The sequence below is a fragment of the Streptomyces rectiverticillatus genome (genome assembly GCF_013394065.1).
Taxonomy (GTDB): Bacteria; Actinomycetota; Actinomycetes; order Streptomycetales; family Streptomycetaceae; genus Streptomyces; species Streptomyces rectiverticillatus.
In genome coordinates this window covers 862,874-1,767,500 of sequence record NZ_CP040752.1, presented here as the reverse complement: position 1 = coordinate 1,767,500, position 904,627 = coordinate 862,874, and the positions used below count along the sequence as shown (strand labels likewise).

Below are 904,627 nucleotides of genomic sequence, written 5' to 3'. Positions count from 1 at the left end.
GAGAGCGCGGCAGTGAGACTGTGGGGGATAAGCTCCATGGTCGAGAGGGAAACAGCCCAGAGCATCGACTAAGGCCCCTAAGCGTACGCTAAGTGGGAAAGGATGTGGAGTCGCAGAGACAACCAGGAGGTTGGCTTAGAAGCAGCCACCCTTGAAAGAGTGCGTAATAGCTCACTGGTCAAGTGATTCCGCGCCGACAATGTAGCGGGGCTCAAGCGTACCGCCGAAGTCGTGTCATTCCAGCATGAGGGCTAACGCCCGCTGGGATGGGTAGGGGAGCGTCGTGTGCCGGGTGAAGCAGCCGCGGAAGCGAGTTGTGGACGGTTCACGAGTGAGAATGCAGGCATGAGTAGCGATACACACGTGGGAAACGTGTGCGCCGATTGACTAAGGGTTCCTGGGTCAAGCTGATCTGCCCAGGGTAAGTCGGGACCTAAGGCGAGGCCGACAGGCGTAGTCGATGGACAACCGGTTGATATTCCGGTACCCGCTTTGAAACGCCCAATATCGAATCCATTAATGCTAAGGCCGTGAAGCCGCCCTGGATCCTTCGGGTGAAGGGGAGTGGTGGAGCCGCTGACCCAAGGTGGTAGTAGGTAAGCGATGGGGTGACGCAGGAAGGTAGTCCAGCCCGGGCGGTGGTTGTCCCGGGGTAAGGGTGTAGGCCGTGTGGTAGGCAAATCCGTCACACGTTAAGGCTGAGACCTGATGCCGAGCCGATTGTGGTGAAGTGGATGATCCTATGCTGTCGAGAAAAGCCTCTAGCGAGTTTCATGGCGGCCCGTACCCTAAACCGACTCAGGTGGTCAGGTAGAGAATACCGAGGCGTTCGGGTGAACTATGGTTAAGGAACTCGGCAAAATGCCCCCGTAACTTCGGGAGAAGGGGGGCCATTTCCGGTGATGGAATTTACTTCCTGAGCTGGGGGTGGCCGCAGAGACCAGCGAGAAGCGACTGTTTACTAAAAACACAGGTCCGTGCGAAGCCGTAAGGCGATGTATACGGACTGACGCCTGCCCGGTGCTGGAACGTTAAGGGGACCGGTTAGCTCCATTTCGGTGGGGCGAAGCTGAGAACTTAAGCGCCAGTAAACGGCGGTGGTAACTATAACCATCCTAAGGTAGCGAAATTCCTTGTCGGGTAAGTTCCGACCTGCACGAATGGCGTAACGACTTCTCGACTGTCTCAACCATAGGCCCGGTGAAATTGCACTACGAGTAAAGATGCTCGTTTCGCGCAGCAGGACGGAAAGACCCCGGGACCTTTACTATAGCTTGATATTGGTGTTCGGTTCGGCTTGTGTAGGATAGGTGGGAGACTGTGAAGCCGTGGCGCCAGCCATGGTGGAGTCGTCGTTGAAATACCACTCTGGTCGTGCTGGATGTCTAACCTCGGTCCGTGATCCGGATCAGGGACAGTGTCTGGTGGGTAGTTTAACTGGGGCGGTTGCCTCCTAAAGAGTAACGGAGGCGCCCAAAGGTTCCCTCAGCCTGGTTGGCAATCAGGTGTTGAGTGTAAGTGCACAAGGGAGCTTGACTGTGAGACCGACGGGTCGAGCAGGGACGAAAGTCGGGACTAGTGATCCGGCGGTGGCTTGTGGAAGCGCCGTCGCTCAACGGATAAAAGGTACCCCGGGGATAACAGGCTGATCTTCCCCAAGAGTCCATATCGACGGGATGGTTTGGCACCTCGATGTCGGCTCGTCGCATCCTGGGGCTGGAGTCGGTCCCAAGGGTTGGGCTGTTCGCCCATTAAAGCGGTACGCGAGCTGGGTTTAGAACGTCGTGAGACAGTTCGGTCCCTATCCGCTGCGCGCGTAGGAGTCTTGAGAAGGGCTGTCCCTAGTACGAGAGGACCGGGACGGACGAACCTCTGGTGTGCCAGTTGTCCTGCCAAGGGCATGGCTGGTTGGCTACGTTCGGGAGGGATAACCGCTGAAAGCATCTAAGCGGGAAGCCTGCTTCGAGATGAGGACTCCCACCCACTTGATGGGGTAAGGCTCCCAGTAGACGACTGGGTTGATAGGCCAGGTGTGGAAGACCGGTAACGGTTGGAGCTGACTGGTACTAATAGGCCGAGGGCTTGTCCTCAGTTGCTCGCGTCCACTGTGTTAGTTCTGAAGCAACGAACAGTTGCTGGTTTGAGCAGAACCACTTAATTGAAAAGTGTGCTTGTTCGCTCGAAACCGATAGGGTTTCGGTGGTCATAGCGTTAGGGAAACGCCCGGTTACATTTCGAACCCGGAAGCTAAGCCTTTCAGCGCCGATGGTACTGCATGGGGGACCGTGTGGGAGAGTAGGACGCCGCCGAACAATATTTCAAGGACCCTTGGTCCCAGCGTTCACGCTGGGACCAAGGGTCCTTTTTTGTATTTCTGCCGAAGCGCGCCGGTCGTCCGGTTGCGCGAGAATGACTGCGGTACCCGAAGACAGGAGTCACGTCGATGCCCACCAACTACCCCGACGATCGTTCGGGTGGCGACCGCGGCGGTTTCCGCCGCGACGACCGACCGGCGTACCGGCGTGACGACCGCGGCGACGACCGGCGTGGCGGCCCCCGCCGCGACGACCGTGGCGGACGTCCGGCCGGCGGTGGCTTCGGCCGCCGCGACGACCGTCCCTCTCCCCGTCGTGACGACGACCGCGGTGGTTTCCGCGGCGGCCGCGACGACCGTCGTGACGACCGCGGCCCGCGCCGTGACGACGACCGTGGCGGGCGCCCGGCCGGCGGTGGCTTCGGCCGCCGCGACGACCGTCCGTCCTTCCGTCGCGATGACCGTCGTGACGACCGTGGCCCCCGTCGCGATGACGACCGCGGTGGTTTCCGCGGCGGCCGCGACGAGCGCCGTGACGACCGCCCCGCCTTCCGCCGCGACGACCGCGCCCCGCGTCGTGACGACGAGCGTGGCGGCTTCCGTCGCGACGACCGCCCGTCCGACCGCGGCCCCCGCCGCGACGACCGCGGTGGCTACGACCGTCCCCGCGGCGGTTTCCGTGGCGGCCGCGACGACCGTCCGTCCTTCCCGCGCGACGACCGTGCGCCGCGTCGTGACGACGAGCGTGGCGGCTTCCGTCGTGACGACCGCCCGTCCTTCCGTCGCGATGACGACCGCGGCCCCCGCCGCGATGACCGTCGTGACGACCGCGGTCCGCGTCGTGACGACGAGCGTGGTGGCTTCCGTCGCGATGACCGTCCGTCCTTCCGTCGCGATGAGCGCCGTGACGACCGTGGCCCCCGTCGCGATGACGACCGCGGTGGTTTCCGTGGCGGCCGTGACGAGCGCCGTGACGACCGCCCCGCCTTCCGTCGTGATGAGCGTCGCGATGACCGCGGCCCCCGCCGTGATGACGACCGCGGTGGCTTCCGTCGCGATGACCGTCGTGACGACCGCGGCCCGCGCCGTGACGAGCGTCCCTCCTTCCGTCGTGACGACGACCGTGGTCCCCGTCGTGATGACGACCGCGGTGGTTTCCGCCGTGACGACCGTCGCGATGACCGTGGCCCGCGTCGCGATGACGACCGCGGTGGTTTCCGTGGCGGCCGTGACGACCGCCGTGACGACCGCGGCCCGCGCCGCTCGTTCCGTGACGACCGGCAGGGTGGCGGCGGCTACCGCGGTGGCCGGGACGACCGTTCCGGTGGTTACCGCGGCGGCCGTGACGAGCGCGACCGGGACCGTGGCGACCGCGAGCCGGTGAAGCGCCTGCCGATCCCCGACGACGTCACCGGTGACGAGATCGACGCGGACGTGCGGCAGGAGCTCATGAGCCTGCCGAAGGGCCTCGCCGAGGAGGTCGCCCGGAACCTCGTCATGGTCGCCAACCTGCTGGATGAGGACCCGGAGCAGGCCTACGCCTACTCGCGGATCGCGCTGCGTCTCGCCTCGCGCGTCGCCGCGGTGCGCGAGGCCGCCGGCTTCGCCTCGTACACGACGGCCAAGTACTCCGAGGCGCTCGCCGAGTTCCGCGCCGCCCGCCGGATGACCGGCTCCGTCGAGCTGTGGCCCGTGATGGCCGACTGCGAGCGCGGCATGGGCCGTCCCGAGCGCGCGCTGGCCATGGCCGGCGAGCCCGAGGTCAACAAGCTCGACAAGGCCGGCCAGGTCGAGATGCGCCTGGTCGCCGCCGGTGCTCGCAAGGACATGGGCCAGGCCGAGGCCGCCGTCGTGACGCTGCAGAGCCCGGAGCTCGCCTCCAGCTCGGTCCAGCCGTGGACCGCGCGCCTGCGGTACGCGTACGCCGACGCGCTGCTGGAGGTCGGCCGCGAGAGCGAGGCCCGCGAGTGGTTCGCCAAGGCCCTCGAAGCGGACCAGGGCGGCCAGACGGACGCCTCCGACCGTCTCGCCGAGCTCGACGGTGTCGAGTTCACGGACGCGCTGGCGGAGTCCGAGGACGAGGTCGCCTCCGGCGAGGAGTCCGGCGAGGAGTCCGGCGCCTCCGTGGCGTCCGAGGCGGCCGAGACGTCCGCCGAGCAGCCTGTCGAGGCCGAGAAGCCCGCCCAGGCCGAGGAGTCCGCTGACGCCGACAAGGCCGGCGACGACAACCGCTGACCTGACCCGTAGGCAGTGACCAGGCAGTGACGAAGAGGCCTGCACCCCCGATCCCGGGGTGCAGGCCTCTTCGTCCGGTCGGGGTCGTTCAGTTCAGGGCCAGGCTCCGCAGCACCAGGCCCGTCGCCGGCTTGGGGCCGAACGACGTGGACTTGCGGGGCATCGTCACGCCCTGTTCCGCCAGCTCCCGGACGACGTCCTCCTGGACCGGGTGCATCAGCACCGCCGTGCCGCCGTGCCGCTCGGCCTGCTTGACGGCCGCGGCCGTCTCGTGGATGTAGCTGATGTTCTCGGGGTTGTCCGGCACCTGCCAGATGTGTTCCAGCAGCACCGAGTGCAGGACCGTCGCGTCCAGCGTGCGCCAGGCCTCGGGGCGGTCGGTGGGGACCACGCGGGCCAGCAGGTCCGGGTCCGGGCGGTCGAGGAGGTGGAAGCGCCCGTCGCCCGCCAGGACGAAGGCGTTGCCCGCTTTTCCGGACGCACCGGATGTTTCGGACGCCTCGGTCAGTGCGTCGAGCGCCTCCGGCAGCGGACCGTCGATCGTGCGCACCCGGAAGGAGCCCTCGAGGGCTGCCAGCGCCTGGGCCACCGGAAGCCGGTGCAGCAGGCGGTGGATGGCCCGTACGCGCAGCGGGTAGCGGGCGGTGTCGACGAGGAGGACGAGGCCGAAGTCCCAGGGGCCGGGGGCCGGCTGCTCGGCGCGCAGGCGCAGGTAGGTGGCCCAGCGGTGGTGGCCGTCGGCGATGAGCGCGTGCTGCTGGGAGAGGTCCTTGCCGATCGCTTCGAGGTCGTGCGGGTCGGTGATGGACCACAGGCGGTGGGCGTAGCCGTCCTCGGTGGTCGTGGACAGCAGCGGTTCGGTGCCGGTGACGCGGTCGATGACGGCCGCGGCGCCGGTCGTGCTGCCGTTGCCGCGGTAGGAGAAGAGAAGAGGCTCGAGGTTGGCGCCCGTGCCGCGCATGAGGGCCGCGCGGTCCTCGATGATGTGCGGCATGACGTCCTCGTGCGGGAGGACGACGCCCTCTTCGCGGGGGCTGAGGCGCAGGGCACCGATGAGGCCGCGCTGCAGTATGCCGCCGCCGCGCTGCTCGTAGACGTAGAGGGCGGGCTCGGGGTCGGCGGCGAGGACGTGCTCCTCCTGCCAGCGGCGGAGGGTGTCCGCGGCCAGCCGGTGCCGGTCCGCGGCGCTCGCCGCCTGGGGGAGGATCAGCCTGACGATGTTGTGCGGATCGGCGGTCTCCAGGTGACGCAACCCGTCGGGCCGTACGACGACGTCGTACGGTGGCGAAGTGACGGCGGCGAGGCTGCCGACCCGCTCCGGGACATAACGCAGCCCACGGAAGGGGGCGAGCTGGAGACCTTGCCCTGCTTTCCCTGCTCGGCCTGGAGTGCTCATTGGGAAATGTTATGTCTCACGGCCCTGTGAGCAATGATCGTGGAAGAGACGTACAGCACAAGGAGCGAGTACAGAATGAATCAGACCGCCCGTACGCGGCCCGACGGCAGTGAGCGTGCCCTCAGCGAGGCCTACGACACGGCGCTGCTCGACCTCGACGGCGTGGTGTACGCGGGCGGGGAGGCCATCGCGTACGCCGTCGAGTCGCTCGGGGCGGCCCGCGAGGGCGGGATGCACCTCGCCTACGTGACGAACAACGCCGCGCGGACGCCGGAGACGGTCGCCGGGCACCTGACCCGGCTGGGCGTGCCCGCCGAGGCGTCCGACGTGATCACCTCCGCCCAGGCCGTGGCGCGGCTGATCTCCGAGCAGCTGCCCGCCGCATCCCGGGTGCTGGTGATCGGCGCCGAGGGGCTGCGGGTCGCCCTGCGGGAGCGCGGGCTGGTTCCGGTGGAGTCGGCCGACGACGACCCGGCGGCCGTCGTCCAGGGCTACGGCGGGCCGGACATGCCGTGGTCGCGGCTGATGGAGGCGTCGTACGCGGTGGCACGGGGCCTGCCGTGGTTCGCCTCCAACACGGACCTGACGATTCCGAGCGGGCGCGGCATCGCGCCCGGCAACGGTGCGGCCGTGGAGGTCGTACGGATAGCCACGGGCGCGACGCCGCAGGTGGCCGGCAAGCCGTTGCCGCCGATGCACCGCGAGACGGTGCTGCGGACCGGCGCGGAGCGGCCGCTGGTGGTCGGCGACCGGCTCGACACGGACATCGAGGGCGCGCACGTGGGCGGGGTGGACTCGCTGCTGGTGCTGACCGGCGTGACGACGGCCGCGCAGCTGGTCGCGGCGCGGCCGGAGCACCGGCCTACGTATGTGGCCGAGGATCTGCGGGGGTTGCTGGTTCCTCAGCCGGAGGTTGTGCCGGTTGAGGGCGGGTTCCGGTGCGGGGGGTGGACGGCGTCCGTCGGCGGTGATGCGCTCGTCCTCGAAGGCGACGGGGATGCGATGGACGGGCTGCGGGCGCTGTGTGCGGTGGCGTGGACCGCTGCGGGGGACAGGGCGTGCGAGCTCGACTCCGCCAAGGTGGTGGCCCGGTTGGGGCTGTGACGTGGCTGGGGCGGGCCGGGGGCTTTCTCCCCTCACCCTCCCCCAGAGGGGGCACCCCCACTTCCCGTAACCGGGGCTGCGCCCCGGCCCCCCGTCCGCGCTGCGCGCGTCGTCCTCAAACGCCGGACGGGCTGAGTGGGTGTCAGCTCAGCTCCGCCAGCAGGTCCTCCTCCGTCGCCCCCCGTCGCCAGTAGCCCGTGAACGTCACTGCGCGGCGGTCGATGCCGCGGTCGTTGACCAGGTGGCGGCGGAGGCCGCGGACCGTGCCGGATTCGCCGGCGAGCCATGCGTAGGGCGTGCCCTCGGGCAGGTCGGCTGCGCGGACGGCGCTCAGGACGGGCTCCGCCTCGCCCCGTACCAGCCAGGTGATCTCCGCGGCGGCGTCGGTGGGCAGGTCCTGGACGTCCTCGGGGTGGGGGACCTCTATCCAGATCTTGGCCGGGGTGCCCTCCGGCAGCCAGGCGAGGATGCCGGCGACGGCGGGCAGTGCCGTCTCATCGGCGGTGATCAGGACCCAGTCGGTGCCGGCGGGCGGCTGGAAGTCGACGCCGCCGTTGTCCTCGACGACGGGGGCGAGGACGGTGACGCGGTCGCCGGGGCGTGCGGCCTGGGCCCAGTTCGTGGCCGGGCCGCCGTGTCCGTTCGCATCGCCGTGCACGGCGAAGTCGACGTCCATCTCGTCCGGCCCCTGCCGCAGGTCCCGCACGGTGTAGGTGCGCATGAAGGCCCGTACGGCCGGGTCCTGGGCGCGCCATTCGGTGAACCAGGTCTCGTCGAGGTTCGCGGGCAGGACCGGGCGGTCCTGGCCGGCCTGCGGCAGGAACAGCTTGAAGCGCTGGTCGCGGCCGCCGGTGACGATGTCGCGGAGCTCCTCGCCGCCGAAGGTGACCCGCATCATGGCGGGGCTGATCCGCTCGGTGCGGAGCACCTCCAGGTCGAAGAAGCGGTACGGGAGGGTGGTGCCGGCCATGGGGGTGTTTCCCTTTCGCTCGGTTGCGCCTGTCAGGCGACTCGGTTGGGCCTGTCAGGCGGTCAGGCAGGCGGTCAGGCGACCTTCTTGGCCTTCTGAACGGCCTCGGCGAGGGCCTCGACGAGCGGTGCACACCCGGCGTGCGAGTAGCGCGGCTCGCTGAGCCAGGGGCTGATCTGGCCGGCCTTGACGGCGGGCAGCTCGGCCCAGGTGGGCTTGGCGGCGAGGTCCTTGGGCTGGAGGGCTGCGGTGCGGTTGTCGAGGAGGATCAGGTCGGCGGGGTACTTGCCGGCGTTCTCCCAGCTGAGGCTCTCGAAGAAGCCGCCGGTGACCTTGTCGGGGACGACGAGGTCGACGCCGAGGGACTTGAAGTAGGCGAGGTCGGCGTAGACGCCGGGGTCGGAGACGTAGAGCAGGTCGGCGGATCCGGAGGCGGCGAGGACCTTGAGGCCCTTGTTGTCCCGGGCGGCCTTGCGGAGGGTCTCGGAGGCCTTCTCGAAGCGGTCCTTGGCGTCGGTGACCTTCTTCGCCCGGAGGTCGGCGCCGAGGGAACCGGCGAGTTCGGCGTAGCGTCCGATGACCTGGGTCAGGGAGACCTTGGTGACGTTGATGCCGATGCTGGGGGCGAAGCCGAGGATCTTCTTCTTGCTCTCCTCCGGGACGTACCACAGCTCGGTGCCCTGGATCATGTTGGTGACGAGGAGTTCGGGGGAGAGGGCCGCGTACTTCTCGACGCTGAACTCGCCCCAGGCGTTGCCGAGGACGGTCAGCTTGTCGACGTCGAGGTCGCCGGCCTGGGGGTCGGGCTTGCCGCCCTTGAGGACGGTCGGGCCGAAGACGGCGGTGCATTCGACGCCGAAGTCGTGGAGGGCCGCGGCGGTACCGGTGAAGGCGACGACCTTCTTCGGGGTGCGGGAGGCCTTCGCGGTCTCGCCGCGGTCGTCCTTGAAACTCCACGGGCCGGAAGCGGAATCTGAGTCCCCGTCCGAGGAGCCCTTCGAGCCGCCGCCCCCGCAGGCCGTCAGGAGGGCACCTGCGCCGAGGGCGCCGCCCGCGGCCAGCAGGCCGCGGCGGGACATGAAGGAGCTGGTGGAGATGCGGGGGGTACTCATGGTGGTGCGCTTCTCTCAAGAATGAGGCAAGAACGGGGGGAGTTAAGGGTAGGCTAACCTAAGGGTCGTGTTGGTTGACAGTCCCCCCGAGCCCCCGGCGGACACCGGTCCGCTGCCGCCGCAGATACCCCCGGCAAGCCGTAAGCGGAATGCCGCGCGGGCGACCGGGCTGCTCGCGGCGACCGGTCTGCTGCTGCTCGTCGCCGTCGCGAGCATCGCCGTCGGCGCCAAGCCGCTGCCGCTGGACCAGGTCTGGCACGGGCTGTTCGACGACGCGCACGGCGAGGCCGGCGTCATCGTGCGCGAGGTCCGCCTGCCCCGTACGCTGCTCGGCCTGCTCGCCGGCGCCGCCCTCGGGCTCGCCGGTGCCGTGATGCAGGCCCTCACCCGCAACCCGCTCGCCGAGCCCGGGATCCTGGGCGTCAACGCGGGCGCCGCGGCGGCCGTCGTATCCGCCATCACCTTCCTCGGCGTCAGCTCGCCCGGCGGCTACATATGGTTCGCCCTCGCCGGTGCGGCCGTCGTCTCCGTCGTGGTCCACGTGCTCGGCGGCAGCCGGGGCGCCACGCCCGTACGGCTCGCCCTGGCCGGCACCGCCGCGACGTACGCGCTCTACGGCTACGTCAACTCCGTCCAGCTGATGGACTCCGCCGCGCTCGACCGGATGCGCTTTTGGACCGTCGGCTCCCTCGCCTCCGCCGACGCGGACGTCATCCGGCAGGTCCTGCCCTTCATCGCGACCGGCACGCTGCTCGCCCTCGCCCTCGCCCGGCCCCTGAACGCCATGGCGCTCGGCGACGACAGCGCCCGCGCGCTCGGCACCCGGCCCGCCCGCACCCGCGTCCTCGCGATGGCCGCCGTCACCCTGCTGTGCGGCGCCGCGACCGCCGCCTGCGGGCCCATCGTCTTCATCGGCCTGATCGTCCCGCACCTCGTGCGCGCCCTCACCGGCCCCGACCAGCGCTGGATCCTGCCGTACGCCGCCGTCCTGTCGCCCGTGCTGCTGCTCGGCGCGGACATCATCGGGCGGGTCGTCGCCCGGCCCGGAGAGCTCCAGGCCGGCATCGTCACCGCCGTCGTCGGCGGGCCCGTCTTCATCCACCTCGTACGGCGCCGGAGGGTGGCCCAGCAGTGAGTGCGCCCGCACGAACGACACGAACGACACGAACGATGCGCGCGGCGCGGACCATCCGTACCGGCGGCGGGCTCTCCCTGCGCGTGGACGCCCGCGCCGGCCTCGTCGTCCTGCTGCTCCTGGCCCTCGCGGCGGCCGCCTCCGTGGCCCTCATCGCCACCGGCGACTTCCCCATGTCGCCCGCCGACGTCCTGCGGACGCTCGCCGGCGGCGGCACCCCCGCACAGGACATCGTCGTCCACGACCTGCGCCTGCCCCGCGTCCTGGTGGGCCTGCTCGCGGGCGCCGCCCTCGGACTGGCAGGCGCGGTCTTCCAGTCCGTCTCCCGCAACCCGCTGGGCAGCCCGGACGTGATCGGCTTCGGCCAGGGCTCCGCGGCCGGTGCGCTCGTCGTCATCGTCCTCTTCCACGGCGACCCCTTCGCCGTGGCCGCCGGTGCCGTCGCCGGCGGCATCGCCACCGGGCTCGCGGTCTACCTGCTGGCCTGGAAGAAGGGCATCAACGGCTACCGCCTCGTGCTCGTCGGCATCGGCGCCGCCGCCGTCCTCACCGGCCTGCGCGACTACCTGATGACCAAGGCGGACCTCGTCGACGCCACCCGCTCCATGATCTGGATGGTCGGCTCGCTCAACGGCCGCGACTGGGCACAGGTGTGGCCCCTGCTGTGCGCGGTCGCCGTGCTCCTGCCCCTCGTCCTCGGACACGGGCGCGCCCTGCGCATGCTGGAGATGGGCGACGACGCCGCCCACGCCCTCGGGGTGCGCGCAGAGCGCACCCGGCTCGTGGTGATGGCCTGCGCCGTGCTGCTCACCGCCGCCGCCACGGCCGCCGCCGGGCCCGTCGGATTCGTGGCCCTCGCCGCGCCGCAGCTCGCGCGCCGGCTGACCCGCGCCCCCGGCCCCGGCCTCCTCGCCGCCACGGTCATGGGCGCCACCCTGCTCGTCGGCGCCGACTGGGCCTCGCAGCGGCTCTTCGGCGCCGACAAGCTGCCCGTCGGCGCGCTGACCGGAATGCTCGGCGGCTGCTATCTGCTGTGGCTGCTGTTCACGGAGCGCAAGGCGGGCCGGGTGTGAGCAGCACATCCCGTACGACCCTCAGCACGACGGAGACGACCCCTCACCAAGGAGACAGCACCATGAGCCGACTGACGGCCGAATCCGTCACGCTCGCCTACGACCAGCGGGTCATCGCCCAGAAGCTCTCGGTCGCCATCCCCGACCGGTCGTTCACCGTCATCGTCGGCCCCAACGCCTGCGGCAAGTCGACCCTGCTGCGCGCCCTGGCCCGGATGCTCAAGCCCGCCGCCGGATCCGTCCTGCTGGACGGCGCCGCCATCGGCTCCTACCCGGCCAAGCAGGTCGCCCGCACGCTCGGGCTGCTCCCGCAGTCCTCCATCGCGCCCGACGGCATCACCGTCGGCGACCTCGTCGCCCGCGGCCGCTACCCCCACCAGGGCCTGCTGCGCCAGTGGTCGCGCGAGGACGAGCGGATCGTCACCGAGTCCATGGCCGCCACCGGCGTCGACGCCCTCGCCGAGCGGCACGTCGACGAGCTCTCCGGCGGCCAGCGCCAGCGGGTCTGGATCGCCATGGCCCTCGCCCAGCAGACCCCGCTGCTCCTGCTGGACGAGCCCACCACGTACCTGGACATCCAGCACCAGATCGAGGTGCTCGACCTGTGCGCCCAGCTCCACGAGGAGCAGGGCCGCACGCTCGTCGCCGTCCTCCACGACCTCAACCACGCCGCGCGCTACGCCACCCACCTGATCGCCATGCGCGACGGCAGCGTCGTCGCCGAGGGCGCGCCGGGGGACATCGTCACCGCCGAGCTCGTGGAGCAGGTGTTCGGGCTGCGCTGCCAGGTCATCGACGACCCGGAGACGGGGACGCCGCTGGTGGTGCCGGCCGCACGCCGCTCCAAGGCGGCCGCCGCGCTGCAGAAGTGACCGGGCCGCGGCAGTGGCGGCAGCTACGGCTGCAGCTACAGAAGTGACCGCAGCCGCAGGACGTCGCGCAGGCTCGCCTGGACCCTGACCCGGCCGGCGGCCCACGCCTTCGCGAAGTTCAGCCGGCCGTCCACCAGGGCCACCAGGTCGTCGCCCGACATCGTCAGCGCGATCTCGGACCGCCGCTCGGGCGTGCCCGGCTGCGTCTCCACGTCCTGGATGTGGCCGCCCACGAGGTGGCCGGTGAAGGTCACGTCGAGATCGGTGATGTGGCAGCTGAGCGAGCGGTCGGGCGCGGCCGCGTCGCGGAGGTCACCCTTCGCCCCCGCGAGGTTCTCCGCCAGTCTGTCGAGTGCGGTGCGGCACTCCCCGGTCGTCGCCATCACCAGGGACGGTACCGCAGCAGGCCGCGTACGCCGCAGAGGCGCCGTTCCGGGGTAGCGTCGGAGCCATGAGCGATGCGATGACTCCTGCGGACGGGGAGACTCCCGGGGACCCGGAGACGGCGGGGGCCTGCGGGGCGGGCGAGCCCGGCCCGCTGCCGCTCGGCGTCGTGCGCACCCCGACCGGCGACCCCGCCGTCGACGCGCAGCTCGGCCGGCTGGCGGACGCCGACCACCTCGCCGCGAGCGGCCACCTCGAGGTGTACGAGGATGTACACCGGGGCCTGCGGGAGGCGCTGAGCGCGCTCGACCGGAGCCCCGGCCCGTCCGGGGCACCCGCGGCCCCGGGCGCCCCCGCTTCGTACGACACCAGGAGCTGAACCACCCGTGGCAGTGACCCGCCCGCGACGCAGCCGACTCGACGCCGAGCTCGTGCGCCGTAAACTCGCCCGCTCCCGCGAGCACGCGAGCCAGCTCATCGCGGCGGGCCGGGTGACCGTCGGCGGCGCCGTCGCGACCAAGGCGGCGACCCAGGTCGAGATCAGCGCCGCGGTCGTCGTCACCCAGGACGAGAACGACCCCGACTACGTCTCGCGCGGCGGCCACAAGCTCGCCGGCGCCCTCGCCGCCTTCGTCCCGCGCGGGCTGAAGGTCGAGGGCCGCCGCGCCCTCGACGCCGGGGCGTCCACCGGCGGCTTCACCGACGTCCTGCTGCGCGCCGGTGCCGCGCACGTCGTCGCCGTCGACGTCGGCTACGGGCAGCTCGCCTGGTCGCTGCAGAGCGATGAGCGGGTCACCGTGAAGGACCGCACGAACGTCCGCGAGCTGACGCCGGAGCAGATCGACGACATCCCCGTCGACCTCGTCGTCGGCGACCTGTCGTTCATCCCGCTCGGGCTCGTCCTGCCCGCGCTGGTGCGCTGCGCCGCGCCCGACGCCGACCTGGTGCTCATGGTCAAGCCGCAGTTCGAGGTCGGCAAGGAGCGGCTCGGCAGCGGCGGGGTCGTGCGCAGCACCCAGCTGCGGGCCGAGGCGGTGCGCACGGTCGCGGCCCGCGCCGCCGAGCTGGGGCTCGGGGTGCTCGGCGTGACCGCGAGCCCGCTGCCGGGGCCCTCGGGCAACGTCGAGTACTTTCTGTGGCTGCGCGCCGGAGCGCCCGAACTGGACCCGGCGGACGTTGACCGTGCAGTGGCGGAGGGGCCGCGTTGACGACTTCAGAAGCAGCAACAGAGGCAGCAGCACAGGCAGCAGCACAGGCAGCGACGGCGACACAGGGGGGCTGCGGGGCGGACGGAGACAGACGCACCGTCTTCCTGCTCGCGCACACGGGCCGCCCGGCGGCCATCCGCAGTGCCGAACTCGTCGTCCAGGGGCTGCTGCGCTGCGGCATCGGCGTGCGGGTCCTCGCCGAGGAGGCGGCCGACCTGCCGCTGCCGTCCGCGGTCGAGCTGGTCGAGGCGGGCCCCGAGTGCTCGGACGTCCTGGAGGGCTGCGAGCTCCTCGTCGTCCTCGGCGGCGACGGCACGCTGCTGCGCGGCGCGGAGTTCGCGCGGCGCTCCGGGGTGCCGATGCTGGGCGTGAACCTCGGCCGGGTCGGCTTCCTCGCCGAGGCCGAGCGGGACGACCTCGACAAGGTCGTGGACCGGGTGGTGACGCGGGAGTACGAGGTCGAGGAGCGGATGACGCTCGACGTCCTCGTGCGCACCGACGGGCACGTGGTGCACACCGACTGGGCGCTGAACGAGGCGTCCGTGGAGAAGGCCGCGCGCGAGCGGCTGCTGGAGGTCGTCACGGAGGTCGACGGGCGCCCGGTGTCGCGCTTCGGCGGCGACGGCGTCGTGTGCGCGACGCCCACCGGGTCGACGGCCTACGCGTTCTCGGCGGGCGGCCCCGTGGTGTGGCCGGAGGTGGAGGCGCTGCTGATGGTGCCGATCAGCGCCCACGCGCTGTTCGCCAAGCCGCTGGTCACCGCCCCGGACTCGGTCCTCGCGGTGGAGGTCCAGCCGCAGACCCCGAACGGGGTCCTGTGGTGCGACGGCCGGCGGACGGTGGAGCTGCCCGCGGGAGCGCGGGTGGAGGTGCGGCGGGGGGCGGTGCCGGTGCGCCTGGCGCGGCTGCATCACGCGTCCTTCACGGACCGCCTGGTGGCGAAGTTCGCCCTGCCGGTGGCGGGGTGGCGCGGGGCGCCGCACTGAGCCGGCCCCGGCGGGCCGGTCGTACGGCGGCGCTCCGCCGTACGACCGGCTCCCGCCGGGCGGGTCTCAGCGGCCTGCCCGGGCCACGAACCTCCGTGCCTCGGCGAGGGCCGAGTCGCGGTGGGTGCGGAACTCCTCCTCAGTGAAGACGGGCGTGGCGACATCCGGGGAAATGCCGGTGATGTCGTAGGTCGTCCGGTGATCCTGTGCGCTCAGGAACTCCTCGTTCGGCAGGATGAACCGCCAGCCGTTGGGCAGCCGCCGCTCGAGGGTGTCGGAGAAGGACCCCTGGGTGTTCTCGCCGATCCGCTCCGTGGGCCGGGCGCGGCCCATGAGGGCCTGCGTGAGGGTCTCGCCCGCGCTGATGGTGAGCCGGCCCGTGAGCACGGCCACGGGGCCGGTGTAGACGGGCCCGCGGTGCGGGGTGACGGTGACGGGCTGCTCGGGCGTGAACTTGCGCGGGTCGCGCGGATCGTTGCGGGCGTGCTTGAGGTACGCGAGGTAGGGGCGGTCCGTCAGCCGCTCCGCCACGCGCAGGGCGAGCCGGTCGGAGCCGCCGCCGTTGAACCGCAGGTCGAGCACCAGGCCGCGCAGGGCGCCCGGGCCGCGGGTGCGGCCGGCCGTGAAGATCTCGTCGAGGGCGCGGTCGATGACCGCGCTGTCCTCGGCGTAGCCGCCGTCCTCGGTGTAGCCCTGGAATCCGGTGATGCGCAGGTAGCCCGTGCGGCCGGGCAGTTCGGCGTACGAGATGCGGCCGTCGCCCCACGTGCGCCACCGGGCCTCGGGCACGCCCACGCTCTCCTTGACGGCCTTGTCGATCCGGAGCATGCCGTCCCGGCCGGGGATCGTGGTGTCCTCGCGGTGGCCGCCGAAGCGCCCCTCCGCCTTCCCGGGGTCGGCGACGATGCCCGTGTGGCCGTCGTGCAGCGGCTCGATCATGCCCTTCAGGACCTCGAAGAGGGCCGTGTCGTCCGCCGCGGCGGCGGCGCGCGGGCGGAACTTCTCGCGGACCTCATTCCAATTGATCCCCTTCTGGGCGAAGAAGGGATAGTTCTCGGCGTAGGTCTGCCAGAAGACGTCGAAGACACGGAGATTGTCCGTCTTTGCGGGAGCGTCCTCCCGGCACTCGGCCGGCAGGGCGGGCAGGCGGCGCAGCGTACGGTGCCCGACGTTGTCGCCGAAGGACAGGACCGCGCGGTCGCGGCCCTGCGCCGTCACCGTGATCGGCGCGTCCTTGTCCTGCTGGAAGGTGCCCGGGGCGGTCGTGCGGGTGGCGTCGCGGAAGCCCGGCAGGCAGCTGACGGCAGTGGTGTCGTACGTCCGCAGCCTGCGGCCCCCGTCCTCGATGGAGACGACCGTGCCGTAGCCGTCCATGCGCCACGCCCCGTCCAAGGGGGCCCGGGCGGGCGCGGCGAGCGCGCTGCCGGTGGAGGCTGCGGTGGTCAGGACGACGGCGGAGGCCAGGAACAGGGCGGCCGTGCGGGAACGTGCGGTCATGGCCCGATCGTGCCCGGAACCGGGCCGGAGCGGCCATGGAGCGATCACCCGGAACGGTGGTGGGGATTTCCCCAGGGGCGTCGGTGGGGGTGGCCGTCGCGAGGGGCCCCCGGAACCTCGTATGGTCGTATCCGTGTTGGAGGAGATGCGGATCCGGTCCTTGGGCGTCATTGATGACGCGGTCGTCGAGCTGTCACCCGGTTTCACCGCGGTGACCGGCGAGACCGGCGCGGGCAAGACCATGGTCGTCACGAGCCTCGGTCTGCTGCTCGGCGGGCGCGCCGACCCCGCCCTGGTGCGCATGGGGGCCCGGTCCGCGGTCGTCGAAGGGCGGCTCGCCGTCGGCCCCGGCTCGCCCGTGGCCCTGCGGGCGGAGGAGGCGGGCGCCGAGCTGGAGGACGGCACCCTGCTCATCAGCCGCACCCTCTCCGCCGAGGGACGCTCCCGGGCGCACCTGGGCGGGCGCAGCGTGCCCGTCGGGCTCCTCGGCGAGCTCGCGGACGACCTCGTGGCCGTCCACGGGCAGACCGACCAGCAAGGGCTGCTGCGGCCCGCCCGGCAGCGCCAGGCCCTCGACCGCTACGCGGGCGACGCGGTGGCCGCGCCGCTCGCCAAGTACGCCGACGCCTTCCGGCGGCTGCGCGCCGTCGCCGCCGAGCTCACCGAGCTGACGACGCGGGCCCGCGAGCGCGCCCAGGAGGCCGACCTCCTGCGGTTCGGGCTGGACGAGGTCGCCGCCGTCGAACCGCTGCCGGGGGAGGACGCCGAGCTCGCCGCCGAAGCCGAGCGGCTCGGGCACGCCGAGGCCCTCGCCTCCGCCGCCACCGCCGCGCATGCCGCGCTCGCCGGGAATCCCGAGGACCCCGAGGGCATCGACGCCGCCACGCTCGTCGCCGGCGCGCACCGGGCCGTGGAGGCCGTACGGTCGCACGACCCCGCCCTCGCCGCCCTCGCCGACCGCATCGGCGAGATCGGCATCCTGGTGTCCGACGTGGCCGGGGAACTGGCCGGGTACGCCTCCGACCTGGACGCCGACCCGCGGCGGCTGGCCGCCGTCGAGGAGCGGCGCGCCGCCCTCACCCAGCTGACGCGCAAGTACGGCCAGGACATCGCCGAAGTCCTCGCCTGGGCCGAGCGCGGCGCGGAACGGCTCGGCGAGCTCGACGGCGACGACGAGCGCATCGAAGAACTCGCCGCCGAACGGGACGCGCTGCGCGCGGAGCTGGGCGGGCTCGCCCAGGCGCTCAGCGACGCCCGCGCGGAGGCCGCGCAGCGCTTCGCCGACGCGGTCACCGCCGAACTCGCGGAGCTGGCCATGCCGCACGCCCGCGTCAGCTTCTCGATCCGCCGGACCGAGGTCGCCGAGGCGGAGGCGGAGAGCGGCATCGAGGTCGGCGGCCGCGTCGTCGCCTACGGCCCGCACGGCGCCGACGAGGTCGAACTGCTCCTCGCGCCCCACCCCGGCGCGCTGCCCCGGCCCATCGCCAAGGGCGCGTCCGGCGGTGAGCTCTCGCGCGTCATGCTCGCCGTGGAGGTCGTCTTCGCGGGCTCCGCCCCCGTGCCCACGTACCTCTTCGACGAGGTCGACGCGGGCGTCGGCGGCAAAGCGGCCGTCGAAGTGGGCCGCCGCCTCGCGCGCCTCGCGCGGACGGCGCAGGTCGTGGTGGTCACCCACCTCCCGCAGGTGGCGGCCTTCGCCGACCGGCACCTGGTGGTGGAGAAGACCCACGAGGGGTCGGTGACGCGCAGCGGCGTCCGGGCGATGGAGGGCGAGGCCCGCATCCGCGAACTCTCCCGCATGCTGGCGGGCCAGGAGGACTCGGAACTGGCCCGTGCCCACGCGGAAGAACTCCTCGCAGCAGCGCGCGGCGCCTCCGGCGGGGGCGCGTGACGCTGTGCGGTTCGCCGGGTCGGCCGCCTGACTGTTCGGGGCGAGCCGGGCCCGGCACCGCCGGGCAGCCTGGCTGTGGCTGATCGCCGTCGCGGCGGGAAGTGAATGGCGGGGCCGGTTCTTCACCGACGGGGCGCCGGGCACTTGTTTCCGCCGCCGTGGTGAGCAACCCTCACTGTGTGGTCCGGCGGTGCCGAGCCGGGTCGGCCTGACACCCGTCGGCGCCGCCGTGGGCGGCGGCTCGTAGGGTCGGGGCATGATCGAGTTTGGGAAGGCGGCGCTCTGCGGGGCGGCCGTGGCTCGGGGGGTTTACGAGGGGGCGCGGCGGCGCCGGGGGCCGGGAGCCGCGCGCTGGCGGCGGAGCAACCACGCCGGCCGTACGGTCGACCTGTACGCCGGCCCCGCCGCGGCCGCCGGCACCGCGCTCGCCCTGGCCTGCACGCCCGCTCTGCCGCCGAAGGCGCGGGCGGCCGGAGCGCTGGCCGTGCTTGCGGCCGGGGCCTGCGGGGCCTACGACGACTTCGCGGGTGCCGGGGATCCCCGGCGGGGATTCCGCGCGCACCTGGGCGCGCTGCGGCGGGGCGAGGTGACCAGCGGGGCCGTGAAGCTCTTCGGGGTCGGGGCGGCGGCCGTCGTGGCGGGCGCGGCCGTCAAGGAGCGGCCGTTCGACAAGGCGCTCGCCGCAGTGGTGATCGCCGGCTCCGCACACCTCGTCAACCTGCTGGACGTACGGCCGGGCAGGGCCGCCGGCGCCGTGCTGGCCCTCTCCGCGCCCGGCCTCGCCCGCCGCGGTGCCGCGGCCGTCGCGGCCGCTCCGATGGGCGCGGCGGCCGCGCTGATCGCGGACGATCTCGCCGAGCGGACCATGCTCGGCGACACCGGCGCCCACGCGCTCGGGGCGGGTCTGGGGCTCGCCGTCGTGGCCGGCAACGGCCGTGCCGGACTTGTCCTGCATGCTGCCGCGCTGGTGGCCACGGCCCTGGCGATGGACGCGAGAAATCACCTATGTGAGTGAATCCGCGGATGTGCGGGCGAGGTAGGGCGCTCAACCCGCGAGACGGTGGTCCCGTGATGTCGGCGGACGCTGGCATCCTGGGCGGCAGCACTGCGCCGTACGCCTCTCCGACGCCGACGCCGAATCAGGAGTTCTCCCCGCGTGAGCAGTACACCCGCGCCCCACGGGCGGCCGCCCCTGCACGCGGTGCAAGTGCTGGGCAGCGGGGGAGCCGGCAGCGGCGCGCACGTGCGCTCCCTGGCGGCCGGGCTGGTGGCCCGCGGGCTGCAGGTGACGGTCTGTGCGCCGCAGCAGACGGGCGAGGGGTACGGGTTCACGTCCGCGGGTGCGGCCTTCGCCCCGCTGTGGGCCCGGCCGGACGCCCTGGCGGTGGCCGGTATCCGCGCGGCCAGCGCCGGCGCCGACGTGGTCCACGCGCACGGCCTGCGCTCCGCGGTCCTCGCCGCCCTGGCGCTGCGCGGCCGCACCACCCCCCTCGTGGTCACCTGGCACACCACGTGCCACGCGGAGGGCGCCCGCGGCCGGTTCCTGCGGCTGATGGAGCGGCGCGCGGCCCGCGCCGCGGCCGTCGTCCTCGGGGTGACCTCCGAGCTGGTCGACCGGGCCCGGCTGCGCGGCGCGCGCGACGCCCGCCTGGCCCCGGTGGCCGTCCCCGCCCCGCGCCAGGCGCCGGACGACGACGAGCCGCGCGACAAGACCCGTGCCGAACTGGGCGCGGTGGCCCGCCCGTTGCTGGTCACCGTCGGCCGTCTGGAGCCCGGCCGGGGCCACGGCGTCCTGCTGGACGCGGCCCGCGTCTGGCGCGAGCTGGAGCCCGAGCCGCTGCTGATCGTGGCGGGGGAGGGCCCCGAGCGGCCGCTGCTGCAGCGCCGCATCGAGGAGGAGAACCTTCCGGTCCGCCTGGTGGGCCGCCGCGACGACGTCCCCGAGCTGCTCGCCACGGCCGACGTCGCGATCCTGCCCAGCCGCTGGGAGGCCCGCTCCCTGCTCGCCCAGGAGGCGCTGCACGCGGGTGTCCCCCTGGTGGCCACGGCCGTCGGCGGCGTCCCCGACCTCGTGGGCGATGCGGCCGAGCTCGTCCCCTACGGCGACTCCGCCGCCCTCGCCGGGGCGGTGGCCCGCCTGCTGGCCGATCCGGCCCGCCGCGCCGAGCTGACCGCGGCCGGCCGCGCCCAGGCGGCCACCTGGCCCACCGAGGACGACACGGTCGCCCACGTCCTCAGCGTCTACGACGAGCTGGCCGCAGGCGGATAGCCCGCCCCGGCCTCGCACAGGCGGAACGTTTCAGGCGCCATGGCTCGGGCGTACCGCCTCAGGCGGCCGGGCCCCAGTGCGCCGGCCGGCTCAGCGCCTCCGGCAGCTTCGTGCTCGCATCGCCCCGCGCCGCGTTGAGCTGCGCCTGGGTGAGGAAGACGCTCCCGGTCAGGTCGGCGCCGGTCAGGTCGGCGTCGCGCAGGTCGGCCCCGAGGAGGTCGGCGGTGCGCAGGTCCGCGCCGCCGAGGTCCGCGGCGATCAGGTACGCACCGCGCAGATTGGCGCCGCGCAGGTCGGCGCCGCGCAGGCGGGCCCCCATCAGGTCGGCCCCGCGCCGGTTCTTCTTCTTGCCGGGGACCTGCGCCCGAACGAGCTCGCTGGCGCGCTGCAGCAGCTCGCCGACCTCCATCCGGCGCGCCGCCACGTCCACCTCCAGGATCGCCTCGGGGCTCTCGTGGGTCAGGCGCTCGACGGCGTCGTGCACGCGCCGGACCTCGGCGTGCAGCCGCCGGGCCGCGGGCAGGGTCAGGGCCTCGGCCAGGTACCAGAGCAGCTCGTGCAGCTGCCGCATGACCGGGTAGACGGCGAACATCTGCCGGGCGGTCCCGGGGTCCTGACGCCAGTCCCGGCCGCCGAAGGTGACCTGGGAGACCTTCTGCCCCGCACCCTGGCAGTCGTAGACGGTGCAGCCGGAGAAGCCCTTCTGCCGCAGCCGGGTGTGGATGCCGCAGCGGAAGTCCTGCTGGATGTTGCCGCACGGCTTGCCGGCGTCCTTGGTCACGGCGAAGTCCGCCGAGGCGACGAACGGCAGCGCGACGCAGCACAGCGCGAAGCAGCTGCCGCAGTCCGCCCGCAGGTCCTCGCGGTCCGCCGCGGCGACGCCGACTGCCGCATTCTTCTTCATTCCGGTCACCGTTCGAGTAGAGCCCGGTACATCTGCGCAGGTCAAATCCATTCCGTATGACGCCGCGCCCGCAGCGCGAGGCTCAGCGACAGCACCGTCTCCGGGTCCTCCAGGTCCGCGCCCAGGAGCCGGCCGATCCGCGCCAGCCGGTCGTAGAGCGTCTGGCGGTTGAGGTGCAGCTCGCGCGCGGTCTCCGCCTTGCGGCCCGCGTGGGCGAGGTACGCGGCCAGGGTGGGCAGCAGCGCCGGCCGGGAGGCGGCGTCGTGCGCGATCAGCGGGCCGAGCACCCGGTCGACGAACGCCGCCAGATCGCCCTGGGAGCGCAGCCGCCACAGCAGGACGTCGACGTCGAGCCGGCGCACGTCGTGCCAGGGCCGGTCCGGCAGCCCCTGGGCCGCCGTCGCCGCCTCCGCCGCGTGCCGCAGGCCCGCCCCGGCCGTCTCCCACGTCGCCGGGGCCCCGGCCACCACCACGGGCGCCGGGAAACCGGCCCGCTCCGCGCCCGCCCGCAGCGCCGCGGCCACCCGCCCCGCCACCGCCGTCCGCTCCGCCGCATCGCGCAGGCCCACCAGCAGCGGCACCCGCCCCTCCGGCATCCGGACACCCAGCAGCACCGGTACACCCACCCCGGCCAGCTCCTCCTGCACCGCGCAGGCCAGTGCGGCCCGGCCGTCCGCCGGCGCCAGATCGGTGGCCGGGCGCATCACGAGCGGCAGCAGCGGGCCCGGCCCCGGCCTGAAGCCCAGCACCCGGGCCTGCGCGGGCGCGTCGGCCGCGGACACCCGCTCCTCGGCGAGGTCGGAGAGGAAGTCGCCGCGCCCGCGCGCGGCCAGCTCCTCCTCCTGGCGGGCCTGCAGCAGGACGACCGCGAGCAGCCCGGCCGTACGGTCCGCGGCGATCCGGTGCACGGGCGCCAGCGGGGCGTCCACCGGCAGGACGGTCAGCCGGGCCCGTACCGCGCCCGGCCCGGGACCGGTCCCGGGAATGTCGGTGACGACCGCCCCGGCCATCCCCGCCGACCGCAGCCCCTCCCACACCTGCAGCGGATCCGACCCGCCGGACGCACCCTCCGGCCCCGCCGCGTACAGCAGCCGGCCGTCCGGCGTCCCCAGGAACACGGGGTTGCCCGCGAAGCCCGCGAACAGCCGCAGCACCTCCGGCACCCCGCCGCCGCCCAGCAGCACCTCCGTGCACCGCCGGTGCACCTCCTCGGCGCGCCGCAACAGCGCGTAGTGCTCGTTGACGAGCTCGGTGTGGATCTCCTCCGTCACCGCGACGAACGGCACCTCCCGGTGCAGCTGCACCAGCGGCAGCCCGCACGAGCGCGCCGTGTCCACCACCGCGGCCGGCAGCGTCGTGAAGCGCGCGCCCAGCTCGACCACCAGCGCCGCGATGTCCCGCTCCGCCAGCCCGCGCACGAAGGCGCGCTGCTCGGCGGGGCGGCTGCCCAGCCCCAGGCCGGTGGTCAGCAGCAGCTCGCCGCCCTTGAGCAGCGCGGCGATGTTCGGGGCCTCGCCCGCGTGCACCCAGCGGACCGGCCGGTCGAGCCGGTCGCCCGCCGCGAGCACCTCGGGGAGTCCTTTGCGCAGGGCGGGCAGCGCGAGGGCTCGCGCCACGGTGATGGTGCCCTGCGGGGCGTGCGGTTCCATGGGCGGAACGTAGCGGCCGTCCGGCCCGGTTGTCAGATGCGGCCCTTGCCGTGGGTCCGGCACCGCCGGTCAGGTCGTTGGGATTGCTCGCCGTTGCGGCGGGAGATTTGTGCCCGGCCGTGCCCGGCCGGGCACGCCCAGGCGGGCCCGTGGCAGCCTTGCGAGAGGACGGCGGTCGCACGGCGGACGCCGTATGCACCGCCCCGCGCCGCACCTACGCTGTCCCGCATGACCGCCGTGCCCGAAAGCCCCGAGTCCGCCCCCTCCGGCTTATCCACGGAACCGGGCCGGGAGGCCGCCCCGCCCGACCGCGCCGCCGTCCAGCGCCGTACGGTCAACGTCCTCATGGCCGCCCAGATCTTCATCGGGGTCGGCATGGGGGCCGTGATCTCGTCCGGGAGCCTGCTCGTCGAGCGGCTCACCGGGTCCCAGGCCGCCGCCGGCTTCGCCACCACCCTGGTCACCCTCGGCGCCGCGGCGCTGTCCGTCCCCCTGGCGGCGCTCTCCCGGTCCCGCGGCCGCCGCGCCGGGCTCGGCACCGGTGCCCTGATCGCCGCCGCGGGGTCGCTGGTCGTCCTGGTGGCCGCCCCGCTCGGCTGGGTGCCGCTCGCGTTCCTGGGCCTCCTCCTCGTCGGCGCCGGGACGGCGGCCAACCTCCAGTCCCGGTTCGCGGCGACCGACCTCGCGGAGGCCGGCGGGCGGGCCCGCGCCCTCTCCCTGGTCGTCTGGTCGGTGACGGTCGGCGCCGTCCTCGGCCCCAACCTGACCGGCCCGGGTGCCGCCCTCGCCCGCGCTCCGGGGCTGCCCGAGGAGGCGGGCGCCTTCGTCTTCTCCTGCGTGGCCTACCTCCTCGGCTGGGCCCTCATCCACACCCGGCTGCGCCCCGACCCGATGCTGCTCGCCGCCCGCCTGAACCCGGGCGGAACGACCGAGCGAGGCGCCCGCTTCCTTACCCGAATGAGCGGCGCCCTGCGGCATGTGGCCGCATCACCCTCGGCGCTGACCGGGCTGATCGCCCTGGTCCTGGGCCATGCCGTGATGGTGTCGGTGATGACGATGACGCCGGTGCACCTCGCTCACCACGGGGCATCACTGAGCGTCGTCGGCTTCACCATAAGCCTGCACATCGCAGGCATGTACGCGTTCTCGCCTCTGGTAGGCCGGGCGGCGGATCGGTTCGGCAGGGTACCGGTAATCCTGGCCGGGCAGGTGGTCTACGTGGCCGCGACGCTCCTCGCGGGCACGGCCGGGGACCGGCGGTGGGCCGTCACGGCCGGGCTGTTCCTGCTGGGCGTCGGGTGGTCGTGCGCGACGGTCGCGGCGTCCACGCTGCTGAGCGAATCGGTGGACGCCGGGCACCGCGCCGAGGTGCAGGGTGCTTCCGACATGCTGATGGGGCTCGTGGGGGCGGCGGGAGGAGCGCTCTCCGGGGCGTTCGTCGCCGTGAGCGGCTACGGCGGACTGAACGCCGCCGCGGCCGTCCTGGTCCTCCCGGTCAGTGGCTGCGCCCTGTACTTCGGCTTGCGGAAGCGCTGACCACTGCGGTCGGCCCGGCGCCGGGCGCAGGGCCCGGCTTTGTGCCCGCCGCAGCGGCGATCAGCCACTGCGGCGGAGACCGGCGGTGCCGGACCGCCTGTGCGAGGGGCGAACCTCGAAAGGCCGCCCCTAACCCCCGAACGCGCTCGACTAACCCCCGAACGCGCTCGACGCCGTCAGGCGCAGCGCCGTGTCGATCAGCGGCACGTGGCTGAACGCCTGCGGGAAGTTCCCCACCTGGCGCTGCAGCCGCGGGTCCCACTCCTCCGCCAGCAGGCCCAGGTCGTTGCGGAGCCCCAGCAGCTTTTCGAACAGCTGCCGCGCCTCGTCGACCCGGCCGATCATGGCCAGGTCGTCCGCGAGCCAGAAGGAGCAGGCGAGGAAGGCGCCCTCGTCGCCCTCCAGGCCGTCCACCCCGGCCTCCTCGCCCGCGGTGGGGTAGCGCAGCACGAAGCCGTCCGGCGTCGACAGCTCGCGCTGGATCGCCTCGATCGTGCCGATCACGCGCTTGTCGTCGGGCGGCAGGAAGCCCATCTGCGGGATCAGCAGCAGCGAGGCGTCCAGCTCCTTCGACCCGTAGGACTGGGTGAAGGTGTTGCGCTCCTTGTCGTACCCCTTCTCGCACACGTCCCGGTGGATGTCGTCGCGCAGCTCGCGCCACCGCTCCAGGGGCCCGTCCACGTCCCCGGACTCGATGAGCTTGATGGTGCGGTCGACGGCCACCCAGGCCATCACCTTGGAGTGCACGAAGTGGCGGCGCGGGCCGCGCACCTCCCAGATGCCCTCGTCCGGCTCGTTCCAGTGGTCCTCGAGGTAGCTGATCAGGCGCAGCTGCAGCAGCGAGGCGTAGTCGTTGCGGGCGAGGCCCGTCATGTGGGCCAGGTGGAGGGCCTCGGTGACCTCGCCGTAGACGTCCAGCTGGAGCTGGTCGGCCGCGCCGTTGCCGACCCGGACCGGCGTGGAGTTCTCGTAGCCGGGCAGCCAGGGCAGCTCGGCCTCGCCCAGCTCGCGCTCGCCGGCGATGCCGTACATGATCTGCAGGTTCTCCGGGTCGCCCGCGACCGCGCGCAGCAGCCACTCGCGCCAGGCGCGGGCCTCCTCGCGGTAGCCGGTGCGCAGCAGGGAGGAGAGGGTGATCGCCGCGTCGCGCAGCCAGGTGTAGCGGTAGTCCCAGTTGCGGACGCCGCCGATCTCCTCCGGCAGGGAGGTGGTGGGCGCGGCCACGATCCCGCCGGTCGGCGCGTAGGTGAGGGCTTTCAGCGTGATCAGCGAGCGGACCACGGCGTCCCGGTAGGGCCCGTGGTACGTGCAGTGCTCGACCCACTCGCGCCAGAACTCCTCCGTGGCCTCCAGCGAGCCCTCCGGGTCGGGCAGGGCGGGCGGCTCGCCGTGCGAGGGCTGCCAGCTGATGGTGAAGGCGATGCGCTCACCGGGGGAGACGGTGAAGTCCGCGTACGTGGTGAGGTCCTTGCCGAAGGTGTCGGCGGTGGTGTCGAGCCACACCGAGTCGGGCCCGGCGACGGCCACCGTGCGGTCGCCGACCTTGTGCACCCAGGGCACGACCCGGCCGTAGGAGAAGCGCATGCGCAGCGCGGAGCGCATCGGCACCCGCCCGCTGACGCCCTCCACGATCCGGATCAGCTGGGGCGCGCCGTCGCGCGGCGGCATGAAGTCGATGACGCGGACCGTGCCGCGCGGGGTGTCCCACTCGGATTCGAGCACGAGGGAGTCCCCCCGGTACCGGCGGCGGTCCGCGGGCGGCGGTGCCGCGCCCGAGGGGTGCGCGGGGCCGACCCGCCAGAAGCCGTGTTCCTCCGTGCCGAGCAGACCGGCGAACGCGGCATGGGAATCGAATCGGGGCAGGCACAGCCAGTCGGCCGTACCGTCCCGGCAGACAAGGGCGGCGGTCTGCATATCGCCGATGAGTGCGTAATCCTCGATACGCCCGGCCACGTCATCTCCAGTCGAACGGCGCCACATGACCCCGGCAGGGGTCCCTCTTGCGGTCAAGCGATCTTTAGACGAGCTCTGTTCCGGAATGGTGCGTCTCCCTTGGGAGCACCTCCAGCGGTAGCTGTGGGGAGGTGGCTGGGGGAGGGCGGGATGATGCCGTGCCGGCCGGCTCGCTGCATGTGTCCGAGCAGGATACGACGCCGAGTTGGTGCGACGCGCGACGGTTGGAGGACGAATCTGAGCCGAATGGGTGGCCTGTGACAGGGCCGCCACGCAGGGCCACGCCGGGCGCCCGGACGCGTCGGCGGGCGCGGCCGGGCCGGGGCGCTGATACCCTGGTACCCCGTGGACCGGTGGGCGCAAGACCCCCCAACCGCAGCGACGGCACCCCCGAAAACTCCGGGTGAGTGCCGGTACGCACCCTCCACTCGCGACCACGGGAGCCCCCCTTTGGCCATTGCCGCTAAGCCCACGACGACCAAGCACCTCTTCGTCACGGGGGGTGTCGCCTCCTCGCTCGGCAAGGGACTGACGGCCTCCAGCCTGGGCGCGCTGCTCAAGGCCCGGGGACTGCGGGTCACGATGCAGAAGCTCGACCCCTACCTCAACGTAGACCCGGGCACGATGAACCCCTTCCAGCACGGTGAGGTGTTTGTCACCAACGACGGCGCCGAGACCGACCTGGACATCGGTCACTACGAGCGCTTCCTGGACGTCGACCTCGACGGCAGCGCGAACGTCACCACCGGCCAGGTGTACTCCTCGGTGATCGCCAAGGAGCGGCGCGGCGAGTACCTGGGCGACACCGTGCAGGTCATCCCGCACATCACCAACGAGATCAAGCACCGCATCCGCCGGATGGCGACCGACGACGTCGATGTCGTGATCACCGAGGTCGGCGGCACGGTGGGCGACATCGAGTCGCTGCCGTTCCTGGAGACGGTCCGTCAGGTCCGCCACGAGGTCGGCCGGGACAACGTCTTCGTCGTCCACATCTCGCTCCTGCCCTACATCGGCCCCTCGGGCGAGCTGAAGACCAAGCCCACCCAGCACTCGGTGGCCGCCCTGCGCAACATCGGCATCCAGCCCGACGCGATCGTGCTGCGCGCCGACCGTGAGGTGCCCACCGCCATCAAGCGCAAGATCTCGCTGATGTGCGACGTCGACGAGGCCGCCGTGGTCGCCGCCATCGACGCCCCGTCGATCTACGACATCCCCAAGGTCCTGCACACCGAGGGCCTGGACGCCTATGTGGTGCGCAAGCTGGACCTGCCCTTCCGCGACGTGAACTGGACCCAGTGGGAGGACCTGCTGGACCGCGTCCACAACCCCTCCCACGAGGTGACGGTCGCGCTGGTCGGCAAGTACATCGACCTGCCCGACGCCTACCTGTCGGTGACCGAGGCCATCCGCGCGGGCGGCTTCGCCAACCGTGCCAAGGTCAAGGTCAAGTGGGTCGCCTCCGACGACTGCAAGACCCCGGCCGGCGCCGCCGCCCAGCTCGGTGACGTCGACGCCATCTGCGTCCCCGGCGGCTTCGGCGACCGCGGCGTGAACGGCAAGGTCGGCGCGATCACCTACGCCCGCGAGAACAAGGTGCCGCTGCTGGGCCTGTGCCTGGGTCTGCAGTGCGTGGTCATCGAGGCCGCCCGCAACCTGGCCGGCATCGAGGGCGCGAACTCCACCGAGTTCGACCCGGCCACCGCCAACCCGGTCATCTCCACGATGGCCGAGCAGCTGGACATCGTCGCCGGCGAGGGCGACATGGGCGGAACGATGCGCCTGGGCATGTACCCGGCCAAGCTCGCCGAGGGCTCCATCGTCCGCGAGGTCTACGACGACCAGCCCTACGTCGAGGAGCGCCACCGCCACCGCTACGAGGTGAACAACTCCTACCGCGCCGAGCTGGAGAAGGCCGGCCTGCTCTTCTCGGGCACCTCCCCGGACAACAAGCTGGTGGAGTACGTGGAGTACCCCCGCGAGGTCCACCCCTACCTCGTGGCCACCCAGGCCCACCCGGAGCTGCGCTCCCGCCCGACCCGCCCGCACCCGCTCTTCGCGGGCCTGGTGAAGGCGGCCGTCGAGCGTCAGCAGGGCTGACCTATACGGTTGACCGGGGTGAAGGTTTCCGCACGGAGGCCCTCACCCCGGTTTCCGTATTTCTGGAGGACGTACATGGGTATCAAGGACACCGCCGCCGAGTGGCCGGTCACCGCCACGCAGACCCCGTTCACCGGCAACAAGACCAGCGTCCGCACGGACGCGGTGGAGATGCCCGACGGAACCGTCGTCACGCGCGACTACCAGGTGCACCCGGGCTCCGTCGCCGTCCTCGCCCTGGACGAGGAGGGCCGCGTGCTGGTCCTCAACCAGTACCGCCACCCCATCCGGCAGAAGCTGTGGGAGATCCCCGCGGGCCTGCTCGACGTGCCCGGCGAGAACCCGCTGCACGCCGCCCAGCGCGAGCTGTACGAGGAGGCCCACGTCAAGGCCGAGGACTGGCGGGTGCTGACCGACGTCTACACCACCCCCGGCGGCTGCGACGAGGCCGTGCGGATCTTCCTGGCCCGCGAGATCTCCGACGTCGAGGGCGAGCGCTTCGAGGTCGAGCACGAGGAGCTCGACATGGAGCTGGCCCGGGTGCCGCTCCAGGAGCTGGTGCGCGGCGTCCTCGCGGGCGAGCTGCACAACAACTGCCTGGTCGTCGGCGTCCTCTCGCTCTCCGCGGCGCTGGCGGGCGACGGCGTGGACGCGCTTCGCCCGGCGGATGCGGAGTGGCCGGCCCGGCCTTTCGAGGCGTAGCCCCTCGCCGGAGAGGGGGCGCGGCCGGTGGGACCTTCGGCCGGCGGCGCGCCCCGGTCGTCCGACCATAAGGAGAACCGAATAGGTGATCTTCTGCAGCGGCGGCCGGGACTCACCGGGTCGTGCCGGGCCGTGAACTAGGCTCGTCGCGTGCTCGACCGCGGCCGCGGCGGGCTCGTGCGTGGCAGGTGGACGGGAGTGTGCCCCGTGGCGGAGCGGGCGGTGGAGACCGGCGGCGGGATGGCGGCGGTGCCGCCGGGGCGGCGGCTGTCCGTCCCGGCGGCGAGCGCCCCGGCCCGCGCGGCGGCCTTCGCGCTGCCCGGGTTCGTCGGGCGCCGCCGGGAGCTGGAGGAGCTGCGCGCCGACATCGTGCGCGCGGGCCTGGACACCCTCGCCGGCCGCAAGAGCGGGCGCGGCCGGGTCCTGCTCATCGCCGGACGGCCCGGCTCCGGCCGTACGGCCCTGGCCGAGGAGCTCGCCGTACAGCTCGCGGGCCGCTATCCCGACGGCGTGCTGCGCGCCCGGCTCACCGAGACCGACGGCTCGCCCGTCCCCACCGAGCGGACCGCCCGCGCGCTGCTCGCCGCGCTCGGCGAGCCCGTCCCCCCGGGGGCGGAGGAGGACGAGCTGACGGAGGCGGTGCGCGCCGCCCTCCGCGGCCGCCGGGCGCTGCTGGTGCTCGACGACGCCGCGGGCGCCGAGCAGGTGGACCCGCTGCTGCCGGACAAGTCCGAGTGCCTGGTGGTGGCCGTCTCGCGGGGCCCGCTGACCGGCGTGCCCGACGTACGGCCCTGCACCCTGGGCGGCCTCGACACCGCTTCGGCCGTCGACCTCCTGGAGCGCTTCGCGGGCCCCACACGCATCACGTGCGACCCGGCCGCCGCGCAGGCGGTGGTGGAGGAGTGCGGCGGGCAGCCCGCGGCGCTCGTCCTGGTGGGCGGCTGGCTCGCGGCCCTGTCCAAGCTGTCCGTGGTCGACGCGGTCACCCGGCTGCGGGAGCTGCCGGCCGGCGACGGCCTCGACGTCGCGGGCCGTTCGCTGTCCCGGGCCCTCCGGCTCGCCCACGAGGCGCTGCCCGCCCCCTCAGCCCGCATCCTGCGGCTGCTGGCGCTGGCCCCGGCCGGCGCCGTCGACGCCCACACCGCCTCCGCGCTGGCCGGCTGCTCGGTGGCCGCCGCGCAGAGCGCCCTGGAGGACTTCGAAGCCCGCGGCCTGCTGCGGGCCGAGCCCTCCACCGGCTCGCTGCCTGCGCAGTACCGGGTGCCGGGCTGCCTCACGACGCTGCTCCGGGAGCTGCTGGCGGCCCAGGAGCGCCCGGCCGAGATCGAGCTGGCCCGGGCGCGGATGCTGGAGCGCACGGTCCGCCAGCTGCACTCGTGCCGGGCCGCCACCCGCACCGACGACCCGCTGACCCGCAAGCGGCTGGCGGAGCTGCCCAGACCCCTGAGATTCGCCTCGCCGCAGACCGCCGCCGAGTGGCTGCGCTGCCGGCTGCCCGCGCTGCTGGCGGCCGCCCGGCTGGCCGTGCAGGACGGGCGGCTCGACACCCTCGCCCGGCGGCTGGTGTCCGCGCTGACCCGGGCCCTGACGGCCCATTTCGGCGCCGAGGAGGCGGGCCCGGAGCTCTACGGCCTCCACCAGCTCGTCCTGGACGTGGCGCAGCGCTGCGAGATGCCGCTGGAGAAGGCGGCGGCCCTGCTGAACCTGGGCGACCTGGACGCCCGGGCCGGCCGGGTCCCCGCCGCCCTGGGCCGCTACCGGGAGGCGCTGGACGCGGCGCGCCACGCGGGCGACCCGTACGCGATCAGCCGCTCCCTGGAGTCCATCGCCGCCTCCTATCACGAGCTGGGGGACTGGCAGCGGGCCGTCGACTGGTACGGGCGGGCGCTGGAGCTGCGCCTGACGCGGGGTGAACTCACCGACGAGGCCCGTTTGTACGGGCGGCTGGGCGCCGTGCGCGCCTACGCCGGGCAGTGGAACGAGGCGCTGCGCGACTGGCGGGCGGCGGCGGCCGCGTGCCGCCGGCTGCGGGACCTGCCGGGGCACGCCCGGGCCCTCACCGAGATCGCCCGGGTGCAGGAGTACGCGGGCCGCCCGCAGGAGGCGCTGCGGACCTGCCGGGAGGCCGTGGAGTGCGCGCGGCAGGCGGGCGACGACCGGCTGCGGGCCGCGGTGCTGCTGCGGCTCGCGGACATGCTGGAGCGGCTCGGGGACCCCGGCGCCGCAGGTGAGCACCGTGCTGCGGCGGGAGAGCTGCTGGTGGCCGGGCCCGACGAGCCCCCCGTCGGGGCGGGTGGCGCCATAGCTTCCGTGCCCCCGCCCGCCGAGGCTGAGGGTTACCTACGAAACCAGTAGTGGTCTTCAAAAAAATTGGCTCTTTGCAAGGCTAGACAGCGCAGGATCCTTCATTAGACTGGTTGGGCCGCGGTCGCCGCGGTCTGCTCTGGTATGCCCCCGCATTTCCGGATTAGCCTGTAATTCTCTGATTCAAGGACCGTGATCGACGTGAAGGTCGGCATCCCCCGCGAGGTCAAGAACAACGAGTTCCGCGTGGCCATCACGCCCGCCGGCGTGCATGAGCTCGTGCGCAACGGCCACCAGGTCTTCGTCGAGAAGAACGCCGGTGTGGGCTCCTCCATCACCGACGCCGAGTACGTCGCGGCCGGCGCCGCGATCCTGGACACCGCCGACGAGGTCTGGTCCACCGCCGACCTGCTGCTGAAGGTCAAGGAGCCGATCGCGGAGGAGTACCACCGCCTCCGCAAGGGTCAGACCCTCTTCACCTACCTGCACCTCGCCGCCTCCCGCGAGTGCACCGACGCCCTGCTGCAGTCCGGCACCACGGCGATCGCGTACGAGACGGTCGAGCTCGCCAACCGCGCGCTGCCGCTGCTCGCCCCGATGTCCGAGGTCGCGGGCCGGCTGGCCCCGCAGGTCGGCGCCTACCACCTGATGCGCTCGGCGGGCGGCCGCGGCGTCCTGCCGGGCGGCGTCCCGGGCACGGCGGCCGGCAAGGCCGTCGTCATCGGCGGCGGTGTCTCCGGCTGGAACGCCGCGCAGATCGCCGTCGGCATGGGCTTCCACGTGACCCTGCTCGACCGTGACATCAACAAGCTCCGCGAGGCCGACAAGGTCTTCGGCACCAAGGTGCAGACGATCGTCTCCAACGCCTACGAGCTGGAGAAGGCCGTCGTCGAGGCCGACCTCGTCATCGGTGCCGTCCTCATCCCGGGTGCCAAGGCCCCGAAGCTGGTCACCAACGAGCTCGTCGCCAAGATGAAGCCCGGAAGTGTACTTGTCGACATTGCGATCGACCAGGGCGGCTGCTTCGAGGACTCGCGTCCGACCACCCACGCCGAGCCGACCTTCGAGGTCCACAACTCGGTCTTCTACTGCGTCGCCAACATGCCGGGTGCGGTGCCGAACACCTCCACCTACGCGCTGACCAACGCCACGCTGCCCTACATCGTGGAGCTGGCCAACCGCGGCTGGCAGGAGGCGCTGAGCCGGGACGCCGCGCTCGCCAAGGGCCTCAACACCCACGAGGGACAGGTCGTTTACGGCCCCGTCGCCGAGGCGCACGGCCTGCCGTTCGTCGAACTGAGCACCCTGCTCGGCTGAGTCGTCAACACGACACGCCAAGAGCGCACCCCCGGCCGGGCCTTGTTCAGCAAGGTCCGGCCGGGGCCGTTTCCACCCGGTTTGCGAGCGGTTTCCACGCCTGGTCACCCACCCGCGAAACTTCCGGGTTGTGGGCCGCAAACCCTTGACAGAAGCCTGTTCGATTGCCGACACATCGTGCCGTCTCCGGCGGATTGTGTTGCTGCGAACCGCCGACACGCCATAGAGTCGCCAACCGTCGGCATGGTGCAACGCTGACCTATCTAGATGTTTCCTGGTCACCAAGGAGGTAGGACGACTTGTGAATGAGTCGACATTTGCTCCCGGGGGTGGTCACCCAGGAATGTCTGCGCAGGGCCAGAGTCCCACGGGGCTCGAAGCTGTCGGCTCCGTCGCTGTCCACACCTTCGCGGCACACCAGAGCATCCAGAGCACACCGACAGCCCACCAGAGCATGGACGGCCATCACGTGAACGCCATGGCCGGCGACCGGGGCGGGGTCGATCCCGCGCGGCTCGCCGACTACGAGGACGTGCCCGACGGGCACTTCTACGACCCTGACGCGGAGTACGAGCCCGACCCCGAGTACGCGGCCACCCTCGCGCCCGACGCTGCCCGGCAGCGCCGCGAGCGCATCGGCCCCACCGGGCGTCCCCTGCCGTACTTCCCCATCCCCGGACCGCTGACCGACCACGGCCCCGCGAAGATCATCGCGATGTGCAACCAGAAGGGCGGGGTCGGCAAGACCACCTCGACCATCAACCTGGGTGCCGCCCTGGCCGAGTACGGACGCCGGGTGCTGCTCGTCGACTTCGACCCGCAGGGCGCGCTCTCCGTCGGCCTCGGCGTCAACCCGATGGAGCTTGACCTGACGGTCTACAACCTCCTCATGGAGCGGGGCATGTCGGCCGACGAGGTCCTCCTCAAGACGGCCGTGCCCAACATGGACCTGCTGCCCAGCAATATCGATTTGTCTGCCGCCGAGGTCCAGCTCGTCAGCGAGGTGGCCCGCGAGTCGACGCTGCAGCGCGCGCTCAAGCCGCTGCTCGCCGACTACGACTACATCGTCATCGACTGCCAGCCCTCGCTCGGCCTGCTCACCGTCAACGCCCTGACGGCCGCTCACAAGGTGATCGTGCCGCTGGAGTGCGAGTTCTTCGCGCTGCGCGGTGTGGCGCTACTCACCGAGACGATCGAGAAGGTCCAGGAGCGGCTCAACCCCGAGCTGGAGCTCGACGGCATCCTCGCCACCATGTACGACTCGCGGACGGTGCACAGCCGCGAGGTCCTCGCGCGCGTGGTCGAGGCCTTCGACGATCACGTCTACCACACCGTCATCGGCCGTACGGTCCGCTTCCCCGAGACCACGGTCGCGGGCGAGCCGATCACCACGTACGCGTCCAACTCCGTGGGTGCCGCCGCCTACCGCCAGCTCGCCAGGGAGGTGCTCGCCCGGTGTCACGCCGAGTGAGTCTGCCCGGCGCCGACGAACTGTTCCGTACCACCGGGGGGTCGGGGCTGCAGTCCTCCTCTCCCCGCCGGCAGGCGAACGGCGAGGGCGCCCCGCGGGTGCCCGGCCCGGCCGGTGACTCCGAGACCACGTCCGAAGGCGGCGCCGCCGGCGCGGGCGGCGAGCCCGGCGGCCGCGGTGCCGCCGCGGCCGACCGGGACAGCGCCCCCGAGCGCCGCCCCGCGTCCGCCCAGGAGCGCCCCGCGGGCCCCGTCCGGGCCGCGGGCCAGGGCGAGGCCGCCGCGCCCGCCCAGGGCCGCCGCAGGGGGCGCGGGGCGGGCCGCCGGCCCAGCGGCCGGGAGCGCCACGACGAGAAGATCACGGTCTACGTCTCCGCCGAGGAGCTCATGGACCTCGAACACGCGCGCTTGGTGCTGCGCGGTGAGCACGGGCTCGCGGTCGACCGCGGCAGGATCGTCCGGGAGGCCGTCGCGGTCGTCCTCGCCGACCTGGAGTCGCGGGGCGACGCGAGCATCCTCGTACGGCGCCTGCGCGGCCGCTGAGCGGTTCCGCTGCGCTAGCCTCGCTAGCCCCTGCCGTGACCGCGCCCTCGCGCGCCGCCCTACGGCCCGTTCCGCCCCCACCCTGGATCCCAGATGCCCGCAGCCGCCTCCTCTCCGGCCCGCCGTCCCCTCGGCCGTGGCCCGGCCGGAGCCACGGCCGCGGAGCCGGTGCCCGGGCCCGGTGCCGTCGCGTCGGAGGCCCCCACCGGAGGCGACTCGCGGTTCACCGTCCGGCTCGACAACTTCGAAGGGCCCTTCGACCTCCTGCTGCAGCTGATCGCCAAGCACAAGCTGGACGTCACCGAGGTCGCCCTCCACAAGGTCACCGACGAGTTCATGGCGCACATCCGCGCCATGGGCCCCGGCTTCGACCTGGACCAGACCACCGAGTTCCTCGTCGTCGCCGCGACCCTGCTCGACCTCAAGGCCGCCCGCCTGCTGCCTGCCGCCGACGTGGAGGACGAGGCCGACCTCGCCCTCCTGGAGGCGCGCGACCTGCTGTTCGCCCGCCTCCTGCAGTACCGGGCGTACAAGCGGGTCGCGGAGATCTTCAGCAGCCGGCTGGACGAGGAGGCGCGGCGCTTCCCCCGTACGGTCGGCCTGGAGCAGCACCATGCGGAGCTGCTGCCCGAGGTCGTCCTCGGCATCGGGCCCGAGCGCCTGGCCGAGCTGGCCGTCAAGGCCATGCGGCCCAGGCCGGCGCCGCAGGTGTACGTCGACCACATCCACGCGCCGCTGGTCAGCGTCCGCGAGCAGGCCGAGGTCGTCGTGGCCCGGCTGCGGCGGGCGGGCCGGGTCAGCTTCGGGGAGCTGGCCGGCGACGCCCCCGACACCCTCACCGTCGTCGCCCGCTTCCTGGCGCTGCTGGAGCTCTACCGCGAGCGCGTGGTCGCCCTGGACCAGGACGAGGCCCTCGGCGAGCTGGCGGTGCGCTGGACGGGCGAGGAGGGGGCGGAACCACTGGTGACGGACGAGTTCGACCGGGAGCCGGAGACCGAGCCGCAGGAGAGTGCACAGTGAGCGCAGAGACGTACGAGGGCGTAGAAGCCCCCGCAGGGGCCGGTGCCTCCGGTGTCTCCGGGCTAGGCCTCAAGCCCGCCCTGGAGGCCGTCCTCATGGTCGTTGACGAGCCCGCCACCGAAGAACACCTGGCCAAGGTCCTGGAGCGGCCCCGCCGCGAGATCGCCGCGGCCCTCGGCGAGCTGGCCGGGGAGTACGACGCCCAGGGACGCGGTTTCGAGCTGCGGCAGGTCGCCGGGGGCTGGCGCTTCTTCACCCGGCCGGCCTACGCGGACGCCGTCGAGGCGTTCGTCCTGGACGGACAGCAGGCACGTCTCACGCAGGCCGCCCTGGAGACCCTCGCCGTCGTCGCGTACCGTCAGCCGGTCAGCCGGTCGAAGGTCTCGGCGGTGCGCGGCGTGAACTGCGACGGGGTCATGCGCACCCTCCTCCAGAGAGGTCTGGTGGAGGAGGCGGGGACGGAACCCGAAACAGGTGCGATCCTGTACAGGACGACGAACTACTTTCTGGAGCGCATGGGCCTGCGCGGCCTGGACGAGCTCCCGGAGCTCGCGCCCTTCCTCCCCGAGGCGGAGGCGATCGAGGGCGACACTCAAGAAGGTGTGCCGTCGTTCGATCCGGACGCACCGGACACCGAAGCGGACGACAAGACGGAACTTTGATGCGAAGCAGCGGCAGGAACAGCGGAAGCGGCAACCGGGACGACCGGGGCGGTCGAGGACGTCCGGCGTCCGGGGGCGGGCGCGCGGGCGGCGGCCGTTCCGGCGGCGGTCGTGCGGGTGGCAGCCGGTCGGGCGGCCGGCCCGAGGGCGGCCGTTCGGGGGCTCCGCGCGACGACAGGCAGCAGGAGCGCCCGCGCCGGCCGCGCCCGGAGGAGCGCCGCTACGACGTCGGCCCCGACGCCGAGCGCACGCGCGGCGGCGCCACCAGCGGCCGCACCACCGGCCCCACCAGCGGCCGGGGCGACTCGGCCCGCGGCGGTGCCAAGGGCGGCCCCCGGCGCAGCAGCGCGGCCGGCGGCCGCAGCGGTGCGCCCGGCCGCGGGCAGCGGTCCGTGCCGGCCCGTCCGCGCGAGCTCGACGCCAAGATCGAGGAGCGCAACCGGGAGCGGCACAACAAGCCGCAGATCAAGCTGCCCAAGACCTTCGGCGAGCAGGAGGGCGAGCGCCTGCAGAAGGTGCTGGCCCGGGCCGGCATGGGCTCCCGCCGCGCCTGCGAGGAGCTGATCGAGCAGGCCCGCGTCGAGGTCAACGGGCAGATCGTCACCGAGCAGGGCCTGCGGGTCGACCCGGAGAAGGACGAGATCAAGGTCGACGGCCTGACCGTCGCCACCCAGTCCTACCTGTTCTTCGCGCTCAACAAGCCGGCCGGCGTCGTCTCCACCATGGAGGACCCCGACGGCCGCCAGTGCCTCGGCGACTACGTCACCAACCGCGAGACCCGGCTCTTCCACGTCGGCCGGCTCGACACGGAGACCGAGGGCATCATCCTGCTCACCAACCACGGCGAGCTGGCCCACCGTCTGACGCACCCGCGCTACGGCGTGCAGAAGACGTACCTCGCCGCCATCACCGGGCCGCTGCCGCGCGACATCGGCAAGCAGCTCAAGAACGGCATCGAGCTGGAGGACGGCTACGCCCGCGCGGACAACTTCCGCGTCATCCAGCAGACCGGCAAGAACTACCTGGTCGAGGTCACCCTCCACGAGGGCCGCAAGCACATCGTGCGCCGCATGCTCGCCGAGGCGGGCTTCCCCGTCGAGAAGCTGGTGCGCACCTCGTTCGGCCCGATCGCCCTGGGCGACCAGAAGTCCGGCTGGCTCCGCCGCCTGACGAACACCGAGGTCGGCATGCTGATGCGCGAGGTCGAGCTCTAGACGGACCGGGGGCACGGGCCCGCAGGGCTCGCCCCGGCCCCGGCACCGCCGGATGCCGCCGCGTCGGCTGATCGCCGCTGCGGCGGTGTGCGGGGTGGTGGCGGGCACCCGCACACGGGGTCGAACGGGCTCACTTGTCCCGCTGGTGCGCCGAAGCGCGGCGTACGCGTATCAGGAAGTCTTCGACGCGTGCGTGGTCCGGCTCCTCGGGGAGGGGGCTCGTGCGGGACGCCTCCTCGGCCTCCTCGGTCAGGCGGTTCAGCCAGGCCTCCGCCTCGGGCCAGGGCACCTCGCCCCGCCGCACGGCCAGCAGCGGTTCGCGCATGGCGCCGACGTCGAGCACGAGCGACCCCGTGCGCAGCAGGTCGCGGCCGGACATCAGCAGCCGCAGCGCGTGCATGACGGGCTTCCAGCGCCGCGGCGTGCCGTGCGCCCGCACGTCCGCCGCGAACTTCTTGCGCTGGTCCACCGCGTAGCCCGCGTACGTCTTGTGGACCCTCCGGGAGAGGAACGCCTCCCGCAGGGCCAGCAGCTCGCGCCCCGTGCCGTCGACCTGCTCGACGAGCGGGGAGTGCAGGCACTCCAGGATGTTCGGATTCCCCCGCAGCGCCAGCTCGCAGAAGCGCTCCAGCTCCCAGGAGAACTGCTCCTCGGCCGGTCCTTCCACGTGCGGCGGCGGCTTCTCGAAGCCCCAGAACAGGGGCGTCGGCGCCACGTACACGCCGCGCCGGTCCGTATCGCTCGCCTCCGTGGCCAGCCCGAAGGCGCGCGAGCCCATCACGCACGCGTAGACGGTGTGCTCGGTGACCAGCGCGACCGGGGTGACCGGGGGAACGGGCGTCACGACCACACCGCCAGCCCCGTCGCGTGGCCCTCCTCGTCGCGCTGGATCTCCATCATCCCCTCCACGGCGTCCCGGTTGATCCGCCCGAAGACGTGCGGGAACTGCGTGCCCGGGTCCACGCCGGGCGGCGGGGCCGGGTCGGCGGCCTCCCAGCGGACCAGGACGTCCAGCTTGTGCTCGTCGATCAGGAGGACCATCAGCGGGCCGGGCACGTTCCTGTAGAAGGCCGTGGCCACGGCGAGCGTCGTCTCCTCGTCGGGGGAGCAGTGGACGAAGCCGTCCTCGGAGAGGGATGCGGGGGAGTACGGGCGGTCGGGCACGGCCAGCCAGTCGTCCAGGGGCACCACGTGGTAGATCATGTGCACGGTTGTACCGGACGCGGGCCCGGCAGTCCCGCAGGGCGCCCGCCCCGGGCCCCGCAGGGCCGCCCGCCCCGCACGGCCGGCGGAGCGGCTGGATAGGCTGGCCGGGCCCGCTCTCCGTCACGCTCCACGCACCTCGCAAGGACTCTCAGTGAGAACCGCCCTCGTCATCGGCACCGGACTGATCGGCACCTCCGCCGCGCTCGCCCTCGCGGGCCGCGGGGTCCACGTCCACCTCAGGGACCACGACCCGGACGCGGCGCGGACGGCGGCCGCCCGCGGGGCCGGTACCGACCAGGCGCCCGAGGGCCCGGTCGACCTGGTGATCGTCGCGGTGCCGCCGGCGCACGTCGCGGCCACGCTCGCCGGGGCGATCCGGGACGGCCTCGGCCGCGGCTACGTCGACGTCGCGAGCGTCAAGGGCGGCCCCCGGCGCGAGCTGGAGGCCCTCGGCGCCGACCTCTCCGGCTACCTCGGCACGCACCCGATGGCCGGCCGCGAGCGCTCCGGCCCCATGGCCGCCACCGCCGACCTCTTCGAGGGCCGCCCCTGGGTGCTCACGCCCACCCGCGACACCGACACCGAGGTCCTCAACCTCGCCCTCGAGGTCGTCGCCCTGTGCCGCGCGGTCCCCGTCGTCATGGACGCCGACGAGCACGACCGGGCCGTCGCCCTCGTCTCGCACACCCCGCACCTGCTCTCCAGCATGGTCGCCGCCCGCCTGGAGGAGGCGGACGAGACGGCCGTGCGCCTGTGCGGCCAGGGCATCCGCGACGTGACCCGGATCGCCGCCTCCGACCCCCGGCTGTGGGTCGAGATCCTCTCCGCCAACCCCGGCCCCGTCGCCGACATCCTCGCGGCCGTCGCCTGCGACCTCGACGAGACGGTACGGGCCCTGCGCGCCCTGGAGGCCGCGGACGACGGCAAGCGCGACGAGGGCGCCGCCGGCCTCGAGGACGTGCTGCGGCGCGGCAACGCGGGCCGCAGCCGGGTCCCGGGCAAGCACGGGGCGGCTCCCGCCGCGTACGAGACCGTCTCCGTCCTCATCGGCGACCAGCCGGGCGAGCTCGCCCGGATCTTCGCCGACGCGGGCCGGGCCGGCGTGAACATCGAGGACGTCCGCATCGAGCACGCGACGGGCCAGCAGGCGGGCCTGATCCAGCTCATGGTCGAGCCGGGCGCGGTGGCGTCCTTGAGCGCCGCGCTCCGCGATCAGGGCTGGTCGCTGCGGCAGTAGCCCGCCCGCAGCCCGTCCGCGGTTTTCACCGCCGCAGTGGCGGGTCATGAGGACGTACGATTTCGGCGGTGCCGGACCTTCTGCCGGCCGGGCACCGCCCAGCGCGGACGCCTGGGCCCGTACCCAACCGGATCCGCGCGCCCGCAGCGCGGATCCGTCCGGCACGGGCCGCCTCCGCGAGCCAGTAACCTTGTCGCAGGCTGATAAAAGCCGCCCGTACTCCCACCCCGTGCACAAGGAAGGTGTCTGACACCGTGGAAACCGCCGCCCGGACCGCTCCGGCAGCAGTCATCGTCGGCATCGACGGCCCCTCCGGCACGGGCAAGTCCAGCACGTCCAAGGCCGTCGCGGCCAAGCTCGGCCTGCGCTACCTGGACACCGGCGCGCAGTACCGCGCGATCACCTGGTGGATGCTGAGCAACGGCATCGACGTGAACGACGCCGCGGCCGTCGCCGACGCCGCGGGCAAGCCCGAGATCGTCTCGGGCACCGACCCGTCCGCGCCGACCATCACGGTCGACGGCGCCGACGCCGCGGGCCCCATCCGCACCCAGGAGGTCACCTCCGCGGTCAGCGCCGTGAGCGCCGTCCCGGAGGTGCGCACGCGCCTGACCGAGCTGCAGCGGTCCGTCGCCGCCGAGGCGCCGGCCGGCATCGTCGTCGAGGGCCGTGACATCGGCACCACCGTGCTGCCCGACGCCGACCTCAAGATCTTCCTGACGGCGTCCGCCGAGGCGCGGGCCGCCCGCCGCAGCGGCGAGCTGAAGGGCAAGGAGGCCCGCGACCTGGCCGCCACCCAGGCCGCCCTCGCCAAGCGGGACGCCGCCGACTCCGGCCGGAAGACCTCGCCGCTGGCCAAGGCCGACGACGCGGTGGAGGTGGACACGACGGAGCTGACCCTGGAGCAGGTCATCGAGTGCGTGGTGACCCTCATCGAGGAGCGGCGGGCGGCGTGACCGCGTCCCCCGGGGGTGCCGCCGTCGGCCGGCGGATCGGCATAGGCCTGATGTACGGGCTGTGGAAGCCGCGTGTGCTGGGCGCCTGGCGGGTGCCCGCCGCGGGGCCGGTCATCCTCGCGGTGAACCACTCCCACAACCTCGACGGCCCGATGCTGATGGGCACCGCGCCCCGGCCGGTGCACTTCCTGATCAAGAAGGAGGCGTTCGTCGGCCCCCTCGGCCCGTTCCTGGAAGGGATCGGCCAGCTGAAGGTGGACCGGACGAGCGCCGACCGCGCCGCGATCACGGAGGCGCTCGGCGTCCTGGAGGGCGGCGGGGTCCTGGGGATCTTCCCCGAGGGCACGCGGGGCGAGGGCGACTTCGCCTCGCTGCGCGCCGGCCTCGCCTACTTCGCGGTGCGCTCGGGGGCGCCGATCGTGCCGGTGGCGGTGCTCGGCAGCGCGGAGCGCAAGGGCCGCGTCGTGCGCGGCCTGCCGCCGCTGCGCAGCCGGGTCGACGTCGTCTTCGGCGACGCCTTCGAGGCCGGTGACGGCAGCGGCCGGCGCACGCGCAAGGCGCTGGACGAGGCGACCGTGCGCATCCAGGAGCGGCTGAGCGCGCACCTGGCGGACGCCAAGCGGCTGACCGGCCGCTGAACGAGACTTAGTAGCGGGCCCGCGGGTCCGCCGACCATACGAACGAGGAACGGACTTCATGAACGACCAGATCCACGGCGACGAGCACGGTGAGCTTGGCGACGCCGAGTACGCGGAGTTCATGGAGCTCGCGGCGCAGGAGGGCTTCGAGGCCGAGGAGATCGAGGGCGCCCTCGGCGAGGCCGGCCACGGCCCGCTGCCGGTGCTCGCCGTCGTCGGCCGCCCCAACGTCGGCAAGTCGACGCTCGTGAACCGCATCATCGGCCGCCGCGAGGCCGTCGTCGAGGACCGCCCGGGCGTCACCCGCGACCGCGTCACCTACGAGGCCGAGTGGGCCGGCCGCCGCTTCAAGGTCGTCGACACCGGCGGCTGGGAGCAGGACGTCCTCGGCATCGACGCATCCGTCGCCGCGCAGGCCGAGTACGCGATCGAGGCCGCCGACGCGGTCGTCTTCGTCGTGGACGCCACGGTCGGCGCCACCGACACCGACGAGGCCGTCGTCAAGCTGCTGCGCCGGGCCGGCAAGCCCGTCGTGCTGTGCGCCAACAAGGTCGACGGCCCCTCCGCCGAGGCCGACGCCGCCATGCTGTGGTCGCTGGGCCTCGGCGAGCCGATGCCGGTCTCCGCGCTGCACGGCCGCGGCACCGGCGACATGCTGGACGAGGTCCTCAAGGCCCTGCCCGAGGCCCCGGCCCAGCGCTTCGGCACCGCCGTCGGCGGCCCGCGCCGCATCGCCCTGATCGGCCGCCCGAACGTCGGCAAGTCCTCGCTGCTCAACAAGGTGGCCGGCGAGGAGCGCGTCGTCGTCAACGAGCTGGCCGGCACCACCCGCGACCCGGTCGACGAGCTGATCGAGCTCGGCGGCGTGACCTGGAAGTTCGTGGACACCGCGGGCATCCGCAAGCGCGTCCACCTCCAGGAGGGCGCGGACTACTACGCCTCCCTGCGCACCGCCGCCGCGGTCGAGAAGGCCGAGGTCGCGGTCATCCTGATCGACGCGAGCGAGACCATCTCCGTCCAGGACCAGCGCATCGTCACCATGGCCGTCGAGGCCGGCCGCGCGATCGTCATCGCGTACAACAAGTGGGACACCCTCGACGAGGAGCGCCGCTACTACCTCGAGCGCGAGATCGAGACCGAGTTCCAGCAGATCGCGTGGGCGCCGCGGGTCAATGTCTCGGCGGAGACCGGTCGGCACATGGAGAAGCTCGTCCCGGCGATCGAGACGGCCCTCGCGGGCTGGGAGACGCGCGTGCCGACCGGGCGGCTGAACGCCTTCCTCGGTGAGCTCGTCGCGGCCCACCCGCACCCGATCCGCGGCGGCAAGCAGCCCCGCATCCTCTTCGGCACCCAGGCGGGCACCAAGCCCCCGCGGTTCGTGCTCTTCGCCTCCGGCTTCATCGAGGCGGGCTACCGGCGCTTCGTCGAGCGCCGCCTCCGCGAGGAATTCGGCTTCGACGGCACCCCGATCCACATCTCCGTGCGAGTGCGCGAGAAGCGCGGGCGCAAGAAGTAGGCGCAACGAGCAAGAGTCTGTGGGGGCCCGCAGGCCCCCACAGACTCTGATCGCTAATAGCCGCGCATGCGGCCGTCACGCGGAGCGGGCGGCAGCGCGGCGGGCACGTGCCCGCCGCGCTGCCGCCCGTAATGCGTGTCCCAGGCGGTGTTGTAGCCCGAGTGGACGTGGTAGCCCAGCTGGCCGGCGTAGCCCTGCTGCCCGCCGTACTGCCCGTAGCCGAGCTGCGGACCGAAGCCCACGAACCTCAGCTCCTCCTCGCCCGAGCGGTCGAAGGGGAGCGCCCGGAAGGAGCGCCGGTACTCGGAGTAGAGCGCATCGTAGATCGGGGTGACCGAGACGGGATGGCTCTGCGGGGTGGCTTCGCGGGATGGGCGCATGCCGGGGATGTGGTTCGGGTACGGAATCCGCGGGGCAGGCTCGTATGAGTGCACATACGAGCCAACGAGTCCGTGGCCCGGGGGATGCGGGCCCGGCCGGTAATGGGCCGCCGGAGCGTAGCGGACGGGGTGCACGGCGCCCGTCACGTACCCGCGAGGGGCATGGTCGCGGCGACGAGCCGTCCGGCCGCCGCCGCCCGGTCCAGCGCCTCGCGCAGCAGGTCCTCGCGCGGCTGCGAGCCGATCGTGCCGACCGGCGCGGCGAAGACCAGCACCCGCTTGGTCTTGTTCACGGCCGACCGCCACTCGGGCGCCACCTGCATCGCCTGGTGCGCCTGCCACCACGCACTGGGCTGGGCGCCCGCGACGCCGGGCATCAGGATCGCGTGCAGCTGGCCCATGGCCACCAGCACCGACCAGCCCGGCGTGGACGGCGGCACCTGCTCGACGGTGGCGACGGGGGCGAAGCCCTGCTCGATCAGGAGCGGCAGGAAGACGTCGACCGGGCCGTTCGTGCCCGGGCGGGCGATCGGCCCGAGCGGCTCCACGACGAGGGCCGGGTGCAGGTCGCCGCCGATGAGCACCAGGCCGCTGGTCACGCCCAGCTCGGCCTGCACGGGGCCGTCGGGCGTGGCGGTGAGCGTCGGCATGGTGGCGGGTGCCGGCAGCTGGGGGGCGCCCGCGTGGTCGCCCTCGCCCTGGATGGAGCGCACGGCGCCCTGGAGCTGTTCCTCGGAGACCGTGACGACCTGGGAGGGGATGCAGGCGGCGTGGGCGAAGGCGAGCACGGCCGTCTCATCGCCGACGAAGAGCACGGTGCTGGTGCGCTCGCGGTCGGTGTTGCCGGGGGTGCGGCAGGAGGTGCAGTCGTAGCTGCCCGGGGCGCTGTCACCGCCCAGCAGTCGTTCGGCCTCTTCGTCGCCGATCTCGGCGCGGACGTCGTCACTGACGTCGAGCATGCGCGGCACGGGTGGCTCCTAGATATCGGTGCGTATCACACGGGGGTTCCCGGTTCGTAAGAGCACAACGGGCGATCCGTGGCAGGGGTCACGCGTAACGAGTTGGTGATCAGGACCAACCTCACGCGCCCCACCACGGTCTAATCTCTGGGTAGGCGGGCTGGATGGAATGTCCGCGGCAAACGGCTGGGGACGAATGCACATCTCATTCCTGATTCACAACGCGTACGGCATCGGCGGGACGATCCGGACCACGTTCAACCTCGCGAGCACCCTCGCCGAGCAGCACGACGTGGAGGTCGTCTCGGTCTTCCGGCACCGGGAGGAGCCGGTGTTCGCACCGGGCGGCAAGGTGCGCCTGCGCCACCTGGTCGACCTGCGCAAGGGCACCCCGGGCTACGAGGGGGACGACCCCGAGTACGAGCGCCCTGCAGCCTTCTTCCCCGCCGCCGAGGGCCGTTACAAGCAGTACAGCGCCCTGACCGACCGGCGGATCGCGGAGCACCTGCGCACCCTGGACTGCGACGTGGTCGTCGGCACCCGCCCCGGCCTGAACGTGCACATCGCCCAGCAGGCCCGCCGCGGCCCGGTCCGGGTCGGCCAGGAGCACCTGACGCTGAGCACCCACTCCCAGCCGCTCAAGCTGACGCTGCGCACGCACTACCCGCGGCTGGACGCCGTCACCACCGTCACCGAGGCCGACGCCGCGACCTACCGCAAGCTGATGCGGCTGCCCGGAGTGCGGGTGGAGGCCGTGCCGAACAGCATCCCCGCCCCGGCCGTGGCTCCCGCCGACGGCAGCGGCAAGTGGGTGGTCGCCGCCGGCCGGCTCGCCCCCGCCAAGCGCTACGACGTGCTGATCCGGGCCTTCGAGAAGGTCGTGGCCGAGCGGCCCGACTGGAAGCTGCGGATCTACGGCGCCGGTGCCGAGCGCGCCAAGCTGCGCGCCCTCATCGACAAGCGCGGCCTGTACAACCACATCTACCTCATGGGTCCCGCCAACCCGCTGGACCCCGAGTGGGTCAAGGGCTCCATCGGCGCCGTCACCTCCAGCCTGGAGTCCTTCGGCATGACCATCGTCGAGGCGATGCGCTGCGGCCTGCCGGTGGTCTCCACCGACTGTCCGCACGGCCCCGGCGAGATCATCGCCGACGGCGTCGACGGCCTGCTCGTGCCGGTCGGCAAGGCCGACAAGATCGCCGCCGGCCTGCTGAAGCTGATCAACGACGACGAGCTGCGGCAGCGGATGGGCCGGGCGGCGCTCGAGAGCTCCGCCCGGTTCGACCCGGCGCAGGTCGCCGGGCGCTACGAGCAGCTCTTCGGCGACCTGGCCGCCCGCGGCTCCCTGCGCGGCTCGCTGCACCGCACCCGCGGCGCCCTGCTCAGCAACGCGTTCAAGACCTCGGACGCGAGCCGCTCCGCCCTGCGCCGGGTGCGTGCCGCATGACCCCCGAGACCGGTAAACCCTCCGTGCCCGCGAACGCCGCCGGATCCGGCGGCTCCACCACCCCCGAGGAGAGCACCATCGTGTCTGCCCCGGCCCCGCCGCGCGCCGACTGCATCGCGGACTCCGCGGGCGGGCTCACCTTCGACCTCGACGCCCCCGGCCCCGGACTCGACCTCAGCGAACCGGACCACTGGACCGCCGCGCTGGTCCTGCGCCGCCGCGGCAGCGACGACGAGGCCGAGGAGATCCGCCTGCCGCTCGCGCCCGACGGCGAGGGGCGGCTGCGCGCCGTGCTGCCCAGCACGGTCGCGCTCCCCGAAGGCCGCTGGGACGTCTACGTCGCCTTCGCCGACGCCGAGCCCCGCCGCCTGGTGCCCGGTCCGGCCGACCTCAGATCGCTGGTCGACCGCAGACCCGGGCCGAGCACCTCGCCGCTGTCGGTCCGCATCCCGTACGCGACCAAGCACGGCAACCTCTCCCTGCGCAGCTGGCTGCGCGGCCCGCACGCCGAGGCGGGCGACCTGCACCCGGATGCCTCCGGCCTGACCGCCCACGGCCGCATCCACCGCGTCGCGGACCCGGCCGCCTGGCTCACGGGGGCCGTCGTGGAGGCCCGCTGCCGCCGCGCGCCCGACCTCGTCGTCACCGCCCCGGTCACCCGGGAGAAGCCGGCCGACGACGCCCCCGCCGAGGAGGCCGACGGCCAGGACTTCTCCTTCACCCTGGAGTACGCCCGGCTCGCCGAGGAGTGGCACGGCGGCCTGGACGTCTGGGACCTGTGGCTGCGCCCGGCCGACGGCTCGGAGCCCGCGCGCATCGCCCGCCTCCTCGACGACGTCGTGGACAAGCAGCAGATCTTCACCTACCCCGTGCTGCCGGTCGACGCCGCGTACGCGCCCGCGCAGGCCGGCCCGTACTACACCGCCGACAACGACCTGGCGGTCAGGATCGAGGAGCGCCCGCCCGTCGCGGGCTGACCTCCCGGGCCGCCGGGCCGCCGGACTGGCGGACGTTCCGCGCGGACCGCATCACCCCCACGCCCCCGCACGGGCCGCGCTGCGTCCCCCTTGGCCGGCCGCGGGGACGCTTCGAGGTGCAGGAGCCGCCCGGGCTCGTCGACCGGATACGCGAGGTCAGGGACCGGCTGTCCCGGGCGCTTGCGCAGTCTGCGGAGCGGTGACCTTGGCGATCTCCGGGTGGTGCAGGTCGAAGGCGGGCGACTCGGAGCGGATCCGGGGCAGGGCCGTGAAGTTGTGCCGGGGCGGCGGGCAGCTCGTGGCCCACTCCAGGGAGCGGCCGAACCCCCAGGGGTCGTCGACCCCGACGGGCTTCCCGTACTTGGCGGTCTTCCAGATGTTGTAGAAGAACGGCAGGTTGGACAGGCCGAGCAGGAACGCGCCGATGGTCGACACCGTGTTGAGGGCCGTGAAGCCGTCGGCCGCGAGGTAGTCGGAGTAGCGGCGGGGCATGCCCTGGGCGCCCAGCCAGTGCTGGACGAGGAAGGTGAGGTGGAAGCCGGAGAACAGGGTCCAGAAATGGACCTTCGCCAGCCGCTCCTCCAGCATCTTGCCCGTGAGCTTGGGCCACCAGAAGTAGAAGCCCGCGAACGTCGCGAACACCACCGTCCCGAAGACCACGTAGTGGAAGTGGGCGACGACGAAGTAGGTGTCCGTGACGTGGAAGTCCAGCGGCGGCGACGCGAGGATCACCCCGGTGAGCCCGCCGAAGAGGAAGCTCACCAGGAAGCCCACCGCCCACAGCATCGGCGCCTCGAACGACAGCGACCCGTGCAGCATCGTGCCGATCCAGTTGAAGAACTTCACCCCCGTGGGCACCGCGATCAGGAACGACATGAAGGCGAAGAAGGGCAGCAGCACCGCCCCCGTGGCGAACATGTGGTGCGCCCAGACCACCAGCGACAGGGCCGTGATCGCCATGGTGGCGCCGACGAGGGTCAGGTAGCCGAAGACCGGCTTCCGGGAGAACACCGGGATGATCTCGGTGATGATGCCGAAGAACGGCAGCGCGATGATGTAGACCTCGGGGTGGCCGAAGAACCAGAACAGGTGCTGCCACAGCAGCGCCCCGCCCCACTCGGCGGAGAAGACCATCGACCCGAACCGCCGGTCCGCCTCCAGGCAGAGCAGCGCCGCCGCCAGCACGGGGAAGGCCAGGAGGATCAGGATCGAGGTGAAGAGCACGTTCCAGGTGAAGACGGGCATCCGGAACATCGTCATCCCGGGCGCGCGCATCCCGATGATGGTGGTCAGGAAGTTCACCGCGCCGAGGATCGTGCCGAAGCCGGAGAGCGCCAGGCCCATGATCCACATGTCGGTGCCGATGCCGGGGGAGCGGACCATGCTGCTCAGCGGGGCGTAGCCGGTCCAGCCGAAGGTGGCGCCGCCCTGCGGCATCAGCAGGCTGGAGACGACGATCAGGCCGCCGAAGAGATACAGCCAGTACGCGAACATGTTGAGCCGGGGGAAGGCCACGTCCGGGGCGCCGATCTGCAGCGGCATGATCGCGTTGGCGAAGCCCGCGAAGGCGGGGGTCGCGAAGAGCAGCAGCATGATCGTGCCGTGTGCCGTGAAGGCCTCGTTGAACGACTCGTTGGTCATCAGCTGCAGGCCGGGGCGGGCCAGCTCGGCCCGCATCAGCATCGCCAGCAGGCCGCCCGCCAGGAAGAAGGCGAACGAGGTGATCAGATAGAGGTGGCCGATCGTCTTGTGGTCGGTCGTCGTGAGCCAGTCGATCACGAGCCGGCCCGGTCGGCGCTCCCGCACCGGCCCGGTGGTCGCCTGCGCGGTGTCCGTCCCCATCTGCGCTCCCTCGATGTCACTTTCGACGGGCTTTCGGGCTCACGCCATGATGCTCGCCCCGGGGGCCGTCGCGCGAGGGTGCCTCCTGGGGTTCGGGGGGCGGGCGCGGCCGGTCCGGTGAATCGGAATTCCTTATTCCAGATGTTTCCGGACCGCGCTATTCCAGTGACCGTGAACACGGATCCGCGATATCCCGTGCGCCCGTTGTGCGGTCATTTCCGGTTCGCCTCCGGGTGATTTCTGCGGACCTTCCGAAAAGGCGCCGCGTATTTCCCGCCGAGGATTGGTGAAGACGTCCGCGCGATCCCGTAATCCCCGTAGGGGTGAAGTGTTCCGCGGTAAACCACAACGGGTTCTCTGTGACAGAAGCGTGACCGCCGGAGGACGGCGGCGGCACGGCCTCGTGCCCCGGCCACCCCGGACTCCGCTTTCGTACGGCGACCGGGCGGCCTACGGTGACGGGCATGGCACCTCTACCGAACCTTCCCGCCGACCCCGACGACGACCCCGCCGCCTACGTCGGCCTCGCGACGGCCGCCGCTGCCGAGCGGGCCCGCGCCCGCGGCTGGGCCACCGTGCGGGCCCTCGCGCCCGGCACGCTCGTCACCATGGAGTACCAGGCGGGCCGGCTGAACTTCGAGGCCGAGGACGGCATCGTCAAGCGCTGCTGGAAGGGCTGACGACCCCGCGTATGACGACGGCGGCCCCGGCGCGCATACGACGACGACGGCGGCCCCGGAACCTCTCCGAAGAGCTGGTTCCGGGGCCGCCGTCGTACGTGGGGAAGCGGGCCGTCAGCCGCCGACCGTCCGGCCGCGGCCCGCGGCCGGGCCCAGCGGGCTGGTGCGCGGCGCCCGGTCGGGGTTCGGCGGGCGGCGGCTGCCGGTCGGCGTGACCGGTGTCCGCTCGGAGCGGGACGTGTGCGGTCTCGCCGGCAGATGGGGGCGCCCCTCGGGGCTCCGCACGCTCGCGGACCGGCTCCCGACGCCCACCGGCTCGCGGGCCGGCTGCTGGTCGTCGGCGGGGGAGCGCGGGGCGGCCACGGCCACCGGGGCGACCGGGGCGGGCACGAGCGCACCGCGCTCGCGCACCCGGCGCCACAGGGTCAGCAGCCACGCCTCGGCGTGGGCCATCGGCGCCTCGAACCACGGCAGGGCGAGCAGCACCAGCAGCCCGGCCGTCCAGCCGAGGGTCACATCGCTCATCCAGTGCGTACCGAGGTAGACCGTGGTCATGCCGACGCCCAGTGCGAGGAGCGCGGCGATCACCGAGGCCACCCGGCGGGTGCGCGGAGTGGTGGCCAGATAGGCCAGGACGCCCCAGGTCACCACGGCGTTGGCGGTGTGCCCGGAGGGGAATATGTCGCCGCCCGCGAACATCTCGTTCGAGCCGATCGAGGTGGCGTAGTGCGGACCGAGCCGGCCCATGCCGATCTTCGCCGCGCCCACGGTGGCGTTGAGCAGCAGCAGTGACGTGCCGAGGACCAGCAGCGGCCGCAGCGTCCCCAGCTTGTAGGTGCGCCAGCCCAGCCAGGCCGCGACCGCGACGGCGGTCGGGCCGCGCTGGCCCAGGACCACGAAGTAGTCGAGGAAGGTGTGGATCTCCGGCCACTGCTTGTACGGCCGGAAGAGCATGACCTGCCAGTCGAACCGCACCGGCCAGGACGTGGTGAGCACGCCGACCACGATCGCCAGGTAGACCACGGAGGTCGCCACGAAGATCCCGAGGCGGGTCCGGGTCATCCGCGGCCGCACGGGCTCGGTCGGGCGCTCCTCCACTTGGACGAGCTCGTCGTTGGTACGCACTCAATCGACGTTACATTGAGTGACAGGAAGCTTCGGCCGATCGGGCCTGTTTGTGATGACGATGTGATGTGGAATGCGTCTCAACCATGACGTGCGCCACATTGGATTCCTCGGGGCAACTCTCGTCCGGGAAATTCCCGGGCCGCCCCGGCCGGTGGTCCGGGCTCTTTTTCCTCGCATTGCGGCCCGTTGTTTATCGGGGATTGGCCGGGCCGTTCCACTACGTTTTCCGGTGGCTCCGGGAGGGAGCCGGGCGGCCGCCCCGGAAAACGATCACGGGGGGCCGGAGCCGTGCAGCCAGAACGCCCCGTAGACCGCGGACACCAGCACCACCACGCCCACCGTCGCCACCGCCCGTACCGTCCGTGTCCGCGCGAGGGCCACCGCGAGCGGCAGCAGCAGCGGGAAGGCCGGCATCATCAGGCGCGGCTTCGAGCCGAAGTACCCCTTCGCCGTCAGCGCCAGCAGCAGCACCGCGCCCGCGTAGCCCAGCAGCGGCAGCGGCTGGCGCCTGCGCACGCACACCGCGTACAGCCACAGCACCAGGCCCACGCCCACCAGCAGGCCGAGCCCCGCGGCGAACGCGGAGCCGAAAAGCCGCTCGGCGATGAACGAACCGAAGGCCAGCCCGCCGTCGAAGCCGTTGCCCCAGCCGCCCTGCACGTCCAGATAGCCCGTGAAACTGCCGGTCCGCACGCCGACCCAGGCGAAGTACGCGAGCCAGCCCAGCGGCGCGAGCACCGCGCCCAGCAGCATCCGGGGCAGCTCACGCCGCTCCCGCAGCTCGGGCCGCTCCCGCGGGCCCTGCCGTTCCCCGCGCCGCAGCGCGACCAGCACCCCGAGCCACACGGCCAGGACGACGGCCGCCCCCACCGGGCGCGTCAGCCCGGCCAGCGCCGCGAAGGAGCCCGCCCACACCCAGCGCCGGGTGAGCACCGCGTACAGGCTCCACGCCGCCAGCGCCGTGAACAGCGACTCCGAGTAGGCCATCGACTGCACGATGCCGACCGGCAGCGCCGCCCACAGCGCCACGAGCACAACCCCCGCCCGCCGGCCGTACAGCCGCTCCCCGATCAGGAAGACGGCCCACGCCGCGAGCAGCGAGGACAGCGCGCTGACCACCAGGCCCGCATCCGCGGCCGACAGCGGGAAGACCGCCGACAGGCCCCGCTCCAGCCAGGGCAGCAGCGGGAAGAACGCCAGGTCCGAGTGGACCTTCCCACCCGGCAGGTGAAGGGTGTAGCCGTAGCCCTCCTCGGCGATGCGGGAGTACCAGAGGGAGTCCCAGCGCGCCGAGAGCAGCTGGTGCGGGCTCTTGCCCGCGAAGTGTCCCCACACCGCGAGCACCGCGATCCCCAGTGCCCGCACCGCCGCGTAGACCAGCAGGGCGGGCAGTGCACGGCGCAGCGCGCCACGCACCCGGCGGGCGGCGGGGCGCCGGTCCGCCCCGGCGCCCGTACCGGCGGGAGAAAAAAGATCAGTCACCGATCAATTGTCCAGCATGCGCGGAGCGCCTCCACGATCGGCCCGGACGGTGACGGAGCACACGGATCCGTGCCCGGGACTCGCGTACTCTGTCGACTCACTCGCCCACGACGATTCCCCCGGCCACCCCCCGGGCGGTAACCCCGGCCCACGTCCCCAGGGCCGGCGGGCGGACGGCGAGCGCACGACACGGAGGTGTGAATGTCCGGGACGACCACGGCCGGCCCGCCGCGGGCCGACGGCGTCCCCAGGCAGCGGTACCGGCGCGGACAGCGGCAGCGGCCGCCGTACGGCCCGGCCACCGGAGCCGGGGCGAACCGCTGGACCGTCCTCGTCGTCCTGTGCGTCAGCCTGCTCCTCGTCGCCGTCGACGCGACCGTCCTGCACGTCGCCGTGCCGGCCGTCACCGAGGACCTGCGGCCCGGAGCGATCCAGCTGCTGTGGATCGTCGACGTCTACCCACTGGTCTGCGCCTCGCTGCTCATCCTTTTCGGCACCCTCGGCGACCGCGTCGGCCGCCGCCGGGTGCTGCTGCTGGGCTACGGGCTCTTCGGCGCGGCCTCCGCGCTCGCGGCGTTCGCCCCGACCCCCGAGGTGCTCGTCGGGGCCCGCGCGCTGCTCGGCGCCGGCGGCGCGATGATCATGCCGGCGACGCTGTCGATCCTCCGCCAGGTCTTCCCCGACCGGCGCGAGCGGGCCCTCGCCGTCGGCGTGTGGAGCGCGGTCGCCGCCGTGGGCGCCGCGGTCGGGCCGCTGCTCGGCGGCTTCCTCCTCGAACACTTCTGGTGGGGATCGGTCTTCCTCATCAACATCCCGCTGATGGCCGCCGCGCTCCCGGTCGGGCGCTGGCTGCTGCCCGAGTCGACCGGGCCCCGCGACGGGCCCTGGGACGTGACCGGCGCGCTCATGGCCGCGTTCGGGCTGTTCGGGCTCGTCCTCGGTGTGAAGCGGGCCGGAGCCGGCGATGCGCTGAGCCTCGGCACGATCGTGCCGGGAGCCGTCGGCGCGGCCCTGCTGATCCTCTTCGTCCGTCGGCAGCGCAGGCGCACCCACCCGCTCGTCGACCTGCGGATGTTCGCCCGGCCCGCCTTCGGCACCTCCGTCGGGTGCATCGTGCTGGCCATGCTCGCGCTCGTCGGGCTGGAGCTCATAGCCGCCCAGTACCTGCAGCTCGTCCTCGGGCTCACCCCGCTGGAGACCGGCCTGCGGCTGCTGCCGCTCACGCTCGCGGCGATGGCCGCCGGGCTCGTCGGCTCCCGGCTGCTGCAGCGGCTCGGCCCGCGCACGATGGTCGCCCTCGGCTTCGTCCTGACCGCCGCCGCCGTCGCCTCGCTGACCGCGATGGGGCTGCATGACCGCCCCGGCGTCCTCGTGGCCTGCTTCGTCCTGCTCGGCTTCGGCCTCGAGACCACGCTCTTCGGCGCGTACGAGTCGATGCTCAGCGAGGCGCCCGCCGAGTCCGCGGGCGGCGCCGCGGCGATCGGCGAGACCTCGTACCAGCTCGGCGCCGGCATCGGCATCGCCCTGCTGGGCAGCGTCATGAACGCCGCGTACGCGCCCGGCGTCGGCTCCGTGCCCGGCGTGCCCAGCGCGGCGGGCGCCTCCGCGAGCCACTCCCTCGGCGAGGCGTACGACGTCGCCTCCCGGCTGGGGGGACCCGCCGGGGAGGCGCTGCGGGTCGCGGCGCGGGACGCCTTCGTCCACGGGCTGCACGTGACGCTGGCGCTGAGCGCGGCGTTGCTGCTGGCGGGGGCGGTCGCCGCGCTGCGGTTGCCGCGGGCGATGGACTGCGGGGCGGTGACGCCTCCGGCGCCGGCTCCGGCCCCGGCCGAGGAGAGCCCGGCACCGCCGGTCACGTAGCGATCGGCTGCGCGCCGTCGCGGCGGAGGGAGAGGTGCCCCGGTCCCGCCCCTTCCCGAAACCCCTGCGGGGGGCCGGGGGCTTGCCCCCGGGAAACGGTGAAAGGGCGGGACCGGGGCCCTTCCTCCGCCGCAACGGCGAGCAACCGCTGCGACATTGTCCGGCGGTGCCGAACCGGCGCCCGGATCCTCTGGACTCGGCCGGTTACCCGGCCGTAGCGTGCTGGCGAAGCGAAAGCGATCACACATTCGCCCGCACCCCGCCGGAGGCAGCCGTGTTCGACCCGCATGATCCCCTCGGCATCGACGAGCTCCTCACCGACGAGGACCGCGCCGTCCGGGACACCGTCAGGCAATGGGCCGCCGACCGCGTCCTGCCGCACATCGCCCAGTGGTACGAGGCCGGTGAACTCCCCGGCGTCCGGGAGCTCGCCCGCGAACTCGGCGCGCTCGGCGCGCTCGGCATGCAGCTCAGCGGCTACGGCTGCGCGGGCGCGAGCGCCGTCCAGTACGGCCTGGCCTGCCTGGAACTGGAGGCCGCCGACTCCGGCATCCGCTCCCTGGTCTCCGTCCAGGGCTCCCTCGCGATGTACGCGATCCACCGCTTCGGCTCCGAGGAGCAGAAGCAGCAGTGGCTCCCGGCGATGGCCGCGGGGGAGACCATCGGCTGCTTCGGCCTGACGGAGCCCGACCACGGCTCGGACCCGGCCGGCATGCGCACCCACGCCAAGCGCGACGGCGGCGACTGGGTGCTGACGGGCCGCAAGATGTGGATCACCAACGGCTCGGTCGCCGGGGTCGCCGTGGTCTGGGCCCGGACCGACGACGGCATCAGGGGCTTCGTCGTGCCCACCGACAGCCCCGGCCTGTCCGCGCCGGAGATCCGGCACAAGTGGTCGCTGCGCGCCTCCGTCACCAGCGAGCTGGTCCTCGACGAGGTGCGGCTGCCCGCGGACGCGGTGCTGCCGGAGGTCACCGGGCTGCGCGGCCCGCTCAGCTGCCTGAGCCACGCGCGGTACGGCATCGTCTGGGGCTCGATGGGCGCAGCGCGTACGAGCTTCGAGACCGCGCTCGACTACGCGCGCACGCGCGAACAGTTCGGCAAGCCCATCGGCGGCTTCCAGCTCACCCAGGCCAAGCTCGCCGACATGGCGGTGGAGCTGCACAAGGGGATCCTGCTGGCGCACCACCTCGGGCGGCGGATGGACGCGGGGAGCCTGCGGCCGGAACAGGTGAGCTTCGGCAAGCTCAACAACGTGCGGGAGGCGATCGAGATCTGCCGGACGGCGCGGACGATCCTCGGTGCGAACGGGATCTCCCTGGAGTACCCGGTGATGCGGCACGCCACGAACCTGGAGTCCGTGCTGACGTACGAGGGAACGGTGGAGATGCACCAGCTGGTGCTGGGCAAGGCGCTCACCGGTCTCGATGCGTTCCGGTAAGCCCTCGCCCCTCGGCGGCTTCGCCGCGGAACTCAGCTCTGGTTGAAGAAGCCGCCGTTCGCCCGTCCCCTCGGCTCCCCGCTGACCACCATGTAGTCGGCGGGGGTCAGCAGGAACACGCGGTTGGCCACGCGCTCGATGGAGCCGCGCAGCCCGAACGTCAGCCCGGCGGCGAAGTCCACGACGCGCTTGGCGTCGTTGGGCTCCATGCCGGTGAGGTTGACGATCACCGGGACGCCGTCGCGGAAGAGCTCGCCGATGCCCCGGGCGTCGCGGAAGCCGTCCGGGGTGACGGTGGCGATGCGCGTGCCCTGTTCCTGCGCGGCCTCGTCCGCCACCCGCACCTTGGGGTTGGTGACCCAGGCGTCACCGGGCTCGGGTCCCTCGGCGTACTCGTCGTCGTAGTAGCGCTCGTCATCGCTGTCGTCGACGAGGCCGAGCCAGGCACTCGCCTTGCGCACCGATCCCATGGACGCCTCCTCTCACACGCGGTGTGTTCCGTCCGCTTCTCTATCGTCGTCCATGATGCGGATGGTGTGCCAAGTGGATAGCCGCCGGACGAGCATTTCGTGACGCATCTGGTGCAAACCGGTTGGCGGTGCGTCAGAAACCCCGCAGGCCCCTTCTTACGCCCTGGACCTGGGCATATGCGGCTACGGCGGGCGATCGGGGGGCGCGGGGCGGGCCCCGGTCGGGTCGGGTGGTCAGGTGATTAGGATGCCCGGGTCCATTCACACCACACACGGGGGCTGGGTTTTGTTCGGGATCATAAGGCCATGTCGGCACCGGCTGTCAGAGGCCATGCGCACGGAATGGATGGCGCATCTGTGCGGACTGTGCCTCGCGCTGCGCGGCGACCACGGACAGTTCGCGCGCGCGGCCACCAACTACGACGGTCTGGTCATCTCGGTCCTGGTGGAAGCCCAGTCGCCGGCGGACGAGGGCGCCAACTCCTGGCGCCGCACGGCCGGACCGTGCCCGCTGCGCGGCATGCGCGCCGCTTCCGTGGCCAAGGGTGAGGGGGCGCGTCTCGCCGCCTCGGTCTCGCTGGTGCTGGCGTCGGCGAAGATGCGCGACCATGTCGCCGACGGCGACGGCGTGTTGGCGCGCCGCCCGATCGCCGCGGCGGCGCGCCGCGTGGCCGCGAAGTGGGACCGGGCCGGTGCCCGTACGGGAGCGGACCTCGGTTTCGACACCGCCGTCCTGGTCGACGCGGTCGAACGGCAGGCCGGCATCGAGGCGCTGGCCGGTGCGGGGACGTCGCTGCTGACGGTGACGGAGCCCACCGAGACGGCCACCGCCGCGGCCTTCGGCTACACCGCCGTGCTCGCCGGACGGCCGGGCAACAAGGAGCCCCTGGAGGAGGCGGGCAGGCTCTTCGGGCGGCTCGCGCACCTGCTGGACGCCGTGGAGGACATGGCGGAGGACGCGGAGACCGGGGCGTGGAACCCCGTCGCCGCGACCGGCACCGACCTCGCCGAGGTGCGCAGGCTGTGCGACGACGCCGTGCACGGTGTCCGTCTGGCGCTGCGCGAGGTCGACTTCGCGAGCAGGAGCCAGAGCCGGCTCGCGCACGTCCTGCTCGCGCACGAGCTGGAGCGCGCCGTCGACCGGGCGTTCGGTACGGCGGGCTGCGGGCACGCCGGGCACGCCGGACCGGCGGGGCACGCCGGGCCCGCCGCTCTCCAGGACGGCGCGCCGCAGGGCGCGTTCGGGCCGCCCCCGGTCATGCCGCCGGGGCAGATGCCGCCGGGGCAGCTGCCGCCCGGCGCGCCGCCCGAGCCGCCGCGGCGGGGGAGGCGGCGCGGGCTGATAGCCGGCTGTGCGGTGTGGGCCACGCTTTTCTGCACGTGTCAGGTCTGCTGCCGGGACCCGTACTTCGATCCGTGGGACGGTCAGCAGCGTGAGGGCTGGTGCCACAAGTGCGACTGCAGCGACTGTGATTGCAGCGGCTGCGGCGATTGCTGCAACTGCTGTGACTGCTGCGGTGACTGCGACTGCGGTTGTGACTGCGGCTGTTGAGAACGAGGGCGAGCCTTGTGGTCGAGCGCGATGCGAGGGGAGGGTGCGGCGCAACGCCGCGGATGTGAAGGCGTGAGGGCGTAGAGGTGTGAGGGTGTACAGGTGTGAGGGCGTGAAGGCGTGAGGGCTCCGCGGGAAGCGCGGTCAGCCCGGGCAGGAACCCGGAAGAGGTGCACGGAAGCCGGGACACGACGCGGACCACACCCGACCGAAGTCGATGTGATCCCGGGTGACCAGTCGTTGCCCTGGGTGCATGGGCCAAGTGGAACAGCCTTCCGTTTCCGCGTCAACTGTGCTGAGACGGCCTGCCCGCAGTGTGGACAGGAGTGCGGACGGGCTTGACAGTTGGCCAGTGCACGCGAATAGCCTCGGAGTTCGGCCGTGCTGAGGGGCGCGGCCGGATGCGCACGACGCATCCGATGTGAAGGCACGTCCCGTGTCCGATCCCGTATCCACGGAGCCTTCCCATGCCCTCCCTCGTCGCTGTCCCTGCCGCCCCTGCCGGACATGGGAGGGGACGGGCACCTCCCCCGCCGCGACGGCGAGCGACCACCCCACCGAGCCCTCGGCCCCACCGTGGCCCCGCACCCCCAGGGAAGCCCATGTCCGCACCCATCCGGCCCCTGCACCTGGCCGTGAGCATCGACCGCCCCGGCGTCCGGGACGCCGAGCCCTACGTCCGCGCGGCCCGCCTCGCCGAGCGCGGCAGGCTGGACTTCGTCACCCTCGGCGACACGCTCGGCCCGCCCCGGCGCGGCGAGAGCCGCCTCGACGCCCTCGCCGTCCTCGCCCGCGTCGCGCCCGCCACCGAGCGCATCGGCCTGGTGCCCACCGTCACCACCACCCACACCGACCCGTTCCACGTCTCCGACGCCGTCTCCACCCTCGACTGGGTCAGCGGCGGCCGCGCCGGCTGGACCGTGGAGGTCTCCGGCACCGAAGCCGCGGCGCGCCACTTCGGCCGCCGTGCCGCGGCCCCCGCCGACGAGCTGTGGCACGAGGCCGGGGCCGTCGCCGACGTCGCCGCCCGGCTCTGGGACAGCGCGGAGGACGACGCCGGGATCCGTGACGCGGCCACCGGCCTCTCCGTCCGCGGGCCCTCCATCGTGCCCCGGCCCCCGCAGGGGCGGCCGGTGATAGCCGTCGACGCCACCCGCCTGCTGCCGCGCGCGGCGGCCGCCCGCCACGCCGACGTCGCCTACGTCCGCACCGGGCCCGCGCCCACTCCCGGCGCGGTCCGCGCCGCCCGCGACGACCTGCACGCCCGGCTGCGCTCCCTCGGCCGCGACCCCGGCCGGATCGTCGTCCTCGCCTCCCTGCCCGTCGCGCTGTACGCGGCCGCCGACGCCGTCGCCCTCGCCGGCCTGGCCGGCTCCTGGTGGGCCGACGGCGTGGTCGACGGCTTCCACTTCCGGCCCGAGGACCCCGACCGGGACCTCGCCCTGCTGGTCGACGGGACCGTGCCCGTACTCCAGCACCGCGGCCTGCTGCGCTCCTTCTATCCCGGCGGCACGCTCCGCGAGCACCTGTGCCTGCCGCGCCCCGCCAACCGCTACGCCACCGCGAGGAGGCCCGCATGACCGCCCCCGGGGCACGCCGCCGCAAGCAGATGCACCTGGCCGCCCACTTCCCCGGCGTCAACAGCACGACCGTGTGTGCCGGCCCGCGGTCCGGCAGCCGGATCGACTTCTCGTCCTTCCGGCACCTCGCCGCCACCGCCGAACGCGGCCTCTTCGACTTCTTCCTCCTCGCCGAGGGCCTGCGGCCGGGGCCGCCCGAGCACAAGGGCCGGATCCACGACCCGGACGTCGTCGGCCGGCCCGAGCCGGTCACCGTGCTCAGCGCCCTGGCCGCCGTCACCGACCGGATCGGCCTGGCGGCCACCGCCGACACCACGTTCAACGAGCCCTACGAACTCGCCCGGCGCCTCGCCTCCCTGGACCACCTCAGCGGCGGGCGCGCCGCCTGGAACGTCGTCACCTCCCCCGTCACCTCCTCCAACACGATCACCGGCGAGGACTTCCGCCGAACAGGGGGGACCCCCATCACCCGCGCCGCCGAGTTCGTCGCCACCGCGCGCGAGCTGTGGGACTCGTGGACGCCCGGGGGCGTGCCGCGCCCCTTCGCCCACCACGGGCGGCACTTCTCCGTCTCCGGCACCTTCGACGTGGCCCGCAGCCCGCAGGGCCACCCGGTCGTCATCCAGGCTGGGGACTCCGGCGAGGACCGGGAGTTCGCGGCCTCCGCCGCCGACGTCGTTTGCGCCCGCTGGGGGACCGGGAGCCGTCACCCGGGACAGCACGGCACCGGGCACGGGACGCCGGAGGCCGGCCGGGCCTTCTACGCCGACGTCAAACGGCGGCTCCCCGCGTACGGGAGGCGGACCGCCGACCTCAAGATCATGCCCCGGGTGACGTTCGCCCTCGGGGACACCGACGCCGAGGCCCGGGAGAAGGCCGCCGAGATCCGCAGGCAGCAGGTCTCCCCGCAGACCGCGCTGCTCGCCCTGGAGCAGGTGTGGGGCCGGGACCTGTCCGGCTACGACCCCGACGGGCCGCTGCCCGACGTCGACCCGGACCCGGACCCGGACCCGCACCCGGAGCCGGGCGGCGAGGTGGCCCGGGGGCGGACGCGGACAGCCGACCGGTTCGCCGTCGCCGCCCGGTGGCGCGCCGTCTCCGAGGACAAGGGGCTGTCCATCCGGCAGACCGTGATCGAGACGACCGCCCGGCAGTCCTTCATCGGCACCCCCGCCTCGGTGGCCGCGCAACTGGACGAAGCCGTCACCGCCGGGGCCGCCGACGGCTTCGTCCTCGTTCCCCACCTCACCCCCGGAGGGCTCGACGAATTCGTCGACCGCGTGGTGCCCCTGCTGCAGGAGCGTGGCGCGTTCCGTACGGAGTACACGGGCGCGACGCTCCGCGAACACCTCGGGCTGCCGCTGCCCGTATGGAAAGGTGGACCGTCATGAGCACGGACACGGGCAACGACGCACGGCAGCAGTGGAAGACGTGGCACGAGGAGCGTACGGAGACGGTCTGCGCACCGTACGGGCCGCTCGCGCTCACGGGGACCTACTGGCTCGCCGACGCCGCCGAGGGGCGATTTCCCGCCATCCCGGGGCACTGGACCGAGGACGGCGACGCCGTCCTGCTGACCGCCACGGCCGCCGACGGGCTCACCGCGGACGGGCGGCCGCTGAGCGGTGAGGTCCGGCTCGGCCCGGACAAGGGCCCGGCCGCGACGGCCCGCGTCGACTACGGCGGACGCAAGCTCGTGGTGCTGCGCCGGGAGGGGCTGTGGGCGGTGCGCGTCTTCGACCCCGGCTCGGCCGGGCGGCGGGCGTTCACCGCGATCGACGTCTTCGAGTACGACGAGGACTGGGTGCTGCCGGGGGTCTTCCGCCCGTACGACGGCAGCCGCAGGGTGCGGGTGGAGAACGCGGACGGGCGGGAGCGGGGACTCGGCCTGGACGGCGAACTGTCCTTCACCGCCGCCGGTTCCGCATTCGCGCTGCAGGTCGCCGTCGAGGTGGACGGCACGCTGTGGGCGGTGTTCGCCGACGGTACGAGCGGGGACAGCAGCTACCGCTTCCGGTTCCTGCGGACGCCCGCGCCCGGCGTCGACGGGCGGGTGACGGTCGACTTCAACCACGCCCTCCTGCCGCCCTGTGCCTTCGCCGACCACTTCATCTGCCCGTTCCCGCCGCCGGGGAACACGTTGCCGATCGCGGTTCCGGCGGGGGAGCGCCGCGTGCTGGTGGGCTAGCGCGACACCGCCGGATCCGGGTGCGCGCCGTCCGAAAGATGCTCTTGCGGGGGTCGGCGCGTGGCCCGAATACTCCCGAACAGCGCTTGTCAGGGGCACGACGAAAGTGGAATCCCGCGTGCCCGTTCTGGCTGCGCCTCACCGACCCCACTCGGGAGGAAGAACGTGAGGATCAAGCGCACCACCCCCCGCCACGCGACACTCACCGCGACACGCACTGCGACACGCGTCGCCCTCGCCTCCGCCCTCGCCGCCGCGGCCGCCCTCGTCGGCACCACCGCCCACGCCGAGAGCAACGGCGCATCGGCCCCCGTCAGACACTCCGCCGCCCAGCTGTCCGCCGCGAGCACCGCCGTGCAGGCCGCGGACGTCGCCGGCACCGCCTGGGCCGTCGACCAGGAATCCGGCACGCTCGTCGTCACCGCCGACTCGACCGTCTCCGCCGCCGCCATCGCCAAGATCAAACAGAAGGCCGGCGCCGCGGTGGAGGCCATACGCATCGAGCGCACCCCCGGCACCCTCCGCCCCTTCCTCGCCGGCGGCGACGCGATCTACGCCCCGAGCTGGCGCTGCTCGCTCGGGTTCAACGTACGCAAGGGCAACACCGCCTACTTCCTCACCGCAGGCCACTGCACCGAGGGCAAGCCGCCCTACTACAGCAACTCCGGGCACACCACGAGCATCGGCCCCACCACGGGCACCAGCTTCCCCGGCAACGACTACGGCATCGTGCAGTACACCAACGGCTCCCTCCCGCACCCCAGCGAGGTCAACCTCTACAACGGCCGCACCCAGCGGATCACCGCCGCCGGCAACGCGACCGTCGGCCAGTCCGTGCAGCGCAGCGGCTCCACCACCGGCCTGCACGGCGGCAAGGTCACCGGCCTCAACGCCACCGTCAACTACGGCAACGGTCAGGTCGTCCGCGGCCTCATCAAGACGAACGTCTGCGCCGAGCCCGGCGACAGCGGCGGCGCCCTCTTCGCCGGCTCCACCGCCCTCGGCCTCACCTCCGGAGGCAGCGGCAACTGCAGCTCCGGCGGGACGACCTACTTCCAGCCCGTCGGCCCGGCGCTCAGGGCGTACGGGGTGACGATCGGCTGAGGGCCTCTGAGGCAGTCTGAGGCCCTCAGGGGGCCTCGCCCTCCGGGTCCCGCACGCCCTGGTTTCGCGTTCCGCAGCACAAGAGCCCCCGGCCCGCACCTCGGCCGGGGGCTCGACCCTGTGCCCGATACGGGCATACCGTGGACATAACACCTGAGATGTACGGCAGGGGGCCTGCCATGGTCGAGGAACTGGTGGTGGCAGCCGTGACCGCGGCGTCCGCCGGGGCGGTGTACGTCGCGTCGGCGGCCCGCGTGGTCAAGCAGTACGAGCGCGGCGTGGTGCTGCGGCTCGGGCGGCTCCTGCCCGAGATCCGTCCCCCGGGGTTCACCCTGATCGTCCCCGGCATCGACCGGCTGCGGAAAGTGAACATGCAGATCGTCACGATGCCCGTGCCCGCTCAGGAGGGCATCACCCGCGACAACGTCACCGTCCGCGTGGACGCCGTCGTCTACTTCAAGGTCGTGGACCCGGCCGAGGCGGTCATCGCCGTGGAGGACTACCGCTTCGCGGTGTCCCAGATGTCTCAGACGTCACTGCGCTCGATCATCGGCAAGAGCGACCTCGACGACCTCCTCTCCAACCGGGAGAAGCTCAACCAGGGCCTGGAGCTCATGCTCGACAGCCCCGCCATCGGGTGGGGCGTGCAGATCGACCGCGTCGAGATCAAGGACGTCTCGCTGCCGGAGACGATGAAGCGGTCCATGTCCCGGCAGGCGGAGGCGGAGCGCGAGCGGCGGGCCCGGGTGATCAATGCGGACGCGGAGCTGCTGGCGTCGAAGAAGCTCGCCGAGGCGGCGGCCACGATGGCCGACCAGCCGTCGGCGCTGCAGCTGCGGCTGCTGCAGACGGTGGTGGCGGTGGCGGCGGAGAAGAACTCCACGCTGGTCCTGCCGTTCCCGGTGGAACTCCTCCGCTTCCTGGAGCGTTCGGCCCAGCAGGGCCTCGTGCCCCCGGACACGCCCCGCGCGGCGAAGCCGCCGCCGCCCGACCCGGCCGTAGAGCCCCCGCAGCCCCCGGAGGAACTGCCCCCGGGCACCCCGAAGCCTTGACGGCTTGCAGCAACCCGAGGACTGGACCTTCCTGCGTCCGGCAGCCATGGCGACCATCCGGCACCGCCGGGTCACGCCGTGGGGCGTCTCGCCGTTGCGGCGGGGGGTACGGGCCTTGGCAGGTGCCCGGCAGCGCTGATTCCGAGGCTCCGGCCCTTGTGTCCGCCGCGGCGGTGATCACGGCGCAGCCCGGCGGCGTCGGCCGTACGGCACCGCCGGGCTGCTCCGTTCGGCGTCCCGCCGTGGCGGCGGAGCGAAGGGTCCCGCGCGCCTTGGATCCGGGGGCGCTCGGGCCCTCCCGGTATCTGCTGCCGCAGCCTTTGTGTCCGCCGCGGCTGTCCGGCGGTGCCGGTCGGCTCGGTGCCGCCGGAATGGCTCGTGGGGCGTCTCGCCGTTGCGGCGGGGGTAGGGCCTGGCCTGGCGGCGCTTTGGATTGAGGGCGCGTCGGTGCGGGCTTCTTTCGGAGTGGAGCTGGAGGGCTCGGGCTCTTTTTCCGCCGCGGCGGTGATCAGCCTCGACGGTGCGGCCCGGCGGTGCCGTACGGCGTCCCGCCGTGGCGCCTGCACCCGCGGGTCCTCCCGGTGTCCGCTGCCGGAATGGCTCGTGGGGGGTCTCGCCGTTGCGGCGGGGATGCAGGCGCCGTTGCCGTCTGTGATTTGGGGGCCACGGGTTCTGGGGGCGCCGTCTTCGTGGGTCGCCCGGACGGCCTAGTCCGGTGGTGCCGGTGGCGTCCGGGGCCACCCCGGTGGGCTAAGGCGGCGGCGCCGGATTTTCGCGGGCGCCGCCGGGCAACTCCCCGCACTCCCGCGCGCATCCCGTGCCGGGGCGCGTAAAGCGACACGCGCGCAGGAGCAGTCCGCCTTGTGCGCGCCCTCCCCGGTTCCGGGATACTCGATTGGTCGACTTGGCATGGACGCGCCCTCTGTAAAGCCGGAGGCGACCCATGTCGTACCCCCTCCGGGCCCGCGGTGATCCCGTGGCGGTGCCCAACCCCCCACTGGAGGTGCCGAGTTGAAGCGTAGATGGATCTCCGTGCGCGCGGCCCTGGCAGCCGCAGCCACGGCCGCCCTCGCGGCCGTGACCCTCAGTCCGCAGCAGGCCGGTGCCTCGCCCGCCCCGGCCTCCGCGCTCACCGCCTCCGACGCCGCGGCCGTCGCCCGGGCCCTCCCGGCCGGAACGGAGGACGCCATCGCGGGTTCGTACTACGACTCCACACTCGGCAGGCTCGTCGTCAACATCACCGACGGAAAGGTCGCCGACCTGGTCCGTACGGCGGGCGGGCAGCCCCGCGCCGTCCGCAACTCCCGGGCCGAGCTCGACTCCGCGAAGGCCGCGCTGGACGCGGGCGAGGCGATCCCCGGCACCACCTGGGGGACGGACCCGACCCTCAACCGGGTCGTCGTGACCGCCGACCCCACGGTCACGGGCGCGAAGCTGGCGCAGCTCAAGAAGTCGGTCGGGTCCCTCGGGGACGCCGTGCTGGTGAAGAGGACGTCCGCGAAGCTCACCCGGTACATCGCGGGCGGCGATGCGATCTTCGGCTCCACCCACCGCTGCTCCCTGGGCTTCAACGTCAAGCGGGCCGGCAGGCCGGACGGCTTCGTCACGGCCGGGCACTGCGGCAAGGCGGAGGCCGCCTGGCGCGCCACCAACGGCGGCCCGCAGATCGCGACGACCGAGAACGCGGTCTTCCCCGTCCACGACTACGCCCTCGCGGTGTACCCCGCCACCGGCGCCGTCGAGCACCCGAGCGCCGTGAACCTCTACGACGGTACGTCGCAGACCGTCACCGCCGCCCGTGACGCGGTCGTCAACGAGACGGTCCGGCGCAGCGGGTCCACCACCGGGGTGAAGAGCGGCACCGTCAGGCGCACCGGCGTGACCGTCAACTACCCGGAGGGCCAGGTCACCGGCCTGACCGAGACCACCGCCTGCGCCGAGTCCGGCGACAGCGGCGGCTCCTACTTCTCCGGCAGCGACGCCCTGGGGATCCTCTCCGGCGGCAGCGGCGACTGCACGAGGGGCGGGATGTCGTACTTCCAGCCCCTGCCACCGGTCCTCGCGGCGTACAACGCGACCCTCGGCGGCTCCTGAAACGGCTCCTGAAACGGCTCCTGAAAGGGCTCCTGAAACGGCTCCCGAACGGCTGCGCACGGCTGCGGAAGGACGACGGAGGACGGCCCCCGGACACACCTCCACGGTGTCCGGGGGCCGCCTCGCGTTCAGCTGTTCTGCGGGGGGTTTCAGAACTCGAAGAGCGTGCCCTTACCCGCCTTCGCCTCGCACGGGTTCGCGAAGGTGCGCTCGAAGCGGACCCGCTGGCCCTCCCACACGCCGTCGGCGGTGACGACGCTGGGGTTCCACTCCCTGGTGCAGGCCGTACCGGACTTGATGGTGGTGGCCTTCTCGAAGTCACCGCCGGCCGCGCGCAGTGCTGCGCACGCGCCCTTCGCGTCCGGGTGCGAGCCGGTCGCCTTGGGGAAGCAGGTCAGCGTCACCGCACGGTCGACCGAGGCCTCGGTGGAGTTCGCACCGTGACCGACGGTCAGGACCAGGGCGGAGGAGGCGTACAGACTCTGCGTCTGTGCTGCCGGGACAGGTGCGGGTGCGGCGCTCGCGGTCGTCGTTCCGGCGGCCAGGAGGCCGCCGCCCAGTGCGAGCGCGGCGCCCATCGCGATGCCCCCAGTGATGTACCGCATTCCGAACACTCCCTTGCTCGTGGCTGCAGATAACGGACGGGAGTCTTGCCCAAGTTGAGCATGAACGCACATTGGTCGAACACTTTCAGTCGCTGGTTGAAAACCCTCAGTAGTGGCCGGAACTCGTGTGAGGCACGTCTCGTACGAGACGCGGGGGAGGTGGTCCGGCTTTCACGCATGCCCGATTAGGGGCAATTGCGGGGATTTAATGTTACGGGGACATTGACCAGCGAAGATTCCTTGTAATCCTTGATGAATTATCAAAATTGCCTTCAAAAAGATGGTTTGCCGTCACCTGATTCATTGGATCTAATGATCCGCAACCCGGGGCGGGAGACCCTCGCACACCGGCCGAAAAGAGGCCCGCCGTGTGACCAACCGGCGGCCGGAGCGATACAGGAGCGCGGCAGCAAATGGCCGAAGTGCACTCAGGAGGACCCCTCGAAGCGCCCTCCCGCGGGCCCCTCGCCACCGCCTGCCGCGCCTTCCGGCGCGACCGCACGGGCATGGCCGCCCTCGCCGTCGTGCTGTTCTGCGCCGTGCTCGCGGCGGCCGCGCCCCTGGTCACGGCCCTGTACGGGAAGAACCCCACCGAGCACTACGGCCGGCACGGCACCGGGCTGCTCAGCGCCGAGGGCCTGCCGGTCCTGCCCAACGGCGGCATCTCCGCCGACCACTGGTTCGGCATCGAACCCGGCCTCGGCCGCGACGTGCTCGCCCAGCTGCTGTACGGCATGCGCACCTCGCTGCTGGTCGCCTTCGCCTCCGTCGCCGTGATCGCCGTGACGGGCGTCGTCCTCGGGGTGACCGTCGGCTATCTCAGCGGTCTCGCCGACCGGGTCTTCACTTTCGTATGCAATGTGCTGCTCGGTTTTCCGACACTTCTGCTCCTCCTCGCACTGAGCCCGGTCATCCGGACCCGCTTCGTCGGCCCCGGTGAGAACGAGCCCGCCTGGATGCAGTTCACCTCCCTCATCCTGGTCTTCTCGGCCTTTGGCTGGGTGCCGCTCGCGATGGTCCTGCGCACTTCCGTACGGGCCCTGCGCGAGCGGGAGTTCGTCGAGGCGGCGCGGGCTGTCGGGGCGAGCCGCCGGCACATCGTGCTGCGCGAGCTGCTGCCCAACGTCTGGGCGCCCGTGCTCGTGCACGTCACGCTCGCCGTCCCCGGCATCGTCACCGCCGAGGCCGCGCTGTCCTTCCTCGGCGTCGGCATCGACGAGCCGGTGCCCGACTGGGGCCGCATGATCTCCCGCGGCTCCGAGGTCTTCTACGACGACCCGACGTACATGGTCTTTCCGGGTGTGGCGATCCTCGTCTTCGTCCTCGCCTTCAATCTGCTCGGCGACGCGGTTCGGGATGCGCTCGATCCGCGTACGGCGGGTTAGCGCGTCAGCGCGTGTTGAGTTTCGACTGCGGGCCCGTTTTGGCTGGTCGCGCCCACGCGGCGGAGCCGCAGATTGACACCGCCCCGCGCCCCTAACGGGGCGCACTGCATCCCTTTCCCTTCTTCAACCCGGAGTTCACCCATGCCTCGCATCAGCCCGCGTACCGCAGCCGTTCCGGCCCTCGCCACTGCCGTCGCCCTGCTGATGTGCTCCTGCTCGGCCGGCGCGGGCGAGGGCGCGGAAGGGGCGAAGGACGGCGGCGCCACGGCCGCCAAGAGCGGGCAGCGGCTGACTGCCACGCTCGGCACCGCCGAGGACAGCCGGGGCCCGGCCCCCGCCGTCGAGGGCGCCCGGACCGGCGGCACCATCCGCATCGCCAACGCCGACGACTACGGCCACCTCGACCCGCAGAAGATCTACGCGGGCGAGTCGTACAGCACGTCCCTGCTGTGGGGGCGGCAGCTGACGCAGTATCAGGTGGTGGACGGCAAGCCGAAGCTCGTCGGCGACCTCGCCACCGACGCCGGGCAGTCCTCCGACGGCGGCCGCACCTGGACGTACAAGCTCAAGGACGGCATCGCCTGGGAGGACGGCGAGCCCATCACCTCCGAGCACGTGAAGTACGGCATCGAGCGCACCTTCGCCCCCGGCTTCGAACTCGGCCCCACCTACTGGCCCGAGTGGCTCACCGGCTCCGAGGACCGCACCGCCGCCGTCGAGAAGTACGCGGGCCCCGAGCACGGCGACCTCGACGCCATCGAGACGCCCGACGCCAAGACGATCGTCTTCCACTTCCCGCAGCCGCAGTCCGACGTGCCCTACATGGCGGCCCAGTCCTCCTCGTCCCCCGTCCGCAAGGACAAGGACACCGGCACCGGCTACGACACCCGGCCCTTCGCCACCGGCCCCTACCGGATCGCCGGGCACAAGCAGAACCAGAGCCTGACCCTGGAGCGCAACCCGCACTGGAAGCCGGAGACCGACCCCATCCGCCACCAGTACGCCGACCGCTTCGAGTTCACCTTCGGCAAGAAGATCCTCAACACCGCGCAGGAGGTCCTCAACGGGCGCGGCAGCGGACCCGACACCCTCTCCACCAAGAGCGAGGTGCCGCCGGAGCTCTACGCCGAGGCCCGGCGCGACGCGAAGAAGAAGGACCTCCTCGTCGCCGGCAGCCGGGGCGCCTACACCAGCGACCTCTACATCAAGAACAGCCGCGTCACCGACCCCGAGGTCCGCAAGGCCATCCACTACCTCTTCCCGCGCGAACAGGCCCGCCAGGTCCTCGGCGGCCCCCGCCTCGGCGACTTCGCCACCACGCTCTCCTCGCCCGCCGTCGTCGGCTGGAAGAAGTACGACCTCTACCCCGTCGCGCCCGCCGGCGACACCGAGAAGGCCAAGGAACACCTGGCCAGGGCGAAGACCAAGGTCGACACGCTCACCTACGCGTACGAGAGCGACGCCCCCGAGAAGGACAGGCTCGCCCAGGTCCTCGTCGAGGCCTTCGCCGAGGCGGGCATCAAGCTCGTCACCAAGCCGCTGGAGAAGGCCGCCTTCACCAACGAGGTCTTCCGCGGACCGGCCCCCTACGACCTGTGGCTGTCCACCAACTCCGTCGACTGGCCCACCCCGTCCACGCTGCTGCCCGACGGCTACCACAGCAAGCTCGACGCCCTCGCCAACTCCATCCGCTACAGCAACCCCGAGGTCGACAAGGAGCTGGAGCGCATCTCGACCATCGGTGATGCGCAGCAGAAGGCCGACGCCCTCATCGCCCTCGAACAGACCGTGATGAAGGACGTCCCGGTCGTGCCGTTCCTCTACACCGGCGTCACCCAGTTCCGCGGGAAGAACGTCGGCGGCGCCGCCATCCACCCGATCTACGGCTCCATCGCGGCGGCGGACCTGTACCTGAAGAAGTCCTGACCCCGGAAGCCACGACAGGAAACCACGACCGAAAGCCCTGACCCCGACATGACCGGCTACCTCCTGCGCCGGGCCCTCCAGGCCGCGGCGGTGCTCCTCGCGATCACCGCCGCCGCCTTCGGGCTCTTCTACGCCGCCCCCTCCGACCCCGCGCTCATCGCCTGCGGCCCCAAGTGCGACACCGCACAGGTCGAGGCCGTCCGCCACAGCATGGGCCTGGACCAGCCCCTGGCCACCCAGTACCTCGACTACCTGCGCGGCCTCGTCGCCGGCCGCACCATCAGCGACGTCGACGGCAGCGCCATCGACTGCGCCGCGCCCTGCCTCGGCTACTCCTACACCCTCCACCAGCCGGTCCTCGACGCCATCGGCGACCGCTTCCCCGTGACGCTGTCGCTCGCGGGCGGCGCGCTCGTGGTGATCGTCGTCCTCGGCATCGGCGCCGGCTTCACCGCCGCGCTGCGCCGGGGCACCGCCACCGACCGGCTGCTGTCCGGCTTCACCCTGGTCGGGGCGAGCGTGCAGATCTACTTCCTCGGCTACGCCCTGCAGTACCTGCTGGTCTACTCGACCGATCTGATGCCGCTGCCCGGCTACGTCCCCCTCGCCGAGGGACCGGGCGCGTGGGCCGCCGGGCTGCTCCTGCCCTGGCTCGTCCTCGGCTTCGTCAACGCCGCCGTCTTCGCCCGCCTCGCGCGCTCCCAGACGCTCGAGACGATGCACGAGGGGTACGTGCGGACGGCCCGCGGCAAGGGGCTCACCGCGCTGCGGGCGCACGGGAAGTACACGGCGCGCGGCGCCGCCGGGCCCCTCGTCCAGCTGCTCGGGCTGGAGGCCGGGGCGCTCTTCGGCGGCGCGTTCATCACCGAGACCGTCTTCGGGCTCGGAGGCGTCGGCAAGCTCGCCGTCGACTCCGTCGTCCAGAACGACCTGCCCACGGTTGTCGGCACGGTGCTGCTCGCCGCCTTCTTCGTCGTGGTGTTCGTGGCCCTCGCCGACCTGGTGGTGGCCCGGCTCGACCCGAGGGTGAGGCTCACATGACCCCGGCCCTGTCCGTACGCGACCTGACGGTCTCCTTCAAGGGGCGCGGCGGTACGTGGATCACGGCCGTCGACGGCCTCTCCTTCGACCTGGAACGCGGTGAAGTCCTGGGGCTGGTGGGGGAGTCCGGCTCGGGCAAGTCCACGGTGGGGCTCGCGGCGATGGGGCTGCACGACCCGGCCCGTACGCGGGTGAGCGGCAGCGTGCTGGTCGGCGGCACGGAGGTCGCCGGCGCGCCCGAGTCCGCGGTGCGTGCGCTGCGCGGCGCGCGGATCGCCATGGTCTTCCAGGACGCGCTCGCCGCGCTCTCGCCCTTCCACACGGTCGGCGCGCAACTGGCGGAGGCGTACCGTGTGCACGCCCCGGCGGGCGCCGGGCGGCGCGCCGACGCGAAGGAGAAGGCCCTCGCGGTGCTGGAGCGCGTCGGCATCCCGGCCGCCCGCGCCCGCGACTACCCGCACCGGTTCTCGGGCGGCATGCGGCAGCGCGTGATGATCGCCATGGCGCTGATCAACAGCCCCGACGTGCTCGTCGCCGACGAGCCCACGACGGCGCTGGACGCGCGCGTCCAGCGGCAGGTCCTCGGCCTCCTGGCGGAACTGCAGGAGGAGAGCGGCACGGCGGTGCTGCTCATCACCCACGACGTGGGGGTGGTGGCGCAGACGTGCGACCGCATGCTCGTGATGCGGGGCGGGAGGGGCCTGGAGGAGGGCCCCACCCGCACACTCTTGAACGACGCGGCACACCCGTACACAAGAGCACTGATCGGCGCGGCCCCGACGCTGAACACGGTGCCGGGGACACGCTTGCCGACGGTCGACGACCCTGCTCCGGCCGCCGGCGGGAAGGAAGTGTCCGCCGCCGCGGCGGGCCGTCTGGTGGCGGAGTCCGGCGGTGCCGGGCAGACGCCGGCCGGGGGCGGCCGGGTGGCGCTGCGGGGGGTGAGCGCCGTGGCGGCGGAAGGAGTTGCGGCCGCCGGCGCCGGGCGAGAGCTGTCCGCCGCGACGGCGGGTCGTACCGAGGCGGAGTCCGGCGGTGCCGGGCAGAGGGTGGCTGGGCACCGCCGGGCAGCGGTGCGGGGGCTGAGCGCCGTTGCGGCGGAGGGAACTGCGCGTGCCGGTGCCGGGAAGGGGGTGTCCGCCGGGGCGGAGGGAGCTGCGTGTGCCGGTGCCGGGAAGGAAGTGTCCGCCGCGACGGTGGGTCGTCCGGCGGTGGAGTCCGGCGGTGCCGGGCAGAGGGTGGCTGGGCATCGCCGGGCAGCGGTGCGGGGGCTGAGCGCCGTTGCGGCGGAGGGAACTGCGCCTGCCGGTGCCGGGCCGGGAGCTGCCTGGCCGCTGGCCGAAGTCGTCGACCTCCGCGTGGAGTTCGGCGGGAGGCGGCGGCTGTGGGGCGGGCGCGGCGCCGTCCAGGCGGTGCGCGGCGTGAGTCTGCGCATCGGCGCAGGCGAGACGCTGGGCCTCGTGGGCGAGTCCGGGTCCGGGAAGTCGACCACGGCGAGGGTCCTCGCGGGGCTGCAGCGCCCCACGTCGGGGGCCGTGCGGTTCGACGGCCGGGACATCTCCCGCGCCGCGGCCGGCACCCGCCTGCGCCGCGAGCTCAGCCGCGACGTACAGCTGGTCTTCCAGGACCCGTACGCGTCGCTCAACCCGCGCCGTACCGTCGAGGAGATCGTCACCACTCCGCTGCGGGTGCACACCGCCCTGGGCAGGGAGGAGCGCCGCGCCCGGGCCGTGGAGCTGCTGGAGCAGGTGGGTCTGCAGGCCGCCCACCTCGGCCGCTACCCGCACGAGTTCTCCGGCGGCCAGCGCCAGCGCATCGGCATCGCCCGCGCCCTGGCCCTCCGCCCCCGCCTGGTCATCGCGGACGAGCCGGTGTCGGCGCTGGACGTCTCCGTGCAGGCGCAGGTGCTCAACCTCCTCATGGACCTCCGTGACGAGCTGGGCCTGTCCCTGCTGTTCGTCTCGCACGACCTCGCCGTCGTCCGGCACTTCTGCGACCGGGTGGCGGTGATGCGGGCCGGGGCCGTGGTGGAGAGCGGGCCGCGGGACGAGGTGTTCGGCGATCCGAAGGCCCCCTACACGCGCGAGCTACTCGCGGCCACGATGTAGGGCGGTGCCCGCGCCGCCGCTCGTGGAGGGGACGGGCGGCGGCGCGGGACGCCGTGGGCGCAGCAGGTCGACGGGGACGCCGGTGACGTCCTCGGCGAGGAGGAGCGGCCGGTGCCCGCCGGGTTCGGGGGCGTCGGCCCCGGCCGGGCCGCCGCGCAGGGCCCATGCCAGCAGGCCGTCCGCCCAGAGCGTGAGGGCGTGGGCGTAGGCGGACACCGCCGAGAGCGCGGCCGGAGGGAACCCGGCCCGTGCCGCCTCGGCCGCGAAGCCGTGGAGCGCATCCCGAAGCGCTTCCCGGAGCGCATTCCGGAACTCCTCCGCTTCCGGCTCCGTACCGTCGCGCGAGAGCACGGACGTGGCGGCACCGGACACGGACCGGAACGACGCCAGCTCGCGTGCGGAAGGCGGGAGTTCGCACCCGCAGACGTACTCGACGAGGTCGAGGGCGGACCCCGCGGCGAGGCCGTCCCACGGCCGCCGGTCGGCGAGTTCGCGGAAGCGGGCGGCGAAGCGCTCGCGCCATGCCGGCGACATCGCCGGGGCTGTCATCCGCCACACGTCGGCGAGGGCTCTCTGCAGCGCCGTCCGGGCCGGCGGGGTGGGCCCGCCGTCCGTGGGCAGGAAGTCGGGCAGCGTACCGAACCCGAACGCGTACTCCTCCCCGCGAGGATGGCGGCACCGGTCGTCCAGGGCGTGGAACCAGACGATCCAGGCCGCCGTCCGCTGCAGCCGCGGGCACGTGGCCTGCGGAGCCACCCGCGCCGCGAGGTCGACGCAGCGCGCCCGGCGGAAGCGCCGCTGGGCGGAGAAGGACTGGATGAGCCCGGTGCGCCGCACCCACCGGTCGGTGAACGCGGCGGCTTCGTCGATGTGCGGGCTGACCCGCTCGGGTCCGGGTTCGGGCTCGGGGAGATCGGTGACCGGCGGCCGGTAACTGGGCACGAGGGACACGACGTTCCTCAAGGACGAGGGATGGGAAGTCACAGCGTCCACCCCGGCACCGCACCGGATCCATGGCCCGGCCCCGGTTCGCCAGCGGCTCATCAGTGCGCGGCCGGGCGCGCGGGGAATCGTGCGCGCCGGGCGGCGACCGACGGGGAGGACGGGGTCAGGCGGCTTCGGCGCGCTCGCGGCCGGTTTCCCTCCCGGTGCCGTCCAGCTCCCATCCGAGGAAGGAGTAGACCACGATCAGGACGCCCCCGCAGAAGATCGCCCAGTCGGCGAGGTTCATCACGCTGAAACCGCGGACGGAGATGAAGTCGACGACCGCGCCCTCGAAGCCGCCGGGGGAGCGGAAGAGACGGTCCGTCAGATTGCCGAGCGCACCGCCCAGCAGCAGCCCCAGCGCGATGGCCCAGGGGGCGCTGTAGAGCTTGCGCGACAGGCGGACGATCACCACGGCGACGGTCGTGGCGACGAGCGTGAGCACGATGGTCATCGCCGAGGCGATGCCGAACGCCCCACCGGGGTTGCGCATCACCTGCAGCTCCAGCCAGCTGCCGATCAGCCCGACGGGGTTCCCGTTCTCCAGCCAGGCGACCACGGCCAGCTTGCTGCCCAGGTCGAGCGCGTAGGCGACACCCGTCACCGCGAGGAGCAGGGGTATCCGCCGGCGGGCCGTGACGCCCTCTCCCCGGCCTTCACTGGGCACGCCCGCGGCCCCACCCGGATCCGTCAAGTTCACTCACCTCGAAGCAGTCTGTGTCGTCCGGTCGTATCCCGGCTCACCGTTGCGAACCGAACCCGCGTACGGGATCGATGTCGCCCACAGCCTACGGACCGCTCCGAGTCCACCCGAGCGCAGGAGGGCGCCGGGCGGGGCCCTGCTAGCCCAGCAACCCCGTCAGCCCGCCCGCCCGGGCCAGCCGCTCCAGCTCGTCCAGGGCCGCACGTGCCCGGCCCGCCGCTGCCGGGTCGTGCCGCTCCAGGCCGCTCTCCTCGAACTCGTCCTCGTCCAGGCGGAGCACCGTGGTGCCGTCCGCCGAGACCCACAGGTCGAGGTCCAGGTCGGTGGAGACGACGCCGTCCCCGGTGATCTGCGCGGGGCGGGTGATGTCGCAGTACCAGCCCTTCAGGGTGCCGTCGGCGGTGCGGACCTCCTTGACGGCGTACCAGCGGTCGCGCCAGTAGTGCTCGGTGAAGACGTCGCCGCGTTCGAAGCGGACGAAGCCGAAGTCCCGGTCCGAGGGGGCCGCCCACGGCGCGCGCACGACGGCGTGCGTGCCGTCGTCGCGCACGACGACCGCGGGGTAACCGATGCCGGACCGGGACTCCTTGACCAGGGTGACCGTCACGTCACTGCCGGCCGTCAGGGTGGTGAGGTGCGGGGGGTGCAGGGGACTCTCGGTGCTCATGGGGGTGAGACTCCCCCACGGCGGAGGCGTGGGGCCAGTGGTTTTAGCCGAGGACCGAGGCGCAGGTGGTCGGGGTGGCGTTGGCCGGGTCCAGGGCGTTGGCGACCTCGTGCGCGACGATGCGGTCGACGGTGCCGATCGCGATGTGCTCGGAGAGGTCCACGGAGCAGAGGTCCTGGAGCAGGATGTTGCGTACGCCGGGGCCGGACAGGTAGCCCGAGGTGTACGGCGTGACGACCTCGTCGTACTTGGTCGCGATGACCGTGTAGCGGACGCCCGGCACGGTGTCGGGCACGGAGTTCATGCGCTTGAGGTAGTCGGAGCCGATCGCCTGGTCGGTGAGACCGGGCGTCAGACCGCCGAGCGCCTCACGGGCCCCGGGTATCTTGTCCATCAGGGTGACCAGGCCGGACAGCGTCGTGCCGTGGTTGTTGGGGGCTATGCCGGTGAGGGAGTTCACCTTGTCCTTGCCGCCCAGGAAGTTGAGGTAGTAGCGCGGCATCGCGCCGCCCTGCGAGTGGCCGACGATGTCCACCTTGTCCGCACCGGTGGCGGCGCGGACCTTGTCGACGTACGCGGAGAGCTCCTCGGCCGACTTCGCGATCGGGCCGAGACCGTAGAAGACCGGCACGCCGGGCAGCTTGCCGTAGTCGAGGGAGAAGACGCAGTACCCGCGGTTCTTGAGGTAGGGCGCGAGGACGAGCCAGTTGTCCCAGGAGTTGCCGAGGGTGCCGTGCGCGAGGACGACGGGGCGCGGGTGGGCGGCCGACGGCTTGCAGGAGTAGTCGTTCCAGCCGCTGCTGACGGTCTTGCCGGAGGCGGCGGCAGCGGCGGGGCGGGCGTCGTGTGACGGTGCGGCCGCGGCCTCGGGGGCGGTGAGGGCGGCGGCCGAGAGGGTGAGAGCCAGGGCGGGGAGCAGGGTGCGCAGGGGTCTCCAGGGCAGCTTCATATGAACACCTCGCTGGTGGGGGATGGACCCGGCGGTGGGCACACGGGTGACCAGGAACAGGAGTTGGACTGAAAGGCCGTTAACTTACCTGCGGGTAAGAATGCGTGGATGCTCCTTGATCGGTCAAGGAATCCGACACATGTTTTTCATACATGGGACGCCGGTTCGTAACACGGGATCCGTATCGCCTTCCCTGCTCAGGCCACGTCCCGCCGGTTCCCCCGCACCGCCGCCGGCCCCACCGCCGCCGCCGGCCCCACCGCGGCCGGCCCGAAGCGGGCCCGCGCCCGGTCGACGGCCGCCTCGATCCGGCGCGCCTTCTCGTCGGCGGGGTCGAACGACAGCTGGTGCGCGGCCGATCCGGCCTCGCCGAGGCCCTCCGCGCGCAGCGCCACGCTGCGGACCCGGGCGCGCTGCAGCCCGAGCGCGTCGTGCAGGGCATACGCGGCCGAGGTCAGCGCGGGGGTGTGCGCGGTCGGCTCGGTGAAGGTCCGGGAGCGGGTGGTCGTCGAACCGTCCGCGTAGCGCACGGTGAGGGTCAGCCCCCGGGCGACCCGGCCGCTCTCCCGCAGCCGGCCGCCCAGCCCGTCGGCGAGCGCCAGCAGCGCGCGGCGGCGCCGGTCCGCGTCCAGCTCGTCCCGGCCGAAGCGGTGCTCCGCAGCCATCGAGCGGGCCCGCGCCCCCGGGGTGACGGGGGTCGGGTCGATGCCGCGCGCCTGCTCGTGCAGCCGCCGCCCGGCCGCGGGCCCCAGGATCCGCTGCAGCGCGGGCAGCGGCGCGGCGGCGATCCGGCCGACGCTGTCGAGCCCGTACGAGCACAGGGTGCGGGCGGTGGCCGGGCCCACGCCGTACAGAGCGGCGGCCGGTTTGCGCGCGAGGAACGCGGTCACGGCGGCCGGGTCCCCGGGCAGCGTGCGCACCGCGCCGGGCGGCCCGTCCTGCGCGGCCATCCGGGCCAGCATCGGATTGCCCGCGATGCCGACCGTGCAGTCGGCCCCGTACCGCGCGAGGGCACGTACCCGTACGAGCGCGGCGAGACCGGCGGGACCGTGCCCGAAGTACCGCGTGGCGCCGCGCACTTCCATCAGCGCCGCGTCCGGCGGCAGCGCCTGGACGACGGGCGTCACCTCGGTGAGCAGCGCGAGGAGGCCGTCGTAGGTCTCCTCGCCGAGGGGCGCGCCCGGTGCACCCGCCTCGGCGTGGAAGTGGACGTAGAGCACGGTGGGCGGACCGGCCGGGGCGCCCGGGGCGGGCGGCGGGTCCGGTACGGCGGCGAGCCGCGCGCGGGCACTCATCCCGCGCTCCCCGGGCTCGCGTGCCACAGCTTGCGGCCCGTGGCCGCGCCCTCGCCCGCGGGCCGGAGGTCCGCCCACGGGTGCATGGCGTAGCCGGTGGACAGGCGGATGCGCCGCCCGGACGCCGCCGCGGCGGCCGGGGCCGGGGCCGTGCCCTCGGCGAGGACCTCGGCCACCGCCTCCAGCCCGCCCTCCGCACGGAGCCTCGTCAGCTGTGCGAGGTCCCACGCCGCCGCGCCCACCACGCTCAGGCTGCGCGGCCCGCGGCGCTGGACGACGCCGCGGACGAGCAGCAGCCAGGAGTGGAAGAGGGTGTGCGCGCAGGCGGGGTGGCTGTCGTCGAAGAAGGCGCAGTCGACCAGGCCCGTACCGTCGTCGAGGGTGGTGAAGATGACGCGGCGGCCGGAGCGGACCGGCGGCGTCTGGGTGGCGGCCTTGGCGCCCGCGACCAGGACGGTCTCGCCGTGCCGGACGTCGCGCAGCCGCCGGGCGGGCATCGCCCCCAGCTCGTCGAGGAACTTCCGGTGATCGGCCATCAGGTGGCGCGAGGCGTCCATGCCGAGCACGCTCAGCTCGGCGTCCAGGCGCTCGGCCGCGTCGAGGTCGGGCAGGCCGATGGGCTCGGCCAGGACGCCGTCGATCAGCGTGGGCTGGGCGGCGTCGCCGCGGTGCCGTCCCCGCGTCCCGTGGTGCAGTTCGGCGATGTGCAGCAGCAGGTCGCGGCGGTTGGTGCCGAAGGCGTCCAGCGCGCCGACCCGGGCGAGGCGTTCGGCGACGGGCCGGCCGGGGCGGGCGCGGTGCCACAGGTCGGGGAGGGAGGTGTACGGGCGGCCGGCCGTGATGCGTCCGGTTTCGGCCCGGGTGATGCCCTGCACTTCGGAGAGGGCCAGGCGGAGGCCCCACACGGCAGTGCCGGGCCCCTTCCCGTCGGACACCGGTTTTTCATCGGACACCAGTTCGATCGAATAGGCCGCCCCCGACCGGTTCACGTCCAGCGGCAGGATCGGCACGCCGCGCCGCCGCGCGTCCGCGAGCAGCAGCCGTTTGGGGTACATCCCCGGGTCGTGGGTGAGCAGCCCGGCGTAGAAGGCGGCCGGGTGATGGGCCTTCAGCCACGCCGACTGGTAGGTCGGCACGGCGAACGCGACGGCGTGCGCCTTGCAGAAGCCGTAGCTGCCGAACGCCTCCACGATCTCCCAGGTACGGCGCACGGCGTCGGGCCGGTGGCCGAGTTTCGCCGCCTCCTCCGCGAACCAGACGCGCACCCGGCCCACCAGCTGCGGATCGGACAGCGCGCGGCGCGTCTCGTCCGCGAGGTGCCGGTCGCAACCGGTCATGACGTGCAGGATCTCGATGATCTGCTCGTGGAAGACGACCACGCCGTAGGTCTCGCGCAGCGCGTCCTCCAGCGCCGGGTCCGGGTAGCGCACGGGCGCGCGGCCGTGCCGGGCCGCGACGAAGGGCCGCACCATGTCGGCCGCGACCGGGCCCGGCCGGAAGAGGGAGATGTCGACCACGAGGTCGTGGAAGGTGGACGGCTGGAGCCGGCCGACGAGGTCGCGCTGGCCCGGCGACTCGATCTGGAAGCAGCCGAGCGTCTCGGTGGACCGGATCAGCTCGTACGTGCGGCGGTCGCCCGGCGGCACCTGCGCGGGGTCGTCGAGATCGATGCGGCGCCCGGTGGCCCGTGCGATCTCGGCCACCGCGTGCGCCATCGCGGACTGCATCCGCACGCCCAGCACGTCGAGTTTGAGCAGCCCGAGATCCTCCACGTCGTCCTTGTCGAACTGCGCCATGGGGAAGCCCTCGCCGCTGGTCGGCACGACGGGCGTACGGGCGCGCAGGGTCGCGTCCGACAGCAGCACTCCGCACGGATGCATGGCGACGCCGCGCGGCAGCCCGTCCAGCGCCTCGACCAGCTCCCACAGCCGGCCGTGGTCCTCCGCGGCCACCCCGCGCAGCTCGGGCAGCTCGGCCAGAGCCGCGCGGGCGTCGCGGGCGCGGATGTGCGGGAACGCCTTGGCGAGCCGGTCCACCTCGGCCGGGTCCTTGCCGAGGGCCGTGCCGACGTCCCGGATCGCGTGCCGGACGCGGTAGGTCTCGGGCATGGCGACGGCCGCGACCCGGTCCGCGCCGAAGCGGTCGAAGATCGCGCGGTAGACGTCCAGGCGGCGCGCGGACTCCACGTCGATGTCGATGTCGGGCAGCGCCGTGCGGCGCAGGGACAGGAAGCGCTCCATCAGCAGGCCGTGCTCGACGGGGTCGGCGTGCGCGATGCCGAGCAGGTGGTTGATCAGGGAGCCCGCGCCGGAGCCGCGCGCGGCGACCCGGATGCCCAGGGCCCGGGTGTCGTCCACGACCCGGGCGACGGTGAGGAAGTACGAGGCGAAGCCGAGCCGGGCGACGACGTCCAGCTCCGCCTCCAGCCGGTCCCGGTAGCGCCGCTCGCGGTCGTACCCGCGCAGCACCATGCCCGCCGTGCAGCGGGAGCGCAGCACGCGGTCGGCGGTGCGGCCCCCGGCGCCGACCAGGTGCGCCTCGGGGAAGTGGACCCGGCCGAGGCCCAGGTCGTCCTCGGGGTCGACCAGGCACGCGGCGGCGGTCTCTTCCGTGGTGGCCAGCAGCCGGCGGGCCGCGTCCCGGCGGAGCCCGGCGGCCTCGGCGATCCGCTCGGCAAGGGCGGCCATGTCGCCGGGCCCCTTGAGCCAGCGCTCACCGCTGTCGAGCGACTCCGGCCTGCGGGGGTCGATCGGCACCAGCCGGCGGGCCGCGTCCAGGACGTCGGCGACGGGGCCCTGCCCGGGGTCGGCGTAGCGGACGGCGTTGCTGAGGACGGCGGGGACGCCCTGCTCCGCGGCGAAGCCGACGGTACGGGCGGCCAGCCGCAGGGAGCCCGGGCCGGTGCCGGTGCGGCCGTGGCACACGGCCTCCAGCCGCAGGGCGTCACCGAACATTTCCCGCCAGGGCGCGAGCAGCCGGGCGGCCCGGTCGGGGCGGCCCGCGGCGAGCGCGCGGCCGGGCTCGGAGTCAGGGCCCAGGAGGACGTACAGAGGGGTGCGGATGCCGGGGGCGGCGGCCGCGAGGTCCGCACGGGTCAGCTCGGGGCGGGGGGAGGCTGCGTGCGCGTGGGTGGTGTCCGCATGGGCCGCGGAGACCAGCCCGCACAGGGCGGCCCAGCCGTGCGCGCCGTCCCGGGCGAGGAAGACCGCGCGGGGCGCGGACTCGTCGACGAAGGCGCCGCCGCGCACGGGGGTGCGGAGACGGTGTGCGGATGGTGCGGACGACTGCGGCGGCTCGTCCCGTACGGCCAGGTTCACGCCGAACACCGGGCGTACCCCGGCCTCGGCGCTCGCCTTGGCGAACCTGACCGCTCCGGCGAGGGTGTCGCGGTCGGTGAGGGCGACGGCGTCCATGCCGCGCTCGGCGGCGCGCTCGGCCAGCTGCTCGGGGTGCGTGGCGCCGTACCGCATCGAGAAGCCGGATGCGGTGTGCAGGTGCGTGAACGTATTGAGCCCGGTCATCGCACCTCCTGCCGTTCCTGTCACCCCCTGGCCGAAAACCGCCCTCTCTATCCACCATAAACCACACTCTCGAACATTCGTACGAACGCGTGTGCGAGGAGGGGTGCGGCGGAGAGGCTTCGATCACCCGGACAGCCCGCACCGCCTGCGGCGGCCCGCCGCACCCCGCAGGCTCGGGGCATGCCCTCATTCGCCCAGGAACTGCGCAGCGCGGTGACCGGCCGGGCCGCGGTCCTGGTGATCGGCGCCCTGGTGCTCCAGCTCGCCTTCATCGCCTCCTACGTCGGCGCCTTCCACAGCCCACGGCCGAAAGAGGTCGCCCTGGGCCTCGTCGCCCCTCGGCCGATCGGCGGGCAGCTGGAGGAACGGCTCGACAGACTGCCCGGGAGGCCCCTGGACGTGCACACGGTGGACGGCGGCGAGGCGGCGGCCGTCGCGAAGATCCGCGAGCGCGACCTCGACGCCGCGCTCGTCGTCGACCCGCGCGGCACCACCGACACGCTCCTCGTCGCCGGCGGCGCGGGCGCCTCCCTCGCCCAGGCCACCGAGGCGGTGCTCACCCGCGCCGAGGCGGTGGAGGGCCGCAAGGTACGGGTCGAGGACGTCGCGCCCGCCGCGGCCGGCGACGCCCGCGGCCTGACCGCGTTCTACCTGGTGGTGGGCTGGTGCGTGGGCGGTTACCTGTGCGCCGCGATCCTCGCCATCAGCGCGGGCGCCCGGCCCGCCAACCCGCACCGGGCCGTCATCCGGCTCGGCGCCCTCGCCCTCTACGCGGCGGCCGCCGGCCTGCTCGGGACCGTCATCGCGGGCCCGGTCCTCGACGCGCTGCCCGGCAGCGTCCTCGGACTGTGGGGCCTGGGGACGCTGGTGGTCTTCGCCGTCGGAGCGACGACGCTCGCCCTCCAGGGCCTCGCGGGGATCGTCGGCATCGGCCTGGCCATCGCGATCGTGGTGGTACTGGGCAACCCGAGCGCCGGCGGCGCCTACCCGTACCCCCTGCTCCCCCCGTTCTGGAACGCCATCGGCCCGGCCCTCCCCCCGGGCGCCGGCACCTGGTCCGCCCGCTCGATCGCCTACTTCCGCGGCAACGGCCTGACGGGCCCGCTGCTCGTCCTGTCGGCGTGGGCGGCGGCGGGCACGGCGGTGACGATGGTGTGCGCGGGGGCGCGGGGGCGGGGGCTGGAGCGGGAGCCGGAGGACGCGGCGGGCTGAGGGGAATCCATGCGAGCACGTGACTGGCGGGCTCACCCTCTTGATCAGGGGTGCCCCCCTCCGTAGCTTGCTGCCAACGGCGAGGGAGGGGAGGGAGGGGGGCACATGAAGCTGACTAAGGTCGCGGGTGAAGACCCGGACTGCGACTCCGGCGACTGCGCCGACGTCTTCACCATGGACCAGCCCGGCAAGATCGTTGTACAGGGATACCTGACAGACCACCCGGCCCCTGCGGGTGAGGCGATCGTGATGATCCCCGAACGTGTGCTGAGGGATCGTGCGATCCCGGAGCAGCCGTGCCCGGCGGGCGGATAGCCGCCGTTGACCGATAGGGGGCCGGGGCGGGGGCCGGGGCTGGGGGCACGGGGGTCGGGGGTTGAGTTCCGTGGGTCGGGTGCGGGTTAGAGCAGGCTGGCAGCGGGGGGAGGGGTGGGGGGCTCGGGTTCGGTTGGTTGGCTGTGCGGCCGGTGGGGTGTTGGCCGCCGTACTCCTGCCGTCACGGATGCAGGCGCGTAAGGAGACCTTGCGCATAGGCCTTGGCTGAGGGGGAGCGGGCTGCTGCCGCGATGTGGCTGGGTCCGGTGGGGGCGCTTCGCTCAGCTTGCGTACGTGGTGGTTGCTCGTCCGGCTGCGGGTTGGTGGGGGTGGCGGCTGTTTGTGGACGGATATCCACCGGCCCGGCCTGGAGCAGCGGGTGGATAAGTGGCCTGGGATGGCGGCTGGCTGCCTCAGTGGTCCCGGCAGGGACCTGCTGTCTCAGGAGTGTTCACGCAGGGGCGGTTGGTCCGCTGCTGCGGCGGATAAGTGGCCCGGGGTGGCGGCTGAGTGCCTCAGCTGTCCCGGCAGGCCGCCTCTTTCACAAGTACCCCCACTCAGGGGTCAGCCGCCCGCTCGGCCACGATGGTGGCGAGCTGAGCGAAGCGCCCACGACGGCAGGAACCACATCGCGGCAGCTGCCAGCTCCCCCTCAGCCACGGCCGGAGGGACCGGTCTCCTTACGCGCGTGCATCCGTGACGGCGCGAGTACGGCGGCCCACTCCCCACCGGCCGCACAGTTCGCCCACCGAACCCCCGCCCCTCCCCCTGCTGCCAGCCTGTTCTGACCTACGCCACCGCGAGAAGGAAGTTTGGCCACCGGCGGTCAGTACTCAGCGCGGCAGGTCTGCCCCCTTCACGTGGCACACGAAAACGGCCCACGCTCCGGTCGGGAAGGCCAGAGTGGGGCCGTGGGGGTTCTTGCTGTCGCGGACGGGCACTATGCCGGTGAGGCCCTCTGCGGTTTCGAGGCAGTCCGTCTGGTGACCGCTGTAGCTGCTCTTGTGCCACGTCAGGTCGTCTCGGCTCGTTTCTTGACGGCTGGTCTGCCTCATTGGAGATCCTTTACTGCACAGGAGATGAGGTTGCGCGACTGCGCCTCGTCGAGCGCGTTCTTGCTGAGGTTGGCGAACATCTGGTTGTAGGTCGCGAGATCGGACCGGCGTTCCAGCTGAATGCTACTGACTTGCGACTCGGTGTACACCACGTCGAGATCGCTGCGGATGGGGAACTCGAGAATCACGAACGACCCGAGCATGCCGACGTGCCCGCCCGCCGAGAAGGGCAGTACCCGCAGGACGACGTTCGGTTCCTCGGATGCCTCCAGCAGGTGGTGGAGCTGCTTGGTCATGACCCGGGCTCCTCCGGTCGTCCGCCGCAAGGCGGCCTCGTCCACGACAGCCCGCAGGGTGAGCGGAGAGGCCCGCCGGAGGGTGGCTCCTTGCCGGGCGAGCCGGACGCTCACGAGGGCGTCGACGGCGTCCGGCTTGGTTTCCGGTGCGAGTGCATTGATGACGGCGCGGGTGTAGTCCGGTGTCTGGAGCAGTCCGGGGATCAGCGTCGTCTCGAAGGTCCGCTTGGTGGAGGCCTCCGTCTCCAGTGCGATGTACGACGCGTACCGCTGGGTGATCACGTCCGAGTAGGGCGTCCACCACATGCGGGCCTTGTTCTCTCTCGCCAGGTCGACGAGGCCGCCCCGTACCTCGGGATCGGTCACTCCGTAGAGGTCCAGCAAAGACTCCAGCTCGTGGACGCGCACTCCGGAGCGGCCGTTCTCGATGCGACTCACCTTGGTCTGGTGCCAGCCGAGACGTCGGGCCATCTCGTCGGCTGTGTTCCCTGACTCTTCGCGGAGTGCGCGGAGTTCCACGCCGAGCATGCGGCGCCGAATGGTGGGAATCGCAGGCATGTTCCACTCTCCGGGAGTGCGGCAGGGTCACGGTGGAGCACAGTGTCCCGCACGAAAAGCGCCTCCATGGCCGTGAGTTCACCCGTGCGTATGCACTTTGAGTAGGTGGATTGCGACTGCGCTGAGTGGTGGGCATGCTGCGATGACGTAGAGAACCCCGGCGACCGCTGCAACGGTCCCGGGGCGTGGTCAACGCTGTAGAGGAGCGTCAACGTGCGCCATTTTATCGCCCGCTGCATGGGACGGCTCCGGACTTCCGCGTCCGGTGCCCGTAAGGAAGCCGTCGGCGCTCCCGATGCGTCCCCTGTCGCGCCACCCCGGGCCGCACCGGTCCCGGCGGCCGCCCCGCCGCCGTCCTCGTCCCCGTCCTGCGGCGTTTACGTCTGGGCGACTGCCCACGGCATCAACCTCAGTCACCGAGGCCCGCTGGCCGCATGCACCTGTGGGGATTCGCCTCGCCAGGCCCCGCCACCTATCGGTTCCTTCGTCATGGACCTCCGTACGGACCGGCTCGCCCAGGTCATGGGGCACGAAGGCCCCCGCCTGCAGCTCCGGCCGCCCGCCGGTGGGCGGGAGTGGGAGGCGGAACCGGGCGCGGTCCGGCTCGCCACGGATGTGGAGCTGCTCATCGCCAAGGTGCGGCAGGCCAACTCGGCGAGTCGCTGGGGGAAGTGAGCGGTGGTGGTGGCCCCGCTCGTGAGCGGGGCCACCGCTGTTTATGCTCGGCTGCGTCCTCGTCCCGTGAACGTCGTGAACCCCCACGACAGCATCGCCAGTACCACCGGTATCACCAGCAGCACTCCTGAGAAGACCAGTACTCCCGCCGTGAGGACGGAGCTGGCGATCGCCGCGTACCACAGCCACGTCCGGCGGGGGAGGAGGGCCAGGGCCGAGAGGAGGCCGGCCAGGGTGACCGAGGCCAGGCAGGTGGATGTCGCGCGCATCAGGCCGTCCAGGTCCGTCGTGCCCAGGGAGGCGACCACGCCGACCCCCGTGCAGGCGACCGCCAGCGCGGCCAGGCTGCGCCGTGGCACCTCGCCCGTGCCGCCGCCGCGGGCCAGCCACCGCGGGGCGGCGCCGTCGCGGGCGAGGGCCGCGCCCAGCCGGGAGGCGCCCGCGAGGTAGGTGTTGACCGCGCCGAAGGTCAGGAACAGGGCCGCCACCGCGGCGATCGGCCGGGCTGCCGTGCCCGCACTCTGCGCGAGCAGGTCGGTCAGCGGAGTGTCCGTGCCGGCGGCGGCCGGGCCGAGGGCGCCGATCGTCGTCACGGCCAGGCCGAGATAGAGGATCGAGACGGCCGCCAGGGTGTACACCGTCACCCTCGGCAGGTCGCGGGCCGGATTCGCGAATTCGCCCGACAAGTGGCTGGCCGCCTCCCAGCCCGCGAAGGCGAAGAACAGCACGCCCGCCGCCGAGCCCACCGAGCCCCAGCCGTGCGGCATGAACGGGGTGAAGTGCGCGGACGTCATGTGCGGCGCCGCCGCGACCGCCGCGCCCAGCAGCACCGCCGCCAGCAGGGCGACGAGCAGCAGCTGCACCCGCCCCGACAGGTGCAGGCCCAAGCAGTTGGCCGCGAACGACGCCGCGATGACCACCGCTCCGATCGCCGTGGCCGCGGCGGATCCCCAGCCCAGCGCCCCTGCCACGTACTGACCGCCGATGAGGGCCGCCGCCACGACGCCGATCGGCACGGCCCCGTAGAACCACCAGCCGACCGCCGCCGCGGCGCGCGGTCCGGCCGCCCGGTGGACGAAGGTCGCCACGCCGCCGCCGTCCGGGAACCGGGCGCCCAGCGCGGCGAACGAGAGCGCCACCGGCACGCTCGTCACGAGCAGGACCAGCCAGGCCAGGATCGACGCCGGGCCGGCCGCGTCGGCGGCCAGGGCGGGCAGGGCCAGGACGCCGGGGCCGAGGACGGCGCCGGCACACAGCGCCGTGCCGCTGCCGATGCCCAGCCGCCGAACGGACGGCCGGGCAGGAGCGGGGGTTTGGGTGGTTCGTACGGTCACGAGGGCTGAAGTTAGCTGCACCAGTGGCAGGAGAGGGGACTTGCCGAACGAAATTCGGCGCGTGCGGCATCATGTGCCCTTATGGACGACATAGATTCGGCGATCGTCAGGGAACTGCAGCGCGATGCACGGCAGACCAACCGCGATCTCGCCCGCACTCTCGGCATCGCCCCCTCCACCTGCCTGGAGCGGGTGCGGGCGCTGTGTCAGCGCGGGGTGATCACCGGGTACCGCGCGACGGTCGACCTGCGGGCGCTGGGGCGGCCGGTGCAGGCGCTGCTCTCGGTGCGGATCCGGCCGATGAGCCGGGAGGTCATCGAGGGCTTCAAGGCGTACCTCATCGGGCTGCCCGAGGTGCTCAACGTGTACGTGGTCGCGGGCGGCGACGACTTCCTCGTCCACGTCGCCGTGCCCGAGGTCGACGACCTGCACAGTCTCCTCATGGACCGCTTCTCCGGGCGCCGCGAGGTCGTGGACTTCCGCAGCTCCGTGATCTACCAGCACGTGACCAAGGACGTGGTGGGGCCGCTCGTGGCAGGGTGACGGCATGGACGCAAGCAGCCCTACGGACCCGGGCAGGACCCGTACCCCTGCCCTCGACCTCGTCCGCACGGTGGTGGACCCCGGCAGCTGGAGCTGCTGGGACGAGCCCGTCGGCGTCACGACGGACGACCCCGCCTACCGCGCCGACCTCCTCGCCGCCCGCGAACGCACCGGCCTCGACGAGTCGGTCGTCACCGGCGAGGGGCGGGTCGGCGGCCGCCGAGTGGCCGTCGTGGCCTGCGAGTTCCGGTTTCTGGCCGGGTCGATCGGCGTCGCGGCGGGGGAGCGGCTGGTGCGTGCGGTGGAGCGGGCCACGGCCGAGCGGCTGCCGCTGCTCGCGGCGCCCGCGTCGGGCGGCACCCGGATGCAGGAGGGCACGGTGGCCTTCCTGCAGATGGTCAAGGTCGCCGCCGCCATCACCGACCACAAGGCGGCGGGCCTGCCCTACCTCGTCCACCTCCGGCACCCCACGACGGGCGGCGTCCTCGCCTCGTGGGGCTCGCTCGGCCACCTCACCTCCGCCGAGCCGGGCGCCCTCATCGGCTTCCTGGGCCCGCGCGTCCACGAGGCCCTGTACGGCGAGGAGTTCCCGCCGGGGGTCCAGCTCGCGGAGAACCTGCTGGCCCACGGCCTGGTGGACGCGGTCCTGACCGCCGAGCAACTGCCGGGGATCGTCGGCCGGGCGCTGGCGGTGCTCTGCGACGACGACCGATCCGACGGCCGATCCGACGGCCGGTCCGACGGCCGATCCGGTGTGCGTTCCGGGGAGTTTCCCATGGCGGTCACGCCCATCGCCGTCCCCTCCGCCGCCGAATCGATTCGTCGCTCCCGCGACCCCCAACGGCCCGGCGTGCGCGAGCTGCTGGACGCCGCGGCCACCGACGTCACCCTCCTCAGCGGTACGGGCGCGGGGGAGCGCGACCCGGGGCTGCTCCTCGCGCTCGCCCGCGTCGGCGGCACGCCCTGCGTGGTGCTCGGCCACGACCGCGGCAGCCGTCACGACGGTGGCAGCGCTACGGGCGCCCCCGGCGTGCCCGGCACCCCCGGCGTGCCCGGCGTGCCCGCCGCCGGGCAGGCGCTCGGCCCGGCCGGTCTGCGTGCGGCCCGGCGTGGGATGCGGATCGCCGCCGAGCTGGGCCTGCCGTTGCTCACCGTGGTCGACACGGCGGGCGCGGCGCTGTCGCGGGAGGCCGAAGAGGGCGGCCTGGCCGGGGAGATCGCCCGCTGCCTGGCCGATCTGGTGACCCTGCCGGCGCCGACGCTGTGCCTGCTGCTGGGGCAGGGCGCGGGCGGCGCCGCGCTCGCGCTGCTCCCCGCGGACCGGGTCGTCGCGGCCCGGCACGCGTGGCTGTCTCCGCTGCCGCCGGAGGGCGCCTCGGCGATCCTGTACCGCACGACGGACCGCGCCGACGAGGTGGCCGCCCGGCAAGGCGTGCGCTCAGCGGACCTCCTGGCGCACGGCATCGTGGACCTCGTCGTCGAGGAGCCGGACGCCGGTGCGGTGTCCCCGGGGTCCGCAGCGTCCGCAGCGGCGTCGGCGACCGACGATTTTCTGCCGCGCCTCGGAGCCCTTCTCGGGGCCGAAATGACCGCGCTCGGCGCGCGCGAGCAGGGCGAACGGCTGGCCGCCAGGCGGGCGCGCTACCGACGGATCGGGCTGGGAAGCTGAGGCTCCGCCGGCACCAAGCTGGGCATTGAGGAAATAGCTGGTGTGCGAACCATCAAAAATTGACAAGGCAAGCCTTACCTAACCTAGGGTCTCCTCCGTGAACGAGACCGCTCCAGAAGCCGTCGCGCCCGCCGTCGGGCATGCGGCTCTGATTCGCCGGGCCGCCCTGCTCCTTGCAGGCGTGGCCGCGCTCGCCGTGTGCGCGGCGCTCAGCCTCGCGGCAGGCTCGCGCCCGGTGCCCCTGGCCACCGTGTGGCACGCGCTGGCCGGGGACGACGCCGGACGCGACGGCCTGGTCGTCACCGGGCTGCGCGTCCCGCGGACCGTGATCGGCCTCGTCGTCGGCGCGGCGCTCGGTGTCGCGGGAGCCGTCGCCCAGGGCGTCACCCGCAACCCCCTGGCCTCGCCCACCACCCTCGGCATCAACGCCGGGGCGAGCTTCGCGGTCGTCACCGCCATCTACGCACTGGGCCTCACCCGCCCCGTGGAGTACCTGTGGTTCGCCTTCGGGGGCGCCGCGCTCGCCACCGTCGCCGTGCTGGCGCTCGCCCGCCACGCCGGCGAACTCGACCCCGTACGGCTCGCGCTGGGCGGGACCGTGCTGGCCGCCGTCCTCAGCGCTTGGACCTCCGCGGTCATGCTGGCGAGCCATCGCACGCTGGACGAGGCCCGCTTCTGGCTGGCCGGTTCGCTCGCCGGGCGGCAGACCGACATCCTGCTGCCCGTCCTCGCGCCCCTGCTCGCCGGCCTCGTGCTGGCCCTCGCCATCACGCCGGCGCTCAACGCCCTCGCCCTCGGCGACGAGACCGCGCAGGCGCTCGGCGTGCCGGTCGCCAGGGTCCGCGCCGCCGGCGGGCTGGCCGTGGTGCTGCTCGCCGCGTCGTCCGTCGCCGTCGCGGGCCCGCTGTCCTTCGTGGCGCTCGCCGCCCCGCACCTCGTCCGCAAGCTCCTCGGCGCGGACCACCGCTGGCTCGTCCCGGGCTGCCTCGTCGCCGGTCCGCTGCTGCTCCTCGGCTCCGACATCGCCGGACGGGTCGTCCTGGCCCCCACGGAGCTCGAGGTCGGCATCGTCACGGCCTTCCTCGGCGCCCCGATGCTGGCCCTCCTCGCACGGAAGGCGACCCGATGAGCGACCCGATGAGTGATCTGACGGGCGGCCTGACGGGCGGCCTGACCGGCGAGCGGATGCAGGGCGCGTACGACACCCGGCCGCGGCCGGAAGCGCGCCGGGGCCCGGACCCCGCGCCCGCCCGGGCGCTCCTCCCGCACCGCCCCGGCGCGAGCGGATCCGCCCTCGCCCGGCAGCGGCGCCGCATCGCTCTCCTCTCCGCAGCGGCCGTCCTCCTCCTCACCGTCCTCCTCGCCCTGGGCCTCAGCGCGGGCGAAGTCCGCGTGCCGCCGCTGGACGCGCTGCAAGCCCTGGTCGGCCTGGGCGACAGCGCCGACGTGATGCTCGTTCAGGACCTGCGCGCCCCCCGCGCCGTCGCCGCGATCGTGGCCGGTGCCGGGCTCGCCGTCGCCGGGACGCTGATGCAGCGCGTGCTGCGCAACCCGCTCGCCTCCCCGGACGTGATCGGCGTGACCGGCGGCGCCTCCCTCGGTGCCGTCGCCGTCCTGGCCACCGGTGCTCCGGCCGTCCTCACCCCGGCCGGAGCGCTCGGCGGCGGCATGCTGGCGGCCTTGCTGCTCGCCGTGCTCTCCTGGCGCGGCGGCGTCACCATCACCCGCATCGTGCTCGTCGGCCTCGCCGTGCAGCAGGGCCTCGCCGCCGTCGTGAACCTCTTCATCGTCCGGTTCCCCGCCGAACTGGCCACGGAGGCGCTGCAGTGGACCACCGGCTCGGTCTACGGCCGCACCTGGACCGAGACGGGCACCGGCGGTGCGCTCGTCCTGTCCGGCGTCGTGCTCGCGCTCGCCGGCCACCGCAGGCTCGCCGTCCTCGACCTCGGCGACGACTCCGCCGGCGGGCTCGGGATCGCCCCGAACGCGGCCCGCCTCCAGCTCCTCCTGCTCGCCGTCCTCCTGGCGTCCGTCGCCGCCGCCCTCACCGGGCCCGTCGGCTTCGTCGCCCTGGCCGTGCCGCACATCGTGCGGTTCCTGGCCGGACCCCCGACGGCCGGCTCGCTCGTCCTCACCGCGCTCGGCGGCGCCGTCCTGCTGCTCGCCTCCGACCTCGCCGTCCTGCATCTGCTGCCCGTCCACGGCCTGCCCGTCGGGGTCGTCACCGCCACGCTCGGGGCCCCCTGGCTGCTCGTGCTGATGCTGCGCCAACTCAAGCCCACCACTGGGAGCACCACCCGATGAGCGACGACCGCCCGACCACACCCGCCCCCACGGCTGCGCCTCGGCCCGCGGCCACGCCCGCCCCCGCCGACGGTCCCGCGGCCGCCCACGGCTCCGCGACCGCCGAGGGTTCCGCGGTCGCCCGGGGCACCGCGACGGCTCACGGCCGACTGCCTGCCCACGGCCCGGCGCCCGCCGACGGCTCCGTGCCCGCCCGCGGCTCGGCAACCCCCAGCGGTTCGGCAACCCCCGGCGGCCCGGTATCCCCCCGCAGCCCGGTGCCCGCCCGCGGCCCCGTGACCGACGGAGATCCGGCGTCGGCCCGCGCCTCCGTGGTCGCCGGGGACCCGGCGGCCGCCCCGACCCCCTCCCGCGGCTCCGCCGCCCCCGCCGCCCCCCACCACCTCGCCGCCCACGGTCTGAGTCTCGGCTACGCAGGCCGCACCGTCGTCGACGGCGTCGATCTCGCCGTTCCCGGCGGTGCCGTCACCGCCGTCGTCGGTCCCAACGCCTGCGGGAAGTCCACCCTCCTGCGCGGACTCGCCCGCCTGCTGGCCCCCACAGCCGGCACCGTCACCCTCGACGGCGCCGATATCCACCGCATGCCCGCCCGCGCCCTCGCCCGCCGCCTCGGCCTGCTGCCGCAGCAGGCCGTGGCTCCCGAAGGCGTCACCGTCGAAGGGCTCGTACGCCTCGGCCGCTACCCGCACCAGCGCATGCTCACCCCCTGGTCCAAGGCCGACCAGGCCGCCGTCGAAGAGGCCCTCGCCCGCACCGGCACCGACGCCCTGCGCGACCGCCCGGTCGACCAGCTCTCCGGCGGCCAGCGCCAGCGCGCCTGGATCGCCCTGGCCCTCGCCCAGGACACGCCCCTGCTGCTCCTCGACGAGCCCACCACCTTTCTCGACCTGCGCCACCAGCTCGACGTGCTCGACCTGGTCGAGGAGCTCAACACCGAGGCCGGCCGCACCGTCGTGATGGTCCTGCACGACCTCGGCCAGGCGGCGCGGTACGCAGACCACCTCGTGGTCATGTGCGACGGCAGACCGGCCGCCGCCGGCCCGCCGGCCGACGTCCTCACCGCCGAACTCGTCGAGGAGGTCTTCCAGGTGGAGTGCCGGGTCGTCCCCGACCCGGAGACCGGCACGCCCCTGGTCGTCCCCCGGTCCCGCTCCGGAAGGCGGCGCGCCCCCGGCCCGCCCGCCGCCTGAGGCGCACCCCCCCCCGCAGAACCCCACCCCCCAGCCCCACCCCCCACACCCGTCCCTCCCCTACCGCTCAGACTGGAGTCCGCCGTGACCACCCACCTCAGACCATCCCTCCACCGGCTGCGCAGAGTGCTCGCCACGCTCCTCGCCGTGACCATCGGTACGGCCGCCCTCGCCGCGTGCGGCGGCGACGAGAAGGCCAAGGACGGGGACAAGGCCGCAGGCGACACCGCCTTCCCGCGCTCGGTCACCCACGCCATGGGCACCACCGAGATCAAGCAGAAGCCGAAGCGCGTCGTCGTCCTCGACACCGGCGAACTCGACGACGTCACCATGCTCGGCATCGAGCCCGTCGGCGCGGTCTCCCCCCACATGAAGACCGAGGGCGGCTTCCCGAAGTACCTGTCGGCGAAGACGAAGAACACCAAGGACGTCGGCCCGATGGCCGAGCCGAACATCGAGCGGATCATCTCCCTCAAGCCCGACCTGATCCTGTCCTCCAAGGTCCGCCACGCCAAGGTCTACGACCGTCTCAAGGGCATCGCCCCGACCGTCTTCACCGAGACCACCGGCGCGCCCTGGAAGGAGAACCTCAAGGTCCACGCCAAGGCCCTCGGCCTGGAGAAGGAGGCGGAGACGGCCCTGAGCGCGTACGAGAAGCGCGCCAAGGCCCTCGGCGAGGAGATCAAGAAGAAGAACAACGGCACGATGCCCACCGCATCCGTCGTCCGCTTCGTCGCCGGCCCCACGCGCCTCTACCAGAAGGCATCCTTCAGCGGCATCGTCCTCTCCGACATCGGCCTGCGCCGCCCCGCCTCGCAGGACGTCAACGCCCCGATGACGGAGGTCTCGCCGGAGCAGATCGACAAGGCCGACGCCGACCTCGTCTTCGTCACCGTCGCCGACGACCCCGAGAAGACGCAGCAGAGCGCCGTCCAGGACAACCCGCTGTGGAAGGGCCTCGGCGCCGTCAAGAACGACAAGGTCGTCCAGGTCCCGGACGAGACGTGGATGTCCGGCATCGGCATCCAGGCCGCCAACCACGTCGTGGACGACATCGCCAAGGCCGCCGGCGTCGACGCACCCAAGTAACCGGTCCCAAGTAACCGGTCCTAAGCAGCCGGCCCCAAGTAGCCGGTTCACGGAGCCGGTTCACCCCGGCCCCGGCCCCCGCCCCGGCCCGTAGCACCCCGTTCCCCGGGCCCTCCGCCGGGCCGTCACCCCCCTCCTCGACGGCCCGGCGGAGTCCCCCCACCCAACCCCCCACGCATCCCCCGCATCACCGCCCCCCGCAGCCCGTCGAAAGGCGCTCCTGTGCGGCTCCACCTCCTCGCCCTGAACCCGACCGACTCCGTCACCCTCGGCTTCCTGCCCGCGGCCGCCCGCCTCGGACTCGAGGTCACCCTCCTCACCGACCAGCCCGCCGCCCACCGCCGCGCGTACGAACAGAGCGTCGCCGACGGCGGCAAACTGCCCGAACTCTCCGTCCTCGGCTGCGACGTCACCGACTTCCGCGAGGTCGTCGCCCGGATCTCCGCGCTCGGCCGGGCGGCCCGCCCCGACGCCGTCTTCACCAACAGCGACCACCTCCAGCCCCAGGCCGCCCTGGCCGCCGCCTACTTCGGCCTGCCCGGCAAGGACTGGCGCTCCGCCCTCGACGCCAAGAACAAGGCCCAGCTGCGCCGCCGCCTCGCCGAGGCCGGCGCCGACACCGTCCGCTCCGCCGAACTCGCCCGCGGCGAGGAGCCGGAGAGCCTGCCCGGCCGGCTCGCGGACCTGGGCCTGCCCTTCCCCTGCGTCGTCAAGCCGCGCGAGGGCGTGGCCAGCGAGGACGTCGTGCTCGCCGAGGACGCGGCCTCCCTCGTCCGCCACTGCCACGACATCCGCACCCGCAGGCCCGGCGCCCCGCTCCTCGTGGAGGAGTACCTGGACGGCGAGCTGCGCACGCTGGAGACGCTCGGCGACGGCAGCACCCTGCACGCCCTCGCCTCCTTCCGCACCCGCCTGTCCCCGCTGCCGCACTTCATCGAGGAGCGCCTCGACCTGCTGCCCGCACCGCCGCAGCCGCACACGGAACAGGTGCTCGCCCAGCTGCGCGCCCTCGGCGTCGGCTTCGGCGCCTGCCACACCGAGTACGTGGTCCAGGGCTCCCGCGCCCGCATCATCGAGGTCAACTACCGCGCCATCGGCGACCAGTGCGACATCGCCCTCGCCGACGTCCTCGGCCTCCCCCTCTTCGAGCACATCCTGCGCACCCACCTGGGCGAGCCGCTGCCCGCGGACCTCCGCGCGCGACCTGACGGGCGGCTGCGCATGGAGTATGTCTGCGCGGACCGCGGGGGTACGCTCGAAAAGGCCCCCCCGGCGAGCGACACCGAGCGCGACGGCGTACGGCTGGTCTACCGGCCGCTGCGCGCAACCGGTGAGGCACACCCGCTCTATCGCACCAACCGCGACTACCTCGGCGTCATCAGGGCGACCGGCACCGACCAGGGCCGGATCGACCGGGAAGTCGACGCATTCCTGGCCGCACAGCGCTGGGAGATCATGTCATGAGCCTGACCAGCACGGACGTGGTGGAGGACGACCTCCTGCGGCGCGTCCTCAGCACCCTGCTCCGCGAGGACGCCTACGGGCTGCGCCGCCACGCCCTCACCGAGCACCGCCCCGACGGCGACTGGCTCCACCTGCGCACCGCGGACGGGACCGTCCTGCTGCCCGTCGGCCCCGACGGCTTCCAGTGCGAGGTGCAGGCGCGCGAACCGCTCGTCGAGACGGACGACGGCGTCCTCACCGGGCTGCGCCCCGTCCTCACCCGGCTGCGCTCCGCGGTGCCCCCCGAGGACCGGGCCGGTTACGACGCCTTCCTCGCCGAGTGCGCGGAGGCGCTGGCCGCCGCCCGCCTGCACGACCGCGTCCGCGACGGCGTCACCGCGCACCTGGCGCAGACGTACGGGCAACGCACCGACGGCTGGACGGGCCCGGTGGGCTCCCTCGCCTACGACACTCTCGCCGCCTACCGGGACCACCCCGTCTACCCCACCGGCCGCTCCCGCGCCGGTCTCAGCGAAGACGAACTACGCGCGTACGCACCCGAGTTCCACCCCTCCTTCGCCCTGCGCTGGCTCGCCCTCCCGAACGGCGCCGTGCGCGGCGACCGGTCCGGCCTGCCCTCCTGGTGGCCCACCCCCGCCGGGCTCGGCCTGAGCGGGCTGGACGCCACCCACGTCGCCCTGCCCGTCCATCCGCTCACCGCGGCCGGCCCCCTCGACGCGGCCCTGCGCGAGGCCGGGCTGGGCGGATCCGCCCGCTTCGCCGAGAAGCCCTGGCTGGAGGTGCTGCCCACCCTCTCCACCCGTACCGTCGCCGTCGCCGACGACCCCGCCGTCCACCTCAAACTGCCCCTCGCCACCGCCACCCTGGGCCTGCGCAACCGGCGCACCATCAAGCCCGGCACCCTCGTCGACGGCGAGACCGGCCAGCGCCTCCTCGAAGAGGTCATGGCCCACGAGCCGCGCTTCGCCGGGCGGATCCTCCTCGCCGACGAGCGCACCCACCTGCAGTCCGACCACGAACTCCTCGCCGTCCTCGCCCGCCGCCACCCCGCCGGCCTGCAGGACGCCCACGTCCTCCCCGTCGCCGCGCTGCTCGCCCGCACCCCCGGCGGCTCCCTCGTCGCCGACGAACTCGCCGACCGCTACTACGACGGCTCCCTCACCGCCCTCCTCGACGCCTACCTCACGCTCCTCCTGGACTGGCACACCACCCTCTTCTCGTACGGCATAGCCCTCGAATCCCACCAGCAGAACACCTCTCTTGTCCTGGACGCCCCCGGCGGCCGGACCCGGATGCGGCTGCTGCTGAAGGACAACGACGGGCCGCGCGTGCACGGCGTGCGCCTGGCCGCCCGGCTCGGCGGGGAGGTCGCCGACCTGCTGGGCTTCGACGACCGGCGCATCCTCGTGGCCGGCGACGGGCCCGTGGCCGACGTGTTCGCCACCATCACCGTCCACCTCTGCTCCGCCGCCCCCCTCTTCGAGCTCGCCCGGCTCGGCCGCACCCCCCTCGGCGAGCTCCTCGCCCGCCTGCGCGACCGGCTCGCCGAGGCCGTCGAACGCACCGCCCGCACCGCACCCGGCGCCGCCGCCGTGCTGCGCGCCCGCGTCCTCGACGCCGACCGGCTGCCGGTCAAGGCCATGGTCACCGCCGGCACCCTGCTCACCAAGGAGCGCTCGGGCGCGTCCGACATCAACAAGCACTACGTCCAAGGGCCCAACTACCTGCGGGACGCCGGAAGATGACGGCCGTACTCCACGCCGGCCGCACCCGCGAGGAACGGCCCGTGCTGCGCACCCGCCAGGTCCACGCCGTCGCCGCCTGCTACTTCGTCGCGTCGTTCGCGGCCCTCGGCCTGCCCCCCTACCTCACCGAGATCCTGCCCTCCCTCGGCGACCACGGAGCCCGGTGGGCCGGGCTGCTCTACATCGTCCCCACCGTCTTCGGCGCCCTCGGCGCCCCCCTGTGGGGCCGGCTCGCCGACCGCTACGGCCGCAAGCGCCTCCTGCTGCGCGCCCAGCTCGGCCTCGCCCTGTCCTTCCTGCTGGCCGGCCTGGCCGACAGCCTGCCCGCCTTCGCCGCCGCCCTCGTCCTCCAAGGCATCCTCGGCGGCACCTTCGCCGCCTCCAACGGCTACCTCGCCGCCTCCCTCGACGGCCGGCGGCTCTCGTGGGCGCTCACCCTGATGCAGGGCAGCGCCCGGCTCGCGCTCGTCGCCGCGCCCGTCGTCGTCGGCGGCCTCACGCCCTGGCTCTCCCCGCACCGCCAGTACGCGCTCCTCGCCGTGCTGCCGCTGGCCGCCGCCCTGATGCTGGCCGCGCTCCCCGAACCACCGCGCACCGAACCGTCCGCACCCGCCGCCCCGGAGGCGGAGAGCCCGCCGCCGGGGCCGCTGCGCACCCTCTACGCCCTCGAATTCGCCTTCGTCCTCGCCACCGTCATCTCCTACCCCTACCTCATCACCCTGGTCGGCGAGCGGCTGCCGGGCCTCGGCCCCTCCGCGAGCGGCGCGCTCTTCGCCCTCCCGCACGCCTGCTACCTGCTGCTGGCCAAGCCCGTCCACACCGCCGTCGCCCACCGCCCGCACCTCGGCGCCGTCACCGGCTTCGCCTGCGTGGCCGTCGCCCTCGCCGGGCACTGGGGAGCGAACACCGTCACCTCCTTCGTGGCGCTGCGGCTGCTCCTGGGCGCCGGCATGACGCTGGGCCTGGTCAGCCTGTCCGCACTCGCCGCCGAGGCGAGCCGCGGCCGCGGGCCCGGCCGCCTCTTCGGCTCGCTGGAGTTCATATCCAAGGCCGGCGCCGTCGTCGCCGGAGCGGCAGCCGCCGCCTCCACCGGCCTCTGGGGCCCGGCCGCACCCGCCGTCGCAGGATCCGCCGTCGCCGCCCTGACGGCCGTCATCAGCACCCCCACCCTCCTCCGCACCCGCTGGAGCCGCTGAATGTCCTCCGCACCCGCCGCCGCCCTCCCCGGCGTGGCCACCGCCGACCACGTGGTCGCCCACACCCTGCTCAACTGCCTGCTCCGCGAGGTCTCCGGGCCCGAGCACCAGACCGCAGTCACCGACGGCCACCTGCTGCTGCGCCTGCCCCGCTGCGGCGTCCTGCTCCGCGTGGGGCTGCGGCGCGCCTCCCTGATCGGCGCGCACCGCTTCACCGGCCCCGTCCGGACCCAGTGCGAGGGCACCTGGACCGAGCTGACGTGGCAGGAGCTCGCCGAGCACATCCACCGCGAGCTGGAGCTGCGCACCGGCGTCCGCAACGAGGAGTTCCTCGGCCAGGTGGCCGCCAGCCACGCCGGCGTCACCGCGGCCCTCGCCGCCCCGCGCGGAGCGGCCGGCCCCGACGCGTACATGGACTCCGAGCAGTCCCTCCTGTTCGGTCACCGCTTCCACCCCACCCCCAAGGCCCGCACCGGCGCCCCCGAGGACTGGGGCCGCTACGCCCCCGAGGCCCGCGCCCGCTTCCCCCTGCACCACCTGGCCGTGCGGCGCGAGCACGTACGCCAGGAGGCCGCGGCCGACGGAGCCCTCGCCGCTCTCGACCGGCAGCGGCCCGTCCCCGACGGCTACCGGCTGCTGCCCGCCCACCCCTGGCAGTACGCGATGCTGCGCGAGCACCCCGTGCTGCGCGCCGCCGTCGCCCGCGGCGACGTCCTCGACCTGGGCCCCGGCGGCGAGCCCTTCGAGCCGACCGCATCCGTGCGGACGCTCTACGACGGCCGGGACTTCCTCAAGTTCAGCCTCAACATCCGCATCACCAACTGCCTGCGCAAGAACGCCGAGTACGAGCTGACCGGCGCCGTCGCCCTCACCCGCCTGCTGGAGCCCGTCGCCGCCGACCTCGCGGCCCGCTTCCCGGGCGCCGGGCTGCTGCGCGAACCCGCCTACCGCACCCTCGACCTCGGCAGCCGCGAACTCGCCGAGGGCTTCGGCGTCATCGTCCGCGAAGGGCTCGGCGCCCGCCTCGCCCCCGGCGTCACCGGGCTGCTGGCCGCCGCCGTCGCCGACGAGTACCCCACCGGCGGCGCCCACCTCGGCGGACTGCTGCGCGGCGGCGGCCCCGCGGAGGCCCTCGCCTGGTGGAAGGCCTACCTCGCGCTGCTCGTCCCGCCCGTGCTCGCGGCCTACTTCGACCACGGCGTCGTCCTCGAACCCCACCTGCAGAACGTCGTCCTCGGCGTCGGCGCCGACGGCATGCCCCGGCAGGTCCTCTTCCGCGACCTGGAGGGCACCAAGCTGCTCCCCGGCCACCACGCCGCGGCCCTCGCGGCGCTCCCCGCGGACGTGGCCCGGCCCCTCACGTACGACCGCGAACGCGGCTGGGACCGCGTCGTGTACTGCCTGGTCGTCAACCACATCGCCGAGATGCTCGCCGCCCTCGCCGACCGCCACCCCCGCCTCGAACCCGAGCTGTGGACCGCCGTCCGCCGCATCCTCGCCGACCGCGCCGCCGCCCACGGCAACCCCCCGCTGCTGCGCGCCCTCGTCGCCGGGGTGCCGCTGCCCGCCAAGGCCAACCTGCTCACCCGCTGGGGGCGCAAGGCCGACCGGGACGCCGGCTACGTGCGCATCTCCTCGCCCCTGGTGCCGGACCTGCTGTCCGCGCTCACCACGGCCGCCCGCACCGAGACCACCTGGAGCGCCGCACAGTGATCCTTCCCCGTGTCGCTCAGCACGCCGCCGAACTGCCCGGCGAGGAACTGCCCGCCTACGTCTACGACCTGGCGGCGCTGGCCGGGCACGCCGCCGAAGTGCGCGCGGCCCTGCCGCCGGAGACCGAGCTGTACTACGCGGCCAAGGCCAACCCCGCCCCCGAGCTCCTGCAGGCCCTCGCCCCGCACGTCAGCGGCTTCGAGGTCGCCTCCGGCGGCGAACTGGCCCACGTCCGCAAGGCCGTCCCCGGCCTGCCGCTCGCCTTCGGCGGCCCCGGCAAGACCGAGCCCGAACTGCGGCTCGCCCTCGGCCTGGGGACCGAGCGCATCCACGTGGAGAGCGAGAGCGAACTGCGGCTGCTCGCCGCCCTGGCCGCCGGCCTGCCCGGCGAGGCGCCGGTGGACATCCTGCTGCGCGTCAACCTCCCCGTGAGCGAGGGCGACGGCGAGAGCCGCGGCGGGCACGGCGAGCTGGCCGGCGCGGCCCTGGCCATGGGCGGCCGGCCCAGCCCCTTCGGCCTCGACCCGCGCCGCGCCGAGGCGTGCCTGCCCCTGCTCCGCGGCACCCGGCTGCGGCTGCGCGGCATCCACGCCCACCTGGCCAGCGGGCTCCCCGCGCCCGCCCTGCTCGCCGTCGCCGCCCGCGTCACGGCCTGGGCGCGCGAGCTGGACACCCGGCACGGCCTCGGGCTGGACGAGGTGAACGTGGGCGGCGGCATGGCCGTCGACTACACCCGCCCGCACAGCCGCTTCGACTGGGCCGCCTACGGCGCGGGCCTCGCCGGCCTCGCCGCCGCGCACCCCGGCTACACCCTGCGCATCGAGCCCGGCCGCGCGCTGACCGCCCACTGCGGCTGGTACGTCACCGAGGTCCTCGACGTCCGGCACAGCCACGGCGAGGCGTTCGCGGTCGTACGCGGCGGCACCCACCACATGCGCACCCCCGCCGCCAAGGGGCACGACCACCCCTTCACGGTGCTGTCCGTCGACACCTGGGAGCGCCCCTGGCCCCGCCCGGCCGCCCTGGACGAACCGGTCACCCTCAGCGGGCAGTTGTGCACCCCGAAGGACGTCCTCGCGCGGGCGGTCCCGGTCGCCGAGCTGCGGGCGGGGGACCGGATCGCGTTCGCGATGGCGGGCGCGTACGCCTGGAACATCTCGCACCACGAGTTCCTGATGCACCCGGCGCCCGCGTTCCGCTTCCTGTCCTGAACGCGTTCCCGGGTGCGGGAGTTGGCCGGTTCCCACTGGTTTCCCGGCGTTTTACTCCTACATGGATGGTGAATGCATCTATATGGGCGTACCGTGATCCCCGCGGTCCCCGCCGCCCCCGAGGCGGGGCCCGCACCCCACGGGGGAGCAGCCGTACCCGGGCACCCGGGCGGCCTACCGAAAGGGGAGAACGCAACGATGTGCGGGATCACCGGATGGATCTCCTACGACCAGGACCTCACGACGGCGGGCGGCACGCTCGAAGCGATGACGCACACCATGGCCTGCCGCGGCCCCGACGCCGGCGGCACCTGGTTCGACACCCACGCCGCCCTCGGCCACCGCCGCCTCGCCGTCATCGACATCGAGGGCGGCACCCAGCCCATGCGCGTCGAACGCGACGGCCGCACCCTGCTCGTCACCACCTACAGCGGCGAGGTCTACAACTACCGGGAGCTGCGGGCCGAGCTGGAGGGCCGCGGGCACGCCTTCCGCACCAGCAGCGACACCGAGGTCGTCCTGCACGCCTACCTCGAGTGGGGCGAGGACTTCACCGAACGTCTCAACGGCATGTACGCCTTCGCCCTGTGGGACCCGCGCACCGAGGAACTCCTCCTCGTCCGCGACCGCATGGGCATCAAGCCGCTGTACTACCACCCCACGCCCGACGGCGTCCTCTTCGGCTCCGAGCCCAAGGCCATCCTCGCCCACCCCGCCGTACGCCCCGCCGTCGACGCCGAAGGCCTCGCCGAGCTCATCGCCTTCACCAAGACCCCCGGCCACGCCGCCTACAAAGGCATGTACGAGCTGCCCCCCGGCCACACCGCCCGCATCCGCCGCGGCGGCCTGACCCTGCGCCGCTACTGGGCCCTGGAGGCCCGCGAGCACACCGACGACCTCAAGACCACCGTCCGTCACGTGCGCGACCTGCTCGACGACATCGTCGGCCGCCAGCTCATCGCCGACGTCCCCCTGTGCACCCTGCTCTCCGGCGGTCTCGACTCCTCCGCCATCACCGCCCTTGCCGCCAAGGGCCTCGCCGACGCCGGAGCCGGCCCCGTCCGCTCCTTCTCGGTCGATTTCACCGGCCACACCGAGAACTTCCGGCCGGACCCCCTGCGGCCCACCCCGGACGGCCCCTACGCCCACGCCCTCGCCGCGCACGTCGCCTCCCACCACTCCGACATCGTCCTCGACACCGCCGACCTGATGGCCAAGGCCAACCGCGACGCCGTCCTCGCCGCCCGCGACATGCCCATCAGCGGCTTCGGCGACGGTGACGTCTCCCTCTACCTGCTCTTCAAGGCCATCCGCGAACAGTCCACCGTCGCCCTGTCCGGCGAGTCCGCCGACGAGGTCTTCGGCGGCTACCGCTGGTTCCACGACCCCGGCCACGTGCACGCCGGCACCTTCCCCTGGGTCGCCGCCGGAGCCGCCGACCGCTTCGCCGGCGAGCACAGCGGAGGCCGCTCCGCCCTCCTCGACCGCGGCCTGCTCGCCAAGCTCGACCTCGCGGGCTACGAGGACACCCGCTACCGCGAAGCCCTCGCCGAAGTGCCCCGCCTGCCCGGCGAGAGCGGCCTGGAACGGCGCATGCGCGAGATCAGCTACCTGCACCTGACCCGCTTCGTCCAGCTCCTCCTCGACCGCAAGGACCGCGCCAGCATGGCCGTCGGCCTGGAGGTCCGCGTCCCCTTCTGCGACCACCGCCTCGTCGAGTACGTCTTCAACACCCCCTGGGCCATGAAGACCTTCGACGGCCGCGAGAAGTCCCTGCTGCGCGCCGCCACCCGCGACCTCCTGCCGGACGTCGTCGCCGACCGCGTCAAGAGCCCCTACCCCAGCATCCAGGACCCCCGCTACGCCGCCGCCCTGCGCGCCGAGCTCTCCCGGGTCCTCGCCGACAAGGACGCGCCCGTACGGCCCCTGCTCGACACCGCCGCCGTCGCCGACTCCCTCGCCGACGACGCCGGCGAGTCCTTCCGCTCCGCCACCGAACTCGTCCTCAACCTGGACACCTGGCTGCGCATGCACGACACCGCGCTGGAGCTGTAGAAGCGGTAGAGTCCGGGCGTGGCCCTGAAGATCACCGTCGACCCGGACGCGGCCGAGCCGCCCTACGAGCAGATCCGCGCCCGGATCGCCGAACGCGCCCGCTCCGGCGAACTCCCCGTCGGCTACAAGCTCCCGACGGTGCGCGGCCTCGCCGGGGAACTGGGCCTCGCCGTGAACACCGTCGCCAAGGCCTACCGCGCGCTGGAGGCCGACGGGGTCATCGAGACGCGGGGGCGCAACGGCACGTTCGTCGCCGCGCCCGGCGATGCGGCGGCCCGTGAGGCGGCGGCGGCCGCCGCCGCCTTCGCCCAGCGGGCGCACCGCCTGGGCCTGGACCGCGAGGCCGCCCGCGCGGCGGCGGAGGACGCCCTGCGGGCCGTGTACGAATAGTCGGGGTCCGGGGCGGAGCCCCGGGATCAGAGGTACAGCCCCGCATCCGCCCCGTCATGCTGCGGCGGCACCGACGCAGGCCCGCTGCCGCGCCGCAAGGCGAAGAGCTCCGCGAGCGTCGCCCCCTCGCGGCCCACTCCCTGGTCCGTGCCCAGCCAGCCCACGGCCTCCGCGCGGGTGAGCGGGCCCACCTCGATGCGGGCCAGGCAGCGGCCCGGCCGCACCACGGCGGGGTGCAGCCGCTCCAGGTCCTCGTTGGTGGTGACGCCGACGAGGACGTTGCGGCCCTGCCCGAGCAGCCCGTCCGTGAGGTTCAGCAGCCGCGACAGGGCCTGGCCCGCCGTGTGCTTGGCCTCGCCGCGGATCAGCTCGTCGCAGTCCTCCAGGAGCAGCAGCCGCCAGCGGCCCTTGGAGCCGCCGTCGTCCTCGCCGATGGCGATGTCCATCAGATAGCCGACGTCGTTGAACAGCCGTTCGGGGTCCAGCACGCAGTCCACCTGGCACCAGTCCCGCCAGGACCGCGCGAGCGTGCGCAGGGCGGAGGTCTTCCCGGTGCCGGGCGGGCCGTGGAGGAGGAGCAGCCGCCCCGCGATGTCATCCGGGGTGATCTTCATCAGCCGGTCCATGGCGTCCGCGACGCGCGCGGTGTAGTTGGGCCGGACCTCCTCCCACGTGCCCGCGGAGATCTGGCGGGTCGTCCGGTGCGGGCCGCGCCGCGGCGAGACGTACCAGAAGCCCATGGTCACGTGTTCGGGCTGCGGCTCGGGCTCGTCCTCCGCGCCCTCCACGGCCTGGCCGAGCACCTTCTTGGCCAGTTCGTCGCTGGTGGCCGTGACGGAGACGTCCGCGCCCCGGTTCCAGCGGGAGATCAGCAGTGTCCAGCCGTCGCCCTCGGCCAGGGTCGCGCTGCGGTCGTCGTCGCGGGCGGAGCGCACCACCTGGGCCGCGGGCGGCAGGAGCGTGGCCCCGGACTTCACGCGGTCCACGGAGCGGCTGTGCGCGTACGGCTGCTCGCCGGTGGCGAACCGGCCCAGGAAGAGGGCGTCGATGACATCGGACGGCGAGTCGCTGTCGTCCACGTTGAGGCGGATGGGCAGCGATTTCTCGGTCGGAATGAAGTCCGGGTCGGTGGGCAGGGCCTGCCTCCTGGCGCTGGGTCGGCGGTCGGCACACATGCCGCCCATGATCCGGCACGGGGAGTCCTTGCGCACCCGGGTTTTCCCCTGATTCACGACCGGATCCGCGATACCCGTCCACGTTCCCCCGGAAGGCGCCGCACATCGTTTCGGCCGCGGATACGCTTGCCCGTGATGGGACGACGTGGTGTGAGTCGGACGTTTTGGCGGGCCGGGCGGTGGCGGTTCGCCGTGCTGCTCGCGGCCGGTGCGGTCGCGCTGGCCCTGCTGCTCGTTCTCTGGGCGACCGGCCGGCAGACGGGAGGGGACGGTTCGGACGGCACGAACGGGGACAGAGCGGCGCTCGAGCTCGGCTGGGGCTTCACCCATACCCAGTACAGCGCCGACCGCGGTGACGACGCCGCCCGGCGGACCACGGCCGGGCTGCTCGCCGGCTCCCGCATGCCGCAGAACCAGCACATCATGGGCTGGGGGGTCGACAACCCCGAGCCCAAGCCCGGCACGTACAACTTCGGCGATCTCGACCGCCGCGTCGCCTACATGCGCAAGACCGGCACGCCCCCCGTGCTCACCCTGTGCTGTGCGCCCGACTGGATGAAGGGCGGCGGGCAGCGCACCGACTGGTCGCTGAAGTCCCTGGAGAAGGCGCCCGATCGCGCCCACTACAAGGACTTCGCCAAGCTGGCCGGCGTCATCGCCAAGCGCTATCCGGACGTTCGTCATTTCATCGTCTGGAACGAGTTCAAGGGCTTCTACGACGAGGGCCGCAACCGCTGGAACTACGAGGGCTACACCGAGCTGTACAACCTGGTCTACGCGGAGCTGAAGAAGCAGAACAGGGCCAACCTCGTCGGCGGCCCGTACATCAGCATGGACAGCAATCCGCCGGGCTCCTCCTCCAACGCCTCCTCCCTGCGCGGGCCCTGGGGCTCGGTCGACCAGCGGGCCGTCGACGCCCTCAAGTACTGGAACGCCCACAAGAAGGGCGCCGACTTCCTCGTCGTCGACGGCGCCAGCTACACCCGCGAGGACAGCGAGCTCTTCCCCGACGAGTTCGCCGCGACCCGCAAGTTCGCCGACGTGACCAGGTGGCTGCGCAAGACCGTCGACCTGCCGGTGTGGTGGTCCGAGTGGTACGTGGAGCCCGCCGACGCCAACGACGACCGCAAGTCCTGGACCGAGGCGCACCGCACCGCCGTCCACGCCACCGCCATGATCCACTTCGCCGGGGCGGGCACCTCCGCGGCCTTCTACTGGAACCCGGAGAAGACGGGCGATGACTGCCCCGGCTGCCTGTGGCGCAGCACCGAACTGAAGGGCGGCGGGGGCGGGCTGCCCATGCTGGACCTGCTGTCCCGTTTCGGGAAGGCCTTCCCGCCCGGTGCGGACCTGCGCACCCCGGAGATCACGGGGAACAACCGTGACGCCGTGACCGCCCTCGCCTCGGGCAGCACCGTCCTCGTCGTCAACATGCAGGACCGCCGGCTGACCGTCGAGGTCGACGGCGACAGCCTGGACCTGGCGCCCAACGAGATCCGCTGGACCGGCTGACCCGGCGGCCGCCTTCCCCCCCCGGCCGCAGCCGCATCCGGCTACGGCATCCGCTTCCCGGCGTCCGGGTTCACGACATCGTCGCGAAGCGGTGCACCAGCGAGGCCAGCAGGACCAGCAGCAGCGGCAGCGCGAACCAGTACGACGCCTGCAGCCGGCGCAGCTGACGCACCCCCGGCCGGGCCACGACCCGCAGCACCTCCCGCGCCGTCAGCAGCACCAGCAGCGCCACCGCCGCCAGACCGCCGACCACCGACACCGGCGTCCACGTCACCCGGGGGCCCGCCGGGCCCGGCCGGGGCTGCGGGGCCTCACCGGCCGGCTTGTCCTTCAGCTCGTACAGCACCGCATCGTCGTTGACGAGCACGCGGCGCAGCTCCGGCCGGCCGTCGAGCGTGAACCGCATCCGGGCGTCCCAGTCCGCCGCATAGCCTGCGTCGAGTTCGAGATAGACCGACTGGCCGCGGTTGACCATCAGATACGCCCGGGGGCCCGCCTTGCGGAGCGCGGTGACCAGATCGTCCACGCGGGCCGGATCACGAGGGGCGAGCGTCGCGTCGTAGTGCACCCGCTCCATGTCCCGGGCGCCCCACGGCATGGCGGGGGTGACGTTCTTCGAGGGGTCGCTGCTCATCCACAGCAGCCGTACGGTCGGCTCGTCGTGCGCGTACACGAAGTCCATCGCGGCGACCTCGCCGGGCCGCACCCGCTCGAAGGGCTCGTTGCCCCAGCGGGCCACCAGGAAGCCGAAGATCAGGACCAGGCCCGCCAGCAGTGCGGCCACCGGCGCGAGGACCGGCCGGCCGGGCCGCTCCGCGGCGTGCGGGAACAGCGCGAGCGCCGCCAGGACGCACGCGCCCGGCAGGGCGAAGAGGAAGACCCGCAGGGCCACCTCGCCGCCGTAGGACTGCATGCCGAAGGCCAGGAAGGGCACCCCGCTCAGCACCAGCAGCGCCACGTCGCCGATCCCCGCCCGGCGGCGGCGCCACCAGCCGATCGCCGCGAAGGACAGCATCCCGCCGGCGAGCACCACCCGGGCGTAGAGCACCAGCTTGTGGACGGGGCTGCCGCCCTCGATCCGGCCCGAGACCGACGAGGAGACATTGCCGCCCAGGGAGCCCAGACCGCCGAACAGCTCGTCGAAATGGCCCGACCAGTAGGGCTCCGCCAGGAAGCCCACCCACACGATCAGCATCACCCCGCACAGCAGCGGCAGCCCGCGCAGCGTGGAGCGGCGGGTGACCACCAGGGCGGTCAGCACCCCCAGCATCACGAACGGCGTCAGCTGGTGGCTGGCCACCGACGCAGCGAACAGGGCGATGACCACGGCCAGCAGCGCGCCCTGCGCCCTGCGCCCGGCCGGCTGCGGCTCCGTCTCGCCCGGGAGCAGCGTGCCGCGCAGCTGCCGGGGCCAGCGGAACCACACCAGCAGCACCGCGGCGAACAGCAGGTAGAAGAAGTAGTTGAGCGCCTGGGGCGAGAAGTAGTCCTGCCCCACCCAGCCGCACAGCACGAACAGCCAGGCCGCCGTCCACTTCGCCCGCCACCCCGCGCGCACGGCCCGCAGCAGCAGCGCGAGCGGTGCCAGGCACAGCAGCTGGATCGCCGTCGGCCACCAGCGCAGCATCTCGGTGAGGTCGCTCACGCCGGCCGTCTTCGCGGCGAACGCCATCAGGGCGAAGAAGCCCGGCCAGCTCCAGCGGGCGTCCAGGTCCGGCGCCGCCACGCCCGTGCGGTCGATGAAGTCCAGGAAGCCCAGGTGCTGCCAGGCCGTCGCGAAGCGCGGCTGATCCTCCAGCACCGCCGGCAGGGCGTGCAGGGAGATCACCGTCAGCAGCAGCACGGCCGTGAGCAGCCGGCGCCGCTGCCCGTCCAGCCGCAGCGCGGCCACGAAGGAGACGACCAGTAGCCCCGCCCCCGCCAGCGTCGCCACGGGCAGCACGGAGACCAGGCCGAGCCCGCCCATGCGGTCCAGGGCCGCCTCGCCGACGCCCACCAGCGGCAGCCAGTACAGCGCGAGGGCGCTCGCGAGCAGCAGCCAGACCATCGCCTCGGGGCCGCTCCACCACGGCGCCGGGCCCGGGGGAGCGGAGGCCTTCTCCTGCGCGGCCTTCTCCTGCGCGACCTTTTCCTGTGCCGCCTTCTCCCGCGCGGGCGCCGCGACGGGCTGCTCGGAGGCCGCCGCCTGGGACGCGGCCGGGGAGACGGAATGGGACACGACGACTGCCTCCGGGGTGTGCCGGAGATCAGGGCGCCTCTCCAAGTGGTCGAAGTCCAGCCGCACGCCCAGCGGCATCGTGTCGGCGTCGAGCGCGGCGCGCAGCGCCCAGCGGGTGCCGTAGGCGCCGCTGTCTCTCTCCCCGGGCTCCTGCTCGCCCTCACCCCCTAAGCCACGGGTGATGCCCTGCCGAGTCCCGCGCCGGAGCCCGCGGGGCTCGGTGCGCGGGGCGTCGCGCCGGTCGCCGCGGGCCGCCAGGTCGGCCAGATCGCCGTCCGGGGCCACGTCGGCGGCGTAGGCCGAGGGCTCCGGCCGGGCGCCGCGCAGTATCCGGCGGAGCTTGACCGCCGAGATGGAGACGATGACGGCCAGGCTGCAGATCTCGGCCACCCCCGCACCTGTGAGCCCCATGCGCGGCAGGAGCACCAGCGTCAGCCCGAGCACCAGCACGCACAGCAGCCCCTGGAGATAGGCCAGTCCGGCCGTCCGGCTCTGCGCCCGCAGCACCGCGAAGTAGACCTCCATGACCACGCGCAGCGCCGCGCCCACCGCGAACCAGCGCAGCAGCGGAGTGGCCGCCTGGGCGTAGCCGGGTCCGAAGACGCGCAGGATGTACGGCGCGAGGAGGAACAGCAGCAGACAGACCGGCACCATGATCGTGGCCATCCGGCGCAGCGCCGCCCGGCAGTTCTCCGCCAGCCGCGCCGGGTCGTGCGAGCCCTCCACCGTCAGCGACGCGCCCATGTTGATGGCGAGCAGGTTGACCGTGCCGCCGATGGTGGTGGTGATGTAGAAGTACGCGTTGTCCTCGGAGCTGACCTGGGAGGCGATGATCACCGGTACCAGGTAGACCACGGCCAGGGAGAACAGCGACCCCGTGTAGTCCCCGGCGAGGAAGCGGCCCATCTCCCGGTACGAGGCGGGACGCGCGATCGCTTCGGTGGCGGTCACGTGCCGGGGCACCAGACGGCGGAAGACCAGCCAGCCCAGCGGCAGCACCGACACGGCGATCGAGACCACCCACGAGACGAAGACGCCGGAGGTGGGCAGCGTCGCCGCCAGCGCCACCAGCAGGGCGAGCTTCACGGCCGAGAAGACCGTGTTGCCCACGGGCACCCACAGGGCCCGGCGCAGGCCGGTCAGCACTCCGTCCTGCAGGGTGAGCACCGACCAGGCGATGACGGCGGCGACGAAGCCCAGGCCGTTGAGCGAGCCGTTCAGGAAGCGGTACGAGGGCCCCCACGAGCCCAGGGTGAGCAGGAAGACGCACGCCGCGGACGCGACGAGCAGCGAGCTGCCCGCGTACGTCCGGAAGACGAGCTTGCCCGTCGTCCGCCCGGCGACCGGGATGAACCGCGCCAGCCCCCCGGTCAGGGTCACCGCGGTGAGCCCCGCCAGGAGCTTCATCGCGGCGATGGCCGCCGAGCCCTGGCCGACCGCCTCCTCCGTGTAGTACCGGGCGGCGATCAGCCAGTACCCGAGCCCGAGGACGGCGCTGATGCCCGTGTTGAGCATCAGCGCGAAGGCGTTGCGGAACAGCGGGCTGCCGCCGCCCCGCCCCGGCAGCCGCAGCCTGCGGCCGGCCGGCCCCTCCGTCTCCCGCTCCTCGGTTCGGGTGGACGTGTCAGACACGGGTTTCTGTTGCCTTCCTGACGACCTGACGGGTTCTGCGGTAGAGGGCGTAGCCCTTGGTGAGAGTCCGGTCCCGGGCGAAGATCCGCCCCACGCCCCGGCCCTCCACGAGCCGCTCGAACTCGGCGATACCCGTCGAGCGCCGCACCGTCACCCGCTCCAGGGCGTAGGGCCCCTGGGGACGGGTGGCCAGGCCGTTGCCCACCGCCAGGGAGATGCCGAAGCCCGCCGCCCGCACGATGCGGCGGACCCTGCGGCTGGAATACCCGTAGGGGTAGGCGAAGGAGACCGGTGCGCGCCCCAGCTCCGTGGCCAGCACCTCGCGGCACTTCAGCACTTCGAACCACAACTGGTCGTCCGGGAGCTGGTCCAGCTCGGGGTGGGTGTGGCTGTGCCCGCCGATCTCCATCCCCGAGGCCGCCAGCTCCTTGACCTGGCCCCAGCTCAGCATCAGATCGAGCGCGCCACCGGTGTCGTGCGGGCCGCGGAGCCAGCCGGTGGAGGCGAACAGCGTGGAGCGGAAGCGGTGCTCCGCCAGCGCGGGCAGGGCGTGCCGGTGCACGCCCTCGTAGCCGTCGTCGAACGTGATCAGCACCGGTTTCCGGGGCAGCCCGGAGCCGGAGCGCCACGCCGTGGCCAGCTCCTCCGCCGTCAGCGGGTGGAACCCGCGGTCGGCCAGGAGCCGCATCTGCCGCGCGAACGCGTGCGGCGAGACCGACAGGCCGTAGGTGGCGCGCGCCGGAGCGTGCGCCACCGCGTGATACATCAGTATCGGGACCCGCGACGCGCTCATGATCCGGCCTCCTCTGCCGGAGGTCTCGGCCCGGTCGGCTCCTGCGTCGCCGCCACCGCGTACCGGCTGCCGCTGCGGCGTGCCCGGAGGGTGCCCATCGCATAGCCCCCGGCCGCGGCCGTCACCCCGGCCAGGATCGCCCCGGCCCGCCCCGCCCCGCCGGGCCTGCCCAGCAGGGCGTCGCGCACCCCCCGGGCGATCCCGGCGGGCAGCACCCGCGTGGTGTACCGGCGCTCCGAGGCCAGGCCGGCCTGCGCCCCCACGCTCCGTGCCACCAGGGCCTTGGACAGGCCCTCGGCGTACGAGCGGGTCCACAGGTAGCGGAAGCGCTCGCGGGCCGCGGGCACGCGGTGGTGGATGACCGACCGGTCGTCGATCAGCAGCACGGCCTCGGGCATGGCCCGGGTCAGCCGGATGCACAGCTCCGTCTCCTCGCAGCCCAGCGGCAGCCGGTCGCCGTCGCGGCCGATGCCGCAGGCGAACCCGCCGGCCAGCTCGAAGGCCGACCGGCGGAAGGAGGCGTTGCCCCCGAGGACGTTGCGGACCGGCACCCTGCCGGGCGGCAGCCCCCGGTACGTACAGCCGACGGCCCAGTCGAACTCCTCGGGGAACCAGGCGGGCCGCCGACGGGACTCCCACACCGGCTGGGTGCGGCCGCCCACGGCCATCACCCGGGGGTCGGCATAGCCCTCCGCGAAGTGCCGCAGCCAGTCCCGCTCGGCGACGGCGTCGTCGTCGAGGAAGGCGATGACCTCGCCGGACGAGGCCTCGATGCCGGTGTTGCGGCCCGCGGACAGGCCGCGGGGGCCCGCGTTGGCGAGCACCCGCACCCCGTCCCCGGCACCGCCGCCGTCCCCGAAGTGCTCGGCGAGCCGCCGCAGCAGGGCCGGATTGTGGTCCACGACCACCAGGGTCTCCAGCGCGGGCCGGGACTGCTCGCGGACCGAGGCCACCGCGGCGACGATGTCGTCCCAGCGGTCCTCGGTGTACACGCAGACGACCACGGAGACCGAGGGCCCCGTGGCCGTGCCGGCGCCGTCCGCCGTGCCGGCCGGGGAAGTAGTGATCGTCAAGACACTTCCCCACGGTTGGCCGCGGGCGCGATGGCGAGCCGCTGAGGGGGGCGCCGCCGGGTGCCGCGCTCCTGCAGGATCACTTTCAGGACCCGCAGCCCGTCGCGCACGGCCCGCAGGTTGCTGGTGCCGTGGATGCGGACGAACTCGTGGCTGGGAATCTCCTGGACGCGCAGGCCCGCCTTGACGACTCTGATGTTCATCAGGGTCTCGACCTCGAAGCCGGCGCAGTCGAGGGCGATCTCGTCCAGGCAGTGCCTCCAGAAGGCGTTGTAGCCGTAGCACAGGTCGGTGTAGCGGGCGCCGAACTTGTGGTTGACGATCGAGCAGAGCACGCGGTTGCCGAGCTTGCGGATGGGCGTCATGTCGTCCGTGCCGCCGCCGTTGGCGAAGCGCGAGCCCTTGGCGAAGTCCGCACCGCCGACGAGCGCGGATACATAGCTGACGATCTCGTTGCCGTCGGCGGAGCCGTCCGCGTCGACCATCACGATGATCTCGCCCGTGCAGGCGGCGAAGCCGGTGATGAGTGCGTCGCCCTTGCCCTTGCCGAGCTGCCGGACCACCTTCACGTCCGGCCACAGCTGCCGTGCGACCTCGATGGTGCCGTCGGTGGAGTTGCCGTCGACGAGGACCACCTCGTGGACCCACTCCGGCAGCGTCTTGAAGACGTACGGGAGGTTCTCCGCCTCGTTCATGGCGGGGATGACGACGCTCACGGGTGGAGCTATCGCGAGATGCGACGTCACCGGGCGGTAATGGGCGGCGACCAGGGCCTCCTGATCGGCCGCCGGGCGCAGAAAAGAACTCATGACTCGGATGTCCCTCTCGTCCGGTGGACCGCCCGCCCCGAGCGGTCCGGTGGCGTATCCGGTTCGAAAAGGGGGTACTCACCCCGCCCTGACGGCGCTCATCGCCGCATGGGCCGGGTGAGCTGGCAACGGTTGCTCGCCGCGCGGTCAACGCGACACGGCGACTCTGATCAGCCGGACGCGGCACCCCCCACCGCGCCCCGCCCCGGGCACCATCGCGACGCTTGCCCTCCCCTTGAGCCGCTTTGCATGATGGGCCGATGCGGGTGGATGTACGACGGTATTGATGGTTGAGACTGTATGGCAAGAGCTGGTGCGGTGACTCCTCCTTTGGGTGTTTTTTGCGCCCAAGTCATGCATCGTGTTGACGCTTTGCGCCGCTGACGGCGCGCGCGGGACGCAATGCGCCCTCACTCACCCTGACGCAGCCTGCCCACGCGTTTGAGTAACCGGTCGGCGGGCTCGAAGAGCTCGGGCCGGGACACCACGGTGTTGCGCAGGGCCCGCACCGGCGCACGCCGGGCCCGGTGCCCCAGCGCCACCGGATGGCGTCGCATCACCCATCCCTCCCACACGCTGAGTTCACGCGTCTTCAGCGAATTCTTGTAGGTCTTCTCACCCCGCCCGAGATCGAGATAGCCCATCCCCGCGGCGGCCGCCCCTTCCGCCATGTGCAGGTGCAGCAGCAGGCCCGGCGAGAACTTCGCGAACGCCGGGTCGTACGAGGGGAACCAGCAGCAGAGGACCTGCCGCGAACGCAGCCCGAAGTGCGCCGCGACCGGCCGGTCCCCGGCGTACAGCACCGACAGCAGCCCTGCGAAGGACTCCGTCCTGGTGTGGAAGAGCTGCTCGACCAGGCGCACTATCCAGGGGCGCGCGAACCGGTCGCTGCGCCCTGTTCTTCGGTACTGCGCGGACTTCCAGGCGATCAGGGTCCGCAGCATCTGCGGGTCGCGCTCGTCGTGCACGTACCGCACTTCGCCGATGTCCCGGGCGAGCCGGCGCTCCTTGGCGAAGGTGGCGCGGAGGAACTTCGGCGACCGCTTGCGCAGGACCGCCAGATAGGACTCGAACCCCTGCTCCACATCCATCACGGGCGAGCGGAACGCCCCGGAGGCGCTCAACTCGAACGGCTTCTGCCCCTCCACCAGGTGGTCGAACTCCCACACCGAGAGCCCGCAGGCGTGCAGCAGCTCACGGGCGTCCCACTGGAAGCCGGTCCGGTGGACGAGCCCCTGGGCGTCCGAGAGCCCGAGCCCGATCGCGCGGCCCACTCCGAGGGGGGTGCGCTGGTACGGGAAGAAGCCCACGGGCTCGCCGTCCTCGCGCACCACCGCGATCCGCGCCCCGGTCCGGCACCGGCCGATGGCGAGGGCGAACTCGGGTGCGAGGAAAGGATTCGCAAGCTGCGGCGAGCCGTCCTCGACCGCCGCCGCCTGCAGGGCAGACCAGGCCGCCCGGTCGGCCGCGGTGAGGTCACCGGGCCGGTACACGCTGATGTCCACCTCAGGAAGCCCGACTTTTCGCCGTACGGCACCGGTGGTGCCGCACGTGTGCCAGCAGGAACAGGAGAAGGCTGACGGCCGCGACCGCGGCGACGCCACCCCGCACCGTCCAGGTGTGGAGCGCGAGCATGGCCTGGGCGACCAGCACGTCGACGGCGACGGCTCCGCCGGCCGCCACCACGGAGCGGCTCAGCGGATCGAGGCCGCGCAGCGCCGCCCCCACGGCGCAGGCCGGCGCGACGAGCAGGAAGAAGAGCGTGAACGGCGCACGCAGGGGTGAGCCGATGTCCGCGAGCGCCAGCACGGCGCCGACGCCCGCGATCGCCGTGGCGGCCCCGGCCGCCACGGGCAGGGAATCCCCGGCCGACGCGCGTGAGCCGCCCGGCCGGTCGGGTGCGGCCGGCGGTGCGGACCGGTCGGTGGCCGAGGCCGGATCGGACGGGCCGGAAGGTCCGGGTGGGCCGGACGGGACTGAAGAGCCGGGTGAGCCGGACGAGCCGGTGAGACCGGTGGGATCTGTGAAGCTCTGCATTGGCGACTTTGCCCCCCGAAGCGCCGGATGCCGAGGCTTCAATGTCGCGCAATCGGCGGAGCGACGTCAAGATGTGAAGGCCGTGCAAACGGGCTCCGGTTACCCGATCGGCACGGAACCGGAGTCTTTCGGTCAGGTGAATACTGCACGAATATGTCGGGCCGTCAAAATGTCCCCCGGTGTCGGTGGTTGAGCGTTCATTGGCTCACATTTTTGACATGGACACTTCCGGTAGCCACGGGCTGCTGCTACCACGGGTACGGCAGAAACCCTGGTAAAGGAGGTTCCATGAAGCTGTCCCGCCTCGCGGGTTCCCTCTCCGCGATCACCCTCGCCGCCGCCCTGGCCCTCACCGGTGCCGGCTCCGCCCAGGCTTCGACGAAGCCCGCAACTCCCGCCTATGTGGCGCTCGGTGACTCCTATTCGTCCGGTCTCGGAGCCGGGAGCTACTACACGAACAGCGGGGACTGCAAGCGCAGCTCCAAGTCGTACCCTGCGCTCTGGGCCGCCGCGCACGCCCCCGCGAGCTTCGCCTTCGCCGCCTGCGCGGGGGCCCGAACGGGTGATGTTCTCGGCAAGCAGCTCGGCCCGCTGAACAGCTCGACCGGGCTCGTCTCGCTCAGCATCGGCGGCAACGACGCCGGCTTCAGCGACACCATGGTCACGTGCGTGCTGAACTCCGACAGTGCCTGCATCAATCGAATCAATGAAGCCAGAACATTTGTCCAGAACACCCTTCCCGGTGAACTCGACAAGGTCTATACCGCCATCAAGGGAAGAGCGCCTTCCGCTCATGTCGTCGTCCTCGGATATCCACGCTTCTACAAACTCGGCGCGAGTTGCACCGGGCTCAGCGAGACCAAGAGGAAGGCCATCAACGCGGCCGCCGATCTGCTCAACTCCGTCATCGCCAAGCGGGTCGCCGACCACGGCTTCACCTACGGCGACGCCGCGGCCGCCTTCGCCGGCCACGAGCTGTGCTCCGGCAGCCCCTGGCTCAACAGCGTGACCCTGCCCGTCGAGAGCTCCTACCACCCGACCGCGGCCGGTCAGTCCGGCGGCTACCTGCCGGTCTTCTCCAGGGCCGCCTGACCGCTCCTCAGTACCCGTAACCCGGGTCCGTCGACGCGGAGTGCGGCGGGCCCGGCGACCGGGACGGGCGGGACGGGCCCGCCGACGACGGCCGGTCCGACGGGCGGCCGGACGGCGGCTCCTGGCAGGTGACGGTGAACGGTACGCGATTGGAGGTGATCTTCTGCGGGCTCCTGACCTCGACTGCGAGCCAGTCCCTGCCCGTGCCGTGCTCGGTCTCGACGTACGTCAGGCCGAGGCTCCTGCCCGCCGTGATGTCGGAGGTCCGCCAGGGGTCGACCTGACCGCTGCCCGTGACCACGCGGTAGGAGAGCCGGGCGGGGGTGCGGTCGACGGTGAAGGTCACCCGGAACGAGGGGCCCGCGCTCTTCGGCGGACAGGGGCCGGTGTAGGAGTCGCGCACCGCCTCGACGGAGACCCGCAGGCCGTACGAGGAGCCGCCGCCGTCCGCGGTCTTCCCGGAGCCGTCCCCCGACGCCGACCGCGACCCCGCGTTGTTGTCCGGCGCGGTGGAGCCCGCGCTGCCGGCGGCGGAGCCGCCCTCGTCGCCCTCGCCCCTGCTGAAGGCCCAGGCCAGTCCGCCCACCAGCAGGGCGAGCACGACGGCGGCCACCGCGAACACCAGACCCGGGCGGCGTCGCCGGTCGTCACCGGTGGTGCTCAGGCCGCCCGGGGGTTCCGCGGGCCCGTAGGACCCGTCGCCGGCCGGCGGGCCGAAGCCGCCGCCGGCGCCGCGCTCCCCGGAGAACGCCGGTGGGCCGGCGGGTGCCTCGCGCCGCGGGTGCGCCGGAACCGTCGGGGCCTCGGAGGTGGGCGGTGCGCCCGGGGTGGAGAGGGTGCCGCCCTGCGCCACCACCCGCAGCATCCCCTCCGCCTCCTCGGCGCCGAGCCGCAGGGCGGGATCCTTGCGCAGCAGCCCTTCCAGGACGGGTGCGAGCGCCCCTGCCCGCACGGGCGCCGGGAGCTGCTGGTCCACCACGGCCCGCATGGTGGAGAGCGGGGTGTCCTGACGGAAGGGGGAGACGCCCTCCACCGCCGCGTACAGCGTCACTCCGAGGGACCAGAGGTCCGACCCCGGCCCCGGCGGATGCCCCAGCGCCCGCTCGGGGGCCAGGAACTCGGGCGAGCCCACCAGCTCCCCGGTCCGCGTCAGCGCCGAGCTCCCCTCGACCGTCGCGATACCGAAGTCGGTGAGCACGACACGCCCGTCGTTGGCGAGAATGACGTTGCCCGGTTTTACGTCCCGGTGCAGCACGCCCGCCGCGTGCGCCCCCCGGAGCGCGGAGAGCACACCGGCGCCGATGTGCGCCGCGCGCGCCGGGGCCAGAGGGCCCTCGCCCTCCAGGACGTCGGCCAGGGACAGGCCGCGCACCAGCTCCATCACGATCCAGGGCCGCCCGTCCTCGGTGGCCACGTCGAAGACGGTGACGACATGGGGGTGCGAGATGCGCGCCGCGGCCCTGGCCTCGCGCTCCAGGCGCACGTACAGCTGCCGTATCTCGTGCTCGAGCAGGCCCGACGGCGCCCGGACCTCCTTGACGGCCACCTCGCGGTCGAGCACTTCGTCCCGCGCGCGCCACACCACGCCCATACCGCCCTGGCCCAACCGCTCCAGCAGCCGGTAGCGGCCCGCCACCACCCGGTCCGGCGGCACCGCTGCGCCCTCCGGACCGCCCCCGAACGTCCCGCTCATCGACGGGCCCCCTCCACCAAGAGAGCGATTCGGGGTGAATCTACCGCAACGGAGCGTGATTGCCCCCTCTTCTGCATATCCTTGTCCCGCTAACTCGCCCACAGTGACGGCAGGTTCACGCCAGCCCTGTCAACGCCCTTGACGGAGTGGTGAATCCGCCCCGCCGATGCGCGGGTGACGGAATGGGGCGGTAGGGTTACCCTGCCTGAGCCGGGTGCCTCGTTCGGGTGGGGAGTCTCAATGGATCAGATAGCAATGCGCGGCAGGCCACGAGTGCCTGCCATCAGCTGCAACAGCGGTGCGTCAAGCGCGCGCCTCGACCGCCATCTCGCGGTGCTGGGCGGGCCTGCCGTGCCCCAGCGCGAAGTCGAGGGGGCGACCCTGCTGATGCGCGAGCTGACCACGCGTGATCACGCGCGCACCAAGCAGAGCCGGACCGCGAAGGTCTCCCTCTTGGCGCCGCTGAGACGCCTGCGTCGCTCCCTGTTCGGCAACCACGACTGAGCCCCGCCCCGAGCGCAGCGCCCCGCAGCCGTTCCGTCATCGACCAGCCGTTCCGTCATCGACAGCGACACCGGTGCGACGCCGTCGGCCCTCCACCCTCTCCCCAGGGCGCGGCCGTACGGCGCCGTGGCATGTCCGGGCCCCTCTGCGGCCGTGCCGCGATCAGGCTGAGTCCCGTGCGTACCGCCGTACCGTGAGCGGCACGAACACCGCGAGCAGCAGCACCGCCCAGCCGGTCGCCGCCAGGACGGGGTGCGCGACCGGCCAGGACGCGTCCGCCGCGGTACTGCCGTTGCCGAAGAGCTCCCGGCAGGCGGTGGTGAGCGCGCTGATCGGGTTCCACTCGGCCACGGTGCGCAGCCAGCCCGGCATGCCCTCGGTCGGCACGTAGGCGTTCGACAGCAGAGGCAGCATGAAGGTCGCGCCGGCCAGCTGGCCCGCGGTCTCCTCGCTCCCGAGCACCATCCCCAGGTAGTGGCCCACCCAGGCCGTGACCAGCCGGAAGAGCAGCAGCAGCGCGAAGGCGCCGGCGGCGCCGGCCGCACCGCCCTCGATCCGCCAGCCGACGGCTAGCCCGCACAGCACCAGCGGCACCATCCCGATCGCCGCGAGCGTCACGTCCGCCGCCGTCTGCCCGGCCGGAAGGGCGAACCGGCTCATGGGCAGGGTGCGGAAGCGGTCCATCACCCCGCGCTGGGAATCCTGCGCGGACGCCAGCATGGATGTCATCACTCCGTTGACGGCCGTCACCGCGAACAACCCCGGTACGAGGTACGCCCGGTAGTTCGCGCCCCCTTCCAGCGCCACTGCGCTGCCGAAGACGTAACCGAAGAACAGCAGCATCGTCACGGGCATGGTGAGGGTGATGACGAGCAGCCCGGGCACGCGTCGCATGCGCCGGAGGTGGCGGCCGAGCACGGCCCGGGTGTCGGACAGCGCGAGGGAGCTCATGCGGCGGCCTCCCCGGCTCCGGCACCGGCCTCGGCTCCGGCCTCAGCTCCGGCCTCGTCCCCGGTGCGGTCGCCCGCGCCGGAGGTCAGGTGCAGGAAGACCTCGTCCAGCGTGGGCTGCCGCAGGCCGGCGTCGGCGAGGGGGACGCCCGCCGCGTCGAGTTCGCGCACGAGGTGAGGGAGCGTCAGGTCAGGGTCGGTGGTGACCGCTGCGGCCGCGCGCCTCCCGGTGTCGAGGACCGGCCGCCCGCCGGTGAGCCGGGCCAGGACGGCCGCCGCGCCCGCGAGTGCCTCCTCCTGCGTGACGACCACCTCGGCGCGGGCGCCGAGCCGGGCCTTGAGCTGTGCGGGGGTGCCCCGTACGGCGGCTCGCCCGTGGTCGATCAGTACGACGTCGTCGGCCAACTGGTCGGCCTCCTCCAGGTATTGCGTGGTGAGCAGCACGGTGGTGCCGTGCTGCGTCAGTTCGCGGACGGCGTTCCAGATCGTGCTGCGGCTGGCCGGGTCGAGGCCGGTCGTCGGCTCGTCGAGGAAGAGCACGCGTGGTTTGGTCAGCACGCTCGCGGCGAGGTCGAGCCGGCGGCGCATGCCGCCCGAGTAGGTGCGGGCCGGGCGGTCGGCGGCGTCCCCGAGGCCGAAGTGCTCCAGCAGGACGTCGGCGCGGGCGTGCGCGGTCGCGCGGCCCAGCCGGTGCAGCCGGCCGAACAGCCGCAGGTTCTCGCGGCCCGTCAGATCGGCGTCCACGGAGGTCGCCTGGCCGGTCACCCCGATGGCACGGCGTACGTCCCGGGGCGCGCGCACCACGTCGTGCCCGGCGATCCGTGCGGTGCCCGCGTCGGGGCCGATGAGCGTGGTCAGGAGGCGGACCGCGGTGGTCTTGCCCGCGCCGTTGCGCCCCAGCAGGGCGCAGACGCTTCCTTCGGGCACGGCCAGGTCGAGCCCGCGCAGCGCGTGGACGGCCCCGAACCGCTTCTCCAGGCCCTCACTAAGTACAGCGTACGTAGTCATGGCGCGACCCTACCCCACTACGTACGTCGTACGTAACTAGGATGGTGGGCGAGGTGATGTGATCCATGGCAGCCAGCGGCCGCACGGCCAACCCCGAGATCATCTGGGCGCGCCCCGAACGCGCGGCCCGCGGCCCGCGCCCCGCGCACACCCGCGCCGAGATCGCGGCCGCGGCCGTGCGCGTCGCGGACGCGGAGGGGCCCGAGGGCGTCTCGATGCGCCGCGTGGCCGCCGAGACCGGCTGCGGCACGATGTCGCTCTACAACTACGTCCCGCGCAAGGAGGACCTGTACGAGCTGATGGTCGACGCCGTCAGCGCCGAGTACGACCTCTCCGCGCCGCCCTCGGGCGACTGGCGCGCCGACACCCTCGCCCTCGCGGGGCAGACGCGCGCCCTGATGCACCGCCACCCCTGGCTGCCGCGGCTGATGTCGCCCGCCCACGGCTTCAGCCCGAACGCCCTGCGGTACCTGGAGTACTTCCTGTGGGTGCTGGAGCCCCTCGACGCCGAGGGAAGCACCAAGATGGAGCTCATCTCGATGGTCAACGGGGTCGTCTCCGCCTACGTGGTCAACGAGCTCTCCGAGGCCGAGCGGGCCCGCACCTCGCCCTTCCCGCCCGGTCAGGAGCACGCCGCGCGCATGGCCCACCTGGCGCGCGAGCTCTCCGGCGGCGCCTACCCGCGCCTGGCCGGCGTCCTCGGCACGGGCTTCGCCGCCGTGGACCTCGACGCCCAGTTCGAGCGCGCCCTCGGGCGGCTGCTCGACGGCTTCGCCCCGGGGCGCGCCGGCCGGCGTCAGTCGGTGTCCGCCTCCAGCGTGACGCTGAAGGAGAACCGGTCGCCCCGGTAGCGGATCCGGGCCACGTCCACCGCCCGGCCCGAGGCGTCGTACGTCACGCCCGTGTAGTGCAGGATCGGGCTCAGCAGTGGCACCTCCAGCAGCCGTGCCGTCTCCGGGTCGGCCAGGCGGGCCTCGACCGTGTCGGTGATCCGGCTGATCCGCACGCCCACCGCGTCCCGCAGCACCTTCGTCATCGGCCAGCGCGCCAGGTCCGCCAGGTCGATGCGCTCGGCGAGCTCGGGGCGGACGAGGTTCTCCGCCCAGTTCGTCGGCTCGCCCGACTCCCCGTCGCAGCGCAGCCGGCGGAAGACCACCGCCTCCTCCAGGCCGGGGAAGTACTCGCCCAGCTCCGCCGGGACCGCCGCCCGCCCGTGGCCCAGCACGGTGGTCCGCTCGCCGGACTGCTGCGCCACGATCGCGTCCACCGAGCCCAGCAGCCGCACGGGGGAGACCCGCCGGGCGCTCGGCTCGATGAAGGTGCCGCGCCGCCGGTGCCTGCTGATCAGGCCCTCCGCCTCCAGCTCCTTCAGCGCCTGCCGCATGGTCAGCACGCTCACGCCGTAGTGCTCGGCGAGGGCGTCCTCGGTGGGCAGGCGCAGCGGGTCGCTCGGGCAGCGCCCGAGTATCGAGGCGCGCAGCGACTGCGACACCTGGTACCACAGCGGCAGCTTGCGGTTGAGCGCGAGGGAGTCGGGGGCGAAGGTGGTCACGGACACTCCGGCTCGTACGGCGTCACGGGCGGGGCTGGCGGAAATGACGCTCCAGACCCTGCCACACGTCGTCGTAGCGTGTCTGGAGATGGCCGGCGGTACGGGCCTGCTCCGTCGCGGTCACGGGCCAGCGCGTCTCGAACATGAAGGCCAGGCCGTCGTCCACCTTCTGCGGCTTCAGCTCGGCCGTGCTCGCCTTGTCGAAGGTGTCCCGGTCCGGGCCGTGCGCCGACATCATGTTGTGCAGCGAGCCGCCGCCCGGGACGAAGCCGCCCTTCCCGGCGGCCTTCGCGTCGTAGGCGCCCTCGATGAGGCCCATGTACTCGCTCATCACGTTCCGGTGGAAGTACGGCGGCCGGAAGGTGTCCTCGCCCACCAGCCAGCGCGGCGCGAAGACGACGAAGTCGACGCCCGCCAGGCCCGGGGTGTCCGACGGGGAGGTGAGCACCGTGAAGATCGACGGGTCCGGGTGGTCGTAGCTGATCGAGCCGAGGACGTTGAAGCGGCGCAGGTCGTAGACGTACGGGACGAGGTTGCCGTGCCAGGCGACCACGTCCAGCGGCGAGTGGTCGTACGTCGCCGTCCAGAGGTTGCCGCAGAACTTGTTGACGACCTCGACGGGGCCCGCGTCATCGGAGTCTTCGTACGCGGCGACCGGGGCGAGGAAGTCGCGGGCGTTCGCCAGCCCGTTCGCACCGATCGGCCCCAGGTCGGGGAGGACGAAGGGCTGCCCGTAGTTCTCGCAGACGTAGCCGCGAGCGCCGGCGTCCAGCAGCTCCACCCGGAAGCGCACCCCGCGCGGGATCAGGGCCACGTGCCCGGGCTCGGCGCGCAGCAGCCCGAACTCCGTGCGCAGCAGCAGCCCGCCGCGCTCGGGCACGATGAGCAGCTCGCCGTCGGAGTCGCTGAACACCCGGTCCGTCATCGAGGCGTTCGCGGCGTAGAGGTGGACGGCCATGCCGGCGCGCTGGGTGACGTCGCCGTTGCCGCCCAGGGTCCACAGGCCGGCCAGGAAGTCGGTGCCCTCGGCCGGCTCGGGCAGCGGGTCCCAGCGCAGCCGGTTGGGGTCGGGCACGGCGTCGGCGAACGGCGCGCTCGCCAGGTGCCCGTTGCCGGTGCGGGTGAAGGGCGGGTGCGCGGCGGAGGGCCGGATGCGGTAGAGCCACGACCGGCGGTTGCTGTGCCGCGGCTCGGTGAAGGCCGTGCCGCTCAGCTGCTCCGCGTACAGCCCGAGCGGGGCCCGCTGCGGGGAGTTGCGCCCTTCGGGCAGCGCCCCCGGGACGGCCTCGCTGCTGTGCTCGTTGCCGAAACCGGCCGAGTAGGCGAGCCCCTCGGCGGCCTTCCGCGCCTGCTCGTTGCCCGTACCGCTCATCGCGTGCTCCCAGCGCCGATGGATTCCTATGGGAGACCGTAGGATTACCGGCGGGGCGCGTCAATGGATCAGCCCGGGAAACGGGCGCCGAACGGGCGCCCTACTTCTTCGCGTACCCCACCATGCGCAGCGCCAGGTCCGCGTACAGCTCGCCCACCTCGTCCGGCGTGCGCTTGCCCTCGGCGTTGAACCACCTGGCGACGTCGATGCACAGCGACAGCACCGCCAGCGTCGTCCCCGGCACGTCCGGGGTGCCGAAGTCGCCCGAGGCCACCCCGTCCTCGACGATGGTGCGCACCGCGGCGTCGGAGTCCCGGCGCAGGGAGACGATCTCGGCGTAGTGCTCTTCGCTCAGCGCCCCCAGCTCGTACTGCACGACCCGGGCGGTGGTGTGGTGCTCGGCGTGCCAGCGGACGAAGCACCGCACGGCCTCGGAGAGGCGGTCGGCGGGGCTGCCGGCCGAGTCCCGCGCCCGGCGCAGGATGCCGAGGGCGAGCCGGTGGCCGACGCTGCTGATGCGGTAGAGCAGCTCTTCCTTCGTCTTGTAGTGGATGTAGAGCGCCGCGGGGCTCATGCCGGCGCGGCCGGCGATGTCGCGGGTGGTCGTGGCGTGGTAGCCGCGCTCGGCGAAGGCCTCGACGGCGGCGATCACCAGCCGCCGCGCGGCATCGGGCGTGACATCGGCCCACTGCCCGCTCTGCTGCCCCTCCGCACCCATCGCAACGCCCCGCTCTCCCGGCCCGCCCCGGGCCCTGCGCCCGCGGAACGAACACCATACCCCGAGGTGAGCAAGCGCTTAGGGAGGTGTGGAGCGGTCCCGGCCGCTAGGGCCGCAGCGCCCGCATCAGCAGGTCCGCCAGGTGGCCGGCGACCTGGGCGGCGCTCAGCCGGCCCTCCGGGTGGTACCAGGCGCCCAGGTGGTGGACGGAGCCGAAGTGGTAGTCCACGACCAGGTCAGCGGGGGTGGCCGAGGTGAAGACCCCGGAGCGCTGGCCCTCCTCGACCAGGGCCCGGAACCGCTCGTGGTAGCGGCGCCGCTCCGCCCGCACCTGCGCGAGCTTCTCGGGGCCCAGGTGGTGCATGGACCGGAAGAAGATCTTCGTGTCGTCGAGGTTCTCGATGGTGGTGACCACCACGTCGGCGGCCGCCTCCCGCAGCCGCTTCTCCACGGGCGCGTCCGAGCGGGCGAAGCAGTCCAGCCGCTCCTGCTGCAGGCGCAGCACCCGCGCGTACACCTCGTGCAGCAGGTCGTCCTTCGAGCCGAAGTAGTGGTAGAGAGCGCCCTTGGTGACGCCCGCGGCCTCCACGATCTCCTGGACGGAGGTGCGGTCGTAGCCCTGGCCGGCGAAGAGCCGGGTGGCGGCCGCGAGCAGCCGCTGCGGCACGGAGCACTCGCCCTCCGCCGCCGTACTCACAGGTCCTCTACTCACAGATCCTCTTCGAGCTTGCGCTGGAGGTGGTTCATGCCGCGCAGCCAGCGGTCGGGGTCGGTGGCGCGGGCCGCGTAGTAGTCGGCTACCTCCGGGTGCGGCAGGATCAGGAAGCGGCCCGCGGCCATCCCCTCGAAGAGCGCGTCGGCGACCTGCGCGGGCTCGATCGCCGTGGGCACGAGCACCAGGTCACCGGCCGGGCCGGTACCGCGCAGCATGTCCGTCCGCACGCCCTGCGGGCAGATGGCGTGCACGTCGATGCCGCAGTGGCGGTAGGTGAGGGAGAGCCATTCGGCGAAGGCGAGGGCGGCGTGCTTGGAGACGCTGTACGGGGCCGAGCCGAGCATCGTGAGCAGCCCGGCCGCGGAGACCGTGGCCACGAACCGGCCGCTGCCGCGGTCGAGCCACTCGGGCAGCAGCTTGCGCGCCGCCCGCACGTGGGCCATGACGTTGACGTCCCAGGCGGTCTCCCAGAGGTCCTCCTCGGCCTCGGGACCGCCCGCGGGGGCCACGCCCGCGTTGGCGCAGTAGACGTCGACGCGACCGCCGAGCGCCTCGCGGGCCGCCTGCACGACGTCGGAGGCGTCGCCCGGGACGGCCGTGGCGCCGATCTCCGCCGCGACCGCCTCCGCCTTGGCGGCGTCGAGGTCGTTGACCGCCACCCGCGCGCCCTCGGCCGCGAACCGGCGGGCGAGCGCGGCGCCGATGCCGCCCCCCGCTCCCGTGACGACGACTCCCGCGTCCCGCACGATGCCCACGCTCGGTCTCCCTCGGCTCGGCTGCTCGGCGCAGACTAACCAGTCGGTATGTGGCGGGGGAAGAGGCCGGAACGCGCCCGGAGGCAGGCCCTCCGGCTGCGTCCTCCCGGGGGACGACCCCCGTGCCCCCGGCCTGAACTGCAGCGCGGCCCGGCCCGGCGAGGCGGTTCCGCCGGAGTCACGCCGTACTGTCCGTGCCCATGCGGCACTCTTCCGGGGGACGCCCCCCGCACACCCGCCATGTGACGCGGCGCCAGGTGCTGGGCGGGGCGGCCGCGGGCGCACTCGGCGGCCCGGCCGCCGCACCGGCGCAGGCCGCGGCCGGCCCGCGCGTGCGCACCGGCGCAGGCCGGCTGGCGGAGAGCGGCTACGCCCTGCTCGCCGGGGCCCGCACCGGGATCGTCACCAACCCCACCGGCGTCACCGCCGACGTCCGCCACGTCGTGGACGTCATGCACGCGGACCGGCGGGTGGACCTCCGCGCGGTGTTCGGCCCCGAGCACGGCTTCCGCGGCACGGCGCAGGCCGGCGGCTCGGAGACCACGGGCACCGACCCGGCGACCGGCCTGCCGGTGCACGACGTCTACGGCCTGCGCGGCCGGGAGCTCGCGGCGCTGTTCGGCCGCACCGGCGTGGACACGGTCGTCTTCGACGTCCAGGACGTGGGCGCACGCTTCTACACGTACGTCTGGACGCTCTACGAGTCCCTGATCGCCGCGGCGCTCGCGGGCCTGCGCATCATCGTCCTGGACCGGCCCAACCCCGTGACGGGCCGCGGCGCGTACGGCCCGGTCCTGGAGCGCTCCCTGGCGTCGGGCGTGGGACGTGAACCGCTCGCCCAGGCCCACGGCATGACCGTGGCCGAGCTCGCCCTGCTGTTCAACGCGGACGCCGTGCCGCGGGCCGCCGGGCGCGCCGCGCGGCTGGAGACCGTGCCGATGAGCGGCTGGCGGCGCACGCACTTCTTCGGCGACACCGGGCTGCCGTGGGTCCCGCCGAGCCCCAACGTGCCCACGCCCGGCACCGCCCTCGCCTACGCGGGCACCTGCCTGCTGGAGGGCACCACCCTCTCCGAGGGGCGCGGCACGACCCGCCCGTTCGAGCTCGTCGGCGCCGAGGGCATCGACCACCGCTGGGCCGCGGCCCTGAACGCGCTGGACCTGCCGGGCGTGCTCTTCCGGGAGGCCTACGCGGTACCCGTGTTCTCCAAGTTCCAGGGCCGCACCATCGGCGGGGTGCAGCTGCACGTGCACGACCGGTGGGCGTACGACCCGGTGCGCACCGGTGTCGCCCTGCTGGTGACCGCCCGGCGCGTGTGGCCGGGCTTCGCCTGGCGCCCGGACCTGTGGATCGACCGGCTCGCGGGGACGGCGGCGGTGCGCACGATGACCGACGCGGGGGCCTCGGTGGACGACATCGTGGAGGCGTGGCAGCCCGGCCTGGAGGCATTCCGCGCGACGCGCGAGGAACACCTCCTGTACGACTGAGCCGCCGCGTGCGGGCCCGGGGCGCACGGGGCCGGGACACGGAAGCGTGAACGGCGTGACGGGCGTCTGGACAGGCCCCCTTGACGGCGGGACGATGCGCCCGCACAGGACCGCTCAAGGGGGAATGCCATGTCCGGCATGAGTGTGGATCCTTACTGGGAGCTCACGTTCGACGCCGACGGGGACGTCGACGCGGGCGAGCACGACGCCCTGATACGCGGAGTCGCCGAGGCCGGCCTGACCGACCTGGTGGTCTTCGCGCACGGCTGGAACAACGACAGGCCGATGGCCACGCGCTTCTACTCCCGCTTCTTCGAACCCTTCCCGGGCCTGCTCGCCGGCGCGCCCGGCGTCCGCGTCGGCTACGCCGGCGTGATCTGGCCGTCCATGCGCTTCCCGGGGGAGGCCATCCCCGACTTCCCGTCAGCGGCGGCGGCCCGCAGCCCTGACGACGTGCCCGCCCCGCCCGTACTCGACGACGCCACCCGCGAGGCGCTGGTCAGGACCCTGCCGTGCGATCCGGCCGCGGTGGACCGGCTCGCGGAGCTGGCGGCCGAGCAGTCCGACGACCCCGCACGCCTGGAGGAGTTCGTCTCCCTCGTGCGCGGCCTCGCCCCCGCCCCGCCGCAAGGAGCGGCGGCGGCCACGGGGGAGCCGGGAGAGCCGGAGGACGGGGACGCCGAGCCCTACCTGCTCACCGGTGACACCCAGGAGGTGTGCGAGGCGTTCGCCTCCGCGCTGGGGCACCTGGGCGCCCTGCCGCCCGCCTTCCTCGGCGGCGGCCTGAAGCGGCTGTGGGGCGGCGCCCTCGAAGTGCTGCGGCAGATGTCGTACTACACGATGAAGAAGCGCGCGGGCACGGTCGGCGAGAAGGGCCTCGGGCCCGCGCTCGCCCGGCTGGCCGCCTCCGCCCCCGCCCTGCGCGTCCACCTGGCGGGGCACAGCTTCGGCGCGCGCCTGGTGTCGTTCGCGCTGCGCGGACTGCCCGACGACGGCAGCTGCCTGGCCGGCGTGACCCTGCTCCAGGGGGCCTTCTCCCACTACGCCTTCTCCTCGCGCCTGCCGTTCGACACCGGCAACGGCGGGGCGCTCGACGGGCTGTACCGGCGGGTCCGCGGCCCGCTGGTCGCCTGCCACTCGCGCCACGACTCGGCCCTGGGCGTCCTCTACCCGCTCGCGTCCCGCGTCTCCCGCCAGGACGACAGCGTGCTCGGGTCCGACGACAGCCGGTGGGGCGCGGTCGGCCACGACGGCATCCAGGCCGTCGACCCCTGCGCGCGGCTCGGCCTGGACGAGGCACTGCGCGGCGGGCTGCCTGCGGGGGGCTGTGTGAGCGTGGACGCGTCCTCCGTCGTCGCGCGCGGCGGCCCCCCGTCGGGCGCGCACAGCGACATCTGCCACGAGGAGCTGGCCCGCGTCATCCTGCTGGCGGGCCGGCTCCTGTCCCCGTGAACGATGCCCCGCGTCCGTGAACGACGTTCCCCATCCGTGAACGAAAGGTGAGCGGAGAGTGAGGATCCGCCACCTTCGCGCGTTTCCACATCCCCGCGCGACTTCGGGGTAGCAGAGCGGAGTCGGCCGTGCACCGCGGCCGATGGATCCGAATGGCGATGAGTTACGTCCCTTCCATGTCGATCCGAGTCCGCGCTGTCGGAGGTGGGATGCAGTGGCAGGTTTCAGAGCACTCGCACGAGAGGTGCGCAATCCACGGAACACCATCGCCTTGCGGCGGACCTCCCTGCGCAAGTGCCTTGAGCGCTTCGCCCCGTACGGTCACCGGGCGACCTGGCACCACCTGTGCGACCTCGCCGGTATCGATCCCGCCGACCGGGCCCCCGACCCGGCCCGGCTGGTCGTGGCGCTGACGGAGCTGGAGGAGGCCCGCGCGGTCTGGCTCGCCTACGAGGCGGGGTTCGCCGACCGCCGCAAGCGCGAGAAGCACGACGGCATCCGGCAGCCCGCCGGCGTCGACGCCTGGCACCGCCACACCTGGGGCGGCTGCGACATCGTGCCCTGCGTCAGCCCCACCGCCTACCCGGCCGCGCGCCTGTCCGACGTGCTGCGCCGGGTGATCGCCGCGATGGAGGCCGAGCCCGGGGACGCCTGCCCGGTCTGCTCGCAGGACCGCCTCGAATGGCGTCCCGACCTGGACCGCTGCCCCGCGCAGGGCCCCGTCTGCGCGGACTGCGGCATCGTGGTGCCGGCACCCGTCCTCACCGCGGGGGCGCTGGCCGCGGCGCGCCGCCGGCTGCTGGAGGACCGGTACGCGGCGGTATGAGGCGGGCGCCCGGGAAGCAGGACGGAAGCAGGCCAGAAGCAGGCCAGAAGCAGGACGGAAACAGGACGGAAGCAGGTCTGCACGAGCGGACGGCGAAACCGCAGGGACAGCCGAGGAGGCCGGGAACAGGGTGTCCGCCGTCGGCCGGTGGTGCGAGGATGCAGCGAGGATGCAGCACAGGGCTCACCGGTTCGAGGAGAAGGCGGACGGCATGGCGCAGTTGCACGATCTGACCGCGTTGGAGCAGGGGGAGGCGGTGCGGACGGGGCGCGTGTCGCCCGTCGAGCTGACCGAGCACTACCTGGAGCGCATCGGCCGGCTCGACGCCACCGTCGGGGCCTTCATCACCGTCACCCCCGATGTCGCGCGCAAGCAAGCGGCCGACGCCGAGAGCACGGCCTCGGCCGCCCGGCGCGAAGGCCGCGCGCTGCCGCCGCTGCACGGTGTGCCCGTGCCGGTCAAGGACCTCAGCCAGGTCGCCGGGGTGCGCTGGACGATGGGTTCGGCGGCGCTGGCCGGGCACGTCGCGACCGTGGACGACCACGTGGTGACCAAGCTGCGGGATGCGGGAACGATCCTGCTGGGCAAGACCAACACCCCCGAGTTCGGCCTGCCGGCCCACACCGAGAACGCCGTGGCGCCGCCCGCCCGCAGCCCGTGGGACCTTGCCCGGTCGGCAGGCGGGTCGAGCGGCGGGGCGGCGGCCGCGGTCGCCGCGGGACTCGCGCCCCTGGCGCACGCGAGCGACGGGGGCGGCTCGATCCGCGTCCCGGCGTCCGTATGCGGTCTGTTCGGCATCAAACCCAGTCGCGGGCGGGTGAGTTCCGGACCGGCCCTGTACGACGTGACGGGCCTGGTCACCTCCGGGCCCCTGGCCCGTACGGTCGCGGACGCGGCCGCGCTCCTCGACGTGCTCGCGGGGCCGATGCCCGGCGACCCCTACGCCGCACCCGCGCTCCCGCCCGGCGAGACCTTCACCGGCCACGCCCGGCGCGCCCCGGGGCGGCTGCGCATCGCCCATATAACCGAGGCGCCGGTCCCGGGTGTCGAGCTGCACCCTGAGTGCCTGCGGGCCACGGAGGAGACGGCGGGACTGCTGCGGGAACTGGGCCACGAGGTGGAGGAGCTGACGCTCCCGGCCGACGAGGCCCTCGGCCGCGCCTTCATCGCCGTGTGGGAGGTGCTGTCGACGCTCGCGCCCGTACCCCCGGGCGGGGCGGAGCACTTGCTGCCCCTCACCCGGCACCTGCGCGAGCGCGGCGCCCGCGTCACCGGGACGGAGTTCGCCGCCGCCCTGTACCGGCTGCAGGGGGTCGGCCGGCTCGTCGCCGACGCCCTCCAGGCGCCCGGCACGGGCTACGACGTGCTCCTGTCGCCCACCCTCGCCCAGCTCCCGATGCCCGTGGGCGCCCTGCGCAACGACGACGACCCGGCCGGGGAGTTCGCAGCCGTCGCCGGCTACAGCCCCTTCACCCCGCTGTACAACGCGACCGGGCAGCCCGCCGTGAGCGTGCCGCTGCACTGGACGCCCGAGGGCCTGCCCGTCGGGGTCATGCTCGGCGGCCGCTACGGCGACGAGGCCACGCTCATCTCGCTCTCCGCGCAGCTGGAGGAGGCCCGCCCGTGGGCCGGGCGGCGGCCCGCCGTGTGGTGACGCAGAGCGGGGCGGGGCGTGCCCGCCGGCGCGGACTCAGTGTTCGACCAGCAGGCGGGAGCCCGCGCCCCGCAGGCCGTTGAGGTCGTCCGGGTTGGACAGCGCGCAGTTCTCCAGCGACAGGCAGCCGCAGCCGATGCAGTCGTCCAAGTGGTCGCGCAGCCTGGCCAGCTGCGTGATGCGCTGCTCCAGCTCGCCGCGCCAGGTCTCGGACAGCCGTGCCCAGTCCTCCCGGTTCGGGGTGCGCTCGTCGGGCAGTTCGGAGAGCGCCTCCCGGATCGTGGCGAGCGGGATGCCGACGCGTTGCGCGGCCCGGATGAAGGCGACGCGGCGCAGGGCGTCACGGTCGTAGCGGCGCTGGTTGCCGGACGTGCGGCGGCTGCTGATCAGGCCCTTGGTCTCGTAGAAGTGCAGGGCGGAGACCGCCGCGCCGCTGCGCGCGGACAGCTGACCGACGGTGAGTTCCTGGACCTTGTTCGAAATCTGCGGCACAGCTCAGACCTTACGTGACGGGCGGCCCCCGGCATTGAGACGACGGCCACACCTGCGGCCACCGCGCCCCCTGGTACGTCTCGCGTCCCCGGCGTTAGCTTGGGACCACCAGCTGCGGGGGACGTGGGCTGTGGGGACCTTGATTCCGCTTCCGCGAGGAGACGACCAGTGAACGCGCACGACGGCATGTACATCGACGGAAGCTGGCGGCCCGCCGCGGGGAGCGGCACGATCGAGGTCGTGAACCCGGCCGACGAGCAGGTCATCGCCACCGTCCCGGCCGGAGACGCCGAGGACGTCGACGCGGCCGTCCGCGCGGCCCGCGCGGCGCTGCCCGGCTGGGCGGCCACCCCGCCCGCGCGCCGCGGCGAGTACCTGGCCGCCCTGCGCGACGCCCTCGCCGCCCGCCAGGAGGAGATCGCCGCCACCGTCACGGCCGAGCTCGGTGCGCCCACGGGCTTCGCCACGCGGGTCCACACCGGGCTGCCGATCGCCGTCGCCGGCTCCTACGCCGAGCTGGCCGCGAGTCACCCCTTCGAGGAGCGGATCGGCACCTCGACGGTGCTGCACGAGCCGGTGGGCGTCGTCGGCGCCATCACGCCCTGGAACTACCCCCTCCACCAGGTCGTGGCCAAGGTCGCCCCGGCGCTGGCCGCGGGCTGCACCGTCGTCCTCAAGCCCGCCGAGGACACCCCGCTGACCGCCCGGCTCTTCGCCGAGTGCGTCCATGCGGCCGGGATCCCCGCGGGCGTCTTCAACCTCGTCACCGGGCTCGGCCCGGTCGCCGGCCAGGCGCTCGCCGAGCACCCCGGCGTCGACCTCGTCTCCTTCACCGGTTCGACGGCCGTGGGCAAGCAGATCGGTGCGATCGCCGGTGCGGCCGTCAAGCGCGTGGCCCTCGAACTGGGCGGCAAGTCGGCGAACGTCATCCTGCCCGGGGCGGATCTCGCCAAGGCCGTCGCGGCCAACGTCGCCGACGTGTGCCGCAACACCGGCCAGTCCTGCAACGCCCTCACCCGTACGCTCGTCCACGCCGACCAGTACGAGGAGGCCGTCGCCCTCGCGGCGGCGGCGGTCGCGGAGTTCGTGCCGGGCGACCCCACGGACCCCGAGGTCCGGGTCGGCCCCGTCGTCAATGCCAAGCAGCACGCGCGCGTGCGCGGCTACATCGACCGGGGCATCGAGGAGGGCGCGCGCCTCGTGGCGGGCGGCCCGGCCGTCCCGGAGGGCCGGGACAAGGGCTACTACGTCGCCCCGACGGTCTTCGCCGACGTCACCCCGGAGATGACCATCGCCCGGGAGGAGATCTTCGGCCCGGTGCTCTCCTTCCTGAAGTACGAGGACGAGGAGGAGGCCGTCCGGATCGCCAACGGCACCGTCTACGGGCTCGCCGCCGCGGTCTGGGCCGCCGACGAGGAGCGGGCCGCCGCCTTCGCGCGGCGTCTGGAGGCCGGGCAGGTGGAGGTCAACGGCGGCCGGTTCAACATCCTCGCGCCCTTCGGCGGCTACAAGGAGTCGGGCGTCGGCCGCGAGCTGGGCGTCCACGGCCTGGGGGAGTACCTGCAGACGAAGTCGCTCCAGTTCTGACCGGGTCCCGCTGCAGAAAGAGGAATGACATGGTCCGCGCCGCCGTACTGCCCGCCGTGGGTGCACCGCTGCAGATAGCCGAGATCGACCTGCCCGCGCCCGGCCCCGGCCAGGTGCGGATCCGCCTCGCCGCGGCCGGGGTCTGCCACTCCGACCTCTCGCTCTCCAACGGGACGCTGCGCCAGCCCGTGCCCGCCGTCCTCGGCCACGAGGGCGCGGGCCGCGTCACGGCGGTCGGCGAGGGGGTGACCCATGTGGCGCCGGGCGACCTGGTCGTCCTCAACTGGGCGCCCTCCTGCGGCGGCTGCCACTTCTGCGGGCTCGGCGAGCCCTGGCTGTGCGCGGGCTCCGCGGCCGCCGCCACGCTGCCGTACGCGAGCCTCGCCGCCGACGGCAGCGCGCTCTACCCGGGCCTGGGCACGGCCGTCTTCGCCGAGGAGACCGTCGTCCGGGCGGACGCGGCCATTCCGCTCCCTGCGGGGATCCCGCCTGTGGAGGCGGCCCTGCTGGGGTGCGCGGTGCTCACCGGCTACGGCGCGGTGCACCACTCCGCGCGGGTGCGGCAGGGAGAGTCGGTCGCGGTGTACGGCGTGGGCGGGGTCGGCCTGGCGACCCTGCAGTCCGCGCGGATCGCGGGAGCGGGCACGATCGTCGCCGTGGACGTCTCCCCGGAGAAGGAGGAGCTGGCCAGGGCCGCCGGTGCCACCGAGTTCGTCGTCGCGAGCGCGGACACGGCCAAGGCCGTCCGGGGGCTCACCGGCGGGCAGGGCGCGGACGTCGCCATCGAGTGCGCCGGACGGGCCGATGCGATCCGTACGGCCTGGTCGTCGACGCGCAAGGGCGGCCGCACCACCGTCGTCGGCATCGGCGGCATGGACCAGCAGGTGACGTTCTCCGCGCTGGAGCTGTTCTACTTCGGGCGGACGCTCTCGGGCTGCGTCTACGGCAACAGCGACCCGGCGAAGGACCTGCCCGTCATCGCCGGTCACGTGCGCGCCGGGCGCTTCGACCTCTCCGCCCTGGTGACGGCCCGGATCGGCCTCGACGGCATCGCCGGCGCCTTCGAGGCGATGCTCGCGGGGCGCGGCGGGCGGTCGCTGGTGGTGTTCTCCGAGGAGGCGTAGGCGGGCTGCGCTTCCCCCCCCGGGGGCGGACGGCCGTCAGCCTCCGGGGGAGCTCCACTGCGGCGACGGCAGGTGGATCAGCACGAGCACGAACCCGGCCGGCAGGAGGTTCCGCCCGGCGGCCTCCAGGCCGTTCCACTTCTGGGACTGCCACATGGCGAACCACTCGCCGCCGATGCCGATGAAGCCCGCCCCGAAGAGCAGCAGGACCATCACCAGCCCCAGCGTGCTCACCCGCCGCGCACGCCGGTAGCCGGCGCCCCGCCCGGTGAGGCCGCGTGCCCACAGGACCGTTCCGGCCACGAGCACGACGGCGGCCAGCGTCTCCCAGATGATGATCGCGACGTAGGCGATGTCCTGCAGGGTGCGGTCCGTCACCGCCCGCCACATCAGGTCGTCGTCCTTGAAGGTCGTGTCCATCGCCAGGACGTGGCGGACGAACTCCCGGTTCGTACCGAAGTCGGTGATGTTCCCGAAGGCCACGAGGGCCATGTAGAGCGCGACGGTGGCGGTGAGGGCGGCCGCCGCGAGCGGCAGCCCTCCCAGCCGCACGGCGCCCCTCGGTCCGTTCCACCTGGTGGCCATGCGGCATCCCCCCGCTCCACTGCACGTACGGACTATGTCTGCCCGCCTGTGCGGCCGGTACGCCGGGATGCCGTACGCGCTAGCGGTACCGCCGCAACTCCCGCCGCGCCAGTGACCGCTGATGCACCTCGTCCGGCCCGTCGGCCAGGCGCAGCGTCCGCGCCGCGGCCCACAGCTCCGCCAGCGGGAAGTCCTGGCTCACGCCGCCCGCCCCGTGCAGCTGGACCGCCTGGTCGATGATGGCGGCGACGGTCCGCGGGGTGGCGATCTTGATGGCCTGGATCTCGGTGTGCGCGCCGCGGTTGCCGGCGGTGTCCATCAGCCACGCGGTCTTGAGCACCAGCAGCCGCAGCTGCTCCACGGCCACCCGCGAGTCGGCGATCCACTCCTGGACGACGCCCTGTGCGGCCAGCGGCTTGCCGAAGGCCGTACGGTCCAGCGCGCGCCGGCACATCAGCTCGATGGCCCGCTCGGCCATCCCGATCAGCCGCATGCAGTGGTGGATGCGGCCCGGGCCGAGGCGTGCCTGGGCGATGGCGAAGCCGCCGCCCTCCTCGCCGACGAGGTTCGCCGCGGGCACGCGCACGCCGTCGAAGAGGACCTCGGCGTGGCCGCCGTGATAGTGGTCCTCGTAGCCGTAGACCCGCATGGCGCGGCGGACCTGCAGGCCCGGCGTGTCCCGGGGGACCAGCACCATCGACTGCTGCCGCCGCGGATCGGCCCCGTCCGGGTCGGTCTTCCCCATGACGATGAAGATCTCGCAAGCGGGGTTCATGGCACCGGAGATGTACCACTTGCGGCCGTCGATGACGTAGTCGTCGCCGTCGCGCACGATGCGGGTCTCGATGTTCGTGGCGTCCGAGGAGGCCACCTCCGGCTCCGTCATGGCGAACGCCGACCGGATCCGGGCGTCCAGCAGCGGCTCCAGCCAGCGCTTGCGCTGCTCCTCGGTGCCGAACTGGGCGAGCAGCTCCATGTTCCCGGTGTCGGGGGCCGCGCAGTTGAGGGCGGTGGGGGCCAGCTGCGGGCTGCGGCCGGTGATCTCGGCGAGCGGCGCGTACTGGAGGTTGGTCAGCCCGGCGCCGTACTCGTCATCCGGGAGGCTGTGCTGGTCTGTGAAGAACAGGTTCCACAGCCCCCGCCGCCGCGCCTCCTCCTGGAGCTCCGCGACGACCGGCGGCGCCGTCCACGGGTCGGCGAGCGCGGCCCGCTGCTCCTCGGCGACGGCCTCGGCCGGGTAGACGTGCTCGTCCATGAACGCGAGCAGCCGCTCGCGCAGTTCCTCGGTGCGGGCGTCGAATGCGAAGTCCATGCCGGTTCAGCCCTTCCGCAGGGTGGTGAGGCCGTTGTCGATGAAGAGCGGGACGAGCTGCCCGATGCGGTCGAAGCCCGCGCCGACGGTCTGCCCGAGGGTGTAGCGGTAGTGGATGCCCTCCAGGATCACGGCGAGCTTGAAGTAGGCGAAGGCCGTGTACCAGGGCAGGGCGGAGACGTCGCGGCCGGAGCCGGCCGCGTAGCGCTCGACGATCTCGGAGGGGTCGGGATGACCGGGCGCGTTGCGCGTGGTGCTGATGGGGGAGCCGGGGACGGGCTCCTGCTCGCTGTACATCACCAGCAGGCCGAGGTCGGTCAGCGGGTCGCCGAGCGTGGACATCTCCCAGTCGAGGACGGCCCGTACCGAGTCGTCGTCGCCCACGAGGACGTTGTCGAGGCGGAAGTCGCCGTGCACGACGGCGGGGGCGGGGGAGACGGGCAGGGCCCCGGCCAGGGCGGAGTGCAGCGCGTCGATGCCGGGCAGCTCGCGGTTGCGGGAAGCCTCCAGCTGCTTGCCCCAGCGCCGCAACTGCCGCTCCAGGAAGCCCTCCGGGCGGCCGAAGTCCGCGAGCCCTGCCGCCGCCGGGTCGACGGCGTGCAGGCTGACGAGCGTGTCGGCGAGGCCGAGCACGACCCGGCGGGTGCGCTCGGGCCCGATCGCGGTGAGCTGCGCTGCCGTGCGGTAGGGCGTGCCCTCCACGAACTCCATGACGTAGAAGGGCGATCCGAGGACGCTCTCGTCCTCGCACAGCAGCACCGTCGCGGGCACCGGGACCGCGGTCGGCCGCAGGGCGCTGATGACCCGGTGCTCGCGCCGCATGTCGTGGGCGGTGGCGAGCACGTGCCCGAGCGGGGGGCGGCGCACCACCCAGCGGCCGGTCCCGTCGGTGACGGAGTAGGTGAGGTTGGACCGGCCCCCTTCGATCAACTCGGCCACCAGCGGCCCCCGTACGAGCCCGGGGCGCTCCCGCTCCAGATGGGCGCGCAGCCGGTCCGGGTCGAGTCCCGGGGTGTCGGTCCTGCCGGTCGGGCTCATCGAGTGCTCCTCCACGCGTCGTCGGACCCGCCGCCGGGCGGTCCCGGATCATCATGCCGACCAGTCGGTATGGCGTCCAGGGTGCGCCGGGCGCGAGCGCCTACGCGTGGCAGGACATCGGACGCCCGCCGTTCATCGTCGTCATGTCGGCGATGACGGCCGGCATGTCGAGCGGTGCGGCCAGTGGGCGCTCGCCCTCCAGTTCGGCGTAGGCGCGGTGCAGGTTGGCCACGAGGCGCTCGCTCTCGCGCAGCTCCGCGAACTCGCCGAGGTCGGCGCGGCGGGCGGCCTCCAGCGGAGTGCGGCCGGCGGCGTGCTCGGTGCGGGCCAGCTCCTGCAGCCAGTGGAGGTAGCGCTCGATGACGTCGTAGACGCCGGCGTCGGTGACCGGCCCGTGCCCGGGTACGACGGTCTCGGCGCCGAGACCGCGCAGCACCTCCAGGGAGCGCAGCGAGCCCTCCAGGGAGCCCATGAGGAGGAAGGGCGTGCCGCCGTTGAAGACGAGGTCTCCGGTGAAGACGATGCGGTGCTGCGGCAGCCAGGCGACGGTGTCGCCGGTGGTGTGCGCCGGGCCCGGGTGGATCAGCTCGACCTCGGTGTCGCCCACGTGCAGCGAGAGGCTGTCCGCGTAGGTGACCTCGGCGGGTGTGATGCGGACGTCGCCGTACTCGACCCAGGGCCAGATGCCGTGCAGCTGCAGGCCCGCGGCGAGGGTCTCCCGGCGGCACTCGCGGTGGCCGACGACCGTCGCCTCCGGGAAGACGCAGTTGCCGTAGGTGTGGTCGCCGTGGTGGTGGGTGTTGACGATCGTGGAGGGCAGGGGAGCGCCGGCGTCGGTGACGGCGTCGCGCAGCAGCCGCGCGCGGCGCTCGGTCGCGGCGGTGTCGATCAGCGCCGTCCGGCCGCCGCCGGTCACGATGCCCGCGTTGTTCAGGCACCAGCCGCCGTCGGGCTGGACGAACGCCGTGACCCCGGGGGCGAGGCCGACGGTGTAGGGCTCGGTCGGCTCCGCGCCGGCGGGCGCGACCGGGCTCGTGCTGGACATGGATGACCTCCCCTTGCCTCCGCGCGGGGTGCGCGGATCGGACTGCCCGTCAGAATACGGGCGGGAGGAGAGGGGTCGCGGTGGGTGTCGGCCGGGGTGCCCGGGGCCGTCGGCTGCGATGCCGGGGGTCCGTCGGCCGGGTGCCCCGGCCCGTCAGCCGCGGTGGTCCAGGCCCGGGCGCAGCCGCTCCAGCAGCCCGTACAGCGTGGTGCGCTCCTCCTCGTCGAGGGTGTCGAGCGCGCTGTGGGTGGCCTGCATCTCGGCGCGCACCCGGCGGATGATCTCGCGACCCTCGTCGGTGGCGACGACGTTCTTCACCCGCCGGTCGCCCGGGTCCGGCTCGCGGCGCACCAGGCCGCGGGCCTCCAGGCGGTCCACGATGCCGGTGACGTTGGAGGCGTCGCACACCAGCAGGGTGGCGAGGCCGCGCATCGGGACGGGCCCCTTGAGCTGGGCGAGGAGCTTGGCCTGGACGGAGGTGAGGCCCTGCCGGGCAGCGGCGGCGGCGAAGTCCTGCCACTGGGCGGTGCCGAGCGCGGCCACGAGCTCCAGGAGCTGGGCCTTGGTCGGGGGCGGGGAGACGGTGCCGGTCATGGTTCGAGTGTACTCAAGAGCTTCATGACTTAAATCATTAACTTGACTACCTTAAATATCTCGGCCTACGGTGGGCGAGTTGCTTGATTGCCTCAAGCATCAATGTCCTGAAGCAACGCCCTGAAGCAATGCCCCGAAGCAATGCTCGGCCACTCGAAGGAACACCCCCACCCCATGTCCTCCCCAGCGCCCGCCGAGCGGGGCACGCAGCGCAACGAGACGGTCATCGTCTTCGCCCTGAGCCTCGCCGCCATGGTCGTCTCGATGATGCAGACCCTGGTCGTGCCGATCCTCGGCCTCATCCAGAACGACCTGCACACCACGTCCGCGAACGTCAGCTGGGTCACCACCGCGACCCTGCTCTCCGCCGCCGTCTTCACCCCGCTGCTCGGCCGCTTCGGCGACCAGCACGGCAAGAAGAAGACCCTGGTCGCCGTGCTGGTCGTCATGGTCGCCGGCTCCGTCCTCGCCGCCGTGACGCACTCCCTGCTCTGGCTCATCGTCGGCCGGGTGCTCCAGGGCGCCGCCACCGCGATCTTCCCGCTGGCGCTGTCCGTGCTGCGCGAGGAGGTGCGCCCGGCCAAGCTGCCCGGCGCCATGGCCATGGTCAGCGGCACCCTCGCCTTCGGCAGCGGCCTCGCGCTCGTCGCCACCGGCCTGCTCACCTCCGGTGACGACCCCGACTACCGCAGCGCCTTCTGGCTGGCCACCGGCCTCGCCGCGCTCGCCCTGATCGCCGTCGCCACCCTCGTCCCCGCCACCCGGGAGACCACCGGCGGCCGCACCGACGTCCTCGGCGCGCTCACCCTGGCCGCCACGCTCGTCCTGCTCCTGCTGCCCATCACCCAGGGGCACGAGTGGGGCTGGTCCTCCGGACGGACGATCGGCTGCTTCGCGGGCGCCGTCGTGACGGCCGCGGTGTGGACGCTCGTCGAGCGCAAGGTGCGCGAGCCGCTGGTCGACATGAAGATGTTCGCCCACCGCCCCGTGCTCTTCGCCAACATCGCGGGCCTCCTCGTCGGCTTCGGCTCCTTCGCCCTCTTCATCGGCGTCTCCTACCTCGTCCAGATGCCGGAGGAGATCGCCGGATACGGCTTCTCGGCCGGCGTGCTGCGCGCCTCCGTCGCGTACCTGCTGCCCAGCACCATCGTCTCGCTGCTCGCCGCGCCCATCGGCGGCCAGCTCGTCCGCCACAAGGGCCCCCGCCTGGTCCTGCTGCTCGCCTCCCTCATCGGCACCGCCGGCTTCGTGTGGATCGCCCTCGACCACGAGCACACGCTCTCCGTCGTGGCCGCCGGGATGTTCGTCGGCGCCGCCATCAGCTTCGGCTACGCCGCCATGCCCGCCGTGATCGTCGCGAGCGTCCCGCACCACCAGACGGGCATCGCCAACGGCATCAACTCCATCTCCCGCTCGACCGGCAGCGCCATCGGCAGCGCCATGATCACCACGGTGCTGGCCTCCAAGAGCCTCGAACACCTGCCGCCGGGTGCGCCCAAGCTGCCCGCCGAGAGCCAGTTCACCCTCACGTTCGTCATCGCCGGCACGGCGTTCCTGCTGGTCGCGCTCGTCGCCGGGCTCGGCCTGCGCACGATCCGCGCCCGGCGTACCGAAGTGGCGGGGGCCGCCCCCGCGGCGGACGCTGAAACCGCACCCGCCTCCGCCTGACCCTGCTAGGAGCACCACCATGAAGGCCATCAGCTATCGCAGCTACGGAGGACCCGAGGTCCTCGAGTACGGGGAGCAGCCCACCCCCAAGGTCGGACCCGACTCCGTCCTGGTCAAGGTCAAGGCCGCGGCGGTCAACCCCGTCGACTGGAAGGCCCAGGCCGGCTACCTCGAGCCCGCCCTCGACGCGGTCTTCCCCGTCATCCCCGGCTGGGACATGGCCGGCGTCGTGGTCCGGCCGGGTGCCGACGCCCCCGAATTCGCCGAGGGCGACGAGGTCATCGGCTACGTCCGCGAGGACTTCCTCTCCCGCGGCACCTTCGCCGAATACGTCGCCGCACCCGTGCGGACCCTCGCCCGCAAGCCCAAGAACCTCACCTTCGAGCAGGCCGCCGGCCTGCCGCTGGCCGGGCTCACCGCCTACCAGGCGCTGGTCAAGGCGCTCCGGGTGTGGGAGGGCGAGACCGTGCTGATCCACGCGGCGTCCGGCGGCGTCGGGGGCATGGCCGTCCAGATCGCGCGGCACTTCGGCGCGCGCGTCATCGGCACCGCCAGTGAGCGCAACCACGACTACCTGCGCTCGCTCGGCGCGGAGCCCGTCGCCTACGGCGAAGGGCTCGCCGAGCGGGTCCGGGCGCTCGCGCCGCAGGGCGTCGACGCCGTGCTCGACCTCGCCGGCGGCGAGGCGCTCACGGCCTCGCCCGCGCTGCTCGCCCACGGCGGCCGGCTCGCCTCCATCGCCGACCCGGCCGTCCTCGGCCTCGGCGGCCGCTACGTCTTCGTCCGCCCCGACGCCTCCGACCTCACGGCTCTGACGGACCTGGCCGAGAGCGGCGCGCTCACGGTGGAGGTGGCGAAGGTCTTCCCCCTGGCCCGCACAGCAGAAGCCCAGCGCCTCAACGCCGAGGGCCACACCCGAGGCAAGATCGTCGTAACAATGGACTAGCCCCGACACACGTCTCCGGCACCGGACCCAGCCCGCGCCGCCCACTCCGGCCGCAGCGCGGGTCGGCCACCATTGCCGGGCACAATCCCCCCGCCGCAGCGGCGAGAAACCCCCACGGCGGGTCCCGGCGGTGCCGTGTCTGCCGGAGGCGCGGGCTTGGGCGTCTCGCCCGGCGGGCGGGTGATCTTCCTCCGCCGCAGCGGCGGGAAACCCCCGCGGCGGAGCCCGGCAGTGCCGTCCTAGCAGTGGCGGCCGGGCGCCGGGCCCGGCCGCGTCGTTCCCGGCCAGGGCCGGTACGGCCGCCCCCACCGTCAAGCGACCCGCGTCAGCGCCTACGCCCACGCAAGCGCCGGTACGCCTCCAAGCCGTCCGGGACCCATTCCCACTCCCCGAGGCGCTCTTCCAGTTCCTCCTCGGAGAGGAACGCGTGCCAGGCGACCTCCGCCACCTGAGGACGCACCGGCAAGTCGCAGCGGACCTCGTACACCGCCGACCACCACGAGCCCCCCGGCCCCTCGTACAGGAACCGGAACAGCGGGGCCGGGGCCGGCAGGCCCCGGACGCCCAGTTCCTCCTCGGCCTCCCGCAGCGCCGCCTCGTCGTACGTCTCGCCCGCCCCGACGACCCCGCCCACGAACATGTCGTAGCGCGAGGGGAAGATCAGCTTCCCGGACGTGCGCCGGTGGACGAAGATCCGCCCCTCCGCGTCCCGGGCGAGGACGAACACGCAGCGGTGGCGCAGCCTCAGCGCGTACGACTCGCCGCGCGCGGCCTGCCCCACCACCCGGTCCTGCTCGTCGACGATGTCCAGCAGCTCGTCCGCGGGCAGCGGTGTCTGATCGCTCATGCCCCCATGAAACCAGCGTCAGTGCGGCTGGAGGTCGCGCACGCGGTCGAATTCCGAGCTGCCCGACGGCATGGCCGGGTGCCGCCCGATGAGCACGATGCCGATCACGATGGCGACCAGCCCGGCGGCCTCCCAGGCCAGCGCGCCGGGCGAGGTGTGCAGGCGGTCACCGAGGAAGCCCACGCCGCAGGCGATCCCCGCCAGCGGCTGGGCGGCGGTCAGGGCGGGCAGGGACAGCCGCAGCGGCGCCGTCTCGAAGGCGCTCTGGACGAACACCAGCGCCGTCACGCCGAGGACGAGCACCCCGTACGGCTGCCAGCTCAGGACGAACGCGGTCCAGCCGTCCTCGGAGAGCCGTTCGCCGCTGACGCGCGTAAGGGCGTCCTGGACGCCGTAGAGCAGTCCGGCGGCCACTCCCAGGAGCGGCGCCTCGACGCTCATCCGCACGCGCTTGGAGACCGCCGCCATCGCGAGCGCGCCGCCCAGCATCACCCCGATGATCAGCCAGTGCCGCAGCGGATCGGTGACGGTGGCGCCGCCGTGCGGCCGGCCCGCGAGGATGAACGCCGCGACGCCGCCGGCCAGCAGCCACAGCCCGCCCCAGCCCGTACGGCCCAGGGGCTGGCGGGTCTGCCGGCGGGAGAGGGCCATGGCGAACAGCAGGTTCGTCGCGAGCAGGGGTTCGACCAGCGACACCTCGCCCTGGTTCAGGGCGATCGCGCCGAGCACCATGCCGCACACCATCATCCCGATCCCGGCCCGCCAGCGCGGCATCCGGACCAGGTCGAGCAGCAGCCGCAGGGAGAGGAAGTCGGTCATCGGGGCCCGCTGCGCGGCGTTCTGCTGGAGGACGAAGCCGATGCCCAGGCAGCAGGCCGCGCTCACGGCGAAGGCGAAGACCAACACGTCGCGCACCTCAAGACCACTCGGTCGTCGGAGACTTGACAGAAAAACGATAGCCGCCTTGTGGGCGGTGCGACGGCCGAGTACCCCTCTTTCGGGCGGCCATCCCCTCCAACGGTCGACACCGCCCGGGAGTACCCCCGGATCGCTCGAACGGTTGTTCCTCGACAGGGTGTGCCTATAGAACACGCAAGCAAGCGCAGGAGCTGCAGCGGTCTGAAGCGGCCCGCGGGAGGCGGGGGAGTGAACAGCGGTAACCAGAACTGACGGTATGTGAGTTGATGAAGCGTCAGCTCCAAGATCGGGTCTTGACTCGGAGCCGTGACTACCGCTTTGCTGTGCGTGACTGACATGGATGAATGCGGACGCCCCGACCCGGCGCCCGGAGGGGACGTACGCCGTGGAGGAAGCCCGCAGATGACGCCCCCGCCCCCCCTTGGGAAAGCGGCCCGGGCTGCCCGCTCCCGGAACAAGGACGGAGTGACCTTCGACCCCGCCCTCGACGACGCCGAACTGGCCACCGTCCGTGACGCCCTGGCGCGCGGCCGCTGGACGGAGGCCCGTAATCTGCTCGCCGAGACCGGCGACGACTGGGACCGCCGCGGCCACCGCCTCGTCGTCCTCGCCGAAGGCCCCTCCAGCGTCGCCTGGGCCCGCGAGTGGCAGCTCGCCGAGCCCGACAGCCCGGACGCCGCCGCCCTCCTCGCCTGCGCCACCGTCTTCCGCGCCGTGAGCGGCAAGGACAGCCCCGAGGCGGCGCGCGCCGCCTGCCTGGTGGCCGCCAGGATGGCCCCCGCCGACCCGTCCCCCTGGCTCGCCGTCCTCATCCTCGCCCGCCGCACCGGCACCGACGACGAGCGCGTCCGCGCCTTCGACCAGGTCCGCGCCCGTCACCGCGACCACCACCACGCCCACCACCTCATGGCCGCGTGCCTGGCCGAGCACCAGAAGGGCGACCGCGACGACCCCCTGCACGAGGTCTACGACTTCGCCGCCTGGGCCGCCGAACAGGCGCCCGCGGACTCGCCCTTGGCCGTGCTGCCCGTCGTCGCCCACGCCGAGCGCTACCGCGTCCTCGCACGCGCCGGCGTCGAGCCCGGCGACCCCGCCCGCTCCGGCCACTGGACCAGCCGGCGCGCCCGCCAGGTGATGAAGGCCGCCTTCGACTGGTGGCTCGAATGGGACGTCGACGACAACACCGCCGGCAGCGCCCACCCCCGGCGCAAGGCCGACCTGAACTACCTCGCCCACGCCAAGCTCCACGAAGGCAGGCTCGCCGAGGCGGCGGCCCTGCTCACGCGCATCGGGCCGCACGCCACCCGTGCCCCCTGGTCCTACCCCGACCGGGACCCCGCAAAGGCCTTCCGGGCCGCGCGCCGCGCCGCCCTCGGCTCGGCCTGACGCCGCCCCCGCCGCGCGCACGCATCCCCTACGATCACCCCCTGCTCACCCATGGGAAGGACCACCCCGCCATGACGACGGGCACGACGAGCGAGATCAGCACGTTCAAGGGGCAGGACAGACGCCTGCGCGCCGACCGGATAGGCCTCGCCGGTCTGCTCCTGTCGGTCGTCGCCGCCAGCGCGCCCCTGATGGTGACGGCGGGCGTCATGCCCACCACCTACGGGACGATGGCCATCGTCGGCCAGCCCCTGCTCTTCGTCATCCTCGGCGTGGTGCTGACCCTCTTCAGCTTCGGCTACGCCGAAATGAGCCGCCACGTCCACAACGCCGGCGCCTTCTACGCCTACATCGCCCGCGGCCTCGGCGGCACGGCCGGCGCCGCCGCCTCTGTCGTCGCCCTCGTCGCCTACAGCCCCATGCAGTTCGGGATATACGGCATCTTCGGCTACGAGCTCTCCGGCCTGCTCGACAGACACCTCGGCCTCGCCGTCGCCTGGTGGGTCCCCGCCCTCGCCGCCGTCCTCGTCGTCGGCGTCCTCGGCTGGCTGAAGATAGACCTCAGCGCCAAGGTCCTCGGGATCCTGCTGCTCATCGAATGCGTGATGGTCGTGGCCTTCGACTTCGCCGGCCTCGCCGACCCGGGCCCGCAGGGCGTCTCCCTCCACGCCTTCGACCCCACCACCCTCGGCGGGGGCGGCCTCGGCACCGCCCTGTGCTTCACCATCGCGGCCTTCGTCGGCTTCGAACAGGCCGCCGTCTACGCCGAGGAGACCAGCCGCCCGAACGTCGTCGTCGCCCGCGTCACCTTCCTCGCCGTCGGCTTCGTCGCGCTCTTCTTCGCCCTGAGCTCCTGGGCCCTCAGCGTCGCCGCCGGCCCGGACGCCATCGTCGGCCTCGCCCAGGAGAAGGGCCCGAACCTGCTCTTCGCCCTCACCGAGGAGCGGCTCGGCAGCACCTTCACCGACGTCATGCACGTCTTCTACGTGACCGGCATGTTCGCCGCGATGCTCAGCTTCCACAACGTCGTCGCCCGCTACGCTTTCGCCATGGGCCGCGAGGGCCTGCTGCCCGCCGCCGTCGGCCGCACCTCCCGCGCGAGCGGCGCCCCGGCCTACGGCTCCCTGCTGCAGAGCGGCGTCTCGCTGATCGCCGTCCTCCTCTTCGCCGTGACCGACGGCCGCCCGCACGACGATCCCACCGCACCCGTCCTGCGCCTGTTCACCTGGAGCGGCAACGTCGGCGCCCTCGGCATCATCGTGCTGATGGCCGCCGCGTCCGCCGCCGTCATCGCCTTCTTCGTCCGGCGCGGTGCCGCGCGCACGCAGGCGCCGCGCCTGATCGCCTCCGGCGTCGCCGGGGCCGCCCTCGTCGTCATCGCCGTGTACGCGGTCAAGGACTTCGACGTCCTGCTCGGCGCCGACCCCGGATCGCCCCTGCGCTGGATCCTGCCCGGCACCATCGGCGCGGCCGTCCTCGCCGGCATCGGCTACGGCATCGTCCTCAAGTACCTGCGCCCCGGGGTGCACGCCGGCATCGGGCTCGGCAACGAGGCGTTCCAGCTGGAGAAGGCGGCCTCGGCGGCAGGACCGCGCGGGGACTGAACGGAGGGCGGAGCGGCCGGAGGGCGGGGAGGACGGAGGCGGGGCGGCCGGAGGAGCGTAAGGAGGAGCGGCCCGCGGGCCTACTCCTCCACGCCCTGCCCCACCCGCCGCGACACCGTGAACGCGTACAGGTCCAGCACCCCGGGCGGCTCCGCCAGCCCCGGCCCGCCCGCCCGTATCCAGTCCGCCACGTCCGCGAGCACGTCGTCGTCGTTGACGAGCCCGAGCCACACGGGCCGCCCGCCGGCCGCCCGCCCCGCCGCCGACGGCTGCACGACCACCACGTTCGCCTGGTCGCAGACGTCCAGGCACTCGGAGGCCCGCACCTGGGCGGCATCGCCCAGCGCCTTCCGCAGCCGCGGGATCTGCCCGGCGTGGTCGACCCCCGGCACCTTCCGCGGATCGCCGCAGCAGCAGCCGCGGCAGACGGTGACGCGGCAGGGGGCGGAGGCGGTTGCCGGCTTCGGGCGGCGGGAATGGTTGGTGATCATCAGCCAGATGATACGCACGGGCCCCTGCGGTCCGGCCGTCATGGAGAGGAAGCCCACGTGCCCGGCATCACCGCTCTCGTACGCCGCCCCGGCCCCCGCCTCGCCGAAGGCCTGGTGACCCACCTCGCGCGCACGCCCGTGGACCCCGCCCTCGCCCTGCGGCAGTGGCACGGCTACACGGCGACCCTGCGCGACCACGGCTGGCGGACCGTCGAGGTCCCGCCCGCCGACGACTGCCCGGACGCCGTCTTCGTCGAGGACGCCATGGTCGTCTTCCGCAACGTCGCCGTCGTGGCACGCTCCGGAGCCCCCTCGCGCCGCGCCGAGGCGGCGGCCGCGGAACAGGTCGCCGCGGAACTCGGCCTCTCCCTCAACCGCATCCGCGAACCCGGCACCCTCGACGGCGGCGACGTCCTCAAGACCGGCGACACCGTCTACGTAGGCCGGGGCGGCCGCACCAACGCGGAGGGCGTGCGCCAACTGCGGGCCGTCCTGGAACCGCTGGGGGCACGCGTCGTACCCGTGCCCGTCAGCAAGGTCCTGCACCTGAAGTCGGCGGTCACCGCCCTCCCCGACGGCACGGTCATCGGCTACGAGCCCCTGGTCGGCACGCGGTCCCTCTTCCCCCGCTTCCTTCCCGTCCCCGAGGAGCCGGGAGCCCACGTCGTCCTCCTGGGAGGCGACCGCCTCCTCCTCTCGGCCGGCGCCCCGAGGACCGCGGACCTGCTCGCGGACCTCGGGTACACGCCGGTCCCGGTGGACATCGGCGAGTTCGAGAAGCTGGAGGGATGCGTGACGTGCCTGTCCGTCCGGCTGCGGGGGATACCGCTGCGCGGCGCCTGAAGCGCGGCCGGCTCAGCCCTCGGCCGGCTCAGCCCTCGGCGGGCGGTACCTCCAGCTCGAAGTCGGGCAGCAGACGGATCTGCCGCTCGACGCCGTCGTCGCCGCCGAGCTCCGGATAGAACGCGGTCACCTCACGACAGAGGGCGGCCAGGTCCTCCTGCGGCTTCCAGAACTGCCGGATGGAGGCCTTTCCCTTCTTCTGACCGGTCTTCATCGACGCCGTCCGGACCGTGAACGCGTGGTGCTGGAAGGGCGGCCCGGCGTTCACGGTCCCCACGCTCTTGTCCTTGAGGTCGCCGTCCTTGAACGGCGTGCGCATCAGGAGGTCGGCGATCGGGTACAGCACGCCCTGCATGGCGGCGATGAAGCCCCGCTCGTAGCCGTACCGTTCGTCCGGCCGGAACGACTGGGTCCCGTCCACGGTCGTGCGCGTCAGGTAGATCTTGTCGAGCAGCGCCAGCACGTAGCAGTAGGCCGCGTTGGACAGGACCATCAACCTCCGCACCGGGACGTCGTTGACCTGCTCGATCGTCGGGTTGTCGATGACCGGCCAAATGACCTCGGGGCTGTCGATGGTGTATTTCTCCTGGCCGTTGTCGTCCTTGACGACACCGACGCCGTCCACTCCGTGCCGGATGCGGACGAACTTGGTGTAGTGGGAATCCTCCGTCCTGCGGTGCTCCCCGATCAGAGGGGGAGGGTAGATCGGGTCGATGTGGCCCCTGTCGTGCGGTGCGCCCTCACCCTGCTCGACGATGACCTTCAGCGCGGCGAGCGCGGTCTTCTCGTCGGTGACCAGCAACGGTTGCTGCGCGCCCCCGTTCTGGTTCCAGTACCCGCGGTGGTACTGGAGCTGCCACAGGTTGTTCGCGGCGAGGTCCGCCCATTTGATCTGTTCCTTCCCTGCCGCCGGCGTGCTCAGGTAGGTGATGCCGTCCTCGATGTACTTGTAGAACTCCCCGAGTGAGTGGTAATCGACGACATGGACCGCCTCGGCCGGCTTCTGCTCCGACTCCGGGAGCTCGACGTCCATGAACGTCTGGACCTGCGCGCTGGACAAGCGCCGCAGACTCAGCATCAGCTCGGGAATCCGGTGAGCCATCGGCGCCGGATACGTGGGCACGGACTTCTCCGCGTAGACCCGGAAGTCGTCGCCGCGGCCGATCGCGACCAGCACGTTCCGGGCGAGGGCCATGTGCTGCATCTCTTCGATGACCACGCCGATCAGATCGCTCTGGGCCGACTTCCCCAGGGCCCACTGCGAATAGCCGCGCGTCTTCATCGAGTACGCCGCGTACAGGTACATCGGCACGGTGGAGAGTTCCACGTACGCGGCCGCACACAAGTGCGCACTCAGTTCGTCCAGCGTCTCGATCCTCCCGCTCCGGGGCTTCGTGACCGCGAGCGACGGCGTGCTGTTCATGGCTACTCCGTTCGGGGAAGGTGGTTCGGGCAGGTCACGAGCAGGTGCCGGGCCGTCCAGTCCGCCAGCCACGCGCGCGCCGTACCGGGCGGCGTTCCGTCCAGCGCCTCCCGCCGGGGGACCCCGCGCACCAGCGCGTCGAGAACCCGGTGGGCGGCCGGGGCGAGCTCGTGGGCCATCACCCTGTAGTCGCGACGCGCCAGTGCCAGGAAGGCCGCCCGCGGCTCCGGGGGCGCGGGGTCCTCGCCCCTGCGTACCGCTGCCACATAGAGGTGTACGGGGGCGCAGGTGCGCAGCAGCGTCAGCCCGGGGGCCGGGCCGGGTTCGCAGGCGGTGTGTCTGCCGGTGTGCCTGCCGTTGGCGGGTTCGCAGGTTTCCTCCGGACCCGGCCCGTCCAGGACCTCGGTGAACGCCCGCTCGTACCGCACCACGTCGATGAGCAGGTCGATCCACGCCTCACGGGACGTGCCGGGAGCGGTGTCCGGGCGGGTGCGCCGCAGGTGGCCGGCGAAGCCCGCGTCGAGACGGGTCAGGGTGGGGGAACGCGGCGGCCGGGCGTCCAGGTAGTCCAGTGCGAACTGGTCGAAGATCTCCTGGCCGAGCAGCTTGACCGCCCCCGGGTGCAGATCGCGCATGGTGCCCAGCAGCCGCAGCCGGTAGCCGTTCCGGTAGACGCCCAGCCGTTCGCGCGCGGTGAGCCCGGAGGAGCCGGTGAACACCTCCTCGGGAGGGCGCGGGCCCGTTCCGTACGGGTCCAGGATCGCGGCCTGCATCAGCCGCTGCACCGCCGCCAGGCCGTCCTCCGGCTCATCCGCCACCGGCCACCGCCCGCGCCGTGTCGAGCTCGGCCAGCAGCTCGGGGAAGGCCGGCAGCTTGTCGTCCCGCTCCAGGAGCGTCGGAACGCCGCCGCCCGTCAGCTCCACGGCCAGCCGGTACAGCTCCCACACCGGCTCGGCCACGGGGGCGTCGTGGGTGTCGATGATGTGGCTGCCGTAGTGGGTGTGCCCGGCCAGGTGCATCTGGACCACGCGCTCGTGCGGCAGGGCGCGCAGGTACTCCACCGGGTCGAAGTCGTGGTTGAACGCGGAGACGTGGACGTTGTTGACGTCGAGCAGCAGTCCGCAGTCCGCCTCGTCGGCCATGCGCGCCAGAAACTCCCACTCGGTGAGGGTGGAGGCGCGGAAGCCCACGTAGCTGCTGGGGTTCTCCAGCACGAGCGGGCGCTCCAGGACGTCCTGCACGATGCGGACGCGCCGGACGACGTGGGCCAGCGACTCCTCGGTGAAGGGCAGCGGCAGCAGGTCGTGGGTGTTGAGGCCCAGGACGCCGGTCCAGCAGACGTGGTCGGACACCCACAGCGCGCCCACGTCGTCGGCGAGGCGCTTGAGCCGGTGCAGATAGTCGTGGTCGAGCGGGTCCGTGCTGCCGATGGACAGGGACACGCCGTGCAGCACGAGGGGATACGCGTCCGCGATCTCGTCCAGCGATCGGCGCCGGGCGCCCTGCGAGTACAGGAAGTTCTCCGAGATGATCTCGAAGAATCCGACCGGCGGCCGGTGCGCGCGGATGTAGGGGAGGTGGGGGCTGCGCAGCCCGAGGCCGAAGCCGGGGCGCCCGGAGGGGCCCGTCCGGGCACCGGGCGGGGCGGGGGCCGTCACCGCCCGCCGCGCCTCGGTCACGCCCCCGCCCCCGCGCCGGGCACATCATGGGGGCCGTAGTCGTCGTACTGAGGCAGGCAGTCGTCGTCGATCCCCTCGCCGGGAGACGGGCCGAACGCCTTGCCGGCCGCGTACATCCGGGCCTCGAAGAGCCTGCGGGCCTGCTTCCAGACGCTCCTGCCCTTCAGCGGGCCCGCGGAGAACACACGGCTCTTGTTGATCGGGCTGGCGCAGCTGCCGTTGTAGCGGCACTCCTGCTCGCCGGGGTGGAACTGCGCGTAGTCGCCCCCGGCGTAGCCGCACCCGCCCTGTCCCCGGCACTCGCCCTCGCCGTGGCACACGTGCTGCACGGTCGCGCAGGTACCCGTGCCCGCCATCGTGGCCTCGCCGCTGACGTCGAGCCCCTGGCAGGAGTTCAGGCCCATGCAGACGTGGAGTTCCCGGGGGGACGGGATGGGGGCGCCGCCCTGGTTCGGTTCAGCAGTCACCGTCACTCGCTCCTTTCGCTCACCGCGTGGTGGAGATGTGCGACCCCACACGGTGGCAGGGCGGACCGCGAGCGCGGGAGGGAGAGAACGGGCCATGCGGGACATCCGGCCACGAGCGCCGGCCCGGGGCCCCGGCCGGGGCAAGCAGCCGGAAAGCGACCGGGAAAGCAACCGGGAAAGCAAAAAGGCCCCAGTTCAACTGGGGCCTTAGCCTGTGTCCGAGGGGGGACTTGAACCCCCACGCCCGATAAAGGGCACTAGCACCTCAAGCTAGCGCGTCTGCCATTCCGCCACCCGGACTAGGTGTTTTTCGCCTTCCGGGCCGTTGCCCTTCCGACGAGGAAAACAATACCAAAGATCTGGGGGTGCTCGATCACGTGGCCGGTCGAGCGGCTCCCGGCCGGTGTGGCGGGCGGATGTCGGCAGCATTGCGGCCTTGGGCTGCGGCGGCCGGAGAGAGAGGATGGCGGAGGACCCACGCCGTGGGCCGCCCTCAGCGGGGCGGCGCACGGCAGCGAACCAGGAGGAGGCAGCGTGAGCGAGTCGAAGCCGGCCGGGGCCGGGGCGGGCAAGGGCGGCGGGGGCGGCGAGGACGAGGTCGTCGACCTCTGCCGCGATCTGATCCGGATCGACACCAGCAACTACGGCGACCACTCCGGGCCGGGCGAGCGCGCCGCCGCCGAGTACGTGGCGGAGAAGCTCGCCGAGGTCGGGCTCGAACCGCAGATCTTCGAGTCCCACAAGGGGCGCGCCTCGACCGTGGCGCGGATCGAGGGCGAGGACCCCTCACGGCCGGCGCTGCTCATCCACGGCCACACCGACGTCGTGCCGGCCAACGCCGCCGACTGGACCCATCACCCCTTCGCGGGCGAGATCGCGGACGGGTGCCTGTGGGGCCGTGGCGCGGTGGACATGAAGGACATGGACGCGATGACCCTCGCGGTCGTCCGCGACCGCATGCGCACGGGCCGCAAGCCCCCGCGCGACGTGGTGCTCGCCTTCCTCGCGGACGAGGAGGCGGGCGGCGTCTACGGCGCGCGCCACCTGGTGGACAAGCACCCCGGGCTCTTCGAGGGCGTGACCGAGGCGATCGGCGAGGTCGGCGGCTTCTCCTTCACGGTCAACGAGAACCTGCGGCTCTATCTGATCGAGACGGCCCAGAAGGGCATGCACTGGATGCGGCTCACGGTCGACGGCACCGCCGGCCACGGCTCGATGACCAACAAGGACAACGCGATCACGGAGCTGTGCGAGGCGGTCGGCCGGCTGGGGCGGCATGAGTTCCCGGTCCGGATGACCAAGACCGTGCGCTCCTTCCTCGACGAGCTCTCCGACGCCCTCGGCACGCCGCTCGACCCCGAGGACATGGAGACGACGCTCGCCAAGCTCGGCGGCATCGCCAAGATGATCGGCACCACGCTGCGCAACACCGCCGCCCCGACCATGCTGGGCGCGGGATACAAGGTCAACGTCATCCCGGGACAGGCCACGGCACACGTTGACGGAAGGTTCCTGCCGGGGTACGAGGAGGAGTTCCTCGCCGACCTCGACCGCATCCTCGGCCCGCGGGTCCGGCGCGAGGACGTGCACGCGGACAAGGCGCTGGAGACGAGCTTCGACGGCAAGCTCGTCGACGCCATGCAGTCGGCCCTGAAGGCGGAGGACCCGATCGCCCGCGCCGTGCCGTACATGCTCTCGGGCGGCACGGACGCGAAGTCCTTCGACGACCTGGGCATCCGGTGCTTCGGTTTCGCGCCGCTGCAGCTACCGCCGGAGCTGGATTTCGCGGGGATGTTCCACGGCGTCGACGAACGAGTGCCCCTGGAAGGCCTGAAGTTCGGCGCACGCGTTCTCGACCGGTTCCTCGATCAGTGCTGAAACCGGGCCTAAATTCCGTAAATTTGTGCCGAGTTAACCGTAACGAGTGAATGATCTGAGGGTTGCGTAGCCCGATTACCTCCTCGTCGTTACAGGTGTGCGGTCCGCGGCTGGGACCGCATTGCCAACAAGGAGGAATCCATGATCAAGAAGGTCGTCGCTTCCGCGGCCGTTACCGGTGGTCTCGTGCTCGCGGGTGCTGGCCTGGCCGCTGCGGACTCCGGAGCCCAGGGGGCCGCCGTGAACTCGCCCGGCGTGATCTCCGGCAACGTCATCCAGGCTCCGGTCCACGTGCCCGTGAACGCCTGCGGCAACTCGATCAACATCGTCGGGCTGCTCAACCCCACGTTTGGCAACACCTGCGTCAACAGCTGACGTCGTGCCTCAACCCGTAAGGGTCTGACATGGGCGGCTCCGGAGTGACTTGCGTGCGCTCCGGAGCCGCCCGGGCTTTCGACACGTGAGCATGTGGGGACTTTGTCCCTATTGCTGGCGTGTATCCGTATAGCGCAAGCAGAGAGGCAGGACTCATGCGACAGGTCACTAAGAAGGGCCTGATCACTGCAGCGGCGGCGAGTGGCGTACTCGCGGCCGTGACCGGCAGCTACGCCCAGGCGTCGTCCGGGGCCGGAGGCCACGCGGCGAACTCGCCCGGTGTGGCCTCGGGCAACACCGTCCAGGTCCCGGTCCACGTGCCGGTGAACGCCTGCGGCAACACGGTGAACGTGATCGGGGCGCTCAACCCGGCCTCGGGCAACACGTGCGCCAACGGCGGACACCACGGTGGCGGACACCACCAGGGTGGCGGGCACGGCGGCAAGGGCAACGGCGGCGGGAACCACGGGCACGGCGGTAACGGCGCCCACGGTGCCTCCACCGACTCGCCCGGTGTGGCCTCGGGCAACACCATCCAGGTGCCGGTCGAGGTGCCGGTCAACGCCTGCGGCAACAGCGTCAACGTCGTCGGCGTGGGCAACCACACCACGGGCAACAAGTGCGCCAACGTGGGCGGGGGCGACGGTCACGAGTGGCCGGGCCACCCGGGCAATCCCGGTCACCCGGGCAAGCCCGGTCACCCCGGCGGGCACGACGGCACCCACAAGCCGCCGCACCACAACCCGCCCGGTGGGGACCACGGCCACAAGCCGCCGACGGACCACTCGTCGGACCACCACAAGCCGGGCGGTCACACCCCGGGCAAGGACAAGCCGGCCGACCACACCCCCGCCGGGCACAAGCCCGCGCGGACGGACGCCGCGCACACCCCCGCCCCCGAGGTGAAGGCCGAGCACAAGGCGGCCCCCGCCGCGCCCACCGGTCCGGCGGCCAAGGCCGTCGAGCTCGCGCACACCGGCGCGGGCCAGCTGGGCATGGCCGGCGCCGCCAGCGCCGGTCTGCTGCTCGGCGGCGCGGTCATCTACCGCCGCGCGCGTGCCGGGCAGAACTGACCCGGATCATCCGGTAGCGGTTCGCACAGCACGGAGCGGGTCCCGCGACGCGGGACCCGCTCCGTCTGCGTGTCACCAGGTGGCGCGCACCTGGCGGATGATCCTGCGGCGCAGCCGCACCTTGCGGCTGCCGTCGGGGTAGAGGCGCAGTCGGTCCAACTCCCAGTGTCCGTACTCGGCGTGGTCGGTCAGCAGGCGTGTGGCGGCACCCCGGGAGACCCCCCGCGGCACATACACATCACAGAATTCGTATTCCGGCATCGCATCTATTGTGCGGGAACGGGCCCGGTGCGGATAGCGTCTGCACTATGTCTGATGCTGCGCAGCCATCCGCTGCCGAGGTACGCGCCGCCGCCGAGGCGGTCAAAGCCGCTCTGGACCGCCACCTCGACGCCGTCGAACGCCGGTCGGGGGAGGACGACCCGGCCGTCTACGCCGCGTTCAACGAGCTGGCCGCGACAGCCGAGGCGTACGACGAGCTGCTCTACGACTCCTACGACGAGGTCACCCCCTTCGAGATCCCCGGGGACGACACCCTGCCCGCCTACGCGGGCCCGGAGGAGCCGAGCGCACTCAGCCTCCTGATCCGCAGGGACTATGCGGTGGTCGAGCCGCAGCGGCTCCTCGCCCAGGCCCAGCGCGTGGCCGACCTCGATCCCGACGCCGACGCACCGGCCGGGCCCGCGGGGGCGGCCGCCGTGGGCAACGTGGGCGGCAGCGTGCACGCCGCGCTCGGTGTGATCTTCGGTGAGTACGAGCCGGACGAGATCGCCTCGCGGCACAAGGAATTCGGCCTGGAGGAAGGCGACTCCACGCTCTGGGTCACCGCATCGGACGAGCCCGCCGAGCCGGGGGAGTGGCTGTCGGCGCCCTTCGAGCAGGCCGACCCGCAGCGGGTGATCTGCCGCTTCGACGTCAGCGCGGTCTTCGACGAGGACCTGGACGGCGATGACGACGACAGTGATGACGACGGCGACGACGGCGATGATGGCGACGACGACGGCATCGACGATGACGGCATCGACGACGACGTCATGGACGACGATGCCGTGGACGGGGCCCCGGGGAGCGGGGCCGGCGGCGGTGCGCCGCCCTCGTCCACGAAGCCCTGACCCGCTCCGGGCCCGGCGGATGCCCGGGCCCGGAACAGGGCGACCTCACTCGGACGGGCGGCCCTGGGCCTGCAGCAGCGCCCGCAGCCGGGTCGTCCGCTCCTTGGCCGGGACCTCCGCGACGGCGCGGGGCAGTGCCTGGTCCACGCCGTGCACGACGGACAGGTGCCGCTCGGCCCGGCCGAACGCCGTATAGATCCACGAGCGCGTCAGCGTGGAGGCCGCATCGCCCGGGAGGACGACCACGGCCGCCGGCCAGCGCGTACCGGCCGCCTGGTGGGCGGTGACGGCCCAGCCGTGGCGCACGGCCTCGGCCACGCGCTCCCGCGGGACGAGGACGGGGGAGCCCCCGCAGTCCAGCCGGAGCCCCTCCGGCTCCGCTCCGGTCACCGTGCCGGGGAGCATCCGGCCCGGCGCCGGGACGTACGCCACCCGGTCACCCGGGTCGAAGCCGCCGAACCGGCCGGGGCCGGGGTTCAGCCGCTCCTTCAGCGCCGCGTTGAGCGCGCGGGTACCGGCGGGGCCGCCGTGGCCGGGGGTGATCACCTGGGTGTGCTCGGCGGGCACGCCGATGGCACGCGGGATGGAATCCGCCACCAGCTGCACCGTCCGGTGCACCGCCTCGCCGGGATCGCGCACCGGGACGATCACGACCTCCTTGCCGGGAGCCGCCGGCTGTGACAGCTCGCCGATGCCGATGCCCGACACCAGCTCGCCGACCGGGCCCTCGTCCGGCGTGCGCGAGACGACCGCGGGGCAGACGCGGGCAGCCACCACGTCCGCGAACACCCGGCCCGGGCCCGCGGACCACAGCACGGCCGGGTCGCCGCTCAGCGCCAGGCGGGTGCCGTCGGCGAGCGACTCCACGAGCATCGCGGCGGTCTCGACGTCGAGCTGGGGGGCGTCCAGGACGGCCAGCAGGTCGAGGGCGAGGGCGCCGTCCTCGTCCCGGCCGGGGCCCTCCGCGCCGGACAGCAGACCGGCCACCGTGACCACCGTGACCGCTTCCGGATCGCCCGTTGCGGCCAGGCGACGGCGGCCGTCCTCGGTGTGCACGGCGGCGTATGCGCGCAGGCCCAGGGAGCGGGCCGCGGCCACGAGGGCCGCCGGCTCGGCGCGGGCCGCCTCGCCGCCGCTGTGCGTGACGAGGCCGGCGGACGCGGCGGCGCGGATCAGCTCGGCGGCGGACGAGGAGGGGGCGGCGGCTGCCGCGGGCTCCCACTCCTCGGGGCCGGCCGTGAAGGTGCTGATCAGCCGGGCCAGGCCGTCGGCGAGGCTCTCCTCGGCCATGGCGCAGCGGTCCAGGCCCAGGAGCAGCCGGACCGGGACCTCCTCGTCCTCGCCCTGGGGAGCGGGGGCGCCCTGCGCGGGCTCCACGGCCTCCTGGAACACCAGGACCGTGCCCTCGGCGATGGCGGACTGCAGGGCCTCGTCCGGATCCGGCACGGCGTGGCGGGCCAGGGCCGCGCGCAGGGCCGGGGCCTCCAGGACCGTGTGCCCCTCGAGCGCGGCGCGCTCCAGCACCCGGCCGGTCAGGGCCCGGGCCCGGCGCTCGTCACCGGGGCCCGCCTCCGGGCCCAGCAGGGCGCGGGCGAACCCGTCCGCCTGCTCGGGCCGCACGCCCGGGACGGCCAGCAGCTGCCAGGGATCCTCGCGCAGGGCCTCGGCGGCCTGCTCGCCCAGGGCCTCGGCGACCGGGACGGCCAGCGACTCGGGGGCGCCGCCGGCGGCGAGCACCTCGCGCACGCCGGCGAGGCCTTCGGCGCCGATACGGGGGGCCGCGGCGGGGGCGGCCGCGGGGGTCGCCGGGCGGGGCGGGCGTGCGGGCGCGGCCTTGCGGGCGGGGCGCGGAGCCTCCGTGAAGAACGACGCCGCGGAGCGCTCTCCGCTCTCCACGGCCCGCACGGCCGCGGCGAGCGCTTCGGCGACGGCGCTCTTGGGAGCCCCCGGCGCGCCGGCAGGCTCCGCGGGGGCCACCGGCGAGCCCGGCTCCCTCTGCGCGGCTCGCGGCTCGCCCGGGTGCTCGGCGCTGCCACCCGGGGTGGTCCCGGGCTCGTTGTCGGGGGTGGGCGTGCCGCCGGATGCGGGGGCGTCCGGCTCTGCCCCGGAAGCGGTACCGGGGTGCTCGGCCTGTGTGTCACCGTCCGCCGGCGAGCCCTGCGGCTCGCCCGGGGGTTCGGTGCTGCCGTGCGAGGGCGTGGGCTCGCTCGTGGAAGGGGAGACCGGCTCCGTAACCCTCGCGGCTCCGTCGGCAGTCGTGTCCCCGCTTACGGCGTCGGCCGGATCCGCGGGGTCGCCGGCGCGGCGATCGGTGCTCACAGGGTGCTCCAGTCCTGATCGGGATAGCGGTGCACGGGCGCCGAGACATCGTCCAGCGCGCGGCAGATCTCGTCGGGAAGCGTAAGGCTCTCCACTGACAGCGTGGCCCTCAGCTGCTGTGCGGTGCGCGCGCCGACGATCGGGGCGACGACGCCGGGGCGGTCGCGGACCCAGGCGAGGGCGACTTTCAGCGCCGTCGTGGCGAGGCCGTCCGCGGCCGTGGCGACGGCGTCGACCACGCGGCCGGCGGTCTCGTCGAGGTAGGGGGCGACGAACGGCGCCAAGTGCTCGGAGGCGCCCCGGGAGTCGGCGGGGGTCGCGTGGCGGTACTTGCCGGTGAGCACGCCGCGGCCCAGCGGGGACGAGGGCAGCACCCCGATCCCGAGGTCGAGCGCGGCCGGCAGCACCTCCCGCTCGATGCCGCGCTGCAGCAGCGAGTACTCCATCTGCGTGCCGGCGAGCCGCGTGCGCACGCCGGGGGCGGCGAGCTGCCACGTGGCGGCCTTGGCGAGCTGCCAGCCGCAGAAGTTGGACACGCCGGCGTAGCGGGCGCGGCCGCTGGTGACGGCGATGTCGACGGCCTGCAGGGTCTCCTCGACGGGCGTGTGGGGGTCGAAGGCGTGGATCTGCCACAGATCCACGTGGTCCGTGCCGAGCCGCTCCAGGGAGGCGTCGAGCGCGGAGAGCAGATAGCCGCGCGAGCCGTCGAAGCGCCGGTCGGGGTCGGGGACGCTGCCGGACTTGGTCGCGATGACCAGGTCGCGGCGCGGCACGAGGTCCTCCATCAGCTGGCCGAGCAGATACTCGGCGGCGCCGTCCGCGTACACGTCCGCGGTGTCGACCAGGGTGCCGCCGGCTTCCCAGAAGGTCTTCAACTGCTCCGCCGCGCCGTTCTCGTCGGTGTCCCGGCCCCAGGTGAGCGTGCCGAGCCCGATCCGGGATACGCGCAGGCCCGTGCGGCCGAGATGCCTTAGCTCCATGAGCGCTGAGGTTACTGGCCGCGGCCCGCGCCGTGGCCGCCTGTGGACGACGCCCCGCGGCACCCCGTGGACCGCGCGCCGCGGACCCACTCCGGAGGGGGACGGCGGCCGGTCGGTGACGTACCCCGCGTCCGCGCGCTAAAGTCCCCGCAACAACGACGTTACTGATCGGTAAGGGGAGCCCGCCATGAGTGGAATGAGGCTGGGGATCAACCTCGGTTACTGGGGCGCCGGCATGGACGCCGACAACCTCGCCGTCGCCCGCGAGGCCGACCGGCTCGGCTACTCGGTCTGCTGGGCCGCCGAGGCCTACGGCTCCGACGCGGCCACCGTCCTGTCCTGGGTCGCCGCGCAGACCGAGCGCATCGACATCGGCTCGGGCATCTTCCAGATCCCCGCCCGCACGCCCACCATGACGGCGATGACCGCCGCGACCCTCGACTCGCTCTCCGGCGGCCGCTTCCGCCTCGGCCTCGGCGTCTCCGGCCCGCAGGTCTCCGAGGGCTGGTACGGCGTGCGGTTCGACAAGCCGCTCGCCCGCACCCGCGAGTACGTCGAGATCATCCGCAAGGCCATGTCCCGCGAGCGCCTCAGCCACGAGGGGGAGAACTGGACCCTGCCGCTCCCCGGCGGCCCGGGCAAGCCCATCAAGCTCACCGTCCACCCCGTCCGCGAGCGCATCCCGCTGTACATCGCCGCCATCGGCCCGAAGAACCTGGAGCAGACCGGCGAGATCGCCGACGGCGCCCTCCTCGTCTTCTTCGCCCCCGAGCACGCCGAGGAGACCACGCTCGGCGCGCTGCGCGCCGGCCGCGCGAAGGCCGGCAAGGAGCTGGAAGGCTTCGACGTCGTCCCGACCGTCCCCATGGCCGTGGGCGACGACGTCGACGGGCTGGCCGACCTCTTCCGCCCGTACACCGCGCTCTACGTCGGCGGCATGGGCAGCGCCAAGCAGAACTTCTACAACAAGCTCGCGCAGCGCATGGGCTACGAGAAGGCCGCCGCCGAGATCCAGGAGAAGTACCTCTCGGGCGACAAGGCGGGCGCCGCCGCTGCCGTCCCGCGCGACCTGATCGACTCCACCACCCTCATCGGCTCCGTGGAGCGCATCGCCGACCGCATGCAGGCCTACGCCGCCGCAGGCGTGACCACCCTGTCGCTCGCCCCGGCGGGCTTCACCCTGGACGAGCGGATCGCGAGCCTGCGGGCGGGCGTCGAGGCCCTGGAGCGCGCCGGCCTGGCGTGACGGACGAGCGGAACCGGGCGGCCGTGGTGGGGGCTCGGGGTGTCTTCCCCGCCACGGCCTGTACAGAGGACAACGCCCGTACGGGCGCCGGGTTACGCGCCTCGCACCGCCTTCGGCGTCGCGCATTCGGCCGAGTGGACGCCGCCCCCGATTGCCGCTTCCCCGGCATGGCACTTGACTCGGGTTTCACGGGACATACGCGAAATGCGCCGTGAATGGAGGTGTGTCCGTCATGCTCTCGGCCAGAAGTCTGTTCCAGGAGATCCTCGACGACGACGAGGCCTACCGGCTGTTCTGCTCCATCGCCGCCGGCGGTGAGGCGCAGGGCGGCTGGGAGAACGGCCGGATCGCCGCCCTCGTCCCCGAGGAACAGCGGGCCCTCGCACCGAAGATCGCCCGGCACGGCGCCGACGAGGACAAGCACGGCCGCATCTTCGAGGCCCTGCTGCGCAAACGCGGCCTCGCTCCGGCCCCGGTGCCCGCCGGCACCGACTACACGATGCTCCTCGAACGCCGCGGCGTCGGCCTGCCCCACGTCCTGCTCCGCGGCGAACGGCCGCTGACCGAGGAGGACATCGTCACCTACCTCGCGCACAGCCGCGTCACCGAACAGCGCGCCGCCGACCAGATGCGCATGCTCACCACGTACTTCGGGGACCACCCCGAGGTCGGCAAGGCGATCCGGATGATCGCCCACGACGAGGCCAACCACCTCGCGTACTGCCACGAGGAGCTGCTGCGCCTGGCGCGCGCCGGGCACCGCCGGACCATCCGGGCGGTGCTGCGGGAGAGCGCCCGCGCCGAGACCCGTGTCTACCGGGACGTGAGCCTGGCCGTCATGAAGCGCATGGGCGCCCTCCTGGGCTGGTCCCGGCCGAAGGCCCTCGCGCTCTCGCTCGGCATCCGGGCGCTGCACCGCTACGAGCAGCTCGTCGGCTGGCGGCGGATGGTCACCCTGCGCATGCCGCAGCGCCGCAACGCACTGGGCGGACCGGCGGAGACGGCGCCCGAGTTCGCCTGACGCGGCGGGACGGGGGCGGGTGCGCCGCCCCGGCCTCCGCCCGTGCCCTTACAGCCAGCCGCGCCGCTTGAACATCCGGTGCAGCCAGGCAACGAGCCCCGCCATCAGCAGGACGACCGCCGGATAGCCCCACGGCTGCCGCAGCTCCCACATGTGGTCGAAGTTCATCCCGTAGATGCCGGCGATCATCGTCGGGACCGCGGCCATCGCCGCCCACGCCGAGATCTTGCGCATGTCGTCGTTCTGCTGGACGCCCATCTGCGCGAGGTGGGCGGACAGTATGTCCGACAGCAGCCGGTCCAGGCCCTCGACCGACTCGTTCGCCCGCGTCAGGTGGTCGTTCACGTCGCGGAAGAAGGGCTGCGAGCGCTCGGGCACGAACGGCACGCCCGCGCCCGCCAGCCGCGCCATCGGATCGGCCAGCGGGGCCGAGGCCCGCCGGAACTCCAGCACTTGGCGCTTGAACGAGTAGATCCGCGAGGCGGTGTTCCTCGTGTCCCCGCCCAGCGGGGCGAACACCTCCGCCTCCAGCTCCTCCAAGTCCGCCTGGAGCTCGCCCGCCACCTCGATGTAGTGGTCCACCACCGCGTCGCACACCGCGTACAGCACCGACGTGGGCCCGTGCCGCAGCACCTCCCGCTCCTGCTCCAGCCGTTGCCGCACCTGCGCGAGCGGGCTGCCCTCGCCGTGCCGCACGGTCACGACGAAGGAGTCGCCGACGAACAGCATCAGCTCGCCCGTCGTGACGGTGTCCGCGTCGTCGTCGTACGTGACGGGCTTGAGCACCAGGAACAGCGAACCGTTGTAGACCTCCAGCTTGGGCCGCTGGTGGGCCTTGAGCGCGTCCTCCACCGCCAGCGGGTGCAGGTTGAACTCGCTGGTGATGAGGTCGAACTCCTTCTCCGTCGGCTCGTGCAGCCCGACCCACAGGAAGGAGTCTCCCGCGGCACGCGCCTCGTCGAGGGCGTCGGAGAAGTCGGCGGGGCCCTCGGAGCGGCACCCGTCCCGGTAAATAGCGCAGTCCACGATCACGCAGGGCATTTTGCCGCTGATCGCGCTTTCACACACGCCACCCGGCAGGAGCGGCGCGGAATCGTCCCGCGGGGCCGGACGGCCGCCGCGGGCACGGGATTAGGCTGGGCGCCATGCCCACGCTGATCCTGGTCCGGCACGGCCGGTCCACCGCCAACACCGGGGGAGTGCTCGCGGGACGGACCCCCGGCATCGCCCTGGACGAGCGCGGCACCACCCAGGCCGCCGCCCTCCCGGACCGGCTCGCGCAGGTACCCCTCGCCGCGGCCGTCACGAGCCCCCTGCAGCGCTGCCGCGAGACCCTGGCGCCCCTCCTCGCCGCCCGCCCCGGCCTGCCGCTGCACACCGACGAGCGCGTCGGCGAGTGCGACTACGGCGAGTGGTCCGGCCGCACCATCTCCGAACTCACGGCCGAACCGCTGTGGGAGGTCGTCCAGCGCCACCCGTCCTCCGCCGCCTTCCCGGGCGGCGAGTCCGTCCGGGAAATGCAGGCCCGCGCCGTCGACGCCGTCCGCGACTGGAACGACCGGATGGAGGCCGAGCACGGCCACGACGCCTGCTACGTCGTGTGCACGCACGGCGACATCATCAAGGCGCTCGTCGCCGACGCCCTCGGCCTGCACCTGGACCTCTTCCAGCGCATCGCCGTCGACCCCTGCTCCGTCACGGCCGTCCGCTACACCCGGCTGCGCCCCTTCCTGGTGCGCCTCGGCGACACCGGAGACCTGCGCGGCCTCGTGCCGCCCGAGGAGGCTCCCGCGCAGGCGCGGAGCCCCGAGACGGACGGTGTCGTGGGGGGCGGGGCGGGGGCACCGTGATCGTGCCGCGCAGTAGGGTGGTGGCGCGGCACAGGCCGCCTCTCCACCCCTGACCCGGCACCCGGAGAAGACCCGACCGCCCGAACCGCCCGAACCAAATGGAGCAGGACGTTGTCCCGTCAGGTGTTCCTCTACGACCCGCCGGACCGTTTCGTCGCCGGTACGGTCGGGCTGCCTGGCCGCCGCACCTTCTTCCTCCAGGCCACCGCGGCCGGCCGCACCACGAGCGTCGCACTCGAGAAGGCCCAGGTCGAAGCGCTCGCCGAGCGCATCGACGAGCTGCTCGACGAGGTCGTCCGGCGCACCGGCGGCAGCGCCCCGGTGCCCGCCGTGGCCCCCGCCGAGCTCAGCGACACGGAGCCGCTGGAGACCCCCGTCGAGGAGGAGTTCCGCGTCGGCACCATGGCCCTGGCCTGGGACGGCGAGCATCAGCGCATGATCGTCGAGGCACAGGCCCTCGTCGAGCTGGACGCCGACACCGACGAGGACCTCGCCGAGGCCGAGGAGCGCCTCCTGCAGGACGAGGCGAACGGCCCGCCGATGCTGCGCGTGCGGATCACCGGCACCATGGCCCGCGCCTTCGCCAAGCGCGCCCTGGAGGTCGTGAACGCCGGCCGCCCGCCGTGCCCGCTGTGCAGCCTGCCGCTCGACCCGGAGGGACACGTATGTCCGCGCCAGAACGGATACCGCCGCGGGGCGTGACGCCGCGGAGCGTCACGCCGCACGAACTGCTGGCCAAAGGCGAGCTGACGGTGCGCGGCCGGATCGCCGAGGCGTCCAACGCGGTGCTGTACTGCACGGTCGAGTACGCGGGCGTGAGCGCCGCGTGCGTCTACAAGCCCGTCGCGGGGGAGCGGCCCCTGTGGGACTTCCCCGACGGCACCCTGGCCCAGCGCGAGGTCGCCGCGTACGAGCTCTCCGAGGCCATGGGGTGGGGACTCGTTCCGCCCACGGTCCTGCGTGACGGCCCCTACGGCCAGGGCATGTGCCAGATGTGGATCGACGCCCCCGAGGACGCGGAGGAGGGCGGTGAGCGGCTCCTGGCGCTGGTCGAGGGAGCGGAGCCGGGCCCGGGCTGGAAGGCCGTGGGCCTGGCCGACGTGGGCGGGGACCGCACCGCGCTGCTCGTGCACGCCGATGACGAGCGGCTGCGGCGGCTGGCCGTCCTCGACGCGGTGATCAACAACGGCGACCGCAAGGGCGGCCACCTGCTGCCCGCCGCGGACGGCCGGCTGTACGCCATCGACCACGGTGTGACCTTCAACGCGGACGACAAGCTGCGCACGCTCTTGTGGGGCTGGGCGGGTGAACCGCTGACGGAGGAGGCGCTGGAGGCGCTGCGGCGGCTTTCGGCCAATCTGGCCGACGGGAGCCCCTTGGCGGGGCGGCTCGCCGAGCTCCTCACGGCCGGGGAGATCGCGGCGCTGCGGGACCGGGTGGCGGATCTGCTGCGTACGGGGCGGCATCGCGAGCCGTCGGGGCAGTGGCCCGCGATTCCGTGGCCGCCGGTTTAGCGGCCGGTTCAGTGGCCGCCGGTTCAGGCCGAGCCCACCGGTACCGGCCCCGGCCCCGGCCCCGTGTGGCCGGGTAAGCACAGCGCAGCGGACCTGCGCAAGAGCGTGTGTTCGGCCAACAGCCGGATCCGGTTCGTATCCGGAACATGCGTCCGGTTACGCTCGTGACATGCATGCCTGGCCCGCTTCTGAGGTTCCCGCCCTGCCCGGCAGTGGCCGCGACCTCCGGATCCACGACACCGCGACCGGCGGACGAGTGCCCCTCGCCCCTGGCCCCGTCGCCCGTATCTACGTCTGCGGCATCACGCCGTACGACGCCACCCACATGGGACACGCGGCGACCTACAACGCGTTCGACCTCGTTCAGCGCGTGTGGCTCGACACCAAGCGGCAGGTTCACTACGTCCAGAACGTCACCGACATCGACGACCCGCTGCTCGAGCGCGCCGTCGCCAACGGTGACGACTGGACCGAGCTCGCCGAGCGCGAGACCGCCCTCTTCCGCGAGGACATGACCGCGCTGCGGATGCTCCCGCCGCAGCACTACATCGGTGCCGTCGAGTCGATACCGAAGATCGTCCCCCTGGTGGAGCGGCTGCGCGACGCCGGCGCCGCCTACGAGCTCGACGGCGACGTCTACTTCTCCGTCGAGTCCGACACGCACTTCGGCGAGATCTCCGGCCTGGACGCGGAGGCCATGCGCCTGCTGTCCGCCGAGCGCGGCGGTGACCCGGACCGCCCCGGCAAGAAGAACCCCCTGGACCCCATGCTGTGGATGGCCGCCCGCCCGGGCGAGCCCAGCTGGGACGGCGCCTCCCTCGGCCCCGGCCGCCCCGGCTGGCACATCGAGTGCGTCGCCATCGCCCTGGAGTACTTCGGCATGGGCTTCGACGTCCAGGGCGGCGGTTCCGACCTCGTCTTCCCGCACCACGAGATGGGCGCCTCCCACGCCCAGGTGCTCACCGGCGAGCACCCCTACGCCAAGACCTACGTCCACGCCGGCATGGTCGCGCTCCACGGCGAGAAGATGTCCAAATCCAAGGGCAACCTCGTCTTCGTCTCGGCCCTGCGCCGCGACGGCGTCGACCCGGCCGCGATCCGGCTCGCGCTCCTCGCGCACCACTACCGCGCCGACTGGGAGTGGACCGACGCCGTCCTGCACGAGGCCGTGGAGCGCCTCGGCCGCTGGCGCGCCGCCGTCTCGCGCCCCGACGGCCCGTCCGCCGACGCGCTGGTGGAGGAGATCCGCGAGGCCCTCGCGGACGACCTCGACTCGCCGCGCGCCCTCGCGGCCGTCGACCGCTGGGCCGCCGCCCAGGCCGCCGACGGCGGTACCGAGGAGGGCGCGCCCGGCGTCGTCTCCCGGGCCGTCGACGCGCTGCTGGGCGTCGCGCTCTGACGCGCTGACACCGCACGACCGCACAGGGGGCGCTCTCCGCCGGGAGCGCCCCCCTTCATTTGTGAAGACCTCTGTGTGTGCGGCGTGGGGCTCCGCGGGCTGTGCTTCCGTGAGCCGGTCGGCCGATCAGCCGGCCTCCGGGTCCCGTCGGAAGGACGACCGCCATGGCAGCACCCATCTCCCGCCGAAGACTCCTGGGCGCCGGTGCCGCGCTGGGGACGCTGGCGGCCGCCGGTCCCCTGGCCACGGCGGCCCGCGCGGAGCCGGCCGGAGGCCTGTGGCCCACCGAGTTCCCCCTCCCGGACGGCTTCCGGCCCGAGGGCATCGCGACCGGCCCGGGCCCGTACGCCTGGTTCGGCTCGCTCGGCGGGGGCTCGCTCTACCGCGCGAGCCTGGCGACGGGCCGCGGCGAGACCGTCCCCACCGGGACGGACGCCATGTCCATCGGCCTCAAGACCGACCGGCACGGCCGGGTCTTCATCGCGGGCGGGCCCTCGCGCCGACTGCGCGTCGTCGACGGCCGCAGCGGGCGGATCCTCGCCTCCTACGAGGTCGGCAGGCCCGCCACCGTGATCAACGACGTGGTGCTCACGCCCGGCGCCGCCTGGTTCACCGACTCGACCCAGTCCCAGCTCTACGGCCTGCCGCTCGGCCCGCGCGGCGAGCTGCCGGCCCCGCGCGACGTGGTGACCCTGCGGCTGAAGGGCGAGTGGGCGGAGGCCCCCGCCGAGGGCTTCACCACCAACGGGCTGGAACGCACCCCCGACGGCCGCGGCCTGCTGGTCATCAACGTCTACGCGGACGGCGGGAGCCTCTACCGCGTCGACCCCCGCAGCGGCGATGCGCGCCGCGTCGACCTCGGCGGGGCGAAGCTCCCCGACGGGGACGGCGCCCTGCTGCTCGACCGTACGCTCTACGTCGTCCAGCAGATCCAGAACGCCGTGGACGTCTTCCACATGGACGCCACGGGCCTGCGCGGCCGGGCGGTCACCCGGATCACGGACCCGCGCTTCCGGATCCCGACCACGGTCGCCGCGTACGGCGACCGCCTCTACCTGCCCAACTCCCGCTTCACGGAGCAGCCGACGCCGACGACGAAGTACAACGCGGTGGCGGTGCGGCAGGTGCACTGAGGCCGCGTGCCCTTGTATGCCTCTCAGGCGGGCAGGACCGGCGGCCGGCCCTGCGTCCAGGCGATGCGCAGTGCCAGCCGCCGGAAGCGCCAGCCGCCGTCGGCGCTCCTGACGGCCTCGGCCTCGCAGTGCCCGCCGGACACGAAGAGCCGTTCCCCCCGCGCCTCGCCGTTCCCCTCTGCTCCGCCGTCCTCCTTCAGGACGTGGGTGCTCAGCTGGTTCCAGCGCAGAGCGGCACGGTCGCCGTCCAGCTCGACGTCGAGGTCCGTCCCGAAGTGCACCGTCCGCTCGAAGAGCGCCATGGCCCCGCCGGTCGACGACAGCTGGGCGTCGATCCCCTCGTACACGCCGACGGGCGTCTCGCTCCACGCGTCGTCGGTGAAGAAGGTGCGGGCCCACGCAGTGTCGAACGGGCCCTCGTCGAGTGAGCGGAGATAGCGGGTGACGAGGCGTTCGACGGCGGCGCGGTCGGTGAGGGCGCGGAGCTGTTCGTTCATCTGGTTCAGGTCCATGACCAAAGCTTGTGACCTCAACCAAACGTGAGGTCAAGCCGAGCCCCTACCGCCCGCGCTCAGCGCGCGTTGAAGTACGTGGCGTCGGGGTGGTGGATGACGATGGCGTCGGTGGACTGTTCGGGGTGGAGCTGGAATTCCTCGGAGAGGTGGACGCCGATCCGCTCCGGCTGGAGGAGGTCGGCGATCTTTGCGCGGTCTTCGAGGTCGGGGCAGGCTCCGTAGCCGAGGGAGAAGCGGGCGCCGCGGTATTTGAGGGCAAACATGTCCTCGACGTCGTCGGGGTCTTCGCCGGCGAAGCCGAGTTCGGCGCGGACGCGGGCGTGCCAGTACTCGGCGAGGGCTTCGGCGAGCTGGACGGACAGGCCGTGGAGTTCGAGGTAGTCGCGGTAGGCGTCGGCGGCGAACAGCTCGGCCGTGGCCTCCCCGATCCGGGAGCCGACGGTGACGACCTGCAGGCCCACGACGTCCTTCTCACCCGACTCCTCGGGCCGGAAATAGTCCGCCAGACACAACCGCCGCCCGCGCCGCTGCCGCGGGAACGTGAAACGCGTCCGCTCGGTGCCGTCCTCGCCCAGGAGGATGAGGTCGTCGCCCTTGGAGTAGCAGGGGAAGTAGCCGTAGACGACGGCTGCTTCGAGGAGGTTCTCGGTGTGGAGTTTGTCCAGCCAGCCGCGGAGCCTCGGGCGGCCTTCGGTCTCGACGAGTTCTTCGTAGGTGGGGCCGCCGGCGCGGGCCTGCTTCAGGCCCCACTGCCCCTTGAACAGGGCGCCTTCGTCGAGCCAGGACGCGTAGTCCTTCAGCCCGATGCCCTTGATCACCCGCGTGCCCCAGAACGGCGGCTCCGGCACCCGGTTATCCGTCGCCACATCCGAGCGGACCGAACCCTCCGGCTCCTGAACCTCCAGCACAGCAGCCGTATCCCGCTTCGCCACCCGCCGCTGCTTCAGCTCCGGCAACACCGCCCCCGGCACACCCCGCTTCACCGCGATCAGCGCATCCATCAACCGCAGACCCTCGAAAGCATCCCGCGCGTAACGGACTTCACCCTCATAGATCTCGTGCAGATCCTGCTCCACATACGCCCGGGTCAGGGCCGCACCCCCCAGGATCACCGGATACCGGGCGGCGAGCTTGCGCTGGTTGAGCTCCTCCAGGTTCTCCTTCATGATCACCGTGGACTTCACCAGCAGCCCCGACATCCCGATCACATCGGCACGATGCTCCTCAGCCGCCTCAAGGATCGCCGAGACGGGCTGCTTGATACCCAGGTTCACGACGTTGTAGCCGTTGTTGGACAAGATGATGTCGACCAGGTTCTTACCGATGTCATGGACGTCACCACGGACCGTGGCCAGCACGATCGTGCCCTTGCCCTCCGCATCCGACTTCTCCATGTGCGGCTCCAGATACGCCACCGCGGTCTTCATCACCTCGGCCGACTGCAGCACGAACGGCAACTGCATCTGCCCCGACCCGAACAGCTCACCGACGACCTTCATACCCTCCAGCAGCGTGTCATTGACGATCTCCAGCGCCGGCCGCCCCGCCAGCGCCTCATCCAGATCCGCCTCCAGACCGTTCTTCTCGCCGTCGATGATGCGCCGCTGGAGCCGCTCGTCGAGCGGCAGGGCGAGCAGCTCCTCGGCCTTCCCGGCCTTCATCGACTTGGTGTCCACACCCTCGAAGAGCTCCAGCAGGTGCTGCAGGGGGTCGTAGCCCTCGCGGCGCCGGTCGTAGATCAGGTCGTGGGCGGCCCGGACCTGCTCTTCTTCCAGGCGGGCGATCGGGAGGATCTTCGAGGCGTGGACGATGGCCGAGTCGAGGCCGGCCTTCACGCACTCGTCCAGGAAGACGGAGTTGAGGACCATCCGGGCGGCCGGGTTGAGGCCGAAGGAGATGTTGGACAGGCCGAGCGTCGTCTGGACGTCCGGGTGGCGGCGCTTGAGCTCGCGGATCGCCTCGATCGTGGCGATGCCGTCCTTGCGGGACTCCTCCTGGCCCGTGCAGATGGTGAAGGTGAGGCAGTCGATGAGGATGTCCGACTCCTGCACCCCCCAGTTGCCCGTGAGGTCGGCGATCAGCCGTTCGGCGATCTCGACCTTCTTCTCGACGGTGCGGGCCTGGCCCTCCTCGTCGATGGTGAGCGCGATCAGGGCGGCGCCGTGCTCCGCCGCCAGCCGGGTGATCTTCGCGAAGCGGGAGTCGGGGCCGTCGCCGTCCTCGTAGTTGACGGAGTTGATGACGGCGCGGCCGCCGAGCTTCTCCAGGCCGGCCTGGATGACGGCCGGTTCGGTGGAGTCGAGGACGATGGGCAGGGTGGAGGCGGTGGCGAAGCGGCCCGCGATCTCGGCCATGTCGGCGACGCCGTCACGCCCCACGTAGTCGACGCACAGGTCCAGCAGGTGGGCGCCCTCGCGGATCTGGTCACGGGCCATCTCCACGCAGTCGTCCCAGCGGCCCTCCAGCATGGCCTCGCGGAACTTCTTCGAACCGTTGGCGTTCGTCCGCTCACCGATCGCGAGGTAGGAGGTGTCCTGGCGGAAGGGGACGGTCTGGTAGAGGGACGCGGCGCCCGGCTCGGGGCGCGGCCGCCGCTCGGTGGGCTGCATGCCGCGGACGCGCTCGACGACCTGCCGCAGGTGCTCGGGGGTCGTGCCGCAGCAGCCGCCCACCAGCGAGAGCCCGTACTCGCGTACGAAGGTCTCGTGGGCGTCCGCCAGTTCGGCCGGGGTCAGCGGGTAGTGCGCGCCGTCCTTGCCCAGGACGGGGAGGCCGGCGTTGGGCATCGCCGAGACGCGCGTACGGGCGTGCCGGGAGAGATAGCGCAGGTGCTCGCTCATCTCGGCCGGGCCGGTTGCGCAGTTCAGGCCGATCATGTCGATGCCCAGTGGCTCCAGCGCCGTCAGGGCGGCTCCGATCTCCGAGCCGAGGAGCATCGTGCCGGTGGTCTCCACCGTGACCTGGACGAGCAGGGGCAGGTCGGCGCCCAGGGCCTCCAGGGCGCGGCGGGCGCCGATGACCGAGGCCTTGGTCTGGAGCAGGTCCTGGGTGGTCTCCACCAGGACCGCGTCGGCTCCGCCCGTGACGAGGCCTTCGACGTTTTGCTGGTAGGCGTCCCGCAGGGCGGTGTAGGGGGCGTGGCCGAGCGTCGGCAGCTTCGTGCCGGGGCCGACCGAGCCCAGGACCCAGCGCGTGCGGCCGTCGCGGGCGGTGAAGTCGTCGGCGGTCTCGCGGGCGACGCGGGCGCCCGCCTCGGAGAGCTCGAAGATCCGCTCGGGGATGTCGTACTCGCCCAGCGCCGCCAGGTTCGCGCCGAAGGTGTTGGTCTCCACGCAGTCCACGCCGACCGAGAAGTAGGCCTCGTGGACGGAGCGGACGATGTCGGGGCGGGTCACGTTCAGGACCTCGTTGCAGCCCTCCAGCTGCTCGAAGTCCTCCATGCTGGGGTCCTGCGCCTGAAGCATCGTGCCCATGGCCCCGTCGGCCACCACGACCCGGGAGGCGAGCGCCTCCCGCAGTTCGGAGGCTCGGGCGGTGCTTGCGGTCGATGGCGTGAACGAGGCCATGGAAGTGCTCCCGGGGTTGCGACGGCTGTCGGCTTTGCGCCTTCCGGAAGAAGACGCACGCCGTCAGCGTAACCGCCTGCAGCGGAATTCGGGCGGGTGTCCCACACCTCGGATACGCGATGGATACGCGGTCGCCGGGGCCGGGCGCAGCGCCCCGGGCCTCTCGGCGATCATGGTTCCGCCGCCGGTCAGCTATCTCCCGGTCGGCATCGGCCGATAGTGTTCAGCAATGCCGAACGGGCATTTCGGAGGAGGTTGAGCGATGGCACGGACCATCCAGTCGCTCGAACGGGCGGCAGCGATGCTACGGCTGCTCGCGGGGGGCGAACGACGGCTGGGTCTGTCCGATGTGGCCTCCGCGCTGGGGCTGGCCAAGGGCACGGCACACGGCATTCTGCGCACCCTGCAGCAGGAGGGCTTCGTCGAACAGGACCCCGCGTCGGGGCGCTACCAGCTCGGCGCCGAGCTGCTGCGGCTGGGCAACAGCTACCTGGACGTGCACGAGCTGCGCGCCCGTGCCCTGCTGTGGGCGGACGACCTGGCCCGCTCCAGCGGGGAGAGCGTCTACCTGGGTGTCCTGCACCAGCAGGGCGTGCTGATCGTCCACCACGTCTTCCGGCCCGACGACAGCCGTCAGGTGCTGGAGGTCGGTGCGATGCAGCCGCTGCACAGCACGGCCCTGGGGAAGGTGCTGTGCGCCTACGACCCCGTGGCGCACAGCCAGCTGCTGGAGGCCGAGCGCGAGGCGTTCACCGTGCAGACGGTCACCGCCCTGCCCGACCTGGAGGGCGTGCTGGACCTGACCCGGGCCCGCGGCTGGGCCGCGGACGTCGAGGAGACCTGGGAGGGAGTGGCCTCCGTCGCGGCCCCCATCCACGACCGGCACCGGATGCCGGTGGGTGCCGTCGGCATCACCGGTGCGGTGGAGCGGGTCTGCGAGGACGGGGAGCTGCGGGGGAAGCTGGTCGCCGCCGTCCGGGACTGTGCGCGCGCCGTCTCCCGCGACCTGGGTGCGGGCCGTTTCTGATGTCCGGCCCATTGGTGTGCCCGGTGGCGACTACCGGGTACTACCAGTCGGTAACCCCGAGTGTTCGACACATTGATTTTCGGCCACTCGGGTGGAGAGTTTTCGGTCACAGGGCTCTTGACGGGCCCTTAACCGTGCAGAAAACTGCCGTTCATCGGTCGGCATTGTCGAACACCTAACGACAATATTCGCTATGGTGGACACTGCGCGGGCCGATCGAAGCTCTCCATCGGAGAGCTGCGGACCGCCGGAGGGACCCGGGGTTCGCCTTCCCCTGGACGAAGGACAAAGGAGTCGCGGGTGTCCAGCTCCGACATCTTCACCGGTGAGCTCATCGGTACCGCAGTGTTGATCCTGCTCGGCGGCGGCGTGTGCGCCGCCGTCACCCTGAAGCGTTCGAAGGCACAGAACGCGGGCTGGCTCGCCATCACGTTCGGCTGGGGCTTCGCCGTACTGGCCGGTGCGTACATCGGCACCAAGTCCGGCGCGCACCTGAACCCGGCCGTCACGTTCGGCCTCGCCATCGACGGCGCGGTCAAGTGGAGTGACGTTCCGCTCTACATCGGCTCCCAGATGCTGGGCGCGATGATCGGTGCGACGCTGGTCTGGCTCGCCTACTACGGTCAGTTCAAGGCGCACCTGACGGACCCGGAGCTCGTCGCGAGCCTCAACCCCGCCGAGGGCATGGTCGACCAGACCGCGACGCCCCAGGCCGGCCCGGTGCTCGGCATCTTCTCCACCGGCCCCGAGATCCGCAACGCGGTGCAGAACCTCGTCACCGAGATCATCGGTACCGCCGCGCTGGTGCTCTTCATCCTCACCATGGGTCTGACGAAGGGCCTGGCCACGAGCGGCACGGGCACCCTGATGGTCGCCCTCGTCGTCGTCGGCATCGGCCTCTCGCTCGGCGGCCCGACCGGTTACGCCATCAACCCCGCCCGTGACCTCGGCCCGCGCATCGTGCACGCGCTGCTGCCGCTGCCCAACAAGGGCGGTTCAGACTGGGGCTACGCCTGGGTTCCGGTGGCCGGCCCGCTCATCGGCGCCGCCCTGGCCGCAGGCATCCACAAGATCGCGTTCTGATCCCCCGCCGAGACCTTCAGACCTCAGGAGCTAGAGACACCATGACCGACGCGCACAGCCAGGGCCCGTTCATCGCGGCGATCGACCAGGGCACCACCTCCTCCCGCTGCATCGTCTTCGACCGCGACGGACGCATCGTCTCCGTCGACCAGAAGGAGCACGAGCAGATCTTCCCGAAGCCGGGCTGGGTCGAGCACGACGCCGCGGAGATCTGGACCAACGTCCAGGAAGTCGTCGCCGGCGCCGTCGAGAAGGCGGGCATCACCGCCGCCGACGTCAAGGCCATCGGCATCACCAACCAGCGCGAGACCACGCTGCTGTGGGACAAGCACACGGGCGAGCCGGTCTACAACGCCATCGTCTGGCAGGACACCCGCACCGACGCCCTGTGCAAGGAGCTCGGCCGCAACGTCGGCCAGGACCGCTTCCGCCGTGAGACGGGCCTGCCGCTGGCCTCGTACTTCTCCGGCCCGAAGGTCCGCTGGCTGCTGGACAACGTCGAGGGCCTGCGCGAGCGCGCCGAGGCCGGCGACATCCTCTTCGGCACCATGGACTCCTGGGTCATCTGGAACCTCACCGGTGGCACCGACGGCGGTGTGCACGTCACCGACGTCACCAACGCCTCCCGCACGATGCTGATGAACCTCCGCAGCCTCGACTGGGACGAGCGCATCCTGGAGTCGATGGAGATCCCGGCCGCCCTGCTGCCGGAGATCCGCTCCTCCGCCGAGGTCTACGGCACCGCCAAGGGCGGCGCCCTCGCCGGCGTGCCCGTCGCCTCCGCGCTCGGCGACCAGCAGGCGGCCCTCTTCGGCCAGACCTGCTTCTCCGAGGGCGAGGCCAAGTCGACCTACGGCACCGGCACGTTCATGCTGATGAACACCGGCGACGAGCCCGTCAACTCCTACAACGGCCTGCTGACCACCGTCGGCTACCGCATCGGCGACCAGAAGCCCGTCTACGCCCTCGAGGGCTCCATCGCCGTCACCGGCTCCCTCGTGCAGTGGATGCGCGACCAGATGGGCCTGATCAAGAGCGCGGCCGAGATCGAGACGCTCGCCAGCTCCGTCGAGGACAACGGCGGCGCCTACTTCGTGCCGGCCTTCTCCGGCCTGTTCGCCCCCTACTGGCGCTCCGACGCGCGCGGTGTCATCGCGGGCCTGACCCGCTATGTCACCAAGGCGCACATCGCCCGCGCCGTGCTCGAGGCCACCGCCTGGCAGACCCGCGAGATCACCGACGCCATGACCAAGGACTCGGGCGTCGAGCTGACCGCACTCAAGGTCGACGGCGGCATGACCTCCAACAACTTGCTGATGCAGACCCTCTCGGACTTCCTGGACGCACCCGTCGTGCGCCCGATGGTCGCCGAGACCACCTGCCTCGGCGCTGCCTACGCCGCCGGCCTCGCCGTCGGCTTCTGGCCGGACACCGACGCGCTGCGCGCCAACTGGCGCCGGGCCGCCGAGTGGACCCCCCGCATGGACGCGGACACGCGTGACCGCGAGTACAAGAACTGGCTCAAGGCCGTCGAGCGGACCATGGGCTGGATCGAGGACGAGGAGTAATCATGACAACCCCGCAGAGCGTTCCGACCCTGGGAACGCACCCGGCTGCCGGCGCCAACCCGGGCCGCGCCGAGACCCGGGAACGGCTGTCCAAGGCGACGTACGACCTCCTGGTGATCGGTGGCGGCATTCTGGGCACCTCGGTGGCCTGGCACGCCGCGCAGTCCGGTCTGCGGGTCGCGATGGTGGACGCCGGCGACTTCGCCGGCGCCACCTCCTCCGCCTCCTCCAAGCTCGTCCACGGCGGTCTGCGCTACCTGCAGACCGGCGCGGTCAAGCTGGTCGCGGAGAACCACCACGAGCGCCGGGTGCTGGCCAAGGACGTGGCCCCGCACCTGGTCAACCCGCTCACCTTCTACCTGCCCGTGTACAAGGGCGGCCCGGTCGGTGCGGCCAAGCTCGGCGCCGGTGTCTTCGCCTACTCGGCGCTGTCCGCCTTCGGCGACGGCGTCGGCAAGGTGATCTCCCCGGCCAAGGCCAAGGCCGACAACCCCGGTCTGCGCACGGACAACCTGAAGGCCGTCGCGGTCTACTACGACCACCAGATGAACGACTCCCGCGTGGCCGTCATGACGGTCCGCGCGGCGGTCGAGTCCGGTGCCGTCGTCCTCAACCACGCCGAGGTGACCGGCCTGCGCTTTACGCACGGCAAGGTCACCGGCGCGGAGCTCAAGGACCGCATGGACGGTTCGGAGTTCGGCATCGACGCGCGCGTCGTCCTCAACGCCACCGGCCCGTGGGTGGACCACCTGCGGAAGCTGGAAGACAAGGGCGCCGCGCCGTCGATCCGCCTCTCCAAGGGCGCGCACATCGTGATGAAGCGCAAGTCGCCGTGGAAGGCCGCCATGGCCACCCCGATCGACAAGTACCGCATCACCTTCGCCCTGCCGTGGGAGGACCAGCTGCTGCTGGGCACCACCGACACCCAGTACGAGGGTGACCCGGCGGACGTGCGCGCCACGGAGGAGGACATCCAGCAGATCCTCGACGAGGCGGCGTTCTCCATCCAGGACGCGGACCTCGACCGCGACCTGATGACGTACGCCTTCGCCGGTCTGCGCGTGCTGCCCGGCGGGCCGGGCGACGTCGCCCAGGCCAAGCGCGAGACGGTCGTCTCCGAGGGCAAGGGCGGCATGCTGTCCGTCGCCGGCGGCAAGTGGACGACCTACCGCCACATCGGCCGTACGGTCATGAAGAAGCTCGCCCAGGTGCCCGGCAGCCCGCTGACCGAGGACATGGAGCCCATCTCCAGCCTGGTCCGCCGCACCCCGCTGCCGGGTGTCGCGAACCCCAACGCGGTCGCCCACCGCCTGCTCGTCGACCGCGAGCCCGGCGCCCGCATGGACCCGCTGACCGCCCGCCACCTCGCCTCGCACTACGGCTCGCTGTCCTTCGACATCGCGCGCCTGGCCAACGAGAACCCCGAGCTCGGCGAGCGCATCCACCCCGACGGCCCGGAGATCTGGGCCCAGGTCGTCTACGCCCGCGACCACGAGTGGGCCGAGACCGTCGACGACGTCCTGCGTCGCCGCACGACCCTGACCATCCGCGGCCTGGACGACGAGAACGTCCGCGCCCGGGTGAAGGACATGCTGGCCGACAAGGGCTGACCCGCCCGTAGCGCCGCAGCCCAGGGGGGAAGGACGCCTCGCGTTCTTCCCCCTAGGCGTTCTCTTTCGGCCACACGGCAACTGACCTGCTGTTTTTCTCGTCCCTACAGAAAACGAGGGGGCGAGATGAAGAATCGGGCGGGCCGGTCCCTGGCGGCCAGGGTGCGCGCGTGGCGTCCGGGCCGTAAGACGGTGATGCGCGTGGCGCTCGCCCTGGCCCTGGTGGTGCTGGTGCCCGTCGTCGCCGCGGGCAGCGCCCTGCGGGCGTCCTACGCCGGATCACCCGCGAAGGACGCCGTCACCCGCGGCCGGGACGCCGTGTGGCTGGGCCACGCCTGGCTCGACGGACGGCGCGGCCCGGCCGACCTCGCCGCGCTCAAGCGCCGGCTCGACGGCACGGGCATGCGCGACCTCTACGTCCACGCGGGCCCGCTGGAGCACGACGGCACCCTGCCCGCCACCGCGCACGCGAACTCGCGCAAGCTGGTCGGCTCCCTGCACCGCGAACTGCCCGGCATCCGCGTCCAGGCGTGGCTCGGCGACAAGCTCGTGCGCCCGGGCGAGGGCACGGGCGGCCTGCGCCTGGACTCGGCGCCCGCGCGGGCCGCCGTGGTGGAGAGCGCCCGGCAGGTCATGCGGGCCGGCTTCGAGGGCGTCCACCTCGACGTCGAGCCCGTGCGCACCGGCGACCGCGACTTCCTCACCCTGCTGGACGCCCTGCACCCGGCCGTGCGGTCCGCCGGGGGAGTGCTGTCGGTCGCGGCCCAGCAGATCGACCCGGTGCCCGCGATGCACGCCGCGGCGCGCTTCGTGGGCAGCCCCAAGTGGTGGACCCAGCGCTATTTCGGCCAGGTCGCGCGCCGCACCGACCAGATCGCGATGATGTCGTACGACACCGCGCTGCCGGTCGAGAGCCTCTACGGCGGCTACGTCGCGCGCCAGACGGAACTCGCCCTGCAGGTCACGCCCTCGGGCACCGACCTGCTCATGGGCCTGCCCTTCTACCACACCGACGACATGGGCCACCACGGTCACGCCGAGACGGCCGCGGCGGCCGTGCGCGGCGCCCGGCTCGGCCTGACCCGCGAGGACCGGGACCGCAAGCGGTTCGGGCTCGCGCTCTACGTCGACTTCGCGGCCACCGAGGACGACTGGCGTGCCTACCGGACCGGCTGGGGAGCAAGGGGCTGAGGAAGAGCCCGTACAGGGGCTGCGACCGGGCAGCGGGGAAGCCGTAGTCTTGTGGTCGCACAACAGAGCAGCAATGAAAAGCACTGCAGAACAGATTGCAGAGAAGGAGGCGCTGGGTGATCGAGCTTGAGGGGGTACCCGAGCTGATCGACCCGGTCATGATCTGTGCCTTCGAGGGCTGGAACGACGCGGGGGACGCCGCCTCCAGCGCGGTCGCGCACCTGGACCGGGAGTGGAAGGGCGAGGTCTTCGGCGCGCTCGACGCCGAGGACTACTACGACTTCCAGGTCAACCGCCCCACGGTCTGGCTCGACGGCGGCGTCCGGAAGATCACGTGGCCGACGACCAGGCTGTCCGTCGTCCGCACCGGCGGCGGCGAAGGCAAGGGTGCGCCGCGCGACCTCGTCCTGGTGCGCGGCATCGAGCCCAGCATGCGCTGGCGCTCGTTCTGCAACGAGATCCTGGGCTTCGCCCACGAGCTCGGCGTGGAGCTGGTGGTCGTCCTGGGCTCGCTGCTCGGGGACACCCCGCACACCCGGCCCGTTCCGGTCAGCGGCGTCACCTCCGACCCGGACCTCGCACGGACCATGGATCTGGAGGAGTCCCGCTACGAGGGCCCGACCGGGATCGTCGGCATCCTCCAGGAGGCCTGCACCCACGCCGGCGTCCCGGCGGTGAGCCTGTGGGCGGCCGTCCCGCACTACGTCTCCCAGCCGCCCAACCCGAAGGCCACCCTGGCGCTGCTGAACCGCCTGGAGGACCTGATCGACCTGCGCATCCCGCTCGGCGAGCTGCCGGAGGACGCGCGGGCCTGGCAGCTGGGCGTCGACCAGCTGGCCGCGGAGGACAGCGAGGTCGCCGAGTACGTGCAGTCCCTGGAGGAGGCGCGCGACACGGCGGACCTGCCGGAGGCCTCCGGCGAGGCCATCGCCCGCGAGTTCGAGCGCTACCTGCGCCGCCGCGATCCGCAGCAGGGCGACGGCTCGTACCTGCGCGACACCACCAGCGGGCGCACGCGCCCGCAGCGGCAGCCCAAGGACGAGGCGGCTGCGCCCGAGGAGGAGACCGAGGGACCCGAGGACGAGGCCTGAGGCGGCGGCCGCGGCGGTGACGGGGCCCGGGCGAGGCCCCCGATGTGACGAATCTCCGATATCGAAGAGACGTCCGCAACCGTCCGCCGTACACTTGTCGGTCCGGTGAAGGCCGGTTCGCACAGCCCCGCGAGGGGCTGTGCGAACCGGCCTTCTCGTCCCCTCAGGAGGTGTGCCCCGGATGACCAGCAGCATCCCCGTTGCCCCGCCGCGCGCGGCCGCAGGTTCCGCCCTGCAGGCGGTCCTGCTCGACATGGACGGCACCCTCGTCGACACCGAGGGGTTCTGGTGGGAAGTGGAGGTCGCCGTCTTCGCCGAGCTGGGCCACCAGCTCCTGGAGGAGTGGCGCGAGGTCGTCGTCGGCGGCCCGATGACGCGCAGCGCCTCCTTCCTCATCCGGGCCACCGGCGCGAAGATCGCCGTGACGGAGCTGTCCGTCCTGCTGAACAAGCGCTTCTCCGAGATGATCGGGCGCGGCGTGCCGCTGATGCCGGGCGCCCGCAGACTGCTCGCCGAGCTCGCCGCGCACAAGATCCCCACCGCGCTGGTCTCGGCCTCGCACCGGGAGATCATCGATCGCGTGCTGCTGTCGCTGGGCCCGGAGAACTTCACCCTGACCGTCGCGGGCGACGAGCTGGAGCGCACCAAGCCGCACCCCGACCCGTATCTGCTGGCGGCCGCCCGGCTCGGGGCGGAGCCGGGCCGGTGCGCGGTCGTGGAGGACACCCTGACCGGGGTGACGGCCGCGGAGGCGGCCGGCTGCCGGGTGGTGGCGGTGCCGTCGGTGGCCCCGATCCCGCTCGCCGCCGGGCGGACCGTCGTGGGCTCCCTCGAGGAAGTGGATCTCGGTTTTCTCCGGGGGCTGATCACGGGAATGCACTCTCCCGTGCACTGAGCGTGCCCCGGAGAAAGTTCAAGGAACTCTGGGCGCCGGAACGAGTGTTTTCCGTGACGAATGCACTGACCTAATTCCCGCAGCCCGCCGGGAAGTCGTCCGAGTGACCTTCGTCACCGCACCCGGCGGCGGTGCGTGCGGGAACGGTCACCCGGTGACGCCCTCGCGGAGGTTGAAGCACACCCTTGTGTCCGGATTGATGATCGTGTGCGTGGATCGTTCCGGCGTCCGGATATCGCAGATCACCTCCCTTGTTATCACCGCGTGATATCGCGTCAACTTCTCCGTGTTCCGGCGGCAGTGGCCCCCGGCACTAATCTTTTCGCGAGAACTTCACGGCTTGCCCGTGGGCCCGCGTACCGGTCGCCGGTAGGGTCCCGGGAACCGAACGCACCACAGGGAGAACCCCACACAATGAACCGCAAGACGTTGGTGCTGCCTACCGTGGCAGCCCTGCTGGCCCCCGTGCTCGTCGCCTGCGGCGGGAGCGACGGAGCCGGCAAGGGCAACGGCGCCATCGTCATCGGCACCACCGACCGGTTCGAGGAGACCACGGACGCCCCGGCGCCCTTCGATCCGGCCGCCGCCTACGACATCGGCGCGTGGAACGTTCTCCACAGCACCTTCCAGACACTTCTGCGGCTGCCCCGCTCCGGTACCACCCCGGTCGCCGACGCCGCCTCCAAGTGCTCCTTCGGCGACCGCAAGAGCGAGCAGTTCCGCTGCACCCTGCGCAGCGGCCTGAAGTTCTCCAACGGCCACGCGCTCACCGCCGAGGACGTCAAGTTCTCCATCGACCGCGCCCGCGCCATCAACTTCGAGAACGGCCCGGTCTCGCTGCTCAGCAACATCGACCGGGTGGAGACGCCGAACGAGCTCGAGGTCGTCTTCCAGCTGAAGTCGCCCGACGCGACGTTCCCGCAGAAGATCGCGACCCCGGCCGCCGCCATCGTCGACGCCGAGACCTACGACAAGAACAAGCTCGACAACGGCTTCAAGGTCGTCGGCTCCGGTCCGTACACGCTGCAGACCGAGGAGAAGGACGGCCGCGTCGTCAAGGCCGTGCTCAACCGGAACAAGAACTACCAGGGCGTCGTCCAGCTGCAGAACGACAAGGTCGAGATGCGCTTCTACGACGACGCCACGGCGATGGAGAAGGCCCTCAAGGCCGGCGACATCGACATCATGAACCGCACCCTGTCGCCCGAGCAGGTCAACCGCCTGCGCACGGACGCCGGCAAGGAAGTGCGCCTGCTCGAAGCCCCCGGCCAGGAGATCAGCTACCTCGCCTTCAACACCGACGACCCGGCGGTGAAGAACAAGGCGGTCCGCCAGGCCGTGGCCCAGGTCGTCGACCGCGCGGCGCTGGCCCGCGACTCCTACGGCCGCACGAACGACCCGCTGTACTCGCTCGTGCCCATGGGCATCACCGGGCACCAGAACTCGTTCTCCAACAAGTACGGTGACCCCAGCGCCGAGAAGGCCCGCAACATCCTGCGCGCCGGCAATGTGAGCACCCCGGTGCCGCTGACCCTCACCTACACCACCGACCACTACGGTGAGACGACCGAGAAGTCCTTCAAGGCCCTGCAGAAGCAGCTGAACGGCAGCGGGCTGTTCAACGTCAAGGTCCAGGGCGTGAAGTGGTCGGAGTTCCGGCCCGAGGCCGCGGCGGGCAAGTACGCCGCCTACGGCATGGGCTGGTTCCCCGACTTCCCGGACCCCGACAACTTCGTCGCCCCGTTCATCGGCAGGGACAACTTCCTCCGCTCGCCGTACCGCAACAGCAAGATCAGCAACGAGCTGATCCCCGAATCCCGCGAGGCCTCGCAGCGCGAGGCCGCCACGAAGTACTTCCAGCAGGCGCAGGACATCGTCGCCGAGGAGGTGCCGGTGCTGCCGCTGTGGCAGGGCAAGCAGTACGTGGCGGCCCGGGGGAACGTCACCGGTGCCGAGTGGGCGCTCAACTCCGCCTCCGAAATGCAGCCGTGGGAACTGGCCCGCGGCGTGTGAGGCACCCAGCCGTCAGACCGGTTCTGCCGACGACCTGTTCACGATTTGTTCAGAGACGAACAAGGAAACTGTGAGGAACGTGCACGTGAGGAAACGTGACCAGTGGCTTGCCGCCCCGCTCGGTGCGGGGCTCGCCGCCGCCCTGCTCACCGGGTGCGGTTCGGAAGACGGCAACGCCGGCGGCACCGGTGAGTCGGTGGTCATGGGGATGTCCGACGAGGTCGTGTCCACCGACCCGGCATCCGGTTACGACCCGGGCTCCTGGGTGCTGTTCAACAACGTCTTCCAGTCGCTGATGAGCTTCCCCAAGGGGAGCACCATCCCTCAGCCGGACGCCGCCGACAAGTGCAGCTTCAAGGACGAGAGCAGCACCGTCTATCAGTGCACCCTCAAGGAGGGGCTGAAGTTCAGCAACGGCCACGACCTCACCTCCGAGGACGTCGCCCACTCCTTCAACCGCACCCTGAAGATCAACGACGACAAGGGTCCCGCCAAGTCCCTGCTGTCCTCGATCAAGAACATCAAGACGCCGGACAAGCTGAACGTCGTCTTCGAGCTCAAGCGCTCCGACGCCACCTTCCCGCAGAAGATCGCCTCGGGTGCCGGCTCGATCGTGGACCACCAGGAATACCCCCTGGACAAGCTCCGCACCGACGGCAAGGCGATCGGCTCCGGCGTCTACAAGCTGGACTCGTACGACGAGAAGCAGGCCAAGTTCTCGGTCAACAAGAACTACAAGGGCGGTGCGGTCGTCCAGAACCGCGGCGTGACGATGAAGTTCTTCCACGGCGAGCAGGCCGCGCTCAAGGACGCCGTCCAGAAGGGCGACATCGACCTCGCCTACCGTGGTCTGGCCATGAAGGACATCGCCGACATCGACTCGGCCGCCGGCAAGCACAACCTCAAGGTCGTCGAGGGCACCAGCGCCGAGGTCCAGCACCTGGTGTTCAACACCAAGGACCCGGTGGTCGGCAAGGTCGGCGTGCGTAAGGCCATCGCCTACCTGGTCGACCGCAGCGCCCTGGTCCGCGACGTCTACAAGCGCACCGCCGAGCCGCTGTACTCGATCGTCCCCAGCGGCATCACCGGCCACAAGACCCCGTTCTACGACACCTACGGGGACCGGCCGCAGCCCGACAAGGCCGCCGCCGCCCTGAACTCCGCGGGCATCAAGGACAAGGTCAAGCTCACGCTGTACGCCACGCCGATCCGCTACGGCCCGGGCACCGTCCCGGAGTTCCAGGCGATCGCGCAGCAGCTCAACAAGAGCGGCCTCTTCGAGGCGGACGTGAAGTCCGTCCCGCTGAAGGAGTACGAGGACGGCGTTGCCGCCGGCAGGTACGGCGTCTACGTCAAGGGCTGGGTCCCCGACTACCCGGACCCCGACAACTTCACCGCGCCGTTCTTCGGCGAGGACAACGTGCTCTCCAACAACTACGAGTCCAAGGAGATCACCAGCCGCATCCTGGCCACCGCCGCCAACGGCAGCCGGCCCTCCACCGTCGGCGACTACGCCAAGGTGCAGAGCACCGTCGCCCAGGACGTGCCGATCCTTCCGCTGTGGCAGGGCAAGCAGTACGCCGTGGCCAACGAGCGGGTCTCCGGTCTCCAGTGGTCCCTCGACGCCTCCACCGTCTTCCGCTTCTGGGAGATCAGCAAGGCCGCGAAGGGCTGACCGGGCAAGTCCCCACAGCACAGTGCCCTCCTCCGGAGCTCCGGAGGAGGGCACTTGCCGTATGACCGGCGGAGGGACGACCGGCGTCGCGGCTACTGGGCGCCCGGGCGGACCAGACCGCTCTCGTACGCGTACACCGCGGCCTGGACGCGATCGCGCAGCCCCAGCTTGGTCAGGACGTGCCCCACGTGCGTCTTGACCGTGGTCTCGCTGACGAACAGGTCCGCCGCGATCTCCGCGTTCGACAGGCCGCGCGCCACCAGCTTCAGCACCTCGACCTCGCGGTCGGTCAGCGTGTTCAGCGTGTCCGGCAGCGGCTCCTCGCCTGAGGGCAGGTGACCCGCGTACTTGTCCAGCAGCCGCCGGGTGATGCTCGGCGCGAGCATCGCCTCGCCGCCCGCCACCACCCGGATCGCCTGGACCAGCTCATTGGCCGGCGCGTCCTTGAGCAGGAAGCCGCTCGCGCCCGCGCGCAGCGCCTCCACCACGTACTCGTCGAGGTCGAAGGTGGTCAGCACCAGGACCTTCGCCGGGCCGTTGCGGTCGGGGCCGGTGATCTGGCGCGTCGCCTCGACGCCGTCCATCCGGGGCATCCGGATGTCCATCAGGACCACATCGGGCTGCAGCGCCCGCACCTGGTCCAGCGCCTGCAGACCGTCCCCCGCCTCGCCCACCACCGCGAGGTCCTGTTCCGCTTCGAGAATCATCCGGAAGCCGGTGCGCAGCAGCGGCTGGTCGTCGACCAGTAGGACGCGGATCGCCACAGGAACTCCTTCGCTAGACCGGGTCCATTCTGCCCTGAGCCGCCCCCTGGGCGGGCACCCGGCCGTCGTGCTGTGCCACGACGGGCAGCGGATACGGCGGGGGAGTGCCCCCGAACTCCGGGCAGACCGCCTGGTGATCGCACCAGCCGCACAGCTTCGTCGGCCGCGGCCGCCACTCGCCGGTCTCCGTGGCCAGCACGATCGCGTCCCACAGGGCCCGCAGCTTGCGCTCGACCGCCCGCAGCTCCGCCTCCACCGGGTCGTAGGTGAGGACGTCCCCGCTGCCCAGGTAGACCAGCTGGAGCCGGCGCGGCACCTTGCCCTGCAGCTTCCACAGCACCAGCGCGTAGAACGTCATCTGGAAGAGGGCCTCGGAGCGGAACTGCGGGGGCGGGGCCTTGCCGGTCTTGTAGTCCACGATGCGCACGTCGCCCGTCGGCGCGACGTCCACCCGGTCGATGAAGCCGCGCAGCAGCGGCCCCGACTCCAGCTCCGTCTCCACGTACAGCTCGCGCTCGGCGGGCTCCAGGCGCGTGGGGTCCTCGAGGGTGAACCAGCGCTCGACCAGCCGCTCGGCATCCCCCAGCCACTTCGCCAGCAGCTGCGGGTCGTGCGCGCCGTCCTCGCCGTGGAAGAGCTCCGCGAGCTCGGGGCGGGAGGCCAGCAGCCGCTCCCACTCGCCCGGCACCAGCCCCTTGGCCCGCGCCGCCGTGCGCTCCGCCGCCGGCGCGTCGAAGAGCCGCTCCAGCACCGCGTGCACCACCGTGCCGCGGGTGGCCGCGGCGCTCGGCTTCTCCGGCAGCCTGTCGATCACCCGGAACCGGTACAGCAGCGGGCACTGCATGAAATCGCCCGCCCGCGACGGGGACAGGGCCTTCGGCCGCACCGCCCCCGTGCCCGTCTCCGCAGGCCCGCGCCTCACGCCGGCCCCGGCCTCCCCCGCAGGGGCCCCACTGTCCATACCCATGACAGAAAACCCTAAGGCCCGCCACCGACAGCCGGCGTCATACCATCGACCACAGACCCCTTCGCAGCATGACCGGGAGACCGCCGGCCGCCTGCGAGGGCCGCATCGGACGAGGGGACACCGTGGACAACAGCGGGCAGAGCAGGTCCGGCGGCGGGGGCGCCGGTGACCGGCAGCAGCCCGGGGACCGCCCCGAGCGCCCCCGCGAGAGCGGCGGCGGCATCCTCATGGGGCGCCCCTTCGGCGTGCCCGTCTACGTGGCCCCCAGCTGGTTCCTCGTCGCCGCCCTGATCACCTGGGTCTTCGGCGGCCAGCTCGACCGCGTCCTGCCCGAGCTGGGCCGCGCGCGCTACCTGGTCTCCCTCTTCTTCGCCGTCGCCTTCTACGCCTCGGTTCTCGTCCACGAGCTCGCCCACACCGTCGCCGCCCTGCGCTTCAAGCTCCCCGTACGGCGCATCCAGCTCCAGTTCTTCGGCGGCGTCTCCGAGATCGAGAAGGAGACCGAGACCCCGGGCCGCGAATTCGTCCTGGCCTTCGTCGGCCCCCTCCTCTCCCTGGTCCTCGCGGGCCTGTTCTACCTCGGCATGCTCGTCGTCGAGCCCGGCACCGTCCCCGGCGTCCTGCTCGCCGGCCTGATGGTCTCCAACCTCCTCGTCGCGGCCTTCAACCTGCTGCCCGGGCTCCCGCTCGACGGCGGCCGCATGCTCCGCGCCGTCGTCTGGAAGATCAGTGGCAAGCCCATGACCGGCACGGTCGCCGCCGCCTGGATCGGCCGCGCCCTCGCGGTCGCCGTCCTCATCGGCCTCCCGCTGCTCGCCCGCGCCGGCGGCATCGGCGCCTCCGGCGAGGACCTCGGAGGCCTCGACTCCCTCACCGACGCCCTGCTCGCGGCCATCCTCGCCGCCATCATCTGGACCGGCGCCGGCAACAGCCTCCGCATGGCCCGCCTGCGCGAACGCCTCCCCGGCCTGAGCGCCCGCGCCCTCACCCGCCGCGCCGTCCCCGTGCAGGCCGCCACGCCCCTGTCCGAGGCCCTGCGCCGCGCCGGGGAGGCGGGCGCCCGCGCCCTGGTCGTCGTCGACGGCCAGGGCAACCCCACCGCGCTCGTCCGGGAGGCCGCCATCGTCGGCGTCCCCGAGCACCGCCGACCCTGGGTCGCGGTCAGTGCCCTCGCCCAGGACCTCAAGGACGGCATGCGCGTCTCCGCCGACCTCTCCGGCGAGGAGCTCCTCGACACCCTGCGCGCCACGCCCGCCACGGAGTACCTGGTGGTGGAGGCGACGGGGGAGGTCTACGGCGTCCTGGCCACCACCGACGTCGAGCGGGCCTTCGTGGCCGCGATGGCCCGTACGCCCTCCTGACCGCTCACGGCCGTGCGCCCCCCCGGCCCGGCGCCGCGCTCCGGCGGGTGCCGCCGTGTCCGGACCCCCGCCGGATGACGGGTAGGCTGGTCACATGTCCGAACCGACCGGTGCCGCCCGCCGTCGCGGGCCCTTCCAGGTCGGGGACCAGGTCCAGCTCACCGACCCCAAGGGACGCCACTACACCTTCACGCTCGAAGCCGGGAAGCAGTTCCACACCCACAAGGGTGCCTTCCCCCACGACGAGCTGATCGGTGCCCCCGAAGGCAGTGTTGTCCGTACCACGGGAAACGTCGCCTACCTCGCGCTGCGCCCCCTGCTCCCCGACTACGTCCTGTCCATGCCCCGCGGCGCCGCCGTGGTCTACCCCAAGGACGCGGGGCAGATCCTGGCCTTCGCCGACATCTTCGCCGGCGCGCGCGTCGTCGAGGCCGGAGTGGGCTCCGGCTCGCTCAGCGCCTTCCTGCTGCGCGCCATCGGCGACCAGGGCATGCTGCACTCCTACGAGCGCCGCGCGGACTTCGCCGAGATCGCCCAGGCGAACGTCGAGCGCTACTTCGGCGGCCCGCACCCCGCCTGGCAGCTCACGGTCGGCGACCTGCAGGACAACCTGTCCGACACCGACGTCGACCGGGTCATCCTCGACATGCTCGCCCCCTGGGAGTGCCTGGAGGCCGTCTCCAAGGCGCTCGTCCCCGGCGGCATCCTCTGCTGCTACGTGGCGACCACGACCCAGCTCGCCCGGACCGTCGAGTCCATCCGCGAGATCGGCTGCTTCGCCGAGCCGCAGCCCTGGGAGTCGATGATCCGCAACTGGCACGTCGAGGGACTCGCCGTCCGGCCGGACCACCGCATGATCGGCCACACCGGCTTCCTCGTCACCGCCCGCCGCCTCGCGGACGGCGTCGAGCCGCCGATGCGCCGCCGCCGGCCCGCCAAGGGCGCCTACGGCGAGGACTACGAGGGCCCCAACAAGGGCTGACCCCCGTCATCGCGTGCACGGCACGCCGGGCGCCGCCACCGGGACCCCGCACCGCGGGGAACTCGGGGGCGGCGCCTCTTCGTTAAGCCCGCCCGCCGGGCCCGCCGCGGCTTCACCCGCCCGGCTTTTTCGCACGCCCTCCACCGGCGTGCCCGCTGTTCCCCGGTACGCGGGGGTGTGGCACGATGCTGATCGATTCCGCATCCCCGCAGCCACCGCCACAGGAGTCAGCGCGCGTGCAGCCACCGGCAGACAGTGCCCGTCCCGCCCCTGAGCCCGCCGCGCGCCGGCCGCACACCCGCTCCGGGCCCGGCCACTGGCTGGCCACCGCCGCGGCCCTGGCCGCCGTCGTCGCGGCCGCGGTCGTCGCCGGCCCGCGCGAGGACCCCGCGCCCGCTCCGGCCGCCGCCTCGGCCGCGACCGCCGAGGCCCCCGGCCCGCTCGCGGCCCGCTTCCCCCTGCGCTGCGGCCCCGGCCGCGGGCCCGACGTCGTCCAGCAGGTCACCAGCGACCTCGACGGCGACGGCCGGCTCGAGACGGTGGCCGTCGTGCGCTGCCGCGCCGACGGCGGTACTCCACCCAGTGGCGTCTACGTCCTCGCCGCGCCCCGCGAGCCGGGCGGGCGGCCCCGCGTCCTGGCCACGCTCGTGGACCCCCGGGAGAAGATGACCGTCACCGGTCTCACCGTCACCAGGGGCACCGTTTCGGCCACTCTGCTCGGCTACTCCGGCCCGAGCGTGCCCCGTTGCTGTCCGGACAAGAGCCGGACCGTCGAATGGCACTGGAAGAACGGCAAGTTCGTCCTCCGCCCGATGCCGGTAGCGGGGAGTGTGTGATCCGTTACCCGGCGTCCGGGCCGTAGATCTCCACCTTGTCCGAAATGCGGCGGACATGAATGCAGTCGCCCGGGCACTCCTTGGCCGAGTCGCGGACGTCCGTGAGCAGGGGCAGCGGCACGGGCGTCGTCGCGCCCGGCTCCTGCAGCAGCTCGTCGTCGGCGCTCTTCACATACGCCAGGCCGTCGATGTCCAGCTCGAAGACCTCGGGCGCGTACTGGGCGCAGATCCCGTCCCCTGTGCACAGGTCCTGGTCGATCCAGACCTCCAGGGCCTCGCCGTCCGTCTCCGGGGCGGGGCCCGGGCCGTCCGCTGCGGTCGCCGTGGCCCCCGGGGCCGCCGGGGCCCCGGCCGCCTCCGCGCGGTCGTCGTTCTGCACGGTCATCTCGCCCTGCCGTTTCCTGCGTACGTGAATCAATTGGAGCCAGCCCTGACGGGTGTTGACCGACTCGACGATACAACCGCCCGCTTTCCGATGTTGATGGGTGGGTATTCCCCTGCTGTGGGGACGTGCGCAAGGGTGAAGATCGGACACACTCCGACCGGGTTTGTGATCTAGGGGTTTCAACCTGCACCGGCCCAGGTAGGGTCAGGAAGCGTCCAGCTCCCCTTGGAGGAGGTGAGGACCGTGGCAGCCCACGACGACGACATGAACCGCGGCATCCGGCCGGGACGAGCGTCCGACGACCTCGCGAGCCAGGTTGCCTATTACGAGCAGGAGATCGCCGTCCTGCGGCGCAAGCTCGCCGACTCTCCGCGTCACACGAGGATTCTCGAAGAGCGGATCGTCGAGCTCCAGACCAATCTGGCCGGAGTGTCCGCTCAGAACGAGCGGCTCGCCAACACCCTCCGCGAGGCGCGCGACCAGATCGTCGCCCTCAAGGAGGAGGTCGACCGGCTCGCGCAGCCGCCGGCCGGCTTCGGAGTCTTCCTCAAGGCCAACGACGACGGCACGGCCGACATCTTCACCGGGGGCCGCAAGCTCCGGGTGAACGTCAGCCCCGGCGTCGGCCTGGAGGACCTCCGGCGGGGCCAGGAGGTCATGCTCAACGAAGCGCTCAACGTGGTCGAAGCCATGGAGTTCGAACGAGCCGGGGACATCGTCACCCTCAAGGAGATCCTCGAGGACGGCGAGCGTGCCCTGGTCATCGGGCACACCGACGAGGAGCGGGTGGTGAGGCTCGCCGAGCCGCTGCTGGACACCACCATCCGCCCCGGGGACGCCCTGCTCCTCGAACCCCGATCCGGCTACGTCTACGAGATCATCCCGAAGAGCGAGGTCGAGGAGCTCGTCCTCGAAGAGGTCCCGGACATCGACTACACCAAGATCGGCGGCCTGGGGAACCAGATCGAGCTGATCCGTGACGCGGTCGAGCTCCCGTACCTCTACCCCGACCTCTTCAAGGAGCACGAACTGCGGCCGCCCAAGGGCGTGCTGCTGTACGGCCCGCCCGGCTGCGGCAAGACGCTCATCGCCAAGGCCGTCGCCAACTCCCTTGCCAAGAAGGTCGCCGAGGTCACCGGCAAGCCCGCGGGGAAGAGCTTCTTCCTCAACATCAAGGGCCCCGAGCTCCTCAACAAGTACGTCGGGGAGACCGAGCGGCACATCCGGCTGATCTTCCAGCGCGCCCGGGAGAAGGCGAGCGAGGGCACCCCGGTCATCGTGTTCTTCGACGAGATGGACTCCCTCTTCCGCACCCGCGGATCCGGGGTCAGCTCGGACGTCGAGAACACCATCGTTCCCCAGCTCCTCTCGGAGATCGACGGCGTCGAGGGCCTGGAGAACGTGATCGTGATCGGCGCCTCCAACCGGGAGGACATGATCGACCCGGCGATCCTGCGCCCCGGCCGCCTCGATGTGAAGATCAAGATCGAGCGCCCGGACGCCGAGGCCGCCAAGGACATCTTCTCGAAGTACCTGACCCAGACCCTGCCCATCCACGCGGACGACCTCACTGAGCACGGGGGCGACCCCAAGGCCGCCGTGGCAGGCATGATCCAGTCGGTCGTCGAGCAGATGTACGCCGAGTCCGAGGAGAACCGCTTCCTCGAGGTCACCTACGCCAACGGCGACAAGGAAGTCCTCTATTTCAAGGACTTCAACTCCGGCGCCATGATCCAGAATATTGTGGACCGGGCGAAGAAGATGGCCATCAAGGCCTTCCTCGACCACAACCAGAAGGGTCTGCGCGTCTCCCACCTGCTCGCCGCCTGCGTCGACGAGTTCAAGGAGAACGAGGACCTGCCCAACACCACCAACCCGGACGACTGGGCCCGGATCTCCGGCAAGAAGGGCGAGCGGATCGTCTTCATCCGCACCCTCGTCACCGGGAAGCAGGGTGCCGACACCGGCCGCTCCATCGACACGGTGGCCAATACCGGCCAGTACCTGTAGCACCATCGTCCGGCTGCGGATGTCCCGTGCCTCCCGCCCCGGCGGGGGGCACACCCCGGGACAACCGCGGCCGGATGTGTTTTCCCGCCGCCCGCGTCGTTTTCCGACGGGTTTCTCGCCAGGATTTCGCCACGGGGAGCGTCCATGGCCCGGGTACGCCACGAACCGGAGCAATGACTGTAATGATCTCCCCACCGCCGCAAAGCCGTTCTAGGCTCTTCGATACCGCCGCACAGCGCGATGGGGGATCGAGGGCCGGACACGGACCGGATGCGCAGCGGTACTTGAGCGCCGACCCCACCAGGGGGCGCCGCCGGGCAAGGAGGGCCGCATGACCGTACGGCGAGTAATGGGCATTGAGACGGAGTACGGGATCTCCGTCCCCGGTCACCCGAACGCCAATGCCATGCTCACCTCGTCCCAGATCGTCAACGCCTACGCCGCGGCGATGCACCGGGCGCGACGCGCCCGCTGGGACTTCGAGGAGGAGAACCCGCTGCGGGACGCCCGGGGCTTCGACCTCGCCCGCGAAGCCGCGGACTCCAGCCAGCTCACCGACGAGGACATCGGCCTCGCCAACGTCATCCTGACCAACGGCGCGCGACTCTACGTCGATCACGCCCACCCCGAGTACAGCTCGCCGGAGATCACCAATCCCCGGGACGCCGTCCTGTGGGACAAGGCCGGCGAGCGGATCATGGCCGAGGCCGCCGAGCGCGCCGCCCAGCTGCCCGGAGCTCAGCCGATCCACCTTTACAAGAACAACACCGACAACAAGGGCGCGTCCTACGGCACCCACGAGAACTACCTGATGAAGCGGGAGACCCCCTTCTCGGACATCGTGCGCCACCTGACGCCCTTCTTCGTCTGCCGCCAGGTGGTCACCGGCGCCGGCCGCGTCGGCATCGGCCAGGACGGCCACGAGCACGGCTTCCAGCTCAGCCAGCGAGCGGACTACTTCGAGGTCGAGGTGGGCCTCGAGACCACGCTCAAGCGGCCGATCATCAACACCCGCGACGAGCCGCACGCCGACGCCGAGAAGTACCGCCGGCTCCATGTGATCATCGGCGACGCCAACCTCTCGGAGATCTCCACCTACCTCAAGCTGGGCACGACCGCCCTGGTCCTGTCCATGATCGAGGACGGCTTCATCGTCTCCGACCTCGCCGTCGACCAGCCCGTGCGCACCCTCCACCAGGTCAGCCACGACCCCACCCTGCAACACCTCATCACGCTCCGCAGCGGCCGCACGCTCACCGCCGTACAGCTCCAGATGGAGTACTACGAGCTGGCCCGCAAGTACGTCGAGAACCGTTTCGGGGCGGACGCCGACGAGCAGACCAAGGACGTGCTCGGCCGCTGGGAGGACGTGCTGAACCGGCTGGAGCACGATCCGATGAGCCTGGCCGGCGAGCTGGACTGGGTGGCCAAGCGGGAGCTCCTAGAGGGCTACCGCCGCCGCGACGGCCTGGGCTGGGACGCGGCCCGCCTGCACCTGGTGGACCTGCAGTACGCGGACGTCCGCGCGGACAAGGGCCTGTACAACCGGCTCGCGGCCCGCGGCAGGATGAAGCGGCTGCTGGACGAGACCGAGGTGGAGCGCGCCCGCACGGCCCCGCCCGAGGACACCCGGGCCTACTTCCGCGGGCGCTGCCTGGCGCAGTACGCGGACGACGTGGCAGCGGCCTCCTGGGACTCGGTGATCTTCGACCTCCCGGGCCGTGACTCCCTGCAGCGGGTGCCCACCCTGGAGCCGCTGCGCGGCACGCGCAACCACGTCAAGGAGCTCCTGGACCGCTGCCGCACCGCGGAGGACCTGGTGCGCGTGCTCTCCGGGGGCTGAGCAGGTCTGAGAGGCCGGCGTTCAGGGAATCATCACCGTGGTTCCGGGACGTTGTAGCAAGTACAGGGCCGATGTCGGACCCTGCTTGTAGGGTCTGATCTTGCAGGGCCGAGTACGTGAGTACGACTGAGTACGTCCGATCTTGTACGTCGAACCGAGCGGGGTGAGGGATATGGCGACCAAGGACACCGGCGGCGGTCAGCAGAAGGCCACGCGATCCACAGAGGACGTCGAGGAGCAGGCGCAGGACGCGCAGGTCTCGGAGGACCTCAAGGAACGGCAGGAGAAGCTGTCGGACGACGTCGACTCCGTGCTGGACGAGATCGACGACGTCCTCGAGGAGAACGCCGAGGATTTCGTGAGGTCCTTCGTCCAGAAGGGCGGCGAGTAGGCGGCTGCCGGCGCCTATCGATCATGATCATGGGACCGGTAAGGTCCGTGGCGTACTGTGCCCCAGCTCCGACACGACCCTGGGGCAGTTCAAGGATCGAGCGGACGTCATGGGGCGGGCCGCTGCATACGTGGAAGGAAACGTGTGGAAGCCAACACTCGTAGCACCGGGCATCTGCCGGCTGCCTTCCTGACCCCCGGCTCCTCGTCGTTCATGGATTTCCTGGCCTCGCACTCCCCGGAGCTGCTCCCGGGCAACCGGCCGCTCCCCGCGGTGCAGGGCGCCGTCGAGATCCCGCACGGCACGACGATCGTCGCGGCGTCGTTCCCCGGCGGTGTGGTGCTGGCCGGTGACCGGCGGGCCACGATGGGCAACGTCATCGCCCAGCGTGACATCGAGAAGGTCTTCCCGGCCGACGAGTACTCGGCGGTGGGCATCGCCGGCACGGCCGGTCTGGCCGTGGAGATGGTCAAGCTCTTCCAGCTGGAGCTGGAGCACTTCGAGAAGGTCGAAGGGGTTCAGCTCTCGCTGGAGGGCAAGGCGAACCGGCTGTCGACGATGATCCGTGGCAACCTCGGCATGGCCATGCAGGGCCTGGCCGTGGTGCCGCTCTTCGCCGGCTGGGACGTGGACCGCCAGAAGGGCCGGATCTTCTCCTACGACGTGACCGGCGGGCGCTCGGAGGAGCACGGCTTCGCCGCCACCGGCTCGGGCTCGGTCTTCGCCCGGGGGTCGCTGAAGAAGCTCTTCCGTGAGGAACTGACGGAGAGCCAGGCCCTCACGCTCGTCGTCCAGGCGCTCTACGACGCCGCCGACGACGACTCCGCGACCGGCGGACCGGATCTTGCACGCCGTATCTATCCGATCGTCACCGTCATCACCGACGAGGGGTTCCGAAAGCTCACCGAGGCGGAGTGCTCCGAGATCGTCCGGGCGATCCACGACCGGCGGCTCCAGGAGCCGGACGGCCCCCGGGCCGCCCTCCTCTGAGGCCTTGGTCAGCATGTACCCCTCATTGACAGAAAGGGACGGATAACCGGTGTCGACGCCGTTCTACGTATCTCCTCAGCAGGCCATGGCCGACCGCGCCGAGTACGCCCGCAAGGGCATCGCGCGCGGCCGCAGTGTCGTGGTGCTCCAGTACACCGATGGCGTTGTCTTCGTTGCCGAGAACCCGTCCCGGGCCCTGCACAAGGTCAGCGAGATCTATGACCGGATCGCTTTCGCAGCGGTCGGCAAGTACAACGAATTCGAGAATCTGCGGATCGGCGGTGTGCGCTACGCGGATCTGCGGGGTTACACCTACGACCGGGACGACGTCACGGCCCGTGGCCTGGCCAATGTCTACGCCCAGACGCTGGGCTCGATCTTCTCCAGCGCCGCCGAGAAGCCCTACGAGGTGGAGCTGATCGTCGCCGAGGTCGGCGCGGGCCCCGAGGACGATCAGATCTACCGGCTGCCGCATGACGGCTCGATCGTGGATGAGCACGGTTCGGTCGCCGTCGGTGGCAATGCCGATCAGATCAGCAATTATCTCGATCAGCGACACCGCGACGGAATGACCCTCTCGGAGGCGCTGAAGCTCGCGGTCGAGTCCCTCACCCGTGACAACAACGGCGGCGAGCGCACGCTCACCTCCGAGCAGCTGGAGGTCGCCGTCCTGGACCGGACGCGGCCGCAGCAGCGGAAGTTCAAGCGGCTGCTGGGCCGTCAGCTGTCGCGTCTGCTGGAGGAGGGCACGTCCACCGGCGCGGCCGCCTCCGGCGCCGCCGAGTCCGGCGCCGAGCCGGAGGGTTCGTCCGAGGAGGGCGGAGCGGCCTCGTCCGAGAGCTGATTTTTCTGCCTGCTGTCACACCGTGCGCCCCGTCGGATCATCCCGGCGGGGCGCACGGCTTTCGCCGCCCGGGCGCCACCGGCGCCTACCGGTGCTACGGGTGCTACGGGCGGGCGTAGGCCGTGGTGCCGCGGGTGACGAGCCGGACCGGGAGGGCCTCGGGGGCCGGCGGCCGCCCGTCCAGGACGGCCACGAGGGCGCGCATGCCGGCCTCGCCGACCGCTTCGGCCGGCAGCTGCACGGTGGTGAGCTCGGGCTCGACGGCCGTGGCGAGGGCCAGGTCGGTGAAGCCGGTGACGGAGAGGTCGGCCGGCACGTGCAGGCCCAGCCGGCGGGCGGCCTTGCACGCGCCCGCGGCGAGGACGTCGTCGTCGCAGACGATGGCGGTGGGGCGGTGGCCGGGCTCGGCGAGGGCCTTCTCGGTGGCGCGCAGCCCGTCGGCGACGGTCAGGGGCGCCCGCTCGGTCCGCACCGCCGCGCCGTCCGTCCCGCGCAGGGCGTCGGCCAGCGCCCGGGCGCGGACCCGGAACGTCCAGGTGTCGATGTCCGAGGCGAGGTGCAGGAACCGCCGGTGGCCGAGGCCCAGCAGGTGCTCCGCGACCTGGCGCATGCCGTCGGCGATGTCGGGGTTGACGGTGGCGGAGGCGCCTTCGTGCCCGGGGTCGCTGTCGAGCATGACGAGCGGGAGGCCGCCGCCCCGGATGGCGCCGAGCGCCTCGGCGGCCATCGAGGAGGCCAGGACGCCGTCGAGGGTGGCGCTGGCGGAGGCGAACGGGTCGCGGGCCGGGCCGGCGCCCTCGGGGGAGAGGTAGAGGACGACGCCGAGGCCGTGCTCGCGGGCCACGCGGACGACTCCGGTGTGGACCCGGGCGAAGAATTCGTTGGTGAGCGCCGGGACGACGAGCAGCACCGTGCGGGTGCGCCCGAGGCGGAGGTCGCGGGCGGCGAGGTTGGGGCGGTAGCCCAGGCTGCGGGCGGCGGAGCGGACGGCCTCGGCGGTGCGCTCGGAGACCCGGCCCCGCCACTTCTCGCCCATGACGAGGGAGACCGTGGCCTGGGAGACGCCTGCGGCCCGGGCGACGTCGCGGCTGGTGGCACGGGCCCCGGCGCGGGGTCCGCGGGCCGTGGGCCACCGCTCGTCGCGGCGCTGTTCTGTCTCGTCGCCGCTGGTCACTGTCGGTGCCTCCCCTGGTGCCGCAGCCTGCGGCGGTTGGACCCGCGGGCTGCGGCCATGATACGTATGACGCTTCTAGTTATACGTAAAACCCGAGGCTCGGGGAAGAGAGAGAAGTCACCGATGGCGGCCGGCTACGGCGAGATGCTCAGAACGCGGTACGCCGCGCGCCTGCTCACAGGCACGCTGGTGGGCCGTCTGCCGAATGCCACGGCCGCGCTCGCGATCGTCCTCTTCGTCCGTGCCGAGGGCGGCAGCCTCGCGCTCGCCTCGGCGCTCTCCGCCGTCTACGGCGTGGCGAACGCGGTGGGGCAGCCGCTGCTGGGCCGGGCCGTCGACCTCTACGGCCAGCCGCGCGTCATGCTGCCGTCGGCCCTGCTGGCCGCGCTCGGCATGACGGCCTTCGCCGTCGTCGGTCTGGAACCGGTCGCCCTAGCATACGCGGCCATGGTGGTGTCCGGTTTCTTCACGCCGCCGCTGGAGGGCGGGCTGCGGGCCCTGTGGCCCTCGGTCCTCAAGAGCGAGGAGCGCATCCACGCCGCGTACTCCCTCGACGCCATCGCCCAGGAAGTGATGTACGTCGTCGGCCCGCTGATCATCACCGGGCTGGTCGGCGCCTGGTCCCCGGCCGGTGCGCTGTTCGTGATCAACGCCCTGGGCGCCCTCGGCGCGCTCGCCGTCGTCACCTCGCCGCCCTCGCGCGAGTGGCGCAGCGCGCCCCGTGAGGCGCACTGGCTGGGCGCCCTGCGCTCGCGCGGGCTGCTCGTGCTGCTCGGCACGTTCTTCTTCATCGGCTCCGCGCTCGGCTCGATCGCCGTCTCCGCGGTGGCCTACGGCGAGGCCCACCACGACGGCAACGTCGCCGGCTACCTGCTCTCCGCGGTCGGTGTCGGCGCCTTCGTGGGCGGCACCGTCTACGGCCACCGCCAGTGGCCCGGCACCCCGGAGCAGCGGCTGCGGCTGCTCGTCACCGGCCTCGCCCTGTGCTACCTGCCGCTGCTGCTGGTGCCGGGCCCCGTGCTGATGACGGTCTTCGCAGGCGTGGCCGGCATCTTCCTGGCCCCCTGCCTGGCCTGTGCCTTCGTCGTCGTGGACCGGCACGCGCTGCGCGGCACCGTGACCGAGGCGTTCTCCTGGCTGGTGACCTCCTTCGGCGTGGGCGCGGCCATCGGCACGGCCTTCGCGGGCCCGGCGCTGCAGGAGTCCGGCATCCGTGCGGGCTTCCTCGTGGCCGTGGGCTGCGGCGTGGCCGCTCTGCTCGTCATGCTGACGGCGCGGCGCGCGCTGCAGGCTCCCGTGAGCCCCTCGCCCATCGTGGCCCGGTCGGAAAATGATCGGAACGGTGCGGTCGAACCCGGTTTCAGCGCAGGGCATCAGGCGTAATGTTCAGGCATGGACCGCCGCATTTTCGGGCTGGAGAACGAGTACGGCGTCACGTGCACCTTCAGGGGACAGCGCCGGCTGTCGCCTGACGAAGTGGCGCGCTACCTCTTCCGCCGTGTCGTTTCCTGGGGCCGCAGCAGCAATGTCTTCCTGCGCAACGGAGCGCGTCTCTACCTGGATGTGGGTTCGCACCCCGAATATGCAACTCCGGAGTGCGACAGCGTGGTCGAGCTGGTCACCCACGACAAGGCGGGGGAGCGCATTCTCGAGGGCCTGCTCGTCGACGCCGAGCGGCGCCTGCACGAGGAGGGGATCGCGGGCGACGTCTATCTCTTCAAGAACAACACCGACTCCGCCGGGAACTCCTACGGCTGCCACGAGAACTATCTCGTCGCGCGGCACGGGGAGTTCTCGCGTCTTGCGGACATCCTCATCCCCTTCCTGGTGACGCGGCAGCTGCTGTGCGGGGCGGGGAAGGTCCTGCAGACGCCCCGCGGCGCGGTCTACTGCGTCAGCCAGCGCGCGGAGCACATCTGGGAGGGCGTCAGCTCGGCGACCACCCGCTCCCGCCCGATCATCAACACCCGTGACGAGCCGCACGCCGACGCCGAGCGCTACCGCCGCCTGCACGTCATCGTCGGCGACTCCAACATGTCCGAGACGACGATGCTGCTGAAGGTCGGCGCGACGGACCTGGTGTTGCGCATGATCGAGGCGGGCACGGTCATGCGCGACCTCACGCTGGAGAATCCGATCCGGGCCATCCGCGAGGTCAGCCACGACATCACGGGCCGGCGGAAGGTCCGGCTCGCGAGCGGGCGCGAGGCCTCGGCCCTGGAGGTCCAGCAGGAGTACTACGAGAAGGCCGTGGACTTCTGCGAGCGCCGCGGCATCCGCACCGGCACGGTGGAGCGGGTCCTGGAGCTGTGGGGCCGCACCCTGGAGGCCGTCCGGGACGAGGACCTGGACCGGATCTCCACCGAGATCGACTGGGTGATGAAGTACCAGCTCATCGAGCGCTACCGGGCGAAGAACAACATCACCATGTCGCACCCGAGGGTCGCGCAGATAGACCTCGCGTACCACGACATCCACCGCCGCCGCGGGCTGTACTACCTGCTGGAGAAGCGCGGCCAGGCGGCCCGGGTGTGCAACGACCTGAAGATCTTCGAGGGCAAGTCCGTGCCCCCGCAGACGACGCGGGCCCGGCTGCGGGGCGACTTCATCCGCCGCGCACAGGAGCAGCGGCGCGACTTCACGGTCGACTGGGTGCATCTGAAGCTCAATGACCAGGCGCAGCGGACGGTGCTGTGCAAGGACCCCTTCCGGTCGGTGGACGACCGGGTGGAGAAGCTGATCGCCGGGATGTGAGCGGGCGGGATACGCCGGGCCGCGGGGCCCGGCGTACCGCCGTGTCGGGCAGGGTTGATCACACAGGATCAAGCCGTAAAGTGGCGGGCACTGCTCTGCCACCCCCTAGCCCGAGTTGGACTGATGAACCTCACGATGAACACGCGTCGCCTGGCCGCGGCGCTGGCCGTGCCTGTCCTGCTGTTCTCCGCCGCCGCGTGCGGTGATGACAAAGGCTCGTCCGAGGCGAAGGTCTCGGTGAAGGGGGACTTCGGCCAGAAGCCCGAGATCTCCGTGGAGAAGGGGTCGAAGCCGGGCGACGAGCTCACCGTCAAGACGCTCTCGGAGGGCAAGGGCGACAAGGTCGAGAAGGGCAGCTTCGTCCGCCTCGACTTCGCCGTGCAGAGTATGAAGGACGACAAGCCGCTGGGCGGCTCCTGGTCGAGCCAGGGGCAGACGCCGGGCGGCAAGGACGAGCGCCGCCAGGACGTCTTCGCCGCGGGCCAGCCGGGCCAGCAGGTGCCCGCGAAGGTGGCCGACGCCGTGATCGGCCAGCGGGCCGGCAGCCGGGTCGAGGTCCTGGGCACGGTGAAGGAGACCATCGGCGAGCAGGTCAACCCGCAGCTGGGCCTGGAGCCGGAGGACGGCCTGGTCTGGGTCGTCGACGTGGTGGGCGCTCAGAAGGTCGACCCGAAGAGCGAGGTCAAGGGCGACCAGGCCAAGCCGGACGAGGGCATGCCCGAGGTGAAGGTGCTCCCGCAGAAGGCCGCGGAGATCACCATCCCCAAGGACACCAAGGCGCCCTCGGACCTCAAGGAGCAGGTGCTGATCAAGGGCACCGGCCCGGAGATCAAGGCGGGTGAGGGGCTGATCGCCCAGTACACCGGGGTGAAGTGGGAGGACGGCAAGAAGTTCGACTCCTCCTGGGACCACTCGGGGGCGACGAGCTTCCAGATCGGCACCGGCTCGGTCGTCCAGGGCTGGGACAAGGGCCTGGTCGGCAAGCGCGTCGGGGACCGGGTCGAGCTGGTGATCCCGCCGAAGCTGGGCTACGAGGGACAGGCCGGCAGCGGCCTGGACAAGAACACGCTGGTGTTCGTCGTCGATATCGTGGGCAAGGTCTGATCTTTGACCGGGATCTGCCAGACTTGCACGGTTGTCTACAAGATTCGTTCGTAGGAGCACTTTCGTGAGCATCGACAAGCCCGAGATTGATTTCCCCGAGGGCCCGGAGCCCACTGACCTGGAGATCACCGAGATCTGGGAGGGCGACGGCGAGGTCGCCAAGGCCGGCCAGCTGGCCAAGGTCCACTACGTGGGCGTGGCTTTCTCCACCGGCGAGGAGTTCGACGCCAGCTGGAACCGTGGCACGCCGCTGGAGTTCCAGCTGGGCGCCGGCCAGGTCATCGCGGGCTGGGACCAGGGCATTCAGGGCATGAAGGTGGGTGGCCGTCGCAAGCTGGTCATCCCGCCGCACCTGGCGTACGGCGAGCGCGGTGCCGGTGGCGGCCGCATCGCCCCGGGCGAGTCGCTGATCTTCGTCTGCGACCTGGTCGCCGTCAAGGGCTGACCCCTTCTTCGCGTTCTTCGCGGGCCGAGGCCCCATGCCTGCGGGCGTGGGGCCTCGGCTTTTGCGCTTGCAGGCCGGAGCGGTACGGTCAGCGGTTGAGAGCACAAGTAGAGAGGGCGTCGATGGCGATTGCCAAGGCCGAGCGGCTGATGAACCTGGCGCTGTGCCTGCTGGGGACGCGCCGTCCGCTGAGCAAGCGGGAGCTCAGGGGCTCCATCGAGGCCTACCTCGAAGCCTTCGGGCCGGGAAACGGTGCGGCTTCCGGCACGGCCTCCGGGGCCCCGGACAACGCCGCGGGCAGCGATGACGCCTTCAACCGCATGTTCGAGCGTGACAAGGACGACCTGCGCGAGCTCGGCCTGATCATCGAGACGGTGGAGAGCGTCGACGGCGAGACCGGCTATCTGGCCCGCCGCGACAGCAACCGCCTGCCCCCCATCACGCTGGACGTCGAGGAGGCGGCCGCCCTCGGCCTGGCCGCCAGCGTGTGGCAGCAGGCCCGCCTGGCCGCCGCGGCCAGCGGGGCGCTGCAGAAGCTGCGGGCCGCCGGGATGCCGCTCGCGGAAGAGGTCTACGGCAACAGCGCCCTGGAGACGCGGATCCCGGTCCACGAGGCGGCCTTCGAGCCGCTGATGCTGGCCGCGCGCGACCGGCGCCCGGTCGTCTTCGACTACCGCAAGGCGAATTCGGCCCGCCCCGAGCAGCGGCACGTCGAGCCGTGGACGCTGGAGTGCTGGCGCGGCCACTGGTACCTGGCGGGCTGGGACCGCGACCGCAAGGCGGAGCGCGTCTTCCGGCTGTCCCGGATCACCGGCAAGGTGCGGTCGCGGGGCATCCCCTTCACGGCTGCGGTGCCCGACCACGTGACGGTCCGCGAGACCGTCGAGCGCTGGGCCGGCGAGACGGCGACGAGCACGGCCCTGATCAAGGTGCGGGCGGACCACGGATATCCGCTGCGGGCCCGGGCCCTGGCCACGCGCGAGCTGGGCGACGGCTGGGACGAGCTGAAGATCCCCTACGGGCACGGGCTGGATGCGTGGCTGGTGGAGTTCGGCCCGGACGTGGTGGTGCTGGAACCGGCGGAGCTGCGGGCCGAGGTGCTCGACCGGCTGCGCGCCGTGGCCAAAGGCTGAGACAGCGGATACGGGCCGAAGGGCCCGCGACGAGGGCTGAGAGGAACGGACCGACTTCTGATGGCCGGAAACGCCATTGATCAGACGCGGCGGATGCTGTCGCTGGTCACCTATCTGCGGGAGCGCCCCGGCGCCCGGGTCACCGATGTGGCGCGCGCCTTCGGGATCACCGAGGACGAGCTGATCGGCGACCTCGACGTCCTGCCGATGTGCGGCACCAGCTTCCGCGGCGGTGACCTGCTGGACATCGACACCGACGGCGACCGCATCTGGTGGCACAACCCGGACGCCTCGGGCAACAGCACGGGCGAGCCCCTGCGGCTGGCCGCGGACGAGGCCACGGCCCTGCTGGTGGCCGCCCGCGCGGTGGCCACGCTGCCCGGTCTGCGGGAGAGCGACCGGCAGGCGCTGGTGCGGGCCACCGCGAAGATCGAGACCGCGGCGGGCGAGGCGGCGGGCGCGAGCTCCCGGCTGTCGGTGACCTTCGAGTCCGAGGGCGGTGTCTTCGCCGACGTCGACCGGGCGATCGCCGAGCGCCGCCGCGTGTGGATCAAGTACTACTCGCCCGCGCGCGACGAGCTCACCGAGCGCGAGGTCGACCCCGTCCGGCTGTTCGTCGTGGGCCACACCTATATGGAGGCGTGGTGCCGGCTGTCGGAGGCCCGGCGCACCTTCCGCCTGGACCGGGTGGCCGAAATCCGGCTGCTCGATGAGCCGTCGGATCCGCCGCCGGTCGAGCTGCGGGACCTGTCCGAGGGGCTGGTGCAGCCGGCCGCGGAGGACCCGGAGGTCGTGATCGAGGTGGGCCCCGGCGGCCGCTGGGTCGCCGAGTACTACCCGCACGACAGCGCCGAGGAGCAGCCCGACGGAGGCCTGCGGATCACCCTGCGCACCCCGGACCCGGCCTCGCTGCGCCGGCTCGCGCTGCGGCTCGGCGGCGACGGGCGGATCGTCTCGCCGGCCGGGCTGGCAGTCAGCGCGCGGGACGCGGCCCGCGAGGCCCTTGCGGCGTACGGGGAGTGAGGGTGGACGCGATGGACGGGAGAGTGCCGGGGGCCGCGCTGTTCAAGGCGGCCTGCCCCGACTGCCGTGGTCGCTTCGAGCTGGCCGCGAGTGCGCTGCGGCTGGCGATCGGCGGCAGCCGGCGGACCACCTTCTACTCCTTCACCTGCCCGGACTGCGGTTCCGCGGTGCGCAAGCCGGCGGGGGAGCGGATCGTCGAGCTGCTGACCGGCGGCGGGGTGCGGACGCTGCGGCTGCATTCGACGGTGTGAGCCCCGGCCCACTGCCGGGCCCGGTGCGTACGAACACAGTCCGTACGAAACACTCCGATAAACAGTTGTTTTGAGCCATTCCGACATCCCGATAGGTTCACCTCATGTTCTGGCCCATGCTCGCCGTCGCCCTCGCCTTCCTGGGGATCGCCGTCCTCGGGGTACTGGCCGCCCGGGTGCTGGTCGAAGTGCGGCGGCTGGCGCGCCAGGTGTCGCAGAGCTCGCAGCGGATCAGCCGGGCCGCGGAGGACCTGGAGCGGGCCGCGACGCCGCTCGCCGCGGCGAGCGCGCAGGCCGCGCACACTTTGCGCCAGGAATGAGCGGTTCTGACAACGTCGCTCCCGCTCTCTCCTGGGGCCGCTGACCGGGCGGTACGCTGTTTCAGCGGCCCCGGCGACGAGGCGGGGGGCCGCATCCGGGAGTACGCAAGGGGATTGCCCAGCGTTTACCCCTGCGCGTTACGATCGCTGCCGTACGGCTGATGGACAAATGTCCGATCAGTCGGCAGTACCCCACCCCCATGCCGCCTCGGTGAGAAGGTAAACGCAAATGTTCGGTAGGCTCGGCGCCCCCGAGATCATCCTTATTCTCGTCGTCATCGTCCTGCTGTTCGGTGCGAAGAAGCTCCCGGACATGGCGCGTTCCCTCGGCAAGTCCGCCCGCATCCTCAAGAGCGAGGCGAAGGCCATGAAGTCGGAGGGCCAGGACAACGCCTCCGCTCCGGCCGACCCGCCCGCCGGCCAGGCCCCGCGTACGATCAAGGCGGCTCCCGGCGATGTGGCCGGCGCGCGTCCGGTCACCGAGCCGAGCGACCGCTCCACGCAGCACTGAGCAGCGCCGACGGCGCTGCACAGCACTTTTTCAGGGACGATCGAGGCGGCCGCCCGCGGGGCGTCCGTCTGCCGCACGAGATAGGGACGTGGGTTGCCCAAGTCTGCCCGCAAGAAGGAGAAGGACCCCGAGGGGCGGATGCCACTCGCGGAGCACCTGCGTGAGCTGCGCAACAGGCTGGCCAAGGCGGTCATCGCGATCGTCGTGGTGGCCGTCGTCGCGGCGTTCTACCAGAAGCAGCTCACGGACTTCCTCTCAAGTCCCGTTCCCAAGTGCCCGGGCCGTGACCTGGCGCAGAGCCACGGCGGCAACTGCGCGGTCGTGGTGTTCAACAGCCTGTCCTCGCCGTTCACGACGATCGTGAAGGTGTGCCTGCTCGCGGGCGTCACCGTCTCCTCGCCGATCTGGCTCTACCAGCTGTGGGCGTTCCTCGCCCCGGGCCTGCACAAGAACGAGAAGAAGTACACGATCGCCTTCGTGGCGACGGCCGCCCCGCTCTTCGTCGCCGGTGCCTACCTGGCCTACGAGATCATGCCGATGAGCATGCGGGTGCTGCTGAAGATCACACCCGATTCCGCGGCCAACACCCTCAACCTCGACGACATCCTCGACTTCACCGTCCGGATGATCCTCGTCTTCGGCCTCGCCTTCGAGCTGCCGCTGCTCCTGGTCATGATGAACATCGCCGGGATGGTCACCGGCAAGACCATGATCAAGTGGTGGCGCGGTGTCGTCATGGGCGTCTTCGTCTTCGGCGCGATCGCGACCCCGAGCACCGACCCGTTCGGCATGTGCATCCTGGCCGTGCCGATCATCATCCTGTACTTCGGCGCGGTGGGCTTCTCGATGCTCAACGACAAGCGCCGTGCGCGCCGCAACCCCGACCGGCTGCTGTCCGACGACGAGGCCGCCCCCCTGGATCTGACGCCGCAGTCCGTCGGTGACTCCGAGCCGATGCCGGCCCTGAACGAGCGCTCCGGTGACGGCCGCAGCCACGCGGCCCGGGGCAGCTACGACGACGTGACCTGACCCGGGCGGGCACGCTCGGACGAGCGCGCCGCACGGACACCGCCGCGGGGCGGCCGCTGACGCAGCGGCCGCCCCGCGCCGCATCCCGACCCGATAGGGTCCGGCGGGTGACCAGCGACATCACGCTCTTCGTCAACCCGGCGGCCGGCCGCGGGCGCGGGGCGGCCGCCGCCCAGCCGGCCGCCCGGGCGCTGCGGGCCGCCGGGTTCTCCGTGCGCACCGTTCTCGGCGAGAACGCCGCCGACGCCCTGCGCCGGGCCCGCGAGGCCGTGGCGGGCGGCACCGGCGCGCTGATCGCCGTCGGCGGCGACGGCATGGTCTCGCTGGCCCTCCAGGCCGTCGCCGGCACCCCCGTCCCGCTCGGCGTGGTGGCCGCCGGCACCGGCAACGACTTCGCCCGCGCCGCCGGGCTGCCCGTCCGCGACCCCGCAGCGGCCGGCCGGCTCATCGCCCGGTCGCTCAAAGGCGACGGCGGCCGCCCGGTGGACCTCGGCCGGACCGGCGGGACGTACTTCGCGACGGTGCTCGCCTCCGGCTTCGACTCGCGCGTCAACGACCGCGGCAACCGGCTGCGCTTCCCCGCCGGCCGGCTGCGTTACGACGTGGCCCTGATCGCCGAGCTGGCCGCGCTGCGCCCCGTCCCGTACCGGATCCGGCTGGACGACGGCCCGGAGCAGGAGGTCGAGGCCACCCTCGTCGCGGTCGGCAACAGCTCCTCGTACGGCGGGGGCATGCGCATCTGCGCGGACGCCCGCATGGACGACGGGCTGTTCGACATCACCGTCGTCGGCCCGTGCAGCCGCTCCACCCTGCTGAAGGTCTTCCCCCGGGTCTACCGCGGCACCCACCTCGGCCACCCGGCGGTGACCGTGCACCGCGTCGCCAAGGTGTCACTGTCCGCAGCCGGGATCACCGGCTGGGCGGACGGCGAGCCGCTCGGCCCGCTGCCGCTGACCGCCGAGACCGTACCGGCGGCCGTGCGCCTGCTCGGAGCTGCGGAAAAGGCTGCATAAAAGATCGGGTGCGCTGTCGGGGGTCACCGGTAGGCTCGTAGACAAGATGACCGACGACATGTCCCCTGCTGAGCGCTACGCCCTGTCACGGGTGCGCGCTGCCGAGCAGGCCACCGCGCTCGCACCGTTCCGCGAGATGTACGAATTCGAACTGGACCCCTTCCAGATAGACGCCTGCAAGGCCCTGGAGGGCGGGAAGGGTGTGCTGGTCGCCGCGCCGACCGGTTCGGGCAAGACCATCGTGGGCGAGTTCGCCGTCCACCTGGCCCTCACGCAGGGCCGCAAGTGCTTCTACACGACGCCCATCAAGGCGCTCTCCAACCAGAAGTACAGCGATCTCGTCAGGCGCTACGGCGCCGCCAAGGTCGGCCTGCTGACCGGCGACAACAGCGTCAACGCCGACGCCCCGGTGCTCGTGATGACCACCGAGGTCCTGCGCAACATGCTCTACGCGGGCTCCCAGGCCCTCATCGGCCTGGGCTACGTGGTCATGGACGAGGTGCACTACCTCTCCGACCGCTTCCGCGGCGCCGTCTGGGAGGAGGTCATCATCCACCTCCCGGAGTCGGTGACCCTCGTCTCCCTGTCGGCCACCGTCTCCAACGCCGAGGAGTTCGGCGACTGGCTGGACACCGTGCGCGGCGACACCGAGGTGATCGTCTCCGAGGAGCGGCCCGTCCCGCTGTGGCAGCACGTGCTGGCCGGCCGGCGGATCTACGACCTCTTCGAGGAGGAGACGGACCACGGCGGCCGCGGCGCCGCACGGCGCGAGGTCAACCCCGACCTGCTGCGCATGGCCCGCATGGAGAACAGCCGCACCTACAACCCGCGCGAGCGCCGCCGCGGCAAGATGGTGCGCGAGGCCGACCGCGAGCGCGAGCGCCGCCAGCGCAGCCGCATCTGGACGCCCGGCCGCCCGGAGGTCATCGAGCGCCTCGACGCCGAGGGCCTGCTGCCCGCGATCACCTTCATCTTCAGCCGCGCCGGCTGCGAGGCCGCCGTGCAGCAGTGCCTCTACGCCGGCCTGCGGCTCAACGACGACGAGGCCCGCGCCCGGGTCCGCGCGACCGTCGAGGAGCGCACGGCCGCCATCCCCGACGAGGATCTGCACGTCCTCGGCTACTTCGAGTGGCTCGAGGGCCTGGAGCGCGGCATCGCCGCCCACCACGCGGGCATGCTGCCGACCTTCAAGGAGGTCGTGGAGGAGCTCTTCGTCAAGGGCCTCGTCAAGGCCGTCTTCGCCACCGAGACGCTGGCCCTCGGCATCAACATGCCGGCCCGCACGGTGGTGCTGGAGAAGCTCGTCAAGTGGAACGGCGAGACCCACGCGGACATCACCCCCGGTGAGTACACCCAGCTGACGGGCCGGGCCGGGCGGCGCGGCATCGACATCGAGGGGCACGCCGTCGTGCTGTGGCAGCGCGCCATGGACCCGGCCGCGCTCGCCGGCCTCGCGGGCACCCGCACCTACCCCCTGCGTTCCAGCTTCAAGCCGTCGTACAACATGGCGGTCAACCTCGTCTCGCAGTTCGGGCGGCACCGCTCGCGCGAGCTGCTGGAGACGTCGTTCGCGCAGTTCCAGGCCGACAAGTCGGTCGTCGGCATCTCCCGGCAGGTGCAGAAGAACGAGGAGGGCCTGGCAGGTTACCGCGAAGCCGTCACCTGCCACCTGGGCGACTTCGAGGAGTACGCCCGGATGCGCCGCGAGCTGAAGGACCGTGAGACCGAGCTGGCCAAGCAGGGCGCGGTGCAGCGCCGCGCCGCCGCGGCGACGGCCCTGGAGCGGCTCAAGCCCGGCGACGTCATCCACGTCCCGACGGGCAAGTACGCGGGCCTGGCCCTCGTCCTCGACCCCGGCCTGCCGCCCGCCCGCGCCGACCGCCACCGCGGCTTCGACGCCCACGACGGCCCGCGCCCGCTGGTGCTCACCGCCGAGCGGCAGGTCAAGCGCCTCGCCCCGATGGACTTCCCCGTGCCGGTCGAGCCGCTGGAGCGGATGCGGATCCCCAAGTCCTTCAACCCGCGCTCCCCGCAGTCCCGCCGCGACCTCGCCTCCGCGCTGCGCACCAAGGCGGGCCACATCGTGCCCGACCGGCACCGCAGGCCCCGGGCGGCCGGCGCCGACGACGCCGAGATCACCCGGCTGCGCGCCGCCCTGCGCGCGCACCCCTGCCACGGCTGCTCCGAGCGCGAGGACCACGCCCGCTGGGCGGAGCGCTACCACCGGCTGCTGCGGGACACCCGGCAGCTGGAGCGGCGCATCGAGGGGCGTACGAACACCATCGCCCGCACCTTCGACCGGATCTGCGCCCTCCTGACCGACCTGGACTACCTGCACGGGAACGAGGTCACCGAGCACGGCAAGCGGCTCGCCCGGCTCTACGGTGAGCTGGACCTGCTGGCCTCCGAGTGCTTGCGCGACGGCGTGTGGGAGGGGCTGAAGCCGGCCGAGCTGGCGGCGTGCGCCTCGGCGCTCGTCTTCGAGGCGCGCATGGCCGACGACGCGGCGCCCCCGAAGCTGCCCACGGGCCCGGCGAAGGAAGCCCTCGGCGAGATGGTCCGCATCTGGGGCCGGCTCGACGCCCTGGAGGAACAGCACAAGATCAACCAGGCGGAGGGGGTCGGCCAGCGCGAGCCGGACCTCGGCTTCGCCTGGGCCGCGTACCGCTGGGCGTCCGGGCACGGCCTGGACGAGGTCCTGCGGGAGATCGAGATGCCGGCCGGCGACTTCGTGCGGTGGTGCAAGCAGCTGATCGACGTACTGGGCCAGATCGCGGCGGCGGCGCCGCAGGAGGGCAGCACGGTTGCGCGCAATGCGCGCAGGGCGGTCGACGGCCTTCTGCGCGGGGTGGTGGCGTACTCGTCAGTGGGCTGAGCCTGTCCGGCACCGCCGGGCACGCCGTGGAGGGTTGCGCGCCGCCGCGGCGGGGGAGAGTGCCCCGGCCCCGCCCCTTCCCGTTTCCTGGGGGCAAGCCCCCAACCCCCCGCAGGGGTTCAGGGAAGGGGTGGGCCAGGGGAATGTCCTTCCGCCGCAGCGGTGCTCAGCCGGGACGGCGGAGTCCGGCGGTGCCGGAACCGCCCCGCTCAGGCGGCGGCCGCGCCCTCCTGCTCGGCCTCGACCTGCTGGTTCCACTCGGGCTTGGACGCCTGCCAGCCGTCCTCGTCGTGGCCGCGGCGCCAGTAGCCCGACACCGACAGGCGGCCGCGCGGTACCTCCCGCTCCACGCGCAGATAGCGGCGGAGCTCCTTCACGAAGCCGGCCTCGCCGTGGACGAAGGCCTGGACGTCGCCGGCGGGGAAGTCGAGCGCGCGCACGGCCTCGACGAGGAGCTCGCCGACGGGTGCCTCGCCGCGGTGCAGCCAGGTGACCTCGACGCCCTCGGCCAGCTCCAGCTTCTGCTCCTCCTCCGGGCCCGCGATCTCGACGAAGGCGTGCACGCGCGCGCCCGCCGGGATCCGCTCCAGGGACGCGGCGATCGCCGGCAGCGCGCTCTCGTCGCCCGCCAGGAGGTGCCAGTCGGCGGCCGGGTCGGGGGAGTAGGCACCGCCGGGGCCGCGGAAGAGCACCTCGGCGCCCGGGCGGACGGAGGCCGCCCACGGGCCGGCCAGGCCCTCGTCGCCGTGGACGACGAAGTCGATGGCCAGCTCGCGCGCCTCGCGGTCGAAGGAGCGCACCGTGTAGGTGCGGGTCTTCGGCCACTGCTCGTGGGGCAGGTCGCGCCGGATGATCTCCATGTCGAAGGACTCGGGGTAGGTGACGCCGGGCACGGGGAAGAGCAGCTTCACGTAGTGGTCGGTGTGCTCGCCCGCGCCGAAGTCCGCGAGGCCCTCGCCGCCGAGCACCACGCGCACCATGTGCGGCGTGAGCCGCTCGGTGCGCACTACACGGGCCCGGTTGAGCTTCGGCCTCTGCCGGACGGGACGCTCTGCCATGGTGTCTCCCCTGATCCCCTGATCCTGAAAAGTTAGGTTCACCTAACCTAACAGCTCAGCCGGCGAGGACGCCCAGCAACCGCTGCAGCGAGCCGCCGAGCCCCCACCGCTCGGCCAGAGCGTCGAGCGTCTGCGGATCCCGCGGCTCGGCCGGCAGCGCCGGATCGAAGGGCGCCAGCGGGACGTCCGACGCCACCCGTACGACCTTCGGGGCCACCGCCAGATACGGCTTGGCCTCCGTCAGGCGCGTGCGCTGGGCCGGGGTGAGCTTCGCCGCCGGATCGTCCACGGCCGCCAGGATCCCGGCCAGGTCGCCGAAGGCGGCCAGCAGCTTCGCGGCCGTCTTCTCGCCGATGCCCGGCACGCCCGGCAGCCCGTCGCTGGGGTCGCCGCGGAGCAGCGCCAGGTCCGCGTACCCCGGACCGTCCACCCCGTACTTCTCCCGCAGCAGCGCCTCGTCGACCGCCTGCAGCGTGCCCACGCCCTTGAGCGGGTACAGCACCCGCACCCCGCGCCGGTCGTCCACCAGCTGGTAGAGGTCGCGGTCGCCGGTGACGATGTCGACCGGGCCCCCGGCGCGGCCCGCGAGCGTGCCGATCACGTCGTCGGCCTCGTACCCCGTGGCGCCGACCCGGGCGATGCCGATCGCGTCGAGCACCGCCTCGATCACCGGGACCTGCGGCGAGAGGGTGTCGGGCACCTCCTCCTCGTCGGGGCCGGTCTCCGTCTCCCCGGCCACCCGGTGCGTCTTGTAGGTGGGGATCAGCTCGACCCGCCAGTGGGGCCGCCAGTCGAAGTCCATGCAGGCCACCAGGTCGTCGGGGTGGTGGTCCTGGACCAGGCGGGCGATGAAGTCGAGCAGGCCGCGCACCGCGTTCACCGGGGTGCCGTCGGGGGCGCGGACGGAGTCGGGCACGCCGAAGTAGGCGCGGAAGTACAGGGAGGCGGTGTCGAGGAGCATCAGGCGTCGCGTCACGGGTCGATCATGCCGCAGACCACTGACACGCCTCCCGCAACCCCACCCCACCGATGTGAACCGGGTCACTGTTCCGTTTGCCCGGATTGATCGGGGGCAGGCGCGGCATCGGAGCGGACCCCGTCCTCGGCACGTGTGCCGGAAGCGGGCACGCGGACCGATGCCGCACCGCTCCACGGCCCTGCCACAGGGGGAGGCAGGGCCGTCCTGAGTTCGACCCGAGAGGTGTATGTGTCCAGGCTCCAGGCCGAGCATCTGTACAAGGTGTTCGGCAGACGACCCGAAGCCGCCGTCCAACGGCTCGAAGGCGGCGCCGACCGCGACGAGCTGCGTGCCGACGGCACCACCGCAGCGGTCATCGACGCCTCGTTCGAGGTGGAGGCGGGCCAGATCTTCGTGGTGATGGGTCTGTCCGGATCCGGTAAGTCCACTTTGCTGCGGATGCTCAACGGACTGCTGGAGCCGACCGCCGGCCGTGTCCTCTTCGACGGGGAGGACCTGACCGCCCTGTCCCCGCGCGACCTGCGCACGGTGCGCTCCCGGAAGATCAGCATGGTCTTCCAGCACTTCGCGCTCTTCCCGCACCGCAGCGTGCTGGAGAACGCGGCCTACGGCCTGGAGGTGCAGGGCGTGGCCCGCGCGGAGCGCGAGGAGCGCGCCGCCGAGGCGCTGGAGCTCGCCGGCCTGGGCGGCTGGGAGGCCTCCTGGCCGGACGAGCTCTCGGGCGGTATGCAGCAGCGCGTCGGGCTCGCCCGCGCGCTGGCCACCGACGCGGACCTGCTGCTGATGGACGAGTCCTTCAGCGCGCTCGACCCGCTGATCCGCCGCGACATGCAGGACCAGCTGCTGGACCTGCAGACGCGGCTGAAGAAGACCATCGTCTTCATCACCCACGACCTCAACGAGGCCATGCGCCTCGGCGACCGGATCGCCGTCATGCGCGACGGCCGGATCGTGCAGAACGGCACCGCGGAGGACATCCTCGTGCGCCCGGCCAACGACTACGTGGCCTCCTTCATCCAGGACGTCGACCGCAGCCGGGTGCTGACCGCCGGTTCGATCATGGACCGGGCGGGCCTGGCCTCCGGCGCCGCGGGGACGGCCACCGTCCCCGCGGCGACGCCCGTCGCCGACCTGTTCGCCTTCTTCGCCCGCAGCGCCGCCCCCGTCACCGTCACCGACGAGCGGGGCGAGCCGGCCGGCATCGTCACCCGTGACCTGCTGTTCGCCGCGCTCGGCGAGGAGCCGAGGGTGCCCGCACCGCGGCCCGCGGAGGCCGCCACGCCCGCCCGCGCCGACGAGGCGGAGGTGAGCGCCCGTGCCTAGGATCCACTTCGGAAGCTGGGCCGAGGACGCCGTCAGCTGGCTGCAGACCCACCTGAGCTGGCTCTTCGACGTCATCAACACGGTTCTGACCGGCATGTACGACGGGGTGAACGCCGTCCTCGGCGCCCCCGAGCCGCTGCTGATGGCCGGCATCCTGGCCGTCGTCGCCTGGTGGCTGCGCGGGCTGCTGCCCGCCGTGCTCACCTTCGCCGGCTTCGCCCTGGTCGACTCCTTCGGCCTGTGGGAGGCGGCGATGGCGACGCTGTCGCTCGTCCTCGTCGCGAGCCTGATCACGCTGCTGGTCGCCGTGCCGCTCGGCATCTGGGCGGCGCGCAGCAGCAAGGTCAGCGGGGTCCTGCGGCCCGCGCTGGACGTCATGCAGACGATGCCCGCCTTCGTCTACCTGATCCCCGGCGTCATGTTCTTCTCGATCGGCCCGATCCCCGGTCTGATCGCGACCGTCGTCTTCTCGATGCCGCCCGGCGTCCGCATGACCGAGCTGGGCATCCGGCAGGTCGACGGCGAGCTCGTCGAGGCCGCGACGGCCTTCGGCACCACGCCGCGCGACACCCTGACCCGGGTGCAGCTGCCGCTCGCCCTGCCCACGATCATGGCGGGCGTCAACCAGGTCATCATGCTGGCCCTGTCCATGGTCGTCATCGCCGGCATGGCGGGCGCGGGCGGCCTCGGCGAGGCCGTGTACGCGGCCGTCACCAAGGTCGACATCGGCGGCGGCGTCGAGAGCGGCCTGGCCGTCGTCGTCCTCGCCATCTACCTGGACCGCATGACCGGCGCCCTCAACCAGCGGGTCTCCCCGCTCGGCCGGCGCGCCGCCGCCAAGGCCGCCTCCGCCGCCCGCGGGCTCGCCGTTCTGCGCTACCGGCCCGGCACGGCCGTCGCCACCGTCGGCGTCGTCGTCCTCGCGCTGGTCGCCGGCGGGATGAACCTCGCCCGCAGCGGCGACGACGGGCGGCCCGTCGACACTGCCGCGGGCGCGAACGTGGGCCAGGGCCGGGGCATCAAGCTCGGCTACTTCCCCTGGGACGAGGCCATCGCCACCACCTACCTGTGGCAGAACATCCTCGAGGACCGCGGTTACAAGCCGGACGTCAAGCAGCTCGACCCCGGGCCGCTGTACACCGCCCTGGCGCAGGGCCAGATGGACCTGCAGTTCGACGCCTGGCTGCCCACGACCCACAAGCAGTACATGGACCGCTACGGCGACAAGCTCACCGACCTGGGCGCCTGGTACGGGCCCACCTCGCTGGAGCTGTCCGTGCCCGACTACGTCAAGGGCGTGGACTCGCTGGAGGACCTCAAGGGCAAGAGCGCCCAGTTCGGCGGGAAGATCGTCGGCATCGAGTCCAGCGCGGGCATGATGGGCACGCTCAACGACAAGGTGCTCAAGGAGTACGGACTGGACGGCGAGTACAAGGTCGTCTCCTCGTCCACCGCCTCGATGCTCGCCGACCTCGACCGGGCCATCAAGAAGAAGGAGCCCATCGTCACCACCCTGTGGTCGCCGCACTGGGCCTACGGCAAGCACCAGCTGAAGAAGCTCAAGGACCCCAAGGGGGCCTGGGGCAAGGGCGAGGAGATCCACGCCGTCGGCAAGAAGGACTTCGGCAAGGACTTCCCCGAGGTCACGGCCTGGCTGAAGGACTTCAAGCTGTCCGAGAAGGACCTCGCCTCCCTGGAGGTCGAGATCCAGAACGGCGGGAAGGGCAAGGAGAAGGAGTCCGCCCGTCGCTGGCTGGACGCCCACCCGGGCCTCGCCGACAAGCTGGCGCCTGTCCGCCACTGACGAACAGGCGTACGGTGGGGCGGTGGTCCCGCCCAGGAGCAGCCGCCCCGCCGTACGCCGTGTCGTCTCCCTCGTGCCGTCGCTGACGGAAGCCGTCGCCGCGACCGAGCCCGGGCTGCTCGCCGCCGCTACCGACTGGTGCGACCACCCGGCGGGCCTGGACGTCGTACGGATCGGCGGCACGAAGAACCCCGACACCGCGCGCATCGCCGCCCTCGCGCCCGACCTCGTCCTCGCCAACGAGGAGGAGAACCGCGCACCCGACCTCGGCGCGCTGCGCGCCGCCGGGCTGGAGGTGCTCGTCACCGAAGTGCGCACGCTGCCCCAGGCGTTCGCCGAGCTGGAGCGGGTCCTGGTGCGCGGCTGCGGGCTGGCCAGGCCCGCGTGGCTGGCCGACGCGGAGGACGCGTGGCGGGACGTGCGCGCCTCCGGGCCGGCGCTCCGGGCCGTGGTGCCGGTGTGGCGGCGGCCGTGGATGGTCCTCGGCCGGGACACCTTCGCCGGCGACGTCCTCGCCCGGCTCGGCGTCGCCAACGTCCACGCGGGCCACCCCGAGCGCTATCCGCGCATCCCCCTCGACGAGCTGAACGCGTGCGGCGCCGAGCTGGCCGTCCTGCCCGACGAGCCCTACCGCTTCACACGCGACGACGGCCCGGAGTCCTTCCCCGGGCTGCCGTGCGCGCTCGTCAGCGGGCGTCACCTCACGTGGTACGGACCCTCACTGACGGAAGCGGCTGAGGCACTGGGCGCGGCGCTGCGAGCAGCCGGCCGCTGACCAGGCCGTGCACGGTGCGGGCGGCCGCCACCGCCCAGGCGGTGACCAGCAGCGCGTACAGGCCCACCGACAGCCAGGTCAGGGCGTGCAGGCCCGTGTGGCGGGAGAGGACCGCGGCCCCCGTGACACAGGTGCCTATGGGGAAGGTGAACGCCCACCAGGTCATCGCGAAGCCCATGCCCTGCCGGAAAGCCCGCAGCACCATGGCCGCGGCCAGGGCCAGCCACAGCAGCGCGAAACCCATCACCGGGGCCCCGTACAGCACGGCGAACGGCACCGCCGCGTGCGCGTACGGGGCGGGGAGCGCGCCCTGCGCGGCGTCGGCGAGGTTGCCGACCGCGGTGGTCGACTGGCCCAGCGGGCCCAGGACGAGGAAGAGGGCCGGGGTCAGCGCGAGCGGCAGCGGGCCGTGGTGGATCAGCCGCGCGAAGACCGCGGGCAGGATCAGCAGGGTCGCCAGGAGACTCATCCCGAAGAGGGCGTAGCAGCCCAGCACCATGGCCGCCCGCCACTGGCCGGCCGGCAGGTGCGGAACCAGGGCGGGGCCCAGCGCGGCGGACACCATCGGGGCGACCACGGGCAGCAGCCACACGGGGGAGGCCTGGCCCGGCTCGATGCGGTGCCGGGTCACCATCAGGTACGGGATGCCCGCCGCCGCGGCCAGCCCGGTCACGGTGCCCGCCACCCACAGCACCGCGTCCGCGGCGACCGCCGCGCCCTGGCCCACGACCCCCGAGCCCACGGACAGGGTGGCCCCGCCGACCGCCAGCAGCGCCATCGCCGCGCAGCCGTAGAACGGTGCCACGGCCGGGTCGCCGAGGTGGCGCCGCGCCTGGTCGGCGTGGCGGGCCCAGTGCACGGCCCGCGCCACCAGCAGCACGGCCAGCGCCAGCGCCGCCAGCGCCCACACCGCTTCGCACGCCCCGCGCAGGCCCGGCGGATGTACGGGCAGTGCCGCGCCCGCGCTCGCGACGATCGCGGTGCCCATGACGGCCGCGTACCAGTTCGGGCCCAGGTGGCGCAGGGGAGAGGTGGTGCGGGTGGTGGTGCCGGAGGTGCTCATGCGTCCAGCGTCGGCCGAGCGTCCCTCCGCCACCAGGGGCCTTGTCTCTATGAGGGCATAAGCTGAAGTTATGAGCAATGAGGGCGGTGGCGGCCGGCGGGGCCCGCTCGCGCACCGCGTGCCCGACCTCGCGGCGCTGGAGCTGCTGCTCGCCGTCGCGCGGCTGGGCAGCCTGGGGCGGGCCGCGCGCGAGATGGGCATCACCCAGCCCGCCGCGAGCGGGCGGATCCGCAGCATGGAGCGGATGCTCGGCGTCGGCCTCGTCGAGCGGTCGCCGCGCGGGTCGCGGCTGACGGACGCCGGGGTGCTCGTCACCGACTGGGCGCGGCGCATCGTGGAGGCGGCCGAGGCCTTCGACGCCGGGGCGCAGGCGCTGCGCGGGCAGCGGGACTCGCGGCTGCGGGTGGCCGCGAGCATGACCATCGCCGAGTACCTGCTGCCGGGCTGGCTGGTCGCCCTGCGCACGCGGCGGCCCGGCACGGCGGTCACACTCCTCGCCGGGAACTCGGCGGCCGTCGCGGAGCGGCTGCGGGCCGGAGAGGCGGACCTGGGCTTCGTCGAGGGCCTCGCCGCCCCGGCCGGGCTCGACGGCGCGGTCGTCGGCGGCGACCGGCTCGTGGTCGTCACGGCACCGGCCCACCCCTGGGCCCGGCGGCGGGCCCCGATCGGCGCGGCCGAGCTGGCGGCCACCCCGCTGATCCTCCGCGAACGGGGCTCGGGCACGCGGCAGGTGCTGGACGCGGCCCTCGCCGCGTACGGGGGGCTCGCCGAGCCGCTGCTCGAACTCGCCTCCACGACGGCGGCGAAGGCGGCGGCGGTGAGCGGGGCGGGCCCCTGCGTCCTGAGCGAGCTCGCCATCGGCGAGGAACTCGCGGCCCGCCGCCTGGTCGAGATCCCCGTCGCGGATCTCGACCTGCACCGCGCACTCCGGGCCGTCTGGCCCACGGGCCACCGCCCCACGGGCCCGGCCCGTGAACTGCTGGGCCTGACCCGGACGCCCTAGCGGTCCCGCACCGGGCGTACCCTTCCGCCGCGACGGCGAATCACCACGTGCGAGGCACTCGGCGGTGCCGAGCCGGCCTGAGGCGCGTGCGGCACCGCCGGGTTCCGCCGTGGGGGCCGGGCGCCGTTGCGGCGGGAGGAGAGCGGGGGCGGCCGCGGGAGTGCTTGCCGGGTCGAGGCCCTTCCGCCGCGACGGCGAATCACCACGTGCGAGGCACTCGGCGGTGCCGAGCCGGCCTGAGGCGCGTGCGGCACCGCCGGGTTCCGCCGTGGGGGCCGGGCGCCGTTGCGGCGGGAGGAGAGCGGGGGCGGCCGTGGGAGTGCTTGCCGGGTCGAGGTCCTTCCGCCGCGACGGCGAATCACCACGTGCGAGGCACTCGGCGGTGCCGAGCCGGCCTGAGGCGCGTGCGGCACCGCCGGGTTCCGCCGTGGGGGCCGGGCGCCGTTGCGGCGGGAGGAGAGCGGGGGCGGCCGTGGGAGTGCTTGCCGGGTCGAGGTCCTTCCGCCGCGACGGCGAATCACCACGTACGGCCTTTCCGGCGGTGCCGAGCCGGTCTGGGCGTACGGCACCGCCGGCCGTTGCGGCGGAAGGTGCCGCGGGCCCGCCGGCGGGCGTTCAGCCGGCCGACGCCGCCTCCACCAAGGCTCGCACCAGACGCAAGTCGTCCCGCGCTTCCGGGTGCCACTGGACGCCCACGGCGAAGAGGTCGCCCGGGCGTTCCAGTGCCTCGATCGTGCCGTCCTCCGCGTGCGCCGTCGCGACGAGGCCGTCGCCCAGGCGGGCGACGGACTGGTGGTGGTGCGTGGCGACGTCGCAGGGTTCGGGGAGGAGGCGGCCCAGGCGGCTGTCCGGTTCCGGCTTGATCAGGTGCTCGGTGAAGGCGCCCACGACGGGGTTGTGCTCCTCGTGCCCCACCTCGTCCGGCAGGTGCTGGCACAGCGAGCCGCCGGCGTGCACGTTCATCAGCTGCATGCCGCGGCAGATCCCGAGCACCGGAACGCCCTGCTCAAGGGCGGCGCCCAGCAACGCCAGCTCCCACGCGTCGCGTTCGGGGACCGGCACGCCCGCGCGCGGGTGCGGCTGTTCGCCGTAGAGGCCGGGGTCGAGGTCCTCGCCACCCGCGAGGACGAGGCCGTCGAGCCGCCGCACCATGTCGCCGGCGGCGGCCGGCTCGTCCGGCGGCAGCTGTACGGCGAGGCCGCCGGCCCGCTGGACGTGCTGGGCGTACGAGGCGGGCAGGAGCGCGGCCGGCAGGTCCCACGCGGCGCCCCAGCGGGCCCGGGTGAGGTAGGTGGTGACACCGATCAGTGGCTGGCGGAGCATGGAGCGGGTCCTTTCCGTACGTGGTCGTTCCGTACGCTACGGCGTTGATCACACGGTCGGTACGCTACGACGATCACATGGTCAGTCGCGGTTCAGTTCCGCTTCGGCCGCCGCGAGCGCCGCGAACTCCTCCTCGGGCGCCCCGGCGACGAGCCGGTGCCGGCTCCAGCAGGCGAAGTACACGGCGGCCACGGCGTAGACGCCGAGGGCGACGAGCGCGGCGGTGACGTCCACCAGGAAGGTCGCCACCAGCGCCGCGCAGGCGAGGACGAAGGCGAGCGCCGAGGTGGCGACGCCCCCGGGCGTCCGGTAGGGCCGCTCCAGCCCCGGCTCGCGGCGCCGCAGCACGATGTGGGAGAGGGACATCAGTGCGTAGGAGACGGTGGCGCCGAACACGGCGACGTTGAGCATCCGCGCCCCGTCACCGGTCGCCGCCGCGAGCGCGAACCCGAGCGCGCCGGGCACCACCAGCCCCAGCCAGGGGGCCTTGCGGCGGCTGGTGAGGGAGAGGAAGCGGGGGAGGTAACCGGCCCGGGAGAGGGCGAAGAGCTGCCGCGACCCGGCGTAGATGAGGGAGAAGAAGGAGGCCACCAGGCCGGCGAGCCCCGCGTAGTTGACGATGCGGCCGAGCACGGTGGGCCGCCCGTCCGGCTGTACGGCGGCCACCAGCGGGTTCCCGGCGTCCTTGAGGGCGTCCGCCCCGCCCGCGCCGGTCGCGGCGAGGAAGGTCAGGAGCGCGAGGGCCAGCAGGATGCCCATGGACGTGGCCATGGCCCGGGGCAGTGAGCGCACGGGGTCCTTGGTCTCCTCGGCCGCGAGCGGCACGCCCTCGACGCCGAGGAAGAACCACATGCCGAACGGGAAGGACGCCCAGATCCCGAGGAGCCCGAACGGCAGCCAGGAGGACGCGCCGAGCGCGCCCGTGTCGACGGGGATGTCGTGCAGCCGCCCCGCGTCGAAGTCGGTGAACGCACCCGCCGCGAAGACGAGCAGCGCGGCGACGGCGATGCCGGTGACGACGAAGCTGAACCGCAGGGCCTCGCCCACGCCCCACAGGTGGATGCCGATGAAGACGACGAAGCAGGCCAGGTACACCGGCCAGGACGAGGTGAGCCCGAACAGGCCGAGCGACTCCACGTAGTCGCCGATGAAGAGGGAGATCGCCGCGGGCGCGAGGACGTATTCGATGAGGATGGCGGTGCCGGTGAGGAAGCCGCCCCACGGGCCGAGCGCGCGCCGCGCGAAGCCGTAGCCCCCGCCCGCCGTCGGCAGGACGGCGGCCATCTCCGCGAGGGCGAAGACCATGCAGGTGTACATCAGGCCCATCAGGGCGGCGGCGACGGCGAGTCCGCCGAAGCCGCCGTGCGCGAGGCCGAAGTTCCAGCCGGAGAAGTCGCCGGAGACGACGTAGGCGACGCCGAGGCCGGTGAGCAGCAGGGGGCCGGCGCTGCCGCGGCGCAGGGTGCGCTTCTCCAGGTAGTCCGCCGGCCGGTCCGAGGCGTGTGGCGGTGCCGTGGGTGTCTCCGTGCGTTCGGGCATGCTGCCGCTCCTGCCTCGGGAGGTAAAGGTTTTGCGCCATACCTTTGCCTCGCGGTGGCTGATCCGGCAACCCCCTTGCGTAAAAGACTGGTTACGAGAGGGGCTCTCGTGGGTTAACGCGGCTTGTGCGAGCTGACGCGGCTTGTGCGACCTACGCCAGGAAGCCCCGCAGCAGGGCCGCCGTCCCGCAGCAGTGCTCGCGCATCACCTCGCGCGCCGCTTCCGCGTCGCCGTCCAGGACCGCCTCCACGAGTGCGGTGTGCTGCAGCTGGGAGTGCTCCAGGTTCCGCACCAGCAGCGGAATGCAGTCCAGCAGGTCGTTGACCGTCGCCCGTACCGCCGCGTAGTGCGCGGCCAGCGACGGGGAGCCCGACAGCTCGGCCAGCGTCAGGTGGAACAGGGTGTCCATGCGCCGGTATTCGGCCAGCGGCGCGTCGTGCGTGGCGGCCAGCGCCGCGCGCAGCCGCCCGGCCCCGCCCTCGGGGAGCCCGTGGGCTGCGCACAGCCCGGCCGCGCCCACCTCCAGCACCTCGCGGAAGCGCAGCGTGTCCTCCACGTCCACGTCGGCGACCCGGCGCCGCAGCTCCTCCTCGCCCGCGGTCGCGGGCCGGGCCAGCACGAACGTGCCGCCGTAGCGGCCGCGCCGGCTCTCGACCAGGCCCTGGTCCTGCAGCACCTTGAGCACCTCGCGCAGCGTCACCCGGCTGACCCGCAGGCGGTCGGCCAACTCGCGCTCGGCGGGCAGCCGTTCCCCCTCGGCCACCAGACCCAGCCGCACGATCTGGAGTATCTGCTCCAGCGCTTCCTCGAATCCGTTGCCCGCGCGGACCGGCCGCAGCACCGGCGCCAGGCGGTCCGTCGCATGATCGTTCATCTGACCCCTTCCCTTTAATGGTCTACAGCCCTACCTTAAGACCTCCGGTCGCACCGACAGGAGGCATCACTGTGGCAGACCGCACGCCCCCGCTCGCCGTCGAGGAGCTGCGCAGGCTGGTCGACACCGGGGAGATCGACACCGTCGTCCTCGCCTTCACCGACATGCAGGGACGACTCCAGGGGAAGCGGTTCGCCGCCCGGTTCTTCCTCGACGACGTCCTCGACCACGGCACCGAAGGCTGCAACTACCTCCTCGCCGTGGACGTCGACCTGAACACCGTCGACGGCTACGCCATGTCGTCGTGGGAGCGCGGCTACGGGGACTTCGCCATGCGCGGCGACCTCTCCACCCTGCGCCGCACCCCCTGGAACCCGGGCACCGCCCTCCTCACCGCCGACCTCGCCTGGCACGACGGCTCGCCCGTCCTCGCCTCGCCCCGGCAGATCCTGCGCCGCCAGCTCGACCGGCTGGCCGAGCGCGGCTGGAGCGCGTACGCCGGCACCGAGCTGGAGTTCATCGTCTTCAAGGACACCTACGAAGAGGCCTGGGGCCGCGGCTACCGCGACATGACCCCGGCCAACCAGTACAACTGCGACTACTCCGTCCTCGGCACCGGCCGCGTCGAACCCCTCCTGCGCCGCATCCGCAACGAGATGGGCGCCGCCGGGATGACCGTGGAGTCCGCCAAGGGCGAGTGCAACCTCGGCCAGCACGAGATCGCCTTCCGCTACGACGACGCCCTCACCACCTGCGACCAGCACGCCGTCTACAAGACCGGAGCCAAGGAGATCGCCGCCCAGGAGGGCATGGCACTCACCTTCATGGCCAAGTACGACGCCCGTGAAGGCAACTCCTGTCACATCCACCTGTCGCTGCGCGACGAGGCCGGGCGGCCCGTCCTCGCCGACGACGAGGGCCCGTACGGCATGTCGAAGACGATGCGGCACTTCCTGGCCGGACAGCTGGCCGCGCTGCGCGACTTCACCCTCCTCTACGCGCCGAACATCAACTCCTACAAGCGGTTCCGGCCCGGCTCCTTCGCACCCACCGCCGTCGCCTGGGGCCCCGACAACCGCACCTGCGCCCTGCGCGTCATCGGCCACGGCCACTCCCACCGCTTCGAGAACCGGCTGCCCGGCGGGGACGTGAACCCCTACCTCGCCGTCGCGGGCATGGTGGCCGCCGGGCTCCACGGCGTCGAGCACGAGCTGGAGCTGCCCGAGGTCTGCACCGGCAACGCCTACGCCGGCGACGCCCAGCACGTCCCCGCCACCCTGCGCGAGGCCGCGGCGCTGTGGGAGCGGAGCCCCATAGCCCGGGAGGCCTTCGGCGACGAAGTCGTCGAGCACTACCTGCACATGGCGCGCGTCGAGCAGGAGGCGTACGACACGGCCGTCACGGACTGGGAGCGGTTCCGCTCCTTCGAGCGGATGTGACACGCCACCCCCAGCCGCGAGCGGCGAGAACCACAGGAGAGGACTTGCACGAGCTTCACGTACTCAACCCGGCGACCGAGGAACTCATCGCCACCATCCCGGCCGCGACGCGGCAGGACGTCCACGCGGCCGTGGCGCGCGCCGCCGAAGCCCAGCGCAGCTGGTCCGCGCTCGCCCCCGGCGACCGCGCCCGGCAGCTGCGCCGCTTCGCCGCCGTCGTCGACGCGCACCTGGAGGAGCTCGCCCAGCTGGAGGTCCGCGAGGCCGGACACCCGGTCGGCAACGCCCGCTGGGAAGCGGGCAACGCCCGCGACCTGCTGGAGTACGCGGCCGGGGGAGTGGAGCGGCTGACCGGCGCGCAGATCCCCGTCGCAGGCGGCCTGAACGTCACCTTCCACGAGCCCCTCGGCGTCGTCGCCGTCATCGCCCCGTGGAACTTCCCGATGCCCATCGCCGCCTGGGGCCTCGCCCCGGCCCTGGCCGCGGGCAACGCCGTGCTCCTCAAGCCGGCCGAGACCACCCCGCTGACCGCTCTGCGGCTGGCGGAGCTCGGGCTGGAGGCGGGGCTGCCCGAGGGCCTCTTCCAGGTCCTCCCCGGCGCCGGGCCCGTCGCCGGTGACGCCCTCGTGGAACACCCCGGCGTCGCCAAGGTCGTCTTCACCGGCTCCACCGCCGTCGGCAAGCAGATCATGGCCAAGTGCGCGGCGGGCGTGAAGCGCGTGACGCTCGAACTCGGCGGCAAGAGCCCCAACATCGTCTTCGCCGACGCCGACGTCGAGCGGGCCGCCGCGGCCGCCCCCGGCTCCTTCCTCGACAACACCGGGCAGGACTGCTGCGCCCGCAGCCGCATCCTCGTCCAGCGCTCCGTGTACGACCGCTTCATGGAGCTGCTGGAGCCGGCGGTCACGTCGTTCGTCGTGGGCGACCCGGCGGATCCCGCCACGCAGATGGGGCCGCTGATCTCGGCCGCGCACCGCGAGCGCGTACGGTCCTACGTCCCCGAGTCCGCCCCCGCCGCCATCCGGGGCGAGGCTCCGGCGGGCAAGGGCTTCTGGTACCCCGCCACGGTCCTGGAGGGCGGGCCGGAGGACCGCACCGCCGTTGAGGAGATCTTCGGCCCGGTCGCCGTCGTCATCCCCTTCGAGGACGAGGCGGAGGCGGTGCGGATCGCCAATGCCACCGACTACGGGCTCTCCGGGTCGCTCTGGACCCGCGACGTCTCCCGCGCCCTGCGCGTCTCGCGCGCCGTCACCGCCGGGAACCTCTCCGTCAACTCCCACAGCAGCGTCCGCTACTGGACGCCGTTCGGCGGCTTCGGGCAGTCCGGCCTCGGCCGCGAACTGGGCCCCGAGGCGCTGGCCGCCTTCACCGAGACCAAGAACGTCTTCATCAGCACCGAGGAGTAACCAGTGACCGACACCGACCAGGCCCCCGTCTGCCGCCGACTCGTCGGCCGCACCGCCGTCGTGACCGGAGCCGGCAGCGGCATCGGCCTGGCCACGGCCCGCCGCCTCGCCTCCGAGGGCGCCCGCGTCGTCTGCGCGGACATCGACGAGAGCGCAGGCAAGGCCGCGGCCGCCGAGACCGGCGGGCTCTTCGTCAAGGTCGACGTCACCAGCCCCGAGGAGGTCGAGGCGCTCTTCAAGACCGCCTACGACACCTACGGCTCGGTCGACGTCGCCTTCAACAACGCCGGCATCTCCCCGCCCGACGACGACTCCATCCTCACCACCGGGCTCGACGCCTGGAAGCGCGTCCAGGAGGTCAACCTCACCTCCGTCTACCTGTGCTGCAAGGCCGCCCTGCCCTACATGCAGCGCCAGGGCAAGGGCTCGATCATCAACACCGCCTCCTTCGTCGCCGTCATGGGCGCCGCCACGTCGCAGATCAGCTACACCGCCTCCAAGGGCGGCGTGCTGGCGATGTCCCGCGAGCTCGGCGTGCAGTTCGCCCGCGAGGGCATCCGGGTCAACGCCCTGTGCCCGGGGCCGGTGAACACCCCGCTGCTCAAGGAGCTCTTCGCCAAGGACCCCGAGCGGGCCGCGCGCCGCCTCGTGCACGTGCCCGTCGGCCGCTTCGCCGAGCCCGAGGAGATCGCGGCCGCCGTCGCCTTCCTCGCCAGCGACGACTCGTCCTTCGTCAACGCCGCCGAATTCCTCGTCGACGGTGGCATCGCGGGCGCGTACGTGACCCCGCTGTAGGGTCCATGATCAAGCGGTGGGACCGGCTTGCGGGCACAGACCCGGGAGCCGGTCCCGCCGTGGATCCCCTGCCATCGCACGCACCACCGCAAAGAGAGCACATGCGCACCAAGTCCGCCATCGTCGTCGGCCTCGCTGCCGCCGCGGCCCTCGCCACGACGGTCCCCGCCACCGCGGCCCCCGCCCACGACGCCCCCCGCCGCAACTGTCCCCAGCTCGACAAGAAGCTCCCGTGGGCCGGTGACAACCGCGCCAGGCTCCAGAAGATGATCGACGAGCGCGGTACCTGCTCCGGCAAGAAGGGCCCCCGCCCCGTCGCGGCCTTCGACTGGGACAACACCGTCGTCAAGAACGACATCACCGACGCCACGCTCGCCTGGGCCCTCAAGCACGACAAGATCCTGCAGCCGAAGAGCTGGAAGGACACCAGCGCCTGGCTCACCCCGGCCGCCGACAAGGCCCTGGCCAAGGCGTGCGGCACGGCCGTGCGCCCCGGCCGGCCGCTGCCCACCTCCAAGAACACCGCCTGCGCCGACGAGATCTTCGAGATCCGCGAGAAGTCGCAGACCATGGCCGGGGACGCCGCCTTCGCCGGCGACTGGAACCACCGCCGCACCGTGCCCGCCTACGCCTGGATCCCCCAGCTGTTCGCCGGTCACACCCCCGCCGCCCTGACCTCCTTCGCCAAGCAGGCGCGCGCCGAGCAGCTCGCGGCGCCCGTCGGCACCAAGCAGACCGTCGGTACCCACACCCTCGCCGGTTACGTCCGCTACTACGACCAGCAGAAGGACCTCATCCGCACGCTCAAGGCGGCCGGCTTCGACGTCTACATCGTCTCCGCCTCCTCCGAGCCGATCGCCGAGGCCTGGTCGAGCGGCGTGGGCCTGGACGCCAAGCACACCATCGGCATCCGCAGCATCACCAAGCACGGCCGCCTCACCACGGCCATCAAGGGCTGCGGCGGCGTCGAGACCGGTCGCGGCGACGCCCTGCCGTACATGGACGGCAAGCGTTGCATGATCAACCAGGAGATCTTCAAGATCAAGGGCGCCAAGGCCTGGCAGCAGCAGGACTTCAAGCACCGCATCGCGCTGGGCGCGGGCGACGCCGACACCGACGTGACGTTCGTCAACGACGCCACCGGCGCGCACGTGGCCATCAACCGCAACAAGTCCGAGCTGATGTGCCGCGCCTACGACGACGCGGACGGCCGCTGGGTCGCCAACCCGATGTTCATCGAGCCGATGCCGCGCAAGTCCGGCACGTACCCGTGCTCCACGACCGGTGCCACGGCCGAGGACGGCACCAAGGTGCCCGTCCGGCGCGCCGACGGCTCCGTGATCCCGGACCAGGCCGACAAGGCCTTCTGAGGCTCCCCGAGCCGCCCCTGAGGTCTTCGCGCGCTACGGGGACCGGCCGCCGAACGGCGCACCGGTCCCCGTATCCCCTCCTGCCGAAGGAGCACAGCGCACGGCCCGGAACCCGGCGTTGCGGGCGGGCCTCACAGGAACGTACGCGCCTCGCCGCGGTACGTCGGAACGGTCTCCACCACGCGGTCGCCCTCGACCAGGTGCAGCGCCTCGAAGCGCTCGCACATCTCGCCCGCCTTCGCGTGCCGGAACCACACCTTGTCGCCCACCAGCAGGTCGTCGGCCGGCTGCCCGGTCAGCGGCGTCTGCACCTCGCCCGCACCCTCGCGGGGATCCAGCCGCAGGCCGGCCGGGAGGTACGGATGCGGCAGCCGGTCCGCTCCGGCCGCGCCCGACGCCGGATACCCCCCGCCCTGGGCGGTCACCACGCCCGGCCCCGGACGGCGCACCACCGGCAGCGCGAACAAGGCCGCCGGGCGGCCGCGGAACGATCTGTAGTGGTCGAACAGCCGCGGCACGAACAGCCCCGAACCGGCTGCCACCTCCGTCACCGCGTCCTCCGCGGCGGTGTGCTGCACACTGCCCGTACCGCCGCCGTTGACGAACTCGAGGTCCGCCACCTCGCGCACGGCCCGTACGGCCTCCGCGCGGCGCGCCGCCAGCTCCCTGCGGGCCGCGGCCTGCATCAGCCGGACCGAACGGGAGTACAGGGGCCGCCCCTCCACCGCATCCCCCACACCCGCCACATGCGCCTCGTAGGCCAGCAGGCCCACCAGCCGGAACCCCGGCCGGCGCACGACGGACCGTGCGAGATCCGCCAGCCGCTCCGGATCGTGCACCGGGGAACGCAGTGCCCCGAGCCGCAGCCTGCCGCCCAGCAACCGCAGCGACGTGTCCAACTCCAGGCACACCCGTACCTCTTCGCGGCCCGCCCGGGCCGCATCGATCAGCGTCAGCTGCGCGGGGTCGTCCACGGTCACCGTGACCGCCCGGGCCAGCTTCGGATCCGAGGTCAGCTCCGCCAGCCCCGCCCGGTCCGCCGACGGATACGCCAGCAGCACGTCCTCGATGCCCGAACGCGCCAGCCACAGCGACTCGGCCAGCGAAAAGCTCATCACACCCGCGAAGCCGTCCCGCACCAGTGCGCGCTCCAGCAGCGCCCGGCAGCGCACGGACTTGCTCGCCACCCGCACCGGCTTGCCCTGCGCCCGGCGCACCAGATCCGCCGCGTTGGCGTCGAACGCCTGCAGATCGACCACGGCCAGCGGCGCGTCGTAGGAGGCGGTCGCCCGGTCCAGACGGGCCCGCTCGGCGCTTGCGCATGCGACGGGAGGTGCGGCGGGAAGGCGCATGGGGCGCAGCTTGCCAGAGGCGTCCGGCGCTGGATAGGGGCCCCGCACGGGCGAGATGGCAGCGCCCGCCGCCCGCCCCGTAGAGTGGCGCACACGCCGTGGGCCGCAGCCCGGTGGCGTGATGTCCCGATACGAACCGGCCTGTCCCGAAGGGCAACCGGGCCCCGGTAGCGGGGAGACGGCTCACGAGGGGGAGCGCAGGGTGAGCACCGAGACGGACCCCGCGCCCGCGCTGCCCGTCCGCCCCCTCCCGGCCTCCTCCTACTTCGCGCCCCAGCCGCCACGGCCGCCACGCCCGGCTCAGCCGCCGCACGTGCCCCAGCCGGACGGCGGCCGCGGCGCCCGCACCCTCACCGCCGCCGTCTGCCTCGTGCTCGGACTCGGGCTCATCGGCGGCGCCGCCGCCGGGAGTTGGCTCGCGGACGGCACCGGCGGCACCGCCGCCGAACGCGCCTTCGCCCGCGGCGGCACGCTCTGGCGGACCGTCCCCGTCGACGAGCTCTTCCCGCCCGTGCTGCGCGGTGACGCCGCCGGCCCCGGCGGCGCCGCACGCGTGTGGACCCGGATCGGCGTCGCCCCCGACAGCGGGTGCGAGGAGGCATTCGACCCGCTCCTGCAGAAGGCGCTCGCCCCCGCCGGCTGCACGCGGCTGCTGCGCGCCACCTACACCGACGCCACCTCCACCGCCGTCACCACCGTCGGACTGCTCGTCACCGCCACCGACGGCCGGGGCATGCGCGACCTGCGCCGCCGCTTCACCGACGAACGGCTCGACGAGCGCACCGACCTGATGCCCCGCCCGTACGCGCCCCGCGGGACCGCCGCCGAACGCTTCGGCACGGAGCAGCGCGCCAGCTGGGCGCTCAGCATCCTCACCGACGCCCCCGCCGTCGTCTACGCCGTCACCGGCTTCGCCGACGGCCGCACCGGCACGCCCCCGCAGCCCGCCGCCCTCGCCACCCGGACCGGCGCCACCACCGCCCCCGCCCAGGCCGGGCTCGGCCACGAGGCCTCCGCCCTCGCCGGGCGCGTGGAGAGCGGCTTCCGGCAGGCCGTGCGCCGCACCGTCCAGGAGGACGCCCGGTGACCGCCGCCGCGCCCAGGGGCCGCCGGCCCCTGCTCACCGTCCTCCTCGCCTCCGCCCTCGCCGTGCTGCCCGCCGCCGGGACCGCGCACGCCGACTCCATACGCGTCCAGGAATGGGCGCTCGACGCACTCCACACCGAAGAGGCCTGGCAGACCACCAAGGGCGACGGCATCACCGTCGCCGTCCTCGACACCGGCGTCGACGACGGCCACCCCGACCTCGCCGGGCAGGTGCTGCCCGGCAAGGACCTCATCGGCTTCGGCGCTGGCCCCGGTGACCGCGCCTGGGCCCGGCACGGCACGGCCATGGCCGGGATCATCGCCGGGCGGGGGCACGGGGCGGACGGCGCCGACGGCGTCCTCGGCGTCGCCCCCGAAGCCAAGATCCTTCCCGTCCGGGTGATCCTGGAGGACGGCGACCCCTCCCGCGCCAAGGCCCGCAGCGGGCGCGGCAGCGCCCTCGCCGACGGCATCCGCTGGGCCGCCGACCACGGCGCCGACGTCATCAACCTCTCCCTCGGCGACGACAGCGACACCGCCCACCCCGAGCCGCAGGAGGACGCCGCCGTCCAGTACGCCCTCGGCAAGGGCGCCGTCGTCGTCGCCTCCGCCGGGAACGGCGGCGAACAGGGCGACCACGTCTCCTACCCCGCCGCCTACCCCGGGGTGATCGCCGTGACCGCCGTCGACCGCTACGGCAGCCGCGCCGCGTTCTCCACGCGCCGGTGGTACGCGACCGTCAGCGCGCCCGGCGTCGACGTCGTCATCGCCGACCCCGACCGGCGCTACTACGAGGGCTGGGGCACGAGCGCGGCCGCCGCCTTCGTCTCCGGCGCCGTCGCCCTGGTCCGCTCCGCGCACCCCGGGCTGAGCCCCGCCCAGATCCGCAAGCTGCTCGTGGACACGGCCCGCGACACCCCGCCGGGCGGCCGCAGCGACGCGCTCGGCGCCGGGGTCGTCGACCCGGCCGCCGCGATCGCCCGCGGCGCGTCCCTCACCCCGGAGGGCCCGGGCCCCCGCGTCACCCGCGAGTACGGCAGCCCGTATTTCGGCGGCACGGACCCCACGGGCCGGCCCCCCGCGCCGCCGCAGGACTCCCCGGACTACACGGCCCCGGCCGCCGCCACCCTGGGCACGGCCCTGGTAGCCACAGCCGCCACCCTCTGGCGGGTCCGCCGCCGCCCATCGTGAACACCGCGGCCCGGCGGTCCGCCGCCGCGGCATGGCCCCCGGCCACGAGGCCGGTTCGGCACCGCCGGATCCGGCGGTTGGTGGTTGCGCGCCGTTGCGGCGGAGGGAGAGCGCGGGCTCGGCGGACCAGAGAGCCCGGCCGACCTGCGCGCCGCGCTGTCTCATGCCGGCGCGGCACCTGTCCCCCGCCGCGACGGCGAGTCGTCCCGCGCAGGGCGCCCGGGCGGGTGTCTTTCCTCCGCCGCGACGGCGAGTCGTCCCGCGGTGGGGCCCGGCGGTGCCAACCGCCCCCGGCCCGTGAGCCGTCCTATCCATGGGGCGCCCCGCGCCGGAATGGGGCGCCCCATAGACTCTCGGGGTGGCGCTCAAGAACATTCCTGATCCCGGGTTCTCCGACGACGACGGTTCGGCCGACGCGGAGCTGACCGCCGCGCTGGCCGCGTGGGCCGGTGACCGCGGCGCCGAGCCGCGCGTGCTCGCCGCGCTGCGCGGTGCGCGCCTGCTCGTCCCCGTCGTGGCGGTGCTCGGCGAGGCCGAGACCGGGCCGGACGGGCTGAAGCGGGAGAAGACCAGCGACATGGCCGTGCCGACGCTGCAGGCGCCGGACGGCCGCAAGGCCCTGCCGGCCTTCACCTCCATCGCGTCGCTCGCCCGCTGGCGCGCGGACGCGCGGCCCGTGGCCGTACCCCTGCACCAGGCCCTGCAGGCGGCCGCGCACGAGAAGGCCGACACGATCGTCCTCGACATGGCGGGCCCGGTGCCGTACCAGCTGACGGGCCCGGCCCTGCTGGCCCTGGCCGAGGGCCGCGAGAGCACCGACCCCCTGGCGGACCCGGCGGTCGCGGAGGCGCTCCGCGCCGTTCTCACGGCCGAGCCGGCGGTGCACCGCGCCCACCTGGCCCCCTCGCGGGACGCGGACGGCACACTCGCCCTGGCCCTGGCCGGCGACGCCGAGGTCTCCGCCGCGGTGCAGCGCGTGGCGGAGGCGCTGGCCTCCGACGAGGTCCTGCGGGCCCGTCTCGTCCGCGGCCTCGACCTGGCCCTGCTGCCCGCCGGCGCCTCCGTCCCCGGGGAGCCGCTCTTCACCCGCTAGCCGGCCCCGTGCCGGCCGACAGGCGCCCCGTCGTGGATCGACCGACAATGCGAAGAGGTCCACGAGATCCCTGGAGGACGCCATGGACGTGAAGCTGGGGGCCGCAAGTCTCGACTCCGTGGAGACGAGAACCGTCGCCGCCGAGTTCCTCGGCACTCTGCTGCTGGTCTTCTTCGCCGTCGGCTCCGCGGTCCTCGCGGCCGACTACATCGGGGTCCTCGGCATCGCCCTGGCGTTCGGCTTCACCCTGCTGGCCCTCTGCTACGCACTGGGGCCGGTCTCGGGCTGCCACGTCAACCCGGCGGTGACGCTGGGCATACTGCTGGAGGGCCGCATCAGCCCGCGCACGGCGATCGAGTACTGGGTGGCGCAGCTGCTCGGCGGCATCGTGGGCGCGGCGCTGCTGTTCCTGCTGGCCAAGCAGGTGCCGGGGCTGAAGACGCACGGCGCGTTCGGAAGCAACGGCTGGGGCAGCCGCTCGGCCGTGCACCTGAACACGGGCGGCGCGTTCCTCGCGGAGGTCGTCCTGACCTTCCTGCTGGTCTTCGTCGTGCTCTCGGTGACCCACAAGATCGCGCTGGTGGGCTTCGACGGCCTGCCCATCGGCCTGGCCCTCGCGGTGATCCACCTGGTGGGCATCCCGCTGACGGGCACCTCGGTGAACCCGGCGCGGAGCCTGGGCCCGGCGCTGTTCGCGGGCGGGGGCGCGCTCTCGCAGCTGTGGCTGTTCATCATCGCGCCGCTGATCGGCGGCGCGCTGGCGGCCTGCGCGCACCGGGTCACGCATCCGCCGATGGGACCGGCCAATCTGGCCGACGACCTGGCGCTCCCGCACTACCCGAAGGGGCCGACGACGGCCGCGCACCCGACGGAGGAGCGCCCCGAGCCGCGGGAGGACCGCGACGCCGGGGACGAGGGCGGGGAAGGCGGGGAACGCCCCGGCCGGCCGGGCCCGGCGGGCCCGGTCTGACCGGGGCGCGGAAAGCGGAAAAGTGCAGGAGCCGGCCGGGGGGCTCAGCCGAAGACGGGGCCCGTGTACTTCTCGCCGGGCCCCTGCCCGGGCTCGTCCGGCACGACGGACGCCTCGCGGAAGGCGAGCTGGAGGGACTTCAGGCCGTCGCGCAGCGGTCCGGCGTGGAAGTTGCTGATCTCGGTGGCACTGGCGGTCACCAGCCCGGCGAGCGCGGTGATCAGCTTGCGGGCCTCGTCGAGGTCCTTGTGCTGCTCGCCCTCCTCGGCCAGGCCGAGGTTGACCGCCGCCGAGCTCATCAGGTGCACCGCGACCGTGGTGATCACCTCGACCGCGGGGACGTCCGCGATGTCACGGGTCATGGTGTCGAAGTCGGGGGCCGCACCGGGCTCGGTGCCCTGGTTCTCCGGGGTGGCGGGGTTCGCGTCGCTCATGGCGGACACGATACGTGCCGGTGCCGAATCGGTTCGCCACGGGTTAGCACGCCTGCTCCACAGCTGCTAGAGTTGTGGATCGACCGGCTGGACACTCCCGTGCCCGGCCCACAAGTGGAGCTCCGTTCTCCCACCTCGCCCGGCCTCAGGCCGGCAGGTCTCCGGTCAGGCGGCGCCCATCGTTCCGTACGGACGATGGAGCTGCCCGATGCGCCCCGCGGCATGCCGTGGCGGTGTTCCGGTTTCATGGAGCCCCGCCTGTGTCCCGTCGGGGCATTTTTGTTGCACCGGCGCGGTTGGTCTTACGAAAAGACGTTACGTGGCCGCCCGCCAGGCCGCCGCGTGGTGCTACCGAGGAGGATCCATCAGCGCCGAGCCCCGCATCAACGACCGGATTCGAGTCCCCGAGGTGCGACTTGTCGGTCCCAGTGGCGAGCAGGTCGGCATCGTGCCGCTTGCCAAGGCACTGGAGCTTGCGCAGGAGTACGACCTCGACCTCGTCGAGGTGGCGGCGAACGCCCGTCCGCCGGTCTGCAAGCTCATGGACTACGGGAAGTTCAAGTACGAGTCGGCCATGAAGGCCCGTGAGGCGCGCAAGAACCAGGCGCACACGGTCATCAAGGAGATGAAGCTCCGGCCGAAGATCGACCCGCACGACTATGACACCAAGAAGGGTCACGTCGTCCGGTTCCTCAAGCAGGGCGACAAGGTCAAGATCACGATCATGTTCCGTGGTCGCGAGCAGTCCCGGCCGGAGCTCGGCTACCGACTGCTGCAGCGCCTCGCGGAGGACGTCCAGGACCTCGGTTTCGTCGAGTCGAACCCGAAGCAGGACGGCCGCAACATGATCATGGTCCTCGGTCCGCACAAGAAGAAGACCGAGGCGATGGCCGAAGCCCGCGAGGCGCAGGCCGCCCGTAAGGCGGAGCGCTCCGGCGTCTCGCCCGCGGACGCCGCCGAGGAGCCCGCAGACGCAGAGGCGTGATCCGGGGGCGCCCCGCGCCCCGGATGACCCCCGGGGCATCCGCCCCGGACACCAACCGAAACAGATGACACTCCCGTACGCCCCGATGGGGCCGGGGAGTGCCACGACGAGGAGAGAACGGCGCTATGCCGAAGAACAAGACGCACAGCGGTGCCAAGAAGCGCTTCAAGGTCACCGGCTCCGGCAAGGTCCTGCGCGAGCGCGCCGGCAAGCGCCACCTGCTCGAGCACAAGTCGTCCCGCCTGACGCGTCGCCTCACCGGCAACGCCGAGATGGCCCCGGCCGACGCCAAGAAGATCAAGAAGCTTCTCGGCAAGTGACGTTCCGGCTTCGGCCGCACGTCCACACCGGGACCCAATCGATTTCGGGTCGTGTGAGAATCCACCACGGCCCCGCTACAAGGAGTTAACAAGTGGCACGCGTCAAGCGCGCAGTCAACGCGCACAAGAAGCGTCGGGCGATCCTCGAGGCGGCCAGCGGCTACCGCGGCCAGCGGTCGCGCCTGTACCGCAAGGCCAAGGAGCAGGTCACCCACTCCCTGGTCTACAACTACAACGACCGCAAGAAGCGCAAGGGCGACTTCCGTCAGCTGTGGATCCAGCGCATCAACGCCGCTGCCCGCCAGAACGGCATGACGTACAACCGCCTGATCCAGGGTCTGAAGGCCGCCAACATCGAGGTGGACCGCAAGATCCTCGCCGACCTGGCCGTCAACGACATGAACGCGTTCGCCGCGCTCGTCGAGGTCGCCCAGAAGGCCCTGCCGGCCGACGTGAACGCCCCGAAGGCCGCTGCCTGAACCGGCGCCCCGAGGCTGTAGCGAAGCGGACCCGCAGGCCCCACGGCCTGCGGGTCCGCTCGCGTCCGGCCCCCGGCACCCGCCGGTGACGGGCCCGGCCGGGCCCGTCACACCACCGCACCGCGCACACCAGCAACCGAAAGTGAGCCCATGGCGGCCCCCGAGCTGACCTCTCTGCGATCTCCCCGTGTCGTCGCGGCCCGCCGACTGACCAAGCGCAGCTTCCGCGCCAAGGAGCGGCGCTTCCTGGCCGAGGGGCCGCAGTCCGTCCGCGAGGCCGTGGATCACCTGATCGAGGTCTATGTGACGCCGGACGCCGCCGAGCGCCACGCGGACATCGTCGCCGCCGCCCTCGCCGCCGGGGTGCCCGTGCTGACCGCGACGGACGAGGTCATCGCGGAGATGTCCGACACCGTCACCCCGCAGGGCATCGTCGGCCTCTGCCGCTTCCTGGACGCGCCCTTCGAGGAGATCCTGGCCGGCCGGCCGCGGCTGGTCGCCGTCCTCGCCCACGTGCGCGACCCCGGCAACGCCGGCACGGTCCTGCGCTGCGCGGACGCCGCGGGTGCGGACGCCGTCGTGCTCACCGACGCCTCCGTGGACCTCTACAACCCCAAGGCCGTACGGGCCTCCGTCGGCTCCCTCTTCCACCTGCCCGTCGCCGTGGGCGTCCCCGTCGACCAGGTGGTGAGCGGCCTGCAGGGCGTCGGCGCCCGCATCCTCGCCGCCGACGGCGCGGGCGACCGCGACCTGGACGCCGAGCTGGACCGGGGCACCATGGGCGGCCCCACGGCCTGGGTCTTCGGCAACGAGGCCTGGGGCCTGCCCGAGGAGACCCGGGCGCTCGCCGACGCCGTGGTGCGCGTGCCGATCCACGGAAAGGCCGAGAGTCTGAACCTCGCGACCGCCGCCGCGGTGTGCCTCTACGCCTCCGCCCGTGCGCAGCGTGCACCCGGAGGGTGCCGCTCCGTGACCTTCAGCTAGTAGGGTTGCCCCCCGGGGGAGTCGGGAGGGGGTGCGGATGATGAACGTCAGGACTTCCGGAAGCGTGGCCGACGCCGCTCCGGCGGCAGCCCGTGCGCCGCACGGGTCCGACGAGCCGGACGACCCCCTCACGCAGGGGCTCACCGGGCCCGGCCCGCACCCGGACGACCTCCCCGACGGCCTCGTCGTCGCCGATGAGAACGGCCGCATCACCTGCTTCAACGCCGCCGCCGCCCGGATCACCGCGGTCCGGCCCGACGAGGCGATCGGCCGCCCCCTGGAGAGCTCCCTCCCCCTGGAGGACCTGGACGGCCGCCGCTGGTGGCCGCTCACCGACCCCTACGGCGGGCCGGCCACCCGGGTGGGCCAGCCCGAGCGGAACCTCCTGCTCCCCGGCGGCCGCGAGGTCCTGGTCTCCGCGCGCTACGTCCGCGAGCGGCCCGCCGGTCCCCTCCGCCGCCTGGTCGTCCAGCTGCGCGGCACCGACGCCCGCCGCCGCACCGAGCGCAGCCACGCCGAGCTGATCGCCACCGTCGCCCACGAGCTGCGCTCGCCGCTGACGTCCGTCAAGGGCTTCACGGCCACGCTGCTGGCCAAGTGGGAGCGGTTCACCGACGACCAGAAGCGGCTGATGCTGGAGACCGTCGACGCCGATGCGGACCGCGTCACCCGGCTGATCGCCGAGCTGCTCGACATCTCCCGGATCGACTCCGGCCGCCTGGAGCTGCGCCGCCAGCCCGTCGACGTCGTCGCCGCCGTCCGCCGCCACGTGCAGGCGTACACCACGGCGGGCCACCGCGCCGACCGCTTCGAGGTCAAGGTCACGGATCCGCTGCCCGAGCTCTGGGCCGACCCCGACAAGGTCGACCAGGTCCTCGGCAACCTCCTGGAAAATGCGGTGCGCCACGGCGAGGGACGCGTCACGATAGAGGTGGCGCCGGCGCTGCTGAAGGCGCGCGCGGAGGACACGGAGGGAACGGCGGTCACCGTGAGCGATGAGGGGCCCGGAATCCCGGAGGAGTCGATGAGCCGCGTCTTCACCCGCTTCTGGCGGGGCAGCAAGCGCGGCGGCACCGGCCTCGGCCTCTACATCGTCAAGGGCATCGTCGAGGCCCACGGCGGGACGATCACCGTGGAGCGGGCCGCCGGCGGTGGCGCCCGGTTCCGCTTTACCCTGCCCGTGGGCGCCCCGGCCTTTCTCTCACAGGCCTGAGCGGCGGCCCGCGGGCCCACCGACCCCCATGCGCCCCTTAGACTCGACCTTTGGCACCTTTGGCACGACCTTGGCACCCATCTGATGGGCAAGCGCCGCCGGCGAAGCGAAGCCTGGGGGCACCTCCCAGCGCTAGCTGGGGGACAATCGGAAGCACGGGAAGAGATGTCCGCACCCAATAAGTCGTACGACCCTGTCGAGGTCGAGGCACTGAAACCGGAAGAGATCGAGCGCATGCGGGACGAGGCGCTCGCCGCCGTCGCCGCGGCCGCCGACCTCGAGGCCCTGCGCGAGGTCAAGGCTGCGCACGCCGGTGACCGCTCGCCCCTCGCCCTCGCCAACCGCGAGATCGGCGCGCTGCCGCCGCACGCCAAGGCCGAGGCCGGCAAGCGCATGGGCATGGCCCGCGGTGCCGTGAACAAGGCTTTCGCCGCCCGCCAGGCCGAGCTGGAGGCGGAGCGCGACGCCCGCGTGCTGGTCGAGGAGGCGGTGGACGTCACCCTGCCGTACGACCGCACGCCGGCCGGCGCCCGCCACCCCATCACGACCCTCAGCGAGCGCATCGAGGACGTCTTCGTGGCCATGGGCTACGAGGTCGCCGAGGGCCCCGAGGTCGAGGCGGAGTGGTTCAACTTCGACGCGCTGAACATCGCGCAGGACCACCCGGCCCGCGCCATGCAGGACACGCTCTTCGTCCAGGCCCCGGGCAAGAAGGCCAAGGAGGCCGAGTCCGGCGTCGTGCTGCGCACCCACACCTCCCCGGTGCAGGTCCGCACGATGCTCGACCGCGAGCCGCCCGTCTACGTGATCTGCCCCGGCCGCGTCTACCGCATGGACGAGCTGGACGCGACGCACACGCCGGTCTTCACCCAGGTCGAGCTCCTCGCCATCGACGAGGGCCTGACCATGGCCGACCTCAAGGGCACCATCGAGCACATGGTGCGCTCGCTGTTCGGCGAGGGCCTGACCACGCGCCTGCGCCCCAACTACTTCCCCTTCACCGAGCCCTCCGCCGAGCTGGACATGCAGTGCTATGTCTGCCGCGGCGAGTCGGCCGGCAACCCCGACCGCCCCTGCCGCACCTGCTCCAGCGAGGGCTGGATCGAGCTGGGCGGCTGCGGCATGGTCAACCCCCGCGTGCTGACCGCCGCGGGCATCGACCCGGAGAAGTACAGCGGCTTCGCCTTCGGGTTCGGTATCGAGCGACTGCTGATGTTCCGCCACAGCGTCGAGGACATGCGAGACATGGTCGAGGGTGACGTGCGCTTCACCCGGCCGTTCGGGATGGAGATCTGATGCGCGCCCCGCTTTCCTGGCTGCGGGAATACGTCGACCTGCCGGCCGGTGAGACCGGTCGCGACGTGCAGGCCAAGCTGATCGCCGCGGGTCTCGAGGTCGAGCGCGTCGAGAGCCTCGGCGCCGGCCTCAAGGGCCCCCTGGTCGTCGGACAGGTCCTCACCATCGAGGAGCTCGAGGGCTTCCGCAAGCCGATCCGCTTCTGCACCGTCGACGTCGGCACGGCCAACGGCACCGGTGAGCCGCAGGAGATCGTCTGCGGCGCCCGCAACTTCTCCGTCGGCGACAAGGTCGTCGTCGTGCTGCCCGGCGCCGTCCTGCCCGGCGACTTCGCCATCGCCGCCCGCAAGACCTACGGCAAGGTCTCGCACGGCATGATCTGCTCCGGCGAGGAGCTGGGCATGGGCGACGACGGCACGCACGGCATCATCGTGCTGCCGCAGGAGTACGAGCCCGGCACCGACGCCATCGAGCTGCTCGAGCTCGTCGACGAGGTGCTGGACATCGCGGTCACCCCCGACCGCGGCTACTGCTTGTCGATGCGCGGCATCGCCCGCGAGGCCGCCACCGCCTACGGCCTGCCGCTGCGCGACCCGGCCCTGCTGGACGTGCCCGCGCCCAACTCCTTCGGCTACCCCGTCAAGGTCGCCGACCCGGCCGGCTGCGACCGCTTCACGGCCCGCACGGTCACCGGTCTCGACCCCGAGGCCCGCTCCCCGATCTGGCTCCAGCGCCGCCTGCAGAAGGCCGGCATGCGCCCGATCTCGCTCGCCGTCGACATCACCAACTACGTGATGCTGGAGCTCGGCCAGCCGCTGCACGCCTACGACCGCGCGCGCCTGGACGGCCCGATCGGCGTCCGGCGTGCCGAGCGCGGCGAGAAGCTGACCACCCTCGACGGCACCAAGCGCGTCCTGGACCCCGAGGACCTGGTCATCACCGACAACCGCGGCCCGATCGGGCTCGCGGGCGTCATGGGCGGTGCCGAGACCGAGATCGGCGACCACGCCGCCGGTTCGGGCACCACCGAGGTCGTCGTCGAGGCGGCGCACTTCGACCCCGTCGCCGTCGCCCGCGCCGTCCGCCGCCACAAGCTGCCCTCCGAGGCGGCCAAGCGCTTCGAGCGCGGCGTCGACCCGCAGGCGGCCTCCGCGGCCGCCCAGCGCACCGTCGACCTGCTCGTGCTGCTCGCGGGCGGCAGCGCCGAGGCCGGCGTGACCGAGTTCGCCGCGCCCAGCGGTCCGCGCACGATCGCCATGCGCGCCGACCACCCGGACGGCGTCGCCGGCGTCGACTACGGCCGGGAGACCGTCGTCCGCCACCTCCAGGAGGTCGGCTGCGACGTCTACGGGCAGGACGAGCTGATCGTCACCGTCCCGAGCTGGCGCCCCGACCTCACCGACCCGAACGACCTCGCCGAAGAGGTCATCCGGCTCGAGGGCTACGAGAACCTGCCCGCCACCCTGCCGGCGCCCCCCGCCGGCCGCGGCCTGACCCACCGGCAGCGGCTGCACCGCCGCGTCGGCCGGGCGCTGGCCGGCGCGGGCTACGCCGAGGTGCTCAACTACCCCTTCGTCGGGGACTGGGCGCTCGACCACCTGGGCCTGGAGGCCGACGACCCGCGCCGCACCACGGTGCGCCTGGTCAACCCGCTCTCCGAGGCGGAGCCGGCGCTGCGCACCACGCTGCTGCCGGGCCTGTTCACGGCCCTGCGCCGCAACGACAGCCGTGGCGAGCACGACCTGGCCCTCTTCGAGACCGGCCTGGTCTTCCTGCCCACCGGCGAGGAGACCACCCCGGTCCGGCTGCCCGTCGACCGCCGTCCCACCGACGAGGAGATCGCCGGCCTGAACGCCGCGCTGCCCCGGCAGCCGCGCCGTGCCGCCGTCGTCCTCGCGGGGGCCCGCGAGCTCGCCGGCTACTGGGGCAAGGGCCGTCCGGCCAGCTGGGCGGACGCCGTCGAGGCCGGCCGTTCGGTCGCGCGCGAGGCGGGCGCCCCGCTGATCGTCCGTCAGGACCAGCGGGCGCCGTTCCACCCGGGCCGCTGCGCCGCGTTCTACGCCGTGGTCGACGGCGCCGAGGTGTTCGCCGGCTCCGCCGGTGAGCTGCACCCGCGCGTCGTGAAGGCCTTCGGCCTGCCGGAGCGCACCTGCGCGATGGAGATCGACCTCGATGTCCTGCAGCAGGCCGGCACCGGTGCCGTCGAGGCCCCGCACGTGTCCTCCTTCCCGGTGGCGACGCAGGACGTCGCGCTCGTCGTGGACGCCTCGGTGGCGGCCGCCGACGTCGAGGCCGCGCTGCGGTCCGGCGCGGGCGAGCTGCTCGAGTCGCTGCGTCTGTTCGACGTCTTCACCGGCGAGCAGATCGGCGCCGGCAAGAAGTCGCTCGCGTACGCGCTGCGCTTCCGCGCGGCCGACCGCACCCTGACGGCCGAGGAGGCGTCCGGCGCGCGCGACGCCGCCGTGGCCGCGGCCGTCGAGCGCACGGGCGCGGTGCTGCGCGGCGCGTGACGCTGTGTGATGCCGCGTGACCGCCCGCCCGGCGGAGGCCGCGGCTGAAAACAGCTGGAACAGCTGAAAGAAGCCGAGGAGAACGCAGGCATTTGCGGCCTGAACGAGGGGCGCATCCGGTGAAGCGGATGCGCCCCTCTCGCGTTTCCTCACTCAGGAGTGTCCGAATATCACTCAATAGGGTGGAATTGAAGGCTTGGGTCGTTACTTAGCGCTGATTGCTCGCGAGAATCGAGGGCGTCATTGCTGCTAGGGGGGCCAACGGCATGATTCGGACAAGAGCGGTGCGCCGGCCGCGGGGGGTGGTGTTCGCTCTCCCCGGGCTGTGGGTACTCGGAGTGGTCGCGTGGGAGCTCGTGAGCCCCCGCGGCGAGGGCGTGCACCTGGTCGCGATCCTCGCCGTCGCCGCCACGGGATGCGCCGTCACCGGCCGCCGGCGCCGGCTCCTGCGCGAGCTGGAGCGCGCCCGGGAGGTCGCCGCCACCGCCCAGCGCGTGCTGCTGCGGCCCCTGCCGCCCCGGCTCGACGGGATCACCCTCGCCGGGGGTCACCTGTCGGTCAGCGAGGGCGCCCTGGTCGGCGGCGATCTGTACGAGGCGCTGGCCACTCCGTACGGCGTGCGCATCATCATGGGGGACGTCCGCGGCCACGGCCTGACGGCCATCGGCACCGTCGCCGCCGTCCTCGGCAGCTTCCGCGAGGCCGCTCACGACGAGCCCGCCCTGGCCGATGTGCTGCGCCGTCTGGACCGTGCCCTGCAGCGCCATCTGTGCGAGCGCGCCCGCGCCGAGGCCCAGGCCAGGCCCGGGGCGGAGCAGGAGCGCGGGCTGGGTGAGGAGTTCGTGACCGTCCTGCTGCTGGAGATCCGCCCCGACGGCCTGGTCACCGCGGTCAACTGCGGCCACCCCTGGCCGTACCGCCTCTCCCGCACCGCCTGCGAGGGCCCCCGCGCCGCCGCGGTGGGGCGGGGCGATCCGCTGCCGCCGCTCGGGCTCTTCCCGCTGCCGCCCGAGCTGCCCGTCGCCCCCCTGACCCGGCTGCTGCCGGGGGACACCCTGGTGCTGCACACGGACGGTGCGGAGGATGCGCGGGATGCGGCCGGGGCCTTCTTCCCGCTCGCGGGCGTCCTCGGCGCCGTCGCCGACCGTGCGCCCGTCGTCCCCGCCGCGGTCATCGAGCACGTCCAGGCCGCTCTGCTGCGCCACACCGGAGGCCGGCTCTCCGACGACATCGCGCTGCTGGTGCTGAGCAACGAGCGCTGCATCGCGCCGGGGCGCGAGCCCCGCCCCTGCCTGGCCCGTTCGGGCCGCCCTCGCCGCTGACGCTCAGCCACGGCCGGTTCACACCCCGTGCGAAGGGATCTCCATTACGCTGGCCCCACCGAGCGCATGCGGAGGGCAGGATGGAGCCCAACACTCTCCTTGACGCCATCCTCGACGAAGCGGGCATATCCCATGCCGGCCTGGCCGCCCACGTCAACGCGGCAGGCCGGGCCCGGGGTCTGGCGCTGCGTTACGAGCACACGGCCGTCGCCCGCTGGCTAAAGGGCCAGCGGCCCCGCGGCCAGGTGCCGGACCTGATCTGCGAAGTCCTCGGCGAGCGGCTGCACCGCGCGCTGACCCTGGACGACATCGGCCTCGGCACCCCGGGCAGCCCGCGGCTGCCCAACACCCCGCTCTCCGGCTTCGTCGAGCGGGCCACCGCCCTCTGGCGCTCGGACGAGCAGCAGCGCGAGCACGTCGTCACCGCCCCCGCCGTCACCGGGACCCCCGCCGTCATCCCGGTCTGGGAGTGGGAGAACCCTCCCGAGGACGCCGACGTCTCCCGGCGCGGCCTCACCCGCGTCTCCATGGACGACATCGAGATGCTGCGCGCGGCCCGCACCCACTACGAGCAGATGTACCGCAAGGCGGGCGGGATCGCGACGCGCGCCCGCGTCGTCGGCTTCCTCAACGCCGAGGCCGCCCCCCTGCTGCGCGGCAGCTACACCGACGAGACGGGCCGTCAGCTGCACCGGGCCACCGGCGGGCTGGTCGCCGTCGCCGGCATCTGTGCCTACGACTCCGACGCGCACGGCCTGGCCCAGCGCTACTTCCACCAGGCGCTGCGGCTGGCCAAGGCAAGCGGCGACCGCGGTCTCGGCGGCTACGTCATCGCCCTGCTCGTCAACCAGTCGCTGTTCATGCGCGAGTACCGGCAGGCCGTGGCGTTCGCCGAGTCCGCGCTGCGGGCCGCGGGCACGGAGCTGACCCCGGCCCTCGCGGCCGATCTCTACGCCATGCAGGCCAAGGCGTATGCGCGGCTCGGCGACGGCGCCGGCGCGCTCGCCTGCATCCGCCGCGCCGAGACCGCCGCCGAGCGCATCCGCCGCGGCCAGGAGCCCGCCGAGACCGGCTATGTGCAGCCCGGTCTGGTGAACGTGCAGGTGGCGGAGGCGCTCTTGAGCCTCGGCGACCTCGGACCCGCCCGTGAGCACGCGGACCGGGCCGTCGACACCCCCGCCCACGACCGGGGACGTGTCCACCGGCTCGCCATGCTCACGCACATCGAGCTGCGTCAAGGAGACGCGGACAAGGCGGTGGCCACCGCACGGGAGATGACCGAGCAGGCGAGAGGCATGGAATCGCAGCGCTTACGGGACAGACTCCGGGCGGTGCGCGAGCATCTGATCGAAAGCGGGTGTGCGGCCACTGCCGAGGCCGCGGAGATGATCGACGGGGCGTTGCGCGTGCCCCTGTGAGGACAGCGCCCGGGGAGGTGGCCACCTCGGCGGAAGGTGGCAACACGTGCGTTGGAAGAATCTCAGGGAGCGGACGGTCTATGCGAACCGCTGGTTCCGGGTCAATCTCGCAGACGTTCAACTCCCCGACGGCCGCCACCTCGACCACTTCCTCATCCGGCTGCGGCCCGTCGCCGTGGCCACGGTGGTCAACGAGGCCAATGAGGTCCTGCTGTTGTGGCGGCACCGCTTCATCACCGACAACTGGGGCTGGGAGCTGGCCGCCGGCGTCGTCGAGGACGGCGAGGACCTCGCCGGCGCGGCGGCCCGGGAAATGGAGGAGGAGACCGGCTGGCGGCCCGGCCCGCTGCGGCACCTGATGTCGGTCGAGCCGTCCAACGGCCTCACCGACGCCCGGCACCACATCTACTGGTCGGACGAGGCCGAGTACATCGGTGACCCGGAGGACGACTTCGAGTCCGACCGGCGCGAGTGGGTGCCGCTGAAGCTGGTGCCCGACATGATCGGCCGCGGCGAGGTGCCGGCCGCCAACATGGCGGCGGCGCTCCTGCTGCTGCACCACATCCGGCTCGGCTAGCGGCCGGCCCCGCGAGCGGCGGCCGTGGCACGCCCCGCGCTCACCGGCCGGTCGCCTGCCAGACGGCGAGTGCCAGGGCGGCGACACCGGTGAGCGCGGCCAGTGAGGGCAGGGGCCACCTGCCGTGCTCCAGGGCCCTTACCCGGTCCGCCATCTCGGTGATGTCGCGTTCCGACTGATCGCTGCGCTGGGTGAGGAGGGCGAGGTGGCCGTCGATGCGGACTACGCCGACATCGAGGCTACGACGGAGCTCCGCGAGCTCAGCCGTTCTGGTGGCCTGCTCGGGATGCATGGTCACTTTCCGTACCCCTTCCGGAATGACTCCTGTGTGTCCGACGAGCCGAGTCAACCGTGTCGTCGCGCGGAGCGGGAGCGTGTGCGGGGGGTATATGCGAGTCACCGCCGCACACCCCGTGCGAACACGGGTGTGCGGCGGTGCCGGCTGGTAGCGGACCGTGACGGGCGGCTGCGGGCCTCGGTACGTGTCCGTACGGATCAGTACGTGTAGAAGCCCGAGCCGGTCTTGCGGCCGAGGCGGCCTGCGTCGACCATGCGCTGGAGCAGCGGGGGAGCGGCGTACAGCGGCTCCTTGTACTCCTGGTACATGCTGTCGGCGACCGAGGCCACCGTGTCCAGGCCGATCAGGTCGGAGAGCTTGAGCGGGCCCATCGGGTGGGCGCAGCCGAGCTCCATGCCGTTGTCGATGTCCTCGCGGCTGGCGATGCCGGACTCGAACATCCGGATGGCCGAGAGCAGGTACGGGATCAGCAGGGCGTTGACGACGAAGCCGGAGCGGTCCTGGGCCCGGATGGCGTGCTTGCCCAGCACGTTGGCGACCAGCGCGTCGGCGCGCTTGATCGTTTCCTCGCTGGTGGTGAGGGCCGGGATGAGCTCGACGAGGTTCTGGACCGGGGCCGGGTTGAAGAAGTGGATGCCGATGACGCGGTCCGGCCGGGAGGTGGCCACGGCCAGCTTCACCAGCGGGATCGAGGAGGTGTTGGAGGCCAGGATCGCGTCGGGGCGGGTGACCACCTGGTCCAGGACCTGGAAGATCTCGGACTTGACCTGCTCGTTCTCGACGACGGCCTCGATGACCAGGTCGCGGTCGGCGAACTCGCCGAGGTCGGTGGTGAAGCTCAGCCGGGCGAGCGTCGCGTCGCGCTCCTCCTCGGAGATCTTGCCGCGCTCGGCGGCCTTGCCGAGGGAGTTGGTCAGGCGGGTGCGGCCGATCTCCAGGGCCTCCCCGGTGGTCTCGGCGACCATGACGTCCAGGCCGGCCCGGGCACACACCTCCGCGATCCCCGCGCCCATCTGGCCGCAGCCCACCACCCCGACACGCGCTACGTCTGCCACAGTGTCCGTCACATCGTGCCTTTCGCTGTTCTCGGTCGTCCGGCGGGCCGCGTCTCGCGCGGTGCCCGCCTCGTTCCAGACGTTACTCCGCGCCGTGCGGTCCCGATGGGGCTGGGGCGGGCATGCTGGCCTCGAACGGTGTGACCGATCCGACGAGACGGCGAAGAGAGGTCCCGCATATGGGGCGTATGACCCGAAGAGGGTTCACCGTGGCCGCCGCAGGGATGATGTCCGCCATGCTGGCGTCCGGCGAGGCGGGAGCGGCCGTGGGACGGTCGTGGCCCGTGCCGCGGACGGCGAGGGCGGGCGGCCCGGCCGAGCGCCGGCGGAAGCGTGAGTTCCGGGGAATGTGGATCGCCACCGTCGTCAACGTCGACTGGCCGTCCAAGCCGGGCCTCGGTCCCGACCGGCAGCGCGAGGAGCTGATCACCCTCCTCGACACGGCCGCCGACCGCCGCCTCAACGCGGTCATGCTGCAGATCCGGCCGACCGCGGACGCCTTCTGGCCCTCCCCGTTCGAGCCGTGGTCGGAGTATCTGACGGGAACTCAGGGCCGCTATCCGGGCTGGGACCCGCTGGCCTTCGCCGTGCGCGAGGCCCACCGGCGCAGGATCGAACTGCACGGCTGGTTCAATCCCTACCGCATCGCCAACCACCCCGACCCCGGCCGGCTCGTCGCCACCCACCCCGCGCGTATCCACCCCGAGTGGGTCGTGCCCTACGGCGGCAAGCTCTACTACAACCCCGGCCTCCCCGAGGTGCGCCGCTTCGTCCAGGACGCCATGCTCGACGCCGTCTCCCGCTACGACCTGGACGGCGTGCACTTCGACGACTACTTCTACCCGTACCCGGTGACCGGGCAGCGCTTCGACGACGACACCGCGTACGCCCGCTCCGGCTCCGGCTTCCCGGACCGGGCCGCCTGGCGGCGCGACAACATCGACCTGCTGGTGCAGGAGATGGGGCAGCGCATCAAGCGGCGCAAGCGGCACGTGCAGTTCGGGATCAGCCCGTTCGCCGTCTGGCGCAACCGCTCCACCGACCCGCTCGGCTCGGACACCCGTGCGGGCGTGCAGACCTACGACGACCTCGGCGCGGACACGCGGAAATGGGTCCGGGAGGAGTGGATCGACTACATCGTGCCCCAGGTGTACTGGCACATCGGCTTCGCCGCCGCGGACTACGCGAAGCTCGTGCCGTGGTGGGCGGAGACCGTCCGGGACACGGACGTGCAGCTGTACGTCGGCGAGGCGCTGTACCGGGCGGGCGACCCCGCCCAGCCCGCGCCCTGGCAGGACCCGGCCGAGCTCTCGCGCCACCTCACGCTGTGCCGGGAGCACCCGGAGGTGCTCGGGAACGTGTACTTCTCCGCCAAGCAGGTGGTCGCGGACCCGATAGGGGCGATGGCGCGGGTGGTCAAGGACCACTACCCGGCGCGGGTACGCCCGCCTCGCTGACCGCCGGCTGACGCCGTGGGGTGCGTGCGGCGCCGCCGGACCCCGCCGCGGGGGCCGTCCTCCCCCGGCTGCCGCTGGGAGGCGCCCCGGGCAGCGGGGTCGAAGACGTGTGCTAACCCTGGTCGGAGGCCTTGCGGTGGTCGACCACCGCGTCGGGGCCCGGCGACATGATCGTCTCGTGGCCGTTCTCGGCGCGGACCCGGTACGGCGGCGTGCCGTCGGGCCCCAGCACCTCCACGATCTCCACGACGTGGTCCTCCTTGCCGACGACCCGGCCGTGCACCACCAGGCGGTCACCCTTGCTCGCATGCATCGACGGTGCCCTTCCGTTCGAGTTCCGCTCGAGATTCGAGGTGTGTGCTGGGACGCTCCCAAGTCTACGGTGACCGGCGGTATATGGCCCGCCCCTCGGCCAGGTGGAGCAACACGCGCGCCCGCTCAGCCGCGCGCCCGCTGCGTCACCCCGATGCACACCAGCACGGCCACGGCGGCCACCGGCGCGGCGGGGGTCAGCCGCTCGCCGAGCAGCAGCACCGACCAGACCAGGGTGAGCAGCGGCTGCGCCAGCTGCAGCTGGCTGGCCCGGGCGACTCCGATCGCGCTCATGCCGCGGTACCACACCCACATGCCCAGGAACTGCGATCCCGCGGCGAGCCACAGCAGCCCCGCGACCGTGTGGCCCGTGAGCCGTCCGGGCTCGGCCCACAGCGCCACCGCGCTGCCCGCGGCCGCGACCGGCAGGCACAGCACCAGCGCCCAGCCGATGACCTGCCAGCCCGGCATCTCGCGGGCCAGCCGCCCGCCCTCCGCGTAGCCCGCCGCGCAGACCAGCAGCGCCGCGAACAGGTACAGGTCGCCGGTCGTGGGCCTGCCGCCGCTCTGCTGCACGGCGAAGGCGATCACCACGGCCGCGCCCGTGACCGCCGCGCCCCAGAACGTGCGCGAGTGCCGGGTCCGGTTGCGTACGGCCGAGTAGGCGGCGGTCGTCAGTGGCAGCAGGCCCACGACGACCGCGGCGTGCGAGGTCGAGGAGGTCTGCAGGGCGAGCGTGGTGAGCAGGGGGAAGCCGACGACCGTGCCGCCGGCCACCGCGCACAGGGCGGGCCAGTGCCGCCGCGCGGGCACCCGGACGCGCAGCGCCAGCAGGCAGGCGGCGGCGATCAGGCCCGCCAGCAGCATCCGGCAGGCGGTCACGGACCACGGGCCGAGCCCCTCCAGGGCCCAGGCCGTCGCGGGGAACGTCAGCGAGAAGGTCGCCACGCCCAGGGCGGCGAGGAGGACCCCGCTTCCCGCGGAGGCCGCCGTAGCCGCTCGCTCGGAGCTCTGCACTGCTACCGCAGTCGGTCCGATAGCGCTATCTTTCACTCTCATGCATGAGCGTAACAGCGTCGCTGAACTGGCAGAATCCCTGAAAAGAGAGCTCAACCGCTACTCTCCGGGTGAGAAGCTGCCGTCCAGCAGGGCCCTTGTCGAACGCTTCCGGGTCAGCCCCGTCACCGTCTCGCGGGCGATCGCCGCCCTCGCCGCGGAAGGCCTCGTGACCACCCGGCCCGGCGCCGGCGCCTTCCGTACGGCCCCGCACAGCGCGCCCGTACGCCTCGGCGACACCTCGTGGCAGCAGGTCGCCCTCAGCATGGAGAGTGCCGCGGAGGCCGTCCCCCGCTCCGTCGACGCCTCCGGCGTGCTCAGCACGCTCGCCGAACCCCCGCCCGGTGTCATCGAGCTCAGCGGCGGCTACCTCCACCCCGCCCTGCAGCCCGAGCGCGCCCTTGCCGCGGCCCTCGGCCGGGCCGGGCGCCGCCCCGGCGCCTGGGGCCGCCCGCCGATCGAGGGCGTGACCGAGCTGCGCGCCTGGTTCGCCCGCGAGATCGGCGGCCCGGCCGGCACCGTCGCCGCCTCCGAGGTGCTGATCACCGCCGGCGGGCAGAGCGCCCTGACCGCGGCCCTGCGGGCCCTCGCCCCGCCCGGCGCGCCCCTGCTCGTCGAATCCCCGACCTACCCCGGCATGCTCGCCGCCGCGCGCGCCTCCGGGCTGCGGCCCGTACCCGTGCCCACCGACGCCCGCGGCGTGCGCACCGACCTGCTCGCGGAGGCGTTCCGCACGAGCGGCGCCCGCGTCTTCGTCTGCCAGCCGCTGTTCCAGAACCCGACCGGCGCCGTCCTGGCCGACGACCGGCGGCCCGAGGTGATCCGCGTGGCCCGCGAGGCCGGAGCCTTCGTCATCGAGGACGACTTCGCACGCCGCCTCGCCCACGAGGACTCACCACCGCTGCCTCCCACCCTCGCCGCGGACGACCCCGACGGCATCGTCGTCCACGTCTGCTCCCTCACCAAGGCCACCTCGCCCAGCCTGCGCGTGGGGGCCCTCGCCGCCCGCGGGCCCGTCCTCGAACGCCTGCGGGCCATCCAGGTCGTGGACAGCTTCTTCGTGCCGCGCCCCCTGCAGGAGGCCGCCCTCGAACTCGTCGGCTCGCCCGCCTGGACCCGGCACCGGCGCACGACCGCCGCCGAGCTGCGCGTCCGGCGCGAGGCGCTGCTCACCGCCCTGCACCGCGAACTGCCCGCCGTCTCCGTCGGCTTCGTACCGCCCGGAGGCTTCCACGTGTGGGCCCGGCTGCCGGACGGCACCGACGACGCCGCACTGTCCGCGGCCGCGCTGCGCGCCGGCGTCGCCGTGGCCTCGGGCGGTCCGTACCACCCCGCGGAGTCCGTGGCCCCGCACCTGCGGCTGAGCTTCGCGGCGGTCGCCGGGACGGCCGAGCTGGCGGAGGGCGTGAGCAGGCTGCGGACGGCGTTCGAGACCGCATGTCCCGGGGGCTGACTGCCGGTCCCCAGGGCCTACAGTCGGAGCATGGCTTCAGTAGTTGCTTCAGGCGAGGGCGCCGCTCCGGTCCGGGTCGACAGCTGGATCTGGTCCGTACGGCTCACGAAGACGCGCTCCGCGGCAGGTGCCGCCTGCCGCGCGGGCCACGTCCGCGTCAACGGCGAGCGCGCCAAGCCCGCCCAGACGGTGCGCCCCGGCGACGAGGTGCGGGTGCGCCTCGCCGGGCGGGAGCGCATCGTCGTCGTGTCGCGGCTCATCAGCAAGCGGGTCGGCGCGCCCGTCGCGGCCGAGTGCTACGTCGACAACACCCCGCCCGAGCCGCCGCGCGAACACGTGGCCGCGGTAGCCGTCCGCGACCGCGGCACGGGCCGCCCCACCAAGCGCGACCGCCGCGAACTGGAACGCCTCCAGGGCGCCCAGCGAGACCACTGACGGCCGGCCGACTACGACAGGGTGTACCGGCGGTGCCGGATTTCGGCCGTGCCGCTGGGTTCGGCACCGCCGGTGTCGGCTGTGGGGGTTGCGCGCCGCTGCGGCGGGAGGGGTGGTGGCGTGCGTGCCTACGCGCGCAAGGTGCCGGTGCACAGGTCGGGCACGTTCCCCCGCCGCGGCGGGGGAACAGTCACGACGAGCCCTATCGGCGGTGCCGGACTGCCCGCGCGTCGACCGGGTGCGCCGTGCCCGTGACCCGGTCCGTCAAGGCGGGCCGGGGCACGGCAGCGAACCCTCAGTACCCGGCTGTGAACCGCGTCCGGTGGTGCGCCGGGTGTTCGGCCTCGTCGAGGAGGGCTACCGCCAGGTCTTCCATGGAGATCGCCGAGTTGCCCTCGGCATCCACGAGGAGTTCGTCGGTGCCCAGTCGGTAGTGGCCGGTGCGCTCGCCCGGTTCCAGGAGGGCGGCCGGGCTCAGGTAGGCCCAGTCCACGCCGTCCTCGGCGGTGCGGCAGGCGGCCAGCTGGTCGTTGCAGGCCAGGGCGATGGGCCGCCAGTCGGCGGGGAAGCCGGGCCCGTCCATGACGGTGGTGCCGTCGGTGCCGGGGAGGGCCAGGCTGCCGGCGCCGCCGACGAGCAGCAGCCGGACGCCGGTGCGGGCGAGCCCGGCCAGCAGCCCCTCGGTGGCGGCGACGAGCTGGTGCTCGCTGCCGGGCGCGGGGCGGGTCGCGCCGATCACGACGTCCTGCCCGGCGCTGAGCCGTGCGACGTCCGCCGGGTCCGAGGCGTCGCCGGTGCGGGCGGTGGCGCCGACGGGCAGTTCGCCGAAGCGGGCGGAGTTCCGTACGACGGCGGTGACGTCGTGGCCGCGGGACAGGGCCTCGGTCACGACGCGGCTGCCCACGTTGCCGGCGGCTCCGAAGACGGTGATGCGCATGTTGGTCAGCTCCTGGTGGTGTCGGGCAGGTCCGTCGCGGCCACGGCCGCGGGGGAGGTACGGGGCGTGCCGGACGTGCTCTTCGTGCCGGTTGCGCGGCGCCGGCTCTGTGCCGCGACGAGCGAGCCGAGGACGACGAGCGCGCCGAAACCCTGTGCGGCGGTGAGTTCCTGACCGAGCGCCAGCCACCCCAGCGCCGTGGCGACCAGCGGGCTGAGCAGGCCGAGGAACGTGGCGTCGGTGGGCGGCAGGAGCCGGATCCCACGGAACCACAGGGCGTACGCGAGGGCGGATCCGATGACGGCGAGGTAGGCGTAACCGGCCAGGTTCGCCGCGGTCGGCGCCGCGGGCGGTGCGCCTTCGGCGAGGAGGGCGACGGGCAGCAGGAGCAGGCCGCCGGCGACGAGCTGCCAGCCGGTGGTCGCGAGGAGGGGCGCGGGCGAGACCCAGCGCTTGCTGAGGACGATTCCGGTGGCCATGACGACGGCTCCGCCGGCCGCGGCGGCGACGCCGAGGGCATCCAGCCGGGCTCCGGCCCGGAGCACGAGGAGGCTGACGCCCGCGACTCCGGCGACGGCGGCGATCAGGGTGCGGGCGGAGAGCCGCTCGCCGAGCAGGCCGGCGGAGAGGAGGGCGACCAGCAGGGGCTGTATCGCCCCGACGGTCGCGGCGACCCCGCCGGGCAGACGGTAGGCGGCGACGAACAGCAGGGCGAAGAACACCCCGATGTTGAGGGCGCCGAGCACGAACGCTCGCCACCACCACACGCCCCCGGGCAGGCGCCGCGTGACGGCGACGAGCACGATCCCGGCGGGCAGGGCGCGCACGACCGCCGCGAGGAGCGGACGGCCCGGCGGAAGGAGTTCGGTGGTGACGAGGTAGGTGGTGCCCCAGACGGCTGGTGCCAGGGCGGTGAGCAGCAGGGTCCCGACGCGATTGCTTAGCACTAAAGCAATATATCTCAGCACTAAGCTATCTGGCCGGGAGTCGGTGCGTGAGGTACCTCACCGCTAAGGCAATTGCGGCGGACCCACTACCCTGGCCCGATGGCAGATCACGTCGACCTCGTACTCGAACAGTGGGCTGTGCAGCGCCCTGACCTGGATGTGTCGCCGATGGCGGTGCTCGGACGGCTCAAGCGGCTGTCCCGGCTCGTCGACGCCGAAACGGGGCGTACGTTCAACGCCCACGGGCTCGACGCCGCGTCCTTCGACGTCCTCGCCACGCTGCGGCGCAGCGATGCGCCCCACCGGCTGACCCCCGCCGAGCTGATGCGGGCGTCGATGGTCACCTCGGGAGCCGTCACCCAGCGCCTGGACCGCCTGGAGGCCCGCGGCCTGGTGCGCCGCAGCCCCAGCGCCTCGGACGGCCGCAGCGTCGTCGTCGCGCTCACCGACGCGGGCCGCGCCCTCATCGACGAGGCCCTGCCCGACCACATCGCCACCTCGGCCGGCCTGCTCGCCGCCCTCACGCAGGAAGAGCGCGACATGATCGCGGCGACCCTCAGGAGCCTGCTGGAGTCGCTGGGCGACGGCAAGGACTGACAGGCCCGCCCGGCCTCGCCTCGAAAGGCGGCCGGGACACGTGTCCGGCCCCGCGCTGCGGATGTGGCCAGGGTCCTGTCGAGAGGGGGTCCGCCACGAGATATCTTGATGTCGAGCAATGTTACAGACGTGGAGCGGAGCACCCGGTGACTGACTCGACCATCATCTATACGCACACCGACGAGGCCCCGGCCCTGGCCACGCACTCGTTCCTGCCCGTGGTCCAGGCCTACGCCTCGACGGCCGGGGTCACTGTGGAGACCCGCGACATCTCCCTGGCCGGCCGGATCATCTCGCAGTTCCCCGAGTACCTCGAAGAGAGCCGGCGCATCGACGACGCCCTCGCCGAGCTCGGCCGGCTGGCCAAGACGCCGGGTGCCAACATCATCAAGCTGCCCAACATCTCGGCCTCGATCCCGCAGCTGAAGGCCGCGGTCGCCGAGCTGCAGCAGCAGGGCTACGCGCTGCCGGACTACCCGGACGACCCGAAGACCGACGAGGAGCGCGACATTCGCGCCCGCTACGACAAGGTCAAGGGCAGCGCGGTCAACCCCGTCCTGCGCGAGGGCAACTCCGACCGCCGCGCCCCCGCGTCGGTCAAGAACTACGCCAAGACGCACCCGCACCGCATGGGCGCCTGGACGGCCGACTCGAAGACGAACGTCGCCACCATGGGCGTCGACGACTTCCGCTCCACCGAGAAGTCCGCGGTCATCGCCGCGGACGGCACGCTCCGCATCGAGCTCTCGGGTGACGACGGCTCCACCACGGTCCTGCGCGAGTCGGTCCCCGTGCTCGCCGGCGAGGTCGTCGACGCCTCCGTCATGCGCGTCGCCGCGCTGCGCGAGTTCCTCACGGCGCAGATCGCCCGCGCCAAGGCCGAGGGCGTGCTCTTCTCCGTGCACCTGAAGGCCACGATGATGAAGGTCTCCGACCCGATCATCTTCGGCCACGTGGTCCGCGCCTTCTTCCCGAAGACGTTCGCGCAGTACGGCGAGCAGCTCGCCGCCGCGGGCCTGACCCCGAACGACGGCCTCGGCGGCATCTTCAAGGGCCTGGAGGCCCTGCCCGAGGGCGCCGCGATCAAGGCCTCCTTCGACGCCGAGCTCGCCGAGGGCCCGGCCCTGGCGATGGTCGACTCCGACAAGGGCATCACCAACCTGCACGTCCCCAGCGACGTCATCGTCGACGCCTCCATGCCGGCCATGATCCGCACCTCCGGCCACATGTGGGGCCCGGACGGCCAGGAGGCCGACACCCTCGCCGTCCTCCCGGACAGCAGCTACGCGGGCGTCTACCAGGTCGTCCTCGACGACTGCCGCGCCAACGGCGCCTTCGACCCGTCGACGATGGGCTCCGTGCCCAACGTCGGCCTCATGGCGCAGAAGGCCGAGGAGTACGGCAGCCACGACAAGACCTTCGAGATCCCCGCCACCGGCACGGTGCGCGTCCTCGACGGCGCCGGCGACGTCGTGCTGGAGCAGACGGTCGGCGCGGGCGACATCTTCCGCATGTGCCAGTCCAAGGACGCGCCGATCCGCGACTGGGTCAAGCTCGCCGTCACCCGCGCCCGCGCGACCGGCGTCCCGGCCGTCTTCTGGCTCGACGAGGCCCGCGCGCACGACGCGCAGCTCATCGAGAAGGTCAAGGCGTACCTGCCGGAGCACGACACCGAGGGCCTGCAGATCGAGATCATGTCGCCCGTCGAGGCGACGAAGTTCTCGCTGGAGCGCATCCGCCGCGGCGAGGACACGATCTCCGTCACCGGCAACGTCCTGCGTGACTACCTCACCGACCTGTTCCCGATCCTCGAGCTCGGCACGAGCGCGAAGATGCTCTCGGTCGTCCCGCTCATGAACGGCGGCGGCCTGTTCGAGACCGGCGCCGGCGGCTCCGCTCCCAAGCACGTGCAGCAGCTCGTCAAGGAGAACTACCTCCGCTGGGACAGCCTGGGCGAGTTCTTCGCGCTCGCGGCCAGCTTCGAGCACCTCGCGGCCACCACGGGCAACGCCCGCGCCAAGGTCCTCGCCGACACGCTCGACCGCGCGACCGGCACCTTCCTCAACGAGGACAAGTCGCCGAGCCGCCGCCTGGGCGGCATCGACAACCGTGGCAGCCACTTCTACCTGGCGCTCTACTGGGCCCAGGAGCTCGCGAAGCAGACCGACGACGCGCAGCTCGCGGAGGCGTTCGGGCCCCTGGCCAAGACGCTCGCCGAGCAGGAGCGGACCATCGTCGACGAGCTGATCGCGGTGCAGGGCTCCCCGGCCGAGATCGGTGGCTACTACCAGCCCGACGTGACGAAGGCCTCGGCCGTCATGCGCCCGTCGGCGACGCTCAACCAGGCTCTGGCGATCCTGGGCTGACGCGCCCGCGCGACGAACAACCCGTTCCGCCCCGGCCGGCACTGCGCCCGGCCGGGGCGGTTCCGTTCGTGCCGGCCGGGGCCGCACCCCGCCGTCGCCTCGGCTACGGCACGGTGCTGAGGCTGCCTTCGAGAACGGTCCGGATGATCCGGGGCCGGTCCCAGAGGGCCAGGAGTTCGTTGGCGACGGCCACGACGGGCAGGGGGTCCGGGTTGCCGTGCACCCTGATGGCGGCGGCCGACAGGCTCCAGGAGGTCGGCGAGCGTGCCGGGGTAGGCGGCGAGGGTCCGCAGCCGGGGCAGTCCGGTGACCGGCGCGAGACTGAGCGGCGCCTCGTCCCACACGCCGATGGACAACACCTCCAAGCCGGGGGTGGGCGGCGGCCTCGACGCTCGGCAGGCTTCGGATGTTGACGTGGGCCACGGCGGGCGGCCGGTCTCCGCCCGAGCCGCCGTGCCGCTTGCTGAGCCGGTTCAGCACCAGGTCGGTGAGCGAGTCGGCGACCAGGGAAGCGCCGACGTTCTCCTCGTGGCCGATCATGATGATCTGCCCCACGTGTCCGTTCGGGCCGGCGGTCCGATCGACGGCCAGCCGGTCGCCGCCGCCGTTGTCCCCGAAGGCGATCCAGCCGGGGTGAGCCGGCCAGGCCCTGCACCGCGGCGTCGGGCGGCGTGACGACCGCCTCCATCGCCGCGAACTCCCAGCGGCAGTGACGGGACGACGCGTCGGCGATGTACAGGCCGTCCGGCGCGAAGAGCTCGCAGCCGACCGCCGTGCATTCGCGCCGCGCGGCCTCGTAGTCGTCGCCCCGGTCCTCCCACCGTGCCCGCGTCACCCGGTAGAGCGCCTTGAGCTCGTCGGGCAGGGGGACGCCGAGGCGTGCTTCCGCAGCGCTGATCTCTGCCTCCGTCGCGCCGACAGCGCCGCGCAGCCGCCCACGCAGCGTCCGCTCCAGCAGTTCCGGGTCCGCCGAAGGGGCAGACTCCAGCCGCCCCGGCCGATGCGCCCCTCCGCGCGGCCGGCCCGCAGGAGCCGCAGCACGGGTTCCCAGGTCGCGAAGTCGTGCAGCGGGGGAGGGGGAGCTTCGGATGATCGACCATGCGCAGACCGTAGGCGGAGGCACTGACACCGCGCCCGCCGCCGAGCGACGGTCAGGCGGCGCGGCAAAGCGCTGCGGGGCCGGCCGGCGCCGAGGCGCGGGCCACGGCCGCGTGCAGGGGACGGGCGGTGCGCAGGGTGCCCGCGGCCTGCGAGCGGTTTCGTGCGAAGACGACGAGGCGCAGCACCGCGAACCGCGCGACACCGGCGAGTGCGGAGGCCGACAGGTAGACGACCTGCTCGAGCACCGCGCCGGGTGCCGCCACCAGCTGCTGCAGGGAAAGCACCGCCAGGCAGGTCACCGCGTACGCGGCCGCCGCGGACCCGGCCGACTGCGCATGCTGGCGCCGGGTCGCGCGCCCGCCCGCGCCGAAGGTGAAGCGGGCGTGCAGCTCGGTGGAGAGGAGTGTGGAGACCACGGTGATCAGGGCGTTGGCCAGGACCCAGGGAATCCAGGAGGCGAGGGCCGCCACGGCGAAGCTGGAGGCGAGCCCCACCCCACCGCCGCAGAGTGCGAAGCGAGCGAAGGCGCTGAAGGCGCCGGGCGCCGCCTGCCTCCTGCTCTGCGCTGTCCCCATGATCCGGCCCCTCCGATGGCTCATCCCGCGAAACGCGCGTCCTTCGGCCTGTGAGGCCGGGGGACGCGCCGCTCGGAATGCCATCATGGTGCATGAGTGGCGCCATGTCGAGCAATTATGGCGCCATAGGTGGCATCGTGAACTCCGGCGCAGGTGTGGGTCCCGCGGGCCCTCGCAACGGGCATTGCATAAATCTTCGCTTATTCGTATAGTCATGCCATCGACCAGGAGGGGCCCGATGGCAGTACGTGTGGCAGTGGCAGGAGCGAGCGGATACGCGGGCGGCGAAGTGCTGCGCCTGCTGCTCGCGCACCCCGGCGTACGGATCGGCGCTCTCACTGCGAGCTCCAACGCCGGCCGGCGGCTCGGCTCCGTGCAGCCGCACCTGCTGCCCCTGGCCGGGCGGGTGCTGGAGCCCACCTCGGCCGAGGTCCTCGCCGGGCACGACGTCGTCTTCCTCGCCCTGCCGCACGGGCAGTCCGCGGCCGTCGCCGCCGAGCTCGGCGACGCGGCCCTGGTGATCGACTGCGGTGCGGACTTCCGGTTGAAGGACGCGGGGGAGTGGGAGCGGTTCTACGGTTCGGCGCATGCGGGTACGTGGCCCTACGGGTTGCCGGAGCTGCCCGGCGGGCGGGAGGCGCTGAAGGGCGTACGGCGTGTGGCCGTGCCCGGGTGCTATCCGACCGCCGTGTCGCTGGCGCTGTTCCCGGCCTACGGGGCGGGAATCGCAGAGCCGGAAGCGGTGATCGTGGCGGCGTCCGGGACGTCGGGTGCGGGCAAGGCGGCCAAGCCGCACCTGCTCGGCTCCGAGGTCATGGGCTCCATGAGCCCGTACGGCGTGGGCGGCTCGCACCGGCACACGCCCGAGATCGTCCAGAATCTCTCCGCCGCGGCGGGGGAGCCCGTCACGGTCTCCTTCACGCCCACTCTGGCGCCGATGCCGCGGGGCATCCTCGCCACCTGCAGCGCCAAGGCCCGCCCCGGTGTGACGGCCGGCGGCCTGCGGGCCGCGTACGAGAAGGCGTTCGCGGAGGAGCCCTTCGTCCACCTGCTGCCCGAGGGGCAGTGGCCGGCCACCGCCGCCGTCTACGGCTCCAACACCGTGCTGGTGCAGGTGGCGCTGGACGAGGCGGCCGGGCGGATCGTCGTGGTGTGCGCGATCGACAACCTGACCAAGGGCACCGCCGGCGGTGCGGTGCAGAGCATGAACATCGCCCTCGGCCTCCCCGAGGAGCTGGGCCTGCCGGCCACCGGGGTGGCGCCATGAGCGTACGCCGGGTCATCGCGACCCTCCTGGCGCGGCTGGTGCCGTGCGACACGGCCAAGAACACGACGACGAGCAACCGGGCGAACGAGGAGATGCAGTGAGCGTCACGGCAGCGAAGGGATTCACGGCGGCGGGCATCGCCGCCGGGATCAAGGAGAGCGGCAACCCCGACCTGGCCCTCGTGGTCAACCAGGGCCCCCGCCTGGCCGCCGCGGGCGTCTTCACCTCGAACCGGGTGAAGGCCGCGCCGGTGCTCTGGTCGCAGCAGGTCCTCAAGGGCGGACAGGTCTCGGCCGTGGTCCTCAACTCCGGCGGCGCCAACGCCTGCACCGGGCCGGGGGGCTTCCAGGACACCCACGCCACCGCCGAGAAGGCGGCCGAGGCACTGGGGCACAGCGCCGGCGAGATCGCCGTCGCCTCCACCGGGCTCATCGGCGTCCGGCTGCCCATGGACAAGCTGCTGCCCGGCATCGACAAGGCCGCCGCCGGGCTCTCCGCCCACGGTGGTGAGAAGGCCGCCATCGCCATCAAGACCACGGACACCGTGCACAAGACGGCGGTGGTCCAGGGGGACGGCTGGACGGTGGGCGGTATGGCCAAGGGGGCGGGCATGCTCGCCCCGGGCCTGGCCACGATGCTCGTCGTCCTCACCACCGACGCCGACATCGACACGCCCGGGCTCGACGCCGCCCTGCGCGCCGCGACCCGTACAACCTTCGACCGGGTCGACTCCGACGGGTGCATGTCCACCAACGACACCGTGCTGCTGCTCGCCTCCGGTGCCGCCGAAGTCACGCCCGCGCAGGACGTGTTCGCCGAGGCCGTCCGCGCGGTCTGTGACGATCTCGCCCGTCAGCTGATCGGTGACGCGGAGGGTGCGAGCAAGGACATCCGTATCGAGGTGATCAACGCCGCCACCGAGGACGACGCCGTCGAGGTCGGGCGCTCCATCGCCCGTAACAACCTCCTCAAGTGCGCCCTCCACGGCGAGGACCCCAACTGGGGCCGGGTGCTCTCCGCCATCGGCACCACCTCCGCCGCTTTCGACCCCGACAAGCTCAACGTCGCCATCAACGGCGTCTGGGTCTGCCGGAACGGCTCCGTCGGCGACGACCGCGACCTCGTCGACATGCGCTACCGGGAGGTCCGCATCACCGCGGACCTGGCCGAGGGCGGCGAGTCCGCCGTCATCTGGGCCAACGACCTCACCGCCGACTACGTCCACGAGAACAGCGCGTACTCCTCATGACGACCACGGACAGCGCGGGCACGGCCCGCAAGCACACCGCCCTCCCCAAGGCCCGCATCCTCATCGAGGCACTGCCCTGGCTGACGCGGCATCACGGCAAGACCGTCGTCATCAAGTTCGGCGGCAACGCCATGGTCGACGAGGAGCTGAAGGCCGCCTTCGCCCAGGACGTCGTCTTCCTCCACCACGCCGGGCTGCGTCCGGTCGTCGTGCACGGCGGCGGCCCGCAGATCAGTGCGCAGCTGGACCGGCTCGGCCTTACGTCGGAGTTCAAGGCCGGGCTGCGGGTGACCACCCCGGAGGCCATGGACGTCGTCCGCATGGTGCTCGCCGGGCAGGTGCAGCGCGAACTCGTCGGCCTGCTCAACGAGCACGGCCCGCTCGCCGTGGGCCTCACGGGCGAGGACGCCCACACCATGACCGCCACCAAGCACTACGCCGACATCGGCGGCGAACGCGTCGACATCGGCCGCGTCGGCGAGATCACCGACATCGACACCGGCGCCGTCCAGGCCCTGCTCGACAACGGGCGCATCCCCGTCGTCTCCTCCATCGCCCGCAGCGCCGACGACGCCGACGGTCATGGGGTCTTCAACGTCAACGCCGACACCGCGGCGGCCGCGCTCGCCGCGGCCCTCGGCGCGGAGACGCTGATGGTCCTCACCGACGTCGAGGGCCTCTACGAGGACTGGCCGCACAGCGACGAGGTCATCAGCCGGCTCACGGCGAGCGAGCTGGAGGCCCTGCTGCCCGACCTGGCCAGCGGGATGGTCCCCAAGATGGAGGGGTGCCTGCACGCCGTGCGCAACGGCGTCACCACGGCCCGCGTCATAGACGGCCGGGTCCAGCACTCGATCCTGCTGGAGATCTTCACGGACGAGGGCATCGGCACGATGGTCGTGCCCGACGAGGCGGCGAGCGAGCCGGAGGGGAAGCAGCAGTGAGCAACGCCGGACTCACCCAGCGCTGGCAGGGCGCGCTGATGGACAACTACGGCACCCCGCGCATCCCCCTCGCCCGCGGGGAGGGGAGCACCGTCTGGGACGCCGACGGCAAGCCGTACCTCGACCTCGTCGGCGGAATCGCGGTCAACGCCCTCGGCCACGCCCACCCGGCGGTCGTCCGGGCGGTCTCGGACCAGATCGCCACGCTCGGCCACGTCTCCAACCTCTTCAGCGCCGAGCCGACGGTCGCCCTGGCCGAGCGGCTGCTCGCCCTCGCGGGCCGGCCGGGCCGCGTGTACTTCGCCAACTCGGGGGCGGAGGCCGTCGAGGCCGCGTTCAAGATCGGGCGCCGGACGGGCCGGACGCACATGGTCGCCGCCACCGGCGGCTTCCACGGCCGCACGATGGGAGCCCTGGCGCTCACCGGCCAGCCCGCCAAGCAGGACCCGTTCCTGCCGCTGCCCGCGGGCGTCACCCACGTCCCGTACGGCGACGCCGAGGCGCTGCGGGCCGCCGTGACCACCGACACCGCGCTCGTGGTGCTGGAGCCGGTCCAGGGCGAGGCCGGAGTCGTCGTGCCGCCCCCCGGCTACCTGGCCGCCGCCCGGGAGATCACCCGCGCCACCGGCACCCTCCTCGTCCTGGACGAGATTCAGACAGGTATCGGCCGCACCGGCCACTGGTACGAGCACCGGGCGCAGGGCGTCGAGCCCGACATCGTCACCCTCGCCAAGGGCCTCGGCGGCGGCCTGCCGATCGGGGCGACGCTCGCCTTCGGCGCGGCCGCCGATCTGCTGACGCCCGGTCAGCACGGCTCCACGTTCGGCGGGAACCCCGTCGCGTGCGCCGCCGCCCTGGCGGTCCTCGACACGCTGGAGGGCGAAGGAATCCTCTCCCGCGTGGCGGTGACGGGGGAGCGGCTGCGTGACGGGATCGCTGCGCTCGGCCATCCGCTGGTCGACCGCGTCCGTGGCGCGGGCCTGCTGCTGGGTATTGTCCTTTCCGAGCCCCTTGCACCGAAGGTGCAGCAGGCAGCACAGGACGCCGGCCTCCTGGTGAACGCGGTCGCACCCGACGTGGTGCGGCTGGCCCCGCCGCTGATCATCACCGAAGATGAGGTGGAAACGTTCCTCCAGGCGCTGCCGGGTGTCCTGGACGCTGCTGCTGCCACCGTCGGCCCGGGGGCGTGAGCGGCCGGAGCGGCCGACGAGGCGGACGGGGCCGGCGGGGCGACACGGCCCCTGCGGGACCCTCGGGGAACGACGAAGCGGAGACTGACGAGACGATGACCCAGGCGCAGGAGCCGGAGCCGTTCCACGGCGGACAGGCCGTACCGCAGACCCGTACCGCCCGCCACCGCCGGATCGTGGACATCCTCGGCCGGCAGGCGGTCCGGTCGCAGAGCCAGCTCGCCAAGCTGCTCGCCGACGACGGCCTGTCCGTCACCCAGGCGACGCTCTCCCGCGACCTCGACGAACTGGGCGCGGTCAAGATCCGCAACACCGGTGGCGAGCTGATCTACGCGGTCCCGTCGGAGGGCGGCGACCGCACCCCCCGGGCCCCGCTCGGCGAATCCGCGACCGAGGCCCGCATGGGCCGCCTCGCGGGCGAACTGCTGATCTCGGCGGAGGCCTCCGCCAACCTGGTCGTCCTGCGCACGCCGCCGGGTGCCGCGCAGTTCTTCGCCTCCGCGATCGACCAGGCGGGGGTGCACGAGATCATCGGCACCATCGCCGGCGACGACACGGTGATGCTCATCAGCCGCGACCCCAAGGGCGGCCAGGCCCTCGCGGACCACCTGCTCAGACTGGCCCAGAAGGAGCGCTGAGGGCGGGGCGCGGCCGAAAGGCCCGGCCGCGCCCCGTACCCCGACCGAACCTGCCGATGGCGTCCCGCACTTGCGGGGCGCCATCCGTCGTGTCCGCGGCGCCGGAATGGGCAGGATGACGAGGGGCCCAGGGCGTCGGCGCCGTAAACACCAGCCCAACAGCAGTCATTGGGCAAGGGAGGACACATGCTCGCGATCCGCGCGGCGAAGCTCTTCGACGGGATAGGACCGGGGCTCGTGGAACGGCCCGTGGTGCTGGCCGAGGGCGGGCGCATCGTCGCCGTGCACCCCGGCGGGAGCGTGCCCGCGGGCGCAGAACTGCTGGACCTGGGGGACGTGACGCTGCTCCCCGGCTTCGTGGACACCCACGTCCACCTCGCCTTCGACGCGAGCGAGGACGCCGTGGGACGCCTGCAGCGCGCAGGCGACGAGGAACTGCTCGACCGGATGCGGGAAGCGGGCCGGGCGGCGCTCGCCGCGGGCGTGACGACCGTACGGGACCTGGGGGACCGGGGGTACCTCGCGCTGCGGGTGCGCGAGGAGACCGCCAAGGACCCCACGGCCGGCCCCACCGTGCTCGCCTCCGGGCCGCCGATCACCACCGCGCGCGGCCACTGCTGGTTCCTCGGCGGGCAGGCCGAGGGCGTCGACGCGATCCGGGCGGCCGTGCGCGAGCGCGCCGGGCGGGGCGTCGACGTGGTGAAGGTGATGGTGACCGGCGGCGACCTCACCCCCGGCTCGGACCCGTTCCACGTGCAGTACAGCCACGCCGAGCTGCTCGCCGCCGTGCGCGAGGCCCACCGGCACGGGCTGCCGGTCACTGCGCACGCCCACTCGGCGGCCGGCATCGCCGGCGCCGTGGCCGCCGGGTTCGACATGGTCGAGCACTGCTTCTTCGTCACCGAGATCACCGACGAGAGCGACGAGAGCGACCCCGGCGTGGACTACGACCGGCGCGTCCTCGACGACATGGTCCGCCTCGGCGTGGTCGCCTCCCTCACCCTGGGAGCCCTGCCCGGCGGCCCGCCGCCCCCGCCCCGGATCGCCCGCCGCCTGCCCGGGCTGGCCGCCGGGATGGCCGCGATGCGGGAGGCCGGCGTGGCCGTGGTCTGCGGCAGCGACTCGGGGATCTTCCCCGTCAAGGCCCACGGCAGCCACCCGTACAGCGTCGTCGCCATGGCCGGCATGGGCTTCGGCCCGCTGGAGGCGCTGCGCGCCGCGACCTCGGCCGCGGCCCGCGCGTGCGGCGTCGCCTGCCGCAAGGGGTGCATCGCGCCGGGCTTCGACGCGGACATCGTGGCGGTGGCGGGGGACCCGCTCGCCGACATCACGGCCGTCCACGCCGTGACGGCGGTCCTGCGGGAGGGCCGGCGGGTCGGCACGGCGAAGCTGCTCTAGGGGCACGGGGAGGCGCCCGAAGAGGGGGCCCGGAAAAACGGAGAAGGCCGCTTCCCCTTACGAGGAAACGGCCTCCGACCTGCGATGTTCGCTGGTCGGGACGGCGGGATTTGAACCCACGACCCCTTGACCCCCAGTCAAGTGCGCTACCAAGCTGCGCCACGTCCCGGTGCCCGTCCCTCCCGGGTTTCTCCCCGGTCGGGCGTGCAGAAAGAAAATATCCTGTTTGGCTGCGTGATCCAAATTCGGGGTCCGGGGCTCCGCCTGCGTCACGGCACGATCACGTACCGCTACGAGTGTCGCCCGTTGACGAACCATACGGTGGAGTGCATACTTATACCCATCAGCGTATGCATCGTAAGGAGAAACCCGTGACCGAGCGCGTCGTACTCGCCTACTCCGGCGGCCTGGACACCTCCGTCGCCATCGGCTGGATCGCCGAGGAGACGGGCGCCGAGGTCATCGCCGTTGCCGTGGACGTCGGCCAGGGCGGCGAGGACCTGGACGTCATCCGCAAGCGCGCGCTCGCCTGCGGTGCGGTGGAGGCGGAGGTCGCCGACGCCAAGGACGAGTTCGCCGAGGAGTACTGCCTCCCGGCGATCAAGGCCAACGCCCTCTACATGGACCGGTACCCGCTGGTCTCCGCCCTCTCCCGGCCCACGATCGTCAAGCACCTCGTCGCCGCCGCGAACAAGCACGGCGCGACCACCGTCGCCCACGGCTGCACCGGCAAGGGCAACGACCAGGTGCGGTTCGAGGCCGGCATCTCCTCCCTCGCCCCCGAGCTCAAGTGCATCGCCCCCGTCCGGGACTACGCCATGACGCGGGACAAGGCCATCGCCTTCTGCGAGGCCAAGGGCCTGCCGATCGCCACCACGAAGAAGTCCCCGTACTCCATCGACCAGAACGTCTTCGGCAGGGCCGTCGAGACGGGCTTCCTCGAGGACATCTGGAACGCCCCGATCGAGGACGTCTACGACTACACCGCCAACCCGGCCACGCCCCGGGAGGCCGACGAGGTGATCATCACCTTCGAGCAGGGCGTCCCGGTCGCGATCGACGGCAAGCCCGTCTCCGTGCTGCAGGCGATCCAGCAGCTCAACGAGCGGGCCGGCGCGCAGGGCGTCGGCCGGCTGGACATGGTCGAGGACCGGCTGGTCGGCATCAAGTCCCGGGAGATCTACGAGGCGCCCGGCGCCATCGCGCTGATCACCGCCCACCAGGAGCTGGAGGCCGTCACGGTCGAGCGCGAGCTCGCCCGGTACAAGCGGCAGGTCGAGCAGCGGTGGACCGAGCTCGTCTACGACGGCCTGTGGTTCTCCCCGCTCAAGCGGGCCCTGGACGGCTTCATCGCCGAGGCCAACGAGCACGTCTCCGGCGACATCCGGATGACGCTGCACGGCGGCCGGGCCGTCGTCACGGGCCGGAAGTCCGAGAAGTCGCTCTACGACTTCAACCTCGCCACGTACGACACGGGCGACACGTTCGACCAGTCCATGTCGAAGGGCTTCATCGAGATCTTCGGCCTGTCCTCGAAGATCGCCGCGAAGCGCGACCTGGCCTGATCGACCACCCGCCCACGGCGGCCGGCCGCCCCCACCACCCACGAGGAGCACGCAAGTGAGCAACGGCACCACCGACGACGTCCGGCTCTGGGGCGGCCGTTTCGCCGACGGCCCGGCCGAAGCGCTGGCCAGGCTGTCCGCCTCGGTCCACTTCGACTGGCGGCTCGCCTCCTACGACATCGCCGGATCCCGCGCCCACGCCCGCGTGCTCCACACGGCCGGCCTGCTGACGGCCGACGAGCTGGAGCGGATGCTCGACGGCCTCGACCGGCTGGAGAAGGATGTCGTCGCCGGCACCTTCACCGGCACCGTCGCCGACGAGGACGTGCACACCGCGCTGGAGCGGGGCCTGCTGGAGCGGCTCGGCCCGGACCTCGGCGGCAAGCTGCGCGCCGGGCGGTCCCGCAACGACCAGGTCGCCACGCTCTTCCGGATGTACCTGCGCGACCACGCCCGGATCATCGGGGGGCTCCTCACCGAGCTGCAGGAGGCGCTCGTGGGCCTCGCCGAGGCCCACGCCGACGTCGCCATGCCGGGGCGGACGCACCTGCAGCACGCCCAGCCGGTCCTGTTCGCCCACCACGTGCTCGCCCACGTCCAGTCGCTCTCGCGGGACGCCGAGCGGCTGCGGCAGTGGGACGAGCGCACGGCGGTCTCGCCCTACGGGTCGGGGGCCCTGGCCGGGTCCTCCCTCGGGCTCGACCCGGAGGCGGTCGCGGCCGACCTCGGCTTCGAGCGCGGCTCGGCGGGCAACTCCATCGACGGCACGGCCTCGCGCGACTTCGTCGCCGAGTTCGCCTTCATCACGGCGATGATCGGCATCGACCTGTCGCGGATCGCCGAGGAGGTCATCATCTGGAACACGAAGGAGTTCTCCTTCGTGACCCTCCACGACGCCTTCTCCACCGGCTCGTCGATCATGCCGCAGAAGAAGAACCCGGACATCGCCGAGCTCGCGCGCGGCAAGTCCGGGCGGCTCATCGGCAACCTCACCGGCCTGCTCGCCACCCTCAAGGCCCTGCCGCTCGCCTACAACCGGGACCTGCAGGAGGACAAGGAGCCCGTCTTCGACTCCTGCGACCAGCTGGAGGTCCTCCTGCCGGCCTTCACCGGGATGATGGCCACCCTCACGGTCAACCGCGCCCGGATGGAGGAGCTGGCCCCCGCCGGATTCTCCCTGGCCACCGACATCGCCGAGTGGCTCGTCAAGCAGGGCGTGCCGTTCCGTGTGGCGCACGAGGTGGCGGGGGAGTGCGTCAAGGAGTGCGAGGCGCGCGGCATCGAACTGGACGGCCTGACCGACGAGCAGTTCGCCGCCATCTCACCGCATCTGACGCCCGAGGTCCGGTCGGTCCTGAGCGTGCCCGGTGCGCTCGCCTCGCGCAGCGGGCGGGGCGGCACCGCGCCGTCCGCGGTCGCGGTCCAGCTCGGCGAGGTCAAGGCGGACCTGGCGGTCCAGCGCGGGTGGGCGGACGCCAAGCGCGGCTGAGACGGCTGCGCCTTCCTTGGGATGGCCACGTCTCCTGTGAGACGGCCACGCCTTCCGCGAGACGATCACAACCCGGATGAGACGTTTATGTCTCATCCGGGTTATCGTCGTCTCATGAGTGTTGACCGAGACCATGTGCTGAGGGAGGCCGCCGCCCTGCTCACCCGCAGGGCGACCGCCTCCATGGACGAGATCGCCAAGGCCGCCGGGATCGGTCGCGCCACCCTCCACCGCCACTTCGCGGGGCGCGACGCGCTCGTCCGCGCCCTGGAGGAACTGGGCATCCAGCAGTTCGGGCAGGCCCTGGACGCGGCCCGGATCGAGGAGGGCGACGCGGCCGGCGCCGTGCGCCGCCTGATCGACGAGGCCGAGCCCGTCGCCGGCATGCTCGCCTTCCTCTTCACCGAGAACCAGCTCTACGAGAACGGCACCAACGAGGGCTGGAACCGCCTCGACGCCCGCGTCCAGGAGCTCTTCCGCCGCGGGCAGGAGGAGGGCGCCTTCCGGGTCGAGCTCACACCCGCCTGGCTCACCGAGGCCCTCTACGGACTGATCGGCACCGGTGCCTGGGCCGTCCAGGACCGGCGCGTGGCCGCCAAGGACATGCCCCGGATGGTCGCCGAGCTGCTGCTCGGCGGCGCCGAGCGGAAGCCGGACGCCGAGCGGAGGATGAAACGGTGACCGGAACCGCCGGCGGCCCGCAGACCCTCGCGGCCCCCGCCGAGACTCCCCGCCCCGGGCGCTGGCTCGCCCTCGCCGTCCTCGCCCTGGCCGTGCTCCTCGTCGCCGTCGACGCCACCGTCCTCGGCCTGGCCACACCCTTCCTCAGCGAGGACCTGCAGCCGTCGGGCACCCAGCTGCTGTGGATCGGCGACGTCTACTCGTTCGTCATCGCAGGCCTCCTGGTCTCCATGGGCAGCCTCGGCGACCGCATCGGCCGCAAGAAGCTCCTGCTGTGCGGCGCGGTGGCGTTCGGCGCGGTGTCGGTGCTGAACGCCTACGCCAATACGCCCGAGATGATGATCGCCGCCCGGGCCCTGCTGGGCGTCGCGGGCGCGACGCTGATGCCGTCCACGCTGGCGCTCATCCGCAACATCTTCCACGACCCCAAGGAACGCAGCCTGGCCATCGGCATCTGGGGTGCCATGGCCTCCGCGGGCGCCGCCGTCGGGCCCGTGGTGGGCGGCTTCCTGCTGGGGCACTTCTGGTGGGGCTCCGTCTTCCTGATCAACCTGCCGGTGATGGCCGTGCTGGTGCTCGTCGGCGCCAAGCTGCTGCCCGAGTCGCGCGATCCCTCGCCCGGCCCGTGGGACCTGCTCAGCGTGGTGCTGTCGATGACCGGCGTCATCGCCGTCGTCTACGCGATCAAGGAGGGGGCGACGCACGGCCTGCGCTGGGAGGTCGCCGTGGCGGCGGCCGTGGGCGTGGCGGCGCTGGTGTGGTTCGTCCGCCGGCAGCTCACGCTGCCCTCGCCGCTGCTGAACATGCGGCTGTTCCACCACAGGGGCTTCTCGGGCGCGGTGCTGGCCGACCTGCTGACCGTCCTCGGCCTGTCCGGCATGGTCTTCTTCCTGTCGCAGTTCCTCCAGCTCGTCCAGGGGCGCAGCCCGCTGGAGGCGGGCCTGGCCGAGCTGCCGGCCGCGATCGGCGCGGTCACCGCGGGCCTGCTCGCGGGACGGGCCGCGCGGAGATTCTCGGTGCGCTCGGTGGTGGCCGGCGGGCTCGCGGCCATCGGCATCGCCCTCGCGGTGCTCGTCTGGCTGCAGTCCGGTACCGCTTACCCGGTGCTCGGCGCGACGCTGCTGGTCGTGGGGGTCGGAGCGGGTTTCTCCTTCACCGTCACGGCCGACGTGATCCTCTCCAGCGTGCCCAAGGAGCAGGCGGGTGCCGCCTCGGCGGTCTCGGAGACGGCCTACGAGCTCGGCGCCGCGCTCGGCATCGCGCTGCTCGGCTCGATCGTCACCGGCGTCTACCGGGACTTCGCCGTCCCCGCGGGCGTGCCGGAGACGACCGCCGCGCAGGCTCACGAGTCCCTCGGCGGCGCCGTGGAAGCGACCTCCGCGCTGCCGGCCGACCAGGCCACGGGCCTGCTCACCTCCGCGCAGGAAGCCTTCGTCGACGGGCTGCGGATCGCCTCGGGCGTCGGTGCGGTGGTGCTGCTGGCCACGGCCGTGGCGGCGTGGTTCCTGCTGCGCGGGCAGAAGCTGGAGGAGGGGTACGGCGGCTGAACCGTTGCACGGGTACGGCAAACGGAACCGTGCTCACCGGTTTGAGCCGGGTACGGCTCACATGAGCAAAGCGCACGACGGGCCGGGGCGGCAAGCCCCGGCCCGTGTGACATACGCCGGAAACAATTCCTCTTGACGCAATACTGACGTGCGGGCAACGATCACGACCACTGGTCGACATTGTCGAACATGGTTCGGTTCCGACGGTGGTCCCCCGCCGTCCCGTTGCCAAAGGAAAACCCCCCTCATGCGCCTCCGCAGAACGGTCGGACTGCTGCTCGCCGCCGTGGCCACCGCGGCTCTGGGCCTCACGGGCCCGGGTGCGTCCCCGGCCTCCGCCTCCGTCCTCGACATCCCGCCGCGCGGGGCCAACGACTGGTCCTGCAAGCCGGATTCGGCCCACCCCGAGCCCGTCGTGCTGGTCAACGGCACCTTCAAGGTCATGGGCGAGAACTGGTCGGCCCTCTCGCCGAAGCTGAAGGAGGCGGGCTACTGCGTCTTCGCCTTCAACTACGGCAAGCTGGAGACCGCCCCGGTCCCGCAGTCGGCCGAGGAGCTGCGCGACTTCGTGGAGAGTGTGCGTCGCGCCACGGGCGCGAAGAAGGTCGACCTCGTCGGCCACAGTCAGGGCGGCATGATGCCGCGCTACTACGTGAAGTTCCTGGGCGGCGCGGTCAACGTCGACGACCTCGTCGGCATCGTCCCGTCCAACCACGGCACGAAGAACCCTCTGGCCGTCCCGGCCGGCTGGACGTTCTGCCCGTCCTGCGCCGACCAGCGCTGGGGCTCGGACTTCATGCAGAAGCTCAACGCGGGCGAGGAGGCGCCGGCCGGCCCCGACTACACCGTCGTCACCACGCGCTACGACGAGGTCGTCATCCCCTACACCAGCGCCCTGCTGGCCGGCCCGGCCGAGCGCGTCACGAACGTCGTGCTGCAGGACAAGTGCAAGCTGGACCTCTTCATGCACGACCAGGCCACCAAGGACCCGGTCGTCGCCCAGTGGGTCCTCAACGCGCTGGGGCGCAAGGGTCCGGCCGACCCGGCCTTCCAGCCCCAGTGCATAGGCCAGGGCTAGCCGCCGTCAGGTGACGTGGCGTCAGGCCGCCTTCGAGGCCCTGGCCTTGGTTGCGTAGACGTCCACGTACTCCTGGCCGGACAGGCTCATGACCTCGCTCATCACCTCGTCGGTGACGGCACGCAGGATGTAGCGGTCGCGGTCCATGCCCTCGTAGCGGGAGAAGTCCAGCGGCTCGCCGAAGCGCACCGTCACCGGGGCGAGGTGCAGCATGCCCTTGCCGCCCGGCTGGACCTTGTCCATGCCGATCATCGCGAACGGCACCACCGGCGCGCCCGTCATCAGCGCGAGGCGGGCGATGCCGGTGCGGCCGCGGTAGAGGCGGCCGTCGGGGGAGCGGGTGCCCTCGGGGTAGATGCCGAAGACCTTGCCCTCGTCGAGGATGCGGCGGCCGGTCATCAGCGCCGCGACGCCGCCGCGGCCGCCGTCGCGGTCCACCGGGATCATGCCGGAGCTGCGGAAGAACCAGGCCATGACCCGGCCCTTGACCCCCTTGCCCGTGACGTACTCGTCCTTGCCGATGAAGAAGACCTGCCGCTTGACCACCAGCGCGAGGAACAGCGAGTCGACGAACGTCACGTGGCTGCCCGCCAGGATGACCGGCCCGCTGCCGGGGATACGCTCCGTGCCCTCCACCTTGGGGCGGTACAGGACGCGCATGAGCAATCCGAGGAACGCCTTGAGCAAGATGCGGGACAACGGAGGCCCTCCGGTCGTGATGGTCGGTGCGGCGCACGTCTGCGCAGGGGAGTGACCATACTCGCCGGTATGGGCCTTGCGCACCCCGGGTAGGGGGACGCGATACGGAGTGTTGACAGGAGTTTGCACGCCGTTTGACCTTCGTCTTCACAGACGGAAGTCGTACGTGTTTACGATCTGCGCGTCCGACGGGTGCCGGAACGGCGCCGGGACGCGCAAGCAAGGAGCGTTCATGGATCAGGAGCAGCGGCCGGGCAGGCGCACCCTTCTGGGGGCCGCAGCGGCCCTCGGCGCGGGAGCGGTCGTCCTCGGCGGCGGAGCGGGCACGGCCTCGGCCGCGCAGCGCGGGCAGGCCGCGGAGCGCGCCCACGGCGGCGGCGCGGGCGGTTCGTACAAGGACCTGCCCAAGCCGACCGTCGTCGGCCACCGCGGCGGCAGCGGCTACCGCCCCGAGCACACCCTCGGCTCCTACCAGTTCGCCCTCGACAACGGCGCGGACGTCATCGAGCAGGACCTCGTCCCCACCAAGGACGGGCACCTCGTGTGCCGTCACGAGAACGACATCACCGGTACCACCGACGTCGCCTCCCGCCCGGAGTTCGCCTCCCGCAAGACGACGAAGACCGTCGACGGCGAGGCCCACACCGGCTGGTTCACCGAGGACTTCACGCTCGCCGAGCTGAAGACGCTGCGCGCCAAGGAGCGCATCCCCGGCACCCGGCAGCACAACACCCTCTACGACGGCGTCTGGCAGGTGCCCACCTTCGAAGAGGTCCTGAAGTGGGCCGACGAGCAGGGCCGCAAGCGCGGCCGCCGCATCTGGCTGCACATCGAGACCAAGCACCCCACCTACTTCCGCAAGGCCGGCCTCGGCCTGGAGGAGCGGCTCGCCAAGCTGCTGCGCCGCTACAACCGCTCGGGCCGCAACGCCCACACCTTCCTGCAGTCCTTCGAGCCGAGCAGCCTCCAGCGGCTGAACCGGCTGGGCGTCGACTGCCCCAAGGTCCTCCTGCTGGACGACCTCACGACGCAGCCCTGGGACTTCGTCGAGGCCAAGGACCCGCGCACGGTCGCCGACCTGATCACGCCCAAGGGCCTGAAGTGGGTCTCCGGCTTCGCCCAGGGCATCGGCCCGTGGCTGAACCTGATCATCCCGCGGGACAAGAACGACAAGCTGACCAAGCCCACCACGCTGGTGCGCGACGCGCACGCCGCCGGGCTGATCCTGCACCCGTACACCATGCGCAACGAGAACAGCTTCCTGCCGGCGGACTTCCGGCGGGGCACCGACCCCAACGGGTACGGCGACGCGCTCGCGGCGTTCAAGACGTACTTCGCGACCGGGATCGACGGCATCTTCTCGGACAACTGCGACACCGCGGCGATCGCGCGGGACGCGTTTCTGAAGGGGTAACCCGCAAGGGTGATCGTCCGGCGGCCCGGAACCGCCGGAGCCGGGTCTCACGTCACGCCTCGCATGACGCAGAGCGATCTCCTGACCCGGCTGAGCCCCCTGCTCAAAGCGGAGTGCGCCGCCGAGGCGGCCGCCGTCGCCGGGACCGACGCCGCCGACCTCGAACAGGGCGTCTGGGTGCGGCTGCTCAGTGACAGCCGCACCATCGTCTCGGCGGCCCGGCTGCGGGCGACCGTCCGGGCCGAGGCCCGCGCCGCGCGCCGCCGCGCCCGGCGCGAGGTGCTCTACGACCCCACCCACTCCGAGCCGCCGGGCGGCCACGACGCGGGCGTCGAACAGCAGGTGCTCGCCGCCGAAGAGGGCCGGGCGCTGCGCGCCGCGGTGCGCCGGCTGCCCGGCCGGTGCCCCCGGCTGCTGGCCGCCCTCCTCTCCCGGAAGGACCCGACCTACCGAGAAATCGCAGGCGAGTTGGGAATGTCACAAGGATCTTTGGGGCCGGTACGTTCCCGTTGCCTGGGATGCCTGCGCAGAATGCTGACGGCGGAGGTTGCCGCTCCTGAACCCTGGGGAAAGGAGCGGTAGACAACCGGCGCCACCGGAGGCGACGTGCACCCACGACGGCTCCTGTCAGGGCGGACCGAACCGAAAAGGGGAGGCGTGGGCACATGGGCATGAGCGTGACCATCTCTGCGGCGACCGATCTCGACGCCGAACAGATCCTCAAACTCCAGTACCTCTGCTATCAGGGCGAGGCGGAGCTCTACGGCGACTACTCCATCGCACCGCTCACCCAGACCCTCGCCGAGCTGCGCGCCGAACTGGGCGCCGGCTGCGTCCTGGTGGCCCGGCTCGGCGACGAGGTCGTGGGCTCGGTGCGCGGCACGGCCGGCCCCGGGGGCACGGCGGTGATCTCCGGGATGATCGTCCATCCCCGGATGCAGCGGCACGGCCTGGGCGGGCGGCTGCTCGCCGCGGTCGAGGCCCGGCTGGCGGCGGAGGGGGCCACCCGCTACCGCCTGGCCACCGGCCACCGCAACGAGGGCAACCTGCGGCTGTACCGCAAGTGGGGGTACGTCCAGGTGGCCAGCGAGCAGGTCACGCGCAAGCTCACGCTGGTGACGATGGAGAAGGAACCCCGGGACCGGGGCGCGGAGTCCGCGCCGGGCGCCGCCGGGGCGGCGCTCGCGGCGAGCCGCTAGCCGGCCTGGGGCTGTGCCGCCCGGCGCAGCCACACCATCGCGGTGACGGGCAGGATCACCGGGATGAAGAGGTAGCCCATGCCGTAGTCCGACCAGACCGTGGCGTCGGGGAAGGCGGACGGTTCGGCGAGCGTCCACGTCCCGACGACGAGGACGCCGGCCAGCTCGGCGGCGCAGCACACGAGCGCCGCCCGGCGGGCCGCGGGCCCGCCGCGGACCAGGGAGTACGTGATGAAGGCGTACACCACGGCGGCGATCGCCGACAGGACGTAGGCCAGCGGGGCGCGGCCGAAGTCCAGGATCATCTGGACGATCGAGCGGGAGGCCGCGGCGACGGTGAAGACGCCGTAGAGCCACACCAGCAGCCGGCCGGGCCCCTCGCCGAGGTTGAAGCCCGGCTTGGCGGGGGTGGTCGGTTCGGTCACGGTCAGCCTCCCCAGATGTCGTAGAGCCGCACTTCGAGCACGGCCAGGATCACGGCGCCCGCCGCCACGGTGGCCGAACCCCAGCGGGTGCGCTCCGCGAGCGACATGAAGCCCGCGGCGGGCACGGCCGCCGCCGAGCCGATCAGGTAGGCCAGGAAGATGGCGGTGCCCTGCTCGGGCTCGTCGCCTCCGGCCAGCCGCACCACGCCGATCACGAGCTGGGCGACCGCCAGGACGGTCACCACGGCCATGCCGATGAAGTGCCAGTCCTTGGTGGACTGGTCGCGGGAGAAGGCGATGCCGCACCAGGCGGCCAGCGCGAGGGCGGTCAGTCCGACCGCGAGCGTCAGCGCGCCGATCACCGTGGCCACCGGGCTGCGGGCGCGTGCGGAGGGGGCTGGACAAGCATGGGACGACTTTAATGGCCTGCCCGGAATGCGCCGCGCCCGGCCCCGCACCGGGCCCCGTCGGCCCGTGGCCTTGACCACAGGGCGCATCCCGGCGCCCCGGCCGGGGAGCGCGGGGGCAGGGTCCGCAGCCCACGTCCCCGCAGGTCAAGGGGTGGTCGTGGATGGCTTGAAGATCGCTTACGGGGAGCGGGACGTGTCCACGAACCGGCCATGTGCGTCCGCTATTCGGACAGCCTTGGCCGACTCGCACATCCGTCTGTTTTACTTTCCCGCATGACCACGACGAGCAGCCGCACCTGTGCGACCGAGGCGATGACGACGCCCGGCGCTGCTCGTTGCATGTGTCGAATGTGTGACCGCTGAGGGCCCCCGTTCCGTGCCTCGCGCCCCGAAGCGAGACCCGTAGAGCCCGCGTCCCGCGTCCCACCCGGACCGGACCGGAAAAGCTCCGCCCCGCGTCACCAGGACTCCCCGAAGCCGCGACCCTCGTTCGCGCCCGCCGGGGCACCTAGGCCGCGCTCCGCAATGAATGCCCGTGCCCGGCGCCCTCACCGCCGCGCACTCGACAGTGACGGAAACCCTGTGATCACCACTACGGGCCTGACAAAGGTCTACCGCTCACGCGGCCGCGAGGTCACCGCCCTCGACGGCGTCGACCTCCACGTGCGGGAGGGCGAGGTGTACGGCGTCGTCGGTCAGAGCGGCGCCGGCAAGTCGACCCTCATCCGCTGCGTCAACCTCCTGGAGCGCCCAAGCGCAGGCACGGTCACGGTCGCGGGCCAGGACCTCACCGCCCTCGCCGGGCGCGGCAACCGCGCCGGAGCCGAGCTGCGCAAGGCGCGCAGCCGCATCGGCATGGTCTTCCAGCACTTCAACCTGCTGTCCTCGCGGACCGTGCAGTCCAACATCGAGCTGCCGCTGGAGATCCTCGGCGTCTCCGGCAAGGAGCGCGAGCGCAAGGCCCTCGAGCTCCTCGACCTCGTCGGCCTCGCCGACAAGGCCAAGGCCTACCCCGGCCAGCTCTCCGGCGGCCAGAAGCAGCGCGTCGGCATCGCCCGCGCCCTGGCCGGCGACCCCAAGGTGCTGCTCTCCGACGAGTCGACCTCCGCGCTCGACCCGGAGACCACCCGCTCCATCCTGCAGCTGCTGCGCGACCTCAACCAGCAGCTCGGCCTGACCGTCCTCCTCATCACCCACGAGATGGAGGTCGTCAAGACCATCTGCGACTCCGCGGCCCTGATGAAGGGCGGGCGCGTGGTGGAGTCCGGCACCGTCTCCGAGCTCCTCGCCACCCCCGGCTCGGAGCTCGCGGCCGAGCTCTTCCCGGTCGGCGGCGAGCCGTCCGGCCCGGACCGCACCGTCGTGGACGTCACCTTCCACGGCGACGCCGCGACCCAGCCGGTCATCTCCCAGCTCTCCCGTACGTACAACATCGACATCTCGATCCTGGGCGCCGCGATGGACACCGTCTGCGGCAAGCAGGTCGGCCGGATGCGCATCGAACTGCCCGGCCGCTTCGAGGAGAACGTCGTCCCGATCGGCTTCCTGCGCGAGCAGGGCCTGCAGGTCGAGGTCGCCGATGTGCGGGACGCCCACGACGCGGCCCCGGCCGACGCGCTCCTGAAGGATGGTGCCAAGTGACCTGGACCGAGATGCAGCCCCTGCTGCACAACGCGTGTCTGGACACCCTCTTCATGGTGTGGTGGTCCACCGTCTACACCGTCCTCGGCGGACTGCCGCTGGGCATCCTGCTGGTCCTCACCGACCGCGGCGGCCTCCTGCAGAACGTCGTGGTCAACAAGGCCGTCGGGGTGGTCGTCAACCTCGCCCGCTCGCTGCCCTTCATCGTCCTCATGGTGTGGCTGATCCCCTTCAGCCGCTTCGTGGTCGGCACCTCCATCGGGCCTAGCGCGGCCGTGGTGGCCCTGGCCATCGGCGCGATCCCCTTCTTCGCCCGGCTGGTGGAGACCGCGCTCCGCGAGGTCGACCACGGCCTCGTCGAAGCCGTCCAGTCCATGGGCGGCGGCACCTGGACCGTGATCTTCAAGGTGCTGCTCCCGCAGGCCCTGCCCTCGGTCATCGCGGGCCTGACCACGACCGTCATCGCCCTCATCGGCTACTCCGCGATGGCCGGTGCGGTCGGCGGCGGCGGCCTCGGAAACCTGGCCATCGTCTACGGCTACCAGCGCTCCGAGACCGGCCTGATGAACATCACCATCGTGCTGCTCATCGTCATCGTCACCGTCGTCCAGCTCGCCGGAGACCTCTCCGTACGCGCCCTCGCCCGGCGCGGCGGGCGGCAGGCGGCCCCCGTGGGCCTGCGCCGGCTGTGGGCCCCCGCCCGCGTGGCGGCCAAGCCCGTGGCGACCGTCCCGGCTCAGGCCGAGGCGCCGGAGGCATCCAAGGCCTCCTGACCGAAAAAGACTTCCTGATCGGAGCTGATCAGGCCTGGCACGAGGGGCATTTCGCCCCTCACCGCAGATCCACGAGCCCGGACCCTTTGCCGGGCGGCAACACCTCGTGAACCCAGGAAAACCAGAAAGAGGGGCACTCTTCGTGCGTACCACCGTCAAGCTCACCGCCGCCGTCGCGGCCGCCGCCGCACTCACCCTCGGCCTGAGCGCGTGCAGCGCTCCGTCCGACACCTCCTCCTCCGGCAGCTCGAAGAAGGGCAAGGACGCCGACCCGGCCGCCAAGCTCGTCGTCGCCGCCAGCCCGACCCCGCACGGCGACATCCTCAACTTCGTCCGCGACAACCTCGCGGAGAAGGCCGGCCTGAAGCTGGAGGTGAAGGAGTTCAACGACTACGTGCTCCCGAACACCGCCACGCAGAACGGCGAGGTCGACGCCAACTTCTTCCAGCACAAGCCGTACCTCGACGACTTCAACAAGAAGCAGAAGACCGACATCGTCCCGGTCGTCAACGTCGAGATCGAGCCGCTCGGCCTGTACTCCGAAAAGGTAAAGAAGGCCGGCGACCTCGGCAGCGGCGCGACCATCGCCGTGCCCAACGACGCCACCAACGAGGGCCGCGCCCTGAAGCTGCTGGCCGACAACGGCGTCATCGTCCTGAAGGACGGCGTCGGCTCCGAGGCCAAGCTCTCGGACATCAAGGACGCCAAGGGCGTGAAGTTCACCGAGCTCGAGGCCGCCCAGATCCCCTCCCGCCTCGCCGACGTCGACGCCGCCGTCATCAACGGCAACTTCGCCATCGGCCACAAGCTCAACCCGGCCAAGGACGCCATCGCCCTGGAGAAGGCCGACGGCAACCCCTACGCCAACTTCCTCGCCGTGAAGAAGGGCAACGAGTCCGACCCGCGCGTCCAGAAGCTCGCGGGGCTCCTGAACTCCGACGAGGTGAAGAAGTTCATCGAGCAGAAGTTCAGCAACGGTGCCGTCCTCCCCGCCTTCGGCGCGGTGAAGGGCTGACCCCGCCTGTCGCTTCCGTAACCACAGCCGCCCCTGTGGCCCCAGGCCCCGCGCACCCGTCGGCGTGCGCGGGGCCGACGCGCTTGGCGCACGCACGCATCGATGCTGCATGCTGGTGCACTCAAGCCCGGAGCGCCCCCGTCCCGAGCCCACTTCCCCGGCGTTGGAGCAGCACATGACATCCACCTTCCCGGACATCTCCATCAGTACGGACCGGCTGGTGCTGCGCCCGTTCGAAGCCGAGGACGTGCCCGCGCTCGCGGAGATGATGAGCGACGAACTCGTCACCGCCTGGACCTCGGTGCCCCACCCCTACACCACCGCCCACGCCCGTGACTGGGCCCTGCACGAGGCCCCGGCGGAGCGCACCGAAGGGCGCGGAATCGTCTTTGCGGTCACCGAGTTCCTCACCCACCGCCTCGTCGGCTGCGTCCACCTCCACCACACCGACTGGCGGGCCCTCTCCGCCGAGGTCGGCTACGTCGTCGCCCCCTGGGCCCGCGGCGAGGGCTACGCCTGCGAATCCGTGCTCGCCGTCGCCGAGTGGCTCTTCCGCGACCAGAAGTTCGAGCGCCTGGAGCTGCGCACCGCCGCCGACAACACGGCCTCCCAGCAGGTCGCCCAGAAGGTCGGCTGCATCAGCGAGGGCGTGCTGCGCAACGCCTGGATAGGACGCGGCCGCACCGAGGACGGCGGCTGGACCGAGCTCCGCACCGACCTCATCATCTGGAGCCTCCTCCCCGAGGACCTCGACGAAATGCGCGAGCAGCCCGCGGGGGACCCCGGCTACGCTGCGGCCTTCCACGACTGGTCCTGACACCGGCCGGTCCCGGAGCGGCTCCGGCGCGGCCCGGGCGGCCCGGTCACCGCATCCGGACCCGGGAAGGTCCGGACCAATAGGGGGTACGCTCGCCCTGCCCCGCCCCCCGCCGCCACACTTTCCGCCGACAGACCCGCCCCGCAGACGCGCCGACAAGCCCAGGAGAATGACGACGATGGCCGACCGGGTCACGGTGATCGGGTGGGACGGCTCACCACTCACGGACGCGGCCCGCTCCGCCCTGGCCGCCGCCACCCTCGTAGCCGGCGCCGCCCACCACCTCGACCTGCCCGAAGTCCCGCCCGCCGCCGAGCGCATCCGCCTCGGCAGCGTCGACCTCGCCGCCCGCCGTATCGCCGGCCACCGCGGCTCCGCCGTCGTCCTCGCCGACGGCGACCCCGGCTTCTTCGGCGTCGTCCGCACCCTGCGCGCCCCCCAGCACGGCCTCGAGGTCGAGGTCGTGCCCGCCGTCTCCTCCGTCGCCACCGCCTTCGCCCGCGCCGGCATGCCCTGGGACGACGCCCAGATCGTCGTCGCCCACAGCCGCGACCTGCGCCGCGCCGTCAACGTCTGCCGCGCCCACACCAAGGTCGCCGTCCTCACCTCGCCCGGCGCCGGCCCCGCCGAACTCGCCCTCCTCCTCGGCGACGTCCACCGCACCTTCGTCATCTGCGAGGAGCTCGGCACCGAGCGCGAACAGGTCACCGTCCTCACCTCCGACAAGGCCCCCGACCACTACTGGCGCGACCCCAACGTCGTCATCGTCATCGGCGGCGCCGGCGCCGCGCCCGCCACCGTCCCCGGCTGGGGAGCGACCCGGCCCCGCGCCGGCGGCGGCTGGATCGCGGGCCGCGACCCCGGCTACCCCCCGGCCGTCCGCGGCTGGGCCCTGCCCGCCGACGCCTACGGCAGCGACCTCGGCGAGGGCGAGGCCACCGAACTGCGCGCCGCCCAACTGGCCCGCCTCGGCCCCCGCGTCGGCGACCTCGTCTGGGACATCGGCTCCGGCAGCGGCGCCGCCGCCGTCGAGGCCGCCCGCTTCGGCGCCGCCGTCATCGCCGTCGACCGCGACGCCGACGCCTGCGCCCGCACCACCGCCGTCGCCCGCCGCTACGGCGTCCAGCTCCAGGTCGTCCACGGCGCCGCCCCCCAGGTCCTGGAGGACCTCCCCGAACCCGACGTCGTCCGCGTCGGCGGCGGAGGCGCCCCCGTCGTCGCCGCCTGCGCCGCCCGCCGACCCGAGCGCATCGTCGCCCACGCCGCCACCCGCGACGAGGCCGAGGCCGTCGGCCGCGCCCTCGCCGAAGGCGGCTACGCCGTCGAATGCACCCTGCTCCAGGCCGTGGAGCTCGACCCCGCCGCCTGGGCCGAGCGCGAACGGTCCGTCGCCTTCCTGCTGAGCGGACGCCGCACCCACCTGTGACCCCGCCCCGCCGGGCGGAGGGTAGGCTGGCGGATCGTTGTACCGCCCCTCGGTGTCCGACACCACAGTCGTCAATGTCCCGAACGCACCCTCCTTTTGGCGGGGGCACGGCAAGGTAGGGGCGGGCGACGTACAACGTGCCGCGAGGCACGGACGCTCGTTCTTGACTATGGGCGTGAGCGGTTGGAAGGAGCACTACCGATGGGCGAGGGGTACGCATGACCGACACCGGCCAGTTCCCGGGCGAGGGACAGCCGGAGAACGCAGGCGCGCTGCCCGGCCACCCGTTCCCCGCGGACGCCGTAGCCCCTGCCGACCCCGGAGCCCCGGCCCCTCAGACCCCTCCTGCCCCTCCTGCCACGTATGCCTTCCTCGACCACGGGGACGGCACGGAGCCGGACGGTGCCGACGAGGACGACCTCCTGCTGATGCCGGGTGCCCAGGGCGCCTGGATGGAGCAGCCGGCCGTCCAGGGCGGTACGCACGAGAGCGGCGGACGCGACACCGGCTCCGTCGACTACGGCGACGTCCGCATCCCCCCGGCCGCCGCCGCGGGCCAGCCGCCCACCGCCCCGGCGGCCCCGCGCCGCCCCCTGCACATGGGCCCGCCCGTCCCGGACCCCACCGGCGGAGTCGTCCGCTCCCTGGCCGACCGCGGCCCCGCCGCGCCGGCCCCCGCCCCGGTCCGCCCGCCCGCACCGCCGGCGGTGCCCGCACCGGGCCCCGAATACCTCGACGGCACCGTCGACGAGACGGGCACTCAGCAGACCCCGCGCCTCGGCGAGGTGCCGCAGCAGCAGCCGGGCACGTGGGACGCCCAGCCGCAGCCGCCCGCCGCGGCCTTCGTACCGCCCCAGGCGTCCGGCCCGGCCGCCCCCGCCGTTGACGTGCCGTCAGCCGCCCCGGAGCAGCCTGCCGAGCACCCCGTCGCCGCCGAGCCGGCCGCTGGTGCGGCGCCCTCGACCGGCCTCCTCGCCATCGACGCCGTGGTCGCCGCGGCCACCGGGCAGGTCCACGTACCGCCGGGCGTCACGGCCGAACCGGCCCCTCAGGCCGCCGTCGTGACGGACGCCGCCACGGCGTCGGCGCCTGCCGCCGGGGCCGAGCCGGTGGCTGCGCCCGCGGACGCTCCGCAGGCCGAGGCGGCTCCCGCCGGGGAAACCGGGCCCGCGCTCGCCTCCGCGCCGGACCCGCACCCGGTCGCGGAGGCCGCCCCGGCCGACCAGGCCGCGGTGACGCCCCAGCCTGCGGCAGCTGCCGAGCCGGTCGCGGCCGAGGTTCCCGCCGCCGGTGCCGGGCAGCCCGGGCAGGGTGCCGAAGCCGTCGCGACCGCCGGTACCCCGGCCGGTGCGGCCGAGCCGGAGCAGACCGCCGTTCAGACCGACCAGGGCCTGATTCCGGCCGAGGTCCCGCCGACGCCGGCCGCCGAGGCCGCTGACCAGGCTGCTACGGGCCTCGCTGACGCCCCGTCGGCAGAGGCCGCCGCGGCGGTCGCTCCCGCCGACGAGCCCCTGATGCGGACCGCCCCGGCCGATGCGGCCGCTGACGCCACCCGGCCCGAGCCGGAGGCGGTCGGCGCTGCCGATCCCGCGGTGGACGCGCAGGGCGCCGTCCCGGCCGAGGCTGTGCAGCCTGCCGATTCCGTACCGGTGACGGATGCCTCCGCCACCGCTCCGCAGGCAGAGCAGGCTGCCGAAGCCGCCGCTCCCGCTGTTGCCGACGCTGCGGTGGACGCGCAGGACGCCGTCCCGGCCACTGTCGAGGGCGCGGCGGAGGCGCCGGTCACGGCCGTGCAGCCCGAGCAGGCTGCCGGTCCGGTGCCCGCGACGGATGCTGCCGCCGCTGCTTCTGCTCCTGCCGCTGCCGAGTCCGTTCCGGATGGGCTTGTCGCCGACGCTGCTGTTCCGGCTGTTGCCGAGACCGTGGTGGACGTGCAGGCGGGTATCCCGCAGTCTGAACAGAGCGCCGTTTCCCCTCCGCAGGCCGACCAGGCTGCCGACGCCGCTGCCGAGCCCGTAGCGGATGCGGGTGCGGATGCACAGGCCGTTCCGCAGGCCGGTCCGGCTGCCGAGCTCGCCGCGGAGGCTGCACAGGCCTCGCCGGTCGAGGTGGGGACCGAGTCCGGCCCCGCGTCGGGCGCGCAGCCGGAGCAGGCTGCGGTCCCGGGCGCGCCCGTGGCCGAGCCCGCCGCCCCCGTCGGCGAACCGTCTGCGCCGGTCGACGTGCCCGCTGCCGCTCCGCAGCCTGAGCAGGCCGCTGTCCCGGCTGCGCCCGGCGGTGAACCGTCTGCGCCGCTCGACGCTGTCGCTGCCGCTCCGCAGCCCGCGCAGGCTGCCGCCGCTGCCGAGGCCGAGGCCGGGATCGAGTCCGGTCCCGCCCCGGTCGCGCAGCCGGCCGACGCTCCGCAGTCCGAGCAGGCCGCTGTCCCGGCTGCGCCCGGCGGTGAACCGTCTACGCCGCTCGACGCTGTCGCTGCCGCTCCGCAGCCCGCGCAGGCTGCCACCGCTGCCGAGGCCGAGGCCGGGATCGAGTCCGGTCCCGCGTCGGGCGCGCAGCAGCTCGACGCCCCGCAGTCCGAGGAGGCCGCCGTCCCCGGCGCGCCCGCCGCCGAGCCGGTCGCTTCCGCCGGCGAACCGTCCGCCCAGGCCGCGCCGCTGGACGCTCCCGCTACTGCCCCGCAGCCCGCGCAGGATGCCACCGCGGCCGGGTCCCAGGCCGGGGCCGGGATCGAGTCCGGTCCCGCGTCGGGCGCGCAGCAGCTCGACGCCCCGCAGTCCGAGGAGGCCGCCGTCCCCGGCGCGCCCGCCGCCGAGCCCGCCGAGCCCGCCGAGCCCGCCGTTCCCACCGGCGAACCGTCCGCCCCGTCCGACCCGCACGCCCCCGCCGGCGTACCGCAGACCGAGCAGGCCACCATCTCCGAACCGCAGGCACCCGCGACCGAGGACGCAGCGCAGATTCCGGCGCCGGAGCAGTCCGCAGCCGATCTGCCCGAGCCGGCCGCCGAGGACGACGCCCAGGCGGCCGCCCCCGCGGGCCCCCAGGTCCTGACCCCGGCCACCGCACCCGAGGCCCCTGCCGACGTCCCCGCCGACGTCCGCATCCCGGCCCCCCAGCAGGCCCCCGCGGAGCCGGCCGAGGCCCCGGAGCCGGTTGTCCCCGCGCCCCGCGCAGCGGAGCCCGCAGCGGAGCCCGCCGCGGAGGCCGAAGCCCCGGCCGAGCCCGAGCCCGAGGTGCCCGCCGCCGTTGGGTACGGCGACGCCGAGCGCGAGGCCGTGCACCGCGTGATGCGCGAGCGGCGCGACATCCGCAACGGATTCCGCACCGACCCCATCCCGCACGAGGTGCTGCTGCGCGTCCTGGAGGCCGCGCACACCGCGCCCAGCGTCGGCCACTCCCAGCCCTGGGACTTCGTCGTCATCCGTTCCGCGGAGACCCGGCAGGCCATGCACGAACTGGCCCAGCGCCAGCGCGACGCCTACGCCAAGTCGCTGCCGAAGGGCCGGGCCAAGCAGTTCAAGGAACTGAAGATCGAGGCGATCCTCGAGACGCCCGTCAACATCGTCGTCACCGCCGACCCCACCCGCGGCGGCCGCCACACCCTGGGCCGCCACACCCAGCCGCAGATGGCTCCGTACTCCTCCGCGCTGGCCGTCGAGAACCTCTGGCTCGCCGCCCGCGCCGAGGGCCTCGGCGTCGGCTGGGTCAGCTTCTTCGACGAGCGCGAGATGGTCCGCACCCTGGGCCTGCCCGAGCACCTGGAGGTCGTCGCGTACCTGTGCGTCGGGTACGTCGACGAGTTCCCGGACGAGCCCGAGCTGATGCAGGCCGGCTGGTCCAAGCGCCGGCCGCTGTCGTGGGTGGTGCACGAGGAGGAGTACGGCCGCCGCGCCCTGCCCGGCGAGGAGCCGCACGACCTGCTCGCCGAGACCCTGCGCGGCATCCGCCCGCTGGACGCCAAGGCGCTCGGCGAGGCGTGGGAGCGGCAGAAGCGCATGACCAAGCCGTCCGGCGCGCTCGGCATGCTGGAGATCATCTCCGCGCAGCTGTGCGGCCTGTCGCGCAAGTGCCCGCCGCCGATCCCCGAGCCCGCCGCCGTCGCGATCTTCGCCGGTGACCACGGGGTGCACGCCCAGGGCGTCACGGCGTGGCCGCAGGAGGTCACCTCCCAGATGGTGGCCAACTTCCTGGGCGGCGGAGCCGTGTGCAACGCGTTCGCCAACCAGGTCGGCGCCGAGGTCTGCGTCGTGGACGTCGGCGTCGCGGGGGAGCTGCCCAGCACCCCCGGCCTCCTGCCGCGCAAGATCCGCCCCGGCACCGCCGACATCACCACCGGCCCCGCCATGACCCGCGAAGAGGCGATGCACGCCCTCGAGGTGGGCATCGAGACCGCCCGCGACCTGGTCGCGGCCGGCAACAAAGCGCTCCTCACCGGCGAGATGGGCATCGCCAACACCACGGTGTCGGCCGCCCTCGTCTCCGTCTACACCGAGGCCGACCCGGCCGAGATCACCGGCCGCGGCACCGGCATCAACGACGAGATGCACGCCCGCAAGGTCGACGTGGTCCGGCGCGCCCTCGAGCTGCACCGGCCGGACCCGAAGGACCCCATCGGCGTCCTCGCCGCGATCGGCGGCCTGGAGCACGCGGCCCTCGTCGGCCTGATCCTCGGCGCCGCGTCCCTGCGCACGCCGGTGATCCTGGACGGCGTGAGCGCCGGGGCCGCGGCCCTCGTGGCCCGCGCCATCGCCCCCGAGGCGCTCGCGGCCTGCATCGCGGGCCACCGCAGCGCGGAGCCCGGGCACGTCGCGGCGCTGACCAAGCTCGGCCTGCGCCCCCTGGTGGACCTCGACCTCCGCCTCGGCGAGGGCACGGGCGCGCTCCTGGCCCTGCCGATCGTGCAGAGCGCTGCCCGCGCCATGCACGAAGTGGCCACGTTCGACGCCGCGGGCGTCACCGAAAAGGCCTGACGCCCGGCAGCGAAACCCCCACGCACCTCCGGCGCGTGGGGGTTTCGCCCACCCGCCCGTCCCACCCCGCCCTCGACCCCCACCGCACCGTAGGGTGTCCCCACCAGCGCATTCGCCCGCCCACGAGGAGACCCGCACGCCCATGGCCGAGCACAACGAAGCCGTCGCCTACCCCGTCGGACTGCGCCTCTCCGGCCGCCGCGTCGTCGTCCTCGGCGGCGGGCAGGTCGCCCAGCGCCGGCTGCCCGCCCTGCTCGCCGCCGGCGCGGACGTCCTCCTCGTCTCCCCCTCCGCCACCCCCTCCGTCGAAGCGATGGCCGACACCGGCGAACTGCGCTGGGAGCGCCGCCGCTACCGGGACGGCGACCTCGACGGCGCCTGGTACGCCCTGATCTCCACCGACGACCCCGAGGCCAACCGGGCCGCCTCCGCCGAGGCCGAGGCCCGCCGCGTGTGGGCCGTGCGCAGCGACGACGCGGACGCCGCCTCCGCCTGGACGCCCGCCACCGGCCGCAGCGAGGGCGTCACCGTCGCCGTGCTCACCGGCCGCGACCCCCGCCGCTCCGCCGCCGTCCGTGATGCGATCATCGAGGGCCTGCGCGACGGCTCCCTGACCGCCCCGCACTTCCGCACCCGCACCACGGGCCCGGGCGACGGCCACGGCACGCCCACCGGCCACGTCGCCCTCGTCGGCGGCGGCCCGGGCGACCCCGACCTCATCACCGTGCGCGGCCGCCGCCTCCTCGCCCAGGCCGACGTCGTCATCGCCGACCGCCTCGGCCCGCGCGACCTCCTCGACGAGCTCCCCCCGCACGTCGAGGTCATCGACGCCGCGAAGATCCCGTACGGCCGCTTCATGGCCCAGGAGGCCATCAACAACGCCCTGATCGAGCACGCCAGAGCCGGCAAGACGGTCGTGCGCCTCAAGGGCGGCGACCCCTTCGTCTTCGGCCGCGGCATGGAAGAGGCCCAGGCACTCGCCGAGCACGGCATCCCGTGCACCGTCGTCCCCGGCATCTCCAGCACCATCAGCGTCCCCGGCGCCGCCGGCATCCCCGTCACCCACCGTGGCGTCGCGCACGAGTTCACGGTCATCAGCGGCCACGTCGCCCCCGACGACCCGCGGTCCCTGGTCGACTGGGAGGCCGTCGCCAGGCTCCGCGGCACCCTCGTCCTGCTGATGTCCGTCGAGAACATCGGGGCCATCGCCGAGGTCCTCGTCCGGCACGGCCGCCCCGCCGCCACGCCCGTCGCCGTCGTCCAGGAGGGCACCACCTCCGCCCAGCGCCGCGTCGACGCGACCCTGGCCACCGTCGGCGAGCGCGTCGCGGCGGAAGGCATACGGCCTCCCGCGGTCATCGTCATCGGCGACGTGGTGACGATCGGCACCGGAACCGGCCGCTAGAGCCCACCGCACCGCCCCGCGACCGAGCACCCCGCACCGAGGACCGAGAACATGGCCGACATCATCACCATCGACGACCCCGACGACCCGCGTCTGCACGACTACACGGGCCTGACCGACGTCGAGCTGCGCCGCCGCCGCGAACCCGCCGAAGGGCTCTTCATCGCCGAGGGCGAGAAGGTCATCCGGCGCGCCCGCCACGCCGGGTACGAGATGCGCTCGATGCTGCTGTCGGCCAAGTGGGTCGACGTCATGCGCGACGTCATCGACGAGGCGCCGGCCCCCGTCTACGCCGTGAGCCCCGACCTCGCCGAGCGGGTGACGGGCTATCACGTCCACCGCGGGGCCCTCGCCTCCATGCAGCGCAAGCCCCTGCCGTCGGCCGCGGAGCTGCTGCGCAGCACGCGCCGTGTCGCCGTCATGGAGGCGGTCAACGACCACACGAACATCGGGGCCATCTTCCGCAGCGCTGCGGCCCTCGGCATGGACGCGGTCCTGCTCTCCCCGGACTGCGCGGACCCGCTCTACCGGCGCTCGGTGAAGGTCTCCATGGGCGCCGTCTTCTCCGTGCCCTACGCGCGCCTGGAGACCTGGCCTCGTGACCTGGAGACCGTGCGCGAGGCGGGCTTCCGGATCCTGGCCCTCACCCCGGACGAGAAGGCCACGTCCATCGATGCGGCGGCCCCGCACCGGCTGGAGCGGGTCGCCCTCATGCTGGGCGCCGAGGGCGAGGGCCTGTCCACGCGCGCGTTGATGGCGGCGGACGAGTGGGTGCGCATCCCCATGGCCCACGGCATCGACTCGCTCAACGTGGGCGCGGCGGCGGCCGTGTCGTTCTACGCGGTGACGGCGGGCCGCCCGCAGGACTGAGGGCCCGTCCGGCGGATCGGGCAGTACGCGCCTGAGCCGCTGCCCGCGGATTCCGCCGGACCGCGCCGTCGTGGCGCTGCACCGCACCGTTACGGCGGGCAAGCGATTGCAGTGGGCAAGCGATGTCACTGCCCCGGCGCGGAGCCCTGATCGCGGTCAGTGCCCGCCCGGCGCCCCGAAGAAGCCCCGCTGCCCCTGCTGTCCCTGTGGCCCTTGCTGTCCCGGCTGGTCGCTCCGGGAGACCTGAGGCACCCGCTGCAGCCCGTCCGTGTTCCGCTCAGGGCCCTGGCAGCCCTGCGCGACGGCGATGCCCAGGGCGACCAGCAGCGTCACGACCACGAAGACGGTCAGCCGCTGCCGCAGCAGGCGCGGGTCCCGCGCCGGCCGCCGGGCGCCGGCGCCCGTGCGGGCCGCGGGCTGCCCGCCGCGCCGGGCCGCGGCCCCGGCGGCGCCCCTGCCGGACTGCCCGGGCCCGGGTGCCCCGTTGGCCCGGCCCGGCCGCGCCGCCGGCCGGCGGCCGGCTTCGGGCCGGCCCTGCGGGACGTGCGGCCGCGGTGCAGGCGCCTTGACCGTGGGCCGCTCGGTGCGCTGCTCCGCATAATCCGTGGCCCGGCGGCCCGACGGCCGGTCGGGGTCGCGCCGCGCCAGGGGATGCCGGCCCTCGGAGAGGCCCTGAGCCTCGCGGGCAGCGATCTCCTTCAGCCGCAGCGACAGCTGCAGCGTGCTCGGCCGCTCCTCGGGATCCTTGGCCAGGCACGCGTGGATCAGCGGCGCCAGGGCGTCCGGTACGGCCATGAGCTGCGGTTCTTCGTGGACGACCCGGTAGAGCATGACCTCCGAACTGCCCTGGCCGAAGGGCGAGTCCGCAGTGGAGGCGTAGGCGAGGGTCGCGCCGAGGGCGAAGACGTCGGTGGCGGGGGTGACGGCGGCGCCGCGCACCTGTTCGGGGGCGAGGAAGCCGGGCGAGCCCACCGCCGTGCCCACGTGGGTCAGGGTGCTCGCGCCGGTCGCCCACGCGATGCCGAAGTCGATGATGCGGGGGCCCTTGGGGGACAGCAGGATGTTCGAGGGCTTGAGGTCCCGGTGGACCACGCCCGCGTCGTGCACGGCGAGCAGGCCCTCGGCCAACGCCGCCCCGATGGAGGCGGTCTGAGCCGCCGACAGCGGCCCCTCCTCGTTCACCTTGTCGTGCAGGGAGGGCCCCGGCACGTACTGCGTCGCGAACCACGGGCGGTCCGCGTCCAGGTCGGCGGCCACCAGCCGCGCCGTACAGCCGCCGCGGATGCGCCGGGCCGCCTGCACCTCGCGCGCGAACCGCGAGCGGAACTCCTGGTCCTCGGCCAGGTCCGGCCGGATCACCTTCAGCGCCACGCGCTGCCCGCGCCGGTCGGAGCCGAGGTACACCACGCCCATGCCGCCCGCGCCGAGCCGGCGGTGAAGCCGGAACGAGCCGACGACACGCGGGTCCTCGCGCCGGAGCCGCATCATCGCCATCTTCATCCCCGCTGCCCGGTCCGTCTGACGTGGCACAGCTTACGGATTGACGGGCGGGCGCGCTGATAGGCCGCGCATGCGTCGGCGAGTGGATTGCCCGCACCCGGCGCGGGCGGCGGGCCGCGGGCCCGGAGCGGCGGTCGCGCACCCCTTGCGCGGGGGAGCAGCGCCAAGGAGCCGCGGCCGAGGGGGGATTGGGGCCTTGCCCGGCCCGGAGCCCCTTGCTCCTGCCGAGGCGGGAGAGGCGGCTGGGGCGCGTGCGACGGGCAGGGGAGGGGCCGCCGGGACCATGAAGATCGTTAAGGCCGGGGGAGGGCCTGAAGTGATCGAAGTCACCCCGGCCTGGGCGATTCCCGGCCCCCTCCGGGTGTCCCTCCGGGAAGACCCCAAGGACGGGGGACGTCCGCGTCCAACCAGGGGAGTATCCGCCCGGCGTCCGCTCATCCTCCCGGATGCCGGGCAATCGATACGAGGGCATGACGCCCGGCCGGGCCCGCGCCCCTAGTGTTGAGATCGAGCGGCGGGCGGCAGCACTCGTCCCCCGAGGTCAGACGCCCGCCGCTCGTGCGACTTCACACGGCGGGGGACGGGCCCACACACCAGGAGCGGAACCATGGCGGACACGGCGGGACGTACGGTCATCCGGTCGCGCGGTCACCGAGCCGCCGACCTGGTCACGGGCCTCTTCGCCCCCAGGCCTTCGGGCACCCGGCACCCGGCGGTCGCCGTGGCCATGGTGGTGCCCCTGGCGGCGTTCCTCGCCGTCCTCTTCGGCGGCTGGGACGCCGTCGTCACACAAGCGTCGTCCGTCGCCGGAATGCTGGGGCGCTGAGCGCCCCGGGCCCGGGAGAGCGGCCCGGGCCGGGGACAAGCCGGCGGATCAACCCCGTGGGGACGGGGGTACGGCGGACGGCATGAAGGGCCGGGCACCTGGGGAGGCGCCCGGCCCTTCGTACTGCAGCACTGCCGACTGCGGAAACGGCCGGAGGCCGGAGCCCTTGAGCCCCGGCCTCCGGCCGATCGGTGTGCGCGATACTGGGATTGAACCAGTGACCTCTTCCGTGTCAGGGAAGCGCTCTCCCGCTGAGCTAATCGCGCGGGAGGGTCCGTGAAGACCCTGGTGGACGATACTGGGATTGAACCAGTGACCTCTTCCGTGTCAGGGAAGCGCTCTCCCGCTGAGCTAATCGTCCGGGACGGCACTGCGTTTCCGCAGGTACAGCGTGCGCGATACTGGGATTGAACCAGTGACCTCTTCCGTGTCAGGGAAGCGCTCTCCCGCTGAGCTAATCGCGCGGGAAGGTCGGTGAAGACCCTGGTGGACGATACTGGGATTGAACCAGTGACCTCTTCCGTGTCAGGGAAGCGCTCTCCCGCTGAGCTAATCGTCCTTGGAGGTGGAGACGGGATTTGAACCCGTGTAGACGGCTTTGCAGGCCGTTGCCTCGCCTCTCGGCCACTCCACCAGGAGTGCGGGGGTTCGGGAAGATCCCCCAACTCGAGCGGACGACGAGACTCGAACTCGCGACATCCACCTTGGCAAGGTGGTGCTCTACCAACTGAGCTACGTCCGCAGTGTCTGTCCGGTCCGCTTCCGCGTCCCGGCGACGTGTTGAACTCTAGCGGATTCCAGCGCCAGCTCAAATTCCGTTTCCGCAGCGTGCTGCCCTGATTGTTCGCCCGGGCCGCTCCGGACGGCCCCGCCATAGACTCGATGACGTGCACAGCTTCCCCCCGAGCCTCCCTCCGATGGCCCGCTTCGGCGGCCTCCTCGCCACCGATCTGCGCGATGTCACCCGCGACCCGGCAGCCCTGGAGTCCACGGGCTGGTGGGCGGTGGTCGCGGACTTCGAAGGGCGGCTGACCTGCGCGCGCTTCGGTGACGTTCGGCCCGCCCCGCCCCGTCCCGCGGCCTGCGCCCAGTGGCGCGGCCCGGCCGCCGGGGACTGGACCAGTTCCCTGGACCGCGCCGCCTACACCGCGGGTGTCCGCCGCATCCGCGAGCACATCGCGGCCGGCGAGGTCTACCAGGCGAATCTCTGCCGCGTCCTCAGCGCGCCCCTGCCCGATCCCGCCGCGGCCGACGTCGACGCCCTCACCGCCCTCCTCGCGCGCGACAACCCCGCCCCCTATGCGGGCTGCATCCGCCTGCCCGCCCACGGCGTCGAGGTCGCCACCGCTTCTCCCGAGCTCTATCTGCGCCGCACCGGCCGCACCGTCGAGTCCGGCCCGATCAAGGGCACCGGCCGCACCGCCGCCGACCTGCTGGAGAAGGACCACGCCGAGAACGTGATGATCGTGGACCTCGTCCGCAACGACCTCGGACGCGTCTGCGCCACCGGCTCCGTGACCGTCCCCGCGCTCTGCGCGGTCGAGCCCCACCCCGGGCTGGTCCACCTCGTCTCCACCGTGCGCGGCAGGATCGCCGACGGCGCCGGGTGGGCCGACCTCTTCTCGGCCACCTTCCCGCCCGGCTCGGTCACCGGCGCCCCCAAGGAGAGCGCCCTGCAGATCATCCGGGCCCTGGAGACGGCCCCCCGCGGCCCCTACTGCGGCGGGATCGGCTGGGTCGACGCCGACCGCGGCACCGGCCAGCTCGCCGTCGGCATCCGCACCTTCTGGATCGACCGCACCGCGGCCCCCGGCCCCGTCCTGCGCTTCGGCACCGGCGCCGGCATCACCTGGGGCTCCGACCCCGAGCGCGAGTGGGCCGAGACCGAGCTCAAGGCTTCGCGGCTGCTCGCGATAGCGTCGGGGACCGGCACCCATCAGCCGCTCGGAGGGACGATACGGTGACGATCTGGCTCAACGGTTCGCTGCAGGACGCCGACGGCGCGCGCGTCTCGGTCCTCGATCACGGCCTGACCGTCGGCGACGGCGTCTTCGAGACGCTCAAGGCCGTCCAGGGGCGCCCCTTCGCCCTCACCCGCCACCTCGCCAGGCTGACCGCCTCCGCCCGCGCCCTGGGCCTGCCCGAGCCCGACCTCGACGAGATCCGGCACGCCTGCGCGGCCGTCCTGGAGGCCAATCCCATGCCGCTCGGGCGGCTGCGCATCACCTACACCGGCGGCCTCGCCCCGCTCGGCTCCGAGCGCGGCGCCGCCCGTCCCACCCTCGTCGTCGCCGTCGCCGGGACGCCCCGGCGCCCCGACACCACCGCCGTCGTGACCGTGCCCTGGACCCGCAACGAACGCGGCGCCCTCGCCGGCGTCAAGTCCACCTCCTACGGCGAGAACGTCGTCGCCCTCGCCCGCGCCAAGGAGCACGGCGCCGGCGAGGCGCTGCTCGCCAACACCGCCGGGGCGCTGTGCGAGGGCACCGCCTCCAACGTCTTCGTCGTCCTCGACGGCGAGCTGCACACCCCGCCCCTCGCCTCGGGGTGCCTCGCCGGCATCACCCGCGCCCTCGTCCTGGAGTGGACCGGGGCCAAGGAGACCGACCTGCCCTACGACGTCCTGGAGCGCGCCGAGGAGGTCTTCCTGACCTCCACCCTGCGCGACGTCCAGGCCGTGCGCGCCGTCGACGGCCGGGAACTGCCCGCCGCCCCCGGCCCGGTGACCGCCAAGGCCGCCCGGACCTTCGACGAGCAGGCGGCGGCGGACCTCGACCCGTAAGGGCTGCGCGAGCGCACACCCCGGACGCTGCACACACCGCACACTGAAAACCCCGTGACGCGCGGCCGCCGGGCCGGTACAACACCAAGGTGACCACCACCCTGCGGCCCACCGCACCCGAGCAGCGCGGCCCCGGCGGCGCCCGGTCCCGCTCGTACGAGGTCTGCGTCAACAGCAGGCCCGTGGGCACCGTCGACCTCGCCACCGACCACCGCTTCGGCCCGGCCGCCGGCCGCATCGTCCGGCTCCGCATCGACGAGCGCGACCGGCACCGCGGCCGCGGCACCGTCGCCGCGCTCGCCGCCGAGGAGGTGCTGCGCGGCTGGGGCTGCACCCGCATCGAGCTGTCCGTGGACGCCGGCGCCGAGGTCGGTCTCGGGCTCGCCGGCGCCCTCGGCTACGTCGAACGCAGCCGCAACATGGTCAAAACGCTGACCGCCGCCCCCCGGCTGCCCGAGGGCAGCGAGGGACGGCGGATGACCGACGCCGAGTACACCGGCTGGCGGGAGGCGTCCCGCGCCGCGTACGCGCAGAGCTGGATCGACCGCGGCGTCCCGGCCGAGCAGGCCCGCGCCAAGGCCGAGGCGGACGACCTCGCGCTGCTGCCCGACGGCGCCGCGACCGCCGGCACCATGCTGCGCGTCCTCACCCACGAGGACACCCCCGTCGGCACCCTCTGGGTGGCGCTGCGCGACGGGGTCCCGGACACCCCGGACGCCTACGTCTACGACGTCGAGGTCGCGCCCGCGCACCGGGGCCGCGGCCACGGCAGGTCCCTGATGCTGCTGGCAGAGGCCGAGGCTCTTGCGCACGGTGCGCGGACCCTCGGCCTCAACGTCTTCGCCGGCAACACCCCGGCACTGCGGCTGTACGAGTCGCTGGGCTACGCGCCCACGGTGTACCACTTGTACAAACCGCTGCTCTAGCGCCGTCCGCCGGACCCTCGCCGCCGGACAGGCCTGACCGACCTAACCGAGGAGACCGTCCACGATCTCCTCGATGCGCTCCCGCAGCCCGTCCTGGTTCTTGCTGCCGTCCAGCAGCTCGCCGCCGACGACGTACGTGGGGGTGCCGGTCACGCCGATGGCCTTGCCCTCGGCCTGGTCCGCGTCGACGATCAGCAGGTGCCGGCCGTCCACCAGGGCGGTGTCCACCTCCTCGGCGTCCAGCCCGAGCCCGCCGGCCACCTCGACCAGCAGTTTCTCGCCGCGCTCGGCCAGCTCCCCGGCCCGCGCGAGCACGGCCTCGGCGTAGGGCCAGCCCTGACCCTGCTCGGCCGCCTCCTCGGCGGCCTGCGCCGCGGCGTAGGAGTGCTTGTGCTTCTCCAGGGGGAAGTGCCGCAGCCGCACGTCCAGCCGGTCGCCGTAGCGTGCGCGCAGCGCCCGCAGGTCGTCCAGGGCGGCACGGCAGTCGGTGCACTGCAGCTCGCACCACACGTCGAGGACGACGGGGGCGGTGTTGGTCTCGCTCATGCGGCCAGTCTTCCAGGCGGCGGGGGCGGCGGCCCTCCGGGTCTCCCCTGGGCTCCCCGGGTCTCCCCGGGCCGTCAGGGATGACCCCGAGATCTCCCTGAGCCCGCCGTCCGGCCATGGCCCGGCCGGCCGCGGGGGGTGCACGATGGAAGGGCGAGCCCGCAAGCGAAGTCCAGGAGGATCCCGATGCTGACCTCGACCATCTGTGCCGCGGTGTCCGCGGCAGGCCTCGGCATCGCCGCGCTGACGGCCTACCGCCGGCGCTTCCTCGCGGCGACCCGGATCGCGGCCTTCTCCCTCGTCCCCATCGGGCTGGTCCTGACCGGGATCGTGCAGTGGCTCACCGACATCGTCTTCAAGCCGAGCGTCTGGGCCGGCTTCGGGGTCCTCGCGCTCTCGGCCCTGCTGTTCGTGGTGAGCAGGGCGGCCGAGCGCCGCGGCGCCGGGGGCGGCCGCAAGGAGCGCAAGGCCACGGCGGCCGCTGCGCAGCGCGATGCCATGGCCCCTGCCGCCTCCGCTCCGTCACTGGGCCCGGGCCGTGCCGCGGGCCGTCCGCAGGGCGGGGCGAAGAAATCGGGCGACGGTGAGGACTTCTCGGATATCGAGGCGATTCTCAAGAAGCACGGAATATGACGGACCATCCGATCAGTACACCGGGCGGTACGCATGACCGCTGCACCCGACGACTGTTTTCCGGGTAATTCACCGGGTGTGCGTATTCGCCCGCCCGCATTTTCCCGTCCATTCGGGGGGGGAGTGGGATTCCGGTCCGATTCTGCCCGGAATCAGACCGACGCGCCGGAGTCCGCGGACTCGGCGCCCCGGCGGCGTGCCCGGTAGGCAGCGACGTGCAGCCGGTTCCCGCACGTGCGCCCGTCGCAGTAGCGCCGCGAGCGGTTGCGGGACAGGTCCACGAAGGCGTGCCCGCAGTCCGGCGCGTTGCACCGCCGCAGCCGGTCGCGCTCGCCGGCGACCAGCAGGAACGCCAGCGCCATGGCGCCGTCCGCGGCCAGGTTCTCGGCCACCGCCGCGCCGGGCGCGAAGTAGTGCACGTGCCAGTCGTAGCCGTCGTGCGCGCTCAGCTGCGGCGTGGTGCCGGCCTCGGCCACCAGCTCGTTGACCAGCCGCGCCGCCTCCCCTGTGCTCGCGGCGTCGAAGATCCGTCCGAACCGCTCGCGTATCGACCGCACCGCCGCGACGTCGCGCTCGCGCAGCGTCTCGACCGTGATGATGCCGTGCCGCTCCGTGAAGGCGCGCAGCTCCGCCAGGTCCTGCGGACCCGCGTTGAGGAGGTCGACGACGGAGTCGAGCGCAGCCTTGGTGTCGTGGTTGATCTGCACGTTCGTACGCTCCCTGGCCGGACGGAGGCGGCAAGTGTTCGACCGCGGCCCACGACCTTACTGGCTGGGCGGCATCTGTGCGGCCCCCTCGTCGCGACGGCGCCGTCGTCCGCGGAACGGCCCGCGGACGACGGCGCCGTGCCGTGCCCTGTGTGCGAGATGTGGCGCGCAGCCTCCCCGAGTGGGCTGGCGCGCTCCGGGGTCAGCCCCGGCCCGGACTCAGCTCTCCGCCAGGATGTGGGAGAGCTCGGTGTCCAGGTCGAAGTGACGGTGCTCGGTGCCCGGCGGCACCGCGGCGTCCGTCCGCTTGAGGAAGGACTCCAGGGCCCGCGCAGGGGCCTCCAGCAGCGCCTCGCCCTCGGGAGAGCTCAGCGCGATGCACACGACGCCCTGACCGTGGCTGCGGGACGGCCAGACGCGGACGTCGCCGGTGCCGGTGGGCCGGTGCAGGCCTTCGGCGAGCAGGTCGCGGGCGAAGACCCACTCGACCGTCTCTTCGGCTCCGGTGTGGAAGGTGGCGTGCACGGCATACGGATCGGCCGTGTCGTACCGCAGGCCTGCGGGGACAGGCAGTGAGGATTCGCTCGACACGACGAGGCGCAAGTGCAGCTCGCAGCTGACCGTGGTGTTCATAAGCGCCAGGGCCTTTCGCTCAGTGTGCGCTCGGGGATTCGCACGTCGGCGAAATCGACATGCCACCTACGGTGCCGTTGTAAACCCCTCTGACCGTTTTGAGGCTGTTCGGATACCTCGGACGGCCCAGTCGCCGGACGGGGAATACCGCCATTCCGGTGAGTTCCGGATCGGTCCGGTAGGTTGGGCGCATGAATGCGGAGAGTGACCGGCGGCAGGACGCCGCGCCGGGGGACGGGACGAAGGACGGGATGCAGAAGGACGGGATGCAGGACGCAGGCGCGGGCGAGCCCGCCCTCGGATCGCGCGCGCCCCACTTCATCAAGCGCTCGCGGCCCCTGCACGTGAGCTGGCAGGTGGGCGTCTTCGTCGTCGGCCTCGCCGTCGTCGTCGCGGGCGTCATCATGCTGCCCCTGCCCGGCCCGGGCTGGCTCGTGATCTTCGGGGGCATGGCCATCTGGGCGACGGAGTTCGTCTGGGCCCAGCTCGTGCTGCGCTGGACCAAGCGGAAGGTCACCGAGGCGGCCCAGCGCGCCCTCGACCCCCGGGTCCGGCGGCGGAACATCATCCTCACCGTGACGGGCCTGGTGATCGCCGGCACCCTCGTCGGGATCTACCTCTGGAAGTTCGGCATGGTCATGCCGTGGAAGGTGGGCGGCTGACCGGCCCGCCGCCGGTTCAAAGCACCGTCTGACATGCGGTAATGTTTGCGGTGCGCCCGGGCGATTAGCTCAGCGGGAGAGCGCTTCGTTCACACCGAAGAGGTCACTGGTTCGATCCCAGTATCGCCCACATGTCAGGACCGAGGGTCCGCAAGGTTCACCCCTTGCGGACCCTCGGTCTTCGGGTGTCCGCTGGCCCCATGCCCTTCCTGGCCGCGGCCCTGACCCCATCCCACCGCTACCGCTTCCGCGGCGCATGGGCCCTGGCCGCCCCGCCCGACGCCGTCTACGCCCGCCTCGAAGCCGTGGACGGCTATCCCGCCTGGTGGCCGCAGATCCGCGAGGTGAACCGGGCCGACGCCGCCACCGGCACCGCCCGCGTGCGCTCCTTCCTCCCCTACGACCTGACCGTGGCCGTCCGCGCCCGCCGCCACGACCCCGTCGCCCGCGTCCTCGAGATCGTCATGACCGGCGACATCGAGGGCTGGGCCCGCTGGACGGTCCTCCCGTGCGGCCCCGCCGGCTGCACCGCCCGCTTCGAGCAGGACGTGGAGGCCCGCAAGCTCCTGCTCAGGCGGCTCGCCCTGCTCGCCAGGCCCCTCTTCGTGGCCAACCACGCGTGGATGATGCGCGCCGGCCGGCTCGGCCTGCGGGCCCTGCTGGCCGGCGGTACCCGGGGGATTTGATGGAGAGCCGCCGCGACCTGTATTGTTCAGTGCGTTGCCGGGGGAAACCCCGCACGAATCCCGGGCGATTAGCTCAGCGGGAGAGCGCTTCGTTCACACCGAAGAGGTCACTGGTTCGATCCCAGTATCGCCCACACGCAGGCAAGGCCGGTCCGTCAAGAGACGGACCGGCCTTGTGCGTTGCCCGTCCGCATGCCCGCACGCCCGTATTTTCGTACGCCCGTGCGTCCGGCTCTCGCGGCCCCCGGGGCATCGCTCACGCTGCGGCCGGCAGCGACGGCCGCAGCGGCCAGGCCGGGTCGCACGCCTCCTCCGTTCCGTTGCGCGCGAACCACGCCTGCAGGCCGCGCGCCTGCGCCGCGTGCCACACCGCCTGCCGGGCGTGCAGCTCCGCCGGGCTCAGCCGCTCCAGCCGCGCCGCGAACCGGCGGCTCACCGCCCGCACCACCTGCAGCGCCGCGAGCGCGTCCGACGCCGCGTCGTGCGCACCCGTCAGCTCCACCCCGTACTGCGCGCACAGATCCGTCAGCGTCCGGCGCCCCTTGCGGTAGCGGTCCAGGTGCTTGTCCAGCACCCACGGATCCATCACGCACAGCGGGGCCGCCCCCAGGTAGTCCGCCAGCGACGAGGCGCGGTGGCGCCGCAACTCGCGGTCCAGCAGCGTCAGGTCGAACGGGGCGTTCATCACCACCAGCGGCGTCCCGCGCGCCGACTGCACCGCCAGCGCCCGCGCCACCTCCTCCATCACCGGCGCCGGCCACCGGCCGTTCCGCTGCAGATAGGCCTCCGTCAGCCCGTGTATCGCAGTGGCCCCTTCCGGCACCGGGACCCCCGGGTCGACCAGCCAGCGCGTCACGACCGGAGCGGCCTCGGCCGCGGACTGCACCACGAGGGCCGCCGACACGATCCGGTCGTGCTCGACATCCACTCCGGTGGTCTCGGTGTCGAACGCGGCGAGTGGTCCCTCGAACCAGCACATGTTCACAACTCCTCGCACTTGCCCGGCGAATGGCGTGTTTCACCCTCCCCGCCAGGTGATACCCGGTCGTGGAGGCATGCGAACCGCCGTTGTTTGCACGGGAGTTGCAAAGGAAACAACACAGTTGTACGGATCGAACGCCCGAAGACCCCCGGAAGGATTCGGACATGGCGTTCCCGCGGCCCGAACCGGGCGGGCTGCTGTCTGAGCTTCCCGAGCCCGCCGCACCCGCCCTCGTACGCGGCTCGCTCGCCACCACCGCCTGCATGGAGACGCTCCAGATCGGCTATCTGCACGCCGTCGCCGCGGCCGCGGGCTGCTCACTGGCCCAGCCCTTCCCCGACCACGGCATCGACTGGCACATCAGCCACACCGCCCCCGGTCACGCCGTCGACGACGAAGTCACCATCAAGGTGCAGCTCAAGTGCACCTACCAGCTCGGCCCCCGCCCGGCCGTGCTGCCGCCGCCCCGGACCCCCGCCACACCACCCCCGGCCGTCCCCGTCGTCCCGGCCGCCCCGGCGCCCACCTTCGCCTTCACCCTCGACAACGACCACCTGGCCAAGCTCGCCCGCACCCCCGTCGCCGTCCACAAGATCCTCGTCGTGATGATCGTGCCGAGATCGCGCGACGACTGGCTGCGCGCCGGCCACGACAGCCTCCACCTGAGGCACTGCTGCTACTGGACCAACCTCGCCGGCCACCCCGTGACCGGCAGACGCCGGACCACCGTGCGGATCCCGGCCACACGCGTCTTCGACGACCGCGCACTCTGCGAGATCATGACGCGGGTCGGGGCGGGAGGGAGACCCTGATGCACCGGCCGACCGAGCCCTCGCGCCACCCCCGGCACACCCCGCCCGGCGGCCCCCCGCCCGAAACCGCCGACCCCGCCGTCCTCGCGGCCCTCCTCGCCCGGCACGGCTGGCGCCGCCGCGGCGCGGCAGCCGGCACGTACAGCCGCTGGACGCCCCCCGACGCCGCCGGCACCCGCGGCCGCACCAGCCTGCTCGTCCCCGACAGCCGCGCCTACCCCGACAGCGCCGACCTCGTCGCCGAGGCGCTCGCCGCGCTGCGGCACAGCCCCGCCCCCTCCGCACGCGACGTCCTCACCGCCCTGCACACCCCCGTCGACGAGATCCACTGGCAGCGGGAGACCCCCGAACCCGAGGCACCCGCGGCCGCCTGGGCCGCCCAGGAACAGCTGCGCGCCGGCGCCCGCGCCCTGCTCCTCGCCGCCGCCCTGGCCGCGCGCGGCACGGCCGGCTATCACGGTGCGCGCCACCGCCGGCAGGCCGAGACCGCCCTCGGCCGCCTGCTGGCCGGCACCGCCGCGGGCAGCCGGGAGCTGACCACCTTCCTGCCCGTCGGCACGGGCGCGGCTCCCGGCCCCGACGGCAGGCAGGTCACCACGGCCCTCCTCCGCGCCCTCTACGCCGCCCGTGACGCCACCGACCGCCAGCGGGCCACCGGCGCGCCCGACGCCTTCGGGCCGGCCGTCGAGGCGGGCGTCTGCCAGGAGCTGACCGAAGCGATCTGCGCACTCGTCCGCGGCTCCGAGGGCATCCGCATCACCCTGCACTGGGCCCCCGCGGCGGGCCCGCCCGACGGCTTCGCCGCCCGCCCCGGGCCGGTCGCGTTCACCCCCGGCGACCTCCCCGTGCTCCGCGAGGCCGGGGCCCGCTACATCCGGGACGAGCCGCCCGTCACCGTGCATCTCACCGGGGTGGTCGTCCGCATGCGCCGCGAGGACCGGGGCGGGCCCGGAACCGTACGGCTGAGGATCCTCGCCGGCGCGGACGTGCCCCAGGTCCGCGCCACCCTCGACGAGGACGACTACCGGATCGCCGGCCACGCCCACCTCCTCGGCATGCCCGTCCGCATGAGCGGCCGCCTGGAGAGCAGGGGCGGCTTCCGACGCCTGGCCGAAGCCCGCGAGGTCATGCCCGTACGGGTCGACGACGGCGAGCGGGACCGCCTGCTGAAGTCGCTGCACGAGAACATCGACTTCTTCGAGGAGGCATGCGGCGGCGAGTGAGACAGCGCCCTCCCCGGTCGCCCGGTAAACCGTTTCGCGACCAGGCTGCCGCTCTCGGTACGATTCAGGCGCGCAGTGACCGCTGCGGCGACCCATACGTCAGGAGAGACCGGTGTCAGACGTCCGTGTGATCATCCAACGCGATTCCGAGCGGGAAGAGCGCGTGGTGACGACGGGCACGACGGCCGCCGAGCTCTTCGCCGGTGAGCGCACCGTCGTCGCCGCGCGCGTCGCGGGCGAGCTCAAGGACCTCGCGTACGTCGTCGCCGACGGCGAGGAGATCGAGGCCGTCGAGATCTCCTCCAAGGACGGCCTCGACATCCTGCGCCACTCCACCGCGCACGTCATGGCCCAGGCCGTGCAGGAGCTCTTCCCCGAGGCCAAGCTGGGCATCGGCCCGCCGGTCAAGGACGGCTTCTACTACGACTTCGACGTCGAGAAGCCGTTCACCCCCGATGACCTCAAGGCCATCGAGAAGAAGATGCAGGAGATCCAGAAGCGCGGCCAGCGCTTCTCGCGGCGCGTGGTCACCGACGAGGAGGCCCGCGACGAGCTCGCGGCCGAGCCGTACAAGCTGGAGCTGATCGGCCTCAAGGGCGCCGCCTCGCACGACGACGGCGCGGACGTCGAGGTCGGTGCCGGCGAGCTGACGATCTACGACAACCTGGACCCGAAGACCGGCGAGCTGTGCTGGAAGGACCTCTGCCGCGGTCCGCACCTGCCCACCACGCGCGTCATCCCGGCCTTCAAGCTCATGCGCAACGCCGCCGCGTACTGGCGCGGCAGCGAGAAGAACCCGATGCTCCAGCGCATCTACGGCACCGCGTGGCCGTCGAAGGACGAGCTGAAGGCGCACCTGGACTTCCTGGCGGAGGCCGAGAAGCGCGACCACCGCCGCCTCGGCTCGGAGCTCGACCTCTTCTCCGTCCCGGAGCAGATCGGCTCGGGTCTGGCCGTCTTCCACCCCAAGGGCGGCATCATCCGCCGGGTCATGGAGGACTACTCCCGCAAGCGGCACGAGGAAGAGGGGTACGAGTTCGTCTACACCCCTCACGCCACCAAGGGGAAGCTCTTCGAGACCTCGGGCCACCTGGACTGGTACGCCGACGGCATGTACCCGCCCATGCAGCTCGACGAGGGCGTGGACTACTACCTCAAGCCCATGAACTGCCCGATGCACAACCTGATCTTCGATGCCCGGGGGCGCTCGTACCGCGAGCTGCCGCTGCGCCTGTTCGAGTTCGGGACCGTGTACCGGTACGAGAAGTCGGGCGTCGTGCACGGTCTCACCCGCGCCCGCGGCTTCACACAGGACGACGCGCACATCTACTGCACCCGTGAGCAGATGGGTGAGGAGCTCGACCGCACCCTCACCTTCGTCCTGGACCTGCTGCGCGACTACGGCCTGAACGACTTCTACCTGGAGCTCTCCACCAAGGACCCGGAGAAGTTCGTCGGCTCGGACGAGGCCTGGGAGGAGGCCACCGAGACGCTGCGCAAGGTGGCCGAGAAGCAGGGCCTGGAGCTCGTCGCCGACCCGGGCGGCGCGGCCTTCTACGGCCCGAAGATCTCGGTCCAGGCCAAGGACGCGATCGGCCGCACCTGGCAGATGTCGACCATCCAGCTCGACTTCAACCTGCCGGAGCGCTTCGACCTGCAGTACACCTCGGCGGACGGCTCGCGCCAGCAGCCGGTCATGATCCACCGCGCGCTGTTCGGCTCGATCGAGCGTTTCTTCGCGGTGCTCCTGGAGCACTACGCGGGTGCGTTCCCGGCGTGGCTGGCCCCGGTGCAGGCGATCGGCATCCCGATCGGTGACGCCCACGTCGAGTACCTGCAGGAGTTCGCCGCCGAGGCGAAGAAGAAGGGCCTGCGGGTGGAGGTGGACGCCTCTTCGGACCGTATGCAGAAGAAGATCCGCAACCACCAGAAGCTCAAGGTTCCGTTCATGATCATCGTCGGTGACGACGACATGGCGGCGGGCACGGTGTCCTTCCGCTACCGCGACGGTTCGCAGGAGAACGGCGTCCCGCGTGACCAGGCGCTGGCGAAGATCGCTGACGTGGTGGAGCGTCGCGTTCAGGTGTGACGTGTCCCCGCCCGGGCAGGGGTTTGGAGGGGCGGCCCATCAGGGCCGCCCCTCTCTGCGTCCGCGCCCCCACGGGCGCATATGCTGCACAGCATGACGAGTGAGCCGGAGCAGCAGATCGGAGTCGGGGCGCCGGACGCGTTCCAGCGACTGTGGACGCCCCACCGGATGGCCTACATCCAAGGCGAGAACAAGCCGACCGGGCCGGGGTCCGGTGACGGGTGCCCGTTCTGCTCGATCCCGGAGAAGAGCGACGAGGACGGGCTGGTCATCGCCCGGGGCGAGCGCGTCTACGCCGTCCTGAACCTCTACCCGTACAACGGCGGCCACCTCATGGTCGTGCCCTTCCGGCACGTTGCCGACTACACCGAGCTGGACGTCGCCGAGACGGCCGAGCTCGCGGACTTCACCAAGCGGGCCATGGCTGCGTTGCGCACCGCCTCCGGCGCGCACGGGTTCAACATCGGCATGAACCAGGGCGACACCGCCGGCGCCGGCATCGCCGCCCACCTGCACCAGCACGTGGTCCCCCGCTGGGGCGGCGACACGAATTTCATGCCGGTGATCGGCCACACCAAGGTGCTGCCCCAACTGCTGGCGGACACCCGCAAGATGCTTGCGGACGCCTGGCCGGACGCCTGAGGACACGCGTCAGAGAAAAACGGGCAAATGTCCCAAAGTCTTAATTAAAAGAAGTTCTAATGGTGCGGTGACCTTCCTTCACCGCCGCACCGTGCTGCGCGCGGCCGCCGGCGGCACCCTCGCCGGGGCCGCCGGCGTGGGCTGCGGCCGGTCGGACGAGGAGGCGGGGGCCCGGGCGGCGGGTCCGTCCGTACGGGCCACCGCGTCGCCCGGGCGGTCCGCCGGGCCGGGCGCATCCACCAAGCCCGGTGCGTCCACCAAGCCGGGCGCATCCCGTATGCCGGGCGCTTCGAAGACCCCTGCGGCGTCCGGGGCGCCGTCGGTGTCGAAGCCCCCCGCCCTCACCCTCGCCCCCCTCCCGCCGGGGCTCCCCGCCCAGATCGAGCACGGCCCCCGTACCGGCAAGGGCGTGGCGCTGACCTTCCACGGCCAGGGCGATCCGAAGCCCATCACCGGGCTGCTGGGGGAGGCCGAGCGGGCCGGGGCGCGGGTGACCGTGCTCGCCGTGGGCACGTGGCTGGACGCCCATCCGCAGCTCGCACGGCGGATCCTCGACGGCGGGCACGAGCTGGGCAATCACACCATGCACCACCTCGACATCTGTACGATGCCCGCGGCCGCGGCCTCCGCGGAGATCACCGAGTGCGCGGAGCGGCTGCGGCGGCTGACGGGCGGGATCGGCCGCTGGTTCCGGCCCTCGCGGGCGCGGCTCGCCACCGAGCAGGTGGCCCGGCTGGCCCGCCAGGCCGGATATCCGCACGTCCTCTCCTACGACGTGGACTCCCTGGACTTCACCGATCCCGGGCCGGAGGCGGTCCGGCGCACCGTGCTGAAGGCGGTGCGGCCCGGTTCGGTGGTGAGCCTGCACTTCGGGCACGCCGGCACCGTGGCCGCGCTGCCCGCGATCCTCGACGGCCTGCACCGCCGCGGTCTGCGCGCGGTGACGACAACGGAGCTGCTGACCTGATGAACCAGTTCTCCTCGTTCCCGAGCTCTCTGCGCCGGCCGCGTCTGCGCGGGGTGCACCGTGCCGTGCTGTTCGCCGCCGCCTGCGCCCTGCTGGCCTCCGGTTGCGGCGGGGACTCCGGTACGGAGGCCGCCGACCGCGTGCCGCACAAGGAAAAGCAGCAGCAGGAGCGGCGGGGCGCCGCGCCGGCCGCGGGGCTGCCCGGTATGCCGCCGCTGCTGGATCCGAACGACCTGTACGCGGCGGACCGGCCCAATCAGCTGTCGCCGGTGGTGAAGGACTTCCCGTCGCGGGTGTACGTGCCCAACACGGAGTCGAACACGGTGAGCGTGATCGACCCGAAGACGTACAAGGTGATCGAGACGATCCCGGTGGGCAACCAGCCGCAGCACGTGGTGCCGTCGTGGGACATGAAGACGCTGTGGGTGAACAACGACCGCGGTCACACGCTGACGGCGATCGACCCGGCCACGGGGAAGAAGGGGCGCACGGTCGACGTCCACGACCCGTACAACCTCTATTTCACGCCGGACGGCAAGTACGCGGTGGTGATGGCGTCGATGGACCGGGAGCTGGTGTTCCGGGACGCCCAGACCATGAAGCGGAAGAAGACGGAGCCGGTGTCGTGCAAGGGGGTGAACCACGCGGACTTCTCGCCGGACGGGAGGTACTTCATCGTCTCGTGCGAGTTCTCGGGCGAGCTGCTGAAGGTCGACACGGCGAAGATGAAGGTGATCGGCCAGCAGAAGCTGCCGTTCGAGGGCGCGATGCCGCAGGACGTGAAGATCTCCTCCGACGGCAGGACCTGGTACGTCGCCGACATGATGGCGGACGGGGTGTGGGTGCTGGACGGTGACAAGTTCACCGAGCCGTGGCTGATGCCGACGGGCAAGGGCGCGCACGGGCTGTACGTGAGCCGGGACTCGAAGTCGATGTACATCTCCAACCGGGGCGAGGGCTCGATCTCGGTGCTGGACCTGCCGAGCCGCAAGCTGGTGAAGAAGTGGGAGCTGCCGGAGGGCGGGAGCCCGGACATGGGCGGGGTGTCGGCGGACGGCAATGTGCTGTGGCTGTCGGGGCGTTACGACTCGGAGGTGTACGCCATCGACACCCGGGACGGGCACCAGATCGCCAAGATCCCGGTCGGGGCGGGGCCGCACGGCCTCGCGGTCTATCCGCAGCCGGGCCGGTACTCGCTGGGCCACACCGGAATCTTCCGGTGAGACCCGGCGAGTGACGGCCGGTCAGGCGCGGCGGGCGGACGCCGGTCAGGCGTTGTAGACGTCCGCTGCGCCCGGCTTGGCGTCCTGGACGGCGCCGCTGAGGGACATGGCGCGGCTGTTGAAGCGCTCGGTGTTCACGCCGTGCTCCTTGAGGACGCGCAGGGCGGCCTCGTGCACCACGCGCAGGACGGGGGTGGTGGCGCGCAGGGCGTCGTCGGCCATGAAGCGGTGCCGCCAGGGCTTGTCGGCCCAGGCGTGGCGCAGGCCGAAGGGCTCGGGCAGGACGAGCTTGCCGCCCCAGTACTCCAGAAGCGGGGGGTACCAGGTGAGGGGGGCGCGGGCGGCGAGGCGGACGATCTCGCGGGGCGGGAGGATGGAGAGCGTCCTCGTCCTGGTCTCCCAGAACTTGATGGTCTTGGGGGTGGTCTTGGTGCGCGCGCCGGGCTTGCCCATGAAGAGGGAGTGGACGGGGCCGAGGGCGTGGCCGGTGACCTCGATGCGCAGCGTCTTGTGCAGGACGGTGACGGTGATGAGGAGGGTGATGACGAGCTGGCCGTCCCAGAGGACGAACTGGACGCCCAGGTAGTGCCGGCTGCCGGCGCCGAACTGCTGCTCGTTGCAGATCTTCTGGAGCTCGGCGCCCCTTATCTGGAAGCCGTCGGAGCCTTCGGGGCGGGAGACGGCTCCGGCGTCCTCGCCGACGGGGGAGACGACCCAGTGCTCCACGGAAGGGGAGGGGAAGCCGCCGGTGTGCAGGGGGCTGCGCTCCAGGAGGTGGAGCTGGTCGTGGATGGCGCGGACGACGTCCCAGCTGCGGAAGGGGTTGATCTCTTTGCCGGGGTCGAGCGGGACGAGCTCCTCGGCGAGCTGCCAGCTGCCCCAGCGGGTGCCCATGCCGAGTATGCCCTTGGGGCCGGCGTAGAAGGCGACGTTGCTCTGCTGCTCGGCGGCGAGGCGCTCCAGGGACTGGCGGAGCCGCTCGGCGGCGGTCTCGCCGGGGTTCTTGGGGACGGCTTCGGGGATCTTGGCGCCGATGCCGCCGCCGGAGAGCAGGCCCGTCCAGCGCTCGCGGAGATCCTTGGCGGTGCGCTCGCAGACGGTCTTGGCCCAGAAGCCGCCGACGAGCGGGGCGATGATCATGGCGCGCAGGTAGAAGGCCCAGAAGCCGTGGAAGGGCAGCTTCACCAGGAGGATGGCGGCGAGGATGCCGAGGGCCACGAGGAGGGCCGTGCCGAGGGCGCCGGCCCGCTTGTTCTGGGCGCCGGCGATGGTGCGGCGGAGCTGGAAGACGCCGAGCCAGAGCAGGACGCCGGGCAGGAAGAGCAGCCCGCAGACGGCCATGATCAGGGTGAGCTTGGCATCGCGCTGCTTGCGGATGCGGTTGGCCGCGAGGCAGTGCTCGACGACGGGCTGCGGGTCGAGGCCGAAGGACTGGATGAGGGGCTTGCGGCCGCCGCCGAGCACACGCAGCTGGACGGCGCGGGCGAAGGCCTCGCCCAGGTTGGGCTCGAAGAGCGATATGCGGGGCGCCTTGACCTCGGACTTGGCCCAGTCGGAGTTGGCCTTGAGGAGCTGGTCGACCGGTCCGTCGCGGTAGGCGGCGGAGGCGAGCGCCTGCGTCGCCGCGGTCTGTCCCGAGGAGCCCGAGAGCGGGATCTGCGCCCCGGGGCTGAAGTCGAACGGATCCCCTGCTGCCACTGCTGCCCCCAATGCCGCGCATGTCCGGTTCTGCGGCCTTCGACGGATGCCGACGACCGCCCGCGTCATACGTGTTGGTCCGCGGCCCCAGCGTATCGGCGCGGGGTGCCGGCTGTCGCAGAGATCGTGAAGGCCGCCCGCCCCGGATGGTGCGAGGCGGGCGGATTGCGCCCGTTACCCTCCGGATCCGGCCGATTCCCGCAGCCGCTCGGCGACCTGAGGGGGCATCGGTTCGTGGCGGGCGTAGGAGCGGGTGAAGCGGCCGGTGCCGTGCGACAGGGAGCGCAGGTCGACGGCGTAGCGGCCGATCTCGATCTCGGGGACCTCGGCGCGCACCAGGGTGCGGCCCGCGCCGGACTGCTCGGTTCCGATGACGCGGCCGCGCCGCCCGGACAGGTCGCTCATCACGGGGCCGACGTAGTCGTCGGAGACCAGGACCTCGATCTCGGCGACGGGCTCCAGGAGGTGGATCCTGGCCTCGGCCGCGGCTTCGCGCAGGGCGAGGGCGCCCGCGGTCTGGAAGGCGGCGTCGGAGGAGTCCACCGAGTGCGCCTTGCCGTCGAGGAGGGTGATCCGGATGTCGACCAGGGGATAGCCGGCGGCGACGCCGCGGGCGGCCTGGGCGCGGACACCCTTCTCCACGGAGGGGATGAACTGGCGGGGGACGGCGCCGCCGACGACCTTGTCGACGAATTCGATGCCGGAGCCGCCGGGCAGCGGTTCGACCTCGATCTCGCAGATGGCGTACTGGCCGTGGCCGCCGGACTGCTTGACGTGCCGGCCGCGGCCGCCCGCCTTGGAACCGAAGGTCTCGCGGAGCGACACCTTGTGGGGCACGACGTCGACCTGGACGCCGTAGCGCGAGCGCAGCCGTTCCAGGGCGACGTCGCGGTGGGCTTCGCCCAGACACCACAGGACCACCTGGTGGGTGTGCGGGTTCTGCTCCAGGCGCATGGTGGGGTCCTCGGCGACGAGCCGGGACAGGCCCTGGGAGAGCTTGTCCTCGTCGGGCTTGCTGTGCGCCTGGATCGCCACGGGCAGGAGCGGGTCGGGCATCTGCCAGGGCTCCATGAGGAGGGGTTCGCCCTTGGCGGAGAGCGTGTCGCCGGTCTCGGCACGGCTGAGCTTGGCGACGCAGGCGATGTCCCCGGCGATGGCCTGGGGGAGGGGTCGCTGCTGTTTGCCGAAGGGCGAGGAGAGGGCGCCGATGCGCTCGTCGACGTCGTGGCTCTCGTGGCCGCGGTCCTCCAGGCCGTGGCCCGAGACGTGGACGGTCTCGTCGGGGCGCAGGGTGCCGGAGAAGATGCGGACGAGGGAGATCCTGCCGACGTAGGGATCGGAGGACGTCTTGATCACCTCTGCGGCGAGCGGGCCCGCGGGGTCGCAGGTCACCGGCGCGTGGGGGCGGCCGTCGGGGGTGGTGACGGCCGGGACCTCGCGTTCGAGGGGGGTGGGGAAGCCGCCGGTGATCAGCTCCAGGAGCTCGACGGTGCCCAGGCCCTGTTTGGCGCCCTCGGCGGCGGGGGCCGCGGCGAGGACGGGATGGAAGCTGCCGCGCGCCACGGCGCGCTCCAAGTCCTCGACGAGGGTCTTGACGTCGATCTCCTCGCCGCCGAGGTAGCGGTCCATGAGGGTCTCGTCCTCGCTCTCGGCGATGATGCCCTCGATGAGCCGGTTGCGCGCCTCCTCGATGAGGGGCAGGTGCTCGGGCCCCGGTGCGGCCTCGGCCCGCTCGCCGGAGGAGTAGTCGAAGACGCGCTGGGAGAGCAGGCCGATGAGGCCGGCGACGGGGCGGTGCCCGTCGGGGCCCTCCGGCCCGTGCAGCGGCAGGTACAGCGGCAGCACGCCGTCGGGGGAGTCCCCGCCGAAGGCCGCGCGGCAGGTCTCCGTCATCTCCTCGAAGTCGGAGCGGGCCGACTCCAGATGGGTGATGACGATCGCGCGGGGCATGCCGACGGCCGCGCACTCCTCCCAGACCATGCGGGTGGCCCCGTTGATGTTCTCGGCGCCTTCGGCGGCCGAGACGACGAAAAGGGCCGCGTCCGCTGCTCGCAGACCGGCCCTGAGCTCCCCGACGAAGTCGGCGTAGCCGGGGGTGTCCAGCAGATTGATCTTGATGCCGGCCCATTCGACGGGGGCCAGCGACAGCTGGACCGAGCGCTGCTGGCGGTGCTCGATCTCGTCGTAGTCCGACAGCGCGCCGCCGTCCTCGACGCGGCCCGCCCGGTTGACCGCGCCCGTCGCCAGCGCGAGGGCCTCCACCAGCGTCGTCTTTCCCGAGCCGCTGTGGCCGACCAGCACCACGTTGCGTACGTGGCTCGGCCGGTCGGCCGATACTGCTCTGCCCGCGGCCCCTGGGTACGTGCCCGTCTTCTCGCCCATGTGTCCCGCCTCCCGGTCGACACCTGCGGTACACCGAGCTTTCCACTGCGGTCACGCTGCGTCCATACGTCGCACACGGGGGCGCACCCGCACGCCCCGCGAGGGGGCCGCCGGGGACGGCGGGAGCACCGGTGCTCCCGCTGCGAGCGGTGCGTGCGCGGCTGCCCGGGGGTGCCTGGCTACGATGGGCCAGCCGGTGGCCTCCTGACCACGCGGCCCGATACGACACCCCTCCGGGAAGGCCATGCTGAACAAGTACGCGCGTGCGTTCTTCACGCGTGTTCTCACGCCGTTCGCCGCCCTGCTCATCCGCCTCGGCGTCAGCCCCGACGCGGTGACCCTCATCGGTACCGGTGGTGTGGTGGCGGGCGCACTGGTCTTCTACCCCCAGGGGGAGTTCTTCTGGGGCACGATCGTCATCACCCTGTTCGTCTTCTCGGACCTGGTGGACGGCAACATGGCCCGCCAGCTGGGCCGCTCCAGCCGCTGGGGCGCCTTCCTGGACTCCACGCTCGACCGGGTCGCCGATTCGGCGATCTTCGGCGGCCTCGCCCTGTGGTACGCGGGCGGCGGTGACGACACCGTGCTGTGCGCGGTGTCGATCTTCTGCCTCGCCAGCGGCCAGGTCGTCTCGTACACCAAGGCGCGCGGCGAGAGCATCGGCCTGCCGGTGAACGTGAACGGCCTGGTCGAACGGGCCGAGCGGCTGGTCATCTCGCTGGTGGCGTGCGGCTTCGCGGGCCTGCACAAGTTCGGCGTGCCGGGCATCCAGTACCTCCTTCCGGTGGCGCTGTGGATCGTGGCCGCCGGCAGCATGGTCACCCTGATCCAGCGGGTCGTGACGGTGCGCCGCGAATCCGCCGAGGCGGAGGCGGAGGCCGAGGCCGCTGCCGGGGCCTCCCCGGCGCAGGGCGGTGGCAACGGGTGAAGGAGCGGCTGAGCGACGCGCTGTACGGGCTCGGCTGGGCCACGGTCAAGAAGCTGCCGGAGCCGGTGGCCGTCCGGCTGGGGCGGCAGATCGCCGATGCGGCGTGGCGGCGGCGCGGCAAGAGCGTGCTGCGGCTGGAGGCCAACCTCGCGCGCGTGCTGCCGGATGCGTCCCCCGAGCGCCTGGCGCGGCTGTCCCGGGCGGGCATGCGGTCGTACATGCGCTACTGGATGGAGTCCTTCCGGCTGCCGGCGTGGAGCGCGGAGCGCATCCGCACGGCCTTCGCCCCGGAGGACCTGCACCACCTGGAGGAGGGCCTGGCCAGTGGGCGCGGCGTGGTGATCGCGCTGCCCCACATGGGCAACTACGACCTCGCCGGGGCGTGGGTGACCACGCGCCTGGGGGTGCCCTTCACGACGGTGGCCGAGCGGCTGAAGCCGGAGACGCTCTACGACCGCTTCGTGGCCTACCGCGAGGGGCTGGGCATGGAGGTGCTGCCCCACGCGGGCGGCAGTGCCTTCGGCACGCTGGCGCGCCGGCTGCGCGCCGGGGGCCTGGTGTGCCTGGTGGCCGACCGTGACCTGTCCTCCTCGGGGATAGAGGTGACGTTCTTCGGCGAGGCCGCGAAGATGCCCGCCGGGCCTGCGATGCTGGCCGTGCAGACCGGGGCCCTGCTGATGCCCGTGACGCTCTGGTACGACCGCTCGCCGGTGATGCAGGGGCGCGTGCACGCCCCGATCGAGGTGCCCGGGGAGGGCACGCGCGCCGAGAAGGCCGCGGTGATGACGCAGCGCATGGCCGACGCCTTCGCCTCCGGCATCGCCGAGCACCCGCAGGACTGGCACATGCTCCAGCGACTGTGGCTCGCCGACCTCGACCCGCGCCCGGACCGGCCCTCCGGCGGAGCGGACGGAACGGACGGAACGGAGGGGGCGGAGGCAGCGGCTGACGGGCCGGCGCAGGAGACGCGGGGCGCGCAGGGCACACCCGGCCGGGGTACCGGGCGGGCCGAGGGCGACCGGAGGGCCGAGGCATGAGGATCGGGATCGTCTGTCCCTACTCGTGGGACGTGCCCGGCGGCGTGCAGTTCCACATCCGCGACCTGGCCGAGCACCTCATCCGGCTGGGCCACGAGGTGTCGGTGCTGGCCCCTGCGGACGACGAGACGCCGCTGCCGCCCTTCGTGGTCTCGGCGGGACGGGCCGTCCCCGTCCCGTACAACGGCTCCGTGGCGCGGCTGAACTTCGGCTTCCTGTCGGCCGCGCGGGTGCGGCGCTGGCTGCACGACGGCGACTTCGACGTCATCCACATCCACGAGCCCACCTCCCCGTCGCTGGGTCTGCTGACCTGCTGGGCCGCGCAGGGCCCGATCGTGGCGACCTTCCACACCTCCAATCCGCGCTCCCGGGCGATGATCGCCGCCTATCCGATCCTCCAGCCCGCCCTGGAGAAGATCAGCGCGCGCATCGCGGTCAGCGAATACGCCCGCAGGACGCTGGTCGAGCACCTCGGCGGTGACGCCGTGGTCATCCCCAACGGCGTCGACGTGGACTTCTTCGCCAGCGCCGAGCCCAAGGAGGAGTGGCAGGGCGGGACGATCGGCTTCATCGGCCGCATCGACGAGCCGCGCAAGGGCCTGCCGGTGCTGATGCGCGCCCTGCCGAAGATCTTCGCCGAGTGCCCCGGCGCCCGGCTGCTGGTCGCGGGCCGGGGCGACGAGGAGGAGGCCGTGGCGGGCCTGCCCCGGGAGATGCGTGCGCGCGTCGAGTTCCTCGGCATGGTCAGCGACGAGGACAAGGCGCGGCTGCTGCGCAGCGTCGACGTCTACGTGGCCCCCAACACGGGCGGGGAGTCCTTCGGCATCATCCTGGTCGAGGCGATGTCGGCGGGCGCTCCCGTCCTCGCCAGCGACCTGGACGCCTTCGGCCAGGTGCTCGACCAGGGCTCGGCCGGGGAGCTGTTCGCCAACGAGGACGCCGATGCGCTCGCCGCCGCGGCCGTGCGGCTGCTGGGCGACCAGGAGCTGCGGACCGGCCTGAGCGAGCGCGGCAGCGCGCACGTGCGCCGCTTCGACTGGTCCCGCGTGGGCGCCGACATCCTGGCCGTCTACGAGACGGTCACCGCCGGCGCGGCCTCGGTCGCCACCGACGAGCGCACGGGCCTGCGCGCCCGCTTCGGCCTGGCCCGCGACTAGGGCCTGTCCGGAGCTCAGCCGATATCAGCCTGTCCGGCGCTTGAGGACGCGCCTGCAGGGCGCTCGCCGCCGCAGGCGGCGACGACGGGTCCGCCCAGCGCAGCGCCCCCGCGGCGAGCGGTAACGTGGCCCGGCGTGACCACACTGATCTGGATCGTCGCCGCCCTGGTCGTCATCGGCGTCTATCTGAGCTGGACCGCGGGCCGGCTGGACCGTCTGCACAGCCGCATCGACGCAGCCCGCGCCGCGCTGGACGCCCAGCTGCTGCGCCGTGCCTCGGTCGCCCAGGAGCTGGGCACGGCCGGAGTCCTCGACCCGGCCGCCTCGATCGTGCTCTACCAGGCCGCGCACGCCGCACGGCAGGCCGAGGAGGAGCAGCGCGAGGTCGCCGAGAGCGAGCTGAGCCAGGCCCTGCGGGCGGTCTTCGCGGAGGTGCCGCAGGTCGAGGTCGTACGGGAGGCCCCCGGCGGCGAGGAGTCCCTGACCGAGCTGTCCGAGGCGGTCCGGCGGGTGCCGATGGCCCGCCGCTTCCACAACGACGCGGTCCGCGCCGCCCGCGCCGTGCGCAAGCACCGCGTGGTGCGCTGGTTCCGGCTCGCGGGCCACGCGCCCTTCCCGATGGCCTTCGAGATGGACGACGAGCCGCCCGCCGTCCTGGAGGCACGGACGAGCCACTGACCCCCGGACAAGCCACCGGCCTCGGATTGGCTCTTTTTCCGGGGAAAGCGGGATCGGTTGTATGAGGGGCGCAGCATCACCGCCCTTGATAGTGAGGTCACAACGTGTCCAGCACGGTCCCCAGCACGTCCACCACCCCCGAGACCGGTACGGCCCGCGTCAAGCGCGGCATGGCCGAGCAGCTCAAGGGCGGCGTGATCATGGACGTCGTCAACGCCGAGCAGGCGAAGATCGCCGAGGACGCGGGCGCGGTCGCGGTCATGGCCCTCGAGCGGGTGCCGGCCGACATCCGCAAGGACGGCGGCGTGGCCCGGATGTCCGACCCCAACATGATCGAGGAGATCATCGGGGCCGTCTCCATCCCCGTCATGGCCAAGTCCCGCATCGGCCACTTCGTCGAGGCCCAGGTCCTGCAGTCGCTCGGCGTCGACTACATCGACGAGTCCGAGGTCCTCACCCCGGCCGACGAGGTCAACCACTCCGACAAGTGGGCCTTCACCACCCCCTTCGTCTGCGGTGCCACCAACCTGGGCGAGGCCCTGCGCCGCATCGCCGAGGGCGCGGCCATGATCCGCTCCAAGGGCGAGGCCGGCACCGGCAACGTCGTGGAGGCCGTGCGCCACCTGCGCCAGATCAAGAACGAGATCGCCAAGCTGCGCGGCTTCGACAACAACGAGCTGTTCGCCGCCGCCAAGGAGCTGCGCGCCCCGTACGAGCTCGTCAAGGAGGTCGCCGAGCTCGGCAAGCTGCCGGTCGTCCTCTTCTCCGCCGGTGGCGTGGCCACCCCGGCCGACGCCGCGCTGATGCGCCAGCTCGGTGCCGAGGGCGTCTTCGTCGGCTCCGGCATCTTCAAGTCCGGCGACCCGGCCAAGCGCGCCGCCGCCATCGTGAAGGCCACCACCTTCTACGACGACCCGAAGATCATCGCGGACGCCTCCCGCAACCTCGGCGAGGCCATGGTCGGCATCAACTGCGACACCCTGCCCGAGGCCGAGCGCTACGCCAACCGCGGCTGGTAACACACCGCTTTCCGGCTGGGCGGCCCGCGCACACGGCGGGCCGCCCAGCCGTCGTCCAGACCCGAGAGACCCGAGACGGAGAAACCCGTGTCCACCCCCACCATCGGCGTCCTCGCCCTGCAGGGCGACGTCCGTGAGCACCTCGTCGCCCTCGCCTCCGCCGACGCGCTCGCCCGCCCGGTCCGCCGCCCCGAGGAGCTCGCCGAGGTCGACGGCCTGGTGATACCCGGTGGCGAGTCCACCACCATGTCCAAGCTCGCCGTCGTCTTCGGGATGCTGGAGCCGCTGCGCGAGCGCGTACGGGCCGGGATGCCCGTCTACGGCACCTGCGCCGGCATGATCATGCTGGCCGACAAGCTGCTGGACGGACGGGAGGACCAGGAGACGCTCGGCGGCATAGACATGATCGTCCGCCGCAACGCCTTCGGCCGGCAGAACGAGTCCTTCGAGGCGGCCGTCGAGATGGCGGGCATCGAGGGCGGCCCCGTCGAGGGCGTCTTCATCCGCGCCCCCTGGGTCGAGTCCGTCGGAGCCGCGGCCGAGATCGTCGCCACCTACGACGGCCACACCGTCGCGGTGCGCCAGGGCAACGTGCTGGCGACGTCCTTCCACCCGGAGCTCACCGGCGACCACCGGGTCCACGCCTACTTCGTGGACATGGTGCGCGCAGCCCGGTAGCCCGGCCCCGGTAGGATCTCAGTCGTTCGTTCTCAGAATTTGGTTACGCGAAGGAGACAGGCGGATGTCCGGCCACTCTAAATGGGCTACGACGAAGCACAAGAAGGCCGTGATCGACGCCAAGCGCGGCAAGCTCTTCGCGAAGCTCATCAAGAACATCGAGGTCGCGGCTCGCATGGGCGGCGTCGACATCGAGGGCAACCCGACGCTCTACGACGCCATCCAGAAGGCGAAGAAGCAGTCCGTCCCGAACAAGAACATCGACTCCGCGGTCAAGCGCGGCGGCGGTCTCGAGGCGGGCGGCGCCGACTACGAGACGATCATGTACGAGGGTTACGGCCCGAACGGCGTTGCGGTCCTCATCGAGTGCCTCACCGACAACCGCAACCGCGCCGCCTCCGACGTGCGCGTCGCCATGACCCGCAACGGCGGCTCCATGGCCGACCCGGGCTCGGTGTCCTACCTGTTCAACCGCAAGGGCGTCGTGATCGTCCCCAAGGGCGAGCTCAGTGAGGACGACGTGCTCGGCGCCGTCCTGGACGCCGGTGCCGAGGAGGTCAACGACCTCGGCGAGTCCTTCGAGGTCCTCAGCGAGGCCACCGACCTCGTCGCGGTCCGCACCGCCCTCCAGAAGGAAGGCATCGACTACGACTCGGCCGAGGCCAACTTCGTCCCCACCATGCAGGTGGAGCTCGACGAAGAGGGCGCGCGCAAGATCTTCAAGCTGATCGACGCGCTCGAGGACAGCGACGACGTCCAGAACGTCTTCGCCAACTTCGACGTCTCGGACGAGGTCATGGCGAAGGTCGACGCGTAAGGCTTCCGACTGCGGTCGGCCGACGGGCCGGCGGGACACGGTCCCGCCGGCCCGTCGCGTTGTCAGTGGCAGCGGATAGCCTGAGGCGGACGTTGAAGATCGCCGCCACGGGCCGCCGCGAGAGCGGCGGTTCGGCCGCAAAGAAGGGGAGGGGCGATGCGGGTACTGGGCGTGGACCCGGGGCTCACGCGCTGCGGCGTCGGCGTGGTGGAGGGCACGGCGGGCCGCCCGCTGCGCATGGTCGGCGTGGGCGTCGTGCGCACCCCCGCCGAGGCCGACATCGCCGACCGCCTGGTGCTCATAGAGCGCGGCATCGAGCAGTGGCTCGACGAGCACCGGCCCGAATTCGTCGCCGTGGAGCGCGTCTTCAGCCAGCACAACGTCCGCACGGTCATGGGCACCGCCCAGGCCAGCGCCGTCGCCATGCTGTGCGCCGCCCGCCGCGGCCTGCCCGTCGCCCTGCACACCCCCAGCGAGGTCAAGGCCGCCGTCACCGGCTCCGGCCGGGCGGACAAGGCCCAGGTCGGCGCCATGGTCACCCGCCTCCTGCGGCTCGACGCACCGCCGAAGCCGGCCGATGCCGCCGACGCCCTGGCCCTGGCCATCTGCCACATCTGGCGCGCCCCGGCCGCCGGCCGCCTGCAGCAGCTCGCCGCCGCCCAGCGCCGCACCACCGCACCCGTCCGCCTCCCGAAGGGCACCCGATGATCGCCTTCGTCTCCGGCCCCGTCGCCGCCCTCGCCCCCGACACCGCGGTCGTCGAGGTCGGCGGCATCGGTATGGCCGTCCAGTGCACGCCGGGCACCCTCTCGGGCCTTCGCATCGGCCGGCAGGCCCGCCTCGCCACCTCCCTGGTCGTCCGCGAGGACTCGCTCACGCTCTACGGCTTCGCCGACGACGACGAGCGCCAGACCTTCGAGCTGCTGCAGACCGCCAGCGGCGTCGGGCCCCGTCTCGCCCAGGCCATGCTCGCCGTGCACAGCCCCGACGCACTGCGGCGCGCCTTCGCCTCCGGTGACGAGAAGGCCCTGACCGCGGTGCCCGGCATCGGCAAGAAGGGCGCGCAGAAGCTGCTGCTGGAGCTGAAGGACCGGCTCGGCAAGCCCGTCGGCTCGGCCGCACCGGCCGCCGCCCCCGCCGCCGCGGGCTGGCGCGAGCAGCTCCAGGCCGCGCTCGTCGGTCTGGGCTATGCCGCCCGTGAGGCGGACGAGGCGGTGGAGGCGGTGGCGCCCCGGGCGGAGGCCGTTCTCGCCGACGGCGGTCAGCCCCAGGTCGGCCAGCTGCTGCGGGCCGCGCTGCAGACGCTGAACCGGGCGCGATGAGCAGGGCCCGGTGCTGCCCGGTGAGCGGTTCGCGCCACCGGACCGCACCGGCGGAACCCCTGCCGACCATCCGACCAAGCACTCGACCGTGAGGTTCAACCCGTGAACTGGGACGACGAATCCGCATACGCGGAGCCCCCCGCAGGCGACCGCCTCGTCGCCACCGCCGCCGACGGCGAGGACCAGGCCGTCGAGGCCGCGCTGCGCCCCAAGGACCTCGGCGAGTTCGTCGGCCAGGAGCGCGTGCGCGAGCAGCTCGACCTCGTCCTCAAGGCCGCCCGGGCCCGCGGCGCCACCGCCGACCACGTGCTGCTCTCCGGAGCCCCCGGCCTCGGCAAGACCACCCTCTCGATGATCATCGCGGCCGAGATGGGCGCCCCCATCCGCATCACCTCCGGCCCCGCCATCCAGCACGCCGGCGATCTCGCCGCGATCCTCTCCTCCCTCACCGAAGGAGAGGTCCTCTTCCTCGACGAGATCCACCGCATGTCGCGGCCCGCCGAGGAGATGCTCTACATGGCCATGGAGGACTTCCGCGTCGACGTGATCGTCGGCAAGGGCCCCGGCGCCACCGCCATCCCCCTGGAGCTGCCGCCCTTCACCCTCGTCGGTGCCACGACCCGGGCCGGTCTGCTCCCGCCCCCGCTGCGCGACCGCTTCGGCTTCACCGGGCACATGGAGTTCTACGCCCCCGCCGAGCTGCAGCGCGTGGTGCACCGCTCGGCCCGGCTGCTGGACGTGGAGATCGAGGACCGGGGAGCCGCCGAGATCGCCGGCCGCTCCCGCGGCACCCCCCGCATCGCCAACCGCCTGCTGCGCCGCGTCCGCGACTACGCCCAGGTCAAGGCCGACGGGGTGATCACCCGCGAGATCGCCGCCCGGGCGCTCGACGTCTACGAGGTCGACGCCCGCGGCCTCGACCGGCTGGACCGCGCCGTCCTGACCGCCCTCCTCAAGCTCTTCGGCGGCGGACCGGTGGGCCTGTCCACCCTGGCCGTGGCCGTCGGCGAGGAGCGCGAGACGGTCGAGGAGGTCGCCGAGCCGTTCCTCGTCCGCGAGGGCCTGCTGGCCCGTACGCCCAGGGGCCGCATCGCCACCCCGGCCGCGTGGGAGCACCTCGGCCTCGTCAACGAAGCCGGCCCGGGGGGCCGGGCGGGCACCCCTCCCCACCAGGGCCTCTTCGGAGGGTGACGGCGCGGGGGCTGGTCGGGTCAGGAACCACGGTGCCATGCTGGGCGTTGTTCCATAGGCGCGGACTCGCTTAGACTCCGCCGATGCCGTCCGTACCGGCGCGGCATACCACCCCCGTAGAAGGCCGCACCCCCGCGGTCGTGTGAAGGAAACCCCGTCCCGTGAATATCGTGACTCTCCTGCCGTTCATCGTGCTCATCGGGGCCATGTTCCTGATGACGCGATCGGCCAAGAACAAGCAGCGCCAGGCGGCGCAGATGCGCGACCAGATGCAGCCGGGCACCGGCGTGCGGACGATCGGCGGCATGTACGCCACCGTCAAGGAGGTCAGCGACGACACGGTCCTCCTCGAGGTGGCCCCGGGCGTCCACGCGATCTACGCGAAGAACGCCATCGGCGCCGTCCTGGAGGACGCCGAGTACAACCGCATCGTCCACGGGATCGAGCCGCACGACTCCGAGACCCCTGTCGTCCCGGACGATGCCTCGTCGCTGACCGAGTCCGAGGCCCCGGCCGACAAGAAGATCGACCTGGGCAAGGGCGAGGCGGCCGAGGCCGAGAAGGCCGCCGAGCCGGAGTCCGAGTCCGCCGAGAAGGCCGCCGAGGACACCAAGGACGCCAAGCGGGACGGCAAGCAGGACGGCGACGCCGACGCGAAGTAGCCCTTCGAGGAACCGCGGAGCACTGCTGGGGCAGTGCGCCGCGGTTCCCTGACGGTCTAGGCTCCGGCGGGGGGCAGGTCCCCACAACATTCGTGGCCGCCCGGCGAACGCACGGCACCGGGCGGTTGGACAGGGAGAAACGACAAGGTGGCAGCACCGAAGAAGGGCCGCAGGTCCCCGGGCGGCCAGGGCAGGCCGGGCCGGGTCCTCGCCCTGATCCTGATCGCCATGGTGGCGCTCACCGCGGGGATGTTCGCCTCAGGGCGCACCACGCCGCGGCTGGGCATCGACCTCGCGGGCGGCACCAGCTTCACGCTGGAGGCCAAGAACGAGCCCGGCAAGCCCAATGCGATCAACCCGACCAATATGAACACCGCGGTCGGCATCATCGAGCGGCGTGTCAACGGTCTGGGCGTCACCGAGGCCGAGGTCCAGACGCAGGGCGACAACCACATCATCGTGAACATCCCCAAGGGGACGAACGCGAAGCAGGCCCGCCAGCAGGTCGGAACCACCGCCAAGCTCGGCTTCCGCCCCGTGCTGTCCGTGGCCCCCGGTGCCAAGACCGAGCCCACTCCCAACGCTTCGTCCCCCGGCAAGGACAAGGACGCCAAGGACAAGGACGCCAAGGACAAGGACGGCAAGGACAAGGACGGCAAGACCAAGCCCTCCGGCTCGCCTTCCGCCTCCGCCTCCTCCCCGGCCTCGGGCGCCCCCTCCGCGAGCGCGAGCCCGCGCCAGCAGGGCCGCCCGGTCACCGACGCCGTCAAGGCCGACGCCACCCCGTCCGCCTCGGCCGTCGCCAAGGACGACAAGGCGAAGGACGAGAAGAAGGACGACGCCAAGAAGGACGAGGGCAAGAAGGACGACAAGTCCAAGGAGCCCACCCCGTCCCCGGCCGACGTCGCCGCGCTGCAGAAGAAGCTCGACGCCCTGGACTGCACCACCCCCGAGGGCCGCGCCAAGGCGAGCGAGGCCGCGGCGGGCGCCAAGACGACCGACGTCATCGTGGCCTGCAAGAAGGACGGCTCGGCCAAGGAGATCCTCGGCCCGGTGTCCGTCGAGGGCACCGGCGTCACCGGCGCCAGCGCCGTCTTCGACAGCCAGCAGGGCCGCGGCTGGCTCGTCCAGCTGAAGTTCGACTCCGCCGGCTCCAAGAAGTTCGCGGACGTCACCGGCCAGCTCGCGGGCAAGCAGCCCCCGCAGAACCAGTTCGCGATCGTCCTGGACGGCGAGGTCGTCTCCGACCCCTCCGTCTCCACCTCGATCACGGGCGGCCAGGCGGAGATCTCCGGCGGCTTCACCCAGGCCAGCGCCCAGGACCTCGCCAACGTGCTGTCCTACGGCGCCCTGCCGCTGTCCTTCGACGTCGTCACCGAGCAGACGGTCACCGCCGCGCTCGGCGGTGAGCAGCTGCGCGCCGGTCTGCTGGCGGGCGCCATCGGCCTCGTCCTGGTGATCATCTACCTGGTCGCGTACTACCGCGGCCTCGCGCTCGTCGCCCTCGCCAGCCTCCTGGCCTCGGCGATCCTCACGTACACGATCATGGTGCTGCTCGGCCAGGCCATCGGCTTCGCGCTGAACCTGCCGGCCGTCTGCGGTGCGATCGTCGCGATCGGCATCACCGCCGACTCCTTCATCGTCTACTTCGAGCGCATCCGCGACGAGATCCGCGAGGGACGCACCCTGCGCCCGGCCGTCGAGCGCGGCTGGCCGCGCGCCCGGCGCACGATCCTGGTCTCCGACTTCGTGTCCTTCCTGGCCGCCGCGGTGCTCTTCATCGTCACGGTCGGCAAGGTGCAGGGCTTCGCGTTCACCCTCGGTCTGACCACGCTCCTCGACGTCGTCGTGGTCTTCTTCTTCACCAAGCCGCTGATGACGCTCCTCGCCCGGCGCAAGTTCTTCGCCAGTGGCCATCCGTGGTCCGGGCTCGACCCCAAGCGGCTCGGCGTCCAGCCGCCGCTGCGGGCCTCCCGCCGCCGCCCCTCCGCCCCCGTCGACCCCAAGGAGGCGTGAGATGTCCAAGCTCGGCAATCTCGGCGCCCGGCTCTACCGCGGCGAGGTCGGCTACGACTTCGTGGGCAAGCGGAAGATCTGGTACGGCATCTCGATCCTCATCACCATCACGGCCATCGTGGGCCTGGCGGTGCGCGGCCTGAACATGGGCATCGAGTTCTCCGGCGGCGCGGTCTTCACCACGCCCAGCACCTCGGTCTCGGCCGAGAGCGCCCGGGAGATCGCGGAAGAGGCCTCCGGTCACACCGCGATCGCCCAGAAGCTCGGCAACGGCCCGCTGCGCATCCAGGTCAGTGACGTCACCACCGAGCAGTCGCGCGCCACCCAGGAGGCGCTCGCCAAGAAGCTCGGCGTCTCCACGGACAAGGTCAACACCGACATCGTCGGCCCGAGCTGGGGTGACCAGATCGCCAACAAGGCATGGACCGGCCTCGCCGTCTTCATGATCCTCGTGGTGATCTATCTGGCGATCGCCTTCGAGTGGCGCATGGCGCTCGCCGCCCTCGTCGCCCTCATCCACGACCTCACGATCACCGTCGGCGTCTACGCCCTGGTCGGCTTCGAGGTCACCCCGGGCACGGTGATCGGTCTGCTCACCATCCTCGGCTACTCCCTCTACGACACCGTCGTCGTCTTCGACGGTCTCAAGGAGGGCGCGAAGGACATCACCAAGCAGACCCGCTTCACCTACAGCGAGATCGCCAACCGCAGCCTGAATGCCACCCTGGTGCGTTCGATCAACACCACGGTGGTCGCGCTGCTGCCGGTCGCCGGCCTGCTGTTCATCGGCGGCGGCTTCCTCGGCGCGGGCATGCTCAACGACATCTCGCTCGCCCTGTTCGTCGGCCTCGCGGCCGGCGCCTACTCGTCGATCTTCATCGCCACGCCGCTGGTCGCCGACTTCAAGGAGCGCGACCCGCAGATGAAGGCCCTGGCCAAGCGGGTGCGCGCCAAGCGTGCCGCCATGGCGGCCAAGGGCGAGTCGGGCGAGGAGCCGAGCGACGAGGTTCCCGGCGATGAGGACGGGGAGACCGAGGACGCCGCGTCCGGTGTCGTCGCCCCCCGCCAGTCCGCCGCCCGCGGCCGCGGCACTCGCGGCGGCCGCCCCCAGGGGAAGCGCCGATGAGCACCACGGGCGTCGGCACGGCCGACGAGAAGCTGCGTGACCTGCTGCTGACGCACATCCACGACGTGGCCGACTATCCGAAGCCGGGCGTGATGTTCAAGGACATCACCCCCCTGCTCGCCGATGCCACGGCCTTCGCCGCCCTGACCGACGAGCTCGCCGCGCTGTGCAAGCGCCACGGCGCCACCAAGGTCGTCGGCCTGGAGGCCCGGGGCTTCATCCTCGGTGCCCCGGCCGCCGTCCGCGCGGGGCTCGGCTTCGTGCCCGTGCGCAAGGCCGGCAAGCTCCCCGGAGCCACGCTGGCCCAGGCCTACGAGCTGGAGTACGGCACGGCGGAGATCGAGATGCACGCCGACGCCGTCGGCCCCGGCGACCGCGTCCTCGTCATCGACGACGTGCTGGCCACCGGCGGCACCGCCGAGGCCTCGCTCCGGCTGATCCGCCGGGCCGGCGCCGAGGTCGCCGGTGTCGCCGTGCTCATGGAGCTCGGCTTCCTGCCCGGCCGCGAGCGGCTCGCGAACGCCCTCGGTGACGCTCCGCTGGAGGCGCTGATCACGGTCTGACGCGCCTCTGACCTGCCCTGCAGGGCAGGACCGGCACGCACTGCGCAACGCGGGGCGGGCCCCGGGGAAGACCCCGGGGCCCGCCCCGCGTTCTTCTGAGCACAGCCGGGTGCGCGGCCGCCCCGCCGCCCGGGTCGATACCATGGTTGTCCGGACCTGATCGGGGGGCCGGACCCCGCATGAGGAGTGCTCTTGCCAGACGAGGCCCAGCCGCTCACCGCCGCACCACAGGACAAGCCGTCTCCCGAGGCCGCGGCGGCCGCGGGCACGCCCAAGGGCCGCCCGCAGAGCGCGCCTGAGTCCACGCCCCGGCCGCCGGCCGGCCCCGGCGCGGGCAGCGGACCGAAGAGCCAGGTCCCGGCCGTCGCGGGGACCTCACCCGTCCGGCCCACGCCGCCGCCCACCGCCCCGCGCCCCGGCTCCTCCAGCCGCGTCCGGGCCCGCCTCGCCCGCCTCGGCGTCCAGCGCTCCAGCCCGTACAACCCGGTCCTCGAACCGCTCCTGCGCATCGTGCGCGGAAACGACCCGAAGGCCGACGCGACGACCCTGCGCCAGATCGAGCGCGCCTACCAGGTCGCCGAGCGCTGGCACCGCGGCCAGAAGCGCAAGAGCGGCGATCCCTATATCACCCACCCCCTCGCGGTGACCACGATCCTCGCCGAGCTCGGCATGGATCCGGCCACGCTGATGGCCGGGCTGCTGCACGACACCGTCGAGGACACCGAGTACGGCCTGGACGACCTGCGCCGCGACTTCGGCGACCAGGTCGCCCTGCTGGTGGACGGCGTCACCAAGCTCGACCGCGTGCAGTTCGGCGAGGCCGCGCAGGCCGAGACCGTCCGCAAGATGGTCGTCGCCATGGCCAAGGACCCGCGCGTCCTGGTCATCAAGCTCGCCGACCGCCTGCACAACATGCGCACCATGCGCTACCTCAAGCGGGAGAAGCAGGAGAAGAAGGCCCGCGAGACCCTTGAGATCTACGCCCCGCTGGCGCACCGGCTGGGCATGAACACCATCAAGTGGGAGCTGGAGGACCTCGCCTTCGCGATCCTCTACCCCAAGATGTACGACGAGATCGTCCGTCTCGTCGCCGAGCGGGCCCCCAAGCGCGACGAGTACCTGGCCGTCGTCACCGACGAGGTCCAGGCGGATCTGCGTGCCGCTCGCATCAAGGCCACCGTCACCGGCCGGCCGAAGCACTACTACAGCGTCTACCAGAAGATGATCGTGCGGGGCCGCGACTTCGCCGAGATCTACGACCTGGTGGGCATCCGCGTCCTCGTCGACACCGTCCGCGACTGCTACGCGGCGCTCGGCACCGTCCACGCCCGGTGGAACCCGGTGCCCGGGCGGTTCAAGGACTACATCGCGATGCCCAAGTTCAACATGTACCAGTCGTTGCACACGACGGTCATAGGGCCCAGCGGCAAGCCCGTCGAGCTGCAGATCCGCACCTTCGACATGCACCGCCGCGCCGAGTACGGCATCGCCGCGCACTGGAAGTACAAGCAGGAGGCCGTCGCCGGAGCCTCCAAGGTCCGCACCGACGTGCCCAAGCACGCCGGCAAGAACCAGGACACCGTCAATGACATGGCCTGGCTGCGGCAGCTGCTGGACTGGCAGAAGGAGACCGAGGACCCGGGCGAGTTCCTGGAGTCCCTGCGCTTCGACCTCTCCCGCAACGAGGTCTTCGTCTTCACCCCCAAGGGCGATGTCATAGCGCTCCCGGCCGGGGCCACCCCGGTCGACTTCGCCTACGCCGTCCACACGGAGGTCGGCCACCGCACGATAGGGGCCCGGGTCAACGGGCGGCTCGTGCCGCTGGAGTCCACCCTCGACAACGGCGATCTCGTCGAGGTCTTCACCTCCAAGGCGCCCGGCGCCGGCCCCTCCCGCGACTGGCTGGGCTTCGTCAAGTCCCCCCGCGCCCGCAACAAGATCCGTGCCTGGTTCTCCAAGGAGCGCCGCGACGAGGCCATCGAGCAGGGCAAGGACTCCATCGCGCGCGCCATGCGCAAGCAGAACCTGCCGATCCAGCGGATCCTCACCGGCGACTCCCTGGTGACCCTCGCGCACGAGATGCGCTACCCCGACATCTCCTCCCTCTACGCCGCCATCGGCGAGGGCCACGTCGCGGCGCAGGGCGTCGTGCAGAAGCTGGTGCAGGCCCTCGGCGGAGAGGACGCCGCCACCGAGGACATCGAGGAGACCGCACCGATCCGCGGCCGCTCCAAGCGGCGCTCCAGCGCGGACCCCGGCGTGATCGTCAAGGGCGTCGAGGACGTCTGGGTGAAGCTCGCCCGGTGCTGTACGCCGGTGCCCGGCGACCCCATCATCGGCTTCGTCACCCGCGGCAACGGCATCTCGGTGCACCGCGCCGACTGCGTCAACGTCGAGTCGCTCTCGCAGCAGCCCGAACGGATCATCGACGTCGAGTGGGCGCCCACCCAGTCCTCGGTCTTCCTGGTCGCGATCCAGGTCGAGGCGCTGGACCGCTCCCGGCTGCTCTCGGACGTCACGCGCGTCCTGTCCGACCAGCACGTCAACATCCTGTCCGCGGCCGTGCAGACCTCCCGGGACCGGGTGGCCACGTCCCGCTTCACCTTCGAGATGGGCGACCCCAAGCACCTCGGTCACGTCCTGAAGGCCGTGCGGGGCGTCGAGGGCGTGTACGACGTCTACCGCGTGACCTCGGCCCGGAGGCCATAAAGAAATACCTCCCCCGGTGCAGCGCACCGGGGGAGGTATTTTTTGTGCGGCCTGTCAGCCGCCGAACTCCTCCAGGCCCTTCAGAGCCTGGTCCAGCAGGGCCTTACGCCCCTCAAGCTCCTGCGAGAGCTTGGCCGCCTTGGCGTCGTTGCCCGCGGCACGCGCCTTGTCGACCTGCTCCTGCAGCTTGTCGACGGCCGCCTGCAGCTGGCCGGTGAGACCGGCCGCGCGGGCCCGCGCCTCGGGGTTCGTGCGCCGCCACTCGGCCTCCTCGGCCTCCTGGATGGCGCGCTCCACCGCGTGCATCCGGCCCTCGATCTTCGGGCGGGCGTCCCGCGGGACGTGGCCGATGGCCTCCCAGCGCTCGTTGATCGAACGGAACGCGGCGCGGGCCGCCTTCAGGTCGGTGACGGGCAGCAGCTTCTCGGCCTCGACCGCGAGCTCCTCCTTGTGCGTCAGGTTGACCTGCTGCTCGGCGTCGCGCTCGGCGAAGACCTCGCTGCGGGCCTGGAAGAAGACGTCCTGCGCACCGCGGAAACGGCTCCACAGGTCGTCCTCCGCCTCGCGCTGCGCACGGCCGACGGCCTTCCACTCCGCCATCAGGTCGCGGTAACGCGCGGCCGTCGGGCCCCAGTCGGTGGAGCCGGAGAGAGTCTCGGCCTCGGCGACCAGCTTCTCCTTGGCCTTGCGAGCCTCCTCGCGCTGGGCGTCGAGGGAGGCGAAGTGCGCCTTGCGCCGCTTGGAGAACGCCGAGCGGGCGTGCGAGAAGCGGTGCCACAGCTCGTCGTCGGCCTTGCGGTCCAGGCGCGGAAGGCCCTTCCAGATGTCGACCAGCGCGCGCAGCCGCTCGCCGGCCGACCGCCACTGCTCGCTCGCGGCCAGCTCCTCGGCCTCGGCGACCAGCGCCTCCTTGGCCGTACGGGCCTCGTCGGCCTGCTTGGCCTTGGCGGCCTTGCGCTCCTCGCGGCGCGCCTCGACCGTCTCGACGAGCTTGTCGAGACGGACGCGCAGCGCGTCGAGGTCACCTACGGCGTGGTGCTCGTCGACCTGCGTGCGCAGGTGGTCGATCGCGGTCGTCGCGTCCTTGGCCGACAGGTCGGTGGTCCTGACCCGCTTCTCGAGGAGGCCGATCTCGACGACCAGGCCCTCGTACTTGCGCTCGAAGTAAGCAAGGGCCTCCTCGGGAGACCCGGCCTGCCACGATCCGACGACCTGCTCTCCGCCGGCAGTACGCACGTACACGGTCCCCGTCTCGTCGACGCGGCCCCATGGGTCGCTGCTCACAGCGCCTCCTCCACATGATGCCGAGGCCGGCGTGCGGCCCTCGCGCATCGTCCACAGTTGTTCCGGGCAGGGCCGCGCCCTGGCCGGTCCGACGGCTTGATCATTTGGGTGCGGGTAGCCGCCGGATCAGGCACCCTACACAACGCCAACATAGGCGACCGGCGCCCTGGCTGTCCGTATCCCGCGCGACCGAAATTTCGCTCTGCGGGCAACGGCCGGGCACCGGAGGCCTGATCGGGGGCGGCGGGACGGGGTCAGGACTTGGCGACCGTCGCCTTGTCGATGACCACCGTCGCGTTCGGGGCGCCGTCGCCGACTCCCTTGGACTCGCCCGCATCGGCGATCTTCTTGAGCGTCTTCATGCCCTCGGCGCCGATCGTGCCGAAGGGTGTGTACGTCGGGGGCAGCGGGCTGTCCTGGTAGACGAGGAAGAACTGGCTTCCGCCGGTGTGCGGCTGGCCGGTGTTGGCCATCGCCACCGTGCCGGCGGGGTAGACGTTCCCCTTGAGCCTGGAGTCCTTGAGGTTCTCGTCGGGCAGGGTGTAGCCCGGGCCGCCGTTGCCCAGGCCCTTGGGGTCGCCGCACTGCAGGACGTAGATGCCGCTGGTGGTCAGGCGGTGGCACTTGGTGTGGTCGAAGTAGCCCTCGCCGGCCAGGAAGTTAAAGGAGTTGACCGTGTGCGGGGCGTTCGCCGCGTCGAGCTTGACGTCGATCGTGCCGCAGGTCGTCTTCAAGTCCATCGCGTACGCCGCGGACTTGTCGATGCCCATCTCCGGCTCCGACTTCCACGTCTTGGTGGCGGGGGAGCCGGGGGCGGCCTTGGCGCACGGGTCCGGACCCTTGGAAGGCTTCGCGGAGGTGTCGGGGGCCGCGGCGTCGGTGCTGTCCTTCTTGTCGTCACCGGACAGCGCGCCCGTGGCGTACGCACCCGCGCCCGCGGCCAGCACCACCGCGAGGCCGGCGGCGATCACCGCGTTCCGGCGGCGGGCCTTGCGCCGGGCCTCCTCACGACGCTGCTGCTGCCGCTCGAACTTCTCCCGGGCGAGCTGCCGCCGCCGCTGCTCGTTACTGACCACCGGGTCTACTCCTCATACCGACTTGTCCATGTCATTGAGCCCTGTGTTGCTGGTGTGCCCGTACCGTATACGGGTTCGCGGCCGCGGGAGTGCCGCCGGTAGGCTCTTGTTCGCAGCCGGTGATCCCCCTGGGGCGCCCCGGCCGCACCGCTGATGAAATTCTGCTGGTCGATCATTAAGGACGAATGTGCTGATTGCCGGGTTCCCCGCCGGGGCCTGGGGGACCAATTGCTATCTGGTCGCCCCCGCCGCCGGCGAGGAGTGCGTGATCATCGACCCGGGCCACCAGGCGGCCCCCGGGGTCGAGGAGGCGCTCAGGAAGCATCGGCTCAAGCCCGTCGCCGTCGTCCTCACCCACGGCCACATCGACCATGTCGCCTCGGTCGTCCCCGTGTGCGGCGCCCACGACGTCCCGGCCTGGATCCACCCCGCCGACCGCTACATGATGAGCGACCCGGAGAAGGCCCTCGGCCGGTCCATCGGGCAGCAGCTCATGGGCGAGCTCACGGTCGGGGAGCCCGACGACGTCAAGGAGCTGACCGACGGCTCCCGCCTCGACCTCGCGGGGCTGGAGTTCACCGTCGCGCACGCGCCCGGCCATACCAAGGGGTCGGTGACCTTCCGGCTGCCCGAGGCCTCCGACGTCCCGTCGGTGTTCTTCTCGGGCGACCTGCTGTTCGCCGGCTCCATCGGACGCACCGACCTGCCGGGCGGTGATCACGCCGAGATGCTCCGGTCGCTGGCACGCGTGTGCCTGCCCCTGGACGACTCGACCGTGGTCCTCTCCGGCCACGGCCCCCAGACCAGCATCGGCCGCGAGCGTGCCACCAACCCGTACCTGCGGGAAGTGGCGGACACGCAGCGCGGCTCCGGAGGCGGCCCTACCGCCGCTCCGCGAAGAGGAATGTGACGATTTTCCCGTGAGTACGTTCAAGGCCCCCAAGGGCACCTACGACCTCAAGCCCCCCACCTCCGCCGTCTACCTCGCGGTCCGCGAGGCCATCGCCGCCCCGCTCAAGCGGGCCGGCTACGGCTACGTCGAGACCCCCGGCTTCGAGCAGGTCGAGCTGTTCTCCCGCGGTGTCGGCGAGTCGACCGACATCGTGACCAAGGAGATGTACACCCTCACCACACGCGGCGGCGACCAGCTCGCCCTGCGCCCCGAGGGCACCGCCTCCGTGCTGCGCGCGGCGCTGGAGGGCAACCTCCACAAGGACGGCAACCTGCCCGTCAAGCTCTGGTACTCCGGCTCGTACTACCGCTACGAGCGCCCGCAGAAGGGCCGCTACCGCCACTTCTCGCAGGTCGGCGCGGAGGCCATCGGCGCCGAGGACCCGGCGCTGGACGCCGAGCTGATCATCCTGGCCGTCGACGCGTACAAGTCGCTCGGCCTGCAGAACTTCCGCCTCCTGCTGAACTCGCTCGGCGACAAGGAGTGCCGTCCCGTCTACCGCGCCGCCCTGCAGGACTTCCTGCGCGGCCTGGAGCTGGACGAGGACACCCGCCGCCGCATCGAGATCAACCCGCTGCGCGTCCTGGACGACAAGCGCGAGGACGTCCAGAAGCAGCTGGTCGGCGCCCCGCTCTTCCGGGACCACCTGTGCGAGGCCTGCAAGGCCTACCACGAGCAGGTGCGCGAGCTGCTGACCGCCGCGGGCGTCGGCTTCGAGGACGACCCCAAGCTCGTCCGCGGCCTCGACTACTACACCCGCACCACCTTCGAGTTCGTCCACGACGGCCTCGGCTCGCAGTCCGCGGTGGGCGGCGGCGGCCGCTACGACGGCCTGTCCGAGATGATCGGCGGCCCCGCGCTGCCGTCCGTCGGCTGGGCGCTCGGCGTGGACCGCACGGTCCTCGCCCTGGAGGCCGAGGGCATCGCGCTCGACCTGCCCTCGCCGACCGACGTCTACGCGGTCCCGCTGGGCGAGGAGGCCCGCAAGGTCCTCTTCGGCGTGGTCACCGAGCTGCGCCGCAACGGCGTCGCCACGGACTTCGCCTTCGGCGGCAAGGGACTGAAGAACGCGATGAAGTCGGCCAATCGCTCCGGTGCCCGCTTCGCGGTCATCGCCGGCGAGCGCGACCTGGCCGAGGGCAACGTGCAGCTCAAGGACCTGGAGAGCGGCGAGCAGAAGGCCGTCGCCCTCGCCGACGTCGTGGGTGAAGTCCTGGCCAAGCAGGGCTGATTGCATGTCCTCTGGTGCAGAATGGGCGCCAGGGACCGACTGATGGGATCAACGGCGCTATGACCACTTCGGCACTCGACCGCTCCGACACCGACGGCGAGGAGCGCGACGGCCCCGCGACGGGCGCCGCCGGCGGCAGCCGCGCGTTCGCGCTGCTGCTCGTCATCACGGGTGCGCTGGGGCTGCTCGCCGCCTGGGTCATCACGATCGACAAGAACAAGATCCTCGAGGCCAAGGCGGTCGGGAAGACCTTCACCCCCGGGTGCAGCCTCAACCCGATCGTCTCCTGCGGCAACATCATGGAGAGCGAGCAGGCCCACGCCTTCGGGTTCCCCAACCCGATGCTGGGGCTCGTCTGCTACGGCGCGATCATCGCGATCGGCCTGGCGGTGCTCTCGGGCGCCCGCCTGCCCCGCTGGTACTGGCTCGGCATGCAGGCCGGCACGCTCTTCGGCGTCGGCTTCTGCACCTGGCTGCAGTACCAGTCGCTGTACGTCATCGGGTCGCTGTGCCTGTGGTGCTGCCTGGCCTGGGTCGCCACGATCTTCATGTTCTGGTACGTGACCGTGCAGAACATCCGGCACGGCTTCATCCCGCTGCCGGACGGCCCGCGCCGTGCCGTCCTGGAGTTCCACTGGGTGGTCCCGGTGCTGTGGGTCGGCATCATCGGCATGCTGGTCCTCACCCGGTGGTGGGACTTCTGGACGGGCGGCACCGCCTGACCGCCCCGCACCTGGCTTGATCAAGGCCGCCGGACCCCTGGTCCGGCGGCCTTGTCAGTGGTGTGACATAGGGTTTCGAACGTGGAGCCAGACCTGTTCACCGCCGCCGCAGAGGACCGCCAGGAGAAAGACCCGGCGAGCAGTCCCCTGGCCGTGCGCATGCGCCCCCGCACGCTCGACGAGGTCGTGGGGCAAGGGCACCTGCTCAAGCCCGGCAGCCCCTTGCGGAGGCTGGTGGGGGAGGGCAGCGGCGGCCCGGCCGGCCCGTCGTCGGTGATCCTCTGGGGCCCGCCCGGCATCGGCAAGACGACCCTCGCGTACGTCGTCAGCCAGGCCACCAACAAGCGCTTCGTGGAGCTCTCCGCGATCACCGCCGGCGTCAAGGAGGTGCGGGCGGTCATCGACGGCGCGCGCCGCGCCTCCGGCGGCTACGGCAAGGAGACGGTGCTCTTCCTGGACGAGATCCACCGCTTCAGCAAGGCCCAGCAGGACTCCCTGCTGCCCGCCGTGGAGAACCGCTGGGTCACGCTCATCGCGGCGACCACGGAGAACCCCTACTTCTCGATCATCTCGCCGCTGCTGTCCCGCTCTCTCCTGCTGACCCTGCAGGCCCTCACCGACGACGATCTCCGGGGGCTGCTGCACCGGGCCCTCACCGACGAGCGCGGGCTCGGCGGCGCGGTGACCCTGCCCGAGGACGCCGAGGCGCATCTGCTGCGGATCGCCGGCGGCGACGCCCGCCGGGCCCTCACCGCCCTGGAGGCCGGCGCCGGCTCGGCCATCGCCAAGGGTGACGCCGAGATCACTCTGGAGACGCTGGAGGATTCGGTCGACCGGGCGGCCGTGAAGTACGACCGCGACGGCGACCAGCACTACGACGTCGCGAGCGCCCTGATCAAGTCGATCCGCGGCTCGGACGTCGACGCCACGCTGCACTATCTGGCCCGCATGATCGAAGCGGGCGAGGACCCGAGGTTCATCGCGCGCCGGCTGATGATCTCCGCGAGCGAGGACATCGGCCTGGCCGACCCGACGGCCCTGCAGACGGCGGTCGCCGGTGCGCAGGCCGTCGCGCTGATCGGCTTCCCCGAGGCGAGGATCACCCTGAGCCAGGTCGCCATCGCGCTGGCCCTGGCCCCGAAGTCCAATGCCGCGTACCTCGCCATCGACGCCGCCCTCGCGGACGTCCGGGCGGGCCTCGCCGGGCCGGTGCCGCCGCATCTGCGGGACGGGCACTACAAGGGTGCGGAAAAGCTGGGGCACGCGCAGGGGTATCTGTATCCCCACGACTTGCCCGGCGGCATCGCCGCACAGCAGTACGCGCCGGACACGGTCCGGGGCAAGCAGTACTACTCGCCTACGCGCTACGGGGCGGAGGCCCGCTACGCGGATGTGGTGGAGCGGGTTCGCTCGCGCTTGCGCGGAGAGCAGGAGGGCTGATCAGGATCCGGCACCGCCGGACAAGTCCGTTCGGCGTCTCGCCGTTGCGGCGGAGTCAAGGTACCGGGCAGGCACCTTGAATCCGCCGCAACGGCGCGCAACCCCCGTGGTGGTGTCCGGCGGTGCCGGATCCTGCTCGGCTCATTCAGCCGCGGCCTCGAACAACGTATGCATCGCCCGGCGCAAGCCGACCACGTCGCGGACCGGCTCCGGGAACTCGAAGCGCGCGTCGAAGGACCGGTCCGCCGGCGCCCCGCCGCCCGCGCGGGTGAACCGCACGCGCAGCCCGAATCGGTCCAGTGCCAGCGGCACCGCCTGGTCGCCCGCGCGGCGCACGTCCTCGGCCCGCTCGCCGAGGAGCGTGTACAGCGCGCGCACCTGGTCGCCGTGGCCGGAATGCAGGTGTTGCAGCAGCTCGGCCTCGTGGCAGATGAGCGGGTCGGGGTGGGCCCGGGCGAATTCCTCCGGCTCCACGTCCTGCGCGCCCCACAGGTCGTCCACGCTCGCCTCGCCGACCTCCAGGCGCACCATCATGCGGCCGGGCTCGGTCACACCGGGGACGCAGGTGACCCAGCCGGAGACCCAGGCGCGGCCTCGGATGCGGTTGGGCACGGAGACCGGGGCCACGTCGGTGAGCTCCAGGACGGCGGCCAGCTCGTCGTCCTGGGCGTGGGTCGCGGCGCGCACGGCCGGGCTGTCGGAGGGGAAGACCAGGAAGATCTCGCCGTCGGGGCCGACGCTGCGCGCCTCGGGCGTCAGCTGGTCGGGGCGGGTGACGGCGGCCCCGGGGATCAGCAGTACCGCGGAGCATGTACTCTGTACGAGAGTTCGTGTGCGCTCGGCTGCTGACGGCATCCGCGCGATTTCAAGTCCGCTGGGACGCGGCTGACCACGATCTGATCGGACCTCCGTCACGTCGGCGCCATCGAGAGCGTCGGTCTGCTGCGTGCTGTCCGTGATGTGACTGGTGTTCCCCGGGCGAGACATGCGATCTCCTTGAGTAAGGTAAGCCTAACCTAACCTATTTCGGAGGTCTGGAGAACGTGCCTAACCAGTCGCGTCCCAAGGTCAAGAAGTCTCGTGCGCTCGGCATTGCGCTGACCCCGAAGGCCGTCAAGTACTTCGAGGCCCGCCCCTACCCGCCGGGTGAGCACGGCCGTGGCCGCAAGCAGAACAGCGACTACAAGGTCCGTCTGCTCGAGAAGCAGCGTCTGCGCGCCCAGTACGACATCAGCGAGCGCCAGATGGTCCGCGCCTACGACCGCGCCCGCAAGGCCGAGGGCAAGACCGGCGAGGCCCTGGTGGTCGAGCTCGAGCGTCGCCTCGACGCCCTCGTCCTGCGTTCGGGCATCGCCCGCACCATCTACCAGGCCCGTCAGATGGTCGTCCACGGCCACATCGAGGTCAACGGTGGCAAGGTCGACAAGCCGTCCTTCCGCGTCGCCCCGAACGACGTCGTGATGGTCCGCGAGCGCAGCCGCAGCAAGCCGCTGTTCGAGACCGCCCGCGCCGGTGGCTTCGCCGCCGAGGGTGAGACCCCGCGCTACCTGCAGGTCAACCTGGGCGCCCTGGCCTTCCGCCTGGACCGCCTGCCCAACCGCAAGGAAGTTCCGGTCATCTGCGACGAGCAGCTCGTCGTCGAGTACTACGCCCGCTGATTCAGCCGACGTAGCTCTTCCTTCACGCTCAGCCCGCTGTCTCCCCGGCCCTCGTGGCCGGCGAGGCGGCGGGCTGCCGCGTTTCGGGGGCCGGGGTGCGCCCGCGCAGCGCCCGGGCGGTCGCCGCGTCCGGATCGAGCCGGGCGCCCTCGCGCACGTACTCCTCGTAACGCCGCTGCCCCAGCCGCTCGCGCAGCCGCCGCTCGCACAGTGCGTGCGGGGCGTTGAAGAACCGGGAGCCGAACAGGGGCAGCCCCACCGAGCGCCACAGCCGCCCTGCCGCTCCCTGCAGCACCGCGGCCTCCGCGGCCCCGTCCGGGCCGCCCTCGTCCAGCGTCATCAGGGCCAGCAGCTCGAGCGCGAGGACCGAGCCCACCAGGTCGTGGAAGGCGTGGCCGGTCGCCAGGCACTCCTCCAGCAGCGCCCGGGCCCGCGTCCGGTCCCCGCCGCTCCAGGCCGCGAAGCCCAGGACGTACAGCGCATAAGCCAGGGCCCAGCGCTCGCCGTGGTCCGCGCAGACGTCCCGGACCTCCTCGCACAGCCTCACCGCCCCCGCCAGGTCCCCCTGGAAGGCGATCGCCATCGCGAGCTCCACCTGACCCATCAGCACGTTGCTGTTGAGCTCGCCGACCTCGCGGTAGCGGGTGAGCGCCGACCGCAGGAGCCGTTCCGCGCCCGCCATGTCGTCGGAGACCAGGGCCAGGCAGCCGGTGCGGTGCTCGGCGTAGGCGAGGGCCCGGTCGTTTCCGGAGCGCTCGGCCGTCGCGCGGCACTCGCCGAGCGCCGTGAGCGCGCTCGCGGGGTCGCCCTGGAGCACCGCCACGTAGCCGAGCACCCACAGGGCCTTGAGTCGCGTCTCCTCGTGGGCGCGCTCCGGCGTCACCTCCAGGGCCCGCTCCAGCCAGTGCCGGCCCTCCGCCAGCCGGCCGCAGCCCACCCAGCAGAACCACAGAGTCGCCGCCAGGTACTGGCCGATGCGGGCCTCCCCGGCCTCCTCCAGGCTGTACTCCAGGGCGACCCGCAGGTTCGGCAGCTCCGCGCCGACCCGGGCGGCCACCTCCGCCTGCCGGGGGCTGAACCAGTCGAGCTCGCACCAGGTCGCGAGCCCCATGTACCAGTCGCGGTGCCTGCGGCGCATCCGCCGGGTCTCGCCCAGGGCGTCCAGCCAGCCCGCCCCGTACATCCGGACCGTGTCCAGCAGCCGGTAGCGCGTGCCGAGCGGTGTGTCCTCCCGGACCACGACGGACTGCGCCACCAGCTCGCTCAGCACGTCCAGCAGCCCGTCGGCGGGCAGCTCCGGGCCCGAGCAGATGTACTCCGCCGCCTCCAGCTCGAAGAGGCCGGCGAAGACCGTGAGCCGGGCCCACAGCAGCCGCTCCGCGGGGGTGCACAGCTCGTGGCTCCAGCCGATGGCCGTGCGCAGCGTCTGATGGCGCGGCAGCGCGCCGTGCCGGACGCCGCTCAGCAGCCGGAAACGGTCGTCCAGCCGCTCCAGCACCTGGGCGGTGGACAGGGCGCCCAGCCGCCCGGCCGCCAGCTCCAGGGCCAGCGGGATCCCGTCGAGCCTGCGGCACAGCTCGGCCGTGGCCGCGCCGCCCGCCTCCCCGGCCCGGAACCCCGGGTGCACGGCCGCGGCCCGCTCCTCGAAGAGCGCGACCGCCTCGGCGTGCGGCATCGGCGCCAGCGCGAAGACGTGCTCGCCCTCCACGTGCAGGGGCCGCCGGGACGCGGTCAGCACGCGCAGCCCGGGCGCCTGCGGCAGCAGCTCGTGCACCAGGCGGGCGCAGGCCTCGGCGAGGTGCTCGCAGCCGTCGAGGACGAGCAGCAGGCGCCGGTCGGCGAGCTGTTCCAGCAGGCAGGCGCGCGGCGGCCGGCCGGTGTGGTCGGTGAGTCCGAGAGCCGCGGCGACCGCGTGGTCCAGCAGGGCGGGGTCGGTGAGGGCCGAGAGACCGACGATCCGCGCCCCGTCGCAGAAGCGATCCTGCAGTCGTGCGGCCACCCGGAGGACGATCCGGCTCTTGCCGACGCCCCCGACCCCGGTGACCGTCACCACGCGCGCCCGCTCCACGTGCGCGGCCAGGGCGTCCAGCTCGCGCTCCCGGCCGACGAACGAGGACAGCTCGGCGGGCGGACTGCCCGGAGGGCGGGTGCGGGCGGCGGGCCGGGAGCCGTGGGGACGGGGTTCGCGGGGGTCGTCGGGGAGGGGGCCGGGGTACGGGGAGCCGGAGAGCGGTGACATGGCACACAGAGGGTACTGACGGGGATGCGCACCGTAAACACCGGCCCCGCGGGCCCGCGGGGCGCGGCGTCAAATGCGGTGCGGGCCCCGATGCCCGGCGCGATAAGGTCAGTACCTGCCCAGAAATACAGCCGGGCAGGTACAGAAAGCGACGAAGACCAGCTAGGGAGCGGGTGCATCGTGTCCGGTGGAGAGGTGGCCGGGATCCTCGTGGCCGTCTTCTGGGCCATTCTGGTGTCCTTCATCGCCTTGGTGCTGGTGCGGCTCGCGCAGACGCTCAAGGCGGCCACCAGGCTGGTCGCGGACGTCACCGAGCAGGCCGTGCCGCTCCTCGCCGACGCCTCGGCGACGGTCCGCTCCGCGCACACCCAGCTCGCCCGCGTCGACTCGATCGCCGCGGACGTCCAGGAGGTCACGGCGAACGCCTCGGCGCTCTCCTCGACCGTCTCCTCCGCCTTCGGCGGCCCGCTGGTCAAGGTCGCCGCCTTCGGCTACGGCGTGCGGCGGGCGATGGGCCGCAAGGCCGCCCCCGAGCCGGAGCGCTCCGTCTTCGTCGGCAAGGCCGGCGGCCGCCCCTTGCCGTCCGCACGTGCCGGCCGCCGCACCCGTGGGAAGGGTTGACCCAGGAATGTTCCGCCGCACCTTCTGGTTCACGACCGGTGTAGCAGCCGGTGTCTGGGCCACCACCAAGGTCAACCGGAAGCTCGCCAAGCTCACCCCGGAGAGCCTGGCCCTGCAGGCCGCGGACCGCGCGGTCATCGCCGGGCGCAAGGTCAAGCTCTTCGCGCTGGACGTCCGCGACGGCATGGCGCACCGGGAAGCGGCGCTCAAGGACGCGCTCGGCCTCACGGCCGCGCCGCCCGCCCCCGAGCACCGCGCGCTCCCCGGCCAGCGTCACCTCGTGGCGCTCGACCCGCAGCACACCTACCACTCGCACACCCGGAAAGAGGACCACTGATGGAGTCGGCTGAAATCCGCAGGCGCTGGCTGCGCTTCTTCGAGGAGCGTGGGCACACCGTCGTGCCGTCGGCGTCGCTCATCGCGGACGACCCGACCCTGCTCCTGGTCCCCGCGGGCATGGTGCCCTTCAAGCCGTACTTCCTCGGCGAGGTCAAGCCGCCCTTCACGCGCGCCACCAGCGTGCAGAAGTGCGTCCGCACGCCGGACATCGAGGAGGTCGGCAAGACCACCCGCCACGGCACGTTCTTCCAGATGTGCGGCAACTTCTCCTTCGGCGACTACTTCAAGGAAGGCGCCATCAAGCTGGCCTGGGAGCTGCTCACGGCTCCCGTGGCGGACGGCGGCTTCGGCCTGGAGCCGGAGAAGCTCTGGATCACCGTCTACCTCGAGGACGACGAGGCCGAGCGCATCTGGCGCGACGTCGTCGGCGTGCCCGCCGAGCGGATCCAGCGCCTGGGCAAGAAGGACAACTACTGGTCCATGGGCGTGCCCGGCCCGTGCGGCCCGTGCTCCGAGATCAACTACGACCGGGGCCCGGAGTTCGGCGCCGAGGGCGGCCCGGCCGTCAACGACGAGCGCTACGTGGAGATCTGGAACCTGGTCTTCATGCAGTACGAGCGCGGCGCCGGCGACGGCAAGGAGGACTTCCCGATCCTCGGGGAGCTGCCGTCGAAGAACATCGACACCGGTCTCGGCCTCGAGCGCCTCGCCATGATCCTGCAGGGCGTGCGCAACATGTACGAGACCGACACCCTGCGCGTCGTCATGGACAAGGCCACCGAGCTGACGGGCGTCCGCTACGGCGCCGCCCGGGACACCGACGTCTCGCTGCGCGTGGTCGCCGACCATATGCGCACCTCCACCATGCTCATCGGCGACGGCGTCACCCCCGGCAACGAGGGCCGCGGCTATGTCCTGCGCCGCATCATGCGCCGCGCCATCCGCAACATGCGCCTGATGGGTGCCACCGGCCCCGTCGTGGCCGAGCTCCTCGACGTCGTCATCAAGACGATGGGGCAGCAGTACCCGGAGCTGGAGACCGACCGCAAGCGCATCGAGACCGTCGCCCTCGCCGAGGAGGCCGCCTTCCTCAAGACGCTGAAGGCCGGCACCAACATCCTCGACACCGCCGTGACGGAGACCAAGGCCGCCGGCGGCAAGGTCCTGGCCGGCGACAAGGCGTTCCTGCTCCACGACACCTGGGGCTTCCCGATCGACCTCACCCTGGAGATGGCCGCCGAGCAGGGCCTCTCCGTGGACGAGGACGGCTTCCGCCGCCTGATGAAGGAGCAGCGGGAGCGCGCCAAGGCCGACGCCAAGGCCAAGAAGACCGGTCACGCCGACCTGTCCGCCTACCGCGAGGTCGCCGACACCGCGGGCGAGACCGAGTTCACCGGCTACACCCGCAACGAGAACGAGTCCACGATCGTCGGTCTCCTCGTCGACGGCCTGCCCTCGCCGGCCGCCACCGAGGGCGACGACGTCGAGGTCATCCTGGACCGCACCCCCTTCTACGCCGAGGGCGGCGGCCAGCTGGCCGACACCGGCCGCATCAAGCTCGACACCGGTGCCGTGATCGAGATCCGCGACGTGCAGAAGCCCGTGCCGGGCGTGCACGTCCACAAGGGCGTCGTCCAGGTCGGCGAGGTCACCGTCGGTGCCTCCGCCTACGCCGCGATCGACATCAAGCGCCGCCGCGCCATCGCCCGCGCCCACTCGGCCACCCACCTCACGCACCAGGCCCTGCGCGACGCGCTCGGCCCGACGGCCGCCCAGGCCGGCTCGGAGAACTCGCCGGGCCGCTTCCGCTTCGACTTCGGCTCGCCGGCCGCCGTGCCCGGCACCGTGCTGACCGACGTCGAGCAGCGCATCAACGAGGTCCTCTCCCGGGAGCTCGAGGTGCAGGCCGAGGTGATGAGCCTGGACGAGGCCAAGAAGGCCGGTGCCATCGCCGAGTTCGGCGAGAAGTACGGCGAGCGCGTGCGCGTCGTGACCATCGGCGACTTCTCCAAGGAGCTGTGCGGCGGCACCCACGTGGGCAACACCGCCCAGCTGGGTCTGGTGAAGCTGCTGGGCGAGTCGTCCATCGGCTCCGGCGTGCGCCGTGTCGAGGCCCTCGTCGGCGTCGACGCCTACAACTTCCTGGCCAAGGAGCACACGGTCGTCGCCCAGCTCCAGGAGCTCGTCAAGGGCCGCCCGGAGGAGCTGCCGGAGAAGATCTCCGGGATGCTCGCCAAGCTCAAGGACGCCGAGAAGGAGATCGAGCGCTTCCGCGCCGAGAAGGTCCTGCAGGCCGCCGCAGGCCTGGCCCAGGGCGCCAAGGACGTGCACGGCACCGCCCTGGTCACCGGCCGCGTCCCGGACGGTACCGGCGCCGACGACCTGCGCAAGCTCGTCCTCGACGTGCGCAGCCGCATCAACGGCGGCCGCCCGGCCGTGGTCGCGCTGTTCACCGTCGCGGGCGGCCGTCCGCTGACGGTCATCGCCACCAACGAGGCCGCCCGCGAGCGGGGTCTCAAGGCCGGCGACCTGGTCCGCACGGCCGCCAAGACCCTCGGTGGCGGCGGTGGCGGCAAGCCCGACGTCGCCCAGGGCGGCGGTCAGAACGCCGAGGCCGTCGACGAGGCCATGGCCGCCGTCGAGCGCCTCGTGGCCGAGGCGGCCTGATCCCCGTGCGCCGAGGAAGACGCCTTTCCGTCGACGTCGGGGACGCCCGGATCGGGGTCGCCTCGTGCGACCCCGACGGGATCCTCGCCACGCCGGTGGAGACCGTGCCGGGGCGTGACATCCCCAAGGCCCACAAGCGGCTCGTGGAGATCGTCGCGGAGTACGAGCCGATCGAGGTCGTCGTCGGCCTGCCCCGTTCCCTCAAAGGAGGGGAGGGGCCGGCCGCGGCCAAGGTGCGCACCTTCGCCAAGGAGATGGCGCGCCGCGTGGCGCCCGTACCGGTGCGCCTCGTCGACGAGCGGATGACGACGGTGACGGCCACGCAGGGCCTGCGCGCTTCGGGCGTCAGCTCGAAGAAGGGCCGGTCCGTGGTCGATCAGGCGGCCGCGGTCGTCATCCTGCAGAACGCGCTGGAGACCGAGAAGGTCTCCGGCAGGCCCCCGGGCGAGACCGTCGAAGTGGTCATCTGATCGCAGTACGGTAACGTTCCGCGCTGAACAAGGCAGCCGCCCGGCTGTCGTCTCCGACGACGGCCGGGCGACTGGGAACCGCGCTCCTCGGAGCGCCCACCTGCTGCCGCTGCGCGGCTCTAGGGGATCGATGACTGAGTACGGCCGGGGCTCCGGCTCCCAACCGTGGCATCCTGACGACCCGCTGTACGGGGACCAGGGCTACAGCGGACAGCAGCAGCATCCGCAGCAGTCACAGCAGCCTCAGTACGGTCACGGCCAGCAGCAGTACGGCTGGGACCCCTCACAGGGCGGGCAGCCGCAGGGCGGTCAGCAGCAGTACGGGCAGCAGGGCGGCGGCGCGTACGGCGGCCAGGGCGAGTACTACGGCGGGCCCGACGGGTATCAGCAGCAGCCCCAGCATCCGCAGCAACCGCACGGGCAGCAGGGGCATCAGCAGCCTCAGCCGCCCCAGCAGCAGGCCCACCAGACGCAGCAGCAGCCGCAGCACCAGGGCTACCAGCCGCAGCAGGAGTGGTCCGAGCCCGACGAGGAGAAGATCTCCCTCTTCGACGACCTGCCCCCCACCACGGGCCGCCCCGGCGAGCGGGACGGCGAGGCCGCGGCCGAGGACGAGGACGACGAGCCCCGTGAGGAGCGCTCCCGCTCCCGCGACCGCCGTGGCAAGGGCAAGAAGCCCAAGAAGAACAAGCGCCGCAGCGGCACCGCCTGCCTCGTGGTCGCCGTCGTGCTCCTCGGCGTCGTGGGCGGTGGCGGCTACCTCGCCTACGACTACTGGCAGACCCACTTCGGCGCCGCGCCCGACTTCGCGGGCGAGGGCACCGGCGAGGCCCGGGTGGAGATCCCCAAGGACTCCAGCCTCACCAAGATGGGCCAGGTGCTGCAGCAGGCCGGCGTGGTCAAGAGCGTCGGCGCCTTCACCGAGGCCGCGGGCAAGAGCCCCAAGGGCAAGGCCATCCAGGCCGGCACCTACACCCTGCGCAAGGGGATGTCGGGCGCCGCGGCCGTCGAGATGATGACCAACGCCGCGAACTTCCTGACCATCGCCGAGGGCCGCCGCGCCGTCCAGATCTACGGTGCGATCGACGAGAAGCTCGGGCTCACGGCGGGCACGACCCAGGACGTCGCCAAGAACCAGGTGAAGAACCTCGGACTCCCCGAGTGGGCCAACACCGACCCCAAGATCAAGGATCCGCTGGAGGGCTTCCTCTACCCCTCGCAGTACAGCGCGGGCAAGGGCACCAAGCCGGAGACCATCCTCAAGCAGATGGTCGCGCGGGCCAAGGAGAACTACGCCAAGCAGGACCTGGAGGGCAAGGCCCGGGAGCTGGGCCTGAAGTCCCCGCTGCAGCTCATCACCGTGGCCAGCCTGGTCAACGCCGAGGGCATGACGCACGACGACTTCCGCAAGATGTCGCGCGTCATCTACAACCGCCTCAAGCCCACCAACATCGAGACGAACGGCAAGCTGGAGTTCGACTCGACGTACAACTACGTGAAGAACCAGAGCAAGCTGGACCTCAGCCCCAAGCAGATCCGCGCCCTGGACCACCCGTACAACACGTACTTCTACAAGGGCCTGCCCCCCGGCCCCATCGGCAACCCGGGCGAGCCGGCGCTCAAGGCGGCGATGGACCCGGAGCCGGGCGACTGGTACTACTTCGTCTCCATCAAGGAGAAGACGACGTTCACCAAGAACCTGCAGGAGCACCAGAAGCTCGTGGACGAGTTCAACAAGAGCCGGAAGTCGTGATGAGCCTGCCGAAGGAGCACCGCCGGCGCGCGGCCGTGCTCGGATCGCCCATCGCCCACTCGCTCTCCCCGGTCCTGCACCGCGCCGCGTACGCGGAGCTGGGCCTGGGGGAGTGGACCTACGACCGCTTCGAAGTGGACGAGGCCGCGCTGCCCGCGTTCCTCGACGGGCTGGACGGCAGCTGGGCGGGGCTGTCCCTGACCATGCCGCTCAAGCGGGCCGTGATCCCGCTGCTCGACGAGGTCAGCGAGACGGCCGCCTCCGTCGAGGCCGTCAACACCATCGTGTTCACCGAGGACGGCCGTCGTCTCGGCGACAACACCGACATCCCCGGCATCGCCGCGGCCCTGCGCGAGCGCGGGGTGACCGAGGCCGCCTCCGCCGCCGTGCTGGGCGCGGGCGCCACCGCCTCCTCCGCCCTCGCCGCTCTCGCCGGGATCTGCACCGGCGAGGTCACCGTCTACGTCCGCAGCGAGGCCCGTGCCGCCGAGATGCGCGAGTGGGGCGAGCGGCTCGGCGTGGCCGTGCGCACCGTGGACTGGTCGCGCGCCGCGGAGGCCCTCACCGCCCCGCTGGTCATCGCCACGACGCCGGCCGGGGCCGCCGACGCGCTCGCCGGTGCCGTCCCGGAGCACCCCGGCGCCCTCTTCGACGTGCTCTACGAGCCCTGGCCCACCCCGCTGGCCGCGGCCTGGTCCGCGCGCGGCGGCGCGGTCCTCGGCGGCCTGGACCTGCTGGTTCACCAGGCCGTGCTCCAGGTCGAGCGGATGACCGGCTGCCCGCAGGCCCCGCTGGCCGCCATGCGCGCCGCCGGCGAGGCCGCCCTGGCCGCCCGCGCCTGACGTAAACCGGCCACCTCCCGGCCAGGACCTGACTCAGTCCTTTCCACAACGCGGACCGGAGGGCGGTCCGGCCCCCGCGGCATGGGAGGATCAGGAGTGGCGGGCCGGGGCCGCGCACCCGGACGCCGCTAGATCCGAGGCGCGCGAGCAAGAGGAGTCCCGTTGAGCAGGTTGCGCTGGCTGACTGCCGGTGAGTCGCATGGTCCGGCACTCGTGGCGACGCTGGAGGGCCTGCCCGCCGGTGTCCCGATCACCACGGACATGGTGGCGGACCACCTGGCCCGCCGGCGGCTCGGCTACGGCCGCGGCGCGCGCATGAAGTTCGAGCGGGACGAGGTCACCTTCCTCGGCGGCGTGCGCCACGGTCTGACGATGGGCTCCCCGGTCGCGGTCATGGTGGGCAACACCGAGTGGCCGAAGTGGGAGAAGGTCATGGCGGCCGACCCGGTGGACCCGCAGGAGCTGGCGTCGATGGCCCGCAACGCCCCGCTGACCCGCCCCCGCCCCGGCCACGCCGACCTGGCGGGCATGCAGAAGTACGGGATCGACGAGGCGCGTCCGATCCTGGAGCGCGCCTCCGCGCGCGAGACCGCCGCCCGCGTCGCGCTCGGCGCCGTCGCCCGCTCCTACCTGAAGGAGACGACGGGCATCGAGATCGTCTCCCACGTCATCGAGCTGGCGGCGGCCAAGGCCCCGCTCGGTGTCTACCCCACGCCCTCGGACGTCGAGAAGCTCGACGCCGACCCGGTCCGCTGCCTGGACGAGGCGGCGAGCAAGGCGATGGTCGCCGAGATCGACCAGGCCCACAAGGACGGCGACACGCTCGGCGGCGTCGTCGAGGTCCTGGCCTACGGCGTTCCCGTCGGCCTGGGCTCGCACGTGCACTGGGACCGCCGCCTGGACGCCCGCCTGGCCGCCGCCCTGATGGGCATTCAGGCGATCAAGGGCGTCGAGGTCGGCGACGGCTTCGAGCTGGCCCGGGTCCCGGGCTCGCAGGCCCACGACGAGATCGTCTCCACCGAGGAAGGCATCCGCCGCACCTCCGGCCGCTCCGGCGGCACCGAGGGCGGTCTGACCACGGGCGAGCTGCTGCGCGTCCGCGCGGCGATGAAGCCGATCGCCACCGTGCCGCGCGCCCTGCGCACGATCGACGTGACCACCGGTGAGGCCACCCAGGCCCACCACCAGCGCTCCGACGTCTGCGCGGTCCCGGCCGCCGGCATCGTCGCCGAGGCGATGGTCGCCCTCGTCCTGGCCGACGCCGTGGCGGAGAAGTTCGGCGGCGACAACGTCGCGGAGACCCGCCGCAACGTCCAGGGCTACCTCGAGAACCTGGCCATCAAGTGACCACGCCCGTCGTCGTGCTGGTGGGCCCGCCGGGAGCCGGCAAGTCCACCATCGGTGCCCTGCTCGCGCAGCGGCTGGGCACCGGCTACCGCGACACCGACGCCGACATCGAGAAGACCGCGGGCAAGCCCATCCCGGAGATCTTCATCGACGAGGGCGAGCCGCACTTCCGCGAGCTGGAGCGGCAGGCCGTGCGCGCAGCCGTCGCCGAGCACGAGGGCGTGCTCTCCCTCGGCGGCGGCGCGATCATGGACGACGGCACCCGTGCCCTCCTCGCAGGGCTGCCGGTGGTCTTCCTCGACGTCGAGCTGGCCGACGCCGTACGGCGCGTCGGCCTCGACGCCCCGCGCCCGCTGCTCGCGGTCAATCCGCGGCAGCGCTGGCGCGAGCTGATGGAGGCCCGCCGCCCCCTCTACACGGAGGTCGCCCGCGCCACCGTCGCCACCGGCGGCCGCACGCCGGAGGAGGTCGCCGACGCGGTGCTGGCGGCCCTGGACCCGGCACCGGCTCCGCGGGACCGAACACAGGACACCACGCAGTGAGGAACGCATGACCGACGCCCCCACCCGCATCCAGGTCGCCGGCAGCGCGGGCACCGACCCGTACGAGGTCCTGGTCGGGCGACAGCTGCTGGGCGAGCTGCCCGGCCTCATCGGCACCAAGGCCAAGCGGGTCGCCGTGCTCCACCCCGAGGCCCTCGCCGAGACGGGCGAGGCCGTCCGCCAGGACCTGGCCGCGCAGGGCTACGAGGCCATCGCGATCCAGCTGCCCAACGCGGAGGAGTCCAAGACCGTCGAGGTCGCGGCCTACTGCTGGAAGGCGCTGGGCCAGACCAACTTCACCCGCACCGACGTCATCGTCGGCGTGGGCGGCGGCGCCACCACGGACCTCGCCGGCTTCGTCGCCGCCACCTGGCTGCGCGGCGTGCGCTGGATCGCCGTGCCCACCACCGTGCTGGCCATGGTCGACGCCGCCGTCGGCGGCAAGACCGGCATCAACACCGCCGAGGGCAAGAACCTCGTCGGCGCCTTCCACCCGCCGGCCGGCGTCCTGTGCGACCTGGCCGCGCTGGAGTCGCTGCCGGTGAACGACTACGTCAGCGGCCTCGCCGAGATCATCAAGGCCGGCTTCATCGCCGACCCGGTCATCCTCGACCTGATCGAGGCCGACCCGCAGGCCGCCCGCACCCCCGCCGGGCCGCACACCGCCGAGCTGATCGAGCGCTCGATCCGGGTCAAGGCGGAGGTCGTCTCCGGCGACCTCAAGGAGTCCGGCCGGCGCGAGATCCTCAACTACGGCCACACCCTCGCCCACGCCATCGAGAAGAACGAGCGCTACAACTGGCGCCACGGCGCGGCCGTCGCCGTGGGCATGGTCTTCGCCGCCGAGCTCGGCCGCATCGCCGGCCGCCTCGACGACGCGACGGCCGACCGCCACAAGGCGATCCTCACGTCCGTGGGCCTGCCCGTCACCTACCGCGGCGACCAGTGGCCCAAGCTGGTGGAGACCATGAAGGTCGACAAGAAGTCCCGCGGCGACCTGCTGCGCTTCATCGTCCTCGACGGCCTCGCCAAGCCCACGGTCCTGGAGGGCCCCGACCCGGCGATGCTGCTGGCGGCACACGCGGAGATCGCCGCGTGAGCGGGGCCCGAGAGGGACGCGCGCGCCGGGTCTTCGTGCTGAACGGCCCCAACCTGGGCCGCCTCGGCTCCCGCGAGCCCGACGTCTACGGCTCGACGTCCTACAAGGGTCTGGTCGAGGAGTGCACCCGGCTCGGCGGCGAGCTCGGCTTCGCCGTCGAGGTGCGCGAGACCAATGACGAGGGCGAGCTGGTCCGCTGGCTGCACGAGGCGGCCGACGGGTCGGTCCCCGTCGTCATCAACCCCGGTGCGTTCACGCACTATTCGTACGCCATGCGCGACGCGGCCGCCCAGCGCACCGCGCCGCTCATCGAGGTGCACATCTCCAACCCGTACGCCCGCGAGGAGTTCCGCCACACCTCCGTGATCGCGGCCGTCGCCAGCGGCACCGTCGCGGGCTTCGGCATCGGCTCCTACCGGCTCGCGCTGCGGGCCCTGGCCGAGGAACTCCCGGGCGCGGCCGGCTGACGGCGCGGCCGGCTTCCGGCTCAGTTCCCGGTTGATTCCGCCCACTTCGGGCACTTCCCGCCTTCCCCGGCCGTTCACCCCACGGCGGCCGGGGCAAGGGGGGGCGGGCCCGGTACTCTCCGGTACTCTCCCCTCCTGGCCGGCCTCGCGGCCCTTCACCACGCGCCAGTCGCCCGCACGAGACGGAGTGCCACCGGATGCAGCACGCAGTGGGAGCGCCGCTGCCACCGCCCCCTGGGCAGGGGCCGGGCAGCCGGCTGAACGGCCGACCGACGATGGGGTCCCACCCCGTACCGCCCGTCCCGCCCGTCCCCGCCGCCCCGCCGGCCGCGGGTCCGGCGCCCGGCTGGCCCGCCTCGCCGCCCCCGCAGGCGCCGCCACAGCCGCCGCCCGCCGATGCGACGGGCCATCTCGTCCTTCCGCAGGGCGCACCCGTGCCCGCCGCGCAGCCCGTCGATCCCGCCCACGCCGCCGTCGCCGTGCTCCTGATCGGCCCGGCCGGCGCCGGGAAGACGACCGTGGCCCGGCACTGGGCGGACACCCGCCGCGTGCCCACCGCCCACATCAGCCTCGACGACGTCCGCGAGTGGGTGCGCTCCGGCTTCGCCGACCCGCAGTCCGGCTGGAACGACCACTCCGAGGCGCAGTACCGCCTCGCCCGCCGCACCTGCGGCTTCGCCGCGCGCAACTTCCTCGCCAACGGCATCTCCTGCATCCTCGACGACGCCGTCTTCCCCGACCGGCCCGCCGTCGGCCTGGGCGGCTGGAAGCGCCACGTGGGCCCGGGCCTGCTGCCCGTCGTCCTGCTCCCGGGCCTGGAAGTCGTCCTGGAGCGCAACGCCGAGCGCACGGGCAACCGCCGCCTCGGCGACGAGGAGGTCGCCCGCATCCACGGCCGGATGGCCGGCTGGTACGGCTCGGGCCTGCCCATCATCGACAACTCCCAGCAGGACGTCACCACCACCGCCCGCCTCCTCGACGACGTCGTCGCCCGCTCCCTGGCCAGTCCGCCCAGCTGGTGACGGGCCCGGCGGCCGCCTCCGCGAGCGCGGGCGCCGCTGCCCGGTCGGACGCGCTGGGACGGCCGCCCGCGGAGCCCGGCCGTACGCTCGGAGACATGTCCGAGGTGTACGCGGCACGCCGCGCCCGGCTGCGCGAGCGTTGTCACGCGGCCGGGAGCGAGGCCGCCCTGGTCTCCGGGAACGCCAACGTCCGCTATCTGGCCGGCACCGCCCCGGCCGGGGCGGCGCTGCTCGTGTGCCCAGGCCAGGACGTCCTCCTGTGCCCCTGCGACCCCTGCGGCATCCCCACCGTCACCCGCCCTGCGGAGGACCTGCGCGTCGTCGTGCTGGACGGGGCCGACGGCGACCCGGCCGTCGCCGGCGCCGAGCGGGCCGCGGCCGCCGGCGCCGGCTCCCTGGCCGTGGAGGAGCACCACCTGACGGTCTCCCGTCACCGCGCCCTGCAGTCCGTCGCGCCCCGGCTGCGCCTGACGGACCTGGGCACCGCCGTGGAGCAGCAGCGGCTCGTCAAGGACGACGAGGAGATCTCCTCCCTGCGCATCGCCGCGGAGATCGCCGACCAGGCCCTGGGGGAGCTGCTGGAGTCGATCCTGGTCGGGCGCACGGAGCGGCACCTCGCGCTGGAGCTGGAGCGGCGGCTGGTCGACCACGGCGCCACGGGCCCTGCGTTCCCCACCTGCGTCGGCACCGGGCCGAACTCGGGGCTGGCCGGGCACCTGCCGGGCGACCGCCGCGTGGAGGAGGGCGACTTCCTGAGCGTGTGCGTCGGTGCGGACTACCGTGGCTACCGCAGCGAGATCGGGCGCACCTTCGTGATCGGCACCAGCCCGGCGGACTGGCAGATCGAGCTCTACGACCAGGTGTTCGCCGCCCAGCGGGCCGGCCGGGAGGCGCTCGCGCCGGGCACGCCGTGCCGGGATGTGGACCGCGCGGCGCGGGTGGTGCTGGAGGCCGCGGGACACGGTGATCGCGTCGGACCGAGGATCGGACACGGCGTGGGGCTCGAAAACGACGAGGACCCTCGGCTGACACCTTCGGCAATGGGTAAACTGGACGCTTGCGTGCCGGTCACCGTAGATCCGGGGGTACACCTCCCGGGCCGCGGCGGCGTCCGGATCGATGACACGCTCGTCGTCCGCCCCGAGGCGGACGGCGGACCCGAGCTACTCACCATCACGACCAAAGAGCTGCTCGCGCTCTAGCCGGGCGCACCGCACTTTCTGGTTCCACCAGTCCAGGAGATACCGCAACCGTGGCATCCACGAACGACCTCAAGAACGGCATGGTGCTCAAGCTCGACGGGGGCCAGCTCTGGTCCGTCGTCGAGTTCCAGCACGTCAAGCCCGGCAAGGGCCCCGCCTTCGTCCGTACGAAGCTGAAGAACGTGCTCTCCGGCAAGGTCGTCGACAAGACCTTCAACGCCGGCGTGAAGGTCGAGACGGCCACCGTCGACCGCCGCGACATGCAGTTCTCGTACATGGACGGCGAGTACTTCGTCTTCATGGACATGAAGGACTACGACCAGCTGATGATCGACCGGAAGGCCGTCGGCGACGCCGCGAACTTCCTGATCGAGGGCTTCGAGGCCACCGTCGCCACGCACGAGGGCGAGGTGCTCTACGTCGAGCTGCCGGCCGCCGTCGAGCTGGTCATCGAGCACACCGACCCGGGCGTCCAGGGCGACCGCTCCACCGGTGGCACCAAGCCCGCCAAGCTGGAGACGGGCTACGAGATCCAGGTCCCGCTCTTCGTCACCACCGGCGAGAAGATCAAGGTCGACACGCGCACCGGCGATTACCTCGGCCGGGTGAACAGCTAACCGTGGCTGCCCGCAGCAAGGCCCGTAAGCGCGCCTTCCAGATCCTCTTCGAGGCCGACCAGCGCGGTATCACCGTGCAGAACGTCCTCGCGGACTGGATCCGGCACTCGCGGTCCGACGACCGCCAGCCGCCGGTCAACGAGTACACGATGGAGCTGGTCGAGGGGTACGCCGAGCACGTCGCCCGGATCGACGATCTGATCGCCACCTACGCGGTCGACTGGGACCTGGACCGCATGCCGGTCGCGGACCGGAACATCGTGCGGCTCGGTGCGTACGAGCTGATCTGGGAGGACGGCACCCCGGACGCGGTGGCGATCGACGAGGCGGTGCAGCTCGCCAAGGAGTTCTCCACCGACGAGTCGCCGGCCTTCGTCAACGGTCTGCTCGCCCGCTTCAAGGAGCTCAAGCCGGGTCTCCGGCGCGAGGAGAAGTAAGCGGTCCGGCTCGCTGCGAGCCGGACCCGCCGCCCAAAGACGAACCGCCTGGGGCGGGAAACCGGAAGGTTTCCCGCCCCAGGCGGTTTAGTCGTGGTCGGTTGTTATGACCGGACCGGCCGTCAGGCGTCCTCGTGCTGGACCGCGCGGCGCGCATCCGCATCGAGCACGCCCCAGCTGATCAGCTGCTCGGTGAGCACCGAGGGCGACTGGTCGTAGATGACGGCGAGGGTCCGCAGGTCGTCCTGGCGGATGGAGAGGACCTTGCCGTTGTAGTCGCCGCGCTGGCTCTGGATGGTCGCCGCGTAACGCTGGAGCGGGCCGGCCTTCTCGGCCGGCACGTGGGCCAGGCGCTCAAGGTCCAGGACCAGCTTCGGCGGCGGCTCGGCAGCGCCACCCGGCGTGGTGCCGGGCAGCAGTTCCTGCACGGGAACCCCGTAGAAGTCGGCCAGCTCGGCCAGGCGCTGCACGGTCACGGCACGGTCGCCGCGCTCGTACGAACCCACTACGACGGCCTTCCAGCGGCCCTGGGACTTCTCCTCCACGCCGTGAAGGGAGAGGCCCTGCTGGGTGCGGATGGCGCGGAGCTTGGCCCCGAGCTGTTTGGCGTATTCGCTGGACATAAAGCTCCCCGGACGCTATATCGACGTGCGACGGCGTCTTCTGCGACTGCCGCGTGTCTGGTAACTCACTGTGAGGTTACGCAGCGTAATCTGACTTCGTCAAGCCGAATGGTCCACACCGTCCTCCAGTAGGGGTGACGGGCAGCACCCGGTGTCGGGCCTGGTACGGTGAGGGAGTAATTCCGACGTCCTTTAATGTCCGTCCCGTGAGGCGGAGAAGGAGGTCCGTTTCGTATGGACGCCATTCCCCAGGCGAGCCCCATGGGCTCCGCCCCCCGTCCCGTGCTCGAAGCACCGGACATCGCCCGGGTCCTGACCCGTATCGCCCACGAGATCGTCGAGCGCGCCAAGGGCGCCGACGACGTGGTGCTCCTCGGCATTCCGACGCGCGGCGTCTTCCTCGCCCGCCGGCTGGCCGCCAAGCTCGAAGAGATCACCGGCAGCGCGACCCGCGTCGGCTCCCTCGACATCACCATGTACCGCGACGACCTGCGGCTGCGCCCGGCGCGCGCCCTCGCGCGCACCGAGATCCCCGGCGAGGGCATCGACGGCCGCCTGGTGGTCCTCGTGGACGACGTGCTCTTCTCCGGTCGTACGATCCGCGCCGCGCTGGACGCCCTGAACGACATCGGGCGCCCGCGCGCCGTCCAGCTCGCGGTCCTCGTCGACCGCGGCCACCGCGAACTTCCCATCCGTGCCGACTACGTCGGCAAGAACCTCCCGACGTCGCTGCGGGAGACGGTCAAGGTCCAGCTCACCGAGGAGGACGGGCGCGACAGCGTCCTGCTCGGCGTGCGCGCGGCCACCCCTGCCGACGCGCAGTAGCGAGCTCCTCTCCCGGACCAGGCCGCTGCGAGGCCGTACCGCTCGTCCTCGCACGCCCGTCCGCGTACCCGCACACCTCCTACACACGGAGCATCCGGATGAAGCGCCACCTCATCTCGGCCGCCGACCTCACCCGCGACGACGCCGTCCTGATCCTCGACACCGCCGAGGAGATGGCCCGGGTCGCCGACCGGCCGATCAAGAAACTGCCCACCCTGCGCGGCCGCACCGTCGTCAACCTCTTCTTCGAGGACTCGACGCGCACCCGTATCTCCTTCGAGGCCGCCGCCAAGCGGCTCTCCGCCGACGTCATCAACTTCTCCGCCAAGGGCTCCTCGGTCTCCAAGGGTGAGTCCCTGAAGGACACCGCCCTGACCCTGGAGGCGATGGGCGCGGACGCCGTCGTCATCCGCCACCACGCCTCCGGCGCCCCCTACCGGCTGGCGAACTCGGGCTGGATCGACGGAGCCGTCGTCAACGCCGGCGACGGCACCCACGAGCACCCCACCCAGGCCCTGCTGGACGCCTTCACCATGCGCCGCCGCCTGGTCGGCCGGGACGCGGGGATCGGCCACGACCTCTCCGGGCGCCGGATCACGATCGTCGGCGACGTACTGCACAGCCGCGTCGCCCGCTCCAACGTCCACCTGCTGACCACCCTCGGCGCCGAGGTCACCCTCGTCGCCCCGCCCACGCTGGTGCCGGTCGGCGTCGAGACCTGGCCCTGCGAGGTCTCCTACGACCTCGACGCCGTCCTGCCGAAGTCCGACGCCGTGATGATGCTGCGCGTCCAGCGCGAGCGGATGAACGCCGCCTTCTTCCCGACCGAGCGCGAGTACGCCCGCCGCTACGGCCTGAACGGCGACCGCATGGCGAAGATGCCCGAGCACGCCGTCGTGATGCACCCCGGGCCGATGAACCGCGGCATGGAGATCACCGCCGAGGTCGCCGACTCCGACCGCTGCACGGCCGTCGAGCAGGTCGCCAACGGCGTCAGCACCCGGATGGCCGTCCTCTATCTGCTGCTCGGCGGCTCCGAGCCGGCCGTCACCACGAACAACGCCCGCACCGAGGAGAACAAGTAATGACCAAGATCCTGATCCGCGGTGCGAAGGTCCTCGGCGGTGAGCCGCAGGACGTCCTGATCGACGGCGAGACCATCGCCGAGGTGGGCTCCGGGCTGAGCGCCGAGGGCGCCCAGGTGATCGAGGCCGGCGGCAAGATCCTGCTGCCCGGCCTGGTCGACCTCCACACCCACCTGCGCGAGCCCGGCCGCGAGGACTCCGAGACGGTCCTGACCGGCACCCGGGCCGCCGCGAGCGGCGGCTACACGGCCGTCTTCGCCATGGCCAACACCTTCCCCGTCGCCGACACCGCCGGCGTCGTCGAGCAGGTCTGGCGCCTGGGCAAGGAGTCCGGCTACTGCGACGTGCAGCCCATCGGCGCCGTCACCGTCGGCCTGGAGGGCAAGCAGCTCTCCGAGCTGGGCGCCATGCACGACTCCGCCGCCAGCGTCACCGTCTTCTCCGACGACGGCAAGTGCGTCGACGACGCCGTGATCATGCGCCGTGCGCTGGAGTACGTGAAGGCCTTCGGCGGCGTCATCGCCCAGCACGCGCAGGAGCCCCGCCTCACCGAGGGCGCCCAGATGAACGAGGGCGTCGTCTCCGCCGAGCTCGGCCTGGGCGGCTGGCCGGCCGTCGCCGAGGAGTCGGTCATCGCCCGTGACGTCCTCCTCGCCGAGCACGTCGGCTCCCGGGTGCACATCTGCCACCTGTCCACGGCCGGCTCGGTCGAGATCGTCCGCTGGGCCAAGTCGCGCGGCATCGACGTCACCGCCGAGGTCACCCCGCACCACCTGCTGCTGACCGACGAGCTGGTGCGCTCGTACAACCCGGTCTACAAGGTGAACCCGCCGCTGCGCACCGAGCGCGACGTGATGGCGCTGCGCGAGGCCCTGGCCGATGGCACGATCGACATCGTCGCCACCGACCACGCCCCGCACCCGCACGAGGACAAGGACTGCGAGTGGGCCGCCGCCGCCATGGGCATGGTGGGCCTGGAGACCGCGCTGTCCGTCGTCCAGCAGACGATGGTCGAGACCGGGCTGCTGGACTGGGCCGGCGTCGCCGAGCGCATGTCCTTCAAGCCCGCCCGCATCGGCGGCCTCGCCGGGCACGGCCGCCCCGTCGCCGCCGGTGAGCCCGCCAACCTCACCCTGGTCGATTCCGCTTACCGTGGTGTCGTGGACCCCGCGGGCTTCGCCTCCCGCAGCCGCAACACCCCCTACGAGGGCCGCGAGCTGCCGGGTCGCGTCACCCACACCTTCCTGCGGGGCCGGGCAACGGTCGTGGACGGGAATCTGGCGTGACACCTTTGATCAATCTGGCGGCGGACGAGCAGAAGTCGCAGGCGGTCACCGACTGGGCCGCACGCATCGGCTGGGTCGTGGGACTGCTGCTCTTCATCGCGCTCGTCTACTGGCTGATGCGCGAGGGCTGGAAGTGGCGCGGCGCGCTCCAGGGCGACCTGCCCGAGCTGCCCGCCGTCCCCGCCGACGCGGGTGAGCCCACCCTCACCATGGAGGGCCGCTACCACGGCTCCACCACGGCCGGCCAGTGGCTCGACCGCATCGTCGCGCACGGCCTCGGCACCCGCAGCCGGACCGTGCTCACCCTGACGGAGCAAGGCGTCACCGTGGTGCGCCCCGGCGCCCAGGACTTCTTCATCCCCGCCGAGCGGGTGCGCGGCGCCCGGCTCGACAAGGGCATCGCCGGCAAGGTCCTCGCCGAGGGCGGCCTGCTGGTGATCACCTGGGCGCACGGCGACCGGGAGATCGATTCCGGTTTCCGCTCCGACCAGGCGGCCGAGCACGCGGCCTGGGTTAAGGCCCTCACCTCTTCGCACCACCTGAACAGCGACACGGAAGGCGCACGATGACCACCTCCACCAGGGGAACCGCCAAGGTTCCCGCCGTACTCGTCCTGGAGGACGGCCGGATCTTCCGCGGCCGGGCCTACGGGGCCGTGGGGGAGACCTTCGGCGAGGCCGTGTTCTCCACCGGCATGACCGGCTACCAGGAGACCCTGACCGACCCCTCGTACCACCGCCAGGTGGTCGTGATGACCGCCCCGCACGTCGGCAACACCGGCGTCAACGACGAGGACCCCGAGTCCGCGCGCATCTGGGTCGCCGGCTACGTCGTGCGCGACCCCGCCCGCGTCCCGTCCAACTGGCGCTCGCGCCGCTCCCTGGACGAGGAACTGGCCAAGCAGGGCGTCGTCGGCATCTGCGGCATCGACACCCGCGCCCTCACCCGCCACCTGCGCGAGCGCGGCGCCATGCGCGTCGGCATCTTCTCCGGGCACTCCCTGCCCGACGAGGGCACGATGCTCGCCGAGGTGCGCCAGGCCCCCGAGATGAAGGGCGCCGACCTCTCCGCCGAGGTCGCCACCAAGGAGACCTACGTGGTCCCCGCGATCGGCGCGAAGAAGTTCACCGTCGCCGCGATCGACCTGGGCATCAAGGGCATGACCCCGCACCGGATGGCCGAGCGCGGCATCGAGGTGCACGTGCTGCCGGCCACGGCCACCGCCGAGGACGTCTACGCGGTCGACCCCGACGGCGTGTTCTTCTCCAACGGCCCGGGCGACCCGGCCACCGCCGACCACCCCGTCGCCGTCATGCGCGAGGTCCTCTCCCGTAAGACGCCGCTGTTCGGCATCTGCTTCGGCAACCAGATCCTCGGCCGCGCGCTCGGCTTCGGCACGTACAAGCTGAAGTACGGCCACCGCGGCATCAACCAGCCCGTGCAGGACCGCACGACCGGCAAGGTCGAGGTCACCGCGCACAACCACGGCTTCGCCGTCGACGCCCCGCTCGACCGGGCGACCGACACGCCGTACGGCCGGGTGGAGGTCTCCCACGTGTGTCTGAACGACAACGTGGTGGAAGGCCTCCAGCTGCTCGACCAGCCGGCATTCAGCGTCCAGTACCACCCCGAGGCAGCCGCAGGCCCGCACGACGCCGCGTACCTGTTCGACCGCTTCGTCTCCCTGATGGAGGGCCAGCGTGCCTAAGCGCACCGACATCCAGTCCGTTCTGGTCATCGGCTCCGGCCCGATCGTCATCGGCCAGGCCGCGGAGTTCGACTACTCCGGCACCCAGGCCTGCCGCGTGCTGAAGTCCGAGGGCCTGCGGGTCATCCTCGTCAACTCCAACCCGGCCACGATCATGACCGACCCGGAGATCGCCGACGCCACCTACGTCGAGCCGATCACCCCCGAGTTCGTCGAGAAGATCATCGCCAAGGAGCGCCCCGACGCCCTCCTGCCCACCCTCGGCGGCCAGACCGCGCTCAACACCGCGATCTCCATGCACGAGAACGGCGTCCTGCAGAAGTACGGCGTGGAGCTCATCGGCGCCAACGTCGAGGCCATCCACAAGGGCGAGGACCGCGACCTGTTCAAGGGCGTCGTCGAGGCCGTCCACGCCAAGATCGGCCACGGCGAGTCCGCCCGCTCGGTCATCTGCCACACCATGGACGAGGTCATCGCGGGCGTCGACACGCTCGGCGGCTACCCCGTCGTCGTCCGCCCCTCCTTCACCATGGGCGGCGCCGGCTCCGGCTTCGCCCACGACGAGGAGGAGCTGCGCCGCATCGCCGGCCAGGGCCTGACGCTCTCCCCGACCACCGAGGTGCTCCTGGAGGAGTCCATCCTCGGCTGGAAGGAGTACGAGCTGGAGCTGATGCGCGACAAGAGCGACAACGTCGTGGTCGTCTGCTCCATCGAGAACTTCGACCCGATGGGCGTGCACACCGGCGACTCCATCACCGTCGCCCCGGCGATGACGCTGACCGACCGCGAGTACCAGATCCTGCGGGACGTCGGTATCGCGATCATCCGCGAGGTCGGCGTCGACACCGGCGGCTGCAACATCCAGTTCGCCGTCAACCCCGACGACGGCCGGGTCATCGTCATCGAGATGAACCCGCGCGTCTCGCGCTCCTCCGCGCTCGCCTCCAAGGCCACCGGCTTCCCGATCGCCAAGATCGCAGCGAGGCTCGCCGTCGGCTACACGCTGGACGAGATCCCCAACGACATCACCGAGAAGACCCCGGCGTCCTTCGAGCCCACGCTCGACTACGTCGTGGTCAAGGCGCCCCGCTTCGCCTTCGAGAAGTTCCCGGCCGCCGACGCCACCCTCACCACCACCATGAAGTCGGTGGGCGAGGCCATGGCCATCGGCCGTAACTTCACCGAGGCGCTGCAGAAGGCCCTGCGCTCGCTGGAGAAGAAGGGCTCGCAGTTCGACTTCGTCTCCGCGCCCGGCGACAAGGCGGAGCTGCTGGCCAAGGCCGTCGTCCCCACGGACGGCCGCATCAACACGGTCATGGCGGCCATCCGCGCCGGGGCCACCGCCGAGGAGGTCTTCGACGCCACGAAGATCGACCCGTGGTTCGTCGACCAGCTCTTCCTGATCAAGGAGATCGCGGACGAGCTGGCCGCCGCCGAGAAGCTGGAGCCCGAGCTGCTGGCCGAGGCCAAGCGCCACGGCTTCTCCGACGCCCAGATCGCCGCCGTCCGCGGCCTGCGCGAGGACGTCGTCCGCGAGGTCCGCCACGCCCTCGGCGTCCGCCCGGTCTACAAGACGGTCGACACCTGCGCCGCCGAGTTCGCGGCGAAGACCCCGTACTTCTACTCCTCCTACGACGAGGAGTCCGAGGTCGCGTCCCGCGAGAAGCCCGCGGTGATCATCCTGGGCTCGGGCCCGAACCGCATCGGCCAGGGCATCGAGTTCGACTACTCCTGCGTCCACGCCTCCTTCGCGCTCAGCGACGCCGGCTACGAGACCGTGATGGTCAACTGCAACCCCGAGACCGTCTCCACCGACTACGACACCTCCGACCGGCTCTACTTCGAGCCGCTCACCCTGGAGGACGTCCTGGAGATCGTCCACGCCGAGCAGGAGGCCGGGCCCGTCGCGGGCGTCGTCGTCCAGCTCGGCGGCCAGACCCCGCTGGGCCTGGCGCAGGCGCTCAAGGACAACGGCGTGCCGATCGTCGGCACCTCGCCCGAGGCCATCGACCTCGCCGAGGAGCGCGGCGCCTTCGGCCGCGTGCTGACCGAGGCCGGGCTGCCCGCCCCCAAGTACGGCACCGCCTTCTCCTTCGACGAGGCCAAGGGCATCGCCGCCGAGATCGGCTACCCGGTCATGGTCCGCCCGTCCTACGTGCTCGGCGGCCGCGGCATGGAGATCGTCTACGACGAGCCCTCCCTCGGCGAGTACCTGGAGCGCCACGCGGGCCTGATCTCCGAGCACCCGGTCCTCATCGACCGCTTCCTCGACGACGCCATCGAGATCGACGTCGACGCGCTCTACGACGGTCACGAGCTCTACCTCGGCGGCGTCATGGAGCACATCGAGGAGGCCGGCATCCACTCCGGCGACTCCGCCTGCGCCCTGCCCCCGATCACCCTCGGCGGCTACGACATCAAGCGGCTGCGGGCTTCCACCGAGGCCATCGCCAAGGGCGTCGGCGTGCGCGGACTGATCAACATCCAGTTCGCCATGGCCGGGGACATCCTCTACGTCCTGGAGGCCAACCCGCGCGCCTCCCGCACGGTCCCCTTCACCTCGAAGGCGACCGCCGTGCCGCTGGCCAAGGCCGCCGCCCGGATCTCGCTGGGCGCGACCGTCGCCCAGCTGCGCGCCGAGGGCATGCTGCCCAAGGAGGGCGACGGCGGCACGCTGCCGCTGGACGCGCCGATCTCCGTCAAGGAGGCCGTGATGCCGTGGTCGCGCTTCCGCGACGCCTCCGGCCGCGGCGTGGACACCGTCCTCGGCCCGGAGATGCGCTCCACGGGCGAGGTCATGGGCATCGACAGCGTCTTCGGCACCGCCTACGCCAAGTCGCAGGCCGGGGCCTACGGCGCGCTGCCCACCAAGGGACGCGCGTTCGTGTCGGTCGCCAACCGGGACAAGCGCTCGATGATCTTCCCGGCCCGCGAGCTGGTCGCCCACGGCTTCGAGCTGCTGGCCACCTCCGGCACCGCCGAGGTCCTCAAGCGCAACGGCATCAACGCCACGGTCGTGCGCAAGCAGAGCGAGGGCGAGGGCCCGAACGGCGAGAAGACGATCGTCCAGCTCATCCACGACGGTGAGGTCGACCTGATCGTCAACACCCCCTACGGCACCGGCGGCCGCCTCGACGGCTACGAGATCCGCACCGCCGCGGTCGCCCGCGCGGTCCCGTGCCTGACCACGGTCCAGGCCCTCGCGGCCGCCGTCCAGGGCATCGAGGCGCTCACCCGCGGCGACGTGGGCGTGCGCTCCCTGCAGGAGCACGCGGAGCACCTGACCGCCGCCCGGGCGTAAGGCTCCCGGGCCGAGGGGGACACCGGGAGGTGTCCCCCTCGGCATGCGCCCCGTCCGCCCCCCGCCCCGGAAGGCCCGCCATGTACCGCCTCTTCTTCGATCTGATCTTCAAGCGGATGGACCCCGAGAAGGCCCACCACCTCGCCTTCGCCTGGATCCGCGCCGCGGCCCGCGTGCCGGTCCTGCGCACCTTCGTCGCGGCCGTCCTCGCCCCCCGCCACAAGGAGCTGCGCACCGAGGCGCTCGGCCTGCGCATGCACGGCCCCTTCGGGCTCGCCGCCGGCTTCGACAAGAACGCCGCCGCCATCGACGGCATGAGCATGCTCGGCTTCGACCACATCGAGGTCGGCACCGTCACCGCCCAGCCGCAGCCGGGCAACCCCAAGAAGCGCCTCTTCCGCCTCGTGGCGGACCGCGCGCTCGTCAACCGCATGGGCTTCAACAACGACGGCTCCGCGGCCGTGGCGGAGCGCCTGGCGGCCCGCAAGGCCGCCCTCGGTGAAAAGCACAGCAGGACGACCGTCGGCGTCAACATCGGCAAGACCAAGGTCGTGCCCGAGGAGGAGGCCGTCGCCGACTACGTCACCTCCACCGAGCGCCTGGCCGCCCACGCCGACTACCTCGTCGTCAACGTTTCCTCGCCCAACACGCCCGGGCTGCGCAACCTGCAGGCCACCGAGGCGCTGCGGCCGCTGCTGACCGCCGTCCGCGAGGCCGCGGACCGGACCGTCACCGACCGCCGCGTCCCGCTGCTGGTGAAGATCGCCCCCGACCTGGCCGACGCGGACGTCGACGCCGTCGCCGACCTGGCCGTCGAGCTGGGCCTGGACGGCATCATCGCTACCAACACCACGATCGCCCGCGACGGCCTGGGCCTGCGGACGCCGAAGCGCACCGTCGAGGCCATCGGGGCCGGCGGCCTGTCCGGCGCCCCCCTCAAGGCCCGCTCGCTGGAGGTCCTGAGCCGCCTGTACGCCCGCGTGGGCGACCGGATCACCCTGGTGGGTGTCGGGGGCATCGAGACCGCCGACGACGCCTGGGAGCGCATCCTGGCGGGCGCCACGCTCGTCCAGGGCTACAGCGCCTTCATCTACGAGGGCCCGTTCTGGTGCCGCAAGATCCACCGCGGCCTGGCCGAACGCCTGGCGGCAAGCCCGTACGCATCCCTCGCCGAGGCGGTAGGCGCCGCCACCCGCTAGCTGGTCCGCACCCGACCCACGACCGGAGGAACCCGTGACCGAGATCACCACCCCCGAACCGTTCGGTACCCGTCTCCGCCGCGCCATGGACACCCGCGGCCCCCTCTGCGTCGGCATCGACCCCCACGCCTCCCTGCTGGCCGACTGGGGCCTGAGCGACGACATCGACGGCCTGGAGCGCTTCACCCGCACCGTGGTGGAAGCGCTCGCCGACCGCGTCGCCGTGCTCAAGCCGCAGTCCGCCTTCTTCGAGCGCTTCGGCTCGCGCGGCATCGCCGTCCTGGAGCAGGCCGTCGCCGACTCCCGCGAGGCCGGCGCGCTGGTCCTGATGGACGCCAAGCGCGGCGACATCGGCTCCACCATGGCCGCCTACGCCGCCACCTACCTCGACCCCGCCTCGCCGCTCTTCTCCGACGCCGTGACCGTGAGCCCCTACCTCGGCTTCGGCTCGCTGCGCCCGGCGCTGGAGCTGGCGCGCGAGAGCGGCACCGGCGTGTTCGTCCTGGCCCTGACCTCGAACCCGGAGGGCGCCGAGGTGCAGCACGCCGTGTGCCCCGACGGGGCGACCGTCGCCGCGACCATGCTGGAGCACCTGCGGGCCGAGAACGCGGACGCCGCGCCCATGGGCTCGTTCGGCGCGGTCGTCGGGGCCACGCTGAGCGGCTCGCTCGGCGCGGCGCACGCGGAGCTGGACATCAACGGCCCGCTGCTGGCCCCCGGCATCGGCGCCCAGGGGGCGACCGCGGCCGACCTGCCCAAGGTCTTCGGCGCGGCCGTGCGCGACGTGGTGCCGAACGTCAGCCGGGGCGTGCTCCGGCACGGACCGGACGCGGCGGCGCTGCGGGCGAGCGCCGAGCGGTTCGCGGACGAGGTCCGGGAGGCCGTGAGCGCCGCGGATCCGGCGGCCGGGTAGCCGCCGGGGGTCCGCCGCGCGAGGGGCCCGCCACAGAAGCGTCAAAATTGTTGGTCCATATGTCCGGAAAAGTCCTGGTCGAGCGAGTCTGACCAGGACTTTTCGCTTGTTCTCGCTGACTGGAGCGGAATCGGCCGCTAGTCTCCGACGAGAGCGAACGTGCAAGCGCGTTGCTCGTTGCTCCGCAGGTGTGGGCCGACTAGGTTCCTCACCGGTCCGTTATCCGACAGTTCGATATCCGAGGTGACGTAGGCGTGGCTCTTCCGCCCCTTACCCCTGAACAGCGCGCTGCCGCGCTCGAAAAGGCCGCCGCGGCTCGCCGGGAGCGCGCCGAGGTCAAGAATCGGCTCAAGCACTCCGGTGCCTCGCTGCACGATGTCATCGCGCAGGGCCAGACGAACGAAGTCATCGGCAAGATGAAGGTCAGCGCACTCCTGGAGAGCCTGCCGGGCGTGGGCAAGGTCCGCGCCAAGCAGATCATGGAGCGGCTCGGGATCTCCGAGAGCCGTCGTGTGCGCGGGCTCGGCTCGAACCAGATCGCATCGCTGGAGCGTGAGTTCGGCGGCAAGGCCGCCTGACGTTCCCAGGCACTCCCGCGAACCGGGATAATCGCTGCATGAGTACTGCAGTCTCCCGGGGGACGTCCCCCGTATCCCCGGCCAGACAACCGCGGCTGACCGTGCTCTCCGGCCCCTCCGGGGTCGGCAAGAGCACGGTCGTCGCCCATATGCGCAAGGCGCACCCCGAGGTGTGGCTCTCGGTCTCGGCCACCACCCGCAAGCCGCGCCCCGGCGAGCAGGACGGTGTCCAGTACTTCTTCGTCGACGACGAGGAGTTCGACAAGCTCATCGCCAACGGTGAGCTGCTGGAGTGGGCCGAATTCGCCGGCAACCGCTACGGCACGCCGCGCCAGGCGGTCCTCGACCGCCTGGAGGCCGGCGAGCCGGTGCTGCTGGAGATCGACCTGCAGGGCGCCCGGCAGGTCCGCGAGACCATGCCGGAGGCCCGGCTGGTCTTCCTGGCGCCCCCCGGCTGGGACGAGCTGGTCCGCCGGCTCACCGGCCGGGGCACCGAGTCGCCCGAGGTGATCGAGCGCCGCCTCGCCGCGGCCAAGGTCGAGCTCGCCGCGGAGTCGGAGTTCGACGTCACGCTCGTCAACACCTCCGTCGAGGACGTTGCGCGTGAACTGCTAGCCTTGCTCCGTTGACCATCTTTCTTCACCCCCCTTCGGAAGGCAGAGAGTGTCCTCTTCCATCACCGCGCCCGAGGGCATCATCAACCCGCCGATTGATGAGCTGCTCGAGGCAACCGACTCGAAGTACAGCCTGGTGATCTACGCCGCCAAGCGCGCCCGTCAGATCAACGCGTACTACTCGCAGCTCGGCGAGGGCCTGCTGGAGTACGTCGGCCCGCTGGTGGACACCCACGTCCACGAGAAGCCGCTCTCCATCGCGCTCCGCGAGATCAACGCGGGCCTGCTGACCTCCGAGGCCATCGAGGCCCCGGCGCAGTAAGCACGGCACATTCGTCACCAGGGTCCGGCAGGAGGCACCCCCAGCGTCTAGCTGGGGGAACGTCTGCCGGACCTTTGGTGTGTCATGGGAGCGGTACTCAACCGATGGATGGGGAGACGATGGACAAGCCCAAGGTCGTCCTGGGGGTCAGCGGCGGGATCGCCGCCTACAAGGCGTGTGAGCTGCTGCGCCGGCTCACCGAGTCCGGCCACGACGTCCGCGTGGTGCCCACGGCCTCGGCCCTGCACTTCGTCGGCGAGGCGACCTGGTCCGCCCTGTCCGGCCACCCCGCGGGTACCGAGGTGTGGGAGAGCGTCCACGAGGTGCCCCACGTGCGCATCGGCCAGGAGGCCCGCCTCGTCGTCGTCGCTCCCGCCACCGCCGACATGCTGGCCAAGGCCGCCCACGGCCTCGCCGACGACCTGCTGACCAATACGCTGCTCACCGCCCGCTGCCCGGTCGTCTTCGCGCCCGCCATGCACACCGAGATGTGGGAGAACCCGGCCACCCAGGAGAACGTGGCGACGCTGCGCCGCCGCGGCGCGATCGTCATCGAGCCCGCCGTCGGCCGTCTCACCGGCGTCGACACCGGCAAGGGCCGCCTCCCCGACCCCGAGGAGATCTTCGAGGTCTGCCGCCGGGTGCTGGCCCGCGGGGCCGGCGGCCCGGTGGCCGATCTCGCAGGCCGGCACGTGGTCATCAGCGCCGGAGGCACCCGCGAGCCGCTCGACCCCGTGCGCTTCCTCGGCAACCGCTCCTCCGGCAAGCAGGGCTACGCCCTGGCCCGCACCGCCGTCGCGCGCGGCGCCCGGGTCACGCTCGTCGCCGCCAACAGCGAGCTGGCCGACCCGGCCGGCGCCGACGTCATACACGTGGGCACCGCCGTGCAGCTGCGGGAGGCCGTACTGAAGGCCGCCGCGGACGCCGACGCCGTCGTCATGGCCGCCGCCGTGGCCGATTTCCGCCCCGCGCGCTACGCCGAGGGCAAAATCAAGAAGAAGGACGGCGAGGAGCCGGCGCCCGTCGAGCTCGTCCGCAACCCCGACGTCCTCGCCGAGCTCTCCGGGAGCCGGCCGCGTCCCGGGCAGATCGTCGTGGGCTTCGCCGCGGAGACCGACGACGTCCTCGCCAACGGGCGCGCCAAACTCGCCCGAAAGGGCTGTGACCTGCTGGTTGTCAATGAGGTGGGGGAGCGGAAGACCTTCGGTTCGGAAGCGAACGAAGCCGTCGTCCTGGCCCCTGACGGCTCCGAGACGCCTGTTCCCTACGGTCCCAAGGACGACCTCGCGGACACCGTCTGGGACCTGGTCGTGCAGCGCTTCGCGTGAGCGTTTTGTGCGCCGGAGCACACGGGTGTCGCAGGTCACCCGGGCGGTGATACGAGACAGGATGCCCCAACCACGAGAACGCCGGATAAACTGACCGAGGACCCCGCGTCGAGCGCAGCTCTCGGCCGGGGCTGTCAATGATCAGCCAGCAGCCGCTGCAACCCCAGGGAGCGATGTGTCCCGCCGCCTGTTCACCTCGGAGTCCGTGACCGAGGGTCACCCCGACAAGATCGCTGACCAGATCAGCGACACCATTCTCGACGCCCTCCTCAAGGAGGACCCCACCTCCCGCGTGGCCGTCGAGACCCTGATCACCACCGGCCTGGTGCACGTGGCCGGCGAGGTGACGACGAAGGCGTACGCGCCGATCGCCTCGCTCGTGCGCAACAAGATCCTCGAGATCGGCTACGACTCCTCCAAGAAGGGCTTCGACGGCGCCTCCTGCGGCGTCTCGGTGTCGATCGGCGCGCAGTCGCCGGACATCGCCCAGGGCGTCGACACGGCCTACGAGACCCGCGTCGAGGGCGACGAGGACGAGCTCGACCGGCAGGGCGCCGGTGACCAGGGCCTGATGTTCGGCTACGCCTGCGACGAGACGCCCGAGCTGATGCCGCTGCCGATCCACCTGGCACACCGGCTCTCGCGCCGCCTGTCGGAGGTCCGCAAGAACGGGACGATCCCCTACCTGCGCCCCGACGGCAAGACGCAGGTCACCATCGAGTACGACGGCAACAAGGCCGTCCGCCTCGACACCGTGGTCGTCTCCTCCCAGCACGCCTCCGACATCGACCTGGACTCGCTCCTGGCTCCCGACATCCGCGAGTTCGTCGTCGAGCACGTCCTCAAGGAGCTCGTCGAGGACGGCATCAAGCTCGACACCGACGGCTACCGCCTCCTGGTGAACCCCACCGGTCGTTTCGAGATCGGCGGTCCGATGGGTGACGCGGGTCTGACGGGCCGGAAGATCATCATCGACACGTACGGCGGCATGGCCCGTCACGGTGGCGGTGCGTTCTCGGGCAAGGACCCGTCCAAGGTGGACCGCTCGGCCGCGTACGCGATGCGCTGGGTCGCCAAGAACGTCGTCGCGGCCGGGCTGGCGTCGCGGTGTGAGGTGCAGGTCGCCTACGCGATCGGCAAGGCCGAGCCGGTGGGTCTGTTCGTGGAGACCTTCGGTACGAACACCATCGACACCGACAAGATCGAGACCGCGATCGCCGAGGTCTTCGACCTCCGCCCGGCCGCGATCATCCGCGACCTCGACCTTCTCCGCCCGATCTACGCGCAGACCGCCGCCTACGGCCACTTCGGCCGTGAGCTGGCGGACTTCACGTGGGAGCGCACGGACCGCGTGGAGGCCCTGAAGAAGGCCGCCGGCCTGTAGGCACCCCGGGGTACGCCCCGATCACTGCCGTCCTGAACGCCGGGCGGGCCGGAATTCCGGCCCGCCCGGCGTTGTCAGTGGCGTCTGGTAGGACTGTGGCTGTGAGCAGCGAGAACGGGCGGTCCCAGGGCAAGCCTCCGGAGCACGGGGAGCAGCTCGCGCTCATACGGGAGAGCGTGCGCGAGGCCAAGGCGAAGGCGCCCAAGGCCAAGCCGCGCACGTGGCGGAACGCCCCCCTGGCCAAGACGCTGCCCGTCGCGCGCGTGCTCGTGGACAAGGGGCCCGTCCACCTGGACCGGCTGTGGGACTACGCCGTGCCCGAGGAGCTCGACGCCGACGCCCGGCCCGGGGTGCGGGTGCGGGTGCGCTTCGGCGCCGGGACGCGCCATGTGCGCGGGGGCCGCCGCGAGGGCGGCGGGCTCCTCGACGGGTACATCGTCGACCGGGTGGCCGAGTCCGACTACCAGGGGCCGCTCGCCGCGATCGCCCAGGTCCTCTCGCCGGAGCCCGTGCTCGGCCCCGCCCTCTACGACCTCTGCCGGTCGGTCGCCGACCGGTACGCCGGCTCGCTCGCCGACGTGCTGCAGCTGGCCGTCCCGCCCCGGCACGCCCGCATCGAGGCCGAGCCCTCGCCCGCACCGCTGCCCCCGCCGGCGGCCCCGGAGCCGGGGAGCTGGTCCCGGTATCCGGCCGGCCCCGCCTTCCTCGACGCCGTGGCCCGTGGCGATACGCCCCGCGCGGTGTGGACGGCCCTGCCCGGCCCGCACTGGCCGCAGGAGCTCGCCCGGGCCGCTGCCGCTGCGCTGTCCTCCGGCCGGGGCGCACTGGTCGTCGTGCCCGACGGGCGGGCCGCCGCCCGGGTCGACGCCGCGCTCGGCACGCTGCTCGGCGAGGGCCGTCACGTGCTGCTGACGGCCGAGCTCGGCCCGGAGGAGCGCTACCGCCGCTGGCTCGCGGTCAGCCGGGGCTCCGTGCGCGCCGTGGTCGGCACGCGCGCCGCGATGTTCGCGCCCGTGCGCGACCTCGGGCTCGTCGCCGTCTGGGACGACGGCGACTCCAGCCACAGCGCGCAGAACGCCCCGCACCCGCACTCCCGCGAGGTCCTGGTGCAGCGCGCGGTGCACGAGAAGGCCGCGTTCCTCCTCGGCGGCTTCGGCTGCACCGTGGAAGCGGCCCAGCTGGTGAACACCGGCTGGGCCCTGCCGCTGGCCGCCGCCCGCGAGACCGTGCGCGCCGCGGCCCCCGTCATCCGCACCGTCGGCGACGGCGACGAGGCGCGGGACGCGGCCGCGCGCGCCGCCCGGCTGCCCAGCCTCGCCTGGCAGGCCGCCCGCGAGGGCCTCAAGCACGGGCCCGTGCTGGTCCAGGTGCCCCGCCGCGGCTACGCACCGCGCCTGGCCTGCGAGCGGTGCCGCGAGCCCGCCCGGTGCGGGTCCTGCGCCGGACCGCTGGAGGCCCGCGACGGCGACGGTGCCCTGCACTGCGGCTGGTGCGGGCAGGAGACCCGCGGCTGGCACTGCACCGAGTGCGGCGGCGTGCGGCTGCGGGCACAGATCGTGGGCGCGCGGCGCACGGCCGAGGAGCTCGGCCGGGCCTTCCCGTCCGTGCCCGTCCGGACCTCCGGGCGCGACCACATCCTCGACACGGTGCCCGACCGGCCCGCGATCGTCGTCTCCACGCCCGGTGCGGAGCCCGTCGCCGAAGGGGGCTACGCCGCGGCGCTGCTGCTGGACGGCTGGGCCCTGCTGGGCTTCCCCGACCTGCGGGCGGGGGAGGAGGCGCTGCGGCGCTGGCTGTCCGCGGCCGCGCTCGTGCGCGGGCAGACGGAGGGCGGCGTCGTCGTCGTGGTCGCCGAGCCCACGCTGCGGCCCGTACAGGCGCTCGTGCGCTGGGATCCCGCAGGGCACGCGATGCGCGAGCTCGCCGATCGTGCCGAGCTCGGCTTCCCGCCGGTGTCCCGGATGGCCTCGGTCTCCGGACCGCCGGAGGACGTCGCGGACCTGCTCGCCGCGGCGGAGCTGCCGGAGGACGCGGAGGTGCTGGGGCCGGTGCCGCTGCCCGTGACGGCCGCGGGCCGCCCGCGGCGGCCCGGCGACCCGCCGCCGGGGGAGCGGTGGGAGCGGGCCCTGCTCCGGGTGCGCCCGGGGCGGGGGGCGGCGCTGGCCGCCGCCCTCAAGACCGCCCAGGCGGCGCGGCTCGCTCGCCGCGACGGCGAGCCGGTGCGCTTGCGCGTCGACCCGCCGGACATCGGCTGACGGTTCGCCTCCGGCGGGGTGGGGTGCCCCGTACGAGGCCATGTGTGCCTTGGGGCTTCGCCCCTTGCATCCGCCGCGACGGCGATCGGCCCGGATGGTGGTGTTCGGCGGTGCCGAAGCGGCCTGAGGTGGGCTCGGCACCGCCGGTCGCGTCGTCGGGGGTTGCTCGCCGCGGCGGCGGTCCGGGCCCGGGGCGTGTGGCTCTTGGGGCCCCGCCCCTTTGAATCCGCTGAATCCGCCGCGACGGCGATCGACCCCGACGGCGGGGTTCGGCGGTGCCGAAGCGGCCTGAGGTGGGCTCGGCACCGCCGGTTGTGTTGTCGGGGGTTGCTCGCCGTGGCGGCGGGAGGGGTGTCCGGCGCGGAGCGCGCACGGGAGCCGCCCGCAGGGCTAGCCGTTGCGGGGGCCGGGGAAGGCCGGGGGGCGTTGTTCCTCGCGGTGGGCGGGGGCGGGCGCCTGGCCGGGGACCGTGCGGGCCGCCGGGACCACCGGCACCGGCGCCGGCTCGGCGCTGCGCACCGCCTCCGCGGCCTCCGCCGCCCCCTGCCCGTTGGCACGGCGCGCCCCGTAACGGCGGTGCACCGCCTGCTTGGTGACCCCGAGGGCCGAGCCCACCGCGTCCCACGAGAAGCCCAGCGAGCGGTCGAAGTCGACTGCGGCCGTCACCAGGGTCTCGACGCTGTCCCGCAACTCCTGCGCCAGCCGTACGGTCGGCGCGGGTGCCCGCCCGTAGACGACGAAGCCGGCCGAGGGGCCGGTGCGCCGCGGGCGGTAGACGTTGCCCAGCTGAGCGGTGAGGGTGCGCAGGGCGTCCACCTGCCTGCGGACCCGCTCGATGTCCCGGACCAACAGATGCAGGCTGGCCCGTGCCTGGGCGTCGTGGGTTGCGTGGTCGGCCATGAAGAAGCCTCTCGGACCGGCGGGGTAAAAGGACGGAAAAAGACGAGAGTTGACGCGTCAGTCGACGAGCAACGGACAGAGGGCCGCGGATGCGGCCCCATTCGGTCAATCTCTCTTGACCACAACGCGCCATTGGCCGCCGGGTCACGGTATGGGGGCGCACATCCGCCGGAATGAGGCGCGTGACAATCCGTACGCCCCCTTGGGGCCGGGCCCTTTAGACTGGTGGGCCGTTCCGCTCGGCGCTCGAGGAGAGGTAGTTCGCCACCCATGAGGCTCGTCTTCGCCGGTACCCCCGAGGTCGCCGTCCCCGCCCTCGACGCCCTGCTCGCCTCGGACCGCCACGAGGTCGTCGCCGTCGTCACGCGGCCCGACGCCCCCGCCGGCCGCGGCCGCCGCCTGGTGGCGAGCCCCGTCGCCGAGCGCGCGGAGGAGGCCGGCATCGAGGTGCTCAAGCCCGCGCGCCCGCGCGACGAGGACTTCCTCGCCCGGCTGCGCGAGATCGCCCCGGACTGCTGCCCGGTCGTCGCCTACGGCGCGCTGCTGCCGAAGGCCGCCCTGGACATCCCCGTGCACGGCTGGGTCAACCTGCACTTCTCGCTGCTGCCCGCGTGGCGCGGCGCGGCCCCGGTCCAGCACGCGATCCTCGCGGGCGACGAGGTCACCGGCGCCTCCACCTTCCTGATCGAGGAGGGCCTGGACTCCGGTCCCGTCTACGGCGTGGTCACCGAGGAGGTGCGGCCCACCGACACCAGCGGCGACCTGCTGACCCGGCTCGCGTTCGCCGGCTCCGGGCTGCTCGCCGCCACCATGGACGGCATCGAGGACGGCTCGCTCAAGGCCGTGCCGCAGCCCGCCGAGGGCGTCTCCCTCGCCCCGAAGATCAATGTCGAGGACGCCCGGATCGACTGGTCCGTGCCCGCCCTGCGCGTGGACCGGGTGGTCCGCGGGTGCGCCCCGGCGCCGGGCGCCTGGACGCTCTTCCGCGGCGAGCGGCTGAAGGTGATGTCGGTGGTGCCCGCCCCCGGCCGGGACGGCCTCGCGCCCGGCGAGATCTCCGCGGCCAAGAACTCCGTGCACGTGGGGACCGGTTCCCACGCCGTCGAGCTGCAGTGGGTCCAGCCGCAGGGCAAGAAGCCGATGAAGGCCGCCGACTGGGCCCGCGGCGTCCGTATCGCCGCAGGCGAGCGGCTCGGCGCGGCCTGAGGGCAGAGCGTAGGCTGGACACCTTCGCCACCCCAGCCCCGGAGCACCTTTCGTGAACGACCGTCCCGCCCGCCGCCCCGCAAAGCCCTACCGCCGGCCCAAGAAGGACCCGGTGCGGATCCTCGCCTTCGAGGCGCTGCGGGCGGTCGACGAGCGGGACGCGTACGCGAACCTGGTCCTGCCGCCGCTGCTGCGCAAGGCCCGGGAGAAGGGCGACTTCGACGCGCGTGACGCCGCGCTCGCCACGGAGCTGGTCTACGGGACGCTGCGCCGCCAGGGGACGTACGACACGATCATCGCCTCGTGCGTCGACCGGCCGCTGCGCGAGGTGGACCCGCCGGTCCTGGATGTGCTGAGCCTCGGCGCGCACCAGCTGCTCGGCACGCGCATCCCGCCGCACGCGGCGGTCTCCGCCAGCGTCGAGCTGGCGCGCGTCGTCCTCGGCGACGGCCGGGCGAAGTTCGTGAACGCCGTGCTGCGGAAGATCACCGCGCACGACCTGGAGGGGTGGCTGGAAAAGGTCGCCCCGCCGTACGAGGACGATCCCGAGGAGCACCTCGCCGTGGTGCACGCGCACCCGCGCTGGGTCGTCTCCGCCCTGTGGGACGCGCTCGGTGGCGGCCGCGCGGGCATCGAGGACCTGCTGGAGGCCGACAACGAGCGGCCCGAGGTGACGCTCGTCGCCCGGCCGGGCCGCTCCACGACGGACGAGCTGCTGGCGGCCGCCGGCGAGGAGTCGGCGCTGCCCGGCCGCTGGTCGCCGTATGCCGTGCGGCTCGCCGAGGGCGGTGAGCCCGGGGCGCTGGAGGCCGTGGCGGAGGGCCGCGCGGGCGTGCAGGACGAGGGCAGCCAGCTGGTGGCCCTCGCGCTGGCCTCCGTGCCGCTGGAGGGGCCGGACGCGCGCTGGCTCGACGGCTGCGCGGGCCCCGGCGGCAAGGCGGCGCTCCTCGGCGCGCTCGCCGCCGAGCGGGGGGCGGCGCTGCTCGCCTCCGAGAAGCAGCCGCACCGGGCCCGCCTGGTCGGCCGGGCGCTCGCCGGGAACCCCGGCCCGTACCAGGTCATCGCCGCGGACGGCACGCGCCCGCCGTGGCGCGAGGGGGTCTTCGACCGCGTCCTCGTCGACGTGCCCTGCACCGGTCTCGGCGCCCTGCGGCGCCGCCCCGAGGCGCGCTGGCGGCGCCGCCCGGAGGACGTGGCGGGCTTCGCCCCCCTCCAGCGCGACCTGCTGCGGGAGGCGCTGCGCGCCGTGCGGGTCGGTGGAGTCGTGGGGTACGCGACGTGCTCGCCGCACCCGGCCGAGACGAAGGCCGTCGTGGACGACGTACTCAAGCGCGAGGGCGTCAGCGCGGAGTGGATCGACGCGCGCCCGTACATGCAGGGCGTTCCGGCCCTGGGCGAGGGCCCGGACGTCCAGCTGTGGCCACACCTGCACGGCACGGACGCGATGTACCTGGCCCTCCTGCGCCGCACCGCCTAGCGCCGGGGCCGCGCCTCTTCGTTCCGCCGCCGTGGCGCGCAACCGCCGCGGCGGTATCCGGCGGTGCCGAGCCGGCCTCAGGCCGTGGCCCATGGCCGAGGGGCTGTGGCACCGCCGGTCGGCGCGGCGGTGGCCGGGCGCCGCGGCGGCGGTTTCGAAGGGACGGCGTCCCTTCGCGATGCCCGGGCGCTCACGGCACCGCCGGCTGACGCCGAGACGGCTGGTAGACGCTGCGGCGGTACGGGAGCAACGAGGCCGCGGCTCTCCGTTCCGCCGCCGCGGCGCGTAACCCCACGGCGGTATCCGGCGGTGCCGGGCTGACCTCAGGCCGTGGCACCGCCGGTCCGCGCCGCGGCGGCGGTTTCGAAGGGGCGGCGTCCCTTGGCCGGACGCCGCACAAGTGGGCCCCCGCACAGCAGAGCGCAGCGGACATGGCAGGCTTAAGGCATGGCCCCGCAGATCAACCCCAGCATCCTGTCCGCCGACTTCGCCCGACTCGCCGACGAGGCCGAGGCGGTCAAGGGCGCCGACTGGCTCCACGTGGACGTCATGGACAACCACTTCGTGCCCAACCTGACCCTCGGCGTGCCGATCGTCGAGTCGCTGAGCCGGGCCACGGACACCCCGCTGGACTGCCACCTGATGATCGAGGACCCGGACCGCTGGGCGCCGCAGTACGTGGAGGCCGGTGCGGGTTCGGTGACCTTCCACGCGGAGGCCGCGGCCGCCCCGGTGCGGCTCGCGCGGGAGATCCGGGCGAAGGGCGCGCGGGCCTCGATGGCGCTGAAGCCGGCGACGCCGATCGAGCCGTACGAGGACCTGCTGCCCGAGCTGGACATGCTGCTGATCATGACCGTCGAGCCCGGCTTCGGCGGCCAGGCGTTTCTGGACATCATGCTTCCGAAGATCCGCCGCACGCGGGAGCTGATCTCGCGGCACGGCCTGCAGATGTGGCTGCAGGTCGACGGCGGGGTCTCGGCGGAGACGATCGAACGGTGCGCGGAGGCCGGCGCGGACGTGTTCGTGGCCGGATCCGCCGTCTACGGTACGGAGGACCCGGCGGCGACCGTACGGGCTCTGCGCGCCCGGGCGGAGCGTGCCACGGCCGGTGCGGCCTGGGCCTGCGGGCACTGAGCGGGGTGCCGCGCTCGCCCGAAATGCTGAGCGCGAAGGTCAAGGTCTGATCAAGGACCGCCGTTTCTGACAGGATGACGGTGGAGTCCAAGCTCGAACAGCGTGAAAACAGTGAGGAGACGGTGGTGTCGACGGGCCGTTCAGCCACGCCGATGGGGCCCGCCGAGCTGGTGCAGGCGGCGGCCATGGCCCGCCGCTTCTACCTCGAGGGCAAATCGAAGATCCAGATCGCCGAGGAGTTCGGCGTGAGCCGCTTCAAGGTCGCCAGGGTGCTGGAGACGGCCCTCGAACGCGATCTCGTGCGGATCGAGATCAGGGTCCCGGCCGAGCTGGACGCGGAGCGCTCCGACGCGCTGCGCGCCCGCTACGGCCTGCGCCACGCGGTCGTCGTCGAGTCCCCGGCCGACGCCGCGGACGACGCGCCCGACCCCGAGAACCTCGGCGAGGTGGCCGCAGACCTGCTCGGCGAGCTGGTGCACGAGGGCGACGTGCTGGGCCTGGCCTGGGGCCGCTCGACCATTCACATGGCCGCGGCGCTGCACCGGCTGCCGCCGTGCACGGTCGTCCAGCTCACCGGCGTCTACGACGCGGGTACGGCGGAGCGCGGCTCGGTGGAGGCCGTGCGGCGCGCCGCGCAGGTCTCGGGCGGCGAGGCGCACCCGATCTACGCGCCGATGCTGCTGCCGGACCCGGCCACGGCCGCGGCGCTGCGCGGCCAGACGGGTATCGCGCGCGCCTTCGACTACTTCGACAAGGTGACCGTCGCGGCCGTCTCCATCGGCTCGTGGGCGCCGGGCATCTCGACCGTCTACGACATGCTCACCGAGGAGGAGCGGGCCCACTACGCCTCCCTGGGCGCCGCCGCGGAGATGTCCGCGCACCTCTTCGACGCCGAGGGCCGCCGCATCGGCCGCGACCTGGGCGAGCGCTGCATCACGGTCGAGGCCGACCGGCTGCGCCGCATTCCGGAGGTCGTCGCGATCGCGGGCGGGCTGCGCAAGGCGGCGGCGATCGGCGCGGTGCTGCGCTCCGGGCTGGTCACCAGCCTGGTGACGGACACCGCGGCCGCGGACCACCTGCTGCTGGAGACGGGCCCGGGGCCGCGTCCGGCGCTCGACCGGGCGGATCCGGACGGCGCGTAGCGGGCGGGAGCGGGGATCCGCACCGCGCAGGAGACGGAGTGAGCGGGCGGCGTGCCGAGGGCACGCCGCCCGCTTTTCCTTTTCCTATTTCGGCGTTGTGAAAACGCAGGGCGGAACTTTGCATTCCATTGGTAATTCCACCGGTCGGCAGTCCGGTTTTTTCTTTGTGTGACCGAGGTCATGGAGCGCCCTCCGGTCACCCCGGCAGCCGATTCCAGCTGCGAAGATAAGCAAACCCGAATAGTGCCAGTAGACAAGATAGCTTGACACTGCAAATTTGCCTCAGCAGACTCAATTTCCGTGCGCAGCCTCTTTCGGAAAGGACGTCCTGAAGGTGAATGACGACAAGACACTCCAGGTGCGGTCCTACCCATTCGGCGAGCCGGCCGGACTCGAATTGGACCCGCTTTACGCGGAGCTCCGCGAGAACGAGCCGCTGAGCCGGGTGCAGCTGCCGTACGGCGACGAGGCCTGGCTGGCCACCCGCTACGCCGACATTCGCAAGGTGATGACGGACAACACCTTCAGCCGGGCGGCCACGCTCCACCGGGACGAGCCGCGGATCGGCGAGGAGGTCGTCGACCGGGGGCTGCTGTCGATGGACCCGCCGGACCACACCCGGCTGCGCCGGGTCGCCAACGCCGGCCTGACCCCGCGGCAGACCGAGCGGCTGCGCCCGCTCACCGAGCGCATAGCCGACGAACTGCTCGACGAATTGTCCCGCAAGGAATCCCCGGCCGGCTCCCCGGTCGACCTGATGGCGGAATTCATCAACCCGCTCGCCGTCACCGTGATCTGCGAACTGCTCGGTGTTCCCTTCGAGGACCGCGCGGATTTCCAGGAATGGTCGCAGGCGGTGGTTTCCACCACCTCGCTCCCGCCGGCGAAGATGAATGAATACATGGGGAATCTGCACAGCTATATGGCGAAGCTGGTCGCCATCCGCCGCAGCGAGCCGACGGACGGCCTCCTCAATGGCATGATCCAGGCCCGGGACGAGGACCCGGAGCGGCTCACCGAGGACGAGCTCGTGCTCGTGGCCGTGCGCCTGCTCGCCCCCGGCGTGCAGAACACCGTGCTCACGCTCGCCAACTTCGTGCTCGTGCTGATGCAGCACCCGAAGGAGCTCGACCGGCTGCGCACGGACCCCGGGCTCGTGCCCGCGGCCGTCGAGGAGCTGATCCGCTACACCCCCTTCCACACCTCCACGATGTTCCCCCGCTACGCGACCGAGGACGTCGAGCTCGGCGGGACCGTCGTGCGCGCGGGCGAGGCCGTCGTCGGCTCGATCTGCGCGGCCAACCGGGACCGGGACGTCTTCTCCTCGCCCGAGGAACTCGACTTCGAGCGCGGCCCCAACCCGCACCTGGGCTTCGGCCTCGGCGCCCACTTCTGCCCCGGCGCGCACCTGGCCCGCATGCAGCTGCAGGTCGCCATCGCCGCGCTCGCACGCCGCGTCGAGGGCCTGCAGCTCGCGGTCCCCGAGGAGGAGCTGAGCTGGAAGCAGGGCATGGTCGTGCGCTGGCTCGACGCCCTGCCCGTCACCTGGTCCCGCATCAGCGGCTGACCGGCCCGCGCCGCCGTTCGCCGGCCCGCGGCCCATCGGCCCATCGGCCCGCGCCGTCCGGCACCCGGCCCCGCCGCCCTTCACCCCTCACCCCTCACTCCTCTTCCCCCACGAAAGAGACGGGAACGACCGATGAACGCTGTGTCCACGACCCTCGCGGCCCCCTCTTCCGCCCCTCTTGCCCCTCCCACCGCCCCTGCCGCCGACCCCTTCCCGCTCCTCGGCAACGACGCGGTCGTCTTCGCCGTGGGCAACGCCCGCCAGGCGATGCACTTCTACCGCACCGCGTTCGGGATGCGCGTGACCGCCTACTGCGGCCCGGAGACCGGCACGCCCGAGACCGTCTCCTACGTGCTGGAGTCCAAGGGCGTCCGCTTCGTCCTCACCTCGCCGGTCCAGCCGCACACCGAGGCCGGCCGCGCCCTCGCCGAGCACATAGCCGCCCACGGCGACGGCGTCACCGACGTGGCCCTGCAGGTCCCCGACGCCCGCGCCGCCTACGCCGGCGCCGTCGAGCGGGGCGCGCACGGCCTGGTCGAGCCGTACGAGCTCACCGACGAGTGCGGCACCGTCGTGCTGGCCCGCATCGCCGCCTACGGCGACACCGTCCACACCCTCGTCGACCGCACCCGCTACCACGGCCCCTACCTGCCGGGCTACGAGGCGGTCGACCCCGGGCGCTTCGGCCCGCAGAGCGAGCCCCTCTTCGAGCTCATCGACCACGTCGTCGGCAACGTCGAGCTCGGCGCCATGGACAAGTGGATCGAGTTCTACCAGCGCGTCATGGGCTTCACCCAGATCCAGGAGTTCACCGACGAGGACATCGCCACCGAGCTGTCCTCGCTGATGTCCAAGGCCCTGGGCGACGGCAGCGGCAAGGTGAAGTTCAACGTCAGCGAGCCGGCCATCGGCAAGCGCAAGTCGCAGATCGACGAGTACCTGGAGTTCTACGGCGGCCCGGGCGTGCAGCACATCGCCCTCGCCACCGACGACATCGTCGGCACCGTCCGCGCGATGCAGGCGGCCGGCGCGGAGTTCCTCACCACCCCCGGCGCCTACTACGACGTCCTCGCCGAGCGCATCGGCGACATGCGCGTCCCCGTGGACGAGCTGCGGGAGCTGAACATCCTGGCCGACCGCGACGAGGACGGCTACCTGCTGCAGATCTTCACCAAGCCGGTCCAGGACCGCCCCACCGTCTTCTTCGAGATCATCGAGCGGCGCGGCGCCAAGGGCTTCGGCCGGGGCAACTTCCAGGCGCTGTTCGAGGCCATCGAGCGGGAGCAGGCCCTGCGCGGCAACCTCTGACCCACCGCAAGCCGGCAACCCCGTACCACCTCTGGAGAAAGCTGATCACATGACGGTGTGGTTCATCACCGGCGCCTCGCGCGGCCTCGGCCTGGAGCTCGTCCGGGCCGCGCTCGCCCACGGCGACCGGGTCGTCGCCGCGGTCCGCGACCCCCGCGCCTTCACGGGCACCGTGCCGGACGCCTCCGGCGACCTCCTCGTCCTGCCGCTCGACGTGACGGACGAGGAGCAGGCCCGTACCGCCGCGGCCCGCGCCACCGAGCGCTTCGGCCGGATCGACGTGCTGGTGAACAACGCCGGGTACGGGGTGGTCGGGGCCGTCGAGGAGACCTCGGACGACGAGGTCCGCGCCCTGTTCGAGACCAACGTCTTCGGGCTCCTCAAGGTCACCCGCGCCGTCCTGCCCGTCCTGCGGGCCCAGCGCGCCGGCCACGTCATCAACATCGGCTCCGTCGGCGGCTTCGCCCAGGGCGCGGGCTCGGGGATCTACGGGGCGAGCAAGTTCGCCCTGGAGGGCATCACCGAGGCCCTGCACGCCGAGGTGGCCGCCCTCGGCATCAAGGTCACGGTCGTCGAACCGGGCCAGATCCGCACCGACTTCTTCGACCCGTCGAGCCTGCGCCCCGCGGCGCACACCATCGACGACTACGCGGAGACCGCCGGCGCCCGCCGCACCGACTTCGCCCGGACCAACCACCGGCAGCCCGGCGACCCGGTCAAGGCCGCGCAGGCCGTCGTGGCCCTCGCGCACAGCGCCGAGCCGCCGCTGCGCCTGCCGCTGGGCAGCGACAGCGTCGCCCGCATCGAGGCCAAGCTCGCGCACGTCACCGGCGAGCTCGCGGCATGGCGGCACGTCGCCCTGTCCACCGACCACGACACCGCGGAGGCCCGGGCGTGACCGACGACCTCACCGCCAGCGTCACCGGCGATCCGGCCGGCAGGACCACCGGCGACCTCACGGAGCGGATCGAGAAGGCCCTCGCCGCGCCCGCGACCGACGACGCCTTCGACGTCCACGCCGCACTCGAGGACGTCCTCGCGGGCGTCGGCATGACGGCCGCCGACACCGGCGGCACCGTCACCTTCGAGGGCGCCGACCCCGTCGTCCCCTCCACGCTGCGCCTGGGCGCGGCCGCCGGCATCGCTCTCGTCGCGAAGTCCGCCGCCGTCGCCAAACTCTGGCGGCTGCGCGGCGGACCGGGCCAGGACATCTCCATGGACCTGCGGGTGGCGCCGCACCGGCTCTGCCCCTTCTACGACCGCAAGTGGGAGCTGATCAACGGCAGCCCCCTCAGCGAGTCCTCCAACCCCAGCAACGCCCTGGGCTGGGCCTTCTACCGCAGCCGCGACGGCCGCTGGATGATGCCCCAGAACATGTACCCCAAGATCAAGGTCGAGGCGCAGCGGTTCCTGGGGGTTCCGGACGACGCCGACGCGGTGGCCGCCGCCGTCGCCGCCCGCGACGCCCGCGAGCTGGAGGAGGCCGGCAACGACGCCGGCATCGTCATGGCGATGCTGCGCGAGACCCGTGAGTTCCTGGCCGAGCCGCAGTACCGCGACGTCCTCGCCCATGCCCCGCTCATCGAGATCGAGAAGATCGGCGACAGCGACCCCGAGCCCCTGCCGCCGGGCGCCGCCCAGCCGCTCTCCGGCATCCGCGCCCTCGGCATGGGCCACGTCATCGCCGGTGCAGGGATCGGCCGGGCCCTCGCCCTGCACGGCGCCGACGTGCTGAACCTGTGGCGGCCGGACGAGCTGGAGCACGAGCGCAGCTACATCAGCGCCAACGTCGGCGTCCGCTCGACCTACCTCGACCCGTACACGGCCGAGGGCTCCGGGCGCCTGCGGACGCTCCTGCGCGACGCGGACGTCTTCTACGCCAACCGCCGCCCCGGCTACCTCGAGCGCATCGGCCTGTCCGAGGAGGAGGCCGCGGCGGCGCGGCCCGGCATCGTCTACGCGACGAACTCCCTGGCCGGGCGCACGGGGCCGTGGGCGGGCCGGATCGGCTTCGACCAGACGGCCGGGAGCCTCGTCGGCATCATGACCCTCGAAGGCGACGGCGAGCGCCCCCAGCTGCCGCCCGTCCAGGTCGTCAACGACTACATCACCTCCTGGCTCACCACCGTGGGCATCGTCGAGGCGCTGGGCCGCCGCGCGCAGGAGGGCGGCAGCTACCGCGTCCACGTCTCGCTCGTCCGGGCCGCCCTGTGGATCCTGAGCATGGGCGTCTTCGACCGGGACTACGCCCACCAGGTCGCAGGTTCCAGCCCCCGCCACCTCTACCTCGACCCCGAGACCTTCACCGCCGACACCCCGCTGGGCGCCTACCAGGGCGTCACGGACCAGGTCCGGATGTCGGCCACGCCCGGAAGCTACCGGCACGTCCTCGTACCGCGCGGCTCCTCCCGGCCCGAGTGGCTGCCCGACGAGAGGAGGACCGCATGACCGGCCCGATGACCGGCCCGAGCAGAAGGTCCCTCCTGGCCGGGACCGTGGCGGCCGCGGCGGGCACCGCCGGCGCGCTCGCCGCCCGCCCCGCCGCGGCCGCGGCCGCCGCACCCGCCGGGAGCCCCGCGGGCGGGGCCGGCTTCCCGGCCGTGACGGTCGGCCCCGGCGACCCCCGCTACGGCGACCTCGTCGTGGGCAACAACGCCCGCTGGGTGGGCCGGCCGGAGACGGTGCGGCTCGTCGCCACCACCGAGCACGCCGTCCGTGCCGTGCAGGACGCCGTGGACGGCGGGAAGCGGATCTCCGTGCGCGGCGGCGGGCACTGCTACGCCGACTTCGTCTTCAACCCGCAGGTGCAGACGGTCATCGACATGACGCCGATGAACGCCGTCTCCTACGACGCCGGGCGCAAGGCGTTCTGCGTCGAGGCCGGGGCGACCCTCCTCGACGTCTACGAGGCCCTCTACAAGGGCTGGGGCGTGACCATCCCCGGCGGCCGGTGCCACTCGGTCGGCGTCGGCGGGCACGTCAGCGGCGGCGGCTACGGGATGCTCTCGCGCAAGCACGGGCTCACCGTCGACCACCTGTACGCCGTCGAGGTCGTCGTCGTGGGCGCCGACGGCAGGGCGCGCGCCGTCGTCGCCACGCGCGAGGAGGGCGACCCGCACCGGGACCTGTGGTGGGCCCACACCGGAGCGGGTGGCGGCAACTTCGGCGTCATCACCCGCTACTGGTTCCGCTCGCCCGGTGCCAGGGGCTCCGACCCGGCCGACCAGCTCATTCACCCGCCGAAGGAGGTGCTGGTCAGCGCCCTGGCCCTGCCGTGGAGCGCGCTGGACGAGAAGGCCTTCACCGGCCTGGTGCGCAACTACGGCGCCTGGCACGAGAAGAATGCGGGCGCCGATTCCCCCTACGCCTCCCTGTGCAGCTTCCTGACCCTGTGCCACCAGGCCAACGGCACCGTCAGCCTGCTGACCCAGATGGACGCCGGCGTGCCGGACGCCGAGCGGCTGCTGCACGACTACGTCGCCTCGGTCACCGCTTCCCTCGGCAAGGCGGCGGCACGGCCCATGACGACCCCGGTGGGGGAGAACCCCCCGATGCCGGACCTCTTCCACCCGCGCCGGCTGCCCTGGCTGACCGCCACGAAGTTCCTCGGCACGAACAACGCGGCGCTCGTCAACCCCACCCTGCGCGGCGCGCACAAGTCCGCGTACATGCGCAAGGGCTTCACCGACGGGCAGATCGCCGCCATCCACCGGCACCTGACCCGGACCGACCTGCGCAACCCGAGCTCGATGGTCTCGCTGCTGTCCTTCGGCGGGCGGATCAACGCGGCGCGGCCGGGGGACACCGCCTCCGTCCAGCGCGACTCCGTCTTCAAGGCCCTGTTCCAGTCGATGTGGGCGGACCCGGCCGGCGACGACGCGAACGTGCGCTGGACCCGCGAGTCCTACGCCGAGGTCTTCGCCGCGACCGGCGGCTACCCCGTCCCGGGCCCGGCCACGGACGGCTGTTACATCAACTACGCGGACACCGACATCACCGACCCCGCGCACAACCGGTCCGGAGTGCCGTGGCAGACGCTCTACTACGGCTCCAACTACCCGCGGCTGCAGCGGATCAAGGCCGCGTACGACCCGGGGAACGTCTTCCGGCACCCGCAGTCCATCGCTCTGCCGGCCACCTCGTAGCCCGGGCCCGGCACCGGGCCCGGCACCGGGCCGGACAGGGCTTCACCGGCTTCATCCGAAAGAGGGCGTGAACCCGTGATTCGCACGATGGCAGTAGTCGGCACCGGACTGATCGGCACGTCCGTGGGGCTCGCGGTGAGCCGCCACGGCGTGACCGTCCACCTCATGGACCAGGACGAGACGGCGGCGAGAACCGCAGCGGCGCTGGGCGCCGGGATCCTGGCCGCCCCCGCCGGGCCGGTGGACCTGGCGGTGCTCGCGGTGCCGCCCGGCCGGCTCGGCCGGGTCCTCGCCGAGCAGCAGCTGCGCGGCCTCGCCCGCGCCTACACCGACGTCGCGAGCGTGAAGGCCGCGCCGGAGCGGCACGCCCTGGCCGGACTCGCCGACGCCTCCTCCTACGTGGGCGGCCACCCGCTCGCCGGCCGGGAGAAGTCGGGGCCGCTCGCCGCCCGGGCGGACCTCTTCGAGGACCGCTCGTGGGTGCTCACCCCGTCGGAGGCCACCTCGCAGGAGACCCTCAACCGGGCCCTGGAGACGATTGCGCTGTGCGGCGCCGTGCCCGTGCTGATGGACAGCCAGGCCCACGACAGCGCCGTGGCACTGACCTCGCACGTGCCGCACGTGGTGGCCAGCCTCATGGCCGCGCGCCTGCAGCACGCCCCGCGCGAGGCGGCCCGGCTCGCCGGGCAGGGCCTGCGCGACGTCACCCGCATCGCCGCGGGCGACTCCCGCCTGTGGGGGGACATCCTGCAGTCCAACGCCGCCGCCGTGGCCGGCGTCCTGCGGGAGCTCCAGGCCGACCTCTCCGACCTGCTGGCCGCGCTCAATGAGCTGTCGGCCGCCCCGGCGGGCGGCAACCCGCCCGGCCTCGCGCGCCTGGTCGACCTCCTGGACCGCGGCATCGCCGGGATGGGCGCGATCCAGGGGCGCGGCGGTACGCAGGCCGCCGGCCCGGTGCGGCTGCGGGTGGCCCTGGGGGACCGGCCGGGGGAGCTGGCGCGGATGCTCGCCTCGGTAGCCGGCTTCGGCATCGGGGCGGACGACGTGACGCCGCGCAGCGGCGGTGCTTCCGGGCTGGAGGTGGAGCTGGGCGTGGCGCCGCTCAGGGCGGAGGAAGTGCTGCGCAGGCTCGTACGGGACGGCTTCGAGGCGGTCCGGGCCGACCGGCGCGTCCTGACCGGCGCCATGCCGTAACCCACCCCACCGACGCCGAGCGGGGGCGGACCGGGTTCATCCGGTCCGCCCCCGCTCTTTCGTGGGTGAGGGTCAGTGCGCCCGGGCCCTGCGGTGCTGTGCCGCCTTCGCCCGGTTTCCGCAGATGGCCATCGAGCACCAGCGGCGCCGCCTGCCCACCGACTTGTCGACGAAACGGCCGCTGCAGTTGTGCCCGTCGCAGATGCGCAGCCGCGTGCGCGTGTCCCCGCTGCCGAGCAGCGTGGCCGCGTCGACGGCGATCCGGCACAGCGCGCGGCGGGCGTCGGACGGCGCGGTGTCCGTGACGAAGACGGCGGTGCCGTCCTGCACGTCGAGGCGCGAGGGGTGCTCGCCGAGGCGCGCCAGCCACACGTTGATCGTGCCGGCCGCGGCCCCGGGGAACGGCTCGCCCGCGACGCTCGCCCGGTACCCGGCGTCGATGGCCTCGCGCAGCTCCCTCGCCTCCTGCAGCAGCGCGTCGTCCACGGCGACGTCCGGCGGGGTGACGCCCGCCTCGGCGAACCACTCGGCGAGGTCGCCGGGGCCCACCAGCAGTTCGCGGCCGCCTTTGAAGCGGTCCCGGAGGGTGTTGACGAAGTCCACGCTCAGCCGGCCCCCGTACCAGACCCAGCGCTCCGGCACTTGGCGATCTTGCACCTGTTCCACAGCCATAACCCCATGATAGGTTACCGGGACCGAGTAACCGTACTACCGGTTAGCAACCGGGAGAGAGGTTGTGCGATGACCCAGCAGGCAGCGGCGGAAGCGCCGAAGGGCGGGTGGCCGGGCGCGGCGAAGGTCTGGCTCCTGGCCCTCGGCATGTTCGCGATCGGCACGGATCTGTTCATCGTGTCCGGGCTGCTGCCCGCGCTCGGCGACGAGCTGGACCTGTCGACGGCCGCGGCCGGCCAGACGGTGACCGTCTTCGCCATCACCTACGCCGTAGCCGCGCCGATCCTGGCGAGCGTCACGTCCCGGCTCGACCGGCGCACGCTGCTGCTGGCCGTACTCATCGTCTTCGCCGTGGGCAACGCCCTCTCGGCGTTCGCCCCGAACTACGCCGTGCTGCTCCTCAGCCGCGTCGTCGCCGGTGCCTCCGCAGCGCTCTACGCCTCCACCGCCTCCGCCGTCGCCGCCCGCATCACCGCCCCCGAGCGGCGCGGGCGCGCCCTCGCGATCGTCTACGCGGGCATGACCAGCGCCATCGCCCTGGGCGTCCCGATCGGCAACGCCATCGGCGAGCTCTCCTCGTGGCGCTGGGCGTTCGGCTTCGTCGCCCTGCTCGCCCTCGTCACGGCGCTCGGCGCCGCGGCCGGCATCCCGTCGGTGGAGGGCAACGCGGGCCTGGGTGTCCGCGAGCGCCTGGGCGCCGTGCGCATCAAGCGCGCCCCCACCGCCATGCTGACCACCACGCTGTGGGTCGTCGGCACCTTCGTCGTCTACACCTACCTCGGCACCGTGCTGGAGAAGGTCAGCGGCGCCGCCGACGCGGACCGGACCTGGCTGCTCCTGGTGTTCGGCATCGGCAGCTTCGCCGGCGTCATGGGCGGCGGCCGGCTCGCCGACCGTGTCGATGCGACCCGCGGCCTCGCCGCCACCGTCGCCCTGCTCGCCGCCGTCCTCGCGGCGCTCACGCTCGCCCTGCACTCCGTCGTCGGCGCCGCGGTGGGACTGGCCGTGTGGGGCCTGGTGCACTGGGCGAGCTTCCCGCTCATCCAGCACCGCCTGCTGGCCATCGGCGGGAAGAACGGGGACATGCTCCTGGCGCTGAACAACAGCGCCGTCTACATCGGGCAGACCGCGGCGGCCGTGGTCGGCGGGCTCTTCGCCGACGCCGGCCACCTGCGCCAACTGCCGCTGGCCGGCGCGGGCTTCGAGGTGCTCGCCCTCGTCGTCCTCGCGATCGGCGCGCGGGCCGCCCGCCCGGCGGCGAGCGCCGCCACCACGGTGACGGCGGCGCCGCAGACGTCCGCCGGAGCGGTGGACAGCCGCCCCTGACGACCGGGGCCAACTCATCGGCACACAGCACCACAAAGGGGGATCCGGGCCACATGATGAACCTGCGGCGCCTGAAATACTTCGCCGTGCTCGCCAAAGAGCTCCACTTCGGACGGGCGGCCGAATCGCTGGGGATCACGCAGTCGGCACTGTCGCAACAGGTCAAGGCCCTGGAGAAGGACGTCGGCGTCGATCTCATCACCGGCCGCGGGGCCAAGGGGGCCGAGCTCACCGAGGCCGGCCGGGAGCTGGTGGAGGGCGCGGACCGGATCCTCTCCCTCTGCGACGACCTCACCGCCCGCCTGCAGGAGGTCGCGACCGGCCGGGCCGGCTCGATCGGCCTGGCCTACAGCCTCTCCGGCGCGTCCCTCGGGCAGCAGGACATCGTCGAGGAGTTCCGCAAGCGCTTCCCGGCGGTCCGGGTGGAGACCGACTCCGGCTGCTCGGCGCGCAACATCGACATGCTGCGCGACGGCCAGGTCGACGTCGCCTTCATCCGGCAGGAGGCCCGCTGCCCCGAGGTGGACTCCTTCGTCCTCGCCGAGGAGGAGCTCGTGGCCGTCTTCCCCTCGGGCCACCGCCTCGCCTCCTCCCTGCGCATCACGCGCGAGCAGCTGCGGGAGGAGCCGCTCGTGATGTGGCCGAGGAAGCTCGCGCCGGAGCTGTACGACCGCATCGTCGGCCAGGTGTGGGGCGAGGTCTCCCCGCACATCGTCCAGGAGGAGCCCGACTACGAGAGCGTGTGCGCCTTCGTCGAGCGGGGCACGGCCGTGGCCGTCATGGACCGGCGGGTGGCCGAGCGGTTCGTCCGGCACGGCATGGCCGTACGCCGCTTCACCGCGCCCGTCCCGGTGACGAAGATCGCCGTGGCCTGGCGCAGGGCCACCCGGTCGCTCGTGGTGGACCACTTCCTGTCGGTGGCCCGCTCCAACAGGCACCAGCTGGTCGGCAGCCACCGCACGCCGCGCGGCGTGCAGTACACGGACCTCGCCGGGGTGGAGATCTCCAGTACCGCCTAAAACGGGCAAGCCGGGCGGCTCGGGCGAAGCCACAGGGCTTGCCCGGGCCGCTTGGCCGAAGTCACAGAATGCGATGCCAGTTCGCCACAGCGCCCCGCAATCGTGGATGATGGGTCCAGGAACCTCAGCCCGATCCGGTGTCGGCCCGGTCTGACTCCCCACCCGCTCTGTACGTAAAACCGCAGGTGAGAGAGCCAGTATGCGTTTCCTTAATGACCAGAAGCCGCCGTACGACCTGACGTACGACGATGTGTTCATGGTGCCGAGCCGCTCCGCGGTCGGATCCCGCCAGGCCGTGGACCTCTCCGCGCCGGACGGGACCGGCACCACCATCCCCCTCGTCGTCGCGAACATGACCGCGATCGCCGGCCGCCGCATGGCGGAGACCGTCGCCCGCCGCGGCGGCCTGGTCGTCATCCCGCAGGACATCCCGATCGAGGTCGTCACCGACGTCATCTCCTGGGTCAAGAGCCGCCACCACGTGCTCGACACCCCGATCGTCCTCAGCCCCTCCCAGACCGTCGCCGACGCGCTGTCGCTGCTGCCCAAGCGCGCGCACGGCGCCGGCGTCGTCGTCGACGCGGACCACCGCCCCGTCGGCGTCGTCACCGAGCACGACCTGACCGGCGTGGACCGCTTCACCCAGCTGTCCGAGGTCATGTCCAAGGAGCTCCTCCTCCTCGACGCGGACATCGACCCGCGCGAGGCCTTCAACCAGCTCGACGCCGCGCACCGCAAGCTCGCCCCCGCGGTCGACAAGGACGGCCGCCTCGCGGGCATCCTGACCCGCCGGGGCGCCCTGCGCGCGACCCTCTACACCCCCGCCACCGACGCCGAGGGCAAGCTGCGCATCGCCGCCGCCGTCGGCATCAACGGCGACTTCGTGGGCAAGGCCGAGCAGCTGCTCAAGGCGGGCGTGGACACGCTCGTCATCGACACCGCGCACGGCCACCAGGAGACGATGATCTCCGCGATCAAGGCCGTCCGGGCGCTCGACCCGCAGGTCCCGATCGTTGCGGGCAACATCGTCGCCGCCGACGGCGTGCGCGACCTCATCGAGGCCGGCGCGGACATCATCAAGGTCGGTGTGGGCCCGGGCGCCATGTGCACCACCCGCATGATGACCGGCGTGGGCCGCCCGCAGTTCTCCGCCGTCATGGAGTGCGCCGCCGAGGCGAAGAAGTACGGCAAGCACGTGTGGGCCGACGGCGGCGTCCGTCACCCGCGCGACGTCGCCATGGCCCTGGCCGCGGGCGCGTCCAACGTGATGATCGGCTCCTGGTTCGCGGGCACGTACGAGTCCCCGGGCGACCTCCAGCAGACCGCCGACGGGCGCTTCTACAAGGAGTCCTTCGGCATGGCCTCGGCCCGCGCGGTCCAGAACCGCACCTCCGAGGAGTCCGCGTACGACCGGGCCCGCAAGGGTCTGTTCGAGGAGGGCATCTCCACCTCGCGCATGTTCCTCGACCCCGCCCGCCCGGGCGTGGAGGACCTGATCGACTCGATCATCGCGGGTGTCCGCTCCTCCTGCACCTACGCGGGCGCCGGCTCCCTGGCCGAGTTCGCCGAGCGTGCCGTCGTCGGCGTCCAGAGCGCCGCCGGCTACGCCGAGGGCAAGCCGCTGCACGCCAGCTGGCAGTAACCCCCGCACGGCCCTGAAAAGGGGCGCGGTCCGATCCGGACCGCGCCCCTTTTTTGTGTTTTACGGAGATCATTCCGGTTCGCCGGGTCGCGCCCCTTTTTTACTCCCCATGTACCGATTCATAACGTGACGTGCAACGATCACCTGTTCTGGCCACCCGGACGCAATGATCAGCCGGGCATACGCAAGAATGGTGCATTACGAGCGCGGGCCCTGACCTCGTAGGGTCTGCGCAGAACGTGGAGTGGCGGGTACCGCTTGCTCGGCGGTACCCCTCGCTACGGGATTGCTCTGCCATGTCGGCGCGCCCCCGGGTCCCGCCGCGGAACCCCTGCTTCCGGACCGGTACCCCCGACCGGCAGTCATGAACGGAGCAACCCCGTGTTGGACCAAGGCACTGCGCCACCTGCCACCGGCGGCAAGCAGCTTCCCCCGCTGCAGTCCACCGGCTTCGGCGCCCGCCTGATGCGCCGCAAGCCCGTCGAGCGTCTGGTCGCCGAGGGCGGCCAGGGCGAGGGCGGCAGCCTGCGCCGCTCGCTCGGCATGTGGCAGCTGACCATGATCAGCATCGGTGCCACGCTCGGCACCGGCATCTTCGTCGTGCTCGGCGAGGCCGTGCCCGACGCCGGCCCGGCCGTCGTGATCTCCTTCGTCCTCGCCGGCGTCACCGCGCTGTTCTCGGCCCTGTCCTACGCCGAGCTCGCCGGCACCATCCCGGTCTCCGGCTCCTCGTACTCCTACGCCTACGCCACCCTCGGCGAGGTCATCGCCTGGGTCTGCGGCTGGTGCCTGATCCTGGAGTACGGCGTCTCCGTGGCGGCCGTGGCCGTCGGCTGGGGCCAGTACCTCAACGAGCTCCTCGAGGGCACCATCGGCGTCACCATCCCGGCCGCCCTGGCCAACCCGCCCGGTGCCGACGGCGGCATCTTCAACCTGCCCGCCCTGCTCGTCGTGCTGCTGTGCATGGCCTTCCTGATCGGTGGCGCCAAGGAGAGCGCCCGCGCCAACGCGATCATGGTCGGCGTGAAGATCGTGGCCCTGCTGCTCTTCTGCGCCGTGGCCTTCATGGGCATCCGCGCCGGCAACTACGCCCCGTTCATGCCGCTCGGCCTCGGCGGCGTCAGCGCCGCGGGCGCCACGCTGTTCTTCTCCTACATCGGCTTCGACGCCGCCTCCACCGCCGGTGAGGAGGCCAAGAACCCGAAGAAGGACCTGCCCAAGGCGATCATGCTGTCGCTGCTGATCGTCACGGTGCTGTACGTGCTGGTCGCGGCCGTCGCGGTCGGTGCCATGCCGTGGGGCGACTTCGAGGGCTCCGAGGCCGCCCTCGCCGGGATCATGAAGGACGTCACCGGCCAGAGCTTCTGGGCCGTGCTGCTCGCCGCCGGCGCCGTCATCGCCATCGCCAGCGTCGTGCTCACCGTCCTGTACGGGCAGACCCGCATCCTCTTCGCGATGTCCCGCGACGGTCTGGTCCCCAAGGCCTTCGCCAAGGTCAACCGCAAGGGCGTGCCGATGGCGAACACCGTGATCGTCTCGCTGTTCTGCGGCATCCTCGCCGCCGCGGTCCCGCTCGGCCAGCTCGCCGACGCCACCAGCATCGGCACGCTCTTCGCCTTCGCCCTGGTGAACGTCGCCGTCATCGTGCTGCGCTTCACCCGCCCCGACATGCACCGCAGCTTCCAGGTGCCGCTCTCGGGCGTGCGCGTTCCGCTTCCGTTCGTCCCGGTGCGGGTTCCGCTCGGCCTGCTCTTCCCGGTGCTGGGCTTCGCCATGTGCCTCTACATGATGCTCAGCCTGGACGTCATCACCTGGCAGGTCTTCGGCGGCTGGATGCTCGTCGGTCTGGTGATCTACTTCTTCTACGGCATGCGCCGGTCGCGCCTGGCCGTCGACGGGGCGGCCGGGGCCGTCCTGGCGAAGGAGCCGGTGGCCGCCGAGGCAGCGGCCGAGGCCGGTGCGAAGCCCGCGGCGAAGTCCGTGGTCGTGGCCAAGTCCGGGGCCAAGCCCGGTGCGAAGCCTGCGGCGAAGGCCGGGGCCGCGACGGCCAAGAAGGGCGCCGCCCGCACCCAGCAGGCGGCGAAGGCCGGAAACGCGGCCGGGGCCGGGGCCACGTCCTCTGCGAAGGCCGCCGGCAAGGGCCGGCCGAAGCCGCGGAAGAAGGCGCGCGGCAAGAAGAAGTGATCCCTTCCACGCCACTCCCGTGATCCCGCCCGCCGGGTCCGCCGTCCGCGGACCCGGCGGGCGGACCCGGGAACACGTGTCGGGAACACGGCCGGGTACGTGATCTACTGCTGGTAGTAGCAGTAGCTGGTTACCCGTAGAAATGTGATCCACCCGCCGTGCGATTGAATGAGCTCGACGAACGCATCGTGCACGCCCTGGCCGAGGACGCCAGGCGCTCCTACGCCGACATCGGCGCAGAGGTCGGTCTGTCGGCGCCCGCCGTGAAACGGCGCGTGGACAGGCTCCGCGCCGAAGGCGCCATCACCGGGTTCACCGTCCGCGTGGACCCGGCGGCCCTCGGCTGGGAGACCGAGGGGTTCATCGAGATCTACTGCCGCCGCAACACCTCGCCCGAGGCCATCCACCGCGGCCTGTCGCGCTACCCCGAAGTGGCGTCCGCCTCCACCGTCACCGGCGAGGCCGACGCCCTCGTGCAGGTCTTCGCCTCCGACATGCGCCACTTCGAGCGCGTGCTGGAGCGCATCGCGGGGGAGCCCTTCGTCGAGCGCACCAAGTCCGTGCTCGTGCTCTCCCCGCTGCTGCGCCGCTTCAGCTCGGGCGCGCCCTCCTGACCTCTGCGCCTCTGCGCGCAAGGGCGTGCAAGGACTCCCCGCCATACTTGCGCCATGCGCAAAGAAGCAGCTGAGAGCCCTTCCCCGGCCGGCCGGCTGGCCAACGTCGACCTGAATCTGCTCGTCGCTCTCGACGCCCTCCTCGCCGAGGAGAGCGTCACGGCCGCCGCCGACCGCATCGGCCTGTCCGGCCCCGCCATGAGCCGCACCCTCGGCCGCATCCGCCGCGCCCTCGGCGACCCCGTGCTCGTCCGCGCCGGCCGCCGGATGGTCCCCACCCCGCGCGCCCTCGCCATCCGGTCCGAGGTGCGCCGCGTCCTCGCCGACGCGCACTCCCTGTTCACCGCCGCGCCCGCGGACCCGGCGACGCTGGAGCGGGTCTTCACCCTCAGCTCCCACGACAGCCACGTGATGGCCTTCGGTGCCCCCCTCCTCGGCCGCGCCGCCCGGGAGGCGCCCGGCGTCACCCTGCGCTTCCTCGCCGAGGACGCCTCCGGCGTCCCCTCCCTCCGCGACGGTGCCCTCGACCTGGAGATCGGTGTCATCGACCGCAACGAACCCGAGATCCGCGTCGAACCCCTGATGACGGACCGCATGGTCGGCGTCGCCCGGCCCGGCCACCCCCTCCTCGAGGCGCCCGTCACCCTGCGCCGCTACGCCGCCGCGAGCCACCTCCTCGACTCCCGGCGCGGCCGGCTGTCCGGGCCGATCGACGAGGCCCTCGCCGCCCGCGGACTGCGCCGCCGCGTCGTCGGCACGGCGCCCACCTTCGCCTCGGCCCTCTTCGTCATCGCCGGCAGCGACGCCGTCGGCCTCCTCCAGGACCGGATCGGCGGCCCGGCCGCCGCCGCGCTCGGCCTGCAGACCTTCGAGATCCCCCTGGACCTCCCGCCGGTGACCATCTCCATGGCCTGGCACCCGCGCCACGAGGCGGACCGGGGCCACCAGTGGCTACGGGATGTCGTCCGCGACATGGTACGCATGACGGGTGGGTCGCTCACGGATGGCACCGCCGGGCCGCTGGGCGGTGGCTGATCGCCGTCGCGGCGGAAGTGAGGGGGCGGAGGCCCCTTCAACCGTGACCGTGAAGGGTGCAGCCCTTCACCTGCCGCCGCCGCGGCGCGCAACATCCACGGACGTGTCCGGCGGTGCCGTACCCGCCTCAAGCACCTCCCGCACAACGAATCGCACCGAAACGCAGGAAAGGCGCAACGAATCGTCCACCTCCACGCAACGGACGTGCCTTGTCCGGCCGGGACGGCGCCCCGTACCGTCAAGGCGTCTTAACGCGACGCCCCCGCAGGGGGGCCGCGCACCCCCCCTCCGGACCAGGTGAAGTGAGGCCGCATGACGCCGCCGCGTATCGCGCTGTACCAGGGCCCCGCCGGCGTTCCCTCCTCCACCTCGGACAGCCTCGTCGCCCTCGACGGCGCCGCCCGCCGGGCCGCCGCCGCGGGAGCGCGGATCCTGCTCACCAACGAGCTGTTCCTCACCGGCTACGCCCTCGGGGACGCGGTCCGGGAGCGCGCCGAGCCGGCCGACGGCCCCGGCGCCCGTGCGGTCGCCCGCATCGCCGCCGAGCACGGCCTGGCCGTCGGCTACGGCTACCCCGAGCGCGACGGAGCCGACGGCGGCACGGTCTACAACGCCCTGCAGCTCATCGGCCCCGACGGCGCCCGCCTGGCCAACTACCGCAAGACCCACCTCTTCGGCGCGTACGAGAGCGCCCACTTCCGGCCCGGCTCCGAGCCCGTCGTGCAGGCCGACTTCGCGGGCCTCCGCCTCGGCCTGCTGATCTGCTACGACGTCGAGTTCCCCGAGCCGGTGCGGGCCCACGCACTGGCCGGCACCGAGCTGCTGCTCGCCCCCACCGCGCTGATGCGCCCGTACGAGATCGTCCCGCAGACGATCGTCCCGGCCCGCGCCTGGGAGAGCCAGCTCTACATCGCCTACGCCAACCGCTGCGGCGACGAGGGAGACTTCACCTTCGCCGGCCTCAGCTGCCTCGCCGCCCCCGACGGGACCGTACGGGCGCGGGCGGGCAGCGGCGAGGACCTGATCGTCGCCGACGTCGACCCGGCGCTGCTGAAGGCCTCCCGCGCCGAGAACACCTACCTGGCCGACCGGCGTCCGGAGCTGTACGCCTCACTCGTCTGACCCACCGCCTCCGGGCCCCTCAGAGCCGCAACCCCCACTTTTCGCAGGAGAGTTCAGCCGATGACGTCCATGGTGCCCACCGCCGCCCACGACGAGCCGTCGGAGCCGGCCCTGCCGCCGATCACCATGGTCGGCCCGGACTTCCCCTTCCCGTACGACGACTTCCTGGCCCACCCGGCGGGCCTCGGGCAGATACCGGCGACCGGGCACGGCGCCGAGGTCGCCGTCATCGGCGGCGGCCTGTCGGGCATCATCTCCGCCTACGAGCTGATGAAGATGGGCCTCAAGCCCGTCGTCTACGAGGCCGACAAGATCGGCGGCAGGCTGCGCACCGTCGGCTTCGAGGGCTGCGACCCCTCGCTGACCGCCGAGATGGGCGCGATGCGCTTCCCCCCGAGCTCCACCGCGCTGCAGTACTACATCGACCTGGTGGGCCTGGAGACCAAGCCCTTCCCCAACCCGCTGGCGCCCGACACCCCGTCGACCGTCGTGGACCTCAAGGGCGAGTCGCACTACGCGCAGACCATCGACGACCTGCCCCCGGTCTACCGCGAGGTCGCCGAGGCGTGGAACGCCTGCCTGGAGGAGGGCGCGGACTTCTCCGACATGAACCGCGCCCTGCGCGAGCGCGACGTGCCGCGCATCCGGGAGATCTGGGCGAAGCTGGTCGAGAAGCTCGACAACCAGACCTTCTACGGCTTCCTGTGCGAGTCGGAGGCGTTCAAGTCCTTCCGGCACCGTGAGATCTTCGGCCAGGTCGGCTTCGGCACCGGCGGCTGGGACACCGACTTCCCCAACTCCATCCTGGAGATCCTGCGGGTCGTCTACACCGAGGCCGACGACCACCACCGCGGCATCGTCGGCGGCAGCCAGCAGCTCCCGCTGCGCCTGTGGGAGCGCGAGCCGGAGAAGCTCGTCCACTGGGCCCCGGGCACCTCGCTGTCCTCGCTGCACGGCGGCGACCCGCGCCCGGCGGTGACCCGGCTGCACCGCACCGCGGGCAACGGCATCACCGTCACCGATGCCTCCGGCGACATCCGCACGTACAAGGCGGCGGTCTTCACCGCCCAGTCGTGGATGCTGCTGTCGAAGATCGCCTGCGACGACTCGCTGTTCCCCATCGACCACTGGACGGCGATGGAGCGCACCCACTACATGGAGTCCTCCAAGCTGTTCGTGCCGGTGGACCGGCCGTTCTGGCTTGATAAGGACGAGGAGACCGGGCGGGACGTCATGTCGATGACGCTCACCGACCGGATGACGCGCGGCACCTACCTGCTGGACGACGGGCCCGGCAAGCCGGCCGTCATCTGCCTCTCGTACACCTGGTGCGACGACAGCCTCAAGTGGCTGCCGCTGTCGGCGAACGAGCGCCTGGAGGTCATGCTCAAGTCGCTCGGCGAGATCTACCCCAAGGTCGACATCCGGAAGCACATCATCGGCAACCCGGTGACCGTCTCCTGGGAGAACGAGCCCTACTTCATGGGCGCGTTCAAGGCGAACCTGCCGGGCCACTACCGCTACCAGCGGCGCCTGTTCACCCACTTCATGCAGGACCGCCTGCCCGAGGACAAGCGCGGGCTCTTCCTCGCGGGCGACGACATCTCCTGGACCGCCGGCTGGGCGGAGGGTGCCGTGCAGACCGCGCTCAACGCCGTGTGGGGCGTCATGCACCAGTTCGGCGGAGGGACCGACCCGTCCAACCCGGGCCCGGGCGACCGCTACGACGAGCTCGCGCCGGTCGAACTGCCCGAGGACTGACGGCGGGTCCTCCCGGACCGCCGTCCACCGGACCGAGGCCCCCCGAGCCCCCCAGCTCGGGGGGCCTCACCCCAAGGGCGTGAGCAGGCAGCGCCCCACCAGCCCGACGCTCGAGTCCATCCGGCCGGTCAGCTCCTCGGCCACGTCGGGCAGGCCGCGCACCGCCCACAGCGCGCGGAAGGACGCCCACGCCCCGCGCCGCGCCGCCTGCAGGGACCACGAACCCACCAGGTGCGTCAGCGGATCGGCGACGTCCAGCAGATCCGGCCCGGGCATCAGATCCTCGCGGATCCGCTCCTCCATGGCGACCAGCAGCCCGCCCACCCGCTCGAAGTCGGCCTCCATCAGGTGGGGCCGGCCGCGCAGCGCACGGCAGGTGTCGACGAGGGCCAGCGCGAGGTCGTGCCCGATGTGGGCGTTGATCCCCGCCAGCGCGAACTGCAGGGGCCGGACGGCCGGATGGCCCCGCAGCTGGAACAGCGGCCGCCAGCACGACGGCGGCTCCCGGCCCGCCGCCGTGTGGTCGACGGCGGCCAGATACCGCGCCGCGAACCGCACGGCGAGCTCGGTGGCCGCCGCCCCGTCCGTGAACCCTCCGGCCCCCGCCTGCTCGGCGACCCGCTCCGTGACCTTCAGGTACACGCGGTTGAAGACGTGCACCCCGTCCCGCGGCGGCAGGGCCCCGTCCAGCATCCGCATCTGCGCCAGTACGTCCTCGATGCCGGCGGGTGCCGCGGGCTTCGCCCAAGTCAGCGTCATGCACACAGAGTGACAGGTGAATACGCAGAGTAGGGGCTCGCGGGCGGTAGTTGACCGGAACGGATGAACGGGCAGGGTCTCCCGGCATATGCGCGCAGGTCCGCGAAGCCGTACCCGCGCGCCCGTACGCCCGCGACGATCCTCGGCAGCGCCAGGGCGTCCAGCACGGGCCCGCCGTCGTCGCTGCCGACGTGCATCTGGATCACGGCCCCCGGCGTCAACGCGTCCAGGGCGCGGCGGACGGCCCGGTCGACGGTCATGCCCTGGGAAGCGCCGAGGTAGCCGTTCGTGTCGGTCGTGAATTCGAGGTCCGCGAAGCCCAGCGAGTTGACCAGCGCGACCTTATCCGGGGGCGCCTCGCTGTACGGGAAGCGGAAGAACGGCAGCGGCTCCACCCTCCCGGCCCGCCGGATCGCCCGGTCCGCACGCAGGACTTCCTCCTGCGCCTCCCGGGCGCCGATGCGGTCGAAATACGGGTGGCTGTACGAATGGTTGCCCAGCCCGAACCCCTGCTCCGCCATGGCCCGTACGGCACCGGGGTGCCGGTCGGCGAAGTCCCCCGTGGGGAAGAACGCCGCGGGCACGCCCAGCCGCCCGAGCGTACCGAGCACGTCCGCGATCCCGGCCTCGTCCCACGCCGCGTTGAACGTCAGCGCGACGACGGGACGCGTGGTCGGCAGGTGTCTGACGTCCGAGCCGAACAGGTCGGAGACGGGCGAGGGAGGTGCGGCGCGGGACGGGGGAGAGGCGAAGGCGAGCACGGCGGCGAGGGCCAGGAGCAGCGTGACGACCAGCGTTCTCCTGGGCGGAACGGATACGGCGAGTGGTCTCATGCCCCGTCAACGCCCCGCGGGCGGGAGGCGGCACGGGCGGCCGCCACCCGGCGGTAGAGCGCGGTGGCCTCGTCCGCGCGACCGAGCTGTTCGAGACAGTGCGCTTCGTCGTTGAGGCTCGCGAGCGTGTCGCTGTGCGAGGGCCCGAGCGCGCGCTCCCGGTCCCGCGCCACGTGCCGGTAGGCGACGAGCGCTTCCTCCCAGCGGCCCAGCCACCCGAGGGCGACGGCCACTTCGCGGCGGCTGACGAGCGCATCGGGGTGCTCGGGACCGAGCACGTGTTCCCGGAGCTCGCAGACCAGACGGGCCTCCGCCAGGGCCTCCTCCCAGCGGCCGAGCCGCCCGAGGTTGACGCCCCGCCCGTGCCGGGCCCGCAGGGTCTCCGGAGCCTCCGGGCCCTCGACGCGCTCACGGTCCGCGACGAGCGCGTCGTAGACCTGAAGGGCCTCCGCGCTGCGCCCCAGGCGCCCGAGGCAGATGCCCGCCTCGTAGCGGGCGGCGAGCGTGTCGGGGTGGTCGGGCCCCAGGACCCGGCTCCGGGCTCGGGCCACGTAGCGGTACACCAGGAGGGCCCGCTCCCATCGCCCGAGCCGGCCGAGCGCGTAGGCGACCTCGTAATGCGTGGTCAGCGTGTCGGGATGGTCGTCGCCCAGCCTGCGTGCCCGGTCGGCCGCCACCTCGACCGCCATGGGGTACGCCTCCTCCCAGCGCCCCAGCCGCCCGAGGCTGAACGCGAGGTTGTGCCGGCAGCGCAGCGTCTCCGGGTGCTCCGGGCCCATCGTGCGCTCCCGGACGCCGAGGACCTCGGAGTACAGCTGGAAGGCCTCGAAGTGCCGCCCCAGCCGGCCCAGGACGTATGCCATCTCCTGGCGTGCGGCGAGGGTGTCCGGGTGATCGGGGCCGAGCACCCGGGCGCGGGCACCGGCGAGCTGCCCGAAGAACCCCAGCGCGTCGGCGTGACGGCCCAGCCTGGACAGGGCCACGGCGATCTCGTACTGACTCTCCAGGGTTTCGGGGTGCTCCTGCCCGAGCAGCCGCTCGCGGGTCGCCGCAACCCGCCGGTGCGCGCTGAGCGCCCGGCTCCAGTCTCCCTGCCGACTGTGGGAGAGCGCGAGTTCGTGACTCTCCTGCAGGAGGCCGAGTAACTCCAGCGAGGCGGAGGCGGGATGCGGCGGCGCACCAGACTTCAGCACCCTGGAGGCGACGTCCGGCGACACGAGCTCCTCACGGGGATGCCACTCGTCCCCGATGGCCGTACGCACCAGGGTGAGCCGGCTTCCGTAGCCGGTCGCCGGCCCGTCCATGCCCTGCATCCGGCGGCACGCCCTCAGGGTCCCCTTCAGCAGAAGGGCCATGGGGTGCTCCGCTCCGAAGCCGGCCGTGGCGATGCGGTCGGCCTCGTCGAGGGCCTCCTCCGCGTGCTCCATGCGACCGGGCGACTCCATGGCCCGCGCGAGGTCGAGTTCGGCGCACGCGTGGTTCGTCAGCGCGGTGATGGTGAGGGGGTGGCGGTCGCCGAAGCAGTCCGAGGACTGCCGCGCCGCCTCCTCCAGCGCCCGTACGGCGCGCTGCAGCCGCGGCAGGTCTTCCGTCCGCCGCACCGTCTCGTACTCCGCGCAGGCCAGGTCGGCCACGGCGGTCACGGTCTGCGGGTGACGGGCCCCCAGCTCGGCGGCCGCCCGCGCCGCGACGGTGGCCATCACGTCGGTGACCTGCGCCATGCGCTCGTGGGCACGCAGCGACCGCGCCCACTCGAACTCCACCGCCGCCCGGAAGACGAGCGCCGGGATATCGGTGGACTGCCGCGGCTCCGGCGAGCCGAGCGCCCGGCGGTCGGCTTCGCGCACGTCGGCGGCCACCTCGCTGAGCTGTACGGGGTCGTTGCTCCAGCGCGCGAGCGCCAGGTCGACCGAGGCGAGGAGGAGACGCACCCGGCGCTCCTCACCCCCGCCGAGCGCGAGTCGCGCGAGCCCCACCACGCGCTCGGCCTTCCCGAAGTCGCCGGCGCGCGCGTGGACGGCGGCCAGATTGGCGAACGTCTCGGCCCGTACGTGCTGTTCGGCGTCGAGGCCCCGCGCGGTCTCCAGGGCGCTGCCTGCTTCTTCCAGCTCCCCGAGGCCGACCATCCTCGCCGCCAGCTTGTTCAGCGCCGCGGCTTTGGCGGAGCCGTCGAGGGCGGGGGAGTGCGGCGCGGCTGAAGACCCGGAGCGCAGGATCTCCAGGGCTTCCTCGCGCCGTCCCAGTGCCTGGAGGAGGGTCGCCAGGTAACAGATGTCCTCGATGGCGCCGGGGCGCCCCGCCACAACGGCCCGGCGCGCGGCCCCGGCGGGCACGGCGAGCGCCGCCCCCGCCGCGCCCCCGCCGGTCACCGCCTCCTCCGCCTGCCCGATGGCCTCCCGGAGTTCATCCGTCACGACGCCTCACCCCCCAGCGCCAAGTCGACGACGTTCTTCGCGATGTGCACCTGCAGCCCGGCCACTTGCCCCGGGTCGATGAGACCCCGTTCCGACCACTCCTTGAGCGCACTCAGCAGCGCCTCGCCCTTGGCGACCGCCATGTCGACGGAGACGGGAGCGGACTCCGCTCCGGGAGAGTCGTTCACCGGGGCCGTTACCGGCGGCGGGGCCGCCGACCCTCTCGCAGCGGACTGCTCCTCGTGCCGCCCCACCGGTTCCGCGACGCTCGCGGGCGGCTCCAGCGCCTGCAGCAGGTGATCCGTCCGGAAGTGGGGGAAGCGGCTCATCACCTCCCGGAGCGGCACGGCGAACAGCACGTTCGCCGCACGGTCGGGTGCCTGCCGGTCCGGATACTGCTCGATCAGGACGCCCAGCAGGGCCGCCCCCCGGTCCGCCGTGGTCACGCGCTCGACCGGCCCGCCGGAGTACCCCGAGTAGTCCCCCAGGGCCTGTTCCGCCACGAGTTGCATGGCCTGGATGCGCCCTCCGCCCACGCACGTGTAGTCGACGGCGTCCGCGTCGACGTGGCCGCCCAGGTGGGGGTCGCTCAGGGACGGCCGGTGCAGGCCGCGCCAGCGGTCGCCGCGGCGGGGGAGGTCCCCGACGGGCAGCGTCAGCGGCACCAGTTCCGGTTCGAGGACCTCGATCAGGGCGAGGTCGGCCTCTTCGATGCGCCGGCAGACGCGCCCGCCGACCTCGGTGCCGTCGCCCAGGCGCACGCTGACGTGCTCCTCGCCGACCGCCAGGTACCGCAGGCAGTGGTCCGCCGTCAGGACGAAGCACCGCGTGAGCAGGAACCCCGCGCCCAGGGGTCTGTCCGCCTGGTAGAGGTCGACCGCGTAGCCGGATCCGGGCACCGCGGGCCCCTCAGGCGCGTTCCACCGTCAGTATGACTTCGAAGGACGCCTCCGCGGACGCCTTCGAGAGGATCACCCCGGCTTCGGCCGCGAGCGTCACCCCGAAGGTGACCTGCAGGCTGCCGACGCGCCAGCCGTCGCGCTCCGGGATCCGGGCGAGGGCGTCCTGCGCGATCGAGGACGCGGAGGTGATGGCCTGCTCCAGCTCTTCGGAGCGCTCCTCCAGGGAGGCGGTGCGGCGGGTCCGGCTGCTGATCTGCCGGGACCCTTGCGCGTCCAGTTCCACCGTCTCCACGCGGACCAGCGGTACGGACATGGCGGGCTCCCCCGATTCCTCCATGAGCTTCACCGGCCGTGACGCGGCGGCTCGTTCAGCCTAGCCACGCGGGCCACTCGCGGCAGGGGAATCGGGGGAGTTCCCGTCGAGGACGGACGGGCCGCCGCCCTCGTCGGACAAGCTCTCAGCTCGTCAGTACGCCGCTGCGCTCCCGGGGCTTGCGCGGCACCCGCGGGTCGGCGACCCGGACGGCAGCCGCCGGGACCTCCCGGTGGGAGGGATCGCGGACCTCGCCCACGAGCTTCTCCAGGACGTCCTCCAGGGCCACCAGCCCCAGCACCCGCCCCGACGCGTCCGTGACCGCCGCCAGGTGGGCCGCGGCCCTGCGCATCACCGTCAGGGCGTCGTCCAGGGGCAGTTCGGCCCGGAGGGTCTCCACGCGCCGCCACACGTGCTGCGGCACCGCACGCTCACGGTCCTCCAGGTCCAGGACGTCCTTGACGTGGAGGTAGCCCATGACGGCGCCGCCGGGGGCGCACACGGGGAAGCGCGAATAGCCGGTCCGCACCGTCAGCTCCTCGATGCCGCGCGGCGTGACGGACGGGTCGACCGTGACCAGGTCGGCCGGGTCGAGGAGCACGTCGGTCACCGGGCGGCTGCCCAGCTCCAGGGCGTCCTCCAGGCGCTCCTGCTCGGCGCGTTCCAGCAGCCCCGCCTGGCGGGAGTCCTCGACCAGGTGGGTGAGCTGCTCGCTGGTGAACACGGCCTCCACCTCGTCCTTGGGCTCGACGCGGAAGAGCCGCAGCACGCCGTGGGCGCACGCGCCCAGCAGGCGGGTGACCGGTCGGCAGACCCGTGCGAACGCCACCAGCCCCGGGCCCAGCCACAGCGCCGCCCGGTCGGGCGCCGACATGGCCAGGTTCTTCGGCACCATCTCGCCGATCACCAGGTGCAGGAAGACCACCACGGCGAGCGCGATGACGTAGCCCAGCGGATGGATCAGCCCGGCGGGCACGTGCGCCGCCTCGAAGACGGGCTCCAGGAGCGCGGCCACCGTCGGCTCGGCGACCGCGCCGAGCGTCAGAGAGCAGACGGTGATGCCGAACTGGGCGGCGGCCATCATCTGCGGCAGGCTCTCCAGGCCGGTCAGGACCGTACGGGCCCGTGCCGAACCCTCCGCGGCCTTCGGCTCGATCTGGCTGCGGCGCACGGACACGAGCGCGAACTCGGCGCCCACGAAAAAGCCGTTGGCGAGCACCAGCAGCGCGGCGAAGAGGAGTTGCAGCACGCTCATCGCGCCTCCCCCCTGCCGGTGGCGGTACGGGCGAACCGCACCCGTTCGGCCCGGTGGTGGGCGACCAGGCGCACCGAGATCCGCCAGCCGGGCAGTTCGGCGGTGTCACCGGCCGCAGGGATGCGGCCCAGCAGGCCAGCGACGAGCCCGGCGACGGTCTCGTACGGGCCGTCGGGCGGCTCCAGGCCTATGCGGCGCAGGGCGTCGACGCGGCAGCCGCCGTCGGCCTCCCACCCGGTGCGGCCGTCCTCGCAGGCCACGGGGGCCAGTTCGGGCCGGTGGGCGTCCTCGGCGTCGTGCTCGTCGCGGACTTCGCCGACGAGCTCCTCGACGATGTCCTCCAGGGTCACCACGCCCGCCGTACCGCCGTACTCGTCGACGACGACGGCTATCGGCTGCCCGCTGCGCAGCTGCTCCAGGAGCGGCTGCACAGGCAGCGTGCCCGGTACGAGCATCGGGGGGACGGCGATGCGCCCGACGGGGGTGCGCAGCCGCTCGTCGGCGGGGACCGCCAGGGCGGCCTTGAGGTGGACCATGCCGGTGATGTCGTCCAGGCGCTCCCGGTAGACGGGGAAGCGCGACAGGCCCGTGGCACGGGTGAGGTTGAGGACGTCCTCGGCGGTCGCCGAGGACTGCAGGGCGCTGACCTTCACACGGGGCGTCATCACGTGCTGTGCGGTGAGGCCGCCGAGCGAGAGGGTGCGTACGAAGAGGTCGGCGGTGTCCTGCTCCAGGGCGCCGGCGCGGGCCGAGTGCCGGGCCAGGGAGACGAGTTCGCCCGGGGTGCGGGCGGAGGCCAGCTCCTCGGCGGGCTCGACGCCCAGGGCCCGTACGAGCCGGTTGGCGACCGCGTTCAGCAGGGTGATCACGGGCCGGAAGAAGTGGGCGAAGGCGTGCTGCGGGCCGGCGACGAACCGCGCGACCTGCAGGGGCCGGGAGACCGCCCAGTTCTTGGGCACCAGTTCGCCGATGACCATCTGCACGGCCGAGGCCACCAGCATGCCGGTGACGACGGCCACGCCGGGCGCGGCTCCCCCGGGCAGGCCGGCGGCGGCGAGCGGCCCGGTGAGCAGGTGGCCCAGGGCGGGCTCGGCCAGCATGCCGACGACCAACGAGGTGATGGTGATGCCGAGTTGGGTCCCGGAGAGCTGGAACGAGAGCTCGCGCAGGGAGGCGACGACGGTGCGGGCCCGGCGGTCACCGCCGGCCGCGGCCCGTTCGGCCTCCGGCTTCTCCACGGTCACCAGGCCGAACTCGGCGGCGACGAAGAAGCCGTTCGCCAGGATGAGGAGGAGTGCTGCCGCGAGCAGCAGCAGGGACACGGTGATACTCATGCCGCCGCCTCCGTGGGGTGGGCGGCGGCGCGGGTACTACAGGACGATCCGTCCATTGCCGGAGGGAGTCACTCCTCGGGTCGCAGGTGCCCCGCGGGCCGCGCTGTTCCACGGCCGTTTCCTCGTGCGGGGCGGGGCAGGTGTGTGCCCGTGGCACCAGAGTAATCAAGGAACCGCGGTCACAGGCGGGCCGCCCCGCTCGGGGAACGCCCGGGAAAACGGTCGTGGATCGGGCCGGATCAGGTCGTGGATCAGGTCGCGGAGTGCCCCGTGCCGTGCTCCTCCACCAGGGCGCGCAGGGCCCGGGCGTTGGCGACGGCCTGCTCCTTGGCGATGCCGGGCTGGATGCCCATGGCCGCCAGGCTCGTGCCGTCGGCCAGGTCCAGATGGACCCAGGCGTCACCCGGGCGCAGGGTGACCCGGACGATCTGAGCCCACGCCAGCTGCCGCTTCGTGGTCAGGTTGACGACGGTCACGCCGTCGCGGGTGGCGACCACCTTGGGGCGGCTGAGCAGCCCGAGGAAGGCGAAGACGAGCAGGCCGGTGCCGATGAAGGAGGCCCGGTCCCCGGCCGTGGCCGTGTCGAGCAGGAAGGACACCGCCGTGAGGACGGCGAGCAGGGCCGTACCCAGGCTCATCAGCACGATCCGGGTACGGGTCGGGCGGAAGGTGACCGGGAGCCCGGCCGGGCCGGACGGGGATGCGGGCGTGGACACGTCGCTGGAGCTCTCGCTGGGTGGGGAGGGGGCCGGGCCGGTCAGAGGCGGCAGGCGTGGATGTTGGTGGTGAGGATGGCGCGGGCGCCCAGCTCGTACAGCTCGTCCATGATGCGCTGGGCGTCGCTGGAGGGGACCATCGAGCGGACCGCGACCCAGCCCTCGTGGTGCAGCGGGGAGACGGTCGGCGACTCCAGGCCGGGGGTGAGGGCGACGGCGCGCTCGACGTGCTCCACCCGGATGTCGTAGTCCATCATCACGTACCGGCGGGCGACGAGGACGCCCTGCATCCGGCGGAGGAACTGCTGCACCTTGGGGTCGTCGGCCGGTGCGCCGGAGCGGCGGATGACGACGGCCTCGGACTTCAGGATCGGCTCGCCGATGATCTCCAGGCCGGCGTTGCGCAGGGTGGTGCCGGTCTCCACCACGTCCGCGATGATCTCGGCGACGCCGAGCTGGATGGCGGTCTCGACCGCGCCGTCGAGGTGGACGACGGCGGCGTCCACGCCGTTGTCGGCGAGGTGCTTGGTGACCAGGCCGGAGAAGGACGTGGCGACGGTCATGCCGCCGAACTCGCTGACGTCCTTAGCCGTGCCCGGCCGGGTGGCGTAGCGGAACGTGGACCCGGCGAAGCCGAGCTGCATGATCTCCTCGGCCTGCGAGCCGGAGTCCAGCAGCAGGTCGCGGCCGGTGATGCCGATGTCGAGCTTGCCGGAGCCCACGTAGACGGCGATGTCGCGCGGACGCAGGAAGAAGAACTCGACGTCGTTGGCCGAGTCGACGAGGACGAGCTCCCTGCGGTCCTTGCGCTGGCGGTAGCCGGCCTCATGGAGCATCGCCGACGCAGGCTCGGAGAGAGAACCCTTGTTGGGAACGGCGATGCGCAGCATGAGGTCGGTTTCCTTCGTGCGTGGGGATGTGCGGGATGTACGGGAGGAACTGCGGTGGCACCGGGGGCCGGTGCCGGCGGGGTCAGAGGTGGGAGTAGACGTCGTCCAGGGAGATCCCGCGGGCGACCATCATCACCTGAACGTGGTACAGCAGCTGGGAGATCTCCTCGGCGGTGGCGTCGGCGCCCTCGTACTCGGCGGCCATCCACACCTCGGCGGCCTCCTCGACCACCTTCTTGCCGATGGCATGGACGCCCTTGCCCACCAGCTCGGCGGTGCGGGAGGTGGCGGGGTCGCCGTCGGCCTTCTGCTGGAGCTCTGCGAACAGCTCCTCGAACGTCTTCTTGGACATGGTGCGTCCTACCCTACGGGGTCCGCCCCCGCTGTCAGTGCCAGGGCTCGGACACCGAGCGCAGAAGTACCGCCGTGGCGACGGCGGCGGTGACGGCCTCGTGGCCCTTGTCCTCGTTCGAGCCTTCGAGACCGGCCCGGTCCAGGGCCTGCGCGTCGTCGTCACACGTCAGGACGCCGAAGCCGACGGGGACGCCGGTGTCCACGGACACCTGGGTGAGGCCCTGGGTGACGCCCTGGCACACGTAGTCGAAGTGCGGGGTGCCGCCGCGGATGACGACGCCGAGGGCGACGATCGCGTCGTAGCCGCGGCCGGCGAGGACCTTGGCGGCGACGGGCAGCTCCCAGCTGCCGGGCACGCGCAGCACGGTGGGCTCGTCGATGCCGAGGTCGTGCAGCGCGCGCAGGGCGCCGTCGACCAGGCCGTCCATGACCTTCTCGTGCCACTGCGCGGCGATCACGGCCACCCGCAGGTCCTGGCAGTTCTTCACACTCAGCTCGGGGGCGCCCTTGCCGCTCACGTCGCTTCTCTCTTCCGTCGGTACCGCTGGGCGGGTGTGTGGGTGGTGGTCGTCGTCACTGGTTGCTGCAGGCCGGCACCGGCGTGCCGTCCAGCCAGGGCAGGTCGTGGCCCATGCGGTCCCGCTTCGTGCGCAGGTACCGCAGGTTGTGCTCCCCGGCCTGGACGGGCACGGGCTCGCGGCCGGTGACCTCCAGCCCGTGGCGGGCCAGGGCCGCGCTCTTGTCGGGGTTGTTCGTCATCAGCCGCAGCGAGCGCACCCCCAGGTCGGCGAGGATCTCCGCGCCCGCCGCGTAGTCGCGGGCGTCCGCGGGCAGCCCCAGTTCGAGGTTGGCGTCCAGCGTGTCGCGGCCGTCCTCCTGCAGCTCGTAGGCGCGCAGCTTGGGCAGCAGCCCGATGCCGCGGCCCTCGTGCCCGCGCAGGTAGAGCACGACGCCGCCCTCGGCGGCGATGCGCTCCATGGACGCCTGCAGCTGCGGGCCGCAGTCGCAGCGCAGCGAGCCGAACACATCGCCGGTCAGGCACTCGGAGTGGACGCGCACCAGCACGTCCTCGCCGGCGCCGAGGTCGCCGGCGACGAGCGCGATGTGCTCGACGCCGTCGGCCGCGGAGCGGTAGCCGTAGGCGCGGAAGTCGCCGAAGGCGGTGGGCAGCCGGGTCTCGGCCTCGCGGTGCACGGCGGCCTCCGCCGCCCGGCGGTGGGCGATCAGGTCCTCGATGGAGATGATCGCGAGGCCGTGCTTGCGGGCGAAGGGGATCAGCTCGGGCAGCCGCAGCATCGCGCCGTCCTCGCCGGCGATCTCCACGATCGCGGCGGCGGGCCGCAGACCGGCGAGCCGGGCGAGGTCGACGCCGGCCTCGGTGTGGCCGTTGCGGACCAGGACGCCGCCGGGCCTGGCGCGCAGCGGGAAGACGTGGCCGGGCCGGACGAAGTCGCCGGGGGCGGCGGCGGGGTCGGCGAGCAGCCGGATGGTGGTGGCCCGGTCCGCGGCGGAGATGCCCGTGTCGGTGCCGTGCGCGCGGGAGGCGTCGACGGAGACGGTGAAGGCCGTGCGCATGGACTCGGTGTTGTCCGCGACCATCTGCGGCAGGTCGAGCCGCTCGACGTCGTCCTCCTCCAGCGGGACGCAGATCAGGCCGCGGCACTCGCTCATCATGAAGGCGACGATCTCGGTGGTGACCTTCTCCGCGGCCACGACGAGGTCGCCCTCGTTCTCGCGGCTCTCGTCGTCCACGACGACGACGGGCCGGCCGGCGGCGATGTCGGCGACGGCACGCTCGACGGAGTCGAGGGCGAACTCCCCGGCCAGGGGCCAGTTCTCCGTGTCCAGGACGGTCATGCTGCTGCTCCTTCCAGTGCGGGCTTCACGCTCTCGCGGGAGCGCAGCCACCAGTCGCGCATGCCCCACAGGACCAGGGCGAGGTAGATGACGTAGACGAGGCCGGAGAAGGCCAGGCCGCTGCTGAAGGCGAGCGGGACGCCCACCACGTCGACCAGCAGCCAGGCGGCCCAGAACTCGATCAGCCCGCGGGCCTGGGCCACCATCGCGGCGAGCGTGCCGACGAAGATGTAGGCGTCGGGCCAGGGGTTCCAGGACAGCTCCGGCACGGCCGTGAACAGGCCGCCGACGGCCAGCGTGCCGAGCGCAGTGCCGGCCAGCAGCGCCACCCGCTCGCGCCACGTGCCGAAGCGGACCGCGATCGAGCCGTCCTGCGCCTGCTGCCTGCCGCGGTGCCACTGGCGCCAGCCCCATACGGCGACGCCGATGACGAGGAGCTGCTTGCCGATGCCGCCGCTGAGGTGGGCCGAGGCGTACGCGGCGACGAGGATGACGCCGGAGAGGAACTGGGCGGGCCAGGTCCATATGGAGCGCCGCCAGCCGAGGGCGAGCGCGGCGAGGCCGATGGTGTTGCCGATCGCGTCGGACCAGATGACGTGCTGCCCGAAGGCGCTGAACGCCTCGCCGTTGAGCCAGTCGAGGGCGCTCATGCGATGCTCTCCCCGGTGCCGCGGGCGGGCGTGCCGAGCAGCCGCTCGACGTACTTGGCGAGGACGTCCACCTCGAGGTTGACCGGGTCGCCGGGCTGCTTGATGCCCAGGGTGGTCAGTTCGAGCGTGGTGGGGATGAGGCTGACGGTGAAGTGCTCGTCGCCCGCCTCGACCACGGTCAGGCTGATGCCGTCGACGGTGATGGAGCCCTTGTCGACGACGTAGCGGGAGAGCCCGGCCGGCAGGCCGATCTTCACGATCTCCCAGTGCTCGCCGGGGATCCGCTCCAGCACGGTGCCGGTGCCGTCGACGTGCCCCTGGACCAGGTGGCCGCCGAGGCGCCCGCCGAGGGCCATGGGCCGTTCGAGGTTGACGCGCGAGCCGGGGACGAGGGCGCCCAGGCTGGAGCGCTTGAGGGACTCGGCCATCACGTCCGCGGTGAACTCGCCGTCGGCGGTCTCCACGACGGTCAGGCACACGCCGTTGACGGCGATGGAGTCGCCGTGCTTGGCGTCCTCGGTGACGATCGGGCCGCGGAGCCGGAAGAGGGAGCTGTCGCCGAGGTTCTCCACGGAGACGACCTCGCCCAGTTCTTCGACGATTCCGGTGAACACTGTCAGTTCTCCTCAGGGGCGGTGGCGGAAGCGGTGGGGACTGCGGTGATCCGCAGGTCGGGACCGAGCCGGGCGACGTCGGTCACCTCGAGGCGCAGGGTGTGGGCGATCGTGCCGATGCCGGCGTCGCCGAGGGCGGCCGGCCCGGCGCCGAGCAGGGCGGGGGCGAGATAGCCGACGACGCGGTCGACGGCACCGGCGGCGACGAACGAGCCGGCGAGGGCGGGGCCGCCTTCGAGCAGCACGGAGCGGACGCCGCGCGCGTGGAGCTCGCGGAGCAGGGCGTGTACGTCCAGGCCGCCGTGGCCGCCGCCGGCCCCGGCGCGGGGCAGGCGCACGACGTCGGCGCCGGGCAGATGGGTGGTGTCGGCGTGCTCGCCGACGGCGAGCAGGGTCGGTGCCGCGTCGTCCAGGACGCGGGCGCCGGGGGTGACCGAGGCGTGCGTGTCGACGACGACGCGCAGGGGCTGCACGGCACCTTCGCGGCCCCGCACGGCCAGGTGGGGGTCGTCCGCGCGCAGGGTGCCCGAGCCCACCACGACGGCGTCGGCCTCGGCGCGCAGCCGGTGGACGTCGGCGCGGGAGTCCGCGGAGGTGATCCAGCGGCTGGTGCCGTCGGCGGCGGCGCTGCGCCCGTCGAGCGTCGCGGCGTACTTCCACAGCACGAAGGGGCGGCCCTGGAGCACCGAGGTGAGCCAGGCGGCGTTGCCGGCGGCCGCCTCGTCGGCGAGGAGGCCGCCCTCGGTGTCGACGCCGGCGGCGTCCAGGGTGGCCGCGCCGCCGGTGGCGGCGTCGGTGGGGTCGGCGACGGCGTAGACGACCCGGCCGATGCCGGCGGTGATCAGGGCCTGGGCGCAGGGGCCCGTGCGGCCGGTGTGGTTGCAGGGTTCGAGGGTGACGACGGCGGTGGCGCCGCGCACGTCGTGGCCTGCGGCGGAGGCGGCGGCGAGGGCTTCGACCTCGGCGTGCGGACCGCCGGCGCGGCGGTGCCATCCCTCGCCGAGGACGGTGCCCTGAGGGCCGAGGATGACGCAGCCGACGACGGGGTTGGGGCTCGTCGCGCCAAGGGCGCGAGCTGCGAGCGCCATGGCGCGACGCATCGCGTCTGCTTCGGTCGCGGTGGCCACCGGGTCCTCCTGCCTCTTCGGGCACGGACTCCGGGGCTGTCGTACGGGACGACGGAAAGAAGCGGGTACGCCGCAACGGGGGACACCACGGCCCTTGCGAGGCCGTGCGGGAAGGGCCGCCCGTGAGGGCGGGCCACCTGCGACGGTGTGCCGATGCGTGCCCGCCGCGCACTGCCTCCCATCCGGACTTTAACCGTCGGTCCAGGAATTTCACCTGGTCAACCGGCCGCTGGCTGCGGACGGGTCGCGGACTGTAACCGCCGGTTCGGACTTTCACCGACCCCGGAGTGCGCTGCGTTTCAAAATGTCAGGTCATGCTACATGCGTACGGCCTGCGGCTTCTCAAAACCGCTGGTCGACGGGACCGAGCGTACGCCGGGCGGTGGCGCGGTGTCCACGGCGATGTGACGCACTGGACACGCCGGGTGGCAAACGGGCGGGAAGGCCGCCGGGTCCCGTGCGGCGGCCTTGCGGCGGAGCGTCGGGCTCCGGATTCCGCCCCTTCCCGGACTTGGTCCGTACCTATTGACGCACTGGTCTAGTCCTCTTAACCTCTGCCACACCTCCGAGGAGTACGGCCCGCCGGTGGGCGCACACCGGCGGGCCACAGCACGACGCTCACCCCCCGCCCGCCCGGCCGTGCCGGGCACCCCACCTGGAGGACCTGATCGTGTTGTTCCGAGAGAACCGGGAGCGCCGGGAGAGATCCTGTACCGGCCCCCGCGCCCGCCGCGGGATCACCGTCGCCGCCGTCGGCACCGCCCTGGCCGGGCTGCTGATCGGCACGGTGTCGGCGACCACCTCACACGCTGAGGACCACACCGCCTGCCGCCCCGACGGCCTCTACACCACCCCCGGGACCGACGTCCCCTACTGCTCCGTCTACGACTCCGCCGGCCGCGAGAAGATGGGCGCCGACCACCAGCGCCGCGTCATCGGCTACTTCACGGGCTGGCGCACCGGCAAGGACGGCACCCCCGCCTACCTCGCCCCCGACATCCCCTGGGACAAGGTCACCCACCTCAACTACGCCTTCGCGCATGTCGGCCCCGACGACAAGATCTCCGTCGGCGCGGACGGCGCGAACAACCCCGCGACCGGCATGACCTGGCCGGGCGTTCCCGGCGCCGAAATGGACCCGGACCTGCCCTACAAGGGCCACTTCAACCTGCTGAACAAGTACAAGAAGCAGCACCCCCGGGTGAAGACCCTCATCTCGGTGGGCGGCTGGGCCGAGACCGGCGGCTACATCGACGAGAACGGCCAGCGCGTCGGCTCCGGCGGCTTCTACAAGACGGCGACCAACGCCGACGGCTCGGTCAACCAGGCCGGGATCGACACCTTCGCCGATTCGGCCGTCGCTTTCGTCAAGAAATACGGATTCAACGGCGTCGACATCGACTATGAATACCCCACGTCGATGAAGGACGCCGGGAACCCCAAGGACTGGGCGCTCGCCAACGCCCGGCGCGGCGGCCTGAACAAGGGCTACGCGGCGCTGATGAAGACCCTCCGCGAAAAGCTCGACCGGGCCGGGGCGGCGGACGGAAAGCACTACCTCCTCTCCGTCGCCGCACCCTCCTCCGGATACCTGCTGCGCGGCATGGAGACGTACCAGACCACGAAGTACCTGGACTACGTCAACGTGATGTCGTACGACCTGCACGGCGCCTGGAACGAATTCGTCGGGCCCAATGCCGCACTCTACGACGACGGGAAGGACGCCGAGCTCGCCAAGTGGGGCGTCTACACCACCGCCCAGTACGGCGGGATCGGCTACCTCAACGGCGACTGGGCCTACCACTACGTCCGCGGATCGATGCCCGCGGGCCGGATCAACCTCGGGCTGCCCTACTACACGCGCGGCTGGAAGAACGTCACCGGTGGCACGAACGGCCTGTGGGGCACCGCGAAGACCACCTCCTGCCCGGCCGGCTCCGGGCTCACCACCTGCGGCGACGGCGCCGTCGGCATCGACAACCTCTGGCACGACAAGGACGACGACGGCAAGGAGTCCCCGGCCGGCTCCAATCCGATGTGGCACGCGAAGAACCTGGAGAAGGGCGTCGTCGGGGACTACGCCGGGAAGTACGGCTTCCCCGCCGGCACCAAGCTCACCGGCACCTACGCCCGCAACTACGACACGGGTCTGACCGCGCCCTGGCTGTGGAACGCGGAGAAGAAGGTCTTCCTGTCCACCGAGGACGAGCAGTCGGTGAAGGCCAAGGCCCAGTACGTCGTCGACAAGGGCCTCGGCGGGACCATGGTCTGGGAACTCGCCGGCGACTACGGCTGGAACGCCGCCAAGGGGCAGTACGAACCGGGCACCACCCTCACCACCGCGATGTACGACGCATTCAAGGCCGCCCCCGCCTACGGCGCCCGCCGGGCGACCACCGAGCTGCCCGCCCAGGCCCTCGACGTGGACGTGAGCTTCACGAATTTCCCGCTCGGCGACAGCAACTACCCGATCAACCCGAAGATCCGCATCACCAACCGGACCAAGGCCACCCTCCCCGGCGGCACGGAATTCCAGTTCGACTACGCCAATTCCGCACCCGGGAACGCCAAGGACCAGTCGGGCTGGGGGCTGAAGGTCGTCCGCAGCGACCACACCGCAGGCAACAACATCGGCGGCCTCAAGGGCGACTACAACCGGGTCTCCGTGAAGCTCCCCGCCTCCCAGCCGCTCGCGCCCGGCGCCTCGGCGGACCTCGACTTCGTCTACTACCTGCCGGTGTCGACCCCGTCCAACTGGAGCGTGAGCTTCGGCGGCAAGACGTACGCCCTCGCCGGAGACCACGCCCGCGGCACGACCGTCGTCGACCCCGGCGGCCCCACGCCCACCCCGACGGGGACGCCGACCGGCACCCCCACAGGCAAACCCACCGGCGGCACCTGCACCGCGCCCCAGTGGGACAAGGCGGCCGTCTACAACGGCGGAGCCACCGTCTCCTGGAAGTCCCACTCCTGGAAGGCCCGGTGGTGGACCCAGGGCGACGAGCCCGGCACGACCGGCGAATGGGGGGTGTGGCAGGACGCGGGCGCCTGCTGAGCCCGTGCCGCGGCCGGCGTCCGCGGTTCGTGTCCCGCGGTCCGCGTCCGGGGCCCGTGGCGGGGTCGACCCGCGCGGGCCCCGTCCGGGAGGATGAGGCGCCATGGACGCCACAGACCGGACCGGCGGCGGGATCACGGACCGCACCGACGGCCGGCTGCGCCGCGCACGGTTCGCCGTGGCCGCGGTGTTCGCCGTCCACGGCGCGGTCACCGGCAGCTTCGCCACCCGCATCCCCTGGATCCAGAGCCACTTGGACCTCGGCTCGGGCGAGCTGGGCCTCGCGCTCGTCCTCCCCGCCATCGGTTCCTCGTGCGCCATGCCGCTCGCGGGCCGCATCAGCCACCGCTTCGGCTCCCGGGCCGCGCTGCGCGCCCTGATAGCCCTGTGGTGCGCCTCCGTGGCCCTGCCCGCGCTCTCGCCGGGGCTGCTCGCGCTCTGCGGGGCGCTGGCCGTCTACGGGGCGACGGCCGGGATGGCGGACGTCGCCATGAACGCGCTCGGCGTGGAGACCGAGGAGCGGCTGGGCCGCTCGATCATGTCGGGCCTGCACGGGATGTGGAGCGCGGGCGCGCTCGCGGGGTCAGCGGCCGGTGCCGCCGCCGCCCACGCGGACCTCGACGCCCGGGTCCACCTGGGCATCGCTGCCGCGGTGCTGGCCGTGCTCGGTGCGGTGGCCTGCCACTGGGTGCTCGACCTGCGCACCGCCGCCGACGAGCACCCGCCGCCCCGGTTCGCCCTGCCCCCGCGGTCGGCGCTCGTCATCGGCGCGGTGGGTTTCTGCGCGGTCTTCGCGGAGGGCGCGAGCCTGGACTGGTCGGCGGTCTACCTCCGTGACGTCATCGGCTCCGGCCCCGGCGTCGCCGCCGCCTGCACCACGGCGTTCTCCTGCACGATGGCTCTCGCCCGGTTCGCCGGGGACCCGGTCGTGCGGCGCTTCGGCCCCGTGCGGACCGTGCGGGCGAGCGGGGTGCTGGCCACGGCCGGCGGGGTGCTGGTGGTGACGGCCTCGGGCGCGCCGTCCGCCATCGCCGGGTTCGCGCTGATCGGCGTGGGCATCGCCGTGGTGGTCCCGCTGGCCTTCGCGGCGGCGGGGCGCAGCGGGCCCGCGCCGAGCCAGTCGATCGCGGGCGTCGCCACGATCACCTACACCTCGGGGCTCGTGGCTCCGGCCGCCATCGGCCAGATCGCGGACGCCAGTTCGCTGGTGACGTCGTTCGGCCTGGTCACCGTCCTGGCGGCGGGGCTGGTGGCCGGGGCGGGCGTGCTGCGGGCCCGGGACCCGGAGCGCACGGCGGCGAAGGGGAAGAGGAAGGGGAAGGCGCCGGGGGAGCGGTCGAGGGCCGAGTGAGCGACCCGGCCCCGGGGTCCGCATCCCCGGATCGCGGGGCTGCGGACCCCGGGGCCGGGGAGGGAAATCCCGGACGGGCCGGGCGGCGGACCGGTGAGGTCCGTCGCCACGGCCCGCGCCGTGGTGATGAGGAGCAGGTGTGACTAGAGGATGCCGCCGAGGATGCCCCAGCCGCCGCCCCAGCCGCCCCAGCCGCCGTGGTGGCCGCCCCAGCCGCAGCTGCGGTGGCAGTCGTCGTCCCAGCCGCCGTGGCCGCCGCGGTGGTGGCCGCCGCCCCAGCCGCCCCAGCCCCAGTCGTCCCAGCCCCAGCCGTGGTCGCAGTCGTGGTCGCGGTGGTGGCCGCCGCCCCAGCCGTTGTGGTGGCCGCCACCCCAGCCGTTGTGGTGGTGGCCGCCGCCCCAGCCGTTGTGGTCGTGGTGGCCGCCCCAGCCACCGTTGTGGTGGTCGCGGCCGTGGTCGTGGTCGCGGCCGTTGTCGCGGCCGTGGTCCCGGCCGTGGTCACGTCCGTTGTCGCGGCCGTGGTCGCGGCCGTCACGGTCGTGGTCGTCGTCGTGGAAGGCGACGGCCGGCGTGGCGGGGGCGGCCTGAGCCACTCCGGCGGCCGGGACGATCGCGACTGCGGCGATGATGGCAGCGGCCGCGGCGCGGCCGGCGAGCTTACGCATATGTTTTCTCCTGAGTTGCAGGAACCGGACATTGGCACCGATACCGTGCGTAGAGCGGAGAACAGCATGGGAGGACGGTCATACAGTCCTACGGGCGACTGATTGCGCCGGTTGCAGCAAATCCCCGCGGCGGCGGACGGGCCGGGAGGGCCGGCGGACGGGCCGGGGGATCGGCGGAGAGGGCCGCGTGGACCGGAGCACCGTCCGGCCCGGCTTAGCATGAACCGGATCATCACCCCCCCCTCACATGACCTTTCGGGAGCTTCCATGGGCCTCGGCGTGCGCTGGACCCTGCACGGTGACGGGCGCACCCCCGCCCCTGGGGCCGTCGTCCGGCCCGACGAGCGGCTCTCGTGGCCGCGGACCGCCGGTCTCGGCGCGCAGCACGTGGTCGCCATGTTCGGTGCGTCCTTCGTGGCTCCGGTCCTCATGGGCCTGGACCCCAACCTCGCGATCATGATGTCGGGCGTCGCCACGGTCCTGTTCCTCCTCGCGACGCGCGGCCGGGTGCCCAGCTATCTGGGGTGCAGCCTGTCCTTCGTCGGCGTCGCCGCGATCATCCGGGCGCAGGGCGGCGGCAGCGCGGCCGTCACCGGCGCGATCTTCGTGGTGGGTGCGGCGCTCCTGCTGAGCGGCCTGGTCGTACAGAAGTTCGGCGCGAAGATCATTCACGCGGCGATGCCGCCGGTGGTCACGGGTGCCGTGGTCATGCTGATCGGCTTCAACCTGGCGCCGGTCACGGCCCGCACGTACTGGCCGCAGGACCAGTGGACGGCACTGCTGACGATGCTCTTCACCGGCCTCGCCGTGGTGTGCCTGCGCGGCTTCTGGTCGCGCGTCGCGATCTTCCTCGGCCTGGTCTTCGGCTATGCGATCTCGTGGCTCTTCGACCGCCTCTTCGGCAAGATCCACTCGGTGAACGGCGGCCCCGAGGCCGTCGATCACTGGCGCCTGGACCTGTCCGGGGTCTCCAAGGCCGACTGGATCGGCCTGCCGTCGCTGCACGCCCCGAGCTTCGGCTGGTCCGCCGCCCTGGTGGCGCTGCCGGTCGTCATCGCGCTGATCGCCGAGAACGCGGGCCACGTCAAGGCCGTCGGCGAGATGACCGGCGACCGGCTGGACGACCAGCTGGGCACCGCGATCTCCGCGGACGGCGTGGCGACGATGCTCTCCACCGCCGTCGGCGGCCCCGCCAACACCACGTACTCCGAGAACATCGGCGTGATGGCGGCCACCCGCGTCTACTCCACCGCCGCCTACTGGGCCGCGGCCGGCTTCGCCCTCCTCTTCGGCGTCTGCCCGAAGTTCGGCGCCGTCGTCGCCGCGATCCCCGGGGGCGTGCTGGGCGGCATCACCGTCATCCTCTACGGCATGATCGGCCTGCTCGGTGCGCAGATCTGGGTCCACAACAAGGTCGACCTGCGCAACCCGCTGCACCTGGTGCCCGTCGCCGCGGGCGTCATCATCGGCATCGGCGGCGTCAGCCTGAAGATCAGCGACAACTTCGAGCTGAGCGGCATCGCCCTGGGCACGATCGTGGTCCTCTCCGGCTACCACGTCCTGCGCGCCCTGGCCCCGGCCCACCTCAAGACGCAGGAGCCCCTGCTGGACGAGGGGACGAGCAGCTACGACGCCCAGGCGGAGTCCGCTGCCGCGGGGGAGAAGGACGCGGGGTAACGGTGATGCGCCACAGCGGTGAGGGTCCGGCGGAAGGCGGGCGGCCGAAGCCGTTACGTTGACGGGTCCTGAGGGTCGCGAGACCCGTCGCGCCGGGCGCCCCAGCCGGGCCCCGACAGCACCTCCCCGTAGGCCTGCATCAGGTCCGGCAGGCGCAGCGTGGCCAGGTCGTCGCGGGTCGGGGTGCCCGGGTAGCCGGACAGCCGCAGGTCGCGGTACGCGCAGCTCTTCTCGTACAGGGTGCGCAGGAAGCGGCCGTTGCCCAGCTCGTCGATCCAGCCCTGGGCGACGACGTGCCCACTGATGCTGCGCAGCTCCTCCAGGGCCTCCTCGTCCCAGCCGTCGCCGTTCTCGGCGGCCAGCACCTCGCCGATGCTGGTGAGTTCGGAGGGGCGGTAGCTGGGGAAGTCGACGCGGGTGGTGAAGCGGGAGCCGAGGCCGGGGTTGGTGGCCAGCAGCCGGTCCATGCCCTCGGGATAGCCGGCGAGGATCACCACGAGGCGGTCGCGGTTGTCCTCCGCGCGTTTGAGGAGCACCTGCAAGGCCTCGTCCCCGTAGGCGTCGCCCTTGGAGTAGCCGGAGTTGGACAGGCTGTACGCCTCGTCCACGAAGAGCACCCCGCCGAGCGCGGAGTCGATCAGCTCATTGGCCTTCACTGCCGTCTGGCCCAGGAACTCGCCGACCAGGTCGGCGCGCTGGGCCTCGACCAAGTGGTCGCCGCCGAGCAGCCCGAGGGCGTAGAAGACCCGGCCGAGGATCCGGGCGACGGTGGTCTTGCCGGTGCCCGAGGGGCCGGAGAAGACGAAGTGGCGCTTGGGGGGCTGCACCGGCAGCCCCTGGCCGGCCCGCAGCCGGGCCATGTGCAGCTGGGCGGAGAGCGCCCGCACCTGCCGTTTGACGGGCTCCAGGCCGACCATCCGCTCCAGCTCCGCGAGGGCCTTGGCCAGCAGGACCGGGTCGGAGGGGCCGGGCAGCGGCTTGCCGGCGGGCTGGGCGGGAACGCGCGCCTTGCGGCGTACGTCGTCGGGCCCGGCGTCCGTCTGCAGGGTGCCGGCGGGCTCCGGATCCGTGCCCGTCAGCACGTCCGTCCCGTCGAGGGCGTCCGGGACGGCGGCGGGCGCGTCGGCGGAGGCGGCGGGCGGGACCGGCCCGGCCGGCTCCTCGCCGGGCCCGCCGAGCGGCACCGGGGCGAGGCCCAGGCCGTCGTCGAGGCCGTCGCCGTCGGCGATGGCGGTGAGCCGGGCCGAGGTGTCCATGAACGACGGGTCGACGCGGTGCACGGCCCGGTACAGGGGGAGCGCGGCGGCGCTGCGGCCGGTGCCCTCGTGGGCGCGCGCGAGCCAGTAGCGCAGCTCCTTGCGCTGGGGCTGCTCGCTGCGGCAGCGCATCAGCGCCGAGGCCAGCAGCGGCTCGGCCTGCCCGTACATCTCCAGCCGTACCCGGGCCATGCCGCCGAACAGCCCGGCCTCGATGCCGAGCAGGGGATCGTCCAGCAGCGGCTCGGTGTGCCGGACGAGCTGCTCCCAGTCCTTGACGAGGTAGGCGCGGCAGGCGTGCAGGAAGCGGGCCTGGGGGTCGGTCTCGACGGGCGGGCAGCCGGCCAGGGCCCGGTCCAGCTCGGGGACGTGCCGGCCGTCGAGCCAGTGCGAGGCGTGCGCGAGCAGCAGGTCCCGGCCGGTCTCCAGGACGGGCTGGACCCACCAGCCCAGCCAGTACCAGGAGTTAAGGGTGCGCCGGTGGCGCGTGCGCTGCTCGCCGAACCGGTCCCGGTGGCGGTACATGCGCAGCAGCGCGGTGGTGGTGTCCGCACGCAGCGCGTGCAGGCCCAGCCATGCGTCGGCCATGCCGGGGTCCACCCGGACCGCCGCCCGGAACTCCTCCTCGGCCTGTGCGTACGCGCCCATGGTGTAGGCGTCGACGGCGCGCAGCCAGGCGAGATCGGCCGGGGCGGGTGGGCCCTGCATGCCGAAATCCATCACGTCCCCCACAAACCGTGCCCCCGTAGCGTGCTGCCCGGCGAGTGCCAGGCGCGCCTTGCCGAACCGCTGTGCTGTGGACGGGAGTTGACCAGTGTGTGCCGGTGCACCCGCCGATAGGGGCACCGAGTCGCATCGTACCTGCGCCGTTGGCCCGGGCCGAAGGGTGCCGCACTGCCCTTCGCGGCGGAAAAGCGATCCCCGGCGGTCACCGGAGCGCTCCGGGGGATGGTCACCCAGGGTGACGGGATCGGAGGGGCGAAGTGCCCAAAAGGAGAATACCGAGTGGTACGAAGCCCCCGATCACGGGGGAACAACCGGGGGCTTCGCGTCCGCGGGCGGCCTCGACCGGCCGCACAATGAGAACGTAAGTCCTGTACGCCCCGTCGGTCAAGCGGAGTTGGCGCAGTCGGCGGGGATCGGACCGCGAGACCGGGCGGACCGCCCGGCGTTGCTCACGGAGTGTGACGATCAGGTGCGTCCGGGCGGGGTTGTGGTCGTTTTGCGCGGCCCCGGCAGCACCTCGTACCCCCCTCCGCGCTGAAGAATCAGCAGTTCTGCGTACGGGCGCGTCGGATCGGCGGCGAAATGCTCGTGCTCCGCCCGCATCCAGCCGTCCCAGAAATCGGACAGCTCTGCGCCGTCACGGAGTTGACCCCTTTCCCAGGAGTGCTCATGAGGCAACTCCATCCACAGCAGACACGTGAGATGGGGCCGCAGCGCCCGGCGTCCCGCGCCGACGCCCTCCACCAGCACCACCGGCTCCGGCCCGATCTCCCGCTCACCGGCGAACCGGCGGGCCACCCAGTCGTACGCCCGGAAGTGCGCCGTCTCCCCGCGGCCGAGGGGATCGAGCACCTGCTCGCGCAGCCGCCCGGTCCACCCGAACAGCTCCTCGTGCGTCGCGAGATCATCCAGATGCAGTACGGGCGCGCCGCCGAGGGCCGCCGCGAGCCGTCCGCTGAAGGTGGTCTTCCCGGACCCCGCGTGCCCGTCGACGGCCACCAGGCGGACGGGGCCGAGGGACGGAGGCCGCGTCAGCAGCCAGGGGGCGAGGTCGTCGAAGGAGGCCGGGCCGTTGCGGAGCGGAGCATTCACCGGACCAGCCTAGGGGGAGCGCGGAGTGGACCACTCCATGGTGGGAGGCGGGTGATGCGGGGTTGACGGCCGTGACGGCCGTGACGGTCCTTCCCTCCTCCTGCCGGTATCGGGACCGACAGGACGGGGAATCACTGGCGCACGGCGCGCGGAGCCCGTGCGTGCGCCTCATGCGCAATGCATCCGCACGCTCATCACACCAGTACTTCCATCCGCAGTGCTTCCCTTCGCAGCACTTCCATCCGCACACCGCAGACGACTGGGGGACCAGCGCCATGTCCAGCAGCATGCCCAGCAGACCCACCCCGCGCCGTACCGTGCTCGCCGCAGCCCTGGGCGCCGCGGCGGCCGCGTCCTTCCCGGCCGCCTCCTCGCAGGCCTCGTCCGGCCCCGTGTCCCTTTCTCCTTCCTCTTCTCCTTCCTCCGTTTCCTCCGTCTCCGGGAGCGCAGCCGTCGACTACCACGCCTGGACCTCCGCCGACGACTGGCGGCGCGGCACCGCCGACGGCACCCGCATCCGTACCGGGCGGCGCGACGGCCTGGTCCTCGACCGGCCGGCCGGCACGCTGGAGTACGCCGACCCGCACACCGGCACCAAGGCCTCGTGGGAGTACGCCACCTGGACCGCACCGGTCCGTACCCCTCCCGTCCCCGCGAGCGAGGTCATCGCCTCCTGGAACGCCCACGCGCCCGCCGGCACCTGGATCCAGACGGAGGTGCGCGGCACCTACACCGACCGCACCCGGACCCCCTGGTACGTCATGGGCCGCTGGACGGCCGGTGACGGCCCCGGTGACATCCGCCGCACGTCCGTCGACGGCCAGGGCGACGGCCGCAGCAACGTCTCCACCGACACCCTCGCCGTCGACGACCCGGCCTCGGGCCTGCGCATCGCCTCGTACGAACTGCGCCTGACCCTCTACCGCAGGGCCGGCAGCCGCCTCACGCCCACCGTGTGGCGGCTCGGCGCGATGGGTTCGGACGTGCCCGACCGCTTCACCGTGCCCGCCTCCGCGCCGGGGAGCGGCGCGGGACACGAACTGCGCGTGCCGCGCTACTCGCAGGAGATCCACAAGGGGCAGTACCCGGAGTACGACAACGGCGGGGAGGCCTGGTGCAGCCCGACCTCCTCGCAGATGATCCTCGCGTACTGGGGCCGGGTGCCCACCGCCGAGGAGCTCGCATGGGTCAACCCCGGCTACGCCGACCCCCAGGTCTGCCACGCCGCCCGCTTCACCTACGACTACCAGTACAAGGGGTGCGGCAACTGGCCCTTCAACGCGGCCTACGCGGCGACGTACCGCGACGTGCAGGCGGTGGTCACCCGGCTGCGCTCGCTCGGCGACGTCGAGAAGCTGATCCGCGCGCGGATCCCCGTCATCACCTCCCAGTCCTTCCTCGCCTCCGAACTCGACGGGGCGGGCTACGGCACGGCCGGCCACCTGATGTGCGTCGTCGGATTCACCCGGCAGGGCGACGTGGTCGCCAACGACCCGGCGAGCCCGTCGAACGAGGCGGTCCGGCGGGTCTACAAGCGCCGCCAGTTCGAGAACATCTGGCTCCGGACCAAGCGCTACAACGCCCAAGGGCAGGTCAAGAGCGGCTCCGGCGGCGTCTGCTACCTCTACTTCCCCGTGCAGCCGGAGGAGCGGCAGCGGCGGGTGCTGCGGGAGCTGGGGATCCGCTGACGGGCGGAGGGGGAACCTCCGTACGATCGGGCGCGGACAGACGTGTGCGTCGTACGCCGTACGGAAGGAACCATGACTGTGCATCAGAGAACCGCTGCCGCTCCCGATCCCACGGCCGCCACCGCGGCCCCTGCCGACCCTGAGGCCGCTGCCGCCACCACCGTCGTGCCGGAGATCCGCAGGGCCCGGCCGGAGGAGCGGGACGCGATCAGCCTGCTGCTGGGGGAGTCCTTCATGGAGGACCCCGTCAGCGGCTGGGTCTTCCCGGACGAGGCGCACCGCCGCGCCGTCCACCCCGCGTTCTTCGGGGTGTTCCTGGACGCGGCGCTGCGCGACGGGTGGGTCGACGTGGCGGACGACCTGTCGGCGGCGGCGCTGTGGATACCGGTGCGGGTGGATGCCGGTGGCGGTGCGGGTGAGGGCGCCGGCGGTGACGAGGATCAGGGTGACGAGGGTCAGGCTGACGAGGGTCAGGCTGACGACGAGATCAGCGAGCTGCTGGCGATGGCGGATCCCGAGAACGACCGTGCCCGGATCGTCGCCGAACTGACGGAGGCCGCCCACCCCGGGGACCGCGCGCACTACTACCTGCCGACCATCGTCGCCGCTCCCGGCCGGCGCGGCGAGGGCCGGGGCAGGGCGCTCCTGACGGCCGTCCTCGACCGGTGCGACGAGGAGGGCATGCCCGCCTACCTGGAGGCGAGCAACGCCCGGAGCAGGGGGCTCTACGAGCGCCTCGGCTTCGTCCTCACCGGTACGCCCATCGACCTGCCGGACGGCGGGCCGCGGATGTGGCCGATGTGGCGGGAGCCGCGGGGCTGACGCGGCGTCGGCCGCGGGCCGTCCGGGGAGCGCTTCCGCGAGGACTGCCGGGAGCGCTCCCGGGACGGCATCCGGACATATTTCCCCTCCGGGTCATTTGTTGGCATGATCGGCTATTGGCATGATCGACGCCGTGCGGACGAGGGTGAATGACAGCTCAATGCGGATCGCCGATTTCCGCTTGCCGCTTCCATTCGAACGAACGATCAGTAGCCTCTGCTCACATGTCCCCGAGACGAGCTGGAGCAAGAGACTGATGGAGCGTCCCACCTGGGCCCCCCAGGGCATCGACCCGTCCGTGCCGAGCGTGTCCCGGATCTACGACTACTACCTGGGCGGCTCGCACAACTTCGAGGTCGACCGGGAGGCCGGCCGGCGGGCCATGGAGGCCTTTCCCGGGCTGCCGAAGATCATGCAGGCGAACCGGGCCTTCATGCGGCGCGCCGTGCGCCACGCCGTCGGCGCGGGCGTCACCCAGTTCCTCGACATCGGCTCGGGCATCCCGACCTTCGGCAACGTCCACGAGATAGCCCAGGCGGCGGACCCGCGCTCGCACGTCGTCTACGTCGACCACGACCCCGTCGCCGTCGCCCACAGCCGGGCCGTCCTGGAGGGCGACCCGCGCTCCGCCGTCCTGCCCGCGGACCTCCGCAAGCCTCATGACATCCTGACCAGTGACGAGGTCGGCAGGCTCCTCGACCTGGACCGGCCGGTCGCACTGCTGCTCGTGGCCGTCCTCCACTTCGTGGAGGACCAGGATGACCCGTGGGCGGCGGTGGCCGAGCTGCGCGACGCGCTCGCGCCGGGGAGCCTGCTCGTCCTCACGCATGCGACGACCGAAACCGGTCCGATCAAGCCGGAGGAGGGGCAGGGAGTGCAGGGCGTCTACCGCAACGTGGGCTCGCCGCTGCTGATGCGCTCGCGCCCGGAAGTGGCGCGCTTCTTCGACGGCTTCGAGATGGTCGAGCCGGGACTCGTGGCCATGCCGGACTGGCGGCCCGACCCGGTGGAGGGCGCCGGCGGAGCGGACGACGACCCCGCCATGTATGTCGGCTTCGCCGGCGTGGGGCGCAAGCCATGACCCGAAAGCCGCGCGGCAAGAAGCCGAGCGGATCCGGAGACGGAACGGCGGGGCCGGTTACCGGTGGCCCTGCCGGGGCAGAAGTCACAAGGCCTCGCGGGGGGAGCGAGGCCGGGACCGAGGGCGCAAGCGGAATCAGAAACGGAATCGAAAGCGGAAGCGGAACCGAGGTCGGGGTGGGTATCGGGAGCGGGGCGTTGTCGCCACTGGACACGGCGGCCGAGAGCAGAGTGGCGGGCCGTTGCGGGCGGGACGGCGACGGGACCGGCGACCGGGACGGGACCGGCGGCGGGGACGGGACCGGCGGCCGGGACGGTGACCGCGACCGGGGCGTGATCCCGGAAGGTGCGCCCGGGATGGATGGTCCGGGCGGTCCGGGCAAGTCGTGGGCGCGCAACGCCCATGCCCAGATGGACCGCGACGTTCGGAGGCCGGACGGCGGAGGCCCGGGCTTCGGCCGGGAAGGGTCCGCCCCGGAGGCCGCCGGCCGGGCGCGCGGCCGGATGTCCTCCGCCCACCCCGCGTCCGGGCAGGCGCCATCCCAGCCTCTGCCGTCCGAGCCTCTGCCTCCCGAGCCCCCGCCCTCCGGGCAGGACGCCCTCCGCCGCTTCGCCGCCGTCTGGAGCCGGGCCGTCTACCCCGCGACGGCCACCTCCATGACCCGCGCCGAGTTCGAGGACCACCTCGTCCCGCTCGCCGCCATCCTCCGTAGCGCGCTCCGCTCGCAGCCCTTCGACCCCGAGCCTGCCGCCGAGGTCGGCGTCGCGCTCGTCCGCGCGCACTGCACCGACCCGGATGCCCTGTCGCTGATCCTGGGCGCGGTCGACTCGTACCTCGTCCTGTACTGCCCGCCGGACCGGAACCTGTCGGGCGAGGAGGCCCGCGCCCGCTGCTCGCGCCTGCAGCACACCGTCGCCGCCGGTTTCGCCCGCGCCCTGCGCGAGCGGACCCTCGCCGAGCAGGAGGCCCTCTCGCGCGCCGCCCTCGCCGCACAGGCCGAGACGGAGCGGGCGCTGCACACCAGCGAGGAGCGGTTCCGCGCCGTGTTCGAGGGCGCCGCCATCGGCGTCGGGATAGCGGACGTCGACGGCCGCATCATGGACGTCAACGACGCCCTCAGCCGCATGTTCGGCACCAACGCCGCCGAGGTCACCGGCCGGAACGTCGGCGAAATGGTCCACCCCGACGACTCGCCCGACGTCTGGGGCCTCTACAGCGAACTCGTCCGCGGCGAGCGCGACTACTACCGCGTCGAGAAGGCGTACTACCGCGGCGACGGCAGCGTGCTGTGGACCGACCTGTCCGTCGCCCTGCTGCGCGACGCACACGGCCGCCCCCAGTACCAGCTCGCGCTCCTGGAGGACATCACCGAGCGCCGCCTGCTGCACGAGCAGCTGCGCTACGAGGCCACGCACGACGCCCTCACCGGCCTGCCCAACCGCACGCTGTTCTTCGAGCGGCTCGACCGGGCCCTGGCCCCCGGCGGGGGCGAGGACCGCTTCGGCGTCTGCTACCTCGACCTCGACGGCTTCAAGGCCGTCAACGACAGCCTGGGCCACGCCGTGGGCGACCGGCTGCTCGTCGCCGTGGCCGAGCGGCTGCGCTCGTGCGCCGAGGAGCCCGCGGAGCTCGTCGCCCGCCTCGGCGGCGACGAGTTCGTGGCCCTGCTGACCGGCCCCACCGCGCAGGAGGACGCGACCGCCCTCGCCCGCCGGATGCTGTCCGCGCTCGCCGAGCCCGTACGCCTCGACGGCCGGGACCTGTCCGTACGGGCCAGCATCGGCATCGTGGACGGCGCGTCCGGCGAGAGCGGCGCCGCGGAGGTGCTGCGCAGCGCGGACATCACCATGTACCGTGCCAAGGCCGCGGGCGGGAACCGCTACGAGCTCGCCGACGCGGACTCCGACGCCCGCGCCATCGCCCGGCACGACCTGACCAACTGCCTTCCGGCGGCGCTCGACAACGGCGAGTTCTTCATCGAGTACCAGCCGCTCGTCCGGCTCCACGACGGCACGGTGCGGGGCGCGGAGGCGCTCGTACGCTGGCTGCACCCCGTCCACGGCGTCCTGGGACCGGACCAGTTCATCCCGCTCGCCGAGAGCACCGGCCTGATCGTGCCCCTGGGGCGCTGGGTGCTGCAGGAAGCCGCACGGCAGGCGCGCGCCTGGCGGGCCGAGGGCACGTGCGAGGGCCCGATGCGGGTCAACGTCAACCTCTCGCCCGCGCAGCTGCGCCACCCCTCCCTCGTCGCCGACACGGTGGCCGTCCTCGACAGCTCCGGCCTGGACCCGTCGGCCCTGTGCCTGGAGGTCACCGAGAACGCCCTCATCGGGGCCGACGAGGAGGAGCTGCGCCCGCTGCGCCAGCTCGCCGACCTGGGCGTGGACATCGCCCTGGACGACTTCGGCACCGGCTACTCCAACCTCTCCTACCTGCGCAGACTCCCCGTCAGCACGCTCAAGCTGGACCGCTCCTTCACCCGCGGGATGCAGCGCGCGCCGGCCGACCCCGTCGACGTGAAGATCGTCGAGGGGATCGTCTCGCTCGCCCACACCCTCGACCTGTCGGTGACGGTCGAAGGGGTGGAGACGGGCACGCAGGCGGAGCACCTGCGGGTGCTGGGGTGCGATACCGCCCAGGGCTGGTACTACGCGCGGCCGGGCCCGCCGGAGCGGCTGCACACGCTGTCGCTGGTGGACGCGGCGTCGTAGGCGTACGTGCCATCGTAGGCGTACGTGCCGTACGGGGATTTCCGCCCGTCAGCCGAGCTGCTGGGCCTCGTAGTCCGTCAGGAGGCGTGACCGCAGCAGGAAGCGCTGCCCTTCGGGAGCTTCGAGGGAGAAGCCGCTGCCGCGGCCGGGCACCACGTCCACGGTGAGGTGGGTGTGGCGCCAGCGCTCGAACTGGTCGGCGGACATCCAGAAGCCGACCGGTTCCGCGACGCCCTCCACCGTCAGCTCGGCGAGCAGGACGTCCGAGCCGCCCGTACGGAACTCGCCCTCCGGGTAGCACATCGGCGAACTGCCGTCGCAGCAGCCGCCGGACTGGTGGAACATCAGGGGGCCGTGGCGCTCGCGCAACAGGCGCAGGAGGCGGGCTGCGGCGGGGGTGAGGGCGACACGCGAGAGGGGGGCTTCGGGGTTGCCTTCGGGGCCGCCGTCAGGGCGGCCGGTCTTCTGCGGACTCGGACTCACCGTTGATCTCCCTTGTCCGTCGGGTTTCCATCGGGCTTCCGTCGGAGTGCACAGCCTGCCCCGATCGGCTCCCGTCTGCCAGAGGTGTGCGGAGCGGACAGGGCAACGGACAGGGCAACGGGCGGGGCCCGGGGAAACGGGGGATCTCCAGCATGACCGGATCCACCCACCGGCCCGCTCGCGCCCCACCGCGACGGCGTACTCGCGTCTCGACGCGCACCCACGGCGCCCACGGCGAGGGAAGCGACGGGCCACCTCTCTGTTCCGGAAGGTGTCCGATGAACCTCCTGCTCCAGGCCTTACCGATCGCCGCTCCCACCATCGGATGGGCCGCCCACGCCCTCTTCCTCGTCCGCCGCCTGCGCACCGCCCGCACCGACCCGCTCACCGGCCTCATGTGCCGCGAGGAGTTCACCAGCCGGGCGCAGCGGGCGGTGAAGCGGCCGCACGCCGCCGTCCTGCTGCTCGACCTCAACGGCTTCAAGCAGATCAACGACACGCACGGGCACGACGTCGGCGACCAGGTCATCGCGGCGGTCGGGCGGCGCCTGTCCGCCTGGTGCCGGGAGCGGGGCGGTTTCGCGGCAAGGCTGGGCGGCGACGAGTTCACCGCCGTGGTGCGCCTCGCGCCGGACGCCGACCTGGACTCCGAGCTGACGTACAGCCTTTCCGCACGTCTCTCGGCACCGCTGGAGACCGGCAGCGTCACCCTCTCCCCGCGCGCCTCCATAGGCGTCTGCCGTACCAGCCACCGTCCCGGTGCCGCCCTCTCGGACCTGCTCCGGGGTGCGGACGAGGCGATGTACACCGCCAAGCGCCTCGGCGAACACTGGCGTCCCGCCGGCCCCGTCGACGTCTACCGCACCACCAACGGCCGCCGAGAAGGCCGTTCCGGCGTCCGTTCGGGCGTCCGCTCCGGCGCCCACCTGACGCTGCTCGCGCCGATGCGCAGGAACGCCTCGTAACCGGGGCCGTCACCCCGTACCTGTCACTCCCTCACCCCGCACACCGCACCCCGTACCCGGCGCCCGCACCCCGCCCGGCGGGCCGCCGGGGAATCCGACTTGGTATGACTAGTCCCTTACGAGGGAGAGAAGGAGATTCGAGGCCGAATGGGCGAGCCCTTGAACGAGAACGGCGAGGACGACTTCGTCATCGCGCCACCGGACGCGACGCGACCGCCGGTGCCGCCGGCACCGGGTCAGGCGGCGGTGCCGCAGTACGGAGCAGCACCGGCGTACGGAGCAGCACCGGCGTACGGAGCAGCACCCGCGTACGGAGCAGCACCGGCCTACGGAGCCGCACCTCCCTACGGAGCAGGCCCCGTCCCGCCGCCCATGTACACACCGGGCGCCCCAGGTACCCCAGGCGCGTATGGCACGTATGGCACGTATGGCATACCGGGAGGGCCGCCCCTCATGCCCCCGGTCCCTGAACGCCCCGGGCGGAAGGGACTGATCGCCCTGGCGGTGGCCGTCGGACTGGTCCTCGTCGTCGCGCTGGGAGCGGGCGTCTGGATGCTGCTGCCGGGCGGCGGCGGAACGAAGGACGGATCCGGCAAGGGCGGCTCCGGCGGAAGCCGGGCGACGGTGTCGTGGAGCCTCCCGTACACCAGGTCGGGGCTCGAGCACCCCAGGATGATCCGTGGCGTGTGGTTCACCGACAAGACCGTGGTCAAGGCCCTGCCGGACCGCCTCGTAGGCCTGGACCCGAAGACCGGCGGACAGCGCTGGGAGGCCCCCACCCCCGGTTCGGGCAGTGTCCTGTGCCAGGCGTCGGCGGACTCCACGGCGGGCATCGCGGTCCTCGCCCGCGGCTCCGGGAAGGCGTGCCACACCTTCTACGCCGTCGACCTGACGTCGGGCAAGACGCTGTGGGAGCACTCCACCGACTCCGACGAGTGGGCCCCCTCCGACGGCCCCCGGATCGCCCGCAGCGGCGACGTTGTGGTCGTCTCCGCGGACGACCACGTCACCACCGCGTTCCGGGTGAGCGACGGCAAGCAGCTGTGGAAGGACGACGACAAGGGCCTGTATGAGGGCGCCGAGGCCAAGGACACCTGCCGGGGCGAGGGTTACACGGGAGGCAAGCAGCTCCTGCGCATCCAGCACTGCCTCCTCGGCGGCAACGACCCGGGCACGTACCTCGCCGCGGTCGACCCGGCCACCGGCCACGCGAAGTGGAAGTACCGCCTGGGCGAATACGGCAGGCAGGGGCAGGTCCTCGCGACTTCCCCGATCGTCGTCGACGACCCCGACCGGCCTTACGAGGGCCGCATGCGCGTGAGCGTCCTCGACGACGACGGCAAACTCCGCACCCGCCTCGAAGGCACCCCCAAGCGCCGCTTCGGCCTCACCCGCGGCGACGGCGGCGCCCCGGCCGCCGACGTCCGGATCGCGGGCGACAAGCTGGTCATGGCGATGGACCGCGACGAGAAGGACTCCGACGACAACAACCAGCTGACCGCCTGGTCCTTGACCACCGGAAAGCGTCTGTGGGACCAGCGCGCGACGGGATACCTGCAGACGTACCACCTGGTGGCCACGTCGGACACCGACGCCGTCCTGGCCTACTCGGCGGGCAACATCCACGACCCCGCCACCCTGGTCCGCTTCGACCCGGCGACGGGATCCCGTAAGACCGTCCGCACCTACCGCCCCACCCCCACCAAGGCCTGGATAGGCTCCGACCCCTACCCGATGGCCCACGGCAAGTCCCTCTACCTCTCGGCCGGTTACGTCTCGGAATCCAAGGGCGCCGAGCCCGAACGCCGCCAGAAGTCCCTGATAGCCCTACCGGGCACCGACAACTGACGCGGGGCCCGCCCGGGTGGCCGGGTGGTCGGCCGGGCGGGCCTCTCCGCGATGCGCTTCACGCGCCACCACCCGTCGCGGATCCGCATCATGTACCTCCTCCGGACGGACAACGCATCGGCGTTGACCACACGTTCGCGGGAGCGCGCCGCAACCCGCAGGTCCGACAAGTGCTGTTGGCGACGTTTCTTCCCGCACGCCCCCCGAGTAAGCCCATCTCCCCCCAGAGGCGGCAATCATCCACGATGTCACCGAAAGGCCGGGAAAGATCCCGTACCTACCGCAACATCCACCACTCGGAGGAGAACGTGTCGTTCCTGAGGAACGCCGCAGTGGCCGCATCGATCGCCGTCACCGCGATCGCCGGCCTCGCCGCACCAGCCGGCGCCGACCCGGTGCCCAACACCGCCGAAGCCCAGGCGACCAGCACCGACGGCCAGAGCAAGACCAGCACCGCCGGCCTGGCGCCGATCTCGGCGAACACCCCGGTTCAGCGCGCATCGAGCTCCACCGAGCGTGAACTGGCCGCGACCTGCTGGAACGGCCGCACGGACGGGGGCCGCAACTTCTTCATGACGTGCAACGGCACCTCGTACCACGTGTACGTGGACTGCACGGACGGCCGCCACTTCTTCCCGGAGACCTTCTCGGGCCAGTGGGACTTCCGCCTGACCTGCCCCGTGGGAACGCGAGCCGTCTGGGGCGGCAGCTGGTAACCCGAACCTGGTAACCCGCACCGCATCAGCTGGGCGCCGCACTCGGCGCCCGGCTGATGCCCCGCAGCCCTCATGGCGAGTGCCGCGGAAGTCATCGAACGCTGCTTTCTTCGACGGTGTCCTGGTCCTGGGGCAGGGGCTCCCGATAGGCGTCGGCGTCGTCGTCTGTGCCGGTGAAGGCCCTCGGCAGGTGGCGCAGGGCGAAGGCGCCGAGTGCGGCGTGGAGAATGGCCGCGATCACGGCAGCGGCGTGCAGACCGGTGACGAAGGCTGACTTCGCATCGCCGATCACCGCGGCCGTGAGGCCGGGGACCTGCAATGTCTCGGTGAGGGTACCGGCGAGGTCAGGTCCCTGGAGCCGGAAGATCAGGGCGGCCAGCGAGCCGAGGAGTGCGATGCCGAGGGCGTTGCCGATCTCGTTGCTGGTCTCGGCGATTGCCGCCGCGGACCCGGCGCGCTCTGCGGGCACCGCGGCGACGGCGGTGTCGGCGACGACGCTGAAGGAGATGCCGTAACCGATGCCGGCGATGACGGTGGATGCCACGTACCAGCCGATGCCGCCGGAGACGCTGGTGGCCGGCAGCAGGAGCAGCCCTGCGGCGATGAAGAAGTGGCAGGTGATGAGCGCTGCCCGGGCGCCGGTACGCGCGACCAGTGCAGGTGTGACGATGCAGGTGACGGTGAGCACGGCGGCGCCGGGGAGCGCGACGAGAGCCGCGTCCAGGACGGTCAGTCCGAGGACCGACTGGAGGTAGATGCCGCCGAGGTAGGCCACTGCCGACCATGCGGCCAGAGGCAGCAGACCGGTGATGGCCGCGATCGTGAACACCCGGTCGCGGAAGAGGCGGAAGTCGATCAGCGGGTGCTCGAGGTGGAGTTGCCGCCGGACGAACCACCACAGGGCGACGACGCCGGCGATCCCTGCGGCCAACGGGGCCGCGGTCAGCCCCTCCGCCGCCGCCTGCTTGATCGCGTAGACGGCCAGCAGGATGCCCGCAGCGGAGAGCAGAACGCTCGGAGCGTCGATGCGGCCGGTCCGGGTGGCACGTACCTCGCGGAGCAGGACCGGGGCCAGCATCAGGAACAGCATGACGACGGGGAGATTGATCAGGAAGACCGATCCCCACCAGAAGCTGTTCAGCAGCTGTCCGCCGACGACCGGGCCGATTGCGAAGCCGGCGGCAAAGGTGGCTGCGAAGATGCCGATCGCCTTCGCCCGCAGGCGTGGGTCGGTGAACAGTTCGCTCAGTACCGCGAGCGCCGACGGCAGCAGCGTGGCACCGGCCACGCCCATCAGCGCCCGGAAGGCGATCAGCAGTTCCGGCCCGGGGGCGAACGCCGCTCCCGCCGAGGCCGCGCCGAACAGCGCCGCGCCGGTCATCAGCAGCTTCAGCCGGCCGTACCGGTCGCCGATGTTCCCGAACGCGATGAGCAGGGACCCGACGGCGAATCCGTAGACGTCCAGGATCCACAGCGCCTGATCGGCGGTCGGCGACAGCGCCTCGGTGACCTTGGGCATCGCCAGGAACAGGACCGAACCGTCCATGGCGACCAGCAGTACCGGGCCGAGTATCACCAGCAGACCGAGCCGCGCCCGCGGACCGGGTGAGTGAGAAACGCGCTGCTCATTCATGCCATTCATGCCATTCATGCCGTTCATGCTTGGGATGGTGTGGTGTGGTCCGCTCGGCAACCATCCCCGCGTCATGGGTACACCTCGCAGGGGCACCCCGAATCGGACCGTTCCGCCTACGCTCGAGGTCATGGACTTGGAGAGCCTCGGGGCCTATCTCAAGAGCCGTCGCGACCGGGTCACGCCCGCCGACGCCGGACTGCGGACCTACGGGACCGCGCGCCGCGTGCCGGGTCTGCGCCGCGAGGAGCTCGCCCAGCTCGCGGGCGTGAGTGCCGGCTACTACACGCGGCTGGAACAGGGGCAGGCCGGTACGGCCTCCCAGCAGGTCCTCGACGCGCTCGCCACCGTGCTTCAGCTCGATCAGGCCGAGACGGCCCACCTGCACAACCTCGCCCGTCAGCCCACCACCCCACGCCTGGTCCGCCCCCGCCCGGAAAGGCCGCACCCACGCGTACTGGCGCTCCTGGCCTCCCTGGGAGAGACCACGCCGGCCGTCGTGCTCGGCCGCCGTGGCGACGTGCTGGTCTGGAACCGCACCGGACATGCCCTCGTCGCAGAACACGTCGACTTCGACGCGCCCCACGACCTCGCGCGACGGCCGTCCATCCCTCGGATGTTCTTTCTCGACTCCCTCACCCGCGACCTGCACCGGAACTGGGATGAACTGGCCCGGGCCCATGTCGCCTACCTGCGGCTCACCGCAGGCAGGTATCCCAACGACGCCCGGTTGGCCGAACTGATCGGCGAACTCGCCATGCGCAGCGCCGACTTCGCCAATCTGTGGGCCAAAGGCGACGTCGCGGACTGCACCGTGGGCACGATGCGCATGCAACACCCGACCGTCGGAGGGGTCGACGTCGACTACCAGGTGTGGCTCCAGCCCGAGAGCCCCGACCACCGGCTGGAGGTCTACACACCCAACGACACGGCCTCGGCCGACGCACTACGACTGCTGTCCACCCAGGCTGCAGATCACCAGAAACCCGAGCCCGCCCTCGCCGAGGCCCCCCGGCACCGGGACAGGTAACGGCTGCCTATCCCCAGCCAGGGGCCCACTTCAAGTGCCCTGGAAGGGTGCACCCGCAGCGCCATGCAGGGAACGCGACGCGGTCGAGGAGCCGATGCTGGTCAGATCTTGATCACGGTGGCGCGTGCGCCGCACAGCGCGGTGATGTCTTCCGGGTCGGAGGTGAGGATCGTGACGGGGCCGGGCGCGGCGAGGGCGGTGGCGCTGAGCATGGCGTCGATGGCGTACTTGTGACCGTGCAGTCCCGCGTCGGCGAGCAGTGTGGCAGCGTGGCGGGCGAACGGCTCGGTGACCGATTCGACGACGATCCGGGACAGCGTCCATTCCAGGGCCGGGCGGTTGATCCGGGGGTGGACCACCTCGACGAGAGTGGCCGCGGACGTGATCACCCGCAGGTCGTCGGCGCGGGCGAGAGCGAGCCAGGCGGTGACCGTGCGGTCACGCAGGACGGCCTTGGCCAGTGCCTCGCTGTCCAGGACGAGGGTGCCGCCCGGTGTGGCGGCGGGGGAGCGGGTCACGCGGCGTCCGCCGCGCCCCGTGTCTGTTCCAGGCGCGCCTGGTGGAGTTGGTCGCGCAGGGCCTGGATCTCCGCGTCAGTGATGGCGCCGTGTTCGGCCTCGGCAACGGCGATGAGGTCGTTGAGATTGTCGCGTTCGATCTGACGGGCGACCGCGGCGGCGACGTACGCAGACAGGCCGGACGGACCGCTGCGAGTGCGGGCGGCTTCCGCGATGTCCCGGGGCATCGTGATCGAATACTTGCCGGTAGGCTCGCTCATGCTATCCATCCTACTGCCTATCCTCCCCGACTGGTCCGGGAGAGGCGGCCGATCCAGGCACCCGTTTTGAGGCTCCTAGAAGAAGCCGAGCTTCTTCGGGGAGTACGAGACGAGCAGGTTCTTCGTCTGCTGGTGGTACACGAGCGGCGGACCGGCTGACCAGCGAAAATGATCGTTTTGGGGCTGCGCATTCGAGGTCTGGTCCGGGAATGGTCCGGATCTTGCAACCAGGCCCCAGGCCGTCGACGGCCGACCTGTCGCCCGGGAGCGCTGGCTCAGGCTGTCTCGGCGTGGGCCTCGACGTCCTCGATGCCGTAGGGGCGGCCGGCTCGGACCCAGCGGAGGTAGAACTCCCCCGGCGGCCGCCAGGGCCTTGACCCAGGCCAGGTCGGGCTTGGATTCGATCCGGGAGAAGCGGGTCATGGCCAGCAGGCCGATAAGGAAGCTGCAAGAAGCCCCCGCCCCGCCGGTCGCGGCTGGATCCCTACAAGCTGGTCATCGACGGGATGCTGCGCGAGGACCTGGACGCACCGCGCAAGCAGCGGCATACGGTCACGCGGGTCTTCGACCGGCTGCTGGACGAGTACGGCGCGGAGGAGGTGTCCTACGCGATGGTGAGGGACTACCTGATCTGGCGCCGCCCGGAGATCCGGGTGGAGGAGGGCCGCGGGCCTCCGAAATCGTTCATCCCGCAGACCCACCGCCCGGGTGACGAGGCGGAGGTCGACTTCGGGGACGTGTGGATCGACCTGGCCGGGGTGCTCACCAAGTGCTACCTGTTCTCGTTGCGCCTGTCGTACTCGGGCAAGGCGGTCCACCAGATCTTCGCGTCCTGCGGGCAGGAGGCGTTCTTGGAGGGGCACGTCCACGCGCTCGACACGCTGGGCGGCGTCCCGAACGGCAGGGTTCGCTACGACAACCTGCGCGCCGCGGTCGCCCAGGTGCTGGGGCTGACCCGGCGCCGGGTGGAGAGCGAGCGTGGACCGCCTTCCGGTCCCACTTCTCGATCGAGAGTTTTTACTGCCACCCGGGCATCGAGGGCGCCCACGAGAAGGGCGGCGTGGAGGGGCAGATCGGCTGGTTTCGCAGGAATCACCTGGTCCCGGTCCCGCAGGTCAAGACCCTGGCGGAGCTCAACGCGATGGTGGACCGGTGGGACCAGGCCGATGACGACCGCCGGATCCGGCTTCGCCCCCAGTCGATCGGCGAGTACTTCGCCGTCGAGCGCCCGCTGCTGGCGCCGCTGCCCGACGAGCCGTTCGAGACGGGGTACGTCTCCACGTTACGGGTCGACCGCTACGCGCAGATCAGCGTGCGGACCCATCATTACTCGGTGCCGGTGCGGCTGATCGGCCGGATGGTGCGGATCGTGCTGCACGCCTCGGAGCTGGTGGTCTACGACGGGCTCAAGGAGGTCGCCCGCCATGAGCGGCTGATCGCCAAGGGCGGTTCCCGCCTGGAGCTGGACCACTACCTGGAGGCCCTGGTCCGCAAGCCCGGTGCACTGCCCGGCGCGACCGCGCTGGAGCAGGCCCGCTCGGCGGGCAGGTTCACCCCGGTGCACGAGGCCTGGTGGCAGGCGGCCTGCACGGCTCACGGGGACGCGGAGGGCACCCGCGCACTGATCGCGGTCCTGCTGCTGCACCGGCACATGGACCACGGCGATGTCGTCGCCGGGATCGCGACCGCACTGCGGGCCGGTGCGCTGACCGCGGACGCCGTCGCGCTGGAGGCCCGCAAGGCGGCCGAGGCCGATGAGGCCGCGGAGCCCGCCGAGAACCAGGAACCTGAACCCGGCGGGGCGGCGGGCGGGGCGACGGTGACCTCGCTGACCGAGCGGCGGCTGGCCGCGCTGCCCCCGACGCCCGGCTGCTGCCGTCGGTGGCTGTCTATGACCAGCTGCTGCGACTGCGCAGGCGGTCCGCGGACAACCGTTCCGCCTATGAGGGAGAAGCACCATGACCGTGAAACGCAACCGTGGGCTGACCGAGCAGGCCGCCGACGCGGCTGTGGACCAGGCGTGCCCGGCTGCTGCGGCTGCCGACCGTAAGGTCGCAATATCCCGAGCTCGCCGCGGCGGCCATCCGCGACCAGATGACCTACCGCGGGTTCATGGCTGAACTGCTGCCGGCCCAGTGCGACGACCGGGCCCGGCGCCGGTCCGAGCCGAGGGCGTCAGAGGTTCCACCATGGCTACGCGAATCTTCCGGGTATGTGTGTGATCACGCACGGCATTGAACCATGGCCGGATGCGCGGGGGCGGGAGCCCGAAGTTCCCTGGCATTCGACACGGGTTGATACCGGGACATATAAGCCCCGAAGCATCAACGGTCATTTCGAACCGGCTCTTCGGCGCTTTCCGCGAAGGCGCGGGCCACAACCGGTGGCACCTGCTGCACCCACCGGTGACACGGCCAGGCACCTTGCGGGCCGGACTCCAAGTCCGGTTCCCGCCAGCGCCGACGATCACCCTCCCGTTTCATTGAACCAGCAACCAACGACGAGGAGAACCCATGAACGGCAAGGCAGTTCTGGTGACCGGTGGCAGCCGGGGTATCGGCGCGGCGATCGCACTGGCCATGGCCGAGGCGGGAGCCGATGTGGCCATCACCTACACGGCCGACGAGGCGGCGGCCAAGGAAGTGGTCCGCAGGATCGAGGCGATCGGCCGCCGCGCCGTGGCCGTCAGGGCGGACGCGGGCGACGTCGGTGACGCGGCGGGCGCCGTGGAGTGGGCGGTGCGGACGCTCGGCCGGCTCGACGTGCTGGTCAACAACGCGGGCGCGGGCGTCCTGGGTCCGCTCGCCGGGCTGACGCCGGCTGACGTCGACCGGGTGCTCGCGGTCAACGTACGGGGTGCTTTCCTCGCCTCGCAGGCCGCAGCGGGCCACATGGGCCGGGGAGGCCGGATCATCACCATCGGTACCTGCATGACCCAGCGGGTGCCCGGCCCCGGCGGAACGCTCTACGCGATGAGCAAGTCGGCGCTGACCGGGCTCACCAAGGCTCTCGCCCGGGAGCTCGGCGGACGGGGCATCACCGCCAACATCGTCCACCCTGGGCCGGTCGACACCGACATGAACCCGGCCGACGGGCCCCACGCGGCCCCCCAGGCCGCGATGACGGCCCTCGGCCGGTTCGGCCGTCCGGAGGAGGTCGCGGCCACGGTCGTCTTCCTCGCCGGGGACGGGGCCGCCTACATCACCGGATCCGAGTACTCCGTCGACGGCGGCCACGCCGCCTGATCGGCCCGGACAGCAGTGCCCTGTGCCTCTCGTCGCCTTGTTTTCGGCGACGAGAGGCACAGGGCTTCGACCGTAGAAGACCGCCTCCTCCAGGGGGCCGCCACCAAGGAGTGTCGATGGAGACCGAGAACAAGACCGGGCTGATCGTGCGGCCCGAGGCAGCCGAGCATGTAGCGCTGCCGCACGGCGGAGGCTTCCACCTGCTGGCCGACGCCGGCGACACCGGCGGGGCTCTGGGTGCCAACCGCCTTACCCTCGGGGAGGGCGCCGACGGCGCACGGCCGCATTACCACGCGCTGTCGACAGAGCTCTTCTACGTACTCGACGGCAGGGTGGAGTTCCTTGTCGGCGATGAGAGGGCGTCGGTGGGGCAGGGCGGGATGGTCATCGTGCCGCCAAAGGTGGCGCATGCCTTCGGTGCCGCTGCCGGCTGCACCGCCGAGCTCCTCGCGGTCCTGACGCCGGGGGTCGACCGCTTCGGATACTTCCGGGCGCTGGGCCGTATCCAGCACGGCATGGACTCCTTCGACAGCCTGCTGCCCGAACAGGTCCGCTACGACGTGCACTTCCTCGATGCGACAACCTGGCGTTCCGCCCGGACCGCGTAGCCGCTCGGCCATGCCGGGCGCCGGGCTCAGCCCGCCGTTGGTACCTCCCCGCCCCGGAGCAGGGGGCACAGAAGCGGGTCAAGGTCCGATTCCCGCCGGAAGCGGCAGCGCGCAACAGCCAGACTCGGAACCATGAATGACACAGACAGCAGGTTGCTCGGCTACTTCGACGCCGCGGCAGAAGGTTTCAGCGACCGGCTACGGGCGGTGCCGGACACGTACTGGGAGAGCGCCACGCCTTGCACCGAATGGAACGTGTGGCAACTGGTCAACCACATGATCCAGGGAAGCCGTATCTACACCTCGCTCCTGCGTGGCGGCAGCAGTGCGGAGTTCATGGCGAACCTGGATCAAGAGACGCTCGATGGCGACCTGGTGACCACCTACTCGGGTGCGGTGGCCGAGTGCCGGGCGGCGTTCCATGCCGCCGGCGCGCTCGACCGGATCGTCGACTATCCGTTCGGTCCCGTTCCTGGTCGGCAGTTGCTCGGCCTGTACGTCGTGGACGCGATCACCCACACGTGGGATCTCGCCCGCGCGGCGCGGCTCGATGAACGACTCGACGCACCCACGGTGCAGTGGGTCCTCGACAACTTCCAGTGGATCTACCACGGCGTCAGCGAAAGCCCGATCACGGACGGCAACCGCTACTACGGACCACCCACGGAGGCTCCGACGCCGGCTACCTCCGCGCAGGACCGCCTCCTCCGCACGATGGGACGCAGGCTGGACCAGGGCTGAACCCCGGGGAGGATGTGAGCCACGAATGCGCGCGTCTCCGCGTTCCTGCACGAGCTCACTTTCACGGCTCTGCCCCAGGAGGCGGTCGACCAGGCCCGGCGCTTCCTGCCCGCCGTCGGCGCACGGCCTCCGGCTCGATCGGGACGCCACCGCGCACACGCTCGGAATCGCCGAGTACCACGCCCCAGGGCTTTGATGATGCGGTGCATCGACCAACCCACCATGGTCAAGGAATGCGAAATGCCGATGTCCGACGCGGCGTCGGACATCACGCACTCCATGACGTGCTCGACGCATTGTCCGCGTCGCCCCCCGCGCCGCCCGGCGCCGGCCCATAGGGCCTCAGTACCCTAAGGCCTGTCCGACGGGTCGGGTCGGCGGGGAGCGTGGTCATGCCGTGCCCCCTGACGCGATCCGGTGGCCACTCGTGCGAGTGAAGTTCTTGAGGCCTGTTAGCTCAGGCGAGTGACTTTCTGGGTGCTTTCGGGTGTATCGGTCATGCCTGCCTCGCAGGAGTAACGGCACTGGGGAGGAGGAAGTGAAGTGGATCAGGATGCCCGTGATGGCGGCGGTCGCCGCCCTGGCCCTCACCGGAGCGTCCTCAAGGTCGAGTACGTCTACCGACACACCTTCGCCACCCGCACCGGGGCCCGGCTGAGGATCGCCACCTGGATCACCGGCTTCTACAACACCCACCGGCTACACAGCGTGTGCGGGTACTACAGCCCGATCGACTACGAGAAAGACCACCGAGCCAACTCCGACCTGGAGCCGGCCGCATAGAAGATCTCCACAGAACGAGGGGATTGACAGTCGTCGGTTGCCCAGCAGCCAGGTCGCGGGCCCCACCTTGAGGCGTTCTTCGGCTGCATGTACTACGCGGCCATGCGCCCCGCGGAGGTCATTCACCTCCGTCTCGAGCAATGCCATCTGCCCACGACCGGGTGGGGGATGCTCAATCTATCGGGCGGGGTCGTCACCGCCGGCAAGGACTGGACGGACGACGGTGCGGCCCACGAGGTGCACTCGCTCAAGCGCCGTGCGGCTACGGCCACCCGGCCTGTGCCGATCCCTCCTCAGTTCGTGCGCATGCTACGAGCGCACATCGAACGCTTCGGCGTGCCCAGGACGGTCGGTGACCACGCCAACCGCCTCGTCGAGCAGTCCATGCGCGAGTGGGACAGCGTCAGCAGGGGCGTGACGCCCGCCGGGTGACCCGGGGTTGGGCCGGAAATAGACCGGAACAGCTGGTCAGGAGCGGGATAGGCATGGGAGGAACTGGGAGATACGACGCAAACCTGACTGTGCTGGAGGCAAGGTCAGCGAAAGGCGCCTGGCGGGCGAAAGCCCAGGTCAGGCGCCTTTTTGCGGCACCTAGAAGAAGCCGAGCTTCTTCGCCGAGTAGCTCACGAGCAAGTTTTTCGTCTGCTGGTAGTGGGTCAGCATCATTTTGTGGGTTTCCCTGCCTATGCCCGACTGCTTGTAGCCGCCGAAGGCCGCGTGTGCGAACTTCTATGCAGCTCCGTAGCGTCGCCGAGGCCGGTGACCTGCGGATATGACCAAGAGTGAATGGCTTGACCACTGGATGTCACGGGCGCCACGGCTATCAGACGACCAGCTGTCCGAGATCACGATGGCCTTGGAGGTGGAGGAAGACGAAGGGGAGCAGTAGCTCCGCCCGGCTGCCCGAGGGGCCAGTGTGTCCCTCGAGGCCGGGGCGAGATCCCTGAAAGCCAGTTCTTTCAATTGATCAATACTGAGTCGGCCCCTGCCGCTCACCGAAGTGAGTGGTAGGGGCCTGACTGGACCGGCCGACCTCCTTCAATCGATCAATCGACTCACGAGGCGTACGCGTCCAGCAATTCGCGGACACCGACGTGATTCCGGTGAGGCTCGAAGCGGGCGAGTGTTCCCTTCACCCAATCGTTCAGACGGGGTGATGCCGTATGGAAGCTCAGGTTGGCGGCCCGCTCTGCTGAAGCTGTTGCTTCATCGAGGGCCCCGGCGTCGAGGTACGACCCTGCCAGCCAGCAGGCATACAGCCCCACTTCGCGAGCATGCGTATCGTCGTACGGTGCGGTCAGATTTTCCAAGATCGGCACAGCCCTCTTGGGCTGCCTCAGCTCAGCCCAGCACCGGCCAGCCATGATCTCTGTCTCTTCCCTGTTGATCCAATAGACCGTGTCCGGCTCCTCCACACGGGAGGTATCCCGCTTGTCGTGGGCGGCTTCAGATAGGCCGAGAGCGCGTTCGGCTCCGGCTGCGTTTCCCGTGCGCGCGCATGCCCATGCGAGGCGATCGGCGAGGACGACGCTCACAGCAGGAAGGACGTTCCTGGGTGCACATGCCAAGGAGGCCTCGGCCATCGCGACTCCCTCGTTGGGGTCGCTGGTAGAAGCCGTGAGATACGACAGCTCAGAGAGGGCTGTTGCACCCAACGTCGCGTTCCCCGCCTGGTTTGCCGCGCTGGCTGCGGCCTGAGCGTACTTCCTAGCATGCGGGATGCGCCCGGCGTCGAAGGCAGTCCACGAAGCGAACTGGTACAGCTCGGCGAGGGTAGACAGCAAGCTGCGTCCCACGGAATCAGAGTAGGTGCCGTGCGCGGCCATGCTGGCGAGGTGGTCGATCTCGGCGACCACCTTCGGGTAGACGGAGACGCCGCCGCTGTAGTCGTCGAGACGTCGCAGTGCCGCGAGGCGCCGGCCCGCACGCACAACGTCAGCCTGGCCGATGCGGCGGCCCTGCGCCATGGCTGAGGGGGTGGACAGCGCAATGCCAGCAACAGCCCCAGCTCCAAAGAATGCCCTACGGTCCACGGGAGGTACCAGCCCTTCCACATCCACTACGTCAACATCGGGCGCGGGGGAATCACCGTAACCGCAGAGGTCGGCTTCTAGCACCTGTTCGAGGAAGGGCAACCAGTCCTCCGGGTGCCGAAGCCCCTTCTCCCACCGGTACACGTAGTGACCGGTACACGTGCCCTTCCTCGCGGCCGACTCATCTCCCCACCGGGCGATGTTCAGTAAGCGCGCAAGCCTGCCTTGGGTGAGGCGCCGCGCTGTGCGCAGTTTCCGAATCTCGTCGCCGACAGCCATGGGCCTCCCCTTTGGGTCTCCTGGCATACAAGAGGCATAGCGATGGCCTACAGCCTGGCATCTATCCACATGCCCCCGTGCGCCGTTGACTGAACATCAGCCTTCGTGATGTTGGGGAGGACAGCTATGCGTGACAGCTCCAGAGCGTGGGTGGTGGATACAACCCACGACGACAAGTTGGGCGAAGTGATGGAGCAGCGGGGATCGCTGATCTGGCTTCGTCCGCCTGGCGGTGGCCGTGAGTGGCACTGCAAGCCCAGCGACGTGAGGCCGGCAACCAAGGACGAGCTGGCTGCCTCGGAGGTCGGTGTCTGATGTCCTGCTGCAAGGAAGGCGCGGAGCTGGACAAGGCCAAGGTCGACGCGCGCCGCAAGGGCGACATGTCCAAGGTCACGGACATCGTGGTCCTGATCGCCCAGCACAAGGGGAAGCACTGATGGCGCAGTATTTCCGCTACGCGGACTGGACGACCATCGTGGACCCGAATGTCTGCGCCGAGTACTCCGTGGAGTGCCTGGCGGAGGGGTGCGAAGCGGAGTTCAGCATTAAGGACGGCGAGCAGAGCGCCGAGACGTGGAGGAACGCCCACACCACCAGGACCGGTCATCGGAGGTTCTGGCAGACCTACGGGCACTCCGTGATCGTCGGGCCCCCGCCCGGCTCGGTCGTTGCCTCCCGAATCGCTGAGCACGAAAGGGCATTCGAGGGTCAGGACAGCCCCGTTGGATCTCGGCAGGCCCATACGGCCCACTAGTCTCCTGCCCCTCTGCCGGTCATACCGGGTTGGCACCTCCTGGCGGAGGGGCAGGTTCCATGCTCGTTCACCCGCTTGTGTGACGGTTGGCGGCGAGCGGGCGGCAAGTGCAGTACGGCGCGAGGAAGATCCTCGCACCGGCACAGTGAAGCACTTCCGAACGGAGGAGCGTCAAATGCCTGTTCACCGTCCCGCTGTGAGGAACTTTCTTGCGGGCCCCGCCTTGACTCCGGCAGACCTGTCGTTGGTGCTGCTCGTGCGCGAGGATGGCGCTCAGGCGAATCACCCCATGCCGACCGTTACACTCAGGGAGATCCCGAAGGTGCTCCGAGAGGCGGCATCCTTGGGTATTCGGTCGGTGAAGCTCTTTGCTGGCAGTCGCATGCGTGATGACCAGGCCACTCAGGCCGCGTCTCCGCACAGCTTGATGGCACGCTCTATCAGAGCCGCCAAGGATGAGGCCCCTGCAATCGCCGTCATGACGGAAGCCTGCGTCTGTTCCTACATCAGCAGCGGAGAGTGCTACCTCGCGGACCGGAACGTCGTGGACGTGAAGGCGACGGGGGAAGTGCTGGCAGCGCAGGCCGTCACTCAGGCTGAAGCTGGCGCTGACATTGTGGGGCCCGCGGCAATGATTCCGGGGACCACACGGGCTGTGCGGTCGGCATTGGACGAGTCGGGGCATTCCGATGTTTCGATCATGCCTCATCTGATCTTCGACTCGACGCTCTACGAGGGATACCGGGTCACCATGAGGGCCACGCCGGCCTCCGGCACCCGGGCGTTTCAGATCGCTCCGCGGCGGGCGGACCAGGCCGTCCGAACTGGGCTCGGCATGGTGGCTGAGGGCGCCGACATGGTTCTGCTGGAGCCGGCACTCTTCACTGTGGACACACTGATTCGACTGCGCGAGGCGTGTCCGGCCCCGCTGATGCCGTTCTCCGTCAGCGGCGAGTACAACCGACTCGCCCCTGCTGGGGCGGATGGCACACGAGATGTACGGCCCCTGATGGAAGCAGTCACCATGCTCAAGCGCGCAGGGGCCGAGCGCATCATCACGTACGGCGCTGTGGAGATTGCCCGCGCGCTCTAGCCCCGGATGGCCGCCAAGATGCCGTCCGCGCCCCGTTCCAGCAGTTCCTTCGCTACCGCCTGCCCCAGCCCCTCCGGGTCGCCCAAAGGGCTGCTGGCGGTGGCGCGGACCTGTTCTTTGCCGTCGAGGGAGGTCACTGTGCCGGTCAAGCGCAGGACGTTCGCATCCACTGTGGCGTACGCGCCTACGGGCACGGAACACCCGCCGTGCAGCGCCTCCAGCATCGACCGCTCCGCGCGCACGGTCGCGTCTACGACTGTGTCACCGATGTCGGCCAGCATCTCCCGAAGGCGCTCGTCTTCGGTGCGGACCTGGATTGCGAGCGCCCCCTGGCCGGGCGATGGCGGAAACGTCGCAACGTCGAGATGTTCAGAGACCTCGGCGCCGATTCCGAGCCGGCCGAGTCCAGCGGCGGCCAGGAGAACAGCATCAACGGCGCCAGGGCCTTTGAGTCGGCCGAGGCGTGGGGGGACGTTGCCTCGAATCGGGACGGTAACGATGTCGGGGCGCAGGGCAAGCAGTTGGGCGATGCGGCGCTGGGCTCCAGTTCCGACGCGGGCCCCAGCGGGAAGCGTGGCGAGGGTGTGGCCGCACAGCACATCCCGTACGTCCTTCCGGGGACCGGGCACCGGAAGGAGCATCAGGCCCGGTGTGGGCTCGGTGGGCAAGTCCTTGAAGGAGTGCACAACGACATCAACGTCTCCTGCGAGCAAGGCGCGCTGCTGCTTGCCGGAGAAAGCGTTTCCGCTCTCCGTTTTCGCTGCAACCGCGGCGAGCGACGGTGTCCGGCGGTCCTTGTCGCCGCCTTCCAGGATCACGCGCTGCTTGAACGTGACGTGCGGAAACTGCTTGCGCATCGGTCCCAGCCATTCCCTGACCTGCGCTCGGGCCAGACGGCTGGCCCGTGATCCGACAATCACCGTGGTCATGGCGTCAACTCCGCTTCTTCGCTGGAACGTTGCGCGCACATGCTACTGCGGTTCACCAGTGCCTTTTTCCGACTATTTGTCGGCGTGTTTTCCGACTAATTGTCGGCATTTGGGAATCGGAGGAACAGCCATGGCTGAGCACCCGAAAGACCGACCACGAGCCGCGTTCGAAGCATCGCTTCCACGTGTCACCGTATGGGCTGCCGTACTGATCCGCGACCACCTCAAACGCGTGCTGATGCTGCACAAGGCCGGGGCGGGGCCTCGCGCGTGGCAGCTTCCTGGCGGACACCTTGACCACGGCGAGTACCCCGTGGATGCAGCACTCCGCGAACTGAGCGAGGAAGCCAGCGTTGCACCCGGCCACCGTCCTCTGCGACTGATCGGCATCGACTTCTCGCTGCCTGCGAACGGCTGGACAGGGAACAGGACCGCGTACTTCTTCGACGGCGGCCAGCTCGAGGTCGAGTACATGGACGCCTGCGTAACGCTCTCCGACGAACACGACGACTGGGGCCTCAGGGCCATGACGGATTGGCAAACGATGATGAAACCCCCGGACTGGAATCGCGTTCAACACCTGGTCGATTCCGCCGACAACGGCACGGTCGCTTACCTCCACGCGATGGGAGAGCCGTCATGAGTACCCCTGAACTGATCCGCATCGGAAGTCGCGCGGCGCCGATGGCGGTCGTGCAGGCCGAGCAGGTAGCCGAGCTGATCCACAAGCACTCGCCGGACACTCGAACTGAGATCATCCCTCACACCACAGAGGCAGACCTCTGGCAGGGTGACCTGGCCCAGCTTGGCGGCAAGGGACTGTTCACCAAGGCCATCGACCAGATGCTTCAGCGCGGCAAAGTCGATGTCGCCGTGCACTGCATGAAAGACGTGCCGGGGGACCAACCCCTACCCAAGGGCCTGATCTTTGGGGCCTACCTCCCCCGCGAGGACGTTCATGATGTCGTCCTCTTCCCCAAAGGGTCGGACTACCGCACGCTCGATGACCTCCCCGCGGGCGCGGTAGTCGCGTCCTCGGCCGTACGTCGCAAGGCTCAGATTCTCAGGGACCGACCTCACCTGAACGTCGAGAGGGTTCGTGGCCTCGTCGGCAACCGTGTCGCAGCCCTCGACAAGGGTGACAAGGGCTGGAGCGCGATGGTCTTGTCCATGGCTGGGTTGCGACGCCTCGGCATGGAAGACCGAGCTGAAGAAGTACTCACCACAGAGCAGATGCTTCCCGCCGTGGGGGCCGGCGTCATCGGCGTAGAGTTCCGGCGCGACGACGGGCCAGTCGCTGGAATCCTCGAACAGATCAACCATGAGCAAACCATGAGGGAGCTGACGGCGGAACGCGTTATGCTCCACGGTCTCCTCGGCCACTGCAACTCGCCGATAGCTGGCCACTGCGTCACCGGCCCTGACGGCCAGCTCGTGTTGAGGGGCATGGTGTTCAGCCGCGAGGGCGCCAACTTCGTGCACGCCCAACTCTGGGGCGAGGAGCGCAATGATCCGGCGGCGCTCGGTCTGCGCGTCTGTGCTGACCTCGTACGCCAGGGAGCACGAGAGCTGATCATGGGAACTTACAGCAAGAGCTAGGTGTGATCCCCCAACAAGGGCTAGCGCGGGCCGCTTCGACAACCAGGGCCCGCGCTGCGGTCTCTCAACCACTTGCCGGCCGCGGGTGACTTCTTTCAATCCTTCAATCCTTCACGCACGGGTGACGGAGGCGGCCGCCAGTCGTTCCCGAGGCGACTGTTCACCGAAATTATGCAGGTCAGAGGCTCGTGGAGGGCTTGGCCGGCGCCTAAGGGTGTGACCCTCCGTGAAAACCCCAGACTCGTACAACATCGAAGGGCAGCACCCCCGGTGGGTCCCTCTCGTGATTGAATTAGCATTACCCCCGGGTGGGCGTGATTGAAGGAAAGGCGCGCTGGTGCGCGCTGGGCTTGCTCGTGAGCGTTGCGGGATTGAAGGAACGTGCAGGTCAACGGGCTCTCCTTCAATCCAGCAATAGCGCTCAGTGGGTACGAAGCCCTGCTGAATTCCGGGGTAAGGAACCGCGCGCAACGGGTGCGCGGTAAATAGGGGTCAACTCGGGAATTGTCAAGGGTTTAAGCCTGCGATATTCGCCACTTTCCGAACCCTTCCACTTTGCCATTTCTTGACTTGCGAAAGTTGTGGCTCGACACCTAATGTTCTGGGTGTCGGCAGGAAGCGACGCGAGACCGGCCCGGTAAGTACCCGCCTAGCGCCTCTAGCTAGGGCAGTAGGGAAAGCGGAGCAAGAGGTATCGCCAGTCACCCGACAGGGCGTGTGGACGCCGCCCCAAAGTCGCAAGTCAATGACCGGCCTCTCCGGCCCGAGAGGTGTAGAACGGCATTCCGGGCCACACGGAGTGAGTGCGAGATGAGGTGTTCAGCGTGAACCATGCAAGAGGTCCGTAATGGGGCTGAAGCTAATCGGCGTAGCCGACTCCCTTGTGAGCTGTTTAGCGAAGGGAAAGCGTGCGTCGTACATATCAGGGCGGGTGTCGGCCAGAACGACATTGCGGCGCGGGTAGCTAATCGTAGTTGAGACCCGCCTAGCGTCGGCAGTCTCCGGAATCAAATGTGAGGAGCAGTGATTAGGTACACCTTGAAGGTTGTGGTTCGACACTTCGAGGGGCCCTTGGGGACCGTTTGGGGTCCGTATGGTTCAAAGCCATCCTGGGGCGCTGGGTGCCCGCATGGGCACCGCAGGAAGAATCAAGGAGGGGTTATGACGTACGACGTCCTTCATGGCGTCCTCTGTTCTCGTATTGATGTGTTCTATGCGGATGGCAGATGGGCTAGAGCCGTGTATGTGCACCGTTCGGAATATCGGCACTGGGACGCGTGAGGATGGGGCCAATGAAGGGTTTTCGTGGACCCGTAGCTGTCGGTGCTCTACTCGCGCTTTGTGTTGGCATCGGCTTTGCGGCCGGCCATGAAACGCGACCGGTAGGCAATGACGCACAACGTGTTGCCGACTTTAATGATGGTTTCACGGACGGGCAACAGGATATCCGGGATCAGATTGCCTCGGTGATCGCCAGGAACCCGGATGAATGCTGGATTCGGGAAAACGTATCCGGAATACCGGGAGAGCCGGAGTGGTGTAAGGACTGACGGCCCTTGCTTGCACCCCAAAGGTTGTGGGTCGACACTTTGGGGTGCGGGCATGGCCCGTTAAGGTAAGGCTATTACTGAAGAGGGGTTGGGGAAGACCGTGAAGGAAACTCTTATAGCGTCCACTGATGACCGCAATGAGGCGGCGTCGATTCTGCATGAACATGCGGCAACGCTGGTCGGCATGGGGCGGGCGGGCCGTTATGGAGTACGACTGAAGAATGCCGGTCGTGCGGGGTGGTGGGTAATGCTCGTGGATCGTGGGGAGTGAGTCAATGAGCTATCACTACAGTGACCGGGATATGCGCGCAATCCTGATATCGGAAGCGCGACAGAGTGTCTTCCGTGTACGCCTTTGGCGTAGGTTCGGGCTCCGTGGTGCGGTCTTTGCTGAACTTGAGATCGCCGCGTCTTTACGGCGCCATGCACTGCATTACTCGCAAAGAGTGGGCGGCCCGCTGGGCTGAGCGGAACGTTGTGGCTCGACAGTGGTGAATGGCTTTGGCGGGGCCGCCACGAAGTGGCGGCCTCAGCCATGGCTAGTTACTCGACCTAGCTGCTTAGAACCGAGCAACAGGAGGCAATGAATGTCCCGCAGGAAGCGTATTGCACGTATAGCCGCAGCGATTCCCTTCGTGGAGGAGTTGGCGGAGTACACCAAGGAATGTCACAAGGGTGCGTCGATGCACATCGACCGGGAAGCGTTTGAGGGGCTTTGGTATGCCCTGCCAATTAGCCGGACTCGTGACGCAAAAGCCCTGGAAGAATCCAACTATGCGGTCATTGAGCGTGACCTTACCGAGCGATTTCCTGAGACCGTTGAGGCGCACTCGTTTGGGCATTGGGGCTACGGATGGTACGAGCGGCTGTATGTTCGGCGTGATGACGCTGCGGCCCTTTTGGCTGCTCAGCAATGGGTCGATGCTCTCGCAAGCTATGGGATTGCTGACGAAGAGCACTACAGCGAGACCGAATACGAGCACAATCACCCGAGCGAGCGGGAATGTTACTCGAATGATCCGGACTGTGGCTGTGAGGTGAAGTCTCACGAATGCTCGGAAATGTTGAGCGCTGCCGTTGAATCTGGCGAGGTCGCCAGTGCTGATGAGGCATGGTGGTGCGACTTCTGTAATGAATGGCGTGACCTGGATGACTCCGAGCGTGCGCGCCTCGTTGCGTGGGAGTACCGGAAAAACTGCCGTGCCATGGAAGGGGCCGGACAGCTAGCACTTGAAGTGGCCTGAACGGGTCCGGTGATGCGCGCCGTAAGGCGCGTGCCGCCGAATTCGGTCAATCGCCCGGATTGTTAGTGACTGGAGGTTTCCATGAGTGCGAAATACACCCGCGATGCGGTCTCTACTGCTGTAAATGCCGCAGCGGACATGGTGAGGGATGAGCTAAGCGCAGGTGAGCGAGACATCGACCTTATTAACATGATCGTAAACGCCACCTTAACCCTTCTGGATCGTCCGAACGTATCGCTGGATGGCGTTATAGGGGAAAACTACGACACGAGCCCGGAGGAGGTCCGTAGTTGGTGGAATTCCTGGTCTTGAGTTGCTGACGCGCTTTGATCGTCCCCGGAATGGGCCGGGGGCGGTCATGGCCTGTCAGAGGGCAGGCAAAAGAGAGGAGATGGCAACTATGAGTGAGGCGTACTACACCGCAGACCACCAGGAAGACGATTTGGATGGTGAGTTGCGGCATTTCTGGGTTGAGAAGCATGAGGGTAAGGAGTGGCACACCCTGGAGTTTCAGACCCTGAATGAGGGGATGGAGGTTGTGATCTCATCCGAGTCTCTAGATCCGAACTCGGAATGGGATTCGCAGGTCCGCCTAGAGGTTCGGCGGCAAGATATCCCGCTCATGATTGAGCGTTTGCGCGAAATCTTCGATAGGCGTGAGGGGATCGCGGGATGAGGACGTACGCCGTCAAGCCGAAAACGTCCGGGCAACGTTCCTACATTCGAACCACGATGGCGCGGGCCCTGGAGTCTCATTCCCGAGACAACGTATTCGTGGGCACTGAGTATGTGAATGCTGCTGTAGGCATGACGGCGGGCAATGTGTTGGGGGATGCGGAGACGTGGAGCCTCACCAAGGTGCAACTCATGGCGATTGTCCGAGCAATTAAGGTGCGCAGGGCCAAGCGTAAGCACGGCGTGTGGGACGTCAAAGCGTCTACCGCAACGCTCTTGGAATGGGCGTGGATAGAAGAGCGCGTCACTCTGGCCCTTCGTCAGGCGTGGCATGACGAAGGACGCCCATGGATGTGTGGATGTGGCGATGAGATCAACCGGTCCGTAATCCACTTCTCCTAGTACCCGAGGTGATCGACCGGCTTAGGTCGGTCGGTTGCCTCGCCTGCTAGGGCGAGAACCATGCAAGTCATCTAGGAAAGGAACATGCTCATGCCGCAATGGCAGCAGGGCGGTTATGACGGCCTTTTTCATCTGGGAGAGGAGGAAACGGAGGGGTATGGAGGCTACGTGGTTCGCGTGGACAGTGCGCCGAACCCTGAGAAGTGGTTTGCCTATGAATGGGAGCCGAGCAAGCGGGAGACCGTGTGGGTCGGTGAGGCACCGAACGCTGAGGTCGCACAGACGGCTGTTAAAGGTGATTTCCTGTGTGAAATCTACCGCAACGACGAAAAGGGGCACTGCCCGTTCCCGGGTGCGATCGTCCGAACGACCCTGTACAAGGGTGAGCGACTCCGCGTCATCGTCTGTGGCGAACACTCCGGAGTCATGAAGGATTGGGAAAGCGTCCGATTGGAGGAGTACCGGACTCGGTACGGCCTCATTCCCAATGAGCCGATCATCGGAGAGCGTGTCACTCCTCCGCTCGATCTCCCACCCATTCGTGAAGCTGTGGCGAACGCGGGCACGGTCACGGAACGGCACATGTGGATTGCACTCAATCGCGCGGTTCTACCGCTGGCCGACCTGCATTACTGGAGAGGGCACTTCGCGCGGTACCCCCTCGATTTGAACGCAGCACCTCGCATTGACGCGCTGAAGCGGTGGAAGCGCGCAGAGGAACACGCGCAGGACATGTACGCGGTCCATATGCGCGAAGACCACGGGCAGGGAAATGCCAACTTCCCGGATGAGTTGCTGCGGCTCCTGGAGCGTGAGGCTGTCGAATGGCTCAAGAGCAATGAGGAGGGTAAGTGAGAATGCGTCGACAATCTCAAGCAATCGCCATGGACTTGCGCTTCTCTCTGTATGCGAGCGAGGAAGGGGCGGTGTACAGAATCTACCCGGGCGGGGCAGGAACACGTCCTGAGCTCGTGGAGTACACAGCAGAGGAACGGAAAACGCACAGGGCCACTCGGGATGCCTTGCTGGACGAGTGGAAGAAGGTTGACCCAGAGGGTTACGAGCTCTGGAGCGTTGCCACCGCTTCCATGGAAGCCGGTGACGATACGGAGCTACTCGCCGGGTGGTCGGCCAAGCTGCTGACTGATGACGGCGTCGCTGTCGTTGATCCGTGTCGGTACTGCCGTGAATGCCGGGTGCGCCGATAGAACTCCTAGCCGCTTGCGTGGCCGGCCAGCCTCTCAGGGCTGGCCGGCTGTGCTGGCCACTAGGGAAAGGAGCCGCGGTGATCGGAAAGATCATCAACATGGATCAGGTGAGATGGGATGAGTCGAGGGAAACCGTTCATCTCCTCTCCATCAAGGACCAGCACCGCGGAATGGTGGTGCGAATGCATGCCCCTGATTCCGTAAAGGGTGAGAACTGGTATTCCTACTGGAACGACCCCGAAACGGATCGGTACATATGGGTTGCGAGCCAGGAGGATGCCCAATCAGCTCGATTCTGTCTGCTGGAGTATGTGACAAAGGGGATGCGAAAGCCCTACACAGTCGTCAGGAGCTGGGATGACGACTGGTGGGACTCTGCGGCCCGCCAATCAGGTGATGGGGCTGATGAAGCGCAGGTGTTCCACGTCTGGGCCCACTCAGCGGATGACGCTTCGGATGAGGCGGATGAGCTTGCTCTAGCGCTCTTCGGTCGGCGAGTGGCTGGCTACCTGAGGACTGTCGTAATCCTGCATGGGCATGCGCCGGAGGTAGAAGAGTAGTGAGCTGGAGGTATCAAGCCCAGTTCGGGATTTACTTCGACCTGGACAGAGGAAACATGAGAGCCTGGATAAGGCTGCTCGACCGAAAGGTACATCAAACACTTCTGAACGAGAGCGGCATCCCGGTCGCCGACTCGATGACGTTTCTTCCGGTCGAGCGATTCAGGGATCTTGGATGGGAAGTCAACCCCGTGCGCTCCGACTGGAAGTTCAGCCTGGACACCTATTACACCCAAGATGTGTCCACGATTGAGGGGGAGAAGGAATGAAGCCAGCTATGTCGGCCGTCGAGATCGAGGTCTACCGGAAGTTGGACGGTGATGGATATCGACCCTGGCTCAAGGCGACTGCCGACCTTCCAAGTGGGTTGGACCGTGACCGAGCGGACGCGGCAGAAGCTTTGGCCGGGGCCTTGACTTGTCTGTGGGCACAGCTTCCAAAGTCTGGCCGGCCCGCCCTTGCCGATCTGGTGGCCGAGGCAGTGTTTCCAGGGCTCGGCAGCATCTATGCATCGAGTGAAGGACGGTTGGTAGCCGCCAGCGCGTAGCGGTTGATCTCTGGTGAAGGCCGGGCCTGGCAGGCCCGGCCTTTGTCATGGGTGCACCGCGCTCAAGGTGTGGGGCTGAATGCCTTACACCACCTGAACATCGTGAAGGGAGAGAAATGACCGGCGAAGCTCAGCAGATTCGGGATGAGTGCAAGTTCGGGCACGTGGCGATAGGGAGGCTTCCAAACATTTTTGGCTTCCATGTCACGGTTGAATGGGACGTCACTCGCTCAGGAGTTCGCGTCACCATCTTCGATACCGACTGGGAGCCCGTGTGTCGAATTACCGACGAGTCTAAGGAAGTTGGCTTCGACGGTTCGGCGGAACCGCTACCGTGTGATGCGGTCCTGGCAGTGCTGTGGCCGTTGCACGTGGGCGTGACCCGGGGGGACTGGTTGGAACATCCGCCGACCGTCGTTTGGGAGTGTGCGGATCACGATGACATCGCCTGGGCTGGTCCCGCCGAGGTGGACCGTGCCACCAGGGCCAAGATCGAAGCGGTTGCCAGTCAGCGGCTGACGGACCGTGCAGGAGAGCAGGGAGAGGAATGAAGGAAGCAACCGAGCTGGCTCGCTTCGTCTGGGCGAACCGTGAGGCTTTCGGAGCGGCGTTGGCTGACCACCATGAGGAAGACGCGGAAGGCGAGGATCCCGCCCGGTGGCTGGACTTCCTCCTGTCGCAGTACACCGAGGCACTGCTTGGTGAGTGTGGTGACAGCAGGGTCGGCGTCGAACGCGCCTTGGATGACCTCAGGGGCAGGCCAGGGGGCGTCTTGGATAGTGCGGTTGAGCTGGCAACGATGCCTTCTGCGGAGTTTAGGAAGTGGCTCCTTATCGTGCTTTCGCAGGGGCGCCCTTACCCGGCGGTGGCGATGTCGCCGGAAGAGCTGAATGCCCTTGACTGTGACCAGCTCCAGAAGGTGTTGAAGCGGCTTGCGTGAAGCGCGGCTGTGTATCCGGCACCACCACTACGCCCTTCGGGCCCTCATCGCTTCCTCGCGAGCGGTGGGGGTCCGTGGCGTATCAGCGAAGGAAGGTAAGCGCGAACAATGGCAGTTCGACAGGTAGTTCTTGAGCGTCTGTGCGACCCCTGTAAGAAGGCGGGGAAGGAAGTCGTAGCAACCGGACAGATCAGCGTCCGGCGATCGTGGGACCTGTGCCCGATGCACGAGGAGAGGTATGACACCTACCTCGGTGAGGCGCTGGGTGACGAAGACATGACGGCCGGCACCGTGGTCCAGGAGGACGAGAGGACCGAGAGCGGCGGCCAGGACCAGGCCGAGGAACCGGAGCGATCCGCCGAGGAGCCGACGCCCAAGCAGTCCGACGAAGCCGAACAGAAGCCCGTGCCGGTGGTCGCCGAACTGGAGGAAGCCAAGGAGAACCGCGGAGGCCGGAAGCAGAAGGCGGCCGCAGAAGAAGAGGCGGTCTCCCCCCAGGAGAGGACCGTAGTCGTCACCGGTGAGGTCTCCGGCTACAAGGCGGCCGAGGTTCGTCAGGCTGTCGAAGCGCTCGGCTACAAGATCGTGAATGACGTGGATGCGAACACGAGCCTGATCATCTGCGGTAGGCGGCCGGCGACCACCAAAGTACATGACGCCCGGTACCACAAGACGCCCGTATTTGACGCCTCCCAGGTGGCTGCCTTCCGCGAGGCACTGACGGCCGGAGAGTTTCCGACGGGAAGCAAGCTCCCCGAAGCTAAGTCGAAGCGGCAGAAGTCTCCGATGACTGCGGCGAGTTGAAGGGGTAGGCAGTGAAGATCAATATTGACTACTCGGGCATGGTCACTGGGCAACTGAAGCGCCTGATCGACGACTACGCCCCGCATATCGAGTGGTCCCCCGTCGGTCTGCTCGGGGGCGTGCTCAGCGCGTACTCCGCCATGCTCCCCACCGCACGCGTTCAGCGTGGCAACGGCTCCTTGAACCTTCTCCTGCAAATGCTGCTCTGTGGCGAGTCCGGTGAAGGCAAGGGCGAGACGTGGAAGATCAGCCGCGGACTCATGGCCGACGCTGACCCGACCTTCACCAACAGCAAGATCATCGACGGTGTGGTCGGTGGCTCGGGACTGATCGAAGCAATCGCGGCTCACGAAGGCTACGCCTTCATTTTCGAGGTCGAATTCAACAAGATTGCGCGCGCGGCAAAAGGTAACGCCTCACTCTCACAAACGCTTCGCAAGCTGTACGACGGCGACGCGGTAGGCATCACCCGCGGGCAAGGTAAGAGCATTCGAGTTGAGGATCCGTACGTTCCTCTAATGGCGCACACCACGCCTGCGGAGTTCATGCTCAACTTGTCGAAAGCCGACCTTGCCGGTGGCTCGTTTAACAGGATGATGTTCGTTCCCGTGGCGACGGTCCGCGAGCTGAGTGAACGCCATCGCATGCCGGAAGGACTCGCGCAATCTGCGTGTGACACCTTCCTCGAAGCGGTTCGGCACGCTCGCAAGATCGAGTTCTTGCCGTTGGAGGACGACGCCTACGACACGGCCGACCGGATCCGCGGAGAGATGCGGACGAAGGTCAAGAGCGACGAGGTCCTGAAACCCTACGGCGCTCGCGTCAACGAGCAGATTCGTAAGGTGGCAGCCCTCTACTCACTCTTCGACCTGCGGCGATCGGTCACCAGCGATGACCTGGAGGCCGCGCGCGCATTCGTGGAATACACCCTCGATGCCGTCGCCGACATGGTGAACGGGAGCCTGCAACCCGGTGTGACCCTGCACGATCACATTCGGAAGCACCTGGCGAAGTACGGCGGCATCACCACCCGCTCCATCCTGCTTCGATCCTTGGGAGCGCGGGCCACCGCGGATTCTCTGCTGGCGGCAATCGACCGCATGCCGGACGTCGAGTACTACGAAGAAGCACGCCGGCCCGGCCAGCAAGGCCGGTCGCCAATCATCATCCAGTTCGTGGAAGAGGACCAGGACGACGACCAGGAGCCGGACGAAACGGCAGACGTTGAGTCGGCTGGCGCAAAGATCATCGAACTACCTCGGCAAGGGAGGCGTTCGCTGGCTGAGGTTCCCGCGGTGGGAAGGCCGCAGGTGCCCGAGCCGTCGGTTGAGGTGTTCCGAGCGCTGATCTGGAGCGAGCCGGCCGAGCTGGCTTGTCAGAGGGGAGTGACATCATCGTGAGCATGAGAGCACCCACGTGGTACATGGATGGACAGCTTTCTCTCGATCGCCGACGCGTGAGAGAGGCCTACGCCATCGTGGCTCGGGTCGAGGACGAGATCCCGCCGGGTGATCCGGCTACTGACAAGCTTCAGGATGCTCGAGCTGAGGCGTTCGTTGCGGAGCGGCTGTTCGCCGAGCGCTTCATGGAGCTGGCGAATACGGATGGCCGCGGAGTCGGGGATCGGTTCCAGGCTGGCGATGTCGTGATGGATGCGAATGGTGACCTCTGGCAGCGAGCCCGTGACGAAGACGTTGCCAAGGGATGGCCGTGGGCCTACATGACAGAAGGCCTCGGTGATGCTGAGGGAGGCTTGGAGGAAGAGCACCCTGCCCGCCCCCTTCGACTGCTGATCCGTGATGGGCGCCCGCTCGGCGGGGTCCAGGTGCGCGAGTAGGGGTGCAGGCAGTGGGGGCAGATCGCGAACGTCTGGTTCGAATCGAAAGTGATCTCGGAGGCGATGGAGTGGGGGTGAGTGCTGTGCCTGTCGCCGACGTGGGGACGGGCGAGGTGCGACTGTTGCGCGAGAAGTGCAGTACCTGCATTTTCAGGGCGGATAGTCCGTACCGCACGGGGGAGCCCGGTGGGCTCGCGAAGGGCAGAGTCCACCAGATGGTGCAAGAGTCCATCCGCAGAGAAGGCCATATCGTTTGCCATGCCACCTTGGGACGCGAAAACGAGGGGGAAGGCGCCATCTGTCGCGGCTTCGCTGACCTCCACGGGGAGCATTCATTAGCTCTGAGGTTTGGCATGGCCCTGGGGGCCGTGCGAGAGGTGCCCGAACCGGGTAAGGGTGACTGACGCGCACCTCAACGGGGGCCGGCTGAAGAGGCGAGGTCGGCCCCACGCACGAGCCAGAAGAGCAGACTCGACCGTGACGCCTCTCGCGGTCTGGGAGACGGTGAGTGCTCGATTGATCCATGATGTCGATCATGGATACCAAGAGACTGCTCACACTTGCCAGTGTCGCCGGCTTACTGCTGAGCCTGTCCGCCTGTGAGGACGGCGGCACCGGCGCCGTTGATGCGTTCAAGGAGGAAGCGGCCGTCATCGCGCGGCAACACGGTGACACGAATGGCAAGTTCGTTGGCCTGATCGCGAGCAACGCCGACACCACGCTGAAGCGGCTCTGTGAAGCCGTGAAGGCGGAGGACGGCATTAAGGTCATCGGCACGAACATGGCTTGGGAGGTGGCGCTGAAGCAGGCCGCCGGCGACCAGGCCCCATCGCAGACGGAGATCGGCAACTTCAGCCACGCCGTGAGCCACAAGCTCAAGCAGATGAACAGTGACCCCGGCCGCTTCGGTAAGGCGGCGGAGCAGTCACGCAAGGGAAAGGGATGAATGTGGAAATTGACTACGAGCGGCAACCCGAGCCCGCTGAAGAAAAGAATGCTCAGCAGCAGGCCGCCGAGGCATGGGATGCCATTGAGGCAGCCGGCTACGAGGTGATCTCGGTGGACGGCGTCAAGCTCGACGTCGAGCTTGATTGAAAGAAGGGCAAGAGCCCCCCGGAGCCAGCTGGCGGAGGGGGCTCTGTCGCGCGAGGCGGGTGGGTTCTTTCAATCCTTCAATCCCTCAACGGGGCAAGCCGGAGGCCTGGTTGGCGTCTCGCTCGGCCTCGCGGGTCTTGCTATCCTCCACACGCTGGGTGACTTCACCAGCCCCCAGGAGCGCGGCGACCAGGCCAAGGATCGCCTCTTGCGGGAGGTCCTGCACGTACGTGGCAGCGAGAGCTACGGCCGCGGCTGCAATGCTGTACAGCCGGGCCGGGTGTCTGCGGGCCAGCTCCAGGAGCGGAAAGGGCTCGGCCGGCCCCCGGTGCCGACCGCGTTTCGGCATCGACGCCATTACGCTGCCCGTCCGAAGTCCCGCTTCAGACGGGCAAGCTGGAGCTTGCCCGGGAGGCCATCCGCCTCCGAACCGGTGTCGCCGATCTTGAGTTGATACTTCCGCATGGACGCGGCGTCAGCGGAGGTCCACACCGGGCCGGGGCCCTCTTCGTATGCCGAGCATCCGGCCGCCACGAGCATCCGGCCGAGGCGGGTGATGTGGTCCCCCTTCGCCCCAGGGCCGTAGGCCAGGCCGTCAATGACGACTTGGCGGCCGGAGCCGGACGGGGTCGACGGCTGGCTACTACCGCCGCTGGGAAGATCGTCCTCAGATGCTTCCTGCCCGAAATAGGTCACGCCGTCACGGCCCTTCCAAGCCGGATCGGCGCAGACGATGCCCTCCGGATAGTCCGGGTAGCCGTAGCCGTAGACCCAACTCGACTTTCGAGGACGGGCCTTTTGGTAGACCCCATCACCTTCCGCGCTACCACTGTCGTTGGTGTTGCCTTCGACCGTGTAAATGGTGTCGTCCGTGTACGAGGTGACGATGCCGACGTGTGTGCCGCCCCCCGATCCGTAATACACCACGGCGCCGACGCCGGGATACTCGGAGAATCGGTCCTGGTCTTCGAACCAGCTCACCCCTTCGAAGCAGCTCGCGGTGACCGGCGCGAGGTCACTCGCCCCAGCCTCCTGGAAGACCCAGCTCACGAAGGTGGAGCACCAGGGCTGTTCGTCGGACCACTCAAGGCCAGCCACGGCACCTGAGAACTTCTGGGAATTGTCCCAGTGGCCGCCCGAGTAGCCTTCCTGGTAGCCCACCTCATCGCGGGCAATGTCGAGAACCTTCTGTGCAACAGACATGCGATCTCCTGTTATTGGGCATAAAAAGGGCCCGCAACAGCGGGCGCCGGCAAGTTAGTTAGTTCAGTCAGTGGTGGGGCGGAGGATCCGGGCCGGGTCGAGGGCGGTGAGAAGGGCGATCGCTCTAGCATGCTCGGCTTCGAGGCGCTTCAGACGCTCCTTGATCTCCGCCAGGTCTTCCTGAAGACGGTCGGCCCTGGCCTTCTGCGCCTCCGCCTCGCCCTTCCAAACCTCGGCGGTCTTGGCCTCCTTCGAGGCCCGGACGACGACATAGCCGCCGATCACGGTGGCCAGGATTCCGACGATTCCGAACGCGTTGAGGATCAGAGTGGATGTGTTCATAGGCTCCTATCTCTTCCGTGCGTCTATCAGGAAGGCAGTGAAACGGTTCAACTGGGCGCTGGTGCGTGAACCCGCGGACACCTCCCAAGGGCCGGTCGTCGGCACTGCACCCACGCGAACAGAGATCCGGCTGTCCTTGTCGAGGTGAACGACTCCGCGCAGTGAGCAAGTGAGGTAAGTGCTCGGCACAATGACGGAGTTGTACGACCGCATCAACTCCTTCTCTCCCTCGTTGGTTTGACTGATGGCGATCAGCCGGAGGGCGGGACGCCTGCTGATGTCAGCCGGCGACAGTGCGGTGACATCAGCAGTGATGAAGTAGGTGCCGCTGACTGGTACGGCGTACGACTCTCCGCCGATCGAAGTCCAGTTGCCCACCCAGTCCGCGGAATCCCATTTGAGAGTCTTGAAGGTTCCGTTGTCGGGAACACTGGTGACCGCCGTGGCACCAGCTACTGCGAGGCGGACCGGGTTGGCGAGTTGCCGATGAGTGTCACGCATGCGCGTGTTCATCGCGCTGGCATCAGCCAAGTCGCGACTCTTCCAGGAAGGAAAATCCAAGTCGGTTACCCCTTCATGCTCGATGCACCCGGAGCAAGCATCACGGCCCCGAAGCAGCTCCAACGCTCGTCACGGATGTCACTGCCGAACCCTTGCCAAGTGAGTCCGGTTCCCGTGCCGAGCACCTCGATCGAGAGCGTGTCTCCCTGGGCCAGGAAGAGGACATCTGTCCCGCTGAGGCCGGCCGGGTAGTTGGTCCGAGTGTTCTGTCGTTGGTGCAGGGAAATCAGGTTCCCGTTGCGCATCAGATTCATCTGATAGCTACCGAATGCGCCGGTCGGCCCGTCACGCTGGATAGCCAGGCAAAAGGCGGTCAGGTATACGCCTGATGCGGGGACGGTAAATGCCTTGGCGTCCTGGCTGAGTCGCCAGCCGCCGGACTCCTCCAGGCCGGCAAGGGACCAGCCGACGCGTGTCGTCTGGCCTGAAGGCACGCTGAAGGCCTGCGCTGACCGAGCGGAGACGCGGGGCGGGTTGTACAAGGCCTTGATCGGGTTGGTGATGCGTGACTGCATGAGGGCCGGCGTGATCTGCTCACCGTCACGCCAGTCTCCCGCGGATGCGAAGGGGGTGGGTGGTGCGGTGAAGGTGGGGGCTGGGGCGACCAACCATGCACTGAAAACGCCTTCCCACTCGCCGGCCTGCACGGTGTATGTGGGACTTGGAACTCCCGCCTCGAGGTAGACGGCTACGGCGATACTGTCCCCAGCCTCCAAGTGTGTGACCGTGGAGGCCGAGACGATTTGGTAGTCGTTTGCCTGCTGGACGATTTCCCTGACCGTGGCCACGCTAACGGCACCGCTAGAGGTACGACGGTAGAGGTAGATGATCACGCCGTCCCCTGCCGTCTGAGTGGCGCCGGCCTTCACGGTCACGCTGCCGGTCAGGACATGCACCCCGGTATCGGGAACCGTGAACCATCGGCGGTCCGCGTCGGCCACGAATCCGTTTGTCTCGGTGGATGCCCACCGAATGTGGGTAGAGGAGCCTCGGTTGATCGTCTGGCCGGGCACTGCTCCGCGGCAAGAGAGCCGAGGCGGGTCCGCAAGGTATCGCTGAGGATCACGAATCTGGGCCGTGAGCTTCTGGGCCGTGACGATCTCACGTTGGCTCCATGACTCGATGAGCGGTGCTGCCATATCACTCCAGGTAGGTCGTGTTCCCGAGTACAGAGGCGCGACTGTCTCCAAGAATCCACGTGGGCTTGCCGTCGCTCCGGCCGGGGATGGTAACTAAGTAGAGGCCCGCCCCCTCCACGCTGGTGTTCAACTCAAGGTCACCAGCACTCGCGTCAGCGCCCGGTGTTTCAGCGGTCAGGATGCTGATCTCGTAGGTGCCGAAGCGACCTTTGAAGCCCTCCCTTGGCACGACGCCGGTAGGCCATTGGTAGCTCGTGACGTGAGTGGAGGCCGTCATGGCGACGAAGACGGACATGAAGTTCTTGGAGGCCATAAGCGGGAGCTTGCTGACATTGTTGAACACGCGTATGTCGCTGACCGGGGTTACGGACTGGTTCAGCACGTCGCCATATCGGTAGACCAAATTGACGCATGTAGCTTGGGGCGAGCCGCCCAGGTCCCAGATTACCTTGGTGTCAGAGCCGTTGTAGGGCCAGCACGCCACGGCAAGAGAGATTTCTTGCGTGTCGTCCTTGATGATCTGCGGCAAGTGACCAGCGGGCGCCAGAAGTTTGGGGAATCCCTGCATGTTTCCGCAGATGGACACCACAAAGTCGTTAACTCGCGTCTCCGCTGGGACCGAGAGAGAAGCCTGAGGCTTACCTGTGTATGAGCTTGAGTTACTGGACACGAAGGCGGCGAACTCCTGGGCGTTCGGAGGCTGAGCCATCCATTCCTGACCGTCCCAGAAGAGGGCGCTTGGTCGGGTCCACTGCTTGCCGTCCCACACCTGCGTGCCGTCATCTACCCATCGCGTGCCGTCCCAGACCAGGGCGGCGGTGGGGTCAGCCATACTTAATCCAGACGTCTCCCGGCTTCGGGTCAGCCGGCGGTGTGGGGCCCGAGAAGACGCGCGCCGTTCCCACGTTGGGTGCTGCAAGGGGACGTTGGGTGACGATCTGGCCCTCCGCGTAGACGTTGCCGTTCAGGTCGACTCGGAACTGAGAGTCCACCCCGGTCTTCCGCCCGTCGCCGATGACGAACGCGGCCTTCGGCTGTGGCTGGGTGACGTCGCCGCGGACTTCCAGGGGAATGTTGGTATCTGTGCGGACCACATGTGTCACGCTGCCGTTCTGGCGCAGGGTCCACACAGCGCCGTTCGACCGGTCGCCGGCCCCGTCCTGGCGGAAGTCACCGAAGACGGTACCGACCTCGCCGGCTGAACCCTTGTCGGCGTACAGCTCGACCCACCGGACCTTGCTGTCGAGGTTGACTTGGTTGCCGGGGCCGAGCTTGACCGCCTGGTCGAACTTCCTGTCCGTGTACTCGCGATCCTTGTGGGGGTCGGGGTCTTCCTCGGTGTGCTTCTTGAATCGCTCGCTCAGGTTGACGGACAGCAGCTCGACGCGTCGCGTGCCTGCGTCGGCCCAAAGACGCTCAATGCCTGGTGGCCCGTAGAAGGGCGGGATGTAGCCGTACTTGTCGGCGACGAGGGTGGAGTTGTCCAGTGCGCCCTTGTCGGCATCCTGAAGGTCCATCAGCCGCGTGGCACCCTCGTGAGGGCCGTCCCAGATCGTCACGGGCCGGCCTGGTACTCGCTTGCCGTCAACGTCTTCCGCTACGTCGGCGGCGCTGCCGCCGAAAAGGCTTCGCTCCATGCGCGGCTCCTTACTCGTTGAACTGATTCGCCTCATAGATCCCGCTGAATACGATCGAGGCGCGGGATGGAAGGGTGAGAAGGTAGTCCAAGCCGTCGATGGCCCTGTTGCCGGACTGATTGAGGATCCGTATCGTCTGACCCTTGTTGCCCGACCAAGCCATGCCGGTAAGGTGCATGAAGTTCGGCAGTCCACCGCGTTCATCCACGTTCAGCATGTAGCCGGCGAAGGACTGGCCGATTTGGCCGTTGAGTGGCATGGGGACCTGGAAGGAAAGGGCATCCTGTCGCGCGCGGATATCGGAGTTGGAGTCATTCCGGTAGTCGACAGCGAACCAAACCATGTTTGGGGCGATCCACCGCCAACGCCCGTGACAGATCAGGCCCTTGGGGCTGGTTGCTGCGTTGATGAGGTCCGGGGTGTAGGTCCAGCTCTTTCCCAGGGTCCGGGATACTCCGAGGCCGTCGCGGCTCTTGAAGATCTCCTCTACCGTATGGCGTGCGTCGCTGTCGAAGTCGTAGGCAAAAGTCCCGTTAGGAAGTACACGCGTGGAGTCGTCGGCCCACCAAGGGAAGGCGACCCGAGGAGGCATGTCGAAGGGGGCGCGAGAGAAGAGCTCGATCCGTCCATTCTTGGCGGGCACCTTCACCTCATAGAGGACCATCTCCCATTCCTGCCCGGGTACGTGCTTCGGCTGCACCGGGATAGGGTTGGCTGACGGCTGGCCTTGGACGATTGCGAGGTTGACGGAACCCTTGGTCAGGTCGGCGCGAAGAACGATTGTGTCTCGCCTGTCCTTGGCTGCATCAAAGTTGGGACCAATGTCCTTGGAAAGGGAAGCGTCGAGCTTGTAGAAGAATCCCCCCACCCAGGCTTCTCCGGGCTGAATTTCCACGGTTCGGTCGCCCACGACGCGAGCGGCGAAAGGCAAGGTATCCGCGGCGGCCGATGCACTTGTGAGATGAGACGCCACGCGGTCCCCACCCCACATGGTCGCCATGGCTTGCCAGTCGGTTTGACTGACCGCCTGCCGGCCACCTTCGTCACTGTCCTTGTTGAACGGGTAGCTGATCTCTGCCATTCACATCCTCGCTTCCATCTTGCGCAACTTCTCTCGCATCTCCCATACCGTGCGGTACAGATTCAATGGGTCGCCGATACCCTGTTGGCCGATCTTGGGCGTGACGGTTTCGGTTCGACCGCCGTCCTCAATGGAGATGTTGACCTCTCGCACGACGTCGGCGTATTCCTCTCCGTCAACCGCAACGGTCACGATGTCGCCGACAAAGTAATCTCGGCCGAACTGGACCTGTGTCGTATTCACGGGATAGATTTGGAAATTGCCGTTCTTCTCGCCCTCTCGTAGGGCGGCAGTGGCGGCGTCGTCAACGGCCTTGAGGAAGTGATCCACTGCCACGTGCTTAGCGCTCTCGGTGGCCTGCACGAGCTGAACGCTGGCGGCTGCGGCACGTGTTGTTGCGGCTGTCACTGCGGCTGTCGCCTTGCGCTTCTCTTCGTCAGTGGTTGCTTCCTGTAGCTTCCGGTTCGCTTCCTCAAGTTGCTTCGCGGCCTCGGCGGACGCAGCCTTAGCCTTTGCTAGCTCCGGCGTCCACTCGTTGCCGTCCGGGCCTGTCCCCAGCTCCTCTGAGCCGTCCGAGTTCTTCTTGACTACTAGTTCGGCCTGGCCGTCCTTGCCGGTCTTGAGAGGGATATCACGGCGGTCCACGAAGGTCTCGCGCACGTATCGCCATTGCGTTTCGCCCTCAGCGTCGATCTTCTGTGACACGTAGCGGTCGCTACCCTCTCCCTGACAGGCAATGATGGCCCGGGTTGTGCGAGGCCCTGAGAGAGTCCAAATGAATTCTCTCAGGTTGCCGAGGTCAGGCGAGAAGCGGATTTCCTTAGAGAGGTCGCGCGGTTTGAAGACCCTGAGCTCAATCCGCTTCGAGTTTGGATTCCAGAGCAGTCGATAGCCGGTGTCTCGGTCCTTGCACCAACTCTCGAAGAGGGTGCCGAGGTTGTCGTACCGTAGAGTGCCGCCTACGTCCTTCCCGATCGGATCGGGGACGCTGGGGTTTCGCCCGACGTCCACCTCTGGCCGCTTGCGGCCGGGTAGGGCTCGACTTCCCCATGCCATGTCCGCTTCGGTCCATAGGGCTTGGCCGGCTGAGAAGCCGACAGTGCGTTTGTCCTGGCCTCGCCACTGGTCCTTGATCGGGAGTGGTGTCATGCGGTCTGTGCCGGCTCCGGAGACTGCGGGGAGCGCGAGATAGCCGTAGGGGATGGCATTGTCGCATTTACCTCCGATGTAGAGGCTCCCCTCTCCGGGGTGCTGCTGATTGGTCCAGTATTTTTGGATCGTTTCTATCTGGCCCGAGAAGATCGGCTCAGGAACATCGTCCTGATAGACCGCGATTCCGCCGCCTCTATCAAGAAGTTCGGCTTGGGGTGTGCCGGCCTTGATAAGGAGTTGCCATGAGCCCTGCTGGTTAAGGCGAATGACGAGATCGAGTTTCATCCATGTGTCGATTTCGCCGATTGCCGGTATGTTCCCGTTCTCATCAGGAGTGCCCCGAACGACGACGCGATAGCTCATGCAGTGTCCCTAATAAGTCTCGTATCGAGGTCTGATCGTCATCTTCAACTTGGCGTTGCTGCCACCGGGAACCATGTGAATGCCGATAGTGGAACGGCCGAACGGTAGAGGCCAAAGAGCCGGATTAGCGTCCAGCTTCGGCCAGAAGTTCGTTCCGTCGTCCAGACGTAGTGTCTTAACGCCAGGCCGTGTGTCGATGGTGAGCGTGCGTCCGCCGGGTATGAGGTCGCTGGTTGGCTCGCTCGTGATACCGAACGATCGGGTCGCGTGCGTGAACTTGAATGCGCGAACAGGTCCACGAATTTCCCAGACAGGCCAAGCGTCGGTGTCGCCGGGGTTGAGTACAGGAAAGGCATCGCTGGACACGAGTCCTTCGCTGAGCTTCAGAGGGAAGATAGGTGTGGCACTGCCTAGAAAGGGGCTGCCCCGCCCAAATACCCATTCCGCTACATGGAAATCATCTGTCCAGTAATAAGGGTCCATGGCCGTGAGTTGGATGCCATAGCGCATCCAGCGGAAGCCCGCGGAGTCGGCTCCCTCGTTCCCCTCTGCCCCGCCCTTGTAGTAGCAGGTCAGGTAGCGGGGCGGTTGGCCAGCCTCCTGGATTTTCAACACGCAGGCACCATTGCGCGGATTGAGGGCGCGAATCAAGTTGCGTTTGAGCTCCCGCAGCGTGTAACGGTCGACGCCGTACAGGTAGACGGGAATCATGATTTCCCGTGCCGCTACGCGTGCATCTCTAAAGGATGAACCGTCGAGATTGGGGCTTACATCTGAGTGAATCTCAAAAGGCGGCATGTCCAGGCCGGTTGCGCCAGCCTGCATGAAGATTGCAGGCCAGTGCCGACCCTGGAAGCCGGTCAGGGGAATTTCCTCTCCCTGACCGGCATTCCCGGTGATCGAAACGTAGGTGTGACCCCAGTCCTTTAGCTGAGGGGGATTTGGTGGAAGGGAAGGAGGGTCCTCCACTTTGAAATCCCACGATGCTGCGATGGGCAATGAGACTCCTTTCGATCAGAATCCGTGCATGGTCTCCAGGTACTGCATGGCCCTCATCACGGCCTGAGTGGAGTCTTCGGCCGTTGCCTCATGTACGTGGATTTCGTAGCGGTTTCCGAGAAGGTCACGTGTCTCGGTGTTGCTGTAGACGCGCTCACCGCCGTGGAAATTGACCAGTTCCGGCCCACGTTCGCCAACCAGTGCAAGGCCGGCCGTGGCGCTTCTCGTCCCCGTCCAATAGCCCTTAGGTGGCAAATTCGGGTTTGCCTGCTGGACGTTGGATATATCGCCGTAGCGGCCGCGAATATAGTTGATCACGGAACTGAGGTTCGCTATCGGGTCAAAGACGTCCCAGCTCGTTCCCGCCTGGTGATACGCCTGGAACGTCGGGTCGATTACCTGACCCAAGCCCTTGGATGGAGTTCCGGCCTGCGCGTTGGAGTCCCAGTTATTTACTGCTCGGGGGTCGCCGCCGGACTCGCGCATGACGAGCGTGACGAGGCCCTGGAGCCACTGGGAACCGGATACACCAGTAAGGCGCATCGCGGCTGTGATCCACTCCGTGAGCTGACCGGAGCCGACGCCACCGCCGCCGTCGAACAGCGTCTTGGGGATGCTGCCAGGCCACGGCTTGAACGCCGGCCCCGAATCGGTAACAGCACCTGTTGGACGGAGGGCGGCAGTAGCAGCGCGGGCGTACCCGCGCGTGTGCTTAAGCCGGTTGGACTCGTTGCCGCCGATCGTCTCGTCGGGCCCGACCATCAGATTGATGTGGGCGTCGCCGCCGTAGGTCAGCAGGTCACCAGGACGCGCCTCGCTGACGGGCACATGGCGCATGGCGGCGTTCCACTGCGCTACGGCAGGCCAGCGATTCGCTGGCGCCCCGTGCGGCGATCCGCCGTACTGGGCGTTCGCGCCGGCCTGGTCCACCACGTAACTGATGAAGTCGGCACACCAGGCCTCGAAGCTGCCGCCTGTGTACTTGGCGCCTCCGACTGCCGGCGCCTCCGTCGTGAACTCGCGTCGCGCGACCTCAACAACGCGGCCACCGCCACCGAGGTGATCATCCCAGTACTTGCCCAACTTCTGGAGCCACGGCAGTGCCTTCCCGAAGGACTGGGCCTCGAGCTTGCCGGCGACTCGGAAGGCGGATGAAACTTCGTCCAGGCCGGGCTTCACGGTGGAAGGCCAACCCTTGGCGATCGCCTCGAAGTACCCGCTGTAAGGATCGTCCTGGTGCTTACGGACCCATGCCCCGCCGTCACCGGTAGAGCCGGTGAGCGGGCGAACGATGCCACCTCGGGCAAAAACGTTTCTGCCCCGCCGGGCAGCTTCGTTCCATTCGAGGATGCGGTCCCGGCCGAGCGCACGAACGACCTCGGGCCTCAAGATGCCTTCACCGGGAGAGAGGACCGCGGGCACCTTGTCTATCCCCGGCAGGTAGCCGGGCACGATGCCGCCAGTGCTGAAGTGCACAGGGCTCAGTGGCTGGTCGGCGCCGGCCAGGTTGGCCATCGCGGCCATCATGGGCACGGTGCCTCGGTTGTACGGACCGGAGATCGTGGACCTGGTGGAAGAGTCCACGTAGGACATTGACGACTCCCACACCGAGCGGATCTCACTGGCGCCGGCCTGGAAGAAGGACCGCAGATTCGACAGGCCGCCTCGAAGACCGGCGAAGGATCCGAGCACACTCGACGTCGACCCGGCCACCTTGCTCTGAATGTCCGACCAGGAAGCCGAATTGGCTGACTGAAAGGATTTCTCTGCCTGTGTAAGCGGGCCCTGAAGGTGCTGGACCCAGCGCTGCTGTGCAGGCTGAATCTCCGCGTCGATCGCAGAGCGCACCTTGCCGGCGATAGCCGACCAAGCGGTATCAGAGGCGGACTGGTGAGACCTGAGCGCCTGGGCCTGCGCCGACATGGCAGCCTGCTCGCGCTGTACGGCTGCCTCGATGGCGGCAGCCATCGAGGCGAAGGCCTCCGCGATACGAGCGGCAGCATCCTCTACGGCCGCGGCGTCCGGAACCGGAGTCACGGATGAGTTGGCCGGCGCCGCTTCGCCGCCCTCAGAAGCATCCAGTCGAGTGGCCGGTGTACCCGTTCGCGCTGTGCGGTTGAGGCTGAGAATCGTTCGGTACCCAAGGGCCCGAACAGCGTCGGGTCTCAGCACCGCTTCCCCGGGTGACAGGCGAGCGTGCACGACATCGCGGCCGGGGGAATAGCCAGGAACGATACCGCCGGCCGCGAAGTCCCAGAGGCCCTTGGTGTTGGGCATGGCTTCCTTGGCCTGCTGGTAAAACTCGTCCCATACCTGTTTCGCGTATTCGCCAGGGTTGCCGGCTATTTCCTGAAGGCCGGCAAAGGTATCCTTGAGTTGGTCAAGAGGCTCGGTGACCATCTCTTTTACCTCATCGACCGCTTCGAGGAAAGCGCCCTTCGGATCGGTGACGGTACTGACGGCGGTCTGCACGATGGCCTTGACGGAGTCCCAGACGCCCGTTACGAGATCCTTGACCATTTGCCAGAGCGATTCCGGATTGAGCATGTCGCCCAGGAAGTCACCGGACCGCTCAGCTAGGTTTCCTTCTCCCTTCCAGATGTCATCCCAAAAATACTTTCCTGCGGACGGAGCAATTGCACCGGCAATGATGCCGATGAGCTGACCCATGCCGGTAGGCGTACGGCGGAGAAGATCCGGCATGTCATTGGAGAACCAATCAACGATGCCCCGAAACTTCGAAGAGGCGCCGCTGCCAGCAGAACCGCCGCCGGCTTGCGCTCCCCAGTCCGCGACGTTGCGGCCGGTGCGACCGCCGATGCCGTGTGCTGTCGACATGAAGCCCACAGAAGAGCCGTAGAGGCTGACGATCTGAGAGATGTCGAAAACCTCGCGCTGCTGGGCGAATCCGTTGAAGAACGGAAGCTTGCCTGCGCCCGAAGTGCCCATGGCGTAACGGGAAAGATGACCTCGCGCCGCCGCGGCATTCCACGCGTCAATCCGAGACGGCCCCAGGCGGTGAGCGACCTCAGGTCTCAGAATCGCCTCACCGGGAGACAGCAGAGCGGGAATGGAGTCAACTCCCGGCGCATAGCCGGGGAGTATGCCACCGAGCGCCTTCTTGGTACGGTTCTTGTTCGCCACACCTCCACCACCGCGACCAGTGGCGTTGTTCACCTTTCCTATGTTGTCATCAAGGTCGTCGGCCTTTTCCGCTGCCTTCTCCAGCGCGCCCTTGAGCGAGTTGACCGAGCGAGTTGCGTCACCGACTCGTGCCCCGTTGATTTCGCGGAGTCGGCTGTTCGTGGTGCTGAGTTTGCCATTCACGCTATCGACGGCTGAATAGAGGGAGTTGCCGCCGCCCTTGAACTTGTCCCGCAGTGAAGCAAGAGGTTTGCCGTTCAAGGTTGTCATCCGATCGATGGCTTCCTGAATGGCGCGACGGACCTCACGAACCTTCGGCTCGGTCCAATCGAACTCCTGCCTAAGAGCCTTCAGCGGTCGCTGATTGAGATCGGTGATCCGGTTGTAGACGTCCCGGGCGCGACTGTCAGCGGTCTCGGCCTTCTGTGAGAGGTAGCTGAACTCCTGACGGACGCTGCCGGTTGTCCGGCCGTTGAGCGCTTCCACCGCTGCGGCGGCCTCACGGATGCGCCGCTCGGCGGCCTGGGCTCGTTCTTTCAATCCCTCAACGGCCTGAGTCACCAGCTCCAGGCGCTCGCGGTTGAGGGGGTCGGTGCCCTGCGTCCGCACCTGACGAAGTGCGCCCTCGGCGTCTCGGGCAGCTGCCCTAATCGACCGGCCGGCGTCGCTGCCGATGGCATTGCTGACATCCTGCAACTGAACGTTGTTGACCTCGCGCAGGCTGGCCTTAAGCGCGTCGATGCGAGCATTGACCTCGCGAAGCTGACGCTCCAGCTCGGCTGTGTCGGCCTGAACGCGGACCTGCTGACTGTTGCGGCCCATGAAGCGGTCGGCGCCGCGGCGTATCAGGCCGCGGTCATCACCTCCCCGCAGTTCGGCCCGTCTGCTGCGGTACCCGTCACGGAAGGATCCGCCTCCGGCCTGAGCGCGTTGGCCGGCGAGGACCTGACGGCTGGTGCGAATGAGTCCGCGGCCACCCTGAGCAACGCCTTGCACAACCCCGATGGCCGGGTTCATCAGCTTTGCGAGCTTCCCAACTCCCTTGGTGAGGAGGCCGAAGGCTATGAGGAAGGGGGCGGCGACGGCGGCGATTTTGGCTGCTTCAAGCACTGCATCCCGAAGCCCTGGATGTTCGTCGAGGAAGTCAACAGTGGACCTGATCCAGTCGGTGAAGGTGCCCAGGACACTGAAGAACTCTTCGAGGAGCTCCGGCGTCAACTTCAGGGCGGTCCGACCGATGCCCTTGGCCTCGTTGAGGATGCCGCCTTCGAACTTTCTGTCCTTGCCACGCTCACCCATGATGGCTTTGCCGAGGCCGGTGTACTCGAACGAGCCGTCCTTGTTCTCCGAGTAGAAGAGCTTGCCGAGGGCGACCTGACCGGACTCCTTCATCTGCTGGATGCGCCCGGATATGGTTGCGCTGCCCATCCGTGCAGCCGAGCCCTGGATTCCGTTCTTCTTGTCGCCCCAACGCTCAAGGAGCTTGTCTATGAGCTCGGAGCCTTCAATGCCACCGGTGTTCTTGGCGTCCGCCATGAATTCGTACATTTGGGCCGACGCTGTTTGCTTCTTCGTCTTTCCGGGGTTCTGCGGATCCTTGACCTGACGGTCTTTGAACCCGTACATCCTGGCCAGTTCGTTGGCCGGGATGCCCGTGGCCCTCTCCAGCTGCTTCATGTTCCGCATGGGGGTGCGGCCCATATCCAAGATGACCTCAGTGGCATACATGCCTTGAGACACCATGTGCGGATCCATGATGCCGCCGTAGGCCGCCTGGTCGCCGATCATCTCTACGATGTCGCCAGCCTTCGCGGCTACGCGCTTTGACCCCTTTCGCTTACGCTCAGGGTCGGAGGACTGAAAATCCTCGTCATGCGAGGCGAGAGCACGTGCATACCGCGTGCTGTACTTCTGCATGTCTTGCAGGCTGTACGGAGTTTGAATGGCGTACTTCTGCATCTCTTTGAGAAGCTGGTTGACATCTCTCAGCTCCAGGCCCATGCCGTGAAGGCCGGATTGGGCCTGCATGAGTGAATCCGCAGATTTGACGCCAACGGCAGTGAGACCGGCAGCCAGTAGGCCTACGGGGCCGATGAGGTTGTGAGTGATGAGGCGGCCGGTCTCGGTGGCCTGCGTCCCGAAGCGATGCACGTCTTCACCAGCGCGCTTCCAGCCCCTTTGGAAGTTGCTGAAGAAACTGCCGTTGTAGGTCTGCATCTGCCGCATAGCGGCCTGGTGCTCGCGGATCTGCGTCTGAAGAGACTGGCGTGTGGACTGAAGGGCTGCCAGCTCATTCAACACGCGGGCACGGATGGCCGCCTGAATCTCTCGCTGGGCCTGAACGGCCGCGGCGGCCTGGGCCCGCTCGGCACGGATCGCCTCGCGCTCACGCAGCCGAATCATCTCGATGCGGCCTTGTTCTGCTACACGCCACCGAGTAGCGGACTCCGAGGCCGCACGACCCTCCTCCGCCACAACTTGACGAGCAGCGGTTCGCGTGGCGGCGCTGGTGCCTTCGAGGAGCTTGCGCTTCTCAGCCTCCAGGCGCTGAGCCTCGCGGAAGCGAGCGCCGGCCTGAGCGCCGTACTCCCGGGTGATCTGCCGCTCGATAGCGCTCAGGCTTGCCTCTGTATCGCGGGCCTCGCGCTGAACGGCCGAGCTGGCGCGCTTCGCAGCGGCAGCGGCCGCACGAGGAAGCCCGTCCATGCCGGCCTCAGCACTGCGGCTGAACTCACGGCCGGCGGCCGCACCAGCGGCCTGCATCTGCTTGGTGAGTTCGCCACGAAACTCCGAGACGGCCGTCTGACTGAGCTTCGGAATGATCTCGATGTATCCACTGCCGACCTTGATAGGTCCACGAGTCGATGCCATATGACCTGCCTAGAGATTGCTCATGTTCGCCATGAATGCCGATAGCTGCTCACCGGTGGCGAATTCCGGCTTCGGCTCGGGAGGCTCGACGTGCCCGGGTCTCCTGATCGGCTCCGGCGGGGCAAGGTCATCAGCGTCAGACGAATTAGCCTTGATGAAGAGGAAGTTGCTCAGTTCAAGGGCGTCACTTATTCGTGCCGTGAGATGGTCGGTGATCGACCACGCCGAAGGTTCATCGAGTGCGGCAAGCAGCAGCGACCGGCCGGGCTTTGCCATCAGCGCTTTGACAAGGACGCTGACGCGTCGTAGGGACAGCCGCCCACGCCAAAGGTCCAGTAGATCAATCCCGAAGTACTCAAGAAGGTCGGCTTCGAGTTCGTTCGGATACTGCTGGACAACGCGGACGACCTGTATCAGTTTCCCGAGTCGGCGTTACCGGCTGCCTGAGCAACCTTGTCGGCAAAAACCTGGAAGTCACGAAGGGTCGCGCCGGTGTTCTTGTAGCGGGTCCACTGATCATCGCCCAGGATAAGGCGGATCGCCTCGATCTCATCGGTGGCCTCCAGAAGGCCGACAGGCATATCGAGCGGAGCGGGGACCGTGTACTCAATGCCACCGTGCTCGAACATGGTCGGCTCATCGGTGGCCTCCTTCTGCGCGGCGGTGGTCTGAGGAGAGGGCTTCTTAGCGGCAGTCACAGGAACTCCAAATGGGCATAAAAAAGCCCCGACCGTGGGCGGGCGGGGCCGTGCGTGCGAACGACTGGGGTTATTACATGGGGGACTTGGTCTCACTCACCAGGGAGGCGACGACGTTGTAGCCGCGATCCGTGGGAAGAGCCGAGGCGAACGCCTTTGCCGCGGCCTTCAGGGCGGTCTCGTTCTCCTGGGGCGTGAGGTAGACGACGCCGCCCGGCGCGAACGTCATGACGGGCATGCCGGGCGTGATGACGGTCGTGTGCGGATCCTTCTCGTCGATCCCCTGTGAGACGGTGATTTCGGTGCGGATGATCTCTGTCATGGACTGTGTCCCTTTCTGCTGACTTCAGGTATGAAGTGCTCTCCGGTGGGAAACCGTTATGCGCCGGTGGTCTTGGCCGAGATCACGAGGGTGCCGGCGGTGGCCTCGTGGACGCCGTCGGAGGTCTTGATCTCGTAGGAGCCCGTGGGGCAGTCGTCGGCGACCGACAGCTTGATTCGGAAGCCGCCGGTGCCATCGGACAGGCCGGCATCGGCCACGATCTTCGGGTGGCCAGTGGTGACGGAGATCGAGGCGTTGGACTTGAAGGCCGCGCCGGTGACAAAGGCCTGGCCGCCCTGCCTGACGGCCGCCTGGTCCAGTTCAGCCTTGGCCGGCTGGCCCGGAGCGATCACTGCGTCCTTGATGTTGTCCGTGGTCAGGATGTAACCGAGCCGGCCGGAGGCATCGAGTGCATCGATGGTCAGCTCGTACTTGCCCGCCTCGCTTCGCTGGAGCTGGATGGCGCCACGATCACTGATCATGGCCCGCTCGATTACCGCCCTGTACTGAACGTCACCCTGAGCCCAGTCCACGACAAGGGAAATCTCCTGGAGCTGTGGCGTGGACGACAGGTCGAGGCGCCATGTGTTGGTGATGGGCTTCTCGACGCCGTCCTTGTCCTTCTCGAACGCCTGCTTCCACTGTGCGCCAAAGAAGAGTTCCGTGGTGGAGACGTTGGTCTCAACAAGGGTGGCCTTCACCTTGAAGCTAGCAGACTTGACGTTGTAGAGCACCGGCACAGCAGACTGCCAAACATTCACCGGGTCTGTTTCGATGGAAGGAGTAATTGTTACACCGCCCTCATCGACGTAGCCGAGTGAGGTGTAACCGGCTGGAGCCGTTCCCTTGACCCCACACGAGGTGGGGGCAGTGGGCTTCGGGCCTACCTTGGGAACGGGCGCAAAATACAGGGCACCCTCGGGGGCAAAGCGGATTCGATTGGCATCATTGCCGTGTGCGTCAACTGCCATGCGGCCTCCAGAATTAGGGCATGAAAAAGGCCCCCATCAGGGGGCCGAGAGTCGGGGACGTTAGGCGTCTGTGTAGAAGACGCTGATCTCCCCGCCGTACACGTGCTCACGTGACGTGGTATCCGGGTAGTAGCGAGGTGAGCTGATCTCCGCTACATCGAGAACGAGGACCCCATCAACGGCGGTGCCGGGAGCCTCTTCGAGTAAACGGGCGCGCAGGTCGTGAGCCAGGCGGGCAGCCTGCTCGCGGTCCAGGTGGTAGACGTCGTACTCAATGTCCGCTCGGTCCATGCGGTACCGAACCATGCGGAAGCCGCCGCTATGTTCGAGGTAGATCGTCGTCTGTCCTGGCTCGCGCCCCACCAGGTCACCGGTCACGGCGTTCGCGGGGTAGGCGTTGAGTGAGCGCAGGTACTTGACCAGGAATGCGACCGGGTCTCTGTTCATTCGATGCGGGCCTTCAGCAAGGCGGCCTTGAGGAAGCGCCGACCAGGGTGGCGGCGGCCCTTACGGTCCTTCCATCCCAGTTCCTGGCGTATGGCGTGACGAACGTGTGACTCGTCTTCGGTCACCACGTTGCCGCGCCAGCCATGGGTATCAACCTCGACGTAAGCGTGGATGTTCTTCTTGAGCTGGTTCCAGTTGTCTTTGGTCGGTGATCGACGGGGCGCACCCTTGATGGCGTAAGCGGTGATTTCCGCGGTGGCGCCGGTAACAAGGTCGCGCGTCTGAGGAGAGCGGAGAATGGGCTGTTCCCAATTGCGTTGCATGACTAACTTGAAGTTCGGAGTCAGTGGTCGACCCTCCAGGCTCGTACGCGGATATGACGCAGTGAGCCGTGAGCCCACTCGGCAGGGTCGCCATCGACCTCGTAGTCCTTGCCGTCGTAGGTGATGCGGTCTACGGAATCGACATCGGCGGACATGGGGAGGTAAATGATCAGGCGCTCTTGGGCGGTCTCACGTGCGGGACTGCGGTCCTCGAACGCTCGGTCCGGCTGCACGGATGCAAGCCCTGCCCACACGAGAGCTGGCTTCTCCCACTGACGCCGTTTTGTATAGGCAGACTCGACTAGGTCGGCGCGGAAAATGGCGACAGGGTCCGAGAAGAGGCGCATGTCACCCCCTCGTCAGAGGGATGGAGGACAAGCCAGGGCGGTACCGCGTCAGCGCCGCCTTCGAGGCCGGCGAGAGGGACTGTGCGGTGGCCGTCGAGCCAAAGGTGACCTCCAGGTCGCCGACCTTCTCCGAGACAATCCCGGGCTGGATCGCGAGCCAGCGCACCACTTCGGCACACGTCAGGGCCTTGATGACGGCTGTCTCGCGGTAGCCGCTGCCACAGAAGTCCTGGATGAGCGCCAGGACGTCAGCGATGAACGCTTGAACGCGCGGCCTCTCGTCCTCCGGGATGCTTCGGCCGAGTCGGACCGCAACATCATCCACAGTGACGAAAGAGGGCATCAGCTCTTGGTGCCTGCCTTCGTCTCCTCGATGGAAACCTTGAGGCCGCGTACGAACTGCTCGCCGATGAGGGTGCTGCGAACCGAGTAGTCCGGATCCTCCTTCACCGTGGCGAGGCCATACATGGTGTCGAGCCCGATCGTGTCGGCCTTCCGGCCGTAGTCGTAGTCAATGAGCATGCGAGTCGCGATGCCGTTCACGTCCTGCATAGATCCGTTGACGGCGCCCATCGGGATGGCCGGGCAGGCAGAGGCGAGCAGGAGTGCGCTCTTATGGAAGAGGTACATCTCCATGCCGAAGGAGTTATGGATCACGATGTCGAAGCCGTAGATCCGGCCCACAATGGCCCGACGGAGAGCATTGGCGTCGCCGCTGTAGTCGACACCAACGAATTCGGGGTCCTTGAGGAGAATCGCCTCAACCTCGGGGCCAGCGATCAGATATCGCTCGCTCGTGGGCACGTTGGCAAGGTTGAGATTCATGCGGGCGTCCACCAGGGCGGCCCGCAGGGCAAGGGCGCGCTCGTGCATGTTGGAGCCGGTGCCGTCAGCCGCAGGGATGCTGACCTTCACGTCACCACCGATAGCCTTCTTGGCGTCGGCGGTGAGCCCGTCGCGGGTGACGTTGGCCTTGATGAAGGCAGCGGTCGTGTCATCGAAGTACTCGGCGAAGCCGCGGGTGAGCTTTGTGAGGACCTGAGCGCCGAACTGGCGCAGGTCGAAGGCCACCTGCTCCATGCTGAGCGTGGTTGAGTTGGCCGCGAGTGTCGTCAGCTGTACTGGAAACCGGGACTCACGGATGAAGCCGTTCGGGGCCCGGCGATCAGCAGCGGGAAGCGGCCGATCCGAAGCAGCTGCCAGGACCTTCGAGTCTCCCTTGACGGTGTTCTGAATCGGCGAGGAGATGCCAGCCTCCTGTACCGGAATGCCTCGCGACTCGCGGTTGACGTTGATCACGTCGCCGATGCCGCCGGTAAAGGCAAGCTCGGAGTAGCGGGCCGGAATGCTGCCGAGTGTGAGCTGTCGGTCGAGCAGGCCCAGCGCGGCTATGACCACCTGCTTGGGATCGAGATTGAAGTGATGGGTGGTAAGAGCAGCCATACGGCTCCCTCCGTTGGGGAAATGGAAAAGCCCCCCGAAGGGGGCTCCTTCGAAGGGCTGCTAGGAAGACATCAGATGAACTTGCCACCGCTGATTAGGTCGGCCAGCTCGTTCGGATCCATGCTGGTGACGGCGCCACTAGGGCTGTGATGGCCTGCGCCGTTCAGGGGCGCGAACGCTGGTTCGGAAGCCGGCTTAGGGAGGGAGGACACGAACTGGAGGACAAGTTCGGTGTCTGGCCGGCCGTCGTCGCCGAGGAAGCGCGTAAGGTCCAGGTAGTCAGTGGGGGCGGTCACCCCGTGCGATGCGGCCTGGGCTCGAATCTCGGCCTCAACCAGGGAAGTACCCACCTCGGCAAGAGCGGCCTGGCGGGCCTCGAGGCGAGCATCGGCGATGGCCTTCTCCTGGTCGGTCATCTGGGCAGCGCGAAGCTGCTCAAGTTCCTTGGTGGACTGCTTCCATCGCTTCTCGTTCTCTCGCGACATGGCCCGCCACTTCTCCAGCTCAGCCTTGAGGCCTGCATCATCGGTAGTCGTCTCGGCCGTAGTGGACTGGGTATGGGCTTCGCCGGCCTCGTGGCTGCTCGGGTTCGTCGTCTCGGTCATAGTGATCAATCCATTTCGGATGGACACGCTGTTTCAGCGGGTCTCTACTGGTCTTCGTTGAGCTTGCGGTTGACGTTGCCCGAGTTGCCTTGCGGCGCCTTCGCTGCGAGCCGTGCCGCCGTCTTGTCGCTAGGGGGTTGAGTCGCCTGAAGTGACTGAGGGCCCAGCTGCTGTATCTCCGCCGCGGCCTTGGCATCTTCCTTCCGCATTGCGCGGAAGTTTGCGACCTGCGTGGACGAGTAACCGGCGTCAGTCCAAAGCTGTTCCTCAGGAACCGAGAGCTGCTTGAGCTTGAGGAGAGCGTCAATGTGCTGCGACTCGGTGCGATGCTCGGGGTCGCGCCAGATAGTTTCCATGGAATAGGCGTCCTTGCGAGGGTCGCCCTGCACGGCAAAACACAACCTGAGCACACGCTCCCATGCCTCACCGAAGTGCACGATGCGTTCACGTACCTTGGCGACGAGGCCCGATTCCGCGGCCATCAGGCCTTCGCCGGAAATCCCCGCGCCTCCGTTGACGAGGAAGTACGAATGGGGTGTCCTCGATATGGCGGCCATGTGCTGGACAAGCATCGAGATGAGCGTGACGTAGTTCCCAAGGTCGGCGGCTGCGAAGCTCCCGAAGCTTGCCTGAGGGTCTTCGGCCTGGAGGAGCTTGTCGACGGCGACACGAAAGGGTTCGCGAGGATTGCCGTGCTCGTCTTCCTGGATTTCCAGGCCGGTTACGTAACGCTGGGGGAAGGCGGCGAACTCAGATGCTGTCAAAGCATCGCTGGCCGTCTTGTTGATCGCGTCTTGAAGCGGGATCACGTTGGAAAGGTCCGAGTACGGATGGCCGACCAGCCGCGCGCGATTGTTGAAGGGCACGACAGGAACCGTCTTGAGTGGGTTGGGCCGGCGAGTGCCGTCCTCCCAAGCTGTCTTCCCGAGCTTCGTCTCATAGACGTAGGCGGGGGTCCACAGGGTGACCCACTGGCGTCCCCAATCATCCTGATAGAAGCGAGCTGCTGCTTCCAGATCGGTGCGGCTTCCCGGTGCATACTGCACGACCATCTCTTCAGCAGAGACAGGAGTGATGATGGGTTCCTGCTTGGCGTTCGCCCATACAAGAACGTATGCCTGGCCCTGAATCATGGCGTCCAAGTGCACCGCGTTTGAGAAGGCATCCATGGAAGAGCGCTGCCAGAACTCGCGGGCATCGGCGTCGGTTCCGGGGCCTTCAGGAGTGCGGAAGCCGTCGACGACCAGGCGCTCCGCCGCAGAGTCGATGATCAGTGCACAGAAGTTGTCGCGCCAGCGCTCGAAAACCTCGCGGAACTCCTCGCGGTAGCGAGCCTGGCTGAATGCCAAGCGCTGATGCTCGCCCTCGTAGTAGTCGGCATACCGAAGGAGTTCCGGGCGACGTTGGGTGAGCTTGCCGTACAGGTAAGCGAGCCAGTCAAGAGGAGTCTCCGGGGGGCCGATGACGGTATAGCCGCCCGGTGGAACAATCATCGGCACCCCTGGTCTGGTCGTAGCTGAAATAAGTGAGTGCCCGCCCCCGGGTTCGAACCGGGATCTCTGCGGCATAACCACAGCGCGTTGGCCGCGCATTGGCCGCGCACCTCTCCCTTGGGTCAGGCGGGCATGTGGCCGCCTTCGCCGGCCAACGCCGGTTCAGGCGACAAGGGGGACCGCACGAGCTTGCAACCCCTTTCGGCGCACCCTCTTGGCGAGGGGTATTGGTTACTCGTGGGCGGTGCAGTCCCCCGCAGGCTCTGTCAGGTGCGGTGTTCCTTGGCACGAGGACAGAGCGAGCGGGCCGACCCTGGACGTGTTCACGAGGGCCGGCCCGGTCTGTGGAGGAGGCAATATCAGAAGCCGATGACGCGCCGCCGGCGCTTCGTCATTCGCCCGTCGGCAATGGCATCGGCTCGTGCCTCGTAAGCGAGCACAGCACAGATGGCCAAGTCGATCTTCTTTCGGCTTCTGGGCGACGACTTGGCGATAAGAATTCCTTGAGGCACCTCGCGCGCCACTGCGTTGCACACGTGCCGCGTGAGGTCGCTGTCGCCGTCGTGTCGAAGGTCCTTGACCATGGTGGCTGTGCGGAAGCGTTCCACCGCCGCCACCATTCGCGTGGGCCGGTTGGTCCAGTACTCGAAAACCGTGTTATCCCCGTAGCGGAGCGCCCAGCGACCTAGGGCCTCTTGCCAGTACGGGGGGTCACCGTAGAACCATGCGACGTCGTAGGTTTCGAACGCACGCTTGACCGCTGCTTCGACCGAGAGAACGTCAACCTCCCAAGCCTCGTCCGCGGTGTCCGGTCGCTCCCAAAGTCCCAAAACGAAAAGCTTGCCATCGCGCAGGCGACAACCAACAAGACCAGTCGCGTCACCAGTGCGCCCGCCAACACTTCCATCAAAGCCGACAGATATCTGATCACCGGGCGCGATGGGGTCGCTGTCGTCAAAGCATGCATCCCACTCCGCCCTTACCATCCATCCGTCGGCGCTCTCACTGATGCGGTTCAGGTAGAAGCGCAGCGCGACCGCAACCGTTGTACGTGGGTCGCGAATAGCCTTGACGAGTGAAGGGATATCAACCCAAGTGGAGTCGCTATATGCGGCCTTGAGACCGCGGGCGAGATCCTCATCGTCATCGATCTTGACGTCCCAGTCCGGCTCAACGCAGTCATAGAGGAGGCCATCAGCCCCGCTCGTGAATGCGTCGTAGGTCCGCTGGGCTACCGAGTTCTCAAGCGGGTTGAAGCTGTTAGTCGTCTCAACGTAATGGGATCCAGCATTCGCCGTCTTGCGAATATTGCGATCAAGAGTTTCCCAGACGTACACGCCCGCGTTGGATTCGACCCAGTGATGTGTTTCGTCCGTGACATAACGACGAACGTGGGCCTGCCGCCCTCAAGGCCTCTCGAAGAGGCGGTCACCGGCACAATCTTGCCCGGTCGTCCGTCGCTAAATTGGATCACCCCCTTGCCGATATCAATCCGATACTCGGATTCAGCGGGGGACTCCACGAGCATTCCGCGGAGCATGTCCATGGTCTGACCGCATTGATCCAGAGACGTCGCTGCGATCTGTACCAGAGGAAGGGGGGCGCGAATCCCGATGGGATTCCCTAACTCGTCCCAACCGCCAAATCGACAGGGGCCAATGAATTCAATGATGCACAGTGCCGCAAGGAGTGGGGTCTAACTTACCCCAGCCCTTCGAACGGCGAAGGGAAGCAGTGGGGTACAACCACCTCCCCTCATCATCGAGCGCATACAGGCGCATGATGAAGTTCATCTGCTCGCGAGTGAATCGCCAAGGGTGACCGGCGTCCTTGCCATCCGGCTGGACGATGTATCGCTGAGCCCACTTGATGATCTGAGGGCCGAGCGACTTGGTGCCGACAGGAAGAGGTATCGCAGCATTGCCGGTCTGGGCCATCCCGTACCACCTCGCTATCCGCCGCTCAGGAGCTTCTGAAGCTCTTCGTCCATGTCGTCCATCTCGGGTTGCTGTCGAGGCAGGCCGTGGTCCTGGTCCTGGTCGAAGGACATACGCAACCTGGCCCTGTCCTCGACCGTGGCGCCCCACTTCGCGACGCGGAGTCGGATCTCCGCGGCAAGCTTCGTCTCTCCCTGGTGGAAGCGATCGACCAGGACGACGGTCATCTCCAGCTCGGCCCAGTCGGTTTCCTCGAAGGCCTGAGCCTGAGGGGAAGCAGACCAGGTGTCCCAGAAGCGGCGCGCTGCCGGCGTCTCTACGGCCAGCTCCTCCGGCAGAGGGCGAATCACTTGTGGGCCGCGGTCAATGTGGTGCTGAAACGGAGGCTTGTTACGGCGCCTCGCACTTGGGTTGGGGGCCGGCCCTCGTCCTGCCATCAGGGCCGAGCTCCCTTCAGAAGTTCGCCCGCCAGCTTGTACATCTCGGCCAGGTCCTCAAGCTCCTCACGAGCCTGCTGGCGCCAACTGTGCTTCTCCCGAGCCTTGCTTGTGCGCTTCCGTGTACCGAGGCCCCGGCTGTGTTCATCGGTCACGATGACGTCAGGGTCATCGGTGGACATGTCTCTCCAGAAGGTTTGAGTGGTGAAGCAAGTGGATCGGCGGGACTCGAACCCGCTCCTCTGCCCACGTCGGGCCGGCTAGGCCCTAGAGGGCATGCGTGCACGCCATACACTGCGATCCCAGTGAGGAGCTACCTCACCTTCAGCCGCCAACGGTGATCAGCCGTGGAGACTCAGCACGCCCGGCGGGACTCGAACCCGCAATCTCCGGCTCTGAAAGCCAGCACTGTGCCAATTTGAGCTACGGGCGCGTGCAGCTACTTGCCGCGCTTCTTCGTGGCCGTCTTGCGCTTGGAGGCAGGGACGACCGCGGCAGCCTTCGCAGCGAGGGCAACACCCTTCGTCTTAGCCAGCTTTGCGAGGGCCGCCTTCTTGGGAACACGCTGTGTCATGGGGGTCTCCTCTGGTAATATTTCGGTTCGTCGGTCCGATATGGCGTGGCCGACAGGCCCCGGATAATTCTTATGGGATTACGGATCCGGGGCCGCTTCTACTTTCCCGAGCGGTCTTGCGTCGATGGCAAGGCGAGCACACAGCAGCAAGGTTGGTCAGTTCGTGGCTACCGCCACGCGCTACCGGAACGACATGGTCAACCTCGATGGCTCCGGCTGTGCCGCACAGGTAGCAGGCGTATCGGTCTCGCCGCAGTACATGCAGGCGGGTCCTTGCCCATCCGGGGATGGGCTCGGTGTTTCTCTTGCTGACCTTGCCCCACTTGTCGCGCGGAAGTCGATGTTCGTCGCATCGGCCGTATCCAGTGGTGGGCTTGGTGCAGCCGGCTACCAGGCAAATCGACTTGGCCCGTGGCATGGACTACCCCCAAGGAGAAGCCCCGGCCGGCGCAGTCTGCACAACTCAAAGCGCGTGATGAACGCCGGCCGGGAAGCTTGAGGCCCCGAGAGTTGCTTGTCTGGTCTCGGGGCCTGATGGCCTTTCGGCTAGCTCTTACCTGGAGTCAAGTGCTCAGACAGGGAACTGTTTGCGCCGAAAGGGAACTCAACTGAGCGAGCAAGGCGATTAACTAAGTACTTTGTTAGGAGGCCCTAAAGGGCCTCCATGTATGGCTCAGTTGCTTAGTTACTTACCAACTTGCTCTCTCAATAAGTAAGAAGGTGTTAGCTGGATCGATCCGCAACACGCGCTCAACGTGACGCCCGTCACTCCACTCGGTGTGTGTGCCTGTCGGCCGCCGATGTGGTTGACGGTACGTCAACTCGCCTGCCAAGACGGCTCGCTGGGGCAACCTGGCCGATCAAGGGCCGAGGGAAACGCTGCGGCGTCGGCGTGTTATTCCCTGTCGAACCACAACCTTCACTGTGATCACCGTCACGCCCCGCGATTGAAGGTTGTTACTCGACACCTCTCGTTGCGGTGTGGTTATGTGTAGCCCTCGCCGGGAGGTCGACAAAAGACCGAACAGAGCGAACGAAGCCCCCTGGGGGCCTTGATAACTGAACAGCAGATACGCGCATCAAGTCGAAACCGAGGCGCCTTGGCCGCTCTGAGTCGAGGTGTTCTCGGTCTGACCGGGGATTCCCGCCCGGCACTGAACGAGACAGGGGGATGCGCTTTGAAAGTCTCCGTAGAGGCACTGTTCGACGTAGAGCAGTGCATCGACATTGGTAGCGGCGAGACGCTCTCCTGGCGCCCACATGAAGGGCGCCGCATGTTCCCGGCTCCGGCCGTCTACAAGCTGGCCGGCCTGGAGCGAGTTCGCAAGGATGCCTGCGAGCTTCCCGACTGGGGAAGGTTGAAGATCGACGGTCGACTTCACTTCACGACGGCAGGCCTGGCGGCCGCGATCCTGCACTACGGCAAGACTCAATGGGACTGGTTGGCTTGGGGCCTGATCGATGAGGCAATGAAGATCCGCGAAGAGGGCGGAGGTCGTACCGACGCCTGCTTGGGAGACCTGGCTTACGGGAAGATGTTTTCCGCCTTCTTCTCGACGCCCTATCAGGCGTACGAGCGAGGGGTGTGTGGTGTCGGATGATTCTCGATGGAGATGAGTTCGGGCGAGCTTGCTTTAACGCTCACGCTTTTCTGCCTGCTCGCTCCCGGTATAAGACGGCCCTGCTGAGGGTGAGCGGGAGGCTTCTGGAGCTGACTGCCACGGACGGATACGCCGTTGGGCGGGCTACCGTGCGTCTCGGAGAGAGCGTGAAGGATCCCGTAGTGATAGAGATCGCTAGGGACGACCTTGCGACCCTGGACAAGGCTGCACGTACCGCAAAAGGTGAGATCAGCCTGTCGGTAAAGCCGGGGGACGGCCTCGTGTTGGGCTACCCCTACGGAGGTGGCGCAGCCGTCGCAATCATGGACGCGGCCGGCCGCCAGGGGACGCCAGCTGAACTGTGGGAGGCGTGCGACGAACTAATCGCACGGCTGTGCGAATGCCCTGGTCGGGTTGCGTTCGATCCGGCCACACTTGCCCGTTTCGCCAAAGTTAAGACGACCAAGGGCACCTCGCCAATGCTGGACATGGCCGTAGGTGACGAGACGACACCCGTCTTGTGCAAGGTGGGCCCAAGCTTCGTGGGAGCGATCATGCCTGTCGATCGCGGAATCGCAGGTTCAGCGCAGGTTCGGGGACCTGACTTCCTCTGGTAGGAGCGAAGGTTGTGGATCGCGCTTCGTCTTGCTAGCTTATGCTGGCGAAAAGATCGAAAACCCGCGCCTCCCACTCCACGTTGCTCACAGAGGGAAAAGGTATGCCTGCACACCGTAAGGTCGAGTCAGATGTACTTCGCCACATGTACCTCGACATGGGAATGGAGGTTCAGGAAATCGCTGACGAAGTCGGCATGACTCAGCAGGGTGTTCACAAGCGATTGGGTGAAATGGGGATTCTGAGGGAAAAAATCCTCGATCTCCAAGAGTATTACCCCCACCCTGTCCCCTCGGAACACAGCGGTAGCCGTGTCGCTGAAGGCGCCCGGTTCCACCTGTACAAGAAGCTTGGCAAGGAACTGACAGAGGGTCAGGAGAAGCGCTACACGGTGTGGCGTAGGTGGCACGAGCGAGGTCGCATCGCCATCTACCTGCCCGGAACCGGCTGGCAGTGGATTCCGCGCGAGCCTGAGCATGGCGGATTCGCCATCGTCTGGAACGGCGATGAGCCCATGACCCAGGAGCAGCGCAAGGTTTGGAGCCTGTGACCATAGCCACATGTAACAAAATTAGAACATCCAGTGTCAGAGGCTCAAACTATGATGCTCCGGACGAAGATCGTTCCTTGTGGTAAAAAGCCGTCAGGGAGCTTGCAGTAAGCACCTACTAAGATACTGGGGGTTCTTGTGGGGGTCAGTGTGAAGATGGCGCAATTCAGCATCTTTGCTGCCCAGGGTATGCACGGCAAACCGGGGGAAGTCGTGAACCGCGTAGACAAGTTCATCACGAGCGGCGGGCATTTCTACTACGCGCAGACCTGCCCCTGCGTCAGCGAAGACGAGCGCCAGGAGTGGCGTAGCCACATTCCCATGTCTGCGCGGCACTTGCGGACCAAGAGAATCGCCGCCGTATGTCCCGGTGGGTATGCGCACATTGAACAGTACCAGTATTGGGAGAAGGGGACGCATGGCGAATATGAGTCGGCCGCGTAGGCGGTCGCACAGCCAGTTCAGTCAGTACAAGCGGTGCGGGCATGAATACGAGCACTCGCGCGTTCTGAGGACTCCTCAGGCGCCGGCTGCTTGGTTTGCGCAGGGCACCGCGGTGCATGCAGCGATCGAGCAGTTCGAGAAGTCGGCTCGCACGCTGACCAAGGTGCAGGCCGTGGATGCCTACGTGGCGGCCTGGGCTGACGAGCAAGAGAAGATGTTCAAGGTCGAGCCAGACGTGAACAGGTGGCGGGTCATCGGCCGCAAGCGTCCCTCCAAGGACCTCGAAGACAGGTACCTCGAAGGTCATCGCCAAGTCGTTGGCTATGTCGATTACGTGAAGTCGTCCGGCGAGACCGTTTGGTCCCTGCCGGACGGCAAACCTGCCGTCGAGGTTGAGTTCAACGTCGAGCTGGATGGCGTTCCCGTCCTTGGGTACATCGATCAAATCATCGAGCACCCCGACCTTGGGCTCATGGTTCGGGACATCAAGACAGGTACCAAGCTGCCGACTGACCCGCTTCAGCTCGTCCTCTACAAGATGGCCATGAAGATTCAGTTCGACGTAGACGTTCAGTATGGCGACTACTGGATGGGGAAGAACCTTGCCCCCACGGATCCTTACTGGCTCGGTAATGTAGACGCCGCATGGCTGGCTGATCAGTACAGGCAGATGGACATAGCCGAGAGAAATGGCGTGTACCTCGCGAACCCTGGTGACCATTGCCGTGTCTGCGGCTTCAAGGGGCAGTGCTTTATTTTTGGCGGGAAGGTTGTGGCTCGACAGTCGGAGGAATCGCAGTGACACACCCCCTCTCCATCGCTCACACAATGCCGAACGGTGACGTCGTGACCGTCGGAGGAGCCACCTGGCAGGAAGTTGGCGCACAGTGGAGCGCGCTCGCCGGCGTCGCATCCCTGATGGCGGAGACCATCCAGCAGGCCGAGGCGGCATACGTCATCGGTGATCTGGGCGCCACCGTCATCACCAACGGCTAAAGAACACAGGAGAAGACATTGACTGACATGCAGGCAGACGACTTCCTCATGGGCGGCTCCGGCGTCCAGGCTGCACGGTTCGAGAGGATCGGCTCCGCCGTCACCGGCTACATATCCGGGAAGCCCAAGGTCCAGCAGATGACTGACTTCACCACCTCCGAGCCTCTCACGTGGCCAAACGGGGAGCCGAAGCTTCAGATGATCGTCACGATGGCGACCGACCAGGTAGACCCGGCCGTTGAGGGTGACGACGGTATGCGCCGCATCTATGTGAAGGGGCAGATGAAGAAGGCCGTCGCCGATGCCGTGCGCCAGGCCGGCGCCCGGGGCCTGGAGGAAGGCGGACTGCTCACCGTGACGTACGTCCGGGACGGGCGTAAGACCAACCCTAAGTTCAAGGCTCCCAAGGAGTACTCGGCGACGTATCAGCGGCCGGCCGTGCCCGTCCTGCCGGACGAGCCGACCCCCACCGCTCCTCCGATGCCACAGCCGGCGGCGGTTGCACCTCAGGCCGTGTGGGGTCAGCAGCCCGCACCGCAGGCGCCCTCTGCGTGGCAGAACGCCTAAGCGCGTTCCGAAGGTTGTGGTTCGACGGTGCCGGGGCCACGGCCCCGGCACCCCTCACAAAGGCATGACAAGTGCTCACACTGCAACAGGGCCTTAGCAAGCGCGGTCGCGCCGGCGAACCCATGCCGACCGTCTTCAAGGGCCTGGCCAACCTCGGCTTCCACTTCCGCAGGGGACAGCTTCACCTCATCGCGGCCGGCCCCGGGACCGGAAAGTCAGCGCTCACGGCGAACCTCGTCTTCAAGGCCGGCGTCCCTACCTTCTACTTCTCCGCCGACTCCGACGCCTTCACTCAGTACGTACGCGTCGGAGCCATCGCCACCGGCTTCACCACGATCGAAGTCGAACAACTCATCGCGGACGGGAACACAGAGGCGCTGAATGCTGTGCTTCAGGGTCACTCGCATATCCGGTGGAACTTCAACGCCTCGCCCACCCTCGATGTGATCGAGGAGGAGCTTCAGGCGTACGCCGACCTGTACGGCTGGCCCCATGCCGTAGTGATCGACAACGTGACCAACATCGTGGACGAGACCGCGGCGGAAGGTCACCAGGGCCTCGAGCAGATCCTTGACTACCTCCACGAACTGGCCCGAGCCACCGGGGCCGCACTCATAGGCCTCCACCACGTGACCGGCCCGTACAACGACGGCGTGGACCCCATCCCACTCTCCGGCATCAAGGGGCAGATCGGCAGAGTGCCAGAGGGGATCCTCACCATCCACAAGGCCGGCAGCGAGTTCGAGGGCCTGAAGCTCAACGTCAGCATCGTCAAGAACCGAGGAGGTAAGGCCGACCCGAGCGGCATGACCTTCGCTGAGCTCGACTGGCAGCCGGAAAGGATGTCCATCAGTGGCTAACCCCAAGCCGAGGAAGCTTGCGCAGCCCAACGGGCGGGCGGTCAAGGCTCGCGGCCGCAACCACGAAAACGCCACCGTGGAGGACTGGCAGGAGATCGGGTTTGCCGGCGCCAAACGCAACGGAGCCATCTACGGCTCGAAGGACCGCGGCGACATCGGCGACATACCCGCCACCTGCCAATGCAAGGCCGTCGAACGCGTCCAGATGTGGAAGCACCTGGACGAGGCTATTGACCAGGCCGTGAACGGCGGAACGGGCGATGAGCTATGCGTCGTCTACAAGCGTCACGGCGCTGGCCGGGACAGCAATGCGTGGGTCTTCCCTGGGAGCTTCGCCAAGAGGCTCCTCAAGTCCTACTACGGAGGCAGGGATGGAGCCGAACGAGAAGCCGAACATAGCTGAGGTCATCCACCACTACTACAGCGATTGGGACTGCCGGCGAACCGGTGGATGGGAGTCAGTCCGCTGTCCCTTCCACGGCGACAGCTCACCGTCAGCCACGGTTAACACGGATCTGAGTTACTTCAAGTGCTTCGCCTGCGACGCGGCGGGGGATTCATTCTGGGTCATCATGGAGGAAGAATCTTGTGACTTTCCAACTGCCCTCGAAGTCGCGGATCGACTTTTTGACTTCCGCAGCGAAGGCGTATCACGACCAGGCGGCGGGGTCCGCGGCAGCCGGCGAGTACCTTTCGACACTGAGAGGCCTCTCGTGGGACACCAGTCGATTCTTTCAACTCGGCGTCGTGGAGGAGCCCCTACCGGGACACGAAAGATACGCCGGACGCCTCGCGATTCCCTACATTAACGCGCAAGGAGTCGTTGCCATCCGCTTCCGCTGCATCGAGCACCCTCTTGCCGGCATCGAATGCAAGTCGGTCCATAGCGACAAGTACCAGCGCGAGCCCGGCGACAAGGCCAAGCTGTACAACCTCGTTGCCCTCACCCGTCACGCCGACCGCATCGCCATCTGTGAGGGTGAGATCGACACCATGACCGCATGGCAGGCCGGCATACCCGCTGTGGGAGTCGGGGGAGTGCAGAACTGGCAGAAGCGCTTCCGCCGGCACTTCGATGGATACCACGAAGTCATCGTTCTCACGGATGCCGACGACAACGGCCAAGGCTCCGAGATGGGCGACATGCTCTGTACGGAGATGAGTAACGCGCGAGCCATCGCTATGCCCCATGGGCGCGACGTAAACAGCTACTACATGACAGCAGGAGCAGAGTCCCTAGTCGAAAGGGCGACCTTCGCATGACTTATGACATCGGTGACCGTGTGCGAGTCGTGCCGGAAACCGCCAGCCCGGCCAGCGCCGTCTACCTCGGTCAAGTGGGCGTCATCACTTCAGTAACCGACGCGGATACCCTTCCCTACCCCTACGAGGTCAAGTTTCCGAGCGGCCCCCTGTGTTTCGCGGAATACGAGCTCGAAGCCGTACCGGAAGAGGAGTTGTCGACCAATAGCCCCCACGGCTCCTCGACTGGTGAGCCCGAGGCGGCGGAGGGCAACTCTCATGCCCTCATCGACAGTGCACGAGCGATCCTCGTGGGGCTTCCGGAAGGCCGGGAAGTGACGCACCCCAGCCACTACATCAGCTTCTCCCGTGGTGCCGAGGTTCGGGATATTGCCGAGCATCTGAGTTTCAACTTGGGCAATGTCGTCAAGTACGTCTCGCGCGCTGGCCGCAAGACCGACGACCCCACCACCGACCTCCTCAAGGCCCTCGACTACCTCGTGCAGGAGCTTGCCCGGCTCGACGTCACCCGCTGACGTAGAGTTCTTTCAACGCCTGATAGTTGTGGCTCGACGGCCCGGACTGCTGGTCCGGGCCACTAGGAGAACCATGCGAACCGTCCTCATAGTGTCCGACCTCCAAATGCCCCTGGAACACAAGAAGGCACACCGAAACGTCCTCAACCTCATCGAGGACTACCAGCCGAGCGAAGTCATCAACATCGGTGACCTCAACGACTACACCTCTTCCGGCCGCTGGTCCGCAGGCAAACGAGCCGAGTACGGCATGAGCGTCAGGCAGGAGGCGGCGTACGCGCGCCGGCATCACCTGGAGCCCTTCCGTAAGCGCTATGACGGGCCGTACACGCTCCTCGGCTCCAACCATGGCGAGCGGCCGTACCACTACGTCAAGGATCGCGCCCCGGCCATCGATGACGATGCCGATCAGTATCGGGAGGACGCGCTCCTCCAGCTCGACGACTATGGCGTGTCATACGTCCCCGACTTCTACGACTTTGCGCCCGGCTGGGTCGCCACACACGGCCACCTCGGCTTCAACCTCTCACCGATCCCCGGGCGCACAGCGCTTAACGCTGCCAGGAACAAGGTCGGCAAGAACGTGGTGATGGGCCATACCCACCGCCTGGGCCTCGAATCCCACACGGTCGGATACGCCGGCAAGACCAGCACCACCTACGGCCTCGAAGTCGGACACCTCATGGACATCCGCAAGGCCAGCTATCTCAAGTCCGGCGCCGCCAACTGGCAGATGGGCTTCGGCTTCTTCTACGTCGCCGGCAGCCAGGTCACACCCACGCCGATTTCCGTCCGCTCCGACGGGTCGTTCGTCTTCGAAGGGAACCTCTATAAGTGATCGACTGGGACCTCGCCACCGAGGCCGCCAAGGTTGCGGCCGCCAGGCTTCACCGGATCCACCGGGCCTACACCGAGCCCGACGACATCGAGCAGGAGATCCTTCTCCGGCTCGCCAGCGAGAAGCCCGACCTCACCAACTACGGGCGAAGCGGCCTCATCAACATCTTCATCCGGATGGGTAACCGATACTGCAAGGCCGAGCGCCGGCGATACGCCTACCACGCCGCCGAATTCCTCTACAGCACCGACGACGTACGCAAGATCCTCACCCACGCGTACTACACCGAGCAGGCCCGCAACGCCATGCCGGCCCGCGAGGACGCCCACCACGACGACATCGATAACAAGAGCATCGCCGTGGCGATCTGGGATATCGACGAAGCCATGGGCTCACTCAGTGACGGCCAGCGGAGCGTCATTGAGAAGACCTACCTCCTGGGACACGACCTCACCAGCGCCGAGCGCGTCAAGCTCAGCCGAGCCGTCCAGGCCCTGGCCGACACCCTCAACAAGGCCAACATCACCGGCGCCGCCAAGGTGGAGGTGGTCGCATGATTGAAACAACTAAGGCGTACGCCCGCGACGTCCTCGGTGAACACCCCACCAGCCTGCACGTCACCTACGACGCGGACCCCAACGGGATGGTGAGCGTCACCTATCGAGGAAACGGCGGGACGGCCGACTTCGCCCTGAATCGCGAAGACCTGCAAGCCCTGGTCGCCATGCTCACTGCCGCCATGCGTGCCCCCGCGGTCGAGGGCATGGGTTCAATCTCGCACCGATAGTTGTGACTCGACGATGTTAGTTGAAAGGAAAACGTGTGGACGAGTTCGAAGAGATCATGAACAACCTGAAAGACCAGATTTCGGCAAACGTCATCAATGAGGCAGCCGAGATTGCCAAGAGCATCGTGCGACACGCCGCCGCGGTTCGGGCGCTGGCAATCGAATCTGGACTTTCCCCGGACCTTGCTGAAGGGATGGCTGCCGACTTCTGGCGCCTCGCCTCTGGGGCGGGTGAACTGGAGTAGGAGCAACCCGCCGGATAACGTCCCCGGCCGGCCTGTGTCGCCGGTCCGTTGCAATCGTCAGGGGGGTTCGATATGGACCGGGCTACGGCTGTCACTAAGGAAGAGTGGCTGCGCCGATGGATGGAGCGGGCTCCGGCGCTGGATGAGGACACTGTGGACCACATCTTGGTGTTGCTGAAGCTCAAGTGACACGTGAAGGCCCCCACCTGGCAGGTGGGGGCCTTTTTGCTATTCCGCGAAGACCGGTTCCACTCGACTTGGGTCGAACTTGCCTCCACGGCCGCCCTCGGAGGGGTGGATAATGACGGCCTTCAACACGCTGCGAATGATCACCCTTTGACGCTCAATGCTGATTCCGTCCCAACCGGCCTTCAGCAACTCGGGTGTGATCGTGCGGATAGCGGGCGTGTACGTCTTGACTGCGCGCTCGGCTTTGAGTTGAGTCCGCCGACCCTCAAGGTCATCGAGCGCAGTCACATAGGACGCGGCGCGAACCCTCTTCTGTTCCCACAGTTCCTTGAGCTCTTTGATCTGCTCCTCGACGTCTTGCAGCTCGCCTTCCTTCTCCCAGGGCTTTTCCTCCTGGGGGATGCGGCGCTCCTTACTGGCTGCTACGACTTGTGCCCATACCAGCTCTTGGATGAGTTCGTCTACTCGCGGCCCTGAAGCCCCCATCTTTCCGCAGGCTTCCGGGCTGCTGTTGGTCCTATTGCAGTTGTAGGCGAAGCTAGCCGTCTTCTTCCCACGCACCCATACCGGCTTGCCTACCATGGGGTACCCGCATCGGCCACAGCGCACGATTCGAGAAAGCAGGTACTTGACTGTTGACTTTTCCTGGGGAGCTGTCTCGGGTTGCGTCTTCATGGCCATGAGCCGCTCGTACTTGTCGATGTCTGGAGTGCCATCTTCGTTCGTGAAGATTGATTCCCAGTCGCCCATCACATAGTTGCCATCCGCGTCGATCTGCGCCTCGTCCTGGTATATGCGGATGCCGAAGTTTCGAGGGCGGAAGATGATCGTTTTGACGCCAGCCCATGTGAAGGGTTCACCGGTGTTCGGGTTGACGACTCCGGCCTCGTACCACTCTTCCCAGATGGTTGAGATTTTGTCGCCTGCCATGAACCCGTCAACGGCGTGCTCGACGCGCTTTGCGTCCTTCGGATCGAGCTTCCGGCGGTCGTCTATGCACCACCCGAACGCATGGGTGCCGCCGTGGTAGATGCCCTTTTTGGCCTTGGCGGCGTTGTCTCGCTTGATGCGCCTGGAAGTGTCTTCGGATGACTTGTTGGCGATGTTGACGAACAGTCGGGCGCTGAAGCGGCCGTCAGCGGTGGAGAGGTCGAAGTTCTGTCCTGACAGAGTGTCAAAAATAAGGTGGCGCTTGGAGTCCTCGTAAATGTCGATGGCCTTCTCAAGGTCCTTCGGCTGCCGCGCGAACCGGTCTATATCCGGAGTGAGGATGCCGTCTAGGGTGCCAAGCTTCAGGTCCCGGAGAATCCTCTTGAAGTCGGGGCGGATGATGTTCCGCTTGAAGGCGGAGAGGTTGTTGTCCTCATAGAAAAGCACCGGCCGCTCGTAGCGCTCGGCCAGTGTCGTCAGATCTTCACGCTGCTTGAGTACCCCCCAGCGCTCCATCTCCGCAGCCTCCTCCGCGGTGATGTCTCCGTTGCGCAGCGCACGGCGGATGTCTGCCAAGTCGGCATCTGAGATGCGGCAGTAGCCGCCCAACGGCTTGACGACGATCGTCACGTCCCCGCCCCTTCGTCCCCAGTGATCTTCGTAGGGCCTCAGTAGACCTGGAGTACGGACGTGTGTCAAACTCCGCATGGGCCGGGTAGGCGTGGTAGCAGTTCGTCCAGACGCGGCCCGCCTGGATGGCTCGGCCCGCTCGGTAGGCCGTGGTGCCGTTGCGGGTCCAGACGCCGGCGCCGAGGCCGTAGAGGGTGTCGTTGGCGAGGGTGATGGCGTCGTCGAAGTCGGTGAAGGGGGTTACCGCTACGACCGGGCCGAAGATCTCTTCCTGGAAGACGCGCATGTCGTTGCGGCCTTCGAGGATCGTGGGCTGGACGTAGTAGCCGCCGGCCAGGTCGCCCCCGAGGTCGGCGCGGTGGCCGCCGGTGAGGGTGCGGGCGCCTTCCTGGCGGCCGATGTCGAGGTAGGAGAGGATCTTCTCGAGCTGGTCGTTGGAGGCCTGGGCGCCGATCATCGTGGCGGTGTCGAGGGGGTGGCCCGGGAGGATCCGTTCGGTGCGGGCCACGGCGGCTTCCATGAAGGCCGCGTAGTGGCCCTGCTGGACCAGGGCGCGGGACGGGCAGGTGCAGACCTCGCCCTGGTTGAGGGCGAACATGGTGAAGCCTTCGAGGGCCTTGTCGAGGAAGTCGTCGTCCGCCGCCGAGACGTCGTCGAAGAAGATGTTCGGGCTCTTGCCGCCGAGTTCGAGGGTGACCGGCTTCAGGTTCTCCGACGCGTACTGCATGATCAGGCGGCCCGTGGTCGTCTCCCCGGTGAAGGAGATCTTGGCCACGCGCGGGCTGGCCGCCAGCGGCTTGCCCGCCTCCACGCCGAAGCCGTTGACGACGTTGACCACGCCCGGGGGGATGAGGTCGGCCACCAGGTCCAGCCAGATGTGGATCGAGGCCGGGGTCTGTTCCGCCGGCTTGAGGACCACCGCGTTGCCCGTGGCCAGGGCCGGCGCCAGTTTCCACGCCGCCATCAGGATCGGGAAGTTCCACGGGATGATCTGGGCCACCACGCCCAAGGGCTCGTGGAAGTGGTACGCGACGGTGTCCTCGTCGATTTCCGAGAGGCTGCCCTCCTGGGCGCGGATCGCGCCCGCGAAGTAGCGGAAGTGGTCGATCGCCAGCGGGATGTCCGCGGCGAGGGTCTCGCGGACCGGCTTGCCGTTCTCCCACGACTCCGCGACCGCCAGCGTCTCCAGGTGCTGCTCCATGCGGTCCGCTATGCGGTTCAGCACGGCCGCCCGCTCGGCCGGTGAGGTGCGGCCCCACGCCGGCGCCGCCGCGTGCGCCGCGTCCAGCGCGCGCTCGACGTCCTCCGCCGTGCCCCGGGCGATCTCGGTGAAGGGCATGCCGGTCACCGGCGTCGGGTTCTCGAAGTAGCCGCCCTGCTTCGGCGGTACGTACTCGCCTCCGATCCAGTGGTCGTACCGCGGGCGGTACGAGACCACCGCGCCGGGGGAGCCGGGGTTCGAGTAGCGAGGCATGAGGGGCGCCTTCCCTTCCCGTTCTTGGGATGCCGGGGTTCCGGTTCGCTGCCCTCCCTTCCGGGACGGGCGGCGACCCGGCGAGGCTAGAGCCGCGGACGTTGCGCCGACGTTGCGCCGCCCGTGCGCAGGACCGGCGCGTACGCCTCCCGTAACCTCCTCGCCTCCTCCGCCACCCCCGCCCGCTGCGGCGCACTCACCGGCAGCGCCGCCAGCAGCCTCTCCCACACCTCCAGGTCCTCCTCGCCCCACCGGCTGTCCGCCCACAGCTGCAGCGCCCACGCGTCCCCGCCGCTCAGCACCGCCCGCCGCAGCCGCGCCTCCACCAGCCGCCGTACCCGGCACACCCCCGGCGCCTCCGACGAGGGCAGCAGCGGGCCGCCGTACGCACGCAGCGCGCCGCGTACGTCACCCGCCTCCAGCTCGCGCTCCACGCGGGCGAAGTCCGTCTCGACCGGTTCGTGCAGCCGGTACGGGCGGGAGGCCAGCAGCGGCCCCACCAGCCGCCGCAGGCGCGACAGCTCGGCCCGTAGCGTCACCGGCGGCACCGGGCGGTCCCCGTACAGCGCCGCCGCCAGCTGATCCCCCGTCAGCCCCTCGGGGTGCCCGGCCAGCAGCACCACGATCTCGCTGTGCCGTCTTCCCAGGCGTATTCGGCCACCGTCCGCCGTCGTCAGTACTGCTTCGTCCTGGCCGAGTGCCGTCAGGCGGTGGGCATACGCATTCCCCTTCCCCTCTCCCTTTCCCGTCCCTCGGTCCTCCTCCTGCGCCAGTCTCGCCTCTGCCGCCAGTGCCGTCGCCCGCACCAGCGCCAGGCTGTGCGGCGCCGCCAGATGGTCGCCACCCGTCAGGTCCACCGCGCCCAGCAGCCGGCCGGTCCGCGGGTCGTGCACCGGCGCCGCCGCACACGTCCAGGGCTGGACCGCACGGTTGTAGTGCTCGGTGGCGAAGATCTGCACGGCGTGGTCCAGCGCGAGCGCCGTACCGGGCGCGTTCGTGCCCGCGTGCCGCTCGTCCCAGCGGGCACCCGCGACGAAGTTCATGGCCTCGGCCCGGCTCCGTACACCCCGGTGCCCCTCGACCCACAGCATCCGTCCCGACGCGTCGCAGACCGCCAGCAGGTGTGCCCCGTCGTCCGCGATCGTGCCCAGCAGCTCCCTGAAGAGCGGCATCACGGACGCCAGCGGGTGCGCCCCGCGGTACTCCTCCAGCGCCGCGCCGGTCAGCTCGACCGGCGCGAGGAAGTCCGCCGCGGGCAGCGCGGCCGCCGACCGCCGCCACGAGTCGGCGACCACCGCCCGGACCTGCGCGCTCATCCTCCCCCCGGTCACGAACTCCTCGTGCGCCCCGCGGACCGTACGGCTCCGCTCGTCCGGGTCGCCGCCGCCCGCCATCGCCGGCCAGGGATTGGCTACATCGACCACGTGGATCCTCCGCCCTCCGAGTCCTTCCGAGCCCTACGGGGCTTGCGGCGCGGGCCGTCCCGCCACGACGCTTCCCTTACCCATCGGACACGAACGGAAGAGACGAAGAAACAGCCATGCCCAAAGTTCTGCTCGACGTCCTCGAGCGCACCGCTGCCGCCTACATCACCACCTTCCTCGGTCTCCTCCTCGCCGACGGGTTCGACCTCACGGACGTCTCCGCACTCAAGGCCGCGGCCATAGCCTCCCTGCCGGCCGCCCTCTCCGTCATCAAGGGCGCGATAGGCACCCGCTTCGGTGAGAAGGGCAGCGCCGCCTGGCTGCCGGACCGCAGTGGGAGTGGCAGTGGCAGCGGCAGTGGCAGCCGTACGCGCACGCGCAAGCCGCGCGCCGGAGGCTGATCGTTCACACGGGGTGTGAGCTGCGCACCCGCGATCGCCCCTTCACACACGTTCCCGCGCCCGCCCGGCGCGCGCTTGACTCGATTCTGCGAGTCCCAATGGAGCGACGGGACCCGGGCCGTCGGTCCTTCCCCCGAGCCGGCGACCCACCGCCTCGTACCGCCGGGCGGACGGTACGGGGCGGGCCCGTGCGCCCGAGCGGGGGGTCGTACGGGCGTCTGCGCGTACCCCGCCGTCGCGTCGCGCGGCGCGGGTGCAACGATGTGGTCGTCATGAGAGCAGGGCCGCAGCCGGAACAGGGACCGCGAGCGCTGCGAGCCGCAGTGTTCGCAGCGGTCTGTGTGCTGCTCGCTGCCCTGGGCCACGCGGTCATGTCCGGGACGACCGTCCCCTGGTGGGCCGTCGCCGTCGCGCTGTGCGGTACGGGCAGCGGGGCGTGGTTCCTGGCGGGACGCGAGCGCGGCCCGTTGCTGATCACGCTCGCCACGGTCGGCGCCCAGACCGGGCTGCACTTCTTCTTCGGCCTTGCCCAGAACGTCGTCGTGAACGCGGCGCGGGCCGCCCGCCTGGGGCTGGATCCCGGCATGCCGATGGACATGCCCGCCGGGCACTCCATGGCGGCCATGCCTTCCATGGGTGACATGTCTTCCATGGGTGACATGCCCATGGACATGGGATCGGGATCCACCGGTTCCATGGGTATGGGCATGGGCTCCACGGGCATGGGTTCCATGGACATGAGCTCCATGGGTGACATGGCAGGCCACTCCATGTCCATGCACGCCGGTCACGGCGCGCTCGGCATGTGGTCCGCGCACGTCCTCGTCGCCGTCGTCTGCGGCATCTGGCTCGCCGGCGGCGAACAGGCGGCCTTCCGGCTCGCCCGCACCCTGCGCAGCAGCCTCTTCACCCCGTTCCTCGCTCTCTTCCGCACGGGGGCGGCGCCCTCCGGCCCGCCGCGCATCCGCGCCGACCGGAGCCGCGCCGCGCAGCGCCTGCGGCAGCTGCTGTACGCGCACGTCCTCGCCACACGTGGTCCACCGGCCCGCGTCGCCGTCGCCTTCGGCTGACGGCGACCTCCCGCGCCGAACCACGTCACCGGGCCCGCCCGCTCCTCGGGCTGCCCGGATTCCAGGAAGGACACAGGGCGATGACCCCTGCCCGAACGCGGGTCGTGCCACGCCGGCACGCCGTCCCCGCGATCCCAGCTGCTTGTCCGGCCGTTGCCCCGGCTGTTTCCTCAGCCGTTGCCGCGGCTGTTTCCTCAGCCGAATCCCCCGTCGTTTCCTCAGTCCATGCCCAGTCCCGCCGCGAGAACTCTCAGCCGGCGTGCCCGCTCGCCCCACGCGTGGCACTCGGCGCATCCGCGCACATGCGCGTCGAGGGCCGCGCCGGTCACGCCCGGCGGCAGGTCCTCGCCGTCGACGCTGGCGGATATGGCGGTACGGAATTCACTGCAGTGCTGCACCCTGCCATCGTCCCCGGTGCCGCTTTTGCCCGGTGCATCACCCCCCGGTGCATCACCCCCCGGTGCATCACCCCCCGGTCCCTCGCCCTCCGCGTCCCCTCCCGCGTGGGAGGCCGCCGTGCGTGACGACGAAGCCGTGACCACCTGGGCGCTCGCAGCCCGCAGCGGTGACGCCGACGCCGTCGAGCGCTTCATCCGCGCGACGCAGAGCGACGTACGCCGTTACGTGGCCCGCCTCAGCAACGACCCGCAGGGCGCGGACGACCTCGTTCAGGAGACGTACCTGCGGGCCCTGCGCTCGCTGGAGCGCTTCGAGGGCCGCTCCTCCGCCCGTACGTGGCTGCTGTCCATCGCCCGGCGCACGGTCGTCGACCGGCTGCGCTTCAACGCCGCCCGCCCCCGCCTGTCCGACACGGACGACTGGCAGTCGGCCGCCGAGCGGGCCCAGACGGCCCAGCTGCCCGGCTTCGACGAGGGCGTCGCGCTCTCGCAGCTGCTGGACCGCCTGCCCTACGAGCGCCGCGAGGCGTTCGTGCTGACCCAGATGCTCGGCCTGCCGTATGCGGAGGCGGCCGTCGTCGCCGGCTGTCCCATCGGTACGGTGCGGTCACGCGTGGCGCGGGCTCGCGAGGCACTGATCTGCCAGCTGGAGACGGCCGAGCGGGACGCCGTGCGCATACCGGTCGCGGCGTAGGCACACACCAAGCACCAAGCACCATCAAGACCAAGCACCACGCGAGAAGGGGCCGGGAGGCCGGGCGTCCTGCCCGGCCTCCCGGCCCCTTTCCACGAGCGAGTCCATGAGCGAGCCTTCGAGCCCCCTCAGCTCCCCGGCCGGACGACCTCCGCCTCCACCTGCACCGCACCCGCCCCACGGAACTTCAGGACGACGGGCAGCCGGTCGCCGAGCTTCAGCCGCGGCGGGGCCGAGATCATGACGTCCAGGCCGTGCGGGGACATCTCCAGCGTGCCGCCGGCCGGCACCGTCACCGACCGCACCATCTGCATGGTGCCCGCACCCTTCTTGACCACGGTGCGGCTGAGCATCGCACCGCCGGCCGTCGGCGCGTCGACGCCGACGAGCTCGTCGTCCACGTCGCCGTCGTTCCGTACCCGGAAGAACGCGGCTGTGTCGTCCCTGCCGAGCGGCAGCAGCACGCGCGCGTCCTCGACCGTGACGGCCGGGGGCCGGCCCGCCGCACCCGAGGCGGTCCAGGCGCCGAGCCCGCCGAGGGTCACGGCGCACGCCAGGACGGGGACGAGCGCGGCGCGCCCCGCAGCGGTGAGTCCGGAGAAGTTCATGCGTCACCCCGCGGGGCCGGGGCGGCGCCGGGGCGCCCGCCGGTGGAAACAGAAGGTCCGGTGGAAGTGGAAACAGAAGATCTGGTGGAGAAAGAGGATGCAGGCCTACCGTGCGGACGCCGTCCCGCCGACGCTCGCGACGGCACCGGCTGCCAGCCCCGCAGCCGCAGGCTGTTCGCGACGACCAGTACCGAGCTGACGGACATCGCCGCGGCCGCGACCATCGGGCTCAGCAGTCCCACCGCCGCCAGCGGCAGCGTGACGAGGTTGTAGCCGAACGCCCAGGCGAGGTTGGTGCGCACCGTCGCCGACGTGCGCCGGGCCAGGCGGACGGCGTCCGCCAGGGCGCCCATGTCCTCGCGGACCAGCGTGACGTCCGCGGCGCCGATGGCCGCGTCCGTACCGCCGCCCATCGCGATGCCGAGGTCCGCGCCGGCCAGAGCAGCCGTGTCGTTGACGCCGTCGCCGATGACCGCCACCCGGCGCCCCTGGGCGCGCAGCTCCCGTACGAGCTCCGCCTTCTCCTCGGGCGTGGCCCGCGCGTGGACCTCGGTGATGCCGAGCTCCGCGGCGACGGCGCGCGCTGCGCCCTCGCTGTCGCCCGTCGCGAGGACGGGCCGCAGGCCGAGCCGCTTGAGGTGGTCGACGGCGCGGTAGGAACCGGAGCGCACGGTGTCACCCAGGACGATCACCGCTTCCGGCGTGCCGTCCACGCGGACCAGGACCGCGGTGCGCCCGTCCCGCTCGGCGTCGCGCACGGCAGAGGCCAGCGCCTCGGGGAGCGGGGACGCCGTCGCGGCGGTGCGGCCACCCTTCGCACGCGGAGTACGCGGAGTGCGCGCCGTGCGCGGCGCCCGCTCGCCCGCCGTGTCCGGGCGGACGACCTCCACCAGCCGCCCCTCGACCCGCCCGGAGACGCCCTTGCCCGGGGTCGCCGTGAAATCCGTGACCTCCGGAAGCTGCACTACAGGATCTGCGGGATCTGCGGGATCTGCGGCGTCCCCCGCGCCCGGCGCGCCTGCTGCATACGCGCACACCGCCCGGCCCACCGGATGCTCCGACCCCTGCTCCGCCGCCGCGGCCAGCCGCAGTGCCGCGGCCTCGCCGATGCCGCCGGGGCGGGCCGTCACGCCCGTCACCGTCATCGAACCCGTCGTCAGGGTCCCCGTCTTGTCCAGGACGACCGTGTCCACGCGCCGCAGCCCTTCCAGCGCCTGCGGCCCGCTGACCAGGATGCCCAGGCCGGCGCCGCGGCCCGTGGCCGCCAGCAGGGCCGTGGGCGTGGCCAGGCCGAGCGCGCAGGGGCAGGCGACGACGAGGACGGCCACCGCGGCGGTGACGGCCGCCTGCGTCGAGGCGCCGGCGCCGAGCCAGAAGCCGAGGACCGTCACGGCGACGGCCAGCACGGCCGGTACGAAGACCCCGGCGACGGCGTCGGCTACACGCTGCGCCTTCGCCTTGCCCGCCTGCGCTTCCTCCACCAGCTTGGCGATGCGGGCGAGCCGGGTGTCGGCGCCGACCGCCTCGGCCCGTACCTCCAGCAGCCCGCCGGAGTTGACGGCGCCACCGACGACGGACGTGCCCGGCCCGGCCTCCACGGGCGCGCTCTCGCCCGTCACCAGGGAGAGGTCGAGTGCCGAACTGCCCGCGACGACGACGCCGTCGGTCGCGACGCGCTCACCGGGTCGTACGACGAAGCGGTCGCCGACGCGCAGCTGCTCGATCGGCACCCGTCGCTCCGTACCGTCCGCCGCCCGCACGAGTACGTCCTTCGCGGCGAGCGAGGCGAGGGCCCGCAGCGCCGAGCCCGTGCTGTGCCGGGCCCGGGCCTCCAGCAGCCTGCCGATCAGCACGAACAGGGGCACGCCCACGACCGCTTCGAGGTAGACGTCCGCCGTACCGACCGTCATGGAGGGCACCAGCGTGAACGGCATCCTCATGTCCGGCCGTCCGGCGCCGCCGAAGAAGAGGGCGTACGCGGACCAGGAGTAGGAGGCGATGACGCCGAGCGAGACGAGCGTGTCCATCGTCGCGGCGGAGTGCCGCAGCCCGCGCAGCGCGCGTTCGTGGAAGGGCCACGCACCCCAGACGGCGACCGGCGTCGCGAGGACGAAGCACAGCCACTGCCAGTTGCGGAACTGCAGGCCGGGGGCCATGGACAGGACCAGAACGGGGAGGGACAGCACGGCCGTGATCAGCAGCCGGGTCAGGGCGCCCGTGGCCGCCTCGCCCTCCTTGCCTTCCTTGCCTTCCTTGCCCCCCTCGGCCCCCGGTGCGGGGTCGGGCTCGGGCAGCGCCGCCGTGAAGCCGGCGCCCTCGACGACCGCCATCAGCTCGGCGGGGGTGACCTCGGCGGGGTGGGAGACGCGGGCCCGGCCGGTGGCCAGGTTGACGGTCGCGCTCACGCCGTCGAGCCTGCCGAGCTTCTTCTCCACGCGTGCCACGCAGGCGGCGCAGGTCATGCCGCCGACGATCAGTTCGGTGGTCGCGGTCTCGGTCGTGGTGCCGGTCGTTGTGCTCATCGTCCACCCATGCCGTGCATACCGTTCATGCCGTTCATGCCATCCATGCCGCCCATCCCTCCGCCGGAACCCGAGCCCGATCCCGATCCCGACCCGGATCCACCGGTGCGGTGTATCCCGGGAGCCGCCGGGCCGGCGGCCGCACCGACGGCGTACGCCACGCCGAAGAGGGCGGCCAGGAGCAGGACGAAACCGATCAGAGTCGCGTACGGACTGCCGTACGCGCTTCCGGACGAACTCCCGGATGGACTTGCGGATGGAGGGAGGGGGCGACGAGCGGTCATCTCCGCATCGTGGCACGCTGCAGGGCCGCTTCGGCCGCCTTCCGCCCGCTCCCGGCGCGTGAGGATTGTCCCTTGTGTCCGCGGGAACCAGAGGTGCTTGCCGGCCGACTACCTGGAGATACGGAACCCGTCGGACAGGGCCCGGATCCGGGAGCCACCCCCGCCGGTATCCGTAAATCCGTGCGAACAACCCCCCGACCGGCGGGAACTCACCCCGCCGCCCGTCCGACTTCTCAGGGGTCCACGACTTCGCGAGGAGCCCTCACCGTGTCCCAGCCCGAGCCGTCCGAGCTGCCCGACCCCGTCCCCCTCTACGGGCCCGAGTACAAGCGGGACCCCTACCCGCTGTACGCGCGGATGCGGGAGGCGGGGCCGATCCACCGGGTCCTCTTCCCCAGCGGGGTCACCGCCTGGCTGGTCACCGGGCACGAGGCCGCCCAGAAGACGCTCGCCGACCCCCGGCTCGGCAAGAACCACGACCGCGGCAACGACCGGTGGCGCGCCCGCGCCTCGATCATGCCCGAGCCGCAGCACTCGCAGCTGCAGGTCCACCTCCTCCACCAGGACCCGCCCAAGCACACGGCGATGCGCCGCCTGGTGACCGACGCGTTCGCGCCGCGGCGCGTCGAGGGGATGAGGGCGCGCTTCCAGGAGATGGCCGACGCGCTCGTGGACGCGATGCCGGCGGACGCGGACTCCGCCGACCTCGTGCAGTGCTTCGCCGCCCGCTTCCCCTTCCAGGTGCTCGCCGAGGTCATCGGCCTGCCGCCGCACCTGGCCCGGCGCTTCCGCCGCGAGTGGGGCAAGGTCGTCGCGCCCGTCGGGCCCGCGGACCCCGGACGGCCGGCCTACGAGGCGCTGCTGCGCGAACTCCAGGGCTATATCGCCGAGGTCGTCGCCGACCGGCGGGAGGCGCCCGGCGACGGGCTGCTCAGCCGCCTGGTCACCGCCCGCGACACGGGTGAGCTCACCCCGGAAGAGCTCGACTCCATGATCTTCCAGCTGCTGGTCGCCGGCCAGGAGCCCGTCACCAACCAGATCACCATGGCCATGGTGAACCTGCTCCGCCGGCCCGGGGCCCTGGCGCGGCTGCGGGACGAGCCGGAGCTCATGCCCGCCGCCGTCGAGGAACTCATGCGCCTCGACAGCGCCTTCGAGCTGACCACCTGGCGGTTCCTCGCCGAGGACGCCGACCTGCACGGCACGCGCGTGCCCGCCGGCGACTCCGTGATCGTCTCGCTGTGCGCCGCCAACCGCGACCCCGAGCGCTTCCCCGACCCCGACGCGCTCGACCTCGACCGGGCCCAGGGGCCCCACCTGGCCTTCGGCCACGGCATCCACTTCTGCCCCGGCGCGGCGCTCGCCCGCATCGAACTCCAGGTGGCCCTCGGCACCTTGCTCGCCCGGCTGCCCGGCCTGCGGCTCGCCGTCCCCGACGAGGAGCTCCCGTGGATCCCGGCCGTCCTCGGCCGCGGCACCTCCGCGCTGCCGGTCGGCTTCGACCGGGCCGCCGTCTGCCCCATGGGCCGTGGGTGAGTGCCGCATGTCCCACGCCACGCTGACGTCTCCGACCCCACCGGCCGCCCCTGCCGATCTTGTTACGTCCGACTCGTCCGCCCCGTCCGTCGAGGCGCGCATCCTCCGGCTCCTCCTGCCCTACCACCGCACCACCGGCGCGGGCTCCGCGGATCCCACGGACTTTCCCGAGCAGCTGTGCCAGATACGGCAGTTCACGGACGCCGGCGAGCCCGTCCTCTTCACCCTCCCCGGATTCCCCTGCAAGTCGCCCAACCCCGCCAAGGTGCTCGGCCACCTCCCCGACGAGGGCGAGCGGCTCTCCCTCGCCTTCCTCGACCGGCTCTGCTCGCGCATCGGTGAGGTCTACGCGCCCGGCGCGCGCATCCTCATCTGCTCCGACGGGCACATCTTCGGGGACCTCATCCACGTACCGGACGAGCACATCGACGCCTACGGCGATGCGCTGCGCGACCTGATCGCCGGCGAAGGGCTCGGCCGGCTCGACACGTTCGACCTGCGCGACGTCCACGGGAACCTCGGTCACGACACCAAGCGCCGGCTCGTCACCGAGGCCTACGCGCCCTCGGTGGAGGAGCTGCGGTCCCTCGTCCGCAGTGACGAGGAGACCGCGCGGCTCTACCGCGGCATCACCCGCTTCCTCGTCGAGGACACCGCGGACTTCGACGGTACGCGGTCCGCGCTGCAGCGCGAGTGCCGGATCCGCGCCTACGGGGTCATCGCGCGCAGCCGCGCCTGGGGCGACCTCATCGCCGACTGCCACCCCCGGTCCGTACGGCTGTCCATCCACCCGCAGCGGCCGGGCGCGGAGAAGTTCGGCATCCGGCTGCTGGACGCGACCGACGCGTGGGCCACGCCGTGGCATGCCGTCGTCCTGCGCGGGCGCGGGGGAGAGGCGCGGCTCATGCACCGGGCGGAGGCGGAGACGCGGGGGCGCCTCGTACTCCGTGCGGGGCGCCCGAGCCACTTCGAGGAGCGTGGGTAGAGGCCGTCCCGGGACCGCCGGTCACCCCGGTGGGGGCGGGTCGCCGTTGCGGCGGAGACTCTTCCGCCTGTGGCGAGAAGACAGAAGAGAGCTCCGCCGCGGCGGCGATCAGGCGCCTCGCCGACAGCGGCCTTTCCGGGAGCCGGGAACGGCGTACGGCTGTCACGCCTTCGTGATCGGCGCCCTGACGGGCGAGGTCGTGCGCCGCCGGGTGACCGGCGGCGCCTACGCATACACACGCCGCCGCTCCGGCTGTCCCGTCGGGGTTCGGCGCGGGCCTGGAGAACCACCGGCCGGCCGCAGCGCGCTGACCGGCGACCTGCAGCAGGCACACCTCCTGCAGCAGGCACACCTCCTGCAGGACGCGCGCGCCTGCAGTGACGGCGCCGGCTAGCGGTCCGCCGTCAGTGGGGCCGCCGGCCGGGGCAGCGCCGCAGCCGGTGACCGGTGGTCGAAGGCGATCAGGGGGTCGCCCGTCAACGGGTGGTCGATGATCGCCGCCCGGACGCCGAAGACGTCCGCCAGCAGCTCCGGCGTGAGGACGTCGCGCGGCGGGCCCGAGGCCACCACGTGGCCCTCGTGGAGGACGTGGAGGCGGTCGCACAGGGACGCCGCCGCGTTCAGGTCGTGCAGAGACAGCAGCGTCGTGCGCCGCTGCGCCCGCAGCAGGGCCAGGAGTTCCACCTGGTGCAGGACGTCCAGGTGGTTCGTCGGCTCGTCCAGGACGAGGACCTGCGGGTCCTGGGCCAGCGCCCGGGCCAGCAGCACCCGCTGCCGCTCGCCGCCCGACAGAGCGGAGAAGCGCCGCTTCTCCGCCCCGGCGAGGCCCACCCCCGCCAGGGCCGCGGCCACGATGTCCTGGTCGGCGGGATCGTCTCCCGCGAACGCCCGCTTGTACGGGGTGCGGCCCATGGCCACGACCGCCCGTACCGACAGTTCGAAGTCGCTGCCGCGCTCCTGGGGGAGCGCGGCCACCCGCCGTGCGGCCTCGGGGGCGGTCAGCGACCTGATGTCCGTCCCCCCGACCAGTACGCGGCCGGCGTGCGGGCGCAGATAGCGGTAGACGGTGCGCAGGACCGTCGACTTGCCGCTGCCGTTGGGCCCCACGAGCCCGGCGATCTCCCCGTCCTCCGCGACGAGGTGCACCCCGGACACGATCGTCCGGCCCGACAGCGCCACGTCGAGGTCCTCGATGGCGATCCGCATCTCCCTAGCCCCTCTCCAGGCGGCGGTCCAGCAGGTACAGCAGCGTCGGGGCACCGATCAGCGCCGTGACCACGCCCACCGGCAGCTCCTGGTCCGGCAGCGCCGTACGGGCCACCAGGTCGACCACGACGAGCAGGACGGCGCCGAACAGCGCCGCCACCGGCAGCAGCACGCGGTGCGCGCCGCCCACGACCATCCGGCACACGTGCGGCACCATCAGCCCCACGAAGCCGATCGCCCCGGAGACCGACACCAGCACGCCGGTGAGGACACTCGTCACCACGAACAGCTCGCGCCGCAGCCGTGCGACGTCCACGCCCAGCCCGGCCGCGGTCTCGTCGCCCATCAGCACGGCGTCGAGCGCCCGGGCGCGCGCGAGCAGCGCGGCGAGGCCCAGGGCCACCGCCGCTGCCGGCACGCCGAGCGTCGCCCACTGGGCACCGCCGAGCGAGCCCATCAGCCAGAACAGCACGCCGTGCGTCTGCTGGTCGTCGCCGGCCTGCAGCACCAGGTAGTGCGTGAAGCCGGACAGGAACTGCCCGATCCCCACCCCCGCCAGCACCAGCCGCAGCGGCGAGAAGCCGCCCCCGCGCCGGGCCATCGCCCACACCAGCGCGAACGACGCGAGCGCACCGGCGAACGCGGCCGCCGACAGCCCCAGCCCGAGCAGCCCGCCCGCACCCGCCCCCAGCACGATCGCCGCGACCGCGCCGAGCGAGGCCCCGCTGGAGATGCCCAGCAGGTACGGGTCCGCGAGCGGATTGCGGACGAGGGCCTGGACGGCCGTGCCGACCAGGCCCAGGCCCGCGCCCACCACGGCCGCGAGCAGCGCCCGCGGCACCCGCAGCTGCCACACGATCAGATCCCGGGTGCCCGGCACCGGCTCCTGACCGCTGATCCCGCGCGTCACCGAGGACCACACCTCGCCGAGCGGCACGTCCGAGGAGCCCAGGCACACCGACGCCGTCAGCGCGACCAGCAGGGCCGCGGCGAGCGCCGCCGCCACCCACGGCGCACGCGCCCCGGGCTCGCGCTCCTGCGCCCCCTGCGCCTCCTCCGCGCCCTCCGCAGCGGCCGTGGTGAGCGCCGCCATCTACTTGACCCGGTCCGGGTGCAGCGTGTGCGCGATCTCGCGCACGGTGTCCGCGCTGCGCACGCCCCCGATCGTGGTGCGCTCCGAGCCGATGCGCAGGAAGCGGCCTTCCTTGACGGCCGTGAGGTCCTTGGTGGCGGGGAAGTTCTTCAGGAACTCCGCGGCCTCGTCGAACGCCTTGGCGTTCGCCTCCTCGCTGCCCCGGTTGCGGACGCCCAGCTGGATCCAGTCCGGGTTCTTGGCGACGACGTCCTCCCAGCCCACGGGCTTGAAGTCGCCGTCGCAGCCGTCGAAGACGTTGCGGCCGCCGGCCATGCCGATCACGGCGTTGGCGACCTGCCGGTTGCACACGGCCATCGGCTGCTTGGTGCTCGCGTCGTAGTCGAAGAAGAAGTACGACGGGCGCTTGTCCTCGGGGACGTCCTTGAGGGCGTCCCGCACCGCGCCCGTCTTCTTCCGCATCTCCTGGACGAGCTCGGCGGCGCGCGCGGAGGTGCCGGTGACCTTGCCCAGCTCCTCGATGTCCGCCTCGACGCCCGACAGGTCCGTACGCGGCGTCTTGCTCATCGCGGCACAGGCCGTCGACTTCAGGAAGACGTGCTTGATCCCGGCGGTCTCGAACTCCTTGGCCGTCGGCGCGTCACCCATCTTGCCCATGTTCTTCATGGACGAGAAGGCGTCGATGTACAGGTCCGCGCCGGAGCCCAGCAGCTTCTCCTTGGGAATCGCCGTCCTGCCCAGCACCGGCACCTTCGCCGCGCGGTCCGCGTACTGCCCCGGCATGGCGCCCTTGCCCGGCGGGAATCCGGTGCCGGCCACCTTGTCGCCCGCGCCCAGCCACATCAGCAGCTCCAGGCTCGCGGCGTTGCTGGTGACGATCCGCTTCGGCGCCGACTCGAAGGTGGTCTTCGTGCCCATGCAGTCCGTGACGCTCACCGGGAAGCCGGACCGCGCGCCGGCCGCGGCGTCGTCGGACTTCTTCGCCTCACCGCCGCCACCGCTGCCGCAGGCCGTCGCCGACAGGGCCACAGCGGCCAGTACACCGCACCACGCACGAGGGCGCATCAGACAACTCCAGGAATTTCGGTTCGCCACGGGCCCGCCGGTGCGGGTCCGGATCAGGTAGTCGGACCGCGGGCCCGCCGGGTTCCCGCGTGTCGCGAAGAAGTGCGACGTAGGCTGCATCGAACGCCCCGCCGACGGCACGCGGCGCGCGGGCGGAGGCGGATCCGGCAGGCGAAGGAGACCGTGATGGCGGATGCGACGGATGCGACGGATGCGACGGCGGATGCGACGACCGGCGCGACGGCGGATGTGACGGACACGACGGGCACGACGGATGCGGCGACGGCCGCGGCCGGGCGGCCCGACGGGCAGCCGCAGCCCCGCGGCCGGCTCAAGGAGATGCCCACCGACTGGCGGCGTGCCCTCGCGATCGTCGCCCACCCCGACGACCTCGAGTACGGCGCCTCCGCCGCCGTCGCCACCTGGCTCGACGGCGGGCGCGAGTGCGTCTACCTGCTGGCCAGCGTCGGCGAGGCCGGCATCGACACCCTCGCCCCCGCCGAGGCCGGGCCGCTGCGCGAGCGCGAGCAGCGGGCCAGTGCGGCCGCCGTCGGCGTGGAGACCGTCGAGTTCCTCGGCCACCCGGACGGCGTCATCGAATACGGCACGGCCCTGCGCCGCGACTTCGCCGCAGCCATCCGCCGCCACCGCCCCGAGCTCGTCCTGACGCTCAACCACCACGACACCTGGTCCTGGGGCGACTCCGTCTTCTGGAACACCCCCGACCACCGCAACGTCGGCCGGGCCGTCCTCGACGCCGTCGCCGACGCAGGCAACCGCTGGATCTTCCCCGACCTCGCCGAGGAGGGACTCCTGCCCTGGGACGGCGTGCGCTACGTGGCGGTCGCCGGATCCCCGCGGCCCACCCACGCCGTCGACGCGAGCAGCGGCCTCGACCGGGCCGTCGCGTCCCTCCTCTGCCACCGCACGTACATCGAGGCGCTGACGAAGGAGGACCCGGAGACGTACTGCCGCACGTTCCTGGAGGGCAGCATGCAGGGCGTCGCGGCCCGGTTCGGCGGCAGGCCGGGTGTCTCCTTCGAACTCTTCAACCGCTGAGCGGGGGAGGACTCCTGCGCGGGGGAGGACTGCTGCGGGGTGCGGGCCCGTGAGGCCGCTCCCGCAGTCCGTCCCCTCGACCCGCCCCCGTCCTACGTCACCGAGGCCCGCGCCGTAGCCCCTTCCGTGGCCCCTTCCGCCGCCCCCTCCGGGTAAGCCGCCTCGTGCGTCCCGTGGTACTCCGACGCCCGTTCCAGCACCAGCACCGCCACGTCGTCCTGCAGCCGGCCGCCCGTGTGCGCGTCGAGGTCGGCGCGCAGCCTGCCCAGCAGTTCGGGTGTGGGCAGGGCGGCCCACGCGTCCAGCCGTTCCGCCAGGGGGTAGAAACCGCCGTCGGGCGACCGGGCCTCGGTCACCCCGTCCGTGCAGGCCAGTACCCGGCAGCCGGGCGGCAGGGCGACGCGCTGGACCGTCCGGGGCGAGGCGGCCAGGTCGCCGAGGCCCAGGGGCAGCCCCGCGTCGGCCGGTTCCAGTTCGCGGGCGCCGCCCTCCGCGTCGATCAGGAACGGCGCCACGTGCCCGCAGTCCACGAACGTGACCGGCACCGGGCCGCTCGCACCGGGCCGTTCGGAGCCCTCTTCGGTGCCGAAGACCAGCGCCGTGACGAACTCCTCCGCCGCCCGCATCCGCGCGTCCTCCGGCCGCCCGCCGTGCCGGCCCGGCTGCAGCCGCGCCTGGTACTCCGCGGACCGGTGGTAGCGGTACAGCCCCTGCTCCATCGCCCGCAGCGAGCTCTCCAGGTCGCGCCGGTGGTAGGCCGCCTCCCGGAAGGCGGTCAGCACCGCCGCCCCCGCGCCCAGCGTGCCCAGGCCCTTGCCGCGTACGTCACCGATCAGCACGCGCGTCCCGTACGGCGTGTCGACCACCTCGTACAGATCGCCGCCGACGAGGGCCTCCCGCTGCGAGGACACGTAGAAGCCGTCCACGACCACACTGCGCGTCCGCAGCGGAAGCGGCCGCAGCAGCGCCCGCTGCGCGGCCTCCCCGGTGGCCCGTACGCGCTCCAGCAGGTCGTCGCCGTCGCGCCGCAGCCGGGCCACGGCGATGCTCGCGCCCACCATCAGCGCGTTGCCGACGAACGAGCCGACCCGGTTGACGGCCACCTCGCTGTCGGCCACGCCGTGGTGCGCCACCATCAGGCAGAAGTCGATGACGCCCACGAACACCGTCTGCCGGTACGTGCACAGCGCCGCGGCCGTCATCGGGGCCAGGGCCGCGAAGACGTCGAGGCGCAGGTTCGACGGCGTCATCAGGTCGACGCACACGATGCCCGCCAGGTAGGCCAGGACGAGCGCGAAGGGCAGTCTGCGCGACGACGACACCTGGCGGGACCTCCACGCCGGAACGAGGCTCATAGGGGCATTTGTGCCATTACACCCTGGCACGGGTGGTGCCCCTCGGCCATCGATGCGATCTTGGTGCCGCCGCCTCTTGACTCAGAGTTTGCGGTATGTGCGGGCGTCGTCCGCCGCGGCGAGGACGGCGGCGAGGTCGCCGCCGGCCGACGCCGTCACCAGGCCGGCCACCGCGCCCTCCACGAACGGGGCGTCGGCGATGCGCACCTCGGAGCCACCGAAGCCCTCGGCGAGCAGCGCCTTCACCGTCAGCACCGCGCTGCCCATGTCGCAGAAGACCACCACGCCCGCACCCCGGTCCGCCGCCGCGACCGCCCGCCGCACCAGCTCCGCGCTCGTGCCCACCGAGCCGTCGGGCAGTCCGCCGGCCGGCGCTGCCGGAGCCGGGTCGCCCGTGCCGACCAGGGCCTTGGCCAGCGCGGCCGTCGACGCGGCCACCTCGCGGCTGTGCGAGACGAGCACGATGCCGACCCGGCCTGCCGGCGCGGCCTCCTCGGGAGCCGCCGCTTCCGCGGCTTCCTCGGCGTCTTCGGCTTCCTCGGCCTTCTGCGCCGGTGCCGCCGCGCACAGCTCCGGGTCGGTGGCCTCGTACAGCGCGGTCACCAGCAGCGCCGACGACGTGGCGCCCGGGTCCTGGTGGCCGATGCTGCGCTCGCCCAGGTAGCTCGCCCGTCCGCGGCGGGCCTGCAGCGGGATCGTCGCCTCGGCGCCCTCGCGGGCCGCCCGCGCGGCGGCGTCCAGCGCGGCCACGACGCCCTGCGGCAGGGCGGCCACATAGGCGTCGGCGGCCGGCTGGAGGGCGTCGACCATCGTCTTGTCGCCGGGCGCCGCGTCCCCGAGCCGCCGCACGCTCGCCACGGCCGCCCCCAGCGCCCGCCCCAGCGCCTCCGGCTCGACCACGGGATCCTCGCCGAGGATCTTGCCCATGCGCCGCAGCACGGTCCCGAACAACGGCCCGGACGCGCCGCCCACGGTGTTCGTCAGGTGCACGCCGACGGCCGTCAGCAGCGCCCCCGGGGTGGCCGGCGGCTCCACGGCCACCGCCTCGGCGGCGGAGGTGAAGCCGCGCTTGAGGTTCGCCCCGTGGTCGGCGTCGCCGATGGCGGCGTCGAGTTCGGTCAGGTGCGCGGACTCCGCGACGATCACGCGCGTGGCGCGGTCGAGGAAGCGGCGGAAGAAGTCCAGGTCGAGCGGGACGGTCATGTGCGGTGGCTCCTCGTCGCAAGGACATGCAAGTACGCCGGTGCGCAGGCCTGCTGACGCGTGGACACGCAGGTACGGGCCCGGTCCGCCTCAGCGTAGTGCGGGAGCCTCGCCCATGTGATCGCCGGTCGTTCGTCAGTGCCGGGGCGGGAGCCGGGGCCGGGATGCGGGGGTGATCGGGGCGCGCCTGACGCGGGTGGTGCACGAGGGGTTCCGGGCACGGGCCGGATCTGCCATAGTGCCGCTTCCGTCCGGTCCGGTGGAGAGGTGGCCCCATGCGTCGGCTCGCTCTGTTCTCACTGGCGGTCGTCCTGGGCGCGGGCGCCCTCGGGGCCGCCCCCGCCCGCGCCGAGCCCCCGCCGAATCCGGTGATCTTCGTCCACGGGCGGAACGCCGGGCCCGGGGTGTGGGGCCGGATGCAGGAGGACTTCGCCGCCGCGGGGTATGCGCGGGAGCGGCTGCACGCCTGGTCGTACGACACGGGCAAGTCGTCGAACGAAGTCCTCGCCGGGGAGTTCGCCGCCTACGTCGACGGCGTGCTGGCCCGCACCGGCGCGGCCCGGGCCGACGTCGTCACGCACAGCCTGGGCGCGCTGCCCACGCGCTGGTACCTCGCGTTCGGCGGCGGGACGGCCAAGGTCGCGCACTGGGCCTCCCTCGGCGGCCCCAACCACGGGACCGGCCTGGCCTATCTGTGCGCGCTGTGGGACCAGGGCTGCAAGGACATGACGCCGGGCTCCTACGTCCTGTCGCACCTCAACGCGGGCGACGAGACCCCCGGCCCCACGCGCTACGCCACGTGGTGGTCGTCGTGCGACGAGCAGATCGCGCCCGTGTCGAGCACGGCCCTCGGCGGGGCCGACAACCACCGGGCGGCCGGCTGCCTCAAGCACAACGACCTGCTCACCGACGACACCGTGTCACAGCAGGTGCTGACCTTCCTCCGGTGAGCCGGCACGGGCGCGGTCCGCCCTCACGGGAGGAGAGAGGGCGGACCGCGGGTTCGTGGGGTTCCGTCGTCAGCGGATGGCCTTGATCAGCTCACCGTTCGCCGTATCGCCGCTCAGCTCCCAGAAGAAGGTGCCGCCCAGCCCCTGCTGGTTCTTGTACGCCATCTTCCCGGCGATCGTCGACGGGGTGTCGTAGCTCCACCAGTCGCTGCCGCACTTGGCGTAGGCCGTGCCCCCCACCGTGCCGTTGGCCGGGCACTTGGTCTTCAGGACCCTGTAGTCCTCGAAGCCGTCCTCGTAGGTGCCCTTGGCCGGGCCGGTCGCCGTGCCGCCCGGGGCCGACTGGGTCACGCCCGTCCAGCCGCGGCCGTAGAAGCCGAGGCCGAGCAGGAGCTTGGAGGAGGGGACGCCGAGCGACTTGAGCTTGGTGATCGTCGCGTCGGTGTTGAAGCCGGCCTTGGGGATGCCGCTGTAGGAGGTCAGCGGGGAGTGCGGGGCCGTCGGTCCCTTCGCCTCCCAGGCGCCGAAGTAGTCGTAGGTCATGGGGTTGTACCAGTCGACGTAGCGGGCGGCGCCCGCGTAGTCCACGGCGTCGATCTTGCCGCCGCTGGATGCGTCGGCGGTGATGGCGGCCGTGACCAGGTTGCGCGTGCCGAACTTCGCGCGCAGCGCCGCCATCAGTTTCACGAACCCCTCGCGGCCGCTCGTGTCGCAGGTCAGGCCGCAGGCGTTGGGGTACTCCCAGTCGATGTCGATGCCGTCGAAGACGTCGGCCCAGCGCGGGTCCTTGACGAGGCCGTAACAGGACTCGGCGAAGGCTGCGGGGTTCCTGGCCGCCTCGCCGAAGCCGCCCGACCAGGTCCAGCCGCCGAAGGACCAGACCACCTTCAGGCCCGGGTGCAGCTTCTTGAGCTTGCGCAGCTGGTTGAAGTTGCCGCGCAGGGCGCCGTTGTCCCAGGTGTCGGCCTTGCCGTCGACGCTGCCGGCCGCGTCGTAGGCCTTGTCGTAGTCGGCGTAGGCGTCCCCGATGGTGCACTTTCCGTTGGTGACATTGCCGAAGGCGTAGTTGATGTGGGTGAGTTTGGCGGCCGACCCGGACGTCTCGATGTTCTTGACGTGGTAATTCCGCTCGTACACACCCCAGTTGGTGAAGTAGCCCACCACCTTGCCGCCGGCGGCGGTGTCGTCGGGATCCGCGGCGGCGGGTGACGCGGACGCCGCGCCGCCGAGGAGTGTGGTGGTGATCAGGGCCCCGGCGGCGGCGAAGGCGGCCAGGAAGGTGCGGGTCGAGCGGAGGGTGAGGGGTCTGCGGGAGGTGCGGGACGTACGGGATGCATGGCGTGTACGGGATCGTGCGGGCATCGGTTCTCCTCGGTGGGGTGGGGAGAGCTCTCGGGGGGTGACCTGCACTCGTGCCGGTGTGCACACCGCCGCAGCGGTTGGCATGCACGCGCTGAGCGGTGGCAGGACCATAGAAGGACTAGACCAGTGCGGTCAATGGTTTGGACCAACCCCGTTCACGACTCCGTCAGGAGCCCGTTGTCCCTGGTGCACGACTTGTCAACCCGTGACGTCCGCCCGCCGATCGGGCATACTCCAAGCGCCACAGCCGCAGGTCATCCCGTGTCGCGACCCGGCGCGGAATCATCGGCTGGGGGATCACCGACGGCGGCGCCACACCCTTGCGCGCTCGTCGTCGCAGCGCCCTGACAGGGAGGAGAGCGCCGCCATGACCGACCACGGCCCCCAGCCGGTGGAGCGACAGCTGCCCACCGAGGAGTCCCGCGACCTGCTCGCGCTCGTACGCGACCTGGTGCAGCGGGAGATCGAGCCCGTCGCGGCCGAGGAGGAGGAAGCCGGGCGCTTCCCCCGCGAGGTCTTCCGGCTGCTGTCCGCCTCGGGCCTGCTCGCCCTCCCCTACGCCGAGGAGTTCGGCGGCGACCAGCCCTACGAGGTCTACCTCCAGGTCCTGGAGGAGCTCGCGGCGGCCCGCCTCACCGTGGGCCTGGGCGTCAGTGTGCACACCCTCGCCTGCCACGCCCTCGCCGGCTTCGGCAGCAAGGAACAGCAGGCCGAGCACCTGCCCGGCATGCTCGGCGGCGGCCTCCTCGGGGCGTACTGCCTCTCCGAGCCCTCCTCCGGCTCCGACGCGGCCTCACTGCGCACCCGCGCCACCCGCGACGGCGACACCTGGACCCTCGAGGGCACCAAGGCGTGGATCACCCACGGCGGCGTCGCGGACTTCTACACCGTCCTGGCCCGCACGGGAGGCGAGGGCGCCCACGGCATCACCGCCTTCCTCGTACCCGGCGACGCCCCCGGCCTGTCGGCCGCACCGCCCGAGCGCAAGATGGGCATGAAGGGCTCGCCGACCGCGCAGCTGCACTTCGACGGGGTGCAGGTGCCGGACGCGCGCCGCATCGGCGACGAGGGACAGGGCTTCGCGATCGCCCTGTCCGCGCTGGACTCCGGGCGGCTGGGCATCGCCGCCTGCGCGATCGGCGTCGCCCAGGCCGCGCTGGACGAGGCGCTCGCCTTCACCGCCGGGCGGCGGCAGTTCGGCCGGCCGATCGCCGATTTCCAGGGCCTGCGCTTCATGCTGGCCGACATGGCCACCCAGATCGAGGCGGGCCGCGCCCTCTACCTCGCCGCGGCGCGGCTGCGCGACGCCGGCCTGCCGTTCTCCCGGCAGGCCGCGATGGCCAAGCTGTTCTGCACGGACGCGGCGATGCGGGTGACCGTCGACGCCGTCCAGCTCCTCGGCGGCTACGGCTACACCGCGGACTTCCCCGCCGAGCGCTACATGCGCGAGGCCAAGGTCCTGCAGATCGTCGAGGGCACCAACCAGATCCAGCGCATGGTGATCGCCCGTCACCTGGCGGGCCCCGAGAGCCGCTGACGACCGCTGCGCCGGGCACCGGCGCGGCGGCGGGAAGAGGCACGGCGGGCGGGCGCCATGCGCCCCGCCCGCCGGGAATCCTCGGCCGTCAGGACGGCCGGCGCATCTCCGGGACGCGGACCGGGCGGGATCCGGGGCCCCCGATGTGGGAGAACGGCTGGGTCCGCCAGTCCAGGCTCTCCGGCAGGGTGAGCAGCAGCGCCGTGTTGAACTGCCGGCCCTCCAGTGACTCGTCCGCCGCGGGGGCCTCCTCCATGGCGCGGCCGGAGCCGGGGCACACGGTGAGCCCGAAGGGATTCCACGGCGAGGGGCACAGTGCATGCTCGGGGAGCATGTCCTCGTCGGGGAGCAGGGCGATCGGGCGGGCGCAGTCCGGGCAGGTCACCCGGAACATCGTGCTGGTGTCGACCTCGTACGGCTCGTACGGGCTGCCGTCGCCGTCGTTCAGGCGTTCCAGGCTGGGCATAGTCTTTCTCCCCCTCGGATTGGCCGGCCAGGCGTCGCGGCCTCGGCCACAGCAAGCACTTCCCGCGCCGCGAGCCGGGTAATCGCCGCATCACGGAGGACACGGGTGCATATCTGTGTTGTTCGTCACATGTCTTTGTGCCTGGGTATGCGCCCCCATGGAGCCGCCGACTGTGCCGCTCCGGCCGGAACCCAGTAGGTTGATCCGCGTGGAGGAGCTGGACAGAGAAATCGTGGAACTGCTCGTCAAGGACGGGCGGATGAGCTACACCGACCTGGGGAAGGCCACGGGCCTGTCGACCTCGGCGGTGCACCAGCGCGTGCGCCGGCTCGAACAGCGCGGTGTCATCCGCGGCTACGCGGCGGTGGTCGACCCCGAGGCGGTCGGGCTGCCGCTCACCGCGTTCATCTCGGTGAAGCCGTTCGACCCCAGCGCTCCCGACGACATCGCGGACCGCCTCGCCGAGATCCCCGAGATCGAGGCGTGCCACAGCGTGGCCGGCGACGAGAACTACATCCTCAAGGTGCGCGTCGCCACGCCGCTGGAGCTGGAGCACCTGCTGGCGCGGATCCGCTCCCTGGCCGGCGTCTCGACGCGGACGACGATCGTCCTCTCGACGCCGTACGAGGCGAGGCCGCCGCGGGTGGGGTGACGCCCTGACACCGGGGGCCGGGGTGGAGCCCCGGTTACGGGGAGGGGCGGGGCAGGGGAGAGACTGATCCTTATGACCGAGCCCCACGCATCCCAGGACAGCCCGCGCACCGTTCTGCTGCGCAACGGCGACGTGCACAGCCCCGCCGACCCGTTCGCCACGGCCATGGTCGTCGAGCGCGGCGCCGTCGCCTGGGTCGGCTCCGAAGGCGCCGCCGACTCCTTCGCCGACGGCGTCGACGACGTGGTCGACCTCCAGGGCGCGCTCGTCACCCCCGCGTTCACGGACGCACACGTGCACACCACGGCGACCGGCCTCGCGCTCACCGGCCTCGACCTCACCGGCACCCGCTCCCTGACCGAGGCCCTCGGCCGGATCCGGGCCCACGCCGCCGCCCACCCGGCCGACCGCGTCCTCCTCGGCCACGGCTGGGACGCCAGCGCCTGGCCCGAGCAGCGGCCCCCGGCCCGCCGCGAGCTGGACGAGGCCACCGGCGGCCGGCCGCTGTACCTCACCCGCTCCGACGTGCACTCCGCCGTCGTCACCACGGCTCTGCTCGACCTCGTGCCCGGTCTCGCCGGCCTCGGCGGACACCACCCCGACGGGCCGCTGACGGGCGAGGCCCACCACGCCGTGCGCGCCGCCGCGCACGATGCGGTCACCCCCGCGCAGCGCGCCGAGGCCCAGGCCGCCGCGCTCGACCGCGCGGTCTCCCTCGGCATCGGCTCCCTGCACGAGTGCGCCGGTCCGCAGATCTCCGGCGCCGACGACCTCACCGGGCTGCTGAGCCTGGCGGCCGGCCGGCGCGGCCCCCGCGTCGTCGGCTACTGGGCGCAGGCCATCACGTCCGCGAACGAAGCGGACCGCATCCGTGAGCTCGGCGCGCTCGGCGCCGCAGGCGACCTCTTCGTGGACGGCTCCCTCGGCTCGCACACCGCCTGCCTTCACGAGCCCTACGCCGACCTGCCCGGCGCCACCGGCGCCGCCCACCTCGACGCCGCGGCCGTCGCCGCCCACGTCGCCGCGTGCACCGAGGCGGGCATCCAGGCCGGCTTCCACGCCATCGGCGACGCCGCGCTGACCGCCGTCGTGGAGGGCGTCCGCGCCGCGGCGGACAAGCTGGGCCTGGCCCGCGTCCGCGCGGCCCGGCACCGCGTCGAGCACGCCGAGATGCTCACCCCCGAGCACATCGCGGCCTTCGCCGAGTTCGCCCTCACGGCCTCGGTGCAGCCCGCCTTCGACGCCACCTGGGGCGGCGACACGGCCATGTACGCCCAGCGCCTCGGCGTCGAGCGGGCCCGCACCCTCAACCCGTACGCGGCCCTGCTGCGCGCCGGCGTCCCGCTCGCCCTCGGCTCCGACAGCCCGGTCACCCCGCTCGACCCGTGGGGCACCGTCCGCGCCGCCGCCTTCCACCGCACCCCCGCGCACCGCATCTCGGTCCGGGCCGCGTTCACCGCGCACACGCGCGGCGGCTGGCGGGCCATCGGCCGCGACGACGCCGGCGTCCTCGTGCCCGGCGCACCCGCCGACTACGCGATCTGGCAGGCCGGCGACCTCGTGGTGCAGGTGCCGGACGAGCGCGTGGCGAGCTGGTCCACCGACCCGCGCTCGGGCACCCCGGGCCTGCCCGACCTCACCCCCGGCGGCCCGCTCCCCGTCTGCCTGCGCACCGTCGTGGGCGGGCACACCGTCTACGAGCGGCCGAACGAGTGACTCCGCGCCCGCCGCGTACCGCCGAACGATGAGACGTCGGCCTGTCGCCGCTCGTGATCACTCGCCGTACTGACCTGCTGATTTGGTGCATATCTCCAGGTCACAGAGGTGTTGACAGGGTGCGGGCGACGGCCGGTAGGTTCTGCGGAGTCCACCACAGGACGTCCGGCCGGTGCACTTCCACACAGTCGTCGAACGCAGCTGGGCCATGGGGGCGGTGCGCCGGGGAGCGGCCACCGCCACTGGCAGCCAGGTTCCAGCGCACGGGGGCGAGGGAGGTGCTGCCGGGCCGGCAGGTGCGACCCGGGTGGGGCCCGGACGTTCAGTAGACAACGGCTCTCGGTCGACCCGCAGCCAGCGGGTCCCAGGTCGGCCCGAAGGACGCCGGGCCCCCATTCGCCCCACCCCTCTCCCGCCGCCCTCCGCGGCCTTCTCCGCGCACCCAGGGCGGGCACGGCGCCCCGAGCGAGGTACCGTCGGGCTCACCACCGCAAGTCAGCAGGAAGGCTCGCCCGTGCCCCCGGGTCCCGAAACCACCGCCGGAGCCGCCGCGGCATCCGCCTCCGCCGGCGAGGAGCGCCCGCCGGAGACCCCGCAGGACGCGCCCGCCCCGCAGGAGCGCCCCGGCCGCGCCGCGCGCCTCGCCCGGCTCGCGCGCCGTGAGGCCCGCCGCACCGGTGCCGCCGTGCTCGCCGGTGTCGCGCTCGCGCTGTCCTTCCCGCCGTACGACGTCTGGCCGCTGTCGGTCGTGGCCGTCGCCGCGCTGACCCTGCTGACCCGCGGCCGCAGCGCCCGCCAGGCGGCATGGACCGGTTTCGCCTTCGCGCTGCCCTTCTTCTTCGTGCTGCTGCGCTGGCTGCACGTGGTCGGCTACGACGCCGTCTTCGGCCTGTCGCTGGTCGAGGCGCTGTTCATCGCCGCCCTCGGCGCGGCCCTCGCGCTCGTCTCGCGGCTGCCCGCGTGGCCGCTGTGGGGCGCCTGCCTGTGGGTCGCCCAGGAGCTGGCCCGCGACCGGCTGCCGTTCGGCGGCTTCCCCTGGGGCCGGCTGGCCTTCGCCAACACCGGCTCGCCCTTCACCCCCCTCGCCGCGCTCGGCGGCGCCCCGCTGGTGACCTTCGCCGTCGCCCTCTCCGGCGGCCTCCTCGCGTACGCCGCGGCCACCGTGTGGCGGATGCGCCCGGCAGGAGCCCGTACGGTCCGCGCCGCCCTCCCGGGCGTCGAGGCGCTCGCGCTGGCCGCCGCCCTCCTGCTCGCCGGATACGCCGTGCCCGTGCCCACGAAGGCCGACGACGAGGTCAAGGTGGCCCTCGTCCAGGGCAACGTCCAGCACGCCGGCATGGACTTCCTCGGCCGCCCGATGATGATCCTCGACAACCACGCCGAAGCCACCCTGCAGCTGGCCCGCGACGTCAAGGCGGGCAAGGTGCCCCGGCCCGACCTCGTCATCTGGCCCGAGAACTCCTCCGACCTCGACCCGTTCCAGTACCCGCAGGCGTACGACCGCATCGACCAGGCGGTGAAGGCCATAGGCGTGCCGGTCCTCGTCGGCGCCCTGGTGGACCACCCGGGCCGCAGCGGCTACATCGACAACAAGGGCATCGTCTGGGACCCGAAGACCGGGCCCGGCGCCTCGTACGCCAAGCAGCACCCCGTGCCGTTCGGCGAGTACGTGCCCTTCCGGAGCGCCCTGAGCAAGGTCATCACCCGCCTCCAGCGCGTCCAGCGCGACTTCTACCCCGGCGACCACACCGGCGTGATGCAGGTCGGCCCGGCCCGGCTCGGCGACGTCATCTGCTTCGAGGTCGCCTACGACGAGATCGTCCGCGACACCGTCAAGGACGGCGCCCGCGCCCTCGTCGTCCAGACCAACAACGCCACCTACGGCCGCACCGGCCAGCCGGAGCAGCAGCTGGCCATGTCGCGGCTGCGGGCCGTCGAGCACGGCCGCGCCGTGGTCACCGCCGCCACGAGCGGCATCAGCGCCGTCGTGGCCCCGGACGGCACGGTGCAGCAGCGCAGCGAGGAATTCACCCGGGACGTCATCAGCGCCACCATCCCGCTGCGCGACGGGACGACCGTCGCCGACCGTGTGGGTGCGGGGCCCGAATGGGCGCTCGCTATGGTGGGGCTTCTGTCCTGTGCGGCCGCACTCCTGATCGGCCGTCGGGTACGTATGGACGAGCGGAACAAGAGGGGCCAGCAGTGAACGACGGTGGGCAGCGCAGATACGGTCCGCTCGGCACGACCTTGGTGATCATCCCGACCTTCAACGAGGCGGAGAACATCAAGAACATCGTCGGCCGGGTGCGGGCGGCCGTGCCGGAGGCGCACGTCCTCGTCGCGGACGACAACAGCCCCGACGGCACCGGCAAGCTCGCCGACGAGCTCGCGGCCGACGACGACCACGTCAAGGTGCTGCACCGCAAGGGCAAGGAGGGGCTCGGCGCCGCCTACCTGGCGGGCTTCCGCTGGGGCCTGGACAACGACTACGGCGTCCTGGTCGAGATGGACGCCGACGGCTCCCACCAGCCGGAGGAGCTGCCCCGCCTGCTCACCGCCCTCAAGGGCGCCGACCTGGTGCTCGGCTCGCGCTGGGTGCCCGGCGGCCGGGTGGTGAACTGGCCGAAGTCGCGCGAGATCCTCTCCCGCGGCGGCTCCACCTACTCCCGGCTGCTGCTCGACGTGCCGATCCGCGACGTCACCGGCGGCTTCCGGGCCTTCCGGCGCGAGACGCTGGAGGGCCTCGGCATGGAGGACGTGGCCTCCCAGGGCTACTGCTTCCAGGTCGACCTGGCCTGGCGCGCGGTCAAGGCCGGCTTCCACGTCGTGGAGGTCCCCATCACCTTCGTCGAGCGCGAGCTCGGGGACAGCAAGATGAGCCGCGACATCGTCGCCGAGGCCCTGTGGCGGGTCACTTCCTGGGGCGTCGGCTCGCGCGTCGGCAAGGCGCTCGGCCGCAAGTGAGGCGGTAAGCGCCCCATAAGCGCCGCTCCCGGGTTCCGCCGCAGGCCAGGCACACTTGAGGCATGACGTTCGGAGCACAGCAGACGATGAACGGCCGCCCGCCGCAGCGGCGGCGCGCCCGCAGGCTCATCCCCCTGGGAGTGGCCCTCTGGGCCGTCCTGGAGATCTGGCTGCTCACGCTGGTGGCCGGTGCCGCCGGCGGGCTCACCGTCTTCGCCCTGCTGGCCGGCGGCGTCGTCCTCGGCTCCTACGTGATCAAGCGGGCGGGACGGCGGGCCTGGAAGCGGCTGACGGTCTCCCTGCAGCCGGGCGGCGCGACCGCCGGGCCGGGCGCCCAGGAGACCGGCGGCAACGCCCTCACCATGCTCGGCGGCCTGCTGATCATCCTGCCGGGGCTGCTCTCCGACGTGGCCGGCCTGCTGTGCCTCTTCCCGCCCACCCGCGCCCTGCTGCGCAGGACGGGGGAGCGGTGGCTCGACCGCCCGGCGGCCCCCGGCACCCTCGGGGACGCCTTCCGGCAGGCCCGTAGCGCCGATCTCGGCGGCATGGGCGGCATGGGCGGGACGGGTGGCGCGGGTGGCATGGGCGGTCCCGGTGGCAAGGTCGTCCAGGGCGAGGTCATCCGTGACGACGAGCCGGACGAGCCGCCGGCGCCGCGGCCCGGCGGCCCCCAGCTGCCCCGCTAGCCCATTAGCCCACTAGCTCGTTAGCCCGCTCGAGCGCGCCTGGCGCCGGGTGCACCGGCTGCACCCGCTGCACCCGCCGCACCGGCGCATGACAAGGGCCCGGGCCACTGCGTGAAGCAGTGGCCCGGGCCCTTGTCAATGCAATGCAATCTGCAATCGCTCCCGCCGGTCAGGCGGACTTGCGGGTGTCCCGCGGATGAACGGCAATGTTCATGGCACCGGAGCGAAGGACCGCCAGCCGTTCGGCCAGCACCTCCTCCAGCTCCTCGCGGGTACGCCGCTCCATGAGCATGTCCCAGTGCGTACGCGCGGGCTTGCCCTTCTTCTCCTCAGGACCATCCCCGTCCACCAGGAGTGCCACGGCGCCACACGCCTTGCACTCCCACTCCGGCGGAATCTCCGCCTCTACCGAGAACGGCATCTCGAATCGATGGCCGTTCGGGCATGCGTACTCCACCGCCTGGCGCGGGGCCAGATCGATGCCGCGGTCGGTCTCGTAGCTGGTAACCACAAGTCGCGTGCCGCGGAGAGCTCGCTCACTCATGAATCGTGCCTCCCGGGCTTAGTCGCCCACAGGACAGGTGTCGCTGTCGTCGTCATCCGGTCAACGTCCGGTCGGCGGTGAAGATTCCCGTTGAGGGACATGCGTCGCCCGTCGTGCCGCCCCTTGTTGTACCCACCAACGCCCGTTTTGTCACATCTGGCAACGGATGTCACCCTGTGTTTCTGTCGCTTTAGCGTGCAGTAACGGTTCGTTCGGTGGGTCGAAGGCGTACACTACCGGCCCGCTTGATCCTGGCCTAAACCAGGTCCGGGATTTCGCGCCCGGCCGGGTGTACGGGGGCCGGAGCCGGGGCCTCCGGAAGGGCGAACAGGCGCAGGAAGAACTGCGACAGCGGGCCGATCGCCAGGGCGTAGAAGACCGTCCCCAGGCCCACCGAGCCGCCGAGCACGAACCCCGTCGCCAGCACGACCACCTCGATGCACGTGCGCACCAGCCGCACCGAGCGGCCCGTCCGCCGGTGCAGCCCCGTCATCAGCCCGTCGCGCGGGCCCGGGCCGAACCTGGCCGAGATGTACAGCCCGGTCGCCACCGCGCACAGCGCCACCGCGAAGGCCAGCAGCGGGATCCGTATCCACAGCGACCGCGGGTCGGGCACCACGCTCAGCGTCGCGTCCATGGCCAGGCCGATGACCAGCACGTTGGAGACCGTCCCCAGGCCGGGCCGCTGCCGCAGCGGGATCCACAGCAGCAGCACCAGCGCGCCGATCGTGATCGACGCCGTGCCGATCGACATCCCCGTGTGCTCCGCGACGCCCTGGTTCAGCACGTCCCACGGCGCGAGCCCCAGTCCCGCCCGCAGTTGCAGCCCCGCGCTCACCCCGTACAGCGCGAGCCCGACGTAGAGCTGCAGCAGCCGGCGGGCGAGAGACGCCCCTCCCGACGCGACCTCCGACGCCCCCTCCGGTGATCCCCCTGATGCGGACAACGGTTCCTCCTGATGCTCGGCGCGCGCTCCAAGGCGGCGTGGACGGTACAAGTGGCGGCCACCTGCAGTGGTGCAAGTGGCCTGCCGCATGACAGTCTGGGGAACAGGTGGACGCAAGATCCATGGCCAATCCTCGGAAGGTGGACCGATTCAGATGAGTCATTGGACCTCCTCGGTGGGGGCGCAGAAGCTCGCCCGCCTCCTCGGCTCGCAGCGCGACCGCGAGGCACAGGGGCAGGGCGGCCGCGGCACCGTCACGCCGCTCGGCGGACGCCGCGCCCCCGCCTACCGCTCGCTCGCGGACGGCATCCGCCTGCTCGTCCTCGAAGGCCGGGTCCCCGTTGCCGCCCGGCTGCCCGCCGAGCGCGAGCTCGCCGCCGCCCTCTCCGTCAGCCGCACGACCGTCGCCGCGGCCTACGAGGCCCTGCGCAGCGAGGGCTTCCTCGAGTCCCGGCGCGGCGCCGGCAGCTGGACCGCGGTGCCCGCCGGCAACCCGCTGCCCACCCGCGCCCTGGACCCGCTGCCCCCGGAGGCCGCCGGCTCCGTCATCGACCTCGGCTGCGCCGCCCTGCCCGCTCCCGAGCCCTGGCTCGGCCGCGCCGTCCAGGGCGCCCTGGAGGAGCTGCCGCCCTACGCGGCCACCCACGGCGACTACCCCGCCGGCCTGCCCGCCCTGCGCCAGGCCATCGCCGACCGCTACACCGCCCGCGGCGTGCCCACCATGCCCGAGCAGATCATGATCACCACGGGGGCCATGGGGGCCGTCGCCGCCATCTGCCGGCTCATCGCCGGCCGCGGCGAGCGCGTCGCCGTCGACTCGCCCTCGTACGCCAACGTCCTCCAGCTCATGCGCGAAGCCGGCGCCCGCCTGGTGCCCGTCGCCATGGCCGACGGGCTCGGCGGCTGGGACCTGCCGGCCTGGCGCCAGGTGCTGCGCGACGCCGCCCCCCGCATGGCCTACGTCATCGGCGACTTCCACAACCCCACCGGTGCGCTCGCCACCGAGGAACAGCGGCGGCAGCTCGTCGAGGCGGCGCGCGCCGCCGGCACCCTGCTCGTCGCCGACGAGACCATGGCCGACCTCTGCCTGGAACCCGGCCTGGAACTGCCGCGCCCCGTCTGCGCCTTCGACCCCGCCGGCAACGCCGTCATCACCGTCGGCTCCGCCAGCAAGTCCTTCTGGGCCGGCCTGCGCATCGGCTGGGTGCGTGCCGCACCCGAGGTGATCCGCAGCCTGGTCGCCGCCCGCGCCTACGCCGACCTCGGCACGCCCGTGCTCGAACAGCTCGCCGTCACCTGGCTGCTGACCACCGAGGGCTGGGACGCCGCCGTCGCCATACGGCGGACCACGACGCGCGAGAGCCGCGACTCCCTCGTCGCGGCCGTCCGGCGCCACCTGCCCGAATGGGAGTTCACCGTCCCGCGCGGCGGCCTCACGCTGTGGGTGCGCACCGGAGGCCTCTCCGGCTCCCGCATCGCCGAGGCGGGCGAACGCCTCGGAGTGCGCGTGCCGTCGGGCCCCCGCTTCGGCGTCGACGGCGCCTTCGAGGGCTACGTCCGCCTCCCGTTCACCGTCACGGGCGCCGTAGCGGAGGAAGCGGCGTCCCGCCTGGCCGAGGCCGCCCGCCTGGTAGCAAGCGGCGCGACGGCAGCGGTCGAGGCTCCGCGGACGTATGTGGCGTAAAGGGTCGGGGGCGGGGCTCGCGCGGGCCTGTGCGGGCTTGCCCGCGCCTGCCCGGAGACGACCTTCGGCGTCGCCGAGCCGACTCGAGGCGCGCGGGCACCGCCGGGCTGCGCCGTGGGGGCTGAGCGCCGTCGCGGCGGGGTCACAGGTGCTGGCACCTGTGACCCGGGTGGCGGGAAGCTTGCGGGTCGGCGGTTTACTTCCGCCGCAATGGCGAGTTGCCGGCGACGGGATGTCCGGCGGTGCCGGGCCGGGCTGAGGTGTGTGGTGTACCGCCGGGCTGAGCCGTAGGGGCTGACGCTGTTGCCGCGGATCTACGGTGACCGCTTGCCGGGGCGGCAACCTCTTTCCGCCGCGACGGCGAGTTACCGGCGACAGGATGTCCGGCGGTGCCGAGCCGGCCTGAGGTGCGCGGGGCACCGCCGGGCTGCGCCGTAGGGGCTGAGCGCCGTCGCGGCGGGGTCACAGGTGGCGGAACCTGTGATCCGGGATGGCGGGGAGCCTGCGGGTGGGCGGTTTTCTTCCGCCGCGACGGCGGGTACTGGTGGCAGGGTGTCCGGCGGTGCCGGGCCGGGTTGAGGTGTGCGGGCACCGCCGGGCTGCGCTGTAGGGGGTGAGCGCCGTCGTGGTGGGGACTGCAGTGGTCGTCTGCTGGGTTGGGTGCCTGTTTCCGCCGTGGTGGCTAGTGGTCGGCGGTGACTCGCCGGCTTGAGGTGTGCGTGGCACCGTGGGGCGTGAGGGCCGTTTCGGGTTACGTGGGCTGGATCGATAGGGGGCCGGGTTCGTTGCCGGGGTGGCCGGGGGTGTGGGCCTTCTCGGGGTGTTCGTCTTCGGTGGGCGGTCCGGGGTCGTGCGTGGGGGCCGCGCCGGACGGGCCCGGCAGGAGGGCCAGGATCGCCTGCCGTTCGCGTTCGGACGTGTCCTCGTCGTACGGGTCGGGCGTCGACGGGACCTGCATCCGGTGTACCGGGCCCGAGCCGAGGCGGGCGTAGCCGCGGCCGGCCGGGGCCTCCGGCGGGGGCGTGCTCTGCGGCGGGGCGCCGAGTACGGAGCGCACCTGGTCGGCGGTGACGGCGCCGAGGACCACGCGGGCGCGCGTGTGCGTGAGCACCGGCTCGGCGAGCAGGGACGTGTTCGCCGCGTCGTCCAGATGATCGCCCACTACGACCGTGACGTTCGCGACCCGCCCGTGGCGCAGCGGCACCTGCAGCAGCTCCTGGGGATCGGTCCGCCCCTCGCCCGCGGCGAGGTGGCTGAGCGCGGTGGGCCGGTCGAGGAGGATCCACAGGGGGCGGCGGACGTCCTCGGGGGTCTGGTGGCCCTGCCGGCGGGCGTGGTTGGCCGTGAGGAGCCGCCGCTCGGTCTCGTGGGTGGCCCACTCCAGGGCGGCGAGGGCGCCCGCGGGCGAGGATTCGACGGCCAGGACGCCGTCCCGCCCGCGGAGGAAGGCGAATTCGCCGGATCCGCTGCCGTCGACGGCCACGACGTCGCCCTCGTGCAGGGCCTGGAGCGCGAGCGAGCGCAGCAGCGTGCTGGTGCCGGCGGCGGGCCGGCCGAGGACCAGCAGGTGCGGCTCGGTGGAGCGCTGGCCGCTGCGCCACAGCACCGGCGGCTCGTCGCGGCGGTCCGCGCCGTCGAGGAGAACGGGCAGGGTGCGGTGCACGGCGCCGGGGTCGGTGAAGCCAAGGACGCTCTCGCCGGGCGCGGTCACGAACCGCTGGGCGAAGATGTCGGCCGGCAGCGGCGGCAGGACGTACAGGTGGAGGCGGTTGGCCTCCTCGTCCCAGTCGAAGCGGTACTCCCGCCCGCGGCCGGCCTTCATCTGCAGCAACTGCTCGATCCTGGCCCGGGATTCGGGTTCGCCGTCGGTGAAGTAGGCCGGGTAGCGCAGCTCCAGGGAGACCAGCCGGCCGCTGTGGTCGAAGGCGTGGGACGCGAACGCCTCCTCGCGGTCGCCGTCGTACGCGTAGAGCGGTGCCGGGTCCTCGGGGACGGAGAGGTAGGGCACCAGGGCCTCGTAGAGCGCCTGGAGCCGTTCGCCCTCCCCTTCGCGGGCCACCGTCTGGTGCGCGGAGCCGCGGTCGCGCCCGGCCCAGGCCGCCAGCGTCATCAGGGCGATGCCGGCGAACGCGGGCCCGTACGGCACGAGCGCCACGATGGCGATGCAGGAGCCCACCAGCAGCAGGGTGGGCCCGCGCCGGTCGCCCGGTGTCTCCACCCACTTGCGCCACGCGCCGGCCGCCAGGGCACGCAGTCCGCGCGCGATGACGATCAGCGGGTGGAATATGTCGGCCGCGCTGTCGGCCGCCGTGCGCGCGAGATCCTGCCCGCGGGCGATCCGCCGGCTGTCGGTCAGGCTGCGGGGGAGCTGTCGTGGGTCCACGTCGGTCTCCTCCTGCGGACGGGGCGGCGAGGGCGGCGGGCCGCGGAACGGCGGCGGAGTGAGAGGCGGGCGCGGCCGGTGCCCGGCGGCCGGTGCTCGTGGGGGCGGTCAGAACTTGAGGCCGCCCAGGAGCCCGGCGAGGCTCGCGCTGCCCGCTCTGATGCTGGGGGCGATGGCGGTGCTGGAGAGGTAGAAGCCGAAGAGGGCGCAGACGATGGCGTGGCTGGCCTTCAGGCTGTCCTTGCGGAAGAACAGGAAGACGATGATGCCGAACAGCACGACGCCGGAGATGGACAGAATCATGACGTTCTCCTGAGTGGTCGAGGGGTTCACCATGAGCTCCTCAAGACTCACAGAAAGTATTAATGCGACAAAAGGGCAGCGCAGTTCGATCACCGTCCGGAAGCCTTGATCGGCAAGGAGCGGATCTTCGTCCGCGAAGGGACGAAGCGGGACAAACCGCCTGACCGTGGCTCCGGGCCGCGCCCCGGGGCGTGAAACCGGCCGACGGCGCCGGCTCCTGCGCGAGCGATTCCCAATTCACCCGAACGGGCGCGTCCGTGCCTGCCGGACACCGCGCCGCGACCGTACATAGGGTGGGAAGTACACCGACATCGCGTGCTGTCCAGGCGCCCAACCGGAGGACCGCAGACCATGACCGAGCAGACCCCCGAGACCGAGCCCGCCCACGACCCCGAGGTGCTCCAGCTCGCGGCCAAGGTCTTCGACCTGGCGCGCCACGGCGACACCGACACCCTCGCCGCCTACGTGGACGCGGGCGTGCCGGCCAACCTCACCAACGACCGCGGCGACTCCCTGATCATGCTGGCCGCCTACCACGGCCACCTCGACGCCGTCACCGCCCTCCTGGAGCGCGGCGCGGACCCGAACCGGGCCAACGACCGCGGCCAGACGCCCCTCGCGGGCGCGGTCTTCAAGGGCGAGGACGAGGTCGTCCGCACGCTGCTGGCGCACGGCGCCGACCCGGCCGCCGGGGCCCCCTCGGCCATCGAGGCCGCGGGCGTGTTCGGCCGGCAGGACCTGCTGGAGCTCTTCCGGGGCGAGTGACTCGGGGGGCGGGCCGGCCCTGCAGCGAGTGAACCCTCGCTCAGGCGGCGTCCGCACCGCGCCGGCGTCCCGGCCCGCCCGCACGCGGGCCCGGGCGCCCTGCTCGTCCTGCCTCCCCCGGTGCGCCCGCCTCGCGTGGCTCGATCACGAGGCTGGCTCGTTCGCGGTCTTTCGCAGCGGCGCGCCCCGGGGCGCAATGAGAGGCCGGTGGTTCGCGCGCCGGCGGCCGCCAAGCCCGCTCCGGAGGTCGCCCAGTCATGCGGATCGCCTACCTGCACTCTGGAAGCATTCCCTCCGTCTATGCCAACGGCGTGCACGTGATGCGGATGTGCGACGCGTTCACCGACGCCGGGCACGACACCGAGCTCTACGCCCTGCCCGGCGCGGCCCCCGCGGAGGACGTCCACGCCTACTACGGCACCCGCAACCGCTTCCCCATTCGCACCCTCCCCCTGCCCTCGGTACCGGGGATCGGCGACTGGCTCCGGGCCCGCCGCCTGCGCGCCGAGATCCTGCGCCACGGCGTCCCCGACCTGCTCTACGGGCGCGACCTGCACGGCCTCGTCGCCGCCTCCGGGCTCGCGCCGCTCGTCTACGAGACCCACCTGCTGCAGCACAGCAAGGCCGTCCGCGCGGCCGAACGGCTGCTCTTCCGCAGCCCCGGCCTCACCCGTGTCGTCTTCGTCTCCCAGGCGCTCGCCGACGACTACCGCGCAGCCTTCCCCCGCCTCGGTGCCCGGCTGGGCGCCCGTCCGGGCATCGACCTCGTCACCGCCCACGACTGCGCCGACCCCGTCCCCGCGGGCGGGTCCGTGGCGGAACTCCCCGGCAGGCCGGGAGCCGTGAAGGCCGGCTACGTCGGCCACCTCTACCCCGGCCGCGGCACCGACGTCATCCTCGCCCTCGCCGGCCGCCTGCCCGACGTCGACTTCCACCTCGTCGGCGGCACCGAGCAGGACCTGGCCCACTGGCAGGGCCGTAACACCCGCACCAATGTCTACTTCCACGGCCACCTGCCGCCCGCCGCCCTGGCCCCGTACCAGCGGGCCTTCGACATCGTCCTCGCCCCGTACCAGCACCACGTGGCCTGCGCCGGGGGCATCGGAGACATCGCCCGCTGGGTCTCCCCGATGAAGCTCTTCGAGTACATGTCGTACGGCAAGGCGATCGTCATCTCCGACCTCCCGGTGCTCCGGGAGGTCATGGCCGACGGGCACACCTGCCTGATGTGCCCGCCCGGCGACGTCGCGGCGTGGGCGGACGCCGTCATGGCCCTGGCCGCCGACCCGGCGCGGCGCCAGGCCCTCGGGGAGGCGGCCCGGCGGCAGCTGCTGGAGCGTCACACGTGGCGGGGGCGCGCCGACCGTGTCCTGCCGCCCGGGGCCCGGGCGGCACCACGGGTCCCCGGGGAACCCGCGGACCTGCCCCGGGAAGGGCGTCCGTAGTGCGCGCCGTGGTCACCGGCGCGGCCGGCTTCATAGGCTCCCACCTCTGTGCGCACCTCCTGGCCGCCGGCGACAGCGTCGCCGGCATCGACGCGCTCACCGATTCCTACGACCCGGCCCTCAAAGAGCGCAACCTGCGCGGTCCGATGAGCTGCCCGGCCTTCACCTTCCACCGCGCCGACCTGCTGGACGCCGCGCTCGACCCCGTGCTCGACGGCGCGGACGTCGTCTACCACCTCGCCGCCCAGCCCGGCATCCGGCCTTCCTGGGGGCGCGAGTTCGCCCTCTACGCCGACCGGAACGTCCTGGCCACCCAGGTGCTGCTGGAAGCCGTCCGGGGGCGCCCGCTGGTCAAGTTCGTCTACGCGTCCAGCTCCTCCGTCTACGGTGACGCCCGTGCCTTCCCGACGGCCGAGACGGCGTGCCCCCGGCCCGTCTCGCCCTACGGGGTGACCAAGCTCGCGGCCGAGCACCTGTGCGAGCTGTACCGCACGGCCTACGGGGTGCCCGCCGTCGCCCTGCGGCTGTTCACCGTCTACGGGCCCCGGCAGCGGCCCGACATGGCCTTCGCCCGCCTCCTGGCCGCGGCGCGGGGCGGGGCGCCGTTCCCGCTCTACGGGGACGGCGAGCAGACCCGCGACTTCACCTACGTCCAGGACGTCGTCACCGGCATGCGGGACGCCGCCCTGTCCGGCTTCACCGGAGTGGCCAACATCGGCGGCGGCTCGCCGGTGTCCATGAAACAGGCCATCGCCGCCGTGGAAAGCGTCGCCGGGCCCGTCGCCGTGGTCCCGCGGCCACCGGGGCCGGGCGACGCCCGGCACACCGGGGCCGACATCACCCTCGCCGCCCGCGCCTTCGGCTTCCGCCCGCGGACGGCGCTGCACGACGGGATCGCGGCCATGGCCGGCGGCCGGGGGCACCGGGACGGGGCGCCGTGACGGGGCCGGACGCCGGGCCCGACGCCGGGGCGGCGGTTCCCGGGCCTGCTCCCGGATCTGCTCCCGGGCCGGTCCCGGGTGCGGCCTCCCGGCCCCCGGCCGGGCCCGCCGCCCTGCACACCGTCGAACCCGGCCCGTACGGCATCCCCGTCTCACTGCGGCACGTCCTCGACGGCGCCCTCGTGGCCGTCAAGGGCGGATTGCGCCACATCGGCGCGCTGGGGACGATCCGGCGGGAGGCCGTCCGCGCCGTGGCCGCCGCCCTGCCGGCGGCCGAGGCGTCCCGGGTCTCCGGGGCGCTGGAAAACGTGCACCGCCACGCGGACACCGCGCAGATCGAGGCCGTCCGCACCGACCTGGAGACACGGCTGCGGCCCTTCTCCCGCACCGTCCTGCACGACGTGGCCGGGGCCCTGGAGCCGCAAGGAGCCCGGCTCTATCTCAGCGGGCACCTCGGGATCCGCGTCATGCCGCCGCAGCGCTCCGTTGGGTCCGGGGGAGGGGAACTGGCCGGACTCGAGGGCTTCCTGACCCCGCGTGACGCGCACGTCGACTCCTGGTTCAACACCGCCGTCAACTCCGTCAACCTCTGGATGGCCGTCGGCCCGGTCCGCAGCGGCAACGGTCTGCTGTTCTACCCCGACGCGTACCGGCGCCCCCTCCGCCACGACGGACACACACTGCTGCCCGGCCAGCGGATCGGCGCCCCGGTCGACATCGAACTGGAGCCCGGGGACATCCTCCTCTTCGCCGGCGACCACCTGCACGCGTCCCAGCCCAACGCCACGGACGAGACCCGCTTCGTCATCACGAAGCGGCTGTGCGTAGGGGTACCGCGCTACCCGTCGCGAGCGACGGGCTGGGTCCCGTACGAGGACCCCCGTCTCTGGGGGACACGCTGGGAACGCTGGGCGACGTGGCGGTCACGCCTGACACCGGGGGGCGTGAGAGACGCGCTGAGGACGGCGCGGGGGCGGACGTAGGGGGAGACGACCGGGCCCCGCCGGTCCGGCGCGCGGGAAGTCGTGCACGGGTGTGTGCTGCCGCGGGGGCCCGTACTCCGCTGCCGCAGGCATCTGTTCGCGCGGCGACGGCGAGATGTGGACACAAGCAGTTCGGCGCTGCCGGGTCGGCCGGGCTTGCGTGGGTCCTGGCCTGTGGTGGGTAGCGGCTGTTGCTGCCGGGCGTGCGGTGTCGTAGGCATCTGTTCGCGCCGCGACGGTGGGACGTGGGCACGAGTAGTCCGGCGCTGCCGGGCCGGACGGCCCTACGCGGCGTCTGTGCGATCGCCGTCGGCGGGGTGGGGTGCCGTTGGTCCCGGCTTGTGGTGGGCAGTGGTTGTTGCTGCCGGGCGTGTGGTGCCGCAGGCATCTGTTCGCGCCGCGACGGTGGGACGTGGGCACGAGTAGTCCGGCGCTGCCGGGCCGGACGGCCCTACGCGGTGCCCCGCGCGATCGCCGCGCACTGCCGCAGCAGCTCCGCCCCGTGCTCCGTCAGGCCCGTCCTGTGCGCGGCGAGGGACGTTACCGCCGTTCCCAGGTCCGTCAGCAGGCGGTCGTGGCGGGTGCGTACCGCCGTCGCCCCAGCGGCAGGGAGCGCACCCTCGTCCGCCGTCCGCCGGTGGAGGAGGGCGCACCGGGCCAGGACCACCGTCTGCTGGAACAGCCCGCTGAGCGGGCGCGGATCGGACCGCAGGGGCGTGGCCAGAGGGCCCGCCGTGTCGTCGGCCGCGGGGCGCAGGAACGGCGCCTGTACTCCCGCCACGTTGCAGCGGTTGTGCGTGCCCTCGTGGACCAGCGCCTCGGCCAGCCGGGCCGGGCCGGGCAGCCCGGAGCGGGTCGCCGAGAGCCGCCTGCGGTTGATCAGGACCGCGCCGTGGACGGCGAAGTCGGTGAATCCGTCGATCGCCATGCCGTCCAGGAGCGCCACTTGGCGGACCACGGTACGGAGTTCGTCCAGCATCTCGGGCCACACGCCCTGAAGCAGCCCTACCGCCGCCTTCAGGGCCTCCCGGTCGGCGGTCCGCCACGGGCCGAGCGCGGCCGTGACCGGCTGCCCGTCGGCCCCCGGCCTGGACGGCAGCTGGGCCAGGGCGCGCCGCAGGCTGCGCAGCAGGTGGGGGTGGTCCGGCGGGCCGGCGAGCTCGACCGGCCACGCGGCGGGCCCGGTCGCGGCAGGGGCGGGCGGCCCGGCCCACCCGTTCGCCGGCGCGGTGCCCGCACCCGCGCCCCCGCCCGCGCGCCGCACCGCGGCCTGCGCCCGGTGCGCGGCCTCCACGGCGGCCGGGTGCAGGGGGAGCGGCGGCAGTCCCGCGTCCTCCGCCACCGCCGTCAGCAGCCGCTGCAGCGCCTGCTGGTCGGCGTGCGCCGCCGTGAGGTCCGGTTCGACGTCCACGCAGTCCTCCCGCCTCGCCCCCGTAGCCACCCTTGCCCCTGCCCTTGCCCCTGCCCTCGCCCTCGGGTCGCACGGAGCGGCCGACCGGGCCCGTGCCCGGTCGGCCGCCGGAGTGCGGTCCGCGCAGCGCGGCCGGGTTACTCCTCGAACGGTATGTCGATCATGAGGGCGAGCTCGGGGAGTTCCTCGGCCGGGACTTCCTGGACTTCTACGATGTCCTGGGGCATTTCCGCTCCTTCGGCGGTGAGGGGTCTGGGCGTCTTGTGTTCGACGAGGCGCCGGAATACCGGCGCACCCGGATGCCATGGTGCCCACAGGGCAGCATGATCGCCATGGTGGAACGGGCCGTTCCGAGGCACCCGCACCCGCCCACCGGCCAGCGGTTTCCGCGTATCCGCGGTCGCCGTGGCTCAAAACCAGGGAGCGCGCCGTGGCCGTCCCCTCGGCGGAGAAGCCGACGCCGGTCACGCGCGCCCATGCCGCCCTCCTTTCCCCCGGGTCGGGTCACTCCGGGCGTTCGTAGACGGAGACGTGGTACGCGCTGGACGACGTGAACGGCGCGCCCGTCCAGTTGCCCCAGCGCTCGCGCAGCCGCAGCCCCGCGAGGCGCGCCATCAGGTCCAGCTCCCCCGGCGCCGCGTACCGGAACGACACCGTCGTACGGTGCATGCCGAGGCCGCCCGGGCCCTTGTCGAAGACGACGTAGTGGGAGCTGTAGCGCTGCGCCGCCCGGTCGGTCTCCCGGAACCGCAGGACGAGCTCGCCGCCCGCGGTCGGCAGCACCTGGCCGCCCGTGGAGCGGTCCGCCACGAGGGCCTCCGGTACGTGCGCGTCCAGGACGAACAGGCCGCCGGGGCGCAGCCGTCGGGCCGCGCCCGCGAAGCAGTCCACCTGGGCGTCCTGGCTGGGCAGTTCGGCGAACGTGCCGCTGACGACGTAGACGAGCGCGTACGCCCCCGGGATGCCGGCGTCGGCTCCCGCTCCCGCGCTGAAGTCCCCCATCGTCACCGGGATGTGCTCGCCGCCGGGCTTGGCCCGCAGCTGCTCCACCATGGCCGGGGAGGCGTCGATGCCGTGGACCTCCACGCCGCGCGCCGCGAGCGGCACCGCGATCCGGCCGGTGCCGATGCCCAGCTCCAGGGCCGGCCCCGGCCCGGCCCCCTCGGCGAGCCCGGCGAGGGCCGACACGGTGGCCGCGGTGGTGCCGGATGCGGCGAACCAGGAGTCGTAGCGGGCGGCGAAAGCGGTGTAGTCCGGCGAGCCGGATGAGGTCATGGTCGAGCCCTTTCTCGCGGTCGGCCGGCCGGTGGGCGGTCAGCCGAAGGGATGGGGGAGCGCGCCGGGCATCCGGCTGTCGTCGGCGGGCAGGGGCCGGGCACCGGGGGCGATCACCCGCACCACGTGGACGCCTTCCGCGCGGATGCCGGGGGTGTCGGTGTCGACGAGCAGCACGTCGCCGCCGGTGTGCGCGGCGAGCGCGGCAAGCCCCTCGTCCCTGCCGCCGGGCACATCCACGGCGCCGCTTGGTTGCGGCCCCGGCCCCGGCTCCTCCTGACCCGGCCGGGGCCGGGTGGCGCCGCCGTGCCCATCCGTCACCCCGTCCGTCCGGCTCTCCGGCCCGGCCCGTCCCGGCCGCGCCCCGGCCGCATCGCCCCGCCCGCTGTCGAGCGCATCCCCCGTCATGCCCCGCCCCCGCCTCCGCCCCGTCCAGTGCCCCAGGGCGTCCTGCCCGTGGAAGGCCCACAGGGCGTGTTCCAGGGCCGTGCGGGGTGGGGTCCGGCCGCCCCAGCCTTCCCACGTGCGCAGGGCCACGGGGCTGGTCATGCTCCAGCGCACCATCAGGGCCTCGTAGGCGGCTCTGGCCACCGTCACCGCGCGGTCGCCCGCCCGCGCGCAGCGGGCGCCGAAGCTCTGGCCGGGGCGGCCGGGCGTCGCCCCGCCGTGGACGCAGACCACGGCGCACTCCGTGCCGGCCGGGGCGGGCAGCGTCAGGAGCGCGGCCCGCAGACCCAGGGCGGTGAGGAGGATCCGTACGGGCCCGGGCAGCAGGTCGTCCGCGGGGACGGCGCGCTGCGGTGGTGCCCCGGGCCCGTACCAGCTGCGCCGGATCACGTCCCGTTCGAGGAGTTCGAGGGCGGCGTGACCGGCCGCGGCCGCCCGGTCCGGCCGGGCTCCCAGGCCCGTCGATCCCGCTCCCGACGTCGTGCCGCAGCCGGGCGGCGGGCGGTGCTGGAGGAACACCTCGCCCGCCGGGACGAGCAGTTCGGCGCCGGTGAGCGCGGAGCGGGCCGGAACCCACAGCTGGCGCACCGACCGGCCGGCCGTCCCGCCCGTGCCGTCGCCGAGCTCGGCCGGGTCCAGGGCGGGCACGCCGCGCCGCCGCCAGCCGTCGTGGTCGCCCACCCAGCGCGCGGCGCCCTCGGCGGCCCGTCCGGCCAGCACGTTGCCCATACGCTCCAGCAACTCGCCCCGGGCGCGCAGCGCGACGTCGGCGCGGTCGTCGCCGACGGCGCTGCCGATGAGGACCCGGCCCGCGCCGCTCGCGCTCGTCCGGCCGAACTCCGGTGACCGCGCGGCCGTGCGCGCGAAGACCACGCCCGGGCCCTCGGCGAACGGGGCGAACACTTCGGGCCGCCAGCGCTGCGCACGTCCGGAGCCGTCCGGGGACGGCGCGTCTCCCGGGGCGTCCGGGTGCGGTGTGGTCATCGCCCTCGATTGGACCAAAGGAGCAGCGCCGGCACAACGGCACCCGGCGCAACCGGCGTCGCGGCGGTGAATTCCAGCCGCCCGGCGTGCCGTTGACATTTGCGTGCGATCCGGCACGGTGGCGACAGCGCACGGGCCGCAGGGCCTCGTACCGCCCTGCCATCCCCCCCCCGCGAGGAGGCCGCGAACACATGACACCCGACCGCGCAGTCCGCCCCGGATCCGTTCCCCACCCGGGTTCCGTCCCCCGCCCCGGACCGCTGCTCCCCGCCGCCCGGCCGAAGATCTTCGGCATCGGCCTGTCCCGCACCGGAACCCGGTCCCTGACCGTCGCCCTGCGCACGCTCGGCTTCGACGTGGCCCACTACCCGGCCGATCGGGGCACCTACGCGGCGCTCCTCGCCGGTACCGCCCGCTTCCCGCTGCTCGACCACCGCGACGGCATCACCGACATCACCGTCGTGCCGTACTACCAGGACCTGGACCGGGCCTGGCCGGGCGCCAAGTTCATCCTCACCGTCCGCGAGGAGGAGGGCTGGCTGGCCTCCTGCCGCACCCACTGGAAGCGGGCGATCGACGGCAAGACCGGCCGGAGCGAGGTCTATCCGCAGCTGCAGCGCTTCCTGCGGGCCGCCGTCTACGCGAGCCACGAGTTCGACCCCGAGCGGTTCCGCACGGTCGCCCGCCGCCACACCGCCGAGGTGCTCCGCCACTTCGCCGGACGCCCCGGTGACCTGCTGGTCCTCGATATCACCGCCGGGCAGGGCTACGAGCGGCTGGCGCCCTTCCTCGGCGTCCCCGCCCCCGGCGACCCCTTCCCGCACTCCGACGACTACGCGAGGGTCCCGGCCGAGGGCCCCGCAGCCAAGGGCGCCGCCGGGCCGCCCGCCACGCCCGCCGGGCCCGCCACGCCCGCCGGGCCCGCGCGGTGAGCGGGTCCGGCCGGATCCGTACCCTCCCCGGGGACTTCTCCCCGTCCGGCGGCCGCCCCGTCGGCCGCCATGGCGCAGTGGGGCGACGGCCCCGACTTCACGGTCGCGGCGGGAGGCGGTCCGGCACGGCCGCGAGCGCCTGCCATACGACGTGACGCCCGATCAGCTCGCGGCCCGCATCGAAGAGCTGCCCGCCGTCGCGGGGCGCGAGACTGCGGCCCTCGGGCTGCCGCCGCTGCCGCTGCCGCCCCCGGCCATGGCGGACGTGTACGAGGCCGCCGAGGCCCTCCCGTGCAAGGAGCGGGCCAAGGTCTTCGGGCTCGGCCCGCCCGCCCCGGGGATCCTCAGCTCACCACCGCGCTGCAGGAGCCGGGCTTCGACCTCGCCTCGTTCCCCTTCGGCACGCGGGCGACACGGCCGCCCTGCGCCCCGGCGACCGCCGCTTCCCGGCCCTGCGCCACCACGACGGGTCGGCCGGCGTCTTCGCCCTGCCGCACCTCGCTGAACCGGACGCCCTCCACCCCCGGTTCCCGGTCCGTGCCGACCGTGCGCGACCAGGAGGGCCGGCTGCGCGCCGCCGAGCGGCTGTGGGACACCGGCCGGCCCGGGCGTACGAAGCTCAGTACGCCCGCGTCCGCGCGTACTTGGCCCCCCGCCCCGGCGAGCCACCGGCCCTCGACGTCTGCGGCGTGCGCCGCACTCTTTCCCGTACACCAGGACGAATCCGCCGGGCCTCCTGCCCTGCTGAAGCGGTCCTGCATCCCCTAAAGGGCCACGGGGGCAGAGTTCCGCCACGCGGCGGCCGGTGTGACGGCACCATGACCCGGTGACGAACGCCGCCGCCCCGAGCATCCCCGCCTCCGCCCCCGCCGCCGCCGCGCAGCCCGACCTCGATCTCGGCTGGGACGACCCGCACTTCCACCGCGTGGCCTCCGCGAGCCTGCGGCAGATGGCGGGCCGGCTGCCCGCCGTCCTCGGCCGGGCGGCCCGGCTGGGGTGGGCGGCGGACCGGGCGGCCACGGTGCAGATACTGGTCGCCCAGTGCGTGGCGGCCGCGGCCGCGGCGGTCGCGCTCGCCGCCACCGCGCGCGTCATGGCCGGGCTCTTCGGTCCCGGCACGGCCGCCGAGCACCTGTACGCGGCGCTGCCCGCGCTCACCGTCGCCGCCGCGGCCGCCGCCGTGCGCGCCTGCGCGGACGCCACGGCCCAGTACGCCGCCCTGCGGCTGGCCCCCGAGGTGACCGCCCTGGCCGACGAGCGCATCCTGGCCGACACCCCGGAGGTCGAGCTGACGGCCTACGACCGGCCCGACTTCAACGACGCCCTGCAGGCCGCCGGCACGGGCGCCCAGGCCACCCAGGACCTGATCACCGACGCCCAGGTGCTGCTCTCCGCCGTCGCCCAGCTGATCGCCGCGGCGGTCGTGCTCACCGCCCTGCACCCCCTGCTGCTGCCGCTGCTGGCCCTCGCCGCGCTGCCCAAGGGAGCCGCCGCCGTCGCCGCGGCCCGCATCGCCCACCGCGCCGCCCACACCAGCCTCGCCGACGACCGGTTGCGCTACCTCCTGCGCCGCTTCAGCACCGAGCCGCGCACGGCCGCCGAGATCCGGGCCGGCACCATGGCCCCGTACCTGCGCCAGTGGTACGCCCACCTCACCGACAGGATCCGCACCCGGCACCGCGACGCCGCCCCCCGCGTGCTGCTGGTGACGCTCTGCGGGGCGGCGGGTTCCGGCACCATGCTCGCCCTCACCTGGCTGACTGTCGGCGCGCTCGTCCTCGGCGGCGCCATGGGCCTGGCGGTCGCCGCCACCGCGGTTGTGGCCGTACGGGCCTCCACGGCCGCGCTGACCTCCCTGGTCATGGCGGGGGCCCGGCTCTTCCGCACCTCGCTCTACCTCCAGGACTGGCAGGATTTCCTGGACCTGGCCGAGGAGCTGCGGGCCGTACGCGGCCCGCAGCGGCTCGGGGCCGGCGGCCCCCGGGAGATCCGCGCCCGCGAGGTCTCCTACCGCCACCCCGGCGCCCCGTCCGGCAGGCCCGCCCTGGACCGTGTCAGCTTCACCCTGCGCTCGGGCGAACTCGTCGCGCTGGTCGGGGAGAACGGCTCCGGGAAGACCACCCTCTCCCGGCTGCTGACGGGGCTCTACCTGCCCACCGCCGGGCAGGTCACCTGGGACGGCACCGACCTCGCCGAGACCGACCCCCAGGACGTCTGGTCGCGCGTCGGGCTGGTCCCGCAGGACTACACGCGCTGGCCGATGGCGGCCCGCGAGAACATCACCCTGGGCCAGCCCCGCGGCGGCGATGACCTGGTGCGCACCGCTGCCCGCGCCGCGGGCGCCGACAGCGTCCTCGACGGCCTCCCGGGCGGCCTGGACACCCTCCTCGCCAAGTCGTTCCTGGGCGGCCACGACCTCTCCGGCGGCCAGTGGCAGCGCTTCGCCGTGGCGCGCGCCTTCTACCGCGAGGCCGCCGTCCTCGTCCTCGACGAACCCACCTCCGCGATGGACCCGCGCGCCGAGCACACCGTCATCAGCCGCTTCAAGGAGCTCGCCGCCGGACGTGCCGCCGTGTTCGTCACGCACAATCTGACCAACACCCGTATCGCCGACCGCATCGTCGTCCTCGCCGAGGGCCGCATCGTGGAGGAGGGCACCTTCGAAGAACTCGCCGTCGGGGGAGGACTCTTCGCGGAGCTGTACAAACTGTCCCAGGACCGGTGACGCGGCGCGGGAAGGGTTTAGGAATCCGCGATTCCGTTAGCAATGAAGGCGCCGTACCTTCCATGCATGGCTGTGCGGAGCACATAGGGCGTTCGTCGTGTGCGCAAGTCGGGGTGCCGACCCAGCGAAGTCCGCCACCCGCAGGTGCCGGAACGGCGCTTCCGGCACCGACCAGGGCCATCGGCAACGGCTACGCCATCCGGTACGGCGCAGAAGCCCGCGGCACGGCATCGGGCGGGCCCGGCACCGCCGGAGAAAACCAGGCGGGCCTGCCTGTTGCCGGACCTCTCAATCAGTGCGGCGGGGCGGACGCCCTACCCTCCCGGTTACTGTGACTGTCTAGTGAACGGTTCCTTCCGCCTCCGCCAGGCCCGGACTTTGCACCGCCGCGAGCAGAAGACGGCTGTCGACCGCCGGTCCAGCCCCGCCACCGGGCCCCGCACTCCGGGTACCCCGTCCCGTCCAGCCGGACGCATGGATCAGGGACCAGGGACCAGCGGGCGAGACAGGCATAGAACCGCTTCGGCCTGGGCCCGCAGGTGTCTCTCCCTGGCTCCGGGGCTCCGCCGGGCCTTACGAGACCTCACCGGAATGGTCCCGAGGTGCCGGCACCGCGTCACCGGGCGGGACCACTGGGCGCCTGGCTGTGTTCGCGGCAGGGGCCGGCGTGGTGAGGAGGAGGTTTTCGTAGGTGTGGTGCCGGCGGGTGGTGGTGCGGTGGTGCAGCAGGTGAGCGGCACGCTGTGGCTGGCCGGCATCGATGAGGGCGCGCGCGAGAGTGTCCTGGATGATTTCACGTTCGACACGGACACCGCCGATGCGTTCGGTCCGGTCGCCGAGAGCGGTCAGGAGGTCGACGGCCGGTCCGGGGCGGCCTGCGGTGAGATGGGCCAAGGCCAGAGCGACGGGGGCGAGGACCTCGGCGTAGTCCGGGCGGGGATCTCCCGCGGCGCGGCTGGCGAGGGCGTGCAGGGCGTCGGTGTCGGCGGCGACGGCGAGGCCCAGGGCGAGCTGGAAGGTGTGGAAGACCTCCGCCCAGCCGCCGGGCTCGGCCAGCAGCCGGTGGATATGGTCAAGCCCAGCGGTGCGGGCGGGGGTCTGTCCGGCGAGCAGCAGGCGCCAGTTGGTGGCCGAGCGCATGCCCACGTCCCCGTGGTGGAGCTCGGTATCGGCACGACGGCGGGCGTCGACGAAGTCGCCGGCGGCAATGGACTGCAGGGCGGCGTGCCATTGCAGGTGACGGCGCTGCACGGCGTGGGGGTCGGCGGCGAGCCAGGTGTCGATGAAGGCAGTGCAGGTGGGGCCGGTGCCGTGGTCGTGCTCGGCGTGCGCGCGGGCATGGACGGCCGGTCCCGAGCGGGGGTTGAGCTCCAGGGCGTGCTCGGCCAGCGCCCAGGCGTCATCCGGGCGCCCCTGCTCGGCCCGAGCCCCGGCCAGCCAGGACGCCCACGGCCAGGACTCCGGCCCGGCGAGCGCGTACTGCTGCTCGGTGAGCACGTGGCCGTGCTCGCGATACTCCAGAGGGCCTGCCAGGGCGAAGGCGCTCAGCATGCTCCCGGCGACCTCGTCGGCCGGGAACTGCGCGAAGTGCACGATCAGATGGTCGGCGGTGGCCCGGTAGTGCCGGTGGGTGTACAGGTAGATCGCGTAGACGAGGGACTGCTCACGCGCCCCGGCTTCCTTGGCTTCCCGGTGAGCGAGCACCAGCTCGCTGCGCAGCGTCGCGTCGTCCAGCGCCTCGTTGTCCGCCAGCACGACCAGCGCCCGGGCCGGCCCGCACCCGGGGCGCCGCTGCCCGAGCTCCTGGAGTGCGGCGGTGGAGCGGCCGGTCGCCGCCAGCCACTCGGCCACCGCCGGGTCGTCCGCTGACAGGGCGGCAAGCATCGGGGGCATCACCGTCATGTGGTGTCCAATCCGACGGTTTCGATGAGCTGGCCACCGCCGGGCAGGGACTTGGGGGCAATAACGGGAACGTTGATGTCACTGGTGGCGAAGTTTTCGAGGCTACAGGTGAGCCCGCTGTTGCCGCAGTGATTGCGCGGCAGCCCGAGCGGCAGCTGTCCGGCGTTGCCCGCCAAGGTTCCCCTGCTGGACGTCGTCGCACCGGCTGCCCGCGGCCCGCCCATGTTGGTGCAGACGTTGCCGGACGTGGAATTGCCGATGCCGATGACCGCGTGCGCCGGGGCCGCCGACAATGCCACCGCACCCAGTCCCGTACCGACCAGCACCGCCCGCTTCCGCGCCCATCCGGCCCGCGTCGCCACCACACCCATACGCCACCGCCCTCACCTCGTACCAGCAACCCTGGCTGAAATTTCTATTCATGTGGCAACGACCGAGACATCGAGGAGGACACGGCTCCGGGACGCCGACGACATCAGCGCCCCCGGCACAACCGCAGCCTCGTCACCACGACCCAAGCCGAGGCGCCCCGGCCCTGCCTCTCGGACAGGTTCTTCGGTCGCTGCGGAGTGTGCTCCGGATAGGGGAGCGTAGGGATCATTTGGCGCGTGGCTGCGGTTGAACGTGGCGCTTGGCCTGCGGGTTGTGCGCTCGACCAGCCCTTTCCAGTTGCGTGTGGAGGCCGGCGGCTCCACGCTGGGCAATATGTGCGTGCTCGAGGACGGGCAGATTCTGTCCTTTGTACCACTGGTGTCGACAGGCCATCTTGCACTCGTTGTTCAGGAGACCCCTTGAACAGTTGGACGGCCGCTCACGACACAGTGATGGGTTCGCTGGAGCAGCACAAAAGGCTGTAAGTGTCTGAAGCTTGCCTGGTCGAGTTCCCGCTGAATCCCCCCGCTCAGAGTGTCTGTGGGTCGGTTGTGGGCGGGGCGCTCCGTGAGGTGGTGCAGGCCGGGCGTTCGACTTTCATTTGCTGGTGCTGCCGAAGGCGTCGAGCAGGAAGTAGTGGTGATCACGATGGACGGTCGTGCTGTTGGCCGGCAGGTTCGGGGGATGCTGGGCACGGGTGTGCCGCTCGGAGACGGTGCTCGCAGGTGGCTGGAGAGCTGCTTCGGCACCGGCCTCGGCGCGGTGCGGGTCCATACCGGGCCCGATGCGGACGGGCTGGCCCGATACTTCGGTGCGGACGCATTCACGGTGGGCGCGGATGTGTTCTTCCGCGCCGGGCGGCTGAATTCCGGCCGTGCAGCTGGGCAAGTGCTGCTGGCGCACGAGGTGGCGCATGCCGTACACCAGGCTGCCGCTGACCCCGCTGTGGGCCCGGACCGTGTGGTCGAGGCCCACAGCATTGAGGAGTACGCCGCTGACCATGCCGCAGCCCTCGCAGTACGCGGCCAAGCGGTGCCCGGTCCTGTCGCTCCGGCGCGGCGGCCGTCGCACGAGGCTGCGTTGGTGGTGGCCTGTCACTCCTCCTGGGAGCACCGCATGCTGGGCGAGTGCAACACTGACTCGCTGGACATCGTGGCCAAGGCGCTGCAGGGAAAGAAGAAGGAGGATAAATCCGGTGAGTATCTGAAAAAGCTGCGCCAGTACCTGTTGCTGTGGGAGACCGACCCGGAGAGCGTCACCGAGGAGCAGATCAAGAAGCACATGCCGGATCTGCGGCTATTGAGGCTGAAGACCAGCGGCCTGTTGGTCACCTACGGCGAGCTCAACACTCTGGCCGACTATCTCCCCGAGCCAATCACCCTGGACGCCCAGCCCAAGAAAATCCTGCTGCCGATCCTGCAGAGTGTGCGCCAGGAGACCTACAACAAGATCGGCGCGAAGTGGCTGCTGGACGACGAGTCCAGCAAGAAGAACTTCAAGGGCTCCATCGCCAACTGGCAGTGGGGCGGTTTTTTCCAGCTGATCCTGGAGACCAAACGTCTGAACGACCTGACGAAGAACGTGGGCACGAACGGCAAGGACCACTACTACGGTCTTTTGGCCCGCAACGCCTGCCACTTCGCCCCGTACTCCTGGCACCGCTGGTACCAGTACCACATGATCGCCCGTGATTATGCGAAAAAATTCTGGGCACAGGAGGGCCCGTGGGGGGAACATCTGCACCATGCCTGGCTTTACGCCGGCTATGCAGACCACTTCCTGCAGGACTCATTCGCTGCCGGCCACCTGATCAACAAGACCATGGTGATGCAGTGGTTCGTCGACTGGGTGAAGGATAAGCGCATCGCGGTCCATGATTGGGAACAGGTCAAGCTGATGACTGCCATCCAGCAGCCTAGGCTCGCCCCGCAGGCGATGTACGACCACAGCAAGCACTGGCCCTACCTGGGTGTGGTCAAGGATCCCGAGACGGCCCAGGAAAAAACCACCAAATCGGAGCGCCAGGAAGCCTCCGGACTCACCGTAGCCTCGGGCGCCGAAACCGACACCGTTTACGGGAACTACCTCGCTTTCCTGGCCAACGCCGTAGTCCAGGGTTCCACCGCTGTCATCCACGACCACCTCAATGCAAAGTCTCTGTGGGTGTCCTCCACGGCCGACACCGAGCCGTATCAGGTCTGGGGCGACGACACCATGCTCACCAGCGGGGACGGGGTCCGTATCGCCAGCAAGACCGCGCAAGAAATGTCGCAGCAGGCTATCGACAACATCCGCGCCACCGGCAATGACGGTGGCATCACCCCCCAAAAGATCCGCGACCGCCTCCCCATCAAGGTCGGCGACACCAGCAGCGGCCTTATGGACCTGGACGTCTGGCACGCCACCTTGCAGAGGGATGCCTACGGGCAACTTTTCGGCAGTGCGTGGGCCCGAACCAAGTACGCCGCTGTCTATGCCGCCCCAGGCCGCCTCGGCAAAGTCTCCGTCGACGACAACTACACCAACTGAACCCCTCCGCATCGGCGAACAGGCACGGAAGGAACCCCGCACCATGTGGCAGTTCGGCACCCTCACCAACGACTCCGACGACTACGTCTGGATCTCCTGCCCCGTCCAGGCCCGCACCACCGCCACCGCCCAGGACGCCGCCCTCGACCTCACCCTCGCCGAAATCAGCATCGGCCACACCGGCACCCTCTACCTCAAAGCCGACGACACCACCGCCCCCGGCACCAGCACCGTCAGCATCACCGGTGGTTTCACCCAATCCCCCGCCCGATGGACCACCTCCACCCCCGCCACTCTCGACATCCATATCCACCGAGACTGCAGCTTTACCCTCACCGACCACGCCACCGGCAACCAAATCGCCACCGACACCCTCAAAGACCCCATCGAACTCGGCCACGAAGCTGCGCTCCGCCTCGGCAGCCTCCCGCCCGACGCATAACCGAAGCAGCCGGCCGGAACATCCCGACCGAAACAACAAAGCCAAGAGACAAGGAAACAGTCATGCCTGTTGTCACCAACATGATGCTTCTCGAAAACGACACGCGCCCCGCCGAAGGGTGGACCAGGTGCACGCAGGAAATGGGCCCAGGAGGAACCTGCACTGTCGTCACGAGGCTTTACACCGCATATGAACAGAACGGTTCATTCGCCCCCATTACCGACTTTGCGGTCAACATGGAAAGCGAATCGTTCCCAAGCGGCTGGACGTTCGTCGGCTGTACAGACGGCACCATGTCTCCGCCTACCGTTAGGTTTGCTTTCACACGTGCCGCTAACATGCGCTGGTCCTCAATCGAGGAGATGAGCGTCCAGGCCTGGGATAAAGGCTCAGACCCGCCCTCTCTTCCCGCTGACTGGGAACTTGTGTGGCCCTGGGCCAACGGCGGCACGGAGGGTACGTATCATCCAGCCGTCTATGGCAATCATAATGTCAAGAGTTGTTCCAAGTTCAATGTTGGCCTGGCGGTCAAGGGGAAGAAGACCAGTGCGGGCAAGGAGGCCCAGGCCGCTGCCAACGTGATCGACCTCTCAGATCTTAAGTACACCAACGAGAGCGGCAAGCAGGAATAGCCTTCCCCGCCATCGCGGACCCTGCAAAGGGGCGGCCGCGGCAACGCAGGGTTCTTAAAACCCCGCAACGCAGGGTTCTTAAAACCCTCTTACCTCTGTTCGTTATCAACTCCCCATGCACCTCTTCACCTCCTGCCGCACCGCCCGCGCCGCCGCCGTCGTGCTGGCGGCCACCCTGCCGTGCATCACCCTCGCCGGGCCCGCCCACGCCGCCGCGCCCGCGCAGACGGTCCGCGTGCACGGCCAGTCCGTGGACCTCCCCGTCCGCGGCGGCACCGCCACCGTCGACACCGCCACCCTGCGCGTCACCGCCCGCACGGCCGCGGGCGGCACCGTGGAGCTCTCCGCACCGGCCGCGACCGCCCCCGGCGCCCCGGGCGCCGTCACCGCCACCGCGGACGGCGCCCGCTGGACGTACCCCGGCACCGGCCTGGAGGTCACCGCCCGCGCCGACAAGGGCCGGCTCCTCGTCGGCTTCCGCTCCACCGGCGCCGCCGACCGCACCCTGAAGTGGCCCGTCACGGGCGCCGGTTCCGCCGCCTCCGCCCTGCAGCTGCCGCGCGGCGAAGGGCTGTCGATCCCCGCCCGGGACACCTTCTGGAACTCGCCCGCGGCCAAGCTCGCCGGCAGCGAGATCGCCATGGACTCCGGCCTCTCGCTGCCCCTGTGGGGCTGGTCCGCGGGCCGGACCGGCGTCAGCTACCTCGTCCCCACCGACATCGGCACCACGCTCGGCGTGACCTCCGAGCAGGGCGCGCTGCGCGCCACCGCCGCCCACGCGTTCTCCCGCGGCGAGGACACCACCGACTACACCGTCGCCTTCAGCCTCACCGACGGCTCCCCGGTCGCCCCCGCCCTCGACTACCGCGCCTGGCTGAAGGAGCACGGGCGGCTCGGCAGCCTCAAGCGCAAGATCGCGGCCGTCCCCGCGAACGAGAAGCTGCTCGGTGCCTTCCACGCCTACACCTGGGGCCCGGCCCGCACCGCCGACGGCGTCCGCAAGCTGCGGGCGCTCGGCGTGGACCGCATGTGGCTCGGCTACGACGCCGACGACCAGCCCATGACCCCGGCCGCCGTCAAGGCCGCCAAGGAGGCCGGCTACCTCGTCGGCCCCTACGACTCCTTCGCCAACGGCCAGGACCCGCAGAAGTCCGACGCGCCCACCTCCGTCTGGCCGGACGAGGTCTACCCCGGCTTCTGCGTCCGGCGGGCCGACGGCTCGCCCGAGCCCGGCTTCCACGACCGCGGCTGCTACCTCAGCACCGAGGCGTTCGAGAAGGCCGAGCCCACCCGCCACTACCTCGCCGACCGCACGCGCAAGATGACCGCCAACGGCGCCGACAGCTACTTCCTCGACGTCGACGCGGCCGGCGAGCTCTACCGCGACCACAGCGCGGCCCACCCCCAGACCAAGGCCCGCGACCGCGCGGGCCGCCTCGCCCGCATGAAGCGCCTCGCCGACGGCGACCGCCTCGCCCTCGGCTCCGAGTCCGCCGGCGCCTGGGCCAACGAGGTCCTCTCCTACGACCACGGCTCCGGCACTCCCGTCCACGACGGCCTGTGGGAGGCCCAGCGCGACAAGGCGAAGTGGGGCGGCTACACCCCCGCCAAGGCACCCGGCGTCTTCTTCAAGCCCGCCGAGCTCCCGGCCGCCGTCGCCAAGGCCATGTACGACCCCGCCTACCGCGTCCCGCTGTACGAGACGGCCCTGCACGACTCCCTCGTCAACGCCGAGCGCTGGGAGCTCTCCTACGACAAGCTGCCGCAGCAGAAGACCGACCGCGCCCTGCTGGCGATGCTCTACAACACCCCGCTCAACTTCGTCATCAGCGGCGACTCCCTGGAGAAGCAGGGCAGCGAGCTCGCCGCCCTGCAGAAGTACTTCTCGCCCCTGCACAAGGCGGCCGGCACCGAGCCCATGACGGACTTCCGCACCCTCACCGGCGACCGCACCGTCCAGCGCACCGCCTTCGGCGACGGCACCCTCACCGTCACCGCCAACTTCGGCACGAAGGCGTACGAGGGCCTGCCCGGCGGCTGCGTCGACGCGAAGCTGAAGGGCGACAAGAAGCCGCGGCGCCTCTGCCCCGCCACCGTGAACGTCAACCCGTAGTACCGAGGGCCAGCACGGCCTCCACCGTGTCGGCCTCCTCCGCCCGCTTGTCCTCCCGGTACCGCACCACGCGCGCGAACCGCAGCGTCACCCCCGCCGGGTACCGGGAGGACCGCTGGAGACCGTCGAAGGCGACCTCCACCACCAGCTCCGGCCGCACGGTCACCACGAAGCCGTCGTCGCTGACGGCCAGCCCCCGCAGCCGCTCCGTCTGCCACGCCAGCATCGCGTCCGTCATGCCCTTGAACGTCTTGCCCAGCATCGCGAACGAGCCGTCCGGCCGCCGCGCCCCCAGGTGGAGGTTCGACAGCTTCCCCGTACGCCGCCCGTGACCCCGCTCCACCGCCAGCACCACCAGGTCCAGCGTGTGCACCGGCTTCACCTTCAGCCACGCGGCGCCCCGGCGGCCCGCCGTGTACGGCGCGTTCAGCGCCTTGACGACCACGCCCTCGTGGCCGCGCCGCAGCACCGCCTCCGCGAAGTCCCGTGCCGCGGCGCGCGCTGCGGCCTCCGCCGGGTCCGCGACCACCAGGCGCTGCACCCGCATCGGCCCCGGCACCACCCGCGCCAGCTCGGCGTGGCGCTCCGCCACCGGCAGCGCCAGCAGATCACGGCCGTCCACGGCCAGCAGGTCGAAGAACACCGGGGACAGGGGCACCGTGACCGCGGCCCCGGCCACGTCCAGCCGCGAACCCACCCGGCCCGCCGTCTCCTGGAACGGGCGCGGCCGCCCCTGCGCGTCCAGGGCGATCACCTCACCGTCCAGCACCGCGGAGGCCGCCGGCAGCTCCCGCGCCACGCGGCACAGCTCGGGGAGCCGCTCGGTGATCTCCTCCAGCTTGCGCGTCCAGATCCGCACCTCGTCGCCCGCGCGGTGCACCTGCACCCGGATCCCGTCGAGCTTCTCCTCGACGGCGCACGGCCCGAGCCGGTCCAGCGCCTCCTCGACGTCCTTGGCGGTGTGCGCCAGCATCGGCAGCACCGGGCGGCCCACCTCCAGCCGGAAGTCCGCCAGTGCCGCCGGGCCCCGGGCCAGCAGCTCGCGCGCGACCGCCGCCAGGGAGCCGCCCAGCATCACGGCGCGGCGCACCTCTGCGGGGTCCGCGCCGGCGGCGGCCGCGAGCCCCTCGGCCGCGAGCGCGTCGAGAGCGCCCTGCCGCAGCTCCCCGCCGAGCAGCCCCCGCAGGAAGCGCTGCTCCTCTTCCGTGGCCGCGCCCATCAGTGCGTCCACGCGGCGCTTGCGTTCGGCCTGCGCGCCCTTGCCGGCCACGGCGGCGATCCCGTCGACCGCCCGGTCGACCTCCGCGACGGTCAGCGTGGGCGCGCCCGCCGGGGCCGGGGAGGAGCGCAGCACGCTCCAGCCGATGCCGACCCTGCCCTGCGGCAGCCGCCCCGACAGATAGGTCAGGGCGACGGGTGCCTCCCGCGGGTCCGCGCCGCGGAAGAGGCCGGCCAGCAGGGCGGTCTTCTCCGACCGCGCGGTGGTCGCGGCCACCGCGGCTGACACGCGGGCGACATCGGCCAGGAGCATGCCTTCATCGTGCAACGGGTGTGCCCGTCGCGCAGTCCGGCTCAGCCCTGCTGCCGCTCCCAGAACCCGCAGTGGTGCTCGTTGCTCAGGCGGACCTGCCGGATGCCGTCCGCGCCCGGCGCGAGGGACTGCGTCAGCCCCCGGTCCCGGAGGGCGGGCCAGTGCGGGGCACCGGAGGTGTTCGGGTCGCCCGTGCGGGCGAAGTGCGTCCAGTAGTCGACCATCCGGTCCGACAGGACGCGCTGCGCGCTGTTCAGCTCCCGCTGGGTCGGGAAGGGGCTGAACAGGTAGGGCAGTTCGAAGGCGTGCGAGGCCCCGTAGGAGAAGCCGGGCACCACGGGAAGGCCGTCCAGGGCGGGCGCGTCACGGTCGGCGAACTCGTAGGCGTACGTCGGCACCCGCCCGGCCAGCGCGCGGTCGGCCCGGACCGCCGAACAGACGAAGGTGGTGTCGGTGATCACCGCGGACCAGGCCAGCGCCGGAGTGGAGTAGTTCGCCAGTGGGTACTCCGCCTCGACGGCGCCTGCGGCGGAGCCGAAGGAGTCCGCCAGGCGGGCCCGGTAGTCCCGCTCGTCCCGCAGGGGGAACTGCTCCAGGGTCAGGCCGACGAACAGGCGCATCTCGTCGAGGTTCGTGCCCTGGATCACCGGCACCCGGTGGAAGCGGCCGGCGGTCAGTGCACGCTCCGGCTCAGCGGGCAGCAGGGCGTTGCCGTAGACCGGCTTGCTGAACGCCTGCGCCAGCTCGGGCGTCGCCAGCTTCTCGGCGCTCAGCCCGCGCAGGCAGTCCAGTGCCCCGGACCCCTGCGGGCAGCCGAGCCGCCCGGCCGCGTCGGCACCCGCGTCCTGGAGGGTCCTCTGCGGCACGAAGAACCCGGAGCCGGGCGTGCCCGGAGCGACGGCGCCGCGGGGGAAGGACGTCATGCACGAACCGCTCTGCAGGACCGCCTTGTGGAAGAGGCCGGCCGCCGTGGGCGAGGTGAGCTGGGCACAGGTGCTGATGGCCCCGGCCGACTCGCCGAACAGGGTCACGTTGTGCGGGTCGCCCCCGAAGCGGGCGGCGTTGGCCTGCACCCAGCGCAGGGCGGCCTGCTGGTCGGCGAGGCCGAAGGCGGGCGCGTCCCCGAGCTCGGGGTGGCCGAAGAAGCCGAAAGCGCCCAGCCGGTAGTTGATGGTGACGACGACGGCGTCGCCGCGCGCGGCCAGCCGCCCGGTGGGGTAATCGCCGGCCGTGCCGCCGACGAACCCGCCGCCGTGCACCCACACCATGACGGGCCTGCCGTGGCCGGGCGCCCGGCCCGTCGGCGTGGTGACGTTGAGATACAGGCAGTCCTCCGAGCCGGTGGCGGGCCCGGTGCCGAACGTCGGCGTCTGCAGGCACTGGGAGCCGGGCCTCCCCGCGTCCCGTACGCCCTTCCACGGCCGGGCCGGCTGCGGAGCCCGCCAGCGCAGCGGGCCGGTCGGCGGTGCGGCGAAGGGGATGCCCTCGTACGTGGCGTACGTGCCATGCGCTCTGCCGCGCACCTGGCCGTGGTCCGTGCCGACGACGGGCCGGTCCGGCGTGCCGGGTTCCCGACCCGGTGGCGCGGCGGCGGCGACGGAGGTGACGGAGGTGACGGACAGCAGGGCCAGGAGCAGGGCGAGGAGAGCCCCGCCCCGGCGGCGGGGGAGCCGGACATGCTGCATGCGTATGTCCTTTCGGCAGGCGGGCGCGTGGTCGGCCCGGGCACCCGGGTAGTACCCACCCCGCACCACGGGTATCTCCGCCGCCCGCCATTACCTGGCGTCACGTCATGGCCGTGGCCCGACGACCTCCGTTCCCGCGGTGACGGTGATGGCCGCCGCGGGGCAGGAGTCCGCCGCGTCCAGCACCGCCTCGTCGGGCTCCGTCGCCCCTCTCAAGGGCCGGGAGCGTTCGCCGTCCAGCGCGAACAGCCCCGGCGCCAGGGCCGCGCAGATCCCCGAGCCGAGGCACGCGCCCCGGTCCACCGCCACCCGCCACGCCGCCGTGCCGTCCGCCGTGGCCTCCGCCGGGTCCGTCACCGGGCTCACCACCCCACCGGCATCGAGCGCGGCCCGCGGACCAGCATCCCCGTCTTCCAGACGATGTCGCCGGCCGGCCGGAGCCCGGGCAGCCGCAGGATCAGCGCCCGCAGCGCCTCCTGGAGCTCCAGCCGGGCCAGCGGGGCACCGAGGCAGTGGTGCACGCCATGGCCGAAGCCCAGGTGCTGGTTGGCCTCCCGGCCGATGTCGAGGGCCTCGGGGTCGGCGAACCGCCGGGCGTCGCGGTTGGCCGCGCCGACGGACACCAGGACCGCGTCGCCCTTGCGCACGAGCGTGCCGCCCACCTCGACGTCCTCCAGCGCGTAGCGGGCGAACGACGCCCCCGCGCCCAGCGGGACGAAGCGCATGAGCTCCTCGACGGTGCCCGGCAGGAGGGCCGGGTCGGCGTGCAGCCGCTCCAGCACTGCGGGGTGGTCGAAGAGGGTGAGCACGAAGTTGGGGACCTGCGTCGCGGTGGTCTCGTGGCCGGCGACGAGGATGCCCACGCACAGCTCGATCAGCTCGCTCTCGGAGAGCCGGTCGCCCACGTCGCGCGCCTCGATCAGGGCGGTCATCAGGTCGTCGGCGGGCCGGGCGCGGTGCTCCTCGACGAGCCCGGCCATGTAGGCCCGCAGCTCGTCCCGGTTCACCGTCTTCTCCTCGGCGCTCAGCGAACTGGTCGACAGTGCGGCGTCGCTCCATTTACGGAAGCGCGGCCGGTCCTCCTCCGGCACCCCGAGCAGCCGGCAGATCACGGCGACGGGGATCGGCAGCGCGTAGTCCTCCACCAGGTCGGCGGGCGGGCCCGCCGCGACCATCGCGTCCACCAGGCTCTCGGCGAGGGCACGCACGTCCGGGCGCAGGTTCTCGACCCGAGGGGTGGTGAACGCCTTCGTCACCAGGGTCCGCAGCCGCGTGTGGTCCGGCGGGTCCATGCTCAGCAGACCGGTGTCGCGCGGCCCGTCGCCCATGCGTGGCTGGTCGTGGTGGGCGCTCTCGGCCCGGCTGAACCGCCGGTCGCCGAGGACGAGCCGGGCGTCGGCGTAGCGGGTGACGAGCCAGGCGGGCTCGCCGTACTCCATGCGGACGCGCAGCAGCCCCTCACTGCGGCGCGCCTGTGCGTACTTCCCGGACAGGGCCAGTCCGGTGGGGTCGTTGAAGGGATAGGCAGTGGGCTCGTCGTGGGTGATGGACATCCGCGCGCCTCTTTCCTGAGTGTCCCTGCTTACAGGCAAGCGTCGGCAGAGATGGGTGCCTCGGTCAACAAGGCGTGAACCCTCGCGCCGCCCGGATTCACTCCGCCTGCACCCGCGCGGCCCGGGCCCGGCCCGCGCTGTCGCTGATGCGGATCAGCAGCGCCACCATCAGCCAGTTGGCGACGAGCGAGGAGCCGCTCTTGGCGAGGAACGGCAGCGCCTTGCCGGTCAGCGGGATCAGGCCCATCACCCCGCCCGCCACTACGAAGACCTGTAGCGCCAGGGCCGCCGCGAGCCCGACGGCCAGCAGCTTCCCGAAGGGGTCGCGCGCGGCCACCGCGGTGCTCAGGCCGCGCTGGGCCAGCAGCGCGTAGAGCACGAGGACGACCATCGTGCCGGCCAGGCCCAGCTCCTCGCCGACGGTGGTGAGAATGAAGTCGCTGCGGCCGGCGAAGCCGATCAGCTCGGGGTGGCCCCGGCCCAGCCCGGTGCCGCTGATCCCGCCGCTGCCGAAGCCGAACAGCGCCTTGGCGAGCTGGTCCGATCCCGCCTGCTGGCTGTGCAGCGCCTCGAACGGGTGCTGCCAGGCGTCGATCCGGCCCTTGACGTGCGGCTCCGCGGAGCCGACCACGACGGCGCCCGCCGACGCCATCAGCAGGCCGCACAGCACCCAGCTGAACCGCTCGGTGGCCGCGTACAGCATCACCACGAACAGCCCGAAGAAGATCAGCGAGGTGCCCAGGTCCCGCTCGAAGACCAGGACCAGCAGGCTCAGCACCCACACCGCCAGGATCGGCGCGAGCTGCCGGCCCGGTGGCAGCCGTACGCCCAGCACCTTGCGGCCCGTGAGGGCCAGCGCGTTGCGGTGGATGACCAGGTAGCCCGCGAAGAACACCGTGATCATGGTCTTGACGAACTCGCCCGGCTGGAACGACAGCGAGCCGAGGTAGATCCACCGCTTGGCGCCGTAGGTGTCGTCGGGGAAGAACGCCGGGGCCATCAGCAGCACCAGCGCCACGGCCATCGTCAGGTAGATGTACCGCTGGAGCCGGCGGTGGTCCTTCAGCGCGACGAGCACGCCCACGCACAGGCCCACGCCGATGACCGTCCACATCAGCTGGTTGGAGGCCGTCGGGGCCGAGGAGTAGCGCTCGCCGTAGGAGAAGTCCAGCCGGTACAGCAGCACCAGGCCGATCCCGGACAGCAGGACGGCCAGGGGGAGGATCAGCGGATCGGCGTACGGGGCCCAGCGGCGCACGGCCAGGTGCGGCACCAGCGCCAGGCAGGCCGTCGCGCCCGCGAACCCGGCGAAGCCGCCGGGTATCCGGTCGGTCGTCGCCAGGCCGGTGTACGCGTAGCCGAAACAGCTGATCAGGACGGCCAGGCCGAGCAGCAGCGCCTCCCGGTTGCGCCGTGCCGCGGCGGACGGGGCCCGCGCCTGCGCACGGTGCTCGTCACGGCCATAGAGGTGCACGGAATCCACGGTCACAACGATCACTATCGTCGGCCCCGCCTGAAGGAATCCTGAGATTCCTGAGCGAACCTTCAGGAATCGGATGTTCCGGAACCAAGCCCTCCGGAATTGGATCCTCCGGAACCGGCCCGTCCGGGCGGTGCGCCCCCGGGCAGCGGGAACCACGCCACCAGGCGCGCCCCCTTCCTGCCCGGCGCCACGTCGAGGCCCCCGCCGTGGGCGCACGCGATCTCCCGGGCGATGGCCAGCCCCAGCCCGCTGCCGCCGCTCTCCCTGGCCCGCGCGGAGTCCAGCCGGACGAAGCGCTCGAAGACGCGCTCGCGCTCCTCCTCCGGGATCCCCGGCCCGTCGTCGGACACCTCCAGCACCGCCCGCCCCGCGGCCTCGTCGAGCGACGCCGTGATGACCACGCGCGAGGCGGCGTGCCGCAGCGCGTTGTCGACCAGGTTCGCCAGCAGGCGCTCCAGCTGCCCCGTCCGGCCGCGCAACGGCACCGGAGCCGCGGCGCGCACCGCCAGCGGCACCCGGGGCGCCGGGCGCCGGGCCGCCTCCTCGGCCGCCAGCAGCGCGAGGTCCGCGGGCTCCCCGGCGGCCATCGGCGCCCGCGCGTCGAAGCGGGCCAGGAGCAGCAGGTCCGCCGCCACGTGCTGCAGCCGCACGGTGTCCGCAAGCGCCGCCCGCACGCCCTCGGGCGACGGCCCGCCGGGCGCGGCCAGCACCACCTCCAGCCGGGAGCGCACCGCGGCCACGGGGTTGCGCAGCTCGTGCGAGGCATCGGCGACGAACTGCCGCTGCCGGCCCACCGCGAGCTCCAGCCGGTCCAGCGTCGCGTTGACCGTACGGGCCAGCTGCGCCACCTCGTCGCCGGCCGCCGGCACCGGAACCCGCCGGTCCAGCGCGCTCGCGGTGACGGCCGCCAGCTCCGTACGGATCGTGGTCACCGGCCGCAGCGCCGTCCCCGTCACCGCCCAGGCGATGGCCGCGGCCAGGCCGATCAGCGGCGGGGCGCCCGCGAGGAGGCCGAGCGCGATCGCGTGCGTGGCGCCGTCGACGTCGTTGAGCACCGTCAGCGCGTAGACGTACCGCTCCTGCCGCTCCCCGCCCGGCCCCGGCGGCGCCGCGGCCCGCACCACCACGACGTCGCCGCGGTCGCCGCCCGCCGCCGGGGCGCCGGACAGGATGCGGTGGGCCGCGTCGCGCCCGGCCTCCGGGCGCAGCGGGGCGACCTCGCGCGCGAGCGCCTCCGCCGACGGCCGCGTGGTGGCGACCACCGCCCCGTGCGCGTCGAGGACGAGCACGACGTCCACGCCCGTGCGGGGCGAGGCCAGCAGCGAGGGCAGCTCGCCGGCGTCCGCCTGCGCGGCCACCTCGCGGGCGGCCAGCTCGGTGCGGCCGGTCGTGGTGTCCAGCAGGTTGGCGCGCAGCACCGTGTACAGCCAGGTGCCGCCCACGCCGAGCACCACCGCCATCGCCAGGGCCGCCGCGGCCGCGCACCTGCCCCGCAGCGTGCGCGGCCGCATGCGCGGCAGCCTCAGGCGGCGCGCAGCGGTCACGGGCCGCCGCCGTCCGCGGCGATGCGGTAGCCGGTGCCGTGCACGGTCACGATCGTGTGCCGGCCGAACGGTGCGTCGATCTTCCTGCGCAGCGAGGAGACGTACACCTCCACGATGTTCGGGTCGGTGTCGCCGGGGAAGTCCCAGACCTCGTCGAGGATGTCGCGCTTGGCCACCGCCTGCCCCGCGTTCGCCATCAGGTACTGCAGGACGGACAGCTCGCGCGCGGTCAGCTCGATCTCCGCGTCGCCGCGCAGGCAGCGCCGCGCCGCGGGGTCCAGCACCAGGTCCCCGGCGCGCAGCGGGGGAGTGCCCCCGCCGCCCCGGCGGCGGCCCAGCGCACGCAGCCGGGCGAGCAGCACCACGAACGAGAACGGCTTCGACAGGTAGTCGTCGGCCCCCGCGTCGAGCCCCTCCGCCTCGTCGTACTCGCCGTCCTTGGCGGTCAGCATCAGCACCGGCGTCCACTGGCCGAGCCCGCGCAGCCGCCGGCAGATCTCGTAGCCGTCCGGGCCCGGCAGCATCACGTCGAGGACGATCACGTCGTATACGCCGGTGAGCGCCGCCTCCAGGCCGCGGTGGCCGTCGTGGACGGCGTCCACCAGGTGGCCCTCCGCGGACAGCCCCTGCCGCAGGGAATCGGCCAGCCCCGTCTCGTCCTCGACTATCAGAATGCGCACGCCCCAAGCGTCACATATGCCACGAGAAGCACTTGCGGCGTGCCCTGCCGGGCTCGCGCGTGATGTCCCGCACACTCGAAGACATGGCCGTAACCGCCTGATGACCGCCGGGTTGACCCGGGGGAGAGCACGCAGCAACGCACCCCGCCACAGGACGGAGCAGTGGTACATCCATGAGCAAACGCCAGAAGGGCCGCAGGCACCGCAGGGTCAACCGCACTCCGCGCCCGATCGGCGCGGCCGTCCGCCGCCGTTCCCCGGCCGCGGCCCCACAGCCGGCCGTCGCGCACACGGCCGCGCAGCCCGCCGCGTCGGCCGCCCGGCAGCCGGTGGTGCCGAAGGCGCCGGAGCAGCCCCTGGAGCAGGTGGCGGCCCGGCAGGCCGTCATGCTGGAGCGCGCCGCCCCGCCGGCCGCCGCCCCCGTGCTCGGCCGGCACACCGCGCGTACGTGGGAGAGCCTGCGGACGTACGGCACCGCCGGGGCGTCCCTGGAGGAGCTCTGCGCGGCGGCCGGATATCAGCCGCGCACCGTCACCAAGCACGTCCAGGGCCTCGCGGACCAGGGCCTGGCCGAACTCCGCGCCGACCGCTGGTACGCCCGCGAGCCGGCCGGCGCGCTGGCGGCCCGTTAGCACCGCGCCGGACTGCCGCACCGTCGGCACCGCCGGCACCGCCGGTCTCCACGACTGCGGTTGCCCGCCGCAGCAACGGCCGAAAGGGTGCGGCGCACCCTCTCACTGCGCCGCTGCGACGACCGGCCGCGGCGCCGGTGCCTGCGGCCCGCTGCGGCGGGGAAATCTCCCGGCCGCAGCGGCGCGTGACCACGGCGGCGAGGGTCCGGCCGCATCGCAACGGCGGCGTCCTCGTCCCCGTCCGGGTCGACCCGGACGGGGCTAGCGCCACCGGGGGCCGCCCCGGCCGCCGGCGTCGTCGTCCGCCAGACGGCGGTCCAGCGCGGCGAGAACCGCCTCGTGCCGGGCCAGGGCATCGGCCGCGCGCTCCAGTGAGCGCGCGGCCGTCTCGGCGCGGTCCGCATGGGCGATCATCCGTTTGTGCAGGGCCGCGCCCTCCGCGCCGAGCGAGGCCACCTCCTCGGCGCTCGACCGCAGCCGGGCCGCCTGCTCCCGCAGCGAGCAGGCCTGCGCCCGGACGGGCCGCGACCAGGGCGCGTGCTCCGCGCCGGCGCCCATCACCGGATCCCCCCGGGCCGCAGCATCCGCCAGGGCGCGAACGCGTTGCGCACCCCCCGCAGCGCCGGGGCGAGCTCCGGGTGGTGGCGCATCAGCACGTCGGTCATGCCGGTGCGGTCGATCCACTCCATGCCCTCGGGGGTGTAGACCTCCGGGCGGTAGTCCCGGGTGAAGAAGCGGTCGCTCTTCAGCCGCCGGGACGCCATCAGGACGAACACCCGGAACGCCGTGTCGCTGAACGCGAACCCCCGCGGCCGCTGTTCGGCGTACATGCCGACCATGGTGTCGACGCGGTCCAGCCGGCCGTCGTAGACCTCGCGCAGCTCGGCCGCGAGCCCCACGTCACCACCCGTCAGCTCCTCGAAGCCGGAGACCGGCGGGCGATGCAGCGCCGCCCGCAGCGCGGTGTAGCGGGGGACGCCCCGCTCCCGGTCGCGCAGGATGTCCACCGCGCCGACGTCCACCCGTTCGCCGGAGATCCGCGCGAGGTCGCGCAGGCTGTCGGGGTGGTTGTGCAGGGTGATGTCACCGGGGTTCATCACGCCGAAGGAGTACAGAAGGTCGGCGAGGCCGTACTTGTCCACCGCGGGCCGGGTGGCCAGCGCCTGCAGCTCGTCGAAGCCCGTCCGCTCGATCAGCGCGCCCGTGCGGTGCGAGTGGATCGCGTACTCGTCGCGGATGAGGGGGTGCAGCCGGTAGGCGGCGACGAACTCCTCGGTCATCGAATACGGCGCGGTGTGGTGGTCCGTAGGGGAGCCGGGGATGCCGAAGAGCGACTCGCCGGTGCCGAACCGGCCGACCCGGCGCCGCACCCGGGTGGGCAGGACGCCGTACCAGTTCATGTGCATGGCCGCCCGGGTGACGGGGTGGGAGACCACCCCCGGGGTCCACTCCACGGTGTGGATCTTCGCCATGACGGCGGCGTTCACGAGCCGGGCCGTCTGGAAGAGCCGCTCGTCCCCCCACGTGGGATGGGCGGCGGCGATCCTGTCGCAGATGGCGTTGTGCTCCTTGGCGAAGAGCGTGTGCAGCAGGGACAGCCCGACCCAGTAGTTGTCGTTGAAGCCCGTGAGGTCGATGCCGGACAGCCCCGGCGCCGTCTCGTCGGGCAGCCGTCCGTCCCTCAGGGCGAGCTTGCCCCGCTCGCCCGTGCGCAGGGCCCGGCAGCGCTCCTCGCTCGAACCGTAGAGCTGGGAGCCGTCCCACCAGTGGCTGACGGTGTTCTCGTACGTGGGCGGGTGCGCCGGGCCGGTGGAGCCGGGGCGGCGGGCGGGATCGGGGCGGGAGCGGCGTACGAGCATCGGGCACTGCGGCCAGTCGTCGTCGGCGGCCAGCGGCACGTCCAGCGGGCCGTCGGCCTTGTTCTCCCCGTGGCTGAACCAGCCGTGGTTCTGGAACTGGATCCAGGCCGCGGCCAGCAGGTTCAGCCCCGTGGCCGGGCGGAAGCCGGAGCGTCGGCGCAGCAGCTGCCGGCTGACCTCCCGGGGGCTGGGCGAGAGCAGGCCGTCGTCCTCCGGCTCGGGGAAGGTCTCCGGCAGGGCGCAGTTGCGGTCGAACCGGGTGCCCGCCCGGCCCATGTCGGCATCGGCGGGGTCGTATCCCGAGCCGTCGTAGCTGCGGTGCGGGAGCAGCGCGGCGGTGGGTGTACGGGGGTGCTCCCCGCCGGCCCCGTAGGTGTCGTGCAGGTTGTGCGCCCGCAGTACTTGCCGCTGTCTCCTGAGCTCCAGCAGCGCGAGGGGGAAGGGAAGGGAGTGCCACTCGCGGCGGCGCGGTACCGGCGTCATCGACAGTTCTCCGTGAGGGTTGCAGAAGGTGCTTCGGACACTCGGGCCGCGCCGGCCTACCCGGCCGGGAGGCGGTGGACGACGGTCCGCCCGGCCCGGCCCCGGTAGGGGGCGAGCAGCTCGTCCACCCGGTCACGGGCCTCGGGGGCGGTCTTGTCGAGGCTCTGGGCGTAGGTCTCCGCGCCGTGGCACTGCGGGACGTCGTACGAGGGGTCCGCCCAGGTGATCTCCAGCAGGGCCGGGGGCGGGGGGAGGGCCGGTACGGGGCTGTGGCCTCCCAGACGGGGGGTCAGGTCGTGCTCCTCGGCGAGGGCCACGACGCGGGTGCGGGGGTCGTGCGGGCGCGGGGGGCCGGCCGGGGAGCCGATGGCGACGACGTGCGTGATCCGCAGGCGGGTGCCCGCCTCGGGGGCACAGGCGAGGTGCCCGGCCGTCACGCCGCCGTGGCCGTGCCCGACGAGCGCGACCGGCATCCCTTCGGGCACCGTGCGCAGCAGGGCTTCGCGGACGGCCCGGGTGTACGGGGAGTCGCCGCGGTTCAGCTCGGCGACGGCCCCGACCAGCTCCTGCGGGGAGGCCGTGCGCGGCAGGACGAACCCCGGGCCGGGCAGCAGCACCAGGCAGCGGGCGGCGCCGTCCGGGCCGGTGACGTGCCGGGTGAGCATCCTGCCGTGGCCGAGGGCCGCCATGTTGCGCAGATGGGCGGTGATGCCGCCGCCGTCGTCCAGGCCGTCGAGGAACGCCGGGTCCGGCGGCTCGGCGACGGCCTTCTCCCGGCTCCGGAGGAAGCCGGGCCGGGCCTCGGCGCGGGGGCCGGGCACGGAAGCGGCCCCGGCCGCGGTGCCCATGACGGCGCGCCAGGCCGCCGCGTCGTTGAACGGATTGCCGTCCGTCAGCGCGCTCCAGGCGCTCACGTCGCCGAGCGCGGGGGCGAGCGCGGCCAGGGTGTGCCCGGCTCCCCGGACGCGCACGCGCTCCCGGAGGATGCGCAGGGCCAGCTCGGGCAGCCCGGCCTCGACGGCGACGAGCAGCCGACGCACCGGGCTCTGCGTGGCGTACTCCGCGTGCCGCGTCGCGCACAGCCGGATCCGCAGGCGCAGCGCGGTGGCCGCCAGATCGGCCGCGAGGCTCCTGCGGAGGGCGGCCGCTCCGGCCAGCCGGGCGACCCGGCCGGCCCGCCCCCCGTCGGGGGCGTAGCCGAGCCCCGCGGCGTCGGTGAGGCCGTGGGCCAGGGCCTGCGCCGCCCGCAGCCCGCGGCGGGGCGAGCGGCCGAGCGAGGCGAGCAGCGTGGGGTCGGTGGCGACGGCCGTGACCGCGAGCCCGGCCGCGCGGACGGCTCCGGCGGCCTCGCCCAGCTCGCAGGCCACGGCGGCGAGCCGCGCGGCCGCCGCATCCTCCGGGCCGGTCCCCGTATCCCGGGAACCCGGCGTGCCCTCGGCCGTCATGCGCCCTCCTCCGGCGTACGGGCGGCGCGGATCCCGATCCGCAGCCGCGAGGTGTCGAAGGTGTACGGAAGCGGGTGGCCGGGGCCGAGCCGGACCCCGGCGACGGCGAGCTCACCGCCGCGCAGCAGCTCGGCGACGAACGCCGTGGCCAGCTGCAGGCCGAGCTCCATGCCGCTGCACTGGGCCTCGCCCCGGCTGAACGGGCTGACCGCCCAGTCGCGCTCGGCGGTGCCGTCCAGCCACTTCTCGGGCGCGAACCGGTGCGCGTACCCGATCCGTTCGCCGTCGCGGGCGTGGAACGCGGCCGGCACGAGGACGTTGACCCCGCCCGGTGCGACCGAGTCCCGCCAGCGGGTCTCGCCGGTGGTCCGGCGGGCGAGGCCGGTCACGGGCGGCCACAGCCGGGCCGCCTCCTGCACGCAGGCGCGCAGGTAGGGCATGCCGAGGAAACCGGGGACCGTGCGCGGCCCATGGGTGCGGTCCGCCGCCCGGATCTCCTCCATCGCGCGCTCGTGCTGGCGCGGGTGCGTGGCGAGCAGGGCGAGCGTCTGCGCGGTGACGGCGCTCAGCGCACCGAGCGCCATGAACCAGTGGCTGACCTGGCACTCGGGGGCGGTCTCGGGGCCGCGGGGAGCGGCCGCGAACAGCCCCGCCAGGCTGCGCGGGTCGGCCTCGTACAGATAGCGGGCCTGACGCTGCATCATCTTGCGGCGGAGCCGGCGGGTGCGGCGGCCCCGCCAGCGGCGCGCGCCCATCCAGTTGGCCTCGGCGAGGAGCCCGGCCAGGAGCCGGGAGAACTCCTCGTCGTCGGCGGCGGCCTCGCCCAGGAAGCAGCGCCGCCCCACGCGCTCGAAGCCCTCGCGCAGCGCCTCCGGGCGCAGCCCGGCCACCGCCCCGGGGCCCAGCAGGGCCGCGGCCTCCTCGCCGGCGACCCGCAGGAAACGGTCGGCGAGCCGGTGCACCGGGCAGCCGGCGTCCAGGACCGCGTCGTTGAACATCCGCCGCACCACCCGCTGCCGGCCGTGCGAGGCCACCAGCGTCTCGGGCTGGACCGCCGCGAACCCGCTCACCTTCTCCCAGGTGTCGACCGCGTAGACCCCCACCGGCCCGGAGAGGACCTGCCGGGCGTCGTCGGCGTCCAACACGAGGAGCGTGGGGCCGGCGGCGCCGCGCACCATGACCGGGCCGCGGCCGTACCGGCGCCGCATGCGGCGCATGGTCTCCAGGCCGCGCCGGGACGTGTCCGCCCGGGCGAGGAGGGCGGCGATCCGGGGCCGGGAGCGGAAGACGCCCTTGAGGTAGTTGGGGAGGAAGTAGACGAGGGTGAGCCGGAGGTTCTCACCCGCGGACGCGGCGGGCAGTGCCGTCCCCCGGCCCGTGCCGACCCCGGGCGCGCTGTAGCTGTAGAGGTGACTCATCCCTGGGCCTTCCCCCGGTTGCGCGGCCCCTCGGGCAGCGCCTCGATCGTCATGCGTCGGACCTCATGAGGTTGGAGTGATCAGTGGGAGGGGGAGCATTGCCACTTCCCGTCCGGCGGAGTCATCAGGTACGAAGATCACCCGAGTTTTCATCCCCCGGGGTGAATCGGGCGGTTGATGTTGTCGCCCGGTGTTTGCGGCCCGGTGTTTGCTGCCCGGTGTTCGCAGGCGGGTGCCGGCAGCCCGGCGTTCGCCGCCCCGGACGTGCTCCGGCCCCGCCGCCCGGTGTGCGGGCGGCGGGGCCGGAGGGGAGGAAGACCGCCGAAAGGCAACGGCGTGCAGAGCGGGAACGGCGAGAACGTCGAAATTCAGCCGTTCCCGGACCGTGCGGCGGTCAGCGCCGTGACCTCGCCATCCCCATGCGTGCCAGGGTGAGGGCCACCAGGCAGGCCACCGCTCCGGCGACGACGTTGCTGACGATGGCGTGTGTGATGAACGCGTGCCCGGCGACGACCCAGGGGGAAATGATCGTCCAGGCGCCGAGGCACAGGGCGGCCCAGCTCATCGCGTGCGTGCGCTCGTAGGCGGGACCGAAACCGCCGACCAGGCAAGCGAAGGCTGCACCCACGATCACATTGTGGATGGCAAGAGTGGATGCGCCGCTGAAGCCCACAATCCATGGCGAAGCGGCCAGATAGACACCGCAGAGAAGGGCGAGTGCCTCAACGGCCTGGGCGACGGGCGTGCTCGTCGCCGCTTCGGAGTGGGCGCGGAGCGCCAGGATGTCCGGGTGCTGTTCTATCCGGGGCGACGTAGGAGCGGTCACGTCAGCCACCTTCTTTCAGTGTCAGGTCGGACCTGCCTGCATTTTAACCTGATTGGAGGGATTTTCGCCCGAACGGGGATCGTCATATCTGGCGATTTCCCCTGTGTTGGGGGCCGGTTTCGGCCCGTCACCCTGGGGGAACCCGGCCAGTCGGTTTCCGGGGGTTCGGCGATGCGAGGAGGCGGCCGTGGAGCAGCTCAAGGGACAGGGCGAGCGGATGCAGCAGCGGGGCGAGACCCGGGAGGAGACCGCGCGGGCCCGCCGTCCGGTCCCGGGCGAGACGCCGGAGCGCACCGGCGAGGACCCCGACGCGGAGTCGCACATCATCCGCGGTCTGGACTGAACGCGGGGGCCGCAGGCCCGGGGCGCCCGCCCCGGGCGGCGGCCGGCGGCCCGGCGCGGGGCGGCCGGGCACGGGAATCCGCCGGGCACCGGGACTGCGGCCGTCGCGGCGGCGTCAGCCCCGCACGGGCACGAACCGCACGGGCGTGCCGGGCACGGCCTGCGCCACGGCGGCCAGTTCCGCCTCGGGCACCACGCCGACGACGGGATAGCCGCCGGTCGTCGGATGGTCGGCGAGGAAGACGACGGGGCGGCCGTCCGGGGGCACTTGGACCGCGCCCAGGACCATCCCCTCGCTCGGGAGTTCGCCCTCCGCGGCGCGCTCCAGGGCCGGCCCTTCCGTACGCAGCCCGATCCGGTTGCTCGCGGCAGCCACCCGGAAACCGCCGCCGGCCAGGGTGCGCAGCGCGGCGGGCGTGAACCAGTCGTCGCGCGGACCGAGGACGACCGGCAGCACCAGAGCGCCGACCGGCGGGCCCGGCCACGGGAGGGCGTCGGCGCCCGCGGACGGCCCGCAGGGCGCGCCGAGCGGCAGCTCCGCGCCCGCGGTCAGCGGTTCCGGCCCCAGCCCCGACAGCAGGTCGCGGGAGCGGCTGCCGAGGACGGGCGGCACGGCGAGGCCGCCCGCGAACGCCACGTAGCTGCGCAGCCCCCAGGAGGCCCGGCCCACGTCGAGCACCGCGCCCGCCGGGACCCGCACCGCGCCACCCCACGCCACCGGGCGGCCGTCGACCTGCACCGGGCAGGGGGCGCCGGTCACCGCGACGGTCACGGCCGCCGTGGTGCGCACGGCGCAGCCGTCGACGGTGGTCTCCAGCGTGGCGTGGCCGGCCGGGTTGCCGACGAGACGGTTGGCGAGTGCGTGCGCGGGTGGGTCCAGGGCGCCGGAGCGGCCGACGCCCAGGTGCGCGTGGCCGGGCCGGCCGAGGTCCTGCACGGTCGTCAGGGCGCCGGGCCGGACGACGGCCAGGGCGGGCGCGCCGCCGGCCGGGCCGTCGTCCGTTCCGGACATGCCGCTGTCCGTTCCGGGCGCTTGGCTGTCCGTTTCGGTCCCGGTCATGCGCTCACCTCGAATTCGGTCCCGCTCATGTGCTCACCTCGAACCGCACGCGGGTGCCGGGGGCCAGCAGCGCCGCCGGTTCCCGCTCGACGTCCCACAGGACCGCGTCCGTACGGCCGATGAGCTGCCATCCGCCGGGGGAGGAGCGGGGGTAGACGCCGGTGTACGGGCCTGCCAGGCCGACCGCGCCGGCGGGCACGGCGGTGCGGGGCGTGGCCCGGCGCGGTACGTGCAGGTGCTCCGGCAGGCCGGTCAGATAGCCGAAGCCGGGGGCGAACCCGCAGAACGCGACGCGGAATTCGAGGCCGGAGTGAAGGCGGGCGACCTCGTCCTCGGCGACCCCCCACAGGGCGGCGACCTCCGCGAGGTCGGCCCCGTCGTAGCGGACCGGCAGGACGACGGGCTCGCTCCCGGCGGCCGCGAGCGGCGGCACGTCCCAGTGCACGATGTCGGCGGCGAGGGCCTGCGGGTCGGCCAGGCCGTCGAGGAGGACGGTCCGCGCGGCCGGCACGATCTCGGTCACGGGCGGCAGGGTCCCGGCGGCACGGCGCCGCAGCAGTTCGGCGTGCAGCGCCTGCGCCTCCCCGGTGCCCGCCACCTCGACGAGCAGGGCGTGCGGGCCGACGCGCAGGGGGCGACAGGACGGGGCGGCCGCGTGGTGCGCGGTCATGCGAAGGCCTCGAGACGGACGTCTGCCGCCTCCAGCGCGGCGCGGACCCGGCGGGCGAGGTCCGCCGCGCCCGGAGTGTCGCCGTGGAGGCACAGGGAGCGGGCACGGACCGTGACCTCCTCGCCCGTGAGGGACGTGACGGCCCCCTCCCGGGCCATCCGCACGGAGCGGGCGACGACCGCGTCCGGGTCGAGGACGACCGCACCGGGGGTCCGGCGCGGCACCAGGGTGCCGGCGGCCGTGTAGGCGCGGTCGGCGAACGCCTCGGTGACCACCGGCAGTCCGGCCCCGGCGGCGGCCTCGTGCAGCCGGGAGCCCGGCAGGCCCAGCACGGGCAGGGCCCCGCCCGCGCGCAGCACCCCGGCGACGACGGCCGCGGCCTGCTCGGCGTCGGCGACCGTGCGGTTGTAGAGCGCCCCGTGCGGCTTGACGTAGGTGACGTCCGAGCCGGCCGCGCGCGCGAAGACGCGCAGGGCGCCGATCTGATAGGTGATCTCGTCGGCGAGCTCGTCCGGGGGCACGTCCATGGCGCGGCGCCCGAAGCCCGCCAGGTCGCGGTAGGAGACCTGGGCGCCGATGCGCACCCCCCGCTCGGCGGCCCGCTCGCAGACCTGCCGCATGGTGGAGGGGTCGCCGGCGTGGAAGCCGCAGGCGACGTTCGCGCTCGTCACCACGGACAGCAGGGCGTCGTCGTCGGTCAGGCGCCAGCGCCCGAAGCCCTCCCCGAGGTCGGCGTTGAGGTCGAGCACGGCGGTGCCGTGGGCGTTCATGCGTTCTCCCCTTCCCGCTCCCGCAGAGCGCCCAGGATGAGCTTCAGGGCGTCGTCCAGATAGGTGGTCAGCTCGCTCTCCGCGCGCCCGTACTCGCCGTCCTCCAGGAGCCTCGCGAGGGCACGGTTGCGCGCCAGGAAGGGCTCGTGGAAGCGGTGCGCCGAGGGCATCGCGTGGAAAGCCAGGCGCAGTTCGGCCATCAGCCGGTCCATCGCGGTGTCGATGCGCGGGCTGGCGGACAGGGCGGCCAGCGCGCGGTGGAAGCGCAGGTCGGCCGAGCCGACCTCCTGCCAGTCGCCCCCGGCGGCGGCGCGCTCGGCCTCGTCCACCGCCGCGGTCACGGCCGCGCGCAGCGGCCGCCCGGCCCCCGCGGCGGCCCGGACGCCGGCGCACTCCAGGGCGGCGCGCACGCGGTAGATGTCGGTGACGTCGGCGGGGTCGACGACGCGGACGAAGACGCCGCGGTTGAGCCGGTGCACGACCAGGCTCTCGTGGATGAGCAGGCGGAACGCCTCGCGCAGCGTGTTGCGCGAGACCCCGAGGTCCCGGCCGAGGGCCTCTTCCGAGAGCCGGGTGCCGGGCGGCAGACCGCCGCCCTCGATGCGGTCGCGGAGCACGTCGGCCACGCGCTGCGCAGTGGACAGGGCCATCGTCATCCCCAATACCTATTGAGAATTGTTGAACAATATCTTAGCCTCCTCGCCAATCCCCTCACCTGATCGAGTGAGGTCCGTCCGGGATCCCGGAAGGCGGCGCGCATGATCGTTCTCCTCGGCGTCCTCGTGGTCGTGCTCGGCTTCGCCACGAGACGCAACCCCCTGCTGGTGGTCGGGGCCGCCGGCATCGTCACGGGCCTCCTCGGCGGCCTCTCCCCCCAGCGCGTCCTGGCCGCCTTCGGCACCGGGTTCGCCTCCAGCCGCTCGGTGACGATCTTCGTGATCACGCTGCCCGTCATCGGCCTGCTCGAACACCACGGCCTCCAGGAACAGGCCCGCCGCCTGATCACCCGCTTCGCCGGGCTCACCGCGGGCCGCTTCCTCGCGCTCTACCTCCTGCTGCGCCAGATCGCGGCCGCCGTCGGCCTCAACAACGTCTTCGGGCACGCCCAGACCGTGCGGCCGCTCGCCGCGCCCATGGCCGAGGGGGCCGCCGAGCGCCGCCACGGGCCGCTGGGCGAGAAGGCCCGCGAGAAGGTGCGCTCGTTCGCCGCGAGCGCGGACAACGTCGGGCTCTTCTTCGGCGAGGACGTCTTCCTGGCCGTCGGGTCGATCCTGCTGATCACCGGATTCGTCAACACCACGTACCACACGCACCTCGAACCGCTGCAGCTCGCGCTGTGGGCCATTCCCACCGCCCTGTGCGCCCTCGCCATCCACGGCTGGCGGCTGCTGCGGCTCGACCGCAGCCTCGCGGGGCCCGCCGGTCCTGGCCGGAACGCCGAGCTCGGGGAGAGCGTCAAGTGATCAAGGCGGAGTGGTTCTACTGGCTGGTCGGCGGCATCTTCCTGGTGATGGCCGCGCAGATGCTCACCGACCGCACCAACCCCAAGCGCGTCGGCACCGCCGCCTTCTGGGGCCTGCTCGGCCTCGGTTTCATCTACGGCACCTGGGTCGCCGACAAGTCGGCCCCCGCCGAACCCCTGGGCGCGGCCGTCCTCGCCATGGTCTGCCTCGCGGGCTTCGGCTTCACCGGCCGCGGCAAGGGGGCCGCGGCGACGCCCGGGCAGCGGGAGGCGCGGGCCGCGCGGTGGGGCAGCCGCCTCTTCGTCCCCGCGCTGACCATCCCCGTCGTGGCCCTGGTCTGCGCGGTCGGCGTCAAGAAGCTCTCCGTGGACGGCGAACCCGTCCTGCAGAAGGGCAGCGAGACCATCCTCGGACTCGGCATCGGCGCCGTCGTCGCCCTCATGGTGGGCATGGTGATGCTGCGCGAGAAGCGGCTCTCGACGCCCCTGCACGCCGGGCGGTCCATGCTGGAGTCGATGGGCTGGGCCATGCTGCTGCCCCAGCTCCTCGCCACCTTGGGCACCATTTTCTCCGTCGCCGGCGTCGGCGACCAGGTCCGCAGGATGACCACCGCGGTGCTGCCCGACGGCTCCCTCTTCCTGGCCGTCGTCGTCTACTGCGTCGGGATGTTCCTGTTCACCGTCGTCATGGGCAACGGTTTCGCCGCCTTCCCCGTCATGACCGCGGCCGTCGGCTGGCCGGTCCTCGTCGTCCAGGAACACGGCAACGGCCCGGCCGTCCTCGCCATCGGCATGCTCGCCGGCTTCTGCGGCACGCTCGTGACGCCCATGGCCGCCAACTTCAACGTCGTCCCCGCGGCCCTGCTCGAACTGAAGGACCAGTACGGGCCCATCAAGGCGCAACTTCCCACGGCCGTCGCCCTGCTCGGCTGCAACATCGCCATCATGTACCTCTTCGCCGTCTGACGGCCCCGGGAAGGGAACGACCACCATGACCCGTGTTCTGCTCACCGGCTTCGAACCCTTCGACGGAGAGGCCCTCAACCCCTCCTGGGAGGCCGTACGGGCGGCCGCCGCGCGCCCGCCCGAGGGGCTCGTCCTCTCCACCGCCCGGCTGCCCTGCGCCTTCGGCACCTCCCTCGACGCCCTGCGGGAGGCCGTCGAGCGCACCGCACCCGACCTCGTGCTGTGCGTGGGGCAGGCGGGCGGCCGCCCCGACGTCACCGTCGAGCGCATCGCCGTCAACGTCGACGACGCCCGCATCCCCGACAACGCCGGCGCGCAGCCCGTCGACGAGCCCGTCGTCCCCGGCGGCCCCGCCGCCTACTTCTCCACCCTGCCCGTCAAGGCGTGCGTCGCCGCCGTACGGGACGCCGGCCTGCCCGCCTCGGTCTCCCAGACCGCCGGGACCTTCGTCTGCAACCACGTCTTCTACGGCCTGATGCACCTCGCCGCCACCGAACGCCCCGGGCTGCGGGGCGGATTCGTCCACGTCCCCTACGCACCCGGACAGGTCACCGACCGGGCCCTGCCCTCCCTGACCGTCGCCGCCGCCGCGGAGGCACTCTGTGTGATCGCCGTCACCGCGGCCGGGCGCACCACGGACATCCGTGCGGAAGGCGGAGCCACACACTAGGGACGTGGCGGACATTCCGCCCGTGCCGTTTCGTCCGTTGTCCGTGCGACCGCCTACTCTGTGCGACGTGACTTCTCCAGCCCCGGCGGCCGCTCCGCCCCAGCTCAACGGGCCGTCACGGCCGGCCCCGGGCCCGGCCGCCGACGAGGGCCTGGCCCGCCGCCTGCGTGCGCTCGCCTGCACGGCGCCGCTGCACGACCTGGACGCGCGCAAGGCCAACCTCGCGGGCGAGTACGGCGTCTACGCCATGGCGGAGGTGGCGCTCGCCGCCATCGACCTGGTCACGCTCAACATGGACTTCGACACCGGCGCCGACCACGAGCAGATAGTGGCCCGGCTGCAGCCGCGCGTCGCCGCCCAGGCCCCCGAGCGCCCGCAGGCCGAGCACGAGCGGGTGGCCCGCTGGGTCCTGGAGAACCTCATCAACGTCGGCAGCGTCGACCGGGGCTTCCGCGCCGTCTACGGCACCTTCGGGGCCGACGGCGCCTACGTCCGGCGCGACTACGACTTCAAGCTCGTCGAGGAGGTGCCCGGGCCCGGCGGCACCGTCTTCCTCCGCACCACCGACGAGGCCGTCAACGTCCTCGTCGGTGCCCTCGACACCGACGTCACCAGCGCCCAGATCGCCGCCGAGGTGAAGCTGGAGGTCCTCATCAGCCGGGGCCGCCTCGCCGACGCCCAGCTCGCCGCCGAGCAGGCCCGCTACCGGACCGTGCAGTACGCGGAGACCCTCCGCAAGACCCTCGACGCCACCCGGCGCAACGTCCGCGCCGTCGACTGGCTGCAGGCCGTGCCCGACATGATCGCCGAAGCGCTCGACCACGTCGCCGACCGCTACCGCCACGAGAACGCGATCCTCACCAACATCCGCAAGGCGCGCGACGAGGCCGAGGAACCCGAGAACAAGCGGCGCGCCGCCGAGCTCGTCGACATCGTCAAGGACTGCATCCGCCGTCACACCCAGCTGCAGTCACGGCTGCTGGAGGCAGGGCCGCTGTTCCGCGCCGAGCAGGACCGGCAGGCGTTCGCCACCTCCGCCGGCCGGGCCGGCCTCGACCTCTATGGGCAGCTGCTCGCCCCCGTGCTGCCGCTGCCGCTGGAGCAGGCCGGGCGCGTCACCGACGCCTTCTTCGCCCGTGGCACGGGCCTGCGCACGCCCGTCTCCGTCCGCGTCGGCGACCTCGTCGACATGCTGCTGACCCCGCCCGCCGAGCGGGAGCACCTCGGGGCGGAGATGCCCGAGCCGGACCTCATCGCCACGCCGGACGACAGCCGCTTCAGCGAGGAGCAGCTGGGGAGCGCCATGGAGCTGCTCACCCTGCCCCCCGACGCCCCGCGGCGCCTGTCCGGCCTCCTCGCCGAGGCCCGCCGCCGCGACCCCGAACTGCCCTACCTCGTCGCTCTCCTCGCCGTCCACGCCGCGAGCCCCGCGGTCGGCACGGCCTACCGCCAGGGCGAGCAGTCCCTGCTCTTCGCCGTAGACGACGGCACGGTCCTCGACGACCCCGAATTCGGCGGCGCCGACCTCATCGTCGGCACGGCCCTCCTCGACGCGGCGGGCATGGCCGCGGACCGCACGGAGGCATCGTGACGGCACACCTGCGGCGCACGGCCCGGAGCCGTTCCCGGCTCGGCACGATGCGCCTGCGGCGGGCGGCCCGGGATTGCGCCCGGCTCGACGCTGCGGCTTGCCCGCGGGCGACGCCGGCGACTTGCGGCGGGCCCGGCACTGCGGCGCGCTTGCAGCGGGCGGCCGGGCATTGTGCCGGGCCCGGCACTGCGGCTTGTCGGCGGGCGACGTCGGTGACTTGTGCCGGTCCCGGCACTGCGGCGCGCTTGCGGCGGGCGGCCGGGCATTGTGCCGGGCTCGGCGCTGCGGCTTGTCGGCGGGCGACGTCGGTGACTTGTGCCGGTCCCGGCACTGCGGCGCGCTTGCGGCGGGCGGCCGGGCATTGTGCCGGGCTCGGCGCTGCGGCTTGTCGGCGGGCGACGTCGGTGACTTGCGGCGGTCCCGGCACTGCGGCGCGCTTGCAGCGGGCGGCCGGGCATTGTGCCGGTCCCGGCACTGCGGCGCGCTTGCGGCGGGCGGCCCGGAATTGCGTCGGCCCTGGCACTGCGGCTTGTCTGCAGGCGACGTCGGCGACTTGCGGCCGTCCCGGCACCGCCGGACTGCGCCGTACGTCTTCTCGCCGTTGCGGCGGGAAAGAGGGTGAGGCCGGCCGCCGCCCCGGCACGGGAAGCGCCGCTGCCACGGCCGGCCACGCGTCCCCGGGAAGCCGGGTCGTCCCTTCCGCCGCGACGGCGACCGGCCACGACGCGGCATCCCGGCGGTGCCGGGCCCACCGAAAGACCACATCCGCAGGAGTAGTAAACCGTGACTGAGTACGACGCCGAAGCCCCGGTGGAGCCGGACGTCGTCGGCGAGGCCGACGCGTCCGCGACCAGCGGCGGCGGCACCGCCGCCGTAACCCCGGCGGACGCCGCGGACGCCGCCCGGCTCATCGCGTTCGGGCTGCAGCCCAAGCTCGTGCCCGCGCGGGACGCCGAGTACGCGGAGCTGCTCCGCCGCCACCGCGACGACCCCGCGTTCGCGCGCCTCGCGGACGCCGTCGCGGCCGGCCTCGGCCTGATCGTGCTGGAGGTGTCCACGCGCGCCGGCATGGCGGTGACCGCCGCGGAGGACTCCGTCTTCGCCGTCCGCATGGGCGACTACGCCCGCCGCGCCACCGTCGACTCCGGCGACCGCTTCCTGCACGGCCTCGCCCACCTCGCGGTCGCCGCCCTGGCCTTCCCGCGCCCGGAGGACCTGGCCGACGACGGCTACATCGGCCGGCTCACGGTCAACGGCGTGGACGCGTTCGTCCGGCAGGCGTGCCGCCGCCTGGAGGAGCGCGCCGCCGAGCAGGGCGAGAACACCGACCCGACGACGGACGCCCCCGGCCTGGAGGCCGCCTGGCGGGTCTACGCGCGCCGCAGCGCGACCGGCGCCACCAAGGACGCCCGCCGCCTCGCCGGCTCCACCACGGGCATCATCGCCAAGGCCGTCGCCTTCCTCGTCGACTCCGGCTTCCTGCAGCGCACCGGCGACGACGCCGGCGGCGCCTACCGCACCACGGCCCGCTACCAGCTCCAGGTCCGCGACATGGCCGGCACCGCTGCCATGGCCGAGCTGCTGGAGCTCGGCATCGTGCCCGTGGGCGACGGCAGCGCGACCCTCCTCCCGCCGGACGAGGCCGACGCCCTCGACCTGGTCGCCGACGCCGGCCTGCCCTTCTTCGACAACCAGCACAACCAGCACAACCAGCACAGCCACTCCGCCTGACCACCGTCCCGCCACACACGAGAGTCCGCCATGTACGAGCTGTCCCGGGTCCGCCTCTACTCCATCGGGCCCGCCGGTGCGCGCTACGCCGACACCGTGCTGGACCTCCGGGGCGTGGGCGCGCCCGTGCCCACGCCCGCGCCGACGCAGGCGGAGTTCTTCGAGGAGGAGCCCGTCGGCCCGCCGCGCCGCCCCGCCCCGGCCGGCGTGCTCTTCCTGGAGAACGGCGGCGGCAAGTCCGTCCTCCTCAAGCTCATCTTCTCGGTGATGCTGCCCGGCCACCGCAACACACTGGGCGGCGCCAGCTCGGGCGTGCTGCGCAAGTTCCTGCTGGCGGACGACTGCGGGCACGTGGCCCTGGAGTGGCAGCACGTCCTGACGGGCGAGACCATCGTGGTCGGCAAGGTCAGCGAGTGGCGCGGCCGCCAGGTCTCCAACGACCCGCGCAAGTTCGCCGAGGCCTGGTACTCCTTCCGCCCCGGCCCGGGCCTGAGCCTGGACGCGCTGCCCGTCGCCGAGTCCACCGCGATGCGCCCGGCCGCCGACGGCGCCTCCGGCACTGTGCTTTCCGGCGCCTCCGGCACTGTGCTTTCCGGCGCCTCCGGCGCACGGGGACGCCGCCGCACGATGAAGGGCTTCCGCGACGCCCTCACCGAGGCCGGCAAGGCCTACCCCCACCTGGACGTGGTCTGGGAGGAGATCCACGAGCGCTGGAACGAGCACCTGGGCGAGCTCGGCCTGGACCCCGAACTCTTCCGCTACCAGCGCGAGATGAACGCCGACGAGGGCGAGGCCGCCGGCCTCTTCGCCGTCAAGAACGACTCGGACTTCACCGACCTGCTGCTGCGCGCGGTCACCGACACCCGCGACACCGACGGCCTCGCCGATCTCGTGCACGGCTTCGCCCACAAGCTCGGCCGCCGCGCCGAGCTCACCGCCGAGCGGGACTTCACCGCCGGCTCCCTCGACCTGCTGTCGCGCATCGCCGACGCGGCCGTCAAGCGCGAGCAGGCCCGCGGCGTGCACGCCGGCGCGGAGCGCCGCACCCGCGGCCTCGCCCGCCGCCTGTCAGCCCGCGCCTTCGAGGAGCGCGGCCGGGCCGGCGAGCTGGCCGAGCAGGTCGCCGCCGCGGCCCACGCCGTCACCGACGCCGAGACCGAGCGCGGCCGCAGCTCCCTGGTCGCCGCCGAGATCGCCTACCGGCACGCCTCCCTGGCCCTCGCCGCGGCCGAGAAGGCCGCCGCGGCCCAGCGCCGCGAGCTCAACGACGCCCGCACGCTGCACTCCGCCTGGCAGGCCGCCGAGACCGTCCTGCGCCACCGCGCCGCCGCCGACCGCTCCGCGCGCGTCGCCGCCGCCATCCGCGAGGCCGAGCGGGACGCCGCCCCGGCGCTGGCCGCCCGCGCCCAGGCCGCCACCGAGCTCGTACGGGCCCTCAACACCGCCGCCGAGACCGGCGAGCAGCGCGCCAACGAGGAGGAGGAGCGCTCCGCCGCCCTCCAGGAAGCGAGCGAGGCCGCCCACCGCGACGCCACCGCGGCCGCCACCGAGGCCCAGCGCGCCCGCAGCGAATCCGGCCACCTGCGCCAGCGCCTGGCCGAGGTCGAGCAGGAGACCGCCGAGGCCGTCCGCGCCGGCTGGATCGACGACGCAGGCGACGCCGACCCGGCCCGCGCCGCCCTCGCCGCCAGCGACGCCGAGAAGCCGGCCGTCGCCGCGTACGAGTCCGCGCGGGAGACCGCCCGTCAGGCCGCCGACCGGGCCAAGGAGACGGCCGCCGCCGAGAGCCGCGCCGAGCTGGCCGCCGCCCGCGCCGCGGACGCCGCCGCGGCCGCCGAGTCCGCCCACGACGCCGAGCGCCGCGCCGCCGAGTCCATCGGCGCCGAGCAGCGCCTGATCGAGCTGCTGGGCCTGCCCGAGCCGGTGGCCTCCGGCCAGGTTCCGGGCCCGAGGGGTGCCGCCGACGCCGATGCGCCCTCCGCGGGCGGCTCCACCGGGGGCGCCGGCCGGGACAGCTGTGCGCAGGCAGCCGACGGTCCCGGCCGCGCCGGAGCCCACGGCACGGCATCCGGCCTTTCGGCCGACGGATCCACTGCAGGGCGGAGCGGCGGCGCCCGCCCGCCCGCTCCCCGCCGGGCCGGCGACGGCACTCCGGCCGGCGACGGCGCCCGGTACACCGAGGCCGGTCACACCGACGCCGGCCACACCGGCGGCGGCGCAGCACCCCGCCGCGCCGGGTTCGGCCCGCTGACCGCCGAAGAGCTCGACCGTAACGCCGACGCGCTGCGGGAGCTGCTCGACGACAGCGTCGCCTCCTCCGAGCGGCAGCTGTTCGACCTGCGCACGGCCGCCGCCGACGACTCCCGCATCCTCGGCGCCCTCGGCGACGGCGGCCTGCTGCCGCCCCGCCCCGACGTCCTCGCGGCCGTGGAGTACCTGGGCGAGCACGGCATCCCCGCCCTGCCCGGCTGGCGCTACCTCGCCCAGGCCGTCGACCCGGCCCGGCACGCCGCCGTCCTCGCGGCCCGCCCCGAGCTCGTCGACGGCGTCGTCATCACCGACACCGACTCCCACGCCCGGGCCCGCGAGGTGCTGGACGCGGCCTCCCTGCTGCCCCGCTCCGCCCTCGCCGTCGGCACGTCCGAGGCCCTGCTCGCCCCCGTACCGGAGGAGGGCCGCCAGGACACCGGCGTGTTCCTCGTGGCCCCCAACCCCGCCATGCACGACGAGCGCGCCGCCGACGAGGAGCGGCACACCCTGCGCGAGCGCTCCCTCGCCCGCGACGAGGAGATCCGCGCCATAGCGGCCCGCCTCGCCGGCGACCGCACCCTCGCCGCCCGCCTCGCCTCCTGGCGCGCCGGCTGCCCCGCCGGCCGTCTCGCCGAGCTGGCCGGCGAGGCCGCTCGCGCCCGCGCCGCCGCGGACACCGCCCAGGAGGAGCTGACCGGCCTGCGCTCCGCCCGCGCCGAGGCGGAGGAGACCGCCGCCGAGGCCGCCCGCGTGCGCGACGAGCGCCAGGAGAGCGCCCAGCGCGCCCGCCGCGCCGCCGACGCCCTCGCCGGGCTCGCCTACCGCCTGCGCGAGCGCGCCAACTGGCAGACGCGCGCCCGCGAGCTCGCCGAGGAGGCCGCCGAGGCCGAGGAGCGGGCGGCCGTCCTCGTCGACCGCGCCCGCGCCGCCGACGAGGACCGCCGCGCCGCCCAGCGCGCCGCCGACGACGCCCGCCGCACGGCCCGCGCCCTGCGCGCCGAGCGCGCGGAGATCGCCGGCGCCCCCGACGAGGTCCCCGAGGCCGGCGAGCCCCCCACCGCCTCCCTGCCCGCCCTGCGCGAGGCCTACCGCGCCGCCTCCCAGGTCTACGAGAAGGTCGGCGTCGGCGCCGACCTGCGCGCCGAGCAGGCCCGCGCCGAGAGCGACGAGAGCGCCGCCCGCAACGAGCTCGACCGCCTCACCAACAAGGTGCGCACCCGCGCCGCCCAGCTCCTGGAGGGCACCGAGGGCGCCGACGGGCCCTCCCGGCAGGCCGCCGCGGCCCGCGCCGAGGAGCTCGTCCAGATGCTGGAGAGCCGCGCCTCCGCGGCCAGCGAGCAGCTGGGCCGGCTGCGCGGCGAGGCCGAGCGCCTCGCCCCCGCCGACGGCGACGCCCACACCGAGCTCCCCGAAGAGCTCGTCCCCGGCGACGCCGACCGCGCCAAGGAGCTCCTGCGCACCGCCACCGGCGAACTCGCCGCCCGCACCGACGCCCTGGAGCGCGCCCGCACCGCCCACAGCGACCTGCTGCGCGCCCACCGCGCCGCCGAGGACGCCGCCACCGGCTTCGACGACACCGCGGCCCTCCTGCGCGACCTCCTGCGCGACAACTCCCCCGAGGACGACGCCGAGCAGCCCGAGCCGTACACCGGCGGCCTGGAGGAGGCCCGCGGGGCCGCGGCCGAGGCCCGCCGCTCCCTGCGCGGCTGCGCCGGAGACCTCTCGGCCGCCGAGTCCGCGGTCCGCGAGGCGAGCGACGTCCTCGTCCGGCACGCCAACTCCACCCGCTACGAGCAGGTGCGCACCCCCGCCCGCCAGCAGATCCGCGAGCTGCCCGCGGCGGCTCTGCCCGAGCACGCCGCCGCCTGGGCCGAGGCCTTCGCCCCCCGCCTGCGGGTGCTGACCGACGAGCTGGAGCAGCTGGAGCGCAACCGCGACAGCATCGTGGACCGGCTGCGCGGCCTCGTGGAGTCCTCTCTGACCACCCTGCGCTCCGCCCAGCGCCTCTCGCGCCTGCCCGAGGGCCTGGGGGAGTGGTCGGGCCAGGAGTTCCTGCGCATCCGCTTCGACGACCCCGATCAGAGCACCCTCACCGAGCGCCTCGGCGAGGTCATCGACGAGGCGACCCGCTCGGCGGTCAGGAAGAACTCCGACCTGCGCCGCGACGGCATGTCCCTGCTCCTGCGCGGCGTCCAGGCGGCCCTGCAGCCGCGCGGCGTCGCCGTGGAGATCCTCAAGCCCGACGCGGTGCTGCGCGCCGAGCGGGTGCCGGTCCGGCAGATGGGCGACGTGTTCTCCGGCGGCCAGCTGCTCACCGCGGCCATCGCCCTGTACTGCACCATGGCCGCGCTGCGCAGCAACGACCGCGGCCGCGACAAGCAGCGCCACGCGGGCACCCTGTTCCTCGACAACCCCATCGGCCGCGCCAACGCCACGTACCTGCTGGAGCTCCAGCGGGCCGTCGCCGACGCCCTCGGCGTCCAGCTGCTCTACACCACCGGCCTGTTCGACACCACGGCCCTGGCCGAGTTCCCGCTGGTCATCCGGCTGCGCAACGACGCCGACCTGAGGGCGGGCCTGAAGTACATCAGCGTGGAGGAGCACCTGCGCCCGGGCCTGCCGCAACAGCAGGACCCGGACGAGGAGCAGGTGCACGGCCAGATCACGGCCACCCGGATGTACCGCCGCCCGCCGGAGGAGGTGCCTGCTTGATATCAAGCCCCCTCCGGCGATTGAGGAGCGGGGTCCGCGGCGGAGCCCGGTGCCGGCGATCCGCAGTCATCCGAGCTGCTGCAACCGGGCCGCGACCCCGGGCTCGGCATACCGCCCTTGCAACAGATCCTCGACGCTGCTCCGCAGCCGCCGCAGCCCGTCGAGCTGCCCACCGGGCCGGTGCATGGCCTCGTCGATCGCCAGCAGTTCCTCCGGCGGCACCTGCGAGACGTACGTGCGCAGCTCGGTGAGGTCCAGGCGCCGGTTGAAGTCGTGCACGGCGTCGCGCCAGCGGTGCAGCAGGGCGACGAGCTCGTCGTGCCCGGGTTCGGAGAACACCCCGGACACCAGCGCGGCCTCCGTCGCCGACTGCAGCAGCCGGGGGTAGACGCGCGCCCGGGGCGCGAACCGGTCCAGGGGCGCGAAGCCCGTGCCGAGCAGCTCGGTGTTCTTCACCAGCTCGTCGGCGAGGGCGTACAGCGCCTGGGCGCGCCGCTCGCGGGCCGCCGCCCGGCGCTCGGCGTAGACCCCGGTGATGGCGGCGACGAGCGCGAGCCCGGAGGCCGCGGGCTCGAAGTGCTCCTCGCGCCCCCGGGCGACGGTCAGCCACCACACGCAGATGCCGAGGGCGATCAGCAGGCAGGCGATGGTGGCGGCGGCGAAGAACTGCCGGCTGAGCCGGCCGAGGAGTCCCACGGCGCCGGGCCGTCAGTCGAAGGGGTTGGGGCCGGCGGGCCGGGTCCCGTCGCCGGGGGCGAGGAGCAGCAGCGTCATCCCGAACGCGGGCCCGTCGAAGGACGTGTGGCCGGCCTCGTGGGTCTCGCCGACCGTGGTGACCCGGGCGTCCACCAGCATCTTCTCCAGCCCGGCGCGGGTGTACTTGCGGCTGAGGAGGAGGCGGATGGTGTCCTGGTCGGGGAACCGGACGGTGCTGCGGTCGGGCAGCGTGAGCTGCAGCTCGGACCCCGTGCGGTTGCGGTAGATCACCTTGATCTTCAGGGCCCTGTCGTCCTCGACCAGGCCCTCGCAGGTGAGGCTGTTCATATCGATCTGCAGGTCCGTGTACTGCAGCAGGGCGCTGGTGACGAACTCCCGGAAGCGCGGGCTGTTCTCGTACTCCTGCGCGGCGGCGCGGGCCGCCGCCTCGTCCTGCCCGGCCGTGCCGGCCACCTCCAGCAGGAAGCGGTCCTGCGGGCGCAGCAGCTTCTCGGCCAGCAGCGCCAGCAGCTGGGTGTCGCTGTCGAAGTTGGCGAGGGTGTTGCCGAGCAGGGAGTACACGACGGGCTCGCTGCCGACCGTGCGGCGGATGAGGGTGCCCAGCCGGTCGAGGTTGGCGGGCATGGAGAAGTCCAGCTGGACGGGGAGCACGTCGGCCGCGGGCACGTGCAGGTGCTGCAGCGCCTCGCGCTGCGCGAGGCGCAGCATCTCGGCGCTGACGTCCACCGGTATGTAGCAGCCGCAGCGGCCCCGGCTGTCGAGGGAGCGCAGCAGGGCCTGGTCCTTCTGGCCGGTGCCGGGGCCGAGGCTCACGTAGTGCAGCGGCCCGTCCGGGAGTCTCTCGCTCAGGCCCCGCCAGCGGCGGCTGAAGGAGGCGATGCTCTCGCGCATCACGGGGTAGTACAGGTCGTTGCAGGCGTGGGCCCAGGCGACGGTGGACTCAAGGCCCCAGTAGGAGAAGCCGGAGGTGATCAGCTTTCCCGAGCCCGAGGGATCCGGGCCGCGCCGTAACCCCGCGGTCACCTGGGCCAGCTTGCCCGACTGTTCCTCACCGACCAGACACACCGTCCAGCCGGCATCCCGGAGCACCTCCGGAATGCGATGCACCGCCTGGTCCCGCTGGTCCCGCTCAGCCATCCGTACATCCCCCCATGGCCCGTCCGCCCGCCCGTGCCCGGTGTACGACACCGTCAACCGCCGAACCTACCCGGCGCTTGACGATCAGGGGAAGCCGGGGCGCCGGGCGCGTCTGCCCGCGCGCGCCGAACTGCTGGGCACGGACACCACTCCGTGCCTCTGCCGCCACACCTGCCGCGTGACCCACACGTCCAGCACCGCCCAGGTCGTCGCCACGACACTCGCCAGGGTGCACAGCAGCGCCGGCAGGGCCAGCCACGAACCGGCGAACGCGAACAGCACCGCGACCATCGCCTGCACCAGCGTCACGGCGACGAAGAGGACCGCGCGCACCGCGGCGGTGCGCACCGGATCCGGCATCCGGCGCCGGCGCGCGGGCCCCTCCACCCACAGCGGCGGTCGCGCCCGGTGCGACGGCTCGTCATGATCCCGCTCCACGACGGCTCACCCCCTCGTCGGCGGCCCCCGCCGCCGTCCGTGCCGAGGCCGGCCGCAGCGGTCCGGCTCCCTCCACAAGAGCGATGGACGGTGCCCGATAGTTCCCATGGGCAAGGAATTACCGCCATACGGGTGGCCGCCACGACGGTCCGATCACCGTACTGGCCTTCGAGTCCCGTACCCCGCAGTAGTAGGCTCACGCCGCATTGTTGTCGGAACACCACCCCACCGGATCGGGGTTGACGTTGGGGAGGCCATGCGCTTTCGCGGGAAGTCGATCCGCCGGAAGATCGTGGCGCTGCTGCTGGTGCCGCTGGTGTCCCTCACGGGCCTGTGGGTCTTCGCCACCGTCATCACCGGCACGGAGGCCGCCCGGCTGCTCTCCGCCGCCGAGGCCATCCGCACCGCGGGCCTGCCCGCCGAGGAGCTCGTCCGCGCGCTGCAGAAGGAACGCCGCCAGACCCTCGTCCACCTCGCCGACCCGCGCCGCGCCGACAACCTCGCCGTCCTGCGCGAGCAGCAGGACGCCACCGACAAGGCGGCCGCCGGCTTCCGCCGCGGCGCGGGCAAGGTCCGCGAGGACATGAGCCCCGCCACCGACGTCCGCTACCGGCGCATCGAGAAGGCCCTGGGCGACCTCGAGGGCCTGCGCGGCAAGGTCGGGGCCGGCGGCATCAGCCGTCACGGCGCCTTCCAGGCCTACAACGACCTGGTGGAGCCCTACTACGCCTTCCTCGGCAGCCTCGGCGCCTTCGAGGACGCCGAGATGGACAAGCAGGCCCGCGCCCTCATCGGCGTGGCCCGCGCCCGCGAGGCGCTCTCCCGCGAGGACGCCCTCCTCGCCGCCGCCCTCACCACCGGCACCATGAGCCGCCAGGACCTGCGCGCCGTCTCCGACCGCGTCGCCGAGCGGCAGATCCTCTACAGCACCAGCCTCTCCGTACTGCCCGCCGGCGACCAGAAGATCTTCGAGGAGTACTGGCGCGGCGCCGGCCCGCACGCCCTGCGCGCGGCCGAGGACACCGCGATCCTCGCCGGCTCCTCCCGCGCCCCGCAGACCATCGACCCGATGCGCTGGGAGCGGGCCGCGGGCGCCGTGCTCGACGAGCTCGCCCGGATGAACACCGAGGCCACCGACCGCTACGCGGACCGCGTCGAGCCGATCGCCGTCCGCGTCCTGACCAAGGCCGCCGTCGCCGGCGTCCTGGGCGCCGCCGCGCTCGTCTGCTCCCTCGTCATCTCCCTGCGCATCGGCCGCGGCCTGGTGCGCGACCTGCGCCGGCTGCGCAAGGAGGCCCACGAGGCCTCCGGCGTACGGCTGCCCGCCGTCATGCGCCGCCTGGCCGCGGGCGAGCGGATCGACCTCGCCGCCGAGGCCCCGCCACGGGAGTTCGGGCCCGACGAGCTCGGCCAGGTCGGCAAGGCCCTCGACACCCTGCAGCGGGCCGCCGTCGAGGCCGCCGTCAAACAGGCCGACATGCGCCGCGGCGTCGCCGACGTCTTCGTCAACCTCGCCCGCCGCAGCCAGGTCCTGCTGCACCGTCAGCTCACCCTCCTCGACGCCATGGAGCGCCGCACCGAGGACACCGAGGAGCTCGCCGACCTCTTCCGCCTCGACCACCTCACCACCCGCATGCGCCGCCACGCCGAGGGCCTGGTGATCCTCTCCGGCGCGGCCCCCGCCCGGCAGTGGCGCAAGCCCGTCCGCCTCATGGACGTCGTCCGCGGCGCCGTCGCCGAGGTCGAGGCCTACGAGCGGATCGAGGTGCGCCGCCTGCCCCGGCTGGCCGTGCGCGGCCCGGCCGTCGGCGACCTCACCCACCTCGTAGCCGAACTCCTGGAGAACGCCACCGTCTTCTCCCCGCCGCACACCGCCGTGCAGGTGCACGGCCAGCGCGTCGCCAACGGCTTCACCCTGGAGATCCACGACCGGGGCCTCGGCATGTCCCCGGACGCCCTGCTGGAGGCCAACCTCCGGCTCGCCGAGACCCCCGAGTTCGAGCTCTCCGACACCGACCGGCTCGGCCTGTTCGTCGTCAGCCGGCTCGCCCGCCGCCACGACGTGCGCGTCTCGCTCCAGACCTCCCCGTACGGCGGCACCACCGCCGTCGTCCTCATCCCCCTGGACCTGCTCACCGAGACCGACCCCCGGTCCGGGGACGAGGACACGGGGGAGCAGATGCTCACCAAGGGCCGGGCCCCGGTGCCGCCGGCGCGGGCCGCGCTCTCCCGCGACCGGCTCCCTGCGCCCGCCGTCACTCCGGCCGACGACCCCGCGCTCTGCCCGTTCGAACCGCGCCCGGACGAGGGCGAGGAGCACCACCAGGCGGGCGACGGACCGCTGCCGCTGCCGCGCCGCAGGCCCGCCGCGACGGCCACCGGCCAGGCCTCCGCCCCGGCGGAGCGCCCGGAGAGGCCCGGGGCCGAGCGGACGCCCCCCGGCGGGCTGCCCCGGCGCGTACGCCAGGCGAGCCTCGCCCCCCAGCTGAAGAAGGACCCGTCCTCGGGGAAGGACGTGGCGGCCACCCGCGCCCACCGCGGGCCCGCCGACCCGGACCCCGCCGGTCCGGAACCCGAGCGCGACGCCGACGAGGTGCGGGCCAGGATGGCCGCCCTCCAGCGCGGCTGGCAGCGCGGCCGGGAGCACAATGAGGCGGACGCACCGAACAGACCACCGAGAAAAACCGCACCAGGAACCACATCTGAGGGGGACGGTCGATGACCGCACCGAAGGCCGAGAACGGGACAACCACCGCAGCGAACGGCGCACCGGCCGGCACGGGCGAGCTGAACTGGCTCCTCGACGAACTCGTCGAGCGCGTCGGCAGCATCCGCAAGGCGCTCGTGCTCTCCGGCGACGGGCTGGCGACCGGGACCTCCAAGGACCTCTCGCGCGAGGACGGCGAGCACCTGGCGGCCGTGGCCTCCGGCTTCCACAGCCTCGCCAAGGGCGTCGGCCGGCACTTCGACGCGGGCAAGGTCCGCCAGACCGTCGTCGAGCTGGACGAGGCCTTCCTCTTCGTCACCGCCGCCGGCGACGGCAGCTGTCTGGCCGTGCTCGCCGACGCCGACTCCGACATAGGCCAGGTCGCCTACGAGATGACGCTGCTCGTCAAGCGGGTGGGCGCGCACCTGGCCACTGCTCCGCGCACCGGCGTAGCCGCCGACGGGTGACCGCCGGCCTGACCGGGGACGGCTCCGCCGACGGGGACGTGCGCTGGTACGACGACGCGGCGGGCCCGGTGGTCCGCCCGTACGCCATGACCCGCGGGCGCACCCGCAGCGCGGACGGGGCCGGCCTCGACCTCATCGCCGTGGTCGTCGCCGAGGACCCGGCGGAGCACCCCGGAGCCGCCCACGCCCTCGCCGACCAGACGCTGTCCCCGGAACACCTCGACATAGCGGAGCTCACCCGGGACCTGCCGCGCTCGGTCGCGGAGCTGGCCGCGGGCCTCGACCTGCCCGTCGGCGTGGTGCGGGTGCTCGTCGGCGACCTGCTCGACGCCGGGCTCGTCCGGGTCACCCGCCCGGTGCCCCCGGCGGAACTGCCCGACGAAAGCATTCTGCGCGAGGTGATCGACGGGCTGCGGGCCCTCTGAGGCGCGGCGTACGGGCTCCGGCCCGGCCCGCCCGGGGCCCGCGCACCGGAAGAGACTTGTCGTGACCATGGTCTCTACGGAACGATCACCTTCCACCGGGGGAGCGGGACACCGCGAACGCCCCCACGACCGGAGGACGAACAACCATGAGGTCCCTGCGCTCCGACCGCGGCCGCGCGCACCCCGCGACGGCCCCGGTGGCCCTCAAGCTCCTGGTCGCCGGGGGCTTCGGGGCCGGCAAGACCACCCTCGTCGGCGCGGTCAGCGAGATCCGGCCGCTGCGCACGGAGGAGCTGCTCACCGAGGCGGGCAGGCCCGTCGACGACACCTCCGGCGTGGAGGGCAAGCGCACCACGACCGTGGCCATGGACTTCGGCCGCATCACCCTCCGCGACGACCTGGTCCTCTACCTCTTCGGCACCCCCGGCCAGGACCGCTTCTGGTTCCTGTGGGACGAGCTGGCCCGCGGCGCGCTCGGCGCCGTCGTCCTCGCCGACACCCGGCGGCTGCAGGACTGCTTCGCCGCCGTCGACTACTTCGAACGCCGCGGCATTCCCTTCACCCTCGCCGTCAACTGCTTCGACGGCGCCGAGCGCTACCCCGAGGAGGACGTCCGCGACGCCCTCGACCTCGACCCGGGCATCCCGGTGATCCTGTGCGACGCACGGGAGAAGGAGTCGGTGAAGGGGGTGCTGGTCTCCGTGGTGCAGCAGCGGTTCACGGCGCTCGCCCAGCAGGCCGGCTAGCCCGGCTCGCCCTGGGCGGGCGCCTGCACCCAGCCGAAGCTCCGCTCCACCGCCTTGCGCCACACCCGGTACTCGGCCTCCCGCTCCTGCGGCGCCCGCCGGGGCGTCCACTCCGCGTCCCGCCGCCAGTGCGCCCGCAGCTCGTCCGGGTCCTGCCACACGCCGGTCGCGAGACCCGCCGCGTACGCAGCTCCCAGGCTCGTGGTCTCGGAGACCACCGGCCTGATCACCGGCACGCCCAGCACGTCGGCCTGGTGCTGCATCAGCAGCCCGTTGGCCGTCATCCCGCCGTCCGCCTTCAGCGAGCTGATCCGCACGCCGGAGTCCTGGAACATCGCGTCCACCACCTCCCGCGTCTGCCAGCTCGTGGCCTCCAGCACCGCCCGCGCCAGGTGCGCCCGCGTGACGTAGCCGGTCAGCCCGGTGATCACCCCCCGGGCGTCCGAGCGCCAGTACGGCGCGTACAGGCCGGAGAAGGCGGGCACGATGTACGCCCCGCCGTTGTCGGGGACGCTCGCGGCCAGCGCCTCGATCTCGTCGGCCGAGCGGATCAGCCCCAGCTGGTCGCGGAACCACTGCACGAGCGCGCCCGTGACGGCGATCGACCCCTCCAGGCAGTAGACGGCCGCCTCGCCGCCCAGCCGGTAGCCCACCGTCGTCAGCAGGCCGCTCTTGGACGGCACGGGCCGCGTCCCGGTGTTCAGCAGCAGGAAGCTGCCCGTGCCGTAGGTGTTCTTGGCCTCGCCCACCCCGTAGCAGGTCTGCCCGAACACCGCCGCCTGCTGGTCGCCGAGCGCCGCCGCCACCGGCACCCCGGCCAGCGGCCCCACGGCCCTCCCGTACACCTCGCAGGAGGACCGGATCTCCGGCAGCACCGCCTCGGGGATGCCCATATGAGCCAGGATCCCGGCGTCCCACTGGAGCGTGCCCAGATCCATCAGCAGGGTGCGCGACGCGTTCGTCACGTCGGTGACGTGCACCCCGCCGTCCGGACCGCCCGTCAGGTTCCAGATCAGCCAGGAGTCGACCGTGCCGAACGCTATCCCGCCGTTCTCGGCACGCCGCCGCAGCCCCGGCACGTGCTCCAGCAGCCAGGCGACCTTCGGCCCGGAGAAGTAGCTCGCCAGCGGCAGCCCCGTCGCCGCCCGGAACCGGTCCTGCCCGTCCGCACCGCCCAGCTCGCGGCAGAGCGCGTCCGTGCGGGTGTCCTGCCAGACGACGGCGTTGTGCACCGGCTTCCCCGTCGAGCGGTCCCACAGGACCGTCGTCTCCCGCTGGTTGGTGATGCCCAGGCCGCTCAGCTCGCCGGCCTCCAGCCCCGCCGCGGCCAGCGCACCCGCCACCACCGCCTGCACCTTCGCCCAGATCTCGGCGGCGTCGTGCTCCACCCAGCCCGGCTTGGGGAAGATCTGCCGGTGCTCGCGCCGGTCCGCGCCGACGGGCCGGCCGTCCCGGTCGAAGACGATGCAACGGCTGGAGGTGGTGCCCTGGTCGATCGCGGCGACGTACGGACCCGTCATGGCGTCTCCTGACCTCGGAACCTGTCCGGACCTGTCAGGACGGGAAGTGTTCCCCCGCCGTGACGGAGCGTCAAGGCGCGGGACGGCGCAGCACGGGGAAGTCGAAGTACGTGTCGGGAAACGGCTCCGGCTTGAAGGTGTAGTGCCACCACTCCTCCGGCAGATTGACGAATCCCTCCCGCTCCAGCGCCGACTTCAGCAGCAGCCGGTTGGCCCGCTGCACGCCCGTGATCCGCGGGTCCAGGGTGTGCGAGAGGGTGTCGAAGCAGTCGAAGCCCGTGCCCATGTCCACGGAGTTGTCCGGGAAGCGCTGCTCCAGCGGCGCGTAGCACGGCACGAGCGGCTCCCCGGGTACGTACGGCCGTGTCGGCCGGACCGGCAGCTTCACTATCGTCACGTCCAGCGTGCTGCCCCGGCTGTGCCCGGACTTCGCCGCGATGTACCCGTCCTCGAACAGCCGGGACTTCTCCACGCGCGGGTAGAACTCCGCCTTCATCCGAGTGTCCGTGAGGTCCTTCGCCCACTCCACGAAGTCGTTCACCGCCCGCTGCGGCCGGTAGCAGTCGTACACCTTCAGCCCGTAGCCCCGGCGCAGCAGCGAGCGCTGCGCCCGGTGCAGGGCGTCGGCGGCCTCCCTCGTCAGGACGCACATGGGGCGCAGGTAGCCGTCGACGCGGTGGCCCGTGAAGTTGTGGACGGTCACGTACCGCATCTCCTGCAGGATCGTCGGATCCACGTCGGCGAGGGCCACGAACCCGCGGGGCGGACGCGGCTGCGCGGCGGCGGCCTGCGCCGACGGCGCGCCGGCCGGAAGGGACAGGAGCGTCAGGAGAGCCGCGGCGGGCAGGACGAAGGCCCGCAAGGCGGCCCGGAATCGGGGTCTGTTCATGCCTCCCGGATAGCAGCCGGGCGGGCCCCCGGGGAAGGGTGCCCGCCCTCTCACTTCACTGCGCTCCCCTTCGCTTCATCACGCGCCCTCTCCCCGCACGCGGACCGGATACCCCACCTCCTCCGCACCCTCCTGCTCCACGACCACCGCACCGTTGCGCCGGCGCGTGGTGAACCGCACGGTCTCCTGCGGCTCCCACCCGTCACCTCCGTCCGGGACCAGCACACCCCCGCCCGTGCGGCCGGGGGCCGGAGCCCACACCTCCAGCTCCACCGGACCGGAGAGCCCGGAGAGCCCGGAGAGCCCGGACGGACCGGAAGGCTCGGAGGACGGACCGGAAGCACTCTCCGCAGTCCTCTGCACCGGAATCACCGAACCCGCCCGCGCCAGCACCGGGATCCGCGACAGCGGCGCATCCAGCAGCACCTGCCCCGGCCCCTCGTACGCCCTGCCCGTCGCCGTGTCGTACCACAGCCCGCGCGGCAGCCGCACCGCCCGCCGGTCCGCCCCCTGCTCCAGCACCGGCGCCACCAGCAGCGAATCGCCCAGCAGGAACGCGTCCTCGCAGTCCCGCAGCGCACGGTCCTCCGGCGAACGCCACCACACCGGACGCACGTAGGGCGCCCCCGTGTGCCGCGCCAGGTGCGCGAGCGTCACGAAGTACGGCAGCAGCCGCATCCGCTCCCGCAGCGCCGCTCCGGCGTGCTCCAGCGCCTCCCCGCCGAACTCCCACGGCTCCCGGCGCCCCGCGTTGATCGCCGAATGCGTGCGGAACAGCGGCAGACAGGAGCCCAGCTGGAACCAGCGCACGTACAGCTCGGGCGAAGGGAACCCGGAGAAACCCCCGATGTCCGGGCCCGAGTACGGCACCCCGCACAGCCCCAGGCCCAGAACCAGAGACAGCGACGCCCGCAGCCCCGGCCAGCCCGTGGCCACATCGCCCGACCACGTACCGCCGTAGCGCTGCATGCCCGCCCAGCCCGAGCGCGAGAAGAGGAACGGGCGCTCACCCGGCCGCAGCTCGCACAGCGCCTCGTAGCCGGCCCGGGCCATGGCCAGGCCGTACACGTTGTGCGCCTCCCGGTGGTCGCCGCCGCGCCCCTCCAGCGAGTGCCGCGCCGACAGCGGCAGCGACGGATCCCCGAACGGCGCGAACGACACCGGCTCGTTCATGTCGTGCCACAGGCCCGAGAACCCCTGCGCCAGCCGCTCCCCGTACAGCCCGCCCCACCACTTGCGCACCCGCGGATCGGTGAAGTCGGGAAAGACCGACTCGCCCGGCCACACCTCCCCCCGCACCCGGCGCCCCCGCGCATCCCGTACGAACGCATCGGCCGCCGCCCCGCTGTCGAACACCCACTGACCCGGCTCCGCCTTCACCGCCGGGTCCACGATCGACACCAGCCGCACCCCCCGCTCCCGCAGCTCCGCCGCCAGCCCCGGCAGATCGGGGAACCGCTCCCGGTCCACCGTGAAGACGCGGTGCCCCCGGAAGTGGTCGATGTCCAGATGTACGGCCGACAGCGGCAGCCCGCGCTCGGCGTAGCCCTCCACCACCCGCCGGACCTCGCGCTCGCTGCCGAAGCCCCAGCGCGAGTGGTGGTGACCGAGCGCCCACGCGGGCGGCAGCGCGGCGGCCCCCGTCAGGGACGCCCAGCCGTGCAGCACCCGCGCCGGCGTCCCCACCAGCACCCAGTAGCGCAGCGGCCCCCCGTCCATCCGCACCTCGCAGCGGCCCGGCCGGTCGTGGCCCGAGCCCGCGCCCTCCTCGCCCTCCGCCAGCGTCACCCGCCCGTCCCACGAGTCGTCGTGGAACACCAGGTGCGTGCCCGCGTCCGCCACCACCAGCTGCACCGGCATCGTGATGTACAGCGGATCGTCACCCGGCACGAAGGCGCCGTCCGGATCGGTGTTCCACAGCCGGTACGAGCCGTCCCGCAGCCGCGGACCCGCCGACCGGCCGCCCAGCCCGAAGAAGCGCGCATCCGCCGCCACCTCCGACCGCAGCGCCCACCGCGCCTCACCGGCCCCCTGCCGCTCACGCGCCTCACCGGGCCTGTGCTGCGCACGTGCCGCCGCCGCGTCCGCCGCCGCATCCGCCGGCTCCCACCAGCGCGGCGGCAGATCACGCCGCAGCAGCACGCCCCCGGGCGTCCGCACCTCCACCGTCCCGTGCCGGCCCACCACCACCAGCACACGCTCCGACACCACCCGCCAGCCGCCGTCGGTGTCCGGCTCCAGCACCGCCCGCTCGTCCACCTCCGGACCCGGCCCGTTCACGGCGTACGACGGCTCCGGACCGGCCCCGTCCCAGCCGCAGAACACCGCGCCGCCCGCCGCCACCCGCACGCGCAGCGACGACCGCGCGAAGTGCACCACCCCGCCGCCCGGCAGCGGATCCGCCCCCTGCGCCGCACCCGGCACCCGCGCCCGCTCCGCACCCGGCCGCGGCAGCCCCGCTCTGTCCGCACTCCGCCGCCGCAGCGCCGACCGCAGGGACCGAACCCCCCGCGCCGTACGGACCGTCCTCACTAACCGCAGCAGATCATGCGCATCCATGCTGCTCAGACTGCCACCCACACGATCGTCGGCGCCCGTCGTTCAGACGCCGTTCACCCCCGCAGGGACAAGGGCGGGATGACGGAGGAACCCGGCACGCATGAGGCGGCCGGGGCACGGCCCCACCCGCGGCCGGTGCGATGCGCGCCGCAGTGTGCCGTCGGCTCTGGTGCGGGAGTCGATCACGTGGCATCGTCCTGGTCAGCCGCGCCACGCGCACACCCCGCCCGTGCGCGCGGCGCACGAGGACGATGCCACCACGCGATGCCCACGACGCGCAGAAGCCCGGGAGCCGCCAGATGACCACCGCACCGCAGCCCGCCGAAACGCCGGAGCCCCTGTGGACCCCCGGCGCCGACCGCGTCGCCCGCGCCCAGGTCACCCGCTTCCAGGCGTGGGCGGCGGAGCGCCACGGTGCACCGGCCGCGGTCCCCGGCGACCCCGCCGCGAGCTACGCCGCCCTGCACCGCTGGTCCGTCGACGAGCTCGAGACCTTCTGGCAGGCCCTCGCCCAATGGTGCGGCGTCCGCTTCTCCCACCCCGGCGAGCGCGTCCTCGCCGACCGCTCGATGCCCGGCGCCACCTGGTTCCCCGGGGCCACCCTCAACTACGCCGAGCACGCGCTGCGCGCCGCCGAGGACCCCGCACGGGCCGGCGAACCGGCTCTGCTCGCCGTCGACGAGATCCACGAGCCGAGCCCGGTCTCCTGGACCGAGCTGCGCCGCCAGGTCGGCTCGCTCGCCGGCGCGCTGCGCCGCCTGGGCGTGCGCCCCGGCGACCGCATCTCCGGCTATCTGCCCAACATCCCGCAGGCCGTTGTCGCCCTCCTCGCCGGCGCGGCCGTCGGCGCCGTGTGGACCTCCTGCGCGCCCGACTTCGGCGCCCGCAGCGTCCTGGACCGCTTCCAGCAGGTCGAACCCGTCGTCCTGTTCACCGTCGACGGCTACCGCTACGGCGGCAAGGAACACGAGCGCACCGGTACCGTCGCCGAACTCCGCACCGGCCTGCCCACCCTGCGCGCCGTCGTCCACATCCCGCTGCTGGGTACCCCGGCCCCCGAAGGCGCCCTGGAATGGGACGCACTGGTGGCCGAGGACGTGGAACCGGTCTTCGAACAGGTCCCCTTCGACCACCCGCTGTGGGTGCTGTACTCCTCCGGCACCACCGGCCTGCCCAAGGCCATCGTCCAGTCCCAGGGCGGCATCCTCCTCGAACACCTCAAGCAGCTCTCCCTGCACTGCGACCTCGGCCCCGGCGACCGCTTCTTCTGGTACACCTCCACCGGCTGGATGATGTGGAACTTCCTCGTCTCCGGCCTCCTGGTGGGCTCCACCGTCGTCCTCTACGACGGCAGCCCCGGCCACCCCGACACCGCCGCCCAGTGGCGCGTCGCCGAACGCACCGGCGCGACCCTCTACGGCACCTCGGCCGCCTACGTCATGGCCTGCCGCAAGGCGGAGGTCCACCCCGGCCGGGACTTCGACCTCTCGCGCGTGAAGTGCGTGGCCACGACGGGCTCGCCGCTGCCGCCCGACGGATTCCGCTGGCTGCACGACGAGGTCGCGGAAGACATGTGGATCGCCTCGGTGAGCGGCGGCACGGACGTCTGCAGCTGCTTCGCGGGCGCCGTCCCGACCCTGCCCGTCCACATCGGCGAGCTCCAGGCCCCCTGCCTCGGCACCGACCTGCAGGCCTGGGACCCGCACGGCAAGCCCGTCGTCGGCGAGGTCGGCGAGCTCGTCGTCACCAACCCCATGCCGTCGATGCCCGTCCACTTCTGGAACGACCCCGAAGGCACCCGCTACCGCGAGAGCTACTTCGAGATGTTCCCCGGCGTCTGGCGCCACGGCGACTGGATCACCCTCACCCCGCGCGGCAGCGTCGTCATCCACGGCCGCTCCGACTCCACCCTCAACCGGCAGGGCGTCCGCATGGGCTCCGCCGACATCTACGAGGTCGTCGAACGCCTCCCCGAGATCCGCGAGTCCCTGGTCATCGGCGTCGAACAGCCGGACGGCGGCTACTGGATGCCCCTCTTCGTCCACCTCTCGCCGGGCGCGCAGCTGGACGACGCCCTGCTCGACCGCATCAAGCGCACCATCCGCGAGAACCTCTCGCCCCGCCACGTCCCCGACGAGGTCATCGAGGTCCCGGCCGTCCCGCACACCCTCACCGGCAAGCGCATCGAGGTCCCGGTGAAGCGCCTCCTCCAGGGCACGCCACTGGAGAAGGCGGTGAACCCGGGCTCGGTGGACAACGCGGACCTGCTGAAGTTCTACGAGGAACTGGGGAAGGCCCGCTGATTCGGTCCGCTCCGCCCCTTTTCAGCCTGTCCTACCCCCCGTACGTCGCCTGAGCCTCACCCAGCACCGCAGCAAAGTCCGCGGCAAGCCGCTCGGCTTCCACGGGCGACAGATCCGCCGTAGTGATCCGCACCCCGGGCGCGGTTCCGATCCGGAACCGCGCCCCGGCAGCCACCCACCACCCCGAAGACCGCAACCCGTTGACGACGGCGGCTTCGTCCCGCACCGGCACCCACACGTTCAGCCCCCCACTCCCGTGGGCGGAGATCCCCCGCCGGGCCAGCTCCCCGATGAGCGCCTCGCGCCGCACGGCGTACGCGGTGCGGGCCTCGCCGACCAGCGCCCGGGCCCCGGGATCGGTGAGCAGCCCGGCCACGGCCTCCTGCAGCACATGGCTGACCCAGCCCGAGGTCAGCAGCAGCCGGCCGTCGTGCCGCGCCAGCGTCGTCGCGTCGCACGCCAGCGCGGCCCACCGCAGGTCCGGCCCCAGGTGCTTGGTGACGGTGCGGACCTGGGCCCAGCGGGCGAGCCGGCCCCCGGCGGTCAGGCTGTGCAGGGGGGCGCCGCAGATCTCCGCGGTGTAGTCGTTCTCGACGACCAGTACTTCCGGGGCCTCCGCGAGCACCGCGGCCAGGGCGTCGCGCCGGGCGGCGGAGAAGCAGCCGCCGTACGGATTCTGCGCCCGCGGGCTGCAGATGACGGCCCGTACGCCGCCGCGCACCGCGGCCCGCAGTTCCTCAGGCCGCATGCCCTCGTCGTCGACCCCGACCGGAACGATCCGCAGGCCGAGCGCCGGCACGAGGTCGAGCAGGTGGTGGTAGCCGGGGTCCTCCATCGCCACCGCGTCACCGGGCCGCAGTTCGGTGGAGAGCAGCCGCGCGACGCAGTCGAGCGCGCTGTGCGCGAAGGTGACGTGCGCGGACGGGACGCCGTCGCGCTCGTACCAGGCGCGGGTGAGCTCCTCCAGCCGGGCCAGCCGCGGCGCCGCCCGGTGCGAGCGCGCGCCCCGGGCCACCTGCACGGGCGGCACCGGTTCGGGCAGGAACGCCGGATCGGGGTGGCCGCCGGCCAGGTCGCGCAGCCCTTCGGGCACCTTCGGCGGGCGCCGGGAGGCGACGGCGGGAGCCTCGGCGACGACGGTCCCGCCGCGCCCGCGGGTGACGACGATGCCCCGACGGCGCAGCTCCTTGTACGTGGTGGCGACCGTGCCCGGGCTCACGCCGAGGCGCTCGGCGAGCGTGCGCACCGGGGGGAGCGAACTGCCGGGAGCGAGCGCCCCGTCGGTCACGCCGCGCTCGATGGACGCGGCAATCCCCTTGGCGTTCGTACCAGTGATCTCATATTGTGTCACCACGGAACTGAGTATGTATCAATACAATATTCGGGTCAAGGGGGATCACCGCATGCAGATACCGGGGGGACCGGACGGCCGCCGCATGCTCGCCGTCACCTTCGTCGACAGGACGGGCTCCGGCCTCTGGGCTGCCACGGCCGTCCTGTACTTCACCTACGTCGCCGGGCTCGGCACCGCCCGGATCGGCCTGCTGCTCGGCGTCTCCGGCGCCATCGGCATCGCCGGCCCGCCCCTCGGCGGCCTCCTCGCCGACCGCATCCCCCTGCGGACCCTGCTCGCCACCGTCCAGGCCCTCCGCGCCGTCGCCTCGCTCGCCCTCCTCACCACCACGGACCTACGGCTGCTGCTCGCCATCACCGCGGCCGGCAGCCTCGGCGATCGCGCGTCCTCCGTCCTCACCAAGCTCTACGCGACCCGCGTCGCCGGCTCCGACCGCAACCGCTACCAGGCCGTCAACCGCACCGTCTCCAACGTGGGCTGGGCCGTCGGCGGCCTCGCAGCAGCAGGCGCCCTCGCCGTCGGCACCACCGCCGTCTACCGCTGGCTGCTCGTCGGCGACGCCCTGTCCTTCGTCGCCGTCGCCCTGCTCACCCTGCGCTGCGGCGAACCGCCGTCGGCCTCGCGCGTGGTGGCGGCGGGCGGCCCGGCGGCCGGCGCCGGAGACGGCCGGGCGGCCGCGGCAGCCGGCGCCGTCCGCGTCACCAACCCCTGGCGCGACCGCCGGTACCTCGCCTACACCGCCACCGAAACCTTCCTCTGCCTCGACGACTCCGTCTTCAAAGTCGGCCTCGCCCTGTGGGCCGTCACGGCCACACCCGTCCCGCACGGCATCGTCCCCCTCCTCCTCGTCCTCAACAACGTGCTCGTGGTGTGCTTCCAGGTCCCCTTCGCCCGCTTCGGGACCACCTCCGAGAAGGCGCGCACTTCGCTGTTCCCCCTGGCCGCGGCCTTCCTCGCAGGCGGAGCGGCCCTCGCCGCATCGGCCACCGGCACCCGCTGGATCGCCGTCACCGCCCTGATCCTGGCCGCGACCGCCTTCACCGTCGCCGAGATGCTCCACGCCACCGTCTCCTGGGAACTGTCCGTCGCCCTCGCGCCACCCGCCGCCCAAGGCGCCTACCTCGGCGTCCACGGCCTCGCATCGGCGGTCCAGCGCAGCATCGGACCCGTGGCCGTGACCGGCACCATCGCGGCCGGACCCCTCGGCTGGCTCGGCTTCGGCGCCGGACTCGCCGTCATGTGCCTCGCCCAGCGCAGACTCACCCGCGACGACGGCGAGACCGCATTGTCAGTGCCTCCCATTACGGTGAGTAAGCATTGATCACACGCGCTCAGGGGGAGAGAAGATGGCGCAATCACGTGACGGCGGAGCACGACCGGCGGGCGGGAAGCGGCCCACGGGGAAACGGCTGACGGGGGAGGGGAAGCGACCGGCGGGCAGGAAGCGCCCGCACACCAAGCAGCGGGACGGCAGGAAGAGACCACTCACCGAGCGGCGCAAGCTCAGCGCACGGCGCCTGCTGCGCCGCGAAGTCCCCAGTACCGTGGCCGTCCTGGCCGGGGCGGACGACTTCGCGGCCATGCAGGGCTACACGAGCTTCCCCTTCGACGACCACGCCACCTACATGCGGCAGGTGGAGGGCCTGCTGCGCGACTTGGCCGCGCGCGGCACACACACGAGCGTCGCCCTCTTCGACCCCGTCGCCTACGCGGAGTTCTGCACCGAATCCCACCTCGACCCCGACGCCCCGGCCAGCCGCACGCACTACATCGCGGACGTCGCAGCCGCCGGCACCAAGGTCACCTACGAAGGCGAGCCCCTCGCCCGCCTGCTGCCCCGGCTCGTCGCCGAGGCGGAACAGCAAGCGACGTGGGAGTACGCCTCGGCCCTGCTCACCCGCGGCGACTGCGACTCCTGCGGCGAGGACATCGGCCGCGCAGCCTTCGCCAGGGCCACCGCCCTCCTGCGGAGGATCATCGAGGCGGCGGGACCCGGCACCCACCACCTCGTCTGCAGCATCCCGGCCGAAGGGCGGACTCCGCTCGTGGCCGTGCTGCACACGGAGAGCCGTGACGACGGCCTGCTCCACCTCGGCGAGGCGGCCGCCCTCCTCTTCTGCACCGTCCTCGCGGCAGGCATCGCCACGGAACGGCCGGGCGGAGTGGTGCTGCGCAGCATGCGGCCCGATCACCGCGACACCGTCCGCGGCTGGAACCTCAAGGACGGCGGCCGGCTCCACCCGCTGACCGAAGCGGAAGTCTTCGCCGCCTACTGCACCGACGCCCGCACCGGTGAACCCGTACCGCCCGAGCCCGACGTCGACTACTGCGCGGGGCTGCCCTTGGAGGACTGAGAGAACTGAGAGGCCTGAGCGGACCGACGGCCGCCGGGCAGGAAACGAGTGAACGAGTGAAGGGTGCCCCGCCACCCGGCAGGACACCCTTCACTTCTCAGCTCACATCACCGCGACGGTGACGGCCCGGCTCACTCGCCGGACAGCACCGCCTGCGCGGCCAGACGGGCCTCCTCGGCGGAGTCCGTCGCACGGGCCGCGGCGGCGGCACGCTCGCACTGGGCCAGCGTGTGCTTGGCCAGGGTCGCGCGGACGTACGGAATCGACGCCGCACCCATGGACAGGCTCGTCACGCCCAGACCGGTCAGCACGCAGGCCAGCAGCGGGTCGGACGCGGCCTCACCGCACACGCCGCAGCTCTTGCCCTCGGCCTTGGCGGCCTCGGCGGAAGCCGCGACCAGATCGAGCAGCGCCGGCTGCCACGGATCCTGCAGCCGCGACACCGCACCGACCTGACGGTCGGCGGCGAAGGTGTACTGCGCCAGGTCGTTGGTGCCCAGCGACAGGAACTCGACCTCTTGCAGGATCGAACGGGCCCGCAGCGCGGCGGAGGGGATCTCCACCATCGCCCCGAACTTCGCCTGCAGCCCGGCCTCGCGGCACGCGTCCGCGAACGCCTTGGCGTCCGTGCGGTCCGCCACCATCGGCGCCATGACCTCGAGGTAGACCGGCAGCCCCTCCGCGGCCTTGGCCAGCGCGGTGAGCTGCGTGCGCAGCACGTCCGGGTGGTCGAGCAGGGTGCGCAGACCCCGCACGCCCAGCGCCGGGTTGGGCTCGTCGGCCGGGGTCAGGAAGTCGAGCGGCTTGTCCGCGCCCGCGTCCAGCACCCGCACGACCACTCGGCCCTCGGGGAAGGCCTCCAGCACCTTGCGGTACGCCTCGACCTGCTTGGCCTCGGACGGCGCCTTCTTACTGTCGTCCAGGAACAGGAACTCGGTGCGGAACAGACCGACGCCCTCGGCACCCGCCTCGACGGCCGCCGCCACATCCCCCGGACCGCCGACGTTCGCCAGCAGCGGCACCTTGTGCCCGTCCGACGTCGCACCCGGGCCCGACGACGCCGACAGCGCAGCCTTGCGCTCCTCGGCCGTCTTGATCAGCTCCGCGCGCTTCTCCGGGCTCGGGTCGACGAAGATGTCGCCCGTGCTGCCGTCCACGGCCACCACCGTGCCCTCGGCAAGCTCACCCGCCCCCGGCAGCGCCACGACCGCCGGCACTCCGAGCGCCCGCGCCAGGATGGCGCTGTGGCTGGTCGGCCCGCCCTCCTCGGTCACGAAGCCCAGCACCAGGGTCGGGTCGAGCAGCGCGGTGTCGGCGGGAGCGAGGTCCCGGGCGATCAGCACGTAGGGCTCGTCGCTGTCCGGCACGCCCGGCATCGGCACGCCCAGCAGGCGCGCGACGATGCGGTTGCGCACGTCGTCCAGGTCGGCCACGCGGCCGGCCAGGTACTCGCCGGCGTTGGCGAGCAGCGCGCGGTAGGCGGCGAAGGCGTCGTACACCGCGCGCTCCGCGGTGCTGCCGACGGTGATGCGCCGTTCGACGTCGGCCATCAGCTCGGGGTCCTGGGCCATCATGGCCTGGGCCTCCAGCACGTGCTGGGCCTCGCCACCGGCCAGGTTGCCGCGCGCGATGAGGTCGGCGGCCACAGCTTCCACGGCCTGGCGCGCGCGGCCCTGCTCGCGCGGCGCCTCGTCCGTGGGAATCTGCTTGGCCGGCGGCTCCAGAACCGCCGTGCCCATGTGCCGGACCTCGCCGATGGCCACACCGTGGCTCACGCCGACGCCTCGCAGCGTTGTCTCCATTTCACCCGTCTCCGGTTGATGCGGCGGCTCGGGCCGCCGCGGTGGATGTCGTACGTGCCGCTCCCCTTCTCAGGGAGCGGTATCGGCTACTTCCAGCTGAAGAGCTGGTCGCCGGCCTTGACGTCGTCGTCCTCGCGGACGTCGCCGAGCGAGTCGGCGGTGGCCTCCAGCGCGACGATCGGGCAGATCGGCGACTTGCCGGCCTCTTCGACGGCGACGGGGTTCCAGCGCACGACGTCCTGGCCGCGCGTCACGGTGTCGCCCTTGTTGACGAGCAGCTCGAAGCCCTCGCCGTTGAGCTGGACGGTGTCGATGCCGAGGTGCGTCAGCACACCGTGGCCCTCGGCGTCTACGACGACGAACGCGTGCGGGTGCAGCGAGACGATGACGCCGTCGACGGGGGAGACCGCGGCGTGGGGCTCACGTACGGGGTCGACAGCGGTACCGGGTCCCACCATCGCGCCGGAGAAGACCGGATCGGGCACTGCCGCGAGTCCGATGGCGCGTCCGGCGATCGGGGACGTCACGGTGGTCATGGGAAGCCTCCCAGGTGGAGATTCGTCACGCGCCGTCACTACCTGTCCTGGACGGCGCACTGGTCGGAAGCCTAAGTCATAGGAACTGAGGGTTCCGCACGAGTGATCGGGGCCTTGGCGTGTGCGGTGCGTAATCGATTTGCCTCGTGTGAGGAGGGCATGTACTGTCAGATCCCTGCCCACGACCGAGGCCCGCAGACAACTGCCGGCGAGGCGAGGGCGGCACCTATCAGAAGTGATCCTTTCTCGGTTCCACTGCTGTGCCCGTGTGCCTTTCCGGCTGCGGAAAACAGAGTGGCGGGAGAGCGGAAAAACTCCTGATAGAGTGTGAACACAACGAAGGGAAGCGCCCGGAGGAAAGCCCGAGAGGGTGAGTACAAAGGAAGCGTCCGTTCCTTGAGAACTCAACAGCGTGCCAAAAGTCAACGCCAGACTATAAAATACCCCGTCCTCGGTCAGTTTTGACCGGGACGCGGTTCCTTTGAAAGTCCTGCCGGTCCTTCGGGATTGCGCAGGCAACACAGCGAGGACGCTGTGAACGACCGGGATTATTCCTCCTGGTCGTTCCGCTCTCGTGTGTGTGCACCCGATTACGGGTAAACATTCACGGAGAGTTTGATCCTGGCTCAGGACGAACGCTGGCGGCGTGCTTAACACATGCAAGTCGAACGATGAAGCCCTTCGGGGTGGATTAGTGGCGAACGGGTGAGTAACACGTGGGCAATCTGCCCTGCACTCTGGGACAAGCCCTGGAAACGGGGTCTAATACCGGATACGACCTGCCGAGGCATCTCGGCGGGTGGAAAGCTCCGGCGGTGCAGGATGAGCCCGCGGCCTATCAGCTTGTTGGTGGGGTAATGGCCTACCAAGGCGACGACGGGTAGCCGGCCTGAGAGGGCGACCGGCCACACTGGGACTGAGACACGGCCCAGACTCCTACGGGAGGCAGCAGTGGGGAATATTGCACAATGGGCGAAAGCCTGATGCAGCGACGCCGCGTGAGGGATGACGGCCTTCGGGTTGTAAACCTCTTTCAGCAGGGAAGAAGCGAAAGTGACGGTACCTGCAGAAGAAGCGCCGGCTAACTACGTGCCAGCAGCCGCGGTAATACGTAGGGCGCAAGCGTTGTCCGGAATTATTGGGCGTAAAGAGCTCGTAGGCGGCTTGTCACGTCGGATGTGAAAGCCCGGGGCTTAACCCCGGGTCTGCATTCGATACGGGCAGGCTAGAGTTCGGTAGGGGAGATCGGAATTCCTGGTGTAGCGGTGAAATGCGCAGATATCAGGAGGAACACCGGTGGCGAAGGCGGATCTCTGGGCCGATACTGACGCTGAGGAGCGAAAGCGTGGGGAGCGAACAGGATTAGATACCCTGGTAGTCCACGCCGTAAACGTTGGGAACTAGGTGTGGGCGACATTCCACGTCGTCCGTGCCGCAGCTAACGCATTAAGTTCCCCGCCTGGGGAGTACGGCCGCAAGGCTAAAACTCAAAGGAATTGACGGGGGCCCGCACAAGCAGCGGAGCATGTGGCTTAATTCGACGCAACGCGAAGAACCTTACCAAGGCTTGACATACACCGGAAACACCTAGAGATAGGTGCCCCCTTGTGGTCGGTGTACAGGTGGTGCATGGCTGTCGTCAGCTCGTGTCGTGAGATGTTGGGTTAAGTCCCGCAACGAGCGCAACCCTTGTCCTGTGTTGCCAGCATGCCCTTCGGGGTGATGGGGACTCACAGGAGACTGCCGGGGTCAACTCGGAGGAAGGTGGGGACGACGTCAAGTCATCATGCCCCTTATGTCTTGGGCTGCACACGTGCTACAATGGCCGGTACAATGAGCTGCGATACCGCGAGGTGGAGCGAATCTCAAAAAGCCGGTCTCAGTTCGGATTGGGGTCTGCAACTCGACCCCATGAAGTTGGAGTTGCTAGTAATCGCAGATCAGCATTGCTGCGGTGAATACGTTCCCGGGCCTTGTACACACCGCCCGTCACGTCACGAAAGTCGGTAACACCCGAAGCCGGTGGCCCAACCCTTGTGGAGGGAGCCGTCGAAGGTGGGACTGGCGATTGGGACGAAGTCGTAACAAGGTAGCCGTACCGGAAGGTGCGGCTGGATCACCTCCTTTCTAAGGAGCATATGGCCGACTGCGAGCGAATGACTCGCACGGTTGCTCATGGGTGGAACGTTGACTATTCGGCATGATCCGGTGGGATCGCTAGTACTGCTTCGGCGTGGAACGTGAATTCTCATCTGGTCGGGCCGGGCACGCTGTTGGGTATCTGAGGGTACGGACTTCGGTCCGACCTTCGCGATGCCGGCCCCAGTGAACTGCTGCGCTTGCGTGGTGGGTGATGGGTGGCTGGTCGTTGCTTGAGAACTGCACAGTGGACGCGAGCATCTGTGGCCAAGTTTTTAAGGGCGCACGGTGGATGCCTTGGCACCAGGAACCGATGAAGGACGTGGGAGGCCACGATAGGCCCCGGGGAGCTGTCAACCAAGCTTTGATCCGGGGGTGTCCGAATGGGGAAACCCGGCAGTCGTCATGGGCTGTCACCCGCTGCTGAACACATAGGCAGTGTGGAGGGAACGCGGGGAAGTGAAACATCTCAGTACCCGCAGGAAGAGAAAACAACCGTGATTCCGGGAGTAGTGGCGAGCGAAACCGGATGAGGCCAAACCGTATGCGTGTGATACCCGGCAGGGGTTGCGTATACGGGGTTGTGGGATCTCTTTTTCATAGTCTGCCGGCTGTGAGACGAGTCAGAAACCGTTGGTGTAGGCGAAGGACATGCGAAAGGTCCGGCGTAGAGGGTAAGACCCCCGTAGCTGAAACATCAACGGCTCGTTTAAGAGACACCCAAGTAGCACGGGGCCCGAGAAATCCCGTGTGAATCTGGCGGGACCACCCGTTAAGCCTAAATATTCCCTGGTGACCGATAGCGGATAGTACCGTGAGGGAATGGTGAAAAGTACCGCGGGAGCGGAGTGAAATAGTACCTGAAACCGTGTGCCTACAAGCCGTGGGAGCGTCGCGCATCGAGCTTGCTCGGTGCGTCGTGACTGCGTGCCTTTTGAAGAATGAGCCTGCGAGTTTGCGGTGTGTTGCGAGGTTAACCCGTGTGGGGAAGCCGTAGCGAAAGCGAGTCCGAATAGGGCGATTGAGTAGCGCGCCCAAGACCCGAAGCGGAGTGATCTAGCCATGGGCAGGTTGAAGCGGAGGTAAGACTTCGTGGAGGACCGAACCCACCAGGGTTGAAAACCTGGGGGATGACCTGTGGTTAGGGGTGAAAGGCCAATCAAACTCCGTGATAGCTGGTTCTCCCCGAAATGCATTTAGGTGCAGCGTCGTGTGTTTCTTGCCGGAGGTAGAGCACTGGATAGGCGATGGGCCCTACCGGGTTACTGACCTTAGCCAAACTCCGAATGCCGGTAAGTGAGAGCGCGGCAGTGAGACTGTGGGGGATAAGCTCCATGGTCGAGAGGGAAACAGCCCAGAGCATCGACTAAGGCCCCTAAGCGTACGCTAAGTGGGAAAGGATGTGGAGTCGCAGAGACAACCAGGAGGTTGGCTTAGAAGCAGCCACCCTTGAAAGAGTGCGTAATAGCTCACTGGTCAAGTGATTCCGCGCCGACAATGTAGCGGGGCTCAAGCGTACCGCCGAAGTCGTGTCATTCCAGCACATACCTCTAACGGGGGCTGGGATGGGTAGGGGAGCGTCGTGTGCCGGGTGAAGCAGCCGCGGAAGCGAGTTGTGGACGGTTCACGAGTGAGAATGCAGGCATGAGTAGCGATACACACGTGGGAAACGTGTGCGCCGATTGACTAAGGGTTCCTGGGTCAAGCTGATCTGCCCAGGGTAAGTCGGGACCTAAGGCGAGGCCGACAGGCGTAGTCGATGGACAACCGGTTGATATTCCGGTACCCGCTTTGAAACGCCCAATATCGAATCCATTAATGCTAAGGCCGTGAAGCCGCCCTGGATCCTTCGGGTGAAGGGGAGTGGTGGAGCCGCTGACCCAAGGTGGTAGTAGGTAAGCGATGGGGTGACGCAGGAAGGTAGTCCAGCCCGGGCGGTGGTTGTCCCGGGGTAAGGGTGTAGGCCGTGTGGTAGGCAAATCCGTCACACGTTAAGGCTGAGACCTGATGCCGAGCCGATTGTGGTGAAGTGGATGATCCTATGCTGTCGAGAAAAGCCTCTAGCGAGTTTCATGGCGGCCCGTACCCTAAACCGACTCAGGTGGTCAGGTAGAGAATACCGAGGCGTTCGGGTGAACTATGGTTAAGGAACTCGGCAAAATGCCCCCGTAACTTCGGGAGAAGGGGGGCCATTTCCGGTGATGGAATTTACTTCCTGAGCTGGGGGTGGCCGCAGAGACCAGCGAGAAGCGACTGTTTACTAAAAACACAGGTCCGTGCGAAGCCGTAAGGCGATGTATACGGACTGACGCCTGCCCGGTGCTGGAACGTTAAGGGGACCGGTTAGCTCCATTTCGGTGGGGCGAAGCTGAGAACTTAAGCGCCAGTAAACGGCGGTGGTAACTATAACCATCCTAAGGTAGCGAAATTCCTTGTCGGGTAAGTTCCGACCTGCACGAATGGCGTAACGACTTCTCGACTGTCTCAACCATAGGCCCGGTGAAATTGCACTACGAGTAAAGATGCTCGTTTCGCGCAGCAGGACGGAAAGACCCCGGGACCTTTACTATAGCTTGATATTGGTGTTCGGTTCGGCTTGTGTAGGATAGGTGGGAGACTGTGAAGCCGTGGCGCCAGCCATGGTGGAGTCGTCGTTGAAATACCACTCTGGTCGTGCTGGATGTCTAACCTCGGTCCGTGATCCGGATCAGGGACAGTGTCTGGTGGGTAGTTTAACTGGGGCGGTTGCCTCCTAAAGAGTAACGGAGGCGCCCAAAGGTTCCCTCAGCCTGGTTGGCAATCAGGTGTTGAGTGTAAGTGCACAAGGGAGCTTGACTGTGAGACCGACGGGTCGAGCAGGGACGAAAGTCGGGACTAGTGATCCGGCGGTGGCTTGTGGAAGCGCCGTCGCTCAACGGATAAAAGGTACCCCGGGGATAACAGGCTGATCTTCCCCAAGAGTCCATATCGACGGGATGGTTTGGCACCTCGATGTCGGCTCGTCGCATCCTGGGGCTGGAGTCGGTCCCAAGGGTTGGGCTGTTCGCCCATTAAAGCGGTACGCGAGCTGGGTTTAGAACGTCGTGAGACAGTTCGGTCCCTATCCGCTGCGCGCGTAGGAGTCTTGAGAAGGGCTGTCCCTAGTACGAGAGGACCGGGACGGACGAACCTCTGGTGTGCCAGTTGTCCTGCCAAGGGCATGGCTGGTTGGCTACGTTCGGGAGGGATAACCGCTGAAAGCATCTAAGCGGGAAGCCTGCTTCGAGATGAGGACTCCCACCCACTTGATGGGGTAAGGCTCCCAGTAGACGACTGGGTTGATAGGCCAGGTGTGGAAGACCGGTAACGGTTGGAGCTGACTGGTACTAATAGGCCGAGGGCTTGTCCTCAGTTGCTCGCGTCCACTGTGTAGGTTCTGAAGTAACGACCTGTGTCAACGCCGGGTTGGTTAACTTCATAGTGTTTCGGTGGTCATAGCGTTAGGGAAACGCCCGGTTACATTCCGAACCCGGAAGCTAAGCCTTTCAGCGCCGATGGTACTGCATGGGGGACCGTGTGGGAGAGTAGGACGCCGCCGAACAATTTTTAGAGAAAGCCCTGGTGGGAACCTTGAGTTCCCGCCGGGGCTTTTTTGTATTTCCGCGACCACCCTCCCCGCGGCCCGGTCGCGCCGAAGGGTAAGGTCGGGGGGTATCGTTCGCATATTTCCCACAGGAGGCCCCCGGGTGGAGGTCCAGGAGACGCGAGTCCAGACCGACCGCGTCCTCACCATCCCGAACATCCTCAGCATGGCGCGTCTGGTCGGCGTCCCTCTCTTCCTGTGGCTGATTCTTCAGAAGCACGACGGGTGGGCGCTGCTCGTCCTGGCCCTCAGCGGCGTCAGTGACTACCTCGACGGAAAGCTCGCCCGGCGCTGGAATCAGATCAGCAGCCTCGGCCGGCTGCTCGACCCGGCCGCCGACCGGCTCTACATCCTTTCCACGCTCTTCGGTCTGACCTGGCGTGAGATCCTTCCGCTCTGGATGACCGCCGCCCTGATCGCCCGCGAGGCGATGCTGCTGGTCATGGTGTGGATTCTGAGGCGCCACGGCTATCCGCCGCCGCAGGTGAACTTCCTCGGCAAGGCCGCGACCTTCAACCTGATGTACGCGTTCCCGTTGCTGCTTCTCAGTGACGGTGAGGGCTGGTTGCCGTCACTTGCCGCGATTTTCGGATGGGCGTTCGCCGGATGGGGTACAACCCTCTATTGGTGGGCAGGGATCCTCTATGTGGTCCAGGTCCGCCGCCTGGTCAAGGCGGACGCCACGGCCGACTGATCTCGCCGCAGACTCCGGCCCTACTCCGGCCATCCCTGGCGTGAAGTCGGCATGACCGTCGTCTCCCGAGGAGGACGCTTCCGACATGAAGGCCGTCGTGATGGCCGGCGGCGAAGGCACGCGCCTTCGCCCCATGACCTCGAGCATGCCCAAGCCGCTCCTGCCGGTCGCCAACCGGCCGATCATGGAGCATGTGCTGCGACTGCTCAAACGGCACGGGCTCACCGAGACCGTGGTGACGGTGCAGTTCCTCGCCTCCCTCGTCAGGAACTACTTCGGGGACGGCGAGGAGCTCGGCATGGAGCTCACCTACGCCAATGAGGAAAAGCCACTCGGCACCGCAGGCAGCGTCAAGAACGCCGAGGAGGCGCTCAAGGACGATGCCTTCCTGGTGATCTCCGGAGACGCCCTCACCGATTTCGATCTGACCGACCTGATCCGTTTCCACAAGGAGAAGGGCGCACTGGTCACCGTCTGCCTCACCCGTGTTCCCAATCCTCTCGAATTCGGCATCACCATCGTCGACGAGAACGGCAAGGTGGACCGCTTCCTGGAGAAGCCCACCTGGGGCCAGGTCTTCTCCGACACGGTGAACACGGGCATCTACGTCATGGAGCCCGAGGTCTTCGACTATGTCGAGGCCGACGTCCCCGTCGACTGGTCGGGCGATGTCTTCCCGCAGCTGATGAAGGAGGGCAAGCCGGTCTACGGCTATGTCGCCGAGGGCTACTGGGAGGACGTCGGCACCCACGAGAGCTACGTCAAGGCCCAGGCCGACGTGCTCGAAGGCAGAGTCGACGTCGACATAGACGGTTTCGAGATCTCCCCGGGCGTCTGGGTCGCCGAAGGCGCCGAAGTCCACCCCGACGCCACCCTGCGCGGCCCGCTCTACATCGGCGACTACGCCAAGGTCGAAGCCGGCGCCGAGATCCGTGAGCACACCGTCGTCGGCTCCAACGTCGTCGTCAAGAGCGGGGCCTTCCTGCACAAGGTCGTCGTCCACGACAACGTCTACATCGGCCAGCAGAGCAACCTGCGCGGCTGCGTCATCGGCAAGAACACCGACATCATGCGCGCCGCCAGGATCGAGGACGGCGCGGTCATCGGCGACGAGTGCCTCGTCGGTGAGGAATCGATTATTCAGGGCAATGTCCGGGTCTATCCCTTCAAGACCATCGAGGCGGGTGCGTTCGTCAACACCTCGGTGATCTGGGAGTCCCGGGGCCAGGCCCATCTCTTCGGCGCACGCGGAGTGTCCGGCATCCTCAACGTGGAGATCACGCCCGAGCTCGCGGTACGGCTCGCCGGCGCGTATGCCACGACGCTCAAGAAGGGCTCGACCGTCACCACGGCCCGTGACCACTCCCGCGGTGCGCGAGCGCTCAAGCGCGCAGTGATCTCCGCCCTGCAGGCCAGCGCCATAGACGTACGCGACCTGGAGAACGTCCCGCTGCCGGTGGCGCGCCAGCAGACGGCGCGCGGCAGCGCCGGCGGCATCATGATCCGGACGACGCCGGGCGTGCCCGACTCCGTGGACATCATGTTCTTCGACGAGCGCGGTGCCGACCTCTCCCAGGCCGGGCAGCGCAAGCTCGATCGCGTCTACGCCCGCCAGGAGTACCGGAGGGCCTTCCCCGGGGAGATCGGCGACCTCTCCTTCCCCTCCAGCGTCTACGACTCCTACGCCGGCTCGCTGCTGCGGTCCGTGGACACCAGCGGGGTCGCCGAGGCGGGGCTGAAGGTCGTGGTGGACGCGGCGCACGGCAGCGCCGGCCTCGTTCTGCCCAGCCTGCTCGGCCGGCTCGGCGTGGAGGCCTTCACCATCAACCCCGGGCTCGACGAGTCCCGTCCCACCGAGACCGCGGACGACCGCCGCTCCGGCCTCGTCCGGCTCGGCGAGATCGTGGCCTCGGCCCGCGCCGCGTTCGGTGTGCGGTTCGACCCGGTGGGCGAGCGGATCTCCCTCGTCGACGAGCGCGGCCGGATCGTGGAGGACGACCGGGCCCTGCTCGTCCTGCTCGACCTGGTGGCCGCCGAGCGGCGCAGCGGCAAGGTGGCGCTGCCGGTGACCACCACGCGCATCGCCGAGCAGGTGGCGGCATACCACGGCACCCAGGTCGAGTGGACGACGACCTCGCCCGACGATCTGACCAGGGTCGGCCGTGCGGACACCACGATCTTCGGCGGGGACGGGCGCGGCGGCTTCATCGTGCCGGAGTCCACCAGCGTTTTCGACGGGACTGCCGCATTCGTCCGTCTCATCGGTCTGGTGGCGCGCACTCAGCTCACGCTCAGCCAGATAGACGCACGCATCCCGCGCGCCCATGTGCTCCGCCGCGACCTCGCGACCCCGTGGGCGGTCAAGGGACTCGTGATGCGGTCCGTCGTCGAGGCGGCCGGGGACCGGCACGTGGACACCACGGACGGGGTTCGGGTGGTCGAGGCCGACGGGCGCTGGGTCATGGTGCTGCCCGACCCGGCCGAGGCGGTGACCCACCTGTGGGCCGAGGGGCCGGACGACTCCTCGGCGCAGGCCCTGCTCGACGAGTGGTCGGCGGTCGTGGACGGCGCCGGGCGCTGATCGCGGACGCCGGGTCAGGATCCGGCGGGCGTCGTCTCCTTGAGGCCGGACCGGGTGCCGGAGTGATCCCGCGTCCGGCGCGCCGGTGGGGCCATTGGGAGACGACGCCCCCGACGTGCGACGATGTGCGGCATGTCGCAGCAGCCCCCCGTTCGGAGCACGGTCCCGTCTGCTCCGCGCCCCGATGCCTCCATGTCGCTGCTGACCAACGTGATGGACCACAGCCTCGACGACGGTTACGCGGAGGCGGCGGCCAGGCGCAAGGAGGAGGGCGGCAGCAAGCTGCCGAGCCCGCTGCGTGCCAAGCTGGGCCTCGCCGCGGCCCTGCTGCTCGCCGCGGTGGTGGTGACGCTGGGGGCGGCGCAGGCGCAGATATCGGCACCGACGCTGGCCAAGGAGCGCCAGCAGCTCATCGACCGCATCGGGCGGGAGACCTCGGCGGCCGACGCGCTGCAGAAGAACGTCGACACCCTGCGGAATGCCGTCGGCACCAAGCAGCGTGACGCCCTGGAGGAGCACGGCGGCGACCAGACCGACCTGGTGTCGCTGCTCGCGGGCGCGACCGCGGTGCAGGGCCCCGGGGTCAAGCTCGTCGTGGACGACGCCAAGCAGACGAAGCAGAGCGGTGGCGGCGGTCCGCGCGAGAGCACCGGCTTCGCCGATACGGGCCGAGTGCGCGACCGTGACATGCAGCGCATCGTCAACGGTCTGTGGCAGGCCGGGGCGGAGGCCGTCGCGGTCAACGGGCAGCGGCTGACGGCGCTGTCGGCGATCAGGGCCGCCGGTGACGCCATACTGGTGGACAACAAGCCGCTGGTGCCGCCGTACACGGTGCTGGCGGTCGGTGACGGACAGCAGTTGGCGAATGCCTTCCAGCGCAGCGTCGACGGGCAGTATCTGCGTGTTCTGCAGCAGAACTACGGGATCCGCTACAACATTTCCGCTCAGGGAGACGTCCGGCTGCCCGCCGCACCGAGCCTGATCGTACGTATCGCACAGCCGCAGGGGGGTGGCGCGGCCGGCCGCGCCACCGACACAGGGAAGGGCACATCGTGATCGCCGTATTGGGCCTCGTCGTGGGAGTCGTGGTCGGACTGGTCGTCCGTCCTGTGGTGCCGACGGCGGTCGAGCCCTACCTTCCCATCGCCGTCGTGGCGGCGCTCGACGCGGTGTTCGGCGGCCTCCGGGCGATGCTGGACGGAATCTTCGACGACAAGGTGTTCGTCGTGTCCTTCCTGTCCAACGTGGTCGTGGCGGCGCTGATCGTCTTCCTGGGCGACAAGCTCGGCGTGGGCGCCCAGCTGTCCACCGGCGTGGTGGTCGTCCTGGGCATCCGCATCTTCTCCAACGCGGCCGCGATCCGCCGGCACGTCTTCCGGGCGTGAGGCCGATGAGCACCGACGACAACATGCCCGACGAGCCGGGGTCCGCTTCCGCGGAGGAGCCGAAGAAGAAGGACGTCCCGGCCGGGGAGCCGACGAAGCCGGGTACGGCCGGCAAGGCCGGTGAGCCTGCCGAGCCCGGCAGGCCGACTGTCGAGGACGACGGGACCGGCAAGGCGGGTAAGGCGGGTAGGGCTGATACCGGTCGTAAGGCCGACAAGGCGCGCGAGCCGGGAAAGCCTGATGAATCAGTCAAGTCCGGACCGGAGTCTGCTCCGGAAGGTGAGCCGGCTCCCGGTCCGGGAGCCGGGCCCGGGCCCGAAGCCGCAGGGGAGCCGGCACCCGAACCGGGGCCCGAAGCGGACTCCGGGCCGGAGGCCGAGCCGGAGCCCGGGCCCGAGCCGGTCGCTGCGGCCTCCGCCGCCGCGTCCGGGGCCGGTACCGCCGCCGAGCCCGTGACGGGCCGTCAGCGTCTGGCCAAGGCCTTCTGGCCGCCGCGGCTGACGCGGGCGCAGCTTACCGTCGCGGTGCTGCTGTGCGTCCTCGGCCTGGGCCTGGCCATCCAGGTCCGGTCGACCAGCGACAACAGCGCGCTGCGCGGTGCACGGCAGGAGGACCTCGTACGGATTCTGGACGAGCTGGACAACCGCACCAAGCGGCTGGAGGACGAGAAGCGGCGGCTGGAGAACCAGCGCACCGAGCTCGAGAGCAGCTCCAACCAGGCCGCGGAGGCCCGTAAGCAGACCGCGCAGAAGGAGCAGCAGCTGGCGATCCTCGCGGGCACGGTGAGGGCGCAGGGGCCGGGCATCGAGCTCACGGTGAGCGACCCCAAGAACGCCGTCGAGTCCGACAAGCTGCTGGACACCCTCCAGGAGCTGCGGGCCGCGGGTGCGGAGGCCATCCAGATCAATGACGTACGGATCGCGGCCGACACCTATTTTTCGGGCGCGGCGGGGAAGGTGGAGATCGACGGCAAGAAGGTCTCGCAGCCTTACCGGTTCAAGGTGATCGGCAAGCCGCAGGATCTGGAGCCCGCGCTCAACATCCCCGGTGGTGTCGTGCAGACGCTGGAGAAGGAGCAGGCGGGCGTCACGGTCCGGCGGTCTGAGAAGATCATTGTGGACGCCTTGCGCCCGGCGAAGCGGCCTGACTACGCTCGGTCGTCATCGCAGTGAGGCGGGCGGTCATGCGGGCTTCAGAGGGAGGCCATGAGGTTGCGGGGGGTCGGCGCACCAAGTCGAGGGTGCGTGGTGGAAACTGTCTGTTGACCACGGACGTTGTATGGATGTCCAGGTCGGACGGTGTGTGCATCGAGGTTTTGTCCTGCCCCACGGGCGGGTCTGTTTCGGTCAAGGGGAATCGCCCGTGAAGTTGTTTGCGAAGTTGTTCGGCAAGAGCGCACGCCAGGACGGTGGCAGCGCCCGCCACCGCGCGTCGCGTCCGGTGGAGGGCGGCGAGGGCCGGGAGGGCGCCCAGGAGGGGCGTCCGCTGTTCCGGGACCAGGTCGGAGCTCCGGGAGGAGACATTCCGGGCGGGTCGGCTGTTGACCCTGCCGCCACCGGGCGCATAGGTTTCGGGGCACCAGCGACCTCGAGCGCGCACGGAGGGTCTGCCTTGCCGGTATGTACGAGGTGCGGCCACCGGAACGCCGAGGCGAGCCGGTTCTGCTCCAACTGCGGTGCCCCGCTGAGGCCCGGTGCCGTGGCCGAGCGCGCCTCGGAGACCACGTCGACCATCTCGATCTCCGGTCTTGAGGCGTACGACTCCGAAGCCACGGGGCAGACGCCGATCCCGTCGCTGTCTCCGGAGGCGCAGGCGGCCGTCGACGCCCTGCCGCTCGGCTCGGCGCTGCTGGTGGTCCGGCGCGGCCCGAACTCCGGCAGCCGCTTCCTGCTGGACGGCGAGATGACCACGGCGGGCCGGCACCCGCAGAGTGACATCTTCCTGGACGACGTGACGGTCTCCCGCCGGCACGTGGAGTTCCGCAGAGCTCAGGACGGCAGCTTCACCGTTTCCGACGTCGGCAGCCTCAACGGCACGTACGTCAACCGCGAGCGGATCGACTCGGTGCCCCTGAACAGCGGCGACGAGGTCCAGATCGGCAAGTACCGGCTGGTCTTCTACGGCAGCCAGCGGGGCATCTGACCTTCCCCCCGGGCTCCGTCCGGGGGGACGCTAGGAAGGGCCATGCTTCGAACACCGTCAGGCGGCACCGGGTCACCCGGTGCTGTCGGCGCGGAGGGACGGCTGGTGAGCATCGGTACGGTGCTCAACCTGCTGCGTGAGGAGTTCCCCGAGGTCACCATCTCCAAGATTCGTTTCCTGGAGGCGGAGGGCCTGGTGGAGCCGCAGCGCACACCGTCCGGATACCGCAAGTTCAGTACGGAGGACGTGGAGCGGCTCGGCTGCGTGCTGCGCATGCAGCGCGATCACTACCTTCCGCTGCGGGTCATCAAGGAGCACCTCGAAGCGCGGGCCCGGGGCGAGGCGCCGCAGCTGCCCGCCCCCGCGAAGCCCCGTGATGCCGCCCTCCTGGCCGACGACGGACAGGAGGCCGGTCCGGATGCCGTGATCGGCGAGGCCGCCGTGCTCGCGAGCGCCGGGCTCGGGGCGCCCGTGCCCTCTCCGGCCGCGCGGATCGGCCGGGAGGAGATGCTGAGTGCCACCGGTGTCACGGAGAGTGAGCTGGTGGAGTGGGAGTCGTACGGGCTGGTCACCGCACACCCGGACGGCGGATTCGACGCCGATGCGGTGGCCGTGGCACGCCTCGTCGCCGACCTGGGCCGTTTCGGTCTGGAGCCACGGCATCTTCGCGCCATGAAGGCCGCCGCCGACCGTCAGGCCGGCCTGGTCGAACAGGTGGTCGCACCGCTGCGGCGGCACCGTAATCCGCAGACCAGGGCCCATGCCGAGGCCACCACGCGCGAGCTCGCCACACTCTCCGTGCGCCTGCACGCGGCGCTCGTGCAGGCGGCCCTGCACGCGGGCTCGCACTGACCGGCGAGTGCCCGACTACCCAAACCTGCCGGGCACGTCCTAGGGTTGCTGTGTGAACGAGCTCGATGTCGTGGGTGTCCGGGTGGAAATGCCCTCCAACCAGCCGATCGTGCTCCTGCGTGAAGTGGGAGGCGACCGCTACCTCCCGATCTGGATCGGACCGGGAGAGGCGACGGCCATCGCCTTCGCCCAGCAGGGCATGGCCCCGGCCCGTCCGCTGACCCACGACCTTTTCAAGGACGTGCTGGAAGCGGTCGGCCAGCAGCTCACGGAGGTCCGCATCACGGACCTGCGCGAGGGTGTCTTCTATGCGGAGCTCGTCTTCGCCAGCGGCGTGGAGGTCAGTGCCCGGCCGTCCGACGCCATAGCGCTCGCGCTGCGCACCGGCACGCCGATCTACGGCAGTGATGGAGTGCTGGACGACGCCGGGATCGCCATCCCGGACGAGCAGGAGGACGAGGTCGAGAAGTTCCGCGAGTTCCTGGATCAGATCTCGCCGGAGGACTTCGGCACCAGCAGTCAGTGAGCCGGCCGGGGCGCCGTGTGACGGCTCGCCGCAGCGCATCCGGTTAGCCTTTCCCGGCACAGAGGCACGCAAAACCACTCTCTGGGTGATTATCACTCGGCGTGCCGAGTGTGGCGATCGTTGACGCACCCCGGGTGACTGCCTACCGTCGAGAGGGCAGGTCAAGGACGGAGGTCGGCGTGAGAAGCATGGGCGACGGGACGGCGGTCGGCAGTCCGTATCCGCTGTTCGGGGGAGCGGTCGAACCGGCACCCCGTCATGCCACTCCGGTGGAGGTCACCGCACCACGGGGCCCGGAGGCCGATCTGATCGGCTACCGCGGGCCGACGGCGTGTGCAGCGGCGGGCATCACCTACCGCCAGCTCGACTACTGGGCGCGCACGGGTCTGGTGGAGCCGAGCGTGCGCCCCGCGCACAGCTCCGGCACCCAGCGGCTCTACAGCTTCCGGGACGTGGTGGTCCTCAAGATCGTGAAGCGGCTGCTGGACACCGGGGTGTCCCTGCAGAACATCCGCACGGCCGTTCAGCACCTGCGTTCGCGCGGTATGGCCGACCTGCCCCGGATGACGCTGATGAGCGACGGCGCCACGGTGTACGAGTGCACCTCGCCCGACGAGGTCGTCGATCTCCTCCAGGGCGGGCAGGGCGTCTTCGGGATCGCCGTGGGCGTCGTGTGGCGTGATGTCGAGAGCGCGCTCTCCCAGCTGCACGGCGAGCGGGTGGACACCGGCGAGACGCTGATCCGCCCCAACCCCTCCGACGAGCTGGCCCGCCGCCGCAACCGCGTCGGCTGACCGCCGCGGGCGTGCGGCGGTCTGCAGTGCGGGACCGCTCCGGCCGGGCGTACGCGGCTGTCCAGCCGGTCGTACGTGAGTGCGATTGTCAGTGGCGTGCGGCAGCATCGGTGTTGTGAGAGGCGCGCCGACCATCCTGCATCTCGATATGGATGCTTTCTACGCTTCGGCCGAGCAGGCGGCCAAGCCCAGCCTGCGCGGGAGGCCCGTCGTGGTGGGCGGGATCGGCCCGCGCGGCGTGGTGGCCACCGCGTCGTACGAGGCCAGGGTCTTCGGCATCCGCTCCGCGATGGCCACGGCCCAGGCCCGCAGGCTGTGCCCCAACGCCGCCTATCTCACCCCGCGGTTCTCGCTCTACCGCGAGATCAGCGAAGTGGTCATGGGCCTGCTCGGCCGGCTGTCGCCGCTGGTGGAGCCGCTGAGCCTCGACGAGGCGTTCGTGGACCTGGAAGCCGGAGGCGTCGAGCCCACCTCGGCGGCCGTGCGGGCCGTGGGGGAGCGCCTGCGGCGGGACATCCGCGCGGCCACGGGCCTCAGCGGCTCGGTGGGGCTCGCCGGCTCCAAGATGCTCGCGAAGATCGCCTCCGAGGAGGCCAAGCCGGACGGTCTGGTGCTCATCGAGCCGGGCACCGAGCTGGAGCTGCTGGGCCCCATGTCCGTGCGCGCCATTCCGGGCGTCGGCCCGGCCACCGCCGAGACGCTGCGCCGGGCCGGCATCACCACCGTCGCGGAGACGGCCGAGGCGGGCGAGGCGGAGCTCGTGCGGCTCCTGGGCAAGGCCCATGGCGCGGGGCTGTATGCCCTGGCCACCGGGCATGACGACCGTCCCGTCGTCGCCGACCGGGATGCCAAGTCCGTCTCCGTGGAGGACACCTTCGAGGAGGACCTGACCGATCGGTCGCGGGTGCAGATGGAGATCTCCCGGCTCGCCGAGCGGTGCGTGCAGCGGCTGCGGGCCGCCGGCCGGTCCGGGCGCACCGTGGTCATCAAGGTGCGCAGCTACGACTTCTCGACGCTGACCCGCTCGGAGACGCTTCGCGGCCCGACGGACGACCCCGCGGTGGTCAAGGAGGCGGCGGCCCGGCTGATCGACGGGGTGGACACCACGGCCGGGGTCCGGCTGCTGGGCGTCGGGGTCAGCGGGCTCGCCGACTACACCCAGGAGGACCTCTTCGCGCAGGCCGCGAGCGAGGCGGCGGCCTTGGCCGCCGCCACGGGTGCGGCAGGTGCGGCGGATGCGGTGGAGGCGCCGCAGGGCCCGGGTGAGGCGCAGGGTGAGGTGCGGGGGGATACAGCGGGCGCGGAGGTGAGGCCGCGGCGCTGGCTGCCGGGGCTGGACGTGCGGCACGCCGAGTACGGGGCGGGGTGGGTGCAGGGCAGCGGGGTCGGCCGGGTCACCGTGCGGTTCGAACAGCCCTGGTCGGAGCCGGGCCGGGTACGGACGTTCGCGGTCGACGACCCCGCGCTGGAGCCGGGGGAGCCGCTGCCCCTCGTACAGCAGGACCCGGAGGCGGATCAGCTCGCTGATCCGCCTCCGGGCGGGCCCGACCGCGCCCGGCCGGCGCCGCGGCGGCCGACGGACGCAGGGCCCGGCCCCGGCTCGGAGCCCGGCCTTGATCCGGATCGCAGCTCCGGGGGGCCGACGGCGGGCCCACCTGAGCCGGCTTGCGGCCCCGACCCGGGTTCCGGGTCTTGGGTGGATTGCGGGCCTGGGCAGGTTCCGGGCCTCGGTCTCGGGTCCGGCTTTGATCCGGATCGTGGCTCCGGCCCCGAGCCGGATTCCGGCGCCGAGCGGGATTCCGGGCCTGGGCCGGGTCCTGGCCTTGGCCCCGAGTCCGGCTTTGATCCGGATCGTGGCTCCGGGGCTGAGCTGGATTCCGGGCCTGGGCCGGATTCCGGGCCTCGGCCCCGAGTCCGGCTTTGAGTCGGATCGTGGCTCCGGACGTGAGCTGGGTTCCGGGCCTTGTGTGGATTGCAGGCCTGAGCTGGTTCCGGGTCTTGGTCCTGAGTCCGGCTTTGATCCGGATCGCGGCTCCGGACCCGAGCCGGATTCCGGGCCTGGTCCGGGGCCCGGCTCCGGTTCGGATTCCGCTCCCGGCCCGGGTCCTGGCCCCAATCCGGGTCCCGATACTGGGCCGGATCTCTATTCCGGTCCGGATTCCGACCTTGTTCCGGATCCCGGTCCCGGCTCGGATCTCGGCTGCAGTCCGAGTTCCGACCCCGACTCTGGCCTCGACTCCGGCTCCGGCCCCGACTCTGGCCCTGGCCTCGACTCTGGCCCCGACTCTGGCCCCGGCTCCGGGCTCGACTCCGGCCCCGGCTCTGGCCCCGGCCCCGGTCCGGGGCCCGCCGCCCCCGGGTTTGACGCCGTGCCTGGGCCCGGCGTCAAACCCGTCCCCGGTTCCGGTCCCGGGATAGTCAGCCGGTAGTGGTGGTAAAGCTGCAGTTCCTGCTCGGGTGACAGGTGGCGGCCGACGCCGAAGTCGGGTGCTTCCTTGATCAGTGCCCGGTCGTACGCCGTGCGCAGGCTCTCTCCCGAGACCTCGCTGGTCGCCAGGGGGATGAAGGCGTCCCGCCGGAAGAAGCCGGTGCGTACGGCCGCCCACAACGGCTCGCCCGTCGCGTCGTCGAGATAGACCTCGTCCACCGTGCCGATCTTCGCCCCGTCGCGGTCGAAGACCTTCCGTCCGATCAGGCTCCGGGGATCGATGTCGCTCTGCACGGTTCCTCCCTGTATCGGCATCTCTCCCCACGTAAAAACACAAAGCGAGAAGCGGCCACTCGGGAGATCCGCCGGGAAAGCCGCGCTGGTAGGCTGGCGAATGGCCGCAGAATCCGTGCGGGAGAGTCCTCCGGAAGCCCACCTCAGTGGGGCCGACGGAGGCGCCGAAGGAGCAAATCCTCCCCGGAATCTCTCAGGCACCCGTACCGCACGGACGAGGTCACTCTGGAAAGCAGGGCGGGCCCGGACAGTCAAGCGCCGAAGCCCTTCCTCACCGACGGTGAAAGCCGGGCCGTGCGCTGTGGTCCGGTGAAGCTCTCAGGTTGAGATGACAGAGGGGGAGGCCGTCCGGGTACCCGCGCCGTGGTACCCCTCGCAGGTCGCAACGACCAGGAGGCCTCCGCAGATGACTGCCCACCGCATCCCCCTTTCCGACCTGGAGCGGGACACCCCGTTCGAGCGCCGCCACATAGGTCCCGACGGCGAGGCCCAGGCCAAGATGCTCGCCCAGGTCGGCTTCGGGTCGCTGGACGAGCTCACTGCCGCCGCCGTGCCGGAAGTGATCAAGAGCGTGGGTGCCCTGGCCCTGCCGGAGGCCCGCAGCGAGGCCGAGGTCCTCGCCGAACTGCGGACGCTCGCCGACCGCAACCAGGTCCTCGCCCCGATGATCGGCCTCGGTTACCACGGCACGTTCACCCCGCCGGTGATCCTGCGCAACGTCATGGAGAACCCCGCCTGGTACACGGCCTACACGCCGTACCAGCCGGAGATCTCCCAGGGCCGCCTGGAGGCCCTGCTCAACTTCCAGACCGTCGTCGCCGACCTCACCGGGCTGCCCACCTCCGGCGCCTCCCTCCTCGACGAGGGCACCGCGGCCGCCGAGGCCATGGCCCTGTCCCGCCGCGTCGGCAAGGTCAAGAAGGGCGTCTTCCTCATCGACGCCGACACGCTGCCGCAGACGATCGCCGTGATCGAGACGCGCGCCGAGCCGACGGGCGTCGAGGTCGTCGTCGCCGATCTGAGCGCGGGCATCCCGGACGAGATCGCCGAGCGCGGTGTCTTCGGCGTCCTCCTGCAGTACCCCGGCGCCTCCGGTGCCGTGCGCGATCTCCGCCCGGTCATCGAGCGCGCCCACGAGCTCGGCGCGATCGTCACCGTTGCCGCCGACCTGCTCGCCCTGACCCTGCTGACCTCGCCCGGCGAGCTCGGCGCGGACATCGCGGTCGGCACCACCCAGCGCTTCGGCGTCCCGATGGGCTTCGGCGGCCCGCACGCCGGGTTCATGGCCGTGCGCGAGCAGTTCGCCCGCAGCCTCCCCGGCCGCCTCGTCGGCGTCTCCGTCGACGCCGACGGCAACAAGGCCTACCGCCTGGCCCTGCAGACCCGCGAGCAGCACATCCGCCGCGAGAAGGCCACCAGCAACATCTGCACCGCCCAGGTGCTCCTCGCCGTCATGGCCGGCATGTACGCCGTCTACCACGGCCCCGAGGGCCTGGCCGCCATCGGCCGTCGCACCCACCGCTACGCCGCGATCCTCGCCGAGGGCCTGCGTGCCGGGGGCGTCGAGCTCGTGCACGGCGCCTACTTCGACACCCTGACCGCGCGCGTCCCGGGCCGGGCCGCCGAGGTCGTCGAGGCCGCCCGCGAGCGCGGCGTCAACCTGCGCCTGACCGACGCCGACCACGTGGGCATCGCCTGCGACGAGACCACCACCCGCGCCCACCTGGACTCCGTCTGGGCCGCGTTCGGCGTGGCCGGTGACGTCGAGGCGCTCGACGCGGTGGCCGCCGAGGCCCTCCCCGAGGCCCTCCTGCGCACCGGTGACTACCTCACGCACCCGGTCTTCCACGAGCACCGCTCCGAGACGGCCATGCTGCGCTACCTGCGCCGCCTCGCCGACCGGGACTACGCCCTGGACCGCGGCATGATCCCGCTCGGCTCGTGCACCATGAAGCTCAACGCCACGACCGAGATGGAGCCGGTCACCTGGCCCGAGTTCGGCGCGCTGCACCCCTTCGCGCCGATCGAGCAGGCCGAGGGCTACGTCACGCTCATCACGGAGCTGGAGGAGCGGCTCGCCGCGGTCACCGGCTACGACAAGGTCTCCATCCAGCCGAACGCCGGGTCCCAGGGCGAGCTCGCCGGCCTGCTGGCCGTCCGCGCCTACCACCGCGCCAACGGCGACGAGCAGCGCACCGTCTGTCTGATCCCGTCCTCCGCGCACGGCACCAACGCCGCCAGCGCCGTGATGGCCGGCATGAAGGTCGTCGTGGTCAAGACGGCCGACGACGGCGAGGTCGACGCCCAGGACCTGCACGCCAAGATCGAGCAGTACCGCGACGAGCTGGCCGTACTGATGATCACCTACCCGTCGACGCACGGCGTCTTCGAGGAGCACGTCGCCGACATCTGCGCGGCCGTGCACGAGGCCGGCGGCCAGGTCTACGTGGACGGCGCCAACCTCAACGCCCTGGTGGGCCTGGCGGAGCCGGGCAAGTTCGGCGGCGACGTCTCGCACCTGAACCTGCACAAGACCTTCTGCATCCCGCACGGCGGCGGCGGTCCCGGCGTCGGCCCGGTCGCCGTCCGCGCGCACCTCGCGCCGTACCTCCCCAACCACCCGCTGCAGCCCACCGCCGGCCCGGCGACGGGCGTCGGCCCGATCTCCGCGGCGCCCTGGGGCTCCGCCGGCATCCTGCCGATCTCCTGGGCGTACGTCCGGCTGATGGGCGGCGAGGGCCTCAAGCGCGCCACGCAGGTGGCGGTGCTCGGCGCCAACTACATCGCCAAGTGCATGGAGCCGCACTACCCGGTGCTCTACACCGGCCCGAACGGCCTGGTGGCCCACGAGTGCATCGTCGACCTGCGGCCGCTGACCAAGGCGACCGGAGTGAGCGTCGACGACGTCGCCAAGCGGCTCATCGACTACGGCTTCCACGCGCCGACGATGTCCTTCCCGGTGGCCGGCACCCTGATGATCGAGCCCACGGAGAGCGAGGACATCGCCGAGCTGGACCGCTTCTGCGAGGCGATGATCGCGATCCGTGCCGAGATCGAGAAGGTCGGCTCGGGGGAGTGGAGCAAGGACGACAACCCGCTGCGGAACGCCCCGCACACCGCCGCGTCCGTGGCGGGCGAGTGGGAGCACCCCTACAGCCGTGAGGAGGCCGTCTTCCCCGCCGGGGTCTCGGCCGACAAGTACTGGCCGCCGGTGCGCCGCGTCGACGGTGCGTACGGCGACCGCAACCTCGTGTGCTCCTGCCCGCCGCTGGAGGACTACGACGGCTGACGGAGCCGCGGGCCTCGGCTGAGGCCCGGCACAAGTCGGGGCCGGTTCGGCGATTTCGCCGGGCCGGCCCCTTGCGTGCGGGTGGTGCGGTGATTCCTGTGGTGCGGCGTTCCTGTCGTGCGGTGTGCGAGCGCTGTGGTGCTCTGGCGCTGATTGCGGTGGTGCGTGAGCTCAGGCAGCAGTCACCACGTTTCCCGTGTCCAGCGGCCGGTGCGGCGCGATGATCTGGCCGTCCGGCAGCAGCTCACCGGTGTCCTCGAAGTGCAGGACTCCGTTGCACAGCAGACTCCAGCCCTGCTCGGGGTGGTGCGCCACGAGGTGCGCGGCTTCCCGGTCGGTGGAGTCGGCTGAGGGGCACGTGGGCTGGTGCTGGCACATGGAAGGGTTCTTTCGCTGCGATGTGGTGGCTGTCCTGCGGCTCGATTCGGTGTTCATGCCGCCCCCCGTTGGCGAATCGGTTGGTCGATACCAGTGTTGCCCCACGGGCGTGATTCCGCAGGGATTTCCCGGCAGCGCTCCTCACTCGTTGGAGACGCATCACCCATGCGGGCGGTTGCTTCCAACATGACTGTCCGGCCGGGTGGTTACCCGTGGTCGGAGTGGGCTAGTCCGGGAGGGTGAGTACACGTGTGCGCCCCGCGGCGGAAGGCCGCGGGGCGCCGGGGAAGGGAGGGGGTGTCAGACTGCCGTAGCGGCTCCTCAAGCGGGGGTCTTCAGCAGCGGGGCGGGGGTCAGCCGGAGCGTGAGGACCGGCATCAACTCGGCGAAGCGGTGCGGGCGGTGCGCGGCGATCCCCGGTGGTGCCGGTGCGAGCGGCACGAGCAGATCACCCGGGCCGGGCAGGCCCGAGGCGGGGTCGGCGGCGATGTCCCCGTGCAGCCAGAGCGTGAGCATGTAGAGCCCGGGCACGGACAGCAGCCGGGGCTGGTACGGCGTCGGGAGTGCCTCCGCCTGCCGCAGTGCGCGTTCCGTGGAGACGAGGTAGGGGCCCTCGCAGAAGTGCGAGAACGCCCAGCCGTCCGCGGTCTGCACCGTCTCGCCCGCGGCCACCACGCGCTCGGAGCTGCGGATCGGGAACCGCCAGCCGGTGAGCCGGCTGCGCGGTGCGCCGCCGCGGCCCGCCGCCTGCTCCAGGACGTGGACGGGCAGCGGGAGTTCGGGGGTCAGCGGCCCTTGCGCGGCCTTCAGCGACGGAGTGCGGGCCTCGCGGACGGCGGAGGGGGAACCGAGGGCGCTCAGAACACTGCGCAGGGCAGGCGCAGGGGCAGGGGGGACATGCAGCGGCATGGTGGGTCGCCTCTCACTTCGGAGACACGTGGTGCGTGGGCAGGGTGCGGACGACGCTGTCGGCGTGCGGGGTCAGAGGGGGGCCGGGACCTTACCGGCTGCCGGGGCCGTGGCGCCTACTCTCCGCCTCGTCCCCGAAGTTTATACGACACGTGTTCACATGGTGTTTCGGCTAGCTGTCGCCGGTATTTCCGGCAAGGGGATATCAGGGCCTCGTCCGAGGGTGATTTCGGTGATTCTGTGCCGAGTAGGGGCACGCCACCTCGTATTCTGCCCCGGGCAGGGTAGGCCGAATCTCGTCGGTGTTTATCACCAGCGCTATCACCAGCGCTTCACCTGTGCTATCGGCAAAGCCCGGGCGGCCCGTCATGCCCACGGAATGTGCCACCGGATGCGTTGCCGAGAGCGTAGCGGGTATGCGGCCCCGGCGGGGCGTTATCGATCACATTGGCTGGGCATCATCGACCGTGACGCGAGCGGCCGGCGCCGCGGCGACCCACGTGAGGAGGGACCCTGCGATGGGGGACAAGGTCGTGGCCGGGGGCGTCGACCTCGCTGACCGACAGCGCCACCGGGCAAAGCTCCGGCAGTGCCTGGAAGCGCTGGGGAGACTGCTGGAAGAGAAGCGTTTCGACCGTCCCAGGAATCTCATGGGCCTGGAGATCGAGCTGAATCTCGCGGGGGCCGACGGGATGCCGAGCATGGTGAACGCCGAAGTGCTCGAGCGTATCGCGAGCGGTGATTTCCAGACCGAACTCGGCCGGTTCAACCTGGAAGTGAATATTGTTCCGCACCGGCTGTCCGGGAGCGTCCTGGACCAGCTTGCCGAAGAGTTGCGGACGGCTCTCTCCTATGCCGACCGGAAGGCCATGGAGGTCGATTCCGGGATCGTGATGATCGGTATTCTGCCGACCCTGGAGGACCGTCACCTGGTCTCGGCGAACCTCTCCGCGGACGAGCGCTACGCCATGCTGAACGCGCAGGTGGTGGCCGCCCGGGGCGAGCACTTCACGATCGACATCGAGGGCGTCGAGCGGCTGACGTGCACCGCGGAGTCGATTGCTCCCGAAGCCGCGTGCACGTCCGTGCAGTTGCACCTGCAGGTGACGCCCGGGCGGTTCGCCGCCGTATGGAACTCCGCGCAGGCGGTGGCGGCCGCGCAGATCGCCGTCGGTGCCAACTCCCCCTTCCTCTTCGGCCGGGAGCTGTGGCGCGAGTCCCGTCCGCCGCTGTTCGTCCAGTCCACCGACACCCGCCCGCCCGAGCTCACGGCTCAGGGGGTGCGGCCGCGCACCTGGTTCGGGGAGCGCTGGATCGATTCTGCATATGAGCTGTTCGAGGAGAACCTGCGCTTCTTCCCCCCGGTGCTGCCGATCTCCGACGACGAGGAGCCGGTGCGCGTGGTGGAGGAGGGCGGCGTGCCGATGCTGCACGAGCTGACGCTGCACAACGGGACGGTCTACCGCTGGAACCGGCCGGTCTACGGGGTCGCCGACGGCGTACCGCACCTGCGTGTGGAGAACCGCGTGCTGCCCGCCGGCCCCACCGTCACCGACGTCATCGCCAACACCGCCTTCTACTACGGGCTGGTCAGGGCGCTCGCCGAGGAACCGCGGCCGGTGTGGACCAGGCTGCCCTTCCGCGTCGCCGCGGAGAACTTCGACGCGGCCTGCCGGCACGGCATCGACGCCTGGCTGCACTGGCCGAAGGCGGGCCGGGCGGGCACGCTGGAGCGCAGGCCGGCCGTCCGGCTCGTCCAGGAGGAGCTGCTGCCGCTCGCGGCGGCCGGGCTGGACGCCTGGGGCGTGGAGCCCTCCGACCGCGACCGCTACCTCGGGGTCATCGAGGGGCGCTGCCGCAGCCGCACCAACGGGGCGTCCTGGCAGGCCGCGGCCTACCACCGGGCGCTGGAACACGGCATGGACCGGCACAAGGCGCTGGCCGTCACCACCCGGCGCTACTGCGAGCTGATGCGCACCGGCGCGCCGGTGCACACCTGGCCGGCCGGCCCCGGCGACTGACACGTCCTCCCCTCCCGCACCCCCTGGCCCACCTGCTGTGGGGCGTCGGGCAAGCTGTGACGGCGGCCGCCGGCACGAGCGGCGGCCGGCGGAGCGTCGCCCCGAGGCCGGGGCGGGAGGAAGCGGAGGCACAGGTGCGGCAGAACGCGCAGGGCGAGGACGGCATCCTGCCCGGAGCCCGGACCGGCCCCCCGGCGCCCGGCGAAGCCACCTGGCGCCGCACCCTGCGCAGCGAGACGCTCCTGGTCCTTGCGCTCTCGCTCGGCGCCAGCGCGGTGTCCTCCCTGATCAGCTTCCTCGGCGCGCTCACCAGGCCGGGCGGGCTCAGGGACCAGGCGGCCAACCTCAACGCCTCGCACGCCCCCGGCCGCCCCTGGCTCGACCTGTCCTGGCAGGTGTTCGGCATCGCTACGGCGCTGGTCCCGGTGTTCCTGGTGGCGCACCTGCTGCTGCGCGAGGGCGCCCCGGGCCTGCGCACGGTCGGTCTCGACCGGGACCGCCCCGGCTTCGACCTGAGCCGCGGCACCGGGGTGGCGGCCGCCATCGGCGGCACCGGCCTGCTGTTCTACCTCGGCGTCCGGGCCGCGGGTTTCAACCTGACGGTGGTGCCGGAGTCGCTGCCCGACGTGTGGTGGAAGATCCCCGTCCTCGTCGCCTCGGCCGTGCAGAACGCGGCCCTGGAGGAGGTCGTGGTCGTCGGGTACCTGCTGCGCCGGCTGGGACAGCTGGGCTGGACCCCGGCGGCGGCGCTGGCGGCGAGCGCGGTCCTGCGCGGTTCGTACCACCTCTATCAGGGCGTCGGCGGGTTCATCGGGAACATGGTGATGGGCGTGGTCTTCGTCCTCCTCTACCGGCGGTGGGGGCGGGTCGGGCCGCTGGTGGCCGCGCACGCGCTGATCGACATCGTGGCCTTCGTCGGCTACGCGCTGCTCGCGGGCAAGGTGGGCTGGTTGCCCACGGCCTGACGACGCCCGCCCCCGCCCTCCTACGCGAGCAGGTCGCCCTCGATGACGGTGACGGCGGAGCCGGTCAGCAGCGTGCGGCCGCCGCGCAGCCCCGTGCGCACCAGGCCGGTCCGGGCGGAGGCCTGGAGGCCGGTCAGGTCGTCGCGGCCCAGCCGCCCGGACCAGAAGGGGGCGAGCGCGGTGTGCGCGCTGCCGGTGACGGGGTCCTCGTCGATGCCGACGTTGGGGAAGAAGCAGCGCGAGACGTAGTCGTAGCCGCGCGCCGGGTCCTCGGCCGGGGCGGTGGCGATGATGCCCCGGCGCGAGTGCCGGCCGAGGGCGCGGACGTCGGGCGCCAGGGACCGTACGGCCTTCTCGTCGGCCAGCTCGACCATCAGGTCGCCGATGTGCGGACCGGTGTCGTAGGTGCTGAGGACCTCGGCGCCCAGGGCCTCCGTCACCCCTTCGGGGAGGGGGACCGGGGTGAGCGGGGCGGTCGGGAAGTCCAGCGTGATCGAACCGTCCTCGTGCGCCGTGGCGGTGAGGACGCCGCAGCGGGCGGCGAAGCGGACGGTGCCGGTGGCGGCGCCCGTGGCGTGCAGGACGTGCGCGGTGGCGAGCGTGGCGTGGCCGCACATGTCGACCTCGGTGAGGGGGGTGAACCAGCGCAGCGCCCAGTCCGCGCCCTGCGAGGCGTCGGCGAGCGGGCGGGCGAAGGCGGTCTCGGAGAGGTTGACCTCGGCGGCGATCCGCTGGAGCCGGTCGTCGTCGGGGAACTCCCCGGAGTCGAAGAGGACGACCCCGGCCGGGTTGCCGGCGAAGGGTCGGTCGGTGAAGGCGTCGACGATTCGAATGCGCATGGCCGGACGCTACGGGCGGGAAGAACCGCAGGCCAGAGCCAATTCGCGAAATGTGGCCCGGCCGGGGGCCGGTGGGGCCCATGGGGCACAGGGCGGCCCCCGGACCGGACTGTCCGCTACCTGAACAGGCGGTCGCTGCCGGTGGCCATGCGGTGGGTGGTGCTGTGGCGGTTCACCCAGTCCCGGATGAGGTTGATGGCGTTGGCGCACTGCCAGCCGTTGTCGTACTCGTGCTCTCCCGTGAAGTTGCCGTAGCCCGCGATGATGCCGTCCACGTGTGCGTCGCCCAGGAGCTTGTCGACGTACCACGGGTCGTTGTAGGTGGTCGTCCAGGACAGCGTGGCCGCGAGCTGTCCGGCGGCACGGTCCGCGGCGCCCTTCTTGAGTTCCGCGCACGTGTTGTAGCCGGGCTCCGTGCAGTTGCCGAAGCCGTTGGGGATGTTGCCGTCGCCGTAGTCCATCACCCGGCGACCGGCCGGGAATCCGGAACCGGACCGGTTGAAGGCGCTGCGGACCTGATCGCGGGTCCCGGTCGTCGTGATGCCCTCCAGGGCGCCGAGCTTGCCTTCCAGGCTCTTCCAGCCCCTGCCGCCGACGTCCGGGGTGCTACCGCCGTGGTACTCGTAGAAGCCGTAGAGCACCTGGATCCCGGCGGCGGTCAGCCTCTGTGCCTTGTCGCGCAGTCCGGCGACGCTGCACCCACGGTTCTGCGCTTCCCCGCAGTAGTTCGGGTCCTTGATGTCGAGCCAGACCAGCGCCGGCCGGCGCCCTGCCCGGGCGTGGGAGACAATGCGGTCGATCATGCTGTCGAAGCTGGGGCCCCGCCGGTTGTCACCGGCCGAGGAACAGTCGTGATAAGCGCGCCATTCGTTGGGGTTCCACCAGGCACAGACGTCGATCTCGATGCCGTTGGCGCCGTGGCTGAGCGCGGCGTCCACGCCGTCCAGGGTGTCGACCCGGTGTGCGATGGCGTAGATCGCGTGACGCTGATCGGCTGCTGCCGCCGGGGTCGTACCGAGCGTGGTGGCACCGAAGATCCCGCACAGTGCCGCCATCAACGCCAGTAACGCCCGCGGGCAGGCGCCATGTCGAAGGTGAGTGGTCAAGAAAGGTACTCCTTCATATAGATACGGTGCTTGGATGCGGCGCTTGGATCATCCGAGCTTGAGGGGTCATGCGTCCCGGCCGCTACGAAGTCCTGGCACTTCGGGACGCTGGAATGCGAAAGTGAGCTTTGACCAGGGGAGAAGCAGGCGGCCTGGAACGCCCGTATGGAACGCCCGTATGGAACGCTCCGGGCCGCGCCGCGCGCCCTGAGGCCGGGAACACCCCTGAGAACGATTCCGCGCCCGTCCTCCTCAAGGAGGAGGAACGGCGGCCCGTACCCAACCCCCGTGGGATGCGCGAATGCTTCCCCACGGGGATGACCCGGCGGTTCGTGACTGATGGGGTGGGAGGGTGCAAAGCCGCGTGGGAGATACGGGGGCGACGGACGTCGCCCGAGAGGGCCTGTTCAGCGCCGGACTGGCAGCGGCGGTCGCGGGTGCCCGCAGGCGCGCCGTGCGGGACGGTGACCGGCAGACCGACACCGCCCACCTGCTCCACACCCTGATGGAGTCGGACCCCGAGGTGTGCCGCGCCGTGGACGGCGGGAGCCCGGGCCGGTCCGTACGGCTGCTCGGCTACCTCGTCCAGCGCACCATCGGCTACGGGCTGCGCTGGAGCGGCACCGTCGAGGACTCCGGCTCGCTGCCCGTCCTCCTCGGCTGCCGGGCGCCCGGCTGGTCGCCCGCCGCGGCCGCCGCCATGGAGGGTGCGTCCGCCCGGGCCCGCGCGCGGGGTGATTCCCTGGCGGAAGCGACGGACCTCCTCGCGATGCTCGCCCTCGACCACCGGTGCCGCGCGGCGGAGGTCATGCGCCGGGCCGGAGTGGACACGGAGGCGCTCGCGGCCCGACTCGACGCCTCGTGAGTCCCGCAGGTCCTGCAGGTCCCGCAGGTCCCGCATGAGTTGTGCCGAGGCGCGGAAATTCGTGGGTGCGCCGGGGGTCTGAACCTGTACAGGAGTGTTTTGGGATGACGCTCCTGTCGTCTGCTGGCATGATGACCCGATGCATGCCTCTCAGGAGAGAAGCGCAGGCCTGGGCCTCGCCCTGGTCTCCGCGCTCGCGTTCGGTGGTTCCGGTGTCGCGGCCAAGCCGCTGATCCAGGCGGGTCTCGACCCGCTCCACGTGGTGTGGCTGCGGGCGGCCGGCGCCGCCCTGGTCCTGCTGCCGGTCGCGTGGCGTCACCGCGCCCTCGTCACCCGCCGCCCCGCTCTCCTCGCCGGCTTCGGCCTGCTGGCCGTCGCCGGCGTCCAGGCGTGCTACTTCGGTGCGATATCCCGGATCCCGGTCGGCGTCGCCCTGCTGGTCGAATACCTCGGCCCGGCGCTCCTGCTCGGCTGGGTGCGCTTCGTGCAGCGCCGTCCGGTGAGCCGTGCCGCGGCCGTAGGCGTGGCGCTCGCCGTCGCCGGGCTCGCGTGCGTGGTGGAAGTCTGGTCGGGCATGGGCTTCGACGCCGTGGGCCTGATGCTGGCCCTCGGCGCCGCCTGCTGCCAGGTCGGCTACTTCGTGCTGTCCGACCACGGGGCCGAGGGTGAGGAGCCCGCCGACCCCATCGGCGTCATCGCCTACGGACTGCTGATCGGGGCCCTGGTCCTCACGGTCGTCGCCCGCCCCTGGGGCATGGACTGGTCCGTCCTCGCCGGAAGCGCCGGGATCAGCGGGACCGAGGTGCCCGCCGTCCTCCTCCTCGCCTGGGTCGTGCTGATCGCCACGGTGGCCGCCTACGCCACCGGCGTGCTCGCCGTACGCAGGCTCTCGCCGCAGGTGGCGGGCGTGGTCGCCTGCCTGGAGGCGGTGGTCGCCACGGTGCTGGCCTGGGTGCTGCTGGGCGAGCACCTCTCGCTGCCGCAGATCGCCGGCGGTGCCCTGGTGCTGGTGGGTGCCTTCATCGCCCAGTCCTCCACGCCCAAGAGGGCCGCCGCGACGCCGGTGGCGCAGGGCGAGGGCGCGGCGGCGGGCTCCGCGGCGGACGCGGGCGGCCGGGGGGAGTTGCCTGCCGGAACCCGCCCGGCCTAGGGTGACGATCATGCACAAGACCGTTCTGCCGCCTCCCGCCGCCTAGCGCGGGCGGCCGCACCCGGAAGACCGGGCCCGGGGTGGAGCCCCCGGGCGGATCGCCGCTGCCCGCACGAGGGACCAGCGATCACTTCACGTCTTCCGCGGGAGAACAGTCATGCCCCGTTCCGCTCCTTCGTCCTGCCCGGCCACCGGGCGGCCCGAGCATCTTCCGGCTCGTCCGGCCCTCTCGTCCTCGCCGGCCCCGGCAGACGGCATGTCCGTCGGCCGCGGCCTGATCTACGTGGCCGTCGCGGCCGCTTCGTGGGGGACCACCGGCGCCACCGCCGATCTCCTCATGGACAGCAGTGGCCTCGGCCCGGCCGCGTTGACCTTCTGGCGCACGGCGGGCGGCCTCGTCCTGCTGCTGGCCGCCCGGTTCCTGATGCCGCGCCGCGCCGCCCGTACGCGCGACCGCGCCGTCCGGCCCCGCGAGGCGTGGCCGCGCAGAGCGGCGCGCGTCCTCGTCACGGGCATCGGCCTGACGGTCTTCCAGACGGCCTACTTCGCGGCCGTGGAGGCGACCGGGATCGCGGTCGGCACCGTGGTCACCCTGGGCGCCTCGCCCGTCCTTGTCGCCCTCGGCGGCCGGCTGCTCATGGGGGAACGGCTCGGCGCCGGAGGCATCACGGCCGTCGGCGGCGCGTGCGCCGGACTGGCCGTGCTGATGCTCGGCAACGACGGCACGGGCGCGGTGCGCCCGGCGGGGGTGGCGCTCGCGCTGCTCTCCGCCGCCGGATACGCCGTCGTGACCGTCTACGCGCGCGTACTGGAGCGCGAGAAGCGGGCCACGGATCCCTTCACCACGACCGTGACCTCCTTCGCGGTCGGCACCGTGTGCCTCCTGCCCCTGGCGGCCGCCGAGGGCCTGTGGCCGCAGGACCGGCACCTGGGCCGCACGCTGGCGCTGGGGGCCTATCTGGTGACGGTGCCGACGGCGCTGGCCTACGGGCTGTTCTTCGCGGGGCTCGTGGTGGTGCGGGCCACCACCGTGTCGGTGATCACTCTGCTGGAGCCGGTGACGGCGGCGGTCATCGCCGTGGCCCTGCTGGGCGAGCACCTCACGGCTGCGACCGCGCTCGGCACGGCGGTCCTGCTGTGTGCCGTGGCGGCGTTGGCCGCCGCGGAGGCGCGCGGACCGGCCGCCACGGCGCCGGCGGGATCGCTCGGTGACCCCCGTCGCGACCCGCTCGGCATTCCGGTCAGAGAGCGGTGACGTAGCCGGGTACGGGGGTGCCGGGCGCGAGGTGCTTGTCGGGTATGGGCGTGCCGTACGCGGGGGTCACGGGGACGATGCCGCTCCAGTGGGGGAGGGGCAGGTCCTCGATCTCGTCGTTGACACCCCCGGTGCGGATCTTCGCGGAGACCTCGGTGAGGTCGACGCGGAGCACGGCCGTGGCGGCGAGCTCCTTGGCCGAGGCCGGGCGGCAGTCCGCCGCCCGGCCCGGCGTGGCCTGCTCCACCAGGGCGTCGAGGGCCGCGCGCTTCTCCTGCTCGCCGGTCACCTGCCGGGCGGTCCCGTGCACCACGACCGAGCGGTAGTTGAGGGAGTGGTGGAAGGCGGAGCGCGCGAGGACGAGGGCGTCGACGTGGGTGACGGTCACGCAGACCGGCATGCCCGCGTCCCCCGCCCGGCCCGCGCTGCGCAGCGGGCGGGAGCCCGTCGAGCCGTGCACGTAGAGGCGCTCGCCGATGCGCCCGTAGAGCGTCGGCAGGACGACCGGTGCCCCGTCGCGCACGAAACCCAGATGGCAGACGTAGCCCGCGTCGAGGATCGCGTGCACGACCTCGCGGTCGTACGAGGCGCGCTCGCGGACGCGGGTGGGGGTGGTCCGGTCGGTCTGCTCGTACACGGTGGGCGGCGCAACAGCCATTGCGAACTCCATTGCACTAGTGCATAATCTATTTTGTGCTAGGAGACTATCGGATCGAAGGTCGTCGCGCAGTAGAGATTTCCGCGAGCGTGGAGCGCGCCGTGGGTGCGGGCACGCTCGCCCCGGGCGAACTGCTCCCTCCCATGAGGGAATTGGCGGTCGAGCTGGGGGTCAATCCCAATACGGTGGCCGCCGCCTACCGCACGCTGCGCGAGCGTGGGGTGATCGAGACGGCCGGGCGCCGCGGCAGCCGCGTGCGCCACCGCCCGGCCAGCACGCCCCGCGAGCTCATCCACGTCGAGGCCCCCGAGGGCGTCCGGGACGTCTCGGCGGGCAATCCCGATCCCGCCCTGCTGCCCCCGCTGGGCGAGGCGCTCGCCGCTGCCGCCGCGCGCGCCGCCGAAGCCCCCGCGCTGTACGGAGCCCCCGCCGTGGACACCGAGCTGGAGCGGTTCGCCAGAGCGGCCTTCGACGCGGACGGCATCCCCGGCGGGCCGCTCGCCGTCACCTCCGGTGCGCTCGACGCCATCGAGCGCGTGCTCGCCGTGCACCTGCGGCCCGGCGACGCCGTCGCGGTCGAGGATCCCGGCTGGGGCAGCCTCCTCGACCTGGTCCCGGCCCTCGGCTTGCGGCCCGTTCCCCTGCCCGTCGACGACGACGGCCCGCTGCCGGAGGCCGCGGACCGGGTGCTGCAGCAGGGAGCGCGAGCCGTCGTGGTCACCGGCCGGGCGCAGAATCCCACCGGGGCCGTGGTCGGCGAGGCCCGTGCGCGCGAGCTGCGCGCCGTGCTCTCCGGTCATCCGCAGGCGCTGCTCATCGAGGACGACCACGGCCACGGGATCGTCGATCTGCCTCTGAACACGCTGACGGGGTGCACCGACCACTGGGTCGTCGTACGTTCCGTGGCCAAGGCGTACGGGCCGGATCTGCGGCTCGCGGTGCTCACGGGCGACGCCGTCACCGTGGACCGGGTGCGCGGCCGGCAGCGGCTGGGCCCCGGCTGGGTGAGCCACATCCTGCAGGACGCCGTCGTCCATCTGTGGCGCAACGGCGCGGTGGACGCCGCGCAGGTCGCCGGCGCGTACGGGCGTCGCCGGGATCCGCTCGTCCGGGCCCTGCGCGAGCGGGGGATCGCGGCCCACGGGCGCAGCGGGATGAACGTATGGCTGCCCGTGCCCGATGAGACGGCGGCCGTCGCACGGCTGCTGCACGCGGGGTGGGCGGTCGCGCCGGGTGCCCGGTTCCGGCTCGCGTCACCGCCGGCGGTGCGGCTGACGGTCTCGGGCCTGACCGTGGAGGAGATAGAGACGGTCGCGGACGCCCTGGCGTCCGTGACCCGCCCGTCGGCGGCAGGGCGCTACGACTGACGGCCCCGCCGCCCGATCCGGTGGTCCGGGGCGGGGTGACGGGGCCGGGGCGAGGGGGCCGGGGCGATGCCGTGTCAGTCCGGTGCGGGGAGGGAACGGCGGGCGGAGCGCCGTCACTTCCCTTCGGACGACTCGCGGGCCTTCCCCCGAGACGTGGCCCGGGCCTTGCTCCGAGAGTTGCCCCGGGCCTTGCTCTGGGTGAGGGCGGCGCCGGCCAGCACGATCAGCGCGCCCACGGGGGTGTTCCAGCTGAGCGCCTCCCCAAGGAAGGCCACACCGGCGACGGTCGCCACGACCGGGACGAGGTAGGTGATCATGGTCGCCGTCGTGGGACCGACCTCGGCGACCAGCCCGTACTGCACGAGGAAGGCCAGGCCCGTGCCCAGCGCCCCGAGGGCGAAGACGGCCAGCAGCGGCACGGCGGGGAAGGAGGTCGGCACCGGGGCGAACACCGGGGCGACGACGGCGAGCTGGGCCGTCCCCAGTAGCAGCTGCGCGCCGGACTTCGACAGGTTGGAGTCGCCGGTATCGGCCAGGGTGCGCCGGACGTAGATCCAGCCGACCGCGTAGCTGGCGGAGGCGGCGAGGGCCATCACCGTGCCCGCCGCGTCCTGCCCCGAGAAGCCCTGCCAGGCCCCGAGCACGGTCAGCACGCCGGCGAAGCCGATGGCCAGCCCCGCGAACCGGCGCCGGGTCGGCCGGTCCTCGGACAGCGCCACGAGCGAGAGGAGCATGCCCCACAGCGGGGTCGTGGCGTTGCAGATGCCCGCGAGGGTGGAGGGGATGCGCAGCTCGGCGTAGGCGAAGAGCGTGAAGGGCAGGGCGTTGAGCAGGACCGCCGCAACGGCCAGGTGCGCCCAGGTGCGTGCCGCGCGCGGCAGGCCCTCCCGCTTCACGGCCAGCATCGTGACCAGCACCGCCGCGCCGAAGAACATCCGGCCGAAGGAGACGTACAGCGGCGGGAAGCCGTCGGTGCCGAGCTTGATGAACAGGAAGCTGCATCCCCAGATGAGGGCGAGCGCACCGAAGCGGATCCTCCAGTCCACGGCAGGGCGGCCCCGCTGAGGGGGCGCGGAGGAAACGGGGGGAGCCGGGGGAGCGGTGGAAGCCGCTGGAGCCGAGGGGCTGGAGGAGCCGGAGCTTGCAGTGGTGCGCATGACCGTAAGAATGGCCGCGCATCCACCTTTAGAACAAGTAAATATAAGTGGGGTCTATCGCGTAGGGTTGCTTATATGTTGAATCTGGAGCGTCTGCGCACCCTCAATGCCGTCGCCCGCCACGGATCCGTCAGCGCCGCGGCGGACGGGCTGCACGTGACGACGTCCGCCGTCTCGCAGCAGCTCGCCAAGCTGGAGCGGGAGACCGGGCAGCAGCTGCTCGCCAAACACGGCCGCGGCGTACGGCTCACCGACGCCGGACGGCTGCTCGCCGACCACGCCTCGCGGATCCTCTCGCAGGTCGAGCTCGCCCAGGCCGACCTCGAGGCGCAGCGCGGGCAGGCCGTCGGCGAGCTGCTCCTCGGCGCCTTCCCCACGGCCGCCCGCGGTCTCTTCCCCGCCGCCCTCGCCGGGCTGCGCAGCGCCCACCCCCAGCTGCGGGCCCGGCTGGAGGAGATGGAGCCCGAGGAGGCCGTGCCCCGGGTGGTCCGCGGCGACATCGACGTCGCGGTCGTCCTCGACTGGTACAACAAACCCCTGCCCATGCCGGACGGGCTGGCCAAGGCCCCGATCCTCGACGACACCGCCGACGTGGCGATGCCGGTGGACCACCCGCTGGCCGGCCGGGACCAGGTCGACCTGGAGGAGTTCGCCGACGACGACTGGGTCTCCTGGCCCCGCGGCGAGTTCTGCCACGACTGGCTGATGCTCACCCTGCGCGGGAAGGGCATCGAGCCCCGCATCTCCCACATGGCCGAGGAGCACCACACCCAGCTCGCGCTGATCGCCGCCGGGCTGGGCGTCGCCGTCGCCCCGCGGCTCGGGCGCGGCCCCGTGCCGGAAGGGGTGCGCGTGGTGCCGGTGCGGCACACCGTGCGCCGTCACGTCTACGCGATCTGGCGCGCGGACGCGGACCGGCGGCCGTCCATCCGCGCGGCGGTCGAGGCCCTGAGGGCGGCGGGGGAGGAGATGGCGGGCTCCGCCTAGTGCCGTGACCGGGCGCGGTGACCGGGAGCGGCGACCGGAAGCCGTGGCCGGAGACGTGACCGGAGCCGTGGCCCGGCACCGTGGCCGGGAAGGCGCAGTCCGTTCCGCAGGCGGGCCGGGGCGGGCCGGGGCGGGCCGGGCCAGCGCGGGCCGGGGCGGGGCCGGGGCGTTGAGCGGGGCGCTAGCCGCCCGCCAGCTTGCGGAAGTCCCAGGAGACGATCGCCTCAGGCGCGAGCCGCAGCCAGGCGTGGCGGCCGTCGTGCGGCATCGAGGGCAGGCCGCCGAAGTACTTGGCGGTGAACAGGCCCTCCGGCGCGGCGAGCTCCGGGCAGGCCTCGCCCGTGCGCGGGGCCTCGCCGACGAAGGCGGCCGTGCCCGACAGCTCCGCCCCGCGCAGCTCCCCGTACTCCCGCCCGTCGTCCACCAGCACCGCGATCCGCGCGTCGCGCCGCAGCTCCGCCCACCGGCGGCTGCGGACGATCGAGTACAGCCACACCGCGGATCCGTCCCAGACGAACCACAGCGCGCTCAGGTGCGGACGCCCGTCCCGCCCCACCGTGGCCGCCCGGCAGGTGCGCTGCCCGGCGAGGAACGCGTCCAGCTCCGGCCGCGTCATCATGATCCGGCGGCCCCGCCGCTGGGTGGTGACCATGCCCGCGCCCTCCCCGCACCCCGGCATCTGACTGCGTGTCAGGAAGTGTGGACCCCTTCCCCAGCCGGCGCAATGCCCGCTACCCTCACGCGGCCCGGCCCCACCCGCCGGACACCGGCCCCAGGAGGGAGCGACCAGCATGGCGCCGCCGGACCCGCACGCCGAGCGCCTCGACCCCGCCACGACCGTACTGCTCACCGTCGAGTGCCAGCGCGGCGTCGTCGGCCCCGACAGCGCCCTGCCCGAGCTCGCGGCCGCCGCCCGTGCCTCCGGCGCCCTCGTGAACATCGCCCGCCTGGTCGCGGGCGCGCACGACGCGGGCGTCCAGGTCGTGCACGCCATCGCCGAGCGCCGCCCCGACGGCCGCGGTGCCAGCCGCAACGCCCGCCTCTTCCGCGCGGCCGAGCGGTTGCCCGTGCAGCAGCTGACCGGCACCCGCGCGGTCCGCGTCGCCGACCCGATCCCGGTCGGCGACGCGGACCTGGTCGTCCGGCGGCTGCACGGGCTCTCACCCCTGGCGGGCACGGGCGTGGACGCCCTGCTGCGCAACCTCGGCTGCCGCACCCTCGTCGTCACCGGCGTCTCGGCCAACGTGGCCGTACCCAACACCGTCTTCGACGCCGTCAACCTCGGCTACACGGCCGTCGTCCCCGCCGACGCCATCGCCGGCGTGCCCGCGGACTACACCGCGGCCATGGTCAGCCACACCCTGGCGCTCGTAGCCACCGTCACCACGGCCGACGCCGTGCTGCGCGGCTGGCGGAGCGCGCCCCGGAGCGGCTGACGCGAGGCTGCGGGCCCGGGCTCACCCCAGGTGCAGCGAGCCGCCGCGGACCGAGACCTGCTCCTCGGGGAGCGGCCCCTGCGCGGGACCGCCCTGCACGCTCCCGTCCGCGATCCGGAACTTACTGCCGTGGCACGGGCAGTTGATGGCGCCCCCGGAGACGTCCTTGACCACGCACCCCTGGTGGGTGCAGACCGCTGAGAAGGCCTTGAACTCGCCCTTCACCGGCTGGGTCACCACGACTTTCCGGTCCGGGAAGACCTTGCCGCCGCCCCCGCCGCCGCGACGACGCTGCGGCGGGTCGAGCCGCGCGGAGCCCGGAAGGCGGCCGGTGCGGCGGATCCGGCGGAGGTTGCGGATCCGGCGGAAGCGGCGGGAGACGTACGGAGCCGGCGGCCCCCGCGTTCAAAGGGCGGCAGAAGTCCCGCAGTAGCCTGGGGCAATGCTCCCCGAAGTCACAGCCACCCGATACGTCACGCCCTTGCGTGAGGGCGGCTCGCTCCCCGGGATCGTCGAGGCCGACGATCTCGGTACGTACGTCATGAAATTCACCGGTGCGGGTCAGGGCCGCAAGACGCTGGTCGCCGAGGTCGTCTGCGGACAGCTCGGCCGTGCTCTCGGCCTGCGCGTCCCGGACCTGGCACGCATCCAGCTCGACCCGGTCATCGGCCGGGGTGAGCCGGACCAGGAGGTGCAAGGGCTGCTCAAGGCCAGCGGCGGGCTCAACCTCGCCATGGACTTCCTGCCCGGCGCGCTCGGCTTCGACCCGCTCGCCTTCGAGGTCGGGGCGGCCGAGGCCGGCCGCGTGATCTGGTTCGACGCGCTCATCAACAACGTCGACCGCTCCTGGCGCAACCCCAACCTGCTCGTGTGGCACGGCGAGCTGTGGCTCATCGACCACGGCGCCACCATGATCTGGCACCACAACTGGCCGGGGGCCGCCGCGGCCGCGGGCAAGGCCTACGACGCCTCCGACCACGTCCTCGCCACCTTCGGCCCGGACCTCGCAGCGGCCGCGGCCGAGCTCGCGCCGCGCGTCACCGAGGAGCTGCTGACCGAGGTCGCCGCCGACGTGCCCGACGAGTGGCTCGCGGACGAGCCGGGCTTCGACGGCCCCGACGCAGTGCGCCGGGCCTACGTCGAGGTGCTGCTGGAACGGGCACGGAGCATCGGCGACCGGATCTCGGTCGGCGAACGCAGCAAGGACAAGCCCTCGCAGGCGCCGGAGTGGGTGCGTGTCAGGCTCGACGGAAGGGCCGGGAAGTGACCGGGCGCCACAACGGACGCGATGTTTTCGAGTACGCCCTGCTGCGGGTCGTCCCCCGCGTCGAGCGCGGTGAGCAGATCAACGCCGGGGTCGTCGTCTACTGCCAGGCCAAGGGCTACGTCGCCGCCCGCGTGCACCTGGACGAGGCGCGGCTGCTGGCCCTCGACCCGACGGCGGACGTGGCGGGCGTGCGCGCCGCGCTCTGCGCCGTCGAGGGCGTCTGCCTCGGCGGGGAGCGCGCCGGACAGGCAGCCGGAGACGACCCGGGACGCCGCTTCCGCTGGCTGATCGCGCCCCGCAGTACGGTCGTACAGCCGGGCCCCGTGCACGCCGGCCTGACGGCGGATCCCACGATCGAGCCGGAGCGGCTGCTGGACCTGCTGGTGAGGTGAGCTGCAGGGCGGTGCGGGAAGGCGTTGACAGCGGGTGGCGGGGCTTCTAGCGTCTGATCCGCCGAAGCTACTAAGCGGTTGCTCACCTGCCCGGCCGGGCGCCGGGCGGGCGGGCCGCCTTCGAGGTGAGGAGATCCCGTATGCCCAAGCCCGAGCAGCGCGTGGCCGTCGTCACGGGCGCGGCCCGCGGCATCGGTGCCGCGACCGCCGTCCGCCTGGCACGGGAGGGCCGCGCGGTCGCCGTCCTCGACCTCGACGAGGAGGCCTGTGCGGGCACCGTCGAGCAGATCACCGCGGCGGGTGGCCGGGCCCTCGCCGTCGGCTGCGACGTCTCCGACGCCGACCGGGTGGACGCCGCCGTCACCCGGATCGCCGCCGAGCTGGGCGCGCCGCTCATCCTCGTCAACAACGCGGGCGTGACCCGTGACAACCTGCTGTTCAAGATGAGCGAGAGCGACTGGGACACCGTCATGAGCGTGCACCTGCGGGGCGCGTTCCTGATGTCGCGCGCCTGCCAGAAGCACATGGTGGACGCGCGCTTCGGCCGCATAGTCAACCTCTCCAGCAGCTCCGCCCTCGGCAATCGCGGTCAGGCCAACTACGCGGCCGCCAAGGCCGGGGTGCAGGGCCTGACCAAGTCGCTCGCCAAGGAGCTGGGCAAGTTCGGCATCACCGCCAACTCCGTCGCCCCCGGCTTCATCGCCACCGAGATGACGGCCGCCACCGCGGCCCGCCTCGGCATGGGCTTCGAGGACTTCAAGGCCGCCGCGGCGACCCAGATCCCGGTGGAGCGCGTGGGCGAGCCCGAGGACATCGCCAACGCGGTCGCCTTCTTCACCGGCGAGGAGGCGGGCTTCGTCTCGGGACAGGTCCTGTACGTGGCCGGCGGACCGCTCAACTGACAGGAAGCACGGAGATGACTGCACAGCAGCAGGAGCAGCAGGAGCAGCAGGAGCAGGCCGGCCGGCAGGACACCGGCAAGGTCGCCCTCGTCACCGGCGCGAGCCGCGGCATCGGCTACGGCATCGCGCAGGCGCTCGTCGCCCGCGGCGACCGCGTCGTGATCACCGGCCGCAACGAGGACGCCCTCAAGCAGGCCGTCGAGTCGCTCGGCGCGGGCCGGGCGATCGGCATCGCGGGCAAGGCCCACGACGAGGCCCACCAGGCCGCCGCCGTGCAGCACGCCATGGAGGAGTTCGGCCGCATCGACTACCTGGTCAACAACGCCGGGACGAACCCCGTGTTCGGCCCCATGGCCGAGCTCGACCTCGGCGTCGCCCGCAAGGTCTTCGAGACCAATGTGATCTCCGCCCTCGGCTTCGCGCAGCAGACGTGGCGGGCGTGGCAGAAGGACAACGGCGGTGCGATCGTCAACATCGCGTCGGTCGCCGGCATCTCCGCCTCCCCCTTCGTCGGGGCGTACGGCATGAGCAAGGCCGCGATGGTCAACCTCACGCTGCAGCTCGCGCACGAGTTCGCCCCGGCGGTGCGGGTCAACTCCATCGCACCGGCCGTCGTCAAGACGAAGTTCGCCGCCGCCCTCTACGAGGGGCGCGAGGAGGAGGTCGTGGCCTCGTACCCGCTCGGCCGCCTCGGCGTCCCCGAGGACATCGGGGGAGCGGCCGCGTTCCTGCTCTCGGACGCGGCCGGGTGGATCACCGGGCAGACCCTCGTCGTGGACGGCGGGATCTTCCTGAACGCGGGGTTCTGAGGCCGGGCGGCACGGGTGCCGGGGGGCGGGCGTCGGCCGTTGTCAGTGGTCGCCGGTAAGTTCTCACCCGAGAACGGAACGAACCCCGGAGGTTGTTGACGTGACCGTCACCGACGTGCTGCCCCAGTCCTGGCAGGGTGTCCTCGCCGAGGAGCTGGACAAGCCCTACTTCAAGGAGCTCACCGACTTCGTGGAGGAGGAGCGCACGAAGGCACCGGTGTACCCGCCGCGCGGGGAGGTCTTCGCAGCCCTGGAGGCGACCCCGTACGACCAGGTCAAGGTCCTCATCCTCGGCCAGGACCCCTACCACGGCGCGGGCCAGGGCCACGGCCTGTGCTTCTCGGTCCGCCCCGGGGTGAAGACCCCGCCCTCCCTGCGCAACATCTACAAGGAGATGCGCGAGGAGCTCGGCTACGACGTCCCGGACAACGGCTATCTCCAGCCGTGGGCCGAGCAGGGCGTCCTGCTGCTCAACGCCGTGCTGACGGTCCGCGGCGGGGAGCCCAATTCCCACAAGGGCAAGGGCTGGGAGAAGTTCACCGACGCGGTCATCCGCGCCGTGGCGTCCCGGCCCGACCCGGCCGTCTTCGTCCTCTGGGGCAACTACGCCCAGAAGAAGCTGCCCCTGATCGACGAGAGCCGGCACGTCGTGGTCAAGGGCGCCCACCCCTCGCCGCTGTCGGCGAAGAAGTTCTTCGGCAGCCGCCCCTTCAGCCAGATCAACGAGGCGGTCGCGGCCCAGGGCCACGAGCCGATCGACTGGCGCATCCCGGACCTGGCGGCCGTGCCGGCACTCTGACCCGGTCCCGGCCGGGGCCCGCGGGCGGGCATCGTGCCCGCCGGCCCGGGGCCCCGGCCTCCGGCCGCACTGCGGCGGCGCGTCAGTGCCCGTAGACCGAGTCGCAGATCCGTGAGGCGTCGCCGCCCTGCTGCCAGCGCCCGTGCTGCCGGCCCATCGCGCAGACGTTGTTGTTACGGGCACGGGGTGCGGGCGCAGGCGGGGGCGCCTGCGGGGGTGGCGCCGCCGACGACGCTTCCCGGTGGGAGGCTGATGCGGGCGGGGAGTCGGCGGTGCGCTGCTCCGGCTGCGGGGCGGGCGCCTCGCTCCGTGGGTAGGACGGGCTGAGGTCCGGGGATGCGCGCCGGTCCGGCGAGGCCCAGCTGCGGCCCGTACTACGGGGCGGGTGCGAGAGCCGCGGGGAGCCGGAGGAGCGCGACGGCTCCGCTCCGTCGTCGGACGGGTCCGGGGGATCGCCGAAGTCGTAAGGATCCGCAGGATCCGCCCCGTCCCGGTGCCCGTGGGCGCCGGAGCGGCCGGAGGGGGTGATCGCGCCCTCGGGTCCCGAGGCGCCCCCGGCCGTGGCGGCTCTCGGGTCCTGCCCGGGAGCCGTGGGGGAGCGGGCTCCGTCGGGCCCCGTGGTGATCAGATCCTCACGGGCGGGGCCGGGCAGCAGATCGCCCGGCCGGGAGTGGCCCGGCGGGCGGGGCGGGGAGTGGGAGGCGGGCGGCTGGGAGACGGACACACACCCGGCGGCCGCCAGCGCCACCGCCGCCATGACCGTCACTGCAGGCAGTCGATGCACTCGCTCAACTCTGCTCTGCAGCCGTCGTCGTTGGGAATTACCCGCACGGGTGATGTGCGATCATGCGTCCGGGAGCGCTCAGGCCCCGGTCGCCCCGTCGATCCGCTCGCGGATGAGGTCGGCGTGGCCGTTGTGGCGCGCATACTCCTCGATCATGTGGATGTAGATCCACCGCAGGTCGAACTCCTTGTTGCGGTGCGGGGCGAAGCCGCGGTCGTCCAGCGAGCGCCCGCGCGCCGCCTCCCGGGCCGCGGCGATCTCCGCCTGCCAGGTGGCGTAGGCCTCCTCCCAGCAGTCCGCCTCCGTGACCTCCATGTCCCGGTCCGGCTCTGCGTCGGTGTAGTAGAGCGGCCCGGCCTCCTCGCGGGCCAGGCACCGGCGGAACCAGCTGCGCTCGACCTCGGCCATGTGCCGGACGAGACCCATCAGGCTCATCGGGGACGGCGGTGCGGAGGCCTCGCGCAGCTGCGCCTCGTCCAGGCCCGCGCACTTCAGGGCCAGCGTGGCACGGTGGAAGTCGAGCCAGCTCTCCAGGCTGGTGCGCTCGTCGGAGACGGTGGGGGGCGTGGGGCGCTCAGGAAGGATCATGGCGGTCATCCTCGCGGCCCCGTGCCGCCCGCGCCAGGAGTTTTCCCCCGGCATCGCCGACCGGCGCCCTTCCGCACAGCCGTATGCTTCCCGAACAAGGACACGCACGCACCAGGGAGGCGCTGTGAAGGTCGGCTGCATCGGGCTCGGAGACATCGCACAGAAGGCGTACCTTCCGGTGCTCGCCACCCGGCCGGGTCTCGAACTCCACCTCCACACCCGCACCCCCGCCACGCTCGCGCGCGTCGCCGAGGCCCACCGCATCCCGGAGGCCCGGTGCCACACCGGCCTCGACGGGCTGCTCGCGGCGGACCTCGACGCGGCCTTCGTCCACGCGGCGACCGCGGCCCACCCCGAGCTCGTCACCCGCCTCCTCGAAGCGGGCGTACCGGTCTACGTCGACAAGCCCCTCGCCTACGACCTCGCCACCAGCGAGCGGCTCGTCCGCCTCGCCCGGGAGCGGGGCGTGAGCCTGATGGTCGGCTTCAACCGCCGCTTCGCACCGTCCTACGCCCAGTGCCTGGACCACCCGCGCGACCTGATCCTGATGCAGAAGAACCGCGTCGGGCTGGCCGAGGACCCGCGCACCCTCGTGCTCGACGACTTCATCCACGTCGTCGACACCCTGCGCTTCCTCGCCCCCGGGCCCGTCGAGCACGTGGACGTGCGCGCCCGGGTCCGTGACGGCCTCATGCACCACGTCGTCCTCCAGCTCTCCGGCGACGGCTTCACGGCCATCGGCACCATGAACCGGATGAACGGCTCCACCGAGGAGATCCTCGAGGTCTCCGGACAGGACACCAAGCGGCAGGTCCTCAACCTCTCCGAGGTGATCGACCACAAGGGGCAGCCCAGCGTCCGCAGGCGCGGCGACTGGGTGCCCGTCTCCCGTCAGCGCGGCATCGAGCAGACCGCCCTCGCCTTCCTCGACGCGGCCGGCGCGGGCAAGCTGCTCGACGCCGAGGACGCGCTGGCCACCCACGAACTGTGCGAGCGCGTCGTCATGGCCGCTTCCGAGCAGGCTTCCTGACGTTCCGTCGCATCAGCCGGACGCCCTCGGCGGCGCACGTGCAGGCGACGACCGCCAAGGACACCAGGACGACCCAGTCCCCGTACCGGACGTAGGGGCTCGTGCCGCGGGCCAGCGGCACTTCGCGGACGGCGGCCTCGCTGCGGTCGGTGCCGAGCGGGGCGCCGACCGCCCGGCCCTGCGGACCGGCGACCGTGCTCACGCCCGTCAGCGTCGCGTGCACCACAGGCCGCCAGGTCTCGGCCGCCCGCAGCGCGGCGAGCGAGGCGTGCTGCCACGGGGCCCAGCTCTGCTGGAACGTAGAGGTGGAGGACTGGGCGACGATCACCTGGGCGCCGTCGCGGGCCAGCTGCCGGCTCATGTCGGGGAAGGCCGACTCGAAGCACACCAGGGGGCCGATGCGCAGGCCCTCCGGCGCGGAGGGGGAGGCGGGCAGCCTCATCACCACCGGGCGTTCGCCGCGCATGCGGTCCTCGCCGGCCGCCCTGCCCACCGACGTGGCCCAGCCGAGCAGGGAGCGCGCCGGCACGTACTCCCCGAACGGCACGAGCCGCATCTTGTCGTAGCGTTCCCCGGTCGGCCCGCCGGGGCCGACGAGCACGGAACTCTTGAAGATGCCGGGCCGGTCCGAGCGGCGCGCGTCGACGTTGACGAGGAGGTCCGCGCCCACCGCGCGGGAGAGCGCCGTGAGCCGGTCCCGGAGGCCGGGGTGCTGCGCGAGGTCGCCGCCGACGCCGCTCTCGCCCCACACCACGAGGTCCACCCGCTGCCCGGCCAGCTTCCTCGTGAGCTCCTCCTGGCGGTCGAACCGGTGCTGGACGCTGCCCGCCCCGTCGACGACGCCCGGCTGCACGAGAGCGATCCGGACGGTGCCCGCGGGGCGCGGCGAAGGCGCCCACCACCACACTCCGGCGACGACGGCTGCACAGCCCACCAGGCCGACTAGTCCGGTGATACGCGCGCGAGATGCCCAAATGACCGTGGAAACAGCGGTGTTGAGAGCCACGAGGAGGAAAGTAACCAGCCAGATCCCGCCCGTAGAAGCGAGCTTGAGAGCGGGTGCCACCTGCCATTGACTCGCCCCGAACAGACCCCACGGTCCGCCCAAATACTCCCATGAACGGGCAAGTTCGACCATCAACCAGCCGGAGGGGACGGCGAAGAGGGCTGCTGCGGCCCGCGCAGGCCCCGGGGAACCGCCCATCAGCCGCTTGACCAGCACGCCCCACGGCGCCCACAGCAGCCCCAGCAGCGCGGCCAGCACCAGGATGAAGACGTGCAGACTCGGCAGCAGCCAGTGGTGCACGGCCAGCAGGAACCCGCCACCGCCGAGCCAGCCGTCGAGCGCCGCCCGCCGCGCGCAGGGCGCCGTGCGGATCAGGGACAGCCAGGGGACGAGGGCGACGTAGGCCAGCCACCACAGCGAAGGCGTGGGAAACGTGAGCGCGGGCAGCGCTCCCGCCACCACCGCCGCAGCCGCCCGCGGCCAGGGCCGGGTCAGCGGCCCGGCGTACGTGCCGTCCGGCGGTTGCGTCGTCATGGCGTGCCTCCCTGGGCCCGAACGGTCACCGGCGCCATAGATCGTCGATCATTCGTCCGCGCAACGGATGAGCGAGATCCGGCCAACCCTTATCTTTTCGAACAGTGGAGGATCATGAGGAAAAAACTCTGACATCGGGGTGCAATATTCCACCGCAGCCACTCACCGGAAAAGCTCTTTTAGTCGGGTCCGGTCAGAAATGATCCAAAGTGAGCCTTGCGTCCTGCGCTGGAAAGGTGTGACCGGGTATGCGCCGCGGGTTATCCCCGGTCCACCCTGGGCAGGTACCGCGCAAAAGCGGACAGGAATGCTGCGAGCCGGCCTGGGGAGGCGCCGTGACGGGCGTGCGAGATCGCATATCAGTACAGCCCTTGGAGATCGTGCCCTTCTACTGTCCGATACCGCCGGCGGTGCACCCGGGCATCCGGGAGATCGACCGCACCTCGATCGACTGGATGCTCCAGCGACAGCTCGACACCTCGGCCCACCAGCGGCAGCGCCTCGCCCGGTGCGACTTCGGCGGGCTCACGGCCCGGACCATGCCCTACGGCCGGTCCGGACCGCTCACCGTCGTCGCCAAGCTCCACGCCGTGCTCTTCTCCCTGGACGACGCCCTGTGCGACGAGTCGACCGCCACCGCCCACGGCCTGGCGCACACGACCTCACGCATCATGCGCGTCCTGGAAGCGCCGGTGCCGGAGTGGCCGGATGACTCGCCCCACGCCGCGGCACTGCGGGCCGTCCGCCTGGAGCTGGCCGAGCACGCGACACCGAGCCAGCTGCGCCACTGGACCGAGGGCATGCGCACCTACCTCACCGGCCTGGTGTGGGAGGCCGCCTGCCGCCGCGACCGGGCCCTGCCGTCCGTGAACGACTACGCCGCCATGTGGATGCGCGCCATCGGCATGGCGCCCTCCACGGCCCTGATGGACATCGCAGGAGGATACGAACTCGACGACCGCGACCTGGACCGGCCCGAGGTCCGGGCCCTCACCGAGATGACCTGGACGCTCGTCGCCTGGGACAACGACTTCTACTCACGGAACAAGGAGATCCAGCGTGCCGGCGACAACCTCAACCTGATCGACGTCCTGGTCCAGGAACGGGACTGGGAGCCCGCCCGGGCCCAGGAAGAGGCCATGGCGATGCGCGACCGCGTCATGACGCTCTTCCTGCGCTTACGCGAGCAGATCTGGCCCCGGGCCGGGGTGGAACTGCGCTGCTACCTGGTGGCGCTGGGCCACTTCGTCCGCGGGCACCTGGACTGGGCCTCGGTCTGCGCCCGCTACCAGGACCCCTACGGGACCGCCGCCGACGTGGAGTGGTGGAAACCGCTCCCGTCGGACAACAGCCCGGATCCCCTGCCCATCCCCGCCATCGCCTGGTGGTGGGACCAACTCGAGACCGGCCGCTACCGCCGCCCCAGCAGGCGCCTCAGCGACCTCCACCATGACCGCCGCGAACCCGGCGCCTGCGGACCGGGCGTCTCCGCACCGGCGGCCCGGACCGGAGACGCCGGGATGGCCGGCTGCTCGGCCCGCTCCGGCTGAGCGGGCGCGGGCGGCTCCGGCGCGGGTGTCAGCGTCTCCTCCGGGGGCAGTGGCGCCCGCGCCGTGAACCGGACCGGCAGTCCGGTCAGATGACGGGACATCAGAGTGGAACGGTAGGTCAGCTCCGACTCGTCCACCGCGAGGGTGAGATCGGGCAGGCGCAGCAGCAGGGCGTCGATGCCCGTGTCCGCGATCGCCCGGCCCACGTCCTGGCCCGGGCACTCGTGCTGGCCCCCGCTGAACGCCAGGTGCGAGCGGTTGCCGTGGACGGGGACGTCGGGATCGGGGCGGATGACCGTGTCCATATTGGCGGCGGCCAGCCCCAGGATCAGGGCGTCCCCCTCCTTGATCTGCTGACCTGCCAGCTCCGTGTCCTGCGTCGCCCAGCGGCCCAGGATCGAGATGAACGGAGGCTCGTCCCACAGGACCTGCTCGACCGCATCGGGCAGCGTCATGTGACCGCCGGCCAGGGAGGCCTGGAAGCGGTGGTCGGTGAGCACCATCTTCAGGGTGTTCGCGATGAGGTTCGCCGTGGTCTCGAAGGCCGCGATCAGCACCAGCCGCAGATGCTGCTGCACCTCGTCGTCCGACAGCCCGGCGGGGTGCTCCAGCAGCCAGCTGGTGAAGTCGGCGCCCGGCTCGACGTGCTTGCGCGCCACCAGCTTGCGCAGCGTCTCCTGGACGAACTCGTTGCTCGCGATCGCCGTCTCGGTGCCCTTGATCATGTCCCGGGCGGCGTTGACCAGCTGGGGGCTGTACGCCTCCGGCATGCCCAGCAGCTGCGTCATCGCCATCATCGGCAGCTGCTCCGCGAACTCGTGCACCAGATCGGCCCGGCCCGAGGCGCAGAAGCGGTCGACGAGCTGGTTCGAGTACTGGGTGACGTGGCGGCGGATGCCCCGCTTGTCGAAGCGGGCGATGCTGTCGTTGACGGCGCCGCGCCAGCGCTCGTGCTGCTGGCCGTCGGCGAAGACGCAGATCGGCTGCCAGGTGGTGATCGGCGCGAGCGGGTGGGTCGGGGCCACGCGGCCCTCGCGCGCCTCGATCCACCGCCGGGAGTCGCGCGAGAAACGCGAGGGGGTGCGCGCCACGTCGAGGTTCTCGCGGTAGCCGAGGACGAGCCAGGCCGGGACGTCGTCGTGCAGCAGGACGGGCGCCACCTGGCCGTGCTTCTGGCGGAGCCGCTCGTACAGCCCCATCGGGTCGGCCTCGGCCTCCGGGCCGTACAGCCGGGTGATCCCGCCGGGGCCGGTCACATGGGCCGGGCACTGCGGGGGAGGCCCGGCCGGGGAGGTGGTGCGGGGGCGTTCGGAAGGGAGGGTCACTGGTGCTCCGTGGAGGCGGTGGTGAGCGTGTAGAGGTAGCGCATGAGGGTGAGCAGGGTGTCGCGGCAGGAGGCGCGGTCTCGGGCGTCGCAGTCGACCATGGGCACCGAGTCGTCGAGGTCCATGGCCGAGCGGAGCTGCTCCATCGGGTATCTGGGGGCCTGGGGGAAGCGGTTGACGCCGACGACGAACGGCACTCCCTTCTCCTCCAGACGCCCGATCACGTCGTAACTGACGTCCATGCGGCGGGTGTCGAGGAGGACGACCGCTCCCAGGGCGCCCTCGAACAGGCCGTTCCACAGGAACCAGAAGCGCTCCTGGCCGGGAGTGCCGAACAGATACAGCACCAGGTGCTCGTTGATGCTGATCCGGCCGAAGTCCATGGCCACGGTCGTCTCGGTCTTGTGCTCGATCCCGGCGATGTCGTCCACGCCGACACCGGCCTGGGTCATCGTCTCCTCGGTGGTCAGTGGCCGGATCTCGCTGACCGAGCCCACCAGGGTCGTCTTGCCGACCCCGAACCCGCCGACGATGACGACCTTGACGGCCGCGGTGGCCGAGGCCGGCAGGACGTCCTCGCTGCGCGGGCCCGCATAGGTCTCCAACCCGGGGGAGTCAGAGCTTCTGTAGTCCATTCATCACCGCCTCCAGAAGTTGAACGTCGGGAAGGGCGGCCGCCGGCACCGGCGGCCGGGCCTCCACGTGCCGACCCGCCACCAGCTCCGTGAGCAGCAGGGTCAGCGTGCTGACCGGCAGTTCCAGATAGGCCGATATCTCGGCGACGGAGAGCGGGTAGGCACACATCCGGACGATGGCGGCGTGCTCGGGCTGCAGCCCGGGGTCGGCCTCGGACCGGGACACGATCAGCGTCACCAGGTCGAGCTCCGTCTTCCGCTCCGCGCGGGGCTCGCCTCCGGTGAGGATGTAGAGCCGGTCCGGGCTGCCGGGCGCGGTCGGGGAGCCGGGTCCCTCCGTGCTCATGTCACCGACCCGCCGACCCGCGGCGGGCTGGTGAGATGCGAACCGATGCGGGCCACCAGATCCCGCATCCGCATGCCCATCAGCTCGGCGTCCACGTCGTCGTCGGCCAGCACCGCGAGGAAGGCTCCGGCCCCGGCGGCCATCAGATAGAAGAATCCGCCGTCGACCTCGATCACGACCAGGCGCATCTGCCCGTCCCCGTGCGGGAATTCACCGGCGATCGCGGTGGAGAGGCTCTGCAGTCCGGCACAGGCGGCGGCGAGGCGGTCGGCGGCGTCCGGGTCGGTGCCGTGCTGAGCCATGCGCAGGCCGTCCGAGGACAGCACGATCACGTGGCGGGTCTGCGGAACACTGGTTGCCAGGTCCTTGAGCATCCAGTCCATGTTGAACCGCGGCTGCGTCACTTGGCTACTCTTCCTTGTCTGACGGGATATCACTGTGCGGCCGACCGGGATCCGGCTCCAGGGACTCCCCGTTGATGCCGCGGTTGAAGGCGGCCAGCCACATTCCGGGCTGCTTGGGGGCCTCCTCCGGAGCGGCCGGCGCGGCGGGCGGGGCCGGCGGCCGGTCCCGCCGTTCGGCCGCGCCCCGGCCGAACGGGAGCGGCGCGGGGCCGCGGCGCCGCCGTCGCTGCGGCAGCCCGCTGTCCCCGAGCGGTGGCGGGATGGGGTGCTCCATCATCGGCGGAGCCGTCTGCGGAGCGGGCGGGGGGATCTTCTGGCCCGGGCGGCGCTTGGACTTGAAGGGCGGGAGCTTGGGCGCGCGGGCGATGTCGCCGCCGGGGTGCTTGCTGGCGGTGATCAGGTCCATGGGGATGACCAGCACGGCCCGGACGCCTCCGTAGGCGGAGGGCCGCAGCGACACCAGGAAGTTGTACGTGCGGGCGAGCCGGCTGACGACCGCGAGGCCCAGCCGCGGCGCCTCGCCGAGGTCGTCGAGGTCGAGGGCGCCCTCGCGGGAGAGGACGCGGTCGGTGCGGCGGCGCGCCTCGTCGGTGAGGCCGACGCCTGCGTCCTCGATCTCGACGGCGATGCCGGACTGGATGTCCACGGCGGTCAGGTGCACCCGGGTCTGCGGGGGTGAGTAGCGGGTGGCGTTGTCCAGCAGCTCGGCCAGGGCGTGGATCACCGGCTCGACGCCGGCGCCGACCACGGCTACGTCGGCCACCGAGTGCAGGTCGACCCGCCGGTACTCCAGGATCCGCGACATGGCGCCGCGCAGCACGTTGTACAGCGGGATCTCGTTCTTCCACTGGCGGCCGGGGCGGGAGCCGCCGAGGACGGCGATGCTGTCGGCGAGGCGGCCGGTCAGGGCGTTGCCGTGGTCGAGGTGGAGGAGATCGCCGAAGACGTCGGGGTCGTTGCCGTGCTTGTGCTCCATCTCCCGGATGTCGTAGGCCTGCTGGTGCACGATGGCCTGCATGCGACGGGCGATGTTGACGAAGGCGCGCTGCGCGGAGTCACGCAGCCCCTCCTCCGCCTGCACGGCTTCGATGACGGATTTCAGCACCGACCGGTGCGCGGCCGCGTAGCCGGGCTCGAGGTCGTGGACGGGGAGCGTGTGGCGCAGTACGACCTCGGTGGGGGCGCCGCGCTGCAGCAGGTGGATGGCCCGGGGGAGCAGCTCCTTGGCCAGCCGCCGGGTCTCCGCCTCGTGCTGGTCGAGCCGGTACCGCAGGCCGGCCTCCTGGTCGGCGCAGCGCCGCCGCAGGGCCGCGATGACCCGTCCCCGCCGGGCGGCCTCGGAGCTTGCCAGCGCCACCGCGACCGTGGCGGAGGACCCGCACCAGGCCACCGGAACGCGGGCCTCGGGAGCGACGGCGAGGACCGCCGCACCCGTGCACACGGCCAGGACCAAGGGGGAGATCAGCCATATCAGAGCGGAGACGGGCCGCCGTTGAACTGACGAGCCAGTACCAACCATCGGGATCCTCGGAACTCTTAAGAAGGCGTAGGGCCCGGCGCGCGGCAATCCCGGGTGTCTCCCGCGGAGAACGGCGCCGGCGCAGCACTTGTGCGCACCGTGAAGTAGTCGCCACAACCCGCTGCGCGACATGGAGCGTAGCCGGTCGCGCGGGGCTCCGGCGCGAAGTTGTCATATTCGCAGATTGGCCTGACGTAGGAATTCGAAAGGCTTCATAATGGCCTCGCGCTTCGAATTCCGAATGGGTTTCCGAATCGTATGAATGTATGTTCGGTGCACGTTGGGTGTGCTGCCCGTGGTGCGGAACGGGCTCCAGTGGCGGGCGGGGGAAGGTCACGCTCCCGGGTGGTCCGTCTGCCGAACCCTGCCCCTGGCCTCACGGACGGGGCTAGGCTCGCTCCACCACATCTTCCGGGGAGACATCGCCATGTCAGGGCATCAGCGTGAACAGAACGCATCCGCCGCCCTGTTCGAGCGGGAGCTCGAGCTGCAAGCCGCTGAGGAAGCGGTGCAAAGGCTGTGCGGAACTGCGACCGAAGGGCGGCCCCGGCTCGGCGGCCTGCTGCTGTACAGGGGCGAAGCAGGCCTGGGGAAAACGGCGTTGCTCACCGAGACGCGCCGGATGGCCATCGAGGCGGGCAAGTGCACCGTCCTCTTCGCGCGCGGCAGCGAGTCCGCGCAGCCGGTCCCCTTCCACGTCGTCCGCCAGCTGCTCCAGCCGGTCCTGGCGCCGATGAGCGAGAGCGACCGCAAGGAGCTGCTCGGCGGCTGGTACGAGATCGCCGGCCCCGCGCTGGGCATCGCCCCGCCGGTCGGCCCGCAGGACCCCCAGGGCGTGCGCGACGGCATCGACTGGCTCGTCACCCAACTCGCCACCCGCCAGGAGCCGGTGGTGCTGATGATCGACGACGCTCACTGGGCCGACGCCGAGTCGCTCGCCTGGCTCGCGTTCTTCGCCGTGCGCCTGCAGGAGACGCCGCTGCTCGCCGTCATCGCCTACCGCCCGGAGGAACTAGCCGAGAACGCCCCGGGCTTCAGCGAGCTGGTCACCGGTCGCAGCTCCCGTCCCGTGGAGCTGCGCGCCCTGACCCCGGAAGCGGTCAACCGGCTGGTGGTCGGCTCCTTCCCGGACGAGGCCGACGCCCCGTTCTGCCGCGAGGTCTGGGCCGTCACCGGCGGAAATCCCTACGAGACCGTCGAGTTGGTCGCCAAGGCGCAGGACCACGGCCTCAAGCCGGTCGAAGAGTCCGCCTCCCTCCTGCGCGACCTCGGCGCCACGGCCCGCGGCAGCGGTCTGGTGTCCCGCCTGGAGCGGCTGGGCACCGCCGTCACCCGCTTCGCCTGGGCGGCGGCCGTGCTCGGCACCGAGATCCAGCCGTCCCTGGCGGCGAACCTCGCGGGCATGGGGCCGGCCCAGGCCGCCGAGTGCGCGGACAAGCTGCGGCACGCCCGTATCCTCACCGGCGCCATCGACCTGGAATTCGTCCACCCGCTGATCGCCACGGCCATCTACGCCTCGATCCCGCCGGCCACCCGCACCGCCATGCACGGACAGGCCGCCTGGTCCGTCACCGAGGCGGGGCTGGGCCCCGCCTCGGCCTCCCGGCACCTGCTGGAGGTCCATCCCGACCACGACTCCGAGCTGGTCGAGCAGTTGCGCGTGGCCGCCCGCGAGCACCTGGCGGTCGGTGCCCCGGATGCGGCCCGCCGCTGTCTGGAGCGCGCCCTGCAGGAGCCGCCGCCCGAGGAGGAGCGGGCCGCGGTCCTCTACGAGCTGGGCTGCTCCGCACTGCTCACCTCGCCGTCGACGACCGTCAACCACCTCAAGACGGCGCTGTCCCTGCCGCACCTCACCGAGGAGCTGCGCGTCGACGCCACCTACCGCCTCTCCCAGGCCTACGCCCACAACAGCCAGCTGCGCGAGGCCGCCGACGTCGTGAAGGAGCAGGCCGAGCGCACCCCGCCGGGCGCCGGGCGGATGCGCCTGCAGGCCGCGCACTATCTGTGGCAGGGCATCCAGGTGGAGGAGCAGGACTCCCTGGGCCGTTCGCGCCGCATCGCCGAGCTCGCCGAACGCATTCGCGGCCGCGACAACACCGAGCGGACCCTGCTCGCCCTGCGCGGCTTCGACGGCATGATCCGCGGTGAGGACGCCGTGCAGGTGGTCGAGCACGTCGAGCGCGCCCTCGTGGACGGCCGGCTCGCCGAGGGCATGGGGTGGACCAACACCGAGTGGGGCTTCGAGGTCCCCAGCATCATCGGCATCACCTTCGCCTACACCGACCGGCTCGACCACGCCGAGGAGCTCTTCAAGGACGCCGTGCGGGCCTTCGAGATCTCCGGCTGGAGCGGCGGTCACCTCGCCTTCGCGCACGACTTCCTCGGTCTGGTGCACCGCCGCCGCGGCGAGCTGGACGAGGCCGAGGCCCTGCTGCGCGAGGGCCTGCGGCTGGGCAAGCGCCTCGGACCCGGCCTGCCGATCCACTGGGACGGCGCCTGCCTGCTGATCGACACCCTGCTCGCGCGCGGCCGGGTCGACGAGGCCCAGGCCTTCGCCGAGGAGAACGGCTTCCAGGCGCCCTACACGCCCGCCATCGTGCTGCCCGACGCCGCGTGCCTGGCCGGACGGCTGCTGCTCGCCCAGGGCCGCAGGAAGGAAGCGATCACGGAGCTGGAGGCCGCCGGGCGCAGGCTGGAGGAGCGCGGGCGGAACAACACCGTGTGGGCCCCGTGGGCGCTCGACCTGGCCGTCGCCGTCAAGGACGAGGAGCCCGAGCGCGCCCGCGACCTGGCCGGCAAGGCCGTCCGCAACGCCGCGCGCTTCGGCACGGACACCGCCCTCGGCGACGCCCTGCGCAGGGCCGCCCTGGTCGCCGAGCCGGACGAGGCCCTGGTGAAGCTCGGCCAGGCCGTGGTGCACCTGCGCCGCTCGCCGTGCAAGTACGAGTTCGCGGCGGCCCTGGTCGCCCACGGTTCGGCGCTGCTGCGGGCCGACCGGCCGGCCGAGGCGACCGAGCGGCTGCGCGAGGGGCTGGAAGTGGCCCAGCAGTGCGCGGCGGACGGGCTGGTGGCGACCGCCCGGGCCGATCTCGCGTCGGCGGTGTGCGAGGGAGTCGAGCCGGCGGGTGATGCCGTGCGCTGATCCCGGTCGGCTCCGAGCCCGGACGGCTCCGGTTCAGGAAGCGCGGCGGCCGGTTTTCCTGGCAGCCGTCTTCTTGGCCGTCCTGGCCGTGGTGCTCTTGGCCGTGCCGGTCTTGGCTGTGGACGCGGCGGTCTTCTTGCCCTTGGCGGTGGAGGAGGCCGTCGCCGTCTTCTTGGCGGCGGTGCGTTTCTGCGGTGCGGCGGATTTCTTTGCGGTGCTGCGCATCGATTTCGTGGGCGCAGCCTCCTTCTTGGCGCCTTTCCCCGCCCTCTCCTCCTTTCCGGCCGCATTGTCGATGGACGCCTGGAGCGCGGCCATCAGGTCGATGACGTTGTCCGGTGCGGGTGCCGTCTCCTTCTTGGGGACCGGCCGGTCGGACAGGTGGGCGCTGATCAGCTCGCTCAGGGCGATCTCGTACTCGTCCTCCAGCTCGTCGAGATCGAACTCCTCGGAGAGGGTGTCCATCAGGCTCGTGGCCATCTTCAGCTCCTGCGGCCGCACGGTGACCGAGGAGGGCGGTGCGAGGTCGCCGCTGTCGCGGATCTCGTCCGGCCAGTACATGGTGTGCAGGGTCAGCAGGTCGCCGTGGACCCGCAGGAGGGCCAGGGACTCCCGGGTACGCAGTGCGATCTTGGTGACGGCCACCCGCTCGGTCTGCTTGAGGGTCTCGCGCAGCAGGACGTAGGGCTTGTTGGCCGCCGCGCTCTCGGGCGCGAGGTAGTAGCCGCTGGAGAGCTGCAGAGGGTCGATCCGGCCGGCGTCGACGAAGGCGAGCACGTCGATGAGTTTCTTGCTGGGCAGCGGCAGCCCGGCCAGCTCGTCCTGGGTGACGACGGCGGTGTGTCCCTCGTCGTCCTGGAAGCCCTTGGCGATGTGCTCGTAGTCGACCTGTTCGCCGCAGGCTTCGCAGGTGCGCTTGAGGTGGATCCGGCCGCCGTCCGCGTCGTGGACCTGGTGCAGTCTGAGGCCGTGTTCCTGGGTGGCGGCGTACAGCCGTACGGGTACGGACACCAGTCCGAAGCCGATCGCACCTTTCCACATGGTCCGCATAGTTTTATCCCTCCACGGGGAATTCCTACCTTATGTCTGTCTCTCCGGAGCGGCAGGCGGTGGAGATCGAGGGCCACCGGCTGGCCCTGACCCACCTCGACCGGGTGCTCTTCCCCGCATCGGGCCACACCAAGGCCCAGGTGCTGCAGTACTACGCCCGCATCGCCCCGGTGATGGTGGCGCACACGGCCGACCGGCCCGCCTCCTTCGTCCGCGCCCCGGAGGGACCGGGCGGGCAGAGCTGGGTCGCCAAGAACCCGCCCGGCGGAAAGCCCCGGTGGGTGCGGGTGGTGCCGGTGGAGCACCGCGAGGGCGTCACCGAGCAGGTCGTCATCGACACCACGGCCGCCCTGGTCGCGATGGCCAACCTCGGCGCGTACGAGGTGCACGTCCCGCAGTGGACGGCGACGGCCGGCCCCGACGGCCACGACCGGCTCGTCCTGGACCTGGACCCCGGCCCGGGCGCCGACCTCGTGGTCTGCTGCCGGATCGCCCAGCGGCTGCGCCAGCTCCTGGAGGACGACGGGCTGACCGCCCACGCCGTCGTCTCCGGCTCCAAGGGCCTGCATCTGTACGCGCCGGTCCACGCGGCGTCCGGCCGGGCCGCCGGCGGCTACGCCAAGGCGCTGGCCGCCCGCATGATGGGCGAGCACCCCGGCCTGGTCGTGGTCTCCATGGCGCGCGTCGAACGCCGGGGCAAGGTCCTCATCGACTGGTCGCAGAACGCGAGCGCCAAGACCACCGCCGCGCCCTACACCGTGCGGCTGCGGGAGGGCGGCCCCGGAGTGGCCGCCCCGGTCACCTGGGACGAGGTCGCCGCGTGCCGGGACCCCGAGGAGCTCGCGTTCACCCCCGAGCAGGTGCTGGACCGGGCGGAGGCCTACGGGGACCTGCTGGCCCCGCTCACCGGCGACGCCACTCGCGCGCAGCTCCCGTGAGGTCCCTCCTTCAGCCGAGCCGGGTCAGATCGGGCCGCAGCCGGTGCCAGACGGGGTGCCGGAGGCGGCCGGACGCCGTCCAGCCGGAGAAGACGACCTCGGCGACGAGCCGGGGCTCGACCCAGTGCGCGCCCGCCACGTCGGCGGGGCCGGTGAACGGCGGGTCCGCGCGCGGGATCACGGCCAGGTAGCGGGCCAGGTCCCGGCGCTCGCGCTCGGAGAGCCCCGAGCCGACGGACCCGGCGTAGCGCAGGCCCTCCGGCTCCTCCACGCCGACGAGGACCGCTCCGGGCAGCCCGGAGAGGGAGCCGCGGCCCTCGGCCCAGCCGCCGATGATCACGTCGAGGGTGACGACGTGCTTGGTCTTGCGCCATTCGGACGACCGGATGCCGGGTGTGTACAGGGACGTCAGCTTCTTCGCGACGACGCCTTCGAACCCGCCTTCGAGGGTGGCCTCCCAGGCCTGCTGCCCGTGCCCCTCCACGGCGGCCGGCACCGACCAGGCCGGGCCCGCGAGCCCCAGGCCCTCCAGTACGGCGCGCCGCTCCCGGTAGGGGAGGCCGAGCAGGGACCGGCCGTCGAGGTGCATGACGTCGAAGAGCATCAGGCGTACGGGGTACTCCGCCGCGAGGCGGGCCGCCCGGTGCGGGTCGGTGACCCCCATGCGGCGCTGGAGCAGCCCGAAGTCGGGCCGCCCCGCCCCGTCCAGGACGACGACCTCGCCGTCGAGGACCGCGGGCCGGCCGCGCAGCTGCTCTTCCAGGGCCCGGAGTTCGGGGTAGGTCACGGTGGCGTCGTTGCCGGCGCGGGTGACCGGCCGGACGGTGCCGTCCCCGGGGAGGCTCACGACCAGGCGGATCCCGTCCCACTTGACCTCGAAGGCCCACGCCGCCTCCTCGGCCGCGGGGGGCAGGGGCGCGGTGGTCGCCAGCATCGGCCGGATCGCGGGCGGCGGGGCCGGGGCGCGCCGGGTGGTCGGGGCCATCGCCTGCCGCCTAGCCCTTCCCCCGCGCCCACTCCAGCAGCCGGGGCGCCGTCCACGTCGTGATGATGCGCTCGGCGGGGATTCCGCACTCCTCGGCGCGGGCGCAGCCGTGGATCTGCCAGTCGAGCTGGCCCGGGGCGTGCGCGTCGCTGTCGAGAGAGAACAGCACGCCCGCGTCCAGAGCCTGGCGGATCAGCCGGCGGGGCGGATCGAGCCGCTCGGGGCGGCAGTTGATCTCCACGGCGGTGTGGAAGCGGGCGCACGCGGCGAAGACCATCGCCGCGTCGAACGAGGACTCCGGACGCCCGCGGCCGGCCAGCAGCCGCCCGGTGCAGTGGCCCAGGACGTCCACCAGGGGGTTGGCCACGGCCCCGACCAGCCGGCGGGTCATGGTGTCCGCGTCCATACGCAGCTTGGAGTGCACCGAGGCGACGACGATGTCGAGCTCGTCGAGCAGGCCGGGCTCCTGGTCGAGCGAGCCGTCGTCGAGGATGTCGCACTCGATGCCGCGCAGCAGCCGGAAGCCGTCGCCGAGGCTCTCGTTCACCTCGGCGACCACGTCGAGCTGGGCGCGCAGCCGCTCCGCCGTCAGCCCCCGGGCGATGGTCAGGCGAGGTGAGTGATCGGTCAGCACCGCCCACTCGTGCCCGATGTCGCGGGCCGCCCGCGCCATGGCGTCGATCGGGCTGCCGCCGTCGGACCAGTCCGAGTGCATGTGGCAGTCGCCGCGCAGGGCCGCACGCAGGGTCTCGCCGCCCTCCGCCAGCGGCTTCCCGGCCTCCTCCTCCAGCTTGGCCAGGTACCCCGGCACGCGCCCGGCCACGGCCTCCGCCACCACGCCGGCGGTCTTGGGCCCGATGCCCTTCTCGGCGGTGAGCGTGCCGGCGGCCGCCCGGCGCCGCACCTCCTCCTCCGGCAGCCCGGCGATCACCTCGGAGGCCGTACGGAAGGCCTTGACCCGGTACGTGGGCGCGTCCGCGCGCTCCAGCAGGAAGGCGATCCGGTCCAGTGCCTCCACCGGGTCCATCGCACCCACCGCCTCCTTCGCCGTCCGGTACCCCTACCGTGCGCGATCCGGGAGGAGTGCGCACGTGCGAGGGGCCGCGCACCGCCGGGCACGCGCGGGTGAACCGGTGAGTAGGCCCGGTGCGCGGTGGGGAGGGTTCGGGGCATGAGAGCCCCCACACCCTTCCCCTCTCCTTCCTCTCCTTCCTCCGGGTCCCCCGGCGGGCGCACGGGCCGCGCGGTGGTCCTCGGCGCGGGCATGGCCGGGATGCTGGCCGCGGCCGCGCTCGCCCGGCACGCGGGCGAGGTCGTGATCGTGGAGCGGGACCGGCTGCCCGAGGGGATGGAGCCGCGCAAGGGCCTGCCGCAGGCGCGTCACGCGCACCTGATGATGTCCGGCGGCGCCCGGGCGGTGGAGTCCCTGCTGCCCGGCACGATCGAGGGATGGGTGCGCGCGGGGGCCCGCCGGATCCCGCTGGGGACCGGGCTGGTCGCGATGGGCCCGCAGGGCTGGTACCCGCGCTGGCCGGGCACGCAGTTCCTGATGGCCTGCACGCGCGACCTGCTGGACATGGTCGTCCGCGAGCAGGTGCTGGCCCTGCCCGGTGTCACGCTCCGCGAGGAGACCGACGCCCTCGCGCTGCTCGGCAACGCACAGCGGGTCACCGGCGTGAAGGTCCGTGCGGTCGGCAGCCACTCCGCGGAGGCGCTGGAGGCGGACCTGGTGGTCGACGCCTCCGGGCGCGGCTCCCAGGCCGCGCGCCGCCTCACCGAGCTCGGGCTGCACCCGGCGCACGAGGAGACCGTCGACACCGGCATGGTCTACGTGACCCGGATCTTCCGGGCGCCGGCCGGCAGCGAGCGCTTCCCCGTGGTCAGCGTCCAGGCCGATCCGCGCGGGCGGCAGCCGGGCCAGGGGGCGACGATGGTCCCCGTCGAGGGCGGCCGCTGGCTGCTCACGGCCTGCGGCACGCGCGGCGGCGAACCGTCGCGGGAGGCAGGGGAGTTCGAGCCGTTCGTACGCAGCCTGCGCCACCCGCTGATCGCCGACCTGATCGCGGACCGGGAGCCGCTGACCGACGTCCACCTCACGCGCAGCACCGTCAACCGGCGCCGCTACTTCGAGCGCATGCCCGCCTGGCCGGAGGGCTTCGCGGTGGTGGGGGACGCCGTCGCCACGTTCAACCCCGTCTACGGGCAGGGCATGTCCGTGGCCGCCCACAGCGCGGTCGCGATCCGCGGCATCCTGGCGGAGCAGGGCCTGGGGGCGCCCGGCCTGGCCCGGCACATCCAGCGCGCGGTCGGCCGCGCCGCGGGCAGTCCGTGGGACCTGGCCACGGGCGAGGACATCAACTACCCCGGGGCGATCGGCGAGCAGCCCCCGGCCGCGGCCCGGCTGCTGCGCGGCTACGTCCAGCGCCTGATGCGCACCGCCACGGTGAACCCCGTCGTCATGCGCTCCCTCTTCGATGTGATGACGCTGTCCGCGCCGATGACGGCCCTGGTCAAGCCGCCGGTCGTGCTCGGCGTGCTGCGCGGGCCCGGCCGCGCGGTGTGCAACGAGCCGTCGATCACCGCCGCCGAACTGGCCCTGTGCGGGCTGGGCCCGCGTCTCGGCGCGTGAAGGGCGCCCCGCCCGATTGCCGTGGTCCCGTATTCCGCCGGACCCTCGCCGCGGGGGCTGATCGCCGTCGCGGCCGCCACTTCCTTGCAGGACGGCGGCGAGGCCGTGGCGTGGCGGCCGCCGGAGGCGCGGGCGGCAGCGGCCCCTCGGTCGGCCGGGGCCCGGTCGGCCGGGGCTCAGGGGGCCGGGAGGCCTGCCCCGGGAAATCGGGCCCAGAGAGGCTTGCCCCCGGGAAATACGGCCGCCGGATCGTCTCGCCGATCAGCCACGACGGCGAGGGCCCGGCGGAGTGGATACCCGCCGCCGCCCGGAATCCGGCCGTGCCAGCCGCGGCACGCGCGGTGAGCAGGATCCGCGAGGCCTCGAACCGGCGCGTTCGCCCGCCCCGCCGGAGGGTGTTCGCCGCGAGCGGGACTCGCGAGTCCCGAACGGGAGCGTTCGCCCGCCCCGCCGGCGGCTGATCGCCGCGAGCGGGACCCGCAGGGTCTCGAACCTGCGCGTGCGTCACGGCTCGCGGGAGCGCAGCGCCACCGGCGGCAGGAACTCGCCCCGCAGCGTCCGGTGCCACCAGGCGCCGGACTCCCGCCGCTCCTGCCGCGTGGTGAAGCGGTAAAGGTAGAGCCGCGCCCGCACGTGGGTCGGCGGGGCGTCGGGGAAGGGGTTGTGCCGCAGCAGCCGCAGCGTGGCCCGGTCGCCCGTCAGCAGCCGCTCCACGAAGGGGCCGAACCACGGCTCGGCGTAGGCCGGGGAGATCCCGGCGAACCACATCATCCAGTCGAGCCGCAGGTGGTACGGGGCGTACTGGCGGGGCAGCCGCCGCAGGTCGCCGGGCTTGCCCTTGAAGCCGTATTCCTTCCAGACCGTGTCCGGCCCGACCCGCTCCTCGTCGGTGCCCTCGACCACCACCTCGTAGCGCCTGCGGTTGATGCTGCCGAACGCGCCGTAGGTGTTGACCAGGTGAAAGGCGTTGAAGGACATGTTCATCCGCTGCCGGCGCGAGAGCATGTTGCGCACCGGCCACCAGCTCAGGACGGCCACGAGCGCGGTCGCGGCGATCACGAGGCCCTCGTACCAGCCCGGGGGAGGGGGTGCGGGGGAGTGCGCCGGCAGGCCGAAGAGCTCCGCGGCCGCGGCGCCGTCGACCGCGGAGAGGGCCATGACGATGGTCAGCCAGTTGAGCCAGGAGAAGTTGCCGGAGGCAACGAGCCAGAGCTGGGTGCAGATGATCACGGCGGCGGCCGTGCTCGCGACGGGCTGCGGGGTGAAGAGCGCGACCGGCACGACGAGCTGGGCGACGTGGTTGGCGGCCGTCTCCACGCGGTGCAGCGGCCGCGGCAGGCGGTGGAAGTACCAGCTCAGCGGGCCCGGCATGGGCTGGGTCTCATGGTGGTAGTACAGGCAGGTCAGATCCCGCCAGCAGGGGTCGCCGCGCATCTTGATCAGCCCCGCGCCGAACTCGACGCGGAAGACCAGCCAGCGCATCAGCCACAGCACGAGGACCGGCGGGTCCGTGCGGGCGTTGCCCAGGAACACCGCGAGGAATCCGGCCTCCAGCAGCAGCGACTCCCACCCGAAGCCGTACCAGGTCTGGCCCACGTTGACGATCGACAGGTACATCACCCACAGGGCGGCCCACATCGCCATCGCCGCCCACAGCGGCACCGCGTCCGCCGCCCCCGCCACCACCGCCGCCGCCAGTGCCGCGCCCGCCCACGCCCACACCGCGAAGAACCGGTCCGAGTAGTGCAGGTGGAAGACGCCCGGGGCCCTGCGCCAGGGCACGTGGCGCACGAAGCGCGGCACCGGCAGCATGCCCCGCTCGCCGATCAGCGCACGGAACTGGAGCACAGCCGTCAGGAAGGCGACGAGGTAGATGCCGGCGAGCGCGCGCTGCAGCACCAGCCTGCTCAGCCAGTACCCGGAGACCGTGAACCACTCCATGGCGTATCCGTACCACTCCGGAGCGCGTAGTCACATCGAAGAAACGGGCAAAAGGTGTCAGAGTGGCCCTATGGTTGATCGGGGAGCGACGCCTGCCTCCGCGCCGGCAGGATCCGTGCCGGACGACTGGCCCGCTCGCCCGGAGCTCACCTTCGCCCTCAACCGCATGGGCGGCTTCGACTGGGACCTCGACAGCGGCGTGCTGCACATGGACGCCTCGGCCCTGGAACTCTTCGACCTGTCCCCCGAAGAGTTCAACGGCCGCCTCTCGGGCCTGGCCGGCAAGGTGCTCCGCGCCGACGCCGCCGACCTCGACGCCCAGGTCACCCGCGCCCTGAAGGAGGGCCGCGAGACCTACAGCGCCTACTACCGCATCCGCGCCCCCGACGGCAGCCTGCACTGGACGTACACCCAGGGCCGGATCCGGCGCGACGGGGAGGGACACCCGCACCGCATCATCGGCATCGTCCGCGACGCCGCCGAGGAGCTCGGCCACTCCGTCATCCGGCGGGACGAGAACCGCCTCTCGCACACCACCATCGTCGAGACCCTCACCGCCGCCCTCGCCCACGCGCGCACCGTCCAGGACGTCGTCGACTTCTTCCGCGACGACCGGGCCGTCCAGCACCTCGGCTCCGACCTGCTCGTCCTCGGCATCGTCGAGGCCGGCCGGATCCACATGGTCGCCGAGGGCCCCGGCGAGCACTACGTACCCGGCACCCGCTGGACCCGCATCGACGACAACTTCCCCATGAGCGAGGTCATCCGCACGATGGCCCCGCGCTTCATCGAATCCCGCGAGGAGTTCGCCGGCTCCTACCCCTGGCTGTGGGAGCGCATCAGGGACACCGGCATCTCCTCCGCCGCCTACCTCCCGCTCATCGCCCAGGCCCGCCCCCTCGGGGCCATCGGGCTGCTCTACCGCGAGACCCGCGGCTTCACCCAGCAGGAGCGCAACCTGCTCATCGCACTTTCCAGCAGCCTCTCCCAGTCCATCGCCCGCGCCATGCTCTACGACCAGGAGCACGACCTCGCCGAGGGCCTCCAGCAGTCCATGCTGCCGCGCCGCATCCCCGAGGTCCCCGGCGCGCAGATCGCCGTCCGCTACCGCTCGGCCCGCATGGGCCGCGACATCGGCGGCGACTGGTACGACGTGATCCCGCTGCCCGGCGGGCGGGTCGGCGCCGTCATCGGCGACGTCCAGGGGCACGACACCCAGGCCGCCGCCGTCATGGGCCAGCTGCGCATCGTCCTGCGGGCGTACGCCACCGAGGGGCACGCTCCGGCGACCGTCATGGCCCGCGCCTCCTCCTTCCTCCACGAGCTCGACACCGACCGCTTCGCCACCTGCGCCTACGCCGAGGCCGACCTGTCCACCGGCGTCGTCCAGCTGGTGCGCGCGGGCCACATCGACCCCCTGCTGCGGCACACCGACGGCACCTGCCGGCGCCTGCCCGTATCCGGAGGGCTGCCGCTCGGCCTCTCGGCCGAGTTCGGCCGGCTCGACTACCCCGTGACCACGGTCGAGATCGACCCCGGCGAGACCCTGCTGATGTTCACCGACGGCCTCGTCGAACAACCCGGCTCCGACCTCGACGAAGGCATGCAGCGGCTGTCCACGATCGTCCGCGACGGCCCCTACGAGCTCCACCAGCTGGCCGACCGGCTGTGCGACATGATCGGCGAGCGCGTCGGCGAGGACGACATGGCCGTCCTGCTGCTGCGCCGCCAGGGCGCGGCCACCCAGGGCGGCGGCCGGCTCCAGCAGCACATCGCCCCGGCCGACCCCGAGGCCCTCTCCGCGGCCCGCCACATGATCCGCGCGGCGGTACGGGCCTGGGGCGCCCGCGAGCGCTCCGACGAGATCGAGCTGGTCGCCGACGAGCTGGTGACCAACGCCCTGCTGCACACCGACGGCGCGGCCGTGGTCACCATCCGCATCATCACCGGCCCCGAGCGGCGGGTGCGCGTCGACGTCGAGGACAAGTCCAGCACGCTGCCGCGCCGCCGCGAGCCGGGTGAGTCGGGGGTCTCGGGGCGTGGCCTGCTGCTGGTCGACCGGCTCACCGACGTGTGGGGGGTCGAGTCCCGCGGCTCGGGGAAGTGCGTGTGGTGCGAGTTCGTGGTCCCGGGGCGGCACGAGGGCGCGCGGACGGTGGCCGGAACACCAGAATCCGGTTGATCCGTACGTCACCTGACAGAGCGTCCGATCGTTGCCCCAGTCACTCAGAATTGCGTATTCCACGCCGATCCGGGTCAACTGTGCTCTCCACCCCCCAAGATCACGAAAAGGGTTCCGAGAGCATGCGAAGACTCACCCCCTTCGTCTTCCTCGGTGCGACCGCCCTGGCCGCGCCGATGCTGATGACCGTTCAGGCGCCGCCCGCCCGTGCGTTCGGCACCGTCAACACCCTCGGCCAGCACGCCGAGCACGAGCGCATCACGCGCGCGGCCCTGGCCTGCCCGTCCGGCGCCCCCTCCGACGGCAGCTGCTTCGAGCCCCGCTCCCTCGACCAGATAGCGGGCCGCGGAGGGACCTTCGGCGCCGTCGGGGCCCCCGACACCGACGAGGTCCTCAGCCCGGCCGCCCACTGCGACAACGCCGACTACCTCGCCCAGGCCGGCTACGCCCGCACCCGCGACCAGGCGACCAAGGAACTGCTCGCCTGCGTCGCCCGCCTGCAGGCCCGCTTCGCCGAAGGCGTCACCGCCGCCGGCGCAACCCTTGACGCCGGCGGCGCCGTCGCCGCCCGCGAGGCCGACCTCGCCAAGGACTGCACCTTCACCCTCGGCGTGCCCGGCCGCAATAAGTGCGAGGCCCTCGAGGGCTTCGGCCGCGCCCTCCACGGCGTCCAGGACTTCTACTCGCACAGCAACTGGACCGACAAGGCCGACCCCGGCCGCCCCACCGGCAAGAACAACCCGCCCGGGCTGAACCTCCCCGCTCCGTCCCCGCTGTTCGCCCTCGGTGGCGGGCAGCCGCCGCAGAGCCCGGCCGTCCCGGCCGGCCTCACCACCGGCTGCTTCTCCCTCGTGCCCCTCGGCTGCTCCGGCCGCGTCCAGCACGGCGACCTCAACAAGGACAACGGCCTCATCGACCCCGCCACCGGCGCCACCGGCAGTCCGGGCACGGCGCGCGGCAAGACCGGCGGCAACTTCGACCGGGCCGTCCAGGGCGCCGTCGCCGACACCCGCCGGCAGTGGGCCGACTTCCGCACCGCCCTCGTCACCCGCTACGGCAAGGAGCGCGGCGAGCGCGCCGCCTGTGTGCTGACGCACGACGACCCGGCCCGCACCTGCTAGTGCCTGTTCGGCGGAAGGAAGTGCCCGCCGCAACCGGGGGCACCTCCCGGCGGTGGCTGGGATCGCCACGGCGAAGAGGCCAAGGTCACAGCAGTTGCCACTGCTGCAGGGCGCCCCGGCTCCCCTAGCCTTCCCCCCATGACGGTCCTGCCTGACGAAGGCTTCCCCCTGGCCGCCGAGTTCCCGGACCCCACCCGCGAGCAGTGGCAGCGCCTGGTGGAGGGTGTACTGCGCAAAGCGGGCGCGGCTGACGCATCGGGCCCGGCTGCCGAGGCGGCACTCGCCACCGAACTCCAGGACGGGCTCGTAACCGGCCCGCTCTACACCGCCGACGACGCCCCCGCCGCGCCCGGCTACCCGGGCTTCCCCCCGTTCGTCCGCGGCGGCCGGGCCGAAGGGACGGCCGCGACCGGCTGGGACGTGCGCCAGCGCCACGCCCACCCGGACCCGCGGCAGGCCAATGACGCGGTGCTCGCCGACCTGGAGAACGGCGTCACCTCGCTCTGGCTGACCGCCGGGCCCGCCGGCATCCCCGTCGACGGCATCGCCACCGCCCTCGACGGCGTCTACCTCGACCTCGCCCCCGTCGTCCTCGACGCGGGCGCGGACTTCGAGGCCGCCGCCCGGGAACTGCTGCGCCTGTACGACGAGCGCGGCCTCGCCCCCCGCGCCGCCCTCGGCAACCTCGGCGCCGACCCGCTCGGCACCCTGGCCCGCACCGGCACCGGCGCCGACCCCGAGGCCCCCCTGGCCGCCGCGGCCGCCCTCGCCGCCCTGTGCGCCGACGGCCGGCCCGGCCTGCGCGCCCTGACCGTCGACGCCCTGCCCTACCACGAGGCCGGCGGGTCCGCCGCCCAGGAGCTCGGCTGTTCGCTGGCCACCGGCGTCGCCTACCTCCGTACGCTCACCGCCGCCGGGCTGACCGTCGACCAGGCCTGCGCCCAGCTGGAGTTCCGCTACGCGGCCACCGCCGACCAGTTCCTCACCATCGCCAAACTGCGCGCCGCCCGCCGCCTGTGGGCCCGCGTCGCCGAGGTCAGCGGCGCCGCCACCGCAGGCGCCGCCCAGCGCCAGCACGCGGTCACCTCCACGGTGATGATGACCCGCCGGGATCCGTGGGTGAACATGCTGCGCACCACCGTCGCCTGCCTCGGCGCGGGCGTGGGCGGCGCCGACGCCGTCACCGTCCTGCCCTTCGACGACGCCATCGGCCTGCCCGACGCCTTCGCCCGCCGCATCGCCCGCAACACCTCCTCGGTGCTGCTGGAGGAGTCGCACCTGGCCCGGGTCATCGACCCCGCGGGCGGCTCCTGGTACGTGGAGCGCCTCACCGACGAGCTCGCGCACGCCGCCTGGGCCTGGTTCCAGGAGCTGGAGCGCGCCGGAGGCCAGGCCGCGGCGCTGCGCTCCGGCCTGGTGGCGGAGCGGCTCGCCGCGACCTGGGCCCGCCGCTCCGCCGACCTGGCGACCCGGCGCGAACCGGTCACCGGCGTCAGTGAGTTCCCGCACCTCGGCGAGCAGCCGGTGCAGCGCGAGCCCGCGCCCGCGGCCCCCGGCGGCGGCCTGCCCCGGGTCCGGCGCGACGAGGCCTACGAGGCCCTGCGGGCCCGCTCCGACGCCCACCTCGCCGCGACCGGGGCCCGCCCGCGCGTCTTCCTGGCCGCGCTCGGCCCCGCCGCCGCCCACACCGGCCGGGCCACGTTCGCCGCCAACCTCTTCCAGGCCGGCGGCATCGAGCCCGTGCACGAACCCGCCACCGTCGACGCGGACTCCGTCGCCGAGGCGTTCGCGCGCAGCGGCGCCGGGGCGGCCTGCCTGTGCTCCGGCGACAAGCTCTACGCCGAGCAGGCCGAAGCCGTCGCCGCCGCCCTCAAGGCCGCGGGCGCCGGGCGGGTCCTGCTCGCCGGGAAGCCCGGCGGCGAGCAGCGGGAGGCGTATCTGCGGGCCGGGGTCGACGAGTTCGTCTTCGCCGGCGGTGACGCGGTCGCCGTCCTCTCCTCCGTCCTCGACCGCATGGGAGTGGCGTGATGCGCATCCCCGACTTCTCCGGAATCGACCTGGGGCCGGCGGACGCCGGCCGGGCGGCCGACCCCGGGCACTGGCGCGCGGCCCTGAAAGAGGCCACCGGCAAGAGCGCCGAGGACCTGGTCTGGGAGACCCCCGAGGGCATCGGCGTCAAGCCGCTCTACACCGCGGACGACCTGCACGGGCTCGACTTCCTCGGCACGTACCCCGGCATCGCGCCCTACCTGCGCGGCCCGTACCCGACGATGTACGTCAACCAGCCCTGGACCATCCGGCAGTACGCCGGGTTCTCCACCGCCGAGGAGTCCAACGCCTTCTACCGGCGCAACCTGGCGGCCGGTCAGAAGGGCCTGTCCGTCGCCTTCGACCTGCCCACCCACCGCGGCTACGACAGCGATCACCCGCGCGTCACCGGCGACGTGGGCATGGCGGGCGTCGCCATCGACTCCATCTATGACATGCGGCAGCTCTTCGACGGCATCCCGCTGGACAGGATGAGCGTGTCGATGACGATGAACGGGGCCGTGCTGCCCGTCCTCGCCCTCTACATCGTCGCCGCCGAGGAGCAGGGCGTACCGCCCGAGAAGCTGGCCGGGACCATCCAGAACGACATCCTCAAGGAGTTCATGGTCCGCAACACCTACATCTATCCGCCCCGGCCCTCGATGCGGATCATCTCCGACATCTTCGCGTACACCTCGCAGAAGATGCCGCGCTACAACTCCATCTCCATCTCCGGCTACCACATCCAGGAGGCCGGGGCCACAGCCGACCTGGAGCTCGCCTACACCCTCGCCGACGGCGTGGAATACCTGAAGGCGGGCATCGAAGCGGGCCTGGACGTCGACGCGTTCGCGCCCCGGCTCTCCTTCTTCTGGGCGATCGGCATGAACTTCTTCATGGAGATCGCCAAGCTGCGCGCCGCCCGCCTGCTGTGGGCCCGGCTCGTCAAGCGCTTCGAGCCGCAGAACACCAAGTCGCTGTCGCTGCGCACCCACTCGCAGACGTCGGGCTGGTCGCTGACCGCGCAGGACGTCTTCAACAACGTGGCCCGCACGTGCGTGGAGGCCATGGCCGCGACCCAGGGGCACACCCAGTCGCTGCACACCAACGCCCTGGACGAAGCCCTCGCCCTGCCCACCGACTTCTCCGCCCGCATCGCCCGCAACACCCAGCTGCTGCTGCAGCAGGAGTCCGGCACCTGCCGGGTCATCGACCCCTGGGGCGGCAGCGCCTACGTCGAACGCCTCACCCACGACCTCGCGCGGCGCGCCTGGCAGCACATCGAGGAGGTCGAGGCCGCCGGCGGCATGGCCCAGGCCATCGACGCGGGCATCCCCAAGCTGCGCGTCGAAGAGGCCGCGGCCCGTACCCAGGCGCGCATCGACTCCGGGCGGCAGCCGGTCATCGGCGTCAACAAGTACCGGGTCGACAGCGACGAGCAGATCGAGGTGCTCAAGGTCGACAACTCCTCCGTGCGCACCCAGCAGATCGAGAAGCTGCGGCGGCTGCGCGCCGAGCGCGACGAGACGGCCTGCCAGGACGCCCTGCACGCGCTCACCAGGGCCGCCGAGGCCGGATCCGGCCAGGGCCTCGAAGGCAACCTCCTCGCCCTCGCCGTCGACGCCGCCCGCGCCAAGGCGACCGTCGGCGAGATCTCCGACGCACTGGAGAAGGTCTACGGACGCCACGCCGGGCAGATCCGTACGATCTCCGGTGTGTACCGCGAAGAGGCCGGCCCGTCGTCCGGCGTGGAGCGCACCCGCGCCCTGGTCGAGGCGTTCGAGCAGGAGGACGGCCGCCGCCCGCGCATCCTCGTCGCCAAGATGGGCCAGGACGGCCACGACCGCGGCCAGAAGGTCATCGCCACCGCCTTCGCCGACCTCGGCTTCGACGTCGACGTCGGCCCGCTCTTCCAGACGCCCGAGGAGGTCGCCCGGCAGGCGGTCGAGGCCGACGTGCACATCGTCGGCGTCTCCTCCCTCGCGGCCGGACACCTCACGCTCGTACCGGCGCTGCGCGAACAGCTGGCGGAGCAGGGGCGCGAGGACATCATGATCGTCGTCGGCGGCGTCATCCCGCCGCAGGACGTCCCCACGCTGCTGGAGATGGGCGCCGCGGCGGTCTTCCCGCCCGGCACGGTGATCCCGGACGCCGCCCACGACCTGCTGAAGACCCTCGCCGGGGTCCTCGGCCACGAGCTGTGAGCAAGGGCTCCTGACATGGCGCGGACGATCGACATCGACGCCTACGTGAAGGGCGTGCTCGACGGCAAGCGCGCGGTCGTCGCCCGCGCCATCACCCTCGTCGAGTCCACCCGGGCCGACCACCGGGCCCTCGCCCAGCGGATGCTGACCGAGCTGCTCCCGCACGCGGGGGCGGCCCGGCGGATCGGCATCACCGGTGTGCCGGGCGTCGGCAAGTCCACCTTCGTCGACGCCTTCGGCACGATGCTCACCGGGCTCGGCCACCGGGTCGCCGTCCTCGCCGTCGACCCGTCCTCCAGCCGGACCGGCGGGAGCATCCTGGGCGACAAGACCCGCATGGAGCGCCTCGCCGTCGACCCCGCCGCCTTCATCCGGCCCTCGCCCACGGCCGGCACCCTCGGCGGCGTGGCCCGGGCCACCCGCGAGACCATCGTGGTCATGGAGGCCGCCGGCTACGACGTCGTGCTCGTGGAGACCGTCGGCGTCGGCCAGTCCGAGACCGCCGTCGCCGACATGGTCGACAGCTTCCTCATGCTCACCCTCGCCCGGACCGGCGACCAGCTCCAGGGCATCAAGAAGGGCGTCCTCGAACTGGCCGACATCGTCGCCGTCAACAAGGCCGACGGTCCCCACGAGCGCGACGCCAAGGCCGCCGCACGCGAACTGGCCGGAGCGCTGCGCCTGCTGCAGCCGCCGGACGCCGCCTGGAACCCGCCCGTGCTGACCTGCAGTGCCCGCGAGAACACCGGCCTGGACGTCCTCTGGGACCGGCTGGAGCAGCACCGGCGCGTCCAGGAGAGCACCGGGGCGCTGGCCGCGCGGCGCCGCGAGCAGCAGGTCGACTGGGTCTGGACGATGGTCCGCGAACAGCTCCTGAACGAGCTGCGCGGCCACCCCGCGGTCCGGGCGGCCGGGCCGGGTATCGAACGGCAGGTGCGCGAGGGCACGCTCCCGGCGAGCCTGGCGGCGGAGCGGCTGCTGGAGGCGTTCCGCGCTCCCGGGGAGCACGGCCCGTCCGGTAACTGAGGGCCGCGAATGCCCGGGACGGGCCCTCCGGCCCCGGGGAACCTTGCGGTCGTATCGTGCGTTTTCCCCGAACCGGCCTGCCCGTGGCCGGAACGGGGGAAGGAGCGCGATGAACGACCTGGTCGCCGGAGGCAACGCCACGCTGCCCGACGGCGCGCTCGCGCTCCGCGTGCCCGGCCCCTTCGACCTGTCGGTGATCGTCACCGGCGAGGCGGGAAAGGTGGCCGGGGACGGGGACTTCGTCTTCTACAACCAGCCCTTCGCGCCCGGAGCCCGGCTTGCCGGCGACACCGTCACCGTCGACCCGCGGGGGCTGCGCGCGGGCGCCGCGCGCGTCACGGTCGTGGTGAGCCCGGCGGACCCCGGCACGCCGCTCGGCTCGCTGCCCCCGCCCGTCCTGACGGTCGCCGGCGGCGGGGGAGCCGTGCTGGTGCGGTTCGCGCCGCCCCGCCCCGGCCACGAGACCGTCCTCCTGCTCGCGGAGCTCTACCGGCGCGGCGAGGCATGGAAGATACGGGCCCTGGGCCAGGGGTACGCGGACGGGCTGGCGGGCGTGGCACGGGACTTCGGGGTGGAGGTGACGGAGGAGGGGAGCGAGACCCACGAGGGGCACGGGCACGGGCCGGACGCGACGGCCGAGGAGTTCGCCGCCCTCGTGAACGCCGAGCGGTCCGCGGCCGGGGTGCCGTCCGTGACCGTGGACCACCGGCTGGTCTCCGCGGCCCGGGCGCACGCCGCGGACATGGCCGCACACGGCCGCCTCGCCGCCGAGAGCCCGGACGGGACGTCCCTGTACCACCGCATCGCCGTCACCGGCTACCGCTGCCTGACCGTCACCGAGCACCTCGTCTCCGGCCCCCGCACCCCGGCCGAGTTCGTCGCCTACTGCCTGGCCGGGAGCGAGCGGGCCCTGCCGTTCCGGGATCCGGCCGTCGCCCACGTCGGCGTGGGCCACGCACCGGCACCCTCGGGGGACACCTACTGGACCGCCGTGTGGGCCGCGCCCATGACCACCGCCGGGCTTGCCCGCCTGGCCGCGGAGGTCACCGCTCTCACCAACGCCGAGCGCGCCGCGGCCGGTCTGCGCCCGCTGGCCGCCGATCCCCGGCTGGCCGTTGCCGCGCAGGCACACAGCGACGACATGGTCGCCCGCGACTTCTACGCCCACACCTCGCCGGAAGGGCGCGAGCCCTGGGACCGGGCGCGGGCGGCGGGGTGCCCGCACCCGGGCATCGGCGAGAACATCGCCTGCGGGCAGCGCAGTGCGGCGGAAGTCGTCCGGGGCTGGATGAACAGCCCCGGCCACCGTGCCAACATCCTCAAGCCGGACTTCGCGCACATCGGCGTGGGCTACGCCACGGGCAGCAGCGCCGGCACGTACTGGACGCAGCTGTTCGGCACATGACCGGGGCCGGCGCCGAGGCCTGACGAGGGGTCAGGCGAGCCCGAGCCCGCCGTCGTCCACCGGTGCGAAGTGCCGCTCGACGTCCGCCTCCGTCACGGCCTCCAGCCGGGCGGGCACCCACCGCGGCGTGCGGTCCTTGTCCACCACCTGCGCGCGGATGCCCTCCAGCAGGTCGGGGTCGGCCAGCGAGGCGCATATGACGCGGTAGTCCTGCTCCAGCGCCTCGGGCAGACCGGGCAGCCGGCGGGCGCGGCGCAGCGCGCTCAGCGTGACCTTCAGCGCCGTGGGCGACTTGCCCAGGATCGCCTCCGCCGCCTTGCCGGCCTCCGCGACGCCGCTTCCGGTGAGCCGGCGGAGGATCTCCTCGACGGTGCCGGCGGAATAGCAGTGGTCGATCCAGTCCTGCTGTGCGGCCAGTTCGCCGGCGGGGGCCGGGGCGGCGAAGGCCCGTACGGCCTCGGCGGGTTCCGACACGGCCAGCGCGGCGGCGAACTCCTCCAGCCGCGCCGCCGGGACGAAGTGGTCGGCGAACCCGGCGCGCACGGCGTCGCCCGGGCCCATGCGCGAGGTCGTCAGGGCCAGGTGCGTGCCGAGTTCGCCCGGGGCCCGGGAGAGCAGGTACGTGCCGCCGACGTCGGGCGCGAAACCGATGGCCGTCTCGGGCATGGCCACCGCCGACCGTTCGGTGACGATCCGTATGCCGCCGTGCGCCGACAGGCCGACGCCGCCGCCCATCACCAGGCCGTCCATGAGGGCCACGTACGGCTTGGGGTAGGCGGCGATCCGGGCGTTGAGCCGGTACTCGTCGCGCCAGAACTCCCTGGCGTCCGCGCTGCGCCCGGTGCGGACGCCGTCGTGGACGGCCCGCACGTCGCCGCCCGCGCACAGGCCGCGCTCGCCCGCGCCGTCGAGCACCACCGTGCTCACGGCGTCGTCGTGCTCCCACGCGTCCAGGGCGGCGTGGATGCGGCGGACCATGGCGTGGGTGAGCGCGTTGATGGTGCGGGGCCGGTTGAGGGTGATGCGGCCCGCGCGCCCCTCCCGGCGCAGGAGTACGGCGTCGTCGATGGTGGTCATCGTTCCCCTTTCACTGGATGGCGGAGCGGGGTGGCCGAGCGGCGCGCGGCGGGGGTGCGCTCCCGTCAGGAGCGGCCGGACGCGGTGGCGGTGCCCGCCGCGTCCGTGATGCCCCGGATCGGGCAGCGCGGGCCGGTGGCGCGCAGCAGCCGCAGGTCGGCCGTCACGAGCGTCGCCCCCAGCTCCTCGGCGACGGCGACGTAGGCCGCGTCGTCCGGCGTGAGGTTGTCCTTCAGCTGCCACATCCGTCCCAGCAGGGGCTCGACCGCGACCTTCCGCAGCGTCAGCCCGGGCAGCCGCCCGGCGACTTCGGCCACCCGCTCGGCGCTCACCTGTCCCGCGAGGTACATCCCGCGCAGGGACTGCATCACTTCCACCAGGATGTGCTCGGGCGCGGCCCACTCGGCGTCCGCCGCGAGCGCGGCGCGGGCGCCGTCGCCCCGCGGTCCGTCGTCGGCGAGCGCCAGAACGAGTGCGGAGGCGTCCACGACGATCAAGGTGACTCCCAGCGTGTGCAGGATGCGGCGGTCGCGGCAGACGCCGCGCCGCCACCCTAACCGCGCGGCCGGGCCCGGGGGCCGCCGGGTGGAACACCGGGTCGGGGCCGGTGCCCTGACGCGGGCCCGGAGGGCGCCGACGGCGTTTCCGTCCCGGATGGACGGGCGGCCGCGGACGGGCAGGCGTCGGCCGGGGCGGCTTGTCCCGGCCCCGGCGGCCTGGCCCAGGCCGCCCGGCACTCTGCCGCGCCGCGCAGAGCTGTGCCGCGCAGGGCCGGCACGTGCGGCCACCGGGCCGGCCGGACAGGGGCGTCGGGCCGGATCGTGTGGTGCCGTACCGTGCTGGGTCGGCCGTGTCGTGCCGGTGTCTGCGCGGGCACTGGCACGGCAGCATAGGGGTGGCGTCCCGGTGCGCGGTCGTGCCGAGCGGGGCACGGCGCCGTGTTGGGCTCTGCGGAGCCGAGCGGGCGTGGTGGTGTGTGGTCGCCGGGCCGTGAACCGGCGTTCCCTCAGGGTGCCGGGCCCGCCCAGTGGACGGTCGCGAACTCCTCGCCGAAGCCGGGGCGGACCGCGACGTCCACGCGGCCGAGTCCCTCCTGCGGTACGTCGAAGGCGAGCGTCGCCTTGCCCGACGCCTTCGGCTCCAGGGAGCCGGTGAAGGGGGTGCCGACGCCGCTCGCGCTGTCGAAGATCTGCGCCGCCCGGTCGGCCTTGTCGCCGGACTCGACGGTCACCAGGATGCCCGCCGTGTCGAGCGGCTCCTTGGAGCCGTTCGTGACGGTGACCGTGAACTTCACGGGCTGGTTGCCCGCCGTATGCCCCAGGGAGGTGCCGGACGGGGTGAACCGTTCCGGCTTCGTGACCGTCACCTTCAGGCCGCTGCGGTACGCGTAGGTGTCGCCGAAGGCGGCGACCCGCGCCGAGGGGGAGGCCGAGGGCCCGCCGGACAGCGTGATCGTCTGTCCTGTGCCGACCTTGCCGGATCCTCCGCAGGCCACGCCCGCCGTCGCTACAGCGGCGGCGGCCGCGAAGGCCACGGCAGCTCTCCCCGCGCCGGGCCGGACCGCGCCCCGGGGCCGAACGTGCGCCGCCCGGGGCGGCCGTCTCGTGCCCATGTGCACCAGCGTGCGCCGCCGGGCGGCGGTGCGCATCCGGAGGGCGGGGGAGCGGTCCGCCCTGCGGTGTCAGCCGCCCAGGACCTTCTTGAGCTGAGCGGTCTGCGGGCCGGAGTCCTGCGCGGGGATCGTCCAGCGGAAGCTCTTGCCCTCGCCGTCGGTGTACGTGAGGGTGCCGCCGCGCTGGGCGTCGCTGATGTCGAAGGTGCGCGCCCGCACCTGCGAGGCGCCGGCCCGGATCGGGCCGCCCGAGTCGAAGCCCTTCAGGAAGATGTTCGCGTCGTTGTCGGCGGCCTGGCCGTCGGCGGCTATCCACCGCCAGCCGCCCTTCTCGGTCGGCGTGGTCTCGGCGGCGGCCACGTCCGTCATCGGGCGCTCCTTCACCGTGACGATCGCGAACAGGCCGCGCGTGGGCTTGTCGGTCGCGGTCTTGGCCGCGTAGACGACGCTCATGGGCGTGATTTCGAGCTTGCCGCCGCCGCCCGCTCCGACGGTCTCGGTGCCCTTCCCCATGGGCAGGGGCTCACCCGCGGGCCCGTCGGTCGCGGCGGAGGGCGACGAGCCGGCTGACTTCACGGTCTCGGCCTTCGTCTCGCTGCTGCAGGCGGCAAGGGACAGAGCGGCGGCGAGGCAGAAGGCGGTGACGGCTGTGGTGCGCATGCATCCCCCGGAGGTGCGGGTTACTTGAGGTACGAACGGACCGGGGAACCGTACCCTCGGTAACAACCGCCGACGCGCCGTCTGCATCAATCGTGACCAGCTCGCTACCTACCCGGTATTGCGGAGGGGCTGCTTCGTCCCAATAAGGCGCCCCGAAAAGGGACGAGCCGGGCCATCGCTCTCAGCCGAGGTCCTCCCCGGCGCGAGGGCTCAGCATCCCCGCCGCCACCAGAGCGAACAACAGCAGTCCGAGCAGGACGCGATAGATGACGAAAGGCATAAAGCTCCTCGTGGAGATGAAGCGCATGAACCAGGCGATCACGGCATAACCCACCACGAACGCAACGACCGTGGCGAAGATCGTCGGCCCCCAGGCGGTGTGCCCCGCACCCGCGTCCTTCAGCTCGAAGAAGCCGGAGGCGAGCACCGCCGGCACGGCGAGCAGGAAGGAGTAGCGTGCCGCCGCCTCGCGGGTGTAGCCGATGAGCAGTCCGCCGCTGATCGTCGCGCCCGACCGGGACACGCCGGCGTACCCGAGCACCACGCCCATCACGACGAGCGTGGTGGCGATGAGCCGCAGGTCGCGGAACGGGCCCTCGATGGCATCCTTGAGCACCAGCCCCAGCACCCCGATGGGGATCGAGCCGACGATGGCCGGCCACCCCGTCCGGGCGTCGGGATCGCGTCGCGCCCGCCGGTCGTGCAGCGACCGGCACCAGGCGCCGACGATGCGTGCGATGTCCTTGCGGAAGTAGATGAGCACGGTGGGCCTGTGCCATCCAAGTCGTCGCGGCCGGGCCGGCACGGTGGCACCGGCCGCCCGATCATCCACAAGATGGAAGGCGCGCCGACGTCGCCCGCGTGAACGGTTCCTTAACCCAGGGCCGCAGCGGACGACGGATGCAGACGGAGCGTCAGGCCTGCCCCGTCTCGAACCGGGTGACCTTTCCGCCGTCGACGGTGAAGTACCACTTGGTGCGCATCTCGCCCCACGTGTCGTTGCGGTAGCGGGCCACGAGGGCCAGGCCGTCGTCGCTCTCGGACTCGACGTCCATGTGGCCGTTGGACGTGAAGACCTCGCGGTCCGCCCACTGGGTGAGGTTCCGGTCGGTGCCGTCGTCGGACATCGTCGCGCCCGGCGCGAGGGACTCGTGGAAGGCGGTGCGGTCGCCCGCGTTGAGGGCGCTCACCAGCGTCCGTACGGCAGGTTCGGAGAGTTGTTCGACGGGGATCACGGGACGGCTCCTTTCGGGGGCGTGTCCAGGACAGGACAGCACTTCCGCAGCGCCCGCGCGCGCCGGGCCCGCCCGGATGGCGGAAGGGCCCAAGTCGCCCGCCGGAGGCCGGAAACGGCCGGGCTACGACCGCGACAGCCGCCGCGCCAGGCCCTTCTTGCGCCAGGCCACGACCACCGCCGCCAGACCGGTCACCGCGATGAACGCCGTCGCGCCGAGGAAGGCGGGCGACGTCGGCGCCGTGGCGTGGCTGCCCGCGATCACATAGGCGGCCGTGGCGGGCGCACTGCCCAGGGCGGTCGCCAGCAGGAACGGGGTCCAGCGCATGCGGGAGACCGCGGCGCAGTAGTTGGCGGCGGCGAAGGGCACGCCCGGAAAGAGCCGGACCGCCATCATCGACCGGAAGGCGTGCCGGCTCAGCTGCCGGTCCGCGGCCTTCAGCCACCGGCCGCGCAGCAGCGGCCGCAGCGCGTCCTGTCCCAGCAGCCGGCCCAGCCCGAAGGACGCGGCCGAGCCCAGCACCGTGCCCACCACCGCGGCCGCCGTCCCCGTAGGGGCGCCGAAGAGCGCTCCGGCGGCGATGTTCAGGATCGGGCGCGGCACGAACGCCGCGGTGCACAGCCCGTAGGCCGCGGAGAACAGCACCACCGCCGCACCGCCCGACAGCTGCGGCCAGCCCTCGGCGAGCATCCGCTCCGGGCGCAGCGCGAGCACCGTGGCAGCGGCGGCGGCCAGCAGCACCACGAGCAGGCCCAGACGGAACCACGGGGACAGCCGGGCACGCGAGCGGAGCTCGGCAGGGCCGGGGGAGGGCGGGGCGGCTTCGGGCATCGCTGGAGCCTAACCGACAGGGATATAAAGAGGTCGTCATCCCGGAAAGACGGGGCGGTGCCGGAACACTCCTTCCCCGTACGTTCACTCGAACGCCCTCCGTCCGCCCACCGCCCGTGGCCGGGGAAAACCGGTCGACGCCCCGCACACCGTGCGCGAGCATCGAGCGCATGAACCGGCCAACTTCCGGCCATCCGCGCCACAAACCGCACGTCAACATCGCCGCCCTCGGCCCCGCCGGCCACGGCAAGACGACGCTCACCGCCGCCGTCACCCACGTCCTCGGCATCCGCGCCCGGGCCCTCTCCGTCCCGCCCGCCGGCCTCGGCCGCGCCCGGGCGGAGAGCGCACCCGGCGGTACCGTCGCCTGCGTCCACGTCGCGTACGAGACCGGCACCCGCCACTACGCCCACACCGACCCGCCCGGCCGGCCCCGCTTCACCAAGAACCTGCTCGCGGGTACGGCCCGGATCGACGGTGCCGTCCTCGTCGTCTCCGCCGTCGACGGGCCCGCGGCGCAGACCGCCGGGCACCTGCTGCTCGCCCGCCGGGCGGGCGTGCGCCACCTCGTCGTCGCCCTCACCAAGGCGGACGCGGCCGGTCCGGAGCTCACCGACCTGGTCGAGCAGGACGTGCGCGCCCTGCTCACCGCCCACGGCTACGACGGCGAGCACACCGCCGTCGTCCGCGTCTCGGCGCTGCGCGCGCTGCAGGGCGACCCGCGCTGGACCGCCACGATCGAGGCGCTCCTCGACGCCGTCGACACGTACGTGCCGACGCCCCTGCGCTACACGGACGCGCCCTTCCTGCTCTCCGTCGACAAGGTCCTCACCCTGCCCGCGCGCGGCACGGCCGTCACCGGCGTCATCGAGCGCGGCACCGTCCGGTTCCGCGACCACGTCCAGCTCCTGGGGCCCGAGGGCCCCCGCGACACCCACGTCACCGGGCTGGAGGCCTTCGGCCGCCCGCTGACGGAGGCCCGGGCCGGAGACCGCGTCTCCCTGCTGCTGCGCGGGCTGCACCGCGAGCACGCGCACCGGGGCGACACCGTCGCGGAGCCCGGCAGCGTCGTGCCGCGGCGCCGCTTCACCGCGGACGTGCGCCTGCTGCGCGCGGACGAGGGCGGCCGGCACACCCCCCTGTTCTCCGGATACCGGCCGCAGTTCCACCTCCGCACGGCCGACGTCCCCGGCACCGTGATCCTCGGCGGGCCCGGCGTCGCGCTGCCCGGCGAGACCGTCACGATGACGGTCGTCCTCGACCGGGAGGTGCCCCTGGAGACCGGCCTCGCCGTCGTCATCCGCGAAGGAGGCCGTACGGTCGGCACCGGAACGGTCTCCCCCGCCGTGCCGTGAACGCACAATAGGGGCGTGGAAGAACCGATACCCGTCACGCGGGACGTGGACTGGGGCACCGCCAAGCTGATGCCCGACGTGGACCGGCCGCGGGCCTGGCTGCTCACGGTGAACGGCGCGCCCCAGTCGTACGTCGACCTGGACGACCCCACCCACCTCGAATTCGAGTACGCCCAGCGGGTCGCCCACGTCCTCGACGCCGCCGCGGAGCCGCACCGGGCCCTCGACGTGCTGCACCTCGGCGGCGGGGCGCTGACCCTGCCCCGCTACGTCGCGGCCACCCGCCCGGGCTCGTGGCAGCGCGTCGTCGAGGCCGACCGCGGCCTGCTCGCGCTGGTCGCCGAGCACCTGCCGCTGCGGCACGGCTCGGGCGTCGAGGTGATCGCCGGTGACGCGCGCAGCGAGCTGGAGGCCTCCGCGGACGCTTCCGCCGACGTGATCGTCGCCGACGTCTTCGGCGGCTCGCGGGTGCCGGCCCACCTCACCTCGCTCGCCTACGCACGCGCCGCCGCCCGGGTGCTGCGCCCGCACGGCCGCTACGCGGCGAACCTCGCCGACGGCGCGCCCTTCACCTTCCTGCGCTCACAGGTGGCCACCTTCCGGGCCGTCTTCGCCCACGTGTGCCTGATCGCGGAACCGTCGATGCTGCGCGGCCGGCGCTTCGGCAACGCCGTCCTCGTCGCCTCGCACACCGAACTCCCGGTCGCCGCACTCGCCCGCCGCGCCGCGGGGGACGCCTTCCCGGCCCGGGTCGAGTACGGGGAGGCGCTGGAGCGGTTCGCGGACGGCGCGCAGCCGGTCGGCGACGCGGACGCCGTGGGATCCCCCGAGCCGCCGGGCGGGGCGTTCAGCGTGGGCTGACGCCGGTGCCGCGGGTGCCGCGGGACCGGGGGACCACCGGGGATCAGGAGCTCTTGAGGGGCCTGAGGGAGCTCATGATCTTCTTGATGACGTCGTCGGGCACCTCGTCCTCGGTGCCCGTGGCGCTGTAGAGGCACCACGTGGCCAGGTCGCCGTTGACGTCCTTGTACGTCACCGTCGCGGACTTGGCGGCGGTGGCGCAGTGGTGCTTCTCGCTGATCCCCGTGACCGTCGCCGAGGAGGAGGTGCCGGTCAGGCCGTGGTCGCTCTTGAACTCCTTGCCCTTGGAGTAGTTGAACTTCCCGGACTTCTTCTGGTCGAAGCCCCAGTAGAGCCAGTTCAGCGCCTCGTTCTCGGCGGCGTCGGCCTCGCTCTTGGCGCCCTGGGCGCCCTTGGTGCCGGCGGCGGCCGGGACGGCGTCCTTCTCGCAGCGGTCCTCGGCGAAGCTCGCCACTCCGGACATGCTGATGCCCCCGCCCTTGGGCGGGAAGGACTTGTCGCCCTCCTTCGTGAAGCCGAAGTTCGTCCCCGGAGAGAGGATCTTCCACTCCTTCGGCACGTCGTAGGCGATGTGCCGCTTGCTGTTCGTGACGACCTTCCAGCCGTCGATCACGGGCTTGACCTCGACGTTCGCCCGCGGGTTGTCGGCGGGGTCCTCGCTCGCGCCCTGGGACGGGGACGGCGCGGCCGACGACGAGGACGCCGAGGGCGCCGCCGTCGGGTCGTTCTTCGCCACGTTCTCGGTGTCGTCGTCCTTCAGGACCACGACACCGGTGATCACGGCGGCGGCCACGACGGCGATCGCCGCGGTGACCGCGATCACGGTGGTGCGCTTGCGGTTGTCCCGCGGCGGCTGCGGGGCACCGGGCGGGGCCGGCGTGTGCCACTGCTGACCACCGGGCGGGGTGGGGTGCTGCGCGCCCGCGGGCTGCTGCTGGTACGGATTCGGCTGCCGGGGTCCCGGCTGCTGGTACGGGTTGGGCTGCGGGTAGCCCGGCTGGGCGCCGGACGGCGGCCCCGGCGGCGGCACCGGCGTCTTGTACGGATTCGAATCCTGCGGGTTCTGCTCGCCCCCGGGCGGCTGCTGTCCTGGCCACATGGCCGATAACCATAGAGGCAGAAGATGACCTCGGTGAGGGCACCCCTTCCCGCCGTTGCTACCGACTGGTAACTTGCGGGCATGTCTGAGACCACCCAGCCGTCGATCGGCGACATGCTCCTGGCCACCGTGCCCATGGCCAAGACGCTCGGCCTCGTCTTCGAGGAGGCCACCGCCGAGCGCGCCGTCGTCCGCCTCGCCGACCAGCCCGAGTACCACAACCACGTCGGGGGCCCGCACGCCGGCGCCATGTTCACCCTGGCCGAGTCCGCGAGCGGCGCGATCGTCCTGGCCGCCTTCGGTGACCAGCTCTCGCGCGCCGTGCCCCTGGCCGTCCGCGCCGAGATCGGCTACAAGAAGCTCGCCATGGGCCCCGTCACCGCCACCGCCGAGCTCGGCCGCCCGGCCGCCGAGGTCGTCGCCGAACTGGACGCGGGCGGCCGGCCGGAATTCCCCGTCCACATCGCGATCACCCGCGAGGGTGGCGACGTCACGGGCGAGATGACCGTCGTGTGGACCCTCCGGCCGAACAAGTAGCCGGTCCGCCGCAACCCGCGAGGCGCTGAGGGAGTCCTCTCCTCCAGTAGGCTTCCCGGCGTGCGCCCCATGGCGCACGCCGGGAAGAGATCGTCAACGGGAGGAACCGGCGTTGCACATCCAGGAGTGGCTCGAAACGGTACCGGCGATCGCCGTCTACCTCTTGGTGGGCGGGGTCATCGGGCTGGAGAGCCTGGGTATTCCGCTTCCCGGTGAGATCGTCCTCGTCAGTGCCACGCTGCTGGCCGCCACCCAGGACCACATCAATCCGTACGTTCTGGCGGCGTGTGCCATCACGGGCGCCATCGTCGGCGATTCCATCGGCTACATGATCGGCCGCAAGGGCGGCAAGCCGCTGCTGGAGTGGCTCGGCCGGAAGTTCCCCAAGCACTTCGGCCCGCACCACGTGGCCACCGCCGAGCGCTCCTTCCAGAAGTGGGGCATGTGGGCGGTCTTCGTGGGCCGTTTCATCGCCCTGCTGCGGATCTTCGCCGGCCCGCTCGCGGGCGTGCTGAAGATGCCGTACTGGAAGTTCCTGATCGCCAACGTGCTCGGCGGCATCGTCTGGGCCGGTGGCACCGTCGCCGTGATCTACTCCGTCGGCAAGGTGGCCGAGGAGTGGCTGAAGAAGTTCTCCTGGCTCGGTCTGGTCGCCGCCGTGCTCTTCGGTCTGGGCTCGTTCATCGTGATGCGGATCAAGGCCAAGAAGGCCGGGGCCGCCCACGCCGCCGATTCCGCCGCCGCCCAGCCGGAGCCGGTCCGGGCCGCCGACTGATCGCCGAGCCGGCTGATCGCCGAGTGACGCCGGGGCTTCCCGGAGCCTCGCCCAAGCCCCCCGGGCCCCGCAGCGGGCCCGGGGGGCTTTCTGCGTTCTCTGCGTTCTCTGCGTTCCCGGCCCGCGCCCGGGGGCCGCTCAGCCCGCGTCCTGGCTGATGCTGAGGCGTACGAGATCCGCCAGCGTCGGCGCAGGGCGTTTGGCGCGGATGCGGCGGAGGTAGGTGCCGACGGTGTGGACGCTGATACCGAGTCGCCTGGCCGTCTGGTGGTAGGTGAGCCCCGCCCCGATGTGGGCCAGCACCTGCCGCTCGCGGGGCGACAGGCGCGGCGGTCCCGTCTGGACGCTGAGGCCGGGCATCGGTTCTCCATGGGGCAGGCGGAGCCGCGCGGCATGGGTGGCCTGCGGCCGGCCGCGGGTGAAGTTCCTTCCCCCCGCGCGACGCTTTTGAATGGATCTAACCACGAACTCGGCTAAAAGCAAGCAAAAAATAGTGGCCAACCGGTCAATGGCCTCTTAATCGCCGGTAAGTCGACTGTCAAGTCCCCAACTTCCGTGGCTCCAGCCCTGCTTCGAACCGGGCGAGTGTGAGAACGTGCGCCGCCGACCGCGGCGCCGACGCAACCCGGAGCGAGCGGAGGGGGACCGCGCATGGGGCACTTCCGTCTGCTCGTCGTCGGCAACGGAATCTCGGCGTACGGCAGCTACTTGAACATGGTGGCGCTGAACGTCTTCGTTTACCACGTCACCGGCAGCGCGCTCACCGCCGGCCTCTTCATGGCCGTCCGCCTGGTGACCAACGTGCTCTCGGGCTTCGTGGCCGGGCGTCTCGTCTCGACCTGTGACCGCAAGCGGCTCATGGTGGGCGCCGACCTCACCCAGGCCCTGGCCCTGATCGCCCTGCTGCTCGCGCCCGGCGGGGCCCGGGTCGGGCTGCTCTTCGGCCTGGCGGTGATCACCGGGTTCTGCTCGACGCTCTCCCAGGTCGCACTGCGCAGCAGCGTGCCGGAGATCGTCGGGGCCGAGCACCGGGCCCGCGCCAACGGCCTGCTGGTCACCGGCCGCTCGCTCGCCATGATCGCGGGCTTCGCCTCGTCCGGCCTGGTCGTGGCGCAGCTCGGCTACTCCGCGGCGTTCGCGCTGGACGCCGCCACCTTCGTGATCTCCGCGACCGTCCTGTTCCTGCTGCCCGTACGGACCCGGGCGGCCGCGGAGGACCCGGCGGCGGAGGCGGGCGCGGAGCAGCAGGGGGCCGGCGCCGCGAGCGACGCCGCGAGCGGCTTCGCCCGGATGCTGCTGCGCACGGCGCCCCTGCTCGCGGTGATGATCGCCGTCCGGGCCGTCGACGGACTGGGCTCCTCGTCCCACAACGTGGCCCTGCCCATCTACTCGGACAGCCTCGACCCCGGCCACCCGGCCACGTTCATCAGCCAGTTCTGGGCCACCTGGGCCATCGGCAACATCGTCGCGCAGCAGCTGTTCGGCCGGGTCACGAAGAAGACCGGCCGCACCCCGGGGGAGCGGGCGTTCGCGCTCGGGGCGTGCGTGATGTCGGCGGCATTCATCGTGGTCTTCACCGGTCTGCCCACCGTTCCGGCCATCATCGCCGCGCTGGTGGCCGGCATGGCCGACGGGTTCACGGAGATCGTGTACATCTCCCGGCTCCAGGCCGCCCCCGACGCCCAGCGCGGCCGCCTCTTCGGGCTGTCCGCCTCGGCCGAGAACACCGGCTTCGGCCTCGGCATGATCGTCAGCGCTGCCCTGCTGGAGTCGTTCTCGCCGCTGCAGGTGGTGGCCGCCTTCCACGGCCTGGCCATCGCCCTGTGCGTCGCCCTGCTCGCCGTGCTCCTCAGACGCGGCGGCAAGCTCACCCGGAGGGAGGACGGGCCGCCGACCGGTCAGGACGTCCGGGGCGCACCGGCGGACGCACCGGCGGACGTATCCACGGCCGGAAGCCACGGCGGAAGGCCGCAGCTCATGACATCCACGCGCCACGAAGGAACCGGCCAGGGCATCGCCGTCATCGGACTGGCCTTCCGGTTACCGGGAGCGGACACCCCCGAGCAGCTCTGGCGCGTCGTCCGCGACGGGACGGACTGCATCACCCGCTTCACCGACGAGGAGCTCGCCGCGGCCGGAGTGCCCGCCGAGCGCTACGAGGCACCCGGCTTCGTCGGCGCCTCCGGGATCCTGGACGACCTCACCGGCTTCGACGCCCGGCACTTCGGGATGAGCGCCCGCGAGGCCCGGCTCACCGACCCGCAGCAACGCATGTTCCTGGAGTGCGCCCAGCACGCCCTGGAGAACGCGGGATACCCGGGAGAGCGCGACGGCACCCGGGTGGGCGTCTACGCCACCACGGGCTACCACCTCTACACGCTGGAGAACTACCTCCTCAACAACGTCCTGCCGAGCGTGCCCGCCGACAACTGGATGGCGGGCATGCAGATCGTGACCGGCAACGCCCCCGACTTCACCGCGACCCGCGCCGCCTACCGGCTCGGCCTGACCGGCCCCGCCGTCAACGTCCAGACCGCCTGCTCCAGTTCGCTCGTGGCGGTACAGACCGCCGCGCAGGCGCTGCTCGCGGAGGACTGCGACATCGCCCTCGCCGGCGCGGCGGCCGTCCACGTGCCGCAGGTGCTGGGCTACCAGTACGTCAAGGGCTCCATCCTCTCCAAGTCCGGCCGGCTGCGGGCCTTCGACGCGGGCGCGGACGGCACCGTCGGCGGCACCGGCGTCGCCGCCGTCGTCCTCAAGCGGCTCGACCGCGCCCTCGCCGACGGCGACACCGTCCACGGCGTCATCCGCGGCTGGGGCGTCACCAACGACGGCGCGGACAAGAAGGCGTACACCGCCCCCAGCGCGGGCGGCCAGTGCGCCGCCATCCGCCGGGCCCTGGAGCGGGCGGGCGTCGGTGCGGACACCATCGGCTACCTGGAGACCCACGGCACGGGCACCCTCAAGGGCGACCCGATCGAGTTCGACGGCGCCGCGGCCGCCTACCGCCAGGACACCGACCGGACCCACTACTGCGCCCTCGGCTCGACCAAGGCCAACATCGGGCACCTCGACGTGGCCTCCGGCCTGGCAGGCCTGATCAAGACGCTGCTCGTCCTGAAGCACGGCGTCGTCCCGCCGATGGCGAACTTCACCACCCCCAACCCGCTGCTCGCCCTGGACGGCAGCCCCTTCTACATCCCCGGCACGGCCACGCCGTGGCCGGAGGGGGACCACCCGCGGCGCGCGGGCCTGACCTCCCTCGGCATCGGCGGCACCAACGTCCACTTCGTCCTCGAGCAGGCCCCCGAGCCCGCGCCCCGGCCGGCGGCCGCCGCGGACCCGCCGGACGTCCTCCTGGTCTCCGGCAGCAGCGAGGAGGCGCTGGCCGCCAACGCCCGCGCCTTCCGCGACGCCCTGCGGCGACGCCCCGGGACCCCGCAGGCCGACCTCGTCACCACCGCCGCGCTCGGCCGCACCCACCGCCGCCACCGGCTCGCCGCCCGCGGCACCGGCCCCGCCGCGCTCGCCGACGCCCTCGACGCCTGGCTCGCCGGCACGGGCACGGCGGCGGTGACGACCGGGACGGCGCCGCGCGAAGACGCCGCCGGCACCGCCTTCCTCTTCACCGGCCAGGCCAGCCCGTACCGGGGCATGGCCGCGGAGCTGTACGGGCGCTTCCCCGAAGTACGGGACGTCCTCGACGCCTGCGAACGCCACTACCGCGACCTCACCGGGGGCTCCCTGCTCGACGGACTGCTCGGCGGGCTGCTCGGCGGACCGGGCCGCGGTCCCGGCTCCGGTTCCGCGGGTGCGGGCCCCCTTTGGCCCACCGACACCGCCCAGCCCGCCCTGTTCGCCCTGCAGTGCGCCCTGACCAAGCTGTGGCGGGACGCCGGTGTCACCCCCGCGGCCGTCACCGGTCACAGCGTCGGCGAGTACGCGGCCCTGCACGCCGCCGGAGCCCTCTCGCTGGAGGACGGCCTGCGGCTGACCGCCGAGCGCGGCCGGCTGATGCAGCGGCTCTGCGCGCCCGGCGCGATGGCGGCCGTACCGCTCACCCGCGACGCGGCCCTCGCCCTGGCGGCCGAAGTCCCCGGCGCCGAGCTGTCCGTGGCCAACGGCGAGCGCTCCCACGTGCTCGCCGGGCCCGTGGCAGCGGTGGAGCGGGTGTGCGCGCTGCTGGAAGCGCGCGGCACGCCGGGCGAACGCCTGCCGGTCGACCGCGCCTTCCACACCGCCCTCATGGACCCGATGCTGGAGGACTTCCGGGCGGTGCTCGGCACGGTCACGTTCCGGCCGACGGCGATCCCCTTCGTCAGCGGGCTCGACGGCACCGTCCGCCCGCCCGGCTGGACCCCGGACACCGCCTACTTCCTGCGGCACACCCGGGAGCCCGTCCGCTTCGACGAGGCACTGCGCACGATCGGCGGGACGGCGCCCGCAGCACTGGTCGAGATCGGCCCGCACACCACGCTCAGCGGCCTGGCGCGCCGGGCCCTGCCCGGAGTGCCCGCGCTGCCCTCGCTCCGCCGCGGCACCGGCCTCGGCACGCTGTGGGGCGCTGCGGCGGGCCTGCACTGCGCGGGCGCGGACCTGGACTGGCGGCCGCTGCTCACCGGCTGCGGCGGCCGCAGGATCCCGCTGCCGGGATACCGATTCCAGCACGAGGACTACTGGACAGGGCCGGAGTTGACGGCCGTACGTACCGGAACACCAGCGACAGATGGAGCCACAGTGGTACAGCACGAGGCAGCGGTCGAGCGGGTCGTCCGAAGCATCATCGAGTCCACCGCCCGGCATCTCGGCCACGACCCGGACGCCATCACCGGCGAGACCTCCTTCTTCGACCTCGGCGCCGACTCGCTGCAGATGATCAGCGTCCTGCGCGAGCTGGAGCAGGAGCACCGGGTCAAGGTCTCGATGCGGGAGCTGTTCGAGGAGACCGGGACGCCGCGGCGGCTCGCGGAGCTCATCGCCGGCCGGATGCCGGGGCAGGCCCCCGGGGCGGCGGCCGCGCCCGCTGCGGCCGCTTCCGCTGCGGCGCCCGCCGCGCCGCCCGTGGCGCCGGTGCCACCCGTACCGCCCGTGGCTGAGCAGCCGGTCGCGCAGCAGCCCGCCGCCGGGCAGTGGCCCGCCGCGCCCGAGCCCGTGGCCCCGTCCGCCGCCGCACCCGAGTACGCGACGCGCCGGGAGCTGGAGGACCTCGCCCACAAGCTGCAGCAGATATCGCAGATACAGCTGCAGATGATGTCCCAGCTCTCCCAGCTGCTGTCCCTGCAGACCGCCGCCGCGACGGTCCGCCTCAACGGCAAGGTGGCCCAGTGACCGGCCTGGACGCCGCCTCCGCGGCCCTCGAACAGGACCTCGCCGCCATGACCGAGCTCTCGCGGCGCATCGCCGAGCAGATCGGCGGCGGACCGGCGGGCAGCCCGCCGTACGGGACGTCGCCGGGCACGGAGAAACCGGCGGCCGTGGACAGGCCACCTGTCCCGGCAGCGCCGGGGGGCGGCGAGGACCTGGCGGTGGCGCCGGAGAATGCACCTGGCACAGGAACGCCGGCGGTCGCAGGCACGCGGGCGGGCGCGGGGAATCCGGTGGCCGCGGGCGAGCCGCCCGTCCCGGTGGCCCCGAGCGATTCGGCCCCGGGTGCCGTGGCGGCCGCGGAGCAGGACGCCGCGCCGCGGCGCGTCCACGGCCCCCGGGTGACCGTCTCGCGCGCCTCCGGCATGGTCCAGGGCGGCGCCCCCCGCTCCCAGCAGGGCCACCTCGACGACCTCGTGCGCCGCTACACCGCCAAGACGCCGACCTCCAAGCAGATCGCCCAGCGCTACCGCCGGGTCCTCGCCGACAGCCGCGCCGTCGTGGGCTTCCGCAGTGGTACGAAGGAGATGCTCTACCCCATCGCGGGCCGCCGGGCGAGCGGCGCCCGCCTGCAGGACGTCGACGGCAACGAGTACGTCGACATCACCATGGGCTTCGGCGTGCTCCTCTTCGGGCACGAGCCGGCCTTCGTCAGCGAGGCGGTGCGCGAGCACCTCACCCGCGGCATCCAGCTCGGCCCCCGCAACGCCGAGACCGGCGAAGCCGCCGAGCTGCTGGCCGGGATGACGGGCATGGAGCGCGTGGCGTTCGCCAACTCCGGTACGGAGGCGAACTCCGCGGCGATCCGCCTCGCCCGCTCCGCCACCGGCCGCAACAAGATCGTCACCTTCCTCGGCGCGTACCACGGCCACGCCGACACCGTCCTCGGCCGCTCCTCGGGCGGCCCGGAGGCCCGGGTCACCGTGCCCGTCTCCCGCGGCATCCCGGACAGCGCCGTCTCGGACCTGATCGTCCTGGAATACGGCAGCGACGCGTCCCTGGAGGCCATCGCGCAGCAGGCCGGGGACATCGCCGCGGTCATCATCGAGCCCGTGCAGAGCCGGCATCCCGAGCTGCAGCCCGTCGAGTTCGTACGGAAGCTGCGCGAGCTGACCGCCCGCCTCGGCATCGTCCTCATGTTCGACGAGATGCTGACCGGCTTCCGCCCCGCGCTCCGCGGCGCCCAGGAGCTGTACGGCGTCACGCCCGACCTCGCCACCTACGGCAAGCTGCTCGGCGGCGGTTTCCCCATCGGGGCCATCGCCGGCCGCGCCGACATCATGGACGGCGTCGACGGCGGCTACTGGTCCTACGGCGACAACAGCTACCCGCCCGCGGACACGACCTTCTTCGGCGGCACGTACATCCAGCACCCGGTGTCGATGGTCGCCGCGCGCGCCGTCCTCACGCACCTCAAGGAGCACAGCCCGCTGCTGCAGGAGCGGCTCAACGCCCGCACCGGTGAGCTGGCCGCGACGCTCAACGCCTTCTTCGAGGCGGAGGAGTTCCCGCTGCGGATGAGCCACTTCGGCTCGCAGTTCCGCTTCGACCACCGTGCGGACATGGAGCTCCTGTACCACCACCTGATGCTGCGCGGCGTGCACGTGTGGGAGTGGCGGAACTTCTTCCTCTCCACCGCGCACTCGGACGGCGACCTCGAGTTCATCGCGGACGCGGTGAAGGGGTCCCTGCGGGAGCTTCGGGGGGCGGGCTTCTTTCCGGGTGCCCGCGCGGCGGCGCGGGGCGCGTCTGTGGACGCGTCCTTGGCGGACCTGGTCACCGTAGCCGCGAAGGCGCCGGCCCCGGCCGCACCGCCCCGGGGCTCCGCCCCGGACCCCGGTCCTCAAACGCCGGACGGGCTTAAGAGGGGAGGGGATTCCGGCCTGCGGGAGTCAGGCGCGCCTGTAAAGCAACAGGCCTCCGGCCTTCAGAACCCGGGCGGGCCCGGGCGACAGGCAGCCCCAGGTGCCGACACCTCCGGAGAGCCGGAGCGGCGCGTGGCCGCCATGGCCTGGAACGCGGCCGCGGCCACCGCACCGGGCACGCCGGAGCCGAGGCCCGTAGCGGCCGCGCCGCAGGCAACCCCCCGTACGCCGGACTTCAGTGTCTACTTCTTCGGCGACTACCCGCAGGACGCCGACGCCGACGCCGACGCCGCCGACGGCGGCGCCGCGCCCCGCGAGGGCAAGTACGAGCTGCTCCTGGAGACCGCGCGGTTCGCGGACCGGAACGGGTTCCACGCTCTGTGGATGCCCGAGCGGCACTTCCACTCCTTCGGCGGGCTCTTTCCCAATCCCGCCGTGCTCGCCGCCGCCCTGTCCCGGGAGACTTCGCGCATCCGGCTCAACGCCGGGTCCGTCGTCCTGCCGCTCCACGACCCGATCCGGGTCGCGGAGGAGTGGTCGATGGTGGACAACCTCTCCGGGGGCCGCGTCGGCATCGGCATCGCCAGCGGCTGGCACGCCAACGACTTCGTCTTCTTCCCCGAGCGCTTCGGCCGGCACAAGGAGGCGATGTACGAGCAGCTGGAGCAGGTGCGGCGGTTCTGGCGGGGCGAGGCGCTGCGCCGGACGACCGGGGACGGCGAGGCCGACGTGCGGCTCTTCCCGCGGCCCGTTCAGGGCGCCCCGCCCATGTACACCGCCGTGGTCGGCAACCCGGCCTCCTTCGAGCTGGCGGCCCGCCACGACCTCGGCATCGTCACCAACCTGATGACGCAGAGCGTCGAACAGCTCGCGGAGAACGTCGCGCTCTACCGCCGCACCCGCGAGCAGCACGGCCTGGACCCGGCCGCCGGGCGCGTGGCCGTCCTGATGCACACCTACCTCGCCGGCCGTCACGACGTCGCGCGGGCCGAGGCCTACGAACCCCTGTCGCGCTACATGCGGGCGTCCCTGTCGCTGTTCGGTGGTGTCACCAACAGCCTCGGGCACAACGTGGACCTCTCCTCACTCAGCGAGGACGACCTCGACGTGGTGTTCCGCCGCGCGTACGACCGCTACTGCGACCAGCGGGCGCTGATCGGCACGGTCGACAGCGTCGCGCCCGTCGTGCACTCGGTGACCGCGGCCGGCGCCGATGAGATCGTCTCGCTCGTGGACTTCGGCGTCGCGCCGGACGAGCTGCGCGCGAGCCTCACCCACATCGACGCGCTGCGCCGCCGCCACCGCCGGGCCCCGGCCGAGGCCGGGACCAAGGCCGAGACCAAGGCCGAGACCAAGGCCGTGGTGCCGGCCCCGGCGCCCCCCGTCCCCACGGACGCCCCGCTCTCGCCGGGCCAGCAGCGGATCTGGTTCCTGGAGCGCATGCTTCCGGGACGCACCGCCTACAACGAGACCAAGGCGATCCGCCTCGACGGCCCGCTCGACGTGGCGGCCCTGCGCGCTGCGCTGCGCGGCCTGGTGGCCCGCCACGAAGGCCTGCGCACCGTCTTCCGGGAGACCGGCGACGAGCCGCGCCAGGTCGTACGGGCCCCCGCCGAGCCCGACTTCACCGTCGTGGACGGCACGGGGCGGGGCGAGGCGGCGGTGCAGGAGACCCTGGCGGCCGAGAGCGCCCGCCGCTTCGACCTCGCCGAAGGCCCCCTGTTCGTCGCGCGGCTGGTGAAGCTCGCCGACGACGCGCACGTCCTCGTGCTGTCCCTCCACCACATCGTGGTCGACGCGGCCTCCGCGACCGTCCTGACCCGGGACCTGTCCGCCCTCTACCGCGCCTGGCGCGACGGCACCGAGCTCGGCCTGCCCGACCTGACGTGGAGCTACGCCGAGTACGCCCGCGAGCAGGCCGCCGCCCTGGAGGGGCCGGAGGCCGCCGCGGACCTGGCCTACTGGCGCGAGACGCTCGGCGGCGACCTGCCCGCCCTGAACCTGCCCACCGACCGGCCGCGCCCGGCGGTGATGACGTCCAACGGCAGGGCCGTCTTCCGCACCCTGGACCCGGAGCTCTCCACGCGGCTGCGGGAGCTGAGCCGGGCCCGCCGCGGCACCCTGTTCATGACCCTGCTCGCCGGCTACGCGGCCATGCTGCACCGGGTCACCGGGCAGGACGACATCGTCATCGGCACCCCGATCTCGGACCGCCCGCAGCGCGCCGAGGACCTCCTCGGGTTCTTCGTCAACACCCTGGCCCTGCGCTTCGACCTCTCCGGCGACCCGTCCTTCGCGGCGCTCCTGGACCGCGTGCGCGGCCGCGCCCTCGACGCGTACGACCACGCGGGCGTGCCCTTCGAGGCGGTCGTGCGCGAGCTCGCGCCGCCGCGCGTCCTGGACCGCACTCCCGTCTTCCAGGTCCTCGCCGAGTTCCAGAGCAGCGAGCCCTTCCGCTTCGAGCTGCCCGGGGTGCGGGCCACGCCGCTGGACGCGGGCCCGGACAAGGCCCTGACGGACTTCACCGTCTACTTCACGGACCAGCCGCAGGGCATCCGCTGCCACCTGGAGTACAACACCGACCTGTTCGAGCCGGAGACCGCCGAGCGGTTCTTCGGCACCTTCCGGGACCTGCTCGCGGCCGCCGTCGAGGCGCCGGAGGCCCCGCTGTCCCGGCTGGCCGCGACGGCCGCCCCCGGCGACCCCGTACCGGCCGCCTGGCAGGACGGCCCGGTGCGGACTGCGGCGGCCGGCACCGTCCACGAGCTGGTCGCCCGGCAGGCCGCGGCGGCACCCGGCGCCACCGCCGTGATCGACGGCGACACCGTCCTGACCTACCGTCAGCTGGAGGAGCGGGCCGGGAAACTCGCCGCCGTGCTCCGGGAGCGGGGCGGCGACGGCGCCCCCGTCGCCCTGTGGCTGCCGCGCTCCGCCGAACTCGTCGTCGCCATGCTCGCGGCGCTCAAGTCCGGCCGCGCGTACGTGCCCCTGGACCCCGCACTCGGCCGCTACCGCGCCGAGACGGTGCTCGCCGAGTCCGGTGCCCGCACCCTGGTGTCCACGCACGACCAGGCGGCGGACCTCCGCCTTCCGGACGGCCTCACCGTCGTCACCCCCGACGACGTCCCGGCCGGAACCCCGGCCGGCCCGGCATCCGTGGCGCCCGCCACGGACGGCGAGTCCCTCTGCTACGTCATTTACACGTCGGGCAGCACCGGCACGCCCAAGGGCGTCGCCGTGCCCCACCGCGCCGTCACCGACCTGTGCGCGTGGCAGCACCGGCGCTTCGGCTTCACCGCCGCCGACCGCAGCGCCGTCGTCTGCAGCCAGAGCTTCGACGCCTCGGTCATGGAGATCTGGCCGGCGCTGACCGCGGGGGCCTCGGTCACCGTCGCCGGCGACGCCGTCCGCAAGGACCCGCTCGCCCTCGCCCGCTGGTACGCCGCTCAAGGGGTCACCTTCACCATCCTGCCGACGGCCCTCGGCGAGACCGTGCTGCAGGTCGCGCCGGACGACCAGCCGCCGCTGCGCCACCTGCTCCTGGGCGGTGACGTGATGCGCACCCGGCCGCGCCCCGGCACGCCGTACGAGGTCGTCAACGTCTACGGGCCCACCGAGGTCACCGTGCTGTGCACCGTCGAGACGGTCGCCCCCGGCCCGCAGTCCGGCGGCGAGGAGATCGCGATCGGCCGCCCCGTCGACAATGTGCGCCTGCGCGTCCTGGACGAGTCCGGCGCGCCGGTCCCGGTCGGCGCGGTGGGGGAGCTGTACGTCGGCGGACCGGGCGTGGCCCGCGGCTACCTGCACCGGCCCGAGGCCTCCGCAGGACGCTTCCTGCCCGACCCCGACGGGTGCGCGGACGGCGGCCCGGACAGCGGTCCGGACGCCCGGCTCTACCGCACGGGCGACCTCGTGCGCTGGACCGCCGACGGCAGGCTGCAGTTCCGCGGCCGCACCGACGACCAGGTGAAGATCCGCGGCTACCGCGTCGAGCCGGAGGAGGTCTCCCGCGCGCTCAACGCCCTGGACGGAGTGCGCGAGGCCGTCGTCCTGGCGCGCCGCAACGGCCGGGGCGAGGCGTACCTCGCCGCCTTCACCGTCCCCGCCGACCCGGTCGGCGACGGAGCCGACGACCGGCAGGCGTTCGCCGACCTGATGGCCGACGCCCTGGCCGAGCGCCTGCCCGAGTACCTCGTGCCGCGCGCCTGGACGGTCCTGGCCGCGCTGCCGGTGACGGCGGCGGGCAAGCTGGACCGCGCGGGCCTGCCGGTACCGGACCTCGTCACTGCAGCACCCGCCGTACCTGCCGCGCCTGCTGCACCCGCCGCCCCTTCCGCCTCTGCAGCGCCCGCACCCGGGAGCGACGTCGAGCGGCGGCTGCGCGCCCTGTGGGCCGCGGAGTTCGGCACCGACGCCGGCGGCATCGCCCCCGACGCCTCGTTCTTCGACCTCGGCGGTCACTCCATCACCGCGATCCGGCTGGTCAACCGGGCCCGCGAGGAGTTCGGCACCGAGTACCCGATGGTGCGCTTCTACGAGGAGCCGACCCTGCGGGCCATGGCCGCCTTCCTGTCGGGGTCGCCGTCGCGTGAGAAGGACACGGACACGGAATCGGGAGTGGTCTTCGGCGACGCCGTAGAGCACCGGGCCCCCGCCACCGAGCAGCAGATCCGCTTCGTCACGGGCCAGCTCGGCCATCCCCTCCCGCAGGTGTTCAACGTCGCCATGCGCCTGACCCTCACCGGCGACCTGGACGTGGCGGCACTGCGCACCGCCCTGACCCGGCTCGTCGCACGGCACGAGGGCCTGCGCACCCGCATCGTCCCGGCGGGCGACGACGACTGGCAGCAGGAGATGCTGCCCGCCCGGCCCGTCGACCTGCCCGTCGAGGATCTGAGCGGGCTGCCCGCGGGGGAGCGCGAGGCGGGGCTGGAGCGGATCGCCGCCGAGGCCGCCGAGGCTCCGTTCGACCTCGCCGCCGGAGCGGGACCGCGGCTGCGCCTGCTGCGGGCCGGCGAGCGCACCTGGGTGCTGCTGTTCGTCCTGCACCACGCCGTGTGCGACGGGTGGGCCGTCAGCCTGCTGCTGAAGGAGCTGGCCGCGCTCTACGGCGCCGCCGCGCAGGGCCTGCCCGACGGGCCGGCGCCCGAGCCGCTGCAGCCGGGCGCGTACGCGCGCTGGCAGCGCGAGCACGCCGACCCCGCCGCCGACGAGCGCAAGCTGAAGTTCTGGCGGCGGGAGCTGGACGGCGTGCCGTTCGGCATCGACCTCCCGCTGGACCGGCCGCGACCGGAGAAGGCCAGCGGGCGGGGCGGCGCCGTGATGTTCACGGTGCCCGCCGACGTGCGCGCGGACGTGGAGCGCCTGGCGCGGAGCAGGGGCACCACGCCCTACGTGGTCACCGTGGCGGCGCTGGGCCGGCTGATGGCCCGCAAGTCCGGCCAGTCCGACGTCGTGTTCAGCATCTCCTACGCCAACCGCGAGCGGCGCGAGTTCGAGTCGCTCGTGGCCTGTACGACCTCCGGGTTCGCGCTGCGGGTGCGCGACGGCGAGGCGGCGTCGTTCGCGGCGCTGACGGACCGGGTCGCCCGTACGTCCGTGGAGTGCATCGACGAGCTCCTGCCGCCGCGGCGCCTCGCCCCCCTGATGCAGCGGGAGGGGGTGGACATGCCGGACCGGCTCGCGGTCGGCTTCGCGTACCAGAGCTCGCTGGAGACCGACATCGAGATGCCGGGGCTGACCGTGGCCGTCGAGGACCTCGCGCCCGCCGCCTCCCGGGCGGAGCTCACCCTCGGGCTCGTCCCGGCGGGCGACGTGCTCGCGGGGATGGCCGAGTACTCGTCCGACCTGTGGGACCGGGAGACCGTCGAAGGCTGGATGCGCGACTACGTCGAGCTGCTGCGCGAGGAGGTCCGGGCGGCCCTCGCGGGCTGATGCGCACGGCCGGCCGGTGGGGTGAAGATCACAGGTCACCCCGGCGGCCGGCCGGCACCCGGCCGACTACCGTGTCCGGGTGCCGAAGAACCGGAACACGTTCTCTTCCGACGCCTCCACCGCCCTGCGGGCGTGGGGGCGTCGTGCCGCGTCCCGCGCGGTCCACCGCGGCTGGCGGTGGATCCAGCAGGCCGGCGCGGTGACCGCCGAGCGGCCGGGTCCGTACCGCTTCGGCCGGATCGGCACGGCGACCAGGATCGCCTTCCCGCTCGGCACGGTCTTCGGCGAGCGCTGGATCGAGCTGGGCGACCACTGCATCATCGGCGAGCAGGTCACGCTCACCGCCGGGATGATGCCGGACCTCGACCTCGGGCCCGACCCCGTGCTCCGGCTCGGCAACGGCGTGGTCCTCGGCCGGGGCAGCCACGTCGTGGCCTCGCAGCCGGTGACCTTCGGCAACGACGTCTTCTGCGGCCCGTACGTCTACGTCACCAGCGACAACCACTCCTACGACGACCCGCACCAGCCCATCGGCAGGCAGTGGCCGCGCAGCGCGCCCGTCACCATAGGCTCCGGCAGCTGGCTGGGCACCGGCGCGGTGATACTGCCCGGCGCACGCCTCGGCCGGAACGTGGTGGTCGCCGCGGGCTCCGTCGTCCGCGGGGAGGTCCCGGACCACGCGGTGGTCGCGGGCGCACCGGCGAAGGTCGTACGACGCTGGGAGCCCGAGACGGGCTGGATCCCGCCGCTGCGGACGGCCCCTCCGGTACCGATTCCGTCGGAGATGACGGCGGAACAGCTCAAAGCACTCGCAGAACTGCCGCCGTCACCGGACGGGCCCTAGCCGGGGGCCGCGACCGGCCGTTGACCATTTTCCTGCGCGGGGGTTGATCGTTCAGCGGAGGGCCGGGCCTTCTATGCTCGGCTCCACGTTTGAGACGGAGAGCTGGAAGGGGGGCTCGTGCGTCACTTTTGGCGTGGATCACGCTCTCGCGTGTGGGTGCTGGCGGCCGGGTTGATGGTGTCGGTGGCCGGATGCGGCGGCGGTCAGGCGGTTCCCCACGAGGGGGCCGGTCCTGTGAGTGGCGCGCGGGAAGGAGGCCTCGGCACCGGTCCCGGCACAGTGCTCGACGCCGAGGCGCTGAGAAAGGCCCTGCCGGATCTGCAGAGCATGCCGGTGGGCTGGAAGACGGGAATTACGCAACTGAACGCCCGGGATGTGCCCCGGGAGAAGCGGTGTCCGAAGGAGGGAGGTCCCAAGGACTGCTGGTTGCAATGGAGCCATGGCACGGTGCAGTACAGGGCACCCGGTGACTCCGGCAGCGTGGACTGGTATCTGTCGGCCTATCCCGACCGGGAGGTGGCCGGCACCGCCTTCAAGAACCGGCATGGGAACAAGCCGAGCGCTGCCTCTGAGGTTTCCATGCCGAAAGTCGGCGACGAAAGCTTGGCTTACGCCAAGCCGCGGGCCGCCTACGCCGACCCGAGCATCGCGATGACCGTACGCGTGGGCACCGTCATCGCCGTCCTGACGTATCAGGACTCGGAGAAGAACCCGGACAGTGCCCAGGTCCTGCTGTCCCTGGCTCAGATGCAGGCGAAGCGTCTGCGACAGGCCGAGCTGGGCCGGGTGCCGACGGCCACAGCCGGCTGAACGTCCGCCCGGCCGGCCACCCGCCCGGCCGCCGGGACGCGCAAGTACGCGCCCCCTCCGTCCGCCCGTATCGTGCCGCCCCTGAAGCCGTTGTCCTGGATATGAACATCACACGTCTCACCCGCCCGGCTCAGCGGTACCGCTTCCCTCGTGCGCTGTCCCTCGCCCTGGGGGCCGCGCTCGCGCTGTCCCTTCCGGCGGGGTCCTCCCACGCTGCGACGCCGCCCGGCGAGGCTGCCGCGGGGCCGTGCGTGGTGCGCAGTGACGGCGAGCGGGCCGCCGAGGAGCTCAAGCGGTGCGACCAGAGCTCGTTCGATGCGCTCTTCGCACGGGCTCCCGCGGGCCGCATGCCTGACGGGCCCATGCGCGGTCAGGCGCTGAGGTGCAGCGCGTGCGGACTGCCGGTCACCGACCGGGCGTTCGGCCTGCTGGCCGGTGCGGTGTGGCACGGCAAGGACTTCCGCACCGACGGGCGCGGCGGGCACCTGTACCAGAACGTCGGCCCCGGCCTGCGGGTGATCCGGGGCGAGGTCGGATATGCCGCCTATCCGGACGACGGCCGCCGGGCCGTCCGCGTCGTCCATCCGCACGACATGGGCGGACTGGTCACCGACTGGCTGCGGGAAGTGCGGCCGGGCGTCTACGCGGGAGTGGCGACGCTGACCGAGCCGGGGCTCCAGCCCTGGCGCGTCGCGGACTTCGTGCTCTATCGCTGAGTGCCCGTCGCTGACCGGGGCGCATCCTGGATCCGCCCGGCCGGCCTCACTGTCAGCGCTCTGTGTCATCATGCGGACGCGTTCCCGGGGAGCGGGCTGCGGACTACTGATGGCCAGGGGGTTGGGGATGGGAGCGGGTACGGAGCCGGACGGCTCGTCCAGGTCCGACGAGGAGTGGGAGCGGTTTCTGCGCGAGTCGGTGGCGGGTGCCGCCGACGCGCCCAAGGAGCCGTCGGCGCGGGCCCGCGACGTGGCAAAGCGGCTGCGCGCGGAGCCCGGCCGTGGCATGGAGGGCCGGCGCAGCCACACGCCCGCGCGGCCCGAGCGGCGCACGGGCTGGTACGTGGCCGGGCTGCCGGCCTTGCTGGTGCTGCTGGTGGTGGCGCTCGCGCCGGGGCGGGTGGTGGACCTGTTCGCCGGTGCTGACTCCCCGCCGCCGGCGGCCCGCCCGGCCCAGGTATCCCCGGCGGAGGCGGCCCGGCGCCCCACACCGGACGAGCCGTTCCGTGGCTCGCCGGCGGCGAGCTGGGCGAGCGGAGCAGCGGGGATCACCGTGCCGAAGGCCGCGGCGGTGGGCTGGATGAGCGCGGCCGAGGTCGAACGGGCTCTCGCCCGCAGCCGGGACTTCCTCCTCGCGTCCGGCCTGGACCGCGGGGTGCTGCGGGGCGAGCACCCCGAGAAGGCGATCGCACTGATCAACCCGCACCAGAAGGACGTCCAAGGCCTGCTGAAAACCGCTTTCCGAACGCCGAGCGAGAAGAACGACCCCCTCCTCCTCTTCAGCCGCTTCCAGCCCTCCCGCACCCGCCTGGTCGGCGACATCGTGAAGACCCGGGGCGGGCTCACCTACCGTGAGGGCGAGCGCGGCGCGCTCCAGGTGACCGCCGACGTCACCTTCGTCTACCCGGTCACCCGCGCGGACGCGGGCGGCGACGACGAGATCGTGCGCACGATCGTCCGGCGCGAGCTGGTCCTGAGCTGGGACGACCCTGACAAGGTGCTCACCGAGCCGGGCACGTTCTCGATCGTCTCGTACAAGTACGACATGACCAACGGCGGCTGCGGCGCCCCCACGGGCTACTTCACCCCGCCCTTCGGCACGGACCGCCGGGTGGACGGGACCGGCACGGAGGTCGACCCGTACGACCGCAGCGCGCCGGTCGGGCAGGGCGAGTCCTCCGGGGGCGAGTGCAGGAGGGCGACGCGGTCCTAGCGGGCGTTATTCGGTGGAGGCCACCTCATACGGGTATCCCTAGGATCGCAGGTCCAGTCCATTCCTCGCCGCCGGGTTTCGCGGCCGCGTGGGCGGTGAGGGCCTGGACGTGCGGGTGGTGCAGCTGCCGGCCGGCCAGTTCCGGTCCTCCGCAGGCCGGCTCTACGAGAGCGAGGCAGGTGTAGTCCGCCGATGCCTGGACGCGCAGGGCCAGGCCCGAGCGCGGGCCAGCGGGGTGGCGGCAGGCCCGCCGTCCATCACCCGTAAGAGCGCGGCGGTCTGGGTGGTGACCGTGACGGGGCTGGGCCGGGACTCGTCGACGAAGCCGTCGTCGAGGGCATAGAGCCAGGTCATCCAGTCCGCCGCGACATGCAGGACCTCCTCGCCGGCGGATGGGTACGCGTAGGCGGCCAGATGACCGAAGACGTGAGAGCTGTTGCTGATGCGCGCGGCCTCATCGCACAGCTGCTGGTCGACCAGCCACTGGCGGGTGTGCCACTCCGCCCCTTGAGGGTCGGGCGAAAGCCGGGAGCCTGCGTGGTGTCCTGCGGCGCCGTGGACGGTTCGGAGGTTCCGGGCATGGCCGAGACGATCCCATTCCGAGGAGACTGGCAGTCTGGTCACAGGCCGTCACGAGAGCTGGACAACTTCGAAGCTCGAAAGTCGCTCCCCGGGGGCGGTGGAGGGGCGATCAGTCAGAGCGAGGCCCCCGCCGCGTGCGTGCGTTCGGTTAGGCTGGCCTTGCCTGGCGTGCCGGCGTGCAGATTCGGGTTTCGGTGCCGCAGGTGTGGACCAGAGGACGGAACGGGCAGAGGCAGGGCGCAGGTGAGAGACGGTGGCCGGGCTTGTGCGCGTCGTGCGCCCGCCGGGACGGGACGCCCATGCGGGTGACGGGGGACGCGGGTTCCGGCCCGGCGCCCGGGACGAGGCATCGTGGATAAGATCGCGCTAACCGCCGGAGCCTTGTACGTCATCGTCCTGCTCCGCGCCGGAGGGACGTTCGCCGTCGGGTGGCTCGCCGGCGCCGGTGCCCGGCGCAGCAGGCTCGCCGGGCGGATCTCCTCGGCGAAGTTCCGGCGCGCCGAGCGGGCGATCCAGCGGTGGGGCGCGCCGGTGGTGGCCGTTTCCTTCCTGACCGTCGGTTTCCAGACCGCCGCCAACTTCCTCGCGGGCAGCATGCGTATGCCGTTGCCGCGCTACCTCCCCGCCCTGTTCGGGGGCGGAGCGGCCTGGGCGCTGATCTACGCGACCGTGGGGCTCGGCGTGTTCGAAGTGCTGGGAAAGCTCTTCGCCGAGCGGACGGCCCTCGGGGTATCCGCCGTGGCCGTCCTCCTCCTCGCGGTGTGCGGGGTGGTGGTGTACCGCAGAAGAAGGGCGGCGCTGTCCTCCGGCGACACCGTGGCCGAGGATTCGTGAGCTCGTCCCGCGAGGGCGGGCGCCGCGGCAGGAGATGTACGCGCGGTCTCAGCCCTCCTCGGCGGTTACGTTCTGTAATCACTCGGTGTCCGGGGTGCTGCTGAGGATCACGGGGCGAAGATCGCCTGCCACGCACAGGGTCTGCTCTCCCGTCTGCCCGGCCTGTCGTCCGCCTTCATCCGCCCGCCGTGATGATTCCTGCGACGGCGCGTTCTGCGATGGCGGCGATGGTCAGCGAGGGGTTGGCGCCGCCGACATTTCCCGGCAGCAGCGATCCGTCCATGACGTACAGGCCCTTGCAGCCCTTGATCCGGCCGTGGAGATCCGTGGAACGGCCGATGACACAGCCGCCGACGGGGTGGCCGGTGAAGGGGTGGAGGTTATTGGCCGTTACCGGCAGGCTCCCCGGGTTGGCCTCGATGACCCGGGTGCTGTAGGCGAGCGTCGCCCGGGCCGCGGCGGCCGACTTCTCCTTCGTCCAGTCCGCCAGCACCACCCGGCGGCTCGACGGGTCGTACCGGAAGGTGCCCCGGTGGTCGGTGTCCACCGTCACGGCGAACGTGGCGGTCGCCGGCAGGGAGGCGGAGCCGGACAGCACCCAGTTCTCGACGCGGAGCGGGAGGCCGAACCCGGTGTGCAGGAAGGCGGTGGACGCGCAGGGAGCGCCCTGGACGGGGCCGATGGGCTCCAGGGGCTGGGAGCGCAGGTTCGCCTGGTCCCCGTTGTCCCCGAACCCGGTTCCGACGGTGTCCGGCAGGTCCGGCAGGCGGCCTTCCTCGCGAGCGGCCACCAGGAGCCGGTTGGTGTTGAGGGTGCCTGCAGCGAGGAAGAGCATCTCGCAGGTGTATTCGGTGATGCCGGTGTCCGCGCCGTGCTCGTCCAGCCGCCGCACGACGACGGAGTACGTTCCGTTGCTCCGGCGGCCGACGGACCGTACCTCGTGCAGGGCGCGCAGTTGCACGTGCCCGGTGGCCAGGGCCGCGGGGAGATAGGTGCGGGTGAGGTCCCTCTTCGCCCCGTTGCCGCAGCCGAAGTCCGACTCGCCGATGGTCGCCGACGGCTGGACGGTGCGGGCGAGCTCTCGGCGGATGACTTCCCAGTCGAACGTCGAGTCGGCAGGGTGGGTTCTCATCCGCGCGTTGGCCATCTGCCGGTCCCACAGCCGGGAGTGAGTGAACGGCGCGGAGTCGTAGACGTCCCTCGGCATCGGGCCGGCGCCCAGCATGGCGCGTACAGCGGGGTACCAGGTACGGACGAGCTCGTCGTACGGGATGCCGGGCGGGTAGAGCCTCTCGAAGTACCGCCGGGGCGGGGCGACCGTCACTCCGGTGTAGACCACCGAGCCACCGCCGACGGCCGCTCCGCACGCGATGTCGAGGTGGCGTTCCTGGGAGACCTCCATGACGCCGGGTGCCGGAGTGACGGGTACGGGCGGCAGGGTGGGCCAGCGGGTCCAGTGCCGGAACCAGAACATCGTGTCGGTGATCCGTGTGGACGAGCCGAACAGGGGCCGGGCCGGGAGGGTGGGCCACTCGCGGCCCCGTTCCAGGACCAGGGTGTCGACCCCTGCCTGGCCCAGGCGCAGCGCCGTGACCGAGCCGCCGAAGCCCGAGCCGATCACCAGGGCGCGGAAGTGCGTCCGTGATGCGGATGCGGCGAAGGCCCGGCTGCCGGGCCGCCCGATGACGGCAGTGGTGATGCCGGCGAGCGCCCCTTTGGCGGCCAGTCCCAGCAGTTCCCGGCGGCGTGGGTCGGGCACGAGTCCTCCTCATCCGACGGGATGTCGCTGATCTGTGGTTCCGTCATCATCGCGGAGCGGAGCGGCGCCCGGCGGGATTTCTTCAGGGGCATGGCGGGGTGTGGGAACAGCGCCCTCCTGGGCCGGCCTGCCCAGTCCCAGGCGCAGGGTGACAAGTTGCGCGAGGTCCGCGATGGTGCCGTTGCTGCGCAGCAGCTCCATCGGGGGGATCTCGACGCCGAAGCGCCGGCGCAGCGAGAGCAGGAGCTCCGTGGCCATGAGGGAGTCCATGCCGTACTCGTCGAGCCTGCGGTGGTGGTCCAGCTGCCCGGGGTCCATGTGCAGGACCTCGGCGATCAGCTTGGCCAGGTTGTCGGCGACGAAGGCCAGTGCCTCCTCGCCGGTCATCCGGCCCACGGTGCTGAGCAGTTCGTCCGTGGTGAGGCCGTCGTGCTCGCCCCGGGCCGGGGCCAGGTCCCGCAGGCGGGCCCGGCCGAACAACGGCAGCAGCGCCGCGGCCCGTGCGAAGTCGCTGCGCGCGACGAGGGCGACGTCGGCGTGGTCGGCGAGCAGCCCCCGGCCGGCGGCGAACGCCTCGGACGGGCTGATCGGTTCGAGCCCTAGCGTCCGGAGCGAGTCCTCCAGCCCGTGGCGGGCGACGTAGCCGGTTTCGCTGATGGACCCCCAGGCGATGGCGGTCGCGGAGGCCCCGGCCTGGTGACGGCGGCGTGCCAGGGCTTCGAGGAAGAGGTTGCCGGCGGCGTACGGGGCCTGCCGGACGGTTCCGTACGTGGCGCTCAGGGAGGAGTGGAGCAGGAACAGATCGCATTCCCGGTCCCGGGTGAGCAGGTCCAGTACGGCTGCTCCGGCCGCCTTCGGCGCCAGGACGGCGGCGAAGCGCTCGGGTCCCAGGTCGGTGAGGACGTCGTCGTCGAGGTCCATGGCGCAGTGCGCCGTGCCCCGCAGCGGGTGTCCGCCGAGGTCGATCTCCCGCACTACGGCGCGCATGGCCTCCAGATCCGTGGCATCGGCCGCGTACGCGGTGGCGGTCACTCCCCGGCCCGCCAGGCGGGCGAGGACGCCGGCGGCTTCGGGCGCGTCGGCGCCGCGCCGGCTGACCAGCGCCAGGTGGCGGGCGCCGAGGTCGGCGAGCCACTCGGCCGTGGCGGCCCCGAAGCCGCCCGTACCACCGGTGACGAGGTAGGTGCCCTCCGGGTTCAGCCGGAAGGGCCGCGGGCGCGGCTCGACCAGCGGGGGCTCGTCCAGCGGGTCGAAGGCGACGACGACCTTCCCGATGTGCCGGGAGTGCTGGAGCAGACGGAAGGCCTCCTCGACGCGGGCGGCCGGGTAGACGCTGTGCGGGAGGGGGTGGAACGTGCTGCGGAGGACGGCCTCGTTGACGTCCGAGACCAGCGCATCGATCCGGCGGGGGTCGTCCATGACTTTCGTGAGGTCCACGCCGAAGAACGCGATGTTGTTGGCGAAGGGATGCAAGCGCGGTGGCTTGTTCTCGTGGATGTCGCGTTTCCCGAGTTCGACGAACCGTCCTCCGGGGCGCAGCAGTTGCAGGCTGCGGGCCAGCGCCTCGCCCGCGAGGGAGTTGAGGACGACGTCCACGCCCTTGCCGCCGGTGATCTCCTCGATCCGGTGGGCGAAATCGAGGGTGCGGGAGTCGAGGACGTGCTCGATGCCCAGGCGGCGCAGGAACGTGCGTTTGAAGTCGGTGCCCGCCGTGGCGATCACCCGGGCTCCGTAGGCCTTGGCGTACTGGAGGGCGGCGAGCCCGACTCCGCCGGCCGCACCGTGCACCAGGACCGTCTCACCCGGTTGGAGGCGGGCGAGCGTGACGAGCCCGTAGTGGACGGTGGCGAAGGCCACGGGCATGGTCGCCGCCTCGGCGAAGGTCATGTGGTCCGGGACGGGCCAGACGGTCCGCGCGTCAGCGACCGTGTGCGAGGACAGGGAAGCGATCGCCAGCCCGGCGACCCGGTCACCGGGTTCGATTCCGCTCACTCCGGGGCCGCAGGAGGTGACCACACCGGCGCATTCGAGCCCCAGGACAGCCGGACCGTGAGCGGCTTCGGAGTGTTCGGCGGGCAGCAGCCCGACGGTCTGCAGGATGTCACGGTAGTTCAGTCCGGCGGCCCGCACCTCCACGGCCACTTCTCCGGGGCGCGGTTCGGGTGGCACGGTCTCCTCCCAGGCGAGCCGGTAGGTCAGGCCGGGATTGCGCACCCGCAGGGTGAAGGGCCTGGTGCCGTCGGCCGGGCGGGCCGTGCTCCGCTCCGTCATGCGGGGGACGAACCGGCCCCCTGCCGTCAGGACGATCTCGTCCTCGTCGGTGGGCTCCAGAAGCTCGCGCACCAGACGCCGCGCATCGGCCGCCACGTCCCCGGACCGGTGGAGGCTGATGCGCCGGGAGTCGAGGTCCGGCTGCTCGTTGAACAGGCAGCGTGCCACTCCCCAAGGGATGGCGTCGGCCGCGTCGGTGGTCTCCTCGGGCACGGGGACGGCCCCGGCCGGCCCTGTCACCAGCCACAGTTCGGTACGGACGCCGTGAGGCAGCTGCCGGCGGGCTTCCAGGAGCGAACACAGTGTCTGCGCATGCCGGGTGGCCCTGACCACCAGCTCGCCCGGGTCGCTCTGCGGGGCGTGGCCGAGAACGAGCACGACGGAGATCGTACCGACCGGGGAGGCCCCTGGGGCGGAGCGCTCCTCGAAGGTGAGCAGTGGCTCCCAGCCGGTCTGCCCGGTGCCGTCGGCGACCGCGTGCACGGGGCCGCTGCCGTGACCGGTCAAGATCTCGGCCACGGCTTGCACCAAGGGCTCCTCGTCCGGCGTCTCTCCCACGACGACATACGCGGTGTCCGCCCGCGGGGCCGGCAGCGGCGGCTCCTCCGGCTGCGGGGCGTCGGCGGCAACGGAGGCGAGGATGACGGAGAAGTGGTCACGGTCCGGTGCCCGGTCGTCGCCGGTCTGTACGACCTCGGTGTATCCGCACTGCGCCAGCAGGATGGGCCACTCGTCGCGTGGCAGGAGCACGCAATGCGGGCGGAGCCCGGTGTCGGTGTTGCCGAAGAAGCTGTCCAGCGTCCCGAAGAGCGGCAACAGGATCTCGGGGTCGTGGGACTCGACGGCCAGCAGCATCCCCCCGGGTGCCAGCAGGGTGGCCACATTGCGCAGAGCGAAGTCCAGGTCTTTGGCCGTGTGCAGCGAGTTGGCCGCAACTACCAGGTCGAAGCCGGCTGCGGGAAAGCCCTGGCCTACCGGGTCCGCGTCCAGGTCGAAGGTCTCGTAGTGGACGAAGTCGTACTGCTCGAAGCGTTTTTGGGCTCGGGAGAAGAAGAAGGGCGAGATGTCGCTGAAGCAGTAGCGCGTGCGGGCCGGGGGCAGCAGCGGCAGGAGAGCCGCAGTGGCCCCGCCGGTGCCGGCGCCGATCTCCAGCACGCGCAGGGTGCGGTCCCGAGGCCAGCGGTGTGCGATCTCGCGCAAGAGGGTCTGCACAAGGCGGTGGAGACGACCGGACGGAGCGATGTCGTAGAGCTGCTCCAACGCTCTGGCGACCGGGTCCCGGACCAGGAGCTCCGTGGCCTCCTCGGTGCCGCGCAGCACGTCGGCGAAATGCTCCGACTGGTAGGCGGCCAGGGAGGTCTCGGCAATGTGGGCAGGCGTCCGCGCCACGACGTACTCATGGAAGGCGTCGAGGTCCGGCCGCTCCGCGGACAGCCGCCAGCGCTCCCCGTCCTCGGCCACCACCAGGCCGTGGTTCCGCAACATGGGAAGGGCCAGGAGCAGCATGCGGCGATGGCGTTCCTGCACCCCCCGCTCGATGAGGTCGTCGAGCGAGAAAGGCTCGGTCGGGTCGGCGAGGATGCCGGCGATGACCGCCGCAATGCGCCCCGCTGTCAACTTCTTGACGTCGGAGGTGTGCTGCTCGCCCAACTTCTGCCAGCCGGCGATGACCTCCGCGATCCGGTGCCGCACCGCCTCCTCGATGCGCCGCGGGGAGGGCAGCGGGCTCGGCCCGCAGGGGGTCTCGGGGTGCGGCGCGGCTCGTAGCACGGTGTGGTGCGTGGCGACGGGGAGACGATTGGGCACCGCGAGGCGCCGGAGGCGGCAGCCGTCGAGCTGCGCCGTGACCGTGCCGTCCTCGTCCGTGAGGACGATGTCCCAGCACACCTCGTTCCCGATGTGGCTGCGTTCCCGGACCCGTACGAACCCCGTGGTGGCCGGCGTGCTCCACACGCGTACCGCGGCGATCGCGGCGGGCAGGTAGGCGTGACCGTCCGCCACGTACCGGGCCAGCAGGGGAGCCCCGGCCTGCAGAGCGCCGTCGAGTACCGCCGGGTGCGCGGTGTACGGGTCGCCCGGGGCGTCGTGGCGGTAGGCGGCGAGGACCTGGCCGTCGCCCGCCCGGAGGTGGCGCAGGACCCGGAACACGGGGCCGTACGTGAGACCTGCCGCCGTACACGCCGCGTAGTGCTCCTCGTCCTCGATCAGACGTGGGCATTCACGGCGCAGGGCGTCGACGTCCAGGGGCGCGGGCCGGCGCCGCAGGAGCGCCCGTACCTGCGCTCGGGCGTGCAGGCGGGGTTCTCCGGCACGGCCGTCCGTGCTGGTGATGGTCACCACGCCGTCGTCCGGGCTCAGGGACACCTGGGTGCGGACGCGGGAGGCGTCCGGCCAGGGCACCACCAGCGCACTGAGGATGTCGAGGTGCTCCACCTCCACCGGCCCGCCCAGCACGGCCCGGCCGGCGGCCGCCGCCGTCTCCGCGAAGCCGGTGGCGGGCATGACGACCGAACCGGCGACCCGGTGGTCGGCCAGCCACGGCACCAGGACGGGTTCGACGGCTCCTTCCCAGGCCGGTAGCGGCGCGGGCATCCGTTCGCCCAGCAGGGGGTGTTCGATCACGCCGCTGCCGCTCGAGTGCACCCAGGTCTGAGGGGTGCCGTTCCAGTGCCGCTCCCGCTGCCAGGGGTAGGCGGGCAGGTCCGCGACCCGGCCGGGGCGCGGGAAGTACCGGTCCCGGGCGAGGGCGGCGCCTGCGGCGATCAGGGCGGCCGACGCGGTGGAGAGGGCCGCCGGGCCGCCGGCGTCGCGGCGCAGGGTCGGCAGGACGGCCACGGTCTGCTGCGGGCGGTCGGCTGTGCAGCGGCGCAGATAGGTGGCGAGCGCGGGGTGGGGGCCGATCTCCAGAAGTACGTCCGCGCCGTCCTCCAGCGCCCGCTCGACCGCCTCTGCGAACCGTACCGGCCGGCGGATGTTGTGCCACCAGTACGGTGCGCCCAGGTCCAGACCGCTCGCCCGTGCTCCGGTGACGGTGGAGTGCAGGGGGATGGTGAGCGGGGAGGGGGACAGGCCGGCCAGACGGGTGGTGATGCGCTCCTCCTGGCCGTCCATGGAGCGGCTGTGGAAGGCGTAGTCGAGGCCGAGGTCGCGGAAGAAGACGTCGCGGCGTTCCAGGTCCTTGCCGAGGGCGGCCAGGGCCGTGGCGTCACCCGCGACGGTGACGTCGTGGGGGCTGTTGAGCCCGGCGATCTCCAGCAGGCCGTTGTAGGGGGCCAGCGCGTCCTCGGCCTGCCGGGGTGACAGACCGACCGCGGCCATCCGCCCGCAGCCGGCCGTGGCCGCCTGCGCCGTGCTGCGCTCGGCGATCACCTGTGCGGCTTGCGGCAGGCTGAGCGCGCCGGCGGTGTGGGCGGCGGCCACTTCGCCGACGCTGTGGCCGAGTACGGAGGCCGGTTCGATGCCCCGCGACCGCAGCACGGCCACCACGCCGAGCTGCAGGGCGAACAGGAGCGGTTGTGTGATCTCGGTGGCCGACAGCCGCCACTGCCCGGGCGGGGCGGCCATGGCCTCGGCCACCGACCAGCCCAGGAGGGGTGCCAGTTCGGCGTCCACCGAGGTCACCGTGGAGCGGAAGACCTCGTCGTGGGCGAGGAGGTCCGCACCCATACCCGCCCACTGGGAGCCGTTGCCGGTGAAGACGAAGGCGACGCGGCCGGTCTTCACGGCTTCGGCTCGCGCGCCGGCGGCGGGCGGTTGGTGGTGGGCCGGTGCGTTCCGGGCGGCCGTCTCCGCGTCCGCGTCCGTGTCCGCTTCTGCGGGGAGCTCTGCCGCGGGGGAAGGCTCTTGCGGGCCGGCGCCGTCAGCGAGAGCCGTGAATTGCCGGGCGGCTTCGGCAGGGGTGTGGGCCAGGACGACGGCGCGGTGGCCGTGCCGGCCCCGGCGCAGGCACGACGTGGAGGCGATGTCGTAGAACTCCTCCTCAGCAGCACGGGCCAGCCGGTCCGCGATGCTCGCCGCCGCCTGCTTCAGCGCTGCGCCGGAGCGCGCGGACACCAGCACCGGCAGCCCCTCCGGCGGCTGTGCGCAGTCGCGCGGAGCGGGGAGGGGTGGTGCGGGCGCCAGGATCGCATGGGCGTTGGCGCCGCCGAACCCGTACGAGCTGACGCCCACGACGGGTCGCTCGACGCCAGGCAGGGGGCGGTTCTCCGTGACCGGTGTCAGGCCGAGGCCGGTGAAGTCGATGTCCGGGTGCGGCGGTTCGGCGTGCAGGGATGCCGGCGCCATGCGGTGTTCGAGGACGAGCAGGGCCTTGCACAGCCCCGCCATGCCGGAGGCGGGTTCGAGGTGTCCGAGGTTGGACTTGACCGAGCCGATGGGCAGTACGCCCGTGACCCGGCGCATGCCCAGGGCCCGGCCGACGGCCATGGTCTCCAGGGGGTCACCGACCGGGGTGCCGGTGCCGTGGGCCTCGAAGTACACGAGCTCGTCCGGGTGCACCCCGGCCTCCGCGTAGACCTGACGCAACAGGTCTTCCTGTGCCTGGGGATTGGGCAGGGCCAGCCCGACGGTGCGTCCGTCGCTGTTGACGCCGCTGCCGAGGATGACCGCGCGGACGCGGTCGCCGTCGGCGAGGGCGTCGCGCAGCCGTTTGAGGAGCACGACCGCGCCTCCCTCCGCTCGTACGAACCCGTCGGCCCGGGCGGAGAACGAGGCGCACCTTCCCCGCAGCGAAAGCATCGACGCCTGGGAGAACCCGACGTAGTGGTACGGGCTGAGCAGCACGTTGGCACCGCCGCACACGGCCGTGCGGCTGGTGCCCTCCCGGAGGGTGCGGCAGGCGCGGTCCAGCGCGACCAGCGAGGAGGAACAGGCGGTGTCGATGGACATGCTGGGGCCGCGCAGGTCGAAGGCGTGGGAGAGGCGGTTGGCCGCGATGGACGCCGCGGCGCCCGACATGGTGTACGCGTTGACGGAACGCAGCATCGACATCTGCAGGGCGCCGTAGGAGGTGTCGGAGATCCCGATGTACACGGCGGTGTCGGACCCGGCGAGCGAGGACGGGTCGACGGCCGCGTCGTCGACGGCCTCGGCGGTCAGCTCCGGCAGCATCCGGTGCTGCGGGTCCATGTGCGCCGCTTCCTTCGGCGAGATCCCGAAGTAGGCGGCGTCGAATCCGGCGATGTCGTCCAGGAAGCCGCCGGCGTGGGTGTAGCTCTTGCCCGCCCGGGGCATGGCGGTGTCGACGAACCGGTCGGTCTCGAAGCGGTCCGGGGGCACGTGGCCGACCAGGTCCTTGCCCTGCACCAACGCGCTCCACAGCTGGTCGAGCCGGGAGATGCCGCCGGGCAGACGGCAGGCCACTCCTACGATCGCGATCGCTCGATCGGCGCCGGGTGCCGCGTCATCGTCAGCGGACATGTGTGTGCCCCTCCCCGTGATCCGGTGGCGAAGGCTTCCGGTCCCCTCGCGTTCTTCGGGTGCGCAGGCACCGTAGCGAACGATCTATGCAATGAAAATATGGAAAATCTTCCATATAGGATATGGATCTTCTCGTCACTCGAAATGCTGTATGCGGCGCTAAGGGCGGGTGATGCCCGTATCGAGTGGCGTCGGCGCAGTGATGTGGATGTGGTCCCACGCAGGGGTAGCATCCTCGCCCCGCCTCGCGCGGTCGGCCTCACCAGCATGGTCACCACGCGCGGGCCCGCGGCGGGCAGTTGATGGCCCCGAACCCGAAGGAGCCCCCATGGCCGTACTGCTCACCGGAGCGACCGGCTTCCTCGGCTGCCGCATCCTCCGCGCCCTGCTGGCCGCCGGGAGCGCCGGGACCGTCGGGAGCGCCGGGACCGTCGGGACCGACGAGCCCGATGAGCCCGTTCACGTCCTGGGCCGTGGCACTCCGCAGGAACTGCATGCCCGCGTCGAAGCCGCCATGGCCTGGCTGGAAAACCCTCCGCCCGGCCCGGAGGCGCTCCGCCGGGTGCGCTGCTTCAGCGCCGACCTGACGCGGCCCGGACTGGGCCTGGAGCCCGGCGAGCGCGCGCAGATCACGGACCGCCTTACCTCGGTCTGGCACTGCGGCGCGTTCCTCGGCCTCCAGTCCGACCCGGTCACCCTCTACAGAACGAACGTCCTGGGCACCCGCGGCGTACTGGAACTCGCCCAGGAAGCCCCTGCCGCGCACGTGCTCCACGTCAGCACGGCTTTCGTCGCCGGCCGGCGGCACGGCGTGCACGTCACCGAGGACGACCTCAGCGACGCGGAGGGCTTCCACGTCTCCTACGAGGAGACCAAGCACACCGCCGAGCGCCTGATCCACGCCTGGTGCCGCCGTACCGGCCGGGCCGCCACCATCCTGCGTCCGAGCCTGCTCATCACCGACCGGCGGGTGCCCGACGGGCTCCCCGACCAGCCGCTGGGCGTCCTCGCCCGCCTCGTCGAAAACATGTTGCGCATCAACGGCGACGGCACCGGCGGAGCCCGGATCCTTCGCGGCGAAGCCCACGGCACCGCCATGACCGTGCGCATCCCCGGCGACCCCGCAGGATCCCTCAACCTCGTCCAGGCCGATTACGCGGTCGACGCCATGATGCGGGTCATGGCGCACCGCGCCACCGCCGGCACCGGCCCCGGTGTGCACACCGTCCATGTCACCCACCCGCACAACACCCCGGTCGCGCTGGTCAAGTCCGCCTTCGAAGCGCGGTACTCCGGCACGGCCGTGGAGATCATGCCGGTGATTCCCTTCCCCACGCCGATGGAGGCCGGAGTCATCGCCAACACCACCCACCTGTCCGCCTACACGGCGCAACGACGCACCTACGACCGGACCCACCTCCGGCACGCCGTCGACGGCCTGCCCGACCCGTCACCGATCGACAGGGCCTACCTGCTGCGCGCGCTCTGACCCCGGCGGAGGCGGTGGCCTAGGCCCGGGTCGGTGCGTGACGGGGGTCCGTGCTTCAAGGGCGTGCGCTGGGGGGCGCACACTGTGCTGATTACGCCAATTACCCTTTCAAAAGCATTACTTGACTGTCTCATTGCCTGTAGCCGTAAGGTAATCTCCGAGTAAAGGGTGGAACCAACGCGGTCGTTCCGTGTTCCACGTCTGTTCGCCATGTGCTGGTGGCCCGCCCAGCCCTGTAGTGGCGAGCAGTGGCGGCCGGACTGCTTGCGTCAACGAACGTGCAGAAAACGCCTGTTGCCATGCCTTCCGGCTGGTGATGCACGTCAATGATGACCTTGAACGCACCGCGCTCTTCCTCAACTCGGGTGGGCGCAGGAGGTAGGCCACCATGAAGTCCTTGGCAGAGACTCTCCAAGACACCGTAGGCCTGCGGCGTGACGTCCTGGCTTCCCTCGTCGTGTTCCTGGTGGCCCTGCCCTTGTGTGTGGGGGTGGCCGTCGCCTCGGGAGTGCCCGCCGAACTCGGGCTGATCACGGGCATCGTCGGCGGCCTCGTCGTCGGCGCCATGCCCGGCAGCAGCCTCCAGGTCAGCGGCCCCGCCGCCGGCCTGACCGTCCTGGTCTTCGAAGCGGTCCAGGAATTCGGCCTCGGCGTCCTCGCAGCGATCGTCCTGGCCACCGGCCTGACCCAGATCGCCCTGGGCGCCGTGCGCTTCGGCCGCTGGTTCCGGGCGATCTCCGTGGCTGTCGTACAGGGCATGCTCGCCGGCATCGGACTCGTCCTCCTCTTCGGCCAGCTCTACACCATGGCGGGCGTCAAGCAACCCCGCTCCGGTGTGGACAAGATCGTCGGCATCCCCGGCCTGATCGCGGACATCGCCGCGGACCGTGCCGCCCTGACCGCCTTCGCGGTCGGCGCGGGCACCATCGCCGTCCTGGTTCTGTGGAAGAGGGTCCCGGCGAAGGCCCAGGTGGTTCCGGGTCCGCTGGTGGCCGTGGCCCTGGCCACGGCCGTTACGGTCCTGGGCGGCCTCGACATCGCCAACGTGGAGGTGAAGGGCCTGATCGACGCCGTCCAACCGCCGGCCCTGAACGACCTCACCGCTCTCGGCGGCATCGGCGTCCTCGGTACGGTCGTGGCCTTCACCCTCATCGCCTCGGCGGAGTCCCTCTTCAGCGCCGCCGCGGTCGACCGCATGCACGACGGCCCGCGCACCCACTACGACAAAGAACTCATGGCGCAGGGCGTCGGCAACACCGTCTGCGGCATCCTGGGCGCCCTGCCCATGACCGCCGTCATCGTCCGCAGCTCCGCCAACGTCCAAGCCGGCGCGAAGACCAAGCTCTCCCGGATCCTGCACGGCGCGTGGCTGCTGCTGTTCGCCGTGCTGCTCCCGGCGGCGATCGGCGTCATCCCGCTGGCCGCCCTCGCCGGCGTGCTGATCCACGCCGGCTGCAAGCTCGTGCCGTTCAAGGAGCTCGCCCCGCTGTGGCGCGAGCACCGCGGCGAAGCCGTCATCCTGAGCATCACGGCCATCGCCATCGTCACCACCAGCATGTTCGAGGGCGTGGTGCTGGGTCTGCTCCTCGCCGTCGTCAAGTCGGCCTGGGCCACCTCCACCCTCCATCTCGACGTACGCGAGCCGGCCCGCGGCCGCATCGTCGTCGCCGTCACGGGCTGTGTCACCTTCCTGCGCCTGCCCCGCCTCCTGGAAACCCTGGAGGCCCTGCCCCAGGACCGCCCGATCGAGCTCGACCTCTCACAGGTCCGCCACCTCGACCACGCCTGCCGCACCGCCCTGGAGGGCTGGGCGGCGCGCCACAACGGGGAGGGAACGGAAGCGGTGCAGGTCAAGCACCCCGAGGTGGTGACCGTGGCGTGACCGGAAAGGCCCCCGGGGCAAGGCCAAGATCCCCGCTTCTGAGTCGCCCGGCGGAGCAAAATACCGCAAACTCCTCATAGGGTCCGCGCGCGAGCGCGAGCCATCAGGGAAGTGACCAGCGTGCTTGAGGTTCCGTTCTGGCTCTGGGGTGCGTTCGCCGCGACGGTGGTCGTGTCGCTCGCGGTGGACCTGCTGGCCCACCGCTCGGCGCACGTCATCGGCTTCAAGGAGGCCGCGGCCTGGAGCGGCCTGTGGGTGGGCCTCGCCCTGGTCTTCGGCGCCGTCGTCTTCCTCGTCCTCGGCCCCACCGCCGGGACGGAGTACACCACCGCGTGGCTGCTGGAGAAGAGTCTGTCGGTCGACAATCTGTTCGTCTTCGCCGTGATCTTCGCCTACTTCAAGGTGCCCCGCGCCTACCAGCACCGCGTGCTGTTCTTCGGCGTCATCGGCGCCCTGGTCTTTCGCGCGATCTTCCTCTCCCTCGGCGTCGCCGTGGTCACCCGCTTCACCGCCGTGCTGTTCGCCTTCGCCGCCATCCTCTTCTACAGCACCTACAAACTCCTCAAGGACGAGGAGGAGAGCTTCGACCCGGGCAAGAGCTTCGCCGTACGACTGCTCCGCAAGATCATGCCGGTCAGGGACGAGTACGCCGGCATGAAGTTCTTCGTCAAGGAATCCGGCAAGCGCGTGGCCACGCCGCTCCTCGCGGTGGTCGCCGCGATCGAGGCCGCCGACCTGATCTTCGCCGTCGACAGTGTCCCCGCCGTCCTCGCCGTCAGCGACGACGCCTTCATCGTCTACACCAGCAACGCCTTCGCCATCCTCGGCCTGCGAGCCCTGTACTTCATGCTCGCCGGCCTCCTGGACCGCTTCCACTACCTGAGCAAGGGCCTGGCGATCATCCTCGCCTTCATCGGCGTCAAGCTCATCCTCCAGGCATCCCACAAAACGATCAGCGCCGACATCCCGGAAATCCCCTCACCCATCAGCCTCGCGGTCATCGTCGTCGTCCTGGCCGCATCCGTCACCCTCAGCCTGCGCCGCCCCGCCGCACCCCGCGGCTCCGTGGCGCCGAACGAGAAGCCGGCCTCCTCGGCCGACGCGACGGCGCCGGACAGCCCCGACGCCCCCGGGCCCCACGACGGCGCACGCGTACGGCAGAACCAGGAACCGGGTGATCCGCCCGGACCTGCGCGCTGACCGATCGCCCGCTGCTCCCACGGCCCCTCCCTGCTCCGACCACAGGATTTATGGTTAAAGAATGAGTAAAGTCCAGCACGAGACCGGCCCTCAGGGAGAGATTCTCTGCCCGGTCTGCAAGCAGCCCCTGACCATGAGGGCCAAGAGGCGGCACAAGACTTTCGGGATATTCGTGCCCGTGTGGACTCCACGCCGCTGCCACAACCCCGACTGCCCCGAATTCCTGGAGGAGCCGGAGCCGGACTCGAAGAGCCCGGGAGAAGGTCAACCCCAGGATCGCTGACAGCCCCGTTCCGGGGGCGGTGGACTGGGCCCGGCCGACGGCCGCACCGGCGCCCCCGGAGGCCCGCACGCGCCCCGCAGGGCACTGTGCGCCCCGCCGCCCCATCGGCACGCCCGTCCCACGCACTCCACCACTCACCGACGTCACGCACAGCGGGGGAGTGCCTTCACCCCCGTACGCCCCCGCCGCACCACCTCATCACGTCTTGTAGTCGAATCATCTCTCTCCGTAGTCTCAGGGAATCGGAGCTTCCGCATCCTTGAGGAGGTCGAGATGCGCACCGTCATCCTCGCGCTGGCCGCCGTCGTCGTCCTGGCCGGCGGTATGGCCAGTGCCACCGCCCACGGCGACCCCGGCGCCCCGAGCCCGAAGGAGAGCCCGGCGCGGGCAGGCATGGACGTCGGCGGCTTCGAGCAGGTCTTCGGCGACGCCGTGGAAGTGGCCCCGGGCGCCAACGGGCGCGCGACGGCGGTCTGCCCCACCGGCCGCGTCCCCGTCGGCGGAGGCGGCGAGACCTCCGCCTTCCGTATCGCCCTCACCGACACCTTCGGCCAGGGCGCCGTCTGGATCGCCCGCGGAACGAACAACGGCTCCGCACCCGAATCCATGCGAGCCTTCGTCGTGTGCACCGCCCCCCGGTGACAACCCGTTCCGTCCCACTCGCCCCCGCGCGCCGCGGCGAACGCCTTCCTGGCGACAGGTACCGAAGGTACCGACCCGTCATACCCGTTCGCACGCTCTAGAGTTGGGGGATGGCCGAGGAGACGTACAACAGTCTGGACGGACGGGCGGACGTGGTGGTCCAGGCCGGTCGCGTGGGAGAGCTGCATCAGCACCTGCACGCAGCAGCCGTGTCACCTCAGCCGACCCCGTCTCAGTTGCCGCCCGCACCGGCGCACTTCGAGGACCGGCAGGCCGAGCAAGAGCGCATTGCAGAAGCCGCAGCAAGCCACGCGGACCATGAGGGACCGCTCGTGGTGGCGTTGACCGGGATCGGCGGGATCGGCAAGACGGCATTGGGATTCCACGTCGCGCGTCAGCTCGGCGACAGGTATCCCGACGGTGTGTTGTACGTCGATCTCGACGACCTGCGCCGGGACGGGGCTGTGGAGGTGGCGGACGCGCTCGGGGAACTGCTCACCGGTCTGGGCGTCTCACCGGATTGGCTGGAGCGGTCATTCGCCGGCCGTTCGAAGCAGTACTGGACGCGCTCTCGGGACAAGCGTCTCATCGTGGTGATCGACAATGCCCGCTACGGTGCTGAGGCCGTACCACTGCTCCCTGCTTCTGCGCACAGCCTGGTGATCGTGACGAGTCAGGGGCTGCTCTACGACCTCGATGGCGTGGCCGCGGTCGAGGTGCCCGTCAATCCGCTGGCCGTGGACGATGCGGTACGCCTGCTCTCGAAGATCGTGAACGACCCGCGGCTCGCAGCGAGACCCGACGCCGTTGTGGAGCTCGCCCGTAGCTGCGGTGGACTGCCTGCGGCCCTCCAGGTGGCCGGCCAGTGGATCCGCAAGTACCGCCGGCGCAGCCTGTCCCGGCTGGTCACCGAGCTCACCGCGGAGCTGCACGAGAGGGGCATCCCCGTGATCGAAGCAGTCTGGGACGCCGCGTACTCCGGGCTGGAGCCGGAGGCCGGACGGCTTTACCGTCTGCTGCCGCAGCACCCTGCTCCCGCCGTCGTGGGCCCGGCCGCCGCCGCGCTCCTCGGCTGCGGTCTTCAGCCGGCCGAGGACGCGCTGGAGGAGCTGGAGTCGGCGGGGCTGCTGGAGAACAGGCCCGAGGGGTACCGGATGCACGAGCTGCTGCGAGGGCATGCCGAGCGCCGCGCACGCCGGACGGATCCTGAAGGAGTGGGCAGGGCCGAGGCGCGCCGCCGGCTGATCCGCTGGTACAGGCGCCAAGCAGCCCGGGCGGATCTGCTGGCCGGCGGCCCACGCATGACCTTTGCAGGCCTCGAAACGATGGTCGAGGACATCCCCGACATCGATTTCACTGGTAAGGCGGAGGCCCTGAGGTGGCTGGAAGCGCAGCGGCTCGCTCTGTACGGCTGTGTGCGCCTGGCCTTCGAGACCGGGCTTTACGAGGACGCTTGGGCGCTGTGCGAACCGCTGTGGACACACTTCCTTGACCACCCGCATTACGCGGACGTCACGGACGCCTTCCGCACAGGCGTAGCAGCCGCCGACCGCTTGGAGCACCTCCCGGCGATGGTGCGGATGCGGTGTCAGCTGGCCAGGCCGCTGTGGGAGCAGGAGCGGTACGACGAGGCCGCGGAACAGCTGCGGCACGCTTCGGGCGCATCCGAAGCCCTGGGAGAGACTGCGCAGGAACGCAAGCTGCGGGCATCGGTGATGGAGTTCCAGGGCCTGCTGAAATCCGCGCAGCGGGACTGGACGGGCGCAACCGCGGACTTCGAAGCGGCCAGGCGAGTCCACGCGGCGATCGGAAACGCCTACGGTGTGCTGCTCCAGACCTACCTGCTGGGTCGCACCGCCCTCGACCAGGGCGATCCTGAGCGGGCGGTCACCCTGCTCAGTGCCGCGCACCGCATGGCGCGGGAGCAGGAACGGTCGCGAATGACATCGCGGGCCGGCTTCGAGCTCGGCCGTGCGCTGAGGCGGGCCGGGCGTGCGGCGGAAGCGGGCGGTCTGGTACGTGCGGCCCTGGCGAACGCCCGCGAGCGGGGTTCGACGTTCGATGAGGCGCGCGTCCTGGAGGAACTGGCCGCCCTTGCCGATGAGCTGGGTGAAACCGCCGAAGCGGAGGAGTGCCGGACGACGGCACGGTCGCTGGCCGCACGCTCGGGTGCCCTGCCTGACGGCGGTCAGAGCTCGTAGGCGAGGTCCGCCTCGTCGGCCGGGGCCAGCCTGACGCGGACCGTGAGGGGACCGATGTCACAGAAGAGCCGTACCGGCAGTCTCCACTGCGAGGTCGCGCCGAGCCAGGCGTGCACCGCCGATACCACTGCCCCGGGATCGGTGCGCCGAACCCGGTCGCTGGTTCTGCAGGCCTCTATGCGGACGCTGAACGTTCCCGCCGATCTGTGCCGGACCAGGCACCGCTCCGGGGAGAGGACGGCAGCAGCGGTCCGGCAGCCGGGAGCTTCCTCCAGTACCCGGGCCGTCCAGCCGGCCGCCGTCCAGGTGCTGGTGTGCGGCGCGGGGGAGGCGGGCCGTGCACGGCGCCACAACACCGACGCGCTCTGAACGTGGCGCAGGCCGGCTTCCGGGTGTTCGGCTGCCAGGTGGTGCACTGCCTCGGAGGTGAACGAAGGGAACCGTTCGATGCCGATCCGGCTCCCGGCCACCTCGGCCCGTACCGCGAAGGCCGCAGGGCGCCGGGGTGCTGCCGGGTGGGGGAGCGGATGCGGAGCCACTGGGACGGTCCGCGGCCGGAGCCCCAGCAGACGGTAGAGCTCGGACCGGAGGCGCTTCAGGGCCTGGCCGGGCAGGGCGAAGGCTGCATCGGCGAAACCCCTGGTGCCCCGGGCCTCGGCTGCCGGGAGGACATGTACCAGGTCAGCGGCTTTGTCCAGCCGGGGAACGTGGGTGAGCATCTGTGCCATGGGGCTGCCGGGCAGCAGTTCGCTCCCGCTGTCGTACGCCCCGATGACCGGTCGGCCGAGGGCGGCGGCGTAGAGGGCGGTGGAGCCGTGGTCGGTGACCACGGCATCGGCCGCCACGAGGAGGGCGGCCCATTCCTCGTACGGTCCGGCCAGGGTCATGCCCGCCGTCAGGGCGGGAGCGAGGTGACGGGAGAGGTCGAACGCGCCGGCCCGGCTGTACTCATTGGGATGAAGGACAAGGCCGAGTTGGTACGCGTCGTGCGGCAGCAGGCTGATGAGCTCGCCCGGCAGCTCGGGCCGCCGGGCGAGCAGCGACTCGGGCCCCCAGGTGGACGTGAGCACGATGAGCCGGCGCTCGCCCGTTCCCAGGGCGGAACGGTAGCTCTCCCGGTGGGCGAGTGAGCCGAGCAGCCGGTCCAGAGTCGGGTCACCCACCACGGTCGCCCGCGCGGCCGCCGAAGGGCAGTACTCGGCGAGGCGGTTGAGTTGTTCGTCGTGTGCCAGCGCGTGGAGCGCGGCCCATGGCTCGCCGTCCACGAGCAGGTAGTGGGGGTCGAGACCGGACGGAAGATGTGGGGAGCCCTCGCCGCTGACGGTCTTGTTGAAGCCGGCACCGTGCGGAAGCAATACGCCGGGGCCGGAGAGGGCGCGCAACGCGCCCTTCGGACTCGCGGTCAGGATCAGGTCGTGTTCGCCGGCCCGTGCCTCCGCCCAGCTGACCGTACGGGCGCCGGAGCGCTCCAGGGCCGCGAAGGCGTCCGCGTCGAACGCCGACCCGGGCATCAGCGTGAAACGGACGAGGATGCGCTCGTCACCCTCGAAGACGGGCAGTACGTCGAGGAGCCGGTGCAGAGCCCCTGCTGAGCGAACGGCAACGAGTATGGCCCGCTGCCCGCTGCCCGCTGCCCGCTGCCCGCTGCCCGAAACTGGTCATTCTACTTGAAGGGCCACAAGAGGGCACGTCGCTCTCGCTGGGCGGGGAAGCATGGTGAAGGGCCTCTTGCGGCATGGAGTTGATCGTACCGGCGACTCAAACAGGTTTCCGTACTGCTGACGCGCTCCAGCCGGTTGTGCCGGCTGCCCGACTACCCAACTCTCCGTGATCTCCCTACGGTGACTTCAGCGAGTTCACTGTCCTGTATTGCTGCAAGGGGGATCGATGGAGGCGGAATTGGCGGCGCTGGCGGCCTCGGGGGCGACGACTCTGGTCGGGCTGATGGTCTCGGAGACGTGGTCGCAGGCGCGCGAGCGGGTGGCGCGGTTCCTGGCCCGGGGAGCGGATGAGGGGGCGGTCGACGAGGAGCTGCGGTTGTCCGAGCAGGAGCTCGTGGCGGCGCGTGCTGTGGCGGACGAACCGGCTGTGGCGGACATCGAGGCCGGATGGCGGCTGAGGCTGCGTCGCGCCCTCCAGGCGGACCCCGGGGCTGCGGAGGAACTGCGGCTGCTACTGGCGGAACTTGCCCCGGGAGCAGCGGGAAGTGACGCGGCGATCACCGTGCACAACAGCGTCAGTGGCGGCGTACAGAACGGGCCCGTGATTCAGGGGCAGCAGTTCTCCGGCCTGACGTTCTACAGCTCGGGTTCCGCCCCCCGGGGACAGGGCGCGGGGCAGCCGAATGAGTGAGCGTTTCGATGAGCGGCGCGCGCAGCCCTACGTCCGGAACGAACTGTCCGGGAGCGTCAACGGGCCGAGTGTTCAGGCACAGCAGATTCATGGCGGCATCACGTTCAACGTCCAGGCGGCCCTTCCGTCCGGTCCCGAGTCCAGGCCCGACCAAGTGCCGCCTCTGACCGTGCGGTTCATCAACCGCTCGGCGGATCTCGCGTTACTTGATGACTGCTTGAGCGAGGAAGGGAGCGGATCAGGCAGGGTCGGATACGGCGTGATCTCGGGGATGCCCGGAGTCGGCAAGACAGCCATCGCCTGCCGCTGGGCGGACCAGGCACGGGCGCGGTTCCCGGACGGGCAGATCTACGTCGACTACGCGGTCCTGCGCAGCCGGGCGGGGGGCGATGTGTCGGAGGCGGTGGGCATGTGCCTGAGGTCCCTCGGGGTGGACGACGCCTACATCCCGAAGTCCCTGGAAGAGCGAACCTCGCTGTTCCGCTCGAAGACCGCGGACCGGCGCGTCCTGGTGGTGCTCGATGACGTCGATCAGCCCGCCCAGGTCAGACCCCTCGTACCCAAGGGGCCGGGGAGCGTCGTGCTGGTCACCAGCAACGGCAAGCTGTCCGAACTCGCCCTGGACGGAGCACGCCCGGTCTACCTGGCCCCCTTGGACCTGGGCAGCGGTCTACGGTTGCTGGCCGACCGGTGCGGCGAGGCGGCCGTGGCGGCCGAGCGGCACGCGGCCGAGCAGCTCGTCGGGTTCTGCGGCGGCCTGCCCAAGGCCCTGCAGCTGGTGGCCGCCCGCCTGCTGCCCACGGGGGATCTGACCATGAGCGAGCTCGCCGGAGAACTGGATGACGAAACCCGCCGCCTGAAGGGTTTGTCGCTGGGAGGGGACCATTCCGTGTCCGCCGTACTCGAGCTGAGCTATCGCGATCTCCCGGCGGACGCCGCGCATCTGTACCGAATCCTGGGGTGGTTCCCCGGCCGCACCTTCGACGCCGGCACGGTCGCGGGCGCCGCGGGCGTCGACGTACCGACAGCGAGGTCGTTGCTGGCCGCACTGGTCAGGTCGAACCTCCTCGATGTGACGGAGGACCGCCGCTACCGCTTCCACGACCTCGTGCGGCTGCACGCCCGGGAGCGCGCCGACCAGCAGGAGTCGCAGCTCACGGAGCGCGCGGTGGTGGAGCGCGTGGCCACCCACTATCTGGCTCTCACCGCATTCGCCGATCGCGCGGTACGCGAGGACCGGCTGCGGATCGCGAACCTGACCGACCTCCTTCGCAGCGCCCCGAATCCCTTCTCAGGCGACGGCCCGGCCCCCCTGGAGTGGCTGGACGCCGAGCGTGCCACGATCCTCGCCGTCCTACGGGAGGCATCACGGCTGACCCTGCACAAGCAGGTGTGGCAGCTGGCGGAAGCGTTCACCGTGCTGTTCCTGCACCGCCGCTACCTCGGGGAGTGGAAGGAGTCCCTGGAGCTGGGCGCGGCCGCGGCTGCCGAGACCATGATGCCGGCGGCTGAGGCACGGCTGCGCAGCTTGCTGTCGCGTCCGCTGATGGACCTCGGGCAGCACGACGAGGCGCGTACGGAGCTGGAGACGGCCGTTGCTTGTGCGGAGGTGTCGGCTCACACGGCGCTGACCGCGTCCGTGCACGAGTTCTTCGGCCGCTACTGGGACCGCTTCGACGCCGAACGCGCCGTCAAGGCATACCGGCGCTCCGTCGAACTCAACATCGAGGCCGGGGAGTGGCGCGGGGTAGCCATCGCTACCTACTTCCTGGGCTGCGCACAGGACACTGCCGGCCACCACGATACGGCGCTGACCACTCTGCGCGGCGCCTATCAGGGACTCATGGACCGCAATGACAAGCGCATGGCCGCCCGGGTCCTGGCCGCCGTCGGAACCGTCCACGAGCACCTGGGTGACACGGATGCAGCGGCGCGTGTGCTGAGCGACGCCGTCCGGGCACTGGAGGAGCAGCAGGCGAGCCACTACGAGGCACAGGCCCGGGTCCGGCTTGCCGACATCGTCGAGCGGATCGGCGGCGCCCCCGAAACCGTACGAGAGCACCTCACACGGGCCTGCGCGATCTACGAGACAGGCGGCAGCCCGGAGGCGGAGAGGCTGAGGGAACGCCTGAACCGCATGACCGGACCGGACGATGACGGCGGCGGCATCGCCTGACGGGAAAGGGCTCGCCTCACTGCCGGGCGTCGGACGGTAGCCGAGGCCTGAGGCGCAGCCCGACCTCTTCCTCCCGTACATCACCTATTCGCAAGGTCATGAGCACACCGTCGAGGGGGAGACCGGCACGAAGGCAAGCGTAGACAAGTGCCGCCGGCAGCCCGGGGTCGATGGCCGGCCCGGTGACCGTCGCCTCCGTGATCAGCCCGCCACGTGTGCCCAGAAGGAAGCCGTTCCCGTTCACCGGCACGCCGCAGACGAGGCTGCCGGGGAGGCGGTGCAGCGTCTCCCGGATCCAGCCGAGGGCGCTGACCGCGGTCTCAGCGGGATGCCGGCGCACCACTACCGAGGCACTCTCGGTCAGCCGGTGGTCCCGTTCCGCCTCGTCGCACGCCAGGTGCAGGAAGGTGCCGGCCGCTTCCTGGCGGTCGCCGGAAACGGCCGCCGGGTGACGGTGCACGGTAACTCTCGGGTGCCCGGCCGCGGACGCGGTGACGGCGGTGGTCACCGTCCATGAGGTCACGGTCGCGGCCGGGGGATCGGGGTGCGGCAGCGAGAGGACCGCCGGTGGGCCGGAGGTCGGCTCCGCCAGTTTGAGCAGGCGATACAGTGCCGCACGGAGCCGAGTGAGCGCCAGCCCCGGTTCCGCGAAGGCGAGCTCGGAGATCGCGGCGTAGCGGTCGGGACTGTGGCTCTGGACGGCGTCCTCGATCTGCCGGCGCAGGTCTCCTCGCGGGTCGAGGTGAGGTGCGGCCTGTGCGAGGCACGCGGCCGCTGTGCCGGGTACCGAGTCACTCCCGAACGCCGCGAGCAGCACCGGCTTGCCGAGGGCGGCGCCCATGAGCGTCACCGATCCGTGATCCCCCACGACGGCAGACGCTGCGACGAGCGCGGACCGCCAGGCATGAACCGTCGGCATCAACAGCAGGCCGGCTTCCAGCGCCTCGGCCTGGAGGGCACGGATCTGCCAGGATCCATGCGCAGCCCACACATTGGGGTGGACGACCGCGGCCACCCGGTACTCGTCGTACGGCAACGCGGCGAGCAGCTCGGCCGGCAGCTTCGGGTACCGGCCGAGCAGCGACGTCGGACCCCAGGTGGAGCTGACCACCACCAGACGCCGGCCGTCGGCGGCGCCCAGGGCGTCCCGGTAGGCGGCGGCCCGGGGCAGGCTGACGGCCAGCTCGTCGAAGCACGGGTCGCCGACGAGCAGCGTGCGACCCGCGGTCTTCGGATGGGTGGCGAGCAGTTGCCGTTCCTGATCGGGGTGCGAAACGGCGAGCCATGCGCGCCCGGACTCGAGCAGCGAGTCCGGTACGACGCCGGACAGCCGGGATCGCGGGGCCCGGGAGTCCGGTACGAGCTTTTGAAAGCCGATGCCGTGCGGCAGTACCAGTACGGGGCAGTCGCCTTCCGGTACGTCGATGTTCTCGCTGGCGGACAGGATCAGGTCGGGTGTGACGGTCTCCAGCTGTGACCAAGGCATGATCCGGCAACCGGAGTCGTGGAGCAGATCGAGAACGCCGTTGTTGAAGGCCGAGGTGGGGTCGTAGGCGAAGACGACGGTGATCCGGCTGTCACCACGCAGGAGGGCCGGCAGGCATTCCAGAACGCGTGCAGTCGATGTGACCGTGCGGGCCGCCACGACGAGTGTCTTCTCACCGTGGAACGTGGCCCAGCGATAGGCGTCATCGCCTACGGGGACACGAAGATGGGGGCCGCTGCTCCTACCGTTCACGGCCACCCCGAACGACTATCTGCGGGTGCCCTCGGGTGAGTCGTGCCTCACTCGCGGTTCGCGGTTCGCGGTTCGCGGTTCGCGGTTCGCGGTTCGCGGTTCGCGGTTCGCGGTTCGCGGTTCGCGGCCATGGTCGTCTATCGCAACTCAAGTGGTGCAGCAACCCTTCTGAGGAACCAGTGAGCAGGAGAGGCGACCCACGATACCCGGGGCGAGTTGACCCTCCCCTTCCGCCGCGGTTCAGGCCGTGGCCAGCAGGACCGTGCCGACGAGCGCCAGGCCGGCGCCCGCCGCTTGGACCGTGCGCAGTCGTTCGCGCAGGACGCCGCGTGCGGCGAGGGCGGTGACCACGGGGTAGAGCGAGGCGAGGACTGCGGCCACCGTGACGGGGCCGTGGTTCGCGGCGAGGGAGTAGGTGCCGTTGGCGGCGACGTCGGCGAGGCCGACGAAGGCGAGTGCGGGCAGTGCCGGGCGGATCGTGCCCCAGCCGCCTTCGGGCAGTGCGGTGTTGCCGCGGCGCACAGAGGCGTAGAGCGTGCCCGCGCCCACCACGACGTTGCACACGCGCTGGACGAACAGGGCGAGGAAGAGCCCGGTCAGGTTGTGCGCGGCCTCGGCGATCAGGGCCATCACGGAACCGAAGCCGAAGGCGGCGACGAGGGTGAGCATCAGGGTCTGCCGCTGGACGGGGGCGCCGCCCATGCTCGGACCGCTGGCCAGGACCACACCGGCGACGGCCACGGCGATGCCCGCGAACTGCAGGATCCCGGGCCGCTCGCCCAGGACGAGCCCGACGCCCAGCGGCACCGCGACGCCGCCGAGCGCTCCCAGTGGCGAGACCACCCCCATCGGTCCCAGGGCCAGTGCCTTGTAGAAGGCGAGCATGGCCGCTGGGCCCACGACGCCGGCGGCGGCCGCGTACCAGAGCTGCGGGCCGGCCTCCGTCCAGCCGGCCGTGGCGACGACGATCGCCCCGAGGGCGCCCACGGCCAGCAACTGCGACACCAGGACGACGGTCAGGGCCGGTATGCGCCGGGTGAGCAGCCCGCCGCCGAAGTCGGCCAGCCCCCACAGGAAGCTCGTGGTCAGGGCGAAGACCGCCGTCATGGGAAACCTCGCAGTACGGTGTGGTGATCAGTGCAGTGCAGCACACCGTAGTTCACTGTCCGGCCCGCTCCGGGGGCAGCCGCGGCATGATCATCCAGGTCGGGCAGGCCCGCACGAGCCCCAGCGTGGGGACGACGGCCGAAGGCGCTCAGCTCAGCTGAAGAACCCGGCCAGTCGGCCCAGCTGTGCGTCGAGGACGTCGAATCCGCCGTCGACGCGGATCAGCTGACCGGTCGCCGCACCGAAGTGGTCGTCGGCGACCAGGGCCACGGTGCGGGCCGCGTCCTCGGGCTCGACCAGCCGGGCGAGCACCGAACGGTCCGTCAGGTACTTCTCGAGGTCCTCCTGGAAGGCCCCTCCGGAGGCTTCGGTGCGCACTGCACCGAATGCGACCGTGTTCACCGTGACGCCGTACTGCGCGCCCACTCCGGCGACATGGCGGCTGAAGGTGTTGAGCGCGGCCTTGGCGGTGGAGTGCGCCACGGCCATGCCGATGTGGTCCGCCGCGGTGCTCGAGATGAAGACGATCCGGCCCGACCGCTGTTCGCGCATGACGGCGAGGACGCGCTGGCTGAGGTGGAACACCCCGGCCAGCTCGCCGTTGATCTTCTCGGCGAAGGCCTCCCAGGCCACCTCGGCGAAGGGCAGGAACGACGGGTTGACCGTGTTGGCGTTGCAGATCAGCGCGTCGATGCGGCCGTGTTCGGCGTACACCTTCCCGACGAGGTCGGCGACCTGCCCGCCGTCGCAGACATCGGCCCGGGCGGCCTGCGCGGAACCGCCGTCCTGTTCGATGGCGTCGACGACCGCCTCGGCGGGTCCGGCGCTGTTCCGGTAATTGACGACCACGTGGTATCCGCGTCGCCCCATTTCCCGGGCAGTGGCGGCACCGATTCCCCGGCTGGCTCCGCTGATCAGCGCAACGCGCTTGGGCTGGCCCACGATGTTCTCCTTATTACGGCGCTCATCATCACAGCGCTCATCGGTCACGTCGATCGGCCCGGCTGCAGCGGGATCTCACCGTATCGCCGCAGAGATCCACCGCGTCTCTACGGGCAGCCCACAGGTTTTCCGGTCAGCGGACGGCCACGGACGTCTCGGCCCGGATCACGTCCCGGGCGAACTCCACCGCCTCGGCCGCGGCGCTCGACGGGCCGAGCACGGAACCGCTCACGTACAGACCGTCGATGATCAGCATGATCCGGTCGCCCAGCCGTTCGGGGTTGGCAGCCGAGGTGCGCCGCGCCAGCTCCCGGAGCTGTTCGCGTACTTCCTTGAAGTGCTCCAGGGAGACCCGGTGCGCCGGATGGTCCGGGTCGGGGAACTCGGCGTGTGTGTTGCGCAGGGAGCAGCCGCGGGTGCCGGGTGCCATCCGCTGCACGGCGCGGACCACTTCGACGAGCTGCTCCTCGGGGGTGCTCGCCGCCGCGGCGGCGCTGGCCAGCGTCACGTCCCAGTCCCGGGTGCAGCGCTGGAGGTAGGCCACGACCAGCTTGTCCTTGCTGGCGAATTCGCGGTAGAGCAGCTGCTTTCCGCAGCCGAGCTCTTCGATGATCTGCTGCATCCCGACAGCGTGCACGCCGAAGCGGTCGAACAGATCGGCCGCGGCATCGAGGATGCGGTCGCGTGCGTCGGGCGTGGGTTTGCGCGCCATGAGTTCACAGACTAGCAGACCGATCGGTCCGCGCCCGGTGGACCGATCGGGCGACACCACCGGACCGATCGGTCTGCCTTTGCGGCCAAGTGCGTTGACAGCCCATCACGGAGCGGTCCATGCTGGGCCCGACCGATTACAGACCGATCGGTCCGTCTCTCCCGGAGGTTCCGATGCCCGCTCCGCCGCCTTCGAACGCCGTGTTCACGACGCTGACCCCCAGGGCCTACGGCATGCTGGCCGTGCTGTGCGGCGCGCTGTTCCTCGACGCCCTCGACGTGTCCATGAAGGGCGTCGCCCTGCCGGCGATCGGCACCGCACTCGGCATGTCGACCAGCGCACTGCAGTGGGTCATCACCGGCTACGTGGTGGGCTTCGGCGGCTTCCTGCTGCTCGGCGGGCGCGCCGCCGACCTGCTGGGCCGGCGCCGGATGCTGCTGATCTCGCTCGCGGTCTTCGTCGTCGGCTCCGCGGTCGGCGGAGCGGCGTCCGGCGGCCCGCTGCTGATCGCCGCGCGGTTCGTCACCGGCGTGGGCGCCGCCTTCAGCGCCCCGGCCGGGTTCTCGATCATCACCACGAGCTTCGCCGAAGGGCACATCCGCAACAAGGCGCTGTCCATCTTCACCGCGACCGGTGCGACGGGCATGGCGCTCGGCATGGTCATCGGCGGGCTGCTGACCGACCTGAACTGGCGCTGGGTGTTCTTCGCGCCCGCCGCGGTCGGACTGCTGGCCTTCGTCGGCGGCCTCTGGGTCGTCCCGCGCTCGGCCCGTCCGGCAGGCGGTGCGAAGGACTTCGACATCGCGGGAGCGGTGACGATCACCGCGACCATGCTGCTGGTCGTGTTCACCCTGGTGCAGGCGCCGGAGGCGGGCTGGGCATCCTTGCGCACCGTCGGCTCGCTCGTCGTCGCGGCGCTGCTGCTGGTGCTGTTCGTGCTGATCCAGCGCAAGGTCGCCACGCCCCTGGTCCGGTTGGACATCCTGCGTTCCCCCGCCCTCGTACGGGCCAACCTCGGCGCCATGTCCCTGATCGGGGCCTGGATCGGCGTCCTGTTCACCATGACGCTGTACCTCCAGGACTTCCGTGGCTGGTCGGCGATGGAGACCGGGTTCGCCGTGAGCCCCGTCGGTCTGGTCGCCGCCGTGCTCTCGACGCGAATCGCCGCGCCCCTGGTGGGCCGGTTCGGCATGGACCGGGTGATCCTGGCCGGTCTCGTCTCCGCGGCCCTGGCCTATCTGCTGCTCCAGTTCCTCTCCGCGGACACCGGCTACGCCACGCTGCTGCTGCCGTCGTTCCTGCTGATCGGCCTGGGGTTCTCGCTGGCCTACGGGCCGCTCACGATGGCCGCGGCCGACAGCGTCCCGGTGGAGGACCAGGGGGTGGCCGGCGGCCTGGTGAACACCTCGTTCCAGGTCGGCCCGGCGCTGGGGCTGAGCGTGGTGACCGCGGTCAACGCCGCGAACACCGGGACCGCCCCGGACGAGGTGCTGCACGGCCTGCGCGTCGCGCTGGTGGTGCCGCTGATCTTCGCCGTGCTCGGTGTGCTCGCCATGCTCCCCGCACTGCGCCGCCGCCGGGCCGTATCCCCGGCCCCGGTGCCGCAGGAGGAGACCGTGCGGGGGTGACGGCCCGCGCGGAAACGGCCCCCGGGACCGTTCCCGGGGGCCGGCGGGGCGGGCGGAGACCCTTCCTCGACCGCGGTTCACCCACGCGGTTCACCCACCGCGGATCACCAGGGCCAGCGCCAGCCCTCGTTGTCCGGGACCACCCAGTAGTGGTCGAGCTCGACCTTGGCGAAGTACCAGCGGCCGTCCCGGTGGACGTAGGCGTCGGTGAACTGGCCGATGCTGTTGTGGATCTCGCTCTCCCGGTCGAACCTGATCTTCTCCTCGAAGAACGACACACCGGTGGCGGTGTCCTCGCTGCGCACCTCCACCTGGTGCCCGTGGATGAAGTTCTTGAACGAGATCCGGGTGGCGCCGCGCTTGAACTCCAGAATCTTCGCCGGCAGGGCACTGTAGAAGTCGCGGATCCCGGCGCTGCCGTGGGCCTGGCCGAAGTCGCCGTAGTCGAGATGAGCGTCGTCCGTGAACAGAGCGCCCAGCCCGTCCCATTCGGCGTTGTTGAGGCACCGGTGGAATTCGGAGCGCAGCCTCGTCAGTTCACGGACGGCCTCCAGTTCACGGACGCGCTCGGTGAGGTGCTTCACCGTCTCGGCCAGATCTGTCGTGTGGTTCATGTGCCCTTTCCTTTCCTTTGGTTCGATGTCCGGTCTTTCGAAAGGAGACCTTCAATGAAGACAGTGGTCATTTCGGGCGGCACCTCCGGTATCGGGGAGGCGCTCGCGTACACGTATCTGAAGCGGGGGGACAACGTCGTCGTCATCGGCCCCAGCCCGGACAAGGGGGAGAAGTTCCTCACCAGGGCCGACGGCCTCGGCGCCGGCCCGCGGTCCTTCTTCATCCGGGCGGACCTCAGCCTGGTCGCCGAGAACGAGCAGGTCGTCGCGGAGATCCGGGAGAAGTTCCCGGTCGTCGACGCCCTCGTGCTGTGTGCACGCTTCTTCCGCTCGTACCGGCGGGTGACCGACGAGGGGTTCGAGCACAACTTCGCGCTGTACTACCTGAGCCGGTTCCTGCTCGGTTACGGCCTGGCCGACCTGCTGGAGAAGGCGCCCCGGCCGGTCATCATGAACGTGGCCGGACCGGGTATCGAGGCGGGCCGGATCCACTGGGACGACCTGGGACTCGAGCGCGGGTACGACGGCTGGGACGCCATGTTCCAGGGCGGCAAGCTCAACGACCTGCTCGGCGTCTCGTTCGCCGCCGGGCACCGGGGGTACCGGACCCGCTACGTCCTGGACTTCCCGGGTGGCACCGCGACCGGCTTCGCCGGGGAGTTCGACCCGGCGACGGCGGCGCACATCCGGGCGATGCTGCGGTCCGCGAAGCCGGTGGAGGCGGGGATCGCGCCGATCGTCGCGGCCATTGATTCCCCGCCCGCCGAACCGCTGAGCGCGTTCTTCGAGGGCCGGCGACTCGACCTGCGGCGGCACCGTTCCTTCGACGAGGCCGACGCCGCCCGGCTCGACGCCGTCACGCGCAAGCTCCTGGCCCGCTGAGCCGCGGGCGAGGGTACCGGGCGGCGGGCGGCACCACCCGCTCACCGTCCGGCACCCGCTCGACCGGCTCCCGGGAACGATGGACGTCATGGACGTCATGGACGTCATGGGCGTCCCCGCAGTCCGCCTGCCGCGGCTGCGGCGCCGAGCGCCGCGATCAGGGAGGTCGCCAGCAGCGCGGGCCGGTGGCTGTCGGCCGCCGTCATCAGGGCGGCGACCAGCGGCAGGCTCACGACGCTGCCGATCTGAACCCCCGTCTGGTACACCGGCACGGCCGTGCCGCGCAGCTCCGGTACCACGCTCCGGGCCGCCTGCAGGTTCAAGGCCGCGAAGGACAGCACGAACGCCGCCTCGACCAGGAGCAGCGCCGGCAGCGCAGTGGTCGCATACGCGAACGGACGCGGGCCCAGCAGGCAGTACAGCTGCCCCGCCAGCGCGGCCACCGCACCGGCGGCGATCAGCCGCCCCGTACCGAACCGCTGGACCAGGCGCCCGGCGAACGGGACCGCGACGGCCAGCGGTACGGAGGCGGGCAGCAGTCCGAGGGCGACCTGCCACGGCTGCCAGCCGAGGCCGGTGCTCGTCTCGAACGTCACCAGCAGCAACAGGCCGATGTAGGACCCGTTGAGGCAGGCCGCGCCCAGGGTCGCCCGCGCGAGGGGCCCGTTGCGCAGCACCGCAGCGGTGAGCCGCGGCGGTGCTTGCCGCGCGGACCCCGGGATCACGCGCAGCCCCCACAGCAGCAGCATCAGCGCGACCGGCGCGGGGAAGAGGAACGTCCACCGCCAGCTGTCGGCGGCCAGCGCTCCGGAGAGCAGCAGCCCCACGGTGAACCCCGCGGCGCCGAAGAGCGAGTAGACCGACACCGCTCTGCGTTGCGGGGCGCCGCCGGGGAAGGTGGTGCCGATCAGCGCCAGGCCGGCGGGTGCGGTCAGCGCCGCGCAGGCCCCCTTCACCAGCCGGGTGGCGACCAGCAGTGCCATGCCGTCGCCCAGGCCTCCGGCGACGGAGGCCGCGGCGAAGGCCAGCATCGCGGTGAGGTAGACGCGCCGCAGCCCCCAGCGCCCGGAGAGCACCGGTCCGAGCATCAGCATCGCCGCGAAGCCGAGGGCGAAGCCGCTCATGAGCCACTGCACCGACCACAGGGACAGCCCCAGGTCCGCACCGATCGAGGGCAGGGCCACCAGCACCACGGAGACCTCGATGGCGTCGAGGAGCATGTTGCCCGAGAGGACGACGAGCAGCGGCCAGTGGCCGCGTATCCCTTGGGCCGGTGCCGGCCCGGCGAGGAGCGGCTCAGCCACCGGCCGCCGCCTGATCGGCCAGCAGCTTCGGCAGCCGTTCGCTGACCAGCTCGATGTGCCTGGCCACGAGGTCGTCCGGCATCCCCGCGATGCTCGACCAGAAGATGAGATGCCTGACCGGGAGCCCCTTGATCCGCTCGTGGATACGGACGGCGGCGTCCTCGGGGGTGAGGATCTCCAGCGTCGCCCAGGACCCGTCCGCGGGGCGCTGCTCCGGGAAGTCACCGGCCTTCAGCAGCGGCGGGGCCGGGTGGTCGGTGCCCTCGACCGATCCCTGCCGGTAGGTGTTCATCTGGTGGACGAGGTGCGGGGCGATCCGCGGCCAGGCGGCCTCGGGGTCGTCGGCGAGGATCACCGGCAGCAGGTCCGAGACCCGCGCCGTGGCCGGGTCGTGGCCGCCTTCGGCCAGTCCCGCACGGTAATGCTCGAACATCTCTTGCCGGATGTGCAGCAGGCCGATGCCCAGACGGCCCGCGATCCGGGCGCCGCGCGGGCCGTAGAACCCGCCCCACACGGGCACCGGGTCCTGGATCGGGCCGGGGGTGATCCCGCCCTCGGCCCACAGCCTGCGGACCTCGCGGATGTTCCGCTCGACCCTGGCGAACCGGCCGGAGAACTCGGCCTCGAACAGCTGGTACTCGGGCACCCGGTATCCCGCGCCGACGCCCAGTTCCAGCCTGCCGCCGCTGATCAGGTCGACGACGGCCGCGTCTTCGGCGAGCTGGGCGGGCTTGCGCAGATTGGGCAGCAACACCGCGGTACCGATGCGGACGTTGCGCGTCCGGGCCGCCGCCGCGGCGGCGAACACCAGCGGCTGGGGGAGGTAGCCGTCCGGGAAGAGGTGGTGCTCGGTGAACCAGACGCCCCCGGCGCCGCGCCGGTCGGCCTCCTCGCAGAACTCCAGCGAGCGGGCGTAGTGGTCGGCCCACGGCCGGTGCCAGGCGTCCGGGTTGCGCAGGTCGAAGAGTAGTCCGACATCCATGTTCCGGTTCCGTTCGTCGCGGGGTGCTCACGTGCTCACGTGCTCGCGTGCTCACGTGCTCAGCGGTTGTCAATTGGGGTCCACAGGAGTCGACAGGGCCGGCGGAGCCGGCAGGGCCAGCCGTCAACGCGTGCCGTCCTGCCAGGTCCTGGGGCCTCGGAAGCCGCCCGACCGTTCGGGGCGGTGCCACGAGGCCACGGCCCGTGTCCCCCGGCCGCCCTCGGGTGGTGCGGCGGCCAGGAGCTCGAACAGGACCGCGGTGAGGGCGGCCAGTTCGCCGGGGTCCGGCTCGCCCCTGACGATCCGCAGGAACACCGGCCCGTCCGCGCCGGCCGGTTCCCCGCCGGCCGCCGGTGCCGTCGCGGCGCTCACTGCGGCGGGTTGCCGTGCTTGCGGCGCGGCAGGTCGGCGTCCTTGCGCTGCAGCATGGCGAACGCGCGGGCCAGCACGGCGCGGGTGCCGCCGGGGTCGATCACGTCGTCCACGAGCCCTCGTTCGGCGGCGTAGTACGGGTGCACCAGCTCCCGCCGGTACTCCTTGATCTTCTGCTCACGGGTGGCGGCGGGATCGTCCGAGGCGGCGATCTCCCGCCGGAAGACGACGTCCGCGGCGGCCTCCGCGCCCATCACCGCGATCTCGTTGCCCGGCCACGCCAGGGCCAGGTCCGTGCCGATCGAGCGGGAGTCCATCACGATGTAGGCGCCGCCGTACGCCTTCCGCAGCACCACCGAGATGCGCGGGACGGTGGCGTTGCAGTACGCGTACAGGAGCTTGGCGCCGCGCCGGATGATGCCCTCGTGTTCCTGGCCGACGCCCGGGAGGAAGCCGGGCACGTCCACGAGCGTCAGCAGCGGGATGTTGAAAGCGTCGCAGAACTGGACGAACCGTGCGCCCTTCTCGCTCGCGGTGATGTCCAGGACCCCGGCCAGTGCGGCGGGCTGGCTGCCCACGACACCGATCACCTGGCCGTCGAGGCGGGCGAGCGCACACACCAGGTTGGTGCCCCACTGGGCGTGCACCTCCGTGTAGTCCTCGTCGTCGACGATCTCGGCGATCACGTCGCGGATGTCGTAGGACCGGTTGCCGTCGAGGGGGACGAGGTCCAGCAGCCGGTCGACGCGGCGGTCGGCCGGGTCCGTGGCGGTGACGGCGGGCGGCAGCTCGCGGTTGTTGGACGGCAGCATGGACAGCAGCCAGCGCACCTCGGCGAGGCAGCTCTCCTCGTCGTCGTGGACGAAGTGCGCGACGCCGGAGGTGCCACCGTGGACATCGGCGCCGCCGAGCCCGTCGTGCGAGACCTCCTCGCCGGTCACCGTGCGCACCACGTCGGGGCCGGTGATGAACATCTGCGAGATGCCGCGGACGGCGAAGACGAAGTCGGTGAGCGCGGGCGAGTAGGCGGCGCCCCCGGCGCACGGCCCGAGCATCACGCTGATCTGCGGGATGACCCCGGAGGCCCGGGTGTTCCGCTGGAAGATTCCGCCGTAGCCGGCGAGCGCGGACACGCCCTCCTGGATGCGCGCGCCCGCTCCGTCGTTCAGGGAGACGAGCGGGCTGCCCGACGCCAGGGCCATGTCCATGATCTTCTGGATCTTCTGGGCGTGGGCCTCGCCGAGGGCGCCGCCGAAGATGCGGAAGTCGTGTGCGTACACGAAGACGGTCCGCCCCTCGACGGTGCCCCAGCCGGTGACGACGCCGTCCGTGTGCGGCCGCTTCGCCTCCAGCCCGAAGCCCGTGGCCCGGTGCCGCCGCAGCGGCTCGACCTCGGTGAAGCTCCCGGGGTCCAGCAGGAGGTCGATGCGTTCGTACGCGGTCAGCTTGCCCTTGGCGTGCTGGCGCTCGGTGGCCTTGGCGTCGGCACCGAGCCGGGCCCGTTCCTTCACTTCCCTGAGCTCGCCGAGCCGGTCGGCGAGGCTCTGTGGTTCCTGTACGGTCGTCACCGGTCCTCCTGCTCGTCTCGGGTGGCGGAGCGTCAGCCCAGCAGGGTCCCGCCGCTGGCGTCGATGAAGGCCCCGGTGATCCAGCGGGCCTCGTGCGTGGCCAGGAACGTCACCACGTCCGCGACGTCCACCGCCTCGCCGACCCGCTTGAAGGCCGACAGCTGTGCCATCTGCGCCACGGCGTCGGGGATGTCGAAGACCGGGCTGCCGTTGTTGGTGATGCCGGGGGCCACGCTGTTGACGGTGATCCCGCGCGGGGCGAGGTGCCGTGCGAAGTGCAGCGTGATCTGCTCGACCGCGCCCTTGGTCATCGAGTACGCGACCTGTTCGGGGTTGGCGACCCGCGTCAGCCCCGAGGAGATGTTGATGATGCGGCCGCCGTCGCACAGCAGCGGCAGGGCACGCTGCACGATGAAGAACGGCGCCTTGACGTTCACTGCGAGGAGCCGGTCGACCTCCTCGGGAGTGACGTCCTCCGGCGCGACGCCGGCCGGGGTGGTCACCGCGGCGTTGTTGACCACGATGTCGAGAGCGGTGGTGCCGGTCCGCTCCTTGAGGCCGTGCTCCAGGCCCAGGAAGAGCTCGTGCACGTCGCCGGAGACGCCGAGTTCGGCCCGTACGGCGAAGGCCCGGCCGCCGTCCCGCTCGATCTGCTCCACGGTCTCCTGCGCGGCGTCCTCGTTGGTCGCGTAGTGCACGGCGACCAGTGCGCCCTCCGCGGCCAGCCGCTGTGCGGTGGCCCGGCCGATGCCCCGGCTGGAGCCGGTCACCAGCGCGGTCTTGTTCTCCAGCCTGCCCATGATGAAACTCCTGTCCCTCGTTGTCGTGGTGGATGGTGCGGAAGAGCCGGACGGTGCGGCGTGCGGAGCCGCGGTGAGCGGCGGGGCGGCCGGGGTGCGCGGGAACCCGAGCCCGCTGATCATGCGGGCCAGCCGCCGGCGGACCGGGCCCAGCCGCATCAGCTCGCCGAAGACCTCCCGCAGCGGGTCCACCTCGTGCCCGCCGAGCAGCAGGAACGCCTGTGCCTGGATGTTGGTGAGCGTGCGGGTGCCCACGGGGTGCCGTTCCTCGTGGTAGCCGTCGAGGCGTGTGTCGTCCGCCCGGCCCGTGAGCCGCTCGGCCAGCCGCCCCCCGAGCGCGGCGGCGTCCTGCAGGCCGAGGTTGAGGGCCTGCCCGCCGACCGGCATCTGCACGTGGGCGGCGTCCCCGGCGAGCAGCACCCGGCCCTTGCGGTACTGCGTCGCCTGCCGCCGGGTGTCGTCGAGGGCGTTCAGCCACAGTGGCTCCCCGTGCCCGATGTCCTCGCCGGTCACCTGCGCCCAGGCGCGGACGACCTCGTCGAACCCCGGGTCCCCGCTGCGCGCGGCGGGTTCGGCGCCGAAGACGTGGACCATGACCCGTGTGCTGCCGTCGGGCCATTGGTGCGCGGTGGCAAGTCCGTGCTCCAGCCGCTCGAAACGCCGGCCGGGGATGTCGATCCCCGCGATGTCGGCCCGCAGCATCTCGCGGGTCGCGCCCCGGCCCGCGAACGTGAAGCCCGCGAGCTCCCGCACGGTGGACTGCCAGCCGTCGCAGCCGACGACGTAGCTGCCGCTCAGCTGCTTCTCCTCGCCGCCGGCCGTGACGGTCCCGGCCAGCACGTGGCCGCCCAGGTCCGCCAGGCGGACCAGGCGCTCCCCGCGCCGGATGTGTGCCCCCAGTTCCAGGGCCCGCTCCTGGAGCACGGCTTCGAGACGGGGCTGGGGGCACTTCCACTGCCCCGCGTACGGGTGGCCGGGGTCGGCGGCGGCCAGGTCCAGCCGGATGCCGCCGAAGTGCCCCGGCCCGCCGTCCGGGAGCGGGCCGAGCCGGTCGAGGACGCCGCGCTCGGCCAGCACCTCCATCGTGCGGGCGTGCAGGGTGGAGGCGCGCGACTCGGTCATCGGCCGGATCAGCTGCTCCACGACCACGACCCGTAGTCCGTACGCGCACAGGTCGCCGGCGAGGAGCAGGCCGACCGGTCCGGCGCCGACCACGACCACGTCGGCGGCCGGCGGGTGCCCGGCCGGCCGGCCGGGCGTCGGTGGGCTCGGTGCCATCGGTCAGCGCCGCGCTTCCGCATGGTCCTTGGCGTGGCCCAGGGTGGCCCGGCTGTTGTTGCCCAGAGCGTTCCGGATGAACTCCCTGGCCTCCGGGACACCCGCGTCCGGGCCGAGGACCTTCGTGATGTTCTCGGCCCTGATCACCACGGTGTGCTGGGAGCTCGCGGTGGTGACGCCGTCGGGGCCCTCGTCGAACTGCCAGTACCCGGTGTGCAGCGTCATCAGCGCGGGCAGCGTCGTCTGCTTGTAGGCGATGCGGCGGTGCGGGAAGCACACCCGGACCGACTCGGTGGTGTGCGCCGATCCGTCCTTGGTGAGGGTCTCCATGCGCAGCACCTGGAGGCCGGGCGTCTCCTCCGTCAGCGTGACCTCGTTGACGTGCGGCAGCCGCTCGGTCCACCGGTCGGCCTCGTTGACGAAGTCGTAGAGGTCCTTGGCGGCCCCGTTGACGGTGACGGTGTCGACGAAGGACAGCGTCAGCTCCTCGGTCCGCGTGGCCTGTTCGAGCCCCTCCTTCAGGGAGGGCAGTTCGGCGCGGCTGTTGCGGTCGACGGCCGCGTCGATCCAGGCCAGGCCCTCCGGGTCGTCGTCGACGGCCCGATAGGTGTGCAGGAGCCGCAGTCGGGTCTCCCGCTCGCCGAGCGGCTCGATGATCCAGGTCCCGCTCATCGAGGCCACCGGCGGCGCGGAGACCTCCTGCCGGAACGTGATGCGCAGCCCTTCCGGGTCGAGTTCCCGGATCGAGGTCCAGTTCTTCGCCTCGCCGTTGGCGGTCGCCCAGATGCGGATGCGCTCCAGGGCGCCCTCGCGCTCCAGGACATCGACGTACACCGACGGCGGGAAGAGCCTGGGCCAGTTCTCGACCTCGGCGAGGAGGCGGTAGACGTCCTCGGCGGCCGCCAGCACGGTGATCTCGTGCTCGACTTCGCGCTCGGCCGGCCCGGACACTTGCTCGGACACGGTTCTCTCCTTACGTCATCACGTGGCGGTCAGAAATTGCCCAGGCCGCCGCAGACGTTCAGCGCCTGCGCGGTGATCGAGGCGGCAAGGTCGGAGGCGAGGTAGCCGACGAGCCCGGCGACCTCCTCCGGCGTGGAGTACCGGCCGAGCGGGATCTTGGCCTGGAACTTCTCGAGGATCGCTTCCTCGCTGGTGTCGTAGGCCGCGGCGTACCCCTGCCGGACCCGCTGCGCCATGGGCGTCTCCACATAGCCGGGGCACACGGCGTTGACCGTGATGCCCGTCGGCGCCAGCTCGTTGCCCAGCGCCTTGGTGAAGCCGACGACGCCGTGCTTCGACGCCGAGTACGGGGCGCCCAGGACGACGCCCTGCTTGCCCGCCGTCGAGGCGATGTTGATGATCCGGCCGCGTTCCTTGGCGCGCATGCCGCCCGCGTTGAGCACCTCGCGGGTCATGCGGAAGACACTGGTGAGGTTGGTGGCGACGACGTCGTCCCACAACTCGTCGGCGATGTCGGCGGTCACTCCGCCGCCGCTGCGGCCCGCGTTGTTGACCAGGACGCCGATCGGTCCGAACCGGTTCACGGCGGCCGACACCACGGCCCGGACGTCCTCCCCGGACCGCACGTCGGCGGTGGTGCCGTCCACGTCGAGCCCCTCGTCCTGCAGGGACTTGACGGTCGCCGCGACCGCGTCGCCGTCGCGGGCACACAGGAAGACCCGGTGCCCCTGCCGGGCGAGCAGGCGTGCGGAGGCGAGGCCGATCCCGCTGGTCGCGCCGGTGACCAGGGCGACCCCGGCAGTGTTCTCGCTGTTCTCGGTGGATTCGGTCATGTCCGTCTCCCGTTCAGGCGGTGTGCGCGGCGGACAGGCAGTCGTTGACGAGCCGGAGCAGCGCACGCGGGGTGCGTGCCTCGGCCAGCACGTCCTCGCCCAGGCTGATCCCGAGCTCCCGCTCGATGCGGCCGACGGTCTCCAGCATCGCGAGCGACTCGTAGCCGAGGTCGTCGAAGGAAGAGTCGACGATGTCGCCGTCGAGATCGACGTTCTCGTCGGTGCCCGCGCCTTCCAGCAGCGTGGCCTTGAGCTCTTCGAGGGTGAATTCCCTGGCAGGCATGGAGGGTCCTTTCATCGGTAGCGGTCGTCAGGAGCGGGTGCGTGCGCCGGCGGCGCGGACGACCATGGCGGAGTTGAAGCCGCCGTGGCCGCGGGCGAGCACCAGGGCGCTGCGCAGCGCCGCCGGGCGCGGTGCGCCGGTCACCAGGTCGATCTCGTACTTCCCGGACGGGATGCTGCCGGTCGTCGGGGGGATGACCTGGTCGCGCAGCGAGAGGAAGGCCGCCGCCAGGTCGAGCGGTGCGGCGCCGGAGTACAGGCGTCCGGTCATGGTCTTCGGTGCGGTCACCGGCACACCGCGCGGTCCGAAGACCTTGATGATCGCCTCTGCCTCGGCCTGGTCCAGGGCCGGGACGGCGGCGGCGTCGGCGAACACCACGCCGATCTCGTCGGCCGTCATCCCCGCGTCCTCCAGGGCCAGCTCGACGGCGTTCTGCAGGGTGGGGGCGCGGTCACTGTCCGGCCCGGGGTCCAGGGTGGAGGCGTGGCCGGCGATCTCGCCGTACACCCGGGGGGCGCCGCGCCGCCGGGCGTACGCGGCCTCCTCCAGGACGAGCAGGGCGCCGCCCTCGCCGGGGACGTGTCCGGCGGCCCGGTCGTCGAACGGCAGGTACGCCTGCTCGGGGGTCTCGGAGGTGGAGAGCCGACCGCTGGTCAGCTGGGCGACCCAGCCCCAAGGGCAGATGGACGCGTCGACGGCGCCGGAGATCACCATGCCGGTGCCCTTGCGGATCTGCCGGCGGGCCTGGGCGATCGCGTCCAGTCCGCCCGCCTGGTCGCTGACCACGACGCTGCTGGGTCCGCGCAGCCCGCTGCGGATGGAGATCTGGCCGCTGTTGACCGCGTAGAACCAGGCGAAGGACTGGTACGCGCTCACGTACTGCCCGCCCTTGCTCCACAGGGCCCGCAGCTCGTTCTGGCCGAACTCGAAGCCTCCGGAGTGGCTCGCCGTGATGACCCCGACGTCGTACGCGGGCAGCTCGGACGGCACCGCGCCCGCGTCCGCGAACGCCCAGTCGGCGGCGACGAGGGCGAGCCGCGTCATCCGGTCGGTCTGCGGCAGCAGCCTGCCGGGCAGGTGGTCGGCGGCGGTGAACCCGCTGATCTCACCGGCCAGCCGGGCGGGGTAGGGCGAGGGATCGAAGTGGGTCACACGCCTGATGGCGCTGCGGCCGGCGAGGGTGGCCGACCAGTACTCCTCGATGCCGAGGCCGGTCGGCGCCACCACGCCGAGGCCGGTGACCAGCGTCGTGGTGCTCATCGGGGGCTCCGCTCCGGGTCGGCCAGCACGATCGCACTCTGGAAGCCGCCGAATCCGCTGCCCACCGACAGGACGGCGTCGGTCCGCCAGTCGCGTGCGGTCAGCGGTACGTAGTCCAGGTCGCACTCCGGGTCCGGGGTGTGGAGGTTGGCCGTGGGCGGCACCACGTCGTGCGTCATCGCCAGGACCGAGGCGGCGATCTCGATCGAGCCGATGGCGCCGAGCGAGTGCCCGACCATCGACTTGATGGAGCTGACGGGGGTGCGGTAGGCGTGGTCGCCCAGGCTGCGCTTGAACGCCGCCGTCTCGTGGCGGTCGTTCTGCTTGGTCCCGGAGCCGTGGGCGTTGATGTAGTCGATGTCCTCCGGGTCGAGCCGGGCCTCGTCCAGGGCCACCCGGATGGCCTCGGCCATCTCCGCGCCGTCGGGGCGCAGACCGGTCATGTGGAAGGCGTTCGAGCGGGTCGCGAACCCGGCCACCTCGGCGTAGATCCGGGCACCGCGGGCCCGGGCGCCCTCCAGCTCCTCCAGGACGAACACGGCCGAGCCCTCGCCCATGACGAAGCCGTTGCGGCCGGCGTCGAACGGCCGCGAGGCGTGCTCGGGGTCGTCGTTGCGGGGAGTGGTGGCCTTGATCGCGTCGAAGCAGGCCACCGTGATCGGGGAGATGGGCGCGTCGGTGGCGCCCGCGACCATCACGTCGGCCAGGCCGTCCCGGATGACGTCCGCCGCGTAGCCGACCGCGTCCAGGCCGGACGTGCAGCCGGTGGAGACCACCGTGCACGGCCCCTCGGCGCCCACGGCCCAGGCGACCTCGGTCGCGAACGAGCTGGGCACCATGTAGTTGTAGAGGTGCGGTACGGCGTACTCGTGGTCGACCAGTTCCAGGCGGCCGCCGTCGCTGACGGTGCGGTACTCCCGGTCCAGGCCGGTGGTGGCGCCGACCGCGCTGCCGATGGTCACGCCCGTCCGGCGCGGGTCCAGCGCACCGAACTCGATGCCGCTGTCGGCGACCGCCTCGCGCGCGGTGACCACGGCGAACTGGGCGGCCCGGTCCATCCGCCGGATCTCCTGCGGGCTCAGCCCGCAGAGCCCGGCGTCGAAGTCCACCTCGGCGGCGACCTGCGAACGGAACGGCGAGGGGTCGAAGAAGGAGATGCGGCGGGTGGCGGTGCGCCCGTCCGTGAGGAGTTTCCAGAACTCCTTGGTGCCCTGCCCGCCGGGTGCGGTGACACCGATGCCGGTGATCACCACCCGGCGGCCGTGGCCGTGCGCGGGGCTCACGAAGCCCTCCAGTCGTAGAAGCGGCGGGCCATGGCGTCCTTGGGCGAACGCCAGGTCGCGGGGTCGTAGGCCTCGATGTGCGGTTTGAGGTCCTCGCTGATCCGGACGAACCGGGGGTCGGTCTTGGCCTCCTCGATCAGCCGAGAGCCGTTGTCCTCGTCGAAGTCCTGCAGGTGGAAGTAGAGGCCCCGGTACTCGAAGAGCCGGCGGCGGCGGGTGCCCATGCGATGGGGCATGTCCGTCCGGTCGAAGGCGGCGAAGAGCGCGGCGACTTCCTCCGCCGAGCCGGGTGCCATCCTCGCCACGATCAGAGTGCTGTGCATCGTTCCCCTTCTGGTGCTCATCGGGCCGGCCCGAACCAGCGGAACAGGGCCGTCGGAAGGTCCTGGAGGCTGCCGGGGGCAGCCCAGGCGATGTGTCCGTCGGGTCGCAGCAGGACCGCCGCGGTACGCGACAGCGGGCTGTCCGAAGGGACGTTGCGGGGGGCGGCCGTGACGACGTCGACCCGGTCGTCCCACCCCCGCGCCCGGCCCCGCAGGACGGCGTTGTCCGCGAGGTCCAGAAGTACTCCGCGCCCCGGCCGCAGCAGCTCGACACTGCTGGTGGGCCGGGAGCCACGGGCGAGTTCGAGCTTCGGCATGCGCGCCCCCAGCAGGGGGTGGCGGCCGCCGCCCACGTCGTAGCGGATGTCCAGGCCGCTGACCCGGGCGGCGAGTTGCCGCTCGGCCTCGGGGTGGTCCAGCAGTTCGCCGAGGACTTCCCGCACCGGCCCCACCTCGTCGCCGCCGAGGAGCAGCATGCTCTGGGCCCGGGTGTTCGCCAGCAGTCTGCGGCCGACCTCGTGCCGCTCGTCGTGGTAGGTGTCCAGCAGCGCCCCGGGCGCCGTGCCGCGCACCACGGCGGCGAGCTTCCAGCCGAGGTTCACGGAGTCCTGGATGCTGGTGTTCATCCCCTGTCCGCCCGCGGGGAGGTGGACGTGGGCTGCGTCCCCGGCCAGGAGCACCCGGTCGCGCCGGTACTCGGTGACCTGGCGGGCGGCGTCGCCGAACGCGCTGACCCAGACCGGCTCCGCACCGGAGATGTCGGTGCCCGTCAGGCGCTTCCAGACATCGGCCACCTCGCTGAAGCCGGGCGTCCCGGTCCGCCGCTCGGGAGGCGGCGTGCCGCGCTCGCCGACGATGATCCGGTGGATGCCGCCGGGGAGCCGCGCCACCATCACCATGCCGCCGGAGGTCCGCTCGGCCGTCATGCGGGGTTCCAGCTCCACCCCGCGGACGTCGGCGAGGAACAGCTCGGTCGTGGCGGGCGTGCCGGGGAAGTCGAAGCCCGCGGCCTTGCGGACGGAGCTGCGCCCGCCGTCGCAGCCGACCAGGTACCGGGCCCGCAGGCCGCGCTCGCCGCCGCGGACGGTGACGGTCACCCCGTCGGCGTCCTCGGCGAATCCGGTGAACTCTTGGCCGCGCCGGATGTCCGCGCCCAGCGTGCGGGCCCAGCTCTCGAGCACGGCCTCGGTCGCCGCCTGCGGAACGGTCCTCGCGGCCCCGTGCGCGGCGCCGAGCAGGCCCAGGTCCAGCGGGATGCCGCCGAAGTGCCCCGCCTTACTGGTCTCGATGTCCCCGAAGCGGGGGAGCAGACCGCGCTGGTCGAAGACCTCCATGGTGCGGACGGTGAACCCGATGCCCCGTGATTCTCCGGTGCGTTCGGGCAACCGGTCCAGCACGATGACATCGACCCCTGCCAGGCGCAGTTCCCCGGCCAGCATGAGCCCGGCGGGACCGGCACCGACGACAATGACCGAAGCGTCCATGGTTTCTCCAGAGAAAGGGCGTCAACACCGGTGTTTCCAGGGGTAATTCGTTGCCGTGAGCTATTTGTTCTCCATGTTGCGGGCGATCCGGGCCAGGACGTCATTGGCGGCCAGGAACTCGTCCTCGGAGATTCCGGCGAGCGACGTGGCCGCGTGGGAGTTCACCAGCGCCTCGGCCCGGGTGTGCGCCGCCTCACCGGCCTCGGTGAGCGCGATCGTCCCGCCGTTCACCACGGTCCAGCCCCGGGCGTTGAACTCCTCGACGACGGCCCGGTACGAGCGGGCGCGGTCGACGGCCAGGAAGGGGGCGAATGCCACGTCGATATCGGCGACGGTATGCAGGCCGATACTGATGGCGTGCAATACCTGCCACTGCCGCCGGCTCAGATTTTCTCCCGCCAGCGCCCGGGCCGTGGCCGCGTCGAAAAGCTGGTGCAGATGCAGAAGCCAGTAGCCGATGCGCTTGGTCGTGTTCTGCTGGAGCATGGAGAGCACCTGCCTCGGGAATGAGAAGGTCATGAATGCGCGGGGTTTTGCCGGGAGACGGCTCCGGCTCTTCGCGATAATCCGACCCTGTCATCCGGTGCCGACGGGCCACAAGGCGGAGCGGAAGAACCTGCGGTGCACCCGCAGGTTCCCTTACGGTGCACCCGCAGCATTTCCTGTGGTGACCACAGGATTTCCTGCGGTCACCACAGGATTGCCCGCGCCGGGCAACCCTGCCGCACCGAATATTCGGACCGACGGATTCCGTCTCAACGCAAAAGCGCCGCCCACCCCCGGCAGGGGGTGAGCGGCGCCACGCGGAGTACTAGGCGGCGACCCCCAGGGCCGCGACCAGCTCCCGCCTGCCGGAAATGCCGAGCTTCCGGTAGACGCTGGAGAGATGGAATTCGACCGTGCGCACGGTCAGGAAGAGCGTCTCGGCGATCCGGCGGTTGCTGTACCCGGCCCGGGCCATCTGCGCGATCTTGAGTTCCTGCCGGGTGAGGGCAGGGCTGCCGTCCGGGCCGCTCACGCGCTCCAGCGCCGAGCGGACCCGCTGCGCCCAGAAGGAGTTGCCGCACGCGCGCGCCACCTCGCCGGCCGCCCCCAGCCGGCTCCGGCCACCGGTCACGTCCTTCCGCTCGATCAGCAACGTGCCCAGGTCGTAGAGCACATGCATCAGCTCGGTACGTGCCTGTCCCAGGTCGAGCAGCTGCGCGGCCTCCTCCAGTAGCGCCACCGAGGTCTCGTCACGGCGTGCCATGGCCGCGGCATGCAGCGCCGTGCCGACGCCGCGGGCCGCCCCCCACTTCCGCGCCGCGATGAGCTCGTCCTCGGCCAGCGCGAGCGCGAGGTCGTGCCGGCCGGCCGCGAGTGCTGCGAAGGCCGCTTTCGAACGCCAGGTCACCACCGCGGGGTTGCCGACGTTGAAGGCGGCCAGGATCCGGCCGCAGGCGGTGTAGTCGTCGATGGCGTGCCGGAACTGACCGGCGGCCATGTGCAGCGCGCCCCGGGCGGCCAGCAGCTGCGCACGGTCGGGCGGGCCGCCGCCGAGCCGGCCGGCCAGGTCGTGTGCCAGCAGCACCTCGTGCGCCCGGTCCAGCTCGCCCAGGTGGACCAGCGCCTCGATCAGCCACGAGACCACCAGGCAGACCGGCAGTACCGTCACCTTGCGGGCGAGCAGCGACGTGAGCAGGTCCGAGGCCCCGGCCGCATCACCGGACAGCAGACTGCTGCGGGCGCACAGCAGCATCAGCAGGCCCTGGTGCCGCGCCGAACCGGCCCATACGGGGTCCCGGGCCAGGCGCTCGCACTGCGCGTTCGCCGACATCAGGTCGCCGGTGTAGAGCAGGGCCAGGACCGCCAGCCACATGGAGTCCGCGTCCGAGCGTGCCCCGTCCGACTCCAGCACCCACTCCGTCTGCTCGATGACCACCGCCCGGCTCACCCCGAGGTTCGCCAGTTCCATGCTGTGCACGGCCATGCGCAACCCGTCGGAGCGCATGCGGTCACCCTCGGCCCGCAGCAGGAGCCCCGGGGTGTAGGTGATCGCGCCCTGCCGCGGCAACGGCCCCCAGGGGTCGCGGACGGCCCTCTCCCGCGCCCTCTCGTCCCGGCCCACGCGACCGATGCCATTCCGCCACCCCGGCGCGATCGGACTGCTGCACTCGGCGATGTTCATTACTTCCCCCATAGCTGTCATCTGCGTCATGTGGCGTAGTGCCACAAGCGGGCTCGTGCACGGCGGAGCCGAGAACGGGCGGCTCGCGCCGGCACATCGTGAGCGGGTCGGAGAAGAGATCTGTGGATTCCGCGGCACGCGTACAAGGCCGGAGCGCCGATTGTCCGGCTCGCGCCATTGCGAGGGACGGGGAGTGTGTCGGGCGAAGGGTCACCGGCAATTAGTTTGACGGTACACGACTCTGCTTCGCGTATAACAAGACAGCCGGCATGAGCCCCGTCTCATCGGATACAGGGCGGTCCCGAGCAATGACAGGGCCACGACTACGTATTACACAACCGTATGGATGCGGCGCCGAAGGCAACCCTATGGCTGATGCCGAAGTCCTTATACGACTACGGCATCACCCGGACCTGTCGCGCTCCCCCGCGGCACGGAGTTCAAGATCCCTGGCGAATTGCTGCCACTGTTCCGCACAGTGCTGGGCGGCCCAGACCGCGTCGGACAGCCGGTGCGCCGGCACACTGCCGGCCAGCCACTTCCACCGGTCGGTGTCCATCGCGTGCGCGCTCCACAGCCTCAGGAGCGTCCGTCCGGCCTCGGTGAAGCGCAGCGAAGGGTCCTTGCGCAGATTCGGCACGGCTGCGTGAGCGACCAGGTGGGGCGGCACTTGGACCACCTCCTCACCGGCCCCGGGGGCCCTCGCTCCGGTGCCGTCGCCGGAGGCCGGGGCGCTGCCCCCGGGAGCGTCGCGCTGCTCGGCGGCCCGCAGCTTCGGTGGCACCGGGTCCTCGCCGAGGCGTAGCCGCTCGCGCACGCTCCTGGCCGTGGCGACGGCGATGCCGGCCACTGCGGCGACCTCCCGTAGGGACGCGTTGGGCCGGGCCAGGAGGAACTCCCCGGCGCGCCTGCGTGCTTGGGCCGCATCGGCATGGAGCGGACGCACCCTGCCGTCACGCCCCGTCCTGCCGTTCAACTGTCCAGCCGGGATGGTTGAACGGCTGCGCAGTGCGGCGACGGTGGTGGGCGAAGTGCCGGTGACCGACGCGATCCTGCGGTCCGACCAGTGCGGATGGCTCTCGATGATGCGTACGGCCGCCGCAGCACGGTCGGCCCGCGAAAGGGGCATCCCGTGCCGGGTGTTCAGCCTGACGGCGAGGACGAAGGCATCCTCGGGAGTGCCGTCGACGAAGCTGACGTCTATGCGTTCCTCGCCCCGCAGCAGGGCCGCGCGCACCCGGTGCACGCCGTCCACGACGCGCAGGGTGGACCGGTGGACGACGACGGGAGGCAGGGGGATGCGCGACTCGGCCAGTAACCGGGCGTACCGGGGGTCCTCCCCGGCGATGCGCGGGGATCCGCTGATCAGCAGGGTGCTGACGGGCACGGACTCCGGCGGCCCCGGCCGGTACGCGGCGCACTCCTCCATGGCCGTCACGGGGCCGGCCGGTGCATCGGATAGGGGGCTTCTCTCCGTGCGCGCGGCGGTGAGGTGCGCGCCGACGCGTCCTCCGTCAGTGTCATGGCAGCTCACCAGCCCGCTCGGCACGCAAGTCCCTTGTCCGAAAGTGTCAACGACGTACGTGAAGTGTCCAATATATTGGCACCAAGTGCATGCCGGGGCAAGCGAGTTGATGTGCGGCCCGGCAGCGCGCAGGAGCCGGCGCAAGGGGTGAAGCCGGGCGGTCTGATGAGGGAGCGTGTGCATGATGGCAGGTGATGACCAGGGCCGTGCCGGGTCGCTGGCCGAGCGGCTGAACGCCTTGTTCGCACGGGTGCGCTGGTGCGACGCCCACGGACGGCAGCGGGAGTACTCGACGGCCGAGGTGGCCAAGGCCGTCACCGCCGACCCGTTGCATCCGGCGACGCTGTCGCGCAGCTACCTTGCGATGCTGCGCAACGGTTCGCACGCCAACCCGACGCTCGCCGTGCTGGAGGGGCTCGCGAAGTTCTTCCACGACCATCGCCCCCCCGGATCGCCGTCGATCACGGTCCAGTCCCTGGTGGGGCAGCAGGACGACCCCGAGGACGAGCTGCGAAGGCAACTTGCCAGCCGGCAGGTCCGTATGATCGCGATGAGAGCGGGCGCGATGACACCGACGATGCGCGAGCAGCTGCTCAAGATGATCGACACCTTCGACCAGGACGGAAGCACCGACCCGGGCACCCGGACATGAAGGAAGGACCCCGTGGCCCTACGCGAACGCGAGCTCCGCCGTTACTGCAAACGCCTTCTGCGCCGACTCGACATCCAGCCTCCCCTGAAGGTGGAGGAGTTGTGCCGGAAACTCGGCGAACACCGCGGAAAACCCATCCGGTTGATTCCCTGGGCGCTGCCGGCGCCCGGCCCGTTCGGCGTGTGGATATCCCGCACGGACGAGGAACATATCTTTTACCAGAAGGAAACGACCCGGGTACACCAGGACCACATCATCCTGCACGAGATCGGCCACATCCTCGCCGACCACCAGGACGGCGGGGCCATGGACGAGGACCTCTCCGTCCCGGGCGTGGACTATCCCCGCGACCTGATCCTGCGGAGATTCCGCCGCACCTATTACACCGAGGACTACGAGCGCGAGGCCGAGCTGGTGGCGACCATCATCCAGGAGTGGGCGGTGGTGATCGACTACGCCGCCCCGTGCGCCGCCGGGGACGCCGCGGAGGACGCCGCCCTGGGCCCGCTGCGCTCCGCGCTGAACGCCCGCTGGGGGTGGACGTGATCTTCCAGGTGCCCGTGACCGTCATGCTGATCATCGGGTCGGTGTGGAAGGTCGCCGATCTGATCCGCGCCCGGCACGACCGGGTGCTGCGGATGCTGGCCGTCTGCCTGCTCCTGCTGACCACCGGCGAGATCCTCAGCTTCCCCGAGGCCAGGAGTGCGATCGACGCCGTCACGGCCGTCGGCGTCGGCAAGGTCGTCTACAACGGCGTCTACATGTCCGGCCTCAGCTCGCTCATCCTCTTCTTCGCCGCCTCCGTGCGCGGCGCGCCGCCCGCGGTCTACTCGCGGCAAGTGCGCTTGCACACGGGCCTGTTCGCCGCCACCCTGGCCGCCTTGGCCGCGGCCATGTCCGCCACACCCCCCGCGCTGCGCGGCCACACCCTGCATTCCCCGCACCTGGCGGAGCCGGCCGTCGCCGCCTTCTACGTCATCGGCGGCGTCTACTTCGTCTACGCCTACCTCACCTCCGGCCTGTGGGCGCTGCGCTACACGCGCATGGCGTCCCGGCACCTGGCGCTCGGCCTGCGGGCCATGACCCTCGGTCTGTTCGGTCTGGCGATCACGTCGGTCAACCGCGTCATCTGGGTGTACCTGCGCATCCACTCGCCCGGCTCGCACCGGCTCATCGACACGGTGAATCGCGCGATCGCCGACCTGGCGCTCGGCACCGTACTGATCGGGCTCGGCCTCTCCGCCGGCGTTCAACTGCTGACACACCTGCGGTCGATCGCCCGCCACCGCCGTATGTACCAGGAACTCACCCCTCTGTGGACGGCTCTCTCCACCGCCTACCCGGAGATCGTCCTCCACCGGGAGCCGGCCGCCTCCCGGTGGGACCGCTTCCGGTTCCGCCGCACCCACGAGCGGTTCTACCGCCGCCTCATCGAGTGCCGCGACGGCCTGGTGCGCCTGAGCCCGTACCTCACCCGCGTCGCGCCCGGCACCGACCTCGCCCACTGCCCGCCCGACCGGCTCGCCGGGCACATCACCGCGGCGCTGGCCCTGAAGCCGGCGGCCGAGGACCCCGACGCCGCGTGGCCCGCCGCGCGGGTCGCGCTCCCCTCCGGCAACGACCTGAGTGCCGACGCCGGCGAACTGATCGCCCTGTCCACCGCTTGCGCCCGGGAAACCCGCGAACAGGCCGCCACGCACGCCGCCGCACGATGACTCCGGGGCGCTGCGGGGCTACCGAACGGGCACGCCGGACGGCTGCATCATGAGGTGACGCGGGCGTTCCGAAGCCGCAGTGAGTCCAGTTCGATGGCCGGGCACCGGTCCATCACCATGTCCAGGCCCGCCGCGCGCGTCCGCTCGTAGGCCTCCTCGTCGACCACTCCCAGCTGGAACCAGACCGCCTTCGCGCCGACCGCGACGGCCTCGTCCGCGATCGCGCCCGCGAGGTCGCTGTTGACGAAGACGTCCACCACGTCGACCTCGAAGGGGATCTCCGCCAGGGAGGCGTAGCCCTGCTCGCCGTGCACGGCCTCGGCCTTGGGGTGCACCGGCACGACGCGCTTGCCGTGGCGCCGCAGCACTTCGGCCACGCCGTAGGCCGCCCGCTGCCGGTTGGACGACAGGCCGACCAGCGCCCAGGTGCCGCCGGTCTCCTCGATGATCTTTCGGATGATCCCCGGTTCTGCGTACATGCCCGCTCAACGATCATCCCTCCGCCACCATTCCCGGGCCGGCGCACAGACCGTTTACGACGAATTAGGGTTACGGGATGACGGAGCAGTACCGGACGGTCGCGCGCGAGGGCGTGCACGAGATCGAGATCAGCAAGTCGCGCTTCATCTGCGCGCTCGCGCCCGCCGCCACCGAGGAGGAGGCGCAGGCGTTCATCGCGCGCATCCGCAAGGAGCATCCCACCGCCCGCCACCACTGCTTCGCCTACGTGCTGGGCGCCGACGGGTCGGTGCAGAAGGCGAGCGACGACGGCGAGCCGGGCGGTACCGCGGGCGTGCCCATGCTGCAGATGCTGCTCCGCCGCGAGGTCCGCTACGCCGTGGCCGTCGTCACCCGCTACTTCGGTGGCGTCAAGCTCGGCGCGGGCGGGCTGATCCGCGCGTACGGGGGCGTGGTCGGCGAGGCCCTGGACGTGCTCGGGACCGTCACCCGGCAGCGCTTCCGGCTGGCGGCCGTGACCGTCGACCACCAGCGCGCCGGCAAGCTGGAGAATGACCTGCGGGCGACGGGGCGCGCCGTGCGCGGGGTGAGCTACGGCGCGGAGGTCCGCATCGAGGTGGGACTGCCCGAGGCGGACGTCGAGGGCTTCCGCGCCTGGCTCGCCGACACCACCGCCGGCGCCGCCCGACTCGAACTGGGCGGGGAGGCCTACGGGGACGCCTGAGCCCGCCCGTTCCCGCGGCCCGCCCGTCCCGGGTGGGCCGCGTCAGGCGTAGTCCTCCAGCCGCGCCAGCGCGTAGCCCTGCTCCGTGAGCTTGCGCAGCACCGTCCGCAGCATGTCGCACATGGTGCCGCCCCAGGCCCTGGGCCCGTTGAAGTGGGTCAGGATGATGTCGCCGGGGTGGAACTGCTGGTCGTCGTGGCGGAAGTCGATCCGGTCCGCGAAGGCCTCCTCGTTCCACAGGGGCGCGGCCCGTGCCCCGCAGTCCTCGGCGACGGCGAGGGTGTCGGCGTCGAAGTCGCCGAACGGCGGGCGGAAGAGCGTCGGTGTGACGCCGATCTCACGCTCCAGGATCTCCTGCTGGCCGCAGATCTCGTCGTACTTCTCGTCCTCGGAGACGTGGTTCAGCTGCGGGTGGCGCAGCGTGTGGTTCTGGATGGAGACGCCGAGTGCGTGCAGGTCGCGGAAGTAGCCGTAGTCCTCGGCCGCGGACTCGTCGGTGAGGAAGGCGGACAGCGGCACCTGCAGGTCCCGCACCATGTCCAGGAACTCCCGGTCCTTCGCCGCGCCGTCGTCGATCGTCAGGAAGGCGATCTTCTCGGTGGTCGGTACGGAGGCGGGCGCGGGGATCAGCCCCGATCCCTTGTCCGCCCACTCCGGCGTGGACAGCTCCGGCTTCTCCTTCGGCGGGGGCGGTGCGACGAGCGGCGCCTCGTCCAGGCCCCAGCGCTGCGCCACGGCGAGCCGCTGCCCGGGGGTCAGTCTCGCCTTCGGCACCGGTGGCGGCTGCTCCCGTGCCTGCTGGTGGGCCGCTCCCGGCCGGTGCCTGAGTCCGGCCGCGTTCTGGCCGTCCCCGGTGCCGGGCAGCGAGCCGTCCCGGGTCGCGCACGCGGCCCCGACCGCGAGGAGCAGGACTGCGGTCAGCGCCAGGGTGAGGGGGCGCAGGGGGCGGTGGTGGCGTATGGAGCTACGAGGACCGCCGCGCCATCCGCGCCGACCGAAGACGTTTCGTATAAGTCGCATATTTCCGGATCCTTTCAGCGGGTTGCCGCGCCCGCCCGCCCGGTTCACCCATCGGGGCCATGCCCCGCCACCCGTCCGCGGATGGAACACTTGGGGCCCGTGAGGATCCTGCATACGTCCGACTGGCACCTGGGCCGCTCGTTTCACCGGGTGAACCTGCTGGACGCCCAGCGCGACTTCATCGGCCACCTCGTCCGCACCGTCCGGGACGAGGCGGTCGACGTGGTGCTCGTCGCGGGCGACGTCTACGACCGGGCGGTTCCGCCGCTCGGCGCCGTCGCCCTGTTCGACGAGGCGCTGCACCGCCTCGCGGACCTCGGCGTGCCCACCGTCATGATCTCCGGCAACCACGACTCCTCCCGCCGCCTGGGCGTGGGCGCGGGGCTCCTCGACCGGGCCGGCATCCACCTGCGCACCGACCCGGCCGGCTGCGCCACCCCCGTCGTCCTCACCGACGCCCACGGCGACGTCGCCTTCTACGGCCTGCCCTACCTCGAGCCCGCCCTCGTCCGCGAGGAGCTGGGCGCGGAGCGCGCCGGCCACACGGCCGTGCTGGAGGCCGCCATGGCCCGCGTCCGCGCCGACCTCGCCGCGCGGCCCGCCGGCACCCGCTCCGTCGTCCTCGCGCACGCCTTCGTCACCGGCGGCACCACCAGCGACAGCGAGCGCGACATCACCGTCGGCGGCGTCGCCCAGGTCCCCGCCGCGGTCTTCGACGGCGTCGACTACGCCGCCCTCGGCCACCTGCACGGCTGCCAGACCATCACCGAGCGCGTCCGCTACTCCGGCTCGCCGCTCGCCTACTCCTTCTCCGAGGCCGGTCACCGCAAGTCCATGTGGCTGATCGACCTGGACGCCCGCGGCGCCGTGACCGCCCGGCGGCTGGACTGCCCGGTGCCGCGCCCGCTCGCCCGCATCCGCGGCCGCCTCGACGACCTGCTGCAGGACCCGCGGCTCGCCCGCCACGAGGACGCGTGGGTCGAGGCCACCCTCACCGACCCGCACCGCCCGGACGAACCCATGGCCCGGCTCGCCGCCCGCTTCCCCCACGTGCTCAGCCTCGTCCTCGACCCCGAACGACCGCCCCGGGACCCCCTCGCCTCCTACGCGCGGCGGCTGCGGGACCGCAGCGACCGGGAGATCGCCGAGGACTTCGTGGCCCACGTGCGCGACGGCCTGGGGCCCGACGACGCCGAACGCAAGATCCTCACCGACGCCCTCGACCACGTACGGCTGGCCGCGGCCGGCGAGGAGGCGGGGGCCCGATGAGGCTGCACCGGCTGACCGTCACCGCCTTCGGCCCCTTCGGCGGCACCCAGCACGTCGACTTCGACGCGCTCTCCGCCGACGGCCTGTTCCTCTTCCACGGCCCCACCGGAGCGGGCAAGACCTCCGTCCTCGACGCCGTCTGCTACGCCCTGTACAACGAGGTGCCCGGCACCCGCCAGGGCAGCGGCGCCCCCGTCCTGCGCAGCGATCACGCCGCCGACGGCACTCTCACCCAGGTGGTGCTCGACCTCACCGTCGGCGGGCGGCGGCTGGAGATCACCCGCCGCCCCGAGCAGCTGCGCCGCAAGAAGAAGGGCACGGGCTTCACCAAGGAGCGGGCCGCGAGCGAGCTGCGCGAGTACCGCTCCGGGGCGTGGGAGGGGCTCAGCCGCTCCCACCAGGAGATCGGCGAGGAGGTCAAGCAGCTGCTCGGCATGAGCCGGGAGCAGTTCTGCCAGGTCGTCCTGCTGCCCCAGGGCGAGTTCGCCCGCTTCCTCGGCGCCAAGGACGCCGCCCGCGGCGAGCTGCTCGGCAGGCTCTTCGACACCGGCCGCTTCGGCGCCGTCGAGAAGCGCCTCGCGGAGCTGCGCCGGGCCGCCGAGGCCGGCGTACGCTCCGGCGACGACGGGCTGCTCGCCCTCGCCCACCGGATGCGCCAGGCCGCCGGAGACCCCTCGCTGCCCGAGGTGGGCACGCCCTCGCCCGCCGCGGCGGCCGGGGGCGGCGCCACCGCACCCGCCGGCCGCGCCCGCGACGGCGTCCCGGCACCCCGCGCCGCGACACCGGCCGCTTCGGCGCGGCCGAGAAGCGCCTCGCCTCGTTCCGCCGACGGCACGCCCGGGCCTGCGCCCGGTCGCCCGGCCGCCGCCGGGCAAGCCGTCCCGGCCCAGCGCGCCGCCGCGGCCGCGGCGGCGCTCACCCCCGGCGACCCCGGCCTCGCCGAAGCCGTCCTGGAGTGGGCCGCCCTCGCCCGCAGCAGCGCCCGGGAACGCCGGGACATCGCCGTCGTCGCCGCACGCACCGCCGAGCACGCCCACCGGGCCGCTCAGGAACACGCCGACGCCGTACGCGAACTCGCCCGCCTCCAGCTCCGGCACGCCGAGGCCCGCGAGCGTGCCGACGCCCTCGACGCCCAGGGCGGCGCCCACGAGGCCGCCCGCGAGAGGATGCGGCAGGCCCGCGCCGCCGACGGCGTCGTCCCCTTCCTGGACCTGCGCGCCGAAGCCGAGCGAGCCCACCGGGCCGCCGTCGCCGGCGAGCAGCGCGCCCGCGCGGGGCTCCCCGAGGGGCAGCGGGAAGCGGGTGCCGGGCAGCTCGCCGCACGGGAGCGGAGCCTCCGCGAGGAGCTCGGCTCGCTGTCGGCCGCCCGCCGCGCGGAGGAGCGCGCCGCCGGGATCGAGGCCCGGCTGCGCGAACTGGAGCACGAGGCCCGCGCCGACGAGGACGAGCTCGCCGAGGCCGGCGGCTGGCTCGACGGCTGGGAGGCCCTGCGCTCCGCCTGCGAACGGCGCGTCGAGACCGCACACGCGGAAGCCACCCGGGCCGTCCGCCTGGAGGCCGAGACCGGCCCCGTCCGCACGCGGCTGGCCGCCGCCCGCGAACGCGACCGCCTCACCGGCGACGCCGCCGCGGCCGGGCAGCGGCTGACGGACGCCCGGGAGAAGGCCGTGACGGCCCGCACCACCTGGCTCGACCTCAAGGAACGCCGCCTGGACGGCATCGCCGCCGAGCTCGCGGGCGGGCTCGCGCCCGGCGTCGCCTGCAAGGTGTGCGGAGCCACCGAGCACCCCGACCCGGCTCGGGCCGCGGCCGGCCGGGTCGACCGCGCCGACGAGGAGGCCGCGCTGGCCGCCTTCCAGCGCGCCGACGCCCGGCGCGAGGAAGCCGCCCGTGAGCTCCAGCGGCTCCGGGACGCCCTCGCCCGGGCCGAGGCCGATGCCGGCGGCGCCACGGCGGCCGAGCTCGAAGCGCTCGCCGGCGAACTGGGCCGCTCCCTGACCGAGGCGCGCGCGGCGGGCGCCGACCTGCACGCCGCCCAGGAGGCGCTCCGGCGGGCCGAGCGCGAGCACGACCTGCGCCGCGAGGCCCGGCAGGCCGCCCTGACCCGGACCACCGCGCGCACGACGCGCCGCGAACAGCTCGACCGCGACCTGGCCGCCCTGGAGGAGGAGCTGGCCCGGGCCCGCGGCGGCGAGGAGTCCGTCGCCCGCCGTGCCGCCCACCTGGAACGGCAGCTGGACGTCCTGGCCGGCGCCGTCGAGGCCGTCCGCGCCGCGGCGGACGCGGCCGACCGGCTGAAGGAGGCCGACGCCCGGCTCGCCGACGCCGCCTTCCGCGCCGGCTTCGGCAACCCCGTGCTCGCGGAGGAGGCCGTGCTCGGCCCGGCGGCCCGGCGGGAGCTGCAGGAGCGCCTCGACGCGCGGGCCCGCGAGGAGGCCGCCGTGGCCGCCGAACTCGCCGACCCGCAGGCCGTGGACGCCGCCGCCCGCCCCGCCGCCGACCCGGAGGGCGCCGCGGCCGTCCTCGCCGCCGCCACCGCCCGGCTCCGCGAGGCCTCCTCCGCCGAGGCCGCCGCCCGCACCCGCTGCCAGGAGCTGGACCGGCTCTCCGCCGCGGCCGTCACCGACGCCCGCCGGCTCGCCCCGCTGCGCGAGGAGTACCACCGCGTGGCGGAGCTGGCGGCGCTCGCCGCGGGCACGTCCATCCGCAACGAACGCCGGATGCGCCTGGAGTCGTACGTCCTGGCCGCCCGCCTCGAACAGGTCGCGGCCGCCGCGACCGCCCGGCTGCGGCGCATGTCCGCCGGCCGCTACACCCTCGTCCACTCCGACGCCCGGGCCGGCGGCAACGCCCGCTCCGGCCTCGGCCTGCACGTGATCGACCACTGGACGGGCAAGGAGCGCGACACCGCCACGCTCTCCGGCGGCGAGACCTTCTTCGTCTCGCTCGCCCTCGCCCTGGGCCTCGCCGACGTCGTCACGGAGGAGGCGGGCGGCGTCCGCCTGGACACCCTGTTCATCGACGAGGGCTTCGGCAGCCTCGACGAGCAGACCCTGGACGAGGTGCTGGACGTCCTGGACTCGCTGCGCGAGCGTGACCGCGCGGTCGGCATCGTCAGCCACGTCGCCGACCTGCGCCGGCGCGTGCCCGCCCAGCTGCGGGTGGTCAAGGGCCGGTCGGGCTCGGCCGTCCGGCACGAGGTCGCCGGCGCCGGCCGGCAGGACTGAACGCACGGCAGCGCCTGCGGGCTCCGGCGGCCCGGCCGTCAGCGGCCGATCGCGCGCCGCGGCAGCGGGGAGGAGTAGACGACGCTGGTGGTCACCGACCCCAGCGCGCCGATCCGGCCCGCCACCTCCTCCAGGTGCCGCATCGACCGGGCCGCAACCTTGATCACGAAGCAGTCGTCGCCGGTGACGTGGTGGGCCTCCAGGATCTCCGGCGTGCTCTCCAGCAGGTCGTGAAAAGGTTTGTAGTTGCCGTTGGGGTAGCGCAGCCGGACGAAGGCGAGGACGGGCATGCCCAGCTTCTCGGGGTCGACGACGGCCGTGTAGCCGCCGATGACGCCCGCCTCCTCCAGCCTGCGCACCCGCTCGGTGACGGCGCTGGAGGACATGTTCACGATCCGCGCCAGCTCGGCGTAGCCGACGCGTCCGTTGTGCTGCAGGGCGTCGAGGATGCGCCAGTCAGTGGCGTCGGGGGAATAGCCGGTCATGGGCGATGTTTAGCAGTGAAATCCCTGGTAACTCAAGAGCTTTGCCGAGGAATGACGGTTCTCCTCGGCGATCTTGCGCCGTAGATTCACCGTCATGAACACCACCGCTCCGGCCACCGCTCCCGCCGCCGCTCCCACCACCAGTCGCGTCATGGCCGTGCCGCCCGCACCCTCCGCCGACGCCGCCGCCTACTTCGCCGCCCGGCTCGCCTTCCACACCGACGTCGCCGACGTGCACGCCGCCCTCGCGGAAGGCGCCGCGGACTTCGTCGTCGTGGACTCGCGCTCCACCGCGTCCTGGGACCAGGGCCACGTCCCCGGCGCCGTCCACCTGCCCACGGCGCAGATCCCGCAGCTGGCCCGGCAGTTCCTCGACCCTGCCGTCCCCGTCGTCGTCCACTGCTGGGGCCCCGGCTGCGACGGCGCCACCCGCGCCGCCCTGGCCCTCGCCCGCCTCGGCTACCGCGTCAAGGAGATGCTGGGCGGCATCGAGTACTGGATCCGCGAGGGCTACGCGGTGGAGACCGCCGACGGCACCCGGCAGCTCCCGCCGGACCCGCTCACCGCCCCGCTCGGCACGGACGACTGCGGCTGCTGACCGGCCGGGCGGACGCCCCGCGCGCGAAGTCCGCCCGGGCCGCTGCCGCCCGCGGTACTCGGCCGGTACCGTGGGGACATGCCGGCACTCAACATCGAATTCACGGAAGAGGAACTCGCGGCCATCCGCGAGGCCGCTGCCGCGGACGGCAAGAGCATCAAGGCGTACGTGCACGACCTGTCCGTGCGCGAGCAGCAGCGCCGCCGCTTCGTGGAGCGCGCCGCCAAGTTCTGGAACGAGCACGTGGCGGAGTTCGACGCCGCCTTCCCCGAGGAGGCTCCGCCGTCCACGGGTGGTGCGGCTGCCTGATGTCGCTGCTCATCGATCTGCCCTGGCTCCTCGGCGTACAGGAGCAGAAGCTGTACGAAGAGCCCGCCGTCCACGACTACACCGCCCTCGCCGCCGCCGTCTCGCGGCACGCCTTCGACGTGGCGAAGTTCGACCACGAGCCCGACGCCGCCTGGCGTGCGGCCGCCCTGATGCACACCCTCGTCCGCCTGCAGCCGCTGCCCGTGCGCAGCAGCCTGTACGCGTGCATGGTCGTCGTGGCCTACATGGCCGCGGCCGGCGAGGGCATCGACCCGCCGTACGGGTCGATAGTCGACCTCGCGCGCGATATCAAGGAGTACCGCGTCGACGTCTACGAGTGCGCCGACCGGATCCGGACCTGGCGGATCTGAGGGCTCTGAACGTTCTGAACGTTCTGAAGGTCGTGAAGGTTCTGAAGGTGAAGGGGGCGGGCCCGGAGGCCCGCCCCCCCGCCGTCACAGCACGGACAGCTCGGCCACCAGGTCGTCCAGGCCCAGCGAGCCCTGCGACAGCGCCGCCATGTGCCAGGCCTTGGCGTCGAAGGCGGCACCGTGCGCGGCGCGGGCCGCGTCGCGGCCGGCCAGCCAGGCCCGCTCGCCCAGCTTGTAGCCGATCGCCTGGGCCGGCATGCCGAGGTAGCGCACGAGCTCGCTCTCGACGAAGTCCGCCGGGCGCCCGCTGTGCATGCCGAAGAACTCCTGCGCCAGCTCCGGCGTCCAGCGCTCACCGGGGTGGAAGGGGGAGTCCGCGGGGATCTCCAGCTCCAGGTGCATGCCGATGTCCACGATGACACGGGTGGAGCGCATCATCTGGGCGTCGAGGTAGCCGAGCCGGCGCTCGGCGTCCGCGAGGAAGCCCAGCTCGTCCATGAGCCGCTCCGCGTACAGCGCCCAGCCCTCGCAGTTGGCGCTGACGCCGCCGAGGGTGACCTGGTAGCGCGAGAGCTGCTCGGCCACGTGCATCCACTGCGCGAGCTGGAGGTGGTGGCCCGGGACGCCCTCGTGGTACCAGGTGGACACCAGGTCGTAGACGGGGAAGCGGGTCTGACCCATGGTCGGCAGCCACGTGCGGCCCGGGCGGGAGAAGTCCTCCGACGGCTCGGAGTAGTACGGGGCCGCCGCGCCGCCGGGCGGGGCGATGCGGGACTCGACCCGCTTGACCCGCTCGGCCAGCTCGAAGTGGGTGCCGTCCAGCGTCTCGATGGCCTCGTCCATCAGGCCCTGGAGCCAGACGCGCACCTCCTCGACGCCCTCGATGTGCGTGCCGTGCTCGTCGAGGTGGGCCAGCGCCTCCCACGGCGTCTTCGCGCCGGGCAGCACCTTCTCCGCCTCGGTGCGCATCTCGCCGAGGATGCGGTGGAACTCCGACCAGCCGTACGCGTAGGCCTCGTTGAGGTCGAGGTCCGTGCCGTTCCAGTAGCGCGACCAGCGGGCGTAGCGCTCGCGCCCGACGACCTCCGGGGCCCCTTCGACACCCGGCGCGTAGACGTCGCGCAGCCAGTCGCGCAGCACGGCGAGGCTGCCCGTCGCGGTGGCCGCCGCCGCGTCCAGCTCGGTGCGCAGCTCCTGGGGGCCGTCCGCGGTGAAGTCGCCGAACCAGCCGTTGCCGGTGCCGATCCACTCGTCCAGCTGCGTGAGGTTGGTGGCGACCTGGCGCGGCCCGGCCGGGAGCTTGCGCTCCAGGCCCTCGGCGAGCGAGGCCCGGTAACCCTCCAGGGCCGCGGGCACGGCCCGCAGCCGCTCGGCGATCGCCGCCCAGTCCTCGGCGGTGTCGGTCGGCATCATGGTGAACACCTCGCGCACCGAGTGCAGCGGCGAGTGGATGTTGCTGACGGCGCGCAGGTGCTCGTCCGCGTCGTGCACCGCGAGCTGGGCGGTGAGGCGCTCGCGCAGCAGGCGGGCGCAGCGGCGCTCGATGCCGGAGTCGGCGCCGGGCTGCCGCTCGGCCTCGGCGAGGCGGTCGAGCGTGGTGCGCGCGAGGTCGGCGACGGCCTGCTGCCCCGCGGGGGAGAAGTCCGGCAGCCGCGTCGCGGCGCCCGGAACTCCGAGGTAGGTGCCCGTGATGGGGTCGAGTTCGGTGTACGCGTCGACGTAGGCGTCGGCGACCTGGCGGGGAAGCGGGGTGCTCGTCTCGTTCGGCATGCGGACATCCTCGTACGGCGGGGTGTGCGGCGTCACCGGCATATTTTCCGCTCCGGACCGCACTGCGGGCGGAATGTCACGGTGTGGCCGGGAGGGCCGGGACGCGGGCCGGGGCGAGCCGGGCGGTGATGACGAGCGTGCCCTCCTCGACCTGGTAGTCCAGCGGCAGGTCCAGCGCCCGCATCGCCGCGACCATGCCCGTGTTGGAGGACCGCGTGACGGCGTAGACGCTGCCGCAGCCGGCCTCCACGGCCAGGCCGACCAGGCGGCCGAGGAGTTCGCCGCCGACGCCGCGGCGCTGCCAGTCGTCCTCGACGAGCAGGGCGACCTCCGTCTCGTCGCCGTCCCACAGCAGGTGGCCCAGCGCGACCAGGCGGCCTGTGGCGGTGTACGCGGCCAGGGTGCGGCCGAAGCGCGGGCTCAGCAGGTGGCGCAGGTAGCGGTCGGCGTCGCCCACGGGCCCGTGGTAGCGCTGGGCGAGCGTCGCGGGGGAGCAGCGCTCGTGCATGGCGCGCGCCGCGGCCAGGTCGCCCGTGTCGGCGCGGCGGACGGTGATCGCGTCGCCCTCGGGCAGGGTGAGCACGTCGGTGCGCGGCGGGACGCGCGGGCCGAGGCGGGCGTCGAGCTCGACCAGGGCGCGGGCCCGGGCGAACTCGGTGGGTGTGAACGGCAGGTACGGGCGCTCGATGGTGATGGAGCCGCCCGCGGGGTCGCGCAGGCGCATCACGGTCTCCTCCCACACCCCGTCCGCCGGAACGGGCTCGGCGGGGGCGCCGCCGCGCGGCGAGCGGGCGGGGACGGAGTGGATCGTGCAGCGGCCCAGCAGCCGGCGCAGCGCGAGGGGGAGTTCCGCGGCGTCGAGCGCCGTGCGGGTGGCGAGGTTGAGGACTCGGGTGGGGGCGTCCACGAGGTCGTGGGCGTCGGCCCGCTCCAGCCAGGTGCCGCTGCCGCCGCCGGTGGCCGCGGCCTCGGCGAGGTCGTCGGCGGCCAGGGTGCCGGGGGCACGCAGCAGGAGCTCGTCGACGACGCCGTCGGCCAGGGGGTGCGTCTGCAGGGAGAGGATGTCGACGCCGTGGCGGGCGAGGGAGGAGCAGAGCGCGGCCAGGCTGCCGGGCTCGTCGCGCACGGTCGTGCGCATCCGCCACAGGGTGGTGGCGCCGGCGGCGCCGGAATCCGGGGTGTCCTTATCCGGGGTGTTCTTCGCGGGGGCGCGGCCGGAGTGCGCGGCGGCCGGGGCGGAGGAGGGTGCGGCTGCTGCCGGCGGGGCCGGGGAAGCGGGGTGGTGCCGCCGCGCCCACCAGGTGTGGAAGGCCGTCGTGGCCAGCAGCGCGGCGGCCGAGGAGACGAGCAGTACGGGTCCGTCGGGCCCGTGTGCGACGGTGTCGGCCAGGGTGTCGGCGGCGGCGACCGCGGTGAACAGGGCGGCCAGTTCGACCAGGTCGCGCCGCCAGTGATGGGCACGGTGGGGCTTCGCGGTGGTCTCGTCCGTCATGGGCACCACCCTGACGGAGGGGTGTTGCGTGATCACGAACAGTCTGTGACCGATGGGTTAAGTGCGTCCTTTTTGCCAACTGCCCGGTTTTCCGGGCCGCCGACCGGTTTCGCCGGTCGGTTCCTGCGAATTCCTACGAACTCCGGGCCCCCGGGTCGGAATCCGGCCGGGTCTCACTCGCGCGCAGGCCGGCCAGCGCGTCCTCCACGCCCCGGTGGAACGTCGGGTAGGCGAAGATCATGTGCCGCAGCGTCTCCACGGGCACCTCGGCCTGGACGGCCACGGCCAGACCGTACATCACCTCGCCGCCCGTCGGCCCGGCCGCCGTCGCCCCCACGAGCACGCCCCGGTCCGCGTCCTCGACGAGCTTGACCAGGCCCTCGTTGCCCGCCTTGTGGATCCAGCCGCGCGCCGAGGAGGGCACGCGCGAGAGCCCCGTGCGCACCCGCAGCCCCTTCTCGCGGGCCTGGTGCTCGGTCAGGCCCACCGCGCCGACCTCCGGGTCGGTGAACGTCACCCGCGGCAGGGCCCGGTAGTCGGCCTTGGGGCCCGGCTCGCCGAGCACCGAGCGGATCGCGACCTCCGCCTCGTACATCGCCACGTGGGTGAACGCGCCATGGCCCGTCACGTCGCCCACGCCCCACAGCCCGGGCGCCGCCAGCATCCGGCCGTCCGTCTTCAGGGCCCGCCCGCCCGGGTCGAGGCCCACGGTCTCCAGGCCCAGGGCGCTCAGGTCCGCCCGGCGGCCCGTGGCCACCAGCAGCTGATCCCCCATCAGCTCCGTGCCGTCCTCCAGGGTCAGTGCGAAAGCGTCACCGCCGTGCCGCACCCCGGTCGCCCGGGCGCCCGTGCGCAGCGTCAGCCCCTCCCCGCGGAGGACCCCGGCCAGCAGCGCGGCCGCCTCCGGCTCCTCGCCCGGGACGAGCCGGTCCATCGCCTCCACCACCGTGACGCGCGTGCCGAAGCGGGCGTAGACCTGGGCGACCTCCAGGCCGATCGCACCCCCGCCGAGCACGAGGAGCGAGCGTGGCGGCTCCTTCGCCGAGACCGCGTCCCGGTTCGTCCAGTAGGGGACGTCCGCCAGGCCCGGCACCGGCGGGATCCGCGGCCGGGAACCCGTGGCGAGCACCACGCCCAGCCGGGCCTCGAACTCCCGCCCGCCGCCCTCGCCGCCCTCGACCACCACCCGGCGCGGGCCTGCCAGCCTCCCGCGCCCGCGCACCAGGCGGCCGCCCTTGCCGGTGAAGCGGTCGGCCGCCACCTGGTCGTTCCAGTCGTCCGTCGCCTCGTCGCGGATCCGGGCGGCCACCGGCGCCCAGTCGGGCACGACCTGCTGCACCGCACCCGCCATGCCCGGTACGCGCCGCGCCTCGGCCAGCAGGTTCCCCGCGCGGATCATCATCTTGCTCGGCACGCACCCCCAGTACGGGCACTCGCCGCCGACCAGCTCCGCCTCGACGCCCACCACGCTCAGCCCCGCCTCGGCGAGCCGGCCCGCGACGTGCTCGCCGCCGGGGCCCATGCCGATGACGACGACGTCCACCTGCTCGGCCATGGCAAGCCACCTTCCGCTCGGGTCGGCCGGACAGCCCCACCTTCCCACCGCCCGCAGGCGGCGTCATTGTCCGACGCGCCCCGGCTGCAGCACCTTGGTGAACAGCACCACCCCCTCCTCGTCCCGCAGCCGCACGGTCAGCTCGCCGCCCTCGCCGTCGATGCACACCTCGCCGAAGAACTGGCTGCCCCGGCCGGGCGGGACGTTGGCGGTGGCCGGCGCCTTGAGGAAGGCCTGCCGCGGGCCGAACGTGCCGTCCAGCTTGTTCGCCGGGAAGCCGCCCGCGTTCAGCGGCCCCGAGACGAACTCCCAGAACGGCGCGAAGTCCTTGAACGCGGCCCGCTCCGGGTCGTAGTGCTGCGCCGAGGTGTAGTGCACGTCCGCGGTCAGCCAGACCGTGCCGGTGATCCGCCGGTGCTTGACGTGCCGCAGCAGCTCGGCGATCTGCAGTTCGCGGCCGAGGGGTGCGCCCGGGTCGCCCTGCGCGACCGCCTCGAAGTTCGCCGGGCCGTCGGTGACCACGAGCCCCAGCGGCATGTCGGAGGCGATCACCTTCCACACCGCGCGCGAGCGCGACAGCTCCCGCTTGAACCACTGCAGCTGCCGGGCGCCCAGGATGCCCTGGGTGTCGTCCGGGCGGCGGCCGGGCGAGTTGGCGTTGCGGTACGTGCGCATATCCAGGACGAAGACGTCCAGCAGGGGGCCGTGGCGCAGGACGCGGTAGACGCGGCCGTCGCCGTCCTCCTGCTGCGTGGAGAGGGGGAAGTACTCGGAGAAGGCCCGCCGAGAGCGGGCGGCCAGCACGTCCAGGCTCTTCTCCCTGTAGCGCGCGTAGTCCATGATCTGGCCCGGGTACCAGTTGTTGTGCACCTCGTGGTCGTCCCACTGGACGACGGTGGGCACCTCGGCGTTGAACCGGCGCAGGTTGGCGTCGAGCAGGTTGTAGCGGAACGCGCCGCGGAACTCGGCCAGTGTCTCGGCGACCTTCGACTTCTCCTCGGTCGTGACGTTCCGCCAGACGCTGCCGTCGGGCAGCGTCACGGACGGGGCGATGGGGCCGTCGGCGTAGATGGTGTCGCCGCTGCACAGGAAGAAGTCCGGCTCCAGGCGGCGCATGTGCTCGTAGATGCGGTAGCCGCAGCGGTCGGGGTTGATGCCCCAGCCCTGCCCGGCCAGGTCACCCGACCACAGGAAGCGCACGTCCGAGCGGCGGGCGGGCGCCGTGCGGAAGGTGCCGTGGACCGGGCGGCCGGTGCGGCGGGGGTCGTCCGGGTCGGCCAGCAGGACGCGGTAGTGGATCTGCTCGCCGGGCGGCAGGCCGCGCAGCGCCGTCCTGCCGGTGAAGTCCGTACCGGGGCCGACCAGCGGGCCCTGCCATCGGCGTACGGAGCGGAAGGACTCCGTGGCCGAGGTCTCCACGATCATCCGGGCGCGGCGGTCGGCCCGCACCCACACCAGGCCCGAGGAGGCCGTCACGTCACCGGCCTGCACACCCCACCGCGCCTCCGGCCGGCCCGCCAGGGCCAGGGCCGGAGCGGCGCCAACGGCCGGGGGCACCGCGGCCACCGCGGCGGCGCCCACCGCCCCCCGCAGCACCGCGCGTCTGCCGACTGCGTGCCCGGCCCCTGCGCCATGGAAACCCCTCCTGTGCCGGCGGCTGCGCCGTGCTCGGTGATCGCTCCCGACGTTCCTACCGGCGCGAGGTGCCCGACGGTGGAACGTGCCGTGAACAACGGCGTCAACGAGCCACGGCGGCACGTCGCCGTCCGGGTTATATGTCCTGTATTAGAGGGTAGCTGCCGGTATCTATAGATCCGTGATCCCACGAATCCGGTGGCGCCGCGCCGCCACCGCCGCAGCCCTGTGCCTGTCCGCCGTCCTCGCCCCCGCCGTCCTGCCGGCGTCGGCCGCGCCCCCGTCGGCGCCGCGCGACCTGCCGGAGCCGCCGGCGGTGTCCGCCGCCCGGGTGGAGCTGGCCGACCTGACCGTCGAGGCGCCGCACTCGATGGCCGGGTACAGCCGCGCGAAGTTCCCCCACTGGATCAAGCAGATGGGCACCTGCGACACCCGCGAGATGGTCCTCTCCCGCGACGGCCGGGACGTCAAGACCGACGACCAGTGCCGTGCGGCCTCCGGCCACTGGCACAGCGCCTACGACGGCAAGGACTTCACCGCGGCGGGGCAGCTCGACATCGACCACATGGTGCCCCTCGCCAACGCCTGGCGGTCAGGGGCCGACGCCTGGAAGACCGACCGCCGCAAGCAGTTCGCCAACGACCTGGTCAACCCCCAGCTCGTCGCCGTGTCCGCCGCCTCCAACCGCGCCAAGGGCGACCAGAGCCCGGACCAGTGGCGGCCGCCGCTGAACTCGTACTGGTGCGCGTACTCCCGCTCCTGGACCCACATCAAGCACCAGTACCAACTCAGCGTGACGCAGAGCGAGCAGGACACCCTTACTGCCATGCTGGACACATGCGATCAATGAGCAGCAGCCGGTGACCGGCGGCGGAGGGCCGGGCGGGCCTCTCGTGGACCAGGTGACCGCCGGGCCCGGCGGGGCGATGACCGACGAGGTCGGCGTCATCACGGGCGACCTGACCGTCGCCACCACCGCCCTGCCCGGCGCGCGGGCCCGGGTCGACGTCCAGTACACCGGCGCCGAGGAGTGGTACACGCTCACCGGCAGTCCGGTGCCCCTTCCCGCGGCCGGCCTGGCGGCCCTCCACGAGCAGGTGCTCGCCCGCATCCGCGAGGGGGGCGCTGCCGAGGTGCCCCGCTGAGGCCCCCGCGTAGGATCGGGACGTCCCCCGGGCCCGGCGGGCACGCCCCGGAGGCGTTCTCGTAGCAAGCTACGAACGAGCCCCGTGCCGGAGTCTGCAGCAACCGACAGTAGACTCGGCAGCGTGTCTGTGAAGCCCCGCATCCCCAATGTCCTGGCCGGCCGCTACGCCTCCGCCGAGCTGGCCGTCCTGTGGTCCCCCGAGTACAAGGTGACGCTGGAGCGGCGGCTGTGGCTCGCCGTGCTGCGCGCGCAGAAGGACCTGGGGATCGAGGTGCCGGACGCCGCCCTCGCCGACTACGAGCGGGTGCTCGACCAGGTCGACCTCGCCTCCATCGCCGAGCGCGAGAAGGTCACCCGGCACGACGTCAAGGCCCGCATCGAGGAGTTCAACGCCCTCGCCGGCCACGAGCACATCCACAAGGGCATGACGTCCCGCGACCTCACCGAGAACGTCGAGCAGCTGCAGATCCGGCTGTCCCTGGAGCTCGTCCGGGACCGGTCCGTGGCCGTCCTCGCCCGCCTCGGAAAGCTGGCCGCGGAGAACGCCGAGCTGGTCATGGCCGGCCGCTCGCACAACGTCGCCGCCCAGGCCACCACCCTCGGCAAGCGCTTCGCGACCGGCGCCGACGAGCTGCTCGTCGCCTTCGCGCGCCTGGAGGAGCTGCTCGGCCGCTATCCGCTGCGCGGCATCAAGGGCCCCGTCGGCACCGCCCAGGACATGCTCGACCTGCTCGGCGGGGACGCCGCCAAGCTGGACGAGCTGGAGCGGCGCATCGCCCACCACCTCGGCTTCGCGCAGGCATTCACCTCCGTCGGCCAGGTCTACCCGCGCTCCCTGGACTACGAGGTCGTGACCTCCCTGGTGCAGCTGGCCGCCGCGCCGTCCTCGCTCGCCAAGACCATCCGGCTGATGGCCGGGCACGAGCTGGTCACCGAGGGCTTCAAGCCCGGCCAGGTCGGCTCGTCCGCGATGCCGCACAAGATGAACACCCGCTCCTGCGAGCGCGTCAACGGCCTCATGGTCATCCTGCGCGGCTACGCCTCCATGGCCGGCGAGCTCGCGGGCGACCAGTGGAACGAGGGCGACGTCTCCTGCTCCGTGGTGCGCCGCGTGGCCCTGCCGGACGCGTTCTTCGCGCTCGACGGCCTGATGGAGACCTTCCTGACGGTCCTCGACGAGTTCGGCGCCTTCCCCGCGGTCGTCGCCCGCGAGCTGGACCGCTACCTGCCGTTCCTGGCCACCACCAAGGTCCTCATGGCGGCCGTGCGCGCCGGGGTCGGCCGCGAGGTCGCGCACGAGGCGATCAAGGAGCACGCGGTGGCCTCCGCCCTGGCCATGCGCGAGCAGGGCGCCGAGCGCAACGAGCTCCTCGACAAGCTCGCCGCCGACGAGCGCATCCCCCTGGACCGGGCCGGCCTGGACGCCCTGATGGCTGACAAGCTGTCCTTCACCGGCGCCGCGGCCGACCAGGCCGCCCTGGTGGTCTCCCGCATCGAGGAGATCGCCAAGCGCCACCCGGAGGCCGCGGCGTACGCGCCGGGGGCGATCCTCTGACACCGGCCGAGTCGGAGGCCGCCCGCGACCGCCTCGTTCCCGACGTGGTCGCGGAAGGCCTCCGCGTTCTCTTCTGCGGCATCAACCCGGGCCTGATGTCGGCCGCCACCGGCCACCACTTCGCCCGCCCGGGCAACCGCTTCTGGCCGGTCCTGCACGCCTCGGGCTTCACGCCGCGGCAGCTGCGCCCCGCCGAGCAGGAGGAACTCCTCGGCTACGGGCTCGGCATCACCAACGTCGTCGCCCGGGCCTCGGCGCGCGCGGATGAGCTGAGCACCGCGGAGTACGTCGAGGGCGGCCGCATCCTGACCGGGAAGGTGGAGCTGCTCAAGCCGCGCTGGCTGGCGGTCGTCGGGGTGACCGCCTACCGCGTCGCGTTCGGCGACAAGCACGCGAAGATCGGCCCGCAGGAGCGGACGATAGGCACCACCCGCATCTGGGCCCTGCCCAACCCCAGCGGCCTCAACGCCCACTGGCCCCTGCCGAAGATGGCCGAGGAGTACGCGCGGCTGCGGGCGGCGGCCGGCGGAGAAGCCTGAGCACGGTTCGGTCACGCGTCGCGGCGGTGCAGGGACCACCAGCCCGCCGCGGCCGCGAGCGCCGTCCACAGGGCCATCACGCCCATCCCCGCCCAGGCCCCGAGCGGGCCCTCGGGGACCGGGTGCAGGATCTGCTGTCCCGCCCGGTCCGGCAGGAAGGCCACCACCTTCCCGATGCCGGAGACCCCCGCGAAGACCGGCGAGATCAGGAACACCACGGGCGTGAGCACGGACAGCGCCCCGACCTGGCTGCGGACCACCGCGGCCACCCCCGCCGAGAACACCGTGAGCAGCGCGAGGTAGACGCCGCAGCCGGCCGCCGACCGGAGCGCGCCGGGCGCCCCCAGCCCCACGCCGTACTCGCCCAGCAGCACCTGCGCGCCGAGGAAGCAGCCGAAGCCGGTCGCCAGCCCCACCGGCAGGGCGGCGGCGCCCAGGACGAGCAGCTTGCCCGCCCAGAACACACCGCGGCGCGGGACGGCGGCGAGCGAGAGGCGGATCCCGCCGCCCGCGTACTCCTCGGCCACCGCCATCACACCGAAGCAGACGGCGGCGATGTGCCCGAAGTTCAGGCCGAAGTACGAGCTGTACACCGCTTCGAAGTCCGCCTCGTCGGCCTCGGCCCTGCCGACCATCGCGTGCACCAGCACGGTGACCCCGACGGAGGCGACGAAGGCGGCCGACAGGGCGACGAGCAGGGCCCGCACGGAACGGATCTTGGCCCACTCGGAGCGGAGGACGGGGGCGAGGGCGTTCATGAGGACGTGCCTTCCTGGTGGGTGAATTCGGCGGAGCCGTCGGTCAGGGCGAAGTAGGCCTCCTCCAGGGAGGCTCTGCCGCCGACGAAGTCGCTCAGGGACGCGTCCGCGAGCAGCCGGCCCCGGCCGAGCACGACGAGGTGGTCGGCGGTCTGCGCCATCTCGCTCATGAGGTGGCTGGAGATCAGGACGGTCCGCCCCTCTTCCGCCAGGCGGCGCGTCAGCCGGCGCAGCTGGAGGATGCCCTCGGGGTCGAGGCCGTTGGCGGGCTCGTCGAGCAGGAGCACGGGCGGGTCGCCGAGGAGCGCCGCGGCCAGCCCGAGGCGCTGCCGCATCCCCAGGGAGAAGGTCCGCACGCGGCGGCGCGCCGCGGACGCCAGGCCCGTCTCCTCCAGCACCTCGCCGACGCGGCGGGCGGAGATGCGGTTGGCGAGGGCGAGGGTGAGCAGGTGGTCGTGTGCGGTCCGGCCGGGGTGGGCGGCCGAGGCGTCCAGCAGCGCGCCGACGTGCCGCAGCGGCTCGGCGAACGAAGCGTACGGGCGGCCGCCCACCAGGGCCGCGCCCGACGTGGGCCGGTCCAGGCCGAGGATCATGCGCATCGTGGTGGACTTCCCGGCGCCGTTGGGGCCCAGGAAGCCGGTCACCCGGCCCGGCCGGACGGTCACGGTGAGCCCGTCCAGGGCGCACACCGGGCCGTACCGCTTGGTGAGTTCACGGATCTCTATCGAGGTCATGCCCCAAGGCTCGCGTCCGGCCGGAGGCGGCACTTCCCCCTTGCGTGGGGACCGGCTCCCCCACGCGGGGGAGGCCGCCGTCCGGGCGGCCTTGGGAGGATGACGCCATGATCGCTCCGCTGCGCCCCGTGACCCGCGCGGTCACGTACACCCGCTGGCTGCACCTGGTGATGGCGATGGTCATCGCCACGGTGTTCGCCTTCGTGGTCCCCGGGCTCGCCAACATGGACACGCTCGCGGGCGCCTGGCTGCTCGTGGCGCCGCTGCCGCTGCTGATGGCGGCCGGCACGGTCCCGAGGGTGCGGCTCTCGGAGGGGATGCAGGCGCAGCTGCTGCTCTATCCGGCCCGCCGGGACGGCCGGGAGCCGGACTTCACGCCCGCGCCCTCGGCTTCGTGGAGCGATCGCCGGCGCACGGTGCTGTGGCTGGTCCTGCGCTACGAACTGGGCACGCTGACGGCCTTCTTCTCGGTGCACACGCCGACGCTCGCGGTCAACCTCATCAGCGCCGCGTGCGGCGGGCGGCCGGAGAGCGTGCTGTCCCTGTGGAAGCCCCGGGGCGGCCACTGGTGGTACGCGCTCGTGGCCCTGGCGGCCCTGGTGCTGCTCCTGGCCTTCGTCGTCGTCGCGGGCGAGGTGCTGGCACGGGCCGCGCGGGCGCTCCTCGGCCCCTCGGCGGCCCAGCGCCTGGCCGCGCTGGAGGAGCGCACGGAACGCCTGCTGGAACACAACCGGCTCGCCCGCGAGTTGCACGACTCCGTGGGACACGCGCTCACGGTCGCCGTGCTCCAGGCGGGCGCGGCGCGCGCCGCGGGCTCGCCTGACTTCACCGACAAGGCGCTGGCAGCCATCGAGGAGACGGGCCGGCACGCGCTGGAGGACCTGGAGCGCGTCCTCAAGGTCCTGCGCGAGGACGCGTCCGGACCGGCGGCGGGACGCCCGGCCCTGACCGACCTCCAGCGGCTGCTCACCGCCGCCCGGGGCTCCGGAACCGAGGTCACCGCCGAGGTCAGCGGCGCCCTGGAGGCCCTGCCCGGCCCGGTCTCGCGCGAGGGCTACCGCATCGCCCAGGAGGCGCTCACCAATGTGGTGCGGCACGCGGGCCCCATGCCGGTGTCGCTGCGCATAGCGGTCCGCGCGGACGTCCTGGAGCTGGACATCAGCAACCCCCTCCCTGCTTCCGCGGGCAGCACCGTCAGCGGCACGGGCAGCGGCCTGCGGGGCATCCGCGAGCGCGCCGCCCTGCTCGGCGGCCACGCCGAGACCGGCGTGCACGAGGGCGCCTGGCGGGTGCGGGCCGTCCTCCCGCTGAGCGCCTAGGGTGAACCGGTGCCGATAACTGTTCTGCTGGTCGACGACGAGCCGCTCGTCCGCGCGGGCCTGCGCGCCATCCTCGAAGCGCAGCCCGACATCGAGGTGATGGGCGAGGCCGCCGACGGGGCGGCCGTGGTGCCGATGGTGCGTCAGCTGCGGCCGGACGTCGTCGCGATGGACGTACGGATGCCGCTGCTGGACGGCATCGAGGCGACGCGGGCCGTCCTGCGCACGGTGCAGCCGCCGCCGAAGATCATGGTCGTGACCACCTTCGAGAACGACGAGTACGTCTACGACGCGCTGCGCGCGGGCGCCGACGGGTTCCTCCTCAAGCGCGCCGCGCCCGCCGAGATCGTGCAGGCGGTCCGCACGGTCGCGGCCGGCGACTCGCTGCTGTTCCCGGCCGTGCTGCGCGCGATCGCGGCGGGCCGGGGCAACGAGCGGGCCCGGGCGGCGATGGAGAAGGCGGCCCTGACGGCCCGTGAGGCGGAGGTGCTGCGCCAGATGGCCCGCGGCCTGTCCAACGCGGAGATCGCGGCCACCCTGCTGCTCGGCTCCGAGACGGTGAAGACGCATGTCAGCGCGGTGCTGGCGAAGCTGGGGGCGCGGGACCGCACCCAGGCGGTGATCGCCGCGTACGAGTCGGGGTTCGTCACGCCCGGGTGAGTCCCGAGGCTCGCCGCCGGTCACCGCACCCGATACGATCCGGCCAGTAAGCAAAGGATGCGCAAAAGCGAGGAGGCGGCAACGTTGGGGCGGCTCACCGGCGGGGACCCGTCCCTGCTGCGGCGGATCAACTCGGCCGTGGTCCTGCACGCGCTCCGCACGGCCGTCTCTCCCGCGTCCCCGCTGTCCACCGCGCCCACCCTCACGGACCTGGTCAAGGTCACCGGCCTGTCCCGGCCGACCGTGGAGGGCGTGATCGAGGGCCTGATGGAGTCCGGCCTGGTGGTGGAGGCGCCCGCCGGGGAGGGCGAGGCGCGCCGCCAGGGCCGCCCCGCGCGCCGCTTCCGCTTCCGGGTGGAGGCCGGTCACCTGCTGGGCATCGAGATCGGGCCGCACCGGATCGCCGCCCTGATGGCCGATCTGAGCGGCCGGGTCATGGGCTCGGCGTCCCTGGACGTGCCGGAGACCGCCCCGGCGGACGAACGGCTGGACCGGGTACGGGACGCGGTCGCCGATCTGCTCGCGCGCTCCGGAGTGCCGCGCAGCGGGCTGCGGGCCGTCGGTGTGGCCAGCCCGGGCATCGTGGAGGCCGACGGCACCGTCCGGCTGGGCACGGCGCTGCCGGGCTGGACCGGCCTGCCGCTCGGGGAGCGGCTGCGCCGCTCGTTCCGGTGCCCGGTCCTCGTGGAGAACGACGCGAACGCGGCCGCGGTGGCCGAGCACTGGAAGGGCGCCGCCACGGGGTCGGACGACGTCGTCTTCGTCCTGGCCGGGCTCAGCCCGGGAGCCGGCTCACTGATCGGCGGGCGGCTGCACCGCGGCTTCGGGGGCGCGGCCGGCGAGATCGGCGCCCTGCACCTGCTCGGCCGGGAGGCTACCCCGGAAGAGGTGCTGTCCACGACGGGGGAGCCGCTGCACCCGCTGGACGAGGCGCAGGTGGCACGGGTCTTCGCGCTGGCGCGCGAGGGCGACGAGCAGGCAGCGGCGGCCGTGGAGCGCTTCATGCGCAGACTCGTGCACGACGTGGCAGCTCTGGTGCTGGCCCTGGATCCGGAGCTGGTCGTCGTCGGCGGCTGGGCGGCGGGGCTCAGCGGAGTGCTGGAGCCGCTGCGGAGGGAGCTGGCCCGCTACTGCCTCCGGCCGCCGCAGGTGGTGCAGTCGATGCTGGGCGAGGCCGCGGTCGCCACGGGCGCACTGCGCCTGGCCCTCGACCATGTGGAGAAGCAGCTGTTCGCGGTGGAGAGCACGGTCACCGCACGCCGGTGAGCCTGCGGGGGAGAGTGAGCGGGGCGGTGGGGACACCCCGCTCGGTCCGCTGCTTCAGCCCGCGGCCAGGAGCTGCACTCCGGCCTCGCCGAACGTGAGCCGGCAGGTGTCCGCGCGGTAGGTGGCGACGGCCACGGCCGCCGTGGCGCCCTCGGCGAAGTAGCGCGTGGTGACGAGGAGGACGGGCGCGCCGGGCAGCCGGTCGAGCTGCTTGGCGTCCTCGGCGCGGGCCGACCCCAGCTCGACCGCGCGGTCCTGGCCCTCCAGGCCGAGGCGCTGCAGCTCGCGCAGGACGGTGCGGGCGCGGGCGGCGCCCGGCGCGGTGTCGATCGCGGCGAGGCCGGGAACGGAGGGCCCCGGCACGTACAGCAGCTCGGCGGCCACGGGCTGACCGTGCGTCCGGCGGATCCGGCGCACGGTGTGCACCGCCTGGTCGGCGGGCGTACCGAGCAGCCGGGCGACCGCCGCGGGCGGGGCCGCCTCCTGACAGTCGACGGCCTGCCAGGAATCGGTGGCGGTGCCCGGCCAGGCGTCCCCGGCCTCACCGACGGCCACGCCCACGCGGGGCGGGGCGACGGTGGTGCCGACGCCGCGGCGGCGCTGCAGCCGCCCTTCGAGCTCCAGTTGTTCCAGCGCCTGCCGGAGCGTGGCCCGTGCGACGCCGAACCGGGCGGCGAGCTCCCGCTCGTTCGGCAGGATCTCACCCACCGCGAACTCGGAGTCGAGCGCCTCGCTGAGCACGGTCTTCAGGTGCCAGTACTTAGGCTCCGGCACCGTTTCGAGCTGCGTGGTCCCCACCCTGATCCTCCGCAAAGCATTTTGCGCGCTTCTTTATTAAAGGTTGTTGCAGTATGGCGACCATAGGACGGTGCCCGGACTTGGTCAAGACCAATGCCCCGATTAACGGCCCGGTACGCGATCCCTTCGAGCCCTTCGGTTACGGTCGTCGCCCATGGGCCCGGCGCACGTGCGTACGGGCCCGGGCGAGCGAGCGGAGGGGCGATGGAGCAGGTCACGGTGGTCACGGGAGGCGGCCGGGGGATCGGCGCGGCGGTCGCGCTGCGGCTGGCGCGCGCCGGCCACAGCGTGGGCATCGGCTACGAACGGGCGGCCGACGCCGCTGAGGAGACGGCCCGGGCGGTACGCGCCGAAGGCGTCGGATGCGTGGCCGTGCAGGCCGACACCAGTGTGGAGAGCGCGGTGGACGCCCTCTTCGACACGGTGCGGGCGGAACTGGGCCCGGTCACCGGGCTGGTGAACAACGCGGGTCTCACCGGTCTGCTCGGCCGGTTCACCGAGACGCCCGTGGAACGGATGCGGCGGGTCGTCGACGTGAACGTGACGGGCGCTCTGATCTGCGCCCGCAGGGCCGCCCTGGAGTTGTCCACCCGCCACGGCGGCCGGGGCGGCGCGATCGTGAACATCTCCTCGGGCGCGGCCACCCTCGGCAGCCCGGGGGAGTACGTGCACTACGCGGCGAGCAAGGCCGCCGTGGACGCGATGACCGTCGGCCTGTCCAAGGAGCTCGCCGAGGAGGGTATCCGCGTCAACTCCGTACAGCCCGGGATGATCGTCACCGGCATCCACGCGGCGATGGGTGACCCGGAGCGGCCGTGGCGCAACCCCGGCCGGGTGCCGATGGGCCGCCCCGGTGAGCCCGACGAGGTCGCGGCGGCGGTGGCGTGGCTGCTCTCGCCGGACGCCTCGTACACCACCGGAGCGGTCCTGCGGGTGGCCGGCGGACTGTAGGCGACCGGCGGTCCGCAGGCGGCCGGCCGTACCGGCTATCCCGCCAGGCCGCCGAGCTTGTCGGGGTTGCGCACCAGGTAGACCGTCGTGATCCGGCCGTCCGCCACCTCCAGGCTCAAGGCGGTGTCCGCACGTCCCCCGGACAGGACGAGGAGGCCCGGACGGCCGTTGAACTCCATGAAGCGGGCCTCCATCCCCGGCAGGGGCTGCTGCGCCACCGCGTACAGGAAACGGCCGACCTTGTCCGCGGTCTCGATGACGCGCAGCGGCGCCTTGGACTTGCCGCCGCTGTCGCCGACGAGCCGCACGTCGGGCGCGAGCAGCTCCAGCAGGTTCCCGATGCTGCCGCCCGTGGCCGCCGCGAGGAACCTCTCGGTGAGGTCGCGCTGCTCGGCCGGGTCCACGGTGAAGCGCGGCCTGCGCTCGTCGACATGGCGGCGGGCACGGGAGGCGAGCTGGCGCACGGACGCCTCCGAGCGGTCGAGCGTCACGGCGATCTCGCCGAAGGGGAAGCCGAAGGCCTCCCGCAGCACGAAGACCGCGCGCTCCAGCGGGGAGAGCGACTCCAGGACCACGAGCACGGCCAGGGAGACGGAGTCCGCCAGGACCGCCTGCTCGGCGGTGTCGGGGACGGCCGGGCCGTAGTCGGTGGCGATCGGCTCGGGCAGCCAGGGGCCGACGTACGCCTCGCGCCGCGCCTGCACCCGGCGCAGCCGGTCGATCGCCAGACGGGTGGTGACCCGCACGAGGTATCCGCGGGGGTCGCGCACGTCCTCGCGGGCGGCGCCGGACCAGCGCAGCCAGGCCTCCTGGACGACGTCCTCGGCATCGGCGACGCGGCCGAGCATCCGGTAGGCGACGCCGGTCAGGACGGAGCGGTGCTCCTCGAAGGCGCCGAGTGCGGCGTCGGATACGGCGTCGGGTGCGGTCACCGCTCCATCCCAGCGGACCCGGTGGGGCTTGTCCATGTGAACTCGCTCTCGGAGCACCCTCGTACAGGACTCGCACGGGACTCGCACAGGGTCTACCCTGCGGTAACTCTTACTGACATCCTGTCTCAATACCTCACCGGCACCCCAGGATGACGAGGAGCCACCCATGGCCGACACGGTCGTCTTCCCCATCGACACCCCCGCCGGACGGCGGACGGCGCAGGTGTCCTACGAACGGCTCGGCGGCGGGGAGCCACTGGTGCTCCTGCACGGCATCGGCCACCACCTGCAGGCGTGGGACCCGGTCGCCGGCATCCTCGCCGCGGAGCGCGACGTCATAGCCGTCGACCTGCCCGGCTTCGGCAACTCCCCGGCCCTGCCGGACGGCGTGGCCTACGACCTGCGCGGCGTGGTCCCCGTCCTCGGGTCGCTCTTCGAGGCGCTGGACCTCGACCGGCCGCACGTGGTGGGCAACTCGCTCGGCGGGCTGCTGGCCCTGCAGCTCGCGCACGAGAAGCTCGTGCGCTCCACGACGGCGATCTCCCCCGCCGGCTTCTGGACCGGGGGCGAGCGCCGCTACGCCTTCGGCGTGCTGCGCGGGATGAAGCGCGGCGCCGACTCGCTGCCCCCGCAGGCCGTCGCCCGGCTGGCCCGCACGGCCGCCGGCCGCGCGGCGCTGGCCGGCAGCATCTACGCCCGCCCCGGCCGCCGTTCGCCGGACGCGGTGATGGCCGAGACGCGCGCGCTGCGCGAATGCACCGGCTTCGCCCCCACCCTGGAGGCCGGCCGCAGCATCCTGTTCACGCACGACATCGCGGACGTCCCCGTCACGATCGCCTGGGGCACGCGCGACCGGCTGCTGCTGCGGCGTCAGGGCGTCCGGGCCAAGAAGGTCATCCCCGAGGCCCGGCTGGTACGGCTGCCCGGCTGCGGACACGTGCCCATGAACGACGACCCGGCCCTGGTGGCCAGAGTCATCCTGGACGCCACGCGGTGAACGGACCCCGCCCCGGGAGCCTGCCGGGCCCCGGGGCGCACGGGGCCAGGGTGATCCCTCTCTGACCTGCACGGATATCATCGGGTGGACCGCCCGTGGGCAGTCAATGCATCAGGAGAGCCCCATGTCGTCCGTCCGGCCCCGCGTCCTCTACGTCACCGACCTCGCCTATCCGGCGAAGGGGCGCAGATACTGCGACGAGGACATCTTCCTGTCCTCCCGGCTGCGCGAGGACTTCGACGTGGCGCTGTGCCACCCGCTCGACGCCGCCGCGCTGATGGACGGCTTCGACGCGGTCGTGGTGCGCAACAGCGGGCCGGTGCTGCACTACCAGGAGGCGTACGACGACTTCGCCCGGCAGGCGCAGAAGGACGGCGTGCTCGTCTACAACCAGCTCACGGGCAGGGCCGACATGGCCGGCAAGCAGTACCTGCCGGACCTCAGCGCGGCAGGCTACCCCGTCATCCCGACCGCCGACCGCGCCGAGGACGCCGGCCGCCTGCCCGACGTGGCCGAGTACGTGGTCAAGCCCAAGCTCGGCGCCGACTCCATAGGCCTGCGCTTCGTCCCGCGCGAGGAGCTCGCGGACGTCGACTACGACGGCGTCCTCGTCCAGCCCCGCATCCACTTCCGCTACGAGGTCTCGTTCTACTTCGTCGACGACGCCTTCCAGTACGCCCTCCACGCACCCGACCCCGCCCGGCGCTGGGTCCTCGAACCGTACGAGCCCACCGCCGGGGACCTGGCCTTCGCGCAGCGCTTCATCGACTGGAACGGCATCGAGCACGGCATCCAGCGCGTGGACGCCTGCCGCACCCCGGAGGGCGAGCTCCTGCTGGTCGAGCTGGAGGACCTCAACCCCTATCTGTCCCTCGACCTCGTGGCCCCGCAGACGCGCGAGGCCTTCGTCGACGCGCTCAAGGCCTCGCTGCGCCGGCTGCTCGGCGGCGCCTCGTAGACCGGGGGCGGCCGAGGAAGGCAGAATTCAGCTCTCGGCCCGCAGCCAGGCCGCCACTTCGCCGGGCCCCGCCCCGTCCGCCGGCGGCGTCACCCAGAAGGCCCTGCCCAGCTCGGTGCTGAAGTGCGCGCCCGTCCGCCCGTCCCCGGACGAGCGGCCCGTCAGGCGCCGGCCGATCCACGGCACGAGGTGCTCGCGGGTGAAGCGCGCGTCGGCGGCGCGCCGGGACGCCCAGCCCGGGCGCACGGTCGGCGGCAGCGCTTCGCGCCAGTCGGACTCGGCCTCGTGGCCGAGCGCCTGCCACACGGCCTCGGCCACCCGCCGGTGGCCCTCGGCGTTCAGATGCAGGCGGTCGTCGGCCCACAGCCGCGCATCGCCCAGCACGCCGGCGCCGAAGAGGTCCACGACCAGCGCGCCGTGCCGCTCGGCCAGCTCGTCGATGAAGGAGAACAGCTGCTCCATGCGGGGGCGGAACCGCTCCAGGACCGGGCCGCGCCGGCCCGGGCTGCGCATCAGCACCAGCTGCTTGCAGGTGGGCGCCAGCCGGTCCGCCGCCTCCGCCAGCCGCGCGCACACCACGTCCACGTCGCACTTGGGCCGCAGCACGTCATTGAGACCGCCGACCAGGGTGACCAGGTCCGCGCCCAGCGCGGCGGCCGGCGCGGACTGCTCGTCGGCGATCTGGCCGATGAGCTTGCCGCGCACGGCGAGGTTGGCGTAGCGGAAGCCGGGGGTGCGGGCGGCCAGGCGCGCGGCGAGCAGGTCGGCCCAGCCGCGGTAGGAGCCGTCCGGCAGCCCGTCGGACATGCCCTCGGTGAAGGAGTCCCCGACCGCGACAAAGCTGGTGTACGTGACATTCATCTGCATGGCGCGGGCGATCCTACTCCTCCGCCGCGGGCCGCCCCGCCCCGGCCGGGCACTGCCGGACGGAGCGGGGCGACGGGGCCGGGGCGGCCGGGCGCGTCACTGCGCCGGGCGGCCCACCAGCTCGCGCAGGAGGTCCTCCAGCGTGACCAGTCCGGCCAGCCGGCCGTCCTCGCCGATCACCGCCGCGAGGTGGGTGCCGGTGCCGCGCATCGTCGTGATGACGTCGTCCAGCGGCGTCGTCGCGCGCACCGTCGCGATCCGGCGCATGCGCTGCAGCGGGAACGGGAAGTCCCGCGGCCGGGCGTCCAGCGCATCCTTGACGTGCAGGTAACCCAGGATCCGGCCGGCGGCGTCCACCACCGGGAACCGGGAGAAGCCGGACTCGGCCGACAGCTGCTCCAGCCCCTCGGGGGTGATGCCGAGCGGCGCGGAGACCACCCGCTCGACGGGCGTGACCACGTCCTTCACCGGGCGCTTGCCCAGCACCAGGGCGTCCCGCAGCCGTTCGGTGGCCCGGATGTCGAGCAGGCCGGCCGCGCTGGAGTCGGCGACGATCCGCGCCAGCTGGTCGTCCGAGTACGTCGCCGCCACCTCGTTTTTCGGCTCCACCCGCAGCAGCTTCAGCAGGCCGTTGGCGAAGGCGTTGATGGTGAAGACGAACGGGCGCAGCGCCCGCGCCAGGGTGACCAGCGGCGGGCCGAGCAGCAGGGCGCTGCGCACCGGCTCGGCGAGCGCGATGTTCTTGGGCACCATCTCGCCGAACAGCATGTGCAGGTACGTCGCCACGGCCAGCGCGATGACGAACGACACGGGGTGGACCAGGCCGTGCGGCACGCCGAGCATGTCGAAGACCGGCTCCAGCAGGTGTGCGATCGCGGGCTCGGCGACGACACCCAGGACCAGCGTGCACAGCGTGATGCCGAGCTGGGCCGCGGCCATCAGCGCCGAGATGTGCCGCAGGCCCCACAGGACGCTGCGGGCGCGCCGGTCGCCCCGGTCGGCGTACGGCTCGATCTGGCTGCGGCGCACCGAGATGAGGGCGAACTCCGCGCCCACGAAGAAGGCGTTGACGACGAGCGTCGCCAGGCCGATGAGCAGCTGTACGAAGGTCATCGGCCGGCCTCCTCGTGCACCTGGGCGCCGCTGCCGGCGTCCGCGGGCGGACCGGTCAGGCGCACGCGGGCCGCGCGGTGGCCGGTCGCGTCGGCGACGTCGATGCGCCAGCCCGCGACCTCCACGATGTCGCCCCGCAGGGGGATGCGGCCGAGCTCGGTGGCCACGAGGCCGGCCAGCGTCTCGTAGGGGCCGTCCGGCGCCCGCAGCCCGATGATCTCCAGCTGGTCGGTGCGCGCCGCGCCGTCCGCGTCGTACAGCGGCCGGCCGCCGGCGTCCGTGCCGGCGGGGGCGATGTCGGGCACCTCGTGGGGGTCGTGCTCGTCGCGGACCTCGCCGACGACCTCCTCCACGATGTCCTCCAGGGTGACGACGCCGGCGGTGCCGCCGTACTCGTCGATGACGACGGCCATGGTGCGCTTGCCGGACAGCCGGTCCAGGAGCCGGTCCACGGTCAGCGACTCCGGCACGAGCAGCGGCTCGCGCAGGATCGAGGTGACGGGGTGGCGGGGGCGGCGGTCGGCGGGTATGGCCAGCACGTCCTTGATGTGCGCGACGCCGATGACGGTGTCCAGGCTTCCGCGGTAGACGGGGAAGCGGGACAGGCCGGTCGCGCGGGTCGCGTTCGCGACGTCCTCGGCGTTGGCCTGGGCGTCGAGGGCGGTGACCTGGACGCGGGGCGTCATCACGTTCTCCGCCGTCAGCCCGGCGAGGTTCAGGGTCCGCACGAACAGCTCGGCGGTGTCCGCCTCCAGGGCGCCCTCCTTGGCGGAGTGCCGGGCGAGCGCGGCGAGCTCCTGCGGGCCGCGCGCGGAGGCCAGCTCCTCGGCGGGCTCCAGGCCCATGCGGTGCAGGGTGCGGTTGGCGGTGTTGTTCAGGTGCCGGATCAGCGGGCGGAAGGCGGCGGAGAACGCGCGCTGCAGGCCCGCGACCCGCTTCGCCACCGGCAGCGGGCGCGAGATCGCCCAGTTCTTCGGGACCAGCTCGCCGACCACCATCAGCACGACGGTGGACAGCACCGTGGCCAGCACCAGGGCGGTCGAGGAGGCGGCGGCGCCGAGGCCCACGGCCTTCATCGGGCCCGTGAGCAGCGCCGCGATGGACGGCTTGGAGATCATGCCGATGATCAGGCCGGTCACGGTGATGCCGAGCTGGGCGCCGGAGAGCTGGAAGGTGAGGCTGCGCACGGCCTCGACGGCGCCGGCCGCGCCGCGCTCGCCCTTCTCGGCGGCGCGCTCGAGGTCGGCGCGCTCGACGGTCGTCAGCGAGAACTCCGCCGCGACGAAGACGGCACAGGCCAGCGTCAGGAGCAGGGCGACCACCAGCAGGACTACCTCGGTCATCGGTTCACCTCCGTCCCATGGTCGGACGAAGGGGCGGGGACCGCGCGATGTCGACTGCGGGGACTACTGGGAGGCTCGCCCATGGGCGGACGCTCACACCTTTCACGTTGAACGGGGCCTTTGCCCATCCATGGTAAAGGATGGGCAAAGCAATGATCCGGACGGAGCTCCGGGGTAATCGAGGGAGTGTACGCCCTACCGGAGTTCCTCGATCACTGGTGCGAACGCCGCGGGCGGCGGCGCGGTCATCGCCGGTCGTCGCCCCGATTCACGTGGTTTCGGTGTCGGAGGGATCCTTCCGTGAGCGGGCTCACGCGTGCCCGTCGACCGCGCCGGCCGTCTCCGGCGGGGCCGCCGGCCGTCTGGCCACCCCCAGCACGCACGGGGAGGCGGGGGTCGGCACCCGGCTCTGCGGCACCCGCAGCCGGCTGAACGCCCCCAGCTCGAACCCCGCCGCCTCGATCGCCGCCAGCGGATCCCGCGCCGTGTGGCACCCGCCGAACAGCACCGGCCAGACCGTGCGGTCCAGCGCCCGCTGGGTGGCCGCGAGCGCCAGGCCCTCCGCCCGCCCGTGCTCGAAGAACCGCAGCTCACCGCCCGGCCGGAGGACCCGCCGCAGCTCCGCCAGCGCACGCCGCACATCCCGTACGGAGCACAGCACCAGCGAGGTCACCGCCGCGTCGAACGCCTCGCTCTTCACCGGCAGCGCCTCGGCCGCGCCCGGCACCACGTCCACCGGGACGCCCGCCCGGACCGCCGCCTCCAGCGCGATCCTGCGCAGCCCGCGCTCGGGCTCGATCGCCACGACCTCCGAGACCGTCGGCGGGTAGTACGGGAAGTTCAGGCCGTTGCCCGCGCCGATCTCGATCACCCGCCCCGACAGGCCGGCCAGCAGCTCGCGCCGGTGCTCCCCGATCCCCGCCCGCTCGTCGATGATCGGGCTCACCTTGGCGTAGAAGCGCGCGAAGACAGGATGGTGCACGGCGTCGTGCGGCAACCTGGTGCTCCGAAGCGGCGGCATGGCACACCCCTTTCCGGGGACGACAGCTACCGCGATTGTTCCCCGGCCGGACGGGCCCGCACCGTCGGCGCGCCGCAATGTCCGCTGCCGTCGCGGCAGTTGGGGCGGGAGGGGTGTGTGGGGCGGCCGGGGAGGGCGGGGTCGGGGTCAGCGGTGAGTCGCCGTGAAGCCGGCCGCGTCCCAGGTGCCGGACAGCTCCGGCGCCAGCCAGCTTGGGGCCGCCGCGCGGAACGCCTCCGGTGCGAGGGAGCTCGCGCGCTCCGGGACGGCGCCCAGCAGCGGGGCGCCGGCCGCCTCCGGCAGATCGGCGAGGTTGCAGCGCATCGCCAGGTCCGGGGCGGCCGGCCAGCTGCCGATCACTATGCCTGCGCAGCGCAGGCCCCGCGCGCGCAGGGCCTCCGCGGTGAGCTCGGTGACGTTCAGCGTGCCGAGGCCCGCCTGAGCGACCACCAGGACCGGGGCGTCCAGCAGCCGGGCCGCGTCCGCGAGGGTCGCGCCCTCCTCGTCCAGGCGGACGAGGAGGCCGCCGGCGCCCTCGACCAGGACCAGGTCGTGGCCCTCCGCGAGCCGCGAGGCCGCCGCCGCGATCTGCGGGGGGCGCACGGGGGCCAGGCCGGCCCGGGCCGCGGCCGTGCCCGGCGCGAGCGGCTCCGGGAACCGGGCGAGCTCCTCCCCGCTCACCCCGCTCCCCGCGAGCCGCCGCACCTCGGCGACGTCACCGGGCTCGCCGGGGGCGACACCGGTCTGGGCGGGCTTGAGCACGGCCACGGAGCGGCTCGCGGCTCGCGCCGCCGCCGCGACGGCCGCGGTGACCACGGTCTTCCCGACCTCGGTCCCGGTACCTGTGACGACCAGTAGTGCCATGGTGTTTCGTGCCTCCGTTGCATGGTCGCTGACATCTTGCTCAGGCGGGGCACCGCCGGTCTCCACTCCGGTGGCCACTCGCCGCGGCGGCGCGGGCCCCGGGCCCAACCACGAGGGCGCGGTCCGGCGGTGCCGAACGGCCTGGCCGCTGTGCCCGGGACCGGGGCGGCCGCCCCGCGTTCCGTCCGCCGCGGCGGTGATCAACTCCCGTGGCGGAGTCCGGCGGTGCCGGGCAGGCCGGCCACACCGGCCGTTTTCTTCCGCCGCAGCGGTGCTTGGCCACGACGGTGCGCTTCGGCGGTGCCGAACGGCCTCGCCGCCTGCCGCCGGGGGCCGGGGCGGTGAGCCCCCCGTGGCGGAGTCCGGCGGCACCCGGCCGCCACCAGGTGAACCGTCGAACGAGCTGCGGCCGTCAGGCGACCCCGGCCGCCGTGTGCACCGCCCTGCACACCCTGGCCAGGTCCTCGTCGCTCGTGACGTACGGCGGCATCACGTACAGCAGGTCCCTGAACGGGCGCAGCCACACGCCCTCGCGGACCACCGCGCGCGTCGCCGCCGCGACGTCCGCCTCGTGGTCGAGCTGGACGACGCCGATCGCGCCGAGGACCCGGACGTCCCGGACACCCGGCAGCGCGGCCGCCTCGGCGAGCCCGTCGCGCAGTCCCGTCTCGATGCGCTTGACCTCCGTCTGCCAGTCCTGTTCCAGCAGCAGGTCGATCGACGCGTTCGCCACGGCCGCGGCGAGCGGGTTGCCCATGAACGTCGGCCCGTGCGCGAGCACCGGCACCTCGCCGCGCGAGATGCCGTCGGCCACCCGCGACGTGCACAGCGTCGCCGCCATGCTCAGGTATCCGCCGGTGAGCGCCTTGCCGAGGCACATCACGTCGGGGGTGACGCCCGCGTGGTCCGCGGCGAAGAGCCGGCCCGTGCGGCCGAACCCGGTGGCGATCTCGTCGAGGACGAGGAGCACGTCGTGCTCGTCGCACGCTTCCCGCAGGACCCGCAGGAACACCGGATCGTGGAAGCGCATCCCGCCCGCACCCTGCACCACCGGTTCGACGATGACCGCCGCGAGTTCGTGGGCGTGGGCGGCGATCGTTTCGCGCAGGTGCGCCGCGTACGCGGGGACGGCCTCCGGGCCGGACGAGAGAGCCGGCGGCGCGTCCGCGAAGACGTGCTTCGGGAGCGCCCCGGACCACAGCTCGTGCATCCCGCCGTCGGGATCGCACACGGCCATCGGCTGCCACGTGTCCCCGTGGTAGCCGCCGCGCCACGTCATCAGCCGCCGCTTCCCGGGCCGCCCGGCCGAGCGCCAGTACTGCAGGCACATCTTGACGGCGACCTCGACGGACACCGAGCCGGAGTCGGAGAGGAAGACGTGCTCCAGCCCCTCGGGGGTGATCTCCACGAGCCGGGCGGCCAGCCGCACGGCGGGCTCATGGGTGAGCCCGCCGAACATCACGTGACTCATCCGCCCCAGCTGCTCGCGCGCGGCCTCGTTGAGGACGGGGTGGTTGTAGCCGTGGACGGCGGACCACCACGACGACATCCCGTCGATCAACTCGTGCACGCCGTCGACCGGTTCGGCGAGCCGCAGCCGCACTCCCGACGCGGACGCCACGAGCAGCGGCTCCTGGCGGCCGGGCATCGGACCGTAGGGGTGCCACACGTGCTGCCGGTCGAGGGCGAGGAGCTCGCCGGGGGTGAGCGGCTCAGGCATTGGGCGGCAGGTCCGTCCCCGCCCCGCGGCGCCGCACGGCGACCAGGTCCGTACGGGCCTCCTGGTCGGTGACGACCTCGGGCGCAACCTCGGCCCCGGCCTCGGGGGCCGCCGCCGCGGCCGGGGCGCCGCCGTCCCCGCAGGGCCCGCACGAACCGCCGCCGCAGCCGGATCCGGAGCCGGAGGCGGCCTGCGCGGCGGCGACGTCCGCCCGGTGCGCCGGCAGCGTCGTCGTGTCCGTGCCCTCCACCTCGAAGCCGGCGTCCGCGATCATGTCCAGGTCGGCCTTGCCCTCCTGGCCCTCACTGGTGAGGTAGTCGCCGAGGAAGATCGAGTTGGCCAGGTGCAGGGCGAGCGGCTGCATCGAGCGCAGGTGCACCTCGCGCCCGCCGGCCAGCCGCACCTCGACGTCCGGGCAGACGAACCGCACCATCGCGAGGATGCGCAGCGCCCGCTGCGGCGTGAGGTTCCACTCCTTGGCCAGCGGCGTGCCCTCGAAGGGGATGAGGAAGTTGACGGGCACCGAGTCGGGGTCCAGCGCGCGCAGCGAGAAGACGACGTCGACGAGGTCCTCGTCGCTCTCGCCCATGCCCGCGATCAGCCCGGAGCAGGCGGACATGCCCGCGGCCTGCGCCTGCTGCACGGTGTCGACGCGGTCGGCGTAGGTGTGCGTGGTGGTGATGTCGCCGTAGGTGGCTTCGGAGGTGTTGAGGTTGTGGTTGTACGCGTCGGCGCCGGCGGCGCGCAGCCGCTCGGCCTGGCCCGCGGAGAGCAGTCCGAGGCAGGCGCACACCTCGACGTCCTCGTTCTGCTCCTTGATCGCTTCGATGGTCTTGGAGACCCGGTCGATGTCCCGGTCCGTGGGCCCGCGCCCGCTGGCGACCAGACAGACCCGCTTCGCCCCGCCGGCGACACCGGCGGCGGCGGCCTTGGAGGCGTCCTCCGGCTTGAGCCAGGTGTACTTGAGGATCCCGGCCTTGGAACCGAGCCGCTGCGAGCAGTACGAGCAGTCCTCGGGGCAGAGCCCGGATTTGAGGTTGACGAGGTAGTTGAGCTTCACCCGGCGCCCGAACCACCTGCGGCGCACCTTGCCGGCCGCGGCCACCACGTCGAGCAGGTCGTCGTCGGACGTCGCCAGCACGGCGAGCGCCTCTTCGCGGGTCGGCGGCTCGCGCCGCAGCCCCTTGTCCACCAGCGTGTTCAGCAGGTCCATGGCGGTGATCCTCGCTCACGGCCGTACCCCGGGCCAAGGTAGGGATCGCACAACTCCCGCGGATTGATGTGTGTGTATTGCCACACCCTGACCAGGTGTGACGCCCGCTACGTTCTACAGAGGTTCTATCCGGGCTCCACAGAACCGGCCCCCAGCCCCCTGGAACGCGAAGGAAGGCCGCATGCCTCAGGACCCGACCCGGGACACGCCCCGGCCCGCCTTCCGGGACCCCTTCGCCTGGATCGACGCGCACCACGAGCGGCGCCTGGCGGCCGGGCTCGTACGGACCCTGCGGCCCCGCCCCGCGGACTCGCCGCTGACCGACCTGGCGGGCAACGACTACCTGGGCCTCACCCGCCACCCCGAGGTCACCGAGGCCGCCGCGGCGGCCGCCCGCCGGTGGGGCGCCGGGGCGACGGGCTCCCGTCTGGTCACCGGCAGCACCGCCCTGCACGCCCGGCTGGAGGAGGAGCTCGCCGCCTTCTGCGGCTTCGAGTCCGCGCTCGTGTTCTCCTCCGGCTACGCGGCCAACCTCGCCGCCGTCACCGCGCTCGCCGGGCCCGGCGGCGGCGCCGAGGGTGCGGCCCTGCTCGTCTCCGACGAAGGCAACCACGCCTCCCTGATCGACGGCTGCCGGCTGGCCCGCGCCGAGAAGGCGGTCGTGCCGCACGCCGACCCGGACGCCGTCCGCAAGGCCCTCGCGGCACACGGAGGCCGCGCGCTCGCCGTCACCGACTCCGTCTTCTCCGTCGACGGCGACGCCGCCCCGCTGCCCGCGCTCGCCGGGGCGTGCCGCGAACACGGGGCGGCCCTGCTCGTGGACGACGCGCACGGGCTCGGCGTCCTCGGCGAGGGCGGCCGGGGCGCGGTGCACGCGGCGGGACTGGCGGGCGCCCCGGACGTCGTCGCGACGGTCACGCTCTCGAAGGCGCTGGGCAGCCAGGGCGGTGCGGTGCTCGGCCCGGAGCGGGTGATCCGGCACCTGGTGAGCAACGCCCGCACGTTCATCTTCGACACCGGCCTCGCACCGGCGGCGGCCGGTGCCGCGCTGGCGGCCCTCACGGTGCTGCGCCGCGAGCCGCAGCGGGCGCAACGGGTCCGGGAGATCGCCGCCGAGCTGCACCGCAGGGTGGTGGCGGCGGGCTTCGCGGCGGTACGGCCCGACGCGGCGGTGGTCTCCGTACGCGCACCCTCGCCGGAGGCGGCGGTGCGGTGGGCGGCGGACTGCCGGGAGGCGGGGATCGCGGTCGGCTGTTTCCGGCCGCCGTCCGTGCCGGACGGCGTCTCACGGCTGCGGCTGACCGCCCGGGCCGATCTGTCGGACCGGCAGGTGACGGCCGCGGCCGACGCGATCGTACGGACCGCGCCGGCCGCTTGAACGAAAGGGCCTTAACGAAAGGGCCTTACCGGGTCAGAGCGGGTCGATCCCGCCGTCGCGCAGTCCCTCGACGAAGCAGGTCCACGCGGCGGAGCGGAAGAGGACAGCGGGACCGCCCGTCCGCTTGGAGTCGCGCACGGCGAGGAGGCGGCCGGGGAGCGGTCCGGCCGTCTCGACGCAGTTGTTGTATCCGGTGCTGTAACTGCTGCGCCGCCATGGAGCCTCGCGGAGCAGGGAAAGCGCTGCAGGGGTGGAACGGTGGGGTACGTACCGAGGCATTGCGGACATGGTGCCTCCTTACGCGCCGTCGTTGATCCCGGCGATGAATTCCAGCGATTTCTCGTGCGAGAGGGCGTGTGCGCGCAGTGTCGTGAAGGCCGCGCCGTACGCCCGGAGGTCTTCTTTCCGCTCCAGGTAGAGGCTACTCGTCAAGTGGTCGAGAACAACCACATCCAGATCAGCAATGCGCGGAAATGAGAAAATAACAAAAGGCCCGGTGATGCCGATATGGCCGCCACTGGAGAAGGGCAGGACGTGCAGCCGCACGTGCCCCAGCGATCCCGTCTCCACCAGGTGCCGCAACTGCCCGGCCATGACCTCCGCTCCGCCGACCTCATGGCGCAGTACGGCCTCGTCCAGCACGGCGCACACCTCCAGCGGCTGCTCGCCCCGGAGCACCGCCTGGCGCGCCAGGCGCACCCGCACCAGCTCCTCGACCTGCTCCGGCGCAGGGTCGCCGAGGGCCGCGCGGGTCACGGCGCGGGCGTAGTCCGGCGTCTGCAGCAGGCCGGGCACCACGGTGGTCTCCAGGGTGCTTAACCGCGAGGCCTCCGACTCCAGGCTGATGAAGTCGAGATAGGCGGGCGGCAGCCGGTCGCGGTAGGCGTACCACCAGCCGCGCCGGGCCCCCGCGCCCTCGCCCGGTTCGGTGGACCCCGCGCCGCACAGCGCCCCCAGCAGCGCGCGCAGCTCGGCGTCGGCGACCCCGTAGGCGTCCAGCAGCCGGGCCACGTCCGCCGGTTTCACGCCACTGCTGCCCGTCTCGATCCGGCTGACCTTCGACTGGTGCCAGCCCACCGCGCGCGCGGCCTCCAGGCTCGTCAGCCCGGCCAGTTCGCGCTGGCGGCGCAGCTCCGCACCCAGCTTGCGGCGGCGTACCGCCGGTCCGTACCGCATTGGCCCTCCCCTGGGTCACTGTCGTTGTCATACGTCAGTGTCAATAGCCCAGTGTGCCGTGTGAATCCGGTCGCTCGTCGTAGAGTTCACTGCTTCGGGCGACAGATATATGCATATCTTGGGGGATCGCTCCCATCACAGGCGTTATCAGTGGCAGTCTGTCGCGCAGAGCCGTCCGAGGCCGCTCATGCCCCCCACGACTTACGGCACGCTTCCCGACTTTTCCGTGGCAGTGCACCGGAGTCCGGTCTCGGCGGGACCTCGGCTGAAAGGGCCATCGCCATGGCAGACCACCAAGAAGCCACCGTCACGCTGCCGAGCGCCCCCGCCTCGGTCTCCACGGCGCGCCGCTACGTCGCGGAGGTGCTGGCGGACTGGGGGCTTCCGGGCGGGACGGACACCTCCGAGACCGTGCGCCTGATCGTCTCCGAGCTCGCGACCAACGCCGTGCAGCACACCCGGGGACAGTCGCCCACCTTCACCGTGGACGTCCGCCTCGACCGCGATCAGCATCTGCGCATCGGCGTCACCGACAGCCACCCGCGCTTCCCCCGGCGGCTGCCCGCCGCGGTCCAGCAGGACAACGGCCGCGGCATGGTGATCATCCGCTGTCTCACCGCTGAGCACGGGGGGCGGCTGTTCTGCACGCCGACCTCCGACGGCGGCAAGACGGTGTGGATCTCCCTCCCCTGGACCGCGCCGGTCAGCGCAGAGCGCTGAACTCCCCTCCGGCCGGCCAGGCCCCCCGCACGCGGTGCGGGGGGCCTCGGGCCTCTTCGGGCCCTCGTGCGGGGAGTTACGGCGAGTTGCGGGGAGCCGTGTCACCGGGCCTTCCGGGGGCTCCGGGGGCGGGCCGGTGACGCCGGGTCAGCCGACCCGGCCGTAGCGGACGCTGTTGGTCCAGATCCGCTCCAGCCGGACGACCGCGCCCGTCTTGGGTGCGTGCCAGATGCGGCCGTCCCCGTTGTATATCCCCACGTGGTAGATCCCGCGCCCGGAGACGAAGAAGACGAGGTCGCCGCGTTCGCGTGCGGAGCGGGGGATGTGCCGGGTGCTGTTGTACTGCTGGGCGGCGGTGCGGGGCAGGGACTTCCCGGCCCGCTTGAAGGAGTAGAGCGTCAGGCCCGAGCAGTCGAACCGGTAGGGTCCGGTCGCCCCCCACTGATACGGGGAGCCCTGCTTCGAGGCCGCGATCCGCAGTGCCTGGGTGGAGACGGTCGACGCCTCCGCCTCTGCCGCGCCGCCCGGAGCCAGCACGGTGGCCCCGACAGCGGCGAGAGTGAGGGCCGATGCGGCACCGGCCCTGGACAGCTTTGACGGACGTTTGTGCGCGCCCATGCGCTAACCCTTCGTCAGCCGCCTGTGAAGGATGACCTGTCGGGTTCGGGCAGGCGAAGGTTGCCCGGCCGCTGTCAACGGCTTCACCCCAAGGGCCGACCGCACTACTCTTGGTCGTCCCACCACTCTTGGGTCCTCCATCCCTGCCGTTGCACTGAAGTCGACCCGGCATCCCGGCGGCGGCAGGGTTCGGCGTCCACCGGGACCGCCCCGCCGGGGTGGCGGGGTCTTGTCGTCGAAGGGATCTTGGCGCAGCCGCCGTGCCGATTCCGAGCGGAACCAGGGGTATGTGAGCCTGATCACTTCTGGGCAATTCCGGTGGACGCGGGGCGATTTGGTGGTGTGCGCGCAAGCCGGCTGAGCCGCTGGCCTGCGGCGGTTCGTACCGGCCCGGGAGCAATCCGGCCGCCCGCGCCAAATCGATCACCGCGCCCCGTCTACGCCGTGATCCTTCATGGAGGGGACCGGGGTTTATCCGGGTGCGGACCCCCGGCCCTCCGGCGCACATGGCGCGGAGATCCCTTCGCCCCCGGCGCTCTGCGCCGGGGACCCGTACCGTCCGCGTCGGCATGACCCGCTCGCACCTTCCGTTCGCCTGTTTCGTACAGGCATGCGAGCCGCGGCGCCGTCGCGCCACCGCGACGACCATGGTCTGCGCCGCCCGTAGCCGGCGGTACGTGTCGTGCGGACGGACGGCCATGATCCGGCCCAGAAGATCCAGTAGATGCAGACGACAGACGGCTCCCGGGTCCATGGCCATGACAATGCAAAGAGTCAGTTAACGCGTTGGAAAAGGTTCCGCCCTAATCTGCAATCACCGGCCACCGGCCGAAGAACCCCAGGTCAACACCGTGTTGAACTCGGGTAGCGTCCCGGTGCGTCCATCCGGGACACCTGGGACGACAGTGAGGTGGGACGCATGCAACTCTCCCCGCGCGAGCAGGAACGACTGCTCCTGCACGTGGCCGCCGACGTGGCCGCCAAGCGCAAGGCCCGCGGCCTGCTCCTCAACCACCCCGAGGCGGTGGCCCTGATCACGGTCCACGTCCTCGAAGGCGCCCGGGACGGCCGCACGGTTGCCGAGCTGATGTCCTCCGGGCGCAGGGTGCTCACCCGCGACGACGTCATGGAGGGCATCCCCGAGATGCTCCACGACGTCCAGGTCGAGGCCACCTTCCCCGACGGCACCAAGCTCGTCACCGTCCACGAACCGATCTGCTGACGGGGGAGGACCCGCGATGATCCCCGGAGAAATCCTGTACGCCGCCGAGCCCGTGGCCCTCAACCAGGGGCTGCACCGCACCCGGCTCACCGTGCTCAACGCCGCCGACCGCCCGGTGCAGGTCGGCTCGCACTACCACTTCGCCGAGGCCAACCCCGGCCTCGACTTCGACCGCGCGGCGGCCCGCGGCAAGCGCCTCGACATCGCTGCCGGCACCGCCGTCCGCTTCGAGCCGGGCATCCCCCTCCAGGTCGACCTCGTCCCCATCGGCGGCAAGCGCATCGTCGAGGGTCTGCGCGGCGAGTGCGGGGGACCGCTCGATGACTGAACTCAGCCGCGTCGCCTACGCCGGCCTCTACGGGCCGACCGCAGGCGACCGCGTCCGCCTCGCCGACACCGACCTCGTCGTCGAGATCGAGGAGGACCGCAGCGGCGGGCCCGGGCACGCCGGCGACGAGGCCGTCTTCGGCGGCGGCAAGGTCATCCGCGAGTCGATGGGCCAGTCCCGTGCGACCCGGGCGGACGGGGCCCCCGACACCGTCATCACCGGGGCCCTCGTCCTCGACCACTGGGGCGTCGTCAAGGCCGACATCGGCATCCGCGACGGCCGGATCACCGGCGTCGGCAAGGCCGGCAACCCCGACACCATGGACGGCGTCCACCCCGACCTCGTCATCGGCCCCGAGACCGAGGTCATCGCCGGCAACGGCAAGATCCTCACCGCCGGGGCCGTCGACGCCCACGTGCACTTCATCTGCCCGCAGGCCGCGGACGAGGCCCTCGCCTCCGGCGTCACCACCCTGCTCGGCGGCGGCACCGGGCCGGCCGAGGGCAGCAAGGCCACCACCGTCACCCCCGGAGCCTGGCACCTTGCCCGGATGTTCGAGGCCATGGAGGGCTACCCCGTCAACATCGGCCTGCTGGGCAAGGGCAACACCGTCTCCTACGACTCGATGCGCGCCCAGCTGCGGGCCGGCGCCGTCGGCTTCAAGATCCACGAGGACTGGGGGGCGACCCCCGCCGTCATCGACGCCTGCCTGGCCGTGTGCGAGGAGAGCGGCGCCCAGCTCGCCATCCACACCGACACCCTCAACGAGGCCGGCTTCGTCGGAGACACCCTCGCCGCCATCGCCGGCCGCTCCATCCACGCCTACCACACCGAAGGCGCCGGCGGCGGGCACGCCCCCGACATCATCACCGTCGTCTCCGAGGCCAACGTCCTGCCCAGCTCCACCAACCCCACCCGGCCGCACACCGTCAACACCGTCGACGAACACCTCGACATGCTGATGGTCTGTCACCACCTCAACCCGGCCGTCCCCGAGGATCTCGCCTTCGCCGAATCCCGCATCCGGCCCGGCACCATCGCCGCCGAGGACGTCCTGCACGACCTCGGAGCGATCTCGATCATCTCCTCCGACTCCCAGGCGATGGGCCGCATCGGGGAGGTCGTGCTGCGCACCTGGCAGACCGCGCACGTGATGAAGAGACGCCGCGGCCCCCTGCCCGGCGACGGACCGGCCGACAACGCACGAGCCCGGCGCTACGTCGCCAAATACACCATCAACCCGGCCGTCGCGCAGGGCCTCGACCACGAGATCGGCTCCGTGGAGCCGGGCAAGCTCGCGGACCTCGTGCTGTGGGAGCCCGCCTTCTTCGGCGTACGGCCGCAGCTCGTCATCAAGGGCGGCCAGATCGCCTACGCGCAGATGGGCGACGCCAACGCCTCCATCCCCACCCCGCAGCCGGTCCTGCCGCGCCCCATGTTCGGCGCCCACGGGCGGGCCCCGGCCGCCAACTCCCTCAACTTCGTCACCCAGTGGGCCATGGACGACGGCCTCCCCGAACGCCTCGGCCTCGGCAAGCGCTTCGTCCCCATACGCTCCACGCGCGGCGTCACCAAGGCGGACATGCGCAACAACGACGCCCGCCCGAGGGTGGAGGTCGACCCCGACACGTTCACGGTCACCGTCGACGGAGAAGCGATCGAGCCCCGGCCGGCGGCGGAACTGCCGATGGCCCAGCGTTACTTCCTGTTCTGATGAGCACGACGACCGAGACCGTCGCAGGCGCGGGGCCGGCCCGGGCCGCGACGAGGACGGCCGGCACCGCCGCCCTCCTCGTCCTCGCCGACGGGCGCTTCCCCGCCGGCGGCCACGCCCACTCCGGCGGGGCCGAGGCCGCCGTCAAGGCCGGGCGGATCACCGACGGCCGGACCCTGGAGGAGTTCTGCCGGGGCCGACTGCACACCACCGGGCTCACCGCGGCCGCCCTCGCCGCGGCGGCCGCGGCCGGAGTCGACCCGCTCGCCCTCGACGACGCCGCGGACGCCCGCACCCCCGCACCCGCCCTGCGCACCGCCGCCCGGCGCCTGGGCCGGCAGATGATGCGCGCCGCCCGCGCCGCCTGGCCCTCGGCGGAGCTCGACGCCCTCGCCGCGGCCCGCCCGCGTGGCGCCCACCAGCCGGTCGTCCTCGGCCTCGCGGCCCGGTCCGCCGGGCTCGGCCCGCTGGACGCCGCCTACGCCGCCGTCTACGAGTCGGTCAGCGGTCCGGCCACCGCGGTCGTACGCCTGCTGAGCCTCGACCCGTTCGTGGCGACGGCCGTCCTGGCCCGGCTGGCGCCGGAGCTCGACGCGGTGGCGGCGGCAGCCACCGCGTCCGCGGCGCGGGCGTCCGCGGAGGGCCCGGACGCCCTCCCGGCCGCCGCGGCCCCGCTGCTGGACATCACGGCGGAACAGCACGCGGCCTGGCCCGTACGACTGTTCGCCAGCTGATGGCCACCCCACGAAGCGCGTGGCACGAGCGCCCCCGGACGACCGGCCACCCCGCCGACGAGGCCGGAACGTCCGTTCCGCCGCCAAGGTCCCTCGTCGGTGAGACCGCCACTTACGTTCCGCCGCAACGGCGAGACACCACGACGTGGCAGTCCGGCGGTGCCGTACAGCAGCACAGCCCGGCGAAGCCAGCCGCGCGGAGCCGGCGGACATGCCGCCGGGCCTGCACCGCCGGGGTACCCCGCCGGCGATGCCTGCACGTTCGTTCCGCCGCAACGGCGGGACACCAGGACGTGGCATTCCGGCGGTGCCGTACAGCACGGCAGCCCGGCGAAGCCCCGCCGCCCGGGGCCGGCGGACTCGCGGCCGGGCCCGCGCCGCCGGGGTACCTCGCCGGCGAGGCCGGCATGTCCGTTCCGCCGCAACGGCGGGACACCACGACGTGGCAGTCCGGCGGTGCCGTACAGCACCGCAGCCCGGCGAAGCCCCGCCGCGCGGAGCCGGACCGTACGACCCCTACCCCTGCCCCCACCCATCACCGAACCCCCCGGAGGGACCATGCACCTCGACCACCCCGAGACCTACCCCCACCGCCACACCTACAGCGCCGCCTCCCCCGTCCGCCCCGACGGGACGCGTCGCGCCCTGCGGATCGGCCTCGGCGGGCCCGTCGGGTCCGGTAAGACCGCGACCGTCGCCGCGCTCTGCCGTGCCCTGCGCGAGGAGTTGTCCATCGCCGTCGTCACCAACGACATCTACACCCGCGAGGACGCCGAGTTCCTGCTGCGCAACGCCGTCCTGCCGGCGGAGCGGATCACCGCAGTCGAGACCGGGGCCTGTCCGCACACCGCCATCCGCGATGACATCTCCGCCAACCTGGAGGCCGTGGAGGACCTCGAGGACGCGGTCGGGCCGCTCGACCTCGTCCTGGTCGAGTCCGGGGGCGACAACCTCACCGCCACCTTCTCCAAGGGCCTGGTGGACGCGCAGATCTTCGTCATCGACGTCGCGGGCGGCGACGACATCCCGCGCAAGGGCGGCCCGGGCATCACCACCGCCGACCTGCTCGTCGTCAACAAGACCGACCTCGCCCCGTACGTCGGCGTCGACCTGGAGGGGATGGCCCGCGACGCCAAGGCGCAGCGGGGCGAACTCCCGGCCGCCTTCACGTCCCTTGTCACGGAGGGCGGCGTGGAGCCGGTCACGACGTGGGTGCGCGCCCGGCTCGCCGCCTGGACCGAGTCCTCGTGACCGCTCTCGCCGCCGCAACCGCGCCACCGCAGGGAGCCGGGCTGCGGGCCTCCGCCCGGATCGTGGCCGTCGCGGACGGCAGGGGCGGCACCGCCCTGCCCGTCCTCGACGGCGGCGGCCCGTTCGCCCTGCGGCGGCTGCGCTCGCCGGGGGCCGAGGCGCGGGTGTGCCTGGTCGGCGCGATGAGCGCGCCGCTGGGCGGCGACGCCCTCACGCTGTCCGCCGAAGTGGAGGACGGCGCCGTGGTGCACTTCTCCACCACGGCCGCCACGATCGCCCTGCCCGGCCGTACGGGTGCTCCGGCGACCTACGACGTGCGCATCCGGGTCGGCGAGGGCGCCGAGCTGCGCTGGCTCCCCGAACCGCTGATCTCCGCGCGCGGCGGCGAGCTGTGGATGACCACGCGCATCGAACTCGCCCCCACGGCCCGGCTGGTGTTCCGCGAGGAGCAGATCCTGGGGCGCGCGGGGGAGCGGCCGGGCCGGCTGACGGCCCGCCTCACCGTCCGGCGCGGCGGACGCCCGCTCTACGATCAGGAGTTGTCGTACGGCCCGGGCGTGCCCGGCTGGGACGGCGGGGCTGTCCTGGGTGGTCACCGGGCGGCCGGTCAACTCCTCGTCGTCGACCCGGCCTTCGGGACGGCCCCGGTCGCACCGCGTGTGCTTGGCCCGGCGGCCGTCGTCGCCCCGCTGGCCGGCCCGGCCGCGGTGGTGAGCGCCGTGGCGCCGGACGGCCTGCAGTTGCGAACGCTGCTCGAAACCGGGCTCTTGGGGATGGATGTCGGTAGATAGTGCGATACGGGTGATGTGGTGTGCCGGTGATGAATGCCGCCTCACGCGTCACCGCATGTTTCATCATTCTTACGGATTAGTAAAGAACACTCGTACGACCTGTCCTTTGTGGGATGGGAGACGAAAGGATCCCCCTGCAGCATTGCGATCTCCGCCGCTCCAAGCGGCGTACCCAGCAGGGGGATTCCTTCGTGAGACACACGTCAATACTCGGCGCGGCCGGCACCCTGGTGACCGGCGCGCTGGTGGCCGGGTTCCTGACCGCCCCGGCCGCCGGCGCGAGCGAGCGCGTGCCGGGCGGGGCCGCAGAGGCCCGCGGTGTGAAGACGGCCGCCGAGCGCGCGGCCAAGGCGGGCATCAAGTGGCAGGACTGTCCTGCCTCCTGGGGCCTCGAGAAGCCCATCCAGTGCGGTTACGTCACGGTCCCCGTCGACTACGCCAAGCCGGACGGGCCCACCATCAAGATCGCAGTGGACCGGGCCCGTTCGACCGGTACCGCCGACGAGCGCCAGGGCGCCCTCCTCTACAACCCCGGCGGCCCCGGCGGCTCCGGCATGAGGTTCCCGCGCCGCATCACCACCAAGGCCCCGCTCTGGGCGAAGACGGCGAAGGCGTACGACTTCGTGGGCTTCGACCCGCGCGGCGTCGGCCACTCCGCCCCGATCTCCTGCGTCGACCCGCAGAAGTTCGTGGCGGCGCCCAAGCCCGACCCGGTGCCTGCCAGCGAGGCCGACAAGCTCGCCCAGCGCAAGCTCGCCCGCCAGTACGCCGACGGCTGCGCCGAGCGCAGCGGCAAGCTGCTGCCGTACCTCACCACGGCGAACACCGCGCGCGACATCGACGTCGTCCGCGCCGCCCTCGGCGAGAAGAAGCTCAACTACCTGGGCGTCTCCTACGGCACCTACCTCGGCGCCGTCTACGGCACCCTGTTCCCGGGCCACGTCCGCCGCCTCGTCGTCGACAGCGTCGTCAACCCGGCCCAGGACAACATCTGGTACCAGGCCAACCTGGAGCAGGACGTCGCCTTCGAGGCCCGCTTCAAGGACTGGGAGGACTGGGTCGCCAAGTACGACTCCACCTTCCACCTCGGCTCCACCCGGGCCCAGGTCCAGAAGAACTGGGAGAAGCTCCGGGCCACCGCCAAGAAGAAGCCCATCGGCGGGGTCGTCGGCCCGGCCGAGCTGACCACCTTCTTCCAGGACGCGGCGTACTACGACTCCTCGTGGGTCCCGGTCGCCGAGACCTGGAGCAAGTACGTCGCCGGTGACGAGAAGCCGCTGGTCGAGGGCGCGGGCCCCGACCTGTCCGACACCGCGGGCAATATCTCCAAGGAGAACGGCAACGCCGTCTACACGGCGGTCGAGTGCGCCGACGCCAAGTGGCCCACCAGCTGGAAGAAGTGGGACCGCGACAACACCCGCATCCACCGCGAGGCCCCCTTCATGACCTGGGCCAACGCCTGGATGAACCTCCCGTGCGCCACGTGGAAGGGCCCGCAGGGCACGCCCATCGAGGTCACCACGCACAAGGGCCTGCCGCAGACCCTCATCATCCAGGCCGAGCGCGACGCGGCCACCCCGTACGCGGGCGCCGTGGAGCTGCACAAGCGCTTCAAGGGCTCCCGCCTGATCACCGAGAAGGGCGCCGGCTCGCACGGCGTCACGGGTGAGGCCAACCCCTGCATCAACGCCAAGCTCGACGCCTACCTCATCGAGGGCAAGCTCGACGCGAAGGACGTGACGTGCGCCCCGCACGCCATCCCCGAGCCGCCGAAGCCCGCCGCGGCGAAGTAGAACGTGGTCGGCAACTAGACAGCACTGTGCCCCACCCTCTTGGAGGGTGGGGCACAGTGCTGTGTCCGGTTCTGTCAGTGAGCTATGTGCTTCCGGTGCCAGGCGAAGAAGGGGGCACTCGCGTCGTTGTAGTCCTTCATCGCTCGACCTGCCACATTGATCGCCGCCCGCTTCAGGTCCGCCGTCACATCGGCCTGGACGCCGGCTTCGATGAGACCGTCCTCGTTGACATAGATATAGCCGTGCTCGAACAGCTCGTCGCAGCCGATCAGGCACGCCGCCGTGATGTTGGAGAGGTTGAGTTGCTCTTCGCGATTGGCGACGCTACGGCGCTTGATGTGTGCAGCCCGCACCATGCGCGGAGGCAGGACGCGTTCACAGAAGGCGCAGGTGAGCTCGGTCGGCTCGGAGCCGAACTTCTTACGGCGCAGCTTCTGCTGCTCGCGCCGGACCAGTACCTTCGCGAAGGTGTTCATCTCACCGGTGTGTTCGACGACACCGTCGGCCGTGCCATCGCCGTTGTCCGGCAGTCGCGTGGCCATCGTGGCCACACCGCCGGCGTCCGGAACGAGTACTGCCGCTCCCTGCTTGTTGGCGGAGAGTCGCAGGCATTCCATGGCTTCCGGCCCGAGGACCGTACCCGGGATGTCCTCGTCCTCGGAGACGACCGATATGCCCAGGCGCTCGGGATAGACGTCGTCGAGCCAGACTTGCTCGGTCGCTGTGAAGAGGGGAGCCGTGACCTGTGCAACGATCACGCGCTTGAGCGTCGCGTCGGACCAGCCGCCGGGCTTGACGCGGCTGTTCGGGCCACGGTGGCCGAGGACGAGGAAGTCGCCTTCGGCGAGTCGCCTGACCTTGTCGCGGGCTCCGGCCCGGTCGAGGGCACTGGAGCGCCAACCCCAGAGGTTGTGGCGAAGGCCGGTGGCGAGGTTCTCACGGGAAGGCTTCGGTACGTAGACGTAGCCGGTCTGAGGCATGAGCACTCCGTTGCTTGACGTCCCCGAAGGGATATATGAGCAGGGCACCCGGGCCGCAACGAGTCCAGGGGACTGGGAGGGCCGGGAGTGGAGCCTGATACTTAGGCGGAAAGATAATATGACCAGCGCTGGCCGCGGAATTCAAGCATCCGTTTAATGGGGCGGGTTGAGCCTGGGGATGGCTATGAACCGGGATCCGGTCACGCCTGTGGGCGGTCGTCGTGACGGTCGGGGTCCTGCCCGTGGCTCGTACGGGGACGTATCAGGCTGGATGACCATTTGATGAGCATTCTGCGAACCTCGACGGTTCTCGGTGTTTTGGCCGCCCGCTCCTCGTAGCCTGTGTTCATGCCCGCCAACCCGGACCTCACCCGGTCGCCCGAGGAGATCAACGACGCGATCCGCGCGTTCCTGGCGGAGCGCCGCGGCCGGATGCTCCACGGTGAGGAGCGCCGGGCCTACGAGCGGCTGCGTGCGGAGTGGCTGGCGGCGGTGCGGGGCGTCCCGTGCCTGACCGGGCAGCGGTGACGCGCAGGCCCCGCGCCGCGCCCGCGGGGCCGCTTCAGGTCACGGAAGCCGTATGCGCCCCCGCACCGTGCTGCACTCCAACGCGCCCCCGTCCGCCGTGCGTTCCCCCGCATCCCCGGCATCGCAGGGCCCTGGCAAGGGCGTTACGGGCGGTACGGTGGCCCTGCCCACGGCCGACCGTCCCGCGCTGACCCGCCGTCAGCACCCTGCCGCCCGACCCCGCGGCGCCGGAGGACCGGCCGGGTGACCTGCCGCCGCCACCCGGGCGACGGCACGGTGTGGCAGCTTGCCCGGCGCGGTCCGCGCGCGATGGCCTTGGGCCCGGGCACCCCCGCGCCCCAGGAGGCACCGATGTCCCTACCCCGTACCGCCGTGGCCGCCGCGGCGACCACCGCCGCGCTCCTCGCCCTGGCCTCCCCGTCCGCCGCGGCGGACGAGCTGCAGGGCCCTTCCGGCGGCTCGGACGGCACCGACGGGCGGTTCTTCCTCACCGTCTCCGGCGCGCAGAACACCTGGATCCGCGGGGTCCAGCTGAGCTGCCCGGACGCCGGCGGCCACCACCCCCACGCGACGGAGGCGTGCACGACGCTGCACCGCGCCAAGGGCGACCCCGGCCGGGTGACCGGAGCCGGGCACCAGTGCACGCGGGAGTACGACCCGGTGACCGCGACCGCCGAGGGCGACTGGAACGGGCGCCCCGTCGTCTGGCACAAGACCTTCCCCAACCCCTGCGCGCTCGACGTGGCGACCGGGCCGGTCTTCCGCTTCTGATCCGCTTCCGGCCTGCCCGGCCCCCGCTCACGTCCCCCGGGCCACGAGCGTCCCTATCGTCAGCAGCGTCAGCATCACCCACGCGAACCACAGCCAGCCGTTGCTGCCGATCGTCACCGTGTACGCGGTCACCACGACGAGGCACCCCACCGTCAGCCCCGCCATCGTCTTCGTCGATCCGGGCATCCCCGCACCTCCTCACGGCGGCCCGGGAGCGCGCCGACGCGCAGAAAGGGCCGCGGCCTGGAGTCCATGGTCTCCCGGCCGCGGCCCCTGCCGCCAGAGCTCGCGCACGCCTCGCGCGTACGCCCGCCCGTCAGGTCTCCCGCGAGCGCAGCGAGGCGAGGTAGGCGTTGTAGGCCTCCAGCTCCTTGTCGCCGTTGCGGTCCGCGGCCCGGTCCGAGCGCCGCGCCTGCCGCTGCTCGGAGCGGTACCACTGGTAGGCCAGCGCGAGCAGCACCACGACCGACGGGATCTCGCTGAACGCCCAGGCGATGCCGCCGCCCGCCTGCTGGTCCTCCAGGGCGTCGATGCCCAGCGAGGCCGGCGGGTGCATGTACGTGCCGATCATCGGCTCCGAGGCCATCATCAGCGCGATGCCGAAGAACGCGTGGAAGGGCATGCCCGCGAAGAGCTCCAGCATCCGCATCACGTAGCCCGGCCGGTGCGGGCCCGGGTCCACGCCCATGATCGGCCAGAAGAACACCAGGCCCACGGCGAGGAAGTGCACCATCATCGCGATGTGGCCCGTCCTGGACTCCATCAGGAAGTCGAAGAGCGGGGTGAAGTACAGCGCGTAAAGGCTCGCGATGAACAGCGGGATCGTGAACACCGGGTGCGTGATGACGCGCATGTAGCGGCTGTGGAGCAGGGCGACCAGCCACTCGCGCGGGCCCTTGCGGCCGCGCCCGGCCGCGGGCAGCGCCCGCAGCGTCAGGGTCACCGGGGCGCCGAGCAGGATCAGGATCGGCGACAGCATGCTGATGACCATGTGCTGCACCATGTGCACGCTGAACATGACCATGCCGTAGTCGTTGAGCTTGGTGCACATCACCAGCCACACGCTCAGCACACCGAGGACGAACGCGACGATCCGGCCGACCGGCCAGGCGTCCCCGCGCCGCCGCAGCCGGACCACCGCCCAGCCGTAGAGGGCCAGGGCCAGCAGACAGCCGATCATGAAGAATGGATCGCCACTGAACTGCAGACCCCGTCCCAGCGTGAACGGCGGCATGTCCATGTGCATCATGCCGTGCCCGCTGTGATCCATCCGCTCTCTCCCATTTCGCACCGATGCGCCGGGACCAGAGTAGAGGCGCCCCGGGCCGCGTCCGCGGCCGGGGGCGCCCCGCCTGGGGGCGGGAGACACCGGGAAAAACGGCTCAGAGCACGCACTCGACCTCGGTGTACCGCTCCTGCGGCACGGTCTTGAGCCGCTCGACGGCCTCCGCCAGCGGCACCAGCGTGATGTCCGTGCCGCGCAGCGCCGTCATCATGCCGAACGCCCCGTGGTGCACCGCCTCGACCGCGTGCCAGCCGAACCGGGTCGCGAGGACGCGGTCGTACGCGGTGGGCGTGCCGCCGCGCTGCACGTGGCCGAGTATCACCGGGCGGGCCTCCTTGCCCAGGCGCCGCTCCAGCTCCCCGGAGAGCTGCCGGGCCACCCCGGCGAACCGCTCGTGCCCGTAGACGTCCGTGGCGCCCGTCTCGAAGGCCATGGAGCCCTCGCGCGGCTTGGCACCCTCGGCGACGACGACGATCGCGAAGCGCTTGCCCGCCTCGAAGCGCCGGCCGACGACCGCGGTCAGCTCGTCGATGTCGAAGGGCCGCTCGGGCACGACGATGGCGTGCGCACCGGCTGCCATGCCCGAGTGCAGGGCGATCCAGCCGGTGTGCCGGCCCATGACCTCCACGATCAGCACCCGCTGGTGCGACTCCGCGGTGGTCTTCAGCCGGTCCAGCGCCTCGGTCGCCACGCCCACGGCCGTGTCGAAGCCGAACGTGACGTCGGTCGAGGCGATGTCGTTGTCGATGGTCTTGGGCACGCCGACGATCGGCAGGCCGGCGTCCGACAGCAGGCGGGCGGCCTTGAGGGTCCCCTCGCCGCCGATGGGGATGACGGCGTCCAGACCGAGGCCGGCCACATGGCCCTTGGCCCGCTCGACACCGTCGCGCAGCTGCGCGGGCTGCACGCGCGAGGAGCCGAGGATGGTGCCGCCGGTGGCCAGGATGCCGGCCACGGCGTCCAGGTCGAGCCTGCGGTGGTCGCCTTCGAGGAGGCCCTTCCAGCCGTCGTGGAAGCCGATGACCTCGTCGCCGTGGTCGACGACCGCGCGGTGCACGACGGACCTGATGACGGCGTTCAGACCGGGGCAGTCGCCACCGGAGGTGAGTACACCAATGCGCATGACAGGGGGAAACCTTCGCAACAGGGCGGGAGACCGGACCCCGTCGTCCGGTTGCGTCCCCGCCACCTTACTAGCGGTAGGCGGCGGGGGACGCGACCGTCCGTCATGCGGTCGGCAGGGCTACGCCGACTGGGTCGCCGCCGCGATCCGCTCGGCGCGCAGCGCCTCGTACCAGCGGTCGTCCACCGGCGGCAGGGCGTTGACGTCCAGCGCCAGCTTGATCAGCATGTCCGAGATGTGCGGGTTACGGGCCATCACCGGGCCGTGCATGTACGTACCGAAGACGGTGTCGTTGTATGCACCCTCAAAGCCGTCGCCCGAGCCGTTGCCGTTGCCGTAGCGCACGCGGGCGAACGGGCGGGCCGTCGGGCCGAGGTGGGTGATGCCCTGGTGGTTCTCGAAGCCCGTCAGCGGCGGCAGGCCCAGCGGCTCGTCGATGTCCGCGAGGACGTCGCCGACGCAGCGCTCGCCCTCGCCGCGGGTGCTGATGACGTCGAGCAGGCCGAGGCCCTGCTCGCGCTGGCCCAGGTCGTTGATGAACTCGTGGCCCAGGATCTGGTAGCCGGCGCAGACTGAGAAGACGATCGCGCCGTTGGCGACGGCCCGGTTCAGACCGCCGTCACGGCGCAGCCGCTCGGCCGCGAGCCGCTGCGGGCGGTCCTCGCCGCCGCCGATCAGGTAGATGTCCCCGGAGGTCGGGATGGGCTGGTCGGACCGGATGTCCACGCGCTGGACATCCAGCCGGCGCTGGCGCGCCCGCCGCTCCAGGACCAGGACGTTGCCCTGGTCGCCGTAGGTGCTGAGCAGGTCGGGGTAGACCCACACCACACGCAGACTGTTCTGGCTCATGCTCACAATCCTTCGGTGCTTGCGCGGGTCAGTTGCCGACGCGGCGGCGGACGTCCTGGAACGCGGTGTAGTTGGCGATCAGCTCGATCCTGCCGGGCGGAGCCGCCTGCACCGCCTCGTCCACGCTCTCGCAGACCCGGAAGTCCAGGCCCGCGACCTCCAGCCGGACGGCCAGGTCCAGCTTGCGGTCGCCGATGACGAAGATCGGGTGGCCGGCGAGGCGCGGGTAGTCCACGTCCCACAGCCACGAGGTGTCGGTGCCGTCCGCGCCGCGGGCGTTGACCGCGAGGATCACCGGCGCCGGAGGCCCGTCGATCAGCGAGAACGTCTCCAGCCAGCCGGCCGGGTTCTTGGCCAGCAGCAGCCGGATGTCGCGGCCGAGGAACTGCACCACGTCGAACCGGCCCGCGACCGCCTGCACCTGGTACATCCGCTCCAGGGCGACCTGCGGCGGGACGCCGAAGGTGGCCGCGACGGCCGCGGAGGTGGTGGCGTTGGCCTTGTTGGCCCGGCCCGGCAGCTGCAGGTGGATCGGCCAGGCCGAACCGTGCGGGTCGAGGACATAGTCGCCCGACAGCGCCCAGCTGGGGGTCGGCCGGCGGAAGCCGCACTCGCCGCAGAACCAGTCGTCGCCGGGGCGCTGCATCACGCCGCCGCACGACGGGCAGGACCAGGCGTCGTCCTTCCACTCCTGGCCGGCCGCCACCCACACCACGTTCGGCGACGAGGAGGCCGCCCACACGATCAGCGGGTCGTCGGCGTTGGCGATGATCACCGCCTTGCTGCCCGCCAGGCCCTCACGCCACTTCTCGGCGAGCATGCGCGTCTCCGCGGCCCGGTCGAGCTGGTCGCGCGAGAGGTTCAGCAGCGCTATGGCCTTGGGGGAGACGTCCCGGGCGACACCCGCCAGGTACTTCTCGTCCACCTCGATCACGCCGTAGCGCGCGTCCGAGCCGCCCGCCAGGGCGGAGGTGATGCCCGCCGGCATGTTCGCGCCCAGCGCGTTGGACACGACCGGTCCGCTGGCGCGCAGCGCCTCGGCGATCAGCCGGGTCGTGGTCGTCTTGCCGTTGGTGGCCGACACCAGGACCACGTCCAGGTGGGTCGCCAGCCGGGCCAGCAGGTCGGGGTCGAGCTTGAGCGCGACCTTGCCGCCGATCACCGATCCGCTGCCACGGCCTGCGGCCCGCGACACCGCCGCAGCCGCCTTGCCCGCCGTCACGGCCAGCTTGGCCCGCGGCGACAGTGGCCCCGAGTTGCCTGCCATCGTCCTAGATCCTCCTTGTTGGGCGCCGGGCCTGTTCCCTGGTCCGCCGGTGGTGGAACGCCCCCTCCGCGCCGAATCGCCAGCCAGGAGGCTCCGGTCGGGGATCAGCCTATCGAGATCCGGCCGCAGGCCCGAACCGGCCGCCCACGGAACGTAGGGTTGACCCATGCGAAACGGCTCCATCCCCGGCTCTTCCGGACGCGTACGGCCCATGCGGCTGCTCGGCGACCCGGGGCTCGGCACCCCCTGCGAGGACGTCACGGACTTCGGCGACGGCCTCGCGCAGCTCGTCGAGGACATGTTCGCGACGATGTACGCCGCCGCCGGCGTGGGCCTCGCGGCCAACCAGATCGGCGTCCCGCTGCGCGTTTTCGTCTACGACTGCCCGGACGACGAGGACCGCCGCCACCTCGGCCACCTGGTCAACCCCCGGCTCGTCGAGGCCGACGGCGTCACCGTCCGCGGGCCGGAGGGCTGTCTGTCCGTCCCCGGCATCGAGGCGGGCACGCCGCGCTTCGACCGCGCCGTCGTCGAGGGCTTCACCCTGGACGGCGCCCCGGCGCGCGTGACCGGCACCGGCTTCTTCGCCCGCTGCCTGCAGCACGAGTGCGACCACCTCGGCGGCGGGCTCTACCTGGACCACGTGACGGGGCTGCGCCGCCGCCGGGCGCTGCGGGCCGTACGCCGCGCGCCGTGGGCGGGGCGCACGGACGCGCAGCCGGAGCCGGCCCGTACGGCGTAGGGCGTACGGGCGGCCGGCCGCGGCACGCGTCAGAAGCCGGGGCCGCCCGGCAGGTCACCCGAAGAGGCGAGCCGCCCCCACAGCAGGTCCGCGAGGTGGCGCACCAGGTGCTCCCGCGGGAAGGGCCGCTCGCGCAGCCACCAGTCGCCGGCGGCGTGCATCATGCCGACGATGCCGTGGCCCCAGGCGCGCGACAGCTCGTCGCTGTCGGGGCCGAGGTCGACGCGTTCGGATATGACCTGCGCGAGCTCCTCGCCCATCCGCCGCAGCAGGGGAGCGGAGTGCCGCCCGACGTCGAAACCCTGCTCGCCCTGGTCGGAGGGATGGCCCTCGTCGGCGGGGTGCATCAGGAAGCGGTAGACCTGCGGCCGGGCCTCTATGGCCGCGAGATAGCTGTCGAGCGTCCGCTCGACGCGGTCGCGGCGCTCGGCGGGGGCGTCCAGCGCCGCCCGCAGCCCCACGAGCAGTGCGTCGGTGTGCCGGGCGGCCAGGGCGCGGTAGAGCCCGCCCTTGTCGCCGAAGTGCCGGTAGAGGATGGGCTTGGTGATGCCCGCCTCGGCCGCGATGGCGTTCATCGACGCACCGGGCCCCTCCCGCAGCACCACCCGGTCCGCCGCCTCGAGCAGCTCCTTGCGGCGCCGCTCCGCCGCATGCTGCTGGTCCTCCCGCTGACTGGTTTCCATATGACCTGCCTCCCCGCCCCTGTGATTCCTGACGCCTGCGCAACGTAACACCCGCTCCACCCAGCGAATCCGGGAGGCGGGACGGTTGACACTACTACCGGTCGGTAACATACTCATGTTACCGCGAGTAAGGGTTGCCGGCAGGGGTGGGAGACGGGCATGGCCGAATTCACGATGGAGCTCAACGAGGACCAGCGGGGGGTGCGCGACTGGATCCACGGCTTCGCGGCCGAAGTGATGCGCCCGGCCGCCGCCGAGTGGGACGAGCGCGAGGAGTTCCCGTGGCCGGTCGTCCAGGAAGCCGCCCGCATTGGGCTGTACTCGCTCGACTTCTACGCCCAGCAGTTCTTCGACCCCACCGGCCTCGGCATCCCCATGGCCATGGAGGAGCTCTTCTGGGGCGACGCCGGCCTCGGCTTGGCCATCACCGGGACCGGACTCGCCGCCATCGGCGTCCTCACCAACGGCACCGAGGAGCAGATCGGCACCTGGCTCCCGCAGATGTACGGCGACGCCCATGACGTGAAGATCGCCGCTTTCTGCTCCTCCGAGCCGGACGCGGGCTCGGACGTCTCGGCCATGCGCACCCGCGCCGTCTACGACGAGGCCAAGGACGAATGGGTCCTCAACGGGACGAAGACCTGGGCGACGAACGGCGGCATCGCGAACGTCCACATCGTCGTCGCGGTCGTCGACCCCGAGCTGGGCGCGCGCGGCCACGCCTCCTTCATCGTCCCGCCGGACACCCCGGGGCTCTCCCAGGGGCAGAAGTTCAAGAAGCACGGCATCCGCGCCTCGCACACCGCCGAGGTCGTCCTCGACGGCGTCCGCCTGCCCGGCCACTGCCTCCTCGGCGGCAAGGACAAGCTGGACGAGCGCCTGGCCCGCGCCCGCGAGCGCGTGCGCACCGGCGGTGCCCGTACGCACAACGCCGCCATGGCCACCTTCGAGGCCTCCCGCCCCACGGTCGGCGCCCAGGCCGTCGGCATCGCCCGCGCCGCGTACGAGGTGGCGCTCGACTACGCCCAGACGCGCCACCAGTTCGGCCGGCCCGTCATCGACAACCAGGGCGTCGCCTTCCAGCTCGCCGACATGCGCACCCGTATCGACGCGGCCCGGCTGCTGGTGTGGCGCGCGTCCTGGATGGCCACCGCGGGCAAGCCCTTCACCGCGGCGGAGGGCTCGATGTCCAAGCTGTTCGCGGGCGAGACGGCGAAGGCCGTCACGGCCCAGGCCATGCAGATCCTCGGCGGGAACGGCTACACGCGCGAGTACCCGGTGGAGCGGATGCACCGCGATGCCGCTATTTACACCATTTTTGAGGGCACGAGCGAGATCCAGCGGCTGGTGATAGCCCGTACGATCTCCGACGTGCCGATCCGGTGAGCCCCGGGCCGGCCGGACCGACCACCTGACCGCCGGGGGCGTGGGCGTGCTGCATCATCTCGAACTGTGGGTGCCCGACCTGCAGCGCGCCGCGAAGAGCTTCGGCTGGCTGCTCGGCGCCCTGGGCTACACACCCCACCAGCGCTGGGAGCACGGCCGCAGCTGGCGGCTCGGAGCCTTCTACCTCGTCGTCGAGCAGTCGCCCGCGCTCGCGGCCGGCACCCACGAGCGGTGCAGGCCGGGCATGAACCACGTCGCCTTCCCCGTGGAGAGCCGGGCCGCCGTCGACGCGCTCGTGGAGGAGGCCCCGGAACACGGCTGGCGGCTGATGTTCCCCGGCGAGCACCCGTTCGCCGGCGGGCCCGCCCACTACGCCGCGTACCTGGAGAACGAGGACGGCTTCGAGGCCGAACTCGTCGCCGCCGCGGCCGAAGACGCCCCCTGACGGGTGAGCCCGTCCTCCGCCGCGCGGCGGAGGAGGACCGTTCCGCGGGCGGACGCGGGGCGCCGGGCCCGCCACCAGCATGGATCCCATGCTGAAGATGAACGCCCTGCCGGACGTGCCCCGATGGGCCGTGCTCGCGGCCCACGCCGTGCCCCTGGTCACCCTGCCGTCGGGGCTGTGGCGGATCGCACTCGTCGCCGGGCTCCCGGTGGCCGCGCCCGACGGCGACATGACCGTCTGGGGAGCCCTCTACGTCCTCTCGCTCACCGCGGTCTCCGAGGCCCTCGCCCTGCTCACGCTCGGACTCGTGCGGCCCTGGGGCGAAGTCGTGCCGCGGTGGATCCCCTTGCTGGGCGGCCGCCGGGTGCGCCCGCTCGCGGCGGTGGTCCCGGCGCTGCTGGGCGCGACGGCACTGGCCGCACTCGCCGTCTGGTTCGTCTGCGCCCCCTACGTGAACCCGGAGCAGGCCATCTGGCAGGGCACCGCGGCCCAGGACGCGCTCCTCGCCGTCTGCTACGTCCCCCTGCTGGCCTGGCCGCCGCTCCTGACGGCCGTGACCATCGCCTATTACCGGCGCCGTACGGGGCGCCGTACGGCGCGGAACGGGACTGCGGACGGGGCTGCTGACAGGGCCCTCGCCCGGGTGTGAGCACCCGTCATACCCGCCTCGGCAAAAAAGATTCCGCCGAACCGCAGATTTTTCTGTTATCCGCCGCACGCCCCCAGGTCTCCCATGCGTAAGACCGCCGATGCGGTGGAGCGGAAAGAGGTGGGCGGAACGTGAACTTGGACAGCACGGCCGGTGTGGTCGAGGCGGCGCGCGGCGGGGACGACGCCGCGCAGGACCAGCTGGTCGCCGCCTGCCTGCCGTTGGTCTACAACATCGTCGGCCGCGCCCTGAACGGGCACGCGGACGTCGACGACGTCGTGCAGGAGACCATGATCCGGATGGTCGGCGGCCTGCACGCCCTGCGGGACCCCGAAGGGTTCCGCTCGTGGCTCGTCGCGATCACCATGAACCAGATACGCAGCCACTGGCGCAAGGAGCTCAAGGACCGCAAGGACGCGCCGTCCGGCGGCCTGCAGGAGGTCGGCGAAGCCGCCGCCCCCGAGCCCGACTTCGTCGAGTGGTCGATCATCCGCCTCGGTCTGCAGGGACAGCGCAGACAGGCCGCACAGGCCACGCGCTGGCTCGACGGCGACGACCAGGTCGTCATGGCCCTGTGGTGGCAGGAGGCCGCGGGCGAGCTGAGCCGCGCCGAGGTCGCCGCGGCCCTGGGCCGCTCGCCGCAGTACACCGCCGTCCGGGTCCAGCGCACCAAGGCCCAGCTGGAGACCGCCCGCGTCGTCGTCCGGGCGCTCGCCACGGACCCGCGCTGCCCCGAGCTCACGGGCGCCCTCGGCGACTGGGACGGCGCGCCGAGCCCCCTGTGGCGCAAGCGCATCGCCCGGCACGCGCGCGGCTGCGCGGAGTGCGGCGGGCACTGGTCCGCGCTCGTGCCCGCGGAAGGGCTGCTGGCCGGCCTCGGGCTCGTCCCCGTCGGCGCCGCCCTGCTCGCCCGGGTGACCGCAGCGCCCCCCGGCGGCCCCATGGCGGCCTGCGCCGCCACCGCTCCCGGCAGCGCCTCCGCCGGGGCCCCGGAGCCGTCGGCGGACTCCGCACCGCCCGGGGAGCCGGCGCCGGGCACCCCCGCCGACCTCGGGCGCCTGGCGCGCCGGGCCGTCGTCGCCGCCGGTGTCGTGGCCGTCGTCGTCGTGGGCGGCACCCTGGGCGGCCCGCACCTCTTCAACGCCGCGCCCGAGAGCGCCCGTCCGCAGGCACCCGGCGGCCCGGTCCAGGTTGTCCCGGTCACCGCCGGCGACCCCACGCCGGCCGGGCCGGACCGCACCGACGCCACGGCCGTCGCCCGCTCCGATACCGACGGCCGTACTCCCGTGCGCGCCTCCGCCCCCGCCGCGCCGCCGGCCCCGGCACCCGCCGCGACTCCCGCCGCGGCCAAGAGCCCCTCCGGGCCCGCCGCCGAGAAGCCGGCCGCCCCGAGCGCGGCCCCCGACCCGGCCGGAGCCACGCCCCGGCGGACGCCACCGCCGGCCGCCCCGGGCGCGGGCCCCGCCCAGGAGGTCGTCCGCATCGTCAACACCGAGCGCGCCAAGGCCGGATGCGGGCCCGTGCGCTTCAGCGCCGAGCTCGTCGCCGTCGCTCAGCGCCACACCGACGACACCGCGTCGCGCACCCCCGCCGGCCAGTGGTCCGCCTTCGCCCGCCGGGCGGCCGTGCCCGGCCACCACTGGAGCTCGTACGGGGTGAACGCCGCCACCGGGCAGAGCAGCGCCTCCGCGGTCGTGTCCGTGTGGATGGACGACCCCCGACACCGCCGGACCATCCTCAACTGCGCCTACACGGAGCTGGGCGTCGGCGTCTCCTTCGCCTACGACGGCCCGCGCTGGATGCAGGTCTTCGCGGCGCGCTGAGCGCCGCCCCGAGCCACCCCCCTCCGCCGGGCGGGCCCTGCGCCACGCCCGGCCGTCCCGTAACCCCCCCCCACCGATGGGAACTCCTTTGCCACGCAAGCACACTCACCGCCGCAGCAGAACCGGTCGCCGCGTGATACTCACGGCGGCCGCAGCCGCCGCGGCCGCCGGAATCGCCTTCGGCGTCATGGGCACCGGATCCGCCACCTCCACCCCGGGCCCGCAGCCGGAGGCGGCGAGCGCCCCCGCCGCGCAGCCGGTGCACAAGAAGCCGCCCGCCCCCCTGACCTCCACACCCCGGGCCGACAAGCAACGCGGTCTCGTCTACGACGGCCTCAAGCCCGCACCCAAGGGCGACCGCTGCGTCGGCGTCTACAGCGTCTCGCGGGCCGGTCTGTGCACCCACGGCCCCGACGCCCCGCCCAAGGGCGTCGACATCACCAAGGACACCCCGCCCGTGGCGGGGAAGACGGCCGCTCCCTCCTCCCTGACCGGTGACGGCGGCCAGGCCCCCTCGGCCTCGGAGGCCCTGGGCGGAGCGCCGTCCGTGATCGACGCCCGCCGCGGCGGCGTGGCCGCGGCCGCCGCGGCCCCGGGCCCCGGCGCGCCAGCGAACCCGCAGGCCGGCTCCGGCTCCAAGGTCGTCTGTGAGGGCGACGGTTCCAGCGGCAACCGCGTCCAGGTTCTGTACGTCCACGCGTCCGGGCGCGACCGGTTCGGCCAGTACGCCGCCTCCTTCAAGCAGTGGGCCGCCGAGACCGACGTGATCTACAACGCCAGTGCCAAGGAGACCGGCGGCGAGCGGCACGTCCGCTACGTCACCGAGGCCGACTGCACCGCCTCCGTCCTGAACGTCGAGGTCTCCGCGGGCGCCCTGCAGGAGTTCGGGGCGATGAACAACGCCCTGGCCGCCAAGGGATTCAACCGCCGCGACCGCAAGTACATGATCTTCGCGGACGCCCAGGTCTACTGCGGCATCGGCACCTTCAACGGTGACGAGCGCCCCGGCCCGGACAACCTCAGCAACTTCGGCCCCTCCTACGGCCGTACGGACTCCGGCTGCTGGGGCGGCAGCACCCCCGCCCACGAACTGGGCCACAACCTGGGCGCCGTCAACAACAGCGCCCCGCACACCAGCAAGGCCGCGCACTGCGTCGACGAGTGGGACATCATGTGCTACTCGGACGCCCCGCACTACCCCAGGATGCAGGTCCTGTGTCCCGAGCGCACGGGGGACCAGCGGCTGGACTGCGGCCACGACGACTACTTCCACACCTCGCCCAAGCCCGGCAGCTACCTGGCCACCCACTGGAACATCGCCGATAACCGCTTCCTGATGGCGGGCGGCGGCACCACGAACCCCGGCCCCGGCCCCACGCCGACCCGCACCCCCGACCCGACGCGGCCGCCGGCGGCCGGGCCCGACGCCCAGGTCAGCCAGGTCACCCCGAACTCGGCCGTCGTCAGCTGGCCGAAGGTTCCCTCGGCCACCGGCTACGACCTGCTGGTCAACGGGAAGAAGACGGCCGGCGTGCAGGACACCGTCGTCCGCCTCACGGGCCTGGCTCCCGGCACCTCCTACAAGGTCGCCGTGGCCGCGCGCGGCGCCGACGGCAAGGCCTCCGCACCGGGCCGCGCCGCGTCCTTCCGCACCCTCTCCGCCGACGGCGGCTCGCCGACCCGGCCGGGCACCGCGTACGTGATGGTCAACGGCCTCACCGGTGAGGCCCTCGACCTGTGGGGCGGCTCCACGGCGGACGGCACCGTCGCCATCGCCTACCAGCGCCACGGCTACGCCAACCAGCAGTGGTCCTTCGAGAACGCCGGCGGCGGCGCGCTGCGCGTGAAGTCGGTCCAGAGCGGTAAGTGCCTCCAACTGGGCGGCGGAGACCGGGCCGTGGCCGGCCAGTACGTGGCCCAGCAGCCCTGCCGGGACACCGCCGCGCAGAAGTGGCGGCTGAACGCCGCCGGTGGCGGGTCGTACGTCCTGCAGCCCGAGGGCTCGTCCCTGGTACTGGGCATCAGCAAGCGCTCGTACTACGGCGGCCGCCTGCTCGAACTCCAGCAGAAGAACGACCAGGGATACCAGAACTGGACCCTGTCGAAGGCTGCTTCTTCCTGACGGCTTCTTCCTGACGGCCTCCATCTGACGGCCTCCCTCCTGACCGGGCCGGCGACCGCTGCTCCCCCTCCCCCCACCGGCGGTCGCCGGCCCCTTCCGCCCTGCCCCTCCCGACACCCCCTGAGGAACCGCCACGATGAAGCTGCGCCCCACCACCCTGGCCCCGGCGCTCGGGTGCGCCGCCCTGCTCGCCCTGGGCACGCCCGGAACGGCCGCCGCGCACGGCGACACCATCCACTTCGCTGTCGGAGGCGAGCAGCAGGGCGGCCACGTACGGACGGTGGCGACCTGGGAGAACGACGGAGATCCCGTCGACGAGCCCGTCGCCGGCACCCTGACGGCCACCGGCCCGGAGGGGCGCACCGCGGGCCCGTGGCAGCTCGTGGCCGCCGAGGGCGGGAAGGGGGCCTACACCACCCGCGAGAGCCTGCCGCAGGGCACATGGAAGGTCGTCGTCCACTGCGGCTTCCCGGACCTCGGCCACGGGGAGGGGAGGGTCACGGTCGCGGCCGGGACCGCGGAGGCCGGGCACGGTCCTGCTCCGGCCGGGAGCGCCGCCGCGCCGGAGCGGTCCGCGCCGGCCGGTCCGGCGGCCGCCCGGCGGGAAGCGGCGCCCCCGGAGGCCGAGGAGGCTCCCGCGGCCTCCTCCCGTACGGGCCTCGTCGCCGGCGTCTGCGCGGCTGGCGCCGTGGCGGTTGCCGCCGCGGTGTTCCTGCGGCGGGCCGGGCGCTCGGGGAAGGCCGCCGTCACCAAGTGAGGGGCGGCATCACGGGGTGAGGACCAGCCGGATCGGGTCGCCTTCCTTCTTGCGGAGCCGCTCGACCCCGGCGGCGGCCTCCGCCAGCGGCAGGGTCCCGCTGATGGAGCGGCCGAGGTCGAGGCGGCCCAGGCGGGCGAGGGTGACCAGTTCGTCGACGTGCCCGGGCTCCGAGCCGTAGTGCCCGAGGATCTGCTGGTGCCGGACGCTGAAGGCGATGCTGTTGCCGATCGTCAGCGGCCCGGGGCCGAGGCCGACGAGGACCAGGCGGCCGTCCGCTGCCAGACAGCCCACGGCCTGCTCGCGCACGGCCGGGACCCCGGCCGTGTCGAGCGCGAGGTCCAGCCCGTGGCCGTCGGTCGCCGCCAGGATGCGCGCCCGCAGGCCGGGGTCGGCGGGGTCGAGGGCGAGGTCGGCGCCGAAGTCGAGCGCCCGCTGCCGGGCGGCTGCCAGGGGGTCGACGGCGATGACCGGCGCTGCCCCGACGAGGCGCAGCAACTGCACGGCGTGCGCGCCGAGACCGCCCGTGCCCCACACGCCTGCCGGGCGTGCGGGGCGGGCCCGGCCCGTCAGGGTGATCGCGGACCACGGCGTGGAGACGGCGTCCGGGATGATCGCGGCCTGCTCGAACGGCAGGTCGTCGGGGAGGGCGACCAGCGTGTGGTGACCGGCGAGGGCGTACTCGGCCCAGCCGCCGTCGTAGTCCACGCCGCGGGTCAGCAGGCGCAGGCACGGTGTGGTGAAGCGCTCGCAGGGGCGGCAGGTGCCGCAGCGCTCGCCCGCCTGCAGCAGGACGCGGCGGCCCACGGTCCACTCCGCCGGCACGCCGGGGCCCAGGGCGTCGACGACGCCGGCGGTCTCGTGGCCGAGCGTGATCTTGTCGGCCCGGGTGTGGACGGGCTTGAGGCTGCCGTCGATGAGGTGCACGTCGGACAGGCAGATACCGGCGGCCTCGACCTTGACGCGCACCTGCCCCGGCCCCGGCCGGGGGACGGGTATCTCCTCGACGGCGAAGGCGCCGGAGCGCAGGTCGAGCCTTCCGGCGAGCATCGTGTCACTCATGGCAGGGGCCTCCCGGCTACGCGTTCAGGGACGACAGGAACTCGAGGAGCTCGGCGTTGACTTCCTCCGGGCGCTCCTGCTGCGTCCAGTGACCGCAGCCCGGCAGGGTCACGCTGCGGCGCAGCCCCGGCACCGTCTCCTCCAGGGACGCCAGCAGCCGGTCCACGCCGGGGAAGGCCCGGACGAGATCGCGGTCGCCCCCCACGTACAGCGCGGGCACCTCGATGCGGAGGCCGTGGAAGGGCGCGAGGAGCTCCCAGTTCCGGTCGATGTTGCGGTACCAGTTCAGGCCGCCGGTGAAGGCCCGGTCGCCGTGTGCGGAGAACTCGCGCACGAAGACGTCCACGTCCTCCTCGGTGAACCAGCCCGGCAGCTCCTCCGGCTCCGCCATCGTGTCCAGGAGCGTGCTGCCGGACGGGATGACCCACGGGCGCGGCGGGTCGGTCTGCGGGCTGTCGCCCGAGCCGCTGAACAGGATCCGGCGGAACGACGTCGCCGGATCCCGCGCCAACTCCGCGTCGGCGACGCCGGGTTCCTGGAAGTAGAGCTGGTAGAAACCGTCGCCGAGCAACGAGCGCAGCGCCGGCAGCGGCGCCGCCGGGCCGTGCGGCTGCGGCGGCACGCTCAGGCCGGCCACGCCGCGGACGACGTCGGGCCGCAGCAGCGCCGTGGTCCAGGCGACCGGCGCGCCCCAGTCGTGCCCGACGACCACCGCGCTCTCCTCGCCGAGTGCGTGGATCAGGGCGATCACGTCACCGGCGAGGTGCAGCACGCTGTACGCGCCGATGTCGTCCGGCTGTTCGCTGCGCCCATACCCGCGCTGATCGACCGCGACGACCCGGTACCCGGCTGCGGCCAGCGGCCCGAACTGGTGCCGCCAGGAGTACCAGCACTCCGGGAAGCCGTGCAGCAGGACGACCAGGGGCCCGCGCCCCTGCTCGGCGATGTGCAGCGTTACTCCGTTGACCTCGACGAAGCGGTGCTCGACCGAGCTGGTCATGGTGTCCTCCCGGGGGCGTCACGCCGACGTACTCCACAGTAGGGGGCGACTTCCCCGCGGCGTACGAGATGTTGACCACTCGGCCGGTCCGCCTCAGCCGTCGGGGTTGGCCTCCAGACAGGTCAGTTCGATGTCGTCGATGATGGCCTCGTTCGTCTGGCCCTTCAGGTGCGCGACGTTCTCGATGCCGACCGCCATCCACCCCGACAGGCTCATGACGAGCACCCGCAGCCCGTCCGTCCCGTGTTTGGCGAGCACCCGGTCCGCCACCTTGAGCGCCTCTTCGGGGACCCGTTCCGCCGGTTCGAGGCCGACGATGGTGCGCATCAGCCCGATGGTGGTGTGCGAGATCTCCGGTGCGATCGCCCGCAGCCTCCGGTCCTCTTCCTCGTCCACGTGTCCTCGATTCGTCCGTCAGCCGGTCACGTGCAAGCACCCTAGGTGGCCGTGCGCGGCGACCGCAGCCCGAACACCAACGGGTGATCGCTGCTACGGGTGAATCCCGGTCAAGAAGGCCCCAAGTCGCCCCCGGCGGTGCTCGGAACGCACTCAGAGGGCGCGCCGCCGGGCGGTCCGCGCGCGGGCGCACTCCCGGAGGAACATCCGCAGGGCGGCGCCGGCCGGAGGGCGCGCAGGCCCCCGCAGCAGGCCGAAGCCCTTCGCCGCCGCGGCGTCCGCGGTGAGCACTTCCAGCTCCACCATCGCTCGCACGAACGAACGGTCGACCGGTGAGGTGAGGCCGGCCAGGCGCCGGGCGGCCAGCAGGTCGTGGCGCGCGCGGCGCAACTGACCGGCCAGGAGCGCCCGTACGGCCGGGGTCTCGCGCGCCGACTCCAGGTCGCCGCGGGAGACGCCGTGCTGCTCCAGGGTCTCCCGGGGGAGGGCCAGGCGCCCGCCCTCCAGGTCCTCGGCGAGGTCGTTGACGAAGTCCAGGCGCTGGCTGCCGTCGATGTACGAACGGCAGGCCGCACGGTACGCGCCGGGGTCGGTGCCCGGGTCGAGCACGCCGGCGACGAGCATGAACGCCGGCAGCGAGTAGGCGTCGACGTAGTCCTGGTAGGCGCCTTCCGTGGCGAACCCGGTGAAGTCGAGATCGGCCACCGCGGTCTTCAGGAAGGCCTCGACCGCTTCGGCGAGCCCGGGGCGGGCGGCGACCGTGTGGAGCACCGGCCGGATCACCGGATGGTCCGCGCGCCCGCCGGCCAGGGCCTCGCGTACGTCCCTCTCCCACGTGACGTAGGCGGAGGTGCGCTCGGCCAGGGTGCTGCCGCTGTCGAGCACGTTGTCCGTGTGGTGCATGAACGCGGTCATGGCGATGACGTGCGGGACGGTCGCACCGGGCAGCAGCAGCCGGACGGCCACGTAGGCGTGGCGCCGGAAGCGCGCGACGAGGTCGCGCTGCCGGGTGTAGTCGGCGCGCAGTCGCCGGTCATGGACGCCGGCGACGTCGAGCGCCTTGTTCCACGTGCTCGTCATTGATCCCTTTTCCCGTCGGCTGGTTCCGGCCGCTGCGGGCCACGGAGGACTGTACGTCGTGTGCGCCGGCCGACCCCGCCTGCGTCGGCTCGCACGCTCTCTTCCTCCTCTTCCTCCGGCACTGTCAGTGGTCACTGCCAGGATGCGCAGCATGAAACCGTGGCTTCTCACCGACATCGAGCGCGCCGTCCGCAGCAGCTGGGGCGCCGACACGTGCACCCCTGAGTACCGGTCGCGCTGGACCCCGGACAATCCGGCGCGCGACCAGTGCGGGGTGACCGCCATGGTCCTCAACGACCTGCTGGGCGGCGAGCTCATCCGGGGCGAGGTCCGCGTCGGCGGCCTGCAGACCGACTTCCACTGGTGGAACCGGCTCGGCGAGGGCGTGGAGATCGACCTCACCCGCGAGCAGTTCTCCCCTGAAGAGGTCGTCACCGGCGGCCTGGTCATACCGCGCCCGCCCGAGATCAAGCGTCTCCGCGAGGAGTACGAGCTCCTGCGCGAGCGCGTCCTGGAGAAGCTGCGGACGGGCGTGGCCGTGCCCTGACACGGCCCGATCATGGCCGGATCGTCCCTGTGTTCGCCACCGTGCGGAGGTCAGGCTGATCCCGACCTGTCCTGCGGGCGAGAGGAGCACCTGTGAGCAAGGAAGCCAATGAGGAAGCGACGCGCAGCTACTACGACTCCGGCGACGTGGACGCCTTCTACGACGCGGTCTGGGGCGGCGAGGACATCCACACCGGCATCTACACCCGCCCCGGCGAGGCGATAGCGGAGGCCTCCCGCCGCACCGTCGAGCGGGTCGCGGACCGGCTCGCCGGCAGCCTCGGCCCCGGCGCCGCCGTCATCGACCTCGGCTCCGGATACGGGGGGACCGCCCGCCGGCTCGCCGAGCGCTTCGGCTGCCGCGTCGTCGCCCTCAACCTCAGCGCCGCCCAGAACGAGCGGCACCGCGCCGTCAACGCCGAGCGCGGCCTCGCCGGTCTCGTCGAGGTCCTCACCGGGTCCTTCCACGACATACCGTTCCCCGACGGCCACTTCGACGCCGTGTGCTCCCTGGAGGCCTTCTGCCACAGCAGTGACCGGCCGAAGGTGCTGAGCGAGGCGGCCCGCGTGCTCAAGCCCGGGGGCGCGCTGGCCTTCACCGACCTCATGGCCGCCGAGGACACCTCCGCGGAGGTGCTGCGCCCGGCCGTCTCCCGCCTCGGCGTGGACGCCCTGGCCACCGTGTCCTTCTACCGCGACCGGCTCGCCCGCCTCGGCCTGTCCGGCGTCGGATTCGACGACCACAGTGGCCAACTGGTCAACCATTATGTTCGGCTGACCGAGGAGACGGCGGCGCGCGCGGCGGAGCTCGGCGGGCGCATCGGCGCCGCCTACCTCGGCCACCTGCAGGAGAACCTGCCCGTATGGGTGGACGCCGCACGCCGCGGACACCTGCAGTGGGGCGTCCTGCACGGACGCCGTCCGTAATCAACCGGCCACGATCTGGCTCAATCGGCCTTCTCCCCCTGATCCATACCCGCGAGTAGCGTGCCCGGGCGCGGGGGTCTCTGGGAGAAGGGCGTTTGCATGTTCTATTGCGCGTTCAAGGCCGTGGTGCTGGTGCCGCTGCTGCGGTGGCTCTTCCGGCCGAGGGTGGAGGGGCTGGGCCGGGTCCCGCAGCACGGCGCGGCGATCGTCGCGGGCAACCACCAGTCGTTCACCGACCAGTTCCTGATGGGCGTGACCCTCCGGCGCCGGATCACCTTCCTCGCCAAGTCGGAGTACTTCACCGGCCGCGGCCTCAAGGGCAGGCTCGCCGCAGCCTTCTTCCGCGGCCTCGGCGCGATACCCGTCGACCGCTCCGGCCGCGGCGCGGGACAGGCCGCCGTCGAGGAGGGCGTGAAGGTGCTCGGCCGCGGCGAACTCCTCGGCATCTTCCCCGAGGGCACGCGCTCGCACGACGGACGGCTCTACAAGGGCAAGGTCGGCGTCGCCGAGATGGCGATCCGCTCCGGCGCGCCCGTCGTGCCGTGCGCGATGATCGGCACGTTCGAGGCCCAGCCCGCGGGCCGGCGGCTGCCGCGCCTGGTGCCCGTCACGGTCCGCTTCGGCGAACCCCTGGACTTCTCCCGCTACGCGGGCATGGCGGACCAGCGGCACGTGCTGCGCGCGGTCACCGACGAGATCATGTACGCGATCCTGAAGCTGTCGGAGCAGGAGTACGTCGACGTGTACGCCGTCGACGCCAGGGCCCGGCTGAGCGCCCACGGCTCCGGCCCGGCCCGCGCCGAGGTCCTGGGGAGCACGCGGTTCGCTCCCGGCCCGGACCGCACGCGCGGCGACCACGCGGCTGCGGCCGGGCACGCGGCTCCCGGAGAAGGCCGCACCGCGGCGTAGCAGAGGCACATCCGTGGGGACGGGCGCGCCGGGCGGCCGGCGGAAGCTCCGCCGGCCCGTCCGGCAGCGCCCTCCTGTACCGGCCGCCACCGGAGGGACGCCCGCCGGCCGGCAGAGGCGCCTGCCGCCGCCTGCCGCCCGGGCGAAGCCGCCACCGCCCGTCGCTCAGACGAGCCACTCGCCGTCGCGCATCAAGTGACGCCCACGGAGCTCGGGTTCCTCGTGCCACGCCTGTACGGCGCGCGGCATCACCTTGAAGTAGGCGTACGCACCACCCTCCTTGCGGGGGTCCCAGCCCGAGTGCCGGGCGAATGCGTCGGCCGCCGCGGCCGGCACCTCCTGCGCGCCGTACGTCTCCACGTCGCCGTCGATGAGGACGACGTCACGCGTGTGCCCGAGGGCGAGCCGGGCCCGGCCGCCGTCCCGCAGGTTGCGGCCCGTCGGGTTGGCCGGCCGGGTCGACATCCAGATCGCCTCCCCGTCCCACAGGAACCACAACGGCACCAGGCACGGCACCCCGTCGGCGCCGGCCGAGGCGACCCAGATGTCCAGCTCCCGCCTCAGCCGCTCCAGGACGTCCCGCTTGCGCTGCGCTCCGCTGCGGATGCCGGGGGTCCGCGGATCCCGTGCCGCCTCCGGGTCCTGCCCGGCCGTCTCCGATTCGATCTTCATGCCCGGACGCTACCCGCGCGGTCTCCCGTGCGCCTCGGGCTGCGGCCGTAGGGCCGTCGACCGACCCGGCCCGGGCCCGTAGGCTGCCCGCTCATGAACGACGACGTGCGCAACATCGTGCTGGGACTGGTCGCCAGCGGGATCAGCGCCACCGCGGGCTGGTTCGTCCGGACCCTGCTGTGGCGGCGCCAACTCCGGCGCAAGCAGATCTTCTTCGGCCTGCCGGCGGGCTCGGAGTGCCTGCTCGTGGTCAACCAGGACCCGAGCGCGAACGGCTGGGGCGTCGCGCGGCACGACGCCTTCGCGCTGCTGGAGATATCCGCGCTGATCAAGGAGTGCGGGGCGCACGCGGACATCGTGGTGCACGACGCCGCCCGCCAGGGGATCGGCGTGCGCACCGAGTTCTGCGTCGGCGGTCCCGTGTCGAACCGGCGCACCGAGGCCCACCTGCGTTCGCTGCTGCCCGGCGTCGCGGTGGCCAACGGCCACGGCGGGCCGGACGCGGGCGCGCTCACCGTCGGCGGCGAGACGTACCGGGTGGACAAGGGGACGGCCGAGTACGTCCTGCTCGCCCGGGTGACCGGGCCCGGCGGCAGCCGGCCGGTCTTCCTCGCCTCCGGCCAGCGCAGCGTCACCAACCAGGCGGCCATACGGTACCTGGCCGGGCACCACAGACAGCTCGCCCACCGTTACGGGCTCGACGGCACGTTCTGCCTCCTGCTGAAGGTCGTGAACTCGGACGCGTACGGACCGGACATGGTGGAACTGGTCTCCGACATCACTGCGGCGGCCACCACCGCGCCGTCCCCCGCCCGCTGACCGCGGCCGCGCCCGATGACTGCAGCCCCGCTCCCCGCTCCCCGCCGAGGGGCTCACCCGATCCGGCGGTGCGGGCGGTGCGGCGGTTCCTTCCGCAGGGGCGGCTTCGCTACGGTGGCCGTGCCCTGCTGCCGCGACGACGCCGTGCCCGGAAGAGGATTCCGGGCGCAGATCCTGGAGGCACGTCCATGGGGACCCGCCGCCACGACCGGACGCCCGCGGACCCCGGCTTGCGGGCGGGTCGCGCGCCGGGGGCCCGGCCCCTGGCAGGGCACCTGCCCGCCCTCTACAGGTCGCCACTCGGCTTCCTCGGCGCACTGCCCCGGTACGGCGACCTCGTCGAGGTCCGCATCGGCCGCCGGCCGGTGTTCATGCTCTGCCACCCCGATCTCGTGCGCCGGGTCCTCACCGACGACCGGACTTACGACCGGGAGGGGCCCACGTACCAGCGCTCCCGCCGCGCGATGGGCAACGGCCTGGCGACCTGCCCCCAGGCCGAGCACCGGACGCAGCGCCGGCTGATGCAGCCCGCCTTCGGCCCGGACCACCTGGCCCGGTACGCGACGGTCATGCGGCGGACGATCGGCGAGGCCATGGACGGGTGGCGCCACGGACAGCAAGTCGACCTCGGCGGCGAGCTGTTCGCGCTGGCCACCAGGACCGCGGTGCGGGCGCTCTTCGACGCCGACCTGCCGCCCGCCGAGGGCCGGGAGCTGCACGAGGCCCTGGACGCCTTCCTCAAGGGCATCTACCGGCAGACGCTCCTGCCGTGGGCCGCCGCGCTGCCCACCCCCGGCAACCGCCGCTACGGCCGCGCCCTGGCCCACTGGCAGGCGTACACCGCCCGCCTCGTCGGCACCCGCCGCGCGCGCCCCGGGACCGGCGGCAGCGGGGACGTTCCCAAGGACGTCCTCTCCCACCTGCTCTCCACCCGCCTGCCCGACGGGGCACCGGTCGCCGGCGACGCCGTCCACGACCAGTGCACCGCGCTCGTCCTCGCCGGCTCCGAGACCACCGCCTCCGCGCTCGCCTGGTCCTGCCACCTCCTGTCGCACCACCGCGACGTCGCCGAAGAGCTCTACGCCGAGGCCCACGGAGTCCTGCGGGGACGGACCGCCACCCAGGAGGACCTGCCCGGGCTGCCGCTGACCGGACGGGTCGTCACCGAGGCCCTGCGCCTGTACCCGCCGGCGTGGCTGATCCCGCGGGTGACCACCGTGGAGACGGAGCTGGCGGGCCGGTGCCTGCCGGCGGGCAACATGGTGGTGTTCAGCCCGTACATCATTCACCGCCGCGGCGACCTCTACCCCGAACCCGGCCGGTTCCGGCCCGGCCGCTGGGCGGAGGAGGACGTTCCGGCCGATGGCCCTGCAGCCGACCGGAACGCATCACTCCGTGCCTACGTGCCGTTCGGGCTCGGCGCCCATCGCTGCATCGGGGAGTCCTTCGCCCTGACCGAGGCGACGATGGCGCTGGCGACGATCGCCGCCCGCTGGAGGCTGCAGGCGGTTCCCGGAGCCGCCGTCCGCCCGGCGGCCAGGGCCGTGCTCGCTCCCGAGTACCTGCCCATGTACCTGTACGCGCGCTGAGCCGTCACCGGCCGGTGCGCGACTCGTCGGGGAACACCTTCGTGACGATCTCGCCGCCGGCCGTCAGATAGCCGTAGAGCATGCCCTCGCTGCTGTGCGGGGCGGCGAGCACCCCGTCGGGGCCGAGTGCGATCATGCCGCCCGTGCCGCCCAGCCGGGTGAGCCGCTCGTGCACGACTTCATGGGCGGCAGTGGCCACGTCCCTGCCGCCGAACTCGATCAGGTGCGAGAGGGTCGACGTGGCGGCCCCGCGGATGAACACCTCGCCGTGCCCGGTCGCACTGGCCGCCACCGTTGCATTCTTCGCGTACGTCCCCGCCCCCACGAGGGGGGAGTCGCCCACGCGGCCGGCCATCTTGTTGGTCATTCCGCCCGTGGAGGTCGCGGCGGCGAGGTCGTGCTTGCGGTCGACGGCCACGGCGCCGACCGTACCCATGGCGGACTCGCCGACGGCCTCACTGCCGACGGCCCTGTCATCGACGGTCTTGCCGTCGACGGCCCTGCCATCAACGGCCCTGCCATCGACGGACTTCCCGCTCGCGGACGGCGAAGTGCCGCCCCTGCTCCGCTCCTTGGCCTTCATGAGGCTGTCCCAGCGCGCCTGCGTCCAGTAGTAGTCCTGGGTCACCGCCGGCAGGCCGTTGCGCACGGCGAAGTCGTCGGCGCCCTCGCCCGCCAGCAGCACGTGCGGCGTGCGCTCCATCACGAGGCGGGCGGCGGAGACGGGGTTGCGCACGTGGCGGACGCCGGCCACGGCACCGGCCGCCAGGTCCGAGCCGCGCATGACCGACGCGTCCAGCTCGTGCCCCGCGTCCTCGGTGAACACCGCCCCCTTGCCCGCATTGAACAGGGCGTTGTCCTCCAGCGACCGTACGGCCGCCTCGACCGCGGCCACGCTGCCGCCGCCGTCCCGCAGAACCTTCCGGCCGGCGCGCAGGGCGTCGGCCAGCCCGTCGCGGTAAGCCTTCTCCGTGCGGGCGTCGGTGTCCTCCCGCCGTAACGCCGTACCGGCGCCGCCGTGCACGGCCAGCACCACGTCGGTCGCCTCCGGCCGGGGAGCGGCCCCGCGGCCGGGGCCCGCGGCCGCCGCGGCGCCCTCCGGCCGGGCCGACGGCTGTGACAGTGCGGGCAGAGCCACCGCGACCGCCACCAGGGCGGTGAGTACGGGAAGGATCCAGAGTCTCGAACGCATGCGCATGGGCCTCGCTCCTTCGCTTTCGCGATCCGGGCTCGCTTCATGGGGCGCTCGTTTCTTAGCTCAAGGACCGATTCCACGCCACCGTGCGAGCGCACCCCTTCGGAGCCGGCGGGTCAGACGGGCTTGCGGGCCTCGATGAGGAAGCGCGCCGAGTGGGCGACGAAAGGACCTTCGGCCGTGATGCGTTCGTGCAGTTCGCGCAGCCGGTCGCGGTACTGGCCGACGGTGAAGCCGGGGACCATCCAGATCACCTTCCGCAGGAAGTAGATCACCGCGCCGACGTCGCGGAACTCCATCCGCAGGGTCTCGGCGCGCAGATCGACGACGCCGAGCCCCGCGGCCTCCGCCTCCCGCCGCTCGTCGTCGGGGTGGCGCCTGCGCCGCACCTCCTCCGGCTGGGGGCCCAGGAAGTACTCGACCAGCTCGAAGGCGCTGGCCGGGCCCACGTGCTGCGCGAGGTACGTGCCGCCCGGCCGCAGCACCCGGGCGATCTCCTCCCACCACACGGTCGCCGGGTGACGGCTGGTCACGAGGTCGAACGCCTCGTCGGCGAAGGGCAGGGGAGGCTCGTCGGCATCGGCGACCACGACCGCCCCGAGGGGGTGCAGCAGCCTCGTCGCCTTGGCGACGTTGGGCGGCCAGGACTCCGTGGCCACCATCGTGCGGGGCAGCTTCCGCGCCCCGGCGAGGACCTCCCCGCCGCCCGTCTGGATGTCGAGGGCAGCGTCCGCGAAGGCCAGGCGCTCGCTCATGGTGCGCTGATAGCCCCAGGAGGGTCGCTCCTCGGTGGCCCGGCCGTCCAGCCAGGAGAAGTCCCAGCCGGCCATGGGGGCGGCCTCGGCCTCGGCCACCAGGTCGTCAAAGCTTCGTGACATATCAGAAGTAATACCGCAAAGAACATCAATAGTCCCCGGGATTTAGTTCCCGGGACTTCCGGGACGGCATTCACCACCGGAGGCACTCGTTCCCGGTGGCGCGCGGCATGGGAACGGGCATACCGCGAACAGACGTGCGTGTCGCCGTGCGGTGCGGCGCGCACCCCCACCCCCCAGCCCCGAGGAGTCGTGATGGCCTGGTACCCGGGCGCCACGAAGATGGAGCTCCAGCCGGAGTCGGACGATCAGCCGGCGATCCGCCCCACCCAGTTCATCCTGCACAGCGTCGGCGCGCCGTGGACCGCGCGCCGCCTCTACGAGTTCTGGCGCGACAGTACCAACCTCGAGTCGCACTTCGGCCTCGGCTACGGAGGCGACCTCGCGCAGTACATCGGCACCCAGACCCGCGCCGACGCCAACTACCGGGCCAACCTGCGCCCGGACGGCAGCGGGGCGGTGAGCATCGAGACCGCCTCCAACCTGGAGCACACCGACCCGTGGACCGACCGGCAGGTCGACAGACTCGTCGAGGTCGGGGTGTGGCTGCACCAGTACCACGGCCTGCCGTTACGGGTCTGCCGCTCCTGGGACGAACCGGGCTACGGCTACCACCGGCTGTTCTCGCAGTGGTCCACGGGCGGCACGGCCTGCCCGGGCGACGCCCGCGTGGGGCAGTTCCACGACGTGGTCTTCCCCGCCATCGTGGCCCGGGCCTCCGACCGGCCCGCCGACCCGCTGCCGGGCGGGGCGGCGCCGCGGACGCTCGGCGAGTACACCGACGCGCAGACCGCGCTCGTCCCCGGTACGTGGACGACGCTCTCGGTCAACGGCCGGACCTTGATCAGCGGCGCGAAGGCGTACACGGCCACGGTCTTCCTGACCGTGACGGTCCCTGCGGGCAGCACGCTCCAGGGGCGCTTCTACCACCAGCGGGCGGACGGCTCCCGCTGGAACGGCCCGATCGTCGAGCGCATCGCGACGGTGGGCGCGTCCTTCGTCGACTTCACCCACCACGGCTCCGTCTCCGAAGGGGAGACCGTCCGCTTCGAGGCGTGCTACGACCCGCCCGCGCCGGGTGTACGCGACCCGGGCACGGTCTCCACCTCGCGGGCGCGCGGCTTGTACTGGACCTGACCCGGAGGCGGGAGCTGGTCGCGGCGTCCCGGGTCAGGCCTGCGGCGCCCCGGGGCTCGGCGGGCTCCGCGATCAGTGCCGTGCCCGCGCGGCGGAAGCCTGCCCGGGAGTGGATCCGGACCACGTCGTCGTCGCCGGTGGAGAGGAAGACGGTCTGCGCGCCCCGCGACCGCGCGTCGGCGACGAGGGCCGCGGTGACCGCGAGGCCCAGGGGCCCTGCCGGCGCACGGCGGGCAGCGTCCCGATGCCGACCAGCTCGGTGACCGCGACGACGGGCTGGTGCATGCCCGAACACAGGGCCGTGTCCCCGCGGACGGCCGCGGCGGCCACCGTCAGGCCCGCGCGGATGCGCGCCGCCAGACGGTCCGCCGTGCCGTCCCGGGAGAAGGCGAGCGGGCCGAGGGCCGCCGCACTCGGCAGCGCGGGGTCATCCGGGCCGAGCAGCTGCACGGCCAGGCCCTCGGGCAGCGCCACCGCGGCCGTGGTGCCGCCCGGTTCGAGCACCATCAGGGGGTGTTCGTGCACGGTCAGCCTGGCCCGCAGCACGTCGGCGGCGCTCACCGGCCCGGCGCCCGCCGGGCCCCGGGCGGTGCTGCGCGGCACGGTCACGCACACCCTGTAAGCGTCTCCTGACACACTGCTACCTTGGGTGTGGTGTCGAAGAGACCGGATCACGCCACCGGGGCCGGAAGCTCCCCCCTGTCGCGCCGCCGTCTGCTGGGCTGGGCCGCCTTCGGTGCCGCCTCCCTCACGGGCGCGACCACGATCACGGCCGCGGCCGGACCGCGGCCGTCCGCCGCCGGTCCGGTCGGCAGCGGCGCCTTCGTACCGGCCGTGGTGGTCGGCACGGGCTACGGGGCGGCCGTCACCGCGCTGCGGCTGGGGGAGGCAGGCGTCGGGACGCTGATGCTGGAGATGGGGCAGCTGTGGAACCGGCCCGGGCCGGACGGCAAGGTCTTCTGCGGGATGCTCGACCCGGACCGGCGCTCCACCTGGTTCAAGAACCGCACCGAGGCGCCCGTCGCCTCCTTCCTCTGGCTCGACGTCGTCAACCGCCCGGTCCAGCCGTACGCCGGCGTCCTCGACCGCGTGAACTTCGGTCAGATGGGGGTGTACGTGGGGCGTGGGGTGGGCGGCGGCTCGCTCGTCAACGGCGGCATCGCCGCGACGCCCCGGCGCTCCTACTTCGGGGAAGTGCTCCCGCAGGTCGACGCCGGCGAGATGTACGGCCGTCACTTCCCGCGCGCCCTCGCGATGCTCAGGGCGAACGAGGTCGCCGCGGACTGGTTCGAGCAGACCGAGTGGTACCGCTTCGCCCGCGTCGCGCGCGAGGCGGCCACAAAGGCGGGGATGAGGACGAGGTTCGCCCCCAACGTCTACGACTTCGCCTACATGCGGCGCGAGGCGGCGGGCGAGGTGCCGAAGTCCGCGCTGGCCGCCGAGGTCATGTACGGCAACAACCACGGCAAGCAGAGCCTGGACAAGACCTACCTCGCCGCCGCCCTCGGCACCGGCAAGGTCACCATCGAGACCCTGCACCGCGTCACGAAGGTCCGCCGCGAGCAGGACGGCACGTACGTCCTGACCGTCGAGCCGATCGACGCGGAGGGGCGGCGGCTCGCGCCCAAGGAGATCGGCTGCCGCTACCTCTTCCTCGGGGCCGGCAGCCTCGGCTCCACGGAGCTGCTGGTCCGGGCCCGTGACACCGGCACCCTGCCGGACCTCGGCGCGGCGGTCGGCGCGGGCTGGGGGCCGAACGGCAACGTCATGGCCGGCCGCGCCAACACGCTGCCGCACCCCACGGGCGCCCGCCAGTCGGCCATCGCCGCGACCTGCATCGACGACTGGGACGATCCCGCGGCGCCCGTCTTCGCCGACGTCACCTCGCTGCCCGCGGGTTTCGAGACCTGGATCAGCATGTACCTGGCCGTCACCAGGAACCCCGAGCGCGGCACGTTCGTCCACGACAGCGCCACGGACCGCGTACGGCTGCGCTGGGAGCGGGAGCAGAACGCCCCCGCCGTCGCCGCGGCGAAGTCCTTCTTCGACCGGATGAACAAGGCGAACGGCACCGACTACCGCTACGACCTCTTCGGCCCGCGGCCCAAGGCATTCGGGGACGACTTCTGCTACCACCCGCTCGGCGGCTGCGTCCTGGGCCGGGCCACCGACGCCTACGGGCGGGTCGCCGGGTACCGGCACCTGTACGTGAACGACGGGGCGCTGATCCCGGGCTCGATCGGGGTGAACCCGTTCGTGACCATCACGGCGCTGGCCGAGCGGAACGTCGAACGGATCCTCGCCGAGGACATCGCGCGATAGGCCGAGGACGACGCGCGATAGGCCGAGATACCGCGCGACCGGGGGCGCCGGCGCCGGACGCCTGAGCGCCGGGCGCCTCACCTCCGTACGACCCGTACGACGTCCTACGACTGGACGTTCGTCCGCGCCTTCCCGTCGTGGGCGATCCAGTCCGTGAACGCGCCCTTGCCCGGGCCGCGCAGCCGCGCGCTGCTCAGCTTGTTGTCCAGGCCCATGACGACGACCGCGACCGCATTGCCCTTGGCGTCGAGCGCGACGCCGGGGACACCCCGGTACGGAATGCCGTCCTTGCCCCACGGACCCGGGCGGCCGGACCCGGCGGACAGCCGCACGCGGCCCTTGCCGTCGTGGTCGGTGAGCACGGTGGTGTTCCCGGCCTGTCCGACGGCGACGCGGCCATGGCCGTTGAGAGGGTCGCACTGGGCCGAGACGCGCCAGCCCTTGTCGTCGCCGAGCCGGTCGACGACGAGTACCCGGGAGGTGTTCGGCTGACGCACGGCCATGCGCATGCCGCCGCTCGCGAGGGGGGCGAGGCTCAGCGGGCCGGTGACGGCGGGGAGCTTCGTCGGCTCGGCCGGCTGCAGCGGGCCGCCGGGACCCTGCGACATCCAGTGGTGCACGGTCTTCGTGTCGGCGGCCACGAGGTGGATCCGGCCCTGGCCGTCGAGGGCCGCGTCGAGCCCGTCCTCGAGCCTCACCCGGGGGCCGGCGGAGGGGAGCGTCTCCCACTCGGAGAAGTCCTTGCCGCCGGCGCCACTGCGCCGGCTCACCTCGCCCTCGAAGGTGCGGACGAAGACGTGGACGGTGCCGTCGGTGCCGGCCACGGCGACCGGATAGCCCATCTCCATCGAGCGCGCGGGGTCCTGCTCGGGCGAGCCCAGAGATTCCCAGGGGCCGAACGACGGGGTGCCGCCGGAGCCGTCGCCGCTTCCGTCGCCGCTCTGCAGCGCGGTGACGACCTCGCGCCGGTGCGGCGTGTCCTTCCCGGGTAGCACCGTGCGTATGGAGAACAGCTGCAGGGTGCCGTCGGAGTGGCGCAGCGCCTGCACCTGGCCCTCCAGCATCGATCCGCCGAGGGAGGTGGGCGTGGACCAGATGCCGCTGCCGGCCTTGGCCTCGGTCCAGCACTGCGCCGCACCGTCGAGGACCGCGAACGCCGCGAGGCGGCCGTCGGGCAGCGGCTGCACCCAGCGCATCGTGCCGGGCGCGCGGTGGCGGCAGTTGCTCGACCAGCCGTGGTACTTCGTCCCGGAGGTGCGGCCCACCTTGCGGTCGCCGCAGCCCGCGGCGTCGCCGCAGTCCTTGCCGTCGGCCCAGCCGTAGGTGTCGAGGAACTTGAGCTTGTGGTCGGTGGTGGCCTTGTCGAGATTGCTGGGGAGGTGGGAGACCTCGTAGCCGACGTAGCTGTCCACGGCCGTGGGCCGGGCGTGCTTGCGGCCCCAGTACTCGGCGAGCGCGGCCTGGGCGAAGAACGCGGACGTCGTGTGGTCCTGGTGGTCGTACTTGGCTATGCCGCGCAGGACGGGCGGGGTGTTCGGGAACTCCGGCGGCTTCGGCAGGTGCGTGGGGTTGGGGTCCAGGGTGCGGACGACGGTCGGCTGGTAGCGCTCGAATATCGCGACGAGGGTGTCGATGAGCTGCTTGCGGCCGTACTGGAAGGTGCTCCTGACCGGGCTGGCGGCCGGCCGGAGCGTCGTCAGCTGCGGGGTCGCCCCGAGCCACAGGCCGCGCAGGCTCTCCTTGCGCGGATTGCGCAGGGTGCGGGCCTCGACCAGCTCCAGGAAGATCAGCTGGACCTGGGGGGCCGCGCGCAGGGTGTGCAGCTCGACCTGGATGCCGGGCAGGAGGGACAGGGCCTCCACGGTCCAGGGGCTGAGCCAGTCGCCGGTGGCCATCTGGGCCGTTGCCTCGCGGAAGCCGTTGAGCCGGGCGCGGACGAACTCGCCCCGCTTCTCGGGCAGCCGCTTGTAGCCGCGGGCGCCCGACAGCTCGTTGCGGCCGTCGGACTCGCCGCCGGTGAGACAGACCGTCACGGAGGGGCCGCCGCCGAGGATCGACTGCTCCAGCTCCGGGTTCATGAAGTAGAGGGAGTCGTCGGGGTGGGCGATGACGTGGACGAACGACTCGGACGTCGTGGCCTTCGCAGGGCGTACCGGAGCGCCGTCCTGCGCGGCCTTCTTCTTCGCCTCCGGGGACAGCCACTGCCAGGCACCCACCGCGCCGGCTCCGACGACGATGCCGCCGCCCGCGACCTGGAGTACACGTCGGCGCGGTATGTGCCCAGGCACAGGTTTCCCCCACTCTCCTGCGCGTGATGCGCGGATAGAAAAGCAAAGGGGCGATTAGAACTAATCGCCCATGGATCATGAGTTCGATCCTATGACCGGCAACCTGCTGTTTCCCCGCTGTTTTGTAACAGCCGTACGTCGGCCGCATGTAGTTTCGTAGGCGGTTGCGCAACACCGCCCTACGGGCGTGCCGGGGTGACCGACGGTCGCGTGGTGGTAGCGGAGCGGCTTATGGAAAGCGCCGGTCCGGTCTGCTCGGGGAGCTGCTCACAGCGCTGTGCCGGGGCCCGGCCTCGGCCGGGCTCAGGCCGGGCTCAGGGCGGGCTCAGGCCTCCGCGCCGGGCCCGCCCGCGTCATGGACGAGCAGGGCGATCTGCACCCGGTTGTTGAGGCCCAGCTTGGTGAGGATGCGCGAGACGTGCGTTTTGACCGTCGCCACGCTCATATAGAGCGCGCCGGCGATCTCCGCGTTCGACTGCCCGCGCCCGACGCAGGCCGCGACCTCCCGCTCCCGGTCATTGAGCGCGGCCAGCAGCGCCCGGGCCCGGTCGCCGCGGGTGTCCCGCTCCCGCTCCGTGACCCGGGTGATGAGCTGCTGCGTGACGGCGGGGGAGAGGACCGGCTCACCGGCGGCGACCCTGCGCACGGCCGCGACGATCTCCGCCGGAGGGGTGTCCTTGAGGACGAAGCCCGCCGCTCCGGCGCGCAGGGCCCGCAGCACCTGCTCGTCGGCGTGGAAGGTCGTCAGGACGACGACCTCCGGGGCGTCTTCGCGGCGGCGCAGCTCCTCCGTGGCGGCCAGGCCGTCGACCGACGGCATGCGGATGTCCATCAGCACCACGTCGGGCGCGTGCCGGTCGACGAGGGCGGTGACCTCCGAACCGTCGGCGGCCTCTCCGACGATGCGGATGTCGGGCAGGCCGCCCAGCATGAACGACAGGCCCGCCCGCACCAGGGGGTCGTCGTCCACGAGCAGGACCCGGATCGGCCGGCCTTGCGGGGACTGCTGGGCCTGGGCCCCGGGGGAGTGCGAGGGCTCGGTGCCGTGCGGCGGCTGCGGGGCGTTCATGGCCGCCACGGTAGCCAGCCGTCGATGCGGAAGCCGCCGTCGGGTGTGGGTCCGTGCGAGAGCCGGCCGCCGGCGAGGGCGGCGCGCTCGGCCAGCCCGATGAGCCCCTGCCCGGAGCCGGGCACGGATGCTCCGCTGCCGTCCCCCGGCGGATTGGTGATCCCGACCGTGAGCCCCGCCTCCGGGGAGCCCTCGACCGTGACCCTCACCGCCGCACCTCCGGCGTGCTTACGGGCATTGGTCAGCGCCTCCTGCACGATCCGGTACACCGTGCGGCCCGTGGCCTCCGGAACCGCCGGGGCGTCGGCCACCCGCTGGACGAGCACCACCTCCGTGCCCGCCTGCCGGGACTCCTCCACCAGCTCCTCCAGCGCAGCCAGGGTGGGCTGCGGGCGGTCCCCTCCCCCCTCCGCGCCGGGGGCTCGCAGCACCCCGATCACCTCGCGCAGATCCTCCAGGGCCTGATGCGCACTGTCACGGATCACCCCGGCGGCCCGGGCCACCTCCGCGGGCGGTGCATCCGGACGGAACTCCAGGGCCCCCGCATGCACGCACAGAAGCGACAGCCGGTGCGCGAGGACGTCGTGCATCTCCCGGGCGATGCGCTCCCGCGCCAGGCGCTGGGCCTGCTCCGCTCGCAGCTGCGCCTCCGCCTCGGCCCGCCGGGCGCGCTCGCGCAGCGACAGGACCAGCTGGCGCCGGGAGCGGACGAACATGCCCCAGCCGATGACGGTGAGGACCAGCAGCAGGCCCGTGGCCGTCGCGGCGGGGAACGGCAGGTCCGGGTCGGGGCGGATCGCCGCCTGCAGCGGCTCGCTGATCAGGGCGAGCCCTCCCACGGCGGCCACGGTCCGGAACGGCCGGTGCACGGCGACCGTGAACACCGCCACCAGCATGGCCCCTGCGGCGGGCGGCACGGGGGTGCTCACCACCACCAGGACCACGGCGAGCGGCACCGGCCACCGGCGGCGCATCCACAGCGCGACGCAGGCCAGGGCGCCCACGATCTGGTCGAAGAAGAGGAGTGCGGGCGAGGGGTCCGGAGCCTTGCGCAGCGCCTCGGCGGCCAGTATCCCGATCACGGCCGCGAGGGCGATGCAGAGGATGTCCACCGCCCAGTCGCGCACACTGCGCGCCCTGCGGGGCCGCACCTCCGCCGTCTCCTCGGTCTTCACGTCCATGAGCAGCCAATTTACCGACGCGGCGGGCGGACGGGAGGCATCGGACGGAGGGCCGATACCAAAGTTGTACGAGGCGGGACCTTGGATGATCCGGGGGACTGCGGGCGGCTACTTCGGTCGGCGCCGCACAGCCTTCCGGGCGATGACCGGGGCGGGGCGGCGGCAGGAGCATGGCGGGTATGAAGAAGCTGCTCGAAGGCGTCGGCGTCATCCTCGTCCTGCAGGGGCTGGGCGGCGTCGTCCACGGACTCACCGGCTGGTTCCACTACTGGGTGGTCGTGCGCTACCTCGGTTTTCTCGACGGCTACGAGATGTACGCGAGCATCGTCCTCGCCGTCATCGGCGCGGCCCTGGTCATAGCCTCGGATGCCGTCAAGGCCGAGGCCGCGCGAGAATGACGCCATGGCTGACAGTACTTCCGGCAGTACTTCCGGCATCTCCGAACTGGTCGCGCTCCTCGGTCTCCAACCGCACGTCGAGGGAGGGTGGTTCCGCGAGACGTGGAAGACCTCGCGCGAGGCGGTCCCCGACGGCTACGGCGGGCCGCGTGCGTTCGCCACCGGCATCTACTACCTCCTCCACCCCGGTGAGGTCTCCCGCTGGCACCGCGTGCGCTCCGACGAGCTGTGGCTGTGGCACCGCGGCGGCCCGCTGCGGATGAGGCTCGGCGGCTCCGGCGACAGGCCCGACGGGAAGGAGGCCTCCGAAGTGGTCGTCGGACCCGGCGTCGAGCGGGGCGAGCAACCGCAGTTCCTGGTGCCCGGCGGCGTGTGGCAGTCGGCCGAGCCTGCGGGGGACGAGCCGGTGCTGGTGACGTGCGTGGTCGCACCGGGCTTCGACTACGAGGACTTCGAGGACTCCGTGGATTCCGAGGATCCCGCGAGGGGCTGAAGGCGCCCCCTCGCCGACCCCCTACTGAGGTATCACTCCAGGGTTGGCTCCCTGGGGTGACGCAGGCTCGGACACCCTCTTTCTAGCTTTCCCTCTGTCACGCAACGGGACGAGGGAGAGACAGTCATGGGCCGCTTCAAGCGCACGCTGGTCGCCGCAGCTCTGGCCGCCACGGTCGTGGCCGGCACGGCCGGCTGGGCCGTCAGCGACGAGCAGGCCGTGGTGACCGGCCCGCCCGCCGGTGCCGAGGCGTGGCGTGCGGACCACTCCCTCCACCGCGAGCTGCCGGACCCGGCGACGGCGGCACCGCGTACGGTCGCCGCGTTCTTCGCCGGTCTCACCGAGGCCCAGCGCAAGGACCTGGCGGCCCGTCACGCGCTGGTCGTCGGCAACCTCGACGGTGCGCCCGTGCCCCTGAGGTACGAGGCCAACGCCCGGGCGATAGCCGCCGAGCGGGAGAAGGCGCAGGCCCGGGTCGCGGACCCCGGCCTGACCCGCGCCGCGCGGGAAGAGGCCCGCGAGCGTGCCGACCGCTGCGAGCGGCTGCTCGCGCCGGGCCGCCGGATCCTGGCCTTCGACCCGCGCGGCCGCGGCCAGGTCGCCGAGGTGTACGGCGATCTGGCGGCCGCCCGGCACACCGCCGTCATCGTGCCGGGTTCGGACATCGACCTCCGCACCTTCGACCGGACGAAGGACCGCTACGGCACCCCCGCCGGGATGGCCGCCTCCCTGCGGGCCGAGATGGAGCGCAGGGCGCCCGGCACCCCGACCGCCGTCATCGCCTGGGCCGGCTACACCACGCCCGTGGGCCTCGGTGTGGACGCCGCCACCGGGCGCCTCGCGCAGGCCGGGGCCGTGCGCCTGGAGCGCCTGCTCTCCGGGCTGGCGGCGGCCGCCGCCTCTCCCGCCGCGCCGCCGCCCGCCGTCTTCTGCCACAGCTACGGCTCGGTGGTCTGCGGCCTGGCCGCCCCGTCCGTCGACCGCACTGAGGCCGCCGACCTCGTGGCGCTCGGCAGCCCCGGCATGCGCGCCGACTCGGTGGCCGGGCTGCACACCGGTGCCCGCGTCTGGGCCGCCGCGCGCAACTCCTCGGACTGGATAGGCAACGTCCCCAACGTCGACCTCTTCGGCCTGGGCCACGGCACCGACCCCACCTCCCCGGGGTTCGGCGCCCGCATCGTCCCCACGCTCGGTGCCCACGGCCACACCGGCTACTTCGCCCCCGGCACGGACTCCCTGCGCAACTTCGCGCACATCGCCCTCGGCGCCTACGCCTCGGTCCGCTGACCGGCCCGGTCCGGCCGTGCGAAGTTGATCACCTCCGACCTGAGGCGGATGGCAGGAGTGTCACGGCCGTATAACGTGATGATCATGTTGTGGAAATCGCGGAAGACATCGCGGCGGTCCTTCGTGGCCGCCGCGCTCCTCGCGGCCTTCGCCGCGCCCCAGATCCCGGCCGTGGCCGCGGCGGTGGAACGGGCCCCCGAGCCGTCGGCGTCCGGCACCCCGGCCCGGGTCCCGGCGCCCACGGGCAAGCAGCCGGTCGGGACGAAGACCCTGCACCTCGTCGACACCTCGCGCCCCGACCCCTGGAAGCCCGCCGCCGGCAAGCGGCAGCTCATGGTCTCGCTCTGGTACCCGGCACGGCACCAGGGCGACCGGAACGCCCCTTACGTATCGAAGGAGCTGTCCAAGGCGGTCCTTGGCAAGGAGGATCTCGCCGGCGTACGCACGAACTCGACCCTGGGCGCCGAGCCGGCCCGCAAGCCCCGGCCGCTGGTCGTCCTCTCGCCAGGCTTCGGGTTGAGCCGGCTGACGCTCACCACGCTCGGCGAGGACCTCGCGTCGCGCGGGTACGCGGTGGCCGCGGTCGACCACACCTACGAGGCCCCGGTCGAGTTCCCCGGCGGGCGCATCGAGACCTGTGAGATCTGTGCGAAGCCGGACATGGCCGCCGTCGTACGGAACCGGGCGAAGGACTTCTCCTTCCTCCTCGACCGGCTGACCGCCCCCGGCAGCCCGCTCGCCGTCGACCGCAGCCGGATCGCCGTGGTCGGCCACTCCATCGGAGGCGCGAGCGCGGTGGAGGCCCTGCGCGGCGACAAGCGCGTGGACGCCGCCGTCAACCTCGACGGCAACTTCCCCAGCGACCTGCCCGCCGACGGGCTGAACAAGCCCGTGCTGCTCTTCGGCGCACAGCGGGCCGGAAACACGGAGAACTGGGACAAGAACTGGCAGCGGCTGACGGGCTGGAAGCGCTGGCTCGACGTGCCCGAAGGCGGCCACCTGACGTTCACGGACGCTCCCTGGATCGTGGACCGGTTCGGGATGCCCGGCCAGATCCCGCCGGACCAGGTCCACGGCGCCTACGGCAGCCTGCACGGCACCCGCTCGACCGCGCTCACCCGTGCGTACGTGAACGCGTTCCTCGACCGGCACCTGCGCGGCACCCCGAGCCCGCTCCTCGACCGGCCGTCCGCGGCCTATCCCGAAGTCACCATCCTGAAGAAGTAGCGCCAACCCTCAGGAGACCCGGGGGTGGTACCAGTGCCACCCCCGGAACGGATACCAGCGGGGTCGATCGCGGCCACCCCGCCCGGGAGCATCGAACCGTCACCACGCACCAGGAGGTTCGATGTTCGAGCTCAGGAAATCGCGGCGGACCGTACCGGCCGTCTCCGCACTCGCCGCCGTGTCGGCCGCACTCGCCGCGGTGGTCGCGGCCGCAATGCTCCCGGCGGGAACAGCCGCTGCGCAGCAGAGCGCGGCCGCGCAGCCGCGCCCTGCCACGGCCGTGACCGTGCCCGAGCGGTACACCTCCCAGAAGCTCGCGTGGCAGCCCTGCCCCGAGCCGGCCACCATGGAGTGCGCGGAGATGACCGTCCCGCGCGACTGGCACGCCCCGGACACCGGCAAGGACCTCACGATCGCCGTGTCCCGCGTGCGGGCGAGCGACCCCGCCCACCGGCGCGGGGTGCTGATGATGGCCGCGGGGGGACCCGGCGGCAAGGGGCTGCTGAGGCCGGCCGGCGTCGCCCGGCAGGCGCCCGCGATCGGTGCCGTCCACGACATCGTCAGCTTCGACCAGCGCGGCGTCGGCAGGAGCACGCCGCTGCAGTGCCAGACCCAGGACGAGCTCGACGCCTTCTTCGCGGGTGACTTCCGCGACCGCTCGCCCGCCGCCGTGCAACGCGTCGTGGACAACTCCCGCAAGCTCGCCGACGCCTGCCGCGAGAAGCACGGGGACCTCCTTCCGTACATCACCACCGAGCAGACCGTGCGCGACATGGACCTCTTCCGCGCCCTGCTCGGCGAACGGAAGATCTCCTACTACGGGGCCTCCTACGCGACCATGGTCGGCGCGTACTACGCCACGCTCTTCCCGCAGCGCGTCGAACGCGCCGTCCTGGACAGCAACATAGCCTTCGGCGGCACCTGGGAGGACTTCGAGAAGGGCCAGCCGAAGAGCTTCCAGCGCCGTTTTGAGCAGGACTTCCTGCCCTGGCTCGCGAAGAACGACGCCACCTACCACTACGGCCGCACCGCGGCCGAGGCGAAGGCCACGTGGGAGCGGCGCCGCAGCGCACTGCGCGACCACCCGATCAGCCCGGGCGAAGGCAAGGGCAGGACCCTCGACCCCAACCGCTTCGACAGCGGCACCATCCAGGCGATCTACGACTCGCAGGAGGGCTTCCCGGGCCTCGCGAAGACGCTCGCCGCGCTGGAGCACTGGGACACGGCGTCCCCCGCCGAGCGGAAGCTCGTCGACACCGTCTTCGGCTCCTACCTCGGCACCAACTTCTTCGCCGAGTTCCTCGCCGTGACCTGCGCCGACACCCCGTGGAACCGCGACACCGGCTCCTGGGTCCGCCGCAGCGCCGAGGACACCGCCAAGTACCCCCTGATGGGTGCCCGAGAGCTCGCCTTCGCCTCCGCGTGCGCGGCGTGGCCCGCCTCCCCGGCGCCGCGCGTCAAGGTCACCGGCAAGGGCCTGCCGCCCGTCCTGATGCTCAACTCCCTGCACGACCCGGCCACGTACTACGAGGGTGCGCAGCGGGCCCACCGGGACCTGCGCGGCTCGCGCCTGGTCACGGACACCGGCGGCGACCACGGCGTCTACCTGGGCGGCAGCGCCTGCGCCGACGGCATCGTGAACAAGTACCTCCTCTCCGGAGAACTGCCCGCCCGGGACGTCACCTGCAAGGCCGCGCCGCTGCCGGTGCCGACGGCGAAGTAACCCGCAGCGGGAGGGTATCCGCCGCCGTTGCAGCCGCCATAGCAGAGGTGCTACAGCCGCCGCTCCAGCAAATGTGCGGAGAGCGCGACGAGTTCACCGACCGCACCCTCGGCGAGGCCGGCGCCGCGCAGGCAGTCGTGGGCGGCCGCCGCATGGCGGTGCGCCTCCTCCAGGGCGAACTCCCGGCCGCCGGCCGCCTCGACCAGGCCGGCCGCGCGGCGTGCGGCCGCGGCGGCCGGGGGCGTGTCCGGGCCCAGCAGCCGGGCCAGCTCGCGGGCGGTCGCACCGTCGTCCAGGGCGACGGCCGCCAGCACCGGCAGGGTCTTCTTCCGCCGCAGCAGGTCGCCGTGGACCGGCTTGCCCGTCGTCCGCGGGTCGCCCCAGATCCCCAGCAGGTCGTCCACGATCTGGAACGCCGTGCCGAGCCGCCGCCCGGCCTCGGCGAGGGCACCCGTCTGCAGGGGCGGGGCGCCCGCCAGCACCGGTCCCAGGGACAGGGCGCAGCCGAGCAGGGCACCGGTCTTGCGGGCCGCCATCGCCTCGTACTCCGGTATCCCGACCGCTCCCCGCCCCGTCCACGGGCGGTTCTCGAACAGCAGGTCGTCGGCCTGCCCGCGCACCAGCTCGCCCAGGCAGTCGGCCAGATGCGCCACCGCCCGGCCGGTGTGCTCGCCCCCGGCCTCCGCGACCGTCCGCACGGCCAGCGCGAACAGGGCGTCGCCCGTCAGGACGGCCGGTCCGGTGCCGAACGCCTTCCACGTCGCGTCCCGGTGCCGCCGCCGCTCGTCACCGTCCATGATGTCGTCGTGCACCAGCGAGAAGGTGTGCACCAGCTCCACGGCCACCGCCGCCTGCACCGCGGTCCCGAGGGGAGCGCCCACCGTCTCCGCGCCGAGCAGGGCGAACGCCTGGCGGACGCCCTTGCCGCCGGGGGAGGGGCTCGGCGTGCCGTCGGCCTCGCACCAGCCGAACGAGAAGGCCGCCATACGGGCAGGCAGCGGGTGCAGCGTCGCCACGGCGGCTCTGAGCGCGGGCTCGGCCAGCGCCCGTGCGCGGGCGAGCGTCTGGGGAGCGGGGGTCCGGAGTGCGGTCTGCGGGGGCACGGGGCCGGCCTGCGTGGGCATGGGCTTCTCTCTCCTGTCGTGGGCTGCCGCGGAAGGACGTGCTGTCAGGCGGCAGGGCGGGCAGCCGGGGCCGCCGGGGCAGCTGCAGGCTCCGCCGGCATCCCCAGCTCGGCGCGCGCCGCCTCGACCATCCGCCGGGCGTGGAGCAGGCCGATCCGGCCGAGCGTACGGTGCAGGTCGTCCAGCTCGGCGGCGGTCTCGGCGCGGTCGTGCCCCAGCCGGGCCCGGCTCTTGACCAGCCCGAGCCGGGCCAGGGCGGCACCCCGCGGCTCCGCCATCTCCCGGAACTCCTCCAGCGCCCCGCGGTAGCACTCCTCGGCCTCCGCGTAACGGCCCGCCCGGAACAGGACGTTGCCGCGCATCTTGTGGTTGTAGGCCAGCGCGCTGACGAGCTTCATCCGCCGGCACGTCCCCTCGGCCTCCGACAGCAGCGCGAGCGCCCGCTCGGTCTCCCCCCGCAGGGACAGCACGTCGGCGATCCCGCGCAGCGCCCACGCGTGGCCGCGGGCGTCGTCCGCCCGGCCCGATATCTCCGCCGCCTCCTCGAACATGGCCAGCGCGGTGTCGTACGAGCCCGAGTTGCGGTGCATCTGCGCGATGCCCTCCAGCGCCCACACGGTGTGCCGTGCCTCGCCCCGGCGCCGCGCCTCGGCCAGCAGCTTCTCGTGCAGTTCGCCGACGGCCTGGTAGTCGCCCTGGATGCGGCCGGTCTCGGCGAGGCCCGCGAGGGAGTAGCCGCGGGCCACGATGTCGTCGCCCCGCTCGGCGAGTTCGGCGGCGATGGCGAGCCAGCGCCGGGCCAGGGCCAGGGTTCCGCGCTGCCGGGCGAGCGTGCCGCCGCTCCACACGGCCCAGGCCATCGCCCCCAGGTCCGCCGCCTGCCGTGCGGCCCGGTAGCTCGCCTTCCACGCACGCTCGGCGTCCTCCACCCGGCCGAGCCGCCGGCTCGCCTCCGCGACGGCCAGCTCGGCGTGCGCCATGTCGAGTGCGGAGCCGTCCAGTTGGGCGCGCCGCCGTTGTTCGACCGCCTTGGACAGCACTTCCTCGAGCGAGGCGTTCACAGAGAGGTCTTCCAGGGAGCCCCGGTACTCGGGGGCGAATGCCTTGCCGTACATGGTTCTGCCTCACTTCGGGATCACTCAGGGAGGGCAGGGGGCGCCCTACCGTTGATCAAGAAGCTATGGCCTTGAACCACCCTGAGTAATCAGCCCAGGAGGCGGCGTTGCCGTACATCTGAGGTCCGGTGTGGACGGCACGGGTCATACGAGAGATGTACGGGACCGAACCCGTCGTGGGGGCGGTTGCTTTTTCCCCGCCGCAGGATTTGTACAGTGTGCTGCGGGGAAAGCTGGCTGGTACAGGCGTTCGACTCCACGGGGGAGCGTGGGGGAGCACGGGAAAGACGGGGGCGGGGCCATGAGTGAGCCGAGTGCGCTCAAATCACTGGGAACGGGGATCGGCTGGCGCCCGGAGACGGCCGACGCCGTGGCGGCGGGCCGGGTCCGCGCCGACTGGGTGGAGGTCGTCGCGGAGAACGTCTGCCCGTGCCATCTCCCCGGCCCGCTCCGGGAGCTGCGCGAGCGCGGCACGACGGTGATCCCCCACGGGGTCTCCCTCGGCCTCGGCGGCGCCGACCGGCCGGATCTGGCCCGGCTCGCCGCGCTGGCCGAGCGCGCCGAAGCCCTCGGCTCGCCGCTGGTCTCCGAGCACATCGCCTTCGTCCGCTCCGGGGGGCCGCTGACCGGCTCCCCGCGGATCGAGGCCGGCCACCTGCTGCCGGTGCCCCGCACCCGCGACGCCCTGGACGTCCTGTGCGAGAACGTCCGCATCGCGCAGGACATGCTGCCCGTCCCGCTCGCGCTGGAGAACATCGCGGCCCTCCTGCCGTGGCCCGGCGAGGAGCTGACCGAGGGGCAGTTCCTCGCCGAGCTGGTCGCCAGGACGGGCGTGCGGCTTTTGATCGACGTCGCCAACCTCCACACGAACCACGTCAACCTGGGGCAGGATCCCGCGGCCTCCCTGGATGAACTGCCGCTCGAAGCCATCGCCTACGTGCATGTGGCCGGAGGCGTCGAGCAGGGCGGTTTGTGGCACGACAGCCACGCCCACCCCGTGACCGGCCCCGTCCTCGACGTCCTCGCCGAGCTGTGCGCCCGCGTGACGCCCCCGGGCGTCCTCCTGGAGCGCGACGACGCCTTCCCCGCGCCCGAAGAGCTCGCGGCGGAACTGGACGCGATCAGGGCGACGGTGGCCGGTGCCCGGCGCTCCTCCCGGCAGGACCGGCAGGACCGGCAGGACCGGCAGCGGACGGTGGCGCACAGTGTCTGAGATGACACCTGAAACGGCGTCTGAAACCGCCCTCGAAACCGCCCCCGAAGCCGCCCGGCGGCGCCTCGCGCACGCCCAGCACGCCCTGCTCTCCGCGCTCGTCGCGGACGCACCCCCGCCGCCCGGCTTCGACCCGCAACGTCTGCGCGTGCAGCAGCAGGCGCTGCTCGGCAAGCGCGCGGACGTCGTCGCGAAGGTCGCGCCGGAGCTGCCCGAGATCCTCGGGGCGGACTTCCGGCGGCTGTTCCTCGCCTATGCCCGCGGCCGTCCGATGAGCGACGGCTACCGCCAGGACGCGCTCGACTTCGCCGAGGCGCTCCTGAAGACCGACGGAATCCGGACCGACGGCACCCTCACCGATCCCGGGCGGCGGGAGTGCCTCGCGGCGTGGACGGCCGCCCGGCGCGCGGCGCCGTCCGCCGGCCCCGCCGCGTTCCCGGCCCGCCTGGCGTCGGCCTGGCACACCTTGCGCTCGCGCGTGACCCGAAAGGCAACCGCCCTATGATCGCCGGCATCGTCGTCGCCTCCTTGGTGACCCTCCTTGCCCTCGTCGCCCCTTCGGCTTGGCTCGTCGTCGCCCGCCGCCGCGCCCTCGCCGACCCGCCGCCCGCACAGGGCGAGCCGGAGCTGCTGGAGGTCGCGTACCTGCTCGGCGGCCGCAACCGGGTCGTGGACACCGTCATCGCCGGCATGTGCGACGACGGGCGGATATCCGTGAACGAGAGCGGCAAGCTCAAGGTCGAGCGGGCCGCTGCGTACAACGCCGTGGAGCGCGCCCTGCTGGGCCGCTGCGGCGCCGACTGGAGCATCTCCCTGCGCAGGGTCCGCACCTCGCTGAAGTTCGACCCGGCCGTCGACGCCCTGGAAGGCGCTCTCGTCCGGCGCGGCATGCTGGTGTCGCCCGTGGTGAAGCAGAAGTGGCAGCGCGCCGCGGACGTCCAGGTGGCCGGGCTCGTCCTCACCGGCGTCGGCGTCGTGGCCCTGGTCCTCATGCCCGCGAGCTTCGTGACGGCCTTCGTCGTCCTCGGCCTCCTCGTCGCCGGCATCGTGCTCCGGGTCCGGTGCCGCCCTGCCGGGCCGAAGGTGCGGCCCACCCCGCGCGGCAAGGCCTTCATCGAGCGGACTCCGGCGACCGGTCCCTGGAGCGCCCGGTTCTCCGCCACGCACCCGGAGGGCATCGCGGGCGTCGTCGCGGTGCACGGTGCCGGCGGGCCCGAGCCGGACCAGCCGTTCCTGGGTCAGCTGAGGCAGGCGGCACTGCCGAGCCCCGGCGTGGGCAGCGTGCGCTCGTACTCCAAGGGCGCGAAGAAGCCGCCGTCCCGGAAGACCGCGAAGTCCTCTTCTTCCTCGTCTTCTTCCTCTTCCTCCTCGTCGTCCCACACCAGCGGCGGGTACGGCTGCTCCGGCGCATCGAGCTGTTCCAGCCACTCCGGCCACTCCAGCCACTCCGGCCATTCGAGCTGCTCCAGCTCCAGCTGCTCCTCCTCCAGTTCGAGTTCCAGCTGCGGCGGCGGCAGCAGCTGCGGCTCCTGAACGGAACGTTCCGGGCAACTGGTAGCTTCACCCCGGTGATCATCCGCAGTGCCGGTCCCCGGCGCTGCGGATCGCCGTGCGCGTTTCGCCGCGCGGCGCGTTCCCGGTCACCTCCGTACCCCCGATCAAGGAAGCACATTGGCTCGCCTCCGGCTCCGCCGTTTAACCCGTCCCGCCGTCTCCGCAGCGGTCTCCGCCCTGGCCCTCGCCGCGCTCCCCGCGGCCCCGGCGCTCGCCGACTCCTCCGCCACCCCGCACCTCGACGCCGTCGAGCAGACCCTCCGCCAGGTCTCGCCCGGCCTCGAAGGGCGCGTGTGGGAGCGCACCGCCGGCAACACCCTGGACGCCTCCTCCGGTGACCCCGGCGACTGGCTCCTGCAGACCCCCGGCTGCTGGGGCGACGCCACTTGCGCCGAGCGCCCCGGCACCAAGCGGCTGCTCGCCAAGATGACCGAGAACATCTCCCGGGCCACGCGCACCGTCGACATATCCACCCTGGCGCCCTTCCCCGACGGGGCGTTCCAGGACGCGATCGTCGCGGGCCTGAAGAAGTCGGTGGAGAACGGCAACAAGCCGAAGGTCCGCGTTCTGGTCGGGGCCGCGCCGGTCTACCACATGAACGTGCTGCCCACGAAGTACCGCGACGACCTGCGCGACAAGCTCGGCAAGGCCGCCGGCAGCGTCACCCTGAACGTCGCCTCGATGACCACCTCGAAGACCGCCTTCTCCTGGAACCACTCCAAGCTCCTCGTGGTGGACGGGCAGTCGGCGATCACCGGCGGCATCAACAGCTGGAAGGGCGACTACGTCGACACCACCCACCCGGTGTCCGACGTCGACCTCGCCCTGACCGGGCCCGCGGCCGGGTCCGCCGGCCGGTACCTGGACCAGCTGTGGACCTGGACCTGCGGGAACAAGAGCAACATCGCGAGCGTCTGGTTCGCCGCGTCCGACGGCGCCGCCTGCATGCCGACGATGGAGAAGGACGCGAACCCCGTCGCGGCCCCGGCCACCGGGAACGTCCCCGTGATCGCCGTCGGCGGCCTCGGCGTCGGCATCCAGGACTCCGACCCCTCCTCGTCCTTCCGGCCGGACCTGCCGACGGCGCCCGACACCAAGTGCGTCGTGGGCCTGCACGACAACACCAACGCCGACCGCGACTACGACACGGCCAACCCCGAGGAGAGCGCCCTGCGCGCTCTCGTGGCCAGTGCGCGCAGTCACGTGGAGATCTCCCAGCAGGACCTCAACGCCACCTGCCCGCCGCTCCCGCGCTACGACATCCGGCTCTACGACGCGCTCGCCGCGAAGCTGGCCGCCGGCGTGAAGGTGCGCATCGTGGTCAGCGACCCGGCCAACCGGGGCGCGGTCGGCAGCGGCGGCTACTCGCAGATCAAGTCGCTGAACGAGATCAGCGACGTCCTGCGCAACCGCCTCGCGCCGCTCACCGGCGGTCAGCAGGGTGCGAAGGCGGCCATGTGCGGCAACCTGCAGCTGGCGACCGCCCGCAGCTCGGACAGCGCCAAGTGGGCCGACGGCAAGCCGTACGCACAGCACCACAAGCTGGTGTCCGTGGACGGCTCGGCCTTCTACATCGGCTCGAAGAACCTCTACCCGTCCTGGCTGCAGGACTTCGGGTACATGGTGGAGAGCCCGCAGGCCGCCCAGCAGCTCGACGCGAACCTGCTGGCCCCGCAGTGGAAGTACTCGCAGGCCACGGCGACCTTCGACTACGCCCGCGGGATCTGCCAGGGCTGATCCCCGGCGCTCCCGTACGGACCTGCGGCCCGCGGCTGTCACCAGCCGCGGGCCGCAGGCGCACCGTGCGCGGGCGTGTCAGCGCGGCGCCATCAGCGTCGTCGTCTTCTGCGGCCCGGCGACGGCGGACTTGCCCGACGGGGCCTTGCCGCAGTATTCCGCCTCGACCAGCGCGCCGAGGTCGCCCGTCCAGTCGCCGTTGAAGTTGAACGCGGCGGTGTGCCGGCCGTCGGCGGTGGCACTGGCGATCGTTTCGGAGCCGTGGACGCCGCCGGTGTGCATCCAGACGGTCACGCCGCACGACAGCGGGGCCGTGTAGACGCCGAGGCCGTAGCGGACGCCGGGCATCTGGTCATCCACGGATACCCCGGTGAGCAGCTCCCGCTGCTGGGCCCTCGGCAGCAGCTTCCCGCCGATGAGGGCGCCGTAGAAGCGGTTGAGGTCGCCGGTGGTGGAGATGATCTCGCCGGCGGCGCCGCCCCACGACGGATTGAGCTCGGTGACGTCGTAGATCTTCGGGTCGGGAGCGGGCTCGGCCAGCAGCGTGCTGTAGGCCCGGCCGTGCGGCCCCGGCAGTTCGGGCGCCGTGCCGGGGAGGGTGGTGGCGGTGAGCCCCAGGGGCCGGATGATGCGCCGCTTGATCTCGGTGGCGTACGAGCGTCCCGTCACCTTCTCGACGACCATGCCGGCGAGGACGTAGTTGGTGTTGGAGTAGTGCCAGCCCCCGCCCGGCCGGAAGTACGGTGCGTGCGCCATCGCGGTCTTCACCAGCTCGTCCGGCGTGTGGTCGTCGAAGCGGTGCTCCAGGAAGTCGGGGCCGAGCAGCTTCTGGAAGCGCGGGTCCTCGGTGTAGTTGTAGATCCCGCTCGTGTGGTTGAGCAGCTGCCGGACGGTGATCTCCCGGCCGTCGTGCCCGCCGCCCCGGACGACGCCCGGCAGCCACCGCTCGACGGGGTCGTCCAGGCCGATCCGGCCCTCCGCCTCCAGCTGGAGCAGGACGACGGAGGTGAAGACCTTGCTGACACTGGCGATGCGGAAGCGGTCCTGGGCGAGGCGGGGCCGCTCGGTGGTGCGGTCGGCGATGCCGGCGGAGCCCCGCCAGGTGCCGTGATCGTCCCGGGCCTGCCCCAGGACGCCGGGTATGCCGGCCGCCACCTGGGCCTCCATGGCGCTGCGGGTGGCGGCGTGCCGGTCGTGGCCCGCGGCGGCCTCCCGGCCGCCTGCGGCCGTCGTGCCGGCGGCCCGGGCCGCGGCGGGGGCGGTGAGGGCCGCCGCGGCCATCGCGGCGGCGGCCAGTGCCCCCGCCAGGGCTCTGTGGACGGTGCGGGTGCGTATGTTCATGGCAGGTAGCCCCTCTGCTCCGGCGGTGTGCTGACACCGGACAGGACACCGTCAAGTCGCGTGGGGTTGAAGGGCCTTGTGGGCGGGGAGCGGGATCCGGCCAGCGGAATGCGGCGCTCGCGGCGTGAGACACGGCACAAATCCCCTCGCCCGGGAACCGCCGGCCGCGCCGCGGCGTCAAGGTTCGCCGTCCCGGGCCTCCGAGGCTCCGTCCACGATCGGCTGAATCGCTGCCCATACCCCCGCCTCCGGGTCCGGCCGGGTGGTCACCGTCGGATATAACTCCCTCACGCAGGGTGCGCCGCCGGTGGTGGGCGGCCCGGGTCGCGCGGCCGCCGGCGGCGTCCGGGGCGGGCGTCCCCGAAGGGTGCGCGTGCGGCGCGTGTAGCTTTGCCGTACAGCCGTGCCGTGGTCACCCCTGCGGCAGGCATTCGTCGCCTTCGCGTGTACTGCCGTGCCGGTACCGCCCTACCGATACAAAGGACGCCCCACCCATGCCGTACGTGCGCCACTGGTTGCGCAACTCGGTCCTGCTGTTCGCCGTCGCGATCGCGCTGGGCCTGGTAGCCGTGCACACCGATCTCATCCAGCCGCACGACCTGAAGCTGGACCGTACGGTCCAGACCACCTTCCGCACCGAGTGGCTGAACGTGGTCATGGAGGGGGTCAGCGCCCTCGCGTCCCCGGTCGCCGGCCTGCTGATCCTGGCGGTCTGGTGCGGCTGGCTGCTGTTCGTGCGGCGCCGGCCGGTGACGGCGGTCTCCACCTTCCTCGTCGTCGCGGTCGGCTGGAACAGCACCCAGATCGCGAAGGCCGTCGTCGCCCGGCCCCGGCCGCCGCGGGAGTTCATGCTGGACCCCGAGATCGGCTCCAACAGCTTTCCCAGCGGTCACACCGCCTTCACGGTCGCCGCGTTCATCGCCGCGTACTTCCTCTTCCGGGAGTCCCGCCACCGGCGGACCGTAGCCGTCGTCGGCGTCTTCGCCGTGCTGCTCATCGCCTTCTCCCGCTGGTACGTCGGCGCCCACTACCCGACCGACACCCTCGGCTCGGTCCTGATCGCCTCGTCCGCGATCATCTTCGTCACCGGCGTCTGGCACGCCTGGCTGCTCCCGCGGCTCTACCGCATCCCGCTGCTGGAGCGCTTCGGCCTGGACCAGGAGCTCGCCGAGCTGGAGGCCGCGGAGCAGCACGGCGGCCACCACGGTCACACCCGGCCCGTGCCGCACAGCCGTCGCCGCGGCGGGGGCGGGGGCGGGGGCACGCCCACGGGGGGACGCCACCGCCGGCACGCCGCCCGCTGACGGGCGCGGCACGACCGCCGTACCCACTGCCCTACCGATCGCCGTAACGGCAGGGACCTCGCAGGGACCTCGCAGGGCTGACGCCCCGCGAGGTCCCTGTTTCTCCTCCGCCTTCCGAATTTCTGGAACAGGTTCTACGGTGTGCGCCGTCAGCGCGGCATACGGCGAGCACCCCTGGAGGGGCCGTGGACCTCGAGTACACCCCGGAACAGCGGCGCTTCCGCGCCGAGCTGCGGGACTACTTCGCCGGGCTGGTCGCAGGCCGCGCCCACGCCCGCCACGACGACCCGGCCGAGCAGAAGCGCTTCTACCGCGCCACGATCCGCCGCCTCGGCGCGGACGGCCGCCTCGGGGTGGGCTGGCCGGCCGAGTACGGGGGCAGCGGCCGGACCCCGATGGAACAGTTCATCTTCTTCGACGAGGCCGCGCAGGCGGGCGTGCCGCTGCCCCTGATGGCGCTGAACACCGTCGGCCCCACCCTCATGCAGTTCGGCACGGACGAGCAGAAGGCGTACTTCCTGCCCCGGATCCTCTCGGGCGAGCTCGACTTCGCCATCGGCTACAGCGAGCCCGGCGCCGGCACCGACCTCGCCTCCCTCACGACGCGGGCCGTCCGCGACGGCGACTCCTACGTGGTCAACGGCCAGAAGATCTGGACCACCAACGGCGACACCGCCGACTGGATCTGGCTGGCCGTCCGCACCACCCCCGTCACCGAGGGCACCCCGCCGCACAAGGGCATCACCCTCCTCCTCGTGCCGACCAGCGCCCCCGGTTACTCCTGCACCACCATCAACACCCTCGCCTCCCACAGCACGACCGCCGGCTACTACGAGAACGTCCGCGTCCCCGTCCGCAACCGCGTCGGCGAGGAGAACAAGGGCTGGCGGCTGATCACCACTCAGCTCAACCACGAGCGCGTCACCCTCGCCGCCCACGGCACCACGGCCGTCGGCGCCCTGCGCGACGTACGGCGCTGGGCCGCCGCCACCGAGCTCGCCGACGGCCGCCGCGTCATCGACCTCGGCTGGGTCCGCGCCCGGCTCGCCCGCACCCACCTGCGCCTGGAGGCGATGAAGCTGCTCAACTGGCAGATGGTCGACGCCCTGCAGCGCTCGGCGCTCACCCCGCAGGACGCCTCCGCCGTCAAGGTCTACGGCTCCGAGACCCGCCGCGACGCGTACGCCTGGCTCATGGAGGTCCTCGCCGCGGCGGGACCCCTCAAGGAAGGCTCCGCCGGCGCCGCCCTCCACGGCGAACTCGAACGCGGCTACCGCGCCGCCGTCGTCTTCACCTTCGGCGGCGGCAACAACGAGATCCAGCGGGAGATCATCTCCTGGATCGGCCTGGGGATGCCGCGCGTGCGCCGCTAACCTGACGATGACAGGAGGTGCCCCATGCCGCACGCCGACCCCGGGCTCTTCGGGCCCGCATCGGTCACCTGGCAGCTGCACGGCGACCCCATGATGTGGATCGCCGGGGTGCGCGCCCTGTGGCTCCAGGCGCTGCACCCGCGCGCGGTCCGCGGCGTCATGCAGAACTCCGACTTCCGCAAGGACGCCTGGGGCCGCCTGCTGCGCACCGCGAACTTCGTGGGCACCACCACCTACGGCACCACCGAGGCCGCCGAGCGCGCGGGAGCGGCCGTCCGCGGCATCCACCGCCGGCTGTCCGCCACCGACCCGGACACCGGCGCGCGCTATCCCGTCGACGACCCCGCCCTGCTCCTGTGGGTGCACTGCGCCGAGGTCGACTCCTACCTCCACGTCCTCCGCCGCTCCGGCGTCGCGCTCAGCGAAGCCCAGGCCGACGCCTACTACGCCGAACACCGGCGGTCCGCCCGGCTCGTGGGCCTCGACCCGGCCGACGTGCCCGACACGGCCGGGCGGACGGCCGCCTACTTCGAGAAGGTGCGGCCCGAGCTGGCCCTCACCCCGGAGGCCCGCGGGGTCGACGCCTTCCTGCGGCGCCCGCCCGTCCCCCTCCCGGTGGTTCCGGTGCGGGAGCTGCTCTGGGGGCGGGTGGCCTCCCTCGCGTACGCCGCGCTGCCTCCCTACGCCCACGAGCTGTACGGGCGGCAGGCCCCGCCCCCGCATGTCGTCACCCGCCGCCTGCGCGCCGCCGGCGCCGCGCTGCGAACGATCCCCGCAGGCCTCCGCTGGCAGCTGCCGCCCAAGCACATCCTCCGTGCCGTCGCCAGACTCGGTCCCGGTAGCCGTCCCTCCTCCTACAACCTGCGCAGACGGGCCGCCATACTGGACGGGCCGGGGGAAGCGCGGGGCATCGACGGGGGCGGCGGCGCGGGATGGCGGAATCCAGGCTGATCCAAGGGCGGTACCGCCTGCTCGAACGCATCGGGCGGGGCGGGATGGGCGAAGTGTGGCGGGCGCTCGACGAGTCGCTCGGCCGGCAGGTCGCCGTCAAGTGCCTCAAGCCCATGGGGCCCCGGCACGAGCCGTCGTACCTGCGGGTGCTGCGCGAGCGCTTCCGCCGCGAGGCGCGCGTCGCGGCCGCGCTGCAGCACCGCGGCATCACCGTCATCCACGACTTCGGCGAGTCCGAGGGCGTGCTGTACCTGGTCATGGAGCTCCTCGACGGCCGCAACCTCAGCGAGCTCCTGGAGGACACCGGCGGCCTGCCGCTCACCCTCCCCGACATCCTGGAGATCGCGGAGCAGGTCGCCGCCTCCCTCGCCTACACCCACCGCCAGGGCGTTGTGCACCGGGACCTCAAACCGGCCAACATCATGCGGCTGGCCGACGGCACGGTGAAGATCTGCGACTTCGGCATCGCCCGGCTGGGCGATTCCCTCCCCTACTCGTCCTCCTTCTCCTCCCGTCTCACCGGCACCGGCATCGCCATGGGCACCCCGCACTACATGTCGCCCGAGCAGATCGGCGGCGCCCCGGTCGACCACCGCAGCGACCTGTACTCCCTGGGGTGCGTGCTGTACGAGATCGCCACCGGCGCCCCGCCGTTCGCCATGGACGACGCCTGGGCCGTGCTCGTCGGCCACCGGGACACCGCGCCCGTGCCGCCGCGCACCCACCGCCCCGACCTGCCGGAGGCCTTCCAGCGGATCGTCCTCGACCTGCTTGCCAAGGACCCCGCCGACCGCCCTCCCGACGCCGCCGACCTCCACGGCCGCCTGCTCGTTCTGGAGCCGCCGGACCGCCTCGCCCGCCTGGCGACCGTGCACCGGACGCCGCCCGAGCGCCGCCCGCGCCCCGTGCGGTCGGCCGTGCGGCTGCCCGAGCCGCGGCTGCCCGGCTGGGCCAGGAACATGACCACGGGCTCCAAGGCGACCGGCCCCGGCCCGCGGACGGCACCGCCGCCGGACCCGGCGGCGGCTCTTACCAGCGCTTGGACGGCGGGTCCGGCGGGTCCGGCGGGTTCGGGGGAGCCGGTGGGGCCTGCGGTGGGGCTGCCGGAGCCCGCCCGGCGCACCGGGCCCGGGCCGGCCGTGCCCGCCGGAGGCCCGCCCGCCGTCGCGGAGGCGTTCGCCCCGCCCGCGCCGGAGGCCCTCGCCGCGCTCGTGGCCCGCCATCAGGAGGGGCTGCGCCTGGGCCGGCTGGGCCGCTGGGAGGAGGCCGGCCGCGCGCACGCCGCCGTCGCCGCCGACCGCGAGCGCCTCCAGGGCCCCGACCACCCCGACACCCTCACCAGCCGCTATGAGGCCGCCTTCGCCCTCAGCATGCAGGGGCGGCCCGGCGAGGCGCTGCGCGAGTACGCCCGCGCCGCGTCCGGGCGCGAGCGCGTCCTGGGCCCCGACCACCCCGCGACGCTCGCCGCGCGCCAGGAGACGGCGTACGTCCTCGGGCAGCTCGGCCGGCACTTCGAGGCCCACGACGTGTACGCCGCCGTGCTCGCCGCGCGCGAGCGGACCGTGGGCCCGGACCATCCCGACACCCTGCGCTGCCGTCACAACCTGGCCTTCAACCTGGGCCGCCTGGGCCGCCTGGAGGAGTCGTACCGCATGGCGTGCGAGGTCGCGGTCACTCGCTCGCGGGTCCTGGGCCCCGCCCACCCGGACACGCTCGTCAGCCGCTACGAGGTCGGCTACGCCCTCGGCCAGCTGGGCCGCTGGACCGAGGCGCTGCAGACCTACCGCGAAGTGGCCGTCGCACGGCAGCGCGTGCTTGGTGCCGGCCACCCCGACACGCTCGCCGCCCGCTACGAGACCGGCATCTGCCTCGGGCGCCTCCAGCGCAGCGCGGAGGCCCTGGGGCTGTTCCGCGAACTGGTCGACGAGCGCACCCGGGCCCAGGGGCCCGAGGACCCCGACACCCTGCGCGCCCGGCACTGCCTGGGCGTCAACCTCGGCCGCCTCGGCCGCTGGGAGGAGGCCCTGGCCGAGGCCCGCGACGTCGGCGCGGTCCGCGAGCGCGTGCTGGGCGCCGACCACCCCGAGACGCTGGTGAGCCGGCGCGAGATCGCGGTGGGGCTCGGCTGGCTGGGCCGCTGGACCGAGGCCCTCGCCGCCTACCGCGAGGTCGCGCAGGCCCGGCAGCGGGTGCTCGGGGCCGACCACCCGGACGCCCTCACCAGCCGCAACGACGAGGCGCACTGTCTCGAACAGCTCGGCCGCTCCACCGAGGCGGTGGAGCTCTACCGCCAGGTCGCGGCGGTCCGGCGGGTCCGGCAGACGCGGGGCCGGCCGCTGCACCGGTAGCCGGCCCCTCCCGCGTGCCCGACGGTACATCTTGTCTGACGATGCGTCAGAAAACCTCTTCCCTCGCCCGGCCTCCTGCGGCATCCTGCCGCCCATGCAGACCGAGCTGAGCCAGCGGCTGGGCATCGAACACGCCGTCTTCGGCTTCACGCCCTTCCCCGCGGTCGCCGCGGCGATCTCCCGGGCCGGAGGGCTCGGCGTCCTCGGCGCCGTCCGCTACACCGACCCCGGAGCGCTCGCCCGGGACCTCGACTGGATGGACGCGCACACCGGCGGCAGACCGTACGGGCTCGACGTCGTCATGCCCGCCGGACGGGCCGAGGGGGTCACCGAGGCCGACGTCGAAGCGATGATCCCGGACGGGCACCGCCACTTCGTCCGGGAGCTCCTCGCCCGGCACGGCGTCCCCGAACTCGCCGCCGGGGACCGGCGGGGCTGGCGCATCACCGGCTGGCTGGAGGACGTCGCCCGCGCCCAGCTCGACGCCGCCTTCGACCACCCGCTCGCGCTGCTCGCCAACGCCCTCGGACCGCCGCCCGCCGACGTCGTGCAGCGCGCCCACGCCCACGGCACCCTCGTCGCCGCGCTCGCCGGCAGCGCCCGGCACGCCACCCGGCACGCCGACGCCGGCATCGACGTCGTCGTCGCCCAGGGCTACGAGGCCGGCGGCCACACCGGCGAGATCGCCACCATGGTCCTCACCCCGGAGATCGTCCGCGCCGTCGGCCCGCTGCCCGTCCTGGCCGCCGGAGGAATCGGCTCCGGCGAGCAGATCGCCGCCGGGCTCGCCCTCGGCGCGCAGGGCGTGTGGATCGGCTCCCTCTGGCTCACCACCGAGGAGGCCGACCTGGGTTCGCAGGCCCTGACCGCCAAGCTCCTCGCCGCGGGCTCCGGCGACACGGTGCGCTCCCGCGCCCTGTCCGGAAAGCCCGCCCGCCAGCTGCGCACGGCCTGGACCGAGGCCTGGGACGACCCGTCCGGCCCCGGCCCCCTCCCCATGCCCCTGCAGGGACTCCTCGTCGCCGAGGCCCTGACCCGCATCCAGAAGTACGAGGCCACGCCGCTGCTGGGCACGCCGGTCGGCCAGATCGTGGGCAGCATGAACAGCCGCCGCGGCGTACAGGCAGTCTTCGACGACCTGACGAGGGGCTTCGACCGGGCGGTAGCGCGGCTGGCCCGCATCGCGACGGGCGCCCCTGCGGGGCGAGCGGAGCTGCCCGCGACCGGCGCCCGCGGGGCGCCTTTCGCGCCCGGCCCCGGTTCAGGGCCCGGGCCCGGCGATGCCGGGCCGGACGGGGGAGCGGGGCTGCCGACGGGGCCCACGACCGCCGCTCGCGGGGGGCCTTCGACCCCCGGCACCGGCATCGGGCCAGGTGTCGGTGATAGCCGGTCGGCCCGGGGTGCGGGGTTGCCGGCGGGCGGGTCGGAGCTGCCCGCGACCGGCGCTGGCGCGGCGCCCTCGGGGCCCGGCAGCGGCCCCCGCACCGAACCTCGTGTCGGCGATTCCCGGCCGGTCCGGGAAGCGGGACTGCCCGCGGATCGGTCGGAGCCGCCCACCGTCCGGCAGCGTGCAACGCCTCCCACCCCAGGCGCCGCGCGCGGCTCCGGACGGGCCGGGACGGGCCCGGCTGTGCCCGGTGGTCGTCCTGCCCGCCGCGGCGACGCGGAGCGGAACGGGCCCGCGCCGGAGTGAGCGCCCCCCAGACACACCCGCTCCGCCGTCCATCCGCCGTCCGAAGGAGGCCCCATGCCACCCCAACCGCCCAACGGGTTCTGGGCGCAGGCTGCCGCCGAGCCCGACCGCGTCGTCCTCGTCGACCCGGCCGGCGGTACCTGGACCGCCGGCCGCCTGCACGGCGCCGCCAACCGCCTCGTCCACGGGCTGCGTGCCGCGGGGCTCCGTACCGGCGACGCCTTCGCCGTCGTCCTCCCCAACGGCGCCGAGCTCCTCACCGCCCACCTCGCCGCCACCCAGGCCGGTCTCTACCTGGTGCCGGTCAACCACCACCTCGTCGGGCCGGAGATCGCCTGGATCGTCGCCGACAGCGGGGCCAAGGCCCTCATCGCCCACGAGCGGTTCGCCGCCACGGCCACAGCGGCCGCCGACGAGGCCGAGCTGCCCGCCGCACGGCGCTACGCCGTCGGGGACATCGCCGGCTTCCGCCCGTACTCCGCCCTCCTCGACCACCGCCCGGACACCCCGACCGCCGACCGCACCCTCGGCTGGGTCATGAACTACACCTCCGGCACGACCGGGCGGCCGCGCGGCATCCGCCGCCCGCTCACCGGCAAGCCGCCCGAGGAGGGCCACCTCGGCGGGTTCCTGGGCATCTTCGGCATCCGGCCGTTCGACGGCAACACCCACCTGGTGTGCTCGCCGCTCTACCACACGGCCGTCCTGCAGTTCGCGGCCGCGTCCCTGCACATCGGCCACCGGCTGGTGGTGATGGACAAGTGGACGCCCGAGGAGATGCTGCGCCTGATCGAGACGCACCGGTGCACGCACACGCACATGGTCCCCACCCAGTTCCAGCGGCTGCTCGCGCTGCCGGAGCACGTCCGGGCCCGCTACGACGTCTCGTCGATGCGCCACGCCGTGCACGGCGCCGCGCCCTGCCCCGAACACGTCAAGCGCGCCATGATCGACTGGTGGGGCGGCTGCATCGAGGAGTACTACGCGGCCAGCGAGGGCGGCGGTGCCTTCGCCACCGCCGAGGACTGGCTGAAGAAGCCCGGCACCGTCGGCAAGGCGTGGCCCATCAGCGAGCTCGCGGTCTTCGACGACGACGGCAACCGCCTCCCGGCCGGCCGCCTCGGCACCGTCTACATGAAGATGACCACGGGCGGCTTCACGTACCACAAGGACGCCGGCAAGACCCGCGACAGCCGCATCGGCGACTTCTTCACCGTCGGCGACCTCGGCTGCCTCGACGAGGACGGCTACCTCTTCCTGCGTGACCGCAAGATCGACCTGATTATCTCCGGGGGCGTCAACATCTACCCGGCGGAGATCGAGTCCGCCCTGCTCGCCCACCCGGCCGTCGCCGACGCTGCCGTCTTCGGCGTGCCGCACGACGACTGGGGCGAGGAGGTGCGCGCGGTCGTCGAACCGGCCGAGGGGTACGCACCGGGCGCCCCGCTGGCGGCGGACATCCTCGCGCACTGCTCCGGGGCGCTGGCGGGCTACAAGCGGCCCAGATCCGTCGAGTTCATTGCCGCCATGCCCCGTGACCCCAACGGCAAGCTGTACAAACGCCGCCTGCGGGAGCCCTACTGGAAGGGCCGGGGCCGCTCGGTGTGAGCGGCGCCCGGCCCCGGCCCGCAGATGCGGGCCGTCAGCGCTCGCTCACGCGCACCACCCGCAGCTGCGGCGAGGACAGGATGTCCTTCTCGCAGAAGCGGGCCGTGACCATGCGGCCGGCCGAGAACAGCCGGGTCTGGTCCGCGTAGTGCGGTGAGGTGGGGTGGGGTCGGAGGACTGCCCGTACGTCAGGAGGGTGCGGGCCGCCAGGCAGGGGCCGCCGTCGAAGCCGACGGCCTGGATGTAGCTCGAGCCGTGCCGCACCTCGGAGTAGCCACCGCGGGCGGAGTCCCACGGCGCCGACTCGATCATGTTCCATATGCCCAGCGCATCGGCCCCGCCCGAGATGGATATGCGCTTGCCGTTGCGCTCGACGAACTGGTGCTCGCCCAGCGGCGCGTCCAGGGCGATGCCCGCCCCGCGCAGCTCGGCGACCGCGTCGGCGAGGGCCCGGCCGGCCATGGGGGACGCCGTGTTCAGCGTGTTCGGCGTGGTCACGGGGGCGGTGGGGGAGAAGGGCACGCGCCACAGCTCGGCCGGTGGGGCGGAGTTCACGAGCCTGCGCCAGAAGCGGTCGAAGAGGGCCGCGCCCTTGCTGTCCGTACGCACCGTCCGGTCCCAGCGGGCCAGCACTCCGCAGGCCGCGGACACGTCGACGGGCTTGCCGTCGCTGCCCGTCGCCCTGCCGCCCGGCAGCGCGGCGCAGGCCTTCGCCGCATCGGCCGCGGCCAGGTCGCCCGCGGGGGCACGGTTCGCGAACTGCTGCCGCTCCAGGTCCGCCACGGTCAGCCCGCCGCGCTTCGCCATGGCGGACACGTCCTCGATCGCGCCGCGCGTGCGCAGCGAACGGGCGGTACCGACGGTGCCGAAGATCCTCGGGTAGCCGGTGAGCGGGCGGTCCGCATTGGCCAGCCAGGGGCTGTTGTTGTTCTCCAACGTAGGGAGCGTGGAGAAAGACGCTGGTCAACCTGGCTGTTAATGCTGCTTCCACGTCACCGAATGTGCTCTTCTGCGGGTCGCTATCACCTTCCTCCACGACGACCTTCGCCTCTCGTGGCACTGGGTCATCAAAGACCACGGCATGTTCCTCGGCCCTCTGTTCATGCTGACCGCCGCGTGGGAGACATCGCCCAAAACGTCAGGATCGGACGCCGCACCGTTCCGATTGCTTTCGGCGAGACGCCCACCCGTCTGTTCCTGGCGGCGGGTTTCGTCGCCCTGCCGGTGGTGGTTTGCCTCATACTCCTCGCCCCGTATGGGTCAACTACCGCTGGCTGGGCTTTCGGGATGGCCATGGCAGCCCTCGACTGGCTCACCGCGTACCGCGTTGTGGCCCTTCACGACGTTGAAGCAGACCACCTCACCTACGTGCAACGGACGTGGCGAAGGCCGGGTGCACCGCGACCCGGCATAGACCGACTCCGCCGACCGAACCGGAGTACTGGCGGGCAGCGGCCACCGCGTCGGTCGAGGACTTCGCACCCCCCGTCTCGTCGGCGTTCAGGATCCCGTTGCCGTCGTCGAGCAGGCACACCTTGATCTGCAAGGAGGTCAGCCGGGCGGTGTGCTGTCCCGATCCACTGGGGCACCTTCAACCTGGCTCCGCATGCGTGGGCGGAGCCGGGGGAGTGGACGAAGTACGAGGCGGAGGGGGTGGGCCAGGTGGTGGCCGCGATCCCGACCTGGCGGGTGATCGGTGACGTCCGGTGAGGACGAGCTGGGCAGGGTCATGGCCCTGCTCGTCCGTCTCTCGGTCGAGGAGCGCGATCGTGCAGTGCGTGCTTTGGACGGCCCGTCCCGGCGGGAGCCTTCGGTGAATGCCCCACGGTTCGTGCCCTTGCCGACGGGTGCGGGTTCGTCCTCGGTTGTCGTCCGAACACCCATCGTGGGCTCCTGAGCACGCGCGTGATGAAGCCTCGCTGGGTTGCTGGCGGGGCATCTCAAATGCAGAAGTCAAGCCGTCGCAGGCGCCGGTGCTGCGGTCGTGAACAGGCGTTTGTCCCTCAGCATCGCCCAGAGCACGTCCACCATCCGACGGTCAGGGACAGCAGCGCCTGGGTGTGGATCAGTCCCTCGCCACGCTTCTTCCGGTAGTACTCCTGCGACGGCCCAGGCATCGTCATGGCGACCAGCGCTGGCCGCTACGGGCCTGACCGACGCCGGCGGCGAACCGCTCGTCTTCTCTCCACACGACTTCCGCAGGATCTTCGTGATCGACGCCATCATGAACGGTCTGCCACCGCACATCGCCCAAGTGATCTGCGGACATAGAGCTCGTAACGCGATCTTGTAGAGATGTGATGGCCGGGTGTGACTGGTGTGATGATCCGACTGTTCGCGGGGTGTGAGTACGCGCCTGTGCTTCCCTCCCTTTAGAGCCTCCCGCCTCGGCGTGCACACCGAGGGCCGGGAAGGTCGCCCCGGGGGCACGAGGCCGACGGTCCGGGACCCTCCTCGGGCGGTACCGGATCCGGGGGGCGGTGCGTCATCCGGTGGGGACGTCGGGGGAGGTCACCCGGGGTTCCCTCCTCGGTCGGCACTCATGAGAAACATCGCGCGTGGTCCGAGTTCCGCACTCCTCAGGAGCCGTCTTGCACATACCCAGATACGCCACCGCCGTCTGTGCCGCCGCCGCGGCGACGGTCTTGGCCACCTCCACGTCCGCGGCCGCGGAGACCGGCCCTGAGCAGGACAATTTCCTTCCCGCCATGGGCTATTCCATCCTCCGCCTCGACATCGATCCGCCGGGCGCCAACGACTGGAACTGCCGTCCCAGCGCCGCCCACCCGCGTCCGGTCGTCCTGGTCCACGGCACCTACGAGAACCGCTACAACAACTGGGCCCGGATGTCCCCCGAGTTGAAGGCCCAGGGCTACTGCGTCTACGCCCTCGACTTCGGCGACACCGACGACGCCGGAGTGGCTCTCGCTCCCACCGTCAAGGGCTACGGAGACATCAAGAAGTCCTCCAAGGAGCTGGCCGCCTTCGTGGACAAGGTGCTCGCCGCCAGCGGCTCCGGGCAGGTGGACCTCGTCGGCCACTCCCAGGGCGGGACCCTGTCCCGCTGGTATCTCAAGGCCGACGGTGGCGCGAACACGAGCGACCCCTCGAAGAACAAGGTCAAGAAGGTCGTCCAACTCGGCGCGACTAACCACGGCACCACCATGAGCGGCATCGAGACTCTCGCCGACAAGCTCCACATACTGGAGTCCGGGGCGAAGCCCCTCGGAAAGGCGGGCATCCAGCAGTACGAGAAGTCCGACTTCATCAAGGAGCTCAACGCCGGCGGGGACACCGTTCCCGGGGTCGACTACACCGTGATCGGCACGAAGTACGACGAGATCACCACCCCCTGGCAGAGCACGTTCATGACGGCAGGCCCCGGAGCAACGGTGCAGAACATCACCTTGCAGGAGGGCTGCTTCGTCGACTTCTCCGCCCATCTGAGCATGTCGTACAGCCCGCGTGCGATCGGATTGGTCAAGCGGGCCCTGGACCCCTCAGCGCCGGCGGCTCCTTGTGTGCCGAGGGCTCCCGCCTTCTGATTCCGGCCCGAAGGTCCGCCTTGCCGTGGTTCCACAGTCGCCAGGCGAGGTCGATGCCCTCGTGGAAGAGGAAGAAGTGGCCAGGCCAGCCGCTGGCCAGCTCGTACATGAGCGCACCACGAAGCTCGAAGGCAACGCCGACGAGATGCGCCAGCTCTTGGCGGAGCGTCGTGAACGCCTGTTCTTCCCCAGGTATCGGCAGGAGCTCCGCTCGGGCGACTACCAGGCCGCAGGGATCACCGAGTGCAGCAGCCACCTTCTCGGCCTGAACCGCCCGGCCCGCAGGGAGCTGTCCGGCCCTGACGAGGGCGCCGTTCAGATCGAGTCGACCACGGACCTGCACGAGCTGGAGCGGCTGATCGGCCTGGCCAGCCGTTACCGGAGGAAGGTGAGGCCTGAGGAGGACGCGGTCCTCCGGGCCTACCGGGCGTTTCGCGCACACACTCTCGGCCACCGGCACCACCCCCGGGCATCAGTCCGGCAGCATGCGCGCGAACCAACGAACCGGTAAGGCAACGGCATTACCTCTAAGAGGTCGTCTCAGTTGGCAGTGCGTCGGTAGCAGATGAGGGCACTGGCGATGCCGACGAAGGCGAGGAAGTGCTCGGCTTTGCGCTCGTAGCGGCGGTGCAGGCGGCGGCAGCCGCCCATCCACGACAGCGTGCAGCGGTGCCGACCGAGTCGGCCGGAGTTGTCCACGCCGCGCCGGGCGATGCGGGGCACGATCTGCCGACGCCGCAGCCAGTTCCACAGGTGGTCGAAGTCGTACCCCTTGTCCGCGTGGAGCCGGGCCAGCCGATGGCGCCGAGGCCCGCGGCGTGACCGGATGGGCGGTATGCCGAGCATCATCGGCACGAGGGCTTGACTGTCATGCAGGTTGGCGGCGGAGACGCCCACTGAGATCGGCAGACCATTGCGGTCGCAGATGACGTGGATCTTCGACCCTTTCTTGCCCCGGTCGGTCGGATTCGGTCCCGTCAGGGGCCCCCTTTGACGGCGCGGACGCTGATCGAGTCGATCGCGCAATGCGACCAGTCCACATCGCCCTTTGAACCGAGCCGGTCCAACAGTACGGGGTGCAGCTTGGCCCAGACCCGGGCCGCAGACCAGTCAGTGAAGCGTCGGTGCACGGTCTGCCAGGAGGCGCCGAAGACCGGCGGCAGCTGCCGCCAGGTGCAGCCGGAGGTCGCCACGAACACGATCGCGGCCAGTACCGCGCGGTCGTCGCACCGCCGCCGGCCACCACCCTGCGAACGCTGCGGTGCCTCCGGCGCCACGTCCTGGAACAGCTCCCACAACCCGTCCGGCACCAGCCGCTCGACTAACCCCATGGCCAGATCAACGAACTACCGCCAATCAAGACACCGTCTAAGGGGTCATGGAGTTGTATGACCATACGACCAATACCGCTGGATCAGGCCAAATTGCCCGGTCTCAGTGGCGTCGAAGAATCGTTTAATTAGGCTTATCGGGCTGGGGTGTTGGCGGTTGGTCCCGTAGCGGCCAACGCTCCGTCACCGCACCGGCAGCGGGGCGCGCCATCACCCTGAGCGTTCATGGCTCATTGCATCCCAAAGTCGATTCGGGGCATTGTGACAGGCAAACGTCACTCCTATCTTCGCTGATGAGCTACCGCTGTCCGCGAACGAGTGGAGTCGCGTGATGAATGGTCGTTCCCCCCGCCATAAACCCGCCCGGCCGAGCAGCGCCCCCCTCGCACTCTCCCTGGCCTTCGCCCTGACTGCCGTGGCCGGTTGCGCGGCTTCGGAGTCGTCGGTGAAGTCGGCCCGGGCAGAGGACACCGGGGCGGCGAGAAAGACCACGATCGTCGCGATGGGCGACAGCTATATTTCCGGGGAGGCCGGACGCTGGTGGGCCAATGCCGCCGGAGCGGGCGCCGACATCAACGGCGATCGCTGGGGAACCGACCGAGCGGCCGAGGGCTGTGACAACGAGGGACGGAACTGCACGGGCCGCGACGAACGAAAGATCTACCGGTCCAGCAGGGACCTGCGGAAAGGCATGGATTCCGGATCGTGCCACCGGTCCGACATCGCCGAGATCGAAAGCGTGGGCATCAATGCCCACGCGGAGAACCTTGCCTGCTCCGGCGCGAAGACACTGGACATCCTCGAACGCCGACGCCATGGAGAGCCTCCCCAGATAGACGAACTCACCAAGCTGGCCAAGGACAAGTCCCGGCAGATCAAGCTCATCCAGGTGTCTATAGGCGGGAACGACCTGGGCTTCTCCGGAGTGATCAAGTCCTGCTTCTTCGCCTATGAGTTCTTCAAGACGCACGCCTGCCAGGAGAAGATTCCCGATCTGGACGCGGCCCTGAAGGACGTCGAACCGAAGATCACAAACACCCTCGTGAAGATCCGCAAGGTCATGGAGAACGCCGGCTACCGCGAGAGCGGCTACCGGCTGGGCATTCAGTCCTACCCTTCCCCGCTGGCCCCGGGGAAGGAGAACCGCTACGGGGCCGAAAACCTCTGGAAAGGGAAGCGCTGGGATCCCGGAGGCTGCCCGTTCTACAACTGGGACGCAGACTGGTCACGGGATGAACTCGTACCGAAGATCGCGAAAATGATCAGGGAAGCCGCCAAGGCCGCCAAAGTGGTGGACTTCCTCGATTTGCAGCACGCCTTCGACGGCCACGAGGTGTGCCGGAAGGGCGTCCATCAGTCCACCGCCGCACGCAGTCTCAAGTCCCCCCTCCCGGCCGTCCAGGCGGAATGGGTGCGCTATCTGGGCTTCGGACTCGAGCAGGGAAGCCTTCAGGAGTCCTTGCACCCCAACGCCTACGGGCAGATGGCCCTGGCGAACTGCCTCACCAGGGTATACAAGCTGGCGCCGGGTGCCTACGAGTGCAAGGGCGAGCAGGCCGGCGGACCCGGGGACATGAAGGTCACACCTCTTCAGTGATGCTCGAGGACGCCACGACGGAGGGAGCCGAGCACGGTGGACCGAGCACTGCTGATCGGGATCGACAAATATCCGAACCCGGCGAACGACCTCAACAGCTGCGTGAACGACAGCAAGGAGTTCAGAAAGGTCCTGACCGGCCTCTACGGATTCCCCGCGACGGAGATCCACGAGCTCCATGACGCGGATGCCACACTGGACCGCGTCCGCGCGGGGCTGAAGTGGCTCATGGAAGGCGCCGCTGCCGGCGACCGGCGCGTCTTCTACCAGTCGTCGCACGGCTACCGCTACAACAAGGACCCGCAGGCGAAGAAGAAGGTCATGACGGATGTGCTCTGTCTCTATGACCACTTCCTCGAGGACAAGGAGTTGGACGCGAGCAGCCGGGACGTCTTGCCGGGAGTGCTGACGGTCATCCTCGACGCCTGCCATGCGGGCGGAATGGCCAAGCAATGGGTCGGCGAGCGGGGGACGCTCCAGGCCGTCCCGGCCAAGTCGTACGTGGCGTACTCGGCCGCAGAGAAGGAATACCAGGAAATCAGGGATCACGTGCCGACGACGGTGCCCTACGCTGCATACATCGCGGACGCGCGGCTCAAGCCCTTCCTCCTCGCCGGGCCGGCCGGTGCTGCCGTACAGGCTCAGCCCGCTCCGGGCCCCGTGGAGCCGGGCGCCGTGGAGCTGGACGGCGTGCTGTTCGCAGCATGCCAGGAGCTGGAGACCGCGGCGGCCGGTAGTTCACTCACGAACGCGCTCTCGGCCTTCACCTACGCGCTGACGACGGCGCTGCGCGATGCGGCGAACACCTCGCTTTCGGTGGGGAATCTCCGCGACCGGGTGGCGAAGCGACTCCTCGACCTGGGCTTTCAGCACCAGCACCCCAGGATCTTTGCTCCGGCCCGGCAGCAGTCCCTGCTGGACGTACCGTTCCTCTCACGGAACGGCCATGTGACGCCCAGCGAACACTCCGGGTACCGGAATCCGGACGGAGCCACGTCGGCGAATCGGACACCCGATCAGCACGGGAAGCCATCGGAGAAGGAGTTCCGCCATATGGAGCGTATCGATCAGGAAAAGCTCGAGAAGGCACTCAAGGACTTCTCCGCGGGGCTGGAGGGCACGAAGCCGCACGACGGGCGCCCGGACGGGAACCGGAACGAGAACACACAGGTGCCGGCCGCCGATGACGGAGACGTCGCGAAGTGCGCGGCACACCTGGCCAAGGCGATCCCCTCCTTGAAGGCGTCCCCGGTGGGTTCGAAGGCATATCAGGACCCGGCCGCCGAGGGGCTGGCGGACCCGCGTCGCATCAACGAAAAGAGCTTCTGGAGCGCGGCGCTCAACATAGCCGGCGCCGCCGTTCCGGCCATCCTCAGCGCTGTGAACAAGAAGGACTTCGAAGCACAACAGGCGCCGAGCGCGCAGGATATCGGCAGGCAGGTCGCGGACCGGTTCCCGGAAAGGCGTGAGGACGCCGTCTTCCACGGCGTCGTGCACGACCTGCTGAAGCAGCTGGCTCCGGTGTACATGCGCATGGGCCAGGGCGCGGATGTGGCGACGGCCATGGGCGAGGGTGTGCAACTCTCGATCCCCGACGGCAGGGCAAGCGACAAGAAGTTCTGCGCGGACGCGTTCCACGCCGTGACGGGATGCCTGCCCACATTCGTCAGAACGCTCATGTGACCCCACTGGGGGAGCCCGGCCCGGCCCGGCAACGCGCGGCTCACCGCGCTGCTCGAGCTCCTGCGTGGTGCCGGCGCCGGGCGCGCTGGTCAAGGCCAAGGTAGTGGTAAGGGGCCGAGGTTGCGGATTCGGCCACGTCACTATTCGGCCAGGGGCTATACAGATGGCGTGACAGTGCCAAGGGATGTGGATGAAACGCGCGGTGAACTGCGCGGTGTTCTCGACCGGTCCGAGGCGTGGCTGCGCGATGCGGCCGCCCTCCCCAAGGTTCCGGCGGAATGGCCGGCAAAATTGCGCGGCGAACGGTCTTAGAGCTCCTAACGGAATGTGGCTCGCAGGCGGCGCCAGCAGATTAGCGAGCAGGTGAGCTTGAGGAACGTCCCGTGGATGTCGTCACGGATCTCGTTGGATCAGTACCGCTACTACCGTTCCCGGCCCAGGTGATGACACGCTTCAGCCCTCCCGAGGGGATGTGCCCAACACGGGCGGACATGCTCCCGGCCAGACTAGGTGGTCCCCGCACGTCCGGGAATGATCCGGTGCAGGTGGAGCACGAACAGCGGCTCGACCCGGCCGTCCCGTGCATCCGGAGATGATCCGCCCTGGAGAAGCAGACCGCTCGTATCTGAGGTCTATCCCGCCCGTCCGGAGATGTGCCGTCCTTAGACCGTGTCCTATGTGGTGAGGCGCCGTTGGCCTCAGACCACGGATGGACGGTGCGGCTGGGGCGCTCTTGAAAGCCGTTGCCGAGGCCCTGACTTGAAGTTGGATTCGCTGCCATCCGGCGCTAGCACCGGGAGCTCCCATGACAATCCCACTCAAGACGCACCGTATTGGAGTGAGATGTAGCCTGCGAATAAGGAGCTTGTCGGGATGTCCTGCGCGCGTCCTCGACTCCGAATGGCGATTGCGTTGCCGCAGGTGTCGTACTGCCTGACCGAATAGGCGGATGCGGCGAAGTACATTATTACGAGGCAAGGGAACACCCCATGACCGAAAACGTGCCAGAGCCGGCGGTGCGTGTCGTTCAGGCGGTAGGCGAGCCCGAGGCAGACATACCTCCCACGGCCGGGTGAATAGATCGAATCAGTCTCCCGAGTAAGTGCATCTGATGAAGAACCATGCCCATAATCATAATCAGACGACGCGCAGACGGCGATGACCATCTCGACTTCTGGTTCAACGTATCTGCGAGCTCACGTTCGACGCTTCCGGAGCCCATCCGTTCACCGGGGCCGCCATGATGTCGGTAAACAATGTCGTTCCCCATAATGGCAGTGTAGATTTCCGAGTACATATAAGCTGGGGTTCTCATCTACCATTCAGAATCAAATACGTGATTCTGAATGGAGCGATGACCGGCGCAACGAACTAAGACGGGTGCGGATCCTCTCAGGGGATGGTCCGAGCTGGCGTCCTGTCGAAACGAAGGCTGAGCCCTCTCCGCGCCGGACCTCGGGATAGGGTCCGGTGGGAGGTGCGGGGATGAGTTTCCGGCTGGCGGCGTATGCCGTTTGCATCAAGGACGAGCATGTACTGCTCGCCCGTCACGTGCCCTCGGTGGGCGAGTCCAACTGGACGCTTCCGGGCGGAGGGGTGGAGCACGCGGAGGATCCGTTCGACACGGTGATCCGTGAGTTCGCCGAGGAGACCGGCTGCGAAGCGGTGGTCGAACGCCTGCTGGGCGTGGACTCAAGGGTGATTCCCGCAGTCCAAGCCCGTGCCGGAACTGAACACCAGAATGTCGGTATCTTCTACCGGGTCCTTATCACCGGCGGCCGGCTTCGGCCCGAGCCGAATGGCGCGACCGCTGAGTCGGTCTGGACTCCGATCCTCGACGTTGCTCGTCTGCGCCGGTCATCGCTGGTCGACATCGGCCTCGCCCTGGCGCAGGGCGTTCCGGCAACCGGCCACGTTGCTCCCGTCCCGGTCGGCGGTTTGATCCAACACTGACCCGGCCGATGCCACCACGCACTCACACCCGCTCAGGGGCCGCAGGGGCGATCCTTCCAGGCGCCAGGATCCGAAGACGCTGACTGCTGTGTGGTGGCGCCGTCGTACTTCTACCGTGACGGGGTGCAGGTGGGGCGCCATGGTGTCTTTGCCGGAGGAGCTTCAGGCGCGGGAGGCTGCGGCTCGGCAGCGGGTCCAGGAACTTGAGGCTGAGGTTGCAGAGTTGGCGCTCCGGCTGGAGAAGGCGCGGGAGGATCTGTCGCGGCTGGAGATCACGCGGGAGACAGTCGTGCAGGTGTTGGCGGAGCTCTCGGCCGCAGAGGCCGAACCGGAGGTTCCGGCCAGGGATGCGCCAGAGCCGAACGAGACAACGGCACCTCACGGCGTCGGGGTGATGATGGTGCCGCCGTGGCGGGAGGGCTTGGTCGTGGCGGTGCTGCCGGATGTGTACCGGGACATCGTGGAAATCATCGCTGACGCGCAGGGCCCCTTGCGGGCCAAGCAGATCGTGCCGCGGATCGGACTGCCGACGACGACCGGGAAGATCGAGGGAACCCGAGGCAAGCTGAAGCGGCTGGTGGAGCGGGGCTGGCTGGACGAAGACGCGCCGGGACAGTTCACCCTCGCCCGCCGAGGCCCGGGGCGGGACCGGGCCAACTCCTAGTGACCAAGGGGCTCTTCTCCGTAGATTCGAAGGTGCCAACCAGAACGAATCACTGCCGCAGAAGAGCCCTCGATGGAACCGTACGACGCCTTATCCCAGCCTGGCCCGTACTCCACCTCCCGTGATGCCTTCGAACGCCTCATCTCGACGCTGGCCGGCGCCCCGGCGGCGGAAATGCCCCACGACGAACTGGAAGCTCAACTCGAACATCTGGGACGCGAGCTGCTACGGCAGCTGATGCAGGACCACCTTGATCTGCGAGCCAGGAAGGAGGAAGACACTGTGCGTGCCGGCACTCACGCGGTCTGGTCCGGCTCGCGGTCCTGGAAGCGGTGCGCGGCTCGTTCGACCAAGCCGCCGCTGCGATCGAGCGACGGTGCGGGAAGGTGCTGGGCAAGCGCCGCCTCAAAGAACTGGGTAGTGGCAGCCGCCGTCGACACGGCCGCCTACTACTCGGTGAAGATCCCCACCCCGTGCACCCGTGAGATGCCGCTGGTCATCCAGATCGACGGCAAGGGTGTGGTGATGCGGCCCGAAGCCCTGCGCGAAGCCACCCGCCAGGCCGCGGCCAAAACCGCGGCGGCCGGACGGCGTGGACGCCTGGCCCCGGGCGAGAAACCCAACCGCTGGCCGGCACCTGGAGCGCTGGAGTGTCGGACAACTCGCCTAACATGCCTCACTAGCTAGCTAGTCTCTGACCTGGTGTTTCGTTCAATAGCACTAGGTAACCGTGGTTGAGGGTGTCGTCGTGCAGCAGGCGTCGGGCGGTTGTAGGTTTCGCGCTTCGGCTTCCCATTCCGGGCCGTCATGTCCAGCCGATGCCCATTTGGACACGTCGCATGGAAGTGCTGGCCAGCGCGTTCACTCTTTCGGGCTACCTTGTAGTCGTCGCGGAGACAGCGGTCACGTTGAACCGTCCCGGCGGTACCGGGCCAGCCATTCCAAGCTCACGTCGTTTCCCTGCCGGCGCGTGAGCGGCTGCACCGGCCGGTCGCCTCGCGCGACCCCCACGCTGTCCAGGAGCCGGTCCACCACACCTTCCGGGTCCGCCAGCGCGTCCTCGTACGTCACCGTGATCGGAGTGATCCCGCTGTCGGAGAACCGGCGCGCCCACTCCTCGTTCTGCTCCCGGATCATGCGCTCCCAGTGCGCGATCCGGTCGCGACGATAGGGAACGTCAGCGCCCACGCCACGAACGTCGTCGGCGTACCAGACGTCGGTCTCCAGCGCCCGGTACAGAGACACCGCTTGTGCCGCCGTGTCCAGCCGCCGGTTCCACACATATACCGGGCGGTCGAAGGCGCGCTCGATCACCTCGCGCCAGCTCGCTCCATTCGCGGACTGGTATCGCCGCAGCCCGGCGACGACCTCGTCCAGGTACGACCCCATGACGATCAGGCCCCACACGCCGTTGGCCGAAGTCCCGATCCGCATCAGCTTTCGTAGCTGGTCCGGCTGCGTCCGGTGCGCCGGACCGATCGGGATGTCCTCACCGTCCAGTTCAGTATCGCGGTTGTACAGATACTCCCGCGGTTGTCCCGACAAACCCGTGCTCTCCAGCAGACCAGCCAGCAGGTGAGTCCCTGCCCTCGGTGTGCTGCAAATGAGCAGGCCTCTGCCCGCCGCCGGCGCCATGTCGCTCGCTCGCGCCACAGGTCGCACCCCCCTTTGAACGCCTTGACCGTCGCTCGACCGCCCCTTAGCGTATTAGTTCCTAGGTCGCACACGTGGGGCATGGGGGGCGGGGGATGCGCATAGCGATCGCGTTCGATGGTCAGTACGCATCGGCGGCACGCAACATGCTGTCGTCGCTGGCCCGCTGCCTGCCGCCGAAGAGCGGTGTGCGCATCTCGGCACTGATGACGGACGATTCGCCGAGCGCCGACGTCGTCGAGCACGCGATGTCCCGCGGGCTCGATCTGGAGGTCGTCCGTCTGCGCCGCGACCTGTCCGACCTGCCACTGCTGCGCTACCTGACCGGCGCGACGTACGCGCGCCTGTTCCTGCCAGAGCTGGTGCCGGACGACGTGGCGCTGTACATGGACGTGGACGTCGTGCTGATGCGAGACGTGACAGAGCTGTTCGCGACGGACCTCGGTGACAGACCCCTCGCGGCCGTGCGGGACATGTGGCGTCCCAACCTCCACGAGGCACTGGCAGGCGGAGGCAGCGGACGATTCGCGCCCGACGCGCCCTACTTCAATGCCGGGGTGATGCTGTGCAACCTCCGCCAGTGGCGTCGGGAGAGCTTGACCGAGCGGGTCCTCCACTGGCTTGCGAGCCAGGATCAGGTCCCGGTCTGTCTGGAGCAAGATGCGCTCAACGCGCTCACGCACGGTCGATGGATCGAGCTGGATCCGCGCTGGAACGTGTTCCCGATGACTGACTTCCGCGACATCCCGCCCGAGGCTTGGCCGCCGCGACTGGGTACGGAGTACCACGCGTACCGAGATCAGGAGCGACGTGCCTTCGTGCTCCACTTCATCGGCTCCCGCAAGCCATGGCGTCACCCGTACCCGGACACCGAGAACCTCAGGCGATATCGTCACTTCACCACGCCGACCGTCGAGGACGTGACGCCGAACCCCGTCACCTCGCCATCTCGGCCGACCTCCCTGCCCGTCCCAGAGGCGCCGTCCCTGGCGCTTACCGGGAGAAGGGGGTCGGCGACATTGCCGGCGGCGGTGTTCGGCTACCCAGTCGAGCATGATCAGGATCAGTGGTCCCAGCGTCGCAAGAGACGCCGAGTGGATGACAGCAACTGAGACACCAACTGAAATTACAGGTCAAAAGCGCGGGACATGCCATCTAAAGTGACAACTACACGCTCGTAGGTTCCGCGCTTCGGCTTCCAATTCCGGGCCGTCATGTCCAGCCGATGCCTAATTGGACACGTCGCATGGAAGTACTGGCCAGCGCGTGCACCCTTTCGGGCTACCTCGTAGTCGTCGCGGAGACAGCGGTCACGTCCTGGAGTCACCGTGGTCGTGGCGGTTGATGGGGGCTGCGGGAGGCGACTTATTCGTGCCCGTGGGAAGTGTTGTTTCGACAGCAACGTTACGCGCGAGGCATGTTGGCGGGGGTGCGTTCGCGGAGTGTGCCTTCAGCGAGGCGTCGCTGAGCGACCTCTTCGACGCGGCCCCTTGGCGCACGTTTCGCTGGCACCTGGGCCAGAAGCACCGCTCAGGGTCCTTCTGGTCGGCGACAGAGCAGGCTCTGGTGATCTACGAGTCCCGGCTGGAACTGGCGCGGTTGCTGTTCGCGGATTTCGACCCTGCTGTGTCCCGGATCGTCGCACAGCCGTTCCGCCGTCGGTGGCGCTGTTGGAGAACGTGCGTTTCCTGTCCGGCTACCGCCGGGCCTGGCTGTTTAGTTGGAATTGCCAGAATCGCCCGCATTCAAGCTGAGAAGTGGCTGCAGTTCGCTCAGATGCTGGAGTTCCGTCGGCGCGCTTGAGTCTCAGGCCTTCACGAGTTGCGCCGCCCGAGCCTTGATCACATCGAGGCCTGCCCCACGGACAGCGTGCAGGCAGTGCGTCATGCTGCGGCGACTTGGGGTGCGAGGCTGAGTTTGCTGGGCCGACGAAAGACTGAAGTGCCGACATGTTTACTGTGGACCCATGGCCTTATTGAGCTCTTTCCAACCTCGCTCGGCGAGCTGGGCAGTTGGACTGACAAACAAGCGAAGCCCCTGGTAGATGGGTTTCGGCCAAGAAGACCCCGAGCCCACCAGAGGCTTCGCATGCTTGTCTACCCGTCCGGACTGGACGTGTCCAGCTCTGCCCTCCGCTTCCTCGCCGCTCGCCTGCGGGAACACCGTCGCCGTCTCGGCACCCGATGGCGGCGCCTGAGCGCGGGCCGGCAGGCCCTGCTCGCACTTGCCCATCTGCGCAATGGTCATCCGTACGCCCAGCTCGCGGACGGTTTCGGTGTCGGCACCACCACCGCCTACCGCTACATCACCGAGGCCGTCGATGTCCTGGCCGTCCTCGCTCCGACCCTTGCCGACGCGCTCCGCACGGCGTCGATGAAAGCGTTCGTCCTGCTGGACGGAACGCTGCTGCCGATCGACCGGATTGCCGCGGACCGGCCCTTCTATTCAGGCAAGCACAAGAGGCACGGGATGAACGTGCAGGTCCTCGCCTGCCCGATGGGCCGTCTGCTGTGGGCTTCGCCGGCCCTGCCCGGAGCCGTCCACGACGTCCGTGCAGCGCGCGAGCACGGCATCGTCGCCGGTCTCGGTGCGGCCGACATCCCCTGCTGGGCCGACAAGGGCTACCAGGGCGCCGGGGGCACGGTCCGTGTTCCCTACCGCGGCCGCTGGGAGTCGCTTTCCGCAGGCCAGCAGGCCAGCAGGCCGTCAACCGGTCACATGCGAAGATCCGGGCCCTTGTCGAGCGGGCTATCGCCACTCTCAAGTCCTGGCGGCTCCTGCGCAAGCTCCGGTGCTCGACCACCCGCATCACGGGTCTCGTTCAGGCCGTCCTCACCCTGCATCTGGCCAGCTCAGAGTGAGAATGGAAGCCTCACTGCTTCGCTACAAGTACTGGGCATCACCATTGCCCAGCGACCAGTCCGCATGCGAGTTCTCCGTCAGTACGACGAACATGTTGCGTGGTTCGACGCTCGCGTATTCCTCGGCGAGTTCGGATATGCGCTGATACAACGCCTGCTTCTGGGCGTCTGGACGGCCGGCCCGCAAAGTGATGGCCACGTACACGATGCCGTCATCGCGGGGTACGCCGAGATAGGTGCCGTGGCGCAGCAGCCCCTGCCGTCCGTCATGGCCAGTCAGGATCTGGAAGCGGTCCTCGTCGGGGAAGCCCATCGTCTCGCCAAGCGCCTCGTGGACGGCCCGTCCCAGGGCCTTCAGCCGCTCTGTGTCGCAGTGCATGGCGTCGATGCGGACGAGTGGCATGGCGCGTGCCTCCAAGATCGGTCTGCGATGCTACCCAGCTACTGTACATACCAGTAGGTACAACAGATGGCTGCCCCTTGCGCCAAGGGCCATCACACAGGATGTGCCGTGCTTCGTGCGCCATTGTGTACGCAGTCAGGCTCCGTGGCTTCGGTTCCACACCCGCCTGGCCAGCCCGAACTCAGGATGGAAAAATCTCATTGTCTCGTCTTCACCGTTTCAACCAGCGACACCCCTGGAGCCACAACGACCACTACGGCCCGTGGGTCGCTAGTGAGGTTGCCGCGTCCGGGGCCCGCGACGTCCTTGATGTCGGATGCGGTACGGGGAACCTCGCCGCGCTTCTGCGGCACCAGATTGCCGCCGTCACGGGGCTCGAACCTGCCCCCCGGACGGCCCGTGTCGCGGCAGAACGCTTCGCCGGCGACTCAGCGGTCACCATTGGCCTTCGGTGCGAAGGCGCCCTGTCGTGGCAGCGTTCGCAGGGCCGTGGACAGGGCGCTGTCGTCGGCGAGGGCGGTCAGCACGGCGATCTCGTCCTCGCTGAGGCCGACGGGGTGAGCATGGTGTGCTCGGCAACCGGGTCGGTGATGCCGGGGACCTGAACCGGCACGAGCATCGGGTAGACGGCGAACTTGCTCAAAGAGCTGTGCGTGTAGACCATCCAGCCGGCGTACAGACCGGCGCACATGCGCACGTCGATCCGGTCCCACCTGCCTTCCTCTTTGATCTCCAAAGTCGTGTGCTTGTCGTGGCTCTTGCTCACCTCGGTCGACTCGGTGGTCACCTTGGACCACTTGAACGAGGCGCCGCGCTTGACCTCGGCGCCCTTGATATTGACTCCGGCCTCCGCCGAGAGACCGAACTCCCACCCTCGGCTGGTGCTGCTGACCTTGGCCACGCGGACACTGTCGACGTACTCGTTCTTGATGGGGCCTTGGCAGGCGATGGTGTGGCAGATCCGGGGGGCCACACCGACCAGCCTGCCGGTGAACAGCGGGTGACCGTACGGGCCGATGCTGGAGGCCCAGGAGGCACATCACGAGGGCTGGGCATCCTTGCCGTACAGCCTCTTGGCCGTCTCGATGGCCTTCTGGTCCATGCCGACCGGCCAGGCGGTCCAGTCGTCGTGGACGACGGTGACCTTGTCCTTATCGAAGCTTGTGCGAGACCAGTGCCCCTCAGACTCCTTCGCCACCGTCGCGTAGGCGTCGGCGAGGGGATACTCGTTCTCGACCTGCGTCTTGGTGAAGGTGCGGCACCAACTAAGGACGAGTGGCCCGAACATCGTGGCCGTATAGGTGAGCGGCATGGCCTTGAGGAAGACCTGCGGCGGAGCTTTGTAGAACGTCTTGGTGGTATCCCTCGGCAGAACGTTGTAGTCGCCGACCACGATGTCCCCGAAGTTGCTGGACATGAGCGTCAACCCGTTCCCTTCATGCGTGGCGGCCATCTGGGACAGAGGGCGCGGCCGGTACGAGCCCGCCGAACGACAGGTCCGTGCACCAATGAGGCACTCCCAGTCTTTCCGTTCGGCCGGACCGTCCGGGTCCAGCCACGGAGGGCAGATCGCTCAGACGGCCGAGCGTATCGGTGTCCAACCGGCAGAACGTCTCCAGCTCCTGAACCGACGGCCCGCGGTCCCGAATGGTCGGCTACGTCCTCGTGCTCATGGTCCGAGTGTTCGCGAGCACGGCCGACATCCTTGGGAAGCGCACCGGGGAGCTTGCTGTCGGCGCCCCCGGGTGGCCGAGGCGACTTGGCCCGGACTTGTTCCGCAGCAGGGCGCTCTCGTCGTCGTCCAGGGTGAAGTGCTCGACCACCTCGTCCAGTCCCAGGTCCCTGACCATGGGCCTGCCCCTCTCGCCGCCCCGGGCCGTCACCGGCCTGTGGGGCGGAAGGTAGAGCGGGCCGGGGCTGCCTGGCGGATATCGCCGAACGGGCCCCTGCCGCGGCCGGAACTGCTAGGCGGTCAGGTCGAGGAAGTCCGCGACGGGGCAGGAGCGCCGGTGGGCGGCGAGGTGGGGTGCCTCATCCCCGCCCCCACGGGTGGCGGCGATGGTGGTGGCGCGTCGTGCCCGGCGGGCGGAGGCGATCAGGAGCAGGGCGATGGTGGTGACGAGGGCGGGCCAGTAGATGTAGCACTCACTGGTAAATACGCCAGAAACAGGCAACAGGCCGGAGTAGTCCGGGGGAACGTGTGGCCGCGCCTACCCGGTCAGAGGTGTTTCCGGCGGGCGGCGGGGTCGCGTGAGGCGACGTGCCGGGCGACGGCGTCGACGCGGCGGTGGTCACCGAGAGGGCGAAGACACGTATGCGGTGGAGAAGGCCCTCGGTCACGCGGGCTTCTTCAAGGACGCGGTCGCTCCACAGTGCTCATGCCGTTGACGAATGCCTGCAGGCTCGGCAGGCCGCTGACGTAGACCCGGTTCAGCCAGTCCTTGAGCAGGTCACCGCGCAACTGGGTGAGCATGTCGGCGAAGTCGCGGATGTGGCGGGCGGTGGCCTCCGGTTCCGGGCAGCGGGCCAGTACCGCTTTGAGGCGGGCGTGGTCGTCCTCGTCGAGGGTCTCGGGCGGGGGGCAGGATCCGCTTCGTCACTTCACGGACCTTCGGCGCGGGCACCGGGGTGGTGGGCGCGAGGCCGATGGCGCGCAGATCACGCAGGTCCGGCCCACGGCAGTTCAACCCTGGGAGCGTTCCTGTGTCGGGGCAGTGCGTGACCGTAGCCGCTTCTTGTCCGGCTTGCCCGCGTCCGTCAGCGGCAGTTGTTCGGCGAAGGTGATGTGTGTCGGTTCGTACATCGCGCCGCGCTGCTCGCGGACCATGGCCCGCAGCTCGTCTGCGCCCACCTTGGCGCCCGGGGCCCGCACCACGGCCGCGTGCACCTGTTCCATGCGGTCGTTGTCGCGCACGCCGAAGACCGCGCTCTGCCGCACTTGGGGGTGGGAGTTGAGGAGGTCCTCCAGCTCGGTGGTGTAGACGTGGCCGCCGACCACGACGATCATGTCCTTGATCCGGTCGATGACGGTCAAGTAGCCCTCGTCGTCCAGGAATCCGACGTCACCGGTGTGCAGCCAGCCGTCCCGCAGCACCTCGGCGGTCAGCTCGGGCTGCTTCCAGTAGCCCTGCATGATGTGGCCGGAACGGACGCAGATCTCGCCGTGCTCGCCGGGGGGCAGGTCGTGGCCGTCCGCGTCGCGGACGGCCACCTCGACCCCGTCCAGCACTTTGCCCGCGGAGCGCAGCCGCTCGGGGCGGGTCAGGTCGTGGTCCTTGGGCCCCAGGACGCTGATGCTGCCGGTCTCGGTCTGGCCGTAGCCCTGCATGAGGACGGGGCCGAAGCGGCGTATCGCGTTGGCGATGCGGGCCGGGGACGTCTGGCAGCCGCCGTAGATCACCTGGCGCAGGCTGGAGGTGTCGGTGCGGTCCGCGTGCGGGTGGTCCATCAGCTGGTACAGCAGCGGCGGCAGCAGGAAGAGATGAGTGATGCGCTCGCGTTCGATCGCGGCGAGCACCTGGCCGGGGTCGAAGTCCTCCAGCAGGACCACGGTGCCGCCCTCGGCCAGCAGATGGTCGGCGACCAGGCCGGCGGCGTGCGCGAGGGGAGTTGACACCAGCTGCCGGGGCGGGGCGGCCGCTTCCCCGCCGGGCTGGGGCCGCATCCTGCCGGCTCTCTCGAAGCTGGTGCAGATGCCCTTGGGATGGCCGGTGGTGCCGCCGGTGTGGCGGATGGAGCAGATGTCCTCGGGGCGGGCCAGGCCCGAAATCGGCTCGGTGGACTCGGTGGCGGCCAGCTCCAGCAGGTCGCCTCCCAGCGTGCTGATGCCGAGGGTCAGGACGTGCGGGACCGGGGCCTGGGCGGTGACCTCGGCGGCGCGCTCGGCGTAGGCGGGGTCCACGATCAGCGCCCGGGTCTCCACATCGCGCACGATGGCGGCCTGGGAGTCGGCGGAGAGCTTGTTGTAGAGGTGGTTGACCTGGCAGCCGAGCAGGTTGGCGGCGTAGCGGACGGCCAGGGCCTCGGGGAGATTGCCGCTGAGCAGTGTGACGCTCTGCCCGCGCTCAAGGCCCTGGGCGCGCAGGGCGTGCGCCAGCCGGTGGACCAGGTCACGGAATTCACCGGCGGTGATCCGCCGCCCCTGGTGGACCAGCGCCTCTCGTGCCGGGTCGGCGCCGAGAGCATCCAGGATGTCGTCCACGAACGAACGGAAGGGCAAGGCAGCAACAGACATGTCAGATTCCTCCTGATGTGGGTTGTTCCGTCCTGACGCACTCGCGCGTACGACGGCGAACGGGTGCCGGTGAAGACTCGCGGGCCGGGTGATCTACGAGGCGATGGTGCGGGGCTCGGGACGACGGCGTGCACCGGCACGGCCGAACTCCGATGTCCTGGCTGCGCACGGCCCGTCAGCAAGGACACGCCAACCGGGCGGCGCGCAAGGCGCCGTACCCGCACCAGCTCGCGCCGCTGCTCCTTGCCCCCGTCCGGGGGCAAGACGGCACGGGCCGGTGGCCACGCCGTCGACGCGCCCCGGCGCCGGAGTGAGTGCGTGAGGGCCGCCCGCATAGCGGCCGCGCGCCCTTGCGGAGCTCTTCGGCGCGGGACTCCCGGCACGTGGGCCTTTCCCGGTCCGCATGGTGCGCGGCGCAGGCTTCCAACGCCGCATCGGCCTCGTATCCCCGCGCCGCGGAACGTGTGCGGTGCGGGACCAGGTCAGGGTGTGGGCCGGTTCCGCAGTAGGGCATCAAGACGGTCGAGGGTCCACGTCCAAGTGTCCTGGGTGGCGGGGGTGCTGTGGCTGAAACTACCGGCTGCCTCCAGGCTGATGTAGCCGTGGATGATGCTGCCCAGGAGGCGGACGGCGTGTGTCTGGTCGGGCTCGGTCAGATCGTAGCCGCGCAGGATCGCCCGCAGCATCAGGGAGTGCCGGAGGGCGGCGCTGGCGGCGGCCGTATCCGCATCGAGGCGGAGCTGGGTGGCGGCGTAGCGGCCGGGGTGCTGTCGGGCGTAGTCGCGGCAGACGTCGGCGAAGGCGACCAGGGCGTCCTTGCCGGCGCGTCCGGCCATGGCGGCGGCGGCCAGGTCGGCGAGTTCCTCCAGGGCGGACAGGGCGATCCGGGTCCTGAGGTCCTGGAGGTTCTTGATGTGCGCGTACAGGCTCGCGGTCTTGACGCCGCAGCGTCGGGCGAGCTCGGTGGGGGTCACCCGGTCGAAGCCGATCTCGTCGGCCAGTTCCGCCCCTGCCCGCACGACTCGTTCCGTGGTGAGCCCTACGCGTACTCGTGTCATAACCTTCCCTCCAGCGATCTAATGTGATTATGCGCTTGCCTAACTGGATTAGGCAATCTAGTTTGTCCCCGTGCGACCGCTGAGTGAGCGCGAGACCTGTACCGCATCGGTGAACTGCGCCGAGGGTGAGGCGAGGTGCCTGTGCATCCCCAGTCCCGGCCGCCCGCCCCAGGGGCGGGCGGGGCTACCCGGACCGGTACGACCCTGACAGCACCCGCGTCCACACGGCCGGGCGGACGCGGCAAGACCGCGGTCACGCCGCCCCCGCAGCAGGCCGCGAACACCTCCCGCGAGGACACCGCGACCTTCCCTGCGGCCGGCCGTCTTACTCACCGTTCCACCTGCCGCAGAACCGGCAGCCACGGCGGCATGACGCGGCCGCGCCGTGCCTCAACCAGAAGGGAAAGTTGTGCGATTCCGCAGACCCATAGGCAAGGCTGTCACGGCCTTAGCCACCGCTATCCTTGCCGGGGCGATGATCGCCCCGGGCGCCGAGGCAGCCCCGGCCGGTGCACCGTCGGCGTCCGCTGTCGGCACCCTGTCGCCGGGTGACCTGCCGGCCGCCCGGAAGGCCGGGCCGCCAGCTGCCCCCAAGCCCCGGACGGCATCGCCCGGGACTGCCACATCCGCCACGAAGAGCCCGAGAGTGGCCCGGAGCGGCGCCGGCCTGAGCTTCAGCGTCTCCTTCGACCTCATCGGCGCTCTCAACGCGGTCCGCGAGGCCGCGCTGATCGATGCCAACCGCGAGGCGTACATCGAGGGGCTGGCCAACGCCGCCTGGTACGGCGGTAACGAGCACTACAACGTCATGGTCTGCAATCTGGCCACCCACTGCGGGGACCAGATTCCCTCCTCGTCTGCGCAGTCCTACGGCACGGCCGAGTACCACGGCGTCTACTTCGGCGTGTGGGTCTTCCGCCAGGGCCGGTTCGACCACACCGGGGACGGCGGCGCCTGGAACTGGCTCATGCGCGGCTGGTTCAACGCCGGAAGCCACCCCGTCGAGTTCTACGACCCGCCGGGTGACCGCATCCAGGTCATGAGCCGCTGCGTGGACATCCCCAACAGCCGCCCCAATAACGGCACTGCCCTCCAGGTGTGGGACTGCCACACCCGCGCGAACCAGTGGTGGTACCCGTACAAGCTCGGCACCACCACCACTGGCTACCCGGTATACGCGTTCACCGCCGAGGGCAAATGCATGGACGTACAAGCCGGGCGGACGGACAACGGGACCCAGGTCGGCACCTACGACTGCAACGGCACCGGCGCACAACAGTGGGTCTTCCACCAGGGCTCGCTGGTCAACGTCAACAGCCACAAGTGCCTCGACCTGAAGGACTGGGGCAACTACAACGGCGGCAAGCTCCAGATCTGGGACTGCTCCAACAACGCCAACCAGAAAATCGCCCTGCCTAGCCTCCCCTGACACACCAGTACGTCAGGACAACAGGACAGACAGCCGGGGCGTGTACCCACTCCCGGCTGTCTGTCCTGAGTGTGCGGTCCCATTAGTTCTCGCCGAAAAAACAACGCTAAGCGCCTGCGGTCCAGCTCAGAGGGCCCCGACGATCACGCCGGGGCCCTCTGCGTCGTCTCGGCTCAGTCGCGCGGACTGCGGTCTGGGTGGAGTGCGCGACCCGCCGGGGAGTCGAGCGCTTCTGGATCGATGGCGCCGAACACCGGACCGTCGTCCGGTAGCCCGACCTGAAGCCCACCCAGTCCCATGGGAGCAGTCGCCCCTAACTGGTTGACACGCCGCTTGCGTCCACCTCTTCGATCATCGACAAACTGGTTCAGCTTCCGCTGGGACAGATATATCAGCTCACGCATGGCCCAACTGTGGGCGCTGTCAGTGCCGTTGGGCAACGACGGTGCCAGGTCCCGTGCGGGACATGCATGCTTCATGAGCACCAGTTCGCCTCGACTGTCCCTTCCTGATTACTGAGGCGACTTAAGTCGACTGCCGAAGCTCCACGTCACGAACATGTTCACGACGCATTAGTGCAGGTCAGGCACAGTCAGGACAGTTTCCAGATCGGAAAAGTCGAGGACCACGTGGTAGCCGTTGTCGAGGCCGCTGCCGTACTGTGCGCGAAGTTCGTGGGCAGTGGTGGTCTTGCCGGAGCCGGAGTTGCCCCGCAGTACCAGCAGACGCGTATCCGCCGACCCCACGGGGCTACGCATACGTATCCCCGAGGTACACCGTGACGCGCGTACGGTCGGCGGCCAGCACGTCCGTGATGATGCGGGCCAGCATCGACGGCACCGTCCGCAGGGAGGTGAGCTTGCCCAGCTCGACCCATTCGACGCCGGTCTGCTCGGTGTCCGGCTCTGTGCCGCCGAGCACCGCGGGCTCTTTGACGATGCTGCACCAGAACATCGCGTCCACCCGGTGCACGACGCCGGGCATCATCTGGTGGCCGCCGACATGGTTGTCCTGGATGTACTCCCGCAGCGCGACGAGAGGCCCGGCCGTCACGCGCACGCCGGTCTCCTCGAACACCTCCCGCTCCGCGCAGGCGGCCAGCGTCTCCTTCGGGTTCTGGCCGCCGCCGGGGAGCCAGAAGGTATCCGGCCCCGCCCACGTGCCGCGCAGCATCAGCAGGTGCCCTCCGTGCTGATCCGCGCGGCGATGGCGCACCTGAACCTGGTGAAGATCCACCCGTGGTCCGACGGCAACGGCCGCATGTCGCGCTCCCTGCAGACCCTGATCATCGCCCGCGGCGGCGTCCTGGCTCCCGAGTTCTCCTCCATCGAGGAGTGGCTGGGCATGCCCGGCAATACCTGGGAGTACTACAAGGTCCTCCGCGAGGTCGGCGGCCCCGTCTGGTCTCCCGAACGCGACACCCTCCCGTGGATCAAGTTCAACCTCCTCGCCTACCACCAGCAGGCCCAGCGCGTGCAGCGCCGGGTCGACCGCTCGAACGAATGCTGGATGCTGCTGATGGACGCCGCCGAGACTCATGGGATCAGCGAGCGGCAGGTGACGGCCCTGCACGAGGTGGCGATGGTCGGCCGCGTCCGTCGCTCGCGCTACGAGAAGGCCGAAGCGCTCAACACGCAGCAGGCGACTCGGGACATGCAGGCGCTGACCCGCGCCGGAATGCTGTCCGCCGTGGGACAGACCAAGGGCCGCTACTACATCGCCGGGCCCGCCTTCCCCGGAAACGTACTGGAGGCAGCACGGCGGCCGCACACCATCACCGACCCCTACGCATAAACCCGGGCGCGGCGTCCGCACAGCCCTCAAGCAGTGGACCGCCCGAACACGGCGAACGCCCCGCAGGACCGGAGATCACCCCCTAAAGCACACAGCGCCATTGCCACGGGCACACCGACAAGGTCAGGCAGCGACCACCAGTCCGGCCTCATCCTCTTCCATAAGCCGCAGCAAACTGGGCACCCTCTGCGAACCATTGACAACGTCGTAGCCGGATACGACGTCCACCTGGGCGGTCTCCTGAACCACGGGAGGGACCTTCACCGACGCCCACCAGGCGAAGAACGCCTCCGGTGCCGTCGATCGGGGTGACCAGGCGGGCGGGGGTCTTGAAGAGCACCTCGCAGGGCTCAGGCGCCACTCTCCCGTCCGGCAGGTGCAGCTCGCCCCACACAGTCAGGCGCAGCTCACACCACCACTCCCCGGACGACGGCTGTCTGATCCGGGTCAGGAGTTCCGCGGTCACCAACTGTCCGTCCGGGAGCTCCACCCACACCTGATGCCCCGGCTCCCCGGGCGCGGGCGCAGTGCCGGCCTCCGCGTCCATGGCTATGCGACCTCGGCGGTCGGCTCCTGACGGAGCTGCTTAAGGGTCATGCGCGCGGCGACCACGTCACCGCGCTCCACAGTCCCCCAGAACGGGTGCGCCGAAACGGCAAGACTCAGCTCCACAGCGCGCGCCCGCAGGGCAGCGACGGCGTCCTGCTGCTCCTGGGTCCATCCGTCCGTGGCCGGGCGCTCGGTCGGATGCCAGTGGGCTCGCGGCCGAGCCCAGCCCTCGTGAGGCTCGACGGACCAGGGCAGCGTCTGGCAGAGCGCGGCCAGCTCGGCGTGCGCCTCGTGCAGCTGGTGCTGCGCGTCGCAGATGTCCTGTGCCATCGATCCTTGATCGTGTGCCATCGAACTTTGAGTGATCCGCTGACGAGCAAGGGCTGGTCGAAGAAGCGCCGACAGGGCCAAGAGGCCGCCAACCCACCACAGCACCGTGACGAACGCGTCGCGGTTGACCGCGCCGTCGGGAGAGCCACCGGTGATGGCGAAGAACACCACGGCGGTCAGCGCGGTGCCCAGCGCGATGCCCAGGCGAATGGCGGTGTTGAACAAGCCCGAGGCCGAGCCGGCGTCCTCGTGCGGGACCCTGGCCAGCGACAGATCGGCGAGCGGGCCGGAGACCATGCCCAGGCGGAAGCCGATCAGCACCACCGGTGCGGTCATCGCCAGAAGGGTCAGGTCGGCCTGATGGCTGCCGATCTGGAGCCCGTAGGTGACCATCGCAGCGGTCGCGATGAGGGCTCCGGCCTGCGGCAGACGGCGGGCGAATCGCCCGGCCGTCTTTGCCGCGACTGTCGCGCCGCCCAGTTCTCCCACGGAGAGCAGCACGAAGGCCACGGCCGCCACCAGAGCGGAGCCCGCCGCCATAGCTAAGGGTGATCGAACACGGCCCGAACGACACCCGAGCGGCGAGCACTGCACGTATAGGCGACCGGCGCTGCGCCGGAAGACGGGGCAGGTGCTCATGTGAAGATTGATGCTGGGGGCCTGAGGGACTCAAGCTGGGCCCGGAGGTTTCTCCGTGCCTGGTCACCGGCCCATCGGACAGGCCCTGGAAGCGGTTCCCGGACACCGACCCGCGCCTGGCGATCCGCCCGGCGCACACCGCCGCCCGAGGCTCCCACGGGCGGCGGGGCGGACAGTCGTTCAGTACGCAAGGTGGAAACCGGCGCCGACTCCACCGTTGGCGTTCATCTCGTCGATGATGCTCAGGATGGGCGAGCTGTGCTGGGCGCCCCAAGCGTTGCCGACCAGCGTCTGTCCGACGACGGCCGGGGAACCGGAGTCGCCGCCGTTGGTCCAGATGAGGTGGGTGAACCACATGTTGTGGGTGCCCAGCTTGATACCACAGGTGAGGCCGGTGCGGTGGCCTTGCTTGCACATGCGGACCCCGTTGGCGGGCGGGGCTCCGATCGATGAGATGGTCACCTCGCCGACGGTGCTGGTGGGAGCGACTCTGGTCTCGTCCAGCAGGATCACCGCGTAGTCAAGGCCCTTAGGGCCGCTGTTGAGAAGGTTGTTGGGCGTGCTGACGTACGTCACCGTGCCGATGGGCCCGGTCTCCAGATCGGGGCGGGTGTTGGGAATCGGCGCCGGGGCCTGTGCTGTTCCCGCGGGCGAGGCGTCCCGGTAGACCTTTTCCCCGACGAGCTTGTTGCCCTTGTCGTCGATGAAGCAGTGTGCATTGGTCAACGCCACCAGATTGCCGGCGTTGTCGCGGCCTACCGCGGTGAGGGTGCAGATGAACAGGCTCGTGGGCGCCTCCGGGCTTGGACTCATCCGGAAGACGATCCCGGTGCCGCCGCCGACGGGGGTGCGCGTGTCCGTACGGGAATCCGCACTCGCGGACGGAACCGCGCTGATGGACATGGCCGCCGCGAGGACGGCGAGGCCGAGGGCGCGTATCGCTCGTAACATGTGATGACTCCTGTATCGGGCCGGTTTTCTGGTGCGGGGGTTGCGGGGGTTGCGGGGTGCGGAGGGGACCGTATGCGCCTGGAAACTGCATACGGCCAGGTCGGCAGCGGTGCCGGCGGTCGCGCCGACGGACCTTCAGGTGACCGTCGCACTGGCCGGTGCCGACGGAGAGGCTCCGGGAGTTCATGGCGTCACCCGCATAGACGGCTGCGCCCGGGCCTGCGGCCGACTGGAACGTCTTCAGGGCCGCCGGCGTGCCGGCGTGGGGATCGGCGGTCGCGGGTGCGGCCTGCGCCGCCGAAGGGAGCACGACCAGCACCGCGCACGCCGCGCCGAGTGCTGCGGCCGCCAGTCCTGTGCGGCCGGACTCGCTTGCCATGCCTCCTCCTTGGGATCATTGGGCGAGCCGATCGATCCGCATGGTAGCCAGGGTGCGCAGGACTGGCTCCCCGGAACTTTCCGGGTGGACAGCCGAACCGTCGGGCGGCGTGGTAGCCCGCACACTCCCGTCTTCCGAGCCGGGCGGTTACGACGGGAATGGGGACTGCGTGTCTGTACCGCCCTGCGGCGTGCCTTGTTGGGACTCAGGTCTCCGGTCGTTCGGGCAGCCCGCTGTGCTCGGGAGGTGTCATCGACTTCCGTGGCGGCTTGGTGCTGACCACGGAGCGTTGAACATTGACATTCAGGCGCAGACCGCGCAGACCGCGCAGACCGCGCAGGCCGCGGAGTGCGCTGCGTCCATTCGCCGTACCGGCCGCCTCGGTCCCGACGGCTCCTGGTCCGGTCCGGTCCGGTCCAGGCAGCGCCCTCACCGCGGCTCCTCGCGGCTGCCCCGGGCGCTCAGTGCGCGGATCGGCCCGATCAGCGCCCGGTAGACCGGCCGCACCACACGGCCGGGAAGGTGGCGGTGACGTTCCTCGTGCCAGACCCTCGCCCTGCGGTGCGACGCGATGGGCGACCACCGGTCGGGATCCGGGGGTTCGGATGTGTGGAACTCGACGCGGCAGAGGTGCTTCGTACTGACGAAGCCGTACTGGCCGGGGCTGACCAGTCGCAACGGAGCGCCATGGTCGCTGTCGAGCGGCTGCCCGTCGAGACGGTCGGCGATCAGCACGTCGTCCGCCAAGGCGTCCTCCAGCAACGCGATCGACCGGTAGCCGTCGAGACCTTCGAAGACGACATGGCTGATCGACGTGCCCGGCTCGAGCAGCGGTTCGACCCGCGTGCGGTAGAGGGTCCGGAACGGGGCTCCCTCCCACAGCAGGCCGGTCGCCGACCATCCGGCGACACAATGGAAGTCGGCCCCGAGCTCTCGTCGTGGCAGCTCTGCGAGGTCGGCCACGGACAGCGTGAGGGCCTCGGTCAGAACTCCGCCGATCTCGATCACCGGGTCGGCGGGGACGGGTGGAGGCGGGTGATGGAGATGCTTGCCGAAGCGTGGGAATCCATCGACGGCGCGTTGACCTGGGGGAAGCGTCATGCCGGTCCTCCATGGGGTGAGGCTCGGTACGAGGAGAGGTCGTGATCGGGGGCTGAGCTTCGGCTCCGCCGGTCCTGCCGGCCCTGCCGACCATGCCGGTACGGCGGGTCCTGCCGCTCCTGCCCGGCTCCGGTGGACTCCCCGGCCGTTCACCGGAGCCGGGCAACCGGCCCGGTGCCTCGTGGCGTCGGGCCGATGCTTCGTACGCTAGGGCCTCCACCGCACGGGAGATTCAAGGGGATGAGATGGACGTCACTTGGTCGATCGGGGAACTCGCCACGCGTGCGGGGCTGTCGGTGAAGACCATCCGCTACTACACCGACATCGGCCTGCTGCCGACGGCCCCGCGCAGCCAGGGAGGCCATCGCCGCTACCCGCCACAGGCGCTGGACCAGTTACAGCTGGTGCGGCAGTTGCGTGCGCTGGATGTACCGATCGTGGCCATCACCGGTGTCGCGAACGAGGCCCAAGGCCTCGGCGACCTGGTGGCCGGGCAGTTGGCGGGCACCCGGGCACAGTTGGCGGAACTGCGCTGGCGTGAGGCGTTGTTACAGGCGTTGGAGGAGTGCCCCGGGCCGGAGCGGCTGCGGCGGCTGCGCGTGCTGGCCAAGGTTCGGTGCCGGCCGCAGGCCACCGCGGACCTCGCCCGGGCATGGGAGCGCGTCCTGCCCCCGGGGCTGCCGGCGCGCCTGGCCGACGCCATCACCGCACAGGCCGTTCCGGAGCCGCCGCGCGATCCCACCCCCGATGCCGTACTGGCCTACGCCGAGCTCCATTGCCTCGTGGCGGAGCCCGCGTTCCTGGACTACTGGGCCGCGCCCCATGTGCGGGACAAGGCATCGATGTACGCGGCGCTCCTCGATGCCTCTGACGGTGCCGCACCCGCCGTCGCCGCCGGGCGGGCACCGCACAGGTGCGAGGCCCTGGACGCTTTCTGCCGCGCCTGTGCCCGTGCCCTCGAGGCCGAAGACACCCCCGCTTTCCGCGCGCTCATGGCCACGGACATGCAGACGACCGTTTCTCTGTTCCGCGGCTACTGGCAGCGTCTGGACACCCTCACCACCGTCCCCGGGCCGAGCCTGGGAAGGACACACTGCTGGCTCGTGGAGGGCGTCATCGCCGAGTACGGCCCCGCGGGTGCGGGCGCCGTGAACCGGCGCCCGCCGGCGCCCGGACGATGACCCCCGCCGGGCGGTCCCGCCCGGCGGCCCCGTCCGAGCCGGCTCATGTCGTACGGACGGGCTGTCCGGGATGATCGGCTGGTCGCGCTCGACCGGGCCGAGGCCGCTGGCGCCGCCGGGCGAGCCGAGGTCGTCGAAGAACCCGGCGTTCGCCTTCTGGTGGTCCCGGCACGCCCACAAAACGCTCTCCCGATACCGGGACGGGTAGGTGGTCATGGTCACCGCTTCCGGGGTGGGGAGGGGCGCGTCATTGCGTCGCCACACGGGAGGAAGCGGCAAGTCAGGGGCCTATGCGGCGGGGCTGCACAGTTCGGGGTGAGGGTGTGCACGCAGGGTCCACGGGAGGAAACGGGAGGGAGATGCGAAGCAGTCCGGAGTCCCAACTCGCTCCTCGGCGCTGACGCCCCGCCGCCCGTCCCCCCACCCGCACCCGCACATCTGGCCCCTCCAGGGACTCATCGGCATGCCAGCCCCTACATGTGCCATACGCCACATACTCACCGCGTCTTGCTGAAACGACTACTGAAATGTCGAACGAGGCACTGAAGCGCCGGATGAGAAGCGACAGGCGTGACCAAACTTCGATGGCGCAAACTGCGTCCGTCAAAGATCGATGGCACGCGATCAAGGTTCGATGGCACAGGACAGCGGAGATCATCGGGGAAATCAAAGGTTGCCATCACCGGTATTCGCACCTCTGTGCGAATAAGGAGTCTGAGTTCAGTCAGCCGCCTGTGACTTTGAGTGTGACTGAGCGCTTCACATGGCGGCTGAGCGCTTGAGCTGGCGGACCTGAGCGTCTGAGTTGGCGGGCCTCAGGGGCCCGAGAGCGTGCAGTCAGGCGTTCCACCACTCGTCGGTGCCGCAGCCGACCTCGTAGGGCCACCACCCTTCCTCCTGCCCTTGAGTGAGAAGGGCCTTGATCCCGGCGAAGTCCGCGCCGGCCGGTGCGGTGAACGCCACCATGGGGAAGTCCTCACTGAAGACCTCGCCTCCGAGCGCGAACGCGGAAAGACGCTGGTGCACGGCCTGAGGGCTGCGCCCCAGCGGGCCGGTCGGGACGGGTACCACACGGATCGTGCAATTGCCGGAGGAGCTGACCCGGCCGACAGCCCAGTGGAGTCCGTCGGAGTCGGTCTGGAACCGCACAACGTCACCCTCGGCCACCCCGTCCTGAAGAAAGGGGGCATTCTGCAGGCTGGCCGTGTCGTCGCTGAGCTTCGTCGCCCACAGGCCCTCGGTGTCCTGCGGCAACCAGCCCACGCGAGGGACGAACCGGAACCAGACCTTGATCTTCTCGACCGCGCTCTCCATGACGTCATCATGCTCCGACCCTCAACAGCGCTTCGCACCGGGCTTGAGCTGGTCAATCAGCCTTCACCACCACAGAACACCCGCCAACACAAGCACTCACCCGCCAGGTGAAGCGCTCAGTCACAGGACCGGTGAGCCCAAGCACGATAGTTGTCACCCAGGCGGGGTTGTTGTGACCGGCGCGTGCCGGAGTGCTTCAGCCGCGTGCGAACGAGAGGGTGGCGTCGGCTTACGGCGGCGGTGCGTCTCACGCAAGGTGTCGACCAAAAGCGGCGTTAGCTCACGAACCGCCCTCTGAGTCCTACGACCCTCACGGGATGACGGGCTCGCTGTAGGCGATCTTCGTGGTCGTGCCGAAGGGGCGCAAGGGGTGGAGCAGATCCCATTCCTCTTGTGTCACGAGGACCGAGGGAGGATCGATGTTTCGGTGGCCCACCTCGATGCCGGAGAAGTCCAGCCGAGTCTCGTACGGGTTCACGCCGGCGAACGGGATGTACTGGCTGTACTGGACGGCGGTCACCTTGAACGTGAGGTAGACCGGCTTGTCCGGGTTCTGCTCCTTCACCCTGCGCGCCCACGGAATGGCGCCTCTTCTCGCCTGCTCGATGTCCCGTTCGACCTGCTCCTGGAGCATCTTGTTCGCGTAGTAGTCCAGGGCGAGGAAGAACACGGTGAACGCGAGAGCACGGCCCCCGCCCTTGAGGCCCTCCTTCCAGTTGGGACGGAAGCGGACCGTCGGTCCCGGAACCGGTGCGGGAGGCTTGGCACCGGGCGCGAGGGCGGGAGCAGGAGCCGGTTCCGCCTTGGGCGCGGGGGAAGGCTGCGGCTCGGCCTTGGGAGCGGGCGCAGGTGCCGCCGCGGGGGCAGGGGGCGCGGGCGGCGGCTGCTGCGAAGGCGCCGGGGCCGGAGCGGGGGCGGGGCTCAGGGCGGCGGCCTTCGGCTGCGCCGGCGCGGCGCCCGACGTAACACCCAAGGCGCCACCAGCGGCCGCACCTGGGGCCGGGGAGAGCGACGGAGCCGGAGGAACACTTGCCCGCTCGTTGAGGATGGGCGTCAGGCTGTCGCTGCCGGCGGCCCGGATCTCCGCCTTCCAGTGCACCGTTTCCGGGCCCCTGATGGTCACACCCTGCCGCTCGCCCAGGATCCGGCAGTCCGCCTGAAAGTCGAAGAAGACCTCCCCACCCTGCTTCGAGACGGCGTCTCGTGCCCGCCTCATCGTGTTCTCCACCACAGCGGTCTGGCTGATGTTGAAGTTCTTCGGCGTGTAGGCGATGCCTGCCTCCGCGCCGATCGCGTCAGGTCCCGCGAGGTGCCAGCGGTCGTAGCCGGCCAACCCCAACTGGCCGGGCGGCGGGTACTTCTTCTCCAGCCCAGGCCGGGCGATGGGGTCGCCGAGTCTTCCCCACACCCGCAGCCGCACCCGGCCGCCGGGCAGCGGAGTCTCCTCGTACTGGATCACGGTCTGGCCGAGCACCGGCTCGGGCGGAGCCCCGCCCGAGGTGCTCTGGCGGGCGATGACGGTACGGCCGGAAAGGTTGTACTGGACCACATGGGCAAGCTCGTGCGCGAGCAGGTGGCGACCGCCGGCGCTGTGGACGGACTGCCCTCGTCCCAGGACGACGTCGTGTCCGACGCTGTACGCGCGTGCCGACAGGTGGTGGGCCATACCGGAAGCCTCGTCTCCGCTGTGCAGCCGTACGCGACTGAATTCGTACCCGAAGGCACCCTCCATCTCGCCCCGTACTGCGGGGTCCAGCGGGCGACCACCGGTCGACGGGACGGCGCCGGGGACCGCGGCGCGGAATGCCGTCGGGCGGCCCGTAGGGGGCGCTACCGTCGCTGCGCCCGTTCGGCGTGCCGATAGAGCACGCTCCGCGAGCGCATCAGCTGTCCGCTCCGCGGTGTCACCGGGGCGGGTGACGGCCACACCTCGGACTGTCCGCGACGAGAACGACGCGACCACGGGTCGGTGCTCGTGAACGACTCGGAACATCCGCTTCCTCCCAGGAGCAGCCGTGGCCCTGCTGGCGACAGAGCTCCACATCACGGTAAGGCGCGCGCGGCGCCCGCACCTCCCGGCGCACCCGAAAGGGGTGAGGGCACGAGGACCTGGTCGACGACGAGCGCGGCCGGGCGGAGCTCGCGGAGTGATTTCTTGGCAGCACAGCTGCCAGGCAACTTGATCACGACGTGTGATGCTGAGAATGGAAGCTGGGTGCTCCGGTTGGCGATCCTCGCCAGATGAAGTGCTCAGTCACATTGAGCCATAGGTGGCCACGCTGATCTGAAGTTGGCCAGCCCTGCCGGGTGGTGGCTTTGACCAGCGGCTCCTCCCGCAGCCCGGCATGTACCGGGGCTGCTCCTGGCCAACTACCGGTCAACGTTTTGGCCAGGTAGGAATCCACGAGACGCCCTGGCTTGGGACGTCCGGTCGTCGGCTGGCCACCTACGGCTCAAAGTCACACCGCCCGACGCTTCCCCGGTGTGGTCGGGTAGCCGGATCACACCCGGACGGGATGGCGGGCACCCGCTCGACCCACACCCGCAACGCGGGCGTCCTGCGGGCAGGTCTACGCCGGCCCGGCTCCGCGGGGTCCCGTGGCGTCCGCCCGGTACAGGCCCCGGACGACCGTGTCCGGGCCTGGGTCCCTGGCTACGCTCGTGCCCCCGGGCATACCCCCAGCCCCGAGTGAGGCACTCTGGACCGCGTCCACTGTTGCCCTCTGCGCTACCCGAACGTGCCAGGAGAGACCTATGGACGAGACCACGGCGACGACGGCCCACGCCCGCCAGATCGTCACGAGCGACGAGTGCCAGGCCGCCTATCAGGGTGCCCAGGACGCGGCCAGCACCTACGGCCCGGTCTCTCGCCGACCGCCGCCGACTAGGTCGTATGCCGGGTGCTCGCCGCGGCTGGGCTCCTGACTCCGCCTCCGGACCCCGACCTGGACAGCTGCACCGCTCTCTTCCCCGACGAGGCGGCGCACTATCCCCTGCGTCGTTTGACTGTTCCGCGTTGAGCTGGAGCCAATACCCTACGGGGCAGCGGCCAAGCAGTGGTAGGGGATGGGCGGCAGCGGAGGCTTGGGGATGGATGGATCAACACTTGGTCAGATCCGGGAAGCTGTCCTGCGGTGGTCGGTTCAATGGGGTGAACAGCGACCAGTGAACATCAAAGTTGTGGCCACAACTCATGATGATGCGGTGCGTGCCATCTACCCGGGAGGGGCGCGCTCGACAAGTGAGGCTACGTACCTTGCAACTTTGGAAGGGAACTTTTCCAGGAATCCGTCAGGTCATCCCAGCGGTGTATGGGCAGCTCTATTCCTCACGCAGGCTCAGCCAGTGGTGGTGAGGTCCTATACCGTGCGGCCCAGTTCTCATATTCCGCTATTCACCCTTGATGGCCTGGGGCCGGTGACGGCGCTGTCGTGACGCACCGAAGAGGTGCATGCCCTGTTCCTGGATGGCATGCACCTCCCCACGATCGCTGAAGTCAGCAGGACTTCTTTGCCCCTGCTTCAAGGTTTCCTGGATGAGATCTCCAGTCATCGTCGGATATGGCGATTTCGCTTCTGCCAGGGGGAATGCATGCATGGCGCGTGTTTGGTACATCAGGATCGGCGAGCTCGTGCAGCCATATTCTGCGATCACAGCCCGAGTTATCGAGCCAGTTGATAGGCCAGCTAGGATACGGCCAGTAGTGGTCTGAGCATGGATGCGAACCTATCGAGTGATAGCTGCCGAATCTTTTCTTATAGGTGTCCACCCAGTTTGCACGATCTGTTCCCGCGTTAGCTGGGGATGCCACAATACCCATCACGGCAACCAGCGCCAAAGAAAGAGTGAAGAGTCTTCTCGTACCAGCCACTACCGCCTCCTTGAAGTTCCAAGTGAGCTTCATGACACACAGGGGAGAACGACTGCGCGAATTGACTGTAGGTCAGAACGCAGCTGACCCGCACTTGCACTGACCTGCTGCTATTTACACGTCAAAGCCGCGTGATAATCACGCCTTGATCATGGTCTTGGAGTTCTCGGCGTAGGGGGCGTCGACCAGCGCCGGCATTGCGGAGGGGCCGAAGATGCCCGGCTGGACGGCGTCGGTGTCGCGCCCCAGCGCGCAGTCGCCGCGCGAGCCGTCCAGGACGGCCAGGCCCGCGGCCGGGAACGTCTGCCGGCCGAGGGCGGTGGAGCAGCGCCCGGCCAGCTCGTCGGTGACCCGGGGCAGGACCTGCGACTGGGTGTAGAGGCTGTGGCCCCCCGGAGTCCGCGGCGATCGTGTTCACCCACGGCAGGCCCTGCGTGCGGCGCAGGGCGTCCTGGACGCCGCGCACGCTGCGGGACTTGGCCAGGGCGAGCGAGGCGTCGGTGAAGCGCAGGCTCTCGGAGTTGGGGTCGGTCAGGGCGTAGGCCTTGCCGTCGGCCCAGGGCAGGGGGATGTCGTCGAGCGAGGTGACCACCGGCCCGTAGCGGGTCCACCACTGGCTGCGGGTGACCCGTGAGGTGCTGCCGTCCTTGCCCCGGACGGGCACGGTGACCGTGCGCTCGGTCATCCGCTCGGGCCTGCCGTCCACGAGATAGGCGTGGGCATCGCCCGGCGCGGTCTTCAGCTCGTACAGGTTGGCCGGCACGCCGGTGGCCACCGTGTGGCTCCAGGCGATCCGCTCGTTGAAGCCGATCTCCACGACGGGCATGCCGAGCAGCGAGCCGCCGGAGACGTTCAGCTCGCCGGGAATGGTCTGCTGCGACTGCCAGAAGCGGCGGCCGCCCTGCCACGGGTAGTGGGGGTTGCCGAGCAGCAGGCCGCGCCCGTTCGCGGCGGTGGAGCCCGCGAAGGCCACCGCGTTCGAGCCCATGCCGGCGTTCTTCCGCTGCTCGTCGAAGAGCTTCCGGGCCGCTTCGGCGGGATCCGCCGCAGCCTTGGCCGTACGGGGCGCCGCCCCCGGCCGTGCGGCCCCTGCGATGCCGTCGGCGGCCAGGCCCTGGCCGCCGAGGACGGTGATGGCGTAGCCGCGCCGGGCCACGTCCAGGGTCGTCACCGGCGTGACCCAGCCGGCGCCGCGGCAGGCCGGGTCGGTGATGCGGTTCTGCGCCAGCCAGGCGTTGTAGCCCGCGGCCCAGCCGCGCATCAGCTCCTTGGCCTGCCGGGTGGTCCGGCCGGGGCGGGCGAGCCGAGGAGCCTGTCCACGGTCTTCGCGTCGTTCAGGCTGCGGAAGAACAGATCGCTGGAGAGGTTGGTGGTCGCGGACGACAAGGACCCGTCGGGCTCCGCGTCGGGGCCGAAGCGGGCCGAGCGCTCGCCGCGCAGGGTGACGAACCCGTCGGCGAGGACGCACACCTGGTCCGCGGCCTGGGCCCAGCCGGTGCCGAAGCCGAGGTTCGCGTAGTCCTTCGCGACGATGTGCGGAACGCCGTACTCGGTGTAGCGGACGACGGCCGACAGGCCGCCGCCCTTGGCGCGCTCGGCGCCGTGGGCGCGGTGGCGGCCGCGGCCTCGCCCGGCAGCACGGCGCCGCAGGTCAGCACCGCCAGGCCGAGGCCGGCCAGGGCTCTCATGCGATGACGTAAGGGCAACGTGGCTCCCATGGGTACGGAGGGACGAGAAGTCGCCTGCGGGGGATAGGACGCCTGCGCAGGGCGGGGAGTCGACCACGGCCGCGGCCTGCCCGCCGCCCGTTCCCGCTTTCGCACCCGTGCCGGCCCGCTCGCCGTCGCGCCCCCTTGACCGCGGTGCGCGCGGGACCCAGGATCCGGGCATGACGGGAGTCCGGGACAGCACGGTGGACGGCATGCTGCGGCGCACGGCCCGGCGTGTGCCGAAGCGGACGGCGCTGCGGTACGGGGAGCGCGCCTGGACGTACCGCGAGCTGGACGAGGCCGTGACGGGGGCTGCCGCGGTCCTGCGCGACAGCGGGCTGCGCGACGGTGACCGCGTCGCCGCCTACGGCCACAACTCCGACGCCTATCTGATCGGCTTCCTGGCCTGCGCCCGCGCCGGTCTGGTGCACGTCCCCGTCAACCACCACCTCACCGGTGACGAACTGGGCTACATCCTGGAGCAGTCGGGCAGCGCGCTGGTGCTCACCGACCCGCACCTGGCCCACCGGCTGCCCGCTTCCCTCCCCGCCCTGCCCCTGCGCGACGCCACGGGCTCCCTGCTGGAGCGCTCGGCGCGGCACCGGCGCCCGGGCGTCGCGACCCTGACCGCCGGCGGCCCGGACCAGGGCGATCTCGTGCAGCTGCTCTACACCTCCGGCACCACCGCGCAGCCCAAGGGCGCGATGATGACGCACGGCGCGCTCGTGCACGCCTACGTGAGCGCGATCACCGCCCTGGACCTCAGGGAGACGGACCGGCCGCTGCACGCCCTCCCGCTCTACCACTCGGCGCAGATGCACGTGTTCCTGCTGCCCTTCCTGGCGGTGGGCGCGGAGAACACCCTCATCGACGCGCCGGACCCGGACCGCGTCCTCGAACTGGTGGAGGCGGGGCGGGCCGACAGCTTCTTCGCCCCGCCGACCGTGTGGATCGCACTCGCCGGCCACCCCGGCTTCGCCTCCCGGGACCTGTCGGCGCTGCGCAAGGCGTACTACGGCGCCTCCGTCATGCCCGTACCGGTGCTGGAACGCCTGCGCACGCGCCTGCCACGCCTCGCGTTCTACAACTGCTTCGGGCAGACCGAAATCGGGCCGCTGGCCACCGTGCTGCGGCCGGAGGAGCACGAGGGGCGGATGGACTCCTGCGGCCGGCCGGTGCTGTTCGTCGAGGCGCGCGTCGTGGACGAGAAGGGCGCCGACGTGCCCGACGGCACGCCCGGCGAGGTCGTCTACCGCTCCCCGCAGCTGTGCCAGGGCTACTGGGGCAAGCCCGAGGAGACCGAGGAGGCCTTCCGGGACGGCTGGTTCCGCTCCGGCGACATGGCCGTCCGGGACGCCGAGGGCTACCTCACCGTCGTGGACCGGCTGAAGGACGCCATCAACTCCGGTGGCGTGCTGGTCGCCTCCCGCCAGGTCGAGGACGTGCTCTACGGCCATCCGGCCGTCGCCGAGGCGGCCGTCGTCGGCCTCCCCGATCCCCGCTGGATCGAGGCGGTCACCGCCGTGGTCGTCGCGCGCGGCGATGTGACCGAGGAGGAGCTGACTGCGTACGCCCGGGAGCGGCTCGCCCCCTTCAAGGCGCCCAAGCGCGTCCTGTTCGTGGACGAGCTGCCGCGGAACGCCTCCGGCAAGGTGCTGAAGCGGGAGCTCCGGGAGCGGTTCGGCGGCTCGCCGTCCGGCTGATCGTCCAATCCGCCGCACGCTCGCAGCGACGATGCTCCGCCGGTGCGTCGGGCATCCCTTACTGCCGCTGCCGCTGCCGCTCCGCACCACCACGACGCGGTAGCCGGGGAAGGCGCCGGGACGCCGCTGCCCGCGCCCCGTCACCGCTTTCCCCGCTCGTCCACGATGCGCTTCAGCTTGCCCACCGACCGTTCCAGCGTCCCGCCGTCGACCACCTCGACGGTCACCGTGACGCCGATGCCCTCCTTCACTTGCCGCGCGACCTCGCCGGAGGCGACCCCGCGCTGCTCCGGCGTCGCCTCCGGGCGGGCCTCGGCCCGTACGGTGAGGTGGTCCATCCGGCCCTCGCGGGTGAGGCGGAGCTGGAAGTGCGGGGCGAGGCCCGGCGTCCGCAGCACGATCTCCTCGATCTGCGCGGGGAAGAGGTTGACGCCCCGCAGGATGATCATGTCGTCGCTGCGCCCGGCGATCCGCTCCATCCGGCGGAAGGCGGGGCGGGCGGTGCCGGGCAGGAGCCGGGTGAGGTCCCGGGTGCAGTAGCGGACGACGGGCATGGCCTCCTTGGTGAGGGAGGTGAGGACCAGCTCGCCGTGGCAGCCCTCCGGCAGCACCTCACCCGTGACCGGGTCGACGACCTCGGGGTAGAAGTGGTCCTCCCAGATGTGCAGCCCGTCCTTGGTCTCGGCGCACTCCTGGGCCACGCCGGGGCCGATGATCTCCGAGAGGCCGTATATGTCGACGGCGTCGATGGCGAAGCGCTCCTCGATCTCCCGGCGCATCTCCTCCGTCCAGGGCTCGGCGCCGAAGATGCCGGTGGTCAGGGACATGCTGCGCGGGTCGACGCCCTGGCGCTCGAATTCGTCGAGCAGGGTGAGCATGTAGGTGGGGGTCACCATGATGATCCGGGGCTGCAGGTCCTGGATGAGCCGGACCTGGCGCGCGGTCATGCCGCCGGAGGCGGGGATCACTGTGCAGCCGAGCCGCTCGGCGCCGTAGTGCGCGCCGAGGCCGCCGGTGAACAGCCCGTAGCCGTAGGCCACGTGGATCCTGTCGCCGGGCCGGCCGCCGGCCGCGCGGATGGAGCGGGCGACGACCTCGGCCCACGTGTCCAGGTCCCGCTCGGTGTAGCCCACGACGGTGGGTGTGCCCGTGGTGCCGCTGGAGGCGTGCAGACGCCGGATCCGGGAGCCGGGCACGGCGAACATGCCGAAGGGGTAGTGCTCCCGGAGATCGGACTTGGTGGTGAACGGGAGGCGGGTGAGATCGGCCAGGGTGCGGCAGTCCTCGGGCCGTATGCCGGCGGCGTCGAACGAGCGCCGGTAGAAGGGCACGTTCTCGTAGGCGTGGTGCAAGGTGGCCCGCAGCCGCTCCAGCTGCAGGGCCGTCAGCTCTTCGCGCGTCATCCGCTCGGCCGCGTCCCGTGGAACCAACCGATCGTTCGGTCGTTGCATGGGCTCAAGTTTCCAGAGGCCGCGCCGGGCGTCAAGAGGGGTGCCGGACCCTGTGGAGGAAGCGGCCGAGCGCCACCAGCCGCGCACCGCCGGCCGAGCGCCACCAGCCGAGCGCCACCGGCCGCGCGAACCGGCCGTGTGAGTCAGGTGAACGGTCAGGCTCCGGCCTCCGCGACCGCCCGCGCCCACCGGTAGTCGGCCTTCCCGCTCGGTGATCTGCGGATCCGCTCCGTGAAGACCACACTGCGCGGCACCTTGTACCCCGCCAGCCGCGCCCGGCAGTGCGCCTGCAGCCCGTCCAGGGTCAGGGGCTCCGCCCCCTCGCGCGGCTGGACGACGGCGGCCACGCGCTGCCCCCACCGCTCGTCCGGAACGCCCGCGACCAGCACGTCGTACACGTCCGGATGGGCCTTGAGCGTCTGCTCGACCTCCTCCGGGTACACCTTCTCGCCGCCGGTGTTGATGCACTGCGAGCCCCGCCCCAGCACGGTGATCTCGCCGTCGGCACCGGCCCTCGCCATGTCGCCGAGCAGCACCCACCGTTCACCGCCGGCCCGGAAGAACGTCGCCGCGGTCCGGGCGGGGTCGTTGTAGTAGCCGAGCGGTACGTGGCCGCGCTGGGCGACGCGCCCCTCCTCGCCGGGCGCCACGGGTTCGTGCGTGACCGGGTCGACGACGGCCGTGCGGTCGTTGACGCGCAGCCGCAGGCCGCCGCCCGCGCTCGCGCCGCCCGCCCCCTCCGTCGCGGTCCCGTTGAAGCCCGACTCCGAGGAGCCGAAGTTGTTCAGCAGCGTCACGTGCGGCAGCAGGGCCGTGAACTGCTCCCGCACGGTGGCCGAGAGCACCGCGCCCGAACTGCTGACGCTGAACAGCGACGAGCAGTCGGTGCCCCGCATCGGCCCGGCCAGCGCGTCCACCAGGGGGCGCAGCATCGCGTCACCGACCAGCGAGATGCAGGTGACCTTCTCCTGCTCCACGGTGCGCAGCACTTCCTCGGGGGCGAACTTCCGGTGCAGCACGACCTTCTGGCCGTAGTCGAAGGCGATGAGCGCGGTCAGCGTGGACGTGCCGTGCATCAGCGGTGCGGTGGGGAAGAAGACCAGGCCCTCGCCCCCTTGCGCGACACGTGCGGCCAGCTCCCGGGGGCGCCGGACCGGTTCGCCCGTGGGCGCTCCGCCGCCGAGCCCGGAGAAGAACAGGTCCTCCTGCCGCCACATCACGCCCTTGGGCAGGCCCGTCGTGCCGCCCGTGTAGATGATGACCTGGTCGTCCCCCGAGCGTGGCCCGAAGCCGCGCAGGGGCGGTCCCGACGCCTCGGCCTCCGCGAAGGGGACGGGCACGAGGGCCGGTTCGGGGGCCCCGTGCGGAGGCGTGCCGACGCGCACGAGGTGGCGCAGCAGCTCCGTACGGGGCAGCGCCGCGGCCACCCGGCCGGTGAAGGCGGCATCGAAGACCAGGGCCACGAGGTCGGCGTCGCGGTAGAGGTAGGCCAGCTCGTCCTCGACGTAGCGGTAGTTGACGTTGACGGGCACCGCCCGGATCTTCAGGCACGCCCAGAATGCCTGCAGGTACTCGACGCCGTTGTACAGGTGCAGCCCGACGTGGTCGCCGGTCCGGATCCCGCTGTCGCGCAGGTGGTGCCCCAGCCGGTTGGCCGCCGCGTCGAGCTGTGCGTACGTCATCCGGCGCCCGGCGCCGCTCCCGGGGAGGTCCGCGTGGACCAGCGCCTCCCGGCCGGGCACCGCGTCCACGACCGACTCGAAGAGATCGGCGAGGTTGTAGTCCACGTCTCCTCCTGTCCGGGGGAACGGCGGCCGCGGGGCCATTAGAGCGCCGCGCGCCGCGGGGAGGAAGGGACGGCGCCCAAGAAATCTGACGGGAAGTCAGAAAACTCTTGTACCCCGGACACGCCTCCTGCACCCTGTTCTGGTCACCGGGACGGGAGGGCCACCCATGAGCGGGACCGAACACCTCACGGTCGAACGCACCGGCGCCACGCTGGTGCTCACCCTCAACCGGCCGGAAGCGAGGAACGCCCTGTCGCTGCCGATGCTGGCCGGGCTCCACGACGGCTGGCTGGAGGCCGACCGGGACGACGCCGTCCGCTCCGTCGTCCTCACCGGCGCGGGCGGGGCCTTCTGCTCCGGCATGGACCTCAAGGCCCTGCACGGGCCGAACCCCGCGGACGACCCGTACCGCGCCCGCTTCCAGGCCGACCCCGACCTGCACTGGAAGGCGATGCTCCGGCACCACCGGCCGCGCAAACCGGTCATCGCCGCGGTCGAGGGGCCCTGCGTCGCGGGCGGCACCGAGATCCTCCAGGGCACCGACATCCGCATCGCCGGGGAGAGCGCCGTCTTCGGCCTCTTCGAGGTGCGCCGCGGCCTCTTCCCCGTCGGCGGCTCCACCGTCCGCCTCCCGCGCCAGATCCCGCGCACGCACGCCCTGGAGATGCTGCTCACCGGCCGCCCCTACACCGCCGCCGAGGCCGCGGGCATCGGACTGATCGGCCACGTCGTCCCCGACGGCACCGCCCTGGAGCGGGCCCTGGAGACCGCCGCACTGATCAACGCCAACGGCCCGCTGGCCGTCGAGGCCGTCAAGGCCTGCGTCCACGACACCGCCGGCCTCGCCGAAGCCGACGGCCTCGCCCTCGAACTCGAACGCGGCCGGCCCGTCCTCGCCAGCGCCGATGCGCAAGAGGGCACCCGGGCCTTCGCCGAGAAGCGCCCGGCCGTCTACCGGCGCGCCTGAAGGGAGCCCCGCCGTGCCGGAGATCCTCACCGCACCCCTGACCGTCTCCTTCCCCTTCACCCGCTCCCTCGGCCCCGTGCAGAGCGCCTTCCTCACCGGCCTCCGCGAGCGCACGGTCCTCGGCGTGCGCACCAGTGACGGGCGCGTCCTCGTCCCGCCCGTCGAGTACGACCCCGTCACCGCCGAGGAGATCCGCGACCTGGCCGAGGTCGCCCCCACCGGCACCGTCACCACCTGGGCCTGGAACCCCGCTCCCCGGCCCCGCCAGCCTCTGCGCACCCCCTTCGCCTGGGTCCTGGTGCGCCTCGACGGCGCCGACACCGCCCTCCTGCACGTCCTCGACGCCCCCGGCCCCCACGCCGTACGGACCGGCATGCGCGTGCGCATCCGCTGGGCACCGGAGCGCACCGGCGCCATCACCGACATCGGCTGCTTCGAGCCCTGCGACCCGCACGAGGACGACAGCGCGGCCGGCCCCCGGACGCCCGTACCGCACGACGGCGACTTCGCCGACCCCGTCACGGGCATCGTCACCCCCGCCCGGCTCGACTACACCTACACGCCCGGCCGGGCCCAGAGCCGCCACCTCGCCGCCCTCGCCGAGCGGAGGATCACCGGCGAACGCTGCCCCTCCTGCCGCAAGGTCCACGTCCCGCCCCGCGGCGCCTGCCCCACCTGCGGCGTCGCCGCGACCGAGCAGGTCGCGGTCGGCCCGCGCGGGACCGTCACCACCTTCTGCGTCGTCAACATCAAGGCCAAGGACGCCGGCATCGAGGTCCCCTACGTCTACGCCCACATCGCCCTGGACGGAGCCGACCTCGCCCTCCACGGGCGCATCGGCGGCATCCCGTACGACCAGGTGCGCATGGGCCTGCGCGTCGAGCCCGTGTGGAGCGCGGACGGCCGCCACCCCGACCACTACCGGCCCACCGGGGAACCCGACGCCGCCTACGACACCTACAAGGAGCTGCTGTGAAGCCCGCCGACGCGGGCGGTGGCGACCGCGGCGCGGCCCCGCGCGACGTCGCGATCGTCGCCTTCGCCCGCAGCGACCCCCGCGGCTCCGCCGAGGGGCTGTCCGAGACGGAGATGCTGCTGCCCGTCCTGCACGAGGCGCTGGAGCAGGCCGGACTCGCCCCCGGCGAGGCGGACTTCACCTGCTCGGGTTCGAGCGACTACCTCGCCGGCCGCCCCTTCTCCTTCACCCTGACCCTCGACGGCGTCGGCGCCTGGCCGCCCGTCGCCGAGTCCCACGTGGAGACGGACGGCGCCTGGGCGCTCCACGAGGCCTGGGTGAAGATCCTGACCGGCCGGGCCGCCACCGCCCTCGTCTACGCCCACGGAAAGCCCTCCGCCGGCCCCCTGCGGGACGTCCTCACCCGCCAGCTCGACCCGTACTACGTCGCACCCCTGTGGCCCGACTCCGTCTCCCTGGCCGCCCTCCAGGCCCAGGCACTCATCGACGCCGGCCACACCGACGAGGAGGCCCTGGCGGCCCTCGCCCGCCGGGGCGACGGCGAGGCCCCCGCGGGCGAGTACGTCGTGCGGCCCCTGCGCGCGGGCGACTGCCCGGCCGTCACCGACGGAGCGGCCGCCGTCGTCCTCGCCGCCGGCGACACCGCGCGCCGCATGTGTGCCCGCCCTGCCTGGATCCGCGGCATCGACCACCGCATCGAGGCCCAGGCCCTGGGTCTGCGGGACCTCACCGACTCCCCGTCCACCCGCCTCGCGGCCGAACGCGCCGGAGCCTTCCGCGCCCCCGTCGACACGGCCGAGCTCCACGCCCCCTTCACCTCGCAGGAAGTCGTCCTGCGCAGGGCGCTGCGCCTGGACGACACCGTCACGGTCAACCCCTCCGGCGGCGCGCTCGCCGCCGACCCCGTCATGGCCACCGGTCTGATCCGCCTCGGCGAGGCCGCCGCCCGCATTCACCGGGGCGCCTCGGACCGGGCCCTGGCCCACGCCACGTCCGGGCCCTGCCTGCAGCACAACCTCGTCGCCGTGCTGGAGGGGGAGAGCCGGTGAGCAAGGAACCCGTGGCCGTCGTCGGCATCGGCCAGACCAAGCACGCGGCGGCCCGCCGGGACGTCTCCCTGGCCGGACTCGTCCGCGAGGCCGCCGTGCGGGCCCTGGAGGACGCGGGGCTGTCGTGGGCGGACACCGATGCTGTCGTCCTCGGCAAGGCCCCCGACTTCTTCGAGGGCGTGATGATGCCCGAGCTCTGCCTCGCCGACGCCCTCGGCGCCGTCGGCAAGCCCGTCCTGCGCGTGCACACCGCCGGGTCGGTCGGCGGCTCCACGGCCCTCGTCGCCGCCGACCTCATCGCGGCCCGCGTCCACCGGACCGTCCTCGCCGTGGCCTTCGAGAAGCAGTCGGAGTCCAACGCCATGTGGGGCCTGTCCCTGCCCGTCCCCTTCCAGCAGCCCCTGCTGGCCGGCGCCGGAGGATTCTTCGCCCCGCACGTACGGGCCTACATGCGCCGCAGCGGAGCACCCGCCTCCGTGGGCTCGCTCGTCGCCTACAAGGACCGCCGCAACGCCCTGAAGAACCCGTGGGCCCACCTGCACGAGCACGGCCTGACCCTGGAGCGGGTGCAGTCCTCGCCCATGCTGTGGGACCCGGTCCGCTACTCCGAGACCTGCCCCTCCTCCGACGGCGCCTGCGCGATGGTCCTCACCGACCGCCGCGGCGCCGCCCGCGCCCCGCACCCGCCCGCCTGGGTGCACGGCGGCGCCATGCGCAGCGAACCCACGCTCTTCGCCGGAAAGGACTTCGTCTCGCCGCGCGCGGGCCGCGACTGCGCCGCCGAGGTCTACCGGCAGGCGGGCGTCACCGACCCGCGGCGCGAGATCGACGCCGCCGAACTGTACGTACCCTTCAGCTGGTACGAGCCGATGTGGCTGGAGAACCTCGGCTTCGCCGCCGCGGGCGAGGGCTGGAAGCTCACCGCCTCCGGGGCCACGGAGCTGGACGGCGAACTGCCCGTCAACCCCTCGGGTGGCGTCCTGTCCACCAACCCCATCGGCGCCTCCGGCCTCATCCGCTTCGCCGAGGCAGCCCTCCAGGTGCGGGGGAGGGCGGGGGAGCACCAGGTCGACGGCGCCCGCAAGGCGCTCGGCCACGCCTACGGAGGGGGCGCGCAGTTCTTCTCCATGTGGGTGGTGGGCGACGAACCACCCACCACCTGAAGGAGCGCACGGCGGAGCGTTCGCCGCCGTGCGGCCTGTCCGGCGCACGCCGCGCTCGCTAGGGTGGGCGCGGGACGACGACCGGGAGGAGCTTCAGCAGTGGCGGAGAGCACGACTGAACGACCGGCGGGCGGCATCGCGCCCGAGCTCGACCTCGGCAACGCCGCCTGGCTGTCGAGCAGCCAGGGGACCGGCGATGTCCAGATCGCCTTCGTCGAAGGCTTCATCGCCATGCGCAACGGACGCAATCCGGACGGGCCCGCGCTGGTCTTCACCCCCGGGGACTGGCGGGCGTTCGTACTCGGCGCGCGCGAGGGCGAGTTCGACCTCACCTGACGGGTGGTCAGCCCAGTGGTCAGCCCACAGGGGTGCCCTCCGTCAGCAGGGCGGCGTGGTGGCGGGCGGCCACCTGCGGGTGGGCGCGCAGCCAGCCCTTGATCTCGTTGCGGCCGTACTCCGCGAACAGCGGGTTGCGGTCGTCCTGGGTGACGCCCGGGGCCCGGTCGGCGTGCGCGAAGGGCACGGGCTCGATGCGGGCGTCCAGGCGCGGGTTGTAGAAGAACGGGACGGAGAAGCGCTCACGGCTGCCGGACGGGCTGACCACGCGGTGGTTGGTCGCCTTCAGGTAGCCGTTCGTGGCCACCTCCAGCAGCTCGCCGAGGTTGATGACGAAGGCGCCCGGAACCGGCGGCACGTCGATGAACGACCCGTCGGCCCCCTCCACTTGGAGACCGCCGACCTCGTCCTGCAGCAGCAGGGTCAGGAAGCCGTAGTCCTTGTGGGCGCCCACGCCCTGGCCTGCGCCGTCCGGGGCGCTGCCGGGGTAGCGGACCAGCTTCAGGTGCAGGTGGGGGCGGTCGGCGAAGGCCTTGTCGTAGAAGTCCTCGGGGGCGCCGATCGCGGCCAGCAGCTCGTGCAGCAGCCGCTCGGCCACCTTGCTCAGCCGGTCGATCCAGCGCAGGGCGGCGGTGCGCAGCTCGGGCAGGGCCGCGGGCCACTGGTTCGGGCCCTCCAGCCACCAGTAGCCCGGCTCGTCCGCGCCGGGCGCGCGCGCCTCCCGCTCGGCGCCTATGTCGAGCTGGTCGCGCCAGTCCCGGCTGCCGCCCGTCCGCTCGTCGCCGATGCGGGTGTAGCCGCGGAAGTGCGGGGAGTTGAGGTTGCTGACGGACAGCCGGTCGGCCTCGGGGAGCGCGAAGAACTCGCGCATGGTGCGCCACAGGTCGGCGGTCTCGGCCTCGCTGACGCCGTGACCGGTGAGGTGGAAGAAGCCCACGTCGCGGGCGGCCGAGTGCAGCTCCTCGTGGAAGCGGGCACGGGCCTCGGGACCGGCGGAGGCGGCGGAGAGGTCGAGGACGGGAAGCTTGTTGCTCATGAGGGTTGTCCACAGCGTGAGGGCCCGGATTTCCGTACGGCGGTGCGCCGGACGGCCGCGTTGCCGCCGCGGGGTACGCGGGCAGGGCGGAGCGGGACCGGGAAACGGCAGGAAAAGTAAGAAGGAAAAACAGGCCACGGCCCGTGGAAAGGGCTGGGCGGAAAGAAAGAAAAGGTCAGCCGTAGCGGCGACAGGACATGCTCGTGACGCGGAGGAGGTCCACGTGGCGGCGTTTGACGAGCATAGTCACGCGGTCATCGTATACGACCCGGACGGGGACCGGCGCCCACCGCCCTGACCTGCAGGTTCCTGCAAGGTTCCGGACAGGGGAATCCCCCTGCCCCGGGGCCCGTGCACCCGAGACAGGGGGAGATCCGTCCGACGACGGCGTGGCTCAGTGGCCGCCGAAGCCGGGGTGGCCGCCGTGCAGGCCGTGCAGGCCGGGGTGGCCGCCGCCCTTGTTGCCCGAACCGTTGCCCGAAATGATCGGGATCTCGTCGAGGATGTGCGACAGCGGGTCGTCGCCGTCGCTGATCGTCGAGTTGTCGGTGCACTGCTGCTGCTGCTGGGAAGTGAGGATCGGCACGTCCTGAATGCCGATGTTGAGCAGCGCGATGAGCGACTGGAGGCCGATCTTCCCGATGCCGATGCACGGCTTGTTCAGCGTGCCCTGGATCAGGCTCATCTGCGGGCTCTGCTTGCCGCCGGTCTTCGTGTTGCCGTAACCGGTGTGCGAAGCGTTGCCGTTGGCCACGTCCTGGTCGTTGCCGATCGCCATGGCCGGGCCGGCGATGGTGCCGACTGTGGTAACCGTCACGGCGGCCGTCGTGAGTACCTTCTTGAGCACGTCTGTGCCTTTCGATCGATTAGCTGCCTCTCACAGACAGGGAAGCGACCTGAGTAACTCGGGCTCATAACGGAAGTTTCGGGAATTCACTCATTTGCTCCAGACCGGCGATTCCGGGAAAGGGAGACCTCGTCACTGACTGGTAGCGTGCGCCCGCGGCGGCGTCTTCGGCCGTCGGTCCGCCCGGACAGCGCCCCCACAAGCTGCGTCCGGGCGGGCTTTTGACCGCGTTCCGCAGCGGGAGGCGCCTGCTGGGAGCGCCCCGCGGCGGCGTCAGCGGCGCGGGCGCTCAGGGGCGAAGGGCACCCCGCTCGCCAGGCCCCGCGCGCCGATGACCAGCGCCTCGCCAAGGAAGCTGACGCCGATGTTCAACTGCACCGGCCGGGCGCCCTCGGACACGCCCGCGTGCGTGGCGAGCAGGCCGAAGCCGCCCATGATCACCAGGGATCCCGCGAGGACCAGGAACGTCCGGCCCGTATAGCGCTGCCAGAGCGCTCCGCCCTTCTCGAAGAGCAGGACGGTGCTCCCGCGCACCGCGCCGAGCCCGCAGCCCAGGAGGGCGCCGGGGATCACCCAGGCCAGGTCCGTCCCCGTCACCTGCTGTGCCTTCGCCAGGGACACGATGCCGATGGCGGTCAGAACCACCGGCGGTACCAGCAGGTCACGCGCGTTGAGCGGCTCCCCCTTCAGTCGCTTGATCACCACGACGATCACCACCACGGCGATGATCGCCCCCAGCAGCCGGCCGTCCACCCGCCACTCCCTTCGGTTTGCTCCGCTTTTTGGCACGGTCGCGCCAAAAAGATGATAGCTCGACCGTGCTATAAAGTCGGCATGCCGAAGATCGTCGACCCCCGGGCGCGCCGCAGGGCGGTCGCCGAAGCCGTCCTCCGCGTCGTGGGACGGCGCGGCCTGGAGGCCGCCTCCCTGCGCAACGTCGCCGAAGAAGCGGGTCTCGCCATCGGATCCGTGCGCCACTACTTCAGCGACCACGACGAACTGGTGATCTTCGCGATGGGGGAGCTGACCGGCCGCATCGACCGCCGTGTGCGCGCCCGCGTCGACCGCCTCCTCGACCCTTCCGCCGCAGCCGGACGCGGCATCCACGCCGAAGAACTGCTCGCCGAGTTCCTCCCCCTCGACGAGGAGCGCCACGAAGAGGCCGTCCTCTGGATCGCCTTCGCCACCGCGGCCCGCACCCGCCCCGGACTGCTGCCCCACGCCCTGGAGTTGCAGGAAGGGATGCGCGCCCTCGTGACGCGCGTCCTGCGCGGCGGCCAGGAGACGGGCGCCCTCCCGGACGACCTGGACACCGGTGCGGAGAGCCTGCGGCTGGCGGCCCTGCTCGACGGCCTCACCTTCCAGGCCGTCCTCCAGCCCGCCACGCTCACCCCGGACGTCTTGCGGCAGCTGCTGCGCCGGCACCTGGACACCCTCAGGCGCCCCGCCTGACGGTCACGGCGCGCCCCTGCCGGGCGGCCCGCACCCGCCCCACCCGCCCCTTCGCACGCCCGCCCCGCCGCCCGTCCCGCAGGGCGCGCGGACGGCCGTGCCGTTGCTCTCCCCGGCGCCACGCAACGGCCCCGGGCACGTACGATGTGGGCATGTCCTTCCTCCGCCGCCGCAGCGCCACGCCCACCGGGCCGGACTTCGACGTCCTGGCCATGGACCCGGGGGACTGGCCGGGCGATCTCGGGGCCGGGCTGCTGCCCGCGCCCGACGGCAGCTGCCAGGGTGTCTTCCTCCGCTACGACCTCTTCGGCGGGCGCGGCCCGGCGATGATCATCGGCAATATGCCCGAGGGCTCCCCGGTGCGCGAGCTCGAGGAGGGTCAGGTGCCCTTCGAGGTCACGCAGCTCCTCCAGGCCCTCGGCAACGACGAGCCGGTGGAGGTGCTGGAGACCGAGGACATCCCGGTCATGCACGAGGACAATCTGCTGATCGTCCGGCGCATCAAGTGCTCCGAAGGCCGCATCTCCTGCACCCAGTTCGACCGCAGCGACGGCGTCCTCGTCACCATCGCCAGCTGGGACCGGCCCATCACCGACGAGCTCTACCAGCTCCTCAAGCCGCTGCCCGCCGAGATGTTCCAGACGGCCTGACGCCGCGCTCCTCCCGGAGCCCGCACCGTCCCACCGCACCCGCGCACGCACACACCGGAGCCCGGCACGGCAGACGCCGTACCGGGCTCCGTCGTCGTGTGCGCCGGGCTACCGGTTCGAGGGCCGCACCGTCACATCAGCGGCCTTCACAAAGGCCACCCGGTGCCCGAACTGGATCTCGTAGTACGCATCCTTGCCCTTGATCACCTTGTGGCCCGCGGGATCGAAGGTCTTCGCCCACAGATACTCGCTCGGCACCCGCGGCCCCACGACGTACGACTGGCCGGCGAGCAGCTTGTACGGAAGCGGCGCCAGGGCTTGCACCGGCACGCCCGGGGGATACGCCTCCTGCTCGGGATAGGCGCGCCCGTACACCGCGACCTCGTCCAGACCCTCCTTCGGGGTGGCCACCCGGCCGAAGGCGTTGACGGCGGTCGGCTGCGACCACGGGTTGCGGAACCACACCCGCCGGCCCAGATACCAGATCGCCGTCCAGGAGCCCTTGCGCTCCGCCACCGCGAACTGCTGGCCCGTCGAGGCGCGGGCACCCGTGTCGTTGACGTCGATCGTGGTCGCGCTGCCGTCCGGGCGCAGCCCGGCGTCCTTCACCAGCGGCGCCTTCTCGCTCGGCGCCGTGTGCAGCCGCACCGCACCCGAGCCGTGCGGTGCGCAGGGCTTGGCGGGGGCCGTACAGCCGGTGTACGCGGGCTGGTGGGCGTCGTAGTCGGGAAGGATGGTGACCATGCCGCCGGACGTGCCCCCCGTGGGGTGGAACGGCTTGCCCATCAGGTCGAAGTAGTGCGCCCAGTCCCAGTACGGGCCGGGGTCGGTGTGCATGCCCCTGATGGTCGACGGCGTCGTGCCGGGGACGTTGTCGTGACCGAGGATGTGCCGGCGGTCCAGGGGGATCTTCAGCCGTCCTGCCAGATGCCGCACCAGACGGGCCGAGGTGCGGTACATCTCCTCCGTATACCAGGCGTCGGGCTGGGCGAGGAAGCCCTCGTGCTCGATGCCGACCGACTTGGCGTTCACGTACCAGTTGCCCGCGTGCCAGGCGACGTCCTTGGTGCGCACGTGCTGGGCGACGTGCCCGTCCGCGGAGCGCACGGTGTAGTTCCACGAGACGTAGGCCGGGTCCTTGACCAGCTTGATCGTCGTCTCCCAGGACCCCTCGGTGTCGTGGATGACGATGAACTCGGTCTTCTGGGAGGCCGGGCGGTCCGCCAGATCGTGATTGCCGTAATTGTCGCCCTGCAGCTTCTCGTACGGCGCGGGGATCGCCTCACAGGCCACCGTCCTCGGGCACTCGGTCCCCTCGTCCGGGGCCTCCGACAGGCCCAGCCGCCGCACCTGATCCGTACGCCCGGCCAGGCGCGGAGTGCCCGGCAGGGCGACCCGCTGGCCCGCATCGGTGGTGCGACGCTCGCCCGAGCGCATCACGTCGAAGACGTCACGGGCGAAGGTCGCGGCCGTCGCCGTGTCCGACGCGCCCGGATAGCCCGCCACCGCCCCGTACCAGTCGGCGGGATCCGTGCTCAGGGGCAGCCCCAGCCGCTTCTGGGCCGCCGCGAGCAGCGCGGCACCCCCCTTGACGTTCGCGGCGGGATCCCGGCGCAGCGCCTCGCGCGACAGGCCGGACGCCTGCGCGGCCCGCTCCAGCGTGCGCAGCCGCGCGGGGACCTCACCCGCCGGCAGGGCGGGCGGCCGGACGGCCCGGGGGACCGGGCGGGCGCCGTCGCCCCGCGGGTCCTCACGGCCGTCGCTGTGGTGCGGGGCCTCGGCCAGGGCGTGGGCGGCATCGGTGAGGTGCATGGGGCCGTAGCCGCCGGTGACGCTCGGCGCACCGCCGTGGGCGTCCCAGCGCGACTGCAGGTAGGAGACCCCCAGCAGCACGCTCTGCGGGACGCGGTACTCACGGGAGGCCTCGGCGAAGGCCCGTTGCAAGGCGCCGGAGGGCGGCTGCCGGTCCGTGGCCGTGGTCGTGGCCGTCGCTTGAGACGTCAGGGGCAGCAGCAGGGCGGCCGAAGCCATGACTCCGGCCGCCCTGAACGCGGCCCGTCTTCTGCGCGGGGGTCTGAGGGGGGCGGTCCACGGTCGGGGAGCGGATCCTCGCAATGCAGCCTCCTCGGGGCGGGCCCGTGCCACGCGCGGGAACGGTCTGGGGCGCGATCGGGCGTGCGGGACCGGACGTAACCAGAGGTAGCCCCTGGCGGACGTTCCGTCAATCATGCTGTTGCGATGCATGTTGCCCACGGCTGCTGCTGCGCCTCTTGCTTCCCGGCACCTTCCCTGCGGAGCAGACGGCGACACGCCGCGCAGCGTGCGCGGCGTGTCGCGGAGGGGGCGGAGGCGGTGGGTCAGCGGGTGCCGACCGCGGCCCGGACGGCGCGCCTGGCGAGTGCGCAGTCGTCGTGCAGGCGGCGCAGCAGCAGCCGCTGCTCCTCACCCGACTCGGCCGCGCCGGGCGCCGCCGGGGCCGGCTCGTGCAGCGCTCGCTGCACGGCCGTCTCACAGGTACGGATCTCACGGGTCAGCACGAGCATGAGATTCACCAGGAAGGCGTCACGCTGCACCGTGCCGGCCTGCTGGGCGACCTGGCTGATGTGACGGCGCGCCACGGGAGCGTCGCCGAGGACCGTCCACAGCGTGGCCAGGTCGTAGCCCGGGAGATACCAGCCCGCCTGGTCCCAGTCCACCAGCACGGGGCCGGTGGGGGCCAGGAGGATGTTGGACAGCTGGGCGTCACCGTGGCAGAACTGCCCCTGGACGTGCGCCAGCCCGTGCAGCAGCTTCTGCAGATCGCCCATGTCGCGGTCGGTCAGCAGGCCCAGCTCGTGGTAGCGGGCGATGCGCTTGCCGTAGTCCAGCGGCATGTCGAACATGCCGGCCGGCGGCCGCCAGAGGTTGACCCTGCAGATCGCGCCGAGTGCGGCCCGCACATCTGCACGGGGTGGCGCCTCCGAGGGGTGCCGCTGCAGGGCCGCGGGACGCCCGGGCATGCGCTCGATCACCAGCGTGCAGTTGTCGGGGTCCGCGGCGATGAGCCGCGGCACCCGCACCGGCGGACGGTGGCGGACGAACGCACGGTATGTAGCTATTTCGTGCCGGAACCGCTCGGTCCAGGACGGTGAGTGGTCCAGTAAACACTTGGCCACTGCCGTGGTGCGGCCTGTGGAGCCGACCAGGAGGACCGAGCGCCCGCTGCGGCGCAGAACCTGGACGGGGTTGAACTCCGGGCAGATGCGGTGCACTGCGGCGATCACCGTGCGCAATTGCGTGCCCTGAGGGCCGGACAAGTCGATTCTCCCGCTGAGCGGTTGCCCCCCCAGCCCCGGGGTCCGCCGGGCCCGTCCGCCCCCGAAGGCAGCCCCCGCGGCGTGGGAGGGGTCGAGGTACGGCCCGCCACCGGCGTGGGGAGGGCGGAGCCGGGGCGGGGCGGACACGGAGGACGAGGCTGCATACATGAGCGGAACGGATCCCTTCGTGTGCCGACGAGTTGCCGCGCTCCCCCGGTCCCCGGGCCGGCGTGCACCCTGGGGAATGCACGTGGTCCGCGGCCGGCGCCCCCGGACGGTCCCTCTCGGGCGTCCGCGGGCGGTACCGGCCGCTTCCCTTCCCATTGCTGGGACGGCTGACGGCGGCCGGGGTGGCGCGTTCCTACATCACACCCGCCCGCGGGTGGCACACCATGTGGCGGACCCTGGCGAACCCTGGCGAATACTCGCCTGGCCCATGACGGCCCGCTACCTTCAAGTCAGCCGAGAACCTGGGGGCTTGACGTGACGAGGGAACCCAACACCCGCCTCGCGGATCTGTTCGGCCTGGCCGGATGGTCCAAGGGCGAACTGGCGAGGCTCGTGAACCGGCAGGCGGCCGTCATGGGCCACCCGCAGCTGGCGACCGACACCTCGCGGGTGCGGCGCTGGATCGACATGGGGGAGTCCCCGCGCGATCCCGTGCCCAAGGTGCTGGCAGCCCTCTTCACCGAGCGACTCGGCCGTGTCGTGACCATCGAGGACCTCGGGTTCGGTCGGCGAGGGCGCGCGGGTAGGGGGCAGTCCTCGGACGGCCTTCCCTGGCCGCCCGAGCGGACCGCCGCGGTCCTCACCGAATTCACGGGAATGGACCTCATGCTCAACCGACGCGGCTTGGTGGGCGCGGGCGCCGCGCTCGCCGCAGGCTCAGCACTCAGCAGCGCCATGCACGACTGGCTGCACTCCGATCCGGTCCTCGCCTCCGACTCCCCCCGTTTCGACGATCCGCTGCGCAGGGACGCCGTCCATGCCGAAACCGCCGGGCTCGATCGCTACGAGGCCGCGCCGGTGGGCTCCACGGAGATCGACGCCCTGGAGCGCTCGGTCGAGGTGTTCCGCGCGTGGGACTCGGCCCGCGGCGGCGGGCTGCAGCGCAAGGCGGTCGTCGGCCAGCTCAACGAGGTGGGGGGCATGCTCTCCTACCACCACCCCGAGCACCTGCAGCGCAGGCTCTGGGGGGTCGCCGCGAACCTCGCGGTGCTCGCCGGCTGGATGTCCCACGACGTGGGCCTCGAGCCCACCGCGCAGAAGTACTTCGTCATCGCCGCCCATGCCGCCCGCGAGGGCGGCGACCGCCCCCGTGCGGGCGAGGCGATCTCCCGCGCGGCCCGCCAGATGGTGCACCTCGGACGGCCCGAGGACGCCCTCGATCTGATGAAGCTCGCCAACTCCGGCTCCGGGGGCGAGACCCTCCCGCGCACCCGCGCCATGCTCAACACCATCGAGGCCTGGGCGCAGGCGTCGATGGGCCGCGGCCAGGCCATGCGAAGGACGCTCGGCGAGGCGGAGGAGCTGTTCGTCTCGGACAAGGGAGACGTACCGCCCCCCAGCTGGATGCAGACCTTCGACGAGGCCGACCTCCACGGCATGCAGGCCCTGGCCTACCGCACGCTCGCCGAGCACGACCCCGCGGCCGCGGCCATCGCCCAGCAGCACGCCAAGGAGGCGCTGGCCCTGCGCAGAAGCGGCCACCAGAGGTCGATGATCTTCGACTACATCTCGATGGCGTCGTCCTGCTTCATCAGCAATGACCCCGAGCAGGCGGACACCTACGCCCGGCTGGCCCTGGTGTCCATCGGGGAGACCTCCTCGCACCGCACCTGGGACCGGCTCCGCGAGATGTACCGCCTCACGGGGAAGTACGCGGGGTACGCCCGGATCGAGGATCTCCGCCAGGAGATCAAGCAGGCACTGCCCAAGGCGCCCCCCAAGGCGCAGCCGAAGAAGGGCGGCACCGGAAAGGGGATGGCGGTGTAAGCCGCCGGGTCACGCGCCGGTCGCGGTCGTTGACGGTCTCAGTCGTTGACGGTCTCAGTCGTTGACGCGCCCGATCAGCAGGCAGGCGTCGTCCTCGCGCTCCTTGCCGCCGAACTCCTCCAGCACGGCCCGTACGCACTCCTGTGCGCACTTCGCCGTGGCGAACCGGGGGGCGAAGCCCAGCAGTCTGTCGGTGACGGTCTCGGTGATCGGCCCGGCGCTGTGGGGCGAGAGCCCATCGGTGTGCAGGAGAAGGACGTCACCCGGCTCCAGGAGCTCCTCCGCCTGTCCGTACGCGGCGTCGGAGACAGCCCCGAGCAGCATGCCCTCCGGCGGCTGCAGCGCACGGCCCTTCCCCCGGCGGAAGAGCAGGGGCGCGGGGTGGCCCGCCTGGGACCAGGTCAGGGTGCGGGTCGCGGGGTCGTAACGGCAGCAGACGGCGCTGCCCAGGGCGGGCTGCGCGGAGGCGTCGAGGAGGTGGTTGAGCCAGCCCATCAGCGGGCCGGGCTCGGCACCGGTCACGGCCATGCCGCGCAGCGCACCCAGCAGCATGGCCATGCCGGAGGTGGCGGTGGCGCCGTGCCCGGTGAGACCGCCGACGCTGAGCAGGGTCTGCCCCGCGGGCAGCCGCAGGGCATCGAACCAGTCGCCGCCGATGAGGGCGCTGCTGGCGGAGGGGAGGTAGTGAGCGGCGAGATCGAGGGTGCCGGGGGAGCCGTCGGACTGCGCGGTGCCGCTTTCGGGAAAGCGCAGGGAGCCGCGCCACGGTGGCAGCACGGCTTCCTGCAGCTCGACCGCGAGCCGGCGCTCGGCCTGGGCGAGGTGCTGCCGGCGCTGCAGCGAGTGGCACGTCTCGTCCACCGCCTCGCGGCTGCGGCGGAGCTCGCTGACATCCCGTAAGACGGCCCACATGGAGGCCGCGGAGCCGTCGGCCCCGAGGACGGGCTCGCCCATCATGTGCACCGTGCGGACCGAGCCGTCGCTGCGCACGATGCGGAACTCGCCGTCGATGGGCTTGCCGTCGATCAGACAGCCGGTGACCATCGCGGTCAGCTGCCCGCGGTCCTCCTCGGGCAGCCAGGAGGGCAGCTCGTCCAGCGTCAGCGGGCCGTCCTCGGGGCGGCGGCCGAACAGCGGGAACAGCTCGTCGGACCAGGTGGCCTCGTCGGTGAGGAGATTCCACTCGGCGCTGCCGACCCGGGCCGCGGCCGTGGCGGGCGGGGCCGCGGGCGCCGGGACGGCGGTCCGCACCGCGCCCGGGGCGTCCGCCGGGGCGGGCGCCGGCGGGCCCTCGCGCAGCCGGCCGAGGTGCTCACCGAGATCGTCGAGGTGGTGGGCGGCCAGATCGCACAGGGCGCGGTGCCAGCGCCGCCGGGCGTCGTCCGGCTCCTTTGGGCCCGCCGCCTCGCGCCGCACGGCGTCGAGCCCGCCGCGCAGCTGACGCGTCTGCAAGATGAGGGCGTCGACCGTGCCGTGCTCGGGCGGCTGAGCTGCGGAGGAGTCCGCGTGGAGGGGGGACGGCATCTCGTACTCCGATTGGGGGGCGCGGCGCGGCCGGCTCCATAGGGTCTGGGGAATGGGCCGTAACGAGGGTTGCACAGCGAGCGAGGGCCTGTAAGTGCTTTGGCAACACCCGATCCGGTGGTGTCTGAGACATATGCCTATGGCAGGGCGAAGTGGTGGTGAAGGTTCACCTTGGGGGTGACCAAGTGATTACGGGGAGTGTGGCCGGGTCTCCGTGGGGGCGGAGTGGCCGAGGACCGGGCAAACCGGACAGGACTCGGCGGAATCTCTCACTCCAGGTAGGCTGCGGGGCGCTCGACCGACCTCGAGTTCCCCCTGTTCACCACGCATAGCACCGGTGGACACCGGCAAGAATGCCGGACGACGGAAATCCCGTTGCCAGCCGACTCCCCGCACCGGATGCTGACCCCATGTTCGATCCAGACATAGCGCCCAGCGGCACCCTGCTCGGCCTCCTTCAGCGAGGCCGCGGCGACGGGACCCTGCATGCCCTCGCGGCGCCGCGGGCGGAGGCGCTCGCGGCGCTCCACCACTGCCTCCTCAGCGACCCCAGGCGCGACTGGCAGGTGGAGAACCGCTCCCTCTATTACGCGCGCCTGTGTCTGGACCTCGACGCCGGGCTCGACCGGATCGACGCTCACCTCTTCGACGCCGACGACCTCCTCGACACCGCCGAGGAGCGCACCGGCCTCGCCCTCGCCGTCCTCGGCCACCTCGCCTCGTACGGCCGGGAGGACGCCCTCCTGCTGCTGCGGCGGTACGCGATCTCCGGAGCCAACTGGGCCTGGGCCCTCGACGAGCTCGCCCTGCGCGACGACGACGCGGGCCTGCTCGCCCTGGGCGAGAGCATCCTCGCCCGCTTCCCGCGGACCCCGGAGGGCGAAAAGGCGCTCGCCGCGGCCGTGCGCGACGCCTTCGAGCCCCGCCCCTGGCGGCTGTGGGCCGACGCGGCCCAGTCGCCCGCCACCGCGGACCGGGTGCGCGCCGCGCAGGAACAGGGCTCCTTCGACCGCTGGCAGCGCCAGCTGCGCCCCACGGGCCCGCGGCCCGGCTGGAGCGTGCGCGAGGTCCTCGACTGGGCCCAGGAGGGCATCGGCCTGCACCCCGTCCAGCTGCGCCACGTCCCGGCCACCCGCTGCCTGAACGCCGTCGCGGGCCCCGAGGACCGGCTGGAGATCATCGAGGCCGCCGCCTTCGGCCCCGAGGGCGCCCGGGCCACGGCCCTGCGCTACCTCGCCGAGCACGACGACCCCCAGGCGCTCGATCTCATCGAGACCGCCGCGGCCGAGCCCGGCGAGCTCGTGGCCGACGCGGCCGTCACCGCCTTCGAGCGGATGCGCGGCACGGCCGCCCTGGAGCGCGCCCGCGCCTGGATCCACCGCACCGACGCCCTCGGCGGCGCGGCCGCCGGCATGCTCGCCTCCCGGGGCGCCCCCTACGACGCGGCCCTCGTTCTTGGCGCCTTGCGCCGCACCGTCCGGGCCGAGGGGCCCGACGCGCCGGTCCTGTGGGATCTCGTGCCGGGTGCCGGACGGCTGGGGATCACCTGCGCCGCGCCCGTCCTGCGGCACATCTACCGCGAGACGTCGTCCTCGCACCTGCGCGGGCGCACGGCGCGGGCGCTGGCCGCGACGGACCCGTCGTTCGCCAAGGGCTTCGCGGTCGAGTGCCTGTGGGACTGCGAGGAGACCACCCGCGAGCTCGCCGCGCACCACGCCGCCACGGCCGACGCCCGCGTCGTCGAGCAGCTGCGCCGGCTCGCCGCGGATCCGGCCGAGGAGGACGAGGTCCAGATCGCGGTCCGCAGCCGTTTCGGCCCGGAGTCGGCGGTCTGAGCGGCCTGCGAGCAGAATGATCACGTGAATGAGATAACTGGCGATTCGACGACCGGCGGTCCGGCATCTCGCGTTCCGGCGACCGGTGTGAAGGCAAGGCGGGCGGTGGCGGCAGTGGCCGTCCTCGTGGCCGCGCAGATGGCGGCCGGGACGGTTGCGGAGGCGGCCGCCCCGCCGTCCGCGCAGGCCGTGGCCGTGGCAAGCAAGGCAGCGGACGGCACGACGGCCCCCGTCAGGATCACGGAGGGGCAGGTCGCCGAGGCCGCTCCGGGCGGCGCGATCCTCTACCCGAGCGTCACCAGCTGCCTGACGGTGACCGTCCGGCTGCGCGACGGGGGCCTCGTGGGCGCCCACGCCAGCCTCTTCCAGGTTCCCGGCGAATACCGCTCCGACCGCATCCTGTCCGAGCTGAAGCGCTCGGTCGGCGGCCGGCCGGTGCGCGCGGTCGAGGTCAGGGGCGCCGTCGGCGCCTGGGACCCGAGCTACTTCGTCAAGGCCATCGAGGGCTACGGGGACGGGGAGGCCGTGCCCTTCCCGGAGTCACCGGACCCCGGCGGCATCGCCGAGGCCGTGGCCAAGGGCCTCGGGCAGCCCCGGGCCCTGGTGACCGTCGAGGACGTGCCCGACGGCGACCAGACCGTCCGCTGACGACAGGGTGCGGGGCGGCGCGGCCGCCCCGCACCCTCGTGCTCCGCTCAGGTGCGACGGCGCTTGAGAGCCTTGCGGATCAGGACGATCGCCAGAATGATCATGGCGATCACAAAGACGAAGACCAGGATCATCACGATGATCATGAAGATGCCGAGCTTCTTGAAGAAGCCCTTCTTCTTCTTTTTCTCCTTCTTCGGCTTCTTCGCCGCCGTGGTCACGTGGCCCTTGGAGGACCGGTGCCCGTGCGAGGCCTGCAGCGCGGACGCGGCGCCCGTGCGCTCGGCTCCCGCAGCGGCCCCGGTCTCGGCCTGACGCTCCACCGTGGCGACGGCGGCGGCCGGGCGGGCCTGCTCCGTCGCCTGGGCGGAGGCGGGGGAGACCAGCAGAGAGGCGCCCAGTGCGAGCGCCGCGACGACGGACGCCCGGCGGGCCCGCCGCCACCGCCGTACGGCGGGCGCCGCCGGGCCCGCCTGCTGCTCGTCGTCCATCAGCTCAGCGTTCATTGACGCCCCCATCGGTGTTTCCGGGTGTTCTTGACGTACGGGTGCACTCCGGCCGGGACGGGCCGCAGGGCCCGTCCGCCGGAATGCGGCCCCTATTATCTGCACACCGACAAGCCGCCCAGCAGGGCGCACGGAAGCTCTGGAACCAAACCGGAACGATCGACTCCTGAGGCGTAGTCGCTATCCCGCGGTATGGGCGGATTGGAGTGCGGAACCCCTTCCCCGCGCATCCGTGACCTCCGGGGCAAGGGTGCCGAACGCGACAGGCGTGGCAGAAATCCGGACACTTGCCGTCCGGTTCCATCAAAGACGCGCATCGTTCACTCAGAAGTAGCGAAAGTTCACCCAGCGTTCTCTATGTTCCGGGTACTTCCTACGCACAGAGAGTGAGCGATGGACTCCCTACGACACCTCGCCGCCCACCTGGGGCTCGACCTCGTGGCCGTGTGCCTGCTGACGTTCGCGATCTACTACCCCCGGCACCGGCGGCGCGACCTCGTACCGGCCTACCTGGCTTTGAACGTCGCCCTGTTCACCGTCGTCGCCGCCCTCGCGGAGCTGGGCGGCAGCGGCGGCATGGCCCTCGGGTTCGGGATGTTCGGCGTGCTGTCGATCATCCGGCTGCGGTCGGACTCCGTGCAGCACGAGGAAGTGGCGTACTACTTCACCACCCTGGTCCTGGGGCTCATCACGGGGCTGCCGCACCTCGCGTTCTGGCTCGCGGCCGCGCTCAGCGCGGTCCTGCTCCTCGTCGTCTACGCCGCGGACCACCCCCGTCTCCTGGCCCGCTCCCGCCGCACCGTCGTCACCCTCGACACCGTGCACGCCGACCCCGCCGCCCTCCGCGCCGATCTCGCCCGGCGCCTCGGCGACCCGATGCACTGGACGGTCATGGAGGTCGACTACGTGCGCGACTTGACGGTCGTGGACGTCCGCTACCGGGAGCCCGAGCCGGGAAGCCGCCGGGGGAGCGCCACCCCGGCCGGAGCCGAACCCCGGACGGGGACCCGAACCGACGCCCGGGCCGAGGCCGGAGCCGAGACCGCCCCCGCGTGGGGGTCCATGTGACCGCCGCCGTCCGGCAGGGCGCCCCCGCCCCCGCAGGAGCGCCCGCGCAAGTCCCCACGGCGCCGCCCGCCGCCGCGGCGGCGGTCCGGGCCATCCAGGACGCGGCGCACGCCACCGCGCCCATCCCCCTCGCCGAAGTCAACGCGCGCGCCGAGCTGATGACGCGCTTCGACCGGAGCTACCTCGTACCGGCGGAGACCTTCCTCTCTATAGCGGCCCGGCTGACCGACCCCCGCAGACCCGGCGGCCCCTTCCGCGCCCTCACCATCGACGGGCGCCGCGCCTTCCGCTACCACTCCGTCTACTACGACACCCCGGGCCTGCGCTCCTTCCACGACCACCGGCAGGGCCGCAGGCTGCGGTTCAAGGTGCGGGAGCGGGTCTACCAGGACACGGGGGAGCGCCAGTTCGAGGTCAAGCTGAAGGGGCGCCGGGGCGACACCGTCAAGCACCGGCGGCCGCTGGCCGGCACGGACACCCCGCTCGACGCGGGCTGCCGCGCCTTCCTCGCCGACACCCTGCAGCGCTTCTACGGCATCGACTCGCCCGCGACTCTGCAGCCCTCACTCAGCACGGACTACCTGCGCGCGACGTTCGTGGCCGACGGGGAACGCATCACGTGCGACGCGGGTCTCGTCTGCGACGACCTGCGCGCCGGGCACCGGGTGCGGTGCGATGCGGACCTCGTCCTCGTCGAGACCAAGACCGCGGGGCACCTCACGGACGCCGACCGGCTCCTGCACGCGTGCGGGGTGCGGCCGGCGGTCTTCACGAAGTACTGCGGGGCGCTGGCCGCCCTCAGCCCGGCCCTCCCCGGCAACCGCTGGCGGCGGGCGGCGCGTTGCGCGTTCGGGGGAGAGGGAGGGTGTTACTGACCGGCCTTACGGGGGGCCGTCAGCTCCTTGAGCTCCTTGTCCAGCCACCTGAGCACCACCGGGTACTCCTCGCGCCACGTCTGGAAGTTGTGGCCGCCCTCGTCCCGCACGAGCTTGTCGACGCTCAGCGGCGGCCGGGCCTTCTGCGCGAATTTCAGGCTCGGCCCGTAGTTGTCCTCGTTCTTGCTGGTGCCCACGAGCAGGGACACCGGCGGCGGGGGCATGTGCTCCAGGCGCCACGTCAGGTCGTTCTCGTTCCTGTACGCCTTGCTGCCGGCGTAGAGGTCGCCCGTCTTGCCGTCCTGGCGCGCGAAGTAGTCGGCGGACAGGCCCGCTGCGGCGCCGTAGCGCGCAGGGTTGGTCATCGCGAGCTTCAGCGCGCAGTAGCCGCCGGTGGAGTTGCCGACGGCGCCCCAGCCGCCGGGGGTGTCGGAGGCGCGGTACACGTCGGACACGGCCAGCGGCACGTCCTCGTTGAAGAAGGTGAGCGCCTGCGGTCCACCCGGCACGTCCGTGCAGTTGGTGTCGCGGTCGGCGACCACCGAGGGCCGGACCAGCAGGTAGATCGTCGGTCTGATCTCCTTCTTCATGATGGCGGCGGAGGCGGCCTGCGGGACCTTGAGCTGGGTGATGAGGTTCTTGGAGACCCCCGGCTGGCCGGTGATCACCACCACCACGGGGAACTTCTCCTTCTCGTGCTCCTTCTGGAAGTACTCGGGCGGCAGGTAGGCGTACCCGTCCATGCTCAGCCCGCTGACCGGGCCGCGGATGCGGACGCGGTCCACCTGCCCCGCCTTCTCGCGGGTGCCCTTGAGCCCGATGGACTCCTGCCCCTCCACGGTGAGGGCGGGCGGCCGCCTGCCGTCCTTCGTGCCCTGCTGAAGGGCCTGCTTGCTCGACGCGCGGCCCAGCAGCTCGTTCCAGGTCGAGTAGAAGCCGAACTCGTTGTTCGCGGCGACGAGCAGCACCGCCAGGATGCTGACCTGCGTCACGGCGAGCAGGACGAGGCGGCCAGCCACCGCCAGGGGCCCCTTCCGCGCGGCCCGCGGCCACAGCCACAGCACGAGCGCGCTCACCGCGACGGCGATGAGCACGAGGACGAGCAGGAACGTCCGGGACGTCAGACCCACGGCAGCCGCTCCAGCAGGGCCGCCTCCCGCTCCGGGGCGAGCCCCAGCGGCGGCCGGTCCGGGCGCTGCGGGGCCCGGCCGCCGAGCTCCTGCAGCCATGCCCACGTGGCCGCCACGGTCTCGGCCGCGGGCCTGCAGCGCAGCCCCGCCGCAAGGGCCTTGGAGGCGTCCCCACGGTGGAGTACGTCGTACAGCTCGCCCGGTGGCACCCACACCGGCAGATCGGTCCAGGGCTCGATGCCGGCGGCCAGGATCTCCTCGGGCCCGGTCCAGCGCAGGAGCGCACCGGAGCCCGTCGCGCGGACGCAGGCCTCCAGCAGCTCGCCCATGGTGGCGTGCCCCGGCGGGCTCACGAGGTTGTACGGGCCGCCGAGCCCGGCCGCGAGGGCGTCGAGGGTCCAGGTGGCGAGGTCGTGCACGTCGATGTACTGCACTCCCAGGTCGCGCGGGCCGGGGGCCAGCACCGTCCCGCCGCGGGCGATCCGCCCCAGCCACCACGGCAGCCGGCCCACGTTCTCGCCGGGGCCGAGGATGAGCCCGGCCCGTACCAGCAGCGCCCGGTCGCCGAAGGAGCCGAGGGCCGCCAGCTCCCCGCCGCGCTTGGCCTCCGCGTAGCCCACTTCGCCGGCGTCCGGTGAGCCGTCCACCACGGGCCAGTTCTCGTCGTGCCCGGCGGGTGAGGGGTAGGTGTACACCGAGCCGCTGGAGACGTAGGCGTACCGCCCGGCGCGTCCGGCCAGCAGCCGCGCCGCGTCCCGCACGGCCGACGGCGCCCACGACCAGGTGTCGACGACGGCGTCCCACTCGCCGTGCCCGAGCGCCCGCAGCCCGTCCGCCTCCCGGCGGTCGCCGTGCAGGGCCGCGGCGCCCTCCGGCGGTGCGTGGCGGCCCCGGTGGAAGACCGTCACCTGCCAGCCGCGGGACAGAGCCGCCTCGGTGACGGCGCGACCCACGAACTCCGTGCCGCCCAGTATCAGTAGCCTCATGCCCCCACCCTGCCTCCTGGACCCCACCTCAGGGAAGGAGGGGAGGACGGGAAGGGGCCGGGAACCGGGAGGGCGGGGGCGCAAGGGGCGCAGGCGGGCAGCGGCCCGAAGGAGGGCAACCTTACTTAGAGGGCGAGGAGTTGCTTCCGGTTGCGTCCCGGTCCGGACGGCGCTCTCGCCCGGTGAGATCGCCTACGGCGGCGGCCGGGGGGATGTATGCGGTGATCAGGGGATAAGGAAGAAAAGTCGGACGGCCGTCATCAGGCCGATCTCGGGGCGGCCCAGCGCTCACGGTACCTCTGGGGCGCCCGGGGGCACACGTCCGGGCGCCCGTGCCGGACGGCGGTTTCGCCACAGGTCACCGGCGGGCCCGCCGTTCGGCGCGGCGGCGTGGCCCGCGCCGTGGAGCGTGATCGCAGGCCGCTCAATTCCGGCCAGGGACGCGCGAGTTCCGTCCCGCTCATGGCCAGTGAGCCAGCGAGACCTCCGGGCATGGCGCACTATATGCCTGGGCGGTCGAGAGACTGTTGAGGGACTCAAGTGCCTCTCGATGCCGTGGCAAGGGCACGCTTGTGCCCGCCGCCCGCGCTGTGCCGTGCGGTCCGGCTCCGGCCGTGCGGTCCGGTCACGGGCATCGGTGTCCGTGCCGTTGGGGGGATCGGGCAGGCGGTCGGGTGGGGAGGCGCGACCGCCGTGGGGCCGTGCCACCGGGGACCAACAGGGGATCGATTTCGATGTGCGGGCCGGGCCGTCGGCGCCGCTCGCACGTGTCTTTGGAACCGGACGGCCGCGCCGTGCGCGCCGCCGTCCTGGGGGGAGAATCCTATGGGTCGTTCGACCCGCCTTGCTGCAGCATGGACTGCGGCCGCCCTGCTCGCCGTCGCCGTTCCGGCCGGGGGCGCCCACGCCGCCGACCCGGCGCCGAGGATCGACCTGCGGGTCCTCGTCGTGGACGACGGCGGGCCCGCCACGGAGGCGATCCGGGCGGAGCTCGACGGCGCCGGCACGCCGTACACCGCCGTTGATCTGACGGACGGCGGGCGGCCGCGCATCGACGAGGCGTTCCTCAGCGACACCGTGGACGGCAGACCGCGGGCGAGATTCCAGGGCGTGGTGCTGCCGAACGAGAACCCCTTCGGGGCGGACTCGCCGGAGATGTCAGCCCTGGCCTCCTTCGAGAAGCGCTTCGGTATCCGCCAGGTCGACGCCTACACGTACGCGAGCCCCCGGGTCGGGCTCAACAGCCCCCAGGGCTCCGGCTACAGCGGCCCCCTGGACGGCAAGACCGCCCAGGTGACGGCCGACGGCGCCACAGGACCCTTCGGCTACCTCAAGAAAAACGTTCCTTTCGAGGACAACGACCCCTCGGTCAACGAGAGCTACGGCTATCTCGCCGCGCCCCTCGCCCAGCAGGAACAGGGCGCGGCCTACACCAGCTACCTCGACGCACCGATCCCCGGCAGCACCGCGCGCGGCTCCCTGATCGGCCAGTACACCCACGACGGCCGCAGCGAACTGGTCGTCACCTTCATCGCCAACCAGTACCAGAGCCAGTTCCGCCTGGTCTCGCGCGGCATCGTGGAGTGGCTGACCCAGGGCGTCCACCTGGGCGCCTCCCGCAACTACCTCGGCGTGCACGTCGACGACGTCTTCGCCTCCGACGACCGCTGGGACGTCAAGCGCAAGTGCACCCCCGGCGACGTCGACTGCCCCGGCAACCCCGCGCCCGACAGCCCGCCGATACGCATGACGGCCGCCGACGCGCAGTACGCCAAGCAGTGGTCGCAGAGCCACAACCTCCCGCTGGACCTGGCCTACAACGGCGTCGGCAGCGAGGAGTTCAAGGCGGAGCACGGCGGCACGTACGACCCGCTGCTCGACCAGCTCCGCGCCGACCAGAAGTCCTTCCGCTGGATCAACCACACCTACACCCACGCCTTCCTCGGCTGCGTGCAGAACACCACCGTCGTACCGTGGAAGTGCGCCACCGACCTGTTCGGCAACGTGCGCTGGGTCAGCCGCACCGCCATCAACGGCGAGATCGGCAACAACCTCAACTGGGCGTCCCGCCAGGGCCTCACCCTCGACAAGGACGAACTGGTCACCGGTGAGCACTCCGGCCTGAAGACCCTGCCCCAGCAGAACAAGGACAACCCCGAGCTCGCGCCGGCCCTCACGCAGAACGGCGTCGGCTGGGTCGCCAGCGACGACTCCCGCGAGCGACAGCAGCGCCAGGTCGGCCC

Annotated in this window: 780 protein-coding genes, 10 tRNA genes, 5 rRNA genes, 24 pseudogenes and 4 riboswitches (2 of these 823 cut by a window edge); of the genes and pseudogenes, 485 read left to right on the top strand and 334 right to left on the bottom strand. The window is 72.0% G+C overall.

Annotation, left to right across the window (positions count from 1 at the left end):
• The 4 genes and pseudogenes from FGW37_RS07420 to FGW37_RS32980 all read left to right on the top strand — a co-directional run.
• Positions 1-2,090: ribosomal RNA gene (locus tag FGW37_RS07420) — 23S ribosomal RNA — on the top strand (it extends 1,033 nt beyond the left edge of the window).
• 105 nt (positions 2,091-2,195) lie between these two features.
• Positions 2,196-2,312 (top strand): 5S ribosomal RNA (gene rrf, locus FGW37_RS07415).
• A gap of 131 nt (positions 2,313-2,443) precedes the next feature.
• Positions 2,444-3,298, top strand: a pseudogene (locus FGW37_RS33830) (hypothetical protein); the annotation flags it as partial.
• Positions 3,299-3,748: 450 nt separating this feature from the next.
• The gene (locus FGW37_RS32980) at positions 3,749-4,549 is read left to right on the top strand and encodes a tetratricopeptide repeat protein (protein ID WP_218650640.1); all 801 of its coding nucleotides are present in this window, start codon (positions 3,749-3,751) and stop codon (positions 4,547-4,549) included.
• A gap of 88 nt (positions 4,550-4,637) precedes the next feature.
• Here FGW37_RS32980 and FGW37_RS07405 read toward each other — a convergent pair whose 3' ends face one another.
• Positions 4,638-5,945, bottom strand: a complete 1,308-nt coding sequence (locus tag FGW37_RS07405; RefSeq protein ID WP_179080328.1) for a DUF1015 domain-containing protein — start codon at positions 5,943-5,945, stop codon at positions 4,638-4,640.
• A 75-nt stretch (positions 5,946-6,020) separates the two neighbouring features.
• Between FGW37_RS07405 and FGW37_RS07400 the strand changes: the two genes are divergently transcribed.
• Positions 6,021-7,049: an HAD hydrolase-like protein gene (locus FGW37_RS07400; protein ID WP_179080327.1), complete on the top strand. Its 1,029-nt coding sequence runs from the start codon at positions 6,021-6,023 to the stop codon at positions 7,047-7,049.
• 142 nt (positions 7,050-7,191) lie between these two features.
• Here FGW37_RS07400 and FGW37_RS07395 read toward each other — a convergent pair whose 3' ends face one another.
• On the bottom strand, positions 7,192-8,019 hold the full coding sequence (locus FGW37_RS07395; RefSeq protein WP_179080326.1) for a siderophore-interacting protein: 828 nt from the start codon (positions 8,017-8,019) through the stop codon (positions 7,192-7,194).
• A 74-nt stretch (positions 8,020-8,093) separates the two neighbouring features.
• Positions 8,094-9,131: an ABC transporter substrate-binding protein gene (locus FGW37_RS07390; protein ID WP_179080325.1), complete on the bottom strand. Its 1,038-nt coding sequence runs from the start codon at positions 9,129-9,131 to the stop codon at positions 8,094-8,096.
• A 124-nt stretch (positions 9,132-9,255) separates the two neighbouring features.
• On the opposite strand from FGW37_RS07390, the gene FGW37_RS07385 reads away from it, so the two are divergent.
• From FGW37_RS07385 to FGW37_RS07375, 3 genes are all read left to right on the top strand, one after another.
• Complete coding sequence (locus tag FGW37_RS07385) at positions 9,256-10,266, top strand: FecCD family ABC transporter permease (RefSeq protein ID WP_425506638.1); 1,011 nt, start codon at positions 9,256-9,258, stop codon at positions 10,264-10,266.
• A gap of 35 nt (positions 10,267-10,301) precedes the next feature.
• Positions 10,302-11,339, top strand: coding sequence for a FecCD family ABC transporter permease (locus FGW37_RS07380; RefSeq protein ID WP_179080323.1), 1,038 nt, complete (start codon positions 10,302-10,304; stop codon positions 11,337-11,339).
• 62 nt (positions 11,340-11,401) lie between these two features.
• Positions 11,402-12,211 (top strand): ABC transporter ATP-binding protein, encoded by an 810-nt coding sequence (locus FGW37_RS07375; protein ID WP_179080322.1) that lies wholly within the window; start codon positions 11,402-11,404, stop codon positions 12,209-12,211.
• Between the two features lie 35 nt (positions 12,212-12,246).
• On the opposite strand, the gene FGW37_RS07370 is transcribed toward FGW37_RS07375, so the two are convergent.
• A complete protein-coding gene (locus FGW37_RS07370; RefSeq protein WP_179080321.1) occupies positions 12,247-12,594 on the bottom strand; it encodes a sterol-binding protein in 348 nt (115 codons plus the stop codon).
• Between the two features lie 68 nt (positions 12,595-12,662).
• Between FGW37_RS07370 and FGW37_RS07365 the strand changes: the two genes are divergently transcribed.
• Genes FGW37_RS07365 through FGW37_RS07355 form a run of 3 tightly spaced genes read left to right on the top strand, consistent with a single transcriptional unit; the run spans position 12,663 to position 14,789 of the window.
• Positions 12,663-12,974 carry a hypothetical protein gene (locus FGW37_RS07365; RefSeq protein ID WP_425506486.1) on the top strand — a complete coding sequence of 104 codons (312 nt, stop codon included), beginning with the start codon at positions 12,663-12,665 and terminating at the stop codon, positions 12,972-12,974.
• 13 nt (positions 12,975-12,987) lie between these two features.
• Positions 12,988-13,803 carry a TlyA family RNA methyltransferase gene (locus FGW37_RS07360; RefSeq protein ID WP_179084563.1) on the top strand — a complete coding sequence of 272 codons (816 nt, stop codon included), beginning with the start codon at positions 12,988-12,990 and terminating at the stop codon, positions 13,801-13,803.
• A complete protein-coding gene (locus FGW37_RS07355) occupies positions 13,800-14,789 on the top strand; it encodes an NAD kinase (RefSeq protein ID WP_179080320.1) in 990 nt (329 codons plus the stop codon). Before FGW37_RS07360 ends, FGW37_RS07355 begins: the two co-directional genes overlap by 4 nt.
• A 66-nt stretch (positions 14,790-14,855) precedes the next feature.
• On the opposite strand, the gene FGW37_RS07350 is transcribed toward FGW37_RS07355, so the two are convergent.
• Positions 14,856-16,286, bottom strand: a complete 1,431-nt coding sequence (locus tag FGW37_RS07350; protein ID WP_179080319.1) for a S41 family peptidase — start codon at positions 16,284-16,286, stop codon at positions 14,856-14,858.
• A gap of 121 nt (positions 16,287-16,407) precedes the next feature.
• Here FGW37_RS07350 and recN point away from each other — a divergent pair, with 121 nt between their 5' ends.
• From recN to FGW37_RS07335, 3 genes are all read left to right on the top strand, one after another.
• A complete protein-coding gene (gene recN / locus FGW37_RS07345) occupies positions 16,408-18,177 on the top strand; it encodes a DNA repair protein RecN (RefSeq protein ID WP_179080318.1) in 1,770 nt (589 codons plus the stop codon).
• Between the two features lie 256 nt (positions 18,178-18,433).
• Entirely contained in the window at positions 18,434-19,192 is a 759-nt protein-coding gene (locus FGW37_RS07340) for a hypothetical protein (RefSeq protein ID WP_179080317.1), read from the top strand.
• A 141-nt stretch (positions 19,193-19,333) separates the two neighbouring features.
• Positions 19,334-20,446: a glycosyltransferase family 4 protein gene (locus FGW37_RS07335; protein WP_179080316.1), complete on the top strand. Its 1,113-nt coding sequence runs from the start codon at positions 19,334-19,336 to the stop codon at positions 20,444-20,446.
• 58 nt (positions 20,447-20,504) lie between these two features.
• Here FGW37_RS07335 and FGW37_RS07330 read toward each other — a convergent pair whose 3' ends face one another.
• A complete protein-coding gene (locus tag FGW37_RS07330) occupies positions 20,505-21,350 on the bottom strand; it encodes a pentapeptide repeat-containing protein (protein ID WP_179080315.1) in 846 nt (281 codons plus the stop codon).
• A gap of 41 nt (positions 21,351-21,391) precedes the next feature.
• Positions 21,392-22,999, bottom strand: coding sequence for a PucR family transcriptional regulator (locus FGW37_RS07325; protein WP_179080314.1), 1,608 nt, complete (start codon positions 22,997-22,999; stop codon positions 21,392-21,394).
• Between the two features lie 228 nt (positions 23,000-23,227).
• Here FGW37_RS07325 and FGW37_RS07320 point away from each other — a divergent pair, with 228 nt between their 5' ends.
• The gene (locus tag FGW37_RS07320; protein WP_179080313.1) at positions 23,228-24,535 is read left to right on the top strand and encodes an MFS transporter; all 1,308 of its coding nucleotides are present in this window, start codon (positions 23,228-23,230) and stop codon (positions 24,533-24,535) included.
• A gap of 150 nt (positions 24,536-24,685) precedes the next feature.
• On the opposite strand, the gene FGW37_RS07315 is transcribed toward FGW37_RS07320, so the two are convergent.
• Positions 24,686-26,488 carry a glycoside hydrolase family 15 protein gene (locus tag FGW37_RS07315; RefSeq protein ID WP_179080312.1) on the bottom strand — a complete coding sequence of 601 codons (1,803 nt, stop codon included), beginning with the start codon at positions 26,486-26,488 and terminating at the stop codon, positions 24,686-24,688.
• Positions 26,489-26,938: 450 nt separating this feature from the next.
• Here FGW37_RS07315 and pyrG point away from each other — a divergent pair, with 450 nt between their 5' ends.
• From pyrG to FGW37_RS07270, 9 genes are all read left to right on the top strand, one after another.
• Positions 26,939-28,588, top strand: coding sequence for a CTP synthase (gene pyrG, locus FGW37_RS07310; RefSeq protein WP_425506485.1), 1,650 nt, complete (start codon positions 26,939-26,941; stop codon positions 28,586-28,588).
• Between the two features lie 75 nt (positions 28,589-28,663).
• Positions 28,664-29,290 carry an NUDIX domain-containing protein gene (locus FGW37_RS07305; RefSeq protein WP_179080311.1) on the top strand — a complete coding sequence of 209 codons (627 nt, stop codon included), beginning with the start codon at positions 28,664-28,666 and terminating at the stop codon, positions 29,288-29,290.
• A gap of 240 nt (positions 29,291-29,530) precedes the next feature.
• A complete protein-coding gene (locus FGW37_RS07300; RefSeq protein ID WP_179084561.1) occupies positions 29,531-31,645 on the top strand; it encodes a tetratricopeptide repeat protein in 2,115 nt (704 codons plus the stop codon).
• Between the two features lie 150 nt (positions 31,646-31,795).
• Positions 31,796-32,911 (top strand): alanine dehydrogenase, encoded by a 1,116-nt coding sequence (ald, locus tag FGW37_RS07295; RefSeq protein WP_179084560.1) that lies wholly within the window; start codon positions 31,796-31,798, stop codon positions 32,909-32,911.
• Positions 32,912-33,254: 343 nt separating this feature from the next.
• Positions 33,255-34,382 carry a ParA family protein gene (locus tag FGW37_RS07290; protein ID WP_058045052.1) on the top strand — a complete coding sequence of 376 codons (1,128 nt, stop codon included), beginning with the start codon at positions 33,255-33,257 and terminating at the stop codon, positions 34,380-34,382.
• Positions 34,367-34,924, top strand: a complete 558-nt coding sequence (locus FGW37_RS07285; protein WP_179080310.1) for a hypothetical protein — start codon at positions 34,367-34,369, stop codon at positions 34,922-34,924. The genes FGW37_RS07290 and FGW37_RS07285 overlap by 16 nt, the downstream gene beginning before the upstream one ends.
• Positions 34,925-35,017: 93 nt before the next feature.
• The gene (locus FGW37_RS07280; protein ID WP_179080309.1) at positions 35,018-35,944 is read left to right on the top strand and encodes a segregation and condensation protein A; all 927 of its coding nucleotides are present in this window, start codon (positions 35,018-35,020) and stop codon (positions 35,942-35,944) included.
• A complete protein-coding gene (scpB, locus tag FGW37_RS07275; protein WP_179080308.1) occupies positions 35,941-36,606 on the top strand; it encodes an SMC-Scp complex subunit ScpB in 666 nt (221 codons plus the stop codon). The genes FGW37_RS07280 and scpB overlap by 4 nt, the downstream gene beginning before the upstream one ends.
• The gene (locus FGW37_RS07270; protein WP_179080307.1) at positions 36,606-37,820 is read left to right on the top strand and encodes a pseudouridine synthase; all 1,215 of its coding nucleotides are present in this window, start codon (positions 36,606-36,608) and stop codon (positions 37,818-37,820) included. Before scpB ends, FGW37_RS07270 begins: the two co-directional genes overlap by 1 nt.
• 130 nt (positions 37,821-37,950) lie before the next feature.
• On the opposite strand, the gene FGW37_RS07265 is transcribed toward FGW37_RS07270, so the two are convergent.
• Both FGW37_RS07265 and FGW37_RS07260 read right to left on the bottom strand, forming a co-directional pair.
• The gene (locus FGW37_RS07265) at positions 37,951-38,664 is read right to left on the bottom strand and encodes a nucleotidyltransferase domain-containing protein (RefSeq protein WP_281394755.1); all 714 of its coding nucleotides are present in this window, start codon (positions 38,662-38,664) and stop codon (positions 37,951-37,953) included.
• Positions 38,661-39,023, bottom strand: a complete 363-nt coding sequence (locus tag FGW37_RS07260; protein WP_179080306.1) for a DUF952 domain-containing protein — start codon at positions 39,021-39,023, stop codon at positions 38,661-38,663. The genes FGW37_RS07265 and FGW37_RS07260 overlap by 4 nt, the downstream gene beginning before the upstream one ends.
• A gap of 154 nt (positions 39,024-39,177) precedes the next feature.
• Between FGW37_RS07260 and FGW37_RS07255 the strand changes: the two genes are divergently transcribed.
• The 4 genes from FGW37_RS07255 (at position 39,178) to der (ending at position 43,373) form a co-directional block, all read left to right on the top strand.
• On the top strand, positions 39,178-40,263 hold the full coding sequence (locus tag FGW37_RS07255; RefSeq protein WP_179080305.1) for a prephenate dehydrogenase: 1,086 nt from the start codon (positions 39,178-39,180) through the stop codon (positions 40,261-40,263).
• 242 nt (positions 40,264-40,505) lie between these two features.
• Entirely contained in the window at positions 40,506-41,219 is a 714-nt protein-coding gene (cmk, locus tag FGW37_RS07250) for a (d)CMP kinase (RefSeq protein ID WP_179080304.1), read from the top strand.
• Positions 41,220-41,269: 50 nt separating this feature from the next.
• Positions 41,270-41,857, top strand: a complete 588-nt coding sequence (locus FGW37_RS07245; RefSeq protein ID WP_245700645.1) for a lysophospholipid acyltransferase family protein — start codon at positions 41,270-41,272, stop codon at positions 41,855-41,857.
• Positions 41,858-41,915: 58 nt separating this feature from the next.
• Positions 41,916-43,373 (top strand): ribosome biogenesis GTPase Der, encoded by a 1,458-nt coding sequence (der, locus tag FGW37_RS07240; protein WP_179080303.1) that lies wholly within the window; start codon positions 41,916-41,918, stop codon positions 43,371-43,373.
• Between the two features lie 53 nt (positions 43,374-43,426).
• On the opposite strand, the gene FGW37_RS07235 is transcribed toward der, so the two are convergent.
• Both FGW37_RS07235 and FGW37_RS07230 read right to left on the bottom strand, forming a co-directional pair.
• On the bottom strand, positions 43,427-43,753 hold the full coding sequence (locus tag FGW37_RS07235) for a hypothetical protein (RefSeq protein ID WP_058045061.1): 327 nt from the start codon (positions 43,751-43,753) through the stop codon (positions 43,427-43,429).
• A gap of 143 nt (positions 43,754-43,896) precedes the next feature.
• Positions 43,897-44,721, bottom strand: a complete 825-nt coding sequence (locus FGW37_RS07230) for a hypothetical protein (RefSeq protein ID WP_179080302.1) — start codon at positions 44,719-44,721, stop codon at positions 43,897-43,899.
• Positions 44,722-44,908: 187 nt separating this feature from the next.
• Between FGW37_RS07230 and FGW37_RS07225 the strand changes: the two genes are divergently transcribed.
• Together FGW37_RS07225 and FGW37_RS07220 are read left to right on the top strand one after the other, a co-directional pair.
• Positions 44,909-46,159: a glycosyltransferase family 4 protein gene (locus FGW37_RS07225; RefSeq protein WP_179080301.1), complete on the top strand. Its 1,251-nt coding sequence runs from the start codon at positions 44,909-44,911 to the stop codon at positions 46,157-46,159.
• Entirely contained in the window at positions 46,156-47,136 is a 981-nt protein-coding gene (locus FGW37_RS07220) for a hypothetical protein (RefSeq protein WP_246430303.1), read from the top strand. The genes FGW37_RS07225 and FGW37_RS07220 overlap by 4 nt, the downstream gene beginning before the upstream one ends.
• Before the next feature lie 156 nt (positions 47,137-47,292).
• Here FGW37_RS07220 and ctaD read toward each other — a convergent pair whose 3' ends face one another.
• A complete protein-coding gene (ctaD, locus tag FGW37_RS07215; protein WP_179080300.1) occupies positions 47,293-48,978 on the bottom strand; it encodes an aa3-type cytochrome oxidase subunit I in 1,686 nt (561 codons plus the stop codon).
• A 464-nt stretch (positions 48,979-49,442) separates the two neighbouring features.
• Between ctaD and FGW37_RS07210 the strand changes: the two genes are divergently transcribed.
• Positions 49,443-49,658: an I78 family peptidase inhibitor gene (locus tag FGW37_RS07210; protein WP_179080299.1), complete on the top strand. Its 216-nt coding sequence runs from the start codon at positions 49,443-49,445 to the stop codon at positions 49,656-49,658.
• A 114-nt stretch (positions 49,659-49,772) separates the two neighbouring features.
• On the opposite strand, the gene FGW37_RS07205 is transcribed toward FGW37_RS07210, so the two are convergent.
• Together FGW37_RS07205 and FGW37_RS07200 are read right to left on the bottom strand one after the other, a co-directional pair.
• Entirely contained in the window at positions 49,773-50,783 is a 1,011-nt protein-coding gene (locus tag FGW37_RS07205) for a phosphatase PAP2 family protein (protein ID WP_179080298.1), read from the bottom strand.
• A gap of 273 nt (positions 50,784-51,056) precedes the next feature.
• A complete protein-coding gene (locus tag FGW37_RS07200) occupies positions 51,057-52,268 on the bottom strand; it encodes a glycosyltransferase family 39 protein (protein ID WP_179080297.1) in 1,212 nt (403 codons plus the stop codon).
• Between the two features lie 201 nt (positions 52,269-52,469).
• Here FGW37_RS07200 and FGW37_RS07195 point away from each other — a divergent pair, with 201 nt between their 5' ends.
• Together FGW37_RS07195 and FGW37_RS07190 are read left to right on the top strand one after the other, a co-directional pair.
• Positions 52,470-54,128, top strand: a complete 1,659-nt coding sequence (locus FGW37_RS07195) for an MFS transporter (protein WP_179080296.1) — start codon at positions 52,470-52,472, stop codon at positions 54,126-54,128.
• A 274-nt stretch (positions 54,129-54,402) separates the two neighbouring features.
• Positions 54,403-55,569, top strand: coding sequence for an acyl-CoA dehydrogenase family protein (locus tag FGW37_RS07190; protein ID WP_179080295.1), 1,167 nt, complete (start codon positions 54,403-54,405; stop codon positions 55,567-55,569).
• Between the two features lie 32 nt (positions 55,570-55,601).
• On the opposite strand, the gene FGW37_RS07185 is transcribed toward FGW37_RS07190, so the two are convergent.
• Positions 55,602-56,039 (bottom strand): cell division protein SepF, encoded by a 438-nt coding sequence (locus FGW37_RS07185; RefSeq protein WP_058045069.1) that lies wholly within the window; start codon positions 56,037-56,039, stop codon positions 55,602-55,604.
• A gap of 286 nt (positions 56,040-56,325) precedes the next feature.
• Between FGW37_RS07185 and FGW37_RS07180 the strand changes: the two genes are divergently transcribed.
• The 7 genes from FGW37_RS07180 (at position 56,326) to FGW37_RS07150 (ending at position 65,609) form a co-directional block, all read left to right on the top strand.
• Positions 56,326-57,591: a DUF5685 family protein gene (locus tag FGW37_RS07180; protein ID WP_179080294.1), complete on the top strand. Its 1,266-nt coding sequence runs from the start codon at positions 56,326-56,328 to the stop codon at positions 57,589-57,591.
• Between the two features lie 602 nt (positions 57,592-58,193).
• Positions 58,194-59,171 (top strand): LLM class flavin-dependent oxidoreductase, encoded by a 978-nt coding sequence (locus FGW37_RS07175; RefSeq protein WP_179080293.1) that lies wholly within the window; start codon positions 58,194-58,196, stop codon positions 59,169-59,171.
• On the top strand, positions 59,168-60,562 hold the full coding sequence (locus tag FGW37_RS07170; RefSeq protein WP_179080292.1) for an NtaA/DmoA family FMN-dependent monooxygenase: 1,395 nt from the start codon (positions 59,168-59,170) through the stop codon (positions 60,560-60,562). Before FGW37_RS07175 ends, FGW37_RS07170 begins: the two co-directional genes overlap by 4 nt.
• Positions 60,559-61,359, top strand: coding sequence for a DUF1684 domain-containing protein (locus FGW37_RS07165; RefSeq protein ID WP_179080291.1), 801 nt, complete (start codon positions 60,559-60,561; stop codon positions 61,357-61,359). Before FGW37_RS07170 ends, FGW37_RS07165 begins: the two co-directional genes overlap by 4 nt.
• 165 nt (positions 61,360-61,524) lie before the next feature.
• On the top strand, positions 61,525-62,463 hold the full coding sequence (locus FGW37_RS07160; protein WP_179080290.1) for a S1 family peptidase: 939 nt from the start codon (positions 61,525-61,527) through the stop codon (positions 62,461-62,463).
• Positions 62,464-62,642: 179 nt separating this feature from the next.
• Positions 62,643-63,515: a slipin family protein gene (locus tag FGW37_RS07155; protein ID WP_246430302.1), complete on the top strand. Its 873-nt coding sequence runs from the start codon at positions 62,643-62,645 to the stop codon at positions 63,513-63,515.
• Positions 63,516-64,526: 1,011 nt separating this feature from the next.
• Positions 64,527-65,609: a S1 family peptidase gene (locus FGW37_RS07150; protein ID WP_179080289.1), complete on the top strand. Its 1,083-nt coding sequence runs from the start codon at positions 64,527-64,529 to the stop codon at positions 65,607-65,609.
• Between the two features lie 149 nt (positions 65,610-65,758).
• Here FGW37_RS07150 and FGW37_RS07145 read toward each other — a convergent pair whose 3' ends face one another.
• The gene (locus FGW37_RS07145) at positions 65,759-66,214 is read right to left on the bottom strand and encodes a subtilase-type protease inhibitor (protein WP_179080288.1); all 456 of its coding nucleotides are present in this window, start codon (positions 66,212-66,214) and stop codon (positions 65,759-65,761) included.
• Between the two features lie 413 nt (positions 66,215-66,627).
• On the opposite strand from FGW37_RS07145, the gene FGW37_RS07140 reads away from it, so the two are divergent.
• The 4 genes from FGW37_RS07140 (at position 66,628) to FGW37_RS33225 (ending at position 72,674) form a co-directional block, all read left to right on the top strand.
• Positions 66,628-67,599, top strand: coding sequence for an ABC transporter permease (locus FGW37_RS07140; RefSeq protein WP_179080287.1), 972 nt, complete (start codon positions 66,628-66,630; stop codon positions 67,597-67,599).
• 141 nt (positions 67,600-67,740) lie between these two features.
• A complete protein-coding gene (locus FGW37_RS07135) occupies positions 67,741-69,525 on the top strand; it encodes an ABC transporter substrate-binding protein (RefSeq protein WP_179080286.1) in 1,785 nt (594 codons plus the stop codon).
• 48 nt (positions 69,526-69,573) lie between these two features.
• The gene (locus tag FGW37_RS07130) at positions 69,574-70,566 is read left to right on the top strand and encodes an ABC transporter permease (RefSeq protein ID WP_179080285.1); all 993 of its coding nucleotides are present in this window, start codon (positions 69,574-69,576) and stop codon (positions 70,564-70,566) included.
• Entirely contained in the window at positions 70,563-72,674 is a 2,112-nt protein-coding gene (locus FGW37_RS33225; protein ID WP_179080284.1) for a dipeptide ABC transporter ATP-binding protein, read from the top strand. The genes FGW37_RS07130 and FGW37_RS33225 overlap by 4 nt, the downstream gene beginning before the upstream one ends.
• Here the strand turns inward: FGW37_RS33225 and FGW37_RS07120 are convergent.
• The 6 genes from FGW37_RS07120 to FGW37_RS07095 all read right to left on the bottom strand — a co-directional run bounded on the left by FGW37_RS07120 (position 72,654) and on the right by FGW37_RS07095 (position 80,793).
• Positions 72,654-73,625 carry a terpene synthase family protein gene (locus FGW37_RS07120; protein ID WP_179080283.1) on the bottom strand — a complete coding sequence of 324 codons (972 nt, stop codon included), beginning with the start codon at positions 73,623-73,625 and terminating at the stop codon, positions 72,654-72,656. The genes FGW37_RS33225 and FGW37_RS07120 overlap by 21 nt on opposite strands.
• 157 nt (positions 73,626-73,782) lie before the next feature.
• Complete coding sequence (locus FGW37_RS07115; RefSeq protein ID WP_179080282.1) at positions 73,783-74,352, bottom strand: signal peptidase II; 570 nt, start codon at positions 74,350-74,352, stop codon at positions 73,783-73,785.
• 148 nt (positions 74,353-74,500) lie between these two features.
• Complete coding sequence (locus FGW37_RS07110) at positions 74,501-75,028, bottom strand: ribonuclease FAU-1 family protein (RefSeq protein ID WP_179080281.1); 528 nt, start codon at positions 75,026-75,028, stop codon at positions 74,501-74,503.
• A 43-nt stretch (positions 75,029-75,071) separates the two neighbouring features.
• Positions 75,072-75,977 (bottom strand): esterase/lipase family protein, encoded by a 906-nt coding sequence (locus FGW37_RS07105; RefSeq protein WP_179080280.1) that lies wholly within the window; start codon positions 75,975-75,977, stop codon positions 75,072-75,074.
• A 197-nt stretch (positions 75,978-76,174) separates the two neighbouring features.
• Entirely contained in the window at positions 76,175-77,272 is a 1,098-nt protein-coding gene (locus FGW37_RS07100; RefSeq protein WP_179080279.1) for a DNA polymerase Y family protein, read from the bottom strand.
• Positions 77,269-80,793 (bottom strand): DNA polymerase III subunit alpha, encoded by a 3,525-nt coding sequence (locus FGW37_RS07095; RefSeq protein WP_179080278.1) that lies wholly within the window; start codon positions 80,791-80,793, stop codon positions 77,269-77,271. The genes FGW37_RS07100 and FGW37_RS07095 overlap by 4 nt, the downstream gene beginning before the upstream one ends.
• A 180-nt stretch (positions 80,794-80,973) precedes the next feature.
• Here FGW37_RS07095 and FGW37_RS07090 point away from each other — a divergent pair, with 180 nt between their 5' ends.
• Both FGW37_RS07090 and FGW37_RS07085 read left to right on the top strand, forming a co-directional pair.
• Positions 80,974-82,005, top strand: coding sequence for a YhgE/Pip domain-containing protein (locus tag FGW37_RS07090; protein WP_179080277.1), 1,032 nt, complete (start codon positions 80,974-80,976; stop codon positions 82,003-82,005).
• A 105-nt stretch (positions 82,006-82,110) separates the two neighbouring features.
• Positions 82,111-82,320, top strand: coding sequence for a hypothetical protein (locus tag FGW37_RS07085; RefSeq protein WP_179080276.1), 210 nt, complete (start codon positions 82,111-82,113; stop codon positions 82,318-82,320).
• 833 nt (positions 82,321-83,153) lie between these two features.
• Here the strand turns inward: FGW37_RS07085 and FGW37_RS07080 are convergent.
• Positions 83,154-83,375 carry a DUF397 domain-containing protein gene (locus tag FGW37_RS07080; protein ID WP_179080275.1) on the bottom strand — a complete coding sequence of 74 codons (222 nt, stop codon included), beginning with the start codon at positions 83,373-83,375 and terminating at the stop codon, positions 83,154-83,156.
• Positions 83,372-84,199, bottom strand: a complete 828-nt coding sequence (locus FGW37_RS07075; RefSeq protein ID WP_281394920.1) for a helix-turn-helix domain-containing protein — start codon at positions 84,197-84,199, stop codon at positions 83,372-83,374. The genes FGW37_RS07080 and FGW37_RS07075 overlap by 4 nt, the downstream gene beginning before the upstream one ends.
• A 519-nt stretch (positions 84,200-84,718) precedes the next feature.
• On the opposite strand from FGW37_RS07075, the gene FGW37_RS07070 reads away from it, so the two are divergent.
• Entirely contained in the window at positions 84,719-84,904 is a 186-nt protein-coding gene (locus FGW37_RS07070) for a hypothetical protein (protein WP_179080273.1), read from the top strand.
• A 41-nt stretch (positions 84,905-84,945) separates the two neighbouring features.
• Here the strand turns inward: FGW37_RS07070 and FGW37_RS07065 are convergent, their stop codons facing one another.
• Complete coding sequence (locus FGW37_RS07065) at positions 84,946-86,238, bottom strand: APC family permease (RefSeq protein ID WP_179080272.1); 1,293 nt, start codon at positions 86,236-86,238, stop codon at positions 84,946-84,948.
• An 81-nt stretch (positions 86,239-86,319) separates the two neighbouring features.
• Here FGW37_RS07065 and FGW37_RS07060 point away from each other — a divergent pair, with 81 nt between their 5' ends.
• From FGW37_RS07060 to FGW37_RS07000, 13 genes are all read left to right on the top strand, one after another.
• On the top strand, positions 86,320-86,781 hold the full coding sequence (locus tag FGW37_RS07060) for an Lrp/AsnC family transcriptional regulator (RefSeq protein ID WP_179080271.1): 462 nt from the start codon (positions 86,320-86,322) through the stop codon (positions 86,779-86,781).
• A gap of 4 nt (positions 86,782-86,785) precedes the next feature.
• Positions 86,786-88,450, top strand: a complete 1,665-nt coding sequence (locus FGW37_RS07055) for a carboxyl transferase domain-containing protein (RefSeq protein ID WP_179080270.1) — start codon at positions 86,786-86,788, stop codon at positions 88,448-88,450.
• A 148-nt stretch (positions 88,451-88,598) separates the two neighbouring features.
• Positions 88,599-89,579: a FecCD family ABC transporter permease gene (locus tag FGW37_RS07050; RefSeq protein ID WP_218650638.1), complete on the top strand. Its 981-nt coding sequence runs from the start codon at positions 88,599-88,601 to the stop codon at positions 89,577-89,579.
• A gap of 8 nt (positions 89,580-89,587) precedes the next feature.
• Entirely contained in the window at positions 89,588-90,754 is a 1,167-nt protein-coding gene (locus FGW37_RS07045) for a FecCD family ABC transporter permease (protein ID WP_246430300.1), read from the top strand.
• A gap of 398 nt (positions 90,755-91,152) precedes the next feature.
• Positions 91,153-91,944, top strand: a complete 792-nt coding sequence (locus tag FGW37_RS07040) for an ABC transporter ATP-binding protein (RefSeq protein WP_246430730.1) — start codon at positions 91,153-91,155, stop codon at positions 91,942-91,944.
• An 84-nt stretch (positions 91,945-92,028) separates the two neighbouring features.
• Positions 92,029-93,033 carry an ABC transporter substrate-binding protein gene (locus FGW37_RS07035; protein WP_179080269.1) on the top strand — a complete coding sequence of 335 codons (1,005 nt, stop codon included), beginning with the start codon at positions 92,029-92,031 and terminating at the stop codon, positions 93,031-93,033.
• Positions 93,034-93,255: 222 nt separating this feature from the next.
• On the top strand, positions 93,256-94,497 hold the full coding sequence (locus FGW37_RS07030) for an ATP-grasp domain-containing protein (RefSeq protein WP_179080268.1): 1,242 nt from the start codon (positions 93,256-93,258) through the stop codon (positions 94,495-94,497).
• Entirely contained in the window at positions 94,494-96,242 is a 1,749-nt protein-coding gene (locus FGW37_RS07025) for an IucA/IucC family protein (protein WP_179080267.1), read from the top strand. Before FGW37_RS07030 ends, FGW37_RS07025 begins: the two co-directional genes overlap by 4 nt.
• The gene (locus tag FGW37_RS07020) at positions 96,239-97,438 is read left to right on the top strand and encodes an MFS transporter (protein ID WP_179080266.1); all 1,200 of its coding nucleotides are present in this window, start codon (positions 96,239-96,241) and stop codon (positions 97,436-97,438) included. The genes FGW37_RS07025 and FGW37_RS07020 overlap by 4 nt, the downstream gene beginning before the upstream one ends.
• Positions 97,439-99,151, top strand: a complete 1,713-nt coding sequence (locus FGW37_RS07015) for an IucA/IucC family protein (protein WP_179080265.1) — start codon at positions 97,439-97,441, stop codon at positions 99,149-99,151.
• A complete protein-coding gene (locus FGW37_RS07010; protein WP_425506484.1) occupies positions 99,148-100,362 on the top strand; it encodes a type III PLP-dependent enzyme domain-containing protein in 1,215 nt (404 codons plus the stop codon). Before FGW37_RS07015 ends, FGW37_RS07010 begins: the two co-directional genes overlap by 4 nt.
• 198 nt (positions 100,363-100,560) lie before the next feature.
• Positions 100,561-102,417 carry an asparagine synthase (glutamine-hydrolyzing) gene (asnB, locus tag FGW37_RS07005; RefSeq protein WP_179080264.1) on the top strand — a complete coding sequence of 619 codons (1,857 nt, stop codon included), beginning with the start codon at positions 100,561-100,563 and terminating at the stop codon, positions 102,415-102,417.
• Positions 102,418-102,435: 18 nt separating this feature from the next.
• A complete protein-coding gene (locus FGW37_RS07000) occupies positions 102,436-102,807 on the top strand; it encodes a GntR family transcriptional regulator (protein WP_179080263.1) in 372 nt (123 codons plus the stop codon).
• A 26-nt stretch (positions 102,808-102,833) separates the two neighbouring features.
• Here the strand turns inward: FGW37_RS07000 and FGW37_RS06995 are convergent, their stop codons facing one another.
• Entirely contained in the window at positions 102,834-103,991 is a 1,158-nt protein-coding gene (locus FGW37_RS06995) for a DUF5925 domain-containing protein (RefSeq protein WP_179084552.1), read from the bottom strand.
• 126 nt (positions 103,992-104,117) lie between these two features.
• On the opposite strand from FGW37_RS06995, the gene FGW37_RS06990 reads away from it, so the two are divergent.
• The gene (locus FGW37_RS06990; RefSeq protein ID WP_179080262.1) at positions 104,118-105,494 is read left to right on the top strand and encodes a xylan 1,4-beta-xylosidase; all 1,377 of its coding nucleotides are present in this window, start codon (positions 104,118-104,120) and stop codon (positions 105,492-105,494) included.
• A gap of 70 nt (positions 105,495-105,564) precedes the next feature.
• Here the strand turns inward: FGW37_RS06990 and FGW37_RS06985 are convergent, their stop codons facing one another.
• The 6 genes from FGW37_RS06985 to FGW37_RS33220 all read right to left on the bottom strand — a co-directional run bounded on the left by FGW37_RS06985 (position 105,565) and on the right by FGW37_RS33220 (position 113,870).
• Positions 105,565-109,344, bottom strand: coding sequence for a lipopolysaccharide biosynthesis protein (locus FGW37_RS06985; RefSeq protein ID WP_179080261.1), 3,780 nt, complete (start codon positions 109,342-109,344; stop codon positions 105,565-105,567).
• Positions 109,337-110,137, bottom strand: a complete 801-nt coding sequence (locus tag FGW37_RS06980; protein WP_179080260.1) for a polysaccharide deacetylase family protein — start codon at positions 110,135-110,137, stop codon at positions 109,337-109,339. Before FGW37_RS06980 ends, FGW37_RS06985 begins: the two co-directional genes overlap by 8 nt.
• The gene (locus FGW37_RS06975; protein ID WP_179084551.1) at positions 110,134-111,204 is read right to left on the bottom strand and encodes a glycosyltransferase family 2 protein; all 1,071 of its coding nucleotides are present in this window, start codon (positions 111,202-111,204) and stop codon (positions 110,134-110,136) included. Before FGW37_RS06975 ends, FGW37_RS06980 begins: the two co-directional genes overlap by 4 nt.
• Positions 111,205-111,206: 2 nt before the next feature.
• Positions 111,207-112,019, bottom strand: coding sequence for a glycosyltransferase family 2 protein (locus tag FGW37_RS06970; protein ID WP_179080259.1), 813 nt, complete (start codon positions 112,017-112,019; stop codon positions 111,207-111,209).
• Between the two features lie 410 nt (positions 112,020-112,429).
• Positions 112,430-113,524, bottom strand: coding sequence for a GNAT family N-acetyltransferase (locus tag FGW37_RS06965; RefSeq protein WP_179080258.1), 1,095 nt, complete (start codon positions 113,522-113,524; stop codon positions 112,430-112,432).
• 1 nt (position 113,525) lies between these two features.
• Complete coding sequence (locus FGW37_RS33220; RefSeq protein ID WP_246430298.1) at positions 113,526-113,870, bottom strand: hypothetical protein; 345 nt, start codon at positions 113,868-113,870, stop codon at positions 113,526-113,528.
• Between the two features lie 474 nt (positions 113,871-114,344).
• On the opposite strand from FGW37_RS33220, the gene FGW37_RS06955 reads away from it, so the two are divergent.
• On the top strand, positions 114,345-115,148 hold the full coding sequence (locus tag FGW37_RS06955; protein ID WP_179080256.1) for an SGNH/GDSL hydrolase family protein: 804 nt from the start codon (positions 114,345-114,347) through the stop codon (positions 115,146-115,148).
• 7 nt (positions 115,149-115,155) lie between these two features.
• On the opposite strand, the gene FGW37_RS06950 is transcribed toward FGW37_RS06955, so the two are convergent.
• Positions 115,156-116,841: a serine/threonine-protein kinase gene (locus FGW37_RS06950; RefSeq protein ID WP_179080255.1), complete on the bottom strand. Its 1,686-nt coding sequence runs from the start codon at positions 116,839-116,841 to the stop codon at positions 115,156-115,158.
• Between the two features lie 240 nt (positions 116,842-117,081).
• Here FGW37_RS06950 and FGW37_RS06945 point away from each other — a divergent pair, with 240 nt between their 5' ends.
• Complete coding sequence (locus FGW37_RS06945; RefSeq protein WP_058045109.1) at positions 117,082-117,345, top strand: hypothetical protein; 264 nt, start codon at positions 117,082-117,084, stop codon at positions 117,343-117,345.
• Between the two features lie 162 nt (positions 117,346-117,507).
• On the opposite strand, the gene FGW37_RS06940 is transcribed toward FGW37_RS06945, so the two are convergent.
• Both FGW37_RS06940 and FGW37_RS06935 read right to left on the bottom strand, forming a co-directional pair.
• Positions 117,508-118,296 carry an ABC transporter permease gene (locus tag FGW37_RS06940; RefSeq protein WP_179080254.1) on the bottom strand — a complete coding sequence of 263 codons (789 nt, stop codon included), beginning with the start codon at positions 118,294-118,296 and terminating at the stop codon, positions 117,508-117,510.
• Positions 118,293-119,303 (bottom strand): ATP-binding cassette domain-containing protein, encoded by a 1,011-nt coding sequence (locus FGW37_RS06935; RefSeq protein WP_179080253.1) that lies wholly within the window; start codon positions 119,301-119,303, stop codon positions 118,293-118,295. Before FGW37_RS06935 ends, FGW37_RS06940 begins: the two co-directional genes overlap by 4 nt.
• Before the next feature lie 65 nt (positions 119,304-119,368).
• Between FGW37_RS06935 and FGW37_RS06930 the strand changes: the two genes are divergently transcribed.
• Positions 119,369-120,154: a TetR/AcrR family transcriptional regulator gene (locus FGW37_RS06930; RefSeq protein WP_179080252.1), complete on the top strand. Its 786-nt coding sequence runs from the start codon at positions 119,369-119,371 to the stop codon at positions 120,152-120,154.
• Here the strand turns inward: FGW37_RS06930 and FGW37_RS06925 are convergent.
• From FGW37_RS06925 to FGW37_RS06905, 5 genes are all read right to left on the bottom strand, one after another.
• Positions 120,100-120,855 (bottom strand): GntR family transcriptional regulator, encoded by a 756-nt coding sequence (locus FGW37_RS06925; protein ID WP_179080251.1) that lies wholly within the window; start codon positions 120,853-120,855, stop codon positions 120,100-120,102. The genes FGW37_RS06930 and FGW37_RS06925 overlap by 55 nt on opposite strands.
• Positions 120,856-120,877: 22 nt before the next feature.
• Positions 120,878-122,227, bottom strand: a complete 1,350-nt coding sequence (hmgA, locus tag FGW37_RS06920; RefSeq protein ID WP_179080250.1) for a homogentisate 1,2-dioxygenase — start codon at positions 122,225-122,227, stop codon at positions 120,878-120,880.
• Positions 122,228-122,327: 100 nt separating this feature from the next.
• Positions 122,328-122,945, bottom strand: a complete 618-nt coding sequence (locus tag FGW37_RS06915; RefSeq protein ID WP_179080249.1) for a TetR/AcrR family transcriptional regulator — start codon at positions 122,943-122,945, stop codon at positions 122,328-122,330.
• Between the two features lie 106 nt (positions 122,946-123,051).
• Positions 123,052-123,642, bottom strand: coding sequence for a TetR/AcrR family transcriptional regulator (locus FGW37_RS06910; protein WP_179080248.1), 591 nt, complete (start codon positions 123,640-123,642; stop codon positions 123,052-123,054).
• A gap of 11 nt (positions 123,643-123,653) precedes the next feature.
• Positions 123,654-124,415 carry an SDR family oxidoreductase gene (locus tag FGW37_RS06905; protein WP_179080247.1) on the bottom strand — a complete coding sequence of 254 codons (762 nt, stop codon included), beginning with the start codon at positions 124,413-124,415 and terminating at the stop codon, positions 123,654-123,656.
• A 200-nt stretch (positions 124,416-124,615) separates the two neighbouring features.
• Here FGW37_RS06905 and FGW37_RS06900 point away from each other — a divergent pair, with 200 nt between their 5' ends.
• From FGW37_RS06900 to FGW37_RS06885, 4 genes are all read left to right on the top strand, one after another.
• On the top strand, positions 124,616-125,902 hold the full coding sequence (locus FGW37_RS06900) for an exo-beta-N-acetylmuramidase NamZ family protein (protein ID WP_179080246.1): 1,287 nt from the start codon (positions 124,616-124,618) through the stop codon (positions 125,900-125,902).
• A gap of 138 nt (positions 125,903-126,040) precedes the next feature.
• The gene (locus FGW37_RS06895) at positions 126,041-127,354 is read left to right on the top strand and encodes a serine-threonine protein kinase (protein ID WP_179080245.1); all 1,314 of its coding nucleotides are present in this window, start codon (positions 126,041-126,043) and stop codon (positions 127,352-127,354) included.
• A gap of 214 nt (positions 127,355-127,568) precedes the next feature.
• Positions 127,569-128,180: a hypothetical protein gene (locus tag FGW37_RS06890; protein WP_179080244.1), complete on the top strand. Its 612-nt coding sequence runs from the start codon at positions 127,569-127,571 to the stop codon at positions 128,178-128,180.
• Positions 128,181-128,391: 211 nt separating this feature from the next.
• A complete protein-coding gene (locus FGW37_RS06885; protein ID WP_179084550.1) occupies positions 128,392-129,834 on the top strand; it encodes an amidase in 1,443 nt (480 codons plus the stop codon).
• A gap of 36 nt (positions 129,835-129,870) precedes the next feature.
• Here the strand turns inward: FGW37_RS06885 and soxR are convergent, their stop codons facing one another.
• Entirely contained in the window at positions 129,871-130,326 is a 456-nt protein-coding gene (soxR, locus tag FGW37_RS06880; RefSeq protein ID WP_179080243.1) for a redox-sensitive transcriptional activator SoxR, read from the bottom strand.
• A 168-nt stretch (positions 130,327-130,494) separates the two neighbouring features.
• On the opposite strand from soxR, the gene FGW37_RS06875 reads away from it, so the two are divergent.
• Positions 130,495-131,913: an aldehyde dehydrogenase family protein gene (locus tag FGW37_RS06875; protein WP_179080242.1), complete on the top strand. Its 1,419-nt coding sequence runs from the start codon at positions 130,495-130,497 to the stop codon at positions 131,911-131,913.
• 29 nt (positions 131,914-131,942) lie between these two features.
• Positions 131,943-133,037: a zinc-binding dehydrogenase gene (locus FGW37_RS06870; RefSeq protein ID WP_179080241.1), complete on the top strand. Its 1,095-nt coding sequence runs from the start codon at positions 131,943-131,945 to the stop codon at positions 133,035-133,037.
• Positions 133,038-133,073: 36 nt separating this feature from the next.
• Here the strand turns inward: FGW37_RS06870 and FGW37_RS06865 are convergent, their stop codons facing one another.
• The 5 genes from FGW37_RS06865 to FGW37_RS06845 all read right to left on the bottom strand — a co-directional run bounded on the left by FGW37_RS06865 (position 133,074) and on the right by FGW37_RS06845 (position 137,611).
• Positions 133,074-133,622, bottom strand: a complete 549-nt coding sequence (locus FGW37_RS06865) for a DUF2165 domain-containing protein (RefSeq protein WP_179080240.1) — start codon at positions 133,620-133,622, stop codon at positions 133,074-133,076.
• Positions 133,623-133,701: 79 nt separating this feature from the next.
• Positions 133,702-134,934, bottom strand: a complete 1,233-nt coding sequence (locus FGW37_RS06860) for an acyl-CoA dehydrogenase family protein (RefSeq protein ID WP_179080239.1) — start codon at positions 134,932-134,934, stop codon at positions 133,702-133,704.
• A 6-nt stretch (positions 134,935-134,940) separates the two neighbouring features.
• Positions 134,941-135,972 (bottom strand): phosphotransferase family protein, encoded by a 1,032-nt coding sequence (locus tag FGW37_RS06855; RefSeq protein WP_179080238.1) that lies wholly within the window; start codon positions 135,970-135,972, stop codon positions 134,941-134,943.
• Between the two features lie 100 nt (positions 135,973-136,072).
• Entirely contained in the window at positions 136,073-137,017 is a 945-nt protein-coding gene (locus FGW37_RS06850; RefSeq protein ID WP_179080237.1) for an MBL fold metallo-hydrolase, read from the bottom strand.
• Positions 137,018-137,170: 153 nt separating this feature from the next.
• Positions 137,171-137,611, bottom strand: coding sequence for a MarR family winged helix-turn-helix transcriptional regulator (locus FGW37_RS06845; RefSeq protein ID WP_179080236.1), 441 nt, complete (start codon positions 137,609-137,611; stop codon positions 137,171-137,173).
• 174 nt (positions 137,612-137,785) lie between these two features.
• Here FGW37_RS06845 and FGW37_RS06840 point away from each other — a divergent pair, with 174 nt between their 5' ends.
• Both FGW37_RS06840 and FGW37_RS06835 read left to right on the top strand, forming a co-directional pair.
• Entirely contained in the window at positions 137,786-139,279 is a 1,494-nt protein-coding gene (locus tag FGW37_RS06840) for an MFS transporter (RefSeq protein WP_179080235.1), read from the top strand.
• Positions 139,280-139,298: 19 nt separating this feature from the next.
• Positions 139,299-140,225: an NADP-dependent oxidoreductase gene (locus tag FGW37_RS06835; protein WP_179080234.1), complete on the top strand. Its 927-nt coding sequence runs from the start codon at positions 139,299-139,301 to the stop codon at positions 140,223-140,225.
• A gap of 325 nt (positions 140,226-140,550) precedes the next feature.
• Here the strand turns inward: FGW37_RS06835 and FGW37_RS06830 are convergent, their stop codons facing one another.
• Together FGW37_RS06830 and FGW37_RS06825 are read right to left on the bottom strand one after the other, a co-directional pair.
• Positions 140,551-141,072, bottom strand: coding sequence for an NUDIX domain-containing protein (locus FGW37_RS06830; protein WP_179080233.1), 522 nt, complete (start codon positions 141,070-141,072; stop codon positions 140,551-140,553).
• An 18-nt stretch (positions 141,073-141,090) separates the two neighbouring features.
• A complete protein-coding gene (locus FGW37_RS06825; protein WP_246430297.1) occupies positions 141,091-141,978 on the bottom strand; it encodes a DMT family transporter in 888 nt (295 codons plus the stop codon).
• A gap of 414 nt (positions 141,979-142,392) precedes the next feature.
• Between FGW37_RS06825 and FGW37_RS06820 the strand changes: the two genes are divergently transcribed.
• On the top strand, positions 142,393-143,376 hold the full coding sequence (locus FGW37_RS06820) for a hypothetical protein (protein WP_179080232.1): 984 nt from the start codon (positions 142,393-142,395) through the stop codon (positions 143,374-143,376).
• A 71-nt stretch (positions 143,377-143,447) separates the two neighbouring features.
• The gene (locus FGW37_RS06815) at positions 143,448-144,980 is read left to right on the top strand and encodes an APC family permease (RefSeq protein ID WP_179080231.1); all 1,533 of its coding nucleotides are present in this window, start codon (positions 143,448-143,450) and stop codon (positions 144,978-144,980) included.
• Between the two features lie 80 nt (positions 144,981-145,060).
• Here FGW37_RS06815 and FGW37_RS06810 read toward each other — a convergent pair whose 3' ends face one another.
• Positions 145,061-145,471 carry a (2Fe-2S) ferredoxin domain-containing protein gene (locus FGW37_RS06810; protein ID WP_179080230.1) on the bottom strand — a complete coding sequence of 137 codons (411 nt, stop codon included), beginning with the start codon at positions 145,469-145,471 and terminating at the stop codon, positions 145,061-145,063.
• A 57-nt stretch (positions 145,472-145,528) separates the two neighbouring features.
• On the opposite strand from FGW37_RS06810, the gene ddaH reads away from it, so the two are divergent.
• Positions 145,529-146,314 carry a dimethylargininase gene (gene ddaH / locus FGW37_RS06805; RefSeq protein ID WP_179080229.1) on the top strand — a complete coding sequence of 262 codons (786 nt, stop codon included), beginning with the start codon at positions 145,529-145,531 and terminating at the stop codon, positions 146,312-146,314.
• Between the two features lie 28 nt (positions 146,315-146,342).
• On the opposite strand, the gene FGW37_RS06800 is transcribed toward ddaH, so the two are convergent.
• From FGW37_RS06800 to FGW37_RS06780, 5 genes are all read right to left on the bottom strand, one after another.
• Complete coding sequence (locus FGW37_RS06800) at positions 146,343-147,737, bottom strand: ferritin-like domain-containing protein (RefSeq protein WP_179080228.1); 1,395 nt, start codon at positions 147,735-147,737, stop codon at positions 146,343-146,345.
• A gap of 2 nt (positions 147,738-147,739) precedes the next feature.
• Positions 147,740-148,555, bottom strand: a complete 816-nt coding sequence (locus tag FGW37_RS06795) for an HvfC/BufC N-terminal domain-containing protein (RefSeq protein WP_179080227.1) — start codon at positions 148,553-148,555, stop codon at positions 147,740-147,742.
• Positions 148,545-149,417 (bottom strand): MNIO family bufferin maturase, encoded by an 873-nt coding sequence (bufB, locus tag FGW37_RS06790; protein WP_218650573.1) that lies wholly within the window; start codon positions 149,415-149,417, stop codon positions 148,545-148,547. The genes FGW37_RS06795 and bufB overlap by 11 nt, the downstream gene beginning before the upstream one ends.
• Positions 149,414-149,884 carry a hypothetical protein gene (locus FGW37_RS06785; RefSeq protein WP_179080226.1) on the bottom strand — a complete coding sequence of 157 codons (471 nt, stop codon included), beginning with the start codon at positions 149,882-149,884 and terminating at the stop codon, positions 149,414-149,416. Before FGW37_RS06785 ends, bufB begins: the two co-directional genes overlap by 4 nt.
• Before the next feature lie 215 nt (positions 149,885-150,099).
• Positions 150,100-150,184, bottom strand: a tRNA-Leu gene (locus FGW37_RS06780).
• A gap of 234 nt (positions 150,185-150,418) precedes the next feature.
• On the opposite strand from FGW37_RS06780, the gene FGW37_RS06775 reads away from it, so the two are divergent.
• From FGW37_RS06775 to FGW37_RS06765, 3 genes are all read left to right on the top strand, one after another.
• Positions 150,419-151,762: a M20/M25/M40 family metallo-hydrolase gene (locus FGW37_RS06775; RefSeq protein WP_179080225.1), complete on the top strand. Its 1,344-nt coding sequence runs from the start codon at positions 150,419-150,421 to the stop codon at positions 151,760-151,762.
• A 141-nt stretch (positions 151,763-151,903) separates the two neighbouring features.
• Positions 151,904-152,137 (top strand): chaplin, encoded by a 234-nt coding sequence (locus FGW37_RS06770; protein ID WP_179080224.1) that lies wholly within the window; start codon positions 151,904-151,906, stop codon positions 152,135-152,137.
• A gap of 155 nt (positions 152,138-152,292) precedes the next feature.
• On the top strand, positions 152,293-153,210 hold the full coding sequence (locus FGW37_RS06765) for a chaplin (protein ID WP_179080223.1): 918 nt from the start codon (positions 152,293-152,295) through the stop codon (positions 153,208-153,210).
• A 72-nt stretch (positions 153,211-153,282) separates the two neighbouring features.
• On the opposite strand, the gene FGW37_RS06760 is transcribed toward FGW37_RS06765, so the two are convergent.
• On the bottom strand, positions 153,283-153,471 hold the full coding sequence (locus FGW37_RS06760) for a DUF5703 family protein (protein WP_058045136.1): 189 nt from the start codon (positions 153,469-153,471) through the stop codon (positions 153,283-153,285).
• A gap of 47 nt (positions 153,472-153,518) precedes the next feature.
• Here FGW37_RS06760 and FGW37_RS06755 point away from each other — a divergent pair, with 47 nt between their 5' ends.
• On the top strand, positions 153,519-154,322 hold the full coding sequence (locus FGW37_RS06755) for a hypothetical protein (RefSeq protein ID WP_179080222.1): 804 nt from the start codon (positions 153,519-153,521) through the stop codon (positions 154,320-154,322).
• Between the two features lie 45 nt (positions 154,323-154,367).
• On the opposite strand, the gene FGW37_RS06750 is transcribed toward FGW37_RS06755, so the two are convergent.
• Both FGW37_RS06750 and FGW37_RS06745 read right to left on the bottom strand, forming a co-directional pair.
• Entirely contained in the window at positions 154,368-156,641 is a 2,274-nt protein-coding gene (locus FGW37_RS06750; RefSeq protein ID WP_179080221.1) for a helix-hairpin-helix domain-containing protein, read from the bottom strand.
• Complete coding sequence (locus FGW37_RS06745; protein WP_179080220.1) at positions 156,638-157,621, bottom strand: aldo/keto reductase; 984 nt, start codon at positions 157,619-157,621, stop codon at positions 156,638-156,640. The genes FGW37_RS06750 and FGW37_RS06745 overlap by 4 nt, the downstream gene beginning before the upstream one ends.
• A gap of 196 nt (positions 157,622-157,817) precedes the next feature.
• Here FGW37_RS06745 and FGW37_RS06740 point away from each other — a divergent pair, with 196 nt between their 5' ends.
• Together FGW37_RS06740 and FGW37_RS06735 are read left to right on the top strand one after the other, a co-directional pair.
• The gene (locus tag FGW37_RS06740; RefSeq protein ID WP_179084547.1) at positions 157,818-158,867 is read left to right on the top strand and encodes an LLM class F420-dependent oxidoreductase; all 1,050 of its coding nucleotides are present in this window, start codon (positions 157,818-157,820) and stop codon (positions 158,865-158,867) included.
• A gap of 232 nt (positions 158,868-159,099) precedes the next feature.
• Positions 159,100-159,888, top strand: coding sequence for a ferritin-like domain-containing protein (locus FGW37_RS06735; RefSeq protein ID WP_179080219.1), 789 nt, complete (start codon positions 159,100-159,102; stop codon positions 159,886-159,888).
• A gap of 48 nt (positions 159,889-159,936) precedes the next feature.
• Here the strand turns inward: FGW37_RS06735 and FGW37_RS06730 are convergent, their stop codons facing one another.
• The gene (locus FGW37_RS06730) at positions 159,937-160,929 is read right to left on the bottom strand and encodes a magnesium and cobalt transport protein CorA (protein WP_179080218.1); all 993 of its coding nucleotides are present in this window, start codon (positions 160,927-160,929) and stop codon (positions 159,937-159,939) included.
• A gap of 104 nt (positions 160,930-161,033) precedes the next feature.
• On the opposite strand from FGW37_RS06730, the gene FGW37_RS06725 reads away from it, so the two are divergent.
• From FGW37_RS06725 to FGW37_RS06705, 5 genes are all read left to right on the top strand, one after another.
• Positions 161,034-161,738 carry a histidine phosphatase family protein gene (locus FGW37_RS06725; protein ID WP_179080217.1) on the top strand — a complete coding sequence of 235 codons (705 nt, stop codon included), beginning with the start codon at positions 161,034-161,036 and terminating at the stop codon, positions 161,736-161,738.
• 111 nt (positions 161,739-161,849) lie between these two features.
• Positions 161,850-162,440 (top strand): DUF3090 domain-containing protein, encoded by a 591-nt coding sequence (locus FGW37_RS06720; protein WP_179080216.1) that lies wholly within the window; start codon positions 161,850-161,852, stop codon positions 162,438-162,440.
• A complete protein-coding gene (locus FGW37_RS06715) occupies positions 162,404-163,252 on the top strand; it encodes an SCO1664 family protein (protein WP_179080215.1) in 849 nt (282 codons plus the stop codon). Before FGW37_RS06720 ends, FGW37_RS06715 begins: the two co-directional genes overlap by 37 nt.
• Positions 163,253-163,421: 169 nt before the next feature.
• A complete protein-coding gene (gene mshC / locus FGW37_RS06710; protein WP_179080214.1) occupies positions 163,422-164,651 on the top strand; it encodes a cysteine--1-D-myo-inosityl 2-amino-2-deoxy-alpha-D-glucopyranoside ligase in 1,230 nt (409 codons plus the stop codon).
• Positions 164,652-164,815: 164 nt separating this feature from the next.
• Positions 164,816-165,784 carry an SMP-30/gluconolactonase/LRE family protein gene (locus tag FGW37_RS06705; protein WP_179080213.1) on the top strand — a complete coding sequence of 323 codons (969 nt, stop codon included), beginning with the start codon at positions 164,816-164,818 and terminating at the stop codon, positions 165,782-165,784.
• 23 nt (positions 165,785-165,807) lie between these two features.
• Here the strand turns inward: FGW37_RS06705 and FGW37_RS06700 are convergent, their stop codons facing one another.
• Entirely contained in the window at positions 165,808-166,296 is a 489-nt protein-coding gene (locus FGW37_RS06700) for a nuclear transport factor 2 family protein (protein ID WP_179080212.1), read from the bottom strand.
• Between the two features lie 59 nt (positions 166,297-166,355).
• Positions 166,356-169,865, bottom strand: coding sequence for a methionine synthase (gene metH / locus FGW37_RS06695; protein WP_179080211.1), 3,510 nt, complete (start codon positions 169,863-169,865; stop codon positions 166,356-166,358).
• A gap of 262 nt (positions 169,866-170,127) precedes the next feature.
• Here metH and FGW37_RS06690 point away from each other — a divergent pair, with 262 nt between their 5' ends.
• From FGW37_RS06690 to FGW37_RS06650, 9 genes are all read left to right on the top strand, one after another.
• Positions 170,128-170,892 carry an IclR family transcriptional regulator gene (locus FGW37_RS06690; RefSeq protein ID WP_179080210.1) on the top strand — a complete coding sequence of 255 codons (765 nt, stop codon included), beginning with the start codon at positions 170,128-170,130 and terminating at the stop codon, positions 170,890-170,892.
• A 300-nt stretch (positions 170,893-171,192) separates the two neighbouring features.
• Positions 171,193-171,975, top strand: coding sequence for an MIP/aquaporin family protein (locus FGW37_RS06685; RefSeq protein WP_179080209.1), 783 nt, complete (start codon positions 171,193-171,195; stop codon positions 171,973-171,975).
• Between the two features lie 41 nt (positions 171,976-172,016).
• The gene (gene glpK / locus FGW37_RS06680; protein ID WP_179080208.1) at positions 172,017-173,543 is read left to right on the top strand and encodes a glycerol kinase GlpK; all 1,527 of its coding nucleotides are present in this window, start codon (positions 172,017-172,019) and stop codon (positions 173,541-173,543) included.
• A 2-nt stretch (positions 173,544-173,545) separates the two neighbouring features.
• A complete protein-coding gene (locus tag FGW37_RS06675; protein ID WP_179080207.1) occupies positions 173,546-175,153 on the top strand; it encodes a glycerol-3-phosphate dehydrogenase/oxidase in 1,608 nt (535 codons plus the stop codon).
• A gap of 126 nt (positions 175,154-175,279) precedes the next feature.
• A complete protein-coding gene (locus FGW37_RS06670; protein WP_246430296.1) occupies positions 175,280-176,344 on the top strand; it encodes a glycoside hydrolase family 18 protein in 1,065 nt (354 codons plus the stop codon).
• Positions 176,345-176,460: 116 nt separating this feature from the next.
• A complete protein-coding gene (locus FGW37_RS06665; RefSeq protein WP_058045155.1) occupies positions 176,461-177,435 on the top strand; it encodes a PAC2 family protein in 975 nt (324 codons plus the stop codon).
• Positions 177,436-177,616: 181 nt separating this feature from the next.
• Positions 177,617-178,330: an HAD family hydrolase gene (locus tag FGW37_RS06660; protein WP_179080206.1), complete on the top strand. Its 714-nt coding sequence runs from the start codon at positions 177,617-177,619 to the stop codon at positions 178,328-178,330.
• 414 nt (positions 178,331-178,744) lie between these two features.
• Positions 178,745-180,343, top strand: a complete 1,599-nt coding sequence (locus FGW37_RS06655) for an ABC transporter substrate-binding protein (RefSeq protein ID WP_179080205.1) — start codon at positions 178,745-178,747, stop codon at positions 180,341-180,343.
• 85 nt (positions 180,344-180,428) lie between these two features.
• Complete coding sequence (locus FGW37_RS06650) at positions 180,429-182,018, top strand: ABC transporter substrate-binding protein (RefSeq protein ID WP_179080204.1); 1,590 nt, start codon at positions 180,429-180,431, stop codon at positions 182,016-182,018.
• A 92-nt stretch (positions 182,019-182,110) separates the two neighbouring features.
• Here the strand turns inward: FGW37_RS06650 and FGW37_RS06645 are convergent, their stop codons facing one another.
• Complete coding sequence (locus tag FGW37_RS06645; RefSeq protein ID WP_058045158.1) at positions 182,111-182,782, bottom strand: response regulator; 672 nt, start codon at positions 182,780-182,782, stop codon at positions 182,111-182,113.
• A gap of 13 nt (positions 182,783-182,795) precedes the next feature.
• A complete protein-coding gene (locus tag FGW37_RS06640) occupies positions 182,796-183,749 on the bottom strand; it encodes a RecB family exonuclease (RefSeq protein ID WP_179080203.1) in 954 nt (317 codons plus the stop codon).
• A gap of 68 nt (positions 183,750-183,817) precedes the next feature.
• On the opposite strand from FGW37_RS06640, the gene FGW37_RS06635 reads away from it, so the two are divergent.
• From FGW37_RS06635 to FGW37_RS06625, 3 genes are all read left to right on the top strand, one after another.
• The gene (locus FGW37_RS06635) at positions 183,818-185,110 is read left to right on the top strand and encodes a site-2 protease family protein (RefSeq protein ID WP_179080202.1); all 1,293 of its coding nucleotides are present in this window, start codon (positions 183,818-183,820) and stop codon (positions 185,108-185,110) included.
• A gap of 94 nt (positions 185,111-185,204) precedes the next feature.
• Positions 185,205-186,092 (top strand): tRNA (adenine-N1)-methyltransferase, encoded by an 888-nt coding sequence (locus FGW37_RS06630; protein ID WP_179080201.1) that lies wholly within the window; start codon positions 185,205-185,207, stop codon positions 186,090-186,092.
• A gap of 236 nt (positions 186,093-186,328) precedes the next feature.
• On the top strand, positions 186,329-186,928 hold the full coding sequence (locus tag FGW37_RS06625; RefSeq protein WP_179080200.1) for a hypothetical protein: 600 nt from the start codon (positions 186,329-186,331) through the stop codon (positions 186,926-186,928).
• Between the two features lie 4 nt (positions 186,929-186,932).
• On the opposite strand, the gene FGW37_RS06620 is transcribed toward FGW37_RS06625, so the two are convergent.
• On the bottom strand, positions 186,933-187,199 hold the full coding sequence (locus FGW37_RS06620; protein WP_058047003.1) for a ferredoxin: 267 nt from the start codon (positions 187,197-187,199) through the stop codon (positions 186,933-186,935).
• Between the two features lie 357 nt (positions 187,200-187,556).
• On the opposite strand from FGW37_RS06620, the gene arc reads away from it, so the two are divergent.
• The 6 genes from arc to prcA all read left to right on the top strand — a co-directional run bounded on the left by arc (position 187,557) and on the right by prcA (position 193,391).
• Entirely contained in the window at positions 187,557-189,323 is a 1,767-nt protein-coding gene (gene arc, locus FGW37_RS06615) for a proteasome ATPase (RefSeq protein ID WP_179080199.1), read from the top strand.
• Between the two features lie 331 nt (positions 189,324-189,654).
• On the top strand, positions 189,655-191,166 hold the full coding sequence (gene dop / locus FGW37_RS06610; RefSeq protein ID WP_179080198.1) for a depupylase/deamidase Dop: 1,512 nt from the start codon (positions 189,655-189,657) through the stop codon (positions 191,164-191,166).
• A 172-nt stretch (positions 191,167-191,338) separates the two neighbouring features.
• Positions 191,339-191,557, top strand: a complete 219-nt coding sequence (locus FGW37_RS06605) for a ubiquitin-like protein Pup (protein WP_058045164.1) — start codon at positions 191,339-191,341, stop codon at positions 191,555-191,557.
• A 4-nt stretch (positions 191,558-191,561) separates the two neighbouring features.
• On the top strand, positions 191,562-191,750 hold the full coding sequence (locus FGW37_RS06600; RefSeq protein ID WP_179084545.1) for an endonuclease domain-containing protein: 189 nt from the start codon (positions 191,562-191,564) through the stop codon (positions 191,748-191,750).
• Positions 191,702-192,547, top strand: a complete 846-nt coding sequence (gene prcB / locus FGW37_RS06595) for a proteasome subunit beta (protein WP_179080197.1) — start codon at positions 191,702-191,704, stop codon at positions 192,545-192,547. The genes FGW37_RS06600 and prcB overlap by 49 nt, the downstream gene beginning before the upstream one ends.
• Positions 192,548-192,596: 49 nt before the next feature.
• Entirely contained in the window at positions 192,597-193,391 is a 795-nt protein-coding gene (gene prcA / locus FGW37_RS06590; RefSeq protein ID WP_179080196.1) for a proteasome subunit alpha, read from the top strand.
• 103 nt (positions 193,392-193,494) lie between these two features.
• Here the strand turns inward: prcA and FGW37_RS06585 are convergent, their stop codons facing one another.
• Complete coding sequence (locus tag FGW37_RS06585; RefSeq protein WP_179080195.1) at positions 193,495-194,565, bottom strand: LacI family DNA-binding transcriptional regulator; 1,071 nt, start codon at positions 194,563-194,565, stop codon at positions 193,495-193,497.
• Positions 194,566-194,688: 123 nt separating this feature from the next.
• On the opposite strand from FGW37_RS06585, the gene FGW37_RS06580 reads away from it, so the two are divergent.
• The 12 genes from FGW37_RS06580 to FGW37_RS06525 all read left to right on the top strand — a co-directional run bounded on the left by FGW37_RS06580 (position 194,689) and on the right by FGW37_RS06525 (position 207,023).
• Positions 194,689-195,948, top strand: coding sequence for an MFS transporter (locus FGW37_RS06580; RefSeq protein WP_179080194.1), 1,260 nt, complete (start codon positions 194,689-194,691; stop codon positions 195,946-195,948).
• A 9-nt stretch (positions 195,949-195,957) separates the two neighbouring features.
• Complete coding sequence (gene pafA / locus FGW37_RS06575; protein WP_058045169.1) at positions 195,958-197,319, top strand: Pup--protein ligase; 1,362 nt, start codon at positions 195,958-195,960, stop codon at positions 197,317-197,319.
• Positions 197,320-197,454: 135 nt separating this feature from the next.
• On the top strand, positions 197,455-198,423 hold the full coding sequence (locus FGW37_RS06570) for an FKBP-type peptidyl-prolyl cis-trans isomerase (protein WP_246430295.1): 969 nt from the start codon (positions 197,455-197,457) through the stop codon (positions 198,421-198,423).
• A gap of 64 nt (positions 198,424-198,487) precedes the next feature.
• On the top strand, positions 198,488-198,868 hold the full coding sequence (locus tag FGW37_RS06565) for an FKBP-type peptidyl-prolyl cis-trans isomerase (protein WP_179080192.1): 381 nt from the start codon (positions 198,488-198,490) through the stop codon (positions 198,866-198,868).
• Positions 198,869-198,990: 122 nt separating this feature from the next.
• Positions 198,991-200,001 (top strand): helix-turn-helix transcriptional regulator, encoded by a 1,011-nt coding sequence (locus tag FGW37_RS06560; RefSeq protein WP_179080191.1) that lies wholly within the window; start codon positions 198,991-198,993, stop codon positions 199,999-200,001.
• A gap of 60 nt (positions 200,002-200,061) precedes the next feature.
• Positions 200,062-201,024, top strand: a complete 963-nt coding sequence (locus FGW37_RS06555; protein ID WP_179080190.1) for a helix-turn-helix transcriptional regulator — start codon at positions 200,062-200,064, stop codon at positions 201,022-201,024.
• An 11-nt stretch (positions 201,025-201,035) separates the two neighbouring features.
• Complete coding sequence (locus FGW37_RS06550) at positions 201,036-201,275, top strand: hypothetical protein (protein WP_058047005.1); 240 nt, start codon at positions 201,036-201,038, stop codon at positions 201,273-201,275.
• Positions 201,276-201,379: 104 nt separating this feature from the next.
• The gene (locus tag FGW37_RS06545; RefSeq protein ID WP_179080189.1) at positions 201,380-201,595 is read left to right on the top strand and encodes a hypothetical protein; all 216 of its coding nucleotides are present in this window, start codon (positions 201,380-201,382) and stop codon (positions 201,593-201,595) included.
• A 229-nt stretch (positions 201,596-201,824) separates the two neighbouring features.
• Positions 201,825-202,106 (top strand): Sec-independent protein translocase subunit TatA, encoded by a 282-nt coding sequence (tatA, locus tag FGW37_RS06540; protein ID WP_168096926.1) that lies wholly within the window; start codon positions 201,825-201,827, stop codon positions 202,104-202,106.
• A gap of 138 nt (positions 202,107-202,244) precedes the next feature.
• Entirely contained in the window at positions 202,245-203,135 is an 891-nt protein-coding gene (gene tatC, locus FGW37_RS06535) for a twin-arginine translocase subunit TatC (protein ID WP_179084544.1), read from the top strand.
• A 107-nt stretch (positions 203,136-203,242) separates the two neighbouring features.
• Positions 203,243-204,148: a diacylglycerol kinase gene (locus FGW37_RS06530; protein ID WP_179080188.1), complete on the top strand. Its 906-nt coding sequence runs from the start codon at positions 203,243-203,245 to the stop codon at positions 204,146-204,148.
• Between the two features lie 46 nt (positions 204,149-204,194).
• Positions 204,195-207,023: a DEAD/DEAH box helicase gene (locus FGW37_RS06525; protein WP_179080187.1), complete on the top strand. Its 2,829-nt coding sequence runs from the start codon at positions 204,195-204,197 to the stop codon at positions 207,021-207,023.
• 209 nt (positions 207,024-207,232) lie between these two features.
• On the opposite strand, the gene FGW37_RS06520 is transcribed toward FGW37_RS06525, so the two are convergent.
• Positions 207,233-208,081 (bottom strand): siderophore-interacting protein, encoded by an 849-nt coding sequence (locus FGW37_RS06520; RefSeq protein ID WP_179080186.1) that lies wholly within the window; start codon positions 208,079-208,081, stop codon positions 207,233-207,235.
• A gap of 55 nt (positions 208,082-208,136) precedes the next feature.
• Positions 208,137-209,042 carry a 5'-3' exonuclease gene (locus FGW37_RS06515; protein ID WP_179084543.1) on the bottom strand — a complete coding sequence of 302 codons (906 nt, stop codon included), beginning with the start codon at positions 209,040-209,042 and terminating at the stop codon, positions 208,137-208,139.
• Between the two features lie 246 nt (positions 209,043-209,288).
• Between FGW37_RS06515 and FGW37_RS06510 the strand changes: the two genes are divergently transcribed.
• Genes FGW37_RS06510 through FGW37_RS06500 form a run of 3 tightly spaced genes read left to right on the top strand, consistent with a single transcriptional unit; the run spans position 209,289 to position 212,962 of the window.
• Positions 209,289-210,383, top strand: coding sequence for a quaternary amine ABC transporter ATP-binding protein (locus tag FGW37_RS06510; protein WP_179080185.1), 1,095 nt, complete (start codon positions 209,289-209,291; stop codon positions 210,381-210,383).
• Positions 210,376-212,187: an ABC transporter permease/substrate binding protein gene (locus tag FGW37_RS06505; protein ID WP_179080184.1), complete on the top strand. Its 1,812-nt coding sequence runs from the start codon at positions 210,376-210,378 to the stop codon at positions 212,185-212,187. The genes FGW37_RS06510 and FGW37_RS06505 overlap by 8 nt, the downstream gene beginning before the upstream one ends.
• 22 nt (positions 212,188-212,209) lie before the next feature.
• Positions 212,210-212,962 carry a helical backbone metal receptor gene (locus FGW37_RS06500; protein ID WP_179080183.1) on the top strand — a complete coding sequence of 251 codons (753 nt, stop codon included), beginning with the start codon at positions 212,210-212,212 and terminating at the stop codon, positions 212,960-212,962.
• On the opposite strand, the gene FGW37_RS06495 is transcribed toward FGW37_RS06500, so the two are convergent.
• Positions 212,889-214,025: a TDT family transporter gene (locus FGW37_RS06495; RefSeq protein ID WP_179080182.1), complete on the bottom strand. Its 1,137-nt coding sequence runs from the start codon at positions 214,023-214,025 to the stop codon at positions 212,889-212,891. The genes FGW37_RS06500 and FGW37_RS06495 overlap by 74 nt on opposite strands.
• A 70-nt stretch (positions 214,026-214,095) precedes the next feature.
• Here FGW37_RS06495 and FGW37_RS06490 point away from each other — a divergent pair, with 70 nt between their 5' ends.
• Complete coding sequence (locus FGW37_RS06490; RefSeq protein ID WP_179080181.1) at positions 214,096-215,028, top strand: LysR family transcriptional regulator; 933 nt, start codon at positions 214,096-214,098, stop codon at positions 215,026-215,028.
• 615 nt (positions 215,029-215,643) lie between these two features.
• Here FGW37_RS06490 and FGW37_RS06485 read toward each other — a convergent pair.
• The 3 genes from FGW37_RS06485 to FGW37_RS06475 all read right to left on the bottom strand — a co-directional run bounded on the left by FGW37_RS06485 (position 215,644) and on the right by FGW37_RS06475 (position 218,764).
• Positions 215,644-216,351, bottom strand: a complete 708-nt coding sequence (locus FGW37_RS06485; protein ID WP_179080180.1) for a gamma-glutamyl-gamma-aminobutyrate hydrolase family protein — start codon at positions 216,349-216,351, stop codon at positions 215,644-215,646.
• Between the two features lie 81 nt (positions 216,352-216,432).
• Positions 216,433-217,890, bottom strand: a complete 1,458-nt coding sequence (eat, locus tag FGW37_RS06480) for an ethanolamine permease (protein ID WP_179080179.1) — start codon at positions 217,888-217,890, stop codon at positions 216,433-216,435.
• A gap of 151 nt (positions 217,891-218,041) precedes the next feature.
• Positions 218,042-218,764: a FadR/GntR family transcriptional regulator gene (locus tag FGW37_RS06475; RefSeq protein WP_179080178.1), complete on the bottom strand. Its 723-nt coding sequence runs from the start codon at positions 218,762-218,764 to the stop codon at positions 218,042-218,044.
• Positions 218,765-218,835: 71 nt separating this feature from the next.
• On the opposite strand from FGW37_RS06475, the gene FGW37_RS06470 reads away from it, so the two are divergent.
• The 4 genes from FGW37_RS06470 (at position 218,836) to FGW37_RS06455 (ending at position 223,774) form a co-directional block, all read left to right on the top strand.
• Entirely contained in the window at positions 218,836-220,203 is a 1,368-nt protein-coding gene (locus FGW37_RS06470; RefSeq protein ID WP_179080177.1) for a glutamine synthetase family protein, read from the top strand.
• A 44-nt stretch (positions 220,204-220,247) separates the two neighbouring features.
• The gene (locus tag FGW37_RS06465) at positions 220,248-221,609 is read left to right on the top strand and encodes an aldehyde dehydrogenase family protein (protein WP_246430294.1); all 1,362 of its coding nucleotides are present in this window, start codon (positions 220,248-220,250) and stop codon (positions 221,607-221,609) included.
• Positions 221,610-221,612: 3 nt separating this feature from the next.
• Entirely contained in the window at positions 221,613-222,404 is a 792-nt protein-coding gene (locus FGW37_RS06460; RefSeq protein WP_179080176.1) for a 3-oxoacyl-ACP reductase, read from the top strand.
• A gap of 101 nt (positions 222,405-222,505) precedes the next feature.
• The gene (locus tag FGW37_RS06455; protein ID WP_179080175.1) at positions 222,506-223,774 is read left to right on the top strand and encodes an HAD family hydrolase; all 1,269 of its coding nucleotides are present in this window, start codon (positions 222,506-222,508) and stop codon (positions 223,772-223,774) included.
• 131 nt (positions 223,775-223,905) lie between these two features.
• Here the strand turns inward: FGW37_RS06455 and FGW37_RS06450 are convergent, their stop codons facing one another.
• Positions 223,906-225,126, bottom strand: coding sequence for an amino acid deaminase/aldolase (locus tag FGW37_RS06450; RefSeq protein WP_179080174.1), 1,221 nt, complete (start codon positions 225,124-225,126; stop codon positions 223,906-223,908).
• A 202-nt stretch (positions 225,127-225,328) separates the two neighbouring features.
• Here FGW37_RS06450 and FGW37_RS06445 point away from each other — a divergent pair, with 202 nt between their 5' ends.
• From FGW37_RS06445 to FGW37_RS06430, 4 genes are all read left to right on the top strand, one after another.
• Positions 225,329-226,213, top strand: coding sequence for a hypothetical protein (locus FGW37_RS06445; RefSeq protein WP_246430293.1), 885 nt, complete (start codon positions 225,329-225,331; stop codon positions 226,211-226,213).
• A complete protein-coding gene (mycP, locus tag FGW37_RS06440; RefSeq protein ID WP_179080173.1) occupies positions 226,210-227,403 on the top strand; it encodes a type VII secretion-associated serine protease mycosin in 1,194 nt (397 codons plus the stop codon). Before FGW37_RS06445 ends, mycP begins: the two co-directional genes overlap by 4 nt.
• 358 nt (positions 227,404-227,761) lie before the next feature.
• A complete protein-coding gene (locus FGW37_RS06435; RefSeq protein ID WP_179080172.1) occupies positions 227,762-228,496 on the top strand; it encodes an SseB family protein in 735 nt (244 codons plus the stop codon).
• A gap of 118 nt (positions 228,497-228,614) precedes the next feature.
• The gene (locus FGW37_RS06430) at positions 228,615-229,466 is read left to right on the top strand and encodes an MIP family channel protein (RefSeq protein ID WP_179084540.1); all 852 of its coding nucleotides are present in this window, start codon (positions 228,615-228,617) and stop codon (positions 229,464-229,466) included.
• Between the two features lie 44 nt (positions 229,467-229,510).
• Here the strand turns inward: FGW37_RS06430 and FGW37_RS06425 are convergent, their stop codons facing one another.
• Positions 229,511-229,900 carry a DUF1844 domain-containing protein gene (locus FGW37_RS06425; protein WP_179080171.1) on the bottom strand — a complete coding sequence of 130 codons (390 nt, stop codon included), beginning with the start codon at positions 229,898-229,900 and terminating at the stop codon, positions 229,511-229,513.
• Positions 229,901-230,219: 319 nt separating this feature from the next.
• On the opposite strand from FGW37_RS06425, the gene infC reads away from it, so the two are divergent.
• The 10 genes from infC (at position 230,220) to FGW37_RS06375 (ending at position 241,004) form a co-directional block, all read left to right on the top strand.
• On the top strand, positions 230,220-230,885 hold the full coding sequence (infC, locus tag FGW37_RS06420; protein WP_179080170.1) for a translation initiation factor IF-3: 666 nt from the start codon (positions 230,220-230,222) through the stop codon (positions 230,883-230,885).
• A gap of 125 nt (positions 230,886-231,010) precedes the next feature.
• Complete coding sequence (rpmI, locus tag FGW37_RS06415) at positions 231,011-231,205, top strand: 50S ribosomal protein L35 (RefSeq protein ID WP_030369870.1); 195 nt, start codon at positions 231,011-231,013, stop codon at positions 231,203-231,205.
• Positions 231,206-231,297: 92 nt separating this feature from the next.
• Positions 231,298-231,684 (top strand): 50S ribosomal protein L20, encoded by a 387-nt coding sequence (gene rplT / locus FGW37_RS06410; protein ID WP_030369869.1) that lies wholly within the window; start codon positions 231,298-231,300, stop codon positions 231,682-231,684.
• A gap of 150 nt (positions 231,685-231,834) precedes the next feature.
• Positions 231,835-232,668: a TrmH family RNA methyltransferase gene (locus tag FGW37_RS06405; protein ID WP_179080169.1), complete on the top strand. Its 834-nt coding sequence runs from the start codon at positions 231,835-231,837 to the stop codon at positions 232,666-232,668.
• 40 nt (positions 232,669-232,708) lie between these two features.
• A complete protein-coding gene (locus FGW37_RS06400) occupies positions 232,709-233,881 on the top strand; it encodes a sensor histidine kinase (RefSeq protein ID WP_179080168.1) in 1,173 nt (390 codons plus the stop codon).
• Between the two features lie 165 nt (positions 233,882-234,046).
• A complete protein-coding gene (pheS, locus tag FGW37_RS06395; RefSeq protein WP_179080167.1) occupies positions 234,047-235,177 on the top strand; it encodes a phenylalanine--tRNA ligase subunit alpha in 1,131 nt (376 codons plus the stop codon).
• The gene (pheT, locus tag FGW37_RS06390; protein ID WP_179080166.1) at positions 235,177-237,687 is read left to right on the top strand and encodes a phenylalanine--tRNA ligase subunit beta; all 2,511 of its coding nucleotides are present in this window, start codon (positions 235,177-235,179) and stop codon (positions 237,685-237,687) included. The genes pheS and pheT overlap by 1 nt, the downstream gene beginning before the upstream one ends.
• A gap of 266 nt (positions 237,688-237,953) precedes the next feature.
• Positions 237,954-239,009 carry a PP2C family protein-serine/threonine phosphatase gene (locus FGW37_RS06385; protein WP_179080165.1) on the top strand — a complete coding sequence of 352 codons (1,056 nt, stop codon included), beginning with the start codon at positions 237,954-237,956 and terminating at the stop codon, positions 239,007-239,009.
• A gap of 80 nt (positions 239,010-239,089) precedes the next feature.
• The gene (locus tag FGW37_RS06380) at positions 239,090-240,427 is read left to right on the top strand and encodes a tetratricopeptide repeat protein (RefSeq protein WP_058045201.1); all 1,338 of its coding nucleotides are present in this window, start codon (positions 239,090-239,092) and stop codon (positions 240,425-240,427) included.
• A gap of 46 nt (positions 240,428-240,473) precedes the next feature.
• Positions 240,474-241,004, top strand: a complete 531-nt coding sequence (locus FGW37_RS06375) for an NUDIX hydrolase (protein WP_058045202.1) — start codon at positions 240,474-240,476, stop codon at positions 241,002-241,004.
• Between the two features lie 40 nt (positions 241,005-241,044).
• Here the strand turns inward: FGW37_RS06375 and FGW37_RS06370 are convergent, their stop codons facing one another.
• Positions 241,045-241,302 (bottom strand): hypothetical protein, encoded by a 258-nt coding sequence (locus FGW37_RS06370; protein WP_391835280.1) that lies wholly within the window; start codon positions 241,300-241,302, stop codon positions 241,045-241,047.
• 197 nt (positions 241,303-241,499) lie between these two features.
• Positions 241,500-242,357, bottom strand: a complete 858-nt coding sequence (locus FGW37_RS06365; RefSeq protein ID WP_179080164.1) for a 3-hydroxybutyryl-CoA dehydrogenase — start codon at positions 242,355-242,357, stop codon at positions 241,500-241,502.
• Between the two features lie 179 nt (positions 242,358-242,536).
• On the opposite strand from FGW37_RS06365, the gene FGW37_RS06360 reads away from it, so the two are divergent.
• The gene (locus FGW37_RS06360) at positions 242,537-243,814 is read left to right on the top strand and encodes a glycoside hydrolase family 10-like protein (protein WP_179080163.1); all 1,278 of its coding nucleotides are present in this window, start codon (positions 242,537-242,539) and stop codon (positions 243,812-243,814) included.
• A gap of 112 nt (positions 243,815-243,926) precedes the next feature.
• Here the strand turns inward: FGW37_RS06360 and FGW37_RS06355 are convergent, their stop codons facing one another.
• A complete protein-coding gene (locus FGW37_RS06355; RefSeq protein ID WP_179080162.1) occupies positions 243,927-244,127 on the bottom strand; it encodes a DUF1918 domain-containing protein in 201 nt (66 codons plus the stop codon).
• A 125-nt stretch (positions 244,128-244,252) separates the two neighbouring features.
• On the bottom strand, positions 244,253-245,185 hold the full coding sequence (locus tag FGW37_RS06350; protein ID WP_179080161.1) for a DMT family transporter: 933 nt from the start codon (positions 245,183-245,185) through the stop codon (positions 244,253-244,255).
• Between FGW37_RS06350 and FGW37_RS06345 the strand changes: the two genes are divergently transcribed.
• The gene (locus FGW37_RS06345) at positions 245,184-246,635 is read left to right on the top strand and encodes an aminotransferase-like domain-containing protein (RefSeq protein WP_179080160.1); all 1,452 of its coding nucleotides are present in this window, start codon (positions 245,184-245,186) and stop codon (positions 246,633-246,635) included. The genes FGW37_RS06350 and FGW37_RS06345 overlap by 2 nt on opposite strands.
• Positions 246,636-246,665: 30 nt before the next feature.
• Entirely contained in the window at positions 246,666-247,070 is a 405-nt protein-coding gene (locus FGW37_RS06340) for an RNA-binding S4 domain-containing protein (RefSeq protein ID WP_179080159.1), read from the top strand.
• Between the two features lie 295 nt (positions 247,071-247,365).
• On the opposite strand, the gene FGW37_RS06335 is transcribed toward FGW37_RS06340, so the two are convergent.
• Positions 247,366-248,007 (bottom strand): NAD(P)-dependent oxidoreductase, encoded by a 642-nt coding sequence (locus tag FGW37_RS06335; RefSeq protein ID WP_179080158.1) that lies wholly within the window; start codon positions 248,005-248,007, stop codon positions 247,366-247,368.
• Between the two features lie 5 nt (positions 248,008-248,012).
• Entirely contained in the window at positions 248,013-248,954 is a 942-nt protein-coding gene (locus FGW37_RS06330; protein ID WP_179080157.1) for an EamA family transporter, read from the bottom strand.
• A 99-nt stretch (positions 248,955-249,053) separates the two neighbouring features.
• Here FGW37_RS06330 and FGW37_RS06325 point away from each other — a divergent pair, with 99 nt between their 5' ends.
• Both FGW37_RS06325 and FGW37_RS06320 read left to right on the top strand, forming a co-directional pair.
• The gene (locus FGW37_RS06325) at positions 249,054-249,551 is read left to right on the top strand and encodes a MarR family winged helix-turn-helix transcriptional regulator (protein ID WP_179080156.1); all 498 of its coding nucleotides are present in this window, start codon (positions 249,054-249,056) and stop codon (positions 249,549-249,551) included.
• Between the two features lie 146 nt (positions 249,552-249,697).
• A complete protein-coding gene (locus tag FGW37_RS06320; protein ID WP_179080155.1) occupies positions 249,698-251,917 on the top strand; it encodes an NADP-dependent isocitrate dehydrogenase in 2,220 nt (739 codons plus the stop codon).
• 103 nt (positions 251,918-252,020) lie between these two features.
• On the opposite strand, the pseudogene FGW37_RS06315 reads toward FGW37_RS06320, so the two are convergent.
• Both FGW37_RS06315 and FGW37_RS06310 read right to left on the bottom strand, forming a co-directional pair.
• Positions 252,021-253,010: pseudogene (locus tag FGW37_RS06315) on the bottom strand (SMI1/KNR4 family protein).
• Positions 253,011-253,068: 58 nt separating this feature from the next.
• Positions 253,069-253,593 carry a GtrA domain-containing protein gene (locus FGW37_RS06310; RefSeq protein ID WP_179080154.1) on the bottom strand — a complete coding sequence of 175 codons (525 nt, stop codon included), beginning with the start codon at positions 253,591-253,593 and terminating at the stop codon, positions 253,069-253,071.
• A 238-nt stretch (positions 253,594-253,831) separates the two neighbouring features.
• Here FGW37_RS06310 and argC point away from each other — a divergent pair, with 238 nt between their 5' ends.
• The 6 genes from argC (at position 253,832) to FGW37_RS06280 (ending at position 260,279) form a co-directional block, all read left to right on the top strand.
• On the top strand, positions 253,832-254,860 hold the full coding sequence (gene argC / locus FGW37_RS06305; RefSeq protein WP_179080153.1) for an N-acetyl-gamma-glutamyl-phosphate reductase: 1,029 nt from the start codon (positions 253,832-253,834) through the stop codon (positions 254,858-254,860).
• A gap of 97 nt (positions 254,861-254,957) precedes the next feature.
• Positions 254,958-256,109, top strand: coding sequence for a bifunctional glutamate N-acetyltransferase/amino-acid acetyltransferase ArgJ (gene argJ / locus FGW37_RS06300; RefSeq protein ID WP_179080152.1), 1,152 nt, complete (start codon positions 254,958-254,960; stop codon positions 256,107-256,109).
• Positions 256,106-257,053, top strand: a complete 948-nt coding sequence (gene argB, locus FGW37_RS06295; RefSeq protein ID WP_179080151.1) for an acetylglutamate kinase — start codon at positions 256,106-256,108, stop codon at positions 257,051-257,053. The genes argJ and argB overlap by 4 nt, the downstream gene beginning before the upstream one ends.
• On the top strand, positions 257,050-258,243 hold the full coding sequence (locus FGW37_RS06290) for an acetylornithine transaminase (protein ID WP_179080150.1): 1,194 nt from the start codon (positions 257,050-257,052) through the stop codon (positions 258,241-258,243). Before argB ends, FGW37_RS06290 begins: the two co-directional genes overlap by 4 nt.
• A gap of 95 nt (positions 258,244-258,338) precedes the next feature.
• Entirely contained in the window at positions 258,339-258,881 is a 543-nt protein-coding gene (locus FGW37_RS06285; RefSeq protein WP_058045220.1) for an arginine repressor, read from the top strand.
• 186 nt (positions 258,882-259,067) lie between these two features.
• Entirely contained in the window at positions 259,068-260,279 is a 1,212-nt protein-coding gene (locus FGW37_RS06280; RefSeq protein WP_179080149.1) for an amidohydrolase family protein, read from the top strand.
• 92 nt (positions 260,280-260,371) lie between these two features.
• Here FGW37_RS06280 and FGW37_RS06275 read toward each other — a convergent pair.
• Positions 260,372-260,448, bottom strand: a tRNA-Pro gene (locus tag FGW37_RS06275).
• A gap of 202 nt (positions 260,449-260,650) precedes the next feature.
• Between FGW37_RS06275 and FGW37_RS06270 the strand changes: the two genes are divergently transcribed.
• The 5 genes from FGW37_RS06270 (at position 260,651) to FGW37_RS06250 (ending at position 266,639) form a co-directional block, all read left to right on the top strand.
• Positions 260,651-261,844 carry an argininosuccinate synthase gene (locus FGW37_RS06270; RefSeq protein ID WP_179080148.1) on the top strand — a complete coding sequence of 398 codons (1,194 nt, stop codon included), beginning with the start codon at positions 260,651-260,653 and terminating at the stop codon, positions 261,842-261,844.
• A 55-nt stretch (positions 261,845-261,899) separates the two neighbouring features.
• Positions 261,900-263,333: an argininosuccinate lyase gene (gene argH / locus FGW37_RS06265; protein WP_179080147.1), complete on the top strand. Its 1,434-nt coding sequence runs from the start codon at positions 261,900-261,902 to the stop codon at positions 263,331-263,333.
• A gap of 114 nt (positions 263,334-263,447) precedes the next feature.
• Positions 263,448-264,014 (top strand): TetR/AcrR family transcriptional regulator, encoded by a 567-nt coding sequence (locus FGW37_RS06260; RefSeq protein ID WP_179080146.1) that lies wholly within the window; start codon positions 263,448-263,450, stop codon positions 264,012-264,014.
• Positions 264,011-265,561: an MFS transporter gene (locus tag FGW37_RS06255; RefSeq protein WP_179080145.1), complete on the top strand. Its 1,551-nt coding sequence runs from the start codon at positions 264,011-264,013 to the stop codon at positions 265,559-265,561. Before FGW37_RS06260 ends, FGW37_RS06255 begins: the two co-directional genes overlap by 4 nt.
• A gap of 247 nt (positions 265,562-265,808) precedes the next feature.
• Positions 265,809-266,639, top strand: coding sequence for an alpha/beta fold hydrolase (locus tag FGW37_RS06250; protein ID WP_179080144.1), 831 nt, complete (start codon positions 265,809-265,811; stop codon positions 266,637-266,639).
• Positions 266,640-266,660: 21 nt separating this feature from the next.
• On the opposite strand, the gene FGW37_RS06245 is transcribed toward FGW37_RS06250, so the two are convergent.
• A complete protein-coding gene (locus FGW37_RS06245) occupies positions 266,661-267,338 on the bottom strand; it encodes a lysophospholipid acyltransferase family protein (RefSeq protein WP_179080143.1) in 678 nt (225 codons plus the stop codon).
• A 232-nt stretch (positions 267,339-267,570) separates the two neighbouring features.
• Between FGW37_RS06245 and FGW37_RS06240 the strand changes: the two genes are divergently transcribed.
• The 3 genes from FGW37_RS06240 (at position 267,571) to FGW37_RS06230 (ending at position 269,951) form a co-directional block, all read left to right on the top strand.
• A complete protein-coding gene (locus tag FGW37_RS06240) occupies positions 267,571-268,752 on the top strand; it encodes a glycerophosphodiester phosphodiesterase (RefSeq protein ID WP_179080142.1) in 1,182 nt (393 codons plus the stop codon).
• 63 nt (positions 268,753-268,815) lie between these two features.
• A complete protein-coding gene (locus FGW37_RS06235) occupies positions 268,816-269,334 on the top strand; it encodes a sigma-70 RNA polymerase sigma factor region 4 domain-containing protein (RefSeq protein WP_058045229.1) in 519 nt (172 codons plus the stop codon).
• Positions 269,335-269,417: 83 nt separating this feature from the next.
• Positions 269,418-269,951: a GNAT family N-acetyltransferase gene (locus tag FGW37_RS06230; RefSeq protein ID WP_179080141.1), complete on the top strand. Its 534-nt coding sequence runs from the start codon at positions 269,418-269,420 to the stop codon at positions 269,949-269,951.
• On the opposite strand, the gene FGW37_RS06225 is transcribed toward FGW37_RS06230, so the two are convergent.
• Together FGW37_RS06225 and FGW37_RS06220 are read right to left on the bottom strand one after the other, a co-directional pair.
• A complete protein-coding gene (locus tag FGW37_RS06225; RefSeq protein WP_382049857.1) occupies positions 269,948-270,376 on the bottom strand; it encodes a hypothetical protein in 429 nt (142 codons plus the stop codon). The two genes, FGW37_RS06230 and FGW37_RS06225, sit on opposite strands and share 4 nt — an antisense overlap.
• 2 nt (positions 270,377-270,378) lie before the next feature.
• Positions 270,379-270,738: a hypothetical protein gene (locus FGW37_RS06220; RefSeq protein ID WP_179080140.1), complete on the bottom strand. Its 360-nt coding sequence runs from the start codon at positions 270,736-270,738 to the stop codon at positions 270,379-270,381.
• Between the two features lie 630 nt (positions 270,739-271,368).
• On the opposite strand from FGW37_RS06220, the gene FGW37_RS06215 reads away from it, so the two are divergent.
• From FGW37_RS06215 to FGW37_RS06180, 8 genes are all read left to right on the top strand, one after another.
• Entirely contained in the window at positions 271,369-272,427 is a 1,059-nt protein-coding gene (locus FGW37_RS06215) for a methionine ABC transporter ATP-binding protein (protein ID WP_179080139.1), read from the top strand.
• Positions 272,424-273,200, top strand: coding sequence for a methionine ABC transporter permease (locus tag FGW37_RS06210; RefSeq protein ID WP_246430292.1), 777 nt, complete (start codon positions 272,424-272,426; stop codon positions 273,198-273,200). The genes FGW37_RS06215 and FGW37_RS06210 overlap by 4 nt, the downstream gene beginning before the upstream one ends.
• Before the next feature lie 142 nt (positions 273,201-273,342).
• The gene (locus FGW37_RS06205) at positions 273,343-274,215 is read left to right on the top strand and encodes a MetQ/NlpA family ABC transporter substrate-binding protein (RefSeq protein ID WP_179080138.1); all 873 of its coding nucleotides are present in this window, start codon (positions 273,343-273,345) and stop codon (positions 274,213-274,215) included.
• Between the two features lie 175 nt (positions 274,216-274,390).
• Positions 274,391-275,032, top strand: a complete 642-nt coding sequence (locus FGW37_RS06200) for a GNAT family N-acetyltransferase (protein WP_179080137.1) — start codon at positions 274,391-274,393, stop codon at positions 275,030-275,032.
• 178 nt (positions 275,033-275,210) lie between these two features.
• The gene (gene cbiE, locus FGW37_RS06195) at positions 275,211-276,458 is read left to right on the top strand and encodes a precorrin-6y C5,15-methyltransferase (decarboxylating) subunit CbiE (protein ID WP_179080136.1); all 1,248 of its coding nucleotides are present in this window, start codon (positions 275,211-275,213) and stop codon (positions 276,456-276,458) included.
• 218 nt (positions 276,459-276,676) lie between these two features.
• Positions 276,677-281,425 (top strand): nicotinate-nucleotide--dimethylbenzimidazole phosphoribosyltransferase, encoded by a 4,749-nt coding sequence (gene cobT / locus FGW37_RS06190; RefSeq protein ID WP_179080135.1) that lies wholly within the window; start codon positions 276,677-276,679, stop codon positions 281,423-281,425.
• Positions 281,426-281,567: 142 nt separating this feature from the next.
• The gene (gene cobA, locus FGW37_RS06185; protein WP_179080134.1) at positions 281,568-282,830 is read left to right on the top strand and encodes a uroporphyrinogen-III C-methyltransferase; all 1,263 of its coding nucleotides are present in this window, start codon (positions 281,568-281,570) and stop codon (positions 282,828-282,830) included.
• A 51-nt stretch (positions 282,831-282,881) separates the two neighbouring features.
• On the top strand, positions 282,882-283,700 hold the full coding sequence (locus FGW37_RS06180; protein WP_168094398.1) for a TrmH family RNA methyltransferase: 819 nt from the start codon (positions 282,882-282,884) through the stop codon (positions 283,698-283,700).
• Between the two features lie 156 nt (positions 283,701-283,856).
• Here the strand turns inward: FGW37_RS06180 and FGW37_RS06175 are convergent, their stop codons facing one another.
• Positions 283,857-285,194 (bottom strand): serine/threonine-protein kinase, encoded by a 1,338-nt coding sequence (locus tag FGW37_RS06175; protein ID WP_179084537.1) that lies wholly within the window; start codon positions 285,192-285,194, stop codon positions 283,857-283,859.
• A 613-nt stretch (positions 285,195-285,807) separates the two neighbouring features.
• On the opposite strand from FGW37_RS06175, the gene FGW37_RS06170 reads away from it, so the two are divergent.
• Entirely contained in the window at positions 285,808-286,026 is a 219-nt protein-coding gene (locus FGW37_RS06170) for a hypothetical protein (RefSeq protein ID WP_179080133.1), read from the top strand.
• A gap of 194 nt (positions 286,027-286,220) precedes the next feature.
• Here FGW37_RS06170 and FGW37_RS06165 read toward each other — a convergent pair.
• From FGW37_RS06165 to FGW37_RS06140, 6 genes are all read right to left on the bottom strand, one after another.
• Positions 286,221-286,292: transfer RNA gene (locus FGW37_RS06165), tRNA-Val, on the bottom strand.
• A gap of 20 nt (positions 286,293-286,312) precedes the next feature.
• Positions 286,313-286,387, bottom strand: a tRNA-Val gene (locus FGW37_RS06160).
• A gap of 31 nt (positions 286,388-286,418) precedes the next feature.
• A tRNA-Val gene (locus FGW37_RS06155) sits at positions 286,419-286,490 on the bottom strand.
• A gap of 20 nt (positions 286,491-286,510) precedes the next feature.
• Positions 286,511-286,585 (bottom strand) — tRNA-Val (locus FGW37_RS06150).
• 1 nt (position 286,586) lies between these two features.
• A tRNA-Cys gene (locus FGW37_RS06145) sits at positions 286,587-286,660 on the bottom strand.
• 35 nt (positions 286,661-286,695) lie between these two features.
• Positions 286,696-286,768 (bottom strand) — tRNA-Gly (locus FGW37_RS06140).
• A gap of 175 nt (positions 286,769-286,943) precedes the next feature.
• Between FGW37_RS06140 and FGW37_RS06135 the strand changes: the two genes are divergently transcribed.
• From FGW37_RS06135 to FGW37_RS06125, 3 genes are all read left to right on the top strand, one after another.
• A complete protein-coding gene (locus tag FGW37_RS06135) occupies positions 286,944-287,990 on the top strand; it encodes a chorismate-binding protein (protein ID WP_179084536.1) in 1,047 nt (348 codons plus the stop codon).
• A complete protein-coding gene (locus FGW37_RS06130; protein ID WP_179080132.1) occupies positions 287,987-288,808 on the top strand; it encodes an aminotransferase class IV in 822 nt (273 codons plus the stop codon). The genes FGW37_RS06135 and FGW37_RS06130 overlap by 4 nt, the downstream gene beginning before the upstream one ends.
• 89 nt (positions 288,809-288,897) lie before the next feature.
• On the top strand, positions 288,898-289,734 hold the full coding sequence (locus tag FGW37_RS06125) for a GNAT family N-acetyltransferase (RefSeq protein ID WP_179080131.1): 837 nt from the start codon (positions 288,898-288,900) through the stop codon (positions 289,732-289,734).
• Positions 289,735-289,776: 42 nt separating this feature from the next.
• On the opposite strand, the gene FGW37_RS06120 is transcribed toward FGW37_RS06125, so the two are convergent.
• A complete protein-coding gene (locus FGW37_RS06120) occupies positions 289,777-290,280 on the bottom strand; it encodes a DsbA family protein (protein ID WP_179080130.1) in 504 nt (167 codons plus the stop codon).
• Positions 290,281-290,466: 186 nt separating this feature from the next.
• On the opposite strand from FGW37_RS06120, the gene FGW37_RS06115 reads away from it, so the two are divergent.
• Positions 290,467-290,913, top strand: coding sequence for a hypothetical protein (locus FGW37_RS06115; protein WP_179080129.1), 447 nt, complete (start codon positions 290,467-290,469; stop codon positions 290,911-290,913).
• A gap of 152 nt (positions 290,914-291,065) precedes the next feature.
• Here FGW37_RS06115 and FGW37_RS06110 read toward each other — a convergent pair whose 3' ends face one another.
• On the bottom strand, positions 291,066-291,620 hold the full coding sequence (locus FGW37_RS06110) for a CGNR zinc finger domain-containing protein (RefSeq protein WP_179080128.1): 555 nt from the start codon (positions 291,618-291,620) through the stop codon (positions 291,066-291,068).
• A gap of 219 nt (positions 291,621-291,839) precedes the next feature.
• Positions 291,840-292,253, bottom strand: a complete 414-nt coding sequence (locus tag FGW37_RS06105) for an SsgA family sporulation/cell division regulator (protein WP_003959770.1) — start codon at positions 292,251-292,253, stop codon at positions 291,840-291,842.
• 251 nt (positions 292,254-292,504) lie between these two features.
• Here FGW37_RS06105 and FGW37_RS06100 point away from each other — a divergent pair, with 251 nt between their 5' ends.
• The 4 genes from FGW37_RS06100 (at position 292,505) to FGW37_RS06085 (ending at position 293,735) form a co-directional block, all read left to right on the top strand.
• Positions 292,505-292,915 (top strand): TIGR02611 family protein, encoded by a 411-nt coding sequence (locus FGW37_RS06100; RefSeq protein WP_246430727.1) that lies wholly within the window; start codon positions 292,505-292,507, stop codon positions 292,913-292,915.
• A 58-nt stretch (positions 292,916-292,973) separates the two neighbouring features.
• Positions 292,974-293,045: transfer RNA gene (locus tag FGW37_RS06095), tRNA-Val, on the top strand.
• A 70-nt stretch (positions 293,046-293,115) separates the two neighbouring features.
• Positions 293,116-293,601, top strand: coding sequence for an SRPBCC family protein (locus tag FGW37_RS06090; protein ID WP_179080126.1), 486 nt, complete (start codon positions 293,116-293,118; stop codon positions 293,599-293,601).
• A 62-nt stretch (positions 293,602-293,663) separates the two neighbouring features.
• Positions 293,664-293,735 (top strand) — tRNA-Val (locus tag FGW37_RS06085).
• 122 nt (positions 293,736-293,857) lie between these two features.
• On the opposite strand, the gene FGW37_RS06080 is transcribed toward FGW37_RS06085, so the two are convergent.
• Positions 293,858-294,580 (bottom strand): 3'-5' exonuclease, encoded by a 723-nt coding sequence (locus FGW37_RS06080; RefSeq protein WP_179080125.1) that lies wholly within the window; start codon positions 294,578-294,580, stop codon positions 293,858-293,860.
• Between the two features lie 167 nt (positions 294,581-294,747).
• Between FGW37_RS06080 and FGW37_RS06075 the strand changes: the two genes are divergently transcribed.
• The 6 genes from FGW37_RS06075 (at position 294,748) to FGW37_RS06050 (ending at position 301,539) form a co-directional block, all read left to right on the top strand.
• On the top strand, positions 294,748-295,395 hold the full coding sequence (locus tag FGW37_RS06075; protein WP_179080124.1) for a DUF4365 domain-containing protein: 648 nt from the start codon (positions 294,748-294,750) through the stop codon (positions 295,393-295,395).
• Complete coding sequence (locus tag FGW37_RS06070; protein ID WP_179080123.1) at positions 295,395-296,618, top strand: hypothetical protein; 1,224 nt, start codon at positions 295,395-295,397, stop codon at positions 296,616-296,618. Before FGW37_RS06075 ends, FGW37_RS06070 begins: the two co-directional genes overlap by 1 nt.
• A 112-nt stretch (positions 296,619-296,730) precedes the next feature.
• A complete protein-coding gene (gene thrS, locus FGW37_RS06065; protein ID WP_179080122.1) occupies positions 296,731-298,707 on the top strand; it encodes a threonine--tRNA ligase in 1,977 nt (658 codons plus the stop codon).
• Between the two features lie 81 nt (positions 298,708-298,788).
• The gene (locus tag FGW37_RS06060; RefSeq protein WP_179080121.1) at positions 298,789-299,349 is read left to right on the top strand and encodes an HIT family protein; all 561 of its coding nucleotides are present in this window, start codon (positions 298,789-298,791) and stop codon (positions 299,347-299,349) included.
• 67 nt (positions 299,350-299,416) lie between these two features.
• On the top strand, positions 299,417-300,316 hold the full coding sequence (locus FGW37_RS06055; RefSeq protein WP_246430291.1) for a polysaccharide deacetylase family protein: 900 nt from the start codon (positions 299,417-299,419) through the stop codon (positions 300,314-300,316).
• On the top strand, positions 300,316-301,539 hold the full coding sequence (locus FGW37_RS06050) for a YncE family protein (protein WP_179080120.1): 1,224 nt from the start codon (positions 300,316-300,318) through the stop codon (positions 301,537-301,539). The genes FGW37_RS06055 and FGW37_RS06050 overlap by 1 nt, the downstream gene beginning before the upstream one ends.
• A 45-nt stretch (positions 301,540-301,584) precedes the next feature.
• Here FGW37_RS06050 and FGW37_RS06045 read toward each other — a convergent pair whose 3' ends face one another.
• Positions 301,585-303,306 (bottom strand): hypothetical protein, encoded by a 1,722-nt coding sequence (locus tag FGW37_RS06045; protein ID WP_425506483.1) that lies wholly within the window; start codon positions 303,304-303,306, stop codon positions 301,585-301,587.
• A gap of 105 nt (positions 303,307-303,411) precedes the next feature.
• On the bottom strand, positions 303,412-305,619 hold the full coding sequence (locus FGW37_RS06040; protein ID WP_179080118.1) for an elongation factor G-like protein EF-G2: 2,208 nt from the start codon (positions 305,617-305,619) through the stop codon (positions 303,412-303,414).
• Positions 305,620-305,863: 244 nt separating this feature from the next.
• Between FGW37_RS06040 and pgsA the strand changes: the two genes are divergently transcribed.
• The 15 genes from pgsA to FGW37_RS05965 all read left to right on the top strand — a co-directional run bounded on the left by pgsA (position 305,864) and on the right by FGW37_RS05965 (position 321,522).
• Positions 305,864-306,547 (top strand): phosphatidylinositol phosphate synthase, encoded by a 684-nt coding sequence (gene pgsA, locus FGW37_RS06035; RefSeq protein ID WP_179080117.1) that lies wholly within the window; start codon positions 305,864-305,866, stop codon positions 306,545-306,547.
• The gene (locus FGW37_RS06030) at positions 306,544-307,584 is read left to right on the top strand and encodes a phosphatidylinositol mannoside acyltransferase (RefSeq protein WP_179080116.1); all 1,041 of its coding nucleotides are present in this window, start codon (positions 306,544-306,546) and stop codon (positions 307,582-307,584) included. The genes pgsA and FGW37_RS06030 overlap by 4 nt, the downstream gene beginning before the upstream one ends.
• Positions 307,581-308,741, top strand: a complete 1,161-nt coding sequence (locus tag FGW37_RS06025) for a glycosyltransferase family 4 protein (protein ID WP_179080115.1) — start codon at positions 307,581-307,583, stop codon at positions 308,739-308,741. Before FGW37_RS06030 ends, FGW37_RS06025 begins: the two co-directional genes overlap by 4 nt.
• 135 nt (positions 308,742-308,876) lie before the next feature.
• Complete coding sequence (locus tag FGW37_RS06020; RefSeq protein ID WP_179080114.1) at positions 308,877-309,419, top strand: LemA family protein; 543 nt, start codon at positions 308,877-308,879, stop codon at positions 309,417-309,419.
• Between the two features lie 104 nt (positions 309,420-309,523).
• Positions 309,524-310,438: a pyridoxal 5'-phosphate synthase lyase subunit PdxS gene (pdxS, locus tag FGW37_RS06015; RefSeq protein ID WP_179080113.1), complete on the top strand. Its 915-nt coding sequence runs from the start codon at positions 309,524-309,526 to the stop codon at positions 310,436-310,438.
• A gap of 87 nt (positions 310,439-310,525) precedes the next feature.
• Positions 310,526-311,116, top strand: coding sequence for a pyridoxal 5'-phosphate synthase glutaminase subunit PdxT (gene pdxT, locus FGW37_RS06010; RefSeq protein ID WP_179080112.1), 591 nt, complete (start codon positions 310,526-310,528; stop codon positions 311,114-311,116).
• Between the two features lie 64 nt (positions 311,117-311,180).
• Positions 311,181-311,933: a YebC/PmpR family DNA-binding transcriptional regulator gene (locus FGW37_RS06005; RefSeq protein WP_058045263.1), complete on the top strand. Its 753-nt coding sequence runs from the start codon at positions 311,181-311,183 to the stop codon at positions 311,931-311,933.
• A 156-nt stretch (positions 311,934-312,089) separates the two neighbouring features.
• Entirely contained in the window at positions 312,090-312,641 is a 552-nt protein-coding gene (gene ruvC / locus FGW37_RS06000; RefSeq protein WP_179080111.1) for a crossover junction endodeoxyribonuclease RuvC, read from the top strand.
• Positions 312,638-313,255: a Holliday junction branch migration protein RuvA gene (gene ruvA, locus FGW37_RS05995; protein WP_179080110.1), complete on the top strand. Its 618-nt coding sequence runs from the start codon at positions 312,638-312,640 to the stop codon at positions 313,253-313,255. Before ruvC ends, ruvA begins: the two co-directional genes overlap by 4 nt.
• A gap of 102 nt (positions 313,256-313,357) precedes the next feature.
• Positions 313,358-314,446 (top strand): Holliday junction branch migration DNA helicase RuvB, encoded by a 1,089-nt coding sequence (gene ruvB, locus FGW37_RS05990; RefSeq protein WP_179080109.1) that lies wholly within the window; start codon positions 313,358-313,360, stop codon positions 314,444-314,446.
• Positions 314,447-314,607: 161 nt separating this feature from the next.
• Positions 314,608-315,108 carry a preprotein translocase subunit YajC gene (gene yajC, locus FGW37_RS05985; RefSeq protein WP_179080108.1) on the top strand — a complete coding sequence of 167 codons (501 nt, stop codon included), beginning with the start codon at positions 314,608-314,610 and terminating at the stop codon, positions 315,106-315,108.
• 147 nt (positions 315,109-315,255) lie between these two features.
• The gene (gene secD, locus FGW37_RS05980) at positions 315,256-317,124 is read left to right on the top strand and encodes a protein translocase subunit SecD (RefSeq protein ID WP_179080107.1); all 1,869 of its coding nucleotides are present in this window, start codon (positions 315,256-315,258) and stop codon (positions 317,122-317,124) included.
• Between the two features lies 1 nt (position 317,125).
• Positions 317,126-318,250, top strand: coding sequence for a protein translocase subunit SecF (secF, locus tag FGW37_RS05975; RefSeq protein ID WP_179080106.1), 1,125 nt, complete (start codon positions 317,126-317,128; stop codon positions 318,248-318,250).
• Positions 318,247-318,813 (top strand): adenine phosphoribosyltransferase, encoded by a 567-nt coding sequence (locus tag FGW37_RS05970; RefSeq protein ID WP_179080105.1) that lies wholly within the window; start codon positions 318,247-318,249, stop codon positions 318,811-318,813. Before secF ends, FGW37_RS05970 begins: the two co-directional genes overlap by 4 nt.
• Positions 318,814-319,005: 192 nt before the next feature.
• Positions 319,006-321,522, top strand: coding sequence for a RelA/SpoT family protein (locus FGW37_RS05965; protein ID WP_179080104.1), 2,517 nt, complete (start codon positions 319,006-319,008; stop codon positions 321,520-321,522).
• Positions 321,523-321,576: 54 nt separating this feature from the next.
• Here the strand turns inward: FGW37_RS05965 and FGW37_RS05960 are convergent, their stop codons facing one another.
• Positions 321,577-322,806: a DUF349 domain-containing protein gene (locus tag FGW37_RS05960; protein ID WP_179080103.1), complete on the bottom strand. Its 1,230-nt coding sequence runs from the start codon at positions 322,804-322,806 to the stop codon at positions 321,577-321,579.
• Between the two features lie 254 nt (positions 322,807-323,060).
• The gene (locus FGW37_RS05955; protein WP_179080102.1) at positions 323,061-323,882 is read right to left on the bottom strand and encodes a peptidylprolyl isomerase; all 822 of its coding nucleotides are present in this window, start codon (positions 323,880-323,882) and stop codon (positions 323,061-323,063) included.
• Positions 323,883-324,069: 187 nt separating this feature from the next.
• Here FGW37_RS05955 and FGW37_RS05950 point away from each other — a divergent pair, with 187 nt between their 5' ends.
• The 4 genes from FGW37_RS05950 (at position 324,070) to FGW37_RS05935 (ending at position 328,227) form a co-directional block, all read left to right on the top strand.
• On the top strand, positions 324,070-324,792 hold the full coding sequence (locus tag FGW37_RS05950; protein WP_179080101.1) for an MBL fold metallo-hydrolase: 723 nt from the start codon (positions 324,070-324,072) through the stop codon (positions 324,790-324,792).
• A 10-nt stretch (positions 324,793-324,802) separates the two neighbouring features.
• Positions 324,803-326,065: a histidine--tRNA ligase gene (hisS, locus tag FGW37_RS05945; protein ID WP_179080100.1), complete on the top strand. Its 1,263-nt coding sequence runs from the start codon at positions 324,803-324,805 to the stop codon at positions 326,063-326,065.
• Positions 326,066-326,124: 59 nt separating this feature from the next.
• Positions 326,125-326,787, top strand: a complete 663-nt coding sequence (locus tag FGW37_RS05940; protein WP_058045276.1) for a vitamin K epoxide reductase family protein — start codon at positions 326,125-326,127, stop codon at positions 326,785-326,787.
• Positions 326,788-326,868: 81 nt separating this feature from the next.
• A complete protein-coding gene (locus FGW37_RS05935) occupies positions 326,869-328,227 on the top strand; it encodes a replication-associated recombination protein A (RefSeq protein WP_179080099.1) in 1,359 nt (452 codons plus the stop codon).
• Between the two features lie 141 nt (positions 328,228-328,368).
• On the opposite strand, the gene FGW37_RS05930 is transcribed toward FGW37_RS05935, so the two are convergent.
• Positions 328,369-329,082: a DUF2470 domain-containing protein gene (locus tag FGW37_RS05930; RefSeq protein WP_179080098.1), complete on the bottom strand. Its 714-nt coding sequence runs from the start codon at positions 329,080-329,082 to the stop codon at positions 328,369-328,371.
• A 188-nt stretch (positions 329,083-329,270) separates the two neighbouring features.
• On the opposite strand from FGW37_RS05930, the gene rpsD reads away from it, so the two are divergent.
• The gene (gene rpsD, locus FGW37_RS05925; RefSeq protein WP_058045279.1) at positions 329,271-329,885 is read left to right on the top strand and encodes a 30S ribosomal protein S4; all 615 of its coding nucleotides are present in this window, start codon (positions 329,271-329,273) and stop codon (positions 329,883-329,885) included.
• Positions 329,886-329,913: 28 nt separating this feature from the next.
• Here rpsD and FGW37_RS05920 read toward each other — a convergent pair whose 3' ends face one another.
• Positions 329,914-332,124 (bottom strand): ATP-binding protein, encoded by a 2,211-nt coding sequence (locus FGW37_RS05920; protein ID WP_179080097.1) that lies wholly within the window; start codon positions 332,122-332,124, stop codon positions 329,914-329,916.
• A 180-nt stretch (positions 332,125-332,304) separates the two neighbouring features.
• Between FGW37_RS05920 and FGW37_RS05915 the strand changes: the two genes are divergently transcribed.
• The 14 genes from FGW37_RS05915 (at position 332,305) to nusB (ending at position 345,549) form a co-directional block, all read left to right on the top strand.
• A complete protein-coding gene (locus FGW37_RS05915) occupies positions 332,305-332,745 on the top strand; it encodes a DUF948 domain-containing protein (protein WP_168091324.1) in 441 nt (146 codons plus the stop codon).
• Positions 332,746-332,752: 7 nt separating this feature from the next.
• Positions 332,753-333,082, top strand: a complete 330-nt coding sequence (locus FGW37_RS05910) for a DUF6167 family protein (protein ID WP_179080096.1) — start codon at positions 332,753-332,755, stop codon at positions 333,080-333,082.
• On the top strand, positions 333,082-335,751 hold the full coding sequence (gene alaS / locus FGW37_RS05905) for an alanine--tRNA ligase (protein ID WP_179080095.1): 2,670 nt from the start codon (positions 333,082-333,084) through the stop codon (positions 335,749-335,751). Before FGW37_RS05910 ends, alaS begins: the two co-directional genes overlap by 1 nt.
• Positions 335,751-336,221 carry a Holliday junction resolvase RuvX gene (gene ruvX / locus FGW37_RS05900; protein ID WP_179084534.1) on the top strand — a complete coding sequence of 157 codons (471 nt, stop codon included), beginning with the start codon at positions 335,751-335,753 and terminating at the stop codon, positions 336,219-336,221. Before alaS ends, ruvX begins: the two co-directional genes overlap by 1 nt.
• Positions 336,222-336,351: 130 nt before the next feature.
• Entirely contained in the window at positions 336,352-337,974 is a 1,623-nt protein-coding gene (mltG, locus tag FGW37_RS05895; RefSeq protein ID WP_179080094.1) for an endolytic transglycosylase MltG, read from the top strand.
• On the top strand, positions 337,974-338,816 hold the full coding sequence (locus tag FGW37_RS05890) for a shikimate dehydrogenase (RefSeq protein ID WP_179080093.1): 843 nt from the start codon (positions 337,974-337,976) through the stop codon (positions 338,814-338,816). Before mltG ends, FGW37_RS05890 begins: the two co-directional genes overlap by 1 nt.
• Positions 338,817-338,978: 162 nt before the next feature.
• Positions 338,979-340,163, top strand: a complete 1,185-nt coding sequence (gene aroC, locus FGW37_RS05885; RefSeq protein WP_179080092.1) for a chorismate synthase — start codon at positions 338,979-338,981, stop codon at positions 340,161-340,163.
• The gene (locus FGW37_RS05880; protein WP_179080091.1) at positions 340,160-340,705 is read left to right on the top strand and encodes a shikimate kinase; all 546 of its coding nucleotides are present in this window, start codon (positions 340,160-340,162) and stop codon (positions 340,703-340,705) included. Before aroC ends, FGW37_RS05880 begins: the two co-directional genes overlap by 4 nt.
• A 7-nt stretch (positions 340,706-340,712) precedes the next feature.
• Complete coding sequence (aroB, locus tag FGW37_RS05875; protein WP_179080090.1) at positions 340,713-341,804, top strand: 3-dehydroquinate synthase; 1,092 nt, start codon at positions 340,713-340,715, stop codon at positions 341,802-341,804.
• A complete protein-coding gene (gene aroQ / locus FGW37_RS05870; RefSeq protein ID WP_179080089.1) occupies positions 341,801-342,271 on the top strand; it encodes a type II 3-dehydroquinate dehydratase in 471 nt (156 codons plus the stop codon). Before aroB ends, aroQ begins: the two co-directional genes overlap by 4 nt.
• A 197-nt stretch (positions 342,272-342,468) precedes the next feature.
• Complete coding sequence (locus FGW37_RS05865; protein WP_179080088.1) at positions 342,469-343,293, top strand: AAA family ATPase; 825 nt, start codon at positions 342,469-342,471, stop codon at positions 343,291-343,293.
• 95 nt (positions 343,294-343,388) lie between these two features.
• A complete protein-coding gene (locus FGW37_RS05860; RefSeq protein WP_179080087.1) occupies positions 343,389-344,495 on the top strand; it encodes an aminopeptidase P family protein in 1,107 nt (368 codons plus the stop codon).
• Between the two features lie 50 nt (positions 344,496-344,545).
• Positions 344,546-345,112, top strand: coding sequence for an elongation factor P (gene efp, locus FGW37_RS05855; RefSeq protein ID WP_058045292.1), 567 nt, complete (start codon positions 344,546-344,548; stop codon positions 345,110-345,112).
• A 2-nt stretch (positions 345,113-345,114) separates the two neighbouring features.
• Complete coding sequence (gene nusB / locus FGW37_RS05850; RefSeq protein ID WP_179080086.1) at positions 345,115-345,549, top strand: transcription antitermination factor NusB; 435 nt, start codon at positions 345,115-345,117, stop codon at positions 345,547-345,549.
• A 122-nt stretch (positions 345,550-345,671) separates the two neighbouring features.
• On the opposite strand, the gene bldD is transcribed toward nusB, so the two are convergent.
• Positions 345,672-346,172 carry a transcriptional regulator BldD gene (gene bldD / locus FGW37_RS05845; protein WP_004948690.1) on the bottom strand — a complete coding sequence of 167 codons (501 nt, stop codon included), beginning with the start codon at positions 346,170-346,172 and terminating at the stop codon, positions 345,672-345,674.
• A gap of 234 nt (positions 346,173-346,406) precedes the next feature.
• On the opposite strand from bldD, the gene pyrR reads away from it, so the two are divergent.
• From pyrR to FGW37_RS05775, 14 genes are all read left to right on the top strand, one after another.
• Positions 346,407-346,997: a bifunctional pyr operon transcriptional regulator/uracil phosphoribosyltransferase PyrR gene (gene pyrR / locus FGW37_RS05840; protein ID WP_246430290.1), complete on the top strand. Its 591-nt coding sequence runs from the start codon at positions 346,407-346,409 to the stop codon at positions 346,995-346,997.
• Between the two features lie 98 nt (positions 346,998-347,095).
• Positions 347,096-348,082 carry an aspartate carbamoyltransferase catalytic subunit gene (locus tag FGW37_RS05835; protein WP_179080085.1) on the top strand — a complete coding sequence of 329 codons (987 nt, stop codon included), beginning with the start codon at positions 347,096-347,098 and terminating at the stop codon, positions 348,080-348,082.
• Positions 348,082-349,368, top strand: coding sequence for a dihydroorotase (locus FGW37_RS05830; RefSeq protein WP_179080084.1), 1,287 nt, complete (start codon positions 348,082-348,084; stop codon positions 349,366-349,368). Before FGW37_RS05835 ends, FGW37_RS05830 begins: the two co-directional genes overlap by 1 nt.
• Positions 349,365-349,937 carry a PH-like domain-containing protein gene (locus tag FGW37_RS05825; protein ID WP_179080083.1) on the top strand — a complete coding sequence of 191 codons (573 nt, stop codon included), beginning with the start codon at positions 349,365-349,367 and terminating at the stop codon, positions 349,935-349,937. Before FGW37_RS05830 ends, FGW37_RS05825 begins: the two co-directional genes overlap by 4 nt.
• Positions 349,934-351,076, top strand: a complete 1,143-nt coding sequence (gene carA / locus FGW37_RS05820) for a glutamine-hydrolyzing carbamoyl-phosphate synthase small subunit (RefSeq protein ID WP_179080082.1) — start codon at positions 349,934-349,936, stop codon at positions 351,074-351,076. The genes FGW37_RS05825 and carA overlap by 4 nt, the downstream gene beginning before the upstream one ends.
• Positions 351,069-354,377 carry a carbamoyl-phosphate synthase large subunit gene (gene carB / locus FGW37_RS05815; protein ID WP_179080081.1) on the top strand — a complete coding sequence of 1,103 codons (3,309 nt, stop codon included), beginning with the start codon at positions 351,069-351,071 and terminating at the stop codon, positions 354,375-354,377. Before carA ends, carB begins: the two co-directional genes overlap by 8 nt.
• A gap of 80 nt (positions 354,378-354,457) precedes the next feature.
• Positions 354,458-355,576: a quinone-dependent dihydroorotate dehydrogenase gene (locus FGW37_RS05810; protein ID WP_179080080.1), complete on the top strand. Its 1,119-nt coding sequence runs from the start codon at positions 354,458-354,460 to the stop codon at positions 355,574-355,576.
• Positions 355,577-355,619: 43 nt separating this feature from the next.
• Entirely contained in the window at positions 355,620-356,489 is an 870-nt protein-coding gene (pyrF, locus tag FGW37_RS05805) for an orotidine-5'-phosphate decarboxylase (RefSeq protein ID WP_179084532.1), read from the top strand.
• A 254-nt stretch (positions 356,490-356,743) separates the two neighbouring features.
• The gene (locus tag FGW37_RS05800) at positions 356,744-357,067 is read left to right on the top strand and encodes an integration host factor (protein WP_030365336.1); all 324 of its coding nucleotides are present in this window, start codon (positions 356,744-356,746) and stop codon (positions 357,065-357,067) included.
• Between the two features lie 38 nt (positions 357,068-357,105).
• Entirely contained in the window at positions 357,106-357,696 is a 591-nt protein-coding gene (gene gmk, locus FGW37_RS05795; protein WP_179080079.1) for a guanylate kinase, read from the top strand.
• Positions 357,697-357,730: 34 nt separating this feature from the next.
• Entirely contained in the window at positions 357,731-358,003 is a 273-nt protein-coding gene (gene rpoZ / locus FGW37_RS05790) for a DNA-directed RNA polymerase subunit omega (protein ID WP_004948662.1), read from the top strand.
• A gap of 119 nt (positions 358,004-358,122) precedes the next feature.
• Positions 358,123-359,331 carry a bifunctional phosphopantothenoylcysteine decarboxylase/phosphopantothenate--cysteine ligase CoaBC gene (gene coaBC / locus FGW37_RS05785; protein WP_179080078.1) on the top strand — a complete coding sequence of 403 codons (1,209 nt, stop codon included), beginning with the start codon at positions 358,123-358,125 and terminating at the stop codon, positions 359,329-359,331.
• Positions 359,332-359,506: 175 nt separating this feature from the next.
• The gene (metK, locus tag FGW37_RS05780) at positions 359,507-360,715 is read left to right on the top strand and encodes a methionine adenosyltransferase (RefSeq protein ID WP_179080077.1); all 1,209 of its coding nucleotides are present in this window, start codon (positions 359,507-359,509) and stop codon (positions 360,713-360,715) included.
• A gap of 101 nt (positions 360,716-360,816) precedes the next feature.
• Positions 360,817-362,970, top strand: coding sequence for a primosomal protein N' (locus tag FGW37_RS05775; RefSeq protein ID WP_179080076.1), 2,154 nt, complete (start codon positions 360,817-360,819; stop codon positions 362,968-362,970).
• A gap of 390 nt (positions 362,971-363,360) precedes the next feature.
• Here FGW37_RS05775 and FGW37_RS05770 read toward each other — a convergent pair whose 3' ends face one another.
• Positions 363,361-363,870 (bottom strand): hypothetical protein, encoded by a 510-nt coding sequence (locus tag FGW37_RS05770; protein ID WP_179080075.1) that lies wholly within the window; start codon positions 363,868-363,870, stop codon positions 363,361-363,363.
• A gap of 270 nt (positions 363,871-364,140) precedes the next feature.
• Here FGW37_RS05770 and fmt point away from each other — a divergent pair, with 270 nt between their 5' ends.
• From fmt to FGW37_RS05720, 10 genes are all read left to right on the top strand, one after another.
• Positions 364,141-365,076, top strand: coding sequence for a methionyl-tRNA formyltransferase (gene fmt / locus FGW37_RS05765; protein ID WP_179080074.1), 936 nt, complete (start codon positions 364,141-364,143; stop codon positions 365,074-365,076).
• A 52-nt stretch (positions 365,077-365,128) separates the two neighbouring features.
• The gene (locus tag FGW37_RS05760; RefSeq protein WP_179080073.1) at positions 365,129-366,553 is read left to right on the top strand and encodes an RsmB/NOP family class I SAM-dependent RNA methyltransferase; all 1,425 of its coding nucleotides are present in this window, start codon (positions 365,129-365,131) and stop codon (positions 366,551-366,553) included.
• A gap of 447 nt (positions 366,554-367,000) precedes the next feature.
• Positions 367,001-367,687 carry a ribulose-phosphate 3-epimerase gene (gene rpe / locus FGW37_RS05755; RefSeq protein ID WP_179080072.1) on the top strand — a complete coding sequence of 229 codons (687 nt, stop codon included), beginning with the start codon at positions 367,001-367,003 and terminating at the stop codon, positions 367,685-367,687.
• A gap of 152 nt (positions 367,688-367,839) precedes the next feature.
• Positions 367,840-368,829: a sugar-binding transcriptional regulator gene (locus FGW37_RS05750; protein WP_173864883.1), complete on the top strand. Its 990-nt coding sequence runs from the start codon at positions 367,840-367,842 to the stop codon at positions 368,827-368,829.
• Positions 368,830-369,163: 334 nt separating this feature from the next.
• On the top strand, positions 369,164-370,396 hold the full coding sequence (locus FGW37_RS05745; RefSeq protein WP_179080071.1) for a cytochrome P450: 1,233 nt from the start codon (positions 369,164-369,166) through the stop codon (positions 370,394-370,396).
• Positions 370,397-370,528: 132 nt separating this feature from the next.
• Entirely contained in the window at positions 370,529-371,704 is a 1,176-nt protein-coding gene (gene hppD, locus FGW37_RS05740; protein ID WP_179080070.1) for a 4-hydroxyphenylpyruvate dioxygenase, read from the top strand.
• Between the two features lie 49 nt (positions 371,705-371,753).
• On the top strand, positions 371,754-372,602 hold the full coding sequence (locus FGW37_RS05735) for an oxidoreductase (RefSeq protein ID WP_179080069.1): 849 nt from the start codon (positions 371,754-371,756) through the stop codon (positions 372,600-372,602).
• On the top strand, positions 372,599-374,152 hold the full coding sequence (locus FGW37_RS05730) for a CoA transferase (RefSeq protein ID WP_246430289.1): 1,554 nt from the start codon (positions 372,599-372,601) through the stop codon (positions 374,150-374,152). Before FGW37_RS05735 ends, FGW37_RS05730 begins: the two co-directional genes overlap by 4 nt.
• Positions 374,149-375,849 carry an FAD-binding oxidoreductase gene (locus tag FGW37_RS05725; protein WP_246430288.1) on the top strand — a complete coding sequence of 567 codons (1,701 nt, stop codon included), beginning with the start codon at positions 374,149-374,151 and terminating at the stop codon, positions 375,847-375,849. Before FGW37_RS05730 ends, FGW37_RS05725 begins: the two co-directional genes overlap by 4 nt.
• Before the next feature lie 78 nt (positions 375,850-375,927).
• Positions 375,928-377,043: a prephenate dehydrogenase gene (locus FGW37_RS05720; RefSeq protein ID WP_425506637.1), complete on the top strand. Its 1,116-nt coding sequence runs from the start codon at positions 375,928-375,930 to the stop codon at positions 377,041-377,043.
• Positions 377,044-377,115: 72 nt separating this feature from the next.
• Here the strand turns inward: FGW37_RS05720 and FGW37_RS05715 are convergent, their stop codons facing one another.
• Entirely contained in the window at positions 377,116-377,715 is a 600-nt protein-coding gene (locus FGW37_RS05715) for a CGNR zinc finger domain-containing protein (RefSeq protein WP_179080066.1), read from the bottom strand.
• A gap of 69 nt (positions 377,716-377,784) precedes the next feature.
• Between FGW37_RS05715 and FGW37_RS05710 the strand changes: the two genes are divergently transcribed.
• The 8 genes and pseudogenes from FGW37_RS05710 to FGW37_RS05675 all read left to right on the top strand — a co-directional run bounded on the left by FGW37_RS05710 (position 377,785) and on the right by FGW37_RS05675 (position 388,418).
• Entirely contained in the window at positions 377,785-379,041 is a 1,257-nt protein-coding gene (locus tag FGW37_RS05710; protein WP_179080065.1) for an MFS transporter, read from the top strand.
• Between the two features lie 53 nt (positions 379,042-379,094).
• Entirely contained in the window at positions 379,095-380,060 is a 966-nt protein-coding gene (locus FGW37_RS05705) for a LysR family transcriptional regulator (RefSeq protein WP_179080064.1), read from the top strand.
• Between the two features lie 199 nt (positions 380,061-380,259).
• Positions 380,260-381,702, top strand: a complete 1,443-nt coding sequence (locus FGW37_RS05700) for a GuaB1 family IMP dehydrogenase-related protein (RefSeq protein WP_179080063.1) — start codon at positions 380,260-380,262, stop codon at positions 381,700-381,702.
• Positions 381,703-382,083: 381 nt separating this feature from the next.
• Positions 382,084-383,592, top strand: a pseudogene (locus FGW37_RS05695) (amino acid permease); the annotation flags it as partial.
• Positions 383,593-384,044: 452 nt separating this feature from the next.
• A complete protein-coding gene (locus FGW37_RS05690) occupies positions 384,045-384,500 on the top strand; it encodes an Lrp/AsnC family transcriptional regulator (protein WP_030365350.1) in 456 nt (151 codons plus the stop codon).
• 54 nt (positions 384,501-384,554) lie between these two features.
• Positions 384,555-385,535 (top strand): LysR family transcriptional regulator, encoded by a 981-nt coding sequence (locus FGW37_RS05685; protein WP_179080062.1) that lies wholly within the window; start codon positions 384,555-384,557, stop codon positions 385,533-385,535.
• A gap of 312 nt (positions 385,536-385,847) precedes the next feature.
• Complete coding sequence (locus FGW37_RS05680) at positions 385,848-386,657, top strand: carbon-nitrogen hydrolase family protein (RefSeq protein ID WP_179080061.1); 810 nt, start codon at positions 385,848-385,850, stop codon at positions 386,655-386,657.
• 60 nt (positions 386,658-386,717) lie between these two features.
• Positions 386,718-388,418: a flavin monoamine oxidase family protein gene (locus FGW37_RS05675; protein WP_179080060.1), complete on the top strand. Its 1,701-nt coding sequence runs from the start codon at positions 386,718-386,720 to the stop codon at positions 388,416-388,418.
• Between the two features lie 66 nt (positions 388,419-388,484).
• Here the strand turns inward: FGW37_RS05675 and FGW37_RS05670 are convergent, their stop codons facing one another.
• The 15 genes from FGW37_RS05670 to ribD form a co-directional block, all read right to left on the bottom strand.
• Positions 388,485-389,177: a DUF5995 family protein gene (locus FGW37_RS05670; protein WP_179080059.1), complete on the bottom strand. Its 693-nt coding sequence runs from the start codon at positions 389,175-389,177 to the stop codon at positions 388,485-388,487.
• Positions 389,174-390,010 carry a polysaccharide deacetylase family protein gene (locus FGW37_RS05665; protein WP_179080058.1) on the bottom strand — a complete coding sequence of 279 codons (837 nt, stop codon included), beginning with the start codon at positions 390,008-390,010 and terminating at the stop codon, positions 389,174-389,176. Before FGW37_RS05665 ends, FGW37_RS05670 begins: the two co-directional genes overlap by 4 nt.
• On the bottom strand, positions 390,007-392,424 hold the full coding sequence (locus FGW37_RS33215; RefSeq protein WP_246430286.1) for a tetratricopeptide repeat protein: 2,418 nt from the start codon (positions 392,422-392,424) through the stop codon (positions 390,007-390,009). The genes FGW37_RS05665 and FGW37_RS33215 overlap by 4 nt, the downstream gene beginning before the upstream one ends.
• Complete coding sequence (locus tag FGW37_RS05655) at positions 392,421-393,323, bottom strand: S1 family peptidase (protein ID WP_179080057.1); 903 nt, start codon at positions 393,321-393,323, stop codon at positions 392,421-392,423. The genes FGW37_RS33215 and FGW37_RS05655 overlap by 4 nt, the downstream gene beginning before the upstream one ends.
• A 10-nt stretch (positions 393,324-393,333) precedes the next feature.
• Positions 393,334-393,639, bottom strand: coding sequence for a CU044_2847 family protein (locus tag FGW37_RS05650; RefSeq protein WP_179080056.1), 306 nt, complete (start codon positions 393,637-393,639; stop codon positions 393,334-393,336).
• Positions 393,640-393,784: 145 nt separating this feature from the next.
• Positions 393,785-394,894, bottom strand: a complete 1,110-nt coding sequence (locus FGW37_RS05645) for a hemolysin family protein (RefSeq protein ID WP_179080055.1) — start codon at positions 394,892-394,894, stop codon at positions 393,785-393,787.
• Positions 394,891-396,222: a hemolysin family protein gene (locus FGW37_RS05640; protein WP_179084529.1), complete on the bottom strand. Its 1,332-nt coding sequence runs from the start codon at positions 396,220-396,222 to the stop codon at positions 394,891-394,893. The genes FGW37_RS05645 and FGW37_RS05640 overlap by 4 nt, the downstream gene beginning before the upstream one ends.
• 257 nt (positions 396,223-396,479) lie before the next feature.
• Entirely contained in the window at positions 396,480-396,944 is a 465-nt protein-coding gene (locus FGW37_RS05635; RefSeq protein ID WP_246430285.1) for a PH domain-containing protein, read from the bottom strand.
• Between the two features lie 41 nt (positions 396,945-396,985).
• A complete protein-coding gene (gene hisG / locus FGW37_RS05630) occupies positions 396,986-397,834 on the bottom strand; it encodes an ATP phosphoribosyltransferase (protein ID WP_179080054.1) in 849 nt (282 codons plus the stop codon).
• Positions 397,835-397,916: 82 nt separating this feature from the next.
• A complete protein-coding gene (locus tag FGW37_RS05625) occupies positions 397,917-398,186 on the bottom strand; it encodes a phosphoribosyl-ATP diphosphatase (RefSeq protein ID WP_058047755.1) in 270 nt (89 codons plus the stop codon).
• Between the two features lie 34 nt (positions 398,187-398,220).
• Positions 398,221-398,706: a 6,7-dimethyl-8-ribityllumazine synthase gene (gene ribH / locus FGW37_RS05620; protein ID WP_179080053.1), complete on the bottom strand. Its 486-nt coding sequence runs from the start codon at positions 398,704-398,706 to the stop codon at positions 398,221-398,223.
• A gap of 55 nt (positions 398,707-398,761) precedes the next feature.
• Complete coding sequence (locus FGW37_RS05615; RefSeq protein ID WP_179080052.1) at positions 398,762-400,045, bottom strand: bifunctional 3,4-dihydroxy-2-butanone-4-phosphate synthase/GTP cyclohydrolase II; 1,284 nt, start codon at positions 400,043-400,045, stop codon at positions 398,762-398,764.
• A complete protein-coding gene (locus FGW37_RS05610; RefSeq protein ID WP_179080051.1) occupies positions 400,042-400,695 on the bottom strand; it encodes a nicotinamide mononucleotide transporter family protein in 654 nt (217 codons plus the stop codon). Before FGW37_RS05610 ends, FGW37_RS05615 begins: the two co-directional genes overlap by 4 nt.
• Positions 400,692-401,309 (bottom strand): riboflavin synthase, encoded by a 618-nt coding sequence (locus FGW37_RS05605; RefSeq protein ID WP_179080050.1) that lies wholly within the window; start codon positions 401,307-401,309, stop codon positions 400,692-400,694. The genes FGW37_RS05610 and FGW37_RS05605 overlap by 4 nt, the downstream gene beginning before the upstream one ends.
• A gap of 2 nt (positions 401,310-401,311) precedes the next feature.
• Positions 401,312-402,436 (bottom strand): bifunctional diaminohydroxyphosphoribosylaminopyrimidine deaminase/5-amino-6-(5-phosphoribosylamino)uracil reductase RibD, encoded by a 1,125-nt coding sequence (gene ribD / locus FGW37_RS05600; protein ID WP_246430284.1) that lies wholly within the window; start codon positions 402,434-402,436, stop codon positions 401,312-401,314.
• A gap of 164 nt (positions 402,437-402,600) precedes the next feature.
• A riboswitch (FMN riboswitch) is annotated at positions 402,601-402,731 on the bottom strand.
• Positions 402,732-403,172: 441 nt separating this feature from the next.
• Here ribD and FGW37_RS05595 point away from each other — a divergent pair.
• Together FGW37_RS05595 and FGW37_RS05590 are read left to right on the top strand one after the other, a co-directional pair.
• Positions 403,173-405,491: a chitinase C-terminal domain-containing protein gene (locus tag FGW37_RS05595; RefSeq protein WP_425506636.1), complete on the top strand. Its 2,319-nt coding sequence runs from the start codon at positions 403,173-403,175 to the stop codon at positions 405,489-405,491.
• 103 nt (positions 405,492-405,594) lie between these two features.
• Positions 405,595-406,842: an MFS transporter gene (locus tag FGW37_RS05590; protein ID WP_179080049.1), complete on the top strand. Its 1,248-nt coding sequence runs from the start codon at positions 405,595-405,597 to the stop codon at positions 406,840-406,842.
• Between the two features lie 143 nt (positions 406,843-406,985).
• Here the strand turns inward: FGW37_RS05590 and FGW37_RS05585 are convergent, their stop codons facing one another.
• Entirely contained in the window at positions 406,986-407,507 is a 522-nt protein-coding gene (locus tag FGW37_RS05585) for a hypothetical protein (protein ID WP_179080048.1), read from the bottom strand.
• A 267-nt stretch (positions 407,508-407,774) separates the two neighbouring features.
• On the opposite strand from FGW37_RS05585, the gene FGW37_RS05580 reads away from it, so the two are divergent.
• Positions 407,775-409,184, top strand: a complete 1,410-nt coding sequence (locus FGW37_RS05580; protein WP_179080047.1) for a uracil-xanthine permease family protein — start codon at positions 407,775-407,777, stop codon at positions 409,182-409,184.
• Between the two features lie 53 nt (positions 409,185-409,237).
• Here FGW37_RS05580 and FGW37_RS05575 read toward each other — a convergent pair whose 3' ends face one another.
• Positions 409,238-411,160, bottom strand: coding sequence for an AAA family ATPase (locus FGW37_RS05575; protein ID WP_179080046.1), 1,923 nt, complete (start codon positions 411,158-411,160; stop codon positions 409,238-409,240).
• Between the two features lie 471 nt (positions 411,161-411,631).
• Entirely contained in the window at positions 411,632-412,258 is a 627-nt protein-coding gene (locus FGW37_RS05570) for a uridine kinase family protein (protein WP_425506482.1), read from the bottom strand.
• Between the two features lie 275 nt (positions 412,259-412,533).
• On the opposite strand from FGW37_RS05570, the gene FGW37_RS05565 reads away from it, so the two are divergent.
• From FGW37_RS05565 to FGW37_RS05550, 4 genes are all read left to right on the top strand, one after another.
• Positions 412,534-413,946 carry a peptidase C39 family protein gene (locus FGW37_RS05565; protein ID WP_179080045.1) on the top strand — a complete coding sequence of 471 codons (1,413 nt, stop codon included), beginning with the start codon at positions 412,534-412,536 and terminating at the stop codon, positions 413,944-413,946.
• A gap of 72 nt (positions 413,947-414,018) precedes the next feature.
• Positions 414,019-414,768, top strand: coding sequence for a GNAT family N-acetyltransferase (locus FGW37_RS05560; protein ID WP_179080044.1), 750 nt, complete (start codon positions 414,019-414,021; stop codon positions 414,766-414,768).
• Positions 414,769-415,024: 256 nt separating this feature from the next.
• On the top strand, positions 415,025-415,849 hold the full coding sequence (locus tag FGW37_RS05555; RefSeq protein ID WP_179080043.1) for an SAM-dependent methyltransferase: 825 nt from the start codon (positions 415,025-415,027) through the stop codon (positions 415,847-415,849).
• 503 nt (positions 415,850-416,352) lie between these two features.
• The gene (locus tag FGW37_RS05550; RefSeq protein WP_179084524.1) at positions 416,353-418,560 is read left to right on the top strand and encodes a putative bifunctional diguanylate cyclase/phosphodiesterase; all 2,208 of its coding nucleotides are present in this window, start codon (positions 416,353-416,355) and stop codon (positions 418,558-418,560) included.
• 48 nt (positions 418,561-418,608) lie between these two features.
• Here FGW37_RS05550 and FGW37_RS05545 read toward each other — a convergent pair whose 3' ends face one another.
• The gene (locus tag FGW37_RS05545) at positions 418,609-418,938 is read right to left on the bottom strand and encodes a DUF779 domain-containing protein (protein WP_246430725.1); all 330 of its coding nucleotides are present in this window, start codon (positions 418,936-418,938) and stop codon (positions 418,609-418,611) included.
• A gap of 383 nt (positions 418,939-419,321) precedes the next feature.
• Here FGW37_RS05545 and FGW37_RS05540 point away from each other — a divergent pair, with 383 nt between their 5' ends.
• The 3 genes from FGW37_RS05540 (at position 419,322) to FGW37_RS05525 (ending at position 422,572) form a co-directional block, all read left to right on the top strand.
• The gene (locus FGW37_RS05540; RefSeq protein ID WP_179080041.1) at positions 419,322-420,008 is read left to right on the top strand and encodes a GGDEF domain-containing protein; all 687 of its coding nucleotides are present in this window, start codon (positions 419,322-419,324) and stop codon (positions 420,006-420,008) included.
• A gap of 453 nt (positions 420,009-420,461) precedes the next feature.
• Positions 420,462-421,856 carry an outer membrane protein assembly factor BamB family protein gene (locus tag FGW37_RS05530; protein WP_179080039.1) on the top strand — a complete coding sequence of 465 codons (1,395 nt, stop codon included), beginning with the start codon at positions 420,462-420,464 and terminating at the stop codon, positions 421,854-421,856.
• A gap of 332 nt (positions 421,857-422,188) precedes the next feature.
• Complete coding sequence (locus tag FGW37_RS05525) at positions 422,189-422,572, top strand: hypothetical protein (protein WP_179080038.1); 384 nt, start codon at positions 422,189-422,191, stop codon at positions 422,570-422,572.
• A 91-nt stretch (positions 422,573-422,663) separates the two neighbouring features.
• On the opposite strand, the gene FGW37_RS05520 is transcribed toward FGW37_RS05525, so the two are convergent.
• Positions 422,664-424,205, bottom strand: coding sequence for an MFS transporter (locus FGW37_RS05520; protein ID WP_218650572.1), 1,542 nt, complete (start codon positions 424,203-424,205; stop codon positions 422,664-422,666).
• A gap of 130 nt (positions 424,206-424,335) precedes the next feature.
• Here FGW37_RS05520 and FGW37_RS05515 point away from each other — a divergent pair, with 130 nt between their 5' ends.
• A complete protein-coding gene (locus FGW37_RS05515; RefSeq protein ID WP_179080036.1) occupies positions 424,336-425,235 on the top strand; it encodes a helix-turn-helix transcriptional regulator in 900 nt (299 codons plus the stop codon).
• A 101-nt stretch (positions 425,236-425,336) separates the two neighbouring features.
• Here the strand turns inward: FGW37_RS05515 and FGW37_RS05510 are convergent, their stop codons facing one another.
• Both FGW37_RS05510 and FGW37_RS05505 read right to left on the bottom strand, forming a co-directional pair.
• A complete protein-coding gene (locus tag FGW37_RS05510; protein ID WP_179080035.1) occupies positions 425,337-425,753 on the bottom strand; it encodes a PIN domain-containing protein in 417 nt (138 codons plus the stop codon).
• Complete coding sequence (locus tag FGW37_RS05505; RefSeq protein ID WP_179080034.1) at positions 425,750-426,013, bottom strand: CopG family transcriptional regulator; 264 nt, start codon at positions 426,011-426,013, stop codon at positions 425,750-425,752. Before FGW37_RS05505 ends, FGW37_RS05510 begins: the two co-directional genes overlap by 4 nt.
• 1,141 nt (positions 426,014-427,154) lie before the next feature.
• Between FGW37_RS05505 and FGW37_RS34095 the strand changes: the two are divergent.
• The 7 genes and pseudogenes from FGW37_RS34095 to FGW37_RS05475 all read left to right on the top strand — a co-directional run.
• Positions 427,155-427,406: pseudogene (locus FGW37_RS34095) on the top strand (Mu transposase domain-containing protein); the annotation flags it as partial.
• A gap of 565 nt (positions 427,407-427,971) precedes the next feature.
• A pseudogene (locus tag FGW37_RS33210) lies at positions 427,972-428,185 on the top strand (IS21-like element helper ATPase IstB); the annotation flags it as partial.
• A 341-nt stretch (positions 428,186-428,526) separates the two neighbouring features.
• Positions 428,527-429,258: an SDR family oxidoreductase gene (locus tag FGW37_RS05495; RefSeq protein ID WP_179080033.1), complete on the top strand. Its 732-nt coding sequence runs from the start codon at positions 428,527-428,529 to the stop codon at positions 429,256-429,258.
• A 116-nt stretch (positions 429,259-429,374) separates the two neighbouring features.
• Positions 429,375-429,866, top strand: a complete 492-nt coding sequence (locus FGW37_RS05490; protein ID WP_179080032.1) for a cupin domain-containing protein — start codon at positions 429,375-429,377, stop codon at positions 429,864-429,866.
• A 132-nt stretch (positions 429,867-429,998) separates the two neighbouring features.
• Positions 429,999-430,607, top strand: coding sequence for a TIGR03086 family metal-binding protein (locus FGW37_RS05485; RefSeq protein WP_179080031.1), 609 nt, complete (start codon positions 429,999-430,001; stop codon positions 430,605-430,607).
• A 543-nt stretch (positions 430,608-431,150) separates the two neighbouring features.
• The gene (locus FGW37_RS05480) at positions 431,151-431,390 is read left to right on the top strand and encodes an IS3 family transposase (RefSeq protein ID WP_179080030.1); all 240 of its coding nucleotides are present in this window, start codon (positions 431,151-431,153) and stop codon (positions 431,388-431,390) included.
• Positions 431,391-431,432: 42 nt separating this feature from the next.
• Positions 431,433-431,822, top strand: a pseudogene (locus tag FGW37_RS05475) (hypothetical protein); the annotation flags it as partial.
• Between the two features lie 159 nt (positions 431,823-431,981).
• Here the strand turns inward: FGW37_RS05475 and FGW37_RS05470 are convergent.
• Together FGW37_RS05470 and FGW37_RS05465 are read right to left on the bottom strand one after the other, a co-directional pair.
• A pseudogene (locus FGW37_RS05470) lies at positions 431,982-432,113 on the bottom strand (aldehyde dehydrogenase family protein); the annotation flags it as partial.
• 332 nt (positions 432,114-432,445) lie between these two features.
• Positions 432,446-433,702 (bottom strand): helix-turn-helix transcriptional regulator, encoded by a 1,257-nt coding sequence (locus FGW37_RS05465; protein WP_179080029.1) that lies wholly within the window; start codon positions 433,700-433,702, stop codon positions 432,446-432,448.
• A gap of 314 nt (positions 433,703-434,016) precedes the next feature.
• Between FGW37_RS05465 and FGW37_RS33825 the strand changes: the two genes are divergently transcribed.
• From FGW37_RS33825 to FGW37_RS05455, 3 genes are all read left to right on the top strand, one after another.
• Positions 434,017-434,139 carry a hypothetical protein gene (locus FGW37_RS33825; RefSeq protein WP_281394711.1) on the top strand — a complete coding sequence of 41 codons (123 nt, stop codon included), beginning with the start codon at positions 434,017-434,019 and terminating at the stop codon, positions 434,137-434,139.
• On the top strand, positions 434,139-434,456 hold the full coding sequence (locus FGW37_RS05460; protein WP_179080028.1) for a DUF7848 domain-containing protein: 318 nt from the start codon (positions 434,139-434,141) through the stop codon (positions 434,454-434,456). Before FGW37_RS33825 ends, FGW37_RS05460 begins: the two co-directional genes overlap by 1 nt.
• Positions 434,457-434,631: 175 nt before the next feature.
• Positions 434,632-435,549, top strand: a complete 918-nt coding sequence (locus FGW37_RS05455) for a hypothetical protein (RefSeq protein ID WP_179080027.1) — start codon at positions 434,632-434,634, stop codon at positions 435,547-435,549.
• Here the strand turns inward: FGW37_RS05455 and hemC (FGW37_RS05450) are convergent.
• Positions 435,546-436,478: a hydroxymethylbilane synthase gene (gene hemC / locus FGW37_RS05450; protein ID WP_179080026.1), complete on the bottom strand. Its 933-nt coding sequence runs from the start codon at positions 436,476-436,478 to the stop codon at positions 435,546-435,548. The two genes, FGW37_RS05455 and hemC (FGW37_RS05450), sit on opposite strands and share 4 nt — an antisense overlap.
• A 130-nt stretch (positions 436,479-436,608) precedes the next feature.
• Between hemC (FGW37_RS05450) and FGW37_RS05445 the strand changes: the two genes are divergently transcribed.
• From FGW37_RS05445 to FGW37_RS05370, 16 genes are all read left to right on the top strand, one after another.
• Positions 436,609-437,121 carry an NUDIX hydrolase gene (locus tag FGW37_RS05445; RefSeq protein ID WP_179080025.1) on the top strand — a complete coding sequence of 171 codons (513 nt, stop codon included), beginning with the start codon at positions 436,609-436,611 and terminating at the stop codon, positions 437,119-437,121.
• A complete protein-coding gene (gene hemC / locus FGW37_RS05440; RefSeq protein WP_179080024.1) occupies positions 437,118-438,077 on the top strand; it encodes a hydroxymethylbilane synthase in 960 nt (319 codons plus the stop codon). The genes FGW37_RS05445 and hemC (FGW37_RS05440) overlap by 4 nt, the downstream gene beginning before the upstream one ends.
• A 2,137-nt stretch (positions 438,078-440,214) precedes the next feature.
• A complete protein-coding gene (locus FGW37_RS05435; protein ID WP_179080023.1) occupies positions 440,215-440,871 on the top strand; it encodes a hypothetical protein in 657 nt (218 codons plus the stop codon).
• Between the two features lie 81 nt (positions 440,872-440,952).
• Positions 440,953-441,183, top strand: a complete 231-nt coding sequence (locus tag FGW37_RS05430; RefSeq protein ID WP_179080022.1) for a hypothetical protein — start codon at positions 440,953-440,955, stop codon at positions 441,181-441,183.
• A gap of 88 nt (positions 441,184-441,271) precedes the next feature.
• Complete coding sequence (locus FGW37_RS05425) at positions 441,272-441,547, top strand: hypothetical protein (RefSeq protein ID WP_179080021.1); 276 nt, start codon at positions 441,272-441,274, stop codon at positions 441,545-441,547.
• Between the two features lie 491 nt (positions 441,548-442,038).
• Entirely contained in the window at positions 442,039-442,803 is a 765-nt protein-coding gene (locus FGW37_RS05420; protein ID WP_179080020.1) for a hypothetical protein, read from the top strand.
• A 29-nt stretch (positions 442,804-442,832) separates the two neighbouring features.
• Complete coding sequence (locus FGW37_RS05415; protein WP_179080019.1) at positions 442,833-443,156, top strand: hypothetical protein; 324 nt, start codon at positions 442,833-442,835, stop codon at positions 443,154-443,156.
• 77 nt (positions 443,157-443,233) lie between these two features.
• Entirely contained in the window at positions 443,234-443,716 is a 483-nt protein-coding gene (locus FGW37_RS05410; RefSeq protein WP_179080018.1) for a hypothetical protein, read from the top strand.
• On the top strand, positions 443,716-443,985 hold the full coding sequence (locus FGW37_RS05405) for a hypothetical protein (protein ID WP_179080017.1): 270 nt from the start codon (positions 443,716-443,718) through the stop codon (positions 443,983-443,985). Before FGW37_RS05410 ends, FGW37_RS05405 begins: the two co-directional genes overlap by 1 nt.
• 394 nt (positions 443,986-444,379) lie before the next feature.
• A complete protein-coding gene (locus FGW37_RS05400; protein ID WP_179080016.1) occupies positions 444,380-444,814 on the top strand; it encodes a hypothetical protein in 435 nt (144 codons plus the stop codon).
• A complete protein-coding gene (locus FGW37_RS05395; RefSeq protein WP_179080015.1) occupies positions 444,811-445,203 on the top strand; it encodes a S41 family peptidase in 393 nt (130 codons plus the stop codon). The genes FGW37_RS05400 and FGW37_RS05395 overlap by 4 nt, the downstream gene beginning before the upstream one ends.
• Before the next feature lie 108 nt (positions 445,204-445,311).
• Entirely contained in the window at positions 445,312-446,007 is a 696-nt protein-coding gene (locus FGW37_RS05390) for a BRCT domain-containing protein (RefSeq protein ID WP_179080014.1), read from the top strand.
• 11 nt (positions 446,008-446,018) lie between these two features.
• Entirely contained in the window at positions 446,019-447,407 is a 1,389-nt protein-coding gene (locus FGW37_RS05385; protein WP_179080013.1) for a DUF3987 domain-containing protein, read from the top strand.
• Positions 447,408-447,409: 2 nt separating this feature from the next.
• Complete coding sequence (locus FGW37_RS05380; protein WP_179080012.1) at positions 447,410-447,844, top strand: hypothetical protein; 435 nt, start codon at positions 447,410-447,412, stop codon at positions 447,842-447,844.
• Positions 447,845-448,379: 535 nt separating this feature from the next.
• Positions 448,380-448,790, top strand: a complete 411-nt coding sequence (locus tag FGW37_RS05375; RefSeq protein WP_179080011.1) for a hypothetical protein — start codon at positions 448,380-448,382, stop codon at positions 448,788-448,790.
• Positions 448,791-448,792: 2 nt separating this feature from the next.
• Positions 448,793-448,939, top strand: coding sequence for a hypothetical protein (locus FGW37_RS05370; protein ID WP_179080010.1), 147 nt, complete (start codon positions 448,793-448,795; stop codon positions 448,937-448,939).
• 357 nt (positions 448,940-449,296) lie between these two features.
• Here the strand turns inward: FGW37_RS05370 and FGW37_RS33205 are convergent, their stop codons facing one another.
• From FGW37_RS33205 to FGW37_RS34090, 27 genes are all read right to left on the bottom strand, one after another.
• Positions 449,297-450,142 (bottom strand): peptidoglycan-binding protein, encoded by an 846-nt coding sequence (locus tag FGW37_RS33205; protein WP_179080009.1) that lies wholly within the window; start codon positions 450,140-450,142, stop codon positions 449,297-449,299.
• A gap of 63 nt (positions 450,143-450,205) precedes the next feature.
• Positions 450,206-450,484: a hypothetical protein gene (locus FGW37_RS05360; RefSeq protein ID WP_246430281.1), complete on the bottom strand. Its 279-nt coding sequence runs from the start codon at positions 450,482-450,484 to the stop codon at positions 450,206-450,208.
• A gap of 6 nt (positions 450,485-450,490) precedes the next feature.
• A complete protein-coding gene (locus FGW37_RS05355; protein ID WP_179080008.1) occupies positions 450,491-451,015 on the bottom strand; it encodes a cadherin repeat domain-containing protein in 525 nt (174 codons plus the stop codon).
• Positions 451,016-451,050: 35 nt separating this feature from the next.
• Entirely contained in the window at positions 451,051-451,986 is a 936-nt protein-coding gene (locus FGW37_RS05350; RefSeq protein WP_179080007.1) for a hypothetical protein, read from the bottom strand.
• Positions 451,987-452,185: 199 nt separating this feature from the next.
• Positions 452,186-453,016 (bottom strand): hypothetical protein, encoded by an 831-nt coding sequence (locus FGW37_RS05345; RefSeq protein ID WP_179080006.1) that lies wholly within the window; start codon positions 453,014-453,016, stop codon positions 452,186-452,188.
• Positions 453,009-453,821 carry a hypothetical protein gene (locus FGW37_RS05340; protein ID WP_179080005.1) on the bottom strand — a complete coding sequence of 271 codons (813 nt, stop codon included), beginning with the start codon at positions 453,819-453,821 and terminating at the stop codon, positions 453,009-453,011. The genes FGW37_RS05345 and FGW37_RS05340 overlap by 8 nt, the downstream gene beginning before the upstream one ends.
• A 10-nt stretch (positions 453,822-453,831) precedes the next feature.
• Entirely contained in the window at positions 453,832-454,902 is a 1,071-nt protein-coding gene (locus FGW37_RS05335) for a hypothetical protein (protein ID WP_179080004.1), read from the bottom strand.
• Positions 454,903-456,417 (bottom strand): Gp37-like protein, encoded by a 1,515-nt coding sequence (locus tag FGW37_RS33200; protein ID WP_246430280.1) that lies wholly within the window; start codon positions 456,415-456,417, stop codon positions 454,903-454,905.
• 9 nt (positions 456,418-456,426) lie between these two features.
• Positions 456,427-457,416: a phage tail family protein gene (locus tag FGW37_RS05325; RefSeq protein WP_179080003.1), complete on the bottom strand. Its 990-nt coding sequence runs from the start codon at positions 457,414-457,416 to the stop codon at positions 456,427-456,429.
• Positions 457,417-457,431: 15 nt separating this feature from the next.
• Complete coding sequence (locus tag FGW37_RS05320; protein ID WP_179079111.1) at positions 457,432-463,431, bottom strand: transglycosylase SLT domain-containing protein; 6,000 nt, start codon at positions 463,429-463,431, stop codon at positions 457,432-457,434.
• A 9-nt stretch (positions 463,432-463,440) separates the two neighbouring features.
• Positions 463,441-463,707, bottom strand: coding sequence for a hypothetical protein (locus FGW37_RS05315; protein WP_179080002.1), 267 nt, complete (start codon positions 463,705-463,707; stop codon positions 463,441-463,443).
• Between the two features lie 137 nt (positions 463,708-463,844).
• Entirely contained in the window at positions 463,845-464,129 is a 285-nt protein-coding gene (locus tag FGW37_RS05310) for a hypothetical protein (protein ID WP_246430279.1), read from the bottom strand.
• A 73-nt stretch (positions 464,130-464,202) separates the two neighbouring features.
• Positions 464,203-464,451, bottom strand: a complete 249-nt coding sequence (locus tag FGW37_RS05305) for a hypothetical protein (RefSeq protein WP_179080001.1) — start codon at positions 464,449-464,451, stop codon at positions 464,203-464,205.
• 56 nt (positions 464,452-464,507) lie between these two features.
• Entirely contained in the window at positions 464,508-465,422 is a 915-nt protein-coding gene (locus FGW37_RS05300; RefSeq protein WP_179080000.1) for a phage tail tube protein, read from the bottom strand.
• Positions 465,423-465,482: 60 nt separating this feature from the next.
• Entirely contained in the window at positions 465,483-465,869 is a 387-nt protein-coding gene (locus tag FGW37_RS05295) for a hypothetical protein (protein WP_179079999.1), read from the bottom strand.
• Entirely contained in the window at positions 465,866-466,192 is a 327-nt protein-coding gene (locus FGW37_RS05290; protein ID WP_179079998.1) for a hypothetical protein, read from the bottom strand. The genes FGW37_RS05295 and FGW37_RS05290 overlap by 4 nt, the downstream gene beginning before the upstream one ends.
• Before the next feature lie 20 nt (positions 466,193-466,212).
• Positions 466,213-466,539 (bottom strand): hypothetical protein, encoded by a 327-nt coding sequence (locus FGW37_RS05285; protein ID WP_179079997.1) that lies wholly within the window; start codon positions 466,537-466,539, stop codon positions 466,213-466,215.
• A gap of 1 nt (position 466,540) precedes the next feature.
• Positions 466,541-466,882: a hypothetical protein gene (locus FGW37_RS05280; RefSeq protein WP_179079996.1), complete on the bottom strand. Its 342-nt coding sequence runs from the start codon at positions 466,880-466,882 to the stop codon at positions 466,541-466,543.
• Positions 466,882-467,982: a phage major capsid protein gene (locus tag FGW37_RS05275; protein ID WP_179079995.1), complete on the bottom strand. Its 1,101-nt coding sequence runs from the start codon at positions 467,980-467,982 to the stop codon at positions 466,882-466,884. Before FGW37_RS05275 ends, FGW37_RS05280 begins: the two co-directional genes overlap by 1 nt.
• Positions 467,983-468,053: 71 nt before the next feature.
• Positions 468,054-468,587, bottom strand: a complete 534-nt coding sequence (locus FGW37_RS05270; protein ID WP_179079994.1) for a hypothetical protein — start codon at positions 468,585-468,587, stop codon at positions 468,054-468,056.
• A 44-nt stretch (positions 468,588-468,631) separates the two neighbouring features.
• Entirely contained in the window at positions 468,632-470,080 is a 1,449-nt protein-coding gene (locus FGW37_RS05265; RefSeq protein WP_179079993.1) for a phage portal protein, read from the bottom strand.
• Positions 470,081-470,439: 359 nt separating this feature from the next.
• Positions 470,440-471,417 carry a phage terminase family protein gene (locus tag FGW37_RS05260; protein WP_246430278.1) on the bottom strand — a complete coding sequence of 326 codons (978 nt, stop codon included), beginning with the start codon at positions 471,415-471,417 and terminating at the stop codon, positions 470,440-470,442.
• Between the two features lie 327 nt (positions 471,418-471,744).
• A complete protein-coding gene (locus tag FGW37_RS05255; protein ID WP_179079992.1) occupies positions 471,745-472,017 on the bottom strand; it encodes a hypothetical protein in 273 nt (90 codons plus the stop codon).
• Between the two features lie 14 nt (positions 472,018-472,031).
• Positions 472,032-472,454, bottom strand: coding sequence for a phage terminase small subunit (locus FGW37_RS05250; protein WP_179079991.1), 423 nt, complete (start codon positions 472,452-472,454; stop codon positions 472,032-472,034).
• Entirely contained in the window at positions 472,454-472,636 is a 183-nt protein-coding gene (locus FGW37_RS05245; RefSeq protein ID WP_179079990.1) for a hypothetical protein, read from the bottom strand. The genes FGW37_RS05250 and FGW37_RS05245 overlap by 1 nt, the downstream gene beginning before the upstream one ends.
• A 257-nt stretch (positions 472,637-472,893) precedes the next feature.
• On the bottom strand, positions 472,894-473,028 hold the full coding sequence (locus FGW37_RS33820; protein ID WP_281394708.1) for a hypothetical protein: 135 nt from the start codon (positions 473,026-473,028) through the stop codon (positions 472,894-472,896).
• Positions 473,029-473,098: 70 nt separating this feature from the next.
• A complete protein-coding gene (locus FGW37_RS34090) occupies positions 473,099-473,446 on the bottom strand; it encodes an HNH endonuclease (protein WP_179079989.1) in 348 nt (115 codons plus the stop codon).
• A gap of 760 nt (positions 473,447-474,206) precedes the next feature.
• Here FGW37_RS34090 and FGW37_RS05235 point away from each other — a divergent pair.
• The 16 genes and pseudogenes from FGW37_RS05235 to FGW37_RS05160 all read left to right on the top strand — a co-directional run bounded on the left by FGW37_RS05235 (position 474,207) and on the right by FGW37_RS05160 (position 482,309).
• Positions 474,207-474,629: a hypothetical protein gene (locus tag FGW37_RS05235; RefSeq protein WP_179079988.1), complete on the top strand. Its 423-nt coding sequence runs from the start codon at positions 474,207-474,209 to the stop codon at positions 474,627-474,629.
• A gap of 167 nt (positions 474,630-474,796) precedes the next feature.
• Positions 474,797-475,246 (top strand): hypothetical protein, encoded by a 450-nt coding sequence (locus FGW37_RS05230; protein ID WP_179079987.1) that lies wholly within the window; start codon positions 474,797-474,799, stop codon positions 475,244-475,246.
• A gap of 143 nt (positions 475,247-475,389) precedes the next feature.
• Positions 475,390-475,794 carry a hypothetical protein gene (locus tag FGW37_RS05225; RefSeq protein WP_179079986.1) on the top strand — a complete coding sequence of 135 codons (405 nt, stop codon included), beginning with the start codon at positions 475,390-475,392 and terminating at the stop codon, positions 475,792-475,794.
• A 150-nt stretch (positions 475,795-475,944) separates the two neighbouring features.
• Complete coding sequence (locus FGW37_RS05220; protein ID WP_179079985.1) at positions 475,945-476,238, top strand: hypothetical protein; 294 nt, start codon at positions 475,945-475,947, stop codon at positions 476,236-476,238.
• The gene (locus FGW37_RS05215) at positions 476,171-477,040 is read left to right on the top strand and encodes a RecB family exonuclease (protein ID WP_343067036.1); all 870 of its coding nucleotides are present in this window, start codon (positions 476,171-476,173) and stop codon (positions 477,038-477,040) included. Before FGW37_RS05220 ends, FGW37_RS05215 begins: the two co-directional genes overlap by 68 nt.
• 44 nt (positions 477,041-477,084) lie before the next feature.
• Complete coding sequence (locus FGW37_RS05210) at positions 477,085-477,234, top strand: hypothetical protein (RefSeq protein WP_179079983.1); 150 nt, start codon at positions 477,085-477,087, stop codon at positions 477,232-477,234.
• Positions 477,235-477,261: 27 nt separating this feature from the next.
• On the top strand, positions 477,262-477,801 hold the full coding sequence (locus tag FGW37_RS05205) for a hypothetical protein (RefSeq protein WP_179079982.1): 540 nt from the start codon (positions 477,262-477,264) through the stop codon (positions 477,799-477,801).
• Positions 477,802-477,923: 122 nt separating this feature from the next.
• Positions 477,924-478,661, top strand: a complete 738-nt coding sequence (locus tag FGW37_RS05200) for an AAA family ATPase (RefSeq protein ID WP_218650571.1) — start codon at positions 477,924-477,926, stop codon at positions 478,659-478,661.
• Positions 478,654-479,064, top strand: coding sequence for a hypothetical protein (locus FGW37_RS05195; protein ID WP_179079980.1), 411 nt, complete (start codon positions 478,654-478,656; stop codon positions 479,062-479,064). The genes FGW37_RS05200 and FGW37_RS05195 overlap by 8 nt, the downstream gene beginning before the upstream one ends.
• Positions 478,970-479,218, top strand: a pseudogene (locus FGW37_RS34085) (CHC2 zinc finger domain-containing protein); the annotation flags it as partial. The gene FGW37_RS05195 and the pseudogene FGW37_RS34085, both read left to right, overlap by 95 nt.
• Positions 479,219-479,249: 31 nt before the next feature.
• Positions 479,250-479,924, top strand: a complete 675-nt coding sequence (locus tag FGW37_RS05185; RefSeq protein ID WP_246430276.1) for a toprim domain-containing protein — start codon at positions 479,250-479,252, stop codon at positions 479,922-479,924.
• A complete protein-coding gene (locus FGW37_RS05180; protein WP_179079977.1) occupies positions 479,921-480,439 on the top strand; it encodes a DUF3310 domain-containing protein in 519 nt (172 codons plus the stop codon). The genes FGW37_RS05185 and FGW37_RS05180 overlap by 4 nt, the downstream gene beginning before the upstream one ends.
• 106 nt (positions 480,440-480,545) lie before the next feature.
• Positions 480,546-481,277 (top strand): hypothetical protein, encoded by a 732-nt coding sequence (locus tag FGW37_RS05175; protein ID WP_179079976.1) that lies wholly within the window; start codon positions 480,546-480,548, stop codon positions 481,275-481,277.
• On the top strand, positions 481,274-481,834 hold the full coding sequence (locus FGW37_RS05170; RefSeq protein ID WP_179079975.1) for a hypothetical protein: 561 nt from the start codon (positions 481,274-481,276) through the stop codon (positions 481,832-481,834). Before FGW37_RS05175 ends, FGW37_RS05170 begins: the two co-directional genes overlap by 4 nt.
• Positions 481,831-482,064, top strand: a complete 234-nt coding sequence (locus FGW37_RS05165) for a hypothetical protein (protein WP_179079974.1) — start codon at positions 481,831-481,833, stop codon at positions 482,062-482,064. Before FGW37_RS05170 ends, FGW37_RS05165 begins: the two co-directional genes overlap by 4 nt.
• Positions 482,065-482,099: 35 nt before the next feature.
• A complete protein-coding gene (locus FGW37_RS05160) occupies positions 482,100-482,309 on the top strand; it encodes a hypothetical protein (protein WP_179079973.1) in 210 nt (69 codons plus the stop codon).
• 228 nt (positions 482,310-482,537) lie between these two features.
• Here FGW37_RS05160 and FGW37_RS05155 read toward each other — a convergent pair whose 3' ends face one another.
• From FGW37_RS05155 to FGW37_RS05145, 3 genes and pseudogenes are all read right to left on the bottom strand, one after another.
• Complete coding sequence (locus FGW37_RS05155; RefSeq protein WP_179079972.1) at positions 482,538-484,058, bottom strand: recombinase family protein; 1,521 nt, start codon at positions 484,056-484,058, stop codon at positions 482,538-482,540.
• 67 nt (positions 484,059-484,125) lie between these two features.
• A pseudogene (locus FGW37_RS05150) lies at positions 484,126-485,532 on the bottom strand (aldehyde dehydrogenase family protein); the annotation flags it as partial.
• Between the two features lie 86 nt (positions 485,533-485,618).
• Positions 485,619-486,926: a helix-turn-helix domain-containing protein gene (locus FGW37_RS05145; protein ID WP_179084519.1), complete on the bottom strand. Its 1,308-nt coding sequence runs from the start codon at positions 486,924-486,926 to the stop codon at positions 485,619-485,621.
• A 146-nt stretch (positions 486,927-487,072) separates the two neighbouring features.
• Between FGW37_RS05145 and FGW37_RS05140 the strand changes: the two genes are divergently transcribed.
• Complete coding sequence (locus FGW37_RS05140; RefSeq protein WP_179079971.1) at positions 487,073-487,357, top strand: holin; 285 nt, start codon at positions 487,073-487,075, stop codon at positions 487,355-487,357.
• A gap of 371 nt (positions 487,358-487,728) precedes the next feature.
• A complete protein-coding gene (locus FGW37_RS05135) occupies positions 487,729-488,427 on the top strand; it encodes a hypothetical protein (protein ID WP_246430275.1) in 699 nt (232 codons plus the stop codon).
• A gap of 218 nt (positions 488,428-488,645) precedes the next feature.
• Here FGW37_RS05135 and FGW37_RS05130 read toward each other — a convergent pair whose 3' ends face one another.
• Complete coding sequence (locus FGW37_RS05130) at positions 488,646-488,825, bottom strand: zf-HC2 domain-containing protein (protein WP_179079969.1); 180 nt, start codon at positions 488,823-488,825, stop codon at positions 488,646-488,648.
• Between the two features lie 118 nt (positions 488,826-488,943).
• On the opposite strand from FGW37_RS05130, the gene FGW37_RS05125 reads away from it, so the two are divergent.
• A complete protein-coding gene (locus FGW37_RS05125; RefSeq protein ID WP_168094537.1) occupies positions 488,944-489,519 on the top strand; it encodes a sigma-70 family RNA polymerase sigma factor in 576 nt (191 codons plus the stop codon).
• Positions 489,520-489,647: 128 nt separating this feature from the next.
• On the opposite strand, the gene FGW37_RS05120 is transcribed toward FGW37_RS05125, so the two are convergent.
• Both FGW37_RS05120 and FGW37_RS05115 read right to left on the bottom strand, forming a co-directional pair.
• Positions 489,648-490,127 (bottom strand): copper chaperone PCu(A)C, encoded by a 480-nt coding sequence (locus FGW37_RS05120; protein ID WP_179079968.1) that lies wholly within the window; start codon positions 490,125-490,127, stop codon positions 489,648-489,650.
• Positions 490,124-492,649 (bottom strand): heavy metal translocating P-type ATPase, encoded by a 2,526-nt coding sequence (locus FGW37_RS05115; protein WP_179079967.1) that lies wholly within the window; start codon positions 492,647-492,649, stop codon positions 490,124-490,126. Before FGW37_RS05115 ends, FGW37_RS05120 begins: the two co-directional genes overlap by 4 nt.
• A gap of 551 nt (positions 492,650-493,200) precedes the next feature.
• Here FGW37_RS05115 and FGW37_RS05110 point away from each other — a divergent pair.
• The 3 genes from FGW37_RS05110 (at position 493,201) to FGW37_RS05100 (ending at position 495,848) form a co-directional block, all read left to right on the top strand.
• Positions 493,201-494,469: a cytochrome P450 family protein gene (locus FGW37_RS05110; protein ID WP_179079966.1), complete on the top strand. Its 1,269-nt coding sequence runs from the start codon at positions 493,201-493,203 to the stop codon at positions 494,467-494,469.
• A gap of 7 nt (positions 494,470-494,476) precedes the next feature.
• Positions 494,477-495,454, top strand: coding sequence for an L-tyrosine/L-tryptophan isonitrile synthase family protein (locus FGW37_RS05105; protein WP_179079965.1), 978 nt, complete (start codon positions 494,477-494,479; stop codon positions 495,452-495,454).
• Between the two features lie 172 nt (positions 495,455-495,626).
• Complete coding sequence (locus tag FGW37_RS05100) at positions 495,627-495,848, top strand: hypothetical protein (protein WP_179079110.1); 222 nt, start codon at positions 495,627-495,629, stop codon at positions 495,846-495,848.
• On the opposite strand, the gene FGW37_RS05095 is transcribed toward FGW37_RS05100, so the two are convergent.
• From FGW37_RS05095 to FGW37_RS05085, 3 genes are read right to left on the bottom strand one after another with little or no spacing between them, the layout of a single operon-like run.
• Positions 495,845-496,660: an ABC transporter ATP-binding protein gene (locus FGW37_RS05095; RefSeq protein WP_179079964.1), complete on the bottom strand. Its 816-nt coding sequence runs from the start codon at positions 496,658-496,660 to the stop codon at positions 495,845-495,847. The two genes, FGW37_RS05100 and FGW37_RS05095, sit on opposite strands and share 4 nt — an antisense overlap.
• A 4-nt stretch (positions 496,661-496,664) precedes the next feature.
• Positions 496,665-497,753, bottom strand: a complete 1,089-nt coding sequence (locus tag FGW37_RS05090; RefSeq protein WP_246430274.1) for a FecCD family ABC transporter permease — start codon at positions 497,751-497,753, stop codon at positions 496,665-496,667.
• Positions 497,754-498,818, bottom strand: a complete 1,065-nt coding sequence (locus FGW37_RS05085; protein ID WP_179079963.1) for an ABC transporter substrate-binding protein — start codon at positions 498,816-498,818, stop codon at positions 497,754-497,756. It abuts the gene before it with no gap.
• A gap of 339 nt (positions 498,819-499,157) precedes the next feature.
• On the opposite strand from FGW37_RS05085, the gene FGW37_RS05080 reads away from it, so the two are divergent.
• Positions 499,158-499,877 carry a PIG-L deacetylase family protein gene (locus FGW37_RS05080; RefSeq protein ID WP_246430722.1) on the top strand — a complete coding sequence of 240 codons (720 nt, stop codon included), beginning with the start codon at positions 499,158-499,160 and terminating at the stop codon, positions 499,875-499,877.
• A 92-nt stretch (positions 499,878-499,969) separates the two neighbouring features.
• On the opposite strand, the gene FGW37_RS05075 is transcribed toward FGW37_RS05080, so the two are convergent.
• The 3 genes and pseudogenes from FGW37_RS05075 to dhaL all read right to left on the bottom strand — a co-directional run.
• Positions 499,970-501,232 carry a PP2C family protein-serine/threonine phosphatase gene (locus FGW37_RS05075; protein WP_179079961.1) on the bottom strand — a complete coding sequence of 421 codons (1,263 nt, stop codon included), beginning with the start codon at positions 501,230-501,232 and terminating at the stop codon, positions 499,970-499,972.
• Positions 501,233-501,313: 81 nt separating this feature from the next.
• The gene (locus FGW37_RS33190; protein WP_281394919.1) at positions 501,314-501,694 is read right to left on the bottom strand and encodes a PTS-dependent dihydroxyacetone kinase phosphotransferase subunit DhaM; all 381 of its coding nucleotides are present in this window, start codon (positions 501,692-501,694) and stop codon (positions 501,314-501,316) included.
• 120 nt (positions 501,695-501,814) lie between these two features.
• Positions 501,815-502,435 (bottom strand): annotated as a pseudogene (gene dhaL, locus FGW37_RS33185) (dihydroxyacetone kinase subunit DhaL); the annotation flags it as partial.
• A gap of 275 nt (positions 502,436-502,710) precedes the next feature.
• On the opposite strand from dhaL, the gene FGW37_RS05065 reads away from it, so the two are divergent.
• Complete coding sequence (locus FGW37_RS05065; protein ID WP_179079959.1) at positions 502,711-503,385, top strand: esterase/lipase family protein; 675 nt, start codon at positions 502,711-502,713, stop codon at positions 503,383-503,385.
• Between the two features lie 69 nt (positions 503,386-503,454).
• On the opposite strand, the gene FGW37_RS05060 is transcribed toward FGW37_RS05065, so the two are convergent.
• Positions 503,455-504,747 (bottom strand): glycoside hydrolase family 18 protein, encoded by a 1,293-nt coding sequence (locus FGW37_RS05060; RefSeq protein ID WP_179079958.1) that lies wholly within the window; start codon positions 504,745-504,747, stop codon positions 503,455-503,457.
• A 367-nt stretch (positions 504,748-505,114) separates the two neighbouring features.
• On the opposite strand from FGW37_RS05060, the gene FGW37_RS05055 reads away from it, so the two are divergent.
• Complete coding sequence (locus tag FGW37_RS05055) at positions 505,115-506,284, top strand: acyl-CoA dehydrogenase family protein (RefSeq protein WP_179079957.1); 1,170 nt, start codon at positions 505,115-505,117, stop codon at positions 506,282-506,284.
• Between the two features lie 88 nt (positions 506,285-506,372).
• On the opposite strand, the gene FGW37_RS05050 is transcribed toward FGW37_RS05055, so the two are convergent.
• The gene (locus FGW37_RS05050) at positions 506,373-506,750 is read right to left on the bottom strand and encodes a hypothetical protein (RefSeq protein WP_179079956.1); all 378 of its coding nucleotides are present in this window, start codon (positions 506,748-506,750) and stop codon (positions 506,373-506,375) included.
• A 208-nt stretch (positions 506,751-506,958) separates the two neighbouring features.
• Here FGW37_RS05050 and FGW37_RS05045 point away from each other — a divergent pair, with 208 nt between their 5' ends.
• The 5 genes from FGW37_RS05045 to fxsA all read left to right on the top strand — a co-directional run bounded on the left by FGW37_RS05045 (position 506,959) and on the right by fxsA (position 512,768).
• Positions 506,959-507,402 carry an Lrp/AsnC family transcriptional regulator gene (locus tag FGW37_RS05045; protein ID WP_030365423.1) on the top strand — a complete coding sequence of 148 codons (444 nt, stop codon included), beginning with the start codon at positions 506,959-506,961 and terminating at the stop codon, positions 507,400-507,402.
• A gap of 72 nt (positions 507,403-507,474) precedes the next feature.
• Entirely contained in the window at positions 507,475-509,118 is a 1,644-nt protein-coding gene (locus tag FGW37_RS05040; RefSeq protein WP_179079954.1) for an amidohydrolase, read from the top strand.
• 514 nt (positions 509,119-509,632) lie between these two features.
• The gene (lnt, locus tag FGW37_RS05035) at positions 509,633-511,324 is read left to right on the top strand and encodes an apolipoprotein N-acyltransferase (protein ID WP_246430273.1); all 1,692 of its coding nucleotides are present in this window, start codon (positions 509,633-509,635) and stop codon (positions 511,322-511,324) included.
• Entirely contained in the window at positions 511,321-512,082 is a 762-nt protein-coding gene (locus FGW37_RS05030) for a polyprenol monophosphomannose synthase (protein WP_179079953.1), read from the top strand. Before lnt (FGW37_RS05035) ends, FGW37_RS05030 begins: the two co-directional genes overlap by 4 nt.
• 62 nt (positions 512,083-512,144) lie before the next feature.
• A complete protein-coding gene (gene fxsA, locus FGW37_RS05025) occupies positions 512,145-512,768 on the top strand; it encodes an FxsA family membrane protein (RefSeq protein ID WP_179079952.1) in 624 nt (207 codons plus the stop codon).
• Between the two features lie 169 nt (positions 512,769-512,937).
• Here fxsA and FGW37_RS05020 read toward each other — a convergent pair whose 3' ends face one another.
• Together FGW37_RS05020 and yczE are read right to left on the bottom strand one after the other, a co-directional pair.
• The gene (locus FGW37_RS05020; RefSeq protein ID WP_004948858.1) at positions 512,938-513,312 is read right to left on the bottom strand and encodes an RNA polymerase-binding protein RbpA; all 375 of its coding nucleotides are present in this window, start codon (positions 513,310-513,312) and stop codon (positions 512,938-512,940) included.
• A 256-nt stretch (positions 513,313-513,568) separates the two neighbouring features.
• Positions 513,569-514,258: a membrane protein YczE gene (yczE, locus tag FGW37_RS05015; RefSeq protein ID WP_179079951.1), complete on the bottom strand. Its 690-nt coding sequence runs from the start codon at positions 514,256-514,258 to the stop codon at positions 513,569-513,571.
• Positions 514,259-514,412: 154 nt separating this feature from the next.
• Here yczE and FGW37_RS05010 point away from each other — a divergent pair, with 154 nt between their 5' ends.
• Complete coding sequence (locus tag FGW37_RS05010) at positions 514,413-515,942, top strand: SCO1417 family PLP biosynthesis transcription factor (RefSeq protein WP_179079950.1); 1,530 nt, start codon at positions 514,413-514,415, stop codon at positions 515,940-515,942.
• A gap of 751 nt (positions 515,943-516,693) precedes the next feature.
• Here FGW37_RS05010 and FGW37_RS05005 read toward each other — a convergent pair.
• Together FGW37_RS05005 and FGW37_RS05000 are read right to left on the bottom strand one after the other, a co-directional pair.
• Positions 516,694-518,325 (bottom strand): hypothetical protein, encoded by a 1,632-nt coding sequence (locus tag FGW37_RS05005; RefSeq protein ID WP_179079949.1) that lies wholly within the window; start codon positions 518,323-518,325, stop codon positions 516,694-516,696.
• A 108-nt stretch (positions 518,326-518,433) separates the two neighbouring features.
• Complete coding sequence (locus FGW37_RS05000; protein ID WP_058047788.1) at positions 518,434-518,628, bottom strand: hypothetical protein; 195 nt, start codon at positions 518,626-518,628, stop codon at positions 518,434-518,436.
• 351 nt (positions 518,629-518,979) lie between these two features.
• Here FGW37_RS05000 and FGW37_RS04995 point away from each other — a divergent pair, with 351 nt between their 5' ends.
• The 4 genes from FGW37_RS04995 to FGW37_RS04980 all read left to right on the top strand — a co-directional run bounded on the left by FGW37_RS04995 (position 518,980) and on the right by FGW37_RS04980 (position 522,762).
• Positions 518,980-519,393, top strand: a complete 414-nt coding sequence (locus FGW37_RS04995; protein ID WP_179079948.1) for an ankyrin repeat domain-containing protein — start codon at positions 518,980-518,982, stop codon at positions 519,391-519,393.
• Positions 519,394-519,650: 257 nt separating this feature from the next.
• Positions 519,651-520,838 carry a glycosyltransferase family 4 protein gene (locus FGW37_RS04990; protein WP_179079947.1) on the top strand — a complete coding sequence of 396 codons (1,188 nt, stop codon included), beginning with the start codon at positions 519,651-519,653 and terminating at the stop codon, positions 520,836-520,838.
• On the top strand, positions 520,838-521,779 hold the full coding sequence (locus FGW37_RS04985) for an NAD-dependent epimerase/dehydratase family protein (protein WP_179079946.1): 942 nt from the start codon (positions 520,838-520,840) through the stop codon (positions 521,777-521,779). Before FGW37_RS04990 ends, FGW37_RS04985 begins: the two co-directional genes overlap by 1 nt.
• Positions 521,776-522,762, top strand: coding sequence for a phytanoyl-CoA dioxygenase family protein (locus tag FGW37_RS04980; protein WP_179079945.1), 987 nt, complete (start codon positions 521,776-521,778; stop codon positions 522,760-522,762). Before FGW37_RS04985 ends, FGW37_RS04980 begins: the two co-directional genes overlap by 4 nt.
• Before the next feature lie 451 nt (positions 522,763-523,213).
• On the opposite strand, the gene FGW37_RS04975 is transcribed toward FGW37_RS04980, so the two are convergent.
• The 3 genes from FGW37_RS04975 to FGW37_RS04965 all read right to left on the bottom strand — a co-directional run bounded on the left by FGW37_RS04975 (position 523,214) and on the right by FGW37_RS04965 (position 526,879).
• Positions 523,214-524,173, bottom strand: a complete 960-nt coding sequence (locus tag FGW37_RS04975) for an aKG-HExxH-type peptide beta-hydroxylase (RefSeq protein ID WP_179079944.1) — start codon at positions 524,171-524,173, stop codon at positions 523,214-523,216.
• 504 nt (positions 524,174-524,677) lie between these two features.
• On the bottom strand, positions 524,678-525,448 hold the full coding sequence (locus FGW37_RS04970; protein WP_179079943.1) for a class I SAM-dependent DNA methyltransferase: 771 nt from the start codon (positions 525,446-525,448) through the stop codon (positions 524,678-524,680).
• Between the two features lie 39 nt (positions 525,449-525,487).
• On the bottom strand, positions 525,488-526,879 hold the full coding sequence (locus FGW37_RS04965; protein ID WP_179079942.1) for a YcaO-like family protein: 1,392 nt from the start codon (positions 526,877-526,879) through the stop codon (positions 525,488-525,490).
• A gap of 191 nt (positions 526,880-527,070) precedes the next feature.
• Here FGW37_RS04965 and FGW37_RS04960 point away from each other — a divergent pair, with 191 nt between their 5' ends.
• Positions 527,071-527,811 carry a sulfotransferase family protein gene (locus FGW37_RS04960; RefSeq protein ID WP_179079941.1) on the top strand — a complete coding sequence of 247 codons (741 nt, stop codon included), beginning with the start codon at positions 527,071-527,073 and terminating at the stop codon, positions 527,809-527,811.
• A 344-nt stretch (positions 527,812-528,155) separates the two neighbouring features.
• Here the strand turns inward: FGW37_RS04960 and FGW37_RS04955 are convergent, their stop codons facing one another.
• Positions 528,156-528,407, bottom strand: a complete 252-nt coding sequence (locus FGW37_RS04955) for a hypothetical protein (RefSeq protein ID WP_179079940.1) — start codon at positions 528,405-528,407, stop codon at positions 528,156-528,158.
• A gap of 230 nt (positions 528,408-528,637) precedes the next feature.
• Between FGW37_RS04955 and FGW37_RS04950 the strand changes: the two genes are divergently transcribed.
• Entirely contained in the window at positions 528,638-530,536 is a 1,899-nt protein-coding gene (locus FGW37_RS04950) for an ABC transporter ATP-binding protein (RefSeq protein WP_246430272.1), read from the top strand.
• Positions 530,537-531,109: 573 nt separating this feature from the next.
• On the opposite strand, the gene FGW37_RS04945 is transcribed toward FGW37_RS04950, so the two are convergent.
• Together FGW37_RS04945 and FGW37_RS04940 are read right to left on the bottom strand one after the other, a co-directional pair.
• On the bottom strand, positions 531,110-532,438 hold the full coding sequence (locus FGW37_RS04945; protein ID WP_179079939.1) for a tetratricopeptide repeat protein: 1,329 nt from the start codon (positions 532,436-532,438) through the stop codon (positions 531,110-531,112).
• Positions 532,435-532,809 carry a chaplin family protein gene (locus tag FGW37_RS04940; protein WP_179079938.1) on the bottom strand — a complete coding sequence of 125 codons (375 nt, stop codon included), beginning with the start codon at positions 532,807-532,809 and terminating at the stop codon, positions 532,435-532,437. Before FGW37_RS04940 ends, FGW37_RS04945 begins: the two co-directional genes overlap by 4 nt.
• Positions 532,810-533,458: 649 nt before the next feature.
• Here FGW37_RS04940 and FGW37_RS04935 point away from each other — a divergent pair.
• From FGW37_RS04935 to FGW37_RS04920, 4 genes are all read left to right on the top strand, one after another.
• Complete coding sequence (locus FGW37_RS04935; RefSeq protein WP_246430720.1) at positions 533,459-535,339, top strand: eCIS core domain-containing protein; 1,881 nt, start codon at positions 533,459-533,461, stop codon at positions 535,337-535,339.
• Positions 535,340-535,382: 43 nt separating this feature from the next.
• Entirely contained in the window at positions 535,383-535,781 is a 399-nt protein-coding gene (locus tag FGW37_RS04930; protein WP_179079936.1) for a hypothetical protein, read from the top strand.
• A 62-nt stretch (positions 535,782-535,843) separates the two neighbouring features.
• A complete protein-coding gene (locus tag FGW37_RS04925) occupies positions 535,844-536,413 on the top strand; it encodes a hypothetical protein (protein ID WP_179079935.1) in 570 nt (189 codons plus the stop codon).
• A gap of 115 nt (positions 536,414-536,528) precedes the next feature.
• Complete coding sequence (locus FGW37_RS04920; protein WP_179079934.1) at positions 536,529-538,526, top strand: glycoside hydrolase; 1,998 nt, start codon at positions 536,529-536,531, stop codon at positions 538,524-538,526.
• On the opposite strand, the gene FGW37_RS04915 is transcribed toward FGW37_RS04920, so the two are convergent.
• The 7 genes from FGW37_RS04915 to FGW37_RS04890 form a co-directional block, all read right to left on the bottom strand.
• Positions 538,516-540,057 carry an ATP-dependent DNA ligase gene (locus FGW37_RS04915; protein ID WP_179079933.1) on the bottom strand — a complete coding sequence of 514 codons (1,542 nt, stop codon included), beginning with the start codon at positions 540,055-540,057 and terminating at the stop codon, positions 538,516-538,518. The genes FGW37_RS04920 and FGW37_RS04915 overlap by 11 nt on opposite strands.
• Before the next feature lie 41 nt (positions 540,058-540,098).
• Positions 540,099-541,742: a carboxylesterase/lipase family protein gene (locus tag FGW37_RS04910; protein ID WP_179079932.1), complete on the bottom strand. Its 1,644-nt coding sequence runs from the start codon at positions 541,740-541,742 to the stop codon at positions 540,099-540,101.
• A gap of 105 nt (positions 541,743-541,847) precedes the next feature.
• On the bottom strand, positions 541,848-542,099 hold the full coding sequence (locus tag FGW37_RS33180) for a ferredoxin (protein WP_246430271.1): 252 nt from the start codon (positions 542,097-542,099) through the stop codon (positions 541,848-541,850).
• A gap of 5 nt (positions 542,100-542,104) precedes the next feature.
• Positions 542,105-543,295 (bottom strand): cytochrome P450, encoded by a 1,191-nt coding sequence (locus FGW37_RS33175; protein WP_246430270.1) that lies wholly within the window; start codon positions 543,293-543,295, stop codon positions 542,105-542,107.
• 97 nt (positions 543,296-543,392) lie between these two features.
• The gene (locus FGW37_RS04900) at positions 543,393-544,778 is read right to left on the bottom strand and encodes an FtsW/RodA/SpoVE family cell cycle protein (RefSeq protein ID WP_425506635.1); all 1,386 of its coding nucleotides are present in this window, start codon (positions 544,776-544,778) and stop codon (positions 543,393-543,395) included.
• 62 nt (positions 544,779-544,840) lie between these two features.
• The gene (locus FGW37_RS04895; protein WP_179079931.1) at positions 544,841-546,289 is read right to left on the bottom strand and encodes a sensor histidine kinase; all 1,449 of its coding nucleotides are present in this window, start codon (positions 546,287-546,289) and stop codon (positions 544,841-544,843) included.
• 29 nt (positions 546,290-546,318) lie between these two features.
• Positions 546,319-547,002, bottom strand: coding sequence for a response regulator transcription factor (locus FGW37_RS04890; RefSeq protein WP_179079930.1), 684 nt, complete (start codon positions 547,000-547,002; stop codon positions 546,319-546,321).
• Between the two features lie 173 nt (positions 547,003-547,175).
• Here FGW37_RS04890 and FGW37_RS04885 point away from each other — a divergent pair, with 173 nt between their 5' ends.
• On the top strand, positions 547,176-547,634 hold the full coding sequence (locus tag FGW37_RS04885; RefSeq protein ID WP_179079929.1) for a hypothetical protein: 459 nt from the start codon (positions 547,176-547,178) through the stop codon (positions 547,632-547,634).
• A 261-nt stretch (positions 547,635-547,895) separates the two neighbouring features.
• On the opposite strand, the gene FGW37_RS04880 is transcribed toward FGW37_RS04885, so the two are convergent.
• From FGW37_RS04880 to FGW37_RS04860, 5 genes are all read right to left on the bottom strand, one after another.
• Positions 547,896-548,192, bottom strand: a complete 297-nt coding sequence (locus tag FGW37_RS04880; protein ID WP_179079928.1) for a hypothetical protein — start codon at positions 548,190-548,192, stop codon at positions 547,896-547,898.
• Positions 548,192-549,976 (bottom strand): peroxidase family protein, encoded by a 1,785-nt coding sequence (locus FGW37_RS04875; RefSeq protein WP_179079927.1) that lies wholly within the window; start codon positions 549,974-549,976, stop codon positions 548,192-548,194. The genes FGW37_RS04880 and FGW37_RS04875 overlap by 1 nt, the downstream gene beginning before the upstream one ends.
• 56 nt (positions 549,977-550,032) lie before the next feature.
• On the bottom strand, positions 550,033-551,421 hold the full coding sequence (locus FGW37_RS04870; protein ID WP_179079926.1) for a hypothetical protein: 1,389 nt from the start codon (positions 551,419-551,421) through the stop codon (positions 550,033-550,035).
• Positions 551,418-552,839, bottom strand: a complete 1,422-nt coding sequence (locus FGW37_RS04865; protein ID WP_179079925.1) for a cytochrome P450 — start codon at positions 552,837-552,839, stop codon at positions 551,418-551,420. Before FGW37_RS04865 ends, FGW37_RS04870 begins: the two co-directional genes overlap by 4 nt.
• Before the next feature lie 394 nt (positions 552,840-553,233).
• Entirely contained in the window at positions 553,234-553,665 is a 432-nt protein-coding gene (locus FGW37_RS04860) for an SPW repeat protein (RefSeq protein ID WP_179079924.1), read from the bottom strand.
• Positions 553,666-553,852: 187 nt separating this feature from the next.
• Here FGW37_RS04860 and FGW37_RS04855 point away from each other — a divergent pair, with 187 nt between their 5' ends.
• A complete protein-coding gene (locus FGW37_RS04855) occupies positions 553,853-554,008 on the top strand; it encodes a hypothetical protein (protein WP_179079923.1) in 156 nt (51 codons plus the stop codon).
• Positions 554,009-554,122: 114 nt separating this feature from the next.
• On the opposite strand, the gene FGW37_RS04850 is transcribed toward FGW37_RS04855, so the two are convergent.
• The 4 genes from FGW37_RS04850 to FGW37_RS04835 form a co-directional block, all read right to left on the bottom strand.
• A complete protein-coding gene (locus FGW37_RS04850) occupies positions 554,123-555,019 on the bottom strand; it encodes a 5-oxoprolinase subunit C family protein (RefSeq protein WP_179084513.1) in 897 nt (298 codons plus the stop codon).
• 73 nt (positions 555,020-555,092) lie between these two features.
• Positions 555,093-555,737, bottom strand: a complete 645-nt coding sequence (locus FGW37_RS04845; protein WP_179079922.1) for a 5-oxoprolinase subunit B family protein — start codon at positions 555,735-555,737, stop codon at positions 555,093-555,095.
• Positions 555,734-556,507 carry a LamB/YcsF family protein gene (locus FGW37_RS04840; RefSeq protein WP_179079921.1) on the bottom strand — a complete coding sequence of 258 codons (774 nt, stop codon included), beginning with the start codon at positions 556,505-556,507 and terminating at the stop codon, positions 555,734-555,736. Before FGW37_RS04840 ends, FGW37_RS04845 begins: the two co-directional genes overlap by 4 nt.
• Positions 556,504-557,157: a GntR family transcriptional regulator gene (locus tag FGW37_RS04835; protein WP_179084512.1), complete on the bottom strand. Its 654-nt coding sequence runs from the start codon at positions 557,155-557,157 to the stop codon at positions 556,504-556,506. Before FGW37_RS04835 ends, FGW37_RS04840 begins: the two co-directional genes overlap by 4 nt.
• Before the next feature lie 108 nt (positions 557,158-557,265).
• Here FGW37_RS04835 and FGW37_RS04830 point away from each other — a divergent pair, with 108 nt between their 5' ends.
• The 6 genes from FGW37_RS04830 (at position 557,266) to FGW37_RS04805 (ending at position 567,889) form a co-directional block, all read left to right on the top strand.
• Positions 557,266-557,970, top strand: a complete 705-nt coding sequence (locus tag FGW37_RS04830; RefSeq protein WP_179079920.1) for a DUF969 domain-containing protein — start codon at positions 557,266-557,268, stop codon at positions 557,968-557,970.
• Positions 557,967-558,935 carry a DUF979 domain-containing protein gene (locus FGW37_RS04825; protein ID WP_179079919.1) on the top strand — a complete coding sequence of 323 codons (969 nt, stop codon included), beginning with the start codon at positions 557,967-557,969 and terminating at the stop codon, positions 558,933-558,935. The genes FGW37_RS04830 and FGW37_RS04825 overlap by 4 nt, the downstream gene beginning before the upstream one ends.
• A 25-nt stretch (positions 558,936-558,960) precedes the next feature.
• Complete coding sequence (pcp, locus tag FGW37_RS04820; protein ID WP_179079918.1) at positions 558,961-559,605, top strand: pyroglutamyl-peptidase I; 645 nt, start codon at positions 558,961-558,963, stop codon at positions 559,603-559,605.
• A gap of 67 nt (positions 559,606-559,672) precedes the next feature.
• A complete protein-coding gene (locus tag FGW37_RS04815) occupies positions 559,673-561,196 on the top strand; it encodes a hypothetical protein (RefSeq protein ID WP_179079917.1) in 1,524 nt (507 codons plus the stop codon).
• A gap of 810 nt (positions 561,197-562,006) precedes the next feature.
• The gene (locus FGW37_RS04810) at positions 562,007-562,927 is read left to right on the top strand and encodes a hypothetical protein (protein WP_179084511.1); all 921 of its coding nucleotides are present in this window, start codon (positions 562,007-562,009) and stop codon (positions 562,925-562,927) included.
• Between the two features lie 30 nt (positions 562,928-562,957).
• Entirely contained in the window at positions 562,958-567,889 is a 4,932-nt protein-coding gene (locus FGW37_RS04805) for a coiled-coil domain-containing protein (protein ID WP_179079916.1), read from the top strand.
• A 66-nt stretch (positions 567,890-567,955) separates the two neighbouring features.
• Here FGW37_RS04805 and FGW37_RS04800 read toward each other — a convergent pair whose 3' ends face one another.
• The 3 genes from FGW37_RS04800 to FGW37_RS04790 all read right to left on the bottom strand — a co-directional run bounded on the left by FGW37_RS04800 (position 567,956) and on the right by FGW37_RS04790 (position 570,181).
• Positions 567,956-568,585, bottom strand: coding sequence for a hypothetical protein (locus FGW37_RS04800; protein WP_179079915.1), 630 nt, complete (start codon positions 568,583-568,585; stop codon positions 567,956-567,958).
• Between the two features lie 12 nt (positions 568,586-568,597).
• Positions 568,598-569,743, bottom strand: coding sequence for an L-histidine N(alpha)-methyltransferase (locus FGW37_RS04795; protein ID WP_179079914.1), 1,146 nt, complete (start codon positions 569,741-569,743; stop codon positions 568,598-568,600).
• Positions 569,744-569,827: 84 nt separating this feature from the next.
• A complete protein-coding gene (locus FGW37_RS04790) occupies positions 569,828-570,181 on the bottom strand; it encodes a hypothetical protein (RefSeq protein WP_179079913.1) in 354 nt (117 codons plus the stop codon).
• Between the two features lie 256 nt (positions 570,182-570,437).
• Between FGW37_RS04790 and FGW37_RS04785 the strand changes: the two genes are divergently transcribed.
• From FGW37_RS04785 to FGW37_RS04770, 4 genes are all read left to right on the top strand, one after another.
• Entirely contained in the window at positions 570,438-572,903 is a 2,466-nt protein-coding gene (locus FGW37_RS04785; RefSeq protein ID WP_179079912.1) for a sensor histidine kinase, read from the top strand.
• On the top strand, positions 572,900-573,355 hold the full coding sequence (locus tag FGW37_RS04780) for a roadblock/LC7 domain-containing protein (RefSeq protein ID WP_179079911.1): 456 nt from the start codon (positions 572,900-572,902) through the stop codon (positions 573,353-573,355). Before FGW37_RS04785 ends, FGW37_RS04780 begins: the two co-directional genes overlap by 4 nt.
• Positions 573,352-573,780, top strand: a complete 429-nt coding sequence (locus FGW37_RS04775; RefSeq protein WP_246430269.1) for a DUF742 domain-containing protein — start codon at positions 573,352-573,354, stop codon at positions 573,778-573,780. The genes FGW37_RS04780 and FGW37_RS04775 overlap by 4 nt, the downstream gene beginning before the upstream one ends.
• Before the next feature lie 146 nt (positions 573,781-573,926).
• Positions 573,927-574,526 carry a GTP-binding protein gene (locus tag FGW37_RS04770; RefSeq protein WP_179079910.1) on the top strand — a complete coding sequence of 200 codons (600 nt, stop codon included), beginning with the start codon at positions 573,927-573,929 and terminating at the stop codon, positions 574,524-574,526.
• On the opposite strand, the gene glpK (FGW37_RS04765) is transcribed toward FGW37_RS04770, so the two are convergent.
• From glpK (FGW37_RS04765) to FGW37_RS04755, 3 genes are all read right to left on the bottom strand, one after another.
• Complete coding sequence (glpK, locus tag FGW37_RS04765; protein WP_179079909.1) at positions 574,523-576,046, bottom strand: glycerol kinase GlpK; 1,524 nt, start codon at positions 576,044-576,046, stop codon at positions 574,523-574,525. The genes FGW37_RS04770 and glpK (FGW37_RS04765) overlap by 4 nt on opposite strands.
• A gap of 70 nt (positions 576,047-576,116) precedes the next feature.
• Positions 576,117-576,935, bottom strand: coding sequence for a M15 family metallopeptidase (locus FGW37_RS04760; protein ID WP_179079908.1), 819 nt, complete (start codon positions 576,933-576,935; stop codon positions 576,117-576,119).
• Between the two features lie 78 nt (positions 576,936-577,013).
• A complete protein-coding gene (locus tag FGW37_RS04755; RefSeq protein ID WP_179079907.1) occupies positions 577,014-579,494 on the bottom strand; it encodes a glycoside hydrolase family 31 protein in 2,481 nt (826 codons plus the stop codon).
• A 299-nt stretch (positions 579,495-579,793) separates the two neighbouring features.
• Here FGW37_RS04755 and FGW37_RS04750 point away from each other — a divergent pair, with 299 nt between their 5' ends.
• Complete coding sequence (locus FGW37_RS04750; protein ID WP_179079906.1) at positions 579,794-581,797, top strand: acetoacetate--CoA ligase; 2,004 nt, start codon at positions 579,794-579,796, stop codon at positions 581,795-581,797.
• A gap of 31 nt (positions 581,798-581,828) precedes the next feature.
• Here the strand turns inward: FGW37_RS04750 and FGW37_RS04745 are convergent, their stop codons facing one another.
• Positions 581,829-583,151 (bottom strand): aminotransferase class I/II-fold pyridoxal phosphate-dependent enzyme, encoded by a 1,323-nt coding sequence (locus tag FGW37_RS04745; protein WP_179079905.1) that lies wholly within the window; start codon positions 583,149-583,151, stop codon positions 581,829-581,831.
• 49 nt (positions 583,152-583,200) lie between these two features.
• Between FGW37_RS04745 and FGW37_RS04740 the strand changes: the two genes are divergently transcribed.
• The gene (locus FGW37_RS04740) at positions 583,201-584,472 is read left to right on the top strand and encodes an MFS transporter (RefSeq protein WP_281394688.1); all 1,272 of its coding nucleotides are present in this window, start codon (positions 583,201-583,203) and stop codon (positions 584,470-584,472) included.
• Positions 584,473-584,497: 25 nt separating this feature from the next.
• Positions 584,498-585,505 carry a hypothetical protein gene (locus tag FGW37_RS04735; protein ID WP_246430268.1) on the top strand — a complete coding sequence of 336 codons (1,008 nt, stop codon included), beginning with the start codon at positions 584,498-584,500 and terminating at the stop codon, positions 585,503-585,505.
• A 131-nt stretch (positions 585,506-585,636) separates the two neighbouring features.
• Here the strand turns inward: FGW37_RS04735 and ptsP are convergent, their stop codons facing one another.
• Both ptsP and FGW37_RS04725 read right to left on the bottom strand, forming a co-directional pair.
• A complete protein-coding gene (ptsP, locus tag FGW37_RS04730) occupies positions 585,637-587,307 on the bottom strand; it encodes a phosphoenolpyruvate--protein phosphotransferase (protein ID WP_179079904.1) in 1,671 nt (556 codons plus the stop codon).
• An 86-nt stretch (positions 587,308-587,393) separates the two neighbouring features.
• The gene (locus FGW37_RS04725) at positions 587,394-587,843 is read right to left on the bottom strand and encodes a PTS sugar transporter subunit IIA (RefSeq protein WP_179079903.1); all 450 of its coding nucleotides are present in this window, start codon (positions 587,841-587,843) and stop codon (positions 587,394-587,396) included.
• 603 nt (positions 587,844-588,446) lie between these two features.
• Between FGW37_RS04725 and FGW37_RS04720 the strand changes: the two genes are divergently transcribed.
• From FGW37_RS04720 to FGW37_RS04660, 13 genes are all read left to right on the top strand, one after another.
• Positions 588,447-589,970, top strand: a 16S ribosomal RNA gene (locus tag FGW37_RS04720).
• 277 nt (positions 589,971-590,247) lie between these two features.
• A 23S ribosomal RNA gene (locus FGW37_RS04715) occupies positions 590,248-593,371 on the top strand.
• 74 nt (positions 593,372-593,445) lie between these two features.
• Positions 593,446-593,562, top strand: a 5S ribosomal RNA gene (gene rrf / locus FGW37_RS04710).
• Together the 16S, 23S and 5S rRNA genes form the textbook arrangement of a ribosomal RNA operon.
• A 145-nt stretch (positions 593,563-593,707) precedes the next feature.
• Positions 593,708-594,298 carry a cardiolipin synthase ClsA gene (gene clsA / locus FGW37_RS04705; RefSeq protein ID WP_058041334.1) on the top strand — a complete coding sequence of 197 codons (591 nt, stop codon included), beginning with the start codon at positions 593,708-593,710 and terminating at the stop codon, positions 594,296-594,298.
• 85 nt (positions 594,299-594,383) lie between these two features.
• Positions 594,384-596,879, top strand: a complete 2,496-nt coding sequence (locus FGW37_RS04700) for a mannose-1-phosphate guanyltransferase (RefSeq protein WP_179079902.1) — start codon at positions 594,384-594,386, stop codon at positions 596,877-596,879.
• A gap of 132 nt (positions 596,880-597,011) precedes the next feature.
• Positions 597,012-597,935, top strand: a complete 924-nt coding sequence (locus FGW37_RS04695; protein WP_179079901.1) for a DUF881 domain-containing protein — start codon at positions 597,012-597,014, stop codon at positions 597,933-597,935.
• A complete protein-coding gene (locus FGW37_RS04690) occupies positions 597,932-598,264 on the top strand; it encodes a small basic family protein (protein ID WP_049715989.1) in 333 nt (110 codons plus the stop codon). Before FGW37_RS04695 ends, FGW37_RS04690 begins: the two co-directional genes overlap by 4 nt.
• 23 nt (positions 598,265-598,287) lie before the next feature.
• Positions 598,288-599,436: a DUF881 domain-containing protein gene (locus tag FGW37_RS33170; protein WP_425506634.1), complete on the top strand. Its 1,149-nt coding sequence runs from the start codon at positions 598,288-598,290 to the stop codon at positions 599,434-599,436.
• Positions 599,437-599,542: 106 nt separating this feature from the next.
• Positions 599,543-600,406 (top strand): FHA domain-containing protein, encoded by an 864-nt coding sequence (locus FGW37_RS04680; RefSeq protein ID WP_179079900.1) that lies wholly within the window; start codon positions 599,543-599,545, stop codon positions 600,404-600,406.
• A 42-nt stretch (positions 600,407-600,448) separates the two neighbouring features.
• The gene (gene ftsR / locus FGW37_RS04675) at positions 600,449-601,258 is read left to right on the top strand and encodes a transcriptional regulator FtsR (RefSeq protein ID WP_179079899.1); all 810 of its coding nucleotides are present in this window, start codon (positions 600,449-600,451) and stop codon (positions 601,256-601,258) included.
• A gap of 52 nt (positions 601,259-601,310) precedes the next feature.
• Positions 601,311-601,784 (top strand): bifunctional nuclease family protein, encoded by a 474-nt coding sequence (locus tag FGW37_RS04670; RefSeq protein WP_014058684.1) that lies wholly within the window; start codon positions 601,311-601,313, stop codon positions 601,782-601,784.
• A gap of 188 nt (positions 601,785-601,972) precedes the next feature.
• Positions 601,973-602,578 carry a MerR family transcriptional regulator gene (locus tag FGW37_RS04665; RefSeq protein ID WP_382050750.1) on the top strand — a complete coding sequence of 202 codons (606 nt, stop codon included), beginning with the start codon at positions 601,973-601,975 and terminating at the stop codon, positions 602,576-602,578.
• A 115-nt stretch (positions 602,579-602,693) separates the two neighbouring features.
• Positions 602,694-604,502, top strand: a complete 1,809-nt coding sequence (locus FGW37_RS04660) for a DNA polymerase IV (RefSeq protein ID WP_179079898.1) — start codon at positions 602,694-602,696, stop codon at positions 604,500-604,502.
• Between the two features lie 414 nt (positions 604,503-604,916).
• On the opposite strand, the pseudogene FGW37_RS33165 reads toward FGW37_RS04660, so the two are convergent.
• Positions 604,917-605,300 (bottom strand): annotated as a pseudogene (locus FGW37_RS33165) (PRC-barrel domain-containing protein); the annotation flags it as partial.
• Positions 605,301-605,408: 108 nt separating this feature from the next.
• A riboswitch (glycine riboswitch) is annotated at positions 605,409-605,519 on the top strand.
• A riboswitch (glycine riboswitch) is annotated at positions 605,520-605,645 on the top strand. It begins immediately after the preceding riboswitch.
• Positions 605,646-605,706: 61 nt separating this feature from the next.
• On the opposite strand from FGW37_RS33165, the gene gcvP reads away from it, so the two are divergent.
• The gene (gcvP, locus tag FGW37_RS04650; RefSeq protein ID WP_179079896.1) at positions 605,707-608,589 is read left to right on the top strand and encodes an aminomethyl-transferring glycine dehydrogenase; all 2,883 of its coding nucleotides are present in this window, start codon (positions 605,707-605,709) and stop codon (positions 608,587-608,589) included.
• Positions 608,590-608,760: 171 nt separating this feature from the next.
• Here the strand turns inward: gcvP and FGW37_RS04645 are convergent, their stop codons facing one another.
• Entirely contained in the window at positions 608,761-608,967 is a 207-nt protein-coding gene (locus tag FGW37_RS04645; protein WP_281394683.1) for a DUF5999 family protein, read from the bottom strand.
• A 321-nt stretch (positions 608,968-609,288) separates the two neighbouring features.
• Positions 609,289-609,876 (bottom strand): hypothetical protein, encoded by a 588-nt coding sequence (locus FGW37_RS04640; protein ID WP_179079894.1) that lies wholly within the window; start codon positions 609,874-609,876, stop codon positions 609,289-609,291.
• A 518-nt stretch (positions 609,877-610,394) separates the two neighbouring features.
• Here FGW37_RS04640 and FGW37_RS04635 point away from each other — a divergent pair.
• A complete protein-coding gene (locus FGW37_RS04635; RefSeq protein WP_179079893.1) occupies positions 610,395-611,897 on the top strand; it encodes a glutamate-cysteine ligase family protein in 1,503 nt (500 codons plus the stop codon).
• A gap of 164 nt (positions 611,898-612,061) precedes the next feature.
• Complete coding sequence (locus tag FGW37_RS04630) at positions 612,062-612,862, top strand: CPBP family intramembrane glutamic endopeptidase (RefSeq protein ID WP_179084506.1); 801 nt, start codon at positions 612,062-612,064, stop codon at positions 612,860-612,862.
• 20 nt (positions 612,863-612,882) lie between these two features.
• Here FGW37_RS04630 and FGW37_RS04625 read toward each other — a convergent pair whose 3' ends face one another.
• Both FGW37_RS04625 and FGW37_RS04620 read right to left on the bottom strand, forming a co-directional pair.
• The gene (locus FGW37_RS04625; protein WP_179079892.1) at positions 612,883-613,701 is read right to left on the bottom strand and encodes a PhzF family phenazine biosynthesis protein; all 819 of its coding nucleotides are present in this window, start codon (positions 613,699-613,701) and stop codon (positions 612,883-612,885) included.
• Between the two features lie 116 nt (positions 613,702-613,817).
• Complete coding sequence (locus FGW37_RS04620) at positions 613,818-614,756, bottom strand: PI-PLC domain-containing protein (RefSeq protein ID WP_179079891.1); 939 nt, start codon at positions 614,754-614,756, stop codon at positions 613,818-613,820.
• A 415-nt stretch (positions 614,757-615,171) separates the two neighbouring features.
• On the opposite strand from FGW37_RS04620, the gene FGW37_RS04615 reads away from it, so the two are divergent.
• The 3 genes from FGW37_RS04615 (at position 615,172) to FGW37_RS04605 (ending at position 618,077) form a co-directional block, all read left to right on the top strand.
• Positions 615,172-615,672 (top strand): Clp protease N-terminal domain-containing protein, encoded by a 501-nt coding sequence (locus FGW37_RS04615; protein WP_179079890.1) that lies wholly within the window; start codon positions 615,172-615,174, stop codon positions 615,670-615,672.
• A 139-nt stretch (positions 615,673-615,811) separates the two neighbouring features.
• Positions 615,812-616,822, top strand: coding sequence for an EamA family transporter (locus FGW37_RS04610; RefSeq protein ID WP_179079889.1), 1,011 nt, complete (start codon positions 615,812-615,814; stop codon positions 616,820-616,822).
• Positions 616,823-617,078: 256 nt separating this feature from the next.
• Positions 617,079-618,077: a DMT family transporter gene (locus FGW37_RS04605; protein ID WP_179079888.1), complete on the top strand. Its 999-nt coding sequence runs from the start codon at positions 617,079-617,081 to the stop codon at positions 618,075-618,077.
• Here the strand turns inward: FGW37_RS04605 and FGW37_RS04600 are convergent.
• The gene (locus tag FGW37_RS04600) at positions 618,064-618,735 is read right to left on the bottom strand and encodes a pyridoxamine 5'-phosphate oxidase family protein (protein ID WP_179079887.1); all 672 of its coding nucleotides are present in this window, start codon (positions 618,733-618,735) and stop codon (positions 618,064-618,066) included. The genes FGW37_RS04605 and FGW37_RS04600 overlap by 14 nt on opposite strands.
• Positions 618,736-618,770: 35 nt before the next feature.
• Between FGW37_RS04600 and FGW37_RS04595 the strand changes: the two genes are divergently transcribed.
• The gene (locus FGW37_RS04595; RefSeq protein WP_179079886.1) at positions 618,771-620,102 is read left to right on the top strand and encodes an aminotransferase class I/II-fold pyridoxal phosphate-dependent enzyme; all 1,332 of its coding nucleotides are present in this window, start codon (positions 618,771-618,773) and stop codon (positions 620,100-620,102) included.
• 113 nt (positions 620,103-620,215) lie between these two features.
• Here the strand turns inward: FGW37_RS04595 and FGW37_RS04590 are convergent, their stop codons facing one another.
• Complete coding sequence (locus FGW37_RS04590; protein WP_179079885.1) at positions 620,216-621,259, bottom strand: DMT family transporter; 1,044 nt, start codon at positions 621,257-621,259, stop codon at positions 620,216-620,218.
• Between the two features lie 75 nt (positions 621,260-621,334).
• On the opposite strand from FGW37_RS04590, the gene FGW37_RS04585 reads away from it, so the two are divergent.
• Positions 621,335-622,246 (top strand): LysR family transcriptional regulator, encoded by a 912-nt coding sequence (locus FGW37_RS04585; RefSeq protein WP_179079884.1) that lies wholly within the window; start codon positions 621,335-621,337, stop codon positions 622,244-622,246.
• A gap of 181 nt (positions 622,247-622,427) precedes the next feature.
• Here FGW37_RS04585 and FGW37_RS04580 read toward each other — a convergent pair whose 3' ends face one another.
• Positions 622,428-622,898 (bottom strand): pyridoxamine 5'-phosphate oxidase family protein, encoded by a 471-nt coding sequence (locus FGW37_RS04580; RefSeq protein WP_179079883.1) that lies wholly within the window; start codon positions 622,896-622,898, stop codon positions 622,428-622,430.
• 139 nt (positions 622,899-623,037) lie between these two features.
• Here FGW37_RS04580 and FGW37_RS04575 point away from each other — a divergent pair, with 139 nt between their 5' ends.
• The gene (locus FGW37_RS04575) at positions 623,038-623,682 is read left to right on the top strand and encodes a cysteine hydrolase family protein (RefSeq protein ID WP_179079882.1); all 645 of its coding nucleotides are present in this window, start codon (positions 623,038-623,040) and stop codon (positions 623,680-623,682) included.
• Positions 623,683-623,703: 21 nt separating this feature from the next.
• Here FGW37_RS04575 and FGW37_RS34080 read toward each other — a convergent pair.
• Positions 623,704-624,101 (bottom strand): annotated as a pseudogene (locus tag FGW37_RS34080) (Rieske (2Fe-2S) protein).
• Positions 624,102-624,124: 23 nt separating this feature from the next.
• Here FGW37_RS34080 and FGW37_RS04565 point away from each other — a divergent pair.
• From FGW37_RS04565 to FGW37_RS04545, 5 genes are all read left to right on the top strand, one after another.
• Positions 624,125-624,949 carry a HipA family kinase gene (locus FGW37_RS04565; RefSeq protein WP_179079881.1) on the top strand — a complete coding sequence of 275 codons (825 nt, stop codon included), beginning with the start codon at positions 624,125-624,127 and terminating at the stop codon, positions 624,947-624,949.
• Positions 624,946-625,341, top strand: coding sequence for a DUF3037 domain-containing protein (locus tag FGW37_RS04560; protein ID WP_179079880.1), 396 nt, complete (start codon positions 624,946-624,948; stop codon positions 625,339-625,341). The genes FGW37_RS04565 and FGW37_RS04560 overlap by 4 nt, the downstream gene beginning before the upstream one ends.
• Before the next feature lie 140 nt (positions 625,342-625,481).
• Complete coding sequence (gene fabG / locus FGW37_RS04555; protein WP_179079879.1) at positions 625,482-626,243, top strand: 3-oxoacyl-ACP reductase FabG; 762 nt, start codon at positions 625,482-625,484, stop codon at positions 626,241-626,243.
• Positions 626,244-626,257: 14 nt separating this feature from the next.
• A complete protein-coding gene (locus FGW37_RS04550) occupies positions 626,258-627,052 on the top strand; it encodes an SDR family oxidoreductase (protein ID WP_179079878.1) in 795 nt (264 codons plus the stop codon).
• 100 nt (positions 627,053-627,152) lie between these two features.
• Positions 627,153-627,851, top strand: coding sequence for a uracil-DNA glycosylase (locus FGW37_RS04545; RefSeq protein ID WP_179079877.1), 699 nt, complete (start codon positions 627,153-627,155; stop codon positions 627,849-627,851).
• 82 nt (positions 627,852-627,933) lie between these two features.
• Here FGW37_RS04545 and FGW37_RS04540 read toward each other — a convergent pair whose 3' ends face one another.
• Both FGW37_RS04540 and FGW37_RS04535 read right to left on the bottom strand, forming a co-directional pair.
• On the bottom strand, positions 627,934-628,635 hold the full coding sequence (locus FGW37_RS04540) for a hypothetical protein (RefSeq protein ID WP_179079876.1): 702 nt from the start codon (positions 628,633-628,635) through the stop codon (positions 627,934-627,936).
• A 78-nt stretch (positions 628,636-628,713) separates the two neighbouring features.
• Positions 628,714-629,223, bottom strand: coding sequence for a DinB family protein (locus tag FGW37_RS04535; protein ID WP_179079875.1), 510 nt, complete (start codon positions 629,221-629,223; stop codon positions 628,714-628,716).
• Between the two features lie 124 nt (positions 629,224-629,347).
• Here FGW37_RS04535 and FGW37_RS04530 point away from each other — a divergent pair, with 124 nt between their 5' ends.
• Positions 629,348-630,253: a Gfo/Idh/MocA family protein gene (locus FGW37_RS04530; RefSeq protein WP_179079874.1), complete on the top strand. Its 906-nt coding sequence runs from the start codon at positions 629,348-629,350 to the stop codon at positions 630,251-630,253.
• Here the strand turns inward: FGW37_RS04530 and lnt (FGW37_RS04525) are convergent.
• A complete protein-coding gene (lnt, locus tag FGW37_RS04525) occupies positions 630,225-631,793 on the bottom strand; it encodes an apolipoprotein N-acyltransferase (RefSeq protein ID WP_179079873.1) in 1,569 nt (522 codons plus the stop codon). The genes FGW37_RS04530 and lnt (FGW37_RS04525) overlap by 29 nt on opposite strands.
• A 248-nt stretch (positions 631,794-632,041) precedes the next feature.
• Here lnt (FGW37_RS04525) and FGW37_RS33160 point away from each other — a divergent pair.
• Positions 632,042-632,941 (top strand): annotated as a pseudogene (locus tag FGW37_RS33160) (terpene synthase family protein); the annotation flags it as partial.
• 263 nt (positions 632,942-633,204) lie between these two features.
• Here the strand turns inward: FGW37_RS33160 and FGW37_RS04520 are convergent.
• Genes FGW37_RS04520 through FGW37_RS04500 form a run of 5 tightly spaced genes read right to left on the bottom strand, consistent with a single transcriptional unit; the run spans position 633,205 to position 637,572 of the window.
• Complete coding sequence (locus FGW37_RS04520) at positions 633,205-634,668, bottom strand: cytochrome P450 (protein WP_179079872.1); 1,464 nt, start codon at positions 634,666-634,668, stop codon at positions 633,205-633,207.
• Positions 634,665-635,303, bottom strand: a complete 639-nt coding sequence (locus FGW37_RS04515; protein WP_179079871.1) for a GTP-binding protein — start codon at positions 635,301-635,303, stop codon at positions 634,665-634,667. Before FGW37_RS04515 ends, FGW37_RS04520 begins: the two co-directional genes overlap by 4 nt.
• Positions 635,284-635,649 (bottom strand): DUF742 domain-containing protein, encoded by a 366-nt coding sequence (locus FGW37_RS04510; protein ID WP_058041366.1) that lies wholly within the window; start codon positions 635,647-635,649, stop codon positions 635,284-635,286. Before FGW37_RS04510 ends, FGW37_RS04515 begins: the two co-directional genes overlap by 20 nt.
• Positions 635,646-636,032, bottom strand: a complete 387-nt coding sequence (locus FGW37_RS04505; protein ID WP_206329087.1) for a roadblock/LC7 domain-containing protein — start codon at positions 636,030-636,032, stop codon at positions 635,646-635,648. Before FGW37_RS04505 ends, FGW37_RS04510 begins: the two co-directional genes overlap by 4 nt.
• Before the next feature lie 25 nt (positions 636,033-636,057).
• Positions 636,058-637,572: a sensor histidine kinase gene (locus tag FGW37_RS04500; protein WP_179079870.1), complete on the bottom strand. Its 1,515-nt coding sequence runs from the start codon at positions 637,570-637,572 to the stop codon at positions 636,058-636,060.
• Positions 637,573-637,999: 427 nt separating this feature from the next.
• Here FGW37_RS04500 and FGW37_RS04495 point away from each other — a divergent pair, with 427 nt between their 5' ends.
• A complete protein-coding gene (locus FGW37_RS04495; RefSeq protein ID WP_179079869.1) occupies positions 638,000-640,714 on the top strand; it encodes an ATP-binding protein in 2,715 nt (904 codons plus the stop codon).
• Between the two features lie 33 nt (positions 640,715-640,747).
• Here the strand turns inward: FGW37_RS04495 and ku are convergent, their stop codons facing one another.
• Entirely contained in the window at positions 640,748-641,755 is a 1,008-nt protein-coding gene (ku, locus tag FGW37_RS04490; protein WP_246430266.1) for a non-homologous end joining protein Ku, read from the bottom strand.
• Positions 641,756-641,796: 41 nt separating this feature from the next.
• On the opposite strand from ku, the gene ligD (FGW37_RS04485) reads away from it, so the two are divergent.
• Entirely contained in the window at positions 641,797-642,702 is a 906-nt protein-coding gene (gene ligD, locus FGW37_RS04485; protein ID WP_179079867.1) for a non-homologous end-joining DNA ligase, read from the top strand.
• A gap of 10 nt (positions 642,703-642,712) precedes the next feature.
• Here the strand turns inward: ligD (FGW37_RS04485) and ligD (FGW37_RS04480) are convergent, their stop codons facing one another.
• Together ligD (FGW37_RS04480) and FGW37_RS04475 are read right to left on the bottom strand one after the other, a co-directional pair.
• Positions 642,713-643,687 carry a non-homologous end-joining DNA ligase gene (gene ligD, locus FGW37_RS04480; RefSeq protein WP_179079866.1) on the bottom strand — a complete coding sequence of 325 codons (975 nt, stop codon included), beginning with the start codon at positions 643,685-643,687 and terminating at the stop codon, positions 642,713-642,715.
• Positions 643,688-643,697: 10 nt separating this feature from the next.
• The gene (locus FGW37_RS04475; protein WP_179079865.1) at positions 643,698-644,714 is read right to left on the bottom strand and encodes a PHP domain-containing protein; all 1,017 of its coding nucleotides are present in this window, start codon (positions 644,712-644,714) and stop codon (positions 643,698-643,700) included.
• Between the two features lie 144 nt (positions 644,715-644,858).
• On the opposite strand from FGW37_RS04475, the gene FGW37_RS04470 reads away from it, so the two are divergent.
• Positions 644,859-646,316: an FAD-dependent monooxygenase gene (locus FGW37_RS04470; RefSeq protein ID WP_179079864.1), complete on the top strand. Its 1,458-nt coding sequence runs from the start codon at positions 644,859-644,861 to the stop codon at positions 646,314-646,316.
• 504 nt (positions 646,317-646,820) lie between these two features.
• Here the strand turns inward: FGW37_RS04470 and FGW37_RS04465 are convergent.
• A complete protein-coding gene (locus FGW37_RS04465) occupies positions 646,821-648,257 on the bottom strand; it encodes a lipase maturation factor family protein (RefSeq protein WP_179079863.1) in 1,437 nt (478 codons plus the stop codon).
• 70 nt (positions 648,258-648,327) lie between these two features.
• Here FGW37_RS04465 and FGW37_RS04460 point away from each other — a divergent pair, with 70 nt between their 5' ends.
• From FGW37_RS04460 to FGW37_RS04435, 6 genes are all read left to right on the top strand, one after another.
• Positions 648,328-650,439 carry a SpoIIE family protein phosphatase gene (locus tag FGW37_RS04460; protein ID WP_179079862.1) on the top strand — a complete coding sequence of 704 codons (2,112 nt, stop codon included), beginning with the start codon at positions 648,328-648,330 and terminating at the stop codon, positions 650,437-650,439.
• Positions 650,440-650,561: 122 nt separating this feature from the next.
• Positions 650,562-651,560 carry a CinY protein gene (locus tag FGW37_RS04455; RefSeq protein WP_179079861.1) on the top strand — a complete coding sequence of 333 codons (999 nt, stop codon included), beginning with the start codon at positions 650,562-650,564 and terminating at the stop codon, positions 651,558-651,560.
• Between the two features lie 138 nt (positions 651,561-651,698).
• A complete protein-coding gene (mutA, locus tag FGW37_RS04450) occupies positions 651,699-653,588 on the top strand; it encodes a methylmalonyl-CoA mutase small subunit (protein WP_179079860.1) in 1,890 nt (629 codons plus the stop codon).
• Positions 653,588-655,792 (top strand): methylmalonyl-CoA mutase, encoded by a 2,205-nt coding sequence (gene scpA, locus FGW37_RS04445; RefSeq protein WP_179079859.1) that lies wholly within the window; start codon positions 653,588-653,590, stop codon positions 655,790-655,792. Before mutA ends, scpA begins: the two co-directional genes overlap by 1 nt.
• A 15-nt stretch (positions 655,793-655,807) precedes the next feature.
• The gene (meaB, locus tag FGW37_RS04440) at positions 655,808-656,818 is read left to right on the top strand and encodes a methylmalonyl Co-A mutase-associated GTPase MeaB (protein ID WP_179079858.1); all 1,011 of its coding nucleotides are present in this window, start codon (positions 655,808-655,810) and stop codon (positions 656,816-656,818) included.
• 109 nt (positions 656,819-656,927) lie between these two features.
• On the top strand, positions 656,928-658,223 hold the full coding sequence (locus tag FGW37_RS04435; RefSeq protein ID WP_179079857.1) for a CAP domain-containing protein: 1,296 nt from the start codon (positions 656,928-656,930) through the stop codon (positions 658,221-658,223).
• A 30-nt stretch (positions 658,224-658,253) separates the two neighbouring features.
• On the opposite strand, the gene FGW37_RS04430 is transcribed toward FGW37_RS04435, so the two are convergent.
• The 7 genes from FGW37_RS04430 to FGW37_RS04400 form a co-directional block, all read right to left on the bottom strand.
• Positions 658,254-659,300: an enoyl-CoA hydratase/isomerase family protein gene (locus FGW37_RS04430; protein WP_179079856.1), complete on the bottom strand. Its 1,047-nt coding sequence runs from the start codon at positions 659,298-659,300 to the stop codon at positions 658,254-658,256.
• A gap of 65 nt (positions 659,301-659,365) precedes the next feature.
• A complete protein-coding gene (locus FGW37_RS04425; RefSeq protein ID WP_218650570.1) occupies positions 659,366-659,788 on the bottom strand; it encodes a type II toxin-antitoxin system VapC family toxin in 423 nt (140 codons plus the stop codon).
• 518 nt (positions 659,789-660,306) lie between these two features.
• Positions 660,307-660,834, bottom strand: a complete 528-nt coding sequence (locus FGW37_RS04420; protein ID WP_179079854.1) for a DUF4352 domain-containing protein — start codon at positions 660,832-660,834, stop codon at positions 660,307-660,309.
• 147 nt (positions 660,835-660,981) lie between these two features.
• A complete protein-coding gene (locus FGW37_RS04415; protein WP_179079853.1) occupies positions 660,982-661,572 on the bottom strand; it encodes a hypothetical protein in 591 nt (196 codons plus the stop codon).
• Positions 661,573-661,753: 181 nt separating this feature from the next.
• On the bottom strand, positions 661,754-662,377 hold the full coding sequence (locus FGW37_RS04410) for an undecaprenyl-diphosphate phosphatase (RefSeq protein WP_425506633.1): 624 nt from the start codon (positions 662,375-662,377) through the stop codon (positions 661,754-661,756).
• 109 nt (positions 662,378-662,486) lie between these two features.
• Positions 662,487-662,807 carry a nuclear transport factor 2 family protein gene (locus FGW37_RS04405; RefSeq protein WP_179079851.1) on the bottom strand — a complete coding sequence of 107 codons (321 nt, stop codon included), beginning with the start codon at positions 662,805-662,807 and terminating at the stop codon, positions 662,487-662,489.
• A gap of 123 nt (positions 662,808-662,930) precedes the next feature.
• A complete protein-coding gene (locus FGW37_RS04400; RefSeq protein ID WP_179079850.1) occupies positions 662,931-663,638 on the bottom strand; it encodes a TVP38/TMEM64 family protein in 708 nt (235 codons plus the stop codon).
• 170 nt (positions 663,639-663,808) lie between these two features.
• On the opposite strand from FGW37_RS04400, the gene FGW37_RS04395 reads away from it, so the two are divergent.
• Together FGW37_RS04395 and FGW37_RS04390 are read left to right on the top strand one after the other, a co-directional pair.
• Positions 663,809-664,993 carry a GTP-binding protein gene (locus tag FGW37_RS04395; RefSeq protein WP_179079849.1) on the top strand — a complete coding sequence of 395 codons (1,185 nt, stop codon included), beginning with the start codon at positions 663,809-663,811 and terminating at the stop codon, positions 664,991-664,993.
• A gap of 15 nt (positions 664,994-665,008) precedes the next feature.
• Positions 665,009-665,854: a spermidine synthase gene (locus FGW37_RS04390; protein ID WP_179079848.1), complete on the top strand. Its 846-nt coding sequence runs from the start codon at positions 665,009-665,011 to the stop codon at positions 665,852-665,854.
• Positions 665,855-665,897: 43 nt separating this feature from the next.
• Here FGW37_RS04390 and FGW37_RS04385 read toward each other — a convergent pair whose 3' ends face one another.
• Positions 665,898-666,953 (bottom strand): DUF8017 domain-containing protein, encoded by a 1,056-nt coding sequence (locus FGW37_RS04385; protein WP_179079847.1) that lies wholly within the window; start codon positions 666,951-666,953, stop codon positions 665,898-665,900.
• Between the two features lie 81 nt (positions 666,954-667,034).
• Between FGW37_RS04385 and FGW37_RS04380 the strand changes: the two genes are divergently transcribed.
• Positions 667,035-667,490: a DUF4442 domain-containing protein gene (locus tag FGW37_RS04380; RefSeq protein WP_179079846.1), complete on the top strand. Its 456-nt coding sequence runs from the start codon at positions 667,035-667,037 to the stop codon at positions 667,488-667,490.
• Positions 667,491-667,602: 112 nt separating this feature from the next.
• A complete protein-coding gene (locus FGW37_RS04375; RefSeq protein WP_179079845.1) occupies positions 667,603-668,265 on the top strand; it encodes a DedA family protein in 663 nt (220 codons plus the stop codon).
• Positions 668,266-668,403: 138 nt separating this feature from the next.
• Here the strand turns inward: FGW37_RS04375 and FGW37_RS04370 are convergent, their stop codons facing one another.
• Positions 668,404-668,625, bottom strand: a complete 222-nt coding sequence (locus tag FGW37_RS04370) for a response regulator transcription factor (RefSeq protein WP_058041396.1) — start codon at positions 668,623-668,625, stop codon at positions 668,404-668,406.
• Positions 668,626-668,916: 291 nt separating this feature from the next.
• On the opposite strand from FGW37_RS04370, the gene FGW37_RS04360 reads away from it, so the two are divergent.
• The 6 genes from FGW37_RS04360 (at position 668,917) to FGW37_RS04335 (ending at position 685,011) form a co-directional block, all read left to right on the top strand.
• Complete coding sequence (locus FGW37_RS04360) at positions 668,917-673,593, top strand: MFS transporter (protein WP_343067022.1); 4,677 nt, start codon at positions 668,917-668,919, stop codon at positions 673,591-673,593.
• The gene (locus tag FGW37_RS04355) at positions 673,590-681,428 is read left to right on the top strand and encodes a MupA/Atu3671 family FMN-dependent luciferase-like monooxygenase (RefSeq protein WP_246430265.1); all 7,839 of its coding nucleotides are present in this window, start codon (positions 673,590-673,592) and stop codon (positions 681,426-681,428) included. The genes FGW37_RS04360 and FGW37_RS04355 overlap by 4 nt, the downstream gene beginning before the upstream one ends.
• Before the next feature lie 79 nt (positions 681,429-681,507).
• Positions 681,508-682,272 (top strand): acyltransferase, encoded by a 765-nt coding sequence (locus FGW37_RS04350; RefSeq protein WP_179079844.1) that lies wholly within the window; start codon positions 681,508-681,510, stop codon positions 682,270-682,272.
• Positions 682,273-682,422: 150 nt separating this feature from the next.
• A complete protein-coding gene (locus FGW37_RS04345; RefSeq protein WP_179079843.1) occupies positions 682,423-683,082 on the top strand; it encodes a hypothetical protein in 660 nt (219 codons plus the stop codon).
• 101 nt (positions 683,083-683,183) lie between these two features.
• Positions 683,184-683,798 carry a hypothetical protein gene (locus FGW37_RS04340; RefSeq protein WP_179079842.1) on the top strand — a complete coding sequence of 205 codons (615 nt, stop codon included), beginning with the start codon at positions 683,184-683,186 and terminating at the stop codon, positions 683,796-683,798.
• A 127-nt stretch (positions 683,799-683,925) separates the two neighbouring features.
• Complete coding sequence (locus FGW37_RS04335; RefSeq protein WP_179079841.1) at positions 683,926-685,011, top strand: hypothetical protein; 1,086 nt, start codon at positions 683,926-683,928, stop codon at positions 685,009-685,011.
• A 162-nt stretch (positions 685,012-685,173) separates the two neighbouring features.
• Here the strand turns inward: FGW37_RS04335 and FGW37_RS04330 are convergent, their stop codons facing one another.
• Positions 685,174-685,635 carry an isoprenoid biosynthesis enzyme family protein gene (locus tag FGW37_RS04330; RefSeq protein WP_179079840.1) on the bottom strand — a complete coding sequence of 154 codons (462 nt, stop codon included), beginning with the start codon at positions 685,633-685,635 and terminating at the stop codon, positions 685,174-685,176.
• Positions 685,636-685,944: 309 nt separating this feature from the next.
• On the opposite strand from FGW37_RS04330, the gene FGW37_RS04325 reads away from it, so the two are divergent.
• Positions 685,945-686,427 carry a DedA family protein gene (locus tag FGW37_RS04325; protein WP_179079839.1) on the top strand — a complete coding sequence of 161 codons (483 nt, stop codon included), beginning with the start codon at positions 685,945-685,947 and terminating at the stop codon, positions 686,425-686,427.
• A gap of 175 nt (positions 686,428-686,602) precedes the next feature.
• Here the strand turns inward: FGW37_RS04325 and FGW37_RS04320 are convergent, their stop codons facing one another.
• Positions 686,603-688,186, bottom strand: coding sequence for a GMC oxidoreductase (locus FGW37_RS04320; RefSeq protein ID WP_179079838.1), 1,584 nt, complete (start codon positions 688,184-688,186; stop codon positions 686,603-686,605).
• Between the two features lie 9 nt (positions 688,187-688,195).
• The gene (locus FGW37_RS04315; protein WP_179079837.1) at positions 688,196-695,875 is read right to left on the bottom strand and encodes a type I polyketide synthase; all 7,680 of its coding nucleotides are present in this window, start codon (positions 695,873-695,875) and stop codon (positions 688,196-688,198) included.
• A gap of 328 nt (positions 695,876-696,203) precedes the next feature.
• Between FGW37_RS04315 and FGW37_RS04310 the strand changes: the two genes are divergently transcribed.
• The 5 genes from FGW37_RS04310 to FGW37_RS04290 all read left to right on the top strand — a co-directional run bounded on the left by FGW37_RS04310 (position 696,204) and on the right by FGW37_RS04290 (position 703,572).
• A complete protein-coding gene (locus tag FGW37_RS04310; RefSeq protein WP_179079836.1) occupies positions 696,204-697,364 on the top strand; it encodes an SDR family oxidoreductase in 1,161 nt (386 codons plus the stop codon).
• 397 nt (positions 697,365-697,761) lie between these two features.
• Positions 697,762-699,246, top strand: coding sequence for a SulP family inorganic anion transporter (locus FGW37_RS04305; RefSeq protein ID WP_246430264.1), 1,485 nt, complete (start codon positions 697,762-697,764; stop codon positions 699,244-699,246).
• A gap of 120 nt (positions 699,247-699,366) precedes the next feature.
• A complete protein-coding gene (locus FGW37_RS04300; RefSeq protein WP_179079834.1) occupies positions 699,367-700,446 on the top strand; it encodes a TerC family protein in 1,080 nt (359 codons plus the stop codon).
• Between the two features lie 556 nt (positions 700,447-701,002).
• Entirely contained in the window at positions 701,003-701,371 is a 369-nt protein-coding gene (locus FGW37_RS04295) for a hypothetical protein (RefSeq protein ID WP_179079833.1), read from the top strand.
• 110 nt (positions 701,372-701,481) lie between these two features.
• Positions 701,482-703,572 (top strand): NB-ARC domain-containing protein, encoded by a 2,091-nt coding sequence (locus FGW37_RS04290; protein ID WP_179079832.1) that lies wholly within the window; start codon positions 701,482-701,484, stop codon positions 703,570-703,572.
• Here FGW37_RS04290 and FGW37_RS04285 read toward each other — a convergent pair.
• Positions 703,560-705,083 carry a translation initiation factor 2 gene (locus tag FGW37_RS04285; protein ID WP_246430263.1) on the bottom strand — a complete coding sequence of 508 codons (1,524 nt, stop codon included), beginning with the start codon at positions 705,081-705,083 and terminating at the stop codon, positions 703,560-703,562. The two genes, FGW37_RS04290 and FGW37_RS04285, sit on opposite strands and share 13 nt — an antisense overlap.
• Before the next feature lie 376 nt (positions 705,084-705,459).
• Here FGW37_RS04285 and FGW37_RS04280 point away from each other — a divergent pair, with 376 nt between their 5' ends.
• Together FGW37_RS04280 and FGW37_RS04275 are read left to right on the top strand one after the other, a co-directional pair.
• On the top strand, positions 705,460-705,924 hold the full coding sequence (locus tag FGW37_RS04280; protein ID WP_179079831.1) for a hypothetical protein: 465 nt from the start codon (positions 705,460-705,462) through the stop codon (positions 705,922-705,924).
• 271 nt (positions 705,925-706,195) lie between these two features.
• Positions 706,196-708,100 (top strand): NB-ARC domain-containing protein, encoded by a 1,905-nt coding sequence (locus FGW37_RS04275; protein WP_246430262.1) that lies wholly within the window; start codon positions 706,196-706,198, stop codon positions 708,098-708,100.
• A gap of 16 nt (positions 708,101-708,116) precedes the next feature.
• On the opposite strand, the gene FGW37_RS04270 is transcribed toward FGW37_RS04275, so the two are convergent.
• Both FGW37_RS04270 and FGW37_RS04265 read right to left on the bottom strand, forming a co-directional pair.
• Positions 708,117-709,745, bottom strand: coding sequence for a hypothetical protein (locus FGW37_RS04270; protein WP_246430261.1), 1,629 nt, complete (start codon positions 709,743-709,745; stop codon positions 708,117-708,119).
• Between the two features lie 333 nt (positions 709,746-710,078).
• Positions 710,079-710,945, bottom strand: a complete 867-nt coding sequence (locus FGW37_RS04265; RefSeq protein WP_179079828.1) for a DMT family transporter — start codon at positions 710,943-710,945, stop codon at positions 710,079-710,081.
• A 62-nt stretch (positions 710,946-711,007) separates the two neighbouring features.
• Here FGW37_RS04265 and FGW37_RS33155 point away from each other — a divergent pair.
• A pseudogene (locus tag FGW37_RS33155) lies at positions 711,008-711,088 on the top strand (transcriptional regulator); the annotation flags it as partial.
• 10 nt (positions 711,089-711,098) lie between these two features.
• On the opposite strand, the gene FGW37_RS04260 reads toward FGW37_RS33155, so the two are convergent.
• Both FGW37_RS04260 and FGW37_RS04255 read right to left on the bottom strand, forming a co-directional pair.
• Complete coding sequence (locus FGW37_RS04260) at positions 711,099-711,887, bottom strand: SDR family oxidoreductase (RefSeq protein WP_179079827.1); 789 nt, start codon at positions 711,885-711,887, stop codon at positions 711,099-711,101.
• 133 nt (positions 711,888-712,020) lie between these two features.
• A complete protein-coding gene (locus FGW37_RS04255; RefSeq protein WP_179079826.1) occupies positions 712,021-712,599 on the bottom strand; it encodes a TetR/AcrR family transcriptional regulator in 579 nt (192 codons plus the stop codon).
• 173 nt (positions 712,600-712,772) lie between these two features.
• On the opposite strand from FGW37_RS04255, the gene FGW37_RS04250 reads away from it, so the two are divergent.
• Positions 712,773-714,227, top strand: a complete 1,455-nt coding sequence (locus FGW37_RS04250) for an MFS transporter (protein ID WP_179079825.1) — start codon at positions 712,773-712,775, stop codon at positions 714,225-714,227.
• A 104-nt stretch (positions 714,228-714,331) separates the two neighbouring features.
• On the opposite strand, the gene FGW37_RS04245 is transcribed toward FGW37_RS04250, so the two are convergent.
• Positions 714,332-714,841 (bottom strand): nuclear transport factor 2 family protein, encoded by a 510-nt coding sequence (locus FGW37_RS04245; protein ID WP_179079824.1) that lies wholly within the window; start codon positions 714,839-714,841, stop codon positions 714,332-714,334.
• A 54-nt stretch (positions 714,842-714,895) separates the two neighbouring features.
• On the opposite strand from FGW37_RS04245, the gene FGW37_RS04240 reads away from it, so the two are divergent.
• A complete protein-coding gene (locus tag FGW37_RS04240; RefSeq protein WP_179079823.1) occupies positions 714,896-715,723 on the top strand; it encodes an SDR family NAD(P)-dependent oxidoreductase in 828 nt (275 codons plus the stop codon).
• Between the two features lie 104 nt (positions 715,724-715,827).
• Here FGW37_RS04240 and FGW37_RS04235 read toward each other — a convergent pair whose 3' ends face one another.
• From FGW37_RS04235 to FGW37_RS04165, 15 genes are all read right to left on the bottom strand, one after another.
• On the bottom strand, positions 715,828-717,027 hold the full coding sequence (locus FGW37_RS04235; RefSeq protein ID WP_246430260.1) for an MFS transporter: 1,200 nt from the start codon (positions 717,025-717,027) through the stop codon (positions 715,828-715,830).
• The gene (locus FGW37_RS04230; RefSeq protein ID WP_179079822.1) at positions 717,020-718,009 is read right to left on the bottom strand and encodes an LLM class flavin-dependent oxidoreductase; all 990 of its coding nucleotides are present in this window, start codon (positions 718,007-718,009) and stop codon (positions 717,020-717,022) included. The genes FGW37_RS04235 and FGW37_RS04230 overlap by 8 nt, the downstream gene beginning before the upstream one ends.
• A 123-nt stretch (positions 718,010-718,132) precedes the next feature.
• A complete protein-coding gene (locus FGW37_RS04225) occupies positions 718,133-718,381 on the bottom strand; it encodes an acyl-CoA carboxylase subunit epsilon (RefSeq protein ID WP_246430259.1) in 249 nt (82 codons plus the stop codon).
• Positions 718,378-719,949 carry an acyl-CoA carboxylase subunit beta gene (locus tag FGW37_RS04220; protein ID WP_179079821.1) on the bottom strand — a complete coding sequence of 524 codons (1,572 nt, stop codon included), beginning with the start codon at positions 719,947-719,949 and terminating at the stop codon, positions 718,378-718,380. Before FGW37_RS04220 ends, FGW37_RS04225 begins: the two co-directional genes overlap by 4 nt.
• A gap of 32 nt (positions 719,950-719,981) precedes the next feature.
• Positions 719,982-722,027, bottom strand: coding sequence for an SDR family oxidoreductase (locus FGW37_RS04215; protein WP_179079820.1), 2,046 nt, complete (start codon positions 722,025-722,027; stop codon positions 719,982-719,984).
• A 3-nt stretch (positions 722,028-722,030) separates the two neighbouring features.
• Positions 722,031-722,978, bottom strand: coding sequence for an aromatase/cyclase (locus tag FGW37_RS04210; protein WP_179084499.1), 948 nt, complete (start codon positions 722,976-722,978; stop codon positions 722,031-722,033).
• 41 nt (positions 722,979-723,019) lie between these two features.
• Entirely contained in the window at positions 723,020-723,823 is an 804-nt protein-coding gene (locus tag FGW37_RS04205; protein WP_179079819.1) for an SDR family NAD(P)-dependent oxidoreductase, read from the bottom strand.
• A gap of 13 nt (positions 723,824-723,836) precedes the next feature.
• Positions 723,837-724,106, bottom strand: coding sequence for an acyl carrier protein (locus FGW37_RS04200; protein ID WP_179079818.1), 270 nt, complete (start codon positions 724,104-724,106; stop codon positions 723,837-723,839).
• A gap of 27 nt (positions 724,107-724,133) precedes the next feature.
• On the bottom strand, positions 724,134-725,366 hold the full coding sequence (locus FGW37_RS04195) for a ketosynthase chain-length factor (protein WP_179079817.1): 1,233 nt from the start codon (positions 725,364-725,366) through the stop codon (positions 724,134-724,136).
• Positions 725,363-726,649, bottom strand: coding sequence for a beta-ketoacyl-[acyl-carrier-protein] synthase family protein (locus FGW37_RS04190; protein WP_179079816.1), 1,287 nt, complete (start codon positions 726,647-726,649; stop codon positions 725,363-725,365). The genes FGW37_RS04195 and FGW37_RS04190 overlap by 4 nt, the downstream gene beginning before the upstream one ends.
• Positions 726,646-726,972 (bottom strand): TcmI family type II polyketide cyclase, encoded by a 327-nt coding sequence (locus FGW37_RS04185; RefSeq protein WP_179079815.1) that lies wholly within the window; start codon positions 726,970-726,972, stop codon positions 726,646-726,648. The genes FGW37_RS04190 and FGW37_RS04185 overlap by 4 nt, the downstream gene beginning before the upstream one ends.
• A gap of 17 nt (positions 726,973-726,989) precedes the next feature.
• Complete coding sequence (locus FGW37_RS04180; protein WP_179079814.1) at positions 726,990-728,456, bottom strand: FAD-dependent monooxygenase; 1,467 nt, start codon at positions 728,454-728,456, stop codon at positions 726,990-726,992.
• A 60-nt stretch (positions 728,457-728,516) separates the two neighbouring features.
• On the bottom strand, positions 728,517-728,942 hold the full coding sequence (locus tag FGW37_RS04175) for a MarR family winged helix-turn-helix transcriptional regulator (protein ID WP_179079813.1): 426 nt from the start codon (positions 728,940-728,942) through the stop codon (positions 728,517-728,519).
• Between the two features lie 325 nt (positions 728,943-729,267).
• Positions 729,268-730,563: a helix-turn-helix transcriptional regulator gene (locus FGW37_RS04170; RefSeq protein ID WP_179079812.1), complete on the bottom strand. Its 1,296-nt coding sequence runs from the start codon at positions 730,561-730,563 to the stop codon at positions 729,268-729,270.
• Between the two features lie 463 nt (positions 730,564-731,026).
• Positions 731,027-732,052, bottom strand: a complete 1,026-nt coding sequence (locus FGW37_RS04165) for a ParB/RepB/Spo0J family partition protein (protein WP_179084498.1) — start codon at positions 732,050-732,052, stop codon at positions 731,027-731,029.
• Positions 732,053-732,329: 277 nt separating this feature from the next.
• Here FGW37_RS04165 and FGW37_RS04160 point away from each other — a divergent pair, with 277 nt between their 5' ends.
• From FGW37_RS04160 to FGW37_RS04150, 3 genes are read left to right on the top strand one after another with little or no spacing between them, the layout of a single operon-like run.
• A complete protein-coding gene (locus tag FGW37_RS04160) occupies positions 732,330-732,800 on the top strand; it encodes a hypothetical protein (protein ID WP_246430258.1) in 471 nt (156 codons plus the stop codon).
• A 12-nt stretch (positions 732,801-732,812) separates the two neighbouring features.
• Positions 732,813-733,346: a hypothetical protein gene (locus FGW37_RS04155; protein ID WP_179079811.1), complete on the top strand. Its 534-nt coding sequence runs from the start codon at positions 732,813-732,815 to the stop codon at positions 733,344-733,346.
• A complete protein-coding gene (locus FGW37_RS04150; protein ID WP_246430257.1) occupies positions 733,337-734,515 on the top strand; it encodes an MAB_1171c family putative transporter in 1,179 nt (392 codons plus the stop codon). The genes FGW37_RS04155 and FGW37_RS04150 overlap by 10 nt, the downstream gene beginning before the upstream one ends.
• A 47-nt stretch (positions 734,516-734,562) precedes the next feature.
• Here the strand turns inward: FGW37_RS04150 and FGW37_RS04145 are convergent, their stop codons facing one another.
• The gene (locus FGW37_RS04145; protein WP_179079810.1) at positions 734,563-734,994 is read right to left on the bottom strand and encodes a CoA-binding protein; all 432 of its coding nucleotides are present in this window, start codon (positions 734,992-734,994) and stop codon (positions 734,563-734,565) included.
• 77 nt (positions 734,995-735,071) lie between these two features.
• Between FGW37_RS04145 and FGW37_RS04140 the strand changes: the two genes are divergently transcribed.
• Complete coding sequence (locus FGW37_RS04140; protein ID WP_179079809.1) at positions 735,072-735,698, top strand: YigZ family protein; 627 nt, start codon at positions 735,072-735,074, stop codon at positions 735,696-735,698.
• Positions 735,699-735,740: 42 nt separating this feature from the next.
• On the opposite strand, the gene FGW37_RS04135 is transcribed toward FGW37_RS04140, so the two are convergent.
• Entirely contained in the window at positions 735,741-736,718 is a 978-nt protein-coding gene (locus tag FGW37_RS04135; protein ID WP_179079808.1) for a polysaccharide deacetylase family protein, read from the bottom strand.
• 99 nt (positions 736,719-736,817) lie between these two features.
• Here FGW37_RS04135 and FGW37_RS04130 point away from each other — a divergent pair, with 99 nt between their 5' ends.
• Positions 736,818-737,987: an exonuclease SbcCD subunit D gene (locus tag FGW37_RS04130; protein WP_179079807.1), complete on the top strand. Its 1,170-nt coding sequence runs from the start codon at positions 736,818-736,820 to the stop codon at positions 737,985-737,987.
• Entirely contained in the window at positions 737,984-741,214 is a 3,231-nt protein-coding gene (locus FGW37_RS04125; protein ID WP_179079806.1) for an AAA family ATPase, read from the top strand. The genes FGW37_RS04130 and FGW37_RS04125 overlap by 4 nt, the downstream gene beginning before the upstream one ends.
• A gap of 38 nt (positions 741,215-741,252) precedes the next feature.
• Here FGW37_RS04125 and FGW37_RS04120 read toward each other — a convergent pair whose 3' ends face one another.
• Positions 741,253-741,699: an Lrp/AsnC family transcriptional regulator gene (locus FGW37_RS04120; RefSeq protein ID WP_179079805.1), complete on the bottom strand. Its 447-nt coding sequence runs from the start codon at positions 741,697-741,699 to the stop codon at positions 741,253-741,255.
• 94 nt (positions 741,700-741,793) lie between these two features.
• On the opposite strand from FGW37_RS04120, the gene FGW37_RS04115 reads away from it, so the two are divergent.
• The 3 genes from FGW37_RS04115 (at position 741,794) to FGW37_RS04105 (ending at position 742,977) form a co-directional block, all read left to right on the top strand.
• A complete protein-coding gene (locus FGW37_RS04115; RefSeq protein WP_179079804.1) occupies positions 741,794-742,297 on the top strand; it encodes a rhodanese-like domain-containing protein in 504 nt (167 codons plus the stop codon).
• A gap of 78 nt (positions 742,298-742,375) precedes the next feature.
• Positions 742,376-742,606 carry a hypothetical protein gene (locus FGW37_RS04110; RefSeq protein WP_058041442.1) on the top strand — a complete coding sequence of 77 codons (231 nt, stop codon included), beginning with the start codon at positions 742,376-742,378 and terminating at the stop codon, positions 742,604-742,606.
• Positions 742,606-742,977 (top strand): hypothetical protein, encoded by a 372-nt coding sequence (locus FGW37_RS04105; RefSeq protein ID WP_058041443.1) that lies wholly within the window; start codon positions 742,606-742,608, stop codon positions 742,975-742,977. The genes FGW37_RS04110 and FGW37_RS04105 overlap by 1 nt, the downstream gene beginning before the upstream one ends.
• 84 nt (positions 742,978-743,061) lie before the next feature.
• Here the strand turns inward: FGW37_RS04105 and FGW37_RS04100 are convergent, their stop codons facing one another.
• From FGW37_RS04100 to FGW37_RS04085, 4 genes are all read right to left on the bottom strand, one after another.
• Positions 743,062-744,747, bottom strand: a complete 1,686-nt coding sequence (locus FGW37_RS04100; RefSeq protein ID WP_179079803.1) for a DUF885 domain-containing protein — start codon at positions 744,745-744,747, stop codon at positions 743,062-743,064.
• A gap of 76 nt (positions 744,748-744,823) precedes the next feature.
• A complete protein-coding gene (locus tag FGW37_RS04095; RefSeq protein WP_179079802.1) occupies positions 744,824-746,239 on the bottom strand; it encodes a GNAT family N-acetyltransferase in 1,416 nt (471 codons plus the stop codon).
• A 133-nt stretch (positions 746,240-746,372) separates the two neighbouring features.
• Positions 746,373-747,794: a dihydrolipoyl dehydrogenase family protein gene (locus tag FGW37_RS04090; protein ID WP_179079801.1), complete on the bottom strand. Its 1,422-nt coding sequence runs from the start codon at positions 747,792-747,794 to the stop codon at positions 746,373-746,375.
• A 63-nt stretch (positions 747,795-747,857) separates the two neighbouring features.
• Entirely contained in the window at positions 747,858-749,360 is a 1,503-nt protein-coding gene (locus tag FGW37_RS04085) for an alkaline phosphatase D family protein (RefSeq protein ID WP_425506632.1), read from the bottom strand.
• A 250-nt stretch (positions 749,361-749,610) separates the two neighbouring features.
• On the opposite strand from FGW37_RS04085, the gene FGW37_RS04080 reads away from it, so the two are divergent.
• The 4 genes from FGW37_RS04080 (at position 749,611) to mug (ending at position 752,670) form a co-directional block, all read left to right on the top strand.
• Positions 749,611-750,279 carry an HNH endonuclease family protein gene (locus FGW37_RS04080; RefSeq protein WP_425506481.1) on the top strand — a complete coding sequence of 223 codons (669 nt, stop codon included), beginning with the start codon at positions 749,611-749,613 and terminating at the stop codon, positions 750,277-750,279.
• Positions 750,280-750,355: 76 nt separating this feature from the next.
• Entirely contained in the window at positions 750,356-750,574 is a 219-nt protein-coding gene (locus FGW37_RS04075) for a hypothetical protein (protein ID WP_246430718.1), read from the top strand.
• A 123-nt stretch (positions 750,575-750,697) separates the two neighbouring features.
• A complete protein-coding gene (purB, locus tag FGW37_RS04070) occupies positions 750,698-752,131 on the top strand; it encodes an adenylosuccinate lyase (protein ID WP_106678857.1) in 1,434 nt (477 codons plus the stop codon).
• Entirely contained in the window at positions 752,128-752,670 is a 543-nt protein-coding gene (gene mug / locus FGW37_RS04065; RefSeq protein WP_179084494.1) for a G/U mismatch-specific DNA glycosylase, read from the top strand. Before purB ends, mug begins: the two co-directional genes overlap by 4 nt.
• Before the next feature lie 11 nt (positions 752,671-752,681).
• Here the strand turns inward: mug and FGW37_RS04060 are convergent, their stop codons facing one another.
• Together FGW37_RS04060 and FGW37_RS04055 are read right to left on the bottom strand one after the other, a co-directional pair.
• Positions 752,682-753,428, bottom strand: coding sequence for an ABC transporter permease (locus FGW37_RS04060; RefSeq protein WP_179079798.1), 747 nt, complete (start codon positions 753,426-753,428; stop codon positions 752,682-752,684).
• Positions 753,425-754,162 carry an ABC transporter ATP-binding protein gene (locus tag FGW37_RS04055; protein ID WP_179079797.1) on the bottom strand — a complete coding sequence of 246 codons (738 nt, stop codon included), beginning with the start codon at positions 754,160-754,162 and terminating at the stop codon, positions 753,425-753,427. Before FGW37_RS04055 ends, FGW37_RS04060 begins: the two co-directional genes overlap by 4 nt.
• Positions 754,163-754,269: 107 nt before the next feature.
• On the opposite strand from FGW37_RS04055, the gene FGW37_RS04050 reads away from it, so the two are divergent.
• The 3 genes from FGW37_RS04050 to FGW37_RS04040 all read left to right on the top strand — a co-directional run bounded on the left by FGW37_RS04050 (position 754,270) and on the right by FGW37_RS04040 (position 757,407).
• Entirely contained in the window at positions 754,270-755,481 is a 1,212-nt protein-coding gene (locus tag FGW37_RS04050) for a sensor histidine kinase (RefSeq protein WP_179079796.1), read from the top strand.
• Between the two features lie 9 nt (positions 755,482-755,490).
• Complete coding sequence (locus FGW37_RS04045; RefSeq protein WP_179079795.1) at positions 755,491-756,141, top strand: response regulator transcription factor; 651 nt, start codon at positions 755,491-755,493, stop codon at positions 756,139-756,141.
• Between the two features lie 84 nt (positions 756,142-756,225).
• A complete protein-coding gene (locus FGW37_RS04040) occupies positions 756,226-757,407 on the top strand; it encodes an ROK family protein (RefSeq protein ID WP_179079794.1) in 1,182 nt (393 codons plus the stop codon).
• A gap of 54 nt (positions 757,408-757,461) precedes the next feature.
• Here FGW37_RS04040 and FGW37_RS04035 read toward each other — a convergent pair whose 3' ends face one another.
• A complete protein-coding gene (locus FGW37_RS04035) occupies positions 757,462-758,205 on the bottom strand; it encodes a GntR family transcriptional regulator (RefSeq protein ID WP_179079793.1) in 744 nt (247 codons plus the stop codon).
• Positions 758,206-758,409: 204 nt separating this feature from the next.
• Between FGW37_RS04035 and FGW37_RS04030 the strand changes: the two genes are divergently transcribed.
• Positions 758,410-759,156 carry an SDR family oxidoreductase gene (locus FGW37_RS04030; RefSeq protein ID WP_179079792.1) on the top strand — a complete coding sequence of 249 codons (747 nt, stop codon included), beginning with the start codon at positions 758,410-758,412 and terminating at the stop codon, positions 759,154-759,156.
• A gap of 35 nt (positions 759,157-759,191) precedes the next feature.
• Here the strand turns inward: FGW37_RS04030 and FGW37_RS04025 are convergent, their stop codons facing one another.
• Positions 759,192-760,124: an RNA polymerase sigma-70 factor gene (locus FGW37_RS04025; protein WP_179079791.1), complete on the bottom strand. Its 933-nt coding sequence runs from the start codon at positions 760,122-760,124 to the stop codon at positions 759,192-759,194.
• A gap of 130 nt (positions 760,125-760,254) precedes the next feature.
• On the opposite strand from FGW37_RS04025, the gene FGW37_RS04020 reads away from it, so the two are divergent.
• Both FGW37_RS04020 and FGW37_RS04015 read left to right on the top strand, forming a co-directional pair.
• Complete coding sequence (locus tag FGW37_RS04020) at positions 760,255-761,085, top strand: alpha/beta fold hydrolase (RefSeq protein WP_179079790.1); 831 nt, start codon at positions 760,255-760,257, stop codon at positions 761,083-761,085.
• Between the two features lie 124 nt (positions 761,086-761,209).
• Positions 761,210-762,043, top strand: coding sequence for an ATP-grasp domain-containing protein (locus FGW37_RS04015; RefSeq protein ID WP_179079789.1), 834 nt, complete (start codon positions 761,210-761,212; stop codon positions 762,041-762,043).
• Between the two features lie 27 nt (positions 762,044-762,070).
• Here the strand turns inward: FGW37_RS04015 and FGW37_RS04010 are convergent, their stop codons facing one another.
• The 7 genes from FGW37_RS04010 to bioB form a co-directional block, all read right to left on the bottom strand.
• On the bottom strand, positions 762,071-762,910 hold the full coding sequence (locus tag FGW37_RS04010) for an SGNH/GDSL hydrolase family protein (RefSeq protein ID WP_179079788.1): 840 nt from the start codon (positions 762,908-762,910) through the stop codon (positions 762,071-762,073).
• A 96-nt stretch (positions 762,911-763,006) separates the two neighbouring features.
• Positions 763,007-764,023 (bottom strand): hemolysin family protein, encoded by a 1,017-nt coding sequence (locus FGW37_RS04005; protein ID WP_179079787.1) that lies wholly within the window; start codon positions 764,021-764,023, stop codon positions 763,007-763,009.
• The gene (locus tag FGW37_RS04000; RefSeq protein ID WP_179079786.1) at positions 764,020-765,366 is read right to left on the bottom strand and encodes a hemolysin family protein; all 1,347 of its coding nucleotides are present in this window, start codon (positions 765,364-765,366) and stop codon (positions 764,020-764,022) included. Before FGW37_RS04000 ends, FGW37_RS04005 begins: the two co-directional genes overlap by 4 nt.
• A gap of 310 nt (positions 765,367-765,676) precedes the next feature.
• The gene (locus FGW37_RS03995) at positions 765,677-766,387 is read right to left on the bottom strand and encodes a class I SAM-dependent methyltransferase (protein ID WP_179079785.1); all 711 of its coding nucleotides are present in this window, start codon (positions 766,385-766,387) and stop codon (positions 765,677-765,679) included.
• A gap of 147 nt (positions 766,388-766,534) precedes the next feature.
• Positions 766,535-767,251 carry a dethiobiotin synthase gene (bioD, locus tag FGW37_RS03990; RefSeq protein WP_179079784.1) on the bottom strand — a complete coding sequence of 239 codons (717 nt, stop codon included), beginning with the start codon at positions 767,249-767,251 and terminating at the stop codon, positions 766,535-766,537.
• 412 nt (positions 767,252-767,663) lie between these two features.
• Positions 767,664-768,971 (bottom strand): adenosylmethionine--8-amino-7-oxononanoate transaminase, encoded by a 1,308-nt coding sequence (locus FGW37_RS03985; RefSeq protein ID WP_179079783.1) that lies wholly within the window; start codon positions 768,969-768,971, stop codon positions 767,664-767,666.
• On the bottom strand, positions 768,964-770,184 hold the full coding sequence (bioB, locus tag FGW37_RS03980; RefSeq protein WP_179079782.1) for a biotin synthase BioB: 1,221 nt from the start codon (positions 770,182-770,184) through the stop codon (positions 768,964-768,966). Before bioB ends, FGW37_RS03985 begins: the two co-directional genes overlap by 8 nt.
• Positions 770,185-770,365: 181 nt before the next feature.
• Here bioB and FGW37_RS03975 point away from each other — a divergent pair, with 181 nt between their 5' ends.
• Positions 770,366-771,562 carry an 8-amino-7-oxononanoate synthase gene (locus FGW37_RS03975; protein WP_179079781.1) on the top strand — a complete coding sequence of 399 codons (1,197 nt, stop codon included), beginning with the start codon at positions 770,366-770,368 and terminating at the stop codon, positions 771,560-771,562.
• Positions 771,563-771,595: 33 nt separating this feature from the next.
• Here the strand turns inward: FGW37_RS03975 and FGW37_RS03970 are convergent, their stop codons facing one another.
• Together FGW37_RS03970 and FGW37_RS03965 are read right to left on the bottom strand one after the other, a co-directional pair.
• Positions 771,596-771,850, bottom strand: a complete 255-nt coding sequence (locus FGW37_RS03970) for a DUF397 domain-containing protein (RefSeq protein ID WP_179079780.1) — start codon at positions 771,848-771,850, stop codon at positions 771,596-771,598.
• Positions 771,851-771,859: 9 nt separating this feature from the next.
• Positions 771,860-772,738 carry a helix-turn-helix domain-containing protein gene (locus FGW37_RS03965; protein WP_179079779.1) on the bottom strand — a complete coding sequence of 293 codons (879 nt, stop codon included), beginning with the start codon at positions 772,736-772,738 and terminating at the stop codon, positions 771,860-771,862.
• A 282-nt stretch (positions 772,739-773,020) separates the two neighbouring features.
• On the opposite strand from FGW37_RS03965, the gene FGW37_RS03960 reads away from it, so the two are divergent.
• Positions 773,021-773,458: an ATP-binding protein gene (locus tag FGW37_RS03960; protein WP_179079778.1), complete on the top strand. Its 438-nt coding sequence runs from the start codon at positions 773,021-773,023 to the stop codon at positions 773,456-773,458.
• A 147-nt stretch (positions 773,459-773,605) separates the two neighbouring features.
• Here FGW37_RS03960 and FGW37_RS03955 read toward each other — a convergent pair whose 3' ends face one another.
• Entirely contained in the window at positions 773,606-774,076 is a 471-nt protein-coding gene (locus tag FGW37_RS03955) for a C40 family peptidase (RefSeq protein WP_179079777.1), read from the bottom strand.
• A gap of 4 nt (positions 774,077-774,080) precedes the next feature.
• A riboswitch (cyclic di-AMP (ydaO/yuaA leader) is annotated at positions 774,081-774,265 on the bottom strand.
• A 730-nt stretch (positions 774,266-774,995) separates the two neighbouring features.
• Here FGW37_RS03955 and FGW37_RS03950 point away from each other — a divergent pair.
• The 7 genes from FGW37_RS03950 (at position 774,996) to FGW37_RS03920 (ending at position 781,909) form a co-directional block, all read left to right on the top strand.
• On the top strand, positions 774,996-775,298 hold the full coding sequence (locus FGW37_RS03950; RefSeq protein ID WP_058041471.1) for an urease subunit gamma: 303 nt from the start codon (positions 774,996-774,998) through the stop codon (positions 775,296-775,298).
• 16 nt (positions 775,299-775,314) lie between these two features.
• Positions 775,315-775,626 carry an urease subunit beta gene (locus FGW37_RS03945; RefSeq protein ID WP_058041472.1) on the top strand — a complete coding sequence of 104 codons (312 nt, stop codon included), beginning with the start codon at positions 775,315-775,317 and terminating at the stop codon, positions 775,624-775,626.
• On the top strand, positions 775,619-777,340 hold the full coding sequence (locus tag FGW37_RS03940) for an urease subunit alpha (RefSeq protein WP_179079776.1): 1,722 nt from the start codon (positions 775,619-775,621) through the stop codon (positions 777,338-777,340). Before FGW37_RS03945 ends, FGW37_RS03940 begins: the two co-directional genes overlap by 8 nt.
• On the top strand, positions 777,340-778,074 hold the full coding sequence (locus tag FGW37_RS03935) for an urease accessory protein UreF (protein ID WP_179079775.1): 735 nt from the start codon (positions 777,340-777,342) through the stop codon (positions 778,072-778,074). The genes FGW37_RS03940 and FGW37_RS03935 overlap by 1 nt, the downstream gene beginning before the upstream one ends.
• Before the next feature lie 558 nt (positions 778,075-778,632).
• A complete protein-coding gene (gene ureG, locus FGW37_RS03930) occupies positions 778,633-779,325 on the top strand; it encodes an urease accessory protein UreG (RefSeq protein WP_179079774.1) in 693 nt (230 codons plus the stop codon).
• Positions 779,322-780,116 (top strand): urease accessory protein UreD, encoded by a 795-nt coding sequence (locus FGW37_RS03925; protein WP_246430256.1) that lies wholly within the window; start codon positions 779,322-779,324, stop codon positions 780,114-780,116. Before ureG ends, FGW37_RS03925 begins: the two co-directional genes overlap by 4 nt.
• 191 nt (positions 780,117-780,307) lie before the next feature.
• Positions 780,308-781,909, top strand: a complete 1,602-nt coding sequence (locus tag FGW37_RS03920) for an alpha/beta hydrolase (protein ID WP_246430255.1) — start codon at positions 780,308-780,310, stop codon at positions 781,907-781,909.
• A 74-nt stretch (positions 781,910-781,983) separates the two neighbouring features.
• Here FGW37_RS03920 and FGW37_RS03915 read toward each other — a convergent pair whose 3' ends face one another.
• Complete coding sequence (locus tag FGW37_RS03915) at positions 781,984-782,889, bottom strand: hypothetical protein (protein WP_179079772.1); 906 nt, start codon at positions 782,887-782,889, stop codon at positions 781,984-781,986.
• A gap of 348 nt (positions 782,890-783,237) precedes the next feature.
• Between FGW37_RS03915 and FGW37_RS03910 the strand changes: the two genes are divergently transcribed.
• Entirely contained in the window at positions 783,238-783,417 is a 180-nt protein-coding gene (locus FGW37_RS03910; protein ID WP_179079771.1) for a hypothetical protein, read from the top strand.
• A gap of 351 nt (positions 783,418-783,768) precedes the next feature.
• The gene (locus FGW37_RS03905; RefSeq protein ID WP_179079770.1) at positions 783,769-784,188 is read left to right on the top strand and encodes an SSI family serine proteinase inhibitor; all 420 of its coding nucleotides are present in this window, start codon (positions 783,769-783,771) and stop codon (positions 784,186-784,188) included.
• 27 nt (positions 784,189-784,215) lie between these two features.
• Here FGW37_RS03905 and FGW37_RS03900 read toward each other — a convergent pair whose 3' ends face one another.
• The 5 genes from FGW37_RS03900 to FGW37_RS03880 form a co-directional block, all read right to left on the bottom strand.
• A complete protein-coding gene (locus tag FGW37_RS03900) occupies positions 784,216-784,374 on the bottom strand; it encodes a hypothetical protein (protein ID WP_179079769.1) in 159 nt (52 codons plus the stop codon).
• Positions 784,375-784,504: 130 nt separating this feature from the next.
• The gene (locus FGW37_RS03895; RefSeq protein WP_179079768.1) at positions 784,505-785,458 is read right to left on the bottom strand and encodes a cytochrome c oxidase assembly protein; all 954 of its coding nucleotides are present in this window, start codon (positions 785,456-785,458) and stop codon (positions 784,505-784,507) included.
• Between the two features lie 112 nt (positions 785,459-785,570).
• Positions 785,571-786,596: a 6-phosphofructokinase gene (locus FGW37_RS03890; RefSeq protein ID WP_179079767.1), complete on the bottom strand. Its 1,026-nt coding sequence runs from the start codon at positions 786,594-786,596 to the stop codon at positions 785,571-785,573.
• A 120-nt stretch (positions 786,597-786,716) separates the two neighbouring features.
• Positions 786,717-787,445 carry a type 1 glutamine amidotransferase gene (locus FGW37_RS03885; RefSeq protein WP_179079766.1) on the bottom strand — a complete coding sequence of 243 codons (729 nt, stop codon included), beginning with the start codon at positions 787,443-787,445 and terminating at the stop codon, positions 786,717-786,719.
• A 28-nt stretch (positions 787,446-787,473) separates the two neighbouring features.
• Positions 787,474-788,712, bottom strand: a complete 1,239-nt coding sequence (locus FGW37_RS03880) for a MurT ligase domain-containing protein (protein ID WP_179079765.1) — start codon at positions 788,710-788,712, stop codon at positions 787,474-787,476.
• Positions 788,713-788,878: 166 nt separating this feature from the next.
• On the opposite strand from FGW37_RS03880, the gene def reads away from it, so the two are divergent.
• Complete coding sequence (gene def, locus FGW37_RS03875) at positions 788,879-789,454, top strand: peptide deformylase (RefSeq protein ID WP_179079764.1); 576 nt, start codon at positions 788,879-788,881, stop codon at positions 789,452-789,454.
• Between the two features lie 29 nt (positions 789,455-789,483).
• Here def and FGW37_RS03870 read toward each other — a convergent pair whose 3' ends face one another.
• Positions 789,484-790,137 carry a TetR/AcrR family transcriptional regulator gene (locus tag FGW37_RS03870; protein ID WP_179079763.1) on the bottom strand — a complete coding sequence of 218 codons (654 nt, stop codon included), beginning with the start codon at positions 790,135-790,137 and terminating at the stop codon, positions 789,484-789,486.
• A gap of 159 nt (positions 790,138-790,296) precedes the next feature.
• On the opposite strand from FGW37_RS03870, the gene FGW37_RS03865 reads away from it, so the two are divergent.
• From FGW37_RS03865 to FGW37_RS03840, 6 genes are all read left to right on the top strand, one after another.
• A complete protein-coding gene (locus FGW37_RS03865) occupies positions 790,297-791,523 on the top strand; it encodes an acyl-CoA dehydrogenase family protein (RefSeq protein WP_179079762.1) in 1,227 nt (408 codons plus the stop codon).
• A gap of 46 nt (positions 791,524-791,569) precedes the next feature.
• On the top strand, positions 791,570-791,968 hold the full coding sequence (locus tag FGW37_RS03860) for a VOC family protein (protein ID WP_179079761.1): 399 nt from the start codon (positions 791,570-791,572) through the stop codon (positions 791,966-791,968).
• An 88-nt stretch (positions 791,969-792,056) separates the two neighbouring features.
• Positions 792,057-792,617, top strand: a complete 561-nt coding sequence (locus FGW37_RS03855) for a hypothetical protein (RefSeq protein WP_179079760.1) — start codon at positions 792,057-792,059, stop codon at positions 792,615-792,617.
• A gap of 131 nt (positions 792,618-792,748) precedes the next feature.
• A complete protein-coding gene (locus tag FGW37_RS03850) occupies positions 792,749-794,440 on the top strand; it encodes a sigma-70 family RNA polymerase sigma factor (protein ID WP_179079759.1) in 1,692 nt (563 codons plus the stop codon).
• A gap of 133 nt (positions 794,441-794,573) precedes the next feature.
• The gene (locus tag FGW37_RS33815; RefSeq protein WP_281394671.1) at positions 794,574-796,562 is read left to right on the top strand and encodes an RICIN domain-containing protein; all 1,989 of its coding nucleotides are present in this window, start codon (positions 794,574-794,576) and stop codon (positions 796,560-796,562) included.
• A 136-nt stretch (positions 796,563-796,698) separates the two neighbouring features.
• Positions 796,699-797,319 carry a hypothetical protein gene (locus tag FGW37_RS03840; protein WP_179079758.1) on the top strand — a complete coding sequence of 207 codons (621 nt, stop codon included), beginning with the start codon at positions 796,699-796,701 and terminating at the stop codon, positions 797,317-797,319.
• A 9-nt stretch (positions 797,320-797,328) separates the two neighbouring features.
• On the opposite strand, the gene FGW37_RS03835 is transcribed toward FGW37_RS03840, so the two are convergent.
• From FGW37_RS03835 to FGW37_RS03820, 4 genes are all read right to left on the bottom strand, one after another.
• On the bottom strand, positions 797,329-798,381 hold the full coding sequence (locus tag FGW37_RS03835; RefSeq protein WP_179079757.1) for a zinc-binding dehydrogenase: 1,053 nt from the start codon (positions 798,379-798,381) through the stop codon (positions 797,329-797,331).
• A 16-nt stretch (positions 798,382-798,397) separates the two neighbouring features.
• On the bottom strand, positions 798,398-799,381 hold the full coding sequence (locus FGW37_RS03830) for an alpha/beta fold hydrolase (protein ID WP_179079756.1): 984 nt from the start codon (positions 799,379-799,381) through the stop codon (positions 798,398-798,400).
• 93 nt (positions 799,382-799,474) lie between these two features.
• Entirely contained in the window at positions 799,475-799,777 is a 303-nt protein-coding gene (locus FGW37_RS03825; RefSeq protein WP_058041490.1) for a hypothetical protein, read from the bottom strand.
• A gap of 153 nt (positions 799,778-799,930) precedes the next feature.
• Positions 799,931-800,857: a phytoene/squalene synthase family protein gene (locus tag FGW37_RS03820; RefSeq protein ID WP_179079755.1), complete on the bottom strand. Its 927-nt coding sequence runs from the start codon at positions 800,855-800,857 to the stop codon at positions 799,931-799,933.
• Positions 800,858-801,008: 151 nt separating this feature from the next.
• On the opposite strand from FGW37_RS03820, the gene FGW37_RS03815 reads away from it, so the two are divergent.
• From FGW37_RS03815 to FGW37_RS03805, 3 genes are all read left to right on the top strand, one after another.
• Positions 801,009-801,404: a YunG family protein gene (locus FGW37_RS03815; protein ID WP_179079754.1), complete on the top strand. Its 396-nt coding sequence runs from the start codon at positions 801,009-801,011 to the stop codon at positions 801,402-801,404.
• 92 nt (positions 801,405-801,496) lie between these two features.
• On the top strand, positions 801,497-802,330 hold the full coding sequence (locus FGW37_RS03810) for an SAM-dependent methyltransferase (RefSeq protein ID WP_246430254.1): 834 nt from the start codon (positions 801,497-801,499) through the stop codon (positions 802,328-802,330).
• A gap of 99 nt (positions 802,331-802,429) precedes the next feature.
• Entirely contained in the window at positions 802,430-803,239 is an 810-nt protein-coding gene (locus FGW37_RS03805; protein ID WP_179079753.1) for a lysophospholipid acyltransferase family protein, read from the top strand.
• A 165-nt stretch (positions 803,240-803,404) separates the two neighbouring features.
• Here the strand turns inward: FGW37_RS03805 and FGW37_RS03800 are convergent, their stop codons facing one another.
• Entirely contained in the window at positions 803,405-803,911 is a 507-nt protein-coding gene (locus FGW37_RS03800; RefSeq protein ID WP_179079752.1) for a pyridoxamine 5'-phosphate oxidase family protein, read from the bottom strand.
• Positions 803,912-804,004: 93 nt separating this feature from the next.
• On the opposite strand from FGW37_RS03800, the gene FGW37_RS03795 reads away from it, so the two are divergent.
• Together FGW37_RS03795 and FGW37_RS03790 are read left to right on the top strand one after the other, a co-directional pair.
• Positions 804,005-804,730, top strand: coding sequence for a hypothetical protein (locus tag FGW37_RS03795; RefSeq protein ID WP_179079751.1), 726 nt, complete (start codon positions 804,005-804,007; stop codon positions 804,728-804,730).
• A 188-nt stretch (positions 804,731-804,918) separates the two neighbouring features.
• Positions 804,919-806,319, top strand: a complete 1,401-nt coding sequence (locus tag FGW37_RS03790) for a cytochrome P450 (protein ID WP_179079750.1) — start codon at positions 804,919-804,921, stop codon at positions 806,317-806,319.
• A gap of 4 nt (positions 806,320-806,323) precedes the next feature.
• On the opposite strand, the gene FGW37_RS03785 is transcribed toward FGW37_RS03790, so the two are convergent.
• Together FGW37_RS03785 and FGW37_RS03780 are read right to left on the bottom strand one after the other, a co-directional pair.
• Positions 806,324-807,517, bottom strand: a complete 1,194-nt coding sequence (locus tag FGW37_RS03785; protein ID WP_179079749.1) for an isoaspartyl peptidase/L-asparaginase family protein — start codon at positions 807,515-807,517, stop codon at positions 806,324-806,326.
• Positions 807,518-807,630: 113 nt separating this feature from the next.
• Positions 807,631-808,392, bottom strand: a complete 762-nt coding sequence (locus FGW37_RS03780) for a class I SAM-dependent methyltransferase (RefSeq protein ID WP_179079748.1) — start codon at positions 808,390-808,392, stop codon at positions 807,631-807,633.
• A gap of 192 nt (positions 808,393-808,584) precedes the next feature.
• On the opposite strand from FGW37_RS03780, the gene FGW37_RS03775 reads away from it, so the two are divergent.
• Complete coding sequence (locus tag FGW37_RS03775; protein ID WP_179079747.1) at positions 808,585-809,526, top strand: peptidoglycan recognition protein family protein; 942 nt, start codon at positions 808,585-808,587, stop codon at positions 809,524-809,526.
• 72 nt (positions 809,527-809,598) lie between these two features.
• On the opposite strand, the gene FGW37_RS03770 is transcribed toward FGW37_RS03775, so the two are convergent.
• Positions 809,599-810,129: a hypothetical protein gene (locus tag FGW37_RS03770; protein ID WP_179079746.1), complete on the bottom strand. Its 531-nt coding sequence runs from the start codon at positions 810,127-810,129 to the stop codon at positions 809,599-809,601.
• A 51-nt stretch (positions 810,130-810,180) separates the two neighbouring features.
• Here FGW37_RS03770 and FGW37_RS03765 point away from each other — a divergent pair, with 51 nt between their 5' ends.
• The gene (locus tag FGW37_RS03765; RefSeq protein ID WP_246430252.1) at positions 810,181-811,848 is read left to right on the top strand and encodes a GMC oxidoreductase; all 1,668 of its coding nucleotides are present in this window, start codon (positions 810,181-810,183) and stop codon (positions 811,846-811,848) included.
• Positions 811,849-811,952: 104 nt separating this feature from the next.
• On the opposite strand, the gene FGW37_RS03760 is transcribed toward FGW37_RS03765, so the two are convergent.
• The 3 genes from FGW37_RS03760 to FGW37_RS03750 all read right to left on the bottom strand — a co-directional run bounded on the left by FGW37_RS03760 (position 811,953) and on the right by FGW37_RS03750 (position 816,386).
• On the bottom strand, positions 811,953-814,136 hold the full coding sequence (locus tag FGW37_RS03760) for a PIG-L family deacetylase (RefSeq protein WP_179079745.1): 2,184 nt from the start codon (positions 814,134-814,136) through the stop codon (positions 811,953-811,955).
• 325 nt (positions 814,137-814,461) lie between these two features.
• A complete protein-coding gene (locus tag FGW37_RS03755; RefSeq protein ID WP_179079744.1) occupies positions 814,462-815,205 on the bottom strand; it encodes a response regulator in 744 nt (247 codons plus the stop codon).
• Positions 815,202-816,386 (bottom strand): sensor histidine kinase, encoded by a 1,185-nt coding sequence (locus FGW37_RS03750; protein WP_179079743.1) that lies wholly within the window; start codon positions 816,384-816,386, stop codon positions 815,202-815,204. Before FGW37_RS03750 ends, FGW37_RS03755 begins: the two co-directional genes overlap by 4 nt.
• Before the next feature lie 179 nt (positions 816,387-816,565).
• On the opposite strand from FGW37_RS03750, the gene FGW37_RS03745 reads away from it, so the two are divergent.
• From FGW37_RS03745 to FGW37_RS03725, 5 genes are all read left to right on the top strand, one after another.
• The gene (locus FGW37_RS03745; protein ID WP_179079742.1) at positions 816,566-816,784 is read left to right on the top strand and encodes a hypothetical protein; all 219 of its coding nucleotides are present in this window, start codon (positions 816,566-816,568) and stop codon (positions 816,782-816,784) included.
• Positions 816,785-816,788: 4 nt separating this feature from the next.
• On the top strand, positions 816,789-817,277 hold the full coding sequence (locus FGW37_RS03740; protein ID WP_179079741.1) for a cupin domain-containing protein: 489 nt from the start codon (positions 816,789-816,791) through the stop codon (positions 817,275-817,277).
• 126 nt (positions 817,278-817,403) lie between these two features.
• A complete protein-coding gene (locus FGW37_RS03735) occupies positions 817,404-818,564 on the top strand; it encodes an alpha/beta hydrolase (protein ID WP_179079740.1) in 1,161 nt (386 codons plus the stop codon).
• Between the two features lie 84 nt (positions 818,565-818,648).
• Positions 818,649-819,791, top strand: coding sequence for an alpha/beta hydrolase family protein (locus FGW37_RS03730; protein ID WP_179079739.1), 1,143 nt, complete (start codon positions 818,649-818,651; stop codon positions 819,789-819,791).
• Between the two features lie 121 nt (positions 819,792-819,912).
• Positions 819,913-821,514, top strand: coding sequence for an alpha/beta hydrolase (locus tag FGW37_RS03725; RefSeq protein ID WP_246430251.1), 1,602 nt, complete (start codon positions 819,913-819,915; stop codon positions 821,512-821,514).
• Positions 821,515-821,564: 50 nt separating this feature from the next.
• Here FGW37_RS03725 and FGW37_RS03720 read toward each other — a convergent pair whose 3' ends face one another.
• Positions 821,565-822,638: a polyprenyl synthetase family protein gene (locus FGW37_RS03720; RefSeq protein WP_179079738.1), complete on the bottom strand. Its 1,074-nt coding sequence runs from the start codon at positions 822,636-822,638 to the stop codon at positions 821,565-821,567.
• Positions 822,639-822,682: 44 nt separating this feature from the next.
• Positions 822,683-823,753, bottom strand: coding sequence for a tetratricopeptide repeat protein (locus tag FGW37_RS03715; protein ID WP_179079737.1), 1,071 nt, complete (start codon positions 823,751-823,753; stop codon positions 822,683-822,685).
• A gap of 301 nt (positions 823,754-824,054) precedes the next feature.
• Here FGW37_RS03715 and FGW37_RS03710 point away from each other — a divergent pair.
• The 3 genes and pseudogenes from FGW37_RS03710 to FGW37_RS03700 all read left to right on the top strand — a co-directional run bounded on the left by FGW37_RS03710 (position 824,055) and on the right by FGW37_RS03700 (position 828,257).
• Positions 824,055-825,471 (top strand): annotated as a pseudogene (locus FGW37_RS03710) (multinuclear nonheme iron-dependent oxidase).
• The gene (locus FGW37_RS03705) at positions 825,468-826,499 is read left to right on the top strand and encodes a TIGR04222 domain-containing membrane protein (RefSeq protein ID WP_179079736.1); all 1,032 of its coding nucleotides are present in this window, start codon (positions 825,468-825,470) and stop codon (positions 826,497-826,499) included. The pseudogene FGW37_RS03710 and the gene FGW37_RS03705 overlap by 4 nt, the downstream one beginning before the upstream one ends.
• 138 nt (positions 826,500-826,637) lie before the next feature.
• Complete coding sequence (locus FGW37_RS03700; RefSeq protein ID WP_179079735.1) at positions 826,638-828,257, top strand: phospholipase D-like domain-containing protein; 1,620 nt, start codon at positions 826,638-826,640, stop codon at positions 828,255-828,257.
• A gap of 78 nt (positions 828,258-828,335) precedes the next feature.
• Here the strand turns inward: FGW37_RS03700 and FGW37_RS03695 are convergent, their stop codons facing one another.
• Positions 828,336-829,598, bottom strand: a complete 1,263-nt coding sequence (locus FGW37_RS03695) for a serine hydrolase domain-containing protein (RefSeq protein WP_179079734.1) — start codon at positions 829,596-829,598, stop codon at positions 828,336-828,338.
• Positions 829,599-830,092: 494 nt separating this feature from the next.
• On the opposite strand from FGW37_RS03695, the gene FGW37_RS03690 reads away from it, so the two are divergent.
• From FGW37_RS03690 to FGW37_RS03665, 6 genes and pseudogenes are all read left to right on the top strand, one after another.
• Complete coding sequence (locus tag FGW37_RS03690) at positions 830,093-830,902, top strand: phosphatase PAP2 family protein (protein ID WP_179079733.1); 810 nt, start codon at positions 830,093-830,095, stop codon at positions 830,900-830,902.
• Between the two features lie 185 nt (positions 830,903-831,087).
• The gene (locus tag FGW37_RS03685) at positions 831,088-832,275 is read left to right on the top strand and encodes an acyl-CoA dehydrogenase family protein (RefSeq protein WP_179079732.1); all 1,188 of its coding nucleotides are present in this window, start codon (positions 831,088-831,090) and stop codon (positions 832,273-832,275) included.
• A 24-nt stretch (positions 832,276-832,299) separates the two neighbouring features.
• On the top strand, positions 832,300-833,226 hold the full coding sequence (locus FGW37_RS03680; protein ID WP_179079731.1) for an oxygenase MpaB family protein: 927 nt from the start codon (positions 832,300-832,302) through the stop codon (positions 833,224-833,226).
• Entirely contained in the window at positions 833,208-835,574 is a 2,367-nt protein-coding gene (locus FGW37_RS03675) for a serine/threonine-protein kinase (RefSeq protein WP_179079730.1), read from the top strand. The genes FGW37_RS03680 and FGW37_RS03675 overlap by 19 nt, the downstream gene beginning before the upstream one ends.
• Before the next feature lie 94 nt (positions 835,575-835,668).
• A pseudogene (locus FGW37_RS03670) lies at positions 835,669-836,760 on the top strand (nitronate monooxygenase); the annotation flags it as partial.
• Positions 836,761-837,321: 561 nt separating this feature from the next.
• On the top strand, positions 837,322-838,875 hold the full coding sequence (locus tag FGW37_RS03665) for an acyl-CoA synthetase (protein WP_179079729.1): 1,554 nt from the start codon (positions 837,322-837,324) through the stop codon (positions 838,873-838,875).
• Positions 838,876-838,909: 34 nt separating this feature from the next.
• Here the strand turns inward: FGW37_RS03665 and FGW37_RS03660 are convergent.
• Both FGW37_RS03660 and FGW37_RS03655 read right to left on the bottom strand, forming a co-directional pair.
• A pseudogene (locus FGW37_RS03660) lies at positions 838,910-839,820 on the bottom strand (penicillin acylase family protein); the annotation flags it as partial.
• Positions 839,821-840,241: 421 nt separating this feature from the next.
• Positions 840,242-840,382 (bottom strand): annotated as a pseudogene (locus tag FGW37_RS03655) (IS701 family transposase); the annotation flags it as partial.
• A gap of 18 nt (positions 840,383-840,400) precedes the next feature.
• Here FGW37_RS03655 and FGW37_RS33145 point away from each other — a divergent pair.
• A pseudogene (locus tag FGW37_RS33145) lies at positions 840,401-840,546 on the top strand (MBL fold metallo-hydrolase); the annotation flags it as partial.
• A 282-nt stretch (positions 840,547-840,828) separates the two neighbouring features.
• On the opposite strand, the pseudogene FGW37_RS03650 reads toward FGW37_RS33145, so the two are convergent.
• A pseudogene (locus FGW37_RS03650) lies at positions 840,829-841,010 on the bottom strand (IS110 family transposase); the annotation flags it as partial.
• 456 nt (positions 841,011-841,466) lie between these two features.
• Between FGW37_RS03650 and FGW37_RS03645 the strand changes: the two are divergent.
• Both FGW37_RS03645 and FGW37_RS03640 read left to right on the top strand, forming a co-directional pair.
• Entirely contained in the window at positions 841,467-842,420 is a 954-nt protein-coding gene (locus FGW37_RS03645; protein ID WP_218650568.1) for an esterase/lipase family protein, read from the top strand.
• Positions 842,421-842,496: 76 nt separating this feature from the next.
• Positions 842,497-842,931, top strand: a complete 435-nt coding sequence (locus FGW37_RS03640) for a hypothetical protein (protein ID WP_179079728.1) — start codon at positions 842,497-842,499, stop codon at positions 842,929-842,931.
• A gap of 29 nt (positions 842,932-842,960) precedes the next feature.
• Here FGW37_RS03640 and FGW37_RS03635 read toward each other — a convergent pair.
• Positions 842,961-843,751 (bottom strand): IS5 family transposase gene (locus FGW37_RS03635; RefSeq protein ID WP_246430250.1). Its coding sequence is split into 2 segments (ribosomal slippage): positions 842,961-843,407 and positions 843,410-843,751, totalling 789 coding nucleotides; the frame shifts between segments, so codons are not numbered across the junction.
• Between the two features lie 502 nt (positions 843,752-844,253).
• On the opposite strand from FGW37_RS03635, the gene FGW37_RS03630 reads away from it, so the two are divergent.
• The 5 genes and pseudogenes from FGW37_RS03630 to FGW37_RS03610 all read left to right on the top strand — a co-directional run.
• Complete coding sequence (locus tag FGW37_RS03630; RefSeq protein ID WP_179079726.1) at positions 844,254-845,348, top strand: SGNH/GDSL hydrolase family protein; 1,095 nt, start codon at positions 844,254-844,256, stop codon at positions 845,346-845,348.
• 36 nt (positions 845,349-845,384) lie between these two features.
• On the top strand, positions 845,385-847,031 hold the full coding sequence (locus FGW37_RS03625; RefSeq protein WP_179079725.1) for a caspase family protein: 1,647 nt from the start codon (positions 845,385-845,387) through the stop codon (positions 847,029-847,031).
• 1,485 nt (positions 847,032-848,516) lie between these two features.
• Positions 848,517-848,984: an NUDIX hydrolase gene (locus FGW37_RS03620; RefSeq protein WP_179079724.1), complete on the top strand. Its 468-nt coding sequence runs from the start codon at positions 848,517-848,519 to the stop codon at positions 848,982-848,984.
• A gap of 139 nt (positions 848,985-849,123) precedes the next feature.
• Entirely contained in the window at positions 849,124-849,648 is a 525-nt protein-coding gene (locus tag FGW37_RS03615; protein ID WP_179079723.1) for a hypothetical protein, read from the top strand.
• 72 nt (positions 849,649-849,720) lie between these two features.
• A pseudogene (locus tag FGW37_RS03610) lies at positions 849,721-850,275 on the top strand (ISKra4 family transposase); the annotation flags it as partial.
• Positions 850,276-850,551: 276 nt separating this feature from the next.
• On the opposite strand, the gene FGW37_RS03605 reads toward FGW37_RS03610, so the two are convergent.
• Entirely contained in the window at positions 850,552-851,301 is a 750-nt protein-coding gene (locus tag FGW37_RS03605) for a Stf0 family sulfotransferase (RefSeq protein WP_179079722.1), read from the bottom strand.
• A gap of 95 nt (positions 851,302-851,396) precedes the next feature.
• Here FGW37_RS03605 and FGW37_RS03600 point away from each other — a divergent pair, with 95 nt between their 5' ends.
• Together FGW37_RS03600 and FGW37_RS03595 are read left to right on the top strand one after the other, a co-directional pair.
• Positions 851,397-852,413: a glycosyltransferase family 8 protein gene (locus tag FGW37_RS03600; protein WP_179079721.1), complete on the top strand. Its 1,017-nt coding sequence runs from the start codon at positions 851,397-851,399 to the stop codon at positions 852,411-852,413.
• Positions 852,414-853,389: 976 nt separating this feature from the next.
• Positions 853,390-854,162: pseudogene (locus FGW37_RS03595) on the top strand (IS5 family transposase).
• Positions 854,163-854,184: 22 nt separating this feature from the next.
• Here the strand turns inward: FGW37_RS03595 and FGW37_RS03590 are convergent.
• On the bottom strand, positions 854,185-854,565 hold the full coding sequence (locus tag FGW37_RS03590; RefSeq protein WP_179079720.1) for a tautomerase family protein: 381 nt from the start codon (positions 854,563-854,565) through the stop codon (positions 854,185-854,187).
• Positions 854,566-854,666: 101 nt separating this feature from the next.
• On the opposite strand from FGW37_RS03590, the gene FGW37_RS03585 reads away from it, so the two are divergent.
• Positions 854,667-855,170, top strand: coding sequence for a class I SAM-dependent methyltransferase (locus tag FGW37_RS03585; RefSeq protein WP_246430249.1), 504 nt, complete (start codon positions 854,667-854,669; stop codon positions 855,168-855,170).
• Here the strand turns inward: FGW37_RS03585 and FGW37_RS03580 are convergent.
• From FGW37_RS03580 to FGW37_RS03560, 6 genes are all read right to left on the bottom strand, one after another.
• Positions 855,086-855,538 (bottom strand): hypothetical protein, encoded by a 453-nt coding sequence (locus tag FGW37_RS03580; RefSeq protein ID WP_179079719.1) that lies wholly within the window; start codon positions 855,536-855,538, stop codon positions 855,086-855,088. The two genes, FGW37_RS03585 and FGW37_RS03580, sit on opposite strands and share 85 nt — an antisense overlap.
• 66 nt (positions 855,539-855,604) lie before the next feature.
• Positions 855,605-855,982 carry a hypothetical protein gene (locus FGW37_RS03575; RefSeq protein ID WP_179079718.1) on the bottom strand — a complete coding sequence of 126 codons (378 nt, stop codon included), beginning with the start codon at positions 855,980-855,982 and terminating at the stop codon, positions 855,605-855,607.
• Between the two features lie 238 nt (positions 855,983-856,220).
• Positions 856,221-856,415, bottom strand: coding sequence for a hypothetical protein (locus FGW37_RS03570; protein WP_179079717.1), 195 nt, complete (start codon positions 856,413-856,415; stop codon positions 856,221-856,223).
• Positions 856,416-856,915: 500 nt separating this feature from the next.
• A complete protein-coding gene (locus tag FGW37_RS33810) occupies positions 856,916-857,038 on the bottom strand; it encodes a hypothetical protein (RefSeq protein WP_281394670.1) in 123 nt (40 codons plus the stop codon).
• A gap of 210 nt (positions 857,039-857,248) precedes the next feature.
• Positions 857,249-858,799, bottom strand: a complete 1,551-nt coding sequence (locus FGW37_RS03565; RefSeq protein ID WP_179079716.1) for an AMP-binding protein — start codon at positions 858,797-858,799, stop codon at positions 857,249-857,251.
• 482 nt (positions 858,800-859,281) lie between these two features.
• Positions 859,282-859,857 (bottom strand): TetR/AcrR family transcriptional regulator, encoded by a 576-nt coding sequence (locus FGW37_RS03560; protein WP_179079715.1) that lies wholly within the window; start codon positions 859,855-859,857, stop codon positions 859,282-859,284.
• 646 nt (positions 859,858-860,503) lie between these two features.
• On the opposite strand from FGW37_RS03560, the gene FGW37_RS03555 reads away from it, so the two are divergent.
• Positions 860,504-861,286, top strand: a complete 783-nt coding sequence (locus FGW37_RS03555) for an RICIN domain-containing protein (protein WP_179079714.1) — start codon at positions 860,504-860,506, stop codon at positions 861,284-861,286.
• A gap of 750 nt (positions 861,287-862,036) precedes the next feature.
• On the opposite strand, the gene FGW37_RS03550 is transcribed toward FGW37_RS03555, so the two are convergent.
• Entirely contained in the window at positions 862,037-862,459 is a 423-nt protein-coding gene (locus tag FGW37_RS03550) for an NUDIX domain-containing protein (RefSeq protein ID WP_179079713.1), read from the bottom strand.
• Positions 862,460-862,474: 15 nt separating this feature from the next.
• Here FGW37_RS03550 and FGW37_RS03545 point away from each other — a divergent pair.
• A pseudogene (locus FGW37_RS03545) lies at positions 862,475-863,080 on the top strand (Fic family protein); the annotation flags it as partial.
• 549 nt (positions 863,081-863,629) lie between these two features.
• Here FGW37_RS03545 and FGW37_RS33135 read toward each other — a convergent pair.
• The 3 genes from FGW37_RS33135 to FGW37_RS03525 all read right to left on the bottom strand — a co-directional run bounded on the left by FGW37_RS33135 (position 863,630) and on the right by FGW37_RS03525 (position 867,029).
• Positions 863,630-864,469: an MFS transporter gene (locus tag FGW37_RS33135; RefSeq protein ID WP_246430248.1), complete on the bottom strand. Its 840-nt coding sequence runs from the start codon at positions 864,467-864,469 to the stop codon at positions 863,630-863,632.
• Between the two features lie 309 nt (positions 864,470-864,778).
• Positions 864,779-865,549, bottom strand: a complete 771-nt coding sequence (locus FGW37_RS03530; protein ID WP_179079712.1) for a chymotrypsin family serine protease — start codon at positions 865,547-865,549, stop codon at positions 864,779-864,781.
• Between the two features lie 808 nt (positions 865,550-866,357).
• On the bottom strand, positions 866,358-867,029 hold the full coding sequence (locus tag FGW37_RS03525) for a molybdopterin-dependent oxidoreductase (protein ID WP_179079711.1): 672 nt from the start codon (positions 867,027-867,029) through the stop codon (positions 866,358-866,360).
• Positions 867,030-867,274: 245 nt separating this feature from the next.
• Here FGW37_RS03525 and FGW37_RS03520 point away from each other — a divergent pair, with 245 nt between their 5' ends.
• Positions 867,275-868,210: a helix-turn-helix domain-containing protein gene (locus tag FGW37_RS03520; RefSeq protein WP_179079710.1), complete on the top strand. Its 936-nt coding sequence runs from the start codon at positions 867,275-867,277 to the stop codon at positions 868,208-868,210.
• Between the two features lie 837 nt (positions 868,211-869,047).
• Here FGW37_RS03520 and FGW37_RS03515 read toward each other — a convergent pair.
• Both FGW37_RS03515 and FGW37_RS03510 read right to left on the bottom strand, forming a co-directional pair.
• Positions 869,048-869,524: a DUF4265 domain-containing protein gene (locus tag FGW37_RS03515; RefSeq protein ID WP_179079709.1), complete on the bottom strand. Its 477-nt coding sequence runs from the start codon at positions 869,522-869,524 to the stop codon at positions 869,048-869,050.
• Positions 869,525-869,834: 310 nt separating this feature from the next.
• A complete protein-coding gene (locus FGW37_RS03510; protein WP_281394669.1) occupies positions 869,835-871,517 on the bottom strand; it encodes an eCIS core domain-containing protein in 1,683 nt (560 codons plus the stop codon).
• 761 nt (positions 871,518-872,278) lie between these two features.
• On the opposite strand from FGW37_RS03510, the gene FGW37_RS03505 reads away from it, so the two are divergent.
• A complete protein-coding gene (locus tag FGW37_RS03505) occupies positions 872,279-872,449 on the top strand; it encodes a hypothetical protein (protein WP_179079707.1) in 171 nt (56 codons plus the stop codon).
• A 465-nt stretch (positions 872,450-872,914) separates the two neighbouring features.
• Here the strand turns inward: FGW37_RS03505 and FGW37_RS03500 are convergent, their stop codons facing one another.
• Both FGW37_RS03500 and FGW37_RS03495 read right to left on the bottom strand, forming a co-directional pair.
• Positions 872,915-873,178, bottom strand: a complete 264-nt coding sequence (locus FGW37_RS03500; RefSeq protein ID WP_179079706.1) for a hypothetical protein — start codon at positions 873,176-873,178, stop codon at positions 872,915-872,917.
• Between the two features lie 376 nt (positions 873,179-873,554).
• Positions 873,555-875,113 (bottom strand): annotated as a pseudogene (locus FGW37_RS03495) (penicillin acylase family protein); the annotation flags it as partial.
• 170 nt (positions 875,114-875,283) lie between these two features.
• Here FGW37_RS03495 and FGW37_RS03490 point away from each other — a divergent pair.
• Positions 875,284-876,807 (top strand): acyl-CoA synthetase, encoded by a 1,524-nt coding sequence (locus FGW37_RS03490; RefSeq protein ID WP_179079705.1) that lies wholly within the window; start codon positions 875,284-875,286, stop codon positions 876,805-876,807.
• 140 nt (positions 876,808-876,947) lie between these two features.
• Here FGW37_RS03490 and paaK read toward each other — a convergent pair whose 3' ends face one another.
• Positions 876,948-878,258, bottom strand: a complete 1,311-nt coding sequence (paaK, locus tag FGW37_RS03485; RefSeq protein ID WP_179079704.1) for a phenylacetate--CoA ligase PaaK — start codon at positions 878,256-878,258, stop codon at positions 876,948-876,950.
• Positions 878,259-878,413: 155 nt separating this feature from the next.
• Positions 878,414-880,045 (bottom strand): acyl-CoA synthetase, encoded by a 1,632-nt coding sequence (locus FGW37_RS03480; protein WP_179079703.1) that lies wholly within the window; start codon positions 880,043-880,045, stop codon positions 878,414-878,416.
• A gap of 166 nt (positions 880,046-880,211) precedes the next feature.
• Here FGW37_RS03480 and FGW37_RS03475 point away from each other — a divergent pair, with 166 nt between their 5' ends.
• The 5 genes from FGW37_RS03475 to FGW37_RS03455 all read left to right on the top strand — a co-directional run bounded on the left by FGW37_RS03475 (position 880,212) and on the right by FGW37_RS03455 (position 884,536).
• Positions 880,212-881,012: a crotonase/enoyl-CoA hydratase family protein gene (locus FGW37_RS03475; RefSeq protein WP_179079702.1), complete on the top strand. Its 801-nt coding sequence runs from the start codon at positions 880,212-880,214 to the stop codon at positions 881,010-881,012.
• 13 nt (positions 881,013-881,025) lie between these two features.
• Entirely contained in the window at positions 881,026-881,988 is a 963-nt protein-coding gene (locus tag FGW37_RS03470; RefSeq protein ID WP_179079701.1) for a Zn-ribbon domain-containing OB-fold protein, read from the top strand.
• Complete coding sequence (locus tag FGW37_RS03465; protein WP_179079700.1) at positions 881,985-883,037, top strand: lipid-transfer protein; 1,053 nt, start codon at positions 881,985-881,987, stop codon at positions 883,035-883,037. The genes FGW37_RS03470 and FGW37_RS03465 overlap by 4 nt, the downstream gene beginning before the upstream one ends.
• A complete protein-coding gene (locus tag FGW37_RS03460; protein WP_179079699.1) occupies positions 883,034-884,200 on the top strand; it encodes a thiolase domain-containing protein in 1,167 nt (388 codons plus the stop codon). The genes FGW37_RS03465 and FGW37_RS03460 overlap by 4 nt, the downstream gene beginning before the upstream one ends.
• 99 nt (positions 884,201-884,299) lie before the next feature.
• Positions 884,300-884,536 carry a DUF397 domain-containing protein gene (locus FGW37_RS03455; RefSeq protein WP_179079698.1) on the top strand — a complete coding sequence of 79 codons (237 nt, stop codon included), beginning with the start codon at positions 884,300-884,302 and terminating at the stop codon, positions 884,534-884,536.
• Between the two features lie 19 nt (positions 884,537-884,555).
• Here the strand turns inward: FGW37_RS03455 and FGW37_RS03450 are convergent, their stop codons facing one another.
• From FGW37_RS03450 to FGW37_RS03440, 4 genes are all read right to left on the bottom strand, one after another.
• Complete coding sequence (locus FGW37_RS03450) at positions 884,556-885,572, bottom strand: isopenicillin N synthase family dioxygenase (protein ID WP_179079697.1); 1,017 nt, start codon at positions 885,570-885,572, stop codon at positions 884,556-884,558.
• A gap of 175 nt (positions 885,573-885,747) precedes the next feature.
• Entirely contained in the window at positions 885,748-885,822 is a 75-nt protein-coding gene (locus FGW37_RS34075; protein WP_353620260.1) for a putative leader peptide, read from the bottom strand.
• Positions 885,823-885,966: 144 nt separating this feature from the next.
• The gene (locus FGW37_RS03445) at positions 885,967-886,419 is read right to left on the bottom strand and encodes a rodlin (RefSeq protein ID WP_246430247.1); all 453 of its coding nucleotides are present in this window, start codon (positions 886,417-886,419) and stop codon (positions 885,967-885,969) included.
• Between the two features lie 273 nt (positions 886,420-886,692).
• On the bottom strand, positions 886,693-887,172 hold the full coding sequence (locus tag FGW37_RS03440) for a DUF1453 family protein (protein ID WP_179079696.1): 480 nt from the start codon (positions 887,170-887,172) through the stop codon (positions 886,693-886,695).
• Positions 887,173-887,253: 81 nt separating this feature from the next.
• Between FGW37_RS03440 and FGW37_RS03435 the strand changes: the two genes are divergently transcribed.
• Together FGW37_RS03435 and FGW37_RS03430 are read left to right on the top strand one after the other, a co-directional pair.
• Entirely contained in the window at positions 887,254-887,871 is a 618-nt protein-coding gene (locus tag FGW37_RS03435; protein WP_179079695.1) for a TetR/AcrR family transcriptional regulator, read from the top strand.
• Between the two features lie 152 nt (positions 887,872-888,023).
• On the top strand, positions 888,024-888,521 hold the full coding sequence (locus tag FGW37_RS03430; RefSeq protein ID WP_058041529.1) for a hypothetical protein: 498 nt from the start codon (positions 888,024-888,026) through the stop codon (positions 888,519-888,521).
• A gap of 108 nt (positions 888,522-888,629) precedes the next feature.
• On the opposite strand, the gene FGW37_RS03425 is transcribed toward FGW37_RS03430, so the two are convergent.
• Both FGW37_RS03425 and FGW37_RS03420 read right to left on the bottom strand, forming a co-directional pair.
• Positions 888,630-890,636: an N-acetylmuramoyl-L-alanine amidase gene (locus FGW37_RS03425; protein WP_425506480.1), complete on the bottom strand. Its 2,007-nt coding sequence runs from the start codon at positions 890,634-890,636 to the stop codon at positions 888,630-888,632.
• A 242-nt stretch (positions 890,637-890,878) separates the two neighbouring features.
• Complete coding sequence (locus FGW37_RS03420; RefSeq protein ID WP_179079693.1) at positions 890,879-891,985, bottom strand: aminoglycoside phosphotransferase family protein; 1,107 nt, start codon at positions 891,983-891,985, stop codon at positions 890,879-890,881.
• A 315-nt stretch (positions 891,986-892,300) separates the two neighbouring features.
• On the opposite strand from FGW37_RS03420, the gene FGW37_RS03415 reads away from it, so the two are divergent.
• Entirely contained in the window at positions 892,301-893,812 is a 1,512-nt protein-coding gene (locus FGW37_RS03415; protein ID WP_179079692.1) for a DNA-binding protein NsdB, read from the top strand.
• A gap of 54 nt (positions 893,813-893,866) precedes the next feature.
• Here FGW37_RS03415 and FGW37_RS03410 read toward each other — a convergent pair whose 3' ends face one another.
• Positions 893,867-895,336 carry a PP2C family protein-serine/threonine phosphatase gene (locus FGW37_RS03410; RefSeq protein ID WP_179079691.1) on the bottom strand — a complete coding sequence of 490 codons (1,470 nt, stop codon included), beginning with the start codon at positions 895,334-895,336 and terminating at the stop codon, positions 893,867-893,869.
• Positions 895,337-895,746: 410 nt separating this feature from the next.
• Here FGW37_RS03410 and FGW37_RS03405 point away from each other — a divergent pair, with 410 nt between their 5' ends.
• Both FGW37_RS03405 and FGW37_RS03400 read left to right on the top strand, forming a co-directional pair.
• Entirely contained in the window at positions 895,747-897,171 is a 1,425-nt protein-coding gene (locus FGW37_RS03405) for a HEAT repeat domain-containing protein (RefSeq protein WP_179079690.1), read from the top strand.
• 105 nt (positions 897,172-897,276) lie between these two features.
• Positions 897,277-897,819, top strand: a complete 543-nt coding sequence (locus tag FGW37_RS03400; RefSeq protein WP_246430246.1) for a hypothetical protein — start codon at positions 897,277-897,279, stop codon at positions 897,817-897,819.
• Between the two features lie 47 nt (positions 897,820-897,866).
• On the opposite strand, the gene FGW37_RS03395 is transcribed toward FGW37_RS03400, so the two are convergent.
• Positions 897,867-898,325, bottom strand: coding sequence for a hypothetical protein (locus FGW37_RS03395; protein WP_179079689.1), 459 nt, complete (start codon positions 898,323-898,325; stop codon positions 897,867-897,869).
• Positions 898,326-898,718: 393 nt separating this feature from the next.
• Here FGW37_RS03395 and FGW37_RS03390 point away from each other — a divergent pair, with 393 nt between their 5' ends.
• Both FGW37_RS03390 and FGW37_RS03385 read left to right on the top strand, forming a co-directional pair.
• Positions 898,719-899,393 (top strand): DUF4956 domain-containing protein, encoded by a 675-nt coding sequence (locus FGW37_RS03390; protein ID WP_179079688.1) that lies wholly within the window; start codon positions 898,719-898,721, stop codon positions 899,391-899,393.
• Complete coding sequence (locus FGW37_RS03385; RefSeq protein WP_246430245.1) at positions 899,390-900,268, top strand: polyphosphate polymerase domain-containing protein; 879 nt, start codon at positions 899,390-899,392, stop codon at positions 900,266-900,268. The genes FGW37_RS03390 and FGW37_RS03385 overlap by 4 nt, the downstream gene beginning before the upstream one ends.
• Here FGW37_RS03385 and FGW37_RS03380 read toward each other — a convergent pair.
• Entirely contained in the window at positions 900,262-901,398 is a 1,137-nt protein-coding gene (locus FGW37_RS03380) for an alpha/beta hydrolase (protein ID WP_179079687.1), read from the bottom strand. The genes FGW37_RS03385 and FGW37_RS03380 overlap by 7 nt on opposite strands.
• Positions 901,389-902,384 carry an NAD-dependent epimerase/dehydratase family protein gene (locus FGW37_RS03375; protein WP_179079686.1) on the bottom strand — a complete coding sequence of 332 codons (996 nt, stop codon included), beginning with the start codon at positions 902,382-902,384 and terminating at the stop codon, positions 901,389-901,391. The genes FGW37_RS03380 and FGW37_RS03375 overlap by 10 nt, the downstream gene beginning before the upstream one ends.
• An 825-nt stretch (positions 902,385-903,209) precedes the next feature.
• On the opposite strand from FGW37_RS03375, the gene FGW37_RS03370 reads away from it, so the two are divergent.
• On the top strand, positions 903,210-904,627 hold the 5' portion of the coding sequence (locus tag FGW37_RS03370; RefSeq protein ID WP_179079685.1) for a hypothetical protein. It continues 760 nt past the right edge of the window; only the first 1,418 of its 2,178 coding nucleotides appear in the window; it begins with the start codon at positions 903,210-903,212; its stop codon lies beyond the right edge, outside the window.

Coding starts and splice junctions, on each gene's coding strand:
- FGW37_RS07405 (WP_179080328.1), bottom strand. CDS start 5,945: ATGAGCACTCCAGGCCGAGCAGGGAAAGCAGGGCAAGGTCTCCAGCTC.
- FGW37_RS07400 (WP_179080327.1), top strand. CDS start 6,021: ATGAATCAGACCGCCCGTACGCGGCCCGACGGCAGTGAGCGTGCCCTC.
- FGW37_RS07395 (WP_179080326.1), bottom strand. CDS start 8,019: ATGGCCGGCACCACCCTCCCGTACCGCTTCTTCGACCTGGAGGTGCTC.
- FGW37_RS07390 (WP_179080325.1), bottom strand. CDS start 9,131: ATGAGTACCCCCCGCATCTCCACCAGCTCCTTCATGTCCCGCCGCGGC.
- FGW37_RS07380 (WP_179080323.1), top strand. CDS start 10,302: ATGCGCGCGGCGCGGACCATCCGTACCGGCGGCGGGCTCTCCCTGCGC.
- FGW37_RS07375 (WP_179080322.1), top strand. CDS start 11,402: ATGAGCCGACTGACGGCCGAATCCGTCACGCTCGCCTACGACCAGCGG.
- FGW37_RS07370 (WP_179080321.1), bottom strand. CDS start 12,594: ATGGCGACGACCGGGGAGTGCCGCACCGCACTCGACAGACTGGCGGAG.
- FGW37_RS07365 (WP_425506486.1), top strand. CDS start 12,663: ATGAGCGATGCGATGACTCCTGCGGACGGGGAGACTCCCGGGGACCCG.
- FGW37_RS07350 (WP_179080319.1), bottom strand. CDS start 16,286: ATGACCGCACGTTCCCGCACGGCCGCCCTGTTCCTGGCCTCCGCCGTC.
- recN (WP_179080318.1), top strand. CDS start 16,408: ATGGTCGTATCCGTGTTGGAGGAGATGCGGATCCGGTCCTTGGGCGTC.
- FGW37_RS07340 (WP_179080317.1), top strand. CDS start 18,434: ATGATCGAGTTTGGGAAGGCGGCGCTCTGCGGGGCGGCCGTGGCTCGG.
- FGW37_RS07330 (WP_179080315.1), bottom strand. CDS start 21,350: ATGAAGAAGAATGCGGCAGTCGGCGTCGCCGCGGCGGACCGCGAGGAC.
- FGW37_RS07325 (WP_179080314.1), bottom strand. CDS start 22,999: ATGGAACCGCACGCCCCGCAGGGCACCATCACCGTGGCGCGAGCCCTC.
- FGW37_RS07320 (WP_179080313.1), top strand. CDS start 23,228: ATGACCGCCGTGCCCGAAAGCCCCGAGTCCGCCCCCTCCGGCTTATCC.
- FGW37_RS07305 (WP_179080311.1), top strand. CDS start 28,664: ATGGGTATCAAGGACACCGCCGCCGAGTGGCCGGTCACCGCCACGCAG.
- FGW37_RS07300 (WP_179084561.1), top strand. CDS start 29,531: ATGGCGGCGGTGCCGCCGGGGCGGCGGCTGTCCGTCCCGGCGGCGAGC.
- FGW37_RS07290 (WP_058045052.1), top strand. CDS start 33,255: ATGTCTGCGCAGGGCCAGAGTCCCACGGGGCTCGAAGCTGTCGGCTCC.
- FGW37_RS07280 (WP_179080309.1), top strand. CDS start 35,018: ATGCCCGCAGCCGCCTCCTCTCCGGCCCGCCGTCCCCTCGGCCGTGGC.
- FGW37_RS07270 (WP_179080307.1), top strand. CDS start 36,606: ATGCGAAGCAGCGGCAGGAACAGCGGAAGCGGCAACCGGGACGACCGG.
- FGW37_RS07260 (WP_179080306.1), bottom strand. CDS start 39,023: ATGATCTACCACGTGGTGCCCCTGGACGACTGGCTGGCCGTGCCCGAC.
- FGW37_RS07245 (WP_245700645.1), top strand. CDS start 41,270: ATGTACGGGCTGTGGAAGCCGCGTGTGCTGGGCGCCTGGCGGGTGCCC.
- der (WP_179080303.1), top strand. CDS start 41,916: ATGAACGACCAGATCCACGGCGACGAGCACGGTGAGCTTGGCGACGCC.
- FGW37_RS07235 (WP_058045061.1), bottom strand. CDS start 43,753: ATGCGCCCATCCCGCGAAGCCACCCCGCAGAGCCATCCCGTCTCGGTC.
- FGW37_RS07225 (WP_179080301.1), top strand. CDS start 44,909: ATGCACATCTCATTCCTGATTCACAACGCGTACGGCATCGGCGGGACG.
- FGW37_RS07220 (WP_246430303.1), top strand. CDS start 46,156: ATGACCCCCGAGACCGGTAAACCCTCCGTGCCCGCGAACGCCGCCGGA.
- ctaD (WP_179080300.1), bottom strand. CDS start 48,978: ATGGGGACGGACACCGCGCAGGCGACCACCGGGCCGGTGCGGGAGCGC.
- FGW37_RS07210 (WP_179080299.1), top strand. CDS start 49,443: ATGGCACCTCTACCGAACCTTCCCGCCGACCCCGACGACGACCCCGCC.
- FGW37_RS07195 (WP_179080296.1), top strand. CDS start 52,470: ATGTCCGGGACGACCACGGCCGGCCCGCCGCGGGCCGACGGCGTCCCC.
- FGW37_RS07185 (WP_058045069.1), bottom strand. CDS start 56,039: ATGGGATCGGTGCGCAAGGCGAGTGCCTGGCTCGGCCTCGTCGACGAC.
- FGW37_RS07175 (WP_179080293.1), top strand. CDS start 58,194: ATGTCCGCACCCATCCGGCCCCTGCACCTGGCCGTGAGCATCGACCGC.
- FGW37_RS07170 (WP_179080292.1), top strand. CDS start 59,168: ATGACCGCCCCCGGGGCACGCCGCCGCAAGCAGATGCACCTGGCCGCC.
- FGW37_RS07165 (WP_179080291.1), top strand. CDS start 60,559: ATGAGCACGGACACGGGCAACGACGCACGGCAGCAGTGGAAGACGTGG.
- FGW37_RS07155 (WP_246430302.1), top strand. CDS start 62,643: ATGGTCGAGGAACTGGTGGTGGCAGCCGTGACCGCGGCGTCCGCCGGG.
- FGW37_RS07145 (WP_179080288.1), bottom strand. CDS start 66,214: ATGCGGTACATCACTGGGGGCATCGCGATGGGCGCCGCGCTCGCACTG.
- FGW37_RS07140 (WP_179080287.1), top strand. CDS start 66,628: ATGGCCGAAGTGCACTCAGGAGGACCCCTCGAAGCGCCCTCCCGCGGG.
- FGW37_RS07135 (WP_179080286.1), top strand. CDS start 67,741: ATGCCTCGCATCAGCCCGCGTACCGCAGCCGTTCCGGCCCTCGCCACT.
- FGW37_RS07130 (WP_179080285.1), top strand. CDS start 69,574: ATGACCGGCTACCTCCTGCGCCGGGCCCTCCAGGCCGCGGCGGTGCTC.
- FGW37_RS33225 (WP_179080284.1), top strand. CDS start 70,563: ATGACCCCGGCCCTGTCCGTACGCGACCTGACGGTCTCCTTCAAGGGG.
- FGW37_RS07110 (WP_179080281.1), bottom strand. CDS start 75,028: ATGAGCACCGAGAGTCCCCTGCACCCCCCGCACCTCACCACCCTGACG.
- FGW37_RS07105 (WP_179080280.1), bottom strand. CDS start 75,977: ATGAAGCTGCCCTGGAGACCCCTGCGCACCCTGCTCCCCGCCCTGGCT.
- FGW37_RS07100 (WP_179080279.1), bottom strand. CDS start 77,272: ATGAGTGCCCGCGCGCGGCTCGCCGCCGTACCGGACCCGCCGCCCGCC.
- FGW37_RS07095 (WP_179080278.1), bottom strand. CDS start 80,793: ATGACCGGGCTCAATACGTTCACGCACCTGCACACCGCATCCGGCTTC.
- FGW37_RS07090 (WP_179080277.1), top strand. CDS start 80,974: ATGCCCTCATTCGCCCAGGAACTGCGCAGCGCGGTGACCGGCCGGGCC.
- FGW37_RS07085 (WP_179080276.1), top strand. CDS start 82,111: ATGAAGCTGACTAAGGTCGCGGGTGAAGACCCGGACTGCGACTCCGGC.
- FGW37_RS07080 (WP_179080275.1), bottom strand. CDS start 83,375: ATGAGGCAGACCAGCCGTCAAGAAACGAGCCGAGACGACCTGACGTGG.
- FGW37_RS07075 (WP_281394920.1), bottom strand. CDS start 84,199: ATGCTCGGCGTGGAACTCCGCGCACTCCGCGAAGAGTCAGGGAACACA.
- FGW37_RS07070 (WP_179080273.1), top strand. CDS start 84,719: ATGGACCTCCGTACGGACCGGCTCGCCCAGGTCATGGGGCACGAAGGC.
- FGW37_RS07060 (WP_179080271.1), top strand. CDS start 86,320: ATGGACGACATAGATTCGGCGATCGTCAGGGAACTGCAGCGCGATGCA.
- FGW37_RS07055 (WP_179080270.1), top strand. CDS start 86,786: ATGGACGCAAGCAGCCCTACGGACCCGGGCAGGACCCGTACCCCTGCC.
- FGW37_RS07045 (WP_246430300.1), top strand. CDS start 89,588: ATGAGTGATCTGACGGGCGGCCTGACGGGCGGCCTGACCGGCGAGCGG.
- FGW37_RS07025 (WP_179080267.1), top strand. CDS start 94,494: ATGAGCCTGACCAGCACGGACGTGGTGGAGGACGACCTCCTGCGGCGC.
- FGW37_RS07020 (WP_179080266.1), top strand. CDS start 96,239: ATGACGGCCGTACTCCACGCCGGCCGCACCCGCGAGGAACGGCCCGTG.
- FGW37_RS07015 (WP_179080265.1), top strand. CDS start 97,439: ATGTCCTCCGCACCCGCCGCCGCCCTCCCCGGCGTGGCCACCGCCGAC.
- asnB (WP_179080264.1), top strand. CDS start 100,561: ATGTGCGGGATCACCGGATGGATCTCCTACGACCAGGACCTCACGACG.
- FGW37_RS06995 (WP_179084552.1), bottom strand. CDS start 103,991: ATGGGCGGCATGTGTGCCGACCGCCGACCCAGCGCCAGGAGGCAGGCC.
- FGW37_RS06990 (WP_179080262.1), top strand. CDS start 104,118: ATGGGACGACGTGGTGTGAGTCGGACGTTTTGGCGGGCCGGGCGGTGG.
- FGW37_RS06980 (WP_179080260.1), bottom strand. CDS start 110,137: ATGAGCGCGTCGCGGGTCCCGATACTGATGTATCACGCGGTGGCGCAC.
- FGW37_RS06970 (WP_179080259.1), bottom strand. CDS start 112,019: ATGAGTTCTTTTCTGCGCCCGGCGGCCGATCAGGAGGCCCTGGTCGCC.
- FGW37_RS06955 (WP_179080256.1), top strand. CDS start 114,345: ATGAAGCTGTCCCGCCTCGCGGGTTCCCTCTCCGCGATCACCCTCGCC.
- FGW37_RS06950 (WP_179080255.1), bottom strand. CDS start 116,841: ATGAGCGGGACGTTCGGGGGCGGTCCGGAGGGCGCAGCGGTGCCGCCG.
- FGW37_RS06945 (WP_058045109.1), top strand. CDS start 117,082: ATGGATCAGATAGCAATGCGCGGCAGGCCACGAGTGCCTGCCATCAGC.
- FGW37_RS06940 (WP_179080254.1), bottom strand. CDS start 118,296: ATGAGCTCCCTCGCGCTGTCCGACACCCGGGCCGTGCTCGGCCGCCAC.
- FGW37_RS06935 (WP_179080253.1), bottom strand. CDS start 119,303: ATGACTACGTACGCTGTACTTAGTGAGGGCCTGGAGAAGCGGTTCGGG.
- FGW37_RS06930 (WP_179080252.1), top strand. CDS start 119,369: ATGGCAGCCAGCGGCCGCACGGCCAACCCCGAGATCATCTGGGCGCGC.
- hmgA (WP_179080250.1), bottom strand. CDS start 122,227: ATGAGCGGTACGGGCAACGAGCAGGCGCGGAAGGCCGCCGAGGGGCTC.
- FGW37_RS06915 (WP_179080249.1), bottom strand. CDS start 122,945: ATGGGTGCGGAGGGGCAGCAGAGCGGGCAGTGGGCCGATGTCACGCCC.
- FGW37_RS06900 (WP_179080246.1), top strand. CDS start 124,616: ATGCGGCACTCTTCCGGGGGACGCCCCCCGCACACCCGCCATGTGACG.
- FGW37_RS06895 (WP_179080245.1), top strand. CDS start 126,041: ATGAGTGTGGATCCTTACTGGGAGCTCACGTTCGACGCCGACGGGGAC.
- FGW37_RS06885 (WP_179084550.1), top strand. CDS start 128,392: ATGGCGCAGTTGCACGATCTGACCGCGTTGGAGCAGGGGGAGGCGGTG.
- FGW37_RS06870 (WP_179080241.1), top strand. CDS start 131,943: ATGGTCCGCGCCGCCGTACTGCCCGCCGTGGGTGCACCGCTGCAGATA.
- FGW37_RS06865 (WP_179080240.1), bottom strand. CDS start 133,622: ATGGCCACCAGGTGGAACGGACCGAGGGGCGCCGTGCGGCTGGGAGGG.
- FGW37_RS06860 (WP_179080239.1), bottom strand. CDS start 134,934: ATGGACTTCGCATTCGACGCCCGCACCGAGGAACTGCGCGAGCGGCTG.
- FGW37_RS06855 (WP_179080238.1), bottom strand. CDS start 135,972: ATGAGCCCGACCGGCAGGACCGACACCCCGGGACTCGACCCGGACCGG.
- FGW37_RS06850 (WP_179080237.1), bottom strand. CDS start 137,017: ATGTCCAGCACGAGCCCGGTCGCGCCCGCCGGCGCGGAGCCGACCGAG.
- FGW37_RS06845 (WP_179080236.1), bottom strand. CDS start 137,611: ATGACCGGCACCGTCTCCCCGCCCCCGACCAAGGCCCAGCTCCTGGAG.
- FGW37_RS06840 (WP_179080235.1), top strand. CDS start 137,786: ATGTCCTCCCCAGCGCCCGCCGAGCGGGGCACGCAGCGCAACGAGACG.
- FGW37_RS06835 (WP_179080234.1), top strand. CDS start 139,299: ATGAAGGCCATCAGCTATCGCAGCTACGGAGGACCCGAGGTCCTCGAG.
- FGW37_RS06830 (WP_179080233.1), bottom strand. CDS start 141,072: ATGAGCGATCAGACACCGCTGCCCGCGGACGAGCTGCTGGACATCGTC.
- FGW37_RS06820 (WP_179080232.1), top strand. CDS start 142,393: ATGACGCCCCCGCCCCCCCTTGGGAAAGCGGCCCGGGCTGCCCGCTCC.
- FGW37_RS06815 (WP_179080231.1), top strand. CDS start 143,448: ATGACGACGGGCACGACGAGCGAGATCAGCACGTTCAAGGGGCAGGAC.
- FGW37_RS06810 (WP_179080230.1), bottom strand. CDS start 145,471: ATGATCACCAACCATTCCCGCCGCCCGAAGCCGGCAACCGCCTCCGCC.
- FGW37_RS06800 (WP_179080228.1), bottom strand. CDS start 147,737: ATGAACAGCACGCCGTCGCTCGCGGTCACGAAGCCCCGGAGCGGGAGG.
- FGW37_RS06770 (WP_179080224.1), top strand. CDS start 151,904: ATGATCAAGAAGGTCGTCGCTTCCGCGGCCGTTACCGGTGGTCTCGTG.
- FGW37_RS06765 (WP_179080223.1), top strand. CDS start 152,293: ATGCGACAGGTCACTAAGAAGGGCCTGATCACTGCAGCGGCGGCGAGT.
- FGW37_RS06760 (WP_058045136.1), bottom strand. CDS start 153,471: ATGCCGGAATACGAATTCTGTGATGTGTATGTGCCGCGGGGGGTCTCC.
- FGW37_RS06755 (WP_179080222.1), top strand. CDS start 153,519: ATGTCTGATGCTGCGCAGCCATCCGCTGCCGAGGTACGCGCCGCCGCC.
- FGW37_RS06745 (WP_179080220.1), bottom strand. CDS start 157,621: ATGGAGCTAAGGCATCTCGGCCGCACGGGCCTGCGCGTATCCCGGATC.
- FGW37_RS06740 (WP_179084547.1), top strand. CDS start 157,818: ATGAGGCTGGGGATCAACCTCGGTTACTGGGGCGCCGGCATGGACGCC.
- FGW37_RS06735 (WP_179080219.1), top strand. CDS start 159,100: ATGCTCTCGGCCAGAAGTCTGTTCCAGGAGATCCTCGACGACGACGAG.
- FGW37_RS06730 (WP_179080218.1), bottom strand. CDS start 160,929: ATGCCCTGCGTGATCGTGGACTGCGCTATTTACCGGGACGGGTGCCGC.
- FGW37_RS06725 (WP_179080217.1), top strand. CDS start 161,034: ATGCCCACGCTGATCCTGGTCCGGCACGGCCGGTCCACCGCCAACACC.
- FGW37_RS06715 (WP_179080215.1), top strand. CDS start 162,404: ATGTCCGCGCCAGAACGGATACCGCCGCGGGGCGTGACGCCGCGGAGC.
- mshC (WP_179080214.1), top strand. CDS start 163,422: ATGCATGCCTGGCCCGCTTCTGAGGTTCCCGCCCTGCCCGGCAGTGGC.
- FGW37_RS06705 (WP_179080213.1), top strand. CDS start 164,816: ATGGCAGCACCCATCTCCCGCCGAAGACTCCTGGGCGCCGGTGCCGCG.
- FGW37_RS06700 (WP_179080212.1), bottom strand. CDS start 166,296: ATGGACCTGAACCAGATGAACGAACAGCTCCGCGCCCTCACCGACCGC.
- metH (WP_179080211.1), bottom strand. CDS start 169,865: ATGGCCTCGTTCACGCCATCGACCGCAAGCACCGCCCGAGCCTCCGAA.
- FGW37_RS06690 (WP_179080210.1), top strand. CDS start 170,128: ATGGCACGGACCATCCAGTCGCTCGAACGGGCGGCAGCGATGCTACGG.
- glpK (WP_179080208.1), top strand. CDS start 172,017: ATGACCGACGCGCACAGCCAGGGCCCGTTCATCGCGGCGATCGACCAG.
- FGW37_RS06675 (WP_179080207.1), top strand. CDS start 173,546: ATGACAACCCCGCAGAGCGTTCCGACCCTGGGAACGCACCCGGCTGCC.
- FGW37_RS06670 (WP_246430296.1), top strand. CDS start 175,280: ATGAAGAATCGGGCGGGCCGGTCCCTGGCGGCCAGGGTGCGCGCGTGG.
- FGW37_RS06660 (WP_179080206.1), top strand. CDS start 177,617: ATGACCAGCAGCATCCCCGTTGCCCCGCCGCGCGCGGCCGCAGGTTCC.
- FGW37_RS06655 (WP_179080205.1), top strand. CDS start 178,745: ATGAACCGCAAGACGTTGGTGCTGCCTACCGTGGCAGCCCTGCTGGCC.
- FGW37_RS06640 (WP_179080203.1), bottom strand. CDS start 183,749: ATGGGTATGGACAGTGGGGCCCCTGCGGGGGAGGCCGGGGCCGGCGTG.
- FGW37_RS06635 (WP_179080202.1), top strand. CDS start 183,818: ATGACCGGGAGACCGCCGGCCGCCTGCGAGGGCCGCATCGGACGAGGG.
- FGW37_RS06630 (WP_179080201.1), top strand. CDS start 185,205: ATGTCCGAACCGACCGGTGCCGCCCGCCGTCGCGGGCCCTTCCAGGTC.
- dop (WP_179080198.1), top strand. CDS start 189,655: ATGACCGTACGGCGAGTAATGGGCATTGAGACGGAGTACGGGATCTCC.
- FGW37_RS06605 (WP_058045164.1), top strand. CDS start 191,339: ATGGCGACCAAGGACACCGGCGGCGGTCAGCAGAAGGCCACGCGATCC.
- FGW37_RS06580 (WP_179080194.1), top strand. CDS start 194,689: ATGGCGGCCGGCTACGGCGAGATGCTCAGAACGCGGTACGCCGCGCGC.
- pafA (WP_058045169.1), top strand. CDS start 195,958: ATGGACCGCCGCATTTTCGGGCTGGAGAACGAGTACGGCGTCACGTGC.
- FGW37_RS06570 (WP_246430295.1), top strand. CDS start 197,455: ATGAACACGCGTCGCCTGGCCGCGGCGCTGGCCGTGCCTGTCCTGCTG.
- FGW37_RS06560 (WP_179080191.1), top strand. CDS start 198,991: ATGGCGATTGCCAAGGCCGAGCGGCTGATGAACCTGGCGCTGTGCCTG.
- FGW37_RS06555 (WP_179080190.1), top strand. CDS start 200,062: ATGGCCGGAAACGCCATTGATCAGACGCGGCGGATGCTGTCGCTGGTC.
- FGW37_RS06550 (WP_058047005.1), top strand. CDS start 201,036: ATGGACGGGAGAGTGCCGGGGGCCGCGCTGTTCAAGGCGGCCTGCCCC.
- FGW37_RS06545 (WP_179080189.1), top strand. CDS start 201,380: ATGTTCTGGCCCATGCTCGCCGTCGCCCTCGCCTTCCTGGGGATCGCC.
- tatA (WP_168096926.1), top strand. CDS start 201,825: ATGTTCGGTAGGCTCGGCGCCCCCGAGATCATCCTTATTCTCGTCGTC.
- tatC (WP_179084544.1), top strand. CDS start 202,245: ATGCCACTCGCGGAGCACCTGCGTGAGCTGCGCAACAGGCTGGCCAAG.
- FGW37_RS06525 (WP_179080187.1), top strand. CDS start 204,195: ATGACCGACGACATGTCCCCTGCTGAGCGCTACGCCCTGTCACGGGTG.
- FGW37_RS06520 (WP_179080186.1), bottom strand. CDS start 208,081: ATGGCAGAGCGTCCCGTCCGGCAGAGGCCGAAGCTCAACCGGGCCCGT.
- FGW37_RS06515 (WP_179084543.1), bottom strand. CDS start 209,042: ATGCTCCTCGACACCGCCTCCCTGTACTTCCGCGCCTACTTCGGCGTG.
- FGW37_RS06495 (WP_179080182.1), bottom strand. CDS start 214,025: ATGAGCACCTCCGGCACCACCACCCGCACCACCTCTCCCCTGCGCCAC.
- FGW37_RS06490 (WP_179080181.1), top strand. CDS start 214,096: ATGAGCAATGAGGGCGGTGGCGGCCGGCGGGGCCCGCTCGCGCACCGC.
- FGW37_RS06485 (WP_179080180.1), bottom strand. CDS start 216,351: ATGCTCCGCCAGCCACTGATCGGTGTCACCACCTACCTCACCCGGGCC.
- eat (WP_179080179.1), bottom strand. CDS start 217,890: ATGCCCGAACGCACGGAGACACCCACGGCACCGCCACACGCCTCGGAC.
- FGW37_RS06475 (WP_179080178.1), bottom strand. CDS start 218,764: ATGAACGATCATGCGACGGACCGCCTGGCGCCGGTGCTGCGGCCGGTC.
- FGW37_RS06455 (WP_179080175.1), top strand. CDS start 222,506: ATGCGCACCAAGTCCGCCATCGTCGTCGGCCTCGCTGCCGCCGCGGCC.
- FGW37_RS06450 (WP_179080174.1), bottom strand. CDS start 225,126: ATGCGCCTTCCCGCCGCACCTCCCGTCGCATGCGCAAGCGCCGAGCGG.
- FGW37_RS06425 (WP_179080171.1), bottom strand. CDS start 229,900: ATGAGCGACGCGAACCCCGCCACCCCGGAGAACCAGGGCACCGAGCCC.
- rpmI (WP_030369870.1), top strand. CDS start 231,011: ATGCCGAAGAACAAGACGCACAGCGGTGCCAAGAAGCGCTTCAAGGTC.
- FGW37_RS06405 (WP_179080169.1), top strand. CDS start 231,835: ATGGCGGCCCCCGAGCTGACCTCTCTGCGATCTCCCCGTGTCGTCGCG.
- FGW37_RS06400 (WP_179080168.1), top strand. CDS start 232,709: ATGAACGTCAGGACTTCCGGAAGCGTGGCCGACGCCGCTCCGGCGGCA.
- pheS (WP_179080167.1), top strand. CDS start 234,047: ATGTCCGCACCCAATAAGTCGTACGACCCTGTCGAGGTCGAGGCACTG.
- pheT (WP_179080166.1), top strand. CDS start 235,177: ATGCGCGCCCCGCTTTCCTGGCTGCGGGAATACGTCGACCTGCCGGCC.
- FGW37_RS06385 (WP_179080165.1), top strand. CDS start 237,954: ATGATTCGGACAAGAGCGGTGCGCCGGCCGCGGGGGGTGGTGTTCGCT.
- FGW37_RS06380 (WP_058045201.1), top strand. CDS start 239,090: ATGGAGCCCAACACTCTCCTTGACGCCATCCTCGACGAAGCGGGCATA.
- FGW37_RS06360 (WP_179080163.1), top strand. CDS start 242,537: ATGGGGCGTATGACCCGAAGAGGGTTCACCGTGGCCGCCGCAGGGATG.
- FGW37_RS06355 (WP_179080162.1), bottom strand. CDS start 244,127: ATGCATGCGAGCAAGGGTGACCGCCTGGTGGTGCACGGCCGGGTCGTC.
- FGW37_RS06345 (WP_179080160.1), top strand. CDS start 245,184: ATGCATGAGCGTAACAGCGTCGCTGAACTGGCAGAATCCCTGAAAAGA.
- FGW37_RS06350 (WP_179080161.1), bottom strand. CDS start 245,185: ATGAGAGTGAAAGATAGCGCTATCGGACCGACTGCGGTAGCAGTGCAG.
- FGW37_RS06340 (WP_179080159.1), top strand. CDS start 246,666: ATGGCTTCAGTAGTTGCTTCAGGCGAGGGCGCCGCTCCGGTCCGGGTC.
- FGW37_RS06335 (WP_179080158.1), bottom strand. CDS start 248,007: ATGCGCATCACCGTCTTCGGAGCCGCCGGCAACGTGGGCAGCCGCGTC.
- FGW37_RS06325 (WP_179080156.1), top strand. CDS start 249,054: ATGGCAGATCACGTCGACCTCGTACTCGAACAGTGGGCTGTGCAGCGC.
- FGW37_RS06310 (WP_179080154.1), bottom strand. CDS start 253,593: ATGGGGACAGCGCAGAGCAGGAGGCAGGCGGCGCCCGGCGCCTTCAGC.
- argC (WP_179080153.1), top strand. CDS start 253,832: ATGGCAGTACGTGTGGCAGTGGCAGGAGCGAGCGGATACGCGGGCGGC.
- argB (WP_179080151.1), top strand. CDS start 256,106: ATGACGACCACGGACAGCGCGGGCACGGCCCGCAAGCACACCGCCCTC.
- FGW37_RS06285 (WP_058045220.1), top strand. CDS start 258,339: ATGACCCAGGCGCAGGAGCCGGAGCCGTTCCACGGCGGACAGGCCGTA.
- FGW37_RS06280 (WP_179080149.1), top strand. CDS start 259,068: ATGCTCGCGATCCGCGCGGCGAAGCTCTTCGACGGGATAGGACCGGGG.
- FGW37_RS06260 (WP_179080146.1), top strand. CDS start 263,448: ATGAGTGTTGACCGAGACCATGTGCTGAGGGAGGCCGCCGCCCTGCTC.
- FGW37_RS06250 (WP_179080144.1), top strand. CDS start 265,809: ATGCGCCTCCGCAGAACGGTCGGACTGCTGCTCGCCGCCGTGGCCACC.
- FGW37_RS06240 (WP_179080142.1), top strand. CDS start 267,571: ATGGATCAGGAGCAGCGGCCGGGCAGGCGCACCCTTCTGGGGGCCGCA.
- FGW37_RS06235 (WP_058045229.1), top strand. CDS start 268,816: ATGACGCAGAGCGATCTCCTGACCCGGCTGAGCCCCCTGCTCAAAGCG.
- FGW37_RS06230 (WP_179080141.1), top strand. CDS start 269,418: ATGGGCATGAGCGTGACCATCTCTGCGGCGACCGATCTCGACGCCGAA.
- FGW37_RS06200 (WP_179080137.1), top strand. CDS start 274,391: ATGACATCCACCTTCCCGGACATCTCCATCAGTACGGACCGGCTGGTG.
- cbiE (WP_179080136.1), top strand. CDS start 275,211: ATGGCCGACCGGGTCACGGTGATCGGGTGGGACGGCTCACCACTCACG.
- cobT (WP_179080135.1), top strand. CDS start 276,677: ATGACCGACACCGGCCAGTTCCCGGGCGAGGGACAGCCGGAGAACGCA.
- cobA (WP_179080134.1), top strand. CDS start 281,568: ATGGCCGAGCACAACGAAGCCGTCGCCTACCCCGTCGGACTGCGCCTC.
- FGW37_RS06180 (WP_168094398.1), top strand. CDS start 282,882: ATGGCCGACATCATCACCATCGACGACCCCGACGACCCGCGTCTGCAC.
- FGW37_RS06175 (WP_179084537.1), bottom strand. CDS start 285,194: ATGGCGATGATGCGGCTCCGGCGCGAGGACCCGCGTGTCGTCGGCTCG.
- FGW37_RS06170 (WP_179080133.1), top strand. CDS start 285,808: ATGGCGGACACGGCGGGACGTACGGTCATCCGGTCGCGCGGTCACCGA.
- FGW37_RS06135 (WP_179084536.1), top strand. CDS start 286,944: ATGGCCCGCTTCGGCGGCCTCCTCGCCACCGATCTGCGCGATGTCACC.
- FGW37_RS06120 (WP_179080130.1), bottom strand. CDS start 290,280: ATGAGCGAGACCAACACCGCCCCCGTCGTCCTCGACGTGTGGTGCGAG.
- FGW37_RS06115 (WP_179080129.1), top strand. CDS start 290,467: ATGCTGACCTCGACCATCTGTGCCGCGGTGTCCGCGGCAGGCCTCGGC.
- FGW37_RS06105 (WP_003959770.1), bottom strand. CDS start 292,253: ATGAACACCACGGTCAGCTGCGAGCTGCACTTGCGCCTCGTCGTGTCG.
- FGW37_RS06100 (WP_246430727.1), top strand. CDS start 292,505: ATGCAGAAGGACGGGATGCAGGACGCAGGCGCGGGCGAGCCCGCCCTC.
- FGW37_RS06090 (WP_179080126.1), top strand. CDS start 293,116: ATGCCCTTCCTGGCCGCGGCCCTGACCCCATCCCACCGCTACCGCTTC.
- FGW37_RS06080 (WP_179080125.1), bottom strand. CDS start 294,580: ATGTGCTGGTTCGAGGGACCACTCGCCGCGTTCGACACCGAGACCACC.
- FGW37_RS06075 (WP_179080124.1), top strand. CDS start 294,748: ATGGCGTTCCCGCGGCCCGAACCGGGCGGGCTGCTGTCTGAGCTTCCC.
- FGW37_RS06070 (WP_179080123.1), top strand. CDS start 295,395: ATGCACCGGCCGACCGAGCCCTCGCGCCACCCCCGGCACACCCCGCCC.
- FGW37_RS06060 (WP_179080121.1), top strand. CDS start 298,789: ATGCTGCACAGCATGACGAGTGAGCCGGAGCAGCAGATCGGAGTCGGG.
- FGW37_RS06050 (WP_179080120.1), top strand. CDS start 300,316: ATGAACCAGTTCTCCTCGTTCCCGAGCTCTCTGCGCCGGCCGCGTCTG.
- FGW37_RS06045 (WP_425506483.1), bottom strand. CDS start 303,306: ATGACGCGGGCGGTCGTCGGCATCCGTCGAAGGCCGCAGAACCGGACA.
- FGW37_RS06040 (WP_179080118.1), bottom strand. CDS start 305,619: ATGGGCGAGAAGACGGGCACGTACCCAGGGGCCGCGGGCAGAGCAGTA.
- pgsA (WP_179080117.1), top strand. CDS start 305,864: ATGCTGAACAAGTACGCGCGTGCGTTCTTCACGCGTGTTCTCACGCCG.
- FGW37_RS06025 (WP_179080115.1), top strand. CDS start 307,581: ATGAGGATCGGGATCGTCTGTCCCTACTCGTGGGACGTGCCCGGCGGC.
- FGW37_RS06005 (WP_058045263.1), top strand. CDS start 311,181: ATGTCCGGCCACTCTAAATGGGCTACGACGAAGCACAAGAAGGCCGTG.
- ruvC (WP_179080111.1), top strand. CDS start 312,090: ATGCGGGTACTGGGCGTGGACCCGGGGCTCACGCGCTGCGGCGTCGGC.
- ruvA (WP_179080110.1), top strand. CDS start 312,638: ATGATCGCCTTCGTCTCCGGCCCCGTCGCCGCCCTCGCCCCCGACACC.
- secF (WP_179080106.1), top strand. CDS start 317,126: ATGTCCAAGCTCGGCAATCTCGGCGCCCGGCTCTACCGCGGCGAGGTC.
- FGW37_RS05970 (WP_179080105.1), top strand. CDS start 318,247: ATGAGCACCACGGGCGTCGGCACGGCCGACGAGAAGCTGCGTGACCTG.
- FGW37_RS05940 (WP_058045276.1), top strand. CDS start 326,125: ATGACCACTTCGGCACTCGACCGCTCCGACACCGACGGCGAGGAGCGC.
- FGW37_RS05930 (WP_179080098.1), bottom strand. CDS start 329,082: ATGCCGTCAGCAGCCGAGCGCACACGAACTCTCGTACAGAGTACATGC.
- FGW37_RS05920 (WP_179080097.1), bottom strand. CDS start 332,124: ATGTCACCGCTCTCCGGCTCCCCGTACCCCGGCCCCCTCCCCGACGAC.
- FGW37_RS05910 (WP_179080096.1), top strand. CDS start 332,753: ATGTTCCGCCGCACCTTCTGGTTCACGACCGGTGTAGCAGCCGGTGTC.
- alaS (WP_179080095.1), top strand. CDS start 333,082: ATGGAGTCGGCTGAAATCCGCAGGCGCTGGCTGCGCTTCTTCGAGGAG.
- mltG (WP_179080094.1), top strand. CDS start 336,352: ATGACTGAGTACGGCCGGGGCTCCGGCTCCCAACCGTGGCATCCTGAC.
- FGW37_RS05890 (WP_179080093.1), top strand. CDS start 337,974: ATGAGCCTGCCGAAGGAGCACCGCCGGCGCGCGGCCGTGCTCGGATCG.
- aroB (WP_179080090.1), top strand. CDS start 340,713: ATGACCGACGCCCCCACCCGCATCCAGGTCGCCGGCAGCGCGGGCACC.
- FGW37_RS05865 (WP_179080088.1), top strand. CDS start 342,469: ATGCAGCACGCAGTGGGAGCGCCGCTGCCACCGCCCCCTGGGCAGGGG.
- FGW37_RS05860 (WP_179080087.1), top strand. CDS start 343,389: ATGTCCGAGGTGTACGCGGCACGCCGCGCCCGGCTGCGCGAGCGTTGT.
- bldD (WP_004948690.1), bottom strand. CDS start 346,172: ATGTCCAGCGAATACGCCAAACAGCTCGGGGCCAAGCTCCGCGCCATC.
- pyrR (WP_246430290.1), top strand. CDS start 346,407: ATGGACGCCATTCCCCAGGCGAGCCCCATGGGCTCCGCCCCCCGTCCC.
- FGW37_RS05835 (WP_179080085.1), top strand. CDS start 347,096: ATGAAGCGCCACCTCATCTCGGCCGCCGACCTCACCCGCGACGACGCC.
- FGW37_RS05830 (WP_179080084.1), top strand. CDS start 348,082: ATGACCAAGATCCTGATCCGCGGTGCGAAGGTCCTCGGCGGTGAGCCG.
- carA (WP_179080082.1), top strand. CDS start 349,934: ATGACCACCTCCACCAGGGGAACCGCCAAGGTTCCCGCCGTACTCGTC.
- FGW37_RS05810 (WP_179080080.1), top strand. CDS start 354,458: ATGTACCGCCTCTTCTTCGATCTGATCTTCAAGCGGATGGACCCCGAG.
- gmk (WP_179080079.1), top strand. CDS start 357,106: ATGAGTACTGCAGTCTCCCGGGGGACGTCCCCCGTATCCCCGGCCAGA.
- coaBC (WP_179080078.1), top strand. CDS start 358,123: ATGGACAAGCCCAAGGTCGTCCTGGGGGTCAGCGGCGGGATCGCCGCC.
- FGW37_RS05770 (WP_179080075.1), bottom strand. CDS start 363,870: ATGGCCGACCACGCAACCCACGACGCCCAGGCACGGGCCAGCCTGCAT.
- fmt (WP_179080074.1), top strand. CDS start 364,141: ATGAGGCTCGTCTTCGCCGGTACCCCCGAGGTCGCCGTCCCCGCCCTC.
- rpe (WP_179080072.1), top strand. CDS start 367,001: ATGGCCCCGCAGATCAACCCCAGCATCCTGTCCGCCGACTTCGCCCGA.
- FGW37_RS05750 (WP_173864883.1), top strand. CDS start 367,840: ATGGGGCCCGCCGAGCTGGTGCAGGCGGCGGCCATGGCCCGCCGCTTC.
- hppD (WP_179080070.1), top strand. CDS start 370,529: ATGAACGCTGTGTCCACGACCCTCGCGGCCCCCTCTTCCGCCCCTCTT.
- FGW37_RS05735 (WP_179080069.1), top strand. CDS start 371,754: ATGACGGTGTGGTTCATCACCGGCGCCTCGCGCGGCCTCGGCCTGGAG.
- FGW37_RS05725 (WP_246430288.1), top strand. CDS start 374,149: ATGACCGGCCCGATGACCGGCCCGAGCAGAAGGTCCCTCCTGGCCGGG.
- FGW37_RS05715 (WP_179080066.1), bottom strand. CDS start 377,715: ATGGCTGTGGAACAGGTGCAAGATCGCCAAGTGCCGGAGCGCTGGGTC.
- FGW37_RS05710 (WP_179080065.1), top strand. CDS start 377,785: ATGACCCAGCAGGCAGCGGCGGAAGCGCCGAAGGGCGGGTGGCCGGGC.
- FGW37_RS05705 (WP_179080064.1), top strand. CDS start 379,095: ATGATGAACCTGCGGCGCCTGAAATACTTCGCCGTGCTCGCCAAAGAG.
- FGW37_RS05700 (WP_179080063.1), top strand. CDS start 380,260: ATGCGTTTCCTTAATGACCAGAAGCCGCCGTACGACCTGACGTACGAC.
- FGW37_RS05685 (WP_179080062.1), top strand. CDS start 384,555: ATGCGCAAAGAAGCAGCTGAGAGCCCTTCCCCGGCCGGCCGGCTGGCC.
- FGW37_RS05680 (WP_179080061.1), top strand. CDS start 385,848: ATGACGCCGCCGCGTATCGCGCTGTACCAGGGCCCCGCCGGCGTTCCC.
- FGW37_RS05675 (WP_179080060.1), top strand. CDS start 386,718: ATGACGTCCATGGTGCCCACCGCCGCCCACGACGAGCCGTCGGAGCCG.
- FGW37_RS05670 (WP_179080059.1), bottom strand. CDS start 389,177: ATGACGCTGACTTGGGCGAAGCCCGCGGCACCCGCCGGCATCGAGGAC.
- FGW37_RS05665 (WP_179080058.1), bottom strand. CDS start 390,010: ATGAGACCACTCGCCGTATCCGTTCCGCCCAGGAGAACGCTGGTCGTC.
- FGW37_RS05650 (WP_179080056.1), bottom strand. CDS start 393,639: ATGTCCGTACCGCTGGTCCGCGTGGAGACGGTGGAACTGGACGCGCAA.
- FGW37_RS05645 (WP_179080055.1), bottom strand. CDS start 394,894: ATGAGCGTGCTGCAACTCCTCTTCGCCGCGCTGCTGGTGCTCGCCAAC.
- hisG (WP_179080054.1), bottom strand. CDS start 397,834: ATGCTGCGCATCGCCGTTCCCAACAAGGGTTCTCTCTCCGAGCCTGCG.
- FGW37_RS05625 (WP_058047755.1), bottom strand. CDS start 398,186: ATGTCCAAGAAGACGTTCGAGGAGCTGTTCGCAGAGCTCCAGCAGAAG.
- FGW37_RS05615 (WP_179080052.1), bottom strand. CDS start 400,045: ATGACCGTCCTGGACACGGAGAACTGGCCCCTGGCCGGGGAGTTCGCC.
- FGW37_RS05610 (WP_179080051.1), bottom strand. CDS start 400,695: ATGAGCGCCCTCGACTGGCTCAACGGCGAGGCGTTCAGCGCCTTCGGG.
- FGW37_RS05590 (WP_179080049.1), top strand. CDS start 405,595: ATGGACGCCACAGACCGGACCGGCGGCGGGATCACGGACCGCACCGAC.
- FGW37_RS05585 (WP_179080048.1), bottom strand. CDS start 407,507: ATGCGTAAGCTCGCCGGCCGCGCCGCGGCCGCTGCCATCATCGCCGCA.
- FGW37_RS05580 (WP_179080047.1), top strand. CDS start 407,775: ATGGGCCTCGGCGTGCGCTGGACCCTGCACGGTGACGGGCGCACCCCC.
- FGW37_RS05575 (WP_179080046.1), bottom strand. CDS start 411,160: ATGGATTTCGGCATGCAGGGCCCACCCGCCCCGGCCGATCTCGCCTGG.
- FGW37_RS05565 (WP_179080045.1), top strand. CDS start 412,534: ATGTCCAGCAGCATGCCCAGCAGACCCACCCCGCGCCGTACCGTGCTC.
- FGW37_RS05560 (WP_179080044.1), top strand. CDS start 414,019: ATGACTGTGCATCAGAGAACCGCTGCCGCTCCCGATCCCACGGCCGCC.
- FGW37_RS05555 (WP_179080043.1), top strand. CDS start 415,025: ATGGAGCGTCCCACCTGGGCCCCCCAGGGCATCGACCCGTCCGTGCCG.
- FGW37_RS05550 (WP_179084524.1), top strand. CDS start 416,353: ATGTCCTCCGCCCACCCCGCGTCCGGGCAGGCGCCATCCCAGCCTCTG.
- FGW37_RS05540 (WP_179080041.1), top strand. CDS start 419,322: ATGAACCTCCTGCTCCAGGCCTTACCGATCGCCGCTCCCACCATCGGA.
- FGW37_RS05530 (WP_179080039.1), top strand. CDS start 420,462: ATGCCCCCGGTCCCTGAACGCCCCGGGCGGAAGGGACTGATCGCCCTG.
- FGW37_RS05520 (WP_218650572.1), bottom strand. CDS start 424,205: ATGAATGAGCAGCGCGTTTCTCACTCACCCGGTCCGCGGGCGCGGCTC.
- FGW37_RS05515 (WP_179080036.1), top strand. CDS start 424,336: ATGGACTTGGAGAGCCTCGGGGCCTATCTCAAGAGCCGTCGCGACCGG.
- FGW37_RS05505 (WP_179080034.1), bottom strand. CDS start 426,013: ATGAGCGAGCCTACCGGCAAGTATTCGATCACGATGCCCCGGGACATC.
- FGW37_RS05495 (WP_179080033.1), top strand. CDS start 428,527: ATGAACGGCAAGGCAGTTCTGGTGACCGGTGGCAGCCGGGGTATCGGC.
- FGW37_RS05490 (WP_179080032.1), top strand. CDS start 429,375: ATGGAGACCGAGAACAAGACCGGGCTGATCGTGCGGCCCGAGGCAGCC.
- FGW37_RS05485 (WP_179080031.1), top strand. CDS start 429,999: ATGAATGACACAGACAGCAGGTTGCTCGGCTACTTCGACGCCGCGGCA.
- FGW37_RS05465 (WP_179080029.1), bottom strand. CDS start 433,702: ATGGCTGTCGGCGACGAGATTCGGAAACTGCGCACAGCGCGGCGCCTC.
- FGW37_RS33825 (WP_281394711.1), top strand. CDS start 434,017: ATGTCCTGCTGCAAGGAAGGCGCGGAGCTGGACAAGGCCAAGGTCGAC.
- FGW37_RS05460 (WP_179080028.1), top strand. CDS start 434,139: ATGGCGCAGTATTTCCGCTACGCGGACTGGACGACCATCGTGGACCCG.
- FGW37_RS05455 (WP_179080027.1), top strand. CDS start 434,632: ATGCCTGTTCACCGTCCCGCTGTGAGGAACTTTCTTGCGGGCCCCGCC.
- hemC (WP_179080026.1), bottom strand. CDS start 436,478: ATGACCACGGTGATTGTCGGATCACGGGCCAGCCGTCTGGCCCGAGCG.
- FGW37_RS05445 (WP_179080025.1), top strand. CDS start 436,609: ATGGCTGAGCACCCGAAAGACCGACCACGAGCCGCGTTCGAAGCATCG.
- hemC (WP_179080024.1), top strand. CDS start 437,118: ATGAGTACCCCTGAACTGATCCGCATCGGAAGTCGCGCGGCGCCGATG.
- FGW37_RS05435 (WP_179080023.1), top strand. CDS start 440,215: ATGTCCCGCAGGAAGCGTATTGCACGTATAGCCGCAGCGATTCCCTTC.
- FGW37_RS05430 (WP_179080022.1), top strand. CDS start 440,953: ATGAGTGCGAAATACACCCGCGATGCGGTCTCTACTGCTGTAAATGCC.
- FGW37_RS05425 (WP_179080021.1), top strand. CDS start 441,272: ATGAGTGAGGCGTACTACACCGCAGACCACCAGGAAGACGATTTGGAT.
- FGW37_RS05420 (WP_179080020.1), top strand. CDS start 442,039: ATGCCGCAATGGCAGCAGGGCGGTTATGACGGCCTTTTTCATCTGGGA.
- FGW37_RS05415 (WP_179080019.1), top strand. CDS start 442,833: ATGGACTTGCGCTTCTCTCTGTATGCGAGCGAGGAAGGGGCGGTGTAC.
- FGW37_RS05400 (WP_179080016.1), top strand. CDS start 444,380: ATGACCGGCGAAGCTCAGCAGATTCGGGATGAGTGCAAGTTCGGGCAC.
- FGW37_RS05395 (WP_179080015.1), top strand. CDS start 444,811: ATGAAGGAAGCAACCGAGCTGGCTCGCTTCGTCTGGGCGAACCGTGAG.
- FGW37_RS05390 (WP_179080014.1), top strand. CDS start 445,312: ATGGCAGTTCGACAGGTAGTTCTTGAGCGTCTGTGCGACCCCTGTAAG.
- FGW37_RS05380 (WP_179080012.1), top strand. CDS start 447,410: ATGAGAGCACCCACGTGGTACATGGATGGACAGCTTTCTCTCGATCGC.
- FGW37_RS05375 (WP_179080011.1), top strand. CDS start 448,380: ATGGATACCAAGAGACTGCTCACACTTGCCAGTGTCGCCGGCTTACTG.
- FGW37_RS33205 (WP_179080009.1), bottom strand. CDS start 450,142: ATGTCTGTTGCACAGAAGGTTCTCGACATTGCCCGCGATGAGGTGGGC.
- FGW37_RS05360 (WP_246430281.1), bottom strand. CDS start 450,484: ATGAACACATCCACTCTGATCCTCAACGCGTTCGGAATCGTCGGAATC.
- FGW37_RS05345 (WP_179080006.1), bottom strand. CDS start 453,016: ATGGCTGACCCCACCGCCGCCCTGGTCTGGGACGGCACGCGATGGGTA.
- FGW37_RS05340 (WP_179080005.1), bottom strand. CDS start 453,821: ATGGAGCGAAGCCTTTTCGGCGGCAGCGCCGCCGACGTAGCGGAAGAC.
- FGW37_RS05335 (WP_179080004.1), bottom strand. CDS start 454,902: ATGGCAGAGATCAGCTACCCGTTCAACAAGGACAGTGACGAAGGTGGC.
- FGW37_RS33200 (WP_246430280.1), bottom strand. CDS start 456,417: ATGAGCTATCGCGTCGTCGTTCGGGGCACTCCTGATGAGAACGGGAAC.
- FGW37_RS05320 (WP_179079111.1), bottom strand. CDS start 463,431: ATGGCATCGACTCGTGGACCTATCAAGGTCGGCAGTGGATACATCGAG.
- FGW37_RS05315 (WP_179080002.1), bottom strand. CDS start 463,707: ATGGCAAAGCCCGGCCGGTCGCTGCTGCTTGCCGCACTCGATGAACCT.
- FGW37_RS05305 (WP_179080001.1), bottom strand. CDS start 464,451: ATGACAGAGATCATCCGCACCGAAATCACCGTCTCACAGGGGATCGAC.
- FGW37_RS05300 (WP_179080000.1), bottom strand. CDS start 465,422: ATGGCAGTTGACGCACACGGCAATGATGCCAATCGAATCCGCTTTGCC.
- FGW37_RS05295 (WP_179079999.1), bottom strand. CDS start 465,869: ATGAACAGAGACCCGGTCGCATTCCTGGTCAAGTACCTGCGCTCACTC.
- FGW37_RS05290 (WP_179079998.1), bottom strand. CDS start 466,192: ATGCAACGCAATTGGGAACAGCCCATTCTCCGCTCTCCTCAGACGCGC.
- FGW37_RS05285 (WP_179079997.1), bottom strand. CDS start 466,539: ATGCGCCTCTTCTCGGACCCTGTCGCCATTTTCCGCGCCGACCTAGTC.
- FGW37_RS05280 (WP_179079996.1), bottom strand. CDS start 466,882: ATGCCCTCTTTCGTCACTGTGGATGATGTTGCGGTCCGACTCGGCCGA.
- FGW37_RS05275 (WP_179079995.1), bottom strand. CDS start 467,982: ATGGCTGCTCTTACCACCCATCACTTCAATCTCGATCCCAAGCAGGTG.
- FGW37_RS05270 (WP_179079994.1), bottom strand. CDS start 468,587: ATGACCGAGACGACGAACCCGAGCAGCCACGAGGCCGGCGAAGCCCAT.
- FGW37_RS05265 (WP_179079993.1), bottom strand. CDS start 470,080: ATGATTGTTCCACCGGGCGGCTATACCGTCATCGGCCCCCCGGAGACT.
- FGW37_RS05255 (WP_179079992.1), bottom strand. CDS start 472,017: ATGGCCCAGACCGGCAATGCTGCGATACCTCTTCCTGTCGGCACCAAG.
- FGW37_RS05250 (WP_179079991.1), bottom strand. CDS start 472,454: ATGGCAGGACGAGGGCCGGCCCCCAACCCAAGTGCGAGGCGCCGTAAC.
- FGW37_RS05245 (WP_179079990.1), bottom strand. CDS start 472,636: ATGTCCACCGATGACCCTGACGTCATCGTGACCGATGAACACAGCCGG.
- FGW37_RS33820 (WP_281394708.1), bottom strand. CDS start 473,028: ATGACACAGCGTGTTCCCAAGAAGGCGGCCCTCGCAAAGCTGGCTAAG.
- FGW37_RS34090 (WP_179079989.1), bottom strand. CDS start 473,446: ATGCCACGGGCCAAGTCGATTTGCCTGGTAGCCGGCTGCACCAAGCCC.
- FGW37_RS05225 (WP_179079986.1), top strand. CDS start 475,390: ATGTACCTCGACATGGGAATGGAGGTTCAGGAAATCGCTGACGAAGTC.
- FGW37_RS05215 (WP_343067036.1), top strand. CDS start 476,171: ATGCGCACATTGAACAGTACCAGTATTGGGAGAAGGGGACGCATGGCG.
- FGW37_RS05205 (WP_179079982.1), top strand. CDS start 477,262: ATGCAGGCAGACGACTTCCTCATGGGCGGCTCCGGCGTCCAGGCTGCA.
- FGW37_RS05200 (WP_218650571.1), top strand. CDS start 477,924: ATGCCGACCGTCTTCAAGGGCCTGGCCAACCTCGGCTTCCACTTCCGC.
- FGW37_RS05180 (WP_179079977.1), top strand. CDS start 479,921: ATGACTTATGACATCGGTGACCGTGTGCGAGTCGTGCCGGAAACCGCC.
- FGW37_RS05175 (WP_179079976.1), top strand. CDS start 480,546: ATGCCCCTGGAACACAAGAAGGCACACCGAAACGTCCTCAACCTCATC.
- FGW37_RS05165 (WP_179079974.1), top strand. CDS start 481,831: ATGATTGAAACAACTAAGGCGTACGCCCGCGACGTCCTCGGTGAACAC.
- FGW37_RS05145 (WP_179084519.1), bottom strand. CDS start 486,926: ATGGCGGGCGGCGGCGACCCGGACGAGCGGAGCCGTACGGTCCGCGGG.
- FGW37_RS05140 (WP_179079971.1), top strand. CDS start 487,073: ATGCCCAAAGTTCTGCTCGACGTCCTCGAGCGCACCGCTGCCGCCTAC.
- FGW37_RS05135 (WP_246430275.1), top strand. CDS start 487,729: ATGTCCGGGACGACCGTCCCCTGGTGGGCCGTCGCCGTCGCGCTGTGC.
- FGW37_RS05120 (WP_179079968.1), bottom strand. CDS start 490,127: ATGAACTTCTCCGGACTCACCGCTGCGGGGCGCGCCGCGCTCGTCCCC.
- FGW37_RS05115 (WP_179079967.1), bottom strand. CDS start 492,649: ATGAGCACAACGACCGGCACCACGACCGAGACCGCGACCACCGAACTG.
- FGW37_RS05105 (WP_179079965.1), top strand. CDS start 494,477: ATGTCCCACGCCACGCTGACGTCTCCGACCCCACCGGCCGCCCCTGCC.
- FGW37_RS05095 (WP_179079964.1), bottom strand. CDS start 496,660: ATGCGGATCGCCATCGAGGACCTCGACGTGGCGCTGTCGGGCCGGACG.
- FGW37_RS05090 (WP_246430274.1), bottom strand. CDS start 497,753: ATGGCGGCGCTCACCACGGCCGCTGCGGAGGGCGCGGAGGAGGCGCAG.
- FGW37_RS05085 (WP_179079963.1), bottom strand. CDS start 498,818: ATGCGCCCTCGTGCGTGGTGCGGTGTACTGGCCGCTGTGGCCCTGTCG.
- FGW37_RS05080 (WP_246430722.1), top strand. CDS start 499,158: ATGCCCACCGACTGGCGGCGTGCCCTCGCGATCGTCGCCCACCCCGAC.
- FGW37_RS05075 (WP_179079961.1), bottom strand. CDS start 501,232: ATGAGCCTCGTTCCGGCGTGGAGGTCCCGCCAGGTGTCGTCGTCGCGC.
- FGW37_RS05065 (WP_179079959.1), top strand. CDS start 502,711: ATGCGTCGGCTCGCTCTGTTCTCACTGGCGGTCGTCCTGGGCGCGGGC.
- FGW37_RS05060 (WP_179079958.1), bottom strand. CDS start 504,747: ATGCCCGCACGATCCCGTACACGCCATGCATCCCGTACGTCCCGCACC.
- FGW37_RS05055 (WP_179079957.1), top strand. CDS start 505,115: ATGACCGACCACGGCCCCCAGCCGGTGGAGCGACAGCTGCCCACCGAG.
- FGW37_RS05050 (WP_179079956.1), bottom strand. CDS start 506,750: ATGCCCAGCCTGGAACGCCTGAACGACGGCGACGGCAGCCCGTACGAG.
- FGW37_RS05040 (WP_179079954.1), top strand. CDS start 507,475: ATGACCGAGCCCCACGCATCCCAGGACAGCCCGCGCACCGTTCTGCTG.
- fxsA (WP_179079952.1), top strand. CDS start 512,145: ATGACGTTCGGAGCACAGCAGACGATGAACGGCCGCCCGCCGCAGCGG.
- FGW37_RS05020 (WP_004948858.1), bottom strand. CDS start 513,312: ATGAGTGAGCGAGCTCTCCGCGGCACGCGACTTGTGGTTACCAGCTAC.
- FGW37_RS05010 (WP_179079950.1), top strand. CDS start 514,413: ATGAGTCATTGGACCTCCTCGGTGGGGGCGCAGAAGCTCGCCCGCCTC.
- FGW37_RS05000 (WP_058047788.1), bottom strand. CDS start 518,628: ATGATTCTGTCCATCTCCGGCGTCGTGCTGTTCGGCATCATCGTCTTC.
- FGW37_RS04995 (WP_179079948.1), top strand. CDS start 518,980: ATGACCGAGCAGACCCCCGAGACCGAGCCCGCCCACGACCCCGAGGTG.
- FGW37_RS04990 (WP_179079947.1), top strand. CDS start 519,651: ATGCGGATCGCCTACCTGCACTCTGGAAGCATTCCCTCCGTCTATGCC.
- FGW37_RS04970 (WP_179079943.1), bottom strand. CDS start 525,448: ATGACCTCATCCGGCTCGCCGGACTACACCGCTTTCGCCGCCCGCTAC.
- FGW37_RS04965 (WP_179079942.1), bottom strand. CDS start 526,879: ATGACCACACCGCACCCGGACGCCCCGGGAGACGCGCCGTCCCCGGAC.
- FGW37_RS04960 (WP_179079941.1), top strand. CDS start 527,071: ATGACACCCGACCGCGCAGTCCGCCCCGGATCCGTTCCCCACCCGGGT.
- FGW37_RS04945 (WP_179079939.1), bottom strand. CDS start 532,438: ATGACGGTGATGCCCCCGATGCTTGCCGCCCTGTCAGCGGACGACCCG.
- FGW37_RS04940 (WP_179079938.1), bottom strand. CDS start 532,809: ATGGGTGTGGTGGCGACGCGGGCCGGATGGGCGCGGAAGCGGGCGGTG.
- FGW37_RS04935 (WP_246430720.1), top strand. CDS start 533,459: ATGGACGGTCGTGCTGTTGGCCGGCAGGTTCGGGGGATGCTGGGCACG.
- FGW37_RS04930 (WP_179079936.1), top strand. CDS start 535,383: ATGTGGCAGTTCGGCACCCTCACCAACGACTCCGACGACTACGTCTGG.
- FGW37_RS04925 (WP_179079935.1), top strand. CDS start 535,844: ATGCCTGTTGTCACCAACATGATGCTTCTCGAAAACGACACGCGCCCC.
- FGW37_RS04920 (WP_179079934.1), top strand. CDS start 536,529: ATGCACCTCTTCACCTCCTGCCGCACCGCCCGCGCCGCCGCCGTCGTG.
- FGW37_RS04915 (WP_179079933.1), bottom strand. CDS start 540,057: ATGCTCCTGGCCGATGTCGCCCGCGTGTCAGCCGCGGTGGCCGCGACC.
- FGW37_RS04910 (WP_179079932.1), bottom strand. CDS start 541,742: ATGCAGCATGTCCGGCTCCCCCGCCGCCGGGGCGGGGCTCTCCTCGCC.
- FGW37_RS33175 (WP_246430270.1), bottom strand. CDS start 543,295: ATGTCCATCACCCACGACGAGCCCACTGCCTATCCCTTCAACGACCCC.
- FGW37_RS04895 (WP_179079931.1), bottom strand. CDS start 546,289: ATGCGGCCGCGCACGCTGCGGGGCAGGTGCGCGGCCGCGGCGGCCCTG.
- FGW37_RS04885 (WP_179079929.1), top strand. CDS start 547,176: ATGAGCAAACGCCAGAAGGGCCGCAGGCACCGCAGGGTCAACCGCACT.
- FGW37_RS04880 (WP_179079928.1), bottom strand. CDS start 548,192: ATGGGCGCCGGCGCGGAGCACGCGCCCTGGTCGCGGCCCGTCCGGGCG.
- FGW37_RS04875 (WP_179079927.1), bottom strand. CDS start 549,976: ATGACGCCGGTACCGCGCCGCCGCGAGTGGCACTCCCTTCCCTTCCCC.
- FGW37_RS04870 (WP_179079926.1), bottom strand. CDS start 551,421: ATGACGGCCGAGGGCACGCCGGGTTCCCGGGATACGGGGACCGGCCCG.
- FGW37_RS04865 (WP_179079925.1), bottom strand. CDS start 552,839: ATGAGTCACCTCTACAGCTACAGCGCGCCCGGGGTCGGCACGGGCCGG.
- FGW37_RS04850 (WP_179084513.1), bottom strand. CDS start 555,019: ATGTCCGGAACGGACGACGGCCCGGCCGGCGGCGCGCCCGCCCTGGCC.
- FGW37_RS04845 (WP_179079922.1), bottom strand. CDS start 555,737: ATGACCGCGCACCACGCGGCCGCCCCGTCCTGTCGCCCCCTGCGCGTC.
- FGW37_RS04840 (WP_179079921.1), bottom strand. CDS start 556,507: ATGAACGCCCACGGCACCGCCGTGCTCGACCTCAACGCCGACCTCGGG.
- FGW37_RS04835 (WP_179084512.1), bottom strand. CDS start 557,157: ATGGCCCTGTCCACTGCGCAGCGCGTGGCCGACGTGCTCCGCGACCGC.
- FGW37_RS04830 (WP_179079920.1), top strand. CDS start 557,266: ATGATCGTTCTCCTCGGCGTCCTCGTGGTCGTGCTCGGCTTCGCCACG.
- pcp (WP_179079918.1), top strand. CDS start 558,961: ATGACCCGTGTTCTGCTCACCGGCTTCGAACCCTTCGACGGAGAGGCC.
- FGW37_RS04805 (WP_179079916.1), top strand. CDS start 562,958: ATGTACGAGCTGTCCCGGGTCCGCCTCTACTCCATCGGGCCCGCCGGT.
- FGW37_RS04795 (WP_179079914.1), bottom strand. CDS start 569,743: ATGGCTGAGCGGGACCAGCGGGACCAGGCGGTGCATCGCATTCCGGAG.
- FGW37_RS04785 (WP_179079912.1), top strand. CDS start 570,438: ATGCGCTTTCGCGGGAAGTCGATCCGCCGGAAGATCGTGGCGCTGCTG.
- FGW37_RS04780 (WP_179079911.1), top strand. CDS start 572,900: ATGACCGCACCGAAGGCCGAGAACGGGACAACCACCGCAGCGAACGGC.
- FGW37_RS04770 (WP_179079910.1), top strand. CDS start 573,927: ATGAGGTCCCTGCGCTCCGACCGCGGCCGCGCGCACCCCGCGACGGCC.
- glpK (WP_179079909.1), bottom strand. CDS start 576,046: ATGACGGGTCCGTACGTCGCCGCGATCGACCAGGGCACCACCTCCAGC.
- FGW37_RS04760 (WP_179079908.1), bottom strand. CDS start 576,935: ATGAACAGACCCCGATTCCGGGCCGCCTTGCGGGCCTTCGTCCTGCCC.
- FGW37_RS04755 (WP_179079907.1), bottom strand. CDS start 579,494: ATGGATGCGCATGATCTGCTGCGGTTAGTGAGGACGGTCCGTACGGCG.
- FGW37_RS04750 (WP_179079906.1), top strand. CDS start 579,794: ATGACCACCGCACCGCAGCCCGCCGAAACGCCGGAGCCCCTGTGGACC.
- FGW37_RS04740 (WP_281394688.1), top strand. CDS start 583,201: ATGCAGATACCGGGGGGACCGGACGGCCGCCGCATGCTCGCCGTCACC.
- FGW37_RS04735 (WP_246430268.1), top strand. CDS start 584,498: ATGGCGCAATCACGTGACGGCGGAGCACGACCGGCGGGCGGGAAGCGG.
- ptsP (WP_179079904.1), bottom strand. CDS start 587,307: ATGGAGACAACGCTGCGAGGCGTCGGCGTGAGCCACGGTGTGGCCATC.
- FGW37_RS04725 (WP_179079903.1), bottom strand. CDS start 587,843: ATGACCACCGTGACGTCCCCGATCGCCGGACGCGCCATCGGACTCGCG.
- FGW37_RS04700 (WP_179079902.1), top strand. CDS start 594,384: ATGAAGGCCGTCGTGATGGCCGGCGGCGAAGGCACGCGCCTTCGCCCC.
- FGW37_RS04695 (WP_179079901.1), top strand. CDS start 597,012: ATGTCGCAGCAGCCCCCCGTTCGGAGCACGGTCCCGTCTGCTCCGCGC.
- FGW37_RS33170 (WP_425506634.1), top strand. CDS start 598,288: ATGCCCGACGAGCCGGGGTCCGCTTCCGCGGAGGAGCCGAAGAAGAAG.
- FGW37_RS04680 (WP_179079900.1), top strand. CDS start 599,543: ATGGATGTCCAGGTCGGACGGTGTGTGCATCGAGGTTTTGTCCTGCCC.
- ftsR (WP_179079899.1), top strand. CDS start 600,449: ATGCTTCGAACACCGTCAGGCGGCACCGGGTCACCCGGTGCTGTCGGC.
- FGW37_RS04665 (WP_382050750.1), top strand. CDS start 601,973: ATGGGCGACGGGACGGCGGTCGGCAGTCCGTATCCGCTGTTCGGGGGA.
- gcvP (WP_179079896.1), top strand. CDS start 605,707: ATGACTGCCCACCGCATCCCCCTTTCCGACCTGGAGCGGGACACCCCG.
- FGW37_RS04645 (WP_281394683.1), bottom strand. CDS start 608,967: ATGTGCCAGCACCAGCCCACGTGCCCCTCAGCCGACTCCACCGACCGG.
- FGW37_RS04640 (WP_179079894.1), bottom strand. CDS start 609,876: ATGCCGCTGCATGTCCCCCCTGCCCCTGCGCCTGCCCTGCGCAGTGTT.
- FGW37_RS04635 (WP_179079893.1), top strand. CDS start 610,395: ATGGGGGACAAGGTCGTGGCCGGGGGCGTCGACCTCGCTGACCGACAG.
- FGW37_RS04625 (WP_179079892.1), bottom strand. CDS start 613,701: ATGCGCATTCGAATCGTCGACGCCTTCACCGACCGACCCTTCGCCGGC.
- FGW37_RS04620 (WP_179079891.1), bottom strand. CDS start 614,756: ATGGCGGCACTGTGCGGGATCTTCGGTGCCACCACGCTCGGTACGACC.
- FGW37_RS04610 (WP_179079889.1), top strand. CDS start 615,812: ATGCATGCCTCTCAGGAGAGAAGCGCAGGCCTGGGCCTCGCCCTGGTC.
- FGW37_RS04605 (WP_179079888.1), top strand. CDS start 617,079: ATGTCCGTCGGCCGCGGCCTGATCTACGTGGCCGTCGCGGCCGCTTCG.
- FGW37_RS04600 (WP_179079887.1), bottom strand. CDS start 618,735: ATGGCTGTTGCGCCGCCCACCGTGTACGAGCAGACCGACCGGACCACC.
- FGW37_RS04590 (WP_179079885.1), bottom strand. CDS start 621,259: ATGCGCACCACTGCAAGCTCCGGCTCCTCCAGCCCCTCGGCTCCAGCG.
- FGW37_RS04585 (WP_179079884.1), top strand. CDS start 621,335: ATGTTGAATCTGGAGCGTCTGCGCACCCTCAATGCCGTCGCCCGCCAC.
- FGW37_RS04580 (WP_179079883.1), bottom strand. CDS start 622,898: ATGGTCACCACCCAGCGGCGGGGCCGCCGGATCATGATGACGCGGCCG.
- FGW37_RS04575 (WP_179079882.1), top strand. CDS start 623,038: ATGGCGCCGCCGGACCCGCACGCCGAGCGCCTCGACCCCGCCACGACC.
- FGW37_RS04565 (WP_179079881.1), top strand. CDS start 624,125: ATGCTCCCCGAAGTCACAGCCACCCGATACGTCACGCCCTTGCGTGAG.
- fabG (WP_179079879.1), top strand. CDS start 625,482: ATGCCCAAGCCCGAGCAGCGCGTGGCCGTCGTCACGGGCGCGGCCCGC.
- FGW37_RS04550 (WP_179079878.1), top strand. CDS start 626,258: ATGACTGCACAGCAGCAGGAGCAGCAGGAGCAGCAGGAGCAGGCCGGC.
- FGW37_RS04535 (WP_179079875.1), bottom strand. CDS start 629,223: ATGATCCTTCCTGAGCGCCCCACGCCCCCCACCGTCTCCGACGAGCGC.
- lnt (WP_179079873.1), bottom strand. CDS start 631,793: ATGACGACGCAACCGCCGGACGGCACGTACGCCGGGCCGCTGACCCGG.
- FGW37_RS04515 (WP_179079871.1), bottom strand. CDS start 635,303: ATGGACTACAGAAGCTCTGACTCCCCCGGGTTGGAGACCTATGCGGGC.
- FGW37_RS04510 (WP_058041366.1), bottom strand. CDS start 635,649: ATGAGCACGGAGGGACCCGGCTCCCCGACCGCGCCCGGCAGCCCGGAC.
- FGW37_RS04505 (WP_206329087.1), bottom strand. CDS start 636,032: ATGGACTGGATGCTCAAGGACCTGGCAACCAGTGTTCCGCAGACCCGC.
- FGW37_RS04500 (WP_179079870.1), bottom strand. CDS start 637,572: ATGGTTGGTACTGGCTCGTCAGTTCAACGGCGGCCCGTCTCCGCTCTG.
- FGW37_RS04495 (WP_179079869.1), top strand. CDS start 638,000: ATGTCAGGGCATCAGCGTGAACAGAACGCATCCGCCGCCCTGTTCGAG.
- ku (WP_246430266.1), bottom strand. CDS start 641,755: ATGTGGAAAGGTGCGATCGGCTTCGGACTGGTGTCCGTACCCGTACGG.
- ligD (WP_179079867.1), top strand. CDS start 641,797: ATGTCTGTCTCTCCGGAGCGGCAGGCGGTGGAGATCGAGGGCCACCGG.
- ligD (WP_179079866.1), bottom strand. CDS start 643,687: ATGGCCCCGACCACCCGGCGCGCCCCGGCCCCGCCGCCCGCGATCCGG.
- FGW37_RS04475 (WP_179079865.1), bottom strand. CDS start 644,714: ATGGACCCGGTGGAGGCACTGGACCGGATCGCCTTCCTGCTGGAGCGC.
- FGW37_RS04470 (WP_179079864.1), top strand. CDS start 644,859: ATGAGAGCCCCCACACCCTTCCCCTCTCCTTCCTCTCCTTCCTCCGGG.
- FGW37_RS04465 (WP_179079863.1), bottom strand. CDS start 648,257: ATGGAGTGGTTCACGGTCTCCGGGTACTGGCTGAGCAGGCTGGTGCTG.
- FGW37_RS04460 (WP_179079862.1), top strand. CDS start 648,328: ATGGTTGATCGGGGAGCGACGCCTGCCTCCGCGCCGGCAGGATCCGTG.
- FGW37_RS04455 (WP_179079861.1), top strand. CDS start 650,562: ATGCGAAGACTCACCCCCTTCGTCTTCCTCGGTGCGACCGCCCTGGCC.
- mutA (WP_179079860.1), top strand. CDS start 651,699: ATGACGGTCCTGCCTGACGAAGGCTTCCCCCTGGCCGCCGAGTTCCCG.
- scpA (WP_179079859.1), top strand. CDS start 653,588: ATGCGCATCCCCGACTTCTCCGGAATCGACCTGGGGCCGGCGGACGCC.
- meaB (WP_179079858.1), top strand. CDS start 655,808: ATGGCGCGGACGATCGACATCGACGCCTACGTGAAGGGCGTGCTCGAC.
- FGW37_RS04435 (WP_179079857.1), top strand. CDS start 656,928: ATGAACGACCTGGTCGCCGGAGGCAACGCCACGCTGCCCGACGGCGCG.
- FGW37_RS04430 (WP_179079856.1), bottom strand. CDS start 659,300: ATGACCACCATCGACGACGCCGTACTCCTGCGCCGGGAGGGGCGCGCG.
- FGW37_RS04415 (WP_179079853.1), bottom strand. CDS start 661,572: ATGCGCACCACAGCCGTCACCGCCTTCTGCCTCGCCGCCGCTCTGTCC.
- FGW37_RS04400 (WP_179079850.1), bottom strand. CDS start 663,638: ATGCCCGAAGCCGCCCCGCCCTCCCCCGGCCCTGCCGAGCTCCGCTCG.
- FGW37_RS04395 (WP_179079849.1), top strand. CDS start 663,809: ATGAACCGGCCAACTTCCGGCCATCCGCGCCACAAACCGCACGTCAAC.
- FGW37_RS04385 (WP_179079847.1), bottom strand. CDS start 666,953: ATGTGGCCAGGACAGCAGCCGCCCGGGGGCGAGCAGAACCCGCAGGAT.
- FGW37_RS04380 (WP_179079846.1), top strand. CDS start 667,035: ATGTCTGAGACCACCCAGCCGTCGATCGGCGACATGCTCCTGGCCACC.
- FGW37_RS04370 (WP_058041396.1), bottom strand. CDS start 668,625: ATGCCCGGCCTCAGCGTCCAGACGGGACCGCCGCGCCTGTCGCCCCGC.
- FGW37_RS04360 (WP_343067022.1), top strand. CDS start 668,917: ATGGGGCACTTCCGTCTGCTCGTCGTCGGCAACGGAATCTCGGCGTAC.
- FGW37_RS04340 (WP_179079842.1), top strand. CDS start 683,184: ATGAACATCACACGTCTCACCCGCCCGGCTCAGCGGTACCGCTTCCCT.
- FGW37_RS04335 (WP_179079841.1), top strand. CDS start 683,926: ATGGGAGCGGGTACGGAGCCGGACGGCTCGTCCAGGTCCGACGAGGAG.
- FGW37_RS04315 (WP_179079837.1), bottom strand. CDS start 695,875: ATGTCCGCTGACGATGACGCGGCACCCGGCGCCGATCGAGCGATCGCG.
- FGW37_RS04310 (WP_179079836.1), top strand. CDS start 696,204: ATGGCCGTACTGCTCACCGGAGCGACCGGCTTCCTCGGCTGCCGCATC.
- FGW37_RS04295 (WP_179079833.1), top strand. CDS start 701,003: ATGCGCACCGTCATCCTCGCGCTGGCCGCCGTCGTCGTCCTGGCCGGC.
- FGW37_RS04290 (WP_179079832.1), top strand. CDS start 701,482: ATGGCCGAGGAGACGTACAACAGTCTGGACGGACGGGCGGACGTGGTG.
- FGW37_RS04285 (WP_246430263.1), bottom strand. CDS start 705,083: ATGCCCGGGTCGGCGTTCGACGCGGACGCCTTCGCGGCCCTGGAGCGC.
- FGW37_RS04280 (WP_179079831.1), top strand. CDS start 705,460: ATGGAGGCGGAATTGGCGGCGCTGGCGGCCTCGGGGGCGACGACTCTG.
- FGW37_RS04275 (WP_246430262.1), top strand. CDS start 706,196: ATGCCCGGAGTCGGCAAGACAGCCATCGCCTGCCGCTGGGCGGACCAG.
- FGW37_RS04265 (WP_179079828.1), bottom strand. CDS start 710,945: ATGACGGCGGTCTTCGCCCTGACCACGAGCTTCCTGTGGGGGCTGGCC.
- FGW37_RS04255 (WP_179079826.1), bottom strand. CDS start 712,599: ATGGCGCGCAAACCCACGCCCGACGCACGCGACCGCATCCTCGATGCC.
- FGW37_RS04250 (WP_179079825.1), top strand. CDS start 712,773: ATGCCCGCTCCGCCGCCTTCGAACGCCGTGTTCACGACGCTGACCCCC.
- FGW37_RS04245 (WP_179079824.1), bottom strand. CDS start 714,841: ATGAACCACACGACAGATCTGGCCGAGACGGTGAAGCACCTCACCGAG.
- FGW37_RS04240 (WP_179079823.1), top strand. CDS start 714,896: ATGAAGACAGTGGTCATTTCGGGCGGCACCTCCGGTATCGGGGAGGCG.
- FGW37_RS04230 (WP_179079822.1), bottom strand. CDS start 718,009: ATGGATGTCGGACTACTCTTCGACCTGCGCAACCCGGACGCCTGGCAC.
- FGW37_RS04215 (WP_179079820.1), bottom strand. CDS start 722,027: ATGGCACCGAGCCCACCGACGCCCGGCCGGCCGGCCGGGCACCCGCCG.
- FGW37_RS04205 (WP_179079819.1), bottom strand. CDS start 723,823: ATGACCGAATCCACCGAGAACAGCGAGAACACTGCCGGGGTCGCCCTG.
- FGW37_RS04200 (WP_179079818.1), bottom strand. CDS start 724,106: ATGCCTGCCAGGGAATTCACCCTCGAAGAGCTCAAGGCCACGCTGCTG.
- FGW37_RS04195 (WP_179079817.1), bottom strand. CDS start 725,366: ATGAGCACCACGACGCTGGTCACCGGCCTCGGCGTGGTGGCGCCGACC.
- FGW37_RS04185 (WP_179079815.1), bottom strand. CDS start 726,972: ATGCACAGCACTCTGATCGTGGCGAGGATGGCACCCGGCTCGGCGGAG.
- FGW37_RS04180 (WP_179079814.1), bottom strand. CDS start 728,456: ATGGACGCTTCGGTCATTGTCGTCGGTGCCGGTCCCGCCGGGCTCATG.
- FGW37_RS04175 (WP_179079813.1), bottom strand. CDS start 728,942: ATGCTCCAGCAGAACACGACCAAGCGCATCGGCTACTGGCTTCTGCAT.
- FGW37_RS04165 (WP_179084498.1), bottom strand. CDS start 732,052: ATGGAGGAGTGCGCCGCGTACCGGCCGGGGCCGCCGGAGTCCGTGCCC.
- FGW37_RS04160 (WP_246430258.1), top strand. CDS start 732,330: ATGATGGCAGGTGATGACCAGGGCCGTGCCGGGTCGCTGGCCGAGCGG.
- FGW37_RS04145 (WP_179079810.1), bottom strand. CDS start 734,994: ATGTACGCAGAACCGGGGATCATCCGAAAGATCATCGAGGAGACCGGC.
- FGW37_RS04140 (WP_179079809.1), top strand. CDS start 735,072: ATGACGGAGCAGTACCGGACGGTCGCGCGCGAGGGCGTGCACGAGATC.
- FGW37_RS04135 (WP_179079808.1), bottom strand. CDS start 736,718: ATGCGACTTATACGAAACGTCTTCGGTCGGCGCGGATGGCGCGGCGGT.
- FGW37_RS04125 (WP_179079806.1), top strand. CDS start 737,984: ATGAGGCTGCACCGGCTGACCGTCACCGCCTTCGGCCCCTTCGGCGGC.
- FGW37_RS04120 (WP_179079805.1), bottom strand. CDS start 741,699: ATGACCGGCTATTCCCCCGACGCCACTGACTGGCGCATCCTCGACGCC.
- FGW37_RS04115 (WP_179079804.1), top strand. CDS start 741,794: ATGAACACCACCGCTCCGGCCACCGCTCCCGCCGCCGCTCCCACCACC.
- FGW37_RS04110 (WP_058041442.1), top strand. CDS start 742,376: ATGCCGGCACTCAACATCGAATTCACGGAAGAGGAACTCGCGGCCATC.
- FGW37_RS04105 (WP_058041443.1), top strand. CDS start 742,606: ATGTCGCTGCTCATCGATCTGCCCTGGCTCCTCGGCGTACAGGAGCAG.
- FGW37_RS04100 (WP_179079803.1), bottom strand. CDS start 744,747: ATGCCGAACGAGACGAGCACCCCGCTTCCCCGCCAGGTCGCCGACGCC.
- FGW37_RS04095 (WP_179079802.1), bottom strand. CDS start 746,239: ATGACGGACGAGACCACCGCGAAGCCCCACCGTGCCCATCACTGGCGG.
- FGW37_RS04090 (WP_179079801.1), bottom strand. CDS start 747,794: ATGGCCGAGCAGGTGGACGTCGTCGTCATCGGCATGGGCCCCGGCGGC.
- FGW37_RS04075 (WP_246430718.1), top strand. CDS start 750,356: ATGACCGACGAGGTCGGCGTCATCACGGGCGACCTGACCGTCGCCACC.
- FGW37_RS04060 (WP_179079798.1), bottom strand. CDS start 753,428: ATGAACGCCCTCGCCCCCGTCCTCCGCTCCGAGTGGGCCAAGATCCGT.
- FGW37_RS04055 (WP_179079797.1), bottom strand. CDS start 754,162: ATGACCTCGATAGAGATCCGTGAACTCACCAAGCGGTACGGCCCGGTG.
- FGW37_RS04050 (WP_179079796.1), top strand. CDS start 754,270: ATGATCGCTCCGCTGCGCCCCGTGACCCGCGCGGTCACGTACACCCGC.
- FGW37_RS04030 (WP_179079792.1), top strand. CDS start 758,410: ATGGAGCAGGTCACGGTGGTCACGGGAGGCGGCCGGGGGATCGGCGCG.
- FGW37_RS04025 (WP_179079791.1), bottom strand. CDS start 760,124: ATGGACAAGCCCCACCGGGTCCGCTGGGATGGAGCGGTGACCGCACCC.
- FGW37_RS04020 (WP_179079790.1), top strand. CDS start 760,255: ATGGCCGACACGGTCGTCTTCCCCATCGACACCCCCGCCGGACGGCGG.
- FGW37_RS04015 (WP_179079789.1), top strand. CDS start 761,210: ATGTCGTCCGTCCGGCCCCGCGTCCTCTACGTCACCGACCTCGCCTAT.
- FGW37_RS04010 (WP_179079788.1), bottom strand. CDS start 762,910: ATGCAGATGAATGTCACGTACACCAGCTTTGTCGCGGTCGGGGACTCC.
- FGW37_RS04005 (WP_179079787.1), bottom strand. CDS start 764,023: ATGACCTTCGTACAGCTGCTCATCGGCCTGGCGACGCTCGTCGTCAAC.
- FGW37_RS04000 (WP_179079786.1), bottom strand. CDS start 765,366: ATGACCGAGGTAGTCCTGCTGGTGGTCGCCCTGCTCCTGACGCTGGCC.
- FGW37_RS03995 (WP_179079785.1), bottom strand. CDS start 766,387: ATGCCGCCGCTTCGGAGCACCAGGTTGCCGCACGACGCCGTGCACCAT.
- bioD (WP_179079784.1), bottom strand. CDS start 767,251: ATGGCACTACTGGTCGTCACAGGTACCGGGACCGAGGTCGGGAAGACC.
- FGW37_RS03985 (WP_179079783.1), bottom strand. CDS start 768,971: ATGCCTGAGCCGCTCACCCCCGGCGAGCTCCTCGCCCTCGACCGGCAG.
- bioB (WP_179079782.1), bottom strand. CDS start 770,184: ATGGACCTGCTGAACACGCTGGTGGACAAGGGGCTGCGGCGCGAGCCG.
- FGW37_RS03975 (WP_179079781.1), top strand. CDS start 770,366: ATGCCTCAGGACCCGACCCGGGACACGCCCCGGCCCGCCTTCCGGGAC.
- FGW37_RS03970 (WP_179079780.1), bottom strand. CDS start 771,850: ATGTCCGCAATGCCTCGGTACGTACCCCACCGTTCCACCCCTGCAGCG.
- FGW37_RS03965 (WP_179079779.1), bottom strand. CDS start 772,738: ATGCGGTACGGACCGGCGGTACGCCGCCGCAAGCTGGGTGCGGAGCTG.
- FGW37_RS03960 (WP_179079778.1), top strand. CDS start 773,021: ATGGCAGACCACCAAGAAGCCACCGTCACGCTGCCGAGCGCCCCCGCC.
- FGW37_RS03955 (WP_179079777.1), bottom strand. CDS start 774,076: ATGGGCGCGCACAAACGTCCGTCAAAGCTGTCCAGGGCCGGTGCCGCA.
- FGW37_RS03950 (WP_058041471.1), top strand. CDS start 774,996: ATGCAACTCTCCCCGCGCGAGCAGGAACGACTGCTCCTGCACGTGGCC.
- FGW37_RS03945 (WP_058041472.1), top strand. CDS start 775,315: ATGATCCCCGGAGAAATCCTGTACGCCGCCGAGCCCGTGGCCCTCAAC.
- FGW37_RS03940 (WP_179079776.1), top strand. CDS start 775,619: ATGACTGAACTCAGCCGCGTCGCCTACGCCGGCCTCTACGGGCCGACC.
- FGW37_RS03935 (WP_179079775.1), top strand. CDS start 777,340: ATGAGCACGACGACCGAGACCGTCGCAGGCGCGGGGCCGGCCCGGGCC.
- ureG (WP_179079774.1), top strand. CDS start 778,633: ATGCACCTCGACCACCCCGAGACCTACCCCCACCGCCACACCTACAGC.
- FGW37_RS03915 (WP_179079772.1), bottom strand. CDS start 782,889: ATGCCTCAGACCGGCTACGTCTACGTACCGAAGCCTTCCCGTGAGAAC.
- FGW37_RS03910 (WP_179079771.1), top strand. CDS start 783,238: ATGCCCGCCAACCCGGACCTCACCCGGTCGCCCGAGGAGATCAACGAC.
- FGW37_RS03905 (WP_179079770.1), top strand. CDS start 783,769: ATGTCCCTACCCCGTACCGCCGTGGCCGCCGCGGCGACCACCGCCGCG.
- FGW37_RS03900 (WP_179079769.1), bottom strand. CDS start 784,374: ATGCCCGGATCGACGAAGACGATGGCGGGGCTGACGGTGGGGTGCCTC.
- FGW37_RS03895 (WP_179079768.1), bottom strand. CDS start 785,458: ATGGATCACAGCGGGCACGGCATGATGCACATGGACATGCCGCCGTTC.
- FGW37_RS03890 (WP_179079767.1), bottom strand. CDS start 786,596: ATGCGCATTGGTGTACTCACCTCCGGTGGCGACTGCCCCGGTCTGAAC.
- FGW37_RS03885 (WP_179079766.1), bottom strand. CDS start 787,445: ATGAGCCAGAACAGTCTGCGTGTGGTGTGGGTCTACCCCGACCTGCTC.
- FGW37_RS03880 (WP_179079765.1), bottom strand. CDS start 788,712: ATGGCAGGCAACTCGGGGCCACTGTCGCCGCGGGCCAAGCTGGCCGTG.
- def (WP_179079764.1), top strand. CDS start 788,879: ATGCGAAACGGCTCCATCCCCGGCTCTTCCGGACGCGTACGGCCCATG.
- FGW37_RS03870 (WP_179079763.1), bottom strand. CDS start 790,137: ATGGAAACCAGTCAGCGGGAGGACCAGCAGCATGCGGCGGAGCGGCGC.
- FGW37_RS03865 (WP_179079762.1), top strand. CDS start 790,297: ATGGCCGAATTCACGATGGAGCTCAACGAGGACCAGCGGGGGGTGCGC.
- FGW37_RS03855 (WP_179079760.1), top strand. CDS start 792,057: ATGCTGAAGATGAACGCCCTGCCGGACGTGCCCCGATGGGCCGTGCTC.
- FGW37_RS03840 (WP_179079758.1), top strand. CDS start 796,699: ATGAAGCTGCGCCCCACCACCCTGGCCCCGGCGCTCGGGTGCGCCGCC.
- FGW37_RS03835 (WP_179079757.1), bottom strand. CDS start 798,381: ATGAGTGACACGATGCTCGCCGGAAGGCTCGACCTGCGCTCCGGCGCC.
- FGW37_RS03830 (WP_179079756.1), bottom strand. CDS start 799,381: ATGACCAGCTCGGTCGAGCACCGCTTCGTCGAGGTCAACGGAGTAACG.
- FGW37_RS03820 (WP_179079755.1), bottom strand. CDS start 800,857: ATGACGAGCACGTGGAACAAGGCGCTCGACGTCGCCGGCGTCCATGAC.
- FGW37_RS03815 (WP_179079754.1), top strand. CDS start 801,009: ATGAAACCGTGGCTTCTCACCGACATCGAGCGCGCCGTCCGCAGCAGC.
- FGW37_RS03805 (WP_179079753.1), top strand. CDS start 802,430: ATGTTCTATTGCGCGTTCAAGGCCGTGGTGCTGGTGCCGCTGCTGCGG.
- FGW37_RS03800 (WP_179079752.1), bottom strand. CDS start 803,911: ATGAAGATCGAATCGGAGACGGCCGGGCAGGACCCGGAGGCGGCACGG.
- FGW37_RS03795 (WP_179079751.1), top strand. CDS start 804,005: ATGAACGACGACGTGCGCAACATCGTGCTGGGACTGGTCGCCAGCGGG.
- FGW37_RS03790 (WP_179079750.1), top strand. CDS start 804,919: ATGGGGACCCGCCGCCACGACCGGACGCCCGCGGACCCCGGCTTGCGG.
- FGW37_RS03785 (WP_179079749.1), bottom strand. CDS start 807,517: ATGCGCATGCGTTCGAGACTCTGGATCCTTCCCGTACTCACCGCCCTG.
- FGW37_RS03780 (WP_179079748.1), bottom strand. CDS start 808,392: ATGTCACGAAGCTTTGACGACCTGGTGGCCGAGGCCGAGGCCGCCCCC.
- FGW37_RS03775 (WP_179079747.1), top strand. CDS start 808,585: ATGGCCTGGTACCCGGGCGCCACGAAGATGGAGCTCCAGCCGGAGTCG.
- FGW37_RS03755 (WP_179079744.1), bottom strand. CDS start 815,205: ATGAACGCCCCGCAGCCGCCGCACGGCACCGAGCCCTCGCACTCCCCC.
- FGW37_RS03750 (WP_179079743.1), bottom strand. CDS start 816,386: ATGGACGTGAAGACCGAGGAGACGGCGGAGGTGCGGCCCCGCAGGGCG.
- FGW37_RS03745 (WP_179079742.1), top strand. CDS start 816,566: ATGAAGAAGCTGCTCGAAGGCGTCGGCGTCATCCTCGTCCTGCAGGGG.
- FGW37_RS03740 (WP_179079741.1), top strand. CDS start 816,789: ATGGCTGACAGTACTTCCGGCAGTACTTCCGGCATCTCCGAACTGGTC.
- FGW37_RS03735 (WP_179079740.1), top strand. CDS start 817,404: ATGGGCCGCTTCAAGCGCACGCTGGTCGCCGCAGCTCTGGCCGCCACG.
- FGW37_RS03730 (WP_179079739.1), top strand. CDS start 818,649: ATGTTGTGGAAATCGCGGAAGACATCGCGGCGGTCCTTCGTGGCCGCC.
- FGW37_RS03725 (WP_246430251.1), top strand. CDS start 819,913: ATGTTCGAGCTCAGGAAATCGCGGCGGACCGTACCGGCCGTCTCCGCA.
- FGW37_RS03720 (WP_179079738.1), bottom strand. CDS start 822,638: ATGCCCACGCAGGCCGGCCCCGTGCCCCCGCAGACCGCACTCCGGACC.
- FGW37_RS03715 (WP_179079737.1), bottom strand. CDS start 823,753: ATGTACGGCAAGGCATTCGCCCCCGAGTACCGGGGCTCCCTGGAAGAC.
- FGW37_RS03705 (WP_179079736.1), top strand. CDS start 825,468: ATGATCGCCGGCATCGTCGTCGCCTCCTTGGTGACCCTCCTTGCCCTC.
- FGW37_RS03695 (WP_179079734.1), bottom strand. CDS start 829,598: ATGAACATACGCACCCGCACCGTCCACAGAGCCCTGGCGGGGGCACTG.
- FGW37_RS03690 (WP_179079733.1), top strand. CDS start 830,093: ATGCCGTACGTGCGCCACTGGTTGCGCAACTCGGTCCTGCTGTTCGCC.
- FGW37_RS03680 (WP_179079731.1), top strand. CDS start 832,300: ATGCCGCACGCCGACCCCGGGCTCTTCGGGCCCGCATCGGTCACCTGG.
- FGW37_RS03675 (WP_179079730.1), top strand. CDS start 833,208: ATGGCGGAATCCAGGCTGATCCAAGGGCGGTACCGCCTGCTCGAACGC.
- FGW37_RS03665 (WP_179079729.1), top strand. CDS start 837,322: ATGCCACCCCAACCGCCCAACGGGTTCTGGGCGCAGGCTGCCGCCGAG.
- FGW37_RS03630 (WP_179079726.1), top strand. CDS start 844,254: ATGGGCGACAGCTATATTTCCGGGGAGGCCGGACGCTGGTGGGCCAAT.
- FGW37_RS03620 (WP_179079724.1), top strand. CDS start 848,517: ATGAGTTTCCGGCTGGCGGCGTATGCCGTTTGCATCAAGGACGAGCAT.
- FGW37_RS03615 (WP_179079723.1), top strand. CDS start 849,124: ATGGTGTCTTTGCCGGAGGAGCTTCAGGCGCGGGAGGCTGCGGCTCGG.
- FGW37_RS03600 (WP_179079721.1), top strand. CDS start 851,397: ATGCGCATAGCGATCGCGTTCGATGGTCAGTACGCATCGGCGGCACGC.
- FGW37_RS03590 (WP_179079720.1), bottom strand. CDS start 854,565: ATGCCACTCGTCCGCATCGACGCCATGCACTGCGACACAGAGCGGCTG.
- FGW37_RS03585 (WP_246430249.1), top strand. CDS start 854,667: ATGTGCCGTGCTTCGTGCGCCATTGTGTACGCAGTCAGGCTCCGTGGC.
- FGW37_RS03575 (WP_179079718.1), bottom strand. CDS start 855,982: ATGTCCAGCAACTTCGGGGACATCGTGGTCGGCGACTACAACGTTCTG.
- FGW37_RS03570 (WP_179079717.1), bottom strand. CDS start 856,415: ATGGTCAGGGACCTGGGACTGGACGAGGTGGTCGAGCACTTCACCCTG.
- FGW37_RS33810 (WP_281394670.1), bottom strand. CDS start 857,038: ATGCTCACCCAGTTGCGCGGTGACCTGCTCAAGGACTGGCTGAACCGG.
- FGW37_RS03565 (WP_179079716.1), bottom strand. CDS start 858,799: ATGTCTGTTGCTGCCTTGCCCTTCCGTTCGTTCGTGGACGACATCCTG.
- FGW37_RS03560 (WP_179079715.1), bottom strand. CDS start 859,857: ATGACACGAGTACGCGTAGGGCTCACCACGGAACGAGTCGTGCGGGCA.
- FGW37_RS03550 (WP_179079713.1), bottom strand. CDS start 862,459: ATGCTGCGCGGCACGTGGGCGGGGCCGGATACCTTCTGGCTCCCCGGC.
- FGW37_RS03530 (WP_179079712.1), bottom strand. CDS start 865,549: ATGTTACGAGCGATACGCGCCCTCGGCCTCGCCGTCCTCGCGGCGGCC.
- FGW37_RS03525 (WP_179079711.1), bottom strand. CDS start 867,029: ATGACGCTTCCCCCAGGTCAACGCGCCGTCGATGGATTCCCACGCTTC.
- FGW37_RS03520 (WP_179079710.1), top strand. CDS start 867,275: ATGGACGTCACTTGGTCGATCGGGGAACTCGCCACGCGTGCGGGGCTG.
- FGW37_RS03515 (WP_179079709.1), bottom strand. CDS start 869,524: ATGGAGAGCGCGGTCGAGAAGATCAAGGTCTGGTTCCGGTTCGTCCCT.
- FGW37_RS03510 (WP_281394669.1), bottom strand. CDS start 871,517: ATGTTCCGAGTCGTTCACGAGCACCGACCCGTGGTCGCGTCGTTCTCG.
- FGW37_RS03505 (WP_179079707.1), top strand. CDS start 872,279: ATGGACGAGACCACGGCGACGACGGCCCACGCCCGCCAGATCGTCACG.
- FGW37_RS03490 (WP_179079705.1), top strand. CDS start 875,284: ATGACGGGAGTCCGGGACAGCACGGTGGACGGCATGCTGCGGCGCACG.
- paaK (WP_179079704.1), bottom strand. CDS start 878,258: ATGCAACGACCGAACGATCGGTTGGTTCCACGGGACGCGGCCGAGCGG.
- FGW37_RS03475 (WP_179079702.1), top strand. CDS start 880,212: ATGAGCGGGACCGAACACCTCACGGTCGAACGCACCGGCGCCACGCTG.
- FGW37_RS03450 (WP_179079697.1), bottom strand. CDS start 885,572: ATGAGCAACAAGCTTCCCGTCCTCGACCTCTCCGCCGCCTCCGCCGGT.
- FGW37_RS03435 (WP_179079695.1), top strand. CDS start 887,254: ATGCCGAAGATCGTCGACCCCCGGGCGCGCCGCAGGGCGGTCGCCGAA.
- FGW37_RS03430 (WP_058041529.1), top strand. CDS start 888,024: ATGTCCTTCCTCCGCCGCCGCAGCGCCACGCCCACCGGGCCGGACTTC.
- FGW37_RS03420 (WP_179079693.1), bottom strand. CDS start 891,985: ATGTATGCAGCCTCGTCCTCCGTGTCCGCCCCGCCCCGGCTCCGCCCT.
- FGW37_RS03410 (WP_179079691.1), bottom strand. CDS start 895,336: ATGCCGTCCCCCCTCCACGCGGACTCCTCCGCAGCTCAGCCGCCCGAG.
- FGW37_RS03405 (WP_179079690.1), top strand. CDS start 895,747: ATGTTCGATCCAGACATAGCGCCCAGCGGCACCCTGCTCGGCCTCCTT.
- FGW37_RS03395 (WP_179079689.1), bottom strand. CDS start 898,325: ATGAACGCTGAGCTGATGGACGACGAGCAGCAGGCGGGCCCGGCGGCG.
- FGW37_RS03390 (WP_179079688.1), top strand. CDS start 898,719: ATGGACTCCCTACGACACCTCGCCGCCCACCTGGGGCTCGACCTCGTG.
- FGW37_RS03375 (WP_179079686.1), bottom strand. CDS start 902,384: ATGAGGCTACTGATACTGGGCGGCACGGAGTTCGTGGGTCGCGCCGTC.